Raw genomic sequence first — 922,746 nt, forward strand, 5'->3', positions numbered from 1 at the left:
ATAACACGAATTATTTTTAGAGCAGAAAAACAGAAAAACCAATTTGGAAGAGTTTATGGCTATAGCGTCGCAGCTATCCTCTTTCTTCATTTTTTTGTGAATATTGGGATGGTTTTGGGTATTTTCCCAACCGTAGGAATTCCGCTACCATTTTTTAGCTACGGTGGCTCGGCACTTTGGGGCTTCACTATTATGCTATTTATTTTTGTGAAACTGGATGGAGCAAATTCGCATTATGCGTAGCGAAATGAAATCGAAATCGAAGTTATGATTTTTTTACTGCTAACTGCCACTGAATACTATATACTTATTTCCTTCCCCACGCTTTTAAATCTAACATTGCCTCCATATCATCTTCAATAGGAAATGGCAAGTTTGGGAAAAAGTCAATTTTAGTAATTGCCTCTATTTCATCAATTGAAACTGCGTATTTATAAAAAGATTTATCGGAAGCTTTATTCGGAATTAGAAATGCAATGGCTTTATGTTTGCCATCGGTAACGTCTACCACGATCTTATAAAATTGGTTAGGAACCGAAACATTTTCATCGCCAATAGTATTCATATTTCCTTTTAAAACGCCGCCAGTTACAACGTAAACTCCATCATATTTTTGTGCCCAATAGCGAACTTTTTGTTCCAATCGATTCCAAATTCCAGCATTAAAATTGTGATTTTGTGGGCTTATATTACTGGTTAAAAATGTTTCGTTATACGCTTCAAAAGACATTTTTCTATCTCCCGCAGGACAAAGATGTCCGCGATCGTAGCCCGAATTTTTATAGTTTCGCCAATCTGCTGAAATTGTTTTCACCTTATTATCTATTTCAAAATAAGGTCGTTCAAATTCGTTTTTTGAAAGGTCAGATTTTTTCAATTCATAAGCAACCCATTCTGACTGCTCATTTTCTTCGGAATAAGAAAGTGTGAAAGCGTTGTGTTTAACAATGGCTCCGGTGGTTGATGCTGGAAGAAATGATTCGCCAAATTCTTCGGAATTGCGCTGTGTAGTGCTTGAAGTTTTCGAGGTAGATTTAGTATCGCTATCGATAAAATCATCGGCATAATATAATGCGACTGTAACGATGATAATTACTAAAGGGTATATGTATTTTCGGTTCATTGAATATTTTATTGACTATTCCTCACATCCATCGCATCCCTAAGTGCATTTCCTATCAACATAAAAGCAGTAACCAAACTCATAATTGCCAATCCAGGAATGAGCGCTAAATACGGTTTCCCCAAAATAATGTAGGCGTAGTGGTCTTTTATGATTCCGCCCCAACTTGGCATTGGCGGTTGAGCTCCGATTCCCAAAAATGAAAGTCCGCTTTCAATAAGAATAGCTCCCGCAAAATTGGCCGCGGAAATTATAATTACTGGCGCCATACTATTCGGCAAAATATGTTTTACAATTATCCTGAAATCATTAAAGCCCAAAGCTCGTGCAGCTGTAACGTATTGCATCTGTTTTACGCCCATAACCTGCCCGCGGACCACGCGCGCGACTTCCACCCACATTGTGAGCCCAACGGCGATAAAAACCTGCCAAAAACCTTTACCTAGCGCCAAAGTGATCGCAATTACCAAAAGTAAAGTTGGGATGGACCAAGTAACATTTATAAGCCACATAATTGCGGCATCTACTTTTCCTCCAAAATAGCCTGCTATGGCTCCCATCGTGATTCCAATAACCAAAGAAATAAAAACCGCTACAAAACCAATAGCTAATGAAATCCGAATTCCAATAAGCATTCTGCTCAATAGGTCCCGGCCGTATTTATCAGTACCAAGAAGGAATTTCTTTTCTGAAATGTATTTCTTCGGAATTTCCTTTACGGACGATGCATTTGGAAATAACGAAAGTGAATATTCCTTTTGAAGCCCTTCAGTTCCATCTGGGGTATATTCTGTGATTTCAATCGAGTTTTGATTTAAAGAAAATTTAGAAACAGGAATTTCTGTATCTGCATTCTTTTTTCCGAAGAAGAAAACTGATACTGAATTTTGCGCTTCAACAGCTACGGGAATGGTTAACATCTTAACCGAAAAACCGGGATTTTTGGAATGGATAGAAAGGTGCATTTGGTTTGCATTCTGCGAATTATCTGGTGCCAAAGCGTACGCAAAAATCGCAACCAAAACGCAGACCATTAAAAACCCCAAACTAAAAACGCCCCAAAAGTTTTTTTTGAACTTTTGGAGCGCTATTCTAGTTAATGAAGTTGAGTTTTTCACACTTCAAATTTAGTAAAAATATGCTTGTTTCATTCAGAAACAACCAATGGCTTTCACTACTTATCAGTTTTTAATATCAGCCACATTTTTAGCCTTAATAGTATTCAGTTTCAAATCCTCAAGAACGTGTACTGCTTCTTCAATATACATATCCTTTCCTAAGTTTTTGTGCCATCTTTTTCGTTTTTCAGAAAGTGTTGTGTCTTGTTTCATCAAAGCGATTTCATAAGGCAAGGACTTAAAATCTAAGTGATTATTATACGTGTCTAACGCTTTGTAGCGCTTCGCATCTTCTTTGCGTTTATCAATTTCGGCGCTGTAGTCATTATAATTCAGGTTTACTTCTTTTTCGTCTCTTCGAAGTTTTATCCATTTGGCGTTATCGTCAATTAATTGCAACTGTTCATTTTGAGCCATTCGCGCTTTACTCTTCTCAATGGTTTCGTCATAATCTAAATATCCATCCCAAACATTATATTTGGCAGCAACAATTTTATCGTATGGCAACGGATTTGGATAATCTCTTTCGCCAATATCAATATAGCTGTAACGGTCTGGCATTACCACATCACTCTTAACCCCTTCTAACTGTGTGGAACCTCCATTAACGCGATAGAATTTTTGAATTGTCATTTTAACCGCTCCCAAATCGCCCAAATCGCTATTTTGAACCCATTGGTTTAGGTCTACTATACTTTGAACTGTTCCTTTTCCGTAAGTTTGCTTGCTACCTATTATTATTGCGCGTTTGTAATCTTGCATTGCCGCTGCCAGAATTTCTGAGGCTGAAGCTGAAAGCTCATTCACTAAAATAACCAAGGGTCCATCCCAAGTTATCTCACTGTCTTTATCTTCTAAAACATCCGTTTTTTCTGTGGAAACAACCTGCACCACAGGCCCTTTTTTAATGAACAGGCCAGCAATGTCTACTGCAGTTCTTAGAGATCCACCGCCATTGCCGCGAAGATCTAAAACAAGACCTTCCATTCCTTCTTCTTTTAGACGAAGAATTTCTTTTTTCACATCTGTAGCTGCATTTCTTTCTTTGTAATTTTCCATATCAAAGTAGAACTGCGGAAGATTTATCAATCCAAATTTGCGTCCATCTTTTTCAACAAAAGATGATTTTGCGTATGTTTCTTCCAGTTCCACAACATCACGGGTTAAGGTCTTATCTGAAATAGTTCCATCTACATTTTTAATGGTCAGAGTAACTTTTGTTCCTTTTGGCCCTTTGATTAATTTTACGGCATCATCAATACGCATACCCACTATACTCACAGACTCATCTTCATTTTCCTGTTTCACTTTTAAAATAGCGTCACCTACTTCAATTTTTTCACTTCGCCAAGCTGGACCACCATTTATAATTTCAATGACAGTTATGTAATCATTTTTCTTTTGAAGCCTTGCGCCAATACCTTCCAATTTTCCTGACATTTGCAGATCAAACCGGTCTTTCTCCTGTGGGGCGAAATAGTTACTGTGCGGATCATACTCTTCAACAATAGTGTTTAAATAGATTGAAAAATAATCCTTACGCTCCAAATCTTTAGTGAAATCATAATATTCATCTAATGAAGATTTTGTGGTTTCGCGGGCCTTTTCTTCTAGTTCAGCCAAAGATTTTGGCTCGAAAGGCTCCTCAGCCTTGGTCTCAGACTTTTTTTCCTTTCCCGAAATATCTATAATATTTTCATCATCGATGGTTTCTTCAGTATCCGTTATAGTATCCCCGCTTTCTCTTTTCTTCTGCTCTTCAACCAAATCATAATAACCAGAAAGTGTAGTGAACTTCAATTGTTGTTTCCAGCGTTCCTTTAAAGCTTTTTTTGATTCGGCATAGGCCAAATTATCATAATCTACATCTATAATCTCTTTTTCATTAAAATCAAAAGATTTGCTTAAAACTTCTGGGTATATCTTTTTTACATCATCCATGCGCTCCTGAAAACGGCCATACACAAGGTCAAAGAACGAAAGATCCTTATTTTTAATTTGGTCGTCAATCTCAGTTTTGTATTTGCTGAATTCCTCAAGATCAGAAGCTAAGAAATATCTTTTCAATGGATCCAATCCTTTTATGAAGTTTTCATAGACATCTGCCGAAAACGCATCATCTATATCCTTAGGATCATAATGCCCTTTCTGAAGCACGTAAGATATTAAGTCTAGTAGCAGTTTGTCTTTATCAGGATCTTTAAACTCCTTGGTAGTAAAACTGCAAGAAGCAACAGAAACAAAAACAACAAGGAATAAAATTTTAAAATTCTTTTTCATTAAGTGCATAGTAGTAGTCTATTTTTAAGAGTGCCTAAATTATATAAAAAACCGTGCCATTAAAGGAATTAGGTACTAATTTTTTGTTAAACAGTTCCTTTCAATTCTGTCTTGAAACCTATCGGGATCAGAATTCTATATTCAGAATTAATAAATGTATTTTTGGTGCTTTAAAATTTTATAGAATATGTCCAAAAAACGACCGCTTATATTAGTAACGAATGATGATGGCATCAATGCCCCAGGCATCCGCACCTTGATTGAAGTGATGAACACCCTCGGCGATGTTTGCGTGGTTGCACCAGATTCACCTCAAAGCGGAATGGGTCACGCCATAACTATTAACGATGCTCTGTATTGCAATAGTATAAAGGTGATAAACGGCGAACCCCACACAGAACACAGTTGTAGCGGTACTCCCGTAGATTGTGTGAAAATAGCGGTAAACGAAATTTTAAAACGTAAACCAGATCTGTGCGTTAGCGGTATAAACCACGGAAGCAACTCATCCATCAACGTAATTTACAGCGGAACGATGAGCGCAGCGGTTGAAGCTGGAACGTTGGGCATTCCTTCCATTGGATTTTCACTTTTGGACTATTCTTTGGAAGCAGATTTTAAACCTTCTAAAAAGTTTATAAAATTAATTACGGAACAAGTTCTTAAAAACGGACTGCCAAAAGGAGTTGTTTTAAACGTGAACATTCCAAAATTAGATGCTTCTGAAATTAAAGGAATCAAAGTCTGCCGACAAGCAAACGCGCATTGGGAAGAAAAATTTGATAAGCGAACAAATCCTCTAGGGCGCGACTATTATTGGCTTACGGGTGAATTTGTGAATGAAGACAAAGGTGAAGACACAGATGAATGGGCCTTACACAATGGTTTTGTATCTGTAGTCCCTGTTCAATTTGACCTCAACGCCCATCACGCAATGAAGGAACTTAATACTTGGGATTTGTAAACTCGGACTGATGACTGATGCCAGGAGACGGATGCAAAAACTGAAAACCGACAACTGATAACGGAGAACTGATAAAATGAAACCACACGTAAAAGAAATATTGATTGGATTATTAATAGGATTGGCGGCAAATCTGGCTGGAACTTATTTATATATTTTCTTTTTTTCAAAACTTAGCTTGGAATCTACGTTGCAAGCAGCTTTGGAAAATGATTTTCTGGGAAGTTTGATTGCTTTGGGCGCAATTTTAAATCTGATTGTATTCTTTATTCTTTTGAAAAAGAACCAGTATTACAGAGCCAGAGGAGTAGTTTTGGCTACAGTAATCGCTGCAATAGCTATTCTAATTTCGAAATTTTACTAAAAAGTCATTACCTTAGTGGCTAATAAAGAATTTTTTCTTCTTTAAACGCACTTTAAGGATTGGGAAAACTTTAAACCACCAACTATAAACTACCAACTTTTATGAGACGCGCAGTTTTCCCTGGAACTTTTGATCCGATTACCCTTGGACACGTAGATATTATTAAACGTGCACTTCCACTTTTTGATGAATTGATAATTGCCATCGGCGTAAATGCAGACAAAAAGACACTATTTTCGTTGGAAGAAAGGATTCAATTTATTGAAAACACTTTTAAAGGAGAATCTAAAATAACCGTAAAGAGCTATTCTGGACTTACCGCAAAGTTTTGTATTTCTGAAAAAGCGCAGTTTATAGTCCGCGGTTTGCGAAACACTACAGATTTGAATTATGAGCAGCCAATCGCCCAAACCAATTATCAAATGGCGAAGGTTGAAAGTATTTTTCTGATTTGCTCACCAGAAGTTTCAAACATTTCCTCAACTATAGTTAGAGATGTTATGCGGAATGATGGGGATTATTCTGGGTTGGTTCCAACTTCGGTTAAAAAATAATAAGTCTAAAAAAATATTCAACAAAAAAACCCTTCCAGTTTCCTGAAAGGGTTTTCAAAATATTTTTAACACGAATTAAAGCGCAGCTACGTGCTTAGCCATATTCGATTTTAAATTGGAAGCCTTATTCGCGTGAATAACGTTTTTCTTAGCCAATTTGTCTATCATAGAAACAACAGTAGGAAACATAGTTTCAGCCTCTTTCTTGTCAGTAAGTTCTTGGAACCTCTTCATGGCGTTACGGGCAGTTTTGTGCTGGTAACGGTTACGCAAGCGCTTTGCCTCGTTGCTTCTTATTCTCTTTAATGCTGACTTGTGATTTGCCATTGTGTATTTATTTAATTCTATTTTTTGTAGTCCGTAGGGGAATCGAACCCCTGTTACCAGGATGAAAACCTGGCGTCCTAACCCCTAGACGAACGGACCATTATATTTCTCTAAATGCGGATGCAAAAATACAACTATTTTTGAATGGCGCAAATCCTAAATTACTTTTTTCGAAAAAAATTAATATGCTCTTGCAAAAAGTACTTTTCTAGAAGAAGGATTCCCTGTAACCATGCACTCTCCCCGCACAATCTCTCCGTCTAGAGGAATACATCTTATAGTTGCTTTTGTTTCGTTCTTTATTTTTTCTTCAGTTTCAGAAGTTCCGTCCCAATGCGCTAGAATAAAGCCACCTTTGGAGTCTAGAACATTCTTAAATTCTTCATATGTAGCAACTTCCGTAGTGTTTTCTGCTCTATGTGAAACAGCTTTCTTATAAAGATTAGCCTGAATTTCATTCATCAAGGAAACTACTTTTTCAACAACATTTTCATTGCTAACAAATTCTTTTTGAAGCGTATCTCTTCTAGCTAGCTCCACAGTTCCTTTTTCAACGTCTTTTGGACCGATAGCAATTCTTACCGGAACTCCTTTTAATTCATATTCATTAAATTTCCAACCTGGTTTTTGGGTATCGCGGTTGTCATATTTCACACGAATTCCTTTGGAACGTAGGTTTGTCATTAAATCTTTAGCCACCTTATCAACGGCCTCAAACTCTTCATCCTTTCTATAAATAGGAACAATCACAACTTGATCTGGGGCTAAATTTGGAGGTAAAACTAATCCATTGTCATCGCTATGCGTCATAACCAAAGCACCCATCAATCTTGTGGAAACACCCCAAGAGGTTGCCCAAACGTAATCCAAAACTCCTTCTTTAGAAGTAAACTTAACATCAAAAGCTTTTGCGAAATTCTGCCCTAAAAAGTGGGATGTTCCAGCTTGCAATGCCTTTCCATCCTGCATCAAAGCTTCAATACAGTAGGTCTCCAATGCTCCAGCAAAACGTTCGCTCTCGGTTTTTGTTCCTTTTATAACTGGAATAGCCATATAATTTTCAGCAAAATCTGAATATACATTCATCATTTGTTCTGCTTCTGCAATTGCTTCGTTTTCGGTCGCGTGCGCAGTGTGGCCTTCTTGCCACAAAAATTCAGTAGTACGTAAAAATAAACGTGTACGCATTTCCCAACGCACTACATTTGCCCATTGGTTTATTAAAAGCGGTAAATCTCGATAAGACTGAATCCACTTTCGGTAGGTATCCCAGATAATGGTTTCAGAAGTTGGTCTTACAATTAATTCTTCTTCTAACTTTGCATCTGGATCAACAATAACGCCACTTCCATCTTCGGCATTTTTCAATCTATAATGGGTAACCACAGCGCATTCTTTAGCAAAACCGTCAACATGGCTGGCTTCTTTACTAAAGTAAGATTTTGGAATAAAAAGCGGAAAATAGGCGTTCTGGTGACCAGTTTCTTTGAACATTCTGTCCAATTCGGCCTGCATGCGTTCCCAAATTGCATATCCGTAAGGTTTAATAACCATACATCCACGAACACCTGAGTTTTCAGCAAGATCTGCTTTGATTACCAGTTCATTATACCATTTGGAGTAATCTTCCTCTCTCGTTGTTAAATTCTTCGCCATAACTTGGTTTTTGGCACAAATGTTGTGTCTATGTTAAATGATTAGTAATTGTCCGCAAAACTACTTATTTTTATAATGTCCAACAATTAAATTACCATAGATATGTCCACTCAAAACTTTAAAATAAAACGTTTCATCCCCATAGCAATGGTGGGTATTCTCACACTTTTGCTTGCGTCCTGTGGAACATATAATAAAGGCTACAATGAAAATGATGGAATTTACTCTTCTGGCAACAATACAGCTGTAGAAGAAGGAAATAGCAATGATAATAATGCTTCTGATAAGTCAAATTATTACCAACAATATTTTCAATCGAAGTCTAATGCCTATTCAGATATGCCGGAGGAAGGAGCGATTTTTACCGATATTGACGCTTATTCCACCACAGAAAGTTTGGATGAGGAAGGAAATATAGTTATTGAAGATAATTATAGCGAAGAAGGCTACGGCGCTTGGGGAAGCAATCCAGAAAGCACTACGATAAACGTGTATAATTACGGTGGATCAGGTTATGGTTTTTACCACAGACCTTATTGGTACGGCGGTTATTGGAGCGGCTGGGGCTATCCTTACTATAACTATTACACACCTTATTGGGGTATGAGCTACGGTTATGGCAATCCATATTTCGGTTATGGATATGGTTACGGATACGGAAATCCTTATAATGGTTATGGTTATGGTTATGGTAATTACAACCCTTATTATAATGGCTCATACTACAACGGAGTATCCTACAATCGCGGAAGACGAAATACAGATTATAACAGAACTCAAGCTCGTGGAAGATCAAACGCAACATCTACAAGAAATTCATCTTATAGCCGTTCTGAAAATGCTCGTCGCATAAATAGAAACAATGTTCGCGCAAACACAACCCGCTCAACTCGTAACGAGTCAGTTCGTAATAACTCTTATAATACAGATCGCACAAATACGAGCCGTGTTATTAGAAACACACGTTCCAACACAACTAGAAGCGGAAGCACCACGCAACCTGTAAGAAGCAATACAACCAGAAGCAGCAATACCAGAAGTACGCGAAGCAGCAATTATTCTGCGCCTACACGTAGCAGTAGCTCTGGAACAATAAGAAGTTCAGGCGGTGGTGGAAGATCAAGTAGCGGAAGCAGTAGATCTAGCGGAGGCGGAAGAGGCCGTGGCTAAAATAAATTTTCAAAACTTACCTTTATAAGTACAGAAATATGATGCCCAATAACCATTTCAAATTATATCGAAATGATTTGGGCATTATTCTTTTCTATTTTCTAAATATTTTATTCATATGAAAAAATTAATATTTTTTATAATTATCGCCTTAAGCCTTAAAGTTACTCAAGCGCAAGACATTTCAGATGGTCTCCGCTATAGTACGGAACAAAATATAGGAACCGCTCGTTTTACTGCACTTAGTGGGGCAATGGGCGCCTTGGGCGGCGATTTCTCTGCAGTTAACGTAAATCCAGCCGGTGGCGCAGTTTTTCTGAATTCCAGCTTAGTGCTTTCCACATCGTTGCTTGATATTGAAAACAAAAGCAATTATTTCAATAACCGCGAAAATAGCTTTGCGAACGATGTTACTCTCAATCAAATAGGCGGAGTATTCGTTATAAATAATTCAAACGAAGAATCTTCATTCAAAAAGTTTACCATCGGAATAAATTATGATACCACTAAAAATTTCGAAAACGAGCTTTTCATTGCCGGTACTGGTAATAATTCCATAGGAAATTTCTTTTTGGAGCAAGCGCAAGGTATTTCTTTAAACCAACTACAATCAAGCTCCTATTCGAGACTAGGAGAAACATTAGGAGATTTTGCGCAAAACGCATTTTTGGGCTACCAAGCTTTTCTTTTTGATCCTGTTGAGCCGAATAATCCTTCGAATACTTCCTACGTTTCAAATATCGCAGACGGTAGTTTCAACCAAAAATATGCCTATCTTTCTCAAGGATACAATAGCAAATTCACAATAAATCTGGCTACTCAAATTACCGATAATTATTTTTTCGGAATTAATATAAATACACACACTATCAATTTTGACCAGAGTTCATTTTTACTTGAAACCAATAATAACGAAGGTTCCTTAGTGAATAGAGTCGGTTTTGAAAACAACTTGTCAGTTAATGGATCGGGAATTTCGGCTCAAATTGGAGCCATTGCGAAGGTTGCTAAAAACTTCCGTCTTGGATTAAGCTTGGATACCCCAACTTTGTATCAAATTTCCGAAGAAACGACCCAATCTCTTGAAAGCCGTCACCTTGTTAATGGACAAATAGTAAATGAGTTTATAAATCCGAATGTGATAAATGTTTACGAAGATTACAACCTTACAACTCCAGCAAAATTCACTGGGAGCGCCGCGTATATTTTTAATCAAAAAGGATTAATCAGTTTGGATTATTCCTATAAAGACTATTCTGCAGTAGAGTTTAGTCGTGTAGATAATTCTTTCAGCGCTGGTTTTGAAGATTTAAATCAAGCAATTAACAATACGCTAAAAGGTGCTTCAAGCTTTAATGCTGGTGCAGAATACAGAATCAATCAATTAAGTCTTCGAGGAGGTTTTCATTATGAAGAAAGTCCATACCAAAATACAGAAATAGTGGGCGACCTAACGGGATTCTCAGCTGGTGCGGGTTATAACTTTGGACGCTATACCGCAGATTTGGCATATTCAAGATCAGAACAAGAACGCAACCAGCAACTCTATTCCGTTGGTTTGACGGATTCTGCAAAAATTAATTCGATTTATAGCAATTTTGTATTGTCTTTGGGTTTCATCTTTTAAACGCCCCATTTAGCCATAATTTTTGTCAAAGTTTATTTCATCTGGACTAGCAAAACCTTAAAAATAACAACTTCTACCTTTTTAATACCACAATGCTATTGCGTATCTTTGCAGCCCTATATTAAAGATATTTTAATCAATGGATTTAGAAAAACACTTGAAAGAGATTGAAGCCATGGGCGACGACCACATAAGCGGTTCTACGGAAACACCTATGCGACCCGATGCATTTGAGCTTAGCGATATTGAAAAAATAGCAAGCATCAAAAAAGATGTCCAAAACATTATGCAAACTTTGGGCTTGGATCTTACTGACGACAGTCTGAAAGGCACCCCTAACCGTGTTGCAAAAATGTTTGTGCAAGAAATTTTTGGCGGTCTGCATCCAGATAGAAAACCAAAAGCTTCAACTTTCGAAAACAAATACAAGTATCAGGAAATGCTTGTAGAGAAGAACATAACCCTCTACTCTACTTGCGAGCACCATTTGCTTCCCATTGTTGGAAGAGCGCATATTGCCTATATTTCCAACGGCACCGTTGTTGGGCTTTCCAAGATGAATAGAATCGTAGATTATTACGCAAAACGTCCACAAGTTCAGGAGCGTTTAACAATGCAAATAGTGAAGGAACTGCAACAAGTTTTGAATACTGATGACGTTGCCTGCGTTATTGATGCCAAACACCTCTGCGTAAATTCCCGTGGAATTCGTGATATTGATAGCAGTACTGTAACTAGTGAATTTGGAGGGGCATTTAAAAATTCCGAAACCCGAAGAGAGTTTTTGGATTATATAAAGATGGATACGGAGTTTTAAAGATAAATTCCGAATTAAAAGTGCCAAATTCCAAAAAATTGAAATCCGCCGAATTGAAACCACAAGAACTTTACATATACAACTCGCTTTCAAAAAGCAAAGAAAAATTCACCCCCGTCCACGAAGGTGCAATAGGAATGTACGTTTGCGGACCAACTGTTTACAGCAATGTACATTTGGGAAACTGTAGAACCTTTCTTTCTTTCGATTTAGTTTTTAGATATTTGAAGCATTTAGGCTACAAAGTTCGCTATGTGCGGAACATTACTGATGCTGGCCATTTGGAAAACGATGGTGAAAGTGGCGACGATCCAATTCTTAAAAAAGCACGTCTTGAACAGTTGGAGCCTATGGAAGTTGTTCAAAAATACACGGTAGATTTCCACACTACAATGGCGAAATTCAACGCCTTGCCGCCAAGTATTGAACCTACCGCAACGGGACATATTATTGAACAAATTCATATTGTTGAAAAAATTATTAAAGAAGGTTTTGCTTACGAAAAAAATGGCTCAGTCTATTTTGATGTAGTAAAATTCAACGAAACCAATGAATACGGAAAACTAAGCGGCAGAAAGTTGGAAGATATGATTGCCAACACTCGCGAACTTTCCGCACAAACCGACAAGAAAAACCCACAGGATTTTGCTCTTTGGAAAAAAGCCGAACCACAGCATATTATGCGCTGGCCATCACCTTGGAGCGAGGGTTTTCCTGGTTGGCATTTGGAATGTACTGCGATGAGCACCAAATATTTGGGCAACAATTTCGATATTCATGGCGGCGGAATGGATCTAAAATTTCCCCATCACGAATGTGAGATTGCTCAAGCAGAAGCTTGCAACCATACGTCTCCAGTAAATTATTGGATGCACGCCAATATGCTTACGCTAAACGGTAAAAAAATGTCCAAATCCACTGGAAACTATATTCTTCCGAATGAAATGTTTACAGGCGAAAACGACGTTTTGAGCAAGGCCTTCTCCCCTGCTGTTACTAAATTTTTTATGTTTCAGGCGCATTACCGAAGTATTTTAGATTTCAGCAGCGATGCTTTGGAAGCTTCAGAAAAAGGATTTAATAAATTGATGGACGCTCATAGAACAATGTCTGAATTATCTACTTCAGAAAAAAGTAGTCTCGACATTGAAAGCTGGCGAAAATCTTGCTATGAGGCAATGAACGATGATTTCAACAGTCCGATTTTGATTGCAAATCTTTTTGAAGCGGTGCGATTCGTTAATTCCATAAAGGAAGAAAAAGAAACCATTTCTGCAAAAGACTTAGAATTGCTAAAGCAAACAATGAACGACTTCCTTTTTGAAGTTTTAGGCTTGCAAAACAACGATTCTGAAACTTCGCAAGATGGTGAAAAACTTGCTGCAGCTGTTGAACTTCTTATTCAATTAAGAAATCAAGCGCGTGCTAACAAAGATTTTGCAATGAGCGACAAGATTCGGGATGAACTCTCAACAAAGGGAATTCAGCTGAATGATGGAAAAGATGGAACTACTTTTCAAATTATGAATTAGGAGTTATGAGTTATGAGTTGAAAAAGATCATTGTCTATCCATTTGTACTGTTGATTCGGGGATACCAAACTTTTATTTCACCATTATTACCTTCCAGTTGCAGATATACACCAACTTGCTCACATTATGCCGTGGAAGCATTGCAAACACACGGTTTGTTGAAAGGCGGCTGGCTTGTGGCAAAACGAATAGCTACTTGTAATCCTTGGGGTGGCTCTGGCTACGACCCCGTTCCTCCAAAAAAAACTAACAATTAATTTTGAAATTATTTGTAACATTTTGAAGTAGAATTAATACTAAAGAATGTATAAAATTATGATTTTAGTCCTACCATTTAAGCCTTATCGTCCTATGTCATTCATTTAATAAAGAATTAAATATATGTTCCGCAATACTTTTCCGCTTTTGTTATCTTTACGCGGCGCAATAAAACCTCCACTATGCACTATTTAACTATTACTTGGAACCCTTCGGAAGGGATTGACCTTGGCTTTTTTATGATTCGTTATTACAGTTTGATGTTCGTTGTGGCATTTACGCTGGGTTGGATTTTGACTAAAAAGATTTTTGACAGAGAAGGGATTCCACAGGAAAAACTTGATAGTCTTTTTATATATATGGTTGTTGCCACTTTGCTTGGGGCGCGATTGGGCCACGTTATTTTTTATCAACCCGAATTATTTGTGGAAGATCCACTTTCGGTTTTTCTGCCAATACAAACAGTTCCCAACTTTGAATTTACAGGTTTCCAAGGTTTGGCCAGCCACGGAGCGGCAATTGCTTATGTTTTGGCAATGCTCTATTATAGTAAAAACGTAATTAAAAAACCTTTTTTCTGGGTAATGGACCGTATTGTTATTGCCGTAGCTGCTGGTGGAATTTTCGTTAGAATAGGGAATTTTCTTAATTCTGAAATCATCGGCAAACCTTCAGGAGACTTTCCACTTGGTGTACGTTTTGTTCACGAAGGCATCCGAAAGCAAGAAGCCGTAGCAGCAACGGGAATTAAAGAACCTAGCAAAGCTTATGATGCAATCGTTCACAATCCGCAATTTCTAGAATTACTGAATTCTGTTCCTTTTCGGCATGCAGCACAGCTTTATGAAGCGGCTGGTTATGTGATTGTGTTTTTAGTGTGCTGGTATTTATACTGGAAAACCGAACGCAGAAAACAGATTGGGTATATTTTCGGAGTATTCTTAATCCTACTTTTTACCGTTCGCTTTGTTGTGGAATTTGTAAAAGAAAGTCAAGGTGGTTTTGAATCTGCGCTTGGTTTACTTTCCACGGGACAATGGTTGAGTATTCCTTTTATAATCGCTGGAATCTACATAATGTGGAAAGCTTCAAAAAAACCGATTACCGAATAAAAAAACATCGTCACGAATTCACGAATGCCAATAGAAAAACATTGGTGAATTCGTAGTAAAAAATTTTCAAGAATGAAAAAAATATTTATTTCCGCTGCAATCGCAGCTTCTCTTTTCTCACTCTATAATTGTAAAGACACGCCAAAAGCTGAAAGTAAAAGTCTTACCAAAGAAATAACTTTCACTAAAGAAGGAGAACTTTCTTTATTGAAGGCTGAAAATGATTCAATAATTGCAACTCTAGACATTGAAATAGCTGATGATGAATACTCAACTCAAACTGGATTGATGTATCGTCATTCAATGGACGGAAACCAAGGAATGCTTTTCATTTTTGATGATTCACTACCACGTTCATTTTATATGAAGAATACTGAAATTCCTTTAGATATCATTTATTTCAATGCTAAAAAAGAAATAGTAAGTATCCAGAAAAACGCAAAGTCTTTTGATGAAACTTCACTTCCTTCCGAAGCCGCTTCACAATACGTTTTAGAAGTAAACGCTGGACTTTCCGACAGATGGAAACTTGGGAAAGGCGATAGAATTAAGTTTACTAAATATTGAATTGCTAATCACATAAAACAATAGGCGCGCGATGAATCGCACGCCAACAATTTAAAAATATATTTAAAACATAAAGCCCTTTCCAAAACGGAAAGGGCTTTATTATTTATATGAAGAAAGCGCTTATGCTTCCAAAGCTGCAGCAGCTTCGTCTTCTTCTTTTTTACCGATTAAATCTTCGATTTTCTTACGTTTAATTGTGTCATACATCAATGGTGTTGCTATGAACAATGATGAATAAGTACCTACAAAAATACCTACTATAATTGCAAACAACAGCCCTCTAATAGATTCTGCTCCGAAGAAGAACATACACAACAACACGATAAGTGTTGTAAATGAAGTGTTCAACGTTCTTCCAAGCGTACTGTTCAGTGCTACATCTATCACTCTATTCATTTTCCAAGCGGAATGTTCATTAAAGTACTCACGAATACGGTCAAACACAATAACGGTATCATTCAAGGAATAACCAACCACTGTCAGGATTGCCGCGATAAACGCTTGGTCAATCTCCATGCTGAAAGGCATAAACCTGTAAGTTAATGAGAACACACCAAGAACAATAACCACATCGTGGAAAATTGCCGCAACGGCACCCAAACCAAATTGCCATCTTCTGAAACGCAACAAGATATAAAGGAAAACTACCACTAGCGATCCAAATACAGCCCAGAATGAGTCTTTCTTAATATCATCTGCAATTGTTGGACTCACTTTGTAGTATTCCATTCTACCGATGGTTTTACCGGTTTGGTCACCAATAAACTGGTCGTAAGTCATATCTGCTGGCATTTCCTTTTTAACTGTTTCAAAAAGCATATGCTCTATTTCCTCATCAACATCAGTTCCGGTTTCATCTACTTTGTATTTGGTTGTAATCTTTAACTGATTGTCACCACCGTAGGTTTTCGCTTCGGCACTTCCAAAGGTTTTTATAAGGTCATTCTGAATTTCCTGAGAATTAACATCTTTCGCAAAACGAACGGTATAAGTTCGTCCACCCACAAAGTCAACCCCTTGGTTTAGACCTAGTGTAAACAATGAAGTAACACTTACCAAAATCATTATCGCTGAAAGAATATAAGCTGCTTTACGTTTTTTCAAGAACTGAATATTTACGTTTTTGAAAAGATCTTTAGTAACAGACGTAGAACAAGGAAGTGGCTTACCGTTTTTAGTATAACTGTCTATAAACAATCTTGTAATGAAAATTGCAGTAAACAATGAAGTTGCGATACCTATTAATAAGGTAGTAGCAAAACCTTGAATAGGACCAGTTCCGAAAACCAAAAGAATCAAACCTGTAAGACCAGTTGTAATGTTAGCATCAAGAATAGAAGACAACGCATTGTTAAAACCATCTTTAATAGCATCTTTCTGCGCCTTGCCTTTTGCAAGTTCTTCTTTAATCCTTTCAAAGATAAGTACGTTCGCATCCACAGACATACCTACCGTTAATACAATACCGGCAATACCAGGCAATGTAAGTACAGCACCTAGTCCAGCTAATATTCCGAAGATAAACAGAATGTTTACCATCAAAGCAATATCAGCAAAAGCACCCGCTTTTCCGTAGTAACCAATCATCCATAAAAGCACGATGAAAAGCGCAATAACGAAAGACATTACACCACTATTAATAGCTTCTTGACCCAATGTTGGCCCAACAACTTCTCCTTGAATAATTTCAGCAGAAGCTGGCAGCTTACCTGCACGCAATACGTTTGCTAAATCCTGCCCTTGTGGTACAGTAAAGTTTCCAGAAATCTGGCTACGACCTCCAGAAATTGGACCAGAAGTTACACCTGGTGCAGAGTAAACAATATCATCTAGAACAATAGCTATCTGGCTTTGGTTTTGATATGCATTACCCGTCATTTGTTCCCAAACTTTCGCACCTTGACCGTTCATTTGCATAGAAACAACTACACGACTTAAATTGTCATATTCCTGATCTGCACCTACAACTACGCTTCCTCCAAGTGGTGGAACGTTGTCTCTGTTTCCTTTTAAAGCATAAAGCGCTGTAGTTTCTTCACCATTCAATTGAAGGTTGGCTTCTGGTAAGCCCCAAACAAATTTGGCGTAACGCAATTCATTTGACAACAATGATTTTATTTGCGGATTGCGCAAGTAACCATTAACTACGGAAGTATCTTTCAATCTAAAAACAGCTATCACAGGACTTCCTTGGCTTCCTAAAGTAACCATTTTTGAAAGTATTGGATTGGCTTTACCATTATCAGCAAGTGAATCTTTCACATCCTGACCACCTAATAGTTTACTTACATCGTCTTCCTCTGTTTTTGTTGAATCAACAACAGTTTGTGAAGTGTCTGCAACTTTTGTAGTTTCTGTTTCAGTTGATGTTTTTGCCATTGCAATTTCACCAGCTTTTGCATCAGCAGCTTGTAAGAAACCTGCCATGTCTTCAAATTTATAAACATCCCAGAATTCAAGCTGAGCTGTACTTTGAAGCAGTTTCCGAACCCTGGCCACATCTTTAGCTCCTGGAAGCTCTACAAGTATTCTTGCAGATTTTCCTAAACGCTGAATGTTAGGTTGTGTAACCCCAAATTTGTCAATACGCTTACGCAATACTTCAAAAGCGGAAGTGATAGATTCATCAATTTTCTTCTCAATAACTGGTTTTACCTGTGCATTGGTCATTCCAACATTAATAACATCTTCAAGGTTTTTGTTGAAGAAAATATCTGGAGAAGCAAGATTGTTTTCACCTGGAAGCGCTTCAAAAGCCTTAAAGAAAGACTCTAAATAGGTATCCTGACTTTCTTTTTGTAGATCCGCAGCATTTTCCAACGCTTGGTTGAAGGCAGCATCTTTGGTGTTATTTGCCAATCCTTTCAAAATATCTTTTACAGACACTTCAAGAATTACGTTTATACCACCTTCAAGGTCAAGACCTTTATTAAGTTCCTTTTCTTTGGCGGTATTATAATCTATCCCTAAGAAAATTGGTTGAGCACCTACAGAATCTAGGTAACGCGCTTCTGCGCTATCACGTTCGTGTGGCTGATCTGCAGTAAATTTGTTGTTCGCAAATTCCTTAGCGCTGTCTTCCACATTATTTGCAATGTATGTGAATGAGAGCTGATAAATACTTACCAATCCAAAGAGGACGGCAAATACGGTAATTAATCCTTTGTTTTGCATGATTATGTTTTTTGGTCAGATTTTTTAAAACGCGCAAATATATGATTTGCTGTTATATCTGACAATTATCGTGGTTATTAAAAATTTAAATTTGATTGCTTCGGAATTTTAAAAAACGGAAGCTCCTATTCGAAAGTGAAAAATGGTCAATTTTATTTTGAATCATTTCACCTAAAATAATATGAAGAATATCTTTAAGTCAAAGGGCCAGCTCGTACTTCTGGAATTTTATATGAAGTAATATCTATTAAAAACGAAACCTTACGATAGTTTTTGAACGCAACATTTTCTGAAAATAATTTTAATTTGAAATCAATTTTTGTAGAACTAAGAGATAAAATCGGCTTTAAATAATTGTCCTTCGCAGATTTTACCACAACTGGCAAGCCCTGCAAGCCAATATTAGAACCATAATCCTTTTGGATTTTAATTACATCTAATTTATAGGTGTAGGAATCTTTACTAAAAGGAATTTTTGAAGAATCTTCCTTGTCATTAAAAGCCGTATCGCCAAGTTGAAGATTGTCTTGTTTATGAAACAGATTCTTTATTATCGAAACATCAATCGTGCTGTAATAGGTAACTTTTAGCTTTCCATCTTGCAGTTCAGATACTCGAACATCAGCAACCCCAATAGCTTTTAACTGATTTGTAATTTCAGCAACGGCGAGCTGAGCCTCGTCTGTACTTACAGAACTAGCATCAAATTGAACAACAATCTCCTGATTAGGAAGCGTTGATTGCTCCAAACTTACTCCAAAAAAAGCAAGGGCTATTAGTAATATAGGTAAATACCATTTCCAGTTCACGCGCCAAATATAGAGAAATAAGTTTAAAAAAAGACTTAGGACTTTAATACATAAGACTTAGACAAAACAATTTATAACAACCCACATAAATTTTATGAAAGAAATTCAATCGTATATTTTCATTTTGAATAACCTCAGCGCTTTAGTTAGTGGAAAAATCCGTTAGTTTTCAACTCAAAGTAAAGGCGGCCTATACTACTATTATAAAAAGTAAGCAACTAGATAAATTTTCAAAATTTGTTAACTTTTACTGTTAATAAATATTTATACCGCTGAACAACAATATATTAACAATCAATTCTTGACAACTTTCATTTTTAAGATTTGAATCGACCTGACTATTTCGCTATATTTACCTACTTTAAAATTTAGATTCCAAAACAATAAAATAGCCCAAAATATGTCTGTAAAAACCATCGTTCCCTCTGCACAAACCTACACTCAGGATGAAGCTTTTGAAGCTTCTGTAGCATATTTTAAAGGCGATGATCTTGCTGCCCGTGTTTGGGTAAATAAGTATGCGCTGAAAGATTCTGAAGGCAATATTTACGAGAAAACACCAGACCAAATGCACCGACGAATTGCAAAAGAAATTGCACGTGTGGAACAGCGTTATGCAAACCCAATGACGGAGGACGAGGTTTTTGAAGTCATTAAAGATTTTAAATACATCGTGCCCCAAGGCAGCCCGATGGCGGGAATCGGCAATCCGTACCAAATTGCTTCACTTTCCAATTGCTTCGTAATTGGCAACGAAGGTGATTCCGATTCTTATGGAGGAATTATGAAAATAGATCAAGAACAGGTTCAATTAATGAAACGTCGCGGCGGCGTGGGTCACGATCTTTCACACATTCGTCCAAAGGGTTCCCCAGTTAAAAATTCGGCTTTAACCTCAACTGGCATAGTTCCTTTTATGGAGCGTTATTCAAACTCTACTCGTGAAGTGGCGCAGGACGGCCGTCGAGGAGCTTTGATGCTTTCAGTTTCGATTAACCACCCAGATTCTGAAGATTTTATCGATGCCAAAATGGAACAAGGCAAAGTTACTGGCGCAAACGTTTCGGTGCGTATGGATGATGCTTTTATGCAAGCCGTAAAAGACGGAAAAAACTATACTCAGAAATACCCGATTTTTAGTGAAAACCCAAAAAATACCAAGGAAATTGAAGCTGAAAAACTTTGGAAAAAAATAGTTCACAACGCTTGGAAATCTGCCGAGCCTGGAATTCTTTTTTGGGATACTATTATTAAGGAGTCGGTTCCAGATTGTTACGCAGACCTGGGTTACAAAACGGTTTCTACCAATCCGTGTGGTGAAATTCCGCTTTGCCCTTACGATTCCTGTCGTTTGTTGGCGATAAATTTATTCTCTTATGTTGAAGAACCTTTCACTAAAAAAGCTGCTTTCAATTTTAAACTTTTCAAAAAACACATTGCTATCGCCCAACGAATTATGGACGATATCATCGATCTTGAACTTGAAAAAGTTGATGGTATCCTTGCCAAAATAGACGCCGATCCGCAAGCTGATGAAATAAAAGCTGTGGAAAGAAATCTTTGGAAAAATATTCAAACAAAAGCCGAAGAAGGCCGAAGAACTGGAATAGGAATCACCGCTGAAGGTGATATGCTTGCAGCTTTGGGTATTAAATACGGCAGCAAAGAAGGAACTGATTTTTCAGTTGAAATTCACAAAATGCTTGCTATTGAAGCCTATCGCGCTTCCGTTTATGCAGCAAAGGAAAGAGGTCCTTTCAAAATTTTTGATAGCGAAAGGGAGAAAAACAATCCATTTATTCTTCGTCTAAAAGATGCAGATGAAAAGCTGTATTATGATATGCTAGAATTTGGCCGAAGAAATATTGCGTTGCTAACCATTGCCCCAACGGGAACTACCAGCTTGATGACACAAACTTCCTCTGGAATTGAGCCAGTATTTATGCCTGTTTACAAGCGAAGAAGAAAAGTAAACCCGAACGACCAAAACGTTCGCATTGATTTTGTGGATGAAGTTGGTGATAGCTGGGAAGAATACGTGGTTTTCCACCACCGTTTCAAACAATGGATGGAAGTAAACGGCTTCGACACAGACAAAAATTACAGTCAAGAAGAATTGAATAAAATTGTGAAGAAATCGCCTTATCATAAAGCAACTTCAAACGATGTGGATTGGTTGAGCAAAGTGCGAATGCAGGGTGCAGTGCAAAAATGGGTGGATCATTCTATTTCCGTAACGATCAATTTACCCAAGGATGCTACCGAAGATTTGGTTGGTAAACTATATTTGGAAGCTTGGCAAGCAGGTTGTAAAGGTGTTACCGTTTATCGCGATGGCTCGCGTTCTGGCGTTTTAATTTCGAATGAAGAAAAGGAAGAAGATCAAGAAACTACCCTTACAGCTTTTCCTACAAAACGTCCAGAAATTTTGGAAGCAGACGTAGTTCGTTTTCAAAATAGCAAAGACAAATGGATTGCTTTCATCGGTCTTATTGATGGTAAACCTTATGAAATATTCACAGGTTTTGCCGATGACGAAGATGGAATTTTGATTCCACGTTGGGTAAATGAAGGCTTAATAATTAAAAACCGAAATGACGACGGAACTTCACGTTACGATTTTCAGTATAAAAACAAAAGAGGCTACAAAACCACTATTGAAGGGCTTTCGCACAAATTCAACCCAGAATTTTGGAACTACGCAAAATTGATTTCCAGCACCCTTCGCCACGGAATGCCTATTGAAAAAGCTGTGGAATTGATCAACAGTCTTCAATTAGACACCGAAAGCATCAATACTTGGAAAAACGGCGTTGCTCGTGCTTTGAAACGTTACGTTGCAGATGGAACTGAAGCTAGAAAACAGAAATGTGAAAACTGTAATAGTACGTCGCTAATTTACCAAGAAGGTTGCTTGACTTGCAAGGATTGTGGGTCTTCTAAGTGCGGGTAATTAGATGTGAAAGGTGAGACGTAAGCACGCTTTGCTTTGAGATTTTCATAAAGAAGACCTTTCAGATTTTGAAAACCTGAAAGTTCTAATTAATTTAAAATGAGTTTTTACTGTTAAATTGAATTTATGAAAAACAGATTTCTAATAATGTTTTTATTACTTAGCCTTGGAAGCTTTTCGCAGGAATTGACTTGCTTAGACTTTAAGAATGGTACATTTTATGTGCCTGCTGATAATGAAATACCAATTGATTTCAAAATTATTAGAGAAGGGAATAAACAAATCGAAATTGTTCAAGATCCAGAAAATAAATTAGGTGAAGATTTTGACAAAACTTCATAGGAAGTAATTGAATGGATAGATGATTGCACTTACAGGTTGAAATATGACGAAACAAAGAAAAATCTTTCTGAATTTCATCAATTTGTAAACGACAATAATGGTATATTGACTGAACTGATTAAGATTGAAGGAAAATGTTTCTATTACAAATCAACCTTAAGTTTTAATGGTGAGATACAAAGAATTGATGGCAGAATATGCATTGAGTAAAATTAATTTTGAGATAAGAATAGAGAAATAAAAAAAGCCAGCAGACGCTGGCTTTTTTTATTTAATATAAATCTTTATTAAAGCTCTAACAAATCATTAGTCTTACGAACCCCTTCAGCACTTTCTTTCATGTGTGCTTTTTCGGCATCGTTTAATTCTAGTTCAACGATTTTTTCGATACCGTTTCTTCCTAAAATAACTGGAGCACCGATACAAATATCTTTCAAACCGTATTCGCCATCAAGCATTACGGAGCAAGGAAACATTTTCTTTTGGTCGCAAGCAATTGCCTGTACCAGTCCAGAAACTGCTGCTCCTGGAGCATACCAAGCTGAAGTTCCTAATAATTTAGTAAGTGTAGCTCCACCAACTTTGGTGTCTTCCATTACTTGATCCATTCTTTCTTCAGAAATAAATTTACTTACAGGAACACTATTTCTTGTTGCCAAACGTGTTAATGGTACCATTCCAGTATCACTGTGACCGCCAATTACCATTCCGTCCACATCGCTAATTGGTGCGCCCAAAGCTTCTGCCAAACGATATTTGAAACGAGCGCTATCTAAAGCTCCACCCATTCCAATGATTTTACTTTTATCTAAACCTGATGTTTTATGAACCAAATAGGCCATTGTATCCATCGGGTTGCTCACTACGATTATAATAGTTTTAGGAGAATGTTTTACAAGGTTTGAAGAAACATCCTTCACGATTCCAGCGTTTATACCGATCAATTCTTCACGTGTCATTCCTGGTTTACGTGGAATTCCGCTTGTGATTACGCAAATATCGCTACCTGCTGTTTTAGAATAATCGTTTGTAACACCGTTTATTTTAGTGTCGAAACCGTTTAATGAAGCTGTTTGCATTAAATCCATAGCCTTACCTTCAGCAAAACCTTCTTTAATGTCTAACAAAACTACTTCGCTTGCAAAATTTTTGATGGCAATGTACTCAGCACAACTTGCGCCAACAGCACCTGCTCCTACAACTGTTACTTTCATGTTTTTATGTTTATTGTTTGTGATTTATTGTTATTCCGAAGAAAATCGGAGTGATTTTTTTCAGGATTCCAGAACGATTCTGAAACGCAGTGCAAAAGTACCAATATCTACTTAAAATAATGATAATAAAGGGTTAAAAACTAAAAAGCCCATTTCAGAATATCTCAGAAATGGGCTTTTCAAAATTATTGACATTGTTTACACATCAATATTCGCATAAATAGCATTCTTCTCGATAAATTCACGTCTTGGTGGTACCTCATCGCCCATTAACATTGAGAAAATTCTATCTGCTTCGGTTCCGTTATCTATGGTTACTTGGCGTAATGTACGGAATTCTGGATTCATTGTAGTGACCCAAAGTTGTTCGGCGTTCATTTCACCTAAACCTTTGTAGCGCTGTATTCCAGCACTTCCACCAAACTCCTCATTCAATCTATCACGCTCTTTATCGCTCCACGCATATTCTTTTTTAGCGCCTTTTTTCACCAAGTAAAGTGGTGGCGTGGCAATATATATATGCCCTCCTTCAACTAATTCGCGCATATAACGGAAAAAGAAAGTTAAAATTAACGTGGCAATGTGGCTACCATCCACATCCGCATCACACATAATCACTACTTTGTGGTAGCGCAGTTTTGTAAGATTTAAGGCTTTACTATCTTCTTCAGTTCCAATGGTTACACCTAAAGCAGTATAAATATTTCGAATTTCTTCGTTTTCAAAAACTTTGTGATGCATTGCTTTTTCAACATTCAGGATTTTACCTCTTAAAGGAAGAATAGCTTGAAAATTACGATCGCGACCTTGTTTTGCTGTTCCACCTGCCGAATCTCCCTCCACTAGGAATACTTCACATTTTTCGGGATCTTGCTCAGAACAATCTGAAAGTTTTCCTGGTAACCCGCCACCGCTCATCACGGTTTTACGTTGCACCATTTCACGAGCCTTACGGGCTGCGTGACGTGCTTGTGCAGCAAGAATTACTTTTTGAACAATGGTTTTCGCATCATTTGGATGTTCTTCCAAATAATTTTCGAGCATTTCGGAAACCGCTTGACTTACAGCAGCCATTACCTCTCTGTTACCCAATTTTGTTTTAGTCTGACCTTCAAACTGAGGCTCTTGTACTTTTACCGAAATAATAGCGGTCAATCCTTCACGGAAATCATCTCCGGCAATTTCAAACTTAAGCTTGTCTAGCATTCCTGAAGCATCCGCATATTTTTTCAACGTACGCGTTAATCCAGCACGAAAACCTGCGAGGTGGGTTCCACCTTCGTGGGTGTTGATATTATTTACATAGGAATGCAGATTTTCGTTGAATGATGTATTATAAACCATCGCAACTTCAACAGGAATGTCGTTCTTTTCGCCTTCCATTGAAATTACTTGAGCAATAATCGGCTCTCGGTTTCCATCTAAAAAGCGGATAAACTCTTTTAAACCTTCTTCACTGTGAAATTTTTCTGTTACGACTTCGCCTTTTTCATCTTTGTGACGCTTATCGGTTACATAAATAGTTAAACCTCTATTCAAAAATGAAAGCTCGCGCATTCTACTTGCTAGCGTATCGTAGTTATACTCTAGTGTTTGCTGAAATATATCCGCATCTGGTTTAAAAGTCACAATAGTTCCGCGGTAATCTGTTTCACCAATTGGTTTTACAGGATATAAGGCTTTACCGCGTTCGTATTCTTGTTGCCAAATTTTGCCATCACGATGAACAGTAGCAGTTAAATGTCCTGAAAGTGCATTCACTACAGAAACACCAACCCCGTGCAAACCACCGGAAACTTTATAGGAATCTTTATCAAATTTTCCACCAGCTCCAATTTTAGTCATTACAACTTGCAATGCAGAAACGCCTTCTTTTTTGTGAAGGTCTACAGGAATACCACGACCGTTATCCTTTACGGTTACGGAGTTATCTTCATTTATCCACATTTCAATAGTGTCGCAATAGCCACCCATTGCTTCATCTATTGAGTTATCTACTACCTCATAAACCAAATGATGTAAACCACGTGGGCCAACATCACCAATGTACATGGATGGGCGCATGCGCACATGTTCCATTCCCTCTAACGCTTGTATCTGGTCGGCGCCGTAGCTGCCTTTTTTCTGTTCTTCGCTCATATAATTATTTGAATGATTTTCAGTTTTTTTCGTAACGAACAAATATAACCAAATCCCCAATAAAATTAAGGGTTTACGCAACTTATAAGCCGTAAGTTATCAACAAATTTATGTGGAAAAACCAAGCTTTTAGAGCAGTTTGAAAATGATTTGGATTTTGGCGTAATAGTTGCGCACTATTTTCGACTTAATAATCGTTTTACGGTATTATTTCTATCGAATTATTTAATTTTGATTAAACTTTTCGTTGAAATAGTTGTCCTATCTTTAGGATTTTATACAAATTTTTAAAAAATATCTATTATGAAAAAAGCACTCCTCATTTTCTTTATTGTTTCTATCGGAATTTCACTCCAAAACCTACAAGCACAGAGTTTTCCTGAAATGGATGCCTCTCCAATGGATCTTGTAATGGCACGCCCCGACAAGAAAAGCCCTCCTTTTGCAAGAGTTATTTACAGCAGACCCCAAAAAAAGGGACGTGTTATTTATGGAGATATTGTGCCTTACGGAAAAGTTTGGCGTACTGGTGCCAACGAAGCTACAGAACTTGATGTTTACGTACCAATGACAGTGGGAAACACAACATTGAAGCCAGGAACATATACGCTTTACACCATTCCAGAAGAAGATAACTGGACAGTTATCATAAACAGTGACACTAACGTTTGGGGAGCTTATAGCTATAAAAAGGAAAAAGATGTTTTGCGTATTACTGTTCCTGTTAAAGATGCAGCAGCGCCAATTGAGTCCCTTTCAATGATCTTTAGAACAGATGACAAAGGAACGGTTTTGATGATTGGTTGGGATAATGAATATGTAGAAATTCCCTTTAAAAAAGTCTAACGACTTTTTTAAAGGGAATTTCAAAAAACAAATTTCAAACACCAAATTCCAAAGTCACCTGATTGGAATTTGGTGTTTTTTATTTGGAATTTAATTTTATGGGATATTCAAATATTTATGCGTCTGCAACGAAACTTTCCATTGCGGATTTTGCATAACGTAATCCACAATCAAAGGAACCATTTTATCGCGTTTGCTCCATTCGGGCTGTAGATATAGAATGCAGTTTTCATTAATCTTTGCCGCTTGTTCTTCCGCAAAACGAAAATCATCTTTATTAAAAATGATTACTTTCAATTCATTTGCTGCTTTATAAACTTCTTTAGTAGGCAGCTTCATCTTTTTGGGTGAAAGACAAACCCAGTCCCAAGTTCCAGTAAGTTTGTATGCTCCAGAAGTTTCAATATGTATCTGCATTCCTTGGCTTTTCAGCATTTCTGTTAGCGGATCCATATTCCAAGTAAGTGGTTCGCCACCTGTAATAACGATGGTTTTTGAATATTTTGCTGCATTTTCAACAATACTTTCTATTGCAGTTGGAGGATGCAGGTCTGCATTCCAACTTTCTTTTACATCGCACCAATGGCAGCCCACATCGCAACCGCCCACTCTTATAAAATATGCCGCCGTTCCTTTATGGAATCCCTCTCCTTGAATGGTGTAGAATTCTTCCATCAACGGAAGCATGACTCCTGCATTTACTAAATCTTGAACTTCTTTTTTCATTGGTGCAAAAGTACTTTAATTGCTGAAGAAAATTCCAAATTACAAGCTCCAAATTCCAAATAAAAAACAAATTTCGAACCACAATCAAATCTAATTTTGAATTTCAAATATTGAATTATGTTATTTATTTGGAATTTGGGATTTAAGTTTTGGTGCTTATATTTATTACATTTGAACAAAATTTAAAAAGATGGCAGACAAGCAGGCTTTTTTCGATTACATAAACAACGGCTATACTACTAAAGGCGACTTCCTAAATCTTGGTGCGGCAATGCTGGATGGCGAAACCGTGAAAGATGCTTATGTAAAAATTCCGTTGAAAACCTTAAACCGCCACGGACTTATAGCTGGCGCAACTGGAACAGGAAAAACAAAAACGCTTCAAATTATTGCTGAAAACCTTTCAGAAAAAGGAATCCCAGTGCTATTGATGGACGTAAAAGGCGACCTTAGCGGAATTGCAGAACCTGGAACCAACAATGCTAAAATTGAGGAACGCCACGCCTCCATTGGTTTTCCGTATGAAGCTAAAAAATTTCCCGCCGAAATACTTTCGCTTTCAGACCAAGAAGGTGTTCGTCTTCGTGCAACAGTGAGTGAGTTTGGACCGGTTTTGCTTGCAAGAATTTTAGATTTGAGCGATGTGCAATCGGGAATCGTTTCCGTAATTTTTAAATATTGTGATGACAACAAAATGCCATTGCTAGATTTAAAGGATTTCAAAAAAATATTGCAATACTCCACAGATGAAGGGAAAAAAGAGTTTGATGATGCTTATGGCCGCATTTCATCTTCTTCAACCGGAGCAATTCTTCGTAAAGTAGTAGAATTAGAACAACAAGGTGCCGATTTATTTTTTGGAGAAAAATCGTTTGACCCACAAGATCTACTTCGTATAAACGAAAACGGAATGGGTTATATCAACATTCTCCGATTGACAGATATTCAAGATCGTCCGAAGCTTTTTTCAACTTTTATGCTTAGTCTTTTGGCGGAAATCTATGCTACTTTTCCAGAACAAGGCGATAGCGGAAGACCGGAATTAGTGATTTTTGTTGACGAAGCACATTTAATTTTCAACGAAGCCAGCAGTGCACTTCTAAACCAAATTGAAAGTATTGTAAAATTGATACGTTCAAAAGGTGTTGGACTATACTTTGTAACCCAAAACCCAACGGATGTGCCAGACGCTGTTTTGAGCCAACTGGGTTTAAAAATTCAACACGCGCTTCGTGCATTTACTGCTAAAGACAGAAAGGCTATAAAATTAACTGCTGAAAATTATCCGCTATCAGATTACTATAAAACTGACGAAGTTTTAACTGCTTTAGGAATCGGGGAAGCTTTAGTAAGCGTTTTGAACGAAAAAGGTATTCCAACGCCCTTGGCGAGAACGATGCTACGCGCTCCAATGAGCCGAATGGACGTTTTAACGAATGATGAACTGAAAGGTTTATTGAAAACTTCTAAATTAATTCCGAAGTATAACGAAGTAACAGATCGTGAAAGCGCCTACGAAATGTTGAACGAAAAGATTGAAATTGCCAATAAAGAAGAAGTAAAAGAAAAAGCGGAGAAAGAAAAGGAAGCTGCAAGAAAAACTACTTCAAGCAGAAGTTCATCTAGTCGTAGAAGCACTTCAAATCCTTGGCTTAAAACACTTTCAAGTCCAACTGTAATTCGAAGCGTTCTTGGAATTTTGGGGAAGATGATGAAGTAGTCAGTAGTCAGTAGTCAGTAGTCAGTAGTCAGTAGTCAGTAGTCAGTAGTCAGTAGTCAGTAGTCAGTAGTCAGTAGTCAAAAAAACTAAACTTTTAAACCATTAAACATATCAACTTTTAAACAAAAAAATGAAAAAGACACTTTTAATAATAACGATAGTTTCACTTGCTTTTGTACAATGCGGAAAGGATAGTGATCCTTTTATGATTAAAAACGGATCCATCGGTAACTTGACCAACCAAATAAAAATAAAGCAGATTGATTCCATCTTTGCGACGGATTCAATTGTAAAAATAAACTCTTCACCTAATGCTTTGGAAACTCAAGGCGAAGTAGAAATTTATGAAAAAGGCGGAAAACAACTCCTTCTTCTTTCACCTGATGATGAAAACGATCCAAATTCAACAGTGAAAAACATTCAAGTTTTTGATTCGCGTTATAAAACCGAAAAAGGATTGAATTCTGCAAGTACTTGGAAAGATGTTAAAGCGAATTATACTATTGCCAACATTGAAACCACGATTAATGCAGTTGTAGTTTTTCTAAAGGAAACCGATGTCTATTTAACCATCGACAAAAAAAGTCTTCCTGAAGAACTTCGTTACAACATGGATTTAAAAGTTGAAGCTAGCCAGATTCCTGATGAAGCCACTTTTAAATATTTTATGATTGGTTGGGAATCTGCTGAAAAGTAATCAAGATTACTTTCTTAAAGACAATAACAATTTTCTACCTGCAAAGATTTTGTTAACATTTGTTGCCAAGTGAATGCTTTCCTTTAATTTTAATCCAATTAACCATCAAAAACAATTGAATTATGATAAAGATATTAGGATTTATTTTGACCATTGCGGGAGGTATTGCCTTAGTTATGGGAATACTTGGCGCATTTGGAAGCATGAATGTCGGAATGAGCCCTTGGGCATTGATAATATTAGGCATTGTATTTTTCTTTGCCGGCATTGGTCTTCTTAAAAACAGAAAAGATACAGACCAAACGTAAATAATGAATTTTAAAACCCTTTGCTTTTCAAAGGGTTTTATTTTTATAACCGACTAATATGCCAAATCCAAAAATCAAAAACGAAGCACAGTATGATGCACTGCGTGACAAAGGATACAGCCAAGAGAAATCTGCTCGTATCGCGAACACTCCAGACGCAGGAAAAAAAGGCGGAAAAGCTAAACCGTATGAAGATTGGACGAAAGAAGAGCTCTATTCCCAAGCAAAAAATGTTGGTATAAATGGTCGTTCGAAAATGAATAAAGAAGAATTAATAAACGCTTTACGAAATAACTAAATGAGCAATCACCTAAGACCATTCCATCTTGCAATTCCCGTGGACAATTTGGAAGAATGTAGAAAATTTTATAGCGATACACTAGAACTTTCCGAGGGACGCAGCAGCGATCATTGGGTAGATTTTGACTTTTTTGGGCATCAGCTTGTTATTCATTTAAAGGAAAAAATTGCTAAAGACACCCAAAGCAGTAACCCAGTTGATGGAAAAGACGTACCAATTCCACATTTTGGGGTTGTTCTAGATATGAAAACCTTTAAGATTTTTTCTGAAAAATTAATTCAAAAAAACATTACTTTCATCATTGCCCCATACATCCGTTTTGAAGGACAAGTGGGAGAACAAGCCACGATGTTTTTTAAAGACCCAGCTGGAAATGCACTGGAATTCAAGGCTTTCAACGATTTAACACAACTTTTCTCCAAATGATCAAAGAAATACCGCCTCAAATAATTAGACAAATATTTGTCATCTTGCTTATTTTATTAATTGGAAGCCTAATTTTTAGGGAAATGCTTCCTTATCTCACAGGAGTTCTGGGTGCTGTTACAATTTATGTATTGATGCGTAAATGGATGGCTAATTTAGTTAATAAAAGAAAATGGAATCCATCTCTAGCCGCTACATTCCTGATGCTGGCTTCCTTCTTCATAATTGTTATTCCTATTGCTGGTATTATTTTAATGCTTACTAATAAAATTGGAACCGCCGTAGAAAATTCAGGTGAAGTGGTGCATGCAGTAAAGGAGCAGTTAAGCAATATGGAAGACAAAGTGGGTTACGATCTTAGTTCGCAAATTGACCCATCTGCTATTGGCAGCTGGCTAACCGAGAACCTTCAAGGTTTGGTTGGCGGCACTTTTAATGCTTTCATCGCAATTGGTTTAATGTATTTCATGCTTTACTATATGTTTACAAATCGGAAGGATTTGAGAGATTCATTTAGAGATTACATTCCAATGAATCGTGAAAACCTTAAAGAAGTGGGTGTTGAAGTTCAAAAAATGGTTCGCTCCAACGCATTGGGAATCCCAATGGTAGGTCTCGCTCAAGGAATAATCGCACTTATTGGCTTTTTGATTTTTGGAACAGAAGATCCATTTTTCTGGTTTGTTATCGTAACAATATCTAGTATGATTCCTTTCGTGGGTACATTATTGGGTATTTTGCCCGTATTTATACTAACGCTATCATCTGGAGATACCTTCCAGGCTTGGGGAATTTTGATATATGGCTTTGTAGTTGTGGGTTCTACTGACAATATTATTCGTCTTTATGTTCTTAAAAAATTGGACGATGTTCATCCGCTTGTTACACTTATAGGTGTTATAGTGGGAGTTCCACTTTTTGGATTTATTGGTTTAATCTTCGGACCTTTATTAATCAGCCTTTTTATGGTTATTGTAAAAATATATCGAAAAGAATACGGCAAAGAGAATGCTGTTACTGGAGAAGAAAAACTATAGCTTCATTATATCTTAAAATTTTATTTATTCTTTTCTGAAATATTTATAACATAATTTTATAAGTATTCACTTTTCTGTTTCTTACTTTTAAATAAAAACTAAAATTATGCTTTTCGGAAAAAAGAAAGATAAAAAACCTTCAAAAATCGCCTTGATGGACGATAAAATAAACGAAGATTACGTTGAAGAAAAAGTAACAAAAATAAAAGACCAAGATGTTGAAATAGTAATGGCAAATGAAGAAGCTATTTCAGAAAAACTGAGCAATGCCAGTCCGTTACGAAAATATGCCGAGCTAGGAAAAATTATGTTCGCAATGCTTAAAGATGTAAAAAAAGGAAGTTATAAAACCGTGCCGTGGTTTACAATCGCTTCTATTGCCGTAGCACTTTTATATGTTTTAAACCCTTTTGATTTGGTTCCAGACTTTATTCCAGGAGTTGGGTATATTGATGATTTGGCCGTACTATCAATAAGTATGGGTTGGATAGAAACCGATCTTCATAAATATTTAGATTGGCGTCTCACTGAAACTGAAAAAAGTTAAACTTTCCGCTGTTCTCGAGCTAAAAGGGTGTTCTTAAGAAGCATTGCAATAGTCATTGGACCAACGCCTCCAGGAACAGGTGTTATATATGAAGCTTTTTTACTGACGTTTTCAAAGTCAACGTCGCCCGTAATTACATAACCTTTTGGATGGTTTGCATCTTCAACTCTTGTAATTCCAACGTCAATTATTACAACGTCATCTTTAACCATTTCAGCTTTCAAAAAGTTGGGAACTCCCAATGCCGAAATAATAATATCTGCCTGCGTAGTTATTTGCGCGATATTTTTAGTGTTGCTGTGCGTAAGTGTGACCGTACTATTTCCTGGCCAACCTTTACGGCTCATCAAAATACTCATTGGACGGCCAACAATATGACTTCTACCTATAACAACAGTATGTTTCCCTTTTGTATCAACATCATAACGCTGAAGTAATTCAAGAATTCCGAAAGGCGTAGCAGGAATAAACGTACTCATATCCAAAGCCATTTTTCCGAAGTTTTCTGGGTGAAAACCATCAACATCTTTCGAAGGATCTACAGTAAGCAATACCTTTTGAGTATCAATTTGCGGAGGTAATGGGAGCTGCACTATGAAACCGTCAATGTTGTCGTCTTCGTTAAGTTCTTTAATTTTCTTCAACAACTCTAGTTCGCTCGTGGTTTCGGGCATTTTTACTAATGTAGATTCAAAACCAACGCGCTCGCAAGCTCGCACTTTACTTCCAACGTAGGTGAGACTGGCACCGTCATTTCCCACTATAATCGCGGCAAGATGCGGTACTTTTTCACCAGCTGCTTTCATCTTATCGACTTCGGCTGCGATTTCGTTTTTAATATCGTTACTTACTTTCTTTCCGTCTAGAATTGTCATATTTTTAGTTTTCAGTAGTCAGTGGTCAGTGGTCAGTGGTCAGTGGTCAGTGGTCAGTGGTCAGTGGTCAGTGGTCAGTTAAAATAAATTCTATTCTGGTTTAACACCAAATTTTTGTGGATTTAAAATCATAAAATTGATCAATTTTTCTACTTCGTCAGTTGCATTTATTAATTCTTTATAGTTTTCATCATTTAATTATTTGCATCTCCAAGCATACTCCAACCACACTTCTTTCTCGGAATTCTCTGCGTCGCTATCGGAAAGCTTACTTGCATAATGTTTTGGATAAATTCTCTTTCTATAAGATTCTGCTATATTAGCTGAAACACTTCGCGAAGCTCTTCTTATTTGATCTGTTAATGAATATATTTCTTCTTTCGGAAATGTTTTTGATATTTCAAAAATATTCATCGCAGCATCAACAGATTTTTAATAAGCTAACAAATCTTGAAATTTCATATATAAAACAATTATAAATTATTCTATTTGAATAGCGCACGATAAATCGTTAGCCTACTGAACACTGAATACTGGTCACTAAACACTAAATTTTATCGCATCTTCCCCATTGCCTGCATCATCTTCTTTCCGCCGCCACCTTGCATCATCTTCATCATTTTGCTCATTTGGTCGAACTGTTTTAAAAGTTGATTTACTTGCTGAACACTTGTTCCACTACCAGAAGCGATTCGTTTTTTTCGACTTCCGTCAATTACTGCTGGTTGGGCTCTTTCCGTTGGAGTCATTGAGTGAATTATGGCTTCAATTCCTTTGAAGGCATCGTCATCAATATCTACATCTTTCAAGGCTTTTCCTGCTCCGGGAATCATTCCCACCAAGTCTTTCATGCTTCCCATTTTCTTAACCTGTTGAATTTGGCTAAGGAAATCATCAAAACCGAATTGATTTTTAGCAATTTTCTTCTGAATCTTTCTGGCTTCCTCTTCGTCAAACTGCTCCTGCGCTCTTTCAACAAGTGAAACAACATCACCCATTCCCAAAATACGGTCTGCCATACGGGCAGGATGGAACACATCAATTGCATCCATCTTTTCACCAGTACCGATAAATTTGATTGGTTTATCTACAACACTTTTAATAGAGATTGCTGCTCCACCACGAGTATCACCATCTAATTTGGTAAGTACAACTCCGTCAAAATTTAGCTTTTCGTTGAATGCTTTTGCAGTATTCACAGCATCTTGACCAGTCATTGCATCAACCACAAAAAGTGTTTCTTGTGGGTTGATGGCTTTGTGTACGTCTGCAATTTCAGCCATCATCGCTTCATCAATTGCAAGACGACCTGCGGTATCCACAATCACAACATTAAAGCCATTTTGTTTGGCGTGTGCAATAGCGTTCTGTGCAATCGCTACTGGGTTTTTATTTTCAGGTTCGCTGTAAACCTCAACGCCTATTTGGTCTCCAACAACGTGTAATTGGTTGATAGCAGCGGGACGGTAGATATCACAAGCAACTAAAAGTGGCTTTTTAGATTTTTTTGTTTTAAGGTAATTGGCAAGTTTTCCAGAGAAAGTAGTTTTACCACTACCTTGCAAACCAGACATTAAAATAACCGATGGCGTGCCGCTTAAATTAATACCAGCGGTTTCGCCGCCCATTAATTCGGTAAGTTCATCTTTTACCAATTTCACCATCAATTGGCCAGGTTGAAGCGAAGTCAATACGTTTTGACCTAATGCTTTTTCCTTTACGCTATTGGTAAATTCCTTGGCGGTTTTGAAGTTAACATCGGCATCCAAAAGGGCGCGACGCACTTCTTTTAATGTTTCGGCTACGTTTACTTCGGTGATGCTGCCATGACCTTTCAGTACGTGCAGCGCTTTGTCCAGCTTATCGCTTAAATTATCGAACATATTCTTGCTTTCTTTTAAGTATTAACCCCTTCGCCTAGGCTTCGGAGTTCGAGGGTGCAAAGATAAAAAAAACTAAGGAGTAATCGGTTTCTATTATTGGTCTTCCGTCCTTAAAAAAACTTCAACTTTCACAAATTTTTCTTAAATCAGATTTTGGAAGGTTTCTACAGCAAATAAAATTATAATGGTTTTGGTATATTGCCAACTCGAAAGATTTATATGATAAAAGAAAAATTACTCTCCCCTTTTCAAAAATTCGTCAACCTTCAAAGTTCCAGTGGAATTTTGCTACTGGCAACAACAATCATTGCTTTAGTATGGGCCAATTCAGCGCTTTCAGAAAGTTATGAATCTTTTTGGAATTATGAAATTGGTTTCGTTACAGATAGTTTTGAACTCGTAAAACCACTTATTTTATGGGTAAATGATGGATTGATGGCTATTTTCTTTTTCTTAATCGGTCTCGAAATAAAAAGAGAGTTTTTAATTGGCGAACTAAATTCTACAAAAAAAATTATGTTTCCGCTCTTTGGAGCGATTGGAGGTATCGCAATTCCGGTTCTTTTATATGTTGTTCTGAATCAAAATCCCGAAACGCTGAAAGGTTGGGGAATTCCGATGGCAACAGATATTGCCTTTTCGCTTGCCATCCTAAATGTATTGGGGAATAGAGTGCCTTTAAGTTTAAAGATTTTTCTAACTGCGTTTGCTATTGTAGATGATTTGGGTGCCGTTCTCGTAATTGCAATTTTTTATAGCGGTAGCTTGAATTTTGTATTATTAGGAGCTGCTTTGGTTCTTTTGGCTATTATCTATTTCTTGAGTTACAAAGGTTTGTATTTCGAATTTTTAACAATCATTGTCGGTTTTGTAGTTTGGCTATTATTTTTGAAAGCGGGATTACACCCTACCTTGGCAGGAATCCTAATGGCATTTGCAATTCCTGTTAGGCAAAAAATACACACTCATGAATTTACGAACCAACTAGAAAGTATTGTAGGTAATATAAAAGAAAGCACCATTCTTCAAAAACCAATGCTTTCTTCTGAACAACTAGAATTAATAGACGATTTGGAGGATTGGTCTGACAAATATCGTTCGCCCTTGCAACATTTGGAGCATAAATTACACAATTGGGTAGCCTATTTGGTAATTCCCGTTTTTGCGCTTGCCAATGCTGGGGTTGCAATTACCAGCACTGGTTTGGAAACCGCCTTGATTGTAAATATTGTTATCTGTTTAATACTAGGTAAAAGCATCGGAATTTCAGGGATAATCTTTTTGGCGCGGAAATTAAAGCTCATTGAAGTTCCTGGAGACATTACCAACAAGCAGATTATAGGTGTTTCATTTTTGGCGGGAATTGGTTTTACTATGGCCATTTTTATTGCCAGCCTTGCTTTTAATAGCAGTCCAGAATACATAGATTCTGCAAAGATTGGGATTCTAATTGGTTCCTTTATTTCGGCTATTATAGGGTTTACAATCTTAAGATTTAAGACTGTAAAAGGAGGGTTTGATCATTCTAAAAAATAAATTTTCAAAAGGAAAGTTTTTAAAACTGCTTTTTAAAATTTCATCAAAACCTAGGCTAGTAAATTGTTCGTCCGAATTTAATCCTTCGTAAACATTTTTACTTCTTGATAATTTAATCTGGCGCGCGATAAATCGAGCGCCTACCAAATTATTTGTTGTTTTCCATCACATAGTTCAAAACCTTCGTCATTAAATGTACGCGATCCTTGCCGCGAACGTTGTGTTCGTGCATTGGGTAGATGAAAAAATCCATTTGCTTTTCATTTTCTACAAAAGATTTTATTAATGACAAATCGTGCTGCATAACTACCACAGGATCTATCGAGCCGTGGATTGTTAAAAGTTTTCCTGTTAGATTTTGTGTTTTGTTTAGAAGACTTGAAGCTTCATAGCCTGCTGGGTTTTGTTCTGGTGTGTCCATATAGCGTTCGCCGTACATTATTTCATAATATTTCCAGTCCGTGACTGGTCCGCCAGCAACACCAGTTGTAAAAACACCTGGATTGCGCAACATCATTGAAACCGTCATAAAACCACCAAAACTCCAACCGTGGATTGCCAAACGATCTGCATCCACATACGGAAGCGATTTTAAATAATCTGCACCAACCAATTGATCTTTTAATTCTTCAGTACCCACTTGTCTGTGAATAACGCTTTCAAAAGCGAAACCTCGGTTTGCGGAACCTCTTCCATCTAAAGTGAAAACAAGATAACCTTGTTCCGCCATCCATTTCATCCAAAGTGACTCACCATCGTTCCAAGAGTTTGTAATTAATTGAGCGTGCGGACCGCCATAAACATAAACCAAAACAGGATATTTCTTTTTGGGGTCGAAATTGGAAGGTTTTATAAGACGTGTGTAAAGATCAAAGCCATCGTGAGACTTTAGTTTTCCAATTTCCGTAGTTCCAATTTTATAATCAGCCATTGGGTTTTCAGCTTTTATAAAAGTTTGAACGGTTTTGCCTTTGTTGTCCAATATCTGTGCAACGCCGGGTGTTTCGTGGTTTGAATATTGGTCAAAAATATATTTTCCATTGGAAGAAATACTGGCATTGTGCGTTCCGCTAGTTTCGGTTAAACAAGTTTGTTTTCCGTTAGAAATATTCACCGCATATAATTTTGTATCTAAAGGAGAATCTCCTGTTCCTGTGAAATAAATTTCCGTTCCTTTTGGGTTGTTGCCTACTATTTCTTCAGCAACCCATTTATTATTTGTCAATTGCTTCACAATTCCTTTTGAAGTATTGCACAAATAAAAATTCATAAATCCATCTTTTTCACTCATCCAAATAAAGTCTTCTGAAGAATCTGAATAAAAATAGGCAGGATGTTCTGGCTCGGCCCATTTGTCGTTTTTTTCTTCAAGAATTGTGCGAACCAATTTTCCTGTTGAAGCATCAAAAAGCTGCAGTTTTATGTGGTTTTGGTCGCGGTTTAATTCTGCGATAACAACATTCTTTTCATCTGGAGTCCAAGAAAGATTGGTCAAATAGTCATCTGCATTTCCAGTGGGAGAAATAAAAACAGTTTTTTGGGTTGCTAAATTATAGATTCCCACTTTTGGACGCTCGCTTTTCTGCCCCGCCATTGGGTATTTTATGGAATTCAATTCACCTGGAGTAGGATTGATGTTTAAAAGCGGATAATCTGCAACATCGGTTTCATCTTTTTGATAAAAGGCAAGCAAGTTTCCTTTTGGTGACCAAAAAATACCGTTGGTTATTCCAAATTCACTTCGCGCAATGGCTTGACCAGAAACGATGTTCTTATCAGTATTATTAGTAACAGCGACAGTCATACCATCCGTTTTTTGAATGTAAAGATTGTTATCAATGGTATAAGCTACGTTTCCAGTTTCATTTTGAAGTGTACTATTTTCTGCGGAATCGTTTAATTTTAAAACTAATTCACCCTTTTTCAAAATGTAATTATATAGAAAATAGGAATTGTTATCAACCAGATAAAAAGCCTCGCTATTTTTCCAAACCATTCCAGAAAACCGCTTTAAATCAGAATTTAAAGTTTGGTTTACTTCGGAAATTGAAAGTGTTTCTAACTGCTTCTTACTTTCAGCAGAACCTTTTTTCAGTATTGAACCTTTTTCAAGATAGGTGTAAGAATCTGTTTCAGGAATCCATTGAAAACCTTGTATGCGTTCGGGATAAAATTTTCCGTATTGCTCTAATACGGCATCCTTTAAGGTTAGTTCTTTTTGTTGCGCGGTAACATTTACAAAGAATAAAAGGGAGAAAAGCGCTGCGAAATAATTTTTCATTGAAGTAATTTTTAGAATTGAAAATACAAAATTTTCAAAATGAAGTTTAGGTTATATTGAAACGGAAAAGTTATTTACAAAGCTACATTTAGCATTGAAAAACAACTTTTTATTTACAGGGAACTAAGATAAAAAACCTTTAGTATCTTTAAAACCCAAGTTTGAATTATTTAAGAAACCACCAAGAAACATTATATTTCCTATGCTCACACTATTAAGAACCGCTTCCAACAACGAAGATTTCAAAACCCTCGTAAAACAATTGGACGCAGATCTTGCCATTCGCGATGCTGACGATCATCCGTTTTACGACCAATTCAATAAAATTGACACTATAAAATATGTCGTGGTTGCTTTTGACGAAAACGATTTGCCCGTTGGCTGCGGCGCCATCAAACAATTTGAACCAAAAGTGATGGAAGTGAAACGAATGTTTGATCCCATACAAGAACGCGGAAAAGGAATTGCAGGTCAAATTTTGAGAGAATTGGAAACTTGGGCAACGGAACTTAGCAACACAAAATGTATTCTGGAAACAGGCATTAAACAACCAGAGGCCATTTCGCTTTATAAAAAAAGTGGTTATAGATTCACGGAAAACTATGGGCAATATGCTGGCGTAGAAAAGAGTGTTTGTTTTGGAAAATTACTCAATAAGAATAATTAGATGAAGATAAAATCCAACGCTGCATCTGCCGAACTCACATCTCCTTTTTATAAAATAAACCAAGATTTTTGTAGCGAGTTTGAAAACTATATCGCTAGTAAAAACGGCAAAGTGAAAGGTAATTACAACGTTTGGTCCTATTTTATTCAAGGGAAAATAATGGCTCCAAAACCGTGGAATTTAATGTATAAGAAAGCCACCTATACTTCCACCGGAAACTTAATCCTTTCTTCAAAAAAACAAAATCTTCTCACTTTGGCAGAATGGTCAACCCCGATGGCGGGCTCTTTCAATTCTGAATTTTCTATCCACAAAAAGGAAGGTTTCGGGCTTATAAAAAAGCTATTTAATAATTCTAATTCCTTTCGTGGACTAAAAGAATATGTTATCAATGATCTTGATAAAAGCGAAGCACTTATAGAAAAACTTTACCAAGCGCTAGAGCCTCTTTTTAAGTCGGGTGAAATATATTCAATTATATTGGAAAAAGACATTCTAACTATTTCACTTCGAAGTGAAAAACATCATTTTGATATTTTTGAAGAATTATTCGAATTTTAGAGATACCTTTTCATACCTATTTCAGAAAAATAAATGAAAAAGAAAAAATCCAACGACTCAATACAACTAAAAGATGCCATCGCCATAGGAATCGGCGGAATGGTTGGCGGCGGGATTTTTGCAGTTTTGGGTTTGGCTGTTTCACTTGCAAAAGGTGGTACGCCGCTGGCGTTTCTTTTTGCGGGAATTATCGCCCTTTTTACGGCTTATAGTTATTCAAAACTTTCGCTTTCCTTTCCTGACAAAGGTGGAACGGTTCGCTTTGTGAATGAAGGCTTTGGCAAAGGTATTTTTAGTGGTGGCATTAACAACGTACTTTGGATAAGCTATATTATCATGCTCTCTTTGTACGCCACCGCATTTGGCTCCTATGCGCCAAACCTGATTTCGATAACGGGTTCCAAATCGGTTGATACACATATTTTTGTGAGCGGCGTTATTCTGATAGCTACGCTAATTAATTATTACAGTCTTAAAATTGTTGGCAAAATTGAAAGCATCGCTGTATTTATAAAGCTTTTTATACTAATTGCATTCGCAGGTTTAGGAATTTATGGACTTTTCGGAAATCCGAATGTTTCACAGCTCAATCCTTCAAACTGGGAAAACCCTTTTCTTCTGCTTACAGGCGGAATGGTAATTTTTGTTGCCTATGAAGGATTCGAACTGATTGCCAACGCGGTTCCAAATTTGAAAAACCCAAAGAAAAATGTTCCTAGAGCCTATTTCATTTCCGTGGGTTTTGTGGTCTTGCTTTACATTGTTATTGCAATGGTTACGGTGGGTTCACTTGGGTTTGATAAAATTGCGACAGCCAAGGATTATGTTTTGGCCGCCGCCGCTAAACCTATGATTGGCCAATTAGGATTTACTATTATGACCATTGCTGCTCTTATCTCAACATTTTCTGCCATCAATGCTACCGTTTACGGCGGAAGTCGTGTGAGCTACGAACTTGCTGAAGATGATGAACTGCCACATTCCTTTACAGACCAATTCTGGAACAAACCAATCGGACTCGTAATTACGGTAATTCTAACTTTATTAACAGCAAATCTTCTGAACCTAGAAAGCATCTCAACCTCGGGCAGCGCTGGGTTTTTATTAATTTTTGCAGTTGTAAACTATGTGGCCTATAAAAAAGCCAAGACTATAAATGCGTATAAAACCATAACACTTATAGGTGCTATTTTATGTGCTCTTGCTTTTATAGTTTTAATAGTGCAACAGTCTGGCAATAATCTTTTGGGCGTAGCTATTTCTTTGGGGATTATTTTAATCTGCTTTGTAATAGAATGGATTTTCAAAACATATACTTCAAAATCCAATAAATAAAAAAAACTTCAAAACTTCTTTTCAATTTAATTCTTTCATCGTAATATTGCAATATACAATTCAATCTAAAAATGGGAATCACAAAAACAGAAATATTTACCGAACAGCAAAACGAAATTGCAACCTTAGCAAAAGCCTTTGGTCATCCTGCTCGCGTTGCAATACTGCAACATCTTTTTAAAATAAACGCTTGTATTTGTGGTGATTTGGTGGAAGAAATTGGCTTGGCACAACCCACAATTTCACAACATTTAAAGGAGCTGAAAAATCTCGGATTGATTAAAGGAAGTATTGAAGGCACTAGTATTTGCTATTGTATAAACGCAGAAAACTGGACAAATATGAAAGCAGTAATGCTGCAGTTTTTAGACCAAGATATTTCAAAAGAAAAATGTTGCTAAGAAGATTTAACTGAAAATTCATTCTAAAAAATTATAAAAATGAAAAACGAACAAGAATTAAAAGACATCGTAAAAGATCGTTATGCCAAAATTGCGGAGCAAGGTAAAGCGGAAAACGCAGCTTCTTGCTGTGGTGCTACAACACCTTCAAACAAAGTCTATAATATTATGATGGACGACTATTCCGAAACTGGCGGTTATGTGGAAGATGCAGATTTGGGATTAGGCTGCGGACTTCCAACGCACTTCGCAAAAATTGAAAAAGGTGATACCGTAATTGACTTAGGTTCTGGAGCAGGAAACGATTGCTTCGTTGCAAGACACGAAACGGGTGCAGAAGGAAAAGTAATCGGAATTGATTTTACTCCGATTATGGTTCAAAAAGCACGAACTAACGCAGAAAAACTAGGTTACAATAACGTAGAGTTTAGGGAAGGAGATATTGACGCAATGCCCGTTAGTGATAATGTTGCAGACGTAATTGTTAGCAATTGCGTTTTAAACCTTGTGCCGAACAAACTGAAAGTTATAGGCGAAATCTACAGAACTTTAAAACCTGGAGGCCACTTCAGTATTTCAGATATTGTTTTGGTTGGCAATCTTCCGGATGCTTTAAAAGAAGACGCTGAAATGTATGCAGGTTGTGTTGCTGGTGCAATTCAGAAAGACGAATACCTTCAGTTTATAAAAGATGCTGGTTTCAACAATATTCAAATTCAAAAAGAAAAATCTATTGTCATTCCAGATGATATTCTTGAAAAATATCTTTCTTCAGAAGAAGTGAAAACCTTCAACAATGCCGGAACAGGGATTTTCAGTATTACGGTTTATGCAGAAAAAGCTGGAACAAAGCAGGAAAAGCCAAAGATGAAAATGGCTGATTTACAAGATGACTCCTCTTGTTGCGAACCAACTTCAGGTTGTTGTTAAAAAATTGAATTTTAAAATGGTATATACATCCTTAAAATAATAAGTTGAAATTCTACACCACACTACCAAAAGCTTTAAGCCCAAATTACAAATCCGAATTACTAAAATATAAAACGGAATTTGATTTAGGAAATTTAAAATCTGCTTGGAATCATTTAGAAGCAGCACACATTCTTGGCCAACAATATTCATACGCTCACACTTTCGTACATTGGAAAATGTTAAAATTCGGGTTTAAAATTAAAAGTGGAAAAGAGATTATGGGTCAGATTCCACGCCTAATTTTTGGAGGTGCGAAATCTTTTGTAGGCAAAGTTCCAACAGGAAATCCGGGCGGTGCAAATGTGCCGCCCTTAAAACCATTTCCTATAAATAGGAATTTACAAGATATTTTTGCAAAAGCAGGCGTTTCAAAACCTTGAAAACTGAACTTTAATTTGGCACGCAATTATCTTCTTCCTCCACCTCTATTTCCTTTCCCTTTAGAAGAAGAATTTCCTCTATTCCCAGAATTACGGTTACGACTATGATGGGCAGCTTTTTGGCGTTTCTTTTCTTCTTCATCAGCCTTTACATCAGCCATTGTTTCGGTAGGTTGAAAATCCTCAATGGTTTTGGGCACAAGACGCTCGCCAATCAGTTTTTCAATATCCTTTAAGTAACCAACCTCATCAAGACTTACTAATGAAAGTGCTTCACCACTGGCTCCTGCTCTTCCGGTACGGCCTATTCGGTGGACGTAATCTTCTGAAATATTTGGAAGTTCAAAGTTGATAACGTGCGGCAACAATGGAATATCTAAGCCACGAGCGGCAATATCTGTAGCTACCAAAACGCGAACTTTTCCTTCTTTAAATCCTGAAAGCGCTCTTGTTCTCGCTCCTTGACTTTTATTTCCGTGAATGGCTGCAGAAGTAATTTTCGCCTTTTCAAGCTTTTCACTTAAACGGTTTGCACCGTGCTTGGTTCTTGTAAAAACCAAAACTTGTTGCCAATTGCCTTCAGAAATAAGTTTTATAATTAAATCTGTCTTTTGAGCTTTATCAACTCTATAAACCGTTTGGTCTATTTTTTCAACAGTAGTATTTTCTGGCGTGGCTTCAACCAAAACAGGATGATGAAGAAACTCATTGGCCAGTTTCTTTATTTCTTTTGAAAAAGTTGCAGAAAATAAAAGATTCTGTCTTTTATTAGGCAACAAAGCAAGTATCTTTTTAATATCGCGAAGAAAGCCCATGTCCAGCATTCTATCTGCTTCATCTAAAACTAATATTTCAACTTTAGAAAGTGAAAGTGCATTTTGATTTTCCAAATCAAGCAATCGGCCTGGTGTTGCCACCAAAATATCCACGCCATTACGCAAGGCTTTTATTTGTGGATTGGCTCCTACTCCACCAAAAATAACGGTAGAACGTAGGTCTGTAAACTCGCTATATTCTCTAAACTCATCTTCTACTTGCGCGGCAAGTTCACGAGTTGGAGTAAGTATCAATGCGCGAACGGGACGTTTTCTAAATGCCGGTTCGCTGTTTAAAATTTGTAACATTGGTAAAGCAAAGCCTGCAGTTTTCCCACTTCCGGTTTGTGCGGAGGCAAGTACATCTTTTCGTTCTAAAATTAAAGGAATTGCTTTTTTTTGAATTGCTGAAGGCGTTTCATATCCTTTTTTGCTAATTGCTTGTAGCAGGGCATCGGACAGCCCAAGAGATTTAAATGACATATATAAATGTTTCTGGTTTCAGGTTCCAAGTTTCAAGTTTGTTGGCTCCGAATAGCATCGAAGAAACATTGTTTTTTTGTTTTGGAATCAGTATTTATTGTTTTTAGACCGCTGCGCTTGGAGATAGTATATCGCGGCGCTTTTAGAATTCGGTCCTTTGAAAAACCATTAAAACTAAGAAGACGGTTTTAATAAGCGGCGAAGATACGGCTAATTTTCTGCGTGGAGGTTTTTCAAGTGCAGATAAAATAAAACACTTTCGAAATTCAGAAATCTGATAGACTTCAATCAGGGGAAAAGAATTAATGGAAGACATTCAATATATATTTGTAGCCATAAACCTTAATTTAAAAAACATGCAGTTATTTACTAGTTCTATCAAAAATTTAATTTTCACTATTATAGCATTATTAGGAGCTTTTCTAATTTCGCAGGCACAAACCTTCGAGTACAAAGATTCTGGCACAGACTTTATTCTTTATGACCTTTCTATCCCCGAAGGTCAGAATTCAGTTGCGTATGCTGCCGGGTCTAAATTTACTTTTGATACTGAAGGAATTATCCTAAAATCTGAAGACGCTGGCGAAACCTGGGAAAAAATCTATCCGCTATCCGGCACTTCCCCAAGTTTTGAGAAAATTGAATTTGTTTCCACAGATAAAGGCTTCGTCGCTGGCTACAATCTTTTTATGAAGACAGAAGACGGCGGTGCTACTTGGACGCCAATGACCGTTGGTACGAATGTATATCTATACAACAACCTTTCTTTTTTCAACGAAAACATAGGTTTTGTTTCCGCACAGTTGGATAATGCCCCTTATTTCGCCATTTATTTAACAACCGATGGTGGTGACACTTGGACGCCAGCAACAGACGTAATGAACGCAGGTGGATTTGACGTTGCTTATGCAGATCAAAATACCCTATTTTCAGTTGGTGCAGATGAACGCATCGCAAAATCAACAGACGGCGGCGATACTTGGATACAGATATATTCGGGAATCATTCAAAATTATTTCCTATCGGCATATTTTAAAGATCAAAACAATGGCGTTATTGCTGGTGAAGATGGATTACTTAAAACAACACACGACGGCGGCGCCACTTGGTCTGATTTTGCCACAGGTTATCATCATTTTTATGCATTGGCATACAAAGGCGACCAATTATTAGCAGGCGGTACTGATACAGATATTTATATTTCTGATGATAACGGCGATAATTGGAGTCAGATTTTTATGGGCAACGATCAAAATCAGTTATATGAAATTGAATTTTTTGAAGATGGCTCAGGGCTTATTGTTGGTTCAGGAGGAATTGTGATCAAGTTTGAAGATGTTTTTCTTGGAACTGAAGACAATCAATTTTCGGAAAACGATCTAGTAAGTTTTTACAATTCAACTTCAAAAACGTTTAGTATTCAGTCTAAAACCGAAAAGATTGAAAAAGTAGCGATTTATAATATTACTGGGCAGCATGTTGGCTCTTTCACAAGCAATTCAAACACTTTTGATGCAAATGTTTCGGCTTATGCAAACGGTGTTTACTTGGTTACTGTTACTAGCAATAACCAAACAAGCAGCTTGAAATTTTTAAAGCAATAGTTTTAGTTTTATACTTATTAATCAAAGAGACCGAAGTAAATTTCGGTCTCTTTTTTATTGATGAAAATATAGAAAATAATATTTACAAGTTCTGAATTCGCTCCATAACTCCTTCAACCATTGCGTCACATTTATGATTGCCAAATTCGAAGATAGAAGCATCATGGGTTGTTTTGAAAAGTTCTTCCTTTAGTAAATTTTTGGCGCGATGTAAACGTACTTTCACATTACTATCCGTTAATTTCAAGCATTCCGCAATCTCTGGATTGGTTAAACCTTCCACCTGTTGAAGCACAAAAACTACCCTATATTTTTCAGGAAGTCGGTCTACGGCTTGTTCCACCATAGCGCGAGTTTCAGTTTTTATGGTTTGCTTTTCTGGATTCATAGTATTTGTATCTGGTAATTGAAAAACGTTTTCCAAGCTTTCTGTTTTTCCGTAATTAGTAACTAATCTTTTATTCTTTCGTATATGTTGCAAGGCTTCATTAATGGCTATTCTAGTAAGCCAAGTGGAAAAAGAAGACTGATTGTTGAATTGGTGCAGTTTAAGATATGACTTTACATAAGCATCCTGCATAATATCCCGAACATCATCTTCCGAATGGATATAACTTCTTATCACTCTAAAAAGACGTTGGTTATATCTTCTCAGTAAAATTTCGAATAACTCCTTTTCACCTTCTAAAACCCGCTCCACTACTTTGGAATCGGGCAATTTGGTTAAAGCAAATCTGTCTGGCTGGATTGCATTCATATTGTGTTTTTCTTTTTAGATGCCATAAGTTGTTTAAAGTTACAAATTTTGTAACTGCTGAGTTTTAAAAACATCTAAACCATAGAACTCAAAATCCAAAAACTATGACAACAGTAACAAACAGTGCCGAAATTAACAAACTACAAACCCTAATGAAGTACGTCTTCGTGATTGTACCCATCGTGGCCGGGCTGGACAAATTTTTCAATATTTTGGTGCAATGGGACACTTATCTTGCGCCTTCTACTTTAGACATGCTTCCGTTTAGCGGAGCAACATTCATGATGATTGTTGGAGTAATAGAAATTGTTGCAGGAGTCATCGTATTTGTAAAAACTCAGCTGGGCGCATATATAGTTTCAGCTTGGTTATTGCTAATTGCGCTTAGTCTTATCTTTACTTGGTGGCATCCAGATGTGGCGGTACGTGACATTGTGATGGCCATCTCTGCGTATGTTTTAGCTAGATTGAGCGCGCCTGAAATGAAAATTGCTTAATTCCCTAATTCTAATTTTCCTTTGTTTTTTAAAATCTTCTTTACCGTTCTAAGCCGCGGTAAGGAAGATTTTTTTTGAAAATTCTGAATTGTTTTTAATATAATAAAAGATGATTTTATACTTTTTAAAAAAAGAAAAAATAGTCAAATAATCACCCAGTTTCCGCCTTAAGAAAAAAATAGTCGTAAATTTAGAATCCACAAACAACCAATAACCAAATAATGAAACGACTATTACTCACCGTAGTATTAGCTTGCGTTTCGTGGAGCAGTATTCCCCGGACTCCTTCCCAGACACAAGAAGATGCGTCTAAAACTTCCGCTTCGGAATTAGTTCCGAACACAAAAGACACACTCCAAGAATACAAAAATTTCAAAAAAACCATTCAGCTTTCTCAAAAATCTAAAGATTTCAAAACTCTCGGAGAAGCTTATATCGGTTTGGCAAAATGGCATGAAGACCATACTGTTCTGGATTCTTCCATCGTTTATTTACAGAAGGCCATTTCAGTTTATGAAAAACAGAAAATGCCCAATCTTTTGGCAGACACCTATCTTTTGTTGGTAACAAATTACAGCGGTACTGCGGAATACGACAAAGGTTCCGAAGCTGTTTACAAAGCACTTGCTATTTATGAAAAAGAAGGAAATCAGCGTGGCATTGGGCAATGCTACACAAAAATAAGCGATCTTCTTTATTATTCAGACAGTTATGCCGAGGGTGCGGAATATTGCAAAAAAGCCATCGCCATTCAAGAAAAAAACGGTTATGATGATGATTTAGCTCTATCCTATCGGCGACTTGCAGAAAACCAATTGTTCTTAGGAAATCTTGATGAAAGTCTGCAAAACATGAACACCTCCATCAATCTTTATAAAAAAATAGGAGAATTGGGTCCACCGCTCCTCGCCTGTTACAATGGTCGAGGCAACATTTACAAATACATGGAACGTTATGACGAAGCCATAGCAGATTACAACCGTTGTTACGATGGTGCCGAAAAAATTGGCTTTACCCGATATATGATGCCACCCACCGCAAATATTGGTCACGTATATATTTTACAAGGAAAATATGCGGAAGCGCTACCCTACAATCTCAGAGCTATTGAAATCATGAAACGCATTGGCAACACCAAAAATCTTTGGGAAAACTATATGCACGTTTCCAATATTTACAGTGAATTGAGCGATTATAAAAATGCGCTTGAATATCATGAACTCTATGAACAAGGCCATACCGAATATCTTAACACCATCATAGCGCGAAAGGATAGCGAGTTGCAGGTAAAATATGAAACGGCAAAAAAAGATATTGAGATCTTAGACCAAGAGGCGAAAATTTCTCAACAGCGAAAAACACAAAGCCTATATATTGTCTTGGCAGGATTACTTGCAATTATTCTCTTCGGAATGATTTTTACCCTAAAAAACATTCGCAAAAAACGGAAAGCTCTTTCTGAATTAAATGTCACATTAGACGCGAAAAATAGACAGAATGAATTGCTTCTAAAAGAAATTCACCACCGCGTAAAGAACAACCTTGAAATGGTGAAAAGCCTCATCGCCCTTCAATCTGCAAAACTGGAAGACGGTGCTAGTAAAGAAGCTATGCTTGCCAGCCAAAATAGAGTACAAAGTATGGGTATAATTCACCAAAAGCTATATCAAGGAACCAATTTAGGCGCGATTGAAATGAAGGATTATTTTGTAAATCTTGGCGAAGGTATTTTAGACACTTTTAATGCAGACGATAAAGTGAAAATAGAATGTGCCATGGACGATCTAAACCTGGACGTGGACACCGCTGTACCGATTGGCCTTATTGTGAACGAACTTTTAACGAATGCCTTGAAATATGCATTTCCCGAAGGAACAAAAGGACAAATAAACATTAGTCTTACCCAAAAAGATAACGATCTTTTACTGAAAGTATCAGACAATGGAATTGGTAAAACGCAAGGCTCAAAACCACAGGGAACAGGTTTTGGAACACAATTAATTCAACTGCTTACGCAGCAATTAAACGGCACTATTTCCGAAGATCATAAAAATGGGACAGCTGTAGCTTTCAACTTTAAAAACTTCAAAATAGCTTGATGGAAAGAGCCGTAAAAATATTGATTATTGAAGATGAAATGGTCATTGCGGCAAATATTTCTTTACAATTAAGTGAATTAGGCTATGAAGTAACAGGCATCCTACCTCGCGGCGAAGAAGCTATTGCACATATTGAAATTGAAATGCCAGACATCGTCCTTCTGGATATTACGCTAAAAGGAGAAATGGACGGTATAGAAACCGCACAGGAAATTCAAAAACTATGCGAAATTCCTATTATTTATTTAACTGCAAACTCGGACGATGTCCATTTTAACCGTGCCAAGGAAACGCATCCGTACGCTTTTATCTCAAAACCATTCAAAAAACTAGATCTTCAAAGAGCTATAGAATTAACGGTTGAAAGAATTTCCACAGAAAAAAAATCAGAAAACAATTCCGACCTGTCCGCTCAGGAAGAAGAAAATGGCGTCTCCATAAATTCAATTTCAGAAAACGCTTCCGATTTCATTTTAAACGATCGCATCTTTATTCGCCATAATGAAAAGATGCTAAAAATAGATCTTAAGAACATTCTTTATGTTGAAGCGGACCGCAACTATTGCCGTATTTTTTCACAAGGAAAAGAACATCTTGTTGTAATGACCTTAAAGGATATAGACGAAAAACTTCCTCAAAAACATTTCCTCAGAATTCACCGTAGTTACATCATCAATCTTTCCCAAATAGAAGAAGTTGCAGGCACGCACGTGGTTATTGGCCAAAAAGCAATCCCGATGAGCAAGCAAATGCGATCGGAACTTCTTAAGCGGTTGCAAACAATCTAAAATCAGCAATCGTAATGATTGAATGAATTCATTTACTATCCAATTTCTATTTTTTAAATAGCTATTGAAAGTTTTCTCAATTTTTTCTTCGGAAAGAAAAAACACTCCTTCGGACAGTTTTAAAGGCTGTTCATCCTAAATGGTTTTCAAAACTCACTGATTAGCCGTTACTTAGATCCACTTCCCCACAACATTTGTTTCACAATTAAATCTTTCAATTATGAAAACGATATATCTATTGGGGTTAGTAGCAGCGCTTTCATTACCCACTTCCAATCAAAGTGAAAGCTTCATAAACACTTCACCAGAGACGGACACCTATATACCAGTAAATGGCGACTATTATTTAAAGGAAAAAATCCTGAAAGAGGTAGGTTTTTTGAATTTATTAAAATCACCCCAAATTTGAACTTCTTAAAAGAATCGTTAAAAATTAACCAAAACAACAAAATATTAACCAATATAATCACTCAAAATCATGAAAAAAATACTCTTTTTAGGACTTGCAATAGCCCTTTCATTTACCGCCTGCCAACAACAAGAAAAACGCTACACCCAGCAATCGCCGGAGATAGACACTTATAAAAAAGTTATTGAAGCTTATGATAAGCAAGATTGGGAAGCAATGGTTAGCCATTATGCAGATAACGCAAAAATAATGAATAACGTGGTTGAAGCGGAAGCTCAAACATTAGGAGAACTGGTTGATAGTGATAAAGCAGACGCCGCTCTCTTTTCAAGTTGGGGATATGTAAACGACCAATCTGAATATGAAATGACAGTAACTGACGAGGGTAAAACCTATACAAACTTTTGGGGCCTTTGGAAAGGAACTCTAATAGCCAATAATAAAACCTACACCATACCAACACACATTTCAGCCCAATTTATTGATGGCAAAATAGTAAAAGAATTTGGCTATTGGGATCTTTCAAAAATTATGCTGGATGTACAAGCAATGCAACAGCAAGATACATTAATGCCAGACAAAAAAGCATTACCGGAGTAATACTCCATAAGGCCCGACAGGCATTGTTCGTGAGGATACAATTAACCTGTTGGGTTTTTATTAAAACCTCCTTTAAATGAATTAAAAAGCCAACCGTCTTTACGGCAACATGGTATGAAAACAGTAGGAATAATAGGTGGTTCAGGCTTCATAGGAAGCCACACCACAAAGAAATTTTTAGAAGAAGGATACAACGTAAAAGTATCTGTTACCGATATTAAAATGAGTGAAAAATACGAACACCTTTTTAACCTTAAAAATGCAGACAACCTCAACATAAGTGCGTTAAAAGTAGAAGATTTTGAAACACTGAAAGCTTTTATCAGAGATTGCGAAATAGTTATTCACGGTGGCACACCATTTCAGCTAGACGTGGAAGACCCACGAAAAGAACTTTTTGATCCAACCATAAATGGGACAACGAATTTTCTAAAAGCCGTAAGTGAAACCCCTTCAATTGAAAAGGTTGTTTTAATCGCTTCGGTTGCAGCTTATAATACCAACTTTCCGTTGCCTTCCTATGGCAAAACAACTACTGATTCCTTTAATGAAACTGATAAGAAATACATCAGCGCCGAAAGTCATCCGTACGCTCAAGCCAAGTTTATGGCAAATCAAACAGTAGAAAAATTTATTGAAGAAAATCCAAAGCTTTCTTTTGAAATCACTTCAGTCTCACCAGTTGGAGTTATGGGAAAATCCTTAAGTAATAGGGAAGATTCCACATCAACTGGGTTACAATTTCTTTTTAAAAATAAAATTGCGCCCAATCCTTTTGTGCAAATGCTCTATGACACCAATGCAGAAATGGCCACAGTAGATGTTGAAGATGTTGCGCAAGCAATTTTCAAATCAGCCACAATTTCTGGCTTGCACGGTAAGAATTATTTACTAAGCAGCGAAACCTATCCGGTTAGCGATATGACTTTAATGCTGAACCATAAGGAACCCAAAAATAAAGCAAGCGTGATTTACCAAAACAGGTTGGCTATAAACGATTTGGAAATGAAATTCAGGCCTGTTCAAGAAACTTTAAACAGTTATTCAAAATAAAATAAAACAGAATATTAACCAAATAATTATATAAATAATGAAAACAACAATTCTATCGGTAATGATGCTAATTGCTTGCATTACCTATTCGCAAAAAAAGAACGGAACTATTTACAGGGAACATCCAGCCATTACCACAGTGGAGGCTATGACCCAGGCATTTGTTAGTGGAGACACAGACAAAGTAGCCGGTTATCTGGCAGATGATTTTATGGCCTATAATGGCACGAGCATCAACCCAAACGATAAAGGTCAGGACAAAGCTGCATTTTCTAATTCGGCCAAAGGTTGGAAAAACAACCTCGATTATTTTTCCATAAGTCGCTCCCCTGGAGCTTATCCTGATGCATTGGAATACAAGGACGATAACCAAAAGGATGTGATTTGGGTACAGACTTGGGAAGACATCAAAGGTGTTCAAAATAAAACAGGAGTTAAGGTAAACCAACCAATACACCGATTGTTTATAGTGAATAAAAACAATAAAATACAAACTATTATAACCTATGGCAACGACAATATTGGTTCAGAAATTCGCGAAAGTTATAGTGATAGGAAAAACGGTACCATCTACAACCATCACGAAAACATAAACACCGTTCGGAAAATGATTTATGCAATAGAGTTTAAGGATTGGGACAAAGCGTACAGTTTTTATGATAAAGATGCACAGTTCATAGATTCCAGTTCTCCAACATTAAAAAGCATTTCCTTAGACGAACAAAAAGCAATGGACAAGCAGATTTTAGAGAAGTATGATGTTGCCAGTATTGATATGGTAGGCTATCCAGATTATTTGGAATATGAAATGGGAAATCAGGGTTTAGTTCAGTCTTGGTGGAATATAAATTTTATTCGCAAATCTGATAAAAAAGCAATTGTACTGCCCATATTTTATATTATGGATTTCAATGATGAAGGAAAAATAACTTCAGAAACGGCTTATTACAACGCAAAATTAATGGATTAGTCAATCAAACTTTCCAAAATAAACTTCCCAGTTTATAAAGCTAATTAAATACTAACCCGTTTCCGCATAAAGCGGTGACACAAATTAAACATTATGAGAAAATTAATTTTTACCATGCTTTTGTTGCCTCTATTGGCAATATCGCAAAACAGTACCGAATACGGAGTATTTGAAACCGCAAATTTAATTCCAAACCCTACGCAAATAAACCAGTTTGAAAAGGGATTAGCAGAACACAACAAGAAGTACCATGGCGAGGGGCCGCACGGAGTAAGAGTTTACTGGATAACTAATGGACCCAACACAGGCAGTTATCATTGGAGCATGGGACCATTTCCTTGGAGTTCAATGGACAACGGGCCAGCGCAAAAGGAAGGTCATGATGCAGATTGGAATAAAAACGTTGCCGCGTACACGACAGCAGATAGTGGTGCCCAAAGCTACTGGCGCAGTCATACTGAACTTTCGCGTTTTCCAAAAGACTTTACAATTAAAAATATGTCAGTGGATTATTGGGACATAAAAAGAGGGAAATATGAAGATGCCATGAAACTCGTTGAAAAAGTCAATAAAGTGTACGCCGCTAAATCGCCCGATGAAATTTGGGGTATCTACACCAACGAATTTGGAAGCACCAAGGAAGGAAGGGACTTAGCAGTCATTTCATTTTTTGATAAATCTGCTTGGTTGGGCCAAGACAATAGCATAGCAAAAAAATATGACGAAATGAACGGTGCAGGAAGTTGGGCTCAATTTATAAAAGATTGGATAGACGTAACCAATGGTGGCGAAACCGAAATTTGGGTTTTTGCTCCAGAACTTAGCGGTATTAGTGGTGACGTAAAAGCAATTCCACAAGAGTAAACTTTTTTAAAAAAAATGTACGGTGTGGCGTTGCCGTGCCGTACATTTTTCAATTTAAAGAATTCATCTAAAAAAAATTATGAAAACTGACGAAACACAATGGAGCAAGGAAGAACTGAAAATTTACATTCTGATGCTCTGCGCAAAAGCAGATTCTGTGGAGGTCGAAGAAGAAATAGAGTTGATAAAAACAAAAACCACTGCTGAAACTTTCGAAAAAATGTCCCTTGAATTTAAGAGAGACAATGAAGATGAAAGCATCGAAAAAATTGAAGAAGCTTTAGAATGGCATCAATATTCTGAACTGGAACTGTGCCAACTTAAAAACGAAATCCATCAAATTTTTGCAGTAGACCGGAAGATACCCATGTCTGAAAGCAACTTAGGGAGAATTTTGGAAAATATTATTTATTGAGAACAGAGAACAGAGAAAAAAGAACAAAGAGAAAAGACGATAGATACTTATAAAAATTATATACGATGAAATCAAAAATATTATTACTTCTACTCTTTCTTTTTATGTGCGTATTTGCGGCACAGGCCCAAAACCAGGATCCGCATGGGAATGCCGAATCTGCAATTACGGGGGTGGTTTCTTCGGAAATAAACCTGACTTCTACTGCCGTGGAAAAATATAGATCAACTAAAGTATTGGTTTCAGATGAAACTCCATACTATTTTCTGCTTCGCCCAGAAGTTGAAAAAGCCCACGGCTATTCACACGCAGTAAAAATTGGAAACTCAATCAAAATCTCCGGTGCCGTAAGTATGGACAATGAAGGCAACCCAACAGCAATTGGCGATTTTGAAGAACAAATGAAAAACTGCTATTCAGATTTGGATAAAATCCTAAAACACTACGGTTGCACTTTTGACGATGTGGTTGTTGAAAATGTATTCACAACAGATATGCCCAAGTTTCTAGAATTTGCTGCCTATAGAGCAGAAATCTACAAAAAGCAATTTCCAACGGGTTCTTGGCTTGGCGTAAAAGAATTGGCACTTCCCGAATTTATGATCGAGATAGAATTGGAAGTACGTAAGACGAATAAACAAACTAAAATAAACAATTATGAAAAACAATCAAAAGATTCAAGTCATTGACAAACTCTACAATGCTTTTGCAACAGGCGATATACCAACAGTTCTTGGCGCAATGGATCCAAAAATAGTATGGAATGAAGCTGAAAGCAATTCCTTGGCTGAAGGCAATCCTTACATTGGGCCTGACGCCGTTTTAAATGGTGTATTTGCAAGGTTGGGAGCAGACAATGATTATTTCAAATTGGAAGACATTCAACTTCACGGAATGGACAATAACCAAGTATTGGCAACGCTGCGTTATGATGCCAAAGTAAAAAAAACAGGGAAAGAATATAATGCGCAAGTTGCACATTTATGGACTTTGAAGGATGGAAAAATCAGTGCCTTTCAGCAATATGTGGATACTAAGAAATTGGCTGAAGCAGAAAAAGAATAAAGCCGCTTCTAGAAAGTCAGCTTATAAATTTAAGCTGATTTTTTTATTTCTTAAAATAGATTAAATATCTTTAAAACAGCATTTTACCCATCCCTTTCCTTAAAACCAAAGTATAGATTTTTCAATAAACAAAATATGAAAACAATATTTAAAACCTTTATCACAGCATTCCTAATTATTGGATTCGCCGCAACCAGCCAAACACTACCGCAAGCACTTTCAAAAATCAACACCGAAGGCTTTCAAAAATCTGAAGTAATGAATTTAATTGGAGACTTATCAGATGTGTATGGCCCTCGATTAACGGGAACGGATCAATATTACACCGCTGCCGAATGGGCAAAAAAAACAATGGAAAATTGGGGAATGGATAAAGTATATTTCGAAAATTATTGTGACGATTGCATGGGTTGGGAAGTAAAATCCTTCAACGTAGAAATGATAGAACCTGCCTATATGAAGATACAAGCCTATCCGTATGCGTGGACAGAACCTTCAAATGGTGAGCAAATTGGCGATTTAATTTGGATTGAAAGCTATGATGATTTAGAAGCAGTAAAACAAAAATGGAGCGGAAAATTAAAAGGCAAGACCATTTTGATGGGCGCAGCACCAGAACAAAATATGTTATTTGAGCCACTTTCTAAACGATATACCAAAGATCAAATTGAAGACGCTAAAAAATCTATTACGCCTGTTGTCAAAAATCCTTTAGGTGCATCATCTGGGAATCTAGATTTGATTAAAGATTTTGATTTTCTTTTCGAAAAATTTGCAAAAAAAGACGATGCATTTTTTGCCTTCTTAAAAGCGGAAGGTGCAATAAGTGTTTTAGGAACTAAAGCTTCATTTCCTGGAATCATCCATCCTGGCGGCACTTATAATTTTAGAAAAAATGATGAGCGGCCAATCCCCTATTTTGCCATTTCGCCAGAAAATTTTGGAAAATTAAAGCGCTTAACCGTTAGAGGAATTACTCCTAAAATTAAATTCCATTTAGATTCTGAATTGTATTTAAAACCAGAAAACAACGTAAATATCATTGGGGAAATCACAGGATCAGACGCAAAATTAAAAGATGAAGTTGTAATGATTGGTGCTCACTTTGACTCTTGGCATTCGGCATCTGGCGCAACAGACAATGGTGCAGGTTCTGCAGTAATGATGGAAGTAATGCGGATTATAAAAGCATCAGGCTTAAAACCAAAACGTACCATAAGAATTGCACTTTGGGGTGGCGAAGAACAAGGGATTATTGGTTCAAGAGCGTATGCTGAAAATCATTTTGGAAAAATTAAAGAAACAACTAGAAAGAAAGAAGTCGAAAAAATTTCGGCCTATATTAATATGGATAATGGTGCAGGGCAAATGCGAGGAATTTATTTGCAAGGAAATGAAGCGGTAAAACTCATTTTTGAAGAGATGTTAAAGCCGTATGATTATTTAGATGTTAATAATCTAACCATTGAAAACACAAATTTTACAGACCATGAGGTCTTCGATTATTTCAAAATTCCCGGATTTCAAATCATTCAAGATCCGTTAAACTATAAGACAGTAACACACCACACAAATTTAGACGTGTTGGAATACGTGCCAGAACGCGATATGATGGTTAATGCCACTGTAATTGCAGCACTTGTATATCAAATTGCACAGTTGGATTCACGTTTGCCGAGGGAGAAGTAAAGATTGTTGGATAGAAATAATGCAACTCTAAAATGTATTCTTTGAAACATATTAAAAAATGATAAAACTCTTTAGAAACATCCGAAAAAACCTTCTCGCTCAAGGCAAAACCACCAAGTACCTAAAATACGCCATCGGCGAAATCATCCTCGTGGTTATTGGAATTTTGATTGCGTTGAGCATCAACAATTGGAATGATATACGCAAAAATCAAAAGTATGAACAAGATATCCTATTCTTAATTAATCAAAATTTAGATAACGATTCCATTCAGCTAACCGATAGATTGCTTAAAGCAAAGGAAGCCATTGAACTAACAAATAGATTAGTAGCGCAAGTTGCCACAGAAAATTATGGTGATAGTTTGAATTTCTGGATGGGGAAAATTATAACCTTCGAACGGTTTACATCACAATCAAGCGCCTTTGAAGTTTTAAAATCAAAAGGCATTGAAACTATTTCTGATAATGACCTCCAACTGGCATTAATATCCTATTATGATGAAGATTTATCCGGTGTTTATCAGGCGCTTAACGATGTAGAACAATCATTTAAAGTTGATTGGTTTCCCGTAATTAAAGCAGAATTTTCAGATTTTAAATGGCGTGCGTATTGCGTACCTACAGATTCAAAAGCATTTTTTCAGAAAGCTTCTACTCTAACCTTTTTTAACTTTTATAAAGATAATAGATATGGTTCTGTTCATAATATAGAATTAGCATTAGAAAAAATATCAAAAATTAAGAACCTTTCTAAAAAGAACTCAAGATGATTAAATTCTTCCGAAACATCCGCAAAAACCTTCTGAATAAAGGAAACAACAACCAAACAATTTAAAATCAATGATTTAATATAGAAAAAATGAAAACAAAATTACTTCTCATCAGTTTACTCGCAACGCTTCAACTAAGCGCACAGAACTATCAAAAAATTCACAACAAAGCCATTTTGGTTGATACCCACAACGATTTTCTTACCCAAACAATGGAAAAGAATTTCGTTTTTGACTCCAATTTAGAAGGCAGAACCCATAGTGACCTCAACAGGATGAAAGAAGGCGGCTTGGATGTTCAATTCTTCTCTGTTTGGAGCGATGGCGAACGGGTAAATCCATATGCTTTTGCTAACCGCCAAATAGATAGTTTGGATGCCGTAATAAAACGAAATCCTGATAAAATTGTGAAAGTCGCCAATTCAAAAGAACTTTTAAAAGCTGTTAAGCAGAAAAAGATTGCTGCGTTTATTGGTGTGGAAGGCGGCCATCAATTTGAAAACGATTTAGGCAAACTCGAAGCACTTTACAATCGTGGCGTTCGCTACATTACCTTAACTTGGAACAACTCTACACCTTGGGCTACAAGTGCTGCAGATGAAACCAATCCGAACGGAGCGAAAAATTCCGAAGGCAAAAAAGGGCTTACTGCCTTTGGCAAACAAGTAGTCCAAAAAATGAACAGTTTGGGAATGTTGGTGGATGTTTCGCACGTTGGCGAACAAACGTTTTACGATGTTATCGCCACAACTACAAAACCCGTTATCGCTTCACACAGTTCGGTTTATGCAATTTGTTCGCATCCTCGAAATCTGAAATACGATCAAATAAAAGCAATTGCAAAAAATGGAGGCGTAATTCAAATCAACTTCAATTCAGGCTTTATTGATCCAACTGTTGATAAACGCGAAAGTGCCTTTCTTGAAAAACATCAGTCTGAAATAGATTCACTGACACAAGCTGGGTTGAATCCATTTATCGCCCAAGAAAGTATCTACGTAAAATATGCAGATGAATCCCAACAACTTCGAGCACCTTTTGAAATGGTAATTCAACATATAGAATACGTCATTAATTTGGTGGGTGTGGATTACGTGGGCATCGGCTCCGATTTTGATGGAATCTTTCTGCCACCAAAACAGTTGGACGATGTTACCGATTATCCTTTGATTACAAAAGCTTTGGTTGAAAAAGGCTACAGCGAAAAAGATATTGATAAAATCCTTGGCGGAAATCTGCTTCGGGTTTTAAAAGCGAATGAATAAAAAGATTTAAATAATACCACAGAGACACAGAGAATACAAAGAAATCTCTGAAAACTCTGTGCCGCTGTGGTGAAAAATTCAACTAAAACCAACCAATTATGAAAAACGCAATTTACTTTTTAATCATTTCCGCAGCATTACTTTTAAGCTGTGCCGAAAAACAAGAATCTGCAAAAACCGAAACCGATAGCAAATCCACTTATTTTGACTATTCAAATAGCGATGACCAAAATACGGGTGGTATTAAAATGATTCCCATTACAACCCCAAAAGGCACTTTCAAAGTGTGGACAAAACGAATGGGCAACAATCCAAAAATGAAAGTTTTATTGCTTCACGGAGGTCCAGGTGGCACTCATGAGGCTTTTGAAAACTTTGATGGTTACCTTCCAAATGAAGAAATTGAATACATTTATTACGACCAGCTAGATAGTTATTATAGCGATAAACCAAACGACTCAACACTTTGGACTACCGAATATTTTGTAGAAGAAGTTGAACAGGTTCGCAAGGCGTTAAATTTAGATAAAGACAATTTTTATCTACTCGGCCAATCGTGGGGCGGAATTTTGGCGATGGAATATGCACTGAAATATCAAGACAATCTTAAAGGTTTAATAATTTCAAATATGATGGCAAGCGCGGCAGAATATCAAAAATATGCCGATGAAGTTTTAGGCCCTCAACTTCCGCCAGAGATTTATAAAGAAATAAAGGAAATGGAAGCCAAAGAAGATTTTGATAATCCAAGATATGCAGAGTTGGTTATGAATTATTACTACACAGAACACATCTTGAGAAAACCTGTGGCTGAATGGCCAGAGTTCATTAATCGCACCTTTTCACACATAAATCCAGCTATTTACATCTATATGCAAGGTCACAGCGAATTTGGAATGACGGGCAACGCAACTTTAAAAAACTGGGATGTTTCAAAAAGATTAAAGGAAATAAAAACACCAACCTTGATGATTGGCGGCAAATATGACACGATGGACCCAAAATATATGGAATGGATGAGTACTGAAGTTCAGAATGGAAGAAGTCTCACTGTAAATTCTGGACACATTTCTCAATATGACGACCCAGAAAATTATTTCTCTGGACTTATAAAATTTATTAAAGATGTGGATGATGGCTCTTTTTAAAAGTTTTCAAATATTAGAAAGCTGTTTTGAAATTTTCTTTGCAATTTTCAAATGTTGAATTGCCAAATCATAAGTGCTCCAAATTAAAATTGAGCAAAAATCGCTACCTTTAAAATATATATTCGTTTATTATGAGGTATCTATCGCTTTTTTTAGCCCTATTTATTATGTTTTCTTGTAAACAACAAGAAACAAAAAACAGTTTTCTGGGGGTTGTGGATATTTCCGTAAGTGGAAAAAAAAGTGCGCAACCACATTTTGAAAAAGGATTGCTCCTTCTCCATTCCTTTGAATATGAAGACGCCCGAGAAGCTTTTCAAAAAGCGCAAAACGAAGACCAAAAAATGCCAATGGCTTATTGGGGAGAGGCAATGACTTATAACCACAGTTTATGGCAGCAACAGAATTATGAAGCTGCAGCAACTGTTTTAGCAAAGCTTGACGGTCTTGACTTAGAAAAAAACACATCCGAAATTGAACAGGATTTAATAAAAGCAGCAAAAATACTCTACCAACCAAAAACTGAAAAAACTCAAAGAGATATTGCCTATTCTGAGTTTATGGAAGGTTTATACGAAAAATACCCAGCCAATCAGGAAGTAGCTGCGTTTTATGCGCTTTCCCTGCTAGGCTCTGTTCCAGAAGGAAGAGATGATATATTATATGGAAAGGGAGCAAAAATCGCAAAAGGCATTCTAAAGGAAAACCCAAACCATCCCGGTGCGCTTCATTATTTAATACATTCCTACGACGATCCAGAACATGCCCCGCTTGCTTTAGATGCGGCGAATATTTACGCAAAAGTTGCTCCAGATGCGGGCCACGCCTTACACATGCCTTCACATATTTATGTAGCAATGGGAATGTGGGATGAAGTAATTTCGTCGAATATTGATTCTTACCAAGCTAGCATTAACAGAATGGAGAAGAAAGAATTAGACAACGATGCGCGTGGTTATCACGCTTTTCATTGGTTGGAGTACGGCTATCTTCAAAAAGGAAATCACAAAGAAGCAAAAAAAATGGTACTCGATATGCAAAAATATGCTTCCGAAAAACCATCAAAAAAAGCAAGAGTTCATCTCGTATTTTTAAAAGGAACTTATTTAGTCGAAACGGATGATTGGAATGGTATAGTTGCAGATATACCAGTAGATATAACCGATTTGAACATTTCCATACGGTCACAATATCACTTTTTGGAAGGAATGAAAGCATACAAAGAAGGTAATTCGAAAAAGTTAGACAGTATTCTCACTACTATAGATCAAGATATAAATCGGGAAACCTTTATTGCTAAAGAAGGGAGTTCTAAGCTTTGTTCAAACGTTAGCCGCGATGAAGCCACCCAAATAGATTTAAAGGAAGCACAAATTCGGCAAAATCAACTTGGTGCGCTACAAGCAGAAATGAATAACAATTCAGCACTTGCCGAAGAACATTTATTAAAATCCATAGCCATTGAAAACAGTATAAGTTATAGTTATGGGCCACCTTCAATTCAAAAACCCACTCACGAACTTTATGCGGATTGGCTACTTTCCAAAGAAAGAAGTGAAGAAGCTAATCAACAGTATACACTTGCACAAAAGTTGGGGCCAAGTAGATTACGTGTTTTGGAAGGTTTAGAAAAAACTAATAGCTAATATAATACTCCAAGTTAATAACTAACAGAATATATTTTAAGTTTCTATTTTGCAAGCAAAACTGCTTTTACCGTACCTTTGTAATCTGAAAAAATCTTCACAAGAACCATGAATATAGAACAAATTTTCAAAAACAACGAGGTCTGGGTAAACGAAAAATTAGGAGTTGATTCGGAATACTTTAAAAATCTAGCTAGTGGCCAAAACCCAGATATTCTTTATATAGGTTGCAGTGACAGCCGAGTTACTGCAGAAGAGGTAATGGGTGTTAAACCAGGCGACGTTTTTGTGATGCGAAATATTTCGAACATGGTCTCCAATCTAGACCTAAGCGCGATGAGCGTTATTGATTATGCAGTAAGTGTTCTCCAAGTTAAAAACATTGTTATATGTGGCCATTACGGTTGTGGTGGCGTGAAAGCAGCTATGCAGTCGAAGGATTTAGGTATTTTGAATCCGTGGCTTCGAAATATTCGTGATGTGTACCGTTTGCACCGCGATGAACTAAATGATATTGAGGACGAAGAAGAAAAGTACAGAAGGCTGGTAGAACTAAACGTGCAAGAACAATGCGTTAACGTAATCAAAACTGCCGATGTTCAGATTGCTGTAAGAAAAGGTCAATTGGCCGTTCACGGATGGGTAATGGATATGGCAACAGGAAAACTGATAGATTTAAAAATAGATTTTGAAAAAGTACTAGAAGGGATTATGGAAATCTATCATTTGGATAAAGATGAAATTGATTCAAAATAAAAAATGCTGCAATCCTTATCGGAAAGCAGCATTTTTCTAATAAAGCACTCGTTTTTATAATTGGGGAAGAAGTACTTTATCTATAGCGTGAACAACTCCGTTCGAGGCTTGAACATTTACCACTATAATTTTGCTAACTCTTTCGTTCGGGTCTGTAAGCGTTGCATTAGTAGCATCTACAATTAAATCTGCACCTAAAGTACCAACAACACCATCCATCAAATTTTCTGCGCGAACATTTGCACCAGCAATTACATGAGTATTTAGAGCTGCTGTTAAAGTTGGCCCATCAATATCATTTAAATCACCTGCACCAAGTTCAACTAATAAGGCTCCAAAAGCATCGTTGGTTGGAGCAAAAACGGTGAAAGGTGCTGGCGAAGTTCCTCCAGGAGTTGAAAGTACGCCAACGAAATCTGGCTGATCAGGACGCGTTAATGCTGCCACTAAAGTAGCAAAAGTTGGATCAGCAGTTGCAAACGTAACAACTGTAGGTAAAGCTATAACAGTATCCACAGCATGAATAACTCCATTATCTGCCATAATATCAGCAGTAGTAACATTGGACATTCCATTTAATTTTACACCGGAAGAGGTATTTACATACATGCTTAAATTAGCGCCTGAAGAAACTTCAACAGCCAAAGTATTTACATAACCTGTGGCCAAATTCCCAGACACAACCTTTCCGCTTATAACATGATTTAAAAGTACATTGGTAAGCAATCCTGTAGGAACATCATCCAAACTAGCAAAACCGTTTGCAGTTAAAAATGCTGCAAAGGCATCGTTGTTAGGAGCAAAAACTGTAAAGTCTCCTTGTCCAGCAAGGGTTGCGGTTAATCCAGCTTTATCTAAAGCTGCTTTTAAAGAAGTGTAATCTTTGTTTGCGGCTACAAAATCAGCAATAGAATTTGTTTGTGGAATTGAATCATTATCGTCGTCATTACTACAGGAAATAATCCCAAAAGTAACAAACGTAATTAAGGCAATCTTAAATAAATTTTTCATTGTTTTAGAGTTTAATTGTTTATTGTTTTTAAATAAAGGTTAAACAAAAATAATAAAGCAATTAGCTTAGTGAAAGTATTTTAACTTTTGTTTATGTTTTTTAATAAGTTGTTAAACGGCAATAGTTTGCTTTAAAATCTTAAGCAATGAAAAACATCAGCTATCTTTATAACTTAACAAAATTCATCTCCATTTCTTATGAAATACTTTATCCTATTCTTTTCGCTGTTTTTAAGTTCACAAATAACATTTTCACAAACCGAAAAAGAAAAAGTTTCGGCAACGATTTCCAAAAATAAAATTGAAGGACACATCTATTTTCTTGCAGATGATTTACTAAAAGGTAGGCAAATTGCCTCTCCAGAAAATAAAATTGCAGCTTCCTATCTTGCTAATACACTTAGAGGATACGGTGTGCAACCCGTAAAAGAAAATAATGAAGACAAATCAAGTACCGAAAACTACTACCAAGAAGTGAAGTTGAATAAAGTGAGTCCTCCATCCGACTTAGCTTTGGAAATAGATGGAAAAAAACAAATGAATTCTGTGGTGTTAAAACCTAATAAAATAGACTTTACAGGAGATGCAATTTATCTGGGTTATGGTCTTAAAGAAGATTATATAGGAAACGATGTGTCTGGAAAAACTATAATTATAAAATCTGGCGGACCAAATGTTACGGATACTCGCGCTGCCTTCGGAATGACGGAACAAAAAGAAGAACTCGCCGAAGAACACGGAGCTATTGCAATTATAGAACTACTCGACACCAACGATAGAATTTGGGGGTTTATAGAACATCAATCAAATGGCGAACGAATAGAGATTGCAGATGAAAACGAAGCTCCAAAAAATATTACCTATTTATGGATTATGGATGAAAATAACCTTTACGCGAAAGCATTGGAATCCAAAAAAAATCACACAGTGAAATTGAAGATGGAAGGAGAGGTAAAAACTCCAATTCTCTCCCATAATGTAATTGGAATGGTTGAAGGAACGGACCCAAAGTTAAAAAACGAATTTATTATCTATTCCGCACATTACGATCACGTAGGCATTGGCGCAGCTGATGCAACTGGCGACACTATTTACAACGGCGCTAGAGATAATGCTGTGGGAACAACTACCGTTTTAAGCATAGCTGAAAACATTGCAAAGTATCCAACCAAACGCTCTGCATTATTTATTCTCTTTACAGGTGAAGAAAAAGGATTATTGGGAAGTAAATACTACGTTGAAAATCCAGTATTACCATTAAACAAAATGGTTTACTGTTTCAATAGCGATAATGCTGGTTATAATGACACTTCCGTAATAACTGTTATTGGCTTATCTAGAACTACCGCTGCTCAACATATTAAAGATGCCGCAACCGCCTTTGGCCTAACCGCCATTGATGATCCTGCGCCTGAGCAAAATCTATTTGATAGAAGTGACAATGTAATGTTCGCCCAAAAGGGAATCCCCGCGCCTACTTTTTCATTAGGGTTTAAATCTTTTGATGGCGATGTTACAAAATATTACCATCAAGCGGGTGATGAGGCAAACACCCTAGATTATGATTATCTAGTGAAGTTTTTTGAAAGCTATGTTCTGGCAGGTAGGCTAATTGCCAACGATCCGAAAACACCAGTTTGGATAAGCGATGATAAATATGCTCCTGCTGGAAAATCACTTTATAAAAATTAAAAGCGAAACAAAACCTACATCCGTTCTGGAACTTGAATTCCTAAGAGCGAAAAGGCATTTTTTATAACCTCAGCAACTGCCCCAGAAAGTTTTACGCGGAAGGCTTTTTCGGTTTCATTATCTGTAGCAAGAATTGGCACGTTTTGGTAAAAGCTGTTGAATTCCTTCACCAAATCGTAAGTATAATTTGCAATCAAGGCAGGACTTAAATTCTCCGCCGCCAACTGAATTGCTTCTGGATATTGCTGAATTATTTTTATAAGTTCTTTTTCTTTTGGGTGCATCTCCACAGATTTCAGATCGAAAGCATTAGAAACCGCCCCAGCTTTTCTCAAAATAGACTGAATACGAGCATACGTATATTGAATAAACGGCCCAGTATTTCCTTGAAAATCCACACTTTCTTCAGGATTGAAAAGAATTCGTTTTTTAGGATCTACTTTCAATATATAATATTTAAGAGCGCCCAAACCAATCATTTTGTATAATTCCTCTTTTTCTTCTTTCGAAAAATCGTCTATTTTACCAAGTTCTTCGGAAATTGTTCGTGCAGTTTCAGTCATTTGGGAGATTAAATCATCGGCATCGACAACCGTTCCTTCACGGCTTTTCATTTTCCCTGAAGGAAGATCTACCATTCCATAACTTAAATGAAATAGATTTTTAGCCCAACTATAACCCAATTTTTTCAGAATTAAAAAGAGTACTTTAAAATGGTAATCTTGCTCATTTCCAACGGTGTAAATCATTCCACCAACATCCGGGTGGTCCTTTACACGTTGTACGGCTGTACCCAAATCCTGGGTCATATAAACTGCGGTTCCATCACTTCGCAAAACGAGTTTTTCGTCTAGGCCATCTTCAGTAAGATCACACCAAACGGAGCCGTCCGGTTTTTGGATGAACACATTATTCTTAATACCCTCTTCAATAATATCCTTTCCTAATAAATAGGTATCACTTTCGTAATAATAAAAGTCGAAATCTACACCAATGGATTTATAAGTTTCCTCAAAACCTTTATAAACCCAGCCGTTCATTTTTTTCCAAAGTGAAACAATTTCTTCATCGCCAGCCTCCCATTTTCGTAGCATTTCTTGAGCCTCAAGAATAAGCGGCGCCTGTGCTTTTGCTTCTTCTTCGGTCTTTCCTTCAGACTTTAAAACTTCGATCTGCTTTTTGTATTCTTGGTCAAATTTTACGTAGTAATTCCCAACAAGCTTATCACCTTTTAAATCAGTAGAATCGGGTGTTTCACCATTTCCAAATCTATCCCACGCAAGCATACTTTTACAAATATGAATTCCGCGGTCGTTGATAATTTGGGTTTTATACACTTTTTTTCCAGCTGTCTTTTCGATTTCAGCAACTGAATAGCCCAGCAAAACATTCCGAACGTGACCTAAATGCAATGGCTTGTTTGTGTTTGGCGAAGAATATTCAACCATCATAGCTTCATTTCCCTGCGGAACTTTTCCGAAGGAAGAAAAATCGGCCACTGAATTAAAGAAATTCAAATAATAGGCATCACTCAAAACAATATTCAAAAAACCCTGAACCACATTAAATTTTTCAATCTCCGAAACATTTTCGACCAAATAATTTCCAATCGCGTCACCAATCTGCACCGGATTTCCTTTCACAACGCGAAGCATAGGAAAAACAACAGCAGTTATATCACCCTCAAAATCTTTACGAGTAGGCTGTAATTCTACTGTTTCCAAAGTAGCATTGTAAATTGTTGAAACTGCCTTCTTAATTTCGGATTCTATTTTTTGTTGAAAATTCATATTATGTCTGAGATGTACTATTATTTATGAAAGAATTAATCCTACTAACTCCCTAATAAAAATTAATTATTAGGCATTATTCATTCTAAGAAGGCAAAGATACACGTTTTTAAATTTTAAGTATTTCTGAATCTTGTATCTTTAAAGGAAAAAAATGCTAATTCAAGTTTCATACAACGACAAAGAAATAACTAGAAAAATAAATGAAGAACTTGGTAAACCTTTCAATATAAAAGAACGCTTCAAAATGCGCGGAATAGGTTCGCCAAAACTTATATTAACAGAAACCAGCATACAAATTAGCAATTTGATGAATTTAGACAACAACCGAAACGTCTGTAATATTGAGATGCGGCCCAAGGGAATTATTGTGGGTTTCCGAAGTAAATTAAATTCATATGCGCTTATAATTCCCTATTATAAATTGGTGGTTTATAAAGGGAAAGCTGAAGAATATTCAATTTATAAAGACGATTATTTTTTAAAAATTGAAGCGAAGGCAAAGGACAAATCTGTTCACAGTTTTGTAAAGAAAGTTATGGAAGCAAAAAATGCAGCTGCGCCGGACCGTTTGGAAGAACTTTAGCCAACCTATTTGTAACATTAAGATAACGTTTAAGTAATCTACAAATTCCAAAACCAAGCGTCCTTTGCCGAAAAAACTATGGACATTTTTTTATATGTTTTTGCGGCACTTTTTTCGGTGATAAACCCTTTGGGAACTGTGCCTGTATTTGTAGGTTTAACAAGTGATGAAAGCATTTCTGAAAGAAACAAAACTTCACTTTTAACCACAATAAATGTGATTGTTATTTTGATTATTTCCTTCTTCGCAGGAACTTATTTATTAAAATTTTTCGGGATAAGTTTGAACGCTTTGCGCATTGCAGGCGGAATGATAATCGTTACCTCAGGTTTTGCACTTTTAACGGGAACTTTTTCGAAACACAAAGGAATGAAGAACAAACGTGTTCAAAAAGATTTGGACAAACGCGAAAAATTTTCACTTACGCCACTCGCCATTCCAATGCTGGCCGGGCCTGGATCTATTTCATTACTAATTACCTTCAATCAGAAATACCAAACCACTACCTCAATAATTTATGTAATACTTGCTGTTTTGGCGGTTGGGCTTGCAACGTTTCTAATTTTGAGAAGTTCGCATTACATCAGCAAATTTTTGGGTGCTTCTGGCATCAACGCTATTTCGCGAATTGTGGGCTTTATTGTCATTTCAATAGGCGTGGAATATATCAGCGCGGCCGTAATCTCTATTCTTAAAACAATAAATGTTTAAGACTTAGCGACGGTTTTTAAGCAACGCGCCAGCTATCAGCGCCAAAACACCAATACCAATCATTCCCAAAGTTTGATTGCTTAAGCCTTCCTTCGCATTAACTTCCAGCGGCCCAATATCCAAAACTTGCTGGGGAACAAAGGCATTGTACAATCCAAAGACGATCAAAACAACGCCGACTATCATCAATACTATTTTTAAGATTTTCATAAACTTTGGTTTTTTAGGTTGAACATTTAAAGATAGTACTTTGAAAAATATGGCGCCTCATAACTTAACGGCTTTTTAACTTTGGTTTAATTATTATGATATATCTTTAAACAAAACTAAACAATTGAAAATATTACTCACAGGTGCCAATGGATATATAGGAATGCGGTTATTACCTGAACTACTTGCAAACGGCCACGATGTAATTTGTGCTGTGCGCGACAAAAACAGATTACCCTTAGATCCAGAAACTACAAAAAACGTAACTGTTGTGGAAGTGGATTTTGCTGAAGAAGTAAATCTCGAATCTTTCCCAAAAGACATCGACGCAGCTTACTACTTGATACACTCAATGAGTAGCGCGGATAAAAATTTTGATGAAATTGAGGCGAAGGCCGCTGAAAATTTCAATAAATATATGGCTGCGACTTCTGTAAAGCAGGTTATATATTTAAGCGGAATTGTAAATGAAGAACAGCTTTCAAAACATCTTGCTTCCAGAAAAAAAGTAGAAGATATTTTATTTAAAGGAAGCTATCATTTAACGGCTTTACGAGCCGGAATTGTTGTGGGTAGCGGAAGTTCTTCTTTTGAAATTATTAGAGATTTGTGTGAAAAGCTTCCTTTAATGGTTGCTCCAAAATGGTTGAAAACGAAAATCCAACCCATCGCCATTCGCGACGTGATCGCCTTTCTTTACGGTGTTTTGGACAATGAAAAATGTTTTGACCAATCTTTTGATATTGGTGGGCCCGATGTTTTGACTTACAAAGAAATGCTCTTGAAATATTCCAAAATACGTGGGCTTAAACTTTTGATAATTTCTGTGCCTATTATGTCTCCACGTTTGTCTTCTTATTGGCTTTATTTTGTTACCTCAACTTCCTATAAACTAGCAGTAAACCTCGTGGATAGTATGAAAATGGAAGTAGTTGCAAGGGATAATAAACTGCAAGAAATTTTAAATATTCAACCAATTACTTATGAAGAAGCCATTAAAAAAGCTTTTATTAAAATTGAACAAAACCTTGTAATTTCTAGTTGGAAAGATTCTCTTGTAGCTGGCAGAATTTCAAATTTGAAGGAATATATTCAAGTACCAAAGTTTGGTTGCTTAAAAGACCATAAGGTTTTGAAAGTGAAAGATCCCGAAAAAGCATTAAATAATATTTGGGCTATTGGCGGAAAACGAGGTTGGTATTATGCAAACTCGCTCTGGAAAATACGCGGATTTATGGATAAACTCTTTGGTGGCGTTGGGCTTCGTCGCGGACGAACACATCCCGATCAAATTTATACAGGCGATGCCTTGGATTTCTGGCGCGTACTTTATGCGGATAGAGAAAGCAAAAGATTACTGCTTTTTGCAGAAATGAAACTTCCTGGAGAAGCTTGGCTAGAATTCTGCATTAATGATAAAAATGAATTGATACAAACCGCCACTTTTCGTCCAAAAGGTATTTGGGGGAGATTATATTGGTACTTGATGCTTCCCTTCCATTATTTTATCTTTGGAGGAATGATCAAAAATATTGCTGAAGGAGAATACGTTTCCCACCCAAATTAGGCCTTAGGCAAAAACACCTCTGCCATCATACAGCGTGCGCTTCCACCACCACAGGTTTCTATTGTGGTAAGATCACTACTTAAAATTTCGCAATGTTTCTCAATTGAAGCAACTTGTTCTTTTGTTAAAACATCATGAGCAGCGGCACTCATTATTAAATATTTTTTTTCAGTTCCCTGAAGTTGAAGCATATTGCCTGCAAAACTGTGCATTTGTGCTTCGGTAATTGCAATAATTTCCTTTCCGTCCTTTTTTAAATGCTGAACAATATTTTTCTTTTCAGAAGGCTCATCAATCGTATCTAAACATATTACACAGAATTTTTCTGCAAGACACATCATTACGTTTGTATGGTATATTGGCAAACGTTTGCCGTCCACGGTTTGATTGGCGGTAAAAATTACTGGGAGATATTCAAAATCTTCGCAAAATTCAATCAACAATTCTTCATCTGCGCGTGCTGAAAGAGCACAATACGCCTTGTGATTTATACGGTCTAGTAAAAGACTACCTGTTCCTTCCAAAAATATTCCTTCTTCCTCGGCTTCGGTATAATCATAAACATTATTTATCAAAAACCCTTCGCTTTCCAAACGAATTAAAACCTCCTCACGTCTTTCGCGACGGCGGTTTTCAGCAAACATTGGATATAAACCTATATCACCATTTTCGTGAAAACTGATCCAATTGTTGGGGAAAATCGAGTCTGGTGTATCCGTTCGCAAATCATCATTTTCTACAATTACATTTACGCCAACTGCGCGAAGTTTTCGCACAAAAGCATCAAACTCTGCTTGTGCTTTGGTATTAATTTCAGCATTTTTAAGCGCAATGTCTTCCTGAAAAAAATTGTTTACTGCCGTTTGCTCGTTCATACGGAATGCAACGGGACGAATCATTAAAATTGTATCTGTAATTTGTTTTGCCAATTTGAAAAAGTTTTAGACTGCAAATTTAACTTTTTTTAAACTCGGAAAAATGGTTTATATGGGTAAATTACTTCCTAATTTCAACACTAAAGTTCTTAATAAACCAAAATTCGAAAGCTTATGGATACACTAAAAAACTTTAAAGACGAATTCACTGAAGAATATATCACCACTAAAAAATTTCTGAATAATTTTCCGAAGGATAAAAACGATTATGCTCCACACGAGAAGAGCATGAAAATGATGGCTTTAACCAACCATATCATAGACATTTTTGGTTGGCCAGAAATAATTTTAAATACAGATTGTTTAGACCTTTCCGCAGGTTATAATCCTGAAAAAATGAATGACAAAGCTGATTTAGAAGCCTATATTAAAAAACAATATACCGCAGGAATTAATGCTCTGGAAGCTGCAAAGGAAGAAGACTTAAAACCCAATTGGAGTATCCAGATGAATGGCCAAAAAATAATGGAATGGTCTAAATATGGCGCCATTCGCCATGGATTAAACCAAATTACACATCATCGCGCACAGTTGGGCGTTTACTATAGATTGCTGGATATTGAAGTTCCGGGAAGTTATGGCCCTTCAGCAGATGCCCCGAATGGGTAATTTTTAAAATTGAAACTAATTTCTTTCTAAAAACATATATCAGATTGAAACTTCGGCACTAAAGTTGAAACTTAACCGTTTTAAAGAATATTAAAATCCCAATGAAAAAAATTGTTTTATTATTTGCTGCAATCGTATTTTCAGCAACACTCTCTGCCCAAGAATGGCAAACTGATTTTGAAACTGCAAAACAAATTTCTTCCGAAGAAAATCACCCAATAATATTGGTTTTTCAAGGAAGCGATTGGTGCGCACCGTGTATAAAACTTGATCGGGAAATATGGAACACAGACGAATTCAAAAATTATTCAAAAGATCATTTTGTGATGCTGCAGGCAGATTTTCCAAGGAAAAAGATGAATGCCCTACCAGACGAGCAACAACAAAAAAATAATCAACTTGCCGAAAAATATAATAAACAAGGGTATTTTCCTTTTGTAGTAGTTCTTGACAAAGACGGTACTGTTTTGGGTGAAGCTGGCTATGAAAAAACATCACCCAAAGTATATATCGACAAATTGGAGGCATTCCTAAAATAATTTGAAAAAATCACTCCCCATATTTATAGCACTTCTTTGTGTGAATTTGACGTTCTCACAAAATATTTTTAAACGGACACTCAAACTAATGGGCAGCCGGTTTGAAATAACAGTAGTGGCAAATGATTCCACCGAAGCAAACAATTATATAGATCTAGCAGTTGGAGAAATTACTAGAATCGAAAAACTAATTTCCTCTTGGGATCCTGCTTCCCAAACTTCAGAAATAAATAGAAATGCGGGTATAAAACCTGTGAAAATTGATAAAGAACTCTACAATCTGATTGGACGTTGCTTTGAAATTTCAAAATTGACAGATGGTGCTTTTGATATCAGTTTTGCTTCTATGGATAAAATCTGGAAGTTTGATGGTAGTATGACGGAGATACCTTCCGAAGAGGCTACAAAACAATCCGTTACAAAGGTTGGGTATCAAAATACAATCCTCGACCCTGAAAATGTTACTGTTTTTCTGAAATTGGAAGGAATGAAAATTGGCTTTGGAGGCATTGGCAAAGGATATGCTGCTGATAAAGCCAAAAAACTTTTGATGGAAAAAGGGGTTATTTCAGGAATAATAAATGCTTCTGGCGATATGAACACTTGGGGAAAACAACCCAACGGAGAATTTTGGAAAGTAGCCATCACCAACCCGATGGACAAAAACAAAGCTTTTGCACTACTTCCGCTAAAAGATAACGCCGTGGTTACCTCTGGTAATTACGAGAAATACGTTACTTTTAATGACATCCGTTATACGCATATTATTGACCCACGCACGGGTTATCCCGCAACAGGAATTATCAGCGCCACTGTTTTCCCTCCAAAGGCTGAAATTGCTGATGCTTTGGCAACTTCAATTTTTGTAATGGGAAAAGATGTTGGAGTTGATTTTATAAACCAATTACCAAAAATAGAATGTATCGTTATAGACGAAAAAGGTGAAATTTTTACTTCAGAAAACATAGAAATTGAAACTCTTAAAAAGTAAGCAGCCACAGTTTGCAGTGGCAGTCAGAAAAACTATGAAAAACATAATAATTCTCTTCAGTATTATAATTCTGGGTTCGTTAAGTTCCTGCACAGTTGTAAAAGAATACGAAAAAGTAAAACTCAACGACCCCGATATGGCTTTGAGCGACAAAGCTGTTGATAGGTTTGAGATTAACGCACAGGCATATCGCGAAGCTGCTTCAGGTGCCAACGGAGGTAAAACTGGCGGCGGTTGCGGCTGTAATTAAAAAGATTTATGAAAAACATAATTAGTTTATTTGTAATTCTGTTTTCAGCAACAGTCTTTGCGCAAGATTCCACTTCCACCTATAAAAAACGTGTGCTTGAAGCGCCAGAAGTAGATTTTCTCGCAAGCTATTATAGCCAAGATGGAGACAACGCTGCAGTAAGCGGTGGTATAGGTACAGAAAAATTAACCGATATTACACCAACAATTGTTGTAGCAATCCCAGTAAACGACGACGATGTTTTAAAGATTGACGCAGGTATTTCTGCATACACCTCTGCCTCTTCAAGTAACATAGATCCTTTTGACAGTGGTAATCCCGCTGATCCTTTTGTAGCATCTTCCGGAGCTTCTTCAAGTGATATATGGTTTGGAGGAAATCTAAATTATTCTCATAGCAGTGATAGCAGAAATGATATAATAAGCGCCAAAGTTTCAGTATCTTCAGAATATGATTATTTCTCCATAGGTTTTGGTGGAACCTATACGAAGCTTTTCAATGAAAAGAATACTGAGGTTAGCATTCATGCAAATGCCTATTTAGATACTTGGAAATTATTATACCCAATTGAACTTCGCGAATCTTCAACTTTTAATGGATTGGACAAGAAAAATAGAAATTCATATTCGCTTGGTTTTGGATTTGCGCAAATACTTTCAAAAAGCATTCAAACTTCTTTTTCTTTGGATTTGGTTCAGCAACAAGGATTATTATCTACCCCTTTTCAAAGAGTTTATTTTAGTGATCTTCCTGATCGTTTTCGTGAAAATTTCCAATTGGCGGATGATGTTGAACGATTGCCTGACACACGTTTTAAAACGGCAATTGGCGGACGATTGAATTATTTTATTAATGAAATTTTTGTAGTGCGCATTTATTATCGTTACTATTTTGATAATTGGGGAATTACCTCACAAACGGCGAATGTTGAAATCCCTATAAAAATCACTGATAAGTTTACTCTTTATCCAAGTTATCGTTTTTACAATCAAACTGCCGCAGATTATTTTTACCCATACAATATAGCACTCTCTACATCTGAATTTTATACTTCAGATTATGACCTTTCTAAGTTTTCTGCAAACCAATATGGTTTTGGAGTAAGTTATACGGACATTTTTACAAAGTTAAAATTGATGAACTTTGGATTGAAGAGTGTAGATTTAAAATACGATTATTATAAACGTGATAGCGGTTTATACTATAGTCTTATTTCCGTTGGAATTAAATTTATAGGTAATTAATTTTAAGCGCTCAAATTATTCTTTTCATCCTTGCCGAAGTCTCCAAATTCACAAAGCAATTTTTTGTAGAAATTTTCTTGGAGATGACCTTCTTCCAAACAACCGTTTAAGGTTTCTTCTAAGTTAGTGTAGCAAACATTATCTGAAATAGCCTCATTTAAATCAAAAAGTCTCACGGGGTTTTTGGTCAATGGCTTAGAGTTCCAAATAGAAATTACATTATTTTCATAATCAATATTTAGATCGATTGAATTAAAGTAAAAATTGAAAAAAGACTGGTGAAATCTTTGAAATTCCTTGGAGGGTCGTTTATCAAATCTGCAGCTTGCAGTTATAAGTTCTGCTATTTTTATATATCTATTTTCTTCTCTATCTTCCATAATAAGCCTATTTACTTATATGAAGATACGAAGCCTTTTGAATTATAGATTCTCTTAAAAAGAACTTTGGCGTCAGTTTAACTAGAAGCGTTTCACTACGTTAAAATATTTAAGAAGAAAATTAGTTTTTGTCTTGAAATCCGTCTTCTACCCAATGAATATAGCCACCATTCATATCATAAATTTCTTTAAACCCAACATCTTTAAGGATCAAAGCTGCTTTTGCACTTCTTTTTCCGCTTCGGCAGTATAAATAAATTGGCTCGTCCAAGTTTAATTTTTCTGCCTGGGTTATAAAATCAGTTTCCAGAACATTAATGTTTTTGGCATTATCAAGATGCCCTTCAGCAAATTCTTCTGGTGTGCGTACATCAACCAATTGAACATCTTTTTTGGCGGTTACATCATGGTACTCCTGCCGACTCAAAAGATGTATTTCCTGTGCAACGCTACTGTCATTACAGGCTGTAAAAAAAAGAATTATGGTAAGTCCAAAAAGTATTGATAGCTTTTTCATTGTATAAATTTTTTAATTAATTGTTTCGCCTTTGTATTCCATAATCCCACCTTTTAGGTTGTAGGCATTTTTTACACCAACAGAATTAAGCAACATACAAGCCTGCCCACTTCTGCCACCAGAGCGACAATAAACATAATAATTTTTGTGTGGATCCAATTGTTTTGCACGTTGAAGAAATTCCGCGCCGTTAAAAATATCAATTTGAATTGCTCCAGGAATATACCCTTCCTCAAACTCTGCATCTGTGCGAACGTCCAGAATTACTGCATTATCATCCTTTTCACATTGTTCACACCACTGTTGTTGGGTCAAGTCTGCCATTTTATAAATTTTTTGGTAAAATTAAACAATATGAATGAAGCGAAACAAAATTTTAAAAAATTTTATCATAATGCTTTCTGATAAAAAAAACCTTTCTATATTTGAACTTCAAAATTATGAAAACAATTACAACAAATACTTGGTGGTGGAGCAACTTACGAAAAACAACGTGAGCGAAACACCTATAGTATAACATATACAAAAAGGCTTGTCAATCACGACAAGCCTTTTTTTTTTGCCCGTACCCTTTGGCTCCGCTCAGGGTACTTTAATGGGTCTTTGAGCGGAGCCGAAAAGAAAAAATTTAAAAATGAAATATAATTTAAAAACATATTCAAAAAAGCTCTTGGCAGACACCCTCACGCCTGTTTCGGTTTATTTGCGGTTGCGCGATAAATTTCCGAATAGTCTATTGCTAGAAAGTAGCGACTATCACGCCAACGACAATAGTTTTAGTTATATCTGCTTTAATCCAATTGCTACCATTAAAGTTGAAAACGAGACTATTTTTCAACAATTTCCCGATGGAAAAAGTTCAATTACTGAAATTTCAGAAAACATAAATGTCCCAAAAATTTTAGATGAATTTGCTGCTTCTTTTTCTTCCGAAGAAAATAACTTCAAGTTCATCAACAACGGTCTTTTCGGATATATGGCTTTTGATGCAGTTAAATATTTTGAAGATATTCAGCTTTCGAAAAAAGAGGAAAACCTGGGGATGCCAGATTTGTATTATGCAGTTTATCAAAATGTAATTGCGATAAACCATTTCAATAACGAAGCATACATTTTTGCACATACTTATGAAGCCGAAAACAACATTCCGCAGATTGAACAAATTATGAAGTCAAAGAGCTTTGCTGAATTTTCCTTTGAAAGAAATGGCGAACGAACCACCAACCTTAATGATGAAGATTTTAAAGCATTGGTTCGAAAATGCAAAGAACATTGCCAGCGTGGCGATGTGTTTCAAATTGTACCCAGCAAACGTTTTTCGCAGAAATTTACTGGTGATGAATTCAACGTTTATCGAGCATTGCGAAGTGTGAATCCTTCGCCTTATTTGTTTTATTTCGACTACGGAAATTTTAAAATTTTCGGAAGTTCGCCCGAAGCGCAGTTAATTGTAAAAGGAAATCGCGCAGAAATCCATCCAATTGCAGGAACTTTTAAGCGCACCGGAAACGACGAACAAGACGCTGAGCTCGCCAAAAAACTTTCCGAAGACAAAAAAGAAAACAGCGAACACGTAATGCTTGTAGATTTGGCACGAAACGATTTAAGCCGCCATGGCACAAATGTAAAAGTGGAAACATATCGAGAAGTTCAGTTTTTCTCGCACGTAATTCATTTGGTAAGCAAAGTTACTGCGACGAAAAATCCAAAAACATCAACCATGCAAATCGTTGCAGATACATTTCCTGCAGGAACATTGAGCGGCGCACCAAAACACAAAGCCTTGCAATTGCTAGAAAAATATGAAAATAGAAGTCGTGAGTTTTACGGTGGCGCCATAGGTTTTATGGACTTTAACGGAAATTTTAATCACGCCATTATCATCCGTTCCTTTGTGAGCAAAAACCATACATTACATTATCAAGCCGGCGCTGGCGTGGTTTCAGAAAGCAATGAAGAAAATGAATTGCAGGAAGTTTATAATAAATTGGGCGCACTAACGAAAGCGCTGGAATTAGCTGAAAGTATATAAATATGAAAATATTAGTAATAGACAATTACGACAGTTTTGTTTACAATCTGGTTCACTATTTAGAAGAATTAGATTGCGAAGTAACCGTAAGACGAAACGACAAATTTTACTTGGAAGAAGCAGAAGATTACGATAAAATCCTTCTCTCACCTGGCCCAGGAATTCCCGATGAAGCCGGTTTGCTGAAAGCAGTAATTCAAAAATATGCTGCGTCAAAACCAATTTTTGGTGTGTGTTTAGGCCAACAAGCAATAGGCGAAGTTTTTGGCGGAAAGCTAGAAAACTTGAGCAAGGTTTTTCACGGGGTTACCACAAAAGCAACAATCATTTCAGAAAACGAACAGCTTTTTAAAGGATTGGAAAAGGAAATAGAAATAGGCCGTTACCACAGTTGGGTAGTTTCAAAAGAAAATTTTCCAGCCATTTTGGAAATTACTTCGGTAGATGAAAACGGTCAGATTATGTCTCTTCGTCATAAAGTTTACGATGTTTGCGGCGTACAGTTTCACCCCGAAAGTGTGTTGACGCCAAAAGGAAAACAAATTATTAAAAATTGGATTGAAAGTTAAAATGAAACAAATTCTAAACAGATTAATAAATCACGAGCAACTCACCAAAAGTGAAGCAAGAACCGTTTTGGTGAATATTTCTGAAGGAAAATACAACCAAAACCAGATTGCAGCTTTTTTGACTGTTTATATGATGCGAAACGTAAGTTTGGAAGAATTAGAGGGATTTAGAGACGCATTGCTTGACTTGTGTTTGGCGGTCGATTTCGATAACTACAACACCATCGATCTATGCGGAACTGGTGGCGACGGAAAAAATACTTTTAACATTTCAACTTTAGCGTCTTTCGTTACGGCTGGTGCGGGCGTGAAAGTAACCAAACACGGTAATTACGGGGTTTCTTCAATTAGCGGAAGTAGCAATGTTATGGAAGCATTGGGTATAAAATTTAGCAATAAAAAAGATTTTTTGAAACGCTGTTTGGATAAAGCTGGAATTTGTGTTTTGCACGCTCCCCTATTCCACCCAGCAATGAAAAACGTTGCACCAATCCGCAAAGAATTAGGCGTAAAAACCTTTTTCAATATGTTGGGACCTATGGTGAACCCAGCTTTTCCGAAAAATCAGTTGGTTGGAGTTTATGATTTGGAATTAGCGCGTATGTACGGCTATCTTTATCAAAAAAGTGAAAAGAATTATGCGGTGCTTCACGCTATGGACGGTTATGATGAAATTTCTTTAACTGGACCAGTAAAAGTGATTACGAAAGCTTCAGAAAATATTTTAAATGCAGAAGATTTCGGCGTAAAACAGATTGAAGAATCCCAGATATTTGGAGGCGAAACAGTAAAATCTTCCGCAGAAATATTTTTGAATATTTTAAACGGGAAAGGCACCGAAGCCCAAAATAATGTAGTCTGTGCAAATGCCGGAATGGCTATTTCCGTAGTTGAAAACTGTACAATATTAGAAGGTTTTGAAAAGGCGAAACAGTCTTTACAATCTGGAAAAGCATTGGATTCATTAAAAAAATTACAACAATTATCTAACGATTAACGATTACGAAAATGACAATCTTAGAAAAAATAACAGCCTACAAACTAAAAGAAGTTGCCGCGAAAAGAGAAACAATTCCAACCCGTTTGTTGGAAAAATTTCCACTCTTTGCAAAAGAAACAAAATCTTTGGCGGAAGCGTTGCGAATTTCAACCACAGGAATTATTGCCGAACACAAGCGCCGTTCGCCCAGCAAATCGGTAATAAACGACAAAGTCTTGTTGCACGAAGTAGTTTCAGGCTACGAACTTGCTGGGGCAAAAGGGATTTCAGTTTTAACGGATTCTAACTTTTTTGGCGGCTCTTTGGACGATCTTTTGTTAGCTGAAAAAACAGTTTCAATCCCTATTCTGCGCAAGGAATTTATAGTTGATCCCTATCAAATATACGAAGCCAAAGCTTTCGGCGCAGATACTATTTTGCTGATTGCAGCTTGCCTTTCCGCGGAAGAATTAAAACAGTTTTCTCATTTGGCCAAAAGCTTAAGACTAGACGTTTTGCTCGAAGTTCACAATCTTGAAGAACTTCAAAAATCACTTTTACCAAATGTAGATATGATTGGTGTTAACAACAGAAATCTGAAAAATTTCAAAGTAAATATTGAAACCAGTAAAAAACTGTCAGCAGAGATTCCGCATGATTTTGTGAAAATTTCTGAAAGTGGAATCAGCGATGTAGAAACCATAAAAGATTTAAGAACTTATGGTTTTGAAGGATTTTTAATAGGTGAAAATTTCATGAAAACCGAAAATCCTGGTGAAACAGCTAAAGCATTTATAGAGAAATTGAGATGAAACCATTGTTAAAAATCTGCGGAATGAAAGATAACATAGCCGAAGTTGCCGCGCTTCAGCCAGATTATTTAGGCTTTATTTTTTACGATAAGAGTCCGAGGTTTTTTGATGGTGAAATTCCAACGCTACCAGACGGAGTTAAGAAAGTTGGCGTTTTTGTAGATGAAAAAATTTCAAAAGTTATTGAATTGACTAAAAAACACTCCTTAGATTATATTCAACTTCACGGTAACGAAAGCAAGGAGTATGTGCTGGATTTGCAATGGTATTTAGTTTTTTCAAACACATTAGTCTGGAAAGCTTTTGGTATTGATGATGACTTCGATTTTAGCCAATTATCAATTTTCGAAAACAAAGTAGACAAATTTCTTTTCGACACAAAAGGAAAAGATAAAGGTGGAAACGGCTTCACTTTCAATTGGGAGATTCTAAAGAAATACAAACTTAAAAAACCTTTCATTTTAAGTGGTGGTATTGGTTTGAATGAAGTTGATTCGTTAAAAGAGTTACTAAAAACCGACCTTCCAATTCACGCAATTGATGTAAACAGCAAGTTTGAAGATGAACCAGGTTTGAAAAATATTGAAGATTTAAAAAAATTCAAAAATGAATTATAACGTAAACGAAAAAGGCTATTACGGCGAGTTTGGTGGCGCATACATTCCAGAAATGTTGTATCCCAATGTGGAAGAACTTCGTCAGAATTATTTAAAAGTTATGGCTGAGGAATCTTTTCAAAAAGAATTTCAGCAATTGCTAAAAGAATATGTGGGTCGCCCTACTCCGCTCTATTTTGCGAAGCGGCTTTCAGAAAAATACAACACAAAAATCTATTTAAAACGTGAAGATCTTTGCCATACAGGTGCTCATAAAGTAAACAATACCATCGGCCAGATTTTAATGGCCCAACGTTTGGGCAAAACTCGCATTATTGCTGAAACTGGCGCAGGACAACACGGTGTTGCAACAGCCACAGTTTGCGCACTAATGGGTTTGGAGTGTATCGTTTTTATGGGAGAAGTTGATATTAAACGTCAAGCGCCCAATGTTGCTCGAATGAAAATGCTCGGCGCAAAAGTAGTTCCCGCAACAAGCGGAAGTAAAACTTTAAAAGACGCGACTAATGAAGCCATTCGCGATTGGATCAATAATCCTCTGGACACACATTATATTATAGGTAGCGTGGTTGGTCCGCATCCGTATCCAGATATGGTTGCGCGTTTTCAAAGTGTGATTTCTGAAGAAATAAAAATGCAACTCAAAGAAAAGTTAGGTCGTGAAAACCCAGATTTTGTTGTTGCCTGTGTTGGCGGAGGCAGTAATGCTGCAGGAGCTTTTTATCATTATTTAGACAAACCAGAAGTTGGAATTATCGCAGTGGAAGCTGCTGGAAAAGGAATTGATAGTGGCGAAAGCGCTGCAACTTCAGCCTTAGGAAAAGTTGGAATTATTCACGGTAGTAAAACCTTGTTGATGCAAACGAATGATGGGCAAATTACAGAACCTTACTCTATTTCCGCAGGTTTAGATTATCCTGGAGTTGGCCCAATGCACGCCAATCTTTTTGCTTCGGGTCGTGGGGAATTTATTTCAATAACCGATGTAGAAGCGATGAAAGCAGGTCTTGAACTTTGTAAATTGGAAGGAATTATTCCCGCCATTGAAAGCAGTCATGCGCTCGCCATTTTTGAGAATAGAAAATTCAAAAAAGACGATGTGGTTGTTGTGAATTTAAGCGGTCGTGGAGATAAAGATTTAGATACTTATATAAAATATTTCAATTTATAAACAAATTTAAACCTGACAGGTTTTAAAAACCTGTCAGGTTTAATCTTCTATATTATTATGAATAGAATTCAAGAAAAACTTTCAGAAAATAAAAAGCTTCTTTCCATTTACTTCACCGCTGGTTATCCAAAACTTGACGATACAGTTGAAATACTTCAGCAATTAGAAAAAAACGGCGTAGATATGGTTGAAATCGGTTTGCCGTTCAGTGATCCTTTGGCAGATGGACCCACTATTCAAGCAAGTTCGCAAGTGGCTTTGAAAAATGGGATGACTACAGAATTACTTTTTCAGCAATTGAAAGATGTTCGAAAAACGGTTTCAATCCCGCTAATAATCATGGGGTATTTCAATCCAGTGCTTCAGTTTGGGGTTGAAAATTTCTGTAAAAAATGTGCAGAAGTTGGTATTGACGGCTTGATTCTTCCAGATCTTCCATTGGCTGAATATGAAGAACATTATTCCGAAATCTTCAAAAAATATGGCTTAATGAATATCTTTTTAATCACGCCACAAACTTACGAAGAACGAATTCGGCAAATTGATAATGCTTCCGAAGGATTTATTTATATGGTTAGTAGCGCCAGTGTTACTGGAAGTTCATCAGGCTTTGGAAATGCACAAGAAGATTATTTTAAAAGAATTGCTACGCTTTCGCTTAAAAATCCTCAGATTGTTGGCTTCGGAATAAATAATTCTGAAACTTTTCAGCAAGCTACAAAACATGCAAAAGGAGCAATCATAGGTAGCGCATTTATAAAAATGCTTTCAGACAAAGGCTTGGGTGAAATTTCGAATTTCTTAAACGCGATCAGAAAGGTTTAACCATTATTTAGCAAGGGTTTAGCAGAATTTGTGATTTAGGTTTTATACTTTAGGAATTCAACAATAATTCAAAAGAAAAGAAACCATGGAAAAGAAATTTGAAAGAAAAACAGAGCAGACAAATCCTACAAACCCAACTGGAAATATCAACCAAAAAACCAATAAGGTTGACATTGATAAAAAGACTATCAAAAAACAACAAAATAAAAAGTAATGGGGAGAGGTGATAAAAAAACAAAGCGCGGAAAAATAAGTATTGGCTCTCACGGTAAATTACGACCAAAACGCAAAAAATTCAACGTCAGGCCGAAACCCGTGAAAGATGCACAGGAAAAAGAAGCTTAAAACACTTTTGATTTTCGTTTTAAGCTGAATGGAAAAGGTATTTAAAAACAATATTGTTTTTAAATACCTTTTTCTTTATTAAATGATTCTGAAGAAACTACATCGAAATACTATCTTTGCTATTAATTGATATATACATAAATGAACCAATCTGTTTCTGGATTTTCTAAGAAAACTAAAGCCGAAAAAATTGAATGGCTTGCAGAAAACTATCTGCAAAACAATCCAAATTCCATTCAAATTTTAAAAAATTACTGGAATGAAGACGCTTCGTTACAGCAACTTCACGACGATTTTATTGAAAATACGCTTTCAAACTATTATTTACCTTTTGGAATCGCACCCAACTTTTTGATTGATGGAGAGCTTTACGCTTTACCAATGGTTACAGAGGAAAGCTCGGTTGTTGCCGCTGCCAGCAATGCCGCCAAGTTTTGGTTTGAGCGCGGTGGGTTTAAGGCTGAAGTCATTTCAACAGAAAAAAATGGTCAAATACATTTCAATTTCTACGGAGATGAAAAAGAATTTGAAGCTTTTTTTGAAGAAACAAAACCGAAACTTCGCAACAGCATCCAATCCATCGAAAAAAACATGAAAGCCCGCGGCGGTGGACTTTTAGAACTTTCGCTAGTTGATAAATCACATATACTAGAAGGATATTTTTACATTCACGCAACCTTTGAAACTTTGGATGCTATGGGTGCCAATTTCATAAACAGTTGTTTGGAACAAATGGCACACACTTTTGAAGAGGAAGCCAGAAATTTTGGAACATTTCAGAAGAAAAAAACCTTTCCTGAAGTTGTGATGAGCATCCTCTCCAACTACGTTCCCGAATGTTTGGTTCGTGCCGAAGTGAGCTGTAAAGTTGAAGAATTAACTACAAAACATTACGAAGGAAAACATTTTGCAGAAAAATTTGTACGCGCCATAGATATAGCAAAAACCGAGACAAGACGAGCCGTGACGCATAATAAAGGAATTATGAACGGTGTGGACGCTGTTGTTTTGGCAACTGGAAATGATTTCCGCGCTGTTGAAGCGGGAGTTCACGCGTATGCAGCCAGAAATAGCTATTACGGAAGCTTAACACACGCTAAAATCGAAGACGATGTTTTCACCTTTTGGATTGAATTGCCGTTGGCTATTGGTACTGTTGGCGGTTTAACATCGCTTCATCCACTAACAAGATTGGCTTTTGAAATTCTTCAAAAACCAGATGCTAAGGAATTAATGAAAATTATAGCAGTTGCCGGTTTAGCCCAAAACTTTGCAGCAATTCGGTCTTTGGTTACAACCGGAATCCAAAAAGGACATATGAAAATGCACTTGATGAATATTTTAAACCAATTCAACGCTTCAAAGGAAGAAAAAAATGAGTCATTGGAATATTTTAAGGAGAATGCGGTTTCGCATAGTTCTGTGGTAGCTTTTTTGGAAAATATTAGGAAATAGGTATGCTTAAATTCCACAGCAACGGAAAATTATTGCTCACAGGTGAATATGTAGTGCTTGATGGCGCTACTGCATTGGCTATTCCCACTAAATTTGGACAGTTTTTGGAAGTTGACTCTTCAACAAAGAAAGAGATTAACTGGAAAAGTTTGGATGAAAAAGGAGTGGTTTGGTTTGAAGATTTCTTCACTTCGCATACTTTTCAAAGTAAAAATACTGAAAATACAATCTCAAAAACACTCTCAACAATTCTTCGTGAAGCAAAAAAACTAAATCAAAATTTCCTTTCCATAGAAGAAGGTATCATTGTAATCACTAAACTTGACTTTCCCCGAAATTGGGGCTTGGGCACTTCTTCAACTTTGATAAACAACATTGCACAATGGGCAGAAGTAGATGCTTTTGAACTTTTGAAAAATAGTTTTGGAGGAAGCGGATACGATATTGCAGCAGCGCAAAATGATTCTCCTATTTTATACGAATTGCAAAATGGAATTCCAAAATTTGAAAAAGTAAAACTCAATTGGAGCTTTACAGACCGTCTGTTTTTTGTTCACTTAAACCAAAAACAAGATAGTAAAGAAGGGATTTCGAGATACAGAAATGCATCGGTTGATAAAAAACTCATTCAACAAATTTCAAACATCAGTCATAATCTCTTGACTTGCAATTCACTTTCAGAATTTGAAAAGTTGATGAATTTACACGAGGAAATTATTTCGAAAATTATAGGTCTTCCAACTATTAAAGAGCAGTTTTTTAGTGATTATTCTGGAACAATCAAAAGTTTAGGCGCTTGGGGTGGGGATTTTGTATTAGCGACTGGAAATGTAATGAATCAGGAATATTTTAGAAGAAAAGGTTTTGGAACTATTATTTCATTTGAAGAAATGATTAAAATCTATAAATAATGAAATTTTTCATTCTATTTTTATTGACTTTTTTCTGCTTTCAAACATCAATATCCCAAGTTGAAGTATCTTCTGGAACTTCAAAATATAGTGGCGATATTATCTGTAATATCAAGGATGGCAACATTTATAACGAAAACTCGAACTATTCAGGAGATATTCTATGTAACATATCCGATAACAAAATCTACAAGAAAAATTCAAAATATTCTGGAGATATTCTTTTTTCGATATCAAATGGAAAGGTTTATCAGGGTAATTCTAATTACTCGGGAGATGTCTTAATGAACATTAAGGACGGAAAAGTCTATACTAAAAATTCTAATTATTCAGGAGATATAATAATGAATATAAGGGACGGGAAGGTTTACAACGGAAATTCAAATTATAGCGGCGACATTCTTTTTAATATAGATAATATGGTTTCTATTGAAGAATTTGTGGCTATTTATTATGTTTTTAAGTATGTCTATTAATAAAAACTTCAATTTCGTCTATTAGTCAGTCATTTATAAATGTAATTTCACATTTGTTTTCGCACCAAAAAACAAAAAACCCTGTAAGTCATAGACTTACAGGGAGTTCTTGTGGTGCCTCCAAGAATCGAACTAGGGACACATGGATTTTCAGTCCATTGCTCTACCAACTGAGCTAAGGCACCATTATTGAGACGGCAAATATAAAGCTATTTTCGTTTTTGCAAAACATTAATTAAAAAAATAAAAAGATATTCCACTTTTACTTTAATAACACCTTAACAATAAGTTGTTAACTCAAGTTGTATTTTTATCCCCTCAATAAAAAAAATGAATCTAGTAATAGATGTAGGAAACACACTCGTAAAGCTTGGAGTATTTGACTCTGGCAAGCTTGAGCTAAAAAAAACGTGCAATAAAAATGACTTTTTGCTTACTCTTGCTGAAATATCTGAAACTTTTCCAAATATTACAAAAACCATTGTTTCTTCAGTTGCAAATCTTTCGGAAGAGCAGCTTTCTAAGTTAAATCAACTATTTGATGTCTTCGTTTTAAACCACGAAACTAAAGTTCCATTTACTAATAAATACGGAACGCCAGAAACTTTGGGAATAGACCGGATTGCTTTAGTGAGCGCGGCTACCGAACACTATTCAAACAAAAATGTATTGATAATTGATGCAGGAACCTGCGTTACTTATGATTTTATAAATGAAGAAAACGAATATTTGGGCGGTGCGATTTCTCCTGGTATTTCACTTCGATATAAAGCGCTACATACGTTTACAGAAAAATTACCGTTACTTGAAACAAACCATCCCAATACATATATAGGAAACAATACTAATGACTCAATCCATTCGGGAGTCGTTAACGGTATTTTATTCGAATTAGACGGCTTTATAACTGAGTATAGAAAAAATTATAACAATTTAACAGTTATTTTAACAGGAGGAGACACACATTTTTTGCGAGATAGCATAAAAAATGACATCTTTGCCAACTCAAATTTTTTATTGGAGGGATTGAACCATATTTTAGAATATAACAAGCTTTGATGTTTAAAAAAATAGTAATTGGTTTATTTTTACTTATAACCAGTATCGCTCTTGCCCAGGAAGGAACCACCTCACCTTATTCATTTTACGGTATTGGGTCGCTAAAATTTCGCGGTACTGTAGAAAATAGAGCTATGGGAGGCTTAAGTGTTTTCTCTGATAGTATTCACCTAAATCTTCAGAATCCTGCTGGATATTCTGGATTGCGATTGATTAACTTTTCAATCGGGGCTAGTCATAAAGCAATTACTCAAAAAACCGCTACAGAAAGCCAAAACACTTCATCTACAACCTTGGATTATATGGCTATGGGAATACCAATGGGTAAATTCGGAATGGGTTTCGGATTGATCCCTTATTCTTCTGTAGGCTATGATTTTTATTCTGAAACAGACAAAAACATTACGCAATATGAAGGAATGGGTGGCTTAAACAAGGCCTTTCTTTCTCTTGGTTATCAAGTTACACCAGAACTAAGCATAGGTGCAGATGTAAATTATAACTTTGGTAAAATAGAGAATACCGCTGTTACACAAAAATTTGATGTTCAAAACGGAACTCGTGTGGTTAACAGATCTAATCTTTCTGGTTTCAACGTTAACATTGGAGCGATGTACAAAAGCATGGTAACGGAAGACCTTGAACTTACTGGATCGGTAACTTTTAGTCCTGGAACAAAATTCTCTTCAGAAAATTATAGAAAAACAGGAAGTGTTTCTATTCTACCTTCTGGAATATTCTCAGTTGATGAAAGAGAAGTTCCTGTGGCAGACACAGATTTTACTTTTCCTTCGCAAATCACACTTGGTTTAGGGATGAGCAAACCTAAAAATTGGGGTCTTGGATTGGAATACGTAAACCAAAAAACGAGTAATTTTACAAATCGTGCTTTCACCAATGAAAATGTAACCTATAACAACGCGTCCAAAGCTAAATTGGGAGGATTTTATATTCCTAACTATAATTCCTTCGGAAATTACTTAAATAGAGTTGTTTACAGAGCTGGAGTAAGAGTAGAACAGACAGGTTTAAACATAGACGGACACGACATAAATGAGTTTGGCATATCTTTTGGAGTTGGACTACCTATCGGAAAGTTATTCTCTAATATGAACTTAGGGTTTGAACTTGGAAAACGAGGAACAAACGATTTTGGTTTGATCCAAGAAAACTTTTTCAACACATTCTTAAGCTTCTCATTAAACGATCGCTGGTTCGAAAAAAGATTATATGACTAATACTACTAATAGCAATACCATGAAAACAAAATTCCTTTTATTAATTACCGTTGCACTACTTTCTGTTTCTGCAAAGTCGATCGCCCAGGCACCTGATGATTGTACCATTCTATTGTCTTATTTTACGGAACAAGCTAAGGTGAAAAATTACGAAGCAGCACTGCCTCATTATGAAAAACTGATAAAAGACTGTCCTAAAGCTAATATGGCTATTTACCAATACGCGGTAAAAATGTTTGACTATTTTATTGAAGAAAAAGGCGATAAAAGTAAAGTGAATGATCTTATTGAGGCATATCAATTAAGACTTCAAAACTTTCCAGAGCAAACCAAAGAAGGTGATGTACTTTCTACAATTGCTCAAATAAAATATGATAACAACATAGGAACTAAAGAAGAACAATTTAAAGCTTACGATGAAGCCTTCAAAAAATATCCTGCAGATTTCACCAGCGGAAAAAGTCTTTATACTTATTTCTCTCTTGCTGTAGATTTACAGAGCGAAGGAAAGAAAAGCCTTCAAGAAATTTTTGATCTTTATGACGTTGTAATCAGTAAAATTGATACTGAGAAAAATAGCCTTGCTTCAAAACTTACTCCTTTAATGGATAAGGAAGAAGCAGGAACTGCGTTAACTGATAAAGAACAACGTGCCAAAGATGTTTACGAAAACAACCTAGGCGTTTATGGAACTGTTGAAGGAAGCGTTAACGGAAAATTAGGCCAGTTAGCAGATTGTCCTAACCTTATTCCTCTTTACGAAAAGGATTATGAAGAGAAAAAGAACGATATTGATTGGTTGAAAAATGCAAGTAACAGACTTGATGCAAAAGATTGTGAAAGCCCGTTATCAAACAAATTGGCCGTTCGTCTTCACGAATTGGAACCAAGTTCAACTTCTGCATACTTATTAGGTAAGCAAGCTGAATCTGAAGGTAAAGCTTCTAAAGCTTTGGAATACTTTAACCAAGCAGCAGATCTTGAAAGCGACAATTCTAAAAAAGCACGTATTTATTATAGTATTGCAGAAAACTACCGCAAAAAAGGAAGTTATGGAACTGCAAGAAATTACTATAACAAAATGCTTGACGCAAAACCATCTGCTGGAATCGCTTATTTAAAAATCGCACAAATGATTGGTGATAGTTCAAATAGCTGTGGAAGCACAGTATTTGAAAAAAGAGCTATTAACTGGCTTGCTGCAGATATGGCGGCAAAAGCTGCTAGAGTAGACGGATCACTTGCTTCATCTGCAAATGCTGCTGCTAGTGCTTACAGACAACGTGCCCCTCAAGCAAGCGATATCTTCTCTGAAGGTATGGCAGGTAAAACAGTTAAATTTAACTGTTGGGTTGGCGGAAGCGTAAGGGTTCCTAACTTATAAGAATGTACACCTCAATAAATATGTTTAAAAGCGTGATGGTCTTGCTATTGACCATCACGCTTTTTGCTTGTGAAAGTAATTACAAAAATGTAAAAAGGTTGAGTCTTTCAGACGGTGCGCCGATTGCTGAAGGAAAAGGAATTAATTTTAAATATACAGATTCCGGGAAATTGGTCACAAATTTACTGGCTGATAAATTGCTAGATTATTCAAATCTAGAATTTCCGTATAAAGAATTTCCTAAAGGCATTGAAGTTCGTTTTTGGGACGAAGACGGTAAAAAAAACACAGTAACGGCAGACTATGCCATCCAGTTTGACAATACTGGCCTAGTAGATCTGCGAAGCAATGTTGTTGTCGTAACCGCGGACAGCGTGGTCCTAAAAGCGAACCAACTTTATTGGGACCAAAAAAATAAATGGATCTTTACAGACCAACCCTACCGAATAAAATTCAAGGACGGATCCTATAACGATGGCGCCGTTGGGTTTGACAGCAGTGAAGATTTCACTACCTTTCTATCCAGAAAAAATCAAGGAGTTCAACTAGTTGACAAAACAAAAACTGAAGATGTTAAGTAAATTATACCGCTTTTTTGAATACGCATACCTTATATTCGCAGCCTTTTTTATTTATGAAGCAATAAATAAATGGAGCACCGAACCAAATCAGGCTTATCTTTTTATCTTTATTGCAGTAGTCGCTGTCTTTATGTTTTTCTTCAAAAGAAATTTCAGAAAGAAAATTGAAGAACGGAATAAATAGTTTCAGGTTTCAAGTTGTCGAAACCCTAACTTTGAACCTCAAATCTTGAACCTTGAATCTATAAATGGATTACAGTATAATAATCATACTAACAATGCTTATCCTCTCCGCCTTTTTCTCGGGGATGGAAATCGCTTACGTTTCTTCCAACAAAATCCACATCGAGATTGAAAAGAAGCAGAACAACTTCCTAGCTGGAATTCTTAAAAAAATAACGAGACGTCCTTCAAAATTTATTGCTACCATGCTTGTTGGCAATAACATTGCCCTAGTTATCTACGGATTTTTTATGGGCGATCTTTTGATGGAATATATCCCCATTGCAGGGTTTAGCGGTTTGTTGATCCAGACCATTATTTCCACTTTAGTAATTTTAATGACTGCGGAATTTCTTCCGAAAGTTTTCTTCCAAATCTATGCGAATAGTTTAGTGAAAATCTTTGCCGTTCCTGCCTATTTCTTCTACATTCTTTTTTCTTTAATTTCTGAATTCATCATTTGGATTTCAGACTTGGTTCTAAAATTAATCTTTAAGTCTGAAGGTGATACCGTGCAACTAAGTTTCAGCAAACTGGAACTTGGTAATTATATTTCAGAACAAATGGACATCGCTGAAACCAAGGAAGAAATGGATTCAGAAATACAAATATTTCAGAACGCGCTAGATTTTTCTGAAGTAAAATCTCGCGAAGCAATGATTCCACGAACAGAAGTTATGGCGGTAGATATTGAAACATCACCAAAAGAACTGGCCAAACTTTTCACAGAAACAGGTCTTTCAAAAATTTTGATTTATAAAGAAAACATAGACGATATTTTAGGTTATGTGCATTCGTTTGAGCTTTTCAAAAAACCAGCAAACCTCAAGGAGGTATTGATGCCAGTGGTTTTTGTGCCAGAAACAATGCTTATTAAAGATGTTCTCGGCATTCTTAGTAAAAAACGAAAAAGTATAGCCGTGGTTATTGATGAATACGGCGGAACAAGTGGAATCATAACCGTTGAAGATATTATTGAAGAGCTTTTTGGCGACATTGAAGACGAACACGACAGCATTGCACTAATTGAAGAAGAACTTGGTGAAAATCACTACAAATTTTCTGCTCGTTTGGAAGTGGATTACCTAAACGAGAACTACAAATTTGACTTGGAAGAAAGCGAAAACTACGAAACCCTTGGCGGCCTTATCGTAAACCACACCGAAGAAATCCCAGAAAAAGGAGAGACCGTTGAAATTGACGATTTTATCTTCACGATCTTAGAAGTTTCCAACACAAAAATTGAACTCGTGGAACTTAAAGTTGTTCACGAAGATTAGATTTCAAACATTTCCTCAATTTTTTTGCTTTACTTTTTTATTAGTGATAGGAAAATGGTATTTTCGCCACCTGAATTATTTAAAAAACAAATCCTCTAAAACCTTGATTAACATTAAGAGATAAAAGGAAATCACAACCAAACCCCGCTCATTCGGCAAAACCGACGAAAAGGAATATAAATTTTGAACATCAAATGGCAATCTTAAACAGTATTAGAAAAAGAGGGATATTCCTTATCCTTATTATTGCATTGGCACTTTTTGCCTTTATTTTAAGTGATGTGTTAACCAAGGGTAACAGTGGTCCAAAAGGTCAGGACACCATCGCAACCATAAATGGAACGGACATTTCTAGACAAACTTTTATGGAAGAAGTGGAAGTCACACAACGTAACTTGGGACCAAATGGAAACACCGCACAAGCCATGAACATGGTTTGGGATCGGGAATTGCGCAGTGTTATCTTGGACGAGCAGATTGAAAAAGCTGGTATTACCGTCGAAAAAGCACAAATCGACAACGCACTAAAAACTTCTTTAGCTAATAACCCAACTTTCTTAAACGAAGCAGGACAAGTAGATGATGGCAAAATCCAAGAATATATTGCCAGCATCAAAGCTTCTTCTAAAGATATGTATGCACAATGGCTTAAGTTTGAAGAAAACACCGCCGATGGTGTGCTTCAAGCTACTTATTACAATATGATAAAAGGTGGATTACGTTCCACAGTTGCCGAAGGTGAACAAGAATATCACTTCCAAAATGACAACTTGAATTTTCAGTACGCAATGATTCCTTATACTAAAATTGCAGATGAAGACGTGAAGGTGTCTGATGACGAAATTAAAAATTACGTTGCGGCACATCCAAACGACTATCAAGTAGAGGCTCAAGCAGACATTCAATATGTATTCTTCGCTGAAAATCCATCTGAAAGTGATTCAGAAGAAGCTAAAACAGATGTTACTGCTTTGTTGAATGACAAAGTTGAGTTTAATAAAGACACTAAAGCAAACGATACGATTGCAGGGTTTAGACACACTAAAGATAACGAGGAATTTGTAAATGCTAATTCAGACCTTCCTTATTTTGACGGTTGGATGTTTAAAAAAGACCTTCCTGCAACTGTTGCAGATACACTTATCAATTTGAACAAAGGTGATGTTTATGGTCCTTATCAAGTTGAAAAGGCACTTTATCTTTCTAAAGTTATTGATACTAAAAAAATGCCGGATTCAGCTGAATCTAAGCACATCTTGATCCGTTACGTTGGTACAATGCGTGCTCCCGAAACCGTTACAAGAACTAAGGAAGAAGCACAAAAATTGGCTGATAGTATTTTGAGTGTTGTGAAAAAAGACAAATCGAAATTTGCTGCACTTGCTTTAGAATTTTCTGATGACAGTTCTAAAGATAAGGGTGGAGATTTAGGAAATTCAACTCCTGGAAGAATGGTTCCTCCTTTTGATAATTTTATCTTCAATAACCCAGTAGGAACAATTGGTCTAGTTGAAACCGACTTTGGTTTTCATGTTGTAGAAGTAGTTAAACAATCAGAACCGAAAAAAGGTGTTAAGCTTGCTACCGTTGTAAAAAACATTGAACCTTCAGATAAAACAATAAACCAAGTATTCTCAGATGCTTCAAAATTTGAAGTTGCTGTTCAGAAAGGAGATTTCGACGAACTAGCAAAAGCGCAGAATCTTGAAGTGAAACCCGTAAACAAAATGAACAATATGGACGGCAATATTCCTGGAATAGGTCAAAACCGAACCATTGTTAACTGGGCTTTCAATGAGGACTCAAATGTTGGAGACACTAAACGTTTCAGCGTTACAGATGGATATGTTATTGCACAACTTACACGCAAAAACGATAAAGGCCTTATGCCAACAGCAGATGCTTCTGCAACAGTAACGCCAATTTTGCGCAACCAGAAAAAAGCTGCAAAAATTCGCGAATCGCTTAAAGACAGTACTCTTGAAGAAATTGCCGCAAGCCAGAATATTGTGGTTCAAAGTGCAACAGGTATAAGTATGGCAAATCCAACTGTTGGCGCAAATAATGAGCCTAAAGTAGTTGGTGCCGCTTTCGGAACTAAACCTGGAGAATCTACTTCATTAATAGACGGTACAGCTGGGGTTTATAAAGTAAAAGTAACTGCTTTCAATCCAGCTCCTAAAATGGAATCATATGTAAATTTCGCCAACCAACTGAGCGCTAAAGCAGCTCCATTAGCGCAAGGTCAAGTTTACAACGCTCTTAAAAAGAAAGCCGACATCCAAGATAACCGCGCTAATTTTTATTAGTAACCGTTAAGCAAAAATTTAAAAAAGCCTTGTTAGAAGATTTCTAGCAAGGCTTTTTCTTTAAAAGTCATTTCAAAATACTTCAAATAATATAAAAATATCTGTTATTTTTAAGGAATTTTTTTATTCACAGAAACATTATGGACAACAACGATATTATAGAAGCAATAAAACAAAAATATATAGACCTTGGCGAAAATCCAGAAACCTATTTCAAAGGGTTATTACAGGCAAAACCTATAAATTATTGGGATTATATTCAAGTAGACACACTCCTTTCCCTTCAAAAAACGCGGACCGACTTTAAGGATGAAGAAATATTCGTAATGTATCATCAAGTTACGGAACTTACCTTAAAGATGATGATACACGAAATAAAACAACTTTCTGAAGGCGAAAACCTTCCTGAAGATGTTTGGATGACAAAATTAGACAGGCTAAAAAGGTACACCCGAATGCTCATCACTTCTTTCGACATAATGAAAGACGGGATGAACTATGACGATTACAACGTCTTTCGTTCTACGTTAACGCCGGCTAGTGGTTTCCAAAGTGCATCGTTTCGTTATTTAGAACTTTACTGCACCAAACTCGAAAATCTCATCAATAGCCAAGGCCAACTACGCTTACCAGAAAATCCTACCTTAGAAGATTACTTTGAAAACATCTACTGGAAAGACGCTGGATACAATAGGAAAACAGGCCAAAAGACTTTAACTTTACGTCAATTCATCGAGAAATACGAAGATGATTTTAAGGATTTAGCTGAAAAAACAAAAGGCAAAACGTTAGAAGAAAGGGTTGCACAAATGGAAAACCCTTCCGAAGAACTAAAAGATAAACTAAAACAGTTTGACCATTTTTACAACGTAGCTTGGCCGCTGGTTCATTTAGATACCGCCAATCATTATTTAACAAGCAAAGGCGTGACTAAAGCTGCAACTGGAGGTTCCGAATGGCAAAAATACCTTCACCCAAAATATCAGCAACGTAAGTTTTTTCCAGAATTATGGTCTGCGGAAGAAATTGCTACCTGGGGAGAATAGTTATTCGGGATTCGTTAATTCGTGATTCGTTAATTCGGAAAATGAGATTTGGGATTTGGGATTTGGGATTTGTTATTTGTTATTTGTTATTTGTTATTTTAAAAATATGGATATTCAAATTAAAAGGATTTATGAAGATGTCACCAAAATCGATGGTTTCAGAGTTTTGGTGGATAGAATTTGGCCACGTGGCGTAAGCAAAGAAGATGCTAAACTTGACGAATGGATGAAAGAAATTGCCCCTTCAACCGAGCTTCGAAAATGGTTTGACCATAAAGAAGAACGTTTTGATTCGTTCGTAAAAAAGTATAATGAAGAACTGAAAAATCATTCAGATTTAGTTGAAAAATTACTAGAAACAGCAAAAGATAAACGCCTTACTCTCCTCTACGGCGCAAAAGATGAAAAAAATAACCAAGCAGTGGTTCTCAAAACATATCTAGAAAACAACTGATATCTTCCTAGTAAAATCTTTTTATTATTTTTAATTCACTAACCAATCATTTGAAAATAGGATGAAATATATAGTTGTGCTTATAATTATCTGCTTCTCGCTTTCCGCGAAATCACAGATCCTCAATGCCGAATCACTTCGGAAAGTAACAGACACCTCAGGATTTTCAGGTTCTGCAAGCCTTGATTTTTCCTTAAAACGCGATGTAAATCAATCTCTTGAAGTGAGTTCTAGCTTTCACATTCAATATAAAATGAAGAAGCATTTAGTTTTGCTTAAAAACGATATAGAGTTTCAAAAAATAGAAGGCACTAAACTTGAAAATGCCGGCATAGCGCATCTTCGCTATAATTACCGTTTTCATCCGCGCATCGCTTTAGAAGCATTTACACAAGCACAATACAACAAGGTTTCAAAAATAGAATTCAGAGGTCTTGTTGGTGCTGGACCTAGATTTAAAGTAACCACTTCAGAGAAATTCAAAGTCTATTTAGGCACACATTTAATGTATGAATACGAAGAGTTGAGTGATGGCATAACCCCAATTCAACGAGATTTCAGAAGCACCTCCTATCTATCGTTTAGTTTTTATCCAACAAAAACCATGAGCCTCATTAGCACCACATATTATCAACCTAAACTAAAGGACTTTGGAGACTACCGCTTTTCTAACCAAAGCTCCCTATTGATTGATGTTTTTAAAAATTTTGCCTTTAAAACTTCCTACACTTTTATCTACGACGAAACTCCAGCGGTAGGAATTCCAAATTCACAATATAATCTAAAAACCGGGGTTGCATATACTTTTGATTAAACTCATAAAAAAATCGTAAGCAATCCTATTTTTGAAAGACTACTCCCTATATTTACCGTTATTGAAAAACCAAAATGGTTTCAATTTCGTAACTATAACTAAAATCAATCATGGCCTCCAATAACTATTATGACCCTGCCGATCTCCGTAAATTTGGAAACATCACCGAATGGAGTAAAGAACTAGGCGATAAATTTTTTGATTACTACGGAAAAGTTTTTGAAGAAGGCGCTCTAACCGCCCGTGAAAAAGCTTTAATTGCGCTAGCTGTTGCGCACACCGAACAATGCCCCTATTGCATTGACGCCTACACAAAAGATAATCTGCAAAAAGGCGTAACGAAAGAGGAAATGATGGAAGCCATACACGTAGGCGCAGCCATAAAAAGCGGCGCAACCTTAGTTCATGGAGTAATGATGATGAACAAAGTAAACAAATTGGAAATGTAGCCTCGCGATTAATCTCTCACCTACTTCAATAATTCATTCGAATAAAACTCATAAAAATTTTTATGCTTAAAGAAAAAAAGAAAAAACAACAATCCCTTCATAAACGCGATAGCGAATTTGCAGTAGCAAACAAGCAACTCGAAAAACTTTCTAACGGAATTTTTGCTAGCGGAGAGCTTCCTACTTTTTCTGAAAAAATTAAGGAAACAGGACAATTCCCGCTTCGCCCAAATAAATTGGAAATCCTTCAAATAAACGTTGGTTATATGTGCAACCAAGTTTGCGAGCATTGCCACGTAGATGCCGGCCCAGACCGAAAGGAAATCATGACGCGCGAAACCATGATGCAGTGCTTGGATGTTATAAAAAACACTGGTGCGCACACGTTGGATCTTACTGGTGGCGCTCCAGAAATGAACCCGGATTTCCGTTGGTTTGTGGATGAAGCAAGCAAAGCCGGAATTAAGAATTTCATCGTCAGAAGTAATTTGACAATTATTCGCGCCAATAAAAAATACTACGATTTACCAGATTTTTTCAAAAGTCACAATGTACATGTTGTAAGCAGCATGCCACACTGGACACGCGGAAAAACTGATAAACAAAGAGGTGAAGGTGTTTTTGACTTATCCATTAGAGCATTACAAGAACTAAACGCAGTTGGCTACGGAATGCCAGACAGCGATCTGCGTTTAGATCTAGTTTACAATCCAAGCGGCGCCTATTTACCCGGCGACCAGGCCAGTATGGAAAAAGACTTCAAAAAAGCTTTGCTCGAAGATTTTCGAATACATTTTCACAATCTTTTTGCTATCACAAATCTTCCAGTTGCTAGATTTTTGGATTATTTGATTGCTTCTGAAAACTATGAAGATTATATGTATCAATTAGTTGAAGCATACAATCCTGCTGCTGTTAAAAGCGTAATGTGCCGAAATACAATCTCAATAAGCTGGGATGGCTATTTGTACGATTGTGATTTCAACCAAATGCTAGAGTTGAAAGTTGCGAGTAAAATTCAGCATATTTCAGAATATAACGAAGATATTTTAAACGACAGAAAAATTATAATTTCTCAGCACTGTTACGGCTGCACTGCAGGAGCAGGAAGTAGCTGCCAAGGTGCAGTTGCGGAATAAAATGACCAATCAAAAAACCGCCATATTAATTTTTGCGAACTCAGCCCAACAAGAGGCTGTAAATAAACCGTTCCGCAAATCTTCGGCGATTTTTGACGTACTTAACAAACAGACTCTTCAAAAAGTAAAACGCAGTAAACTGCCTTACTTTCTAATTTCTGAAGAAGAACAAAAAGGTGAAACTTTTGGCGAAAGATATACGAATGCCATTCAGTTTGTGTACGATCAAGGTTTTGAAAATGTTATAACTGTTGGAAACGACACGCCTCAACTTCAAACTTCGCAATTAATTGAAACTGCTAAAAAACTTGAAGAAAATCCAATAATTCTAGGACCTTCAAAAGACGGCGGTTATTATATGATGGGATTGAATAAATCTCAATTTAACTTAGAGACTTTCCTAAACCTTCCTTGGCAGACTTCACAGTTAACAAAACATATTTCAAGATTACTTTCTGCAAGAAAAATAAAAATTGTTTTTCTAAAAATGCTTACGGATATTGATAATATCTCTGACGCTAAATCGGTTTTAAATGATTTCAGAAATATTAGTTCCGCACTTAGAAAAATTCTTCTTTCTCTATTTTCTTCAGAAAAAATTATAATTTCATACTCACCTTTTTTCTTTCAAAATTCTTCGGAAGAAATCAATTACAATAAAGGTTCTCCCCTATTGCTTCATATTTAATCGTGTTCAAGACATAATAGATTTTAAAAATCTGTTGGTCTAAAAAGTTAATTTTTCTAACTAATCACAATTTATGAAGCACATATACTTATGCGTATTGCTGTTATTTTCTATATACAGCTACGCCCAAACCACGGTTACCGGGACGGTAACTTCTGCGGTTGATGACACCACCATTCCATTTGTAACCATACAAGCGAGCAATGGCAAAGCAACAACCACTGATGAAAACGGAAACTTTTCTATTTCAGTTTCCGAAAATAATAAATTAAAATTTTCAACAATAGGCTATGCAACGCAAACAGTTTCTGTTGAAAATAGAACTAAAATAAACGTAGTTCTAGCCGAATCTACAACGAGTCTTGATGAAGTTGTGGTAACGGCACTCGGAGTAAAACGGGAAGCTCGCGAGTTGGGCTATACCGTTCAAGCCTTAAAATCTGAAGAAATTTCTGAAGTAAAATCGGTTAACTTTCTCGATAATCTTTCAGGAAAATTGGCTGGCGTCACCATCACCCAAGGCGCAACTGGCGTAGGTTCTTCATCAAAAATCACAATTCGCGGTGAAGCTTCTTTTTCAAATAACAATCCGCTTTTTGTAATTGACGGCACGCCAATTAACAACAATACCGTTTTTAATGTAACGAATGAAGCCGCAGCTGGTTTTCAGGAAATTGACTTTGGAAACGGAGCGATGGAAGTAAATCCAGACGACATAGAATCTGTAACTGTTTTAAAGGGTCCAACCGCCGCCGCGCTTTACGGAACGCGCGCTGCGAACGGTGTGATTGTTATTGAAACGAAAGACGGCAGCAAATCCAAAGGAATGGGAATAAGCATTAACACTTCTCTTTTCGTGGACACAGCTTTTAAATTACCAAAATTTCAAAACGAATACGGTCAAGGAAATTCGGGCAAATTCGAATATGTTGACGGACTTGGTGGTGGAACCAACGATTTAATAAGTTACTCTTGGGGACCACGCTTGGATGTGGGCAATTTTATTCCGCAGTATGACAGTCCCGTTTATTTACCTGACGGAAGTGTGGTTCGCGGCGGAGATACTGCGCTTTACAATGGATTGCCAATTACGGCAACACCTTTTGTTTCGCATCCAGATAATTTAAAGAATTTTTACAAAACTGGAATTACCACGATTAACAACGCTTCGGTTTCTGATAACTTCGGAAACGGAAATTATCGCCTTTCATTTACAGATGTAAGAAGCGAATCTATTATTCCAGGTGTAAATCTTGACCGACAAACAGTTGCGGCAAATCTCACTTTCCGTCCGTCAAACAAAACTGAAATTACAACTTCAATTAGTTACGTAAATTCAAATAGCGACAATCGTCCCAGTAACGGTTATGGAAGCGAAAACGTAAATTATGCTCTGGTAGCTTGGGGTCCGCGCTCTTTAAATATTAAAAATATGAAGCAATATTGGCAGCCAGGTTTGGAAAATGTGCAGCATTATTCTTTTAATTACACCTATTTTGATAACCCATATTTCACATTACTTGAAAATAGAAATTCCTTTAATCGCGATCGTGTTTTTGGAAATGTTTCAATTAGACAGCATCTTTCGGATCATTTAAGTTTTTCATTGCGAACAGGAATGGATTATTCTTCAGAAAATCGTGAATTCCGAAGAGCTTATAGCAGTAACCGTTTTAAAAATGGAGCTTATGCCGAAGACGATGTGCTTTACAGAGAAATAAATACTGACTTTTTAATCAACTACAACAATAGCTTAGGAAATTTCTCTTTTGATATTTCTGCCGGAGGAAATAGATTAGACCAAACCGCTTCCACTAAGCAATCGCAAGCACTGAATTTAGCGCAACCAGGAATTTTCAGTTTGAATAATGCCGCGTCGCCTATTCAAATTTTTCAATTTGAATCGCAAAAACGAATTAATTCTTTTTATGGAATTGCAAAATTTGGATTTAAAGATATTGCATATTTAGACTTAACTGCTCGAAACGATTGGTCTAGCGCTTTAGCAACACCTTTTTCGGTTGATGGCACTTCCTTCTTTTATCCTTCGGCTTCTTTGAGTTTTATACTTTCAAATGCGGCGAAACTTCCGAGTTTTATTTCATTCGCAAAACTTCGCGGAAGTATTGCTCAGGTTGGGAATGATACAAGTCCATACCAGACTTCGGGAGCCTTTGTATCGCAGATTCCGTATGCAGGTCAGCCAACTTTTAGCAATCAAAATTTCATTCCAAATGCTAATTTGAAACCAGAGCTGGTAACTTCCTACGAATTAGGTGCCGACGTTCGCTTTTTCAGGGATCGTTTGAATTTTGACTTCACTTATTACAACGCTTTAACCGAAGATCAGATTATTTCTTTACCAATAGGAATTTCATCTGGCTATAACCAACAAGTTGTAAACGGTGGAAAAGTTCGCTCGCAAGGCGTTGAATTGGTTGCGAATATAATTCCTATAAAAACAGGAAATTTCAGTTGGAATAGCACTTTCAATTTCAGTAAAAGTAAGGCTGTTGTAGAAAGTCTTCCGCAAACAGATGGGCGATTGACGCTGGCTTTCAGCAGAATTTATGACAGTGCAGATCAAACCGTTTGGTTTCAAGTAGAAGAAGGTGGCGAAATTGGCGATATCTACGGAACTGGTTATTTGAAAAACGAAAATGGCGATTTCATTCTTACTTCAGCAGGAAGATATATTGCTGATAATACCTTGAAAAAAATAGGAAACTACAATCCAGATTTTATTTTGGGATGGAACAATAGTTTCAACTATAAAAAATGGAATCTTGGCTTTCTGTTCGATTGGCGACAAGGTGGTGAATTGGTTTCACGAACTCGTGCTTTAGCAACCGTTGGCGGTCAACTTGCAGAAACTGGAGGCGATCGTGGCGATATTGTTCCGCAAGGCGTTGTGAATATTGGAACTCCTGAAAACCCAAATTACGTTCCAAATACAACTGCCGTTTCTGCGGAAAGTTATTACCGTCAATTTTACGATAGAAATCACGAAGAAAATAATACGTACGACGCTTCCTATTTAAAGCTTCGGCAGTTTTCCATCGGTTATAAATTCGAAATTCAAAAAGGTTTTGCAGGATTAAATGATGGCGCAACAATCAATTTTTCAATTATTGGACGAAACATTTTCGCCATTAGCGACATTCCACACTTTGATCCAGAACAAATCGCGGTTCAAGGCAATGGTTTTGTGAGCGGTGTTGAAGATATGAGTTATGCTTCAACGAGAAGTATTGGATTTAAAGCAGGTTTGACTTTTTAATAAACTCAAGATTTGAAAAACTAACAAAACATCCCACCCCAACCCTCCCTTCAAAGGGAGGGAGCCAAGTCCCCTCTTCGAAGATGGGATTTAGGGGAGATGTTTACCACTAACATTAAATAATATGAAAAATACACTATATATTTTCAGTCTAATTTGTCTGCTTGTAGCAAACGGATGTACCAAAGATTTCGAAGAAATAAATACAAACCCAAACGCGCCAAATAGCGTGCAACCAAGTCTTTTGTTGCGTCAAGTAATTTATGATTTTGGAGAACAAATGAGTTACGAAGGTTTTGTTGCGGGCGATTTGCTTTCGCAACACAGAACTGCAATTGACTTTAATCTCTTTGACCGACACGCTTTGAAATCGCCTCAATTAGGTGGAAATCCTTGGCCGGTTTTTTACGTAAACCTTCGCGATAATGAAATTTTACTGAACCAAGCTCGAACGGTTCAAACTTACTCAGTTTACGAAGGTCCAGCCTTAATTATGAAGGCATACATGGCTTCGGGATTGACGGATTTGTTCGGAGATGTTCCATATAGCGAAGCATTCAACGGCGTAAATGGAACTGTTACACCGAAGTACGATAAACAGGAAGATATCTATTTAGCAGATGGTGGAATTCTGGATAATCTTAACAAAGGAATTGCTGCCATCAACAATTACAACGATGTAATTCCGCTGGAAGGCGACATACTTTTCAACGGAAATTTGGACGGTTGGGTAAGGTTTGCGAATGCTTTAAAAATTAAAGCATTGCTACGCATTTCAGCCAAAGTTGATGTTTCAGCACAGTTGCAAACTATTTATAACGAAGGAAATTTTATTCAAAGTAATTCTGAAAACGCAATTTTCAACTTTACAAATACAGATCCAAACCGTTTCCGTTTAGCAAAACTTCGGGTGGGCGATTTCAACAATTTTGTGCTTTCCAAAACGATGGAAGATATAATGCTCAATTTGAATGATGACAGAATTGGCAAGCTTTTTCGTCCCTTTCAAAACTCAACAAACAATGAATTTAATGGATTGATAAACGGAATTGATGCTTCAAACACTTCTATTAACTTAGCAGATTATTCACTCGCAGGAACCGTTTTCCGCGATGATACATCTACGCTAGACGCCAATTTTTTAACTGCTTGGGAAACCTATTTAAACTTAGCAGAAGCCGCCCAAAAAGGTTTGATTACCGCAAACGCAAAAGATTTATACGAAACTGGCGTAACGCTAGCTTTTGAATATTGGAACACGCCAATGCCTTCAGATTATTTAACGGGTCCAGCTGCCTTTGATGCTTCCGGAACAACTCCAATTCAACAAATTATTACTCAAAAATGGATTGCAAACATCATCAACGGTTATGAAGGTTGGGTTGAATATCGCAGAACTGGTTTTCCAATATTGAAGCCAATTGCCGCAAGTTTAAATGACGGATTAATCCCTGTAAGAATGCCTTATCCCGCAGAAGAACAGGCGTTAAATGCGGACAATTACAATGAAGCAGCATCAAACACAAACGGAAACAGCATCAATTTCCCAGTTTGGTGGGATGAATAATTGTAATCTAAAATATTTCGAAATTAATGGAAACAGTTGAGCAACTTGAAACTTTAAACCTGAAACCCTTTTATGAACGTAGAAATCTGGCAATGGGCATTGATAATTGTATCTAGTTTGATACTTTTTTTCCTTTCGCCATTGGCCAAAACCACAGATCAATTCTTTAAAGCAACGCATCGCAAAAAAGCCCCGAGCGCTTTTATGCTTACTGGTAGCCTCATCATTTCGTGGATTTTTGCGAAAAGTATTACTAATGCTGCCAATCTCGGTCTCGATTTCGGGATTGTGGGTGGTGTTGCTTATGCTGGTTATTATTTATCTTTTGCCGTAGCGGGAATCATTATCTATTTTCTTCGAAAAAATGGCGGTTTTACGAGTATTCACCATTTTTTAACGAGCCGTTTTGGAAAAGGTGCAATGCGGGTTTTTTCAGTTTTGATTGCGATTCGTTTGTTCAACGAAGTTTGGAGTAATACGATGGTAATCGGCACTTATTTTGGCGAACAGGGAAGTTCAGGTTTTTATTGGGCAATTATTGTTTTCACCGTTTTAACATTGGCTTATGCGCTGAAAGGCGGGTTGAGCAGCTCCATTTTTACAGATTTAATTCAAATGGGGTTGTTTGCAGTTCTACTTTGTATTATTCTTTGGAAGATATTTTCGATGGAAGATTTTACGGTTTCTGAAGTTGCAAGTTCTGGGACTTGGAGTTTTGGCTTGGGCCTAAATTTATTTTTTGCGGCAATAATTCAATCGTTTAGCTATCCGTTCCACGATCCCGTTTTGACGGATCGCGCTTTTTTGAGTTCTCCAAAAACCACGCTTAAAAGTTTTTTGTGGGCCACACTGCTCGGAGCCCTAAGTATAATACTTTTTAGCGTAATCGGAGTTTACGCTAAAACGCAAGGTATGGAAGGTCAGGCCGCGGTTGAGGTTGGGAAAGCATTCGGTGTAATCATTCTTTTAGTGATAAACTTTATTATGATTACTTCAGCAGCTTCTACTTTAGATTCCACCTTTTCTTCCTTTTCGAAATTATTGTCAGTAGATTTGAAGCTGGGGAAAAACCTAACTTTTGGACGATTATCAATGGTAATTATTGCGATATTGGGAACCATTCCAGTATTTTTGAATGCCGAAATTCTTTCCGCAACAACTGTATCAGGAACGATGGTAATTGGGCTTACACCGGTGTTTTTATTTTGGAAAATGAAAGTCCCAAAAGTGAGTTTTTACGTAAGTGTATTTACAGGAATCGCTTTCGGCTTTATTTTAGTTTTTGAAATTTTTCCGAAAAAACTCATTTTCACTGAAGGAAAATACGCAGAGCTACTTTGGGTAAACATTTGGGGAATTGGCAGTTGCATACTTTTATATTTAATACCAACTTGGATAAAAAAATAGAACATATAAAAAATCTAAAAGGCAAAGTTTTGCTTTTTGGTGGCGTTTACAGCAATTTGCAAGCTTTGGAAAAGCTAAAAAGCATTGCTGAATCTGAAAATATTCCTCCAGAAAATTGTATTTGCACAGGAGATATTGTGGGCTATTGTGCCCAACCTGAAGAAACCGTTCAACTTTTTAAAATTTGGGGTGCCAAAAGTATTGTTGGAAATGTGGAAATTCAATTAAGCGAAGGTGCCGAAGATTGTGGCTGCGATTTTAAAGAAGGCGGCAGATGCGATGGTTTTTCGCAACTATGGTATCCGTTTGCGCAAAGCAAACTTTCAAAAAGCTCGTTGGATTTTATAAAAACCTTGCCCGATTTTCTTCAATTTGAATATGCGGGAAAGAAAGTTACCGTTGTTCACGGCTCCTATTTCAATGTTTCAGAATTTATTTTTAAATCTACTCCTTGGGAAACCAAACTTGAAGACCTTAAAGCAACTAAAAGCGATGTAATTATTGCAGGCCATTGTGGTTTGCCTTTTCATCATACTCAAGAAAACAAAATTTGGTTAAATCCAGGTGTTATTGGAATGCCCGCAAACGATGGAACACCCCAAGTTTGGTATATGATTCTAAATGATAAAAAAGACGAACTAACTTTTTCACACCACAGAATGGATTACAACTTTATGCTAACCAGTAAATTAATGCAAAACGGTTTGCTTCCACAGGAATATGCGAGAACGATAACTACCGGAATTTGGAACAATACTGAAATACTTCCTGCCATTGAGAGTGGTTGGCAAGGTTTTGGCATTCCATTATAAAATTTATGAAACAAAAAACAATCTTTTTTCTTTTACTATTAATCACAGCAAGCAGCTTCGCCCAGAAAAACGTAGAAGATTTGCTGCAAATTTATAATACTCGCAGTATTCCATACATCTCGGTAGAAGGATTACGAATGTTGCAAATGAACGATTCTGTCGTGATTCTTGATGCGCGCGAGCCACAAGAATTTAATGTCAGCCACATTGTTTCAGCTAAAAACATTGGCTTCAACAATTTTTCTTCCGAAGAAAAACAGCTGCAGCGATTAAAGAAAAACGCACCCATAATAGTATATTGTTCCGTGGGAATCCGTTCCGAACAAATTGGTGAAAAACTAAAAAAAGCGGGATTTACCAATGTGAAAAATCTTTACGGTGGTATCTTTGAATGGAAAAACAAGGAATATCCAGTGATTGATTCCACAGGAAGAGAAACAGAAAACGTACATACCTTTTCTAAAATGTGGAGTAAATATTTAAATGCCGGAAATCCGGTTTATTGATTTTAAATTGACGATTTTAAAAAATGGGCTTACTTTCTAAAAAAGACACAAGCGACGACAATGAAATGGCCTCCGATTTTCATTTTCCGACCTCAAAAAAAGCACTTATTATTTTCACTCGAAACCCTGAATTGGGGAAGGTGAAAACACGTTTGGCAAAAACAGTCGGCGATGAAAGTGCTTTAAAAATCTATAAATTTCTTCTGAAGCATACGGTTGAACTTACCAAAAACCTGAACGTCGATAAATATGTTTTTTATTCTGAAAACATCCATCGCGAAGATATTTGGGATGCAGATACTTTCAGAAAAAAGTTACAATCTGAAGGTGATCTAGGTGAAAAGATGAAGAATGCTTTTTCAGAAATCTTCGGAATGGGTTATGAAAAAGCAATCATTATTGGCAGTGATATGTTCGATTTGAATAAAAACGATTTAGAAGTTGCTTTTGATTCGTTACAAACTAACCAATTTACAATAGGTCCCGCAACGGATGGCGGCTATTACCTTTTAGGAATGAAAGAACTCAATTCAGAGATCTTTCAAAATAAAGAATGGGGTACAAGTAGCGTATTAGAAACTACTTTGAAGGATTTAAAAGACGAAAAATACGTTCTTCTAGAAGAGCGAAACGATATAGATTATTTCGAAGACATTAAAAACGTGGATGAATTTCAGCAATTTTTACCACCTTATTTGGATAACAATAAAAAAAATGACTTAAGACGGTAAGACTTAGGATGTAGGACAAAATAGTGTTGGTTCAAAAGCTAATTTTTGATTTTTTTTTGTCTTACGTCTTAAGTCCTTTCATCTTATGTCAATAAAAACACGATGATAAATTATGAGCATTACAAAATACATTGAAGGAGCAGCAGAATATCTTCAACAACGCGGATTTGAAAATCCTGAAGTAGGAATTATTTTAGGAACAGGTCTTGGAAAAATAATTGAAAACGTTGAAATTGAAGCTGAAGTAAGCTACAATCACATTCCAAATTTTCCAACCGCCACGGTAGAATTTCATAAAGGAAAACTGATTTATGGTACTTTGGAAGGAAAAAAAGTAATTGTAATGCAGGGCCGTTTTCACGTTTATGAAGGCTATTCGTTGCGTGATGTTACTTTTCCTGTGCGCGTTATGCACCTTTTAGGCATAAAAAAGTTGTTAGTGAGCAACGCTTCTGGAGCAATAAATCTCAACTTCAAAAAAGGAGAAATTATGCTTATTGACGACCACATTAATTTGCAAGGCGACTCTCCCCTAGCCTTCCGTGGCGTTGAAAAAATGGGTGAACGTTTTGTGGATATGAGCGCACCCTATGACGTTGAAATGAATAAAAAATTAATTCAAATTGCTTCCGATGAAAACATAACCCTTCATAAAGGAGTTTACGCTAGCGTTGTTGGTCCACAACTGGAAACCCGCGCAGAATATAGATATTTAAAAATAATTGGCGCAGATGCCGTTGGTATGAGCACCGTGCCAGAGGTTATTGTTGCAAACCATTTAAACCTTCCAGTTTCGGCAATTTCGGTATTAACTGATGAATGTGACCCAGAAAATTTGAAACCTGTGAATATTGCTGATATTATTGCTTCTGCTGAAAAAGCTGAACCTGCCATGATAACTTTGTTTACTGAGTTGATTAAACATTTGTAAACAATTCCGACTATTTACGACCAAAAAACCTTGGAGAAATACCTCGAAATATTTAAAAATTCCTACCACGGCTACTTCAATTATTTGTGGAGCGAAATAACCAGTTTCCATTGGGAAAACTATTTCTATGGGTTGATTATTCTATCTCTTCTGGTTTGGAGTTTGGAACTTTTGTTTCCGTGGCGAAAAAATCAAAAAGTCTTTAGAAAGGATTTTTGGTTGGATACTTTTTATATGTTTTTCAACTTCTTTCTGTTGAATTTAATTGTCCTGATTTTTCTATCTAATGCAACTGAGGCACTTTTCGATGATGCTTTGGCCTATATTGGTTTGTCTATTGAAAGTTTTCATTTGTTTGATTTAAATTCACTTCCATTTCGAATGGGACTTTTAATCTTTTTTTTGGTTACTGATTTTGTGCAGTGGAATACTCACCGTTTACTTCACCGCGTTCCCTTTCTTTGGAATTTCCACAAACTCCACCATTCCGTAAAGGAAATGGGCTTTGCCGCTCACCTTCGTTACCATTGGATGGAACCTATAGTTTACAAATCATTACTTTATATTCCTCTTGCAATAATTGGAGGTTTTGATGTAGAAGCTGTTGCAATCGTTCATTTTACGGCACTAGCTATCGGTCATTTAAATCATGCAAATATTGGTTGGGACTACGGAAGGTTTAAATATGTATTGAACAACCCAAAAATGCACATCTGGCATCACGCCAAAGTTTTGCCAAAAAACGCACAATACGGCGTTAATTTTGGGATTAGTTTAAGCCTTTGGGACTACCTTTTCAGAACCGATCATATCCCGCACGACGGCAGAGACATTGCCTTGGGCTTCGATGGAGATGAAAATTTTCCGAAAAATTTTGTAGGCCAAACACTTTATCCTGTCAAAACCAAACAACGAAATGTTTCGTAAGTATTGCAAACAGTAAAACACAAACAAAAATGAAAACCTTATTCAATATTGCCACAGTCCTTTTAGTGGCTTTTAGTACGCAAAGTTGCAACCTTCTTTCTGCCGCAGGCGTGAGCAGTCAAGGGCAACCTACAAAAGAAGTGAAAATGGAACTTACTTCTACAACCGCAAATTCCGCAGTAAATGTAGACCATTCTGAATGGAACTCTTTATTAAAAAAACACGTAAATAGTGAAGGTCTAGTTGACTATAAAGGGTTTAAAAAAGACCAAGCCAAACTGGATGGGTATCTAAAAATGCTTTCGGAAAAAAATCCTTCAAACGATTGGAGTGTGCAAGAATTATTAGCTTATTACATTAATATATACAATGCAGCAACGGTAAAATTGATCGTGGAGAATTATCCTGTAAAAAGCATCAAAGATATTGACGGTAATTGGACGAAAGGTCGCGTTTCTATTGGAAGCAAAGAATTGTCTTTAGGCGGAATTGAAAACGGAATCCTTCGAAAAATGAATGAACCGCGCATTCACTTCGCCATAAATTGTGCTTCAATTTCTTGTCCAAAAATATTGAATGAAGCTTTTACAGCAGCCAAAATTAACGAACAATTGGATCGCGCTACTAAGGAATTTATCAATAGTGATAAAAACGATATTTCTGCCAACAGCCCAAAGCTATCCTCAGTTTTTGATTGGTATCAAAAAGATTTTAAGATGAACGGAAAACAGGATGTAATTGGTTACATCAATCAATATTCCAAAACCAAAATCAATATGGGAGCTACAATTTCATACAAAGATTATAACTGGAATTTGAACGAACAGAAATAAGTTTTCAGTTTTCAGTAAAAGTAGGCTCGCGATTTATCGCGTGCCTTTTCTTTATAAATCTTATATTTGAAGCGTTTCTATAATTGAGCAAGAAACCTGAAACCAGAAATTATTTAATGCTAAGTATCATCATCCCGGTTTTAAACGAAGCCGAAACCATTGAAAAATTATTGAGTCATCTTTCTGAAAATCTTTCGGGAAAGAACAGTGCAGAAATTATTTTGGTGGATGGTGGAAGCACAGATAACACAAAGGAACTCATTACAGATTTTGCGAAAAGCGCATCTAGCCCCGTCAGGTTTTTAAAACCAGACAGGGCTTTTTCCATTCAAGTTATTTCTTCAGAAAAAGGACGCGCAAAACAGATGAATAAAGGTGCAACTGAAGCTTCTGGCGAAATACTTTACTTTTTACACGCAGATTCATTTCCTCCGAAAAATTTCGACAGCTATATTATTTCTGAAGTTGAAAAAGGAAACCCGGCGGGATGTTTTAGAATGAAATTTGACCATACTCATTGGTGGCTTCAACTTGCGGGATGGCTCACGCAATTTAGCTGGCGAGCTTCCCGTGGAGGCGACCAAAGTCAGTTTATTACGAAACAACTCTTCAACGAAATTGGCGGTTTTGATGAAACTTTCATCATTTATGAAGACAATATTTTAATCAACGAACTTTACGAACGAAAGAAGTTTGTAGTGATCCAACAGTGGCTTACAACTTCCGCAAGGCTTTATAAGCAAAAAGGAATTTGGACATTGCAATATCATTTTTTGATTATTTATGTAAAAAAGTGGTTCGGGGCAGATGCTGATGAACTTTACAATTACTATTTGAATCACATAAAAATTTCAAAAAAGGAAACCTCTCATAAAGTATCATCAAGAAAGGCTTTATCAGAAAAACAGGTTTAGTTATTTCTGTAAATAATACTTTTTCACAACCGCTTCCGCAGGTTTGTTTTGAGGTGTAAATTGATTATCATTTTCGCCACCAACATTTTCGTGAGATATAAACCATTTCCAAAGAAAGCCACCGGCAAACCAATCTTCTTCCCAAACAGATTGGTATAAACCTTCCAGTAAATTTGCTTGAGCTTCAAGATTTAATGAAGTCATTTCTCGATCGCTTCTCCAAGGTTCTTTTCCAGCGAAATCAACGCTTCTATAGCCGTATTCGGTAAAAAGAATCTTTTTGTTTTCCTTTTCTGAAAATGTTTTTATTTCATCTTTCCAGCGTTGCCAACCTTTTTTAGATTCTTCAACAGTTGGAGTTTTATTCTCTGAAATAGGAAAATAAGCATCGACCCCAATATAATCCAAGTCTTTCCAAAACGGCACGCGTTTGTATTCGTCCCAATTTGCTGCATAAGTAAGTTTTCCTTGGTAAACCATTCTGATTTTAACTATCAAATTTCGCCAATATTCCGGACGATGTTCTATAAATTTTTCAAGTTCGGTGCCGATGCAAAATAATTCTACATTTTCTGCTTCGGCTACTTTCGCAAAATCTAGTATAAAATTTCTATAGGAATTTTCAAGTTCAAGCCAATCATTTTCCGAAGCCATCTTCAAAAGCCCTGTAAATTCGCCATTCCAGACCCAAATTTGTGGTTTCATCATTACCTGAATATTATTTTTGTGAAGCATATTTATATATTGCTTCGCTCCTTGCTTCGTTTCGCCGAACCATTGCCGTTGTTGATTGTAAATAATTTCAGGATGTCCCAAGCTCTTTATGAAAGCGAAAGGCATAACAGCGGCGTAATTAGCGTGAATTTCTTTTAAAGGAAGAATATTTTGGGGCAGAATAGAATCTTTGGAAGCTACGAAACTAACGCCGTTTATCTTTAAAGTAATTGATTCTTCAATTGTATTTTCGTGTTTTTCAGAGGCTAATACCTTCGAAGAATCGCGCTTTTGGACACATCCTAAAAGTAAAGGAAATAGAAAAATACAGACTAAAGAATGGCGAATTAACTTCATTTTATTCATAAATAAGTGATGAATGTAGCACTTTATTTTAGAATTTATCGAAACTTTAATAGCCCTTTTAAATCTAACCGACTTGTAATTGCGTAAATTTATAAACGACTGAAAAGTAACTAAACCAAAATAACTTCCTAATTATGGAGCACATCGTCATTATTGGCAACGGAATTGCTGGCATTACTGCTGCAAGACACATCCGAAAACTTTCCGACAAAAAGATAACCATAATTTCCGCTGAAACAGATCATTTTTTCTCCCGAACCGCACTAATGTACATATATATGGGACATATGCGTTGGCGAGACATTGAACCTTACGAATCTTGGTTTTGGGAAAAAAACAGACTGGAACTGAAAAAAGGCTTTGTTGAAAGAGTTGATACGGATACTAAAACGCTTCATTTTAAAGAAGGTGGTTCTATTAATTACAACAAACTTATTATTGCCACGGGTTCCACCACCAATACTTTTGGCTGGGAAGGCCTAGAATTGAATGGCGTTCAAGGTCTGGTTTCTAAGCAGGATTTAGAAAATCTTGAAAAAAATGCTCCTAATAATAAAGAATGCCCACGAGCAGTAATTATTGGCGGCGGATTGATCGGCGTGGAAATGGCGGAAATGCTCCGAACCCGAAATATTGAAGTAACCATGCTCGTTCGCGAAGATGCTTTTTGGACCAATGCTTTACCTTATGGTGAAGCGGAAATGCTTTCACGACATATAAAATCTCACGGCGTTGATCTTCGTCATAATTCAGAACTCGATAAAATTTTAGGCGACGACAACGGAAATGTGAGAGCTGTTTTAACAAAAGACGGCGAAGAAATTCCGTGCTGTGTTGTGGGAATAACTACTGGCGTAAAGCCGAATATTTCCTTCTTGAAAAATTCAAAAATTGAAACCGATAAAGGTATTTTGGTAAACCGAAAGTTGGAAACCAATATTGAAAACGTTTATGCCATTGGCGATTGTGCACAACAGCACGAACCCATAGGCAATCGTCCGCCAATTGAAGCCGTTTGGTACACAGGGCGAATGATGGGCGAAGCCTTGGCGCAAACCATCTGCGGAAAATCTTTTGATTACAATCCAGGAAACTGGTTTAACAGTGCCAAGTTTTTTGATATTGAATATCAAACCTACGGTTGGGTTTTTTCTGAACAAAGACGTAAAGATTATGAAGAACAATTTCATTGGAAATGCAGCAGCGACCTGCGTTGTATTACAATTTCATACAATAAAATTTCAAATGAATTTCTGGGAATAAATACCTTCGGAATACGAATGAAACACGAAGTTTTTGATAGTTGGTTGGATGAAAAAAGAAGTGTGGATTATGTAATTCAAAACCTTAAACTAGCCAATTTTGATCCTGAGTTTTTTAAAAAATATGAAAAGGAGATTCTTTCAGCATATAACAGACAAAACGTAACTGTTTAAATAAAACAAACCAAATATATGAGCACCGTTCAACGAAATATGTCTCTTACTGGCGAGCCGCCAAAAACTATAAATACCCAACAAAAAATCGCTTCAGCTATTGGTTTGTTGGGTTTGGCTTTGCTTTTTTTAGCATTGTTCAATCTTGATTTTCCTAATAAAACCTTATGGCTCGGTTTGTCTTTAACGATGATTGCCGTTGATATTATTTGGTTTTCAACCGCTGCTTATTTAAACAAACACGAAGGGATTAAAAACGATGGCGTTTACTTTAAATCGCTTACTAGCCGTGGATTTTGGGCATGGATTTTAGGAATTACTCTAACGCTATTTTATGTGGTTTTGTATTGGTTTCCGCAGTATTTGGGCTTAGTGCAGGATGGAGATAATAAAGGAATTATTGCTCTTTTTGACCCTTTAAGCAAATTGCTAAGCGGTGGGCCAGCAAGCCAATGGTTTCTCTACGGAACACTTTATACGTTAGCGATTGTAGCTTTCGGAATAAAATTCATCTTAAAATATCGTCATAATAAATACGAAAAACTTAGAACGTTTTCGGTTATGTTTTTTCAGATGGGTTTCGCCTTTTTGATACCCGAACTTATGTCCCGATTGAATTCAGACAGTTTTAAATTACCTTACTACGACCTAAAAAATATTTGGCCACTCAACTATTACAATTTTGAGCAATACCGAATTGATGAATTTATTTCTGCAGGTGATGTTGGTTTAGGACTTCTTATTTTTGGAGTTCTATCAATCTTTGTAATTACACCAATTTTGACTTACAAATACGGTAAACGTTGGTATTGTTCTTGGGTTTGTGGTTGTGGTGGTTTAGCGGAAACTGCTGGAGATTCCTTTCGTCATTTAAGTGATAAAAGACAAGTTGCCTGGAAGGTGGAACGCTGGGTTATTCACAGTGTTTTGGTTTTTGTTGTATTAATGACAACTGCCGTAATTTATAGTTATTTAGGCGATGATTCTTCAAAATATTGGCTTACCAAAAATACTTTCTTAATTAGCGTGGCTGTCCTTTTAACTATTGTATTTGCCGGCGTTTGGATCTTTAAAAGAGAAGAGTTACAAAAAGATGCTCGTTTTGGAGCTATTGGTTATTTCATCATTATAATTTCACTTATAGGTTTTCATTACTTTTCAGGAAAAACATTATTCTTTTTTGAACCAGAAACGCTTCGAAAAAGCTATGGTTTCTTAATCGGTTCTGTTTTTAGCGGCGTAATAGGCGTTGGGTTCTATCCTATTTTTGGTAGCCGGGTTTGGTGCCGAATGGGTTGCCCTATGGCCGCAATTCTTGGATTTCAACAACGATTATTTTCACGTTTCAGAATAACTACAAACGGCGGACAATGCATCTCTTGCGGAAATTGTTCTACCTATTGCGAAATGGGTATCGACGTGCGTGCATACGCTCAAAAGGGTGAAAACATTGTACGTTCAAGCTGTGTAGGATGCGGAGTTTGTTCAGCAGTTTGTCCACGTGGGGTTTTAAAACTTGAAAATGGACCGCTTGAGAAGCGTATTAATTCCAACGAAGTTCTTTTGGGGAATGATTTGGATTTGATGAACTATGTAAATAAGTAGCAGTTGGCAGTTGCAGTTTGTAGCTTTTAGCGACTTCAATCATAAGAATTAAATCGTTCAATATCGCGATCCTTATAGTCATCTTCATCTGTCTAAAAACTACAAAAGCGAAGCGTTTCGTATTCTCTATTTCCTAGTGAATTAAAAGTTCAGTAATTCTTAAAATTAAAATTTCATAAGCTTATACCTTATGATAACAATCGAATTGACAGCACGTATTTGCTTTAATGGAATAGCTTGATAGCTCCCTTCGATTTCTAAAAAAGGTGGAAGTTGCTTTATAAATTGCTCATTAAATTTAAAGCCATTAGTGGCGAAACTTTACTAATGAAAAGCAATAATCTTCTATAATCAAAACCAGATTCTTTCACTAAAAAAACAGCACCAATGAGCGTAAACTCACGGTGCTGTTACATTTAATTAACAAAAAAAAAGAAACAACTATAGATTCGGTAATAGTACTTTATCAATCACATGAATAACCCCATTAGTAGCTTGAACGTCTGGAATAAACATATTTGCAGGTTCGCCATTTCCTACTCCGCCAACATTTAGTGTGCCATTGTTATAAGCTCCTAATGTTAGTGGATCGCCACCAAGTGGGCTTAACGTTCCAGCATTAAGTTCACTTGTAAATTTCCCTCCATTTGCTATTACATGATTTAACAATACGGTTGCCACAACTTGTTTTGGCAATTGTCTAATATCTTCTGGTTTGGTAAAAGTTAATCCTAAGGCTGTTCCTAAATCTTTAAAAGCCTGGTCTGTCGGTGCAAAAACCGTAAAGGATGGGCTACCATCTGAGGCGGTTAAAGCGCCAGCTAAATCTGCATATATAACAGCTTCAACAAGGAAAGTCAATTCTGGTTGTTTAAAAACCTTTGCCGTACTCAAAGCTATTGCAGATTGAACAATATCACCTCCTGTGGCAATCATAACCTTATCAATAACATGTACTGTTCCATTACTCGCGTTTATATCTGTAGCCAATATCTTGGATCCATTTATATAGGTGTCTGATCCACGTTGTATAATGCGTCTATTCACTCCTATAGCAGAACCGAAAGAGGCACCATCTGTGAGGGAACTACCCATAATATTTCCGTTGGAAGTATGATAAAGTAAGGTATTCGTTAAGAATGCTTGTTGAAGAACCCCTAAATTATTTTCATTCAACCCTAGACGTGCAAAAGCATCGTTATTGGGCGCAAATACTGTATAATCTCCAGATGAATGGTTTGGATTCTTATTGCTTAAAACTCCTGCTAAACCACCATAGGTTGCTGCAGCTTCTAAAGCACTAAAGTTTGGATTAGAAACTGCAATATAAGATATTGAAGGTTCTGAATCTTCAAAATTTGATTCGGTTTCACAAGAACTGAATGTGAAAACTAAGGCTAATGCCATTATTGATTTAAGATATATATTTTTCATTTTAGTGTATTTTAAGAAATTAATAATTTTTTAGAAAGAATAAACCAATCCGCCGTAAAACCCAGTGGATTTACCAAGATTACGTCCTGCAACATAACTGTTTGCGCCTGCAGTAACACCAATCCCTTCAAATAAAGGTGCATAGACACTAGCACCAACGCGTGTATAGTTTACGCGAGTTGCTGGAAAATATCCTGTAAATCCATTTCCAAGAATGTCCACTCCGTCCTTATCAGATAGTTGGTTTGCTACATACGCATCAACATAAAATTTTGATGCGGCGTACCCAACTTTCAGTTGGCTTAATAATGCATCTGGAACACCACTATCCTTAAAACTGTAGCCTATTTGTCCTGTAGTAAAAAACCCAGATTTGGTTTTGAAGTTTGCAAGACCGATTGCATTAAAACTGCTGGCGTGGTTACCAATGGCAATGATTGACTGAAGTCCTTCATCTGCCTTATAATCGCTAAGTGGCGTTTCAAGACCTACAGAACCTATAAAACTCAGTTGGTTCTCTCCAATATTAAAGGTGTGAAAGTTGTATTTTACATACAGACTTAAATCCTGAATACCTTTTCTTGTATTTTCAAATCCAAGATTGTCGAGGGTTGCTTCACTCGCATCTCCTTCAGACTTAATATAGGGCACATTGAAAACAACGTTTAAATCGTCTGTAATACCGTATTCTCCATAAACAGAAATACTGGTGTTTGTCACTTCATTAAATACAGGTATTCCATCCACTTCTTGTGGTACAAAAAAGACTTTGTCATATTTTTCCCAAGAATAGGAAATAACGGCAGCACCTTTATTGTTTTTTTTCATAAACCCAGTTACGGGACTTTGTGCAAGTATGAACGATGACGTTAACAAGCAAAGCATTGTGAATAATTTTGTTGGTAGTTTCATTTTAGATATTTTAATTTAAGATTATGCAACACTTACGGAGAAAAGTTAGAAGTGGTTTTTTTTAAAATTTAAAACCTCATTGTGTTTTTAATCGTAAATAAGATGACAGATAAATAATCTGAAAGAATTTGAGGTAACTTAAATGTCAGTATTCAGAAATTTCACGTCTTAATCATTAACTCTATTTTAAAATGCATCTCTACCTATTTATATTCTTAAGTTTTTTCACAAATATTGACTCGCCAAACAGTAAGCAATACATCAAAAACTACTACGAAAATGGAACTTTAAAATCTGAAGGTTGGATCACAAATAATTATAAAACGGACTATTGGTATTTTTATGACAAGAATGCCAACATCAAAAAAGAAGGACATTTTGTTAATGGAAGTGCCGAGAATTGGTGGATTTTTTACGAAATTGGCAGTCCTTACAAATCTAAAATACAATTCAAAAACAATAAAAAAAATGGTTTTGCCTTGTGTTATAAAAACAACGAATTGATAAGAGCCGAAAAATATAAAAACAACTTGAAAACGGGCTCTTGGACTTCACTTTTGGCCTTCAAGCTAGATAACCCTGACGTAAGTTTTTAATGAAACATATAGTAGTAATAATCCCCGCCTATAACGAAGAAAGCTCTGTTGGGAAAGTGATTTCGGAAGTTCCTGATATCGTTTCAGAAATAATTGTGGTGAACAATAACTCCACAGATAGAACTGCGGAAATGGCTAAAAAAGCAGGTGCAACCGTACTTTTTCAACCAAATGCAGGTTACGGAAATGCTTGTTTGAAAGGAATGGAATACATTTCAAAAGAAGAAACAAAACCAGATATTGTGGTTTTTCTTGATGGTGATTATAGCGATTATCCTTCGGAAATGACAAAAATTCTTAAACCGATTCTTGAAGATAATATAGACTTTGTAGTTGGTGCGAGAGTAAAAGAATTACGAGAAAATGGCTCTATGACCTTTCCGCAGCGCTTTGGCAACAAACTAGCAACAAAATTGATGAGCCTTTTTTTCAATTCAAAATTCACAGATCTTGGACCTTTTAGAGCCATTAAATATGAAAAGTTACTCGCCCTAAATATGGAAGACAAAACCTACGGTTGGACGGTAGAAATGCAACTAAAAGTCTTAAAAAAGAAATGTACTTATGTTGAAGTGCCAGTAAAATACAAAAACCGTATTGGCGTTTCAAAAGTTTCGGGTACGGTAAAAGGTGCTATCTTTGCTGGCATAAAAATTCTTACCTGGATTTTTAAATATAGCTTCAAAAAATGATTCTTGAATCCCTAATTATTGTTATTTATTCCGTTGCCCTACTCCTCATCTTTATGTATGCTTTGGCGCAGCTCAACTTGCTTTTTAACTATTTAAGCGCCAAAAAACATCATAAGAATTCACCAACTTTCAATTTTTCAAATGAAGAAGAGATTCCCTATGTAACCATTCAGCTTCCTGTTTATAATGAACTTTATGTGATGGAACGGTTGCTAACCAACATTGCCGAAATTGATTATCCCAAAGAAAAACTAGAAATACAAGTGCTTGATGATAGCACTGATGAATCTTTTGAAGAAACGGCGAAGCATATTCAACAACTTCAAAAAACAGGTTTAGACATTCAGCATGTTACTCGTGAAAACCGAGAAGGTTTTAAGGCTGGAGCATTAAAAGAAGGTTTAAAAACTGCCAAAGGCGAATACATTGCAATATTTGACGCAGATTTTCTTCCGAAGAAAAACTGGTTGAAAAATACAATTCCCTACTTTAAAGACCCTGAAATTGGCGTGGTGCAAACACGTTGGGGACATTTAAATCGTGACTATTCAATCCTAACACGCGTACAAGCTTTTGCACTTGATGCACATTTCACTTTAGAACAAGTTGGACGGAATAGTAAAGGACATTTCATAAATTTTAATGGAACGGCAGGTGTGTGGCGGAAGGAATGTATTCTGGATGCTGGAAATTGGGAAGGCGACACGCTAACCGAAGATTTAGACCTAAGCTATCGTGCGCAACTTAAAAACTGGAAATTCAAATATTTGGAAGAAGTGGAAACTCCGGCGGAACTTCCTATAATAATTAGTGCGGCGCGTTCGCAACAATTCCGTTGGAACAAAGGCGGCGCAGAGAATTTTCAGAAAATGGCTTGGCGGGTTTATTTAAGTAAGGATATTCCTTTCAAAACAAAAATTCACAGTTTTCTGCATTTGCTGAATAGTACTATGTTTTTGAATATTTTGATTGTCGCAATCCTAAGTATTCCAATGCTTTATATCAAAAACGAATACGAGCATTTAAAAATGTATTTTTATGTAATGAGCTTTTTTGTGATAAGCACCATCATCTTTTTTATCTGTTATTGGTTTACCTATAAAGCTATTTACGGCGGAGGATTTAAACGATTTTTGAAATATTCAGCAATGTTTTTCACCTTCTTTTCCGTGGCGATGGGTTTTTCATTGCATAATTCTATTGCGGTTTTGGAAGGGCATTTCGGGAAGAAAAGTGAATTTATTCGAACCCCAAAATTTAATATCAGCAGTTTAAAGGAAGGCTGGAAAGGAAATAAATATGTTACTAAAAACATTTCACCAAACGTGATTTTTGAAGGTATTTTGATGCTTTATTTTGCCTTTGGAATGTATAGCGCTTTTGTTGTTGGCGATCAGGGTGGCGATTTCGGACTCTTTCCGTTTCACTTGATGCTTTTCTTAGGGTTTGGGTTTGTGTTTTTTAAATCGTTGACTTCTAAAGCATAAATCTTTTTTAAGTACATTTATCTTCAATATCTTTCTGAAACTAAAAGCCCCTTCGGCCTAATCGCTAATTCCTAATCGCTTAGAAATGTATCCACCGCCACACCATCAATCGCATGACATTGAAAAAATGATTTCTGTAATCAAACATTTTCCTTTGGGAATGTTGGTTACAGCGAAGGATGGAAAACCTTTTGTTACACACATTCCTTTTATTTACAACGAAACTTCCGAACGATTAATAGCGCACCTAGACCGAAGCAATCCGCAGCTTGAAACATTGATTGATAATGCTGAAGTTACTGTAGTTTTTAAAGGACCAGACACCTATATTTCACCAAGCATATATACAACGCCACAATTACCAACGTGGAATTACATCATTGTTCACATAACTGGAAAGCTGAAACTATTGGACGATGCTGAAACTGTAAAACAAACAATGCTTGATATGACGGAATTTTTGGAAGGTGAAGCTCAAAAATTTATTCTGCAAAAAGACGACCCAAGAATGGAGCGCTTTTTAAATTATATTCAAGCTTTCGAGATTGAAGTAACCAATTGGGAAGGGAAGTTCAAGCTTTCGCAGGACAAAATTTCGCAGGATTTTGAGAATGCAATGGAGGAATTAATAGATAAATCTCGAAAGGACAAATCAGCGTTTATCAACAGTATTTTCGAATAAGCTATTCAGTGTAAGTTTCAGTAACAAGTAGAGGGTATTTATTAAAAAGTCTTTCTCGATCCTTTTCATATTCCTTTCTATTTACTGGCCTGAAGTTTTCTCCAAACTTCAGTTCAACCCTTTGGTCATTATATCTCAAATCCTGAATTGCTTGTTTCTGAGAAGCCAATAAGGTTATATATGATTGATAGGTATTACTATTATTGAAAACATAATTGAATTGCGTAGCACTATCTATGTGCTTTATGAAATATTCAACCAGTTCATTTTTTTTGATCTTTTTATTGCCAAACAAATATTCATTTTCCCCTAAATAAACTTGTATCGTTTTACTAATTAAACTATCCTTTTGTTCTGGAGGCAATGAGATTTTTGATACAGAATCTGGCGTATTTATAAAGTGAAGCTCCTTAACCAAACCTCTATTATCAAATCTACTCACAAGGTTTTCATCATTATTTTTTGTAATATATCTAATTAATCTATAGCCTAAACCTCTAAGCAAATTCTCAAGTCTGACTAAATTATCTACAGAAATATCTTCTGGCATCAAAAGGACAATACTGAATCTATTTCGATATAATAAATCAGCAATATCTTTTTCTAAAACATCTTCTAACTGACTAAAATTTTCAAGCTTTATTCCATCAAAATCAAAAAAGAGTTGATTTTTCTCTTCATATATTTTTAGTTTATTATTCGCAAAATTTGTATAGGCATCATCTACAAAATCTGAAACAGGTAAATCCACATAAGGATTTGAACTTAGCATAGAGGCTTCTACTTTTTTATAAGGAAAAATTGATGTTACAGCGAAACAAAAGCTGAATATGGATATTATAAAAAAATTGATCAACAAAGGCCTATAGGCCATTTTTTTGAAATATTTTATGATTGATTTCCAGCCTTCTAAAAAAATTACAATTGCTATAAAGATTAGGATAAACTTCACTTCAGAAATTCTTGTTTCAACAAACACAGAAATGAGCGCCACCATAAAGCCTAGCTTTAGAAAAAGATAAGAAAAATTGAATTGCAAAAAACGCTGATCATTTATTATAGCTAATCTTACATTACTTGGAACTGGATTGTTATCAGGTTTGCGAAAAAGATTCAACAAAAAAAGTGCATTTCCCAAAGCTAAAGATATAATCGCAAAATTGAAATTTTCCCAATAACGCTCAACAGGCTTCGTCACGAGTGCATAATTTGAAGTTCCAAAATCAAGCATTCCAAAAGAATAACGAATAAAACAGAGAAACGCATAAAAAGAAAATGAAGCTCCAATCCCTAATAGACAACTAAACCAAAAACGTTTTTTTGAAATGTTTAATTTATTCCTATTTCTTAAAAACCCTTTTTGAAGCATGTGATATTATTTTAAATACTCCTTCACTTCCTCAAAATCTAACCCTCCATAATTTCCACTACTCATTAAAAGCAAACAAGTATTTTCATAATCCTGTGAAAAAAGATAGGTTTTAAAGTCAGCTGGATTGGTGAAAACTACCAAATCCTTTCGCTCAAAAGCTTCTTCAATTTGTTCGCCTTTAATTTTTTCTAACTGCTTTATCATTACAGCGTGTGGTGAATAAAAAACTACGGCGCTATCCGCTGCATCTAATGTTCCTTTGTATTCCTTTAAAAATTCTGGGTTTAGGCTGCTATAGGTGTGAAGTTCCAAACAAGCAATCAATTTTCGGTTTGGATATTGATTTTTCACAGCTCCTGTTGTCGCCTTTACTTTGCTTGGCGAATGTGCATAATCTTTATAAGCTACTGCAGTTTTGGTTTCTGCAATTTTTTCGAGTCGTTTGCTGGCACCTTTAAATGTGGCGATGGCTTCGTAAAAATCATCTGCATCAACACCCATTAATTGACAGATCCATCTTGCGCCTTCTAGATTGTTTAAATTGTGTTTTCCGAAGATTTCAACAGGCATTGGCCCTTCGGGAGTTTCCAAAAGGGTAGTTCCGTCTTTAACGGTATATTCGGGCGTTTGGTACGGATATTTTTTTATGTGATTTGTTGAATTTTCTACAACTCGTTTTACCTCTGTATCTTCTTCGTTGTAAATAATTGCGCCACCGTTGGTAATTTCATTTAGAAAAATTTCAAACTGCTCCACGTAATTTTCATAAGTAGGAAAAACATTTATGTGATCCCAAGCAATACCGCTTAACAATGCAATATTAGGTTTATAAAGATGAAACTTTGGCCTTCTATCTATGGGTGAAGAGAGATATTCATCACCTTCAATAACCATAAAATCATTATGGTCGGTTATTTTTACCATAGTATCAAATCCTTCAAGCTGGGCGCCAACCATATAATCCACATCTTTTCCGTTGTAACTCATTACGTGCAAAATCATGGAAGTGATAGTTGTTTTTCCGTGCGAACCGCCAATAACCACGCGGGTTTTATTTTTGGATTGTTCGTAAAGAAATTCTGGGTAACTGTAGATTTTTAAACCGAGTTCTTTCGCTTTTAAAAGCTCAGGGTTATCTGCTTTGGCGTGCATTCCGAGGATTACGGCATCAATTTCTGAAGTTAATTTTTCTGGAAACCAGCCTTCTTTTTCGGGCAACAAACCTTTGTTGTTCAACCTCGTTTTTGAAGGTTCAAAAATTTCGTCATCGCTTCCGGTAACGTTTTCTCCTTTTTGATGTAATGCCAATGCAAGGTTGTGCATCGCGCTGCCGCCAATGGCTATGAAGTGGATTTTCATTTTTTAGTTGAAGAGTTTATGAGTTTATGAGTTTAGGCCTTCGATCCGATAGCTATCGGATACGCTCAGGGTGACATTTGTTGTGTAAATATACTTTTTCTAATTCTGAATTTTGATGAATTACAAAGCCAAGATGAGTGATTTTTCTTTTTGGGCTTCTTTGAAATCTGCTTTACCCAATAATGCCTTATTAATCCAAGTAAGGGCGATTTCCTTCTTTCCTAAATTTTTATAAATCTGTGCCATACGATAATACGCCCAATCTTTTTCTACTCCATCTTTGATGGAATAGTTGGCCAAATACTGGCTTAAACATTCAATACCGTATTCAGGTTCCAAATTATATTGCGCGGAAATTTTCCCGATTTGGTAGTTCAGCTGATTGCGTTTGTGCTTTTTTAAGGATGCTGAAGTTGTAACTATTGCTTCCTTTGGCTGATTGTTTTTTTCATACAGATTTGAAAGTTTTTCGTATGTATGTGCCGATCCGCCTACATCAATCGCCTTTTTGTAATAACGTTCGGCATCTTTTGGTCTATCTGTATATTCAGCAATATAGCCGTTGGCGAGATAGCCGTCCACTTCAGATATTTTTCCTAATTCATTTGCATATTGGACTGCTTTGTTTTCACTTCCACCAAAAATTCCTGGCAATTGAATGTAAAATTCCACCAAAGCCCAACGTGCTTCTATGTGTTTTGAATCTAATTTTGCGGCTTGTTCCAGTTCGTATTTTATATCGGCAATGTAAGTTACCGCCCGAATGCGGCTGATGGACATTGCTTTTAAACCCATTGCGCCACCGTATTTAAAATGGTAGTTGGCATTTGTTTTTTCATCTTTTACTAAACCTTCGTAATAGGAAATTGCAGTGTCCCAGTTTTTTCCATAACCAGCAATATCTCCCAAATATTCACGGGTTTTTTTGTCGTTAGGATGCTGTTTCAGGTAATTTTCAAAAATAGGTTTTGCCCTGCTGAAATTTTCTTGTTTAAAATATTCCTCCGCCTTTTCATAGCTGCTTTGAGCTATTATAAACATTGGAAATAGGAAAAAAAGAATTGTTATTTTTTTGAAATTTTCGATATGATTTAAGTTTTAATATATTGATGATGGATGAAAAGAATGAATTTTTCATCTTTTAAATAGTAAAATAGTAGAGGCTACTATGAGTCCTTATTGAAGTCGTAAACTCATAGAAAGTATTACATTTCTATGGGTTCTTTCTGTTTTACTTCAGCTTCAAAAAGAACGAGAAAATGCTTCAAAAGTTTTTCTTTCACTTCTTCCATAGAAACTTCAGCTTTTCCTAATTCAACATTTAGGGAAGTTACCGCTTTTCCTTTGATACCGCAGGGAATCATATTATCAAAATATCCTAGATCTGTGTTCACATTTAGTGCAAAACCGTGCATCGTTACCCAGCGACTTGCGCGAACGCCCATTGCACAAATTTTCCTAGCAAAAGGAGTACCTACATCCAACCAAACTCCGGTTTCACCTTTACTGCGTTCTGCTTTTAAACCGTATTCCGCCAAGGTGAGAATGATCATTTCTTCTAGTAAACGCAGGTATTTATACAAATCGGTAAAAAAGTTTTCTAAATCTAGGATTGGGTAGCCTACAACCTGTCCTGGACCGTGGTAAGTGATATCACCACCGCGGTTTATTTTGTAGAATTTGGCATTTATTGCTTTCAGTCTTTCTTCTTGAATAAGCAAATTTTCAATATTGCCACTCTTTCCGAGTGTGTAAACGTGTGGATGCTCCACGAATAAAAGATAATTAGTAGTTTCCAGTTCTAGGTTTTCTTTTCGGTTCGTACTTTTAATTTGTAGAATATTTTGAAAAAGAGATTCCTGAAAGTCCCAGGTTTCTTTGTAATCTTTTAAGCCTAAATCTAATAATTCCAAAGACTGATTCAATGTTGTTTATTTTTAAAATTGAGTGTAAAACTATACATAAAATGCTTTTTGAATATTCATATTTTGAATTTTATGATTCTTTTTGGCAAAAACCGAAAAGTTAGTTTCTTAAAAATTCTATAAATTCCGCAAAGACTATTATATTTACGGCTCTAAACATTCATAAAAATCACTACTACAATGAAAAAAAGTACCTTTAAACACATGCTGGTATTATCCCTGATGCTTTTCGGCCTTGGTATAACCGCCCAGAACAATGCGTTATGGACGAAGGCTTCGGCCAATGAAACGCAAAATCGACAAAAAGCCGAAAGAAATGCAATGCCACAGGAATACAACCTATTTGAGCTAAACACTTCTGCTTTTAAAAAAATATTGTCTCAAGCTCCGGCAAGAAATTCTGGGTCAAGCAATACAATTATATCGTTGCCTACCAATAATGGGGTGTTGCAAAATTTCCGAGTTTATGAGGCTTCCATTATGGAACAGGCTTTACAAGCAAAGCATACAGATATTAGATCTTATGTAGCGCAAGGAATTGAAGATCCTACTTCTGTTGCAAGATTTAGCGTATCTCCAATCGGTGTAAATGTGATGATTTCTTCTCCAAAGTTTTCAACTATATATGTTGATCCTTTTACTAAGGACAAGAATTATTATATTTCATACAACATTAATACAGTTCCTGCTTATAGCGAGAATTTTGTATGTCATACCGAAGATCATGAAATTATTGACCAGCCGTTAGAAACTAGAAATGCGAATGATGGAACGCTAAGAACTTTTAGACTTGCCTTGGCTTGTACTGGAGAATATGCACAACGTCACTTAACATTACAAGGTGTTCCACCTTCTGCAAGTGATGCAGTAAAAAAGGCTGCAGTACTTTCTGCAATGAATGTTTCTATGACTCGCGTAAATGGAATTTATGAAAGAGAGGTTGCCGTTACTATGGTTATAATAGCAAATAATGAAGATATTATTTTCCTAAATTCTGCGACAGATCCTTATACAAATAATAACGGGCAAGTAATGCTTGGGCAAAACCAAGTTACCGTAGACGGTGTTATTGGAGTTGCAAATTATGACATAGGCCACGTATTTAGTACAGGTGGTGGTGGTATTGCACGACTTCGTTCTCCTTGCGTTAATGGTAACAAAGCTCAAGGTGTAACTGGACTACCTACTCCAATTGGAGATAATTTTGATGTGGATTTTGTTGCTCACGAAATGGGTCACCAATATGGAGCTAACCACACATTCAACAACGCTTGCGGTGGTAACAGAAACGGATCTACTGCATTTGAAACAGGTAGTGGTACAACTATTATGGGGTATGCAGGAGTTTGTCCTCCTAACGTTCAACCACATAGTGATGACTACTTTCAAGCAATAAGCATTCAGGAAATATGGACAAATATTAAAAACGGCCAAGGTCAATGTGGTGCTCAAACTCCTACCAACAACTTGCCTCCAACGGCTGATGCTGGACCTGACTACAGAATTCCAAAAGGAACTCCATTTATCTTAAAAGGAATAGCTACTGATCCTGATAGTGGTAATGCACTTTCACACTGCTGGGAACAAATGGATAGTCAACCATCTACCCAACCACCGGTAAATACTTCAACAGTGGGACCTACTTTTAGATCTATTGATCCATTACCAGATCCAGAGCGTTATATGCCTGCTTTAACCACTGTATTAGCTGGAAATACTCAAACTACTTGGGAAGTTGTTCCAAAGGTAGGAAGAAGCATGAAATTTAGATATACCGTTCGAGATAATGCTGCTGCGGGTGGCTCAACGGCAAGTGATAATATGAATGTAACTGTTGATGGAGTAGCAGGACCATTTGTTGTATCTTCTCAAAATACAGCTACAACTTGGAACACAACAACTACTGAAACCGTTACTTGGGATGTTGCTGGAACTGATATAGCTCCAATTAGCAGCACGAATGTGGATATTATGTTCTCTACAGATGGTGGACAAACATACCCGCTAACAATTGCAACTGTACCAAACAACGGAAGTGCTGTAATTAACGTACCAAACCTTAACACTACCACTGGTAGATTAATGGTTAAATCATCAAATAATATATTTTATGACCTTAATGATGGCGTTATTACTGTAACAGGAGTTGTAGGAGTTGAAGAGTTTACTTTTGAAAACTTTGCGGTTTATCCAAACCCATCAAACGGAACTTTCAACCTAACTTTCACACCAGCTAATAATGACAATGTTGAAGTTTCTCTGTATGATTTGAGAGGAAGAGCCATCAGCCAATCTACTTTTGATGATGTTTCAGCTTCAAACACATTCACGAAACAATTGGATTACAACTATGTTGAAACTGGAATGTATTTCCTAGTTGTGAGAAATGGAAACAAAGTAACTACTAAGAAGGTTATTAAGAATTAATCGAGAAAATAGAATAAAGAAAAAAGAGAAAAGACAGGATGGTTCCTGTTCTTTTCTCTTTTTTTATTTAAACCTCTGAAAGGTGCTTTTAATCTCTCAACCCATTTTGAAAACCCATCGTCATTTTTTGCCACTCTGAAATTTTTGTTTCCAATGTTTCGGCATTAATATATTCTTTATGACGCGCAACTAAGAGTTGTATGCCCAATTCAAAAGAAGAGCCCAAAGAAATATCCAAATAATTGCTGAAAGCCTTATTAGTCCTGGCAGAACCTTCTGAAATATTACTTGGCAAAGAAACAGAACAACGACTCATTTGCGACGTAAGTCTAAATATTTCATGCTTTGGAAATTTTTCTATAATATCAAAAGTTATCTGTAAGCCTAACTTCTAAATGTTTAAATTTTTTTAATTATGCCTTTTTCTCATAAGGATATTCGTCTTTTTTGTTTATTCTTTTTTCTTTATTCCTTTTCTAAAGCTTAACCGCTTCTGCAATATGCGTAACCACTTGCGAAGTTTCGTTAACCTTAAATTTTAGATCAAAAATAACGCCTTGTCCGCTTTTTTCAACTAGAAGTTTTCCATCGGTTATTGGGTAATAACCTGCTTCACCTCTACAGAAACATTGTTTTCCATAAAGTAGTTTTACGTCGCTTAAGGAAGCGTTTTCTTTATTTAAACTTTCTGTGTTTGCCGGTATTTCAAACTGAATGGTTTCAGAATAATTACCGTCTGCCGTTCCTGCTGGACCTTCTTTTAAATAAGTATATTCCACAACAGTATTGGCGCCATCCAACAGTTGCGGATATAATGCTCCGGTGTCATCCTTCTGAATTTTCAAGGTCTTGTTTTTGTGAACTACCACGCTACATGCACCTTCTTCAGGGCAAGCTGTGGGTTTAGTATCCATTTGTTTTATAGTCGTGTTTTCTGAAGAAATTACAGTACCCGTCTGCGTTTGGCAGGCATTTACCATAAATAGGGGGATTAAAAAATAGAATGCTTTCATAATTTTATGTTTAGGGTTAATTTGTTAATTCGGGATTTGTTGATTCAGAAGTCATTAATTTCGGATTCGATTTTTTCCATTTCGGAACACAACTCCCGAATCCCGACTATCAATTCTCTATTTCTCCAACTCCACCTCTAAATCAAGCAGGTCTGGATTTTTAAAGTATTCAGTGAATGGAGCCTGAACGCTCAAAGTTTTTTTGTCTTCTGAAAAAGTAGCTTCCGGATTTGAAGTTTTCTTTATTTTCTTCGGAAAAGTATAATTCAACATATAATTAGAACTACCCATAAAAGCCTCGGCACTTTTCATGCTGTCTACTTGCTTTTGGTGCTCCTTTTCGTCCTTTATAAAAGCATCTCGTTTAAAGATACCGTTTTTGAATGAATAATTTACGCCAATCACTTCTGGACTGTCTTCTTCCTTCTTAATTTCAGTGTTGCCATCTTTGTTGGGCATTAAATTTTCTGCACGTTCAAGCGCGCTAAGCATATCGTTAGCTTCACTAATGTTTTTGAATTTGGTTGAAATATCGTAGGTCATCTCAGAGGTTTCAGAATTCATTTTCATATGAATATTGAAGTTTTCTAGCTTCTTTAATTTTTCTTGTTCGCTCTTGGAAAGCTTAGAAATACTGTCTTTCTTTTCTTCCAAATATTGTTTTATATAAATTATGGTATCTACTTTAACCACGCCAGAATCCATCATTGCTGCCCCGCCAAAAGCCATCATTTCGTTAAGGTTTACTTCTACGGACATCGTTCCACTTCCGTCCTCGTTCATAACCATTGTTTCGGTGAATTGGCAACTTGCGGTTATAAAAACCAAGGCCAATAGAAAGAATAATTTTTTCATAATTGATTTTATCTTTTAGGGTTGTTCAAAATAATAAGCGCAGCAATCACGCCAGGAATCCATCCACAAATAGTGAGTATTAAAACAATTAGTACAGAACCACAACCCTTACCAATTACGGCAAGCGGCGGAAAAAGAATAGCCAATAGAACTCTCCAGATACTCATAAAAAACAAATTTACAATTAATATTCAAGCTATGGGTCGAGCTATTTTTTCTTTTGTTACATGAATTTGATTTCTGAGAGTTTAGTACTTTAGTGGTTTATTTCAAAAATGAATTTCAAAAAAATCATTCCACTGGTCCTTTTCCTTATTGTCGCAACGGCCAGCAAAGCACAATATAAATTTTCTGGTTATGTAGATGCTGCATCCAGTGACGGCGCTATATATCTTTCAGCGGTGGATGATTACCGTAAAGTTTCTGGCGTATTTCCAGAGCAAATTCTAAACAAAACACTTCCTGATTCCACAGGATATTTTTCTTTTTCGGGCGATAATTTGCCTTCGGAAAATAAAATTTATAGAATTCATGTAGATACTTGTAGCGAAAACGATCAAAACATCACACATTTCCTAGGCCATTGTCCTAATAGTAAAGAAGTTATTTTTATTGCGAACAACCATGACACACTAACGTTACCTTTTTCTTTTGATGAAGAAATGTTCTGTCGCGTAGTTTCTAAAAACGAAAAAGCCAACGCTTTTTTGAAGATAGATTCCTTAAAACATGATATGAGTTTTGCTTTCGGTACCTACCGAAGTGAGGCAAATCGAAGAATCAATTCGAAAAAGTGGTTCAGTATTTTGCAACAATATGGCGAACAAATGCATGAACCCTTGGCTGAACTTTATAGCTACGCCTTTTTTTCAGACAGAACGCAGCCGCTCCACGCCTATTATCTGGAAGATTTAAAAACAAACCCGTATTACGACAATTTGTTAAATAGGCTAATAGAAAAATATCCAAAAAGCAATTACACCGAGCAATATAGAGAAGAATTGGCGTCCGATAAATATTTAGTAGCCACCATCAAACCAGACAGCTCTTCTTGGTGGATGTATGTTTTGGCAGCGATTGCAGTTTTGTCAATTATAGGAAACTTCATTTTTTACGGGAAGCTAAAAAAAATAAAAGGGTCTTTTACTCCCACCACACAATCCCTTTCCAAACAGGAAAAGAAGGTTTTAGAACTCATTTTAGAGAATAAAAGTAATAAAGAAATTGCTTCAGATATGTTCGTAAGCGTGAGCACAGTAAAATCACACATCAATAATCTCTACAAAAAGTTAAACGTAAGTTCTCGTGAAGATGTGAAAAACCTGTATTCCAGTTAAATTCAATCGGAGGGTCAAGGATTTGAACTTTCGCTATCCAGCTTCTAGCACTCAGCATCTTTTCTCTTTATTCTTTTTTCTTGCTTCTTTTTTTCGAAATTCATTTCCCTATCTTTGCAAACTTATTTTTATACAAAATTTATGCAACTTTCTGAACTGGAAATCATCCGAAGAGAAAAACTTCAACAACTACGAGACCGTGGAATAAACCCTTATCCCGCAGATTTATATCCTGTAACTGACACCTCAAAAAAGTTGAAGGACAATTTTGAGGAAGGAAAAAAGGTAGTCGTTGCAGGAAGGTTAATGTCTCGTAGAATTCAAGGTTCAGCTTCATTTGCGGAGCTTCAAGATGCCGATGGACGTATACAAGTATATTTTAACCGTGATGAAATCTGTACTGGCGAAGACAAAAGCCATTATAACGATGTTTATAAAAAACTCCTCGACATAGGCGATTTCATAGGAATTGAAGGCGAACTTTTCAATACCCAAGTTGGTGAAAAAACCATCATGGTTAAGAATTTTACCTTGCTAAGCAAAGCATTAAAACCCTTACCACAACCAAGAGTTGATGCTGATGGAAAAATTCACGATGCTTTTACGGACCCAGAACAACGCTATCGTCAGCGCTATGCAGATTTGGTGGTAAATCCGCACGTAAAGGAAATTTTCGTAAAGCGATCCAAACTTTTCAACGCTATGCGTACTTTCTTTAATGACCGCGGTTATTTTGAAGTAGAAACTCCAGTATTGCAACCAATTCCTGGCGGTGCTGCGGCGCGACCTTTTATAACACACCATAATTCCTTAGACATTCCGCTGTATATGCGAATTGCAAATGAATTATACTTGAAAAGATTGATTGTCGGTGGTTTTGACGGTGTTTATGAATTCTCCAAAAACTTTAGAAATGAAGGCATGGATCGCACCCACAATCCAGAATTTACCGCGATGGAAATTTATGTTTCCTACAAAGATTACAATTGGATGATGGATTTCTGCGAACAATTGCTGGAATACTGTGCCATCGAAGTAAACGGAACCTCAAAAACAACCTTCGGAAAACACGAAATAGATTTTAAAGCGCCTTATCCAAGAGTAACTATGGCGGAATCTATCGAACATTTTACAGGTTTTGACATTACGGGAAAAACCGAAGACGAAATCCGCAAAGCTGCTCAGGATATGAAAATATCTGTAGATGAAACAATGGGTAAAGGAAAACTGATTGATGAAATTTTCGGCGAAAAGTGCGAAGGCAACTACATTCAACCAACCTTCATTACAGATTACCCAAAGGAAATGAGTCCGCTTTGTAAAGAACACCGCGAAAATCCAGAACTTACGGAGCGTTTTGAACTAATGGTTTGTGGAAAGGAAATAGCAAACGCATATAGCGAATTAAACGACCCAATAGACCAACGCGAACGTTTTGAAGCGCAACTAAAACTAGCGGACAGAGGCGATGACGAAGCAACAGCATTTATAGATTACGATTTTCTACGCGCTTTAGAATATGGAATGCCGCCAACAAGCGGAATGGGCATCGGGATGGACCGTTTGATTATGTTTTTGACCAATAATCCTTCTATCCAAGAAGTACTTTTCTTCCCACAAATGCGCCCTGAAAAGAAAAAGGTTGAAATGACCGAAGACGAAAAAGCAGTTTACACAATTCTAAAAGCCAATTCACCAGTTGCTTTGGAAGAACTAAAAGCACAAAGTGGTTTGAGTAATAAGAAGTGGGATAAAGCTATGAAAGGTTTGACGGCTTCAAAAGTTGCGAAAGTTGAGAAAGTTGAGGAAAATTTGATGGTTACGGTACTTTAAAAATTACTGACACGCCAAACCGTAAAGAATAAGTACAGAAAGCAGGATGTTTAAATAAATAATTATTATTTCTGTTTATGGTTAGATTAGAAAGAGAAGACACAAATTTCATATTTGAAATCGTAGGTTGGCATAAACTTTTAACCTTTACAAATAGGCTAATCATTCCTATGTCCCACATTGTAAACGCCTACCCAAATGAGCAACCACTTGGTTTTATTCCTGGTCTTCGCTTGATGGGCACGGGTTTTCCTGGGCTTATTAGTGCTGGAACTTATATTTTACCAGATGGAATTATTTTTTGTGATGTCGTAAACCACGAAAATAGCATTGCCGTGGAACTTCGGAACGAATATTATAAAATGTTATTGATAGAGGTAGAAGAACCTTTGGAAGCCATTCATTTCTTAAACCAAAGGTAAATTTTCAAATCCCGAATTAACGAATCCCCAGTTAACGAATCCCTAATTAACGCATCCCAAATTCACCAATCCCCAATTATAATTTCGTAAATTTGCAACTTCGTTTTTTTACTTATTAAACCACCACTATGACTAATATAATTTTGTTTGGCCCTCCTGGTTCTGGAAAAGGTACACAAGCTACTTTTTTGAAAGAAAAATACAACTTGGTACACATCTCTACGGGCGATGTTTTTCGATATAACATTAAAAATGAAACCGATCTTGGCAATCTTGCTAAATCCTTTATGGCAAAAGGAAAGTTGGTGCCAGACGAAATAACCATCGATATGTTAAGCAACGAGGTTGATAAAAACTGTGATGCCAATGGTTTTATTTTTGACGGTTTCCCAAGAACACAAGCACAAGCAGAAGCTTTGGGGCATTTGATGGATGATAAAGACACCCAAATAGACGCTATGGTTGCTCTGGAAGTAGATGACGAAATACTGGTAGAGCGCCTTTTAGAAAGAGGAAAAACCAGCGGTAGAACAGACGATGCTGATGAAAAAATTATAAGAAACCGAATCAAGGTTTATTATAATGAAACCGCCATTCTAAAAGAGTATTACCAAAAACTCAACAAGTTTCACGGCGTTGATGGCGTAGGAAGCATTGAAGATATTACAGAAAGATTAAGCAAAGTAATAGATAGTTTATAGTTTAGAATTTGTGGTTTGGAGTTCCCAAACAATAAAAAATAAACAATAAACAATAAACAATAGATAGGTGACTGAAGGCAATTTTGTAGACTACGTAAAAGTCCATATAACCTCTGGAAAAGGAGGTCAAGGCAGCAAGCACATGAGGCGGGAAAAATATATTCCTAAAGGTGGGCCTGATGGCGGTGATGGTGGTCGTGGAGGTCACGTAATCGTGAAAGGGAACAAAAACCTTTGGACGCTTTACCATCTTAAATTTAAAAGACACTTTAAAGCCGAGCACGGTTCTAGCGGAAGCAAACAAACTAGCACCGGAGCCGATGGCGCCGATGTTTATATTGAAGTTCCACTAGGAACAGTTGTTCGTGATAAGGAAACGGAAGAAATATTATTTGAAATCACCGAAGACGGTGAAGAAAAAATAGTTGCAAAAGGTGGTCGCGGCGGACTTGGAAACGCACACTTTAAAACAGCCACCAATCAAACCCCACGCTATTCGCAGCCGGGGGAAGAAGGTCTGGAATTAGATGTCGTTCTGGAACTTAAAATACTTGCAGATGTAGGTCTTGTAGGTTTTCCAAATGCTGGAAAATCCACCTTACTTTCTGTTATTACGGCGGCCAAGCCGAAGATTGCCAATTATGAATTTACAACCCTAAAACCCAACTTAGGCATTGTGGAATACCGTGATTACAAAACTTTTGTAGTTGCAGATATTCCTGGAATTATTGAAGGTGCTGCTGAAGGAAAAGGTATTGGTCATCGTTTTCTTCGTCATATTGAACGAAATTCTACCTTGTTATTTTTAGTTCCAGCCGATGCGCCGGACATTAAGGAACAGTACGAAATTTTGGTAGATGAATTACGCCGTTACAACCCACAACTTTTAGACAAAGAACGTTTGGTAGCCATAAGCAAAAGCGACATGCTAGACGACGAACTGAAAGCAGAAATGAAAAAGGTTCTAGACAAGGAATTTAAAGGCATTCCGTATATGTTTATTTCGTCTGTTGCTCATCAAGGATTGACGGAGTTGAAGGATAAGCTTTGGACGATGCTTAATTAGTTGTCTGTGGTAAGTTGTCTGTCGATATTGTTACTTTTCTTAAAAATTTCTTAAATAAATTTTTATAGGTCGTTTTTTTCCTTTTTCTTGCCACTTCAAATGCACGATTATGAAAAAAGGATTACTCTTCGTTTTGTTATTGGTTATTTCTACGAATTTATTTAGTCAAATTGGGTTTCAAATTCACGATGTCGTTAGTGATAATAAAAACTCAATTTCAATAAATTCTGTTGCTACTGCTGATTTGGATGGCGATGGCGACTTAGATGTAGTTTATGCACAATCGAGTGGGGGACATGGCTTATATTGGTATGAAAATCTTGACGGACAAGGAATTTTTGGTAATCGTCATACAATAACTGCTACTGCTATTTTGGAAAAAGATGTTGAAATTGCAGATTTGGATGGCGATGGTGATCTTGATGTGATTTTAGCGTCAAGTAATGACAACACGGTTGCATGGTATAAAAATCTTGATGGAAATGGTAATTTTGGAACTGCCATAATAATTACTCAAATAGCGGTACGGGTTCAAACCATTCGAACTACAGATATTGATGGGGATGGTGATTTAGATATATTGTCAGCTTCCAGCAATGATGGAAAAATTGCGTGGTATGAAAATCTGGATGGATTAGGAAATTTTGGTGCTCAAAAAGTTATTGCAACTGAAACTTTCGCAAGTGGCCTATACTCCTCTGATATGGACGGCGATGGGGACATGGATGTTTTTTTTACTAAAAACGCCAACTATGGAAAGGTTTTTTGGTTAAAAAATTTAGATGGTGCTGGAATTTTCGGACCCAAACAAGAAATCGCCTCTTATACAAATTCAGGATTTGAGATAGTTTATACCGTTGACATAGATTCTGATGGCGATCAAGATGTTTTCTATTCATATGCCTCGACTGTAGCGTGGCGAGAAAATACCGATGGATTAGGTACATTGGGTACGGAACAATTAGTAACTGACCTTTCATTGTTTGTGACGGAAATAATTGCCGATGATATTGATAACGATGGAGATTTAGATATTATCGCAAGCTCTAGATACGACAATAAGGTGGCTTGGTATGAAAATGTAGATGGGTTGGGTCAATTCGGATCACAAAATATTATAACGAGATATGCGATGGATGTACGTTCAATTGTATCAGGCGATATAAATAATGATGGCACTTTAGATATAGTTTCAGGCTCCTATGATGATGGAAAATTAGCTTGGTATAAAAACCAAGATGGCGTTGGCACATTTGGACTACCTATTTCCATTGCAAAAAATGCTTATCTTATTTCTGGAATATATTACGAAGATTTAGATAATGATGGAGATTTGGATTTGCTTACAACATCAACAGGTGATAATGAAATTGCATGGTATCCAAATCTAGATGGCCAGGGAGATTTTAGTTATCAACATGTAATATCAAACAGCACACTTGGATCGGAATACACTTCAATAGTTGATTTGGACCAAGATGGATATAAAGATGTAGTTACTTTTGACGGTGAAATAGTGTGGTTTGAACATATTGATGGCTTGGGAAATTTTAACCCAAAACAGACCCTGATTCCTCAAATACAAGGTATGAACTCTTTTAATATGGTAGATATTGATGGAGATAACGATATGGACATTCTTGTTTTAAACGTGCAAAGCAATATTTTTTGGTTTGAAAACACAGATGGTTTGGGCTCTTTTAGTTCGCAAAGACCAATTGTAAATCCGGTTTCAAATGTTAGCCTAACTTATACAGCAGATTTGGATTCAGATGGGGATAAAGATTTGTTATATTGCAACAATGTGGGCATATTTTGGAGTAGAAATACAGATGGTTTGGGAAATTTTGAATATGTTGGTCCAGTAGCTACAACAAATCTCGACGAACCTGCCTTCATAACTACTGGTGATGTTGACAATGATGGAGACTTAGACATTTTTTGTGCGTCAAAAGAAAACGATTTGTTGTGCTGGTATGAAAACGAAAATGGTCTTGGTCAATTTGGTTCACAAAACATTATTAATGAAAGTATTTATTCAGCGTATGGAAATCTAGTTGAAGTGGGAGATATTGACAACGATGGGGATATAGATGTAGTTTTTGATGATAGTCCCGGACTTGTTTGGGCAGAAAATATAGATGGAATCGGAACATTTAGTTCCCCTCAGCCGATAGCTTCCTATACCTTTCCTTATAATGACAAGATCAAAATCGTTGATGTTAATAACGATGGTAATAATGATATAATTTCTTCCAATTTTAGTTTATTAAAATGGTGTGAAAATTTGGGCGTTTTAGGAAACTCTTTACAGGGAAAGTTAACTTTGGATGCAGATTCTAATGGATGCGGTGGGGCCGATGCTGGAATTTCATCTATTATGATTACAACAGATAATGGTGTTGATAGTTTTGCCACTTTCACAGACCCTAGTGGAAATTATTCTATGCAGGTAAACGAGGGAGATTTTATAACAACATCAAATGGTTTACCAAATTATTACAATACTATACCAGATTCACAAACAACCACATTTGTGGGTACTGGCAATACAGAAACGATAGATTTTTGTGCGGGATTTAATACGTCAGTAAATGACTTAAATATAAGTATTGTGCCTATCACACAAGCGCGCCCAGGATTTGAAGTGAGATATAGAATTATATACCAAAATATTGGAACAACATTATTGAACGGTGAAGTTATGCTGGAATTTGATGATTCAAAAATCAACTTTTTAAGCGCAAGTGAAAATGTTGACTCGCAAACTAATAACTCTCTAACATTTAATTATTCAAATTTAGACTTATTCGAAACAAGAATCATTGACTTGATTTTTAATGTTCCAACTAGTACTAATGTAGGTGATGAGCTTTTTTTTACTACTACTGTTAACCCAATTTCGGGGGATATTTCACCGGAAGACAATGTATTTTATTTTAAACAAAAGGTTGTTGGATCATACGACCCAAATGACATTACAGTATTAGAGGGAAGCGAGATTTATTTTGATGATATTGACAAGTATTTGCATTACGTAATTCGATTTAAAAATATTGGAACTGCAGAAGCCATTAACATTAAAGTTAAAAACATATTAGATGCAAATCTAGATTGGTCAACCTTACAGATAGAAAATGTAAGCCATGCAAACAGAATAGAAATAACAAACCAAAATAAAATAGATTTTATTTTCGATAATATTTACTTGCCCTCTAGTAGTATAGATGAACCAAATTCTCATGGATTTATTGCATATAAAATAAAACCTAAAAGCACACTGGAAGTTGGAAATATAGTGTTTAATAGCGCTAGTATATTTTTCGATTTTAATGCGCCCATCATCACTAATACAGTTTCAACAACAGTAGTGGAAAATCTTGGTGTTGAAGAATTTAGTTTGGATGGGATGGTTCATTTATACCCTAACCCAGTTTCATCAACCCTTCAAATAAAAATTTCAAAAACCATTTCCTTCGATAAAGCAATCATCTATTCAACATTAGGCAAACAGATCCTTGAAACTTCAGAAAAACAAATCAATCTCGAAGCCCTTTCCGCAGGAATCTATTTTGTGGAAGTGTTTACTGATATAGGAAGTATAACCAAGAAAATTGTTAAAGAATAACAAAGCCAAAACTAAAGGCAGCTTTTTTCCGTATTTTTAATGAAAAGAAAAACGCAATGAAGTTCCTCCCCATTTTAATACTCTCCATATTTCTTGCCTCCTGCGGCGCAACTGTAGCAGTAGATTACGACAAGCAAGTAGATTTTTCAAAATACAATTCCTATAATTATTTCCCAACAATAGACTCTGGTTTAAACCAACTAGACGATGGTCGGATTATGCAAATTACCGATAGTTTATTGCAACAGCGGGGTTTTGTGAAGAGCGAAACTCCTCAGTTTTATATCAACTTTTACGCTCGTGAAAGTATTTCAAATTCGCGAAACACCATTGGCATAGGTCTTGGTGGCGGTGGTGGAAATGTAGGTGTTGGTGTAAGCGGTGGTATTCCTATTGGTGGAAAAGTAATAAACCAACAATTTTCAATGGACTTTATTGATGTTGAAAAAGACAACTTAGTTTGGCAAGCAGTTGCCGATGGCGAAATGAAAGAAAAGTCAACTCCAAAGCAGAAAGAAGGGTATTATCTTTCAATGATTCAGAAGGTTTTGAGTAAGTATCCTCCGAAAAAATAAACTAGAAACTAAACCCAAAAACCCCCGTAACTCCAAATTTGCGAGCATCGGGATTGTCTAAATAATTCCCACGAAAATTGAAGTCCAATCTAAAGACTCTAAAGATATTTCCAACACCCACGCTCCATTCCCAGTAGATGTCTTCTGGAGCTTGATACACTATATTGGAAGCATTTAAGTCCTTGTTTTCTTGTGAGATTTCGCCATAAATTGCCCTAAAGGCAACAACTTCACGCAGATCTAATTTTCGCAACAAAGGAATTCGCGAGAAAATACGTCCTCCAAAATTGTGTTCTAAATGAAGCGATGCATAAGTATCACTCACAAACTCATAATAATCAAGTTGTGTAAAACTATTATAAAGACTGAAATAAGTCTGGTTTCCAGGAATTGGATTCAGCAAACTGAGCGGAACTGCACCAATTGTTGTTCCAACTTCAACTGTAGAAAATAAACGACCAATGCCGCCAATATTCCAAGGTTGCGAATAGAGTGCTTGTATTTTTTTATATTCAAAATCGCCACCCAATACATCTTTTAAACCATAACTATAACCAGCGTAAAAAGAAGGAAAATCACCACTATTTATTACCGTTTGTTCTACCCCATAGCCAGATGTTCTGCGTCCTGGAGCGTACAAAAAGCCTAACTGTATTTCTGCTTGTTTTAGTTCGCTTTTCACTTCGCCTGTAAAAACGCCATCTTCCATTACTTTATAATCAATACTGAAAGTTTCGGTTGCAGATTTAAGTGTTCGGTAAGAACCCGTGAGGCGTAAAACAAAATTCTTCCACGGTTCAATATCAAACCCAATAGTAGATAGATTTATTCGCGAAAGCCTGTCATTAGCTCCAACGGACAAAAGCGAGGACGAAGCAAGACTACGTCCTAGAACGTCGTTACTATTGGTAAGACTAGAACCAGTTTGTTCCACATCGCGCCGGTTTCCACCAAAAACGGTTAATCGCGACTTTCTATCTAAAAGCCACTTTCCTGAAATTCCATATTTAAATCGATCATCTTTAAAACCATAGGCTCCAAAGCCTTCAATACGCCACGGATCGTTCTGACCGAAATAGGTTCTTCCGCCCAAACGGATTCGCAAGCCTTCCGCTTCATTAAAACCAAAAATGGAAAATACGGGTCCAATATCAAAATTCTCCACTTCGTAATAACCGCTTGCTAGCGTTGCGCCAATATTGTATAACGCCTTAAAACGCCCAACGGTTTTTAGCGTGTCAAGCATTTTATAAACGCCCTTTTCATCATTGCTAAGCTTTTCCATCCGGTTTTTATCCCAAAAATCGTCTGGTCGATTATAAACTTCGTAATTGTATGGATCTACTTGTTTGTTGTAGAATTTTCTATCCTTAGGAATATCAAAAACATAATTATTATAAAGTGTAGATCGTTTGCCATAAACACCCTGAGCGGCTTCCTTTTTCCGAAAACTGAAATCGCTCAAAAAATAATCACGTGTTATTAGGAAAGTGGAATCGTTTAAAACATCAAATTCTTGTTCAATATACACATCGCGCACCCAGTTTAGGTTTGCACTTTTTGAAGCTTGCAGATTGATTTCCTTTATTGCCCAAGTAGTATCATTCACCCAAAAACTACCTTTAAAAGTCAGTTCGTTTTTTCGGCGTGGATAATACACAATGTTATAACACCATTTATTATCAATGTAAGCACTGTCTCTAAGCACATAGTTATAAACATCTATCCCTGTGCGCGAGAGTGGGCTCGTAAAGGCTTTGTCGAAGAATTTAAGATAATTGTCATAAACGTCATATTCGTTGTAAAGATCTTTTACGAAGGCTATGAGAGTTTGATTATTATCGAAACCAGAGTTTTTATTTCCTTGTAAAACTTCCTTTTCTTCATTCAATAAATTGTCGCCATATACTTTTGAAGAAGCTTCATTTATGAAAATGGGTAAGTATGTTTTTCCCGTTACATTTGAAGTATCAACTTGGTCAAAAACAAATTCCATTCCTTTGAAAACTTTGCTTTTTATGAGACCACTATCAATCGTGTTTAGATCAAATTCAAGTTTTTCGTATTTATCGTACTGATATTGTTTGAATTTTTTAACGCCATTTTCCCTTCGGTTTTCCCAAATTTTTCTAAGAATATCAATTGCTGGATTGTTCTTTTTTGAAGTTTTTCCGCTGTAAACGACAACTTCGGCTAAAGCATCGGCGCTTTCTTCCATTACCACTTCCATATTATAGGTGCTTCGAGTGGTGAGTTCAATATCTTTTGTGGTGTAGCCTATAAATGAAAAGATAACGGTTTTGTAGGTTTTATCGCTTTCCAAATAAAAGCGACCATTTTCATCCGAAATGGTTCCTTCCTGAGAATCCTTAAAGATAACATTGGCGAAGGAAACTGGATAGCCTGTGCCATCCTTAATAACGCCACTTACTTTGGTTTGGGAAAATACCGAAGCACTCAAAATTATTAGAGATAAAAGTATAAGGTGCTTCATAAAAAAGACATCTATTCTAAGAAATTTTAATGATTTACTATTTGTAAAGGTTATTACGCAGAGGCACTCAGAGAATTAACGCATTGACTACCGACTACCAACTATTTTCTATAAAGAACTTTCTTAACTGCCTTAATAACATCTTCACTATTTGGCAACCATTCTGCTAATAAATTAGGAGAATACGGAGCCGGAGTGTCAGCAGTATTAATCTTTACGATTGGAGCATCTAAATAATCGAAAATTTGATTTTGAACTTGATACGTTATTTCAGTAGAAACATTTCCGAAAGGCCATGCTTCTTCAAGAATCACTAAACGGTTTGTTTTCTTTACTGATTCAAAAATAGCTTCGTAATCTAGTGGTCTTACAGTTCTAAGGTCAATAATCTCGCACTCTATGCCTTCTTCAGCAAGAGTTTCTGCTGCATTATAGGCTTCTTTTATAATTTTTCCGAAGGAAACGATGGTTACATCAGTTCCTTTTCTCTTAATATCTGCAACTCCAATCGGAATTAAATATTCTCCTTCCGGCACTTCACCTTTGTCGCCATACATCTGCTCACTTTCCATAAATATTACTGGATCGTTATCGCGAATGGCACTTTTCAGCAAACCTTTTGCATCAGCTGGATTGCTTGGAACCACTACTTTCAAACCTGGGCAGTTTGCATACCAGCTTTCAAAAGACTGGCTGTGCGTTGCCGCAAGTTGTCCAGCAGAAGCCGTTGGCCCGCGAAAAACGATAGGAATATTAAACTGTCCGCCGCTCATTTGACGCATTTTGGCAGCGTTGTTTATAATTTGATCTATAGCAACTAGTGAGAAATTGAAGGTCATATACTCAACAATGGGTCTATTACCATTCATTGCTGAACCTACGGCAATTCCTGAAAAACCCATCTCGGCAATTGGAGTGTCAATAACGCGTTTTGCACCAAACTCTTCAAGCATTCCTTTACTGGCTTTGTAAGCTCCATTGTATTCGGCAACTTCCTCGCCCATTAAATATATAGTTTCGTCGCGGCGCATTTCTTCGCTCATCGCCTCTTGTATAGCCTCTCTGAATTGTAGTGTTTTCATCTGTTTAAATTGAAATGTAAATAATTGCAAATTTTAAAGGATAGCAAAAATACTATAAATACAATCTGTTTAAGTATTATTTTAAGGATTTAACCAAAATTTATTATGCACGCATAACAAAAAAAAGAAATATATCCGTAACTTCGCACTTGAGCAATTTCATCCTTATTTCGAAGCGTGATTTGCCAATTTTTTACAATCCAAAAACACCTCAAAAATGAAAATATTAGTCTGTATAAGTCACGTACCGGACACTACTTCAAAAATCAATTTTACCGACGGCGATACCAAATTTGACACCAATGGCGTTCAATTTGTAATCAATCCGAATGACGAATTCGGCCTTACTCGCGCTATGTGGTTTAAGGAAAAACAAGGCGCAACAGTCCATGTAATAAATGTAGGCGGCCCAGAAACGGAGCCAACTTTACGCAAAGCTTTGGCTATTGGTGCCGATGAAGCAATACGAATAAACACTCCGGCAACCGATGGTTTTTCAGTTGCTAAACAACTTGCAAACGTAGTGAAAGAAGGAGGTTACGATCTGGTAATTGGCGGAAGAGAATCCATCGATTATAACGGTGGAATGGTTCCCGGAATGCTTGCAAAACTTATTGGCGCAAATTTCGTAAATACCTGCATCGGTCTTGAAGTTGAAGGCGATAAAGCAACCGCAATCCGTGAAATAGACGGCGGAAAGGAAACTTTAAAAACCTCACTTCCATTAGTAATTGGCGGTCAAAAAGGTTTGGTTGAAGAAAGCGATCTACGCATTCCAAACATGCGCGGCATTATGCAAGCCCGTTCAAAACCGTTAAACGTTAAAGAACCAGTAACTTCAAATGCAGAAACAAATACTGTTTCCTTTGAAAAACCAGCACCGAAAGGAGCAGTTAAATTGGTTGACAACGTTGAAGAATTGATAAATCTTCTCCACAACGAAGCGAAGGTAATTTAATTGAAGCTCCAAATCTAAAAAGCACCAAATAACAAAAACCAAATTCCAAATAAATCTCAAAAACCAATAAAACAAAGAGCAAAATATTTTTGAATAAAACCACTTTGGTTTTTGGAATTTGAGAAATTGAAATTTATCTGTTATTTGGAACTTGAGATTTGGAATTTTTGAAAAGTAAATTCAAACTCCAAATCTTAAATATTAATTTCAAAATAATATCAAAATGATACTAGTTTATACCGAATCAGAAGAAGGAAAAATTAAGAAAATAGCTTTAGAAGCTGTTTCCTACGCAAAAGGAATTGCAGACCAGATGGGAACTACTGTTACCGCGGTTAGCATCAATGCAAATGACACTTCAGAATTAGGAAAATACGGCGCTTCAAAAGTGTTAGAAGTTTCCAGTGATAAATTAAATAAATTCAACGGTGAAGCTTATGCAGATGTAATTGGACAAGCTGCCAAAAGCGAAGGTGCAAAAGTGATTATTTTAACATCCAGCGCTAACAGTAAATTTTTGTCGCCAACTTTGGCGGTAAATATTGAAGCTGGTTTTGTTCCTAACGTAATTGGTCTTCCAGAAAGCACTTCACCTTTTAAGGTTAAACACAGCGTTTTCACCAATAAGGCTTTTGCTTCAACCGAAATTACAAGCGATATTAAATTAATCGGTTTAGGTAAAAATAGTTATGGTTTAAAGGAAAATGAAACTTCCGCAACAACCGAAGCTTTCACACCAAACCTTGACGCACACGATTTTGATATGGAAATTGTTTCCGTAGATAAAGCAACCGACAAAGTAACAATCGCAGATGCCGAAATTGTAGTTTCTGCTGGTCGCGGAATGAAAGGGCCTGAAAACTGGGGAATGATTGAAGATCTAGCCTCAACATTAGGCGCAGCAACCGCCTGCTCAAAACCAGTGAGCGATATGGGCTGGAGGCCTCACAGCGAACACGTTGGGCAAACTGGAAAACCAGTAGCTTCAAACCTTTACATTGCCATTGGTATTTCTGGAGCTATTCAGCATTTAGCTGGAATCAATGCTTCAAAAGTGAAAGTGGTAATTAACAACGATCCCGAAGCACCTTTCTTTAAGGCCGCAGATTACGGTATCGTGGGTGATGCTTTTGAAATTGTGCCAAAACTCACCGAAAAATTAAAAGAATTTAAAGCGCAGAACGCATAATTTTTTATTAATTTGTGCCTCGAAAAAGGCTGTTTAAATATGGAAACATCCAAATTTAAACAGCCTTTTTTTTATTGGTTTTTATTTTGTTATTTTTATAACCAATTGATTCACTGAACACTGATTACCGCATACTGACCACTGAAAACTGAAAATGAGCTTAGTAAAACTAACCATAAAAGGAATATCCTACAGCCAAACCCAAAACGGCGCGTATGCCCTTATTTTAAGCGAAGTTGACGGCGAGCGTAAACTACCAATAGTGATTGGCGCTTTTGAAGCACAATCCATTGCGATTGCGTTAGAAAAAGAAATCACACCTCCTCGCCCATTGACTCACGACCTTTTTAAGAACTTCGCAGATCGTTTCGAAATTATAGTAAAACAAGTAATAATCCACAAATTGGTGGATGGTGTTTTCTACTCCAGCATCATTTGCGAACGCGACAAAATTGAAGAAATAATAGATGCTAGAACTAGCGATGCCATTGCTTTGGCGCTTCGGTTTAAGGCTCCTATTTTCACCTATAAAAACATTTTAGATAAAGCTGGTATTTATCTAAAAACTTCCACTTCCAAAAAAGCGCTTTCCAAAAAAGAAGAAGCAGTTATAGAAAATTTAATTTTGGGAGAAGACAAAGAATCAATCAAACCTACGAGCCAAGATTATAGCAAGTTCAGTTTAACTGAGTTGAACAAAATGCTAGACGAAGCCGTAACCAACGAGAATTACGAAAAAGCGGCAAGCGTGCGCGATGAAATATCCAAACGACAGTAGGCTCGCGATTTATCGCGTGCTTCACAAATCGTTTTGAATTTTAGATTATTGTTAACCTGTCCCAAGAGTTATTGGGATATCGAAGGGTTGAATTTTGAACCTCGAATTTTAAATTTTTTATGCAGAAATATTTACTTGTAGCCATCGCGCTGTTTTTCTTCGGAAACATCTTTGGGCAGAGCATTGAAAAAACCTGGCAATTTTCAGAAGTTAAAGATCAAGATGGTCTTTCCATAATCAATATCAATCCTGAAAAAGATTATTTAAAACTCGAAAATGGTTCTTTTGAATATCAAATGGCGCCGAACGACAGCCTAAAATCTACTGGCGACTATATTTTTCAGAATAATTTATTAGTGCTTTTCTTCAACGAACCAAATGATAACATCAGAAGATTTCGCGTGGCTCAAGTTACGGATAGCACACTTTCACTTTCAGAAAACAATATTGAATATCAGCTAAAAGTACCGAGCGCTTCAGCTGTTGTATCACCCTTAACCGTAGTGAAATCTTCAGAAATAATACCAAGTCAAGGCTTTTCAATGCAAAGTTTCTGGCGTGGAATTTTAGGAATGATTTCCTTATTAGTAATCGCATTTCTTTTTAGCGCAAACCGAAAAGCCATCAATTGGAAAACCGTTGGCCTTGGCCTCGGTTTTCAGTTATTGATCGCTATTGGAGTTTTAAAAGTAGGTTTTATAAAAAGCGGTTTTGAAGCCGTTGGCCAACTATTTATCAACGTTTTGGAGTATACCAGAGCAGGAAGCGAATTCCTTTTTGGCGGAATGCTAGACATCAACTCATTCGGCTTTATTTTTGCTTTTCAGGTTTTACCTACGATTATATTTTTCTCCGCATTAACTTCGGTTCTATTTTACTTCGGAATAATTCAAATAGTAGTAAAAGGAATGGGTTGGTTATTAACAAAACTGCTGAACATTTCTGGCGCTGAAAGTTTGAGTGTCGCAGGAAATATCTTCCTAGGCCAAACAGAAGCACCACTACTTATAAAAGCGTATTTGGAAAAAATGAACAAGTCTGAAATGCTTTTGGTTATGGTGGGCGGTATGGCAACTGTTGCAGGAGCCGTACTCGCAGCATACATTGGCTTTTTAGGTGGCGACGACCCTGAATTACGTCTAACTTTTGCTAAGCATCTTTTAGCTGCCTCTGTTATGGCAGCTCCAGGCGCTATCGTTATTTCAAAAATATTGTATCCGCAAACGGAACCTATTGAGACGGACGTACACGTTTCCTCAGACAAAATTGGCTCAAATTTCCTAGACGCCATTGCAAACGGAACTACCGAAGGCTTAAGGCTTGCCGTAAACGTAGGTGCTATGCTCTTGGTTTTTGTTGCGTTTATTGCTATGTTTAATGGAATAATTGGAGCGCTAGCTAGCTTTGACGGTTTTACTATTGAAGCATTAAATTTTAACTGGCAGTTTATGTCCCTTAATGAATATATAGCTAATAAAACAGCATACGACGGACTATCACTTGAATTTATTTTAGGTACCGTTTTCGCTCCCTTAATGTGGCTTATAGGAGTAGCGAAAGAAGACATGACAATGATGGGACAGCTATTAGGAATAAAACTTGCCGCAAGTGAATTTGTAGGCTACATTCAGTTGACTGAGCTTAAAAACGTTTCAAACGAACTACACCTTAATTATGAAAAGAGCATTATTATGGCAACATATATGCTTTGCGGTTTTGCCAATTTTGCTTCTATCGGAATTCAGATTGGAGGAATTGGTTCTTTGGCACCTGGACAGCGTAAAACCCTTTCAAAATTTGGAATGAAGGCTTTAATTGGTGGAACTATCGCTTCGCTTATTTCTGCAACTATTGCGGGAATGATTATTGGGTAGTAATTTAAGATTCAAGGTTTCTAAGTTCAAAAATCCGCATCGTTGACAACTAGTAGTAAATGTTCTGCTTTTCAGTTTTAATAGTTGGTTCAATTATTTATATTTAATTCCTGATTAATTTTACTTTATAATGAAACAATACCACGACCTTCTTAAGCACGTAATCGAAAACGGAACCGAAAAACAAGACCGCACAGGCACTGGCACTAAAAGTGTTTTTGGTTACCAAATGCGCTTTGATCTTAGCGAAGGTTTCCCGATGGTTACGACTAAAAAACTTCACTTGAAATCTATCATTTACGAACTTCTATGGTTTTTGAAAGGAGATACAAATATTAAATATCTTCAAGAAAACGGAGTGAAAATCTGGAACGAATGGGCTGATGAAAATGGTAATCTTGGACCCGTTTACGGCCACCAATGGCGAAACTGGAATAGTGAAGAAATTGACCAAATTTCAGAAATTATCCAAACCCTAAAAACAAATCCAGACAGCCGCAGAATGCTGGTAAGCGCCTGGAATCCGAGCGTAATGCCAGATACTTCAAAACCTTTTTCTGAAAATGTTGCGAATGGAAAAGCGGCGCTTCCACCCTGTCACGCTTTCTTTCAATTTTATGTTGCGGATGGAAAATTATCGTGTCAGTTATACCAACGTAGTGCAGATAGCTTCTTGGGTGTTCCTTTCAATATTGCTTCGTATGCACTGTTTACAATGATGATGGCGCAGGTTTGTGGTTACGAACCAGGAGATTTTATACACACCTTTGGAGATGCCCATATTTACAGCAATCATTACGAACAAGTTGCGCTTCAATTGTCCCGTGAACCAAGACCTTTACCAAAAATGTTGCTCAATCCAAATGTAAAAGATATTTTTGGCTTCACTTTTGATGACTTTACACTAGTGGATTACAATCCACACCCGCACATTAAAGGTGCCGTTGCCATTTAAACTTAAATCAAATCCCCAAAATGAAAAACTTACTTATTGTAATTTGCCTACTTTTCTCTACCTCTATTTTTGCCCAACAAGAATGGGGCGATGTTAATAAAAACACCGTAACGCTTAAAGAAATTGGACCAATTTGGCCAGGATGTGAAGGAGGAAACGCAGCTGAACGTGACAACTGTTTCAATCAAAAATTAGCTGGACATATTTCTAAAAACTTTAAATTTCCTCCAGGATACCAGAAAAAGGAAAAAATAAGAATTCTTGTTGATTTTATAATCAATGAAAAAGGAATGGTTGAAGTAACCGGTGTTTCCGGTGGAACAAAGGAATTGCAGGATGAAGCCAAAAGAAATATTTCGTCAATCCCAAAAATGGCAAAACCCGGAATGATGGCCGGAAAACCTCGTACTATCAAAATGACGGTTCCTTTTACATTTTAAAACAGAAAATATAATGTTGAAAAGAATCCTAATAATCACTGCTATAATCGCCACTACTTCTTCTTTCGCTCAGGATGGAAATGTTATAGATGTTTCTGAATCTGAAATGAAGAACGGAGATGTTCCATTCGCAGTAATTGAAGTCGTCCCTGTATATCCTGGTTGCGATGAAACTAGTAATGTAGAATTGAAAAAATGCATGTCAGATAATATTGCAGCGTATGTAAACAAGAATTTTGACATGAAAAAGATTGACGCCTTAGATTTGCCTCCAAAAGTTTACAGAAGCGCTGTGCAATTTAAAATTAACAAAGAAGGTAATGTTGTGGACGTTCGCGCTCGTGCAGACATTCCGGAGATTGAAACCGAAGCGGTTCGTGTTATAAGCAATCTTCCCCAAATGAAACCTGGCAAACAAAAAGGCGAAGCAGTTGGAGTGTTGTATTCGCTTCCTATAATTTTTAAAGTTGAACCGCCGAGAAGAGGTCAAATCAAAAAGAATAAGCAAAAGTCAAAAAACTAAATAAATCAGTTTAACAACTGTTTAACGCTTACAGAACAGTCTTAAACAATTTTAATATTTATATTTAAAGTGTCATCAAAAAAAGATGACACTTTTTTTTATGATTGCAACTGAAACATTGGTTTCTCTTTTCCTTGAAACCCGCCAACATACTGAAAATATTTGCAAACCGTTAGAGATTGAAGACTACGTTGTTCAGCCGATTGTAGATGTTTCTCCTCCCAAATGGCATCTTGGTCATACCACTTGGTTTTTTGAAGAATTCATCTTAAAACCTCACAAACCTGGCTACCAATTGTTTCACGAAGATTTCGCTTTTGTTTTCAACAGTTATTACGAAAACGTTGGTAAACGTGTAATTAGAAATGACCGTGGAAACCTCTCTCGGCCAGGCGTAGCAAAGGTTTATGATTATAGACTTTATGTTACCAATGAATTAAAGGATTTCCTTTTTGAAGAAATTTCATCAGAACTGGAAGAAATTCTTTTAATAGGAATTCATCACGAAAAGCAACATCAAGAACTGCTCACTACAGATATAAAATACATTCTAGGCAACAACCCGCTGCTTCCAAAATACAACGATTCATTTTTAGAAAATCCTGTCCAGGAATTTAAACAGAAATGGATTTTAATGGTAGAAGGTATTTATGAAATTGGTCACCACAATCCCGAAGAATTCTGTTATGACAATGAATTAGGACGACACAAAGTATATCTTCAAGGTTACAAGATTTCAAACAAACTAGTTACCAACGCAGAATATCTTGAATTTATAAATGCTGGCGGCTATAAAGATTTCAATCTTTGGCACGCTGAAGGCTGGGATTGGGTAAAAACAAACAATATTTCAGCACCTATGTATTGGCACAATATTGATGGACAATGGTATCAATATACCATGCAAGGACTTCAAAAAATAAATCTAGATGCAGCCGTTTCACATATTTCCTATTACGAAGCATTTGCTTTTGCACAATGGAAAGATTGCCGTTTGCCAACTGAATTTGAATGGGAAGCCGCACAGAAAAACTTTGAATGGGGAAGCCGCTGGGAATGGACTGAAAGCGCGTACTTGCCATATCCCGATTACACTAAAGCACCCGGAGCCATCGGCGAATACAATGGGAAATTTATGGTAAACCAAAAAGTACTTCGGGGAGGCTCGGTTGCTACTTCACCAAAACACACACGACCTACTTACCGCAACTTTTTTCAAACTAATCTGCGCTGGCAATTTACTGGATTAAGGTTAGCAAAATAATTACGACTATCCATTTATGATAAAAACCAACCCAAATTTATTGAACACCTCCTTTAAGAAAGAAGTCTTTGAGGGACTCACTAGTTTTCCAAAACATCTTTCTTCAAAATATTTTTACGACAAAAAAGGCGACAAACTTTTTCAGGATATTATGGCGATGCCAGGATATTATTTAACGGATTGTGAATTTCAGATACTTTCCACACATACCGAAACCATCGGCGAACTTTTCCGTGATCGTGAAAATGGTTTGGATTTAATAGAATTGGGTGCTGGCGACGGTAAAAAGACAAAAGTTTTGTTGAAGTATATGGTTGAAAACAACTTCAACTTCACATATAAACCCATAGACATTAGTGAAAATGCAGTTGAAATGCTCTCTAGCAATCTCTCTGAAGAAATGCCCAGACTAACAGTAGATGCTGAAGTTGGTGAGTATTTTGAAGTTTTGGAAAGACTAAAAGGTTTCAACAAACGCAAAAAAGTAATTATGTTTCTGGGAAGCAACATTGGCAATCTAAAACATCCAAAAGCAATCGATTTTCTATCGAAATTAAAAGATGCCATGCTTCCGGAAGATCTACTTTTTATGGGTTTTGACCAAAAAAAGAATCCGCAAACTATTCTGAATGCTTATAACGATGAAACTGGAATTACAGCAGCTTTCAACAAAAATGTTTTGACAAGGATAAACCGTGAATTAGGTGGGAATTTTCAAGTTGAAAAATTTAAACACTGGGAAATGTACGACCCAGAAAACGGTACAGCAAAAAGTTTTCTCGTTGCTACTGAAGCTATGGAAGTAACGGTTGAAGCAATAAACCAAACCGTAAATTTTGACCAATGGGAAACCATCCACACCGAAATTTCACAAAAATATGACGATAAAATAGTGAGTTGGTTGGCAGCAGAATCTGGATTGGAAATTGAAACTTCCTTTACCGATGAAAAGGAATATTATAAGAATTATCTTTTTAGAAAGGCTTGATGTTTGGTGACGGATGACGTATGACGTATGACGGATGACGGAAGAAATTATGGAAATTAAACTTTTAAACTAATCGACTTCTAAACACATCGACTCAAAACCCCAATAAGTTTATCTATTTCTTCCTCAGTATTATAATAATGAAAACTCACCCGAATCCCACCACCTCTTGGAGAACAAATAATATCATACTCCTGAAGTTTTTTAAATAATTCTCTATCACCTTTAAGATTGAAAATTGAAGAATGCTTTTCGCGAAGTAGTGTGTCATTTTTCAACAACCCCATTTCAGTAAAATGCCCCTTCGCTTTGGCTGAAAGTGAAGCTATCTTTTGATAGATATTATCATTCCCTAACTTTTCCTGAAATAACATTGCCTGTTCTAAACTCCCATAATTTAAAGTGTCTTGGTGTCCAGGTTCAAAATGTTTCATAAAAGTGGTTTCCGTAGCCAAACTTTCAAATTTTTCTGCGGAATTAAAACCGATTGTTTTCGGAAAAATTCGTTCCCGAGCAGATTCTTTAACCATTATAAAACCGTTGCCATAACCCGCAGTTAGCCATTTATAGGCACTTGCTCCTAAAACGTCAATGGCGTTATCAGCAAAACTGAAATTTTCAGTTCCCAAATATTGAGTTCCATCTGCAATCAAAAGTAGGTTTGGGTGCTTGTCTTTTAACCCTTTCAGAAATTCAAAATCAATCTTTATTCCGCTGAGCCATTGCACGATGCTAAACATAAAAACATCAGGTTTATGTTTTGCGACCGCGGCTTCAATATTTTTTTCTAAATTTTCATCTATTTCGGCATAGCAAACGTCAAAATCACGCGTTTCCACTGGCCAATTTATTGAAGGATAATCATCTTTTAGAAGCAACACTTTTTGACCTTTTGGAAGTCCTTCCAATACAGTATTTATTGCGAAAGATACGTTTGGCACCAAGGCAATTTCATCTGGAGAAGCATCAAAAAAGTCAGCCACTTTTTGCCTAATTTGTTCAATATGAAGTTTGTGTTTATCACGAAAAACGCTGGCATGATTCATCAAATCTAAATCGTGTTGGCGGCGCCATTCAATCACCGGCTTTGGAATTACACCATTTGAAGCGGTATTCAGATAAATACAAGATTCTAAAGCGGGAAAGTGTTTTCTTAAATCTTCCATAAGTGGGTGTTCAAAACGATGAAAAATAGGTATTTTTACAAGACGCATAAAAGTAACTAACTATGTTTTCAAAAACTAAAAAAACCGACAGAATTGATCCCGAACAACGCGAACAATATGAATACGCTCGCCACAGAATAAAGCAGAAAAAGAGTTTGATGCGCCATTTTATTTTGTTTTTGGTGGGGTCTGTTTTACTTATTATTATCAATCCAGTTTTGGGTTATGGAAACGATTTCTTCATAAAAGATTGGTTTATTTGGGCTATTTTAATTTGGACATTTATATTTCTTGTTCATCTTTTCAATGTTTTTGTAATGAATAAATTCATGGACAAAGAATGGGAAGACCGCCAGCTTGAAAAACTGAAAGCCAAGCAAGCAACTCGTATTGCTGAACTTCAGAAAAAAGTTGATACCGAATTACAACTGCCAACAACACAGCCAGACACTCTAAAAAAAAATGAACTGAACAATCCCTTACCTCCAGACGTACAATGATTACAATGATAGCCGCCGCTGGCGAAAATAACGAACTTGGAAAAGACAACGGTTTAGTTTGGCATCTGCCAGACGATTTTAAACGGTTTAAACAATTAACCACTGGTCACAATATAATTATGGGCAGGAGGACTTTTGACTCTTTTGATAAACTGCTACGCAACAGAAAACACATCGTTATTACTCGCAATAAAGAGTATAAAAAAGAAGGAGCGGTAGTGGTTCATAGTATGGAAGAAGCGCTTAAATTGTGCAAAGATGACGCTGAACCTTTTATAATTGGTGGTGGTGAAATTTACACAACGGGACTTCCCTTCGCAGATAAAATTGAACTAACCCGAGTTCACGGAACTTTTAAAGATGCAGATACTTTTTTTCCAGAATTTTCAACGGATGAGTGGCAACTTGTTTCTGAAGTTGAGCACGGAACGGATGAGAAACACAAGTATTCATTTACTTATGAAACTTGGTTGAAAAGGTAACTTAACTGAAGTTAGCACCATTTCTATTTTTATAATTATCACACTTAGAATCTTGCAAAATGAATTCCATAAAAATTTTACTTGTCAGTATTTTTCTTTGTAATATTTCATTCGTAAAAGCACAAGAGCAAGAACGAGATTGGGTTCCGTTTTCACAAATTTTAGATTTGGAAGTGAAAAAGGATTTAGTTTTTGAATTGACCGCTTCAGTAAAAGTTGATGTTAAAGAACCCAATAGCCAAGCGGGACTGTGGGCTCGTGTAGACAATAAAGGTAAGACAATGGGCTTCTTTGATAATATGAGCGACAGGCCTATTAAAGATTCAACCTGGAAAACATATTCCATAAAAGGAATATTGGATTCAAAAGCAAAAAGACTTGTTTTTGGCGGACTCGTTTACGGAAATGGAAGTTTTTATTACGATGATTTTAAACTTTCCATTGAAAACCCAAAAACTGGAAAAATGGAAGAAGTTGCTATTGACAATTCAGGTTTTGAAGAAGTGGTTGCGAATAGCGAAATTCCAAAATGGTGGATTGGAATCAGCAAAGAGGCTTTTGAAAACACAGCTGGTTTTTCGATGAATAGTTCTGACGAAAGTTCTGAAGGGAATCATTCCCTTAAAATTGAAGGAAAAAACATCACTCGTACAGTCCAAAATTATATTGGTCCAATTGACGGATACAGTCCGCAAATCGGCACGTTAGTAACTATGCTTAACAACCTCAGCGAACGGGTGGAATATGCTGTGGGCAATATGTCTCAAGCCGAATTGGATTATCAACTTGATGAAAAATCTAACTCCGTTGGCGCTTTGATAATGCATTTGGCAGCAACAGAAACCTATTTCCAAGAAGCAACTTTTGGAGAGAGCAATCTTTCAGAAGCGGAACTGGAGGAGTTGAGAATCGCAATGGAATTAGGTGATGAAGGTCGTCAACACATTAAAGGACACGATGCCACCTATTATTTAGATATTTATAAAAAAGCCAGAAAAAGAACTTTAGAATTGCTGAAAGAGAAAGACGACGCTTGGCTTGCAGAAGTTCCTGAAGGCTCAACTGTGAATAACCATTTTTCTTGGTTTCACGTTATGGAACATCAATCCAGCCATTTAGGTCAAATACTTTTGCTTCAAAAGCGAATACCTGAAACCAAAACATTGGATCTGAAAAACGATAAAAAAGTTGATTAAAACATAAAATTACAAATATGAAAGCATATATATTCCCCGGACAAGGCGCCCAATTCACTGGAATGGGTAAAGATTTATACGAAAACTCATCAAAAGCTAAAGATTTATTTCATCAGGCAAATGAGGTTTTAGGCTTCGACATTACAAAAATAATGTTTGAAGGTACGGCCGATGAACTTAAGGAAACGAAAGTTACGCAGCCCGCAATATTTCTTCATTCCACTATTTTAGCAGAAGTAATGGGCGACAAATTTCAGCCAGATATGGTTGCGGGACATTCTTTAGGCGAAATTTCGGCTTTGGTTGCCAATAGAACACTTGCTTTTAGCGATGGATTAAGACTTGTTTATAAACGCGCTTTAGCAATGCAAAAGGCTTGTGAAGCAACTCCTTCAACAATGGCGGCGGTATTAGGTTTGGAAGATCATTTAGTTGAAGAAATCTGTGCCAATACACCTGGAATTGTAGTTGCAGCAAATTACAACTGTCCTGGTCAGCTAGTGATTTCAGGCGATGTAGATGCCGTGGGAAAAGCTTGCGAAAGTTTAAAAGAAGCTGGCGCACGTAGAGCTTTGATTTTACCAGTTGGTGGCGCATTTCATAGTCCTTTAATGGAACCTGCTCGCGAAGAACTAGCCGCTGCAATAGAAGCTACGCAATTTACAGCACCCGCCTGCCCAATTTATCAAAACGTTTCCACTTTCGCTGTTACAGATCCTTCAGAAATAAAGGAAAATTTAATCTTTCAGCTTACCGCTCCCGTAAAATGGACGCAGAGTATTCAGAATATGATAAAAGATGGCGCAACTAAATTTATTGAAGTTGGCCCCGGAAATGTTTTGCAAGGATTAGTTAAAAAGATTGATAGTTCTGCTGAAACTGAGAAATCGGAGATTTAATTCAAGGTTCAAGATTTAAAATTCAAGATTACAAAAACGCCGAAGATAATTTGTTCTTCGGCGTTTTTAGTTTGTGTTTTTTTCAAAATAATGTAAAGTTTATTTGAATCAATTTCAATTTCTTTTTAAAAAAAAGAGGGTAACAATTCTAAGAACTTTTGATATAAGGTTATAATGTTAAAACTTAGAAAAAATGAAAAATTTTAAAACTCTTTTTGGTTTCGTATTTATTGCGAGTATTTTATTTACGAATTGCTCAGATGATGACACAGTTACAGACGATGATCCAACTAATTTACCTTGCGCAAATTATAACAAGGAATTATTGACATTAACCACAGCTTTTGATGGTAACCCTAATGCGGTGATAGACTATAATTCGTTTATCATCAACAATCTTGATCCGCTACTTCCAAATTCCCAAGGAAGTTTTACTACAACTTCCAATCTTAGTTTCGAACTACCAACTAATGGCTCCATTTATAATGAGGCGAGCAATCTACATGGGATTTTGGTTTCGAGGGCGGGTAAATATTTCACTTTTAACACCAGTACGGGAGTAGGTCAGGAATCTGTAGTTCCTTCAGATATTGCTTCACCAGTATTAGTCGGTAATTTGGGTTATGTAATTGAAGTTTCAAATTTTGGCTATGGAACTTCTGGTGTAGCAGATCAATTCAAGGTAAGACCTTTTAATATAACTGACGGAACTCTTGGTGCTGCATTGCCAATTTCTGCAGCAAACACTACTTTTAACAATAATAGTTTCTTTACGGTAGAAACTATGAGTATGGCGACCGATGCTGTGGATAAGCTATTTTTTCTATCTGGAACTAATTTAGTAACGGTAAATAAGACAAGCAATATAGCTTCTCAAATAGATTTATATCCTTCATTTTCAATGTTGGATTATGTTCGTTTTTTTGGATTGGAATATTCTGAAAGTCTTGGATTGATCGCCATTATGGATATGGCGAGTACAAATACACGGGACTTGGTAAAAATAAATCCATCAACTAATACTGTTGTATCATTAATCTCTATTCCTGCAGATATTAATAACGAATTCTATTCTACTACCTATAGCGAATGCAAAAAAACTTATTATCTCACAACGTTGCAGAATGGATCTAGTCCGACGAAGACGCTTTATTTTGAATTCAATCTAACAACAAACACTATAAACAATTCACAAATCATAGCAGATTACGTTTTTGGAATAGATCTTATTCCTGGATAATATTTTAATCCCAAATTAAAAACAATAAACGTCGAAGTCTCATAAATTTTCGACGTTTATTTAAATCTATAAAGTAGAATGAGCCAAATTATTTATACCACGATTATAAAAAGTGTTCCGCTCCTCATCGGGAACTAAGTCTCCTCCCGTAGCCCAAACAATGTGAGTGGCGTTTTCCATTTTAAGTTTGTTTTTTGCAGCGTAATCTGTTTTGGCTAGCATTTGTGGACCAATCAATCCCGCAGTGGCGGAAGGTTCTAGAAATATTTTTTCTGTATCCATCAGTTGTGCCAAAAGCGTAAAAAGATGATTATCCTCAATGGTATAAATACCGCTAATTAAATGCCCACTTACTGTCGTGGCAAAATTAGAAGGACGGCCAACTGCTAATCCATCAGCTTCGGTTTTATTATCCACGCCAATATCCTGCACGCTTATATTACTCATTTCGCCAGTAACCAATCCTGTTAAAACCGCTGGGGAATGTGTGGGTTCCACAAAGAAACAATGCACATTATCTCCGTAAATTTGTTTCAAACCAAAAGCCGTTCCACCAGGAGAGCCGCCTACTCCACAAGGAGAATACACAAACAACGGATGTTCTGTATCAACTTTAATATTCGCTTCTTCCAATTGTTTCGCCAATCTGAGCGCGCCCACTGTGTAGCCTAAAAATAGTTCGTGAGAGTTTTCATCATCTACAAAATACGCCATTGGATCGGCATTTGTTTTCTGTCTTCCTGCAAGAATGGCTTCGCTGAAATCGCCAGCAAACTCAATTATTTGCACTCCTTTGGAACGCAACAAATCTTTTTTCCACTTTTTGGCATCAGATGAAACATAAACGGTTACTTGAAAACCGAGCTTCGCACTAATAATACCAATACTCAACCCAAGGTTTCCGGTAGAACCGACTCCAATTTTATATTTACTGAAGAACTCCTTGAATTTATCTGAAGTAAAAATGCTATAATCATCCCCATTTTTCAGAATACCTGCATTTATAGCCAAATCTTCGGCATAATGCAATACTTCAAAAAATCCGCCACGTGCTTTTATGGAACCTGCGATTGGAAGAGCATTGTCACATTTTAAAAAGAATTGTCCTTGAATTTTTGTGCTTTCTTGATTTAAAAGCGCCTTCATATTTTGAATTTCTTTTAAAGGAGATTCAAGAATACCTTTAGTTTCCGCCGTTTCGGGAAATGCTTTCACAAAAAATGGCGCAAACCGTTCCCATAATTTGGCGGCTGCTTCCATATCCTTCCTTTTAATTGGGAAAGAAGGCATTTCCGCTTTCGATTTTATGTTTGGATTAAGCCAAATCAATGGTTTTAAATCCATAATTTCCTTTAAAACAGGAGCTTGTTTTATGAAAGAATCTATTTTATTTTTTGAAAACATATTCAACTACTTTTAATTTGAACAATAAAACACGAAGAACCTAGATTTTTTCAGCAATTATGGCATACGCGGTCATGTGGTCCTCATATTTTTTGAAGATTTTCCGCATTTTCATAATTCGCCTTTTGGCATCTGGATGTGTAAGAATATTAAAACCTATTTTAATCGCTCTGAGAATTCCTTCATCTGCAATCATCCGTTTTAGTTTTAAAAGATGCATCGGCGATTCAAAAACTTCTTTAACTTTAAAGCCTTCATTTTCCAATAATCCGCACCATTCTTTTTGGGTTAATGGACGCGCATTTACACGAATTACCTGTGCCAACTTGCGTTGAATGCTACTTTTGAATTGGGGATCTAATTCATTTGGTGTTAAACCCAGCTCGTGAATGCCATAAAGCCCTCCTCTTTTAAGCACTCTATATGCTTCTCTGATTATTTCAGATTTACGATCGTCAACCTGCATGGTTAACATTGCTTCTCCCAAAACCTTATCTGCGCTAGAATCTTCCAAGCCAGTATGAGCCGCGGTGGTATTCACAATTGTTGCGGCCGGAGTTCCATTGATTTTGATTTTCAATCTGGCAGCTGCTTCTTCATTCAATTCAATTCCGATATATTTTTTTGGCTTTTTCTTCAAAATCATTGACGCTGTAAAACCCATTCCAGGCGCAAATTCAACTAATGCATCCTCGTGTTTAACATCCAAACCATTTACCAGCTTCAGTGTAAGTTCTTTACCACCAGGCCGTAAAACGCGTTTTCCCATATTGGCAAGAATCCAGTGACCCTGTTCGGTATTTATGGTTTTGTTACTCATTAGGAATTTTTCACAACATCCTCCACTCTTTTAGCAGAATCTGCTTTGTTAAGACTTAATCTTACTGTACTAGTTTCCATTGCTTTTAAATCGTGAGGAATTCCGCCTCCAAGTGCTATTAAATCACCTTTTTTCAGATTATAAATGTTTCCATTTACTCCAAAATCAATGGCGCCTTCAAAAATTTCGACAACAATAGAGAAAGGTGTTTTGTGCTCTTTCATAACTTGACCTTCCTTAAAGGCTATTCTGATCTCTTTTCCAGTTTCGGTTTCTAATAAAACTTGGACGGTTGGTCTGCTTTCGTTGTATTGAAGATCGTTTACTAATGATGCTAGTTTCATATTTATTTATTTTTTAAATTTCCTTATTTAGAATGGTTCAAAATTACAAAAAAAATACTTTATAGTCCGTAAATTATTCTATAAAGTTTCTGGCTATGATTTAACTCATAACCTATGAATATCAATTTGTTGAAATTTGTAGTGTAAATTATTAAGACTCAGAAAAGAATCCAAACCTGATTTGATTATATATGAAGAAACAAAACATAGTCTTAACGCCACTTATTGAAGAGCACGACGAAGTTATTCTCCTTTGTGAACGAATTAGAGAAGGACTGCAAAACAAAGTTGACGACAAACGAATTAAAAATTACATTGATTGGTTTAAGGAGCATTACTTAGATCTTCACTTCGAAATAGAGAAAAAGTATATTTTTCCTATTCTTGGGAATACTAATGTTCGGGTAAAAAGAGCTTTGGCAAACCATAGAAGACTAAACCGTTTGTTTGCAGAAACATCCAAACTTAACATCGTTTTAAACAAAATTGAAGAAGAATTGAGTAGTTATATTGGGTTTGAAGAACGTGTTTTATACAACGAAATCCGAGATATAGCAAGTGCCGAGCAATGGGAGGAAATTGAAAAAAGTCATCATCAATTAGAATTTAATGACGATGATTGGAAAGATCGATTTTGGGAAACGTCCATTGATTAAATTAGAAATTATACCAATAAAAAAACACCGAATGAAAATGAATCATTCGGTGTTTTCAATTCTGAATTCAGAATTATCTAAGCGCTTATCTTGCAATCTTCACAATCTTTCACTTCACCATAATAGGTTTCGCGGTATTTATGTAGGGTTTTAAAGGGTACACTTAAAAATGTTTTTTTAATGTAGATCACACTCGTGGTGAACATTCCCATTTTTTCTGTAAATCGTTTTTCTGTTTTTGTTCTTCGTTTCACTGAAACTAACTTCATCATTGTTTTTTTGACTCCCTTTTGTTCGTAACATCTTGTTTTTGAGGCAAAAGTAAAGAGTGCTATTCGGGTGCAAAGAAACAGTTCTCAATTGCCAATTCCAAACTATTAGCGTTAAACATGGGTTAAACCGAGTCTTGAGTTATGAGTTATGACAATTAGAAATAGTCCAAACTAATTACTGAATACTGACTACTGATTACTCATTACTGCATACCTCGTACTTTCTTCTCCCATTTCCAAGAAGACAACAAAGCATCTTCCATTGTTTCTTGGGCCTTCCAACCTAAAACATCATTTGCTTTCTTGGTATCTGCATATACTGAGATTACATCGCCAGGACGACGATCTACAATTTTATAATTCAATTTTTCGCCAGTTGTCTTTTCGAATGAATTCACCACTTCTAGAACAGAACTTCCTCTACCCGTTCCAAGATTGAAGACTTCATAATTTGAATTATTTGTCTTTGAAAGCAATCTTCCTAAGGCTATTACGTGTGCCTTAGCCAAATCTACAACGTGAATGTAATCGCGAATACAGCTGCCGTCCTCGGTAGGATAGTCGTCTCCATAAACAGATAATTCTTTTCGTAAACCAGCGGCGGTCTGTGTAATAAACGGAACTAAATTTTGTGGAACTCCAGCAGGAAGCTCGCCTATTTCAACAGTTTCGTGAGCGCCAATTGGATTAAAATAACGAAGCGCAATTGCTTTTAAAGTTGAAATAGAGCAAGTGTCTTTCAGTATTTCTTCACTAATTTGTTTGGTATTTCCATAAGGTGAAGTGGCTTCCTTTACAGCTGCATCTTCAGTTATAGGAAGCGAATCTGGTTCGCCATAAACCGTGCACGAAGAACTGAAAATAAAGGTTTCAATTCCGTAAGCATTACATTCCTGCAACAAATAAATTAGCGTATTTAGATTGTTTTCGTAATAAAGTAGCGGATTGGCAACACTTTCGCCAACAGCTTTACTGGCTGCAAAATGAATAATTCCTTCAATGTCTTGATTTCTTTTGAAAAATTCTGAAACATCCGCTTTATAACGAAGATCAAGCCTTTCAAAAGCTGGGGGAGTTTTGGATATATTGGTTATGCCTTCCAAAACATCCAAAGATGAATTTGAAAGATTATCAACTATGATAACCTGATAACCTGCATTTTGAAGTTCAACAACGGTATGACTTCCAATGTAGCCTAAACCGCCTGTAACGAGTATTTTTTTCATAATAATTCCACGCTTGTGGCAAATTTTATTTTTGAAGAAGTTAATTTACTTCCTCAATTGTATAGACTTTATATTCTATTCCTAATTGTTGCGCATAATCTTCTATTGTTGAATTAAGTCCAACAGTTTTACGAAGTTCATTTACATTTTCTGGATTCTTAATGGGCCATATAAGTTGGAAAAATTCTTTTTGTTTATTTTGATCATTAACGATGTGCAAATCTTTTCCTTGAGTTCCATAAATCTGAGGTTCGCCTTTGTGCATTAACATTCTATCCTCCATCATCGCAACTTTAGATCTTTTCAGTTCTACCTTTTCACTAGCTTTCTCAATTAATGGGAAATATTCTTCAATTTTATCTGAATGTTGAATTACAAACCAAGCTGCTTCATTTTCTGGCTCTCCAACCAATGATTTTTCAGGATAACCATATTCTTTTATTATTTTTTCAACTTCAACTAAATTTAGACTATCGTTTCGGTTAAAAAGCTTCATTTCATTTTCAGAAAAATCCTTTTCAGAAATTGAAAGTTCTTTTAAGAGTTCTTGCTTTCTTTCATCAGAAATCCCACCAATAAACAATTCACGAAATCCTTGGTCTTTCAATAAAATAAGCTTTAACTCATTTTTCAAATCAAGATTAATCTCTTGGCAGTATGAAACTGAGCTTAATGCAAAAGCAAAAAATAAAAGAAGGGATCTTATCATTTCTCAATAAAATCAATCACAGTTTTTGTTATAAAATCAATCTGCTCATCATCCAACTCCGTATGCATTGGCAACGAAATCACCTCTTTTACCAACTGATTTGTTACAGTAAAATCCGCTTCGTTATATCGTTCATCTTTATAAGCTTTTTGGAGATGTAATGGAATTGGGTAATACACACCGCAAGGAATTTCCTTTTCTGTTAAATGATTTACTAACGCATCGCGATCCACCCCAACAACTTTTAAAGTGTATTGATGAAAAACATGGCAATCGCAAACATCACAAATACTTTGAGTATTATCACAGAAGCCGGTAGGAGTAATTATATTTTCAATTTCCGCGAAAGCTAGACTGTATTTTCTAGCGGCATTACGGCGAGCAGCGTTGTAGGTATCCAAATACGGCAACTTAGCACGAAGCACTGCAGCCTGAATGGAATCTAACCTACTATTAACACCAACCACATCGTGGTGGTAGCGAACGTACATTCCGTGATTTACAATTCCGCGAATGGTGTGTGCCAAAGCATCATCATTCGTGAAAATCGCTCCACCATCACCATAGCATCCTAAATTTTTAGAAGGAAAAAACGAAGTGGAAGCCACGTGACCTATAGTTCCAGCCTTTTTCTTTGTACCATCCTTTGATGTGTAATCAGCGCCAATTGCTTGGGCGTTATCTTCAATTACATATAAATTGTGTTCTTTAGCAATGTCCATAATTTCGTCCATATTGGCCACAAGACCAAAAAGATGAACGGGAACAATTGCCTTCGTTTTTGGGGTGATTGCGCGTTTTATGGCATCAATGTCAATGTTGAAGTTTATCGGATCCACATCAACCAAAACTGGCGTTAGTCGTAAAAGCGCAATAACTTCAACAGTTGCAGCAAAGGTGAAATCTGCCGTAATAACCTCATCGCCTGGTTTTAAATCCAGCGCCATCATTGCAATTTGCAAAGCATCAGTACCGTTGGCGCAAGGAATTACGTGTTTTACGCCTAAATATTCCTCAAGTTCCTTTTGAAATTCGTGAACGTCTGGTCCATTGATGAATGCAGTAGTTTCAATCACATTCATTATAGAACTGTCCACGTGTTCCTTTATATCTTTATACTGACCCTTAAGGTCAACCATTTGTATTTTTTTCATCTGAAGGAAATATTTTTAAGATTCCGCAAAATTACGAAAATGAAATTTGTTATCTCGGGATTCGGGATTTGTTAATTCGGGATTCGAGATGAAACTGTTTGAATTGACTTCCTTAGTTTGGAATTTGGTACTCGAAATTTGGTATTTTTACCCCCGATGCACACAATCTATAACTTATTAATTCAATTTGCTTCCTTCGGTTTAAGGATTGTGGCGCTTTTCAGCAACAAGATGAAGCTTTTTGTTGACGGCAGAAAAGATGTTTTTGAAATTCTTCAGCAAAAAATTTCTTTAGAAGACAAAACCATTTGGTTCCATTGTGCATCTTTAGGTGAATTTGAACAAGGTGTTCCAATAATGGAGGCAATGAAAAAACTAAAACCAAACCATAAAATTGTGGTCAGCTTTTTCTCGCCTTCCGGTTTTGAGAATAAAAAAAATACTCCTTTGGCTGATGCCGTGGTCTATTTGCCGATGGACACCCAATTAAACGCGAAAAGGTTTATTGAAGCGATTCATCCATCTATCGCACTTTTTGTGAAATATGAATTCTGGCCTAATTATCTTTTTCTACTTCAAAAGAAAAATATTCCAACCCTCCTAGTTTCGGGAGTTTTTCGAGAAAACCAAATCTTCTTTAAAAGCTATGGTGGTTTTATGAGAAACGCACTTTCCACTTTTAAACACTTTTTTGTACAAGAAGAAAATTCTGAAATACTTTTAAAAAACATCGGTTTCAAAAATGTAACTGTTAGTGGCGACACTCGATTTGACAGGGTTTCGCATCAAATTGAAATGGACAATACGTTGAAATTTGCAGAAGATTTCAAAGGAAATTCGCTTTGCATTGTCTGCGGAAGCACTTGGCCAGAAGATGAAGTTCTGTTGGTAAATTACATAAATACTTCCCCAGAAAACGTTAAGTTCATCATTGCTCCGCATAAAATTGAAGCTGATAAGATTGAAGATTTCAGAAGAAAAATCAATAAGAAATCAATTCTTCATTCAGATAAAGATGAAGTGAATATTTCTGAATACGAAGTTTTAATTATTGACTGTATCGGTCTGTTGGGCAAACTTTATAGCTATGCAGATATCGCCTTTGTTGGTGGTGCGGCAGGAAAAACTGGGCTTCACAATATATTGGAGCCCGCCACTTTTGGAGTGCCAATTGTTATTGGAAAAAATTATGACGAATTTCCAGAAGCCATTCGTCTGCGAGATTTAGCTGGTCTGTATTCGGTGACAAACTCAGAAGAATGTAGCGCAATTTTGAATAAATTTATAACCAATGCCAACTTCAGAAATCAAACTGGAATGATCTGCGGCCACTTTGTTAACAAAAATACTGGGGCAACGCAAAAGGTTGTTGATTATATTTCAGTACACTTTGAATAAATTAAACATCTATTGTTTTAATTATTTGAAACATATTCACCCAAAAACCATTTAATTAATATAATTTTCACATTCTTTAATATTAAATTATCAATTTAACATTTTCAAATAGGTTAGATTTGTCCAAACCATTAAAACAATCTAGTTATGAAAAAATTATTTATAGTTATTGCCATTGCTTCTTTAGGTTTGGTTTCGTGTCGTGAGACGGAAACCAAAGAAGTTATAAGAGAAGTACAAGTTGAAACTCCAGTTAAAGTAGAAAAGGAAGAAAGAAAAAGCGTTCTTGAACGTACTGCTCAAGAAATAGACAAGGAGGTTAACGAAGAAATCGACAAAAAAATTGACGAAATCGGAAACGATTAATATGTTACAAACACTAACTTAAAACCCAAAACAATGAAAAAGCTAACAATGATTGCCCTATTTGCAGGATTTTTAACAATGTCTCTTTCTTCTTGTAGAGATCAAAAAACGCCTAAAGAAGAGATTATTGAAGACATGCAAGACCAAGGCGCAGACGTAAAAGTAAAAGACGGCGGCGACAAAATTAAAATGGAAACCGACGACCAAAAGGTTAAAATCAAAACCGACGACGACGGAAATGTAAAAATAAAGCAAGAAGATAAAGACTAACTTTTATCTTTTTTAAACCTCAGGAGAATTTCAAAATCCTACTGAAGTTTATTTATCCTAAATTCTAAAAAGGAACCAACAAATGGTTCCTTTTTTTATTATTAAAGTCTTAAGAAATCGACTTAACGAAAACTTTTCAAAAAGCTAAAACCTTAACTTTTCTTTGCATAATCTTAGCCTTAAAACCATTAATTTGCTTCAATACTATGGCTTCACTCTACAATTCAAAATTTTATCACCGCGATCTATCGTGGCTTCGTTTTAATCACCGCGTTTTGCAGGAAGCTGCAGACGCACGTAACCCACTTTACGAACGCATAAAATTTCTAGCCATATTTTCTTCAAACCTAGACGAGTTTTTTAGAGTTCGGGTTTCGGATATTCGGCAGATAAAAAAGATTGAAAAACCGCTTCGGAAAAAACTCATTACCAAACCAAATAAGGTTTTAAAAGAAATTAAGGAGCAGGTTGACATTCAGCAGCAGGAATTCGGGCGAGTTTTTACGGAAGAAATAATCCCAGAATTAGCTTCGGAAGGAATCCAACTTATTCGTCACGAAGATTTTTCTGAAGAACAAAAGAAAATCGCAACCGAATATTACGAAGAGAGCCTTAAAAAACTCACCGAAGTAGTTTGTAATTCCTGTTCTAGCAACGAAGAGGTTTTCGTGAAAAATGAAGCTATTTATCTTACCGCACAAACTGCGGAAGATGAATTTGTAATGGTTGAAATTCCCGAGACCGAACCTCGCTTTTTCGTCTTTCCTTCTGAAAATGAAACTTTTCACGTCACTTTTATTGATGAAATTCTAAAATACAACCTCATTAAGGAATTTTCGAAAGAAGCTGAAATAGTTTTTCATTCAATAAAGATTTCGCGCGACGCAGAACTTTATATTGAAGATGAATTTTCCGGTAATTTGATGGAAAAAATAAAGGCCGCATTGCCCAAACGCGATACAGGCCAAGCCACGAGAGTACTCATTGATCCAGAAATGCCAAAGGAGTTTCGTGAGATTTTGAAAAAAGCGTTGGACGTAACCCATACCGATGTGGTTTTGGGTGGCCGTTATCACAATTTCAAGGATTTTATGAACTTTCCAAATCCTACAGCGAAGAAATTATCCAATAAAAAATTACCGCCACTGCCCCATCCTGTTTTAAGTAACTGTAAATCATTTTTCTCTGAAATAGACAAAAAAGATCAGTTGCTTCATTATCCTTATCAAAGTTTTGACCCGGTAATAAAATTGATGGAAGAAGCTGCAAATGACCCGTTGGTGAAAACCATAAAAATTACCATTTACCGCGCAGCAGCAGATTCTCCGCTTAATGATGCAATTGCTCTAGCCGCCAAAAACGGAAAGGATGTAACCGTATTTATTGAAGTAAAAGCCCGTTTTGACGAGCATAATAATTTAAAATGGGGCGCAATTTTCAGAGAGCACGGCGCGCGTGTAATCTATAGTTATCCAGACATTAAAGTACATTCCAAAATACTATATATTGAAAGGGAAGTTGATGAAAAAATAAAACGTTACGCATACATAGCCACGGGTAATTTTAATGAAAATACTGCAAAACTCTATACAGATTTTGGGCTGATGACTGCCAATAAGAAAATTACAAAAGACCTTAAAAAAGTATTTATGGTGCTAGAGCGCGATATGATTGTGCCAAAAACCAAAGAACTTTTGGTTTCGCCTTTTACTACACGAGAACGTTTTACTGCTTTGGTTGAAAAAGAAATTGCGTTGGCAGTTGCGGGTAAACCAGCGTCCATTACCTTGAAAATGAACAGTCTTGAAGACCAAAGAATGATCAAGGAACTCTATAAAGCAAGCAATTCTGGGGTTCAAGTTAGGTTGCTGATTCGGGGAATGTGTTCGTTGATTCCTAGAATAAAAGGACAAAGCGAAAATATTTATGTAACCAGTATTATAGATCGCTTTCTGGAACACGGAAGGATTTACATGTTCGGAAACGGTGGCAACGAAAAGATTTATATTGGAAGCGCAGACTGGATGAACCGCAACCTTAGTCACCGAATTGAGGTAGTAGTGCCAATTTTGGATAAAGACCACAAAAAAATGGTTAGAGAAATTATTGATATTGAACTTGCAGACAATGTGAAGGCACGAATAATTGATGAAGCACAAAGCAATCAATACGTAAAAAACTCAGAAAAGCCAGTGCGTTCACAAATTGAAACGTATAAATATTTCGAAAGATTACTAGATAAAACCCATTGATTTTGCGTGTGCAATCGCTGCCTCACTATCCTTAACTAAAAGTACAGGCACGGTTTCATATTTTTCAAATAGTCCTTTTACGCGTATCATCTTCCTCTCGTGTTTTACGTTTCGAAGGTAGATTGCTAAAATTCTTTCGGGATGTGCTTCGGCAATTTCAATATAAATATCTGGATCGTGCTCGCCGCTGTCGCCAATTAATATGAAGGGCAGTTTTGGATAGGTCTTTAAAATATTGATGATTTCCTTTTGTTTCTGGGGCTTTTCGGGTTTATATTTTTTCGCAAACGGATTTACAAAATCACGAAGCAAGATTGGACCTTTCGGAAAATTATTCTTCTCTAGAAATACTTCTAAATACCGATACAGATTCCACGGGCCGTGACTTACATAGAATATTGGGTTGCATTCATTAGTAGTCTTTCCATTTTTGAGCATCTCATAGAATTCTGCAGCGCCTTTCAATGGCACTCTTTTTTCGGCTCGTTTGAAGATGGTGTTTTTAACTACTTGCCACTTAAATCGCGAAGTAAGTCCTGTGTGTAGTATGGTATCATCAACATCACTTATTACACCAAATTTTGCAGTTTTTGAAGATATAAAGACTTCACCTTTAAATTTATTATCACTCTGGATTCTTCTTTTTGAAAAAATTTCAGCAAAGGAGATTTCGTAGTGTAAGCAGCCGTTTTCATCAATTAAGGGAAGCAAATTATCAATAGATTGATCTATCAAAAAATAACCTTGGTTATCTGTTGTGATTTCAATTTTACGGCCATCAGAAAGCGTCAAAATAAGATTTTCATCTGTGATGAGATCTGTTTCAAAGCGCTTGTACGTATTCCAAAGCAAATTGAAGAAGCCCTTTTTTGAAAGATCAATATTTTCGTCTTCAAGCGCCCTACCTTTTACATATAAATGATTTGGCGTTCCGTAACTTCGGAAAGTGATGATTTGAATTGGGTCTTTTTTGAAAAGGCTCATAAGGAAACAAGGTAGTATAATTTGGGATAATTGAATGTTTGAGTCACGACTTTTTGAAACAGGACTTAAGGGAATCAGGACACAGAATTGTTTGAGACAAGACCGTTGGAATTATAGATGGAATATTTCAGATTGGTTTGAATTTAACTCTCTATTTTGGTGAAATGAATCGGCTTAGAAATGATAAATGACGACTTCTATCTTTTCAGCAGAATTAGTCCTGTTTCCTGTAGCGAAGCGGTCTTGGTTCTTGATTCCAATTTCGTGCTAAATAAAAAACCTGCCAAGTTTTAGAAGCCTGACAGGTTGGATTTTGGTATTTATTTTTCTTGGAATTTGTTTATTCCTTATCCTTAATTTTAATCTTCATTCCTTCAACATCTTTCAGTTGTGAACGAACTTCTTCTTCTGTTCCAGTGAAAGTTTTGGTTTCGGTTGTTTCAACACCATCTACAGTAGTTGTGATAGTAACATTTGCAGTTACTTGATCGTTGTTGTCGTTTTTCAACATTTCAACCATTGTTTTAGTCTTATTTCTAAGATTATCACCTTCAGTAATAGTACTTCCAGTTTCAATATATTGAATTTGTTTATCGGTAAGAATGGTTTTGTTACCATTAGCATCAATAAAATAAACTTCTTCCGAAGAGGTTTCATTTGCTACTACTTCACCAGTGTGTCCACCAAGAATTGGAGCAATTACAAGACCGATCAAACAAGTAAGTTTAATCAAAATGTTCATTGAAGGGCCCGAAGTATCTTTAAATGGATCACCAACAGTATCACCGGTTACGGCTGCTTTGTGAGCTTCGCTTCCTTTGTAAGTCATTTCGCCATTAATTACCACTCCTGCTTCAAAAGATTTTTTAGCGTTATCCCAAGCACCACCAGCGTTGTTTTGGAAAATAGCCCAAAGCACACCACTCACGGTAACTCCAGCCATATAACCACCCAACATTTCAGCGATTGCCATATTGTCCATTCCGAAAATCATTGGTACGAAAGCAATAACTAATGGAAAACCAATAGTCATAATCCCTGGTAACAACATTTCTCTTAATGAAGCTTTTGTGGAAATAGCAACACACTTATCATATTCTGGTTTGCCAGTACCTTCCATAATTCCTGGAATTTCACGGAACTGACGTCTCACTTCATTTACCATTTGCATCGCAGCTTTACCCACTGCATTCATCGCCAAGGCAGAGAATACAACTGGAATCATTCCACCTACAAAAAGCATTGCCAAAACTGGTGCTTTAAAGATGTTAATACCATCAATTCCTGTAAAAGTTACATAAGCAGCAAAAAGTGCTAATGAAGTTAAGGCAGCAGAAGCAATAGCAAAACCTTTTCCAGTTGCTGCAGTTGTATTACCTACAGAATCTAAAATATCAGTACGTTCACGAACAATTGGTTCTTGCTCGCTCATTTCGGCAATACCACCAGCGTTATCACTAATTGGTCCGAAAGCATCAATAGCCAGTTGCATAGCTGTTGTAGCCATCATTGCAGAAGCTGCAAGTGCAACTCCATAAAAACCTGCAAAAGCATACGATGCCCAAATAGCACCTGCGAAAAGTAATACTGAAGGGAAGGTAGAAATCATCCCTGTTGCTAAACCTGCAATAATGTTAGTTCCTGCTCCAGTTGAAGATTGTTGTACGATTTTAAGAATCGGTTTTTTACCTAAACCAGTGTAGTATTCAGTAACTGACGAAATACCAGCACCTACAACCAAACCAACCAAAGTAGCATAAAACACTCTCATTGAAGAAATCTCTTGAAGACCTTCGCCAAAGAAACTCATATTCATAGTTTCAGGAAGCATCCATTTTACAAGAGCAAAACAAGAAACAGCTACTAAAACTATTGAAACCCAGTTACCAATGTTCAAAGCGCCCATTACTTGAGATTCCTTTGCATCGTTATTTTTTATTTTTACAAGCATTGTACCTATTATCGAGATAATGATACCCACACCTGCAATTGCCATTGGTAATAAAATTGGACCAATACCGCCAAATGCATCGGTAATTGCACCACCCATATCTTTAATTACGTAGTTTCCTAAAACCATTGCTGCAAGCACTGTTGCTACATAACTACCAAATAAATCGGCACCCATACCTGCAACATCACCTACGTTATCACCTACGTTATCTGCGATTGTAGCAGGGTTACGAGGATCATCTTCTGGAATACCAGCTTCCACTTTACCAACTAAATCTGCTCCAACATCGGCAGCTTTTGTGTAGATACCACCACCTACTCTTGCGAACAAGGCGATTGATTCGGCTCCAAGAGAGAATCCAGCCAATGTTTCAAGGACGATTGTCATTAATTCTGTACCAGAAAACTCAACTCCATTTATAACTTGAGGAGCCCAAACACCATTCATAAAAAAGTGAAAGAAGAAAATAAAGAATGCTGTTAAACCTAATACTGCAAGACCTGCAACACCAAGACCCATTACGGTACCACCACCAAAAGATACTTTTAAAGCATCTGGCAGACTTGTTTTTGCAGCTTGTGTAGTACGAACGTTTGTTTTAGTTGCTATTTTCATCCCCATATTACCTGCAAGCGCAGAAAACACAGCACCGAAAATAAAAGCAACTACTATTAATATATGTGTTGTAGGAACAACGTATGAAACTATTGCCAAAGCAACACTCACAATAACAACAAAAACGGCAAGTAATCTGTACTCAGCGTTAAGGAAAGCTAAAGCACCTTCGTAAATGTGGTCGCTTATTTCTTTCATTTTACCATCGCCGGGATTTTGTTTCATTACCCAAGAACGTTTAACGGCCATAAAGATTAAGCCTAATATCGCCATTACTATCGGCGCGTAAATCATCATTGATTCCATAATATTTTTTTAATTAAGATTTGGTTGTCAAATTTTCGGTTGCAAAAATAGGGAAATGGTTTGGGATACGAAACACTTAAATGCAGGAAACCTAACAGGAGTCATTGCGAGGTACGAAGCAATCTCCCGTTAGGTTATCCAGAATAGTGATTATATGATTTTAAATACTAAATTGCCCATGAACTTCGGGCGTGTCTTTATAGCGCTTTACACAAAGATTATATATCTCCACGGCTTCCGCGGCATCTCCCCAACCGCCTACATCTACGCGCTTTTTCTCAAGATCTTTGTAAACTTGAAAGAAGTGTTCAATTTCTTTCAAAGTGTGTTGGTTCATATCGCTTAAATCATTTAAACGGCTCCAGATTGGGTCTGAAACAGGAACGCAAATTACTTTTTCATCGGGTCCTTTTTCGTCTGCCATGTGGAAAACACCTATTGGCTTAACCTCAACTACACACATGGGAAAGGTAGGTTCACCGCCCATTACCAAAACATCCAGCGGATCGCCATCTAACGCCAAAGTTTCAGGAATAAAACCATAATCCGCAGGATACATCATACTGCTGAAGAGCATACGGTCAAAACGAATTTTCTTTAGTTGAAAATCGTATTCGTATTTATTGCGGCTTCCTTTTGGTATTTCTATTAGTACGTCGAATGTCTTATTCATGATCTATTTTCTAAATAATTTTTAAGCGTGCAAAAGTACGATTTTTAGATCGAGTCCATTAACAAACTGTTCTAAAAGATTTTTCATTTAATGGAAAGTATTGCTTATTTTGGATCTTTTAATTCAATCCTAATCTATGAAAACAACTAACACATCATCATCATTATTTACTGCCGTGCTTCTAATGGGATTAATGGCTTTATCTTCCTGTGGCGCGGGAAAAACCCTTGCCTGTATTGATAAATCAAAAATAAGCGATGGCCCGTGCACTTTGCAATACGATCCTGTTTGCGGTTGCGATGGCAAAACGTATGGCAATGCCTGTATGGCTGAACACGCTGGGCTTACTTCTTGGGCTAGTGGGGAGTGTGCTAAGAAATAACATTTTAAACTTATTTAAGTTACAATCCATTCTTTGGTAATCCCACACGGTTGTTTACTTTTTTAGAATTGCTTTTTTTTGATTTTGAATTTGGAATTGTTGGCGGTTAAGGATGCTGGGGGGATGCGGGTTTTGGGGGTTGGGTGAATTACATTATCAACAAAAAAAATGTGAACAAAAATACCAAGATATAAATCATCTCTATAATATCTTTTATAACTTGTGCGATTGAACTATTTAGACACGATGAAAGAGAAAATTAAAATAGAAAATATTGACGGAAAGCTATTTGAAATAAAACTAGTTGAACCAGACAATTACAAACCTGCTTCTTTCACACATTACTTGCACAATAACAAAAACGGAATTTCTAAATTTTATAAAAAAGATGCTTTGGCACACGTCAAAGAAATTTTAGAAAAACAATATCCTTTAGAGAAAATTACAAACAAGTTTGCCGAAGAAGCATTACAATACTTGATTTTTGATTTTAAAAAAACGGTTCCATTTCCCGCAACTGAAAATCCAAGTTTTAAATTTATAGATCTTTTTGCAGGAATCGGTGGTTTCCGTTTGGCCTTCCAAAATCTTGGAGGAAAATGTGTTTTTACAAGTGAATGGGATAAATATTCTAAGCAAACCTATAAAGCAAACTTCGGAGAAATACCATTTGGAGATATTACAAAAGACAAAACAAAAAGTTATATCCCAGATGATTTCGATGTATTATGCGCAGGGTTTCCATGTCAGGCATTTTCAATTGCCGGCAGGCGAGGTGGTTTTGAAGACACTAGAGGCACTCTATTCTTTGACGTCGCAGAAATAATTAAAAAGAAACAACCAGAAGCAATCTTTTTAGAAAATGTAAAGGGCCTGCGAAATCATGATAAAGGGAAAACTTTAGCTATCATATTAAATGTGCTTCGTGAGGACTTGAATTACTATGTACCAGAACCTAAAATAATGAATGCAAAGGAATTTGGTGTTCCCCAGAATAGAGAGCGTATTTTTATTGTTGGGTTCCGAAAAGATTTGGGTATCAAAGAATTTCAATATCCTGAACCAACTGATAAATCTGCTATTTTGGAAGATATATTAGAAGAACAAGAAGTTTCAGTAAAATATTATCTTTCTACAACATATTTACAAACTTTAAAGAACCACCGAGCTCGCCATGAAAGTAAAGGTAACGGATTTGGTTATGAGATAATTCCACAAGACGGAATTGCCAACGCAGTAGTTTGCGGAGGAATGGGCAGAGAACGCAATTTAATATTTGATGATAAATTGACGAATTTTAACCCTATCACAAAAATTTCAGGAAAAGTTAATCGTGAAGGGATTCGGAAAATGACACCTCGGGAGTGGGCTAGACTGCAGGGTTTTCCTGATGATTTTAAAATAGTCGTTTCAGATGCTCAGGCTTATAAACAGTTTGGCAATTCTGTTGCAGTTCCAGCTATACAGGCTACGGCGGAGAAGATTATTGAACATTTGTATAATACCCATTCGGGAATTCAGCCGTTGCGGTAACCCAAGAAATATTTATATTATATTTATTCCGAATATCTCTAATAGTTCTCGTCCAATCTCTAATTCCTGATATTCCCTGTAAAACTGAAGGTGTAAATTTAACATTAGGAGATTGCTCAAACAATACTTTCAATCTTTGATAACCGCTAGATTCGCTAAAAACAAGCTTCATAACTTTAACATCAAAATCGTCTTTAAAAAAAGCCTTTTTTGCTAGATTACAATCATCACAAAGTGTCCATAAATTATCATCCAAATTGGAGCCTCCCCAGTCAATTGGTATTTTATGATCTACGTGTAACTTCATTCCATCATTTACTCCTTTACCACAAGATTGACATCGATGACCATCCCTATTCCGTATTTTATATTTGTCCTTTGAAGACAGTCCCGATCTTAATGTAGTCGATGTATAAGTATTTATGGCTTTTAAGTCATAAACCTTAGTTGTAGAATCATATTCAAAATCTATTATATTATCTTGTCGAAGTTGCCTTAATACTCTCGCCCACTCACTAATTGCCCCGACAGCGCGTAACTCATCTCCAGCATATTTACGTATTCCGTGTGTTTTAATATAATCGTATATGTTTTTTCTCGCACTCATTGAACATCTTTCATTAAGGATTCGAGTGTTATATTAAAAGCATTTGCAAACCGCTTAAGATTTTTCAAGGAAACGTTTCTTTCACCCCTCTCTATCATACCTATATAAGTACGATGAAATCCAGTTAAATCTGCCACTTTTTCTTGAGAAAGATTTGCTACTTTACGAAGAAGCCTAATTTTATTTCCAAAAGATTGCAAAACTGAATCATTCATTCATCAAATATACTTTTATGACAATAACTAGACTACATACAATAAGTATCAAATAAGCCTAAATATTATTAGATTTTATTATATTTGTATTGCTAGTGGCATTCAGGTTCAATCTTTTAATAAATAGTCAATGAATCCTTATATAGATGAAAAGAAAAAATTACAAGATCCATACTACAAACTAATGGAGCTGAATGGTGATCGACTGCAATTGGAATTGAATTCCTGGTCTCGTCTTGATTTAATTGGATGGCTATATTGGAATGATAGAAATGGTATTTACAAAGATGAAGATTCGTTAAGGGAATTTGACAATATTTTGAGCAAGGATGAGGCTATAAAAATAATAACAAAACAGATTACTGAAAGTTGAAAAGTAGTTTGTCCATTTAAAATACATTTACGTGATCAAATCTTGACAGCATTCGGACTCAGTGATTTTAAGAAAAAATCTTCTAATCGCGAAGGTGTTGCCGAAAACAAGGCTATAAATACTGAGATTCTTTTTATAGATTTAATAAAGTCAGAGGAGAATTTTTCTCCAACCACAATGTATAATGATTATGCCGTTAGTGAAACTCTTTTTCACTGGCAATCTCAAAATCAAACCCGTTCTGATCACGGAAAAGGTTTGACGTATATTAATCATATGAATTTAAAGAAGAATATTTTATTGTTTATAAGGGAAAAAGCAAAAGATGAATTTGGCAATACAATGGGCTACGTGTTTATTGGAGAAGGAAACATTCAAAATTATTATGGATCCAAACCAATGAGTATCAATTGGAATTTGAGCGAACCTATGCCACAATATCTTTGGAATGCATCTGCTAAAATGTCAATTGGATAATTTTACATATAAATATTTAAATTAGAAAAGCCCAACTTCACATTCCACTATCGTACTGGGACCGTTTTTTTCAAGATTTTGAACCTAATTCCCCAATTAAGAAATTACCAAATACTACTAATGTAAAGTATATAAGTTTTTAAATTTAAGTTTTTTATATCTTTGGCCTCTTAAGGCACCCCACACATATTCCAGTAAATGAAAAGTTTATTATCTACTATTTTTCTATTATGTATAGCTTTCACCGTCAACAGTCAGAATGAAAAAGCCCTCGCAGCTTTTGACAGTATTTACTATGATACTGCGGTAAATGTTTCGGCCACAAATCCTACCAAGGCGCTACACACAGCAGATTCACTCTATTTATATTCAGATATGGAGATTCAAAGACTCCGTTCCCTAATGCTTATAGCCGATCTTTTGGAAAAACAGGGCAAGCGGCAACTGTCCGTCGAGAATGCCCTTAAGGCACTAACAATAGCTGAAAATATTAAGGACTATCAATGGCAGGCCAAGATTTACGGGTTTCTCTCTACGCAATATAGAAATATAGGTTTTTTGGACCAGGGTAAAAAATACCTAAAAAAAGGAATAGCTATAAGTTCCAAGATCGAAAACAAGCAATTAGCGTCGCAGTTTCGGGGGATGACCTATCAGGAAATGGCCTATTACGCTTTTGAGGAGAATAAATTTAAGGAGGCTATTGAAAATGTACAATTGGCTTCCCTTTCCTTTGAAGGGGTTCAGAATGAACAGTTTAAAAACTTTTTAATTGGCAATAATGAGGAGATGTTTGGAAGAAGCTATACAGGTTTGGAGGAATATGAAATTGCAAAAGAACATTATTATAAATCTTTGGAATATCTGGAAAAGTCCGGAGCCATCAATACCCAATGGGGAGCGATGAGCTTCCAAGGTCTCGGAAATATTTTTTTAAAACAGAATAAATTGGACAGCGCAAAAATACATCTTCAAAGCGCACTTTCCATTGCAGAAAAAACGGACCACACCGCCCTGAAGGAAAACGTATACCGCAATATGGCATCTTATTATAAAGAGCGAAAGGAAATTGATAGTTTCTCGTTTTACGATAATAAATATAATACCATATTACAGGAGAATATTTCCAGAACCAAGAAATCGATCAACAGTGAATTCAACAGAATAAGCAATAAAAAGAAAGCAACTTCCAACCCTAACCTGTATGCTATATTGGCTGTCATCGTACTTGGGGTTTTGGCTCTTTTGTTTTATTTCAGAAGGAAGATTTGGAAATTGGAGTCGGTTGATACAAAGGAAAGTGACGAAAAAAAATCAACCAAAATTGTACTTCCTCAAAAAACGGAAGACGAGTTATTAGAAAAGCTTAATGAATTTGAAGCCTCTAAAGACTATCTTGACAATAAAATTTCTTTTTCCGTCTTGGTAGGGCAACTTAATACAAACGCCAAATATTTAAGCCACATCCTGAAAACATCCAAAAACAGGGATTATAATACTTACATAAACGAGCTTCGCATTCAATATATAGTTGAAAAGCTTAAAACAGATTCTGATTATTTAAATTATAAAATAAGTTATTTGGCAGAAGAAAGCGGTTTTTCCTCCCATAGTAAATTCTCTTCTAACTTTAAGCGATTTGTAAATCTTTCTCCATCTGAATATATTGAAAGTCTTCGGGATTAAAAATTACAAATATCCTTTAAATTCCTGGACCACTTTTCCTTTAAATTTATGAAGAACTTCTTTTAAAATTTCTAGGCCTTATAATAGGCAATCTCTTCTTTAACGATAAACGGTAAAAAATGTGGATAAATATTCGCTATCTGCCGTCAAATTGTCAAAAATCTTAACAAAAAGTTAAGTATTTTCCGAACAACCTGTAAATCAATTGCTTCCACACTATCTATTTTATGGAAAACAGCCGGATAACGCTTTTAAACCCTTCCATAAACACTCTAGTTTAGCACAAATTTTAAAAAGTGTGGGTAATTGCTTTTATCGTGATTTTCTCTCTACTCATTATTTTCAACCGCATATTAAAAATCTTTATTAAGTACACTAGTCAAATTTAAATCTTAAAAACGTTACAACAAGACCGAATCATTATGAAAAAATTATTACTATTCTTAATCACAACAGTTCTTTTGCTGAACCTGTATCAAGCCAATGCACAAGTAGGGATTGGTACCGATATGCCCAACCCATCCACACAACTAGAAATAAAGTCTGCCAACAGAGGTATTATGATACCTCAAGTTCCGCTTACAAGTGTAACGGATCAAACTACAATCACGGCGGGCAATTTGGAAAGCTTGTTGGTTTACAACATTAATACTTCCGCCTCACTTACTCCAGGATATTACTACTGGTATCAAGGAAGCTGGAACAGGTTGCTTACTGAAACAGATTTGCCGGACTATATTGTTTTTTGGGATGTTATAAATGGACAATTTACCTATATAGATGAAAACGGGGACATTCAAATTATTAATATCGCAGATCTTGAGACTCTTACATATCTGGGTCTAAATGCAGACGGCCATACCCTTGAATACACAGATGAAGATGGCGTTGTAACAAGCATAGATCTTGAAACTGTAATCAAAAATTTTGAGACTGTTACCACAATCGTTGATAATGGAGACGGAACTTTTACCTATACAGATGAAGATGGAAACACAACTACAATCGATGTTTCAAACCTGGAAACACTTACTTTCCTAGCATTAAATCCTGACGGGAAAACATTAGAATACACAGATGAAGATGGCGTTGTAACAAGCATAGATCTTGAAACAGTTATCAAAAACTTTGAGACCGTTACCACAATAGTTGATAACGGCGATGGTACTTTCACTTATACTGATGAAGACGGAAACACAACTACAATTGATGTTTCAAACTTGGAAACACTTACTTTCCTAGCATTAAATCCTGACGGAAAAACCCTTGAATACACAGATGAAGATGGCGTTGTTACCAGCATCGATCTTGAAACTGTAATCAAAAACTTTGAAACCGTTACCACAATAGTTGATAATGGCGATGGCACTTTCACTTATACAGATGAAGACGGAAACACAACTACAATCGATGTTTCAAACTTGGAAACACTGACTTTCCTTGCTCTAAATCCTGACGGAAAAACCCTTGAATATACAGATGAAGATGGTGTTGTAACCCAAATTGATTTGGCGCAGGTTATCAAAAATTTTGAGACTGTTACCACAATAGTTGATAATGGCGATGGTACTTTCACATATACAGATGAAGACGGAAACACAACTACAATTGATGTTTCAAACTTGGAAACTCTTACGTTCCTTGCTTTAAATCCGGACGGAAAAACCCTTGAATATACAGATGAAGATGGTGTTGTAACAAGCATAGATCTTGAAACTGTAATCAAAAATTTTGAGACCGTTACCACTATCATTGATAACGGCGATGGCACTTTCACCTATACAGATGAAGACGGAAACACAACTACAATTGATGTTTCAAACTTGGAAACTCTTACGTTCCTTGCTTTAAATCCTGACGGAAAAACCCTTGAATATACAGATGAAGATGGCGTTGTAACAAGCATAAATCTTGAAACAGTAATCAAAAATTTTGAAACCGTTACTACAATAGTTGATAATGGCGATGGCACTTTCACTTATACAGATGAAGACGGAAACACAACTACAATTGATGTTTCTGACCTGGAAACGCTTACTTTCCTTGCTCTAAATCCTGACGGAAAAACCCTTGAATATACAGATGAAGATGGTGTTGTAACAAGCATAGATCTTGAAACTGTAATCAAAAATTTTGAGACCGTTACCACTATCATTGATAACGGCGATGGCACTTTCACCTATACAGATGAAGACGGAAACACAACTACAATTGATGTTTCAAACTTGGAAACTCTTACGTTCCTTGCTTTAAATCCTGACGGAAAAACCCTTGAATATACAGATGAAGATGGCGTTGTAACAAGCATAAATCTTGAAACAGTAATCAAAAATTTTGAAACCGTTACTACAATAGTTGATAATGGCGATGGCACTTTCACTTATACAGATGAAGACGGAAACACAACTACAATTGATGTTTCTGACCTGGAAACGCTTACTTTCCTTGCTCTAAATCCTGACGGAAAAACCCTCGAATATACAGACGAAGATGGTGTTGTAACAAGCATTGATCTTGAAACTGTAATCAAAAACTTTGAGACCGTTACTACTATCGTTGATAACGGCGATGGAACTTTCACTTATACAGATGAAGACGGAAATACTACTGTAATTTCTGTAGGCGGAGCGGAAACCCTAACAACTATGGTTTTAAATGCTGATGGGAAAACCCTGGAATACAAAGACGAAAATGGTGATACAACCTCGATCGACCTTGAAGCTATAATCGACGCTTTTGAAACGGTAACAACAGTTGTTGTAAATGCTGATGGCACCTTCACTTATACTGATGAGGATGGCAACACCACAGATGTTGACATTCTTGGTTTCCTTGAAGTTAATAACGGATTGACCAAGACTAATAACACAATCCAATTGGGAGGTGCATTAATAAAACCTACTACTATTACTGCAGATGCTACCAATACTTTAGCAGTAGCCGGCTTACAAAGTGGTTCAATTACAGACAATCTAGTAGTTGCCGATCCGGCGACAGGAGTGTTAAAACAAGTGAATTCCGCAATACCAAAATTCTTTTATATGCCAGCAATTATTTTTGATACTTCGGTAAATGGAACTTTCACAAGAAACTTGCATGCTGAATATGCTGCACAATTTCAAGGAACGGGTAATCCATTATTGGTAAGTAGTACCGGGGCAGCGAGCAGCATCCCAACATTACCTGCTACGGAATTGGAATACCACATTACATATTATGATACTACCGTGTTTGCAAATCTTTCTATCGATGCAAACGGAGTATTGACCTATGATATTATCGGAAATGCAACAGAAGCTTCCTATATGACAATAGTATTTGTAGTGAAATAATAAATAAGGTGAGTGCTTCTGGGCAAGGCGCGCAGAAGCTAAAACTTTATGATATTCATTTCACAAAACTTAAAAATACGAATACGATGATAAAAAAATTAATATATATAATGCCAAAACCACACATTACCCTGCTCGTTTTGTGTTTGCTGCTACTCAGTGGAACAACGGCTTGGGCAGATGGTTCCAAAGATTTATACCCCTCCGGAAAAACTGGGCTACGTGCATACTTACGTGCACATAATGCGGCTACTGCCAACTGGCCATTTGCAAATTACGGAACTCACTACATATATGCGCAAGTTGGTGAAACCATTACCTTAGCATCCAGTGTGCAGGGAACTGGCGGCACCTCCAGAATAAGACTATATGATCCAAGTGGTACCGAAATTGTAAGCGATGTATCCAATGGTGTAATAAGTAATAGAACCGCAGAACTGGCGGGTCCACTTTTAGTTGGAGAACCAGCTGGTGGCAACAAATACCTGCCAATTTACTATACGGTAACCGTAGCTGGAATTTATCGGGTAGAGTTTGTGGCGAGAGCAACGGGAGATCCCTCCAACACATACCTTGCAAATGCAAATTGGACACAGCCCACAAACAATGCGGCAATCGTAGCTTGGGATATATCTGTTATCAATTCAGCTAACAATGGTTTTATAAAAGGACGTGTTTATACCAATGTTTTAAACCTTTCAAATGGAACTTCGAGTCCAAATACCCAAGGATTTGAAGGACTTATTTATGTGCTTACTAAAGATGGTTATACGTATCGAGTGGATAATAATGGTAATAATGGTATGTATTTTACCTTCTATGTAAACAATAATGGTTACGTAGATGGCCCTACGCAAGAGCCGCTTTATAAAAGTTTAAACAAATCCAGTAACTTCGGGAATCAGGCCCACGATCCGAATATTGCCGATACGGAAAGGCATATTACCCATAAGATGTTCTATACATTGCCTTCAGAAGATTTACCTACTTCTGCAACAGGAGCTGTACCAGGAGGAACCACTTGGTTAAAGAATGAAGTGATAGCACCAGAGGTTTCCAATGTGGAAATTGTTGGCGTAGATGGTACACCCGGCCAAGTAGGCAATAAAGGAGGCTATATTAAATTTCTGGCAGGTTCCCAGGGCCAATATACCATTATTATTGAAAGCTCGGACCTTCCACCTACTTTTGTAACCCGTACTCTAAACGGATCCTCCATAGCTGGACAAAATAGTATTTTATGGGATGGAAAGGACGGAAATGGCGATCCATTACCACTAGGAAATGTGCCTTCCAAAATTACAGTGCAGCTGCAAGGAGCAGAAGTCCATTTTCCTTTTATAGATATGGAATATAACAGAGATGGCACTATAGTAGAGCTTCTGGATCATGTTATATTAACCAACACTGGGAACGAGGTTGTAGAATCTGATATTGTTTACTGGAACGATATAGATATAACTTACGGTAGTAACGGAAGTATTCCAAATCCTATAAACAATAGTCACTTAACATCTACCTATGATGGAACGGTAACGGAAGGAAATGGAGATGGCCTAAGTAGTAACATTAATGGCCACATTTGGGGAATTGGTGGTACGGGTACAAGTGGACTTTTTGGAGATAATAAAGCGATTGATACTTGGACCTTCATAAAAGGTGAAGCGCAGACAATTGAAACGATAGTAGTCGTAAAAATTGCAGATTTAGAAGTGCCTTCCATTATCCCAAATAGAACGTATTTAACTGAAGTAGGTACTGAAGTTATCTACACCATAAAAGCGAGAAACAATGGCCCGAGCGATGTAGATGAAGCTCCTTTCAGTTTTATTATTCCGGTAGGGTTTGATCCAAACAATATAGCCTTTAATGGCAATGGCTGCGGAACAGAAAATTTAACCTTAACCTATAATGCTGTTACAAGAACCTACAATTCTACGCTAGACTTGCCAAGTGGTTGTGAAATTGAATATCAAATTACCTTAGTTGTAAATTCTGATATAACCGTAGATGACTATGAATTTACAGCAACAATTATGCGTCCAAATGACGTAACAGATCCTGATGCTACCAACCCAGATCCAAACATACCACCAACAGATCCATTTTACGAATGTGACAATAACGGAATGGGCGGCAATTGTAATAACATCAAGACCAGTTCTATTCCATTTACATTAACCTATTCCCTAGAAAAAGAGGGAGTATTTAATGATGAAAATGGTGACAATGTAGCACAACCTGGAGAAACAATTACCTATACATTGACAGTAAAAAATTTGGGTAGTATAGATATCTATGATGTTATTCTAGAAGATCCTAAGCTAGGCGGCGTAATTACTGTTTCGCCAAGCGGAGATATTAATAGTGACGGCATTTTGAATCCAAATGAAGAATGGGTCTATGCGGTAAATTATTCACTTACCCAACTTGATATAACCAATAAAGGCGTCTATAACCTAGCTTCAGTTGCGGGAAAAAATGATTTAGGTGAAGATTTAATTCCGCAGACTTCTGTAGATCCTACGCCACTGGATCCTAGCGATCCCAACTACGATCCTAACAGACCAGATCATACTTTTGTGCCGCTTAAAGGAGCTAGTCTATTGATTACAAACCCGAACATTTATCAAAAAGTAAAACGCAATTAAGAATGAAAAATACTTATTTATACATAAGCACCTTACTGCTACTTACTTTCAATATGTTGGCTCAAACCTCTAATGAAGGAATGTTATATGTGAGTGATGCAACAAAATTTTCAACAGTTGAAAATTTTGATAATCTTGAAACAGGATCGTTCTATAACGATGGTGAAGCTTTTATTTACAGCCACTTCAATAATGATGGCACGCTGGATTTTTATCAGAATACAGGAATTACCAGATTTATTGGAACGGCAGACCAAAATATATGCGGTAGCAATACAAGTTATCTTTATAATGCTTATTTCAAAAACAGTAGCAACACTGTTCCATTCCTTTTGTCAGGAACCCTTGAGATTAACGGGACGGCAGATTTTGAAGATGGGATAGTTGACAACGACAACTTTGGAGGAAATTTCACCTTTGATACTGATGCCAACCATATAAACACTTCAGACTATAGTCACGTGGACGGACCGGTAAATAAACTGGGCAATAAGCAATTCACTTTTCCTATTGGAGATGAGGGTTATTATCGCTTCGGAGGAATTTCTGCACCAGCAAATGTGGCAACTAATTTTGAAGGAAAGTTCTATTTTGAAAATTCAAATAATCTTTATTCACACAATTTAAGAGCAGGAGCAATCCAGGAAATAGACAATCAGGAATATTGGACTATTGAGGAAAAAACCGCGGGCAATGAAGATGTACTTATTACACTTTCTTATCGTGATGTTACTACTCCCGCCGGAATGATTACTGCAGCCCAACAGAATGCATTGACCATTGTACGATGGGATGAGGCAAGTAATATGTGGGTTGATGAAGGTGGCGCAATAGATTTGAGCAACCAGACCGTAACTACGGCAGTTGCCAAATACGGCGTATTTACATTCGGACGCTTAAAGGCGGATGCTGTTCTTCCTGGCGGACTTGTAGTTTATACGGCAGTAACTCCAAACGGTGATGGAAAAAATGACTACTTCTTTATTGATAATCAAAATCCAAATATTAAAAACCTCCACGTTGAAGTTTACAACCGTTGGGGCGTAAAGGTATTTGAAACCGATAATTATGGTGACAGTGGAAATGTTTTTGACGGCTTTTCAACTGGAAGATTGACCATTAAGGATTCCGAGCAACTTCCATCTGGAACCTATTATTATATTTTAGATTATCTATATGGTGAAGGCACAAACGAAAGACACAAACAAGCTGGGTTTTTATACCTAAGTGGAAACTAACACGAAAAGAATTCTCATGAATATTAAATTATCAAAACTATTTATTTTTATGCTACTGGGATGTATTTTTTCTGCGGTCCACGACGTGCAGGCGCAGCAGGATTCACAGTACACCCAATATATGTATAACACGGTTAGCGTAAATCCTGCATATGCCGGAACGCGCGGCTCCCTAAGTATGTTGGGAATTTACAGAAACCAATGGGTGGGCATTGACGGTGCCCCAGAAACCTTGAATTTCTCCGCAAACTCCCCAATTGGAGTGCAAGGCGTAGGTCTGGGTCTTGGTTTTACAAGCGATAAAATTGGACCATCTACGGAAAGTATAATTACCGCAGATTTTTCATATACCATTCCAATGTCTGAAAACACAAAGTTATCATTTGGAGTTAAAGGAGGTTTGTCCTTGTTAGATTTAGATCCAAACAAGTTGCTTATCTACAATCCCAATGACTACGACCTAACACAAAAAAGTTATAGCTCCCCTATTGTTGGTGCCGGTCTTTACTTACACGCAGACAATTGGTATTTGGGTCTCTCCTCGCCTAACCTATTGGAAACAGAACATTATGACGACGTGCAGGTTTCAACGGCAACGGAAAAAACTCATGTTTACTTAATTGGTGGTTATGTTTTTACCCTAAATCCTAGTTTTAAATTAAAACCTGCGGTCTTGGTCAAAGGTGTTATGGGCGCTCCCCTTGCCGTTGATGTTTCGGCAAACGCTCTAATTTACGACAGAGTAACCTTTGGCCTTGCCTACAGACTTGATGCTGCGGTGAGTGGAATGGCAGGTTTTCAAGTGACTGATAACATTATGATTGGCTATGGCTATGATTATGATACCACAGAACTGAGAAATTACAACAGTGGATCCCACGAAATCTTTTTAAGATTTGAACTCGGAACCAAATTAAGAGCGAAAGTAAACCCTCGTTTCTTCTAATTATTAAAAAAGTATTATCAACAGATGAAAAATAAAATTACTAAAGCGATACTGTTTTTATTGATCGTAGGTTTCTCGGGAGTTTCGGCTGTAAACGCCCAAGAAAAGAAACTCGCAAAAGCCAATGAAAACTACGAGCAATTGGATTATGTAGATGCCCAAAAAATATATTTGGCCGTCGCGGAAAAAGGATATGAATCTGAAGAGCTTTTCAGCAAATTGGGTAATAGTTACTATTTCAATGCGCAATATGACCAAGCTGTAAATTGGTATGGACGTTTGTTCACCCTTACACAAGAACCAGCGGACCCCATTACTTTTTTAAGATATTCACAATCGCTGAAAGCAACTGGCAACAATGAAAAGGCAAAGGAATATTACGACGCTTACATTGCAAAAACAGGAAGTAACCCAAGTGTGAAAACCGCGGTTGACTATATGGCTCTTATTCGGCAGAATTCTGGTAGGTATGAGTTAAAGCCGATTGAAGGTATTTATAACACAAACAAGATTTCTTTCGGGCACACCAAGATTGGTAATAAATTGATCTACGCCTCCACTAGCGAAACCGAAACTTTTCTCAACAAGAAAAGCGCTTGGGACGGACTTAGTTTTCTATCGCTTTATGAAATAGAACTTGACGATCAAAATGTTGCTATCGGAAAATCGAAGGAGTTGAAAGGTGCTTTGAACAGCAAGTTCCACGAGTCCTCCCCTGTTTTTACAAAGGACGGAAACACGATGTATTTCACACGAAGCAACATCACTTATAAAAATAAAAAAGACGATCAGAAGCTTAAAATCTACCGTTCCAAAATGGAGGATGGCAAATGGCAAGAAGCTGAGGAGCTAAATTTCAACAGCGATACCTTTTCTTCCGCGCATCCCGCTTTAAATGCGGATGAAACGAAATTGTATTTTTCCTCAGATAGACCCGGAGGTTTTGGCGAATCTGATTTGTATGTAGCAACTGTAAATGAAGATGGAAATATTGGGCAACCAACAAATCTTGGTGCTGAAATAAATACCGGTGGGAAGGAAACTTTTCCGTTTATCTCTTCTGAAAATGAACTTTACTTTTCTTCTGATGGGCATTTTGGCCTGGGAGGTTTGGATGTATTTTATGTGAAGATCAAGGATGATGGTTTTGGCAGTTTGCTGAATGTGGGCAAACCTGTAAATTCTTCCGCAGATGATTTCGCTTTCGGAATAAACGAAACCACTAAAAGAGGTTTTATAAGTTCAAACAGAACCGAAACAGAAGGCAAGTTTGTATACGATAATATTTATTCCTTTTTGGAAACTGCACAAATAATAGATATGTATTTGGCTAAAGTTGAAGGCTATGTAACCGATAAGCAAACTGGAAAACCATTGGAAAAAGCCAGCATCACTATAAAAGATTCCAAAGGAAATGTATTTGCACAATTGACTACAGATGAAAATGGATATTACCAAATTGAAATCAATAAGTTTGAATCCTATTTTATAAAAGCTGAAAAGGATGGTTATGATACCGATGAAAAGGTTTCAAAAGCCAATATGGATAAACAGCAAATTGATTTTCAATTGCAGCCAAACAAGGTTGTAATAACTGGTGGAACCGATTTAGCAAAGGTGTTGAATATTCCAATTATTTATTTCGATTTCGACAAATCCAATATTCGTCCAGATGCACAAGTAGAGCTTGAAAAAATATACGCTGCATTAACCGAATATCCACAATTAAAACTGAATATACGTTCGCATACTGACAGTCGTGGTAATGACACTTACAACAAAGCGCTTTCTGAACGACGTGCAAAATCAACGCTGGATTATCTAGTATCAAAAGGAATTGACAGCAAAAGATTAAAATCTGAAGGTTTAGGTGAAAGCGAATTGGTTAACAATTGTGGCAACAACATAAACTGTTCTGAAGAGGAGCATCAAAAAAACAGAAGGTCTGAATTTATTGTTTTAGAATAATGTACTTACGTGCGGACGGCACGTACTTAATTCCCCAAACTGAGTGAAACCGGAGATGCGTCTCCGGTTTTTTTATTTATTTGCGGGTTGCTTTTTATGAGATGATAAAATTTAGGCTATAGCAATGCTGCGGTGTGAGATGGTGGTAGGATTCGCATAACGAAAAAACTATTTTTATTTTCGATATTGCTTGATGAAATTGTCATAGTTTTAAACAATGCACAAAACCCTTACCTACCTCATATCTCCAATCTGCCTGCTGAATGGCATCTTGTGTAAAGTTCTTAGCCTCTTTTCTAAAAATCAATAAATTAGCAATGGCATTAACACCCCTACTCCAAATGGTCTATCAATTTATCAAAGGCAAGAATATCATCTCCCAATCCTATTTTTCTGCGGATGGCAGCTTTTTTTGATTCTACCTCTTCAGCAGTAATGCCCATTAGGGGCGCAATCTCCTGATTGGAAAGTTGGAGTTTTATCATACAACAGAAAGCCACATCATTATCAGATAAACTTGGAAACATTTCAGCAATTTGCAAGGCGAAAGCGGGGTGTACCTCTACAAATTTGCCTTTAAAATATTTCCAATAATTATTTTGGCCCAAGAGATCCTTTAAATTTGCTGCCAGTACTTGAGAATCCTCCGGGTTTTCCCGATTGTCTATCAATTCTAATATTCTGTTCTGTAGGTCAGCCATCCCTAGAGATACCTCTACCAACTCCCTTTCCTTATTAGCAAGTGTTCTTTCGCGTTCCAAGTGCAGTTCACCTTCCAAGGTGTTATTCTCCTCTAACACCTTTTTAGAATTTTCCAAACTGGCTACCAGTTCGCGCTGCAGTTTAAGACTCTTTCTATTAGAAATGTACAGAACCAGACCAATAGCAGATATGAGTATAAAAATAAGAATACTCAGCACTAGAATATTATCCTTCTTATTGTTGTTCTCCACCAAAAGTTCGTTGTTTTTCGTCAAGACCATATTTTTCTCCCGCTGCAAAGAATTTTGATAGGCTTCCTGAAGTTCCAATGACTTGGACTTATTTATGGCGGTGTTTAATGAATCCTTTAAAAAGTCCATTCTTTCAAAAGATTTCAATGAACTTTCCACCATCCCTTTTTGGGTATAGGTAGCAATCGTCTGTTTTAAAAAGTCTATTTCATTATTGGCGTTCATTTTTAGGCTGGGCGTTTTTGCGTTAGCCTTTACCTTTGCTATTACTTCCAGCGCCTCGTTGTATTGTTTATGGCTATTTAGAAACTCCAGATAGCGTACGCTTATTTCCAAAAAACGAGTTGAATTTAGCTGAAAAGATCCCTCGTATGCATTTTTGAAGGCTACTTGCGCTTCTTGGGTTCTGCCAGTAGCATCATAAACTTGTGCAAGATTGCTTACGCTTACCCACATATATTCTTTATTGTTCATATCCCGAAGGCCGCTTTCTGCTTCCTTTAAGGCTTCTTCAGCGCCCTTATAATTTTCTTCCAACTTAATGAGGCAATCAGCGTAGGTTAAAAGTGTGTAGTAATAATTTGCCCCTTTGTTTTTTGCGAAGATTGGCAGAACTTCTTCATATAAATCTCTGGCAAAAGTATAATCCTCATTGTTATAATAAAGGTTCGCCAATTTTTGCTTCACTATATACAGATCTCTCTTATTCGTAGTTTTACGAAGAATGGCAATGGATTTCTTGAAATTTTCCAGCGCCTTTTCGCTGTCCATCATATAGTTGTAGTTAGAACCCACCTCGCCATAAACTAAACCCTCTCCTTCTTTGTTTCCCGCCTCTTTATAAAATTTCATGGCATTCTCCAGTGCTTCCAAAGATTCCGGATAGCGAGAAACAATGCGGTAGTTGATGGCCAAATTGAGATACATCCTGGCATGTTCCAATGGATATTTTTCGGTATAATCCAGCGCTTTTTTCATGTAAAATTCCGCAGAATCCGGAACTGCCAATCTATTGTACTGTATGCCTATATTACTGTACGTTATGCCCACCACGGTATCGTGGAGTTTTGAAGCATGCTTTAAAAGACGAAACATATAGATTTTGGCAGAATCGGGATTTGACCGAATATTGTTTTCTATCTGTTTGTTAAGTTTATCTATCTGGGGAGTTTGTGCCTGTGTACTTGAGAAAATACAAAGCAATAGGACTAGAGGAATTAGTTTTTTCATAAATAGGTTTGCGAGCAAAAATATAGATTAATTACTATAAATATGATGCAGCCTTGGGGTTTGTGGCAAAATTAAAAACATTCAAAAGTAATGTCATGGAATATTAGTTGGGGATGTTACAAAAAATAACCCCCTTGTGTGGCACAAGGGGGTTTTAATTATAGTTAAGAAACAAGCTCTATTCCTTTAATAGACGCTTTGTTATCTGTCCTTCTTTTCCTTTAATGATCACTACGTAGGTAGCGGCAGCAAGGTTATCAACGTTTAAAGTCTTGGCCGTTGCCATTCCTTTTAAGCTGAAGGATTGTACAAGCCTTCCCGTTAGATCATAAATATTAGCGGTCTCAAGCTCTAGGTTTTGCGGATTGCCAATAGTTACATTACCCTTTGCTGGGTTAGGATATATAGCGATGCTTTCAAGGTTCTGGCTATTATTGCCAGTACCTAGAACACTCTCCACAGTAAGCTCAAACTCGCAAGTTCCTGTATTGCCATACTCGTCCGTTGCCGAAAGCGTAATTGTAAAGGTACCGTCCGCAAGCGCTGTGCCTGCTGCTGGGCTCTGCGTTAAAATAGTTACTGGATCTGTACAGTTGTCTACTGCTGTTGCCTGGCCAGTTGCAAAATAATCTGGCAAGATATAGAAAAGGTTGCCCTGTCCTGGATCCACCGTTTGATCTGCCGGACAACTCACCACAGGTGCAAGAAGATCTACCGCAGTTACTGTAGCAGTACAAGTGGCAAGGTTTCCATTGTTATCCTGGCTGAACACTTGAACCGTTATTGGAGTACCGATATCAGCACAGCTGAATTGGGTAATATCCACCGCTATAGTAAGGATGCCACAGGCATCTTCATTAGATGCAATCACATCATTTGGATCAAGAGTGGCTGTGCCATCAGCGCCAATTTCAATAGTGAAATCTTGGCATACTAGAACTGGGCTTGTATTGTCTTCTACTGTTACAGTTGCAGTGCAAGTTTCAGAATTTCCGTTTACATCGGTTACTGTAAGTACTACTGTATTATCACCAATATTAGAACAATCGAAAGTATCGATATCTAGGTTATAAGAGGCTATACCACAGGCATCGAAGCTTCCGTTGTCAATATCTGTTCCAGCTATGGTAACTGTGCCGGTTACAGGGTCAAGTTCTACTGTAATGCTCTGGCAAGACACTACCGGCGCGGTAACATCTTCCACTGTTACGATTGCAGTACACGTACTTGCGTTTCCATTTACATCAGTTACAGTTAGGATAACATTATTGTCGCCAACATTGCTACAATCGAACGTATCATTATCAATGGTAACTGAGGCAACACCACACTGATCGGTGCTACCACCGTCTACATCTGCTGCAATTATGCTGGCATTGCCATTGGCGTCGAGCTGTATTGTTATGTTTTGGCAAACTGCCACCGGCGCTTCGTTGTCAATCACTGTAATAGTGAAACTACAAGTATTAGAATTGCCATTTACGTCTGTAGCAGTAAACTCAATTGTATTCACGCCAACAGGGAATTGGCTACCACTTGGGTCACCCATTGTTTGAACGATTGTATCCACCCCACAATTATCAAAAGCTATTGGAGTAGTGAAGCTAACGGTTGCGAAACAGTTACCAGCGTCTGTGTTGGCGCTTGTGTTTGCAGGGCAAGCTATGGTTGGAACTTCATTGTCTTCAACAGTGATAACGGTCGTGCAAGTAGCCGTTTGGCCATTGCCGTCATCTACCGTCCAAATTACTGTAGTATCTCCTTTTGGAAGGATTTCGCCAGCTATAGTGGCCGTATTGTTTAGATCATTTGTAATGCTACCGCTGGTGCAATTGTCAGTAAAAGTAGCATCAAGCTCAGTGCCTACCACTGTATATTGGCATACACCGGCATCGGTATCACGGTTGGTATCGGCAACACAGTTGATTACCGGAGCTTCGTCGTCTTCAACATTAACGATAACATCAATTATTGTTTCATTCCCAGCAGCATCGGTTGCTGTTAATTGAATGGTATTACTTCCAATATTTGAACAGTCGAAAGCAGTCATACTTAGTGCCTGAGTTACAACACCACAATTATCGGTAGGCGTTAATCCAAAATCGGCAGCCGATATGGTCACGTTTCCTGACCCATCAAGTTGTACTGTTATTGAAGTACTTTCAATGCTGGGTGAAGGAGAAAAATCTCCTTTTACCCAAACACGATGAATAGTACTATAGCTGTTAATTGTATAATCATCAACTTCCCAACGATTTCCTAGACCTCTAATTCCCCAATGTGCCTGTCCATTTCTCCAAAAAGGAAAATTAGTCAAAGCAAAATCTCCTTCATTCGTAAAGAAGTCTGGAGCATTTTGTGGAATTGAAGCATTATGACTTGCGCCTAGCGTATAGTTTGAAGGATTATTTATTCCAGAAAAACTACCGTTCCCTGTTTTCACATATTCCAAAACTGCAGAATAGTCTGTAGTGAAATCAATTATATTATTTGGATCTCTTGAAGTTTGTGCAAAGAAACGTACTTCTTCAAAATCGATATCGGCAGCCAATACATTTCCGAAGTGACCCCAAGAAGGTGAAGCCGCTTCGCTAGTTCCCAATATGGATGCACCTAATAGCGGAAGATCTGTATTTCTAACCTGAAGGTTTGAGTTATCGCCTGCTTGATGCACATAGTTAAGGATCATTAACCATCCACCGCCATCGGTATCGTTATCTAATGCTCCCTGGAAAGTACTACCATTAAAATTGAAGTAATAAGTTCCAGTTGGCACACTTCCAACTATTTCTGGGAGCATGGAAGTAAAAGGATTAGCCAAAGTTCCATCTCCGTAAATATCTGTAAAAACAGGAGCTTCGTTATCATTTACGATAACATCGAAACTACATGAGGCTATGTTTCCACTTGCATCTGTTACTTCAAAGGTATTTGTTGTTGTTCCTGCTGGGAATGTGCTTCCGCTAGGTAATCCTGCCGTTTGGGTAATATTGATATTTTCAATAACGAAACTGATATCGTCCAGTGTTAAATTGAAATTCCCCAAATCATCTTGTTCAGAAAATCGTAGGCTAACCTGCTGTCCGCTTAAAGTTTGAAGCAAAGCGGTAAGGTCAAATTGTCTAAAATTAGGTCCAATTTGAGTGGTTGGGTCACCTGGATTTGTTGAAAAAACCTCTTGAATAACGCTCATAGATGCATCAACCAAGTCTACTCTAAATTCTTGATTTGGATCTGAAAAGACTCCCGCATTATTACGAATTCTATCATTCCAACTTACAATAGCATTTTGCACATCTGAAGGCACGATAAATGGTTGTGACAATAGGTGTAGTCCTGGACCACCTTGATCTGTAATCACATCAAAACTACCTGATATTGGCGCCAATGAACCCGCTCCGCTTGAGGGTGAAAAAGTACCGTCATTAATATAATAAGAGCCACTTCCGGTATCTACAACACTCCAACCGGAGAAGTCACCAGTTTCAAAACCACCATTTTGAATAAATTCTGTTGTAGACCCTCCGCTGCAATTGTCTGTTGCACTTATGTTATATGTAACAACCGCCCCACAGATTCCCAGATCATTATTTTGTGTAATATTGCCGGGGCAGGTAATTACAGGATCTTCCATATCATTTACAGTTACATCAAAACTACAAGTTACTGTATTGGCATCACTGTCCGTAACCTCAAAAGTATTTGTAGTAACGCCAACAGGAAATTCAGAGCCAGAAGGAAGGCCTGCTGTTTGTATTGGAGTTAAAGTTCCATCTTCAGGATCTGTAGCAGTAACAGTATAATTAACAACAGCGCCACAAATACCTGTGTCGTTAGAAACGGTAATGTCTCCAGGACAGGTAATTACTGGGGGAGCAGCTAATAAAGTAATTACTATTTGCCCATTGCCTGTGTTGGCCCCCGCAGTGTTTGTTTGATTGGTTCCCACATTATAGGAACCGCCACCAGATCCACCAGAATCAGCATCACCATTGCCGCCATCGCCACCTGTATAACCGCCACCGCCGCCGCCTCCATCTTGACCGGCTTCCCAGGAGCCGCCAGCACCACCACCAAAACCACCTCGGTTTTCGTTGCATGAACCATAATACCAGCCGCAGCCTCCTGTAGCGCCATTAAGAAAACCTGTGCCTCCAAAGCCCTGGCCACTAGTACCGTTGAATGATAGAGATCCTCCCCCGCCAGCACTATTTGTTGGGCCGAATACACCGGCCACGTCACCCATATTGTTTGCTAATCCATTTATTGCTCCGACACCGGTAAAAGTTGTACCACCACCACCACCAGCTACCAGCAGAGCATTCATTGAGGATTGGTTGTAAATAAAAGATCCGCCTCCGCCGCCCGCAGCCATACTGCCAGTACCAGAACCAAGTTGTCCCACAGCAATATTTATTACGTCTCCAGCCGTCAAGATAAATTCTCCTTTTATACTGGCTCCTAATCCACCAGGAAAACCAGAATAAGCACCTCCTTGGGCCCCTACGGCCTCAATGGAATAAGGACCCGTAACAGGAACTGTCCATTCTTGAATGCCTTGTGTATTTATAGCAACCTGACCATCTAATGTAGTAGCGACATAAGCTGCATCTACCTGACCTTGTGTAGGGCCATAGCTACCAGAAGCTCCGGCATTTGTAAAAGTGTAAATTTGTGCTTGCAATGGCAGAAAAACCAATGCAATAATCATCACAACAAGCGTGTGGGTAATTTTTTTCATGATTTGGGGTTTTTGTTAAAGGTGGCTAATGTATAAAATTATGTTAATTAATACGTACGTAGTAGTACATATTAATCAACATAATCTATCGAAGAATCTTATAAAAGGTTAACCATTAGCACTATGGTCTTAATAAAAATATCAAATCGTAGTTCTTATCTTACGATAAAATGCCAAAAACCAAGATTAAACGGTTTATGATTTCATAATTTTGATAAAATAGGGTTGGACTATTTCCATTTAACGGGAACTATTCCAAGATATTGAAAATTATTTTTCTACATTTGTTTTCCCAGCAAAAAAATAATGAAATCACAACTTTTCGCTATTATAGATGTAGAAACCACTGGCGGTGGTATTGCAGGCAATCGCATTACTGAAATTTGCATAGCACTTTTAAGAGATGGTGAAGTAATTGATAAATATTCTACGCTTGTAAACCCGGAGCGCGACATTCCGTATTACATTACAGCGCTTACTGGGATTGACAATGAAATGATTGCCAAAGCTCCCTTTTTTTTCGAGGTCGCAGAAAAGATTGAAGAATTTACAAAAGACGCAATTTTTGTAGCGCACAATGTAGGTTTTGATTACAATGTAATTCGTGGAGAGTTTCAGCTTTTGGGTCAGACCTACAATCGCAAAAAACTTTGTACAGTTCGACTTTCCCGAAAATTGATTCCAGGCATGCTTTCTTATAGTTTAGGAAGACTTTGCAGCACCCTAAATATACCACACCTTAACAGGCACCGTGCGGAGGGAGATGTAGATGCAACTGTCATTCTTTTTCAAAGATTACTTTCCTTAGACGTGAGTTTTACCATAATGAATTCATTTATGAACTCACGTTCCAAGCAAGCCACTCTACCGCCTCATTTGTCTGCGGAACAAATAACGGAGTTGCCAGAAGCCAGTGGAATATATCTTTTCAAAAATCAAAAACATAAGGTTATTTATGCGGGCAAGGCAAAAAATATAAAAAAACGCGTACTCTCTCATTTCTACGATAAAAAAAACAAGGAATATCATTTAGGTCAGGAAACCCATTTTATAGATTATGAAATTACAGGCAATGAATTACTGGCGCTATTGGTGGAATCTGAACATATTCGAAAACATTATCCCAAATTCAACCGAGCTCAAAAATGGCCAGCAACAACGCATCAAATTATAAGTTATATAAATCAGCGTGGTATTATTCAACTTGCTTTAGGCAAAACGAAAGTATTACAAGATTCTGTGGGCACTTTTTACAATAAAACGGAAGCCATTGAAAAGCTAGAGGAAATATGTGAAACTTTTAAGCTCTGTCCCCGTTTTTGCAGCTTGCAGAGCAATTCTGAAAAATGCTCTCACTACAGAATAAAAAACTGTGAGGGAATTTGTGAAGAAACCGAAACTGTGGAAGACTATAATCTGAAAGTTCAAGCTGCAATGCGAGCCTTAAAAGAAAATAACCAAAGCTTTGCCATACAGGGAAAAGGTAGAACAGAAGGCGAAATAGCGTTTGCACTAGTGGTTGAAGGACAATACAAAGGTTTTGGTTTTTTTGATAGAAGTGATGCTATTTGTAATATTGAAGACTACGAACCTTTTTTGAAACTGCAGCAAGCCAGTTACCATACGCACGCCATTATTCGGAGTCATCTTAAAAAGAATGGCGAGCGAAATGTGGTTTATTTTGAAGAAGCACCTACCCTTTCAAACCACAGAATTAAGACTTTGAAAAAGAGCGCTGTGAAAGCTAATTTAGAGGATGTTTTTAGTCATTGGGATTTGGGATAACAATTTACGGAATTCAACCAACGGATTTCTTCGTGCCTTGCCATGACGCCTGTTAGGTTTAAAGTTAGTTAGACAATTTTGAAAAAAGTATCTCCTCAAAATTTGTAATCACCCTATCCGCCTTGCTATAATCCTGATTAACGCTATGCGGACTTTTGAAACCTACACAATAAATATTTGCTGCTTTTGCAGCTGCAATTCCGTTAGTTGAATCTTCAATTACCATACAATTGTCACCGTGTTCTTCGGCAAGTTGAGCAGCTTTTATAAAAATTTCTGGATGTGGTTTTGAGGCTTTTAAATCGGCGCCACTTATTTTTGCTTTGAAATATTTATCGAGATCAAAACGTTCGAAAATTCGGTTTATGTTTGGCATTGAAGCAGAAGACGCTAAAATTAAAGTCAATCCATTATCATAATAATTTTTGATTAAATCGTGAACGCCGTTTAAAAGCGCAAGGTCATTATCATTTTCAAAAAGATATTTGAAGTGTTTTCTTTTGGTTGAAACTAAATATTCTGGTGTTTCAGCAAGATTGAAATGCTGGCAAAGTGTTCTGCAAATTGGTAAAGTTGCCTGTCCAGTGAAAGAATCATACATTGCTTCGCTCACTTCAATATTTACATCTTTAAACATTTTGAAGTAGGCTTTTCGGTGTAAAGGTTCTGTATCTACAATTACCCCATCCATATCAAAAAGTACCGCTTTTAGCATTTCTCTATTTTTTTGCGAAGGTACTCGCTCGTTCACTATTCTGAAACTTATTCACCCCTTTTCTAATAAATCAAACATATAAAAAAATCGCCCAACAAACTCCTTATCCAAATGGATTGTGAGTTTTGTTCGACGATTCTCATGAAATGAAACTAGGTTTATTCCACTATCAATTTCTTCACCTGAACAGATTTTTCATTTGAAAAACGCAATAAATAGGTTCCTTGAGGAAGATTCTTATTTACTTCTGTCGTTCCCGAAATTGTTTCGGAAGCTATTGATCTTCCAAGTAGGTCAAATATTTCAAGATTCAGGGAATCATTCGTTTGGACCGTAAATTTTCCATTTGAAGGGTTTGGATAAACAGCAATATTTATTGTGGAAACCGTGTTAATTCCAACCAAGGTATTTATGCCTTTTTCATAAAAAACTTCGCGTTCATCCCAACTTTGACCGTCGTCAAAACGTTTGTCATTCCAAGTAACGTGCAAATTCCCGTTATCGTCAAAACGACAATTTATTTCTTCAAGAACTGGATCTTCAGTATTTATAATCTCTGGAGTTCCAAAGCCTGTTGTTTTGTCGTATTCCATAAAGGAATTGGTTTCGGCGAAAACATCTGTATAAACTACCGCGCAGTCACCGTCCATGTTACAGTCCATATCTATTCTTTTTAAACCTGCGGTAGATGCAATTGCTTCATATTTATTTGCAGAAAGCGTAAAACTATCAGCAACTTCATCATAATCATAAACATTAAAAACATCACGCACGGGTCCTTCTTCCCTATGCACTGTCAAAATCATCGTTTCACCTGTGGGAGCATGAACCAAGGTGAAGTTGTATGTACCTATAAAGTCTGATGTGGCAATTTTTGAAGGCGAAAGATCGTGCGTTGTTTCATCGTAAATTCTATATTTCAACTCATAGACATTTGCAGCATTTTTTTCTGAAAAAAGAAGCATTGCCTTGTTGTTTCCTATACTTCTAATAAAGGGAAATCCAGCATCCTTGCTATCAGTAATATCTGAAACTGGAATATCTGCGGACCAAAGTGTACCGTCAAAATACTTCATATATATTTCCTCATTCACCATATTTTCGCGGTTATCGTAACTCCAGACAACTACGGGCCAATTGGCATCGGTGCTATAAATATCGTGACGCCCAAAAGTATGGTTAACGGTACCGCCAGCGTCAGAAATTTTCAGACCGTCGCTCCAAGTATCCGCAGCAGCATTGTAGTAGGAATATGCAACATAATTTCGCACATTCTCAAAAGCCCAAACATTGTAGCTAACATGAAGATCGCCGTTTGGAGATACTGCTATGGCGCCGTAATGGTTGTTTCTACCGCCAATTTCACCGCCTTTATCTACAAACATTTTGGCTGACCAATCTTGTCCAGGTACTTTTTTACGGAACATTATTTTTTGAAGTCCGTTTGAGTAGTTATCGCTATAAACCACATACGCAGTACCATTGCCAGATACAGCAAGGCGTGGGTCCCAAGAATCTTGGGTAGGATTGTTTGAAACGTCGAAATCTGGATTGCTCCAGTCCAACGCTAAAGTTGTGGGAGCTTTATGTTCTTGTTCTAGAACACTTTGTTTTGAATCGCTATGGTAAAAAAGTTTACCATTTTGATCGGTTTCGTAAGTACCGAAGTTTTGTGAGAATGCCAGACTTACCGTAAGTAAGGCAGAAGCAAAGAGTAGATTTCTTTTCATAATTGAGGAGTTTTTAGAGTTATGTTTCTCAAATATATGAAGTTACTTAGAAATAGCGTACTATTTTTTGTTAATAGAAAGGCATTTTTAGCGTAAAAATGGAATTGGTAAATGTGATTAAAATAATTTCTAATTAGCTCCTTTTATCTGAGATAACAATTCAAAGGAACGTAAACGCGCTATTTGATTATGAATATGTGCTACGGTTATAATCTCATCAATCCTTGTTTCAGCAATAAAATTGACCAAATTTTTCTGAACAGTTTCCTTACTTCCTATGAAAGTGTATTGCATCATTTTAGAAATATGGGCTTTTTCCATCGGACTCCAAAGATTATCCATACTTTCAACTGGCGGTGGAAGTGGCGAGCGTGTGTTTCTGATAATGTTGAGCATAAAAAGTTGCATGCTTGTTGCGAGGTATTCCGCTTCTTCATCCGTATCTGCTACAACCACGTTAACGCAAGCCATTGTATAAGGTTTGGATAATTGTTTTGAAGTTTCAAAATTACTGTGATATAAACCTAGAGCATCGTGTAAATGTGTAGGGGCAAAATGACTCGCAAATGCATAAGGCAAACCGAGTGCTCCTGCCAGTTGTGCGCTATACGTACTAGAACCTAAAAGATATAATGGCACTTCTAGCCCATCGCCGGGTATTGCTCTCACTAAACTATTTTGATTTGCTTTTGAAAATAATTGTTGTAATTCTTGAACATCATTCGGAAAATCATTTACCGATTCCGTGCGTTCTCTTCTAAGTGCCCTTGCTGTTAGTTGATCCGTTCCCGGAGCACGCCCCAAACCTAAATCAATTCTGTCTGGATACAGCGTTGCGAGGGTTCCAAACTGTTCGGCAACAATAAGTGGGGCGTGATTGGGCAACATAACGCCGCCCGAACCTACACGAATTGTTTTTGTGTTTTCTGCCACATAACCAATTATTAAAGGCGTGGCAGAACTTACCAGACTTTCAGCATTGTGATGTTCTGAAATCCAAAATCTTTTAAATCCCAGTTTTTCAACATGCTGCGCTAATGCTAGACTGTTTTCCATTGATTCTTTATGAGTGCTTCCCTGAATTACAGGGACCAAATCTAAAACTGAGAATGGAATGTTTATTAATTGTTCTTCTTTAGTCATAATTAGTCATAATATGTTTAATAGCTAGGGAAAGTTATTTATAAATTGAAACACTAAACCGATTTAAGTGTAAGCGATAAAAGGTCTTCGACTGCGCTCAGACTGACATTAGTTATAACTTTGCTCTTTGATATTGTATTGGCCAAACAAAATCTATGTCCAATTCTTTAGCCGCTAGCATTGGTAAATATGGATTCCTAAGACTTTCACGACCAAATAAAATTAGATCTGCCTTACCTTGTTTTAAAAGTGATTCCGCTTGGATTGCAGTGTTAATTTGTCCAACGGCTCCCGTTAAAATATTTGCTTCCTTTTTAATTTGCGCGGCAAAATCTGCTTGATATCCGGGTTCGCTGGGAATGGTTGCTTTTGGTACATTTCCACCAGAGGAAGTATCAATTAAATCAACGCCCAATTTTTTTAATTCTGTTGCAAGTTTTACTGAATCCTCAATTGTCCATCCGCCTTCAGTCCAGTCGGTTGCTGAAATTCTAACAAATAATGGTTTTTCAGCAGGCCATTCTTTTCGGACTAATTCGGTAACTTCAAGTAAAAGCCTAATTCTGTTTTCAAAACTTCCGCCGTATTTGTCTGTGCGATTATTGGCCAAAGGCGAATAAAACTGATGAAACAAATAGCCGTGGGCCGCATGAATTTCTACTACATCATAACCAGCACTTTCCGCTCTTCGAGTCGAAGCGATATAATCGTTTTTGACTTTTTCAATTCCAATTACATCCAAAGCTAGAGGAATTGGTTCTCCCTCTCTAAAAGGCAAGGCTGATGAGGAAACCGTTTGCCATCCATTTTTATCTTCTGGCGCAATCTTTTTAGCACCCTCCTGCGGCAATTGGTAACTCGCCTTTCTGCCAGCATGCGCTAGCTGAATTCCTATTAATCCATTTTGGGCGTGAACAAAATCTATAATCTCTCTAGGCTTTCTCATATGCTCGTCGTTCCACAGACCCATATCGCCATAAGAAATTCTGCCTTCAGGTGATACTGCTGTGGCTTCTTGAATAACCAATGCCGAACCTCCAACGGCACGGCTGCCTAAATGCACTAAATGGAAATCGTTCGCAAAGCCATCCACACTGCTATACATGCACATGGGCGAAACTACTATTCGATTTTTAAAAGTGGTATTTCTTATTTGTAATGGGGAAAAAAGTAAACTCATTTGATAGTTTGTAGTTTGTAGTTTGTAGTTTGTAGTTTGTAGTTTGTAGTTTGTAGTTTAAAAAAAATTCAAAAATTCATAGAATTTTCGTGTTTTTAAATAATCGAAATTGGTTTCATTTTGATATGCTTCCCTTTCAAAGGAAATATTTCTGTACGCTTTATGGCGATTTCTATATTGAATCCACCTAAAGAGAAATTCGATTCCATACCACAAATAGAAAAAAACAATTAAAAATTCCGCTTGTTGCCGAAGGTGAATTTGTTCGTGGTTTAAGAAAACTGCATCCTCTTTTAAAGAATGATGCTTTAGCACCACGAAGGGCCAAAGCGTCATTCCATTGAAATTTTTTCGAAGTAGTTTCGGGCGGACGATTAAAATCACTTTTTTTTGGATTTGGGATTCGTGAATTCGTGATTCGAATTCACGAATTTACTCTTTCAAAAACTGTCTCAACACATATTGAAGTATTCCTTCATTTTGATAATACGCAACTTCTATTGGTGAATCCAATCGGGCAATTACTTTGAATTCAGTTTCCTTTCCATTATCATCTTTAGCGGTTACCGTTACTTTTTTTGAAGGCGTTAAATCTTTTTCAATACCGGTAATACTGAAAAATTCTTTCCCAGTAAGTCCGTGCGATTTTGCGCTTTCACCTTCCAAATATTGCATTGGCAAAACGCCCATCATTATTAAATTACTTCTATGAATTCGCTCGTAGCTTTCTGCCAAAACTGCTTTTATTCCTAAAAGAATGGTTCCTTTTGCAGCCCAATCCCGTGAAGAACCGCTACCGTATTCTTTTCCAGTGAGCACAATTAGCGGTGTTTTGTCTTTAATATATTTCTGTGCAGCATCGTAAACCGTCATTTCTTCTCCAGAAGGAAGATATCTTGTATAGCCACCTTCTTTTTCTGCCAATTGATTTTTGATACGCACATTTGCAAACGTACCGCGCACCATAACTTCATCATTACCACGGCGCGATCCGTAACTGTTGAAGTTTTTCTTTTCTACACCTCTCGATTTTAAATAAATTCCAGCGGCAGAATCTTCAGCAAAAGCACCTGCGGGCGAAATATGGTCCGTTGTAATACTATCTCCAAGCATCAACAAAGCTCTTGCTCCTTCTATATTTTTAAGCGGTTTAGGATCATCTGAAAGATTGGTAAAAAACGGAACTTCTTTTATATAAGTAGAGTCATCTTCCCACTGATACAGCTTATCATCTGGCACTTCAAGGTTTCGCCATATTTCGTTACCGTCGAAAATTTCGTCGTAATTCTTTTTGAAATCTTTTGGCGTTAAAACTTGACTCATAACCTCGTGAATTTCATCATCTGTTGGCCAAATATCTTTTAAAAAAACAGGCTTACCGTTTCGATCACAGCTTAAAGGTTCTGTTGTGAGATCAATATCCACTCTTCCCGCAATTGCAAAAGCAACTACCAACATTGGCGACATTAAGAAATTCATTTTTACTTGTGGATGAATTCGCGCTTCAAAATTTCGGTTTCCTGAAAGTACGGAAGTAACTATTAAATCATTTTCTTCAACCGCTTTAGAAATTTCTGGTGGCAACGGCCCTGAGTTTCCTATGCAAGAAGTACATCCATAACCAACCAAATGGAAATCTAACGCTTCCAAATCTTTCAAAAGATCTGCTTTTTCAAGATAATCTGTAACCACTTTTGAACCAGGTGCCAAGGATGTTTTTACCCAAGGTTTTACATCTATACCTTGTTCTCTGGCTTTTTTAGCAACCAATCCTGCCCCAATCATTACAAAAGGATTGGAAGTATTGGTGCAAGAAGTTATTGCTGCAATTGCAACAGCACCATCGGATAGCATATATTTTTCATTGCCGTGCGAAATCCAGACAGTTTTTAAACCATCTTTCATCTGGACTTTTTCCACTTCCACATCAGCTGCAATTGTGTGCGACTGCTTTGCTGGTTGCCCTCCGCCTTCTTCCTTCCAGCGCACAAGAGCTTCTTCGCGTGCGGAAGGTTTTATATAATCTCTTCCAAAGGAATCATCCAATAAATCTATAAATTTACTCTTAAAATCTTTTAATTCTATTTTATCTTGTGGACGTTTAGGCCCTGCAACACTAGGTTGAACGGTAGAAACATCTAGTTCCAAAACATCGGTATATTTTATTTTGTCTTCATCTTCTCGCCACAACAAATTGGCTTTGCAATAATCTTCAACAAGCTGGATTTGTTCTTCGCTGCGGTTGCTGCTTCGCATATATTCCAACGTTTTATGATCTATTGGAAAATACGTAATAGTACAACCAAACTCGGGCGACATATTACCAATAGTAGCTCTATCTGGAACTGAAAGATGACTTACGCCAGGACCAAAAACCTCAACAAATTTTCCAACTACGCCATATTTACGAAGCAGATTTGCAATGGTAAGTACCAAATCTGTAGCGGTAGAACCTACTGGAAGTTTTCCGTTTAGTTTTAAACCAATCACTTCTGGACTGATAAAGTAAATTGGTTGACCTAAAATGGCAGCTTCGGCTTCAATACCGCCAACACCCCAAGCAACTACTCCAATTCCATTTACCATTGGGGTGTGACTATCGGTTCCCACAAGTGTATCTGGAAAAACCATACCGTCACGAGCAATAGCGCCTTTAGAAAAATACTCCAAGTTTATTTGGTGGCAAATACCCATTCCAGGTGGCACCACGCTAAAGTTATTGAATGATTTCTGCGCCCATTTTAAAAAAGTATAACGCTCTTTGTTGCGTTTGTACTCTTCTTCCATATTTTGTTGATAGGCGTATTGAGCGGCAAAATAATCTACCTGTACACTGTGATCTATTACCAAATCTACAGGAATTAACGGGTTTATTTTTGAAGCGTCCCCGCCTTTTCGAGCCATTTCTGCTCGGAGCGACGCAATATCTACAACAGCGGGAACACCAGTAAAATCTTGCATAAGTACACGAGCAGGTTTAAAGGCGACGTCTTTCTCACTTTGTTTAGGAGTCCAGTTGAGTATGGTTTCCAAATGGTCTTTTGTAACAGAAAAATCGTCATAATTACGAAGCGCATTTTCTAGAAGAATTCGGATGGAGAAAGGCATCTCCTTTATTTTATGTCCTTGCTTCTCAAGTTCGGGAAGGCTATAGTAAGTAAGTTTTTCTTTTGAAGAATTCAGTGTTTTTTTGAGGTTGTAGAGATCTTGTTGCATAGTGAGAAAATTTAGATACTAAAATTAATTATAAAATACGGCCTTAGCACGCAATTAGATTCGTTTAACAGGGCGTTAACACTATAAAATATGACTTCGAAAAATTGTTCTTTTATAAGAATTATCAATATGTGATAGAAATGTTTCCCTTCCCAATTAATCGAGTGCAGGAGTGATTGCTTTATTATTTTATTTAAATTAGCCGTCGCTAATTTAAACTACACATCGCATTGAAAAATGCAATTGCCTTTTTTCTGCTTTTTATATTCACTCTCAATCTGGGAGGGACCTATGTTATTTTTAAAATTCAGCAACATCAAATTAGAAGAGAAATAAAGCAAGAAATAAAAAAAGGGATTTCTCAAAAAGATTTAACAAGCATAACCGTTTCAACTGAAAACGAAAATGAACTTATCTGGAAAGACCACGAGGAATTTAGCTACAAAGGAATGATGTATGACGTTGTTTATGTTGAAATCTTAAACAAAACTACAAAGATTTACCATTGTATTTCAGACACTCAAGAAAACAATTTGATTGCGCAATATCAAAAGGATCTTCAGAAAAAGCAAAAGAATAAAAACAACCGAACCAATTCAGTGAAAACTGTAAAATTTCTTCAGAAAATAAATCCGCTTCCGCAGAAAGACGAGTTGGCTTTTTCAAAAAAAATACAAGTATCAAATTTCGATTATCAGAACAATTATTCTCCGCTTTCACTAGAAATATCTAGTCCTCCACCTAAACAGGTTTTATAATTTATCTTGAAGCAAATCTGCTTCCCCTAATGCTTTCATCGCAATTATAGCGATGAATGGCACATTCCTAAATTATAAAAATTTTCAAAAAATGACAAAAATTTATCTGTCCCTTTTGGGATTGCTTATTACTGTATCTGTATTTGGTCAAGAAAAACTTACTGGAAAAATATATGATACGGCCAACAATGCTCCTTTGGTTGGAGCCAAAATAGAAATGAATGGAACGGAAGTTTCCAGTACAGATTCTGAAGGGAATTTTTCAGTTCCTTGTTCTGAAAATCAAACCCTTAGCATCAGTTATATTGGGTTTGAAACATCTAGTGTAAAAGTGAAAAATTGTTCCGATTTCATAAACATCGGTTTAAAAACTACAATTAATGCGCTCGATGAGGTACAACTAAGCGGCACGTTGGACAACAATAAAAAAGTGCTCGACAAACCACTTTCCGTAATTCATCTTGAAGAAAAAGAATTAAATCGCGGAACTGGATTATATCTAGACGATGCAATAAACGCAAACGTTCCTGGAGTGATTATGACGCGAAGAGCGGTTTCCTCTGGGCAACAATTCAACATTCGCGGTTACGGAAACGGAGTTGGTTTTAAAGGCGCCACGAACAATTTTGACGGCCAAGGCTATAAAGTATATTACAACAATATTCCGCTTACCGATGCAGAAGGAATCACAATGCTGGACGATATAGATTTCGGTTCCGTGGGAAGTGTAGACGTAATAAAAGGACCAGCAGGCTCAATTTATGGCTTTGCGATTGCTGGAGTTGTAAACCTTACTACTACACGCCCTGAAAATGGACAATCTTCTCTTAGTGAGAAAGTAACTGTTGGAAGCTACGGCTTGGCACGTTTTACCACTCAATTGCAAATGGGTCTGGAGAAATCGTCTGTTTTATTGAATTATGGTCATCAAATTTCTGATGGTTATTTAGATCATAATGCTTCACGTAAAGATTTCTTAAATGCGGTTTTGGACTTTCATCCAAGCGAAAAACAAACCGTAAGCACCTATATCGGGTTTAGCAACAGTTATGACGAACGTGGCGGAGAGCTAACCATTGGACAATACGACACTTTGGATTACAGCGGAAACAAACGTTACATTAAAAATAATGCACATAGCGAAGTGATAAGTTTCCGTGCAGGTTTGAGCCATAAGTATGATTTTACTAAATGGCTTTCAAATACAACAACCGTTTATGGTTCTGGATTGAACACTAACGCAAGTTCTGCGGGTGGATGGACCGATAAAGACCCAACAAACTACGGAACACGAGTTACTTTCGATTTTAATTTTGATTTAAGTGAAGACTTCAGTCTTTCGGGAGTTGCGGGACTTGAATTTCAGGAGCAACGTTCGCAATCCATTAGCTACGGAATGATCGAAAACCCTAATGATCCTGAAGGTTATAACATAATTGGCGCTGTGCGAAGCAACCAATATTCTAAATCTAAAAACAAATTACTTTTTACAGAATGGGTTTTGAAAATGCCTTATGATATTGCCATAACCGCTGGAATTGGCAAAAGCTCAATGAACCTTGATTTGGAAGATCGTGCTTACGATCCTTCAAAAGGAAAACCGCAAGTTGTTTCAGCAAATTATGAAGATTTATTTTCGCCACATTTCGCGGTGAATAAAATTTTCAACAACAATGTTTCGCTTTACGCTTCCTATAGCAAAGGCTACAAAGCGCCCGTGAGCGGCAACGTGATTGTTGGCTATACTGGCGAGCTGAATACGGATCTTAAAGCCGAAGAAGGAAATCAGTTTGAAATCGGTTCAAAAGGAAACCTTTTAAACAGTAAACTACATTATGAAGTAGCTTTGTTTCAAGCTAAATTCAAAAATAAATTTACTTCGGTTGCAGTTCCAGCAGGCGATGGCACTACACTTTATTCATACATAGCCAACGGTGGCGAGCTGAATAATAAAGGTGTGGAAGCATTGGTAAAATATACAGCTTATGAGTCTGAAACAGGTTTCTTCGGAAATGTGAGTCCGTATATAAATGCCGCATATTCAGATTTTAAATATGAAAATTTTGTTTACGAAGCGTTAAGCAGACAAGGTGATTTTACGGTAAATAACTACAGCGGAAAAGCCGTTGCAGGAGTCGCTCCTTGGGTTGTAAATGCTGGGGTTGATTTTGAGACAAACCTAGGTCTTTACGGAACGGTGAATTATGCGTATCACGATCCAGTTCCTTTTACTTCAGATGGTTTAAACGTTGCTGACAGCTATAGTTTATTGAATGCGAAACTCGGCTACAGAATGAGTTTTGGTCACTTTGACCTTGATGCTTATGCAGGTGCAGATAACATTACTGGCGAAAAATATTACATCATGCTTTTCTTAAATCAGCTTGACGATGCATACATTCCTGCGCCTTTGGATACCGTTTTTTATGGCGGACTTAATTTGAAGTATAATTTTTAAAAACCTCTGCGACCTCTGTGTCTCTGCGGTAAATTTCTCCACCGCAAAGTCGCCGAGAACGCAAAGTAATAATCTGTTACTATGAAAAAATCAATCACATTAATACTTGTCACCTTAACCTTCGTTTCCTGCGGAAGATTCGGCAATGAAGATAAAAAGAAAGACCACGAAGAGCGCATCGTGTGCATTTCGAAACAGTACAGCGAAATAATTTATGCACTCGGTGCCGAAGAAGATATTGTGGCAATAGATGTTTCCAGTACTTATCCGCCAGAAATAAAAGATTTACCAACAATTGGTTACCATCGCGCATTGGCTGCGGAACCTATTCTTTCTATGAAACCAACCTTAATTTTGGAAGACAACAACATTGGCCCAGAACATGTAGTTACCCAGTTGAAGGATTTGAAAATACCGATGAAGCAATTCGGGCATTATGAAAATACTATTGCAGGAACGGATTCTTTGATTCGCGAAATGGGTAGCTATTTTCACAAAGAAGAAAAGGCAGAAGAACTCTGCAAAAAGTTGGATGCTGATATGAGCTACGCAAAACAACAAGGCGTTTGGTATGAAAAGAAACCGAAGGTTTTAGTAATCCATTTTGGGCAAGCAAACAATATTTATTTGGTAATGACCAAAAATAGCAACGCCGGAAAAATGATTGAATGGGCTGGTGGTGAAATGGCCGTTGATGGCGAACGCGGAATGACACAATTTTCACCTGAAGTAGTTGCTAAAAGTGATCCAGATATAATCCTGTTAACTGATTTTGGTTACGACCGTTTAGGCTCTACTAATGAAGTGGGAACGCTTCCAGGAATTTCAAGCACTCGTGCTTTTAAAGAGGGAAAAGTATTCCGAGTTGAAGAGCATGATATGGTTTATTTAGGACCTCGAACTGGCGAGAATGTGGTTGAATTGCAGAAGTTGATACATTCTGAAAAGGGATTAGGGATTAGGGATTAGGGATTAGGGATTAGGGATTAGGGATTAGGGAAAATAAATTTTGAAACTTGAATATTAAATTTTGAATAAAATCATCAACAAATATCGTGGAACGTTTCCAATTTTAGTAATCCTCTTGATTGTGGTTACGTTCTTTTCTATCCGGTATGGCGCGGTTGCTATCTCTTTGGAAGAAATAATTTCTTCCTTTAAAAAATACTTTTCCGATCCAGAAAGCATGGATTTAACCGAACGTATTTTTATGGAAATACGTTTACCACGGGCAATTCTCTGCATTTTTGTTGGTGCTAGTTTGGCGGTTGGAGGTACGCTTTTGCAAGCCTTATTTAGAAACCCAATCGTAGAGCCTGGGCTTATTGGCACTTCTTGCGGGGCTGCTTTTGGAGCGGCTTTATATTTTGCTTTGGGCGCAAGTTTTGGTTTCACTGTTGGAAAATGGACGTTGCCTTTAGCGGCTTGTTTGGGAGCTTTATTATCTACGGGTATGGTTTTCTTCCTATCGCAATCGCGCAATAATGGTAAAAGTTCCATTGTGGCTTTGTTACTTACTGGAATCGCAATAAACGCTTTGTTTTTAAGTGGCGTTGGATTTTTAAGTTACATAGCTCGTGACCCGCAAGCACGTTCCATTGTTTTTTGGAATTTGGGAACTTTGAGTGGCGCTAATTGGACTTCCGTTTTAATTGTTGGAATTTCAACTGTGGGAACAATTTTGATTTCGCTTCGTTATGCAAAACATTTAAACGCATTGATGATTGGTGAAGAAGAAGCACAGTTTCTCGGAGTGAATATCAAAAGTTTAAAGTGGAAAGTTTTGCTAATCAATGTAATTATGGTTGCCGTTGCAACCGCATTTGTTGGGGTTATTAGTTTTGTGGGATTGATTGTTCCGCATTTAATGCGAATAATTAACGGAAGCGATAACCGTCATTTAATTAGAAACAGTGCGTTGTTAGGAGGTATACTGCTGTGCGTTGCCGATTTAATTTCGAGAATGGTTTTACGACCTGCGGAACTTCCAATTGGGATTGTAACTTCGGTTGTGGGTGTACCAATTTTTATCTTTTTGTTGCAACGGAAAAACTACTTTTTTTAAAATGACATAGGACGGTAGGACTTAAGATGTAGGACAAAAACAAAATTTAATTCAAAAGAAATTTATGAAAAAAGTAATTTTCATCTCATTAACCACATTAGTCTTATGTCTTACGTCAATTAGTCCTAAGTCTCTTCAGATATGATACAAGCAAACAACATAACATTCAAAATTGGAAAAAAAACTATTCTAAAAGATATTTCGATAAACTTTGAACCTGGCAAAATAAACCTCATTCTCGGGCCCAATGGGGCAGGAAAATCTACGCTTGTAAAGGTTATTTGCAACCAATTGAAACCTCAAGACGGAATGGTTTTTTATGAAGGAATTGACATTAAAAACACTTCTGTAGCAGAACTGGCCAAAGTGCGCGCTGTACTTTCACAAAATACCGAGCTTGCTTTTCCTTTAAAAGTAAAAGAAGTGGTAACAATGGGACGTTACCCACATTTTTCAGTAAATCCAACTTCAAAAGACGAACAGGCAATACAAGAAGCAATGCAGTTTTTTGATGTGGAAGAAATGGCAGATCGAGATTATCTAACCTTAAGCGGTGGCGAAAAACAACGTGTTCACTTTGCGCGTGTGGTTTCGCAAATATGGTATCCTTCAGAAAATGGTTGCCGATATTTAATTTTGGACGAGCCACTTACTTTTCTGGATGTGCATTATCAATTTCAGTTTATGCATAAATTGAGTGAGCTTCTAAAGCAACAAGACTTGGTAATTGTTGGCGTAGTGCACGATCTTAACCTCGCCGCCAAATTCGCAGACCATCTAGTATTGCTTAACAATGGCGAACTTTTAGCATCTGGCACCAAAGAAGAAGTACTCAACAAAGAAAACATGAAAACCGCCTACCGTTTGGAGCCTGTGATCCATAATGATGAGCGTGGGATGTATTTGTTTTTTGAGTAAATGCGAAATAATTTTGTAGTTTTAGTCCTAGAAATTAAATCAAGCAATAAATGACTTCTGAAGAATTCAGAAATTCAATAAAAAGAGGAAGACTTCAACTAAGTATTACTGATATGTTTAGTTATTTCCGAATTTCACTTCTGCTTTTCATTATTTCAATCTTCTGTTTAACTACTGGATTTCAAAGTTTAACAAGTGCTTTTTATGAAGACCAGCCTCTTGGCATTATTGGAGGGACTTTTCTTTTGATAACAATCATTCATTATTATTTTTTAAATCGTCAGCTTAAAATAAGAAGTGTTTCAACAACAGTTTCAAAAGAAGAATTTCAGCAAAAAATAAATAAACTTGCCAAAGAACAACATTGGAAGACTACAACGATTTCGGAAAATTTCATGGAAGCTACCTTAAAAAGAAATGGTATGAATTCTCGTTCATTTTTAGATAGAAGTTGTGGAGAAAGAATTTATATTTATAAAGACACCCAAACCCTCTATTTCAAAAGCATGTTTGATTTAGATCAAAATATAGAATTCACCATTTCTTCCGGAGAAAATCAATTGAATGAAAAAATAATAAAGAGTACTTTTCAATCTTCATAATAAAAAAGCTCCCAAGACACGATGGCTCAGAAGCCTTTTCTCTCACATTTATAAAACCTAAAACTACTCCTCAATAGTCAGATTATAATGTCATCGGGAAAGGGTTTAATATGCCATCAATGATTTGGGAAGAAATTTTGTAGTTTTAAACTTTCGATAAATGAAATCTTAAATGAAAACCAAAATCACCATCCTGTTTGCTATACTTTTTATCAGTTTTAGTTTTTCGCAAACTACGGAAATAGATAAGCCTAACGAAAATAGTGTAGATGTAAAATCTCCACAATCAGAACCAATGGGTTATAACCGCGTTGAAGTTCCACCTCTCGCACCAAACTGCAAAGCGAAATGGAAGTCGGAAAAAAAACAAAAATGTACCCGAGAATTCATCAATAACTACATTAACCGAAAATTAAATACTGATCTTGTTTCAGAATTAGGCTTAACTGGTATTTTTGAAATAGACATTGCATTTACAATAGATAAAGAGGGAAAAACAAAAAATATAAGTGCAACAGGAGGCCCAGAAATAATGAATCAAAATGCTGTAGAAATAATCCAAACGCTTCCGCAACTTAGCCCAGCGATGCACAATGGCGAATTGGTTGAGGTTTTTTATAAAGTGCCGATTGCTTTTAGTATTCTGTAAAAAAATTATTTTGATTTTAGGAATTATATGCGACATTTCGCGTGTGGGCATTTTAGCGTATATTATCAATAATTGGTTTAAACTATAGATTTAGGAAAATGAAAAGTACCGATGTATTTGAACTAGTAATCCAGGATTTTTCTGAAGAAATTAAAAACATAGCACGAGAAATCCGAAACCTTGTTTACAAAGTGTTTCCCGAAGCTGTTGAAGTGGTTTGGATCACACAAAAAAATATTGGCTTTGGTACCGGGTCTAAGAAAAAAACCGAGCATTTTTGTTGGTTGATGCCTGCAACTAATCACGTAACCTTCGGGTTTAATTATGGTGCGGAACTTCCCGATCCGAAGAACTTACTGGAAGGAACTGGAAAATTGTTTCGACATTGCAAGATTAAATCTATTGCAGCGCTAGACAATCCAGATTTGATTAAGCTTTTGAAATACGCAACAACCTATCGCGTGCCGACCAATAAATAATTATGAGGTCTTCTGATGTAGTTCACTCCTCAAAATTTCAAAATCGCCAATCAATTTCGCACATTGGGATTGAATGAAAAACTAATTTAAAATGTATTAATTATGAAAGATTACAAAGTAGGAGACCATGTAAAATGGAACTCAGAGGCGGGACACGTTTCGGGGAAAATTATAAAAGTGCATCATTTAGATTTTAAATACAAAGGCTACACCCATCACGCTAGCAAAGACGACCCGCAATACGAAATTAAAAGCGACAAGACAGACCATATAGCTGCGCACAAAGGATCCGCGCTTTCCCAGGTTTAATGTTTATAAATTATATGCAAGTTTCAGGAGCTTCTGCAAGGTTCTATAATTCCGAGTAGTAGCCACAACTTTCAACTTTTTTTCAATGCAATTATTATTGCATTTTGCTTCGTGATATCTTTTTTCAGAAAAGAAATACACGCAGGTTTCAGTGATAACAAATTCTTCGTTTGGATAAACTAAGCCACTTACTTCTTCAACTAAATCTTTTGAAGGCGTTTCATTTAGAAATGTAAAATAAGAAGCTATCTTCTTTTCTTCCGAAAATGGACAGATGGCAAGAATTGCTTCAATTTCGGGAAGTGTTTTTACAAGGACAGGAATTTCGAAACCAAAGCGTAAAAGAATTGCCTTAGAGATTTTTTCGGCTAATTTCATTTCAGCTTTAGCAGAAAAAATCACATTTCCACTCTGAATGTAAGTAGATACATTTGTAAGCCCCAACTCCTCAAAAAGAAGTTTGAGGTTTGCCATTTTAATCTTTTTATGGCCGCCAACATTTATGCCACGAAGTAGGGCTATGTAGGTTTGCATTTTAATAGTTTTGACTTTGGTTAAGGATATGTAAGATTATAATCTGCTCCTTATTAACGATATAATGGATAGTATAATCAAATTGTCCAAACTTCACAATGCGAACATCTCGATATCGAATCTGAAAACCATAAGGCATTTGCAAAATAAGACGCAATTGATGGAGAAAATTATCCAAAAACTCATCTTCTTTTCCTAAAAACTCAAAAAAACATTTCGCTTTGTGAAGTTCCAACTTAGCCTCGTCCGTGATATCATAGTTTTCTTCCATACTGCTTTAAAATTTCTGAAAGCGGTGTAGTTTTTAGTGTTCCCTTTTTCATTCTATCAATCATATTATCCATCATAGCTTTGTATTCCTCAGAAGGTTCACTAAAATTCAACGCAGTATCCTCAATCATAAATTCAAGATAATTTTTTAAGGAACGTTTTTGAAGTTTTGCCTGTTTTTCAAGTATTTCAATAGCTTTATTATCCAGCTCAATCAATTTTTTAGTCTTTCCCATTATATATAGATTTTATATATCAAATATATACAATTGATATATAAAAAACAATACCGTAATTAGAGATTTTGCGAAACGATAAATCCGCCAGTCCAAGCATTCTGAAAGTTGAATCCACCTGTAATAGCATCTATATTAAGCACTTCACCAGCAAAATATAGATTTTTACAGATGCGACTTTCGAAGGATTTGAAGTTTATTTCCTTTAAATCTACACCGCCAGCGGTTACAAATTCTTCCTTAAAAGTGCTTTTACCATTGACTTCAAAAATGCTTGCGGTAAGTTGATTTGCTATATTTTGAAGATTTTCGCGTGTGGCTTCTGCCCAAGTGAGTCGTTCATCAATTCCCGAAGCTTTAATGATGCTTTGCCAAAGGCGTTTAGGTAAATCAAACTGCGCATATTTAAAAATGGTCTGCTTTCCTTGTAATACTTTCAAATCCTTTAAAGCATCGATGGTTTCTTCTTCGGAAAGCGTATTCAGCCAATTTACTTCAATATTGAAATGATATTTTAATGGTTCTAAAACTCGTGCTCCCCAAGCGGAAAGTTTCAGAATTGCAGGGCCACTCATTCCCCAATGGGTAATAAGTAATGGACCGTTACTTTCCAGCATTATTTTCCCTTTTGCATCTAATACTTTCACGGAAGCATCGGTGCTTAATCCAGGCAAATCTACAATCCTTCCATCCTTAATATTAAAAGTGAAAAGTGACGGTACGGCTGGAACAACAGTATGCCCCAAACCTTCCAGCAATTGCCAAATCTTTGGATTACTTCCCGTGGCAACCACAATTTTTTTTGCTGAAAAAGTATCTGAAGTAGTATTTATTGTGAAATGATCCGCCTCTTTTTGAATTGTTTTTACAGATTGATTAAGAAGAACCTCAACCCCAAATTTTTTCGCTTCGGAAAGAAAACAATTTATAATAGTTTGCGAAGAATCCGTTACTGGAAACATCCTTCCGTCTTCTTCAATTTTTAATTCCACTCCCCTTTTTTCAAACCATTCAATAGTATCGCCCGTCATAAAAGTGTGGAAAGGTCCTAAAAGTTCTTTTTCACCTCTTGGATAGTTTTGTGATAATTCCTTCGGAAGAAACTCGGCGTGGGTTACATTGCATCTTCCGCCACCACTTACTTTTACTTTAGTGAGTACCTCTTTTCCGCGTTCTAGAATTATTATTTTATGTTCGGGATTCTTTTCCGCAGCATTTATTGCCGTGAAAAAACCCGCAGCACCACCGCCTATTATTATAACATCTGCTTGTTTCAAGCCAGGACTTTTTCATTTGCAAAAGATTCGCAAAGAGCGATGGTTTCTTTTACGTCATCTAGTGTAGTTCGTGGATTTATCAAACACATTCGCAATACAATTTGTCTGTTAAGCACTGTGGTTACTAATAAAGCCTTTTTTGAATCAACTACATTTTGTGAAATTCGTTGGTTTAAAGCATCTAATTGTTTCTCTGAAAGTTTGTTGCCAATTGGATTATATCGAAAGTTAATTACCGCTAAAGTTGCTGGCGAAATAACTTCCCAATTAGAACTTTTTCGAAGAAAGCTTTCCGTTGCTTCAGCTAATTTCACATTGTAGGTAATTGCTTTTCTGAATTCGCCCAATCCGAACGTCTTTACAGACATATAAAACTTTAGGGCTCTAAAACGACGCGTTAATTCAATACCGTGATCGTAGAAATTTATTTCAGATTCATTGCCTTCAATGTCGCGTAAATATTCAGGTTTTTCGGTGAAAGTTCCTTTTAGCCATTTGTGCTTTTTCACCAAAAGACAACCAATTTCATAAGGTTGAAAAAACCATTTATGTGGATCGATGGTTAACGAATCTGCCTTTTCAATTCCTTTCATAAGTTGTTTTCCATCTTCAGAAAGGATTGCAAATCCCCCATAAGCGCCATCAATATGAAACCAAATGTCTTCTTTTTTACAGATTTTTGCAATGTCTGAAAGTGGATCGACGGTTCCAGTATTAGTAGTTCCGGCAGTTGCGATTAAGCAAAATGGCTGTAAACCTTCCAATCTATCTTTTGCAATTGCGTTCTTTAATTTATTTAGTGAAAATTTGAATTCGCCGTCTGTAGGGATAATTCGGATTTGTTCTTTACTAAAACCAAGTACCCGAATTGCCTTAATATTTGAAGAATGCGCCTGATCTGAAAGATAGATTATGGCTTTGCTAAAATCGTCACCACATTTTACGGTACGTGCGGTAACCAAAGCAGTTAAATTTGCCATAGAACCGCCACTCGTAAATATTCCACCACCTTTTTTCTGTGGAAAACCGAACATTTTTAAAAGCCAGTTCATCGTCACGATTTCCATTTCTGCAGCAGCTGGCGAAGCTTGCCATCCGCCAGAGAATATATTGAAGCCAGCCGTTAGGCTATCTGCCATTGCACTAATATAATTACTAGGTCCAGGAACGAAGGAATATGACTTTGGGTGCGAAACGATGTTGCTTTTAGTCATCACTTCATCCAAAACGAAGTTTAAAACCTTTTTAGGATCGCTTGCATTTTCGGGAGCTTCTTCTAGAAAAAGTTTCTCCATTTCTCCGCGCGTACCCGAAACTACTGGCAATTTTTGATTTTGGGTTGAAAAGTGATCTACAATAGCGTCAACTACTTCATAACCATAGGATTTCATTTCGTCATGGCTCAATTCCAAGGTTGCTTTATTCTGAATTTTCACGGGGCTGTTTTTATTTTTTTGGGAAGTGCAAAAGTACTGTTTTAGGGAAGGAAATTCAGACTTTATACCAATAAAAAATGCCTTAGCAAAAGCTAAGGCATTTTGAAGTTAAAGTTATTATTGACTAATTTCTTTTATACGCAAAAAAGTCTTCGACTGCGCTCAGACTGAAATCGTAATTATTCCACAATTATTTTCTTCGTAACAGCTATCGCGTCATTGCTAAAATTCACAAAATATAAACCTGACGGAAGATTGATTGATAGCGTTTGTTGTCCTTCAGAAATTACTTTGGTAGCAATCAAATTACCCTGAATTCCGTAAATTTCAACTTTTTCAAAAGAAAAGATATTATTGAAATTGATTTCGTTTTTTACGGGGTTTGGATAGAAACTGAAGTTTTCAACTACATTTTCATCAATACCAATAATTCCACATTCAAAAGGATCAAAAGTTACTTCGCCTAAAGTTGGATCATCTACGCTGTGAAAAATAACATCTTCCACTTGTTGCTCGGTGCTTTGTTGACCTTCAATCCAGCAGTTATGTTTTGCGGAAACTGGGTTTTGCGTGTTGTTGTAAAGTGCATAAGTTATGCCTCCGTTTTCATTTTCAGAAAATATGTTTTCGCCTGTATTGTTAACGTCATCTCCAAGATTTATGGTGGCCGAATCTTGCAAGGTTATTCCCCACAGGTTTCGGCGAATTTGATTTGCAGTAACAATAACATCCTCGCTAACAGAGGCACTGTTTAGGTTAATACCGCTTCCACCAAGGTTCGGATCGCCTTGGATGTTGTTGTCTTCGATTATATTATTTGTGATTTCAGCTGAATTATTTATCCCAAGAAGCGTGATTCCATAGCGATTGCCACGAATAATATTGTTGTCTATAACCACATTAACATCACCACCCACAAAATTGGCAATGGCAATCCCTCCTGCTTGATCCAAAGCAGGGTCGCCGATAATTGAATTTTGAATTATTTGCAACGGCTCATTTGCCAAAGTTGTACCCATATTTATCTGCGGACGGTTTTTGTTCGCTTTGTTATTCCCTTCAATCATATTGTTGAAAATATAAGCAGACACAGCAGCATTTGCAGCAGAACCGATTGCAGGATTTTCGTTGAAAGAAATTGTGTTGTTTGTAATCTGTGGCATTCCGCGCGAAAGTTGAATAACCGCACTTGTTGTTGTGCCAGAAACATTATTAGTAAGGGTACAGTTGTCTATTGAAAAGGTTTCTGTCAAAACTCTCAATCCACCGCCATATTGAATAGTCGCGTTTTGAATATTTATAGTTGAAAATTCTTCAAAACGAAACCCATCGTAAGGCGCGTTTATGTTTAAAGCAGTAATAGTAACCGCATTGGAATTTACCGTAAATGTTCCGGAAACAGTTATTCTTTTATCTGCGTCAATGGATAGCGTAAGATCTGAATTAATAATAACTGTATCGTTTTCTGCAACAGTCAAATTTCCCAAAAGGGTATAATCATTTCCCGAAATTGTAATGGTTGCTGGGCTTGCTGCTGCAATGTCATCCAATGTCCAGGTTACTCCTGTATTTGGGGTTGTGTAATCCTGCGCAATTGCAAAAGCGCAAGTTAATAGAGTTAAAAAAGCACTAAGAATAATTTTTTTCATGGTTTGTTTTTTTTTGAAGTGGTAAAAGTAGGAATATGTAGTTTGGCAAAAAAGCTATTTAAGTGGTTTTACATCTTTCCAAAAGAACTAACTTTGAAAAATGATTTTATACATTCTGATAATTTTTTTTATCTTCAGTTCCTTTTTCCCAGCTACTGGCAATCCACATTGGTTTTTTAGAACTGCGGATTTTGTTCGGCTTCAAACGTTGTTTATTCAACTTATTTTACTTGGATTGTTTCTGTATTTCGAAATAACTTTCACAGCTTTCAGCTGGATTTTACTTTTCGCATTGATTGCAACTATGCTTTATCAACTATACAAAGTATTTCCTTATAGTTCGCTGTTCCCAAGAAGGAGGTCGCACGATGCGAGTGATGGCCACGTATCCATTTTGGCGGGAAATGTGCTGCAGACCAATTCGTGCTATCCAGATTTTCTAGATGAAGTAAAACGTTTTGATCCAGATTTAGTGCTTACAATGGAATCTAACCAGGATTGGGAAAACTGTCTTTCGGCCATTGAAAGCGATTATCCTTTCAGCGTAAAAGCACCTTTGGAAAACTTTTATGGCATGCATCTTTATTCGAAAAAAGAATTGATAAATGTTGAAGTGAAGTATCAAATTGAAGACGACAAACCTTCTATTTTTTTTGAATATGCAACGGAGGGCAATCCTTCAATTTTCTTTTGTTGCCTTCATCCTGCGCCACCAAGCCCAACGGAAAATGAAACTTCAAAAGAGCGTGATGCTGAGCTAATGCTTACTGGAAAAAGAATTCGCGATCTGGATAAACCCACTGTGGTGTGTGGCGATATGAATGATGTGGTTTGGAGCCGAACCACACGACTTTTCAAAAAAATGACGGGAATGATTGATCCACGTGTTGGCAGAGGCTTCTTTTCAACCTTTCACGCCGAATATTTCTTTTTACGTTTTCCTTTAGATCATCTTTTTCATACGCGCGATTTGTATGTTGAAAAAATGGTTCGTTCCAAAAACTTCGGAAGCGACCATTTTGCGATGTATTATGAAATTCATCATAAAAAAAAAGTCTCAACCCCAAAGAACCCGAAACTCAATGGTGAGGACAGAGAAGAAATCGAAGAATTGATTATAGAAGGTAAGGGATAGAATTTATTTAGGATCAGAAATTCAAAAAGTTAATATATTTCTAATATTAACATAGATTTATTCACTTTTGGTTCGTTAACATGCGAACTAAATGTAATTTAGCGTTTCCGAAAAAAATAAATTATTTATGTCTCAACAAAATGAACAAATTCAGCTTATAGAGCGAATAGGTATGGGTATTGAAGAACGGCTTAGGCTTTCGCCATTGGCCTCAAGAATCTATACACTTTTAATTCTGTCATCTTACGAAGGTCTCACTTTTGACGAAATAAGAGAAAAGGTAAAGGCCAGTAAGAGTGCAACTTCTGTAAATATTAATTTACTTTTACAATTAGACTATGTTGCTTCTTATACAAAACCAGGCGATCGTAAGCGTTATTTCAAGCTTGCCAAAGATTCTCAAGTAATTTCATTAGAAGCAGAACTTCAAAGAATAGATATAGAAATGGGAATGGTAGCCGAAATAAATACTTACAATAAGAAATACCATCCTGAAAAGTTTGTTGATGAAAAAACATTAGGAAATATCGTTCAAGAATATCTAGTTGAAAAACAAAAGCTTCTAGAAGCCATCATTATAAGAATGAAACATTTTCGCGAGAGCGAGAAATAATAAGCTCCGCAACTTCCTTAAATACTGAATATTAAAGATTAACAATACTTTAATATAATTTAGTTCGTTTAGTTACGAACTAAATATACTTTTGTGATCTAATTTAGAATATACTAATATTTAAGATGGATAAAATGAGAAAACAAATAATGACATTGACGATAATTGCACTAGCAATGGTAGGCTGTAATAGCGCTAAGAATACAACAAGCCCAACAAATGAAAATAATTTGGAAGGTACAAGTGAGATTACACAGTCCACTTGGGAACTAATTACGTTACAAGGACAACCAATTGACCAAAATAGTACAGACAAGAAAATTAATTTTCAACTTAATGAAATTGATAAGGCAATTACTGGATTTTCAGGATGTAATACCTTCCGTGGAAATTATTCTCTTGAAAGTGGAAATAGAATCTCTTTTACACAACTAGCAAGTACCAGAATGGCTTGTCCAGATGCATTAATTAATGAAAGTGAATTTATGAATGCACTTGGAAAAGCAGATAATTATTCAATTGAAGACGGATTCTTATCACTAAACAAAACTGGAGAAGCACCACTAACAGTTTTCAAAAAAGTTACTTCTGAAAACCTGATAAAAGAAAAATACTGGAAACTCAAAACTTTAGAAGGTAAAAGCGTAGCAATGGCAGACAATCAAGAACGGGAAATTTTCTTCACATTAAAAAATGATAATAGAGTGAATGGCTTTGCAGGATGTAATAACATAAGTGGAGAATACACTATTGAAAAAGGAAATAGAATTCGTTTTAAAAATATGGCTACAACTTTAAGAGCTTGTCCAGATGTTGATGTTAACGAGTCAGAATTACTCAACGTTTTTAATACAGCGGATAACTATACAATAAATGGCGACGTACTCAACCTAAATGTAGGTAGAAGAGCACCATTGGCAGTTTTTGAGGCTGTGTATATGCAGTAAAAATTTCTAACTAATCCAATAATTAAGATGAAAGATGCAATTTTAAAAGGCGCAATGATAACAGGTATTATTAATGGTATCATAAACGGTGGAATTCAGTATTTTTTCTTGAAGGATATGGATTCAATTCCTATTTCGGTAGATTCAATAAGCAATGGTGATGTAACTGTTTTAGGTACGGCAGTTATGCTAGCAATTACATTAGCAATGATTCTTACTTTGGTTGCATACTTCGGAATTAAGGAGAAAAAAGCACCTTTTTTTCCGACCACATTATGGTTAACTATTAAACACGGTTTTTTCACTTTTGGTGTCTTAACATCATTAGCAGTTTTATGGCAAAGATATATGGGTACAGTTGAAGTATCGTTGACTGCTGCATTACTGATCATAGGAATTATTGCCGGAATTGTTTCTGGAATCGTGAATTATCTTACCTTAAAAGAAAGTATTCTAATAATAGAACTTGAAAACTAGTCATATGAAATACACTTTATACATAGTAATAGCAGTAGCTTTTTTTTACAGTTGTAAAAACGAATCTACCTCAAAATCTGTCGATACAACGTCGGAAGCTTCTTCGCAGTTATATTTCAATGGAGACATCATTACAATGAATTCTGATACACCAGAATACGTTGAAGCTGTGGTTGAACAAAAAGGTAAGATTGTTTTCATCGGAAGTAAAAAAGATGCCGAAGCAAAATATCCCGAAGCTGAAAAAGTCGACTTAAAGGGTAAAACATTATTGCCTGGTTTCATCGACCCTCACAGTCATTTTGGAATGGTGTCTAATTCTATGGGGCAAGTTGATTTGAACCCAGAACCAGTTGGAACTGTAACAAATATTCCAGATATCGCCAAAAGAATAAAAGCCTACAAAACGGACAATAACATACCCGATGGCGAATGGATTTTTGGTTGGGGCTATGACGATGGTCAATTAAAAGAACAGCGCCATCCTACTAAAAGTGAAATAGATGCGGTTTTACCTAACAATCCAGTCTATCTGCAACATACAAGTGGACATATGGGAGTAGCAAACTCAATGGCGCTTAAGAAAATGAATGTTACAGCAGAAACACCAAATCCTGATGGTGGTAATATTGAAAGAATGCCAAACTCTAAAGAACCAAACGGCTTAGTACAAGAAACCGCAATGTATCCTTTTGTGGGGAATATGCTTCAAATTCTGGGGAAAGAACAATCTAAATATTTTGATGCCACACAAGAATACTATGCATCTAACGGAATTACTACCGCTCAAGATGGAATGACCGATCGCAACACTATTAAATTTTTCCAATCCCAAGCAGATGCTGGAAAATTGAAGATAGATTTAATGGCATTAGGTGGAAATAACGATTTAAAAGCAAATTTAAAGGACAGCACAATTCATTTTAAAACCTACAAAAACCATTTTAAAGTGCAAGGGACGAAAATAGTTGCAGATGGTTCGCCACAAGGTAAAACTGCATTTTTTACAGAACCATTTTTAACCGAAGTTCCAGGATGTACTCACGATTGTAGAGGTTTGCCAAGTCTAACCAAAGAAACATTAAATGAGCTATTTGTTACGGCGTATGCTGACGATAATCAACTCTTTATTCACAGCAATGGCGATGCAACCATTGATATGGTCATAGCCGCACACGAAAATGCTTGTAAAAAATTAGGGCAATCGCTGGACAAAGATCGAAGAACAATTGTAATTCACTCGCAATTCGTCCGTCCTGACCAATTGGAAATCTTCAAAAAATACAATATGGAACCTTCCTTTTTTACCAATCACGCCTTCTTTTGGGGCGATGAGCACGTTAAGAATTTAGGAAAAGAACGTGCTGATTTTTTAAGCCCAATGGCAAGTGCGATACGCATAGGTCTAAAACCAACAAACCACTCTGATGCCACAGTAACACCGGTGAATCCTTTATTTACAATATGGTCTGCTGTAAACCGCGTCTCTCGTTCTGGAGCTACTATTGGAGAAAGCGAAAAAATTACACCTTATCAAGCGTTGCAAGCCATTACCACTAATGCAGCCTACGAGTTTTTTGAAGAAGATTCAAAAGGAAGTTTATTGGAAGGGAAGTTGGCGGATTTTGTGATTCTAGAAAAGAATCCATTGAAGGTTGATGCAATGACTATTAAAGATATTCAAGTGCTGGAAACCATTAAAGAAGGTAAAACAGTATTTAAAAAACAATAAATAATAATTTAAAAATAACATATTATGGAAACATCAAAACATTTTGATTTAAAAGGAAAAACAGCAGTAGTAACAGGTGGCGCAGGCGGCATAGGAAAAGCTTGCTGTGAAATATTAGCTGCTTATGGCGCAAAAGTCGTGGTTTCAGATTACAATTTGGAGGCCGCTAAAGAAACTTCAAAAGCAATAAACGATAATGATGGAACATCAATCGCTATTGATTGTAATGTACTTGAAGACGATGCTTTAATTAATTTGGTAGATAAAACTGTTGAAAAATTTGGCAGTATCGAAATATTGGTAAATAACGTTGGTGGCGGTAGCGCAGGAAAAGAAAGCCCTTACGACATTGAGGTAGCGCAATTTAAAAAAGTGTTCGATATGAACGTTTTTAGTATGTGGCGTCTTTGCCAACTAGTTGCCCCTCATATGAAAAAAGCTGGTTACGGTAGTATTATTAATATGTCATCAATGGCTTCAATAAACAAAAGTCCTGCAATAAGTGCGTATGCATCATCAAAAGCAGCAATAAACCATATGACGCGTAACCTCGCTTTTGATTATGGACCAGACAAAATCCGAGTAAATGCCATTGGACCTGGAGCAACAAGAACACACGCCTTAAGTACGGTATTGACTCCAGATTTGGAAAAAGCTATGTTGAAGCACACCCCTATCCACAGATTGGGTGAATCTGAAGACATTGCAGGAGCCGTTCTTTATTTTGCAGCACCAATTTCCAGCTGGACTAGTGGTCAAGTTATTTTCATCAATGGTGGTGGCGAACAGACTTTGGATATGTAATATTACATATAGAATTAAATTTATTTTTAATTAAGCAAGTATGCAGACCTTACAGTCCCAAGACGTTGGATTGTGAGGTCTTTTACTTAATACCTGAAAAACTTCTACTTTTAAAAGTAAATAAACAAGAATATTTATGAATTGGATTCTAATCGCACAAATAGCCTACACCCTCTTAATGATTTTGGTTGTTTTAAGAGTATTATACGATACCCGAAGCAGCACAAAGGCTTTAGCGTACATCTTGTTTATTGTTTTTGTTCCAATTGTTGGGGTAATCTTTTATTTTTCCTTCGGAATCAATTACCGAAAACGAAAGTTATACACCAAAAAGATTGTTCAAGATGAACCTCTTCGAGAACGTATCAAGAATAAAATGAATTTGTATTCTGATGCGATAAGCAATTCAGGATTGATACCAGAAAAAAGAGAAACTTTAATTGAATATATTCGTCGCTCAAGTGGTAGCCCTTTAACCGCAAACAACAAAGTAAAGTTATTAATAAATGGAGAAGAGAAGTTCCCACAAGTATTAAGGGCATTAGAAAATGCAGTATCGCACATCCATATTGAATATTATATTTATGAAAATGATATTACAGGAAATCAAATTGCAGAAGTTCTTATAAAAAAGGCAAAAGAAGGTGTTCAAGTTCGTTTTATGTATGACGATTTTGGGAGTCATAGTTTAGGTAAGCCATTTATTCAAAAACTAAAAGATGCAGGCGTACAGACTGCACCATTTTATAAGATAAAATGGTATGCATTGGCAAACCGTATTAATTACAGAAACCACAGAAAAATCATCATCATTGATGGTAAAACGAGCTTTGTTGGTGGTATTAATATGAGTGATAAGTATCGTAATGACTTAAATGAAGAAAATCATCTATTTTGGCGTGATACCCACTTAATGATTGAAGGACAAGCTTCGGCTTACTTGCAATATTTGTTTATTTGCGATTGGAATTTTTGCAGTACCGATGAAATACAATACCATACGGAATATTTCCCAGAATACATTCAGAGTAATAATATAGAGAATGATGTTGTCCAGATTGCAGCTTCGGGTCCTGATAGCGAGCAACCTGTTATATTCTACTCATTGCTTGAAGCGATAAGTTCTGCCAAGAAAAAGATTTATATAACAAGCCCCTACTTTATTCCTGGCGAAAGTTTAATGGATGCATTAATTATTGCTATTCAAAGCGGACTGGATGTGAAAATAATTATTCCGGGAATATCAGATTCCAAGATGGTCAACGCAGCTGCCAGTGCTTATTATACAGAACTGCTAGCGTATGGAGCAAAAATCTATAAATACAACAAAGGTTTTGTTCACGCCAAGACAATGGTAATAGATGATGATTTAGCCATAATCGGTTCGGCAAATATGGATTATCGCAGCTTCGATTTAAACTTTGAAGTTAATGCTATGATTTATAGTAAGGACGTTGCACAAAAACTTACGAAAGCTTTTGATGATGATCTTTTAGTTTCTGAACAAATTATTTCAAAAAATTGGTTAGCACGTCCAAAGCATATCCATCTCTGGGAAAAGATAGTTAGACTTTTGTCGCCATTCCTTTGATTTACAGGAAATAAAAAATTAACATAAATTTAATTTCATTTAGTTCGTATTGTTACGAACTAAATGTAAATTTGTATTCGAATTAATTGCAGGTATTGTAAACCATTCTTAATTCCGAAGATAATAACAAATTATAAGTTTTATCATTAACTTGAAAATGCAAAAAATGAAAAATATAAAATATCTAACGCTTCTGGGCTTTATGCTGTTAGGTTTAAATACCCAGACAATAGTTGCACAACAGATGCAAGAACGCATAATGACGGTACAAGAACTTGCCGAAAGTGTTCAGGCAAATAACATTCAATTAAAATTGGCAAAATCTTCTGTGGATGTTTCGGACGCAACAATTGGCGAAGTGAAAGTTAATAGGCTTCCAGATATCGGTACAGATGTGAGTGCTTTTTATTTAAGTGATGTGAGCATTTATGATACGGGTTTCAACAAATTGCAAAAAGTAGATATTCCAAATTTTGGTAATCAATTCAATGTAAATGTCAGTCAATTGATTTTTGCCGGTGGAAAAATCAACAAATCCATTGAACTTGCCGAGATGAGTAAAACATTGTCTGAAAATCAATTAGGAGATACCGAGCAAGGTATTAAATTAAGTGCCACAGAGCTATATCTAAATCTTTACAATCTTCAAAATCAAAAAACAATTCTCAAAAATAATAGGGATTTAGCGACCGAACGCACTAAAAATACCGAGTATTTCTATGAGCAGGATATGATTACAAAGAATGAAATGCTCCGTGCGCAAGTACTAGAACGACAATTAGAACAAAGCATTTTACAGGTAGAAAACGCTATTTTAATTACTAATAAAAATTTGACCCTACTCGCCGGCCTTGATGAAAATATTTTAATTATTCCTACTATTGATAATATCAATCATCAAATACGCAAACAGGACGAAACCTTTTATCGCGAAATAGCATTTCAGAAAAATCCGCAACTTACCGCAAGTGATACACAGATAGCTATAGCCGAAAAAAATCTTGAACTTACCCGCACAGATAGATCACCTATTTTAGCTGGATTTGCAGGTTATAATGCCAGTCGTCCACAAACATCTGGCACGCCAGCAGATCTTTATTCCAATACATATCAAGTAGGATTAAGTCTTTCCTATAATATTGAAACGCTGTTTAAAAATCCAAAAAAAGAAGCAGTCGATAAAGTTTTAATCGATCAAGCTACTTTGGCAAAAGAAGCGGTAAGACAGCGCATAGAAGGAGATGTAAATGCAGCCTTTAAAAACTATAATTTAGCAATTGCGCAATTAGAAGTAAGCTCAGTTAACCAATCCGCAGCTGACGAAAATTATCGAATTACTGAATTGAAATATAAAAACCAGTTGGTCACATATATTGAAATAATAGATGCAGCAAACACAAAGTTGCAGGCAGAATTACAAATGCTAGATGATCAGACAGATATAATTCTGAATTACGTAAGACTTCTTCGAGTTACAGGACAATTATAAAACCATCAATTAAAGATTAAACACTATGGCAACTTCAGAATCCAAATCAGAAACAGCACCAGAATCAACGCCCGAATCTGCACCGAAAGCAACACCAAAAGCGAAGAAAAAAAACAAATTATATCTAACGCTTTTAAATGCATTTGTATTTATTATAACATTACTTGTTATCTGGTTTGTGGTAAAAAATTATCTACACATTAATGATGATACCTATGTGAGCGATGCACAAGTAAAAGCTTATATAAGTCCAGTAAACTCGAGAGTTCCAGGATATATAGACGAAATATATTTTACAGAACATCAATCAGTTAAAAAAGGAGATACACTTCTTACACTCGATAAAACAGATTTTTTGAATGCCATCGCGCAAGCTGAAGCAGGTTTAAGCCAAGCAATAGCGGGCAAAGCTTCCGTAAAAACTTCCATAGCTCGCGTTGGCAGTAGCGAAGGTACGGTAGCTGCAAATATGTTAGGTGTAAAAGCGCAACTTAATAATTCGCAAGCAGATCTGGCTCGCTATAAAAACCTATTAGCAAATGACGCTGTAACATTACAACAGTATCAACAAATTGAGACACAAGTAAAAACATTACAGTCGCAGTATAATGCGCTAAGCAAACAAAAAAATACAGCGCAGCTTTCTACAAATGAAACAGAATCTCAACTTGCCGTTAGTGATGCACAAATAAAAGCAGCGGAAGCGGGACTGGAAAGAGCAAAACTCAATTTAAATTATACAGTAATCACAGCTCCCGAAGATGGTATTATGGGAAGAAGAACGATTACCGCCGGCCAATATATCCAGCCAGGACAGCAGATTGCAGCTTTAGTACAGAATAACAAAAAATGGATTGAAGCCATTTGCTGGAAACGCAATTACCACTAGTTCAAATAGGCGATAAAATACCTTTTACTGTGGATGCAATAGGAAAAACCAAATTTGAAGGTAAAATAGTTTCAATTTCAGCGGCTACCGGTTCTGAATATTCTGCAATACCTACCGACAACTCTGCGGGAAATTTTGTAAAAGTCCAACAGCGTATTCCAGTAAAAATAGAATTTACAGAAAATAATGATGCCAAAGCACTAGGAAAAGTACGCGTGGGAATGAATGTGGTAATGACGCTAAAAGACTAATAAAATGTACAACAAAGGCTTATTTGCAGATTGGGTTCCCAAACCATTGATGCTGGTTTTGATTCTTGTTTTCCTCATACCTATTTTAGTGGTAAATGGCGTTTATACAGGTAATATTAGTTATATGGTCGGCAGTCTTGGAACTCATAACGAGTGGATTGTTTTTGCGAATTATGCAGGTGTAGTAGGAATGGGCGTTAGTCTGCCACTAATCTTTAGATATAAATTGCGTTTTTATACTAAATTTTTAATGGTGCGAACGCTTCTGTTCCTGGCCATTGCAAGCTTTATGATTGGGACTACAGATAATGTAATCGTGATTGTCTCTTCAACATTCTTCATTGGCTTCCTAAAAATGTTTGCACTCATCGAGCTTATTATGCCAACGATGTTTATGATTAGTCCCGATGGAAATCGACCAAAATTTTATTCAATATTCTACCCTTCCGCAATCGTATTTCCGCAATTAGCTGGATATTTAATGGTGCGTTTTGGTTTTAGCACATACTGGCAAAATGCCAATTTTATAATGGCAATTATAATGTTATCATTAGCTGGGCTGGCATTAATTTTCATGCACAACCAGCGTTACGATAAAAAGGTTTCATTAAAAGGAATCGACTGGACAGGATTATTTTTATTTACGAATGTATTTTTAGCTTTAGCATACTTCATCTCGTTTGCAAAACAACAAAATTATTTCAGGTCAGATAATATTATGCTGGCTGTGGGAATTATGGTTTTAGGAAGCGTTCTGTATGCCATCAACCAACGGCTTAAAGAAAATCCGTTTATACACTTTGGCTTTCTTAAAAACTACAGCGTCATTCACGGAATTATGATGTTATTAATGCTTGGTTTCTTCTTGGCTGGAGGTTCGCTTCAAAGTAAAATTACAATGGGAATACTAGGTTTTGATTCGGTTATGGATAATTCCTTCAACCTTTGGATGATTCCCGGACTACTTATAGCTATTGTTTTTAGTATGAAGTGGTTGGTAAATAATAAATCACTCAAAATATATATCCTTACTGGCTTTACGGCTTTCATCCTATATTATGTACTTATGTACTTCTTGGTTTCAAGAGGATTGAGTTATGAGCAATTAATTATCCCAAATATAATTCGAGGTTTCGGCATGGCCGTTTTATTTATAGGCGTATGGCTGTACGCTCTTGGTGATTTAAAACCAGATGCTATGTTGGGAGCTGCTGCTGTAATGATTATTGTAAGAACGATGATAGGTCCGGGACTATGGAGTTTAGGATTTAATTATATAGACAGTATTTGGAGTTTGGAAGCTTTGACTAATATGGCAGGAAAAATGGATGCCTCTGCCTATTCCCAACAAACCGCAATGGGGCTTTATAAAACAATAAATCTAGATTCACTTATGATTTCCACGAAGAGATTGTATGGATTGTTGGTAATGTTAGGTGGAGCAGTATTGGTCTATGTCTCTTTTCTCAATCTTGATGGCTTGAGCAAACGTAGTGTTATACTATTGCGCAAACGTCTTAAAGGACAAACTACAAAAGGCTATGTACGCGAGGTAGCATTACAGGAAGAAGAAGAATTACAAGAAGAAATTAAAGCTGCAAGTGCCGTGGCCGTTTAGAAATATAAGGTAGATAATGATATGATAAAAGAAAATATATCTAAAGAGAATAGTTTATTGATTGAAGAGATAGGATTAGTCATTGAAGAACGAGCTGACTTACCGCCACTGGCAGCACGCATATATGCAACACTGATTTTAGCATCAGATGATGGATTGACTTTTGAGGATATCACAGAAATGCATCAGGCAAGTAAAAGCGCCGCTTCAAATAATCTGAATGTATTGTTCAAGCTTGAATATGTAGCATATTTTACAAAGCCTGGAGAACGAAAACGCTATCTTAAAGCATCGAAGTTTTATGTAAAAACCGCCATAGAAAAGTATAGCGAGTTATTTGAGAAGGAAGTTCGCGTTGTAGGTAAAATAAACGAATTCAATAGAAAATACAATCCTGAAAAGTTTAAAAATGAAAGATCCGAAGGAATACTATATCAAGAATATCTCACTAATTTAACTGAAGGCTTTAAAAAGAAAATGAAAGAGGTTGAAAATATGCAACAGCAAGAAGATATTTTTTAAATCAATGACAGACAAATATTTCATCATTGATAAAGCTGCATTTTATGTTTCTTACTAAAATAAGTTGACAAAAATTCAACTTACTTTAAAACGAGATAGACCTTTAAACAAAAAAAGCTCCAGATTTCTCTGAAGCTTTCTACTTGTACAGGCGGAGAGACTCGAACTCTCACACCTCACGGCACTAGATCCTAAGTCTAGCGTGTCTACCAATTCCACCACGCCTGCATAAATTCTTTCACAACACTTAGGACATATTGTAAAAGGAGTGCAAATATAAACAAGATTTCGGTTTTAAAAATATTTATTTTTATAAATTTTAAAATCTGCTAAATGTTAGTTAAACCGAAGCAGCATTTTTAGTATTTACCACGTTCTTTTAGTGGTGTTTTGTACTTTAGCGTTTCTTCAAAAACAACAAAATGAAAAGTGCAAAACCTTATATTGAAAAAAACAAAGATCGATTTATAGATGAATTGATCGAATTACTTAAAATACCATCAATCAGCGCAGATTCAGCATACAAAAAAGATGTTCTTAAAACTGCGGAAGCCGTGAAAAAACAACTTGAAAAAGCGGGTTGCGATGCAGTTGAAATATGTGAAACGCCAGGATACCCTATTGTTTACGGCGAAAAGATGATTGACAAAAAATTACCAACCATTTTGGTGTATGGCCATTACGATGTGCAACCGCCAGATCCATTGGATTTATGGGAAAGTCCGCCATTTGAACCTGTAATCAAAAAAACAAAATTACATCCTGAAGGAGCCATTTTCGCCCGAGGAAGTTGTGATGATAAAGGCCAAATGTATATGCACGTAAAAGCTCTGGAATATATGACCGAAACCGACCAACTGCCCTGCAACGTAAAATTTATGATTGAAGGCGAAGAGGAAGTGGGTAGTAGTAGCTTGGAATGGTTTGTTTCAAAAAACCACGATAAACTTGCTAACGATGTTATTTTAATAAGCGACACTGGGATGATTTCTAAAAATACTCCTTCAATAACAACAGGTCTTCGCGGTCTTAGTTATGTAGAAGTAGAAGTTACTGGTCCAAATCGAGATTTACACAGCGGACTTTATGGAGGCGCGGTAGCAAACCCAATAAATGTGCTGACTAAAATGATTGCCTCACTTCACGATGAAAATAATCATATCACTATTCCTGGGTTTTATGATGACGTAGAAGAACTTTCAAAAGAAGAACGAGAGAAAATGGCTGAGGCACCTTTCAACTTAAAAGATTACGAAGAATCTATAGCTATTGATTCAGTGTATGGCGAAAAAGGATATTCAACAAATGAGCGAAATTCTATCCGGCCAACTTTAGATGTAAACGGAATTTGGGGTGGTTACATTGGTGAAGGTGCAAAAACCGTAATAGCAAGCCAAGCTTTCGCGAAAATAAGTATGCGTTTGGTGCCAAATCAAGATTGGAAAAAGATAACAGAACTTTTCAAAAATCACTTTGAAAGTATTGCTCCAAAAGGTGTTCGCGTAAAAGTGAAACCGCATCACGGCGGGCAAGCTTACGTTACGCCAATTAATAGTTTAGGCTATAAAGCAGCTGAAAAAGCATATGAAGAAACCTTCGGGAAAACTCCAATTCCGCAACGAAGCGGCGGAAGTATTCCAATTGTAGCTTTGTTTGAAAAAGAATTGAAAAGCAAAACTATTTTAATGGGCTTTGGTTTGGATAGTGACGCCATTCACTCACCTAACGAACATTTTGGTATTTGGAACTATTTAAAGGGAATTGAGACTATTCCTCAGTTTTATCATTTCTTTACGGAGATGAGTAAGTAATTAATTAGTAAGGCTGAGAAATATGAGCTTCGCAAAACTGGCTAACTTCCTTTCTCAGCCTTATCCTTTTTACTATCGAGGAAAAACTTTGCTCGTAATTTCTTCGTGTATTTTTGCACTTACATTTCTCTTCAATTATTTTTTTCAACCTTTTCAAGTGAATCTTTCAGAGCACAGAATGGGTTATGAATGGATTTGCCTTATTCACGCCTTGATTCCTTCACTTTTGTTTTTAATCATCTTTTCATTGGTTCAGCAAATCAATGATATTGATGACAAATGGAATGTAAAAGAAGAGATTTTAGGGATATTTGGTTATTTAATTCTCGTGGGAATTTTCAATTTCTTGGTTCGCGATTTTATTTATAATAATCCTGATAATTGGTCACTTCACCATTTCTGGGTTGAATTGAAAAACACATTACTCGCCGGAATTTTATTTATCTTTATCTTTATTCCTTTGAATTTTAAACGTCTTTACGATCGTTACAAAGAAAAATCTGCAAAACTAATTCCTTTTCAATCTTCACTGAAACCTTCTGAAATTGAAACTTCAATTCCTATAAAAACACAATTGATAGCTGATGATTTTGAACTAGAAATCCAACAATTTCTTTTCGCAAAAGCCGAAAAAAATTACTTAGAAATCTTTTTCGAAAACGAAATCAAAAACGAAATCGAAATTCAGAAATTGGTAAAGAGAATCACGCTAACTCAACTTGAAAGTCAATTAAATGATTTTGGTTTTGTAGTGAAAATCCACCGTTCGTATTTAGTTAACCTAAAAAAAGTTGAAAGCATCTCTGGGAATGCACAAGGCTATCAATTAAGACTAAAGAATTTCGAAAGTTCAATTCCAGTTTCTCGAAGTAATATTTCAACTTTTGAAGAAAAGATGAAGTTTTTGACCCATACTTCTTGAGGCTTGTCCCAAAAGCTTGTTATTCATCCCAAGCATTTTATTCTCTCAAATTTCAGATTTAAGTTTGCTTAAAATTAAACTGTAAATTATGGAACAAGCCAAAATAGCACTGCGTATTGCCTGGATAGTATTTCTAATCGTTTGGATACTTGGAGCACTTCAAACCAAAAAAACTGATAATCAAGAACCGCTTCTAAAACGTTTTTTGTGGTATTGGTTACCACTAATTATTGCAGGTCTACTTTTAGGTCCAACCGAATGGTTTATGGGTATGTGGATAAGAGAAAATTTTGTAGAACATACCGATTTGGTTGGAATTACAGGTGCAAGTATCGCTTGGCTGGGAACTTTGCTCGCTTGCTGGTCGCGCTTGCTACTTGGAAAAAACTGGAGTGTTTCTGTTCAGTTGAAGGAAGGCCATGAACTTATAACAAAGGGACCTTATAAAATTATTCGTCATCCAATTTACACTGCGATATTGCTTCTCTTTTTGGGTAATATACTAATTGTGGGCGATTACCGTGGAATTTTGGCAATAGTAATCGTTTTTGTTTCCCTTTGGCGAAAATTGAAACTGGAAGAGCTGTGGCTTGCAGAATATTTTGGAGAAGGTTACTTAATTTATAAAGCAAAAAGCAAAGCGTTGTTTCCTTGGGTTTTATGATTTAAGGTTGCATAAGAAGTTTTTAAAATCATTAGAATTTATTATTCTATCTTTATAATAAATTCCTAAAAAACTTAAAAAGTATGGAAACGCAATATGTAACAGATAAAAAAGGAAAAAAGGTTGCCGTAATACTTTCTATTGAAGAATACCAAAAAATGCTAGAGGAACTTGAAGCCGTAGATGATATAAAACTATACGATGAAGCTAAAAAAAATCAAGAAGAATCAATAGTCGCCGAAGAAGCTTTTAAATCAATTGAAAAAAACCGTTAATAGTTAGATGAATGACTTATAAGGTTTCCATAAAGAAAAGCGCTGTAAAAATTTTAAATAAAATTCAAGAACCTTATTATTCTTCTATTAAATCTTCAATACTCCAATTAGGAGAAAATCCCCGACCACAGGGATATATAAAGTTAAAAGGACGAGAAGCTTACCGTATTCGAATTTCAGATTACAGAATAATTTATGAAATTTTCGATAATGAATTAATAGTAGATGTTGTTGCTTTAGGCCATCGAAAAGATATTTATTAAAATTAAATCTTCTTCACAAAATCAGTAATAAGCACAATTTGCTGACCGTCCACTTTCCCTTCAATGTATTTTTCGTTTTCGTGATCTAAGGAAATCCTACGAACGGCCGTTCCCTGTTTGGCAACCATACTGCTACCTTTTACTTTTAAGTCTTTAATTAACACTACAGAATCACCAGCTTCTAAAATTACGCCGTTGCTATCACGGTGAATAAGTTTTTCGCCTCTGGCGTCTTCAACTCCAGCTTTTGCCCATTCCTTGGTTTCATCTTCCAGATACATCATGTCTAGCAAATCTTGTGGCCAGCCTTCAGCTTTTAAACGATTTAGCATACGCCAAGCCACAACTTGAACGGCCGGAACAGTGCTCCACATACTATCATTTAAACAACGCCAATGGTTAGATTCTACTTTTTCGGGATCTTCAATTTGGTCATTGCAAGTAGTACAGATTAAAATACTTGTATCGGCAACATCTGTTGGCGAGTTTGGCACTTCAAAAACAGTTAGGTTTTCTTCGTTTCCACATAGCTCACATTTATTGTCGCTTCGCTGCTGTAGTTCTTTCTCTAGGCTCATCTTGTTCAAATTTTGGCAAATATAGCTGAAAGTAGACGATGAACGGTAAAGGTTTTAAAAACCTTTGTTATCCGCTTTTTTATCATTTCAAAATACATTTTGTGACTTGAAGTTTATATTTTTATAAAACCTTAGAAAATCAAAATCAAGCTCAAATCATGAAAACTTCAAATACTCATCTTTCAAAATCTAAATTGAGCTTTATTTTTATTCTATTTTTTACGTTTTCAGTTTTAAGTCAAAATAAAAACGAAAAAAGTGATTTGGTTTTTTTTTATAAAAATTACACCGAACTGCCACGAGAAATAAGTTATGCACACCTCAACAAAACAACTTATCTAAAAGGAGAAATTATGGCTTTTACAGTCTATGTTTTTGGCAAAAACACTAAAAAAACTTCTACTACAGCCACTAACTTGTACTGCACAATTTCCGACGAAAACAATAGAATCGTAAAAAGTGAGATGATTTTAGCAGCCAATGGCGTTGCAAACGGGTCGTTTCAAATTGATAGTCTTTTCACTTCGGGGGAATATACTTTTAAAGCATACACCAATTGGATGCGAAATTTTGATGAACAAAACCAGTATGTACAGAAACTAAAAATCATTGATACCGAGGCGGAAAATATTCCAAAAATCAAAGTAACAAATTCAAACATTGATGCGCAATTTCTGCCAGAAGGTGGACATTTTGTTGTTGATGTAAAAAATAGCGTAGGTGTAATTGTAAAAGATGATCTTGGTTTTGGGGTTCCAAATGCTACTGGAAAAGTAGTGGATTCAGAAAATAAAACACTTATTGATTTTAAAACAAATCAATTCGGAATTGGAAAGTTCACTTTTACCCCAAATGCCATCAGCAACAACAAAGTAATTCTAGATTTCAACGGAACAAAACAAACCTTTTCATTAGAAAAAGCAGAAAGTACGGGCATTGCATTAACGATGAACGATTTAGAAAACAAGGTTGCTTTGTCTTTACGAATCAATGAAAACACGCTAAAACAGATAGCCAATCAAGAATACACTTTAGCAATACACAACGGAAGTGTTTTAAAAACAATAGCCATTAATTTTGAAAAAACCACGGAAGTTGTAAAAATGATCAAGTATGAAGATTTGAATCCAGGCATTAATATTTTCACACTTTTTGATGAAGAAAACCACCCGATTTTAGAACGTCTTTTCTTTAAATATGAAGGAATCAATTTGCTGACTGCGGAAAACCCACAAATTGTAACCACCAACGATTCAATAAAAATTAAAATTCCCATAAATAATATTGACAAGAATTTAGCAAACAACTTCAGTGTTTCTGTACTTCCTGAGGAAACAAAATCTTACAACCCAAATAACAATATTATTTCTGAAACTTACCTAAAGCCGTACATTAAGAGTTATATCGAAAATTCAGCCTATTATTTTACAGATATTACTCGCAAAAAGAAATTTGAACTAGACAATGTACTTATAGCCCAAGGCTGGAGCAGTTATGATTGGAATACCGTTTTTAACCATCCGCCAAAAGCACTTTATGGATATGAAAACGGCATCAGCTTTAGAGCAAATATTAACGACAAAAGAGCTTCAGAGTATATGATGTACGCTACCATAAACAATGAAATGCAACTTTTTCGCGTGAATGAAAGTGATACGGATTTTGGTGCGGTTGGTCTTTATCCAATGGATAACGAAGTAATACGATTTAGCTCGGTGAAGAAGAACAATCATATTGATAGACCAAATCTATATTTACAATTTTCCCCTTCAAAAGTTCCAGACATTAAAAATGTGGGGAATACTGCGCCATTGCTGAAGAAAAGTGCAAATAACATAAGTTGGGAAAACACAATGTTTCAAAGCAGTTGGGACAAAGCAGAGCAACTTGACGCAGTTACTATAAAAACAGATAAGGTTTTGTCGCGTGAAGATAAATTGACCAGAACCGCATTTGGAAAAGCGTACGTTGTAGATGACAATATTCGAAAATCGTATGTTTATCTTAGTGACTTTATTAGAACCAAAGGATTCACCGTAAATGAAACCATGGGACAACTACTCATATACAATCCCCGTCCTGTATCATTTGGCCAAGGTGAGACAATTACCACAAAAGGCACACTCGCCAATACCACCAATACTTCCGTTAAAACCAAGCCAGTTATTATTTATTTCAACAATATCAAGCTGACCAATACAGATATGTTATATAAATACTCAATGGAAGATGTAGATTATATTCTTATGGATAAATCAGGAACTAGTGAAGGAGGAGTTGGGGCACCTGGTGTGATTAAAATATTTACCAATCCCACTACTTCCCAAAGCAAAATGAAAATAAATGCATCCCAAGAAGTTTCCGCTCCATTGACATTTAGCGGGCCAAAAAAGTTTTACACTCCAGCATACACTTCTTATCAAAGTTTATTTTATCAGCAATATGGGATAATTGGATGGTTTCCGAGACTTACAATTCAAGCAGATGGAAATATACAATTTAAAATTCCACATCAATTAATTAAGAACGTATCCGTTTTTATCGAAGGGATTGCAAATGACGGTAGTTTTATTTCTACGGAAAAGATTATTCCTTTAGAAAATTAGTCCTAAACAGCCCCTTACTATTTCCAACTGATTACTGCAAAGAAGGAAAATTTTGGATTTTGGAATTTGATATTTTAACACTTCTACACTTGTAGAATTAAAATATTTACTCTACGTTTGTAGAAACAAATTCAATCTTTCATAAATGACACTCTCAAACGCCGAAGAACAACTAATGCAATTCCTCTGGAAAAAGGAACGCGCCTTAATGAAAGAGCTAATAGATGCTTATCCAGACCCAAAACCTGCAACCACAACTGTGGCAACACTTTTAAAGCGAATGCAGGACAAAAATTTTGTAGATTATAAACAACTAGGTCGCTCGCGTGAATACTTTCCATTGGTGAAAAAGAAAGATTATTTCTCAAAACACGTAAATGGATTGATTAAAAATTTCTTCAACAATAGCCCGTCACAATTTGCTTCATTTTTTACTGAAGAAACCAATCTTTCCAAAAAAGAGTTGGAAGAATTAAAGACCTTGATTGATTCTGAAATTAAAAAGAAATGATGATGGAAATGTACCTATTAAAATCCGCAGTCTGCCTCACCGTACTTTTCGTCTTTTACAAATTGGTTTTGGAAAATACTTCTGTCCATAATTTTAAGCGTTTTTATCTTTTCGGAAGTTTATTGGTTTCTTTTACAATTCCGCTTATCACTTTTACTACTTATATTGAAGCATCGCTGTTTACCACGGTTTTCGCTGAACGAAATTCACAAATTATTATATCAGAACCTGAAGACGTTGTTAATTACTGGCGGTTTGTTATATGGACTATTTATGGTTTGGGTGTTTTGTTTTTCAGTGTAAAGTTTTTTAAAAATCTTTTCACTTTAGTTGAAAAAATAAAGAAGAACCCAAAATTTAAAAATCATAGTTTTATAAATATTCTTCTAAGTGAAAATGTAATCCCTCATACTTTCTTCAATTACATTTTTCTAAACAAAACACAATTTGAAAACCACGAAATTCCTGAAGAAGTGATGCTTCACGAAGAAACCCACGCGCGCCAAAAACATAGTTTGGACGTAATCTTTGTTGAAATTCTACAAATTGTGTTTTGGTTCAATCCCTTGTTTTATTTCATAAAAAGAAGCATCAAATTAAACCACGAGTTTTTAGCTGATCACGCAGTTTTGAACGCTGGCATAGAAACTTCAGCATATCAAAAAATATTACTGGCATTCTCATCAAATGCTTTAACGCCTTCATTGGCACATTCACTCAATTATTCATCCATCAAAAAACGATTTACAGTTATGAAAACACACACATCTAAAAGAGCCATTTGGTTAAGAAGTTTATTGCTATTGCCATTGCTTTCCATATTGATTTATGGATTTAGCACGAAAGAAGTTTTAATAGAACAAACTCAAAAAAGTACTGTTTTTACCACAGACACTATTGAAGATATTAGGGTTGTTATTGATAAAAACTCTAAACTAACTTTAAACGGAATTCCTGTTGAATTGACTGATCTTAAAACAGAAATCAATAAACGAAATACACATTTAACAACCGAGCAAAAGCAAAAATATATTTCTGCGAATGTGGGGTTTTATAATGAAAAGGATAAAGTTTTAGCTGAAAATATAACAGAAATATTTTATGCGAATAACCTGAGAAACCTAAGCATGTCTAATATAAAAAACTTGGAAGATGCCAATTTGGACACAAACGTTATAGTAAATTCATATTCAGGAAAAACTACTGAAGAAGCTGAAGTTTTGCACAAAGCGTATTTAAAAGATCTTGAGAAATTTAAAGCGGCAAAAGCTAATGTGAAAAATGATGAAAACAATCCGTGGTCAGTTCAAGTTGGCGAACCTGAAGAAAGAGACGAAAATACAGGGAAAATTATTCAACAAAAAGCAACCAAAGCTGAAATTGCAGAATACAACAAGCTGGCAAAAAAATACAATGATATTGACATTGAAAAACGTATAATCAAAAAGAACGATTTAGCTCGCTTGGAATTCATTTACAAAAAAATGAGTGACGAACAAAAAGCAAATGCAGAACCATTTCCGGAGTGTATTCCACCACCACCACCACCACCACCACCACCACCACCACCACCGCCACCACCACCACCAACCTTTTCAATTTCAGAAGACCAAAAGAAATTCAGTGAAGCAACGTATTACTATAAAGGAGAGTTAATCACTTATGAAAGGGCAAACGAGCTACTCGAAAAAAACAATAATCTAGGGATTTATATAGACAAGTCAGGGAGTTATCCGGGCACCATTCATTTATACGAAGAACCTTTTGATATAACTAAAATTGTTGTTCCAAAACCTCCAAAAGCACCTTCTGTAGAAAACGAAAATTAATATACGCCTTCACAGTCGCCGCCCGCTCCAAATTCAGATCCTGTAGAATATATAAAGGAACTAGCAAAAAGAGTCGCAAATTTTTATATATGCCAGCATAAATACAGCAAGGAAGAAGCAATTAAAAGGGTTTAAAAAAGCACTAATGAAGTAACAATAGATGTTAGCAAATACTCAGATGTTCACTTGGGCGGGTGCTAAATGAATTTGGCAATTTATCTACAAGGAGATTGCTTCGTGCCTCGCAATTACAACTTGCAGAAATTATTAAAAAAAATGCTTTCAGATTTTAAAATCTGAAAGCATTTTTATTTCGGGTAAACCTATTAAAGTTTATTCCAAGTATCATTTAAAGGATTTACGTCTGGTAGCATTTTATCTGGATCTAACACTACACGTTGCACTTGTTTTGTGGTCTTTAGAAGATGTTCCCAGCTATTGCCACGTTGCCAGATTTCTACAGGAAGATTTATGTTTTCTGTTGTATTGTCTGTATAAATAACTTGAAGTTGCACTGGCATTGGAATTTGGCCATCGTTTTCAACTGTAATCAAATAGTTTCCATTATAAGGTTTTACTTCAGAAATACCCAAATCTATGTTGCCATTGCCATAAAACCAGCCTTTCCAAAACCAAGATAAATCCTCACCTGCAACGTTTTCTATGTGGTTAAAAAAGTCATTTGGTTGAGGGTGTTTGTAGGCCCAAGTGCTGATGTAACTTTTAAAAGCATTATCAAAACGTTCTGGTCCAAGAATGTATTCACGAAGCATATATAACCCAGCTGCTGGTTTATAATAGGCGGTATATGCAAGATTAAATGGATGCGCAACATCTGGATAGGTGTCTATGCCTTCACGCTGGTCAAAGGATAAATAACGCACTATGCTTTTAGGCTTGTCTGTACTAGTAGGAAATTCGCCATTATTAAAAGCCTTTGTACTGTAATGATTTATAAAAGTATTGAAACCTTCGTCCATCCAAGGGTAGCGGCGTTCATTACTCCCAACAATCATTGGGAACCAGTTGTGTCCAAATTCGTGGTCGGTAACATCCCAAAGATCTGCATCGTGGCTTTGGTAATGACAAAAACTAACGCCAGGATATTCCATTCCGCCAACACTAGCTGCAACGTTTATTGCGTTTTGGTATGGATAAGTAAAATAGGTTTTTGAGTAAAATTCAATTGAAGCTTTCGTAAATTCTGTAGAGCGTTTCCAAGCCTTATCGCCAGCGCTTTCCTTTGGATAAACAGATTGAGCTAATCCTGATTTTCCATCGCCTAAATTCATACGCGCCGCATCCCAAATAAATGTTTTTGAAGAAGCCCAAGCCACATCGCGCGTGTTTTCCATTTTGAAATGCCAAGTAATGGTTCCGCTAGTTTTGGCGTGAGCCACTGGTTTACCAACTTCGTCTGGCTGAATTATATAAACCGTTTTATCACTTTTTTCAGCTTGTGACCAACGTTTTTGTTGTTCAGCTGTTAGCACATCTTTTGGGTTTTGCAAAACTCCAGAACAAACAACTGTCTGATCCGCCGGAGCGGTGATTTTTACATCGTAATTTCCATATTCGCAATAAAATTCGCCTGCTCCTAAATAAGGGTCAGTATTCCAACCCACAACATCATCAAAAACCGCAACACGTGGATACCATTGCGCAATGGCGTAAATTGTTCCGTCCTTCACTTCAAGACGACCCATTCGGTCCATACCTTCAACAGGTACTTTGAACTTGAAATTCATTTTTATATCAACTTCGCCGCCTTTTGCGGCAAGTGGTTTATCCAACCATAGTTGCATTCGGGTATCAGTGATTAAGTATTTCGAAGAAGTTCCGGTTTTTGTTTTAGCTGAAACATTTGTTAATTCAAAACCGCCTTCAACATCGCCATTATAGCGATTTCCTTGCACTGGAGTTGTAAGTGTTCCTCTGGAATTTTCGGTGAAACGATCCTGCTCCAAATAAAGCCAAATAAAATCTAAGGTTTCAGGACTATTATTTGTGTAATGAATATTCACATTACCAGAAACGGTGTGGTTTTTATCGTCCAAAGTGGCTTCCAACTTGTAATCTGCAGAATTCTGCCAATATTCTGGGCCAGGTTTTCCAGAAGCTGAACGATACACATTACCCTGCCTATAACTGAAATTATCGAAAAGCTGCTGATTGTCTTGTTTTACTTCCTGAACTTGTGAAATTGCCGCAAAGCAAAAGGTGAAAAGGAGTAGTGATAGTAGAAAACTACTTTTTGAATATTTCATTTATATAAATTTTAAAGAAAAGTATGCGAAGGTAGTAAATGAGTTGTGAAAATGATGTTAAAATAGCCTTTGACGACTTGTCTAAAAAAGAAAAAACCTCAAGAAAACTTGAGGTTTTTTTAGTAGCGGGAACCGGACTCGAACCAGTGACCTTCGGGTTATGAGCCCGACGAGCTACCTACTGCTCTATCCCGCGATGGATTTCCAAAACTTCATTTTTAGCTTTTAACTTTCGGTTCATAATGCCGACAGAAATATTGGACTGCAAAGATACAAAGGATTTTGAACCCCACAAGCTAGAAAACATAATATTTTGTAATGCATTAATTATTTTTTGATTTGAATTATATTCTTTACCTATCTTTAAATTATGAACAAACATTTCAAAAAAGTCGTTTTTATAATACTTGCCATTGGGGCGCTATTTATTATAGCAACGGTTTCCATAAACAGTATCCTTAAAAACAAACTTGAAAAATTTATTCAGGAAAGATTACCAGAAAATATAGCAAGTGCCTATGACGATATAACAGTAGAAACTTTTGGTGGCTCACTAACAGTTTCTAACGCTTCAGTGGTAATAAGTAATACCCAAGACAAGGTAAAACACACATTTATAAATGTTGAAAAGCTTAAAATTTCAGACATTAGTTATTGGAATTATTTGGTGAATGACGAAATTCATATTGAAAACATTTCTCTGGAAAATCCGCGAATACTTTATTATCAAGACCTACAGACTCCTTCCAAAGATAGCACCCGCAATCCAGTAGCCAGAATTTACAAACCAATTAGCGTAGATCGTGTTCAAATTAAAAACACAAGATTAGCTATTTATGAAAAAGGGAAGGATTCTACAAAAATCTATGCGACGGGACTGACCGTTGAATTAAATGACATTTTAGTAGACAATAAAACTGTTCTTCGGAAAATCCCTTTCAATTATAAAAATGTTGAAGCAACGAGCGATACTGTATTTGTAAAGGTAGGCAAGTACGAAAATCTAACTGTTGAAGAATTTTCAATTAAAAATAACAATGCAATTTTTAAAAATCTAAACCTTAAAACGAAGTATTCCAAAAGAGAACTTTCCAGAATCATAACTAAGGAACGTGACCATTACGATCTTTCTGTGAAGTCACTTTCCATAGCCGACTTTGATTTCGGTTTTAAGCAAAATCGTTTTTTTGCAAAAAGCAGAATGATTTCTGTAAACACTCCTTCTCTAGAAATATATAGAGATAAATTGGTGGCCGACGACCCAAAAATAAAGCCTCTTTACAGCAAAATGCTTCGTGATCTTCCGTTTGAATTGACCGTGGATTCATTAACCATTACGGATGCTAAAATAAGGTATGAAGAAAGACAGAAACCAGAAAATATGGGTGGCTCCATCAATTTTGAAAATCTAAACGCCGCCATTTCTAACGTTAGCAATACCTACAAAAGCCCCACAAAGACAGATATAAAAGTTAGCGCAAATTTTATGAATGACACTCCTTTAACGGCAGATTGGAGTTTTGATGTACAAAACCCTAATGACCAATTTATTTTTAAAGCAGACGTTGGATTACTTGTTGCAGACAAATTGGACAGTTTTACGGAGCCAAATTTGAAAATAAATCTAAATGGAGAAGTTGACAAAACCTATTTTACAATAAGCGGTGAGAAAACAGCATCTATAATAGATATGAAAATAAATTACAATGATTTTTCTATAAGCATACTAAATAAAGAAGGAAAGGAAGAAAAAAAGGTCTTATCTGCAATTGCTAACTTGTTTATCAAAAAAAATAGTGAAAAAGATGGTGAAAATTTTCGTGAAGGTCGTGGGCACGTTACTCCAGACAATACCAAATCATTCTTTAACTATTTATGGTTGAATATAAAAGAAGGCCTTCTAAGAAGTATTACCGGAGTTCCAGATAAGGTGGATAGAGCCAAAAACAAAGAAACTAAAAAAGCCGCAAGAAACGAAAGAAGAGCTGAACGGAAAAAAGAAAGGTTAGCGAATAGGGATAACCATTAAAATATTACTGCTCTAAGTTGTTTACAGAAAACCCAACAAGTTCACCATCTTCAAAACTTACTTCTAGTTCCAGAGGATTACAACAAATTTCACAATCCTCAATATATTTTTGCTTTCTTACTGAAGTATCCAGCAACATCGAAATCTCTTCCCAGCAATGTGGACATTGAAAAAAGTGTTCGTACATAGTCGGTGGTTTTTAGTTTGTAGTGAGTAGAAAAAAAATTCATTTTCACCCAGTTCTTTTTGTAATGCTTCTTTTACAAATTTATAACCTGCAATTTTAGCATAAAAAAAATTAACCAAAAAAAGAAAAAATTATTAGAAGTTTCCTGCTTTTATGACAGCGACTCCACTGTCTCTTGAAGGATTTCCCATTCTTCCATCAATTTTTTAAGTTTCTTTTTCTTTTCTTGATATTTGTCAAAAAAGTGAGGTTTTGCAATGGTTTCTTCGTAATTGATGAGCAATTCGGTATCAATTGTTGCAATTTCTTTTTCCAACGAAGCAATTGAAGATTCCACATTACTCAGTTTATTTTTAACTGATTTCAGTTTTTTCTGAATTTCATACTCTTCGCCAGCGCTTCGTTTTTCCTTTACTTCGGAAACAACGGTTCGCTTTTCTGCTTCGCGAAGGTTTTGAAGGTTTCGTTGTTCTAAGAAATAATCAATATCACCTAAATATTCCTTGATGTGACGATCCTTGAATTCATATACTTTATTGGTTAATCCTTGAAGAAAATCACGATCGTGAGAAACTAGAAGCAAAGTTCCCTCGAAGCTTTTCAAGGCATCTTTCAAAACGTTTTTAGATTTTATATCTAAGTGGTTTGTAGGTTCATCCATCACCAAAACATTGAAAGGCTGCAATAACAATTTCGCCAATGCCAAACGGTTTCGCTCACCACCACTTAACACGCGGACATATTTTTCCACTTCTTCTCCTCTAAAAAGAAAAGAACCTAAAATATCACGAACCTTGCTACGGTTTTTTTCGTTTGCCGCATCAATCATCGTGTCCAGAACGGTTTTAGTTCCGTCCAAATAATCAGCTTGATTTTGGGCAAAGTAACCGATCTGTACGTTATGGCCTAAGGTAAGTTTACCGCCATATTCAATTTCTTTGACAATTATTTTTGCCAAAGTAGATTTTCCTTGGCCGTTTTGACCAACAAAAGCAATCTTGCTATCGCGATCTACCAAAAGATCTACGCCGTTTAAAACATCTTTATCGCCGTAACTTTTTGTGATTTTTTCAGCGTCTATTACAACTTTTCCAGGTGTAACAGAAACTGGAAATCGCAACGTCATCACGCTGTTATCATCTTCATCTACTTCAATCCGGTCAATCTTGTCTAACTTTTTTATGAGCGACTGCGCCATTGTGGCTTTACTTGCCTTGGCTCTAAATTTATCAATCAGCTTTTCAGTTTGTTCAATCTGCTTTTGCTGGTTTTTTTGCGAAGCCAGTTGCTGCTCACGCAATTCATTACGAAGCACTAAATATTGTGTGTATGGTTTGTTGAAATCGTAAATCTTTCCAAGGGAAATCTCTATGGTTCTATTTGTTACGTTATCTAAGAACATTTTATCGTGAGAAACGATTACTACTGCTCCTTGATAATTCTTCAAAAACTCTTCTAACCACAAAATGGATTCAATATCCAAGTGGTTTGTAGGCTCATCCAGCAACAAAATATCGTTGTTTTGAAGCAAGAGTTTTGCAAGCTCAATACGCATTCGCCAACCTCCAGAAAAGGTTTCGGTAAGCTTCGTAAAATCTTCCCTTTGGAAACCTAGACCTTGTAAAATTCGTTCTGTTTCTCCTTGGTAGTTGTAACCGCCGTGAATTTCGTATTGATGTTGAACATCATTTAAATCTACCATCAGCTGATGATAACTATCACTTTCATAATCCGTTCGTTCGGCAAGTTGGGTGTTTATTTCCGCAAGTTGTTTTTCAAGTCTTTTAATTTCGGTGAAGGCTTCGTAGGATTCTTCCAAAACGTTTCTTCCCTTTTGAAAATCAATATCTTGTTTTAGGAAACCAATTGAAATCTCCTTGTCCGTCGCTATTTGGCCTGTATCATATTCCTGTTCGCCAGCAATGATTTTCAGTAAGGTAGATTTTCCCGCACCATTCTTACCAACCAAACCAACCCGATCGCCAGGTTTTAGTTGAAAGGTAATTTTTTCGAACAAATAGTCGCCTTGAAAGGAAACCGAAAGATTATGAATATTGATCATTGACTTCTTATGAAATGTGCAATAGGAATTACTGCCAAATTTTCTGCAAAGATGCTTATTTTTGCGGTGCTAAAAAAACCAATAATGCAATTCCTTAAAGGCTCCAAACTCTACAGTATTTTTACAGGCACTTGTCCCGTGTGTCACGAAGGCGATATGTATTTGGATAATAATCCGTACAACATTTCTAAAATCATGAAAATGCACGAGAATTGCAGTCATTGCGGGAAAAAATTCAAAATTGAACCTTCCTTTTTTTTCGGGGCAATGTATGTTAGTTATGGTGTGGGTTGCGCAATTGCCGTGGCGGCTTTCGTAATTTCTTACTATTTTCTAGGGCTAAATATAAATCACACCTTTCTCGTTATTATTTTAAGCTTGGCGCTTTTGTATCCCTTTATTGTAAGGATTTCTAGAAATATTTGGATCAATCTTTTTGTAAGCTATGATAAAAGTAAAGCGAAGTCTTAAAAATTCTAGAATTTACAAAACCATTCTTTGAATGTGCATTTCACGAGGAATCGGCACTTTGTCCTCCAAATGATTGAAAAGAATTTCAGCAAGCAAGGGCGCCATCAAAAATCCGCGTGACCCCAAGCCATTAAAGAAAACTAAGTTTGGGTTTTCGTCTAAAACTCCAAGTAATGGTCTATGGTCTTTAGTAGTTGGACGAACTCCTGCAGTTTGACCAATTACTTCAAAAGAACAATTAATAAAACTTTTTACTTTTGAAAGGATTTCTTCTTTAGCAATTTTTGTCGGATTTAAACTATAATCGTCGCGACTGTAGGTTGCGCCCACTTTATATTCATCGTTTCCAATTGGAATAACGTACATGGAACCCTTTAAAAGTGCTTCCAATTTTAAATCCGGCGCCTTAATAATTACATATTCACCTTTGTTGCCAATTATTGCTTGCTTCAGAAAAAATGGATTGTCAACCACTTTTGAACCTTCCGCAAAAATGATTTTTTTCGCTGAAATGTTTTTGTAAACCACTTCATTTTCTTTCTGCTGAATGGCTTCGTATTGAAAATCTTCGGAAAGACAAACTTCTTCATCTTTCAGATAGTTTCGATAACTAGAAAGCAGAATGTTTGTGTGAATTTGAGCGGTTCCTAACACCTTTCCAAAACCGAAGGGCGCGTCAATAGAAGGATTTGTATTTTTTAAAAATTCCGAAGAAAGAAAATCTTGCAATTCCCTTTTATCACTTGCAACAGACCAATTGTTCTGCTCTTCCACACTTTTGAAAATTCTTAGAACAGGTGTTTGTGAAATTATTTTTTGTTGAAGTTTTTCAGAAAGCTCGCTATAAAAATTTTCTGCAACAGGAAAAAAAGCAGCAGCATTCCAAGCCGCCGTAAAGCGTTTAAGCACCGTTGGGTTAAAAACACCACCAGAATTCGCAGTAGATCCTTCTGTGCCGTTATCAACTACTACAAAAGTCTTACCGCGCTTTGTAAGTTGTTCAGACAAACAGATACCTGCTATGCCGAGACCAACTATAATATAATCTACCTTCTTCATCCTAAAATTTAAAATTTCCTAAAAATGAAAAACCCTTCAGTTTCCGAGATGGAACTTGAAGGGTATTTCTTCAAATTATGGCTTCATTAACGGATTAATAATTCCACAAATCTATTTCAATATTTCGTATTTTTTCTTTGATTCGCTCAGATTCCAATAACTGCATAAGTGCATTGTCATTGATGTAATCTTTTACGTCTCTATCGCCTTGAACGTTTTCTTCTTTGTAAATAACAGCTCCAAAACGTCTTGAGTTAAGAAGATGGTCATAAGAAATTGGTTGCGAAGTGTTTTTTCTGTTGAATGCTTTCGCATTGTGCAACACATCGCGCGCACCTGGAAACCATACCCAGAAAAGTTCAACTTTAGAATCTATATCAGAATCTGAAAAAGCTTTGGATCGCGCTTCATTAGCAACGGGGCAAATACCCAATAAACGATATTTAAGTTCACCTTGGCGTTTGTCTATATACCAATATCCTCTAATTCTCCACGATTCAATATCACCCGCATCTAGTGAAAAACGACGCACGTATTGTGGATCTACAACACCTTCCGCATTGTATTGTTCAATACCAAGATCTGTAGTATCACTATAAACTAAAGAAGTTTCAATATCTTTTAGCGTACGTTTTTCGGTAAAGTATGAATCTACATAAACAGATTCAATTTTTCCGTTTTTGATGTTTTTCACCAAAACGTCATAAAGAGAGCGTCTGTCTGGACCAATGTTGTTCGTGTCTATTGGATAATATAATGGGAAGTTGACTCTTTCATCAAGGTCAATAATCTCCCAAGTAGTTTTGGCCCACAACACATCACGCTTATCTGTATAACCATAAGGCAAAGGTCCATCATTATCGTAAGCAATCTGCTCCTCTGTAATTTTACCTATATCCTCAGGATTTTTGGCATTAAGTATGTTTACCTGCGCCGTAGCACTGGCAGCTATTACCAAGCCAAAAATACATAAAACAACATTTTTCAAATTCATACCGACTGGTTTTATACTAGTTTGTCAATTCAATAAATACTGGTGAGGTTCTTTTTAATTTAACGCTGCTACCAGAGATATTAGTATTAATGTCAAATATTTGAACTGTTTCACCTCTTCCTGCTCTTTTCAAAGCAGAAACTGCAGCTCCATTAAGTTTGTTACCGCTAACTTTTACAGTTGGTTGTCCAGCCACTTTAAAGCTGAAACCAGTAACGTTTAATTTAAGTTCGAAATCAAAATCTTGCAATGCAGCACCTACGCTTGAAATTTCAAGACCGCCACGTTCCATACGAACTGGACCACCATTACCATCTTCCCCACGGATTGTTCCCATCGGGCTTGGAATATCTTTTATACGGAATTCTGAAGAAGAACTTACATTCTGACCATCAGGTAATTTTCCGCTAGCTGTAATGTTTACCGTTCTACCAGCACCTGGACGCATAACATATTTGCTGCCAGAAAGTTTTGAAAGACCAGATCCAGAAGCATTTACATTATTATCTGGAATACCAGGAATGGAAACGGTCATAGGGTTATCAACACCACGATAAACTACGTTCATCTTATCTGCAGCAATTACAGCTGCGTTTGGTTTTGAAATGGTTGCGAAACCAGTTTTAACCGCAACTTCAGTTTCTTCTCCTCCTTCACCATAGTATAGAAACCCTTCTATCTTATGGTCTCCAGGACTTCCAGCGCCAACTTTAAGTTTTACTTTACCACCTTCAAAAGTGTAGTCAGTTCCTTCGGCTAGTTTTCTTCCGTCTAGAGTAAGTTCTGCTCTTTTTGGTTTTGTGCTTTCGTCAGTACGTCCTAAAACGATAGCCCCATCAAAAGCTTCACCTGAATAGTAAGCAGATTTTGAAGCTTCCATTAAAGTTGAATAATTGCTAAACGAAAGTGCTGCGGCTTGTTGACCTGCAAGCATACGTTGCAATACTTCACTTTTAGTTGTTTTAATATCCGCTTGAATTTGAGTTAATTTAGTAATTGAAGCTACTTGAGGAAATCCTTCGTAGTTATAATTTAACCAAGCTACTTCTTTACCATCGCGATTTTTAACGGGAGCAGTAGAAAAATTAGTTTCAACAGATTTTTTAATATCCTCTATACCTGCAACTTTAGCTAAAGCCGGATCAGATAAAATTGACATCATTTCTGTACGATACTTATTGATGTTATCTAAGAACTTTTGTCCTCCTTCTTTATACTTATCTCCAGTAAAAAACAGATTGTTAAAGTAGTCTGGTTTATCCATTACTTCGTAATCCGTAGGATCCTTGATTTTTTCCATAGAAGCAGATTTAACTGACTCAATATATGCGTCAAGTCCATCTGAAACCTGGGAAACTTCGTCTGCCTTTGCTTTTACCGCTGCATATTGCGCAGGTTCATCTGTGGCCTTTTGAGCTAACCCCTCCATAAAAGCAGTGTTACGCTGTGAAGTAGCCACGTTGGCAACAGATATTTTTTCGTTCAATAGTCCAAAAGCAGATAATACTTCTTTGGACATGTTCAATGCAAGCATCGCGATGAAAACCAGATACATCAGGTTAATCATCTTCTGCCTTGGGGATAGTTTTCCTCCTGCCATTTTTATTCTTTTTTAAAGATTAATAATTAAGGTGAAAACCTATCTAGTTTCTATTAGTCATTGCAGAAAGCATACCTCCATAAACACCGTTCAATGAAGAAAGGTTAGTAGCTAAATGCTGCATTTGTTGTTTTAGTTGTTCTGCGTTTTCAGCCACTCTTTCGTTAGCTTCAGCCTGTCTGCTTGTTGATTCTATCTGAACTTTATAAAGACTGTTTAATGAATCCATTTGGGCAGCTGCAAGAGCCATCTCTTCGCTGTATTTTTTAGTAGAGTTCATTGCATCAGCCGTAGGTGCCATACTTTTTGTAGCACCTTCAAAAGAACGGATGCTTGTTGTAAGGCTGCTCATTAATTCTGAATCTATGCGAGCATCTTTTAGCATGTCATCTAATTTTTTAGACAAAAGACCTTGTGCATCTTCTGGCTCTTTAATTGCTTTTCTATTACTTACAGCACCACCTGCCAATTCTGGATAAACCAAAGACCAATCTAAATCATCATCTACTGGTTCAAAAGCAGAGATTGCAAAAATAATTGCTTCAGTAATAAGTCCAACTGCCAAAAGAATACCTCCGTTTAAAGGACCTATTTCCCAGTGAAGAATTTTGAAAAGTGCTCCTAAAATTACAATAGACGCTCCTAGGCCATAGGCCATGTTAAATAATTTTTTTGATGATCTTGCTTGTGCCATAATAAGTTAATTTTTAATTGAGGTGTTTTAGTTTAGGTTAATCTAGTTTAATAAAATCAATAGTTAATATTAACGTGCGTCGCCAAAGTTTTGGTTTAAAACAACGTCAGTACCCATATAATCCTGAACGGTTCTGAAGCCTATATAACTTCTAGCAGAATCCGCATATTCATAATCTCGGGTGCTTACTTGAAGGAAATAAGCAATATCTTTCCAAGAACCACCTCTTACAACTTTCCGCATATTATCTGGATCGTTTACATTAGGGTTCATTGTGGAGGAAAAATCATAAGAAGCAGGATCGTATGAAGAAGCTACCCATTCCGAAACGTTTCCTGACATATTGTATAGGTTAAAATCGTTCGGCTCATATGATTTTGCTTCAACTGTGTAAAGAGCTTGATCTGCTGCATAATCGCCACGTAGCGGCTTAAAGTTAGCTAAAAAACAACCACGGTCATTTTTAGCATAAGGGCCACCCCAAGGGTAAGTTGCAGATTCTAGACCACCGCGAGCTGCATACTCCCATTCTGCTTCACCTGGAAGACGGAAGGAGTTTACGAAATTTCGCTTTTTTGATTTTTGATACGAATTTTTATACAAGGTTCTCCACGCACAAAAGGCTTTTGCTTGCTTCCAAGTAACACCAACTACTGGATAATCACCATAAGCTTCGTGCCAAAAATAATCATTGTGCATTGGCTCATTGTAAGAATAGTTGAAATCTCTAATCCAAACAGTAGTATCTGGATAAATGTTCAGCTCCTCTTTTTTGATAAAATCTTTTCGTCTCTTCGATTTATCTCGTGCTGCAGATTCTATATCCATATAAGTATATTGAAATTTCAATTTACTTACGTCAATAGTTCGCTGACCATTGTATGATTCTTCAATAGGGATGTACATTGTATCCATCACTTCAGAATAGTACTCGTCTGGATACTTTGCAGTATCCCAGATTAAATCTACTTTGTCATTCAATTTTCTTCCAGCGTAGTAATCTTCTCCCATCCCGAAGTAATTGTCGTACATATACTGTTGGTATGGAGTCATTTCTTCATTTTCCTGATCTACGAAGGCAAATTCACCTACACCACCATCACCTGGGGTTTTGCCTTCCTCATCTGCTATAATAGCAAGACGCAATCTAACTGTTGAATCTTTTACCCAATTCACAAATTGACGGTACTCCGCATTGGTAATTTCGGTTTCATCCATGTAAAAAGAACGCACTGTAACCGTCTTGGTTGGCGCATCATTTACTGCAACAAAATCATCGTCGCTTTTACCCATGATGAAGGATCCACCTGGGATAAGCGTCATTCCAAAAGGTTTTTGAGGATACCACTTTTTACCCTTTGCCCCCACCAGTTCTCCACGATCTCCGGAGTTACAACTGAATAAAAAGGCAACGATCGCAGTTAATGCAATAAACTTCTTCATAGGTATTTAGGTTAAATTTCGAGATTCAAGGGCGTAAACCTATCTATAAAATTTCAAAAAAACAATTTTTTTTTGAAAAACCCTTGGTCTCTGTCTTTAGTTCTCTCGTTTGATTATACTTCATTCTTGTGGCGGGCTTTCAACCACCGCTCAGGAATTTCCTGATTACAAGCACTCAAATATTCGCCATAAGTGCAAGGTAATAACGTACGCCTTTTTAATTTATTATTAACATTTGAAATAAAAGGCAAAACAATCCACCAGCGTTCTGTTTTATTGCTCTTCTTAAACTCTAATACTTCATCATCTACTGGCACTTTATAAGAAGTAAATAACTTTTCATTGTCAAAATTATCATCTTCTACTCTAAAATTAACGCCTTCAATAAAGTACCAAAGTATCTGAGCAACGAGCATTGCGCCGCTTTTACTTTCAATAGAATCACTTAATTCAAAAACACCAAAGGACTTTACTTTATTGCTAATGCCGGCATAACGAGAAATTGCACAAATTTCACGACCGTCAAAACCATTGGGGCTTTCGTTGTTTTTATAACTTAATTCTGCGCTTTTTATTGCGGTAACATCTAAGGTAACCATATCTGCATCACGCATTATGGGTTCCACTAAAGTTAAATCTGCACAAATTTCGCCTAATCTATATGCATCAAAAAATAATTTATCCATTAATGCAATTTCCTGTGGCGCATTGAAAAACGATTGGTAACCTAAAACACTATAATTAAACAGATTATAGGGTTTGTCCACGACCATTTTTCCAACATAGGATTTGTTTGAAATAGGCAATTCTGCATTCCCAAGATCAAAGCGGTTGTCTATGTTTACTACATTTACCATTTCGCCTATTCCGTCATACGCGCGGTACTGCGAGTAGCCCAAATCCTGACTTCCACCAAGAATTAGAGGGACTATGTTTTTTTTTAATAAGGCTGCAATAACTTCTTTTGCTGCAAAGCGAGTATCTTCGGCTGTTTCGCCTTTTTCAATATCGCCAATATCAATTATATTATAATTCCAATTTCCGGGATATAATGAATAAAGTGTTTTTCTATAGGAATCAAAAGAAATTTCTGCACCAATAAAATTTACATCTGCTCGGTTTTCCTTTATTCCGAGAATTGCGAATTTTACATCCTTTAAATTAGGTAATTCCCCAATTTTGGAATGGATTTCTATTTGTTTTCCTAAAGTTCCCAGCGGCAAAACTTCACGATGAGCCAATATTTTTTTAGAAACTGGAGCTAAAAATTCTATCATTATTTTTTCTTCGCTGTAGTTTTCTTCTTAGCTGCTGGTTTCTTTTTGGCAGCTGCTTTCTTCTTTGGGCTTTTCTTTTCTAATAAGCTTTTTGCTTCTTCTAAAGTAATCTTATCAGCTTCAGTACCTTTTGGCAACTCTACCTTCGTTTTTCCTTTTATAAGGTTAAAACGACCCCAACGCGCTTTCTCAATGCGAATTTTTTCCTCTGGCCACTCTTGGATAAGCTTATCAATTTCTTTTTGCTTTTTATCTTCAATAAGTTGTTCTATATCTTCGTTGGAAAGATTATCGAAATCATACTTTTTGTTCACGTTTATGAACATACTATTCCATTTTATGAACGGTCCAAAACGCCCAACTCCTTTTTGAACGGGCAGATCTTCATACATATATATAGGAGCGTCTGCTTTTTTCTTTTCTTCAATAAGCTCTTTTGCGAAAGCCATATCAACATCCAGCGGATCCATTCCTTTTGGCAATGAAATAAAAGTTTTATCCAATCTTACATAAGGTCCAAAACGGCCATTGTTCACTTCCACTTCTTCGCCATCATAAATACCTAAAGTCTTAGGAAGTTTGAAAAGATCCATTACTTCTTCAAACGTAACCAAATGTAATTGTTGGTCTGGGCGAAGGCTGGCAAATTTTTTCTCATCATCATCCGGGGCACCAATTTGTGCCATTGGACCGTATTTTCCGAGACGGACCAAAACCGTTCTTCCAGTTTCTGGATCTTCACCAAGAATTCGTTCGCCACTTTCCCTGTCTGCAGTTTCCTCTACATGCTCAACTTGCGGATGAAATTTTCCGTAGAAATCTTTCATCATTTTGGTCCACTCTTCTTTTCCTTCGGCTATATCATCAAAATCCTGCTCTACTTTTGCAGTAAAATTGTAATCCATAATATCCTGAAAATGCTCAACTAAAAAGTCATTTACAATCAATCCAATATCTGTGGGCACCAATTTCCCTTTATCCGAACCAACAGTTTCGGTTAAATTTTTGTCCTTTATGTTTTCTTTTTGAAGCGTTAGTTGAAGATATTTTCGCTCCACACCTTCCACAGTTCCTTTTTCAACATAATTTCTACTGATGATTGTTGAAATTGTCGGCGCATACGTTGAAGGTCGGCCAATGCCAAGTTCTTCCAGCTGCTTTACTAATGAAGCTTCCGTAAAACGATACGGCGGTCGCGTAAATCTTTCCGTCGCGGTGATATAATTATTTTCAAGCGTTTCGCCGTTTTTCATATTCGGCAACATTCCTTCTTGCTCTTCTTCTTCAAAATCGGTTCCTTCCAAATACACTTTTAAGAAACCGTCAAATTTTATCATTTCACCATTTGCACTGAAATGTTCTGAAACTTTTTCCTTTGAAAGCACATCAATCTTAACGTTGGTGCGCTCTAATTGCGCATCGCTCATTTGCGAAGCCAATGTTCGTTTCCAAATTAAATCGTATAAACGTGCTTGGTCGTGGTCGCCAGTAATGTTGTGCAAAGACATATCTGTAGGTCGAATTGCCTCGTGAGCTTCTTGTGCTCCTTTGCTTTTACTTTTATAATCGCGGGGTTTGCTATATTCCTTTCCGTAGGAAGAAGTAATTTCTTTCTGCGCTGCGTTTTTTGCGTCGTTACTAAGATTTACACTATCGGTACGCATATAGGTTATAAGTCCAGCTTCATAAAGACGCTGCGCAATTGTCATCGTCTTTCCTACTGAAAAATATAATTTTCTTGCGGCTTCCTGTTGTATGGTTGAAGTAGTAAAGGGAGCTGCAGGCGATTTGCTAGCAGGTTTTTTAGTTAAATCCGAAATTTTATAATTGGCTCCCAAATTCTTCCGAAGAAACTCGCGTGCTTCTTCTTCTGTATCAAAATTCTTTGGAAGTTTCGCCTTGAATTTACTTCCTTCTAAAGTTGTGAATTCTGCATCAATTCTATAGGAACCAACTGCTGTAAATCCTTCAATCTCACGCTCGCGCTCTACAATCAATCGAACGGCGACAGATTGAACACGGCCTGCGGAGAGTCCGCCTTTCACTTTTTTCCAAAGCACTGGCGAAAGTTCATAACCAACCAGACGGTCCAAAACACGTCTTGCTTGTTGGGCGTTTACCAAATTATAATCTATTTGGCGTGGGTTTTCAATGGCTTTTAAAATAGCTGTTTTCGTTATTTCGTGAAAAACAATACGTTTAGTTTTGTTTTTGTCTAGCTTTAATTCTTCGGCCAAATGCCACGCAATTGCTTCACCTTCTCGATCCTCATCACTCGCCAACCAAACCATTTCAGCAGTTTTGGAAAGCGCCTTCAATTCTGCTACCAACTTTTTCTTGTCGCTGCTTACTATATATTTAGGTGTGAAATCTCCAGCTACATCCACGCCCAATTCCTTGGACGGAAGGTCTGCAATGTGCCCAAAACTGGAGGAAACCTTAAAATCTTTCCCTAGAAATTTTTCAATGGTTTTTGCTTTTGCAGGGGACTCAACTATCACTAAATTCTTTGCCATATCCTATATTGTTAAGATTGCAAAAGTATATGAAATTTTTAATACGAATGATTATGGGTGAAAAATTTGAATATTGTCCCGGTAATCTTTACCACGAATACACGAATATTTTTCTAAGTTGTTGTGTATTTTGAATCGATATTAAGTATAAAATTTGAAAATAATATTACGTGATTTGAAAATGAGCACACACATTTCCGAATAACTATTCGTGTATTCGTGGTAGATTTTTCCCTCACAATTTTATAACAAAAACAAAATCTGCCACTTTGTCACCGATTCTTAATATTGTATATTTGCCGGTTCAACGCTCAGGGATTATGAACTTGCGTTGAAGATTTGATGTTTATGGAAAAGATAATAGTCGAAAACACTCAAGGCAACACGCTTACTCTAGAAGCGCGTACCGAAAATTCAAAAAAACTTTATATAGAAAGCTACGGCTGCGCTATGAATTTTAGCGACAGCGAAATAGTGGCTTCCATCCTTGCAGATCAAGGTTACAACACTACAAATTTATTGGAAGAAGCAGATTTGGTTTTGGTGAACACTTGCTCCATTCGCGACAAAGCAGAACAAACAATCCGCAAACGTTTAGAAAAATACAACGCCGTAAAACGAATCAATCCAAAGATGAAAGTGGGTGTTCTTGGTTGTATGGCTGAAAGATTAAAGGAAAAATTTCTTGAAGAAGAAAAAATCGTTGATTTGGTTGTTGGGCCAGATGCCTACAAAGACATTCCGAATTTGCTGAAAGAAGTTGAAGAAGGCCGCGATGCAGTGAACGTAATCCTTTCCAAAGAAGAAACCTATGGAGATATTTCGCCAGTGCGTTTGGGCGGAAATGGCATTACAGCTTATGTGAGCATAACCCGCGGTTGCGACAATATGTGTACTTTCTGTGTGGTTCCTTTTACAAGAGGTCGTGAACGAAGCCGTGATCCACAAAGTATTTTACACGAAATAGATGATCTAGCCGAAAAAAATTACAAAGAAATTACCTTACTCGGTCAAAATGTAGATAGCTATTTATGGTTTGGTGGCGGTTTGAAAAAAGACTTCAAAAACGCTTCGGAAATGCAACAAGCTACTGCCACAGATTTTGCCCAATTGCTTGATATGGCTGCTACGGCGCATCCCGAAATGCGTATTCGTTTTTCAACCAACAACCCGCAGGATATGCACGAAGAAGTGTTGCATATCGTGGCAAAACACAAGAATATTTGCAACCACATTCATCTTCCTGTTCAAAGTGGAAGTACTCGAATTCTGAAAGAAATGAACCGTCAGCACACGCGTGAGCAGTATATGAAGTTGATTGATAGAATTAAAGAAATTATTCCTGACTGCTCCATTTCGCAAGATATGATTATTGGTTTTCCAACAGAAACCGAGGAAGACCACCAAGATACTATGAGCCTAATGGAATATGTGAAATACAGTTTCGGCTATATGTACAAATATTCCGAAAGACCCGGAACAATGGCTGCCAGAAAGCTAGAAGATGATGTGCCGGAAGAAACAAAAAGCAGAAGATTAACAGAGATTGTTGATCTTCAGCAAAGAAACAGTGCCATTCGTACCGCGAGTTTTTTAGGAAAAACGGTAACAGTTTTGATTGAAAAAGAATCGAAAAAAAACAAAGACGAATGGAGTGGAAGAACAGAGCATAACAACACTGCTGTTTTTCCGAAGAAAAATTTTAAAGCTGGAGATTTTGTTAAAGTAAGAGTAACTAATTGTACCACTGCCACACTTATTGGTGAAGCGATAGGTTTTTCTGAAACCAATTAATTTATGGAAAGCATACAAGCAACAAAACAACGATTCGGAATAATAGGCAACGACCAAAAACTAAACCGCGCCGTAGAAAAAGCAATTCAGGTTGCACCAACGGATATTTCGGTATTGGTTACGGGAGAAAGCGGTGTGGGTAAAGAAAGTATTCCAAAAATAATCCATTCCCTTTCCCACAGAAAACACGGAAAATACATAGCCGTAAACTGCGGCGCAATTCCAGAAGGAACAATTGATAGTGAACTTTTTGGTCACGAAAAAGGTTCGTTCACAGGTGCAACCGCAACTAGAAGTGGTTATTTTGAGGTAGCCGACGGCGGCACTATTTTCTTAGATGAAGTTGGCGAGTTGCCATTACCAACTCAAGTCCGATTGCTCCGCGTTTTAGAAAACGGCGAATTTTTAAAAGTAGGTTCTTCCGCAACGCAGAAAACAGACGTTCGCATTGTGGCGGCAACTAACGTAAAAATGGTGGATGCCATTGAAAAAGGAAAATTCCGTGAAGATCTTTATTACAGATTGAGTACGGTGGAAATAAATCTTCCGCCACTACGCGAACGGCAAGAAGACATACATTTACTCTTTCGGAAATTTGCGGCAGATTTTGCGCAGAAATACAAAATGCCAACAATCAGATTGACAGATCAAGCTACAGATTTATTGTTGAAATATCGCTGGAGCGGAAACATACGTCAACTTCGGAATGTTGCGGAACAGATTTCAGTTTTAGAGCAAAATCGGGAGATTTCCTATGAAACGCTAAAGCATTATCTGCCAGATATGGGTAGCAATCTTCCCGCGATTGTAAATGCGAAAAAATCTGAAAGCGATTTCGGAAGTGAGCGGGAAATTCTTTTCAAAGTGCTTTTTGATATGAAACGCGACGTAAACGACCTAAAAAAGCTTACTTTGGAATTGATGAAAACTGGCAACGCCGCAAAAGTTAAAGAAGAAAATTCATCACTCATCAATAAAATATATGCTGATGAAAACGAAGCTGAAGAAGAATTAGCTTCCATAATTGAAGAAGAAAACAACGAGAGACGGAACGATGTTGAAGTTTTCAGCATTCCTGAAAACACTTCAGAGTCCTACGGCTCTGCTCAGGAATCAAAAAGAAAAGATAAATATGAATACGCCGAGGAAATAGAAGAAGAAGAAAATCTTTCCCTTCATCAAAAAGAATTGGAACTCATTAAAAAATCGCTCGAAAAATACAGCGGAAAACGAAAAGACGCCGCAGACGAATTAGGAATTTCTGAAAGAACATTATACAGGAAAATAAAACAATACGACCTGTAGACGCGCCAATCAGTATTCAGTATTCAGTATTCAGTATTCAGTATTCAAAAAATTAAAAACGAAAAAGCTAGATGCCAAAAATATTTACAGTTTTAATTTTAATATGTTCCGCAATTTTAATGCAAGGTTGTGGCCCTTATTCATTTACTGGCGCCGATATAAATTACAACACAACCAAGACGGTGCAAGTAAATTATTTTCAGAATATTGCCCCACGAGTAGAACCTGGCCTTTCGAGAGATTTTACCCAAAAACTACAGGATTTGTTGCTAAATCAAACCAGTTTGGATTTGGTAACCAGCAATGGCGATTTAGTTTATGAAGGAGAAATAACCCAATTTTATGAGGCACCAATTACCGCAACATCAAACAGTACGGCTGCCCAAACTAGGTTAACCATCGCCGTAACCGTCCGATTTTTTAACACCAAAGAACCTTTAAAAGATTTTGAGCAATCCTTTAGTTTTTATTTTGATTTTTCAGGAACTTCGCTATTAGTGGGTTCCAAACTAGATGCTGCCGTTGATGTAATTTTTGAACGATTAACACAAGATGTTTTCAATAAATCTCTTGCAAATTGGTAGTAAATAATATCCCAGATCTAAAGGGAGTAATGGAATTCTCCCCTTTAGAGGTTGGGGGTAAATCACAAAACCTAGAATTTTGAACTTTAAACCTTGAATTTTTACTCTTGAATTTTGAATCATACACATATCTACTCGCAAATCCACAGAAAATAAATTCTGAGGATTTGGCTGCTTTGGATTTACTCATAAAGAAATATCCATATTTCCAAAGCGTGAGAGCATTGCAGCTTAAAGGTTTAAAAAACCAAGATAGTTTTTTATATAACCACGCTTTAAGGCTTACGGCTGCTCATACCACAGATCGTGATATTTTATTTGAATACATCACTTCAGAAAAATTTATTCAAAACGAAATTTCGCAAACTATACTTCAACACGACACTTCGGTGGAAGAAATTAAGGTAGTTGCAGAAAATATTTCGGAACAATTAAGTCTTGAAATTGACAGACAGCTTAAAGCCGAAATGCAAAAAGCCGAGGATATCTTAAATCCTGAACTTTTCCAAAGAAAATTTGAATCAGTTTCCAAGTTAGTAGAAAAGCCTGAAGAAACTCCAGAGGAAATTCTGCAACCAGACAAACCTCTTGAATTCACAAATAAAGATACTCACTCGTTCTCAGAATGGTTGAAACTCACAAAAGCAAAACCCATTGAACGTTCAGAAGAATTTTCAAAAGAAGAAAACGTTTCTTCCGAAGCTTCGGCACAGGAGGAAAAAGAGCGAAAATTTGAGTTGATAGACAAGTTTATCCAAGAACGCCCAAAAATTATTCCGCCAGAAATAGCTGATAAGTCCCAAAAAGAAGAACCGAAAAATACTACTTCAACCTATCAACAATCGCCAGAGGCACTGATGACGGAGACTTTAGCAAAAGTTTATCTGCAACAAAAGAACTATAAAAAAGCAATTCAAGCATATAAAATATTAATTTTGAAAAATCCCGAAAAAAGTGGTTTCTTTGCAGACCAAATTCGAGCAATAGAAAAATTGATTAATACACAAGCACAATGAGTACGTTTACAATCTTCTTAATTTTGATAATGATAGTGGCCTTTTTATTGGTCATAGTTATAATGGTACAAAACCCTAAAGGTGGCGGACTTTCTTCGTCTTTTGGCGGTGGCGGTGGCGCACAGATTGGTGGTGTTCAAAAAACGAGTGACTTTTTAGATAAAAGTACTTGGACGCTTGCAACGATTATGTTGGCACTTATTTTATTTTCCAACGTTTTCATTATGGGCGGTCGTAGTATGGAATCCAAAACTTTTGATGAAAGTGCAGTTCCTGCAGTACCAACTACTCAAACTCCAGCACCAGTTGCACCTGATTCTACAAACTAAAATTTAGTTATAAAATATTTTTTAAATGCCAGCTTATGACAAGCTGGCATTTCTGTTTCATATAGTGTCAGTTTACAGGCATTGGCACAATTTCTGCCAATTAGCAAGCAGTACATTAAAATCTAAGTTAAACCCGTCTGTTTTGATGCAGGCAACTAAAAAATAAAATTGAAATGGCATTAAAAATTCAACCACTTGCAGATCGCGTTTTGGTTCAGCCGCAAGAAGCTGAAACTAAGACCGCATCTGGTCTTTACATTCCAGATTCCGCAAAAGAGAAACCACAGCAAGGCAAAGTAGTAGCCGTTGGTAAAGGAAAAGAAGACCACAAAATGACCGTGAAAGTAGGCGATACCGTTCTTTACGGAAAATACGCTGGCAGCGAGTTAAAGTTTGATGGCAAAGATTACATGATTATGCGCGAAGAAGATATCCTCGCCATTATCTAAAGATAATGACTCGCAAATTCCAATAAACAAATCCCAAATTCCAAAAGCATTCCTTTTGAAAATTGATTTTTGAAATTTATTTGGTCTCGAGGCTTCGGGAGGTGCTTGAAATATGGTATTTCTTGAATAAAACAAAATTTGAATTCAATAAATAATACAAATAAAACTTCCGAATTTCTTCGGAACAAAACAAAAAACAGATGGCAAAAGATATAAAATTTGATGTAGAAGCTCGCGACGCTATAAAACGCGGCGTTGATGCATTGGCAAACGCAGTAAAAGTAACATTAGGCCCAAAAGGTCGTAACGTAATTATCAGTAAATCTTTCGGAGCACCACAGGTGACAAAGGATGGTGTTACTGTAGCAAAAGAAATTGAATTGCAAGACCCACTAGAAAATATGGGCGCGCAAATGGTGAAGGAAGTAGCTTCAAAAACCAACGATCTTGCTGGTGATGGAACTACAACCGCAACCGTTCTTGCACAAGCAATCGTAAAAGAAGGTCTTAAAAATGTAGCTGCCGGCGCAAATCCAATGGATTTAAAACGCGGTATCGACAAAGCTGTTGCAGCTATTGTTGAAAACCTTGAAAAGCAAACAACTAAAGTTGGTAATTCTTCTGAAATGATAAAGCAAGTAGCTTCCATTTCAGCAAATAACGACGAGTTAATTGGTGATTTAATTGCAAAAGCATTCGGAAAAGTTGGAAAAGAAGGTGTAATTACTGTTGAAGAATCTAAAGGAACCGAAACATACGTTGACGTTGTTGAAGGAATGCAGTTTGACAGAGGGTACCTTTCTCCATATTTCGTAACTGATACCGAAAAAATGATGACCGAATTGGAAAACCCAATGGTTTTGCTTTATGACAAGAAAATTTCTTCAATGAAAGATTTACTTCCTATTCTTGAGCCAGTGGCGCAACAAGGGAAATCTCTTTTAATAATTGCTGAAGATGTTGATGGTGAAGCGTTGGCTACTTTGGTAGTAAATAAACTTCGTGGTTCTTTAAAAATCGCAGCAGTAAAAGCGCCAGGTTTTGGAGACAGAAGAAAAGCAATGCTTGAAGATATCGCAGTTTTAACTGGCGGAACAGTAATCGCTGAAGAGCGCGGTTTCACTTTAGAAAACGCAACAATCGATATGCTAGGTTCTGCTGAAACCGTTACAATTGACAAAGACAACACTACCATCGTAAATGGTGCAGGTAAGAAAGACGATATTAAAGGTCGTGTAAACCAAATAAAATCACAAATAGAATCTACTACGAGCGATTACGACAAAGAAAAATTGCAAGAACGTTTGGCTAAACTAGCTGGTGGTGTTGCTGTTCTTTACGTTGGCGCAGCTTCCGAAGTAGAAATGAAGGAGAAAAAAGATAGAGTTGATGATGCTCTTCACGCAACCCGTGCGGCTGTAGAAGAAGGAATTGTTGCTGGTGGAGGAGTTGCTTTAGTTCGCGCTATTGAAGTGCTTAAAAAGCTTACTACCGATACTCTTGATGAAGCAACAGGTATAAACATTGTAGCAAAAGCAATCGAATCTCCACTTCGGACTATCGTTGAAAACGCAGGAGGCGAAGGCTCTGTAGTTATCAATAAAGTTTTGGAAGGCAAGAAAAACTTCGGTTATGATGCTAAAAGCGAAACGTACGTTGATATGATTAAAGCAGGAATTATCGATCCTAAAAAAGTTACTAGAATCGCACTTGAAAATGCAGCTTCAGTAGCTGGAATGATTCTTACTACAGAATGTGCTTTGGTAGATATTAAAGAAGACAATGCTGGTGGTGGAATGCCAGGAGGTATGGGCGGCGGAATGCCTGGGATGATGTAATTTATACTTACAGATAAGGCATGCCTTGTCTGTACTCGATACGAATTTAACCCCAAAGGTCTTAAAGACTTTTGGGGTTTTTTTATTTTGTGAAATTTCTAAAACGTAACCTCAACTTCCTTTAATTCCTCGCTTCTTTTAATGGTTACAATAACCGTTTGTCCCTTCTCAAATTTTGAAAGACTCTCCATATAACTCATCATATCGGTCACTTCAAAATCGCCCGTTTTTACTACTACGTCGCCTTTTTGAAGTCCTGCTCTTTGGGCGGGACGATCTTCGCTGATACCATCAATTCGCATCCCTTTTCCGTTGAAAAGATAATCAGGAACAACGCCTAATGTAACTTTAAAATCTGGAACCACTTCGCTTTCATTTTTCGTTTTTCTGAAAGGAAGCTTCTTTTGAGAATCCAAATCTTTAATGATACTAAAGATATAATTTGAAACCATTTCCATTCCTTCAAAATTTACCCTTTCGGTATCATCACTCGGTTTGTGGTAATCTTCATGTTGCCCAGTGAAAAAATGTAAAACAGGAATATCTGAAAGATAAAACGATGTGTGGTCACTTGGCCCAACACCGCTTTCATTTTCTACAATTTTCAAATCGCCCGCATTTGCATTTACGGTTTGCTTTAAAACTGGGGAAGTTCCAACGCCATAAACGGCCAAAGTGTTTTCAGGATTAAGTCTTCCCACCATATCCATGTTCAGCATATACGTTACTTTTTTGGTGTCAATAGTTGGATTTTTTACGAAATAATTTGAACCCAAAAGTCCTTCTTCTTCACCTGAAAAAGCAATAAAAAGATAGTTGTTATTCTTTGGAGAATCTTTGTTTTGAAGTGAATCTGCCAGATGCAGCATCATCGCGACGCCACTTGCATTATCGTCTGCACCATTGTGGATTGCATCGCCTTCACGGTATAATGAACCTTCGCCGCCCATCCCTAAATGGTCGTAATGTGCGCCAATTACTACTGTATTTTCAGCTGTATTGTCTAAATAAGCGATTACATTTTCACCGGTTTCCGTACTATCATTTTTTTCGGAAGTGAATTCAGCTTCTTGATGCGGAATTTTACTTGCCTTAAAAGTAAATTTCTGAAAGTAGCCGTCGGTTCCTTTGGGTTGCAAACCTAAATCGGCAAATCGTTTCGCAATATATTCAGCAGCTTTTTTTTCATCTGAAGAACCTGTTTTTCTTCCATTGAGACTATCATTCGCCAAAATGGAAACATCCTCTTTCATAGTTACCGATTTCATCTTAGTTTCTTTACAAGAGAAAACCACTATTGCCAGAAATATCACTAAAATTGTACGCATATCATTACTTTTGTGCAAAAGTACATTAAAAATGAAAATAGTATATACGTTACTAATTGTTTCCCTTTTTGCGAGTTGTAAAAATGAAGTGAAAAAAGAAGGGTCCGAGACTCCAATTGGAGACCAAGCTGAAAAAACTTCAGCTTTGGTTTTAGATCCTCAAACTCAGGATACACTAATTTATCCCGAAGAAAAACACTTCAAAAACATTCGACAAGTAACCTTTGGTGGCGATAATGCCGAAGCGTATTGGAGTTTTGATGATAGCAAACTCATCTTTCAAAGCAATTACAAAAATTGGGGAGTAAACTGCGACCAAATGTTTTTGATGAACGCCGATGAAACTTTTAAAGACAAGCAACCGCCAATGATAAGCACTGGAAAGGGACGAACTACTTGTAGTTATTTTCTGCCAGACAATAAACATATTGTTTATGGAAGCACCCATTTAAAAGACAAAAATTGTCCCGAGGTTCCTTTGAAAAAAGAAGGAAAATACGTGTGGCCAGTGTATGATAGTTTCGACATTTTTGTGGCAGATTTGGAAGGAAATATTACTGCTCAACTAACCGATGAACCTGGTTATGATGCCGAAGCAACCGTTTCACCTAAAGGAGATAAAATTGTTTTCACCTCAATGCGAAGTGGCGATTTGGAACTTTACACTATGGATATTGACGGAAAAAACGTGAAGCAAATAACCAACGAATTGGGTTATGATGGAGGGGCATTTTTCTCTCCGGACGGAAGCAAACTTATTTTTAGATCGTCACGACCAAAAACAGAAGCTGAAATAAAGGAATATAAAGATTTATTAGCTCAAGGTTTGGTGCAACCCACAGAAATGGAACTGTACATTTGCAACGCAGATGGTAGTGAACTTAGCCAATTAACGCATTTAGGAAATGCTAACTGGGCACCGTTCTTCCATCCTTCTGGGAAAAAGATTTTGTTTTCAAGTAACTTCGAATCAGAAAGAGGGTTTCCGTTCAATCTTTATTTGATTGATACTGACGGAAAAAATCTGGAGCGCGTTACGCACGGAAGAACTTTTGATGCCTTTCCTGTGTTTTCAAATGATGGGAAAAAATTAGCCTTTTCTTCTAACAGAAATAACGGTGGCGGACGTGATACTAATCTTTTTATTGCTGAATGGCAAGACTGAAAGGATTAACCATTGTCGATTTCTTAATTACGAGTTTTGAATAAAATTAAATGATTTGTGAAGTTCTTAAAACTCAATAAAATTCCTCTTTTATTTGCGATAGTTTCCATCGCGTTTTACATCAGTTTTGGGTATGATTTGGAGCGAAGTCATTTTGTGAGACTCATTTCGCTTTACTCAGCTTTATTTTTTATTGCTTATCTTTTTATTGAAAAATTCTTCCCGAAGCATCGGGAAAATTTTTGGTTTTTAGCAAGTTTGGGGATTGTCCTTCGATTAATTTTCATTCCTGCAATTCCAAATCTTTCCCAGGATTTCTATCGATTTTTATGGGATGGAAGATTGCTGGCGCAAGGAATAAGTCCGTATGTTTTTACACCAGAAATATATTTTAAAGAAGTTTCCGAATCACTTGGAGTAATAGTTTCTCAGGCAAATGAACTTTATGAAGGAATGGGTGCACTAAATGCCAGCCATTTCAGCAATTATCCGCCTATAAATCAACTGTTTTTTGCTGTTGCTGCGTTGTTTTCGGGAAAGAGTATTTTGGGTTCTGTGATTGTACTTCGTGTGATAATTATTCTGGCAGATATAGGAGTTCTTTACTTCGGAAGAAAAATATTAGAGAGATTGACTCTACCCGTAAAAAATATATTCTGGTATTTTCTAAATCCTTTTATAATCATTGAACTCACAGGAAACCTGCATTTTGAAGGTGTGATGCTTTTCTTTTTTGTGTGGGCGTTGCATTTAATCTTTAACGGAAAATGGTTTTGGGCGGCGGTTTTGATTGGACTTTCCGTTTCTGTGAAGTTGATTCCACTTTTGTTTTTGCCTTTATTTCTGAAATATTTCATAGATAAAAACAAAATCTCAAAAAATACTATTTTAAGCAACTTCAAAAAATTTAACTGGACAACCTTGCTGAAATTTTATACGATAATCGGGATAACGATAATAATAACTTTTCTACCTTTTCTTTCTTTGGAATTTATTCAGCATTTTTCAGCAACCATCGCTCTTTGGTTTCAAAATTTTGAGTTTAATGCAAGTGTTTATTATATAATTCGATGGATTGGTTTTCAGGTTGTTGGTTGGAATTTGATTGAAACCGTTGGGAAGATTCTTCCTGTTTTGGTGTTACTTTTTATTTTGGGACTTGCGTTCTTCAGAAAAAATAAAACTCCGCAACAACTAATTACTGCGATGCTTTTTGCAATTTCGTTCTACTTTCTATTTTCAACAACCGTGCATCCGTGGTACGTTGCAACTCCGCTTTTACTTTCGGTTTTTACAAAATATAAATTTCCGATTGTTTGGAGTTTTATGGTAATGTTAAGTTATTCAGCCTACGGAAAAGATGGATTTGATGAAAATCTTTGGTTGGTTGGTTTAGAATATTCTGTGGTTATTGGAGTTGCGGTTTGGGAGATATTTCAAACAAAAAATAGACCTGTCAGGTTTTAAAAAACTTAAAGCTCTAGGATATTTTACTTTTTCACTCTTTCAAGCCTATAAAAATCTTTACGTCTATCTTTTAAATTTCTAACTGCGCCAAATGTGTGAAGTTCTCTTAAAAGGTCTAAATCAACATCGGCAACTAAAATCATTTCGGTGTTTGGAGTTGCTTCCGCTTTTATTCCATTACTAGGAAAAGAGAAGTCGCAAGGAGTAAATACGGCGCTTTGGGCGTATTGAATATCCATATTATGCACCTTTGGTAAATTACCTACACTTCCCGCAATTGCTACGTAACATTCGTTTTCAACAGCTCTAGCTTGTGCGCATAAACGAACTCGCGAATATCCATTTTGGGTATCTGTCAGGAAAGGCACAAAAAGAATATCCATTCCTTCATCTGAAAGTAATCTAGAAAGTTCTGGAAATTCAGAATCGTAACAAATTAACACACCAATTTTTCCACAGTCGGTATCAAAAGTTTTTAAAGAATTTCCGTTTGCCATTCCCCAGACACGTTCTTCGTCTGGCGTTACGTGTATTTTTTCATAACGTTCAACGCTTCCGTCTCGGCGACATAAATAGCCTACGTTATATAGTTTTCCTCTAACTATTTCGGGCATACTGCCTGTAATAATATTAATGTTGTAAGAAATTGAAAGCTGTGATAATCGTTCTGTAATTTCTTTAGTGTATTTTGCTAATTCACGAATAGCATCTGGCTCGCTCATTTCGTTATATTTTGCCATGAGCGGCGCATTGAAAAATTCTGGAAACATTGCAAAATCGCAACGGTAACCAGCAACACTGTCTATAAAATACTCGGCTTGATGCATTAGTTCTTCCATACCAGCATAGCTCCGCATTTGCCATTGAATAAGGCCTAAACGCACAATACTTTTTATCTGCGATGGCTTTGGTTTCTTATCTGGTTTGGTGAAATAAATATTGTCCCATTCCATTAAAACCGCAAATTCGCCAGAGGCTTTATCACCTTCCAAATAGCCTTTCAATACTCTAACTGGATGAAAATCATTCGAAACCTGAAAATTTAAAACTGGATCATCAATCTGCTTGCGTTTTACTTTTTCAATGTATTGCTTTGGAGAAAGCTTATCGGAATGTAAGTGATAATTTGGCATTCTTCCTCCAAAGACAATACTTTTCAAATTTAAGTTTTCGCAAAGTTCCTTTCTGTAATCGTATAATCTTCTTCCTAAACGTAATCCTCTAAAATCTGGACGAATGAAAACGTCAATTCCATAGAGCACATCACCTTCAGGATCATGAATTTTAAATGTTGGATCATCAGTAACATCTTTGTAGGTATGTTTTTCGCCTAATTCATCAAAATCTACAATAATTGAAAGTGCACAGCCTGCAATTTCGCCATCGGCCATTATAACTACTTGACCTTCTGGGAAAATGTCTATTAAATTCCCAATTTCATTTATCTTCCAATAACTATTTGGCATCCCGCCATAGGATTGAATTGTTGCCTTCTTTAGAGCTTCATAGTCTTTTAAGGTTAAGAACTTTAATTCAATATTTTCAATTTTTTTTGGTTCCATATAATTGTTTGGAGGTAAGTTTCTAGTTAAAAATTCTTTCGTCGAAAGGAAAGTCGGTAATCTCAATAATTTTAATCTTCTTTATAGCTTCGTGATTCGGGTTCAAGAGATAATTGAAATCTCCCTTAACTACTGCTGAAGGCACTTTTAAAATGCAATGTTTTTTTGAATGAATAAAATCATCGCCAAGTATTTGAGTATTTGATCTTGGTGGATTAGTGTTCCAATCCATACCTAACAGCTTAATATCCAAGAATTCAATTTCAATAGAATCTGGAATGTCTAATTCAATCATCATATAATCGTCGGGTAAGGATGCCAAGCTTAAATGCACGATTACTTCAGCCATCGCCAATGCTCTGCTTTCTGCAGTATAAAGCATTTCTATACCTTTAGAATTCCATCGGTTGCCAAACTTAGCCGCACCAAACCCACTTAAGTCATCAGCATATTTTTTTCTGGATAGCCTAAAAACCCTCATTAAGCAAAAATACCGTGTTCTATCCTGTTAAGTTCTGCCATTACCATTTCTTTACCATAAGAATCTTTAATTAGCTCTCCAGGCTTATGACCATTTAACGAATAAGTAGGTGAATTTAACCACCTATAGAATTTTTCGGAAGAACCAAAAACTTCAATACCAAAGTTTGTAACCTCTGCAAGTTCAAAGATTTTTTCTGAATGAATTGGCTTAAAATAAAAGTTTTTATCATCCCGATATCTTTGTAAGGTTTTGGATGAAAGGTCTAAGTACTCAGCCCAATCTGCATCAGTAAACGGAGTAAATGATTTTATTTGACTAAAAATACTATAAGGAAGCCCTCTTCTGATTGCTTGAACTAATAACATTTTATCCTGAAAAAAATCTGCAAAAGAAATTTTTCTTGAAACATTGCCTATGTTTTTTACATAAACACTTAAAGACTCATTTACTTCATTAATTGCGATATTTTGTTCATCATAACTCATAGCAAATACATTTGTCTTCAAAATTACGACATTTGTCCTGATTAACAAAATTTTTAATGCAATTTTTTACATATCAAGCAAATACGCGAAAATTAAGGGAGCTACAATGGTAGCATCACTCTCAATAATGAACTTTGGAGTATCAATATCCAATTTTCCCCATGTTATTTTTTCATTCGGAACTGCGCCAGAATAACTACCAAAACTGGTTGTTGAATCACTAATTTGACAGAAATAGCTCCAAAATGGGGTTTCAGGACGCTCCATATCTTGATACAACATCGGCACTACACAAATTGGAAAATCACCAGCTATTCCTCCACCTATTTGGAAGAAACCAATTCCATTTTTGGAATTTTCTGTGTACCATTCTGCAAGAAAAGTCATATATTCAATTCCACTTTTCATTGTGGATGCTTTTAATTCTCCTTTCAAAACGTAGCTTGCAAAAATATTTCCCATCGTGCTATCTTCCCAACCCGGGCAGATTATTGGAAGATTTTTTTCAGCAGCGGCGTACATCCATGAATCTTTTAAATCTATTTCGTAATGTTCCTCCATTACACCGCTTAAAAGCAGTTTATACATATATTCGTGCGGAAGGTAGCGTTCGCCTTTTGCTTCGGCTTCTTTCCACAATTTCACGATGTGTTTTTGAATTCTTCTAAAGGCTTCTTCTTCTGGAATACAAGTATCCGTTACGCGGTTCATTCCTCTTTCAAGCAAATCCCATTCATCCTGCGGGGTTAAATCACGGTAATGTGGTACACGTTCGTAATGACTGTGCGCAACAAGATTCATAATATCTTCTTCAAGGTTTGCACCGGTACAAGAGATTATTTGCACTTTATCTTGACGAATCATTTCAGCAAAAATCTTTCCTAATTCTGCCGTACTCATTGCTCCTGCCAAAGAAACAAGCATTTTTGAACCTTTGTTCAATTGTGCCTCATATCCCTTTGCAGCATCTACTACCGCTGCGGCATTGAAGTGTAAATAATATTTTTCAATAAACTGGGAAATAGCTCCTTTGCTAGTACTCATCTTCTTCTGTATTAAATTTTGAAACGCCTTTTTTGGTTTCGTTAAAATTGTTTTCGTATTCGTCGCCCTCTTCAGTTCCAGCGAATTTATAAGTTAACATTTTGTAGTAAAGTTTTGCTGCTACAAAGTCTGACGCTCTTTCGTTTTCATTTGGACAAAGCTCAACTATATCAAAACCTACTACGTTTCTTTCTTCAAAAACTTGTTTTAGAAAATCTAAAGTTTCATACCAAAAAAGTCCGCCTGGCTCTGGAGTTCCAGTAGATGGAAGGATCGACGGATCAAATGCATCAAGGTCAAATGTTATGAAAACATTGTCACCCAAAGCTTCAATAACTTTATCCATCCAGTATTCGTCTTTTGCCATGTCATGGGCGAAGAATACTTTTTCTTCATCCATCACGCGAGTTTCAGCAATATCCATACTTCGAATACCTATTTGTATTAAATTTGTGGTCTGGCTTGCCTCATAAACTGCGCAAGCGTGGTTGCAAGTGCTTCCGTGGAAATCCTTGCGCAAATCTGCATGTGCATCAATATGAAGCACGGTTAAGTTATCAAAACATTCGTTAAAAGCGCGAATAGTTCCTATAGAAATGCTGTGTTCGCCACCAAAAATTGTCACGAATTTATTTCGCTTTATATAATCTTTTGTGGCTTTATGCACTTCTGAAACCATAGCTTCTGGTGTGGAATTTTCAGTAATAGCATCGGCTAGGTAAACACCTTGTTTATATACCTCTGTTTGGGTCTCGATATCATACAATTCCATGTTTTCTGAAGCGTCTAAAAAGGCTTCAGGACCTTTGTCTGCTCCCTTTTGCCATGTGCTTGTTCCGTCATACGGAACTGGGATCAATACAATTTTTGATGTTTCAAGGGCCGCATATTTTTGCGGGATTCCGGCGTATGTCTTAGTGCTCATAACCTAAAATGTTTAGCAATTGCTCGCTTGTTTGTTGTTCTGAAAAAAGTTTGGTTGTAATATTATCGTCTTTGTCTCTATCAATCAAAATATGTTTTGGCGAAGGCACTAAGCAGTGTTGCAAACCACCGAAACCACCAATACTTTCTTGATATGCTCCTGTGTTAAAGAAGCCAATATACAAAGGTTTTTCTTTTCTAAATTTTGGCAGATAAATAGCCGCCATGTTCTGTTCGCTATTGTAGTAATCATCACTATCACAGGTCAAACCACCTAAAAGCACTCTTTCATATTCATCATTCCAGCGATTAATTGCCAACATAATGAAACGTTTGCTTATTGCCCAAGTATCTGGAAGAGTTGTGATGAAAGAAGAATTAATCATATTCCATTTTTCACGATCGTTTTGTTGTTTTTGATACAAAATTTCGTAAATGGCACCACCACTTTCACCTACCGTAAAACTTCCAAATTCCGTAAATATGTTGGGCACAGGAACATCTGCTTCTGCACAAGTAATGTTTATTTGGTTTAGAATTTCGTTTATCATGTACTGATAATCGTACTCAAAATGCAAAGAATTTTTTATAGGAAAACCACCGCCTATATTCAAACTATCCAATGAAGGACAGATTTTTTTAAGCCGTACGTAAACCTTCAAACATTTCACCAATTCATTCCAATAATAGGCTGTGTCTCGAATACCAGTGTTTATGAAGAAGTGTAGCATTTTAAGATCTACACGTTCGTTGTTTTTTATTTGTTCTTCGTAAAAAGGAATGATGTTTTTGTAACCAATTCCTAATCTAGATGTATAGAATTCGAATTTTGGTTCTTCTTCTGAAGCTATTCTGATTCCAACATTGAAATGATTGTTGATGCTGTCTGAAAGCAATTCAATCTCTTCGTAATTATCAATAATCGGGATGCAATTTTCATGACCGTTATTGATTAAGCGTGCTATATTTTCTATGTATTGCTCGCGTTTGAAGCCATTACAAATCACATATGTTTTATCTGTTACTTTTCCAGTTTTCTTTAAGCTTTCCACGATATCAATATCAAAAGCCGAAGAGGTTTCTATATGAATATCATTCTTTAAAGCTTCGTTCAAAACGTGCTTGAAATGCGAACTTTTGGTGCAATAACAGTAGTTGTAGCTGCCTTTATAGTTGTTCTTTTCAATACCTTCGGCAAACCATTTCTTTGCTAAATTGATGTTTTCTGAAATTTTAGGAAGATAGGTAAACTTTAAAGGAGCTCCATATTGCTCAACGAGCTGCATAAGATTTACGCCGTGAAACTCAAGGCCATTGTCTCCCAAGCGGAATTCTTCTTGCGGCCAATAATAGGTTTGGTTTATTAAGTCTATGTATTTGGTATTCATTCTTTAAATATCGTTGGTTGAATGGTGTAAATTAAAAATTCTTGTTGCGTATTCCTTAAAAAAATAGAGGTATAACAAAAAATTAACTTGAAGATTAAATGTGAATAGGCCAAGTGTTTATGATGAAACAATTTCCCGAAACCCGCTGTTGTGCAGCTATTTGAAGTAAAAATGTGTTGTTCATTTAGAATCTATGTTTTCGATGATTTTCAAAAACCAACCATTTTAAATTATAGTACTTTTTAACTATTTATGATACAAATGTGCGAAAAAAATTCAATAAATAATGAAACGTGAATAAAATTTGTTCTTCATTAAATCATACTGAACATGCTGAGTTCCTTTTCGGTAAGTGTTCTCCAACGACCTCGTGGCAAATCTTTTTTAGTCAATGGCCCAAGAGTTACACAATCCATCCGTACAACATCATACCCTAAGTTTTCAAAAATAGTGCGGATAACACTGGTGCCAGTGTGCTTTATCTTTAGACCCACTTCGCTTTTAGGCGAATTATCTACATAGCTTATTTCTTCAATAGTTATTTCATTACCATCAATAGAAAAACCTTCCTTAATTTTTTTAAGGTGTTCAGACTTTAAATTTTTGTCAAGTTCAATATGAAAAAGTCTCGCTATACCTTTATTGGTAAACTTTTGCACAAACTCATCATCATTTGTAAAAAGAAGAAGACCTGTAGCATTTCTACCCAAACGACCAAAAGGTTTAATTTTGGCAGTTGTTGCGTTTGCTACCAAATCCATCACGGTCATTCCCTTGGCATTGCTATCTGTGGTTGCAAAACCTTTGGGTTTGTTCAGCAAAACGTAGGTGTTTGGTTCTGGATTTAAACGGCGACCGTCAAAACGAACATCATCCGTCATTTTGACTTTGTAGCCCATTTCATTGATAATTTTACCGTTTACGGAAACCAAACCAGTAGCAATATATGTATCAGCTTCTCGTCTGGAGCATACGCCACTATTACCGATGTATTTATTTAAGCGAATTCCATCTTCTGGATTGCTTTTCTTAATTTCTCTTATAGGCTTGTCACGACGGCCAATTTCCTTTCCAGTTTTATCAAATTTCAGCTTTGGCTTAGCTGAATTTTGCGGAAGACCTTGATTTTTCTTAGATGTATCGGGTTTTGCGGAAGCAATTTTGCGAGCCTCACTTTTCTTTCGTGCATTTTTCCCAGGCTTTTTGGAATTTCTTTCTTTGTCGTATTCGTCTTGTGTGCTCATTTAGTATTTTTTGCAAAGGTAATGAAATAAAGTAGCAGTTTCAGTTTTCAGTAGATAGTAAAAAAGCCGTTATCTGTGACTAATTTTCGTCATTTTTAAAGGAAGTTATTTCCTTCAAAATTGATAAATAATCTGCTCGATTCTGCACGAAATCCATTTCGGAGATATCTATTATTTTTATGTTTTCGGAATGTTGGGTTTTTATGAATTCTAAATAACCAGTATTCAATTTTTGAAGATATTCTGCAGGAATACTCTGCTCATAATAACGACCTCGGTTTTTTATATTTTCCAATAGCCTTTCGGTATTTTGATATAAATAAATATACAAATCTGGCTTTGGCAGCTCCTTGTGCATCACATGGAAGAGTTTTTTATAAAGCGCATATTCTTCCTCTGGCAAAGTAATACCTGCAAAAATCAAGGATTTATTCACATCATAATCTGCAATTACAGATTCTTTAAAGAGGTCAAATTGCGTAATATCGTCCACCAATTGTTGGTAACGGTCTGCTAAAAAAGACATTTCTAAAGGGAAAGCGTATCTGGCTGCGTCTTCATAAAACTTTGGAAGAAATGGATTGTCTTTAAAGCGTTCCAGAATTAATTTCGCATTAAAATCATTGGCTATTTTTGTGGTAAGACTAGTTTTTCCAGCTCCAATATTTCCCTCAATCGCGATGTAGTTGAATTGTGAAATACTGAAATCCTTCATCGGGTTGCTTAGCCATTTAAACTGTTTTTGAAGCACACTTTTATCTTCAGTTTCTGCCAAAAGTTTAATTATTTTTTTTATTGAAAGAGGATGAATGAGTTGCGAATTAATTTCGGCCAAAGGTTGCAAAACAAATTTCCGTTTCTCGATTTCTGGATGAGGAACTTTAAGCTTTTCAGTTTCAATAATTAAATCGTCTATAAAAAGAATGTCTATATCAATTGGTCGAGAAGCGTAAGTATTTGTAGTGTTTCGCTCACGGCCCATTGTTATTTCAATCTTCAGAATTATTCTCAGAATTTCTGAAGGTTCTAAATCTGACTGCATCCAAACGGTACAATTCAAAAAAGGATCACCCTTAAAACCCATTGCCGGAGTTTCGTAAACAGAAGAAATTTTCAAAATGGTGCCAACTTTTTCAAATAAACTATCAACCGCAGCTTGAAGATTTTCAAAGCGGTTGCCCATATTGGTGCCAAGGGAAAAATATATATGTTTTTGTGGTTCTATTTTGATGACTTTTTATTCAATGCTAATACTGAGGAAAATTTAAAGATTTCGATATAAATCAGAGTTAGTTCAAACTATATTTTTATCACGCCAAAACGCGTAAAAACAGATTCTCACTATTTTAAGACGAAATTAAGGAAAACAAAAAGACTACCAAGTAAATTTGTGCGCAGATGTAAAATTTACTTGATTACAGTTTTTAAAAAGTTGTTTTCAAGGGAATTATCACAAATCAATTTTTAAATTTTTTATGAAGAAAGCACTCAAAATAATTGGTATCATTCTTGGAATTTTGATTCTCTTACTAATAGCAGCTCCTTTTATTTTTAAAGGAAGTCTCGAAAAAATGCTGAATAGAACAATTAACGAAAACCTAAATGCCACCGTAGCTTGGGAAGATCTTGACTTGAGTCTTTTTAGCAGCTTTCCCGATGCTTCGCTTCAATTGAAAAATTTCAGCGTCATCAATAAAGCACCTTTTGAGGGCGATACGCTGGCGAGTGGGAAAACACTTTCCCTGGATATGGGTATTATGCAACTTTTCAAAAAGAGCGATGAAGCCATAAAGGTAGATGCAGTAAAACTTGACGAGGCTTTTCTAAATATAAAAATTGACTCTCTAGGCAATGCAAATTATGATATTGCAATAAAAGATGATGCCCCAGAAGCTAATAATGGAGAAGAAACCAATGGTGGTTTTACTTTTGATTTAAAAAAATACGAAATAAAAAATTCCCGCATAAATTACAGTGACGAAGCCAGCAAAACCTATTTAATGCTAACAGATGTTCAGCACAAAGGCAGCGGCGATCTTTCGCAAGAAGTTGGAAACCTCGACACAAAAACGGAAGCATTTGCAACTTTCAAGATGGACGACACAGAATATTTGTCCAAAAATAGAATTTCGTTGGATGCCGTTTTTAAACTCGATTTAAAAAACCAAAAATATACGTTTCTTCAAAATGAAGCTAAAATCAATGAATTGCCTTTAACTTTTGATGGTTATGTGCAAATGAACGAGACTAATAATGAAGTTGATCTTACTTTCAAAACACCATCTTCAGACTTTAAAAACTTTCTCGCCGTAATCCCAGGAACCTATATAAAACAAATAAGTGATGTAAAAACAACTGGAGATTTTACGGTAAATGGAATGCTGAAAGGTATTATAGACAGTACCCACATACCAATGATGGATATAAAAGTGGCCAGCAACAATGCTTCATTTAAGTATCCTGATTTACCAAAAACGGTTGATAATATTACCATTGACGCCCAATTAAAAAACGAAACCGGATTGCTTAATGACACCTATTTAAACATTCCAAAACTCACTTTTAGAATTGACGGCGAACCTTTCCGTATGAATGGGAGTATTAAGAATATGACCGAAAATCCGTTGGTAAATCTAGAGATGCAGGGAACTCTCAATTTGGCTAATATTGAAAAGGTATTACCCCTTGAAATGGAACAAAAACTCAGTGGTATTTTTAAAGCTGATGTTGTTGCAAATTTTGATATGGATTCTGTAGAAAAGGAGCTCTACGATAAGATTGACGCTCGTGGAACGGCGAGTTTGACCAATTTTAATTACGATGCTGGTTTTAAAAATGAATTGAAAGTTACCAATGCCAGTTTAGCTATGCTGCCCGGCGTTTTTACTTTAAAGGAATTAAACGCAACAACCGGACAAACAGATATTAAGGCTTCAGGAAACATTCAAAACCTCATTCCATTTTTAATGAGCAAGCAGGATCTTAAAGGTCGTTTTGCTGTGCAGTCCAACACTTTTAATGTGAATGATTTTATGGCTTCGGAAACTTCTTCTTCTGAAAAAAATGCTGAAAAAGGAGGTAATACTTCACAAAAAACGGCTTCTTCTGAAGCAGTAAAAATTCCAGACTTTCTGGATGCCACTTTAAATTTTAATGCGAATACAATTATTTACGATAATCTTGAATTGAAGAATGCAAAAGGAACTGCTGCCATTGCGAATGAAACGATTACAATTAGCAATTTCACTTCAGATATTTTTGGTGGAAACATTGCTTTGGCGGGAAATGTTTCAACAAAAAGCGAAACACCAACTTTTGCAATGACATTGGATTTAAGCAAAATAGATATTGACCAATCTTTTGAAAAACTTGAAATGTTTCAGTTTTTAGTGCCCATTGCGAAAGCCTTACAAGGAAGTTTAAATACAAAGTTTGAATTGAGCGGGCAGCTTACAAACGATCTATCGCCGAAACTATCCACACTTGCGGGAACTGCTTTAGCACAAATTATTACTGCCGAAGTTGATCCTGAAAAAGCCCCATTGCTTTCTGCATTGGGAGATAAAGTTTCGTTTTTAAATTTGGACAGATTAAGCCTTCGAGATCTAACTACCAATCTCACTTTCAATAACGGTAAAATAGAAGTTAAACCCTTTAATTTTTATATTAAAGGAATTAATGTTGCCGTTGCCGGAACCCACGGTTTGGACAAATCTATTGATTACAACTTAACGATGGATGTTCCAGCTAAATATTTGGGCAATGATGTAACCAAATTACTTCAAAATTTGAGTTCGCAAGAAGCTGATGCGATGAGCGTAGCTTTACCAATTGGATTGAAAGGAACATTTACTAATCCCCAAGTATCACTAAACGCTGAAGCTGCAATAAGTACATTAACCAAACAGCTACTAGCCAAACAAAAGGACAAATTGATAAATCAGGGTACAGGTATTTTAGGAGGTATTTTAAATGGTGGAACCAAAAAAGATTCTACAACCACTAATACAAATAACCAACAACAAACCACTCAACAACAAAATACGCAAATTATAAAAGATGTTTTGGGTGGAATCTTGGGTGGCAAGAAAAAGAAAACGGACACTACAAAAACCTCCCAAAATACCAAAGGAGGCAACAAATAAAATTCAATTTACTTTTATTGAAACCACATAACCCTCGTTGCTGCGAATATTAAAAACAGTATCGTCTTCAAAAATTAGGTATTGCCCCTTTATTCCTTTTAAAATTCCTTCATAAAAAGGAGTTTTATCAAGATTGAGCGATTTTGGTTTTTGAGGATATTTCAAAACCGGAAATTGAAGGTTGGTTTCAGAATTATTTTCTAAATAATAATCAGCAGCTTCTGCAGGAATGAATTGTTTTAACTTGTCACGCCATTCCACTAAGTTTTCATCTTGAATTTCGTTCTTCAGCATTGTTCGCCAGTTGGTTTTATCGCTCACATAATCTTTTAGGGCAACTTCGGTAATTCCCGCCAAATAACGATTTGGAACCTCAACAATTTCAATTGCTTCGTGTGCGCCTTGATCTATCCAGCGAGTTGGAATTTGGCTTTTGCGAGTTACGCCTACTTTAACACTACTACTGTTAGCGAGATAAACAACATGTGGTTGCAGCTGAACTTTTTCTTCATAAGCCAAATCTCGGTCTTCGATTCCTAAATGTGCTTTGCTTTTTTCAGGATTTATTATCCAATCTGCCGCTTGGGGGATTTCAAAAAAGCAATCATAACAAAAACCTTGACGATAAATTTTCTTTTGAAGTCCACAGTTCAAACACTGATAATGAAGAAAATTGATGGACACTTTTTTATCAATTAACTGATTCACATTCAAAAAATCGTTTTCAAAAACTAAATAATACTGAATAGGCGAACCGTTTTCAGTCTGCATTTTTGTAAGCACTCCTTCGTAAGTCATTTATTCAAAATTATTTACGCAGTATTCTTTTCAGAAGAAACATTTTAGAAATATCGTTTCAAAAAAGTAAAACCTCGTAATTATAAAATAGTTATTTTTATAGCATAAAGATAGCAGAAAAAATATGCCAATCCCTATTGTAAATTCCATTGCTTCTTGGTTTCTTAAAAAACGGTTTCACCAAATAGACCTTTTCTTGAAGTATCCTATTGAGGTTCAGGAAGAGTTGCTTTTTAGTTTGCTTCAAAAAGCGAAATATACTGAGATTGGGCGGCAATATGATTTTGGAAGTGTAAGAACATATCGCGATTTTGCTGAGCGAATCCCAATTACCACTTACGAAGAAAACGAAGCTCGAATTGAACGGGCACGCCGCGGAGAAAGCAATATTTTTTGGCCAACACCTATAAAATGGTTTGCCAAATCTAGCGGAACTACGAACGCCAAAAGTAAATTTATACCTGTTACAATTGATTCCTTGGAAGACTGCCATTACGCAGCCAGCAAGGATTTACTGTGTATGTATCTCAACAATAACCCAAATGCAAATTTATTTCTGGGGAAGAGTTTACGGCTCGGCGGAAGTAAACAATTGTACGAAGAAAACGGTACTGTCTTTGGCGATCTTTCAGCAATTTTAATTGACAATATGCCTTTTTGGGCAGAATTCAGTAGTACGCCAAGCAATGAAGTTTCTTTAATGGGCGATTGGGAAACCAAAATGCAAGCCATTGTAAATGAAACCATCAAAGAAAATGTAACCAGTTTAGCTGGAGTTCCTTCGTGGATGCTGGTTTTGCTGAACCAAGTGATGGAAACTACTGGAAGAGGAAATCTTTTTGAAGTCTGGCCAAATTTGGAAGTATATTTTCACGGCGGCGTAAACTTCGACCCATATATAGATCAATACAATAAATTATTACCGAAAAATGATTTCAGATATTATGAAATCTACAATGCTTCTGAAGGGTTTTTCGCCCTTCAAGATCGTAATGAAAATAAGGAATTGTTACTAATGCTAGACTACGGAATTTTTTATGAATTTATTCCGATGGATGGTTACGAAACTTCCGAAGAAAAAGTAATTCCGTTGAGTGAAGTTGAAGAAGGAAAAAACTATGCTGTGATAATTACCACAAATGCGGGACTTTGGCGTTATAAAATTGGCGATACAGTTCGTTTTACTTCAACCAATCCGTACAGAATTAAGGTTACTGGCAGAACAAAGCACCACATAAATGTTTTTGGCGAAGAACTAATCATTGAAAATGCCGAAACTGCACTGCGAAAGGCTTCGCAACTTACCAATGCTGAAATTGTAGATTATACCGCCGCTCCTATCTTTATGGAAGGAAAGGAAAAAGGCGCGCACGAATGGATTATTGAGTTTAAATCACCTCCTAAAGATTTAAATTCTTTTACAAAGTACCTGGATTCTGCATTGCAAGAAGTGAATAGCGATTATGAAGCAAAACGCTTCAACAATACTACTTTAAATGCTCCCAAGATTCATCATGCTCGCGAACGTCTCTTTTATGATTGGTTAAAAGAGAAGAATAAATTGGGCGGTCAGCATAAAGTTCCTAGGCTTTCAAATACTCGCGATTATTTAGAGGAACTTTTGCGCTTAAACAGCACCTTTTAAATCGCATCTCAATAACAACATCATTTGTAAGATGCTTGTATGTCTGATATTTCAAACACTTCGTCGAGTTCGCTTATAAGTTATTCTAAAACCTTTGTGGGAGTTTAACTTCCGAAGTACTTTTGACTTATAAAATAGCTAGAATTTCAATATGAAAAGGAATTCTGAACTAAAGTTGAACAAACATGAAAAATTTAAAAATCTATAAATCAGTCATTTTAATTCTTGTGCTTATTTCTATTATAGCCTGCAGCAAGGATGACGATAATGAAATCTTATCCAATGATTTAATTGGAGAATGGCAACGAAGCGATTTTAGCAATGAATTTGAATACAAACTAATTTTTAATTCTGACAATACAGGTTATAAAATTGAGACTGAGGGAGACATTGCAGGAGGTACAGCAATTTCTAGTCTTGTTACATTTAATTGGACTACAACTGATACTATATTGACTATGAATTTTGATGGAGAAATTATAAACACGAATTTTTCTATTAACGCTAACGATCAATTACATTTAAGCGATTTTACCGATTTATATTTTATTAAAATTAATAAATAAAAAATCACTGAGCACAATCATAAAAAAACCTCGGGAATTCCCGAGGTTTTTACTTTTATAAGAATTACAATTTCTAAGAAACTGCCTTCAACTTTTTAAGTGTTGATTTGTTTAATTTATCCTCGGCATACTCTTTTGTTACGTGGACAGTTTTTTCATCCGTTCCTGGCATTTCATACATTGCATCGGTGAGAACCGCTTCGCAAAGTGAGCGAAGTCCTCTTGCTCCAAGTTTGTAATCTATAGCTTGTTCTACAATAAAATCGAGAGCTTCTTCAGTTATAACGAAATCTATTCCGTCCATCTCAAACAGTTTTTTGTACTGTTTTATGATAGCGTTTTTAGGTTCTGTAAGAATTGCTCGCAATGTTTCCTTATCTAAAGGATTCATATAAGTTAAAACAGGAAGACGACCTATTATTTCAGGAATCAAACCAAAATCCTTTAAATCCTTTGGAATAATGTAGCGCAGCATATTGTCCTTCTCCATCTGGTTTTCCTTCAAGGAAGCTGTAAAACCAACTGCTTGCATATTTAAACGTTTTGAAATATGACGTTCAATACCATCAAAAGCACCACCAGCGATGAAGAGAATATTTTCAGTATTTACTTCAATGAATTTTTGGTCTGGATGTTTTCTTCCTCCTTTTGGCGGAACATTTACTGTAGTTCCTTCCAAAAGTTTTAATAATGCTTGCTGAACTCCTTCACCACTTACGTCGCGTGTTATTGAAGGGTTGTCACTTTTACGGGCAATTTTATCAATCTCATCAATAAAAACGATTCCGTTTTCGGCTTTTTCAAGGTTATAATCTGCGGCTTGTAGTAAACGCGTTAGGATGCTTTCAACATCTTCACCTACATAACCAGCTTCGGTCAAAACCGTAGCATCAACTATTGCCAAAGGAACGTTTAACATTCTTGCAATAGTTTTTGCGATTAATGTTTTTCCAGTTCCAGTTTGTCCAACAATGATGATATTACTTTTTTGTATTTCAATATCATCGTCGCTTTTTGGTTGAAGTAAACGTTTATAATGATTGTAAACCGCTACAGACATTACTTTTTTAGTGAATTCCTGTCCAATTACATATTCATCCAAAAAGGCTTTTATAATCTTTGGTTTCTTCAGCATTAAATCTTTGGAAAGTTCCGTATTTCCAGAATGCAAAGCCTCCTCGGCAACAATACCGTGGGCTTGTTCAATACAACGGTCGCAAATGTGGGCGTCCAATCCTGCAATTAGCAAGCTGGTTTCCGCCTTTTTACGGCCACAGAAGGAACATTCTAAATCTTCTTTCGACATATTATCTTTTTTCAAAAAATCTATTTTTTAGCTTCGTGTCAATATTTCGTCAATCATTCCGTATTCTAGCGCTCTATCGGCCTTCATCCAATAATCACGGTCGCTATCTTCGTAAACCTTATCGTAGGTTTGTCCAGAATGTTTTGCGATTATTTCGTAAAGTTCTTGTTTCAAGGTGATGATTTCACGTGCTGTAATTTCAATATCGCTTGCCTGCCCTTGAGCTCCGCCCAAAGGTTGGTGAATCATTACTCGAGAGTGTGTTAAACCACTGCGTTTTCCTTTTTCACCTGCACAAAGTAAAACTGCTGCCATTGAAGCGGCCATTCCTGTACAAATTGTTGCAACATCTGGTTTGATGAATTGCATTGTATCATAAATTCCCAAGCCAGCGTAAACACTTCCTCCTGGAGAATTGATATAAATTTGAATATCACGAGCCGCATCTGTACTTGCCAAAAATAATAATTGAGCCTGTACAATGTTTGCAACTTGATCGTTAATTCCGGTTCCTAAAAAAATGATTCTATCCATCATTAAACGTGAAAAAACGTCCATTGCCACGGCGTTCATTTGGCGTTCTTCAATAATATTTGGGGTCAAGTTTGTTGGGTACATACTACTTATAATTTTATCGTAGTACATATTATTTATTCCTTGATCTTTTGTAGCAAAGTTTCTGAATTCGTTACTGTAGTTCATAAATGTTTGTTCGTATTAAAAATTTACTTTCCTAAAGAGGAAAATGTTAAATTAAAAAGGCGTTAAATTGTAAAAATTCAACGCCTAAAGATAACTATTTCTTCGCTAAATTATGCGTAAGCTTCCTTGATGAATTTATCATAAGTAATCTCTTTGGTCTTCAGTTTTGCGTTTTCCTTGAAGAAATTTAGCAATTTAGCAGAGTTTAACTGTTCGCTTAGACGCTCAACTTCTTCTTTATTTGAAAGAATTCGTGCTGTAATAGATTCCATTTCTTCATCAGAAGGATCCATCTGGCCATACTGCGCCATTTGTGCTTTTATCATATTTTTTGAATAGTCTTTCAACTCGTCAAAAGTAACTTGTAGTTTGTTTTCTGCGCGAAGTTTGCCTTCAATTAACTGGTAACGAAGTCCTTTTTCGCTTCTCTCAAATTCAGCTTTGGCATCTTCTTCAGAAAGTCTTTTTTCGCCACTCATTGCTATCCAACGTTGTAAAAATTCTTGTGGAAGGTCAAATTTTGTGTTTTCAATTAAAGATTCAACCACATCATTCAACAATTTTTGATCGCTTTGTTGTGCGAACTGTCCTTCTGCGTCTTCCTTTATTTTTGCTTTCAATTCTTCTTCTGAAGAAACTTTGCCTTCACCAAAAAGTTTATCAAACAATTCTTGGTTCAATTCTGCCATTTCGCGTTTGTTCACTTCTTCAATATTAAAAGAAACTTCAATATCTAAACCGTGTGCTTCGTCGTGCGCAACGCCCAAATATTTTTGATTGTCGTGATCGTCAGCAAACATTCCTTTTGTTTTCAAAGTAACGGTATCGCCAACTTTAGCGCCGATTAGACTCTCAAGTTGTTTTTTGCCAGCAATTTCATCAGTAGAAAGTGTGGTTTTCTTTTCAATTTCTTTTTCAGTTGAAGTGAAAGTTCCTGTTATTTCGTCACCTTTTTCAACTTCTTTTTTCGAAATTAATTTTCCGTATTGTTTACGTATGGTCTTTACTTGATTGTTAAGCATTTCATCGTCTGCAACAATTTTGTATTGCAACACTTCTTTGCCTTTAACATCTACATTGAATTGTGGCGCAAGACCTAATTCAAACTCAAAGCTATAATTATCGTCATCCCAATTTATTCCCGCTTCGTTCTTTGGAAGCGGGTTTCCTAGGATATCCAATTTTTCTTCAGTAAGATATTTATGAAGAGCGCCTTGCAAAACCTTGTTTACTTCCTCAACCAAAACTGCTTTTCCGTATTGTTTTTTAACCATTCCCATTGGGATTTGGCCTTTTCTGAAACCTGGAATGTTGGCGGTTTTCTTGTAATTATTCAAAACTTTTTCAACGTTTGCTGAATAGTCTTCTTTTGAAACTTCTACTGTAAGTACAGCATTCAGTTTGTCAATTTCTTTTTTTATAATGTTCATCTTTTCTCTTCTGAATTTCGGGATGCAAAAGTACGGATTTTTGCAAAACTCAACAAACATTTGCAAACTGTTGTTGGTAAATGACCAAAGACCGCTTCGCTATAGGACGTAAGATATAAGACTAAAATAAATTTTACCTTAAATTATTTAGGGTTTGATGATATTTGAAAGTGAAATATTTAAGCAATTTTTCTAACGCAAACTATTTGTCTTCAGGTAAAAACGAAAAAAGTAAAGATTGAAATAGTGAAAGCAAAAGGCTGAAAAGAAGTGCCCACCAGATTGAATTTACATTAAATCCGCCAATAAAGTAATCTGCCATTAAAATGATTATTGCATTGATTATAAGTAGAAAAAGTCCAAAGGTAACAATTGTGATTGGCAGCGTTAAAATTACTAATATAGGTTTCACAATCAGTCGCAACAAAGCAATAACGATTGCTACAATGATTGCGGTGCCATAACTTGCAACAGATACGCCAGGAAGGATTTTTGCCAGAACAACAACTGCTATTGCTGTAAGGAGTAATTTTATTATTAGTTTCATCTTTTGAAATTTAAGTTGAATTTAAAGATAAAAAAACCGCTCTCAATTGAGAACGGTTTTTAGCAAACTTATCTGAAATATTTCTAAATTAATTATTATGAAGCGTAACGGTTGCATAATTACCTATGTGCACCATTGGGATTGTTGCACCATAAGTATCGTTAATTGATTTTATGATTAAGTTAGCAGTGTAAGCATATCCTCTTGGAGTTGGGTGAACACCGTCCAATGAAAATGCACCACCAGTTACAAACTGTGAAGTAAGAATTCCACCGTCATAAGCAATACCACCAGTTGAAAGTCTTGCCAATGCAGACTTCGCATCAACATAAGCCAATCCTTTTGCACCTGCAAGGGCCTGAATAGTTGCATTATATGCCGTGCTTGCAGCCGTAATACGTACTTGCTCAGAAACAGCCAATACAAATTGATCACTAAGCGGAATTGAAACACCAATTACACCTTGTGGGTTGCTTGGATCTGGAGTCGTTCCCAAAACAGAAGCAGCAGTTAACACAATAAGATCATCAGGCTTTACTTGGCGCAATTGACCCAATAAAGTTGCTAAAGGAGCAGGCAAACTAAATGGAGGACCTTGCAAAATAGCTGTTAAATCAGTAAGATCATCATCCGTCATAATCGGGAAGTTTTGACCTGCGGTGAAATTAATCATACGCAAAGCAGCTTCTTCAGGAGAAATAACACCTAATCCCGCCAAACCTGGCAATACTTGTGTATTGTATGCTGAAAATTGTGCGTTCAATGCTCCAGCGGTAGCAGCATCCAAAGGGATGGCATTGGTTGGAACCGTTGTGAAATAAGGAATAGAAGTTACTTCAGGAATATTAATCAAAACACCTTTTGCTCCGCCACCAGTTAATGCATCAACTTGTGCACTGTAAACAGAAGCGAAAACGTTCGGATCTGTAATATCATTACCCCCATAAGTTGTAGGGTCAAAATTTCCAGTTTGGTCAACTCCTGAACCTCCAGAAGTTGCATAACTTAATATATCGTTATTTCCAATCCAAAGACTAAAAAAAGTTGGGTTCTGGGCTACTGCATCGCCAATTACTGTTGCGCTTTCACTACTTGCAAAACGCACAAAATATGGGTTTGCCGCACCAGCTGCAACTCCAGCTAAACTTCCATATCCTGGAGCCACTAAGTGAAAACTCTTTGCTCCTGGCACACCCATGTTGTTATATGTACTTTTTAGATGGTTGGAAATATCTGTAGTTGAAGTTCCCACCAAACGCACAGGGCCAGGTTTGCCATCAGGACCTACAGCCAATACAAATCTATTTTCTGTAAGTGGCGCTCCACCTAACACTAACCCTCCAACATTATCACTCATTAAAGGTTGGTAGAATTCACCACCGCCTGCAAAAGCAAATTGTTTTGCCATGATGTTTGGATAACTGTTTTTCTGACCTGTAATATATAATGCACCATCGGCATATCCTGCGGTCAATGAGTTTCCAACGGAAACATATTTTGAAAGGTTTGCCGTTCCGCTACTGTAAAATCCGTCATCGGTAATTGGGCTATCAAATTCTGGATCGCAACTTACCAAGCCAACGGCCATAATTGCGATTGTATATTTTAGTATATTTTTCATTTTTGAGAAGTTTTTCAATTATAGTTTATAAGTAAGCCCTAATCCTGGAACGAAAGCATTGGTTTTGTAGGTTCCGCTGAAAGGAACTGCCACTCCATTTTCGTAATAATAGTTGTATGAAGCATCAACCTCTTTTGAGTGAACATAAAGGAATGAAGCATCTATTTGAAGATGACTTCCAACATTTACCGTTAAACCAGCTGTAAAGTTATCGCTATCGTTACGCGGTGTTTCTGGAGCAAAATAACCATCACGAACTGGAGATCCGTCAAAATAATAACCTGCTCTTAACGTGAACATCTTGGTTGCGTCATATTGCATTCCAAAACGATATGCAGATGAGTTTTTATAATTACGTGCATTTTTTGAATCTGGAATATCTGCTTTTGCGAAATCTATATCCAAAGATTGGTAAACATCCCAAAAAGTGCGATTAAAATCAAAAGCGAAAGTCCAATTTTCACAGAAATCGTAAGACATACCTACAGTCATTTCAGCAGGTAATGGCAACGATGCTTTTATAGAAGTATTTGCAAAAGGCGTTAAAGGCGAGTTTGGAATATTTTCAAATTCGGCAGTACCGTCTTCAGCATCAAGGATAATTTCAGAGCGGTAAGTAGCACCAACGTGAAGTTTTTCAGTTGGGTTGAACATAGCGCTTGCTACCCATCCCCAGCTGCTTACTCCAGAAGCATCAATCGTTACGTTTGAACGATTTCCTTCTAAATCAGTAAGAGTACGGTTTAAGTTTCTGTTGAAATTTACAGAACCCGTAACATAAATAGGTCCACCACCAAAACTCAATTTATCATTTATTTTGAAGGAGACGGTTGGCTGAAAATAAATTGCCGCAAGATCTATATTGTTCACTAAATGCGAACCTGCCCAGTCATCTTCATATTTCACTGAGCTTCCGTAAGGTGTGTAAACACCAAGACCGAATGCTAACCAATCTGTTGCTTTGTAGGAAGCGTACACATAAAATGGCGTGCCTACTGGACTGTCTGTTCTAGCATTAGCGCCTGTAGCAGTATCCTGATATGCAATGTTTGAAAACACACCGTGTGCCCCAACAGTTATGTTAAACTTGTCTTCTAGATAAACCAATCCTGCGGGATTAAAAAACACAAGTTCGCTACTGTTTATAACAGCAACGCCCGTGTGGCCCATAGCCAGAGCTTTATTACCCTGCAAACTTACACGGTAACCGCCTGCATAAGTAACCGCACTTGCAAGTGCAAAAACGGCAAGTATTAATAATTTCTTCATAGTTGTAATTTCTTTAGAGTTAATTTCTGAGGATTAAGGATAAATAATTCTTTTTTTTAATTTATTATGCACGCATAAGAAACTTTGTTACAATATTATAAAAAATTCATAACATTATCATAAAATTCTTCGGGATTTTCGGCTTGAAGCCAATGCCCAGCTTTTGAGATTGTTTGGATAGTGGCTTTAGGAAAATGTTTTTTAATTAAAAGCTCGTCCATAGGTTCAATATAACCACTTTTTTCACCACCTAAAAAAAGCGTATCACCTTTAAAAACAGCGCCTTCAGAAAGCGCTACGCCAACCTCCTCTATTTTTTCTGAAAGAACGGGTAGGTTAATGCGAAGTGCTAATTCTTCTTTAGTTTTTCGGTAAAGATTTTTAAGAAGAAATAATCGAGTGCCTTCGTCTCTTATATATTCTGAAAGAATATCTTCAGCTTCGCCGCGAGATTTTATTTTTGAAAAATCTAACATTGATAGCGCCTTCAAAATATCTTGATGATGTTGTGGATATGCTTTTGGACCAATATCTGCAACAATCAATTTTGAAACCATTTCAGGGTACTTTACTGCAAACTGCATCGCCACCTTGCCACCCATTGAATGACCGAGCAAAATGATGTCTTTTAAATCGTGTTCTTCGCAATACTTTTTTAAATCTTCAGCCATCACTTCATACGAAAATTCATCGCTATGAAAACTGCGTCCGTGGTTGCGTTGATCCAAAAGATGTACTTCGTAACCATCTTCCGCCCAACGAGTGCCGAGGGTTTTCCAGTTGTCGCTCATACCGAGAAAACCGTGGAGAATTACAAAACATTGGCCTTTGCCGAGAATTTGTGAGTGTAGGGTCATATTAAAAAAAATCTAATCTTAATTTTAAAAGTATTAATCTTAGGCTATAGACTATCAAGAGAAATTTAATCTATTGAAGTATGCCATAAATCATTTGCAGTTTTCCGCTATAATAAAGCAATTGTATTTTTCACTATTATAGTCGTGTCACAAACTTTTCAAGTTCATTTTTAGTAGGTATTTGATCCATTGCACGTTCCGCAATAGCTGTTATTGATAAAGATGGATTTACGCCTGGATTTGCAGAAATCATAGAGCCATCTACAATATATAGATTTTTATATCCAAAAATGCAATTGTTTTTATCAATAACACCTTCCGAAGTATTTTCTCCCATTACAGCACCACCTAAAATATGTGCGGTAGACGGTATACCTGCAATTGTTTCTAATGCAAATGAAGTACTCACGCCATTTACCTCTTTACTGTATTCTTTAATCAATTTAACGGATTCTGGAATAAATGGTGTTGGTTTTTTTCCGGAACTAACCGTTGAACCCATATACCCAAAAATATTTCTCTTAAATTTAAGCGTGCTATCTAAGGTTTGCATGAAAAGGAGTACTACTGTCTTTTTTGCCCAGCTATTTAAAAAATAAATTTTGAAATACTTGATAGGTGATTTTAGTAACGAAACAAATATCATTGCTATACGAGAAAAAATATTTTTGTCTGTAACATAAGGTAAATGCAGAAGTTTCCAGGCATTAGAGCCTTCGGAATATCTAACAACTTCTAGATGACTATTCTCGTCTGTGTCTAAAATGCTGCCAATTGCCACACCTCTAGAATAATTTTTATCTTTTTCAAGACTAGAGACACTCACCAAGGTTTCATTATTGGTTCTTATGTCTTCCCCTAGTTTATTAGATATGTTAGGTAAAGATGTAGTCTTTAATTTCAGAAGTAGTTTGATGGTTCCTAACACACCACCAGAAAAAATAACACCTTTACTTTTAATTTTTCTTCTTTTAGAAAAGAATTTTGTGCTAGTTTTTATAGATACTTCGTAACCATTTGCTCCATCTACAGTATTTAATGGACTAACACCATAGACTTCATTTTCGGCTAAAATTTCAGCACCATATTTTTGAGCAAGATATAAATAGTTTTTGTCTAAAGTGTTTTTAGAATTATTTCTACAACCCGTCATACACGCACCACAAAAGTTGCAGCCGGTTCTTTGAGGTCCTAAACCTTCAAAATAAGGATCATCTTTGGTAACATTTTCTTCTCCAAAATACACAGCAACATTGGTGGCGTCAAATTTATCTTCCAGACCTAGCTTTTGGGCAACTTTTTTCAGCCCAATATCTCCGTCAAACAGTTTAGGATTTTTAGCAGCTCCAAGCATTTTTAGAGCTTCTGTATAGTAGGGTGCTAATTCATTTTCCCAATCATTAAGCTTACTCCAGCTACCCGTTTTAAAAAATGTTGATTTCGGAATGGGTAATGTATTGGCATAAACTAAGGAACCTCCTCCAACTCCTGTTCCTGAGAGAACCGCTACATGCCGGAAAATAGTTAATTTCATAATACCGAAAAAACGGAAGCTAGGTAGCCATAACCACTTTCTAAAATCCCAGTTGGTTTTAGGAAAGTCTTCAGCTTTAAACCATTTTCCTTTTTCAACTACTAAAACCTTGTATCCTTTTTATGATAATCTTAAAGCACAAACCGAACCTCCAAAACCACTTCCGACTATAATATAATCATATTCCATTTTCTGCTATTGTAACGTGTATGTATTTGAGAGTAGCGTAATATTAATTAAGCTTTATTAAATATGCTGAAATAACTTTCTCCAACCCATCATAAAGTGCCTCGCTAATCAGCGCGTGCCCAATGCTAACCTCTAAAAGTCCAGGAATATTTTCCTTGAAAAATTTAATATTTTCTAGTGAAAGATCATGACCTGCATTTATACCCAAATTCAAATTATTTGCTAGTATTGCACATTCTGTATATGGTTTTATGGCTGCTTTGTTGCCCAAAGAATATTGGTCGGCAAATTCTTCTGTGTAAAGTTCAATTCTGTCTGTTCCTGTTTCGGCGGCGCCTTCAATCATTTTTAAGGTTGGATCTACGAAAATTGATGTGCGGATTCCGTTTCGTTTAAATTCAGAAATTATTTCCTTTAAATAATCCTTATGCTTCACTGTATCCCAACCAGCATTTGAGGTAATTGCATCCACAGCATCAGGAACAAGGGTAACTTGCGTAGGTTTTATTTTTAAAACCATCTTTGTGAAATCATCCATCGGGTTTCCTTCAATGTTATATTCTGTGGAAACTATGGATTTTAAATCATACGCATCTTGATACCGAATGTGGCGTTCATCAGGCCTTGGGTGGATTGTGATTCCTTGTGCACCGAATTTTTCAATGTCTGCCGCAACCCGCAACAAATCAGGAACATTTCCGCCTCGCGCATTACGCAACGTGGCAATTTTATTTATGTTTACGCTTAGCTTTGTCATTTCTTTGTGTTAGAATTAACAAAAATACAAACCTTACAGCGCTTACTGAACCTTTATTTTAAGTAATTTGCATTAAAAATAATTTCCGATGGAAACCTTGAATTACATCATTAACGATATTGAACCCTTTGACGTTTCAACGCAAATAAAGGACGTGCAGAACGTTTTCAACCAACTCACTTATTCGCACGTGCCTGTTGAAAAAGATGGTCATTACATAGGTTGCGTTTCTGAAAATGATGCCTATTGTTTTGACAATAAAAAATTATTGAGTGATTTTCAATATGCTCTGGAGCCTTTTCATGTGCTTGAAGACACGAATTGGCTAGACATTTTGGAAGCCTTCGCGTTGAACAATAGCAACATTATGCCAGTGCTTGGAGCAGAAAATAATTATTTGGGTTATTATGAATTGGGCGATATTATGAGTCTTTTCAACAACACCCCATTTTTGAATGAAACTGGCGGAATCATTGTGGTTGAAAAAGGAATTCAGGAATATTCGTTTAGTGAAATATGCCAAATTGTGGAAACAAATGGAACACGGATTTTCGGGCTATTTATTTCAAATATTGAAAATGACAATGTTCAAGTTACCGTGAAAGTAGGCCATACGGCTATGAATAGCATAGTTCAAACTTTTAGAAGGTATAACTATAACGTGATAAGCCATCACGAAGAAGACAAATTTTTAGAAGATTTAAAGGAAAGATCTGAATATTTGGATAAGTATCTTAATATTTAGTAGTCAGTCGCAGTATTCAGTAAACAGTAGCAATATTCAACAAATAGTTAAGCTTAAATGAAAATAGGAATCTACGGACAGTTTTATCACGAAAATTCTGAAATCTATATTCAGATGTTGCTAGATGCGCTTCAAAAGAAAGAAGCCGAAGTGCTTATTGAAGCAAACTTTCTCAACATCATAAATCAAAACCAGGACATCACAAAAAACTTTTCGGGATTTTCCACTTTTACTGAATTGGATTCAAGTTTTGATCTTTTCTTCAGTATTGGCGGGGATGGAACTATTTTGAAATCTGTAACTTTTGTAGCAGATTTAGGCATTCCAATTGTTGGAATAAATACTGGACGACTCGGTTTTTTGGCTACAATTCAAAAAGAAGAGATGACTGAGAGCCTAAACCAGATTTTGGAAGGCGAATATTCTATTTCTGAAAGAAGCTTGCTCACGGTAGAAACTTTTCCGAAGAGCGATGATATACAACCCTTAAATTTTGCGCTTAACGAAGTGGCGGTTAACAGACGCAACACAACGTCTATGATAAAAGTTGAAACGCTTGTGAATGATAAATATCTCACTTCATATTGGTCCGACGGTCTTATTGTAGCGACTCCAACTGGTTCCACTGGCTATTCTTTAAGCTGTGGTGGACCAGTGATTGACCCTGAGGCCAACAATATTGTGCTTACGCCAATCGCACCGCACAATCTTAATGCTCGGCCATTGGTGTTACCAGACTCTTGTGTTGTTTCTTTAAAAGTTTCGGGACGCGAAAATACATTTTTGGTATCTATGGATTCGCGCATTGTTACTTTAGAAAACGAAACCACAATCATTATTAAGAAAGCGCCATTCACAATTAAATTACTTCAACTTCACGATGACAGCTTTATAAAAACGCTGCGCAAAAAACTTTTGTGGGGAGAAGATAAAAGGAATTAAAACTCTTCGACAAAAGAAAAGGTCGCAACCAATGACTTCACAATTTTTTACACCGCTTGCATTATGAATTAGCTGACTTCATAAACAATAAAATCCATCAAAATTTGTTAATCAACTGAGACAAATTGGCTTCCAACAATGTCAAGCCAAGATTATTGTTATATTTGCAAACTTTTAAATTATATGAAGTACTTCGCGACTGTATTTTTAATACTCTCCACTGTGTTTATAGCGCAATCACAAACCTACGAAATTGGCGGAATGATTGGCGGCGCAAACTATATAGGTGATGTTGGTAAAACAAACTACATTAATCCAAATAGTTTGGCTTTAGGTGGTATTTTCAAATGGAACCGAAGCACAAGACACTCCTTTAGAGGTTCTTTTATGGTTGCAAAAATAAAAGGAGACGACTCTCAAAGCTCCAACAGCCGTAGAAATCAACGTGGCTATTCCTTTGAAAATACAGTGAAAGAATTATCTATCGGTATAGAATATACCTTTTGGGATTTTAATGTTCACGCTCAAAAATCGATTTCAACACCTTATCTATATACTGGACTTACAGGTTTTACTTATACCGCACTTCATAGAAGAGGCGAAAATATTGTAGAATATGACAATGCATCAAGTATTGCCATACCAATGATAGTAGGGTTTAAAGCAAACATTAGTCAAAACGCTATGTTTGGTTTTGAAATTGGAGCTCGCTACACATTTACAGATGATCTTGATGGAAGCAATCCAGTAAAAGGACTTAAAGATGATCAAGGCGCTAAATTCGGTAACATAAATAATGACGATTGGTATGTATTCACTGGGGTAACCCTTACTTTTGCCTTCGGAAGAAAGCCATGCTATTGCAATTTTTAAGATAAAAATGGAACCTAAAGACCAATTAGATAAAGACCGATTACCACAACATCTCGCCATAATTATGGATGGGAACGGTCGTTGGGCAAAACAAAAAGGTCTTTTCCGCTCTATTGGTCATGAAAATGGCAGCAAAGCAGTTCGTGAAATTGTGGAAGGTTGTGCTGAAATAGGAGTTCCATTTTTAACACTCTATGCTTTTTCAACAGAAAACTGGAATCGTCCAAAATTGGAAGTAGAGTTGTTAATGAAACTACTGGTTTCTTCGCTTAAAAAAGAGATAAAGACATTAAACAACAACGATATTAAACTAAATGCCATCGGCAATCTAGATGCTTTACCAAAAAAAGCACATAAAGAATTGATGGACGTAATAGATAAAACAAAGAATAACAAGCGAATGACTCTTACCCTTGCTCTTAGTTATGGTTCTAGGGAAGAAATTACAAAAACAATAAAAGAGATTAGTCTTAAAGTTAAAAATAACCTAATTTCGCCGCATGATATTGATGAAACGGTAATAAATAATCATCTTTACACGCAAAATTTACCAGATGTTGATTTATTGATCCGCACTAGTGGCGAACAGCGTATCAGTAACTTTCTGCTTTGGCAAATAGCGTATGCCGAACTGTATTTTACTGAAACACTTTGGCCGGATTATACTAAAAACCATCTTTTTGAGGCAATATTAAATTATCAAAACAGAGAAAGAAGATTTGGAAAAACCAGTGAACAACTTAAACAATAGTTCCCTATTGCATACATACAGAAAATCTTATTGTATTTTATTATTTACAATACTTTCCGTTTTTACACTACAGGCACAGCAAAAAGAACTTGATAGCGGTGACAAATACACCATAAATAAAATAACCGTTTCTGGAGCCCAGAGCTACAACGAACAAACTGTTATTGCTTTTACTGGTCTTAAAAAAGGTGACCGAATTTATATTCCAGGCGAAAAATTGAGTCAAGTAACCAAAAAACTTTGGGAGCAAAACCTTTTTAGTGATATCGCTTTTTATGTAACTAACATAGATGGCGATTCTGTAGATTTGGAACTATATATTGTAGAATTACCAAAACTTCACGAGGTAACCATCACGGGGCAAGGTGTACGTAAGGCAAAGCGTAAGGAAATAATTAAGGATAACGACCTTACGGCTGGGACAAAAATCACAGAAAACCTAATTACTACCACAAAAAATTACATCACAAACAAGTATAAAAAAGATGGCTTTTTTAATACAGATGTTACTGTTACGACCACACCATTTAAAGATTCTACTGGTGTAGAGATTTCTAAAAACATGCTTATTGACGTAAATAGAGGAAAGCGTGTTAAAGTGAAAGAAATTAATTTTGAAGGAAAAGAACATTTCACTGATGCTAAATTGCGTCGTTCGTTGAAAAAAATTAAACGAAAAAACTTTTTCCGTGTTTGGAAGCGTTCAAAGTTTACCGAAGAAGGATTTGAGGAAGACAGAGCATCACTTCTTAAGAAATACAAATCAAGCGGATATCGCGATGCACGTATTCTTAGTGACACTTTGAGAATTCTTGACAAAAAGAATATAGCTCTCGATATTAAACTAGAAGAAGGAGACAAATATTATTTTGGAGATATAAAATTTATCGGAAATAGCGTATTTACAGATAGTCAATTACGTCAAGTATTAGGAATAAAAAAAGGTGAAGTTTACAATGGCGTTTTGTTGCAAGAACGTATTGCAGACGATTCAGCACCTGATGCAGAAGATATTACCAATCTTTATCAAAACAACGGGTATCTTGCCGCACGTATTAACCCTGTGGAAGTAGCCGTTCGCAACGATACTATAGATTTTGAAATCAGGATTATTGAGCGCAGTCTTTTTTACTTTGACCATGTTACGGTTGTAGGAAACGATCGAACCAACGACCATGTTATTTATAGAGAATTAAGAACTCGTCCAGGCCAAAAATACAGTAAACGCGATGTTGTTAGAACAATTCGTGAATTGGGACAATTAGGCTTCTTCGACCCAGAACAACTGAAACCAGATTTCAAAAAAGTAGATGAAAACAACGGTCTTGTTGACTTAGAATATTCTCTAGTTGAAAAAGGTTCTAGTCAAGTTGAACTGCAAGGAGGTTATGGCGGTGGAGGCTTTGTGGGAACGCTAGGTCTTTCGTTTAAAAACTTTTCACTTAACAATATTTTCAACTTAAAATCATACAGACCACTACCAATGGGAGACGGTCAGCAACTATCCATTAGAGCCCAAGCTAGTGGCTACTATCAAACCTATAGCTTATCGCTTACCGAGCCTTGGCTGGGAGGAAAAAGACCTGTACAATTATCAACGTCTTTCTCTCATACCATCCAGAATTTTTATGATTATAACAACAGAAGAGCAGATAAATCAAGAAGTTTCACCATTACAGGTGGTTCTGTAGGTCTTGCTAAAAAAGTAAAATGGCCAGATGATTATTTTGTTTGGTCCAACGCGCTTAGTTTCCAACATTACAACCTTAATAATTACAACACAGGATTGTTCACCTTTGGAGATGGGTATTCAAACAACTTGGCATATACTATAGGTATTAGCAGAAATAACACTGCTACCAACCCTATTTATCCTACCCAAGGTTCTGACTTCAGTCTAACTGCAAAAATGACACTTCCGTATTCTGCATTTAATAGTGTAAACTATAAATCTTTGGCTGAAGATAGAGCGTTACAGGAAGGAATAATCAATAATACTTCCTCTAATTCAGCACAAGTTGTGAATGCTAGAGAAAGAAGGTCTTCTATAGATCAAGAGCGTTTTAAATGGTTAGAATACTATAAAATTAAATTCAAAGGAACATGGTACACTCGTATTTACGAAAAATTAGTGCTTCGTACCAATACTGAAATTGGATTCTTGGGAGCATACAACCAAGACCGTGGTGTTCCTCCATTTGAAAGATTTTTTGTAGGTGGTGATGGTATGGGAGCTTATAGTTTGGATGGTAGAGAGGCCATTGCTTTAAGAGGATATCCAAATCAATCTTTATCTGATCCAGACGGAAATACGATTTACAATAAATTTTCGTTAGAGGTAAGATATCCAATTACTTTAGCACAGATGGCATCCATCTATGTGCTTGGTTTTGCGGAAGGTGGAGCATCCTATAGTGGATTCAAAGATTACAATCCTTTTGAGTTAAAGCGTGCAGCTGGCGCAGGATTACGTATATTTATGCCTCAATTTGGATTATTAGGCATCGATTTTGGTTATGGATTCGACCCTGTTTTGGGAGGAACAGAGCCACATGGATGGAAAACTAGTTTTATAATTGGACAGTCATTTTAAAAACTGGCACGATATTTTCTTAAACAACAACCAAATAATATGAAGACAAAAAAAATACTCTTTTTCACAATTGCCGTTTTTTGCTTCACCTTCATGGCCGAAGCTCAAAGAGGCGTTCGTATAGGATATATTGATATGGAATATATCTTAGAAAGCGTTCCTGAATACAAAGAAGCTTCCATACAATTAGAAGGGAAGGTACAACGCTGGAAACAGGACATCGAAAAAAAACAAAAGGAAATTGATCAAATGAAATTGAACCTTGCTAATGAAAGGGTTCTTTTAACGAAAGAATTGATTGACGAACGCGAAGAAGAAGTAAAAATTAAAGAAGACGAAATGCTTCAATACCAACAAGACCGTTTTGGTCCAAATGGTGATTTGATGATCCAGAGAAGACAGTTGGTTCAACCAATTCAGGATCAGGTTTTCAATATTGTTCAGGAAGTTGCAGAAAACAAAAAGTATGATTTCATCTTTGATAAATCTGCAGATGTTGTTATGCTCTTCGCTGCAAAAAGAAACGACATCAGCGATTTAGTACTTAGAAGCATTGAACGCGCTGGAAGAAGAGTACAGGCCGCAGACAAGAAAGAAAAACGCGAAATCGAACAACGCGATAAACTTTCACTTGAAGAAGAAGGAGTTGTTACCGAAAAGGAAAAGGCAGTTCAGGAAAAACAAGAGGAACGCGAAAAGATTGTTGAAGCTAAAAAATCTGAGCGTGAAGATATGATGGCTCAACGTCAAATAGAGCGCGATTCACTGCGAGCTGTGAAAAAAGCAGAATTTGATTTGCGACGTCAAAAAATTATTGAAGAAAGAGAACAAAGAAAAGATTCCATATTAAACGCCCGTCAAAATCAAAACAATACTCCAAAAGGAGACGGTTAATTGTTAAAGATAATAGCTTAAATCATTAATACCTTTTTTTTAAATAAATAACACTTAAATAAATTAAATACACTTACAAATGAAAAAAATGAAAACGTTACTAGTTGCAATTGTACTTTTCGTAGGAGCAACAAGTTTTATGAACGCTCAATCCAAAATAGCACATATCAATGCTCAGGAACTAATTGAATCTATGCCAGATTACAAAGCTGCACAAGGTCAATTGGAAAAGGTTCAAAAGACGTATGACACAGAGATCAAAGCGATGGCTAAGGAATTAGATACTAAAGCCAAGCAATACGATGGTGAAGCTTCAACAAAAAGTGATGAAGAAAACCAAAAAAGATTCCAAGAAATTCAAGGAATGCAAGAAAACATCCAAGCTTACAGACAACAAGCTCTTCAGGATCTAGACAAGAAAAGAACAGATATTTTCAAGCCAATTCTTGAAAAAGCACAAGCTACAATACAAAAAGTAGCTAAGGCCCAAGGATTTCAATATGTATTGGATTCTACCGTAGGTAGCGGCGTTATCCTTGCAGATGGTAAAGACCTTATGGCTGATGTTAAGAAAGATTTAGGAATGTAATTCTTTTTACAACTATAAATTTTAAAAACTGCCCGTTAATCGCGGGCAGTTTTTTTATGCCCTAATTTGAAGTATTTAGCTATTTTTACTTGATGGATAAAAATAATCCCATAGGCGTTTTTGATTCTGGTGTTGGGGGTTCCTCTATTTGGCAGGAAATCCATAAACTGCTTCCGTTTGAAAATGTTATTTATCTAGCAGACAGCAAAAATGCACCTTACGGAAATAAATCTTCAGAAGAAATAATCGCTCTCAGCATCAAAAATGTTGAAAAATTACGGGAATTAGATTGCAAAATAATCGTGGTAGCTTGCAATACTGCAACCACCAACGCAGTCTGGACACTTCGAGAAAATTATAAAATTCCTATTATAGGTATAGAACCAGCTATTAAACCAGCGGCGCTTCAAACCACTTCAAAAAGCGTCGGAATCTTAGCTACAAAAGGAACACTCAGCAGCACACTTTTTAGCAAAACGGCAAAGGAATTTACAAAGGATATAAGCGTAGTCGAAATTATTGGAGAAGGGCTTGTTCTTTTAATTGAAGCTGGAAAACTTGATAGTCCAGAAATGATTTCTCTTTTGAAAACACACACCAAACCAATGATTGAAGCCAATATAGATTACCTGGTTTTGGGCTGCAGCCACTATCCGTACCTCATTCCGCAGTTGAAAAAAATACTTCCTGAAAACGTAAAAATCATCGATTCCGGCGAAGCTGTTGCGCGACAAACAAAAACCGTACTACAAAGTTTAAATTTACTCCGTGAAGAAAACACAACCCCTAAACTTCAGTTTTATACAAATGCAGAAACTGATACTCTAAAATTATTGCTGAAAGATTTTGCTGAAAAAATTTCTATAGAAAAACGCGATTTTTAAAACTACCCGCTACCCTCTACCCTCTAAAAACTATTTAAACCACGAAGAATACATCACATAATTATTGGCGATGCGTTCAATTTCGCCTTTGGTAAGTTCTGGACTTATATCCTTAATTTTTTTAGCAGGAATTCCTGCGTAAATACTTCCACTCTCGACCCTTGTATTTTTTGAAACTACAGCTCCTGCGGCAATAATCGTATTACTTTCCACTACACAATCGTCCATAACAATGCTTCCCATACCAATCAAAACATTGTCGTGAATGGTGCAACCGTGAACTATGGCGTTATGACCAATCGAAACGTTATTTCCTATAGTTGTTGGCGAAGTTTTATACGTTGCGTGAATTACAGCGCCATCCTGCACGTTCACTTTATTGCCCATTTTGATGAAATGTACGTCACCACGAATCACGGCATTGAACCAGACACTGCACTCGTTGCCCATAACCACATCGCCAACAATAGTCGCGTTTTCAGCTATAAAGCAATCTTCAGGTATTTGAGGGTGTTTTCCGTTTACTGGTTTTATTATCATATTTTCTGGTTTTTGGTTTCTGGCCTCTTAAATAAATAACTTGTCTCGTAGTTCAATTCTTATAATATTTTCATGATACCCAGAGGTTTATTTCAGTCAATATTTTCCACTTTCCTTTTATCATTTCAAAAATGACTATGCTTCCAGAACCACATAAACTTCCACAATGAATTCCATAATAAGTAGCTGCAAATTGTCCTTTGTAATTAACTTGTGAGAATTCGACAACTTTATTTGTTCCGTATTTTCTTTCAATTCGTTTCCAAGCTTTTCGTAAAGACCTATATCTTCCAAAGTACGAACTAAACTTTCTATCTGTAATTGATTTAATTTCGATTAATGGTTTTTCCAATAATTCCGATTTAATTTTTGGATGTTCAGATTTGTCAGACGTTAATTGAGTAATTACATTTCTTAAATCTTTTTCTTTAATAATTCTTTTTAAAAATGTTGTGTCTTTGTAGGTCATACTATAAAGCATACTCAAATCTGATTTTGTAATCGTATCAGTTTTATGGTCAAGAATTTCGTAGTTTCCATCAAATTCATCCATAAATTGTTCAATCAATACAATCTTTTCCTTTTCAGATTTATTTCCCAATTCCAAGCGTTGAGTTAAAATCAAAGAATATATTTCATAATCATCATCCCTCGTTTGAGAAAATAATAATTGAGAAAAAAATATTATTAACGCTAGTAGTTTCTTCAAAATTATTAATATCTAAAATTTGATTATTATTTTATCCAAAATAAGCTAACAAATCCTTCTTCCTTGAAGGACTCACCATTATTTCTTTCCCGCTGGAAAGAACTACGCTTCCTCCTTTTCCTTTTTTGTATTCCGTGATTTCATTCACATTTACCAGATAGGATTTATGAACTCTTGCAAAACCATTTTCTGAAAGGGAATCTTCAAAATATTTCAAGGTTTTGCTCACCAATCGCTTTCCAACTTTTAAATGAATCTGCGTGTAATTATCATCGGCCTGGCAATACAATATATCTTCCATCTGAAGCACTTCAAAACCATTTTGCAAAGGAATTGTAATCTTCCCAACAACTTGCGTCTGGAGCGGCTTTAAAATGGAATTCTGAAGATTGTTTTCCTTTTCCTTTATTTCATTCACATAATCTACGGCTTCTATCAACTTATCTATGGAAATTGGTTTCAGCAAATAATAGGAAGCGTGTGCGTTTAAAGCATCCATTGCGTAATGATTGTAGGCCGTTACAAAAATGGTTTCAAACTGCCTATCGCCTACTTTGTCCAGCAAATCGAAAGCATTTCCGTAAGGCATTTCTACATCCAGAAAAACTACATCCAAATCGTTTTTTCTGATTAAGACCAGGGCTTCATCTACATTTGCAGCTTCACCTTTCAACACTATATTTGGACAGTATTTTACCAAATAATTCCGTAGAATTTCACGGCTGGTTTCTTCATCTTCTACAATTATTGCGTTTAGTTTCATATTCCATTATTTAATCCTTCCAGCGTTTAAAACGCTGGAAGGATTTATTCATTAGTCTTTCTTTAAAATTAGTTCCACTTTGGTTCCTTCGCTATTATCGAAAACGTTTTCCACTTTCACATCAACTTTGTCTCTGTACATATCGTTCAAAATTGCGATACGTTTTTGAGTATTGCCCATTCCCTTGGACTTCTGTTTCTTCTGGTTTTCGGTTTTGAATTCTTTGGATTTTGAACGACCAATTCCATCATCAATTATGGAAATTTTTATTGTTTCTGAATTAATTTGCTGAAAGTTAATTTCTAACAAACCCATTTCATCTTTATATCGAAGTCCGTGCCACACGGCATTTTCCACGTATGGCTGAAGCAACATTGGCGGTATTACAAACTCATTCAAGTTTATTTTTTCGTCCACAGTAATTTTATAGTTGAACTTATCTTTAAATCTGAAATGCTCCAACTTTACATAAAGTTCTAATAATTCAATTTCGTTTTCCAAAGGAATAAAATCTTCCTCGCTATTCTCCAAAACCGAACGCATTAACAACGAAAAATCGGTCAAATATTTATTGGCAGCACGTTCATCATTTACCGCAATAAAACTATTTACGGAATTTAACGCATTAAATATAAAATGAGGATTCATCTGCGACCGAAGCGATTTCAATGCCAAAACATTATTCGCGAACTTCTGCTGTTTTATGTTTTTATACTGTGTGTAGGCAGCAAAAAACAATAACAAAACAATCAGAATCAAAGAACCAATAATCCATTTTTGAATGCGGTCATTCTTTTGAATAAGTTCTTGGTTTTCAAAAGCAAGTTTGTAGCGACTTTCATTTAATTTTCGGTCGTTTTCAAGACTTGCGATTCGGTTTTGCTTCTGGGTTACCTCTTTGCTAAAACGCGCGGCTTGGCTAATTTCCTGTTCCTTTTTAATGTATAATTCGTCCACAACCTCAACATATCGCTGATAACTTTCGGTTGCTTTATCAAACTCACCAATGTCTCGGTAAATCTCGGAAAGCTTTCTTACTGCGTCTTTTTGAACAATTAAATCTTCTTTCTTGTCTGCTTCAGCAATACTTTTTTCGAGATATGGAATTGCTTGTTTATACTTTTCTTGCGCCACAAAAGCATTTGCGATTTTATAGTTTTGGCGTTGGGACGAAAGGGCTTCATCGTCAACTGTAACGCCTTTATCCATTGAATTCAGTTCCTCCAAAGTTTCTTCACGAAGCTGAATTTCTTTCTCGTATTCGCGGTTTTGATTGTAAAAATCTGCCACCTTATTTTTTTCTGAAACTGCGCGCTGTTTGTTTTCTTTTTTTGCAAGTTTCAAGGAATTGTCAAAATAACTTTCTGCTTCATTCAGCGCGCCACTTTGGGCATAAGCTTCACCTATCTTAGAATTTAAGTTCGTAATTTTCGGAATAATCTTATTATCCTTGGCCGTATCTAACGCTTTTTGATAATTGAAAACACTTTTCACGCCATCGTCAATAGCTTTATAAGTATCTCCCAAACCTTCATAAACTTCAACTTTTTGATAAGCTGAAAGATTTGCATTCAACAATTTTTGAAAAGCTGAAATGCTTTCCTGATAGTTTTTATTCTGCGCAAAAGCTTTCGCCAGTTTTATAGAAACATCAGTATTTTTAATGCTTTGAAGACTTTGTTTATAGTTATCCACTGCCAAATCTGGCTGATTCCAAAATAAATTAATATCGCCCAAAGTTTCAAAAGCCAGACTATTTTCCTTTGTTGAAATAGTTTTACCTCGTCTTGGTTCCAGAGCTTTAGTGATGAATTCAATACTTTTCTGTGCGTCTTTTTTCAGAAAAAATTTAGCAGAATCTAAATAGACATTAAAACTCGCTTGCTCTTTATTTTGAATTGTTTTAGCCAACTCAGGAGCGGCTTCAGGTTTTGCATTTTCAACCCGAACGGTTATAAACTCGTCGGATTTTATAGTGTAGTAAACCGTGAGGAAATCATCACTTTTTATAACAAGTTCGTCACCAATTTTTGCAGAAATAGCAAAGCTTCCCGAAAGATTGGTCGTAGTATATTGCCCTCCCAAAATCTCGACATTCACTTTTGAAAGCGGCATATTAGTTTCGCCATCCACCACTTCACCCCTAAGCATAAAAGATTTGGCTACCTGCCGCTTCACTTGCGCAAAACTTTCTGTAGAACCAAAAAAGGCAACTGCCAAAAAAAGAAAAAGAAGGTTTTTCATTTTGTATTTAAAACGGTAAACATACGCACTTTGGCTCAATGTCTAAAATTACGTTTTTATAAAATAGCTTCAGAAAAGGATTCAAATTAATACTTCCCTCAACCAAAAATAGTCTTTGCTGGTTGAAACTAGCCAAACCCTCAAAGTTGATTTTTTCAGAAATAAGTTCGCTTTAAGTTTATACCGTTGGAAAAAAATGGCGGAAGTGGGATGACGGGTGACAGATGAAGTTGACCGATTTACAGTTTGACAAATTATTTAAATACAATGAATTAACATAAATCTTAAAAATAACTATTATGAAAAAGTTACAAATTATTTTAATGCTCGCGGTATTCGCTATAACAGTTTCCTGCAAGGCCGAAACCAAAAAGAACGAAGAGCCCTTATTGGCGAAAATTGAAACTCCAACCCCAAAAAAGGATCGTTATATAAAAGTGGCGTTGCTTTTGGACACCAGCAGCAGCATGGACGGACTTATAGACCAGGCGAAAGCACAACTCTGGGAAATAGTGAATGAACTTAGCTATGCAAAACGTGGCGGTGACCGTCCAAAACTTCAAATTGCCTTATATGAATATGGCAACGATAATTTGAGTTCCAAAGACGAATACATTCGGAAGATTTTAAGTTTTACAGAAGATTTGGATGATGTTTCCAAAGAACTTTTCTCGCTAACCACAAATGGCGGTAGCGAATATTGCGGCGCCGTAATTCAGGAATCCTTGAACAAACTGGATTGGGGTAATGAAAATGACGATTTAAAAATGGTTTTCATTGCGGGGAATGAATCATTTAATCAAGGGCCAACCAATTACAAAGACGCGGCGGCCAATGCCAAAGAAAACGGTGTGGTTGTGAATACTATTTTCTGTGGTGATTATACTCACGGAATAGATAGTTACTGGAAAGACGGCGCCCAACTTACTTATGGCGACTATATGGCCATAAAACAAAACCAACAAACTGTTTATGTGGCTTCGCCTTATGATGATGTAATCATTCAACTTAATGTGAAATTGAATAAAACCTATGTTCCTTATGGAAGTGAAGGGAAAAACAAGAGTCGTGTGCAACACGAGCAGGACGATAACGCTGCGGAATACAGTAAGGCAAATGCAGTTAGTAGATCAGTTTCAAAAGGAAGTCATCTATATACCAACAGTACTTGGGATTTAGTGGATGCTGAAAAAGAAGCGGATTTCAGTTATGATAAATTGAAAAAAGAAGAATTGCCACAGGAATTAAAAGGGAAAAGCACTTCTGAAATAAAGAAATATGTTGAATTGAAGCGTTCCGAAAGAGAAGCAATCCAAAAACAAATTATGGATCTAAACGAACAACGCCGAAAGTATATAGCCGAAAACACAAAAGAAACAAGCAACGGACTGGAAAACGCAATGGTTAAAGCCATAAAGAAGCAGGCTGAGAAAAAGAGTTATTCTTGGGAATGATTTTTTTGAAAATTGACGTAGGACTTTTAGACTTAAGACGTAGGACTAAATTGGGATTAGGGATTAGGGATTAAAAAAAATGCCTGACACTTGTGCAAGTGTCAGGCATTTCAAATTTATTTCTGAAAGATTTAATTAATGGCAGGACAGTTACAGTCATACGGTTCTGGTCTTCCTCCCAAAAAGTCATAACCCAAAGTGATTTGATGAAAACCTCCACTTTGGAGCGTTACATTTCCAGCTTGATAGCTGTAAGTGTAAGCGAACATGAAATCTTTGAAATTAATTCCTAAAACTGGCGTAACGTATTGTGCTTTTTGCCCTTTCGTTTCTAAGCCATTTAGATAATCTGCTCCATCAAAACTCCTTCTATAGGAAAGTCCTCCCCATAATTTTCCGAAGTCCATGGTTCTATAGGCCTTAAAATTTATATCAATAGCCTTTTCTGCTGTTCTCTCTGTTAATTGAAAAAGAAATGACGGTTCATAGCTCCAATCTGCGCCATACTTACCGATTGCGTAAGCTGCAGAAAGTAAATATTTCCGTTGATTGTTTGATTCAAAGTCTTCGCTATAAATGGATCTATTCTGAAAAATTAAATTCTTTACAGTAAAGTGACTTGAAAAATCTAAGAAATTATAGGAAACTCCAGCATCCACATTAAAATAGGAAGTACTCTGAACAATCCCCGCAATTATAGGATCATAATCATCCAAAGCGAAATTAGTTTCATCAAGTCTTTGTTGTGTAATTCCAGCACTTAAACCAAAGGAAAGTTGATTAAGGTCTGCTTCACTTCTAGAAAACATAATATGGTGAGCATACGTAAGGTATGCACCCGTTTGAGAGTGATACCCATTCTGATCATTAAAGAAAATGGCACCTACTCCAGATTGTTCGCCTAACCTTGCGTTAAAACTAACGGTCTGCAGATTTGGCGCTTCCTTTTGGTCAAACCACTGCTGACGCGCTGTTAGTCGAATCTGATTATGAGTTGCAGCCCCAGCCATAGATGGATGCAAAAGATATAGGTTATCCGCAAAATAGTCTGAATAAACAGGGATGCCATCTTGGGAAAATCCATAAAGCGACGATATCAAAAGAAATATAAGGGGAATTTGTTTGATGTTCATAATTGCTGTTTATCGTTTTAACGTAAAATGTCCTTTAAATTCCTTAGCGTTTCCGTCTTCTTTATATTCTACACGGAACCAATAATCGCTTGAAGGCAGTGGACTGCCGTTATAGGTACCATCCCATCCGGTGCCCAATGGACTCAGTTGTTTAAGGAGTTTACCAAAACGGTCAAAGATATAAATTTTAGCCGTCGGATCGCCTGCTGCAATACCGATGATATTCCAAGTATCGTGATAGCCATCGCTGTTTGGTGTAAAGTATGGTGGATAGTCTATCACCCCAACATCAAACGTTACAGAACCACAACCATAAATATCCTTAATGGTAATTGTATGGTTACCTGGATCAACATTTTCAAAGATATTACTGTCTTGGAACGGCCCATTGTCTAGTTGATACTCGTAAGTACCTTCGCCCAATGCTATAACCTCGATAATATGGTTGTTCGCAAAGGCTCCGTTTAGAAGATTAGCTTTATAAGTAAACGGTGGGGAAGACACGGTTACTGTTACGCTAACGCTATTCTCACAAAGCGAGTCAAGTTCAGTGTAAGTAACTGTATAAACTCCGCCTTCCAATGCAATAATTGAAGGTCCAGTTTCACCAATGATTATTACTCCATCCAGATCCCACTGGAAGGTATATAACGCGGGGTCAAGACCTGTGTCAATGACTGGAGGTGAAGGACCGCCTTCATCTTCTGGTATTGGGTTTCCGTTTTCGTCCACACATAGACGGTAATCACCATCTAGTGTTATGTCTTCAATTTGCTCAACTTTCAATACCATATCAACCACCGCATAACATTTCGGATCGTACAAGTTAGTTGAATTGGTAACACGTATATAAATACGTTGAGGATTGATGATATTTACATAAGGGAACGTTAATGCGCCAGTATCAGTCTCTGCTCCTTCTAGTGTTTCATAGAAAGTGATTTTATAAACCGCTGGATCCTGACCATCCAATATCTCAGCTCTTAGATCTGAAACTTGCTGGTTGGAAGCATCCTCTAAATCGAACTCGGCATAACCATCGCTAGGCGGCGTGTTGTCGCAGATAATAAATGGTTCTGCTGGAGCAACAGCTCTTGCGCCCTTTTGCACAATTAATTCAAAACTTTGAACACCTCCAATTGCACATTCTGTCTCCGTATTTGTGATTCTTGTGTAAATAGTTTGTGGATTTATCGCGTTGTTGGCAGCATCTTTATTTTGATAGGTCGTAGTATTTACGATGCGGTTAAGTCCGAATTCCGCATCAACTGGATCTATGTAGAAACTTACCTCGAAAAGTGGCTGGGACTGTCCACCCAAAATTTCATCTACTTTTGTCTCCAAGTTAAATACGGCAATTTCACTATCATCTGGTGCACAGATAATGTAAGGAGAAACTACAGCAGTATCATCTGGTAATGGATTCACTATTAATTCCAGTTCTACGATTTCAAAACAAAGTGAATTTGGATTCGTAGTACGAACATAAATAATTTGTGGATTACTAGTATTCTGGAATGCTGTTGTTTCAGGCGCAACTATTTCATCGTCCATATTAACTGCATCCTCATAACTTCTAAAGTAACCAATTGTCCAATTATTTCCTTTGAGGATTTGTGTCTCACGAATGGTAAGGTCAAAAAGTTCCACTTCATCATCGGGACCAGGTGGTACAATTACATTGTCATCACATAATTCTATGGCGTCTGGAGTGCCAGGACTCGGATTAGGAATTACCTTGATTGTAAGTGTGGTGAAATCTATACACGCACTATTACTATCCTCAACACGAACGAAAAGAACCTGTGGATTGATTGGATTTCCGTTATTATCTACGTTGATGTAAGCAGTTTCCGGATCTATACGATTGATATTGTCTTGCGCATCCTGATCGGTAAGGAAATAGGAAACTCCTTGAGTGAGCACACCGTTGGTAATTTCACTATTCTTTTGAGTAAGATCAAACGATGTAATGTTATCGTTCGGTTCGCCTAAGTCATCACACTGTTCTAATGGGGTTGGATCGATAATTGGCAGTCCATCATTTACCACAAGATCAAAACTTCCAACCTTATAACATTCTGTGGCATTGTCATCTAAACGCACCCAAATTGTTTGAGGATTTATACTATTAGTAAATTCCTCTGGTTGAATAATAACAGGAGTTCCTGCAATTGCATCAGGTTCAGTTAAATGATAGGTTAGCGTATAATCTGTTTTAGGCTGACTTCCATATATTAAATCTTCTTGTAAAGTAAGGTCGAATTCAGCAAAGCCACTAGGGTCACAAGCCACTAGGTCTGGAAGATCCAATGGAATTACTGGTGTAGGATTCACGATAAGTTCTAAAGTAACTATAGTGTAACAACCCGTACCTGCTGGTGGATTATCATATGCAGCCCTAACAAATAATGTTTGATTGAAGGCAAATATATTTTCATATGGACTTGCCAATGCCTCATTTCCAGTTCTAGCATCCAATAAGCTTTCGTGGTAGGTAATTCTTAGAGTTGGGTCACCACCTCTAATCTCAGCGGTTTTGCTTTCCAAGTCGAAAGTGGTAAAACCGTCGCTATCTACATCACAGGCAAATAAAGCTGTTGGCTGTACTGGTTCAGGATTTGGGTTTACAGTTATGGTAAAGCTAAGCGTATTTCTACACGTGTTTTGACCAATTACGGTAACAAATATATCTTGTACTGGAGTAATCTCGTTTTGATATTCCTTTGGGTTTACAATAGGAATATCATTATCCTGATCGGCTTGTGAAGCGTAGTAATTCACAATTAAAAGAGGATCGCCTCCTGTAATAACTGGTGTGTTCAAGGTTAAATCGAAGGTTGAAAGACCATCAGTTCTTGTACTTCCGTTTATTTCATCATCACAAAGAACAAGGTCGTCTGCAGTTCCAGTTCCTGGAAAATCGCCTACTTCAATTTGAAAAGAAGAAATACGTGCACAACCCGTATCTATACTTTCTAAACGCACCCATATTGTTCTGTCTCCGCTTTCATAAGCATCTGCTGGATCAATTGCGCTAGTACCAGCTTCGGCAAAGGCTAAACTTGTATAATAGGTTATAGGTTCAAAATCTGTTTGATTCTGCGAACCATAAACTGCATCATTTTGAACAGTAAGATCAAAAATAGCATCACCATCGCCATCTTCATCGCAAGCAATCAATGGATCTTTTAAGTCTCCGTTTGGAGCATCTGGCAATGGCACCACAATAAGTTCCAGTTCCACAATAGTAAAACAAGGAAGAACTTGTGGCGGAACATCGTTTGTAACTCGTGCATAGACAGTTTGACTGTAAGCCACAACGTTTGTATAAAGGCCTAAAATTTCAGTTCCAGGAACGGCATCTATTGCTTCTTGTTCTGAAAAATAATATAAAACTGAAACCTCAACTTGTCTGTTAATAATTTCATCATCGCGAACAGTAAGGTCAAAAATATCCACAATTCCATCATCATCGTCATCACAGAATGTTATTGGTGTTGGATCAACTTTTGGATTCGGGTTTGGAAGTACATTTAAAGTAACAGTAGCGCTGTTTGAACATCCGAACTGTGAAGAAACCGTTCCAACTACCGTTTCTGGCGTCGCAGAGTTTTGAAAGGTTTTAGGATTTGGGATTGGATTGCCTAAAGCATCAAACCATAGAACCGTTAAACCAGGAACGCCGCCTGTTATTAAAATATCGTTTAACGTAAGGTCAAAAGTCGAAATATTATCTGTTGGAGTACTGCCCTGTAATTCATCATCACAAAGGAAATTTTCAAAAGGACCGTTGTTTCCGGGGATTGGATCTACTATCAAATCCAATGGTACAATATCATAACAACCTTCACCTCCGTTTGGATTTGGCGGTATACTACTTGAAATATTACCAACAACCAAAACATAGATTGTTTGCGGATTTGTTGTGTTTGTAAAAGCACCGGGGGTTAAAATTGCTGCCGAAAAATCTGGATTGCTCAAGGCAAGGTCTCCTGCAATTATAGCATCTGCTTCTAAAACATAATAATAAACATCATATCCAGCTGGGTCCAAAGAACCTAAAATTTCAGCCTTTTTCTCGTTTAGATCAAATTCTGTAAAACCATCTTCTACTCCATCATCATCACATTTTCTGAATGGGGTGGGAATTGTTGCATTTGGCGCAGCATTTACTTTTAGCGCAAATGAAATGATACGCTGACAACCAAGGGAATTTGGAGGTGGCGAAGTATTTATTACTCTTGCCCAAACACCACCTGTTCCGTAGCCAGGAAGTAAAGGATCTGTAATTGGTGTGTCATTGTATGGTACGTCATTTTTGTAGGGAGCCGTTATTGGAAGCACATTATTTATAGCATCCAATAAGGTTTTGTGGTATGATACTGCTAAATCTGCATCTCCGTTCGTAATAAAATCGTCTTGTGTAGTTAAATCGAAGAGTGCAAAACCATCGTAATCAGAATCGCAAGCAACCATTTCGCCTGGTGAGATTGCGTCTGGAGTTGGTTCAACGATAATATTAAAACTATTTGTTGCTCTACAACCATTTGCACTAAATACGGTTACAAAAATGGTCTGCAGTCCAGGTGTTGTATTTCTATAATTGGCAGGATTGAGAATAGGATTATTGTTTGTTTGGTCTATTGGACTAGCGTAATAAAACACGTCCAAATCTGAATTACCACCATTAATTACCGAAGTATTCACCGTAAGATTAAAGATTGAAGTGCCGTCTGTATCTGTACTATTAAACGTTAAATCATCACATTCGGTTAAATCTGCACCAACGGCTATGGTTGGGAAAAGTTCTAGTGCTAACTCAAAAGAGGATATCCTAACACAACCCGTAACGCTGCTCTCTAGACGTACCCATATAATTTCACCACCCGAAGCAATATATGATTCAGGGCCTACTATTGAAGGTGTACCTGCAATAGCTTCGGCCTCTAACAAGTAATAAGTAATCGGCAATACAAAATCAGCTGGATCTTGGTCTCCAATAACACCATCGTTTTGAAGTGTAAGATTGAAAATACCTGTACCGCTTCCACTATTATCACAACCAATAAATGGATCTGAAAAAGCAGGCTTCTTCGGTTTATCGGGAAGTGGGGTTACAATTAATTTTAACTCTACAATTGTGAAACATCCTAAAGTTGCAGGAGGAACTGTTTTTGTTACTCTTGCATAAACAATTTGTGGATTGGAAGTGTTGGTGTAAGGCATCACAATCTCTGTTCCTGCAAGGCCTGCTTCTGCTCTTGCGTATGTATCGTAATACAATACGGCAACATCATCCTCTCCATCTATAATATCATCATCTGCCAAAGTAAGGTCCCAACCTTCAGCAATACCGTCATCACCATTAATACCATTGTCGCAAAGCGTCAGTGGAATTGGGTCAAAATTAGGGCTTGGGTTTGGCAATACTGTTAAGGTAAGCGTCACCAATGTGTTACAACCAAATGCTGAAGTAACCCTACCAATTATGGTTTGAGGTGTTTCAGTATTTTGAAATAATTCTGGATTCGGAATTGGGTTATCTGCCGTTTCATCTGCATAGGTTAAGAACCAAGTTACAGTGAGCGTTGGAATGTTATTGGTTACTTGTGCAGTTCTACTAGTAAGGTCGAATGTTGAAATTCCATCTGTTAGTGTACTTCCTTGCAATTCATCATCACAAAGTTCCCATTCAAAAGGGCCGAGATCTTCAGGTCTTGGTTCTACAATCAATATTAACTCTACAATATCATAACAGCCTTCAGCACTATTTGGGTTAGGCGGTATAGTTCCACCAGCATTGCTTACAATCAATATGTAAATAGTCTGCGGATTGGTTGCATTGAAAAAATTGGTAGGATCTCCAATTGCCTGTGAAAAATCTGGCGTTGGCGTAATAGCCAAATCACCTGCGGCAACTGCTTGACTAAAGTCTTCAAAATAATAAAGATCAAAGCCAAGAGGGTCTAGAGTTCCCAATACCTCATCGCGAACCACGGTAAGATCAAAACGAGTGATTCCATCAGCAACGGCATCGTCACATACACGTAATGGATCTGGAGTAACTCCCACTGGAGAAAACCTAACTTCCAACGTAAAAGGAACAACGGCAACGCAACTACTAGTTCCACTTGAAACACGCGCCCAAACACCACCTGTTCCATAATCTTGATCTAAAGGATCAAGATGTGGGAAATCTAAGTATTTACGGTCGTTAATATAAGCGTTAGGGGTAAGTATAGGCAAGGAACCATTTTGTGCATCAACCAAGGTTCGGTGATATGTAACAATCAAGGCAGGATCGCCCAGCGTTATTATAGGTGTTTGTAAATTAAGATTGAAAGTTGCAAAACCATCGTTGTTATTGTCACAAAGAATAAGGTTTGGCGGCGTTGTGTTTATGGTTGGTGGTGTATCAATATTGATGGTTACGTTTCGCGAAGTATCAACACAGGTGTTATCGTTTTTGTTTTCGAGCCTTATAAATATTTGTTCGCTCGGTGCAGTAACTAGGTATGGAATTGCTACGGCACCCGTATCATTGTCAGCATCTGGTTGACTGAGATGATAGGTAATATTATATCTAGAAGCTTGCTGGCCATCCAATATAGCAGGGTTGAATTCTGCTTCAAGATCAATAAGTTCAGTACCGTCCATATTGTAATCACAATAGTTTTTAAATGGAGGAACTATACCTGCAATGGCACGGCTAAAGAATATTTTGAAATCAGTAAGATCAAAACAAGAACCTGTATTGTCTTCAATTCGCGCATAAATAGTTTGTGGCGAAGGAGGAACAATTAATTGCACCCCACCCAAAATTTCTGTTCCAGGAACCCCATCAAATGATTTTTGATAGGTATCGTAATATGTTATTCTGAAATCTGCCGGATTTTGACCTCCCAAAATATCATCATCATTATCCGTCAAAATAAAAGTTCCGGCGGTAGTACCATAGTCGCACTGGAACATATCTGGTGCGGTATTGGCAACTGGCTGAGGTCTAAATGTAATTACTATTGGATTGCTTTCTACTCGACAAATTCCATCTACTGCTTCTACATAATAGATACCGTTCTGAGTAACCGAATAGTTTGGATTGGTTGCTCCAGGAATTGCTACCGTATTTCTAAACCATTGAATGTTGTATGGCGGATCGGTAACACCAGATCTCAAGATTAATGGCTGACCAAGACATGCTGGCCCCGGATCTAAAAGAATTCCTGCTTGACTTAAATCAATAGGAAGTTCAAATTCATTATTATCTTCATTTGTTTCTGAAACAACACCAGTACCAGTACCCGGACCCGTTCCATCTCCAATATCGTCAACTCTTGCCCTTAGCACAAAGTTGTTTGGCGTAGCGGTTGGTATAGTTAGCGTTATAGTTCCACTTTCGGAACCACCTAACGGTATAACATTCGCCGTTGCTGTTTGGCCTATCAGTGTAGTTCCTCCACCAGCATCCGCATAAAATGCAATTGGCGTATTTGCTTGAAGCTTATTGGTACTGTTTACATTATATACTGTGTATTCAACATCTATATTATTGTTTTCACAGAGAACCCCAAGATCATCTATTTCTATGGTTGCATCTGGTAATTCAGAGTTTACGCTGGTAATTATGTTATTTACCATTATAAGATCTGCTGCAGATTCCAATCGTATTGGTATTTCTGTTTGACCCGTAGCAATAATTCCCGTTAAATCATAGAAATCCAGATCCATGTTATAATTTACGGAGGAATTGGTATAACTATTGGTTCCATTAAATGCATTATCAGCAGGGTTAAGCGCGTTGGACATAATTACCCCATCAATAATTAATCTTTCACCGTCTGCAAGACCTCGATCTCCTTCCCAAGCTAAGAATCCTATTTTAGAAAATCTATCCGATGAAACTTCTATGCCCGTAAGAAGTATATCTAATGGAGGGTCGGTTCTTGAAACAACTTGTAACCCATCATAAAGACTTATTTGATTGAGCAATAATGAGGCATCTTCATAAATTATGTAAATAGCCCAACCTCCGAAGTTGGTACCACAATAAGGGCTGTTAGGATACACGTATGCCTGAACATCCATTTCAGAAAAAGTGTAAGTACCATTTCCAGCTGCAGCTACTAAATTGGTAACATCTGCATAAGCTGAAAAATAAGGCCGTCCATCAAAATTATAACCAAAAACACGTTCTGCGCTTACAGCTGTTCCATTAATAGCCACATCAAAATCACCTGGTCCAACAGAACCCCAATATAAATGTGCGGAAACAAAAGTTTGTCCAGCGTTTAGATTTAAGACTGCACTACTCTGAAGTAATATATCACAAGGTCCCGAGTTATTATTTTCGTGAGTATTTAGCGTATTACCAACTGCCGTAAATTCATAACGACCGTTAAACTGCTTATATAATGAAACTGGCTGCGCTATGGAAAAGAAGGGAACTATAAAAAGCAGCAGAAGTAATAATTTTTTCATAATAGGGGTGTTAAGATGCCAAATATATTGAATACATTGTTTTTCTTTTTATAATTTCGCAAAAAAAATAACCAAATGTTGCATTTTAACATAGAAATTTCTCAAACTACCAACCAAAACATTGTTAAATTTATTGCCAATTCTTTCTTAACGCCCTCTACTAGCTACGAGTTTAAAAATATTGACGAGGCAAAAGCCAGTCCGTTGGCGCAACAACTTTTTTATCTTCCATTTGTGAAAACGGTTTATATTTCACAAAATTTCATCGCTATTGAAAAATACGACATTTTGGAATGGAAAGACGTGCAAGAAGAAGTTGCAGATTCCATTGCAGAATATTTGAATTCCGGAAAATCTGTAATCACAGAAATGGATACTCCTAAAAAACTTCCAATAACTATTTATGCCGAAAGTACACCGAATCCTACGGTAATGAAATTTATTGCCAATAAAACCTTGGCAACGGGTATTTTTGAATTCAAAAATAGTGATGAAGCAACAAATTCGCCTTTAGCAAAAGCCTTGTTTAACTTTCCCTTTGTAAAGGAAGTTTTTATCAGCTCCAACTATATTTCAGTAATGAAACACGATTGGGTGGAATGGCAGGACCTAACTATGGAAATCAGAGAATTCATCCGAAAGTTTATTGAGGATGGAAAGTCTGTTTTAAATGAAGAAGCTTCAGCTAAAACGACTCCTTCTGAAAGCATTTCTTCAACTGAAAATACTTTAGACCAAAACCAAAAACCACATACCGAGCTCGAAAAAGAGATAATCTCCATCTTGGATGAATACGTAAAACCCGCTGTAGCAAGAGATGGCGGCCATATACTTTTTGATTCATTTAATGAAACAACCAAAACAGTAAAAGTGATCCTTCAAGGTGCGTGCAGTGGTTGTCCTTCTTCAACCATTACCTTAAAAAATGGAATTGAAACTATGTTGAAGGAAATGTTGAACGGGCAGATTGATAGTGTTGAGGCTGTTAATGGGTAAAAGTCTGATGAATGATGACAGATGGTTTTACTCAGCTCTGAAAGACGCAAATACAGATTTATTTTTTTATTAATTTGAATCTTATTCTCACCTTTAGGGGTTGGGGGTTCAGACTCGGTCTGACCCCAGCCCTTAAAAGAGCCAACTCAAAGGTATTTTATCCAAATTACAATCCTCCCCTTTATGGATCGGCGTTAAATCACCAGCTTTTAACTTAATTTTCAGATAATTGAATTTCAATAATTGTAACTTGACACTTTATTAATATTTCGAACTCCTGATAGCTATTGGGACTAAGACAAAAAAACCAAAAAATTATGGCAGTATTAAAAGTAATTGAAATCCTTGCAAGCTCAAAAGACAGCTGGGAAGACGCAACCCGTAACGCAGTAAACGAAGCTGGAAAAAGCATCAAAAATATACGTTCCGTTTATGTTCGGGAACAAAGTTGTGTGATTGACAATGATAAAATCACTCATTTCCGAGTGAATGTGAAAATCACTTTCGAAGTAAATTAATAATCCTCACGAATTATTGAAAATACGCTTTTGAGCTTTCAAAAGCGTATTTTTGTTTTTCTAAAATTCAGCTATGCGCTTACTATTTGCTTTTCTGGTAACGACCTTATTTATTGGCTGCAATTCCTCTAAAAATGAAACCTTGGAAACACATCCCTATACAAACGATTTAATTCACGAATCCAGTCCTTACTTGCTTCAACACGCCCACAATCCTGTGAATTGGAAACCTTATGGTGAAGCTTCTCTTCAGCAAGCAAAAAAGGAGAAGAAACTACTGATTATAAGCATTGGCTATGCAGCTTGCCACTGGTGCCACGTGATGGAACACGAAAGTTTTGAGGACAGTACAGTAGCAGCGGTGATGAATAAAAATTTTATCTCCGTAAAAGTGGATCGAGAAGAACGCCCAGACGTGGACCAAACCTATATAAACGCCGTGCAACTTATGACTGGTAGCGCGGGTTGGCCGCTTAATGTGGTTACACTTCCCGACGGCAGACCTGTTTGGGGTGGGACTTATTTCAGAAAAAACGATTGGATAGATGCTCTGGAGCAAATTCAAAAAGTTTACAACGAAGAACCCGAAAAGTTGATGGCCTACGCCAATAGATTGGAAGAAGGCATAAAAAGTATGGATTTGGTGCATTTGAATACGGAAGATGTGGACTTTGCAAAATATCCTACTTCAGAAATAGTTGAGAATCTATCGCAGAATTTCGATGCCAAGAACGGCGGATTTAAAGGCGCTCCAAAATTTATGATGCCAAACAATCTTGAGTTTTTACTGCGACAAGCTGTTCAAGAAAATAATGCAGACTTACTTGGTTATGTAACGCTAACACTAGACAAAATGGCTTATGGCGGTCTTTACGACCAAATTGGCGGCGGATTTGCGCGTTACAGCACAGACGAAAAATGGCATGTGCCACATTTCGAAAAAATGCTTTATGACAATGCACAACTCGTAAGCCTTTATAGCAACGCCTATTTAGTTACAAAAAAACCACTTTACAAAGAAGTAGTTGAAGAAACCTTGGATTTTATAGCCCGAGATATGACCAACGATGAAGGCGGATTCTATTCTTCTCTAGATGCAGACAGCAAAGATGAAAACGGCAAACTGGAAGAAGGTGCTTTTTACGTTTTTACTTCGGAAGAATTACAGAAAATATTGAAAGATGATTTCGATATTTTTAAAGAATACTATAATGTGAACAGCTACGGAAAGTGGGAAAAGAACCATTACGTACTTATCCGAAAAAAGACAGATGACGAAATTGAGAAGGAATTTGGAATTACTTCCGAAGCATTTCAACAAAAAAAAGAAGACTGGAAAAACACACTTCTAGCCTATCGCAACAAAAGACCAAAACCACGATTGGACGACAAAACGCTCACTTCCTGGAATGCAATGATGCTGAAGGGATATGTAGATGCTTATAAAACCTTCGGCAAAAGAGAATATTTGGATGCTGCGCTTAAAAATGCAGCCTTTATTTCTGAAAAACAACTTCAAAAAAACGGAGCGCTTTTTCACAATTACAAAGACGGAAAAAGCAGTATCAATGGGTTTTTGGAGGATTATGCCTTCACCATTGAAGCTTTTATAGATTTATACCAAGCCACTTTGGATGAAAAATGGTTGACGCTTTCAAAAAAAATGGCAGATTATGCGAAGACCAACTTTTTTGATGAAGAGAAACAGATGTTCTATTTCACTTCAAAGGAAGATGCGGCGATCGTAACACGAAATTTTGAATATCGCGATAATGTGATTCCTGCTTCAAACTCAGTGATGGCGAAGAATCTTTTCGTGCTTTCAAAATATTTTGAAGAGACTGGTTTTGATGAAATTTCGCATCAAATGTTTAAAAATGTTTCAGTAGAAATTGAACAATATCCAAGCGGATTTTCAAATTGGCTGGATTTACTCTCTAGTTTTCAAAACGATTTTTATGAAGTTGTAATCGTGGGAAAAGACGTTTCAGAAAAAATAAAAGAATTAAACAAACACTACCTACCCAATATAATTATTGCTGGAAGTAAAGGCGAAAACAGCGGGCCGCTATTTGAAAACAGATACACCCCAGATGCAACACTTATCTATGTTTGCGTAAACAACGCCTGTAAACTTCCAGTGGAAGACACAAAAATTGCAATTGAATCACTAAACAAAAAAGAATAAATTTTATGGATAAATTTCAAAACTTTGACATCTATTTAGAACGATATGGACAAAAATTAATTGACTTTTTGCCGAGCCTTATTGGCTCCATTTTAATGCTGCTGATTGGTCTTTGGCTTATAAAAATAATCAACCGTTTCATAAAAAAGTTTTTTAACAAAACAGATTACGATCCCACACTAGAAAATTTTATTGCAAGTCTAATTAGATGGGGATTGAAAATTGTACTATTTGTTTTAGTGATAACCCAGCTTGGTGTTGAATCCGCCTCGTTAGTTGCCATTATTGGTGCTGCAGGTCTTGCCATAGGTTTGGCATTACAAGGTTCGCTCTCAAACTTTGCTGGTGGCGTTTTGATATTATTGCTAAAACCATTTAAAGTTGGCGATTTCATCAGTGCGCAAGGTGTTGATGGAACGGTAAAGGAAATTTCAATTTTTAATACAAGACTCACCACTTTTGGGAATCAATTAGCCATTCTTCCCAACGGAAAATTAAGTAACGATAATATTATAAACTATTCTATTGAAGGAGTGAGAAGAGAAAAGCTATCTTTTGGCATAGGTTATGATGATGATATAAAACAAGCGAAAGACATATTGCTCAAACTAGTTTCAGAACAAGAAACGGTTTTTAATATTGAAGACAAAATGCCAATGGTTGCCGTGGAAGAACTTGGTGACAGTTCAGTAAATCTTACAGTTCGTTATTGGGCTAAAAATGAGGATTTCTGGAACCTTCGTTGGTTAGTTTTAGAAGAAGGAAAAGCAAGATTGGAAGCTGCAGGAATTTCCATACCCTTCCCACAACGTGATGTGCATCATTTTAATTTGGAAACATTAAAAAAATAATGTTTAATTTGTAAAAATCAATCATCTATAAATAACACACTAAAAATAATTATCATGAAAAGACTTTTAATAATCGGGCTCATCGCTCTCACAGCTATCTCAGGCTATTCTCAAGCCAATAATAGCAATTACGATATTTATGCCCGTACCATAGACATAAATCAGAAATCGTTGGCTTTTGGTCTTACTGAGGCTGAATTCAGTGCAATTAAAGATGAAGCCTACTCAAACCCAAATTTTCTACAAGGAAAAATATTTCAGGGAGATCAGTTGATAAAAGATGATGTACCTATGCGCTACAACGCCTTTGCCGACGAAATTGAAATTAAGAAAAATAATACTTCTGAAAATTATAGCGCATTAATCAAAGATCCAAATATTTTTGTGAAGATTGTGAAAGACATTTACGTTTTTGTTCCGTTGAATGGAAGCAATGAAAAAGGAGGCTATTTTAATGTGCTTAGCGATGGTAAAACATACGATTTATACAAAAAAACAACAGCTGTATTTAGAGAGCCAAAAAAAGCTCGAACTACTTATGAAAAAGATATGCCACCATCTTTCGTAAAAACCACCATCTACTATTTAGTGCAAAACGGAACGTTTCTTGAAATGCCAAACAGCAAATCAAAAGTGCTTAAAATGATGAGTAACAAGAAGGATGAAATAAAAGATTATATAAAACAAAACAATCTTGATATTGACAAGGAAGCAGATATGATAAAGCTTGTTTCCTATTTTGACTCAATATTATAGTTGATTTATTTTTATACAAAAGCATAGAAAAGCGACATTTTAGTGTCGCTTTTTTTATTAAACCCTGTCTTAAAAGTGGTTACATCAAAATTCACTTGATTCATATAAATATAAATGAGTATATTTATATCAATCTCAAAATACTTTAATTATGAAAAAAATAATTCTTTTTGCTGTAAGTATGCTTTTGATATCTCATTGTTTTGCCCAAAAAGGTACATTTGGCGGAAGCGGCATGAATGCTGCCGGTTCTTCTGGAGGAGCCAATGGTAATTTCGATTTTCTTTTAAGAACCATTGATATGAATGAAAAGGCACTTGCTTTCGGATTGACCGAAGCTGCCTTCAATGCCATAAAAAATGAAGCCTACCTTAACCCTACTTTTTTAGTTGGAAATATCTATCAGGACGACAGACTTTTAAAAACAAAAGTTCCGATGCGCTACAATGCGTATGCAGACGAAATTGAAATAAAAAGTCATGTTTCTGAAGAAAAATATGGGGCTTTAATGAAAGACCCAAGTATCTATGTTAAAATAAACAATGATAATTATGTTTTCGTTCCGTATGAAGGTTCCAATGAAAAAGGCGGATATTTTAATGTTTTGACCGATGGAAAAACGTACGATTTGTACAAAAAAACCACCGCTAAGTTTATTGAACCTCAAAAGGCTAAAACCTCATACCAGCGTGATTCACCACCGTCGTTTGATAAAGTAACAAAATATTATCTAGTTAAAGATGGTACTTTTTACGAATTGCCCACAAGCAAATCCAAAGTACTAAAAGTGATGGATTCAAAAAAAACAGAGGTGAAAACCTATATTGGGAATAACAATCTTGATGTAGATAAAGAGGCAGATCTTATAAAAGTAGTTGCATATTTTGACACTCTCTTATAGGCGAAAATTTAACCCATCATAAACTCCTTTAAATAAAAAGGTTCAAAATAAGCGACATCTTCAGTGTCGCTTATTTTGTATTTCGCTTCGGCAAGTATTGCCATATCTGACGCTGATGGGCAAGCGTCACTTAGGAAAACGGCGTTTTTGTGTTTACAGATTTTTTCAAATTTTAGGGCGCCGTCTCCTATAAAAACTACTTTCCCTTCATTCAAATAATCTTCAAAGAAATTATCGTTTAAAATTTCAGCTTTGGTTTCACGGATTTGTTTTTTTTCAGAATTAAAAACTGCTGAATAAACTTCCATTCTTCGCGCATCGATCATTGGAATTATATAACGTGTGTCTTGCTGAACTTGCTGCGCAATTACTTCTAAAGTAAGCGTAGAAATCAATGGGATGTCTAACGCAAAACAAAGTCCTTTTGCTGCTGAAACACCAATCCGCAAGCCTGTATAAGAACCTGGACCTTTGCTGACCGCTATGGCATTTAATTGCTTATTATCAATCTTGGCTTTCTTTAAAACTTCATCAATAAAAACATGCAGTTTTTCAGCGTGAGAAAATTTTTGGTTGTTTTCTTCGCGAAGAGCTATTATTTTACCATCAACTGCAATGGCTACCGAACAATTGGTAGTGGCAGTTTCAAGACACAGAATGGTTGCCATTACTTTTCTTTTTTATCTTTTGCTGGAGTGGCAACTTCTACCTTATCACCTTGTTTCAATAATTTTGTAACCGTGTTGTAAGGACCTGTAATTACGGTTTCACCTTCTTTCAAACCAGATAATATTTCAATGTTTGAATCGTCTTGAATTCCAGTTTTAACTACGCGTAGTTTTGCTTCTTCGCCAACTTTCACATAAACTGCTTCAAATTTTTCTGTATTTGTATTAGGAACTTCACTTGTGCTTGGTTTTTTGGTATCTGTGGTATCCGTTTTTATTACGATGGAACTGATAGGAATACCAATTATATTTTTCTTCTTATTGGTAATAATATCAACAGTAGCAGTCATTCCAGGTCGGAATGGTGAATAACTTTCAGGTTTCCCTTCTGTTAGGTCTTTGTAAGAATCTGGAAGAATACTCACTTTTACTTTGAAATTTGTTACTTGATCCGCTGTTAAGGAGCTTTCTGCACTGTTCGCGATTGCTGTAACTACACCTTTAAATTCACGCTTTAAATAAGCGTCAACCTCGACTGTGGTTGAATCTCCCAAAGCGATTTTCACAATATCATTTTCGTTTACATCAACTTCCACTTCCATATTTTGAAGGTTTGCAACGCGAACGATTTCGGTTCCAGCCATTTGTGCGGTTCCTACTACTCTTTCACCAAGTTCTACCGAAAGTTTAGAAATTGTTCCGCTCATTGGCGCATAAATAGTGGTTCTGGAAAGATTATCTACAGATTGTTTTACGTTTGCTGAAGCGCTCTGAACATTGTAATAGGCTGCTTTAGAACTCGCTTTCGCCATATCATAGTCCGTAACAGAACGATCCCATTCAGATTTTGAAATCACGCCTTTTTCAAAAAGTGATTTATTTCTATCATAATTTAATTGTGCGTTTTTCTGGCTGGCTTCTGCTTGCGCCAATTGGGCACGTACATTCTGAAGTCCAGCTTGCGATTGGCTTACAGCGGCTTGAATAAGATCCGGATTTATCTTTACCAAAAGATCGCCTTTTTCAACCGTTTGACCTTCTTTTATAGGAAGTTCAATGATTTCTCCAGAAACTTCAGAAGAAAGTGCTACTTCCACTTCCGGTTGAATTTTTCCAGTTGCGGCCACGGTTTCGATTATATCAATTGGCTCAATTTTGGTTATTTCAACTTCTTTGAAATTCCCAGATTTCCCGAACCATCCTGCTTTTTTTCCAACTATTAGCAAAACGATAAGCAAGGCAACAACTACAATAATCCAAATGAGTGTTTTTTTCTTCATAGTTAAAATTTTAATTCACTTGCTGGAACGCCAAAATAAAGTTCTAAAACTTTCAATTTAAAAATGTATTCAAATTTAGTTCTGTTTTCTTCAATCTTAGCATTGTCGAAACGCAATTTTGATTGGCTAAAATCGAATGCGTTTGTAAGCCCAACATCATAACGATCTTTAGCGTATTGGTAGGCTAGTTCTTGTGATTCTAAAGCAACTGTTGCGGCTTCGTAGGCTTTTAACGCGCCGTTTGCATCTACGTAAGCTTGGTAAACGTTGGACTCTAAATCAAGCTCGGCTTGCTCTAATTGATATTCGGTATTTTTCAAATTTACCTTATTTCGCTTTACGTTGCTTCGCACGGAAAAACCGTTGAAAATAGGAACGTTAAGTTGAAGTCCATAACCAATACCATCATTCAAATATAATTGTTCTGTAAATGCACGATCCAGTGGATCATTATCTGCATAACGCGTGTTATACCCGAAAAAAGCTGAAAGTGTTGGGTAAAAATTTCCTTGGGAAATCTGTACATCCTTTTCTGCAAGCTCCACGTTTTTTAGTGCAATTTTTACTTCGGAACGGGTTTCTTTGGCGCTATTGATTATTTCATTTACGTCTTTATCTGCAATGCCGTCATCAACAATTTTATATTCTTCATCAGCAATATCAAAACTTGAATAATCCTTCACCAATAAGAGTTGAGCAAGATTGATAAGCGAAATTTTCACTGTGTTTTCAGCTACTGCGATTCTTTGTTTCTCTCCGGCGTCTGTTGCTTTTATTTCCAAAAGATCTCCTCGTGGAAGCACTCCTGCATCTACAAGATTATTTGTTCTGTCTAACTGTTGAAGGGTAACGATGTTCTGCGATTTTGAAACTTCTAGGTTTGCTTTATTCAGCAAAACTTGTAAGTATGAATTTGCCACCAAAAGCGCAATATCGTCTTTCATCTTGTCTAAACGGTACTGAGCCGCAAGTTCTGAAAGTTTTGCACGTTGCAATTGGCGAACGTTTTGAAGACCGTCAAATAAAGTGTAACCCACATTTATTGCTCCTGAAGCTGAACCAAAAGTTGTGCTTTCCAGGCGATTATTGGTTGGATTTAAACTTAAACCTGTGTTTTTTGAAGCGCTCGCATTCGCATTAATACTTGGAAGAAAATTGCCAATTGCGTCTAGTTTATCGGCATCAGTTAATTCTAAATCTAATTGACTTTGCTTAACCGAAATATTATTTTCCAATGCATGCGTTACGCATTCTTGTAGCGTCCAAAGTTTTTCTTGGGCACTTAAGGAAATGCTGAGTATTAAAAACAAGAAAGGGATTGCTATCTTCTTCATAAGTTGTTTTATTACTGAATATGTCTTTTGTATTGCTTTTGCGTTACAAAAATTATGATTTTTAATTGTTAGTTGCGGTTTTTAACCACAAAGGGCACAAAGGTCTTCGCAGAGGGCACAAAGTTTTTTATCCTCTTCCTCCTGTTCCTGTTGGTGGGGCTGGTTTTAGTTGGTTCCAGACTTTTATTTTGTCGTCTTTGGACACGCCGCTTTTTACTTCTACGTCTATGCCGTCGCTTACGCCTAGCACTATATCTTTTCTTTCGAACTTTTGGTCTCCAACCATAACTTCTACGAAAGGTTTTTGAGTTTTTGTGTCGTATTGGACCAAGGCTTCTTTAATAGTTAGTACGTTTTCAGCCTTAGCTAAAATAATAGAAGCGTTTGCACTTAACCCAGCGCGAATGAAGGTTTTAGTTGTATCTAAACTCTTCATCGTTCCTTTTATTTCAAACTGAATTGCGCCGTTTTCATCTACACCTTTTGGAGCAATGTAGTCTAATTCGGCATTGAAAAGTTCATCTGGAAGCGCTCCAACAGTTATTTCTAACGGAAGACCTTCCTTAATTTTTCCTACTTCGCTTTCATCAACTTTTCCTTCGAAAATCATTTTGTCAACATCTGCAATAGTTGCGATTGTGGTTCCGTCATTGAAGTTATTTGCTTCAATAACTTGATTTCCTGTTTTTACGGGAACGTCCAAAACCATTCCTGCAACAGTAGCACGGATTTCAGTATTTGCTGAAGCGCCCAATCCGCTGGTAGTTCCAGTTTTTACAATATCGTAGTTTTGGCTTGCAGCGGTTAAACCTACTTGTTCTTGCTTCAACCTTTGTTGGGATTGATTGTAGGACAATTGCGCATTGTCAAATTCATTGGCAGAGATTACTCCTTTTTCAAAAAGTTCTTTCTGACGGTTATAAATGTTTTTTTGATTTTCAAAAGCAAGACGCGCGGTTTCAACTTGGGTGCGAACGCTGTTAATATTGCTTTTCGCGCTATTTAAAGATGAAACGTTTGGGACCACTTTTACTTTAGCAATCAAGTCTCCGGCCTTTACCACTTGACCTGCTTCCACGAAAATTTCATCAATAATTCCTGAAATATTGGGTTTTATGAGTACTTCCTCTTTTGGAACAATGCTTCCTGTAGCAACGGTTTTCTTCAAAATTGAACCCATTACAGGTTTTTCAGTTTCGTAAACAACTGGATCTTCAATGTTTTTGGAGTATAGCCAATACATAGAGGCCACAAACAAAACTGCGATTGTGACAAGGATGATTATGGTTTTTGATTTTTTCATTTTCTTTGGTTGTTGAAATTATTCTCTGATTGATGATTATTTAAGTGCCTAAAAGAGGCAATTGTTTTATTTTATGATACGTGAGCGCCATTGTGATGCACTCTTTTAATTCGGTTTCGGGTATTTTTTCATCTAAGTTGAAAAGTATTGCCCTACTTTTTTCAAAGTTGAATTTATCTTTAAAAACCACTTTAAAAGTTTCTACTAGTTTGGAAGTACATTTAAAATACATCGCATATTGTTCTGGATTTTTTTGTTTCCAATCCATTCGTAGCGTGCTTCCGTGTTTTGTTACATAACTCGGTTCGCCCCATTTTAGAGTTTCTTCAAGTATTTCAAGATCTTCAATTTCTGAAGCTGTTTTTAAAACCAACTTTCTAAGATGAAGCATTTGCTGCTTTACCTCTTTTGGATAGCTTTTGAAAACTTCGTCAACTTTTGAATCGCTTGTTAATTCCATTATTTGTTATTAATCGGTTCTTAATGCTTCAACAGGTTTTACTTTTATAGCGTTTTGCGCGGGAATTAATCCTGCCAAAAGTCCCGAAACAATCAAAATTGTTAAGGCAATAAAGACCACTCCTATATTTACGGATGGATTTAAAAACATCATTTCACTAGTGTCCATTCCGCTCATTTTATAATTCACTAACCAAAGCACTGCGCTTGCCAAAACGATTCCTGCCATTCCTGAAATAATGGTCAAAAATATTGATTCCAATAATATCTGCGCGCGAATGCTCCAAGGTGTGGCTCCTAAAGCTCGACGAATACCGATTTCTTTTGTACGTTCTTTTACAACGATTAGCATAATGTTACTAATGCCAATGATTCCTGAAAGAAGTACTAAAATTCCGACGAAATAGGCTACAAAATTTAGCGCAGTAAACAATCCCTGTATTTTAGAAAATTCTTCATAAAGATCGAAATTTCCAACAGCACGATCGTCATTTGGATTAATGGTGTGGCGAGTTTTTATAACATCAAAAACCTGTGATTTTAAATTTGTAATTGAATGGTCATCATCCGCAGTAATTGCCATCCACCCTACAACATCTCCCATATTGAACGCTTGTGAGAATGCCGTGAATGGTACGTAAATTTCCTTTTGCATTTCTTCGGGATCGCCGTTATTTCCTTTCTTTTTGTAAGTGCCGACAACCATAAAATTGACGCCGTTTATTTTTATATATGAACCAATTACCTCTTCATTTTTTTCATACAGAGCACTTTGAACGCCGCTACCAATGATAGCAATTTTGCGTTTTTCATTTATGTCTGAATAATTTACAAACCTTCCAGAAGTGATATCCATAGGTTGCTGTTGAATAATTTCTGGATAATCGCCATAAACGTTGAAAGCTCCTGTTTGCAAACCTCGAACAACATTATTACTTCCACGGAAACCGCCTAATTGATTTCTAGGCGAAACAAAACGAAGTCCTTCAACTTCTCTTTTTATTGCTGGAACATCGTCTGTTTTGAAGTTGTATCGTCTTCCTTTAGGTAAACCTTTGTAGGGTTGGGAAGCAGTTTGAGACCACATAAACATGGAGTTTGTGGCCATACCATTAAAACCTTGTTTTATTCCGTTTTCTAGACCATTGCCCGCTGCTAACAGAATTACTAATATGAAGATTCCCCAAAGAACTCCAAAAGCCGTTAAAGCGGTTCTAAACCAGTTACTGCTTAGCGCTTCAATTATTTCTTCCCAACTATCTCTGCTAAATATTTTACTCATCTCGCAAGGCTTCTATGGGTTTAATATTTGCGGCTCTATATGCAGGAAAAAATCCGGCGACGGCACCAGCAACAACAAGAATAATAACGGTTGTTATTGCAACCGAAAAATCTACGGAAGGATTACTAATGTATGCTGTTTCAATAAACGGCCCAACAAGTTGCAACAAAAACAAACTAAAAATAAGTCCGAGGAAACCTGCTATTGCGGTAACAAAAATAGATTCGTGCAAAATCATTCCGATGATAGACCAAGGTTGTGCTCCAATAGCTTTTCGAATACCTATTTCTTTAGTTCGTTCTTTCACGATTATGAGCATAATATTACTCACGCCCACAACACCTGCAATAATAGTACAGATACCAACACCCCAGAAAAACAAACGAATCATATTATTTAGATCGTAAAACTTTTTAGCGTTTTCCAGCGTGTTGTTTACGTTTACAGCTCTGTCATCTAAAGGCGAAATAGTATGGTTACTTTTTAAATCTGCCTCCAATTGTGCCGAAAAAGCTTCGGATGCAGCTAATGCATCTTCATATTTGTCTTCTTTATGAAGTGTAAAAGCTATCGATCTAAGTTTATCACCAGCATTATAAATCCGTTGGGCAGTTGTTAGTGGGATGAAAAGGCGAGTTTCTTCGCGCTCTCCTCCTGGATCAGAATAAACTCCAACAACTTTAAACTTTATTCCTGCAACTTCTACATATTCCCCTAAAGCATTTTTTCCCTTGAAAAGATCGAGATACACTTGATTTCCAATTACAGTGTTTTTTTCGAAATTATTCAAATCGTTTTGATTGATATAGCGCCCAGAAACTAAGGTTGCATTTTCTAAAAACTGGTAATCGGCACGAACACCTTCTACCCTGTAACTTCCGTTTTCTTTTTTATAAGTTGTAAGCTGGCCCCAACGGCTGTAAACGCCGGATTTTAGATCCAGTTTATCGCTGTTTTTGGCGACCGCCATTTCGTAATCGCGGTTGTCCATTTCAATAATTCTACCTGGATTTAGCCCTTTATATTCAACTGAAGTTACATTTGTCCATACGCTAATTCGGTTGGTGGCGTCACCTTCAAATTCTTTTGCTACACCATTTTGCATTCCTTGACCTATAGCTAAGAGAATGACCAAAATAAAAATACCTGAAGCCACGGAAAGACCTGTTAAAAAAGTTCGTAATTTGTTTTTACGAATTGCTTCAAATATTTCCTGCCAACGCTCAAGATTAAACATAGTTTTCTGCTTTTGCACGAACTTGAGTCACTTTAGAATCGTCAATAATCAACCCATCCTTTAGGTTTACGATTCGTTTGGTCATATGGGCAATATCGTCTTCGTGGGTCACGATTAGGATTGTTTTTCCTTCGTCGTTAATGCCTTGAATTAGTTCCATTACTTCATAAGAAGTCTTAGTATCCAGTGCTCCCGTTGGTTCATCTGCTAGCAAAAGTTTTGGATCGCTGGCTAAAGCTCGTGCAATTGCAACACGTTGTTTTTGACCTCCGGAAAGTTCATTGGGAAGATGTGAAGCCCAATCTGCCAAGCCTACTTTTTCAAGATAGTGCATTGCTTTTTCGGTGCGTACATTTCGCTTTACACCTTGGTAATAAAGCGGCATTGAAACATTATCCAAAGCAGATTTGTAATTAATAAGATTGAATGATTGAAAAATAAAACCAAGAAACTGGTTGCGGTAGCGTGCGGCAACTTTTTCATTTAAGTTTTTAATCAGTGTGCCATCGAGAGTGTAAGTTCCTTCGTCCGCTTCATCGAGAATTCCAAGTATATTCAACAAAGTAGATTTTCCAGAACCAGAAGAACCCATTATTGAAACCATTTCGCCTTCAGAAACTGAAAAATTTATTCCTTTTAAAACATGGAGTGAATTTTTACCCATGTGATATGATTTGTGAAGGTTTTTGATATCTATCATTCTGAAAATTATTGAATTGCAAAATAAAGAGGAATTGCCCTCTTTAATGTGAAATTCTTGTTAAGACTTGAAAAGATTATGGCTTTCGGTTTTAAGTAAGACTTTAAAATCTGATAGATGTTACAAGAAAACGTAAGAAATTAGGCGTTTTCCTTTTCACGAGCCTTTTTTCGGCTTCTATAAATGGCATAGCCAACGCCACCAACGAGTACGTAAGGAAAAATCATCAAGTAAACAATCCCATTGTTTATGCCCTTGGCTGCTTGTCCTCCTTCTTCGCTTTCCAAAACCGCGCGGCACATAGCGCATTGGGCTTCTGCGGGAATTACAATTATTAAAAGAAGGACTATGGTAAGAAGAATTTTAATTTTCATAATCAAAGTTTCTAGTTTCTTGTTTCTATTGTTTCAGGTTTTGAGCTTTTTTCTGAAAACTACCGCTTCTAATTAATAGTAAGGTGAAATCATTATATAAACAACTACGCCGCTTATTGCAACATATAACCAAAGTGGATAGGTAATTCTGGCAATTTTGCGGTGTTTATAAAACTGTCCTGAAATGGCGCGAACATACGTTATCAATACAAAAGGTATAACGATGATGGACAATAAAATATGCGTTATGAGGATAAAAAAATATATATATTTCAATATTCCTTCACCTCCATAAGTGGTTGAATCTGAAGTCATATGATAAATTATATACAATATCAAAAACAATACGGAACAACCAATTGCGGTTTTCATTAAGCGTTCGTGCAGTTTTCTGTTTCCCTTTCTAATCTGAAAAACCGCCGTAACTAAAATCAGAGCCGTTATACCGTTAATAGTTGCATAAATGGGTGGCAAAAAGCCCAAACGTTCTACTCCTGGAATTTTTACAGAAAACAATGCAGCAACCGCCAAAGGAATTGTAATGGAAAGAATCCATATCCAAACATTGTACTTTTTTGAATTTCCGGCTGAACTTTGCATTGGTTATAAAAGATTTTTGATGTCTTCTTTTAGCATTTGAAGTTGTTTATCGTCCAGACCATCGTAATAAACCATTGGATTTTCATTCTCGTCCTTTCGTGAACGAATGTTGCCATTTTGGTCTATCAATGCGAAAAAGCCAGAATGCTCAAAACCGCCCTCTTCTTCGGAGGCGTCGCCTACATAGAGGTTAAAACCTTCATTAGCAAGTTTGAATATTGATTCCTTTTCACCAGTCAATAAATGCCATTGTGGTTTTGTTATTCCTTTGGTTTTAGCGTATTCTTTTAAAACTTCAGGAGTGTCGTGCTCTGGATCTATGGAAAATGAGGCCATTCCAACCTTAGGATTGCCCAGAAATTCATTTTGAATTTTAATCATGTTTTCGGTCATAATCGGGCAAATGCTGGGACAGGTAGTGAAGAAAAATTCAACTACATAAACCTTCCCATCGTAATCTTTATTGGTAATTGTTTTTCCGTGTTGGTCAGTAAAACTGAAATCCGGCACAGTACCAATGGTTTCAAGATCTGCTTTTGAAACGGTGTTCACTATTTTCGGCACCGCCCAAATTCCAAAAACCAATATGATTAATGAAATACCTATGTATGAATAATTCTTTTTCATTTTTTAGTTGATGTTTAATATTTAGGATGTCCGAAATTTTAAACCGCTCGATTTCAGGGCGCGCGATGAATCGCGCGCCTACTAGATTTCACGATTAGATTTATATTTTTTTAGCGCACGTCTGTATTCTGCTAAAAGCACTTTTACGTCGTCGCTCATTTTGTTGTTTATTTCGGCGATGTTGCTGGAATCAAAACCATACATCGCGCCTTCTTTATCGTCAGCTTTTCTTCCGCGGAGACTTCGTTCTTTGTCAATTATAAAAACATAAGGCGTAGATTCGTTGGAATCTAACGTAAGGTTGGAATTAAGCGATTGAAAAACAAGATTTATGTTTTCATCAGAACCAAAGGCGAAGAACCAAGCATCCGTGGGTGCGATTTGTTTTAGTTTTTGTTCGATGCTTTCGGCTTGTGATTCCGTGCCCTCTGGCAAAAGGATTACAAACTGAAATTCATTAAACTCGTGATTCTTGCTGTATATTTTTTGGGCTAAATTGTAGGCATAAGCTCTATGAGCTTCCAAATCACTTCCAAAAAAACCTAAAACGGTAATGCGGTTTTCTAGTTGAACTGGTTTTCCTTCTAGGGTTTTAAAACCATCCAATTCAGCAACTGAAGGAGTTAAAATAGGCAATGGCTTAAAATAATTGGTGCTCATTGCGAAAAAAACGTATGCCGTTATAGGCAGTATAAACAGGATGCCGAGGACTATATACTTCTTCATTTTTACACTTATTTCTCCGCTGCCAAAAGAGCGGCAGGCTGGTTTGCAAAAATACAGGGTAAAAGGGGGTTGGGCAATGTTTTGGGTGTTAATTTTGTTTATATTAGCTTATTATGAATTTAAACCAAATCGGCAACGTTGGAGTATTAAACGGCAATGTTACCATAACACCAAAAGATTCTCTAGGAATCAATAACCCTACATTAATAAATGATTTGGATCCGGGTCTTTATAATATTAAAGAAAATTATGATGATGGAGCCATAAAAGAAAACGTTATCTTTAAGGAAAATTAAAAACGAATATTAATGATACAGCTCTCAAAATCTATTGGGGGCTGTATTTTTATAAAAAATTAAGAAATAATGAAGAAAATACTTTTAATATTATTGCCATTCGTTTTCTTAAATGCCTATTCACAATTTGGCCCACAAAGGATAATTACGTTAGAATCTGGGACAGTAAATAGTGCCTATACAGTGGATATAGATGGAGACGGAGACAAAGATATTGTAACATCATGTAGATCTGGAGATTTTAACGTCGGGTGGCTTGAGAATTTAGACGGTAAGGGAAATTTTGGCCCTCCACATACTATCGTGAATAATTTATTTGGACAAAGTTATTCAGTATATGCAGCTGATTTAGATGGCGATGGCGACGTTGACATATTAACAACAGCATATTCTCTTGATAGGGTTATTTGGTATGAAAACTTGGATGGCTTGGGTAATTTCAGCTCGCAAAACGTAATTTCGGGTAATGCCGATGGGGCATTTTCAGTTATAGCAGCAGATTTGGATGGTGATGGTGATAATGATATTATCTCGGCATCTGAATTTTCAGGATTGGCCTGGCATGAAAATATAGACGGTCAGGGGGATTTTAGTTTTAGAAAAATTATTGATGACAATATTATCAGTTCGCGCTCCGTAGTAGCTGCCGATATGGATGGTGACGGCGATCTTGATATAGTAGCGAATGGGCTTGCACCTAATACTGTAAGAATCTTTTGGTATGAAAACTTGGACGGGTTAGGGAATTTTGGACCACTACGTGTTATAAGAGATTTTACTGTATATGCCAATGTTATATTTGTTGCCGATGCCGATGGGGACGGCGATATGGACGTTTTTTCTGCTTCTCCTGGCGACCATGAAGTTGCTTGGCATGAAAATATTGATGGTTTGGGGAATTTTGGACCGAAAAAAATTATAACCGATTCTTTACTTGATGCTTGGGTTGTTTCTGCCGCAGACCTTGACAATGATGGCGATATTGATGTACTTGCTACAAGCGTTGAAACCTTTGGTGGTGAAGTGGTTTGGTTTGAGAATATAGATGGAGCGGGCACGTATGGTGCAAAACAAACTATTAGCACAGAAGTCCAGTCGCCACGTTCTGTAATGGCCGCAGATATAGACAACGATGGTGATATGGATGTGGTGGGGTCTTCCCAAAACGATAATAAAATTGCTTGGTATGAAAATTATACGATTATTGGGGTTGGAGAAAACCAAAATAACACCTTTAAAATTTATCCAAATCCTGTAAAAGATTTTTTAAATATAGCTAACTCTACAGGAATTAATATAAAAACCACTACTCTCTATGATGCCCTTGGCAGAGAATTGTTCAAAAAAGAAAGCGAAGTTTCGCAACTTAGTTTCGTTACCTATGCTTCTGGCATTTATTTTCTTAAGCTGAAAACCAATACCGAAGAGCACCTCTTTAAAGTGATAAAGGAATAAAAAAAGATTAAACCGATAGTTCATAATCCCTAATTAAAATATCAGCCGGTATTTTTAAATGTTTATGGATTTTTTTTATCATTTCAAGGCTAAGGGGTCTTTTCAAATTTAGTACCTCAGACACTCGGCTTCTGCTTTTAATGATTACACCCAAGTCTTTATCGTTTATTCCTCGTTGTTCCATCATAAATTTAATAGCTTCAATTGGATGCGGTTCTGGCATAGAGAACTCCTTTGCTCTTTTTGCAAGCCAGCTTAACAATTCTTTATTATTTTCTCTTAAATCCAATGACGCGAAGGTCAGTGGTCGAATAAATTGATACAATTACCGTTCGGTAATTATTTATTTATATATTTAACATATTATTAACCTTAATCTTTATTCATTATGAAAAAACTACTACTTTTTTGTACATTTATCGTAAATGTATTTTTTGATGAATGCACAATTAGATAACCCGTGTGCAACACCAGATGGTCCTACAGCAGATCAAGCTGGGGCTTACAGCTATTCCGACGAGATCCCAACATTAGAGAACTTTACCCCAGTTGTCTTTAATGTGTTCTTTTGGGGGATTAACAAAAGTGATGGGACAAGCCAATATCCATTAACAGAAAACACTGTCCTTTCGGCTGTATCTAAATTGAATATCCAATTCAACCCTTTCGGTATCTTTTTTAAATATTATGGGATGGATTTTTTTGATTCCGATACGTATTATATTATTGATCGTGGTCTTGGTGAATTGGATGGCGGTCCTAACGATCCTGGTGTTTATGTATATGCCGCCAGTAATAATTATAAAAAAGCTGATGCCTTCAATATTTACGTTCCTTATTCAACTGAGGGGTTTGCAGGAGCTGCTGAACTAAAAAATAAGGTCAATATCGCAATTAATGGATTTAGTCTCATTAACAGTTATTCTTTGCTTAGTCATGAAATTGGGCATTGTTTTAATTTGGGACATACTTTTGATGGATTCAGAAGCCCGGATCCATATTGTGAGCATGTTACCAGAGACGAGACTGACCCAGATTATAATGCCGCTCTAAGAGGAGATAGAATAACTGATACCGCTGCCGTCCCTGACTTCAAAAATGAACATTTTTGGGAACTGATTGATTTGGGATATACCTACCAACAAGCATTGGCAATGTACATCCCCTATAAATATGTTGATCCCGTAACTTATGAATATACTGGCACTGGCACAGATTGTCTAGATCCACCAGTCGATTATGATATTTCCCCGACGGATGTAAAAAACACAATGGGCTATGGCCCAGCGGCGCCACCATACGCCAAGAAGTTTACTACGGGTCAAAAAATTAGAATACACGAATCCATTGAGATAGATTATTTTGGAGAATTTGGAACAGCAACCACAACTTTTGCAGCACTTTATGAACCCTATAAAGGTAGTTATCCACCCTATTATCCACATCCGCAACCTTGGCCAATGCCAATGTTTCAGCCTGGATTTACTTATGATTTTATAGAATGTTGCTGTGAATATATACAACCTGCAGCGTATGGCGACTTGACATTTAGCGTAGATCCTTCACACGTTGTTAAACACGTAGATAAATTTATGACCATTTACAGTTCTATATATCATCCAAACCATTCAGCAATAGTTATTCACGAAATAGATCAGGCTTTTGGTACTTCTTCATATCAAAAATGTTATGACAATTATCAAACCCCGCCTGTACTGGGGGGGAGAGTTGTACGATTTAATGATAATATTTTCAATGAAAACGTTACTATCACTCCAAAAGATTCCACTGAGATTACCGACCCTCATTTGATTGAAAATTTGGATACTGGGCTATATAAAATAGAGACTAATTATGGCAATGGGGTAGATGAAGAGACAGTAATTTATAAAACAGGAAATTGATAATCCGAAACTAATAGACGGCCTCAAATTTTGGGGCTGTCTTTTTTCATAAATAATATGGTAAAATATTCATTTATAATTGCTGTTATTCTATTCAACCTTAAAAGTGCAGCACAATTTGGCTCCCAACAGTTAATTACAACCGAGGCAAATTTGCCAGCAAGAGTAGTATGCGGTGATATTAATGGTGATGGAAATATGGATGTGGCACTAGCTGCAAGATCTTTGGCAACTCCCTATAACCTCGCTTGGTTAGAAAACACAAATGGTAACGGTGATTTTGGATCCATAAATCTAATTGGAACGATGAGCGAAACATACAGAATTAACTTAGCCGATTTAGATAATGATGGTGATTTAGACGTTATTGGAGCCACTGTATTTTTAGATATTATTTCTTGGTATGAAAACTTAGATGGTTTAGGCAATTTTAGCCCTAGAAATATAATTTCGAATACCGCAGATGGTGCGCATGATGCTATTGGAGCAGATATAGATAATGATGGCGATATAGATGTTGTTTCAGCATCAAATAACTCTGGATTAGCGTGGTATGAAAATCTTAATGGGCAGGGTAGTTTTAGTGCTCCAAAAATAATTAACAATATAATTGACTCTTCACGCTCCGTCATGGCAGTTGATATGGATGGGGATGGCGATATGGACATTTTGGGTAATGCGAGACAACCCGCGCAAATATTCTGGATGGAAAATATGGATGGTCAGGGCACTTTTGGGACAATGCATATTGTACTTGAGATGGGTTTTTATGCCAATACAGTTTTTGCCGCAGATGTGGATGGGGATGACGATATGGATGTTGTTTCAGCAACCCCATATATTAATGAAGTTGCTTGGTATGAAAACCTAGATGGTCTTGGAAATTTTGGATCAAAAAATATAATAACCAATACCTTATCAAAACCATATGCAGTCTATGTGGAAGACCTTGACAATGATGGGGATAATGATGTATTGGCTACTAGTGTGGATCCTTTTGGTGGAGAAGTAGTATGGTTTGAAAATTTAGATGGACTTGGCTCTTTTAGTACCAAAAAAATCATAGACAGTGCTTTGGTTTTTCCGCGGGATGTTTATGCAGCCGATATAGACAACGATGGCGATATGGACGTTTTTATTGCCGATCAAAACGACAATAAAATTGCATGGTATGAAAACATGACCATTATTGGTATTCAGGAAAACCAAGCAGTTTCATTTACAATATACCCAAATCCAGCAAAAAATACTTTAACCATTAAAAGCGATGAACCGCTTCTTTCTGCAAGGTTTTATGATGTTTTAGGAAGAAAATTACTAGAGGAAACAACAAATTTTGAGCAACTAAATGTTTCGAGTTTACCAGCTGGTTTATTGTTTGTAAATCTTAAAACCCAATCAGGAACGGTAACAGAGAAAATTATAAAAGAATAGTTGTCTTTTCCGAGTTAAAAACCTCCCTTTTTACAAAGATTTGTAATACAAAAAAACCCTCCAAAAGAGGGTTTTTAAAATATTGTAAACTCGGTTTAAAAGTTAAACTTTATAAATCCAGATTTATAAACTTCATATATATAATCGCCTTCAATAAGTATAAGTACTACCAAATAGGCAATTAGAAAAACTGCGGTCCAAACTGCTGCTCTTCGCAAACCTGTGGTTTCGTCGCGCATGTGCATAAAGTCCCAAGTAATATAGTAGGCCTTAAAAATTGTAAGAATAATAAATATCCAGTTAAGAAGTTTTAGTGCCAAAAAGTGATGCTCTACCAGAAAGTCTGGTCTCATAATACCCAGCGCCACTTCTATAATAGTAACGATAGAAAGTACAACAAATACTCCCCAAATTTTAGTTATGTTGGATTTAAACTTTAGAGTTCCTCTAAAGATTGCTAATTTATGTGCTTGATCGTGTGCCATTTTTTAAATATTGAAAATCTATACAAGATAAAAGAATGTAAATACAAATACCCATACTAAATCCACAAAGTGCCAGTATAGTCCAACCTTCTCAACCATTTCATAATGGCCGCGACGTTCATATGTACCAATAATTACGTTGAAAAAGATAATACAGTTCAACAAAATCCCGATTGAAACGTGAAATCCGTGGAATCCTGTAATAAAGAAGAAAAAGTCTGCAAACAATGGATGACCATATTCATTGTGACGAAGGTTTGCGCCTTCCACAATCATATTACCGTCATTTACCACTTTGGCAATAGATTCTTCTCTTGATAAAACTATATGATGTCCGTTTTCGTCTTTGTTTGGGAGTCTTACCAAAAGATTATCATTGGCAAGGAAACCTGCTTTTACTTGTTCAAAAGAAACGCTAGGTTGGTATTCTGTGTCTTTTTTATACCAAATTCCGTTTTCTTTGGTTTGTAAGGTTCTTTCTCCAGTACTAGCAGCTGCAAAGTCGCCAATAGCAACTCTTTCGCCTTCTTTATTTAGAAACTGAATAATCTGCCCACCGTGAGTTTCAACTGCGCCGTATTCACCTTTAATAAAGGTTTTCCACTCCCAAGCCTGAGAGCTTACGAAGATAAGACCCCCAATAATGGTTAGGAAAAGATAAAAGATCACTTTTTTCTGCTGCATTTTATGACCCGCATCTACAGCCAAAACCATAGTTACAGATGAAAAAATCAGAATAAACGTCATAAAGGCCACATAATACATGGGCGCCTCTACTCCGTGAAGAAATGGGAAGTGGGTAAAAACTTCATCCGCAATTGGCCAAGCATCAATAAATTTGAATCTTGAAAATCCGTATGCGGCTAGAAAACCAGCAAAAGTTAATGAATCGGAAACGATGAAAAACCACATCATCATTTTGCCATAACTTGCTTTAAGCGGATCGGTTCCGCCGCCCCAGGTTTTTCCTTCGGTACCTGTTTTTACAACAGTAGCTTCCATAAAAGTAATTTGGTTTTAAATAAGGTTCAAAAATACGTTTAATTTTTATTTAACGAAATATAAAAACAAAAACAGGTAAATCCACACTACATCCACAAAATGCCAAAATGTTGCAGCTAGTTCAACGCCAAGGGTTTTACCGTTTTCATATTTTAGTTTATAATGATTATAAATTACTATTAAAAGGGTTACTAAGCCCGCAAATACGTGTGCTACGTGAAGTAAAACAACCAAATAAATAAAAGAGGTGGTAATACTACTTGTTGGTCCTGTAAAATTATAACCACTTTTAATGATTTCTGAAAAACCAACAAATTGAAATATTACAAATAAAATACCGAGTGAAAAAGTTGTTATCAGAAGAATCATTCCCAAGCTGCGCTGCATTTTTCTAATTGCTCTAAGAGCAAAATGAATGGTAAAACTACTTACAACAATTAAAGCAAGACTAATATAGAATGCTTGTGGTATTTCAAAATTAGAAATCCAATCTGGTCTTTCCTTGCTTACTACATAAGCGCTGGTAAGCCCAGCAAAACTCATAGTTAAGCTAATAAGCCCAAACAAAAGCATGTTTTTCTTTGCTCTTTTTATTTTGGCCTCTTCGGTTCCTTTAGTTAAATCCATTTTATGATTTGTTAATTCGTTGATTCGTTGATTCGGGTCCCGATAGCTATCGGGGCGGGATTCGTTAAAATACCTTTTAATTCGTCATTAATTATCCTTCAGCAGTCTTCCTTCATCGGTCATATTCACCTTACAAATTTATCTACCACATAAATTATCTGCAATAATGTAATATAACTCACGCTTGCAAGCATTAGCTGTTTCGCAGCTTTTGATGTTTTTTCCTTATAAAGTCTAATTGCGTAATAAATTAGTCCAATACCCAATAGACCAATCAAAATTCCTGAAACTGGTGTTAAGAAAAGTTTTCCAGTGATTCCTAAAACTGGAATAAGTGAAACTAAAACTGTCCAAACTGTATAGAAAATCACTTGAAATGCTGTGCCTTTATCTCGTTTTCCATTCGGGAGCATAAAGAAACCACCCTTCTTATAATCTTCAAAAAGAAACCAGCCAATGGCCCAAAAATGTGGGAATTGCCAGAAAAATTGAATCATAAATAAAGTTCCTGGTTCAATACCAAATTTACCTGTGGCAGCTACCCAACCCAACATAAACGGAATGGCTCCTGGAAAAGCACCCACAAAAACTGAAAGTGGAGTTTTGGTTTTTAGAGGCGTGTAAAGGCTAACGTACATAAAAATGGATATTGCTCCAAACATCGCAGTGATCGGGTTGATGGAATACAGAACTACAACACCCACAATAGTTAAAATACTAGCAAGAATAAAAGCAGTCTGAACCGTCATCTGTCCTGCGGGGAGAGGCCGATTTTTAGTTCGATCCATCAATGCGTCAAGGTCACGCTCTATAATTTGGTTAAATACGTTTGATGCGCCAACCATACAGTAACCACCAACACACAACAAAAAAAGAATATAGAAATCTATGGAGTCTGCACCTAATAAATATCCCGCAACAGATGAAAACACAACACTGACGGAAAGTCGAAGTTTTGTGATTTCGGTGAAATTCCTTACAAGGGATTGACTTATTGATTGTGATTTGGTAACGGACAAGCTCATTTTTTTAAGGCTGCGCAAAGATACGTTTCCTTTAATTTTTTCCCCAATATATTCTTGACAATCTTATGCTTTTATTTCAGTATTTTTAGTATTTTGAACCGATTTATAAACTAAAAAATTATGTTTTCCAAGATAATCCTAAATACGACCTTTCTATTATTCGTTTTAACAGCTTTTGCGCAAACCGATTCTGGAGAGAAGGTACACACAAAACTCATAAAAGTGAAAAACAACATCTATATGCTGCAAGGTAATGGCGGTAATATTGGGCTCAGCTTTGGCAATGACGGCGTTTTTATGATAGACGATCAATTTGCAGATGGGATTGAACAAATTCAAAAGGACATTAAAAAAGTGAGCGACAAACCTGTTCGACTTTTGGTGAACACGCATTTTCATGGAGATCATACTGGTGGAAACGCGGCAATGGCTGCAACAGGAACGGTTATTTTTTCACAGGAAAACGTTCGCGATCGCATTCTAGGAATGGTAGAAAGTGAAAAAACAAAAATATCAGACAAATCGCTTCCGATAGTTACTTTTTCGGAAGATCTTACGTTTCATTTCAACGGAGAGAAAATATATGTTTTCCACGTGCATAATGCCCATACAGATGGTGATGCAATGGTTTATTTTACCAAAAATAACGTTTTGCACACTGGCGACGTATTCTTCAACGGAAAATATCCCTTCATAGATGTTGAAAACGGTGGAAGTTTAAAAGGTTGTATTGAAGGACTTGAAAAAGCCTTGTTGGTTATAAATGAAGATACTAAAATTATTCCAGGCCACGGAAATATGGGAACTCCCAAAGACATTTCTAAAACGCTAGATATGATTAACACTATCTATAAAAGAGTATATAAGAATTACGTCAACAAAAAATCGGAAGCGGAAGTTTCTAAAATGACTGATTTAACAAAAGAATTTGACGAATTAGGTTATGGTTCTGGTTTTATAAACACAGAAGCTTTCCTAAAAATGATTTATGGCGAAGTTGCCAAAGAGCGCGGAGACATTGAAGCCAACGCAGAGAAAAATGCAAAAGCGCGTGAAAAGGTTGAAAAAATGATGAAGGAGCAAGAGAAAAAAGGAAAAAATTAAAATTTTCGAATTTAAAAGTTAGCCTTGTGCCGTTTATCAGAAATCATAATACCAATTAAACAAATCTGTACGAATTCCAAAATTCACCCAACTGGTTTGGTTTTTAAACACTGTTTCGGTATCAACTTCTGGATTGAAATCCCTGAAAATAAAACTTCCGTAGATTTTTAAGTTGGTCGCTGGGTTAATAATATAACCGGCTTGCAGTTCAGCGTGAAAAAATTTGGTTGTATTTCCTTGAGCTAGTTCATTGCCATCATCTGCAATACGGTCGTCTTCGGTTCCATAAATGTTTCCTCCGTAAAATTTTGAGTCTTCTGGAGTGTTGAATTCAAAACCTCGTTTAGCTACTATAAACTTTGCATCACTATAAATTCTTCCTTTTTGGTAGCGTGCAATACCGATAAATTCAGAAAAATTAGCGCCAAGCGTATGCGCCATAGATTGATTGTTGTGACCGTAGTTCAGAACAACCGTGTTGTGTGAATATGTGTAAGGACGAACTCTGTTATACTCCGTTTGTAAATACAGATTTTTCAAACCAAAGGCATCGTAATACTTTAGACCAAGTTGATAACCGGTTTTATTTTTATAACTACCCTTTCCGCCAAAAACATCGCTGGTTGAAAATTCATCAATTATAAACTGGCCATAAGCGTTTATGCGGTCACTAACTTTATATTTTGTACTGATACCAATCAGTGCATTTCCACCACGAGAACCTGTAGAAAATTCTATAGCACGATAGAAAATAATTGGGTTTAAATAATTCAAATCAAAGCCACGGTCATTATCATTCTGCCAGATAACTGACTCAAAAAGTCCAATATTCAACCGCTTTGTGATGTTATAACTTAAATAATGGTTTGCCATAAATTTTGTTCGAAAAGAACCATCTGCCGTAACTTCTGGTCGCACATCGCGCAGTGACATCCAAGTGTTTGTATATTTCAGTTTCCAAAAAGTAGTATTTATTTTGAAGTATGGATATGGACTAGCATTATCACTGGTCAATAAAGAACGATACCCATCGCCAAGAAACGTTTTACCGTGACCAAACTGAATGTTGAAATATTTTGAAGGCGTATAGGAAATATGGCCTGTCGCAATTGGATAATCATAAGAATCTGACCGAAAACTTTTTGCAATACCTCGTCCCGGAATAATTGCCGGATTTCCACCATCTGGGCGGATAGATTCAGCATACCTATTATAGTAATCTGCAAAACGACCTTGGCTTTCATAGATAACTGCAAAAAATCCGAGCTGTTTCCCAATGCCTCCTTGAGTGTAAACTAGACGAGTGTTGTTATACGTGTCAATGTCTGCATCAAAATCTTTTCCTGCTTGCAAATCCACACCAGCATCTAGGGTTATCCAATAGTCTTTTGCCTTTATGGTTATTAAGTGTTCGTTCCAAAGTTTTCTGCCAAACCACGAAGATTTATTCTTTAAAAGCGGTTTGTTTGCTGCTTCAAAATCATAGTATTTATTTACTTCACTATAAATATATGGCTTTTGTGCGGTGTGATTGTTTAGTCCTACACGATTTAAAGCTGAATCAAACTGACTGTAATTGTGGTGTGAAAGTGGAATGTTTATATTGCTTGTGTATTCTTCATTATTATAAGGAAGATTTTCAATGGCTTCATATTCATTCACCAAAGCTTCTCTTTCGTTCTTTTTTGAAATTTCAGCAGTCTGAATAATACTCTCTCCGGGTTTCACTAACGGAATTGCAATTGGCAACGTAAATTGAACATAAGCTGGCGAACCATTATACGTCGCGGGTTCCACTTCGGGTAGCGATTCAAAAACACGGCGTGCTTCTTCTTTTAATTCATCATAAATTCCGTCAACATATAATACTTTAAACTTACCTTCTTTGGTCACTTCAAAGAGTACGTTTACATTACCCTTATAATTTTCTTGAAATACTTTTTCGGGAACTTTGAAATTTTGAAAAACGAATTGTTGCAAAGTATTTTTAAAACAAGCTTCTAAAGCGTCAACTGAAGCACTGTTACATTCTTTAAAAACGGGATATTTTTCATATTGAGCCGATGTGACCTGCGCGAAAGATACTACTGAAAAACAAAAAATAGAAAGGAAGATAAACTGCTTCATTGGGAGTATGACTGTTTAAAGCGGAAAGATAACAGTTTTTTCGCAATGATAGGATTCAAAAAAGGCTTCCATTTTAATTGGAAGCCTTCAATTTTAGTTAAAATAATTTACTGAATCTTAAATACGATTGGCACTGTATAAAGCACATCCACGTTTTTATCGCCTTGCTTGCCGGGTTTCATTGTTGGCAAATCACTTATTACTCGTTGCGCTTCTTTCTTTAAATTTTCATTGTGAGCGTTAGCAGCAACTTCAGTCACAAAACCATTTGAATCTATTTTAAAATTTACATAAATCCTATAGGTTTCATTTGGTTTCAAATTCTCCAAAACTTCTTTTCTAAACTTTTTGTTTACAAAAGAGCTTATTTTGGAAGACATACATTCCACTTTTTCTGCGTTAGTTCCCAAAGATTCACATCCGGGAAAAACTGGAACAAACTCTACATTCATTATATTCTTCGGTTTGGTATCCTCAGGAATTGTGGTTGTAATCACAGGGGTTACTGGCGCTTCATTTACCTGAACATCTGTCGTTGCAATTGGTGTTTCAACATCTGGAGCCGTGTTTGGCTTCACATCAAAAGTGTTGCTCTGTATAACTCTTTGAATTGGCACTTTCTTTTGAACAACGGTATTTTGCTTTTCAATAGGTTTTGGTGTGTCCACATAAATTTCATAATTCATCATTGGTGGTTCTTCCAAGCCTTGAGAAGTATCTGGTTTATATTCTGCTACCCTCATTTCAAAATCTGTTTGCATCAAAAAGAAAACTAGCAGCAAACTAACAATAACGCCTATTTGAAAAAACAAACGTGAATTCCATTTGATGTTAATTGCTTTTTTTACATCTCTTTTGTTTTGGTAATCATTCTCAGTTGTTTTCATAATATATAGATTTAAAGGTTAACACTATATGAAATACAACTGTTGTGCCAAAACGAAAAAACCTCGTATTTGCTGGTGCAAACACGAGGTTTTATTTAAAAATTCTATAGTTTATTTACTGAATATCGAAAATAATTGGAAGTGAATATAATACTCCAACTGGTTTCCCACGTTGTTTTCCTGGAGTCATATTAGGTAGTGATTGCACTACGCTTACCGCTTCTTTTTCAAGTCTTGGGTGCGGTGCACGAGCACGAACATCTATTACTTTTCCGTTTTTATCAATTTTAAATTGAACTGCAATTCGCTGTCTGCCCTCCAAACCAAGATCTGATGCTAAGTTAGTATCAAACTTTTTGTTTATAAACTCACTAATTTTAGTGGACATGCATCTCTTTTTTGCGTCATTTCCTTTTTCATTTTCACAACCTGGATAAATAGGCACATTTTCAATTACTGCGAAAGGAACATCGGCAATTTCTTCTTCAACCACTTCTTCTTTAATCTCCTTAACCTCTACAATTTTTGCATCTTGTTTCGTTTCGGTAGATTTTATAATAGTTTCTTCTTCTTCAGCTTCGTCTTCCATAACCTCAATAACTTCTGGCGCTGGTGGCGGCGGAGGCGGCGGAGGTGGAGGTGTTAATTGTTGTGTGATTGGAACTTCTTCTTCCAGTTCATCGCCTACGTTTAATTGTCCGTAGTCATTATCGGATTTATCATAAGATTTCCATTCAATTGCTTGCCACGCAAGGAAAAGCATTACAACCATTCCAAGTTGGAAAAAAAGCATGCTTCTACGACTAACGTCTGCTTTCGGATTTTTTTTGGGTTCCATAATAGTGGGTTTAACTTGTTGCTAAAATATAGAAATTATCGTTTAATCTAAAACTTAATTGAAAAATTAAGTTTTTAATTTATTTTTTACTTGTTTGAAAAAAAAGATTCCAAGCAATGAACCTATTAGGTTAGCAGCTACATCTAAAATATCTGCGCTTCGCGTACCCGTTACTGTTCCTTGTAATATCTCAACTATTATGCCATAAAACAAGGCTGAAAGTAACAATATCAAGACCAATTTATTGCTAATTTGGAAGTCCATTTTTATATAAAAATAGCACAACCATAAATTTACCAACATAAAATAAATCAAAGAGTGAACTATTTTATCCAATCCCGTTAGACTAATTTTCGGTAAATCTTGACCTGGTAATAAAAACAAAACTGATATAAAACAGCTATACAATATTGCCAGAAACAAAATTGGTTTAGCCGCCAATAAGCGCTTTGTATGCAGCATCGTCTAAAAGTTCTGCTATTTCATCTGGGCTTGATAATTTCATCTTTATCATCCAGCCTTCACCATAAGCATCGGTATTAACTTTTTCTGGTTCGGATTCCAGCGCTTCATTAAATTCTACGATTTCTCCGGAAAGCGGTAAAAACAAATCTGAAACTGTCTTTACAGCTTCAACTGTTCCAAATACTTCATCCTTATCCATAGTATCGCCAACGGTTTCAACTTCTACATAAACTATATCACCTAGTTCGCCTTGGGCGAAATCAGTTACTCCTATAGTAGCGATATCGCCTTCAATAAGAACCCATTCGTGGTCTTTTGTGTATTTTAAATTTGATGGTACATTCATAATAAATTGGTGTTAAAATTCTTAGTTTCCAAAGTTATATCGAAGTGTAAAGCCACTTCTTATTGTTGTTTGTGGGAATGCCGTTGAAATGGCATATTTAGAGAATGAATGGTCATAATAGAACAATGCCGTTAGGTTCTTACTTAATGCATAATCTATGGACAACTGTGCGCCATAAATGGTCTGGCCTGCAGTAGTCTGATTATTCATAATATCTAAATACCTTATAATGGTTATATTATCTCTTCTTGAAAGGTCTACTTTAAAGTTTAAATCGCTAGTAATAACAGATTTCTTTCCTCCAAAATTAGTAGACACCCGTAGATCTTTTATTCTATAACCAAGTCCTACAATATATTCATTTCCTTTGATTTCAGTTAGCAAGTTATTTGCAAAACTCAAAGAAAGGGCGCGGTCTTTTCGCATCTCGGCGAGAATTTTTACTGAGTTATTCATTTCAAAATCAACGCGTAATAGAGGTGAAAACTGTTCGGTTAAGTTTACATTGGTTAAAAGTGTTTTAACCTTAAAGTTACCCGCTTGATCGGTGGCTTCTGGAAATGTAGGGTCGTAATCTAAATTAGACTGAAACTGATTTACAGTGTAACTTGCTCTATAACCATGTGTAAGTGAAAAACGCTTGAAGTTTTTCTTAAACCAAGGAACATTCATCAAACCAGTATATTTAATATCCCAGTTTGGAAGTGGAATATCTCTAAGAATCCCAGTTTTTTCTTTGGAAGCATTGCTGCCTTTATACGCCGCTAGGAACGATGGCAATAAAACATCTTGACTATTTCTTCCGAAACCAACTGGATAACCTAAAGTATCTCTTGGAATTGCTGCACCTTGATAATAATCTTCAGCAAGTCTATTTGCTATTGTTAATCGGTTTGTTCTAAAATCGTCAAAAGCCGCAGAGCTAAATTCATCGCTCGCACTAAATGCCGTTTTGATTAAAACAGTTGAAATATTGAAGTTACCATACGTATTCGGCGTTAACGAATTGTAAAGTCCATCCTGAATTATATAGTTTTCAGCATAGTTTTCAGAATAAATTCTACTTCCGTTTACGTCAATCGTTAAATCTTTTATAGGCTCCAAGTTTGCTTGAATGTCCATTTGGCGACTTTCTACCTCGGTATATTGTTCGTTAAACTCTGGGTAAATTGTTAACCAACCTTTTTTAGCCGCTAGCTCTCTAACTTCCGCTTGGCTTCCGAATACAAATCCAGTAGTAGGTTTAAGTGTTCCAATAAAGCCGATGGATGGCAAATAACCAGGTAAATAGATACCGTTGTTTTCTTGATAATTGAACTGAATTTTCTTCAGCATCGTTGCGAAGCCGATAAGCGTATTCATTGCTTTATCGCCAGCATTCAAGCCACCTGCTGCTGCGGCTCCTCTTCCCATAACATTTGGAGAACCTTCTTTACCGTTTGAAAGGGCACTATTTTTATCTGGAGATATTTTTCCTTCTCGCCCTTCCTTTTCTTCTTTGTCCGAGGGTTTGTCATTACCTGTCCCATCGGTAGATTTTCTTACCTTACTTTTCTTAATTTTAGTAAGACCCACGTAACGGTAAAAACCGTTCATGTCTATACTAGAATTTATTTGGTGCGTACTTGCATTCTGGATTGCATTCCCCAGATTATAGGTGTCGGTTGTACCATCAGCCAAGGTGATTGGCAGCTCATTGAACTGTTTACTTCCTGCTTGCCATTGGTAATCGCCAGTATAGGAATAGGTAGCTCTAACAAATTTCAAGAAAGGAAATTTGCTGAAAGGCAAATCATAGTTAACCTGCAATGACTGGAAATGTTGGTTTGGATCACCCACATCAAAGAAACCGTCCCAAACTCCTATTTGATTATCTACAAACCCTGAATCGTCCACATAATTATTCACAATCATGGTGTTGGAAGAGGTGAAGTTGAAACGCAAAGCCTTTGTCAAATTGTGATTGATGGTATATTGCCAATCAAAAAGATAATTGCGCTGATACAATCTAGGTAAGCCAATATTATTGGAATCTACATTTATCTCTCTAAATTTCTGCTCGTTGTATTGACGCGTAATATTGGAGCTTACTGCAATATTGGTTGGTAAATAGTTAAAGTTGAAATCTTTCAGGAACTTCCAATATTGACTTCTAAATATTGAATCGTTCTTTTTGAAAGGTTCCACAGGTTTAGCCGTGAAATTATAATTGTAAGTTGCTCCAAGACGAACGTTTTGTTCTAGTGCATCTTCTACTTCAAAATCGTGATGGTCTGTCTGGTTATATGAGAAAGAAGCTGTTAGGTTTTCAACATCATATACTTTCGCTTTGGCATCTCCTGTTCGTTCTTTACGAACTCCAATTAGGTTTACACTTTGTCGTTTGGTATAGTTTACAGATTGTTCCTGAATTCTATCTTTTTCTTCTTGGTCGTCAGTGTTGTCTAACCTAGATTCCAATTCTATATCTTGGAATTCTGGATCGTATTGTGGGGTAATTAATTCCTCTGAACGTCCGTAGTTAAATGGTAATTGAACACCCCATTTCTTCGGCATTAATTGTCCTAGGTTTAAGTTTGTAACCACATCATATTGCTTCAGGTCTTCACGGCTTCTTTGGTTTGGTCCTTGTTCTATGGAACCAAAACCTACGGTGCTTCTTTTACCTGTTGCGCTAATGGTTGCGAAATCTGCAATGTTGGCGTCCATACTTACTACTGCAGCCCATCCTCCTTTGTTTTTAAGTTCGGACATTCTTAGCTCGTTAAACCAAACTTCACCACATATGTCATTATTGGTTTTGTTTTTTACACCGAGCATAATATTACGAACGTTTCCAAAACTTGGATTTCCTTTTATACCTATTACCAATTCATTTTCGCCATTAGAGCCTCCGCCATCAAGTTCTGATTGATTGAAATAGTTAACAATTGTTGGGTCATATAGATTTCTATCTCCAAGCACTATGGTTTTTACTTGCTGAAGCAATTCTAAAGGTAAATTTAAACGGTTGGCAAGTGGCCAAATTTCATCCGCTGTTCTGGCGCCAAAGTTTGTTGGGTTTAGCGGTATTTGAATTTCGTAATAGTTATTGGTAAGGTCATTCCCCAAACGAATAAAGGCATACATGTCTCCATTGGCAAGTTCTGTTTGGTTTTGTAATGATTCTGCGTGAATAAACATTTCCAGATTTTTATACTGACGCATATCTACATTAAAGCTTTTATATACGGAACGACCATCATTAGGTTCTAGTCCACAAACTCGCAATGCTAATGATTGCTCATTTTCACGAATAATATTATTGTTATTGTTGAATTCCTCACGACGTAAACCTGGAGGCAATACATAAGGTATTGGAGAACGATTTTCGTTTTCCTCTATGCTAACGGCTTCTACTTCAAATAGAGTATCGTCGTTTGCTGGATCTTCAAAAGTAATATCGTCCAATGTTTTTTCGAATCTTCTGTAGTCGCCACGAACCAGTTCTAAAGTTCCAAAACGCAATACTGTGTTTTCAGAAAACTTTGAAAGGAACATTCTCATAAAACGAATGGATCTATAATCTGAAATTCCACCTCTGGCAGCATCAGGCTTACTGATTGGAACTTTGAATTGCACCCAACGCACGGGTATAACATCGTTATTCTGTGTAGTAACATCAAGCTCCTTAATATCAGAAATATAGGTGTTATTCGCTTTAGTCATTCCTGGAAAAACGGGCACATTATATTCAAAATAACTGTTTATCGTGTTCATCGTATTGTCACGATTAATATCCTCAACATCTGGCTGGGCGGTGCTTCCACGATTGTTATTTGTAACTTCTACTGGAGAGTTTCCTTGAGTTCCGTTATATTTTAGGTAACGATCTAAAATACCTCCATCGGCTTGTAAAAAGTATTGGTAATCATCGTTGGCTGGATCATCACCAAATCCTGGATATTTGGCTGCTTCTTCAGCATTGCTCAAACCGTCCAGACCTATATCTTGATTAATTCGTTCTTGTCCATCACTATCAAAAGTATATACAAGCGATTGGTTTAATGGAACTTTACCCCATTCAGTTGGAAGTGTATTTGCATCGCCTCCATCTTTTGGCAGGCCGTTTTCATATTGTTTTCTTCCGTCCTTTAAAATATCTTCGGAAATGCTACCAAGGTTGAAGTTAATGGTTCCTCCAGGATTGGTGTTATTTTCATCATATATGAAAGGATCCATAACCCAAAATTGAATATATTCCACATTAGATTTTTCAAAATCTGTAGTGGTAATCGGTCTCATTATTCCACCAAAATTATCTTTTGGACTTGGAAGTGTTCCACTGGTGGCAGCTGGATTGTAGTTGTATTCTCCTCGTGTTGTTGGATAATATGACAAATCTAACGTAAACAATGCCTGCGTCTGTCCTTGAATAATATCTTGTTCTGGGAAAATTTCATCCCTGAAAACACGTCTGGTAAATGGAGAAGATAGGTCTTCATCATTAATTCCTTCTGGTCGCTGACTGCTGTAGAAAATTGGGTCAATAGTGTACCAAGATAGTTTAGCGCGTTTATAGTTGTAACTAAGTTTATCAGGGTCTTTGTCATCGTAAAAATTAGTTGGCGTACTAGCTAAAAACCAGCTACTTGGAGTGCTAATGTCATTTCCGGTTTGGGAGGCTTCAAAATCATCAACATAGACTGTTGTTTTTCCGTCGAAATCTGAAACTTTTGGTGCTCCTGGCATTAAATAAGCAAATTCCCCACGTAATGAAATATTAGATTCCACATCGGTATCTATGTTTGGTAGGTGGTTTACCATTCTAGTTAAGAAAGGAACTTCAGTGGCGTAATTTAAATTTATACCATAAACCGTATTGTTGATTGGCTCAACACCATAAGACGATTTTTGAGTTATAGGACGTTCGTTTAGGTTTAAATAGGTCGCGCCGATTAGGAATTTATCGCTAAACTTATGCTCCACATTCAAGCCTGTAAAACGTTTGCTCTGCTGCCCAAAAAGTGAATTATTTTCTGTGCTAACCGTAATCGGAATGTTGCTATTTAGCAATCCTGGATCTAAAATTTGAACCCTTCCTAATTGATAGTTTACGGTGTAATCTACTCCTTCTACTAAAGTTCGTCCACCAGCCTTAACAGTTACTGAACCTTGAGGAATGTTGAAAGCACCAATAGGAATACCATCTGCCCCCGTAGATTTGTAAGTTCCTTTTAACTGAAACTTGTTTTTTTCACTTTCTTGCTGTTCGGCTTCCGTTTTTGTTCCAGTGTAAAGTGTACGGAAAACGTATTTTGCCTGGTTAGCGTTATAGGTAGTCGGAATGGTATATGTTGCTGGAGCAGAAGGCACATTTAACTTGTCGAAAAGATGTTTTCCAAAAGGCTCTACAGATGTAAATATGATACGGCCGTTTTGTGCATCAACCGTTAAACCTGGAAGAAAGTCAAAGAAACCATCGCCACCTTGCACAGGATCGTTGTTGAAATCCAATCTATCAAGATTAAATACCTTTAAAAGAATTTGATTCTTAACATCATCAGGAAGTTCTGGTCCTCCTGGCGCAGGCTCTATATAATTACGAGGCGAAGCTTCAGTGTAAAATATATTCATCTTGAAATCTTCCTTTTCAAGCTGATAGGCACCAATTGGGTAGATGTTTTTCATCATTAAATCCCAAACTGGTTGCTTCACATTAGTAATGCTACTTTTTAAAAGTTTTACAACAAGATTTTGTGACAAACCAGATACTGGTCCTGGAGGTGGGTTTGTTCCGCCACCACCGCCAGTAGTTGTTTGTGTACCTCCAGATGCTTCCACACCGTCATTGGAAAATTCACCTACTTGATATACTTTTCCATTAACGGTAAATTGATAGGAGATTGCCAAAACTTCATCATTAGTAAGACGTTGGTTTAATGATATATAACCCAACTGCGAATTAAGCGTATATTCGCTACCTTCTAATCTTCGGGCATTTTCAAGAGTTACGAAATCAGTTCCTTCATTAACTGAAACTCCAGTAAAACCTTGGCTCACACTTGCCACATCGCGAATTGCAGGATTGAGCAACGAAGCCTCAGATCCATCAATTCCGAAAGGATTAAAAAGGTTATTTTCATTATCAGGATATGCATTCCGTCCAGCTCTAATAAAACCTCCTGGAGGAACGGATAATCCTATATTTGTTGGATCGGATTCACCGATATCCTGTAATGCTACAATATTACGAACGTTGTCAGTTCGGCTAGAGCGGTTGGTAATCCAAATCTCCATTCTAGTAATCTGCACATTGCTATTTATGAAAGGATATTGCTGCAAAGCGCGATCATAATTATCTCTAAAATAATGTGATAAAAAGAAGTGACGGTTTTCGTCATAATCCAAAGCTGCTAATTCAAAATCTGTAATAGTAGCACCACCTTCCGCAGTAACAGTTCTTGTTTCTGATTTTTGTTCCGAAAAAACTCCAGTAATTGTAGTTTTTCCAAACTGAAGTTGTGTTTTTACTCCAAAAAGACTTTGCGCTCCTTGGATTAAGGAACTATTTAGCGGCATGCTTACGTTACCTACTTCTATTTTTTGAATAATATCGTCTTCCGTTGGGGTGTATTCCAGCTTCAACTGGTTTTGGAAATCGAAGGTGCTTTCGGTGTCGTAATTTGCAGTAACTTGAAGTCTTGTTCCTACTTTTGCTAATAAGCTTAGACTAATTCGCATGTCAAAATCAAAACCGAAATTGCTTCTGTTTCGTGGTGAAAATGCGGGATTGTCTTGTTTGGTGTAAAGCATTCCAAGGTCGATTTCAACAGAACCTTGAGGAATCACTTCAATACTATCACCACCAAAAACGGACTCAAAGAAACTTGAATTCACATAAAAAGTTGGCAACAAGTTTTTTTGTTGCTCCTCTGCTCCATCTTTTCTACCATCAGCAGCATCAATTTTTTCTTTGAAATAGGCCTTCATCTGCTCCTCTTGGATTAGACGTTGGTATTCCTGACGCGTAAGAATAATAGGGTAGGTAATCTTAAAACTACCCAAGGTTTTGGTATAAATGTATCTATCTGTTATAGGATCATAGGTGTATAAATCCTGAATACTGGCGGGACTTGGAAGATCCATCCGGCCCATCTCATTGCCTACGGCAGTCGAGTCCTGCGCCTGCGATAAATTGCTGACCAATATGAAACTTAAAATTGCTAAAAGCTTAAAAAAGCCACCCTTATAAACGTAATTTTTTGCCTTCAAATTTTATAAATTTTTTAAAGCTTGTTTAATGATCATTTCTGCGGAAGCATCTGGGTTTTCTCTCACAATGGTATCCACCACTTTCTCAGACTGTTTGCGAACAAAGCCTAGCGTCTCCAAAGCAGATAACGCTTCATTTTTGTTCGTATTGCTTGTTCCAGCAGAAATTGACGACAAACCGTACACTTTCAAAATCTTATCTTTTAAATCCAAAACCACACGTTGGGCGGTCTTGGCTCCGATTCCTTTTACTGATTGGATTGTTGGTATATCATTGTTTGCAATGGCATCCAAAACTTGTTCTGGCGCTAACGATGATAACATCGTTCTAGCTATGCTAGCTCCTACTCCAGAAACACTAATCAGTAATTTAAATATTTCACGTTCCGCAACACTTGAAAAACCGTATAGGGTATGGCTATCTTCCCGAACAAGCAAATGAGTGAATAATTTAACATTTTCACTCTTAGGAAGTTCGGAAAATGTGTGCAAAGAAATATTGATATAGTACCCTACTCCATTGCAATCTATCACTACATCTGTTGGGTTTTTTTCAACCAGTCTGCCCTGTATATGGGTTATCATATGTTAACGAAAACTTAAAGGCTCAAATATAGCATAATTATTTGCAACTGCCATTGGGGTTTTTGTGAAAATATTACAGGAAAATACTGTGGAAAACAATTAGTTTTTGTTGTTATTTTTAATATTTATATGAAAAAAAACCACAAAGGTTTTGAAAACCTTTGTAGTCTAGTATCTATATATTTCTTGAGAAAAGTCTAATTCTTTACATGCTCCCGTTTCTCCTTCTGTTGCGCATCCACAACCGCAACTGCGCTCATGTTTACAATTTCTTCCACACTGGCACCCATCTGCAAAATATGGACTGGCTTGCGCATTCCTAACATTATTGGGCCAATGGATTCAACACCATTAAGAGCTTTCAGTAATTTGTAATTGCTGTTTGCAGAATCTAAGTTTGGGAAGATTAACGCATTTACCTTTTTACCTGCCAATTTTGAAAAAGGAAATTTCTTCTGAAGCAACTCAGAGTCTAGAGCAAAGTCTGCTTGTAATTCTCCATCCAAAACCATATCGGGATTGCTTTTATGAATCAAGTCTACCGCTTCACGCACCTTGGTTGCTCGTGGATCTTTGGAAGATCCAAAATTTGCATAGGAGATCATTGCAATAACTGGTTGCAGTCCAAACATTTTCATGGTGTAATTGGTCATTCGTGCAATTTGCGCAAGTTCTTTTGCTGTTGGATCAATATTTATGGATGTATCTGAAAAAAATAATGGTCCGCGCTTGGTAAGCATTAAATTGGTTGTCGCAACTTTGTTTACGCCTTCAAACTTTCCTATGGTTTCAAATACGGGCTTTACTACCAAAGGATACGATCTGGAATATCCAGAAATCATGGCATCTACATCACCTTCGCTCACCATCATGCCGGCGAAATAATTTCGTTCCGTCATTAATTTTTGAGAATCGTAAAGCGTGATGCCTGTTCGCCTTCGTTTTTTCCAAAACTTTTCGGCATAGCTATCTAGTTTTTCAGGCTTTGTGTCACTTTTCGGATCTATTATTTCTAGGTCTGCATCAAATTCCAATTGCTGCATAAAATCTAGAATAACTTCTTTTCTTCCCAATAAAACTGGTATGGCGATTCCTTCTTCGTAAACAATTTGGGCAGCTTTTAATACATCTAAATGATCTGACTCTGTAAAAACAATTCGCTTTGGGTTAAGTTTTGCACGATTGATAAGCAAACGGATAATTTTATTATCGCCGCCCATTCTTTCGTATAGCTCATCTTGATATTTCTCCCAATCGGTAATAGGATTCATTGCAACTCCGCTTTCCATTGCAGCTTTTGCCACAGCGGGCGGAACGGCAGTAATAAGGCGAGGATCAAAAGGTTTTGGAATGATGTAATCTTTTCCAAAAGTAAGTTTCGTTTCGCCATAGGCAATATTCACTTGTTCTGGCACAGCTTCTTTGGCAAGATCTGCCAAGGCTTTAACTGCTGCCATTTTCATGGCTTCGTTGATTTTTGTTGCGCGAACATCCAATGCACCACGAAATATAAACGGGAAACCTAACACATTGTTCACTTGGTTAGGATGATCACTTCGGCCTGTGGCCATAATGATGTCTTTTCGAGTTTTCAATGCAATATCATATTCAATCTCAGGATCGGGATTGGCCATTGCGAAAACTATTGGGTTTTCTGCCATACTCAACAGCATTTCAGGCGAAACGATATCCTTTACTGAAAGTCCCACAAAGACATCGGCATCTTTCATGGCTTCGTCCAAAGTATCAATTTTTCTATGGGAAGCAAATTCTGCTTTTTCTTCGGAAAGGGTATCGCGATCTTTTCTAATAACGCCTTTGCTGTCTAGCATTACAATATTTTCGGGTGTGGCGCCAAAGGCTTTGTAAAGTCTTGTACACGAAACTGCCGCCGCGCCCGCACCACTAATAACTATGGAAACATCTTCAATCTTTTTGCCTGTAATTTCCAAAGCATTAAGCAAAGCTGCTGCCGAAATGATCGCCGTTCCGTGCTGATCGTCGTGCATTACCGGAATATCCAGCTCTTCCTTTAGCCTTCTTTCAATTTCGAATGCTTCGGGAGCTTTTATGTCTTCAAGGTTTATTCCGCCGAAAGTTGGCGCAATATTTTTTACCGTTGCCACAAATTCATCTATGTTTTCGGTGTTTACTTCAATATCAAAAACGTCAATATCTGCAAATATTTTGAAGAGTAAACCCTTTCCTTCCATTACTGGTTTTGAGGCTTCGGGACCTATGTTTCCCAATCCCAAAACGGCTGTTCCGTTTGAAATTACGGCAACCAGATTTCCTTTGTTTGTATATTTATAAACGTTGTCTACATTCTTTTCAATTTCAAGGCAAGGCTCTGCAACGCCTGGAGAATAGGCCAAGGAAAGGTCGCGTTGGGTAGAATAATTTTTTGTTGGAACTACCTGAATTTTTCCAGGTCTTGGTTTTGCGTGATATAATAAAGCCTCGCGACGTCTACTTTGTTTACTCATAATTCTTGTGATTTTTGTATGGCTTCAACACTATTTTGTAGCATTTGGGAAGTAAAATCAAAGGTACGAGTTTTCAAAGAATCGAAACCATATATTGTAACTTAGGTTTCCTGAAAAAAGTAAAAATCAACTTTAATAAGTTATTTTAAAGAATCAAAGTAGGTTTCAATACTTTTGGGATGTAATTGCTATTGAAAAGAAAAATTGAAACCTGCGCACTTCATATTGTTTTTGTTTGTGGCGTTTTCTTGTTTGCAGCTTTCAGCTCAGGACAAGAAAACTGCACGAGATAGTACGCAGCTTTATAATAAAATTGAAAACTATTCAAAAAAAAGAAAATTTACAAAAATGATTCATCGATGGGTTTTTAGACCTACTGCACGTAAAGAAGAAAGAGAACCTATAAAGGAAGCCGAAAAACCAAAGTACCAGCAATATGAAGGGAAAATAATTCGAAATATAATTATAAAAACGAATGATCCCTTTGGCTTTTCTTTTACAGATAGTACAAAGGTTCCTAGAAATTGGCTTGAAAAATCTGGAAACGCCATTCATATAAAATCGAAAAATCTGGCAATTCGAAATTTTTTACTTTTAAAGGAAGACAGGCCTTTGGACACGCTTTTAATGGCAGAATCTGCACGACTTATAAGGTCTCAAAATTATATTCGTGAAGTTGAAATTTCACCGCAATTTGTTTCAACCGCTCAAGATTCAGTAGATATTACTATTACGGCTTTGGATTCCTGGAGCCTTATTCCTAAAGCAGATATTTCCAGTTCTCAAACTAAACTTAAACTTAGAGAACGTAACTTTTTTGGCACAGGACATCAAATTAGGCTTGGATTTTCAAAAAGATTGGAAGATGGCGCCGATGCTTATGATGCGAGCTATACCATTCCAAATTTCAAAAACACCTTTATAAGCGCGACCGGAAAATATGCTGTTGGCTATGAGGGTTATTATGAAAAAACATTAGCGCTGGACCGAATATTTTATTCGCCATTAGCACATTGGGCAGGCGGAATTTTTTTGCAAGAGCGCTATATGGCAACGACCCTCAAAAAAGACTTGATAACTTACGTTAATAAAGATTTCAAGTATATCGTACAAGATTATTGGGGTGGCCATTCCTTCCAGATTTTTAAAGGAAATACCGAAAGAGAACGAACTACCAGCCTTATTGCGAGCGCGCGATCCTTGTTAGTGGATTACAAAAATCTTCCCACCATTGAGTATGATAGCATTCGATTTTTTTCTGATGAACGATTTTTTCTAGGAAGCGTCGGTATCGCGTCAAGACAATTTATTCAGGATAGTTATATTTTTAAGGATGGCGTTACCGAAGACGTCCCCGTTGGAATTATTTACTCTATAACTGGTGGAATTCAAAATAAAAATCACGCCAACAGATTATATCTTGGGGCGCAGGCTTCTTATGGCAACTACTTTAAATGGGGCTTTATGAGTTTGAATTTTGAATTGGGAAGTTTCTTTAACCATTCAAACACAGAGCAAACCACATTTAGTTTTCAAGCAAATTATTTTTCACACTTATGGTCATTGGGTAATAAATGGAAAATGAGACAGTTCGTAAAACCACAGTTGGTAATTGGGATCAACCGTTTAAACACAGAAGAGGATAGGCTAAGTCTTAACGAAAATCCAGAGTTTACTGGAGTTTATGGCAATCTATATTCCGATCATAGAAACGGAAATATTCAAGGTTTCGAAAGCCGAGAGACGGGAACTTCAAAATATGTAATTAAACTGCAAAATCAATTTTATTCTCCTTGGGAGGTTTTGGGGTTTAGATTCAATCCTTTTGTAAATATTACGGCAGGAATGCTTTCTGAAACCAACCGTAGCTGGCGGCGCAACCACATATATTCTTCATTTGGTGTGGGTTGCATTATTAGGAATGATTATTTGGTGTTTAGTTCCTTTCAGTTATCATTTGCCTATTATCCGCAAATTCCTGGGCAGGGAAATAATATTTTTAAAACGAATGCTTTTGAAAACGACGATTTCGGAATGTCTGATTTTCAAATTGGGAAACCGCGGACGGTTATGTACAACTAATCTTTTAAAAATTTGATGTTTCGTTGTAAACCTGAAAACTTGGTTCGCTTTACTGCGCTTTTCTGAAATATTTTTTGAAAAACTTCTTCGGTAATTTCTTCCCAATCTTTTTTAGTCATTGAAAGTAGTTCAGGATTTGGATTGAAAAGCGGTTCATTATGCGATTTACTAAAACGGTTCCACGGGCAAACATCTTGGCAAATATCACAACCGAACATCCAATCTTCAAACTTACCTTTTTCTGAAATAGGGATTTCGTTTTTTAATTCAATAGTAAAATAGGAAATGCATTTACTGCCATCCACAACTTTATCGGCAACAATTGCATTTGTGGGACAAGCGTCAATGCAGGCGTTGCAGCTTCCACAATGATCTGTTACAGGATTGTCGTATTCCAAATCCAAATCGAGGATTAATTCTGCAATAAAATAGAAAGAACCTACTTGTTTTGTGAGCAGATTACTGTGCTTGCCAATCCATCCCAACCCACTTTTTGCGGCCCAGGCTTTGTCTAAAACGGGTGCGGAATCAACAAAAGCACGACCATTTACTTCGCCAATTTCTTCGGAAATGAATTCCATTAATTGCTTCAACTTGTCTTTTATTATGAAATGATAATCCACGCCGTACGCATATTTTGAAATTTTATAGCTTTCAGAAGTTTGCGTTTCGGAAGGAAAATAATTCAGCAATAAAGAAATAACACTTTTGGAATCTGGAACTAAAAGTGTTGGATCTAACCTTTTATCGAAATGGTTTTCCATATAGGCCATTTCGCCATTCATATTATTTTTCAGCCAATTTTCCAATCTTGGCGCATCTTCTTCCAAAAACTCTGCTCTACTTATACCACAAGAAATGAAACCGAGACGCTTGGCTTCGGCTTTTATTAACTGCGTATATTTTGAAGAATTCTGAATCAATTTTTATCTGAAATTAAATTCTAAAATTGCGTTTTTCGGTTTAAGTGTAATAAGCGGTTTCATTTCAATCGAGGTTTTCTTTTCCGCAATTTTATAGGTTTTTATTATTTCGGCTATTGCCAAAATCATTTCGTACATCGCAAAATTATTGCCAATACACATTCGCGGCCCCGCACCAAAAGGAAAATATTGTCCAGAAAAATGGTTAGGATTTACGTCGGAAAATCGCTCGGGTCTAAATTTTTGAGGTTCTTCCCAATTTGCTGGATTGGTATGAATTTCTAGTAGTGAAAATAGCAAGTTGGAATTTTTCGGGATAAACATGCCATCAAATTCGTCATTCTCAATATTTACACGATCTATAAAATATGCAGGCGGATAAAGGCGCAGTGATTCTTCAATTACATTTTTCGTAAACGATAGGTTTTTTATAAAATCCATTAAAGTTTCCGAATTGACTTCAGCAAAAATTACTTCTTCAAAAAGTTTTTCTTGAATATCTGGATTACGAGCTAATAATTCGCAAGTAAAAGTCAGCGCGTTTGATGTGGTTTCGTGACCCGCAGTAAATAAAATTAATATTTCATCAATTAGCTGTCTGTCTTCCATGACGCTTCCATCTTCATATCTTGCATCCAACAACATATCTAGCAAATCATCTTCTCGCTTTCCAGAATTTCTTCTTTCGTATACGAGTTTCATCAAAATTGCTCTTGCTTCCTCAGTTTCGGCAATATGTTTTTTAATGGTTCCGCTCAGTTTGAACCACCAGATTAAATAGGGCTGCCGCAATTCCTTCACCAACATTTGCTGGGCTGCTTCGGTTATATTTTGAAGTTTATTTATTTCCTTTTGATTAACCGCACTGCTAAAAAGTGATTTTACAACCGTTTGAAAAGCAAGATCGTTGAAAACGGGGAAAATATCCTTTGGCTTTCCAGTTTCAATTTTAGTAAGCTCCAGTTTTATTGCACTATTAATAGTGTCTAACAAATTAATTAATTGTTTTTTATGGAATGCTGGCTGAATAAGTTTTCTTTGCTTTTGCCAAAGTTCTCCTTCAGAAGTTAAAAGGCCGTGACCTACATACTTTGCGAGATCTCTGGTTTGGATGGGCGATTTTGTGTAATTTCTATGATTTTTTTGAAGTGCATATTGCGCCAAACCAGCATCGCGAGAAAAAATAACCGACTTTCCAAAACCTAGTTTTAATCGAAAAGTATCTCCTTTGGTTTCAAAATTTTTATGATGAAACGGTAAAGGATTTTTGAGAATCTGTATGGAATGAGTAAGAAACCGGAAAGCAGACACCGAAGGTATTTTCTTTGCTTTCATACTATTATTTTAAAAAAGTTTGTCTTGCGTCGGCCCTTTCAATTTCCCTAAATGTATATAGGCAGCTTCGGTAACTTCACGGCCACGAGGAGTTCTCATTATAAATCCTTGCTGGATTAAAAATGGTTCGTAAACTTCTTCAATTGTTTCGGGGCTTTCAGAAACGGCAGTTGCAATAGTGCTAATACCAACAGGACCGCCTTTAAATTTTTCAATAATTGTTAAAAGGATTTTATTGTCCATTTCATCAAGGCCAAAAGCGTCAACGTGCAAGGCTTCCAAACCATATTTTGCGATTTGGATATCTATTTTTCCGTTTCCTTTTATTTGTGCGAAATCTCGGATTCTTCGTAAAAGTGCATTTGCAATTCGCGGCGTGCCACGACTTCGTCCGGCTATTTCAATTGCTGCTTCCATAGTGATTGGAACGTTCAGAATTCCAGCGCTTCGCTGTAAAATCGTGGTGAGAAGTTCAGTTGTGTAATATTGTAATCTTGATGAAATTCCAAAACGGGCACGCATCGGCGCGGTCAATAATCCCGAACGTGTGGTTGCGCCAATAAGTGTGAATGGGTTTAGATTGATTTGTACCGAACGGGCGTTTGGTCCCGATTCAATCATAATATCTATCTTGTAATCTTCCATCGCGGAGTAGAGATATTCTTCCACAATTGGACTTAGACGATGGATTTCATCAATAAAAAGAACATCGCGTTCATCCAGATTTGTGAGCAATCCAGCCAAATCCCCTGGTTTATCAAGTACTGGACCTGAAGTAACACGGATATTTACGTTAAGTTCATTGGCTAAAATATATGCTAAGGTAGTTTTTCCTAATCCTGGAGGACCATGAAACAAGGTGTGATCCAAAGCTTCAGAACGTAAATTTGCAGCTTGCACAAAGATTTGAAGATTCTCCAGAGCTTGATCTTGACCAGTGAAATCATCAAAACTGAGCGGACGTAGTTTTTTTTCTATGTCCAGTTCCTGTGGCGAGAGGTTTTCTCCTGTGGGATCGAGGTGTTCGTTCATAAAACAAATATAGGAAATCGGGCAATAGAACTTCGGTAATTTCAATATTGAAATTCAAAGGAATTCTTCATAATAAGCAATGAACTACTATTATTGAATAAAAACTTAAATTTAATAAAAAACCGAGAAAAAAGAGGATATTAAAAAGCCCTTTCAGTTTTGAAAGGGCTCTAAATAGTTTAAGTCAGAATTTCGTATTAGTGATCTAATTCATCCTCATTATCCTGAAGCGGAACGTTCTGAGGAATAAAGTCTTGACCAGCAATCACAAAATCTGTTTCATCTTTGTTAAGCTTACTATAATCATAAGGCCAACGATAAACGTGTGGAATTGGTCCATCCCAGTTACCGTGAATGTGTTTTCTCTCTGCAGTCCATTCTAAAGTTGTGGCATTCCAAGGGTTTTTTGGGCCCATTTTTCCATAGAACATAGAGTGAATAAAGTTGTACAAGAAGACAACTTGAACCGATATGGTTAAGATAGCGAAAATTGTCATCACCACGTTTATATCTGCTAAATCATCAAAGTATGGAAAGTTTGTGTTAGTGTAATACCTACGTGGAAGTCCCGCCAATCCAACAAAGTGCATTGGGAAAAATATTCCATAGGCACCAATGGATGTTACCCAAAAGTGAATATACCCAAGTTTTTTGTTCATCATTCTACCTTCAAACATTATTGGGAACCAATGGTAAACTCCAGCTAAAAATCCATAAGCGGCAGAAATACCCATCACCAAGTGAAAGTGAGCAACAATGAAGTAGGTATCGTGTATGTTAATATCCAAAGCACTATCACCCATAATTATTCCCGTTAATCCTCCAGTTATGAAAGTGGAAACGAAAGCTATACACCATAGTAGTGCCACGTTCATTTGCAGTTTTCCACGCCATAAAGTAGTTATCCAGTTAAAGGATTTTACTGCGGAAGGAATTGCAATCAAAAGTGTTGTAAATGTAAATACAGATCCTAAAAATGGGTTCATCCCTGATATAAACATATGGTGACCCCAAACAATAGTAGATAAGAAAGCAATAGTTAAAAGAGAAGCTACCATCGCTCGATATCCGAAAATAGGTTTTCGTGAGTTGGTTGCCATAATTTCGGAAACAATTCCCATTGCGGGAAGAATCACGATATAAACTTCTGGGTGTCCAAGAAACCAAAATAGGTGTTCAAACAATACAGGTGAACCTCCTTGATGATGCAGGACTTCACCAGCAATATAGATATCTGATAAGAAGAAGGATGTTCCAAAACTTCTATCCATTACCAACATTAAAACTGCTGAAAAAAGAACAGGGAAAGAGACTACACCAATAATAGCGGTTAAAAAGAAAGACCAAACTGTAAGTGGAAGCCTAGTCATAGACATTCCCTTAGTTCTAAGATTCAGAACCGTAACAATAAAGTTAAGTGAACCCAGCAATGATGCTGCAATAAATATTGCCATTGAAATTAACCATAGAGTCATACCAGTACCTGAGCCAGGAATGGCCTGAGGCAAAGCACTTAATGGCGGATAAATAGTCCAACCCGCAGAAGCTGGTCCAGCTTCCACAAATAATGATCCAAGCATTATAACACTAGATATAAAGAACAACCAAAAGGAAACCATATTAAGGAATCCAGATGCCATATCTCTTGCTCCAATTTGCAGTGGAATAAGTAGGTTACTGAACGTTCCGCTCAATCCCGCGGTCAAAACAAAGAACACCATTATGGTTCCGTGAATGGTAACTAAGGCTAAGTAAACACTTGGATCCATAACGCCGTCCGCTCCCCATTTTCCTAATAATACTTCAAAAATTGTAAACTTGTGGTCTGGCCAGGCAAGTTGCAATCTGAACAATAAAGACATCAATATACCGATTACACCCATAAATATACCGGTAATCATATATTGCTTAGAGATCATTTTATGATCTATACTAAATATATATTTAGTTACAAATGTTTCTTTATGATGATGCCCGTGATCGTCATCGTGATGACCTTCTACTGCTTGGACCTGTGCGTTTGCTGACATATCTTTTTAAACTAATATTATTTAATTTTCTTTGCTAAGTTGTTCTGCCAAAGTAGGCTGCTCTGCTAACCAGGCTTTATAATCTTCTTCAGATTCTACTATTATATTCATTTGCATGTTGTAGTGACTAATTCCACAAATTTTGTTACAAAGAAGTAGATAATCAAATTGATAAGGTTCCAAAGCTTCTTCTCCACCCGCTACAAGAGCTTTGCTTTTTTCGGATCTTATGTTATTGATATTTGTCACTTTTTCAATTATGTGGTCATTTTGCCGCATCTCTTCAGTAGTGATCGTTGGTGTAAAGGCAAATTGAGTAATCATTCCTGGAACACAGTTCATCTGGGCTCTAAAGTGTGGCATATATGCTGAGTGAAGCACATCCTGAGAACGCATTTTAATCAATACTTTTCTGCCTACTGGCAAATGCATTTCAGTTACAATTTTATCATCCTGTCCGTTTGGATCTCCAGCATCTACACCTAGTTGATTGATACCTTTAATTAAACGAACGTTAGCCTCTCCTAATGTATTATCGTTTCCGCCGTAGCGAACTTTCCAGTTAAACTGTTGCGCATAAAGCTCAACAATTAACGGATCGTCATCTTTATCAACATTCATAATATCTGTCCAAGTAAACAAGCCATAAATTATGAGTCCAGCCAAAGTAATTACAGGAACAATAGTCCATATAAATTCTAATTTATCATTATCAGCATAGAATGTTGCTCGTTTTACCACATTGCCTCGATAGATGAAAGCAAAATAGTGCAATACACCTTGTGTAATAATGCCCACAAAGAAAATGAGAATCATAGAAATCAACATTAGATTATCTATTTGGGCTCCATGCTCAGATCCAGATTCAGGCAAAAGAGTATCTCCCCATAACCAAAAGCTAAGAATAGCAAGAATATAGATGAAAGCCAAAAAGCCCATCATCAAATAACCTTGTGTGTTATTGTCCTTATCCGAAGCTATTTCGGAATTGAGGGTTGGCTTTATTTTTGCCAATTGGAAGATCCTGTTCATTTGCCAAACAGAGATTCCAAAAAGAATGATTACTAATACAACTAAAAATGCGGTCATCTTTACAATTTCTTCTTTAAACTAAATGATTAAAAATGGTAGTTTTCACTTTCTTTAATGAATGGGTCATTTTCCGGTTTTAGTGATACTTTTCCAAGTCCCATTCCAACAACAAATATAAAAAGTCCCATAAAAAATAATAAGGCTGCTATTTCTGGAATTCCAAAACTCCAATTATGGCCTACGGTTGACGGCATAACTAAAAGGAAAACATCAATATAGTGTCCTACCAAAACAAATACCGCAGCAATCACAACAAACCATGGGATTCTCTTGTAATCACTATTCATCAATACTAAAATAGGAAATACAAAATTAAGGATAAGCATTCCGAAAAACAAGCCTTGATATTCTTGAATTCTAATAATAAAATAAGTCACTTCTTCTGGGATGTTAGCGTACCATATTAACATGAATTGTCCGAACCATAAATAGGTCCAAAAAATACTGAATGCAAAAATATATTTCCCAAGATCGTGAAGATGCTTATCGCTCACAAATGGTATGAGTCCAAGTCCTTTTAAATGTATCGTTACTAAGGCAATAACCGTAATTCCAGATACAAACATAGTTGCGAATATATACCAAGCGAATAGTGTGCTGTACCAGTGTGGCGTCATAGACATAAACCAGTCCCAAGACATTGTTGCTTCTGTTACTAAGAAGAATATAAGGAAAAATACTGAAGCCTTAAAGTTCTTTCTGTAATGGTCGTAATTATTAGCTCCTGCTTGCGCTAATGAATTTCTTCTTGAAAAATAACGGTAAAGATTCCAACCTAAAATGTAAATTACACCTCTAATAAGGAAGAAAGGGAAATTCAAATATCCAGATTTGTCTTGTAATATTTTATCTCCTGCAACCAATTCGTGATCTTGCCAAGGATAAAAATGAGTTCCCGCAAAAACAACAATTAAAAATACAATTACAGATCCAGGCAGCAAGTAAGCCGTAATTCCTTCCATAATTCTATAAAGAACTGGAGACCATCCTGCTTGAGAAGCAAACTGAATAGCATAAAAAACGAGCACACCTAAAGCGATCATCATAAAGAAGAATGCAGCAACGAAGGTTGCTGACCAAGGTCTAGTTTGTAATTGATGCAAAACGTGTTCTTCGTGTGAAGCTGCGCCGTGACCCTCTGCTTTTAAATCGGTTGCGTGTTCCATAGCAGCTCCAGAATATCCTTCTTCACCACGAGCTTCATCAACAAAATTCGCTGTGTCAGCTCCATCTTGACCGTCCACTGCGTGGCCCTCACCGTGATGACTTTCTTGTTCGGCCATGATTTTTCTAACATCGTCGATTGTTTTGGGTGTGGTCAAAAACCCAAAGATTATTCCTACAAGTCCTAAGACCATTAGAATAATAGAAAACAGTTTTAATTTAGTTGGTAGCGTATACATATCTTTAGCTATTCTCTTTTAAATCTTTATTTAGGTTCCAATTCAGAAGCTGTGTTTGCAACTGCTGGATTCGTTTCCACTTTAGTACTATCGGACATTGCCCCAGCTTTTGAAGTTTCCAGAACTCCTGGTTCTCCGTTAAGTGCTGCTTTTAAATCCATAACGTGCATTGCTATTTGCCAGCGCTCCTTTTCATTAGTTTGTGAAGCATAAGAGCCCATTGCATTCAAACCATAGATCTCTACGTGATAAATACCTCCTGGCACAATATTACGTCCTGCATCTGCATAGCTCGGAATTCCTAGAAACTTTTCGCGTGTTGCCAAAATTCCTTTACCATCACCTTTATCTCCGTGACAAACGGCGCAATAAACAGTATATAACTGATTACCTACAGCTAGGTTTTCTTCAGTTACCTCGTAAGGGTTTTTTAACTCAGCTTTAGCCAATTCCAGTCCTTCTGTACTATCATCATAGTCATAGGGAACAAAGCCTCTTGGCACTGTATTTTTCACTGGCAGCATTGCTTCTTGCTGATCCGGGAAAATTCCATACTCTCCATAGGTTTCATAACCTACAGGTTCATACATATTTGGGAAATACTGATAGTTAGGTTTTTTGTCATTAAAACAAGAAACCATAACTATAGCGGCAAAAATTGCGATCGCTATGTTTTTAAATGTCTTCATATTAGTGGTCGTGCTCATTTTCAATTAAACTAATCTCTGATGCGCCTGTATCATACAAGAATTTTGAAAGCTTCTCTACATCGTGGTTGTCCGCATCAACTTCCATTAAAAAACGGTCATCTGTGGTACGTGGATCAGGATTTTCTGCCTTTTTGAATGGCCATAGCTTACTTCTCATATAAAAAGTGATTACCATTAAATGCCCAGCAAAAAATACAGTAAGCTCAAACATAATAGGTATAAAGGTCGGCATGTTTTGGTAGAACGTAAAACTTGGTTTACCCCCTATGTTTTGTGGCCAATCATCAATCATCATATAATTCATCATCGCCATAGCAACAGCCAAACCAACCAAACCATAAAGAAATGAGGTTATGGCAATTCGAGTTGGCGCCAACCCTACAGCGTGATCCAAACCATGCACGGGGAAAGGTGTAAATACCTCCGAAATATGATAGTTTGCCGCACGTGTTTGTTTAACGGCCTGCATCAACAGGTCATCGTCTGTATAAATTGCGTGTATCTTTGTTGCAGCCATAATTAGTTTTTGTTTTTTAATAGTAGTGCTTGTCCAGCCCAATCGTCGCGTTTGGCTCTTCCTGGGAAATCACTAATTATCTCATCCAATAAATCGTATTCGCGGTCGGTCATTCTACTTACCTGCTCAAAGGTGAAAATACCTAACTGATGGAGTTTTTGTTCCATAATAGGACCAACTCCTCTAATTTTCTTAAGATTATCTTGCTTTTGAACTGCCGGATCAAAAGTACCCACTCTGCTAAGTAAGTTATCAATTTTTCCTTTATGAAATTCGTAATCAACTACATTGTTTTCAACATCTTCATCTTCTGCATCATCAAAAACAGTATCAAAATGTTTTCCTTCCACGTTAGAGGCTGGTCCAGCATCTGCAGGATATTCTTCTACAGTTTGTACGTGACTTGCATCGTCACCGTGCTCGGCTCGTAATCTTTTGAAAGATTCACCAGAAGACTTCAAGATTGTTTTTACCTCTGCTTGTGCAATCACAGGGAAAGTACGAGCATAAAGAAGGAAAAGAACAAAGAAGAAACCAATGGTTCCCATAAACGTTCCTATATCTACAAAGGTAGGTTGAAACATAGCCCAAGAAGAAGTTAATCTATCTTTTGTAATGTTAACCACAATAATATCAAAACGTTCAAACCACATTCCTATATTAATGATTAATGCTACGAAGAATGTATACATAATATTTCTTCTTAAAGCTTTTACCCAAAGTGTAAGAGGCACAATAAAGTTACAAGTTATCAATGCCCAGAATGCCCACCAATAGGGCCCTGTCGCAGCACCGAAGGATAAATAGGTGTAATTTTCATAAGGCACACCAGAATACCAACCTATAAAGAACTCTATAGCATAAGCAACGGTTACAATTCCACCAGTTAGTAGAATAACCTTATTCATATATTCAATATGTAAAACTGTAATGTAGCTTTCTAAGTGCGAAACTTTTCGCATAATAATAAGAAGTGTTTGCACCATTGCAAACCCAGAGAAAATTGCACCTGCCACAAAATAAGGCGGATAAATGGTACTGTGCCATCCTGGAACTACTGAAGTAGCAAAGTCAAAGGATACAATAGTGTGTACCGAAAGCACCAAAGGAGTTGCTAAACCTGCCAAAACAAGTGAAACTTCTTCAAAACGTTGCCAGTCTTTTACGCGACCACTCCATCCGAAACTTAGGATTCCGTATATTTTCTTTTGAAAAGGGCTATCCGTTCTATCGCGAATCATCGCAAAATCAGGAAGCAATCCTGTCCACCAAAATACTAATGATATAGAAAGATACGTTGAAATTGCAAATACATCCCAAAGCAATGGCGAGTTGAAGTTTACCCAAAGCGAACCAAATTGATTCGGAATAGGAAGTACCCAATATGCCAACCATGGACGACCCATGTGAATAATCGGAAATAAACCTGCTTGTACAACTGCGAAGATTGTCATTGCCTCGGCAGAGCGGTTAACGGCCATTCTCCATTTTTGACGGAAAAGCAACAATACCGCTGAAATCAATGTTCCGGCGTGACCAATACCTACCCACCAAACGAAGTTAGTAATATCCCAAGCCCATCCAACGGTCTTGTTCAATCCCCAAACCCCAATTCCTGTTGAGATGGTATAGATGATGCAACCCAATCCCCATAAAAATGCTACAAGGGCAATGGTAAAAACAATCCACCAAGATTTATTGGCCTTTCCCAGAACGGGTGCCCCAACATCTACACTGATGTCATGATAGGACTTTTCTCCCAGAACCAAAGGCTCTCTTATAGGTGCTTCGTAATGTGACGACATATTTAATTCTTAAATAATTGGTTCTTGATTAAATTTTTTATGCTTCCGAAGTATTCTTCACAATCATGTGATAGAAAACATTCGGTTTTGTACCTACATTTTCCAAAAGATAATACATACGGTCATCGTTCTTCAACTTTAATATTTCGGATTCTTCATCATTTACATCTCCAAATACCATTGCTCCAGTTTCGCAGGCACTTGAACAAGCTGTATGGAATTCACCATCTTTAATTGCTCTTCCATCACGCTTGGCATCGAGTATTGTTTTTTGAGTCATTTGGATACACATTGAACATTTCTCCATAACCCCACGAGAACGAACCACCACATCTGGGTTAAGCACCATTCTTCCAAGGTCATTGTTCATGTTGTAATCGAATTCATCATTTTCGTTATATAAAAACCAGTTGAAACGACGTACTTTATAAGGACAGTTGTTTGCGCAATAACGCGTTCCCACACAACGGTTGTAGGCCATTTGGTTTTGTCCTTGGCGTCCGTGTGATGTTGCTGCTACAGGACAAACAGTTTCGCAAGGTGCGTGATTACAGTGCTGACACATAACTGGTTGGAAAGCAACTTGCGGATTTTCGTAAGCTGGTTGCTCTACCACATCATAAGCATCAAAAGCCGGAAGATTTTCTAACGTCTCAATTTCCTCTTGGAAAGTTTCACCAGCAGAATAATATCTATCAATACGCAACCAGTGCATATCGCGGAATTTTCTAACTTCATCTTTTCCAACTACAGGCACATTGTTTTCTGCGTGACAAGCAATAACACAAGCGCCACAACCAGTGCAAGCATTTAGATCTATGGAAAGATTGAAATGAGGCCCAACTGTATCATCAAAAGGACTCCAAATATCTGCCTTTTTATCACGAATCTCGATTGGAGCGTGATCATAATCCACAACTGGAACAGCATTCCACTCGCTTATATTTTTTGTGTTGAATATTTCTAAAGTAGTGTCCTTAATAATATCATTACTACGACCTGCCATAGTGCTCTGTAACTGAACACAAGCAAATTCGTGCGTTCCGCTTGTTTTTTCGATATTCACTTTTTGAACTTCTGAAAAGTTTTGATATAATGGATATGCATTTAAGCCTGTCTGCATTTCTTCTTGAATAGCAGCAGTTTTACCATAACCTAAAGCCAAACCAACAGAACCTTTAGCCTGTCCTGGTTGGATGATTACAGGAACTTTTTCCAATTTAACATTGCCCAATGTTATATTTACATAACTTCCGTTCAATGCACCGTTGGAAACGTGATAATTTTCAAGATCCAAAGCTTCTGCATCAGCTGCAGAAATAGTAAGATAGTTATCCCAAGATGCTCTAGTTATAGGGTCTGGAAATTCTTGCAACCAAGGGTTATTGGCTTGTTGTCCATCTCCCAAACCAGTTGACGTATATAAAGTAAGTTCATAACCTCCTTCTTGAGAAAGAGCAGCAAAAGCACCATTAGAAGTACTTTGTTCCATTTCGCCAACGCCTTCAGCAGCAGGATTTACTTCTTCCATTGTCATTTCAGCAGTACTCGCTAAAACCCCAGATTCCAAAGCTTTGTTCCAAGAACCTCCTTCTAAAATAGAAGAAGTCCAATTCTCCTTTATATAATCGTAATATTTTTTTGAATTACCAGTCCATTGCAACAAACAGTCCTGAAATTGACGTGTGTTAAAAAGCGGACGAATGGTTGGCTGAACAAGGCTATATGTGCCTTTTTTAATCTGTACATCACCCCAAGATTCTAGGTAATGTGGTGTTGCAGCAACCATTTTTGCCAAAGAAGCAGTTTCATCATGCTTCATTGAGAAGGCGAGACTCATTTCAAGTTTTTGATATGCTTCTGCGAATTCTTTATTATTTGGAAATGAATAAACTGGGTTTACACCAATTGTAATCAAACCTTTAATGCTTCCAGAAACAACGCCATTAATAACGTTCATCACTTCGCTATTGCTTCCTTTTCTGGTAAGCAATGGCTTATTAACGTCTAGCGCTTCACTATTAGCATTAAAACTTAAAGCCAAAGTTTGTGATTCAACGTCTGGTAAACTAGTTACTAATAATGCTCTGCTTCCAGCTTTTTGAAGTTGTGCTTTTGCTTTATTTACTGCATCAACGATATTTTCTGGCAAACCTGAAGCACTTCCTCCTGTCAATGCTTTCACAACCTGCATTTGTTGAGAAGGTGTTGCAAGAACACGTTTATCTGCTTTACCACCTGTTAGGGTTAAGTTAGCTTCAAACTGAACGTGTCTGGAAATTTTTCCGTTTTTAGGAACTCTACCTTTCGCGTAGCCTTTGCTGTAGCTTCCTCCTTGCCAATCTCCTAAGAAATCTGCACCAACAGAAACAATTACATCAGCTTTTGAAAAATCATAATCTGGTAAAGCGCGAGCTCCGTATTTATTTTGAAAAGCGTCCAAAGCACCTGAACAAGAAACGGTGTCATAAACAACGTGACGTATGTTTGGATACTTAGCGGTAAATTCTGAAATTAATTTTGAAGCAGATGGACTTGCAAATGTTTGCGTAAGAAGAACAACATCCTTTCCAAGCATTTCATTCATCTTCTGCGCAACAGCAGTATCAAATTCTGTCCAGCTAACTTCAGCACCGTCCACCATTGGGCCGGTTAATCTGTTTTTATCATATAATGAAAGAACCGAAGCATGTACTCGTCCGTTTACGCTACCTCCGTTCACTGCTAAATCATTTCTTTCAATCTTAATAGGACGACCTTCACGTGTTTTAACCAAAACATTAGCGAAATCGAAACCATCGGCCATTGTTGAAGCGTAGTAGTTTGCTACTCCAGGAACAATTTCATCCGGCAAAACAACGTACGGAATTGATTTAACCACAGGTCCTTCACAAGCAGCCAAAGTTGCAGCAGCTGTAGAAAAACCTACATATTTTAAGAAATCACGACGTGTGGTTGAAGAAGATTCCAACGCACCTTTATTGCTAAGAAATTCGTCCGTTGGTATTTCGGTTACAAATTCATTGTCTTGTAGCGCCTTAACAATTGCGCTGTCTTCGTTCAGCTCCTCAACACTTTTCCAGTATTTCTTGTTTGATGCCATATTAGTATATGTAATAATCTTTTTAATTAATTAATAGTGACATTTGCCACATTCAATCCCGCCCATTTCGGCGATTGTAAGTTTTTCAACACCATACTTTTTAGAAAGCTCTTCGTGTATTTTGGCGTAATATTCATTGTTTTCCAGATTCACGTTGGTTTCTTTATGGCAACTAATACACCATCCCATTGTAAGTGGCGCAAACTGCTCAACAATTTCCATTTCTTGGATTTCACCGTGACAAGTTTGACAAGCCACACCAGCAACAGTTACGTGTTGAGAATGGTTGAAATAAACAAAATCTGGAAGGTTATGAATTCGAACCCATTTAACCGGTTCTGTTTTTCCGGTGTATGCTTGATTTTCGGCGTCCCAACCTACAGCTTTGTAGAGTTTGGCAATTTCGCCATCGTAAAATTCTTTTGAGTATTCTTCTGTAGCTGTTTCTGGAGCAACCTCTCCAATATTTTTGTGGCAGTTCATACAAACATTCAAAGAAGGAATTCCTGAGTGTTTACTTTTTCTCGCCGAACTGTGGCAATAATTACAATCTATTTGGTTATCGCCAGCGTGAATTCTATGTGAATAATGAATTGGTTGAACCGGAGCATATCCTTGATCAATCCCAACTTGCATTAAAAATCCCCAAACAAAATAAGATGCCGAAAGCAATAAAAATAGAGATACTACCAAAACCAAGAATTGATTCTGCACAAAAGCCTTCCAAATAGGAGTGCGTTTTTCTTTTACTTCACTTTCGTAAACAACGCCGTTGGCTTCAGCTATTCTTTTTAATGTATTTGTAACCAAATAAAGCATGATTACCAACAACAAAAAGATAAGCGCTAAAGCACCAATAATTAAGTTGTTTGAAGCACCATCCCCATTTCCTGTAGCAGCTGGAGCAGCTCCATCAGTTGCGGCTACAGCTGGCGCAGCCTTAGGTTGGCTGGTATAAGCCAGAATGTTATCTATATCAGTATCTGATAATGCCGGGAAAGAGGTCATTACCATTTTATTGTTCTCCTCAAAAATCTTTACTGCTTGCGCATCGCCTGAAGCAATAAGACCTTGACTATTTTTTATCCACTTGTGCAACCATTCGCGATCAAATTTATCAGCCACACCTCTAAGAGCGGGACCAACTGCTTTTTTGTCCAATTTATGACAGGCCGCACAATTAGCCTTAAATAAAGCTTCGCCGGCCGCAGCATCACCACCCGAACTAGCAGCAGCGGCCGTAGCCTCTGCAGGTTCATCCTGAGAATATATGGTAGTTGAAAAAGTTAGTAAAAACACTAACAGAAGAAGCGGCAATTTTGAGCGTAGATGTATAAAATTCACCTTTTTCATACTAATTGTTAAATTATAGTCGATTGTTTGGAACAGAAATAGTTATGAATAATTGTAAGCCAAAACGCATTCTATTCTGCAAATAAAGGAGCAAAAATACACTATAAAGTCGATTTTGAAAATGCAAACAAAGTGTTAACTATTAATTTATATCTGTTCTAAATAATAATTTTGCGCTTAGCGAAGTTATTAAGTTTTACATTTGCACTAAAGATACGTTTATATGAATTTAAGAACCTTCCCCAAACTTTTTATTGCCAGCATTTTAATACTATTTGTTTCCGCAACAAGTTTTGCGCAAACTGCAACGCTAACGGTAAATCAAGATTCAAAAATAACGCAACTGCTTAATTTGAAGAAAGGGCTGGAAAAGGATAATAAGCTTTCAGACGGATACACCATTCAATTGTATTACGGAGAATTGGACAAAGCAAACCAAATTTTAAGCAAGTATCGTGGCAGTTTCAGCCATTGGCCAGCTTCCATTGGGTATGAAACACCTAATTTTAAGGTTTGGGCAGGTAATTTTTCTACTCGTATAGAAGCTGAACGTGCATTGATTGAAATTCAAAAAAGCTTTTCTTCTGCTTTTATTTTGAAACCTGAAAGACGGAAATAGCATTTTACCTTCTTAGATTGCTTTCTGTTGAAAAAGCTGATCTATTCATTTTTTCATTCCGTAAACTTTCGTCAATATCTTTTAATTTGTCTTTTGGGCCAAACCAATTTTTAACTCTGTTGTAGTCCAAATAGTAACTTATGCGCAAGGAAAGACTGTTAAGCTGCGGTTCATCGAATAAATTCCTGAAATTGTTTAAAATATTTACGCGTGAATCACCAATATAGCTATCCATTGCATTCCTATATAAGAGGGTGAGTTGGCTTCCTGGCGCAAACCACCAAGAATACCGCAAGTCTATGTTCCAACTGTTGTAAGTGGCATTTTGACTTTCATTGTAAACAGTATTTTCTATTAATTCGCCATCGTTTTGCAAGATTAAAAACTGACTGTATTCCACTTCAGAATAATAATGACGGAAAGCTAGATTGAGCGCCATCTTATTATTAAAAATATACTGGGATTCCAACGAATTTATAAACGTATTCCTGTCGCGCTTTCCGAAAATAATTTCTTCATTAAGCAAATCAACAAAACCTTCTTCTTTGTCAGAAAGTATCACATTGGAATTAAGATACAGTTTCCATTTATCTGAAACACGGTATTGCGGTTTAAATTCAAAACTTAGCTCCCCACGACCTGCTTCATTGTACTTATACCAATCAACATTGACATCTATCGCCAATTTTTTTCTGTAATCTGTAGAAAACCACGCCCAAGGATTATAATAATCCGGCACTTTTACATAGCTACCTTCCACGCGAGGTTCGTAAATATTATTGGTCCCGAAAGGTGTCATTTCAAAACCACCACCGAAGTTGAAGAATTTCTTTGTAGTAAAGCTGGAATTGAAGTTGAAAATAAAGTTACTGTAAAGATCGGTCTCCAACCTTCGGATATAAATTAAGTTGAAGTTTAGATTCAAATTATTCAAAAATCCTTTAGGCTGAAGGTATCGATATCCGTAGTATCCAGAATAATTTATAAAATTTGTTTCGCTTGAATATCCTAGATCATTAATATCATACTCTTTTGTTCTGAAGTTTATTTCACCTGAAACTCTGTGTTTTCCATTTATTTTGGCCATACCAGCGCCGCCTTCCATTCCAAATTTGGTTACATCTTCTTTTACCCAACTTCCTTCTACATTAGCAATATAGTTTAAGGTGTTTTTCTTATTCGTTAAATCCAAATAAAGTCCGGTGGCATTTGCATCCCGAAAATTGCCTTCGCGGATAACGTTTGTGTTTACAAATGACACGGAAGAATTATCGCCGAAACGTTGGTCCAAAACGAAAATATTATAGTTTGCCAATGGCTCTACTAGCTCTTTTCTGGTTTCATTTGTTTCTGTATTCCTAATATTGGCGTAGGTTCTTTCTGTAATTGCATTAAAAATGCCAATTCCCAAATTTCCGTCTGTTCTACCTGAAATTTTAAAAGCATTTATAAGATCTACGGAAGAAGGATAATTTTCAATTTCTTCATTTTCAGAAAGATTTGGGTATGCTGAAGGAAAGCCGCCCACCCTTCTTGAATAAAAAAGATTTCCTTTTGTGAAAAGTTCCGTTCCTTCAGTGAAAAAGCCGCGATTTTCTTCATATTGCGTTTCAAAAGCTGAAAGGTTCAGAACTTCATTATCAAACTTAGACTGTCCAAAATCTGGAATCAAAATCATATCTAGCGTAAAAGCATCGTTGATTCCGTACTTTAAGTCCATTCCACCATTAAAAATGGTCTTGGTCGCGCCGTCATAATCATTTACATAGGCCGAAATATAAGGCTGAAAAGAAAGCCTTGTTGGTGATTGCACATTTTCAATTCCATAGATTTCGCCATCATAAATAGAGTATTCACCTTTGGTATTGTCTATTGGGCTCCAAGTATATCTGGTTCTTGAACGCCGAAATTCCCTTTCCATATTTAAGCCCCACAACTGCGCATTTTTCTTTGGAAATCTTACTTCAGAATAAGGAATGAAAATTTCCGCTACCCAGCCATCGTCATTTATTTGAACGGCGCTGTACCAGATTCCGTTCCATGAAGAATCCTCATTACCATTCGTCATTTTTGCATCATATTGAACGCCGGCAGCGGTAACTATAAACTGTAAACTTTGCTGCCTGTCATTATACCCATTAAGAAGTACGAAGAAAAAATCATCATTTCCAATTCCGTCTCTTTCTGTAAGCTCCTTTAAGATTTTATCGGGTTCTGGATCTTTCATTGTTGCGCCGAAATAGATTCCTAAATCGTCATATACAATTTTCACATCCGTCTTTAAACTATCGGGAATTGGTTTTCCGTTGTTGGGCATGCGTTCCACAAAATCTGTGGCGATTGGTGAGTTTTGCCATATAGCATCGTTTAAAATTCCATCTATTTTTGGAGCATCTGTTATACGCGGAATGGTTATTTTTTTTCTGGGAATGATATCAGAAGTTTGCCCGTTCATAGAAAATCCAACGGCTAAAAATGGTATTAGGAATAAGAGTCTTGAGAAAAAATTCATTTAGAAGGTTTCTTAATAGACACGCAAAAAAATAAAATGTTACAGCTCCATAACAATTTTGGTTAATCATTCTGAAGAAAGTAGATTGTTATACCTACAAGGAGTCCCGCGAAAAGCGGGAGACGCCTTGCAGGAAACCAAAACGACCCAAAGAAACTAATCTTTAGGTCGTTTTAAAATTTATTTCAAAAATTGAATTACTTCAACTTTTTCTTAACTGCTACTTCTTGGAAAGCTTCAATTATATCATTTTCATAGATGTCGTTGTAGTTTTTAACTTGAATACCACAATCGTATCCTTTGGCAACTTCCTTAGCATCGTCTTTGAAACGTTTTAAAGAAGCAAGTTCACCAGTGTAAACAACTACACCTTCACGTATAAGACGGATACTCGAGTTTCTGAATATTTTTCCAGTTAATACCATACAACCTGCAATTGTTCCCACTTTCGAAATTTTGAAAGTTTCGCGAATTTCAGCAGTACCGGTAATTTCTTCCTTCATTTCTGGAGAAAGCAATCCTTCCATCGCATCTTTTACGTCGTTTATAGCGTCGTAAATGATTGAGTAAGTACGGATATCTATTTCTTCCTTATCTGCAATTTGACGTGCGTTACCCATTGGACGAACGTTGAAACCAATAATAATTGCATCGGAAGCTGAAGCCAACAACACATCACTTTCGGTTATTGGACCAACCGCTTTGTGGATTATATTTACTTGAATTTCTTCCGTAGAAAGTTTTTGGAATGAATCTGTTAATGCTTCAACAGAACCATCCACATCACCTTTAAGGATAATGTTCAATTCTTTGAAATCACCAAGAGCGATACGTCTTCCAATTTCATCAAGCGTAATGTGACGTTGTGTTCTTACTGATTGCTCACGCTGAAGTTGTGTACGTTTTGTAGCAATTGTTTTTGCTTCGCGTTCATCTTCAAACACATTAAATTTATCACCTGCTTGTGGTGCGCCATCAAGACCAAGTACTGATACTGGGGTTGATGGACCGGCTTCTTTCACGTTATTTCCACGCTCATCCTGCATTGCTTTTACTTTTCCGCTGTGTTGTCCAGCAAGTAGGTAATCGCCAACTCTTAGCGTTCCATTCTGTACCAAAACGGTTGAAACATAACCACGGCCTTTGCCTAGGAATGCTTCTACAACGGTACCATTGGCACGGCGATTTGGATTTGCGTGCAATTCAAGTAATTCTGCTTCAAGTAATACTTTTTCAAGTAATTCCTTTACACCATCACCTGTTTTTGCAGAAATATCATGTGATTGTATTTTTCCACCCCAATCCTCAACCAAGAGGTTCATTTGTGCAAGACCTTCTTTAATTTTTTCAGGATTTGCGGCGGGTTTATCTATTTTGTTTATTGCGAAAATTATTGGAACACCTGCAGCTTGGGCATGGCTAATAGCTTCTTTGGTTTGTGGCATAATAGCATCATCCGCTGCAACTACAATAATTGCAAGATCGGTAACCTGAGCTCCACGGGCACGCATTGCGGTAAACGCCTCGTGACCAGGAGTATCTAGAAATGCTATTTTTTGTCCGCCTTCCAGTTTAACACCGTAAGCACCAATGTGCTGGGTGATTCCACCAGATTCACCAGCGATTACATTTTCTTTACGAATGTAATCCAAAAGTGATGTTTTACCGTGGTCAACGTGACCCATAACGGTAACGATTGGCGCGCGTGGCTCAAGATCTTCTGGAGCATCTACTTCGCGATCAATGGATTCTTCAAGATCGGCAGTTACAAATTCTACTTCGTAACCAAATTCATCTGCAACAATGCTTATGGTTTCGGCATCTAGACGTTGGTTCATGGTAACCATCATACCCAAGCTCATACAAGCTGAAATAATTTTGGTTACTGGAACGTCCATCATTGTAGCCATTTCACTTGCAGTAACAAACTCAGTTACTTTTATAAGTTTGTTGTCTGCTTCTTGTTGTGCAAGTTCGTCAGATTTTTGACGGTGTGTATCACGTTTTTCTCTACGATATTTTGCACCTTTTCCTTTAGAAGATTTACCTTGAAGTTTTTCAAGGGTCTCGCGAACTTGTTTTTGTACTTCTTCTTCGCTTGGCTCTTCTTTTGGAGTATTGCTTCGGCCTTTTCTAGCTCCGGCTCCACCACTGCGATTATCTCTAGTATTTCCACCAGTTGAAGTTCCAGGCTTAGGAGCTTCTTTACTTATGCGGCGTCTTTTACCTTTTTTATCTTTATTGTCGGACTTAGGATCCTTTTTCTTTTCAGGTTTTTTGAACTGAGTAAGATCTATTTTTTGACCTGTAAAGTTAGGCCCATCCAATTTGCGATATTGAGTTGTAACGGTGTCAGACTCTTTTGGAGTCTCTGCTGTTGGTTCCTCTTTTGCTTCAGCCGTTTCTTTGGCTTTTTCAGCAGGTTTTTCAACCTTTTCCTTTACTTCTTTTTCTTCTTTAGCAGGAGCAACAGGTTTTTCTTCAACCTTTTCGGCTTTGGGCTTTTCAGCTACAACCTCAGGTTTTTCGACTTTTTCCTCTTTCTTGGGTTCTTTAACCTCAGGTTTTTCAACTGGAGTTTCCGCTGCTTTAGGTTCTTCTTTTTTGGGTTTTCCGGTAGAAAGATCAATTTTACCGACCTGTTTAGGGCCAGCAAGTTTAGTCTCCGCCTTTATAACTCTAGAAGCTTCTTCCTTTTTCTGCTTTTCTTCAATCTCACGTTCGCGCTCCAAACGGAATTCTTCCTTTTCTTTTCGCTTTTCTTCGCCTACTTCCTTGCTAGCTACTTTTTTACTTTTGTCGGTTTCAAACTCTTCAAAAAGAACTTCGTATTCCTTGTTGGAAATTTTTGTAGTGGGCCGCGCGTCTACTTCGTAGCCGTGATCTTTCAAAAATTCCACAGCACGATCTAATGAGATATTAAATTCGCGCAATACTTTGTTTAGCCTTATCGATTTTTCTTCAGCCATAAATGCTTTTTCCTGTTTTGTCTTTTTAAAAAATTTGTATAAAAGTAACTAAAGTTTTAACTACTCTTCAAATTCTTCTTTTAATATATTAATTACATCACGGATGGTTTCTTCTTCCAAATCGGTTCGTTTTACCAAATCGTTGATGTCGTGTTCTAGTATACTTTTAGCAGTATCTAGACCAATTTTACTGAATTCTTGGATGATCCATCCTTCTATTTCGTCAGAGAATTCGCTTAATTCTACGTCTTCTTCTGCTCCTTCACGAAGCACGTCTATCTCATAGCCTGTTAATTGACCTGCAAGACGAATGTTGTGCCCGCCGCGACCAATTGCTTTACTTACTTCCTCTGGGCGAAGAATAACCTCAGCGCGTTTTTTCACTTCATCTATTTTTACTGAAGTTACTTTTGCCGGACTCAACGCACGGGTAATATATAAGGTAAGGTTGCTTGTGTAGTTTATAACATCTATGTTTTCATTACCCAATTCGCGAACAATTCCGTGAATTCTCGAACCTTTCATACCTACACAGGCGCCTACTGGATCAATACGATCATCATAGGAATCTACCGCTACTTTTGCCTTTTCTCCTGGAATACGCACTACTTTTTTAACAGTAATTAAACCGTCAAAAACTTCTGGTATTTCCTGCTCAAAAAGTTTTTCCAAAAATACTGGAGCTGCCCTAGACATTATAATTGTTGGCTTATTTCCTTTAAGATCAACACTTTCAATGATTCCACGAACATTGTCTCCTTTTCTGAAAAAATCTGAAGGAATTTGTTTTTCCTTTGGAAGGATAATTTCGTTGCCTTCATCATCTAAAAGAATAACGGCGCGGTGACGAATGTGATGCACCTCTGCCGTATATATTTCACCTTCAAGATCCTTGAACTGCTTATATATAATGGTATTGTCGTGCTCATGTATTTTTGAAATAAGATTTTGACGAAGCGCCAAAATAGAACGGCGACCAAGGTCAATAAGTTTTACTTCTTCAGAAACATCTTCCCCAATTTCAAAATCGGGTTCAATTTTTTGTGCGGCGGATAATGAAATTTCCTCATTAGGATCTTCCACTTCGCCATCGGCAACTACCACACGGTTTCTCCATATTTCAAGATCACCTTTGTCTGGGTTTACGATTATATCAAAGTTATCATCACTCCCAAATTTTTTCTTAAGGGCGTTTCTAAAAACCTCTTCAAGTATCGCCATTAGCGTTACTCTGTCTATTTGTTTGTCGTCTTTAAATTCCGAAAAAGAATCGATTAGTGCTAAGTTTTCCATATCAATCCAATTAAAATGTTATCATCACTTTTGCTTCCATAATATCTTTATAAGGCAATGTTGCCTCTTTTTGAACGGTTACTTTTCCCTTACCAACAGGTTTTGGCTCGCGCGCAGACCATGTTAAGGTACAACTTTCTTCGGTTGCAGTAATTAGTTCCCCTTCAAATTTTTCGTCGTTTTTAGTTTTAATTTTTAAGTTTCTGCCCAAGTTTTTTCTGTACTGCCTTGGCAAGGTCAATGGTTCTGAAACACCGGACGACATTACTTCCAAAGAAAAATCATATTCCTCTCTGTCTATATTGTGTTCAATTGCACGGCTAATCGCCATACAATCTTCTACCGTAACGCCTTTATCGCCGTCCAGGATGACCCTAATTTGGTTGTCTTCAGAAATATTGAGGTCGATCAAAAACAGTGATTTGTTTTCTTCCAGCGCATCTTCCAGCAGTTTTGCTACTTTTTCACGCATCATTTTAAGCTATAAAAAGAGGGGACTTTAGTCCCCTCAGATAATTTCGTATCAAATTCGGTGCAAATATACTATATTTTTTAATATTATAAAAACCAAGCTCAAACGAATTATTTTCGTATCTTAATGGTGCTAAAAAAACAATAAATAACCAAAATTTATGAAACGCATTCTAGTCCCTACAGATTTTTCCGAACAAGCTGAAAACGCTCTAAAAGTAGCTATAAATCTTGCTAAACAACACCATAGCGAAATCTATGTACTTCACTCCATGGAAATGCCACTACATCTTTCCTCTTCCTCTAATTCAGGTAGTCTTCCTGAATCTTTATATTTTATAAAGCTTGCCGAAAAGCGGTTTAACGATCTTCGTGAAAAAGATTATTTAAAAGATATCGCTCTAAACGAAGCCATTGGCCACAACGAAATTTATGAAGACATTGAATCTGCCTGCAAAAAAAACAAGATAGATTTAATCGTTATGGGTTCCAACGGCGCCAGCGGTTTTAAAGAAATGTTTGTGGGAAGTAACACTGAAAAAGTGGTTCGGACCTCAAACACGCCAGTTCTTGTGATTAAAAATAATCATCCAGAATTCAACATTACAGATTTTGTATTTGCTACTGATTTTTCTGATGAAGGACGTGGAGCATTAACTAAAGCTCAGAAATTCGCCAAAAAAGTGGATGCCAAGATGCACCTGTTGTATGTAAATACGCCTGCAGGGTTTAAAACTTCTGTTCAAGCCCAAGAAATTATGGAGAATTTTGTGAGAGGGATGGATGTTGAAAATTACTCATTGAACATTTATAACGATACTTCCGTGGAAAAAGGAATTCTCAATTTTACTCATTTTATTAACGCCCAGTTAATTGGAATGGGAACCCACGGACGTAAAGGTATTTCACATTTCCTTAATGGCAGTATTAGTGAAGATATGGTGAACCACGCCAATATGCCTGTGATTACTTTTAAGATATAAATGAAATATATTCTTCTAGTTTTACCGTTTCTATTGTTTGGATGTAAAAAACCAAATACAGAAACTAAGCGAGTTATTGAGGAGCCTAAAGCAGCTACAAAATTGCCGAATGGCGCAGTGAAAGGAGATTTTAGTGGAACTAAAGATACTTTATATGCTTATGTAAAAAGTGTCGACACCGCCAATGAAACTACTATTATTGGTTTTGAAAAGGAAATATTACCAGAAATTAGTATTCCTGAAAGTATTGGTGCTGAGTTGAAATTATTAAAACTTAAAAATTTCCGAAATGATGTTTTGTTAGTAAACGCCAAACTTAAAGACACAAACTTTAATGAATATTATCTTTTTGTTTATAAAGACTCTTTGTGGAAACAACCCGTTAATCGTTTTGATATTCACAAAAGCAATATGAGTGATAGTTTGGTGCCTTTAAAAAACAATCCAAAAGACAGCACACAATTATTGCGCTATTATTCGGTATTCGATATGGATAAAAAGAGCGAAAAAAAATACAGTTGGAAATTGATGCAGGAAAGTATTCCTGTTGAAAATTAAATCCTTCTATCAATTAAATCAACAGGTTTACGGCTCATTGCGGGAAAGCGTAATGCTTGAATTTCTTCTGAAATAGCAAATTCAATTTTTGGTGCAACTCGTAGTTTTGCGCGGAAATGGTCTTTAATTTCAAGCAATAATTCTTCTGAAATGTTTTCCGAAGCAATTTTTATTAAGATTTCATCTGTACCCAATTCATTGTGAAAAATTTCTATAACGTAGCTTTCCACTTCTGAAAAATCGTTAAGAATATTATGCATCGCTGGCGGATAAAGCGTTGTTCCTTTATATTTAATCATCTGTTTTTTCCTTCCTACTACAGGCCCTAAACGCATAGTGTTTCTGCCACAATTGCAAGGTTCATTGTATGCTTGAACCATATCACCAGTTTTAAAACGCAATAATGGCATTGCTTCCACCCCCAAAGTGGTTATTGTTAATTCGCCAACTTCCCCTTCGGCAACAGCCATGTTTTCTTCATCTAAAATTTCAGCAATTATGAGTTCTGGGTGATGGTGGCCGCCATTGTGGATTTCACATTCGTTGAAGGCGGTACTCATTTCTGTAGATGCGTAGGTTGAAAAAAGTTCAATATCCCAATCCTTTTTTATCTTTTTTGCTAAAATATTAAGTTCAAAATCTTGACTCCGAATAGGTTCTCCAATACAAATCGCCGCTTTTACTCCTGTATTTTTAAGATCAATATTTTGTTGTTTTGCGTGTTCAATCAGCTTTAAAAGAAATGACGGAACGGTAATTAAATAGGTAGGTTTAAATTTTAAAATAGAATCCCACTGAAGTTCAGGAATGCCAGAACCCACTCTAATAATTCCTGAACCCAGTTTTCGTGCGCCTAAAAAATAAGCCAAACCAGCCATAAAACGACGATCCATTGTGGTCATTAATTGTAAGGTATCTTCTTTACCCACTCCGCAACAGGCGAAAGAAATGGCTTCATTGTAAGCCAGTCTTTCCAAATCCTTATCCGTTAAAGCAAAAGTTACAGGATCACCCAAAGTGCCCGAAGTTGTTACATAATCAATAATTTCAGCCTTTGGAACGCAGCAGAAATCATCGTTGAATCGTTGAAGATGATCTTTCGTCGTTACTGGAATTTTGTGAAGGTCTTCCAAGGTTTTAATTTCAGAAACCTGAATTTTATATTCTTTGAAAAAGCGTTTATAAAACGGCGAATGCTCACTTAAATATTGAAGCGTTTCTTTCAATTTTTCTTCTTGAAAGGCTTTAATTTCTTGTTTGGATGCTTTTTCTATTTCTGGGATCATTTCGAGCTTTTCTTCGTGCTCTCTGTGTCTTTGTGGCCGAAAGTTAACCACAGAGACGCAAAGGACACAGAGTTATTTATTTAGTTTTTGGAGATATCTCTTAATACTTTCTTTATTTGGAACTGTTGTTGTTTCCTTGGTTAATGCAATTTCAAATGCTTTTCTGGCCGCGGCGTTGTAATTCTTTTCAAAGTAATACTTTCCAGTTAGATAATAGACTTTCCAATAATCAGGATTCTTTTGTTGCATTGCTGAAAGCTTTTCTGCGGAAATAGTTTTCTTGTTTTCAATTGCAGTTTCTACTTCGCGCTCCAAAATTCGGTATTCTTCGTAATCTTGGTATTCCTTTGAATGAACAAATGGATCTTCTGCCACATTTTCTTTTGAGTTTGAAACCGACGTTGTTGAAGGATTTCCTTCCCAACTCTTAAAAACCTCATTCAAATCATATTCAACAAATTCTCCCAACTGATATGGGTTTGAAGAAACCCATACTTTTCTACTTTCAGGTTTAAAAACAATTCCGTGATGTGCCAAAAGCTGGTTTAAAGCTTTTTCATTTCCAAAACCGATTTCTTTATTGTCTAACCCTTTTTTATTCCGAAGAATAGCAACGGCATCGGAAACATTCAGTTTTTCATCTTCTGAAATCAGTTCTTCCATTCGCTCAAAACGATACTTTGAGTGACTTTCGGCAATCCATTTTAAGTTTCGTTCGTCGTTTTTGTAGGCTTCACTTTGAAAATGATTACTGCAAATTAGTTCATCCGTATTTTCAACTTGGTAAACGCCAAAATTATCAGGCGCGACCTCTATAATTGCTGCTTTTTTATCTTTTGCACTTCCCACAAAAATAGCTTCGGAAACAAAAACTTCTCGCTTTTTAGCAATTGCAATCGCCTCATCAATAGTTGAGGCATATTGTAGAATTTCCCGTGTTACAATTGAAATTGGTGTTTTCGCAGTTAATGGAACTTCTGATTTTCCTGCGTTTATGGTTACCGTCAAACCTTGGTCGTTCATTCCAGAAACTACGCCAATCATTCCTCCCCAAGTTACCGACATAAATTTATGCCCTTCGGAAGGGTTTACGAATGCAATAATTTTTTCTTTCGCAAAATCGTCACCTGCGTAAAAGTCGAAATTTCTTCCTATAAGTAATTCGCCATCCACTGTTTTATCTCCCCAAACGGCAAAAGAAGAACAGCCCACAAGCATTAAATCCTGCAAAGCGTGACCAATGTCGTGGGCGCCGTGCAGATAGAGTAATCGCAAATATGGCTCACCAATCTCACTAAAATTTGAAGACGAATATTTTGAAAGCCCGTAAATTTCAGCTTTGTATTCCTCAGGAATGTGTTGATACATTTTTCGATTGTACCAAGCCAAAAACTTCCGAAGTAAATATTGTTGCGTTTTTGAAGGCACCAAATCTTCTACTTTGTTGAAGAAAATAGCTTCTTGCTTTTGCATTAAGTCTTGCGTTAAACTTCCCGTAATTTCGCCAATTTGAAGTGGGTTTCCTTTCACATATAGTTCCCATTGACCTTGTTTATTTTTCAGAAGAAAATTATTTCCGGCAACAAAAGTGGAATCGTTTATTTTTACTTTTTCGGGGATTGAAGCATCGTAACCGCTAACATCTGGTCGATTATGCAGTGATTTAGAAACTCCGCATGAATTCAGAAAAAACAATAGGATCGCAAACGCGAATATTTTTTCTAAATGCTTCATTTTAACTTTTTTTCAGCTTTGCAGCACTCTTGTTGGTTTTTGCAAGTGTGCGACTTTCTTTGTAGTCAATCCATTTCTGCCCGAAGGATTTGCGCATCAGGTTTTCAAAATTTCGCATCAATAAAACGTTGTAAAGCATATTTCCTAAACGACCAACATTCCGAGGGAAAGCGCGAAGCGTCATCGAAAATCCGCCGTCCAAATATTTTATATAATGCCAATATCCGCTGGGCATATAGAGCGCATCGCCGTGTTTCATTGTAGCGTGAAGACCTTCCAAATATTGCAGTGCGGGATATTTTTCAAAATCTGGATTATCTAAATCTATGCTTTCCAAATTATGAACTGCGAAAGGAATTTTATACAAATACTTTGTCTGTTCGGGTGAAAACAGCATCACGCTTTTAGTTCCGTGAAAATGAAAATGCACCAAATCTGCCAAATCCATGTCGTAATGTGGCAATACTTTCGATCCTTCCCCTCCGAAAAAAAGCACAGGAAGTCTTTTGAAAAACTTGAGACCAATATCTGGATATTCAAAATCCTTTAGAAGTTCAGGTAATTTCACTTTTAGGTCGTAAAAAAATATTCGAAGGTCTGTGGGTTTGGTTTTTATCAATTCAATATAATCGGCCATCTTCATTTCTGTGGCTGGTTCTGCGGAATTTTGTTTGCCTTTGGTAGGTTCGTTGTTATAAAGTGGAACAATTTGGTCGCCAGCTTGGGCTTGAATATAATCCAAATTCCACTTTTGAAAGGCTTCCCAGTTTTGCGTCAAACCTTCAATTAAAACAGGTTTTTGAGGTTTGTAATATTTCTGAATAAATTCCTCCTTCGAAATTTTTCGGACTCTTTCAATTTCTGTCGTTTTAATGTGACTCATTTTCCAAAAATATTAAGTGGTTTCTTTTTCAGTGTTTGTAGCCTTCAAAATTTTATCTAGTAAATATTCCCCTCCCAGAATTTCGGAACAAGTAACGACGCCACTAATGGTAACGCCCAAAATACCGTGCATATTTAAACTTTGACCCGTAAAAAAAAGATTTTTCATTTTGGTGCGTGGCGAAACGAAGGATTTTAATGGATTGTTGGCATCTTTCACATAACCATACATTGAACCTTTGTTGCAACCAATATAATCACGGTAGGACAATGGCGTAGAAGCATAAACAGCCTCAATACAATCCCGAAGATTTGGAAATTTTTTCTCTAATTCTTTAATAATTACTTCGGATTTATGGGCTTTGAATTCTTCGTAAGTTTCACCGCGCTCGTTTTTGTCAGCAGCAGTATTAAAAGTGTCTGCCCACGGAGCAACTTCATTAAAGTGCATATAGGTCATCACCGTGATATTATCGCCATATTCTTCTTTGTCTTTCTTAATTCCCATAGAAACCATATAAGCTTCCGGCCAACTTTCTTGGGTGTAATTATGAACGTCCCAAATACCTTTGTAATCTTTAAAGTGGTAATAATTATGGTTTAAATACTTGAAACAATGGGGTTTCATAACCAAATAAAGCGTGAAAGCTGCAACGGTGCTCTCAATATTCTCGATCCGACTGGTGTATGATTTTCTGAAGTTTTCGTGTCCAACCATATCCAAAGTCATCTTTGGATCTACGTTTGAGATGAAAATATCACCGTAAATTGTTTTTCCGTTTGCGGTTTGAACGGCTGTTACACGTCCGTTTTCAGTTTCAAACTTTGTTACTTCGTGGCGTTTATGAGCTTTTCCGCCTTTTTCACGAAAACGCGCTAACAATGCTTTTGTAATCTGACTTCCGCCGTTAATACAACGATACGAACTTTCAATATATGAATTTACCGAAAGCGCGTGCATATAAAAAGGGGTGCGTTCGCCTTCGCCCGCATAAAGTAAATTACTACCGCCCATCACCGCGCGAAGCTTTTCGTTATCGGTAATGGAGTCTATAAAATCTTTTGCATTCACTTCAAAAAGCGAAGTGTTTTCATAATAAGGCTTCCCAAGTTTTAAACCGTAAAGCGGAAAAAAGCTGCAAGTATCCTGCATTTGTTTGCAATAAGCATCAATAGCTTTTTCTTCTTCTGGGAAATCTTTGAGTAATACTTTCTTGAAATTTTCGTAACTCTGAGCGTGGCGGTATTCTTTTGGATCATTATCAAAAGTGATTCTGTCAAAACCATCTTCGTCCATTTTTTTAAGTGAAATGTCATCCAAAATATCTAAATACTTGAAATATCTATAAAGATTTTGACCTTCGGAAAGCCCGCCAATGTAGTGAACGCCAGTATCAAAAATGGTTTTGTTACGTGCAAATGTTTGAAGATTACCACCAAACTGTTGGTTTTTTTCGAGTACACAAACGCTGTAACCTTCTCTGGCCATAATAATGGCTGAAACTAACCCACCGAGGCCGCTACCAATGATTACTACATCGTATTTTTCAGTCATTATGTTATGATTACCTTTTCTTTCAAGATACAAATATTAGCATCTTGATATATATTTTGATAGCCTAATGTAATAATATTTTCGGTTTCTGCAAGCGCAACCGCTCTCAATAAAACAATGGTTTTTATTGAATAAGTGGAAAAAAGTGATATTACTTCGGAAGCCATTTTCTCTGAAGAAATAATTAATGTTTCAATTTCTGACTGTAAAGTTTCTGAAACAGTTTCAACAAAATGGAGCTTTCCGTATTTCTGAGTAACATAGCTATTTTGAAGAATAGTCCGTGTTTCAGAATCTTCAATAAAACTGAAAATTTTACGATCTGGGCCATCCATTGCCAAAAGGAAATCTAGTTGCCCGGAATCATCAGAAATGTGAGCGATGTTACCGCTTTTATTAACTTGACGAATTACTTTAAAATAAATTTCAGCATTTTCTTTTAATTCCTTTTTCACACTTCGATATAACGCATCGCCTTTATATCGATATTCTTCCAAAACAAGTTTATGAAAATACTTTGGACCTTCAATTTGATTGCGAAGACTTGAAAATTCATCTTTAAAATATGCACCAATTCTTTTTGCTTGCTGTGTATGATTTTCGCCTAAAGTATTGTCTTCAGCCTTTATGCGAGGTAGAATTTTAACGGTTATGCTTCCATCTTTTATGATGAAACTACCTTTAGGATTTACTTCGCTATTTCCGTGAATTAATACTGGAATTATGTCTAAATTAAATTCGTTTGCCAAATAAAAAGCTCCTTTGTGAAAACGCTTTACTTTATTGCTCAAGCTGCGCGTACCTTCTGGAAAAGCCATTAAAGAATAACCTTGTTCAATCTTCTTTTTGAGTGGTTCGAGGCTGTTTTCAATGCCGCTAGAAACTGGATAGAAATCTGCTTTTTGTACTGCTTTTCCAAAAACTGGTGAATTATAAACCCAATCGTTCACTAAAAAACAGATTTTAGGATTTAGCATTCCAACTGCCAAAATATCTAAGAATGAAGTATGGTTTGCAATAATCACAGCTGGTTTTGAGAAATCTTCTTTTGATTCATTTATAATCTTTTTCTTCACAAACGGATTTGTATAAAGTACCGATTTCATAAATTTTGAAATCACTTTGTGAAACCAACCCATTTTCATCTTTTTGCTGAAAGGAATAAGCGGCATTAAAGTGATGCTGTAAATGGAAAGAAAAATTCCGCCCAACCCAAAATAACCAAAAGACAAAACTGAGTGCACAAACATCCTCGGGGTTATTGGATGCTTTTTTGAGCTGCCAATGAAAAGTTTAAACAGCAATGGTTGCAGGGTAAAAGCTGTAATCATTGCTGAAAAAATACCTATAATTGAAACTATCGATATTGAATACAAGGCAGGATGCTTCGCAAAAACCAAAACACCAACACCCAAAATAGTAGTTAAAACCGAAAGCATTATCGAGGTTTTATTTGTTGCCATTACTTTTTCGCCAGTGCGGAGTTCTTTCAGCAAACCTTTGGTCATAAAAATGCTATAATCAATTCCCAAACCAAAGATGAAGGTGGAAATGATGATGTTGAAAATGTTGAACTGAATATGAAAAAGCCCCATTATTCCCAACGTAATAAACCATGTAATAAATATGGGAACAGCAGTAACCAGGGTGAGCGCAATACTTCGGAAGAAAAGAAAGAGTATCAAAAGAACCGCTAATAAACAGTAGCCAATCAAGCTATTGAAATCATTTTTGAGGTTCCCTAAAAATGTCTCATTCATTTCCTGGCGGTCAATTATAAGCGTATTCGGAATTTCTTTAAAAGCGTTTTTAATTTCTGAAGCGTTTTCGTCATCTAACTTAATGAGCGTTGTTATTGTGGTGAAATCGGCTTCCGTTTTAATGTAATCTTCTAAAAGCACGGAAGGTATTTGCTGATAATCTTCAGGTTTTAGCGTTTCGAAATTTTTATCTAAAAAGGTGTAAAAGTTGCTGAAAGTTTTGGGTTTGAAACCTCTCTTCTCTCCGCTTTCAATCAAATTTGTTTTAGTGCTATCTTTTCTAGCTTCACTCCAAAATCGTTGCCATTCGGCGATCTTCATTCTTTGGTCGCGCTGGGAATGTACCAAAGCACCAATGGAACTGAAACTGCTTATTTTCCCTTCTTCTTTCAGCAATTCTAAAGTTTCATGAATGGAATCGTTTAGTTGAAGCGTGGTTTCCACAGATTTTCCATAGGTCGCCAAATAAACCGATTTTGAAGAAATATCGGTCAACTCATCCAAATGCTGCATCGCGGCTTTTATTTCCGCAGGTTCATAATTTAGTTTTGAAATGTCTTTGTTGAATTCAACTTTATGATACGTGAAAATTGAAACAAAGAAAACTGCGCCCAACCCAATGAGTAAACACTTATTTTTATGAAATTGATAATCGGCAACCTTGTCTAAAACATTAATTTGTTGCTTACGCGAAAGCGGATTTCTATAAACTAAAGGAATAAAGAAAAGCGCAAAAACAGATGCGCCTAAAACACTAACCGCTGCAAAAATTCCCAAATCTTGTAAAGCTTGCGAGTCCAAAAACAATAGACAAAAAAACGCCAACGCAGTAGTTAAACTGCTCATTAAAATTGGCTCCGCTACATCTTTATATAAACTTTCAACTGTTTCGTTATTGCGAATATGAGTTAAAATATGCAACGAATAATCGAGGGTAACGCCCAGTAAAACCGAACCGATACCAAGTGAAATTGCCGAAATTTCTTCACGAAGCAAATATAAAATTGAAACTGCTAATAGTCCTCCAAAAACGGTTGGTACAAACAGAATTATAGGAACATAAATTTTTCTATAGAAAAAAATAAAAACCAAAACCAGCAACGTCAATGCAATTCCTACCGTAAATTGTATATCATTTTTAATTTGTTCTGCGTTTGCAACTGCAATGAGTGCGGCGCCAAAATATTCACTTTTTACTTTTCCGGAATATTTGTGGTTTAATGTATTTTGAAGTGCGTACAAGTCATCAGCAAACTTGCTATTTTCAGAAGTTTCGCTGCTTCCAAATTTCGGACTTATAAAAAGTAGAATATTTTTTTCGTCCTTGCTTACCAAAAAACCGTCTTTCAAAACAAAGTCGTCTGTAACGCCTAATTGTCTTAACTTTTTTAAAGCGATAAATGAAAGTCCGAGCGGATCTTTCAGAATAATATCTTTTGAAACAATGCCCGAAGGAGAAATTAGGGTTTTGTAATTCGCTTCGGTTATTGCCGCAATACTATCTTTTTGCAGTTTATTGCTAATGGTTTTATAGTCATCTTTATCAAAAAACAAGGGTAGATTTTCATACACAAAACTCATGGTGCGCAGTAAATCGTCGTCGTTTACTTTTCCGCGGATGTTGTTTATGTATTCAGGAGAATTTGTTTGTAGACTATCAATAAATTCAGTGGCATATTCGGTAAGATTATCAATAGATGTGGCATCTTCCCGATGGATAGTCACAATAATCTTATCTGTGAAATTTACAGTTTTAAGTACTTTTTGAAGATTTTGCGATTCGCTATTTATAGGAATCAATTTTGAAATATCTTCTTCAAAACGAATTTTAGAAACCAAGAATACCAAGCCAGAGAGCAACACCAGAAAGGCAATTGCACTCCAGATTTTATTTTTTAGTAGAAATTGATATGCTTTAAAAAACCATTTACCCATTGTTGAAAATATTTTTACGCTCAAACAACGTTAAGATTAAATAGCCCGCAATACCGCACATAATTGCTGCGGAAACCGAAAGAGCCAAACTGCCAACAATATAAGATTTTAAATATTTCATTAACTCTAAACTTGGATCAATTTCGTTCAAGGAGAGCACAAAATTTTCACCCAAAATCCAACTGCCTAATTTTAAGCTGAAATATAGAATAAAAGGAATAAACGGTGGCAGACTGACATTGGAAAAAGCAAAGGCAATTGCTTTGTTAAGTTTAAAGAGTATCGCTAAAAAAATAACGCTAATGGTATGAAATCCCCAAATAGGCGAAAAACCAATAAATACGCCAAGCGCAATGGAAAGCGCCTTTTTTTCAGCAGAATCATCACTACCTAAAAGATCTTCCATTATGAACCTTTTAAGTCCTTTTTTTTTTAGTTTTCTGAAAAGATTTCGAGGTTTTATATAAAAAAATGTAACTAGCACAAACCAAGTATTTAAAATACTGATACGCGTAAAATCCTTGAAAGGTCTAAAATGAGATACTCTATTTTCAAGTTCGTAATGGATGCGTATTGGAACATTTTTCACTTCAATACCACTCCACGCTGCTTTTACAATGGCCTCAATTTCAAATTCAAACTTGTTGGTGTAGAATTTTAAATTCTTCATTGCAAAAAGTGGATACAATCGAAAACCAGATTGTGTGTCTTGAAGGCGGGTTCCGGTTTCTACCCAAAACCAAAAGTTGGAGAATTTGTTCCCAAAACTACTTTTTTTAGGAACGCCTAACTGCGTCATATTACGAGCTCCAATAAGCAGAATTTCTTTGTTTGAATCGTTTTCCAATGCTTCGACAAACACTGGAATATCCTCTGGAAAATGTTGTCCGTCGCTATCAATGGTAATGGCGTAACGATATCCTAAACTATCGGCGTGCTTAAAACCTTGGCGAAGGGCATTGCCTTTACCTTTATTTTTTATAAGAAGGATTTGCTGTATTTGTGGAAATTGGAGCAATATTTCTGCAGTGGAATCTGTAGAACCATCGTTAACCACAATCACATCTTCGGTAAAAACCAAAACGCCTTCAACTACCTGTTGTAACGTTTTGTAATTATTATAAGTGGGAATAATTACACAACATTTCAGGGTTTTAAAGTTTTCTGAAAGTAGTTTTTGATTCATTTAAGATTTTTTCTCAGTGAACTCTGTGTCTTTGTGGTGTAATAGAAACCACAGAGGAACAGAGGACGCAAAGCAAATATAAGTTTTAAGAAGTAAGAACAAAATCCAAGAATGGCTTTTGTGTTATTCACCTTCAAATTATTTGAACGCTGAATTTTCAGATTCATTAAAATTCTCCGAATTCATGACAAAATCCTTAATCACCATTTTCAATTCTTTAGAAGAGACATTCGGATAATTCTTCAAAATAAATTCTTTATCCTCTTCTATATTTTTATGATATCCCAAAAATCTTGGTGAGTTTTCCTGTACAGACATACGGATATAACGGATTTCAATATCTGAAGGCTCTGCTTTTACTGCACTCTCAATTAGAGAAACACCTTCCTTAAAAAAATCTATTTTATCGCTTTTCTTTTTTGCGAATTTAGCTTTTAAGGTTAAAACTGCTCCTTTGTAAGCAAGTAAAGTTGGTTTGCTTGATGAATCTACGTTCGAAAATTCGCCATCAAATTTTGCAGTTATTTCAGTGCTTTCAACTGCTTTTGGGTATTGGGCGCGGATTTCTTTTAAATCTTGTGCGTTTCCAAAAAAGGAAATGAAAAATAATAATATAAATATGTTTTTCATAATTTTAAAGTCTTGACTCAAACCTGACAGGTTTTAAAAACCTGTCAGGATTAGACTAAGTTTAAATAATTTTAAAAGTAGCACTCAGTTTCAAGGCTACTGTTTCTTCATAAGAAGTAGTGTTTTTCACTTTAATTTCTTCGTTTTCCTCAGTAATATCAATAACGAGCTGCAAATCAGGATTTTTTTCTGGGTTGATAATCGCCATAAATTTTATGTTTGACGAAACCGACAAAAATAGATTCTTTCCAGTATTTTCTTCGGTAAGTTCTTTTATAATTTGAATCATACAAACACCCGGCATCACAGGATTTCCAGGGAAATGACCTTTAAAAATTGCGTGGTCTTTGTTTAAAAGAATCTTTGTTGAAATACCAGTTTCAGTATTTTCGGTAGAAACAATTTTATATAATCCTTCTATGAGCATATTAGTCTTTTTTAAATTTCTCCAAATCAATCGTTAGCTTGATATTGTTGTGTTTTATTACGATTGTATCTGCAATTTTATCTTCGGAAGAAGTGAAATCAATTTCCACTTTCTCCTTTGTTTTTGATGTGTTTACAATCCTTAATAGCTTTTCAGAATCGTTTTCAAAAAAGTAAAAATTGAATTTTTTATCAGATTGCGTTTTATAAATTTTCTGGTTTTCAGATTCATAAACAGCTAAAGTCATTGCACTTTGGTTTACCAACAACTTAAAATCATCTCTCAAAATATTGATAAAGATTTTTTTATCTAAATCTTCCACCGCATAATTCTTGGTAAAAGTATCGCCTTCAAACTGAAAGTCAAATAGTTTGCTTCCAAATTCTGTTGTAAAAACTACTCTGTGACTTTCTGTACCTGTCTTTTTTATAATTAAAATTCCACCAAAGTTTTTGTTGTAAACTTCAATTTTAGCCTTATAAACATAATCAATTTCTGGGTTTGAAAAGTAAGGATTTTCAATTACAGTTTTATTGAAATCTATTTGCCGCAAGCCTTCCGTAGTCTTCAACGAGCAAGAACTCAACACGAAAAATGAAAGAGCGCTAATTACTAAAAACCGAATCATTTATGGTGCCATTTAAGGTTCGGTTGCTGAAAACAATTCGTGTAAAATCTTTTGACGGTTCCACCATTTTTACTTCATAAACTTGAGCGTCGTCTTTATTGAAAAACAATTCAAATGAAGCAATATAACCCGCAATTTTCTTATCCTTCGGAATGAAAATTGCTTTGTTGTATTTTGAAGATTTAAAGAAATTAACCGTGAAATCCAAGTCGTTAAACATATTGCCTTTTACACTATTAACGATTAGTTGATTCAGTTTTTTGAAGAGTTTACTATTGCCGATATCTACTTGGCTTTTTGTACCGCCATCGTTAATGAGTAATTGATCTTCCTTAAAAATTACACTGTATTTGTACGGATTTGTGTATTCCCATTTCACTAAATTGGGCGATTTAAAAACCATCTTTCCTGAGGTTTTTACATCGTCTGCTAAAAAATCGAGGTGTTTATATTGTACAAAATCTGTTTTAATTGAAGTTGTCGTTTTTGCCGATGCGATTACTTTTTCTTTAAACGAAGCAATTTCAGTAGTACTCATAGCGGTTTCCTGAGCTTGAAAAGTGCTTCCAACCAAAATAAAAAATAGCAATAAAAAATTAGTGCGCATAAGCTTCAATTTCAAGCAGTCGATCCACTGGAACCGACTGCAATTCGTGCGATTGCAAAAGTAGCAATAACTGTTCCAATACAGCAACGGATTTTAAACTGCTATCGTGAAGCAGAATTACATCGCCTTTTTTAAGATTTGTCGTTATTCTTTTTAAAATTTTTTCTTCGGAAAGATTTGTTGTGTCTAGGCTACGTTTGCTCCAGCCAATGGAATGATGTCCTGTTTTCCGCAGCGCTTTTTTAATGTTTGGATTCGTTACGCCGAAAGGTGGACGAAACATTTTTAATTCCTTCCTAGTAATTTCCTTTAAGATTGAATTACTTTTTTCTAAATCATTATGAACTTTTTCAGTTGAAAAAAATCCAAAGTTTTTGGAATGTGAATAGGAATGGCTACCGATTGTGTGTCCTTCTTCAATTATTTGGCGAACTATTTCGGGATGTTTTTCAGCATTTTTTCCTATTAAAAAGAAGGTAGCCTTTGCTTCACGTCTTTCCAAAAGTGTTAAAACTTTTGGAGTAAACTCAGGATTTGGACCATCGTCAAAAGTTATTGAAACGTATTTTTCTGAAGTTTTATAGTTGTGATTTAACGATTGAAGATGATAATTCAGCTTAATTTGAAAAGAGCCAATTGCAGTAATTACAAACCATATTAAAACGAACAAAACGTAAAGCCAAGCCTGAACTTCAGCAAAAAACCCACCTAGCAGCAGTCCAAAAAAGACTACTAAAGCCAAGGCGTTTATGGTGTAAAATTTCAACATTTTTTCAGTAAAATAAGACTATGATTTTCTCCGCGATATTGATTGTAACACACGATGGTTTTAATCTCTGAAGATTTAACATCGTTGATTTTAACAATGTCAGGAATGGTTTGCGTTTTTAGAATTTTTGAAGCCAACCAAACTCCAAAAGCCGAAATGGTATTGTTTTCACCCACCAAATGTTTGTAATAAATCTGTTGCGTTTTATTGAAAATTCCTTTGGAAAGTTGGTCGTAATAACCGTCAAAATATACATCGCCGTTATTACCAAAAACTACTGCGTCAACATCGTTACTCGTTATATTATTTTCTTTTAAAAAAATTTCGATTGTTTCAGAAACCCTATTTTTTTTGAGGGTATTAAAGGTTTCGAGAGCAATTAATTCGGCATAACAACTTTTCTTATTCTCGTTTGAAACTACAAAAAAGTTAGCCCCTTCACTAAACACAGCACCCTCCGTTTTCGACTTTAAAACTTCTGAAATTGTTACTGCTTCAGGTTTTATATGATTTATTACGCGGTGAACTTTTGTGGTATGAGCGCCTAATTCTTCCACGCCACCAACTAAAATATCATTAGCTTCGTCGTTTTCTAGTTGCATTTTTGCATCGAGCAAAGCAGATTCAAATGAAATTGCCGAATGTACGTATGTAAAATTATAAGCTTTACATTCCATCCCCAAGGCAATCTGCCCAGCGACAGTGTTGTGAGTGCTTTGAATGAATGAAGTTGGTGTTAAATATTGCTCGTTATTATCAATAATAGCACTCACAAATTTTTCGGAATCTATCATACAGCCCATTCCTGTTCCAGTAATGATAGCATCCGCAGTTTCTATTCCAGCTTCGTCCATCGCGATTTTTGAAGCTACTACGCCCATTTTTATTCCTTTCGCCATTCTGCGGGAAGCCGCGGGCGGAATGTATTGTTTATAATCTGGGTCTTGTGCAAAAATTACGGTATCGTTGTAATCTGTTATTTCATCCAAAAACATACTATTATCATACGTTTTTTGTGGTGAAATAGAGGCGATGCTATTTATGTAAACCTTTTTCATTACGCTTCTTTTGAAAATATTACCGCTGAACAATTTCCTCCAAAACCAAATGAATTTGAAAGCACGGTATTCAATACTTTCGTTTTCAATTCTGTTTGTGGAATCATTGAAAATTCTTTCATAGACGTTTTAAAATTCAAGTTTGGAAAAATTACGTTGTTCTGCATTGCTAAAATTGAATAAACCGCTTCAATAGCGCCAGCAGCCGCTAAAGTATGGCCTGTGTATGCTTTTGTAGAACTGAATTCTGGCATTTCTTCGCCAAAAACACGAAGGATTGCTCTCCCTTCTGAAAGGTCATTATTGCCCGTTGCAGTTCCGTGCGCATTTATATAATCAATTTCTGAAGCCTTTAAACCTGCTACTTTCAGTGCTTTTTCCATTGCCAAAGTTGCTCCATCACCATTTTCTGAAGAGGCGGTTTGATGAAAGGCGTCATTAGCATTTCCGTAGCCTTTTACGTAAGCTAATACTTTTTTGTTTTCTGCTTTTACAACTGCATCACTTTCTAAAACTAAGAATGCGGCGGCTTCGCCAAGATTTAATCCTTTTCGGTTTTCGTCGAAAGGAGTATTGAAAGTATCACTTAAAATCATCAAAGTTTTAAAACCGTTGATGGTAAATTTTGAAAGACAGTCTGCGCCGCCAACCAAAACTCTGTCCAATTTTCCCGATTTTAATAATCGGGCGCCAAGCATAATCGCATTGGCAGCCGAAGAACAAGCAGTACTGATTGTAGTTACCAAACTTTCTTCAATCCCTAGTTGCTCTGCAATTTTTTGAGTGGAATCGCCCGCGTGGTGGCTTTCAATATATTTTTGGGGTTCTTTTTCGGTAAGGTATTCGTAATAATATTTTTCAGTCATATCCATTCCACCCACGCTTGTGCCGGAAACTATACCTGTTTTGTATTTTTTTATATCGGTAATTCCAGCATCGGCAATTGCTTCTTTTGCGGCAATAGCACCGAGCATTGCGGTGCGGGAATAGTTGTTTGAAGACGGAAGCTTTAATTGGGCAATCAATTCATCATTTGTGAATTTTACTTCACCCACCATAATTTCGTCTCGCTGAATGGTTTCAACATTATCTACACGAGTAATGCCTTTCTTTTCATTTATGAGCGCATCGTAGTTTTCTGCCACATTGTTTCCAATTGCAGAAATAATGCCCATTCCGGTTATGGCTATACCTTTGCTCATTTATAAAATAAGAGATTTTGTAAAAATTAAAAAAGACTTCGACTGTGCTCAGCCTGAAATGTCAGAAATTACTTCGTGCGGTTTGCCTCAATATAATCTGCCATAACTTGTACAGATTCAAAAATCTTTTTCCCTTCCTTCGGGTCGCTTAGACGGATGCCGTAATCTTTATCCAGCATCACTATAAGTTCCAAAGCATCAATAGAATCTAAACCAAGGCCGTCGCCAAAAAGAGCGTCATCATCTGCTATTTCTGCCACAGACACGTCTTCAAGATTCAATTGCTCAATGATTTTTGCTTTTAATTCTTCTTTTAATTCGCTCATAATGTATGGTATAATCTGGTTATTTCTTTCGTGTTATGTTCAATTTCGCCTTCGTTCTCTACTAAATAAAGAAAGGCTTCGTAACTGTTTTCATCATAATCTACCCAGCCACAGAGGACTTTTTCGGCTTTTTTGCTTCGCAATAAACTGCTGGCGTACAGCTGTAAATGTTCGGCGTTGAAGCGGTCAAAGATAAAAAAACTATTTTCAGAATACAGCTTGTGCTTAATACTTATCTCGCCCAAACAAATATTTGGTAATGTGTAAACAAACACGGCTGGACTGGGAAAGTATTCGGCATCATTTTGAATTGCGGCTTGGTGTTTTCTGTCTGTATCTAAACTGGACGCTTTGTTTGAAAAAATGAGGGCAATATTGTTTTCCTCTTCGCTTAAATTTTCATTTTTCAACAAAACATCAGCAGCCAAAAATGAAAGCTTACTTAGGTTGTCCATCTTAAAAAATTTTGGATACGCTGTTTCAAATTTTTTATAGGCACTCTTTATAAAAGTTGAAAAATCTATGAATTCTCCTTCTTGCTCGTTTTCTACATTAAAAAGCAATTCCCCATTCAACGAAAAGGTTTGGTTTTTTATATGGCAAAAGCTTTTTATATGAAAATTCTTAGACAAAATATTATTTCTTTTTGCAGACCAACATTGTGTGATAATCGCCAAGAGCAAAATCCTCTTGAAGTTTTAAGCCTGCTTTATCAATCAATTTGATAAAAACGCTGGCGGGATACATTTTACTATTGCCGTTGGCAAGCACTGTAAAGTATAAGGAAGTCGCCTCCAAAATAAACTGCGACGCACGGAAGGCTTGTCTATCGGTGAAAGTTTCAACAATTACCAATTGCGCATTTTCATCCATTGATCTTGCACAAATACTTAAAACTTTTACAATTTCATCTTCTGAAAAACAATCTAGAAACTGACACATCCAAATTAAGTCTGCACCTGTTGGAATTTGAGGATTTTCTGAAAGCCAATCAATCGGGTGACCAGAAATTCTATCTTTAAAACCGTTGTTTTCAGCATTAGCCAAAGCCATTTTTAACTGACCTGGCAAATCGACTATTTTCACATTTACATCTTCATTAAAATGGCAACATTTAATAGAGAATTTGCCCGTATTTCCACCAATATCAAAAAGTGTTTTGGGTTTACTTTCAAATATTTTTTCAAGTGCTTCTGCAAAAATATCATCAGAATAGTGGTGATCAAAATCAAACCACGCCTTTTGTTCAGCGGGTTTTAACTTGGAAAGACCTTCATAAATAGTTGGCCATTCACCCAATTCTTTTAGACCTTCGGGTTTTCCTGTTTTGATAGATTCGTCTAGATAAAATAATCCTTTGTAACACACATCATGTGCAAAATTGAGATTTACACTTGCGGTTTCATTATAGTTAAGGAAATAGCCAACTTTGGTTAATTCATACTTTTCCGCTTCACATTTGTTGACAATGTTAGAGGTTTGTGCAATTTCCAGAAGTACTCCAACGCCGTATTCGCTTAATGAAAGTTTTTGAGAAATTTCTGTTGCTGTAGGTCCGCCATCTTTCCGATTCTCAAAAATGTAATCGAGAATTCCAAGTTTCCGCAGCGATACGGAAGCCTGAAAAACAAAAGGCGCAAAAGCAATCCGATGTGCTTCTTCCAATGCCTCGATAGCATTCATTTTTTTTGTGGTTGTTTGCATTTATAATTGGTTGGTTAGTTGTTTTTTAAATATTACCGCTGTGTTGCAACCTCCAAAACCTGAAGCGGTTTTTAGGAAGGTATTCAAGGATTTCGGTGTATTCTGCTTAATGATATTTATTGATTTTGAGACGCCAAGGTCGGAAAATCCTTTGGAAGAAAAAAGCATATTTTTTTCCATAAAGTGCATTCCCACAATAGTTTCCAGCAAACCTGAAGCTCCCAAAGTATGTCCAAAATATCCTTTCAAACTATTAATTGGAACATTTTTCATTCCCAAACGATTAAAAGCTATAGCCTCCATTTCATCATTAAAAGTTGTAGCGGTGCCGTGTGCGGAAATATAATCTATTTCTGAAGCGTTTAAATTTGCTTCTTTCAAGGCAGCTTTCACACTTCGGAAAAGACCTTCGCCTGTTCGTGAAGGACCCGAAATATGGTTGGCATCGTTGCATGTTGCATTGCCTAGAATTTCAACAGCTTCCTTTGGAAGATTTTTTTCTGAAGAAGTAACCAAAGCACTTGCCGAAACTTCACCCAAATTAATTCCAACTCGGTTTTTATCATAAGGTTTGCAAGGTTCTGGAGATAAAGCTTGGAAGGAATTGAAACCTGAAAGAATAAACTTTGAAACCAGATCTCCACTAGTTATGAAAACGTGGTCATATTTTTTTTCAGATATAAATTGTTTTGCAACAGAAACCGAAAGAACGCCAGAAACACAGGCATTTGAAAGCACAATAGCTTCATTTTTAAAGCCGAAAAAGTTTTGAATTATTTTTCCCAGTTCGCTTAAATAAGCACGACTTTCCGGAAAATTATTTTCTTTTTCAAGCACATCTATATTTCCTTTTGTGGTTGAAACTAACAAACCTACTTTTTCATTCAAAGGAATTTTTGAGGCATCAATCACATCCTTCAACGAAAGAATCATCATTTGCTCAAGTTTTGTAAACTGTGAAGCATCCCCGATTTTGCTAAATTCGTTTTTAATCTTTTCCGAAGAAATCATTGAAGCGCAAAAAGGTTCTGGCAAGAGGGAAGCATTTTCAAGTTTTTCAAGTCCTGAATTTCCTTTTGAAATATTTTCAACCACCGTTTTGCTGTCAAAACCAAGACTGCTGAAGATATTATTATATGAAACGAAGGTTTTACTCATTTTTTTATAATTCCATTTTCTCCTTCCACTTTGCGAAAAACTCAGGTTTTGTTAATGAAAGTTCGCCTTTCTCGTTCAAGAAAACCTGAATTGTTTCACCTATACAGACCAATCTTCCCTTAGGATCGAAAATTCGATAACGAAAGATCATTTTAGCCGCGGGCGAATCTATAAAAGTAGTTTTTATTGTTGCCACATCGCCATAACGCAGCGGTAGCTTGTGTTCACAGGAAGAGCTAACAATTGGCGAAGTATAACCATTTGCTTTCTGTTCTAAATACGAAATACCGTGTTCTCTTCCAAAAGCTTCGCGACCGTCTTCAAAATACTGTATATAATTGCCGTGCCACACGATTCCCAATGGGTCGGTTTCAGTGAAACGCACCCTGATTTCTGAAGTGAAACTTATTTCGTTATTGTGGTTAGACAGCATTTTTTCTTCTATTATAAATTATTGCTATTATGACTGTTAAGAGGAAAAATAACAATAATAATGAAATTTCGGGTAGGATTTTAACAAAACCCACGTTTCTTAAAAATACATCATAAAAAGCTTCTAACGCCCAATTCATCGGAGAAATTTTTGAAATGACCTGCATAAATTTAGGCATTACAAAAACAGGAACCCAAACCCCGCCAAGTGCCGCGAGAATTACTGCTAAAGTTGCTCCAAATGGCGCCGCTTGTTCTTGTGTTTTTGCAATCGTTCCTAAAAGTAATCCCAACCCAATTGCCGCCAAACCTGAGAAAATTGCAACAAAGTAGAGCATTGGCAGTTTTCCTAAAACATCAATTCCTGGAAGTCCGATGGCTGGAAAAAGATAGATTCCAACAAGCAGCATTAATGTAAATTGAATCAAGCAAACTCCTAAATAAACAATGGTTTTTCCGCCTAAAACTGTGGCGTAACTCACAGGATTTGTTCGCAAGCGCACAAAAGTGCCTTGATTTTTTTCTTTCACCAAATTAATTGAAAGCGGAACGATAATGAAGAAAATAGCAAACAGCGTCCACGCGGGAATGTTGTGTTGCGCTGAGTTTGGGATGATTTCTTGGTTGTTTTTTGTTTGTAAAATTTCTTTAAAAGTTATAAATTTTTCGGTTTCAAAAATGGGTTCTGCATCTTCTTCGCCTAATTCCGTTTGAAAAGCTTTGTATATACTTTGGGTTTCAATTTTCGAAATCATTTTATCAATTCCGTTCTTTACGGAAGATTTGAAACTTACTTGCGTTGCAGGATCAAAATACAACCGGACTTCCTTTGACGGAATTACCTCTTTGGGTTTAATCAAAGTATCCTCCTCCAACCCAAATTTGGACAAAATACCTTCTACATTCTGATCTACTTTCTTTTGAAGTGAACTTGAAAGATTTTCTGGTATTACAATGGCAAGCTGATATTTTCCTGAGAAAACGGCTTCTTTTGCTTCATCTTCTGAAGTTTTCTGAAAGATTTCAAACGAATTGGATTCAGAAAGATTTTCAATTATGTTTTTTGAAACTTCGCCTTTGTCATTATCAACCAAAAGTACCGGAATTTTAATATCGCTTATGGTTTTAAACGTACTGTCTTGCACTAAAGTGATTACAATCAGAAGCAGTAAGGGCATAATAAAAAGAATCGCGATTCCGCCTAAATCACGGATTAGCAAAAGCATTTCTTTATATGTTGAAGCCCAGAGTTTATGCATAATCGCGAAGGGCATTGCCTGTTTTTGCCAAAAATACATCTTCAAGATTGTTGGCGCCAGTTTGGTTTTTTATTAATTCTGAAGGAACGCCTTTTATGATGATTTCACCATTATCAATAATTGCTACGTGAGTGCAGAAAATCTCAGCTTCGTTTAAATGGTGCGATGTATAAACTATTGTGGTTCCTTGTTTGTTCAGCAATTTTAAATGTTCAATAATCACGTTTTTAGACTGAACATCCACCCCAACAGTTGGTTCATCTAAAAACAATACTTTGGGTTTATGAAGAATTCCTGCAATCAAATTTACGCGGCGTTTCATTCCGCCAGAAAAAGTAGCTGTTTTTTTATTGGCGAATTTTGAAAGCCCCATAATTTCCAAATGCTCGTTAATGGAATTTTTTAAGGTTTCACCTTTAATTCCATACATACTTCCAAAATACTGCAAATTTTCAAAAGCGGTAAGTGTTGGGTAAAGCGCGTATTCTTGGGGAACGATACCTATTAATTGTTTTAATTCGTTTTTGTTCTCCTTGAAATTCAAGCCGTTTATTATGAATGATCCTGAAGTAGGTTTTAAAAGTGAAGTCAACATTGAAATAAGCGTGGTTTTTCCTGCGCCGTTTGGGCCTAGGAGACCGTAGATTTCACCATCTTCAACTTTCAAATCGAGGTTTTTTACAGAAAAGTCTTCGGCGCCTTTGTACTTTTTTGAAAGTTGGTTTATTTGTATCATAGTTATTACACAAAGGTTCACAAAGAAGCACAGAGTTTCACAAAGATTATTTCATTAACTAATGACTTTTAACTCTGTTTACACCGCTTTCTTCAGCTTCTTAAAAAATATTTTTTCTAAATCGGCTATATGGTCTAATTGATCGGCAACTTTATTATAGCTATCGGTTTGACTCCCGACGTTTCGGGATCGGTTTTTATATATTCTTGAAGCTTCCAAAGCAAAATCACGCCATAAATCGCCAATTGTAGTCATTTCTTTTGACAGTTCAATTAGTTTTTCGTTTCCTAATAATTTTCCTGATTCTTGCAAAAATGCTGCATAAATATAGCGGAAGCCACCACCGCCGGTGCCTATTTCTTCCTGCATTCGAACCACTTGCCCTAAATAATGGTTTGCCGTTTTAATGCCTTTTTTCTTTGGCCATTTTCGAATTAAACCCGCGATTTTATGAATTCCTTTTACGCCAACAAACGAAACTGGGGCGAGCATAGATTTACAAGTGTCTTTAATTCCTTTTACGATTGCCGTTTCAAGTTCCAGCTTTTCAGGAAACGAAATTGGATAATACATATGACCTTTTGGAGCAAATGCGCCTTTTGCAAAACGCACTTTTTCAAGTTCTTTTTCTGAAAGGGAAGTCATGTCTTCCATCACTGGGTCGCTTATTAAATATCTGCCGTTCTCCTTGCCATAAACTACCATATTGTGGGCGTTGAAGTGAAAACGATATTCATCGGGGAAATAAAGCAGATTATAAACCCCAACCTGCAAACCTACCGGATTGTTTTTTTCAAGATTTTCATCGAGCCGCGCTTTAGCTTCTTTTGGATTGCTGAATTTTTCGCGTTTCATCTTTACGCCTGTTCGCTTCGCAAATTTCTTAAAGATGTGTCCTGGCAATGCGCGATATGTAATTACTGGGGCGTGATTTACTTTTAATAAAGGAATATAACAAAACAACAAACCGCTACCAATACCAAAAACCATCGGCTCGCTAACGCTGAAACCGTTGTGTTTCATCAAATTTGAAACTACGCCGTTTTCGCAATGGGCGGATTGGTGATGGGTGAAATTTATTTCCATTATTTTGAAATGTTCTGAAGTTCTTCAACTGAAACATCAAATGCTTCCGCATATTTATTTAATGATTTATCACTCAATTTCTTAAAAACGGAAGGTTTAAAATGTCGTTTTACTTTCCATTGCCAAAAACTGACGTAGCTGGCCAAAATACCAACGTCCATTTTATGGAGTTCCATATAATATTCTATTGGGCTAGTTTCTCCTGCAATTACGCGGTTTTTTGCATCTGCAATGCGTTCATTTATTTCATCAATTGCATTGTTTAAGGCAACTGTTTTTGGTTCCCAACCGCTGCTGTTTTCTGTGGTGTATTCACCGTTTTCATCAACAGCATAACAAAGTTCGCGGAAATTTGCCGACTCTAAATTACTTTTATCCTGTGGTACTTCTTTCTTCTTCATAATCAGACTTCGTGGATTAAAAAATTCATAGTAGAAGATACAATTAAATTTTCGTCGAGAAAGGTTTCCGTTTCAAGACTGCACATTGTCATTTCGCCAGTGTCAAATCTTGAAAGTAGTTTTGCTTTTGTAATGATGGTTTCGCCAACTTTTGGAAGCTGAAAAATTTCAACTTTTTTAATAGCGCTTATATAACCAACCAATTTATTACCAGTTCCTTCTATATCGTCTTTTTCAAAAAAAGTTTGTCCTACTACGCCAGATGCAGCTTGGGCAGCATTTTCAATTAAACCTATTTCGGAAAGTTCGCCGTCTTTCAAAAAAACGCAATCTTCTGAAATGTAAAATTGTGTAGTCGTTGAATTTTCATCAATCTCCAAAACCGAAGTAACCATCAGCATCGGTTTTCTGTGCGGTAAAAAATTTGAGATATCGATATTTGAAATGTCCGTAGTTTTCATCAAGGTGCTAAAACGGTTTTCATTTCAATAGTAGCAATAACTTTGTTATCGCACTCAGTTTGGGCGGTTACCAGAGTAACACCCAATATTTCGTGCAAAATATTTACAGTAGTTTTTAATTCTTTTCCGATGGAAGGAAGTTCAAAAATCTCCGTTTTTTTAATTGCGCCAATGTAGCCGGTTGGAGGATCTTCTTTTTTCAAAAAAAATTGGTAGCCCGTGTAGAGCGCAACGGATTGAGCCATATGCTCAATCAAGCCTGGAACTGCAAATATATTATTTTGTGTGAAAATGTTTTCTTCGGAAACTGTTAAGCCCGCAATCACTTTTCTATCTTCAAAATGAAGTAGTTTGTCCACCATAACAAAAGGAGATTTCTGTGGAATTAATTTTCCGATGAAATCTTTGTCCGTTATTTTTTCGGTGAACCCGTCCATTTAAACCACGGTTAAATAGGCGTAAGAATATGCAAAACGCGCGCTTTCTGGCACTTGAAGAAATATTCTTTCCCCTTTTTTAAGTTTTCCTGAATGTACTAATTCTTCTAACATAAGATAAATAGAACCAGCACCAACATTACCAACTTTTGTAAGGTTCAAAAACCACTTATCCCAAGATAAATGAAGTCCTTGACGTTCAATTTCGTTGTATAAATTTTCTTTGAAATAATAGGAAGAAATATGTGGAAGGTAATAATCTATATCCTCTTCAGTGATGTTATGTTTCGCCATTGCGTCTTTCATACTTTCAACACCTTTTTGAAGGATGTTTTCGCCTAAAAGTTTTACGTCCTGTTTCATTGCGAAAAGAGACATTTTTCCCCAAACATCTGCTGGATATTCACTCCAAGGCTTTAGGTTTCCGTCTTCTAATTTCTCGCCACCAGCGTACATGCAAGTATCGAGTTCGAAGGCATAACTGTAGCCTTCCATCCATTCAATTTTAAGTGGCGTTTTTCCGTTTGGTTCACTTTCTAAGAGCACTGCTCCAGCACCATCAGAAAGCATCCAACGTAAAAATTCTTTATTAAAAGCTAGAATTGAATTTTCTTCAACTTCCTTTAAATGGGCTACTTCATCTTCAAAAATATCGCTCTTCATCCAAGAGGAAGTTCTTTCAGAACCTGTACAAACTGCGTTCTTTACTTGGTCTGATTTTATGGCCATATAACCATATTTCAACGCGTTCATTCCAGCGCAACAAGCTCCAGAAGGAGAATTAACTTCAAGATTTCCATTTTTTAAAAACCCGTGTACCATTGCCGCGTGGCTCGGTAAAATTTGGTCTGGACTTGATGTTCCACAAGATAAAAGTTCAATTTGATTTTTGTTGAAAGTATCATCACACAAAGCTTCAACCGCTTCAGCAGCTAGTTGAGCGTTGTTGTGTGTAACATTTCCATCTTTATCGATGGCGTAGTAACGTGTTTTTATTTGGTTATTCCGAAGAATTATACGACGTGCTTTTGATGTTTTTCCATTGATGACACCAAGCTTTTCTTCCATGGCCTCATTCTCAACGGGTTCGTTTGGTAAAAACTTTGCAATCCTAGTAATGTAAACGTTCTTCATTAATTTTGCTTTAATGCAACTGATGAATAATAAGCTTTTTCCCGTTGTATTTTACGGTACATTGGGATATAAGTGAGCAAAAATACGATAAATACAATTGGGGCAATTAGCCATATTGCAAATAACAAATAATATTTAAAAAAAACGAGCCATTTGCTTCTTTCTTTGCCTTCTTTTTTGATTAAATGGTCTGCCCATTTGGTGAAAACCATATTTCCCCGAATATCGGTTGCAATAAGAGAAGGATCAACTTTTACGGCGCCAACATCCAAAAGATTTTTCTGAAGATTTGAATATTCGTTTTGAAATAAAGCCTCTTTAATTGGGTTTCCAAAACGGGATGCAGCCTCAATATCTTTATCTGAAACTCCAGGTTTTGGGAAGATGCCAAGCATTTTGGTTTTCTTCCCGCCCATAAGCCAATGCACGATTGTGATAACGCTAATGTGGTTAAGATTTTTATCAACTAAAGCAATGTTTCCTACCAATTCTGCATTGTTTGCTACCAACAATTTCTTCATTTTTTCCTGTGCCATTATCCACATATTTCTACTGGCGGAAACTGTTACAACAGGTGTATTCGCAAGTAAAACTTTTGCTTCTTCAGATTTTAAAAATGAATTTATTGGAATCGAAGGCGTTAAATACCAAGTTGTATAACCTAATATCACTAAATCATATTTTTTCTGAAGGATTTCAGGTGAAACACTCTCTAATGGTATTGGAATTTGAAGAAAAGTTTCAGGGAAAGCACCGTAAAATTCTTCTTGTTTCCACGGAAAAAGAAACTTTTTTTTCGGAACGATTTCGTAATAGGAAATATTTACTTTTTCATCTGAAATTGTTGAAGCAATATTTTTCAGAATATCAAAAAGTTGTCCTGTTTGTGAATAATATATTATTAAAATTTCTTCCATTTGTTAATCGTTCGTTTCCCAAAAATCAAAATAGTTAAACCATTGTAATGGATATTTTTTGAGCATCCATTCTACACTTTCAGTATATTTTTTCAATAATCCTTGAGCATCGCGGTTTTTTACTTCCGCTTGACGGGCGTATAAATGGTAATGTTTGTTGGTTTCTTTCATTACATAAACGAACAAAACTGGAACGTTCAACCTACTTGCCAATAAAAATGGTCCAGCTGGAAAATTTGCTTCCTTGCCCCTAAGCGATTCCGTCAATACTTTTTGACCTTTCATATATCTATCGCCAGTAAAGCAGACCAATTCGCCACTTGTAAGTGCGTTGTTTATCTCAAAAATATGCGACATATCGTCATTTACCAAAATAAATTTCACTCTGGAACGCACGGTTACTTTTTCCATGTATTCCTTTATATTTTGGTGTTCTGCATCTGTAGTTACGAGGCTTATTTGCGAACGAGTATCTATTTCTTCGAAGAAATATTCGGCAATTTCAAAATTACCCAAGTGGGCACTTATCATAATTCCACCTTGCTGTGTATCGAGCAGATTGGTTATGTTTTCAACACCATCACATTCATAGGTAAATTGACTTTTTAAGCCTGAGGAGATAGCGGCCTTGTCTATGATGGTTTTTCCAAAAATGAAATAACTTTTATAAATGCTGAAAAGACTTTTTAGCGAAGGATATTTAAGTCTTTTTCGGAAATAGTAAAAAATGGAGCGAGTGCTTTTTCCGGCGAAAAAAACATAATAAAGCGCAACGGGATAAAGTAGCACATAGGCAGCGCGAACCCCTAATTTTGTTATAAAAAATATAAAGATCTTATATCCAAAAACGGTTCCTTTGCTCTTGCCTTCCCACTCGCCCGCCATAAATTAGTATTGCAAATTTCAGCTGATTTTTGTTTCAATAAGATCGTAAAAATCTTGAAGCGTTGTGACATTTACAAAATCCTCACCAGTTAATTTCACGCTAAAGTTAGACTCAACAGCGACTACTAAGTCCACAAAATCCAAACTGTCCAACTCTAAAGTTTCCTTTAGATTAGCTTTTGGCTCAATGTCTTCGCTTTCTACCTCAAACTCATCTACTAAAAAGTAGTTGATCTTCTCTACAATAACCTCTTTGTTCATTTTTAAAGTTTGCATTTTTTAATAATTAATGCTGAATTGGTTCCTCCGAACCCAAAAGAATTGGACAAAAATACATCAATTTTTTTGTTTAACGTTTTGTTAACAAGGTTTAATTTTGAAGCTGCCTCGTCAGGATTTTCCAAATTTATGTTAGGTGCTATAAAAGAATACTCCATCATTAGCATTGAATATATTACTTCGCTTGCCCCAGCCATCCAGCATTCGTGACCGGTCATAGATTTTGTGGAACTTACGCAAGGACCATTTTCTCCAAAGACATCTACTATTGCTAAAGCTTCATTTGCATCGCCAACTGGTGTTGAAGTTGCATGGGCATTCACATAATCTATTTCTGAAGCTTTTATATTTGCTTGATCCAAAGCCATTTTCATCGCTCTTGAAGGTCCATCCACATTTGGTGTTGAAATATGATCGCCATTTGAAGAAAAACCATAACCAATAATTTCACCTAAAATTGGTGCGCCACGTTTCATTGCGCTTTCGTAGCTTTCAATTACTAAGGTTGCTGCTCCTCCGCTTGGCACTAAACCATCTCTATCTTTATCGAACGGGCGACTTGCTTTTGTTGGGTCCAATTGTGTTGAGAAAACGCCGAGACCATCAAAACTGCCCATTGCGAGCTCGTTAATTTCTTGTGCACCACCTGAAATGATACAATCTTGCAATCCATTTTTTATAAGAAAATAAGCCATCCCGATAGAATGTGAGCCACTTGCGCAAGCTGCACTAATTGTGAAATTGATGCCTCTCAACTTAAATATAGTTGAAAGATTCATTGTTACAGAAGAATTCATCGCCTTGAAAATAGCGCCAGAACCAACAAGCGTTGTATCCTTTTTCTCACGTATTTTATCTACAGATTCTATAACCGATTTCGCTGTACTATCGTTTCCGTAGAGAATTCCAACTTCGTTTTCGTTTAGGAATTGTTGATCTATTTTAGCGTTTTTTAAAGCTTCAATAGTTGCGGCATAGGCGTATGCGCCTTCTTCGCCTAAACTTACACGCTCTCTGCGGGAAAGTTGTTCTTTCAAATTAGGTTCTTCAACCCAGCCTGTTAAACAGGAGCGATATCCAAAATCTTTACGTTTTCCGTCGCAAATAATGCCAGACTTACCGTTATATAACGATTCCTTTACTTCTTGTAAGTTTTTGCCTATACAAGAATAAATGCCCATTCCGGTTATTACTACTCTTCTCAATTCTTCTTCTTTTTACGAATAAATCCCTCCATTAATATTAATCACTTCACCCGTAATATACGAAGCTTTTTTTGATGCTAAAAAGCTAACAATATGCGCCACTTCTTCAGCTTCGCCAAAACGGTTGGCGGGAATCATTTTCTTTAATTCTTTTTCATCAAGTTCAGCAGTCATATCACTTTTTATGAATCCAGGAGCTACTGCGTTTACCGTTATGTTTCGTTTTGCAACTTCTTGTGCCAAGGCTTTTGTTGCGCCAATAACAGCTCCTTTTGCTGCGGAATAATTTACTTGGCCTGGCGTTCCTTTTAAACCTGAAACTGAAACCATATTTATAATTCTTCCATATTTATTGACCAACATTTTTTGAATCAACGCATTGGTAACATTGTAAAAACCATTCAAACTAGTGTTAATTACACTGTGCCAATCTTCGGGTTTCATCCACATAAACATACCGTCTTTTGTTATTCCGGCATTGTTTATAATTACTTCAATGATAGCGTCTTTGTTTGCTTCATGCCATACGTCAAATGCCTTATTTACGGCTTCGGAGTTTGTTACGTCAAATTGGATTATTTCGCCTTTAGCTCCAAGTCCCTCTACTTCTTTTAAAGTTTGTTGGGCGGCTTCTTTGTTGCCGTTATAATTTATAAGTAGGTTATATTCTAAATCTTTTGCGAGTTGAATACATACCGCACGACCAATGCCTCGCGAGCCTCCTGTAACTAATGCGTATTTTTGCTTTTCCTTTTTCTCTTCCATATTTTAGCTGATAAACCTACAAGGAAGTCTCATTCGTCGACAATACCTTGCAGGTTAAATTCGCTCGTGAGTTTTACTGCCAACTGCTACTGAGTACTGAACACTTTTTATTTCGAAGTATCTACAAAATTCTCCGCATTTTGGTGCCATTTGCCCAATACCTTTCCATCTTTATCTATAAAACCCCAATCTTTATCTTTCTTTACACGAGCATAACCATCTATAAAACCTTTGTCTGATCCACTTTGTAAAAATCCAAATCCTGATGAAATATCATATTCCATCGAAATTACCAATTTACCAGTTTTATCAATAAAACCCCATTGTTTTTTTTCTTTCACTGGAGCCAAGCCATTATCTGAAAAAATTTCGGCATCTCTGTATTTTATATCGATTACTTTTTCGCCTTTTTCATTAATATAACCCCATTCTTTGCCCATATTTACTGGTGCAAGACCCGCATTGAATGCGCGAACTTTGTCATACGTTGGTTGGATAATCCATTCGCCTTTGTCATTAATGAAACCCATCATTTTATTACTTCGAGCGTAAGTTAATGGCGAATCATTTGTGAAATCCCAAATCTTATCTACGCCATCAATTGGTGTAAATGTACCGTTAATGAGCAAACCAAAGCTTTCGCCTTTTCTTGCCCAAATTCCGTTTTTGCTGTAATCTCCAATTTCATTATAATGTGCAGGAACAAATTCCTCGCCCTTTTTGCTCAACAATCCCCAAGTTTCACCGTTTTTGAATTTTGCATAGCCATTGTTGAAACCTTTAATTTCATCATATTTCGGTTCTACGATGGTCTTTCCATTGGTATCAATCAAACCAATTTTTTCGCCACTACGAATTATCGCAACGCCGTTATCAAAATCGTAATATTTATCGGTTGCAGGTGTGCTTAATGTTTCACCTTTAGCATTGATATATTTCCAGTCCTTATCTGTAAGCACTAAAACATAGCCCGAATTGAAGGTTTTTACCCTGTCGTACTGTGGCTGGATCACCCACTCACCAGTAGTATTTATAAGCCCCCATTTTTTATCCTTCATAGCTGCGGCGTACTTGCCAGAGAAGCTATCGGCTTTTTCAAATTGAGGTTGAATAGCATATTCGCCAGATTTGTTAATGTATCCAAACAAATCGTTGTCGCGCACCAAAGCCAGTTCCTGAGCGGTAACTGAGAATGTTCCTAATAAAAGGATTAATGCAAAAGAAAAAATTGTTTTCATAAATATATCAATTTAAGTTAGTTGACGTTAAAATAAACAATTTTGAGGAGATAATACAAATATAATTTTAAGGTTCCATTAAAAACTCTTTCACCTTGTTCACATAGGGATACATAATCACGTCTTCTTTGAAAACTGGAACAATGGCGCGGATTTCATCGTACATCTTTTTTGTTTCAGACGAAACGCTGTCCTGTACTTTTAAATATTCAATGGCTTGAATGATGGTTATAAGCTCTATTGCTACTACTTCAAAAGCATTTTCGATTACTTTTTTGGTAATTAGCGCTGCATTAGTTCCCATACTTACAATATCCTGATTGTCGTTATTGTTCGGGATGCTGTGCACGTACATTGGGTTGCTAAGCATTTGACTTTCTGCAGTTGTTGAAGTTGCTGTGAACTGAACACCTTGCATTCCAAAATTCAAACCTAATTTGCCTAAGTTTACGAATGGCGGCAGAATATCATTCAATTTAGAATTTAGAAGGTAATTTAATTGCCGCTCCGAAAGCATCGTCATCTTGGCAACAACTATTTTCAGTTTGTCCATTTCTAGGGCAACATAATCACCGTGAAAATTTCCGCCGTGATAAACGTTTTTCTTTTCAACATCTACAATTGGGTTGTCGTTGGCTGAGTTTACTTCTTCAATTAAAATACTTTCAACGGAATTTAATGTATCCAAAACTGGCCCCAAAATCTGTGGTACGCAGCGTAAGGAGTAATATTCCTGTACTTTTTCAACAAATACCTCCTCATTACTTGAACCATTATATAAGTGATGTTCGCGTTTACGGGTTAAACTGCTATCCTTTAAATGTGTGCGCATCATTTCGGCAACTTGACGCTGTCCGTTGTGACGTTTGGTTTGGTTTAATTCAAAAGAAAGATGGTCATCATAGGCTTTTACGATTTCGTTTATGGCGGAAGATGCTTTAATCATCCACGCCATAATTCGCTTTGTGTAAAGCACATTTACAACGCCAATCCCCGTCATTACTGATGTCCCGTTCATCAACGCTAAACCTTCACGAAGTTCAACTTTTATGGGCTGCAGGTTTTCTAGCTTGAAAACTTCTTCAGTATTTCTTCTTTCGTCTTTATAGAAAACTTCGCCTTCGCCTATAAGTACTAAAGCTAAATGTGCAAGTTGCACCAAATCGCCACTAGCACCAACGCCGCCGTGTTCATATATAAGTGGAATGATATTTTTATTCAGCAATTCTCCCATCAATTTTATTACTGATGGATGCACGCCACTATTGCCAAGGCTTAGTGTATTCAAACGTGCGAGCATTGCAGCCCGAACGTATTGGGCAGTAATAGGGTTTCCTGTTCCTGACGCGTGACTACGAATAAGGTTGTATTGAAGCTGAATGCGCTCGTCGTCCTTAATTTTGTACTGCGCCATCGGGCCGAAACCAGTATTGACACCGTAGATAATTTTGTTTTCTGAAAATTCTTTTAGAAAGTCAAAACTGTTTTGAACTCTTTCTATTATATCTTTGTGAAGTTGGACAGCATCGTTTTTGAAAATTATTTTATCAAAATCGGCTATTTCAAGTTTTCCTTTTAATGTTGGCATTTATTGTTGAATCAAATAATTTATTAAATTTATTCTTTCAAATAATTTCTAACTTTAGAATGCAAATTTAGAATTTTTTAACAATCTATATCTTAATAATATGAATGATATTTCTGTTGATGTGTTAATTATTGGCGCGGGACCCTCTGGTTGTGTAGCTTCTTCCTACTTAAAAAACAATGGAATAAGCTCGAAAGTAGTTGAAAAAAGTCACTTTCCACGTTTCGTGATTGGCGAAAGTCTTTTGCCTCGTTGCATGGACCATTTTGAAGAAGCTGGGCTTTTAGATTGCTTGGTAGATCAGAAATTTGAAATTAAAGCAGGTGCTCGTTTTTTGAAAGGCGATATAATTTGCAACTTCGATTTTGGACAAAAGCACACGCCAGGCTGGGATTACACTTGGCAAGTACCACGTGCGGATTTTGACCATACACTCGCTAAAGAAATTGTGAAAAAAGGGGTTGATGTGTCTTTTGGGCACGAAGTTACCGCTGTTTCTTTTGATGAAAAAGGTCATTCCACAACAACAATTAAGACCGAAGACGGAAACGAATATAAAATTAAAGCCAAATTTATTATAGACAGCAGTGGCTACGGAAGAGTTTTGCCACGTTTATTGGATTTGGACAAGCCTTCTTCACTTGAGGCAAATTCTGCAATTTTTACACATGTTGCCGAACCCAGTCGCCCAGAAGGGGAAGAAGGAACAATAATAACGTTTGATGTGGTTACAGATGAAGCTTGGCTTTGGGTTATTCCTTTTTCTAACGGAAATACAAGTATAGGTTTTGTGGGACCAACAGAATTTATTGAATCTTACGAAGGAACAAATGCTGAAAAAATGAAGGAAATGCTGAAAATCTCTACCTATTATTATGATAGATTGAAGGATTTGGACTTCCTTTTTGAGCCACATATTATTAAAAATTATTCAAAAGCCGTTAAACAGCTTTACGGAAAGGGATATGCGCTTACTGGGAATAGTGCGGAGTTTTTGGATCCAGTGTTTTCATCCGGTGTTACTTTTGCCACAGAATCTGGTATAAAAGCTGCCAAATTAATCACGAAGGAATTAAATGGTGAAAATGTAGATTGGGAAAAAGATTACACGGGATATATAATGAAAGGCGTGGATGTTTTTAGAACTTATGTGAGCGAATGGTACACTGGTAATCTTCAAAAAATATTTTTCCACCGTCCTGAAAATCCTGTGGTAAAAGAACAGATTTGCGCTGTGCTTGCTGGCTATGTTTGGGATGAAACTAATCCTTTTGTGAAAAACCACAACCGTCTGGTTAAGACTGTTGCGAAGGTTATTGATATGGAGAATGAACGGGTAAGTTAATTATACTTAATACCTCTTCGCAATTCTTTTGCAAAAAATTTAGCAAGGTTCCAATAACCATAAGCAATTCTTTCGCCTTGATGAAAATCATAGCCTTTTAATATTGCTTTATCGCCTGCATAGGTTCCCTCCGCCTTAATAATATCTGCAGAAAATAGCACGTTTTCGGCATTCGCAGTTTCATAGATTGAAATGGTTACTTTTAATTTTGCGCTTTCTCTTGTAAAACCATTGTTATATCCTGGATAGATTTCTGTAGTATGAATTTTCATTGTATAAGTCAAATTTGACTTATACTTTATAGCCTTGATTTCTTCTTTTTTGAAATATTCGTTAAACGCTTTTATAAAACGCGGTTCATATCTATAAGCTCTATCACCAAACCATTCTTCACGAAAAACACGTGCATTTCCGGGTTTGCCTTGTTCTTTTTCATACATTGTTTTTATAAGATAGGCTTCTTCGTTTTCATAATCTGTTACAGTAAGATTTGAATAATCAAAGACTAGATTGTATTCAGAAATGTCTTTTAAATTTTTATAATCTCCTGAATTAACGGTGATTTCCTGTGCAGAAACAACGAACGCTATATTTATGAATACTATTAGGTATGCAAATTTCATTTTACTAAATTTTACTTTTTTGTAAACTTACTGAAGTGTATATACAAAACAACCATCTAATCAAAGATGGCTGTTTTGCTGCTTTTGAGGGATTTGAAGAAGTTGTGTTATTTAATATCTACTTTAATAAGAACATCTTCTTTGCTCTTTTTATAAACTTCTAGAACAAATTGGTTTTCTGCAGTTTTTACAATTCTGTTATTGCTGAATTGATAAACTTCCATCTTGTCTGTAACTTCTCTAGTGTCTAGTATTGAGCCTTTAGACATTGCACCTGTCCCGTCATTGATTTTATATGAGGTAAGATAACCGCCGTGACCGTCACTGTGTAGCGCTGGAATCTGATCCAACTCCAAATCTATGTTTTTCACATTGTCTAAAAACACGATGTAATGATTACCGTTTGTATTGAAATAGGAATAGGACATTCCTCCTTGGTATGTTTTACTGGTATCATATACCTCGCCCATTTTTGGCTTTCCTGATTGTCTTTTTGGTATTTTCTTCATCCAAGCCAAATTTCCTGAAGCATCAATTTTTGAAACCAAAATGTCATTGTAATGATATGTTACATAAGTTCCATTTCGGGTATAGTGAACAACCACAAAAGTCTGTTCGCCAATAAGCATGAGACTTCCATCTTCGCTGATTACTAGGTCTCGTAAACTCATGTTTTCAAATTCCGCTTTTCCGTCCTCATCTTTACGTTCGTTTCTTTTTTTAGTTCTGTTTTTTACATATTGATTTAAAACTTCCAAAGGAATTTCATAGGATTTTTCATCAATCAATTTTCCTTCTCTCGTTATTTTGAAGGTGTAAAGTCCGTCTGCGTTGTGCAATTCGTTGTTAAGACCGTTGGTGTAAAACCCTGAACAAATCATATAGCCTTCAAAAGACTCAAAAAGAGAAATTCCGTTTATAAACTTATCTCCTAAGTCAATCTTGGTTTTTTCAATTTCAGAAGAACCTTGTGAAAGTCTGAAAAGTTCCATGTGATAATTGGCTTCTTCATCTTTTCTTTTCTTCTTGTCTTTATTACTATCATCGTGAAAAACTTTTGCCAACAAATAACCATTGCCGTCAGAATCTACTGCAAAATCCTCCACATCCATTCTTCTTTCGGTGTAAGGCATCGTGTATTCACGTGACCAAAGTTTTTTCAAATTTTTATCATAAACCTCAATACCTATAATGTCATAACTTTCTTTATCATTTTTAACTTCTGGTTTTCTTCTATATTGAACTAGAATTTTAGATTCGTCCAAAGATGTTAGGAAGTCGAATTTATCCGTAACACCAATCCCAAATGCAAAACCACCAAACCCAATAGATGCTATATAAGGGCCCGTTAGTCTTCCATCAATATCAATTAATTTTGTGGCTTCCGCAGTAAATTCGCCGGTTTCAAAATTTATTTCTCTAACAAAAAGTTGCTCGTGCTCCGTTTTTCTTCCAGACCAAGAAGAGTAAAAAAGATAGTATTTATCTTGTAGTTTTTTCATTCCTTCAACTACATAATTGTCTGGAAAATCTTCATATTCCTTAGTTGAAATTAATTTAAGGGTGTTCACATCAAATTTCAGGACTACAACACTTTTCTTCCAAGGTTTTATACTCAAGATTTCGCTTTTTTCTGACAAGTAAAACTTTTTTGGAGAATCGTAAACTTGGTAAGGCTCGCTTACCGTATAGCTATAATCTGCGGACAATTTTTTTTGTCCATAATTGCAAAAAGGTGCAGTCAACACCAATAGGAGGAGTACTATTTTTTTCATTTTTTGAAGTATTTTACGTTTTTAATGGCAGTAAACTTAAGGAAATAATATTTTTTATAGCCTTAACTTAGTTGAGTCATAAGACGAATTTCTTAAAATTTGCGAAAAAATATTTCTTAGTTATTGAAGGTCAAATGGTTTGATGATTTTAAAGAATCAAAAAAATATTTGTAAATGAGTAAAATTGAAAAACTTTTAGACAAGCTCAAAAGTGTTCCAAAAGATTTAACTTGGGACGAACTCGTAGAAATTTTGAATTTTCTAGATTATTGTGAAATTACAAAAAAGGGAAAGACAGGAGGCTCAAGAGTAAAATTTTCAAATAAAGAAAACGACATTATAAATTTACACAAACCTCACCCATCTAATATAGTTAAACAATACGTTATTAGGCCACTATTAGAAAAATTAGAACTATGACAAATTATTTAAAACACAAAGGATATATCAGAACCGTTGAATATAGTGCTGAAGACAAATGTCTTTATGGAAAAGTTATCGGTATAAATGATTTAGTGAATTATGAAGCGCAATCTGTTGAAGATTTAACAAATTCTTTTAATGAGGCCGTTGAAGACTATTTGAAAACTTGCAAACAATTGGGGAAAGAACCCGATAAATATTTTAAAGGAGTTTTTAATGTTCGTGCAGGTTCCACAAGACATAGAAAGCTTGCCATAATTGCAGATAAAAAGAAAATGAAGCTAAATGAATTGGTTAACGTTGCTTTTGACTACTTGATAAAAAATGAGGATGAGGTTTTACATGAAAATGATTGAGAACAAATAGCGAGTTTATGCAAAAAATCGGTCCTGACACGGCAGGTTTAGATAATTTGGAAAAATTGAGATAAAATAAAAATCCCAACCTTTTTCAAGATTGGGATATGTTAGAGGAAACGGTATAAGGATAAAAGCTTCCAGCTTTTATCCTTATATCACCCACGGTCACGTGGGCCAACAAGTTTTTGATAATTTGGAAAAATTGAGATAAAATAAAAATCCCAACCTTTTTCAAGATTGGAATTTCATTTTTGTTGGCCCACTAGGGCTCGAACCTAGACTCTTCTGTACCAAAAACAGACGTGTTGCCAGTTACACCATGGGCCAATTCCAATAATAAGAGTGCAAATTTAATACAAACTTTCGCTTGTACAAATATTTTATTATAAAAATACACTTCTTTTTTTGTTTGTCTTTTAATAGTTAAAAATATCATAGCATATTGTACGTTACCTCAATTACATACTTGGAGCTATATTTATTATTAGTAAATTCGTCCCATTAAAATTTAAACGTACTTATGGGTTCTTTCAACTTTATAAAATGGAACAAAATCACTGGCTGGCTTGTCTTCGCAATTGCTCTTACCAGTTTCTGGCTAACCGTAGAACCAACGGTAAGTTTCTGGGACGCCGGCGAATATATTGCCACTTCCAGTAACCTTGAAGTTGGCCATCCTCCAGGAGCTCCGCTTTTTCAATTGTTGGGAGCTTTTTTCTCAATTTTTGCGCCAGATGCCTCATATATTGCGCTTACCATTAACTTGATGTCAGTTTTTGCAAGTGCATTTACCATTCTATTTATGTTTTGGTCGCTTACTATTTTGCTCACCAATATTGTTTCAAAACATCATGAAATTGAAAAAATTAACGGTATAGCAATTTTAGGAAGCGCAGCCATCGGCTCTCTCGCCTTCGCTTTTACAGATAGTTTCTGGTTTAACGCCGTTGAAGCCGAAGTATATGCCAGCGCCACTTTCTTAATGGCTGTCTTGTTTTATACTGCCCTACGCTGGGAACGTGAAATGCTTGAACCTCGTGGAAATCGTTGGATTATTCTGATTGCATTTATTATAGGGCTTTCCTTTGGGGTTCACTTTATGGCACTTCTCACCATTCCGGCCATTGGGTTTATGTATTTCTTCAAACATTACAAAACCATTACCGTTAAAAACTTCATAATTGCAAATGTTGTTACAGTTGCTATTCTTCTTTTAATTTTTAAGCTTTTATTGCCTTGGACAATGAAGTTTTTCAGTGCTTCGGAATTGTTTTTCGTAAACAGTATTGGACTTCCATTTAACTCAGGTACCATTTTCGCAGCGCTGCTGTTTGTTGTACTTTTTGTGTACTTTCTGCGCGTTACCCGGAAAAAAGGTTTTGTACAATTGAACACCTTATTGCTTTGCGTACTTTTTATTTTCATAGGGTTTTCAAGCTGGTTGATGCTTCCTATTCGTGCTAACGCAGGGACTGTAATCAACGAGAATAATCCAGACAATGCTCGTGAACTTCTAGCTTATTATAACCGTGAGCAATATCCAGAAACGCATCTTTTTTATGGGCCGTTTTTTACTGAAAGCTATGTTGGTTTAGATGAAGACAATCCTTATAAAGACGACAAGCCAAATTATGAAAAAGACGAGGCGACTGGCAAATATATTATTGTAAACAACTACAAAAACGCTGGCCAAAACACTGAAGACTCACAAAAAGGGTTCTTCCCGAGAATGTGGAGTACGGAACATAGTGGTAATTATATGGAGTTTACTGGTGGTTTAGATTTTTCCATAAAAAGTGATTATTTAAGCGAACCCAGACTAGTTGATGAAGTAAACAAATTTAAGCAAGCCTACAACCAAGGACTTGTTGATACAAAGGATTACGACAAGTTTCTGAAGAATTTTGGGCAATATCTCGATATTCAAAAGCCTACATTTTTTCAGAATATGAAATTTATGTTTGAATTTCAGTTTGGATATATGTACTGGCGATATTTTATGTGGAATTTTACCGGAAGACAAGACGATGTTCAAGGTCAATACACAGATTTACACGGCAACTGGATAAGTGGCGTGAAATTTATAGACGAACTCCGTTTGGGCAATCAAGACAGTCTGCCAAGCGATATGAAAAACAACAAAGCCAGAAATACTTACTTTTTTCTACCGCTCATTTTAGGAATTATAGGTTTGGTTTTTCACTTTAAAAACGATCAAAAAAGTTTCTGGGTCTTGTTGGTACTTTTTCTATTTACAGGACTTGCGCTAAAAATTTACCTTAATGAACGACCATTTGAACCTCGGGAGAGAGACTATGCATTAGTAGGAAGTTTTTATGTTTTCGCACTTTGGATTGGTTACGGCGTATATGCACTTTTCGACCTAATGAAAAATTATGTGAAACCAAAAGTTGCTCTTCCAGTTGTGCTAATTGTTTCAGCTCTAGCCGCCCCAATATTATTGGCAACCCAAAACTGGGACGATCACGATCGCAGCAACCGCTATACCGCACAATCTATGGGCAAAATGTATCTAGATTCCTGCGATAAAAACGCCATTCTTTTCACCATTGGCGATAATGACACTTTCGCATTGTGGTATGCCCAAAACGTGGAACACTATCGTCAAGATGTGCGTATTATTAACACTAGCCTTTTTCAAACGGATTGGTATATTGATGATATGAAGAAGAAAGCCTTCACCAGCGATCCAATTCCTTCACAATTAACCCACAAAAAATACCGAGCAGGAAATCGGGACTTTTTAATATTCCAGAAAACAAACCAAGATACTATCGACATTAAAACTTGGATGAATTTTATAGCCAACGACAGTCCCGCCACCCAAATGGAATTGCCGAGCGGGCAAGTGGTAAATACCTTCCCTTCAAAAATAATTCGTATTCCTGTGGACAAGGAAGCAGTTCTGAAAAACGGAATCGTAGATCCAAAAGATGCCGATAAAATCGTTCCATATATAGACATTAATTTAAAAGGCGACATTCTATATAAAAACAGAATGTTGATGCTAGATATTATTGCCAATAATAACTGGGAACGCCCTATTTATTTTAGCGGCGGAAGTTTTGGTGATGACGATTATTTATGGATGAAAGATTATTTACAATTAGACGGTGTGGTCTATAAATTAGTTCCCATAAAAACGGCGATAGACAAACGCAATCCTTTTGATATGGGCAGAATTGACGCCAACAAAATGTACGATATCGTTATGTCTTGGGATTGGGGCAACAGTGGTAGTCCAGACATTTATCACGACACCGAAACCCGACGAAACGGAATTACATACAGAAGCAACCTCGCTCGTCTCGCTGAAGCCTTAATAAACAATGATGAAAAGGAAAAGGCTGAAAAAATCCTAGATCTTGCAATGGAGAAAATGCCTGTAGAATATTTTGAATATTACAGCCTTCTTGAACCTTTTGTTATTGGGTACTACGAGTTGGGCAAAAAAGAAAAAGCACGCAAAGTATATGAAGAAGTTACAAAATTGTATCAAGAACATTTGTTGTATTACAATAGCTTAAAATTTAACAAACAACGCGCTATCGCTTCAGACATTATTAGCGATATGGAACGCTACCGAAGCTTAGTGCAACTTGCAGTTGTGTACGACGATGAAACCTTCGCGCGTGCAGAAGCCAAGAAATTTAATGAATATCTAAAACTTTTCCGCCACTTCTATTCCCCGGATGAAGCAATGGATTTGGATAAAGACATTGAACCAGATTCTACAATGGAAATTCCTTTAGACTCAAATCTGCTGAAAAAAATGGAAGAAGAGCCTACAAAAAAAATTGAAAAGCAAGTTCCCATAAATTAAGAAAGTTGAAATTCAATTTTGTAAAAATGCCCAGATTCATTCAGAGGTTATACCCTGAGCGAATTTGGGCTTTTTCGCGTTCAGAAAATTCAGTTTATTTAACTTTTGACGATGGTCCAATCCCTGAAGTTACGCCTTGGGTTTTGGACGAACTAAAAAAATACAACGCCAAAGCCACGTTTTTCTGTATTGGCGAGAATGTTCAAAAACATCCAGAAATTTTCCGAAGAATTCTTGCAGAAGGACATTCCGTTGGCAACCATACTTTTAATCATTTAAAAGGAACTAAAACAAAAACTTCGGAATATGTTGAAAATGTTGAAAAGGCTGAAAGAGAAATGATAAATAATTCAAAGATCAACAATCAACAATCAACAATCAGCAATCAACAATCTCTCTTCCGTCCGCCTTATGGAAAAATAACTCCTTCACAGGCTAAAATTCTTCAGAAAAAAGGTTATAAAATAGTGATGTGGGATATTATTAGTTATGACTACGACGCAACTATTTCAGAAGAAAAATGCCTGCAAAATGTTTTGAAAAATATTAAACCTGGCAGCGTGGTAGTTTTTCACGATAGTTTAAAGGCAGAAAAAAACCTTCGGTATGTTTTGCCGAAGGTTTTGGGGATTATTGGGGAGAAAGGTTTGCAGTTAAGAAGTATTAATTAATATTATCGCGCAATTAAATTTAAGGATACAGTATTCATATTTCCGGCACCGTCAAAGCGTTCAGCCCAAATCTCAATATAGTCATTTGTTTTTAATTCAATTGTACCTATAATAGGCAACGCTAAGATTCCAGCATTTGTAAAAAAACCAGTAGCACCACGACCATAAACTTTAGTTTCTGTAATAACACTGCCATTTTTAGCTATATATAGTATAAGTGTAAGGTCAGCAGTAGATTGATAAGAAACAGATGCAGCTACTTGAAAATACCTTTTTTTTGATCCCTTATATATTATTTTATTATCTCCATCTCTAGTAAAACGAAAGAGACTGTTTGAAGTAGTTGTTCCAGCAACTTTTTTTCGACTTGATGTACCGGTACCACTAAATGTAGTTACCGCTCCACTACCAACGTCAGCTGAAAGATTTATATCACCAGTTGCCACTCCATCCCCTTCTCTTGGAATGCCAGGGCAATCTACGGTCCAGTCTTTACTAAAATTATATCCAGTATAAGGAGAAGATCCGTTCACATATGTTCCCCCTCCATAAAATACCACTTGGCTTAATACCGCACCATCCGTAATAGACGTAATGCCAGTTGTTTGCATTCCCGTTCTTCCAGGAAGAACATTACTTACGCCGTTCACTTTTTCAATCAACCCAAAAGTACCGATATAAGTTTCAAAAGTGCCACTATTTGTAGCAAACCACCCTTGATTACTCAATAATAAACTAGAAATGTTACTATAAGTTATTCCCGTAGTATTGTTAATAAACTGTATAATATTTCCAAAATAGAGACCAACATTTGAAATGGTTCCCACACTACCCAAATTTGCTATTATCGTGTTCTGTATCACAAGCGTTGTACCGCCGGTAATGTTGAAAGCACTTGCGCCAGATCCACCGGATATTGTAACATTCCGAATATTCCCTCCCGTTATTCCTTCAAATACAGGGCCATTTGTCCTAATAAGTTTATCCTCGTTTGCATCAAGTCCAGATACGAACGCATCATTTAAATTTATGGGTGCTGCAAGTGTAATGGTTCCATTTATTTCGTAATAGGTATTTAAAAAAAGCTTGTAAGAGTTTCCACCCCCAGCAACAAGTTCTGGAGCCAAATCTGCCGCAGATTTCACAAGTTTATAATTATTCCTTTGATCGGAACCTGAATTTATTTTCACCCAAGCTGTTGAGGGAAGATTATAATAATAAAAAGACTTAAGATCCGTATCATATACCAACAAACTGTTTGCAGGTGTTGCAATAGTTGTTCGCTGCGCCGTAGTCATTCTCGGTGCGAGTAAACCTTGGGTTGTAGAGGTAATATCCAGTGCAGAAGAAGGATTGGGATTTGTATTCCCAATACCCACTTGGGACTGTACAGTTAAAGATAAAAACAGAAGCGCGATAAAAGGCAAACTTCTGCCAATAAAAAATTTTATGTAGGAATCTTTCATAGCAGTAGAAAATAAAGTAGAATTTCTCCGACAAATTAAAGGCTTTAAACCGAAAAAACGTACAGTTAACGATAAAGTTTCAAAAGTTTAACATTTTTGTAAGAATTCAGCTAAACTGCTGGATTTGAGGAATGTTTTGGCAATAGATTCGCCAAATAGATATTTTTAGTATACTATTTTAAGAAAAAAAAAGCAGAAAAAGAAGGATTTGAATATTTTGAGGCTAAACGTACTCATTAACAAGACCAATAAGCGTATTGGCATCCTGCTCTCCACTCTGGCGCCATTTCATTTCGCCATTTTTGTAGATCATTAAAGTGGGAAGTCCTTTTACGCGAAGCGCTTCGGCAAGCTCTTTGTTTTTGTCCACATCAATTTTTATTACTCGCGCTTTATCGCCCAAAGCTGCGGCAACATCGCGCAAAACTGGGTGCATTTCTTTGGAAGCATCGTCATATTCTGCATAAAAGTCCAACAGAACTGGGATTCGGGTTTCAATTAATTCTCCAAATTTTGACATTTGCCTACTGTATTAGTTAAAAGACTGTACTACAAATATAACATTTCCCAATTATTATACGTTATTCTGTCTTTTTTTAAGTTGAATAACAGAGATTTCGGGCCAAATTCCAACGCGTCCTGGATAGCCCAAAAAGCCGAATCCTCGGTTAACATTTATATATCTTCCAAATTCCTCATAAATTCCTGCCCAATTTTTATATCTATATTTTATCGGGCTCCATTTAAACCAACCCGGAATTTCAATTCCAAATTGCATACCGTGCGTATGGCCGCTTAAAGTAAGCTGAAAATTACGTGGATCCTCTTTCACTTTCGCCTGCCAATGTGATGGATCGTGGCTCATCAAAATTTTAAAATCTTTTTCTGAAATTCCAACGCAAGCTTTATCAAGATCTCCAGCTTGTTTAAAACCGTTTTCTCCCCAATTTTCAACGCCTACCAAAGCTATTTTTTTTCCGTTTCTTTCTAAATATTTATTTTCATTCAAAAGCAAATCCCACCCCATATCTTTTTGAATAGCTTTCAATTTTTGAAGATTTTCATTTTTTTCCGTCGCACTTTTCCAATTTACATAATCGCCATAATCGTGATTTCCTAATACCGAAAAAACACCTTCTGGCGCTTTTAGAGTTGAAAAAAGTTCCTTCCAATCGTTCATTTCATCAGCGACATTATTCACCAAATCGCCAGTAAATAGAATTACATCACTTTTCTGTTCGTTTATAAGATTCACGGCATATTCCACTTTATGATGATTGTCAAAGCTACCGCTGTGTATATCGCTTATTTGTGTTAGTGTAAAACCGTCAAATTCTTCCGGCAAATCGTCAAATTCCAAAGCGTATTTCAAAACTTTATAATTATACTTTCCTTGAACCATTCCATAAATAAGAGATGCGAAAGGAATAGCGGCGATTCCCAAAGCAATGGTGCTCACAAATTTTCTTCGGGAAGCCATAAATGGAACTTCTGTACTTCCCGCTATTTTCATGAATATACCTGTGAAGAACCTGCCAATATCTTCGGCAAACATAAAAATGATCACGATTAATTTTGGGACGAAGACTACAAGAAATATCCCAAAAACATACATGGTTTTAATGTCCAGCACTTTACCTGCTCCCATCGTGGATATTTGGTAAATCAAGGCTGCTAAGATAGCGAGTGAGACAAACACGTAGATTCCATAAATCCAAGGATTTTTAGTAAGTGTTTTTAAGGCTTGAAAAGCATAGATATCAACCAAGGTATAAAGTATAATAAAAATCGCCCAACGAAGCATAGCCTTAACTTTTTTTCCAAAGATAAGGCTATTACTAAATACAGATATATCTATTTAACAGTTGGGATCACTCTTTTAAAACCTTTAGTGTTTCAGAAAAATCTTCACCTGTTGTAATGTTTACAAAATAAATCCCCGGACTACCTTGAAGGTTGATTTCTAAAGTATCTGTATTTGCAAATCGTTCAAAAGCAACTACTTGCCCGAGGATGTTTGTGATATTCATATTTATTTCTGAATAATTTTTACCTAAATCTATAGTGAAATTTCCTGAAGTTGGATTGGGATATAAAACTGCATTAGAAAGTTGATTGTCTTCCAGCCCTAAAACTATATCGACTACTTTTAAAGTAACGTTATCTGGGTTGCAAACAACATCATACGTATACGTGCCATTGCCAAAGGATGCTGTTACTTGCGCAGGGAGTTCACATTCATTTCTATTAGGAAAAGTCATAATCACAAATTCATCATTTAACTGTGCATTATAACCTAGAATAATATCCAGTGTTCCAAATAACCTCGCTTTATTAGTAATGGCAAATACATCGTGCTCCGTTCCTGCGGCGGTACCATTAATTTCTAACTGATAAATACAATCTGGGGTGGCTTCAAAATCTAATGTATTGTTATAAGTAAGTGTTCCCACACCATTATTTCCTGGTGCTATAGTTTGCCCAATTTCTGTGTTGTAATTTGTGCCTATAGATCCTGCTCCCGTAATAATACCATCGCCATCAAAGTTGACATTAAAACTCATATTTCCTGTTTCAACACTCAAAATTCCTGGGCTGTTATTAGTTAAGCTTGCTAATGTTGCAGTGCCTGTTCCAGTTGTTTTTTGGATAAGACCTGTGTTTATAAAGGGTCCGCCAGAAATATTAACGCCATCTACAACTGTAATAACACCAAGTTCACGATTTTCGAATATTGAACCTTGTCCGATAGAAAGATTGTTTGCTGCTGCATCAAATAAAATAGTACCCTCATTTTGAAATACCGCACCACCTGCAAGTTGTGTTTGTTGGCTGCCTGTTCCTGTAAAATTTATTAGTCCATTATTTACTAAAACGGTTCCTGCTGCTGCTTGTGCAGTAAGAGTACCTCCACGCCATACTACTCCTGCAGGGCCAGAAAAATCTAAAAAATTTACGCCATTGTTTTCAATCCTCAAACCACCGCCATCAACTATAAACGGACCATCTAATTGCCCTGTAAGGGTTCCGATTATAAAATTTGGAATATCGCCATTTAATTCTAAAAATCCATTTGAGTTTACATTGTATTCTCCATCTGTTAAAGTCATAAGTCCAGAAAGCATTATAGAACCACTATCTATATTTATGGTGCCGTCATTATTTTCAAACGAACTACTAATTGTAAATGTTCCAGCGCCTGATGTTTTTTGAATCAATCCCTCATTAATTAAAAGTCCACCAAAAGGCGCGCTGGCAAAGCTGGCATCACCCACGGTCATTACTCCACTTGAAGTAATTGTTAAGAATTGGCTGGCGCTACCACTATAATCTAAGTCTAATACTCCAGATGCAACATTCATCTGATTGTTTATTAAAATATTGCCTGCCAGATGTTTTGGGTCACCTCCAAAAATATTTAGTTGACCATTAATAGTAGCAGAAAAATTATAACTGCTAAAATAGCCTCCCTCAAAATTAATAATTGAGCCTGCAGCATACGTTGCTCCTCCAAAAGTTCTAAATTGTGAACCGGTCACTATATTAAGCACTGCATTGGCTTCTAAGGTAAGCGCATTTACCGCTGTGAGAACAGCAACATCTACCTCAAAACCAGATGGAATCAATACGTCATTTGAACCTTGTGGCACTCCACCGGGTGACCAGTTGGCTGCATCTTCCCAAAGATTGTTTCCTGTGCTATTGGTAAAAGTTTTTAATTGGGCATTTGCCGAAAGTTGAAAGATTGCACATAAAATAAGTGCCGAAAAAATTGTTTTGAACGATTTCATAATATTTGGTTTTAAATTAATTATGAATCGAAAGTACCGTGCTCTAGTATTTTAGGAGTTCGGATTACTGCAAATAGCAAAAATTGGAACTAATTTGAAGAAGATTTTTTAAACTGGGAAGGAGTTTGACCCGTTATTTTTTTGAAGGTGGTATTAAATGTAGTTTTAGAATTGAAACCAGCTTCAAGACCAATTGCGACTAAAGTGTAACCTGAAAATTCGGGCGTTCGTAAATATTTTTTGGCTTCTTCAACACGAAGCGTATTTATATAATCGGTAAAGCTCACATTCATTTCATTATTAAAAATACGTGAAAGATGGCTTGTGCTAAGCTGAAGTTCTTCAGCTAAAGTTTCAGAAGAAAAATTAGAGTCTAAATATCGCTGTTTGTTGATTACAATTTCTTCAATTTTTGAAATGTTTTCATTTTTTGAATCTTCAACAACAGAATACAACTGTTCGTGTGAACGATTAAACGTTCGAATATTTTCACGTTCTTTTATAATATTCAATTTTTGAATTCCGATATATCCCAAAACATATATTAAAATACTAACAGCAACATCAACTGGTAAATAGGAAACGCTTTGATCAAAATAAAACTGAATTGCGTGATACCCCCAAAACAGCAATAAAAATAAAATAGCGACCAACAAAATTTTAAGCCACAAAAATTCGGAAGGTATATTTTCACTATAATAGGTTCTAGATTGAATTTCAGTTCTAACTATTTTAAATAGTACTATAAGAAGCACAATAAATAGTGATAAGATATTGACAAAATCTCCATAAAGAACATTTATTTCTACCAAGCTAAGAAGTAAAGGATGCTCATCCCAATTTTTATTGGTAGTAAAAGCAATACTCTTGTAAAGCAGAGTATTACCTATGAAAAACACAAAAGGAATGAAGAGTGCTTTTTCTCCAGTAACAATTTTTCTATCAGGCTGTAAATAAAAGGTTGCGAAAAAATATAGAAATGGAGCTTCCAAAAATTCAATAGGTAGATATATAATATTAAATTGTTTCCAAGAAATGATACCAGTTTCTCCTAGGTTATATTGTAATTGAGAAATCGTTACAACTAAAATTAAAAGCCCTAGAAATCTAGCGGCATTCGAATTAAATTTTTTAGTTAGCAGTATAAAATAACTCAACCAAAATCCTTGAAAAATTGCAGCTATGACTAAACTGTAATAAATATCGATTTTCAAAAGCTTGTATTATATGGATTTAAAGATATACTAATTACAATAATAGTATACGCATCATTACCGTAATCTTGTAAAATTGAAAAAATTGCAAATAAAATTTACTTTATTTAATGCTTTCCCTACCTTTCCTAAATGTTTAAATGGCCTTTTAAATTTCTTAGCATATTTATAATTTCTTTTTGTGTTGCAAATGGTTATGCGCAGCAAATTAATAAAGCAAAGAAGTTAATTGACTTCGTAAATCCCTTCATCGGCACAGGCGGCCACGGGCACACGTATCCCGGTGCCACAATGCCTTTCGGGATGATGCAGCTAAGTCCCGACACACGCTTAGACGGCTGGGACGGCTGTAGCGGCTATCATTATAGTGATGAATATATTTACGGATTTTCGCACACACATCTCAGCGGAACGGGCGTTAGCGATTATGGCGATGTGCTTTTAATGCCTACAAATACAGCGAATTTTAATAATGGTGCGGATGGAAAAAGCGGCTACCGCGCACATTTTTTACATAAAAATGAAACCGCTTCTCCTGGATTTTACAAAGTTCTTTTAGATGAAACTAATATTGAAGTGAAACTCACGGTTTCCGAACGCAGTGGAATTCATCATTACACATTTCCTAAAAATTCAAAACAGATTGTAATCCTAGATTTGGAACACCGCGACAAAGTGTTGAGTTCTGAAATTAAAATACTTTCAAAAACTGAAATTTCTGGCCACCGTCATTCTGATGCTTGGGCGAAAGATCAACGACTTTTTTTCAATATTGAATTTTCGCGACCCTATAAAAATGTTACTTTTTTAGATGATAAAAGGGAAGGTAAAAAAGTGAAAGCTGCTTTTGAATTTGACCCTTCCGTAGGAAACGAACTTGAAATAAAAATAGCAATTTCAGCTGTTGATGAAGCGGGGGCAAAGAAAAATCTGAAAACTGAAATTGGCGATAAATCTTTTCAACAAGTAAAAACAGAAGCCGAAACTGCTTGGGAAAAACAATTAAAAAAAATCGAAATCGAAACCCAAAACGAAAACCAAAAAACAATCTTTTATACTGCGCTTTATCACACGATGATTGCACCAAATATTTATCAAGATGTTGATGGCCGCTATCGTGGAATGGATTTGCAAATTCATCAATCCAACGACTTTCAGAATTACACGGTTTTTTCACTTTGGGATACCTATCGCGCTGCACATCCACTTTATACTATCATTGAAAAAGAGAGAACAAACGATTTTATAAATTCGCTTTTGGCAAAACACGACGAAGGCGGAATCCTCCCCATTTGGCCATTAGCGGGCAATTACACAGGTTGTATGATTGGCTACCACGCCGTGCCTGTAATTGCCGATGCGTATGTAAAAGGAATTCGTGGATACGATACCAAAAAAGCTTTTGAAGCGATGAAACACAGCGCAATGAAAGACAAATTAGGGCTAAAAAGTTACAAAGAATTCGGTTTTATTCCTGTGGAAGAAGAAAGCGAATCGGTTTCAAAAACTTTGGAATACGCTTATGATGATTGGACGATTGCCGAAATGGCAAAAGCAATGGGAAAAATGGAAGATTATAAAATTTATACTGAAAGAGCACAATACTATAAAAACGTTTTTGATCCCGAAACTAAGTTTATGCGAGGTCGATTTCGCAACACTTGGTTTGCACCTTTTGATCCCTATGAAGTAAATTTCAATTACACCGAAGCAAACTCTTGGCAATACAGTTTTTACGCACCACAAGATATTTCTGGATTGATAAATTTAATGGGCGGAAAAGCTGCATTTGAAAATCAGTTAGACGAATTATTTACCGCCGAAGTTGAAACTTCTGGTCGCCAGCAAGTAGATATTACTGGTTTAATTGGGCAATACGCTCACGGGAATGAGCCGAGCCACCATATGGCCTATCTTTATAATTTCGTAAACAAACCCTCAAAAACGCAGGAAAAAGTTCATCAAATTTTAAATGAATTGTATCAAAATGCTCCCGATGGAATTTCGGGTAATGAAGACTGCGGGCAGATGAGCGCTTGGTACGTTTTCAGTGCGATGGGTTTTTATCCCGTAACGCCAGCTAGCAATCAATATATTATCGGAACACCTTTATTTGAAAGTGCTACCATTAATTTGGAAGACAGAAAATCTTTTAAAATTGAGGCTGAAAACCTTTCCGATAAAAACAAATATATCGCTTCCGTAACCTTAAACGGAAAACCATTGAACAGAAGTTTTATATATCATTCCGAAATTATGGATGGTGGAAAACTGGTTTTCAAAATGACTGATAAACCTTCTACTTGGGCAACAAAAGATGAAGAAATTCCGAAAACGGAAATCACGGAAAATCTTATTGTTCCCGCGCCATTTATAGCAAAAGGAGATGTGGCTTTTAAAAACCAAACGGAGATTTCGCTTGGAGTTGTTTCGGCAAAAACTGAAATCTTTTATTCTTTAAATGATTCAGAATTCAAAAAATACAATCAACCTTTTACTATTTCCGAAGAAATAATTTTAAAAACGTATTCGAAAAAAGACAACGCCAAAAGTGCAATTCTAACAACCCATTTCTACAAAATAGATCCAAACCTCAGTATAACCCTACAAACCGAATACGCCAACCAATACAACGGTGGCGGAAAGAACGCACTTATTGACGGCATTCACGGCGCAAATGATTTTAGAACGGGAACTTGGCAAGGCTATCACGATTTAGATTTGAAAGCTACTATTAATTTAGGTTCTTCAAAAGAAGTGAATACGGTTTCTGTGAATTTCTTGCAGGATCAACGCAGCTGGATTTTCTATCCTACAGAAGTTATTTGTTCAGTTTCAGAAAATGGAACGGATTTTACAGAATTGCCGATCAAAAAAATTGAAGCTGAAAAGCCTTCGGAAGAAACTGAAATAAAAACCATTCAATTTGAAGTAGCTAAAAATATTCAATTCATAAAAATCATCGCAAAAAACTTGGGCGATTTGCCGAAAGAGCATTTAGGTTTCGGAGGAAAAGCTTGGCTTTTTGTGGATGAGATTGAGGTGAAATGAACCAAGACTTAAGGGAAACACGAATCACGATTAAATTGAAATAATCCAAAAATGTTTAAAAAAATAATTTACACAATTGCAATTATAAGTTGCACAAACGCTTTCGCACAAACTAAAAATTTCACACAATTTGTGAATCCATTTGTTGGGACAGAAAAAATGGGACATACATTTCCCGGAGCTACAACGCCGTTTGGAATGGTGCAATTGAGTCCGCAGACGAATGTGCAAACAATGTATAAAGACGATGGAAGTTACAATTCCAGAACTTATGAATATTGCGCTGGTTATCAATATGCAGATTCAACGATTATTGGGTTTTCACATACTAATTTCAGTGGGACGGGACATTCAGATCTGGGGGATTTTTTGGTGATGCCAACGGTTGGAAAACTTGTTTTAGATCCGCTTAAAACTGAAAGTGGCGAAAAAGGTTTTGTTTCTTCTTTTTCGCATAAAAACGAAATGGCTTCACCAGGATATTACAAAGTAAAATTGGACGATTACAATATTTCTACAGAGCTTACGGCCAGTGATCGCGTGGGTTTTCATCAATACACTTTTCCAAAAAGTGAAGAGGCGCACATCATTCTCGATATGGTTTACAATGTTTATGGATACGACGATAAAAATGTTTGGACTTTTGTTCGTGTTGAAAATGATTCCACTGTAACCGGATACAGGCAAACGCACGGTTGGGCGAGGACGCGAACAGTTTACTTTGTGATGGAATTTTCCAAACCATTTAAAAGTTACGGTCATAAAAAATATGACAAAGCCAAATACAACGGGTTTTATAGGAAATTTAATGAACAAGAAAATTTCCCCGAAATGGCGGGAAAGGAAATCCGTGCTTATTTCAATTTTGATACTAAAGAAAATGAAAAGATTTCAATAAAATTTGCGCTATCATCGGTAAGTACAGAAGGCGCAATGAAAAACTTAAAAGCTGAAATTCCACATTGGGATTTTGAAAAAACCAAAGCCGAAACGCAGCAAAAATGGAATAAAGAACTTTCAAAAATTGAAGTAAAATCAATCACGCCGGAAGATAAAATCACTTTTTACACCGCGCTTTATCACACAATGCTCAGTCCAATAATTTATGAAGATGTTGGCGGACAATATCGCGGTCTCGATCAAAATATCCATACTTCGGATGGGTTTACCAACTACACTATTTTTTCACTTTGGGATACGTATCGTGCGTTGCATCCACTTTTCAACATTATTCATCCGCAGCGAAACAACGATATGATAAAAAGTATGCTCGCACATCACGACCAAAGCGTACATAAAATGCTTCCCATTTGGAGCCATTACGCTAATGAAAACTGGTGTATGATTGGCTATCACGCAACTTCGGTAATTGCAGATGCCATTGCAAAAAACGTTGGAGATTTTGATAAAAACCACGCTTTGGAAGCTTCCATAAATACTTCAAACGTCAATTATTTTGACGGAATTGGAGACTATAAAAAATATCATTTCGTGCCAGAAGACAAAAGCAGTTCCTCAGTTTCAAAAACTTTGGAGTATGCTTATGATGATTGGTGCATTGCGCAAATTGCAAAAAGCGTTGACAATACGGAAGTTGAAAAAGAGTATTTAAAACGTTCCGAATATTTCAAAAACGTTTACGATCCTTCTATTGGTTTTATGCGACCGAAACTTTCTGATGGAAAATTTAGAAAAGAGTTTGATCCATTAGACACACACGGACAAGGTTTTATTGAAGGTAACGCTTGGAATTACGGACTTTACGTGCCGCAGAATTTAGATGAAATGATTGCAATGATGGGCGGCAAAGAACGTTTCAGCAAACATTTAGATTCACTTTTCACCATGGAGCTCGACGATAAATACATTGAAAAAAACGAGGACATTACTCGCGACGGAATTATGGGCAATTACGTTCAGGGCAACGAACCGGGACATCATATTCCTTATCTTTATAATTGGACAAACAAACCATATAAAACGCAGGAACGTGTGCGTATAATTATGGATAAAATGTACGGCAGCAAACAAGACGGGCTTTGCGGAAACGATGATGCTGGACAAATGAGCGCTTGGTATATTTTCAGCGCGTTGGGCTTTTATCCAGTGCTTCCGGGTTCGCCAAATTATGCGTTGGGAAGTCCTTTGGTTGAAGAAGCCATTTTACATTTAGACAATGGAAATTCGGTAAAAATTATAGCGAAGAACCAAAGCACGAAAAATATTTATGTGAAAAGTGTTTCGGTTGACGGTAAAAAGCTAAATAGAAATTATATAACCCACGATGAAGTTACCAAAAGCAAAGAAATTGTTTTTGAAATGACTTCTAAAAAGAAATAGGATTAAAGGAATACAAGACCTAAGACTAAACCATATTTTTATGAAACGTAGAAAATTTATTCAAAATGCTTCACTTTCCACTTTCGGAATTGCTGTGGGAAGTTCTCTTTATGCTTCGGAAAAAAATTCATTGAATATTACTTCGAAAGAAAACAAAACTGAAAGTAAAGATGCGGGTTTACCTATGGTAATCGCAACTTGGAACGTAAATGATAGCACCGCCGAAGCGTGGCGCGTTTTAAATGAAGGCGGCACTTCGTTAGATGCAATCGAAAAAGGCTGTATGATTGAAGAAGCTAATGCCGAAGGACAATCAGTTGGTATTGGCGGACTGCCGGATCGCGATGGAAACGTTACGTTGGACGCTTGCATTATGAATAAAGATGGCGATTATGGCGCCGTGGTTTATATGCAAAATATTATGCACCCAATTTCCGTAGCGCGAAAGGTGATGGAAGATACGCCACACGTAATTTTAGCTGGAAAAGGTGCGGAACAATTCGCCATTTCTGAAGGTTTTAAACCTATGGATTTACTTACTGGAGCTTCAAAAAAAGCTTGGGAGGAGTGGAAAAAAACTTCGCAATACAAACCCATCATCAATATTGAAAATCACGATACCATTGGAATGCTTGCTATCGACAAAAACGGAGATATTTCTGGAGGTTGCACTACTAGCGGCTTAGCATATAAAATGGCAGGTCGCGTGGGCGATTCACCAATAATTGGTTCAGGACTTTTTATCGATAATGAAATTGGCGGCGCAACTGCAACTGGTTTGGGCGAAGAAGTTTTAAAAACCGTTGGAAGTTTCTTGATTGTTGAATTGATGCGTCAAGGCAAAACACCACAACAAGCATGTGAAGAAGCAATTGGACGAATCATCAAAAAAAGTCCGAATTATAAAGATTTTCAAGTGGGTTATATCGCTGTTAACAAAAAGGGTGAAACGGGTTGGTATTCTATACACGATGGGTTTTGGGTAACGAAATATCAAAACGACAAAAACGAAAATTTTTCATCAGATTTTTATGATAAAAAATAAAACTCTCTGCGTTCTCTGCGCCTCTGCGGTGTATATTTAACCGCTAAGGCGCAGAGAACGCAAAGAAACCAAATTCAAAAATCAACCATGACCGAAAAAAAATCCTTCCGCTCCGCTTTTATTACCGTTACGGTCCTCTTCTTTCTTTGGGGATTCATCACAGTTTTAGTTGATAGTTTAGTCCCTCGATTAAAAGACGTTTTTGAGCTCAGTTATTTCCAAGCTGGGTTGGTTCAGTTTGCTTTTTTTCTCGCCTATTTTATAATTTCTGTTCCCGCGGGAGCTTTGCTTTCGCGAATTGGATACCAAAAAGGAATTATTGTGGGTTTAGTTACAATGGCCATTGGTTGTTTGCTTTTTTATCCCGCCGCCGCCGATAGACAATTTTGGATCTTTATGGTTGCATATTTTACGCTTGCTGGCGGAATAACAGTCTTGCAAGTAGCGGCCAATCCTTATGTTTCAGTTTTGGGAAGTGAGGATGGTGCATCAAGCAGATTAAACCTTTCACAAGCATTTAACTCATTAGGAACAGCGATTGCTCCTTTAATTGGCGCTTCATTTTTATTGAGCGATACTATTAAGTCTTCAGAAGAAATTTCGGTTTTAACAGATATTGATAGAAGTTACTATTACGTTTCCGAAGCTTCCGCAGTACAAACACCTTTTCTTTATATTGCTGCATTTATAGGGCTTTTAGCGTTATTATTCGTCTTTATAAAACTTCCGAAGATTTTAGAAAAAACTACGGTTGGTGGTTATGGAAAATTGCTAAAAAACAAAATCGTGATGCTCGGCGCTTTAGGTATTTTCCTTTACGTAGGTGCCGAAGTTGCCATTGGTAGTTATTTGGTGAATTATTTTATGAGCATGAATATTTCTGAAATAATTCTACAAAACGAAACCATGAAATACATTGCCGAACGTCTTCTAAACACAGATTTAAATTCAATTGATGCCAAAGCTATAGTGGGCGCATTTGTAGTATTTTATTGGAGCGGCGCAATGATTGGCAGATTTGTAGGTGCTTATTTAACTCGAATTATAAAACCCACCAAAGTGCTTTCAATTTTTGCATTTTTGGCGGTACTAATGCTTTTGGTTTCAATGAATTCAAGTGGACTAACGGCAATGTGGTCTATTTTGGCAGTTGGACTTTTCAATTCCATAATGTTCCCAACAATTTTCGCATTGACTATTGACGGTTTAGGAGATTTAAAACCGCAAGCTTCAGGTTTGCTTTGTATGGCAATTGTTGGTGGTGCAGTAATACCACCAATGTACGGGCTTTTTACAGATTCATTCGGTTTTAAAATTGCCTTATTGTTGATAATTGCTTGTTATGCATACATTTTAATCTTTGGAATTTTAAAAGGAAAACAATCCTCAATTAGATATAATTAAAAAGCCTATCGTTTTATTAGAATTTAAATAGTATCTTAAATTCCAATTAACCAACCATTTGAAAACCTCACTTTCAATTATACTTATTCTCCTCTGTTTTGTTGGGTATTCTCAAGATGCCCAAAATACAAATGCAGCTGCTATTGATTCTGTTATAAAAGCAGTTGAAAAAATGTCTTCAGCAGATGATAAAATAGCCTCACTAAGCCAGTTTACAAGCAAACTCCGTTATGGTGCGGGAAGCTTGAGGTTAATTAAAAAATCTGAAGAGATTTCAAATAAGGCAAAGACACCAAAGTTACTTGCGACTACCTATTATTATTACGGCAACTATTATTACTACAATTCAAAATTAGACTCTTCATTATATTATATTGAAAAATCCAAAGTGCTTATAAATGATGACGAACTCCCTTTTTTAAGGTCTTCTATCTTAAATACTGAAGGTGGCGTTTATGCCGTAAAAGGCGACATGCCCCAAGCCTTGGCACTTACATTGAAATCTAGAGAATTTATTGATAAAGTAGATCCTTCAACATTAAATGAAGAAGAAACGAAGCGTTATAAATACCAACAGTTGTCCTTAGATAATAGCATCGCAAACTTCTACAATCAGATGGAGGAATATGATAAAGCGACCCAATATTATGACAAAGGCTACAAATCCGCTTTAAAAGATAAGTCATACTTAGCCGCTGGGGTTTTTATTACCAACAAAGGCGATTTATATCTAAATACAGAAAAGTACGAGTTGGCGCTCAAAGCGTTTATTGAAGGAAAAAAACTAAAAGAAAAAGGAGAAGCTCCAGAATTATTACTTGTAAACTCCGACTTAAACATCGGCATTGCCTACGCGCATCTTAGTGATTTTGAAAATGCTACATCCTATTTAAATAATGCAATTTCCTTTTATGATAAAACCAATATGTCCGGAAAACTTGCTGAATCCTATTTTTATAGAGGCGATTTATATGTAAAGCAGCAAAATTATAAGCTCGCCATTGCAGATTGTAAGAAAGCGAAAGAGATGACTTCTGAAACCCAGGATCTTCAAGTATATTCAAAAGCATGTAATTGTCTTTATATCGCTTTCAAAGAAACCGGAAACCATGAAGAGTCGTTAGAAAATTATGAGCAATATGTTGATGCTCGTGAAACCATATTCAACGAAAAAAACATAAAAAAGCAGACGCAGCAAGAGATGCAATTTGAATTCAACAAAACCTCCGCTCTTAAAAATGCAGAGATTAATGCGCGTGAAAAGGAGAGTTTTCTATATTCAATCCTCGCGTTTATTGGGTTTTTATTCGCTGCCTTTTTAGGATTTTTCTTCTATAAAAACAGAAAGAAAAACCTAGTCTTAGCGAAACAGAAAAAACTATTGGAAGCAACCGTAGACGAGAAAAATGTATTGTTGAAAGAAACCCATCACCGTGTAAAAAACAGTTTTCAAATCGTTTCCTCCCTCCTTTATCTTCAATCTGAAAATATGGTAGATAAGGAAGCGCAGATAGCACTTCGCGAAGCATAGAACAGAGTGCGATCAATGGTTTTAATTCATCAAAGACTTTACAGCAAAGACCAACTTGTGGGTATTGACAGTAAAGAATATTTAGAAGCGCTAACAAAAGATATTTTTGAAACCCATCAATTCAAAAATGAAGTATTGCCTTATAAGTTGAACATTGAGCCTATTGTTTTAAGTATTGAAACCATTACACCAATCGGCCTAATTTTAAACGAATTAATAGTAAATGTTTTGAAACACGCATATACTACTATTGCACCCGAAAGTATCCTTTCAGTAGATTTTAGAAAAAATAACGATGAATTACTTTTAAAAGTATCAGACAACGGAAATGGTTTTGAAGGTGAAATAAAAGATTCTTCCTTTGGAATAAAATTAATGAAGGCACTTTCAAAAAAACTGAAGGCAGAATTGAACTATGCCTCTTCGGTAAATAACGGGACCGAAGTGATTTTAACCATAAAAAAGTTTGAAATTCTTTAACCAATAAGAAAAATTCACTGTGAGCAAATTGAACATTTATATTGTTGAGGACGATCCAATTATCGCGATAACCATTGAAACTGCTTTAAAAAAGCAAGGATATAGTATTTGCGGAAATGCAGACAATTTTGAAGAAGCCATAGCCGAAATAAAACAACATACCCCAGACTTAGTTTTAGTAGATATTCAACTGGACGGAGAAAAGGACGGAGTAGATCTTGCCGAATGTTTGGATAAACTTGAAATGCCTTACCTCTATCTTACCTCTCAGACAGATCCACATACCATAAAACGAGTTAAGGAAACCCGACCGCTGGGTTACATTGTAAAACCTTTCACCGAAAATGGTTTAAGAACGAATATAGAAATAGCCTGGAACAATTATAAAAATGATGAGGAATACCTCACTTTTTCTGCAAACAATGAATATTACAAAATCCGGCAATCGCAAATACTCTACCTAAAAGCATTTGATAACTACTGCTATGTAATGACTACAGAACGGGAATATCTGGTTCCGAAAACACTAAAACATCTGGAAACCCAACTTAATTGCGGGAAATTCATAAAAACCCACCGCTCTTATATAGTTAATCTTCTAAAGATTGATGCTTTACGAACCGATTCACTACTCATAAACGACTTCGAAATACCAGTGAGTAATTCAAAAAAAACAAAGCTAAAACAGTTGTTGCAGGGTAAATAAGTGCCGTTCACTAAAAAAAACAGCCCATTCACTAAAAAATTCCGAAAATTTCTTCATAACAATCTATCTTAGACTTGTATATACTTCCCAGCAAGAGTTTAATGAAAAGATTTAATGATGAACAATGCATTAATTTACATAGCAGCTGGAGCAATTTTTGACACATTTGGAGACTTGTTGATGCAAAATTGGGTGTTGAATAGTAACAAAACATACTTTGCTGGAGGAATGTTGTTTTATGTGGTAGGTTTGAGTTTTTTGGCTTATAGCTTCACATTTAAAAATATAGTAGTAGCGTCAGTTTTGTTTTTGATCGTGAATGTAGTTCTACTTTCATTGGTAAACTGGCTTGTTTATGACGAATCACTTTCATACCGAGAAATGGGTGGGCTCTGTCTAGGACTTATGGCAATTGCGTTATTTGAATTTAATTAGAAAAATAAATCATATAGTTACAATTGAAAATTTTCAATTGTTTTCAAAAAGAAAGCCACGGTGGGGCGTGGCTTTCTTTAAATAATTTTAAAAGAATACTGAATTTAGGATAAGGTAATGCTAACGTAGTGCTTTAGAGATTGAAAAAACGTTGATCACGTGTGCTTCAAATTTCAGTATTAAAAATGAAAGTCGCTTTTGAGGAGGAGCGGCTTTCTCTTTTTAATTTGCAAAAGTTCTTTCACCGCTCGTTTCCTGTTCCTTAAATTTCATTACAAGATCCAAAGCATCTGGAATTACGTCACTACACAGTATAATCAAAGAACCTTTTTTTGCATTTTTTACTGCAAAAGTGATTGCTTCTTTTTCTGAAGGAATGATGGTTGTTTTCTTTTTTGGGTCTTTAGACTGTATACCATCATTTAGCATTTTTATGATCTCTTCATCACTTCTTCCACGTAAATGCTTGTCCTGACGGATTATAATTTCGTCAAACATTTCGGCGGCAATGCTGCCTAATTCTTTAGTATCTTCTTCTCTTCTGTCACCCACTCCAGCTATGATTCCAACTTTTACAGTTGCTTCAAGATTATCAGTAAATTTTTGAAGCGCCCGCATTCCTGCCGGGTTGTGAGCATAATCTAGTAAAATTGAAAAGTTTTCAAACTGAAAAAGATTCAACCTTCCAGGTGTTTGTGTAGCCGAAGGAATAAAGGTTTCCAAAGCAATTTTCATGTCTTCAATACCAATTCCTCGAACATTTGCAGCAATTACTGCTGGAAGAATATTTTGGATCATAAAAGTTGCCTTTCCACCATAAGTTAATGGGATGTTTTCAGCTTTCATGATGCGCATTTTCCAGGTTCCACGACAAAGGGTAACATAGCCATTTTCATAAACCGCAGTAATTCCACCTAGTTTTTGAAGTGCCTTTATTCGCGGATTTTCTTCATCCATAGAAAAAAGAGCGAGGTTGCAGTTTATGCTTCTTCGCATTTCGTAAACCAAATCGTCATCGGCGTTTAAAATTGCGTAACCTTCTGGCAAAACAGTTTCGGGAATTACACCTTTTACTTTGGCTAGTTGTTCCACAGTATGAATTCCTTTAAGTCCCAAATGGTCTGCGGCAACATTAGTTACAATAGCAACATCACATTTTTTGAAACCGAGACCTGCACGCAACAATCCACCGCGCGCACATTCCAAAACTGCAAAATTTACAGTTGGATCTTTCAAAACAAATTCTGCACTTGCTGGGCCCGTACAGTCTCCTTTCATCAACAATCTATTCTGAATATAAACACCATCACTTGTGGTATATCCTACTCTGTGCCCTTTCATTTTTGCAATATGTGCAATCAAGCGGGTTGTTGTGGTTTTACCATTAGTTCCGGTGATAGCGATGATTGGAATTCTACCTGTATCGCCGTGATTCGGGAATAATTTATCCACTACAGGAGCCGCCACGTTTCGGGGAAGACCCGTTGTTGGCGCCAAGTGCATTCTAAATCCGGGACCAGCGTTCACTTCTAGCACAGCGCCGCCTGTGTCTTCCAAAGGCTGGCTGATGTCTGTAGTCATAATATCAATTCCACAAATATCAAGATCTATAATTTTTGAAATACGTTCCGCCATAGAAACGTTGGAAGGGTGTACAATATCCGTAACATCTTCCGCAGTACCACCTGTGCTAAGGTTTGCGGTGTCTTTTAAAATTACAATTTCGTCTTTTTGAGGCACCGAATCTTCAGTATAACCTTTAGTCGCTAATATTGTTTTGGTAAGGTTGTTAATCGTTATTTTGGTGAGCACGTTCTCGTGACCGTAACCACGACGTGAATCTTTGTTTACTTCTTCAACAAGCTCTTTAATAGTCAATTTTCCATCGCCAATAACCTTTGCAGGCGTACGTTTTGCGGCGGCTACCAACACATTGTTTATTACTAGCAATCTGTAATCTTCGCCTGTTATATATTTTTCAATAATTACTTTATTTGAAACCTCTTTGGCTTCGTTAAAAGCAACAACGGCATCTTCATAATTATTAATATTCACCGTAATTCCACGACCGTGATTACCATCTATTGGTTTCACAACTAGTGGAAAACCTACATAGCTGCAGGCTTCTTTCAAACTACTTTCGCGTGAAATAATATCGCCACGAGGTACTTGCACCTCAGCCTGCTCTAGAATGAATTTTGTGTCTTCTTTATCACACGCCAATTCCACACCAATACTACTGGTTTCGGAAGTAACGGTTGCTTGAATTCTTTTTTGATTGGCGCCGTAACCCAATTGGCAAAGTGAATATTTATTTAAACGAATCCAAGGAATTCCACGTGCTTCAGCTTCTTCAACAATAGAACCGGTACTTGGCCCTAAACGTTCGTCTTCACGAATTTCGCGCATTCTTTGAATATCTGCTTCCAAATCATAGTCTTCTCCGGCAATTAATGCTTCGCAGATATCAACGGCAGCTTTGGCGGCATAACGCCCTACATTTTCTTCTATATAACTGAAAACTACGTTGTAAACTCCCTTTTCGCCATAGGTGCGGGTTCTTCCGAAGCCAGTATCCATATCTGCTAAGGTTTGTATTTCCAGCGCAATATGCTCTATAATATGACCCATCCAAGTGCCGTCTTCCACTCTTTTGAAAAAACCACCAGGTTCGCCCACGCTACAACGATGACTATACATAGTTGGAAACATTGTTTCCAGACGGCCGCTAAAACCTTCAATTTTATTTGAGGGTAGATCTTCCATTTCCTCAAGGTCCAAGACCATAACAATTAATTTATGACGACGTACAGACCAGTAATTTGGTCCTCGCATAGCGTTGATTTCTCTAATTCGCATAAGTTGACGGATTTGTTAGTTTTGTATGAATTTGATAAAAGTATGATTAATTTTTCTAACAATTAGCGTATTTTTGCCGACAAATTTAAATTAATTCATGGGCATAAAAGGAACACTAATCCCGATAGGTGGAAACGAAGATAAAGGAATTGAGCAAAGTGAAATATATACTTTGGAATATATTCAAGAAGGAATTCTATCTAGAGTGGTCCGTGAAAGCGGTGGCAGCGATGCAACAATCGTAGTTATACCAACAGCTTCAAGCATTCCCAATGAAGTAAGCGAAAATTATCTTCAAGCTTTTAATAAATTGGGGTGTGAAAATGTTCATATCATGGACATCCGTAATAGAGCTGAAGCAGAAAATCCAGCTCATCTTGAATTAATGAAAAAAGCAGACTGCGTAATGTTTTCGGGCGGAGATCAATCTAAAATTGTGCAATATATTGGCGGAACACTTTTGCATAAAATTATTGTGGAACGATACGAGAAAGAGAATTTTGTAATAGCCGGAACAAGTGCAGGCGCTATGTGCATGAGCAAGGAAATGATAAAAGGCGGTGGTATTAAAGAAGCATTTACCAAAGGCGCAGTGCTTATGGGCGAAGGGATGGGCTTTATTCCAAACCTTATAATAGATTCACACTTTATTCGTCGTGGGCGTTTTGGACGACTTGCGGAAGCCGTTGCACGTTTCCCAGACCTAATTGGTATTGGTCTGGCTGAAGATACTGGCTTAGTAATAAAGAAAGGAAATATGGCCGAAGTAATTGGCTCGGGAATGGTGATTCTTTTCGATCCAAGAAAACTACAACACAATAACCAAAAAGTAGTTGTGGATGGAGCGCCAATGTCTCTAACCAATTTGAAAACACACATTCTTGCCAATGGTGATAAGTTGGATATTAAGAAGAAAAAAATAAAGATTTCACCTGTTCATATTGAAATGACAGATGTTCAGGTGGTTTAGGTATTTAGGAAATTAATCTTTATAAATTCCGATTTCTTTTTTTCCTTCTGAAGTTTTAAAGGCGCGATACATTCCTTCGGTGTTGAAGGGCATTGCGATGTTTCCTTTAGCATCCACGGCAATTAAACCACCGTCGCCGCCAATTTCTAGAACTCTTTTATTTATTACTTCGGAAGCTGCTTCTTCTACAGACATTCCCTTGTGTTCTATCAAGCAAGATACGTCATAAGCCACTACACCTCGGATAAAAAATTCACCACTTCCTGTGCAACTTACTGCGCAGGTTTTGTTGTTGGCGTAATTACCAACTCCAATCATTGGGCTATCACCCACGCGACCCCAACGTTTGTTAGTCATTCCACCTGTTGAAGTTGCGGCGGCAATGTTTCCGTCTTTATCGCAGGCTACAGCACCAACGGTTCCAAATTTCCCTTCCTTTTTCATACTGTGATCCAACTGAAAAGTATCACTATCCTTTATGTTTTGCCATTGTTGGTATCGATGCTCGTCGTAAAAATATTCTGGAGTTTCCAATTTGTAACCCAAACTTTTTGCAAAACGCATTGCTCCTTCGCCTGCAAGAAAAACATGGTCGGTTTTTTCCATAACGTCACGCGCCAAAGTAACTGGGTTTTTAATTCCTGTAATTAATGAAACGCCACCCGCGTCCAAAGTTTTGCCGTCCATAATAGCGGCATCCATCTCGTGAGTGCCGTCATTAGTAAAAACGCTTCCTTTTCCCGCGTTAAAAAGCGGGCAATCTTCCAAATGGTTTACTGCGGTTTGAACGGCGTCCATCGCGCTTCCGTCATTATCAAGAATTGCATATCCTTTTTCCAACCCTTCATTTAGAGCAGCTTTGTATTGTTCTTCTTTTTCGGGTGTCATTAATCCTTTTACGAGTGTTCCGGCGCCGCCGTGAATTACTATTGAGAATTTATTATTCATAATTATTAGTTTGGATAGGTAAACTTACCGTTTAAAATATATGGTTTACCCAAGGGTGTATCACAAAAAATTATTGTTAAATCAGTTCCATTGTTCTCAACATAAAAAACAGTTCCAGGAGCAGCCGTTGCACCTCCTTGCGAGCCTATTCCATAATCTATAAGGTATAACTTCGCCGAACCATTTGATAAGTTATATTGACCATCAAAGTCACCTTGAATGGTTGTGTATTGGCCTGTTTGTGGAAAATCTTTATTTACCTCATTAAACTGAACCTTAATCTTAATACTCGATGAAAAGCTAGTTGTTTCAAACTGAAGATTTCCTTCATCAAAACCATAGGACGGGAACGTCAAAGCTACATCGCTAATATTAATTTGAGCAGTTTTCGTATCAATAAAATTGTCTTTTATGGGGTTGCAAGCAGCTTCTGCATCTGTTGTGAATTCATAAATTTCACCGTAGCCTACGCCAACTTCATTTATCGCATACGCCCTATAATAATAGGTTGTAGCATTTTTTAAACCACTAATCAATTCTAAAAAAGAGTTTAGGCGTTGTCCTAAAGCCATTTTATTATCAGTAATTATTGGGGTATTTCCTGTGCTCCAAACCACGCCGAATTCTGTAACATCTTTTCCGCCTTCCGCCAAGACTGATCCACCAAGCATTGCTGTGTTTGCTTGTACATTTAAAGGTTCCGCAGTAACCACTATGGGTGTGAGGTATTCGATATTTTCTATTTCGCAACTGTATGCAATAACTAAGACGAGGAGGAATAGTTTTTTCATTCAAGATTTTTATAAGCGCCCAAATGTAGGGAATTTATATATATTTGGCGCTTTCAAAAAACAACCCAATTTTTAGCTTTATGTCTTTGAAGTCTTACAAATTTGTTCTTTTTTTATTTCTACTTTTAGGTTTTGCTAACGCAAACTCGCAATCTTATTATTCAGGAGGCGGTCTTTTTGAAGGGAGATTTGGAGTAACCGTTGGTACAACCAATTACAGTCCTGGCGCGAATTTTTTGTTTTCGAAATCGGCTCCTGGATATAAAGTTGGATTTATTGGAACGGTATTCATTTCTGAAAAATTTGAACTTTTTGTTGAAATGAACTACGCCAGACATTTTATGAAATTTGTGGGCCGCGAATACAAAACATCCAAACCTGAAGACATAAAATTTAAATTGGAAACCTTCAATGTTCCCTTTATTTTAGATTACACCGTTCTTAACCTCAAAGACGAATGGTTTTTCGGCATTAATGCTGGTCCTTCTGTTAGTTTTCTTTACGATTACAGTATTTTGGATGATGATAAAAAGGATTACGTTCTGGAGCCTCTTTATTCCTCACCACGAGATTTGGAGTTTGACAGCAATAAAGAAAAAGTATCATTCAACGCTTTTCTTGCTATGGGCGTAAGTGTTGAATACAATCGGTTTATGGCAACTTTTAGATACAATAAGGGAATTACAGACCCTTATAGAAACATCAACCTATATTCTCCGGTGATGGAATTGAAAGGAAAAGACAATTATTTTGAATTTTCATTGGTCTATTTATTTGAGGATAAATTATAGTCTTCTTCAATTTTTCTTTTTTACTTAAAAACATAGTTTTCTAAAGGGTTCTTTTTACTTTTGAAGCATACCCTTATTCAAAACTATGTCAGAAAAAAAACGTCTCTTTCTTGTTGATGCCTACGCCCTCATTTTCAGAGGATATTTTGCACTTATAAAAAACCCTCAAATAAACAGTAAAGGTCAGAATACCTCAGCCATTATGGGGTTTATGAACTCCCTAATAGACGTAGTGAAAAGAGAACGCCCAGACCATTTGGCCGTATGTTTTGACAAAGGTGGAAGCGAAGCCCGCAACGAAATGTTTCCAGACTACAAAGCTAATAGAGACGAAACCCCAGACGCTATCCGGTTTGCCATTCCACATATTTATAACATTCTTGAAGCCATGAAAATTCCAATTATGGTGAAGGAGGGTTTTGAAGCAGATGACGTGATTGGAACCTTAGCAAAAAAAGCTGAAAAAGAAGGCTACACAACCTTTATGGTTACGCCAGACAAGGATTTTGCACAATTGGTTTCCGAAAATATATTTATGTATCGCCCTGTTTTTGGCGGCGGTTATGAAACTTGGGGCATTCCAGAAGTTCAGAAAAAATTTGAAGTTAAAGACCCAATTCAAGTAATAGATTTTTTAGGAATGATGGGCGATAGCAGTGATAACATTCCCGGACTTCCAGGCGTAGGTGAAAAAACTGCAAAGAAATTTTTGGCAGAATTTGGCTCTATGGAAGGCTTGCTTGCTAATACCGCTCAGTTAAAAGGTAAAATGAAGGAGAAAGTTGAAGACAATGCTGAACTTGGTTTACTCAGCAAAAAACTAGCAACTATTATGCTAGATGTGCCCGTTGATTTCAATGAAGCCGATTTTGAAATGTGCCCACCAGACACACATAAAGTCTTGGAAATTTTTGATGATTTAGAATTCAGAAGACTAAAAGATAATTTTCTCAACGCCTTTTCTATTGAAGGAATGTCATCTGTTGGCACTAGCCGTGTAACTCAAGAAAATAATATTAGTGCAGAAACAAAATCGAAACCCGCCAAAAACAATCCTGCTGGTGAAGGTCAATTTTCACTATTTGGCAACGATGGCGATACTGCTGAAACCATAAAAAACTTTAGTTCTCGAGCAACTATTGAAAACACCGAACATTTCTATCAAACCGTTCAACCTGGAATGGGAACCAAACTGTTTCTTCAGAATTTAATGAAGCAGAAAAGTGTCTGTTTTGATACAGAAACAACAGGTTTAAATCCGTTAGAGGCAGAATTAGTTGGAATTGCTTTTTCTTGGGAAAAGGGCAAAGGTTTTTACATACCATTCCCAGAAAATCGTGAAGAAGCACAACAACTTTTAGAAGAAATCCGTCCGTTTTTTGAAGATGAAAACATTCAAAAAATCGGTCAGAATTTAAAATACGACATTAAAGTCCTTGCCAAATACAATATTTCAGTAAAAGGAAAATTGTTTGATACCATGCTCGCGCACTATCTTATAAACCCAGATATGCGTCACAATATGGACGTTTTGAGCGAAACCTATCTGAACTACACGCCCGTTTCCATCACAGAATTGATTGGTAAAAAAGGTAAAAATCAACTAAACATGCGCGATGTTGATGTTGAGAAACAAACCGAATACGCCGTTGAAGATGCAGACGTAACTTTTCAGCTAAAAGAACATTTCGAAAAAGAATTGGGCGAAGCAAATACCCAAAAACTTTTTGATGAAATTGAAGTACCGCTCTTACGAGTTTTAGCGGCTATGGAATTGGAAGGAGTTAATCTAGATGAAGATTTCCTTAAAGGTCTTTCTGTAGATTTGGATAAAGACATTCTTCAACTAGAAAAACATATTTACGAAGAAGCTGGCGAAACCTTCAACATTGCTTCACCAAAGCAATTAGGTGAAATTCTCTTTGAAAAATTGAAATTAGTTGACAAGCCGAAGAAGACCAAAACAGGTCAATATTCCACTGCTGAAGATGTGCTTTCCTATTTGGCAAAAGACCACAAAATAATCCGTGATGTTTTGGAGTATCGTGGTTTAGCAAAATTGAAAAGTACTTATGTAGATGCTTTGCCAGACCAAGTTGAAAAATCCACTGGTCGCGTTCATACAGACTATATGCAAACCGTGGCCGCAACTGGTCGCTTGAGCAGCAACAATCCAAACCTTCAAAATATTCCAATTAGAACCGAGCGCGGACGTGAAGTTCGAAAAGCATTCATCCCAAAAAACGAAGATTACGTTTTGATGGCTGCGGATTATTCACAAATAGAACTCCGCATTATTGCAGCTTTAAGCGAAGAAGACAATATGATTGAAGCCTTCAAAAATAATGAGGACATTCACGCTTCAACAGCTGCAAAGGTTTTCAATGTTCCTTTAAGTGAAGTAACCCGTGAACAAAGAAGCAACGCAAAAACAGTAAATTTTGGAATAATCTACGGTGTTTCAGCTTTCGGTTTAAGCAACCAAACTGATCTTTCCAGAACTGAAGCAAAAGATTTGATTGAAACCTATTACAAAACCTACCCAAAACTTCGCAATTACATGAGCGAGCAAATAGATTTTGCTCGTGAAAACGGGTACGTACAAACGGTTTTAGGAAGAAGAAGATACTTAAAAGACATAAACGGAAGCAACCAAGTAGTTCGTGGTGCAGCAGAACGCAACGCAGTAAATGCTCCAATACAAGGTAGCGCGGCAGACATTATTAAAATTGCAATGATAAACATTCACAAAAAGTTAGAGGAAGAAAACTACAAAAGCAAAATGCTCCTTCAAGTGCATGATGAACTTGTTTTCGACACTTATAAACCCGAACTGGAAAAACTAAAAGCTATGGTGAAACACGAAATGGAGAATGCTTACAAGCTTTCTGTTCCGTTGGATGTAGAATTGGGTGTTGGGGAGAATTGGTTGGAAGCGCATTAAAAGTTTTCAGTTTCAGTCGCAGTTAGCAGTAATATTTAATTCAATAAAAAAGAGTGTTTTTTCAAAAAACACCCTTTTAATCTCAGCTTAGTTTCGATTGTAGACCAATTCAACATTTCCAAAATCGCCAAGTTGAATTGAACCTTTCAAAGTATTGCCATTCAAGTCTATGGTTCGGGTTTCGGTCGTGGGGTCTGGGCCAGTTGTAGTAACTGTAAGTTGGTCTCCATTTAACGAATACGTTCCAGTTGAGGCAACTGTTCCATCACATTCAACAGAAATCTCTCCATTTACTTCCTCTACAATTAAATTACTGAATGTTTGTGCATAAATTCCATCACCAGTAAAGGAAAGTGTGCCGACAAAACATGGAACTTCATTCATAAAATTTGGGTCTGCAGTTCCATCACCATTAATGTCCATAGGGTTTTCAACATTCGCTTCTTTAAGTGTCCAAGCCCCAACTATGCTCGATTCTACAGCATCATTATCATCGTCTGATGAACAAGATGCGAAAAAAACTGCAATAAATAAAATACTCATTAACTTTTTCATATTTATATAGTTTACTTGTTAGAACTTCAAATTAAGGCCTTTCGGAAATTAAGAACTATTATTTTATTAAAGGGTTAAGGGTTTTTACCACGGTTTTAACGGTTTATAATTTTAAGAAAATATTAACTTTTTTGTTTTCCACTTTGGGAATTATGTATTTTGCGCATTGAAAAACATATAATTTCAAATCCTATTTTATGAAGAAATTAATTACACTTTTAGCCATATTACTTTGCACTTTCGCTATTTATGCCCAAGACCCGAACATTCTTTGGCAACGGACTATTGGGGGGAGCGGGGAAGATAATCTACATACAATGATAACAACCACCGATGGTGGCTTTTTAGTTGGAGGACATTCAAAATCAGATATTTCTGGAGAAAAGAGCGAGAATTCTAAAGGCGGAAATGATTATTGGGTTATAAAGCTTAACGCTGAAGGAAACATTGAATGGCAAAAAACCATTGGAGGAAATAATGATGACAAACTGTACTCGATTATTCAAACACTAGACGGAGGTTTTCTATTAGGAGGTTTATCGAAATCTGGCATTTCTGGTGATAAATCCGAAGTATCAAGAGGTGGATTTGATTATTGGGTTTTAAAATTGAGTGTGTCAGGTGAAATAGAATGGCAGAAAACCTTGGGAGGAAATAGTTCTGATAGTTTACTTTCAATTCTACAAAATCCTGATGGCACTTATATATTAGGCGGATATTCAAGTTCTGGAATATCAGGCGATAAAACAGTATCAGCAATTGGAGATCCTGATGTTTGGATTTTGAAAATTAATGCTATAGGAAGTATAATTTGGCAAAAAGCATATGGGTATATGGGGAATGGACAGACTCTGCATAATTTAGTCGCAACATCGGACGGCGGATATATATTTAGTAGCACATTAAACGGTACTAATTTTTGGGTAACTAAAATTAATAGTACCGGAACACTGCTCTGGGACAAAGTTATTTGGGGAAATGGTAATGACTGGTACCCCAGAATTGCAGCTACTTCAGACAATGGATATATTGTGGCTGGTGGCTCAGATTCTAATGTTTCGGGTGACAAAACTGAAAATTCTCAAGGAGGGTTTGATTATTGGGTATTAAAGCTTAATAATCTAGGGGAGATTGAGTGGCAAAATACAATTGGTGGTAATTCCTTGGATGGTCCCTTTTCGGTAATTCAAACACTCGATGGTGGATATATGGTTGGAGGCTATTCGATCTCCGATATTTCAGGCGATAAAACCCAAAATTCGAAAGGAGAATTGGATTATTGGATTGTAAAAATAAATCCACAAGGAATTATTGAATGGCAAAATACGTTAGGAGGTAGCGCAAGCGAGAGATTAGATGTAGTTCTTCAATTAATCGATGGTAGCTATATGCTCGGCGGATATTCACCCTCAAACATTTCTGGTGATAAATCCGAAGATTCTCGGGGAGACATTGATTTCTGGATCATAAAACACGCTGCCACGTTAGGTCTCGAAGAAAACCCCTTCACCTCCACAATAACCCTATACCCAAACCCCGCAAAAAACACATTACAACTCAACACCCAAGACCAAACCATAAACCAAGTAAACATTTATACAATGGCAGGCAGTAAAGTTTTACAACTGGATATTAATATCGTTTCCCCAACCGTAGATGTTTCAAGTTTGGCTACAGGAGTTTATTATATTCAGCTGTATTCTGGAAAAAATGTGGCTTTGAAAAAGTTTATTAAAGAATAAAGGGAGAAATCGATACTTCGACTTCGCTCAGTAATCTAAAAAGTTGAAACTGAAATCGGAGTTGAAGTTGAAACTAAAGAATTCTGAATTATTTGTCTTATGTCTTAAGTCTTTCAGCGCAGCGGTCTTAAGTCTGCCTTTAAAACCTTTATCTTTAAAGCCAATTCAATTGGTCTATGAGCAAACTTATTTCAAAAAAGAAACCCGCCTACCCTATTACCGAAGCGCTTTCAAAATACCTTACCCGTAACGGTAGAAACATTAAAATTCCTATTTATTATGACGATTTGCTGCGCTTTCAGGGCTCTGTAAATGTTTATGACAAAAACGGAAACGATACATTGTGGGTAAGCGTTTACTATTCAGAATTTGAAACCGAAGAAATAAACCAAAGTTTAAAGCGAATGTATTCAATACTACATTCCGACGGAAGCGATACTTTACTGCCATACATAAACATAGACAGCATCGATTTTTGCACTTTTGGCAATTCCAAACCTTTTAGAATTAAAGTGCGAAATATATTAAACGACAATTACATTTTCCTCTACATAAAAAAGGCTGATGCCTCTCGAATTTATGGTTTAGAATTAGAACACTTACTTTCTCCTAACCACATCACCTTTTTGGTACACGGTAATACCGTTATAGAAGAGCACATTTCTGGCATTCCTGGAGACGATTTTATTGAAAACAATCTCGATACATGTTCAGATAGAGACAAAATGGAAATCGCCAAGGAGTTTGTTAAATTCAACGAACGCTGCTTTGTGCGGTTATTGGGCGATATGCGTTCCTATAATTATGTAATGGTGCTAACCCACGATTTTGATCGAATCCAATACCGAATTCGCGCAATAGATTTTGACCAGCAAAGCTATGAAGGCAATGTAAAGGTCTACAAACCCCAGTTTTTGAAAGAAAACAATAAGCTTGTAACTATGACGATGGAATTGCTGCAGGAAGCTTCCATAGAACAATATAAAAACGAAGAACGCTCCCTACTCGCCAAAAGAGCGACAAGTGCAAAAAACCGTTTAAAGGAATTGATAGATTGCATGCGTGATGACAACATCGCACCACCCGAAAAAATAAAAGAATTAAAGATGAGTCTTTTAGATCTTACGGGAGATGTAAACTTCAAAAAATCTAAAAATATGGGCGAAATTTTAAAAAGCGCGCTAGATTTTGTTATCCGAAATTATCAAAGCGAAAATCCGTATATAATCTCATAACCTAAAGGACATAGGACTAAAGGACGTAAGACAAAAAGGAAATATGAAAATTTGTGTTTTATTTTTTAATCAGAATACTATAAGTCCAAATTAGCAATAAAAGCTATCCTAATTCCCAAGTCCTATAATCCTACGTCAAAATCAATTAAAATAGTATTTCCAGGTTTCACAACTATTCTGAAATAATAATAAATATTCAATATCCTATCTTATGCGTGCATCGTATTTATTACCTTTAGCGAGCTAAGTACAAATTCAAAAATCAACTACAATGAATATTAAGAAGGTGTTAGTTGCCAATCGCGGCGAAATTGCAATACGGGTTTTACGTGCCTGTGCAGAAATTAATTTAAAAACAGTCGCCATTTATACCTATGAAGACCGCTATTCGCAACATCGATACAAGGCAGATGAATCCTACCAAATAGGTGAAAACGACCAACCTTTAAAACCGTATTTAGATGGCAACGCAATCATTGCTTTGGCAAAATCGAAAAATGTAGATGCCATACATCCTGGATATGGATTTTTATCTGAAAACTCAGAATTTGCTCGAAATTGTGCCAAAAACGGAATCATTTTTATAGGCCCAGACCCAAAAGTAATGGATTCTCTTGGCGATAAAATTACTGCGAAAAAGATTGCTGAAAAATGCAATGTTCCTATTATAAAAAGTAACACCAAAAAACTTGATGATTTAAAAATCGCCCTTTCTGAAGCTAAAACTATTGGTTATCCTTTAATGCTCAAAGCAGCTTCAGGTGGCGGCGGACGCGGAATGCGAATCATAAGAACCGCAGATGATCTTAAAAATAATTTTGAATCTGCACGAAGTGAATCCCTCAACGCATTTGGCGATGACACTATGTTTTTAGAAAAATATGTGGAAGATCCAAAACATTTGGAAGTTCAGATTGTAGCAGATAATCACGGTAATATTCGTCATTTATTTGAGCGGGATTGTTCAGTACAACGCCGCCACCAAAAAGTGGTTGAAGTTGCACCATCTTTTAATGTTTCTAAAAAAGTAAAAGAAGAACTTTATAAATACGCCATCCAAATTGCTGAAGAAGTGCAATATAACAATGTTGGAACGGTAGAATTTTTAGTTGATAAGGAAGATAATGTATTCTTCATCGAAGTAAACCCTCGAATACAAGTTGAACACACCGTTACCGAAATGGTAACGGGAATTGACCTTATAAAAACCCAGATTTTTGTAGCGGGAGGCTATAAACTTTCAGACAGACAGATAAAAATTTACGATCAGGATACACTCGCTACTTACGGTTTTGCAATGCAATGTCGCTTAACTACGGAAGACCCTGAAAATAATTTCACACCAGATTACGGTACTATTACTACATATCGAAGCGCTTCGGGAATGGGGATTAGATTAGATGAAGGTAGTATTTATCAGTCTTACAGCGTTAGTCCTTTTTTCGATTCTATGCTTGTAAAAGTTTCGGCTCACGGTCGCACTTTAGACGGCGCCGTTCGAAAAATGGTTCGTGCTTTAAGGGAGTTTCGTATTCGGGGCGTAAAAACCAATATCCATTTTCTTCACAATGTTATTACGAATGAAACCTTTAGAGATGGAAAGGCTACCGTTAATTTTATAGCGAATACCCCATCTTTATTTGACATAAAACTTCCGCAGGATAGAACTTCAAAAATTGTAAATTATTTAGGTGAAGTAATTGTAAACGGAAATCCAGACGTAAAAACATTCGACAAAAATAAAATCTTTAGAACCCCTAAAATTCCAAAGTTCGATGTAGACTCAAAATATCCGAAAGGCACAAAAGATCTCTTAACCGAATTGGGCCCAGAAAAGTTCTGCGCGTGGCTTAAGGATGAAAAAAAGATTCACTATACAGATACAACCATCCGTGATGCCCATCAATCACTACTCGCAACAAGAATGCGAACTTATGATATGCTTGAGGTCGCTGAAAGTTTCGCCAAAAACCATCCCAATACTTTTAGTATAGAAATGTGGGGCGGTGCCACTTTTGACGTTTGTATGCGTTTCTTAAACGAAAGTCCTTGGACGCGTTTACGTGAGCTTCGCAAGTTAATGCCGAACATACTTTTCCAGATGTTAATTCGTGGTTCCAATGGTGTTGGCTACAAAGCATATCCCGATAATTTAATTGAAAAATTTATTGAAACTTCATGGGAAAATGGAATTGATATTTTCAGAATATTCGATTCATTAAACTGGGTAAAAGCAATGGAACCAAGTATCAATTACGTTCGCAACAAAACAGGCGGGATTGCTGAAGTTGCAATCAGCTACACAGGAGATATACTTGATCCAAAGGAAACTAAATACACTTTAAAGTATTACACCCAACTAGCAAAAGATCTCGAAAACGCAGGCGCACATATGATTGCCATTAAAGATATGGCAGGTCTATTGAAACCTTACGCTGCTTCAGAGTTAGTTTTAGCATTGAAGGATACGGTTAAAATTCCTTTACACCTTCATACACACGATACTTCTTCAATTCAATCTGCTACTTATTTAAAGGCCATTGAAGCCGGAGTTGACGTGGTTGATGTGGCTTTAGGCGGACTTTCTGGGCTAACGTCGCAACCCAATTTCAACTCAATTGTTGAAATGATGCGCAACCAACCGCGTGAAAACAAATTCGACATTAATAAATTGAATGAATTTTCAAACTATTGGGAAGACGTTCGCGAAAAGTACTATCCGTTTGAATCTGGTTTAAAAGCTGGAACCGCGGAAGTGTATCAACACGAAATTCCCGGTGGGCAATATTCAAATTTACGTCCTCAAGCCGAAGCACTTGGTTTAGGCGACCGTTTTGATGAAGTTAAAAAAATGTACGCGCTCGTAAACAAGATGTTTGGAAACTTGGTAAAAGTTACTCCAAGCTCAAAAGTAGTGGGCGATATGGCCATTTTTATGGTTACCAACAATCTCTATCCAGATGATGTTATGAAGCGCGGGGAGGATATTTCGTTCCCCGAATCTGTAATCAATTTCTTTAAAGGAGATTTAGGACAACCAATGGGCGGCTTTCCAAAGGAACTTCAAAAGATAATTTTGAAAAACAACGAAGCTTATACGGACAGACCAAATGCACATTTGGAACCGATAGATTTCGATTCAGAATTTAAAGTTTTCAGCAAAAAATTTCAACAAGGATTTACGCGACCTATAGAATTTGAAGATTTTCTTTCCTATAGTTTATACCCAAGAGTTTTTGAAGATGCTCACGAAAAATATAAACAATATGGAAATCTTGCCATACTTGCTTCGGAAAACTTCTTCTATGGAATGAAACTTCAGGAAGAAGCCATCATTGAGTTAGAACCCGGAAAATCTATTATTGTAAAACTGCTTTCTATCGGAATTCCGAATGAAGACGGAGTGCGTATTGTTTTCTTTTCCGTAAATGGCGAAAACCGTTTTGTGGAAATTAAAGACAAATCTATAAAGATTGAAAAAGAAGTTCACGTTAAGACAGATTCGCAGGATGCTAACCAATACGGCGCACCATTACAAGGAAGTTTGTATAAAATTTTAGTAAAAAAAGGTCAGGCAATTAAGAAGAACGACCATCTTTTCATTATTGAAGCGATGAAAATGGAAACCACAATAACGGCAAATAAAGCCGGAAAGATTAAATCCGTTTCATTAAAACCAGGAACAATGGTTATGAAAGATGATTTGATTTTGACTTTGGAATAAGGTTGAAATCGAAACTGAAATTGAAGTTGAAGTTGAAAACTTGGCTTCTCAAATTATTCTCTTTTGAACCAATATAAAATCAATTTCAAAAATAATTCTGAATTCATAATACTGAATTATTATAAGTCTTATGTCTTATGTCTTTCAGTCCCGAGACTTCGGGACGGTCTTACGTCTATTTTCATAATAAAATATATTTCCCACCCCTTGCTTTTCAAATAAATAACATTACATTTGCACCCCTCTTAGACAAAATTCGTTTTGTTAAAGGGTGAGAAAACAATGAATTATTAACAATTGACAAAGACTAAATGGATACATTAAGTTACAAAACAGTATCTGCCAATAAGGCAACCGTTGTAAAAGAATGGTTACTGGTAGATGCGGACGGGCAAACATTGGGTCGTCTTGCAAGCGAAGTTGCTAAAGTACTTCGCGGTAAGCACAAACCAAGTTTCACCCCTCACGTAGATTGCGGTGACAACGTAATTATTATTAATGCTAGTAACATAAACCTTACTGGTAACAAATGGGCCGACAAAACCTACATTCGCCACACAGGATATCCTGGTGGACAACGTAGCCTTACAGCTACAGAATTGTACAAAAAAGACCCTTCAAGACTTGTTGAAAAAGCTGTAAAAGGAATGCTTCCAAAAAATAAATTGGGCGCAGAATTGTTCAGAAACCTAAAAGTGTATGCAGATGCAAACCACGGACAGGAAGCACAAAAACCTAGAGCTATAAACTTTAACGACAACAAGTAATGGAGACAATTCACAAAATAGGCAGAAGAAAAACCGCTGTTGCACGTGTTTACCTTAAAGAAGGTAAAGGAAACATCACAATCAACAAGCGTGAGTTTGAAAATTACTTTCCTACTGGAACACTTCAGTATAAAGTAAAACAACCTTTAGTACTTACAGAAAACGAAACTACTTTCGACATTACAGTAAACGTATTCGGCGGTGGAATTACAGGACAAGCAGAAGCTATTCGTCTTGCAATTTCTAGAGCTATGTGTACATTGAATGACGAAAATCGTGGAATCTTAAAGCCAGAAGGTTTACTTACAAGAGATCCAAGAATGGTAGAGCGTAAGAAATTCGGACAGAAGAAAGCTCGTAAGAAATTCCAATTCTCTAAACGTTAATATTTCGACTTCGCTCAGTAACCTTAGTTTTGAGCGTTTGTTGAAAATTACGATACTCAACTCGATTGGGTATTCCACTTGGGATGCCCAATTACAGTTGAAAAGTTCATATTCATTATTAATAATTAAGCTGTTAACCCGAAAAATTCGGGTGTTAGTTTAGCATCTAAACCAAATTCATATTTCGAAGCGGTTGCTATCCTTTCACAGAACGTAAACTAAAACAAAAATGGCAAAAAAAGTAGTCGTAAAAGACTTATTAGAAGCAGGTGTGCATTTTGGCCACCTAACCCGTAAATGGAACCCGAACATGGCACCGTATATCTATATGGAGCGCAACGGGATCCACATTATCAACCTATACAAAACTGCTGCAAAGATTGAAGAGGCTACTGAAGCCCTTAAGAAAATTTCAGCTAGTGGTCGCAAAATTCTTTTTGTAGCTACCAAAAAACAAGCAAAAGACATAGTTGCTGAAAAAGCGAAAGCTGCAAACATGCCCTACATCACAGAAAGGTGGCCTGGTGGTATGCTAACCAACTTTGTAACTATCCGTAAAGCCGTTAAGAAAATGGCTACTATTGATAGAATGAAGCAAGATGGTACTTTCATGACTCTTTCAAAGAAAGAGCGTTTGGCAGTAGATCGTCTTCGTGCTAAATTGGAAAAGAACTTAGGTTCTATTTCAGATATGAGCCGTCTTCCTGCAGCACTTTTTGTTGTAGATACAACTCGTGAGCACATTGCAGTTGCTGAAGCATTAAAATTGAACATTCCAATCTTCGCAATGGTAGATACTAACAGTGACCCACGTGTTATTGATTACACAATTCCATCAAACGATGATGCTTCAAAATCTATTGAAGCAATTATGAGTTTTGTTTCAGAAGCTGTTATTGAAGGTCTTTCAGAAAGAAAATCTGGAGGAGACGATAGCGATGATGAAGAAGGAATGGAGAAAAAGGCGAAAGCGCCTAGAAAAGACAAAGAAGCAAGACCAGCTAAGAAAGAAAAAGCTGAAGTTCCTTCAACAGACGAAGAAGACGTAAAAGATATGAAAGAGGCTCAAGAGCCTGTACGTCAGAAATCGAAAAAAGAAGTTCTTAAAGAAGAAGAATAATAACAACGATATCTTTAAAAGTAAAAGTCGTTTGGTTCTTTTCTTCATTGAAAATAATTTGAACGACTTTTTTAATATTAAACTTAAAATTTTATAACAATGGCAAACATAACAGCCGCAGAAGTAAATAAACTTAGACAAGCTACCGGAGCTGGAATGATGGACTGTAAAAAGGCATTAGTAGAAGCAGAAGGCAACATGGAAGAAGCAATCTCGATCCTTAGAAAAAAAGGACAAAAAATTGCTGAAAAAAGAGCAGACCGCGATTCAAGCGAAGGTGTTGCAACGGCTTTAGTGAATAGCGATAACACAAAAGGTGTGGCTATTTCATTAAACTGTGAGACAGATTTCGTTGCAAAAAACGACTCTTATGTAGAAATGGCAAATAAAATGGCCGAAGTTGCTTTGAAAACATCTTCAAAAGAAGAATTTTTGGCTTCAGATTTCGGTGGAATGACTATTGCTGAAAAACTAACAGAACAAACAGGTGTTATTGGCGAGAAAATAGAAATTGGTGGTTTCGAAATATTGGAAGCTCCATTTGTAGGTTCTTACGTTCACGTTAACAAAATTGCTGCCTTAACAGGTCTTTCTAAAAAAGTTGACAATGCTGAGGAATTAACAAAAGACGTTTCTATGCAAGTTGCATCTATGGGTGCTTCTACGCTTTCTTACAAAGATTTTGACGCAGATTTCGTAGCTTCAGAAACTGAGGCAAGAATCGCTGTTATTGAAAAAGATAACATCGAGTTGGGTCGTTTGGGTAAAACACTTAAAAACGTACCAAAATACATTTCTAGAGCACAATTAACGCCAGAAATTATGGCTCAAGCTGAAGCGGATGCAAAAGCTGAATTGAAAGCTGAAGGCAAACCAGAGCAAATCTGGGACAAAATCCTTCCAGGAAAAATTGAGCGTTTCATTAGTGATAACACTACAATGGATCACGAAAAAGCATTGCTTGACCAAAACTTCATTAAAGACGACAAAAAGAATGTTGCAGATTACGTAAAATCGTATGGTGATGTTGAAGTTGTTGGCTTTAAGAGAGTTTCTTTAGCGTAAGCTTTTACAACTATTTTAAACAGAAAGAGGCTGAATTAATTTTCAGCCTCTTTTTTTTGTGGGGTTTGATTACCACGAATGCACGAATTTTATTTAGTTTTATGGAAGAAAGCGGAATGTTGTATTGTAAATGCGGATGAAAGATTTGTTAATGCGGAAAGGATAATTGTTAACGCTACCCGAATAATTGTTAAAGTGGACGTGAAACTATAAATGGCGACCGCAAGATTTGTTAATGCGGTCGCCATTAGTTAAAAAGTGTAAGCTATATTAGTTAAAGCGCTTGCGACAATTGTTAAAACAGAAGCGATATGTATAAAAGTTGCAGCTAGTATATAAAAAGAGGTTGCTAAAAGAATAAACATTCTATTTTGTAGCTGTGCTTTGGAACCATATATTGCTTGCGCTGTAGCAAGTTTAATCTTTTTCGTTCTTAAATTTTATGCTTTTTATTTGATTGTATTCTGGACTGGTGGCTCCGAAAACAGACTTGACGTATTTTTTTACGTCTAGGGCGGTATCAACCAGACCTGTGTTATCATTGTAAATGATTCTATTTCTTTCCAGACGCGCGTTGCTGACGGCGGTATATGCTGTGGCAACTTGGTTGTTTTTGACCCTTAGATCCTGAGCCTTAATTTCAAGGGTTGCTATTTGCAATTCGGTTTCGTTTGGGGCGTAACTTGGTTCTGTACTTAAGACCGATATAAGACCCTCAAAGTGCTGGATTAGCTGATCATATGACTGCTGGCTGGTGCTAATTTTTTTAGGAGCAGGTTGATTTGGATCTTGGGATTCTTCTTCTTTTTTTGAGGCTCGTTGCCCCTGCAACTTTCGGTTGAAGCCTTTTGCATCGTCTATTTTTTCTTGGCTTGCGTTTGTTGCCTCTAAGGCATTAACAAGACGGGTGCTAAAATGACGTAAGTTAGCAAAAGCTTCTACTCTGCTATTTATGGCATCATTATATGCTGTGTTTTGGTTAATTACATTTTGGAGACTGGTGGTTGCTGTGGTGTGCAGGACTGTGAGTTGTGTTGCGGTTAAATTATTTTTTGATGGGTTGTAACTTGGGCCATAGCCTTCTACAAAGACGATGAGGTCTTGGAAGTTCGCTACATTTTTAGCATGGCCTACTTCTGATTTTGATGCCATAGTTTTGGGTTTTAAGGATTAAATGTGAGTTTTTTAGTATGTGAATAGGTGAATAGGTGAATTTGTCTTATTCTTTTATAAACTTTTTAACTGTTGAATTTCCTTTTTCATCTTCAATATTTAAAAAGTAAATACCGCTGGAAAGATTTGATACATTAACGGTAGTTTCTTTTTCAAAGTCCAAAGTTTGAGTACTTATAAGTTTTCCTTCAATGTTGAAGATTTTAAGGTTTAGGTTTCCGACGTTGTTTTTTGAATTTAAAAAGAGTTCGTTTTTTACAGGATTTGGAAAAATTGAGAACCTGTAATTCTGTAATTCACTAACACTTAATGGGGCGTCGCCATAAATAGCTTGATTACCATCTTTATTTGTTATGGTTAAACTTTTAGTATTAGTTCCTACTTCAATTTGGTAGTCAAAGAGTCCTGGTACTTGTTGCGCATTGAAAAAGGCATTAAAATAAAGAATTTGATATTGCTGATTATCTTGATCTATGCAGTCTGTACCAAACTGAATGAACTCTATAACACTAAAAGTATTTTCTACTGTACTAAATTCGATAACAGTAGCTAGTAATGGAGCACAAACTTGAGTGGAAAATTGATTAATAGAAATATCTAATGGAATATTATTTACCTCACTGTTATTTGGCGGGAAATTATCTTGACCATTAATAATAACATTTTGTAAGTACCAAGTATTTTCAAAAAGTTGAGGGTCTTGAGCAAAAGATATTGCGGTAAGATTGAATATGAGTATGTATATTAAGGTTTTCATAAGCTATTGTTTTATAAACTTTTTAACGGTAGTGTTACCATTTTCATCTTCAATATTTAAAAAATAAATCCCGCTGGAAAGGTTTGAAACATTAACGGCAGCCTGTTTTTCAAATTCTAAATTTTGAGTACTTAGAAGTTTTCCTTCTATGTTGAAGATTTTTAGGATTAGATTTCCAACGCTGTTTTTTGAATTTATAAACAGTTCGCTGTTAACAGGATTTGGAAAAATTGAAATGGAATTTAATTTAAAATCCTGTGTTGCCAAAGGTTGGTTACCATATATTGCTTGATAATTATCTTCATTGGTTAACGTAAGGATTTTGGTGTTGTTCGCTCCAGGTTCAACTAGATAGTTAAAGTTGTGGGGCACTTGCAAATGAAAAAAATCATCGAAATAGTGTTGCTGAAAATCAATTGTTTCAGGTAAAATACAATCACCTGGGATTATGGCAAAACCCATTACTTGGAACGATTCATTATCTATCACGGAAATTTCTGAAGCAATTGATGAACATGCAAGCGTTCGAATATAATATGGATTTTCTAAAATGCCCAAGGTAACATCCTGTATTTCACTATTATTGGGCGGAAAATAATCTTGTCCATTTATAATTAATTTTTGCAGATACCATCCATTTTCAAAAAGTTGAGGATCTTGGGCAAAAGATATTGCGCTAAGGTTGAATATGAGTATGTATAGTAGCGTTTTCATGATTTCGTCGATTAAAGTTAGTTAATATCATAAAGATATGCTAAAGTTTTAAGCAAAAAAACAAGGAAAACCCTGTTTTTTATAAGGGGTTTTCCCCCTTTTAACAAAATTTCTTAATTTTTTTAACCTTTTTTCAATGAAACGCACTAGTATATAATGACACTGAATTGTTTCTAAAACTATATTATAAAACCGAAAGAGACTGAAATAAATCAGCCTCTTTCGGTTTTATAATAATTGTTGTAAGTGAGTAATTTCCATTAAAAGAAAAACGATGAAGCAGCTTTTTTAACGCGCAACAACTAACCACTAACCGCTACCCACTATAAATTACTTTACATCCTATAAATCCAATCCGCCGGATTTATTTTTGTCTTGTTTTGATAGATATAGAATTTTAAAACCGTTTTTCCTTCCGTCGGACTTTTTGCAACGGTTCCTATTTTTTGTTTTGTAGAAACTTTATCACCTGTTTTTACAGATACTGTAGCCATATTACTATAAACAGATAAATAGTCTCCGTGCTGTATAATAACTACTTTGTTTGCTCCTTTTATTAGTTGGATGGACAATACCTGTCCTTCAAAAATGGAGCGCACATCGGCGTTATCTGCAGTTGCTATTTCCACTCCACTACTATTTGTAGTAACATTCGGAAATTGTGGGTGTTGGTGTGTTCCAAAGCTTTTAACGACCATTCCTTTTTCAACAGGCCACGGTAGTTTTCCTTTGTTACTTGCAAAACTGGCGGCAAGGGCTTTGTCTTCTGCCGTTAAGGCAAACTCCTCTGTCTTTGCTGGTTTTTTCTCAACCTCTGGAATTATATCAGGAACTGCTGTGCCTTTTGCCTTAGCTTCTGCAATGGCTTTTGCTTTGGCTGCTGCAAGTGCTTTCTCTCTAGCTATTCTGTTTGCTTCTTCAATAGCAGCCTTAATTAGGGCATCAATTTGTCTATCTATCGCGTCCGCCTGTTTTTGCTTGTCCCTAATTTGAGTGGTGAACTTGCCTTCGTCCTTCTTTAAAGTAGCTACCAAAGCGTGTTGATCTTTGCGTTCCTCCGTGAGTTTAGTTTTTGCAACTTCGTTTTCAGAAATTAGTTTTTGCTTGGTTTTTTTCTGGGTAATTAAATCAGAATTCAACTTTTGCAATTCTTCCGTTTTTGCTTTTATGCCTTCTCCTTGTTTCTTTCTGAACTTGGCATACTGTTTCATATATTGAATACGCTTGTATGCCTGCAAAAAATCTTGGGAAGAAAGCAAAAACATAATTCGGCTTTGCTGATTTTTACTTTTGTATGATTTTTGAATCATCGCAGCATAATCAGCTTTCATTACCTTTAGCTCTTCACGAAGGGCACTTATTTTATTGATGTTGTCATTGATATTTCGCGTAAGCAAATTGGCTTGCTGGTTGGTAACACGAATTAAATTTTCTGAAGCCGTAATGCGCTGATTCAAATCCTGAACTTGAGAAAGCACAGATTTTTCCTCCTTTTTTGTTTTGAACAGCAGCGAATTTATCTGCTTAATTTCTGATAAAATAGCCTGCCGTTTTTCCTCCAGCTCCTTCTGCTTGTCAACTTGAGCGGAACCAGTTGAAACAGTAATTAAACAGATGAATAAAAAAATGTATGTGCGAAAATGCTTCATTTAGTTAAGATCAATTTTTTCATAGCCCCCAGGAATGTCAAATGGAAAACTAACATCTACATTCAAATCTATTTTTTTAAAAGTTAAATCAATTTTAGTATTCGAACCTTTTTCTGAAGTATTTATCATAATATTTGAAGGATAAAACTGCCCGTCAATTTTTTGATAATCACCATAACGAATGCTCAGCAAACGATCGTCTTTTGGTTGAGATAGGGTTTCCGAAGCAATTTTGAAATTTTCAGGGTTTAAGAAAAGCGAATGTATAAAATTTTGAGGTTGTTCCTTAGGTTGAATTTTGAATTTATTCTGAAAAACAGCGGAAGAATATTCCGAAGGATTTAAGGTGAAAATAGACTGCCCCAAAAGCATATTCTGCGCTTGCTGAAAGTTAATTGGAGTGCCAATCCAATCTCCTAAAAGAGCGAAATCGCCTTCAAAATAGGTCCTTCCAATGGTTTCGTAATAGCTTACACTTGTTGGAGTTATCAAAACTTTGGCGATGGTGATTCCTAAAAGTGATGCTTTTATCCAAATGTTTTTATCTTTTTCCATCCGAAGGCTTACGGTAATGCTTTGCAATTTTTCATCGGTTTCGTAAACCAATTGCACGCGGCCCGCTAAGGTTTTAAACTCTGGCGAAGCAGCTTTGTGTGCCGAAATTACTTCCTTGGCAGAAGATTTTTCAACATCTGAAATATTTTTGGCGCCACCGCAAGATGCGAGGAATACTAATAACAATAAGTAATAAGGTTTCAGTTTCATAAAATTAATTGGGCATTTTGGTTGCTGCGGCTTTATCAGCATACATTTTGGCTTTTTTCACATCACCTTTCACGGTGTATGCAAGACTAAGTTGGGTGTAAAAATCCTTTTCCATTTTTGGATCATCCAAAATAAAATCTAAGCCAGTTTCTAAACTTTCAATTGCTAGTTCACTGTTCTGAAGTCCATTATTTGCAACACCATTCAACAAATACAAAAGGGCTTGCGCTGGAAAAATCTCCAATCCTTCGAAACTCAATTTTGCTGCAGCTTCATATTTTTTGAATTCAATTTGAAACAATAATGTATTTTTTAAAAGATTATAATTGTCTGGATCTTTCGCAATCCCTTTTTCATAAGCATTAAGCGCATCTTCTTTTCTGTCTTTGGCGGCGTAATAATCGCCAAGCTTTTCATATACGCGACCATTTTCAACCGAAAACTCGTTTACAATTCCTGTTAAATCGGTTTCGTATTGCGGGTTTTCATTTACATATTGAATAAAATCTGCCAAGACTTTATATTTTGTTTCTTTGTCAACTTCCTCTGAAGCAAACACGATTCTCATAGATTTTATTGCTTCGGGAGCATTTCCTTCATCTAAATAAAACTTGTAAAGTGCCAAATGCACCAACTGTGATTTTGGATTGTTTTTCAAGAGGTTTTTTGCGGCTTCAAACGCTTTTTCTTTGTTGCCCTGTTCGCTGTAAAGGAAAATCAGGTTTAAATGTTCCTTTTCGTTTTTAGGGTTGTCGTCTATTTTTTGTTCCAGATTTTCAATGGCGCCCTCGGTATTTCCAGTCGCCCGGTAAATTTGTGCTCGTAACGCATTGCGAATATCGCTTTCGCCCCAAAGACCATCCAGCTCATCCAACTCGGCTAGAGCTTTGTCGTATTGTTTCGTGAGGACGTAGAGGTTTGTTAGGTCTTCCTTGTAATCTTCATCAAAAGGAATCAGCTTTTTAACCAGTGGAATTGATTTCTCGTACTCTTTTTGTTGATAATACAAATCGTAGAATTGTTCCAAAACATCGGGCCTATCGCCTTCACTTTTCAAGACTTTATTGAAACTTTCTTCAGCTAGGGCGTATTGTTTTAAATAGGCGAAATTTTTACCCATTTCAAAATATACCACAGCTTTGTTTTCATTGCTTTTAGCAGCTTTTTCAGCTTTATTGAGGGCTGTGAGAGCCAGTTCATAATTTTCTATTGCTTTCTGCTTTAGGGCTTCAAAAAAGTTTTCCTGAAAAGCATCGGTTACATCACCCAATTGATCCATTGGGTTTTGAATGGAATCGGTTTTTATTTCTTGGGCGTGGAGGAGCTTCGGAAGAAGGATTCCGAAGAAGAGAAGAAAAGTATATAAAGGTTTTGTTTTCAAATTATGAGATTCCTGCCTACGCAGGAATGGGTTATTTTAATTCGGAATAATCGCCAATACTCACATTGGTAAACTTGCCATCAAAAGTAGCGTAATTACCAATCATTGCGTTGTCCAAATTTGCGTTTTTGATTTTTGAATTGGTCTGAATTATACTGTTTTTCACGGTACTATTCTCAATTATCGTGCCTTTGCCAATGGAAGCGTAAGGACCAACAGTGCTATTTTTCAGAATTACATTTTCACCGATAAAACACGGTTCAATAATTTTTGAATTGTCGTTCGTTATATTTTCAGCAATTAACTTCGTCTTTGCTTCGGCAAGAAATCCTAACATTCTTTGATTGGTTTCCACGGTAACCTCTTTATTTCCGCAGTCCATCCATTCGTCCACTGTCCCTGTTTTGAAAATTTTTCCGGCAGCCATCATCCTTTTGATGCCGTCGTTAATTTGATATTCGCCGCCGTTTATGATGTTGTTGTCCAACACATATTGTAGTTCTTTTTTCAATTGTGAAACATCCTTGAAATAGTAAATACCAATAACGGCTTGGTCACTTACATATTTTTCTGGCTTTTCAACAAGCTCGATAATTTCGTTATTTTCGTTAAGGTTTACAACGCCATAAGCTTCAGGATTTTTTACTTTTTTAGTCCAAATTACGGCGTCTGCATCTTTATCTAAATCAAAATCTGCACGAATTAAAGTATCTGCATAAGCTATTACCGCAGGACCAGAAAGTGAATCTTTGGCACACATAATAGCGTGGCCAGTTCCTTTTGGGTCTAATTGACGGTAAATGGTAGGTTTTGCGCCTAAATTTGTTGCTAGTGCTTTTAAACTTTCCACTACTTCATCTCCAAAAAACGCTGGATCGCCTAGAATGAAGGCGATTTCATCAATTTCTTCATTTAAAACGCCGACGATGTCTTCAACCAAACGGTGCACAATTGGTTTTCCGGCAACTGGAATTAATGGTTTTGGGACTGTTAAACTATGTGGGCGAAGACGGCTTCCGCGGCCTGCCATTGGCACTATTATTTTCATGTTAATTTTTTTGTTTTAAATGAACGCGATAAATCGCGTACCTACAATTATTTCGTTCCAGTACTCCCAAAACCACCTTCTCCACGAGAAGTATCGCTCAACTCCTCAACTTCTTCCCAAACAGCACGTTCGTGTTTTGCTATTACTAATTGGGCTATGCGCTCGCCGTGTTCAATGGTGAAATCTTCGTTGGAAAGGTTTACTAAAATCACACCAATTTCTCCACGATAATCGGCATCTATGGTTCCTGGAGAATTTAGAACTGTGATTCCTTTTTTTGCAGCCAAGCCACTTCTTGGACGAACTTGTGCTTCGTAACCGATGGGCAATTCAATAAAAAACCCTGTTTTTACGATGGCGCGCTGTAAAGGTTTTAAAGTTGAAGGACCTTCAACATTTGCTCTTAAGTCCATTCCTGCGGAAGCGATTGTTTCGTAAGAAGGTAATGGATGGTTGGATTTATTTATAATTTTAACTTTCAAGGCTACTGCTTTTTATTGGTTTTTGAATCGTCCCTATCAATTACAAAATCTACGGCATAAACCGATTTTGGTATCGGAAACATTTTCTGGTCTGTGGAAGTGAAAGATTGAGCGTCTTCTCCAACTTTCAGCTTATATTTTACTATTAACTTATTGTTTTTCAAATCTGTACCAGTGATAACTATTTGTTGTTTTTTATCACTTGGCGCACTAATTATTGCTGCAACTTTGTTTTTTTCAAAATCAATTGCAGGAACTTTGTTATTCATTGTTTGGGCAATTCCGAAGTATTTATCAAAATCCGTTTGATTAGCTATTACTAGTGCTTTTACCTCAGCATCAAATTCTATGTCATTTTTCGGAAAATAGCCTTCTAAGTATTCAACTTCAAAATCAGACTGTTGGTCCAAATTAGTCTGTGTTTCCTTTTTTGAATTATTGCACGATACAAGTGCCAATAAAATGAGAAGAACAAGTGTATTTTTCATATTATTTCTATCATTTTTTTAGTTGAAATAAAATCATTCTATTTTTTAAATATTAATCCAAAGCTGAGTTGGCTGAGTGATCCCGATTTTTCATCGGGATTGTACCGAAGCCCGAAGCTATTTTTTTAGAATTTTTAAAAATTCATTCTTTTCAGAATAGAACATAATCCCTATAAATACCACTAATAACGCTGTTCCTATCCAAATGTTTCCTTCGAAAGCATAATAGGAAATTGCTGAAAAGCCGATAGCCATCAACAAATAACCACTTATTTTTTTTACTTCATAAGGCACGTCATAGTACTTTCGTCCGTAAAGATACGAAAGCACCATCATACTGCCATAAGCCGCAAGTGTTGCAATTGCCGAACCCATATAACCTATCATCGGAATCAGAACAAAATTAAGTACTAACGTTACAATGGCTGCAAAAACTGAAATATAGGCACCGTATTTTGTACGGTCGGTAACTTTATACCAAACTGAAAGGTTGTGGTAAATTCCTAGAAATAAGTTTGCCAACAGTATAAGTGGAACAATTTTCAAAGCTTCCCAATATTGACTATTTGGAATTAAAATTCGTTTGAAAACATCTATATATACAACTACTACCAAAAGGATTAAACATCCAAAAAGAGTGAAATATTTGGTAATTGTAGCGTATGTATTCTTTGCATTAGCGTGATCGGAATGGTTGAAGAAGAAAGGTTCTATCCCCAAACGGAAAGCCATTACGAAAAGCGTCATAAACATTCCCAGTTTGTAGCAGGCGGAATAAAGTCCAACTTGAACCTCAGCTACATTTTCGGGTAATAAATATTTAAGAAGAATTCTATCAAAGGCTTCATTTATACTGAAAGCGATTCCTGCAATAAGCACAGGAAGAGCATATTTCATCATCTGTTTCCAGATTGTTTTGCTGAAGCCGAAACCAATTTTCACATAAAGTGGAAGCAACATCAAAAGCGTTACCGCACTTGCAATCAAATTCGCAATGAAAATATAAGCCACTTTGTTTTCGGGGAACCAAAAGGAGTTCCAATAACTACTAGTTTCAGCAAGTTTCGGAAGTAGTAAAAGAAAAAATAGATTAAAAGCGAGATTTATTACTACATTCAAAATTTTGACTACAGCATATCTCATCGGTTTTTCATTCACGCGAAACCAAACAAAAGGCAGTACAACCAAAGCGTCCAAGGCTAAAATTAAAAGACCATAGGTTACATATTCGGGTCTAAATTCTGAAACTTCTGCGATGTAATTTGTGAAGAGCAGCGTAATTCCCAAGAAAATTAAGGTGGAAACCGTCAAAGAAGTTATGGTAGTGGACTGCACTATTTTTTGCTGTAAAGAATCCTTGGTAACAAACCTAAAAAAAGCCGTTTCCATTCCGTAGGAAAGCAACACATTTCCAAGAATAAGGTACGCCATCAATGTGGAGTAAATACCGTATTCTTCGGGAAGCATTACTGTGGTGTAAAGAGGCACGAGGATTACTGCCAAAATTCGTGGCAGAATTGTGGCTAAACCGTAAATAAAAGTCTGTTTGAAAAGTTTTTTGAAAACGCTCAATGCGATGCAATTTTATACCGCAAAAGTATTGAAAATAATAGATTTGAAGGCTAGTTGTTCTTCTTCATATTTAAATGAAAAGATTTGATATTTCTTCAGTGATTTTTGCGGGACGGAATGTCTTTCCATCCAAAAAACACCAAAGAGTTTCGGCCTCAACTATTGTTTTGCCATCTAAAGGACGGATGATTTTGTATTTCCGCAGGCTTTTTACACCTTCATAACTTTCAATCCACGTTTGGGTTTCAAGTTCTTCGCCCAAAAATGAAGGGTTTTTATAGGAAATAAAATGGTTTAGAACCACCCATACATTTTCTTCACGTTGCTTTTTAGATGTTTTTGAAATCCAATGGTCTTCGGCAATTTCAAGACACCATTGCAAATACGTAATGTTATTTACGTGATTTAACGCATCGATGGCTGTAGCTGGAACAATGAAGCGTTGTTTAAAAATGGACGATTTCAAAATCCTAGAATTAATTTTGCGATGGTGAAATAGATAAGAATTCCACAAATATCGTTACTGGTTGTAATGAAAGGTCCGGTGGCCATTGCTGGGTCAATTCCTCTTTTTTCGAGCATAATAGGAATGAAAGTTCCGATTAATGAAGCCGTGATTATTACTGAAATTAAGGAGATTGCAACGGTAAGTCCAAACATAATATCTAGACCTAATAATAACATTCCGCCTGCCACAAGAATTATTGCAAGTATAAATCCGTTTAATAGGCTTAGCAAAACTTCTTTTACCAGACGTTTCCACAGCGAACCTCTTAAGCTATCGTTTGCCAAACCTTGTAAAACAATTGCAGAAGATTGAACCCCAACGTTTCCTGCCATTGCCGCAATAAGAGGTACAAAAAAGAATAATTCAGGATGATGGGTCATTGCACCGGAGAAGGTGCCCAAAACCGAAACACTCACAAAACCACCAATAAGCGCCAAAATAAGCCAAGGTAATCTTGCACGGGTAAGAAGCCATATACTATCATCTGCTTCCACATCTACCGAAATACCAGCTGCCATTTGGTAATCTTTTTCGGCTTCATCTTTTATGAAATCTACAATATCATCAATGGTAATTCGTCCAACTAAAATTCCATCGTCGTCAACAACGGGAATGGCTTCCAGATCATATTTTTGCATAATTCGGGCAACCTCTTCGCCTTCGGTATGTACGTTTACGTAATCTACTTTTGGAATATAAACTTCACTTATATGTGCTCTTTCTGGGGCAGTAAGTAAATCTTTTAGTGAGAGTCTTCCTTTAAGTTTTCCCTGTTTGTCGGTTACATAAATGGAATGCACGCGGGTTACATTTTCGGCTTGGCGACGCATTTCCCGAACGCAGCCAGCAACGGTCCAGGTCTCTTTTACACGTACTAATTCCTTCGCCATTAAACCACCTGCAGTGTCTTCATCATAACGCAACAGGTCCACAATATCTGCGGCATGCGTTTCGTCTTCTATATGACCAATTACTTGTTTTTGAACATCGTCATCAAGTTCCGCAATAATATCTGCGGCATCATCGGTGTCCATTTCATCTAGCTCGTCGGCAATTTCAGACGGTGTTAGCCTGTCTAGAATACGCTCACGGAAATCTTCATCTAGCTCTATTAAAATTTCACTAGTAACTTCGGTATCTAACAACTTTACAATGTAGGTGGCCTCGTCTGTATCGAGTTCCTGCATTATTTCGGCAATGTCGGCAAAGTGAAGTTCATTCAATAATGCTTCTAGCGCATCGCCGTTATTGTTGGCAATAAGCTCTTCAACCTGCTCGATAAATTCATTAGTCAGCTGAAATTGCATCGTTTTCTAGTTTTTGTGTAAGGGCTATAAATTGTGAAACTGAAAGTTGTTCTGGGCGTTGGCCAAAGATAGCATCTTCTTTTATTTTATCGGAAAGATTGAAGGATTTTAAACTATTGCGTAGGGTTTTTCTGCGTTGTTGAAAAGCAGTTTTTACTACTTTGTAAAGCATTTTTTCATCGCACGGAAGTGTATAATTTTCTTTTCTTTTAAGTCGAAGCACGCCACTATCTACTTTTGGCGGTGGATTGAAAACTGAAGGTGGAACCGTAAAAAGATATTCAGCATCGTAAAATGCTTGTGCCAAAACGGAAAGTATACCGTAGGTTTTACTACCTTCTTTTGCGCAAATCCGTTGCGCCACTTCCTTTTGAAACATACCTGTAAACTCTGGAATCCGTGTCTTCCACTCCAAAGTTTTAAATACGATTTGTGTTGAAATATTATACGGAAAGTTACCTGTTATTCCGAATTGTTCATCTTCAAAAACTTGCGAAAGATTAAACTTCAAGAAATCTGCTTCAAGGATTTTGAGGTTTTTGTTTGGATAGTTTTCTTCTAAATAAGCAATGGAATCTCTATCGAGGTCCATGGCGATTACTTCGACGTCCTTTTCAATTAAATATTTTGTAAGAACGCCCATTCCGGGGCCGATTTCCAAAACGTTTTTATAGCCTTCAAGGGTCAGTGTATCGCCAATTTTTTCTGCGATAAGTTCGTCTTTTAGAAAATGTTGGCCCAAGTGTTTTTTGGCACGCACCTCTCCAGATTCTGAATTGTTTTTTGACTTATTTGAATATTCCTTTTTCATTTGAAAAATCTGCAATCTTGTTTAACCGCAAAGTACGCAAAGGTTTTCGCAAAGGACGCAGAGGGGTTTAGCTTTTTTTGAAAAGTTCGTTATGTGCTTCGCCAATAACTTCAAGTTCGGTGCGGAAGGCTACAAATTTTCCTTCAAAAGGTTTGCTTTGTGCTCGGAGTTCATCAGCGTTTTCATCGTAATATTTTTGAAGGGTTGCTTTGCTGTCAGTTGTGTATTGAACTGAATAAGTAATTCCGCCCATTTCTTCTTCAATAATTACACGTGTAAGCAATGCTTTGCTAAATTTTTCTGTGGCGAGCATTGCAGGAATGTGTTCGGTTTTCATCCAATGCAACCAGCGGTCATGGATGGTTTCTTCTATGTTTATTGTTACGTTGTATATATACATGATTTTAAATTCTAAATTACAAGCTCCAAAATCCAAATAAATTCTAAATCTCAAACTCCAAATTCCAAAGGCATTTTAAGAATATTTCGTCTGCGGTTTTGGGATTTGGAATTTCGAATTTGGTGCTTTTCAGTTTGGTGCTTAGTTTATCGCATCTCCCCGCAAAGAACGATACTTATTCCGTGCTTCCACAAAATAAATACTATCTGCATAATTGAAAATTATGGCTTCGTATTGTGCTTTTGCCTTGTCGGGTTGGTCTAGTTTTTCTTCGTAAATTCTTGCTAAACGATAATGTGCATTGTCTGCCAAAATATCTTCACCATAGAACTCAATTATTTTTAGATAATTGGCTTCAGCTTTTGTGAATTCGCCCTTCTTTTCATAAATCTGACCTTGTTTAAAAAGAGCTTCATCTTCAATCTTATCGCCTTTATTATTGGTTAGAATATCTTCTAGAATAGCAATTGCTTCTACATCTTTTCCTTGAAATTCTAGCAAGTCTGCACGGGCATATTTTTTAAGTGCCACTTGGGTAGAGTCTTCTAAAGAGTTGTCGCGAATTAATAGGCTGAGCTCCATGGCATCATTCGCCATTAATTGTGAAGTGGATTTTTTTAATACATCTAGTTGCACTTGCGCCCATTCAAAATCACCTTTAAAATAGCTGGTTCGCGCTACTTTAAAACGGGCTTCTTGCGCCAAAATATCGCTTTGTACTTTTTTCTGAATTTGAGAATAATAGATTAATGCCTCGTTGAATTTTTCGTCAAAAACTAAAATATCTGCAAGTTCCATTTTTACATGGGCTTCTTGAAAAGGTGACAATTGTTCTTTTGCTAATGCTTTAAGATTTGAAATTGCCAGTTCCTTTTTGTTATTCTGAAAAGCTAGAAAGTGATTGTAATCTATTTGAAGTTGATAAGTTTCTCTGTTTCGTCCAAATTCGTCGAGCAGGTTTTCAAACTTTTTTTCTACTTCTGAATATTCACTCGGTTTGGCTGTCTTCACTTCCATCTTCATGAGAATTTGGTTTCCCTGAAGTTTATTTTGAGGCGTAAACGAATTTTCAATAATGTAGTTTACTATTTCTCTTCCTGATTCATAATCCTCATCGGCAATGGTGATGTATGCCAACTCCGTAATTCCGCCTAAGTCTTCACCAACACGTTTGTAGATTGCTTTTTCCTGCGTAAATGCTTTTTTATATTCCCTTTGCTGAATGAACAACCAGCTAAGCAAGTCATTATAAAGTATATCTGGGTTTTGCTGCGACCGCTGTAGCAAAGTCTTTCTGAGTATAACATTCGCTTCATTGGTGGGATCTTCTGTAGTGTAAAGGCTGAAGTAGCGCTGCGCACTACTTTTGAAACTCAAATTCTTTTCAATAAGATTCAGATAGCTGATAAACATTTTTTCAAGCTTTCCCTGTTCCCCATAAATCTGGGCTAGCTGTGAGTTGAAATCCATTTTGTCGCTAAGAACCATCGCTTTTTCATAGGTGGAAACAGCTTCATCCAGTAGACTGTATTTTTGAAAAGTGGCGCCAATATTATAGGCAAAGTTTGGATTTTGATCTAGTGCTTGAATGGCTTTGTTGAAATTTTCAGAAGCAAGTTCCGTATTATTTTGAAGCGAATAATTATACCCAAGTTCTACATAAAGCTGCGGAAAGTTGCGCCCATCACCTATTTTTTCATTCAATAATTTTTCAACTTCATTGAAATTTTCTAGCTGTTGGTTGGATTCCACCATTCCCATAAAATAATCTAGGCGGTAAGGGCTTTGCTTGCTTAGCTTTTCATAAATGGTCAAAGCCTTTTCAAATTGGCCTTGTTCATAATAGTTTTTGGCCAAAGCATCGCTTTGTGAAAAGCCTGCAGTAGCCGTAAATATGAATAAAATAATGAAAAAATTACGCATGGCGTAAATATAAACAAATGCAATGATAGCAATAGAATTCTGAAAGAATTTTATCAAAAACAAGCTGGCAAATCTAAAATAGCTACTAATGTTTTTTAATGAAATGATTTCAATAAAAAAAGGAGCCGCAATTAAGCAAGCTCCTTCTTTTTAACATTAAACAATCTCCTCTTATTGTTTAACGAATTTGTAGGTGGCCGATTGGCCATTGATAACTAATTTCAAAATATAAACTCCTTGAGAAAGGTTTGCAATATTGATGGTTGCATCATTTTGGTTAATAGAATTTTCCATAACTTTTTGTCCAAGTATTGAAAAGATGGAAACACTTTCAATAGTACTGTTTGCTGAAAGGTTCAAAACATCTTGTGCAGGATTTGGGTAGAATTTGAAACCTTCAAAATTATTGTCCGCTATTCCAACAGTAACACCGTTCTTGGCATCAAAATACAGTCCAAACCCAAAACTGCCACTTGTTCCGGCAAAAGCCATACAAGGAAATCCGTCACTTGTTTCAGCAATGGCAGATGGAAATCCGTCAAATACATCTCGTCCTGTATCGCCAACACCCTCTAGACCTGAGAATACACTACCATCATATTGATTTGAACGGTTAACATCGTCTTGACTATTGTCTATTCTGTCTCTTACATAAGAGGTTTCAATTACGTCGGCTGGTCCAGTTGTGCCCATCCATGTGTCAATATGGGCAATATTATAACCTGCGCTTGTAATTACATAATTGAGGGGTGCATATGCAGCTCCATTTTCGCGTCGGTATGCTTGCCCAATATAGCTGTCTGTGCTTCCTGCATTGCGAGTTGAGGCAAGAATCAAAACCTCATCATCTGTTCCAAAAGTCTTACGTGCAGCGCGGATTGTTGGGTTAAGCGATTCCTTAGATGAACCAGCTACAACAGTTTCATTTAAACTCCAAGATGCTGGGTCGTTATAATCATCATTTGCTTTTGCATATAAATTTTTGCTGTTAAACCCTATATACGTGGCGTAGCAACCTCCATTAATTCCGTATGCCATTTCTACTTGCTCGCCAACAGTTCCGAAGCTAAATTCATCAACCCAGTCGAATCCATAACTACCAGCAGTGCTTCGAGCAGAAAATGTGGAGTTGGTAGATTTGTTATAGGTAACCAAAGCTCGTTGATTTGATGTAGTTGCACTGTAATTAGCGTCTACTCCAAAATCCACAACGTCACTAGCAACACCCTGAAAACCCATAACTCCAGTGGCCATATTCCATCGAATAACCTGAAAAACTTCATTTTGGAAGGCTGCAAAAACAAGCAAATACTCATCCCCAGTTCCATCTATAGTGATTACTTGTATTTTTGAGAAAAGCGAGCCAACTACGGGTTGATCTTTCCAAAGGCTAAAAGTATCACCTCCATCTGTGGAGCGATATATGTAAATACTTGAATCCGAACCACCATTAGTAAAGTTTTCAAAAGCGGCTATATAGATATCACCGTCGCCAGTAACATCCATATCCAGCCCATCTATAAAGCCGGTTCTTAATAATTTATCCGTTGCCCAATCTTCTGGAGCTCTGTTTTCTAATTGACGGTCTGGTACAATAGCTGGTCTATAAGTACCATCGCCACCAATCATAGGATAATTAATTGTTTCAACTGGCTTGTAAAGAGCCGCAACTTTAGGATCAATTGCTTGCCAAGCAGTTTTAATGGCGAGTCTGTTGGCGTTAATCTCGGCTGCCGTGCCGTTCTCTTCAAGAGTCTTTGATTGTTGGTACAAAGCTTCAAGAGCTGGTGTTCTTTCTGGAATAACCAATTGGTCTCCGTTAAAATCTGACTGTGCGATCGCTGTGATGATACAAAGTGAGCACATTAAAAAGGTAATTGCATTTTTCATGATTACATGTTTTTAAGTTATTATTTGTTTGTTTCACTTTATAATCGAGGAGTATATGCCATTGAGTGATTTAACTGAGACAAATCTATGGCAAGTATTAAATGAAGAATATAACTATTGTAACAAAGTCTATAACAAATGTAACAGCAACAAAAAAAGCCGAAAACACTGAGGTTTTCGGCTTGAAAAAAGTTTTAAAATTGATGAATCAGCCTAGTTTTTCTAAATCTATTTCATCAATTGCATCCCAAGTTTCATCTAGATCCATGTTTTTTCCATTGGCTTCAAGATAGAATCGGTTGCTTTGCAGTAATTGTATTTTACTATTGTTGTTGGAAGAGCGATATTCTTCAACGGCTTTTGTACCGTTTTTAGTCGTGGTTCTTTTGTAACCATTTTCATCTTCTTCTTCAAAGTCTTGGCTCATCACCATGCGCATTCCCATAGTTGCGGCTGCTCCCATCTGACCTGCACCATCGATGATGTTTATCGTGAATTTTTTAGATTTGTCTTCATTGGCATACGCCGCTTCAATAGAAGCAATGCCCATCATTCCCACTTCACCAGCTTTATAGCTAATCCGTTTCATTCCGTTTACTTCATCGGGCATCCAAGATTTGAATTCTTCATTAGTCAACGGGGTAATTTCTTGCAGTTCTTTTATATCGTCCTGCATATTGGTCATTTCCTTTACCGCATTGGTGGAGTTTGAAACTGCTTCTTTGGTTTCCTTGATTTTTTTGCTCACTGGATTGTCTTTGCAACTGATTAAAGCCGAAAAAACGAAAAGAGCTAATACATATTTTCTCATAATTGAAATTTTGGTTAGTGAATAAATTTCTTAAAATTTAATCACCAATATAATCAATATCAGAAGAATATAAATAAAATATGAAAAAAATATATGAAGCGTTACATTTCCGAAGCTATCTTTTCGAGCTCGGCATACCAGTTTTCTCCAAATTTACGGATGAGGGCTGCTTTTGTGAATTTATAAACGGGCACTTGTAGTTCTTTCCCCAATGTGCAAGCATCATCACAAATTGGCCAACGGTGATAGTTTACAGCGGAAAACTCACTATAATCCTGAACCCGCACAGGATAAAGGTGACACGAAATAGGTTTTCTGAAATCAATCGCGCCAGCATTGAAAGCGTCTTCAATACCGCAACTGGCAATGCCTTTGTCTGTAAAAGTTACGTAGGCACATTCCTTTCCTTCTACTAAAGGAGTTTCTAGTTCGTTATTTTCGGTTTCAATGTGGGTTCCCTGTTTTTCAATGGCTGCGATGCCTTCAGGGCGAAGAAATGGTTTTACTTTTGGGTAAATTTCCTTGAGAATTGCAACTTCTTCTTTAGAAATAGGCGCCCCTGCTTCACCTTCAATACAACAGGCTCCTTTGCAGGCGTTGAGGTTGCACACAAAATCTTTTGTAATTAAATCTTCAGAAACTATTGTCTTACCAAGTTGAAACATCTGCCAAAGATAATTTGTTTCGGTAATTTAATCAGAATAAATTAAGCTTTTATTAACCCTCGTTGTTGCTATTATGATGTTTAAATTTGACTAATTTCGCGGTCTTTAAAAATTGAAAAAATGTTAAGTCTAAATTTCAAACAAATAGCAACGGCAACGATGGTGCTTTTTGCTGTAATTGACATTATAGGGAGTATTCCTTTAATTATATCCTTACGCGATAAAGCTGGGGAAATAAAAAGCGCACGTGCATCCGTAATTGCGGCCGTTGTGATGGTTATATTCCTTTTTATTGGTGAAGAAATTTTAAAACTTATTGGAATAAACGTGAATGAATTTGCTGTAGCAGGTTCCTTTATTTTATTCTTTCTTGCTTTGGAAATGATTCTGAACATAACACTTTTTAAAGAAAATTCAGACAACACCAGCTCTGCGACGGTTTTTCCTATTGCGTTCCCTATTGTTGCAGGACCTGGATGCTTGACAACGCTTTTAACTTTACGAGCGGAATATGATATGGCAAACATAATTGTAGCAATAATCGTAAATATTATTGTGGTTTTTATAATCCTGAAAACATCCAATAAACTTCAGAAAATTCTGGGAAAAAACGGAATTGCTATCATTCAAAAAATATTTGGTGTAATTTTGCTGGCTATTGCGGTGAAACTTTTCACTTCAAACATTCAAGAACTTTTTAATTAAAGAACAATGAAAATTCTTATCTACATTATGATTGCCCTTGCTGCTGGTCTAGTAATTTACAACATTACCAAACTTGATTTTAATCATTTATTTGAAGGCGACAGCTTTGTTGCATCTGTCGGAGTTTTGACAGGATTGTGTGCTATTTTGGCTCTTGGGATTTTGCTAATTTCGAAAAACATAGCTACTAAAGTAAAGAAATAAGTTTTGCATTTTGACAATATTAACCCAGACTCTAAAGGGATTATTGTCAAAATGTGTGAAGATTGTTTCTTACTTTTTATCCAAATGATCGTTGGCTTCTAGTTCCAAAACTTTCAAAAGCATTGGATCTGCTTCGTTTAGGATTATTTCGTACTCGTTTGGACCAAATAGTTGTTGTGCAATGTTCGCTTTCAATGTTCTTTTCAACTGTTCCGCGTAATTTGAAAGATCTATTTGCGCTTCGTTGAATTTTGCATATTCAATAAATTCTTTAGAAAGACTATCTTCAACTATAAAGTTTTTTCTAAAGTCGTCGAAATTCATTCCCTTAAAAAATGTTCTATTCTTTTCGAGGTATTCAAAGATGAAATAACTCATAAACCCGCTTCGTGAAACATATTGCAGGGTTTCGTTTTCTACGCTTGTATCTTTCGGTACAAAAACGTCTGGGATAATTCCGCCGCCGCCATACACTACTTTTCCTTTCGGAGTTACATATTTCAAGGAATCTGCAACTTTAATACTGTCTGCGTGAATTAGTTCGCCGTTGCGATATCTTTTTTCGTAATCACTATAATAAGTGTCGTTTCCGTTTCCATAAGGTCTCTGGATGGAACGACCCGTTGGTGTGTAATAGCGCGCAATCGTCAATCGAACTGCGCTGCCATCACCAAGAGACATTTCGCGTTGAACCAATCCTTTTCCGAAAGAACGGCGACCAATAATTGTTCCTTTATCATTATCTTGAAGTGCTCCGGCTACAATTTCACTGGCAGATGCTGAGTTTTCATTTATTAAAACATAGAGTTTTCCGTGTTCAAAATCACCACGACGCGATGCGAAGGTTTTGTTGATTTCACCACTTTTATTTTTTGTAATGAGAATGAGTTTGTCATTTTCTAAAAATTCATCCACCACTCTTTCCGCAGTAGAAATATAACCCCCAGGATTGTCGCGAAGATCCAAAACAAGTTTTTTGATGCCTTGACTTCTCAATTTATCTAGGGCGGTTTCAAATTCTTTAAAGGTGGTTTCAGAAAAACGATTTAGTTTTATATATCCCAAATCGTCCGTGATTTTATAGGAAGCGTCAACACTAACTAGTGGAACTTGTTTTCTTCTAACTTTAATTTCAAGCGTTTTGTTTTCACTTGGTCGGAAAACGTCTAGCGCAACTTTGCTATTTATTTCACCTTTTAGATAGTTTGAAATGCTATCGCGTTGTACCAATTCGCCAAAAAGTTTCTTTCCATCTGCATACAGAAGTCTGTCGCCACCTTTTATTCCAGCTTTTTCAGCAGGTCCGCCTTCAATAGAACGAATTACTGCAATGGTATCTTTGTAAACATAAAAACTAACCCCAATGCCAACGAAGGCTCCACGCATATCGTCTGCATTGTGCGCATATTCACTTTTAGGAATATACACGGAATGTGGATCTAGATTTTCGAGAATGCCGTTTACGGTAACATCTACAATGCTGTCGGTGTTCACCTTATCTACATATTCATAATCTATGTAATCTATAAGTCTGTTGAGTTTGTCTTTTTTAGAACTTGTGGCGAATATTTTTTCAGTGTTATCATCAAAGTTGAGTTTAGATCCAATAAAAACACCCACGGCAAGCGCCAGACCAACCCAAAGCGGTAACAGTGGCAGTCTTTTTTTTGTAGTATTATCTGGTGTGGATGATTGTTGTTCCATTATTCTGAATCCAAATCTGAAATATGTTGAATACTTACTCCCGCTTTTTCTAGAAAAGCAATGCCGGAGTTATCTTTATATTCGTTTAAATAAACGATTCTTTTTATTCCTGCTTGATGTATCAATTTACTACATTCTCTACAGGGTGACATTGTGATGTAAAGTGTTGCACCTTCACAAGCCTGGGTGCTGGATGCAACTTTTAAAATTGCGTTTGCTTCAGCGTGGAGTACGTACCATTTTGTGTAGCCTTCTTCATCTTCGCAAACATTTTCAAAACCAGTGGGCGTTCCGTTATAGCCGTCGCTGATAATCATTTTGCCTTTCACAATTAGTGCGCCAACTTGTTTTCTTTTGCAAAAAGAGAGTTTGCTCCACTCTTGCGCCATCCGCAGATAGGCAATATCATACTTACGTTGTTTGCTTTCTTTCATCCGTATAAAATATTCTAGAAATAGGAAGATGGAATGTCCAATTTAATCATTTCAGTTAAATGACAAATAGTTAGAAGGCATTTCATACTTTTAAATCGGCAACGAAATTAGTGGGAAGTTACGCCACTACCAAAAAAAATGTTGTTAAGTTATTGCTAAAGATGTTGATGAATTTAGGAGTAGATGAATTCGTGAATAAGAAATTAGCTAGTCAGGACTTACACTACCTTCTACCCTCTAAAGACTATCAACCCATTAAAAAATCCAATTCTCAATAAGCATCGGGATAACCATCCCAATTACCAGTGAAGAAACCACCAAGACCCAATCTTTTTTGTTGAAACGGAAGATGCTTTGAAAGATGAAGGCGATAATTAAAATTATCATTACAACAATAATTTGCGCTGCTTCAATACCAAGGGCGAATTCAAGTAATGGCAAAATACCACCATCGCTGTCCAGAGCTGTAAAAAATGATGCGAAACCCATTCCGTGAATCAATCCGAAGAAAACAGTTGCTATATAGAAGACGCCCATTTTCTCCAATTTCTTTTCTTTTCCAGCGGTAAAAAGATTGAAAATTGCAGTGACCAAAATAGTTACGGGAATTAAAAACTCAATAACTTTTCCCGAAACACTCACTATATTATAATTGGCCAAAAGCAATGATAACGTATGACCAACGGTAAACAAAGTAACCAAAATCAACAATCGCTTCCAAGAAGAAAAATTATAGGCAGCGCAAAGCACGATCAAAAATAGAATATGGTCATAGGCTTTCCAGTCCAAAACGTGATGGAGACCAAGATTAAAATACAACCAAAAATCAGACATTGGGGATAACGGTTTTCAGAGTTTGTCCAAATATAACGATTGTGGGTAAGATTTCATATATTTAATGAAATTTCTAAATTTTCAGGAAATGAAGAAAATTTTACCTCTGCTGCTTATTGTTTTTATGGTTTTACCAATGCTAGCTCAAAACCCAAATCCAGAGCTATTCAAGACTTGGAATCTTCATAAAATTGAATGGGATTTTGGCGGCGCATTATATATTGCCAATATTGACCCGCCCATTTCACCATATTTAACTGTAAATGAAGACCTTTCTTTTGAAGGTTGCGGTGCTTGCAATTCCTTTTCAGGAAATTTTGAAGTTGTGCCGAATCAAGATAAAGTACGGCCAGTAGATTTTGCTCAAACGTTTAATATTTGTGAAACCCAGTTTCTAAACGATTTTGAAACCGTCTATTTCGAATTTTTCTCTATTGAAGATGATTACTCGTATGAGTTTTATACAGACCCATCCGATAATTTACGACATATGTATTACTCCAATAATCCATCAGGAATTTGGCTGGACTTTGTTGTGGGTGATCCTTTAAGTATTGATGATAACGATTTTGAAAAAATTGAAATATACCCCAATCCAACTTCCCTCAACCTCTTCATTAAATCGAAAAAAATAAATATCGAAAAACTTACCGTGTATTCCATTTCAGGGAAAAAAATAAAGGAATGTCTTCCTGACAATGGGGCGATTGATGTTTCTACCCTTTCTAAAGGAATATATTTTTTAGAAATAGTTTCTTCCCAAGGTAGAAGTGTTCAGAAATTTATCAAGGATTAAATAATTACTCGCACCTCACCCAACTGTTGAATCTTATAAGGAAAGTCTTCGCCAGGAGCGCCAATAAACATGAAATTGACAGGAATATTCCACCTTTTAGAAAGTTCTTTAATTTTTTCAGGTCCAAATTTACCTTGTTCTTCTAAAAATTGAATTTTAATTTCTGGATAAGCCCTGTCCAGCACATCAATGTCCGATTTTAAATTATTGGCCACTTTCATTCCTTCAGCCAGAATTGCAACAATTTTAAGTCTTTTGGTAGGTTCATTATGTTTAATGTATTGCATAACCCTGTTCAATGTTTCCACATTATCATTATTGGTGAAAAAGACAAATTGTTTGCCTGTTAATTCCTGCAATTTGTTTTTGGTAATACGGTTCCAACTTCTAAAAAACTTGCTATCATCTGGAGCAATAAAATCTATAAATCTAAGGGCAGCTTTTAAAATATAGTGATGGTAAAGCATAAAATAAACCACAAAAAGTGTTGGAACCAAATATTCAAAAAAGGTTATCAAAAATTCTGGATTCAAAAATATATTACCCAAAAGCGCAGAAATAACCGCAGCAATAGCTATAAATACAGCCAAATAGGAAGCTCGTTCTGGTCTTGGTAGCTGTTTCCTATTTATTTTCAATAATAAATTCCCCACTCCAAAAAGTACCATTACTGATAAAAAAGCGATGGTGTAAACCCCTGCTAATGAAGGTAAGTCTCCGTGAGTTACTAATAAAATTGAGGTGCAAAGAGCGAAAAATAATACAAAAATTAAATAAGGACTTTTATTTTTGTTTCGTATCAATAAAAAACTTGGCAGCACGCGGTCCAGCGCCATCCGTTCCATCAAGCCACCCACGCCAACGAAAGAGGTAAGGACGGCGCCACTCAAAACTAAAGCCGCATCAATCCCAACCAAAATTGACAGCCAATGTCCGCCAGAGGTTTCGCCAAGAAAAGAAAGCAGCGCATCCTGGTTATTGTTTACCACTTCCTGTGGCAATAAACCCAAGGCAAGAAAAGCAATAAGCGGATTGAAAACACTTACCACAATCCACATGTTTCTTAAAGTCTTTGGAAAAACTCCTGCTTTTTGTTCTTCAACATAATTTGCCGAACTTTCAAAACCACTAATACCGAGCATGGCTGCAGAAAAACCGAAAAAGAGCGCCATCGTTATGCTTCCGCCAACCGGCATATTAAAATTAGCTATCAAAGTTTCGAAACCGTGACTAAAAAGAAAATAAAGACAAAAACTACAAAGAAGCGTCAAAGAAAAAAGATGAAAAAGGAAGATAAACACTGCTACTTTTGAAGATTCTCCAATTCCTATAATAACCAGTCCCATAAACAATAATAATAGTCCGATGGTTACAGGAAACACGGGAATTACATTCCAAACACTATGCGCATATTTAACGGCTTCGCTGGCAGAAAGCACAGCTGTAGCCATATAAGAAAGCACTGTTAAAGCAGCCGCAACGGATGCTGTAGATTTTTTAGTAGTGTTTAAAAGTGCATTATAAGCTCCACCATTTAAGGGTAAGGCACCCACAACTTCACCATAAATTTTCCGGAATAAAAATAAAACCCCCGCAACCATTAAAAGTGAAATCCAAGCGTATTGACCTGCATAAAAAATAGCTAGAGCCGAAACATATAAACATGAAGAACTTATATCGTTACCACAGATGGCTGTGGCTTCCAATTGGTTTAGTTTTTTAGACATTTGTGTGGAATTGAGATAGTAAAAGTAGTGGGTCGAAAAAAATTAATTCAGAAAAATAATGTTAAAAAATTAGATAAAATTTAATTTAGTATACTTATAAATAATATTTCCACAATTCGATTTCTTCTGAAAAACCTTGATTAAATTAATAGAAAATAAAAAAGCCTCAACTTTTATAGTTGAAGCTTCTGTACTCGAGGCGGGAATCGAACCCGCACGTCCTAAAACACTGGATTTTGAATCCAGCGAATTTAACATCAAATTCACGTAAATAATCTTATAATCAATTGATTAGCATACTTTTAATTTTTTTTGATTTTGCTTAATATCATATAAAATCATAATTTGTTGTACCTATGTTGTACCAAATTTAATTATCTTTATAATGTAAAATCAATGTATTATGTCTTCAAATACCAAAATAGTTTTGAGAAAAAAAGCGAATAAAGAGGGAGAGTTCCCATTGGCAATTCGCATCACCAAAAATAGACGTTCAAACTATCATTATGTTGGTCACTATATAAATGACAAGTTTTGGGATATTAAAAATTGTAGGGTCAAGAATACGCATCCTAATGCGCTTAAACTTAATAATCTTCTACTATCAGAATTGTTCACGGCGAACCAAACTCTTTTTGAGTTACAATCCCAGAAAAAGGACTTTTCTGCTAATCAAATTAAAAATGAGATATATTCTTCTAATGCGAACGCAAATTTTTTCGCGCTTGCAGAAGTTTATCTTGATGAAATGAAAGACAATAATAAACTAGCTCGGCTATCATCAGATAAACCACGTGTGAAACATGTATTGGAATTCTCAAAATCTAAACAGCTCACCTTTCAAGAAATAGATGAAAGTTTTCTTAAAAAATTTATTCTTTATTTAAGAAAGCGTCCTATGTCCGAGAGATCAATCGTCAATACTCTTATTGTCATTCGAACAATTTATAATAGAGCCATTAAAGCTAATATTGTTGATAGTAAGCTTTACCCTTTTGGAGCAAAAAAGATTCGAATAAAATTTCCAGAAACTGAGAAAATAGGATTAACTAAAGATGAAGTTAAAAGAATTGAGCTATTAAAAAATCTCAAACCGAGTGAAATACATGCCCGAAATGTTTGGCTATTCAGTTTTTACTTTGCTGGAATAAGAGCCGCTGACATTCTTAAAATTAGGTGGTCCGACATATATGACGATAGACTCCACTACCGCATGAACAAAAATTCTAAACTCCTATCTCTAAAAATACCCGAGAAAGTATTCCCGATTCTTGATTACTATACCGCCGAAAAACTGGACGAAAATGATTTTGTTTTTCCTGAAATTAAAAAAGCTGATATGAAAAATGCCAAGGATATATATACTAAGACAAAAACAGCTACTAAAAAATTTAATAAATATTTAATAGAGGTTGCCAAGAAAGCAAAAATTACTAAAAAGGTTACTATGCATATTGCCAGACATAGCTTTGGTCATATTTCAGAAGATAAGATTCCAATTAAAATGCTCCAAAAACTTTACAGGCATTCATCTGTAACAACCACTATATTATATCAATCGAATTTTATTCATAAAGATGCAGACGAAGCATTGGATAGTGTTATAAATTTCTAGGAAAACTTAATTTTTTTGGATTAAGTTTTTGCTATTGTATTTTTACAATGTAATTTCTTAAGTTTCTCAAGATGCTTCTCCCCAATGACTTCAGCTTCCTGAAAAAAACGCTCACATAATTTGTAAGCTGTATCAAGAATTTCATATGACACTTTATTATTGCTGCTATATCTCATTAGATGATATGCATTGCACAAGGTATTATATAAACGGTGAGACTTATAAGTCTTTCTGTGAAAAATCTCTTTTGGTAGATTGGTAAAGTGTCCACACATGTACATTAAATAGTCCAACTTATAATAAGTCGGCTTAAATTCCCAGAAAACATATAATAGCGCTACACAAGTATGTTCCAATGCAAAATTCAAGAAACCCATTTTGACGGCTAAATCTTCCTCGAGATCATAGACATCTACCACTGAAAGAAAATAGGACGCTCGTGTCATACGACAGTTCCATTCATCCTCAATATTGTTATATAGTTTTTTGTAATATAGTGGATGGGGACGTTTATAACGCAATAATTCATCGTCGTCTTTGAAAATACATGGTGCTTTAGTAATTACATTATTTAAGAAATTATTGCCGTAATCGAGTTTAGATATAATGTCTGCCAAACTATAGAAAATTGCATATGCCTTAAATTGCTTTGGCATTTTTCTGCACAGCTGAGTCATAACCTCATTCAGATTTTTGGCAATAGCTTTTTGACTTATAATAAGGATAGTATAAGTAAAACGCTTTGGCTCCTGTGATGAGTGCGGCAAAAGATAAACTGATCGTTTTGTTTTTTCTTTTTCAAAACTGATCAAATAAACTGAATGCAATGGAACTAAATTCTTAATTATATTTAAAAGTTCATTCTGAAAAGGAAATTTTGTGAAGGGATCTGCTTTCATGGCTATTTTATTTTATCCAAAATAAAATATATTTTCTCTCGTATAGAACTATAGCAAGTTGTATTTTACTTGTTAAGGTTAAGATTTAGGAAGATAGCAAACATTTATTCTTGTATCGGACGTAGACAATAAATTTTGCGCAGATCAAATTTTTACTTGTGCCACTCTCTTTTCTTGTGTGCTGCTGAAGTCGGGAATAATAATGCTTTATTGTAATATTGTAGCCATAAAATAATGATCAAATCTCCCATCCCATTCTTTTTGCCTTCGACTCTAAAAATTCATTTTCAATGGACCAATTCCTAAGAAATTCAATTCTATTTTTCATTCTTTCATCAAACTCACTTTGACCAAATAATTTTAATAAGCTCTCCTGATTTTCTAACCAAGCTGTAAAACCTAAACCATTTTCAATTACACTTTTTTCTAAAATAATTATTTGATCCTCAATTTGATTTTCTGTCATATCGGGCAACAAAATAATTTCTTGAATAATTTCTTGAGTTGTCAAGTCCTCTTGAGATATAATTTGAATATCTTCTAAATACTTGTGGGGTAATATTGACGCGATTTTATCAATGTTATATTCTTCCAATCCACCAAAACTTGGAATATCTATTCCAAATTTTTTACCATAGTCAAATCGAACAACCGAAATTGGATATTTCAAAAGGTGTAGCGAACTAATTAATGAAATTATATCAGCGTAAGATTTTAACCATTTTGAAATTAACTTTTTTTCGAAAGATTGAGAATTGCTTTTTAGTAATCCCATTCTGTTTGAATACTTTGCGCCCTTGGTGTGAACATAGTTATGGAGATAGCCGAGATCTTTATGAACTTGCTCTAAATTGTGTTTTACATCAAATTTCTTGATGTTATTATTCTGCCTTAAGATTTTCCAAATTTTGTCTGCTCTTGGAGTATTTTCTTTTGAATTAAGCCATTCTTTTACGGCATTATGGCCATCATCATTTATGTTGTAATAAACAGACAACATTCCTAATTCTAAACCGCTTCTCAACGAAACAAATGCTTGCTTGTAAAGACCGAAACAAATTTGAGTAAATGACACTTGAAGTTCTTCCCAAGATTCAATAAATGGAAAATTATGCCCAGACCAAAAGTTTTCAAAATTCTGAGGAATAATCATTCCAACTGTATGATAAATCCACCCTAATTCTTCAATTTGTTTCTTTATTTCCGAATTTTCATTAAAATAAGTTTCTGTTTCTTTATAAACCTCAAGGCTTTGATCTGGCTCGTATATGTATGGATTAAATTTCATCTGCTTTAATTGTTAATCAAATCTTGCCCACATATATTCTCTCCAATCTGTCACCAAAGTTTTTAATGTAAACAAATCCCATCCTTCACTAAATAGGTTAAGACCTTGAAATATTGGAGATTTATCAAGGTAGTTTACATCTTCATAATTTAAATTGAAATGGTCTAAAATTTCCTTTGTTCCTCTATGGGGTATGCCTTCATCTTTATGTTTGGCATAATTTGCAAGCGCAATTATCAATTCAATTCTTGACTTATTTCCTTCTGGGAGGTTCTTTTCAAGTTTATAGTATGTCTCCTTTTCATTCAAACTATCGGCAAAATCCTTTATACTCCCATTTATATAATTTTGAAACGCAATAAAAGCAAGTCCATAAATTGGCTCACTTTCTTCCAGAAACCATTCTCCATCATACCAATGAATTTCATTTAATTGATTTTTCAAAACTGATATAGTTTCAGTCAAACCTGTTATGGCCATACTTAAGCTAACGACTCTATGGTCAATTCTCAAAAAATGAGTATTAGTAATTTTTGTCATATTTTGTTTTTCAAAGTCAAATTTTTCAATGACTTTCATCAATTTACCCGTGTCTGAAAGCGCCAAAAAGATCTTTAGTTTTGCGTGTATCTTTTTATATAAATAATCGCCTGAATGAGCAGTCACCATTTCAAAACGAAAAAAACTGTTTAAGTCAATGAGTTATGCTTGACGTTATTTTTTTCAGGTTTTAGTCTGGTTCTTTCAAAAGCTAAAACTAGATTTTTTCACTTTTATAGAATACAAATATACCTTTTCATTTTATGCACATTCTTAGATTACATCTTGTTATCATTCTGAATTTTGATTTTCCTAAAGGATCTTTTTTTTATTTCGTCATTCACGATATTTAACATATAGTCCATTGGCAACAATTGCAGCATTAAAACTTCATCGTAATTTAATTTATTAGTATCAAGATAACTCAAATCCGGATTTATTTGCACTTCAAATTCTATGAACCACCATTTATGTATTTTAAAATATATGTCACGGATTTCTTTAATAAAATCAGTTTTAGTATTGGCATCGCTATCCGTAATCATCTTGCTTAACTCGTGTGCTAATTCATTCCGATGTGTTTTGAATATTTTGATTTTTTCTATTTCTGCCTCTGTAATTACTTTATTATTTAAAAGCCACATTGATGATGCAATGACTATGTCTTTTTTAAAAAGTCCTCGAACTTCCGTTGTATATCGTTTACTTATAATAAAGCCATCTTCGTCGAAGCCATCAATATAAAATTCTTCGATTTTTCGAATTATTGTGTCAATCAGTAAGTCATAAGCTGTGACGTACAGTGATGCTGTTATTAGCTGAAACCTGATTTCATTCTCATCAAGGAATTTCAGCCAATCCTTAAAATATTTTTGTTGGTCGAATGGTTTTTCTTGCATTTGTCAGGGTTTATGTGTGCGATCATCCATTGCGTGTTAAACCACGAACCATTAAAAATAAAAAACTCCAGGAAAGATCTGCAACGATTTTTCTTAAAAGAACCCGCAATGACTTAGATAAGGTACTGCCCACAGTATTTAATACGAACCGCCTCCACCACCACTGGATAAAATTGTTTTAGCTTCTTCAGTTACAGGCTTTTTGGTAGTTTCGTTTAATACTTCCGTTGGTTTCTTTACAGTAAATGTTTTTACTCTTGCTTCTTCTCGGTAAAAATATACTCCATTTTCTAATAGAATTTTGAAATATTTATTTTTATCGATAGGATTGTCTGTAGGTATTAACCAACCCTTTTTAATTGATTCATACGTAAACAACCAATTTTCATTCATTAAAGAATCCTCGGTCAATTCGGTTATAAGCCCATCTGTAATGACGGATGCATTAATAAGATTTCTATTTTTTAAATCCATTGCGATTAAAATTGACAAGTAATCATTGGAAGCAAAAATCCGTTCTGCCATTTTGTTTTTAATCGTGATTTTAAACTCAACGCACATCCAAAGAGCCCAAGCCACTTCATAATTATGCCCTTTAGGTAAATGAATATTAATTAATTTCTCTACAATACTTATGATTTTAGGATTCGAGATTCGAGTAATATTAGAAGCCAAAATTTCAGTTACATCTGGTAAAGTTCTTGGTTCCGTAATTCCAATTTTTAATATGAGAGATTCGTATGTGTCCCAGTTCTCATCAAATAGCTTCAAGTATTTAAGAACCTGCATCGCGAAAAGTAGCACCGAATCTTTAGGATTTTCTTTGGAATGAATAAGAGACAGGCTTACAAATCTTTCAATATCGGTTAATTGAGAATTTGCTTTTATTCTGAATTGAAAAGACCCTAATTCAATTGACCATTTGCTGTCAAAAGGAAATGGTACTTTAGATATTTTTGTTTTTTCCTCGTTTATGTCAAGTTGATATTCCGTTAGTAAAGATTGAATAAACTTGAATGCTTTTTCAGCATCTGCATAGTTGTCACAATAGAGGTAATAGTCGTCTATAAACCTGAAGGATTTAACATTCTTTAATTTAGTTTGAATTTGTATATCTATTAAGCAGGTTATTATTTCTGCTATGACCAATGATGTATCTGGGCCAATAGGAATTCCCATAGTTTGTCCAGAATTAAGACACCTCAAATCTCTATCCAATGCATTTCCAAGCATTGTCATATCATCTCGATTTTCTTTTGCTATTGGTTTCGTATGGACTAACCAAGGAATGGAGTGTGTGTAAATTGTTCCATAAAACCTTGAAACATCAGTTTTTACTTCATATAAATTGTCAAAAGATTCATTTAAACGCCTTCTTTTAAATGCACCAAAATCGTGTTTGGGAATTAATGCTCGGTTCTTTTTAGGGTCTTCAACAGGAGAACTGGAAGTAATAAAAGATTTTTTAAAAATCTCATCAATTTCAACCCACCTATCAGAAATTGTTGAAGATAATTTAGATTGGTGAAGTGGGTTTGGAATATTAATTATTCGTCTCGATAATTGTACTTTAGGAATTGAGAAAACAACCCATTTGGATTCTGAATATTTTAGCCTTTCGGGTCTTTTAAATGGACTTGAAATAGTATTCCATTGTGTTTTAATGATGCCTATTTTATCTGAAAAACTTTTACTTTCAAAAGGTGGTGGTAGTTCTTTTGGGAAATATCCCAAATTTAGTAATTCTTTTTCTGTCATTATTTATATACCTTGAATTGTACTCTATAATACTTTGTTTCTATATGTTCCTAAGGCTTACAACAAATATAAATCTCTGCTCCAACTTCATAACAACTAGAAACTAAAGAAGAAACGAACCAGAGAATTTGAATTATTTCATTTCGTTCTCGGAAATTTTCTCCATTTCGAAGTTGGTTAAGCTTGATTTCTAATTCCTTTTTAGAAAGGAAATTTACTACTAAAAAGACTTTCTTTTTTAGATTAGGATAAGATTTCAATGTTCTAAAATAATCTACTGCCTTTTCTGCCGAAGCTCCTTTTCTTACTCTAGCAATTGCCGTCTGAACTCCATCATTTTTATAATTTTTACACCAAAATTCTTGCTTCATCGGCCATTGATTATCAGACGGGCTCAGATTCCCTAAATTTTTTTGAGCTTGACCAATAATATCTTGAAATGCCGAGGCTGAAAACTGTGTGCTTTTAAATTTGGAATGATAAAATGAAATACTTTCTGGATTAAGAGCAATATGGTCTGCCCATTCTTTTCCTAAATCATCACATATAAAATATTCAGAATTATTTAAAAATGTATTTTCAACAAATGCAAAAATCGATTCCCTTTCAAATTCTTTAGATTTAGTTGTAAATCTACCTTTCTCTGAAGCTACATTTTCTAAACTTTGATACGGAATAAAAATTTTCAGAAAAGCTTCAATATTACTTAATAACCTGCTATCCTTAAATAACTTTCTATTACTATAAACTATGTCCGGACTGTCAAAAGTGACTATGAAGCTATTTCTTGTATTTAAATAACTTAGGATAGGAATTACCAAATCATCTGCAAATTGAAGGCAAAGTTTGTTTAATTTAGGTGATCTTAAGGTTATTGATTTAGCGTTTAAGGAGATGTATAAGTCCTTAATTGCTGTGTTTTTAATTTTGTGCGAAGTTGCTCCATCTACTGTAATAGATTCAATATCTAGTAAACGTTCGAAGTTATTTAGGGCTTTGATGATATCAATCTCACGTTCTTTTTCATTGTACATTATAAAACACCTCTCAATCCGGTTATGTTGAAAATCTTCATAGAGTTTGGAAAGTGTTATAAGTATTGCAATTGGATTCAAACCCTCTTTTTCGTCTTCATAATTTAGTGGTGTCGCAAATGATGATAAGAAACTAGATTTAGGCTCGTAATCTTTTATTCTTGTGACAATTTTATCCGACCACTCAATAAATGCTTCTATACTATTTTTTGCTCCAAATTTGTTAATTCGAGAGGTATTTAGAGAAAGTGAAACTTTGCTTCCCCCATTCTGAACTCGGAGATTACTTAAAACATAGCTTTGTAAACCTAACGTAGAGAGATTTTCTTTGAGATCTGTAGATTCAACACTTTTCTGTCTGATTGACTTGTCGGAAATATTCATATTATTCATTGAAATTTTTTCAAACGTTGTATCGTCTAGAGTGAAAATAGATGTCATTATACTGTAATCTATTGGTATAAAATTTTCTAAAAAATTTTTGATGCCTGAAATATTTCTTTTGGCGATTACTAATTGTTCTTCAAAATCAATTAGACAGATATAGGCTAGTTTTGTTTCTTCCCAACCCGAGACTGGTTCGTCTATAAAGGTTGGTTTTTTCTCATATTTAAAAACCGCTATGGAATAATAAATATTTTTATTAGGTGTGATTTGAAACTTTTTCCGAATTTCCTTCAGAAGATAATTTCCTTTTTTATCTAAAGAAGCCTCTCTAAGGGTATTCTTAATTAAATTTTTACTCAAAAAGCCTACTTTTTCTTTTAAATAGAAATACGCATTTTCATTAAGAATGATGTTTTCTATTTTCTCTTGTTTTAGCATAGAATCTTAATTAAAAATATATGGAGCCTTAGTATACACACTCTATTATTGTTTACAAATAGTTGCGAGCAAGTTTATTTCAAATATAAAACAAAGTAAAACTCCATAATTACGGAAAACCGTAACATTGAGCATTTTAATAGGGGAGAATACCAAATATAGTTTTTAATTTCTAAATGACGAAAAGGGAAGCGAATCAAAAAGAAAAACCCCAGCCACTAAGCCAGGGTTCATTTATTAAATAAGTAGGGAGTTGTTATTTGCTTAAAAGCTTTTCTAAGTAAGTATTCTTTTCCTGTTCTGCTTTCAACAAACGTTCGTAAAGTTTTTTGTTTTCTTCAACTGCTTCCATTAATTTCTCTAAAGGATTGAAAGTAGGATAATTATTAAAAAAAGCAGCATTATCATTATTTGTTACTGTGTTACCGATAATATTGAATACAGCTTCTTCGCTAAAATTTTTTATTCCTTCCTTGGTCACGCCCAAAGCCTCAGCAACTTTTTCTAATTTCTCATCCTCCACAGTTTCGCTTTGCTCAATTTGTGATATACTCTGTTGGCTAATTCCCATAGCCTCAGCAAGGGTCTCCTGCTTCATACCGCGAAGTTCACGGATACGGCTTATTTTTCTACCAATATGGTTTGACGTTGTTGTGCTCATATCCCAAAGATAAAGATAATTCCAATATATAAAAAAGTAAAACACAATCTTGGCGTGGTAAAATACAACTGTCCATAGTTCGGTACACTTCCAATGAGCTTTTATTTTATCTAAAATAAAAAGTCATGGAAGCAAACATTATAAACCTAGAGAACAATGAAGACAGGAAAACCATTACAAAATTGGTTTCTGAAATTACAAAAAAGGTAAACGTCAACCAGATTTATCTGATTATCGGAGATGAAGAATCAAGCCGTCATTATAAATTTATAATAATTATAGAAGATATGGCAAAACGATTCAAACAACGGGTAAAAGAAGTTCTGGATGAATGTCTACAAGAATATCCTATGTTTTATGCCCAATTTTTCACGCTACATTATATTCAAAATATCACTTCAGAAGGAAACACTTTTTTTCTAAACCATTGCAACAAGGAGAAGCTAATTTATTATCATCATAACTATGAGGAAGGATGGCTATTCCATAATGTGGACCTTTCTGTAGTCGTAATAAAAGCCAGAGAGAATTTCTTAAACCAAGAAGAGAAAATATTGGGTTTTAAAAAGGGAGCGGAGCTTTTCTTGGAGAATAAGAGTTTTGGTCATTCGGCTTTTATGCTCCACCAAACTATTGAGCATAGTTTTTTGGCCGCAGAATATTTCTTAATGGGAAAAACCTTTACTGGACATTTGATAAGCGACCACCAAAACTTTATGGGAAACGCCCATAAAGAATTTAAAAACATCTTCCCGAGGGAAAATGAAACGGATACAAACCTTTTAAACAAGCTAAACAAAGCCTATTGCGATACTCGCTACTCTCTTAATTACCAAATAAGAGAAGAGCTTGTTCTTGAAATCAAAAAAAGAGCTGAAGATTTGATTCAATTAGTAAAGAAATATGTTGAGGCAGAACTATTGAAATGCGAAAGATTGCTCAAAAACAATTACCAAAAACAGCCTTTAGAAAAAACTTATGATATAAACGAGACGAAAACTACGGATAACGCAACCGATGAATCAATATTGGAAAAGATAAAGAAATTGGGCAAACAGAATTTTATGACATTGACACCAATTGGAGGTACTCGAGAGGGCTATTATCTCAACTATGCCCGTGTGTATGATTATTTGGATCTCTTCGCCCTATTACAATCGACACTTAATGTTTGTATACTCGCTTTGGAGGAACAGCAGGATTGCACGCTTGACATCAGGAACAAGGAATATGATGTAAAAGCCGTATTGAGTTTTGCTAAAAACTTAATCCCTTTGGAAGAAGCAACATTTCTTGATAAGATGCGGGAACTGATACTATCTACAGAAAAGAATGTTTAATAAAAAGATGATAAAATGGAAACAAATAAAAACATACCCAAAACTGACAAGGAAAAACTAGAGGAAGCAATCCAACTGTTGAGCCCAAGAAAGCGCAGAAAATACAATCGTGAATCTAATGATAATATGCAGGAAGTTACATTTGAGGTAACAAACAATGGGGAACTTCAATACATTATCTCCTGTCTACTACGTGTATGCATCCTGTCATTAGAAAATGAAGACGGATTCTGGTCTCCAAGATTGTATAATTGCTCCGAAGATCAAACGGTCGCAACAGTTTTGGAATTGGTGGATGCACTTATGCCTAATTCACAATTGTATAGTTATGATGATTTGGAGGAACTTTTGCTAGAAGAGTAAAAAAAAATATTTTAGATCATTTACAAAGCTTTTTACTAAAAAATCCGTGAAAAATTTGTCTATTAAAAGGGTGTTCGAAGGTTTTTCACGGAAAATTACTAAAAAACAAATTTGTATAGATTGATAAATTGCTAAAAACAAGTGGTTTATAAAACAAAACATCGCGCAGCGTGTTATCCTCTTGCTTTACAAATTTTTTCCGCTCCGCTCCAAAAAACGTAAACCCTTGCTAATTTAAAACAGATGTAAATTTAGAGCTACCCATTTCAATTTTTTAATATCAATTACTTTCTATCCTTAAAGAATAATCAAAAGAAGGAAGATTATTTATAGCCCAAAGCAAAACAATTTACTTATTATATCCAGAGAGTTTTTTTATTTACAACAGAAGCAGTTGTACAAAATAAAAGGGTTTAAATATTATTTATTCCATTTCCTTCCCAAATAGGTTCCTGAAATATCAAGTGAAAAGACGCACTCATAAAACAGAAATTTCTATATCCATCTCAGAGGAAAATAAAAGGTCAACTGAAACACCCCATATCAGTTTTTCCTTTATTGAAATGTTGCAAATTCCTACAAAAATTTTAATAAAAAAAAACTTTTTTGATTATTTTATATAATATAATTAAATGATTTTTGCGCATTATTAATCTACAAAATATAAAAATGAAAAAATCATTAAATAATAAAAAATACCTGCTTGAAGGTCTAAAACTCTTTAAGTTTTTAATTATTATTTCTTTACCAATTCTGATATCATGTGAAGATGATTATTTAGAAGAAAAACCTCAAAGTACTGATTCAAATAAAGAAATTGGAGTTGTAAACGGAAGAATGTATTTCCCAAGTAAGGAAGTTTTTGTGGAAACCTTCAAAAAATATGCTGATGAATCTAATGATGAAATTTATACATACGTGAATAAATTTTACAACGATGATTTTTCGTCATTAAGAATTCCTGTTACGGAATCCAATGAAGAAAAAGTCTTGGAGAGATATCAGAAAAGAATTGAAAGATTATCAAATGAATATGGCCTTAATAGACCCGAAGGAGATATTTATGATGATATAGACGATTTAGAAGAAGTTATTGGTGATGAAGCATTTTCTGCCTTTTTAAATGAACAGGCAGAGATACAAGTTGGGAATACTATTTATAAATACACGGATGTTGGACTTTTTTATGCGACTCTTGATAACTATAGCGTACTTGACCAATATTTAGAAGTAAAAAATATATCGAAAAATTTATTAGTTCCCACAGACGAAGGAGCGAGGCAGGTTGTTGAAAGTGACATTCCTAACACTGGTGAAACAATCCTTGAAAATGGCACTTTGTTTTATTTTATAGCTCGTTGCAGTACGGACCCATATAGTCAAAATAGATGCGCTCCTGGAGGTGGAGGTGGAGGTACTGGCGGCGGTGGCGGTACTGGCGGTGGAGGTGGCCAAACTCAACCTTTAGATGGGTTACAACCTTATTTAGATAATTTAAGTGTTTGCGATAGTCGCAATGGATTATTTGGAACTCTTTTTGGGACTAATAAGATATGTATAGATAAATACGAAAGTGATAGAAGAGTAAAAACTAAAGTTTTTAATTATAATTATTATTTGGTTTACCACATCGGTGCAAAAGTAAAACATCAAAAGAAGGGTTGGACCGGAATTTGGAGACAAGAAGACACAAATATAGTTGCTGCAGGAATTGAAATGGCTCAGTTTGAATATGATTACACAAAAATATTGCAACCGAAATTAGGTCAAATTACTCAAACTGATTTTAAACACGCCTACAAACCTTTAAATATTAGATATAATGTGAACACTTCTATATGGAATTATCCAAATGGAAATGCACCTTATACGTTTTTAAGTTCTGAAACCTTTATAAGTAGTAATATATATCCAAGAGTTTTTTGGGATGACTTAATTTTTGAAAGTTATGGAAATAACAACTCAGTTGATTATGCTCTGGGTCTCGCAAATAAACAGTTGACTAGTGATAATTTAAATAAGTTATTTTGGAAAGAGTTATATAAGAATGCTGTAAGTCAACTTAAAAGTTTAACTAATAATAATAACTTCCAGATGCCAAAGGGTATAACTTTAATATCTAATCATCCAGGGTATGGGAAACTCTTCGTACAAAAATCTTATTATTCAAATTGCTCAAATTGTTCTAATCAAGAAAGAACATTTGATTTTGACGGTGCTGCCCAGGTCGGGATAAGTTTTAATGCAAATAATAATAAGTTTTCATATTCTGGAGGTGCTGGACAGTTGGTCTTACCAAAATCTATGAAAGTGAAAATGTATGGAGTAGCGAAAAGAAATGGAGTATGGCACGGTAGTAAAATAGAAGTAGGATTAAATTAAAAATGAGATTTTTTATATTTTTTTTACTGTCTTTTTCTTCATTTTCTCAAACATCAAGGGATAATGATAGTTGGTGGTCTGATAATTATAACTCGGTCACAACAATGGGCATAAATGGAAATTATGACAGCCGTTTCGGCAATGACAGTGAAGACAAGATACAGAAAGGAGTGGCGGTTGAAATGACTACCCTTCACGGCATCTTTTTGTTTGATTATCTTTCCTTATCTGCGGGCTTGGGAATTGATTGGAACTCAAACAGAACATTTTGGTCGATGCCCATTTTAGGCGATTTGCGTATCTATTTTCACGAACACGGTTTCGATAATTCCCCTTTTGTATTTTTACAAATGGGTAAAAATGTAAAAATTGGAGATGTTTTTGTAGAAGGACGTCCTGTAAAAATCGGTGCAGGCATTACCTTGGGTGAAGACGAGAATTTGCAATATGTTTTGGAGATTTTCAAAAAATTTAAAGAAGCAGTATTTGTTGGTGAAACAGGTTATTATGAAGTCACCAGCTTTGGAGCTTCTTTTGGAATAAAATTTTAAAATAAACTAATGAAAAATTTAATAATTATATTTTTATTTTTCACAATCTTCATGGCTCAAGGGCAGGAAGAAGTTTCAACTCAGAAAGTTTGGCGTGTTAATTTTATAAATCCAGGTGTGGAGGTTGAAGTTCCCGTTAAGAAAAATAGCACTTTTTCAACAAATCTTGGGGTTGGATTTAATGGTGCATATCCGGACTTAGTTTTTGGCGAAGAAAACGGAATCATTTATATAATAGCACCTTTTGTGGATTTACAGTTCAAGCAGTTTTATAATTTCGAAAGGAGAGTTGAAAAAGGTAAAAGTATTTCTGGTAATTCCGGCAACTTTATTTCTGCAAGAATAATTTCAAGAGGACCTTCTATTGCGGACAATGTAATTAGGAAGTCAGATGTTGATATTGCAATAGGCCCAACATGGGGCATTCAAAGAGAATTTGGAAATGTTCACTTCTTGTTCGATTTAGGGCCACAATTTTATTTCGATATTGATGGAAATAATGGTTTTTGGCCATTAATGGCACAACTGAATATTGGTTTGAATTTAAACTCAAACAAAATGTAGAGTTACACTTCAAAATCTATAAAGGGATAAGTGTTTTCGTTTATCCCTTTATACGCTTATTTTTTTTAAAAGTTGCAAATTACATCTTAATATCTATAAATAGATTAGTGAATAAATTATTTTCAGTGCACATTTGTGTGCTATGAATTAAGAAATTAAATTTTTAAAATTATGATAAAGAAATTACTTCTACCGTTGTTTTTGCTTTGTGCAATTTTTATAAATGCCCAGAGCGTTTATGAGTTTGAAACCGAAAATATTGCTTACCAGAATTTGGTTGGCAGCACTTCGCTTAACAATGGCGAAGTTTGGGACGATCCGGGATATACCATACCCTTAGGATTTAATTTTACGATCAGTTCTCACACTTTTGGCACTATTTATATTGTGGAATGGAGTTTTGGCGGAGAACTTTCAAACGAACAAATCGACTCTGGAATTTTAACCCTAATTTCACCGATAGCACAGGATATTGCCGATTTAGGATTTGGTTCGGGAATTTCACAATCCAATATATCCTATAAAACAGAGGGTTCGCCAGGAAACAAAATCCTGAAAATCGAATGGAACAATATTGGTTTCCTTGATGATTCCACAGAAAGCGACTTTATGAACTTCCAGCTCTGGTTATATGAAGGATCAAACATTATTGAATATAGATATGGTCCAAACCAAATTAATAATCCATCAGAATCTTTTGAAGGTATTTCAGGTCCTTTGGTTACCTTGGCAACATCTTTAAATATTGATGAGGGCGAATTGGTGGACAATGGATATGTTGTAGAGGGGGATCCTGCGAATCCCGCAGTGGCTGTTGTAGCGGCAGGTGATTTTTATGACGGCGATTATTTGCAAGGCGCCATACCCGACGGGATGGTTTACAGATTTACGCCCCAACCATTATCAATAGAGGATTTCACACAGAATAATTTCCAAATCTCCCCAAACCCAGCTTCGGAATTTTTGAATATTGAGACGCAACTAAGCAATTACAATTTCAGCATCTACAATTCACTTGGGCAAAAAGTGATTGGAGCATTATCTACAAATAAAATAGACATATCCAACCTATCTAACGGAATCTACTACATAAAAATAGAAACCGAAACAGGATCGGCTACCAAAAAATTTATAAAGCAATAATAAACATATAGTTCTTGTAGAATATGAAATTTTCAGAAGTAATACAAAATGGGATAAACCTTTTAGTTTATCCCATTTTATAGAATATTTATTCAAAAATCGGGGAATGCTGGATGTGTAGTGCTTTTCATATGCCTTATATTATTATGCTGAAAACTTTCAAAATAATTTAAACAGCTATTTATTTATAGTTCAAATCAAAACGATTTACTTATTATATCTTGAGCGTTTTCCTTTCCTTTTTGATTTATAGCAGAATCTCAAATACAGTCGAATTCGCCCCTCAAAACAGAGACTATCCGCATTCCTATTCTCGATTTACTTCCCATAGCGCCGTCACGTTACCTTTCTGATACTGCTCCATTTTAAAATTTAAAATTAGAAAAGGACTTATAAAAGGGAGCTTGCGACCGGTTATGCAGTGCTCTAATTTTAAATTTTATACCTTTTATCGGAAAGGTAACGTGATATAGGGATTTATAAATATGATTGGGAACGTTTTGAAATGCTCCTTAGAAATTCAGAACTTCAATAGCAGCAGGATCAAGCGGACTCAATTTCAAAATTTAATCTTCCAAGGTTTATTCTTCGAAGAATATATAAATAAAATTTTGGGATTGTGCCAAGACAATGTAGTGAAGCGCATTTCCCGAAATGCAATGAAGTGGGAATGGGCTGGAACGAGATGTAACGAAAAAATCCAAATTAAATCACATGACACAATTAGCTTGAGAAAAGTTCCGATAGTCCTAAAAAAATTCTTATTTGGATATTATAATCGATAATTTTGTAAAATGTTTTATAGAAGGAAAATAGTATTCGCATTGTTGGAGAATTTTGAAGAAGGATTGGAAAGTACTCGTCTTCAAAAAATGGTGTTTTTATTAACCAAAATGCAGAAGGAAGCTAATTATGACTTCGTACCATACCGATATGGTTGCTATTCCTATTCTTTAAAAGCGGATCTTCAAGCAATGGTTAAACGGGATTGGCTTTCAATAAATGAAAAAGCTTACCGCGCAAAAACTAATAAAAAGTACTTTAAGGAGCTTACCACAAAAGATCAAAAATTAGTATCTGAAACTATTGCTCGATACGGGAATATGAAAACAGACGCCATCACCAAGCATACCTATCTCAATTTTCCATATTATGCGACTAAAAGTATTATTGCTGAAAGATTGCTGCCAGAGAAATACTTTAAAAAAGTTATTGATGCGCGTCCAGGTAATGATAGAATAGCTCTTTTTACTATCGGCTATGAGGGTATTTCTCTAGAAGAGTATCTTAATCGCTTAATCCAAAACAATGTGCATTTATTAGTAGATGTGCGTAAGAATCCGTTGAGTCAAAAATATGGGTTTAGCAAAAAGACCTTAAGTACCTTTTGTGGCCGTTTGGGTATTGATTATATTCACATACCAGAAGTCGGTATTGATTCTAGTAAGCGTAGAGAATTAAACTCGCAAGCAGATTATGACGAACTCTTTAAAGAATATCGAGAAACGGTATTAAACGATACAGCGCATAGTCAGAATACTATTTTTGAATTGCTTTTGCGATACAAAAGAATCGCACTCACCTGCTTTGAAGCTGACACTTGCCAGTGCCACCGCACCCATCTAGCCGAAAAATTAAAAAAATTACCTAATTTTAAATATCCATTAATGCATATATAAAATATGGCGCTCACTAAAGTTCTGATTACGGTTAAGACCTACCCGACTTTCTCATCTACCTACGGCGAATTAGTATGTACAGCAGGATTTCTTGAAGATGGAACTTGGATCAGACTTTATCCCATTCCTTTTAGAAAATTGAAACAAGACGAACGCTATAAAAAATATCAATGGATAGAATTGGATATTGTAAAAAATGACAAGGATTTTAGACCAGAAAGCTATCGTCCGGCAACCATCGATACACCTATCAGGCTTTTAGATACCATTGATACTAAGAATAATTGGTTTCTAAGAAAACAGTTTGTTCTTAATAATGTACATACCGATATGAAAGCTTTGATAGCAAGTGCACACGACAAAGATATCTGTACGTCATTGGCAGTTTTTAAACCTACAGTCATAAAGAATTTTAAAATTGAGCAAATTGCTGGCGAATATGACAAAAAGAAATTGGATCAACTACAAGCGTTAAATGATCAACAAAATCTTTTCGAAATGGACGATCTTAAGTTCGAGCTGGCCGAAAAACTTCCTTATAAATTTTCTTATGAACTCGAAGATGAAAACGGTGTGTCCAGCACGATGATGATTGAAGATTGGGAAATAGGACAATTGTATAGAAATACTCTTGCCGCATCGGAAGGCAATCAGTCGGTAGCTACAGATAAAGTTAAAGAAAAATACTTTGATGATTTTGCCGAAACAAAGGATTTACACTTATTCCTGGGAACAACGAAATCATTTCACTATCGTTCCAGAAATCCATTTATGATAATAGGAACTTTTACCCCTAAAATTGATACACAAACCAGCCTCTTCTAAATGCGCTGCATTTTCTGCAAACAAATATCAGATTCCTCAAAAAGTGTCCAGCATATAATTCCTGAATCACTGGGAAACAAGGATTTGATTCTGCCATCTGGGACGGTATGTGATTCCTGTAATCAATATTTTGCGATTAAAATAGAAAAGCCGATGTTAGAAATGAAATATTTTCAAAATGTAAGGTTTAGGAATCAGATTAAAAGTAAAAAAGGTAGAAATATTCCTTACAAAACTCTCTTCCCTCATAAAGATGGTGGTTGGTTCGATATGTATATTCAGGATGACAGCCTTGCATTCAGTGGCGATGATTCAAAAATTATCAATTTGATTAAAGAAAAAAAAGTAAATAAAATGATGTTTGAAGTGGTTGACCAGCCAGTATATCCCAACATCAATATTTCTCGCTTTCTCGCTTTCTCGCAAAAACAGCTATTGAAGCCTTTGCTATAAAATTTGAAGACGATAGGATATTACTAAATGAAATGATTGACATGCCTCAATTAGATCTATTAAGAGAATTTGCTCGATATGGAAAAGGGAAATTTTGGAACTATCACCAACGTCGCATTTATTCTGAGGAAACTCGCTTTGAAGACCCTCTACACCATCCAGAGCCTTATAAAGTACTACACGAATTGGATTTCTTGATACTTAAGCCGGGTATATATTATTTCGTCTTGGTCATTATGGGTATTGAGTATGTTATCAATTGTGGCGCTTCTGAATTGGATTTATATAGACTTTGGTTATTGGAAAATGATGATATTTCACCCATTAGAAGATTTTCAGAAAGAATAATAAATAAAAAGTGAAGCCATTTCAATAATCTCTTATTAAAATTTTACATACTTCCTATCTAATCTCAAAATAATTCAATGTGTTATAAATCTATTATAATAATGTAATTTTAACTGTATAGCGACATACACTTCAAATAAGTAAAGCTCCGTTGAGCCTTCTATGGGCAAAAGGGATACCTGGCAATCTTCTCTTAATATTTTTTTAAATGGCCCGGAAAACTTGTCAAAATCAAGTTCTTTTCTCGTTCCTGTGTGCTTTATTCCCAAAACCTCATTATGGAATTCTCTACCCATCGTGTAACTCAAAGAAGATGAGAAATGATTTGATCCTTTTATATGTTGATGAATACGTTTAATAACACCACGAGATATTCCTGTGTAAAATGGTTCATCATCTAACCAAAAGAGATAAATACCCTTAAAATCTTCGAATTGCTCTAATTGAGGAATTAGGCGTTTTAAGGAATTGTGAGATGTCGCCTTTCCAACTCCTATTTTACCAAAGTTCTCATAGATACTAATTACTCTTGACTTATTTTTGAGCTTAGCGAGCATAGCAGGAAAATTTTCAATTATTTCCTTAAATTCCCGAGTTTCATCAGGCAAGAAATTTGGTGGCCAATACTTTTGAAGTTTTACTTTTGGGTTTGCATTTGACATTGTGAATACTAATCTTTAAAAGCTTGCGGAAAATTGTGAACTAAAAAATCAAGTGGGTTAATACCTTCTCCTTTCTCTAAACCCAACGCTATTGGGGATACATCGTCAGTTGGCCATAGACATTGAGAATTTGACAATTGGAATAGCTTACTTTCTTTAATTTGTTTTGAAAACTTTTCCATTTTACCTTCTTCATTATTATAAGCAAAAGCAATTGCGCTGGCAATTAAATCAGCACATTGAACACCCATTTCATCAGTAGAGTTAACCAATTCCACAGATGAGATTTGATGAGGGAAACTCATAGTACGATTATCATATCCTATTTCTATGGTTTTGCTGGTTTTTGGAACAAGTTCAAGTGTTTTATCGATGTATCTTTTATAATGTTCAATTTGTTTTGACTGATCAAATCTCACATCAATTTTATCATTAATCTGTTTTGCCCATTTATCACAAAGAACCAAAAAGGTAGAAAATGTGACATCTATTGAAAATTGGTCAACCGCACCCAAAACTTCTTCAATATGGCTTTTACTTTTTCTAACAGGTTCAAGAATTTTCTTTTCGTCAATTTGGCAATACAATTCTTCAGTTATAGTGTAGAAATTACTGATTGATACAGCATCTTTATTTCTAATCATTGCAACAAAAGCTTCTAGAAAAATGTTGAATAAATGTTTATTCCAATAGAAGTTACCGAAGTAGAATATCCAATTTGTATAGGCTATATGGCGACCGTGAAGGTATAAGTCATATCCTTTATGATAAAAAACCGTCTCAATCAATAAATCGACTATCTGGCCACAAGTAGCAAATTCCTTATTCGCATAATATAGTATTATGTGATCTTCCTTAATCCAAGGACTGTTCAAAAAAGCTAAAATCTTTCTTCGACCTGCATCACTCTTTTTTAATTGCTTAAAATGAATCTCGCCATCTACAATGAAAATTGATTTTATTTCATTTTGCGCCTTATCATCATAATTTACGGAAGCCAAAACAAAAACCTTTTGATCATTATTGAGCATATCCTGACCAGTATTTCCAGCCTCATCAAAATAGATTTTATTCATATTCGGAATTTTTCATTGTATTGATATAATGTTTAAGATAAAAGAGATCTTAAATATATAAAAGTTTATTATAGCTGTTTGTTCTCTTGTTATTCGCTGTCTTTGTCATCGTCTTTTCAGCTCCGCCGTTGTAGGCTCATAATAAAAATCTCCAATTGTTCCATCCTTAATTTTATCAATCATCTTATCAATAATAAATATTGGAACTAAAAACCATTCTTTAACTTTAACCAATTTTCCAAAACGATCTTTGACCTCAATATCAAGGTTTGCGTTACCTAAAAATTTTTGAATAACCTTTTCCAACTTCATACGATTGATATTAGCTAGTTTGTAAGTGGCTACAATTTCAACTTCTGCCATCAGATAAGTTGGATCGTTTTTAGCATTTGAAATACGATTTTTAACCTCTTGACCTGTTACACCAATTTTATGAATTACATTCTTGTTCTCAGTTACCAACGGATTATCAGAAAGTGAGCGAAGAACATAAACAGTACCGCTTTCAAGATCATCATCACTGTTTTCTCCTGAGAACAAAGGACCCAGATTCGGTTCGGAAATAAATCGGCTTGTTTCATCTTTATACATTGCCCGAATGAGAGACCTTAATAAAATATTACTTTCGGTACCATTGGCATAAATAACTCTTAATCGAGCGTCATCTTCACTATTTGGAGCTTTAAAAAATTCACCGATCTTAGCAATGTATGCAATCTGACCTCCAATAATAACAAACTGCTTTTCACTAAGAGATGCTTTGGTAAACCCAGCATCTTTTCTAAATCGGATTGTGTTTCGGTAGCCAATCTCAATATCATTCTTAACATCATCAAAGAGAGGTTTAAATTCGTCGAAATCTTGACATACCTCTCTATTTGCCATTTCCTCCACAGCCCTTTTTACTGAACGTGGTTTAACATATTTTAATTTAGTGATCGAATCATCTTCTTCATCAACTCCAAGTTTTGCTAATAACTCATCATCACTTAAATTATCTGGAATGCTTGAAACATTCTCATAATCTCTACTTAGAATATTTTGATAATCCAAATCACCTAAGAGTGCCTTATGGTTTTTAATTTTGATAATCTGATCAAGCCTGACCGCGTACAATCTTTCAAAAATATCCTTGTCTTCTCCGTGCTCTGGCAAACGTCCGTGTTTCTCTACAAATTTTTGAATTTCTTCAAACCCAGCAATAATGCGCTCTTCTTGTTTAGTATGGGTAATAGATTTCTTGGCTTCAACTTCAACACCTAGTGCTGAAAGAAGCGCATTGTCTTCATCAGTAAGTTTATTTTCCTTAGCCATTTTGTTCTTCAGATTTTTTTCTCGCGAGGAATGCAATTCCTTGTGCCATTCTTTGCTCCCAGGGATCAGCAGACTTTATATCTGGCAATCGTCCCCTTTCATTTTTGAACTTTAAAGCGCGTTTGGCAAGTTCACGAGCTTCATCTAGTGATATATTTGGCTTTCTACCCGAAATCACCTCCGCCATAGCCCTTAAACTTTTCTCTGTCATTGCCTTTGATAAAATTGAATAGGCCTCACTAAAGGGATTAATACTATCAATCCAGTCTACGTCTAAATCCCTCACGTCCATCGTAAATTTACGGACTCCATCAATCAATGACGTATTTGATTGATCCTTTAGCTCGTCATCACTATTAAGTTTTTGTTTACCCATTTGGGTAAGGTTTATCGCTGCAATAGCGTGTTGTCTTATCGCCTCCAGGTCTTCATCGTCTATTTCAGGATATTTTTCCCTAATTATTTTCCCCATTCTTATTTGGGTTAACTCTTGCGGGACTAATTCTTCATCAAATAATCCACGTCCAATCGCTTCCTTATCTTGAGCAAATGCAGCAATCACCTCATTCAAATCTTCTTTACAAATACGCTGAGCACTTTCACTTTTAGGCATTGAAAGTCCCTTAATCTCAACCTCATATTGACCTGTCTCTTCATTAAAGCCGATATTTTCCTTGTCGGGATTATAGCCACCTTCACCATAATCTACTCCTTCTAAAGGTCCACTCTGAGGATTCTTTGGGGTGAAATTAAATCTTGGCGTAAGTACCTGCTCCATTAAAAGACTGGCAGAAATAGCCTTCAATGTATCATTTACGGCATCCGCGACCGCTTCTTCAGAAGCGTCAACTTCGGCAATTAAATTTGTGAATCTCGTTTGAATTTTACCCGGAGCATCACGCGTGGCGCGACCTATTATTTGAACTATCTCAGTCAAACTAGAGCGATAACCAATGGTTAGTGCGTGTTCACACCATATCCAATCAAAACCTTCTTTAGCCATTCCAAGAGCAATTATAATATCGACGTGATCACGATTTGTTTTAATTTCTGGTAATCTAAGTGCTGCTTGAACTTTGGATCGTTTTAAAACGTCATCATCTACTAAATCAGCTATTTTGATAATTTTTCCTTCCGTTGTTTTAACCAAATGAAACCCAGTTTCAGGATCAACACCTAGCCACTCTCCTAACTGATCTATAATATGTTCAACTTCCTTTATCTTTTGACCGGTGCTCTCACGCGAATTGACATTAGGAATATGAATAATTGTTTTTTCGTTGGGGTTTAGCACATTCAGGATTGCATCGGAGTAGGCTTCACTATAAAAGTAGTATCCAATGTTGAGCGTCTTTAAATATTCATATCCATTTAATTGCTCGTAATAAGTATAGGTTACAGTATCAAATTTGGATTCATCCTCCGGCATTAAGACTGGATTAGCGTCACCGCGAAAGTAAGATCCTGTCATTGCAACTATATGTGCTTTATCTCTAGAAATTAATTCTTTGAGTTGTGTTCCCAGAACATTATTATCATCGGCACTAACGTGGTGAAATTCATCAATAGCAATTAATCTGTCATCAAAAACATCAAAGCCAAAACGATCAACCGCAAATCTGAATGTAGCGTGGGTACAAACAAGTACTTCATCCTCACTATCTAAGAATGACTTTACAGAATTTACTTTACTACCATCCTCTCCTGGTGAGTTGCATAGGTTCCATTTAGGTTGTACAATCCAATCATAATAAAAGCCATATTTCGATAATGGTTCGTTCGCAAAGCTTGAACCAATAGACTTTTCAGGTACTGCTATAATAGCTTGTTTAATTCCTTGACTGTTAAGTTTGTCTAGGGCAATAAACATTAACGCACGACTTTTACCCGATGCTGGCGGTGATTTGATCAGTAAATATTGCTCTCCACGCTTTTCATAAGCACGCTCTTGCATTTCTCGCATTCCCAACTCATTGGACTTTATAGAATTTCCTGTGCCTTTATAACTTACAGTAACTGTTGGTATTGATTTTTGTTTTGTCATACTTTTTTTAAATCGTTAGTCATTTTCGTATAGAGTTCAAATAATTTTTCAAGACGCTCCGTGTCATTTCGAAAACGCCGACCTATAAATATGCGCTCCAAAACTTCATCATTTCGATGATGTGCCTGCTTTAAATCCTCTGGTGTTTTATTTGTATCGTATAAATCAGCAATAGATGAAGGAAAATGACGTTCTCTAGCAATCAATATTTCTTCTGCACAAGCTGTTAAATCTTCCTTATTTTTTTTTGTTAAATCTGGTATTGGAAAGGTGTTCCATGCAAGTGTACTGGTAAAACGATAACGCATTTCCATACGGGAACATACTGTGGCGACCCAGATTAAATTCATTCGAGATGCAATGAGTGACAGAACCCATAAATCAGTACTTGGCATGTTAAACGCTGAATTTGAAACTGCTGTTCCTGGTTGGAGAAGTCCAACAGGCAAATATTCTCTGTTTTCAGAACTAGTAACAGGAACACAAATTATTGGTTCCGATGCTAACGGTTTCCTTTCATCAAATCTATAGGGCCAATTAGCTGCCTCAACTGTGGCCTTTTTTTTGCTTTCAAGGCGAAATTCTTTAACTCGAAGAATACGTTCGTTTATCGTTTTTATATCACTTGCTTCATCTATATTTTCATCATCTATCCATATACAATACCTATAAAATCCATTGATTAATTCATTTGATCCTACAAAAGGTCTAATGAATTTATTGGTTTGCTCTGTTGTCAGTTTCAAATCACTTACTTCAGATTTTTCCAATAGCAGAAATCCTCCATCAGTTGGAGAGTTGCCTCTGCTAAACTCTGGCATTCCACATATATGATTTCTTACTGATTCAACGATTGTGTTCTTCCCGGGAACTAAATATGGATTTATATTATCCACTTCACGAGAAGCAGTTTGATTGTTGTTATCGATATCATAAATTCTTTTTTTAATATTTTTTTTATTTGAAATTCCAACAATTACTACTGTAACACCTGCATTCTGACTCGCTAAATTTGACCATTTGAATGATGTATGAGCGAATATTATTTCATGACCATTATTTAAGATTAACGGCCATAACAACGGTACTTGTTGACCTTGACAAATAGAATTTGTGGATACAAATGCAGAGCTAGCATCAGTGTATTTACCGTATTCTACAGCTTTCAAAAACCACCCAGCTACATAATCCAATGGTTTCCATCCTTTAATATAACCTTCGAAAATATTTCTCAAGTCATTTTTTTGGCTGCTATTTTGCTTTTTGCTACCCAAATAAGGTGGGTTTCCACAAATAAAAGTCTCACCCCCTTCATTATCAAAGTCAATTTCTGCTTGATCCAGTGGGGTACTAAAAAGATCGTCCCCGTGAAGCTTTACGCCTGTTCCCGTTGGTGGGCATACCGAAAGCCAATTGATGCGTAGAGCATTTCCTTTGGTAATCCAATTTTCAGCATCTAAAGGTAAAAATTCGGCCAGAGCTAACTGATTCCCGCGATACAGTACATCACATTGATATTCGGCTATTATTAGTGCGAGTCTAGCAATTTCTGCGGAGAAATCTCGAAGCTCAATACCCCTAAAATTAGTTAGTGGTATTTCACTCGAAAGATTTTTTTCTCCTCGTCGTTTATTAATTTCATATTCTATTTCGCGAATTTGCTTATAAGCAATTACAAGAAAGTTTCCAGAGCCACAAGCAGGATCGAATACTCTAATACGTGCCATACGTCTGCGTAAATTCAATAACTTTCTGGCATTATCTCCCGCGTGCTCTAAATGCTCTCGTAGATCATCTAGGAATAATGGATTTAGAACCTTTAAGATGTTTGGAACAGAAGTGTAATGCATTCCTAACATACCACGTTCTTCATCATCCGCAACAGCTTGAATCATCGACCCAAAAATATCAGGATTGATTTTCTTCCAATCTAGATTACCTACGTGGATTAAGTAAGACCGAGCTATTTTAGTAAATTTGGGAACATCAGTTGATCCTGAAAACAACTCACCATTTACGTAAGGAAATTTATTAGCCCAAGTCTTTGTATTATATTTTTCACGGTCTTTTAATTTCGTGTCCATAGCACGAAACATTTCACTGATAATCTCGTGTGTATCGGAAGCATCACTCATACTCATTTGTTGTACGGTAAGTGTGAAAAGTCCATCACCTTGAAAGATACCCGTGTCTTCGGCAAAGAAGCAGAAAATTAAGCGTGCCAAGAAATGGTTCAAATCTGGTCGCCTCTCTGCACTCGCCCAATCGGAATTGTGTTGTAATAATTCAATATAAAGTTTATTTAATCTACCTGTGGCTTTGATGTCAAAGGCACTCTCCCTAATTTGCTTAACTGTACTTATACCAGCTAACTCAAGGAAAAAACTGAAGTATTCGTGAAAATCTTTGTATTCACATACTAAGGTTTCTCCACTAATTATATTTTCCGCTTGAAATTCTTGTCCATCTGTGGCTAGGATGAATTGTGTTTTTGATTTTTTAGTTTCGGGAGTTTCTCTTAAAAGCGTTAAAGTATCTGTGACTTTGCCAGTATCAGAAACTGCAATGTGAATATTATTTCGTTGCAATACCCCTCCAACAATTGTTGACTTATTGGTGTTCCCTTCCCGCAAACGCTTAACGGTAGTATCTTTATTTCCAAATGCTTCTAGAAAAGAAAACGCAAATTCTTGCGAGTCAAATGGCTGATTCGCTAAGTCTGATACGGCTTCTTCAATTTCAACTGCGTTCATTATAGTTCTTTATATTATTTAAGCTTCTCAACTAGTTCGTTCTTTAGCCATTCAAAGGCTGCACTTTGGTCATATTTAATTTCCGGTCTTAACAATGCCTCCATATCGCCAATAAAATCAGGATTAGTTTCCTTTTCTTCCATATTGAGTAAAAACTCTTTTTTTGTAGGTGTTTTTCCAACAGATACACTCATATACTTATAGAAACAATCTATAATTGATGGGATGTCTAGGTTTTGATTTAATCTTGAATAATCTAAATCAAACAAATCCCTTCCTTTACTTCTTTGATACAATGCTCTTAGTTTTGTACCCAATAATTCATTGATGTTATAGGTTCTAATATTAGCTTTACCTTCAAACCAATTACTTTTTACTTCAAATGGAAATTCTACCCAAGGCAACACGTTAAAATGTTCCTTACAATTGATTTCCAACTTTAACCGCAGTCGAATATTCTCATATTCCGAAGTAAATCGGTACATCGCCTTTGCCCCGTGACCACCTATTTTAGTACTTCTTTTTTCTTCAAAAAAAGTAACCACCTCAGCAATGCGTTGCATTATCGGTTTTATCGGTCCTGGTTTAACTTGAACCAAATCTATATCTTCTGAATAGCGTGGCGCAGGGTTTAGATATAACTTATGAAGTGCAGTACCTCCTCTGAATGCCAGATTTTCATTTAAAAATTCATCAGAAAATATGTCAACGAGGGCACGACTGATGACCAAGTCCTGTTCTACCTGTGAAAATTCTCTCCAAGGTGCATTCATCTGCCATTTCGCAATATCAGGTCTTGGTATCATAAATCACTTTCCATTTTAATATTAACATCAACTTTCCATCTATTTTCAACGGATCCCGGCTTTTCATTTGATCTTGGACTTAACAAAACTGGATAGAATTTTTCAATTTTTAAATGTTCATATATGAGATTTGCTATTTCAGATTCTGGATCAAATTCATTCAACAAATATCCAAAACGTTGTAAGACGCTTTTTTGACGGTACCAAGACAACAATTCTTTTGCGTCTGCTAATTTAATTTCTTCAGCCAATTCTTCTAAAACAGAGAGCATTCTATTTAAACCGCCTATTTTGGTTTGATGATAAATTAAGTCAACAGCTGTCAAGCAAGGACTGGATATTTTGAACATCCCTGCATCTCCTTTTTTCGATAATACGTTTTTCGTTGGCCAATTGGACACAGTAAAAAAGTCAAGATTGATTGCGTGTTTGGAGATTGATAACAAAGGCGCTTTGTCGTGTAAAACGTATTCTTTTTGAATTTGTTGATGACCAGCACCATAAAATTTTGCTGCGGAGTATAAACCGACATAATAATTACGCTCTAAATACTTAAAAAGGCTATTAACGTATAGTTCGATGGGTAATTTCCCAAATTTTGAATATCGTGGTGGAATAATTAAATAAAAATGATGCCGTAAAGGAATGACATCACCTTTTTGTATGGCATAAGATAATTGACTCTGTATTGAAGTTTCAGACTTATTTGCTTTAGCAATAAGAAGTTCGTCCCAATTGAATGCATAACTTTCAAATGATAATCGCTCTTTTATAAAGTTGGATAGATTCAACTGTAGTAAATTTTCGAGAAATATAGTGAATATTAGTTGTTTTCTTGAAAGTTTACTAAAATAATTTTTAGAATTTATATTTATTTAGGCGACATCGTATGGATTATACATAACAAAAGAAGGAGTTATTCTAAACAATTTTATAGAAACAGTAAAATATTGATAGTACTTAATGTCCAACAATAAATACTCCCTAACTTTCATTGATAAGGGACTAATTTGATGTCAGTAAATTTTCAAGGTCGATTTAGGCTCAGTAAATCCTCAAGAAATGAATATGAATAGTCTCACTTTCCTCCAAACTATCAAATTAATACAAATCCAATTAAATATTATAAAAAAATGAAAATGTTGTACCTATGTTGTACCAAGTGATAAAAAAAAGACTTCAACATTTCTGCTGAAGCCTTTTGTACTCGAGGCGGGAATCGAACCCGCACGTCCTAAAACACTGGATTTTGAATCCAGCGCGTCTACCAATTCCGCCACTCGAGCTTATTAGTTTACCATTCTACTCTAACGCGTCTATCATTCCAATAACTATCGGAACCGCCACTCGAGCAAACGGGAGGCAAAAATAAACAAATAATTGTAATTTATTGAAAAATTATAAAAGGTATTTTTTTAAAATGTGCTCGGTATTAATTTTTACCTTTGCAGCTTAATCAACAACCTATATTATGCCAACTATCGCTCCGGACCCTAAGATTTTTGCCTGTAAACAAAGTGAAGCACTCGCAAAGGATATTGCGGAAGCCTTCGGAATATCATTGGGAAATGTTATCACTGCCCATTATAGCGATGGTGAATTTCAACCTTCTTTTGAAGAATCCGTTCGCGGAAGCCGCGTTTTTTTGATAGGCTCTACCTTTCCGAACAGCGATCATTTAATGGAACTTCTACTTATGATAGATGCCGCTAAACGAGCTTCAGCAAGACACATTACGGCCGTATTGCCTTATTTTGGTTGGGCACGCCAGGACAGAAAGGACAAACCACGTGTTCCTATTGCAGCAAAATTGGTTGCAAAAATGCTTGAGACTGCTGGTGCAACAAGAATTATAACGATGGACCTTCACGCAGATCAAATTCAAGGATTTTTTGAAAAACCAGTGGATCATCTTTTTGCTTCAACTATATTTCTTCCGTATTTAAGAAGTCTGAACCTTGACAATCTTACAATCGCTTCGCCAGATATGGGCGGCTCAAAACGTGCGTATGCCTATTCAAAATTTTTGAACAGCGATGTAGTAATCTGCTACAAACAACGCGAAAAAGCTAATATAATCTCGCATATGGAACTCATTGGCGACGTAAAAGGCAAAAATGTTGTGTTGGTAGATGATATGGTAGATACTGCCGGAACCCTTACTACTGCTGCAGATTTAATGATGGAACGCGGTGCATTGAGCGTTCGTGCGGTTTGTACGCACCCACTTCTTTCAGGAAATGCTTATGAACGAATTGAAAAATCACAATTACTAGAACTGATCGTTTCAGATTCAATTCCAACAAAACCAAGTAAAAAAATTAGAGTGATAAGTTGCGCCAATCTTTTTGCAGATGTTATGTTGAGCGTAAATGCTAATAAATCTATTAGTTCAAAGTTTTTAATGTAATACCTTTCCTTAAAACTAGAAATTTATTTAAAACTCCAAATAATTCTAAATCGTAAATCGTAAATCCAAAATAAAAATTATCTTTGCACTCCCTAAAAAACAGCTTTTTAGGGAATTTTTTAATTAATAAACAATTTAGAAAAAATGAAATCTATTACAATTAAAGGATCACAAAGAGAAAGCGTGGGCAAAAAGGCAACGAAAGCCCTACGTAATGCTGGAATGGTTCCTTGCGTAGTTTACGGAGGGAAAGAACCAATTAGTTTTTCAGCAGAAGAAATTGCATTCAAAAACTTGGTTTACACTCCAGACGTACACACTGTTGTTGTGGATTTAGGAGGCTCAAAAGTTCAGGCAATCCTTCAAGATATACAATTTCACCCAGTAACAGACCGTATTCTTCACATCGATTTTTACCAAATTTTTGATGATAAAGAAGTAATGATGGAAATTCCAGTTCGTACCACAGGAAACGCTCGTGGAGTGCGTAACGGAGGTACTTTGCGTATTGTTACTCGTAAACTTCGTGTAAAAGCTTTGCCAGAAAATCTTCCAGATTTTATTGAGGCAGACATTACCGAAATGAAAATTGGTGCTAAAATGTACACTAAGTCTATTGAAACAGACAATTTCAAAATTATGCACCCAGAAAACACTGTTATCTGTCAGGTTAGAACTTCACGTACTGCAGTTGTGGACGAGGTTGAAGAAGAAGAAACTGAAACAGCTGAAGGTGCAGAAGGAGAAGAAGTTCCAGCTATTGAAACTGATGATGTTGCAGCAGTAAAGGACTAAATTTCTTTTTAGAAGATAAACAAAAAGCATCCTATTAATTGGGGTGCTTTTTTTATTTTTACAACTTCTTGATTCAAAATTCAATGTTCAAAATTCAAGATTTCAGTCTTGGTTTAAAATATATATGATTTCATTTTTAAAAAATTTATTTTCAGCAAAAGCTGAACAAATTAGTACAGAGGAAGATTCAATGAAAAAATTTCTTATTGTAGGCTTAGGGAATATAGGTCCAAAATATACAAACACACGTCACAACATTGGCTTCAAAATAGTCGATTTTTATGCTGAAAAAAATTCACTTGCTTGGGAAACTGCCAAGTTGGGCGACGTTACTTCACATAAAGTGAAAGGAAGAACTTTCGTTTTTTTGAAACCAAGCACCTATATGAATTTAAGCGGAAAGGCCGTAAATTACTGGCTTGATAAAGAAAAGATTCCGGTAGAAAATATGCTTGTAATTACAGACGACTTAAATTTAGCTTTCGGAACCATTCGCATAAAAACGAAGGGAAGTGATGGCGGCCACAATGGCTTAAAGGATATTCAGAATACATTGCAAACCACCAATTACAACCGTTTTCGATTTGGAATAAGCGATGCTTTTGCCAAAGGAAGACAAGTAGATTACGTTTTGGGTGAATGGGAAGCGGATGAAGATAAACAACTTCCCGAACGTTTGGAACTGAGCTGCAAAATCATAGAATCCTTCGCGCTTGCAGGAATAACCATTACCATGAACACCTATAACGGAAAATAATTTTGAAGACATATTCCACAGCTTCCACGTATAAAAATGACCGCCAAAGCGTGGTCACCATTGGCACTTTTGATGGGGTTCATATTGGTCATAAAGCAATTCTAAAACGCTTGGTAGAAACTGCCAAAAAAGAAGATTTAGATTCCGTAGTGCTTACGTTTTTCCCACATCCGCGGATGGTGCTTCAGCAAAATTCCGACATTAAACTTATAAATACGATTGACGAAAGAACGGAATTACTCGAAAAAACTGGTCTCGATCATCTAGTAATCCATCCTTTTACACACGCTTTTTCTCGCTTAACGGCTTTGGAATATGTTCGCGATATTTTAGTAAACCGATTAAAAGCGAAAAAAATAATCATCGGTTACGACCATCGCTTTGGCAGAAATAGAAATGCTGATATTGCCGATTTAAAAGAATTTGGAAAAACTTATGATTTTGAAGTTGAAGAAATTTCAGCAAAGGAATTGGACGATGTAGCAATAAGTTCCACAAAAATCCGAAAAGCCTTATCTGAAGGCGATATTGAAATCGCAAACAACTTTTTGGGCTATAATTTCATGATTTCTGGTGAAGTGGTTCAAGGGAAAGCAATTGGCAGAACAATAAAATATCCAACGGCAAATTTGAAGCTAAAGGAAACCTATAAACTTGTTCCAAAAAACGGAGTTTATATCGTTCAATCTTTCATTGAAGATGAAAAAGTCTTCGGAATTGCGAGCATTGGCAACAATCCCACCGTTGGCGGAACTAAAAAAACCATTGAAACCTATTTCTTAGATTTCAACAAAGATTTATACGGCAAAGAACTTACAATCGAATTTTTAAAATTCATAAGAGATGAAGAAAATTTCGACACCGTTGAAATATTAAGACAAGAGATAGTAAAAGACGAAATTTTCGCAAAACAATATTTAAAAGAGCGTGAATAAATTTCTTTTCAAACAGATTGATAACATTGGACTCGTTCTTTTTAGAGTCGTGTTTGGCCTTTTGATCGCAACCGAGGCTTTTGGCGCAATTGCAACAGGTTGGTTGCGTCGCACTTTAATAGAGCCGCCATTTACATTCAACTTTATTGGTTTTGACTTTTTGCAAAATCTGCAAGGCAGTAATATATTATATTTCTACTTTGTAATAATGGGCATCTTCGGTATTTTCGTGATGCTTGGTTACAAATATCGGTTCAGTATAATTGCCTATGCAATTATGTGGACCGCAGTTTATTTAATGCAGAAAAGCAGCTACAACAATCACTATTATTTAATGATGTTGCTGTGTTGGATAATGGCTTTTCTTCCAGCAAATCGTTGGTTTTCATTAGATGCAAAAATAAATCCTGAGATAAAATCGCCCGCAATGCCACGTTGGGTTTTATTGATTTTAATACTTCAAGTATGGATTGTTTATACGTTTGCGTCCGTGGCAAAATTTTATCCAGACTGGCTCGACGCTTCTATGGCGGCTATGCTAATGAGCGGTAAAAGCGATTATTGGCTCATTGGTGGATTATTACAAGAAACTTGGGTGCATTGGTCTATTGCATACACAGGAATTCTTTTCGACTTGCTAATTGTTCCTTTAATGCTTTGGAAACGGACACGATTGCTCGGTTTTGTAATCTCTGTATTTTTTCACCTTTTCAATTCAATTATATTCCAAATAGGCATCTTTCCTTATATGTCTATTGCTTTTGCGCTGTTTTTCTTTTCACCAGAAATACTTCAAAAACGATTTCTTCCGAAGAAAAAAATTTACACAGGAAACGAAATTATTATACCGAAGTACAAAAATTTAATAGTTGGCGTATTTTCAATTTACTTTCTATTTCAGCTCGGACTTCCACTGCGTCATTGGTTTTTTAAAGATGACGTGCTTTGGACGGAAGAAGGTCATCGCCTTAGTTGGCGAATGATGCTGCGCTCCAAAAGTGGCAGTTTAACGGTTTGGGTAAAAGACAAAGCAACTGGTGAAAAGCAGCTCTATAATTATGGAAAAATAGTGGGCGAAAAACAACAAGGCTCCGTTGCCACAAAACCAGATATTATGTGGCAACTGGCAAAGAAAATAAAAATGCTCGAAGCCGCAGAAGGCCGCGACGTTTCTGTTTATATGGAAGCTATGGTTCGTGTTAATGGAGGGAATTATTACCCCTTTACAGATTCAACTATTGATTTGGCTGCGGAAGAATGGCATCCATTTAAGCATAGTGAATGGATTTTGCCGTCGCCGAAGGATTATAATGAAAAGCCTGTTAAAGAATAGCGTGATTTTCCTAACTTTGCGCTTCAAAATAATTTAGGAAAATGCTACAAGTAACCGACATTCGCGAAAACAAAGAAAAATATATAAAAGCACTTGCCAAACGTGGCATTGACGCTGCTTCTACTTTGGAAGAAGTTTTAAATGTAGATGAAGAACGTCGCAGTACCCAAGCGCAATTGGATGAGGTTTTGGCGCAAAGCAATACTTATTCCAAAGAAATTGGGAAGCTTTTTCAAAGCGGTGAAGCAAAAAGAGCAAACGAGCTAAAAGAAAAAACAGTTGAATTGAAGGAATCTTCAAAACAACTGAACGAGCAAATGGTGAATGCTGCTGAAAAACTTCAGCAATTGCTTTACACACTTCCAAACATCCCGAATGACTTGGTGCCAGCGGGAACTGACGAAAACGATAATGAGGAAGTTTACAAAGAAGGCGAAATTCCAAAACTTATTGACGGCGCATTACCGCATTGGGAACTAGCCAAAAAACACGATATAATAGATTTTGAACTTGGCGTAAAAATTACAGGCGCAGGTTTTCCAGTTTATAAAGGAAAGGGTGCTCGATTGCAAAGAGGGTTGATTTCTTACTTTTTAGATAAAAATACAAAGGCAGGTTACACGGAATACCAAGTGCCGCATTTGGTGAATGAAGCTTCAGGCTACGGAACGGGTCAATTACCAGACAAAGAAGGACAAATGTACCACGTTGGTATCGATGATTTATATTTAATACCTACGGCTGAAGTTCCCGTAACAAATATGTTTCGTGGTGATTTGTTGAACAATTCAGATTTGCCAATTACTTGTACTGGTTACACACCTTGTTTCCGCCGTGAAGCTGGAAGTTATGGCGCACACGTTCGTGGCTTAAACCGTTTGCACCAATTTGATAAAGTGGAAATAGTACGCATTGAGCACCCAGATAATTCCTACGCCGCTTTGGACGGAATGGTAGAACACGTTAAAGGAATTCTTCGTGAGTTGAAATTACCTTTCAGAATTCTTCGTCTTTGTGGTGGCGATCTTGGATTTACTTCAGCGTTAACGTATGATTTTGAAGTGTTTTCCACAGCGCAAGACCGTTGGTTGGAGATTTCTTCGGTTTCTAACTTTGAAACTTTTCAGGCGAATAGATTGAAACTTCGCTTTAAAGATACGGACGGAAAAAATAAACTGGTCCATACCCTTAACGGAAGTTCCTTGGCTTTACCACGAGTTTTGGCCGGAATTCTTGAAAACTATCAAACTGAGGATGGTATTAAAATTCCAGAAGTTTTGGTTCCGTATTGCGGGTTCGATTCTATATAGTTTTTATAAAGTTTATCAATAAAAAAGCCTCAGCATTTTAAAATGCTGAGGCTTTTAGTTTCTAAAAATTCAAAAAATATTCTTACTCTTTCGGCAGAGACATAATTGTGTATTCCAAAACCAGGGCGCTCAACCAATCCCAATTAATTGATTTGTACGGATATTTCGCCATAAACTCTGCATTGTCGCCAAAAAGGAATTCATAGTTTTCTTCTAAATCGTTTTTAGGCAACCACATTACTTTATCACCTTTTTGGATGTAATATGACTTTACAACGCCACCGCCAAAAGTTGGAGAACCGCCTACTGAAAATCCACCAGATTCCTTAGCAAACGGGTCGTGATAAACTGAAATTATTTGGCTGAAATCAGGATTAATTAACTGCATTAAAAACTCTTGTTCGTCTTTTCTGTTTTTCAAAGAAACTTTCTGATTAATGAAATAAATCTGGTCATTACTTGTAAGCTTCTTAACATTGTTTCTTCCGCCCATACCGAAATTGCTCATTTTTTTGGACACTTTGCTAAATTTCTCAAACCCACCAGCATATAAGAAGGCTTCTGCAATTTGTGATGCGTCATAAGTTTCTTTATTGTCTGTAACGCTGTCTTTAAAGACAATTTGGGCAATCTGTCCTTTTTTGGTCACCACACCCTTGCAATAACCCTTGTGCTCTGAACCATCTTTCATAATTACGGTTGACACTTTTTTTGTAGCAGGTTGATTAAAACCTTCACTAAAATAATATGCTTTTAGCATATCACGTTCTTCATCTGTATATTTTACTTTGTCTTGTGCATAAGCAAACCCGCAAATCATTATAAGAGCAATTGATAAAAATTTTAGTTTCATAATTTTTCTGATTTTAGTTATTTATGAAACAATATTCCAACAATAATTTAAATTGAAGAATATCTCTTGTTGAAAATTAGTGCTGATTACATCAAAATACGGCAGATGCCGTATGCGGTTTAGGCAATCTTTATGAATATTATAAAAAAAGGAACCCGTTTGGGCTCCTTTTTAAATATATAAATAACGATTGTTACGCTTTCTTATAACTAGTATAATACTCTTCCATCAAATTCATCAAGGCTGTAACCAAATCCTTTGTTTCTAGCAATAAGCTGAAATACAAGGTTGTGTTTTTAGGGCTTGACTCTTCGGTTCGAGTTCGAGCTACTTGCTTTTCAATTTTGTTTGAAAGGCTTGCGAAGATTTCCTCTTTTTTATTGAGTACTTTCCCTATACGCTGGAATTCCTTTTTATGGAAAATATCTTCAATTTCATTCAGCAATTCTTCCAAATGCTGGTCTATTTCCTGCAAATCTTTTATTTGATTAAAACGAAGTGCCTTGTGGTTGTTGTTAACGTGTTTGTAACTCGCTTTCGAAATAAATTCTAAAGACTGTACCACATCTGTTAAATAACCAAGAATCACAATATAGAAATTACTTCCGCGGACGCTGGTTTCATCCAGATTTTTGATGAAATAGAAAATATTGTCTCGTAATTCTTCTACTTCTTCATCCAATTTTTTGACTCCCTTTTTGCTCTTTTTAAGCTTTTTAGTGTCTTGTTTGGCAAGCCCACGAAGCATATCGGTATAAATCTTGTTTGAACGTGAAACCACATTACTTATGTTTTCAGCACTTTCCTGAATAATGCCTTGAACAGTTTTGCTTTCAGTTTTCTTTAAACCACTTTTGTTCAGTTTCAATTTCACTTTATTTTTATGTGAAAGGTAATTGCGAACCAATAGAAGTATGGCCATTAACAACAATACGGCAATCATGGCTCCTCTTCCTATATAAATTAAATAGGCTAAAGTTCCCGCTGCTACAAAGGCAACAAAGGCAGTGAAAAACCAACCGCCAATTACGTTTAGCACTCCAGCAACACGATAAACAGCACTTTCACGACCCCAAGCTCTATCGGCCAAAGAAGTACCCATTGCAACCATAAAGGTTACATAAGTAGTAGAAAGCGGAAGCTTCATAGAAGTGGCCGTTGCAATTAAAATACCCGCAACCATAAGGTTTATGGAAGCACGGATCATATCAAAAGCAGGTAGTTCGTATGTTTTGTGTTTTGGAAGATCTATAACAGGCTTTTCAAAACGTTTGTCTATTTTCTGTTGAAGTGATTTTGGAATTATGAAATTGAAGTAAGTTGAAAGTTGGGTACTAGATTTAACCAATAATCTGGAAAGCATATTTGGATTGAACTTTTCATGACCTTCCCCTTGGCGTGCAAGATCTATCTCTGTATCAGAAACGGTTCTTGCTTTTTTGGAAAACCATAAGGTAAGTACCATAACACCACCCGCAATAAAAAGCAACAAAGGTTCAGCAGGAACTGCATCTGCCAAGCTACTCATAGGATATTCTGAAGCAGCCACACCAGATGCTGCCCAATCTATATAACTATGGTAAGCTGCCATTGGCACACCAATAAAGTTTACCAAGTCATTTCCAGCAAAAGCCAATGCAAGACTGAAAGTACCTACAGCTATTACAATGATAAGGATGCTTTTTTTGAAAATAATCATAAAAAGTTGCGAAAAAACGGTCCAGATTACAAAACTTCCGCCAATTAACAACCAAGTATCTGTTTCAATTAAATCTTTAAAAATTCCGTAAAAAGGAGTTCCTTTTAAACCTTTCACTAAAATAAAATATGTAATACACGTTAAAGCCAAACCGCCAAAGATGGCGCCGAAATACTTCATTTTTTGTTCCGTGTGAAATGTAAAAATAAGTCGGGAAATGTACTGAACAATCATTCCGACAGAAAATGCGACGACCACTGAAATTACAATCCCTGAAATAATTTCTAAGGCTTTATCGGTATTAATGTATTTTGAAATTTCAGCAATTGTTTCGGTATCAGAATGCCCAATTTTTATTAAAGCCATAATCACCGCTGCTCCCAATAGTTCAAAAACGATGGAAACTGTTGTGGATGTAGGCAAACCGATAGTATTGAAGAAATCTAGCAGCAGAATATCAGTAATCATTACTGCCATGAAAATAATCATGATTTCATCGAAGTAAAATTCGCCAGGAACGAAGATTCCCTTTCTCGCTACTTCCATCATTCCGCTGGAAAAAACGGCACCTATAAAAATTCCTAAACTGGCGATAATCAGAATAGTTCGGAAAGAAATAGCCTTCGAGCCAATGGCAGAATTTAAGAAGTTTACCGCATCATTACTAACCCCAACTACTAAATCTGCAAGGGCAAGCGCGGCAAGCGCTACAATCATTAATAAATAAATATTATCCATTTGTTTGTTGATTAAACTGGTGCAAATTTCCCACAATAATTAGGACTTATTGTTACCAAATTGTTAACTATCAGTCTTAGGTAGTAATTATTTGATTTCTAATTATTTGAATGAAGTCAGGACGCTTTATTACTTGTTTTAACTACTAAACTAATTCAAAATTCAATTAATCCCAAAAATGTCAAGTTGAGTTAATCTAATAAGTTGTAAAATATTCCTGTACTTGCAAGTTTGTCCTGTTCCGTGTGATAGGCGGATATAAAATTATCCATTAAACAAAATTGCACCAAGCGTCAATTATTTAAGAAGGAAACTAACTAGATGCTTGCATAGCAAAATTTATTCACTGTAAATCTTTAAAAATTCAAATTGCGATAAATTTCAGAGCATGATTAATATGCAAAAACCCCGGTTTCCAAATGGAACCGGGGTTTTTATTATAGCTAATTCAATTATTTATTCAAAAATATATCCAGTCCAGTTAAACAAATCTCTGCTAACTGTTGGAGTAGTGCCATCAGTTACATTAATTATTGCGCCAGCCGTGGTTTTATTGTCTGCAATATCAAGACCGGTTGAAGAATCACCAACCACAGATATGTTAACTGAAGAACCTTTGGCATCACCTTTAGAATCTGTTAAGTCAATAAAATCTGCTGCTTTTGCACTTGCGTTTGCAAATGCTACGTAAGCATTGGTTAACGTAAGTCCGCTACCGCGACGTACTTTTATCATATCAGAAAATTCAACCGCTGCTCCGTTTATTAAAACCAATCCATTAATTGTTGGGTTTGATTGGCCAGAATCTCCAGGAGAATTTCCATCTAAATTTCCATCACCTTCCAAACCACGTGGATCTTCAGTGATTGATGTGAAATTAGCTTCGCGCAAACCATAAAGATTTGTAGCTGTTCCTGTCCAACCTTGAGTCCAGTCAAACATATCATCTTTAATGTTTACGGCCATTAAGTTTTTTACATTCACTGTTCCGCCAAACCATTCGTAAGCATCATCGTCACCGTAGAATACTGCTAGGTTTTCAATAACTGTTTCGCTTCCCACTCCATAAAAAGTAATTCCGTTGAATTCTTTGTCGCCATTAATACGAGCGCCTGTATATGAAGCCTCAACATATTTCATAACCCCAGAGTTATCGTTAGGAGTTGTTCCACCGTAAGTAAGATCTACAACTTCAGTAGTAGCAGTTCCGCCACCGCTAATTGGTGCTTTCCCAATTAAAAGAATTCCACCCCAGTCTCCAGAACGTGGATTTGCTGCGTTTGATGTAAATTTAATTGGTGATGCAGCAGTTCCAGCAGCATTAATTTTAGCGCCTTGCTCTATAACTACATACACATTTGTTCCACCGGCAACAGCTTTAATTGTAGTACCTGGCTCTATACACAAAGTTGCGCCAGCCTTTACACTTAGTGGTCCACTTAGTATCCAAACAGTATCGTTAGTAAGGCATACATCTGCGGTAACATTTCCTTTAAGATCTAAAGGATCCAGATCTGGATCATCTTGAGAAGCTATTATACCGTCCTTTTGAGCTTGTACTGAGCAAGGCTCACAAGCAGAACCACCACAATCTATACCGGTTTCATCACCGTTTTGAACTCCATCATTACAAGTAGCCACCACTGGTGTAGGGTTATCGTCTTTACTACAGCCAGTAAGGGCTAATGTTGCGATTACAAAGCTTGATAAAAGAAATTTTTTCATTGTTTTTGTTTTTTGTTTTAAAGTTTGATGCAAAGAAACAACTAGCTTGTTTCGTTACTCTTAGGTTAATATTATGGTTCTGTTAATTGTATTTTTTAAAATGAATAGGAAACCCCAGCGCTAAAAACCACGCCTCTTTTATAGGTTTCCACCGGAACTTCCTGCCCGTTGGGCAATGAAGCGTTTGGCACACCAATATTGTTTACTTCTTGCGTTAATTTGTACTCAGGATCTAATATGTTTTTAATGTTAAGTTTAATTCCGAAGTTTTCATTGATGGAAATTTTGTTGATGAAATCCAACGTTGGGATGGCCGAAAGCATAATGTTGTTCTTTCCAGAACCTGGATTGGCATCATCGCCGCCAGTTCCTAAAGAGTAAATACTTTTGCTGTTGTAGTTGAAAACTACGGAGCTCGTAATTCCACTTTTTTTCTTTTTTAAATTCAGCGTTAAATCTGATCCTAAAATGAAAGGCGAAGAACCTTCCAATTCATCTTCTTTATTGGTAAAACGCACTGTAAGATTATCCGTTGGAACGTCTTCCAGTTTTTGGTTTGAATACAAATAGGAAGCGTTCAAACCGAAAGTCAACGTTTTTTCAGTATTTGAATCAGTAGAAAGTTTCAGAATGTTTTTTCGCAATTCAAGCTCAACTCCAGCAATAGTTGCATCACCAGTGTTTACGTATGAAAGTTCGCCAGCGGCAGAATTCACTTCAATACGGTTTATAGCGTTTTTAATATTTTTGTAGAAACCAGTAACCGCAACAATTTCACCTGGGCTGAAATAGTATTCGTATTTCAAATCGAGATTATAGTTATCCGCCGTCAATAAATCTGGATTACCAAAACTGTTGAAACTTACGTCTTCGTAAAGAAACGGCGCTACTTCCTTAAACTGTGGAAGGGTATAAGTCTTGCTTCCCGCCAAACGCACGATGCTGTTTTCGGTGAAATTATATTTCAAATTGAAACTTGGCAACACGAAGTTTTCATCAATTAATGAAGGATCTGTGTTTGGATCATTTGTTGTTGCGAGGTTGGTGTCAAAAAGTACTTCCTGCTTTACTTTTTCGTAACGAACGCCAACGTTTGCTGAAAAGCTATTCGAAAAATCATAACTCACTTCACCCAATCCCGAGTGGATTGTTCGTTTTCCGTCGTAAGAAAAAGGAATGAAAGGATCCTTCCCATCGCGACCATCCCCACGATTGGTAGTCAATCTAAAAATTCCATTATTTAAAGATTGCTGGTTAAAAAGCGAAATGTCTGGATTGTCAATATCAACCACAGCTGGGCTGTCTAAAATATAATTTAGCTGCGTGTAATTAAACGTTCTGTCCGTATCTCTATAATTATAACCCAAACGGATTCGGCTATTGTTTGTGTTTTCATTTTTTCCATTCAATTCATAATCCAAATAGAGCTTTCCAGCCAAATCGTTTTCTTCAAGATTTGAATAAAAGCGGTTGTTAAGCGCACTGCCCGAAGCCGCTTTGGCAACATCTGCATTTACGTCAATAACATACGTATTGGTTCTTCTATCCGGCTCATAACCACGGATTGTGTTATAGGAAGCGCCCGCCTCTAAGCTCAATTTTTCGTTAAGAGTAAGCGAAGTTAAAAGCTGGTTTACAAAAAGGTTGTTTTCGTTTTCCTGCTGTCTTCTTATAAAAGCACGAATCGGATTTTCAGGTTCGTCATTTTCGGTAAGTCCGGCTTTCAATCCGTAATAATCGGCAACACTTTGGCTGTTGTTTTTTATGAACATACTGTTTGCCGCAATATAATCTCCATTCGGAAAACGCCATTTAACATTTGCCATCGCCAGTTTTGAAACGTGGTAGTTATATTCTGTTTTGCTGAATTCTTGATTGTAGCCACCCGCGGCATTAATCCTATCTGCAGTTCCTTTTCGATATTCATATTTATTGTCAAAATTCCCCACGAAGAAAAGACTTAACCTATTGTTCCCAATATCAAAACGCTTTCCGCCAGAAAGGGAATAACTGGAATTAAGCTGCGCGTTTTGAGTGTTTGGTTTAAAGTTGTTATCAAAAGCATGTAACTTCAAATCTGTAATCGGAACGTGTACATTGTGAATATTGCCAATGTATTTGGCATTGTCCATCATTAAAAATTGCTTTCCAATGGCACGCGAATTCACTTCCGGAGAAATTGAAAACTGCAAACTTCCCGGCCCTGTAAGTTCTTTGCTCACAATATTTATATTGGCTCCCGCAACATCGCCGTAAAGAGGAACTGAAAATGTTTTGTTGATGCCCACGCTTTCAATAACATCGCTAGACAAAAAGTCCAACGAAATATTTTTGTATTCAGGATCTTCGGAAGGCAGCGGCAATTCATTTAAAGTTGTAGAATTGTAACGGTCTCCTAAACCGCGAACAAAAATGTTTTTTACGCCAGCTTGTTTTTTAATTCCTGTTACTTTGGTCACAGCACCTTCAGCATCGCTAACGCCTTTTCGGGCCAGATCTTCCGCTCCGATGGATTGGGTAATTCCAACTGCTTTCTTTTGTTCCAATAATAAGACAACAGCACTTTCTCGACGCGTTGTGGTTTTTATTACCACTTCATCTAAAGCAGCAGCACTCGCACCCATCGGCACATCAATATTTGTTACTTTATCTGCAATAATTTTTACATCGGGAATTTCAACTGTTTCATAACCCACAAAGCTGTAAACCACGGTGTACGTTCCTGGTTCAATATTATCCAAAGAATACAAACCATCAATGTCTGAAGTTATTCCTTTAGTGGTTCCTTTCAGAAAAATATTTGCAAAAGGCAAGGGTTCGTTATTGTAATCTGTATCTGTAAGTTTTCCTACAATAGTGCTTGTTTGCGCTATTGAAACTGACGTTAAAAAGATGAATAAAAGGTTTATAATTATTTTCATTTTTGTCGTTTGATTTATTTGTGCAAAGAAACTCGTCCAATGTAACCCCCGTGTTAATTAGGTATTACCAATTTGTCACCATAGCGTTAGCCAAAGGTTAAGTAACTATTCTAAAATTATCATTGTGGTACTTTTTGAAAATAGTATCTTGCTTCAAAATTTTTTAGAATTATGATGCAATGGGAACAACTGCTTTCGCTACGGAAGCAAGGCGACAAAAACAAACGTTTGCGAATAGAGGAAAACGAAACCCGTTTAGGTTTTGAAGTAGATTATGATCGCGTGATTTTTTCTTCAGCTTTTAGAAGTTTGCAGGATAAAACGCAAGTTATTCCACTTTCAAAAACTTCTTTTGTTCACACACGATTGACGCATAGTTTGGAAGTTTCTGTTGTTGGCCGTTCCTTGGGAAGAATTGTAGGAAAAGAACTTCTGAAAAAACATCCACAGTTACAGACTTCTCACGGATATCAATTTAACGATTTTGGAGCGATTGTAGCCGCCGCCGCTTTGGCGCACGACATTGGCAATCCACCTTTCGGGCATAGCGGCGAAAAGGCGATTGGCGATTATTTTTTGAATGGAAATGGCAAACGTTTTAAAAATCAACTTACTGAAAAAGGATATCAGGACTTAGTAGATTTTGAAGGAAATGCCAATGGCTTCAAGATTTTAACTGAATCTAAAGATGGTGTTCAAGGTGGACTAAGACTTACTTATGCCACATTAGGTGCGTTTATGAAATATCCTAAACAATCGCTTCCTAAAAAACCTACTACACATGTTGCTGACAAAAAATTTGGAGTTTTTCAAAGTGAAACGGAATTTTTTGGCGAGGTAGTTTCTGAGTTAGGTCTTTTAAATAGAAATAGTGATGGTTTTGCGCGTCATCCGCTTACATTTCTCGTAGAAGCTGCGGACGATATTTGTTACACAATTATAGATTTTGAAGACGGCATTAATTTAGGTTTGATTGAAGAAGAAATAGCGCTAGAATATTTAATTAATTTAGTTCGAAATAGTTTAAAGAAAGAAGTTTATTCAGGTTTAAAAACTTCGCAGAATAGATTGGCTTATCTACGTTCACTTGCCATAAACACATTAATTGCCGAAGCTGCATCTATATTTATAGAGAATGAAGAAGAAATTCTGAAAGGCACTTTTTCCGAATCTCTGCTGGATAGAAGTCAATATCAAGCTCAAATCTCAGACATTATAAAGATAAGTGTTGAAAAAGTGTACCAAAGCACTGAAGTAATGGAAAAGGAAATTGCTGGTTACACAATATTGTCAACGCTGTTAGATGCTTTCACCACTGCTTATGAAAATCATAACAATGAAAATGCTCGTCAATACGATAAATTATTATTGAGAATGTTTGAGTACGACCTTTCTAAAAACCAATCGGTTTATGAATATTTAATGGAATGTTGTAGTTACATTTCTCGATTAACTGATGGCAATGCACTTCAAATTTTTCAAAAAATAAAGGGGAATCTTTAAAAATCAATCAATTAACTTAGTTAAATATTAATTTTCGTCTTGTAAAGCCGTGATTTTAATATACTTTTAGAATAATAATTTACAAACACATACTCCCTAGTTTTAACCAAATCTATTTCTTATGAAAAAAATTACCTACTTACTATTTCTGTTAGCTTTCAATTTTTCTTTCGCGCAAGATTATTCTTCCGTAGTAAAGTCATATCTGCAGAATAATAGATCACAATTAGCATTGCAAGCTCAGGATATTGCAGATGTTAGCATCGCAACTCAGAGTTTTTCAAAAAGCCTGAAAGCGAATACTGTTTATGTTGAACAGCGTTATCAAGGCATTTTGGTGTTTAATTCTACTTCACCTTTTGTTTTACGAAATGGCGCCGTTACTTCAGCAAAAGTTTCTTTTGTTCAAAATTTAACTTTAAAAGTAAATGCCACAACTCCTTCTGTTACTCCTAATATGGCAATAATGAAGGCAGCCGCGGCATTGGGGCTCGACACTCCCTCAAATTTAACTTTACTTGAAACTGGTATTGACAATTCTTACACTTATTCCAACGGAACTATTTCTTTAGAAAACATTCCCGTACAATTGGTTTATCAAAATTTAGAAGCTACAAACAGCCTAAAACTAGCATGGAATTTGAGTATCTATTTATTGAATGCAGACCATCATTATAATGTGCGTATTGACGCACTTACTGGTGAACTATTGGAAACTAATGATTGGGTGTCTCAATGCGAGCTACCGGATTTTGGAGTAAACCACAATCATGGATTAAAAAATAACGAAAGTATTTTGTTTGAAAACAATACTTCAGCCAATAAAAATGCGCTTGTAGATGCCCAATATAGAGTTTTTGCATTACCATTAAGAAACCCTGACGGTGGTCCTGATACTTTAGTAATCAACCCTGAAAATGCTACCGCGTCTCCATTTAAATGGCACGACACTGATGGTGTTACAGGTGCAGAATTCACAATTACAAGAGGAAACAATGTTTATGCATATTTAGATTTGTGTGATACAAATTCAGGAGATTCACCCGATGGTGGACCTTCTTTGAATTTTGATTTTCCATTCAATTTACCCCAATCTCCAGCAAATTTTAGAGATGCTTCTACGGTAAATTTATTTTATTTGAATAACGTTATTCACGATGTAATGTATCAATATGGCTTTGATGAAGCCAGTGGAAACTTTCAGCAAAACAACTATGGAAACGGTGGCAACGGGAATGATTCGGTAAATGCAGAGGCTCAAGACGGCGGCGGAACCAACAATGCAAACTTTGGTACTCCACCAGACGGAAGCAATCCAAGAATGCAAATGTATATATGGACTGGTGGCGCTGGAGGGCCTATTACAGATATTTTTACAATTAATGGTGGACCATTGGCAGGAACTTATGGTGGTACTCCAGCAAATTTTGGTGGGGGAATTCCACTAAACCTAACTGGTGATTTGGTTTTAATTGAAGATGACAATTCTGGTCCTTCTACAGATCCAAATGACGGATGCGACAATATTACCAATGGCGGTGCCCTAAACGGAAAAATTGTAGTAATAAGAAGAGGTGAGTGCGAATTTGGATTTAAAGTTTTGGCAGCTGAAAACAATGGTGCCGCTGCTGTAATAATAGTAAACAATGTAGCAGGAGATCCACCTCTTATGGGCGGTGGCGTAGTAGGATGCCAAGTTTCTATTCCAGCGTTTGCCGTTTCTGATGTAGTTGGAGAGCCAATAATTACGCAGTTAGTGTCTGGATCTGTTAACGGAACAATAAATGGAACAAATGTACCAATTGCCCTTGATGGCGATCTTGACACTGAAATAGTAGTCCACGAATATGGCCACGGAATATCAAACAGACTTACTGGTGGAAGATTTAACACTAATTGTTTGGGTAATGAAGAACAAATGGGCGAAGGCTGGAGCGATTATTTCGCAACGGTTATGACCATTTATAATGGAGACACGGGAGCAACTCCTAGACCAATGGGATCTTATGCCTCCGGTGATCCTAATGGAATTAGAACTTATCCTTATAGCACCAATTTTGCCGTAAACCCTCATACCTATGATGATATAAAAACAGAAGTTGCCCCGCACGGAGTAGGGTCAGTATGGGCAGCGATGCTTTGGGAGATGACTTGGGATTTAATAACTCAATATGGTTTTGACTCAGATATATATAATGGTAATGGCGGAAATAACATTGCTTTGCAATTAGTAATAGATGGATTAAAACTACAACCATGTAGCCCAGGATTCGTAGATGGAAGGGACGCAATCCTTGAAGCAGACCAATTGGCTAACGGTGGCGCAAACCGATGCATTATTTGGCGTGCTTTTGCCAGACGAGGTCTTGGACTAAGTGCAACTCAAGGAAGTTCAAATAGTAAATCAGACGGTACCGAAGCTTTTGATGTACCTGTTGATTGTCAATTGGGAGTAAATGATACTGGTAGTTTAAACAATTTCATTATCTATCCAAACCCATCCAAAGGTGAAATAAATATAACATCCAGATTTGATGTTGGCAACACAACCATATCAATTTTCGATATAAATGGAAGAAAAGTATTTACACAACAAGTAAATCTTCAAAATACTACAAGTATAAACGCCAGTGGTCTTAATACCGGAATTTATTTGATAAAGATAGAAAGTGCTGAAAGGTCACAAACTTCGAAATTGATTATCAACTAAATACATCCTATTTTAAATATATAAAGAGAGGCCTTTTACAGGGTCTCTCTTTTATTTTTTAGGAATTAGTTGCCATTTGATTTCTAGTTTTAAAAGATCAGAATAGTTTGATAGCAAGAAATATTCATATATATTAAGCTGAAATATGTTAAAAAGCAGATATATGCAGGTTTTATACCCAATTTTATGATATTTTTATAAACTCTATTTTATTAACTTTTAATTAAACATTTTTATGGTCAATCATTTCTGATCATAATCACCTAAAAACTTAATTTTTACCTTATGAAAAAAGTTCTCTACTTACTTATCATTTTTGCAGTAAACGTTTCGTTCGCGCAAGATTACAGCAGCGTGATAAAATCGTATCTTCAACAAAACCGAACGCAGTATTCGCTTCAACAGCAGGATATTTCGGGTATTTCAATTGCTTCGCAGACTTCATCAAAAAGTATGAAAGTTCAAACTGTTTATGCGGAACAACGCCACCAAGGCATTAAATTGTACAATTCTGTTTCGCCATTTGTTATAAAAAATGGAGCAGTTGTTAGCGCTAATCTTTCTTTTACGGAAAATATTGCCGCAAAGGTTAACAGCACTGCACCATCAATATCTGCAGTAAATGCAATATCTAAAGCTGCAACCGCCTTGGGTATTCAAAACCCTTCAAACCTTAAATTATTGGAAACAACTTCCAATACGAGTTACATTTTTTCCAACGGAGGCATTTCTTTAGAAAATATTCCAGTAGAACTTGTTTATCAAAAGATGGATGAAACGGGAGCTTTAAAGCTTTCTTGGGATTTGAGCATTTATCTTTTAGATGCATCACATTACTATAATGTTCGTATAGATGCTCTTACAGGAGAATTATTGGACACAAACGATTGGGTAGTGAGCTGTAATTATGAAGGTTCACATTCACACTCTAATGCAGGTAGCTTACTTTTTTCAAACAACAAAGTAAGTAATTCAAGTCGCACAATGGGAGATGGTTCTTCCTACCGTGTTTTTCCATTACCATTAATTGCACCAAACGAAGGTGTAGATCAATTGGTTATTGACCCATCTGATGCCACTGCCTCTCCATTTGGATGGCATGATTGGGATGGTAGTCCTGGAGCAGAATTTACTGAAACAAAGGGAAACAATGTTTTGGCAAACGAAGATAAAAATGGAAATAATGGTGCTGGCGCAACTGCTGAAGGTGGCACAACTCTAACATTCGATTTTCCTTTCAACCTACCTGAAGCTCCAAACAACTATTTAGATGCTGCTATTACCAATTTGTTCTACATGAACAATATGATGCACGACATTTTTTACCTTTACGGTTTTGATGAGGAAAGCGGAAACTTTCAAAAAAACAATTATGGCAATCCTGGACTTGGAAATGATTTCGTAGTTGCAGATGCACAAGATGGAAGTGGATCAAATAACGCAAACTTCTCTACACCTCCAGATGGCGGAGCTCCTAGAATGCAAATGTATCTTTGGAGTGCTCCTGGAGCAGTTTTAGGAACTTTACTAACAGTAAATGACGGCTCTTTAGCTGGCATTTATTATGGGGCGGATTCCAATTTTGCACCAGCATTACCAACTAGTCCAATTACCGCAAATCTTGCAGTACTAACGGATAATGCCGGCGATCCTCACGATGGTTGTGATCCTGTAACTAATGGAAGTGAATTAAACGGGAAAATCGTCCTAATAAGAAGAGGAAGCTGTGCTTATAAGGACAAGACAATCGCCGCCCAAAATGAAGGTGCGGTTGCTATTATAGTTGTGAATGACGTTCCATTAGAACCTCTTAAAATGGGAGGGAATGGTTCTGGAGTTACAATACCTGCAATTATGATATACCAATCAGATGGAGAAGCACTTATAACTGCACTTCTTAACGGAGATACTATTAGCGCTACTTTGCGTGACGATGGTAGTGGAAATGATCCTTTCCAAAGAGATGGTGATCTGGATAATGTTATAATTGCTCACGAATACGGTCACGGTATATCCAATCGTCTAACTGGAGGTCCTAGCGCATCAAGCTGTCTGCAAAACGACGAACAGATGGGTGAAGGATGGAGTGATTACTTTGGTTTGATGTTAACTATGAAGCCAGGTGACGCTGGAACCGATTATCGTGGAATAGGTACTTATGCCATTGGCGAAGGAGTATCGGGAAGAGGTATTAGAACCAAATTCTATAATACAGATTTCGCTGTTAACGATTTTACATACAATAATATTAAAACACAAGCCGTTCCACACGGAGTTGGCTCAGTTTGGGCAACCATGCTATGGGATTTAACGTGGGATTTAATAGATCAATATGGCTTTGACCCAGACGTTAAAAATGGAACTGGCGGTAATAATATTGCTCTTCAACTTGTTATTGATGGTTTGAAGCTGCAACCTTGTAGCCCTGGGTTTGTAGATGGACGTGATGCTATTTTGGAAGCAGACCAGCTTACTAATGGTGGAGCCAATAGATGTATAATCTGGCGTGCTTTTGCCAAGAGAGGTCTTGGAGAAAGTGCTACTCAAGGAAGCAGCAGCAGCAGATCTGATGGTGTTGAAGCTTTTGACGTTCCTACAGATTGTATAGTCGGTGTTTCTGAATTCGGAAACCTTGAAAATAACTTTATAGTTTATCCTAACCCTTCAAATGGAGCAATTACTATTAAATCTCGCTCTGATGTTGGAGAAGCTACAATAGCTATCTTTGATATGAACGGTAGAAAAGTTTTCAACCAAAAAGTTGAACTTCAAGAAAGCGCAACTATCAACGCTTCTGGTCTTACTTCAGGTATTTACTTGATGCAGATTAATAGTGCTGATCGTTCTCAAACAACTAAATTGATAATCAACTAAATAGTTGTCAATTTTAAAAACTGAAAAGAGACTGTCTGAAAAGGCAGTCTCTTTTTTATTTAAATTTATTGGCAACTAATTTATCTGCTAAATTGTAAAGAAAACTAATTTAAATTTCTCTTTTCAATAAAGAAATGTTTTAGCAGTTGCGAAGCTTCATCAGCCATCACTCCTCCCTTCATAATAGTTTTTGGATGCAATTGAGTATTCATTGAAATACAGCCTCGTTGCTCATCTCTTGCGCCATAAACAATATTCGAAATTTGGCTCCAAAACAAAGCTCCTGCGCACATTTGGCAAGGTTCAATAGTTACATACAGCGTACAATCAATCAAATATTTTCCTCCTAAATAGTTCGCTGCTGCGGTAATGGCTTGCATTTCGGCGTGGGCAGTAACATCATTCAATGTTTCGGTTAGATTATGAGATCGGGCAATAATCTGGTTTTTTATAACTATTATCGCACCTATTGGAATTTCTCCCTTTTCATAAGCCGCTTCCGCTTCTTGCATGGCGCGTTTCATAAAATAAGTATCGTCAAAAGGATCTATTACGCTCAAGATTTTAGTTTTTAATATGAATTCGAAAAACGAAATTACGAATTAACAAATTAACGAATTCCTCAATTAACAAATTCTCAATAGCTGTATCTTTGTTGTGTGTCAGAAAATATTCTAAATACAATCCAGTCTCCCAAAGATCTTAGGAAGATTCCAAAGGAAACTTTGCCTCAAGTAGCGAACGAGCTTCGTGATTTCATAATAAATATTGTGGCAACCAAAGAAGGCCATCTAGGTGCTAGTCTAGGAGTTATAGAGCTCACTATTGCCTTGCATTATGTGTTCAACACTCCAAAAGATATTTTAGTTTGGGATGTGGGACACCAAGCCTACGGTCATAAAATTTTAACAGGTCGAAAGGAAATTTTTCACACAAACAGACAGTTGGGCGGAATTAGCGGTTTTCCTAAAAGAGCAGAAAGCGAATACGACACCTTTGGAGTTGGCCACAGCAGTACCGCAATTTCGGCAGCTTTGGGAATGGCAATCGCTTCAAAATTGAAAGGTGAAACGAATATACAGCACATCGCAGTGGTTGGTGACGCTTCTATTGCCAGCGGAATGGCTTTCGAAGCTTTGAATCATGCAGGAATTTCAGATACAAATATTTTGGTAATTCTGAATGACAATGCTATAGGAATAGATCCGAGCGTGGGCGCACTAAAAAATTATTTCACTAAAGTTAAATTGAACGGTGCTAAGGATGCCGACAACATATTTGAAGCACTAAATTTTGATTACTCCGGCCCAATTGACGGCCACGATTTAGAACTTGTAATTTCTGAATTGGAGCGATTAAAAAATGTTCAAGGACCAAAATTGCTCCATCTTATTACAAAGAAAGGCAAAGGATTACGCCAAGCCGAAGAAAACCAAGTAGTTTATCACGCCCCAGGAAAATTTGACGCGCTTACCGGAGATCTTGCTCCAAAAAGCAATGAACGACAACCTCCTAAATTTCAGGATGTATTTGGAAAAACGTTAGTTGAACTCGCTATAACAAACGACAGAATTATAGGTATAACGCCAGCAATGCCAACAGGAAGCTCCTTAAAATTTATGATGGATGTCTTCCCCGAGAGAGCTTTTGATGTGGGAATCGCAGAACAACATGCGGTCACTTTTGCCGCAGGAATTGCAACTCAAGGTTTTACTGTTTTCTGCAATATATATTCAACATTTCTGCAACGTGCTTATGACCAACTGATTCACGATGTATGTCTTCAAAAAATTCCAGTTATTTTCTGTTTAGACCGCGCTGGTATTGTAGGTGAAGATGGCCCAACGCATCACGGCATTTTTGATTTGGCATATTTAAACTGTATTCCAAACCTCATCATTTTTGCACCTCGCAATGAAATTGAACTACGAAATATAATGTTCACGGCACAGCAAGGTCTGGACCTACCTATATTTATCCGCTATCCGCGAGGAAGAGGAAATATCTTGGATTGGCAAAAACCTTTCAGCAAAATTGAGATCGGAAAATCTGAAGTATTAAAAGAAGGAATTGACATCGTTATTTTAACCCTTGGAACAATTGCAAATAATGCCAAAGAAGCAATTGAAACACTTTCTTCTGAACAACAAGAAAAAATTGGTTTGGTAGACATTCGATTCTTAAAACCTTTAGACGAAACACTTCTCCATAAAATTTTAAAGAAATACGACAAGGTTATAACAGTTGAAGACGGTACAATTATCGGCGGTTTAGGAACTTCTATTGCTGCTTTCGCTGTTTCAAACGGTTATAAAAATAAAATTGAAATCATTGGAATTCCAGACGTTTTTCCGGAACACGGAACAGTTTCTGAATTGCAGGAAATTGTGGGCTTATCTCCAAAAAGAATACTTCAAGTCATTCAAAATTATCTCTAAGAAATTTTAGTTAAAACCAATCTTTATATTTTTTCACCTAAAACGTTTAACAAGCATTTCAATATTCCAATGAACAAATGTTTCGACAGGAATTGTGTACTTTTGAAATAAAAGTTCTATTTATCTTGAATATCTAAGTTGCAAAAATCAATTAATACAAATGCTTCTAATTCGATATTCTCAAAGAAATTAATTTCTAAAACAATTAAATGTCAGAAAAACCAAAATTTGCAGTCATTGGCGGCGGAAGCTGGGCTACAGCAATTGTGAAAATGCTTTGTGAAAACTTAGATGAAGTTGGCTGGTATATGCGGAGTGCGACGGCAATCGATTTTATTAAGAAAAATAAGCACAATCCCAATTATTTAAGTTCTGTGGAATTTAACTTAAAACAGTTAAAACTTAGCAACGATATTAATGAAACCATAGCTAATGCGGATTGTTTAATCTTTGTAATTCCTTCGGCGTTTCTTCATAAAGAGCTTGAGAAATTGACAGTTTCTTTAGAAAATAAAATAGTTTTTTCAGCTATTAAAGGGATTGTTCCCGAAACAAGTTTGATTGTTGGGGACCATTTCAACACCCATTATAAAGTTCCATTCAATAATATTGGGGTTATTTCTGGGCCTTGTCACGCTGAAGAAGTTGCCCTAGAAAGACTTTCATACCTAACAATTGCCAGTGCGGACGACGAAAAAGCAAAACTAATTGCTGACGTTTTAAGTAGTGATTACATAAAATGCACAACCAGCGACGATGTTCTTGGAACCGAATATGCTGCGATGCTTAAAAACATTTACGCGGTCGCCGCAGGAATTGCCCACGGACTTGGCTATGGAGATAATTTCCAGAGCGTATTGATGAGCAACGCCATTCGTGAGATGAAAAAGTACGTGAAAAAAGTTCACAAAATGAAACGCGATATTAATGATTCCGCTTATTTGGGAGATCTTTTAGTTACGGGCTATTCCGTTTTTAGTAGAAATAGATTATTCGGAACGATGATTGGGAAAGGCTATACCGTAAAAAGTGCCCAACTGGAAATGAGTATGATTGCTGAAGGCTATTATGCTACTAAAAGCGCCTATTTCCTTAACCAACAAAAAGGAAAGAAAAAGGCCAAAACACCAATTATTGATGCAGTTTACGAGATTCTATATGAAAATAAAGATCCCCGAAAAACGTTTAAGAAACTAACTGAGAAATTAGATTAAAGTAAAAGCCCCGCTATTGTTGCGGGGCTTTCTTATTATTTTTTAGTGTCTTTAGTCACACTTTCTGGCAATTTTTCATAACCCATATTAAAAAGTGTAAACCCAAAAATATCAGCATATTGCTCAATAGTTTTACTCACAGGCGTTCCTGCTCCGTGACCGGCATCGGTTTCAATTCTTATTAAAATTGGGTTGGTTCCTGTTTGTTTTGATTGAAGTTCGGCAGCAAATTTAAAACTGTGTGCTGGCACTACTCTATCGTCGTGATCGCCTGTGGTAATCAAGGTTGCAGGATATGCAACTCCTTCTTTCACATTGTGTAATGGCGAATATCCTTTTAGGTATTCAAACATTTCTTTATTGTCTTCTGAAGTTCCATAATCATAAGCCCAACCAGCACCAGCTGTGAAAGTATGATAACGAAGCATATCCAAAACACCAACTGCTGGAAGTGCTACTTTCATCAAATCTGGTCTTTGAGTCATTGTTGCACCAACTAGTAAGCCTCCATTAGAACCACCGCGAATGGCGAGATAGTCGCTGGATGTATAGTTTTCTTTAATTAAGTATTCGGCTGCAGCAATAAAATCGTCAAAAACGTTTTGCTTCTTCATTTGTGTTCCTGCATCGTGCCATTTTTTTCCATATTCGCCACCGCCACGTAAGTTTGGTACTGCATAAATACCGCCTTGTTCCATCCAAACAGCATTTGCAATGCTAAAACTTGGAGTAAGGCTAATGTTAAATCCACCATAACCATAAAGAATAGTAGGGTTTTTACCGTCCAACTTCAATCCTTTTCTGTGTGTGATTATCATTGGAATTTTCGTTCCGTCTTTAGAAGTATAGAAAACTTGGCTGCTTTCAAAATTTTCAGGGTTGAAGTCAATTTCAGATTTTATGAATAATTCAGAATCACCACTCGCAATGTCATATTTATAAATGCTGCCCGGAGTTACATAATTTGTAAAAGAATAATAAAGTTCTTTTTCTTCCTTTTTTGTTCCAAAACCACCTGCAGAACCTACTCCTGGAAGTTTTATTTCACGAATTAGTTTACCGTCATAATCATATTGCACTACTTTTGAAACTGCATCAACCATATAATTGGCGAAAATGCTTCCGCCTCCTGTACTTGGGGAAAGCACATTTTCAGTTTCAGGAATAAAATCCTTCCAGTTTTCTGGAGTTGGATTTGAGGCATCTACAGTAACAATTTTTTTGTTTGGTGCGTTCATATTTGTGATAATATAAAGCTTAGAACCAACGTTTTCCAAGATATAGGAATCTGAATCGGTATTATCCAAAATGGTAACGAATGGCCCATTTGGCTTTGTAAGATCTTTAATGAAAAGCTTATTACCAGATGTAGAAGTGCTAGCGCTTATCGTTAAGTAGTTGTTGTCTTCTGTAACTGAAGCGCCAATGTAGCGATGTTTTTCCTTTGATGTCGCTCCAAAAATCACTTTGTCCTCACTTTGTGGAGTTCCCATTTTGTGGTAGTACACTTTGTGCTGATCTGTTTTTGCAGACAGTTCGCTCCCTTTTGGTTTATCGTAACTGGAGTAATAGAATCCATCTTCAGCTTTCCACGAAAGACCACTAAATTTAATGTCCTTCAACGTATCGCCAACCAATTCCTTGGTTTCAGTATTCATTACGATTACTTTTCGCCAGTCGCTTCCTCCTTCAGAAATACTGTAAGCAAGTTGACTACCATCTTTGGAAAAGCTGGTTTCACCTAAAGAAATTGTTCCGTCTTCTTTAAAGGTATTCGGATCTAAAAATACTTCGGCTTTGTTTGGGTCTTCTCCCGTTTTGTAACGATATATTACATATTGGTTCTGTAAGCCGTCGTTTTTATAGAAATAGGTGAAATCTCCTTCTTTAAAAGGAGCCCCTACTTTTTCGTAGTTCCAAAGATCAGACAAACGATTCTTCAGTTCTTCGCGAAAAGGTATTTTGTTTAAATAATCAAAGGTTACTTTGTTTTCTTCTTTTACCCATTCCGCGGTTTCTTCGCTTCGATCATCTTCCAACCATCGATATGGATCTTTCACTTCAACACCAAAATAGGTGTCCACGGTATCTACTGTTTTTGTCTGCGGATAGGTCACGGAAATTACTTCTTTTTTAGGTTCTTCTTTGCAGCCAACAAGTGCCAAGATTAAAATTATAGGAAAGATTGAAAGCTTCATATTTATATATTTTTGCGAAATGCAAAAGTACACTTTTAAAGTGAAAAGAAAATAGTTCAAAAAAACGGAAAGGCTTCCTAATTGGAAGCCTTAATTTTAAAAAGAAAGGTTCATTTTCAATGAAATAGCGGTCTGTAAACTTTCCAATGTTTGTAGATTAATACAGCGTTTAAAACCAAAACTATTACAGCCAGAATGAGGCCTGGAGTATCCATAAACAAATGGAACATTAAAATATTTAACGTTATGGGAGCCAATAAAAGTAATGCAAATGCAACCCATTTGTTAAGCAGCAGAAGCAATCCGATAAAAATTTCAAAACAACCAACAACTTTCAGAATGTAACCTGTGTTGCTAAGCGAGTCAATAAAGTTAGCCGCATCACCCGTATAAATATGCGTGGGCATAAAATTGAAGTGAATCAGTTTGCTCAGTCCAAAAAAGAGTAATCCTAAGCCTAAAACAATTCTTAGGATAGTAGTAAAAGTAGATTTCATGGGCTTCAATTTTTAAGTTAATTCTTTAAAGATAACGAAAATTTTAATGCCAAATGTTGGTATTTTTTAGAATTATTTAAGAATTGAAATGAATATATAACAAGAATCGACTAGATCATAACTCAGTTAATAGTCTTTGTGCATTTTTATATTCAGGAGCGTCTGAAGGAATTGTATTTAAAATTTCCTTTAATTCAATATAATTTTTTTGTTTTAACGAGCTCAACGCCAATAACCATGTTGCTTTGGACGCATAGACCGAATTGCCTTTTGAAATATCTTTTAGTAAAGTTTCAGCGTCTTCATACTTATTCATTTCTATTAAAGCTACAGATCTATAATATTGATATTGAATATTTTCTGATGACACACTTAAAAGTTGATTGAAATATTTTAATGCTTCTTCATAATTTTTCGCATTGAAAGCGATTTCTGCATTTTTAGCAATTTCATCTGTATTCCCTCTCATAGTCAACGAAATATTTTCATGAGTGGCATAATCTGAATAGGATGGTTTTTGGAAATTATTAAACAGAAACAATCCTACAGCCAATAGAATTGTTGCGGCAATACCATATTTCCAAGGCCTAAACTCAATCACTTTTTTCTTGGGAATAGTTGTTGCAGATTCAGACTTATAATTAGTATCTGCTTGATTTATAGTTTCTAAAACTGAAGCACGTTGGTATGAAAGCCTATTTTCCAAAACGGCATAAATGCTTTTAAATTCGTAAAATTCTTCAGAAAATACTGAATCTTCACTCAATCTCTTTTCAAATAATTCACGTTCAGCAGTTGATAAATCATTATCAAGGTAGCTTATAAATAGTTCATTGGCTTCACTTTCCATATCAATAGTAATCTTTTTTAAGCTTTCTATACAGAGCGCTTTCTTTAATTAATTGGGTGAGTTTACTTATACAAAGCGACTTTTTTTTGCGGGCGTACGCATACGTTACGTCCATTTGATCTGCCACTTCTTGCATAGACATTGCCGAAAAACCCAGAGTGATTATCTTTTTACAGGTTTCACCCATTGTTGAGAGTACAGCCAAGTAAAGGTTCTGTTGCTCTTCAAATTGTTGAGTTTTTGCTGCTTGTTCATCAGCATCGTCACTTATATATAAACGTTCCTCTTCAATTGTTACCTCTTTATTGCCACTTTTTTTGATTGAATTGAGCCATTTACGTTTACAGATTAAGAAAAAATAGGCGTCAAAGGGGCAAGTAAGCTGCAATCCGTTCGTTTTTGCTTGATCGTAAATTGTAATGAGCGTTTCCTGAATAATATCGCGTGCCGCAGCTTCATCACCACTGTTTTTACAAACATACCCAATCACTTTAGGTGCAAACTTGGTATATATCTCATTAATAATAATACTATCGTTGGCCACGAGTGCTGCAACATATTGCTGGTCTGAATGTACTTTTTTAGATTTCAAAGTGAGGTTTTAAAACTTAAAAATAAGGAAAACTTACAACTGAGGGGTAACAAATTTTAAATCTGTTGATATATGGGTATAATCTTAAAATTTTAGAAATCATGAAAAAAGCGAGTCACAAACAAATGAAATTTTCTTTCTCAACACTTATAGTAGCATGCTTAGTAGCATTAGCAAGTATAAGTTGTAGCAAAGAAGAAGTAGATCCAATTGAAAATATTTTTGTGGCACCAACTGTTGCTCAATTTAAAAACCTCAGAGATTTAGCTTTAGCGCAGCACACAGAGACAGCAACTTTTAATGCTGAAGACGGTGTTACTTTTACATCAAACGACGGAGCACAAATAAATATTCCGGCTGGTTGCTTAACGAATAATGGAAATCCTGTTACTGGAGCCGTGGAACTTACTTTTATAGATCTATACGCAAAAAATGATATGATGGCAACCAATAAACCAACTATGGGATTGATGCCCAGCGGAGACAAAGCACTATTAATTACTGGTGGTGAATTTTTTATTGATGTAAGACAAAATAACACGCTTCTCGAATCTAGTTGCGGGTTTCATTTGCTTGTACCTTTTGACAACACTGGCGGCGAAGATTCAGAAATGATAATGTGGACGGGAGTTATAGACGAAAACGGAAACCTTACTTGGGAAGAAAATGAAAATATGGAATTATTCGCGCAAGGCGCAAATTATTTCGTATTCGGAAATGAATTTGGTTGGACCAATATTGATAGATTCTACAGCGATCCTAGACCAAAAACCACCATGAAAGTGAAGGTTCCGGAAGGTTTTGATTTTGAAAACAGCGCAGTTTATCTATCCTATGACGGTGAGCCAAATGCCTTAGCCCAATTGGACGCTTATATTAGTGAAACCAAAGTTTTCTCTGAACACTACGGCCAAATTCCAATTGGACTGGAAGCCCATATTATTTTTGCAACTGCAGAAGGAGATGATTGGCGTTATGCAATACAAGCTGTAACCATTTCAGCAAATCAGATTTATACTTTTACTATGCAAGACACTCAAGTTGATACTTATGAAAATCTTGTTGCGGCTATCAATGCCTTACCTTAGTAAGTTGGTGTGTTGATTTTTTGTTTATTTGATAGCCAAAAAGAGGCCACTGTAAAAAGTGGTCTTTTTTATATAAAGGCAATGTTTTATATGAGGTTTTAAAACTTAGAAGTTTTGCAGATATTTAAAAGTCGTATCTTGTGTTATCTAATGAGATTAATTACCAATAAAATTTTAGAAACCAACTGAAGATGAGTAATTAGAATAATTCTTTCTTCCAATTCATCAAATTTTTTTCAAATGAAATATCTAATCACACTTTTTTGTTTCAGCATTTTAATAATAACATTTGGCTGTAGCTCAGATTCTGAGGATTGTACTGTTGGAGCTATTCAAAATCCAAATCAACTAGATCCAATCGATGGTACGATATATAGGCAAAGTGCGCAGGATTGTAGGCTTCCAAAAGTGCAAACGTTTCAAGTAAGTAACATCACTGGAGGCGAAGTTAGAGCTGCACAAAACACAATACTTTTTATTCGCCAAGGAGCGTTCACGCAATTAGATGGCACATTTATAGATGGCGACATTACATTGTCAATACTAGAAATGTATCGCCCGGGCGAAATTATTGCCTGCCAACTTTCCACAAATGGGCTTAATGATATCCAAAAAGTAGAACCACTACTCAGTGAAAGCATCCTTTATATAAAAGCTGAATATAATGGTAACCCAATATTATTGAAAAATGAGTTAGAAATTTTTGTTCCTTCTAAAAATCGAAATTTGGAATTATCGGTCTTTAATTCTCCATCATGTCCAGAATTTGAATGCCAAGTGCTATGGGAAATTAATGCGCAATCTTTCGTTTTTGAGGAACCTTATCAAGGTCCCAACGGAATTTCTATAGCAGGCTACCGTACTTTTGTTACTGATATTTCTCAATTCGGCTGGTTAAGTTTTGCGCGATACAACCTTAATCCAGAGCCTCGCGGTGTTTTGTACAACAAAGCACTTTCACCATATTCCCTCGCAAACAGTAACGTTTTTTTAAAGTATGATTCTGAAAGCGTTGCCGTCGGAATGTTTTCAGAATTTGATGCTGCTAACGATGTTTTCAGCGAAAAATATAATGAAATTCCCAAAAACACACCTGCAAACGTAATATTCGTAAGTAAACCTGAAAATGAATTTGCTTTTGAATCTATTCCCATAATTACTGAAAACGGCAAAATAACCATAACCCGAAACCTTCAAAAGGGCTCTGAAGATAACTTGATAGACTACATTAACAACCTATAACCTATGGCGAAGTTTTTACGCACTTTCTTTATGTTTTTCATTTTCGTGTTCTCTGCGAACATAGTTGGGCAAACTCCAATGAAAGATACACTTACGCGAACGGCACCAATTTTTTATGACGTTATGGGGAACAAGGTGGATTTTAGACCAGAAATGCCGCCCTTAAACCAAATAGCGGGTGCGCCAAAAGCATTTTATACCTATCATTGGGAATTTGGAGATGGAAATTTCAGCACCCAAGAAAAACCAAAACATAAGTATAAAAATAATGGAGAATATACCGCCAGGCTCTGGAGCACCAATAATTACGACAATGGAAAACCACCTACAAGTAGACCCGAAAAAGTTAAAATAACTTCCGTTGGGATCGATGGTTCCAGTGCTTCCATTGATACTTCAGAAGAAAACAATCCCTCGCTTTTTATTGAAAACGAACATTTAATAATAAGAACAAACCGAGATCCGCTTCCAGATGAAGAAATGGTGCTGATAACCAGCTATAAAAACACCAAAGATTACGTTACAAGCGGAAGTTTATACCTTTTTTACAACGATAAAAAGTTTAAAGACAACAATTTTATACTTGAAGATACGCGGCTTCACAATGGCGAAACCATTGCTCCAGCTGATCCAATGTTCGCGACAGAATTTGAACCGGACCATTCCAATTCTTTCGTTGCTGGAACACAAACCAATCCTTTATTGAATAAAAAAATTAGCCAAGACTCTACAAAACGCTTAGTCCTTCCTGTTACCCTAGAAGAATCTAAAGGAATGTATAGAAATCATCAACTTATAGAATTTGAAAATATGCAGCCAGGCGAGGAACGTCATATTTTCAGAACCTTAAAAACCACTCCCGAAATGTTGAAGGACACCAGCGCTTTGGTAACTTTAAGAACCATTTATGTACCAGATAAAAACTACGGAAACCACACAGTAAAGGACACCGAGCTTGAAATTGTAACCTCTCACGACCCCAATAAAATGTCGTCCAACGGAACTATTTTAAACTACCGTTTGGTTCGCTTCAAAAAGGTGAAATTTAAAGTGAAATTTCAAAACAATGGTGAAGGACCGGCAAACACAATACGCTTAGAGGTTGACACGCCAGAAATGTTTGACAAAAGCACTTTAGAAGTGATGGAAATGTATCCCGAATGTCCTATCTGCCCGAAGGAGCGAGAGGTAAACTATTCTTGTTTAGATACCATTATTAAAAAAGACAAAATCATTTTCACTTTCAAGAAAATATATTTGCCCGGAACCGCACAAAAAAATGTAATAGAACGTGATTCTACCAAAGGTTTTGTAAAATATGCTATGAAATTTGGCGATGATTTTCACAAAAAGAATACGCGAAGTAGAACCGCAATTTATTTTGATAAAAATGAACCAATTATTACGAATTATAGCACCACTCGCTTTATGACTGGGATTTCAATAGGCGCAAAAGCTGGCTATATTTACACACCTTCAAAAGATAAAAGTCGAGAGGTTTTTGCTGGAATTACCGTTTCACCTTTCAAAACGTATCGCGGCTATTTTCAGACTGAATTCTACGTTTCTGCTGCTTCTTTTGAAGAATTGAAAAAGTTTGAAACAAGTGATTTAAATGACGTTGGAATTGAAAACATACAGCGCTTGTCAGAAAAAAATAAAGAAAATAATATCACTGCTTATCTGGTGCCTATTTCCTATCGCTACAACTTGAATAATTTTTTAGCCATTGGCGCGGGAGTTCAGTTGAAGCTAGATTTTCAAAGTAAAATTGCGACAGAAACTGAAGGGGAAGCGTATTTAAATATTCCTGGTGAGGGCGTAATTAGGGATGAGAGCAATGATACATTCCAAACAACTGAATGTACAGATAATTTTGCAAATTTTAATAGTGGTGTCTTTATAGGTGTAAATGTAGGTGCCGTGCGTATTGGCCCTAGTGTGGGCGTTCGTTATGTGTTCAACTTTAATGAACCCACTTCACAACTTCAAGCCTATGCAATTTGGAAGTTCTAAAACGATATATACTTAGCTTTTTCTTCCTATTTTACTTAGGAATAATCGTTGCGCAACAACAGCCAGTTGATATTATTTACTCAAATTTAGATGCGTTTTTAGAGCAACCAAATCCTGAAAACCTTTCAAAACTTCAGAATTCAATTGAAAATACTTCTGCAACGGACAGTGAAATTCAATTAGCAAAAACAATTGCTTATTGCAATATTGGTTATGTGGAAGCCCAAAACGGTTCACTTCAAAAAGCCATAGATGTTTACGAAAAAGCAAAGCAACTATATTTTTCTGAAGGCTTAAGCAATTATGATATTATTGAATATTGTCTCAAGCCGCTTGGAAATCTTTATATAAAAAGTCAAGCGCTTTCCGAAGCAGAAACCATCATAAAACATTACATTCTCTACGCCAAGGAAACTGGTCAAAGCAAGCAAGAAACAAGCGGAATTATAAATCTTTCCGTCCTCTATCACAATCGCGGGGAATTTGAAAAAGCGAAGAATATTCTGGTTCAAACTTTGAATCAAAATCCTTCAAATCTGGATTTAAAACTTAATCTGGCCAGTGCTTATTTCGCTTTAAATGATACGAAAGAAACCAAAATTCTTTTGAAGAGTATTTTGAGTACAAATTCGCAAAATGTTCAAGCGCTTCAGCTTTTGGCACAAGTAAATCTTTCTGAAAAAGAATATGATAACGCTAGTTCCAACCTCAAAAATGCTTTAAAACTTCTTCAAAACGATCCAAAAACCAAAGCTAGGGAAACTGCAAAATTGCACTTGTCTTTGGCGGAAACTTATCTCGCAGCGAATCAACTTTCCAACTCTTTTTCTGAAATTCAAAAGGTTTATGCACAACTAATTCTTTCCTATAAAATGGAACAATCCCTACCAAAAAAAGAACAATTATACGCTGAAACCACTTTGATGGACGTTTTAGATTTACACGGAAATGTACTTTCAAAACAAGGAAAACCTGAAGACGCCTTGGAAGCTTTTGATTTAGCTACTGAAGTAAATGATTTTCTGTTTGCGCAATTATATATTCAAGATAGCAAATTGATAGCGCAGCAAAACGTAAAACATAGAAGCGAGCTAATGATGGAGCTTTTTTACCAACAATACATATCCACCAAAAATGTGGAATGGATTGAAAAAGCTATAAAACTTGATAGTAAAATAAAAGGTCGAATTGTAGCCGATGCAAATTTTTTAAAAGGGAAACTTAATGAAAAATCTTCCCAATTTCAACAACTTCAGAAGGAATTGGGAACTTTGGGAGAAGAAATTCAAAAACAAGTTCAAAACAAAAATCTTGACTATTCTAAACTTGCAACTTTGCAAAAAGAATACAGTTTTGTACTTACAAAGCAAAGAATATTATATGACAGCATTCAGTCCGAAATAGCTTCTGTTTCACAAACAAAAACCGTGTTTTGTTTAGATGAAATTAAAAAGAAAGCGACAACTTTAAATCAGACTTTGGTGAGTTATTTTATTGGGTCCGAAACGGTTTATCAATTTATTATTTCAGAAGAAAAAACACTTTTCAAAAAAATTGTTAATTCTAAAGATGAAAAGGAACAGTTTACGGAAGCTATTCGTTCATATAATCATTTTTTTAACAGTCCAACCACTATCAATAACGACATTCCATTTTTTGCTGAAGTTTCTTTAAAACTTTACAAAGAACTGCAATTGCCAAAGGCTCAAAACCTGATAATCATTCCTGACGGAATTTTATCTTTTGTACCATTTCAAACTTTATTGACATCAAAAAAACAAACTTTTCAATACAATGAAATGCCTTTTCTGGTTTTTGAAAGTGCTATTTCTTACTCGGTTTCTTTTTCAGAATACTTAAAAAATACGGGTTCATTTAAAGAAAAACAATCAGTCTTAGGCCTGTTTCCTGTATTTAAGAATACGCCGCAGGAATTGGGTTATTCCGTTTTTGAAGCAGAAGTAATTGCCAAACTTTTTCCAACAGATTTATTGATGGAATCAAAAGCTTCAGCCTCTAATTTTATTGAAAACGCTTCTTCACATTCAATTTTACATCTATCTACCCACGCAATCGGGGGTACTTTCAACAGTGAACCGAGCATTCAGTTTTACGATCGTAATTTTTCTTTGGAAGAACTTTACGGACTTCAATTTTCCAGTCAGTTAGTTGTTTTAAGCGCTTGTGATACAGGTGTTGGAAAAGTGGTAAAAGGTGAAGGAGCATTGAGTTTAGCTCGCGGATTCCGATATGCAGGAGCTCCAAACGTGCTTTTTTCACTATGGCAAGTAAACGATAAAAGCACGGCGCAATTGATGGATTATTACTATCAAAATTTGAAAAACATCCAATCTCGAAATCTTTCACTCCATCAAGCAAGTTTGAATTATCTTCAAGATGCAACCATTGATAACGCTCGAAAATCTCCATATTATTGGGGCGCTTTTGTGTATTATGGCACTACGGATGCGCCACAAGAAAGCACTGATTGGCTTTGGGTTTTCTTACTGCTTGCAATTATTCCTTTGGGTGGAATTGCAGTTTGGTATTTTAAAAGAAGAAGGTCTTAGGTTATAAAAAAAAAACTAAACCAGAGAATTAGCCACCAAATACTCCGCAATTTGAACGGCATTAGTAGCAGCGCCTTTACGAAGGTTATCACTTACAATCCACATATTGAGTGTGTTTGGCTGCGTTTCATCACGACGGATGCGACCAACAAAAACCTCATCTTTATCGTGAGCATAAAGTGGCATTGGATAGGTATTTGTGTCTGTATTATCCTGTACCGTAACACCAGGAGTTTCGTGCAACATTTTACGAATATCGCCAAGGATAAAATCATGTTCAAACTGTACATTTACTGCTTCACTATGGCCGCCAGCTGTTGGAATACGGACTGCGGTTGCAGTAATTGAAAACGTTCGGTCGTCCAATATTTTTTGAGGTTCACGCGCAAGTTTCATTTCTTCCTTGGTGTAGCCATTCTCTTCAAAAGAGTCGCAATGCGGTAATGCATTTCTGTGAATTGGGTATGGATAGGCCATTTCACCTTTTATGCCTGCCATCTCATTTTCCATCTGCTTTACAGCCTTTAAACCAGTACCAGAAACCGATTGATAGGTAGAAACTACAACGCGTTTCATTTTATATTTTTTGTGAAGTGGCGCTAAAGCCATTACCAACTGTATAGTTGAACAATTTGGATTTGCAATTATTTTATCGCTTTTGGTCAATAAATTTGCGTTAATTTCTGGAACGATGAGCTTTTTATCGTGATCCATTCGCCATGCGGATGAATTGTCAATTACCGTAGTTCCAGCTTCAGCAAATTTTGGAGCCCATTCCAAGGAGGTGCTTCCGCCAGCAGAAAATAGGGCGATATTCGGTTTTGCGGCAACGGCTTCTTCTAAACCAATTACTTTGTATGTTTTGTCTTTAAAGGTCATTTCCTTTCCTACTGATCTTTCGGAAGCTACCAAAAGTAATTCGTCAATTGGGAAATTGCGTTCTGCCAATACTTTCAACATTACTTCGCCAACCATTCCTGTGGCACCAACTAGAGCTAATTTCATATTCTGGATTTGTTATTTTGAGATTCGTGTATTTAACCGCAAAGGTCGCAAAGTTTTTCGCAAAGGGCACAAAGTGTTTATGGCAAAAGTATAGTTCTTTAGTAAATATTTAAAAAACTGTCTTGAGCAAATTGCTTTGAACGGCTATGAGATAGCATTGAGATGTTGCGGAAATCTTTCAGTTATAGCAGCAGACTATTTTATTGCATTGTAAATGGCTTGTGCAATTTTATCTTGACTCTCTGCAGAAGTCAACAGTAATTTATCTTTAGGATTACTTAAATAGCCCATTTCAATGAGTGTGATTGGTGCTTCTACATTTTTCAAAATAGAAAAATTTGCGTTTTTGATTCCGTTGCTTGAGAATTCCTTAGGGATGGAACTTTCAATGCTTTGGGCAAGACGATTGGACTTTTCACTTAAGTTGTTGATCTGAGTGCTTACAAAAAAGTCGAAACCACTAACTTCAGTATCATCGTTGGAATTTATGTGAAGTGAAAGCACATAATCAGGATTTAAAGCATTTATAAATTCCAGACGATCCTTTAAGGAAACAAAATAGTCTCCTTCACGAGTCAAAATGATTTTCACATTATCTAGCTTATTCAAGGCAACGATTTTTAGCGCAATTTCAAAAGCAATATCTTTTTCTTTATGGCCATCACTTTCATAGCCATTGTCTTTTCCACCGTGGCTTACATCAATAACAACTATTTTATCACGTGCGTACGAAAATGAAAAGGTAAACAGCAAGAATGCAAATCCTAAAATTCTCAAATCATTTCTCATCAAATTTTAATTAATAAGTTTCCTTATAAATAGAAGTAAAAAAGAACCCTCTTCCGCTTGAAACAGAAGAGGGTTTAAGGTTAGAATATGTGATATAGCGGTGACTGAAAATTATTTTTTTCTAAGCTCGTCTCTAATCTCGATAAGCAATTCTTCTTGAGTTGGTCCTGCTGGTGGTGCTGGAGCTGCTTCAACTTGTTTCTTTTTGGTTTTGTTGTAAGCTTTAACAATTATGAATAGAACAAAGCCTACAATTATTAAGTTGATAATCGTATTTATCCATTTACCATACATAACAGCGTTTTCTGGCGTTGCAACAGTACCATCTGCCCCAACAACTGCAGGATCTAGTACAACTTTCAAGTCTGCGAAATCTACACCTCCTGAAAAATGACCAATTATTGGCATCATAACGTCGGTAACGAAGCCATTAACAACAAGGCCTACGGCGCCTGCCAAAATAACGGCTATGGCAAGGTCTATCACATTGCCGGTCATAATAAAGTTTTTAAATTCTTTTAACATATCGATTGGTTTTAGTGGTTAATCTGCTAATTTAATAAAAATTGTATCATATTATAAAAGAAAACATGCAATAGCCGTTTTATTTACGGCAAACCACTCGTTTTACTCGTTGTGAAATAGCGGTAATTAATTCATACGAAATAGAATTTATAGCCGCCGCTAATTCATCTGCCATTGCTGCGGGACCAAAAACGATTGCCTCATCACCTTCTTCGCAATTTATTTCCGTAACATCAACCATTATCATATCCATACAGACGTTTCCTAAAATATGGGCTTTTTTACCATTAATTGTCACCCAACCTTTGCCTTTTCCGTAAGAACGCGGAATTCCGTCTGCGTGACCAATGGGAAGCGTGGCAGAAAGAGTGGTTTTTTCAGCAATAAAACCCCGGTTGTAACCAACGCTTTCATCTTTTTGAATTGTGTGAATTTGTGAAATAACCGTTTTTAAAGTGCTAATGGGTTTTAAATGTTTATTTACTTCTGGATCATTTCCGAAGCCATAAAGTCCAATTCCTGTGCGCACCATATCAAAATGTGCTTCTGGATAATTGATGATTCCTGAAGTGTTTGCGCAATGAAGCAATGGTTTATAACCTATTTTGGCGGAAAGTTCTTCTGAAATTTTTCGAAAGGCCTTAATCTGTCCAAGCGTAAATTCCTTCAACTTTAAATCTTCACTCGCAGCAAGATGTGAAAAAGCCGATTTCACTTTTACGCTTTTGGTTTTTGAAAGGGTTTCAGCAATAAATGAAATATCACTTTCATCAAAACCCAAACGATTCAATCCCGTGTTGAATTTTAGGTGAATTGGATAATTATTTTGCTGTTTTTTTTCAGTATAAGTAATAAATTCTTCCAACATTTTCCGAGAATAGATGCTCGGTTCTAAGCAACGATCCACAATGGCATCAAAATTTACTGGAAGCGGATGAAGCACTAAAATAGGCGTTTCAATGGAAGCATTTCGCAAAGTTTCGCCTTCGCCGGTATAAGCAACCGCGAAATAATCTATCCCTAAATCTACAAGCTCCCTCGCCACAGCTACCGAATCACTTCCGTAGCCATAAGCCTTTACAACGGCCAGGACTTTAGTTTCCTTTTTTAATTTTGAAGTAATGTATTGGTAATTATTGTCTAACGCGTTAAGGTTAATCTCCAATAAAGTTTCAGTGGCTTTTGGCATACTATGCTTGTTTTCCAGTTTTTTCGGCAGCCTTTTCATTATTGATTTCTTCAGCTTCCTTTACTTCAAGCTTAACCACTTTGTCACGAAGATGTGCTTTAAAAAATGCTGCGCGGCTCAAGGGTTCATATTCTTCGGTTTCACCAAGTAAAACTAGCGCTTCACTTTTGGCTTTTCTATAGCTGTAATGAGCTAGATTGCCAGTGCGGGTGCAGATTGCGTGAACTTTTGTAACATATTCAGCAGTTGCCATTAATGCAGGCATCGGGCCAAAAGGGTTTCCTTTATAATCCATATCCAGTCCTGCAACAATAACCCGAACGCCACGATTGGCCAAATCATTACATACTTTTACGATTTCGTCATCAAAAAATTGTGCCTCGTCTATGCCAACAACATCACAGTTATCTGCCAAAATTGGAATGTTTGCCGCAGCCGGAACCGGTGTGGAACGAATTTGATTGCTATCGTGACTGGTTACTGCGTCTTCAGCATAACGCGTATCTATTGAAGGTGTGAAAATTTCTACTTTTTGACGGGCAAATTTGGCGCGTTTTAGTCTTCGGATTAGCTCTTCAGACTTTCCTGAAAACATAGAACCGCTGATTACTTCAATCCAGCCAAATTGTTCTTTCTGATTTACGGTATTTTCAAGAAACATAGTTTAATTTTACGCAAACATTTCAATATTGCTGTTTCTAAATGAATCTCTAACTGCAAGATTGCTTGTATATTTTAACAAGAAACCGAAAATAGTTGACGTTTACATCTAGGATGCGTAAATTTATAAAAACAAAATAGAAAATCCGTTTAATTTAAAAAGATATGAAGAAGAAACTCCGCGAGCAGTTAACCTTGCTTGCAAAGCAATTGATAGCAGAAGAAAAAACCTTTAAAACCGCTTCCATAAAGGGATTGGTAGGTGAGCTTTACAACAAATTAACCGTGCTTGAATATCTTGAAAATCAAATTGAAGATTCCGCCAATGATTCAAATGTTGCTTCTTTGGATTCTAAAAGTTTCCGTGAAGAAAACTGGTTTACAGAGCCAGAACCCGTTCCACAACCAGACCACAAAGAAGATCTTATTGAGCCTTTAATGGAAAAAATAAAGGATATTGTGGCACAAATGCCAGAAGAGAGCAATCGCATTGACGAACTGCTGGATGAAATGCTTCCCAATAATCCAAGACCTGAAACCAGCGAAGTGAAAGAAAAATCTGCTTCAAAATATGTGAAAAATGATTTGGAAGAATTTGCAGCAAACTATCAGCAAATGCCTGAATTTGAAAAGAAGCAAATGGAAATTTTTCCTAGATCGGTTGAAGAAAAAGAAACTACTAAAACAATAACGGAATCTCGTGCAAAATCTTTGAATGACACTGTCAACAAAGGCCTGAATATTGGTCTAAACGACCGTTTGGCCTTCATAAAACATCTTTTTGAAGGACAAGCCGAAGACTACACCCGTGTACTTTCGCAAATAAATACGATGCCAAATTATGAAGAAGCGCAAAGTTTTATAAAAGGACAAGTAAAACCCGATTATAATTATTGGCTAAACAAAGAAGAATATTCAGACCGATTTATGAATATAATTGAAAAACGATTTAATTAAAATTCACATTCTATGAACCCTCAAAAAACCATCTACTGGATAGCCACTGGGCTACTCAGCGCCCTATTTCTGTATTCTGCTTTTAATTATCTAACAGATACGGCGGTAATTGAAGGATATTATCAAGACTTTCAATATCCAACATATTTGGTGATTCCAATGGCTTTGGCAAAGATCTTAGCTATCGTCTTTATTCTTTTAAGAAAACCAAAATGGGTGATGGAATGGGCTTATGCAGGGCTATTTTTTGATATGGTTTTGGCGTGTTTTGCACATTACCACATCAGTGATCCTGGAATGACGCTTCCTTTAGTTGGAATTGTTTTGCTATTGGTTTCATATTTCTTCGGAAAAACCGTTCGACCCTAAACTATGGGAAAACTTTATCTAGTACCAACACCAATTGGCAATTTAAAAGACATGACCTTTCGCGCTGTTGAAGTGTTGAAAGAAGTAGATTTAATATTAGCTGAAGACACTCGAAACAGTGGAAAACTGCTAAAACATTTTGAAATTGGCACCCAAATGTACTCTCACCATATGCACAACGAACATAAAACGGTAGAAGGCATTGTAAAACGAATCCAAAGTGGCGAAAACATTGCTTTAATAAGCGACGCCGGAACGCCAGCCATAAGCGACCCTGGATTTTTACTTACGCGTGCCTGCGTAGAAGCCGGCATTGAAGTAGATTGTCTTCCTGGCGCTACAGCTTTTGTTCCAGCGCTCGTAAACAGTGGCTTTCCGAATGATAAATTTGTTTTTGAAGGCTTTCTTCCTGTGAAAAAAGGAAGGCAAACACGATTAGAACTTTTAGCCGAAGAAACCCGAACCATTATTTTTTATGAATCTCCACACAAACTGCTGAAAACACTTGCACAATTCGTGGAATATTTTGGTGCAGAAAGACAGGTTTCGGTTTCAAGAGAAATTACAAAGCTTCACGAAGAAACCGTTCGTGGTACTGCGGAAGAAGTTTTAAAGCATTTTGAAAACAAAGCGCCTAAAGGGGAGATTGTGGTTGTTGTGAAAGGAAAAGATTAGTTAAATATGCTTCCCTTTATTCCACCCGTGTTTCCCAAGATATTGCTCACCACTTTCCACAGCGCCTTCTTCAATAGAAGTTCCCATAGAATCGTTCCAACGGTTTAAATAGCCAAAGAGCGAAATAACGCCTAGCATTTCCACAATTTCACCTTCGTTCCAGTGTTTGTGTAGTTTTTGTTTCATTTCTTCATCCACGGCATTTGGAACTTGACTAGCTGCCAAAGAAAAATCCAAAGCTGCGCGTTCCGCTTCAGAAAAAGCTGAATGGGTTCTGTATTCCCAAATATTATCTAACTGCTCTTGCTCCGCTCCATATCGTTCCGCAGCGCGAATAGCGTGCGCTTGACAATAGCGACAACCCGTTGCATTACTACTTACCCAAGCAATCATCCGTTTTAAGGCTGAAGTAACGCGGCCTTCATTTGCCATTACGGCTTTGTTCAAATTAATAAACGCGGTGCTTATTGCAGGACGATGCTGCATTGTTAGTACGCTATTTGGGCAAAAACCGAGGGTTTCATTAAAAAATTCTGCTAATTGTTTTGTTTCGGTGTCGTGTTCGGAAGAAAGGGGTTTTACTAATGGCATTGCTTGAAATTATGTGAAATCCGAAAGTACGAAATGCCGTTAGTAATTTTTAAATTACAAGCTTCAAATTTCAAACAAACTTCAAAAAATTAATTTTTCAACAATCTAAACACACCGTTCGAGGTTTTTAGAAAATACAATCCGCTTTGAGCCGAAGACAGATCAATCTGGGTTTGCTCGCTGTCCAATTCACCTATGTCAATAGTTTTTCCAGTTATATCTGTGATTTGGTATGTTTCTTTTTCTGAAGTAAAATTGTTTTGAACTGTGAAAATTCCGTTGAAAGGGTTTGGGTAAACAGTTATGTTTTGGTTTTTAAATTCAGGTACTCCGAGTACTGTATTATTATAGCGGACAATTGCGAAATCGGAACCAAAACTTCCAGTATACCAAGGTGTAGTTCCTGCCATTATAATTTTACCGTCTGCCAATAATTGCATACTATCAAAGGATATTTCTTGGTATGTATCTTCCAAATTAAAAGAAGGATCTTCAAAGCCACCTGAAAAATATCTTGAAATAGTTACAAAAAACCATTCAAAACAATTGAAATAGGTTCCTGAAATTAGGATGCGGTTATTCTCCTGAATTACTACTTGCTCCGCCAAATAATCGGTGGATGCCAAAATTTTAACACCATTATCTCCAAAAGTTGGGTCTTTTTCTCCATTCGGTTTTAATTTTGCGTGAAAAGAGGTGTAAACATCCTGACAAATTCCATGACCTCCAGCTATGTATATGCTGCCATCACCAAAAATATCGAAGTCTGCTTTTTTTATTGGAAAATATATTGTGGGGCCAAAATTAAAGGCACTAACACCACTTGTTCCAAAATCTTGATCTAAAATATAGTCGGGCGAAAATTTTGAAATTATGACTTGGAAATTTGTCTCGGAATTCTCCACAGCTATTATGTACGTATTATTTGAATTTGTTTTTACATTTTCAACAATAAAAGAAGTAGATCCAATTTCATTTACCAGAGTACCATTTGTACCAAAACTTGTATCCAAAGTACCATTTGGAAGATATTTTTGAAAAATTATTGAGAAAGTATTGCTATCATAGGAAGAACCAGTTAAAAGGATACTATCATCATCCATTACATTAATTTTAGATAATTTCCCTATGGGTAAATTGGGTGTTAGCACACCATTTGTAGCAAAAGAAGGATCAATGGTACCATCTATAAAATATCGAATTACACCCATATTGGATGTTGAATACAATGTGCCACTAACGATAAGATTACCGTTCTGTTGAAAATTTAGTGCTAAATTAGATTGTAAGTCAGTCGTCAAAACTCCATCACTAGCAAATGAAGTATCCAAACTACCGTCTGGATTATATCGTAAAAAAGAACTTTCATCATTACCATTTACATCTGAAAGACCGCCTAAGATTAATTTTCCATCGGCTTGTTGCCTCACAACGCTCGCATAATTGGTTTTCTCAAACAAATCTTTTATTACATAACCACCATTGCCAAAAGAAGTATCCAGACTCCCATCCTGCCCAAAAGAAACAAGTGAAACTATTCCTATTAAAAAAAGTAAAAGTGTTTTCATAATCTTAAAAGTTATTGGTTATTGCGGAAAATTATCTCTACAAGTTACTAAATTATCAAACACGAAAAATGGCTGCAGAAAATTTTAAATTTCCACAGCCATTTTTTAGATATTCAAAACCTGTTTATCTACAGAATAAAATACGATCCCAGATATCGTGATGATTGTCCCTACCATTAGTAAGATTCAATCCCACTTCTAATCTAATTTCGTATGCACAAGGCTTTAAGTCGCCAAAATCTCCAAGATAACTCGCCGTGCCATAAGCTTCTTCTCCGGATACAGGATAATTGATAGCTTCAAAAGTATTTGTAGCTCCTTGTCCGGTGAATTTTATAGAAACATTTCCAAGGTTTGGATTTCCTGCAGAATATTTTACATGAATAGCATCAGTTATTTTCTTGCAACCATTTCCTGGTCCTGAAAGTTCAACCAAATCTACCATTGCAATTCCAAACTCTGAAGGATTCTGAATTTCAGAAAGCCAAGATCCACCTTTATGAACATTGTCATATCTAGTATTAAAAATGGCTAACGGAAGTGAAAAACCGCATTGAAGTTTAGAGGCATCATTACCAGCTTCTCGCTTAAACATGCGCAGTGCAAAATATTTATTTTTGTTAATTAGCGATGGTGCACTTCCAGCAACTAATGTGTTTTTATTTTCCGTGTTGCTGTACAAGTTTTCCGTTTTCAATACTATTAATGAGCCTAATAGATTAATTTCATTAATAGTTCCAGAAGGTTGTTGTGGTACTTTTATCCAATTACCATCAAATTCAACTTTTATTTCGGTTCTGCCAAAAATATCTGTATTGCCTGTTCCTCCAATTACATAGGTATCATTTTTCCAAACAGACCCTTCAATTAATCTGTCTGCAATTTTAGTTCGGGCTATATCACCTGATGTTACATCATTCCAAGCAGCTTCAGGAATTGTGCCTACCGCTATAGAGGGATCACTTACATTCGCATACTGAAATTTATATTCACTAGGCTGACTGTTCATTTTTTGGTTTAATGAACCTCTAAGTTCAACATTGCTAAAAAATGCTTTCCCGTTCCATGACGTTTCTGATTTTCCCTTGGTTCTGCCAGTAGTTGAATCGATTTCATAAATTGGGTGGTAATCTCTTTGACCTATGCTATAAAAGCCAATTGGAACACTTGGGTTTGCTCCTTCCACATTTTCTAAGCAAAGATTTACACATAAGCAATTACCCACGTTTCTTCTGCTTGGCTTATGAGCTTCATAATGGCTTTCTGCAAAAATTTGTACTCCGCCAAGGGCATATTTAAAATAGATATCTGGACCACTGCCAGAAGCAAGAAAAGGTGTTGTTTCCACATTAATGAAAGGCGACAAAAATGTTTTTTTGAAGTCTATGGAACGATAGTAAATACAGAACCTTCCGTTGGAATCTGTTACTTTGCTTCCCAAAAGATCATCTGTAATAATGTCGTCATCCATTGCAATTACTTCAATACCAGCAAGAGGAGCTTGGCTTTTGCAGTTAGTGAGTGTTCCACAGATTACCCAAATATCAAGCCTTTTCAAAATATAGCACCATATTCTTTTAAGGATAGTGTAGTTCCAACCGGCAACCAATTCATTGTCCATTTGGCGCCATTTCGGCTGAATAATATCTAATAAAACTTCAAATGGCTTAAAACTTTTAGGTTTTTTGGTGTCTTTTTGGCCGTAATCTGGTATTTCATTATAATAAAGTACAATGACAACTGAACCGCCTTCATACTTAGTTTTATTACCATCAAATGTTACTTCGTAATTTCCCGAAGCATCTGTCTTTGTTTCAGCAAGAAGTTCACTGTTTCTTTTTTTGATTTCAGTTTCTTCAAAAACCTGCGAAACTTCTTTACTTTGGGCTGCCGTAAAAGCAGTAGCCGCATTTCTTTCATCATTCAAGCCATAAAAGCGTATTGTAGTGTTCGCTATGGCGAATTCGTGCTCGTCGCAAATTGCAGATTGTAATTTGCCTTTAAATGTGTATTTCATGATTTTTCCTTTAATTAATATTCCTTTAAATAAACTATTTATTTAGGCTAAAGTAAAACATTTACTATTATTAATTAAAAATAAACAACTGATCTTTAGTGGGTTAAAACCCTTATTTTTAAATAGGGAAATATTGATCACAGTAAAAAACGTTGTCGCTTTTACAGTAACATTCATAAGTCCAATCAGAACAATTATATTATATTGTACTATAAATTGAATTCTCAAAACATGCGCTGGACCCTAAAACCAAAACCCGAACTTGAAAAAGTGAATTCACTCTCAAAAGCCTTGAAAGTTGAACCGCTTATCGCTTCACTTTTAATACAGCGCGGTGTGGAAACTTTTGAAGAAGCCGAAAAATTTTTCCGTCCAAGTCTCGACGATTTGCACGATCCTTTTCTGATGAAGGATATGGATAAAGCGGTAGAACGCATCGAAAAAGCTATCGAAAGAGGAGAAAATATTTTAGTCTATGGTGATTATGACGTAGATGGAACTACAAGCGTGGCGCTACTTTCATCCTATTTGAAAAGTCAGTATCCAAATGTTTCAACTTATATTCCAGATAGATATGATGAAGGTTATGGAGTTTCATACAAAGGAATTGATTTTGCTGAAGACAACGATTTTTCATTAATAATTGCATTGGATTGTGGTATAAAAGCAATTGAAAAAGTTGCGTATGCTTCTGAAAAAAACATCGATTTCATAATCTGCGATCACCACCGTCCGGGCAAAGAAATACCAAAAGCCATTGCGGTTCTCGATCCAAAACGTGAAGATTGCGAATATCCTTTTAAGGAATTGTGTGGCTGCGGCGTAGGCTTCAAATTGATTCAAGCTTTGGGCGAAAAGAGAGGTTTGCAAATTGAAGATTTGCTGCTTTATTTAGATTTGGTAGCCACTGCGATTGGAGCGGATATTGTTCCGATTACTGGCGAAAATAGAATTCTTGCATATTACGGATTGAAAGTAATCAATAGCAATCCACGAACGGGTTTTAAAGCAATTCTAAAACAAATAAAAAAACAAACCTTAACAATTACGGACGTTGTTTTCATTATCGCCCCACGTATCAATGCCGCCGGAAGGATGAAACACGGCAATCATGCTGTGACCTTACTTACAGAAACCGATTCTGAAAAAGCCGAAGCGTATGCTGCCGAAATTGAAACCTTTAATACAGACCGAAGAGAGGCTGACAAGCAAATTACTGAGGAAGCACTTCAACAAATAATCCAAAATAAAGAGGAAGACCGAAAAACTACAGTAGTTTATCAAGAAAACTGGCACAAAGGTGTGATTGGTATCGTGGCTTCCCGCTTGACGGAAACTTATTATCGTCCAACTTTAGTTTTTACAAAAAGTGGTGAAAAACTTGCAGCTTCTGCACGATCCGTAAAAGGATTTGATGTCTATAATGCTTTGGAAAGTTGCTCTGAACACATTGAACAATTTGGTGGGCATATGTATGCTGCGGGATTGACTTTGCTTGAAAAGGATTTCGAAAACTTCAAAAATGAATTTGAACGTGTGGTTTCAGAAACCATCGATCCACATTTATTAATTCCAGAAATAAAGATTGATGTAGAGATAGATTTAAAAGACATCACTCCAAAATTTTATAGAATTCTAAAACAATTTGCCCCTTTCGGACCAGAAAATATGACGCCAACTTTTATGACGCAAAATCTTAAAGACACTGGCTGGGGAAAATGTGTTGGTGAAGATAAAACACATCTACGAGTTGTTGTGAAACAAGGAAATTCAAATCAATTTACAGGAATTGGTTTCAGTATGGCAAATAAACAAGATATTGCTTGTGGCGAAAAACCATTCAAAGCAGCTTATTGCATTGACGAAAACGAGTGGCAAGGAAATGTGAGCTTACAACTTCGGTTGAAAGACATTAAAGAATAATTTTGTAGGCTCGAGATTTATCGCGCGCAATTCAATTACTGGTCAGTAGGAAAAGTTTTCAATTGAAAAGTATCACCATCAAAAACCCCATAAGTATAATGGTTTATCCAATCCCCGAGATTATAGTAGGTTGAATTTTCACCAACTTTTATTTCCATTGGCAAATGGCGATGGCCGAAGATGAAATAGTCAAAATGCTTAGTTTCCAGTTTTCGCTTTGAATATTGCGCAAGCCATTCCTGCTCTTCACCTAAAAATTGCTTGTCATCGTCACCAGAAATCAATTTGTTTTTAACCGAGAGATGCTGCGCCACACGCACGCCAATATCTGGATGTAACCATCGGAAAAGCCATTGAAAAAATGAATTCGTAAAAACCTTCTTCATTCTTTTATAACCTTTATCGCCTGGTCCTTTCCCATCGCCGTGACCAATAAAGAAGTGTTTGTTGTTGAACTCGAACTCCTTTGGATTGTGATATACGGGAATATTTAGTTCCTTTTCAAAATAATCGTGCATCCACAAATCGTGGTTACCTACAAAAAAGTGAATTTGAATGCCACTGTCGCGTAGTTCTGCTAGTTTTCCTAAAGTCCGCACAAATCCTTTAGGCACCACCGTTTTATATTCAAACCAAAAATCGAAAAGGTCGCCTAGCAAGAAGATAACTTCGGCATCGTGTTTAATACTGTCTAACCATTTCACAAAAATCTTTTCGCGCGGCATGCTTTCAGCCATAGTGGGTGCGCCAAGATGGTTATCGCTGGAAAAGTATATTTTTTTGCCTTGTGGAATTTGCATATTCAAAGATAGAGAAAAAGACCCTTCGTTCCGATAACTATTGGGAGCGCTCAGGGTGAAAATGTAAATTAATTATCTCCCGCAAACCACTGCGCATAGCTGCTATCGGTTTCTTGAAGTTTTAGGGAATGAAGTTGAATGTTTTTTGGCAAATGCTTCTTTATTTTTTCAGAAAAATCTATTACCATCATTTCACTGGTAGGTTGGTAATCTACCAAAAGCACACTATGTCCGCGATCGCTCAATTCCTTCGCCAATTCTACGTGAGGCGTATTTTTATTAAAAACTGTAGCGTGATCAAAAACATCTACAATTTCTTCCTTTACAATTTTTTTGAGATCGCTAAAATCAATAACCATCCCAAATTTCACGTTGGTGTTGTCTTCTATAGGCTTCCCGATTACTGTTACCGAAAGCTTGTAACTGTGTCCGTGCACGTTTCTACATTTGCCGTCATAGCCATATAGAGCGTGGCCAGTTTCAAAAGAAAAAATCTTGGTGATGCGTATCTGGTTCATAAGATAAAGTTGGGCGACAAAGATACAATTTTCTTCGCCCACGATTTGGTTTGCTGTATTTGAAAAAAAGGTGCCGTTTTCTTGATTGAAACATACCGTCCCAATGAGCAAAAGATGGCGTTCTTTTAACCCAAAGCAAGCGTGGTTTTTTTAGTTTGTTAAACAAGCCTGTTTCTAACCTATATTTGCTCACTTCCTTAAATGCCCCGACAATGACCGATGAACTATTTGAACAACTGGAATTTATTGAAAACCCCCTGTTTGAAACCATTATATCTAATTTGCTTCAGCAGCAATACAGTATTGTGAATGATTTTTTTTCTTCGGAAGAAGTAGAAGTTTTACGCAATTCGTTGCTTGCGAAATACGAAGCAGACCGTTTCAAAAAATCTGCCATCGGCAACCGAACAAATGAAGAAGTAGATAAAACCATACGTGGTGATTTTATTCTTTGGATGGACGAAAACAACGCAAATGAAGCTGAATTGATTTTCTTCAAAAAAATAAGTGAATTGGTTACTTACTTAAACAGCACGTGTTTTTTAGGAATTCTTCATAAAGAATTTCATTATGCCATTTACCCAACTGGAACGTTTTACAAGCGTCATTTAGATACTTTTCAGAATGACGATCGCCGAAAACTTTCTATTGTTTGCTATTTAAACGAAGAAAACTGGCTATGCGAAAACGGCGGCGAACTAACCATTTATACCGATAAAGACGCGATCAATATTTTACCACTTCCAGGACGATTGGTTATTTTTGAAAGCCAAATTTTGGAACACGAAGTGAAAGCTGTAAAGGCTTCAGAACGCATGAGCATTACGGGTTGGCTGAAAACACGTTAACTAGTTTCTAAAAACTACAGATAAATTTTATGGTCGTGACAATATTTGGCAATATAATCCTGAAGATTTTCCACAGCATTTTTGAAGTTTACACTTTCACTTTCGCCAAAACGTTCCGCTTCCAGATCGCGTTTTAGTTCCATTGAAGTACTTTCACGGATTTCGCGCAGTAGGATTTTTAGATACTTCTCCTTACTCATTTCTGAAACTTGTTGCAAATCTATCAGTGCATCGCAGACTACTTCATATTCTGAAACAAGTTCCTTAACCGAAGGATTTTCCTGTAATTCAGGATTATTCTTGAAGATTTCTAAAAGTGTTTTCACAACAATTCATTTTTGAAAAGAAGCAATTCCGAAGAAACTACTTCTTCTTCATTTTTTGATAAACTACTACTGCGATAACCAAAACCGCCAATATTAAAAACAGGCCAGGGCCGCCGATAAATTTTAACCAATCCATAATTAGGTGTTCAGTGTTCAGTGTTCAGTGTTCAGTGTTCAGTGTTCAGTGTTCAGTGTTCAGTGTTCAGTAAAAGTATTAATTTTCTATGAGCGGAATGTATTTTCTTCGGAATTTAATCATAAGTGCAACCGCTCGGTAGGCTACCCAAACAATGAGCGCAGCCCAAATTCCCTTCAAACCCCAATCCATATATTTTGAAAAATAAAGCACCGGAATAAAGCCGAAAATAGTTGCGCCCAAAAGCACGTTTCGAAGATAACTCATTTCGCCTAAACCTTTAAAAATAGAGTCCAATGTGAAAGCAAGGGCATTAAAAGGCAAACAAATAAGCACCATAAAAAACATGCCGTAGAAGATAGAGAGCACCATTTCATCTTTATTGAAGAGAATTCCCAAAGGTTTATAAAGCAGCAATCCAATTAAAACTAAAAGTGCGGCGACGCCTAAATTATATAGATTCACTTTCTTAGTGAGTTTCCACAGCGCACTGTAATTGCGCTCGCCCAATAATTTTCCACCAAGAATATTTCCGGCAGCACCGTAACCATCAATAAAAAAGGCGGTAAAAATCCAGATATTGAAAGCAATTGTGTGTGCGGCGATGTATTCTTTTCCTAAATCCGCTGCTTCACGAGTTGCTAGTATTAATGCGGTGTTTAAAGCCAAGGAGCGTAGAAATAGATTAAAACTCATATTTACCAATCGTCCAATTTCGGGATGTAATGGGAATTTCAGTTTTAGGGAGATGTCAGTTTTTTTCAAAAGAAAAACCAGAGCCAGCAAAGCCATAACAGCTTGCGAGATAAGACTAGCCCATGCGGCGCCCTTAATTCCCATTGGTAATATATAGCCTTCAATTCCGTAGACCAAAGCAAAATCGAGTCCAATATTTAATGCGGCGCCAATAGCTGCGATAATCATGGGCCAAAAAGTATTTTGAAGCCCTCGAAAAAGTCCAAAAACCGCAAATGTGAAAAGTGTAAGCGGAAAACCCCAGACGCGAATGTTGTAATAATCTATGCTAAAAGAAAGAATCATCCCTTCCGCATTGAGTAGTTTAAAGATTTCTTCAACAAAAAAATAAGTTGAAAACAGCAGGATAATGCTCAACACTATATTGAAATAGATTGCCTGTGCTGGAAAATTATTGAGTTGGCTAATTTTTCCAGCACCTAAGTTTTGCGAAACAATGGCCGAAATGGCGCTACGTGTTTGCCCCAAAATCCAAATCAGCGCCGAAAGAAATGCACCAACAATGCCTACCGCTGCAAGTGATTCAATTCCAAATTCCTTAATATTTCCTACAACTGCCGCATCGGTCGCGGATAGTACGGGCTCTGCTATTCCTGAGATTATGGCTGGAATGGCGAGTTGCTGGATTCGTTTAAATGAAATGTCGGTCATTAACTTTTTGAAAGAACAAAACTACGGAAAAAGCAAAAAGACATTAGACTGGAATGATCTTTAATATTTGAAATTCACCTGAAATGTTAAAGAATTGTGGAAAGAACGATAATTAAGGTTAATTTTGTACTCAAATAAATAGAAGTTTAAGACTATGAAAAATATTTTGGTGCCCGTTGGGTCTTCGGAAAATTCGGCAAGTAACTTACAGTACGCCATTGATTTGGCCAGAGAAATATCTGCCAATGTTTTTGTGGTTTCTGTTTTTCAGGAATTATCAAAAGTGGGCGGACTTTCAAAAGTGAATACCATTTTAAAGGAAGATTCTGAAAATAGGCTGGAAGAGGTTTTAGCTATGGTTGACAAAAAGGGAGTTTCCGTAGTTGCTCATCCTATAAAAGGTGAAGTTTTAGAAGGCATAAACCGAATTAATAAACAAATTCCAATTGATTTGATGGTGCTTCCACCACGAAGCAATTCTATTAAGGAAGAAGTTTATCTTGGAAAAACTTCAGGTAAATTAGTGAAACAAACCAATATTCCTATTCTTGTGGTTCCTGAAGGAGCAAAATTTCAAGCGCCAAAAACGATGTTGATGGCTTTTAAAAATGGAACTTTTGAGCACGATGAATTGCTGGAAGCTTTGCGTCAGTTCAAAAGTAGTTTCGGAACCGAAGTTCACATACTTCACGTTGAAACTCCAGAAACCACGCCAGAAATGATGGAAGTGACCGAAAACTTAAAAAGTTTACAAACCTCTTACGCACAGGTTGAAGCTGCAACCACATTTCAGGCAGTAATAGAACATTTTCAGCATTTTCACCCAGACATGCTTTGTGTTATTAGAAGAAAACGTGGTTTCTTTAAAAGACTTTGGGAGAAGAACGAGATTCATAAACGCGAATTTCACACTAGTAAACCGTTATTAGTGCTTCCCGTACAGGAATAAAATTCATTTTGGAAAATTCCATGTTGCCAAATAAAAAAAATTAGTATTTTCGCACTCTAAATAATCCCTTGGGGGATTAGCTCAGCTGGCTAGAGCGCTTGCCTGGCAGGCAAGAGGTCACCGGTTCGACTCCGGTATTCTCCACAAAAACCATCGATTTTACGATGGTTTTTTTTATTTCAGAAAGTCAATTGTAGCTGCAACCGTCTCTTCAAGAAGTTTTGGTAAGTTATTTTCTTCCCAAGGATGTTTTGCATTAAAAACGTGGTCTGCACCATCAATAATTTTCAACTCGCTTTTTGAATTCCACGAATGGATTGCTTTGCCTTCTTTTAATGAAACGGTTGGATCTTCACTTCCATGAACGATAAGTTGCGAAATTTTTAAGTTTTTTACGGCTCGGCTAATTGTAAACCGATCTTCATTTTCCTTAAAATCTAAATAGAATTGAAAATTGTGCGGTAACATTTGCTTCGTGCGGCTGTTTTCAACGTGTGTAACGCCTGTTTCTTTCCAAGTGTTAAATGAGTCAGTTCCCTCTTGAAATCTTGCTCTAAAATCGCTTACACTGGCCCAGGTAATCACTTTTTGAATTCGTTTGTCTTCTTCAGCTTTAATTAGAACGATTCCACCACCACGACTGTGACCAATTAAGAAAATTGTTGAAATTTTCTTAGGCAGATTATTGTTTCCTTTTTCAATTTCATTTAGAATTCTATCAAGATCATCAAGTTCTAAACTGAAATTATTTTCCGCAAAAGCTTCCAAATCTGGAAAATCTATGGGTTCTTTTACAGTTCCTCCGTTATGTGAAAAATTAAATTTCAAAAAGCAAAAACCAGCTTTGGCAAAGGCTTCGGCCACTAAATGCCAAGCGCCCCAATCTTTGAACCCCTTGTAGCCGTGACAAAAAATTACAACGGGTTGCGGCTGTTCAGTTTCGTTATAATAGACATCATAAAGGATTGGCTTTTTATTATCGGAAGTGAGAATTTCGTTTTTTCTAATTATCATTACGCTATTTCTTTTTCAATGAATGGAATGTTTGGGTCGCAAATTTCGAGAATTAATTTCTTTAATTCCACCGTAAACGTTTCTAAAGTAACTGAGGTTATTTGTTGATCTCTTTTACTATATGCGGATGTTTTCGTGCCAAATTTGAGAAAACCACTTCCTAAATTTTTAAACGAAATAATCCCAGCTTCAGCATTGTTTATAGGAATTTCTCCGTTCATCATCAAAGCATAAGCTAGAACCTGAAAAGCTTTGCTGAATTTGTAATCTTGAGTTAATTCTTCCCATTCTATTAATTCAACATCACCTTGATTTACCGAACCCGTTTTATAATCAATGATGCGAAGTTGGCCATTATATTCATCAACTCTATCAACTTTTCCGTGGATTTTTACAGGAAAATCCAACTCTTGAATTGGAACATCAAAAGTGAGATTGGTTTCAATTTTAATTATTTTGATATCATTTCCTGCTTCAACATCCGCAATTTCCCTATCGAGAAAGTTGGAAATGTAACGCTTCGCCACTTCAAAAATAATTAGGTTTTTACCTTTGTTAAAAGTTCCGCCTTTGAAGGTTATTTTAAATTGTTTAGTTACTTCATCGTGTATTTCAACTTTCATATCCTTTAAGTTTTGGATGGATAAAAGAGTTCCTTCCAAAGGCACGTAAAAAGTTTCCAGCGTATCGTGAACAATGGTTCCTAATGTATTTGCTGCGACGGTTTCCTCTACTTCTTCAAATTGGTTTAACCTCAAAATTTTCTGAAAGTAAAAATCTAATGGATTACGAATATAACTCGTCAATGCAGAAGGTGAAAAGCCTTTTTCGGCAATTTCACGAATGCGCTGCATAACTGCTCCCGTTTTTTCAATTTGTTTTAAACCTTGTGCTTTTATCTGAACTTTTGGTGAAAGAATACGTTTCTCTATAATATGGTTTGGTTGTTTATCAATTTCCAATTGTCTGATAAACCGGCTTTTTTCGCCTGTGTTTATACCTTCTGAGTGACTGTTGTAAAGAAGTATAACGTTGTTTGCGCGTTGCAATAACCTATAAAAGTGATAGGTATAAATGGCGTCTTTTTCAGTATATAGTGGAAGTTTGAAGTGTTGTTTTAAATCATAAGTAATAAAGGAAGCATTGGACTTGCCTGAAGGAAAAATACCTTCATTGACGGATGTGATTATTACATTTTCAAAATCAAGAACACGAGTTTCCAAAACTCCCATCAGTTGTAGACCGCTGTAGGCGTCGCCTTCAAAATCTAACGAGGTAGTTGAAGTTAATTCTGCAAAAAGAGTACCTACACTTTTGATGGATTGCAGATATGGATACTTCTGATCCAGCGCTTCTATTTTACTGAAAACCTTATTCAGCTGATGTAGTACGGCGCTTTCAACAGAACTGGATTTATGCTTTTTAAGAAGTACCTCAAGAATTTTCAGCGACGTTTCAATTGCAGTTTTACTATTATCCTTCCAATCTTCAAAAAGAAGCAAAAGCATACTATTTTCAGAGTTATCCGAAAGTGCTGTTAAGTCCTTTGAAGAGATATGTGTAATGTTTCCTCGAGTTAAACTAAGTGAAACTTCACTTGTATTGGGCACTAATTTGGTTCCCAAAGGATGATTTAAAACTGAAAGAATGTCCTTATAATAGAAGGTTTCCGTACTTTGAAGATGAATGGCAAAAAGCAATTCAAAAAACACAACAGCTGGAAAATTCTTTAATGAAACTCCCATTGTAATATTCAAGCTTTTTACGTTTTCTGGTAAAGAATAGATTAATGGAACCAGCAGATTTTCATCGCCCAAGACGATTGCGGTTTTACTAATTTCTTCCTCGGAAAGAGATGCGAGAAGCTCGCCCACATATTTTGCTTGTCCTACATTCTTTTGAACCTCAACAAACTGAAAGTTTTTAGGCTTTTCAAAATTTTCTGAAATGAATTTAGGTTTTTCGTTTTGAAAATAGTTCCATTCTGCGATGTACTTTCTTATGAAATAGGACGCACTGTGTTTTGTGTCTTCATAAAAAGATAGGTCAGTATCCCAATAAACCTTTGTGCCTCCAGTTTCAAGTAGTTCCTGAATTATGTGTTGCTCGGCTGTATTTAAGGCGTTAAAACCTATAAAAATATGCTTTTTATTTTTTTCAGAAGTAATATAATGTTCAAGGTTTGAAGCCGCTTCACGGTAAACCATTCCCTGATAGCCAATATTCTCGTTTAGCAGTAAGGTTTGTATATTTTCATAAAATGATGGCAAACTTTCCCAAAACTTAAGGTAGTTATTGATTAGCTCTGTCTTTTCATCTTTTACGCCCCAGCGTTCCAGAGTTTTGATATTGGCCAAATAGCTGAAAAATGGTTTGGGTTCAACCAGATATCTATCAATTTCATTAAAATCATTGAGTAAGGTCGTTGCCCAAGTGGAATAGGTTTCAAAATCATCTTTAGCAATGATTGCAGCAGTTTTTAAATAGGCCTCATAGCTTTTGAAGAGTAACTCTGTGTTATCTATTATTTTGAGATTGGAAAGCTCTTCTACCAATTCCTCAATACTACAAATTATTGGGGCAAATTGTGTTTTTGAACTTTCCTTCTTTAATTCATTCATAAGAAAACCACCAGCTCTTTTACTAGGCAGCACGAATGTAATTTCAGAAAGATCTGAGAAGGATTTTTTAATATCGGCGAGGGTTTCTTGAATGAATGTTACCATAGCCTAAAAATAAGAAACGCCTCCGAAAATCGGAGGCGTTTCAAAAATATTTATTTAAAACTTATCTGTTGGAATTATTTCACTAATGAAATTTCAACACGACGGTTTTGTTGTCTTCCAGCTGCAGTATTGTTTGTTGCAATTGGTCTTTCTTCACCAAAACCTTCTGAAGTCAATCTTGAAGACTCCATACCGATTGTTGTTAGGTAATCTCTTACAGAAGCAGCTCTTTCCTTAGAAAGCTTCATATTGTAAGCATCACTACCACGGCTATCAGTATGTCCTTCCACCAAGAAGTTGGCGTTAGGATATTCTTTCATTATGTCTGCAATACTTTGAAGTGCAGAATAAGATTCTTTTCTAATAGTTGCTTTGTCATAATCAAACAAGATAGTTTTAGAGTATTCGTTCAATTGCTTGATGATTTCTACAGAAACTTCTGGACAACCTTTGTTGGCTACAGTACCAGCAACATCTGGACACTGATCATCTTTGTCAAGAACGCCATCACCATCTCTGTCTTTGTAAGGACAACCATTGTTGGCTTTTGGACCAGCTTCGTTTGGACAAGCATCATCTTTATCAGCGATACCATCACCGTCAGCATCTGGACATCCGTTAAGAGCAGCTAAACCAGCTACAGTAGGACATTCATCTTGTGGATCAGCGATACCGTCACCATCTGTATCAGGACAACCGTTAAATTCAGCAAGACCTGGAGTGTTAGGACAAGCATCGTTTCTATCTTCGATGCCATCACCATCTGTATCAGGACAACCGTTGAATTCGGCTAAACCTGGAGTTTCTGGACATTCGTCATCTTTATCGTAGATTCCGTCACCGTCAGTATCTTTTCCACCAAATTGGAATACGATACCCGCAGAGTGTTGGAAGTGAGTAATTCCATAAGAATCCTCAAATGCATGCTTGTAAGTTGATTGTAGGTTAAGAGCAATATTGTCAGTAAACCAAAATTTAACTCCAGCAAGTGCGTTAGCAGTACCAAAGCCGATATCATCTACCCAAGTGTAACCACCACCAACTCCAATAGAAGGATCAAACCATCCACCAGGACCGTTTAATGCATTTCTGAAGCTGTATTTAATTTCACCATCAGCACCGTAGTAGCTAAGGTCGTTAACAGCAACATCACCTAATTTGTCAATTCGGTTGATAGAACCTGCTGCAGTAAATACAAATCCGCTACCAATATATCTGCTTATAGCAAGTCTAGATACTGATGGCAAGATGTTCCAGTGGTCATTTGCGTTAAAATACTCGTCAAAGATATCTCCTCTTGAAGCAGCGGAGACACGTAATTGATCCTCATTAAGACCAGCTGGGTAAACGTCAACAGCGTTTGCACCAACTTCAACAGCCCAAGGATTGTTTTCGTCTTGCGCGTTTGCCACACCTACTCCTAAGAATAAAATGGCAACAACTAATAATCTGTTAAGATGTTTCATATTCGATTGTTTAATTTTTAAGTGTTAATTAAAGGCAAAAGTAAGTTGTTAAATATTATAAACAAAAGCAAATCTAATAAAATTTTCCTAAAGTGGGTGCTATTGATACGGAAATAAAGGATTTATTGATTAATAACCTCCAATTTTTTTCCAATCTTAATAAAGGCGTTTATAGCCTTGTCTAAATGCTCCTTAGTGTGGGCTGCGGAAAGCTGCACACGAATCCGCGCCTTTCCTTTCGGAACCACTGGAAAAAAGAAGCCGATTACATATATTCCTTCCTCTAATAACATATTTGCCATTTCTTGCGAAAGCTTGGCATCGTAGAGCATTACAGGAACTATGGCGGAATCTCCGTCTATAATATCAAATCCCGCTGCTTTCATTCCTTTTTTGAAGTAAGCTGTGTTTTCTTGAAGTTTATCTCTTAGCGTAGTATCGTCTGAAAGCATTTCAAAAACCTTAATTGAAGCACCAACTATTGCAGGCGCCAAAGAGTTTGAAAATAAATACGGTCGGGAACGTTGACGCAACAACTCAATAATTTCTTTTTTTCCCGTGGTATAGCCGCCCATTGCACCTCCCATTGCCTTTCCTAGAGTTCCTGTTATAATGTCTATACGGCCCATAACATCTTTTTCTTCCAAAGTGCCTCGTCCTGTTTCCCCGATGAAACCTGTAGCGTGACATTCGTCTATCATGACCATTGCGTCATATTTATCTGCTAAATCACAAATTTTATCAAGTGGCGCTACCAAACCGTCCATAGAAAATACACCGTCTGTAACTATAATTTTAAATCGGGTGCCTTTTTTATTAGCAGCTATAAGCTGCTTTTCCAAATCTTCCATATTGCTATTTTCATAGCGATAGCGCGCTGCTTTACACAAACGCACTCCATCAATAATCGAAGCGTGATTTAAGGAATCTGAAATAATTGCATCTTCTTCGCCTAATAAAGGTTCAAAAACACCTCCATTGGCATCAAAAGCGGCTGCATAGAGAATAGTATCTTCGGTTCCGTAAAAATCGGCAATTTTTTGCTCCAATGTTTTATGAATATCCTGTGTTCCGCAAATAAATCGGACAGACGACATACCAAAGCCATGGGTATCCATTGCGTCTTTGGCGGCTTGAATTACTTCTTTATTAGCAGAAAGCCCTAAATAGTTGTTTGCACAAAAGTTTAAAACTTTTTGACCTGTAGAAATCGTGATTTCGGCACCCTGCGGTGAGGTAATAATGCGCTCTGTTTTATAAAGTCCATTATCCTTTATATCTTCGAGTTCCTTTTGTAGATGTTCCTTTATTTTTCCGTACATAGTTGTCTTTTTAAGAAGCGTCAAAATTAAACTTTATTTATTACTATTTCGCCCTCTTTGCTATAGATAAGCATTTTTTCTGAAACTATAAAACCCATATCTTCCAAGGCATTTGCATAATCCATCAACTGATCGCTATGCCAAATATTATGACCTCCTGTTTTATAATCAATGATAACCACAGTATTTTCTGAATTACTGTTTATTCTATCTGGCCGTAAAACTGATCCATTTTTTGTGATGATGCTCCGTTCATTATAAACCTTGTCAGTGCCATCAAACAACTTTTTCAGTTCTGGATGACTAATGATTTGATTGACCGTTTTTCTTAAAATTTCATATTCTTCCTTCGGAATAATTGCCCGTGCTTCCAATTCCATCAAAATGTTTTCAGCATCGGCTTCCTTATAAATTTGAGCCATGGTTTCGTGAAGTAGATTTCCTGCCGTAATTGCAGCGAAAGTATCTTCCTCAAGATAAATTTCTTCTGAAGAAACTATTTTAAGGCCGTGCTTTTTTGGATTGCTAGATACATATATAGGTATAGTTTGCGGCACAACTTCCTTTTCTTTTGAAATCTTCTTTAAATCCTTCCCGAATTCATAGACCATTTGGTCGTTATTCCACTTTCCTTTATGTTTCAAAAATTCCATGAAAAGATGATTGTAGGTTGAAGGAGTTCCGTCTTTCGGTTCGGTTGGCATTTCTGCAAAAACGTAGAGTTTTTCAACCGCGCGGGTTAAAGTAACGTACAATAAATTAAGAGCATCCAACTCCAATTGGCTCCGGTGGTCATTGTGCATTTTTTCGCCGACTTCACTGTAATTTGCAATTTCTGATTTAAAATTTACTTGGGCTTCTTTAAAAGTGAAGTCTTCATTTTCCAAAGGATACCAAAGTTTGTCATACCTACCATCGAACAATTGAATATCTGCAAACGGAAAAATCACTGCCGGAAATTCCAAGCCCTTCGCTTTGTGAATGGTCATCAACTGAACGGCGTTCGTGCCTTCGCTTGCGGGAATGGAGGCGCTTTCCTTTTTTGTTTCCCAATGGTCTAAGAATGAAATTTTATCTGCTTGTGGTTTTTGTTCAAATTCATAAACTAAATCCATAAAACCGAAAAGATAAGCGTCTGCAAACTCAGCAATTTTAAATTTTTCAATACAATATTCAAAAGCTTCATAAAGTGAAACGGAACGCATTTCTGCAAAGACGAAATCGACGTCATATTCCTTTAAATTTTCACTGAATTTTGCTTCAGAAATATTTAGAAATTTTATGAAGAATGTGTGCTTTTCTTCTGAAATATTTAAATGGTCGTGAAGCAAATCCAACAGCTGAATTTTGGCTTCGTCATTATTTGGGTACAAACAGACCTGAAGTGAAAATACCAGAATTTGGACCAAAGCGGAAGAGTGAAGCAGCAAGGTTTCCGAAGAAATTACAGGAACGCCTAGTTCCATTAAAAAAGCGCCAAGCGCTATTCCATCTGCCTTTTTTCTAGTTAAAATACAAATATCACTTTCTGAAAAACCGTTGTTTTTTACACTTTTAATTGTTTCGTAAACTAGATTCGCATAGACTTCGTCATTTTCAGTTTTTTTCTGTTTTTCGATGAATACAAATTTTATATAGCCATCTTTTTTAGCGTTGCTATTTTGCTTGTTACCATCTTCATATAATTTTGTATGGCCTTCATTTGCAAAATAAGTAGAAACAAAAGTGAAAAAATCATTGTTGAAGTTGACGATTTCTTCACAACTTCTATAATTGGTAGCTAAAGGAAATAGCTCTTTTTCACGCTGAAAAGGATTGCCTGTTCCATACAAATCCATAAACTGTTCCGGCAAACCGCCGCGCCAACGATAGATGGATTGTTTGGCATCGCCTACCAACAAAAGGCTTCCGGATTCTGGATCAATTTCCTGCGATAGAGCGTTATCAATTAACGGAATCAAGTTTTCCCACTGTAACTTTGAAGTATCCTGAAATTCATCAATAAAAAAGTGACGGTATTTTTCGCCCAAACGTTCGTAAATGAACGGAGCTGGCTGATTTTTTATTTCTTTGTTTATAAGTGAATTGAATTCTGAAATTGGCAAGATGTTCTTCTCTTCTTTTATGGTTTCAATTTCGTGATTTACCAAGTTTATTACTGAAAGCGGCGTTATGTTTTTTAAAATAGAATCGTAAAGGCTGAATTTATTTACTTTCTCCTTTATTTCAATATAATTTGAAAACAGCTTTGGTATTAAACCATCAATCGTTTCTATAATAAACGCGTCTTCTTTTACTTTATAAAGTCCTTTTCCTTCTTCTAGATTTTCTCGAAGTTTGTTTCCATAAGCATCATAATTACCAGCTTTAATTTTTAAGAAATGGTTTGGCAATGTGCTTCTCATAAAATCTGAATGTTGCAAACCAGCTTCATCAATAAGTTGAAGCGTTTGTGAAGCAATGTTTTCAATATCCTCAGAAAATTTCTTCTTTTTAAGCAGCAACTGCTTTTTGAATTCTAGGAAATCTTGAAGCGATTTCTCTTTTAAAACTGAAACGTGGTCTGAGTCATTTTCGTTGTAAAGCAATTTGGCAGCATTGGCAATGTCTCGAGAAATATCCCAAGATTTATCATCATCCGTTTTATCTAAAGCAAAATCCAGCAGTACTTTGGTTATTTCCTTGTTTTCGCCCGCTTTGCTTAACAATAAATCCACGGCTTCCGCTAATAATTCTGGAGTATCTAGAGTTACTTCAAAATTAGTTGCCAGTTTTAAATCCCGCGCAAAGGTGCGGATGAGGCGATGATTGAATCTATCGATGGTTTCGACGCTGAATGCCGCATAATTATGAAGTAAATTTTTTAGAATTTTTTTGGAGCGCTTTTGAATTTCTTCAATGCTCATGGTGGTTTCTTTGGCGATATCGAGCATCATTGATAAGGGCTCGGCCACACTTTTTTCTTCTGAAAAATTGACCAAGGTTTCCACGATACGTTGCTTCATTTCGGCAACTGCTTTGTTGGTAAACGTAATTGCCAAAAGATGTTTGAAATAATCGTCTTGTTTTGAAGACAGGATTTGTTTCAAATATTCTTTAACCAGCGTATAGGTTTTCCCGCTTCCAGCTGCGGCATTATATATTGAAATGGAGGATTGATTTTCCAAGGAATAGACATTTTGCACTAAATTACTGCTTTTATGGCTTTAGAATCAAATAAATCTATGATTGCATAGTAAATCTTATAAAAGCTATAACAGTTTTAAATTATGATAATGGTTAAATTTGAGGGAATTTAGTAATAACCAATAAAAAAACGATATAATTATGTCTTTCGAATTACCAAAATTACCGTACGCGTTTGACGCATTAGAACCAAACATCGATGCAAAAACGATGGAAATACACCACGATAAACATCACCAAGGTTATACAGATAAACTGAATGGTGCTATTAAAGGAACAGATAAAGAGAATAAATCTATTGAAGATATTTTGAAAAATCTAGATATGGACAATAAAGCTGTTCGTAATAATGGTGGTGGATTTTATAACCACAGCCTTTTCTGGAAAGTAATGTCACCAAAAGGTGGTGGAAAACCTTCAGGCGATGTAGCAAAAGCTATAGACGATGCCTTTGGAAGTTTTGATGCTTTTAAAGAGAAATTTTCTGACGCTGCAAAAACACAATTCGGCTCAGGTTGGGCTTGGCTTTGTGTACATAAAGGCGGAAAAGTTGAAGTTTGTTCAACACCAAATCAAGACAACCCATTAATGCCAAAAGTAGGTTGCGGTGGAACACCAATTTTAGGATTGGATGTTTGGGAACACGCATATTACCTAAAATACCAAAACAAGCGTCCAGATTACGTTGGTGCTTTTTGGAATGTAATTAACTGGGACGAAGTTTCTGCTAATTATGCTAAGAATAAATAATAGCTAAATAAAAAGCTATTCATAAAAAAATCCGCAATCAAACTTTTGATTGCGGATTTTTTTTACTTGAAGCTTTTATAATTCAGAATTAATAAGCACGTTCTGGATTTCCTTCGTAAAAGTTTATGTAAGCTCGGTTTACAACTCTATTTCCTCCGGCTGTTGGATAGTTACCCGTAAAATACCAATCTCCAAGATTTTTCGGGCAAGCTTTATGCAAATCATCTACAGATTGAAAAATCAATTTTACTTTTGCTGTAATGTTTTCTTCGCTTACTATTTCAGCAATTTTATCTGAAATTTCTTCATCGGTAAAAGGAGCGTATAATTTTTTTACATGATTAATCATTGAAGCGTCCTCAACTGTTACCTGCTCTTTACACTTATGATATATTTCTTCAACTATAGCATAAGTTCCACGGTCTTTGTGAAGAGCCAATGCTGCCTGAAAAGCAATTAATCCTTCCAAACGCGCCATATCTATTCCGTAGCAATCTGGATAACGAATTTGCGGAGCGGATGAAACTACTACAATTTGTTTTGGATGAAGTCGGTCTAGCATTTTCAAAATACTCTTCTTCAATGTTGTTCCGCGAACGATGCTATCGTCTATAATTACTAAATTATCGTCGGGTTTTACTACGCCATAGGTTACATCATAAACGTGCGCTACCAAGTCGTCTCGGCTACTATCATCCGTAATAAAAGTTCTTAGTTTTACGTCTTTGATGGCAATTTTTTCGGTGCGAATTTTATGAGCTTGTATTTGCTGAAGTCTTTCCTTTGTTAAGGTTTTTCGCTCTTTTATAATTGCTTCGTTTTTCTGTTTGTTCAGTTCGTCTTGGGCAGCTTCCAACATGCCATAAAAGGAAGTTTCCGCGGTATTTGGTATAAAAGAAAAAACTGAATTTTCAGTATCAAAATCAATAGCCTGCAATATTTTCGGCATTATTAATTTACCAAGCATTTTCCGTTCTTGATAGATTTCTGCATCGCTTCCGCGTGAAAAATAGATACGTTCAAAAGAACAAGATCTTCTTTCTAAAGGAGCGAGAATTTCTTTAATTTTTACCGTTCCGCATTTTTCGATAATGATTGCCTTTCCAGGGTCCAACTCTTTTACATCGTCAAAAGGAACGTTAAACACAGTTTGAATTGCTGGTCTTTCTGAAGCAACTACAACAACTTCATCATCTTGGTAAAAATATACAGGACGTATTCCTGCAGGATCGCGTAACACAAAAGAATCTCCGTGGCCCAAAAGTCCCGCCATAGCATAGCCACCGTCCCAATCTGCGGCTGATCTACGAAGAATTTTGGCAACATTCAAATTTTCGGCAATGTATGGCGATGCTTCTTGTTTGTTCAAGCCTTTGGCCTTCGCTTTTTTGTATAGCTTGCGAACGGCATCGTCCAAAAAGTGACCTATTTTTTCCATTACAGTAACAGTATCAGCCTTCTCTTTTGGGTGCATTCCGAGTTTTATGAGATTATCAAAAAGCTCGTTGGTATTGGTCATATTGAAATTTCCCGCAATAATTAAATTTCGGTGCATCCAATTATTTTGTCGTAGAAAAGGGTGAACATTTTCAACGCTATTTATCCCGAAGGTTCCGTAACGAACGTGGCCCAAAAGCAATTCACCTATATATGGAATGTTTTTTTTCTGAGCGGCAACATCGTCCTTGTATTCTGGATGCTGAGAAAATTCGTGATTTATACGTTCGTTTATTTGAGCAAAAATATCTTGAATGGGCTGAGCTGCATTTGAACGAACACGACTTATATAGCGCTCTCCTGGATTAACGTCTAATTTAATACTGGCAAAACCTGCACCATCCTGACCACGATTGTGCTGCTTTTCCATCATTAAATACATTTTGTTTACTCCGTAAAATGCAGTTCCGTATTTTTCCTTGTAATATTCCAAAGGCTTCAACAGTCTTACTAGGGCAATTCCACATTCGTGTTTTAAGGCGTCGCTCATTTTTGAACTTAATTGTTAATAGTTATTAGTTTTTGTGTGATTCTATTGTCGTTTTTCTATAAATAAATTTACACAAAAAACGCCCTGAATTTCAGGGCGCGTATTTTAGGTTAACTTAATGTCAAATTGTGTTAAGCTTTTAAATTGCTGTATGCGCTCGTGAACTTCTTTATTTGTGAGGTTGAGCAATCTTTCCGGTCCAAACTTTTCTACACAGAACGAAGCCAGTGCGGAACCGTTGATGATGGCACTCTTCATATTAATATAACTATAATCTCCTGTTCTTGCTAAGTAGCCTGTAAATCCGCCAGCAAAAGTATCACCAGCGCCAGTTGGGTCAAAAACCTCGCGCAATGGCATTGCTGGTGCGAAGAAAACGTCGTCCTCACTAAAAAGTAATGCGCCGTGCTCACCCTTCTTTATAACTACGTATTTCGGACCCATTTCCATTATTTTATGAGCGGCTTTTACTAAGGAATATTCTCCCGAAAGTTGTCTTGCTTCTTCATCATTAATAGTAATCACATCTACTTTTGCTATAACCTGCATCAATTCGTTCAAAGCACTGTTCATCCAAAAATTCATCGTGTCCAAAACAATTAGTTTTGGCGAATCCATTTGCTCGATTACGCCTAACTGCACTAATGGGTGTAAGTTTCCAAGCATAACTACTTCGGCATCGCGATAGTTTTCTGGGACTTGAGGGTTGAAATCTGCAAGCACGTTTAAATCTGTGATTAATGTGTCGCGAGTATTCATATCATTGTGATATTTTCCGCTCCAGAAGAAGGTTTTTCCGTTTTCAACAACTTCAAGACCTGTTAGATCCATTCCTTTTGCTTCAAGCATTTTTAAGTCTTCTTTCGGAAAATCGCCACCAACAATTGAAACTATTGCGCCGTCAACTTTAAATTGCGAAGCTGCCAAGCCTATATAGGTCGCGGCACCACCAAGGATTTTATCGGTTTTCCCGAACGGGGTTTCAATAGCGTCAAAGGCTACGGTTCCTACTATTACGAGTTTGCTCATAAATGGTTTTTGAAATGAGGTGCAAATTTAATCAAATTAATTTAGAATCTGGAGCCATTTCCAAGCATTGAAGATACTTTATATTAGAAACTATTTTCTTCCAAAATCTGCAGGAATTTCGCCCCATGCTTTGGTTTCCCACTTAACGATTTTTGTTTCGTATTTATTAGTTTTTAGCCAGTTTTCCGCACGGGCAACCAGTTCAAAAAGGGTTTTGTTTTTTGCAGATTGTTTCAGTTTTGTGTTGCATTTTTTCTTTTCTACCCAACCCACTGCAATACGCGAATCGGTATAAAGAATGCGGTCGCTTGCTTTTTTTTGAAGAAAAGCCAAGCCATGAACAAGTGCCAAAAATTCACCAATATTATTGGTCCCCTGTTGAAATGGACCTTGATGGAATAATTGTTTGTGCGTTTGAGTATCTACGCCACGGTATTCCATTTTTCCGGGATTGCCGCTAGACGCTGCATCAACAGCAATGGAATAAAGGTTGGGCTCCCCTATTTTTTGTAGCTGCTCTTTTGAAAGTGTTTTCTTAACTGTCTTTCCTTTAAAATCTGCGTAGTTCTTATTATAAGCTTTTTTGGCTTCATCAAAGGTTTCGAAACTTTTGTATTGTGCACCTGCTACCCCATGAATAGAGCGTTTACATTCCTCCCAGCTTCCAAAAATACCAGCGGGATTTCCGAACCAGACTACATAAAATTTCTGCTTTTTAGCCATTACGAAGTATTTCTTCAATTATTTTAGGAAAACATTCATATTCCAGTTTATGGATTTTTTTTGCAACTGTTTCAGGAGTTTCATTTTTTAAAAGTTTTACTTTTTTCTGTGAAATAATTGTGCCTTCGTCATAGTTTTCGTTCACATAATGAATGGTTATTCCTGTTTCAACTTCATTATTTTTTACAACAGCCTCGTGCACTAAGTTGCCGTACATTCCTTTTCCTCCGTATTTGGGAAGTAATGCCGGATGAATGTTTATCACTTTGTTTGGAAATGCTTTCAAAATGATTTCAGGAAATTTCAACAGAAAACCTGCTAAAACTATAAGATCTAACTCGCTTTTTTTCAAAAATTTTAAAACTCCGTCTTCAGAAATCAATTCATCTTTAGTGAAAGAAACCGCAGCAATACCATGATTTTGCGCCCGTTCCAAAACTTTGGCATCTTTCTTGTTTGAAAGCACAAGAACGACCTCGGCAAATTGGGTTCGTTGAAAGTATTTAATAATGTTCTCGGTGTTGGTACCACTACCAGACGCAAAAATTACAATTCGCTTCTTCATTCTCGTTTCCAAAAGTTATTCTCGAAGTAAATATTAACAAATAAAAAACAAAAGTAGGCAATAGGGTTTTACTTCTCCCAAAATTGTTTAAATTGGTTCAATCTTTCAATTATATTTTATAATATTGGTAGGTTTGAATGCGCAGAGAAATTAATGCGCATTTCTCCATTTCTGTTAAAATGTGAAAAACAAATAGTATCAAAGCCACATTTTTAACATTAAATGGTGTTTTCAATTAAAATATTTTATTTTTGCCACTTATAATTAAATTTAAAAATCAAGAATTATGTCAGACATTGCATCACGAGTAAAAGCGATTATCGTAGACAAATTAGGTGTAGACGAAAACGAAGTTGTAAACGAAGCTAGCTTCACTAACGACTTAGGAGCAGACTCCCTAGATACGGTAGAGCTTATTATGGAATTTGAAAAAGAATTTGATATCCAAATTCCAGACGACCAAGCTGAAAACATTGCTACAGTTGGTCAAGCAATCTCCTATATAGAAGCAGCAAAATAAAAATTCTTCTATGGAATTAAAGCGAGTTGTAGTTACAGGCCTTGGCGCCCTTACCCCTATTGGCAACAATATTCAAGAATATTGGGATGCCCTTGTTAGCGGGAAAAGTGGCTGCGCGCCTATAACATATTTTGATACTGAAAAGTTCAAAACAAAATTCGCTTGCGAATTGAAGAATTTCAACGCAGAAGATCATTTTGATCGGAAAGAAGCCCGAAAACTTGACCGTTTTGCCCAATATGCCCTTGTATCTTCAGATGAAGCCATTCTCGATGCGGGAATAGACTTTATTGATGTAGATAAATTTAGAGTAGGTGTAATTTGGGGTGCTGGAATAGGCGGGTTGGAGACTTTTCAGAATGAAGTAATAAACTTTGCAGAAGGGGATGGAACACCGCGTTTCAACCCCTTCTTTATTCCTAAAATGATTGCAGACATTGCTCCTGGAAACATTTCCATAAAGCATGGTTTTATGGGACCTAACTATACTACGGTTTCAGCCTGTGCTTCATCTGCAAACGCTATGATTGATGCTTTCAATTATATTCGCTTAGGCCAGTGCGACATTATTGTTACTGGAGGAAGCGAAGCCGCAGTAACTATGGCAGGAATGGGTGGTTTCAATGCAATGCACGCTTTATCTACCCGTAATGAAAGTCCTGAAACGGCATCGCGTCCTTTTGATGCGACCCGTGACGGTTTTGTTTTGGGCGAAGGTGCTGGCGCATTAATCCTTGAGGAATATGAACACGCAAAAAAGCGTGGCGCAAAAATTTATGCAGAACTTGTTGGTGGCGGTATGAGCAGCGATGCGTACCATATGACTGCTCCACATCCTGATGGAATTGGCGTAGAACGCGTAATGCTAAACTGCCTGCGCGATGCCAATATGGATCCTAGTGAAGTGGATGCCATAAACACTCACGGAACTTCAACTCCCCTTGGCGATGTTGCCGAATTGAAAGCTATTGTAAAAGTTTTTGGCAAACATGCTAAGGACATTAATATCAATTCAACAAAATCCATGACCGGACACCTTTTGGGTGCGGCTGGAGCTATAGAGGCAATATCCTCTATATTGTCAATGAAATACGGAATTGTTCCACCTACCATAAATCATACCACGGTAGATGAAAACATAGATCCTTCCTTAAACCTTACCTTAAACAAAGCTCAAAAACGTGAAATTAACGTTGCTATGAGCAATACTTTCGGGTTTGGCGGGCACAATGCGTGTGTGCTATTTAAAAAACTTGACGCCTAACATAATTAATGGCATCCATTAAAAACATATTTTCTTCCCGTACAGATAAAGACGGGGAATTTTTTAATTCCCTAAAAAAAATATTGGGGTTTAAACCCAAAGACCTTTCCATATATGAGACTGCTTTTACGCATCGCTCCACAAATGAAAAAAATGATAACGGGCAACCACAAAACTATGAAAGACTTGAGTTTATGGGCGATGCCATGCTTGGCGCCGTTATAGCCGCTCATCTTTTCAAAAAAGTGCCAGACGGAAACGAAGGATATCTTACCAAAATGCGAAGCAAAGTAGTGAGTCGAGAACATTTAAATGAACTTGGCCGTGATCTTCAATTGGTGAAATTTTTAAAAACAACCATTCCCAAACAACAGTTTAGCGGTAATATTTACGGAAACGTTTTTGAAGCATTGGTTGGCGCCATATATTTAGATCGTGGATTTAAGTATTGCGAAAAATTCATTCAAAAAAGGGTCATAAAACCTTATGTGGACATTAAAAAACTGGAAGGAAAAGTAATTAGTTACAAAAGTCTATTTATTGAATGGTGCCAGAAACACAAGAAACAGTTCAATTTTGAAATTTACGAAGACACGGGTAAAGATCAATTGAAGCATTTTGCCGTTCGCTTAAAATTGAATGACGAAGTTGTGGCAAAAGCACGAGCAACTTCGAAAAAGAAAGCTGAGGAACGCGCCGCAAAACGAGCTTTTTATAAACTTAAGATAAAGGTTGATACGGAACATCATTGATTTTTTTCTTTTGAATAGCATCAACTTTTCATAAGTCGAAAAGATTAAAAAACTTTAAATCAAGATCATTCCTTAGTAAAGATGATTTTTCAATAGTACTTCCAAAAAGATTCATGCCCTTTCCATTTTGCACGTGGGTTTACTTGCCTATTTTTGTGATAGCTCCAAGAAGATAAAAAAACGGTGTTTAAAAAATGGTAACCCACAAGCTTATTTATGACGAGGAAATGGAAGAGCCCTTCACACTTGTGGCCATCCATAGCAGCGAAGAAGAGTATAAAGTTGCCTATTTGATGAATCAGCATCTCAATACTCGTTTCAAAAGAAGAAGGATAGATATTGATTTACCATCGAAGAGTTTAATGATTACCTTCCCAATATTCGATTTTTTGGATGAACTTAATTATGCACAATTTCATCTTGTTTCAAATAAATGCAGAACCGTGGAAGCAAGCTTGCAAAGCTCTGGCGGACTTTTTTCAGAAATTGATTCCGAAAAAGTAACCAATCATTTTCTGCTTCCCGAATTTAAAAAAGTGGATTTTTTTCTGAAAATATATTCAGATTTTGAAAATGTGTCGCTGCAATCTTTAGTTTCACAAATAAACAATATTGCACAGATTGTTTCTGCGTATGTTGTGGAAACTGAAACCATAAAATCTAAAAACAATTTAATTTTCGATTAAATGTCAAATAAAAAAAGAACAAAAATAGTTGCAACCCTTGGTCCCGCCACTTCTTCTGAAGAAATCCTGAAACACATGATTTTAGAAGGCGTAGATGTTTTTAGGGTAAATTTTTCGCACGCAGATTATGCCACTGTTGAAAAAACTATTAAAATAATCCGAAAACTTTCCGAAGAACTAGACACTCATGTTGCAATTCTAGGTGATCTACAAGGTCCAAAACTTCGTGTTGGAGTAATGAAAGAAGAAGTTGTGGTACATCCAGGTGATGAACTGCTTTTTTGTACCGGAAAGGAATTTGAAGGCACCAGGAAAAAAGTTTATATGAATTATGACGATTTTCCAAAAGACGTAAACCCAGGCGAGCGCGTACTTTTGGACGACGGTAAACTTATTTTTGAAGTCTTGGAAACCAATAAAAAAGATACCGTGAAGGTAATGGTAGTACAAGGTGGTCCGTTGCGTTCCAAAAAAGGCGTAAACCTCCCGAATACTAAAATTTCACTTCCAGCTTTGACTCCAAAAGACAAAGAAGACGCCATTTTTGCCATTGAACAAAAAGTAGATTGGATGGCGCTTTCCTTCGTTCGTCACGCTGAAGATTTAAAGGAATTACAGGCGTTGATAGAGGCACATTCTGAATATAAAATTCCAATAATCGCCAAAATTGAAAAACCTGAAGCCGTTGAAAATATAGATAAAATCATTGCCTATTGTGACGGTATTATGGTTGCCCGTGGCGATTTGGGCGTAGAAGTTCCCGCAGAGGAAGTTCCTTTAATTCAAAAAGAACTGGTTTTAACCGCAAAAAGAGCGCGTATTCCAGTAATCATCGCAACCCAAATGATGGAAACGATGATAACTTCACTTACGCCAACGCGGGCTGAAGTAAACGATGTTGCAAACTCCGTAATGGACGGCGCTGATGCGGTGATGCTTTCCGGCGAAACTTCAGTGGGGAATTATCCTGTTGCAGTTATAAAAACAATGGCAAAGATTTTGAAAAGTGTAGAAAATTCTGAATTAATACACGTACCTCAACAACCGCCTCAGATTAAGACTAATCGTTACGTAACCAAATCCATCTGCTACCACGCGGCGCTTATGGCCAATGAAATTGAAGCACAAGCCATCTGTACGTTAACAAATAGTGGTTATACCGCTTTCCAGATTTCTGCTTGGCGACCTTCTGCTTTTATCTTGGCGTTTACCAGCAACAAACGCATTCTTGCCCGTTTAAATTTATTGTGGGGCGTAAAAGCGTTTTATTATGATAAATATGTAAGCACCGACGAAACCGTGGACGATGTAAATAGAATTGCTGCTGAAAAAGGCTATGTACACAAAGGCGATTACCTAATAAACCTCGCGGCAATGCCTATTGTAGATAAGGGAATGGTGAATACGTTGCGGGTTACGCAAGTGAAATAACCTGATTGCAAATAGTGCAGCACCAATTTTAATTTGGAGTCAATTGCACATTACCAATCGGTTCGTTGGACGGCATTAATTTTATGATTTGAGAGCACCGTTTATTTAATCCGCCACCTCCACCTTTTCAAGTTTCATCCCATCCGCTTCTTTAGTAATAGTAACCATATAACCAAAACCAGTAGTTTTATAATTATAAACTATTTTCTGAAGCACATTGTCGTCCCGCGAAATCTGTAGCTCGCTCACAAAATCATTTTTCTTCTTGTTCCCATTTTGTTGGGTTTCACTATTGGAACCCTTTGGGTTCGGAAACGCAAATTCCTTTGGTATTGCAAACAGTTGCTGCGCCGTAAAAAAAGCCTCGTGCCATTTATCCGTAGGCAACACTAGTGTTTCAGTTTTTGTGGGTTTGCTAGAAGTGCCGCCTGTAGCTTCGGAATAATTCACTTGTGGAAAATCTTTCTTTAACTCTTCAGTATAATTTTTTGCAGAAGCATCTTCCCCCGCAGGATAAAATTTCGATAGAAAACCGTTAAACACAAAACCTTTTTTATTGTTGAATTCCACTTCATCCATTGCACCGTCAATTCCGCCCACATTCATTGTGGTTTTTCCTTCGGCTTTTAAAATTTTCACTTTCGTGCCCAAAGGCATTACTGCAAGTTTAGCACTTTGAAGATTTGGAAACTCCCGCAACGTTAGCCCGCTCACTGCTGTAACATACATAGATTCGGGTAAAGTTTCAGCAGGAATTGAATCTGTTACAACAGTTTGTGTTTCTTCGGTGGTTTTAGCGTCATTTTTACAGGAAAAAAGAATGGCAAAGCCTGCAATGGCAAGAATGGAGATAGCTACAGTTTTCATAATTTGGAGTTTTAAATTAGTTTAAAGATAAGTAGCTTTCTATCATATTTCAAATTTTTACAGTTTTCCTCCCTTGTCATTGCGATGCACGAAGCAATCATGGAGGTGCCGAAGGCGGAGGGGGCTTTAAAATTCTAGTTTAAGTTGTACGTCTATCGATACCTTCAAAACGTCCTTCTCCTTTGGGGTTTCGTTGTTTAGGTTCGAAATTGAAATTCCCAACAACCGTACCGACTCCTTCATCCTTTCTTGAAATAACAATTCTTTAACTACATCAAGAATCAATTCTTTGGAAGCAACAAACAATGGAAGCGTTTTACTACGCGTTTGTAATGTGAAATCGCTGTATTTAATTTTCAGTGTAACCGTTTTTCCTGCCAGTTTGCTTTTGTGTAAGCGTTTTTCAACCTCAGCGGCTATTTCATCCAGACGTTCCATCATAAAAATTTCTGAAGAAATATTTTCAAAAAAAGTATGTTCCGCCGCCAAGGATTTCTGCGTTCGCGATGGTTTCACTTTGCTGTTGTGAATTCCACGGACTACATTATGATAAAACGCACCACTTTTCCCGAAGTTTTCCTCTAAGAATTCTAAGGATTTTCCTTTTAAATCCTTTCCGGTATAAATCCCCAAACGGTACATTTTCTCTTTGGTAACCTTACCAACGCCATAGAATTTTTTGACATCCAAGGTTTCTAAAAAAGGCACAACTTCCTCTGGCGATAGCGTTTTTTGTCCGTTTGGCTTATTAATATCGCTGGCAATTTTCGCCACGAATTTATTTATTGAAATCCCTGCCGAAGCATTCAAACCTGTTTTCTTTTTTATCTTTTTCCGAATTTCTTCAGCAATCATCGAAGCACTGGGATTACCTTTTTTGTTTTCGGTAACGTCCAGATAGGCTTCATCCAAAGAAAGTGGTTCCACCAAATCAGTATATTCAAGAAATATCTTTCTTATTTGTTTTGAAACTTCTTTGTAACGATCAAAATTGGTTTTTACAAAAATCAGTTCTGGACAAAGTTTTCGTGCCATGGCACCGCTCATTGCGCTACGAACACCAAATTTCCTAGCTTCATAACTCGCCGCTGCAACCACACCACGCTGTCCGCTGCCGCCTACCGCCAAAGGCTTTCCACGTAATTCTGGATTATCCAACTGCTCTACAGATGCGTAAAAAGCGTCCATATCTATATGGATAATTTTACGGATGGGTATTTCGTGCAGCATCCTGCAAATTTAATATCTTTAATGTCTGGTTGAGCGCAGTCGAAACCTATTTTTAATGGAAATATATTCAATGAAAAAAACCGCAATCATATTAGGCGCAACAGGATTAACAGGAAGTATTCTGCTTGAAATGCTCTTAGAAGATTCTTCCTTTGAAAAAATTAAGCTTTTTTCACGAAGTTCCGCAGAAAATAAATCGCCAAAAATTGAAGAACATTTAATAGATATGTTCCAATTAGAAGATTATTCCGAAGCCTTTAAAGCCGACGTAGTTTTCTGCTGTATTGGTACCACAAAATCGAAAACTCCGAATAAAGAAACCTATAAAAAGATTGATTACGGTATTCCTGTTACCGCTGCAAAACTCGCAAAACAAAACGGAATTAGTACGTTTATTGTAATTTCAGCTTTGGGTGCAGACGAAAATAGCAGTGTTTTTTACAACAAAACAAAAGGCGAAATGCAACGCGATGTTTTGAAACAGCATATTGAAAACACTTATATTTTACAACCTTCATTAATAGTTGGCGATCGTGGAGAAAGCAGATTGGGCGAGAAAGTCGCAACATTATTTATGAAAACATTCGGGTTTTTAATCCCGAAGAAATACAAAATGATTAAAGCCGAAACCATTGCCGAAGCGATGGTGGTTTTGGCGAAACAAGGCTTTCCAAAACAACAAATCACTTCAGACGAAATTAAACAAATAGCAATAAAAACGAATTAATATGAAGTTCATTTACCTTCTTCTAGCATTGCTCGGCGCGCTTTTTATATGGTCTGCCATAAATCCCAAAGAATATTTTACTTGGGTTTTAGAGGTTTCGCCAGCTATTTTAGGGCTATTAGTTTTAATGTTTACCTTCCAAAAATTCAGGTTCACAAATTTATTATACCTCCTAATATTTTTTCACTGTGCCATTTTAATAATTGGCGGGCATTATACCTATGCGGAAGTCCCTCTCTTTGATTGGTTTCGTGATATTTTTAATCAATCCAGAAATAATTATGACAAGCTCGGTCATTTTGTACAGGGTTTTGTTCCCGCAATGATCGCACGCGAATTACTAATCCGTAAAGAAGTTATATTGAAAAAGGGTTGGCTACTCTTTATTATTGTCTGTATAGCTTTGGCAATAAGCGCCATCTACGAACTTATTGAATGGGCTGTTTCTATTTGGAGTGGCGAAGGCGGCGATTCGTTTTTAGGAACTCAAGGCTATATTTGGGATACCCAATCTGATATACTTTTCGCCTTCATCGGTGCCATTGTAGCATTGCTTACTTTATCAAAAATTCACGATAAACAACTTTCAAAATGCAAGAAATAGAACGTAAGTTTTTAGTCACTTCAGAAGCTTTTAAGAATGAAGCACACAAACGTACACTTATTGTGCAAGGGTTTTTGAACACCAATCCAGAACGTACCGTACGGATTCGGATTCAAGGAAATGATGGTTTTATAACTGTTAAAGGGAAATCAAACGCCTCTGGAATTTCCCGTTTTGAATGGGAAAAACAAATCTCTCTCGCCGAAGCGGAAGACCTGCTTCATCTCTGCGAACCGGGAATTATTGAAAAAACCCGTTATGAAATTTCTGCGGACAACCACACTTTTGAAGTTGATGATTTTATGGGTGAAAACGAAGGATTAATAGTTGCCGAAATTGAACTCGCTTCCGAAAATGAACCCTTTTCAAAACCTGAATGGCTCGGAAAAGAAGTTACGGGTAATGTAAAATATTACAATTCAAATTTGAGCAAAAATCCTTTTAAAAGGTGGTAAGCCCCCTAACCCTCAAAGGGGGAATTGACTATTCGTTCAAACTAAGCATTTAAAAGTTGAAGGATTCTCTTAATTTTTTCAATATCTGAAGTTGCTACAATTCCCTCTTCAAAAAAAGCATCGTTGTGCATGGAAACCATTGGTTTTTGCAGAAGCATTTGTTTTTTATTCGTTGCCGAAAAATGAATGCTTTTGAAATTAGCTTCTTTAAAATTTAAAGCATTTTCAACATTAATTCCGCCACCGGGCATTATTTCTATTTTTTCTTTTGAATTATTTTGAAGTTCTTTCAGCAGTGAAATTCCTTCAATTGCAGTTGGCTTTTGCCCTGAAGATAGCAATCGATTTACTTTTAAATCTATCAATTTTTGAAGTTCTTCGATTGGAATTTCAACCCAATCAAACGCACGATGAAAGGTAAATCCCATTCCTTCGGAAGCCTCTATTAACTGTTTAGTTTTTTGAAAATCAATACTATTTTCTAAAGTTAAAAACCCGCTTACAATTCCTACGCAGCCAATTTTTTTACAGAAAGCGATGTCTTTCAACATTACATCAAATTCATCATCGGAATAGGTGAAATTTCCACTTCGCGGACGGATTAAAACGAGGGTTGGAATGCTCAATTCTGAAATAACCTTTTCAATCAAACCGTGGCTTGGCGTGAGTCCGCCCACTGAAAGTTCAGTGCAAAGTTCTATTCGATTCGCTCCGGCAAGTTGCGCAGCTTTAGCGCTTTCGAAGCTATTGGCACAGATTTCAATTATCATTTTATAATTATTTCGTCGATAAATGTCCAAGCTTTATGGCCAGCACCTTGTAAACCGTCTGGAATCATTCCGTAGTTGGGGATTTTCAATTTTATAAATCTCGTTTTGAATGATTTGGTTTCCAATAAATCAACAATAACATCAATTTTATTACTGTCCTCAACTAATATTTCTTTTGAATAAGTAATCTCTTTCCCTTCCGAATTTTTACAAGAAACAGAAAGTTCCTTAGGAGAATAAATCCAAACTCCTGGAGAATTAAAGAATCTCGTTTCTAAAGAATGGATTTCTGTATCTTTTCCCAAATCAATAGTAATTTCCAAATCATCGCCCCAAAAACCCAACCACTCTTTATCGCCGTAGCGTTTGTTACTGCCAGAAATTCCATTAATCAAAGCTTCCTTTCCGCCAGCAGCATACGCTGGATTTGGCGGTATATTTATTGAAATTTCTGCAGTAATTCCTTTGTGATATTTTATTTCTTCGGAAAAATCACGACCTAATTTCTCATCTTCCTTAAATACATTTGCAGTAATTTTCGAATCTTTTTCAATTAAAATAGGTTTCGAATAAACTTGAATTTCAGAATTATTTATTGAGTAGTGAATTTGCTTTCCTTTTGTGGGTGTAGATAATTCGTAAAAAACTTGACCATTCTCTTTTAAAATCTCACCTTCAATTTCATACAAATAGTTGGCATAATTTATATCCAACGCATCCAAACGTTTCATAAAACCTTCTACTCTTGAAAAGAAATCTGGGTAATCTTTTTCGAAATTTTTTGACGGACCACTCCAATCTACCTCACTCATTGCAAGGATTCTTGGGAAAACCATGTATTCCACTTGTTTTTCCGTAGGGATGTATTCCGTCCATAAATTGCCTTGGGCTCCGAGAATATGTTTAGCCTGCTCTTGGTTTAATTCTGCCGGAATCGGATTAAAAGAATACACTTTTTTTAAAGGTAGAAAACCGCCAATAGCTGTAGGTTCATCCAAATTTTCACTTTGGTAATAATCAAAATAGCAGTGCGAAACTGGCGTCATAATTACATCGTGATTTTGTTTTGCGGCATCAATTCCACCTTGCAATCCACGCCACGACATTACCGTTGCATTTGGTGCGAGACCACCTTCTAAAATCTCGTCCCAACCTATTATTTTTTTGCCTTTGCTATTTACAAACTCTTCAATTCTATGGATGAAATAACTTTGCAAACCGTGTTCATCCACTAAGTTCTTATCTTGTATTAATTGTTGACAATGCGCACAATTCTTCCAGCGCAGTTTTAGAGCTTCATCGCCGCCAATATGAATATATTCGCCTGGAAAAAGCGGCATTACTTCACTTAAAACATTTTCTAAAAAAGTAAATGTTTCTTCTTTCGGACAGAAAATATCTTCAAAAACGCCCCAAGTTGTGGCAACTGGAATTTGCTCTCCAGTGCAACCCAATTCTGGGTAAGAATGAATCGCGGCTTGCGCGTGACCGGGCATTTCAATTTCGGGAATGATTGTAATATTTTGCGTTGCTGCGAAAGCAACAACTTCCTTTATCTCTTCCTGCGTATAAAATCCGCCATAGCGTTTGCCGTCATAAAGTTGTGGTTTGTCTTCATAATGGCCAATGAGCGTTTCTTCTCGAAATGCACCTTTTTTGGTGAGTTCGGGATATTTTTTAATTTCGATGCGCCAACCTTGATCGTCGGTAAGGTGCCAATGAAAACGATTCATTTTTAGCAATGCGAGATTGGCGATGTATTTTTTTACAAATTCCTTGTCGAAAAAATGTCGGGACACATCCAAATGCATTCCGCGATATTGAAATTTCGGGAAATCGGTAATCATCAATTGTGGCACTGTAAAAGATTGTTCTTTTGTTGAATCCTTTGCCTCAAGTTGCGGTGGAAGCAATTGCCGTAAAGTTTGAACCGCATAAAAAGCACCGCTCGCATCCGAAGCTTTTATCACAATTTTTGAATCTGAAATATCTAAAAAATAGCCTTCAGAAGGTTGTGAAGCATCGTTTTTAAAAATTATATCTGCTTTTTTTTCTGAAGCCTTTTTAAGTGAAAATCCAGCGCCATTCTGAAGAAAATCATTTAAAAAATTTCCTGCAATTTCGAATTCTGATTCAAAATAGATGGTTGTCTTTTTATCAATTGTGAACGTTCCAGTTTTCAATTCGATAGATTGCGGTTTTGGAATTAATTCCACTTCTGTGTTTTGTGAAAAAACGTTGATGCAATATAATGTGAGGATTACGGCTAAAATATTTCGCATAGTTATTTTATAAATTGATTCAAGGTTTTGAATTTCAAGTTTGGTGCGGTTTTGCTTTCTGTTGAAAAAAGAATCGTTTTAGATTCATTCGGCAAAAGATCGAAGTAATTATCTTCAAATCTTCCTTTTTCATTCGTCATTAAAAATACGTCTTTCTGAAGGGTTTTTGAAGTAAGTGTTATCAAAAATCCATCTGCCATCTTTTCGTTTTTGATTTTGATTTGGTCCCGATAGCTATCGAGATCGATTTCCCTCTTTTTAAGCTTCAACTTCTTCGGTTTTACAAAATAATGCAAATACTCACTTCCGCCGAAATTCACTTTTAGAATACAAAATGCTTTGTCAAAATTCAAGTTTTTTAAAGGAAGTGAAAAAAGTATTTCACTGCTGCCTTCGGGACTTTCAGCAACAATCTGTTTTTTAAAAATTACTTTTCCATCGAAATCCATCAATGTAATGGAAAGTGAATCCTTAATGGTTTTAAAAGTATCGTTTACCACAAATATTTTCAACGAATTGTTTTCCACTTCTGCAGAAATTAAAACATTTTCAAACGCTTTTTTAGCTTGATAATGTAATGCTTTCCAATTGCCCAAATAATCAATGCTGGACCACGAAATAGCTGGCCAGCAATCGTTGAGTTGCCAATAAAGCATTCCCATATTGTAAGGTTTTGCGCGGCGTTGGGCGTGGATTCCCAGAGTAATGCCACGGGCTTGCAGGAGTTGGCTCATATAAACATAATCTTCTGCATTTTGCGGAACGGGAAAGTCGCGTGCCATATAATCTTCAATAATTTGAAAGCCTCTAGCGTGTTTTTGATGGTTTGCAAAAAGTGGATCCTTCAATAAAACCGAATCTCTTTTTGTGGCATATTTTATAGTTTTAACATTCGGAAATGATTGAAACCCAAACTCGCTCATAAACCGCGGTACCTCTTCTGCAAAATGCTCAAACGGATATCCATCGTGCCAAACCCACCAATCGTGCGCGTCTCCTTCAAATTGATAGCGTTTGTCGCCACGTCCATATTTGGGGGAGCTTTCCCAATAAGTGATATTCGTACTTAAACTGTCCACTGCACGTGGTAAAATGTGGTTAAAAAGCGCATAATAACTTTTCCAAATTTCCTGTTTTTGGGTTTCAGTTTTATCGTCTTGCCAACCCCAACGTTGCCAACCTTCGTTGTTTTCGTTATTGCCGCACCAAAGTGCAATGCTTGGATGGTTTCGCAAACGTTTTATATTTTCGATAGCTTCTTGCTTTGCATTTTCTAAAAATGCTGCATCGCCCGGATACATAGCGCAGGCGAACATAAAATCTTGCCAAACTAGGATTCCTTTTGCGTCGCAAAGCTGGTAAAAAAAGTTGTCTTCATAAATGCCGCCGCCCCAAACGCGGAGCATATTCATATTTGCGGCAACGGCATCATCAATTAGGGTTTCATATTTTTCTTGGTTTATTTTTGTATCCAACATTTGCTGTGGCACGTAATTGGCGCCTTTCATATAAACGGGTTTTCCATTCAATTTGAAGTAAAAACTTTCGCCAATTGAATCTTTTTCGGTGATTAATTCAATAGAACGAATTCCGAGTTTTTTTGAATAGGTTTCTAAAACGCTATTGTTGTGAATTAGTTCAATTTGAATATCATATAAAAAAGGTTCGCCTAAATTATGCGTCCACCAAAGTTTAGGGTTTTTAACAGTAAAAGGTATTTGATATTCGCTTTCACCTGCTTTGGTTTTAAAGGTTGATGTAAATGTTTCGGATGTATTTTTATTTGTAATTTGAAGAGTTATTTCCTCTTCGTTTACGGTTTCAATTTCAAACTTTGCAACAATTTCAGCAAGTGAATCTGAAATGGATTTTGTTACAAGAAAAATGTCTTTTAATCGGGCAACATCATAACTCATTAACGAAACATTTCGCCAAATACCGATTGTTTTTATAGTTGGTGCCCAATCCCAACCATATTGATATTGTGGTTTTCGGGTGAAAACTCGATCGCCGCCTGGTAGTTCATAATCTAACTTTCCTGATTCACTTTTTTCGATGGAATCGGGGCTTTTGAAAATAACTAACAATTCATTTTCGGCTTTTAATGCATCGCTCACGTCAACTTCCCAACTTCGGAAGGCATTGTTTGCAGAAAGAATTAAACTGTCATTTAGAAAAACTTCGGCGTAAGTATCTAATCCTTCAAAATTAAGGAAATGTTTTGTACGTTTTAAGGTTTCTTCGGAAATAGAAAATTGCTTTTTATACTCCCAGTTTTTAGTTGAAACCCATTGAATGGAATCTTCGTTATTCTTCAAAAATGGATCTGGAATTTCGCCCAACCTCAGCAAATCTTCTTGCACGGTTCCAGGGACTTCGGCTGTTTGCCAATTCTGGTTTTCGGTTTCTGAAAATTGCCAGTTTCCGTTTAAGGAAATAAAGCTATTCGGTGATTCTTCACATGAAAAAAATAGGCCTAATAAAAGTAGAAATAGAAAAGACAGCTTTTTCATATTACGAATGTATGAAATATGTTTTCTTCAGCTTCGAAAGGTATAAATATAAAAAAACTGCCCCAGCAAATAAGCCAAGGCAGTCAATCAACCAACTAATTAACCAAATGAAAAAAGTTTATCTCCAGCCGCCACCAAGGGCTTCGTATAAATCTACGATTGCTTGTAGGCGATTATTTTTTGCGTTTATTAAATTTAAGCTAGAATTAAGCGCGTTTTCTTGCGCATTCAAGACCTCCAAATAGTTTGCAAGACCATTATCCAAAAGCTGTTCGGAATATTCTGTTGCCAAACTGTAGGCCTGGTATTCTTTGTTTTTCACTTCAATTTTTTCAGTTGCAGCTTCATAACTATACATTGCATCCGAAACTTCTTTGCTTGCAGTAATTATAGACAATCTAAAATCTAAATATGACTGTTCTTGTCTTGCTTGATTCACTTCGTATTGCGTTCGAATTTGACGCTTGTTGAAAATTGGCTGCGTTAAACCTCCAATAATCGTTGCAAATAGCGAATTCGCACTAAAAAGTTTATCGATTTGAATATTTTGAAAACCTCCCGTTGCAGATAGCGTTAACGACGGATAGAAGTTAGCGCGAGCTGCGTTTGTTAGTTCGAAAGCGTTCATTAAACTGAATTCCGCAGCCATAACGTCTGGTCGGTTTCTTAGTAATTGTGCTGGAATTCCAGTATTTAAAGGAATTTCTATGCTTTGATTCTCTAAACTTCCGCGAGTAATTTGTTGCGGAGCGCTTCCCAACAAAATGGACATTGTGTTTTCCAACAAACGTGCCTGGTTTTTTAAATCGATTAAAATTCCTTGAGCCGTGTACAACTGGGCTTCCGTTTGTTTTACGCCAACTTCGGTAACATTTCCAGCTTCTTTTAGAGCTTGGGTAGTTTCCAAACCTTTGGAACGTGTTTCGATAGTTTCATTTGTAACCTGAATCTGTTCATCCAAAGCCAACAATTGATAATAAACTGAAGCAATATTGGCAATCAACGCACTTTTTACGGCTTGATGCGCCGCAACACTTTGAAGGTATGTGGCTTGAAAAGCTCGCTCATTACTGCGAATTTTGCCCCAGATATCTGCTTCCCAAGATAAACCAGCGCTCAATTCATATTGATTAATGGAAGACAAATTGCCAAACTGATTATTGGCTGGCAATTCTTGATGGGTAGCTCTTGCATTTCCGTTTAAAGATGGAAAATATCCTGCTTTGCCTTGTTTTACATAGGCTTCGGCTATATTAATTTGCTGAAGCGCCACACGAATGTCCATGTTATTTTTCAGTCCTTCTTCAATATAATTTTGAAGTGTTGGGTCTGTAAACAACTCTTTCCACGAAAGTGTAGCAATCGTCAAAGTGTCCTGCGGAAGATTTTCCGTTCTATAATTTGCTTCGTTTACAACTTGTGGACGTTTATAATCTTTTGCTGCAAAGCAAGACACAAGTAAAAACGGAATACTAACTACCAACAATAATGAAAAAATTCTATTTGTTTTCATCTGTTTTATTTCAGTGTTTTTTAGGGATGAATTTATTTGATTATTCATTGTTTTCAGTATTATCAATTAGTTTATCGCCTGTTTCAATAACCATAAGTTCTTCAGAAACTTCTTCATCGTTTGTAGGCGCACCTGTAATTTTTTCCTGTAACCATTGGAAAAGGATAAACAAAATAGGGATTACAAAAACTCCTAAAATTGTTCCCACAAACAGTCCACCAACGGCTCCCGTACCGATGGAACGGTTTCCTGCTGCGCCAACACCACTGGAAAGCACCAAAGGCATCAATCCAAAAATAAAGGCGAAAGAAGTCATCAAGATTGGACGTAACCTTGCTTCGGCTCCGTCAATGGCTGCATCAACTATTGACTCGCCTTGTTTTCTTCGCTGTACGGCAAATTCTACAATAAGAATTGCGTTTTTCGCCAAGAGCCCGATGAGCATTATCAGAGCTATCTGGAAATAAATATTATTTTGAAGCCCTGTTAGTTGCGTTGTAATATATGCTCCGAAAACTCCGACGGGTAAGGATAGTAAGACAGAAAATGGCAATAAATAACTTTCATACTGCGCCGCAAGTAAAAAGTAAACGAACACCAACGAGAGTATAAAAATCGTTGTGGTTTGGTTTCCTGCGTTTTTTTCTTCCAAAGTCAAGCCAGAATAGGCAATGTCAAAATTACTCGGGAGACTTTGTTTTACTTCTTCAACCGCATTAATAACATCACCAGTACTGTAACCAGGAGCAGTAGCAGCGGTAACTTTGGTAGAATTAAAGAGGTTGAAACGGGTAACCGATTGCGGCCCATAAACCCTTTTCAAGGTAACGAATTGCGTGATTGGTGTCATTTCGCCACTTGCAGTGCGCACATAAATACTGTTCAAATCACTTTCTGTGGCTCTATCTTCTGGTAATGCTTGCACATATACACGATATTGTTTTCCGAAGCGGGAAAAATCTGCTGCGAAAATACTTCCTATATATCCTTGAAGCGTTGTAAAAATAGTTTGAACTGAAACTCCAACTTCTTTTGCCAATGGTACATTCAGCGTCATTTCGTATTGCGGATAGCGCGTGTTGAAAGACGATTGTGCATATTGAATTTCGGGCCTTTCGGTTAACTTCGCTAAAAATTCTTGATTGGTTTTATCTAAATTTGTAAAGCTTCCGCCGGAACGATCTAATAAGTTTAGCTCTGCACCAGCCGAGTTTCCAAAACCGGGAATACTTGGCGGCGAGAAGAAAATAATCTGGGCTTCTGGAATTTGCGCTGCAATTCCGAATAATTGACCCGTAATAGATTGTACCGAAAGTGAATCTGCTTTACGATCGCCCCAATCATCTAATCTTATAAATCCAAGACCGTAGTTACTACCTGCACCACTAATCAAACTTCGTCCATCAATAACTGAAACACCTTGTACTCCAGGAAGGTTTTTGATTTTAGAATATAGAATTTGGTTTACTTCGTGAGTTCTATCTATGGAAGAACCCGCTGGAAGTTCCATGTTCATAAAGACAATTCCACGGTCTTCATCTGGTACAAAACCTGTTTTAAGTGTTGAAGATGACCACCAAATTCCGCCAACTGCTAAAAGCAAGATGAAACCTGTAACCCATTTATTTTTATAGAGAAAATGAACTGATCTTCCGTAACGATCTACAGTTGCTTTAAACCCTCTGTTGAAACCGTTGAAAAATTTCTGAACAAATCCAGGTTTGTTGCTATTCTGCTTTTCGTCGTGACCTTTCAAAAATAAGGCACATAAAGCAGGTGTTAGCGTTAAAGCGTTTACTGCGGAAATAATAATTGCAACAATAAGCGTAACTCCAAATTGCTCATAAAATACTCCCGTTGGACCTTTAATAAAAGTTACAGGAATAAACACGGCAGACATTACCAAGGTTATAGAAATAATAGCGCCCGAAATTTCGTTCATCGCTTTTAAGGAAGCCTTTTTAGCACTTTTTTCACCTTCATCAATCTTTGAATGGACCGCCTCGACGACGACAATTGCATCATCCACTACAATACCAATGGCAAGAACCAATGCGAAAAGCGTAAGTAAGTTTATGGAATATCCGAATAAATTCAGAAAGAAAAATGTTCCAATAATCGAAACCGGAACCGCAATTGCCGGAATTAACGTAGAACGGAAATCCTGCAAAAAGATAAATACAACCAAGAAAACCAAAAGGAAAGCTTCAACCAAAGTTGTTACTACCTTTTCTATAGAAGCATTTAAGAAATTGTTGGTGTCGTAAGGAATATAATAGGTTATCCCTTCTGGCAAGTCGCGTTCTACTTTTGCAAGTTCAATTTTTACGGCGTCAATAATTTCTTGAGCGTTGGATCCTTTCGTCTGGAAAATTCCCATGTTTACCGCAGGAAACCCGTTGGTAACAGATCCGCCGGCGTATGATTGCGAACCAAGTTCAATCTTGGCTACATCGCTCAATTTTAGAAATTCACCATTTCCTAAAGCCTTTATTACAATATCACTGTATTGTTCTTCGGTTTTATAACGTCCAGCATATTTTATGGTGTAAGAGAATGCTTCTCCATTATTTTCACCCAATGCACCTGCCGCTGCTTCCAAACTTTGTTCTCTTAATGCTGCCACAACATCGGACGGCATTAAACTATATGCAGCAAGTTTTTGTGGATTTAGCCATATTCGCATAGAATAATCCTTTCCACCGAAAACGCTTACATCACCCACACCATTTACCCTTTGCAGTTCAGGAATAACGTTTATTTTTAAATAATTCTGAAGATAGGTATCGTCGTAATCCTTGTTTTCACTGTAAAACGAAAGGAACATCAAAGCAGAGGTTTGCTGTTTTGAAGTAGTAACTCCAGTTTGAATAACTGCTTGCGGCAATTGTGAATTTGCTCGTGCCACACGGTTTTGAACGTTTACGGCAGCAATATCTGGATCTACATCTTGATCAAAGAATACGCTTATGGAAGCCGTTCCGTTATTGGTTGCTGTGGATGATAAATAGGTCATCCCTTCCACACCGTTTATTTGTTCTTCCAGCGGAATTATAACGCTTTCAAGTATGGTTTCCGCATTAGCACCAGGATAGGTTGCGCTAACTTGAATTGTTGGCGGAGCAATATCTGGATACTGCGTAATTGGTAAACTTGAAAGTCCCAAAACCCCAAGTATTACTATAATTATCGAGATAACCGTAGAAAGTACGGGTCTGTCTATAAATGTTTTTAACATGGTTTGCTTTTCTTAAACGATTATCTGAAAACTTTTTCAATAGGTTTGGCAATACTGTCGAAAGGCATTTCCTTTGGATTTATTTTGGTATTACCGCGTAGTTTGTTGGCGCCTTTGGCTACGATTTTATCACCTTTTTGCAAGCCAGAAGCTATAACGTAAAGATTTCCTACTTCGGCTGTCTTTTCAATTTTGGTTGAGGTTGCCATTCCATCTTCTCCTACTTTATAAACATAGAAACTTCCTTGCTGCTCATAAGTTGCTTCTTGCGGAACAACCACCGCATCCGCATAAACTTTCGGAAGCTTGATTTTCCCGCTGTTACCATTTGTTAAAAGTCGTGATGGATTGTCAAAAACAGCTCTAAAAGAAATAGAACCAGTATTGGAATTTACTTGCGAGTTAATGGTTTCTATAGTTCCTTCTTGATCATAAAGACTTCCGTTTGCCAATATTAATTGCACTTTTGGAAGTTTTTTAATTTTTTCGGCTACATCTTTTCCTTCTGCATTCTGCATAAAGTCTAAGTACTCTTTTTCATTCATTGAAAAATAGGCATATACTTTACTAATATCTGCAACGGTCGTCATTGGTATTTGTGACGATGGACTCACCAAAGCGCCTTTCCGAAGATTAATAGAACCCACATAGCCATCAACCGGACTTTTAATATTTCCGTAATCTATGTTTGCCGCAATACTATTGTATCCACTTTTTGCCTGCTGAAGTTTTGCTTTAGCAGTTTCAAGTTGTACGTTGCTGATAATATTTTTTTCAACTAAAGGCTTCAGTTTATCAACCTCAACTTGTGCGGCATTAACGTTTGCTCTGGCCGCTGCAGCATCTTGGCTTAAGGTTTGGGTTTCCAATCTAAATAGCGTTTGACCCTTTCTTACTTTTTGGCCTTCATCTACCAAAACATCGGTTATATATCCTGAAATTTTTGCGTTTACCTGACTATTCACAATCCCTTCAATACTCGCTGGAAAGGTTGAAAACGCGGTAACTGTTCTTGTTGGAATTTCCACCACTGGCAAAGTTGGAGCCTGCGGTGCACCTTGCGCTTGTTGGGCGTTTTTATCGTTCCCACATGAGGAAAACATTAGAAGAAGTCCTAATGCTATAGGAAGCGCAGTGATTAAATTTTTATTTTTCATTGTTGATTTAATTAGTCGTTTTTATTTTTTTCAGTAAGTCTTTTTTTAAGCTTTTCAATAGATAGGCTCGCTTGATCTAGAAACTCTAAATATTCTGTGTGAAACTCCAAATCAAAGTGTTGCTCGGAATTCTTTGGAAGCGTTTCATTAATTTCCTTTTTATAATCCATTATTTCAACGTGTAGCTCTCGTTCGCATTTCCAGTTTTTCACCATTTCTGCCATTGATTGAATCATAGCATCTGGAACTAGTGTAAAATATTTTTTACGATCGCCAGATTTGGTGTGATAGGTAATCCGATTTGCAGCCTGAAGCGTAGTTAAATGACTAGAAATGGTGCTTTTGCTGGCAGATAATTCAAGTACTAACGCGTCAAACGTAATACCTTGTTTCCCTGTTAATATTAAGGTAGAAAGAATTCGTGCAGCCAAAGGAGCAAGATGCTCCTTGTTCTCAAAGTAAACTCCCAGCTTTTCTATTAATTTTTTTCGCTTAGTCAAAATATAAGTTTCATTAAATTATCAAGGCACAAAGGTACGTTTAGTTCGCTATTATCCGAACCAATCGTATAATAAAAAATTGTTAAAATTAGAAAGTGAATATTTTTGACGCAAAATTTATCAAAAGCAATAGAAAAGATATCATAATTGAAATAAAATTGATAATACCGCAAATTTTATTACGAAAACTAACATATAAAACAGCATAGAATATAAATTCCGATACTGAATAGTTTTTGAATTCTTGAATTCGGAAGCCTAAACAGGCTCTTAAACTTCTAATATCTATTTAAAGCTATATCTTCGGCGAAAATTTAAACAAAATACAATATGATGATTAACAAACTCTACACTTTATTATTAGTACTAGTATCCGTGATGGCTACCCAAGCTCAATCCGGAATTTTGGACACTTCCTTTGGAACCAACGGAATTGTAACCACTCAAGTTTCTTCAACCTACAATTTCGGAATGGCCACAACGGTTCAGCCCGATGGAAAAATAATTATTGCTGGTTATGCAGGGACACCTGCAACCTATAAGGCAACAGTTATCCGTTACAACACGGATGGAACTTTAGACCCTACTTTTGGTAACGCAGGAACACTTACTATCCCAGTTGGATCTGCTAAATCTTACGCAACAGATGTTGCACTTCAAAATGACGGAAAGATTGTTATTGGAGCTAGGACATATGATAATGTTTCTGGTGATTTTGCTTTAATAAGACTTAATGCCGATGGCTCTTTAGACAACTCTTTTGGAACAAACGGAATAGTGATTGCCAGTTCTGGAGGAAGTGATGTTTCCTCGTCTTTATTAATAGCAGACGACGGGAAGATATTATTGGCTGGAGATTCTGACAGTACTTTTTCAGTTGCAAAATTCAATACTGATGGAACATTCGATACAAGCTTTGGAACAAATGAATGGTCCATTATCAACTTTGATGGCTCTTCGAGCTATACTCAGGACATTGCTTTTCAAAATGATGGCAAGATTGTTATGGCCGGATTTGCAATAAATTCAGTAGGTAGATATCAAATGGCCGCTGCACGAATTAATGCAGATGGAACTATAGATAACAGTTTCGGGAATAGTGGAAAAGTATTTTTTAACATTGGTATTGACCAAGATTTTGCGACAGCGCTAGCTATTCAGTCTGATGGAAAAATTGTATTAGGCGGACACACCTACATTACGAGTAACCCAAGACTTAGTTATGATTTTGCAGTGGTAAGATTGAACAGCGATGGAAATTTTGATACTACTTATGGAACCAATGGCGTGGCGACTGCCCAAATTGTAGATGAAGCCAATTATACCAACGGTATGATTATACAGGCGGATGACAAAGTAATCCTGGCAGGCCGAACAGTAAAGCTATTCGATTACGACCTTGCAATGGTTCGTTTTAATACCGATGGTGAGCTAGATACTACTTTTGGAATTGATGGAAAAGTGAGTACAGATGTAGATGGAAGAGAAGATCACGGTTATGCAATTGCACTACAACCCGACAATAAAATTATCCTAACAGGGTACTCTTATCCAGCAGGAGCAAATGATTCTGCAATAGTTGTTGCAAGATATACCAATGAAACTTTAGGCATTCAGGATAATCAAAATTTGGAGTTCCGTCTTCACCCAAACCCAGCAAAAGAGCAAATTACAATAGAATTGAGTGATGCTTCCTCAAACTATCAAGTTGAAATATTTGATATCTTAGGCAAAAGAATTTATACTTCAGAAATTCAAAGAGTAGGTCAGATTGATGTTTCAGCTTTAACATCTGGAACGTATTTGGTAAAGCTTAATTCTGAAAATAAATCAAGCGTTGTTCGATTTGTGAAGCAATAATTAATTCCGAACATAAAATCTCTAAGAGGCTATCTGCAAAAGGTAGCCTCTTTTTTTAATAATTATTGAAGCGTTTCAATCTCAATTTTCTCTTTCAGTTCATTCCCCTCACTATCCACAACTGTCAAAATATAACTTCCGGGTTTCGGCGAAACCGCCAACTCATGAAAGGTTTCTGTCTTCCCAATATATTTTGAATCCAAATACCAATACACTGTGTTTTCGGGCGAACGATGCGCAAGTTTAAAAATTACTTCGTTTACATTTTCATCAAAGTTCTTTGGAAGTAAAACCGTTTCGTTTCTCTTCGGATAAATAAAAGCCATCAACTTTTCGCCATCCTGCAAACAACTTGGCGCAAAAGAGGGCAACGGTTTGTATTCTGGATGAAGTGAAGCATAATAATATTCCATAACCGGCGGCAAAACAAACCAGTTTTTCTGAACCATTTCTGAAAGTGGATAACACGAAGAATTAACCTGATAATTCTCCGAAGCATTTAAGAATATGGTTTGATGATATGGGCAAGCATCAGTTCTCGACCCGTTTTTTGGAATCCATTCCATTTTGGTTTCTTCACAAAAAAGTCCAGCTAAATGGCCACTTTTCGCACAAACCTCAACCTCAACCAATTCATCATAGGGAATTTTGAACCACCTCCCGATAGCTATCGGGATTGACAAAACATTTAAGACGTCAAATAAAACGGGAGCGGCGGCTTGAAGCCCTGTTAATCCGGGACGACCTTCGCCATCGGCATTTCCCACCCAAATTCCTATTGCATATTTTGGTGTAACTCCAACGGCCCACGCATCCTTAAAACCGTAACTCGTTCCTGTTTTCCACGCAAGGGGTTGACTGCTTGTGAAAAACTCCCAGTTTTCCTCGCCGCTCGGACGGTTTACTTTTTCCATCGCTTCAAAAGCTTCGTAAATGGCTCCCGCATTCCAAACGGAAGGTTTTTGTTGAATTTCTCCAAAGTCAATTTCATCGTGATTTTTTACATAAACTGGTTCTACAAATTCATTTTTTCTGTATTCGCTAGAAGAATTGTTAAAGAAATTTAAAGTAGAAGCCATACCTGCATACGCTTTTGTAATATCCCACAAACTGCTTTCCGCGCCTCCGAGAATTAAGGAAAGACCGTAATAATCTGCGGGTTTATTAATAGCTTTCTGATTCATTTTCCCAAGAATATTGTAAAATCGCTGAAACCCAAAATCGCGCAACATTCGCACCGCTGGAATATTTAGTGAACGAGAAAGTGCAACACTTGCTGGAACTGCGCCATTGAATTTTTTATCGAAATTTTCAGGAGTGTAACCATTTACTGTTGTTGGAATATCCGCAACTAATGTATTCGGAAGAATTTCGCCAGCATCCAAAAGTGAAGTGAACAAAAATGGTTTCAGAATACTTCCTGTGCTTCTATATTTTTCAATAACATCTACATAATTATTATGCTCACGGGTTGTTGGCGAGTTGCCCACATACGCTAAAACTTCGCGGGTATTTACGTCTAAAACCAAAACCGAGAGATTGTGAATTTGGTTTTGCGCCAAGATATAGTGGTGCTCTTTCACGATGTTATTCACTTTTTGTTGAAGCGAAAAATCAATCGTAGTTTCAATTCGTTGCCCAGAATGTTCTTTTCTGATTTTTTCAGTTAAATGCGGAGAAAATTCTGGCAATGGCAATGGTTTTCCAGGTAGATTTTCGTCTAAAGCCAATTGATACGTAGTTTCATCAATCACTTTATTATTGAAAAGCTTCAGCAATAATGCATCTCTTTTTTTCTTTAGAATTGCTTCGTTCTTGCCAGGGAAAATTAATGATGGGGCATTTGGAAGCACCGCCAAAGCAGCCGATTGCCCCCAACTCAATTCGCTCGCTGGAATCCCAAAATAGCGCCAAGAAGCAGTTTCCAAGCCAACTACATTTCCACCGAAAGGCGCGTAGGAAGCATATAAATTTAAAATAGATTTTTTCTTAAAACCAGCTTCCAAACGTGTTGCTTGAAAAATTTCAATCACTTTTTCGAAATAGGTTCGACCTTTATTATCTCGGGAAAGCCGAATTACTTGTTGGGTAATCGTACTTCCACCGCGACGGGAATCGCTTGTAAGATTGTTCCAAAGAGCTTTTGAAATCGAAACTGGATTAAAACCAGGATGCCAATAAAAATGCTCGTCTTCAAAATAGAGAATGCATTTCTCAAAACGTTCTGGCACCGAATCCATTTGTGGGAATCGCCATTGGCCGTCATCCGCAATCCTTGCGCCCAGCATTTGTCCGCTGCTGCTTTCTGCAACTGTTGCGGTTGGTACATTGAATAATGGAGAAGGTAAACAGAATAGCCAAACTAGAAATAGAATCAGCAAAACACTAAATTTTATTTTGTGTTTACTGATCCTATTTATTATTTTCTTTTTATCAAACTTCAAGGGATTTTATTGTTCAATCGTTACCCACATCCCGTTATTACGAGCATAATACGAATTATCATACATCGCCTCAACCTGTGTTCCTGGCAAATAATACGTTCCTAAATAGGAAGCATTCAATTTTACCGTAAACGTTTTCGTTTCGTTTCTATTCAAATCAAAAAAGAAATTCACGCGGTCGTCACGAATGTCTGTGTAACGAGCATTTCCACTTGCGCCGCCACCTAATTCGCTAAAACTTGTGTTTACAATTTCCCAACCAGTTGGAAAGATTTTAGCGAGAGCTACATTATTTATCCAATCGCCAGAAGTATTCGTAATACTCACTTTTGCAATAATTTCAGTTCCTTGTCGCAGTTTTGTTACGTCTATAGGTTTTCCAGCGCCATCCAGATATTGAGATTTTATAGATAGATTGCGTTGCTCAGCGAGTTCTTGACCTAAAGGCAATTTTCCTTTTTGAGAAAGTGTAACGTAAATTACGTTTCCTTTTTTATTTGTAACCGAAACGGAATTACCGCCCATCACAAACGAAAGGTCTCGCTGCGCAATAGCACGATCGGTTTTTAAGGCAACCGATTTTCCGCCGTTTGTAAATGTAAGTTCCATTGATTTTCCGCCGTTCTTTTCAACCATTTTCGCCATTGCCATCAAGGCGTAGGACGTTTCTTGCGTGCTGTACCATTTGCCAGAAGATAAATCTTTTGCCACAGAAATTGCCAAATCACGTTGTTTTGCATCACCTAAAAGAACTAGCGTTTCCAAAGCCATCACACGATTTCTAAACGGAGAGCCATAAGTATAATAATCATGTTTTTGAGGTACAAAGTTTATGTTTGCTGTTTGCGCAATTTGCTGGGCCACATTTTTCTTTCCAGCCAAGGCATAAGCTGCTGCGAGTCGCCACTTGCCGTCATTGCTCAGTTCTTTACTTTCGCGAAGTCTGTTCATTGCAGCAAGTTCTGGTTTTCCAGCCAAGGCTAAAGTATAAAGTCTGTAAGCTTGTGTTAAACTTGAATTGTAACTTTTATAACTGTTTCGCCATTGGCGCGCTGTATTTTGTTGGTATAATAGCCAATTACTCATAAAACTTATTGGCAGCGCATAGCCTTTTTGTTTGGCTTCAAGCATAAAATGACCTGCGTAATTTGTGCTCCATTCATCAGCTTCACGCTCGCCGGGCCAATAGGAAAGTCCGCCGTTGGAAAGTTGGAATCTCCCCAAACGCTCAATAGTTGACTTTACATTTTTTTCAATTTTTTGTTTTTTATTGAAAGGAATATCAAAAACATCTGCCATATATAACTGTGGAAATCCAGAAGAAGTGGTCTGCTCCAAACATCCGTACGGATAATGAATTAAAAATTCCAACCGTTTTCCAAAATCCATTGGCGGTAATGTTGAAAATTCAAGCATCGCAGTATTACTTCCTGGCACTCCAAAGGTTTCAAAATTAATGGTTTGAGAAGCGTTTACTTCCAAAGTATAATTGGTTGATTTTTGCGAAATAGGATTCGGATTTTCAACATCAATTTCAACTTTATAGCTCGCTTTTTCTCCATTTCCGGAAGCAGTAACTTCTATGGTTTGAAACTCTTTTGTTGGAAGAACTTCGAATTCAAAATTCACAATCTGTTCGCCTGGAGAACTGAAAGAAACCGTTTTTGAAGAACCATTTATCGGTTTCAACGCAGCTCCAGTTTTTACAGTGATGGTGGCGCTTTTCACCTTGTTTTCCATCGCAAAAACTGTTACGGGAAGTGTAACTTTTTCACCCGGAGATAATTTCCGTGGAAGCGATGCCAATACCATCAACGGAGTCCGGACGGGCGTGGTTTTTTCAGCATTTCCGTAGGCACTTTTCGCATTATCACCAACAATAACCATAGTTCTAACCGAACCAACATAATTTGGCATCAAGATATTATGAGTCGCAGTTTTTCCGGCTGCAAGTTCGAATGGTCCAAGATATTTAACGACTGGTTTAAAACGGTCTGCTTTTCGGTTTTTCGCACCTTCAGCGACATCGCCACCACCAATTGCGTAAATATTATCTACACTGCCGGAATATGCACCTATTACATAATCGAACATATCAAAGGTCTTCACGCCAAGGGCTTCGCGGCTGTAAAAAGCTTCGTGAATGGGTGGCGTTTTAAAACGGGTTAAATCTAGCAAACCTTCATCTACGACTGCCAAAGTATAGGTCATTGCTTTGCCTTTTTCTTCGGAAACTTTTACGGTGAATTTCTCCTCGGGTTTCAAAACATTTGGCATATTAATTTTAGGATGAAGCACAGTTGAAGGGTCTTCCACCAAAAGCGGAATTACGCCGTAAAGCCTAATTGGCAAATCGTTTTTTGTCTGGCTGTGCGGTTGAAGCAGCGAAATGTTCACATAAATATTCGGCGCCATTTCCTTAGTAATTTTTATAGCAGCTTTGGTTTCGCCTTTTTTGGTTTCAATCCAATGTGTTGCCAAAACTTCGGTGCCGTTTTCAACACTAATTAGTGCGCGGCCATCGCTTCCCGAAGGAAAAGTTATAAACGCTTCGTCATCTACATTATATTTTTCTTTATCTGCTGAAAAAACTAACATCCGCGAGCTTTCAGAATCTCCATCGCTTGGGCGTTGCCACCAGTTTCTGTAGAAATAAGTGATGCGTCCGGTGGCGTGGCCCGATTCTTTATCGATTACTCGAATCAAATACCTGCCACCTTCCTCTTCGGGAATATTTACGGTGAATTTTCCTTTTCCGCTGCCATTGGTTTTTATTTTGAATTCTTTTACGGGGCGATGAACAGTGGAGTTTTCATAGGAAGAAAGATTGTCACTTCCGCGATTCCACCACCAACGCCATTCTATTTGAAATACTTTTACGTCAAGCTCACGATTGGCGGCAGCTTTTCCTTGTGCATCAACTGAAACTACATCAAAACTTGTGTTTTCATCCGTAAAATATGATCCGTAACGTCCAGCTTCGGGAGATTTTAAACCTACAAAATGTGAAAAAGGAGCTAAATCTTTCGAGAAAATATCCATTGAAAAATCGCCGCCGCCTTCATAAACTTTCGTCAAAAATGTAGCTTTCAACATTCCGGGCGCATTTTTTCCTACTTCCATTTTTTGGCTGAAAGCAGTTACACCTTCAGAAGACAGTTGTGTGTCCAACACCGGGATTTCAACTTCTGAAAACGTACGGATTGGGTCTATAAAATTATATTTCGAGAACTTTGGAAAGGCAGTATTGCTTGAACGAAGCGTCGCCGTCATATCAATCTTCAAATTACGTGCAGGCGAGCCGTGAAGCCACATTGCGCTTGCCGTTCCTTTTACTGGTTTTGTTGCGTCTAGAATTTCGTCATCAAAATCTAGTTTTATTTTTAGGCGATTTGGTTTAATAGTTGCCACTTTTAATGTGTGGCTAAATTGTGCACCACCGACGGTTATAGTTGCGTTCCAATTTCCTGTTGGTGCAGAAGCATCCGTTGCAATTGGGAAATAATAAAATCCTTTTGAAACTGCTGAATTTTGAGACGAAAGAACACTTCTCTGAACTAATTTTCCACGAGCATCGGTTACGGAAAGTGTTACCGGATGATTTTTTGGAAGCGGATTTGCATTGTCGTTCAATACAAAAGTAAGATGAATACTGTCGCCAGGACGATAAACGCCACGTTCAGTATATGCGTATCCTTTCAAACCTTTTTGAAGTTCTTTCCCAGAAATATCAAAATTGCTCATTGAAAGTGCGTTTCCGTCTTCCAACTTTACATAGGCAAAATTGTTTCCTTTTTGGGCAACAGCGAAAGCGGCATTTTTAGTTCCATCATAAAGTGTCATTCCATCGCCATCTGAGGTAACAGTTTCAATAAGTTGTTGCTGATAATTGAAAAGTTTAATTTTTACGCCACCTTCGGGTTTTGCGGAGATTAGATTTGTCGCTATAAAATGATAAGAACGGTTGTTTCCTTTTTTCACGATCAATCCTAAATCTGAACCCAAAATATTTGAGGTAACTACTCTGTCTTGGTTGTAATACGCGGAATGGCAAGGATTATCCTGTTGCTGCCAATTGTAATTATAGTTTCGCCATCTGTAAATCTCGTTATCCCAATAGCGCTCTTCACGAAGCTCTTCATCTTCGGAAGAATCTTCTGCGTAATAGGAATCTTCTTCGTAATAATCGTCATAATATTCATCCTCTTCATCATCGTTTTCTTCAGTAGCTTCCGAAGTAGTTTCGGTACAATCATAGGCTATATACTCTTTTTTGAAACTGAGTTCCAGTTGATAAATGGCACCTGGATCTGCTTTAAAATATTCTGAAAGGTTGATTGCGTAAGCCTTCCAGCTATTATCACTTCCCAAGCCAGCGTTTTTTAAATCGATAGTTTTTTTGGCAATTCTTCGTCCCACTCGTTTAATATCGTAGGTATTATTATCATTCAAATCATAACTTTGAAGAAATTGCAGTACGTTATTTTCGTAGATTTTGATGACGCGAACATCAACTTTTGAAAGGTTTACTGCTTCAAAATAAACGGGTGTTGAAGTAGAATTTGGAAGAATAACGCCTTTTGAAATCATCCGAACAGCAGGTTTTAACTGTTCAAAAGAAACGAGTTCTGAAAATTCTTTTTTCAACCCAAAACCTTCTGTGTTTTTGATTCCTGTGAAAACGGTGACTTTTACGTTGCCCACAATTCTGTTCGACGGATATACATTTAAAACGTTTCCGTTTACTTCGTATCGTAATTTACTCGTGTTTTCAATGGTAACCAAACCTGCAAAATCTTGATTCTCCAGTAATGGGTCTGAAAAATTAATGCTTAAAAGTGCTGCTGGCGCTAAAGTGCTACTAATAGAAACGATTGTAAAGTTATTTTGACCAGGAATTGCAAAGGTGTTTTCCCCTTTATTTTCAGCATCAATAGATTTTCCATCCCATTTAATTAGGATTTCGGAATCTTTCATTTTCCTGCTTATACTGTCAATTGTAAAGTTGAAGTATCGCGCATCGGTCGTTTCCGAAGGCCATTTCAACTTTAAATTTTTACCGTTTTGTGAAGCTGAAACCAATTGTTTGGCTTTTTCCAAAGAAATAACATCCGATGCCTCAACGGAAGCTTCAACATATTGCCATTGCTTACTGTAGCTTTGAAGTTTGCCAATATCTACTTTAAAGTTTGGGGTGATTGTATGAAAACTGAAAGTGTAGCTTTTGAATTCTTTTGCAATGTCTTCGTAAAACTTGTTCAGTTTAACCGTTACCGAATATTCTGTGTCCGCCTTTAAATTTTCAGAAGGGTGAAAAACTAGGGTTTTGCCGTTTTCAACAACTAATTTTCCCGAAGTCTTTGGAGAAATGCTTAAATATTCTTCCGCAGAAAGTTCTTGGGTTAACTCAAATTGTTCTAATGGTTTTGAAAGCTCTACGCGAATATCTGTAGTGATAGATTGGTTTCCGAAAGTATTGTATGAAATGTATTCTTTAAATTTAAAAAGATTGTCGGTTTCAGAATGCTGGTCTTTGTCTTTACAAGAAAAAACAAAAAGCAATAAAACTACGGATAAGAACTTTAGTGAGGTTTTCATAAGCGATGGTTATAATCATTTAAAAATAAAGCAAATTGATTGGCTTACAAAGCAAAACGGGTTGGTTTTGTTTGAAAACATTTCTGAAATATGTTTTTTGGGTGGGAATTATAGTTTGAACGTAGAATAGTTTTGAAATCGTATTTTCAATTTTAACATTTGGGATGGAATTAACAGAAACTTTTAAATACTAATCTGTTTTATAGATTTTAATGATCAATTCTCCTTCATCATTCATCGTGGCACGATACATTCCAGCCGTATTAAATTCCATCGCCACATTTCCATCCTTATCAATGGCAACAATACCGCCATCACCGCCAAGTGCTGGAACTTTTTTCTGAATAACTTCTTTTGCAGCGTCTTGTAAACTCATTCCTTTATATTCCATCAATGCAGAAATGTCATAAGCAACCACAGACCGAATAAAAAACTCGCCCCAACCCGTAGAAGAAACCGCACAAGTTACATTATTTGCATACGTTCCAGCACCAATAATTGGCGCATCGCCAATGCGGCTCCAGCGTTTGTTTGTCATTCCACCAGTTGAGGTTCCAGCAGCAAGATTGCCGTGCTTATCTAAAGCGGCACAACCAACGGTTCCAAATTTTGAGTTTTTAATAAATGGATCTACAAAAGAAATTTTATTTGTGTTATTATTTTTTTCTTTTTCTAAAACACGTTGCAAAGACTCATATCTATTTTTAGTGTAGAAATAGGAAGTATCCATCATTTTATAACCTAGCGTTTGCGCAAATTCTTCCGCGCCAGCACCATAAAGCATTACGTGTTCACTTTTCTGCATTACATCGCGAGCAAGATCTATTGGGTTTTTAATGTGTTTTACTCCTGCAACGGCTCCAGCATTTAGGGTTGCACCATCCATAATAGAAGCGTCCAATTCATTTGAGCCTTCGTGTGTAAAAACGGCTCCTTTTCCTGAATTGAAAAGTGGTGAATCTTCCATTACATTAATAGTATGTGTAACTGCTTCCAAAGATGTTCCGCCGTTTTTCAAGATTTCATAACCTACGGAAATGGCTTCTTTCAGTTTTGCTTTATAAGCGGCTTCCAAGGAATCGCTCATGTTTTCTTTCAGAATAGTTCCAGCGCCCCCGTGAATTACAATACCGAAATTTTCTTCATTACTATTGGATTTTTTCGATAGAATCAAAGTTTCAGAAGTGGATATCTTATCATTTTTACAACCAACAAGTGTTAAAGCAATGAAAAACGTTAAAATTTTGATCATAATTCTTCTTTTTAAATTTTTCTCTAATATATGCTAAAATACAATGTTTTCGGTGCTTTAGACCATTTTTAAAATTATTTAAACACTAAGTTTGATATATTTTTCCGACAAAGTGTAATATTTTTTCGACTAAATACATAAATCTTAATTTTTTTAAGATATATTTGGCATTAACATCAAGCCTAAAGTTTGATATCCCCACTTATGAAACTATTAAAAAGCAAACTAATTGCAGTGGCAATATTATGCCTGCTATTTTCCTCCTGTTCTAAAGAGGATTCGAATGAAGACAAAAAAAGCATGTATAACATAGACCTATTGCTTGCTCAAAAAAATGATAGGGAAATGTCCGATGAAATCGCAGATCTTATCAACCTCCATAGAGCTACCTTGGGTCTTAATTCGCTTCAAATTGATTATCAATATGCTTCCGCCTTTGCGGTAAGTCACACTGAATATATGATAGAAATAGAAGCGATAAATCACGACAATTTTCCATACCGCTCTGATGGAATAAAACATTACAATGGTGCAAAAGCCGTAGCCGAAAACGTCGCATACGGCTATGAAAACGCCGAAAAAGCTGTTAGTGCTTGGCTTAAAAGTCCTGGGCATAGAGCAATTATTGAAGGCAATTATACCCACGCAGGGCTCGGTGTAATGAAGTGTTCTAAGAACCGAAATTATTTTACGATGCTCTTTTATAAAAAGTAACCCTAATCCCTTTTTCTATTAGTCTAAATGCCGTATTTTTACGTGGAAACACCAAAAAATACGGCCATGGCTATCAAAAAACCTTTCAATTTAAATAAGTGGATAGAAGAAAATCGTGATTTACTGAAACCACCAGTAGGCAATAAAAATTTATATGTAGAATCAGACGATTATATCGTTATGATTGTTGCTGGACCAAACGCTCGAAAGGATTACCACTACAACGAAACCGAAGAACTTTTCTATCAATTAGAAGGTACTATTCAAGTTGCAATCCAAGAAAATGGCGAAAAGAAAGTAATGGAACTCGGTCCAGGCGATATGTATCTGCATCCCGGAAAAGTACCTCATTCACCCGGCAGAAGCGAAGGTTCAATTGGTTTGGTTATCGAAAGAAAACGTACCGATCTTGAAGGAAAAGATGGTCTGCTTTGGTTTTGCGACAATTGCAATAATAAATTATACGAAGTTTACTTCCCATTAAGTGATATTGAAACCGATTTTTTGAAACATTTTAAACATTTCTACGGAAGCGAAGAACTACGTACTTGTGACAATTGTGGTACCGTTATGGAAGCCGATCCACGTTTCACAAAAGATTAACAGCGTATTTTTCAAACAGATATCGTTTCTTTTTCCATTCTTCAGCGCATTGTGTACCTTTGCGCTCTATTAAAAAATTACAAAATAATAACGAGATTCCTGCCTTCGCAGGAATATTAAAAATTAATATATGCAAGCAACAACCACTAGCTTCGGGATAGAAGAAGCATTGGAACAATTAGGAATTAAAGACGTAAACCACGGAACTTCTACAGGAAATAAATGGTTTCCGGGAGGCGAAGAAATAGCTTCTTATTCTCCAGTAAATGGCGAATTAATTGGTAAAGTAACCTCCACTACAAAAGAAGAATATGAGCAAGTTATTGCTTCTGCGCAAAAAGCTTTTTTATCTTTTAGAGCTATGCCAGCGCCACAGCGAGGAGAGATTGTACGCCAATTTGGTAACAAACTTCGCGAAATGAAAGAACCATTAGGAAAACTAGTTTCTTATGAAATGGGGAAATCTTTGCAAGAAGGTTACGGCGAAGTTCAGGAAATGATTGACATCTGCGATTTCGCAGTTGGACTTTCACGACAATTAAACGGTCAAACCATTCCGTCTGAGCGTCCAGGTCACGTAATGCGTGAGCAATGGCACTCTCTTGGGATTGTTGGCATTATTTCAGCATTTAACTTTCCTGTAGCGGTTTGGGCCTGGAACACAGCATTGGCTTGGGTTTGTGGTGATGTTTGTGTTTGGAAAGGAAGCGAAAAAGCTCCTTTATGTACCGTAGCTTGCCAAAACATAATCGCAGGTGTCTTAAAAGAAAACAATCTACCAGAAGGAATTTCTTCAATCATCAACGGTGATTATAAAGTTGGCGAAATGATGACCACGGATTCAAGAATTCCTCTAATTTCTGCAACAGGTTCTACAAGAATGGGCCGTATTGTTGGAGCAAAAGTGGCTGAGCGTTTTGGAAAATCATTATTGGAATTAGGTGGAAACAATGCCATAATTATTACTCCAACTGCAGATTTAAAAGTAGTTGTGCCAGGAGCCGTTTTTGGAGCTGTTGGAACTTGTGGACAACGTTGTACCTCAACTAGAAGATTGATTATTCACGAAAGTGTTTATGATAAAGTAAGAGACGCAATTGTTGGTGCTTATAAGCAAATTGTCATTGGAAATCCGTTAGATGAAAAAAATCACGTTGGCCCATTAATCGATAAAGAATCTGTTGACACTTATTTAAAAGCAATTGAAAAAGCAAAAGCCGAAGGCGGAAAAGTTCTCGTTGAAGGTGGCGTTTTAGAAGGTGAAGGTTTTGAAAGTGGATGCTACGTAAAACCAGCAATCATTGAAGCTGAAAACAGTTTTAAAATCGTACAACACGAAACATTTGCTCCTATTTTATACTTAATCAAATACAGCGGCGATGTAGAAAATGCTATCGATATGCAAAACGGGGTTGCACAAGGTTTATCATCTGCAATTATGACCAATGAATTAAAAGAAGCTGAAAAGTTTTTATCATTTGCAGGGTCAGATTGCGGTATTGCTAATGTAAACATTGGTACTTCAGGCGCAGAAATTGGTGGTGCTTTTGGTGGTGAAAAAGAAACAGGTGGAGGCCGTGAGTCTGGATCTGATGCTTGGAAAGTATATATGAGAAGACAAACAAATACAGTTAATTACTCTGACGAATTACCTTTGGCACAGGGAATTAAGTTTGATTTGTAAAAATCAGTTATTAAAATTAAAAAGCCGTTTCAATCGAAACGGCTTTTTTTGTTTTACACAATCCCATTCGGCTCAACCCATTTAAAACGGTTGACGTCTTGTGGAATTTTAATTCTATCAGCAATACGGAGCATTCTTGAAGGTAATTTTAAAAGATAATCTCTAGCCTTTTCAGCTTCATCAGTCAGGTTTGCTATTTTTGAAATTTCCCAATGAGCGTTCAGTTTTTCTAAAATATCGATATAATCGTATGTTGTGTAAACACCTAAACGTTGCGCTGCATTACTAAAATCATCAAAAGCTGAAGCCATTTTTCCACCACTTTGACGTAGATTTTGAGCGGGCATAATGATTTTTTTCTGCATCATATCTTGAAAGGCAATCATCATTTCACTCGCATCATATTCAAAAATAGTTTTTACGAAATGGCGATACGCCAAATGGTGACGCATTTCATCACCCGCAATAAGGTTACACATTTTTGCAAGCGATTTGTTTCCTTGTTTTTTGGCTATTTTCCCAACGCGACTGTGTGAAACATTGGTTGCCAATTCTTGAAAACTTGTATAAATAAAATTTCTATACGGATCACGACCAGTTCCTACTTCAAAACCGTCGTTTATTAAATGTTGTGTAGTTATTTCAACCTCTCTCATATTTACCCTTCCCGATAAATATAAATATTTGTTTAATGTATCACCGTGTCGGTTTTCTTCTCCCGTCCATTGACGTATCCATTTACTCCAACTGTTACGACCGTGTTGGTCTATTCCTTCCATGTCCATTAACCAACTTTCATAGGTTGGCAATGCTTCTTCCGTAACCATATCTCCTACTAAAACAATCCAAAAATCATAACCTAATTCTTTGGCCTCTTCGCGAAGTTGCTTTACTTCGTCCATATAATTCTCATTCTGAAAATCGGGCAAAAGGTCTGTTGGCTGCCAAATTTTTTCCACAGGAATAAGATATTGATCAATATAACTATCAACTTCTTTTTCAAGAGTTTTCATTACTTCAAGTCGTATATTTTTGAGTGCCATAGCTTCATTTTTGGGTAACTACAAAGATAGTCAGTGAATGACGAAATTTATTATAAAAAAGTCTTAATTCCTGCCTTTTTCATCAGGATAGAGGAAATGAACAGCTTCACTTTGCCAAATTTCTTTGGAATCTACATCCAACATTGAAAGTTTTCCTCTAAAAGCCGCTCCTGTATCAACATTCCAAACATTGGCAAAATTGGCTGGTTTATTAAAACCCAATCGAGTTACGGGCGTGTGGCCTATGTAGATTTCCTTGAAAAGCTTTAAGCGTTTTGGATATTTGTCATCTTCTTGAGAAATATCCAAATCCATCGCGCAAACCATTTCCCAAAGAGTTCTATCCCAATAAACCATATTTGAATAGTATTCATTTTGCGGTCCGTGTTGATTGGTAAAACCCGCGTGAAGAAAAAGTCTATTTTCAGAATCTATGTGATAGTTAATAAGGTTTTCAAGAAAACGAAGATGAATTCCCTTTTCAATTTTTGACAGTTTTGAATAACTTTTAACGCTACTCTCACCACCTTGACTGAGCCACATAGGATTCTTTTCGCCAGTTTTTAAATAATTATAGAGCAACTCATCGTGATTTCCTCGAATGAAAATACAATCGTTTTCTTGAGAAAAATTGATTAAATATGAAATCACCTCAGCAGATTCGCTCCAGCCGTCCACATAATCTCCCATAAAAATATATTGAGAGTTCTTAGGAAGGTTTGCACTATCCATCAACTGTTTTAAAGCTTTCAAGCCTCCGTGAATATCACCAATTACAACTGTTCTCATATTTATGAAAATAGGTAAATAGCACCAATTACACAAAGAATTGCAAGTACCATAAAGAAAATTTTCCAAAATGAATACGGTCGCTCTCCAGAAATAATACCGCTCTGTCCGTTTACAAAAAAGTTGTAGCGTTTTCCTTTATATCTATACGTACTTACATAAACTGGAAGTAAAATGTGTTTAAATGTTTCCTCCGAAAGTTTCATATTCATTGAAGAAACTTGCTGAGTATCACCCCCAATGTCACGTCTAACCCAAGTATCTGCAATGCTTTCAGCAACTTTATTGCTTTCGTTGTGGCCATCTAAAAGTGGAATAGTGTATTTTTCGGTAACAAAACCAGAAAGATAAGAACTGTCAAAAGGTTGCAGCATTTTTAAATTCCACCGCGCTACATCCATGGGTAACACGCCCTTTTTTTGATTGGATGCCCTCACCAAAGTATCGTCTACAAATCCCGAAACGTTTCCTGAAGCCGGATACCATCGTGTCCTTCTTTCTCGCACAGTTCTCCTATTTTTTCCACTGCCCACCGTTCTGCTGACGTAATAATATTCGCCGCGCTGGCCAGTATAATTTGCATAAAGCTGAGCGTCGAACGTCCAATATGGCGCATACAAACCTCTTGTATTATCGGGATCTATTGCGGCTTTTTTCAAATTGTCTGGTGCAAACCACAACCCATCGACCCATTTTTTTAAAATTTGATGTGCTTTTTTCTGATCTATCTGAAATGGCAAAACTGCTCCAGGAAGAATCCATTCTTCCTTATAAGCATCTTCAATAATCAATGGAGAACCGCAATAAATACAAGAAAGTGATTTATAATTTTCTTCAATATGCTGGTTGGCTCCACAGTTTTTGCAATGAAGCATAGTAATTTCTTCGCTGTGACTTTGCGAACCCATTTTTTCTAAATATGGCTTTAACTCCAGTTCCTCAAACTCGTTTTCAGAAGGAGCAATCGTTTGCGTATAACCACAATAATCACACTTCAACTCTGTTGTTCCCGGGGCATAAGTAAGCTCTGCGCCACAATTGACACAGGATTTTTTGAGTTCGGATTTTTTGGGTGAAGTTTCTTCCATTTTAAAAAAAACTCTTCCTGGGTTTTGAACCCTAGAAGAGTTGCGGTAGATTATTGTTGCGGTGGAAGTGGTGGCGGTGTATTTCCTCCTAAAAAGGATTTCAATTCTTCTACTTGCTGAAGTGCCGTCCATTCAGACAAACCTGCTTTCCAAACCAAAGTGTCTCGATTTACTGTTCTATTTGCAAACAAACTTTGCAACTGTTGTAAACTAACTGGTCCTGCTTGCGTACCATTTGTTGCATAAAAATACTGAATTGCAGCTGGCATCGGTGGTGGCATCATTCCTCCTTGTTGCTGTTGTTGCTGAACTTGCTGTCCGCCCATCTGCGGATTCATCATTCCGCCCATTTGTTGCGCAAGGACGAAACCCATTCCCATACCCATTCCTGCGCCAGCGGTTCCTCCTTCATTTGCTGCGGCAGCTTCGATGGCTTTAGCTGTTTTGAATTTGGTTAGCTTGTCAAGATCTAATTTGTCTAAACGGCTGTATTCGAAGATTTCCTTTTTAAGATCTTCGGGCATGGAAACGTTTTCAATGAAGAATTTTTCCAAAGAAATTCCTACACTATTGAATTCTGGCTGCATCACCTCTTTGCAAGTTTGAGAAAGCTCTGTAGTATTTGCTGCGTATAGTTCTATGGGAAGATTCGCTTTACCTACCGTATCTGTAAAACGTGTAGCAATAAGACTTTTTAAATGTTCGTTGATTTCGAAATTGGTGAAATTATTATCGGTTCCAACAATATCAATTATGAATTTTCCAGCATCGTTAATTCTGTAGGCATAAGTTCCAAAAGCACGAATTTCAACCAAACCGAAACGATCGTCGCTCAACGTGATCGGGTTTTTGGTTCCCCACTTTTCATCAGTAAAAAGATGGGTGTTTACAAAATAAACCTCAGCTTTAAACGGGCTATCAAAACCGTATTTCCAACCTTTCAAAGTGGTTAAAATTGGCATGTTTTGAGTGTTTAATGTATATGTTCCCGGTTTAAAAACATCTGCCAATTGGCCTTCATTTATAAAAACAGCGGTCTGTCCTTCGCGAACAATTAGTTTTGCATTGTTTTTAATTTCGTTTTGGTAGCGTTCAAAACGATGACAAATAGTGTCATCCGTATAATCCAGCCACTCGATGATGTCAATAAATTCATTGCTTAGTTTTTCTTTGATTGTATCGAATATGCCCATTATTATAAAAATTTAATATTGAAGTTTAAAGATATAAAAATAGGTTGAAATGGATACTAATTATAACTTACCTTCCTCAAAATCCGTAAGGATTCCTTTGTAAGTTGATAAGCTTCGGCATCATAATCTCTCAAAAACTCCTTGGCTTCCAGCAATTTTTCCTTTGCATCTTCAAAATCGTTTAAATAACATATAAGATAGGTAGATGGCAAATTGCGCAGATCTTTTTCTTCGGAAGTGGTTAATGGAATGTTCTTTTTCAACTTTTCCAGTACGGCATTATTTGAATTATATATATGAAAAAGTGTCTTTCTGTTGAATTTTGGCGGTTCAAAAATAAGTTTTGAATCCATTTGATACGAACCATTTTCTTGAAAATGAATGGTCACCTCTTCCAACGGATAATACTTAAACTGCTCGTTCAATCCCAGATGTACAAATTCTACAGTTTTAAAATAGTCATCAGTAAACTCAATGCTCACCTCATCTAAAGCCGAATAAAAAAGACGAACCTGCTCGTTAATTAACTCAATATCCACACGGGAATAATAAAGATTTTTTCGAACTTTTTTTGGATTTCCTGCCCAACAAAGAACAAACTGTTCTTTGAAAACCTTGTAGTGATTTTCTAAATCTTTGTGACGGTTGGTTATAAAATCCATAACGCCGTCCAATGTTAATTCAATATTGTTTTTTGCAGAATTTTCTATGGATTTTACGATTTCAGAATTCACATCTTTTATTTCAATATCAAAATCCTTCGGCATCGAAATACTGCCGTCTCGAAGAAAAATGGAGCCGCCCCAATATTTCCAAATGTTTTTACGAAGTGAAGTAATTTTCCCGTTTGGACGAATCGTTACCAATCCTACCACTCTATCTGAAGGTAAGTTTGGAAAAGCTACGTTTTCATATATAATGAGTGGTGCGTTAGTGAGATAGGCGTTTACAAGGTTTTGGATCTTGCTGTCGTCAAAAAAATCTACGCCACGAATTTCATTGGTTTCGTCTTCAACACCAATAACGATAAATGAATTGTTTGCTGGATTGCTATTGCTTAGCGCACAAATATGTTTCAAAAATTTCGCCTTTCCCTCTTTACTTCCAAGATCAATTTTTCGCTTTTTATCATAGAAGCTACTCTCGTCGTTGTGGGCGAGTAGGTTTTTTATGAGAAGACGTTTATTAATCATAATAGCTTAATGTCAGATCGAGCGCAGTCGAGACCTCTTTAAAAAAAGATTATTTGAATTAAGAAACCCCTCGACTGCGCTCTGGGAGACATTTCATTTTAAGTTTTATTTACAATAGTACTACTTGCCTGATCCAAACACATAACAGTCAAATCTGCAATATTAACATGAGGCGGACGCGTTACTGCAAACCAAATGATATCTGCGATATCTTCGGGTTTTAAAGGCGTAAAACCTTGATAGACTTTTTCAGCACGGCTAGAATCTCCTTTAAAACGCACTTCACTAAATTCGGTTTCAACCAGGCCTGGATTTATGGCTCCTACTTTTATTCCTTTTCCGTTTAGGTCAATTCGCATTCCTTGATTTATGGCATCTACGGCGTGTTTGCTGGCGCAGTAAACGTTCCCTTTTGGATAGACTTCCTTTCCTGCAGTACTACCAATGTTTATAATATGACCGCTTTTTCGTTCAAGCATTTTAGGAAGAATTGCTTTGGAAACATAAAGTAAACCTTTCACATTAATATCGAGCATCGCGTCCCAATCATCGGTATTTCCTTCGTCAATCGTGTCCATTCCGTGGGCGTTACCAGCGTTATTCAGTAAAATGTCTATTTCTGAAAAGTTCTTCGGAAGTGATTTTATCGCTGAAAAAACGTCGTCCTTATTCCGAATATCAAAACCTAAAGTATGTACTTCTGTAAATTTCGAAAGTTCCTCAGAAAGATTTTTCAATCTATCTTCTCTTCTTCCGCAGAGAATTACTTTCAATCCGTTTTTGGCAAAAAGTTTCGCCGTTGCCATTCCGATTCCCGAAGTTGCTCCAGTTATAAATGCTGTTTTGTTTTGCATACTATATTTTTTAATAAAAGTACTATTTCTAAAATATTTCAAACACACAATTTATTCAATATTAAAAAACTTAACAAATGCCTACAAACGCTAAGAAAACTTTAAGTTTCAGCACTTTATATTTTAACCAATTGTTAACAGCCTTTTAATCAATAAATTTTCAATTTGCACCGTCTTTTTAAAGAGTACATTACATTGAATCTAAATATAGCATGGAAAATACAAATTCGACCTTTGACATTGGGGCATTAAATGAAAAAATTGAAAGGGAAAGTGCCTTTGTGGACATCCTTACAATGGAAATGAACAAAGTAATCGTGGGCCAAAAACATATGGTGGAACGCCTAATGATCGGCCTTTTGGGTCAAGGACACATACTTTTAGAAGGTGTTCCCGGACTTGCAAAAACCCTCGCAATCAACACGCTTGCAAAAGCAGTTCACGGATCTTTTAGCCGAATACAGTTTACCCCAGATTTGCTTCCTGCAGACGTTGTGGGAACGATGATTTATAATATGAAGGTGAACGATTTCAGCATTAAGAAAGGTCCAATCTTCGCAAATTTTGTTCTTGCAGACGAGATTAACCGTGCTCCTGCCAAAGTACAATCCGCTCTTTTAGAAGCGATGCAGGAAAAACAAGTTACCATTGGTGAAACTACTTTTAAGTTGGATAAACCATTTTTGGTAATGGCAACCCAAAACCCGATTGATCAAGAAGGAACCTATCCTTTGCCAGAAGCACAAATGGACCGTTTTATGTTGAAAACGGTAATAAAATATCCACAGATTGCCGACGAACAATTAATCATTCGTCAGAATTTAAAAGGTGATTATGAACAAGTGAATCCTGTTGCTACTGTTGACCAGATTTTAAGAGCACAAGCTGCCGTTCGCGAAGTTTATATGGACGAAAAGATTGAGAAATACATTCTCGATATTATTTTCGCTACCAGAAATCCTGAAAATTATGGTCTTGCAGATTTAAAACCACTTATCAACTTTGGCGCATCTCCACGTGGAAGTATCAACCTTGCCATCGCTGCAAAATGTTACGCGTTTATTCGTCGTCGTGGTTATGTGGTTCCGGAAGATATTCGCGCCGTTGTGCACGATGTGCTTCGCCACAGAATTGGCATCACTTACGAAGCGGAAGCGGAAAACATTACTTCCGAAGAAATCATCAACAAGATTGTGAATGTAATTGAAGTACCGTAAAAAGTAGTATTCAGTGGTCAGTATTCAGTGTGCAGTTCTAAAGCGCTACTGAATACTGACCACTGACCACTGACCGCTGAAACGATGGATACTAAAGAACTTCTTAAAAAAGTACGAAAAATCGAGATCAAAACGCGACGCTTGAGCGATCACGTTTTTGGTGGCGAGTATCACAGTACTTTTAAAGGTCGCGGCATGACTTTTAGCGAAGTGCGCCAATATCAATTTGGTGACGACGTTCGAAATATTGATTGGAACGTTACCGCACGCTACAACGAGCCTTTTATAAAAGTTTTTGAAGAAGAGCGCGAACTTACATTGATGCTGATGGTTGACATTAGCGGCTCCGAATTTTTTGGAACTCAGGAACAGTTCAAAAATGAAATAGTTACTGAAATCGCAGCAACCCTTGCTTTTTCAGCAATGCAAAATAATGACAAAACGGGATTGATTCTTTTTACTGATGAAATAGAACTTTACATTCCACCGAAAAAAGGGAAATCGCACGTACTGCGAATTATTCGTGAATTGCTAGAATTTCAACCAAAAAGCAACAAAACCGATTTAGCAAAAGCACTTAAATTTTTAAGTAACGTAATGAAAAAGAAAGCCATCGTTTTTGTGCTTTCAGATTTCATTGCAGACAATTATCGCGATACTTTAAAGATAGCTGCGAGAAAACACGATGTGACCGGAATTCGCATTTATGATAAAGCGGAAGAAACCATTCCAAACCTCGGAATGGTTGAAATGCAAGACCAAGAAACGGGCGAATTACTTTTAGTGAATACAAGTTCCAAAAGTGTGCGTAACCAATATTACAGTTACCACCGCGAACGTGTGGATTATTTTACTGAATCATTTACAAAAAGTGGCGCAGGTGCTCTAAGTTGTAGGGTTGATGAAAGTTATGTAAAAAAATTGTTGGGTTATTTTAAAAGACGTTAGTAGATAGACGTGAGATTTTATATGTTAGATATTAGAAAAAATAGTAATCATAAAAACCGAAATTTAAAATTTCAGCACAACCGCTATTCTCTATTTTCTTTCTTCTTTCTTCTTTGCTCTTTTATCTCCTTTTCACAAGTAACCTCCTCCATCGATTCCACAAAAATCAAGATTGGTGAAGAAATTCTTTACACCATAAGCGTACAAGCAGATTCTACCGATGTTGTGGTTTTTCCCGAAGAGCAAACTTTTGCGCCTTTGGAAATGATTGAATCTTACAAAACCGATACAACTTTTGAAGCTTCAAAAATACGCCTCATCAAAAAATACGGCTTAACGCAGTTTGACAGCGGCAAGTTCACAATTCCGCCGCAGCGTATTTTCATTAATAACAAACCATTTTTGACAGATTCCATAAAAGTGGAAGTAAAAGATGTTGTTGTGGACACTACCAAACAGAAAATGTTCGACATAAAAGCTGCAGTTGAAGTGAAAGGTCCGCCGTTTGATTGGTTGTTGCTTTTATATTGGCTAATTCCGATACTATTAATCGTTGGACTTGCAATTTATTTATTCCGAAGAAAAAAACGAAAAGACGCCGCCGCAAAACAATTGCCGCCCTATGAAGAAGCCATCTTTGCTTTAAAAAATTTGGACAATACCCAACTTTTAAAGGAAGATAAAAGTAAAGAATATTACAGCAGTTTAACTGAAATTGTAAAACGCTACTTAGATCGCGAAGTGGATGAAGCCGCATTGGAAAGTACCAGTGACGAGCTTATAAATCGCTTAATGATGCACAAAGACGCCGGAAGTTTCGATTTCGATTTGGAAACCATCCGCAAGCTGGATTTAATTTTCAAACGTGCCGATTTGGTGAAGTTTGCAAAAATGAACCAATTGGCCGGACAAGCAGAAGTGGATAGAAAAACAATCGAGGAAATCATTAACGAAACCCACGAAGCCGTTCCAGAGCCAACCGAAGAAGAACTTTTAGAAAATCAGGAGTATCTCGAAAAACTTAAGAGAAGACGCAAACACAGAAAATGGATTTTGGGTATTTCGGGCGTGATTGCAGCAATTATTTTAGCTGGAATTATCTTTGGAGTTGCTACTGGTTTTGATAATTTAAAAGATAAAGTTTTAGGAAATGACTTACGCAAATTAGCCGAAAATCGTTGGGTAAAAAGCGAATACGGAAATCCCGCAGTAATTCTAGAAACACCCGAAGTACTTGTTAGGTTAGAAACAACGGTCACGAACGCAGATAGAAGTATGGTTAGCGGGAAAGACTATTTCACCTATGGCGAAATGAATTCTCTTCTTTATATTTTGGTTTCCACGACACAATTTGGCCAAAAACAGGATGTTGCTTTGGAAACAGCATTGGACGGAGTATTGGACGATCTTCAGCAAAGTGGAGCAAAAAATTTAATCGTAAAACGAGACGATTTTGAAACCGATAAAGGAATAAAAGGCTTGAAAGCTTATGGCGACTTCAACGTACAAGTTTCAGATAATAAAGTGATGAAGCAGAAAAGCTCTTATGAACTATTGCTTTTTGCGCAGGAAAACGGTTTGCAGGAAGTTTTGATAGTTTATCAAGACGATGGCAAATACGCCGAACAAATTAAAAAACGAATTGAAGCTTCCATAGAGCTTCAAATTTCAGAAAAGAAAGATGGGCAATAATTTCGAATTTGTAAATCCGCAGTTTTTCTGGTTGTTCCTTACACTTCCAGTGCTCGTGCTATGGTATTTATGGAAGCGAAAACGACAAACTGCTTCACTTAAAATATCAAGCATAGAAGGTTTCAAATCTGGAAAAAATTGGTTAGCACGATTAAAACCTTTCCTTTTTGCACTTCGGCTTTTAGCGCTTTCGGCAATAATCATTGCAATGGCACGACCAAGAACTGTTGACGAAACCACAAAAACAAAAACCACTCGTGGGATTGATATCGTGATGGCAATGGACCTTTCGGCAAGTATGTTGGCGCGCGATTTAAAGCCAAATCGTTTGGAAGCATTAAAAACCGTAGCCGCCAGATTTATAAATAGTCGGCCAAACGACCGCATCGGTTTGGTGGAATATGCAGGAGAAAGTTACACGCGCACACCCTTAACGAGCGATAAAACTATTGTTCTTTCGTCTCTAAAAAGTATGGAATATAATACGACCATTGAAGGCGGAACTGCCATTGGTTCTGGACTTGCAACGGCTGTAAACCGTTTAAAAGATAGCCGAGCCAAAAGTAAAGTGATTATTTTACTAACAGACGGTGTGAATAATTCAGGTTTCATAGACCCAAAAATAGCGAGCGAGCTTGCGGTGGAATTCGGAATTAAAGTTTACACTATAGGTATTGGAAGCAACGGAATGGCAATGTCTCCAATTGGAATTCGCCCAGACGGCGGTTTTCAATACGGAAATGTAAAAGTGGAAATTGATGAAGCCTTACTAAAAGAAATAGCTAAAAAAACTGGCGGACAATATTTTAGAGCGACAAGCAATACCAAATTAGAACAGATTTACGAAGAAATAAATAAGTTAGAAAAAACAGATATCGAAGAATTCAAATACACAAATTATGACGAGATGTTTCGCCCGTGGGCCATTTTTGCATTTGTCTTGATTGCCTTTGAATTTTTATTGCGAATAACAGTTTTCCGTGGATTTTTGTAAACATTAATTTGAAAATTGATGGAACAGGAAAATGATTTTATAAAACGAGAAATCCAAAAATTGACAATGATTTTGATGAAATTGTTTGACAAAACAAGTTCAGCAGATGTCAATAGTTTTGAAGCAGTAGTTTTTGAAACGAATGAAAAGTTAGAAGAATTTTTCGGTTTCACATTAAATGAAATCGCGACGACTGAAAATTCAAAATTGATGGAAAAAGCGGAAAGTTTTCACGAAGTACATCTTGAAAAATTAATTGAAGTAGTATATCAAATAATTCAAAAGTCAGAAGAAGTTAAAATGGATTTTGACTTTGAAACAAAAGAATTATCTAAAAAACTTTTGTTGATGATAGATTTCGCAAATGATAAAAGCAAATCGTTTTCTGTTGAAAGAATGAATATGAAAAGCCAGCTAATAAAAAATAGCAATAAATAATGTACCAATTAGAACAACCCATATACTTCTACCTCCTTTTCGCCATTCCGGTGATGGTGGTGCTATTTCTATTGGTTTTGGTTTGGAAAAAAACGGTTCAAAAAAGATTTGTAGATAAGGAATTGCTTAAAAAGTTGAGCCCAAATCGTTCGCTTTTTAAATCTATTTTAAAAGTTTTAGTGCTTTGTTTGGCAATTGCCTGTTTGAGTTTTGCATTGGTAAATCCAAAAATCGGAACCAAACTTGAAACCGTAAAACGCGAAGGCGTGGATATTGTTTTTGCGCTGGACGTTTCAAAAAGTATGTTGGCCGAGGATATTGCGCCAAACCGTTTAGACAAGTCAAAACAACTCATCACCCAAATAATCAATAACCTTGCTGGTGATAGAGTTGGAATTATTGGTTATGCAGGAAGCGCTTTTCCGCAGGTACCGATAACCACAGATTTTTCTTCGGCAAAACTATTTTTAAACGGAATGAATACCGATATGGTTTCGTCTCAAGGAACGGCCATTAACCAAGCAATTGAATTGTCTCAAACTTTCTACGACGACGAAGGGCAAACAAATCGTGTGCTTTTCATTGTTTCGGACGGGGAAGATCACGGCGGAAACATCGCACAGATTTCCGAGGAAGCTCATGAAAAAGGAATCCGAATTTTTACAATCGGTGTTGGAACTGTGGAGGGCGGACCCATTCCTATAAAACAAAACGGAGTGCTTCAATATTACCTTCGCGACAAAAACAACGAACAGGTTATCACGCGATTAGGTGAAGAAACTCTTAAAGAGATTGCCAAAACCACGAATGGTGAGTATATTGATGGCTCAAACACAAAAGCCGTTGTAGATAGGGTAAAAGCTCTTTTGGGCGGAATGGACAAAAAGGAATTTGAAGCGAAACAATTCACCGATTTTAAAGATCAATTCCAGTGGTTTTTGGCTGGGGCATTGTTTTTGCTGGTATTGGATGTATTCTTTTTAGAACGAAAAACAGCTTGGCTAAGAAAGTTGAATTTGTTTAATGAAGTGAAAAAATAAATAAAGCAATAATGATTTCAGAAATAAAAAATAGAAAATCACTTTTTATCAGGGCCTTCCTATTGGTTCTGTTACTGTCTTCTATTACTGCTTTTGCGCAACCTCAGCAAGCTAAAGAACAGAAAAAAGAACTGAAAGCTGCGCAGAATTTTTTAAGTGAAGCGCAACAATCACTTCAGAAAGATAAATTTCCTGCTGCGGAAGCAGATTATAGAAAAGCAATTTTCTTAAACCCAAAAAGTGAAACCGCAAAGTACAATTTAGGAACAGCTTACTACGGAAAAGAAAAAAATGCAGAGGCGATGCTTCGCTTCCAACAAGCCGCAACTACTGCAACGGACAAAGCTGAAAAACACAAAGCATTCCACAATTTGGGGAATACTTTTATGAATGAAAAGAAATATACTGAAGCTGTGGAAGCTTATAAAAACGCACTTCGAAACAATCCTAATGACGATGAAACTCGTTATAATTTAGCTTTGGCAAAGGATATGTTGGATAAAAATCCGCCACCGCCTGAAGACAAAGACGACAAAGACAAAAAGGATCAGGATAAGAAGGATCAAGATAAAAAAGATCAACAAGACAAGCAGGACAAAAAAGACCAAGGCGATAAGGGCGACCAAAAAGCCGACAAAGATAAAGGCGACGATAAGCAAGATAAAAAAGAAGGCGATAAAGACAAAGACCAAGGCAAACCAAAAGATGAAGAAGGAGACAAACCTCAACAGCAACAACCTGTTCCTGGACAACTTTCTCCACAACAAGTGAAAAGTTTGTTGGAAGCAATGAACAACGAAGAGAAAAAAACGCAGGATAAAATAAATGCCGAAAAGCAAAAAGGCGCAAAAGTGAAATCTGATAAAGATTGGTAGATTATGAAGACGAAGTATTTTTTATTCCTATTAACGTTTGTACTGTGCAGTATCGCTGCCACAGCGCAAGTTCAGTTTGATGCCAAAGTGAGCAAAAGAACGCTCGGAATAAACGAGCGTTTGCGAATAGATTTCGAAATGAACCAAGATGGCGATAACTTTAGACCCCCAAATTTTGAAGGTTTTCGCGTTGTTGGTGGGCCAAACCAATCCGTTAGCAATTCTTGGATTAACGGAAAAAGAAGTTTTTCAAAAACCTATTCTTACTTTTTATCTCCACAAACACGTGGAAAAGTTACTATTGCCCAAGCGACTATTGAAATAGAAGGAGAAACTTACAAAACACTTCCAATTGAAGTGAATATTACTGAGGCTGTTTCAGTTCCTAAAGACGGAAATAATGCAGAATATGTGGCAAGTGAAAATGTACATTTGGTTGCAGAAGTTTCAGACGCAAATCCTTTTTTAAACGAAGCGATAACGGTTACTTACAAATTATATGTTTCGCACGACGTGAGCATTACCAGCCAATGGCGTGAGATTGATACGCCAAAATACGCAGACTTCTGGAGCCAGAATATTGACAATAAAAACAACTTTAAAGTTTACGAAGGCAAATACAACGGCGAAGATTATCGCTATGTGGTTTTAAGAACAACAGTACTTTATCCACAAAAAACAGGCAAGCTCGATATTGAACCGCTAACGCTGGATATTCCTATTGATGTTCAAGGCAATCGCCGCGATATTTTTGGGCGTAGATCTATTGAACGTGTGAACAAAACTATTTCTGCAGGAAACCGAACTATTGATGTGAAACCTCTTCCATTGGAGGGAAAACCCGATGGTTTTAACGGTGCTGTGGGTGATTTTGCTTTTGATGTAAAAACCAATAAAACCACACTAAACGCCAACGAATCGCTACAACTAGACGTACAAGTTTCTGGAAAAGGAAATTTGAAATTGTTCACCGCGCCATCCGTTAAACTTCCAAATACATTGGAGGTTTATGAGCCAGAACACAGTGAAAGCGTAAATACTACTATCGGCGGAATGCAAGGTTCCATCACAGATTCCTATACAATTGTTCCCCAATTTAAAGGAACCTATCCCGTGAACCCGATTACATTTTCTTTTTTCGATCCCAAGACTGAAAAATATAGAACAATCACTTCCAAAGAATTTACTATTGAAGTTGAAAATGGACCAATCTCTGCTGCGACCACTTCAACCAATGAAAACAATGCTAAAAAACGAGTTGTTCTTTCAAAAGACAATTTTAAGTATATAAAATTAGACGCTAATTTAAAACCGATAGCGCAGCAAGAATTTTTTCAATCACCATTGTTTTGGTCACTTTTAGGAGGTCCATTTTTATTGATTCCTTTATTTATTCTTGCCGGAAAAAAACGTAAACAACGTTTAAATGATGTGGAAGGAAACAAATTACGTCGCGCAAACAAGCTCGCCAAAAGATATCTTTCTGAAGCAAAACGAAACATTTCAAACCCAGTTGCATTTTATGAATCTTTGGAACGTTCGCTTCACAATTACTTAAAGGCGAAGTTGAATATTGAAACTTCTGAAATGGAAAAGAGCGGTATTTCAAAAATGTTACTAGAAAGAAATGTAGAAGCGCCCGTCGTTGAAAACTTTATCGATTTGCTGAAAAACTGTGAATTTGCACGTTATGCTTCCACTTCAACGGCTTCAGTGCAGCAAGATTATAACAAAGCGGCAGAAGTTATTTCAACCATAGATAAACAAATACAGTAAAATTGAAGAAGATGAAAAAGCTACTGTACCTACTTATTTTATTAGTTTCTTTCTCCAGTTTTGGTCAAAGCAAAAATCTTTTTGAACAAGGAAAAGAACTTTACAAAAACGGAAAATATCAACAATCTATAAACGTTTGGATGCAAATTTTGGACAAAGGTGAACATTCTGCCGAGCTGTATTTCAACTTAGGAAATGCGCAATATAAGCTAAATCATATTGGTCCGAGCGTGTATTATTATGAAAAAGCGCTTCAACTTTCGCCAAACGATGCTGATATAAAAAACAATTTAGCTTTTGCTGAAAACGCACGAATTGATGCTATAGAACCACTGCCAAAAACTGTTTTTTCAAAATGGTACAAGAGCGTTGCTGGAATATTCACTTTTAACGGTTGGGCTACTTTGGCTGTTGTGCTTTCGTTGCTTTTCGTTACACTTTTTCTGCTCTATTATTTTTCTTATACTGAAAAAAGAAAGCGGTTATTATTTGTAGCTTCAATGTTCGCTGGTTTAGTATTAGTGGCTTCGTTGGCAATGTCTTTTTTAACTTATGGCGATTTCACCAAAAATCAACCTGCTATTATTTTTGCAAGTGAGATAGAAGTAAAAACCGAGCCTTCTATGGGTAGCAACGTTGCCTTCACGCTTCACGAAGGTACTAAGGTTCAAATTTCTGCGCAGGATGGAAATTGGTATAGAATCAGTTTGGCTGACGGAAAAGATGGCTGGATTCCTTCTTCAGATTTAAAGCAGCTTTAGATTGTTCTTTACCCCTCCCAATAGTTATCGGTACTAAAGGGAGAATGAATATTTCTTTAATTTCCCTTTTGGGTTAGGATAAAAAATCGAAGAAATCTTCATTCCAAATTATTCTAAATCTTCCTCCGTGTTTTCTGTAGAATTATTTATTTCTGGAAGGTCAATATTCAAATCATCAACTTCCTTCATAATCGCAGGTAAAATTGCCGGTGCAAGTGAAGCCACTGGACCATATAATACAGATGTTTCTCGTTTTTCTTCAGTAAGAATGCTATAATTTTCTGAAGCGTTCACGAACATAAAAATCACGCTAATTAAAAAGGCGAATTTAAACACATTAAAAACCCCACCAAAAAGTTTGTTGAAAATTCCCAACATCGCAAAATCGGCAACTTTTGTCAGCAGTCTACCCACTAAGCTGAAAAGCAGCATTATCAACAAGAAAGTGATTAAAAATGAAGAAATAGTATTTAAATCTTGACTCCAATTGAACCATTTTTCTAGATAGACACTTACATAACCTGAAAAATACATGGCGCAATAAACGGCAACTACCAAACCAACCAAAGAGGCAAGCGCGCGCAACAATCCTTTTTTAAATCCTACAAAAAAAGCGATGATAAAAATAATGCCGAGAACAATATCTATTGTGTTCATATATCTAAAATTTTGATAAATATAGCATTTTCCAAATTCTGAATTCTGTATTCTCAATTCAGAATTGTAAAATGTATCTTTGCAAACTAATTTATTTATAAAAAATGGCACGCGACGAACAATTAAAAGAACGATGGGAAGCAGTAGTAAAAATGCTTGGCGATCGTTTTGCAGATGGTGATACTTTAGATCTTGATGCTATCATATATATTATTGGTCTCCAGGAGTTAGGCCAAATACACAGAAAATTCAAGAAAGACGAAAAGCTAAACTTAATGCACATCGCAATCTGCCGTCTTTTAGAGCCGTATGGCTATTACGAATTTGATTATTTTGACGAAGAAAGCTGGCCACACTACAAAGTTTTAGAACAATTGCCACCGCTAAAAGCAGGTGAACAGAGCGTTTTGATGAAGGAGGCTATTGTGCAGTATTTTTTGGAAAAGGAGGTGATTAACTAGAACACGTTTTTAAATAAAGTTTACAAATGATACAAACAATAAATAACCACATCGCCGAAGTACAAGCCTTTTCTTCAACAAACAAAGAAGAAATAGAAAACTTCCGTATAAAATATTTAGGTAAAAAAGGAGTGTTAAATGACTTTTTCGCAGAGTTTAAAAACGTGCCAAACGACCAGAAAAAAGAGTTTGGGCAAGTTATAAACACACTTAAAAACGCGGCGCAGGAAAAGGTAGATTCACTTAAAGAAGCTCTTGAAAGCAGCACCGAAACTAAAGGTGTTTACGGCGATCTTTCTCGTCCTGGCGAAGTAATTCCTTTGGGATCTCGCCATCCTATTTCCATTGTAAAAAATAAAATTATCGACATCTTTTTACGTATCGGTTTCAACGTTTCCGAAGGACCTGAAATGGAAGACGATTGGCACAACTTTACCGCATTAAACCTTCCCGAATATCACCCAGCACGCGATATGCAGGATACGTTTTTCATTCAGACCAACCCAGATGTTTTGTTGCGCACGCATACATCCTCGGTTCAGGTTCGGTATATGGAAAACAACAAACCTCCAATTCGCACCATTTCACCCGGTCGTGTTTATAGAAATGAAGCTATTTCAGCGCGTTCACATTGCTTTTTCCACCAAGTTGAAGGTTTGTATGTAGACAAAGGTGTAAGCTTCGCAGATTTGAAGCAAACGCTACAATATTTCACTACGGAAATGTTCGGAAAATCTAAAATTCGTCTTCGTCCGTCTTATTTTCCCTTTACGGAACCAAGTGCAGAAGTTGATGTTTACTGGGGTTTAGAAACAGACGCAGATCATAGAATCACAAAAGGAACCGGCTGGCTAGAAATTGGCGGCTGTGGAATGGTGGATCCAAACGTACTTAAAAACTGTGGTATCGATCCAGAGATTTATTCCGGCTTTGCCTTTGGCGTGGGTATAGATCGTATTGCAATGCTTTTACACCAAATTCCAGACATTAGAATGTTTAGCGAAAATGATGTTCGCTTTTTGGAGCAGTTTAAAAGTGCCCTTTAAATAGTCGGAAGACCGAAAACCGATGACGGAATTCACAATTAATTAAACCAATGTTATGAAAAAATATCTTGTTATTGCCTTATTAGTAATCGTTGCAATAGTTGTTGCTTACTTAACTTTTATAATTGCTGCAATTAAAATTGTAATTGGAGGAATTTTGCTAGGAATTTCGGCCATCGCTTTATTGGCGGTTTGGATTATGTGGAAAATTGAAGATTGATTATGCGAAAAGATATTGAAATCCCCAAAATTGAAAATGTACATATTGTCGCCGTTAAAGAATGGGACAAAGATTTTACAGAACGGCTTTGGAACGTGTATTTGGTAAACAATCGCGAAGATACTATTGATACAGTTTTAGTTCTATCTCGCGGAAATAGCGATGATAAAAAAACCTCCATCCTTCGCCACGGTTTGGGAAAATTACCATCAAAAACTACTGCGAAAGTTGAATTTATCTCGGAAGAAGTACTCGGTTTTACAAACGAATATTTAGTCACTTTTTTTGCCGAAAATAAGCTCTTTGAAAGAAAATTTATTTTTGAACCGAATAGTATTTCTGAAGATAGAGTATTCGCACTTCCAGTTTTGGCAAGCGAAGGGATTTTAGCGAAATAATTTTTTGCGATGCTAAAAGTTGAAATCAATTCATTTTCATATTCCGAAAAAACTATTCTTAAGGATATAGATTTCACCTTAAAACCAGGCGAGCACCTCAGCATCCTTGGCGAAAGCGGCTGCGGAAAATCTACACTTTTACATCTCGTTTATGGGCTTCTTCATTTAGAACTCGGAAGCATATATTTCAACGATAAAAAACTTCTCGGTCCAACAAAAACCTTAATTCCCGGCGAGTCATTTATGAAGCTTGTTGCTCAGGAATTCAACATTATGCCTTTTACAACCGTAACCGAAAACTTGGGTTCGCATCTTTCAGGACTTGAGGAAGAAAAGGATGCTCAAAGAATTGATGAATTATTGGAAGTTGTTGAAATGGAAGCTTTCAAAAATACGTTGGTAAAAAACTTAAGTGGGGGACAAAAACAACGCGTGGCTTTAGCAAAAGCTTTGGCGAACACACCAGAAATTTTATTGTTAGACGAGCCTTTCAGCAATATTGATACGTTCAGAAAAAATAAATTACAGCGGAAAATTTTCAGTTATTTAAAAGAAAACAACATCAGTTGCATCACAGCAACCCACGATAGCGACGAAGCGTTGGCGTTTTCAGACCATATTTTAATGCTTAAAAACGGAACCAAAGAACTGTTCGGAACACCAGAATTTATTTATAAAAATGTTTCTACGGAATATCAAGCTGGTTTTTTTGGCGAAGCGAATTTGCTTCCTAATAATCTTTTTTCAACTGAAAATTCTTCAGAAGAAATCATCGTTTTTCCACATCAATTAAAAATTTCAGAAGAGAAAACACAGCTGAAAGTTTCAGTAAAAAAATCCTATTTTAAAGGAAATCATTATTTAATTGAATCTGATTTTAAAGACAAAACAATATTCTTTAACAATCAATTTCCATTAAAAAAAGGAACTATCTGTAGGCTGAAAATTTCAGAAATGATTTAAACAACAACAATCATCTTCCCTTTATTCTTTCCATCAAACAAGTCAATAAAAGCCTGCGGAATATTCTCAAAACCTTCCACTACCGTTTCCATATATTCCAGTTTATCTGCCTCCATCCATTTGGCTAGCTGTTGTTGAGCGGGGCCAAAATCTTTTACAAAATCACGAACTGTAAACCCTTGCATTAAAATACTATTTTTAATGAGCGTTGTTTCAACCCTAGGGCCTGTTGGTATTTCAGATTTATTATAAAGCGAAATGGCGCCGCAGTTAATTACGCGTCCGTATTTGTTCATATTTTGCAAAGCAGCATCCAGAATGTCGCCACCTACGTTGTCATAATAAACATCTACTCCATCAGGACAGGCTGCGGCAATAGCCATTTTCATATTATCCGTTGTTTTGTAATTGATTGCGTCATCAAAGCCAAATTTCTCTTGAATTCGGTCAATTTTTTCTTCACTTCCTGCAATTCCCACAACTCTACAACCTTTTATTTTTCCTATTTGTCCAGCAACGCTTCCTACTGCTCCGGCCGCTCCAGAAACTAAAAGAGTTTCACCTTTTTGAAGCTTTCCTATTTTTTCTAAACCTAGATAAGCAGTCAATCCTGTTAGTCCTAGAACACCCAAATATGCTTTTAAAGGTGCATTTTTATTGTCAACTTTATTCAAACCATTTCCGTTTGAAGTTTGAAATTGTTTCCACTGGAGCATTCCATTTACAAAATCACCTTTTTGAAAGTTTTTGTTATTGGTTTCAATAACCTCAGCAATTATTCCAGATTCCAATGGTTTTCCAACTTCAAAAGGTGCTATATATGATTTCTCGTCGCGCATTCTTCCGCGCAAGTATGGATCTACAGAAACGTATTTCGTTTTTAGCAGTATTTCACCTTCCTTGGGTTGTGGCTTTTCTTCTTCAATAAAATCAAAATCTTGAAGAGATGGTTTTGCTTTTGGACGATTTTTTAATAGAATTACTTTGTTCATTGGTACTATTTTTTATTTCAATTTCATAAAATTAAGGCTTAAAAGAACAACTGCCACAACCACTTCATTTATTTAATAAAAGTATAACAGACTTACATTTCTGAAAAGATTAACGAACTTAGCGAATGCGCGCCATATCTTTGCAACTGCAAAAAATAATAGCTTTTGAAATTTCAAAAAAATATACTAACCAATACTCTAAAAGAGCTCTCGGAATACTTTAACAGTACCGATTTTTCAAAAGCAATACTTTTGGGAATTGCGCTCACTGTTCCAATAATAGTTGGAGTAAAACTTGATGCGTTGCAAGTTGGCATTACCATTACGCTTGGTGCGATGCTTGCTTCTCCTAGCGATGTTAGCGGAAGTATTCGGCATAAAATAACCGGGATTCTCATGGCTACTTTTCTAGCCATGATTGTGAGTTTGATAGGTGCATATTTACACTTTTCACTCTGGGTATTACTCCCAATTCTGGGGTTTTTAATGTTCTGCATTTCATACATCGCTATTTACGGATTTCGGGCATCACTAATAAGTTTTTCAGGACTTTTGGCATTAGTTCTTAGTTTTTCCAAGGTTTCCAGCGATATGCAACCTTATGAAAGAATGCTGCTAATTGGCATTGGTGGACTTTGGTATGCGGCACTTTCGCTAATTCGTCATTTAATTTTTCCAAAAGCACCCACAGAATATTATCTTTCAAAAACGCTAAAATTAACAGCAGATTACCTAAAAACGCGTGGCGAATTGGTTGCCGAAACTACTGATCGAAACGAGCTTCTAAAAAAATTATTGACTACACAAACTGAGCTTACCGCCGTTCACGAAACGCTTCGAGATATATTGATCAAAAGTAGAAAAGACTCCGGAAAAAGTAAATACGAAGGCAACCGAATGCTGATTTTTGTGCAATTGGTAGATATGCTGGAGCTGGCAATGGCAAATCCAGTTAACTATTCAAAGACTGATACCTTTTTCAAAAACAAACCTGAGCAATTAGTAGACTTTCAAGGGTTACTTTTTGCAATGAGTAGCAGACTAAATATAATTGCCGATAATCTTTCTACTCCGAAAAGGATTCGTAAAAATACCAAGATTGAAGATTTTCAGAAAAAGATAAAAGATGATATTTCAGAATATGCTGCGGCTTCGGATCAAACCTTTGACGAAAATTTATTACTTCTAAAAAATCTATTTAAATATCAACAAGATCAAATTAAGAAGCTTGAAAAAATTGAATGGCTACTAGAAAACCCTGGTCAGCGTGAGATTTCAATATTGAAAAAAGAAGATACGCGCAGATTTTTAACCAAACAGAATTATGAATTTGAAGTCTTAGCCGTAAATCTAAACCTTCGTTCCCCAATTTTCAAGCACGCACTGCGGCTCGGAGTGATGTCTATGATTGGTTATGGTGTAGGAATGCTGTTTGAAGTTCAAAATCCGTATTGGATCTTATTGACGCTTATCGTGATTATGCGACCAACTTTTGGACTAACAAAAACACGTTCCAAAGAAAGAACTATAGGTACGCTAATTGGTGGCGCGCTGGCGGTAGGTATTGTTTTGCTAACCCAAAACACAACGGTTTATGGTATTTTGGCAATCGCCTCACTCGTTATCGCGTTTTCAATGGTACAACGAAACTATAAAGCATCTGCAACCTTTATAACCTTGAGTGTGGTTTTTATTTATGCGCTTTTGCAGCCCAATATTTTCAACGTTATTCAATATCGTGTGATGGATACTTTGATAGGTGCTGGATTGGCAACTTTGGGAAATTTGTTTCTTTGGCCTGCTTGGGAAATCCAAAGTATGCAAAATACATTGTTGGAAACCGTTAAAGCAAACCGAATTTATCTAGAGGAAATTATTGGTTACTACACTAAAAAAGGAGCTATTCCAGCACAATATAAAGTAGCGCGGAAGAAGGCTTTTTTAGAAGTTTCAGACCTAAGTACGGCGTTTCAAAGAATGACTCAAGAACCAAAATCAAGACAGAAAAGTCTTGACAAGGTTTACGAAATTGTAGTTTTGAATCATAATTTTTTATCGTCGTTAGCTTCAGTTAGCACCTATATATTGAACAATCCTACTACGCCGGCTTCAAAAAATTTCAAAAAAGTTTCTAAAAAAATTGTTCAAAATCTATCCGATGCTGAAGGTATTTTAAAAGAAGAAATCTCTTCAAAAGAAATTGAACAAACAACCAGTCCTGAAGATATTTTTGAAGCAACTTTTGGAATAAGCATCAATTTTTCTGAAGAAGAAAAAACCCAGCCACAAACAGATGATTTCCATTCAAAACTTGAAGAAGCACATTTAATTCGGGAACAGTTAAAATGGTTATTGGCAATGAGTGAAAAGATGCCGAAGCTTTTAAGAGAAACGGAATTTTAGTTTTTCAGTATTACTTCACATTTGTAATTTGATAAACATTGCCATTAAGGTTAAATTCATCACCTTTTTTCTTTCCGGAAATAAGCAATCCTACTGGAGAATTCAACGCAACGCAAAGATAATCCGTCTTGCCAATCGGAACCGTTCCAATGGAAAGACTAATGAAATAAGTGAATCTATCCGTATAAACCAAGCTCCCCAAACGAGCATAATCTGAAGTTGCTTTAACGTCTATTTTTCTTAGTAACGGAACAATTTTTTCAATTTCTTGCAGTTGTTTTCCAGCGTTTTCACGATCTATTTGAAGCATTGCACGACCTGTTTCGTGTTTATCACCGCTGCTGCTTTTAGACTCTTCAAGCAAAGATTCTTCAATTCCTGAAATAGTCTGTTTTATTTTGGAATAACGGTTGTCAACCTGATTTTGGCAGTGTTGTAGTAATACGGTTTTTAGTTCTACAGTCGTCATTTTTTATTTTTACTCTTTTTCTCTTTAGGTTCTTTTGGCTCTTGTTTTTCTAAGGTGAAAGGTCCGTAATACCTCATTTGTCGGACAATCCATTGTGTTCTACGCACCACGTATGCTCCAGGCGGATTCGCGCTGTAACGCTGCGGACTAGGTAAAATAGCAGCAATTGCTGCAGCATTTTCGGCTCGAAGGTTTTTTGCAGATTTCTTAAACCAGTATTGTGATGCAGCTTCTGCGCCATATACTCCTTTGCCCATTTCTACACTATTCAAATATACCTCCAAAATTCGTTCCTTGCTCCAGAGTGTTTCAATTAGCAAGGTAAAATAGGCTTCCATTCCCTTTCTAAACCATGTACGGCCTGGCCAGAGAAAAGCATTCTTTGCGGTTTGTTGGGAGATGGTACTTCCGCCTCTAATTTTTTTCCCTTTTTCGTTATTTTTAAGTGCTTTTTCTATCGCTTCTCTATCGAAACCGCTGTGACTTAAGAACGTTTGGTCTTCGGCGCAAATAACTGCAAGCTGTAAGTATGGCGAGATTTCTTCAATCGGAACCCAATCGTGACGGGTTTTGTAGTTTTTGCCGCCTTCAATGGAGCGAATGGCCATTAAAGGAGTGTAAGGAACGGGAACAAATTTATAAAGCAGAACCCAAAAAACAGTTAGCCCTATGAACCAAAGTAAAAGTTTGAAAATAAATTTGAATAGTTTTTTAATCATATATAGTTATTTCCTCTGCGTTCTCTGCGCCTCTGCGGTGTTATTTACCGCAAAGGCGTAGAGACCGCAAAGCTTTTTTAACTGAACTCTGCTAGCTGTTTCCCAATGGAACTCCCTATTGCAACACCCATTCCGCCCAAACGTAGACCACAAAAAACGTTTTTTGAAACCGCTTTTATAATTGGTTTTTTCTGTTTTCCCATGCCCATAATGCCACTCCAGCGTCGGTCAATTTCGAAAATTTGCGCGGGTAAAATTACGGTTTTAAGTAATTGCTCCAACCTATTTTGAACCAATTTTGTCAATTCCATTTCGGTGGTTTCTTCAGCTTTAAAATCGAGATTTCTACCACCACCAAAAAGAATTCTATCTTCTATATTTCTGAAATAATAATAGCCCTTATCAAGATGAAAAGTTCCTTTAATTTGAAGATTTTTAATTGGTTTAGTCACGAAAACTTGTGCTCTAGCTGGTTTTATGTCTTCATCTAAAAATTGCTTTGCGAAACCATTGGTGGCAATGAAAACTTTTATTGAAGTAATTTCTTCGGAAGAATTCAATTGAAGCGAAACATTTTCACCATTATCTGAAATATCAGTGATTTCTGAAGAATTCAATAGTAAAATATTTTCCGAGGAAGCTTTCTTAATGAGACCGAGCATCATTTTTCCAGTATCAATCTGCCCTTCAAACTTGCTATAAATAAGTTTCGGTTGGATATTCATAAAACCGAAATGGTTTACCTGTTCTGAAAAAATTTCAGCTTTAAAAATAGGTTTCAGTAAGTCATTTACATAGCTAATTTTCGATTTACAGCTTTCAAAAAGTTCTGCATCTTCCTTCGTAAAAAGTTCGTAACCGCCATATTCTTTATAATCAAGCTGTTCATCGCCAAGCGTATTTCGCAATAACTGTAAACCTTCAACTCTTTTTTTTACGAGTTGAATAACTTCTTCTTCAGAATGGTTTTTTAAATCTTCCAATATTTCAGAAATACTTCCGAAGCAAGCAAAACCTGCATTTTTAGTGCTTGCACCGCTTGGCAAAATTCCTCTTTCAAAAACAACAATTTTACTCTTAGGGTGTTTCTTCCGAAGTGAAAGCGCACAATTCAAACCCACAATTCCGCTGCCAATAACTGCGAAGTCTATGTTCGATAGCCAAGTTTTATGTTCCCAAAAAGATAAATTCATTTTTAAATAGATTTGAAATTAGAAAAAGCACCAAATTCCAAAGATAAGTTTTTGGAATTTGATGCTTTTTTAAAAGTATTCAGTCTCAGTTTGAGTAAACCATTGCTCACTGCTACTGCCAACTGTTTGATTTTTTACTCCTCTTCAGGCTCGTTCATTTTAAAAGTATTCATGAAAGCCGTGGTGTAATTTCCAGCAACATAATCCGGTTCGTCCATCAATTGACGGTGGAATGGAATGGTGGTTTTTATACCTTCAATCACAAATTCATCCAAAGCACGTTTCATTTTATTGATAGCTTCTTCGCGTGTTTGAGCAGTGGTAATAAGTTTCGCAATCATAGAATCATAATTCGGTACAATTGTATAACCTGCGTAAACGTGCGTATCTAAACGAATACCGTGACCTCCTGGCGCGTGCAAAACTGTAATTTTACCTGGCGAAGGACGGAAATCGTTATAAGGATCTTCTGCATTTATTCTACATTCTATAGCGTGTAGTTGTGGTGTGTAGTTTTTACCTGAAATTGGTACTCCTGCTGCAACTAATATTTGTTCACGAATTAAATCGTAATCAATTACCTGCTCTGTAATAGGGTGTTCTACTTGAATACGAGTATTCATTTCCATAAAGTAGAAATTACGGTGTTTGTCCACCAAAAATTCTACAGTTCCTGCTCCTTCATATTTAATATATTCTGCGGCTTTCACAGCTGCATTACCCATATCTGTACGAAGTTTTTTCGTCATAAACGGGCTTGGTGTTTCCTCAGTAAGTTTTTGGTGACGACGCTGAATAGAGCAGTCGCGCTCACTTAAATGACATGCTCGTCCTGTGCTATCGCCCACAACTTGGATTTCGATATGGCGCGGCTCTTCAATGAGTTTTTCCATATACATTCCATCATTTCCAAATGAAGCAGCAGCTTCTTGGCGAGCGCTATCCCAAGCTTTTCGAAGATCTTCTTTTTTCCAGACTTCTCGCATTCCTTTTCCACCACCACCAGCGGTAGCTTTTAGCATTACAGGATAACCCGTTTCTGCAGCGATTTTTTCACACTTTTCAAACGATTCAATGATACCTTCACTTCCAGGAACGGTAGGAACTCCGGCTGCTTTCATCGTTGCTTTGGCAGAAGCTTTATCGCCCATACGTTCAATCATTTCTGGAGAAGCACCAATAAATTTTATACCGTGTTCTTGACAGATTTTTGAAAATTTAGCATTTTCAGAAAGAAATCCGTAGCCTGGATGTATCGCGTCTGCGTTGGTAATTTCCGCAGCGGCGATAATGTTAGACATTTTTAGGTAGCTCAAATTACTTGGCGGTGGGCCAATGCAAACTGCTTCATCTGCAAAGCGAACGTGTAGACTTTCTTCATCAGCTGTAGAATAAACAGCCACAGTTTTGATACCCATCTCACGGCAGGTGCGGATAATTCGCAGTGCGATTTCACCCCTATTTGCAATCAATATCTTTTTAAACATAACTTTTTCTGAAATATCAAATTCCAAATTCCAAATCCCAAAAAATTTGGAATTTGGAATTTGTTATTTGGAATTTATACTAAGATGGATCTACTAAAAATAACGGTTGGTCAAATTCTACTGGAGAAGAATCGTCCACTAAAATTTTTACAATCTTTCCTGAAACTTCACTTTCTATTTCGTTGAAAAGTTTCATAGCTTCAATTACGCAAAGCACATCGCCTACGTTTATTGTACTTCCCACTTCTACAAAAACAGGTTTGTCTGGAGAAGGTTTTCTATATAAAGTACCAATGATTGGTGACTTGATTGTAATGTATTTAGATTCGGCTGTATCTTCAGGAGCATCATTTGAAGATCCTGATTGCTGTTGTGGAGCCGAAGTTTGTGGCTGCATTTGCATTTGCGGTTGCGCCATTGTTGGTACTTGCTGAATGTAGGTGGTTTCGCCTCCTTCAGATCCTGTTTTGATAGTGATCTTTATGTCGTCCGTTTCAAGTTTTACTTCGCTGGCACCACTTTTTGCCACAAACTTGATTAAGTTTTGAATGTCCTTTAAATCCATATTATAAAATTTAGTCTTGGGGTTGGTTAAAATTATTTTGAATCGTAGGCCCATTTCACATAAACGGCGCCCCAGGTAAAGCCTCCACCGAAGGAAGCAAAAATTAAATTATCACCTTTTTTAAGTTGTTTTTCATAATCGGCCAAACACAACGGCAAGGTAGCAGAGGTTGTGTTACCATATTTATGAATGTTTATCATTACTTTTTCTTGGGGAAGTTTCATCCTTGAAGCTGCGGCATCAATAATCCGTTTGTTTGCTTGATGTGGAACTAGCCAGTTTACATCATCGCCAGTAAGGTTGTTTTTTAGCATCACTTTTTCACAAACATCGGCCATATTCGAAACTGCGAATTTGAAAACCGTTTTTCCTTCTTGAAAAACGTAATGTTGTTTATTAGTAACGGTTTCAATTGAAGAGGGAAGCAATGAACCGCCTGCATCAATTTTTAGGAAAGGTCTTCCTACTCCGTCTGTGCGCAAATATTCATCTATTACTCCTAAACCTTCTGTATTGGGTTCAAAAAGTACAGCGCCACCACCATCACCAAAAATAATGCAGGTAGTTCTATCTGTATAGTCAATTATTGACGACATTTTATCTGCGCCAATGAGTAATACTTTTTTATATTTTCCGGATTCTATATATCGTGCTGCGGTTGACATTCCGAAGAGAAAACTGGAACAGGCTGCAACCAAATCATAAGAAAAAGCATTTACGGCTCCAATTTGAGTTGCCACATAAACACCAGTTGCAGCCACAGGCATATCTGGCGTTGCAGTTGCCATGATAACCATATCAATCTCTGCTGGGTCTGTGTTGCTTTTTTGAAGAAGATCTTTTGCTGCTTGAATAGCTAAATAGGAAGTGCCTTTGTCTTTATCCTTTAATATTCTCCTTTCCTTAATTCCGGTTCTAGAGGTAATCCAATCGTCGTTGGTATCGACCATTGTTTCCAAAACTTTGTTGGAGAGAACGTAATCTGGAACGTAACTCCCTACAGCGGTAATAGCTGCCGTGATACTACTCATAAAGTTGAATTAAAATTCACAAAAAAGATCGAAAATCTCTTAAAAGGAGTGAAAATTACTAAATTTTAGTTGAAAATCGGCAATAATTAAGTTGTTTTTGACTTTTTGTAAAGTTAAAAAACAAAAAAACCCTCACCATTAGGTGAGAGTTTTGCATTAAAATATATAAGATTATGCTTCTACTTGCTCAGTTGCATCAATAACAACTTGACCACGGTAGTACATTTTACCTTCGTGCCAGTGTGCTCTGTGAAAAAGATGCGCCTCACCCGTTGTAGGGTCTATTGCAATTGTAGGGGCAGTAGCTTTGTAATGCGTTCTTCTCTTATCTCTTCTTGTCTTCGAGATTTTTCTCTTTGGATGTGCCATTGCTATTTATTATTTATCCGTTAATAGTTTTTTTAATGAATCCCAACGGGGATCAGTATTGTCGTCCTCAGGTTCCGATTGTTCGTCGAGATCTTTTGGACTTAGTTCTTCAAGTTTATCGAGTATGTCACTTTTTAATGTTCCGTCTTTTACTCCGGGATGAACTTTTCGTGAAGGCATAGCCAACACTATTGATTCAAAAATATATTGCTGAATGTTCACTTCATAACTTCCGTGAGACAAAATGAGTAAATCTTCATTTTCGTCATTGTATTCATCACCGAATTTTACAACAAACTTATATTCTCCATCGACCTCTTGATCGAAGGGTTCGTTTGTAGTGTCGCAAGCAACGTTTACGGTTCCATTATATGTTAATGTGAACTCTAGCAACGTGCTCATTTTTTCCAGCAGTACATCGAGATTAATGGCAGCGTCATTAAATTCGTCATACTCAAAATGCTCAAAGAACGCTTTTTTTAATTCAAAGTTAAACTGGTGTTTTCCTAATTTAAGCCCTACGAAAGGGATGGTAAATTCTTTCAAATCCTTCATTTTCACACCTATTTAAGACCTTAACCTTACAGATAAGGCGGGTGCAAAGATAAAAAAATATTTGAATAGCAATTGGTTTTTTTATTTCTTTTTTACGAAGCCTCTTTTACGTGAAGCTTGCAGTGGATTTTTGGATATTTCTTCATACTCCTCACGAGTCTCAAATATGGAAACAGCGCTAAAAACTGCTTCGCGAAAAGATTCAAAATTTGCTTCATTTTTTCCGGCCAAATCAAACGCTGTTCCGTGATCTGGAGAGGTTCGGATGCGATTTAGACCTGCTGTAAAGTTTACTCCTTTTCCAAATGCAAGGGTCTTAAAAGGAATTAAACCTTGGTCGTGATAGGAGGCAATTATAGCATCAAAATTTTTATAGTTGCCAGAGCCAAAAAAGCTATCTGCGGCATAAGGACCGAAAACTATTTTTCCGTTTTTTCGAATATTATCCAACGCTGGGCGCAATAATGTGTCATCTTCGTCTCCAATAACGCCATTATCTCCTGTATGTGGATTGATTCCTAAAACGGCGATTTTTGGTCTTTCTATTCCAAAGTCTTCAATTAAAGTGTGGTAAATCGTATTGATCTTCTTATCAATACGTTCACGAGTAATATTTTTTACAACATCTTTTACCGCAACATGATCGGTTAAAAGCCCAACTCTCAAGTCTTCTGAAACCAACAACATCAAACTTTCACCTTCAAGTTCCTGAGCTAAATAATCTGTATGCCCTGGAAAATTGAAACTTTCAGATTGAACGTTACTTTTATTTATAGGAGCAGTTACCAAAGCGTCAATTTTACTTTCCTTTAATGCTGAAACTGCCGCTTTCAGGGATTTTATGGCGTATTCGCCGCCTGTTTGGTTTTCTTCACCAAAAGCAACATCTACGTGCTCCTTCCAAACATTGAGAACATTTATTTTCTTCGGAACAAGATCTTCGATTTTATCTATTCCGTGAAAATTGATGTCTATTTCATAGTGTTTCTTAAAAAACGACATCAGTTTTACCGATGCAAAGACTACGGGCGTACAAAACTCCAGCATGCGTGAATCTTCAAAGGTTTTCAGAACTATCTCGCTCCCAATTCCATTTATGTCACCTATGGAAATACCGACCACTATTTTATCCTCTCTGCTCATTTTTTAATTGTTATTTTTGCACTACAAATGTAACTAAATGTATCGATGTTTACAGGAATTATTGAAACCGTTGGCGAAATAGCCCAACTGACCAAAGAAGGAGAAAACCTTCACTTAGAAATAAAGAGCTCGCTGGCGCAGGAACTAAAAATAGATCAAAGCGTATCTCACAATGGGGTTTGTTTAACAGTTGTGAAAATAAGTGACAATACTTATATAGTTACAGCAATAAAAGAAACCCTAACCAAAACCAATTTGAAATCTCTGAAAAAAGGATCGCTCGTAAATCTTGAAAGAGCAATGAAATTAGGCGACAGATTGGATGGCCATATGGTTCAAGGGCACGTAGATGGAACGGCTGTTTGCAAAAATATTGAAGAAGCAAATGGCAGTTGGGTTTTTACTTTTGAATATAAAAATTCGGAATTTAGCACTGTTGAAAAAGGTTCCATTACTTTGAATGGAGTAAGTTTAACGGTTGTAAATTCGAAAAAGGGACAATTCAGCGTAGCGATAATACCTTATACTTTTGAAAATACGAATTTTAAGGAAATTAAAACAGGAGATACAATAAACTTAGAATTTGATATAATTGGAAAGTATGTGAAGAACCTTATGCAGCCTTATTTATAGCTCTATTTTTTCTGTAGATTATGTAAATGCCGAATAGAATACCCATCGCTAAAAGAATCCAAAGGTTTTCATCTAATGGAAGTTCAGGTGCATTAGTAGTACCACCGCCACCACTACTACTACTACCAGGTGGCGGAGGCCCTTGCGCGCCTTTAGCTGCTTGGAAAGCAAACATTATAACGTTATAAATAAGTGATGCCATTGTGGTTTCTTAACTATTTTGTGTTATATTAAAACGCCTAAAAATAGTATTTTTTTTTGATGCGGAATGATAAAAATGTGTTTTTGGCTTTTGTCAATGATCTAATTGAAACTAAAACACGGTAGATTAATTCAAAAATTGAATCGGCATTTCTGTCAAAAAAGTTGTCCAACTTGGGCTCACTTCGACTGCGCTCAGTATAAACTTCTCGCCACTATCAATTAGACTCAACAAAAATCTCAATGAAAAACAACGAATTGATTGTAAAAAGTGGTCCCACATGGGCTCGAACCATGGACCCTCTGATTATGAGTCAGATGCTCTAACCAGCTGAGCTATGGGACCGTTATTGTTGTCAAAATTTCAAAATATTTATCCGAACTTTAGGTTGAAAAACGACCGAGTGGGATAAATAACAGGATTGCAAATGTAAAACACTTTGCAAATACAACAAAACTATTTTTCGTTATTCTCAATTTCTTGGCAAAGCTCCACCAATACACCGTTTGCAGATTTAGGATGAAGGAACGCCACCAGCTTGTTATCTGCTCCCTTTTTAGGGGTTTCATTTAGCAATATAAACCCTTCATCTTTAAGCCTTTTCATCTCCTTTTTGATGTCCGCTACTGCAAAAGCTATATGATGAATTCCCTCTCCACGTTTCTCTATAAATTTGGCAATTGGGCTGTCTGAATTTGTCGCTTCTAAGAGCTCAATTTTACTCTCACCACATTGAAAAAAGGATGTTTCTACTCCTTCGCTCTCCACTTTTTCACTTTTATAAGGTGCATTACCCAACAATGCTTCATAAATTTTGTTCGCTTCGGCTATATTCTTCACCGCAATCCCTATATGCTCTATCTTATTCATAAATATATTCGTTTAAAAGAGTATTCTTTAAATGAAAAGCTTCAAAAATACAAAGTATAATCGCCATATCAGTGCTTTAGTAAAATCAACCAAAAACTATATGCACATTAATAATCTATGGATTGATTTGGAGAAACGGAAAGCGAATCTTGAGCTTTCATTTTCAACGAATCTATAGAAAAAGTACGTTTTACCATTACTGCATCCGTAATTACAAAAGGTTTCGGCATTGTGAAATTTGGTCGTTTTAAAATGTTGAATTGGGAATCTGTCATCAAATCAAAAGAATATTCCACAACTTTAAAAGAAACTCGATTGCCTTTTTCTACTGAAAAATTTACTTTTAAGGAATCATTCTCAGAAACATAATAATTGATCAGCGCAGCATTCTTAGTTCCTCGATATGCTTTCGTTTTTTCTGAAACTAGCATTTTTTGTCCATTGAATTCCAAAGATTTGAAAGAAACGTTTTCAGTGTTGTACAAATCTATTTTATTAACTCTTCGCTTTGGAATTATAATAAATTTAACCTTTCGAAGGTTTTCAACTAGAGTGTCTTCCTTCAGAATTACTTCAAAATTTGGAATGTATTTTTCAGGTGCTTGAGCCGCGAAGGTGAAGTTGGTTCCATATTTATTATATGCTGCGTCGCCTTCCAAAACATTGGAGGCATATTCAGGGTTTTCGCCTAAATATTGTTTGGTCCATTCGTCAATTTCTTTATCATAAGTGAGCCAGAAGGTTTTGTCTGAATCTGCATCTTTATAGTAAACGAGACTATTCGGCTTTTTTCTTTCATCAGAAAAATCGCTTTTGGAATGTGCTTTTATTAAGAAAAATATAGCAAGCAAAAGGCATAAAGCAGAAACTATTCCTTTCTTTTTATAATAGCCGAAAACTGGCCAAAGAAGCGCAAAAAGTAAAACGGTGAAAACACAGCTAATTACTAGCATTTTCAATCCTAACCCAACTGGAAAAAACTGAATAAGCGGAGCGAAAATAAAAATTGCAGGAACCGCCAAAAGCATCATTGCTAATAGGTTGGGGCGTTCTTGCCGAAGCATCACAAAGAAAGATAACAACCCAAAAAACACTGGAATTATAAAATATGCCGCTCCTTTTATAATAATGAATACCGCTAGATTTATTAAAATCCAAAAGAAAATGGGAGCTACATAAAATGAAGGTTCGCTGAATTTCTTGGTAAATTTTTTATAAATCGCAAACGTAATTGCCAAGGAAAAGAATACAAAAAACACAATATACCAATGTCCGTTATAGGTAAATCCTTGCTGGATTTCAGAATATTGAGGATAAAAGATTAAAATCAATTTCCAGCCAAAAAACCCCATAAGACCGCAAATAATAAATGAAAGTAAAAACGGAACAAAGCCCAAAGCCATTGTTTTTCCATCTAGTTTTTTTTTGTAAAGTCCGTAGAATATGAGGAAAACGAATAACACAGTTGCCAAAATGAGCATCGGCAAAATCCAAGAAAAAGGATAGCTTACCATTTTTATAATCGGGAAGTTGAAATAAACATCGTCTGTTTCAGACTTCAACGTTGAAAGGTCTGCGTTTGAAAAATAATGAATCAGTGGCAAAAGGTAGCTGCCTTGATGGGCAAGACTATTTCTACTTAAATTTTGAAAAGTATCGTTGGCGGTATGATAATTGAAATGACTGTCAATAAAAGCGAAGAAAAAGCTATCAATATCGCCATCTTCTCTAAAAATAGTAGAATCCGTGTCGTTCGGCAGCATTTTATAAACGCTGTACATTAATGAAGTAGCCACTGGGAAATCTGGATTCGCTTTTATGAATTGCTTTACTAAATTTGAGTTTCCGCCGTTAGTTTCCAAAATCATATTGCTTGGACCGCTACTTCCACGAGCTTCAAAGTTTAATACCAAAGCTATATTTTTTGCCCACGGATGTTCGTTTACAAATAGTTTGGCGCCGTCTAACCCAATTTCCTCCGCATCAGAAAAAAGAATAATGATATCGTTTTTAGGTTTTTCGCCTGAAGCCAAATATGCACGGATACTTTCCAAAATAGTAACTAACCCACTTCCAGCATCACTGGCGCCAAAGGAAGGCACTAGAGCACTATCGTAATGTGAAAGCAACAAAAGTGCTTTTCCGTTTTCAGTACCTTTTATTCTTGCAACAATATTTATAGGCTTATTGAGCGTTTTAGATTCTGGATTTAGGCTAAACCCTTCTTGAATATGTGGTTCAAGCCCTAATTTACCTAATTCAGCAATTAATAATTTTCGTACTTCCGTGTGGCCTTCAGAACCTAAGTAGTGTGGTTTTTTTGAGATTTCATATAAAGGCTCCAATGCTCTATCAACGGAAAATTCTTTAGCGGGAGCGGCTATGTCTCCATCATAATGCGGTGTTAATCCGTAAAAACTATAAAACACTAGCGCGATGACGAAGAGTAGTGATAAAATAGCGTCAAATTTTCTCATGGTCGGTCAGTTTGAAGTGTTAAAAATACAATTTTAAACGGAAGGAATTTTCTTCGGAATAAATACATTTCTATGATATAATAAAAATGACTATCTTAGAAGTTCGCAAAAAATTGGAATTATGGGAATCAAAAGTTTTATAGGCAAAAGAGCAAAGACTCAAAAAGGTTCTTCGGAAAAAATAAAGGTGTCTGATTATATGACGCGTAATTTAATTACATTTAGACCAGAACAATCAATTATGGAAGTTATGGAAGTTCTTTTGAAGAAGAGAATTTCTGGTGGTCCCGTGGTAAACGAAAAGAATGAATTGGTTGGAATTATTTCTGAAGGCGATTGTATGAAACAGCTTAGCGATTCCCGCTACCATAATCACCCAATGGAAGACGTTAAGGTTGAACAGCACATGATAAAAAATGTAGATACCATTGACGGTGAAATGAACGTGCTGGATGCCGCTAATATGTTTGTTGAGTCTAAACACCGACGCTTTCCTATTCTAGAAAATGGTAAACTTGCTGGACAAATAAGCCAAAGCGACGTACTACGAGCAGCGATGGAATTGAAAGGACAGACTTGGTAATTACCACTTTTCTTTAAATATAAACCCTATTCTCTTATCTGGGTTTAGCTGTTATCAACCAAAATAAAGTTTTCAAAACTTAAAGCATTCACGTATAACAAAATGAGAAGCAATCGCCACAATATAATTTAGTGGATATACTTTTCCTTTTGAACCCCTATCCTAAGGCATTTGCTAAAATAAAATCCTTCCTTATACTTCTATAATTTTATTCTCTAATATTAAATAGGTAATAGCAGCAATCAATACAATCTCTGCACATATCATTTTCAGCAATTATTCAAAATAATTTTTATCCAATCACAGAGTGAAAAATAGAATCAATGAAAAGCGGAATAATCATTACGAGACTTTCCAAAGAAATCATCTGCTTTCTTTTTGGACTATACACACCTTATAGTAATGATTATTAAAATAAATTCCCTAATCAATAAACTACGGTTATAGCTAAAGAAAAGGAACCACAATTATTTTAATGATGCCAATTCGATTTTTGTAGAATTCTTAGATTCAAAACAACTATTATTATTATATAGGCAAGTATTCAATCACTAAAGACCTATAACCTATTCCTTTCCTTATTCATATAAATAGATATATTAAATTATAGAAACCATAATTTAATAGCCTGTAAAACATGGTTTTTCCAATATTTAACTCAATTTGGTAAAGCGTTTGTAAATATTTAACTTTTATATTAAAACCGCACCCTAAGTTACTACGTACATTTAGAACATTAACTTAAAAAGATACCATTATGAAAAACAAAATCAATGAAGAGTTACCTACAACAAAAAATGATCGTAGGAGATTTTTAAAACTGAGCGGAGCAGCCGTAGTAGGTGCCGGGTTATTTTTTATGACCGGATGTAGCGACGATGACGAAGTACTAATGCCCAACACCCCACCAGATGCTTTTGATCTAGGAGGTGGAAATCTAGGAATATTAAACTATGCGTATGCTCTAGAACAACTGGAGGCAGCATTTTATACGCAAGTTGTACAAGGAAGTTATTTTGCTAGCGCAAATGCTAGAGAGAAAACGTTATTCCGAGACATTTACAATCATGAGGTAATACATAGAGATTTCTTTAAAACTGCGATTAGTGCAGCTGTAGATCAAAGTATGGTTTTACCTACTTTAGAATTTGATTTTTCTGCTGTCGATTTCGGTAGTAGAGATGCAGTTCTTGGACTTTCACAAGTATTGGAAGATACAGGTGTTAGAGCTTATAATGGAGCTGGACAATTAATTGATGTTAGTGATTCTGCTGGTCAAACATATTTGTTGTTAGCAGGAAAAATAGTTTCGGTTGAAGCAAGACATGCTTCTGCAATTAGAGATTTAATAAATCCAGGTTCTATGGATTTTGCTGGTGATGATGTTTTAATAGGTCTTGGCGGAACTGGTCCTGCTTTTGATAAAGCAGCAGCTCCAAAGACTATCTTAAATGAAGTAATTGCAACAGGATTTCTAAAAACTGAGTTTACAGCATTCGACTTGCCAAACTTCTAAAAATAACTATCAATCTTAAAAATATAATATTATGAATTTTATAAAAATATTGGATATCCTTTCAGACGATAAACTTTTAAAAGAGAAAAGCTCTAGAAGGGATTCATTTCAGCAATTTAAAAATGTTGGTAAAAACGTTGCATTAGCATCAATACCTTTTGCTTTGGCCGCAACAAGTTCTAAAACTAAAGCAGCTACGCTTGCGATGGGCTTTGGAAACAAAATGGCTTCCAACGAAGACGTACTAAAATTTGCATTGACCTTAGAATATTTGGAACGCGAATTTTACCAATTAGGCTTAGACAGTGGTGTTATCCCTGCAGCAGATGAAACTGTTTTTTCTACTATTTCACGACACGAGGATGCACACGTAGATTTTCTACTTGCTGCTCTTGGGTTACAAGATGGTGATCTTAAACCAGAATTCGATTTTACAGGAGCACCTGGTGGATTGAATCTTGATCCGTTTAATGATTACCCAACTTTTATGGCTCTTGCTCAAGGTTTTGAAGACACTGGAGTTCGCGCATATAAAGGACAGGCTGGAGCATTGGCCAATGATAATGATCTATTGACTTATGCTTTGCAGATTCATTCCGTAGAAGCTCGTCACGCATCACAAGTAAGAAGAATGCGTGGAGAAAAAGGATGGATTACTAGATCTAATAATTCTTTACCTTCAGCTTTCGCTCCAATTTATGGAGGTTCGACTCCAGAGAGCAACTTGATTCAAGGTGGTGTAAACTTAAGTGGTTTATTCGGTTCAGTAGGTGGCGATGATGCCGTAACTGAAGCATTCGATGAGCCATTGACTATGAATGAAGTATTAGCAATTGGTGGAATTTTCATCGTTTCATAATCCCCAAATCTTTTTTTACAATAATTAATCCCGGAAATTCCGGGATTTTTTTATGAAGTATTTTGAGATAGAAGTAAAAGAGTTTAAATAATATAAATATTTGATTATTAATAATTTAAACAATAATTATTTCCAATATTAAGAAGTCATAGTCATTTTCAAACGGTTACAAACAACTATAAACGAAAGTAAGTATGTAACAACCAACTACAATTTTGATGTCGCCGTACGTTTGTCCTGTCGAATAATGAAGTTCGATAGTATCAATTGTTTAACATTAAAATTTAGAAATCATGAACGCACTTAGAAACACAGTACAGTTGATTGGAAGATTGGGGCAAGACCCAGAAATCGTGACATTTGCCGATGGCAACAAAATGGCCAAATTCTCAATGGCCACGGATGACAGTTACAAAGACAAAGACGGTAAAAAAGTAGAACGCGCTTACTGGCACAATATCGTTGTGAAAGGTGGTCTAGTAAAAATTGTAGAGAGTTACATAACTAAAGGCCAAGAAATCGTAATTGAAGGTAAATTAACCAACCGCTCTTGGGACGATAAAGAAGGTAACAAACATTATATTACTGAAGTATTATGCAATGAGCTAGTCATGCTGGGGAGTAAATAAAATGACTAGCCACATCAAGCCCCTACTTTTTGTGGGGGCTTTTTAAATTTCAAATCTTTATTTTTACAAAAATGGAAACAACTACCCAGCACAACATTGCAGATTTGCTCAAAACGCATTTCGGCTACGATAAATTTCTTCCAAATCAAGAAGAAATAATAAACAACATTTTAGATCAAAAAGATACCATTGCCATTATGCCGACAGGCGGTGGAAAATCATTGTGTTTTCAACTTCCGGCTTTGGCTTTGGATGGAACGGCAATAGTAATCTCTCCATTGATCGCTTTAATGAAGGATCAAGTGGATGCCTTAAAAGCGAACGGTATTTCAGCAACTTTCTTCAATAGTTCGCAACCTTATGAAGAGCAACAACAGGTTTTAAAAGAGCTACAAAATGGAAATTTAAAGTTACTTTACGTTGCTCCAGAAAGTCTTCCACAGTTAAATTTTATATTGAATTCAATAAAAATAAATCTTTTCGCCATAGATGAAGCCCATTGTATTTCTAGTTGGGGCCACGATTTTCGTCCTGCTTATACGCAACTTAAAAGTTTAAAAGAGCAATTTCCAACAGTTCCTTTAATCGCTTTAACCGCTACAGCAGATCGTGCCACACGTGAAGATATTGCCGCACAATTGTCAATTCCAAATGCAAAAACATTTATCGCTTCTTTTGATAGGCCAAATTTGTATCTAGATGTGCGCCCCGGTCAAAACCGAAATAAACAAATTCTCGATTTTCTGAAAATTCATCGCGATGAATGTGGCATAATCTATTGTTTAAGTCGAAAAAGCACAGAGAAGCTAGCTGCAACACTTTCCTCAAAAGGATATAAAGCTGAAGCCTATCACGCAGGATTAACTTCTGAAGAAAGAACGCAAATTCAAGAAAATTTTATCAATGACGTTTCACCTATAATCGTTGCCACCATTGCCTTCGGAATGGGCATAGACAAAAGCAACGTTCGTTGGGTAATTCATTATAATATGCCCAAAAATATTGATGGGTATTATCAGGAAATAGGAAGAAGTGGTCGCGATGGTTTGCCAGCACACACAATCCTTTTTTACAGTTTTGCTGATGTAATTATGCTTCGGAAGTTTGCCGAAGGCACCGAAACCGAAGCCTATCAATTAGCAAAATTGGAACGCATGCAACAATTTGCAGAAGCTTTAAGTTGCCGAAGGAAAGCTTTGCTCGGTTATTTTGGAGAACATATTACAGAAGATTGTGGCAATTGTGACATTTGTAAAACGCCACCAAAATATTTTGACGGAACGCTTATTGCTCAAAAAGTATGTTCGGCAGTTACCAGACTTCAAGAGCAGGAAGCGATGGGAATGGTTTTAGACGTTTTACGCGGCGCTCAAAATGCTCAAGTTTTTGATAAAGGCTATCAAAACCTAAAAACCTTCGGTGCTGCAAAAGACATCTCTTGGCGAGATTTACAGCAATACGTTATACAATTATTGAATCAAGGGGTTTTACAAATCTATTTTCACGAAAACGGTAGGTTATTGCTTACACCCTTTGCCAAAATGGTTTTGTTTGAAGGGAAAACAGTTCGACTGGCAAACATCATTCAAGAAGTTGAAAAAGTGAAAACCGAAAGAGCTCCACGAAAACGAGCCGATCTTTTTGACAAACTGAAAACGCTTCGTTTAAAGTTGGCACAGGAAATCGGTATGCCAGCATATATAGTTTTTAGCGACGCAGCTCTAGAAGATATGGAACATAAAAAACCGCGAAACCGAGAAGAGTTTGCGGAGATTTCTGGAGTTGGTGAGGCAAAGCTTGAAAAATATGCCGATGAATTTTTAAAAATTATCAATCGGCATTTGGATGGGTTGGAAAGCGATTTGCCAACGCACGAACACAGTTATAAAATGTTTGCAGACGAAAATTTTTCGCCTTCAGAAATTGCAGAAAAACGCGGGCTCTCAGAAGATTCCATTTACATCCATTTTATAAAAATGCATCAATTGGGAACGGATTTCGATTTTTCACAATTCATTTCTTCCGAAGAAATTCAGCAAATAAAAAGCGCTCAAAAAACTCTTGAAAACCCCGAAGCGCTAAAACCGTATTTCGAATATTTTGAAGAGAAATTGCCGTATTGGAAAATAAAACTTGGGCTTTATTTATGATTTTTAATCTTTGGAACTAAAATCGATTTCCAAATTATCAAACCGCTGCAAACGTTGAGTTTCCGTCATATCAAAACAGGGGCAGCGCTTGCAGCGTTTGTGTTCTCCTTTTTTTAGGTATTTTTCACAGCAATCTTTTTTGAGCCCTTTTTTCTTCTCAGATTTATCTTTTTTCTTTTTCCCCATATTCAAAAGAAAATTTTCTGCGCCATTCGAAACGTATTCGCGTGCGCCTCAATAATCGTTTTTATTTCTGGGGAATAACCACCGCCCATGCTAACCTGAACTGGAATATGTAAATCTTTGCACAATTGTAAAACAAAACGATCGCGTTCTTTACAACCCTCAATTGTACAATTTAGCCTTCCCAATTTGTCGGTTTCTAAAATATCAACTCCAGCTAAATAAAAGATAAAACCTGGCTTTTGTTCTTCAACTAACTTTGGAAGTGTTTCTTTTAATTTCTGAAGATAAACTTCATCGCCACTGCCATCGGGAATGGCAATGTCCAAATCGCTTTTTTCTTTATTGAACGGATAATTACCAGCGCCGTGCATTGAAAATGTGAAAACAGAGTCGTCATTTAGAAAAATTTCAGCTGTCCCATTTCCCTGATGCACATCCAAGTCCACAATTAATATTTTATTTGCAAGGCCATTATTTTGAAGATATTTCGAAGCAATGGCTTGATCGTTCAGCATGCAAAATCCTTCGCCGCGATTGGTATATGCGTGATGAGTACCACCTGCAATATTGAAGGCAACACCATATTTTAAAGCATGTTCTGAACCTTCAATCGTCCCTTGCGCAATTCTAAGTTCTCGGTCAATAAGGGCTTCCGATAAAGGAAAACCTATTTTTCTAGCAGCTCTGCTATCAATAGTTAGATTAACTAAACTTTCAAAATATTCCTTTGTATGGACTGCTAAAATATCTTCTTCCGAAGGCATTTTCGATTCAAAAAAATTTTCTGCCACGCAAGTACCTTCGTGTAACAATTGTTTTGGTAGCAGTTCATATTTTTCCATCGGGAACCGATGTTTTTCAGGCAAAGGATATACGTAAAGAGAGTGATAAGCAATTTTTAGCATAATAAAATAGTATTGTCGTAACCTAATAAAAAAATTACTTCAATACAACTCAATTAACTTTTTGAAGTAATTTCTGAGTTTATTATCACCTTTCCTATAAGCGGAATCTTCTTTGAATAAAAAGTTATTCGTATTCCAAACAGAAGAATAATTCCCCCCACAATCATTTGAAAAGTAACATCTTCACCTATAAACATCCAAGCAAAAAGAGTCGTTAAAACTGCTTGTCCCAATAAACTAACTGAAACTCTTGTTGCACGCATATGTTTGGTTGCATAACCCACGAGTAACCATGCCGTTAATTGACAAATAAGACCTTGAACTACTAAGCTGATCCAACCTGTTTCGGTAAAACCCGTAAAAGGTTCATTCATAAAATAGCTAATTATTCCAAGAAAAATTGCGGATGTAAAGGTGCTTAGCGTAATAAAAGGAAGCACGTCAAAATCGTAAAGTACGAATTTGCTGATCAATAAATATATTGCATAAAATATCCCTGAAAGAATTGCAAATATAAAGGCCAGATTAAAATCCAAGTTCACAAAAAAGTGAAAGCCTACTAGGGTTATCATACCAAAAATGGCGATAATGGTTCCAATCCAAAAATTGCGTGTTGGTTTATTCCTTAAAAAGAAAAATGCCCCAATCCCAACCCAAACTGGGGAAAGATTCGCAAGAAGTGTAGCCTGAGTAGCGGATGATTCTTGAATGGCAATATTCCAGACCGCAACATCCAAAGCAAACACACAACCACATATTATGGTGATTATCAGCAATTTTACGGAAGGAATTTTTAATTTCCCTGAAAACAAAGCAAACGGAACCAACACAACCGATGCGATTGCCATTCTATAAAAAGCTGAAATAATGGGAGGTGAAAGTTTAAGTTTCACCAAAATTGGAAAAATAGAAATACAAATAATTCCAATGACAAGTGCGATTCTAGGCTTTGTCATAAACGAAACGTTGGGAAAGGTTAATAATAAAGTTAGCAAAATTAGCCTTTAAAAGCCATGAGGCGAAACGTTTGCCAGACATTTGGAAATAATTAACGCGTTAATTTAATTTATGCAATTTCAATTGAATTCGTTTACGTTCCACATCTACATCCAAAACTTTTACAACAATTTGTTGATGCAAATGAACGTGCTCATTTACATCTTTTACAAAAGAATCTGAAAGATTTGAAACGTGAATCAAGCCACTTTCTTTAATCCCAACATCTACAAAACAGCCGAAATTAGTAATGTTATTCACAATTCCGGGCAACAGTTGACCTTCTTGTAAATCGGTAATATTTTTTATGTTTTGATTGAAAGTGAAAACTTTAGCTTCTTCTCGAATGTCTAATCCTGGTTTTTCTAATTCTTTAATAATGTCTTTTAACGTAGGAAGTCCAATTTTTTCTGAAGTATATTTTTCTAGATTTATTTTCTGAAGAAGTGTTTTGTTTCCTATTAATTCTGAAATTCTAACCTTTTCATCCGTCGCCATTTTTGAAACAACTTTATAACTTTCGGGATGTACAGAAGAATCATCCAAAGGATTTTCACCGCTTTTTATTCGAAGAAATCCAGCAGCTTGTTCAAAAGCCTTTCCGCCCAAACGTGGTACTTTTTTTATTTCTTCTCTTGAAGCAAAAGCACCGTTTTCCTCTCGAAAGTTAAATACATTCTCAGCAAGTTTTGGTCCGATTCCAGAAACATAACTCAACAATGGAATGCTTGCGGTATTGATGTTTACACCAACCGCATTCACGCATAATTCTACTGAAGTATCCAATGAACTCTTCAATTTTGTTTGATCTACATCGTGCTGATATTGCCCAACGCCAATGGATTTCGCATCAATTTTCACTAACTCCGCCAAAGGATCTTGTAAACGACGACCAATGGAAACCGATCCACGAACGGTAACATCATAATTTGGAAACTCATCGCGCGCAATTTTTGAAGCTGAATAAATAGAAGCTCCAGCTTCGCTAACCACAAAAACCTGCATCGGATTTTTAAAGTGAATTCGTTTTATAAATTGCTCCGTTTCTCGCGAAGCCGTTCCGTTTCCTATTGCAATTGCTTCAATTTTATGAGCATCGGCAAGCGAACTTATTTTGTTCATTGCGCCTTTCATATCATTCTTTGGAGCGTGCGGATAAATAGTTTCATTGTGCTCCAAACCCCCTTGTGCATCGAGACAAACCACTTTGCAACCTGATTTAAACCCAGGATCAATCGCCAGAACACGTTTTTCACCCAAGGGTGAACCGAGCAAAAGTTGTTTTAAATTTTTGGCAAAAACATTGATTGCAGTTTCATCTGCTTTCTCTTTTGCTGCGGAAAGGGCTTCGTTGGAAAGCGCTGGAAGTAACAGCCGCTTATAACTATCTTCAATGGCAAGTTTTATTTGTTCTGAAGTGGCATCTTTAGATTTTATAATTTTTTGTTCAATTTTGGAAAGTGCTTTTTCATCATCTATCTCTATTTTATTCCGAATAAATCCTTCTGAAGTAGCACGAAGAATTGCTAATAATCTATGCGAAGGAATTTTGTTTAAGGCTTCGTTCCAATCAAAATAATCGCGAAATTTCTGTGCTTTTTCATCATCTATAAATTTCTTTACAACTTTAGTTGAAATTGTTGCGTAACGTTCCAATTGGTTCCGAAGCATATTCCGTATATCGGCGCGTTCGTTTATCCATTCGGCAATAATGTGGCGTGCGCCTTCCAAAGCTTCTTCTTCGGACTTCACTTCGCCTTTCACATATTTTAAAGCAATTGAAGAAATATCGGCAGTCCCGAGACTTCGGGATTGGGCCATTATTATTTTCGCTAAAGGCTCTAAACCGTTTTCGCGGGCGGTATCTGCTTTGGTTTTTCGCTTCTTTTTAAACGGCAAATACAAATCTTCCAACGTGATTAAATCTGTCGCTTCTTCAATTTTTTTCTGAAGTTCTGAAGTCAAAACTTCTTGTTCTTCCAAAGTTTTCAGAATTGCAAGTTTTCGCTTTTCAACTACTTCAAATTGCTCTTTAAACTTTACGATATCGCCAATTTGCACCTCATCTAGATTGCCCGTCAATTCTTTTCGGTAACGCGAGATAAAAGGAATGGTGCAATCTTCGTTTAAAAGCTTGACGGTGTTTTCAACGCTTTTTTTCGGAAGTTGGGTTTGGGAGGTTATAAAGGTTAGAATAGCTGTCATTTCGGTAAAATTAAATCCTCCGAGAGACCAGTAATTTCTACTCTTTCGAAGGACTTATGATTATATAAAAATAATTAATTAATCGTTGCCCCATTCTGAACTCCTTCTTCGCTTGGATTTACAAAAACCAATTTCCCATCCGCATCCTCCGTCATTAAAATCATTCCTTGACTTTCCACACCGCGAAGTGCACGTGGTGCAAGATTTACTAATACAGTAACTTTTTTACCGATAATTTCTTCAGCTTTAAAACTTTCTGCAATGCCAGAAACAATGGTGCGTACATCAATGCCAGTATCAACTTTTAAAACCAAAAGTTTATCTGCTTTCGGCATTTTTTCGGCTTCAATAATAGTTCCAACGCGCATATCTAGTTTTACGAAATCATCGTATTGAATAGTTTCTTTCTGCGGCATCAATTCCGCAACCTCAACAGAAACTGTTTCTTCTTTCTCCTTCGTATTATCCATTTTTGTTTTTTGTAGTTTGTCTAATTGTGTTTGAACTTGTTCGTCTTCTATTTTGCTGAAGAGTAGTTCTGCTTTGTTTATTTTGTGGCCGGGTTTTAGTAGTTCTGATTTTGTTGAAACGTCGTTCCATTGAATAGACCCTTCGACTGCGCTCAGGGTGACATTCAACATATTTTTCAATTTATCCGAGGTAAACGGTAAAAACGGTTCACTTAAAATAGCTAAAGCGGAAGCAATTTGCAAAGCAACAAACATTACCGTTTTTGTGCGTTCTTCATCCGTTTTGATGGTCTTCCACGGTTCTTCGTCTGCTAAATATTTATTTCCGAGACGGGCAACGTTCATTAATTCTCCTTGTGCTTCTCGGAAACGGCAGCGCTCCAAAGAACTTGCAATTACTGAAGGATATGCTTTTAATTCGGTTAAAGTCTGCTGATCAATTTCTGAAAACGTTGCTGGTTCTGGAACAATTCCATCGTAATATTTATCGGTTAAAACCATTACGCGATTGATGAAGTTTCCGAAGATGGCAACTAATTCATTATTATTTCTAGCTTGAAAATCTGCCCAGGTAAAATCGTTATCCTTTGTTTCTGGCGCGTTTGCAGTTAAAGTGTACCGTAACGCATCTTGTTGGTTTGGAAAATCTTCTAAATACTCGTGCAACCAAACTGCCCAGTTTTTACTGGTAGAAATTTTGTTGCCTTCAAGATTTAAAAATTCATTGGCTGGAACGTTTTCAGGAAGAATGTAACTTCCTTCGGCTTTCAACATTGCAGGAAAAATAATACAATGAAAAACAATATTGTCTTTCCCAATAAAGTGAAGCATTTTAGTTTCTTCATTTTTCCAATAATCTTTCCAATTTTTTCCTTCACGCTCCGCCCATTCTTTGGTTGAAGAAATATAGCCGATAGGCGCATCAAACCAAACATAAAGTACTTTTCCGTCTGCTCCTTCAATCGGAACTGGAATTCCCCAATCCAAATCGCGAGTTACGGCGCGAGGGCGTAAACCGTCATCAATCCAGCTTTTACACTGACCGTAAACATTAGTTTTCCAATCTTTTTTATGATCAACGAGAATCCATTGTTTTAGGAAATCTTCATAGTCATTCAAAGGTAAAAACCAGTGTTTTGTTTCTTTCAGAATTGGAACATTCCCAGATATTGCACTTTTTGGATTTATTAAATCGGTTGCGTTTAAACTAGTGCCACATTTTTCGCATTGGTCGCCGTAGGCTTCTTCATTACCACATTTAGGGCAAGTTCCAGTAATATATCTATCTGCTAGAAACTGATTGGCTTCTTCGTCATATAATTGTTCGGTAACTTCCTCAGTAAATTTGCCTTCTTCATAGAGTTTTTTGAAAAATTCTGAAGCAGTTTTATGATGAATTTCAGCAGAAGTACGCGAGTAATTGTCAAAAGAAATCCCGAAGTCTTCAAAACTCTTTTTGATAATTGCGTGATATTTATCCACAACTTGTTGCGGCGTTATTCCTTCTTTTTTCGCTTTAATAGTAATTGGCACTCCGTGTTCGTCACTTCCGCAAATAAAGGCAACATCCTTATTTTGAAGTCTTTGAAAACGCGCGTAAATATCTGCCGGCACATAAACACCTGCCAAATGGCCAATGTGAACGGGTCCATTTGTGTATGGTAAAGCGGCAGTAATCGTGTACCTATTCGGGTTCTGATCCATAATTTTTTTTGAGATGACAAAAGTACATATAAATGTAGTAATTTGTGGTTTTAAATCGATTCATGATAACACCTACATCTCTACAAAAGGGCGATACTGTTGCCATAGTTTCCACAGCGCGGAAAATTTCGAAAGAAGAATTACAACCTGCAATTCATTTACTTGAAAGTTGGGGTTTAAAAGCCGTTTTAGGAAAAACCATCGGTGCCGAGGAAAATCAATTTGCAGGAAATGATGACTTGCGTGCAGCAGATTTTCAGCAAATGATGGACGATCCAAAAATTAAAGCCATTTGGTGCGCTCGTGGCGGTTATGGAACAGTTCGGATCGTTGATAAACTTAATTTTTCAGCTTTCAAAAAGCATCCAAAATGGATTATTGGTTATAGCGATGTTACAGTTTTGCATTCACATATTCATAATTTTGGGATTGAAACGCTTCACGCGCAAATGTGTTTGGAAATTGAAAATAAAACTAAAGAAGCAAGAGAATCAATTCGGAAAGTTTTGTTTGGGGAAGATTATAAAATTGAGTTTCAACAGAAAAAACTCCAAACTTCGCAAGGAATAATTTCGGGTGAATTAATTGGTGGAAATTTGTCTGTGCTCTATTCGTTAATCGGAAGTGCTTCGGCAATGAAAAGCGATGGTAAAATTCTTTTTATTGAAGATTTAGATGAAATGTTGTATCACGTTGATAGAATGATGATGAATTTAAAGCGAAGTGGTTATTTAAAAAACTTGAAAGCGTTGATTATTGGCGGAATGACGCAGATGAAAGACAATAAAGTGTACTTCGGTAAAACGGCCGAAGAAACTATTATGGATTTGGTGAAAGAATACAATTATCCAGTAATTTTTAATTTTCCAGCAGGACATATCGTGGATAATCGGGCATTGATTATGGGAAGGAAAGTGAAAGTTAATGTTCAATCTTCAATTGTCAATGTTCAATTTTAAAGTTCGAAAAATAAATAATCGTTAATAAAAATGGCATCACACAACGAATTAGGAAAAATTGGAGAAGAAATAGCCGCTCAATATTTACTAAAAAACGGTTATAAAATCCTACGGCGTAACTTTTATTTCGACAAAGCCGAAATTGACATTATTGCTCAAAAAGAAGAAAACACTATTGTAATTGTTGAAGTAAAAACGCGAAACAGCGATTTTTTCGGTGATCCGCAGAGTTTTGTAACGCCTGCAAAAATTAAAAATTTAGTAAAAGCTGCTAATGAATATATAATTTCAAATGAACTTGATGTTGAAGTCCGTTTCGATATTATTGCTATTCTGAAAAATCAAAAAGTAGAAAAATTGGAACATTTGGAGAATGCTTTTTATCATTTTTAATTCCCGTGTAAACGCGAATCTCTTTCATTTTTCACAACTTCTCCAATTTTATAAAGCAAGATAATTTGTAAAATCACAGCCGGAATTAAAAAGATGAGCCCCAACCACGCAATAAAAACTAATATAAAAAAGACGCCACTGGCTATTTCGAATCCGCCAGCAATTTGAGAGATGTTTCCCATCGGTTTTACTAATCGCAAAAGTGCAAAACCAAAAATAAAACTTCCGATTCCGCAGAAAATGGATTGAGTTACTAAAACATATTCCATAAAAAATGGTTCAGTATATAAAGAAACCATATCGTAGCCATAAAACAAAATGCCAGTGCCGATTAGAAAGAATGCTCCAATTTTCAACAAATAATTATTGAAGATTTTACCACTTAAAACAAAACCCCAAATAAAATAAATATAAGCGATCAACACAATAAACTTCATACTGATATACGCGCCTTTTGAAATTATTAATTCGTCTTCGTAAAATCTTGCATAGTCAACGGCAAATTCAACAAAGCCAGAAAGAAAGTAGATTATTCCACTAATCCAAGCGAGTTTTATGTAAAAGGAAGAGTGGCCTATTTCATTAAAATTGAAATTTTCAGAATCCAAAGAATTAACTTCTTTTAGATTTTCCAAATCTTCACCCAAAACATTCAAAATGGTTTTTAGCGTAAAACTACGCGGGGTAACTTCTCCAGCTTCAATACGCTGAATGGTTCTCACATTTATGTTGCACTGCTCCACAAGTTCCTCCTGCGTAAAGCCTTTTTGCTTTCGGAGTTCTAAAATTTTTCGGCCAAGTTCTGGTTGTTTCATTTTTATTATAATTTATGAAGCAATAGTACGATGGCAGTAAATATAGTGCAATAATTTCAAGTGAATTTAACCCGACATTTGCCCGACATTCTATGATTTAGTAGACTTAACAGATATTAGAAACTTGTTAGGTCTATAATCGTTAATCTTCAAATGGCTCCAAAGCAAGAAGTGCTTTATCAACCGAAGAAATTCCTTCAAAAGTCAACAATAGCCGCAATCCATTGCGAGTTTCTTTTTCTTTCATCGTTACTTTTTGAGGATGAATTTGTACGTATTGCAACACTTTTGAAAACGACGGACTTTGATAAAAAGCACTTTGTTGATCTGCTACAAAATAACCGACCATTTTTTTCTGCTTCATAATTAGGCGTTCCAAGCCCATAGAAATTGCAATCCATTTTATGCGGACGCTGTTCAGCAAATCTTTGGCTTCTTCTGGCAATTCGCCAAAACGATCCAGCAAATCCTTTTCAAACTTCTGAAGTTCCACTTCAGTTTTTAACTCGTTTAGTTTTGTGTAAAGATTTAGTCTTTCAGTAATATTATTTACGTATTCATCTGAAAAAAGAAGTTCGAAATCTGTGTCAATTGTCATCTCTTTTACGAAATTCTTCTTCGGGCCTTCAGTGTCATCGTAAAGATTTTTAAACTCCTTATCTTTCAATTCTTCAATCGCTTCGGCAAGGATTTTTTGGTAAGTTTCAAAACCAATTTCATTTATAAAGCCACTTTGTTCACCGCCTAATAAATCACCTGCGCCACGGATTTCTAAATCTTTCATTGCGATGTTTATTCCACTCCCTAATTCTGAAAATTGTTCCAACGCAGTAATACGTTTTCGCGCTTCATCCGTCATTGCGGAATATTCTGGCGTAATAAAATAGCAAAATGCTTTTTTATTACTTCTACCAACGCGACCACGCATTTGGTGCAGATCTGAAAGCCCGAAATTATTAGCGTTATTGATGAAAATGGTGTTCGCATTTGGTACGTCGAGACCGCTTTCAATAATGGTTGTAGAAACCAAAACATCAAACTCATTATTCATAAATCGAAGCATTAAATCTTCTAGTTTTTTCCCTTCCATTTGGCCGTGACCAATTCCTATTTTAGCATCAGGAACCAAACGCTGGATTAGTCCGGCGACTTCTTTAATGTTTTCAATCCGGTTGTGAACGAAGAAAACCTGTCCGCCGCGAGAGATTTCGTAACGCACCGCATCTCTAATATTTTCTTCCCCAAAACGAACAACGTGCGTTTCCACAGGATAGCGGTTTGGCGGCGGCGTTGTGATTACGGAAAGATCGCGCGCAGCCATCAAACTGAACTGCAACGTACGCGGAATAGGCGTTGCCGTCAGCGTTAACGTATCAACATTTTCTTTGATTGTCTTTAATTTATCTTTTACACCTACACCAAATTTCTGCTCTTCGTCAATAATCAAAAGGCCCAAATCTTTAAACTCCACCGCTTTACTTACCAATTGATGCGTGCCGATTACAATATCCAGTCTTCCGTTTTTTAGTTCTTCCAAAACGGTTTTGCGCTCTTTTGTAGTTCTAAAACGGTTGAGATAATCAACTTTTACTGGCATTTCGGAAAGACGTTCAGTAAATGTTTTAAAATGTTGAAAAGCTAAAATGGTCGTCGGAACCAAAATAGCTACCTGTTTCCCATTATCCACTGCTTTAAAAGCTGCGCGAATTGCGACTTCCGTCTTTCCGAAACCTACATCTCCACATACCAAACGATCCATGGGGCGTTCGTTTTCCATATCTTTTTTTACGTCTTCGGTCGCGGTGCTTTGGTCTGGAGTGTCTTCGTAAATGAACGAAGATTCCAACTCTGCTTGCAAATAACTATCCGGATCAAAAGCGAAGCCCTTCAGCGTGCGGCGTTTTGCATATAATTCAATTAAATTAAAAGCAATTTCCTTTACTCTAGTTTTAGTTTTTTGCTTTAGTTTTTTCCATGCATCGCTGCCCAATTTGTAGATTTTGGGCTCTCTTCCATCCTTTCCATTAAATTTTGAAATCTTATGTAAACTATGAATACTGAGGTACAAAATATCGCGATCCCCATAAAAAAGTTTGATGGCTTCCTGCATTTTACCCTCAACTTCAATTTTTTGTAAACCGCCAAATTTCCCGATTCCGTGATCGATATGGGTTACGTAATCGCCAACTTCAAGGTTGGTAATTTCCTTTAAAGTGATCGCTTGTTTTTTGGCGTACCCATTTTTAAGTTGAAATTTATGGTAGCGTTCAAAAATTTGGTGATCTGTGTAGCAAACCAATTTTAAATCATCATCTATAAAACCTTGAAACAACGGAAAAACAATAGTTTCAAACTGATTTACGTTCTGTTCAGCGTCTTCAAAAATATCTTGAAACCGTTTTGCTTGTTGTTCGCTGCTGCAGAAAATGTAATTTTTATATCCCTTTTCAGTGTTTTCATTCAAATTTTCAATCAATAAGTTGAATTGTTTGTTGAACGAAGGTTGCGGTTTTGTATGAAAATTTACGTAGGCGCGCGATTCATCGCGCGCATCAGATTCATCACGCGCAATAGATGAATTTTTTAAATGTACTGTTGTAAATTCATTTAATTGCCCTTTCAACAATTCCGAAGAACAGAACAATTCCGAAGGCTTTGCCCGTTTTATTTCAGAATCTATATCATTAAAAGCTTCGATTGCTTTTTTGAAAAGATTGTCAATTGCACTGCTGAAAAGTTCTTCATTTTTAAGAAAAACTACCGTTTTGGAAGCGATATATTTTAGAAAACTTTCACGGTTTTCATCTATCGTTTTGTTTTCTACGTTCGGAATGATAGAAACCTTTTTCACTTGTTCTAATGAAAGCTGCGTTTCTACATCAAAGGTTCGGATACTGTCAACCTCATCACCAAAAAATTCGATTCTATAAGGTTCGTCGTTGCTAAAACTGAACACGTCCAGAATTCCACCACGAACTGAAAATTCACCAGGTTCGGTGACAAAATCTGTGCGTTTAAAACGATATTCAAATAAAACTTCGTTTACAAAATCTATTGAAAGTTGATCGTTTACGGAAATCTTCAGCGTGTTTCGCTCCAGTTCTTTTCGAGTAACCACTTTTTCAAAAAGTGCTTCTGGATAGGTAACAATAAACGCTGGTTTTTTTCGGGAATTGATTCGGTTTAAAACCTCGCTTCGCAGCAAAACATTGGCATTGTCGATTTCTTCAATTTGGTACGGGCGACGGTAACTTCCAGGATAGAAAAGCACATTTTTATCTCCCAAAAGATTTTCGAGATCGTTTAAATGATAGGCAGCTTCTTCTTTATCGTTTAAAATCAAGAGAAAAGGCAATTCCGAATTCCGAAAAGTTTTAGCCAAAACCATCGAAAGTGAAGAACCTATAAGTCCTGAAACTGAAATATTGGATTGGGATTGGACAATAGTTTCCCCTAGTTTTCGGGTTTGCGAAGACTGTGAATAAAGTGAAGTAACGAGTGTTTTGCTCATTGAGCGGCAAATTTAATCTAAACCTGCCAAGTTTTCAAAACCTGAAAGGTTTTTGTTATCAACTTTATCATTTTAATAACACCCATACCAAAGCTGAAACTGTATTTTTAAAATTGAAAAAAAATATTAATCGAATTTGACCCCAAAGGTTTTTAAAACCTTTGGGGTTTATGAAAAGAGTTACCCGCCTTCGCGGGCATTAAAAATGGCTATAAAAGAATACGATGTTTTTGTGATAGGAACCGGAACCGCCGGAAAAAGTGTGGCGTACGATTGTGTCGCAAACGGAATGAAAGTGGCAATTGCTGATAATCGCGAGTTTGGTGGCACTTGCTCACAACGAGGTTGCGATCCAAAAAAAGTTTTAGTGGGGTTTACGGAAGCAATCCAACTTGCAGAAAATTTAAAAGGAAAGGGAATTATTTCCGTTCCAAAAATTGATTGGGCGGCACTTCAGAAATTTAAATCAACTTTTACAGATGCCGTTCCCGCAGCAACGGAGCGAGATTTAGAAGAAGCAGGAATAGAGATGTATCACCAATCGCCACAGTTTCTAGATGAAAACACACTTTCAGTAGAAGGTAAAACCGTAAAAGCAAAGAAAATTGTGATTGCAACCGGTCAAAAACCGATGGAACTAAAAATTCCCGGAAGAGAACATTTAATGATAAGCGATGATTTTCTGGATTTGGAAGAACTTCCCGAAAGCATTGTATTTGTTGGCGCTGGTTACATTGGGATGGAGTTCGCACATATAGCCGCTCGTTGCGGAGTAAGAGTTACTGTTGTTGAATTTGGAGACAGACCACTCGGTCCTTTTGAATCAGACATTGTTACTCACCTCACAAAAGCTTCGGAAGAACTTGGGATTAAATTTATATTTAACGCAGAAGTTTCTAAAGTGGAAAAACTTCAAAAAAACTATCGAGTTTCCTTTAAAAAAAATGGTAAAACTGAATCCATTGACGCAAGAATGGTTTTTAATACCGCAGGAAGAGTTCCTTCAATTGACGAATTAGATTTGGAAAAAGGAAATGTAGCTTTCGAAAAAGGTGGAATTTCGGTGAATGAATTTCTTCAAAATACTACCAACAAAAGTGTTTATGCTTGTGGCGATGTTTCGGCAAGCGGTTCGCTTCCACTAACGCCGATTTCTTCGCAAGAAGCTCGGGTTGTTTCGTTGAATATAAGAAATGGAAATCACACCAAAATAGATTTTCCACCTGTTCCTTCCGTTGTGTTTACAATCCCGCAAATTGCTTCTATTGGTTTAACAGAAGAAGAGGCAAAAGAAAAAGGATACGATTATGTAGTGGAATATAAAAGTGTTCCGAAATGGTTCAACGCAAAACGTATCAATGAAAAAGTATATGCTTACAAAACCATCGTAGATACAAAACGAAATATCGTTTTGGGCGCACATATAATCGCTCCAGAAGCTGGTGAAATGATCAACTTATTTGTATTAGCAATGTGCGGAAAACTGACTACTGACAATATTAAAGCAATGATTTTTGCATACCCAACTTGGGGAAATGATATAAAAGGAATGGTCTAAAGAAATACGAATTTAGAAGTGCGAAATACGAAATTATTTGTTTAAATATTCTTTGCATTTATTCACAGGACTTGTAGTTCGATTTTTGAAAGCATGATAACTGCTGCTTCCTAAAAGTACTGCCGCCACAACAATTGCGGTGTAAGCAACTGTTTGGCTCACTTCCCAATTGGCAACTGCAATTGCGGCTAAAGCCCAAACTCCAACTAATGCGAACTCGCGCATATTTCTTTTCCAAGTAACAGCAAGATTTATTATTCCCGCAATAAGTATCATTGTAATAGCCCACGAAGCTTCGCTGTAACCCCAAGCATTCCATTCAATACTTGTTAAATATGCTGCCACATTCGCGATACTCGCAACAGTAACCCAGCCGCTATAAAATACGAATGGCCACCAGAGAAAAGCGATTACAGAAATTGGTGCGTCCCAAAGTTCCATTCGGTTTTGCATTACAATTTTCAAAAGTGAAAAGAGAAGCACGAAAATTGCCAAGATGGAATATTCCATAAACCCGTAAAGCCAAAATGTAATCCACATAATATTGGCGAAGCAAGAAAGCACAAACCACCATCCTGTTTTTAAAATAAACTGATCGTCACGCACTTTGGTAAATAGACTTCTGCTTTGGTAAATTACAAATCCCAAAAGCAGTAAATAAATGAGTCCCCATATCGAAAATGCATAACCAGCTGGAGTAAAAAGATTTTTAGAGGAATCTGATATATCGCCAATAGTCGTGTTATTTATCGCTCCAGTATTTGAAAGATAGTTTATGAAAACTGTTGCCACGAAGGCTATAATATTTGCTATTTGTAGTGTTTTTTTCATAATATATTATTTTTTTGAAACACAAATAACCTCTCCATCTGCAATTGCAAAAATGGCATCAGTTTCTGAAGGTGTTAAAATATGTTTTCCTGTAAAGTTACCAAAAGCGGGCAAAATAAGTTGATTTTCTGTTTTATAAAAACAAGGAAGTTTTAAAAATTGTCTACCAATTCCTTTCATTCTAATTCCAGGATGAATATGTCCTGAAAAGTTGAAAGTTCCTTTTATTTCCGTGGGATGGTGGGTTAGGTAAAAACCATCCAATAACAATTCATCAAAAACTTTTACGCCCAAATCTTCATATAAATAGATTGGAATAATGTCGTGATTGCCTGAAATTAAAATTACTTCGGCTTTGCAATATTCCACCCATTTTTCAAAATCTCTCCATTCCTCATTTAATTTACTGTGGAATAAATCGCCAAGAAAACATACAGTTTTAGGTTCAAAATAATTGGTTACTTCGGTAAGTTTTTCGAGATTTTGATAAGCTGCATGTGCTGGTATTGCAGCCCCATGTTTTCTAAAATGCACTACTTTGCCTAAATGCACATCGGCGATTAGAAGCATTTTTTTTGCTTCCCAATAAATTGCGCCGCTTGGGTGTAGCGTAAATTCGTTATTATTTATTATTATTTTTTGAATCATTTCATCAATTGAAGTGTCATCCGTTTAATCCGATCCGCCAATTTTTCCGAAGAAAGTTTTTCACGTAGTCTATCAGTAATTATCGGGAAACTAAACGGTGTTGCTTTTTCACATTGTTTCCAAACTATTTCTTGGGTTGCAATTCGCTCAAGCGCCATTCGTAAACGACCTTCTTCCATTTCATGTTCAAAGGTTTCTCTAAAGGCTTGTAAATAAAGTAGATTGTCTGGTTCATAATCTCTAAAAACATCAAAAAGCAATTGCGAGTTACTTTGCAAATGTTTTGTTTTAATCTGTTTGTTTGGGTAGCCCGTAAAAACCATTCCACTAATTACAGCAATATCCCTAAATTTTCGCCGAGCTAATTCTGTACTGTTCAAGCTTTTTTGGAGATCATCAAAAAGGTAATCTGTTGTAAGTAAATTATTATCTAAAACTTGCTGAATATCTAAAGGTTGGTCGCTTAACAATTCAAAACCATAATCATTATAGGCCAATGAAAATGTTATTGGAAGCAACAAGCTAATTCTATATGCCAGCAATCCGCTCATTGCCATATGTACAAATCTACCTTCAAATGGATAAAATACATTGTGATAACCTTCCCGAGTTTTGAATGTTTCAATTAAAAATTCGTTATTTCCGGGAACGATACTTTCCAATTCTTGTCGGTTAAAAATATCGCTGAGTGCTTTTAATTCTGGTGTGTTGCGTTTATGCTCGGCTTCGCTTTGTAATTCGTTTCGCAAAATTTCGGACATTTGAGAAGATAAAGCCATCCTTCCGCCCATAAAACTCACAACGTTTCTTGTGCGTTTTGAGCTTCTTCTTACTTGTGCTTGCATATTGCGAACGCGCACTAATTCCAAAGTTCTTCCTGCAAAGACGAAAACGTCGCCAGGTTTCATTTTTCCTATAAAAAATTCTTCTATAGTGCCAATAAAACCACCCGTAACATATTTTACTTGTACCATTGCATCGCTTACAATTGTGCCAATAGAGAGACGATGCATCATTGCAACTTGCTTACTTTCTACTTTAAATCTGCCTTCTTCATCTATAATTACTTTTTTATATTCATCGTAAGCTTGTAAACTTTGGCTACCCATTGTTATAAAATTTAAGCACCATTGCCATTGGTCTTCAGTTATTCCTTGAAAGCAAAAGGTGTTTTTAACCTCAGGATAAATTTCCTTCGGAAAAAAACCATCGCTTACTGCCAAGCTTACTAAATATTGAATTAAAACATCAAAGCTCAACAAGTATGGAATACGATCTTCCATAACCTCAGCTTTTACAGCCTTTTTTAGAGCTGAAGCTTCAATCAATTCCATTGCGTGAGTTGGTAGAAAGTAAATAACGGAAGGTTCGCCGGGACGGTGATTGCTTCTGCCAGCACGTTGTAAAAATTTGGCAATTCCCTTCGGTCCGCCAATTTGAATAATAGTTTCTACTGGGGCAAAATCTACTCCCAAATCTAAACTTGAAGTAGCTACAACGGCTTTTAAACTTTCATTACGGATGGCTTGCTCCACCCAAAGCCTAGTTTCTTTATTAATACTACCGTGATGCATCGCGATTTCACCGGCAAACTCGGGATATTTCTCTAATATCTTTTGAAACCAAATTTCGCATTGACTTCTAGTATTAGTAAAGATTAAAGTTGTTTTGCTCGCATTAAGTATTGGAATTATCTGATCCAAAACGTGTAAACCAATATGCCCACGCCACGGAAATGTTTCCATTTTTTTTGGAATTATTGACTTTACAATAATTTCCTTCTTGAGATTAGCTTTTAGTAAGACCGCGTTTTCTCTGAAACGTTCATCCATTCCCAATAAAACATCTTGCGCTTGTTCTAGATTACCTATGGTTGCAGAAATGCCCCAAATCCGTAACTTAGGGGAAACAGTTTTAAGGCGGGAAAGCGCCAATTCCATTTGTACCCCGCGTTTACTACCTAAAAGTTCGTGCCATTCATCAACTACAACAGCAGTCAATGTTTTGAAGGTTTTATCATAACCCTTTGAAGTTAATAAAAGCATTAAACTCTCAGGAGTTGTGATTAACAAATCGGGCATTTGGCGTTTTTGCTTTGCACGTTCACTTTGAGAGGTGTCTCCGGTTCTTATTCCGACTGTTAATCCAGTTCCTAAATCATCTGCAAACCGTTGTGCTGATTGTTGAATTTCTACTGAAAGTGCGCGTAATGGCGTTATCCAAATAGCCTTGATTCCTTTAGTATGTTTAGTTTTATAGTTGGGATTCTCTTTTAAATATTGAAGCACGATTGGAACCCACAATGCGTACGTTTTCCCACTTCCCGTTGGCGCGTTTAGCAGGCCGTGTTTGCCTTTTAGAAAGGCTTTCCACGTTTTTTGTTGAAAGGGAAAGGGTTTCCAATCTTTTGAATGAAACCAATCTTCGGCAATTGAAATAAGTTCGGATTGTTTCATTTTGGAATTAGTGCTTTAAGATCATCTAATGTATTCGCCTCGGCAATTGGTTTATCTTTTCGCCATCTCAAAATCCTTGGAAAACGGGTTGCAATACCACTTTTATGGCGACTGCTTTCTGCAATACCTTCAAAAGCGATTTCAAAAACATGATGCGGAGTAACACTTCGCACTGGGCCAAAACGCTCCAAAGTATTTCTTTTAATCCATGCGTCTACTTGTCTAAACTCTGCATCAGTTAATCCTGAATAAGCCTTGGCGAAAGTCACCAATTCACCATCATTCCAAAGACCGAATGTATAATCTGTATAAAGATTTGCCCTTCTTCCATGGCCCCGCATGGCATAGGTTAAAACCGCATCAATTGTGAACGGATCTATTTTCCATTTCCACCAATCGCCTTTTTTTCGGCCAACTAAATAAGGCGAGTCTTTGCGTTTCAACATTAAACCTTCACTACGTTTTTCTCTAGAAAGCTTCCGTTCTTCTGCAGCTTCTTCCCAAGTTTCAAAATTCATTGTTTCGCTTAAATAGATTCCGACTTCTTCAGAATTAATTTTTTGAATTAACTCATCCAAAATCTTTCTTCTTTCTGAAAAAGGTTTTTGGCGAATATCCTCGCCTTGCCATTCCAACAAATCATACGCGTTCAAAATTACTGGCGTTTTCTTTAAAAGTGCTTTTGAAATATTTTTTCTACCAATTCTAGTTTGAAGCGCATTGAAATTGCCAATTTCACCAGCACCAAAAGGCAGAATTTCACCATCAATCACAGTTCCGTTTGGGATTGCAGAAAGAAACCGTTGAAACTCGGGGTATTTATCTGTCACTAATTCCTCACCTCGCGACCACACAAAAACTTCGTCATTTCGAATTATTACCTGGCTGCGAATTCCGTCCCATTTATGTTCAAAACTCCAATCTGAAATGGCTCCTAAATCTTTTTGAAAATCAGCTTCAACGGCATACGCCAAGTAAAATGGATAGGGTTTGCTGAGGTAATCTTCAGGATTTTCTTCTAAAATTAATTTCTGAAAAGTAGTTTTTTCTGGAGTCCAATCGCCCATTAATTTATATGCGAGTATATCTTCATCAATTGCTGTAGCTTTTGAAAGTGCCCGTGTCATCAGTTTTTGACTCACTCCAATTCTAAAACTTCCTGTAAGGATTTTATTGAAAACAAACCGCTCAAAATAATTTAACGCTAACCAATTGTAGTGTAAATATTTCTTTTTTTCTTCTTCGGGAAGTGTTCGTAATGCAATAATTTCTGAAACAAATGTAGAAAGGGATTTCTCGGAATGCTCTTCAGAAGTTGGCAAAATTAAAGCAATCGTTTCTGCCAAATCGCCTACTATGTGATAACTCTCCTCAAAAAGCCAAAGCGGAATACCGCTAATCTCTGTAGCCCAAAGTCGCAGTAACGTTGTGTTTACAGGGCGTTTTGGTCTTCTGTGTGAAAGAATAGCAATCGTCCAAAGTTTATCGTCATCATTCGCATTTTGAAAATACGCAGTTAGTGCCGCTACCTTTTCATTGGTTTTGTTGGTGCTATCTAGCTTTTTTATAAGTTGGGCGAAATCTTTCATGCGTTTTCTTCTTCTGCCTTTTTAGCTGTTTCACTACCTTCTTCTTCGTATTGTGTTTTTTCGGTTCGAGCATCAAGTCCCATTTCCTCTCTTAAAAAGCGTGAAAAAATTTCGGTATAACCGTGTGTTGCAATTACTTTTTCAGCGCCTGTTGCTTTTACGGTTTCTAACAAACCATCCCAATCTGCGTGGTCGCTTAGTACAAAACCGCGATCAACAGCTCGGCGTCTTCTTGCGCCTCTAAACGTCATCCAACCGCTTGCGCTTGCTGTAACATACGGCACCATTTTCCGAATCCAAGTTCCGCCATGTGCACTTGGTGGAGCTAAAACTATATTGCCTAAAAGTTCTTCTTTTTTTGTGTCTCGTGAAATTCGTATTGTTTCATGAAAATCATAGTTTTCACGTAAAACGGCAGTCATGTTTTCAATAGCACCGTGAGTGTAGATTTTACCGATGCTTGGATCAAGATGTTTTAGCAATCGTTGCGCTTTACCCAACGAATATCCAAAAAGCACAGATGTTTTATTTTCAGCTCTATTGGCAGCCCACCAATTATTAATATCGGTAAAAACTTCAGCTTGAGGAGTCCATTTAAAAGCGGGCAGTCCGAAAGTACATTCAGTAATAAAAGTATTGCATTTTACAAGTTCAAAAGATTCAGCGATACCATCATTTTCAGTTTTAAAATCGCCTGTAAAAACCCAAACTTCACCTTTATATTCAACTCGCACTTGCGATGAAGCGATTATATGACCCGCAGGATGAAGCGAAAATTTGACTCCATTTATCGTAAAAGTTTCATTCCACTTTTTGCCAGAAACTTCAATTTCACCCAAACGATGTTTAATAATTGGCACATTATTTTCGTGCGTAATATATTGCTTGTGCCCCCAACGACTGTGGTCTGCGTGGCCGTGAGTTATAATGCATTTATCTACGGGACGCCAAGCATCTATATAAACATCAGCTTGTTCACAATATATTCCCTTATCATTAAAGACTAATAACGGCTGATTCATTTGTTTTCTTTCTATAGCAGCTTAAAAATAATGAAAGGTAAGAAGGGTTGCTTCGCTATTAAGAAAATTTTATGTTGAATAATTTTTAAAAGAAGCTAAACAAAAAACAAATAGATTATTATACATTGCTTTTAATTTTATAGAAGTATCTAAAAAGAATGCTTTACCATGATTGCAATTTTTTATATTTGCAGTAAATAAAAACCAAATTATGTCATTTACAGATCTTTTTGAAAGTGGAGAACACTCCCGAAATATAGGACACTTTGCGTCTATAGCAAACATTGCTTCAGTTAAAGGTGTGATTAATCCAGAAGAGGAAAAAATGCTAAAGCGTTTTGCCAGAAAATTAGATATTGAAGAAACTGAATACGCTGAAATTCTGAAAAATCCAGGAAAATATCCCATCAATCCTCCCAATGATGCTGAAAGACGTTTGGAACGAATTCACGATCTATTCGAAATGGTTTTTGCAGATCACGAAATTGACGATCACGAACGTTTCTTAATTGAAAAATACGCTATTGGTCTTGGTTACGATGCTACTACAGCACAACATTTAATTAAAAGATCAATTGAAATTTACAGTGGTGGACTTGACCTTGAAGACTATAGGTATCTTTTGAATAAAAAATAAAAGCCCCTAGCCCCCGAGGGGAGAATTTCCACGATTATGAAAAGTAAAAAAAGCTCCTGATGGAGCTTTTTTATTGGATTTGAGTAAGAATTCCCCCTTTTGGGGGTTAGCGGGCTGCCTGTTTCATAAACTCCTCTGCTTTTTCAACCATTTTAGTACTTCCAGAGAAAAAAGGAACGCGCTGGTGTAGCGTTGTTGGCTGGATTTCCAGAATTCTTTTAAAACCATTACTAGCCTTTCCTCCAGCTTGTTCAGCAATCATTGCCATTGGGTTGCATTCGTATAATAGACGAAGTTTACCTTCTGGGTTTTTTGAAGTATTGGGATAGATATAAATTCCACCTTTTATCATATTTCGGTGAAAATCTGAAACCAAAGAACCTATATATCGAGAGGTGTATGGACGGTCATCTTCTTCCTGTTGGCAATATTTTATATAATCTTTTACGCCTTGCGGAAAGTGAATATAATTACCTTCGTTTACAGAATATATGTGTCCGTCTTCAGGAAATTTCATATTTGGGTGCGAAAGATAATAGGTTCCAATAGCTGGATTTAACGTGAAACCGTTAACGCCGTGACCGGTTGTATAAACAATCATGGTTGATGTACCGTAAACAATATATCCAGCAGCTACCTGATTAACTCCCGGTTGAAGAAAATCGTCAATAGTAACGGGAGTTCCCGAAGGAGTAATTCTCCTGAAAATAGAAAAAATAGTTCCAACGGAAACATTTACGTCTATATTTGAAGAACCATCAAGCGGATCCATCAAAACGACGTATTTGTTATCGTTCTTTTGGTTTCGGCCTTTAATTGTTATGAAATCGTCTTCTTCCTCGCTTGCAATTCCGCAGACAATTTCGCGGTTGGTAAGCGTGTTTATAAAAACTTCATTCGCAAAAACATCCAACTTTTGTTGGTCTTCGCCTTGCACGTTCATATCTCCGGCAGCGCCTAAAATATCTACCAATCCAGCTTTATTCACTTTGTGGTTAACCACTTTTGCTGCCAAACGGATGGAATTTATGAGTCGTGAAAGCTCTCCAGAAGAATACTTAAATTCTTCTTGATTTTCAATTATAAATTCGCCGAGAGATTGATTTATTTTAGCCATTGGATTGAAGGGATTCCTTAATTTGACGCAAATATCGGGATTTTTAAGAAATTGAACCGATATTTGTGGAAGGAAAACGATCCCGATAGCTATCGGGATGAAATCGAAAACTAAATGGAAGTTTCCTGCAAGGTTTTCAAAACCTTGTAGGTATTGTAATTATTGAATCAGAAATTGAATAAAAATGAAAGTACGAGAAGCAGTAAAAACCGATATGCCGCAAGTTTTGGAACTCATAAAAGAACTTGCCATTTTTGAGAAGGAACCAGACGTTGTTGATGTGACCGTTCTAGATTTAGAACGTGAAGGTTTTAGTGACAATCCATTATTTACCTGTTTCGTAGCACAATTGGACGAAGAAATTGTAGGTGCAGCTTTAATTTATTATCGTTTTTCAACTTGGAAAGGACGCACGCTTCATCTGGAAGATTTAATTGTGAAGGAAGCTCACCGTGGGAAAGGCTTAGGTGAAGCGCTTTACAAAGAAGTAATGAAATTCGCATACGATCAAGGTCTTAAACGAGTAGCTTGGGATGTTTTAGACTGGAATACAGGCGCCATTCGCTTTTACGAGCGCAGTGGCGCGAATGTTTTAAAAACGTGGCGTGTTGTTCATATGGACGAAAAAGGACTTAAAAATTATATAGAAAAATTAAACGAATAAATTGCTGACACGAATTCACGAATGATTGTGGAAAATTATTCGTGAATTCGTGGGTATTTTACATCAATTATGAAAATATTCAAATTCGGAGGAGCCTCCATTAAAGATGCGGCTGGCGTAAAAAATGTTGCGGAAGTACTGAAAATTACTGATGAGAAGAACTTAGTAATTGTAGTATCAGCAATGGGAAAAACTACCAATTTACTTGAAAAAGTAATTGCCGAATACTTGAATGAAGACAAGCCAAAATGTAAAGAATACGTTTCAGAATTTAATGATTACCATTTAGAAATCTTGAACGGTCTTTTTGAAAATTCGAACCATCCCGTTTTTCAGGATGTTTCAAAATTATTTCGAAAAATGGCTTCCTTTTTAGAAGTAAACAAATCTAAAAACCACGCTTTCGTTTATGACCAAGTGGTAAGTTTTGGCGAGATGGTTTCCAGCACAATAGTTTCGGCTTATTTTTCAGAAATTGGAATGAAAAACGAACTTCTCGATGTTAGAAAGTGTATAAAAACAGACGCTAATCATCGTGACGCAACAGTTGATTGGGAAACCACGCAAAAGAAAATTCAGAAAAAAGTTAACATTTCTGGCATTACGGTAACCCAAGGATTTCTAGGTTCCGAAACCACAAATAATTTTACAACCACACTTGGCCGTGAAGGAAGTGATTATACCGCCGCAATATTCGCTTATTGTTTGAATGCCGAAAATGTGACTATTTGGAAAGATGTTCCCGGAGTTTTAAATGCAGATCCGAGGTATTTTACGCAGACTATGTTGCTAAATCACATAAGCTATCGTGAGGCGATTGAGCTTGCTTTTTACGGTGCATCGGTTATTCACCCAAAAACGCTTCAACCTCTGCAACGAAAGGAAATTCCACTTTTTGTAAAATCATTCTTAAATCCAACAGGTCCTGGAACCTGCGTTGGTAAAGGCGTAACACTGGACCCACAAACTTCGTGTTTTATTCTGAAAAAGGATTTGGTTTTAATTTCACTTTCTTCTTTAGACTTTTCATTTATGATGGAAGACAACATTGGCGATGTTTTTAAATGGCTTCATAAGCACAAAATGAAAGTTGAACTGATTCAGAATTCTGCCATTAGCTTTTCTGTTTGTGTGAATGATAAATTTAACAATCTAGAGGCATTGCTAGCAAAGCTTCGTGAAAAATTCAGTGTAAAATGGAACGAAAACGTTACGCTTTACACTATCCGACATTTTAATACTGCTGAAGTCAAGGCACTTGCCGAAAATAAAAACGTGCTTTTAAAACAAGAAAGCAAAGAGACGGTACAGTTGGTAATAAAGGAATAGTATCAATCGGTTTAGTTATATTTGTAAGACACAAACAACCAAAACATTTCATGGGATTAGTCAATGCAAAGGAAATTGCAAAAGCAATAAACGTCGATAAATTCGGCTTTTTTGGCACTTTTATGGGCTGGTCTTTAATGAAGTTTTTAAACATTACAACCCTCAACAAAATCTACGATAAAAACAAGCATCTAAAAGATTTAGAGTTTGTAAATGCATTGCTTGAAGAATTTGAAATAAAGTTTGAAATTCCTGAAGAAGATTTACGTCGTATCCCTAAAACTGGTCCCTTTATAACAATTTCAAACCATCCGTTGGGTGGGATTGATGGTATTCTTCTTCTAAAATTATTATTAGAACACCGTCCAGATTTTAAGATTGTAGCCAATTTTCTGCTACACAGAATTGAACCGCTGAAACCTTACGTTATGCCCGTAAATCCTTTTGAGGGAAGGAAAGACGCAAAATCTAGCGTAGCTGGTTTTAAAGCCGCGCTGAAACATTTACAAGAAGACCATCCGCTAGGAATTTTCCCGGCAGGCGAAGTTTCAACTTATAGAGACGACAAATTATTGGTTGACAAACCGTGGGAAGAAGCCGCAATGAAACTGATAAAAAGAGCCGAAGTACCCGTGGTTCCAATCTATTTTCACGCAAAAAACAGCAAACTTTTTTACCGTTTGGCGAAGATGAGCGATACACTGCGAACCGCGAAATTGCCTTCAGAATTGCTTACACAAAAAGAGCGTTTAATAAAAGTTCGGATCGGGAACGCAATTTCAGTAGAAGATCAAGATGAACACGAATCGCTTAAAACCTTTACTGAGTTTCTTCGGAAGAAAACGTATATGCTTTCCAATGCCTTTCAGAAGAAAAAGCTGTTAGACAACATACCAAAAACGTTGAAGTTTCCGAAACCACCGAAAAAAATTGCTGGGCCTATTCCGCTGAAAGCAATGGAGGCCGAAATTGAAAACTTGCGCCAAAATGATAAACGACTTCTGATAAGTAAAAACTATGAAGTGTTTTTGGCCGAAGCAAATTCAGTTCCTTATATAATTCAAGAGATAGGAAGACTACGCGAAATTACGTTCAGAGAAGTAGGTGAAGGCACCAATAATAGTACCGATCTAGACAAATTCGATAGCTATTACCACCATATGTTTTTATGGGATAATGATGCCAAAAAAATGGCTGGTGCATACAGAATGGGACTTGGTTCAGAGATTTTTCCACGGTTCGGGATTGACGGATTTTATCTTCAGGATTTATTTCGCTTTGAACCAGAATTGTACGAAATGATGAGCAAGTCCATTGAAATGGGGCGTGCCTTCATTATTAAAGAATATCAATTGCGCCCAATGCCTTTGTTTTTACTTTGGAAAGGAATCGTCCACACAACATTGCGATATCCGGAACACCGCTATTTAATTGGTGGCGTGAGCATCAGTAATAAGTTTTCAGAATTTTCAAAAAGTTTGATGATTGAGTTTATGAAATCAAATTATTACGATCCCTATGTGGCACAATACATCAATCCGAAGAAAGAATATAAAGTAAAATTGAAAGATGCGGACAAAGATTTTATCTTCGACGAAAGTGAGGCCGACCTCAATAAATTTGACAAAATAATTGATGAAGTGGAACCGGGAAGTCTTCGTTTGCCTGTTCTTATTAAAAAATACATCAAACAAAACGCGAAAGTTGTGGCTTTTAATGTTGATCCACTTTTCAACAATGCTGTGGATGGTTTGATGTACATACGTATTGCAGATTTACCAGAAAGTACCGTAAAACCCGTGATGGAGGAATTTCAGGCGGAGCTTGAAAAAAAGTATTCCGATAAATACGGTGAAAATCCAGATGCCGAGAATTTAAAAGAAGAAGAAAAACCAGATTAATTCTTTTCACAAAAAATCCAATCTATTATGACTGCAACAACTATTGATGAAGTTATAGCGCGACTGGATAGTATTATTGATTCTGAATGCGCCAAAAATTCGCGAATGGCGTATTTCCCTATTCTTTATAGAAAAGTTACCATTCGTATTAAAGAAGGAATTTTGAATAGTGAGTTTGAAAACAACCAACGTATGGAAAAGTTGGATGTACTTTTTGCCAATCGTTATATTGATGCTTATGACTGTTTGGGAGCTACCAAACCGTATACCCAAAGCTGGAAAAACGCCTTTGAAGCTTCACAAAAAGATACTCTTTTAATTATGCAGCATTTGCTTTTGGGAATAAATGCTCATATCAATTTAGACCTTGGAATTGCCGTTGCTGAAACCGTTGGCGACGATGGAGAATTGATGAGTTTCGAAAATGATTTCAACAAAATCAATGAAATTCTTGGTTCCATGATTGCAAATGTAGAAGCCAAAATAATTTCAGTTTCACCATTATTTGGATTGCTTGACAGATTCGGAAAGGGTCGAGAAGATAAGTTGGTTAGTTTCAGTATTAACGTGGCGCGAGACGGAGCGTGGCTTTTTGCGAACCAATATCATTTTTCGCCAACGAAAGAAATAGAATTAAAATCCCGTGATACAATTATAGCCATTCTGGCTGAAAAATTGATCCATCAAAAAAGCTGGGTGCTTAAGTATTTGGTAAAAACCATTGCTTTTTTTGAAAAAAATGATGTGCCCCAAATTGTGGCAGTACTTAAAAAGGAATAGTTAGATTAGAATTAAACTTCCACCATGAGTTGCAAAAATTACAAAGGCACCAAGAAACAATAATAGGTCGTAATGCCAGCCGTAGCCTTTGTCTTCATAAAAACCTGTTTTCCAAACGAATATTTTTTTATACATAGCACCAAGCATAGCGCCCATAATGAGTAGCGCTCCGATTTGAGTAAAAATTCCGAATGCTATTGAAACAGCGCCAGCTATTTCAGCAATACCTAAAACGGTAGTTGCAGTGGGTGACATACCTATGCTTTTGCCACGCTCCTCTGGTTTCTGCACGTGACTTTTTCCGCTGGAGAAAAAGACGATGGCTATAATTATTCTGAGTAATAATAGTGCGAAACCGGCAAGAAAGGCTGTATCTAAAATCATTTTTTTTATTTTGAAGTGTAGGGATTATAACTTCCAAAGTTCCAGATATATCCTTCTGGGTCTTTGCAGCTGTAACCGCGACCGCCGTAGTCTTCAGTTTTGATGTCCATTACTATTTTGGCGCCGTTTGCTTTGGCGTTTTTGTAATGGTTATCAATTTCTTCAATAATAATATATGCTGTTTGGGTATTAAATCCATTCGTTTCTGAAGGTGTGCCAATCATTTTTCCAAATTCACTTTCTGGACGATAAGTGCCAATCATAATCATTGCATTGCCAAGAGAAAGCTCTGCGTGTTGCACCACATTATTATCATCTTTATAAACAAAATGCTCGCTAAATCCAAAAGCACTTTTTAAGAAATTAAGCGCTTTATTGGAATCTTTATAAACCATTGTTGGTATTGCTCCGTAGTTGCTCATAGCCTTGCTCTTTAAATTATTTAATTAAATAAGCCTCTGAAAAATTTTCAAAAGCTTGTAAATATCTAGAACCATCCCTTTTTACCTACTTGATAGGTTTGGTAGAATTCTTCGTCGCTTTTGGTTAAGTAAATTATACCTTCAATAAAAGGAATAATTCCACCGATACCGCAGGTTACAATACTGATTACTATTTGTATAATTCCTTCCTGGGTATAGCCTAAAATGAATTTATGAATTCCTAAATATCCAAAGACAAGTGCTAAAACGCCTGCTAGAATTTTTTTGTTTTCTTGATTATGAGTGGCTTGGTTCCAGCCTTCTTTAAATTCGTTGGCGCTGTGTTTTGCTTGTTGTTCAAAATTGTCTGCTGCTTCATCCACTCGTCTTTTTGTGCTGTCGTAGCCTGAGTTTTGTTGTTCTTCCATGGTATTAATTAGTTGGTTTAAAGTTTAATAAAAGTATAAAAAAATTATAGAGAAGGGTTGGCCACAGGTTCCCAAAGTTCAATTTTGTTTCCATCGGGATCGAGAATCCAGCCAAATTTTCCATAATCATAAGTCTCCATTTCCCCTACAATTGTTACACCTTCTTCCTTTAATATTTTCAACAATTCTTCTAAATTTTCAACGCGATAGTTAATCATAAACTCTTTTTCGCTCGGTGCAAAATATTTCGTGTCATCTTTAAATGGACTCCATTGAGTAGAACATTTTTTACCGTTTTCATCCTGCCAATCAAAGCTACAGCCATAATTACTTGTATCTAATCCTAAATGATTTTTGTACCATTCATTCGTTTTTTCAGGATTTTTTGTTTTGAAGAAAATTCCACCAATACCAGTTACTCTTTTATCCATTTTATTATTTTTTGAAGTTTTGAATTATTTTTTCAGCAATAACAGTTGCCAATTTTTCTTTGCTTTCCGCCGTCCATCCTGCAACGTGCGGACTTAGAATTACGTTGTCCATTGCGAAGAGTTCTTTTAAAGCAGTAGGGAGATTGTCTGAATCAAAAAGGGTTTCAAAAGAAAGTTTTTCAAATTCTAAAACGTCTAAACCTGCTCCCAAAATTTTTCCAGATTTTAAGGCTGAAACCAAATCCTGCGTCACAACACTTTTGCCACGAGCCGTATTAATTAGCCAAAATGATTTTGAAAAAGAATTAATAAATTCTGAATCTATTATTTTATCAGTTAATGGCGTCCAAGGAGTGTGAAGGCTTAAGACATCTGCTTTTTGATGAAGTTCTTTTAACGAAACTTGTGTTGCGTTTTCATCGCCAACATTTTCTTTAAGATCGTAACAAATCACTTCACAATCAAAACCTCGCAGTTTTTTGGCGAATGCTTTGCCCATATTTCCATAACCAATAATTCCGACAGTTTTTTCGTCCAGTTCTATTCCGCGGTTGGCTTCGCGGTTCCATAGACCGTTTTTAACCTCTCTGTCGGCGTTATTTAGTTTGTTGAATAGTGAAAGAAGCATTCCCAAAGTATGCTCGCTCACGGCGTTTCTATTGCCTTCGGGGGCGGCGATAAGTTTAATGTCAATTTTTTCAGCATACTCTATATCGATGCTTTCCAAACCAGCGCCAACACGGGCAATGAATTTTAAGTTTTTGGCAGCATCTAGAAATTGTTTGTCAATGTTGAAGCGACTTCTAATTACAATTCCTTCATAATTGGAAATAATTTCTTCTATTTCAGATTTTGAAGCTTTGTAATTTTCTTCATTTGAAAATCCTGCCTCCTTCAACATTTTCAGAAGTAAAGGATGATTGTTATCGAGATGAAGGATTTTCATATTTGGCTTTTAGATTTCCAAGGTTATGATAACCTTGGAGGAAAATTCAAGTAAAATTATATTTTAGGATATTCTGAAACGGTCTTTTCCGAAGTTACATTGCCTGTGTGTTTTGTGGAAATTTTTTCAAAAAGAAGTACGTGAACCTCTCCGCCATTTTTAGTTTTTGGGCAATGCTCCACACCTTTTGGAACAACAATTATTTCACCTTCGGAAACAATTTCAATTTTATCACGAAAGTGCATCTCCAAAATTCCTTTCTGCACAAAAAACAATTCATCTTCTTCTTCGTGTTTATGCCAAACAAATTCATCTTTCAACTTCGCCAAAAGAACTTGCATATTGTTCACAACAGCTATTTGGTGCGGATACCAATATTTTTTGAAGCTAGAAAACTTATCTTCAAGATTGATAGTTTGCATAACTATTCGTGTTGGTTAGGATTTGCCTGCGGGTAAGGAATCAAGTCCTTCTTCGTAAGATTTGAAATTTTAAAATAATTTTTCTTACCATTGATCCAGTATTCTACGACTGCTTGATTATCGGCTAGTTGAAATGGAAAATCAATTGACGGCGTATTTTGAGCCTCTTTAATAGGATCATTATCCATAACAATGTCCCGTTGTTTGTCATGTCTAAGATAACCAACATATTTATTTGGTTCGTTTATATTGCCTTTTGCTTCTAAAATTTGATTTCTGAAGTAGATATTTTGAATCACAACATTATCCTCTTTTTCGCTAAAAGTAATATGAACATTGGTTCCAGAACCGCCTTCCTTTACACCAGCGACCCAATCTTGATAAAAGGCATCAACCACTTTAAAAGGTGGGTTTTGGCTGAATTCCAGGTTTTTTTCTATATTCTGCGCTCCACCGCAATTTGATAATGCGAAAAGCAAAATAGGTAATGTCAAAATAATAGCTATTGTTTTCATCTTTGTTTTCATTCACGAAATTTACAAATAATATGGAACATGAAACCGAACAGGTTTTAAAAACCTGTTCGATTTAAATAATTCGCCAGATAGTAATCAGAATCGCAATGATCTAAAATTTAAATCCAAGACCCAAAAATGCGGCAATTCCACTGGCAGCATCTACATTCAAAGTAATGTTGCGAGCATTAAAATAAGGAAGTAGCAGTTTTAGATACAACTTTTCCCCAATTTTATAATGTGCTCCTGGGCCAATGTTATAAATAGTCAAAGCACTGTTCTGAATATATCCTTGGGTTTGGTCCTCGAAGCCAAAGCCGTAGCCCGCTTGGGCAAAAACGTTCCATTTTTCTTTATTGACAAAGTAATAATGAATTGAAGGCGTAAAACCATAGGAATGGATTGTAACATCACTATTGTTCTTTAATAAAGTATTGTTTGAAGTGAAAAAGCTTCCGGAAAGAGAAACTTTGTTTGAAATGAAAAACTCAAAACTAGCTAAACCCAAAGCGCCGAAATCGTCTTGGTTATTAGTAGTCGTCGGATAAGGAGAAACTGCTACTGAAAGTATTATTTCGCCTTTTTGGTTTTGAGAGGAAACTGTTAAGCAAAAAAGAAAAGCGAATAGTAGAAGTAATTTTTTCATCCAGTAAAATTTTAATGAAGATACTTAAATATTTAGGCATAAAAAAAGCCTCTCGTAAAACGAAAGGCTTTTAAAAATGAATTTATAAAATACTATCCAGCCAATGCCTCAGCACCACCAACAATCTCAAGGATTTCATTGGTAATAGAAGCTTGACGTGCTTTGTTGTATTGTAGTTTTAATGCATCACGAAGTTCGGTTGCATTATCAGTCGCTTTGTGCATCGCCGTCATACGTGCGCCGTGCTCGCTGGCAACGCTATCTCTAAGCGACTTGAATAATTGCGTTTTTAAACTCTTTGGAATTAATGCTTCAACAATTTCTTCTTTTGAAGGTTCAAAAATGTAGAATGTTTCAGTGGTTTTTGCTTCTTGGCCTTCAATTTGTTTTGGAGGCATAATTGGCAAAAACTGCTCGCTCATCACAATTTGTGTAGCGGCATTTCTGAAATTATTGTAAACCACAATGATCTTATCATATTTCCCTTCGGAAAAAAGAAGCATCAATTTTTCAGCGATTTCTGAAGTAGCATCAAAAGAAAGATTGTCAAAAATAGCGTTGTTATTCTCGATAACAGTTCCAAACTTTTTCAGAATATCATTTCCTTTTTTACCAAGGGTCATAAAATCTACTTGCTTGCCAGCGTAGGTTGTTGCTGCCAAATTTCTAGCTTCTTTTACGATGTTACTATTAAAAGCTCCCGCCAAACCACGGTTACTGGTAATGGCAACCACCAAAATTTTGTTTGCCTCGCGCTGGTCTGAATACTTGCTGCCAGTATCGTCATCAAGCGTGGCACTTAGGTTTTGCAAAAGTTCGGTAAGTTTTTCAGAATAGGGACGCATTGCGGTAATAGCATCCTGCGCCTTCTTCAATTTTGCAGCAGAAACCATTTTCATGGCACTGGTAATCTGCATCGTTGAGCTGACGGATGATATTCTGTTACGTATTTCTTTAAGATTCGCCATTTTTATTTATGTTACTCTGCGTTCTCTGCGACTTTGCGGTAATAATTAAAAACCGAAGAGGCGCAGAGAGCGCAAAGACTTTTTACTTCTTATACTTTGCAGAAAGATCTGCAGCAACCGTTGTCATTACATCAATTGCATCATCAGTAAGTTTACCTGCTTTCAAATCGTCTAGCGTGTTTCTGTGCTTTACGTTTAGCATTTCAAGGTAATCTCTTTCAAATTCTTTAATCTTATTAACAGGAACGTTACGCATTAGGTTTTTTGAACCTGCATAGATAACCGCAATTTGATCTTCAACCGTGTAAGGGTCATTTTCAGCTTGCTTTAATATTTCTACGTTACGTCTTCCTTTTTCAATTACATTCAATGTTACAGCATCTAGATCTGAACCAAATTTTGCAAACGCTTCCAATTCACGGAAAGCTGCTTGATCCAGTTTTAAAGTACCTGCTACTTTTTTCATCGATTTAATCTGCGCGTTACCACCCACACGAGATACCGAAATACCTACGTTAATAGCTGGACGAACACCCGCGTTGAACAAATCTCCATCCAAGAAAATCTGACCATCAGTAATCGAAATTACGTTTGTTGGGATATACGCCGAAACGTCACCCGCTTGTGTTTCAATAATAGGAAGTGCAGTTAATGAACCTCCACCTTTTACCATTCCTTTTAAAGAAGCAGGAAGGTCATTCATCTCTCTTGCAATATCATCATCATTAATTATCTTGGAAGCACGCTCCAATAATCTTGAGTGAAGGTAGAAAACATCTCCAGGATATGCCTCACGTCCCGGTGGACGACGAAGCAAAAGTGATACCTCACGGTATGCAACTGCTTGTTTAGACAAATCATCGAACACAATCAAGGCTGGACGACCTGTATCTCTAAAATATTCACCAATTGCTGCACCTGCGAAAGGAGCATAAACCTGCATCGGGGCAGGATCTGATGCGTTTGCTGCTACAATTGTAGTATAAGCTAAAGCACCTTTTTCTTCCAAAACTTGTGCAATGTTTGCAACGGTTGAAGCTTTTTGGCCAATCGCTACATATATACAATATACTGGATTCCCAGCATCGTAAAATTCTTTTTGGTTCAAAATGGTATCAATACAAACGGTAGATTTACCTGTTTGACGGTCACCAATAACAAGCTCACGCTGTCCACGGCCTACGGGAATCATTGCATCAATAGACTTAATACCAGTTTGAAGAGGCTCAGTTACCGGCTGACGATAAATAACTCCTGGTGCTTTACGCTCCAAAGGCATTTCGTAAGTTTCGCCAGTGATTGGACCTTTACCATCAATAGGCTGACCCAATGTGTTTACCACACGACCAACAATACCTTCACCAACTTGAAGTGAAGCAATACGTTGTGTACGCTTAACAGTTGAACCTTCTTTTACACCTTTTGAAGGACCTAAAAGTACGATACCTACGTTGTCTTCTTCAAGGTTCAATACAATACCTTCAAGACCACTATCGAAGGCTACCAATTCACCGTATTGTGCGTTTGAAAGTCCGTATGCACGAACAATACCGTCACCTACGGTTAAAACAGTTCCTACTTCATCAAGGGAAGCGTTTGCTTCAAAGCCTGTAAGTTGTTGCTTTAATATTGCTGATACTTCAGCTGGTTTTACTTCTGCCATTTTTGTTTAGATTTTAGACGATAGATTTTAGACGATAGACCTAAAATTTTACATCATACTATAATTGACTTTTTACTTTTGCAAGCGATAAATCGCGAGCATACTGTTATATTGATTTACTGAATTCTCTTTTTAAATTTCCAAATTGGTTTGCGATGCTCGCATTGTATTGAATATCGCCAACACGAAGAATAAATCCTCCTATGATTGCTGGATCAACTTCGTTTTTAAGTGTTACTTTCTCGCTTCCAGTAAGTTCTTTTACTTTGGCCATTACTTTATTCTCCAATTCATCGGAAAGAGGAACGGCAGTAATTACGGTTGCAACTTTTACACCTTGTGCGTCATTGTAAAGATCGATATAGCTTTTTGCTACATTACCTAACAATGAAGTACGTTTATTATCCACCAAAACTCTGATAAGTGAATGCGTAGTTTCTGATTGTCCGCTGAAAATTTTCAACAAAGCCTCTTTTTTATCATTGGCTTTAATTACTGGACTTTGAAGCACTGTTTGCAATTCGCGGCTGTCTTCAATGGTTTTGTAAACAGATTGCATATCGCCAAACAAAACAGCTTCTGTGTTGTTTTCGTTTGCTTTCTGCAAGACTGCTTTTGCGTATCGTATCGCTGCTCTGCTCATTGAAAATTAGTTTAGTTTGGCGTCGCCTAACATTTCGTTTACAAGCTTCATTTGCTTATCGCTATCAGAAAGTTCGTGTTTTACTACTTTTTCAGCAATTTCCAAAGAAAGACTTGCAACTTGTTGTTTCAATTCTGCAATGGCAGATTTCTTTTCACTTTCAATAGCAGCTTGTGCATTGGCAACCATTTTGTCGCCTTCTGCTTTAGCTTCTTCTTTAGCGTCTGCAATCATTTTGGTTTTAATCTCACGTGCTTCTTTCATCATTGACTCACGCTCTGCACGAGCTTCTTGCAATAATTTTTCGTTGTCTGCCTGAAGGTTTTGCATTTCCAATTTTGCTTTTTCAGCAGAATCCAATGCAGTTTTTATTCCTTGCTCACGCTCATTAACAGCGTTTAAGATTGGTTTCCAAGCAAATTTTCTTAACAAAATAAGCAACAAAACAAATATTACTATTTGCCAGAAGAAAAGTCCGAATGAAAAGTCGTTAATTAATTTTTCCATATCAATGGTCGCCTTGGCGGATATTTATTTAATTTAACTTTATGCTCAATTTTAATTATAACAAACAGCTGTAACCAACCGTCACAGCCGTTTGTTAGCTTTTTTGATTACCCAGCGAAAATCGCTGCGAAACCAATACCTTCAATAAGCGCCGCTGCAATAAGCATTGCTGTTTGAATTTTTCCGTAAGCTTCTGGCTGACGTGCGATAGCTTCCATAGCTTTCCCACCAATCATACCGATACCAATACCGGCACCGATTACTGCTAAACCTGCTCCTACAATAGTTGGAATTTCCATAATATATATTTATTAAAAATTAAACACTCTTTTTTAAAAACCTCTATCCTATGATTGAGGAGACAACTGTCTTTTATAAATGTTGGATTTCGCCTTCGTGTGCTTCGTGCTCTGCGTGCGTTTCGCTTGCAAAACCGAAATAAAGAGCGGCCAACATTGTGAAAATATATGCTTGTAGCAATGCTACCAATAATTCAATAAGTGAAATTGCAAAAGTAAGTCCGAAGGATAATGGTCCACCAATCCAACTTTTGAAAATAAATATCAACCCAATCAAGCTCATCATTACCACGTGGCCCGCTGTCATGTTTGCGTACAAACGTATAAGCAGTGCGAAAGGCTTAATGAACAATCCTAAAATTTCAATAGGAACTAGGATAATGTAAATAATTATTTTTCCAGCCCAAGGCATTCCATCGCCAAGTGGGTCAAAAATGTGTCTCCAGTAATCTTTTGTTCCTGTGAAAGTGGTAATCAAGAAAACAATGATTGCCAAAGCAGTTGTAACCGCTATGTTCCCTGTAACGTTTACACCTAGTGGCGTAAGGCCAAACATATTTAAAAACCATATAAAGAAGAACACGGTTAAAAGGAACGGCATGTATTTTTTGTATTTGTGCTCGCCAATGTTTCCGATAGCAATATCATCACGAATGTAAAGTACAATTGGCTCAAAGAAACGCCCAACACCTTTTGGAAGGCTTCCGTTTTTCGCGTAGCTTTTTGCAAGACCACCGAACAACCATATTAACATCAAACCAACCACAAGCATCATAATAACACTTTTGGTGATTGAAAAATCAAGAAGGATTTTTTCGTTTGTAGGATGATCGCCGTGTTCGGCATCATAATTTATCGTGCCATCAGCATTCGTTTTGTATATTTTGCTGTGGTATAGCTTGTAGAAGTTTCCGTTAGATTCAACAACGCTTTCACCGTGGTGAAATTCTGAAGACATAAACGTGTGTAGGCCCTTATCCCAAAAAATTACAGGAAGTGGGAAACCATAATGGTGCGTTTCGCCAGTAACCTCATCTGTAGATCCGAAAAGATTAAAATCATGCGAATCCAGCAAGTGATGGTTGATAAATTCTTTTATTTCTTCTTTCTTCGTTTTATCGCCCTTTTCACCAGGAGCAATTTCTTTAACTTCCATCGCATGTTCATCTTGAGCAATAGCTGAAAACGAAACGATAAACAATAAAACTGAAAGTAATCTAATCAATGTTTTTCTTTGCATCTCTGAACAAATAACGGTGTCCTTAAAATCGGTGCAAAAATACATTTCTTTCTGAGAAAGAAAAAACTATTTTTTGAGTTTTTTTCTTTGGAAGAAATCTGTTAATAATCCTGATTATTAAGCTGTTTTGAAAGAAATGCAACTTCCAGAATCAAACAACAGGCGTAGGGAACAAAAAAAGCAGCAAACTCTGTAGATGACATCGTTCCGTCTTGCTGATAAAAAGGATAGAAAACCATAAAGAAAACCAAGAATTTAAGTCCGCTGCCCGCTAGAAATATAAAACCAGTCTGTGATGATTTTTTGTTAAATCTTGATTGTATGAAGATTAAAATGGCAGCAGCCATTGCAAAATTCAACAAATAAGACAGGACGATTCTATCAGAAAAAATCGGAATTTCTTTGTTTTGAAGAATATATAGGTGTGCAATAAAAAAAACAGATATCACCAATAAAAGAACCATCAAAAATTTGAAAGTAGTTTTTTTCATCAAAAAAAATTCAAGAATTTAATTTATTGGTCTGCTTAATCACCAAGAAAAGTGAAGCGCCAACCCCAACAAGCGTACAAATAATAAGAAAGGTTTTGCCGCCGTCAGAATATTTTCCGTCTAGCCATTGGCCCAGTTTCACAAAAAGATAGATGATAACGCCCATCTGTATTCCAATACCGGAAAGGATGGCCCAACGTCTTATTCCATTATCTTTTTTATCGGCCATTGTGAAGGGATTAATCGTCTAAATCTGAATCTACAGTTGTTCTCTTGATGCGCTGTTGGCGATCAAAAGGATGTGCTTTGGTGTTTTCCGAAGTAGGTTGATGTGGTGTGGAGTTACTTTTGGGCTTTCCATCTTGCATTACACAAGAAGCGTTCATAACGGCTCCAGGCTCTACTGATAATTTACCCACCGTCACATCGCCTTCTATTACGGCAGTAGAACGTAAAGTAAGCGTTCCCGAAACTTGAAGATTACCTTCAAATCTACCTTCAATATCTGCGTTTTCACAACTTAGTGTGCCTACAATAACTCCTGTTTTTCCTAAAACCACTTTGGAAGGTGTTTTTACATTGCCTTCTATAGTTCCATCTATTCTAAAAAAACCTGTAGATGAAACATCGCCCTTTAGTTTTGTGCCTTCATTGATTCTGTTTTGAGCAGAACCAGGTTCCGCAGCAATTCTTTTTTCTTTTTTGTCTGAAAACATAGGGAGTTGGTTTTAGGGTTAGTTTTCCGTTATTTAGTTGAAGTCTCTTTCAAATAATCATTAAGGTTCTTATGAATTTGAATGATTTTATAATTCGGGGTTGAAATTTCAAAAAACGGACGTTTAATTTTGAATTCTTTGTTCTCTTTTAAAACTTCGCCAAAATTGTTTGCACCTAGTTTAGTATTCCAACCGTGCACAATCACTAAACGAGTTTGTGGATCGTAATAATCATTAGAGGTTACCATATTTATGTAATGGTAATCTTTAATTGCTTTTTCCAGTTGCGTCATTAGTTTTTGTGCAGCTTCACCTTCTTCATTGCTGAATTTGTAAACTAACTTCCAACTCTTAGAATCCTCTTTAGGAACAAATTCTTTAAACTCTAGCGTAGGAAGTACATTGCTGTAAATCTGCTGCGCTTGCTTGCCTTCGTCAGTACTTGGATAATTGAGCGAAACAAAATTTAAAGCCTTTTTATAAGCCTCAAAACCTTGCTGGCGACCAATTGCGGTAGCCTTCAGCAATTCAAACTTTGGAATAATATCGTTGCCGTTATACACAACCATATAATCGTCTGCTTTTTGGATTACGTCTGCATATTTTCCAGCTTCAAATTCTTTGTATAACTGATTGTACTTGAATTCTGGGCTAGATTCGTCTGTTGGCAATTGTGAATTTGGATTTCGAAGAATTTCCGCATATCGCGTATCGCCATGGTTGGTCAAAATATCATTTCTGTATTTATCTGCTACGGAAGAGTTTTCCATAGCTTCATAAATCTTTACCAAATTATATTTTGCGGGAACAACCAAACGCTGCTCTGGATTGTAGGTCAGCAATTTTTCAAGCCTGTTTATGGCAAGATCGTTTTCCTTAAATTTTTCCTTGTAAATCAATCCTAATTGGTAGTAAGCGAAGTTTCTATCTTTAGCCAAACTGTCTATCGATTTTTCATCCGTAGGAATTCTGACAATGTATGTTTGGGGTTTGTAAAGTTCGTTTTCGGCTATTGGTTTTACAACGGCAACTTCATCATCATTATCAATCAAGGAAGTTTGCTTGCTAGAAAGTCTCCAGTTGTCCTCCAACTTTCGGTCTCCCCAAATTTTTCTAAACTCTCCTTTTCCGTAAGCCACTGTGGAAGTATTGTAAAAATAGAATGTGCTACCGCCTTTGTTTGGTCCAGAAACAACTTTGCCTTTTTCATAAAACTCTTTATTGGCAATTTTTTGCTCAATTTTGATGGCTTCCAAAGAATCTTTAACAGCTTGTTCCTTCAATTTTGTTGTATAATTCGTGAAAAAAGCAAGTTGTTCTGATTCACTCATTTTCGTGAGTTTCAGGATACTATCGTTTGTGGCTGCAATTTCTTCGTATTTTATTACATCGTCAAGGTTTTCACGCTTCTTTGTAACGCGGCGCCATTGGCGGGTCTTCTCTTGAAGATATGTTAATGTACTATCGTAATAGGCTCCTACATTTTTGTATTCAGCATTTTCAAAATTTATTTCTGCAAGGGTTTGATAATTTACAGATTGGAGCGTTTTGTCCTGTTTAAAGGCCTTGATAGATTTATTATAATATGCAACAGCAGTGTTTGTACTGTCGCTATTTCTATAATAATCGCCAAACTGATTGTAGATTTTATCTAAAAACGGACGATTTTCGCGATTCTTTTCGAGGTCTTGTAACAATACTAAGAATGCAGTGCGATCGCCTTTTTCGTAATCGAAATTTTTTCCTTTTTCCAAATAAGCATTTATCATATACGCTCTGGAAGTCTTGCGATTCATTTCAATAACCTCATCAAAAGCTATGTTGGCGCTGTCTTTTAGGTTTAAACGATTGTAAAGTTGACCTTTTATGAAAGTATATCTTCCTTTAAGTTCTTTGTCCTTTACATTTTCTGAAGCCAATTTTATGTATTTCAACGCAGGCACTAAAGAATCAAGATTGATAAACGCCTGAGCCATCATTGCTGCGCCATCAGCGGTTTCCACTTCAGTTAGTTCTGCAGTATCAAACATCTTTTTCAGACTTTCGATAGCGTATTCTTCGTTCTTTAAACGGATGTTAGTCTTAGCTTTCCAAACCTTGGCAACGTTAATGTTATTGCTAGTCGGGTAACGATCCAAGATAAAGTTGAAAGCATCCAAAGCTGGAATAAAACGACCGTCGTAATAACGCGCTTTTCCAAGTAACATATAGGCTTCATCAATCTGAGGATTGTATTCCTTACCATCAATGTACATGGAATGTTTCTGAATAGCCTTTGAAGCTTTTTCTTCAGCACGATTAAAGTCGGCGTTTTTAGAGGCGCCGGGAGCTTTTGTTTCTGCTTCTTCAATATTGATACGTTCAACGGGAAGTATTTCCCAGAAATTATCGTTAAAGCCATACGCCAATTGATTTTTACCATCGGTAAAAGCCATATCGCCGTTGTAAAGCGTATTAAATTCCGTAGTTACCGCATTAATATTGCGGTTCAAAAAGGTATTTTTTTTACGTGAACACGCTGCTAACAAAACAACAGCGAGAATAAATAATGTAATTTTATATGTGCCCTTCAAAATGCTTTCAGTTTATATGATATTGTAACTTAAAAGGTTCAATTTTAGTATGTAGAATCACTAAAGAGCGGTAAAAATACATTTCTTTTTAATATCTGCTAACTGAAACAGCCAAAAAATACGATACTTTAAAGTGTTTCAAGCTTTGTTTCCTTGAATTCCTTTGTACTTTTGCACAAAAATTTCAAGATTATGAGCGAATTTCATGCGCTTACCGTTTCCGAAGTAAAAAAAGAAAGCCCGAATTCTGTTTCCATTAGCTTCCAAGTTCCAGAAAATCTAAAAGGCGACTTTGCTTTCCAGGCTGGCCAATACATTACTATAAAACATAATAGCGACGGAAAAGAACTTCGTCGCGCTTATTCTATATGTTCTTCTCCAAAAAGTGGCATTCTAAAAGTTGCCGTAAAAAAAGTAGAAAAAGGAGCATTTTCAGAATACGCAAATAAAGATTTGAAAGCTGGAGATACGCTTCAAGTAATGCCTCCAACTGGAAAATTTGTTTTGGAGCCAAACATAAATAATTACGCTGCTTTTGCGGCTGGTAGCGGAATAACACCAGTTCTGTCATTGATAAAATCTACTTTAGAAGAAATGCCGCAAAGTACATTTCTATTGGTTTATGGCAATAAGAATGTTGAAGAAACGATGTTTTACAACGAAATTTTGGAACTTCAAAAACAGTTTCCAAATCGTTTTGCTGCAGAATTTGTTTTCAGTAGAAAAGAAGAAGAGAATGCAAAATTTGGTAGAATTGACCGTTCCATCGTGAACTTTTTTCTGAAAAATAAATATATCGAAACCACGTATGATGCCTTCTATCTTTGTGGTCCCGAAGAAATGATTGATGAAGTTTCTGCAACATTGAAGAATAACGGCATTAACACAAAACAAATACACCACGAACTATTTTCTACCGCTGAAAAAGGACTTTTGGTTGAAAAACACGATGGTTTTACAAGTGTGACAGTATTTCTAGATGACGAAGAGGAAGTTTTCGAAATGCCACAGACCAAAAGTATTTTAGAAGCAGCTTTAGATGAAGGTTTAGATCCGCCATATTCTTGTCAAGGTGGAATTTGCAGTACGTGTATTGCCCGCCTAAAAGAAGGTAAAGCCGAAATGCGCAAAAACCAAATCCTCACCGAAGCTGAAATTGCGGATGGATTGATACTTACTTGTCAAGCGCATCCCACAACGGCGAAGGTTGTTGTGGATTATGATGATGTTTAGCTTCGGCTCCGCTCAGCCACCGAGATTATTAATTTTAATCATCAAAACAGTCCCTAAAAAGTCATTGCAAAGCACGAAGCAATCTAGCCTATGAGGTCTTGACTTTTATACTACTTTCTATTTTTTGTCTTTTTGTTCTGTATGATTTTGATTTCCATTAATCATTTCATCTTTGTCATACATCGCATTAGACATTCCAAGCATAAAAGCCGTAATAATTAAAATAAGTTTTCGTTTTATCCAATAGCTGAAATATTTGAATTTCTCCCAATGGGTCTTCTTCTTTTGTTTATACATTTTAATAATGATAAATGATTGCACATTCGTTTTATCATTTATGCCGCGAAAGCATATTTACATAGAAAAACCGATGTTTTTCTATGCTATGTATAAACTTGAATAATAGTTGCTGGAGATACTGATTTTGTTCAAAAAAACTTGTTGAGCTTTTATTTTATTTATCGTCTGATAAAGCTCAATTTGTAGTTTTAGAATAATTTTAATTTGATGACCATAAGCAATTTGAAGATAGCGATAGGTTAATCTTGCAGCGGACAGTGCTTTCTTAGAAATGGTCTTTCTAGAATAAATATATAACTCTGAACCTTCATAATTTAGTTCTTTCCGAGTATTAACGCGTGAAACTTGATAATAGCTTGAAGTATTTATTTGAGAATATACAGAACATTCGTTAACCGTCAGACCGAAAATCAGAAGGAGGGAAATGAGATGTTTTATATATGTTATCTTTTTTTTGAAAAGAGGAAGCTCAATTAAGTTAGTACAGCCATTATTTTTGAAACAACCGCTTCAGGAGCAATAGTTTTCATCGCTTCATCATAAACACTCGGAAACTTATTTCCATAAATCGAAGTAGGAATTAACGGATATTCATTTCGATCTGAAACTAATTGATTGGTTTCTGGCTGTTTAAAAGGTACAAAACCAGCAAATGGATGCGTTACTCCCCAAAGTGTAAGGACCGGAACGCCGTACATTGCCGCCAAGTGACCATTACCGCTGTCCATTGAAAGCATTAAATCCAGATTTGAGATTAAGGCGAGTTCTTCTTCAAAAGTGAGTTTTCCGGCAACATTGGTAACGTTTGCGAATGGATTTTCAAGTTTTTTGAGTTGCTCGATTTCTTTCTTCCCACCGCCAAAAAGGAAGATTCTGTATTTGTCAGATTCATCCAATTCACGGATTACTTCGGCCATTAAGCTTAAAGGATACATTTTGCTCTGATAGGCTGCAAAAGGAGCGATGCCTATTATTTTTTTATATTCAACTCCTAAAAGTCCGTTGAGTTTTGGAGATAATCTTTTCTTTGGGGGAGCAATATGTTTCTCCAAATCAATCGGAAAACCCAGCTTTTCAAAAACATCTGCATAGCGCTGATGTGTTGTTTTTAATTGTGAAATATTTTTTCCTTTTGCTGAAATCAATGCCTTTTTTTCTGCTCTTCCTTTATCAATTGTAGCAGTTTTCAGGCCTTTAAACTTCAAATATTTCGTGATTATTTTTGAACGAATTACGTTGTGAAGATCTGCAACGGCGTCAATACCGAGTTCCTTAGCTTCCTTTGCCAGTTTTATTAATCCGAAACGTTTGTGCTCTCCATAAACATCGGCTTCTAAAAAATCGAGGTTTGGAATTCCTTCAAAAAAAGGTTTAAAAAAAGGTCTAGAAAGTACTGTGATTTTTACTTCGGGATAGGTTTGCGCCAAAACGCAAAGTACTGGAACGGTCATAGCTACATCGCCCATTGCGGAGAGGCGGATTACTAATATGTGTTTTGGTTTGGCCATTTTGAAATCCAAACCTGTCAGGTCTTTAAAACCTGACAGGTTTTCTTAATTACTTTTTTCCGCGTAAAACAGGATTCAGCTCATCATCATTGTACATTTTCATCTGCTTATAGACTTTCATATACTTGCTTCCGTTGGCAATATCTTCCAATAGTTGGTTTATTGCGGTACTTAAATCCACACGCTGTTCTAAAAGCACATTCAATTTTGCTTTGCAAGCTATTAAATGTTCTTGGGAAGCGTCTGTGCGAGTTGCTTCTTCGTTCATATGATATACTTTCAAGGCTAAAATAGAAAGACGGTCAATTCCCCAAGCTGGGCTTTCGGTGTTGATTGTGGCATCATCTTTCACTGCAACGTTATTGTATTTTTCTAGAAAATAACTATCAATATATTCCACCATATCAGTTCGATCTTGGTTGGAAGCATCTATCTGGCGTTTCAACTTTAACGCTCCCACTGGGTCAATATTCGGATCGCGAATAATGTCTTCATAATGCCACTGAACTGTATCAATCCAGCATTTTCTGTATAATAAATGCTCAATTAGATGACTGTCGTTGTCATACGGATTATTAAAAGGTTGATCCACGGTGTTCGTTTCGTGGTACTTATTTATAACTTCTGCGAAGATTTTGTTGGCTTTGTCGCTAAACATAATTTATCGTTTTTCTAAAATGTGTAAATATTCAAAGGTTTCTGAGGCTTTGTGGTTTCGGTTTTCGGTTTTGTCTGCTTTAAAACGTTGATATTTCTTGGTTTTTAAGCTGTATTTCCCGAAGCGTTCCATAACCTTTTGCACATCCTTCTGGCTCATTAATCCTTCGTTGTTATAACTAAGAAAAATGTATTTGAATTGTGCATTTTCAATCAATTCCTCAAAACTTTTTAGGACTTCTCCAGTTCTACACCAATCGCTTTTGTAGTAATCGCGCAGCCCCGTTTTTCCTTTAGGTACAAAGGTATCATATTTTGCCATAGTATTTAGTAAATGATAGTTTGCGCCGTACTGACGTGCATTGTATGGCGGATCTAAATAAAGAATATCGCCTTCAATTTTATTTATAAGTGCGTTGCTGTCGTACTGAAAAACTTGATGTGAATTTTCTGTTTGCTGAAAAATTGCAGGTTTCACTATTAATTTTTTTGCTGCGGAAGCTTTTATGTGTTTTAAGTACGCCCCATAAACCGAAGCGGTATTCGCAAACTTATCGGCACTTTCTAGCAAAGAAGCGAGCAAGAAAAAATATTGATCTTCCGTAATTTTCGAAGTATTTTTCCACTCTTCAATTTGAATACGAACCGCATCAATCTTCTGTCCGTTTTCTGAAGTGAAATAGTTTCTCTCTGCATTTCCACATTCGGAATAATTTTGAAAAATGAAACCTTTTTTACCTTTTAAAGCATTCAGTTCATCTATAAAATCTTCATAATCGAAAGCAGTGTGATTGCCGATGTAGTTTCGGTTTAATACATAGCTGTAATATTCTACATCGTTTGAAATTACTTGTTTAACGTGGGTTTTAAAATTTCGGCCAACGATTCCAGTACCTGCAAAAAGATCGCAAAACACTTTGCTGGAAAGATTATTTCCGCAGATTTCCGTAACTGTTTCAAAAATGAAACTGGAGAGTTTATGTTTGCTGCCTATGTAATTCATTTAGAAACCCAGATAATATCGCTCAATGTTGTTTGTTCGTCAGCAAAAGTAAAGGAATGTAGTTGCTCCTTTCTGAAACTGGCAACATATTTTTGAATAGCTTCTTTTAACAATGAAATCTCGGCTTTAAGCTTCCAATGTTCGCCGTTTTTAGCGTAAACAACTATAAATAAACGATTTTTAAAATGATGTCTTTTTTGAGTACTTTGGTTTTTGTAGAGCCATTCAATTAGTTCTGGTTTGTGACTGTGAGCATATTCATATGTATTTTGAAATTGCTTCGGAAAGATAGATGTTTTATGGTCAAAAGGAATTCCGAAGAGATAAAAATCCTTTTCAGAATCCGTTGTTTCTACTACGGGTTCAACACCTTCTATCGCAGTGAAAATCTGTTCTACAGCTTGGGAGCTCCAAAAGTTAAACCATCTATTGGCCGCATAATTGAATAACTCTCGTTTATCAAGTTTATGATCTAGTATTGCCTGCTTCATTTTTAAAACTAGTTCCTCCCAATTCCAAGTTTTATAAATAAAATTGGTGTAACCATCCCAAAGATCATTTTGTTTTTGGCCCCAATTATAATCATAAGGGAGTCTTTTTTTAAGTTCTACTTCAATATTTTCTATTTTAAAATTGCTCATAGAAACAGAAATACAAATGGCAAAATCACAACCATCCAAAGCATAATTTCTTTAAACCAAAACTCGGTAATATCTTTTTCTACGTAGCGATCCGTTCCGAAGTTTTCAATATAATTGGCGGCGATTATAGAGACTGGCGCCAAGATGAAAAGTATTTCGGCACCCGTTTTTTCAGGACCCAATATAGCCACAAGCAAGCTGGTAATGCTAACATAAAGTAACAAAAAGTAGTTAGATTTTTCCTTTAAAGAAACTGAGGAGAACCTTAAAACTCGGTACATTGACGTCCAAATATAAAATCCAAGAATTACAGTAACAGGCACTAAAATAGCAGCAGAGTTGTATTTCGAAAAATCTAAACTTATAGGTTTTTTCCAATCGAAAAACCACGCAAAGGAATCATATACAAAAAATTGATAAGCTGTATTAATTATCAAAACAGCCATAAAGCCTGTGATAGGGATTATCATCTGTTTATAATTGGAATTCGGTTTTTGGATTATGGCTATCCAAAGCGGTATAAAAAACAACAAACTCCAAAAATAAAAAAGGGAAGCAAGTGTAATCCAGAGGCTGGCATCCAGAATTTTTTTGGATGAATTGGTATCGCTCCGCAAACTCATGATTCTCCGCAGCGCAAGAATGAGAAAAGCATTGGCTAAAAGTATTTTATGCTGAAGGAAAATAACGGGTAACATTACCATAAAACACGTGAAAAAAAGGATGGCGTAGGTGTTTGTTTTTGTTAAATGGTTTTTGCGAATTATAAAATCTAAAAGCAACATAATCAACACACTGATCAATATAAAAGCAGCGTTATTAAGTAACAAATATGGAGAATCAACGATATTATAAACTGAAATAGCTCCCAGTAAATAACCCACAACAATAAAAACGCCAAGAATTAAATAGTTTAAAGGAATGGATTTTCCAAAAAAGCTTGTTAGCATATGAGGTATTTTTATATTTTTGCTGTCTAAAGATTAAAGATATGACTTGGAAAGGTTTTTGGGAAGCAATCGCTTCTATTTTTGAAAATGTTCTTTTTATTCCTTACGATGCACTTCGTAAATTGGAACTATCAACTTGGTGGGGCGCAAACGCTGTTTCTATAGTGCTTTTTTTAATTGGAGCTGTTGCATTTATTTACTGGATGCTTCAATTGAAAAAATTCAATGAAAGTACTGAGAGCACTTATACTTTCGACGAAAGACCTTAAGATGGAATTGCCCCAGACATAAAGGGAGCATTCCTATTTTCATAACGCCTTCTCCCCTTTAGGAGTTGGGGGTCAAAGATCAAATCCAATATCACTACGATACTTCATCCTGTCAAAAGATAGTTTTTCTATATTTTGATAGGATTTTTTTAGTGCCTTATGGAAATCGGTATCTAGGGAAGTTACTGCCAAAACACGGCCTCCGTTGGTTAGAGTTTTACCGTTTTCAGATTTTGTCCCAGCGTGAAAAACGATGGAATCTTCTACATTTTCCAATCCTGAAATTTCCTTCCCTTTCTCGTAATCTTCTGGATAACCACCAGAAACGAGCATCACGGTTGCGGCGCTTCTTTCGTCTATTTCAATTTTAATGTCATTCAGCTTTTTATGAAAAGTGGCTTCAAATAAATCTATCAAATCGTTTTTTATACGTGGAAGCACCACTTCAGTCTCTGGATCGCCCATACGCACGTTGTATTCTATCACGTAAGGTTCATTATTCACTTTTATTAAACCGATGAAAACAAAACCTTTGTAATCTATGTTTTCTTCAGAAAGTCCGTTAACTGTTGGTTTTACAATGCGTTCTTCAATTTTTTTCATCAAAACTTCATCTGCAAAAAGAACTGGAGAAATGGCGCCCATTCCACCAGTATTTAAGCCTGTGTCACCTTCGCCAATGCGTTTATAGTCTTTTGCGGTGGGAAGAATTTTATAGTTTTTACCATCAGTAAGCACAAAAACGCTGAGTTCTATTCCATCCAAAAACTCTTCAATAACAACTTTGGAACTTGCCTCACCAAACTTGTTATGTGCAAGCATATTTTCTAATTCCTGTTTGGCTTCCTCTAAATCTTTCAAAATCAAAACGCCTTTTCCAGCGGCCAATCCGTCAGCTTTCAAAACATAGGGTGGATTCAATTTTTCCAAAAATAATTTTCCAGCTTCTAGTGATTCTGCAGTGAAAGCCTCATAAGCAGCTGTAGGAATATTGTGCTGCATCATAAACTCCTTTGCGCGCTGTTTGCTGCCTTCTAATAATGCTCCGCGTTTTGAAGGGCCAATTAGCATTACATTTTTTAATTCAGCTGTTTCGGCAAAATAATCGGCTATTCCTTGAACCAATGGATCTTCTGGACCAACCACGACCATTTCAATATCATTTTCAACAACACAATTTTTTACAGCTTCAAAATCCGTTGGTTTTATATTTATATTTGTGGCAATAGCAGCCGTTCCAGCATTTCCGGGTGCTACAAACAGTTTTTCGCAACGTTTGCTCTGCGAAAATTTGTATGCAAAAGTATGTTCGCGACCGCCGGAGCCAAGGATGAGAATATTCATAATTGAATTGTTTTGTTTCGGTGTCAAAAATAATTGTTTGTACCTTGAACCGCTAATTTATTTGAAGTGAATTTTTCTTCAATGAAAAATCCTTTCGCTTTAAAATTTTTAAAAAACGCTTTTGAAAACCTTCAATATTTCACTTTTTCTGAAACGTTTCCCTATTAAAAGGGCTAAGCAGGAATTGCTGAAAATTTCTGAAATAAAAGAAGCAGATTACGAAGGATTTTTGAAATCGAAAAAAGCTGAAATTGTCAACTTTCATTTAAAGAATAACACTTTTTACCAAAGTAAAGTGAAAGCTGGTTTTTCGGATTGGGAATCACTTCCTATTCTGAAAAAGAAAGACTTTCAAATACCACTGAAGGAAAGACTTTCAGAAGGATTTTCAGAAAAAAAAGTATATGTAAATAAAACTTCGGGCTCTAGTGGTAATCCTTTCCGATTTGCAAAAAATAAATTCAGCCACGCCATGACTTGGGCATACCATATGGAACGGTTTGGTTGGCATGGCATAGATTTCAATAGCTCTTTTCAAGCTCGTTATTATGGTATTCCGTTGGATTTTGTTCAAAATAAAACAGTAAAATTGAAAGATTTTCTAGCCAATCGGCATCGGTTTTCTATACTTGATCTTTCAGAAAAAGCATTGGGAGAAATGCTGGAAGTTTACAAGAAAAAACCATTTGATTATATAAACGGTTATACCAGCAGTATCGTGCTTTTTGCGAAATATTTGAAAAAGAAAAATATCGTTTTAAAAGATTTTTGTCCGTCGCTGAAGGTTTGCATTGTTACTTCTGAAATGCTTTTTGATGAAGATAAAAACTTATTGGAAAAACAATTTGGCGTTCCCGTGGTTAATGAATACGGTTGCTCTGAAGCCGGTGTGATTGCGTTTACAAATTCTGAGGATGAATGGGAAGTAGATTCTAAAACACTTTTCGTGGAAATTTTAGATGAAAACGATAAACCGCTTCCTTTTGGCCAAGAAGGACGAATTGTTATAACCTCATTGCACAACAAAGCGCATCCATTTATCCGTTATGAAATTGGCGATTATGGAGCTTTGCATGAAAAGAGCACTTTTAAAAAACCAATTCTTAAAAAACTTGTAGGCAGAACCAATGATTTTGCAATACTTCCTAGCGGAAAAAAAGCTGCGGGAATGACTTTTTACGTCATTACAAAAAATATAATGGAAGAAAGCGGAAACCTAAAAGAGTTTAAAGTGATTCAAACAAAGATGGATACTTTTGAAATAGATTATGTAAGTGATGAAATTTTAAAAGCCGAAAAAATAAAGACTATAACCGCGACACTTGAGCAGTTTTTAGAGCCAGGCCTTACATTTCATTTTAACAGAAAGCAACAACTGGACAGAACCGAAATCGGAAAATTGAAACAGTTCATTTCCAACATTAAACAATAATTTCTTTAAAAATTGTCAAAAGAAATCCTTTTAATAACAAACTATTTTCCTCCAGAAAAAGGTGCTGCGGCAAACCGTATGCAAAGTGTTGCTGAAGGTTTGGGAAAAGCTGGCTACGCTGTAAAAGTGGTTTGTCCATTACCCAATTATCCCAACGGAAAAATTTTTGAAGGTTACAGCGGAAAACTATCTGTCAAAGAAAATTCCTCCTTCGGAAAAATAGCTCGATTATGGGTTTGGCCAAGCAATTCTACCAACAAATTGGTGCGCTTGCTATCGATGATTTCTTTTTCGTTTAGTTTAGTGTTATTTTTTCTATTCAGTAAAACTCCAAAAAAGGTATTTATTCAATATTCTCCCGTTTTTGTTGGCTACACAGCGGTTTGTTTGGGGCGATTATTTTCAAAAAAAATAATTCTAAATGTTTCGGACTTATGGCCACTGGCAGGATTAGAAATGGGTATTTTGAAAAAAGGTTGGTATTATTCCATATTGCTGAAAATGGAACGTTTTTGCTATAGAAATGCTGATTTAATAGTTGGGCAATCTGAAGAAATTCTTCAGCATATTTCAAATTTTGAAACTGCAAAATCTTCCTTTTTATACCGAAATATTCCAGATTTCTCAATCCCTGAAATTGCGTCTAAGAATTCTTCAACAGAAATAAAGATTGTTTACGCCGGATTGTTGGGAATGGCACAAGGACTATTTCAACTTTGCAATCAGCTTTCATTTCCTGAAAATGTATCTCTTCATATTTATGGAGCTGGGCCAGAAGATGAAAAAATAAAAGATTTACAGAAGCAAAATGTCTTTTTTCACGGCGAATTGGATAGAAATTCACTTCATAAAAAACTTCAAGAATACGATATCGCTTTTATTCCTTTAGTAAAAAGAATTTACGGATCCGTTCCTTCAAAAATATTTGAATATACACGCTTGGGATTGCCAGTACTTTATTTTGCTGGTGGTGAAGGTGGAGAAATCGTTGAAAAAGAATCTTTGGGATGGGTTATTGAAGTAAATAATTTTGAAGCCTTGCAGCATTTTATCAACACAGTCTCAATATCAGAACTGAAACGTTTTCCTAAAGAAGTTATTCAGAAAAAATCAGTTGAAAGCTTTAGTTTTAATAAACAGTTTGAAGCTTTTCTTACAGCAATTGAAACGATTTAATATGCTTTTTCTTCTCCGCGAAGGGCATTAAAGATAGTTTGGAAAACAATCTTGATGTCGAGAAATAAACTCCAGTTTTCAAGATAGAATATGTCATATTTAACCCTATTTATAATATGGTTATCATCTTCCACTTCGCCTCGGTACCCACTCACTTGCGCTAAGCCAGTAATGCCTGGTTTTATAAAATGACGCACCATAAACTTATCTATTCTTTCAGCATACATCTCAGTGTGGCTTACCATATGTGGTCTTGGGCCAACAACGGACATTTCCCCCTTTAATACATTAATAAACTGAGGAAGTTCATCTATACTAGTTTTTCGAATTATTTTTCCAACTCTTGTAACACGAGCATCGCCTTTTGATATTTGATGAAGATGCGCCATGGGGTTCGGTTTCATAGACCGAAATTTATAGCAAAAAAACTCTTGGTAATCCAGACCGTTTCGCTTTTGCTTAAAGAAGACTGGACCTTTAGATTCAAGTTTTATCAAAATTCCTATTAAAGGGGTTAGCCAGGACAAAACTCCAATTATCACCATCAGTGAAAGAACAATGTCAAAACTGCGTTTTAAGAATTTATTGAAAGGTTCATCCATCGGTATCTTTCGCATGGAAAGAATAGGTAAAACTCCATAATAGGTGAAATCCAGTTTTTTGCTGAAAATTTCTTTATTGTCTGGCAGAAATTTTAAAATCTTGAGATTGTTATCTACAAAATCAATAAGTTTTAGAATGTCTTTATTGCCAATTTCAGCTACCGAAGCATAAATTTCATCTATCTTTTCGTGTAAGATATAATCCATACATTCTTCAATAGAAACTTTGTTCGGACCCTTTAGGTCGAAAGTTTTAGAGAGTTGGTAACCGTAAACGGGATTGGTGGTGAAAAATTTCCGAAGTTGGTCTGTCTTTTGGTTGAGGCCTATTATTACTACCTTTCTAACGTTTCCACCTAAATGAAGACGGTATTTTTTCAGTAAATAATAAATACCGAATTTCACAACGGCAATGCAAAGCATAACCATTAAAATATAATTGAATATTGTTGATGCAGAAGTTTCTAAATGGTTGTAAAAACCAAAAAACGAAAAGACAATCAAAACGAAAACTACTCCTTGCTTGCCTAGGAGCGACATAATTTTGGCAAGATGTGTAAAGCGATATATTTCGTAAAATCCTGATCGCAATGAAAGCAGCAACCAAGCGATGGTTAGATAAATTACATAGTTGAAATATGGAAAAGGTTCTCCAAAAAATTCAAAAGCAAAGAAATAGACGAAAAAGAGATCTATTCCATAAGAAATAGGCCGCAACAATCCTGAATATCTTCCGCTTTTAAACATCTATCCTTTATCTGTTGTGTTTTGAAAAATCCTTATGTTCGCTTTTAAAAAGTTCTTCTTTTGAAAGATTTTTAAAATATTCGAACGTTTTTTTCATTCCTTCTTCACGGGAAATTTTAGGTTCCCAATTCAATATTTTTCGCGCTTTTGAAATATCTGGCTCACGTTGCATCGGATCGTCCTGTGGTAAGGGTTTGAAGACAATTTTTTGCTCCGTTTCTGTCAGCTTTATTATTTCCTTCGCAAAATCTAAAATCGTTATTTCTTCTGGATTACCAATATTTACGGGTAATGGATAGTCACTTAATAATAAGCGATACAACCCTTCCACCTCATCGTCAACATAACAGAACGAGCGTGTTTGCATTCCATCTCCAAAAACTGTTAAGTCTTCACCACGAAGTGATTGACCAATAAATGCTGGAATTACACGACCGTCATTAAGTCGCATTCGTGGACCATAGGTATTGAAAATACGGGCAATACGTGTTTCCAAACCGTGAAACCTATGATAAGCCATCGTGATAGATTCCTGAAAGCGTTTTGCTTCGTCATAAACGCCGCGAGGACCGATGGTATTCACGTTTCCGAAATATTCCTCCGTTTGTGGATGTACCAACGGATCTCCATAAACTTCAGAAGTAGAAGCTATTAAAATACGAGCATTTTTTTCCTTTGCCAATCCCAAAAGATTGTGCGTTCCTAAAGACCCTACTTTTAAGGTTTGGATGGGTATTTTTAAATAATCTATCGGGCTTGCTGGAGAAGCGAAATGAAGAATGTAATCAACCTTTCCAGGAACGTGTACAAACTTGGTAATGTCGTGATGATAAAATTCAAAAGCTTCCAGCTTAAAGAGATGTTCAATGTTCTTAAGATCGCCTGTTATAAGGTTATCCATCGCAATAACGTGGAAATCTTCGGCAATAAATTTATCACAAAGATGCGAACCCAAAAAGCCGGCGGCACCTGTAATCAGTACTCGTTTCTTCATAAGTTTACTGCTTTTCTTCCTATGGAAACATAGGTAAACCCTTCTGTTTCCATATCTTGGATATTGTATAGATTTCTTCCGTCAAAAACCACGGGATTCTTTATTAGTTGCTTCAATTTATCATAATCCGGCGTTCGGAAAATGCTCCATTCTGTGCAAATTAATAACGCATCAGCTCCTTCCAGCGCAGCGTACATTGATTCTGAATAATTCAATTTATCGCCGAAAGTCTTTTCAATATTCGGCATTGCTTCAGGGTCAAAAACTTGAAGTTTTGCGCCTTTCTTAAGCAAAGCGTTCATCATATCTATAGATGGTGCTTCGCGAATATCATCTGTTTCGGGTTTAAAAGCCAGTCCCCATACGGCGATTGTTTTTCCGTTTAAATTATTGTTAAAATAAGATTCAATTCTAGGCAGCAAAATCGTTTTTTGAGCAGCATTGATTTCGATAACAGAATTCAATATTTTGAAATCGTAATTTTCGTCCTTTCCTGCTTTTTGCAGTGCTTTGACGTCCTTTGGAAAACAAGAACCTCCGTAACCAATTCCGGGGAAAAGGAAACGCTTGCCAATACGACTATCAGTGCCCATTCCCGCGCGAACCATATCTACATCGGCACCAACTTTTTCGCAGTAGTTGGCTATTTCGTTCATAAAAGTAATCTTGGTTGCCAGAAATGAATTTGCCGCATACTTTGTAAGCTCGGCAGACTTTTCGTCCATTATGATTATTGGGTTGCCGGAGCGCACAAATGGACCGTAAAGTTTTTTCATCATTGCTGTAGCTCTTTCACTGCTGGAGCCAACCACAATGCGTTCCGGCTTCATAAAATCATCAACGGCGAAACCTTCTCTTAAAAATTCTGGGTTGGAAACTACATCAAATTCACAAGAAGCGTTTTTAGCAATCACGTTGTAAACTTTTTCTGAAGTGCCAACAGGAACCGTGCTTTTGTCAACGATTACTTTATATTTTTTTATTTTTTTTCCTATTTCTTCGGAAACATTCAAAACATAAGAAAGGTCTGCTGAACCATCTTCATCTTCAGGAGTTGGGAGTGCTAGAAAAATGATTTCACCGTGCTCCAATCCTTCGTCTAATGAAGTAGTAAATTTTAAACGATTCGCTTTAATATTTCTATCAAAAAGAACATCCAAATGTGGTTCATAGATTGGCACTTGGCCATTGCGCATTTTTTCAACCTTTGCTTTATCTATGTCAACGCAGATTACCTCGTTGCCTGTTTCGGCCAAACAAGTTCCTGTTACAAGGCCAACATAGCCAGTTCCTATTACTGAAATTTTCATTTAATTCTTTCTTTTCCTTATCATAACATTAAAAAGGTTTCCCTTTTTTCATCAATGCGCAAAAGTACAATTTGCAATTCTTATTATATATCTTTTATACGGTTGTTTTCACTGTTTTGGGCGCTTGTAATCAGTACAATCAAAATGAAACCTATGTAATATGCACCAATTTGTCTATGAAATACATTTTCAACTAAACAGTACATCACCAAAATGGCAAGCATCGCTGTTGGAAAAAACTGCTTTTTGACCGTGAAAAAACTCACCACTATAAAAAGTAGGAACAGTAAGAGCCCAATAAATCCAGCACTTAGATAGAAATCTAAAAATTGGCTATGGGTGTTGTAGCGTTCTGTAACAAATTCTTCGCTTTTTTTAGGATCTTCTATTTTGGTTTCATAACAAGAAACTAGCTTGTTCTTGGTTTCGGTAAAACCAATTCCTGTGAGGTTAAAACCTTCATCATTGATAATATCTGTGGCGCATTTCCAAACTACGGCTCTGAGTTCATAAGTCATAGAATTTTGAATGAAAGCTGGCGGGGCGTTTTGATTGGCTACTTCAGCTTTATAAAGTTGACTTCCTTTTTCGTTTTTCAGAATGAGAAATAATCCCACAACAGCTGTTAATGCTACAAATGCAATGATAAGTTTCCAAATTTTTCGCTGGCCATAAAATTGATGGATTAACACTAATACAAACAAGGAAATCACTGCAATTTTTGAAGCTATCAAAACGATAAAAACGAAATTGATGAATATATTCGCCAAATAATAGTTGTTGTTGGGATGATATTTTTTCTGAATTGCCTGAAAAGAAATTAGGATACTAAAAGTGCTAAGAAGCCCTAAATAAAGCCTATCAACCAAAAGTGATTCCACAACCTGTGGCGAATCGCCCAAAGCAAAACTGCCCGTAGCATCTGTAATTAAAACAAAATTATAGATTGAAAACAGTATAGCTGCTAAAGCTGAAAAAATAATGGCGCTGTTAATTTTCTTTACATCTGCAACAGGAATATAAAGAATGGCCAAACCCACTGCAATCATTACTTTGTTGATAAATTTATAATCTTCCTCCAGCCTTCCTGCTAGGAAAGAATCGATAAAAAGATATGCAAAGAGAGCCAGAAATATGGCAATGGGGATAGATTTCAGTTTTTTAAAATCTTCTTTTTTAACTACAAATGGAAAGGCTACTACCAGTATTGCCAGCAATATATTTGGAGGAGCCCTAAAATATTCATCGAATGGAATGATGAGATAAAGCAGCAAAAAAGCATATGGATATATGGCGGAGAGCAGTATCCTCATTATAAATTTTGGTAATTTTTAAATTTTAGGGGAAGATAGAAAACTCTTGTGAGATATTAGAGGGTAGAGGGGAGTTATTAGTATTGAGTATTGAGTATTGAGTATTGAAAATAAGAAAGTTCAAGAAACAGATACAATTCTGAAAAATTTCTTGGACAAAAAACTTTGCGCGCTCCGCGCCTCTGCGGTAAATAAAGCGATTGAAAACGATGGACTATTTTGAGAATCGCTCTTTCATCACTAAAAAGATAAACTTTGAGTTGCCCACGAGGTAACGTTTCCACATTCGTTTTGGCTCTTGGGCAAAACGATAAAACCATTCCAAACCTGCATTTTGCATCCAGCTTGGGGCGCGTTTGGTTTTGCCTGCAACAACGTCAAAACTGCCACCAACGCCCATAATTAAATTTACGTTTTTAAGAATTTCCCGGTGACGGTACAAAAAGTTCTCTTTTATGGGCGAAGTTATTGCTACGAAAAGCATCTGAGTTCTACTATTTGCTATTTGATGCGCTATTTCTTCTTCTTCCGAAGGACTAAAGTAACCATTGCGATAACCGGCGATGATTTCTGGACTGTAAATTTCAGAATATTTTTCAACTACTGTTTTTACAACTTCTTCCTTTGCACCAAAAAGGAAAATCTTATACTTATTTTTATGTGCCAATTCCACTAAATTGGCCATAAAATCTATTCCGGCAACGCGTTCTTTCAAAGGTTTCCCTAAAAATTTTGAAGCCCAAACTACCGCTTGTCCGTCGGCGTTTATGATGTGTGATTCTTCCACACTTCGTCGCAATTCCAAATCTTTTTGCATTGACACAATTTTTCCGGCATTCACAACCACGTGGTGCAATTGTTCGCCAGTTTTTATTTTTTCTTCCACTAAAGCAAGGGTTTCCTGCATAGAAAGATTATCAATCGTGGTGTTTAATATGTGGATTCTATCGCTCATTGGTTTCTAAAAAATAATACGAAAAAGCATAAAACATCCAAGCCTGTGCCCAACGCATATACGGAATGTTGCTATTGAAATACTTGTTTTTCTGATATTGAAAAAACCCTTTGTCGGACTGCATATTGTTCACGGTCCAAGTCAAAACTTTATCTACTAACGCCTTGTTTTTCTGTAAAACTTCCAGTTTGCTCAAAGTTACAACCAATTGTGCAGGTGCGTGAATGTCTATCGGGAAAATAGAATTGTTGTAATATTTTGAAATTCCTTCTTCAGTGAAAAAAGTTTTTAAGTAATACTCCAGTCCTTTTTCAATATTTTTTGAGAAAGAAGTATCGCCTGAAACTTTTTGGTAGGTATAAATACATTCCAAGTTATAACCCGTATGAAAATTATCCACCCATTGATGATAAGGTAAGGTGCCATAAGCCCACGCGCCATTTTTCTGTTGAAAATCGGCTGCGTATTGAACTACTTTTTTGGCTTCGGTGAGTAAATTTTCTTCTTTTGTAAACTCGTATACCAAACTCAAAAGTTTTGCGCCTAGCAACGATGCATTAAAAACTTGTGTTTTATCTAATGGTGAATAGGAAAAGGAGAAATTCCCCTTGTCATCAAACGTTCTGTTTAAATCCTTCAAAACAAATTGCGTTGCGCTTTTAGCGGTTTCTAAATATGTTTCGTTTTTTGTGATTTTATAAGCTTCCAGCAAAGATTCAGTAATAAATGTAGTTGCAACCACCGTTGGCATTCCTTTGGGTTGAAAGAACGCCCGTGCTTGCCAATCAAAATTATAACCCCAACAGGCTCCGGAATAGCCTTCAGATTGCATTTTCAGTACTTGTTCGGAAAGCTGGTTTATTTTTTCGAGATATGCTGGCTGTGGATCGTTTTTATAAAGATTGCAATATCCAGTGATAAAAAGTCCTAGTCCTTTGGCGTTGTATCCTTTTTCTACGGAAGTAATTTTTCGCAGATTAATAGGACTTCTTTTGAAAACTTGAATCCATGCAAGCCTAAAGAAGCGCTTTTTTGAAATTACAGGAACAACATTGAAAACCTTGCTATTAAGGCCATCATACGGATCCCAACCTTTAAAGTTTTCCTTTTCGCAATAGGATTTCAGTTTTTGGAAACTGTTCTTAAAATCGGCCATTTGTTCCTCCGCAATTATTTTTGAAGTTGCAAAAGTAACCGAATATAATTGAAAAGACCTAACAGGTTTCAAAAACCTGTTAGATCTGGAATTGCTTGTAATTATATACTAAATATCCTGCGCCATTCCCGTAGCCAAAGAATCCAAAACTTTAAACGTAGTAAGCGTTGTAAGATAAATAGATTCAAAAGGGATTGGTGCTTCGGTGGTTTCTTTTAAAGATTTCAAAAAGGCTTCGACTTCCTGTTTGTGGCCTTTTCCATCCAATTTCAGTTTAATCAATTTGTTCCCTTTGTGAAGATCTCCTTTTCTGAAATCGTGTATTCTACCTACTTTTCCGCCACTGAAAACTTCAATTAGTTCCTTCGGAAGGGATTTGTCGCCATTTCCTAAGTATAAAAGATTACCTATGGAACCGTCGCTAAAGGAAACTGTTATTGAAATATTATCTTCTGAAGTAAGGTTTTGGTTATCAGTTTTTATTGAAGCTGCATAAACTTTCACTGGTTTTGCATCGGTGAAATATTGCATCAAATCTATAAAATGGCACATTTCGCCAATGATACGTCCGCCACCTATTTCTTTGTGTTGTGTCCAATGGTCCTTCGGAAGGAAACCAGCATTCACACGGATGTTTACCACTTTTGGTTCGCCGTTACCTACAAATTCAGACTTAATCTTTTCAGCGATGGGTGAAAATCTTCGGTTGAAACCAACCATTAATTTTCGGTTGCTTTCCAAATAAACCTTTTTAACTTCTTCTAATTCATCATAATTCATCGCCAAAGGCTTCTCAACGAAAACATTTTTTCCAGCTTTAAGTGCTTCCATTGTGTATGGAGCGTGGCTATTGTGAGGCGTTGCGATGAAAACGGTGTTAATTTGGTCATTGTCCAAAATATCCCGAGCTTCTGATGATGCTTTATTGAAACCAAATTTCGATGCTACATTTTTAGCGGTAATTCCTTTGGTGGTAACAACAGTATCCAGTGAAGCCCCTTCTTTCTTGGTATAAGGAATCAAGTAACTCTGCGCAAAACTTCCAGCGCCTATAAAACCAATATTTATGGTTGAAACTGCATTGGATTGAACAGATACCAAAGAGGTTTTTTTCGTTTTACTTTCAGGGTAGGCAAGTAAAATACCGATGTGTGGCTCTTCAACTTTTCCTAATACAATATCATATGCTTTTTCAGCTTCGGAAATATCGAAAGTATGGGTGATTAGATTATCGAGTTTTACCGTTCCTTGTGAAATGAGGTCTAAAAAAGTTTCCATATTTCGCTGCTCGGTATAGCGAACGTAGGCGAATGGGTAATCGTGGCCGTCTTCTTCGTATTTATTATCATATCTTCCTGGACCATAAGAGCAGGACATTTTTAGCTCCAGTTCTTTTCTGTAGAAATCTGGATCTCGTGGAATATCCATTTTTACGGCACCCACAACTATCACTTTTCCTTTTTTGCGGCTTATAACTGCGGAAAGTTCAATCGGGTCGTTACTTGGAGCTGCAGCGGTGATAATAACGCTGTCAAAACCGTGACCATCTGTGAAGTTATCGATAGCAGTATTTAGATTAGAATCATTACGAAGCATCGCTCCATCAGCGCCACTTGTAATAGCGAGATCAATCAAATTTTTTGAAAGATCTATACCAAAAACGCGACAACCGTTTGCTTTTAGTAATTGAACGGTAAGCTGACCTAAAAGTCCAAGGCCAATTACACAAACTTTATCGCCCAATCTAGGTTCTGCTTGGCGAACGCCTTGTAAAGCAATTGCGCCTAATGTTGTAAAACTGGCTTCTTCAAAAGAAACATTTTCAGGAATTTTAACCACTAAATTCTGCGGAATAGCAACCACCTCAGCATGCGAGGCGTAATCCTGACCCGCACAAGCAACGCGGTCTCCCGGTCTAAATTTGCTGTTGCTATCCATTGAAGCTGCAACAACACCAGAAGTACTGTAACCAAGTGCTTTTAAGGAATCAAGCTTGGTTTTTACCTTATCGATTGTGGCTTTTAAACCTTCCTTTTTTATATTCTGAAGAACTTGCGCCACAAGATCTGGGCGTTGTTTGGCTTTCCCGATGAGGCTGGCCTTACCAACTTTTACGGTTCCTCTTTCAGTTCCCGCACTTATCAAGGAAAATTTGTTTTCTACCAGCACCATATTCTCCGAAATGGAAGGGTTTGGCACTTCATCTACATATAATTCTCCAGTTTTAAAGTTTTGGATTACTTGCTTCATTATTGCGAATTTTGGTGCAAAAGTAAGGAATAACTATTACAAATGAAGTGCAACGTCTAAGTAGAAACCAGCAAAATGTTAAAAGAGTATTATTCTATTCTGCTTGGTTTTCAATTAACCACAATTTCAATATTTAATTGCTGACCATTTCGAAGTTTGGTTATAAGCGTGTGATAAGTTAAATTTAAAACAACCTATTGTATGTTTAATTTTAAGGTGAAAGTTAATGGTTCATATCCCGTTTCATCAACAACCTCCTCAATTCAAAGCTGATGGTATTATATGCCAAAATTAATACCTCAATAAATAATCCTCTTTTACTATATTTGCCCTTCAAAATAATTTTGCACTCGCAAAGAGTGTTCAAACCGCAACAGAAAACTTGCTCATAGTCCAATAACAAAGCTAATGTCAGAAAAAATTTACACGGATTTAAACGGAGAATATCTACAAAAAAATCCTACTTGGCATATAGAAGATTCTCCTTGGAAAGCATCACAAATTGTCAAAATGTTGGCCAGAAATCCAATAAATCCCCAGATGTTGTTTCAATCGGGATATTTAGATTTAATTCTTGAATGATGTTTCCAGAATGATAATCCCATACTTCTGTCCATAATGCTGGAGCAAATTCTGCTAGGAGCACGCTGTGTGCTTTAGGTCTAGCACTTTCAAATTTTAAACAAGTTCTCCCGCCAATATTCGTGATTTCTTGATTTCTATGATCCTCCCAAGGTTCAATAATGCCATCACTATTAATATCTATATCCATTTCGTGTCTTGGAACCCAATACCATCTTTTATTATAAGTTATTTGACGCATTTCTGCATAATTACAATAATCAAATCCTTCATAGAAATATTCGCTATTTAAATCAAAAACCACGGGTTGGCTTTCGCACGGTTCTATTGGACCTTTTAATTGTTGTCCCAAAAAATGAAGCGGAATAAAAAGAATTGTTAAAAATATAACTAGTGATTTTATCATAATAATGATTTTAAGACTATAAGATACTAAAAAAATTAAAATTTGCACAGATTTTTTCTTCAAATATGCTTTCCATCGTTAAAATAAATACATTTGCACAAGTTTTACAGAAAATCTTTTATAAGAAATGATACAGCACGAAGAAATTGAAAAAGTAGAAAATTTTTGGAATGAACATCTCTGCGGAAAGCAATTTGTAAACGAGGAAATTTATACCCCTGCTTTTTTTAACGAATACAGAGCTTTTAGATATAAAAAAGAGCATCATTTGCTCGAAATAATAAACGAGTACGATAGCAGTAATAAAGATACCTTGGAAATAGGTTTGGGTGTAGGTGCAGATACTACACAGTGGGCCGCAAAATCAAAATCCCACACTGGCATAGATTTAACCGATGAGGCTGTTTATTCCACTACTAAACATTTGGAGCTTTTGGGTCTAAAAGGAACTATTGTAAAAGGAAGTGCGGAAGAGCTGCCTTTTAAAAATGAATCTTTTGATCTTGTTTATTCCCAAGGTGTATTACACCATACTGACAATATAGAAAATACATTCAGTGGCATACATAGGATTTTAAGACCGGACGGGGAATTTATAATTATGCTCTACACCAAAGATTCTTTTAATTATTGGTTTAGAATACAAATGTATTTTAGAGCACGGATGTTAGCAGAGATCTTTAAAAATAAGATAGGTTTAAAATCTAATCCAACTTGGGCTGAACATTACCAAAACTTTAAAAAAATGGGATGGAAATATCTTTCTTGGAAAGAGTTTCCGCATCATTGCACGGATGGGCCTAGTTGCACAATCGCAAATATTTATTATAAGAAAGAAATTATAGACTTGTTGGCTAAACATAATTTAATAGTTGAACGAACTGAAAAATATCATTTTCCCATTTCCAGCAAACATCCAAAACTGGAGAGAAGCCTTGCTAAATATCTGGGTTTTTATAGATTTTATTGGGGCAAGAAAATATAATATTTTCAATCCACAAATTCTCTAAACCAAATTTCAATCGTCAATAACATGTATATTTGGTAGGCATAATCTGCTATGCCCTGTCTATCATTATCTATCATCTTTTTTACAAATCTGTAATTAAAAATCCCTCGTTTTGTTATTTGGGCTTCAGATAAATAGTCATCAACCATTTTTTTCAAGTCTTTTGATATCCAAGACCTGATAGGCGCACCAAAGGATGCTTTTTTTCGGTTAGTTATATAATCGGGTAAATAGTTTTCTGCTGTTTTTTTAAGAAGGTATTTCGGTACTCTATTTTGAAATTTTATTTTTCCCGGAATTGCCATTGCCGCATTTATAAAATCCCTATCAATAAAGGGAACGCGAACCTCTACCGATGCCGCCATAGATGCTCTATCGGTATAAGTAAGATTAAGCCCAAGCATAAACATTTGGATGTCCGTGTTGCATATCTTGTTTATAATATCACCATCAAATTTGGCATTAAAAATAGCATTGTGCTTTTCATATAGACCGTCTATTTCCTTTGAAAAGTCGCCTTGAAATAATTGTCCAAGTTCTACCTTAGAATAATAACTATAACTGCGCATATAGGTTTCATGTTCTGGCAAATCAGTAAAGGAAAGAAATCGTTTTGCCCAACGCGCCAACTTTAATCCTCCTTTTTCACTTTTTACAGGAAAGAAATTTACCGTTCTCTTTATTGTATTCTTTAAAAAACGAGGGGTTTTATTATATTTCAATGCCAATAAAGTTGCCATATGTCTTCTGTAACCAAAGAAAATTTCATCAGCTCCCATTCCCGAAAGTAATACTTTTTCACCTCGTTGTGCTGCCATTTTTGAAATGAGATAGGTATTAATGGCAGCAGGATCACCAATGGGTTCATCCAAAGTATAAACCATTTTGGGAAGCAAATCAATTATTGAAGAATCTACAATAATTTCTTCGTGGTTAAACCCAAATTCATCTGCCAACCGCTTCGCGTACTTTTGGTCATCGGGCATTTTTTCAATTTTCTTATCCTCTTGAGAAGTTCCAATTGTATATGTGTTTAATTTTTGAAGTCTTTCTTTTGCTAACACAGAAATCAAGGATGAATCCAACCCACCGCTCAAAAAGCTACTTACTGGTACGTCTGCAATTAAATGACGGTCTATTGTATTATGGAGAGCGTTATCTAATTCTGACAGCACATTTTCAGCTTTCTTTTCTTTTTCATTCAATGACCAAAATTGCTTGGATTTTAGAACTCCTTTTTCATCGAGTACGGAATAACTACCAGGCGGCAATTTTACAACATCGTTAAAAATGCAAACGTCATTTGGGATCCATAAATAGTTTAGAGCCGCTACCAAGGCTTCCTTATTTATTTTTTTAGATGTAATTCCAAGTTTTACAAGTGTTTTTAATTCTGATGAAAAAGCAAATTGTTTTTTATTGTGATAATAAAATAAAGGCTTAATTCCGAAATGATCGCGAGCCAAAAAAGTTTCGTTACTATTTTTATCGTAAATACAAAAGGCAAACATCCCTATGAAAAGATCCAGACATTTTTCCTTTAGATGATAAAAAGCTTCAATGACTACTTCAGTGTCTGAAGTAGTGGTAAATTTTGATTCATATTCTAGTTCTAATTTTCTCCTTATTTCAAGATAATTATAAATTTCACCATTAAAAACAAGAACAAGATCGTGCTTTTCAAAAGGTTGATTGGCACGATTTTCAAGATCAATAATAGAGAGACGTTGATGGCTCAAAGAGATAAAGTCATCTTCCCAAATTGACTGATCATCAGGGCCTCTGTGTTTTTGAATCTCATTTGCTTTTTTTGCAAATTCACTTTTGTTTTGAAATCCAATAAAACCTGCAATTCCACACATAGATAATATTATTAATTATTAAGCATCTGCTTATAAATTTTAATTAAGTCGTAATGATATTGTAAATCTTCTTTGTTCTTTAAAATATTTTCGACTGGTTGCGACAATGTTTGCGAGATTTTTTCAGTCATATCTGTCAAGTTGTTATCCTTAAATAAAACCGTTCCCTTAGGCCTAACACAGACGTCAGTCGCAATTGCAGGAATTCCTAAGTCCATTGCTTCCTGCAAGGCAATTCCATACCCATCTACTAAATTGGTTTTGAGTAGAAAAGAACAATTTCGAATATATTCGACAAGATTTTCTTCGTATATTATTTCTACCGAGTCCATTACGCCATAAGTTTCAATAATTTTATTCAAATAATCCAAATCCGAAATTTTTTTATTCCCAATCAGAAACAGCATTTTATATTTGTGAGTATTCATTTTAAGAAAATGAAGCGCCAATGGAATATTATATATCTTCTCTGAGAGTTCTTTCGTAACTTTCCACACACTAAAAAGAAAATATATTCTTTGATCCTTCTTTAGTTCTTTAGTAGAAACATTGAGAGGTGGTACGTAAGCTGGTAATAATATGGAATCAATATCTTTTAAAAGCAATAATTTATTAATATTTTCAGAAACAGATATCACTTTTATATTTTTTGTTTTGGTTAGACAAAAAAGATTTAATCTACTTAGTTCTCCAGCGTGAATTGTAATAATAAACTTAGTTTTATTAAAATAAGAAAATAAAAAATAAAAAATATAATCAATGCTTACGACCATTTCGTGAAAATGGAATAATTTATATTTCTTAATAAATAAAATTTTTAAGTACCAAAACACACTTTTATGTGTAGGAATCACATTTTCTTTTTTATAAGATCCAAAATTAAAAATCGTGTAATCAATATTTTCGCTTTCTAAATATGGTTCTATTCTTTTAATATGTACAGAAATTCCACCGAGAGGTGGTGGATAAGCTCCGTAAATAGCTAATTTTTTATTCATGTTCGCGCATTAGAAAGAAACAATAGAAAAATGAGAGAAATTGTACTCCACGGGAGACAAAAATTGTTTCAGTGATGGAGGTAATAGCAATAATTAGAAAAAACATAAATAAAGATACATCTTTCCTTGATAAACTGCTCCACAACAAATTATGCATGATAAGTAGATAGACCGCCAAAAGAAAAATTCCCCCCATTAAAAGAGTCTGCAAATAGCTGTTATGGACATTATATTTATTATCTAAAAAAAGGATATGACCCATCTCTTTATATTTTTTAAGTAAGGCCTTTTCCGTGGCACCAGTACCTAATCCAAAAAATGGTCTTTCTTTTATTAAGCTAACTGCATCCTTCCATAAAAGAAACCTTCCATGTTCTTCAGGAATACCGCCTTCGTTAATTGATTCGATATTATTGAATTTATAGTCATATGAAAGCCCAAAAGTATAGAATATTCTTTCCTTCACAATAGGTATTTTATAAACCAAAAAGACCATCAAAATGAAACTGGAAATAAATATAGCTGCAGACCGAAATTTTTTATATCCATTTTTGGTACGAAAATTTCTAAAGAAATAAATCACGAGTAAAAAAAGAAACAAAATATAACCAATCCTACTTCCATAAAAAATAATGGCTGTCATTTGTATTAACAAGGTGGTAATAAGTAAAAATCTTTTTCCAAATAAATCCTTTTTTAGAAATAAAACAAAGCTTAATGACAAAAGAGTAAACATTGATAAATAAGTGGGATGCTGTTTAAATACTTCTAAAAAATCATACCTATAGAAATAATACCAGTTGAATATCCCGCCACGATTCCAAAACCCAATTTGTCTACTAATGGCAACAATTAAACAAATTATAAAAAAAATAGTAAGAGAGTGAACAAAGACTTTAATAATTCTAAGTCTTTCTTTGGAACTGAAGATGGGAGCTGTTATAAATAAAATTGGGAAAAGTAAAAAAGGAATAAAACGGACTAGAATCTTTTGGGATTTATAAAAATCCCCTCCATGAAATGAACCTAATATTAGAAATAAAAAAAATAAGACTAACGGCCAAAGTTTATTCTTTTTTGTTAATTTGTTAAATGTGATACTCTTATAATTTATTAACCAAGCTAAAAGAAAAATCATAATCCCGATGGATCCCGTAGTTATTGAAAAAATATAACCAATCGCTGCAGTGGCTGCGCCAAAAACTAAGAAAATTCTTTTAGCGTCTTTCGAATTCATGGTTTTCTAAATTTAATTCTAACTTATCTCCATATTTGCTCAATAGTAATAACATCATCATAAAATGAATTCCTGCGATACCGCTCTCAAAAAAATGTCCTGCAGTTGCAACAATTAGAAAGAAGACTATCCCAAAAAATAACTTAAAATACTTTTCAAAAGGTAATAATCTAAATATTCTGTAAAAAACATATAGGTATATAATAGAACCCGCAATGCCAAAAAATAAAAGAAGATCTAAAAAACCCATTTCTATGTAGTGAGCCACTACATCTTGACCTCCAAATATGTAATTCGGAATACTCCAATATTCAAAGATAAGAGGGTAAAGCTTATCTTGAATATATACATTCCTGCCAGAAAAGAGTGCAAAAGTCAATCCCTCTTTATAGTACATATACATAAAGGTATTGTAAGAATTGAGAATAATTTTATTTATCAAAGTACTAAATAAAAAGTATCCTATAACTATTGATGAAACACCAAAAGTCAAAATATTTTTAAATGAAACTTTTTTAAAGATATGGAAGAATAAAAGAAATATAAAATATAGAAAAACCGCTTTTGTAGCTACAACTAATGAAGTAAATAAAATAAACCAGAAAAAAAATTCTTTAATATTCAAATAATAACGTCGATAATAAACTATGGTTAAAGCAAAAATAAATATAAAAGATGCCTCATTTTGAGCAAAAATAAGACCATCATATCCAAACCGCCAGGGACCGGGATAAGTTTTAAAAACTTCTATACCAAGTATAAGCCCTGTAATTATAAATATGCCGTTCAGAGTCATTATAAACTTATATACTTTTAGCAATAGAAAGGGATAAGATTTTGATTGTAATATATCTAACGCAAGCAAGAAAAAAATAAAAGGGAAAAAATATTTAAAAAGGGTGTTGAAGTTTTCAAAAAAGTTAATTTCAGAAAAATTTAAACTTAGAAAAAATTGTCCAATCAAAAAACTGACCAAAAGAATGAACAGTACAATCAAAATACTAAATTTAGCTTTTCTGAGTGTAAGAACAGCGTACCCTAAAATTAAAATTTCAAAAATTGCCTTTATAATAGCGCTATATCTGAAAAAGCCAGCTTCCTCTTTTAATAAGTACTTTCCCATTCCATCTGAAAAATAAAATAGCGTAAATGCTATAGCCATAATGCCCATAGAAATTATTGCAATTCTTTTATTCTTAATGATCATATTATTTTTTTAATCTTATGCCAAGGAGTGTCTTTAACTCATTTATCTCAAACCATGAAAATACGCCTATTTTTTTACTAATAAAATAACTCCCTACAATTGTCCAAAATGCCAGTGCTAATGTGCTCGCTATGGCTATTCCTTGAAGTCCAAACATTTGGATAAAAACAAATGAACTAATCAATTTTATCACAAAACTTATTAATAGAATATTCTGAAATAACTTTTGATGATTTGTCATTTGAAGTAATAAACTTACGGGGCCAAATATTGAGTTTATGAACTGACCCAGTGCTAGCCATACTAAAACGGACATTCCAGAAATAAATTCCTTTCCAAAAAATCGCAATAAATCTTCTTTAAAAATAATAATTCCTAAAAAGGGAATAACAATCATAGGCAGTGTAAAAAGGAAATTTTGAGTAATTATTTTTTGCAATTCAGATATATTTCCCTTGGCATAAATTTCTGATATTCTTGGTGCAAGAAAAGCATTGAATGCTGTAAAACTAAAAGAAATTAAAGTAGCTATTTTTAAAGCAACACTATATATACCAGCTTCATCTTTGGTCAGAAATATATCAATAAAAATAAAATCTACCCATACAAGTATGATAATAAGGGCTGACGAAAATAAAAATTCTTTGGAAATTAAAAATATTGATTTTATCGAATATCTATTAGTGGATAATACTCCTTTAACATTTAGATTTTTTATATAAAATCGAACAACAAAAAATGAAAATAACGCATTAAGAAATAAGCTAGCTATATATAGAAAAAGAATATTTTCAGCATTATTACTATATGTAAAAATTATAATAAAAAATATAGTAAATAAATATTTCGCAAACTGGGTAAAATAACTATACCATTCTACCTTTTTCATTCCTTGTAGAACAGCACTATGCAAATCGATGAAGATATTTAAAGTAAGACCTATTGTGGTAAGCGAGTATATATTATTTTTTAAAAAAAAGAAAAGTAATATCGACAAAAAAATTCCCCCGCAGCTCAGTGGAAAAAGATACGTTTTGAGTATAGCATAATAAATTTTTTTTACATTTTGGAACTTTAGTTCAGTTATTAGTGATGATATCTCTTTAACTAAGTAAAGATCAAGTCCTATATAAAATAACGTACTTAATATAACTATATAGGTCATAAAAAGTGCAAAAACCCCATTTCCTTCAGCACCATATTTTAAAGCAATAAGATATGACAGTACATAACTTCCTATTGCCCCGAGCATTTTAATTACAGTACTCGCCATACCCCGGGTAAAGAGATTGTTTTTGTCTAAAATCTTATTATGGAGCTTCATTTAGTTGAAAATTTTCTTTACTAAATCTAAATTCTTTTAGAAAAACAATATATTAATCAACACAATACGCCACAAAAATCAAAAATCGTTTTGTTGTCTGGCAAAGAGAGATTTTTGAATTCCGTGTGCGCCACTAAAAATACCAATATATCTGCCTTTTCAATTGCTTCATTGGTTTGCGTAAGCTCTCTTTTAGTTTCCTTTTTAAGATTTGGCTCTACGTTCAGCGTTTTAAAACCGTCGCTTTCTAAAGCTTCGCAAACGTGTACTGCTGGAGATTCACGCAGATCGTCAATATTAGGTTTGAAAGCAAGACCCATACAAGCTACAATTGCATCTCGACCATTATCAATTTTGAAACGCAAGGCTTCATTCTTTACCTTTTCAATGGCCCAATCGGTTTTATAATTATTTATTTCTCGAGCGGATCGGATTATTTTTGCTTCATCAGGAAATTCAGAAACAATAAACCACGGATCTACCGCAATACAATGACCGCCAACACCAGTTCCTGGCTGCAGAATATTTACTCGTGGATGTTTGTTAGCCAAACGAATCAACTCCCAAACGTTGATGTTTGCTTTATCACAAATCATTGAAAGTTCATTGGCGAAAGCAATCTGCACATCTCGTGATGAGTTTTCAACTAATTTGCACATTTCCGCAGTTTGTGAATTGGTCTTGTGTAATTCACCTTTCACAAAATGTTTGTAGAACCAAACTGCACGTTCAGTTGAAGCTTCATCAATACCGCCGATAGCACGGTCGTTCTGCTCCAATTCATAAATAACATTTCCTGGTAAAACCCTTTCTGGACAATAGGCTATAAAGATTTCGCCCTTCAATTCTGGACGTTGCTTAAAAATAATTTCCTGTACTTTTTGCGTTGTGCCAACAGGACTGGTTGATTCTAAAATAACCAAAGCGCCTTTTTTCAAAGTTGGAATCAAATTATTCACTGCGCTTTCCACATAAGAAAGATCTGGAACGTGGTTTTCTTTGAATGGTGTTGGTACAGCAATTAAGTAAACATCGGCTTCCACAGGGCTTGTGGCGGCTTTTAAAAAACCTTGTTTCACAACGTGATGCACCAATCCGTCAAGATCTGGTTCTACAATATGGATTTTCCCTTCGTTTATAGTGTTTACCACATTTTGTGAAATATCAACTCCTGTTACATTCACTCCTTTGCTGGCAATCAAGGCTGCTGTAGGCAAACCTATATAACCAAGTCCCATCATTACTACTGTGGGTTTATGCTCCATGATTCAAATTCTTGATAAATTTTACTATTCTGGCCGTTGCTTTTCCGTCTCCATACGGATTATGCAACTGAGTCATTTTTTTATAATATGCTGAATCGTCAAGAAATTTTTGCGTCTCAACAATTATTTTTTCAGTATCTGTACCTACCAATAAAACAGTGCCTTCTTCAACAGCTTCAGGTCTTTCGGTAGTTTCGCGAGTTACCAATACTGGTTTTCCTAAACTTGGTGCTTCTTCTTGTATTCCGCCGCTGTCGGTTATGATTAGGAATGATTTTTCCATCAACCAAATAAAAGCTGGATAGGCAAGTGGCTCGGTTAAAATTATATTTGAAATTCCCGAAAGCAGCTCGTGTACGGGTTTTAAAACGTTAGGATTTAAATGTACAGGATAGATTATCTGTACACTAGGATTTTTTTCAGCAATGCTTTTTAATGCTGAACAGATTTTTATCAAGCCTTCGCCATGGTTTTCCCTTCTGTGACCAGTAACTAAGATTATTTCATTCTGAAAATCTAAAACTGTCTTTAGTTTCTCAATCTCTTCATCTTTGAAATTTTCAGAATTCACTTTTTCGATTCCGTAAAGAAGGGCATCAATAACAGTGTTTCCAGTTACCAAAATGTTTTCTTCGGAAATGTTTTCGGCCAAAAGATTATTGTTGGAAAGGTTGGTAGGAGCGAAGTGATAGTCCGCAATTTTACCAGTAAGCTGTCTATTGAATTCCTCCGGAAAAGGATATTGACGGTCAAAAGTACGAAGTCCAGCTTCCACGTGACAGATTTTAGCGCCGCTGTAAAAAGCTGCAATTCCAACTGCCATGGATGTTGTTGTATCACCGTGAACGTAAACGAAATCGGGTTTCACTTCATCTAAAACCGGTTTCATATTTTCAATGATTGTGGCGGTAAGACTATAGAGATTTTGATTTGGCCGCATTAAATTTAGATCGTAATCTGGTACGATTTCGAAAAAATCCAACACTTGATCCAGCATTTCACGATGTTGGGCGGTTACGCAAACTTTGGTTTCAAAAGTATCGTTTCTCAAAAATTCGCGCACTAAGGGCGCCATTTTTATAGCTTCAGGTCTTGTTCCAAAGACAATGAGGTTTTTTTTCTTCATAATGTCTATCTCGCATTCGTTTCAGCAATATGCTTCATCTTTTTATAAATATACCTTAGAAAGAAAAATCCCGAAAAAAGTAATACTAGAAGTAAAGGGTATTTTAATTTATTGCTAACCCTAAATATTGATACTTCAGAAATATTGTAATTTATAGAAGCCACTTTGATAATATTTTGTTCATCAATCTTTTGCATATTCAACCTGAGCAAACTGTACATCATTCTTTCCTTAGATTCTATTACATCGTTAAGTTGGCTATTATCACTAACTAAAACAGAGGGTGTATTTGTGTTAGTTCTCTGTCCGGATGCGCTCAAAATCGAATCAATCTTTATTATTGTCTTTTCCGTATTTGCAATTCGAAACTCTGTGTTTTTACGGCCTTCGCCCATATAATCATTAAAATGAGGACTATCATTTAAGAAATCCATAAGATTATTAACTATCTCTTTTGAAGAATCTTTTCCTTCAATTTTAATGTATAAGTGATGGTATTTGTAATATTGAAAATTTTGGGGATCTATTAAAAATTTTGGGATATCCTGTTTGTCTGTAAGGATTTTAAATAGTTCAACACGTGTGGGACTACTTGTAGCGTAGGAGAATATATCAATAATAGGCTCAGCTTCTATTTTTTTCAAATTTTTAAATTCCCGCCCCAATATAGTTTTAAGAAAAAGACTATCATTGTTCTTAAGCTTTGCCGAAAGTTCATCAATTCTATCATAAAAGTATTGTGTACTTTCAAAATTTGGAATAACTATCAATTCGTTATTGTAGATCTCCGTTTTGTTTTTATCCACAAAGTAACCCAATACAACTCCAACGATTATCAAAATCAGAAATATTAGGAAATACTTCATAAAAAAAGCTATAATCATAAAAAGAAGCCTTACAAAGGATCTGAAAAGACCTGAAATCTTCCCGAAAAGATACCCTAAGTCTATTTCATCTTGATTGTTCTGTGCCATAATAAATGCTATTGATTAATTGATATAGTTAAATACTGACTGATAACTTTCATTCCTGCCTCTAATTGAAACCATAAACGTTCTTTCATCTTTTGAATTGTCCAAAAAACTAAGTTCCATCGGCGCGGCAAAAGTACGGTAATGGTTTGTTTTTGCAAGACTTGCCTCTTTTAATTTTTCTGATCGACTTTCTTTATGTTTAGCTAAACACAAAAAGACGGTTTCGTTGCTATTTTTACATTGAAAAACGCGTTGTTTGGCATAACTTTTCAGCAAAATAAAATTTTTAATGTTTAGGTTTTCTTTTGAAATAAAGACAAATTCAAGATCTGGAAAACTGGCAGACACATTGTTTATGCATCTTCTCAATTGTCCATTAACACTTTGATTCGAAAATTTTTCCATGAAATTGCTTCCCTGACACTGGGAAATTGTAAATCATTTTCTGAATTTATAAATTCTTCCTTTTGAAGATACCAATGCAACGCTAAGGTTGCGTCCCTATAGATTATTCCACTTTCTAAAGTCCAGTGGAAATTATTTTGAAAAAGCGGCGAATCAATTATTGAAATTTTAAAAGAAACCGTATTCAAATTTCCCAGATTTTCTCGATAAATAAGATTATCTATAACAAATATTTCTTCTTAAGAAATTTAAAGAAGCAGCTTAAATAATTAAAATTTTTGAAGTCTTAATAATTTACCATCAAGACTTTAATCTCTTTTAAAATTATTTTTTAGGCACATCTAAAATCTGATTTAACATCTTTTCGGTAATTAAATAGGTTGGTTTTACGCCAGTTGTTCCCAAACCACCCGAGGCTAAAGTGCTTCCTGTTTCCAAAGGATTATCTGATGCGTAATAAGCATAACGAACCTTTACTTTTGGGCTTATGCTTCTGCGTATTTTTGCCGCTGCCTGAATTGCTTTTTGATAATGCGCACCTTCCATTTCAAGGCCAATTACATTCCACGTAGAATTGTGGAAAAACTTAAGCACATCTCTATTTTGAAGTGAAGTTCCCAAAACTGAAATCATAGTCCCTTTAAAAACTTTTACATCATCGTCTTTAAATAACGATTTATCCATTTGATTCTTGAAAGGATAATTGTCTGCCGTCCCTTCAAAAACGTGGGCTGACGGAATCATAATATCTCCTTTACCACCTTCCAAAATTCCCGCTTTCCCCATAATGGAAACTGAAGCCACGTTCAAGAAATGACGCGTTTTTTCAGCATCTATAAAGGGTTTTAAAAGCTCATCCATAGTTTCATAAGCCTGTTCGCCGAAAGCGTAGTCCATTACAACGATTACTGGTTTTTTGGAATCCTCCAAACCATTTAATCCTTCAATATAAGAGCTTTTCTTAATTTTGGCAGTATCAATTATCTGAATGTCAATATTGGTTCCACTTTGGTCTTCAATAAAAATCATCCCTTCAGCTAAAGCTATTGTTGTAACCTTTTCACGCATTTTCATATTCATTGGACTACTTAAGGCTTCAAAAACTTCCATAGGTTTTTTCTTTGAAAAATCTGCTGGAAGTGCTTTTGGACCGTAAAGACTATTCATTACACTGTGCATATTAGCACTAATAATGTGTATTGGACGCTTTAACAAACCCATTTTCTGTAAAGTATGTTTTATACTAAAAGCCCATTGCTCTCCGTGAATATGGTGACCCAATCGCTCTCGCAACACCGGACTAAAAGTAATAATGCGTTTGTTGTCTCCCACCATTTCATCTATGGCTAGTTTACCAAGAAAATAGATAATATTGAAAAACCTGTTTTCATCTTTTTCACTAGCGAAATAAGGATATACGCTTTTTACCTCTTCAAATGTTCTTCCAAGGAAATTTGCTGTGTGGGTAAGTGTAATTTCTTTTTCCTCTTGTGTTAGCTTGCCTTTTTTAAGTACGGCTTGTTCCAGTTTTTTCCAGTCGCGGATTACTTCACCATTCTCGTTGATGAGAATTTGTCTCATAATCTTATGCGATTCAATAAATAGAAAGGTTAAATGCGTAAGGATATCATAGATTTCAGATCGACCACGAGTGATTTCAATATTCATCTGCTCCGAATCTATTCGATAACAATTTCTGCGACGTTTTAGTGGAATTATCGGCGCAAAATGTGAGTCTTTATAACCTTCATCACTGGTTAGATTGATGAACCTACATTCTTCAATTCCATGAGGCAAACGATCCATAACGTAGAGCAGGCCTTGCAATTCAATTTTATCCTCTGTTATGGAACCATAAATCTCGGGGCGCAGTGTTAACAAAGCTTCCCGAAGCGATTCGCCCGAAACTCCCATAGGTTTGTAGAACCCACGGTTAAAGAGGTGGCGCATGGTTATGTAAAGTCGCTCAATGGCTTGGGTGCTTTCTTGAGCGCGTGTTCTGGTGTGTGATCTTAATTTTGTCATTAAATGCAAAGATAACACTAATTTTATGTTTGAATTCTAGTCATATTCGGATAACACATAAGACCGCTTCAGCTTCACTATTGATTTAGATTTGGATTGATTTTGACGGTTTGAATCACGACCGCTTCGCTACACGAATCATGACAAATTTGGATTCATTTGAAGACCAACAATATTTAACAAAGTTTAAATTTTAACCAAAGCATCAGCTATTTTGCGGTCGTTGGAAAGGCGAGGTACTTTGTTTTGACCGCCTAATTTTCCCTGAGATTTCATAAATTCTTGAAAACTGTTCTTTTTAAGGGAAATGATTTTCAAGGGTTGAAGCACTTTTCCAACAATTAAATCCAAATAATATGAGTTTTGACGCTGCATTTCGGAATCTAAATACTCAGCGACTTTTTGAAGGTTTTCGGGAGTATTATCAAATTCTACGAGCCATTCGTGATACGGTAATTCTCCTTCGGAAGTAGTAATTTGTGGCGCAACGGTGAATTCAGTAATTGAAAAATTGAATGCTGAAATGGCTTTGTGCATCGCTTCTTCCACTTCTTTACCAATAACGTGCTCGCCAAAGGCTGAAATGAAATGTTTAATTCTTCCAGAAACAATAACACGATAGGGTTTTGTTGAAATAAACTGCACGGTATCCCCTAGATTATAGGCCCAAAGTCCTGCGTTTGTTGAAATAAGCATTACATAATTTACTTCCGTTTTAACTTCGCCAATGGTCAATCGTTTTGGATTTTCATCAAAAAAAGTGGTGGCTTCAATAAATTCGTAAAATATTCCCGAATTTAAAAGCAGCAACATACCCTTCTCTTTTTGACTATCCTGAAAAGCGAAAAAGCCTTCACTCGCAGGAAAAAGTTCGATGCTATCAACTTTTCTTCCTATTAAATTTTCAAATTTGGCGCGATAGGGTTCAAAATTTACACCACCATAAATAAAGAGATTGAAGTTTTTGAAAAGATCGCCAACCTTATGTCCAGTACTTTTCTGAAGTTTTTCAAAATACATCTGTACCCACGACGGAATGCCGCTGATAACAGTCATATCTTGGTTTTTGGTTTCTTCAACAATGGCATCTACTTTGGTTTCCCAATCTTCAATACAATTAGTTTCCAAACTCGGTAAACGATTTTTTTGAAGATATGCTGGAACGTAATGCGCCACAATTCCTGAAAGCCTCCCTGTTTTAATGCCGTTTTTTTCTTGCATTTCAGGGCTTCCTTGTAGAAAAATCATTTTGCCATCCACGAAAGCTGCATTTCCAGTTTCGTTTATGTAGCATAAAATGGCGTTCCGAGCCGCTTCAATGTGATATGGCATAGATTCTTTGGTAAGCGGAATGAATTTAGCCCCAGAAGTAGTGCCCGAAGTTTTAGCGAAATATAGGGGTTTTCCAGGCCAAAGTATATCTTTTTCACCCGAAACCATACGATCAACATAGGGTTTTAGTTCTTCGTAATCCCGAACAGGAACTTGCTTTGCAAAATTTTCAAAAGAAGAAATATTTTCAAAATCGTGATCTTTTCCGAAGACGGTGTTTTTCGCTTCAGAAATTAATTGTTTAAAAACTTTTTGCTGCGTTTCAATAGGATTATTGGCCCATTTTTGAATTCGGAGGACAACTATTTTGGCAAAAATTTTAGCGGAAACAGATTTTAAGGACATAGGCTATCAATCAAAATCTATGAAACTTGTTGGGTTTACGGGGTAACCATCGCGCCACAATTCAAAATGTAGGTGTGGACCGGTTGTGAGTTCGCCAGTGTTACCCACGGTGGCAATCACTTCACCAGCTTTTACAATTTCACCTTGTTCTTTGGTGAGCATGGCGTTGTGTTTATACACGGAAATTAAGCTATTGTTGTGTTTCAGAATGATTACATAGCCCGTGGAAACAGTCCATTCCGCAAAAATTACAGTTCCATCTGCAACTGCTTTTACAGGAGAATCCCTTGCCGCTACAATATCAACGGCGTAATGTTTTGTTTTGGAATTATAGGGTTCTGAGATAGTACCTTTTAAGGGTGCAAATAAAGTATATTCCTGCGCTTGTGGAGCAATAAGTGGGTTGTATTTATCTTCTTTTGCCACTTGATCTCTCAAAAGTGAATCCTTTCTTGAGGTTCGTATCAAAACAGATGGATCTGATTTCGCCACTTCAATGATTGAATCTTTGTTGAAATTAACAGTTTTTACATCGCCAGTCAATACTTTTTTAATGGAAGCGAGGTATTGCTCATTTACATCTAGAATCTGTTGGAGAGAGTCTGTTTTATAGGTTAGTTGTGTCGCTTTCTTCTTTAAAGTAGAAGAAGAATAGCCAGGAATGTATTCACGAAGTGGCGTAAAAGCTATAATAAAAGTAGTTGTCAGAATTAAAAACAGGGCAAAAAGCGTACTAAAAACAAAGACATTCAGTCTGTTCAGCTTAAATGAGAAACGTTCTTCAAAGGTTTCTTCATTAAGAATTACCATTCGGTATTTGTGCAATAACTTCCTTTTGAACCGTTTGGTGCCTTTTTCTTTCTTTGACATACGTTGCAATTACTTTTTACAAATATAAAATAAACTAGAGCTAAAGATGCTAAAGTTATCCTCAAAACGTTGTATCTAAACAATTCTTGTTACATTTGCTTAATTAAATTTTAAAAATTATGAACGCATTATTTATTCCATTAGGTATGGTTGGGCCTTGGCAGATTATATTAATCGTAGTGATTGTATTATTACTGTTTGGCGGAAAGAAAATTCCGGAGCTTATGCGCGGACTGGGCAGTGGGCTTAAAGAGTTTAAGGATGCCTCCAAGGACGAAACTACCGATATTAACGATAAAAAAATAGACGATAACAAATAGTTTTCGTTTAAATGTCCCAAAAAAAGAAAGCCTTTCATTTTAAAATGAAAGGCTTTCTTTTTTAATCTTTATAGTATTTACAACACTTGAAGAGTGTTATTTCAAATTTCAATTATAATAATACATAATTGAAAAATAATTCAGAAGACTCTTTAATCTTACAGTTATGGAAATTTGATAACAACATCTACTCTACATTCAGCAATTATACCATTTGCACTTTTTGCAGAAATTATGGTATAGCCAAGTTCATATCTACAAGTTACGGCTCCAAGCTCATTAACCAAAGCAACATTTTCATCGGAACTGCTCCAGATAATGTCTTGATTTGGTGCGTTGGCCGGTTCAATCTTAACAGTTAGTTGTCTCGTTTCAAGCCTTTTTAATTCCAAATGACCCTCTTTTATAGTAATTGAGGAAACTTCAGCATTTTGATCATCTTTAGAACAGGAAATAGCTAAAAACATCAAAAAAATAGGAATAAGTAGTTTTATCTTTCTCATAATTTGAAATTTTAGTGTCAGCAATATGCTATACTTGCTTAATCGATAACTATAAAAATAGTTTTTTAGAAAGCAAAACCCAAGACTGATCTGTGATTTCAGATATAAAAATAGAGAATAAAATCTATCTAATACTTGATTTATAGTATTTTGACCGAAATTAAGCTAATTGAAAATATGGAGTTATTCTATTTTTGAAGTGCTTAAAATAGATTCCAGCTCAAACTGAAGGTCTCTTTTGGCTGCAGATGGCGCATAAGTAAAACCTTCTAATATTAAATAGCGATTGTTTTTTTCGTCTCTAACTGCAAAATTTATAAACGGTCCGCCCATCCAGGCCCCTTTTACTTCCCAAGTACCTTTAGTTTCATAGGCAAATTTACCATCAATTTTAGTTTTGAAGAGATATGGTGCATAGGCGTCTTCGGTTATAAACTGCCCTTCATCTTCTACAGGCAGCAATTTGCTTCCTATGGAATCTCGAATTTTTATAATATCGCCAACTGCTGTGCTGTCGTTTTTAATCATTGATAAAGGAACTGTATATACAAGAATGTTTGTGGTTCCATCTTTTAGATCCTTTCGCATCCAGAAAAAACTATCTGTTGCTTTAGCTATTCTGTATGCGCTGGGAATTTGCATACTCACGCCCATCACCTTTTTTAAAGAATCTGATTTCATTAATGAAATAGAAGTTCTTCGTTGTCTTTCCTTTAGTTCGGAAGCGTGAAATGACTCAATTATTTTTGCAGCATTTTTATTTATTAAATCTACCAATTCTTCTTCTGAAGTAGCTTTTATAACGGCTCCAGCTTGTGGTTTGGCATATTCGTCTTTGGCAACAGTTGCTTTGTTTTCGTCACTAAGAACAACGTATAAGAATAACCTATTGCTGCGCGCAAAGCCAGAAAAAGCTTCTGGAGGCATCTGGTTCATAGAAAACAAGGGCTCATCTTGTGGCAAGCCATCTGTTGGGGCGGCAAAATTATTCCGAATTGCTTCACCTACAATGCCATTCCATAAGTCATTGGGTGTTATAATCTGAAGTGAATTGATGTTTCCAACAGAACTTGGAAGAAGCGATTTGTCTTTTATCCCACTGTCATTACAAGAAGTAAACGCAACAGCTAGCGTAAAAAAGAGAATGTATAAAGATTTCATTTAAAGGATGTTTTTGCGGAACTATCCTTTATAGATTTTTAGTTTAGTTCCAGGTTTCAAATTGTTACCACTAATATCGTTCCATTTTTGGATATTCTGTACTGAAACTCCGGGAAATTTTTGTGAAATACTCCATAATGAATCCCCATTGCGCACTGTATATGTTTTTTCCGAAGAACTACTTTTTGAAGCTGTGGTCGTTACATTATTACTAGCAATGTCCTGTTTACTCTTTCGAGGGTAAATAATTAAATTCTGACCGGTCTTTAAAGTATTGCTTCGCATACCATTCCAACTCTTAATTTGGCTAACACCAACACCATACTTGTCTGCAATTCTACCTAAATAATCTCCTCGTTTAACACGGTAACGAATTTTTTCAGGCTGTTCATATAATTCCGGTGCCGGCTTTTCAGCTACTTCCTGCTCCTCTTGCGCAAAAGCGTAAATAGCATCTTCGTTATTAACAAAAGCACCAACGGAAGTTAGCGGAAGGCGCAACATATAGTTTTCATCCTTAATTACTGGAATGATACCGAGTTTATAGGAAGGATTTAAAAATTCAAGTTCTTCCTTGTCAAGATTAGTAAGCTTCGCTACTTGATCTAAAGTGATTTGTTGCTTCACTTTAATAGTATCTGTTGCAACGAAGGGAATTCTTTTTCCTTGTGATTTAAACCCATGCTCTTTTGCATATTCAAAAATGTACATAGTGGCTAAAAATGCAGGAACATATCCTGCCGTTTCACGTGGAAGATGTTCGCGTAGGTTCCAATAATTTGTTTTTCCACCAGAACGACGAATAGCTTTTGAAACATTTCCTGGACCAGAATTATAGGCTGCAAGCGCCAAATCCCAATCGTTGAAACTGTTATTTAAACTTTTCAAATATTTACAGGCAGCTTCCGTGGCCATAATTGGGTCTGAACGTTCGTCAACATAAGAACTCACGTCTAAACCAAACATTTTTCCCGTTGGGTACATGAATTGCCAAAGACCAGTAGCACCCACTCTTGATTGAGCCCGCGGATTTAAGGCAGATTCAATAACGGCTAGATATTTTAATTCTAAAGGAAGATTGTGTTTATCAAGTTCCTGCTCAAACATTGGGAAATAATATTCACTTAAACCCATTAAACGTTCTAAACTTCCTCTTCTATTTTTTAAATATTGCTTAATTACGCTTTCCAACGAAGGATTGTATTCAACTTTAAATGGAGTGCGGGCATCTAGTTCTTTAAGACGCTTTTTCAAAACTTCAGTGGGAAGTTCGTCATAATCAACCATATCATAAGATTGGTTTGCAACACTGTTATAGATATCATCAAAAAGATCAGACTTATATAGTTCTTTTAACCACAGACTATCCTTTTTTCTGGCCGAAGCCATGTCTTTCAAATCATATATAATGGTATCTTTCAGACCAGTTGCTATTAATGTAGATGGCAATTCTTGAGCTATTTTAGAAATCTTTATGGAGTCAACAACTTGAACTTTTTTAGTGTTCAATTTTTTTAGTTGTTTTTTACCTTGTTGGGCAAAACTCATGCTGCATAATAGCAACAACATTAGGGAGAGAATTCTGTTTAGTTTCATTAGCTTTTTATTGCTTAAGGAGATTGTGGCAAAGACTCCTGATTAATAAGTTATTCGAGGGAACTAATCATAAATCCCATAAAAGTTGAAACGCAATTTTAAATAAAAAATTTTATCTAAAACTATAATTGTGCGAAAATACGCAATAATCAAATCCAAAAGCCTAAGATACTGTTAATTAACTTTATTTCATCAAGGCCTTTATTCCAGGTAATGTTTTTCCTTCAAGCATTTCCAGCATTGCACCTCCGCCTGTAGACACATAACTAACTTTGTCTGTGAGATTAAACTTGTGAACCGCCGCTACAGAATCACCACCTCCTACTAAGGAAAAAGCTCCATTTTGAGTGGCTTTTGCTATATTTTGACCCAAGATTTTTGTTCCTTGAGCAAACTTTTCTATTTCAAAAACACCAACGGGACCATTCCATAAAATTGTTTTTGACTTAGCTAATACTTCGGCAAAAAGTTCGTTTGTTTTTGGTCCAACATCTAAACCCATCCATCCGTCGGGAATATTGTTCACTTCTTCAGTCCTGGAATTTGCATTTTCCGAAAAATCATCTGCAATAATGGCATCAACTGGCAAATAGACTTCTACAAATTTATTTTTAGCCATTTCTAAAATTTCTAGTGCAAGTGTCTGTTTATCGTCTTCTACAAGGGAACTACCAACATTTCCACCTTGTGCCTTTATAAAAGTGAAAGCCATTCCACCGCCAATAATCAAATTGTCAATTTTGTCTAGAATATTCTCAATTATTGTAATTTTTGAAGAAACTTTTGCTCCTCCAATTATGGCCGTAACCGGTTTTTCGCTTGTTTCTAATACTTTTTTTACGTTTTCTACTTCAGAAGCAAGCAATAAGCCAAAGTATTTGTTTTCGGGGAAAAATTGGGCAATAACAGCAGTTGAAGCGTGCTCGCGATGCGCTGTTCCAAAGGCATCATTTACATAAACGTCACCAAATTTTGACAGTTTTTCAGCAAAATCACGATCACCTTTTGTTTCTTCATCATAATAGCGAAGATTCTCTAATAAAAGAACTTCTCCAGGTTTTAAATTTAAAACTGCTTCCGAAACTTTTGGTCCAATGCAATCATCAACAAACTTCACCTGCATTCCAATTGCGTCAGACAGTGATTTAACGATATGTTGCAATGAAAATTCCGCTTCTTTATTTTTTGGTCTTCCTAGATGCGACAGCAAGATACAGCTTCCGCCGTCTTCCAGAATTTTAAAAATCGTAGGTTTTGCAGCACGAATTCTAGTATCATCAGTTACATTGAAATCATCGTCCAACGGAACATTGAAATCTACACGGATTAATGCTTTTTTATCTTTAAAATCAATATCGTTTACAGTTTTCATATTAAAATTTTATCGAGCAAATATACTTATTTTGAGGTATAAATTCATTTTAGCTGTTAGAAGACAAGGTTACCGTATAACAGTACTTTTTCTAATAATTTTTGAAAAATTCAGTCAGAAAAGAAAACTTAAAATTGTTTAGATTTGCGAATGGATTTTTCAGAAGTAATCGGGCAACAGCATTTAAAATCACACCTGTCAAAAACTATTGAAAACGGTCGTATTCCGCACGCACAGCTATTTGTTGGAGTAAATGGAAGTGGCTTACTACCAATGGCTATCGCGTATGCCACAGAATTGTTATGCCATAAATACGAAAAGGGAAGTCCAGAATATTTGTCCTGCAAAAGCAAGATTGCCCGCTGGTCGCATCCAGATTTACATTTTGTTTATCCAGTAAATAAGGTAGGGAAGGACACGAAAAAAGTTACATCAGACGATTTCGCAAAGGACTGGCACAATTTTGTATCAAAAAATCCTTACGGGTCCCTTTTTGAGTGGCTTCAAAGTATAGGAATAGAAAATAAGCAAGGAAATATCAGTAAAGAGGAAGCACTAAACATTTTAAAAAAATTATCACTCAAAGCTTTTGAAAGCGGATATAAAGTAATGATTATTTGGATGGCAGAAAATATGAATATTTCCTGCGCAAACACCATATTAAAACTGGTTGAGGAACCTACAGACAATACAGTTCTCATCCTACTAACAGAGCAGGAAGAGCAAATAATTACAACCATAAGATCGCGATGCCAAAAACTGACTTTTCCATTACTTTCCGAAGTTGATATTGCCGAAAATCTGATAATTCGTAGAGAAGTACTAGAATCTTTAGCTTTTAAAACCGCCAGAAGAGCGCAAGGCGACTATAACAAAGCATTGCAACTTCTAGAAGAATCAGGTGAAGATGAAATTTTTGAAAAATGGTTTATTAGTTGGGTTCGGACCGCCTTTAGGGCTAAGGGAAACAAAGGAGCTATAAATAATCTTCTGGATTGGAGTGACGAACTTGCTGGCCAAGGGCGCGAAACGCAGAAAAAATTTCTAAATTATTGTATTGAAGTTTTTAGACAAGCGCTTTTAAAAAACTACAAAGCTGATACGCTTTTGTTCTTTGAAGCAAAAGATACTTCCTTTTCACTTGAAAAATTTTCACCTTTTGTACATCAAAATAATATTTTTGAAATCAATTCTGCGTTGGAAGATGCTTCTTACCACATTGAGCGAAATGGAAATCCTAAAATCATTTTTACAGACCTCTCCATAAAGCTAACACGGTTAATTCATAGACCTGAAATTGTATAAATATTATTTATGCATTTTAAAAGTAGATAAATCTTCTTTATTGAAATCATAGCTATTAAACGCCGTAATTAGCTCGAAAAACGATTAAATTAACGTTACTTCCGTTTTTATCTGAGAATAGCTTAAAATGCTTGAAAAAGCCCTATTTGAGTTTTTTAAAGCAATATATGTGCGAAGAGTATTCTTTTGAACGTTTTGCTTTAAGATTAGATTGAAAACCTATCCAAAAAGCTTTTAGAGAAAATTCATTTCCTGTTTTATACTTTTCGGAAAGTAGGCTTACATAAAAAGAATCAAAAATCATTGGTTCAATTTTTTGAAGCGTAAAGTTATCCGAAAAAAAGCTCTTAATAGCTTCTTTGGAAAAGTGCCAAAGATGTCTTGGCGCATCATAAGCAGCCCAATATTTTCCATAATGTTTCGCGTCATAACTTTTAAAGTTAGGGACTGCGATAATTAAACTTCCATTTGGTTTTACTAGTGAAGCTAATTTCTGAACGGTTTCTTCTAAGTTTGGAATGTGCTCTAAAACGTGCCAAAGTGTTACAACATCAAACTGAATTCCTTCGAATTCCTCTAAAGAAGTTTTTAGATGAATTCCTTTTTCCAAAGCTAATTTGGCAGCACTTTCATTTGGTTCCATTCCAGAAACTTTCCATCCTTTATCCTTTGCAGTTTTTAAAAAATCTCCTGTCCCTGAACCAATATCCAATAATGAACCAACTTCTCCATTCAAATTGAAAATAAGCTTAGTTTTTTTCTTAAGCGACCAACTTTTTACCAATTGATATATGCCGGAAAGCAATCCTTTTTTCTCATCGGTGTGAGAAATATAATTCTGGCTTTCGTAATATCTAGGCAGTTCTTCAGGATTTGGCTGCGGAAATGTTTTCAGAAAATCCAAAGCGGGATCGTAAATCAAGTCAAAAGGTTCACCAGAAACCAAATAATCCTTAACTGATAAATATGTTGTCTTGTGATTTTCCAAGAAAGAAAATTAAATTGTTTAAAGATTTTTTATAAGTTCTTTATTGAATAAAAGAGAAATGTTCCACGTGAAACAATCTAGTTAACGTCCCATATATACAAGAAGTACTGAAACATCATTTGGAGAAACACCACTTATTCTTGATGCCTGCGAAATAGTTGCAGGTTTAATTTTAGTAAGTTTTTCACGAGCTTCATAAGACAAGGATTTTAATTTAGTGTAATCAAATGTAGAAGGGATTTTTAAACCTTCAAGTCTATTTAATTTATCTGCATTATTTTTTTCCTTTTCAATATAGCCTGAATACTTAACTTGGATTTCCGCTTGTTCAATCATTTCGGAATCTAACTTGTTGTCGTTAATAAAATTTTTAACCGAAGCTATTTCCTTCATATCCTCCATCGTAACTTCTGGTCGAGAAAAGAATTTGAACATTTTATCACTTTGATCCACCAAAGCAGATTCTCTCATTTCCAAAATAGGATTAATATCTTCTGGAGCAGCACTTGTTTCTTTGAAAAACTGAACGAAAGCCTCTGATTTAACTTTCTTATCTTCCATTTTTCTAATTCGTTTTTCACTTGCTAAACCAATCTCAAATGCTTTTGGCGTTAACCTAAAGTCAGCATTATCTTGACGCAATAAGGTTCTGTATTCAGCACGAGAAGTAAACATCCTGTATGGTTCTTCAGTTCCCTTTGTAATAAGATCATCTATCAAAACCCCGATATAGGCCTCATTTCTTTGAAGTATGAAACTTTCCTTTTCTTTAACTTTTAAATGTGCATTAATGCCAGCCATCAAACCCTGGGAAGCCGCTTCTTCATAACCAGTTGTTCCGTTGATTTGTCCAGCAAAATAAAGTCCTGAAACTAACTTAGTTTCCAAAGTATGTTTCAATTGTGTTGGCGGGAAATAATCGTATTCAATAGCATAACCAGGACGAAAAAACTTTACATTTTCGAAACCAGCAACTCTTCGTAATGCCTTAAATTGAATATCCTCTGGCAGCGAAGTGGAAAAACCATTTATATAATATTCTACCGTATCCCAACCTTCTGGCTCCACAAAAAGTTGATGTTTGTCCTTATCGGAAAAACGATTAATTTTATCTTCAATTGAAGGACAGTATCTTGGCCCAAGGCTTTGAATTGATCCATTAAACATTGGAGAACGATCAAATCCTTCACGCAATATATTATGGACTTCCAAACTTGTATGGCTCATATGGCAAGAGCGCTGATGTTTTAAAGCTGAAGTTTGATCAGAATATGAAAATTTCTCTGGAATTTCATCACCAGGTTGTTCTATCATTTTTGAAAAATCCAAAGACCTTCCATCAACTCTTGGTGGAGTTCCTGTTTTCATTCTTCCTGCTTCAAAACCTAAATTAAGTAAATCTTGGGTTATTCCTGTGGATGCTTTTTCGCCAGCACGGCCACCGCCAAATTGTTTATCGCCAATATGAATTAGACCATTTAAAAAAGTACCATTTGTAAGCACTACGCTTTTCCCTCTTATCTCTAAACCGAGAGAAGTTCTTACTCCTTTAATTTTTCCATTTTCAACAATAATCCCAGAAATCATTTCTTGATAGAAATCAAGGTTCGGAGTATTCTCCAACATTAATCTCCAAGTTTCCGCAAAACGCATCCGATCACTTTGCACACGCGGACTCCACATTGCAGGTCCTTTTGATTTATTGAGCATTTTAAACTGAATGGCTGTTTTATCAGAAACAATTCCGCTATATCCGCCCATTGCGTCAATTTCCCGTACAATTTGTCCTTTAGCGATTCCGCCCATTGCCGGATTACAGCTCATCTGAGCAATTGTTTGAAGATTCATTGTAACCAACAAGGTTTTTGAGCCCAAATTGGCAGCAGCAGCAGCAGCTTCTGAACCAGCGTGACCAGCTCCAACTACAATAACATCATATTCATTTGGAAACATATATTGTCTTAATTGTTCCACGTGGAACATTTGATTAATCTCAACTTTTTAAAAGGGGTGCAAAATTACAATAATTATCTGATTTTAAGACATTAAGTCTCAAAATAACAATTTACAAAACCGGGAGCTTTTGAAGTGCTTCGTCTTCCTTTTTCCGCATAAGGATTTCATCATCGGTACCCTTATCTTTAAAACCACAGAAGTGAAGAATTCCGTGAATCATAACACGATGAAGTTCATCTTCAAAATCGGTTTTGAAGTCCTTCGCATTATCTGCAACACGCTCTACTGAAATATAAATTTCACCGTTAATTTGTTTTCCAACCCGAGAATCAAAACTTAAAATATCGGTCAAAGTATCGTGATTCAAAAACTCAACATTCAATTTATGTAGAAATTCATCATCGCAGAACACATATAAAATATCGCCTAATTCACATCCTTCAGATATAATGATTTCAGCAATCCATTTTTGAAGTTCCGATAAATTAATTAATTCAAAATCTGTTTCAAAATTAAAATCAATCATTGCTTTCTTTAAAGTATTCTTGAACCTTGTTTTTATAATCTTGGCGCAAAGGTAAGGCCTCACGATTCAAAATTTCAGTAGTGTTGAAATATTTTTTTATATCCTCAGGAGACAGCTGCGTGTTATTTTGAAATTGTCGTTTATTCGTTTGGGATTCTCTTCTAGTTTCTTGACCCTGTTCCAAATCTGCTTTGTCCAATTTCAATAATTCGTATTTAAGATTCAACATTTGCTGAAGGGTGTTTTGGTTAAAACCTTTATCCAACAATTGTTGCTCAATACCTTCCATCTTCTTTAAAAGATTTCCACCATTTCCATTTAAACCCTCTTTGCTCAATCTATCCTGAAGTTGATTGCGGAGTTCCTGCTGTTGTTTATAAATTTCGAAAATCTCACCATTCATCTGCTCACTTTCACTTTTGCCTTCGTTCTCGCCACCTTCTTTATTACCTTTTTGACCATCTTTTCCTTGACCATCACCTTCTCCCTTTCCATCGCCTTTACCATCACCTTCTCCTTCTCCCTCTCCTTTGCCAACTCCCTTGCCTTCGCCTTCACCTTTTTTGCCCTTCTTACCCTTTTTCATTCCCTCCTCCATCTTTTCACTTAACCCTTCTTGCTTCTTAATAATATCTGGAAGTTGAAAACCATGACCATCACCAGATCCAGGACTCGGCATTCCCTTGCCTGAACCAGAACCAGTTCCCATAGCCATCTGCATTTGCATATTGCTTAAAATATCACTTAATAAAACAGCTAAATCGTTCGCTCCAGTTACTGTATATTGTTGATTGCCAATTCCTTGCCGCGTTTCATTCTGTGCTAGACGATCTAGAGATTTGTCTATATTATATTGAATTTCAGTTAGTGACGTATTTATTTTTGAACCCATTAAAGGTTGACGAAGTGAGAGCGCAAAAATACTATCGTCAATATGTTCAAAATTAATTTTTAAGTCATTTTGAATATTCAATTTCTTACCAAAAATAGGATTGCCGTATTCTATTTTCTTGAAAACCTCCATTAAATCCTCTTGTTGAAAAGAAAAAACAACTAGATTATCTACAATCTGTCTTAACATTTTCACATCTTCATCTATGGATTCCATCTGCCCGGATTGCATCTGCATTTTCATTTGCTCGCCCATTTCTTTCATCTTTTCGCCAGCCTTCTTTTGACTCTTTCCAGCCTCAGCTGGTTTTTGCTCTTTCAGTTTATCTGTCGCCTTTTCTTGTTCTTGGTCAATCTGTTTTTCCGCTGGTCTGTCTTGAGGAATATCCATTGGTTTTTTTAGAGCCTCGTTTTCCTTTTGGAGTTCTTCCATTTGCTTTTTATGCTCTTCAAATTTCTCATTGAGTTCTTCTTGGGCTTCCTTAGTATTTTCCTCTTTAGGTTTATCTGCCAATTGTTCTTGCTCTTCTCCCAATTTATAAATTTCCTCAGCGAGTTTTTCAGCCTTCTTTTCTACGTAATATCTTTTAGTCAATTCAACCAACTGTTCCAAGTTCTTCTCTTGGTTCTTGTTTTGTTTTGATAGCTTTTCTAACTTATCTGTTAACTCCTCTTTTTGAATTTTATCTTGAAGTTTTTCAAGTTCGTCAAGCAGCTTTTCATTCTCTTTTACGCGTTGTTCATTTTCCTCTAAACGTTTTTCGAGTTCTTCTTTAAAAGGATCTATCTCTTGATTTTCAGGTTGGAAATTTTCAAGTTCCTCTTTCATTTCCTTTGAAAAATTCTTCATCATTTCCTCCTGCTTTTGCTGGCGCTGTATGAAGTTGTCTAATTTCTTCTTGTCGTTATAATTAAGCTCGTTTTTCTCTTTTTGGGTTCGAGTAAGTTCTTTCAACGTTTGCTTTCTGTCCTTTAATTCCTCTAGTGATTTATCAAGACCTTTAATCGCATCTTTTTGATTTTGAAGTTGTTCATCTTCCAATTCATTCTTTGTAAGTTTTCTGAAAGAATAAATTCCGGATTTCGAAGATTTAAAATTATGAATAGTGTCATTATCAAAAACTTCAAAATAGTATTCATAAGAAACACCTTCGTTTAAAGTAAGATTTCCAGGAAAATTATAAGTGAATTGATCAAAGTTGGTTTTGTTTAAAGGCAGAGCTTCCGTTTTAGCCAACTTTTCTTCTCCTTCGGGAAAATAGACCAATCTTAGTTTCGTAAGTCCATAATCGTCTGAAATCTGGCCTAAAAATAAGATTCGTTGACTGTTTGTGCTATCTTGTTTGGTTTGTACCTCAATTTCGGGAAATTGATCCTTCACCACATTCAATGTAAACGCAAGGTTTTCGTAATCCTTCAGTTTTTCATTGGAAGTAGTTATTGCGTAATCCAACTTGTTATAAATTCCTTTTTCAAAATTAAAATTTTCTCCTTTGGAAGAAAACGTAAAAGTAGTGTCCAAGGTTTTTAAAGCAACAGCATTAGTGTTTTTTGTTAAAACGTTCCATCTAACGCGGGTTCCTTCGGGAATAGTTGCGTTTCCAGAACTTTTCAAGGTTTCATCGGTTTTTCCTGTGTAGTTAGGATAATCCAAAACCATTTCAAAATTAATTAATGACGGCGTCTTTACAACATCCAACTTATATTCACGGGAAGTAACTTTATTCGCCTTTAAGCTAAAATCAATAGATTCCAAAGGTTGCTGAAACGTATATTCAAATAAACCGGGAGCGGTCTGTTGCAAATAGTAGGTTTCGCCATTATAATTGATACTGGCGTTTTCGGGGATTGCAGTTCCTTCAGTTCTAATTTTTAGGTTGAACGGCTTATTCTCAACCGCATTCAAATCCTCGTTCATAACGATAAAAGAAAACGGTGCAGGCGGTTCAAAAGCAGTGTCGTAATGCACAACTCGTTTGTAGCTACTGGAAAAAACATCCATTCCGCCCAAAGCGCTAAAGAGTATAAATACAAGTATTGGAATGGCCGCATATTTCAAATATTTAGCGTTCTTTTTAAAGTTTACAGCACTTTTGAAGGGAACCGGTTCCAGTTCCGCGGCTTTTTGATCAATACTCGCGGCAAGCAATTCACTTTCCCTTTGATTTTGGTTTAGCTGAATTACATTCAACAATTTATCACTCACCTGCGGAAAGTGGTTTCCTATTATTTTTGAAGCTTCTTCATAATCTATTCCGTGCTGAAGTTTGAAGAGTTTCGCAAGCGGAAAAGCGATGAACCGAATAAACAAGCCAATTTCAACAATTACAAATGCCCAAAAGAGTATCCGTCTTCCCAAGGGGTTTAACCAAAGATAATACTCAACGAGCAGCGTTATCAATAAATAAAGAAGCCCAATGGCGAAGAAAAGGATGGTTCCTTTTATAAGTTCATTGGTGTAGTACTTCTTAATAAATTCTTCCAGTTTTTGCTGGATGATGTTGAAAGTGCTCATAAATTCCTGCTTTTCGGCTCCGCTCAAAATAAACTCAGGCAGGAATCTCACCCGCCAAATTTTATTTTTCTAAATATTCCTACAACTTTTTTCCTGCTACAATGGACAATTGAAAACCTAGTATGATATAAAATCAAAACTTCTAAAATACAATAATATTTCGTTCCTGCCACGCCACAAAGATTGCTCCAAAAAAACAAAAAACCACGTGACCCAATAACTTTAAAATGCGCAGACATAATCGTACCTTTGCAGCTTTCATAAAAAAGAATACAAATTATGTCTCAAAAAGTTCGGGTACGTTTTGCCCCAAGTCCCACAGGACCTTTACATATTGGTGGTGTTCGTACCGCATTGTTCAATTATTTATTCGCTAAAAAACACGGCGGTGATTTTCTGTTACGAATTGAGGACACCGACCAAAATCGTTATGTGGAAGGTGCTGAGGAATATATAATTGAAGCCTTAAATTGGCTAAACATTCCCTATGACGAAGGAATAGGAAAGGAGAAAGACTGTGCTCCATATCGCCAAAGCGAACGAAAAGATTTATACAAACAATACGCCGATGCCCTAATTGAATCTGGAAACGCATATTACGCTTTTGACACTTCCGAAGAACTTGACGCACATAGAAAAGACCACGAAGAAAAAGGAAAAACCTTTATTTATAACTGGCACAACCGTTTAAAGCTGAAAAATTCCTTAGTTTTTTCTTCGGAAGAAACGCGGCAGAAAATTGCAAACGGCGAGGAATATGTAATTCGTTTTAAATCCCCGGTAAATGAAACACTTCATCTAAACGATATTATCCGCGGCGGAATTCAAGTTGAAACCAGCGTTCTGGACGATAAGGTTCTCTTCAAAAGCGATGGAATGCCAACTTATCATTTGGCAAACATTGTGGATGACCATTTAATGAAAATAACCCACGTTATTCGTGGTGAAGAGTGGTTGCCCTCTATGGCACTTCACGTTTTACTATATCGTGCTTTTCGCTGGGATGCTCCAGAATTCGCGCATTTACCGTTAATTTTAAAACCAACCGGAAACGGAAAACTGAGCAAACGCGATGGCGACAAAATGGGTTTCCCTGTATTTCCTTTGGAATGGAAAACTGCTGAAGGTGAATTGTTTTCAGGCTATCGTGAAGATGGTTATTTGCCTGAAGCTGTCATAAATATGCTAGCCTTTTTAGGGTGGAACCCTGGAACAGAGCAGGAAATTTTCAGTTTAGAGGAATTAATTGAAGCTTTTGAATTGGAACGCGTCCATAAAGCAGGTGCAAAATTTGATCCTGAAAAAACAAAATGGTTTCAGCATCAATATATTCAAAATGTAGATAACGAAACACTTGCGGGAAAGTTTTCGAAGCTTTTGAAAAAAAAAGGCATCTCGACGAAGCCTGTCCTGAGCGCAGACGAAGGGCTCGATGTGACACATATTGTTTCATTATTAAAAGAACGCGCCACTTTCGTAAGCGATCTTTGGGAACAGGGAAGTTTCTTTTTTGAAGCACCAAATACGTATGATGCAAAAGCTGCTGAAAAAGCTTTCAAACCTGAAACACCTGAATTGCTTCTGAAAGTAATTTCAATCTTAAATACTTCCGAAGACTTTTCAATAGAAAAACTTTCAGAAGCAGTGAAAGGTTGGATTACTTCAGAAAATATTGGTTTTGGGAAAGTGATGATGCCTTTGCGTTTAGCTTTGGTTGGGGAAATGAAAGGACCAGACGTTTTTGATATTCTTTCTATTTTAGGAAAAGAAGAAAGTAATACACGTATAAAAAACGCAGTTAATTATATGAGCTAGAAATTGCTCAATTTTTGTATCTTCATCAATTAATAATAGTTTAAAACTTTAAGTTATGGGTTACGCTTTTTTAGTGCCAATAGTTATTATTGGTTTTTTTATTTTGCTTGCGGGAATTTTCACCGTAAAACAACAAACCGCGGCCATTGTAGAGCGCTTTGGAAAGTTTTTAAGCATCCGCCATTCGGGTTTACAGTTCAAAATTCCTGTTTTTGATAAGATTGCGGGTCGAATTAACTTGAAAATCCAGCAGTTAGATGTAATTGTTGAAACTAAAACAAAGGATGATGTTTTTGTCCGACTGAAAATTTCAGTACAATTTCAGGTTTTGGAACAGAAGGTTTATGATGCCTTTTATAAACTGGAAAATCCGCACGATCAGATCACCTCTTATGTTTTTGATGTAGTGCGTGCCGAAGTACCTAAAATGAAGCTAGATGATGTTTTTGAAAGAAAAGATGATGTTGCAATCGCCGTAAAAGCAGAATTGAACGAAGCAATGAGTACTTATGGTTATGACATCATAAAAACCCTAGTTACAGATATTGATCCTGACGTTCAAGTAAAAGCAGCGATGAATCGTATAAACGCCGCCGAACGTGAAAAAGTAGCTGCAGAGTTTGAAGCTGAAGCAGAACGTATTAAAATAGTTGCAAAAGCACGTGCAGAGGCAGAAAGCAAGCGTTTGCAAGGACAAGGTATTGCAGATCAACGTCGTGAAATTGCACGCGGACTGGAAGAAAGTGTAGATGTTTTGAACAATGTGGGTATAAATTCACAAGAAGCCTCTGCGCTGATTGTTGTTACTCAGCATTACGATACACTTCAATCTATTGGTGAAGCAACCAATACCAACCTTATTCTATTGCCAAACTCGCCACAAGCGGGAAGTGAAATGCTTAACAATATGATTGCTTCTTTTGTAGCCAGCAACCAAATAGGCGAAGAGATGAAGAAGAAAAATATTGAAAACGGAATCATTATGAAAAAGAGGCCGAAACGCGAAGATCCGCCACGGGCTGAGGAAGGTGATGATTTGAATTATTAATTTATTTCACCTAAGAATTAAACAAGCAAATCCCGCTGAAATTTCAGCGGGATTTGTGTTTATATAAATTGAAGTTTAGCAATCTTTAGAGATGCTAATCGTCTTCATACTCTTTTTTCTTAACGGATTTAATACCGATAAGTTTATCTACAACCTTCAAAACGAAGGCTTTTTTAACAATTGAGCCAACAGTACTTGCGATTAGATTGATAGGAGAAAAAGTTTGACTAATAACTTCTTTCCCAGTATTAACTCCAAGCTTAACTTCCTCAAGATCTATCTGCGATTTTAACCGTAGGTACTTTAAATCCCGATCTATTTCTTCAAAAGTAGTGTATCTCTTCATAAATGTTAGTTTGAAATCTTTTCTTTTCTAATAGCCTCTTCCGCCAATGTTTGTTGGTATTCGGTTATCTCTTCTTCAGCTAACTTTTTAGGTTCTAAATCACTTTCATCATAAAGCAATCGCGAAAATTTATGAAGCATGTTTCGTTCAATAATTTTTCTTCCGAAGATAAACATGAAAATTAAAAGAATTCCATAGAAACCACCAATAAGAAGAAAACCGATGTAAGCCTCTTCAAAAAACGTACCTAACCAAAAGGCCGCACCCACGGAAAGAAATAACATTACAAACAGAGAAAGACTGCCGAAAACTAGAAGGTTTACCAAAGATACGGAACCCTTCATAGCGGATTTAAACAATCGGAGTTTATAATACTCCGCCATGCTTAAACCGTAATCTTCTATTCTATCTGTTACCCTATGCAGGCTATCTGTTAGATCTTTAAACGCCATATTATACTGTTACTTTTTTCACAGCATCCTTAACTTTATCCACTGTGGAATCCATTTGAAGTTTTGCGTTTTGTCTTCTTAGTGCTTCCAATTTATCTTCCATAGCAAGTAAAATATCGTCTGCTTTATAACTTGCAGAGGACAAGGTGTCATTTAGTTTTTGCTCAAAACTATAACGGGCTTGTTGTGCTTTTTCACTAAGTGTGTGACTTGTTTCTTGAATTTGTTTGTTCAATTTTTTCTGAGCTTTTTTAGCTTCTTTGCTAAGTTTCTCTCTAGTTTTTGAACCTTTTTCTGGCGCATAAAGTATTCCCAATCCCGCTCCAATTGCGGCTCCTGTTAATAATGCGATAAGTGTTTGACCTGTATTTGATGCCATTTTATTTAAGTTTAATTTGTTAATAATATCAAAGATAAACAACGGTTAACGGCTTGTTGTTAATAACCGGTTAATAGTTAATTTGCAATTTATAAATTTCTCACAAAAAGTATAAATTTTAGCCAATTTCTCTTAAAAAATGACCTATTATTTATTTAAACTGTTAATTACTCCGCCAATTTAGTCCAAGAATCACGCAACGGAACTGTACGATTAAAAACGATTTTTTCTGAAGTAGTATCCTTATCAACCACAAAATAGCCCAAACGTTGAAACTGGAAATTATCTTCCGCTTTTGAATCCTTTACACTTGGTTCTGCATAACCAGTAATCACCTGTAACGAATCCGGATTTATGAATTCCATAAAATCTTTTTCCTTATTTGTGTCTGGGGAAGCTTCGGTGAAAAGACGGTCGTATAATCGAACCTCAACAGGCAAGGCATGTGCTGCGGAAACCCAATGTAGCGTTCCTTTTACTTTTCGAAGTGATGCTTCAGAACCACTTCCACTTTTACTGTCTGGATCGTAGGTACAATGAATTTCTGTGATATTTCCTTCGGAATCTTTTACCACGCTTTCGCCTTTAATGATATATGCATTTTTTAAACGAACCTCTTTTCCAAGAGTTAGTCTAAAAAATTTGCGGTTTGCTTCTTCTAAGAAATCGTCTCGTTCAATCAACAACTCTCTTGAAAAAGGTACTTCCCTATTTCCTGCGCTTTCGTCTTCTTGATTGTTCTCTGCCTCTAGTAATTCGGTTTTTCCTTCGGGATAATTGTCTATTATCAACTTTACAGGATCCAAAACCACCATAATTCGCGGGGCTTTTTTATTAAGGTCTTCGCGAACATTAAATTCCAAATGCGAAACATCTATCAAGTTTTCACGTTTCCCCACGCCAATGCTATCCGCAAAATTCTTGATGGAATTTGGGGTGTAACCTCTTCTTCGTAAACCAGAAATTGTAGGCATTCGTGGATCGTCCCAACCTGTAACAACGCCACTACTTACCAATTGTGCAAGTTTTCGTTTGCTAACAATGGTATGGCTTAAATTTCTGCGAGCGAATTCACGCTGTTTAGGACGTAATTTTTTAGAATCGTACACTTGGTCCAAAAACCAATCGTAAAGCTCTCTATGTGGCAGGAATTCCAGCGTACAGAAGGAATGTGATACTTGTTCAATATAATCGCTTTCGCCGTGGGTCCAATCGTACATTGGGAAGATTTTCCAATCCGTTCCTGTGCGGTGATGATGTTTGTTAATGGTTCTATACATTACTGGATCGCGCATCAACATGTTTGGCGCCTCCATATTTATTTTCGCACGAAGTACGTGTTCACCTTCTTTGGTTTCACCGTTTTTCATCTTTTCCAACAAATCCAAATTTTCTTCAACCGAACGATTTCTGAAAGGACTCGGTTTTCCTGGAGTATTTGGCGTTCCTTTTTGTTCTGCAATGGCTTCTGAAGTTTGAGAATCTACATATGCTTTGTCATCCTTCACCATTTGAACAGCCCAATCATACAACTCTTGAAAATAATCTGAAGCATAACGTTCCTCGGCCCATTCATAACCCAACCAAGTAATATCACGCTTTATGGCATCTACGAATTCCTGTTCTTCTTTTGCTGGATTAGTATCATCAAAACGAAGGTTTACTGGCGCATTATATCTTTCTCCCAAACCAAAATTAAGACAAATTGAAGAGGCATGGCCTAAATGAAGATAGCCGTTAGGTTCGGGTGGAAAACGGAAGCATAATTCTTCCCTTTTATACCCTTTTGTAAGATCTTCTTCAATAATATGCTCAATAAAATTAAGCGGCGCGGTTTCGTTTGACATTTCTAATTTTTTAAGAGGGACAAAGGTAACTAATTAACTGAAAAAGAAGTCAGGCAACATCTTATAAAGAAACGGTTAAAACTGAATATTTTACCTACCTTTGGCGTTAGTAACGTAAAAGATATGATATTATCCTTTGGTTCAAAAGAAACAAAGCAGATTTGGAACGGAAATCGTGTTAAAAAAATCCCTATTGAAATTCAAAATACAGGTCGGAGAAAATTGAGAATGCTAAACAACTCTCAAAATATTAATGATTTAAGAATTCCACCATCAAACAGACTTGAAAAACTTATTGGAAAACTAAATGATTTTTACAGTATTAGAATAAACAAAAAATGGCGCATCGTTTTTATTTGGGAAAATGGAAATGCAAGCCAAGTAGAAATAATTGATTATCATTAAAAAAGTAAAAATGGAGAAATTAGGAAACATCCATCCAGGAGAAATATTGAATTTAGAGTTTCTTGAGCCTCTTGAGATTTCAGCATACAGGCTTTCAAAAGATTTGAATATCCCTCAAACTAGAATTTCAGAAATAATAAAAGGAAATCGTAGAATTACCGCTGATACAGCGCTACGGCTTAGTAAATATTTTGGTAATTCTGCAAAATTTTGGCTCGGAATACAAGTTGATTTTGACATTGAACAAGAAAAAGAAAATAAGGAAAAAGAGTTTAACGAAATAAAAAGATGTGCAGATAAATCTGTGACCTAAAGAAATTTCATGGGAACAATTCGTTTAAAAAATATAAAAATTTATGCCTTTCACGGCTGCTTAACTGAAGAAGGAAAAATAGGTTCTGACTATTTAGTAAATCTTTCGGTGAAAGCAGATTTAAAGAAAGCTTCTAATACTGATGAACTTGAAGATACTGTTGATTATGTAATGATTCAGCAGATTGTTCGAGAAGAAATGGCAGTTCGCGCAAAACTCTTGGAACACGTAGCCAAACGCATAATGGAAGCTGTTCTGCAGAAATTGGAAATGGTTACTAAAGTAAAGGTTACTGTTGCTAAGAGAAATCCGCCAATTGGTGGAGATGTAGCTGAAGTAAGCGTAACGATAAAGCTGAAAAGGTAATTTGTTTTTTAAGTAGGAATTATAAGTTTAATTTTTTTACATTTGCAATCCTTAATAGGGTATCGTGGCCGAGTGGCTAGGCTCAGCTCTGCAAAAGCTGCTACAGCGGTTCGAATCCGCTCGATACCTCTATAAACCTTCAACGTAAAGTTGGAGGTTTTTTAATTATTATATATTTCAAAATATGAAAAGATTAAAAAACAGTTTGTTAGTATTTGGAACGTTACTATTGATTATCTCCTGTAATACCTATACCATCCCTGTGGAAAGTTTTCGTGAACAAATGATCGGTGAAACTTCAGAAAGTATAAGAGAGGTACAAATTAGCAATCCTCTTTTTTATTCTGATATTAAATATAATTCAAACAATTTAAAGCGGATAATAGTAACCGATAAAGATGGAAAGAGAACTTATTTAGATAATTCTCCATCAATAGAAATGAGGGTTACAGACGTTAGTGGTAAAAAATATAATTTTTATTTTGACACAGTTATTTTGGAAAATGATACGCTAAAAGGAGGAAGATCACGTTTTGCAAAAGTATTAGATAGACAAATTCCCATGGATAGCGTTGTTAAAATAGAAGTACAAGATGGAGGCAAGAAATTTGAATATCAAAATTGATATTTCAAAAATAACTACTTAGAGTGGTTCTTCAACTGGAGGAATTGGTTTTTCTAAAGGATGCTGTTGCCCAGGTATATTTTCCAATCCACGTTTCATTTCTTTTGGGAATATACCTTGAAAAAGTAATAAAACGCCAAAGACTACTATTAATAGGCTTACCCATTTCTTCGCTTTCACTGTAAATCTGGGAGTCATTTTACTTTTCAACTTTTTTGCCAAAACAATTTTAGTCACATCTGTACCAATAAAGACAATTAAAACTACACAGATAAACCAAAAAACATTTTCTTCGGAAGTAGCGTGAGCATTTGCCAAAATTAGCATTCCAATCCAGCCCGCTAGCACCCCAAAATTAACGAAGTTTAAAAAGAAACCCTTTAGAAATAAGCTACCAAAGTTTTTCTTCACTTCAATAGCATGGTGTTCCCTTACAATTTTATATAAGGATTTATTGGTTCTTATGTATGCAATAACCCCATAGGCCACTAATAATGCCCCACCGAAGATTAAAAGAGCTGGATCGTTTTTAACACGTTCCAATAATTTAGTAGTACTGAAATAAGCAATAATTATAAAAATAATATCAGCGAAGACTGCGCCACCATCAAAGGCAATTCCAGCGCGAACTCCTTTAGTTATGCTGGTTTCAATTAAAGTAAAGAAAACCGGGCCAATGGCAAAAGCCATCATAAATCCGTAAAAAGCCGCAATGAAGAAACCATCTAACATACATAGGTAAAAGTACAAATTACTTTTACTCAATTACGGTAAAATTTTAATTTTTACTATTCACTATTTCAATCTTTCCGCCAGCAAATCGCTTTTTCTTTATATCCTTTGGATTTCCAAAAACAGTAATGTGTCCTCCAGCTGTAACTTTCGCATCTACTTTTTCTTTGGCATAAATTGTAGCGGAACCACCTGCAGTAACATTGACGTAAGTTTCATCTGAAATAAGTTCTTCAGCTTCATAAACACCGCCAGAATTAATGTTTATATCTTGTTTTTTAGTAATTCCTTTGACTTCAATTACGCCTCCCGAAACTGATTTAATACTTAAATTTTCGGAAGCAACTTTTATATCAATTTTGCCACCTTCTTGGGTTTTAAGTTCAAGCGAGGATGATTCTATCGCGGTATCTGAGTATATCATAGCACCTTCATTAGCATCGATAATAGAAATATTTTTGAAAAATAGCGTTACCGTTGTTGCATCACCATCAAAGCGTTCTTCTAGTTCCATTCGTATTTTTAAAACACCATTGTCATTAATTGATTTTACAAATCCGGTATTTTCTCCAGCTACTACAATACTATTTTCGTCTGCTGGAACAAGTTTTACTGTTATAAGATCGTAAACCTTAAGTTCGCTGAAATCGCCAACATCTGTAGTTTGTTGCGAAAACGAAATGGCGGAAATACAAAATATTGCTATTAATAAGAATTTTTTCATCTGTAAAAATTTTTAGTTTTTATAATCCTTTTCATGTCCCAACATCGTGAAATCTAAATGTTTCTTTACTAAATCTGCATTTTTCACTTTTACATAAACTTCATCGCCAAGCTGATAAACTTTATTAGTTCGTTGACCGATTACTGCAAATTCTTCTCTATCAAATTCGTAACGATCGTCACTCATATCTTGCAAACGGACCATTCCTTCACATTTATTTGCTATAATTTCTATATAAACGCCCCATTCTGTAACGCCTGAAATTACTCCTAAAAATTCTTCGTCTTTATGATCCTGCATATATTTTACCTGCATATACTTGATGCTATCGCGCTCTGCATTTGTTGCAAGGCTTTCCATATCACTGCTATGCCCACATTTTTCTTCGTATTCTTCTTCTTTTGCAGATTTTCCGTTTTCTAAATAATGTTGCAACAATCTATGCACCATTACATCAGGATAACGACGAATTGGCGAGGTGAAATGTGTATAATAATCAAACGCCAAACCGTAATGACCAATGTTATGCGTGGTGTACATTGCCTTACTCATACTTCGGATGGTAAGAGTATCAATTAGATTTTGTTCTTTTTTACCTTGAACATCCTTTAAAAGTTTGTTCATTGAAGTTGCTGTTGTATGGCGATCTTTTGTGTTTAATTTATAACCAAAACGTTTAATTATATTTTCTAAAGCCGCAATTTTTTCGTCATCTGGTTCGTCGTGAACTCGATATACAAAAGTCTTTTTTGGTTGTTGTTTTCCTATGAATTCGGCTACACTTCGGTTAGCTAAAAGCATAAATTCCTCAATCATCTTGTTGGCGTCTTTACTTTCTTTAAAGTAAACGCCCTCGGGATTACTTTGTTCATCAAGGATGAATTTTACTTCAACCTTATCAAAAGAAATAGCACCGGCACGCATACGTTTTGTACGTAAAGTTTTTGCCAAACGATCCATTTCAAGAATGGCTTCGGCTATTTCTGGTTTAACAGTATATTGCTTATCTGTTATTGAAATATTTGAAGGAATTATATGTGTTTCTTCTTTTGGATTTTCAATTACGTGCTGCGCTTCTTCATACGCGAAACGAGCATCACTATACGTTACCGTTTTTCCAAACCATTGTTTTACGACTTCTGCTTTTTGATTCATCTCAAAAACTGCGGAAAAAGTATATTTTTCTTCGTTTGGACGAAGGGAACACGCATTGTTTGAGAGAATTTCAGGCAGCATCGGTACAACTCTATCTACCAAATAAACTGAAGTTGCACGTTCGTAAGCTTCATCATCCAACTCATTTCCTGGTGTTACATAATGCGAAACGTCTGCAATATGAATTCCAATTTCATAGTTTCCATTGTCTAATTTTTCGAAAGAAAGCGCATCATCAAAATCTTTTGCATCTTTTGGATCTATCGTAAATGTTAAAGATTTACGCATATCGCGACGCTTTTTAATTTCTGAAGCTTTTATGGAAGTATCAATTTTATTAGCGTAGGCCTCAACTTCTGGTGGAAATTCATACGGAAGACCGTATTGTGCAAGAATAGCGTGGATTTCTGTATTGTGTTCGCCCGGCATTCCGAGAACTTTAATAACACTTCCGAAAGGAGAATCTGCCTTTTCAGGCCAATCTTCCATTGCAACTAAAACTATTTCACCATTTTTTGCTCCGTTTATTTTATTCTTCGGAACAAAAATATCTGTGTACATTTTATAATCTGTAACATCTACAAAAGCAAAGTTATCCTGCACTTGTATTGTACCAACAAACTCGGTTCTTTTTCGTTCTATTATTTTGGTTACTTCACCTTCAGTTTTTCCACCTTTTTTGCGTTTAAAAACATAAACTTCAACAATATCGCCATTTAGCGCTTTGTTTAGATTGTTGTTTTTTACATAAATATCTTCTTCTAAATCCTCAACAATAATATAACCTTGGCCGCGGCCTGCTATATCTACCTTTCCGGTATAATAGTTTTGTGAAGGAGTAAGTATATATTTACCGCGTTCAATTTCTTGAATGGTTCCTTTTCCTTGTAAATCTTTAAGTTTTTTTACTATTTGATTTCTGCTGCTGGGATCGTCCAGTTGGAGTTTTGCGGCAATTTGTTTGTAGTTGAAAGCTTGTGAATGATCTTTCCGAAGAATATTCAGAATTGTTTGGGAAAGATTTTCAATTTTATTGTTTTTCTTTTTTCTTTTATTTTTTGGCATAGTTAATTTTGTAATTGGCGTAAATGTACTACTTCTCAAAGAATGACGTGTTTACATTAGCAAAGATTTAGTACCTTAGTGTGAGTTATTGGGTTATTAAGTTATTAGTTATTTGAGAGTTACTTCACACAAACTTATAAACCAAATAACATATTAGAATTTTAAATTATATGAAGAACTTTAAAACCATTGCTATATTTTCTTATCCTGCAGAATATGCGGTGCTTCGGCTTTTGTTTGATCAAGAGGAAATTCGTTATTTCTTTCAGAATGAAACCATGATTAGTGTTTTTCCTTTCTATTCCAACGCTATTGGTGGGATTAGACTTCAAGTTCATATTGACGACATTGAAGAAGCTGAAGAAATTATCAAAAATCTGAATAATCCTTCAAATTTAAAAATTGTTTAAAAAAAGTCGTACGACTTATTGATATAGGACATAAGACTAAAGAATTAGTCCTACGTCTTAAGTCTTTTCGTCTTAAGTCACTTTTTTGAGTTATCAACATATATTAATACATCATTTGTTTTTTTAATAAATTTTAAAAGAAAAATGGTGATGATTATAGGGTGTTAATATGTACAATAACTTTTTGAAGTATTGTTTTGAAATCAATTTGTTGCATTTTAATAATAGGTTGTTAACATATATTTAAGATTCAATATGCTTGATAATAATGAAATAGCATAAGTAATGAACAGCTGTGAACAACCTATATTCACAACTTATAACTAACAACTTTTTACTGAATTTTTGTTTGAAAGCGTCAAAATGATGCTAACAAGTAACAGGTAAAAAATGACTTAAATTTTTGGTGGGCCGCATTTTTAAAACCTATTGTAAATAATATTTACATCTGCAATTTTAGTTGTGTCATTTCTGCTAACAAATATCAACAAGGTTGTTAACTGTAATATCAATTTAAAGTTAAGAAATCGTTACGGTTATACCCCCGACCCCTAAAGGGGAGAATCTTAACCTATAATAATTTTCGAAATCCTACAGTTACTTCAGGATAGCTCCCTTTAGGGTTGGGCTATTTTATTTAAAGTAAGAAAATTTCTGCTGCTTTAATTATTATCTTTGAAAAAAAATAAAGTTATGAAAATCTCTATAGGTAACGATCACGCAGGCACTGAATACAAATTTGAAATAGTTTCTTTTCTTGAAAAAGAAGGTCATATAGTTACTAATCACGGAACAGATAGTGAATCAAGTGTGGATTATCCAGATTTTGTACATCCTGTTGCAAACGATATTGAAAGTGGAAAGGTTGATCTTGGAATTATAATCTGCGGAAGTGGAAACGGTGCAAATATGACCGCCAACAAACACCAAAAGGTACGTTCTGCACTTTGCTGGACCAAAGAGATTACGGAGCTTGCGCGTCAACATAACGATGCAAATGTTTTAAGCATTCCAGCACGTTTTACCAGTAAACCACAAGCTGTTGAAATGGTAAAAACTTTTTTAAACACTAAATTTGAAGGTGGCCGTCACCAAAACCGAGTAGAAAAAATAGCTTGTTCATAGTTTAACAATGCCTCACAATCACTCACATTCCGATAATCATTCACACAATCATGCCCATCCCGATTTGAAGGGTAAAAAGCTGTTGCTTTCTATTGTTTTGAATATAGCGATAACCGTTGCACAAGTTATTGGTGGATTAATTTCGGGGAGCCTTTCCTTACTTTCGGATGCGCTTCATAATTTTAGCGATGTTCTTTCTTTAATTGTTAGTTACATTGCAGATAGATTTTCAAAAAAGGATGCTTCCGTTTCCAAAACTTTTGGTTACAAACGAGCTGAAATAATCGCTGCTTTCGTCAATTCTGTTACTTTAATTATTGTTGCTGTTTATCTTATTTACGAAGCTACAACTCGTTTTTTCAATCCTCATTTTATTGAAAGTGGCTTGGTAATTTGGCTTGCCATTTTCGGAATCGTTTTTAATGGTTTCAGTGTTTTATTGCTTCATAAAGAATCTAAAAGCAATATGAATATGCGCTCTGCATATCTGCATTTGTTCACAGATATGGCAGCATCGGTTGCTGTTTTGATAGGTGGTTTATTGATGAAATATTACGAATGGTTTTGGGTTGACAGTTTTTTGACAGTTTTGATAGCGCTTTATTTATTGGTTATGGGTTATTATTTGTTGAAAACCTCCTTTAAAGTATTAATGCTTTTTACGCCAGATGAATTAAATTTGGAAGTAGTAAATGACGCCGTTTGTAAAATTCCTGAGATAAAGAATATGCACCATATTCATATTTGGCAGCTTAATGAACAAGAAACACATTTGGAAGCGCATTTAGATTTTCACGAAGACGTTACCCTTTCAGAATTTGATGCTGTGCTAACTAAAGTTGAAGAATTGCTTTATCAAGACTTCGGAATTAACCACGTAACCATTCAGCCCGAACACCAAAAAGACGATCCAAAAGATATTATTGTTCAAGATTGATTTTATTAAAAAGACTATGGAAATTGAAGTAAAGAATTTTGAAGAATTAAGTAATAAACAACTTTATGAGCTTTTGCAATTACGCAGTGAAGTTTTTGTAGTAGAGCAAGACTGCATCTATCAAGATGTTGATGGAAAAGATGAACGCGCCATTCATGTTTTGGGCATGGAAGATGGAAAATTGGTTGCCTACGCTCGCTGTTTTCAAGCTGGAGATTATTTTGATGAAGCTTCCATAGGCAGAGTTTTAGTACGCGAAAACTACAGAAAATTAGGTTATGGCCACGAAATAACCAAAGCGTCCATAAAAGCGATTAAAACAAAATATAAAGCCGATAAAATAAAGATATCGGCTCAAACATATTTAGTTATATTTTACGAAAGCCACGGATTTAAAACCAAAGGCGATCGCTATCTAGAAGATGGTATTCCACACATTGCGATGGTTAGAGCTTAATATAATAATTCTTTCATTCTATTTCCCTTAGGGCTAGGGTGAAAAATAGAATGAAAGAATTATTGAATGTTTAGATAGATTATAGCTTAATTAGATTTTTCTCCAAATTAAGATCCTTCAGCATTTCGTCCGTAAACTTATAATGGCCACGACGTGTTATGATTTTGAAACGTTGATTTCGCATACGCGTTAACGTATCTAGAAACTGCCATTTAGATTTAAGTTGTCTTGGCTTTTCAGATTTTAAACTGATTTCAAAATAATGCTTAATTCCAGCGCGATCTGCTACTATGTCTGGCGTAATCACTACATCACTATCTTTTTTATGATAGGATTTAGGAGTTTCATAACCTTCCACATCGGCCTGGATGTGTTCAAAACCCCTGTTCTCTAAATAGGCCACAGATTCTTTTAGAATCTCTTTGTTTTCGTCTCTGTCTATTTGTATCATGATTGCTAAGATACGATAATATTGAAGGACAGACGGTTAAGGTTATGTTAAGGCTTAGACTATAGGGATGGGTTTTTCTAATTATTATTTTTCTATATAATAATCATAAGTAGCTTTTGCTATATCTGCAATAATTTCTTCTGCTTTTTCGAATTCTTCCGAAGTGTTATGAATGAAAACTGCAATAAAAATTTTGTGCTTGTTGGGCAGTTCTATAATACCAACATTGTTTATTGCTCCAGTAATTCCTTCGTCATTCGTAAAAGATGTTCCTGCTCTTTGGGCAATTTCTACATTAGGGAGTTTTCCTTTTAGTCGGTTTACGCCTGTTCTACTGCCTACCATAGCTTGATACAGCCATGCTGTGTTTTCTTTGTTCAGAATTTTCTCTTCCGAAAAGTTTTTCAAAAGTTCAGTAAAAGCGCTTGGTGTTGCTTTGTTGATGAATTGTGACTCCCAATCTTTGTGCATATCATCTTCATTATTTTTGATGATGAAAATTTTGTTGTTTAAGAATTTTTCTACTTGATCAGTTCCTCCTATCAATCGCAGTAAAATATCAGTAATATTATTGTCGCTATAATTAACCATCCAATTGATGCCTTCTTCTAACGAAATGGAAATGTTACCCTCAGGATATTTTTCTCTAAACGGGCTCCAAGTGTTTTGCAACAATTCTTCTTTTTTTATGAATACCTGTTGCTGCATTGAAAGTTCTCGAACTTCCACTTTATGCAAAACCATTAATGCTATGGGAAATTTAAATGTGCTCAACATTGGAAACATTTCTTCTCCATTAATTGATACATTATCCGAGGTTTTAGGACCAATAATGGAAACCCCAATAGTTCCTTTTTTAGCTGAAATAATAGTTTCTATTTTGCTTTGAAGAATACTTTGAACAGTACTCCTGTTGGTTTTTGAGATACAGGAATTGAGCGATAATAGGATTGTAGCTATTGGAATTAATAAAAACTTCATATCAGCTTATTTCAAAATCTTCCTATACCGTCCAGCATCATTCAAAACCGCAACCGCTTCTAAAATCTCTGGATTATGCTCAATTTGGTAATTGTACAAACCTTCGCGATAAAAATAACGCTTCAAAATTTCATCCATCAACAAAGATTCTATTTCTACTTTTTTATCGAAGATGGCTTTGTCTTTTGCGCCGTCAATTGATTTCATTAACTGTGCGTAGCTTGCAGAAATCTCTTTATTTAAATCATCATCTTCAGCCGTTTTTAAACCTTCTGCAAACTTCTTTTCGGTTTCGGTTTCGTATTCAAAGTTGTTGTCTTTTAAGAATTTCAGAAAATCCTGAAAATCTGCTTCCCCGAATTTGAAGCTTTTCCAATCAGTTAATTGATGGCTGTAATAATATTTTGTGGCATAGTCAAAAATGGCGTTGTCTTTTAGCAAAGCAGTTGTAATCGGGCTGTAAACGCCAGATTCTAACTGTACATCTGGCAAAATTCCGCCACCATCATAAACCGTTCTTCCTCCTTTGGTTTTAAAAGCGTTGTATTCTTTGGCATCTTTCCGAACTGCATCTCCATTTTCATCGCGGTGCCAGTAATCTAACGCTTGTATGCAACGACCACTTGGGGTGTAATAGCGGGAAATTGTTACTTTCAATTGAGTTCCATAAGTCAATTTTTTAGGACGCTGAACGAGTCCTTTTCCGAAACTGCGCGCGCCAACAATCACAGCACGGTCCAAATCCTGAAGTCCGCCAGAAACAATTTCGCTAGCTGAGGCGCTTCTTCCGTTCACCAAAACCACCAATGGAATTTCAGTATCAACTGGTTCGCTTTTAGTTTTGTAAACTTGATTGTATTTTTCAATTACAGATTTTGTGGTTGTGATTACTTCGCCTTTATTCACGAATAAATTCACGATGTTTATGGCTTCATTTAAGAGTCCGCCTGGATTTCCGCGTAAATCTAAAATGATTTTAGTTGCGCCTTGGGATTTCAAATCAACCAAAGCAGCTTTGGTTTCAGTAGTAGTTTTTCTGTTGAACTGCGAAAGAACAATATACCCAACATCATTGTTTATCAATTTATAAAAAGGAACCGCTTTAAGCTCCACCTCGCCACGAGTGATGGTCGCGGTTTCGGTTTTTCCCTGTCTTTTGAAAGTTACTTCTACTTTTGATCCTGGAGCACCCTTCAGCAATTCACCCGCATCGTCCTGCATATTGGCGAGATTGATGTCTCCAATTTTTACGATTTCGTCACCGGCTTTTAAACCCGCTTTGTCAGCTGGATAATCTTTGTAGGGTTCAACGATAATTATTTTGTCCTTTTCGGTTCTGGCGGAAGCTCCAATTCCTGTGTAAACACCAGAATTGTTAATACGGGCGTCTTCTACTTGCTGCTCATTCCAATAAACGGTATATGGATCCAAATCTTCCAACATTCCTTTTATGGCCTTATCCATAAGGGTTGCCGGCGTTACTTCATCCACATAATTCATATTCAATTCCTTGAAAAGTGTGGTGAAGATTTCAATCTGTTTCGCAATTTCGAAAAAATCACTTTTGAAACTTACTGTGGTAAAAAATATACCGACGGCTATGATGGGTACTAGGATTCTTTTTTTCATTTTATGAAATTTTTTAATGCTTCTTCTTTCTGCTCTTCATAAATATACGAATAACAACAATTATAATGATTGCAACGAGGAACAAAGGCCAAAGGTATAAAACCCCTAAGAAAAATACCGAAATGCCGTTCCAACCACCTTGAAATGCGTTTTTCATTTTTTGTCCGTAAGATTGGGTGATGCCTGTTTCTGCAGTAGTTTTATAGAATTGAACATTCACCGTGCTCATTGAAACTTGACTTTGCAAATACTGTAAACGCCCTTGTTTTGCTTCAATTTCTTCACGAATGTTTGAGAGTTCCAGTTCAATTTCCAGCATTTCTTTTACATTGTTTGCTTTTTTCAGCAATTCTAGATAACGCTCTTCTAAAACTCGTTTTGCTTTTAAACGTGCTTCCAGATCTACAAATTCTTCGGAAACATCTTGTCTTGAAATATCTTTTTGATCAAAATAAGCAACGCCTTCTGAAATTCCATCAACAAACTGTTGGAAGTTTTCTGAAGGAATTCGAACTGTCACATTTTTAAAAATTCGGTTGTAGTCTTTTCCACTATTGTCGCTTTGCACCAAACCTTTGTATTGGGAGGCAAGCTGAAGGATTTTTTTGTGCGTGGCTTCCACGTCTTTTGTTTCAAAAGCCAAATGGGCGGTTTTGATGATCTTTTGTTCCTGTTCTACTGGTGAAGAAGATGGAGCAATTTGGCTTATTTTAGCTTCTTCGGCAATTTCCATTCCTGCCATTGAAGAATCTGCTGCATAATTTTTGTTGGAACTTCCGTTGGAACATCCCATAAGGAACACTAAAAGTAAGGCGCTAACTATTTTCATCTTAAATAATATTTTTTGTTAATGGAAGATGGAATTCGCCACTGAAAATTTTTAAAAGATTCAACTTTTGTCTTGGCTCATTTCATCGTATAATTTTTTAAGCAGTTTTACCATTGCTTTTTCTAACTCGGCGTACTGTGGTTTTACTTTTCCTAAATAGAGAAATAGCATTACAAATTTCTTGCCGTGATTTTCTTCTAATATATGTTTGTTGAGTCTATATGCTTCACGGAGTTGACGTTTAATACGATTTCGGTCCACGGCAGATTTGAAATTCCGCTTTGGAACTGCGAAAGCAGCGAGGTTTGTTTCTAGGTTTTCCTTCGGAAGAAAGAAGATTTTAATTGGAAATTTGGAATACGTTTTCGCTTCCAAAAACAAATTTTCTATTGTTTTGGAGCTTTTTAGTTTTTGGGTTTTTGGGAATTTTTGGTTCATATATGTTGTAGGCGCGCGATTTATCGCGCGCCATTCCGATTCATCGCGTATCATTTCGGTTTATGACGCGCCATTTCAATTAATCGTCAATTTTCAATCCAAGTGATAAATTTAAGAAAATGGTTTACATTTAAGAATATAAAACATTTGGTATGAAACACAAAGATGGTTCATTCAGATTAAAAAATTGGGATTATTCGAGTATGGGATTGTATTTTTTGACAATTTGTACGAAGGATAAAGAACATTTCTTTGGTAGTATTGAAAATGAAAAGATGATTTTAAATGAAATTGGTGAAATCTTTAAAATGAATTGGATGGAAATTGAAAAACAATTTCCAAATATTGAAACAGCCGATTTTGTAATAATGCCAAATCATTTACATTGTATTTTGATAATTGATGGTATTGTTCCTGTGAAAATTATTGGTGACGAAGGGCGCGCGATAAATCGCGCGGCTACGGATGTTGATTTGAATTCCGTCATTTATCAAAAAACAGGCGGTATTACGGGAAATAAAAACCTTATGTTGCATCAAAATGTTTCAACTGCGGTTCGTTGGTTTAAAGGAAAAACAACCTTTGATAGTAGAAAGGTCGATTCTAAATTTGGTTGGCAACCACGATTTTATGACCACATTATTCGTAATCAAAGATCATTAATCAAAATTCAAGATTATATTCACAATAACCCTAAAATGTGGAACAGGGACAGGAATAATGAAGAAGGATTAAAAATGTAGGCGCGCGATTTATCGCGCACCTTTTCTAATGATTCGTCGCTATTTTGATAATTTGCGCGCCAATTTCAAGATTTTTGAAAAAATTATTTCGCCTCCCAAATATTATCTTCAATATTTACATCTGCCATTCGCTGCGTGGCGTCTATCATCATATTTTTTACTTTTTTACCGTTCTTTATTTCAAAAGAATATGTTGGATATGCCCACGGCCAATCTTCTAATACAGTTCGTTTTAGTTCTGTAAACGGATTTGGTTTTTCGCCCCACATCATTCGTAGCGGAATGTAGAACAATTCCTGCGATCCATCTTCATAAGTAACGTAAAGGTCTATTGGCATTGGCATTAGGCCAATTCGTTCTAAAGTGATTTTTGTGTTTTTACCTTCGTTTTCAACTGTTTTAATTGAATAGTCAATTTTATTTGTGGTTTGTGTCCAATCCGTTAAATACCAATCCAATTCAAAGCTCGAAACCTTTTCCGCAGTGCGAATAAAATCATTTGGCGTTGGATGTTTAAACTTAAAATCTGAATAATAACGTTTCAATATTTTTGAAAGGTTTTCTGGACCAACAACGTAACCTAACTGCGCTAAAAATACATCGCCTTTACTATAAGCATTTACACTAAACGCTCTGTTGGTTGCATAACGATCTGCGTGGGTAGTCTGTGGTTGTTCATTGCCACTATTAGCCATAGAAAGGTAGCTTCTGTATGAACCTGAATGTGGATTTGGTTTTTTCTCATCCATCACATAATTCATCGCTTCGTTAGAAATATAGGAAGTAAAACCTTCGTCCATCCATTCATGTTTGCTTTCATTAGTCGCCAAAACGAATTGGAACCATGAATGTGCAAGTTCGTGAGCTGTTACGCCAACCAAACTTCCAAAATTGCGATCACCAGTAATCATAGTGCACATAGCATATTCCATTCCGCCATCACCACCTTGAATTACGGAATATTGTTCGTAAGGATACTGGCCTACATTTTCGTTGAAAAATTCCATCAACGCAGCAGTTTTTGGCTGTAGGTTTTTCCAATTTTCAGTTATTTCTGGATCGTTTTTATAGAAGAAATGAAGCGTTACACCATTAGGACCTGGGTAAGTATCGTGAATATAATCATCGTCTGCAGCCCATGCAAAATCGTGAACATCTGGCGCTAGAAAGTGCCAAGTATATTTTCCATTAACCGGATGCATTGGTTTTTGGCCAGGAACGGTATAACCGTGACCTACAGAAGCCGGATTTTGAAGATAGCCGCTTCCGCCAATTGTAAAAGCTGCATCAATCGTTATTGTAACATCATAATCGCCCCAAACGCTGTAAAATTCGCGACCAATGTAAGGATCTGCGTGCCAGCCTTCAAAATCATATTCGGCAATTTTTGGGTACCATTGCGTCATTGTATAAGCCACGCCATCTGCATTGTCTCTTCCCGAACGACGGATTTGTAGTGGTACTTGTGCGTCCCAGTTCATATTAAAATTGGTGCTTTCTCCCGGAAGAATTGGCTCGTTTAGCATTACTTCCATCACGGTTCCTTTAATTACATACTTCGCAGCTGCACCATCTTGTGTGAATAGACTTGGTTTTATATATCCAATTTCCGAAGGAGATAATTTTGAAATCCTATCCATCACTCGACCATCAGGATCTGCGATGGTTCTGGAACGAACGTCCATTTCGCTTCCTGGTTGAAAAGCGTTGAAGTAAAGATGATAGAAAACTTTGTTTAAAGTATCTGGAGAATGGTTTGTGTATTTAAGCTCCTGGGTTCCTTTATATTGATTTTTTTTCACGTCCATCTGAACGTCTATTTTATAATCAACTTCCTGCTGCCAATAACTAGTATTGTTTTGCGCAAAAGCCGAAAAGAAAGAAACGGTTAAAAATAATCCTATTAAAAAATGCTTCATTATTTAGACATTTTATCTGCCATAATTAGGGCGTTATACATATTTACCATTTTTCCCGATTTTGAAATATTCGAGAATGATTCTGTGTTAGAAGGATCGTCTCCAAGAACAACTTTAGTGTTTGTTGAAAGTCCGCTATCCATAATAATTTGCTTCACTTGTTTTGCGGAAAGGTTTGGATAGTAGGAACGAATCATTGCAGCAACACCAGCAACTTCTGGAGCTGCCATTGAGGTTCCTTGTAAAAATTCGTAGGTATTTAATGGGGTTGTTGACCAGATTTTTACTCCTGGCGCAAAAACGTCCACATTTATTTTTCCGTAATTTGAAAAGCTTGCAACCAATTCACTTCCGTATTTATAGTTAAGCGCTCCAACGGTTAAAAACGTATCAGACATTTCTGAACCATTATCAACTTGATCGTTTGGATAAATGTTTACGGTATCCATATCCAGACCGTCGTTTCCGGCAGCATTAACAATCAAAACATCTTTTGAAGCGGCATATTTAATCGCATCATAAACCCAATCTGCATGAAGTGAATAGTATTTTCCGAAGGAAGTGTTAAGCACTTTAGCACCATTGTCCACGGCATAGCGAATAGCCAATGCTACGTCTTTATCATACTCATCACCGTCTGGTACAGCGCGAACTACAAGAATCTTAACGTTGTTTGCTACACCGTCCATTCCAATTTTGTTGTTGCGTTGTGCGGCGATAATACCCGAAACATGAGTTCCGTGTTTTACGTTTTCTCTAGTTGGGTCTGGTCCAGCCACATTATTATTTCCGTAAATATTGTCTGTAATATCTTCTGGATTATCTCCTAAAACGCCACGGAAATCTGTAGTCATATTGAAGTGACCATTAAGCCTATCGTTAAAGTATTTTAATCCACCTTCAAGATCTTTTATAACATCTGGCACTGTATCAGCATAATTCAACATTTGGTTTAGCATCCCTATTTGCTGCTTTTCTTGAGATGAAGGGTTTTTTATTGCAGCTAAATCTTCTATGGTATAATCTTCTTTCCCCAGTTTTTTAGCCATTGCTTGGTGAGTTGGCTTCAATTGTGAAAGAATCCCTTCATAACGAGCTTGGTTTGATGCTGTTTCTGAAGATTCCTTTTCGTATTCTGCTACTGCTTTTTCGTAAAGAGCAAATTCTTTTCTATCGGCAGCACTGATCGATGATTCGCTTTTTCCTTCGTATTTAGGCTTTAATTTTCTGATAATGCGAACATACTCCATGTTTTCGGCGGTAATATTTCCAATGAAATTCCAACCGTGGATATCGTCAATAAAACCATTTTTATCGTCATCTATTCCATTTCCAGCAATTTCGCCAGGATTGGTCCAGATAACGTTTTTAAGATCTTCGTGGTCAATATCAACGCCACTATCGATTACTCCTACAATAACGGTTTCACCTTTTCGGTTTTTGATTATTTCTTTGTAAGCCTTATCTACGCTCATTCCAGGAACGGTATCCTTCACCAAGTCCATCGCTGGCCAATGTTTCAGTTGGTCACCTTCAAGCGTACCTATTTTTAAAGGGTTGGAATCAATATTTTGAATTGGGGTGGCTACAATTGCAGCGCCACTTCCGCAGCTTGCCATTACAGTTGATATTGCAACTGCAAAAAGTGTGATCTTAAAAAGTTTCATCTTAAAAATATAGTTTTAATTAAAAAATTCGTTGAGTGATAAGGTTTCGTTAAGCCGAACGCCTTTATCAGTATTCTGAACCGTTATTATCGGGTTGTGTGCATCGTGTTCAAGGAAAAGATAGAAATTGTTTTCCGCAGCATTATTTAGAAATTTTTCCTTTTCGGGAAGTGTTAATAAAGGACGAGTATCATAACCCATCACAAAAGGAAGTGGTAAATGACCCGCCGTTGGTAACAAATCTGCCATAAAAACCAGTGTTTTTCCTTTGTAATTTATATGCGGAATCATTTGCTTATCTGTATGTCCGTCCACAAAAAGAATTCCGAAGTCAAGTTCATTGGCTTCTGAAAAATCTGAATTGGATTTCGCAACAAATTTCAATTGTCCGCTTTCCTGCATCGGAAGAATATTTTCTTTTAAAAAGGAAGCTTGTTCTCTTCTATTTGATTCTGTTGCCCATTGCCAGTGATCTTTGTTGCTCCAATAGGTTGCGTTTTTGAAAGCTGGCTCGTAACCAGTTCGGTCTTTATTCCACTGAACGCTTCCGCCACAATGGTCAAAGTGAAGATGCGTCATAAAAACATCAGTAATAGCATCGCGATGAAAACCGTGTTTTTTTAAGGAATCATCGATGTTATAATCGCCCCAACGATAGTAATAACCGAAAAATTTGTCGTTTTGTTTATCGCCCATTCCTGTATCAATCAGGGTAAGCCGGTTGCCGTTTTCAATAAGAAGACAGCGCGCGGCAATGTCTATCATATTATTTTCGTCGGCGGGGTTCGTTCTGGTCCAAAGAGGTTTTGGCACAACGCCAAACATAGCACCGCCATCAAGTTTAAAATTACCAGCTTCAATAGGGAATAAATTCATAATCAGAAGAAATGAACCGCAAATTAACAAAAGCGTTACAGATGGAACGTTTAAGTATAAATTAATTATGCTATTTTTAACAAATCATTTTCATTTAGTGGGAGTGAAAAATCTTTAATTTGCCAAAACCCCAATTGAATGGTAGAACTTGCAGGAATTATAATTTTAGGAATTTTGGCCCAATGGGTCGCGTGGAAGTTTAAAATACCTGCTATTCTCCCTTTAATTTTGATTGGTCTTCTGGTTGGTCCGCTTTCCACATTTATGTCTGAAGATGGAAACCAATGGTTACAGCCAATTTGGAATGGTGAGAAGGGACTTTTTCCAGGTCAAAACCTTTTCTACTTTGTATCGTTGGCGGTGGGAATTATCCTTTTTGAAGGAGGACTAACACTAAAGCGTGGTGAAATTTCAAAAGTTGGTTCTGTAATCGGGAAGCTAATAAGTATTGGTGCTGCCATTACATTTATTGGTGCAGGTATCGCTGCCTATTATATTTTTGGTCTTAGCTGGCGTATCTCTTTTCTCTTTTCGGCATTAATAATTGTTACGGGGCCTACTGTAATTACACCTATTTTACGAAATATTCCGCTTAAAAAAGATGTTGCTGCGGTCCTTCGTTGGGAAGGAATTCTCATTGACCCAATTGGCGCACTTGTAGCCGTCCTTGTTTATGAATTTATAAGTGTTGAAGGCGATTCAGGCTATACAAAACAGGCACTTTTAGATTTTGGAAAAATTATTTTAATAGGAATGGCTTTCGGTATTTCTGCAGGATATGCGCTTTATTTTTCTATAAAAAAGAAACTTGTGCCGCATTATTTATCAAACGTGGTTTCACTTTCTATGGTAATGGCGGTTTTTGTAATTAGTGATCTTTTTGCGCACGAATCTGGTCTTTTGGCAGTAGTTGTTATGGGTATGTTTCTTGGAAATAGTGATTTACCAAGCCTTAAGGAGCTTCTTTATTTTAAGGAATCGCTCAGCGTTTTGCTGGTTTCCATACTTTTTATATTACTTGCGGCAAACATAAGTGTAGAAGATCTTTTGCTGGTTTATAACTGGAAAACTGCAATTTTGTTAGCTATAGTGATATTTGTGCTCCGACCATTAACGGTCTTTGCGAGCACGACAGGCTCTTCGCTCAAAACAAATGAAAAACTCTTTATCAGTTGGGTTGGACCTCGTGGGATAGTTGCGGCTGGTATTTCTTCACTTTTTGGAACTCAGTTGGTTTCAAAGGGAGTTGTTGGGGCGGAATATATTACTCCTTTGGTTTTTGCTGTTGTTTTGGTTACCGTAATTTTAAATGCCACAACGGCAAGGCTTATGGCAGGTTGGCTGGGTGTTTATCTGAAGAAATCTGAAGGTATAATTATGGTTGGTGCATCAAAAGTATCTCGATTGATTGCTACTTATTTACATAAAAATAATCGTCACGTTGTTTTAGTAGATTCTAACCAATTAAACATTAATCGAGCCAAGGAATTGGGTCTGGAAGCTTTTACAGCAAACATATATGCAGACGAACTAACGGACAACATTGAACTAAATGATGTGGGTTACCTTTTAGCTATGACTGGAAGTGACGAAATAAACAAGCAAGCCATAAACCGCTTTGGAAATATTTTTGGAGAAAATGGAACGTTCCGTTTGATGACTTCGGAAGAAATGCGACAACGCCAAAACCTTTCAGCCAAAGAATTATTTTCATACACCCACGATTACACACGTTTTACTCAAGTTGCACAAGATTTCCCATCAATACAAGAAATTCCCGTTGGAAACCACAATCAGTTTTTGCGTGTGCTGAATATTATTGGCGAAAACGAAAACGCCATACCACTATTCTTAAAACGTCCTGACGGATTTTTAGACCTTATTACCGCACCAGCAGAAATAGAAGTAGAAACAGGCAGCAGTTTGGTCTATCTGGGGAAACCAATGGATTTTGAAGATGTTGTGAACGCAACCCGAACCGAAAATGAAGGAAAAACCCAAAAATAATTTTGGTATAAATCCGTTCTTATTAAAACTTTTTTGATGAAGAAGATTTCAATCATAATTGCATTAGTTTGTGGCTTGTCAATTATTTCCTGCAAAAAGGATGATGGTATTAGTTGCACTACTTGTTCATCCCTAGAAACCGCTAGCTTTCAAGTTTGTGAGGAACGTGATGGTAATGCCTCTGTTGGTGGTCAGAACACTGGAACGCCTTATAATGTTTACGTTTCTGGATTGGAAGCGGCTGGAGCTAGTTGTGGGAATTAGATAATTTTAAAAATTTATACCACGCTTTCACGAATGTTAATCAAACCAATTAGTTTTTTTGAATAATAAGATACCTCATAGTTTTTTAAAAATAATCTTTATGAATAAACATGTAATTCTAATTCTCTTATTTTTCATTTCATTTAGCTTTAATGCTCAAGAAAATACCAGTATAGAAAATAGAAGAGGACAACTTTTTTTTAAAGTTGGTAGTGATTATAGAATTACACCTATTTATAATGGAAATAAACCGAAAGACAATACGCTTCGTACGAACATAGACAGTCAAAGTAGTGGTGCAGCTTTTTTTTACGGTGTTGAGTTCTTTCCTGGAAAAAATTGGAGTTTAAATTTCAACCATTCTTTTCACTACACACTGTTTTATTTAGAAACATTTAATGGAGATCCAGATGATCTTGGAGGAGAAGCCTCGGTAAATCAATTATTTTATGATTTTCACTTCTATGTAAATTATTATATTAAGATATTTAAAGAATCTGAAGTGTTTGTTAGGGTTGGTAAATCTATGTTCAATAGAAACTCTAATTATACTACAAACGAAGCCATATATGATGATAATGGAAATTTTGTAATAGGAATCTCAAGTCAGGGTAATTTTAATTTTTCTCCATACAATTTGGGTTTAGGATATAAAAAAGATAGGGTAGAAGTATTGTTGGGTATTTATTCAACATCAAACACACAATATTTGGTAAGTGAATCCTTTATTATTCCTTATTTTAACTTAGCCTACACAATTGGCAAAATGTAAATATCCCGCCTAATCATTCAACTTAAGCACCGCCATAAAAGCTTCTTGCGGAATCTCCACGTTACCTACTTGGCGCATACGTTTCTTTCCTTTTTTCTGCTTTTCTAGAAGTTTTCGTTTACGTGAAATATCACCTCCGTAACATTTTGCGGTAACGTCTTTTCTTAAGGCTTTTACGGTTTCACGCGCAATTATTTTGGCACCTATTGCTGCTTGGATCGGAATATCAAATTGTTGGCGGGGAATAAGCTTGTGCAGTTTTTCGCAGATTCTTTTACCAATATCATACGCATTATCTCGGTGAAGCAAAGCAGAAAGCGCATCCACGATATTTCCGTTTAGAAGCATATCAACTTTTACAAGGTGCGACTGTCGCATCCCGATGGGTGAATAATCAAAGGAAGCATATCCTTTTGAAACAGTTTTCAATCTATCATAAAAGTCGAAAACAATTTCTGCCAAAGGCATATCGAAAGTAAGTTCAACTCTTTCCGTAGTTAAATATGTTTGATTGGTAATTTCGCCTCTTTTTTCAATACAAAGAGACATAATGGAACCAACATAATCAGACTTTGTAATGATTGTGGCTTTAATATAAGGCTCCTCAACACGGTTTAATTTTGAAGGATCTGGTAAATCTGATGGATTGTTTACCAAAATAGGCACTTCTGGATCTTTATTGGAAAAAGCGTGGTAGGAAACGTTTGGAACGGTGGTAATTACCGTCATATCAAATTCCCGCTCAAGTCTTTCCTGAATAATTTCAAGGTGAAGCATTCCCAAAAATCCACAACGGAAACCAAAACCCAGTGCCATAGAACTTTCTGGAGTGAAAACCAGAGAAGCATCATTTAACTGAAGTTTTTCCATCGAGTTTCGCAGCTCTTCATAATCTTCGGTATCAACAGGATAAATTCCAGCAAAAACCATTGGTTTTACGTCTTCAAAACCTTCAATCATATTGACTGTTGGGCTTTTTGCGTCTGTTATAGTATCACCTACCTTTACTTCTTTGGCTTCTTTTATTCCGGTGATTAAATACCCTACATCACCAGTTTTTATAACTTCTCTCGGAAATTGTTTTAACCTCAAAGTTCCTACTTCATCTGCGAAATAGTTTTTACCAGTAGCCATAAATTGGATTTGCTGTCCTTTTCGTATTTCGCCATTAAGAACCCTAAAATAAGTTTCAACTCCGCGGAAAGGGTTGTAAACAGAATCAAAGATTAAAGCTTGTAACGATTCGTCTGGATTGCCTTTGGGCGGAGGGATACGTTCAATAATAGCACTCAATATTTCATCAATACCAATACCTGTTTTGGCACTTGCAGGAATTACTTCTTCAGCTTTACAGCCTAGTAGATCCACAATATCATCGGTAACTTCTTCAACATTTGCTGAAGGAAGATCTACTTTGTTTAGTACTGGAATTATTTCCAGATCGTTTTCCAAAGCCAAATAAAGGTTGGAAATGGTCTGCGCCTGAATACTTTGTGCAGCATCTACGATTAGCAACGCACCTTCACAAGCCGCGATGGAACGGGAAACTTCATAAGAAAAATCTACGTGGCCAGGAGTGTCAATTAGGTTTAGGATATAATTTTCGCCCTTGTAAACATATTCCATTTGTATGGCGTGGCTCTTAATAGTGATGCCACGTTCGCGCTCCAAATCCATTGTGTCCAAAAGCTGCGCTTGCTTTTCTCTGTCGGTAACAGTTCCTGTGGCGTCCAACAGACGATCTGCCAAGGTACTTTTTCCGTGGTCAATGTGAGCTATAATACAAAAATTGCGAATGTTCTTCATAAATTCTTCCTTCTTCGTGCTAGAACTTGCAAATATATATTAAAAGAGTGATTAATAAGGTACGATTTTTCAGCGTAAATTATTGTATTTAATGGCTTTCGGGAATGCTGATGCCTTCAAAAAACAAATGATGAAAAGATATTTACTACTTTTGCAGTCTCAAACAAAAAAAATTGCCAAAAATAGGAAACATACAACTGCCAGACTTTCCATTGTTGCTCGCTCCAATGGAAGACGTTAGCGACCCGCCATTCCGCGCACTTTGCAAAGAACAGGGAGCTGATGTGGTTTTTACTGAATTTATCTCTTCTGAAGGGCTAATTCGCGATGCTGCAAAAAGCGTGATGAAGCTTGATATTTATGAAAAAGAACGTCCTGTAGGAATCCAGATTTTTGGCGCGGTTCTAGAATCTATGCTTCGCAGTGTTGAAATTGTTGAAGCCAGCGGTCCAGATATGATTGATATCAACTTTGGTTGTCCGGTGAAAAAAGTAGTTTCAAAAGGTGCTGGAGCAGGAATTCTGAAAGATATTGATTTAATGGTAAGTCTCACCGAAGCAATGGTAAAGCATACTAAACTTCCAATTACAGTGAAAACACGTTTGGGTTGGGATCACGATTCTATAAAAATTATGGAAGTTGCTGAACGTTTGCAAGATGTAGGTTGCCAAGCGCTTTCTATTCACGGTCGTACGCGAGCACAGATGTATAAAGGCGATGCGGACTGGAAGCCCATTGCAGATGTAAAAAACAATCCGCGAATGCACATTCCTATCTTTGGAAATGGTGATGTTGATACGCCCGAAAAAGCGATGGAAATGCGTGATAAATACGGACTTGACGGCGCAATGATAGGCCGTGCCAGTATTGGTTATCCGTGGTTTTTTAAGGAAGTGAAACACTATTTTAAAACTGGCGAACAATTACCGCCACCAACAATGGCTGAACGTGTTTATGCCGCCAAACGCCACCTGCAAATGGCGATTGATTGGAAAGGTGAAACTTTAGGCGTTTTTGAAACCCGCCGCCATTATACAAACTATTTTAAAGGAATTCCAAACTTCAAGGAATACCGAATGAAAATGGTAACTAGCGATGATTCTACATCTGTTTTTGAAGCTTTTGATGAGGTTTTGGAGATTTTTGGTGATTATGAGTTTGCTTAACTCACGGTTTTTTTAACCACAGAGAACACTAAGTTTTACACAAAGTTTACAAAGGAATCTGTTAGAAGTAATTCTCTGCGTTTTCTGCGCCTTCCCTTTGTGAACTTTGTGGTTAAAAATTCGGCATAATGAAGAGAAAACCTAATTCCAAATCTTTTCTAAAAAGCAATTAGTTATAAAGATACATTCCTCTGGGATTTACACTTCATTTTCTGAATCATACCTTTAAAAGTGTCTATGCTGAAAGATGGGTTATCTTAAAAATCCTTTTTACCTTTATGCCTAAAATTATTGCAATGCAAAGGCTCAAAATACTCAGCACCCATTTTATAACTCACGATGTAAAGCGCTTTGTTTTAGAAAAGCCTGAGAATTTTGAATACACTCCAGGGCAATCTGCTAACATATCCATCAATTTACCTGGTTGGGAGGAGAAAATTAGACCTTATAGCTTCACGTCGTTGCCGGATTGGGATTACTTAGAATTTATCGTCAAAATCTACGACGACCAAAATGGCGTGAGTTCACAATTGGGCAAACTTAATGTGGGAGAGGAATTATTATTGCACGATGTTTTTGGAACAATAAAGTTTAAAGGGCCAGGAGTATTTATAGCTGGCGGTACGGGTATCACTCCGTTTATCGCAATTTTTAGAGCGCTTTTTTACAGTGGAAACCTGCGGGAAGTTGCGCTTTTGTATTCAAATAAAAGTAAGGAAGACATTATTTTACACGATGATTTGACAAAAATGTTGGGACCAGCCTATAAGAACGTTTTTACAAGAGAAGGAGTAATTGGTTTTCGAGAACGGAGAATTGATCGCAAATTTCTTATTGATAACATTGGCGATTTTAACTTCCGCTTTTATGTGTGCGGCCCAAAAAAATTTACAGAAGATGTTTGCGAAGCTTTAATAAGTCTGGGAGCAAAACCTGAATATTTGATTGTTTAATAAAGAAATTATTCTCTGCGCCCTCTGTGCCTACCTACTTTGTGGCCTCTGTGGTTAAAATTCCCATTAAGCAAGAAATTTCCTAATTCAAAAGCTTTTCCCTAACTCTGCTCGAAGCAATTTTTGATGCGATAATACCCAAAACGCTTATCGTTACAAAAACTATTACTATGTTGATGAGTTTTAGTTTTACAGGATAAGGTAGCGTACTTGTTATGGCAACGAATTCATATTTAAGTTGCGCTAGGACGGCTAGAATTCCTAATATTATTCCTAATAAACCTCCAAGCACTGACATTAAAGTTCCTTGAAGAAAGAAGATACGACGTATTTCTTTCAGTGAAGCACCCATATTATAAAGGGTTTTTATGTTTTTCCGCTTGTCCAAAATCATCATTATTATGGAACCAATCACATTGAAAAGCGCGATTATCAATACAAGTGTGAAAATTAAATAGACAGCAATGTTTTCAGTATTCAGCATTTTATAAAGGGCGTCGTTTTGCTGAATTCTGTTTTTAATAATAATTCCAGAAGGGAAAATTTTATTGATTTCACTCCGTACTTTTTCTTCGGAAGTGTTTGGCAACAATTTCATTTCAATGGAAGAAACCTTTGTACTGTCTAACGAAAGTAGGTTTCTGGCGAATGCAATATCTGAAAAAACATACTTCGCATCTAAATCCTCATTAACTTGATAGACACCGGAAACTATTACGTTTTCTTTATTGAAAGCATCGGAAGGATCAAGCGCATTGAGTTGTCCTGTTCCTGGTTTTGGAACATAAATTTCCAACAAATCTGCATAATCATTCATCCCTAAAGATAACTTTGCATTGGTAGAAAGACCTGTAACTACTTGATGTTCATTAGGCACAAGCCACTCGCCCACATACATAATACTGTCTAGCTGCGTTACTTTTCCGTAAAGCGAATCCACGCCTTTTATGTAGGCAATTTGGTTTTTTCCTTTATAATGCAGAAAAATACGTTCCTCAATTATTTCAGAAAAGTTTTCAATGCCTTCACTGTTTTTTAATTGTGTTCTTTGTGCTTCGGAAAAAGTGATTATTTTGCCACTTTCAGGAATTATTTTTAGGTCGCTATCAAATTCATTTGTAAACTGAAGACTGAAATCTTTCAAACCAGAAAATCCGGAAAGCACTATAAACAAAGACATTGCGCCTACAACCACACCCGCTGCCGCAATACCCGTAATGATATTGATGGCATTGTTGCTACTTTTTGAAAACAAATAGCGCTTGGCGATGTAGAGCGAAAAATTCAAGTTATGATTTTTTTCTATTCGGAAGCAAATCTGGGTTTTTCAATGGGTTGTCTTCCCCTTTTACGGCTTTGTCTATTTTTTCAATGTATTCAAGCGAATCATCATTATAAAAAGTAAGATCTGGCATTTTACGAAGTTGGTGCTTGGTAAGTTGTGCAATTTGATGCTTTATGTTTGGCTTAAGCTTGTTGAGTTCCTTCACAATCGCCACGGCTTTATCTGAAGGGAAAACGCTCACGTAAACTTTCGCAATGGAAAGGTCTGTGGTAACGCCCACTTTACTCACTGAAATAATAATGCCCATTTGTCCTGCTTCGCGAAGCATATTTTGAAGTACGCTTGCAAGGTCTTGTTGCAACACGCCAGCTATCTTTTTTTGTCTGTTAGTTTCTTCCATATTGCAAAAATAGAACATAAAACCGTAGCGAATGGTATTGGAGATGCAAGCTTGTTTAAATTCAGTTGAATTGGTGGGTGGATTTGACCACGAATGGCACGAATTTACGCTAATTTTTTACGGATGGGGTTGTTTTGAATTTCACTAATCTCACTGACCTTTGATCAGTTTTCAAGACTTGGTTTAAGGCTTTTATAATCTCTATCTTTGCGCTAAGTATTAGCTTCGTTCTATAAATTCTTCAATCTTTTAAACTAAATAATCTGCAATTATGAAAAAAACAGTTTCCATTGCTGGACTAGGATGGCTTGGGCAACCTTTTGCCAATCGGTTGTCTATGTTGGGCTTCACAGTAAAAGGTTCGGTAACGAGTGTGGAAAAGGCCACATTATTTCAGAAGAATGGGTTTGATGCATTTCCTTTAGAAATTACTGAGAGCGGCGTTCAAGGCGAAGTAAAAGCCTTTTTAAAGGATACGGATTGTTTGATTATAATGATTCCACCAGGTTTAAGACGAAATACCGGTGCAGACTATGTGCTGAAAATGATTCATTTTTTGGAAGCCATAAAAGAAGCAAAGGTGCGAAAAGTGATTTTGGTTAGCAGCACTTCGGTTTATGATGATTCGCAAGGAAATGTGACCGAAAAAGACGAACCCAATCCGCAGACAATTGCAGGAAAACAATTGCGGCAAGTGGAGGAACTTTTCATCAATTCTGAAGAATTACAAACTACCGTTGTACGTTTTGGTGGATTAATTGGTGGAAGCCGACAGCCAGCAAAATACTTGGCTGGACGAAAAGATTTGGCAGATGGCAACGCGCCAGTAAATTTGATTCACCGTGATGATTGTATTAATATTCTGACTAAAATTTTAATGAAGGATGCTTTCGGAACCATTTTTAATGCTGTAAACCCACATCATCCCAAGAAGTCGGATTATTACATTTCAAAAGCAAAGGAGCTTGGTTTGGAGCCGCCAGCTTTTGCTGAAAACGTTTCAGATGAAATATTTAAACAGGTGGATTCTGTGTATTTGAAATCTGTTTTAGATTATTCATTTAAAGTTTCTATTTAGACAAAAGGCCGTGCAGATGATACACTAGGCATTGCGGGAGTTGCATTGGTCAATGCAGGAAGTGAAAAGGTCAATGCACGAGATGAAATGATCAATGCAAGGAATGAAATGATCAATGCAAGAAGTGAAATGATCAATGCAAGAAATGAAGCTCCTTAAAGAGCAAGTATAAAAAAAGGAGCCTTTTACGGCTCCTTTTTAATTCAAAAATATAATTTATAATTCTACCAGATACGAACCCTATTTTCTGGGGCAACGTACATTGGATCTCCTTCTTTAATATCAAACGCTTCATAAAAAGCATCAACATTTACCAATGGTTGTGTAGCACGAACCTTTCCTGGAGAGTGTGGATCTGTTTTTACTTGGTTTTTAATAGCTTCATCACGAGACTTGGTACGCCAAACGGTTGCCCAACTCATAAAGAAACGTTGTTCTGGTGTGAAACCGTCAATGTTATCAGGACGTTCGTTTTCTTTGTAAAAACGTTGTAAACCATCATAAGCAGCTAATACACCACCAAGATCGCCAATATTTTCACCCAAAGTGAATTTTCCGTTTATGTGAACGCTGTCCAAAACTTCTACATTGCTGTATTGCTCTGCAAGTTTATCGCCGCGCTCTGTAAAGTTTATAAGGTCTTTATCTGTCCACCAGTTTACTAAATTTCCACTAGCATCAAAACGCGCACCGCTATCATCAAAAGCGTGGGAAATTTCGTGACCGATTACTGCGCCCATTCCACCGTAATTTACGGCTTCATCTGCTTTATAATCATAGAAAGGTGGTTGAAGAATTGCAGCTGGAAAAACGATTTCGTTATTGAAAGGATTGAAATAGGCATTTACTGTTTGTGGGCTCATTCCCCATTCGGTACGATCTACTGGCTCATCAATTTTAGACAAATTGTCTTTAAAATTCCAAGTGTCCACGGCTACCATATTGTCATAAAAGGTGTTTCCTTCTTTTACTTCCATTGCGGAATAATCTTTCCATTTGTCTGGATAACCAATTTTTACGGTGAATTTGTCCAACTTTTCAATTGCTTTCACTTTTGTGCTGTCGCTCATCCAAGTTAAAGCATTTATACGGTCTTTGTAGGCTGCGATTACGTTTGCAATCATAGCTTCTGCTTTTGTTTTTGCTTCAGGCGGGAACATTTCATCTACATAAAGTTTTCCTAGAGCTTCACCTACACTTCCGTTAACGGTTGCAAGAGCACGCTCGTTTGCTGGTCTTTGTTTTTTGGTTCCGTTTAAAGTTGTGGAGTAAAAATCAAAATTGGCTTGCTCAATTTCAGTTGTTAGCATACCTGTAGCACTGTTAAGTGTTGACCAACGCATCACGGTTTTCCAAGTATCTAGATCTGGCTTAGCAAACATTTGGTTTAATGTTTCCATATATTTTGGTTGCATAACGATAACAGTATCCATTTTCTTGGAAACGCCCATGTCTTTAAATGCCTGTTCCCACTTAATTTGTGGTACCATTTTATCAAGTTCTGCAATGCTTCTTGGATTGTTGAAATTTCTAAAATCACGACTTGCAACCTTGTCCAGTCTTGGAGTAGCAAGTTTAGTTTCAAAAGCAAGAATGGTTTCTGCTTGTTTGTGTGCAGATTCTTCCGTATCTCCTAAAAACTGTAGCATTCTAGTGATATGAGCTACATATTGCTCACGGATTTTTACGGAAGCAGGATCTATATTGGTATAAAAATCACGGTCTGGAAGGCCTAAACCTCCTGGCGTAATGTAAGCCGAATTCATCGCGCTATTGCTTGGGTTTGAAAAAGCTGCAACACCAAAGAAAGGTTGCGAAACGGCAACGGCATCTTCAGTAATTACTTTTCGAAAATCTTCCATACTGTTTATAGCTGCAATTTTATCTAGCGTAGGTTGTAAAGGAGCGATGCCGGCTTTATCTCTTGCAACGGTGTCTAGCTTAGATTCAAAAATCATCAATGCTTTTGCTTGGTCAGTATCAGCTGCGTATTTTCCACTTTTTTTGGCTTTGTCCAAAATATTTAGAACGTCTGCATCCGTCTTTTTACGAAGGATTGTAAAGCCACCCCAGCTGGTTTGATCGTCTGGAATTTCGTTGTTTTTCATCCAGTTTCCGTTTACGTAGTTGTAAAAATCTACTTTCGGGTTAACGGTGGTGTCCATGTTTGCAAGGATAATACCGTGTGGTTCGTTGTCTGCAACAGCCACATCCGTTTTTTCTTTACAAGCGGTTGCAGCTACTGCAACTACTGCAAAAGCCAAAACAGGTTTTAAAAAATTAGTTTTCATCTGTATTTTATATTTGTTTATATTGGAAGATGGAATGCCCAAATTATACACCTTCGGTTGATTTAAGTTTTAGTTTAGGGCATTTCATTCTATGTTTTTGATTTAAATTTTTTTTAATTAAAATTATACATAAAGCATAAGTCGGTCCTCGGGAAGGCTTATTACACTTTTTTATCTTGAAGCTCCAAATTTTTTATAGAATCTTTGTAGCGTTGTTGTTTTTTTAGTTCGGTGTCTTCGTCTTCTTTTCGTTGGAAGTCAATATTGTCTTTTTGAAATTTTTCATTCAAATGAATAATTAAGTTTTTTACAGAAACGTTCAACTCTTCTACAGTATTTTGAACTTTTGAAGAATCTATGCTTGCTTGATGCGCCACTTGAAACAAAAGTTCAGACCTAGTTTTAAGGGCTAATAAACGACTGTTTATTGGTTTCGTATTAAGTGTATCTGGAATGTTTTTGAAAAGCGAATCTGAATATTCCTTTAAAAGTTCTGAATGATTCCGAAGTTCTTGATAGTTGCTTCCGTTTACTTTTTTTACTTCAGAAAAAAGATCTTCCAAAACGCCCCAATGAATTGCTTGTTCTTTAGCTGGAGCTATAAGCTCTGGAAATCCGTAATTTACATCGCCAAAAACTATAGAAGAATCGTTTGTTTGTGATTGGTTTTGGTTTTCTTCTGAAGAATTTCCACAGGAAAAAATAAAACCGGCAATCACTAATAGGGAAATTATAAACTTCATAAAGAATTTAAGAGGCACAAAGATACTGGTTATTAACGAAATGACACATTTATTTTTGGTTCTACCAAGTATGTTTTTTGAAAATTGACGTAAGACGAAAGGACATAGGACGTAAGATTAAAAAATTCATTCGTTTTAACCAATTATATTCCTCTTTATAAGCGGTCTTATATCTTATTGTGCTGCGTCTTAAGTCCTTTTGCATTGCATCCAATTTAACCCAATTTTCAAGCCTTGAAAGTGGTGATTATCTGTATATTTACACTTCATTTTGAAAAATAAACTATGAAGAAGCGAATTCTGATTATTGGTGCCTGCGGACAGATAGGTACTGAATTAACAATATATCTGCGTAATAAATTCGGCAAACACAAAGTAATAGCAAGCGACATTCGTGAAGGCGAAAAAGAACTTATGAAAAGCGGTCCGTTTGAAATTTTGGACGCCATGGATTACAATGCAGTTGAAGAAATTGTGATACGCCACGAAATAACAGACGTTTATTTAATGGCCGCGATGCTTTCAGCTACTGCCGAAAAATTCCCGATGAAAGGTTGGCTTCTTAATATGACTTCTCTTTTTCACGTTCTGAATTTGGCAAGAGACAAAAAAATTGACAAGATATTTTGGCCTTCAAGTATTGCGGTTTTTGGGCCAACTACACCAAAAATTGATACTCCACAACGTACCGTGATGGAACCAAGTACAGTTTATGGAATCAGCAAGCAAACAGGGGAACGATGGTGTGAGTATTATTATAATCGCTATGGAGTGGATGTTCGCAGCATCCGCTATCCTGGTTTAATAAGCTACAAAACCCTTCCTGGCGGCGGAACTACAGATTATGCCGTGGATATTTACCACAAAGCCTTAAAACACAAAAAATACATCTGTTTCTTAAATGCTGAAACTACCCTGCCAATGATGTTTATGGATGATGCAATTAGAGCAACTGTTAGTATCATGGAAGCTGATAAAGAAAACATTAAAATACGAAGTTCCTATAATCTTTCAGGAATGAGTTTTGATCCTGAGGAAATTACGGAAAGTATTCAGAAACATATTCCAGAATTTAAAATTAGTTACGAGCCAGATTTTAGGCAAGCTATTGCAGACAGTTGGCCGCAAAGTATTGATGATAGTGAAGCCAGAAAAGATTGGAGTTGGGAAACTAAAATTGCTTTAGACGAAATGACTGAGATTATGCTTTCTAATTTAAAGGATAAATACTAAGTTTTTGTCTACTTCCCGATAGCTATCTGGATCAGATACCTGTCTGCCGGCAAGGCAGACTTTCAGACTGTTTTAAAAACCTATGAACTTTAAGTTCATAGGTTTTTATTTTTCATTTAATTCTACTTCTAGAATATTGGCAGTGCCGTTTTTCCCTTCATTGGAAATGTACATTGTTCCATCTGCCGCAAAGGTTATTCCTTCTGCTTGAGGAAAAGATTCTTTATATAACGTATGGATTTTTATGGGTTTGCCATTTTTATCCATTATCAATAATTGTCCATTTTTACCTTCAAGAATGTAGAAATTTCCGTCTTTTGGATTTAGAGCAATATCTGAAGGATAGAAGTTTGAAGATTTCTTTTTGTCGTCCTTTTTATCTTTCGTGTTGAAAATTGGATCGTTTATCGGAATTTTCGCAATTGGAGTTGACTCGGTCTTTTTTGTTTCCAAATTGAAAGCGTAGATACCTTTATAAACATCGCTATAGGGGTCTTTGTCCTTTACGGTAAAGAGCAGTCGATTATTAATTGAATCGGCAACAAGGGATTCTATATTATTTTTTCCGGAGAAGGGAGTTTGGTATTCTGTGATTTCAAAATTAGGGTTGTAGAAATTGGCTATTTCAAATAATTTTCCGCTGCTTTCCATTACATAAGCAGTGCTGTCAACGACAGCAAGCCCTTCATAATCGCCAGATCTGGAAAAATTTACTTTTTTTTCAACTTCTTCAGTGGTTAAATTATAGATAAAAATGATACCTTCTTCATCTTGAACACAGGCTATCTTTGTGTCTGAAATTAGACTAATCCCTGAAATTTCATTGAGCTCATTAGGCATATCCCATTTATGGATAATGGTGTATGTTACCTTATCTAAACGTGGATTTATGGCGGGATTTTCTAGTGCATACCACATTATACCAACCAAAGCGAGCACACCAGTTATTATCCAAAAAGCTATTATATTTTCTCTCATAAGTTTATGAAATCAGTAAATGATTACTTTAAATGAAAATGTATTTCTTCAAATTTAAAATTTTTATTTGAAGGTACTGAATTGATAAACACAATTAGGAAATATTTAGGGTATCTAAATTTGTTTGAAAAGTTTTGATATCAAGCAATCACAAAACAAAGTTATAAATTCAATCTTCGTAGTAGTAGCCTCACCAACCCCGAAGTATCGGGGGAACTTGGATCTTAGTAGCCTCACCAACCCCGAAGTATCGGGGGAACTTGGATCTTAGTAGCCTCACCAACCCCGAAGTATCGGGGGAACTTGGATCTTAGTAGCCTCACCAAGAATCGAACTTGGATCTAAAGTTTAGGAAACTTCTATTCTATCCATTGAACTATGAGGCCCTTTATTTGTGGTTGCAAATTTAGGTATTTTGAATAAATCGTTGGTCATTTTTTGAAGCTCTAGCAATCAAAATTATATCCTTAATTAACGTCGTTGCGAGTAGTGTAAATATGGAAAGATGGAACTACATCTTTTTTAATATCTCTGAAAGTATATGAGGGTTTCCAATGATTTTTTCAATAAAAACCTTACTCTTCATTCTTTTTATAAATTTTTCAAGAAATAAAGCTTGTGTTTTATTATCACATTGATATGTCAACGAAAATTTCCAATCATTTGCAGCTTTTGTAAAGCTTTTCTTGAAATAATGTTGATTATGTTGATCCAAACGTATTCTGAGATCTGGAGTTTCACCAATATAATATCTATTTAATTTCTCGGAATAAATGATATACAGATAATGCATGCTGGATAATATGGTAAATTTCAAATGTACGGAAATTATATAATGGTCTATGGCTACAAAGTATTAGGACACTTTAAGGAGACTCAAAGATGGGAGGGTTAAGTGGTTTGGATCTAAAGTTTAGGACCCCGAGGCTTCGGGGCTGTTCTATCCATTGAACTATGAGGCCATAAATATTGACCACAAATTTAAATATTTTTAATCTGTTTAAAGTTTTTCTGAAAAAGTATCTCGATGAAATTGATCTTAACGCAAAAAACAGGTTCAGTTATATTTGAACCTGTTTTTTATGATTTTTAAGAAGCTATCTAAAACTAATAATTATGCTTCACAACTTGCACAGTCTTTTTTCTGTGCAAATTTTTGTGCGGCATTCATACTGTGTTGATAATAAAGTGACTTCAATCCCAGCTTCCAAGCGGTTACGTGAATTTTATTGATTTCCTTAACTGGCATTTCAGGATGAACGATTATGTTCACCGATTGACCTTGGTCAATATGATTTTGACGGTTAGCAGCTTGGTAAATTAAATCCATCTGATCTATTTCCGAATATGTTTTAAACACTTCCTTTTCTTCATCTGTTAAGAAATCAAGATGCTGCACGGAACCGTCGTAATCACGAATGTTTCGCCAAACTTCTAGTGTGTTCATTCCTTTTTCTTCTAACAATTGCTCTAAGAAAGGATTTCTAATAGTGGTCTTTATTTTTGCAATATCCTTAACATAAACGTTGGACCATATTGGCTCAATGCCTTGAGAAACTTGACCTAAAATAAAAGCTGATGAGGTTGTAGGAGCAATAGCATTCAATGTTGCATTACGTCTTCCGTAGCCTTTAAGAACTTCTGGCTCACCAAATATTTCGGCTAATTCTTCTGAAGCTTTATATGATTTTTCTTTAATAATTCTAAAGATTTCACTGTTCAAATCGTAAGCTTTTGCACTATTTAAAGGAAGCATTTTAGATTGTAATAACGAGTGCCATCCCAAAACTCCAAGACCTAAAGCACGATTGTCTTTGGCGAAGTTATAAGCGCGCTCCATAAATAGGAAGGTTTGTTTGTCTTCTCTACTTTCAGAATCGCGGTAATCTTCTAGTTTTTCAACGAATTCTGTAATAACTGCATCTAGGAAATAGACCATAGTTTCAACCGCATCTGTATCTTTCCACTTGTCATAATGCAACAGATTTACTGAAGAAAGCACGCATACAAACGACCAATCGTCATTGGATGGTAGCATAATTTCGGTACAAAGATTACTAGCGTAAATAGGAAGGTTTTTATCCTTATAAACGTCTGCCGCAAAGTTATTGGCGTTGTCTTTAAAGAAGATATATGGGTAACCCATTTCGCCTCTACGTTGAAGTACTTTTGCCCAAATAGAACGTTTTTCTTCATCGCCAGCAACCATTTCCTCCATCCATTGGTTGGTAACCGTAACGCCGTGAGTTAGTTCCTGAATAGGATTTCCTTCCGTCCCGATTTCCAAAAACTCCATAATATCTGGATGTTCCACGGGAAGATATGGTGAAAAACGGCCACGTCTCACTGAACCTTGGCTCACAACATCCACCATAGATTCAAATAACTGCATGATATGAACGGCGCCAGAAGCTTGTCCGTTGTTTTTTACCTCAGCACCGCGATGACGGATTTTCCCAAAATAACCTGAAGTTCCACCTCCTAGTTTAGACATCATTCCCACCTCAGATTGGGTGTAAAGAATATTCCCCATATCATCACCAATGTGCGACCCAAAACAACTGATAGGAAGTCCTCTTTTCTTTCCAAAATTAGACCAAACCGGAGACGCCAGAGAGAAAAACCCTTCAGACATATATCCAAAAAATTTATCTGAATATCCTGGAATACCCAAAATTTGCTCAGCTCTATCTGCTATTTCGCGAATACGGCTTTCTGCAGTTACGCCAGGCGTTAAATATCCTGAAGCTAAAAAGTTACGACTGTGTTCCGTAAGCCATTCAAAGCCTTGTGATTCTTTTTCTCCCGTTTGATGAAGCGCTTCTTTTCGAGCGTTTACAAGATTATTAGTTTCGGAATTTGTTTTTGTTGTCTGTGTGTCGAAGTTTAGATTTTGGTCGTTCATTTAAAAAAGGTCATCACTGGTTATACTTTGGGTTCTTTTACTGTAATTGATAGAGCGTTTAACGAAGAAATCGCCGTGTTTGGTGCCGATAATTTCATCGTCAAACCATTCGGTTTGTATTAATAGACTTTCATCTATATCAAATATTTTTTCTATTCCGATGCTTTCAAGCGAATTATTGAATCGGTTTTTTATAAATTCATTTACAACAGCCTTTGGCAAGAAATCTAATTCTCCTTCTTCAAAAATCCAATCTACAATTTTGCTTTCTGCAAGAAATGCTTCTTTGCACATTTCTTGAATCATTTTAATGTAGCTTTCATCAAACCATTCAGGATTTTCATCTTTAATAATTTTAATGATATCAATTCCAAAATCGCCGTGAATTTGTTCTTCTTTTGAAGTAGCTTCCACAACATTTGAAATTCCTTTAAACATATTTTTATGTTTGTTAAAGGCCATAATTATCAAAAACTGAGAGAATAACGAAACGTGTTCAATAAACAAGGAGAAAAGTAGAATTGATTCGGCATATTCCTTATTATCTTCACTTTTAGCATTTTTTAGCGCGGTTTCTAAATAGTGAATGCGCATCATAATTACAGGTTTCTTCTTTAAGTCTTTAAATTCTTCATTTAGACCTAAAATTTCCAACAAATGAGAATATGCATCGTGATGGCGAACTTCGCTTTCAGCAAAAGTTGCACCAACAGAGCCAATTTCTGGTTTTGGCATTCTGTGATAAATATCGCCCCAAAAACTTTTTACAGCTACTTCAATTTGTGAAATTGCGAGCATTGTATTTTTAATGGCACTGCGTTCTATTTCGGTAAGACGCGTTTTGAAATCCTGAATATCGCTTGTAAAATTGAATTCGGTATGAATCCAATAAGAATGTCTGATGGCTGGAACGTATTCATAAAGCGCAGGATATTCATAAGGTTTTAAATTTATACGTTTTTCAAAAATATTTAATTTTCGCTTTTGGGTTTGCTGATTTCTGTAGAGAATATATCCCTTTGCTACATCAAAAAAGCCACTTTCCATCAATTTGGTTTCCACGAAATCTTGAACTTCTTCAACTGTAGGAATATATTTCCCGTCTTGTCTTTTTCTATCTAGCAAGGCTTCATAAACTTTTTCAGAAATGCTTTGCGCATCTTCGAACACGCCGTGTTTCGCAGCAGTCATTGCTTTTAAAATTGCATCTGTAATCTTTTGTAAATGAAAGAGTTTAGTGGTAAAATCTCTTTTAATAACGTGGGTAATTTCCATGGAAAAGCGAACTAAAAATTAGAAATATATATGAATGATAAAGATGAAAATTATATCAACGTCTTTTTGTTGGAATCATAATTTGTTGTTAAATGGTTATTAACAATTGCTAAAAATGGTGAAAGAATTGGAGATGAGCGGATTTAGAATACGGACGTTGCTCCCTTGTTAACGAAGCGAAAAACTTATAAAACTAATTCGTACAAAAGCATCACTTTTTTTTGGCATACAAGATTTATGATGTGGCGGGATATGGTATTTTTTTTGAAAAAACTTTTATAAAATTATAGTAATTGTAGGTAAAAAAGTAAAATCTGTTTTTACCTACCAATTTATTCTTATAATAATCCGAAGATAGTTTACTTGCTTTTTAAACGATTGCGAAGCATACACAAAACCCCAATTTCTTCTTTGGAAAGGTTTTCGGCTTTTTTAAGCAACATGTTTATTTCCTTTTCGAAATAATGTAATGTTCGTCCTTGTGTATAATCATCTATTACTCGGGGATCAATATAAGAACCTCTGGCAACGGAAGGTGTATTTCCCAATCTTTCTGAAACCCTATTTACAGCTTCTTTTATATTTTTGTCTAGTAGTTTTTGATCTTTTTTGTCTACAACGCCAAGTTCGTCCAAAGCAATTGCTGCAATCATAGTTCCGGCCCAAGTTCTAAAATCCTTGGCTGAAAAATCTTCACCCATTACTTCGTGAATGTAGGCGTTTAGATCGTCGCTTTTTACATCAACTATATTGTCATCTTCATCAAGATATTTAAAAATTTCATAGCCTGGCATATCATCAATTTCTTGAACAATTTTGGCCAATTTTTTATCGACTATATGTTTTTCCTGATCTTGTCCGGATTTTCCGTTGTAGGTGAAGATAATTTCATCTCCTTCAATGGTAAGATGTTTGTGGCGTAAAGTGGTTAAACCATAAGTGGCATTTTCTTTGGAATATGTTTCACTTCCGGGTCTAAAAAATGCAGTTTCCAACAGTCGAAGCATAGTTGCCAATACTTTTTCGCGATTTAATTTTCGTTTGCGAAGATGCTGTCCTGTAACGCGACGCATATGTTCTAATTGATCCGCAAAATCAATAATTCGGTCAAATTTTTTAGAATTTTGTTTTTCCGTGTGTTTTGCACTGTAGATGTATTGTTTTCGGTCTTTATCGTCTCGACCTGTCACCAGTAAATCTGCTTTTCTGTTTTCGCTAATTTCTACATCTGTCCAGGCTGGAGGAATAACGAGTGATTTTATCCAGTTACGTGTTGCTTTATCTTTTACCGTCTTTCCAGTACTGTCTTTATGAGTAAAACCTTTCCCGTGTTTCTTTCTATAATACATAGCATTTTTTTGTTTTAAAATTAGAATAAAAATCTATTTCTAAAACAATTTTGTTTGACTCAATTGGATTAACGTATGAGCTACCCACCTAAAACACAAAAGCCTCTACATTTCTGTAAAGGCTTTCTCTAACTAAGCTCCTCCTCTTGGGCTCGAACCAAGGACCCTCTGATTAACAGTCAGATGCTCTAACCAACTGAGCTAAGGAGGAATTTTGCGTTAGCGGTTGCAAATATACCTATTTTTTAATTCCATCAAAATAAAAAATAAAAACTTTATGAGTTTTGCGTTTTTTATTTTTCGAAAGACATTGGATTCTATAAAAATTAGAGCGCATTTATTTCATTAAGCAGCAGTGTACCAGAGGCAGAAGTGCTTTTGGCAAGGGCTTCTTTGGCTTCTTCTATCTTGTTTTCTTTTAAAAGAGTTAGCGCTAAATAGTATTGGGCTTCTTCATAAAAAGTGCTTTCAGTCTTTTCTTTTGCTGTTTGTAGATATTTTTCAGCTTGACGAGGGTTGCCATTCGCCAAATTTGCGACTCCTAAAAAATAATTCAAGGTGTCATTTTTTGGATTGGTAGCGTAGAGCGTTTCCCAACGCGATATGGCTTCACTGTATTCTTTACGTTTATAGTTCACCATTCCGTAGTAAAATTCATAATTTGAAGAAGTACCCATAGTAGTAGGCAAACCTGGGTCTGGTTTAAAATTTGAAGCAAATATTTTTTCAGCAGAATTGCCACTACCGAGAATCGCCCAAGTACTTACCGAGATAAGAATTAAAAACGAGGCGGCAAGTGCTAGCCAACTTGGCGACAACCATTTTTTTTCAGGTGATTCTATAATTTCTGAATGAAAGCCATCCAAAGAATTCTTAAGATTGTTTTCTTCAATAGCACTCTTCAAGACTTTTTGGTCATCAACAAAGTTGCGAAAGTTAGGAGATATTTCCATTCGCTTCTTAAAATCGTTCAAGGCGTCTGTATTCAACGTACCCAATAAGTAAGCATCTATTAGCTCTTGTGTTTCTTGGTTGTTTTCTATGTTGTTATTTAGATCCATTAGGGATAATTTGGGTCATTTTTTTTAATTGTTCTTGGCAACGATATTTAGCGTTGCGAGCCGAAGCTTCGTCCATAGCCATAATTTCGGCTATTTCTTTAAAGGTTTTTCTTTCAAAATAAAATAACTTTAGCAATAGTTGGCAACGCTCACCTAAGTTGCAGATAGATTCCATAATCATTTTTATTTTTTTATTTTGTGTGTCGTTTTCATCTAAATCGGGTTCGTCATACTCTATTTCTCGATTTATAAAAGTTGTGTTTTTATATCTCACAGAACGTACATAATCCAACCATTTATGTTTCGCAATCTGAAAAAGATATCCGTTAATAGCAGTTTCATTTTCTGCTGTAAACTTATCGTCTTTAATATTTCGCCACATTGCTACAAATGCTTCTTGATACACATCTTTTGCTTGTTGTTCATCGCCACTGTTTTTAAGAACGTAGCGTTTCACTTTCACAAAGTTTGCAGTATACAATTCCTTTAAGGTAGCAGCATCATTTTGTTTAATGAGCACTGCGGTAATGTTTGATGACAAATCGTTGCGTTTTTTGTTTTTTATTTTCTGCATCTGTTTTGAAACAAGACAGAAAGATACAATTTATCCGCAACGGTTTAAAGGTTTATAGACAACTTATGCTAAAGCGACATTTTTTTTCGTTTAAATGAAACTCAATCGTGTCATTTCAAATACATCGAAAAGTGAAAGGAAATGTCATCACTAAATTTCAAAAAAAATACTTCAGTTTTTTTCTGAAGTATCTTTTTGAAAGAAATTAATGATTTTTTATTCAAAAAGCCATCTATATATATCGTTTCCGTTGGCAAAGAGCACTAAGGCTATCAAAATGAAGAAACCTACCATTTGGGCGTATTCCATAAATTTATCGTTTGGTTTTCTGCCGGTTACGATTTCATACAAAAGAAACATTACGTGACCACCATCTAAGGCTGGAATAGGTAGAATGTTCATAAAGGCTAACATAATTGAAATAAACGCAGTGGTGGACCAGAAACTATGCCAGTCCCAAACATCTGGAAAGAGATTACCAATGGCACCAAAACCACCAACTTGAGTAGCACCTTCACTTGTGAAGAGAAATTTAAATTGTGATATGTAATCCACAAGAACATTATATCCAAAATTTATTCCCCCACCGATACTTTCAACAAAAGTGTAATCTATTTGCTGAAAGCTATTGTTATATTCTCTCGCAAGATTATTAATACCTAATTTTCCGTTTTCATCGGCGGTAAGAACGACGGTTTTTTCTTCATCATTTCGTTGAATGGTCAATTCAATTTCTTGGTTTTTGTTGTCATTTACCATTTCAGACATTCCTCTAAAAGATTTTACAGGTTCGCCATTTATAGCCAAAATCTTATCACCAACCTTCAAAGCAGAATTGGCGGCTGGATATTCTGGCAATATAGTGTCTATAATTGCTTGACGCATTGGAGAAAATGGTTCTCTTTCTCCTTTTTTGAATAAATCCATTGCAGTATTCTCTGGTAAAGCAATGATTGCATCCTCACCATTTTGATGTTTTACGGTAATGGTTTTAACATCTCTTAAAAAAATATCGTGATTTATTCTATCAACATTCTTAAAGTCTTTTCCGTTTACTTGCAGGACGTAATCGCCATCCTGAAACCCAAGTTTTTTAAAATCCTGTGAAACCGAAAATCCATTAGGCAGATTTTCATTGGTCAATATTTTCTGTCCGTTGCTATAGAAGAGACATATATAGATAAATAGTCCCACTAAAATATTTACGGTAACCCCACCAAGCATAATAATAAGACGCTGCCAAGCTGGTTTACTGCGGAATTCCCACGGCTGCGGTGGTTGGGCCATCTGTTCCTTATCCATGCTCTCGTCAATCATTCCGGATATTTTTACGTATCCGCCCAAAGGCAACCAGCCAATTCCGTAAACGGTTTCGCCTATTTTCTTTTTGAAAAGTGAAAATTTCACATCAAAGAAAAGGTAGAATTTTTCTACTCTAGTTTTAAAAATTTTTGCGGGAATGAAGTGTCCCAGTTCGTGAAGGACAATAAGTAATGATAAACTTAAAAGAAGTTGTATAGCTTTAACAGCGAATGGACTCATAGTTTTTTATATAGATATTATAATAATAGTCTCAATTTTTAATCACTTGTTACCAAAATCGAGCCTAAAATAAAATTGCTGAACAGTCTGTCAGTTTCAGTAAAAAATCGTGCAAAAGTAACCTTTTAGAACTTGCAAAAAAAATAAGCGAGAGTGTTCCCGCTTATTTGTTATTGATAGTGAAAATTATTAGCCACGAATTCACGAATGTTGCTATAACAATATTCGTGCATTCGTGGCGTAAAAAATTTATTCCTTAACTATAGTCTTATTAATAACCCCTTGTGTTGTTTCCATCTGAAAGAATAAAATACCTTTTGAAAACCTTGAAACATCAATGGTTTCTGAATAGGCTTCAGCGTAAAGCATCTGTCCTAAGGCATTGTAAATTCTCACTTGGTTCACTTGCAACGCATCTGGTTTATGAAGATTGATTACGTTTGAAGTTGGATTTGGATATAAAACCATTTGCTGATCCATAGCTAAATCATCTGTTCCCAAAATAACCTGATTGTTTTTTGAAATAATATTGTGTTCTGGGTCAAACTGTACACTACTTACCGTAAATGGTACAACTGGCTGAAAAGTCTGGTCATTAAAAGTATTGTCTAAAACAATGTCGAGTGTTTCTCCCTGAGTTCCGAGAATTCTTAATGGAACAGGTACTTCAAAAAATGAAACAGAATTATTACTTTGAAATTGTGTTATTTTCACATTAAGACTTCCTGCATTAGCTTGATTCCAGCGAATAGTATACCGTGGGTACCCTTCACCATAAATCCAGTCATTAAAAAATTCTGAAAGGTCTTCGCCACTAGCATTTTCCATATTTCTGATGAGGTCTGGAGTTTTTGCGTAGCCATAAGCCAATGCTGGATCTGCTAAATAATCTTTCAGACCTTGAAAGAAAACAGCATCACCTAATTTTTTCCTAAGCATATGCGCCACCATAGAACCTTTGTTATATGTAAGTCTGCTGCTGAAAATTCTGTTTACCGAAGTTGTGTCTTGTGCAGGAACGTAAACGGATCCGTCACTTCTATCGGTAATAGAAGAAATCTGATCCTGTTTCCAGCTTCTAAAAGCTGCTTCGCCGTCAAGATTTTCTATTACCATTCCTGCTAAATAAGTTGCAAAACCTTCGTTAAGCCACACATCTTGCCAGCTTCCACAGGTTACTTTATCTCCAAACCACTGGTGGCCAAGTTCGTGTGCAATTAGTCCGCGACCAAGTCCGCCCATAAAAGAAACGGTGGTGTGTTCCATACCGCCACCCCAACCAAATTGGGCGTGACCGTATTTTTCATCAGCAAAAGGGTAAGGTTCAAAAAGGTTTGCGTACAAGTTCATAATATCTACCGTTACAGGAGTTCGTTGTTGCGCATAACTAAGATCTTCAGGATAAATATAGTTTACAATTTCAAAAGGGTTCCCGTTGTTATCTACTGTATGTGAATAGACTGTATAATTTGTAACGGCTATCGCTACCAAATATGCTGGAATGGGATGTTGGTGTCTAAAATGCGTTGTTTTGTTGCTGCCGTTTATGGTTTGGCTCAGTTCCAAACCGTTAGAAACTGCCACATATTCTTCGTTACTAGGATTGAAACGCGGTGAAGTAATATACACATCTAATAAATCAATTTTGTCTATCAAATCCTGTTTGCAGGGCCACCAAGCTTTTGCACCAAAGGGTTCAGAAAGTGTCCATAGCACAGGGTCGCCTTCGTGGGTATCAACTTCAAAGGAACCAAAACCGGCACTAATTGGGTTTCCAGAATAACTAATAGAAAGCGAATCTAAAACTCCCTGATTTTGCATTTGTGGAAGTGTTATTACAACCTCGTCATTACTGTTTTGTGTAAAGGAAAGTGAAGCGCCACGTTGCAAAACTTGTGAAACGGTCATATTATTTACAAGTTCAAAAGTCACGGTGTTCATGTTTTCTTTCGCTTCAAAATGTGAAGTTACCGTGCCGCTAATAAATGCTTGTGTTGGATCTACATTCAAATTTAATCGGGCATATTTAATGTCATAATTGTTGGTGTTCAAATTGCGTTGGGTGGTAAACATACCCGTCGCAGCCTTCGCCTCTGCTTCACTTATGTCGTCGGTACTAAAATTTTGAGAAAAGGAAAAAAAGGAAACTAAAAGGAAAAAGGGGAGTACAAATGCTTTCATTTTAAAATGTTTGTTTTGATTATACGATGGCTGAAATTAACGAGCCGATTTCTGAAGATGTATTGCGGAGAAATCAAAGGGTTTATTTCAACGTGAAATTAGGATGTTAAATGTATTCATTTTGATAGTATTAGGACTTATTTTTGCGCCCAAATATGTGTATTCAGTCTAAAATTTAACGTGATGCTTACTTTCTTTAAGAAATATAAATTTTTTGCTGTTTTCTTTCTTATCCTTTCAATTATCATAATTTCAGTCATTTACCAAATAATGATACCTAAGAAAGTGCTTAAAGTTTATCAACCAGCAGATGTTTCCTCAGAATTGGTGGATACTACACTTCAATATGTGAAAAAATACCACACCATCGCAGATTTTAGTTTGGTAAACCAAAACGGAAAGACGATTACTCAAGACGATTATAAAGACAAAATTTATGTTGCAGACTTTTTCTTCACAACTTGCCAAACCATTTGCCCAATAATGACGGGACATATGGCTGAAATACAGGAAAAATTAAAGGATGATAATCAAGTTCTATTGTTGTCTCATACCGTTACTCCCGAAATAGATTCCGTTGCCCAACTTAAAAAATACGCTTTGGAAAAAGGTGTAAACGATGCGAAATGGAACTTAGTAACAGGCGATAAAAAAGAAATTTACGATCTCGCCAGAAAATCGTATCTCGCGGCGAAGGATGTTCCTTATTCTGACAATGACCTCGTGCACACCGAAAACTTTGTACTTGTAGATAAAAAGAAGCGAATTCGTGGATTTTATGACGGTACCGACCCTGAATCTATCGATAAATTACTTGAGGATATTAAAATTTTGGAGAAAGAAAATTAATAGAATCTTTCCTAAAATATTTAAAACTTTATTAAAGTAAGGCTCTGGTCGAATAATTCTGAATTCTTCATTCCCCATTCTAAATTAAATCCTTTACATTTGCCTTGTTTAAAATCAATCTAAATAAAAAGATGATTACAATCGCTTCATTAAAAAAAGGGCAACGCGGCATTATCAAGGAGTTTTCGGTAGATGTTGTTCCTCTAAAACTTTTGGAAATGGGCTGCCTTCCGGGCAATGAGGTTTCCTTGGTGCAAATAGCTCCTTTTAATGATCCTTTGTATCTAAACATCAATGGCAGTCACCTCGCCATTCGCAAGGAAACGGCTTGCTTGATTGAAATTGAATTGATATAATTTTAGTATAAAATCCGCTAGTTATTGAGTTCTTCGATGGACTCAGGATAAACTTAAGCCGAAATATGGCAAAACACATAAACGTTGCACTTATTGGAAACCCGAATACCGGTAAAACCTCTGTGTTTAACCGTCTTACCGGACTAAACCAAAAAGTAGGAAACTACCCTGGAATTACGGTTGAAAAGAAACAAGGCACCTGCAAATTTGGTCGCGCCTGCAAGGTTCATGTGCTGGATTTACCTGGAACTTATAGTTTGAATGCTTCATCCGTTGACGAAAATGTGGTGATTGAACTTCTTCTCAATAAAAATGATAAAGATTTTCCAGATGTGGCCGTTGTGGTTGCAGATATTGAAAACTTAAAGCGAAACCTGCTACTTTACACGCAAATTAAGGATTTAGGCATTCCAACAATTCTCGCAATAAATATGTCCGATAGGATGAAACGGAAAGCAATTTCGCTAGATGTTCTCTTGCTTGAAGAAAAATTAAAGACCAAGATTGCCCTTATAAGTTCACGAAAAAACTTGGGATTTGACTATTTAAAGGAATTGATTGAAGATTATAAACATCTTTCCACAAAACCAAGTTTGAACGCTTCCAGCATTTCTCCAGAATATTTTGATAGATTGCGAAAAGCCTTCCCAAATCAAGATCTTTACAAGCTTTGGCTCGTAATTACCCAAGACGTAAACTTCGGAAAATTGGATCGAAATGAGTTGAAGGGTGTAGCTTCATTTCAAACAGAATCTGTTAGTAATTTGAAGCGACTTCAGCAGAAGGAAACAGTGGCGCGTTATCAATTTATAAACGAAACTTTAAAAGGAACGCTTGAAATAGATACCGCAAACGCAAAAGATTTAAGAAGTCGTTTAGACCGTGTTTTAACACATAAAGTTTGGGGTTACGTTATTTTCTTTGGAATTCTTCTCTTGATTTTTCAAGCAATTTTCGATTGGAGCGCATACCCGATGGATTTTATTGATAGCTCGTTCGCTTCTTTAAGTGAATGGACTAAAAACACTTTGCCGCCAGGAGATTTTTCTAGTTTGATTGCTGAAGGAATTATTCCTGGTCTTGGAGGAATTGTAATTTTTATTCCGCAGATTGCGTTTCTTTTCCTTTTTATTTCAATTTTGGAAGAAACAGGTTATATGAGTAGGGTTGTCTTTTTGATGGACAAACTTATGCGCCGTTTTGGACTAAGTGGAAAGAGTGTAGTGCCGCTAGTAGCCGGAACAGCTTGCGCCATTCCCGCAATTATGGCCACTCGAAATATTGAAAACTGGAAGGAACGATTGATTACAATTTTGGTGACTCCTTTTACTACTTGTTCTGCTCGATTGCCGGTTTATTTAATAATTATTTCGCTGGTAATTCCAGACACTCGTGTTTTAGGAATTTTTAGTTTACAAGGCTTAACCTTAATGTTTATGTACGTATTGGGTTTTGGAGCAGCAATTTTTTCGGCTTATATTTTAGACAAAATTTTAAAAATCCGCTCTAAAAGCTTTTTCTTGGTTGAAATGCCAAACTACAAACTTCCACTTCCGAAGAATGTGATCATAACTGTAATTGAAAAAACCAAAGCTTTCGTTTTTGGTGCTGGTAAAATAATACTTGCAATCTCAATTATTCTTTGGGTTTTGGCATCTTATGGTCCGGGCGATTTTAATAATGCGGAAGAAATAATTCAAAAGGAATACGCGTTGCAAAATCTTTCTGAGGAAGATTTCACAATGCACGTAGATTCTTATAAACTAGAACATTCATACATTGGTCACGTTGGCCATGCCATTGAACCTGCAGTTAGACCATTAGGTTATGACTGGAAAATTGGAATTGCCATCGTAAGTTCTTTTGCTGCTAGAGAAGTATTCGTGGGAACACTTGCCACGATTTACAGCGTTGGGAGCGAAGATGAACAAACCATAAAAAGCCGAATGGCAGCAGAAATAAACCCAATTTTGGGCGGGCCGTTGTTTAATTTTGCGAGTGGCGTTTCGCTTTTATTGTTTTACGCCTTCGCGATGCAGTGTATGAGTACGCTTGCCATCGTAAAAAGAGAAACTAACACTTGGAAATGGCCAATGTGGCAATTAGTAGTAATGACTGCAATAGCCTATGTTTTGGCACTTGCGGCATACCAATTTTTGAAATAAATAAATTAATTATGCAAACAATATTAGTTTTAATAACATTTGTGCTCGCATTGGTATTTATGATAACAAAATTTGTTTGGAATCCTTTTGGAGCTGGTAAAAAAGCAAAACAGAACAAGCCTGGAGACCATTCAGATTGTAGCAGTTGTAGTTTTCATTGATTATAAACCGTGAAGTGTTTTGAAACATTCGCGCTATTTTTGTTTTGAACGTCTTTTGAGTATCTTTGTGCTATGCAAACTATTTTAGTTTTAATAACATTCTCCGTTGCAGCAGGCTTTTTGCTTAAAAAGTTTGTGTGGAATCCTATTTTTGAAGCGCGCCAAAACTCAAATGGCACGCTAGATGGCGGTAAAACCAAATGTGGCAAAAAAGATTGTGGTTGCCACTAAACTATTTATTTTTCTCTTCGCAAATCAATAATACATAGCCTTTATCTTTACCCGTACTTTCTGAAGTTGGATATGGATTTAAAGCCAATCCGTTGATTGAAAATTTTGTAGAACTAAATAAATTCGTGTTTTTTTCTTCGCCTTGCCTTACTTCACCAAAAGTCAAGGTTTTTTCCTCCGTTTTTCCTTCTGAAGTTATTTCAACTTTCACTCTTGCGCGACCTGCCCAGATACAAGTGACACCTGTAGGACAACGGGAATCTTCCAAAACTTCTAAAAATTTTATGGAAACTCCTTTAATAACAACGATTTCGCCTTGTGGAACTTTTACACCAATTTTAGGTGTTTCAGCGGAATCATTTTGCCCAAAAGCAAAGGTTGAAAAAAGAATTATAATTGCTAAAAGTGAATTTTTCATAATATTATAGTTTTCAATTTTAAAGATACTATAAAAAATAGTGCCAGAAAAAATGAGGCGATTTAAATAATTGTTAAGGCAAAGCGTTTATTAAACTATAAAGACTGGAATATTCACTTTGTGTCGAACGCTATCAACCGTAGTTCCAAACAATAAGTCTTTTAGTCCAGTATGTCCGTGACCGCCTAGAACCAGCAGGTCAAAATCTGCTGCATTCACAATTTTTGGAATATTCTTTTTAGGCGAGCCAAAGCCTAATTCTATAGAAACTTTATAGCCTTTTTCTTGTAGTTTTTCTTTATAAGTATTCAAAAATGCTTCATCACTGGCCGTTTCATAATCGTCAATTTCATCGCCATAAATCATTGCTCCTGGTGTTTCTACAATATGAATAAGGGTATATTCTGCGTCTTTACCACCAAGTTGAAGTGCGGCGGAAATGCTCTTTTCATCAGAAGTTGAAAAGTCAACTGAAACCGCAATATTTTTATAAGTAATTGGACCAATAAGCTCTTCTACTTTTGCATCCAGGATATGTGGCACCATTTTTCGCTTTTCAGATTTTACATCTTTTTCAGTCGTTTTAAAGGTTATATAGACTAGTAAAATTGCTGCTCCAATTGCTACTGGGATTACCAAAGTCCAAATGTAAATAGGGTTTTCCGCAGTGGCAAGCCACCCAATAATTTCATCATAAACGAGTTTTGCGTTTAAAGCTACAATTATTAAAGTAACCAGCCACGAAGCAATACGAAGCGGCCATTTGATGTGAAAACCATTCATCAGTTTTTTACTACTTACAAAATGGATTAAAGGGATTACTGCAAACCCAAGTTGTAAACTGAGTACAACTTGACTCAAAATCAGCAATTTACCAGTTCCGCTTTCGCCAAAATAAATTACAGTGAAAATTGCGGGAATAATAGCCAGCATACGTGTAATTAATCTACGAACCCACGGCTGGATTCGTAAATTTAAATGACCTTCCATAACAATCTGACCGGCAAGCGTACCTGTTAGTGTGCTACTTTGTCCAGCGGCTATTAATGCAATTGCGAAAAAAGTAGGAGCCAAGCTAGATCCTAAAAGTGGTTCCAAGAGGGCGTGAGCATCTTGTATTTCGGCAACTTCAAACATTCCATTTTTATGAAAAACGGCTGCTGCTAATATTAAAATAGCTGCATTCACAAAAAAGGCGAGATTCAGCGCAATTGCAGAATCTATAAAATTGAACTTCAATGCTTGTTTAATTCCTTTTTTGGTGCGTTCTATTTTTCGGGATTGCACCAAGGAAGAGTGTAAATAAAGGTTATGCGGCATTACTGTTGCCCCAATGATACCAATTGCAATATAAAGTGCAGCGCTGTTGGGCATTGAAGGAATAAACCCAGCCATAATATCACCAACGTCTGGTTTGGCCAGAAACATTTCAACAATAAAGGAACCGCCTATAATAAATATCAGTCCGATAATAAAAACTTCCATTTTTCGCATTCCTTTGTTTAAGAGAAAAAGAAGCAAAAAAGTGTCCAGCGCAGTAATTGTTACTCCCCATATCATGGGTATTCCAAAAAGAAGATTTAGACCAATAGCCATACCGATTACTTCGGCTAGATCACAAGCTACAATGGCGATTTCGGCAAGGATATAGAGCACGAAGTTTACAAAAGGATTATAGGCTTCACGAGAAGCTTGGGCTAAATCACGGCCTCGAACAACGCCTAAACGTGCGCAAAGACTTTGAAGGAGTAGCGCCATAATATTACTCATCAACAAAACCCAAATGAGCTGATACCCAAATTGGCTTCCACCAGCAATATCCGTTGCCCAGTTTCCTGGGTCCATATAGCCAACACTAACTAAATAGGCGGGACCAAGAAAAGCCAGCAACCTTTTCCAAGGGGTTTTTTTGCCTTGGGTTTCAATAGTTTCATGAACCTCTTCAAGTGATTTATGGTTTCTTCTGTCCATGATTATTCTTGAGTTTGCACGAATAAATTTTCGGCTATTTTATGTGAAACAAAGAACTGTTCATTTCCTACTTGAATAATCATAGAGCCATCAAAAAATTCTTTCCCTAAAACCCTTATTTTTGTACCGATGCTTATTTTCTTTTTATCTAAATATTGAAGAAATTCGGGACTAGATTCTTTTACACCTACGCAAACTCCAAGTTCATTTTTCTGGACTTCGGAAAGCAATTTCTTTTCAGTACGCTTTAAAACACCGTGTTTATCTGGTATTGGATCGCCGTGTGGATCAAAGTCTGGACTGCCCAAAAATTTGTCCAATCTAATTATTAATTCTTCAGATTGAATATGTTCAAGTTGTTCCGCTATTTCGTGAACTTCATCCCAATGAAAATTTAGTTTTTCTACCAAAAAAACTTCCCATAATCTGTGTTTTCTGATAACGCCAGCCGCAATTTTTCTGCCTGTTTCCGTAAGCTGAGCACCTTTATAGCGTTTATAAATTAGCATTTTTTTCTCTGCGAGTTTTTGCACCATATCTGTAACTGAGGATGGTTTGGTCTCCATACTTTCAGCAATTGCATTTGTGCTTATCTCACCTTCGCTCTCCAATTCCAAATGAAATATTGCTTTGAGATAGTTTTCTTCAGCAAGGGTCATCATAAAATTTATATTTATGCAAAGATATATTTTTTAATTTAAAAACATATTTTTAGTTTTGCCTAAAAATATAATTACTCAAAACTAATAATTTATCTTTTTATGAAATATATGATATACTTTTTTCTATTTTCCGCTACAACTGCTTCAGCGCAAATAGACAAAACCCAGATTTCTGGCACCGTAACTACCGAAGGGAAACCAGTTCCCTTTGCCAATGTTTATGTAAAAGGCGGTTCGCAAGGAGCCAGTGCAGATGGAAAGGGAGAATATGAATTTTCCGTAGATGCTGGGAAGATAACACTTGTGGCGCAATCACAGGGTTATCGTTCCGAAATTCAAACGATAACTATTAACAATGGCGAATCAAAAATTGTAAATTTCAGTCTTTCTGAAAGCAACGAAGAGCTTGACCAAGTAGTGGTTACAGGAACTAGAACCGAAAAAAAACGCACAGATTCTCCCGTAATCGTAAACTTAATAAATAGCAAAACATTGGAACAAGTTGTAGCAACAGATCTTTCTGAAGGACTGCGTTTTCAGCCCGGTTTGCGTGTGGAAAAAGATTGTCAAACCTGTAATTATACCCAGATTAGAATGAATGGTTTGCAAGGTGGCTATTCCCAAATTTTAATAAATGGCCGGCCAATATTCAGTCGGTTAACGGGTTTGTACGGTTTGGAACAAATTCCCGTGAATATGATAGAACGCATTGAAGTGGTTCGCGGCGGTGTTTCAGCTTTGTACGGATCCAGCGCGATTGGGGGAACGGTAAACGTGATTACAAAAATTCCGAAGCAAAATAATTACAGTGTAAGTTATAATTATGAAAATATTGATGGCAGTGCAGATCAAAATCTTTTAAACGGAAATGCGACTGTTGTAAGCAAGGATTATAACGCTGGCGCAAATTTTTTTGTAAGCAATAGAAGAAGGGCGGCTTATGACGCCAACGGCGATAATTTTTCTGAAATGCCGGAACTTAAGGATAATTCATTTGGCGTAAACGCATTTTATCTTCCCACTGAAAACTCGAAATTGGAATTGAGCGTGAGCAGTCTTTACGAATATCGTTTCGGTGGAGAAATTGTTGAAAAACCGGCCTATTTGGCGCAGCAATCTGAAGAGCGAACGCATAATGTTTTGATGGGAAGTCTGGATTATCAAATCAATTTCAATGAAGATAAAAGTTCACTTATCCTTTATTATGGCGGTCAGCGAACTGATAGAGATCACTACACGGGAATAATTCCCGATGGTGAAGTTGAGCAACAAGCCTTTTTTGCGGCACCTCCTTATGGCGTTTCTGAAGTTACAACCCATCAAGGCGGAGCGCAATTCAACAATAAATTTGATGACTTTTTAGGGGGAAAAACAGTATTGACTGGAGGAGCGGAATATGTTTATGATGACGTTTTTGACGAAATTGAATCGTATAATTATTTAACGGATCAAACCACAAAAAATTTAGGTTTGTTTGTGCAGAACGATTGGGACATCACTGAAAGTTTAAATTTTCTTTCAGGTTTCAGGATTGATAAACATAACTTGGTGGATCACGCCATCTTCAGTCCGCGGGTTTCAGTGCTATATAAATTGAAGGAAACAACACAATTTAGATTAGGCTGGGGAACTGGTTTCCGAGCGCCACAGGCTTTTGACACCGATTTGCATATTGCCTTTGCGGCTGGCGGCGTCTCACGGATTTCACTTGCAGATAATTTAATTGAAGAAAAATCAAACAGTTTTACGGCTTCCGTAAATTATGATAAAGCTTCTGAACATTTCATTTACGGTTACACTTTTGAAGGTTTTTACACGCATCTGAATGATGCATTTTATTTATTTCCCTTGGGTGAAGATGAGTTTGGCGAACGTTTTGAAAAGCGAAATGGAAGTGGCGCAACGGTAAAAGGAATTACGTTGGAAGCACGTGCAAATTTTGATTATTTGGTAGAAATGGAAGCGGGGTACACAATTCAATCCAGCTTGTTTGATGATGCCGTTGAAAATATTGAAGGATTGGCAGCAAATCGCGAATTCCTGAGGACGCCTACAATTTATGGTTACGCAACATTAACCTATACCCCCACTAAAAAACTTAGCGCAAGTGCAAATTTAGTTTACACGGGAAGCATGGATATTGTTCACGTTGCAGGTGAAAATACTGGGCAGGATGTTGATGAATATTATAAAACCTCAAGTTTTACTGAAGTGAGTTTGCGATTAGGTTACACTTTTAACATTCCAAAAGTAAGCTCCGGAGTTGAACTTTACGGAGGTGTAAAAAATATTACAAACAGTTATCAAAACGATTTTGACTTCGGAAAAAATCGTGATAGTAACTACGTCTATGGACCCGGAGCGCCACGAACGGTTTTTGTGGGACTAAAAATTAAATCGCTATAAATTGAAGTTAATATTTGTTTTTCATATTTTGTTTATAGTGTTAGGCAGTGCCGCTTTTTCGCAACAGGAAGAAGCGGTTCACTGGCTTAATTTTGAACAGTTGGAAGACTCACTTCAAACCAATCCTAAAAAAGTATTTATAGATTTTTATGCTGATTGGTGCGGCCGTTGCTTAAACATGCAAAGGGAAGTTTTTACTGATGAAAAAATAATTAAAATACTGAAAAAGGAATATTACGCAGTAAAAATGAACGTGGAAAGCACGGATACAATTTACTTTGGAAATGAAATTTTTATTAATGAAAGACGAAACAGAAGAAATCCAATACATCAAATCCCATTATTGATGGCGCGTCAAAAAAACAAAACATTTTCCCTACCTGCAATTGTTTTTATGGATGAAAAATTTCAGGCAAAATCGCGCTATTTTCAATATTTGAATGTGGAGCAACTTAACGAAATTTTGGAAAAAAGTAATTTTGAAAATTTCTGAATAGATTAAAATCCACGCTCTTTCTGCAATTGCTCATAAGCTTCCTGCACTTTTTTGAACTTTTCTTCACCACCTTTTTGGTGCGCTTCGTCCATATGTTGTAGTTTGTCTGGATGGTATTTTTTCACCATTGTGCGGTAAGCAGTTTTTATTTCTGAAGTTGTGGCGGTTCTTTCAATTTCCAAAATCTTGTAAGCACTGTCTGGATTTTTAAAGAACATTGCTTTTATGCTTTCAAAATCGCGTGCGTAAATTCCTAAAAATCCTGCAATTCTATTAATTTCATTTACTTCAAGAGTTGAAACACTGCCGTCTGCATTTGCAATACTGAACAGAAAGTGAAGAATCTGTAAACGACTTTCATATCGGGTCCGTTGGCGTAAGAGAGTGCAAATGTTTTGTGCTGAAATTTCATGCTTTTTTATTACATCGTTAAAAACCTTGAAAGTTGCATTGGCACGTTCCCGTCCATAAGCTTGTACAAAATATTGGCGAACGTAATCTAGCTCACTTTGGCTTACGCTTCCGTCTGCTTTTATCACTAGAGAAGCCAAAGAAAGTAAATTCAGTTCAAAATCTGCCGGAGTTACCTCTTGCTGGGATGTGCCGAATGCAGACTGAAAAGTCTTTCCTTTTTTTGAACTGAAATTATCAATTAGGCTTCCTAATAAAAACCCAACAATCGCACCGGGAAAACGGTAAAGTGCATATCCAAGAACGGCCAATAACCATCTAAGCATAAAATGTAATTTTTCTTTTTAAGAGCCGACAAAGGTAACGCTTTTACGCACCAAATCTTAAACCTCAATCTCGATAGTTATTGGGACCGAATAAAAAGAAGCACCAAATCACAAATCACAATCCCGATATTTATCGGGACGAAACAAATGAAATCTCTAAAATACAAGCATCTAACAACAAAAGGAGAATGAATATTTTGACTTTTAGATTGGAGATTTCCATTTAGTCTAAACAGCAATACGAATGAAGCTTGTTCTTTGGAATTTCCATTTTGTTAATTTGGAATTTATCTTTTAGAGAATTTGTATCTTTGCAGTCAAATTTTAATACACTTTAAACACAAATATTATGTACCCACCCGATTTAGTAAAACCAATGCGCGAAGACCTAACAAGAGTAGGTTTTTCCGAACTACATACCGCAAATGACGTTACAGAAGCTTTGAAAATGGAAGGAACAACTTTAGTTGTTGTAAATTCCGTTTGCGGATGTGCCGCTGCTAACGCGCGTCCAGGAGCTGCAATGTCTATTCAAAACGATAAGAAACCAGACCATTTGGTAACTGTTTTTGCGGGCGTTGACCGCGAGGCTGTAGATGCTGCTAGAGCCAGTATGGTTCCGTTTCCTCCAAGTTCTCCAGCTATGGCACTTTTCAAAAATGGCGAATTAGTGCATATGTTAGAGCGTCACCATATTGAAGGTCGTCCGGCACAAATGATTGCTGAAAACTTGAAAAACGCTTACAACGAATATTGCTAAATATTTAAATTCAATTTTTTATGAAGTTGAGCAAGCCTTTAGTTATTTTAGTTGGCATCTTGGCATTAGGAGCTTTGGGTTATAATTTTTATGACAACCCAAGAGTTTCCCATCTATTCGGAAAAGAAATAAATGATTGGTATTACAGAGCTTTTTGGATGCTAATTATAGCACTTTGCGTTTATAATTACATCGAAATTGATCGAAATACTTTGAAAAACAAATCGAAGTCGATCCCGAAGTCTCGGGAAAATTCCAAACATTAGAGTTTTCAAAAATTGACACTGAAATATGTAAATTTAAAAACCGTCTTTTTTAAGGCGGTTTTCTTACTTTTGAAAGCTAATGATGGCACTCTCAAAAATTATAAGTTACCCTTTTACGGTTTTGTTTTACCTGCTTTTTGGTATTACAATCACTGTTTTTCATCCTATTCAGTGGGCTGCTTTTAACTGGTTTGGTTACCAGGCTCACAAAAAAACGGTGGATTATCTCAATTGGACCTTGCTGCGTTGCCTGAACGTCTTGGGAACCACTTTTCATATTGATATCAATACAAGCATCCCGAATAATGTGCCAATAATCATTGTCTCCAATCACCAAAGTATGTGGGACATTTCGCCGATTACTTGGTATTTGCGCAAATATCACCCCAAGTTTATTTCAAAAGTAGAATTAGGAAAAGGAATACCTTCCGTTTCATATAACTTGAGACACGGCGGTTCTATTTTGATTGATAGAAAAAACCCACGGCAAGCAATTGTTGAATTGGTGAAGTTTTCAAAATATCTTCAAAAATTTAATAGAAGCGGCGTAATTTTTCCTGAAGGAACCCGAAGCAAAACAGGAGTACCTAAACCTTTTAGAAGGTCTGGCTTACAAACGCTTTTCAAAAAAGTGCCAGACGGATATGTCATTCCCGTTACCTTCAATAATTCTTGGAAATTACAACGTTGGGGAATGTTTCCAATACAAATGGGCGTTCGGTTAGAAATGACGGCGCATCCGGCAATAAAAATTGCAGATTATGAAATTGAAATGCTGATTGATAGAGTAGAGGAAACTATCACTTCAAAAATCCATAAATAATGTCTTCATTTTCTTCGGAAGAAATAATCTGGAATACAATCAATTTCGTGAAAGCAGAATTGAAGGATGCCGAAGGAGGCCACGATTGGTTTCATATTGAACGAGTTTATAAAAATGCATTGCTCATTTCTGAAAGTGAAAACGTTGATAAAACCATTGTCGCTCTGGGCGCTTTGCTTCACGATATTGCCGATTCAAAATTTCATAATGGTGATGAAACCGTTGGACCAAAAAAAGCAAAAGATTTTCTTACTTCTGAAAATGTTTCCGCTGAAATAATAGAACATGTTCTGAAAATTATTGAAAATATTTCTTTCAAAGGTGGTAATAAATCTCAAGCATTCCATTCGAAAGAATTAGACGTTGTGCAAGACGCAGATAGACTAGATGCGCTTGGAGCCATAGGAATCGCTCGAACTTTCAATTACGGTGGTTTCAAAAACCGAAAGCTTTACGATCCTGAAATTTTACCTAACTTAAAAATGACTCCTTCAGAATATAAAGCTTCTGAAGCACCAACAATCAATCATTTCTACGAAAAGCTGCTTCTTTTAAAGGACAAAATGAATACCGAAACCGGACGAAAAATCGCAGAAGAAAGATACCAATTTATGGAAAGTTTTTTGAAACAGTTTTATGCGGAATGGAACGGAGAATTATAAAACTCTGTGTCCTCGTGGTTATATATTCACCACAAACACCCAGAGGACACAGAGAAATATGAATTATAAATTTATTCCGAATACTCCTTCAACAACTTCCGATAGTTATTCAAAATCGCAGAACGGCTCACAAAACCATGGAACCTTCGTTCTTTATCTAACATTGGTAATTGCCAAACATCCGCTTCATCAAACATTTTTATAACCTGCATAACCGTATCTGTGTCGGAAACAATAAATGATGGATTTATGGAAAGATCACTAACGTGAATTCCGACTATTGATTCCTTTCCAAGCAAATAAGGTCGCAATCGTTCTCTATTTAAAATACCCCAGAATTGGTTACCTGCTTCCACGACAGCCATTGTATTTTGATCGCTATTTCTAAACTTTGCCATCACAACATCCATCGTGTCGGTAGTATTTATAACCAACGATGAGGTGTTTAAACAATCACGAAGAGCGATATGTGATAGAATGTTTTGGTCCTGTCTTGTTGTAAAAATTTCACCTTTGTCCGCAAGTGCTTTATAAGCTGGATTTATTGGTGAGAAAAAGCGGTTTATCACATAAGCCATAACCGAAACGATCATTAACGGAATAAACAAATCGTAGCCACTGCTTGTTTCAGCAATAAGAAAAATTCCGGTTAATGGTGCGTAAAGTGCTCCAGACATAACGCCTGCCATACCAACGAGCATTAAATTTGTAATTGGCACATTTGGCATTCCCATCATTTCCAAAGCAAAGCCGAAGAAATAGCCTAGCAAACCTCCTGCAACTAGAGAAGGAGCGAAGTTACCACCATTACCTCCTGAACTGAGCGTGATGCTTGTTGCAAATGCCTTCAAAAGAACGGTTAAACCTAGAAAACCTAAAACAACAAGTTGTGAAGTTTCAAAATAACGAAACAGACTTTCGTGGATTAAATGATCTATATTTCCTTGATGAAGAATTCGAATATTCAGATATCCTTCCCCAAAAAGCGGCGGAAATGCTACGCATAATAACGAAAGAAGAGTTCCACCAATAATCGCTCGTAACAGAATTTTGCTTTTAAATCGTTCAAAGAAATGATGAACTTTCTGACCAACTACAATAAAATAGCGAGCGTAAAGACCAGTGAGTAGACCAAGACCAATATAGTAGGGAATATTTCCGTAGTTGAAAATTTCGCGTGACGGTAAATTGAACAAGACATCATCATTCAAAATAATCGTTGATAGCAAACTACCACAAATGGCAGCAATTACAAGCGGAATAAAATCTGTGAAAACCAGACCCACCAGCAAAATTTCAAAAGCAAACATAACTCCGGCAATAGGCGCATCAAAAGCCGCAGCTATTCCGGCAGCAGCTCCAGAAGCGAGCAATAATGTGCGTTCCTTAAAACCCAAACGATACCGTTGTGCATAGTTTGACCCAAAGGCCGACCCAGTTACGGCGATAGGCGTCTCAAGTCCAACGGAACCACCAAACCCAACCGTTACGGCACTCTGCACAATTTGAGAATACATTTTGCTGGGGTTTACTTTGCTTCCTTTTTGGGATATATCTTTTAGAATAACGGAAAGCTCTTTTTCTTCATCACCTTTAAAAAGATATTTTACAATCAGGGCAGTAAGGATGATACCAACCAATGGGGCGATTGCAAAAACGTATATCCTTTCTTCAAAAGGGAGGTCGTTATTTACAAAGGATTGAATTTTATGAACTAGAATTTTTAATACAACGCCGGCAAATCCTGCACTTAAGCCAACGAGTATTCCTGAAAGGATAAGAAATTGAGAACGCGTTAACTTCTCGCGAATCCAGAACAACAGTATTTCTACAAGATTAAATTTCCGAAAAGGATAGTTAACGAATGCTTTCTTAAACTGCAAAAAGCTAACTATCAGTTTTTTCACTTTGTAAACCATTTGGTTTTAGTCTGTTGAATTAAAATTTTAAATGTAATTTAAATTTAAACAAGAGCTTAAACGGAACATTTAAAAAATGGGTTCAAAGTTAAAGAACATTGTACAATATATAATTAAGAAATTTGAGAGATGCTTGTTTGAAGTTTTTTTTAAAATTTGGAAAATAAAAAACTCTGTGCTCTCTGTGACTTTGTGGTTAAAAATTACTACAGAGGCACAGAGGACACAAAGTAAAAAAACCTACCAAGTTTGAATTCTTGAAAGGTTTTATATTTAAAAGAATTTTTTAGTCTTATATCTTACGTCCTATAGCGCAGCGGTCTTAAGTCTATTTCAAATGCTCCGCAAAAAAACCCATCATTGTTTCATATAAAGCTAGTCTGTTTTCTTCTTTTCCAAAACCGTGACCTTCATCATATTTTACCATATAAGGCACCTCAACGCCTCTCTTTCTCAAGCTTTCAACAATTTGGTCAGCTTCATCAATATTTACACGTGGATCATTGGCTCCTTGAACTACGAACAGTGGTTTTTTGATTTTATCTACGTGTAGCGCTGGCGACACTTCATCCATGATTGCCTTTTCTTCAGAAATAGTTGGGTTGTACCAAATCTTGTAAAGCATTGCTTTGTATTTTTCCCAATACGGAGGAATGGTCTCCATAAAAGTGTGCAAGTTACTTACGCCAACATAATCCACTCCACAAGCATACAAATCTGGGGTTTTGGTCATACCGCGAAGCACTGCGTATCCACCGTGACTTCCGCCATAAATGGCAACTTTGTTCTTATCTACCCAACCTTCTTTGATTACATACGCAATTCCATCTTCCACATCGTCCATAGCCTTTCTACCTATCTGCCCGTATCCGGAATTTTGGAATTCCTTTCCGTAACCTCCTGAAATCCTAAAATTTACATGCAATGTTGCATAGCCCCGACTGGCAAATAACTGTGCTTCTGGATTAAAACCCCAACTATCACGAATGCCTTGTGGACCGCCGTGTGGATTTACAATCAATGGTAATTTTTGTCCCTTTTTATAGCCTTGTGGCAAGGTAATATATCCGTGAAGCGTCAATCCATCCCTACTTTTAAAGGTGATTGGCGTCATACTAGCCATATCTTCAGCTTTCAGGTTTGGCAGTATTTTATAGAGCAACGTAATTGTATCCTTTTCTACATCGTATAAATAATATTCCCCAACTATTTTATCGCTGGTGATTACAACCAAATACTTGGATTCATCATCTGTTTTGCCTTGAGTAAAAAACTGCTTGTCGCCAAATTCCTTTTTAAGGCGTGCATAGATTTTTCTATAGGTATCACTTACTGGTACAACTTCTGTCTTTTCACCTTGATAATAGAAGAAATCAATTTCATAATTACGTTTTCTGGAAAGTGAAAGTCCAGAAACATCGAAGTTATCGTTTTTGAATATGGTTTTAATCTTTTCGTTCTTTTTAAGATCGTAAAGTTGGATCTCCGCTTTGTCTGTTCCTAAATTTGAAAGCACATAAGCATCATCGGGGTTTTCTGAGCTTGGGTTAAAATCGGAAATTCCAAAAGAATCGACGAAATCCACAACCATCATTGGTTTAAATTCCCCATCAATCTTATAAAGCATTTCTATGTTTACACCATCAACCATTCTGCCGATGCCACGAAGATTACCTTTTTGGTCAAAAGCATAACCCGCCACCGGTGGACTACCAGCTTCTACGGTATATAACTTTGTAGCCTCTCCAGTATTTATATTTAGGCGATAGGGTTCTTCTTGTTCAAGATTATCCTTATTCATCTGAATAATAATATGGTCCTTATCGTCTTTTAGCATTTCTAGAACACCTACTCGCACACCCTCATAAGGAGTAAGTTCATTTTTGTTTGAACCATCAACATTCACTCCAAACAAATGGTAGTTTTCGTTTCCACCTTTGTCCTGCAAAAAAAGAATGCGGTTTTCATTCGCCCAGAAAAAGCCACGAATCAAATTTTCTCCTTGCTTAATTAGCAAGCGCTCCTTTTGGGTTGCCGTTTCTTTTAAATAAACATCACGCTCCCCAGTTTCTCTTCTTTTCATATATGAGAGGTATTTTCCGTCAGGGGAAAGATTAAAGGAAAAAACGTCTGGTGTTTTAAAATAATCTTCAACGGAATATTTATAATTTCCGGTTTCCATTGCTGCTAGTTTTTCAAGCTCCGCATCGGTGGAAGGCAACGCAGTATTTCCTGGTTTTGTTTTTACTGTTTTTTTCAATGTAAGTGGATATGTTTGCCCCATTTGTTCGTAGGAACCAACGATGGATTCTCCCGAAACTGTGCCTTTATAGATCAGTTTCATTTTTGCTGAAGTAATGGTGACTTGATTATCCTGCAAAACTACAGAATCAAGTACTATATCACTTGCTCCTTGGGCGGGAACATCAAGCGTGGCGGTATAACCATTGTCTTTGGGTGTAATATTGATAATAAGTTCCATTTGCATTCCCTGAACATCGAGCGTACCACTGTAGGATCCGTTTAGTTCCTGCGCATTTATAGTGCCTGATAGAAACAGGACCGTTATTGCAATTGTATATTTTAAAAGTGTTGTCATAGTTTTTTATTTTTAGAAAATTAGTTTAACGATTAAATAAATTGAAATACCAATCACAATTCCTATTGCGAATTTAACGATTTGTATTTTATTGGGAGTCTTGGTTTTAGGCTCCAATTCTCGCGGTTGGGTTTTTTGATTGTTCGTTTCCATAATTAGTGATAGTGTAAATGAATGTATTCTGTAATAAATATGTAGCCAATAAATGCAAAGGCCACGAACGAATGGATTGTCTGTTTTTTTGAAATTTTCATAATTGTAAATTTTAGTGTTATTAATTAGTAATTACAATATTTTACCATCTTTAATTTTTACTGATTGTATTTGATTTTCAGACTTAAAATTGAAAGTGATTAAATCGACCGAATCATAATTTTCCACTTCATTGGTTAGAATATCATTCAATCTATTTACTTCTTTTTCTGCGGAAGAAGTAAAATTGCAATTCATTAATGTGAAATCCAATTTGGTATTGCTGAAGCCGTCTTCTTTACTGAATTGAATTCCGGCAAAACTATTTTCAGATTTTATAAGTTCACAATTACAATTTTGTTGAAGTGTAGTCTCAATTGAATTTACCAATCTAGAATTTGACTTTACCATTTTACCAACTCCGAAACCAAATGAGATTCCGATAATAAAACCTAAGGTTAATTTCAGGATTATCTTTTTTGTGTTTTTTTGTTTGCTTTGTGTTTTCATATACAATTTGTTTTAGTGGTTAATTTCTGAAACAAATGTGCAACACAAAGCACTATAATAAAAGAGAAGCTTACCCATTTTTAGAAAACTGGGGTAGTATTAAAAAAGCGTTATACATTGAGAACAGTACGTTTTCGACGTATTTATACTTTTATGAATGAGTGTGAATATATAAACCCTACATTTATAAATTTAGGGTACCGAAGAGATATTTAGGTAATATTCTTAATTTCTTTGATGTAAAAAGAAGGATTCAATCCTGTGTCTTGTTTGAAGTATTTAGTAAAAGAATCTGCCGATTTATACCCTACTTCTTCGGCGATAGATTGAATGGAATACGATCTAAAAATTACATCATTCTTAAGCCGGAGAATGGTATAATTTATTCTGAGGTCGTTAATATAGGTATTGAAATTTTTACCGTAATGACCGTTAATTACTTTTGAAAGGTATGAGGTATTTGTATTTATCTTTTTTGCCACGTTGTATGAATTGCATTCTTGCTTTAGGAAATATTCCTGCTTCTCAAGTTTTTTGAGTCCGTCGAGGATTTGTGTTTTTACTTCGTCAGAAACATCGGTGGCGTTTGTTTCTTCTAAAACTTCGTCTTTTGTATCAATAATATTTTCAGGTTTTTCGGCAGCTTTAATTTTTGCAAGCAATGCTTCAAACTTAATTTCGTTTGTTTTTTTGTTTCGATAGAATTTTAGCAGGAGAAAAAGAAGTCCTAAAATAATTATTGAAGCTCCTAAAAATAGATAATTGAGGTTTGATTGACTTTCTTTTTTTTCTGCTTCCAGTGTTTTTAATTCGTTTCTAAATGCTTCAATTTCCTTAGCTTTTGTTGCAGCTTTTACTTCCCCTTTTATCTTATCAAATTCTGATGCAGATTTTATGTATTTTTCAAAATAAAAATTGGCTTTTTCTAAATCTCCAGTTTCTTTATAGCTCACGGCTAAAAGATTGTAATAATCATCCATATAGCCTTCCTCAGAAGGTTTTACTTGATAGGTATCCAATGCATTTTGTAAGATGTTTTTTGCTTCCTTAAAGTTGCCTTCTCCGTGAGCCACTTTGCCTAATGCATAATTCATCCGTAAAGTCATTAATGGGGAATTCAAGTCGCAGAGTTTTGAAGCAGTCCTAAAATTTTTCTTTGCCTCACTATAGTTTTTCTCAAAAAAATCAATCTCGCCTCTTGTTAAGTAAAGTACGCGTTGATTGCAACTATCTTCTGGCGTTATCAATTTTGAAATTAAGGTAGAATAGTGTTTGGCAGAATCTGCTTCTTTTATTTTAAGAAACGACCTAGAAAGTTGCGAATATCCATTAACAAGAAAGGTCTTTTTTGCAGTGGCTGTGAAAACGGAATCAATCGCCTTATTTTCATATATTGAAATAGATTTTTTGCCAGTATCTATAGCTTTTTGCACATCGCCAGACAATTGGAGTATATATGAAATAAATTGCAATATTCCTTCTCTCAAAAATTCATTATCGGTCTGTTCAACTAATGAAAGTGCCGTGTCTAAATATTTTAAAGCATTGGAGGCATTAGAAAGCCCCATCTCAATTTGCGCACCCAGAACATAAGAGCTAATAATTTCTTCTTCAAGTTTGTTTTCTTGTGAAAAATTCAAGGCTCTTTCAAATTGTTCCTGTGCTTTATCAAAATCTTTGTTTCTTTCATAGGCACTACCAAGAGCTTGAATGCCTAAAAATTCTTTTTTCTTGTCTTTTGCTCGTTTTGCTTTTAAAATAAAGGCGTTGGACGCATTAGCAGCTTTTATAATATCATTGTCTAAATACTTATTTATAGTGTCGCTAATAGCTTCATAAGAAAGTTGAGAAAGGTCGGTTCTCTCCTGTCCAAGAAAGAAGGAACAGTTAAAGAAGAAGCAAAAAAGAAGTAGTTTTTTAATAAAATTCATAACTAAATTAGTCGAATTTTTCGGCCAATATGGACATTCCAAAGTTACTTATTTATGAATAATGCGAAAGCTATTCAAAGGCTTTAAAATAATTCCCAGAGTTTATGTACATAAAACTCTGTGCTCTCTGTGTCTTTGTGGTGAAATATAACCACAGAGCCACAGAGAACACAGAGGAAATTCAAAACAACTTCATCTGTGGATTTTTAAGTTGTAGAAAATGTGAGACATCCAAAGGTTCGGGTTTTTTATTTTTCAGAAAACGTTTTTTAGCGATCGTCATGGTATCCTTTACTTGCTCACTAATGGTTCCTTCGCCTTTCATGCGTCTTCCCCAGTTGCTATCGTTGAGGTTTCCGCCGTGGCATTCGGCTATTTGGTTTAAAACGCGTTCTGCTTTATCGGGAATAGTTTTATGAGCCCAATCTTTGAAGATTTCTGCAACTTGGCCATTTAATCTTACAATTGTATAACCAATATCTACCGCTCCAAGTTCTGCTACTTTTTTTACCAAAGGAAGAATTTCATGACTGTTCAATGAAGGAATTATTGGAGCCATCATAACACGAACCGGAATTCCATTTGCTGAAAGAACTTCAACCGTTTTTAATCGTTGATTAATACTCGCCGTTCGTGGTTCTAACAATCTGCGCGTATCTTCGGAAAGTGAAGTGATGGAAATATTTACTGAAATTATATTCAGTTTGGCCATTTCCGTTAAAATATCTAAATCGCGAAGTATCAATGAGTTTTTAGTGATAATTCCAGTTGGATGTTTCCACTTTAGCATTACTTCCAGACATTTTCTTGTAATTTCAAGCTTGCGTTCTAATGGCTGATAACAATCTGTATTTCCTGAAAAAATAATGGTTTCTCCTTGCCAATTCTTCGAAGTTATTTTTTCTTCTAAAAGCTGTGGTGCATTTTTTTTGAAAAGTATGTTTCGTTCAAAATCCAATCCCGCGCCATACCCCCAATATTCGTGGCTATTTCTGGCATAGCAATATACACAGCCGTGCTCGCAACCTTGATATGGGTTTGCCGAATAACCCATCCCAACGTCGGGACTATTCACTTTGTTTACAAATGTTTTTGGGAAAACTTCAATATATTTTGTTTTGTTTTTGTCTGCTTCTTCGCCTTCCGCTTCACAGAAATTTAAATATTCATCCAGCACTTCGTGACTATTTTCGAAGAAGCGATTGTGAACATTTTTCTGTGCGCCACGACCTTTTAAAAATTGATCAGACATAAAAAACTTTGAATATAGGGTTTATCCAAAGTTAGCAATATTTGGATATATTCCAATTATACTTGGATTATATCCTTGTTAATTTTTTCTTTTTTCTGAAAATAATCTTTTTACCAATAGCTTGAAATATAAATAGAAACACGAAAAAGAATCTTGCGAAAACTGGAAAAACAAAGGAGAGAAGGAGCGCAAATGTCCAAACGAATACACTATTAAATGCCCGAAATTTCAACCACTTTTGTGTTATAGGTTTAATTTTTTGGGACGTGCTCTTTAATATTGAAAGAAGCATAATATAATTAATAGTGCTTAACAGAATTAAATTGGAAACATAAAAAATAAAGCGTACATCTTCATAAAAACCACCTACAAAAAAGGATGTTGAAAATGGAAGAAGAACAATTGAAAATAGAAGATAAATATTCAGCCAAAAAAGTCTGTCTGTGAATTTATCAGCAAATCTTGAATACGTAAGATAAAATTTCCAATAACGCGCAATTACCAAAAAGCTAATTATAAAACCCATAAAATTTGGAATGAGCGATTCCAACAAAACCATTGAAGATTTTGAACTTTCAACATAATTATTTGGCAACGAAATATCTAGTATTAGCAGGGTTATAGCAATTGAAAACACCGCATCGGTAAATGCAAAAATCCTGTGGCGCTCAAAAGTGAAATCATCCATTCAATAAAGGTACGGTAGACCTTGGTAAATTTATTCTCTTAGCGTTGTTTTTATTGCTTAATGCATTTGAACCGCTTTTTTAAAAGCCTTCTTCCCACCCACAACTGGAATCTCAAGAGTTGTTTCATCAAGATCAACAGTGAGAATAGTTCCAGGTTCTGGCAAAAGCGTGAATTGGCTGTCGCTTGAAAATATCACTAACCCAATCTGCTGTCCCGCAGGAATTATTTGATCGTCTGGCTGTAAATCAAAAGAAATATCATAAAATTTACCCGGTATTAACGGTTCACTTTCTGTAATGGATTTGTAATTTTGCGTGTCTGCCCAACCACGACTTATAATATTGTCAGTAATTTTTGCGTCTTTGTCAGTGTTCCAAGGTAAGGAAACCATCCAAACAGAAAGATTTGCCGCAAGTTTGCTGCTTGCCAATTTAATGTTCAATTTTGAAAGGCCCGAAAGATGTAAATCTTCCTTTAAAATTGGTGTCATAAAAAGCAATCTGTTTTTTGAACTTTCAAGTTGCGAAAGTGCTTCACCTGAAAAATTATAATCATCAACTAAAGTCTGAGTTCCTTGTTTTTTAGTTTTTTCAGCAGTTAACATTCCTTCATTTTTTGAAGTTGCTTTTAAATGAAGCATAACATTTTTGGCATCTGGATTTGGATAATCTGCGTAGGGTGTAGGATTGCCATTGTCATCATTTTCACGAACTATCCAAGCTTTTGGACCTTTTTCAATATCATTTTCTATTCCGAAGAGGTAATGTGTAAACCATTTATTCATCATAGAAAAAGGAGGTGGACCACCGTGTCCTTTTTGATGGTAATAGATTTTTACGGGAAGCCCCATTTCTTCGGCAGCCTTGTAAATTCTGTAACTGTGCTCTGGCATTACGTTCCAATCGTTAAACCCGTGAGACATAAATAATGCAGCTTTCATTGGTTTCATGTCATTAAGATAATCGCGACCAGCCCAAAATTCATTGTAATCGCCTGTTTTGCGGTCTATGCCGTTTTTAATTTCAGTATCGCGATACACTTTATTATTGTGAGCACGTTTAGACTCATCACCACTGTGTATAAAATCGTAGAGTACATCAACATCTTCACCTAAATAACCACCGGGCGAACGCACCAAACCGTTGCTTCTATAATAATGATAATAGGAAGTATTTGGCGCAATAGGAATAATTGCCTCTAGCCCTTCAACGCCTGTAGTTGCAGCAGCTAACGGAATTGTTCCGTTATAAGAAGTTCCTGTCATCCCCACTTTTCCAGTGGTCCAATATGCCTTTACTTCTTCGGTTCCATAAGGAGTTGTGTATCCTTTTGCGCGACCGTTTAACCAATCGATAACTGCTTTTGGCGCCAAGGATTCATTATCACCGCCAACGGTTGGAGAACCTTGTGAAAGCCCCGTCCCTGGTGATGAAGAATGTAAAACGATATATCCTCGCGGAACCCAAGTTTTAATTTGTGAGTTGGAAATTATAGGACGTTCACCTCTTCTTGTTACGGAAGGATGGACGATTTCTTTTTCGAGAGCACCAATTTCGTGGTGCACCTCGTGAAAAGCACCTTCAACTTCGGGTGCAACTCCTGCGAAATACGGACTAGACTCATAAACCACAGGAAGTTTTAAACCGTCAGTTTCTGTTTGTTTGGGTCTTGTAACGTCAACGTGCATACGGTCTGGTTTGCCATCGCCGTCGGTGTCAAAAGTTGTTTCTACCCATAAATCTGTTCGTATCCAATCTTTTGCATCTTCAAAAGCTGGAACTATTTGTGCTTCGCCGTCTTTAAACCAAGGTTCGGCTTTTTCTTGGGCGCTTACTGAAAATGTATAAGCTAGAACGATAAGAGGTAAAACGTATTTTTTCATATTATTTTGAGTTAGTTATTTTCCAGGAAAATCTGCTTTTCTCTTTTGAAGAAATGCCTGTGTTCCCTCTTTAAAATCTTCGGTTCCAAAACAGTTTCCAAATTCTTCAATCTCAACTTCAAAACCGTCTATGCTATCTTCATAATTAGCATTGATTGCACTTATTGCTGAAGCGATTGCAACGGAAGAATTCCGCATAATTTTTCCCGCAATTTTTTCTGTGAATTCCAGTAATTCTTCGGGAGTAGTAACGTGGTTTACTAAACCATATTGAAGTGCTTGGTTAGCATCAATCATTCCGGCGGTCATGATCATTTCCATTGCGCGACCTTTGCCTACTAATTGTGGTAAACGTTGTGTGCCGCCATAGCCAGGTATTACGCCAAGAGAAACTTCAGGAAGTCCCATTTTTGCATTATCTGAAGCTATGCGGAAATGTGCTGCCATTGCCAATTCCAGTCCACCACCAAGCGCAAAACCATTTACCGCTGCAATTACTGGTTTTGATAAATTTGCAACAAAATCGAATAATAATTCTTGACCTTTAGCGGCTAGTTTTTCTCCTTCTTCAATTGAAAAATCTGCAAACTCGCTAATATCTGCGCCAGCAACGAATGCTTTTTCTCCGCTTCCCGTTATGATAATTATTTTTGTTTTTGATGATTCTTCTGCAGCTTCAAAGGCGTCGTGTAACTCTTGAATTGTTTCACGATTTAATGCGTTTAATTTTGAAGGACGGTTGATGGTAATAGTTGTAATTCCGTTATCAGTTTCGGAAAGTATATTTTGAAATTTCATGTTTGATTATTTTTAAAGGGTTTTAGCCACGAATTCACGAATAATGAATTAAAAAATTCGTGAATTCGTGGCCACTTTCACAAAGCTACTAAAAACCTTAAAGCATTGCAGGAAACGAAACTTTAAAAGTGGTTTTTTCTTCGGAAGATTCTAAAGTTATTGTTCCACCGTAGGTTTCAACTATGTTTTTTACCATTCCTAAACCGAGACCCATTCCGCTGGTTTTGGTGGTGAATTGTGGTTCAAAAATGTGGGTTCTGTTTTCTTCTGGAACGCCGATACCATTGTCGGTAACTTGAGTAATTACAAAGGTTTCTTCGGTTTTAACTGTAACTTCTATTCGTGGTTCCGCTGGATTTTTTTGCTCGATGGACTGAATACTGTTTTTAACCAAATTGGTGATTACACGAATAAGTTGGGTTCTATCAAAACGTGCCCGAACCTCATCTTCATCTGAAAAGAAATAGATATAATCTTCAGTAAAAATATCCAGCGCCAGCTTGCTTATTTTTACAACATTCAGCGTTTCATCTTGTTGTGCAGGCATTTTTGCGTAGGTTGAAAAAGCCGATGAAATAGAACTCAAAGTATCAATTTGTTGCAGTAATGTATTGGTATATTCTGCCATTTTTTGGTCAACATCAGGATCATTGCAGTCAAACTTTCGTTGAAAACTTTGAACTGTAAGCCGCATAGGCGTTAATGGATTTTTGATTTCGTGAGCAACCTGTTTTGCCATTTCGCGCCATGCAGTTTCACGCTCACTGGCGGCGAGTTGGGCGGCGCTGTTTTCAAGCTCATCAATCATTCCGTTATAGGCGTTTACGATGGTAGAAATTTCGGTTGGAGTGTCGCTGAGGTGAATTTTCTTGTTTCGAGTGTCGAAGCGGGTTTCGGTAAGTTTTTCACTTATTTCTTTAAGTGAACGTGTAATATACTTTGAAAGAAAATAGGCTAACGCAATGGCGGCAAGAAGCATAATGAGATAGGCGATGCCAAGAATGTAAAGATAATCTGTGAGCTCTTTATTTATAAAACCGTCGTCTTCAATATACGGTAAATTCAAGATTGCCAATGGTTTAAAATAACTGTCAGTAATATAAGTATAGGAGGATTGGTACTTTTGGCCACCTTCTTCAAACTCCTTTATATAATTTTTAATGGGCGAATTTTGCAGTTCTTCCAATACAACTTCAGGAATTTTTGGCGAAACGGTATCTTTAAAAAATGAAGGTCTTGAAGATTTTAATAGATTTCCATCCAAATCATACAGAAAAATTTCGAGGCCGTGAATGTCCTTGATTTCGTAAATTTTATCCTTGAAAATTAATGGAATTTGATTGGTTTCTTCAGGATAAGTTGTGTTGTCCAATATATATTTTATATTAGCTCTAATCGCCGCTTCCTTGCGCAACAAACGGTCTCGATGATAATCTTTTGCCTCTTCATTGTATTGATAAACCGTTACAATTGCTATAAGAACGGAAGCTCCAATAACCAAAAAGATCATAGAAAGGAAAATACGGGTACGGAGCGATTTTTTGTAAAAGTACATTTACATTTTTTTGAAGAGGAAAGATAACAATAATTACACCGTTTAGTTCTGAATTCAGAATCCAGAATTTTTGCTTTCTCGTATTCTTTTATAAATTTTGTAGCCCATCATCAATAAAATGGCAAAAATTATAATTCCTACAGTTCCATAAATCCAGTTAACGCCGTCTTTTAGAATAACTAAAAAAACTACAGAAAATAGAATGATTGTAGGCACTTCGTTAAAAAGACGCATATAGTTTGATGAATATTTTACCACCCCTTTTTGAAGTTGTTTAAAGATTTGGTGACACTTAAATTGATACAGTATTAAAAGCACTACGAAAGCTAATTTTACTTGCATCCAAGCATCGGCAATGAAAAACATTCGCATTGAAATTAACCAAATTCCAAAGAAAAGGGCTAAAATCATACTTGGCCACGTTATAATATTCCACAAACGGGAAGCCATTATTTTTAGTTGTTCACCCAAAATTTCCTTGTCTGGCGAAGGTTTTTGTGAAGCTTCAATTTGATACACAAAAAGCCGAACAATATAAAAAAGTCCAGCAAACCAAGTGATTATAAATATTAAGTGAAGTGATTTTATGTAAGGATAATATTGTTCCATTAATAGCTCAGTTTCGTAAAAACTTAGCCGTAAAGATACCTAATTAATCAGTTAATGATAAGTATCAATTTTTAATGAATTTCTTCGTAATATTTCCTTCGGAAGTTTCAATAGTTATAAAATACATCCCTGTTTTTAAGGATGAAACGTCTATTTCGTTTGAATTAAAATTTTCTTTAGAAAGAATTTGTCTTCCGTTGATATCAATTATAGAAATCGAGTCAAAATCATTATTGGCAGAATGAATAATCAATTTATTTTGAGCGGGGTTTGGAAAAATCTTTAAATCTATCAAGCTGTTTTCAGGCGTAGCGAGTGGCTTTGCATTACTAAAACGAGAGATGAAGCCTGGAAAACTTTCATACTCAAAATAATCGATATTATTAGCTCCTTCATAGACTATGGAATTTAAAGCAATTCCAATTTGAAGTTCGTTCATAGCATAGTTCACGGATCCAGGCGGGCAATTGCTTTCATCTTGCTGGTAGTTTCGCGATTGTAAAAGAAAATCAGAATAATCTCCATTTCCCAAAATAAAATCACCGCTAATTGTTGCACAACCTTCAACTCCAGTATATGTAAAATCTGGATTTATTGTAATTTGAGGCGGATTTGAACCATCAAAAAAAATAGGATCGCCCAAATCTACTTCCTGCATAAATAAATACCAAGTTTGAAACAAAAGCGGGTTTGGCTCAGGAGCGGGTTCTGTGCTGTAATACGCCCGTTTATTATTTGAGTCGCTTATTCTAAAATATTTATACCCGTTGTTTTCGTAATAATTATATGTAAACGTTTTAGAATCGAGATTTGTAGTAGTTAGGATACTATAAAAATAAAGATCTTCGTAATAGCAATTGGGCTCTACACAATCGTTTAGTGTGATCCCATAATTATTAAGCGTGAAGGAATTACCGCTAAAACTTGCCGCAGCATTAAGCACATTAGAAATACCGTTGGCTTCAGCAACATAATTTCCAGTAACTTCGTAGAATGTTAAGTTTGGACTTTCACCATTAGGCGTGTAATAGCTGTTACCAATGGATAAAGATTTTAAACGGAAAGTTTCGTTCAATATTCCGGCAGGCTGCGCGAATGAAGCCAATATTGAAAAACAGATGGTGAAAAGAAGTAAAAGTTTTTTCATAACTGAAAGATTAGCAATTAAATGTACTAAAAATTCAGCTTTAATCTTTAATTGTTTTCCGAATTTCCCGATTCAGAAAATAACCAGTAACAATGGTAGAAAGTATATCTGCTGCTGGAAAGGAAATCCAAACACCCAACTCGCCAAAGTAATGTGGAAGTATAAAAATTAAAGGAATAAAGAAAAATCCTTGACGTGTTAGTGTGAGAAGCAAAGCGGGAACTGCCTTTCCAATTGCCTGAAAATATGCCGAACCAATAAGTTGGATAGCAATTACGGGCGTTGCAGCAAAAACCCAACGCATATAGTGCGGTGTTTCTGAAAGAATATCAGGATCACTTGTAAATACCGAAACTATGGCTTCTGGGAAAATCATTATCACAGCGAAAATTAAAAGTCCCAAACCACCAGCATATAAAATGGCTTTGTTGATGCTTTCCCGAACTCGCGGAAATTTATGCGCACCATAATTGTAACCTGCAATTGGTAAAAATCCTTGCGTTACGCCCAAAACAGGGAAAAGGGCAAACATCAACATACGCCCAATAATTCCATAAGCCGCCACGGCAGAAACTCCGCCAAGATTAAAGAGAATATTGTTCATTAAAAGATACGTAACACTCACAACGGCTTGCCGTGAAAGTGTTACAAAACCGAGAGCAGACATTTCTTTCAAAATAGGCAAATCCAGCCCAAAATGCGGCCAACTGATTTTGAGTTCAGATTTATTGCTTAAGAAAAAATAAAGCACATAACCAAAACACAAACCATAAGAAATGGTCGTTGCCCAAGCTGCGCCAGCCATCCCCATATCCAAAAGATTGATGAGAATATAATCCAAAATAAGGTTTCCAACGGAAGGAATAATCATTGCAATCATCGCGAATTTAGGTTTTCCTTCAGCGCGGATTACGTTGTTACCCATCATACAAAGTGCTAAAAGAGGCACGCCATAAAGTACAATGCGATAGTAGATTTTTGCAGGTTCAAAAATTTCACCTTTACCACCAAAAGCGGGGATCAACTCATTTATATAAACCAAACCTAAAACTACCATTGCAGTACTGAGCAACAAAGTTAAAGTGATTTGATTTCCAAAGGTTTTAAGCGCTCGTTCTTTATTATTTGCTCCCAATGAACGTGAAATTATTGAAGAACCTCCAATCCCAATTGCCATTCCAAGTGCCGCAATAAAAAACGAAACCGGTAACACAACGTTTATTGCTGCAATGGCGATGGAGCCAATCCAGTTTCCAACAAAAATAGTGTCTACAAGAATATTCAGAGACATTACCAAAATCCCGATGGAGGCTGGAACGGCTTGTTTAATCAGTAAACTCCCAATAGGCTCAGTACCTAGAGCGGCAGATTTATTGTTCATTAAAATTATTCTCTATTATTTATTTAAAATCTTCTGAATTACTAAAACAATTAATCATTTAAAATAGAAATAATAATAGTCAATTAGTAATAATTAAGCGATAGCGGTTTTTACATCAACAATTCGCCATCGATCTATCCAACCTGTCACTACTTCGGCCCAATCATCGCGGTCGTTTAAGCAAGGAATAACGGTGAATTCCTTTCCGCCAGCTTCGTGGAAGATCTCTTGGCCCTCCATTGCTATTTCTTCCAAAGTTTCTAAGCAATCACTCACAAAGGCTGGGGTAACGATTGCAATTTTCTTGATGCCTTCTAGCCCCATTCGTTCTACAGTTCTATCTGTTGGCGGTTTTAACCAAGGGTCAAAACCTAAACGCGACTGAAAACTGGTAGAATACGTTCCAGGTTGTAGGTTTAATTTTTTCGCAACTAAATCTGTGGTTTTTAGACATTGATGGCGATAACAAAATTCATGTGCTGGAGAATCCGTAATGCAGCAACTCCCGTCAATTTTGCAGTGACTTTTGGTTATATCGCTTTTACGAATATGCCTTTCGGGCACACCGTGATAACTGAACAAAAGATGTTCGTAATCTAGGTTTTCAATTTTTTCTGAAATACTTTTTGAAAGCACTTCGATATATTCTGGTTTGTTATAAAATGCCGGAAGAGACGTAATTTGAAGTTGTGGAAAAAATTCGTTTTTAAGTTCTTCAACCTTTACATCAATAGTTTCCGTAGTTGCCATCGCAAATTGCGGATAAAGCGGAATAGTAAGAATTTCATCCACACCTTGATCCACTAATTCCTGCAAACCTTTTTTCAAAGTCATACTTCCGTAGCGCATTGCCAAAGCAACAGGAACGGTTGTTTTTTCTTGAATTTTTTTCTGAAGTCTTTCTGAAAGAACGATTAATGGCGAGCCTTCATCCCACCAGATTTTTTGATAGGCTTCACCAGATTTTTTTGGGCGTGTATTTAAAATTATGCCACGCACCAAAAAGGAACGAAACCAAAAAGGAACATCAATTACGCGAGGATCCATCAGGAATTCATCGAGATATTTTTTTACGTCTTTGGGATTTGTACTGTCTGGCGAACCGAGATTTACTAGGAGGACTCCTTTTTTCATTAAAAATTAGATTTTTTATTTTTGTAAGTTTTCATTTAATAATGCTTCCACCTCGGTCTTTAATTTAGGCAAATGTGTAATCAAAATTGACCAAATATTTTCGTCAGAAACGGAGTCATAAGAATGAATTATATAATTTCTCAAATCCACTATAGGACGGGCATCAGATATTTTTTTTGTAAAAGTAGGATCTTGATTCAAAATTCGATTTACCGCCTCCCCAATAATTTCAAGATTTCTTTCAACGGCTTTTTTACGCATTTCATTTTTTACATAGAGCGAAAAATCTTTTGGTTCATCTTCAAAATAAGATTCGATACTTTTTATAGTTTCATAAATATCCAACAACCATTTTTCGATGCGTTTATCCATAGATTAACTGTTTGCTATTTTCTATGGATTCAATCAAAACTGGGTTTTTTAGAGTTTGTTCCTCAACAAGATCAATTTCTCTATTAAGTAATTTTCCTAATTCTTCTTTAAAGGACATATAATTTTCAAAATATCCAGCAAGATCAAATTTTTTGAAACGAACTAAAAAATCTACATCACTATCCTTGTGATAATTTCCGCGTATAGCAGAACCAAACAAATACATAGTTGCGACCTTATGTTTTTCACAAAGGTTTTTTATGGCATCGGTATGTTTTTCAATATTTTCCATAATTCAAAGATAATCAAAAGACGAAAGTTTTATTAATTGCAAAGGTAACGAGTAACGAGTGAAAGACCTCAAAGGTTTTTGAAACCTTTAAGGTCTGGGTCGTAAAATTCTACTTTTTGTTGTTTATGTTAAAGTAACCTGCTTTTTCTTGGACGGATTGTATGGTTTTTTCAATAGCTCTTCAGCGTGATCCACTGCTAAACACGCTACATTTCCAAAAGAACCGTCTTTTTTTTGTAACAAATAAGCATTAACAAAATTGTAATATGCCTTTTTTGCTTTTGAATGATTTTTTGCTTTTACTAAAATCTGGAATGCCCACTTTCTATATTCTTTTGCTATTAAATCATCAACATAAGTTTTCAATACGACATCTGTAACTGTAATTTCCGGATCAATTTTACTTCGGAATTCTAGTTGGCGTTTTCGAGAATTATAGAGACTTCCCAAATTTCTTAATTCACCTCTTTTATAAGCATCATAATCTTCCTGCGAACGAGAAGGGCGCGCCATTAAAGAGTTTCCTTTTTCATCTAGCGGGTATAACCATAAACCTCTTTTAAGACGTTTTTTAGTTTTTCTTGGAAGCCGGAATTTTTTCATTTCTGCGTATTTAAATAGATATTGAAAATACTGAAAAAATATAATATCTACACATTCAACCCCATCAAAAACTTCTTAGGCGTAGTGCCAAATCTCTTTTTAAAAGCCGCAATAAAATGGCTTGATGTACTATAACCTACTTTCAAACCCACTTCGTTTACATTGTGTGAACCCGATGCCAAAAGTTGGCGCGCAACTTCCATTTTGTAATCAAAAAGAAAGCTGAAAACCGAGTCGCCATAAATTTGTTTAAAACCTTCCTTCAATCGGTTTATTGGCAAGTTAATTTCATCGGCAAGTTGCTGTAATGTAGGCGGTTCTGCCATTCTTGAAATTATTATTTGCTTTGCCTTTTTTATTTTTGAAACATTGTCTTCATCAGCTAAAAAAGGACATTGTTCCACATCTGCATCTGCCGGACGGTTAAAATATAGACTCAATAGTTCATACGCTTTCGCCTTAAAATAGAGTGGTTTTATCGTTGGATGAAGATTATAATTCATCAATTGATTTAGAACAATTGCCATTGACGGCGAAATATTTCCGTCTTTATAATATTTCCGGTCCTTGTTTTCTTCATCTAAAAACGTGATATAGTTTGCTTCGGTAGAAAAAAGACCGTGAAACTTATTAATAGGCAACAATACCGAAATCATCCAAGAATGCTTCTCAAGATCCAAATTAATGGGCAAATCCCGCTGTGGATTATAAAGTAATAACGAATGATCTTCCTGAATAGGCAACTTATAATTACCATCATTAAAAACAAAGAGAGCAGACCCTTTTATGCAAAAATGAAACTGAATAAAATTAGCGCTAACTTCTCGCTTAAAAGTTTGATTTTCATCGGTTTCGTTGTTGAATTTCAATATAAAAAAACCTGCTTCAATAGCAGTTTCTTCATAAAAGCTTTGAGCGACATTTTTTTGAAAATCCATAGTACAATTGAATTGATTCTATTTAGAATAGTTCTAAATTAATTGTTTAAAATTGAATGAGAATCCGCTAATTTAGGGCAATAAATATGACAAATATCATATTTTGACCAATTTTAACAGCCAACGACACAAAAGATACCGCTTGCGTTGTTTTTTAAAAAACAATGCCTGTACATTTGCTATTGTTTTTATGAAAAATAATTTGAAGACATATTCTGGGCAATCACTCGAAGGTAATTTCTACGCCATCGGACTCAATTACAAAAAAGCGGATGCCGCAATACGTGGTAATTTTAGCATTAGTGATATTGCCAAACAGAAAATTCTTACGGATGCCAAAGAAAACGGCATTCCGTCGCTTACCGTTATTTCTACGTGCAACCGCACCGAGCTTTACGGTTTTGCCCAACATCCTTTTCAGCTTATAAAATTACTTTGCGAACACACCAATGGCACCGTTGAAGAGTTTGAAAAAGTAGCCTATATTTATAAAAACAACGATGCCGTTTCACATCTTTTTACCGTGGGAACTGGCTTGGATAGTCAAATTCTAGGTGACTTTGAAATTATAAGTCAACTGCGGAAAGCCTTTCGTGATTCAAAGAAGCAGGATATTATCAATCCATTTATGGAGCGACTTGCTAATGCTGTGATTCAGGCAAGCAAGCGTATTAAGAATGAAACAAAAATTTCTTCTGGCGCAACTTCTGTAAGTTTTGCAGCTGTTCGCTACATAATGTCTCAAGTTCAGGATATTTCAGAAAAAAATATTTTGCTTTTCGGAACAGGTAAAATTGGCCGAAATACTTGCGAAAATTTAATAAAACACACAAAAAACGATCACATAACTCTTATAAACCGGACAAAGGAAACAGCTGAAAAAGTTGCTGGAAAATTCAATTTGGTGGTTAAGGATTATGCAGACATTCAAAGTGAAATTGCTCAAACTGATGTTTTGATCGTGGCTACAGGCGCACAGCAACCTACAATTTCAAAAGAACTTTTATATTTAAAACGTCCGCTTTTAATTTTAGATCTTTCCATACCTAAAAATGTATCTGAAGATGTTTTGGAAAATGAATTGGTAACTTTGGTTCACTTAGACGATCTTTCCGCAATAACAGATGAAACCCTTCAGCATCGCGCATCACAACTTCCAAAAGCGAAGAAAATAATTGCTGAAGTAGAAAAAGAATTCAACAAATGGGCCGACGAACGAAAATTCGCTCCGACTATTAGAGCTTTAAAAATTAAACTCGCCGAAATTAAAGACGGCGAAATTGACAATCAACGTAAAAAAATAGACGGTTTCAATGAAGAACAGGCCGCAATAATTAGTGATCGTCTTATTCAAAAAATAACTACCCATTTCGCCAACCATCTTAAAGGCGAAGAAGGTTCTGCCGAAAGTATAGAACTCATAAGAAGAGTCTTCCAACTTGAAACTGCTTAATCTTGAAAAAAACAATCCGAATTGGCACTCGCGACAGTGAACTTGCACTCTGGCAAGCAAATACTGTAAAATCAAAACTTGAAACATTAGGTTATGATACGGAACTAGTTCCAGTAAAATCGCAAGGAGATTTAATCTTAGACAAACCACTTTACGAAATGGGCATTACAGGTATTTTCACAAAAACCTTAGATCTTGCAATGATTACTGGCGCGGTAGATATTGCCGTGCACAGTATGAAAGATGTGCCTACTCAATTACCAAAAGGAATTATACAAACAGCTGTTTTAGAGCGTGCATCTTCCGAAGATATTCTAGTTGTAAAAGATGAAATTGATTTTGAAAAACCTTGCACAATAGCTACTGGAAGTCTACGTCGACAAGCACAATGGCTTCATAGATATCCAAACCATAAAGTTGTGGATTTGCGTGGAAACGTAAATACACGTCTTCAAAAACTAGAAAATAATAATTGGCAGGGCGCAATCTTTGCCAAAGCTGGTTTGCAAAGAATCAATCTTTTACCGGAAAATTATATAGATTTAGACTGGATGATTCCTGCACCAGCACAAGGTGCCATGGTTATTGTAGCTTTGGAAAACGATGTGTTTTGTAGAGAAGCTACTTTAAAATTAAATCATTCACCTTCCGAAATTTGTACACACATTGAACGCGAATTTTTAAGAACGCTGGAAGGTGGCTGCACCGCGCCAATTGGAGCTTTCGCAGAAATAATTGAAGATGAAGTATTATTTAAAGGATGTCTTTTTTCATTAGATGGAAAATCAAAACTTGAAATAGAGAAAAAAATTTTAACATCAGAATACAAAAATTTTGGGAAGGATTGTGCTACATTTATTCTTAATAATGGCGGGTCTGAACTAATGCATACCATAAAAAATGAATTGAAATGAGCCGTTGGAAAAAAACAAGCTTGACGAATATAGTCGTTTGGTTTCTGGATCTTGGCTTGCTTTCTTTTTTAATTTTCGACTTCGGTTTCGAAAATTTTAAGGACTTTAGACAGTATAAACTTATTGTCCTCCCACTTTTATTATTAGCTTTAATAGCCTTTAATTTTTACAAATTTTACAAATATCGAAAAGATGTAGATGTAAACAGAAGTAGCAGAATAAGTTTGTTTATATTACTGATTCTCATAGTTCTAGAAGTCATAATGATTCTGGCAAACTACGAAACTTCCGTGGTTGAAACATTTTTTAATGCGCGCTATGTTATAGAATATGGACTGCTGTTTTATTTCTTTATTCGGCTTACGTTTTTACTTAGAAAAGTTTATAGTCTATACTTTAATCCTGCCATATTATTTGTAGGCAGTTTTGCAATAATTGCACTTGCGGGTACATTTTTACTCTTGTTGCCAAGTGCCACCACACACGAAATTTCTTTTACTGATGCGCTTTTCACTGCAACTAGCGCTACAGCGGTAACAGGTTTGATTGTGCTTGATACCGCTAAAGATTTTACGCCTTTTGGGCAAACTGTTATCATGATTCTATTTCAAATTGGCGGATTGGGAATGTTAACGTTCACTTCGTTTTTTGCCTATTTCTTCAAAAGTGGCGCTTCATTTAAAGAAAGCCTTTATATGAGAGATATTTTGGGACACGACAAACTGAACAGTGTAATGAAAACCGTAATGCAAATTGTAGCGTTTTCATTGATTTTGGAAGGAATTGGAGCGCTTTTCATATATCATTCCTTGGCGCATATAGATTCTTTTAAAGACAGAGGATTTTTTGCGGTTTTTCACGCTATTTCTGCCTATTGCAATGCTGGTTTCTCATTGGCATCAGAGGGGCTTTTTGATAGCGGTTTGCGCTTTAATTATTATATGCAGTGGGTTGTAATGGGGCTTATTGTTTTTGGAGGTTTGGGTTATCATATTGCCTATAATGTTATTCAATATCTAAGAAAATTTGTTACGAATATCTTTCAAAAAAAGGAGCGCGTTTTTATTTCCAGAGTTATTAATCTAAACACTAAAATAGTTCTTTACACTACAGCAATTCTAATTGCTGCGGGAGCGGTTTTCTTTCTTTTTTCTGAACAAAACACCAATCTTGTACCACATACAACCGCATTTGGAAAATTTACCACAGCTATGTTTTCTTCCATTACTTCAAGAACGGCGGGTTTCAATACTGTGGATATGACGAACTTTACTATTCCTGGTCTTCTTTTTATGATTTTTTTAATGTGGGTTGGGGCTTCACCAGCATCAACTGGTGGCGGAATTAAAACCACAACCTTTGCTTTAGCAACGCTCAACGTTTTTGCAATTGCTCGCGATAAAAAATATATTGAAATAGGAACAAGAAGAATTGCTATTGAAGCCGTTCACCGCGCTTTTGCAATTATTTCAATCTCCTTGGCAAGCATTGGGATGGGGATCCTGTTATTGCTTATTTTCAATCCGGAATTTTCGTTAATACAAATTGCTTTTGAAGTATTTTCAGCATTTTCAACCGTGGGAATCTCAATGGGAATAACCTCCCAACTCTCGGAATATAGTAAATACGTAGTAATATTGTTAATGTTCTTTGGAAGAATTGGGTTGTTAAACCTAATGATCGGACTTTTAAAAAGCGTTGGAAAAACCGATTATACCTATCCCGAAGAAAATATTTTAATAAACTAAATATTCTAAATTTTTAAATGAATAGCGAATGAAGATAGTAGTTATAGGTCTTGGAAATTTTGGAATGTCGCTCGCCATTCATCTTTCGAATACAGGAAATGAAGTGATTGTTGCAGATCAAAACATGGAAAAGGTAAATCTGGTAAAAGACAAGGTTGCCCACGCCGTAGCAATGGATGCCACTAATGAAAACGCTTATCAAGCCTTGCCTTTAAACAATGCAGATATCGCTATCATCGCAATTGGAGAACGAAATGGCGCCTCTATTATGAGTACAGCTATACTTAAAAAACTGACTAAAGCAAAAATAATAGCGCGTTCAGCATCGGCTTTGGAAGATACTATTTTACAAGCCATGGGCGTGGATCAAATTATCCATCCCGAGCAGGAATATGCAGAGCGTTTCACAAAGAAAATTAATTTAAAAGGAAGCATAGACAATTTTGAACTTGATGACGATTATTTAGTTTCTGAAGTTTCTGTAGGAAAGGAATTGGTTGGCAAAACCATTCAGGATTCAGATTTTCGAAAAAATTTCAACCTTAATATTATTACAATTATCCGTAAAAAACAACACTCCAATTTGGTTGGAAGAATGGTTGAAAAACGTGAAGTAGTAGGATTGCCAAAACCAGAGATGGTTTTTCAAAATGGAGATGTTTTGGCAGTTTTCGGAAAAGACGCGGACATCAAAAAATATTTAAAAAACCATGCCGACGGTTCTAGCAACTAAAATATTAAAGGAAAATCAGAGATCTTTACTGCTTCATGCGGATGTTTCGTTGGTGGAATACAATGCTATAAATATTGAATTCCTTCCTTTTGAAAATCTTTCAAATATTGCAAAAGCTATTTTCACGAGTCAAAATGGAGTTAAATCATTTTTAGCAAATGTCCGTTCGAGCGCAGTCGAGAACTGCTTTTGCGTTGGCGAAAGGACAAAATCATTATTGGAAGAAAATGGTTTAAAAGTGATTAAAATGACCGAATATGCAACGGAATTGGCAGATTATTTAATCAAAAATCACAACAAGGACTCCTTTCATTTTTTCTGCGGAAACATTCGAAGTGATGAAATTCCTTCGAAACTAAAGGAAAATAATATTGCGTTTAAAGAGATTACAGTTTATAAAACAACTTTAAACCTAAAGAAGTTTGAAAGAAATTTCGATGCCATTTTGTTTTTCAGTCCAAGTGGCGTACGAAGTTATTTTGAAGCTAATAATAAATCTGAAAGGCCTGAGACTTTATCAGTTTGTATAGGAACCACAACCGCTTCTGAAGCAAAAAATTATACAGAAAATGTGGTAATTGCAAATGCCACAACCGTGGAAAGCGTAATTGCTAAAGCGGTAAAAACATTAAAAAATTATGATTAAAAACGATTTATTTTTAAAAGCTCTTCGCGGTGAAACCGTGGAGCGACCTCCAGTTTGGATGATGCGACAAGCTGGAAGATATTTACCAGAATTTCAAGAAATAAAAGCGAAATACGACTTTTTTACTCGCTGCCAAACCCCAGAACTTGCAAGTGAAATCACCGTGCAACCAATCCGAAGATACGGAATGGACGCCGCAATTTTGTTTAGTGATATTTTGGTAATTCCGCAGGCAATGAACATTCACGTGGAAATGAAACCAGGAATTGGTCCGTGGGTTCCAGACCCTATTCGTTCTAAAAAAGATTTGGAACGCGTGATTGTACCAGACATTACCGAAACTCTTGGTTACGTTATGGATGCCATAAAAATGACCAAAGAAAAGCTGAACAACGAAATTCCATTGATTGGTTTTGCCGGTAGTCCGTGGACTATTTTGTGTTATTGTGTACAAGGTCAAGGTTCCAAAAACTTCGATTTGGCAAAGGAATTCTGTTTTACGCAACCACTCGCCGCTCACGAATTGCTTCAGAAAATAACTGATACCACGATTCTATATTTAAAGGAAAAAGTAAAAGCTGGCGTAAACGCTGTGCAGGTTTTTGACAGTTGGGGCGGGATGCTTTCACCAACCGATTATCAAGAATTCAGTTGGCAATATATGCAGCAAATTATTGATGCCTTAAAAGATGAAACTCATGTAATTGCTTTTGGAAAAGGGTGTTGGTTTGCCTTAGATACTATGGCCAAAAGCGGTGCTTCTGCCTTAGGAATTGATTGGACTTGTTCGCCTAGAAACGCTCGTTATTTAACTGGCGGTAAAATTACTTTACAAGGAAATTTTGATCCAACGAGACTTTTCAGTCCGCCATCAGAAATTAAAAAGATGGTAAAGCAAATGATTGATGAGTTCGGAAAAGATAGATATATCGTGAACTTAGGCCACGGAATTTTACCGAATATTCCGCTGGAAAATGCTGGGGCTTTCATTGAAGCAGTAAAAGAATATAAACAAGATTAAATGCTTTGGAGGATTTTAAAAAATCTGGATTACAAGCAACTTTTTGGGTTGCTTGGTCTTTTTATTAGAAATCCGATGTATATAGTTCCGACAATTTTTGCAACCAAGGATTGTATGGCAATTGCCGAAAAGGAGTACGGAAGCAAACATCATTTAAACAATCCAGCGAATGCTTTTAGGCACGCACTTTGGGTAATTTTGATAATCCAAAAATGTTTAAAGTGGAAAAACAACGAAGAAAAAGCAAAAGCCTGGGCTAAAAATTTCACAACCTGGCACGAAGATTTTTCGCCAAACGAACCTTTAGAACACGCAATGGATCTTCATAATAATCACGTTGGACTTTCTTTTTATGAAGAAATAAAAGATAAAAATGAAGAAGAAATTGTATCTTTTTTGAAGCAAAAAGCTTCGGAAGCGGTGCAGATTGAAACTGTGGAAGAGGTTCAAAATTTTAAAAATGATTTAGTTTATTTAAATGAGTAAGAAACCTAACAGTTGTCATTGCGAGGAACGAAGCAATCTACCTGGTAGGTTTGAAGCTTAAGAAATGATTAAAAACATTCTAAAAGGAATAAAAGCATACGCAGGAACTTTCAAGCTCATTAGTAAACTGGGCCTTTGGAAGTATTTTGGTGTCCCTATGGCCATTAGTTTTTTTACAGCAGTTTTAATTGGTTTTTCAGCTTGGGGCTTGAGTGATAATTTAGGTGCATTCATTTCAAAAATTTGGGTTTGGGAATGGGGCGCGGAAACTTTTAGAACCATAAGTGATTTTATTGGAGCGCTTATAATAATTGCTTTGGGACTTATTCTCTATCGCCATATTGTTATGGCACTTAGCGCACCTTTTATGAGTCCTGTTTCAGAAAAAATTGAAAAGCATTTTTATGGTGAAAATCATTCACATAGAAATACTTCAAATACAGAACAGCTTTGGCGAGGTGTACGAATAAATGTTCGGAATTTATTGATGGAATTATTACTTACCATTCCAATTATTTTGATAGGTTTTATACCGGTTATAGGAATTATTTCTTCGGTCCTTTTATTTTTAGTGCAGAGCTATTACGCAGGTTTCGGGAATATGGATTATACGCTGGAGCGGCATTATAAATATTCAGAAAGCATCAAATTTGTAAGTAGAAATCGAGGTTTGGCTATTGGAAACGGAATGGTTTTTATGCTAATGCTTTTAATTCCCGTGGTTGGAATTATTTTGGTTTTACCGCTTTCGGTTACGGCTGCGAGTACGGAAACCTTAAGAGTTTTAGAGAACTCGAAAACACTTAAAGAGAATATATAATGAAAGAACAATTTGTAGCATACATAAAAAACCTTCAAAACGAAATCACTTCCGCATTAGAAGAAATTGATGGAAAAGCAAAATTTCAAGAAGATAATTGGACGCGCAAAGAAGGCGGTGGCGGACAAACTCGCGTAATCGAAAACGGAAATGTTTTTGAAAAAGGTGGCGTAAACATCAGTGAAGTTCACGGCAAGTTACCCGAAAGTATGCAAGCCTACTTCGGTGTAAAAGATGCAGATTTTTTTGCTTGTGGTTTGAGTTTAGTGCTTCACCCAAAAAGCCCGATGGTGCCAACAGTTCACGCTAATTGGCGTTATTTTGAAATGTATGATAGCGAAGGAAATATTGTAGACAGTTGGTTTGGCGGCGGACAAGATTTAACGCCTTATTATTTATTTGAAGAAGATGCAAAACATTTTCATAAAGTCTGTAAAACGGCTTGCGATAAACATTCCAGAAATTTCGGGACAGATTTTTATGAAACTTACAAAAAGCGTTGCGACGAATATTTTTGGAATTCACATCGTGAAGAAGCCCGTGGAATTGGCGGATTATTTTTCGATTATTTGAAGAAAACGGATACCATGAAAATGCAGGATTGGTACAATTTTGTAACTGAAGTTGGAAATAGTTTTGTAGAATGTTATGTTCCAATTGTTGAAAAACGAAAGGACCTTCCCTATTCTGAAGAGAACAGAACTTGGCAGGAAATACGCCGTGGTCGTTATGTGGAATTCAATCTAGTTCACGATAAAGGAACCCTTTTCGGCTTAAAAACCAATGGAAGGATTGAAAGTATTTTGATGAGTTTGCCGCCGCATGTGCAATGGGTTTATGATCATCATCCTGAAAAAGGAAGCGAGGAAGAAAAACTTTTAGAAGTTTTAAGAAATCCGAAAGATTGGGTGTAATAAGCTTAGTTTATAAATCACTTCCAAATCAAAGCCTTCTTAGAACTCACATTATTGGTTTCTTGGTAATAATGAAAACGCGCTTTCAATAATAATTTTCGGCCTTCAGTATTTCGTGTGAAAGTGAGAATAGCATTTCCATTGAAGTTTTTCCAATGCTCGAAAAACAGATCTGCGTCACTTTTTCTTTCAGCGAAAACTTTCGGGACATTATAATAATTTGAAATTTTCAATCGTTTTTTAAACCAGCTAGCTTGGGTAATTATATAACGTGGATTTTCAACTGGCGCGATTATTTCTTCCAAATAATTTATAAAGAGAAGACTTTCCTTAACCGTTGCACCTTTTAAAAAACAGGAAATATCACCTTGGTCAAATTCTTCAATTACAACTTTAAGTTCGGACGGGGGCGTTTTGATTATTCCTTTTTCAACCATAGCAGTTTTTAGCGCTTCGGCGAATTTAAAAAGCTGTTTATCTCGCCGTCCATATTGGATATATAATTTCAATGCTTTAATGGTCTTTGGTAGAAATAATACAGCAAGTCCGCCAAAGACTGCATAAAAAAAGTAAAGAATTCCTTTAGAAAACAACGCCATAAAATTGTTTATGAAAAGTTCTGGCAACGTAATTAGCAGCAATACAGAAAGTTCTACAAAGGCATATTTAACCAAATCGCGATAATAAAGTTTTTTCGATTTGCCAGAAGTTGATTTTTCATCAAAATTCAATTTCAGTTCCCGAATTAAAATCTTTCCTTCTTCCAAAGCTGTTTCCCAGCGCTGTTTTACGTTTTTTCGGTTTAGTGAAAGTGACTTCATTTTTTCATTTAAAACTTCTATTTCAGAAAATTCGTTTGCTATTCCCAACCGTTCAATTCCATTTTCTATATAAGATTTTCCCTCTAGCGAAATTCCGCAAAAAGCATCAAATCTGCGCGTTAAAGTTTCTATATCTGCTCCGCCAAATTCACTAGTAGGATCTACGCAGGCAATGTGCCAAACGTTTGCAACTTTCTCAGGTTTCAATGGATTTACACGAATGGCTCGCCCACGCATTTGGTTTGAAGTAACAAAAGAACCAACAAACGAAGCCAAGATCAACGTGTTGATTGCCGGCGCATCCCAACCTTCACCCAAAAGCGATTTGGTACCAATCAGAACCTCAATAAATCCTTCTTCAAAAAGTTGCGTCATTGCGCTTACCATTTCTTTTTTGCCGCTAACAGTTGGGTTTATGATTATATATTCGGTATCCCAAAGAATAGATTGTGTGAAAGCTTCCGCAGAGATTTTGGCAGTTAATTCATCCACTAAAGAATTGTGAATTAAAATCAAAGAGCCCGTTAAAACTGCTAATTTACTTTTCTGAAGTTTTAAAGATTCATTACTTTTTATAGCATTCCGAAGATGTTGAAAAATAGGAATCACCCCCAACTTATTTATTTCTGAAAGTGAATCACCATATTTAAAATCGAGAAATTCCTTCCGAATATAATCTGAAAGTATCACCATTCTAAGTGAATTTCCAAGATTTGAAGATTCAATTTTTGTAATTTCCACGATGCTTTTAAGCTTCGACGGACTTTGAGAAAGTGAGCGATATAGATTGTTTTCGCCTACAAGATTGACGCGTTTATTATCAAAAGTTCCTATTTTCCGCAGTTCTTTTTCTATTGCTTTTAAAAGGATTTCATCTTCAATAAAAAGTTCCCTTTCGTCAACTAAAATAGGTTGCAACAATGCTTCAACCCATTCATAACTAAGTGAAGGAAAGGTGATGTTTTTTGGCTTAACTCCTAATAATTCAATTTTTTCTGGAGGAATTTCAAAAGCAATTGAATTCAAATAAATAAGTATCGCAGAATAGAAGTCTGGATGCTCATAAATAGCTTCCAAATTTGCTTCAGTATTTGCATAATACGGATGCTTCAGTATAAAATTTTTGAAATCTTCATTCACTTTTAAATCCGAAACAAATTTGATTAATTGTTCGCGATATTTTATAATAAAACGAATTTGCTCTTGTTCCGGTTTAGAAAAATAAATATAATCCTGATGCGGACAAAGATTACCTTCCTTCACTAATTCTGGCAAGCCGATTTCCATATCGATTGGGCCACATAATTCAAAATACTTAGCTATTTCACTTTGCTCACTATCATAAGGAGGTGTTGCAGTTAACGAAATTAAAGTGCAATTCGGCAACTGTTTTAAACTAAAAAGTGGCTTCCACCATTCATTTTTTAAATGATGAGCTTCGTCTAAAACGATATTTTCAATTTCTGCATTTTCAAAAAACCGAAGTATTTTTTCATCGGAACTTTCCAATTCATTTTTATAAAAAGAATGCAAAGATTGATACGTTGAAAAAGTAATTGTTTCAGGATTTTTTATGTCGAAGGAAATTGGAATCGAATTTTCATCTTTCACAAAACACTCCAACATGCGCTCGTTCCATTGGTTTCGGATAGTTAGGGTTGGTGATAAAACCAGCGTTTTTTTATTAATTCTACGCATCATTTCTAACCCCAGAATAGTTTTTCCAGAACCCGGCGGAGCAACAACGTGAAGATGATTATCCTCTAAATGAACTTGAAAATCCTTCAAAAACCGAGCTTGATAGCTTCGCCAAGTAAATTTGAAAAGAAGTGAGGATAGCGTGTTCAATTTATGGAAGGCTCAGATTATAATAGTAAATTTGCAATCCCAAAAATAGGGTATTTTGCTCAGTTTGATAAAACGTTGAAAACCTTGTTCTTGGTTAGTTATAAATTCAAAATTAAATTCGAGATATCATTTTCAATCTAATGTTTAATATCTCAAGTCTAAAATCTAAATAAATATGTATCCACTAAAAAGAAACCGAAGATTACGAACCAATGAAAGTATGCGAAGCCTGGTTCGTGAAACAATTATAAGTCCGAATGATTTTATTGTACCACTTTTTGTAGTTGAAGGAAAAGGTGTAAAAGATGAAATAGCTTCAATGCCAAATTACTTTAGATTGAGTTTAGATTTGCTCGAAAAGGAAGTAAAAGAGCTATGGAAACTTGGTTTGAAGTCGGTTCTACTTTTCGTAAAAGTTGAAGATAAGTTGAAGGATAATACTGGCAAAGAAGCATTAAATCCGGATGGTTTAATGCAACGCGCCATAAAAACCGTAAAAAATGCAGTCCCCGAAATGGTTGTAATGACAGATGTTGCGATGGATCCTTTTTCTGTTTACGGGCACGATGGAATTGTTTCCGAAGGAAAAATTATAAATGACGATACCAATTCAGTCTTGGCAGAAATGTCTTTAAGTCACGCCATTGCTGGAGCAGATGTAGTTGCGCCAAGTGATATGATGGATGGCCGCATTTTTGAAATTAGAACACTTTTGGAAGACGAGGGTTATTTCGATACTGGAATTATGGCTTACAGCGCCAAATATGCTTCTGCATTTTATGGACCCTTTAGAGATGCTTTGGATTCTGCGCCAGTAGATGCTAAAAATATTCCGAAAGACAAAAAAACCTATCAAATGGATTATGGAAACCGTGAGGAAGCCATCCGTGAAACTCTGATGGATGTTGATGAAGGCGCAGATATTGTGATGGTGAAACCAGGACTTTGCTATTTGGATATTGTTCGTGAAATTAGGAATGCAGTACATGTTCCTGTTGCGGTTTATCAAGTAAGCGGTGAATACGCAATGCTAAAAGCAGCTGCCGAAAAAGGTTGGTTAGATCACGATGCAGTTATGTTAGAACAGCTTACAGCTATTAAGCGCGCTGGAGCCACAATGATTGCGAGCTACTTTGCAAAAGATGTAGCGAAATTAATCAATTAGTAAATTTTTATTATTCCGAATTGAATTTTCGCATACATTTGCGCTGTGAAACTTGCTGAAAAACATATAGGTACATTTTTAATATCGATTGCCATCTTCTTGGTATTCGGTAATGTTGCTATTGCTGCCGAAACTTTTTCAACTGAAAATAAGGCCGCCATTGTTGAAGTATTTCAGAATGATGACAACGGCAAGCCTTTTGTTTTTGATGAAATTTGTATTGGTGAAATTTCGCAGACGGTTTCGCAGAATGAATACGCGGGTTTTGGCTTTCTTGGCATCTTTTATTCTAGTAAAGACTTTCCAAATGCTAAGGTTACTTCTTTATTAAAATGCTCATATTCTTCAATAGATAAACGAGAGATAATCTTTCAGTATCTGTTTCCTTTCCACTTCTTTTGGTAATATTTTGATGACTTTTTTAAAGTGTTTGAATTGATTTTCAAACCATTTTTTATTCAAAATTATTCATCTTAAAAATTATACATTATGGAATTAAGTGCACCTATTATTGGTCTTATAATATTATTATTAATAGCTGTTCCTGTGGCTTATATGATTATAAACGCATCTGGTACGGACAAAAAAGTAAGAAAATCTGTTTCGCAGCTTTCACAATCAAATGGTATTAATTTGAAAACCATCGACATTATTGGCAATTGTGTGATTGGTGTGGACGAAGCTTCAAAAAAACTGATTTATACTTCCAAGAAAAATCCTTCGGGCGATTTTAAGGTTATAAATATGGAAGACGTGAAAGATTGTCGCGCCAAAAGTATTAAGCAATCAGATAAAACCCTTGATTGGGTTGGGTTGGAGATTGTTGAAAGAACAGGCAAATTCGAAATACCTTTTTATAACGAACACGATGAAGATGAACTATCTACAGATGCTTTTGTTTGTCTTCAAGACGCAAAACGTTGGGAAAGTACATTACGTCCGCTCTTAAAAGCTTCGTAAATAATTTTATTGATTATAAGAAAACCGCCCGCTGTGGCGGTTTTTTTATGCAATTAACAAAGTGTTTCGACTAAAAGAGTTTGTAAATCTCTATTTTAGTGGAAAATTATCCCAATCCATTATGACCCTATTAATTGTTTATGCAGTTCTTTCCATTTTCTTTTCGTTTTTATGTTCCATTTTGGAAGCCGCGTTGTTGAGTTTTACCCCAACTTATCTGCGTTTGAAAACTCAAGAAGGAAAGGCTTACGCTAAGACGCTTACCAATTTTAAGAAAGATATTGACAAGCCTCTAGTTGCTATTTTAACCTTAAACACGTTTGCGCATACGGTAGGGGCAATACTGGTTGGTGTAGAAGCAGAAAAACTACCTTACAAAATTGAATTTATGGGTATGAATATCGTTGGAGTTGTTTCGGCAATTATGACGATGCTGATTTTAGTGATTTCAGAAATAATTCCAAAAACTATCGGTGCTACGTATTGGAAAAAATTAGGTCCTTTTACGGCTATGTTTTTAAACGTAATTATTTTTCCACTAAAATATACCGGAATTCTATGGGTATTAATGCTCATAACTCGTTTGGTAGGAAAATCTGCTCACGTAAGCACGATGAGCCGGGAGGAATTTATAGCCATTACTGATGCCGCGGAAGAGGAAGGTGTTTTTGAAGAAAATGAAACTACTGTAATCAAAAATCTGTTGGTTTTTAAAAGTGTGCAAGCAAAAGATGTGATGACGCCATTTACGGTTGTAACGCTTGAAGATGAAACTATGAGTTTGAAACATTTTCATCAAAGTCATAAAAGCTTAAAATTTTCACGAATTCCGCTGTATAAAAATAAGACGCATAACATAACTGGATTTGTGCTTCGGGATGATATTTTAGAGGAAATAGTAGAAGAACGCGGCGATAAATTGCTCAGTGACTTGAAACGGGAAATCTTTGTAGTTTCCGCAGAAAAACCAATCCCTGAACTTTTTGAAACTTTTATAAAACAGAGGATGCATATTGCTTCTGTTGTAGATGAATTTGGAAATACCATTGGCGTTGTAACAATGGAAGATATTATTGAAACCCTTTTAGGCCTAGAAATTATGGACGAAAGTGATAATATTGAAGATATGCAACTACAGGCGCGAAAAAACTGGGAAAAACGCGCAAAACGAATGGGAATACAACTAGATGAAGACGTTGAACCCAAAAAAATGAATGAGTAGTGGAAACGGCTTTCATCAAAACACCTGTTGGGATTTTGGAACTTAAAGGAAATTTTGAAGGGCTCTCATCCGTACTTTTTAAAGATGATGAAACGATTGTTATTTCTGAAAAGATTCCAAAAGAACTGAAAGATGTGGTTGTGCAACTTAAAGAGTATTTTGAAGGAAAGCGGAAGGAATTCAACTTAAAACTTTCCCCAAATGGAACTGATTTCCAAAAACGGGTTTGGAAAAAATTACAAGAAATTCCTTTTGGAAAAACCGTAAATTATCTACAAATGGCAAACCAACTTGGCGATCCAAAAGTGATTCGTGCGGCGGCTTCTGCAAATGGGAAGAATCCTATTTCTATCATTATTCCTTGTCATCGGGTTATTGGTAGTGATGGTTCACTCACGGGTTACGCTGGCGGACTTCATAGGAAAAAGTGGTTGTTGGAGCTTGAGTATCCTTCGGGGCAGCAATCTTTGTTTTAGAATAAGATATAATGTATCATTTTTTTTCGTAGTTTTAATCTACAACTCCCCAGTTCAAAATTTCAAAAAAATGATTAAGCGAATAAACTTGGAACATATCCTCTTCTTGGATATTGAAACCGTTCCACAGCATGAAAATTTTGATGAATTGGACGACACTTCAAAAACGCTTTGGGAGCTGAAAAGCCATTACCAAAGAAAGGACGAGGTTTCTGCTGAAGAATTTTACGAACGCGCCGGTATTTGGGCAGAATTTGGTAAAATAGTATGTATTTCCGTGGGTTATTTTGTGTTGAAAGGAGACATTCGAAATTTCCGAGTAACCAGTTTTCACGGTGATGAGGTGAAAATTCTAAAGGATTTTAAAAACCTTTTGGAAACCCATTTCAACAAACCACATCACGTGCTTTGTGGCCACAACGGCAAGGAATTTGACTTTCCATACATTGCCAGAAGAATGATTATTAACAGCATAGATATTCCCTTTAAGCTTGATCTTTTCGGAAAAAAACCTTGGGAAGTTCCGCATTTAGACACGTTGGAACTTTGGAAGTTTGGCGATTACAAAACATTTACTTCTCTTAAACTAATGGCACACGTTCTGGGAATCCCTTCCCCAAAAGACGATATAGACGGTAGCCAAGTGCGAAGTGTTTTTTACGAAGAAAAGGATATTGACAGAATCGTCATTTATTGCGAAAAAGACACCATAACCGTTGCCCAAATTCTTCTTCGTCTTCGTAATGAAGATATCTTAAGCGATGACGAAATACTTTCTGTTTAGCGAATATCTTGTCTCTTTTAGTGCCTTGGTAATAAAGTATAATTCGTAGAATTTAAGCCATAATATGGCAATTCGGTTTTCTTCATAATTTTTGGTAGATTTGTCGGTCATAATTAAACAGTTACTTCTATGACAATTTCAAGATTCCATTCAAAATCATTTTTAATAGTTTTGTTAGTTTCGGCTACCTTTTTTATTTCCTGTAAGGATAAAGAAACAACTACCGAGACTACAAATACAGTACAAGAAGCAACTCTTGAACAGAAAAAACAAGCTTTGCAAAATGTTGCACCATCAACAACACAAACCTCAACAAATGGCGATTTAGCTTTAAACCCAGCACACGGTCAGCCAGGACACGACTGTGCTATTCCAGTAGGAGCACCTTTAAATGGTGGCGGCGCTACTCCAGCACCTACAACAAATCAAACTATACAAGTAAACGGTGGAGGGAACGCTAGTCCTATAAAAGCTTCAACAGGCGCTGGTATTAATCCAGCACACGGGCAACCAGGACATAGATGTGATATAAAAGTGGGTGATCCATTATAAATTATAAATAATTTTAAAAAAGAAGAGGCCAGTTTCGATTTTGAAGCTGGCCTCTTTGTTTATCAATACTAAATAATTATTCTTTTACAAAACGTTTCATAATTTTGTTTGCTTCTGTGCTTACTTCAAGCATATAAACTCCACTTTGCAAGTTTGAAACATCTAAGTTTTCAGTAAATGTTCCTTTGCTCACAACTTGTCCCATAAGATTATAAACTACATAATCTTTGCCAGTTGCCTCAGTTAACGCAATATTTAAAGTATGTTTTGCTGGGTTTGGAAATAGGGTAATTTCTGAAGAAACAAGGCTGTTGCCTTCAGTAAATCCTTGAGGCGCAACGTTGCTTCCTACAATAACTGTATAGTCTTCCACTTCACCATAACTAAAGGTTTCACAAGAATCTTGCGATGAATTATATTTCATAGAAACACGCATTCTTGTTGGCCCTGCGAGTGCAGAAGTAGGAACAGAGAAAGTCGCGCTTAGAGTGCCACTGCTTCTAGATGAACCACTAACCATTAATTCGTTGGAATCAAAAGTTCCATTTTTGTTATAATCGATCCAAATTTTCCAGTATTCATTGTAACTGCTGCCAGAGAAACCTGCACTTATTTGAATGGTATTGGAACCATAAGGCAGGTTAGCAGAAAGGTTAGTATTATCCTTATAGCCACCATCGTTACCGGAAGATTTAGTCATATTGTTTAGTTTTACATAATCTATCCACTCATAACTTGAAGTATTTCCTTTGGAGATACAATAACTAACAGAGGTAGAAAGTGTAGTGACATTTACTGTATTGCTGAAACCAGAATTGTTTCCAGCAGCATCGTGTGCACGAACCTTAAAAGAATAAGCGGTTGCAGGAGACAAGCCAGTAATATTTGCTGAAGTTCCTGTAACGGTTCCTAAATTTGAACTACCTTGGAAAACATCATAACCCGTTACACCTACATTATCTGTAGAAGCATTCCACGAAAGTGAAAGCGTAGTTTGCGCGATATTTGAAGCCACCAAGTTTGCAGGCGCCGTTGGAGCCTGTGTATCTGGTCCAGCGCCACCTAAGTTAATAGTATAGTCTTCAACTTCACCATAACTGAAAGTTTCACAAGAAGTTGGAATTCCGTTGTATTTCATAGAAACTCGCATTCTGGTTGCTCCACTCGCAGCTCCAGAAGGCACAGTAAATGTTCCGCTATTCGGGGTATTTGTTGAAGCGGCTTTAGACCAAACCAATTCGCCCGCATCACCAAAATCCTTATCACCGTTATAGTCAATCCAAACTGCATAGCCTTCATTATAAGTACTACCAGTCCAAGTTGGAGTAACAGTAATTGTGTAGGTTGAACCTACACTTAAAGAAGTAGAAATACTGGTAAAATCTGAATATTTCTGCGCTCCAGAAGCATTGTTAATAGTGTTTAATTGAACACGACTTATGTATTCATCATTTACATTGTTTCCTTGAGAAGCACAATATTCGCTTCCGCCACCGCCACCGCCGTAAGCAGCACCTACACCAACTGCATACCACGCGTTTGTGGTTGCAATTTCCTCAGCACTTCCAGCGCCATATAAATCTTTTGCAGCTTGGATAGCACCATTTCTGGCATCGCTGTATTGTGAGTTTGCATTCAAGTAAACAGTAAGGTTTCTATATGCAATAGCTCCAGCTTTGTCCATCCCGATTCCAGAAACATTGTAGCTGTTTCCTTTATCGTTTGTGCCACTTTTACCTACGCTTAAAACATAAAACCAAAAATTTTGTACTCCTGAATTTGTATGAACTCCACCAGAATCTCCAGAACCGGAATACCAATTGGTTCCTTGATAGGTGTCTGGATCGCCATAAGCATTCGGATTGCTCATAGAGCGTAATGCGCCACCGCTTCCGCCAGCGCCAATGTCATCGCCCATTAACCAATCATTACTTCCTGACGCAAATTTTTCAATAGATTCACCAAAAATATCTGAAAACGATTCGTTCAAAGCTCCAGATTGGTAGCTGTAAACAAGGTTTGCAGAATACTCCGTAACGCCGTGGCTTATTTCATGACCGCAAATGTCTAGCGAAACCAATGGTCCATATTGAGTGCCATTACCGTCGCCATAGGTCATTCTGCTTCCATCCCAAAAGGCGTTTACATAGTTAGTGGAATAACTTACGTAGCTTTTAATAACACCACCGGTATTGTTATAAGAATTTCTACCATATTTCTGAGAAAAATATTTATAGGTGCGTTCTGCGCCAAAATGAGCCTGAACACCTGTTGGGTTTGAAGTGAAGTTGGTTGAACTGCTCGTTACATCCACAGCATTGTTGTAGTTGGTGCCATTGTTCAAATCATAAGTTTGAATTCCACCGCCGTCCGCTGTTTGACGTAAACGGTATGGCCCAGCTGAATTATCCGCAGTAAACGAAACATTACCGTTATAAAGACTGGTTCCTGTTGCTGGAACATTGGCGTGATGGATTCTTTTGTTTTCCATTATAAACTGACCAGTTTTGGCGTCAACATACACATCAGCTCTGTAAAGAGGGGCGATTGCATAAATGTCAAATTTATAAGCTAAACGGTTAGTTTCGGTAATGTTTTCAAATGAAGGTAAAATAACCAACTCGCCGGTTGGTTTTTTATAATTGTCAGCCAATGCGGCTTCTGCAGCGTTTTGCCACATATATTTTGAAGCTCCAACATGGGCAATCGCACTGTTTAAAGCTTGCGAATTGCTAATTGAAGGCGTTACATTAAAATCTTCTGCAATGGATGAGTAAGAAGAATTTAAAGTTTGAACAGTTCCATTTTTGCTACTCAATGTTGCGGTTGCAAATTCAACTTTAACACCTTTAAAATACTGTTGCATTTTGTGGTGTGTAAACCCTAAAGGGTCTTGTTCTTGCTTTAATGTGGTGAAGGAAGTTTCCGAGGGGGGATTTAAAACTTCTTTAAAAATTTGAGTAGCATTTTGAAGAGAATACGATTGTGAGGCATCAAAAACTACTAGACTTGGTGGTTGCTTAACGTTTCTCTTTTCATCTTTTTTGTTTTGGGCAGAAACGACCGCCGAAAACGCAAAGATTAATAATGAAAACAGAAAAACGAATTTGTTAATTTTTTTCATGATAATTAAGATTAAGTGAATAAAAAGGTTTGTTGTTTTATTAAAAACATATAAAAGAACAACAATTATTGCGAAAATAAAATTTTATTCGACGAACTGCAGTTAAAAAAATATTCCATTGATTGTTCTATCTTTGAAATGATGAAAAATTCACCTTTATTATCGGTTGAAGAGCTTATTGTTTCCTTCGGAAATAAGGAAAGTAGCCTTGAGGTTTTGCACGCTATTTCTTTTGAAGTTTTTGAAAATGAAATTCTAGGAATTGTAGGCGAATCTGGCTCAGGGAAGTCCGTAACCTCACTCTCTATTATGGGTTTGTTGCCCAAAAAGCAATCACAGTTGTCTGGAAAAATTTTATTTGAAGAAAAAGATCTTCTGAAAACGAATGAAAAGGAATTCAGAAAAATTCGCGGAAGTGAAATAGCCATGATTTTTCAGGAACCGATGAGTGCGCTAAATCCGTCACTTAAATGTGGTTTTCAAGTTTCAGAAATACTTCAACTTCACTTAAAGATGAATGCTTCCGAAGCAAAAAAGGAAACCATTTCATTGTTCGAAAAAGTAAAATTGCCTCGTCCCAACGAAATTTTCAACAGCTATCCGCACCAAATTAGTGGCGGACAAATGCAGCGTGTTATGATTGCTATGGCGATTGCTTGCAAACCAAAATTACTTATTGCAGACGAACCAACAACGGCCCTAGATGTAACTGTTCAAAAGGAAATAATTTCACTTTTACAATCAATTCAACAAGAAACAAAAATGGCGCTGCTTTTTATTTCGCACGATTTAAGTTTGGTTTCTGAAATCGCCGATAGGGTTGTGGTAATGTATAAAGGCGATATCGTTGAAAATGCAACAACTATTGAAATTTTCAAAAACCCAAAAGCTGAATATACAAAAGCACTTTTGGCTTCGCGACCTTCATTAAAAGTTAGATTGGCAAAATTGCCGACTATTGCTTCTATTGCAGATAAAAGCTTTAAGCCAAGAGAAGTAAAAGCCGTGGAACGCGCTAAAAGGCACAAGCAAATTTATACCCAAAAACCACTATTGGAAATAACCAATTTGGAAAAATACTATTTCAGTAACGTTGGAATGTTCGCGAAAAAGAAAATCGTAAAGGCGGTTGATGAGGTTAGTTTTTCAGTTTTTGAAGGCGAAACATTAGGCTTAGTTGGGGAATCTGGCTGCGGAAAATCTACCTTAGGAAGAACAATTCTTCAACTGGAAAAAGCGACGTCAGGAAGCATAAAATATAGAGGAAAAGAACTTACAAAACTTTCTAAAACGGAAATCAGAAACCTTCGGAAAGAAATACAGATTATTTTTCAAGACCCTTATTCATCATTAAATCCGCGTTTAATGATTGGTCAAGCTTTGATGGAACCAATGGAAGTTCATAAACTGGGAAAAAATAGAAAAGAAAGAAAAGAGCGTGTGCTTGCGCTCCTCGATAGAGTAGGTTTAGATGAAACTTATTTTTACAGATACCCGCATGAACTTTCTGGTGGACAACGCCAAAGGGTTGGAATAGCCCGCACTATTGCCATAGAACCTAAATTAGTTATTTGTGATGAATCTGTTTCCGCTTTGGATATTTCGGTGCAAGCACAGGTTTTGAACTTACTAAACGAACTGAAAAATGATTTTGGCTTCACCTATATATTTATCTCGCACGATTTGGCCGTGGTAAAATATATGTCGGATCAACTTTTGGTAATGAACAAAGGAAAAATAGAAGAAATAGGCGATGCAGATGAAATCTACGAAAATCCGCAAACAGAATATTCAAAGAAACTGATTGAAGCGATTCCTACTGGGATTTAAGAATCTGAAAAATAAAAAAACCATGAAATTCATGGTTTTATAAAGTTAGGATATATGTTGTTACTAAAATTTCATCTCAGGAATATCGCCGTCAATAATTAGAGCTCCTTCGGTGGCTTTTTGAATTTCCTCAACTGAAACTCCTGGAGCACGTTCTAAAAGATGAAATTTTCCATCCCGGATTTCCAAAACTGCAAGGTTGCTTACTATTTTCTTAACACAAGCTACGCCTGTTAATGGCAAGCTACATTCTTTTAAAAGTTTAGATTCGCCTTCACGGTTGGTGTGCATCATTGCCACAATTATATTTTCTGCAGAAGCAACCAAGTCCATCGCGCCGCCCATTCCTTTTACCATTTTGCCAGGAATTTTCCAGTTAGCAATGTCGCCATTTTGTGAAACTTCCATTGCGCCAAGAATTGTAAGATCCACGTGTTGGCCACGAATCATTCCAAAACTCATAGCAGAATCAAAGTATGAAGCTCCGGGCAAAGCCGTGATAGTTTGCTTTCCGGCATTTATTAAATCTGGATCTTCTTCACCTTCAAAAGGAAAAGGACCCATCCCGAGAATTCCGTTTTCGCTTTGGAATTCTACATTTATATCGTCGCGTACAAAGTTGGCAACCAAAGTTGGAATTCCGATTCCTAAGTTAACGTAGTAGCGGTCTTTTACTTCTTTTGCGATGCGTTGTGCTATTTGTTCTTTTGAAAGTGCCATAATTAATTTGATGATTTGCTGATTTCCTCTTTACTCTCTGTGACTTTGTGGTGAAAAATAACCAAAGAGGCACAGAGGACACTGAGTTATTTTTTTCTAACGGTTAATTGCTCAATCCTTTTTTCATATTTTTCACCTTGAAATATTCTTTGAATAAATATTCCTGGAATATGAATTTGGTTAGGATCTAGTTCGCCAGCGGGAACCAATTCTTCCACTTCGGCAACCGTTATTTTTCCGGCGCCGCACATTGCTGGATTGAAATTTCTTGCGGTTCCTTTAAAGATGAGGTTTCCGGCTTCGTCGCCTTTCCAAGCTTTTACGAAAGAAAAATCTACTTCAAAAGCTTTTTCCAGAACGTACATTTTTCCGTGAAATTCTCGTGTTTCTTTTCCTTCGGCTACTTCTGTTCCGAAACCTGCAGGAGTAAAAAAGGCTGGAATTCCACTTCTTGCAGCTTCACAACGTTGTGCTAATGTTCCTTGTGGAACTAGCTCCACCTCCATTTCGCCGCTGAGCATTTGGCGCTCAAACTCTGCGTTTTCACCTACATAAGACGAAATCATTTTCTTTATTTGATGCTTTTTTAGAAGAAGACCAAGTCCAAAATCATCTACACCTGCATTGTTTGAAATACAAGTAACGCCTTGAATATTTTTTCGAACCAATTCTGAGATAATATTTTCGGGGATGCCACAAAGCCCGAAACCACCGAGCATAAAGGTCATTCCGTCTTCAATACCTTCACAGGCTTCGCGAACGTTTGCAACTGTCTTTTTTATCATTTTTTAATTTTTCTTAAAATTACAAAATTTCAATTTATAAAAAAACCTCATAGTGTCATTGCAAGGCACGAAGCAATCTCATCTATGAGGTTTATTCCCCTATAATCGGGAAGAATATAAGGACTAGAAATCGAACTCGTCTGGAATTTCTTCTATGTCAGGATTTCCTTGACGCCATTTGGAACAATCGGTTTCAATAGAAAGATTTGCGGGTCGTTTGAAATTTCCTGTTGAAACGTCTAAATCTTTATCTGCATAGCAACTCTTCATATACATTCCCCAAATTGGAAGTGCCATTGTTGCACCTTGACCATATCCTGTTGACCTAAAATGCGTGGCGCGGTCATCACCACCTACCCAAACACCTGTAACCAAGTTTGGAACCATGCCCATAAACCATCCATCACTGTTGTTTTGGGTTGTTCCTGTTTTTCCTGCAATAGGGTTTGTGAAATTGTAAGGATATCCAGTCACCGCATTTTTATAAATTGGAGAACCTTCACGACCCGTGCCGCGCAAACGACTACCAGAACCGGATTGGGTAACACCTTCCATTAAACTTACGGTTACAAAAGCAGTTTCGTTGCTTATTACGTCTTTTGTTTTTGGTACATTTTGATAAAGTACTGTTCCGTTTTTGTCTTCTATTCTTTGAATCAATATTGGTTCAACGTAAACGCCTTCATTGGCAAAAGTGCTATATGCCCCAACCATTTCAAAAACTGAAACGTCTGGCGTTCCTAAAGCAATGGAAGGTACGGCGGGCATATTTTCTGTATTAACGCCCATCTTTTTCACCAAGTCAATAACTGGCTCTGGACCTACGCGGTCTATTAATCTGGCGGTAATAGTGTTTATTGAATTTGCAAGTGCATATTTAAGTGTAACCATTCCGCCATAACCGCCACCGGCATTTTTAGGTGTCCAAGGTTTCAGCAAGCCGTATCTGCCAGCAGGAATTGTGTAAATAGTGTTTGGCAAAGTATCGCATGGCGACATATGCATTTGGTCTATCGCGGTTGCGTACACGAATGGTTTAAAGGTTGAACCTATTTGGCGTCGTCCTTTTTTAACCATGTCATATTTGTAGTGTTTGTAATCTATACCGCCAACCCAAGCCTTTACTTCACCGGTTTGCGGCGTCATGGACATCATTGCGGCCTGCAAAAAAGATTTATGATAACGAATGGAATCCAGCGGTGTCATAGTAGTATCAATATCTCCTTTCCAAGAAAAAACGCGCATGGCTACTTTCTTTTTGAAGCTTTTAATTATTTCTTCTTCGTCTTTTCCGTCTTTTTTCATTTGTCTCCAACGATCACTTTTTCGCATTGCTGAATTTAGAATACTTTCGGTTTCTTCCTCTGTAATATCTCGGAAAGGAGCGGTTTTATTATTTTTATTCTGATCGTCAAAAGCTTCTTGCAAGTGAGCCATGTGTTTTTTCACAGCTTTTTCTGCATATTCCTGCATTTTGCTATCAATGGTAACATATACTTTCAATCCGTCTTGATAAATGTTGTAATTGCTGCCATCGAGTTTTGGATGTTCTTTTATCCAATTCTCCATAAAACTACGGGCGTATTCGCGGAAATAGGTTGCACTTCCTTCATCGTGTCCCTGCGGTGTGTACTTCAAATCTAGTGGTAGCGCTTGTAGCGAATCCATTACTTTTTCTGAAATATAATTGTACTTCTCCATTTGGGACAAAACAACATTTCTTCGTTTTAAAACCAGTTCTGGTCTTCGGTTAGGGTTGAAAAGTGAGGAGTTTTTAAACATTCCAACAAGCATTGCTGCTTCCGAAGTGGTTAATTGTGAAGGCGGTTTGTCAAAATAAATATTTGCGGCGCTTTCAATACCTACAGCTTGATTGAGAAAATCGTATTCGTTAAAATACATGGTGATGATTTCCTCTTTGGTGTAGCGTCTTTCCAAACGTATGGCGATGATCCACTCTTTTACTTTTTGAGTCAATCTTTCCAATTTGTTAGATGCTCTTTGGTCTGTAAAAAATAGTTTTGCTAGTTGTTGGGTGATTGTACTCGCCCCTCCACGTGAACCCATAAAAGCAAAGGCTCTTAATGTTCCTCTGCCGTCAATGCCAGAATGTTCGTAAAAACGCGCATCTTCAGTAGCAATTAAAGCATTTACCAAATGGTCTGGCAAAGAGTCGAAAGAAACAGGAGTTCTATTTTCTTTATAGAACTTACCGATTGTTTTTCCGTCTGAAGAAATAATTTCAGTAGCGAGGTTTTTTTCAGGATTTTCAAGACTAGTTTCATCCGGAAGACTTCCAAAAACGCCCCATGACGCTAAAAGAAAAAACAAAATAAATACTAATATAAATCCTAGAAAAATCTTCCAAAACGTTTTTACATGATGACGAACATCCTGTTGTTTGTTCTTTTTAGTAGCTTCTTTTTTTGTTGCCATATTTGTTTACTGTTTGGTAGTTTCCTCAACGCTGAAACCAACATCTGTAATGCCTTCAAGTTTTGTAACGCCTTCCACATTGCCATTATTGCGCATTGCTTGTGCTATATCTATTGAGTAAATTCCTTCTTCTAAAAAGGATACACTCTGTTTATACAAAAGTTTATTTTCCTTTACATTACCAATTCCCTGCCCCATCCAAGAGCCATCTGGGTTAGCCATTCGGTATTCAATTGTATCGGTAATGGTTTTTCCGTGAGGAAAATTCATTGATAATATTAAAAATAGATTGTTGAACTTGTATTCGTTGTTGTTTCTAATATTTACAAATAAATCATAACTTTTAAGCGAATCAAGCTGCGGAAGTTTAAATTCTACCACTTCATCTGCGCCCCATTCTCCGTCCATTGCGCGTGTTTCGCTAAAAACAATATTAGACTCGCAAGAAACGAGGGAAATAGCAGCCAAAAAAAGTAATAAGAATCTATTCATTTTTTGGTGGCTTGGGATTTCTGTTTTTATTGCTGGGCTTATTCCTTGTATTTTTTGAGGGCTTTGTTTTTGAATTATTTTTTTGAGGATTTTCAGTGGCAGCTCCAACTTTTTCTTTATTTCGGCTTTTGTTTCTTCGTTTTTTCCCTTTTTGTTTCGGTTGGTCAAAGCGCGTTAAACTATCTTGACCCACTACATTGCTGTATGGTTCTTTTTCCACTTTTGGTACTTCAACAATAAATTCTTCCAACGCCAATGGCTTTTGGCCTTTTTTGTTTAGTGCTATAATTTCATTGGCTTTTTCAGCGGTAAGCTCGTGCCAATTCATAAAATCTTTATCGTAAGTGTACCAAAGCAATCCTTTAAAAATATCTATTTTTTGACAAGAGGCGTATCCTTTTTCAGTTTGAAGTTTAGTGTCTGTACTTGGGAAAGACTCCAACGCTTCCAAATAAGTATCCAATTCATAATTAAGACAACATTTCAGCTTTCCACATTGTCCTGCCAGTTTTTGCGGATTTAATGAAAGTTGCTGATAGCGCGCTGCGGAAGTGTTTACTGAACGAAAATCCGTTAACCAAGTAGAACAACAAAGCTCGCGACCACAACTACCAATTCCTCCCAAACGTGCCGCTTCTTGACGGAAACCAACTTGCTTCATTTCAATACGCGTGTTGAAAGTTCTTGCAAATTCCTTTATCAATTCACGGAAATCAACTCTTTCTTCAGCAGTGTAATAAAAAATAACTTTTGAAGCATCGCCCTGAAATTCCACATCACTAATTTTCATATGAAGTCCGTGACGAATGGCGATTTCGCGCGAACGCTTTTGAACATCGGCTTCTTTATCGCGAACACCTTGCCAAATATCAATATCTTTTTGAGATGCTTTTCGGTAGATTTTTGGGAGGACTTCAATGTTTAGTGGAACTTTTTTTTTCTTCATTTGCACGCGAACCAGTTCTCCGGTAAGCGTTACAATCCCAATGTCATGGCCTGGTGAAGCTTCTGTTGCTATCACGTCGCCAATGCTTAAAGTAAGATTTTCAGGGTTTTGAAAGAATTCTTTTCTTCCGTTTTTAAAGCGCACTTCCGCCACATTGAAGGGTTCCATATCGGCGGGAAGTTGCATATTTGAAAGCCAGTCAAACACCGTAAGTTTGTTGCAGCCATCGGTTCCGCAAGTACCATTGTTCTTGCATCCTTTTGGCTGTCCGTTGGCGCCTGTGGCACAGCTGGTACAGCTCATATTTTTATATATAAAGCCCTTTTCTAAGTGAAAAGGGACGAAAATTAAACAAATAATTAATCAGTAAAGATACCAATAAAAATTTCGATTTTAGATTGACGATTTTAGATTTTTGAAACGGGACAGTTTGAACAAGTGTTTGAACTTCCGTCTTCCGTCTTCCGTCATCCGTCATCAAGCCTATTTCTTAAACCTCAATTTCTCAGACCTTCCTTTCTTAAAAATTTTATTGCTATTCGGGATACCTTGGCGAAGTGTTTTCTGCTCGTCTTCTGGTAAATGAATTATTTCGACACATTCTTCAGAACAACAATTTTCCATTGCTATTGCACATGTTGAACATTGAATGAAAAGCAAATGGCAGGCTTCGTTGGCGCAATTTGTATGTGTATCGCAAGCTTCGCCACATTGATGGCAGTGCGCAATTACATCTTCCGTAATACGTTCGCCACGACGATGATCGAAGACGAAATTTTTCCCGATGAATTTATTTTCCAAACCTTGGTTTTCAACCTGACGAGCGTATTCAATAATACCTCCTTCCAGTTGAAAAACATTCTTAAAACCTTTGTGTTTGTAGTATGCGCTGGCTTTTTCGCAACGAATGCCTCCAGTGCAATACATAACCAATTTTTTATCTTCTTTGTGGTCTTTTAAATCTTCTTCAATAATATCTAAAGAATCACGAAACGTATCAACATCTGGTGTTAAAGCGTTTTTAAAATGACCAATCTCACTTTCGTAATGGTTTCGCATATCTACCAAAACCACATCAGGATCTTCAATAAGTTCGTTGAATTTTAGAGCATCAACGTGAATTCCTTTGTTGGTAACATCAAAAGTTTCATCATTTAAACCATCGGCAACAATCTTATCGCGAACTTTTACTTTTAGTTTTAAAAAGGATTTTAAATCTTGCTCAATGGCGATATTTAAACGAACGTCTTTCAGAAAATAAACTCCATCAAGAAATTCCTTAAATTCCTTAAATCGTTTTGCTGGAACGGAAAGTTGAGCGTTTATACCTTCATGAGCAACATATATTCGACCAAGAACGTCCTGCTCAAACCAAGTTACAAAAAGATGATTTCTGAAAAGATTTGGATTGTCAATTTTGGCATATTGATAAAAAGAAAGGGTAAGCCGTTCCTCGCCGGCCTGTTCCAAAAGTGTTTCCCTCTCTTTTGCACTTAATTTATTGTACAGTTGCATGCTATACTTTTTTTAGGTGAAAAGAATTGATTTTTCAATGGTGTAAAGGTAAAAGGTCTGGAGAAAATACAGTGGAGAATCCAAAGAAAAAGATAATATCATCTTGGTTCTTGTTCAATTTTGGCTTATATTTAAGAACTTAATTGACTTTAACTGATGAATTATGAAAAAATTACTGTACATTCTGTTATTCAACATCACTGCAATATCCTTTGCACAAAATCCACAGCTTTTTGATAATACTTGGTATCTTCAGAAATTAAACATTGATGGCATAGATTACTACACACCAAATAATAGTGAAATTGATTTTATTCCTTTAAATATTTATCAAGAATTTCTTGACACTAAGGTATGTTTAAGTCTATCTGGATATCAACTAACAATTACAAATACAGATATAAATATATTTGAATTTATAATATTACCTGATAATCCTTGTGTACTTTCTGAAAACAATGATTATGAGAATCTGTATTATAATGGTTTTCTAGAATGGCAATTTCTTGATAAAACCTTTTCTTATGTAATAGAAGAAGTAGGAGCTAATTTAGCTTTAACAATAAATAACGACAGTGGCGATAAAGCATATTACGGCAATACTCCTTTGACAGTTAATACTTTTAGCAACAATTTATTTTCCATCTTTCCCAATCCAGTAAAAAATGAATTAACCATAAATTCTAATCAAGTTACAGGAAAACTAAACATTAAAATCTTCAACATAGAAGGCAAGCTTTTAAGCACTCAAAGTTTAGATATTGAAAAGCAGACTTCCATAGCTATTTCAAGCCTTTCAAACGGTATTTACTTTTTAAATATTGAAGATGAAATGGGGAATACAACAGTTAAAAAATTTATTAAAGAATAAAACACCATCAAATAAAAACTACCAAACAGCCGCAAAACAAGCGGCTGTTTTTAATTTATGTAATTTTGATAAAAATTCAAAAGTTCCCGATAAACCATCGGGACAGGCAGTGGTTCAAAACGTCGTGGTTCTCTTCACTCTTGTTTCTTGAAAAAGTCTTTATTCTTTGTTCTTTCAGCGAAGCGGTCTATTTTCTTTTTTCGTTGTTAACAAAAATCCTTTCCCTTCACATTTTACTTTTGTCCTGCGCACAAAGAAATAGTATCTTAGCATCTTCATCTTCCAAAGCATTTTTCTTGCGAAGGAAGCATAAAATTCCATCATAAAAAAAACGAAAATGAGCACTGAAAAAGACGCAAAACTAAAAGCATTAAAGCTAACTTTAGATAAACTTGACAAAACGTACGGCAAAGGAACCGTAATGAAAATGGGCGATGCCGCCGTGGAAGATGTAGAAGTAATTCCAACTGGCTCCCTTGGTCTTGACGTTGCACTTGGCGTAGGCGGTTACCCTCGCGGAAGAGTAATTGAAATATATGGCCCAGAATCTTCAGGTAAAACAACATTAACGCTTCACGCAATGGCAGAAGCCCAGAAAAAAGGAGGCATCGCTGCATTTATTGATGCAGAACACGCTTTTGATAGAGGTTATGCCGAAAAACTTGGCGTAGATGTAGAAAACCTTATCATTTCGCAACCAGACAACGGCGAACAAGCTTTGGAAATCGCCGATAACTTAATTAGAAGTGGCGCCATAGACATTGTGGTTATTGACTCCGTTGCCGCATTGACTCCAAAAAGTGAAATAGAAGGCGAAATGGGCGATAGCAAAATGGGGCTTCACGCCCGTTTGATGAGTCAGGCACTTCGAAAACTTACAGGCTCAATTAGCAAAACAAAATGTACCGTAATATTCATTAACCAGTTACGTGAAAAGATTGGTGTAATGTTCGGAAACCCAGAAACTACAACTGGTGGAAACGCTTTGAAATTCTACGCTTCTGTGCGTTTAGACATTCGTCGTTCCACGCAAATAAAAGATAGCGACAGCAATGCAATGGGTAATAAAACTCGTGTAAAAGTGGTAAAAAACAAAGTTGCGCCACCCTTCAAACAAGTGGAGTTTGACATTATGTATGGCGAAGGAATCTCCAAAGTTGGTGAAATTATTGACCTTGGCGTTGACTTCGAAATCATAAAAAAAGCAGGCTCTTGGTTCAGCTATGATGAAACTAAACTTGGGCAAGGCCGCGATGCTGTTAAAAATCTTCTTTTAGACAATCCAGAACTAATGGACGAGCTAGAAAAGAAAATAAAAGACGCTATTGCAGCAATAAGCAAATAATTTTTCAACCAACCACGCAACCCTTTTGATACTGTGGTATCTACAAAGCGTAGGAACCTTGATTATTGCGGTTGCCCTCTAAAATGAGGTATTTACAACAGAACAATAATTCACGGCACCACGTTTGACGTTAGACGAGCTCATAATAAAATGTAAAAAGCACGATGCAACGGCGCAGGGCGAATTGTACAAGCAGTACAACAGAGTCCTTTTTGCCATCTGTCTTCGGTATTCTCCAAATTATACGGAGGCTGAGGATAATTTGCAGGATGCTTTTATAATCATTTTCAAAAAAATTGAGCAATATAACGGTAAAGGTTCTTTTGAAGGATGGATGAAACGGGTAACAGTAAATACCGTTCTTCAGAAATATAGAAAACAAAAAACCTATCAAATCGTTGATGAAGGTCAGATTGAAGATGAAGCGGAAGTTGAAATTGAAAGCGAAGAAATTCCATTGGATTTTCTGCTGAAAATTGTGCAAGAGCTTCCAGATAGGTACAGATTGGTTTTCAGTATGTACGTGATGGACGGCTATCAACATAAAGAGATAGCAGAAATGTTAGGAATCAGCGATGGTACGTCTAAATCAAACCTGGCACGCGCCAGAATGATTTTGAAAAATAAGATTGAAGACTATAATGCTAAAAATTATAACACTTAAGGCATTGTATGATTGTTTAGATTGATTACAAAACTCCTGCTTTAGGGTAGGGGTTTTTTAAAAAAGATTCCCGCCTTCGCGGGAACAGAGATGAAAGAAAAGAAAAACATAGACACCATTTTTAATGAAGGTTTCAAAAATCTTGAAGCCACTCCTTCGCCGCGCGTTTGGGAAAACATCCAAACCGAGCTTAACAAGGAGAAAAAAGAACGCAAAGTTATTCCGCTGTGGATAAAACTTGGCGGTGTTGCTGCGTTAATTGCTTTGATGTTGACGGTTGGTAACTCATTATATGATTCTTCGAATACTATTGCGCCTTCAATAACTAATGAAACTATAAATAATTCTGAAGAGCAACTTCACGAAAATAAAACTGAAGTTGAAAAACTGAATAATGATTCTCAAGTTGCTGCTGAAGAAAAAACCCTTCAAAGTGAGGATTCTCAAGATTTAAATACTTCAGAAGATAATACTTCAAATACTAATGGAGAGAACAAACCTTCAAATAATAAATTGATTAATTCTTCTGAAAAATCAAGTCGCAGTGTAGTTGCTTCCAATACTTCAGAATCAAATTCTTTAAATACTAAAGTGAATTCTCAAAAGAATTTAGATGAAAAGGATACTGTAAAAAATAAGTTGAATGAAGGAATTGCTTCTTCAAAAAATGCTTCGGAAAAAACGAATTCAGAGAATAAAGTAAAAGAAACAAAAGAAGTCTTTATAAATAAGGAGAACGATAACTTCAATAAAAATAAAGAGGGAATCGCTGCAAATAACAAAGTTGAAAAGGTTTCTGGAGAAAATCAGGGAAAAAATTCTGAAACGATCAATTCAGATAAAAAGGAAAATATAGCCCAAGCTGAAAAAACTTTAGAAAAAGATTACAAAAACAAAAAATCTATTTTCGATGAGATAGCTGAAAAAGATGAAGTTGCTGTTACTGAAAATAAAAAGAAACAAAAACCAGAACAACGTTGGAATGTTGCTCCGAATGTAGCACCAGTTTATTACAGTAATCTTGGTAATGGTTCATCCATAGACCCAAGTTTTGCGGACAATCCTCAAAAAGGAGATGTAAATATGAGTTATGGAGTGCAAGTGAGTTATGCTTTAAGCAATCGTTTAAGCGTTCGCACAGGAGTAAATAATGTAGATTTAAGTTACAGTACTTCGGGTATTGAAGTTGGTACTGGACCGGTGGCTGTCGCATTGAGTTCTGTTGATTATGGCAGTAGGAGTATTGTTATTACTGCAGTCGATGCCGGATCATTTGCAATGGCAAGTCCATCAAATGGTTTTGGTGATATTATGCCAAAATCTACTCAAGGTGATGCAAGACTTATTCAAAATTTGAATTATTACGAAGTGCCACTAGAGCTAAAATATGCTGTTATTGACAGTAAAATTGGTGTAAACTTAATTGGTGGTTTAAGTACTTTATTTTTAGGCAACAACGAAATTTCAGTAAAAGCAGACAATTTTACTGATGTGCTGGGAGAAGCCAATAATCTCTCCACTGTAAGTTTTTCAACTAACGTCGGGCTGGGATTGGACTACAAACTGTCCAAAAAATTTACGTTTAATATTGAGCCAATGTTTAAATACCAGCTCAACCCTTATACCGATTCCTCTGTAAACTTTAAGCCTTATTATTTGGGCGTTTACAGCGGATTGAGTTTCAAGTTTTAGGTTAGTTTTTAGTTGAATGTGTTTGATTATACTTCAAACAAAATGATTGAGAAACCGTTCTTCGCCATAGGACGGTTTTTTTATTCCTGCAAAGGCAGGAATCTCAAAAGTCTGCTTCAGAACTAATGGCTGGGAATTTTAATTCAAAAAATAGCGTAGTATTTCGCAGCCCATTGGATTATGCAAAGAACTACCTCAAACCGTAGGCTCCAACAATTCATTCAAAATAACTTCTCGCGTTTCTTTTTTCAATTCTTTTCTGCTTTCCAATGTCAAATTTGCTGTTGGGATGAGTTTATGGATTTTTACGCGCATTTTTCCAGGCCCACCAATAAAAAACGAATACGGAAACCGTTTTTTGTTATCGTGAAAAGTCATTGGAGCAATAGGAATTTGATGTTCTATAGAAAGTCGAAACGCTCCATCTTTAAATTCATCCAATAAAACTGAAAGATCGTCTGGCACTCCACCTTCAGGGAAAATGCAGACGCTTAAACCTTCATTCAAACGTATATCGGCTCTTCTAAAAGCTTCAACGCGACTTTTCGTATTGCCGCGGTCTACTAAAATACAGGTTCGTTTATAGATATATCCGAATAACGGAATCTTCGCCAATTCTTTTTTCCCAACAAATACGAAGGGATTTTTAGTTGCATAAAACATCAACATAATATCCGTCATGGAAGTATGATTGGCAACAAACATATAGCTTTTGCCTTTTTCATAATGGATTTCACGTTTTATGATAGGGTAACAACCAATCCCATAAATAATTAATGCAGACCAAGTTCGTGCAACCTTAAAGAAAAACGGGTACCAAGAATGTTTTAGAATGCTGATTAGAAGAAACGGAAATAGTAAAATTGTAGCCAGCGCTATTATTATATAGAACCAAATTCGGTAAAATGTCGCAAATATTTGCTTTAGTAATTTCATTAGCCTTCAAAAGTACTAATTTGAATGACGCAAATAAATCTAAAAAAGTACCTTTGCTGAAATTTCTCAGAACAATGTCCAGAATACTTACAGGAATACAAAGCACCGGCACACCACATTTAGGAAATCTTTTAGGAGCCCTCATTCCCGCTATTGAAATGGCGAACGATCCCAAAAACGATTCCTTTCTTTTTATTGCAGATATGCACTCATTAACGCAAATAAAAAATGCGGAAACCCTTCGCGCAAACACATATAGTACAGCTGCAACTTGGTTGGCATTAGGTTTAGATACGAAACGTGTTATTTTTTATCGTCAAAGCGATGTGCCACAAACCACGGAGCTTTCTTGGTATTTAAGCTGCTTTTTTCCTTTCCAAAGATTAACCCTTGCACATTCTTTTAAAGATAAGGCAGACCGTTTGGAAGACGTAAACGCTGGACTCTTTACCTATCCAATGCTTATGGCTGCGGATATTTTATTGTATGATGCCGAAATTGTTCCGGTTGGTAAAGACCAAATGCAACATATTGAGATTACGCGCGATGTAGCTTCTCGTTTTCACACGCAAATGGGTGAAACTTTTGTTATGCCTGTAGGAAAAGTTCAAGAAGAAACGATGTATGTTCCAGGAACTGATGGCTCTAAAATGAGCAAATCTAAAGGAAACATCATCAATATATTTTTGGATGATAAAAAACTTCGCAAGCAAGTAATGACTATTGAAACTGATAGCACACCAATGGAAGAACCGAAAAATCCAGACACTTGCAACGTATTTGCAATTTATAAATTATTGGGTTCCAAAGATGAAGTTGCACAAATGCGAAAAAACTACGAAGCAGGAAATTACGGCTACGGTCACTCCAAGCAAGCTTTGTTTGAATTGATAGTTGAAAAATTTTCTGAAGAACGTACGCGTTACAATTATTTTATTTCAAACCTAAATGAAGTTGATGCAGCCTTGGCTTCGGGTGCTGAAAAGGCTCGAAAAGTTGCTGATGGGGTTTTGAAAAGAGTTCGGGAGAAGGTTGGGTATTAATTAGATAAGTATGAATAATTCATTTATATTTTTTTATTAAGTATTCTGAATATTCACTTTTGGGTCTTATATCTTCGGAAATGCTACTTCCAGTTGACATACTTTTTACAAAGGGAGAAATTTCGAAATTATCATATTTTCTTTCCATAGTCAATGATTGAAGATAAGATTCCACTAAACTAGATATACTTAGATTTTTATCTAATGCATATTCTTTTGCTCTTTCGACGATTTCATCATTTAGTATTAATGTCAACTTTTTATTCATCTTCTCCTTGATTTGTAAATATAAATTTAATGAGATAATCTAAGCAGTACTCGTGTTTAGTAATCTTTGCAGTATGATTAAACCAACTGAAACAACTTCCCTGGCAATGGTCGCACAACACCTTTCAATTCCATATTCATTAAAATACTGGCGGCTTTATAGGCTGGAATGCTGCATTCTAAAGCGATAGTATCTAAAAGTTCTTTTTCCTTTTCTTTTAAAAAACGGAAAACTACTTTTTCTTCTTCGTCCAGTTCAACAAATAGCTGGATTTGTTTGGGCTTTTTGTTTTCTTCTAGTTCCCAATCTAGCAAGTAAATAATATCTGCGGCGCTTGTTATTAAATGTGCTTTTTGTTGTTTTATTAAATTGTTGCAGCCGCGACTTTGACTGTCCGTTGCTCTTCCTGGAACTGCAAAAACTTCACGGTCGTAGGAATTCGCAATATCTGCAGTTACCAAACTTCCACCTTTTTCTGCAGATTCTATAACGATTGTAGCTTCGGAAAGTCCTGCTATGATTCGGTTTCGTTTTAAAAAATTGTTTCTGTCAAACGCATCGCTACTCCAAAATTCGCTAATAAATCCCCCGTTTTCTTCAATTTTTTGGGCGTATCTTTTATGGTCTTTTGGATACATTTGGTTTAGTCCATGCGCCAAACAGGCTATGTTTTGTAAATTGTTTTCAATAGCAGCTTTGTGTGCACAAATATCAACTCCATAAGCTAAACCCGAGACAATTACTGGGTTTAACGGCGCTAGTTTTTCAATTAAATCTTGACAAAAAGCATTGCCATAGCTTGTGATTTTCCGTGTGCCTACGATGCTGATTATTTTCTTACCTACTAAATCTATATTTCCACGATGGAAGAAAAGTATGGGACCATCCAAACAATGTTTGAGTTTTTCGGGATAATTTTTGTCTTTGAAATAGCTGTATTCAATATTGTTTTGCTCAATGAATTCCATTTCGGCATCTGCTTCTTCCAATTGTTGTTTTAGGTTTATATCCTTCAAACGTAAAAGTCCGATGCCATCAATTTTAGCGAGGTTGCTTTTTTTCTCTTTGAAGATTTCTTCCGCAGTGCCCATTTTCCGCAATAACTTTTTTGCTGAAATATCTCCCAGATTCGGAATTCGTTGCAAAGCAAGCGTATAGCGCAGTTCGTTTTTTGAAAGCATAGTGTTGTAAATTAGAATCGGGGGAGATTTTAAAAATACAACATTTTAAGTTGTTAATAAGTTCCAAAAACAAAAATTGGATTGCTTTCAAAAAAGGGTATTTTTGTTTCTATGGAGCTTACAACTTACATTTCAGACCTACTTTACCGATACGAATGTGTTATTATTCCTGGTTTTGGCGCTTTCTTAACGCGTTATAAATCTGCGCATATTGACGATTCCACAAGCACTTTCAATCCACCTTCCAAAATTGTTTCGTTCAACAAACAATTGCAGGCAAATGATGGTTTGTTTGCGAATTACGTGGCCTCGGTTGAAAAATGTAGCTATGAAACTGCGTTGCAAAAAATTAGAAATTTTACTTCTGAGATTTCAAAAGACCTTTCAGCAGGACAAACTATTTCATTTAAAAACATTGGAGAATTTTCTTTAAACGAAGAAAAATCGCTTCAGTTTGAACCACTTCACCAACAAAATTATAGTACTTCAGCATTTGGACTTTCATCATTTGTTTCACCGAAAATAAGCCGTGAGGTTTACAAAGAAACTGCGAAAGCTCTGGAAGAAAAGGTTCCAATAATTTTCACGCCGGAAGGAAGAGAAGCAAAACCATATCTTAAATATGCCGCAATTGCTGTTATTGCTATTGCTGCACTTGGTTTTGGAAGTTTGAAATTTTACGAAAATCAAGTTCATAGTTTCAATATAGCTGAAAGACAAAAAGCCAATTCATTGGTAGAAACCCAAATTCAGGAAGCTACTTTTGTAATTGAAAACCCATTACCAGTGCTTAGTTTGCAACTTCCGAAGCACTCCGGAATGTACCATATTGTTGCAGGTGCTTACCGCGAGGAAGAAAATGCTACCAAAAAAGTGGAACAGTTACGCGAAAAAGGTTTTTCACCTTTAAAAATGCAACCTACGCGTTATGGTCTTTACCAAGTTTTATACGCCAGTTTTGAAGAGCGCGTTGAGGCTTTGAATAAACTACGCGAAATCCAAAGAACTGAAAATGCAGATGCTTGGATGCTTGTGCAGAAAATTCAGTAATATTAGTCGTAGTCATGGTATTCATTAGGCTCGCGATTTATCGCGTGCATATCATTAGAATTTTTAAGATTTAACGCTTGCACACTACAGGAATGTTCGTGATTTACTAAAACTTTAAATAGACTTTTTCATCATTCTCACTTACGATGAATTAGCCCTTATTCTTTCCTCTTTTTTCTATCCTCTTTCTTCGCACTTGGGTATCTTTGCAAAAATTTTTATGATGCAATCAAAAACCCCGAAAGACTCCCACACTATCTACACAGATATGGTGCTTCCCAGCGATACGAACCCAATTGGTAATATGTTTGGAGGCGAATTACTGGCGCGAATGGATCGTACCGCGAGTATTGCTGCACGCCGTCATAGCCGAAGAATTGTTGTTACGGCTTCGGTAAACCACGTTGCTTTTAACAAAATGATTCCACTCGGAAGCGTTGTAACGGTTGACGCCAAAGTTTCAAGAGCTTTCAGCAGTTCTATGGAAGTTTATATGGACGTTTTTATTGAAAACCGTGAAAGTGGTGAAAAATATCTTTCTAATGAAGCCATCTATACTTTTGTAGCGGTTGATGAAACGGGCCGTCCGGTGCGTGTTCCAGAAATAATTCCCGAAACCGAAATCGAAAAGGAACGGTTTAATGCTGCCCTAAGACGAAAACAGTTGAGTCTTGTACTTGCTGGAAAAATGAAGCCTCAAGACGCTACGGAATTGAAGGCGTTGTTTCAATAATTCATTTCTTTACTTCTAAATTACTGATTTTCTGTTTCTAACGTATAATAGAAATTTGTTAAACTTCTAAATTTTTAATTCGGAAAGCTTTGTTTATGGATTCAAATAAATATATTTGAAATGAATAGGCGGTTTTTTTTAACCGTCTTTTTTAATTCTAAACCAAATAAACAAAGTTGATTATGCGAAAAACTACTTTCCCCAAAATTAAGAATATTACACTTCTGGCCTTGATGCTAGTCTTTTCAATTGCATTTTCCCAGAATTCCAATGACATTAAATTCCAAGGTGAAACCTATGAAATGCCTGAAAACATTGCGACGTTTCAATGGAACCAAATGCCTGAATCTGCTAAATTGAATAATGGTTATGTTGGCTGGATTCAGTTTTATGAAACTCCTTCACAACAAGTTCAAGATTTGTTTAAGCGGAACAATTTGCAACTGTTAGAGTATATTCCAAACAAAACATATCTTTTTAATTTTCCTACAACTACTTCAATTTCTCTATTGAAAAGCAACGGTGTGCGCACTATTGTTCCAGTTGATGGAAACGCAAAACTTTCAGCAGACTTGAAACGCGGTAATTATGATTATTGGGCAAAAGATGGCGATAATATATTGGTAACGCTTCAGTACTATAAAAATGTTTCAAACAACTATGCTGTAAACCAGTTGGCTCAACATCAAATTAGTGTAAAACAAAATTATAGTGAGCAAAATACAATAGATCTTTCAATACCAAATAACTGCTTGGAAACGCTTTCAAACCTTTCTTTTGTAAAATGGGTAGATCTTGTGGTCGCACCTTCCATAAAGGATGACACGAGAGGCAGGAGCCTTCACAGAGCCAACTCATTGGACACTCAAACTGGCGCTGGCAGAAATTATACAGGAGCAGGTATTGGCGTTATGGTTCGTGATGACGGTCGCGTTGGTCCACACATAGATTTTCAGGGAAGATTGACAAATTTGACCAACATTTCCAATCAGTCTCATGGTGATGGAGTAGCGGGAATAATGGCGGGTGCTGGCAATTTAATTCCTTCAAACCGGGGAATGGCAGCAGGATCCGATGTGTATGTTGTAAATTATGCATCTACTTTTTTGGATCCCCAAACGGTAAATTTAATAAATGATGGATCGGTTCAAATAACTAATTCTTCATATAGTAATGGTTGTAACGGCGGCTATACTAGCATTACTCAAACTGTAGATCAGCAAACTTTGGACACGCCTTCTTTGCTTCATGTTTTTTCAGCAGGAAACTCAAACAATCAAGATTGTGGTTATGGCGCTGGAAACCAATGGGGTAATATTACGGGAGGTCACAAACAGGGTAAAAATGTAATAGCTACTGCCAATGTAGATTACAGAGGTGAATTAAGAAACTCTAGTAGCCGTGGTCCTGCACACGACGGAAGGATAAAGCCAGACATCACTGCAAACGGGCACAATCAAATTTCTACAAATGAAAATAATACCTATCAAACTTTCAGCGGAACTTCTGGTGCTGCTCCAGGTATTGCGGGAATTTCAGCACAACTTTATCAAGCCTATGGAAATTTGAACGGAGGTGATTTTCCACCTTCAGCATTAATAAAAGCTACCTTATTAAATACTGCCAATGAAGCAGGAAACATTGGTCCCGACTATAAATTTGGTTGGGGAATAGTTAATGCACTTCAAGCTGTGAAACTTATTGAAGAAAATCATTATCTGTCTGATGAGGTTTCACAAGGAACTACAAAAAATCACACAATAAATGTTCCTGCTGGAACTACTCAAGTACGTTTTATGGTTTATTGGAGCGATGCTGCAGCGACTCCTGGTGCAAGTCCAGCTTTGGTAAACGATTTAGATATGGTTGTAACCGACCCTTCCAGTAATGTTTTGGAACCGTGGATTCTTGATCCAACGCCAAATCCAATCACGCTTGACAATCCTGCAACAAACGGCCCAGACCATTTGAATAATGTGGAACAAGTATTAATTAACGATCCTGCAGCGGGTAATTATGTAATTGATATTTCAGGATTCAATGTGCCAATGGGACCGCAAGAATACTATGTTGTTTATGAATTAATTTCAGATCACGTTACAATGACTTTTCCAAATGGAGGCGAGCATTTTGCGCCAAATTATGTTGAAGCGCTTCATTGGGACGAAACGAATACAACAGAAGATTTTGTGCTGGAATATTCCACAGATAACGGAAGCACTTGGAACAATATAGCCACCGTAGCAAACGATACTCAATATTATAATTGGAACGTTCCAAATGAAGTGGGCGCCAATACGCTTGTTAGAGTTACAAGTGGCACCTTTCAAGATGTGAGCGATGCGGTTTTCAATATTGCGAAAACTGTGGCTAACGTCAATGTAATAAAAGTATGTCCAGACACAGCTTCTTTTGAATGGAATGTGGTTGATGATGCCGAATCGTACGATTTTTATCTTTTAGGCGAAAAATTTATGGAAGTAGTTGGAACTTCAAATACCAATTCCATAACGATTCCTATTACCGATCCAGCTGATGAAATGTGGTTTGCCGTTCGTGCCAAAAATGCTACTGAAGGTTGGGAAAGCGAAAGAACCAACGCTAAACGTTATGGTGGGGGCATCTTAGATTGTACCGTTGGAATTTCAGAAAATACGTTTGACAATTCGCTGTTATTATTTCCAAACCCAGCGAAAAACGAAGTTAATATTAGTCTTTTAGATAAAACTTATGGCAGTTTTAATATTACAGTTGCTAACAGTTTAGGTCAAATTTTGGATAGGAAGATGAATATAAACAATACTTCAAAAGGCACAATTAATGTTTCAAATTATTCCTCTGGAATCTATTTTGTAACCATAAAGGCTGGAGAAAACGTTTCAACCAAAAAATTAGTCGTTCAATAGTTATATTTTCAATGATATTTAAAGGAAGCTGTTTTGGCTTCCTTTTTTTATGTCTGAAGAAACCTTAAACACGATTTTCTACTTATTTCGGTTTGTTTTATGTCTCTAAAATGCTGATTTATTGATGTAAATAGATATATTTGAAATCCTTCTGAAAAAATATGTTGAATTTTTCTCTGAAGAATTTTTCTCAACCTTTTCTAAACTTTAAAATAATGATACAAAAAACTACTTCCCCCACATTCCGAAGCCTTGTTTTTATGATGATGATTCTTATGATTTCATTTTCATTTGGACAAAATACTTCCAACATCCAGTTTCAAGATGAAACAATTGTAATGCCTGAAAATATTGCAACCTTTCAATGGAACCAAATGTCTGAATCGGCAAAATTAGCTAATGGATACGTTGCTTGGGTTCAATTTTATGAAACTCCAACCCAGAACGTTCAAGATCTTTTTAAGCAGAACAATGTAGAATTGTTGGAATATATTCCTCATAAAACCTACTTGGCTTACTTCCCAAAAAATACTTCAACTAGTTTGTTGCGAAACAATGGTGTTCGAAGTATAGTAGCCGTTCCAGGAAGTACAAAGATTTCAAATACCTTGAAAAACCCACCTTACGATAATTACGCAATGGATGGTAACAACATTTTGGTAACACTTCAATTTCATAAAAATGTTTCTTCAGATTACGTAATTCAGCAATTGGCCGAGCGCCAAATAGCGGTGAAACAGCAATACAAAGGAGCTAACAACATAGATCTTTCCATTCCAGACAATTGTTTGGAAGACTTAGCTAACCTACCTTTTGTGAAGTGGGTGGAACTTATTGTAGCACCTTCAACTCCAGACGATACTCGCGGCCGTAGTTTACACCGTTCAAGTAATTTGGACACGCAAACTTCCGCAGGAAGAAATTATACTGGTTTAAATATCGGCGTTGTATGTCGTGATGATGGTATCGTTGGGCCACATATAGATTTTCAAGGAAGAATAGACAATTCTCTTGCTAGCGGAACTGGTCAAACCCACGGCGATGGTGTTTCCGGAATTATGTCTGGAGCAGGAAACCTAAACCCTTCCAACAGAGGGATGGCTGCGGGATCCTTATTATATGTAGTGAATTACGGTTCAAACTTTTTAGATTCTCAAACTCTTTCACTTATTAATAGTGGAACGGCGGTTATTACAAATTCCTCTTACAGCAACGGTTGCAATGATGGTTATACTACAATTACACAAACTGTAGATACGCAGGCACATGACATTCCGAATTTGCAGCATACTTTTTCCGCTGGAAATTCTAACAATCAAGATTGTGGTTATGGAGCAGGAAATCAATGGGGAAATATTACAGGTGGTCATAAACAAGGAAAGAACGTGATTGCAACAGCAAATGTGTTTTTTGATGGTTCGTTAGTAAATTCTAGCAGTCGCGGTCCAGCCCATGATGGAAGAATAAAACCAGATATTGCTGCAAATGGTCAAAACCAAATTTCGACTGCTGAAAACAATACCTATCAAAGTTTTGGTGGAACATCGGGTGCTTCGCCAGGAATTGCTGGAATTTCTGCACAACTTTATCAAGCCTATTCTGAAGCTAACGGAAATGTTTTACCCAAAGCGGCACTCATAAAGGCAACATTGATGAATACTGCAAATGATGCTGGCAATGTAGGTCCAGATTATAAATTTGGTTGGGGAATTGTAAACGGTTTGCGCGCCGCCAAACTTATTGAAGATAATCGTTTTCTGTCTAGTTCTATTTCGCAAGGCGGTTCTAACGACCATTCAATAAATGTTCCTGCAGGAACTAAACAAGTTCGGTTTATGGTTTATTGGAGCGATAGTCCTGCTTCTCCAGGAGCTAATCCAGCTTTGGTAAACGATTTGGATTTATTAGTTACAGATCCATCAAGTACTGTTTTGGAGCCTTACATATTAGATCCAACTCCAAATCCGGTTACATTAAACCTTCCTGCTACCAATGGCCCAGACCATTTGAACAATGTGGAACAGGTTCTAGTTAACAACCCAGCGTCGGGGAATTATAATATTAATATTAAAGGTTTTAACGTGCCAATGGGGCCTCAGGAATATTTTGTGGTTTATGAAATCATTTCTGATAATGTAGTGGTTACTTATCCAAATGCAGGTGAAAGCTTCGTTTCAAGCGAAACGGAATCTATACACTGGGATGCAGTTCCTGTGAATACTACGTCTAGTTTCGTGCTAGAGTATTCAATTAACGACGGAAGTACTTGGAATGCTATTACAACTGTTCCAAACACCACTACCAATTATGGTTGGTTGGTTCCAAACTCGGTAACTGGCAAGGCTAAAATAAGAGTGAGTAATGGTTCTTCGCAGGATGTTAGTGATGAAACTTTTTCAATCGCGCCACTTGTTACCAATGTACAGGTAACTCAAGTGTGCCCAACAGAGGCAAGTTTTTCTTGGACGGCAGTGAGCGGTGCAGAATCTTATGACTTATATATTTTAGGAGATAAGTATATGGAAGTGGCCGGCACTTCAACTACCAATAGTATAACGGTTCCTATTGCTAATCCTTCAAACGCTATGTGGTTTGCAGCGGTTGCAAAAAATGCTACAGATGGTTGGCAAGGAAGAAGAAGCATTGCCGTGCGTTACGCTGGAGGATTGTTAAATTGTTCTCTTGCAAATGATTTGTCTATTGAAACAAACAACCAGCCAAGTGATTTTAACTTGGTTTGTAATCCAGGTCCCGCAATCGTCTCTGCGACGATTAGGAATTTTGGAAGTTCTTCGGAAAGCAATTTTGCAGTGAGCTATCAATTAGACAGTGATCCGATAGTTACCGAAAACTTTACTGGGACCATTACTCCAGGCGGACAAGCAGTGTTGGATTTTGCTATTCCATTAAATATTACAGCTTCAGGAAGTTATACCCTTACTGTTTCAGTAGATTTAAGCGGCGATGAAAATCCAAGTAATGATGACGATGTGCTAAGCTTTTATGCCGCAACAGATGCTGAACCACTTGATTACACTGAACCATTTGATGTTAACGGAATGCCGCCTCCAGGATGGACTGTTTTAAATCCTGACAATAGTGATACTTGGCAAGAGAAAACAGGTGTTACAGGAAGTGCTGGCTCACCAACGGTAACCGCTTATTTTGATAACTTTTCCTACAATGCTTCTGGCGAAGAAGATATGTTGCAAACGCTATATGTAGATTTAACTTTAGCTTCTTCAGCCGCTTTGGATTTTGATTTGGCAAAAGCTCAATACTCCAATAGTTTGTCTGATGGGTTGCGAGTGGATATTTCTACAGATTGTGGCGCTACTTTTACACAAATCTATTTCAAGGATGGATCAGACCTGTCCACTGTTTCTGGAAACGTTTCTTCTAAATGGGAACCTGCTTCAGCTAATGACTGGCGTAAAGAAACGGTAGATTTATCTGCCTATTTAGGCGAAAACGTACAGTTCCGGTTTGTGAATATTAATGGTTATGGAAACAGTACGTTTATAGACAACATTAATGTTAGGGGTTCTCTAGGAATTTCTAAAGAAGACTTGTCCAATATAACAATGTATCCAAACCCAGCTTCAGATGAAGTATTTATTAATTTGAAAAATTTGAATGCTGGCAATGTTTCCATCACACTTTTCAATAGTTTAGGGCAGCGATTACAGTTTATTTCAGAAGCCGAAATGGCTGGAAAAACTCGAGGAACACTTAATGTGTCAAATTATGCTACCGGAATTTACTTTGTAAAAATAATGTCTGGGAATAATACTGCTACCAAGAAGTTGATAGTTCAGTAAAATATAATAAACCTTTATAGCATCAGGGTTTCTTGAATTGTTTTTCAACAAATTCGAGAGACCCTGGTTCTTTTTAATACTTGATGTGAAGTATGATGCGTTAACAATCCTACTTCGTATTTAAGTTATTCAAAGTATCTAAAACAAAAAAGAGGCTGTCTTTTCAGGCAGCCTCTTAAATATTGAATAAGATAGATAGATAATACTATGCTTCAGCGTTTGGAACGATAGAAACGTAGCTCTTGTTATCTCTCTTTTTGGTGAATTTTACTTTACCATCCACTTGTGCGTGAAGGGTATGGTCTTTACCACCATATACGTTTTCACCTGGGTGATGTGTATATCCTCTTTGTCTTACGATGATATTTCCAGCAATAGCAGCTTGTCCACCAAAAATCTTAACGCCAAGACGTTTTGATTCTGATTCGCGACCGTTTTTGGAACTACCAACTCCTTTTTTGTGAGCCATGGTTTATATTTTTTAATTAATGATTTCGGTTTATTTGTTTTTCAACAATTCTTTAGCCTGTTTTACCCACTCGTCGCCTTCAATCTTATCGCGGGTAATCCCGTCAATAGCAGAAAGTTCTTCACGGTCTGCAGCTTTAAGTTTACTGATTTGCTCGAAGGTATAAATACCAAGTTCGTTCAATTTTTCTTCGTAAACTGGACCAATTCCGTTGATCAATTTAAGATCGTCGGCATCAGATTTTAAAGCAGTTCCAATGCTGTGAAGTACTTTATCGATGTTGATTTCAACATGAGCATCTTCAGCGCGGTGCTCTGCACGTGTTACCAAGTTTTCGCTAACTTCAACTTCTTTGTTGGAAGGAGCAGCTTTTTTGGTTTCTGGCTTAGCTTCGGCTTTTGTAGCAGTTTCCTTTTTAGGCTCTGCTTTTGGAGCGGCTGGTTTAGTTTCCTTTTTTGGAGCAGCTTTTTTAGCTTCTTCCTTTTTGGCAGGTGTAGCTCCTGAAGCTACAATGCTCTCGATTACGATTTCAGAAAGATACTGACGGTGACCGTTTTTCTTACGGAAACCTTTTCTTCTTTTCTTTTTGAATACAATAACCTTGTCACCTTTAAGGTGTTTTACGACTTTTGCTCCTATTTGAGCTCCGTCTATAGCTGGGGCGCCGATGGTTATTTTGTCTCCGTCACCAATAAGAAGTACATTGTCAAAAGACACTGTTTTACCTTCTTCAACTGGCAAACGATTAACAAAAACCTTTTGGTCTTTTGCAACTTTTACTTGCTGCCCTGCTATCTCTACAATTGCGTACATAGCGAATCGTTTATAAATTAGTTAAACATTATGCTTCTACCGTCCAGTAAAAGCGGGTGCAAATATAATTTTTTAAATGTAAATAGCAAAGTGTTTTTTGTTTAATCTTTTCAAAACCAATTATCCAAGTATTCAAACAGGTTTTTTATCTTTTGAATACTGAATACTGAATTTATTTCAGTGTGTTTCGATTTCCGTCCTTAGTGTTCCAGGATTTCTTGAGAAGTTGCATAAAAGAGAGCGTCAAAACTAAAGTCGTTACGAAACCCATAATTAAAACGGTTAAGAGCAACATAAGTGTGCCCAGAGCATATTGAAGATTCCATCTTTCCATGATTGAGGTTGCAAGTTCGGTGTCTATTTGGTACATATAAACTGCCATAAAAATGGTGAATATCAGCGTTGCAATACCTCCAGAAAGCAGGCCTACTTCAAATCCCTTTTCAAACTTAAACTTACTTTTTCCGTCTCTATATTTTTTTAGTGCCAAGTAGATTCCGGCTCCATAAATTAATCCATTTAATACACTAAATGCTGGATATTGATGAAGTCCGATTAATTTTAATAGAAGAAAATAGGCAATAAGAACAATTGCAATCCAAACTCCGTAACGCGAATATACTTTGAACATAATGGTAGGTTTTTGATTGTCAAAAGTTACGAAAAGTTGGCGAACCAATTGTGAAGGGTTTGTTAACTTTTGTTAAACAAACGTTTTTCGCTTATTTCCATGTAATGGTTTCCATCAATTTGCGGATGTCTTCACGCAGATAAACCACCGCTGGATAGATGGAGTCGAAGTTAGGTTTAGCATCAAAATACAACGCGCCGTTCAGGAAGTGATTGATGCTATCCGTTGCATAAAACTCTGCTTGGCTGGCAGCATTTCCGTTTATCATATAAAACATTCCATACACTTTATGGTCCGGATTTATAAAAGGTTGCTCGGGAATACTGTTTGCTTTTCTGTTGTGCTCATCCACCAATTTCTGAGCATCTCTTAATAACGAATCAATATTGTTGTTTCGAACTTTTTGATAGGATAAATATAAAGTTGCCTTCATATTTGGGTAATTAATGCTAATGCCGCAGTTCTTTTGATGGGTAATTTTCGCGTTTGTGTTTATTGAAAAGGAATAGGGACAATCCGTATTTATTTCTCTATATTCAGGTTTTGGATAGTCCAAACGAAGCATAGCAGACGGTTTTACCAAAACATCATCTTCACAAGAAGCAAGGATGAAAAGGCTTGAAAGCAAAAGAAAAATGAAACTATTTATTTTCAATGGTAAGTTTTATTTGTTTGATGCGCTTGCCCTCGAACGCTTCAATGGTAAACGCATAATTGTGGAAAGATATTACTTCGTTTTTCTTCGGAAAGCCTTTTGAAATTTCTAATAGAAAACCAGCTAAAGTTTCAGCTTCGCCTTTTTCATCTTCAAAAATTTCTGGGTCTTCTGGTTTTATTACTTTGTAAAAATCTTTCAACGGAGTTTTTCCTTCGAAAACAAAGGTGTTGTCGTCTAGTTTTGAGAAAATTAAATCCTCGTCATCAAACTCATCACTTATTTCGCCTACAATTTCTTCAATAATATCTTCCAAAGAAATCAATCCGCTCGTTCCGCCGTATTCGTCTACAACGATGGCGAGGTGCATTTTCATTTCTTTGAATTCATTCAGCAAATCGTCTAATTTTTTGTTTTCGGGAACAAAATAGGCTTTGCGTTGCAAGGTTTTCCAATCTAAAATTTTTCGATCTGTGTAGGGAATCAAATCTTTCACATAAAGAATTCCGGTAATGTTGTCAATATTGTCTTTATAAACTGGAATTCGGGAATAGCCTCGCTGGATGATTTCTGGCAAAATTTCTTTGAAAGACTGGTCTTCGTTTAAGGCAAAAATATCCATACGGTTTTTCATAACCTGCTTGGTATCCGTATTTCCGAAGGTTACAATTCCTTGAAGAATTTTCTGTTCCTCAAAAGTTGTGTCTTGATTGGAAAGTTCAAGTGCTTGTGAAAGATGATCCACGCTAATGTTGGATTTTTGTTTTCCGTAACGATCGTGAAGATAAATAGTGGCAGAGCGCATTGGCAAACTTATTGGCGAAAGCAAAGTGTCTAAAACATTAAGCGGTTGTGCCATAAAAACCGCGAATGAAACTCGGTTACGGTTTGCGTATATTTTCGGAAGTATTTCACCAAAAAGCAAAATAAAGAAGGTAACAACGCCCACTTCCACGATAAAACGAACGTCAATTCCGTAAAAATTAGATTGAATTCCTGCAAAAAAAACATCACTCAAAGAGTCAAATATTAAGACGATAGCAATGTTTATAAAATTATTCGCGACTAAAATAGTGGCTAGTAATTTCTTAGGTCTTCCCAATAAACTCTCAACAATACCGAGTTTTTTGATGATTGCTTTTTCTTGATTTGTTTCAAAATCAGAAGGCGTTAATGAAAAGAAAGCCACTTCGGCACCAGAAATTAGGGCAGAACAGGCTAGAAGAACAATCAATAAAACACAGCTAGTTATTTCGGAAAAATCCAAAACGCTAAAAAAGAATAATAAACCAGGGGGTTCTGTGTCCAAGTTATTGGGTTTAGTTAAAAATTAAAAAGGAAGATCATCCTCTTCTTCAGAAGTTGAATTATTGTTTTGCGGCTCTGCTTTTGACTGAGGTTTCTGGGTTGTATTGCTGTTTGAAGCGCTATTGTTTTCGTCTTTGGGTGATAAAAAGTTGAAATCTGTACAATGAATTTCGGTGCTATATCTATCAATTCCCTTATCGTCTTGCCATTTATTGGTTTTAATTCTTCCTTCAATATAAACTTTATCTCCTTTTTTCAAGTACTTTTCACATATTTCGGCAGCTTTGTTGCGAACTATAATATTGTGCCATTCAGTTGTGGTTACTCGCTCGTTTGTGGTTTTGTTTGTATAGGATTCATTTGTGGCAAGCGGAAAACGACCAATACTATTTCCGCCTTCAAAAAAGTGCATTTTTACATCATCTCCGGTATGCCCAATAAGCATCACTTTATTTAAAGTTCCATTCATAATCGTTTCTTTTTCAATTTGTGCAAAGGTAGATTTTGTGATTTAAATATACGGAATTTTAAGATTTTATATCCTAGAAAAATTCCAATCATTTAATATTCATTATGCTCCAAAGAGTTTTTGCCAAATGGATAGTTTTTTCGGTGTTTCTAGTTCACTCGTTTTTTCTGAAATTTTGGAGGCTGTTTCAATTTCTTCTTCTAATATCTTTAAAGATTCTTCCTCATCAATTATGTCTTCTTGCTCCTTCACTTGTTTGCTTTCCCAATCTATATATTCATCGGAGAAAATAATATCTTCAAAAAGAAATTTTACATCTTCAGAATATGCTTCCCTGTCTTTTATAAAATGCGCAAGATCCTCTCGTTCTGGTGGAAATCCGCTGCTTTTGTGGTGATATGCTTTGTAGGAACGAATATTTTGGCTTTCAAAAAGTGAATAGATATATTCAAAAGCTCTTTTTTCTTCACCCAAACGTTGTAAAATGCCAACCGTGGTTTTGGATATTTTTCCCTGCCATTCATTTATTGACGGGCCATGAAGCTGTTGCGCGGTTTTAAGTTTTAGGATGGCTTCTTCCAGTTTTTCCTTTTCATCGTAGGTTAAAGCAAGCGCCTTTGCGGACATATAATTTAACTCCGCGAGATAAATTACTAAAACAAATTTATCAGGGTATCTGGTAAATATTTTTTCCCGATCCACATTTGTGTCAATTCCTTGTTCGGCATATTCTTTAATTTGTTCCTCCACCAACGTATTAAATTTAGGCAGAAGTTGCTCTCGGAATGTTGTGTTTTTTATTTCAGAAAAGAATGAAAAAAAGATTGTGATGTTGGCAAAGGAGCGTTCAGAATATTTAGGCTTTTCTGGAGTTAGTTTTTGTTGTTCGTCAAAAATTTCTTTGCATTTTTCAAAAAATTCCTGCTCGTTATCTTTCTCTGGAAGAATACTTAATTGTTCCCAACCGGAAAGACAGTAGCCACATTTGTATTGTCCGGGCTCGGTTTCAGTATATGATGAGGTTGCTCCGCAGGTTGGGCATTGTATTTTGTTTGATAGTTCCATAGTTTATTTCTGAAATTTTAAAGATACATTATAATGAAGATTTTCTTCATTATATAATGAAACGGTCAATAATTTTCAAAAAACTCCGAAACAAAATCTGCAATCAAAACTGGAACTGCATAGTTTTTTACTTCGGATATAGGAACAGTATTTTCTTTTTCTTCGGAAGTCTCAACAATCCAAAACCGCGTGTTTAGATGTTGATGCGATAGTTTGTGGATCACCGGTTTTTCGTTGAAAAGAGAAATGTTTTCAATATTTAGATTTTCTGAAAAGGTTCGAAACTGCGGAAAGTTTTGCAATTCTGAAATATTAATTTCTTCCGAAGTTTCGATTAAAGGAAATTCATATAGCTTCTGCCAAATTCCTTTACCGGTGCGCTGTTGAAGGATGGTTCGTTCATTTTCAGAAAGAACTACCAAATAATTGAAAAACCTATTTTTCACGGGTTTCGCTTTAATCTTTACAGGAAGCTCCGTCACTTTTTTCTGCTGAAACGCGACGCAGCTATCATTAAAAATGCAGTTTCCGCAGTCTGGGCTTTGCGGCACACAGAAACGCGCTCCAAACTCCATAATGGCTTGATTAAAAGTTCCAGGCTCTTTTTTATCAATCAATTGTTGGGCAAGTTGTTTGAATTCTTTTTGTCCAGGGGTTGTATTAATAGGAGTGGGAATTCCAAAATATCGTGAAAGTACGCGATATACATTTCCATCAACAACTGCTTCAGGTTGATTGAAGGAGATGCTTGCTATTGCACTAGCTGTATAATCGCCCACACCTTTTAGCTTTAATAGGTCATTGTAATTGTTGGGGAAAGTACCATTCATTTCTTCCGAGACAATTTTTGCTGTTGCGTGCAAGTTTCTGGCACGGGAGTAATAGCCCAGCCCTTGCCAAAGTTTTAGCACATCATCTTCTGGCGCATTGGCTAAATCTTCTACTTTTGGGTAGGCTTCAACAAACTTTAAATAATACGGCAAACCTTGTAGAACGCGGGTTTGCTGAAGCATTATTTCTGAAAGCCAAATGCGGTATGGATTTGTAGTATTTCGCCACGGCAAATCACGTTTATTTTGTAAATACCACGCAATGAGTATTTTGGAGAAATGAGGAACTTTTTTCGGCATTGGGTAAAATTAATCTATATCCCTTTAAATTTTAAAGGATTAAGCTTTGATTTATTGATTTTAAAATATGTATATTTGCGGTCTCTAAAAAAAATCTAGTAAAAGAATAATTAATTAAAATTTATAAGTAATGACGAAAGCAGATATCGTAGCAAAGATTTCAGAAAAACTAGGAATGGAAAAGAATGAAGTACAAGCTACAGTTGAAACCTTTATGGAAGAAGTGAAAAACTCTTTAGAAGGTGGAGACAATGTGTACTTAAGAGGTTTTGGAAGTTTTATCATCAAAACAAGAGCTGAAAAAACAGGAAGAAACATTTCTAAAAACACAACGATTAAGATTCCAGCCCACAATATTCCGGCTTTTAAACCTGCAAAAGTATTTGTTGAAGGTGTAAAAACTAACGTGGACGTAAAATAATAATAACCCGTCTTGAAGTAAATTCTAGACATTAATAAAAGACTTTAGTATGCCAAGTGGTAAAAAAAGAAAAAGACATAAGGTAGCGACTCACAAGCGCAAGAAAAGACGTCGCGCTAACCGCCACAAAAAGAAAAAGTAGTTTCTAAACTACTTTTTCTGTTTTAAAAGTGTTTCGGAAATTGAGCTTTTTTGGCACTATTTCCAAGTAAAACAAACGAAAAATCGTTCTTTGAAAATGAAATTGAAACCGCCTACTTTTGGTTTGGTGTAATTTCGCCGGGTTTTTTATATAAAACCTGTAAAAATTATTGTTTAATTCGTCCCAATATTCTGTTGGGACAACAAAATTAATATACCGTGAACAACGAATTATTTATTAGATCCGGTTCACAAGAAGTTGATTTTGCCCTTTTAAAGGATGGAAGACTTATAGAGCTTCACAAAGAAGAAGAAGGTAACAATTTTACGGTTGGCGATATATTTCTCGCTAAAATCCGTAAAACAGTTCCTGGGCTTAACGCCGCCTTTGTGAATGTAGGTTACGAGAAAGATGGTTTTTTACACTATCACGATCTTGGACCAAAAGTGCTTTCGCAATTAAAATTTGTGAAAAGTGCCACTTCAGGTAAGTTAAAGGATTTTTCCTTAACTAATTTTCCATTCGAAAAAGAGATTGATAAGCACGGCAACTTAAATGATGCCTTAAAAAGCAATCAATCCATCTTGGTTCAAATTGTAAAAGAACCCATTTCCACTAAAGGACCACGTATTAGTTCCGAGCTTTCTATAGCTGGAAGATATATTGTTTTGGTTCCGTTTTCCGATAGAGTTTCTGTTTCACAAAAAATAGAAAGTACCGAAGAAAAAGACAGGTTAAAACGCTTGATAACAAGCATTAAACCAAAAGGATTTGGCGTAATTATACGCACCGTGGCTGAGGGCAAAAAAGTAGCAGAACTGGACAAAGATTTACAGAACCTTACCGAACGCTGGACGGCGATGTGTAAGAAGCTACAAGGGGCGCACCACCCTTCAAAAGTGCTGAGCGAGCTAAACAGGGGAGCTTCTATTATCCGCGATATGTTTAACGATTCATTCTCCGCAATACATATTGACGACGAAACCCTATACTTGCAAATAAAAGATTATGTGCAGGAAATTGCACCAAAAAAAGACAATATCGTAAAGTTTTATGACTCCAATGTTCCGATGTTTGAAAAATTCGGAATTGAAAGGCAGATCAAGACTTCCTTCGGAAAAACAGTATCAGGTAGCAAAGGAGCTTATTTGGTAATTGAACACACCGAAGCAATGCACGTAATAGACGTGAACAGCGGTAACCGAAGCAACAAGCAAAAAACACAAGAAGGCACAGCGCTAGAAGTGAATTTAATTGCAGCCACCGAGGTGGCAAGACAGCTAAGGTTGCGCGATATGGGAGGAATTATTGTGGTGGATTTTATTGATTTGGCAAACGCCACTCACCGCAAACAGCTCTACAATCATCTTCGTGATGAAATGAAGGATGACAGAGCAAAACACAAAATTCTGCCCCCAAGTAAATTTGGATTGATACAAATAACCAGACAGCGAGTTCGTCCAGAGATGAACATTAAAACGCGAGAGGAAGATCCAAATGCAAACGGAAGCGGCGGCGATGAAAATGGTGAAATAGAAGCACCAATCATTGTTATCAATAGAATAAATGAAGAGGTGAAACGCCTTTTCAAAAAAGACTATAAAAAGATAACGTTAGATACGCATCCTTTTATAGCGGCCTTTTTAACCAAAGGTTTCCCAAGTGTTAGGACCAAATGGTTTTTGGAACACAAAAAATGGGTAAAAATTCAACCTCGAGATGCTTACACGTATCTTGAATATCATTTTCACGATAAAGATGGTGAATTGATTAAATAACCAAAACCCCTTTTGAAAGTTTACTTCGGAAGGGGTTTTTTTGTATTCTGAAGTTTCTGGAGATATTGCTGAGAGTTATACTATTTCTTTGCGAACTTTGCGGTAAAGCTCCGTGCCCTCTATGGTTAATTTTACCACAAAGAGCGCAAAGTAGGCACAAAGACCACAAAGAAAATGGAACCTCGTAAAACATACACTGTAGATGAAGCCCAGAAACGAATGGAACGCTACTGCGCCTATCAAGAGCGTTGCCATAAGGAAGTGCATCAAAAACTCTATGAAATGCGTATGATTCCTCTCGCAATAGATGAAATAATTGATCACTTGCTGCGTCACAATTTTCTAAATGAAACCCGTTTTGCGCAAGCTTTTGCCCGTGGAAAATTTAGAGTAAAAAAATGGGGAAGAAATAGGATTGTAAATGAATTGAAAATGCGGCAAATTTCAACTTTCAACATTAAAATTGCTTTAAAGGAAATACCTGATTCTGAATATTATAAAACTTTTGAAGCTTTGGCTGAAAAGCGGTTGAAGCAATTAGTTTCAGAAAAAGATCTTCAGAAAAAACGCAAGAAACTGGCGGATTATCTTTTTTATCGTGGATGGGAGAGTGAATTGGTTTACGGGAAGGTTGGGGAGATTATGAAAAGAAAGAGCTAAATATTAAACGAAGCCCCAACATTAACCGAAACTTGGTTGTGCAGTTTTTCAGCAGGCGTTAATGAATCTGTATTGTATTTTGAAATAGGAACACTCACTTCCGTAAAAACGCCAAAGCCGCTGGTAAAAAAATATCGAGCTCCCAAATGGCCTCCAAAGTTTTTTAAACTGGCATAAAGCCCAGGATATATATCAAAATTCTCATCAACATTTATCACATTTCCAAGATTGGCGTTGAAACGGGCCTTTAGGTCAAAACGATCGTCGAACTTTGCGAAAGGTGTTTCATTTCCTTCCAAATCTCTAACTTTTTCAACTCCTAAAAGATAGGCTGAAGCTACGCCAACGGATATGTTTTCACCTAAACCAAAATCAAGACTGCCCATAATTCCTGTGCCGTTATTTTGAAAGTTTGCGCCAACTTGAAATTTCACATCGCCTTTTCCGCTGTAGGCTTGTCCGAAACTGAACTGGAAAAATAGAAGCGCTAATAAAGCTACAAGTGTTTTCATTTTACGAAATTTTAAAAGGAAAGATACTGAATTCTTCAGAAATTACAATGCTTTATTGGTGCGAACAATGGCTTGTTCGTTTTTCCAATCAATCCATTTTTGACCTTTTAATTTTCGCATAAATTGATCAAAATAACGCATAACACCAATGTTGTAAACGGCCTTGGCTAAATTTTTTGGGTTTCTAGCGATTGCTCTCAAACTCATTGAAAATCCTGGTGTGATGTAGCGCATATAATGCCAATAGCCTTCAGGCATATATAAAACGTTGCCGTGTTCCAAGTTTGCAATGTAGCCGTTTGCTTTTTTTAAGGCTGGCCATTTGTTAAAATCGGGATTATGGAAATCTATGTCTTCGCGGACGATTAACGAGTGTGGAATTTTGTACAAATAATCATTTTGAGCTTGGTCAAAAAGAATTACTTCTTTTTTTCCTTGGAAGTGAAAATGGAAGATGTTTGCCAAATCAATATCATAGTGCATAAAAGTGTAAGAATCCCTTCCGCCGAAAAAGAGCATTGGCAGGCCTTTCATCAACTTTAAACCAAAATCTGGGTAGTTAAAATCTTTTTGAAGCTGTGGTACTTCTTTTAAAATATTCCAAAGAAAGATGCGATATTTTGTGGGTTCTTTTTTTAAGAGTTCCACATAGTCGCGCATTATCATCTTTTTATGCGGCTCGTTGAAACCATCTTCGTGACTCACTGGACGATTGTCATAAAGCGGAACCGTTTTATCTCCGGCTACGTTTGCCATATAATCTAGGTCCCATTTGGTAAAAGCAGGCCAGTCCTCCGCAAACCGTTCAATAACAACAGGTTTTTGGGGTTTAAAATAATTTTTCAGAAAATCTTCCTTAGTAATGGTTTCTACCTTGTCTATTTCCTTTAACTGCATAACTTTTTACTTCGCCGTAAATTTACAAATCTCCTTACAGTATTGAGCGGAGTGTTAATATAACTTTAAGGATTTATATAAAACAAAAATCCCAAATTCCTATATGTAAGAATTTGGGATTTTATATTTTTTTGGAATTTGCTTCAGCTTAATCTGCCAAAACCATCACACGATTATTGTTACATTCAACAGTTCCGCCAGAAATAGGTAATACCCATTTTCCATCTTCTTGTGTGAATTTACCTTTAAAAGCTTCCGCAATAGTTGGGTTTCCTTTAAACTTCACTTTTCCTTCCTGCAAAACAGAAACAATAGGAGCGTGATTATTCAGCATTTGAAATTCACCTTCCACACCAGGAACGGTTATGCTTTCTACTTCTCCAGCAACTAAGGATGCTTCGGGGGTTACTATTTCTAAGTACATTCTTTTGTAGTTATGAGTTATGAGTTATGAGTTATGGGCAACTCTGCACTCATAACTCATAACTCTGAACTTGTTTTAAACTTCAGCAAGCATTTTCTCACCAGCGGCGATTGCTTCTTCGATAGTTCCTTTAAGGTTGAAGGCAGATTCTGGAAGTTTATCCAATTCGCCATCCATAATCATATTGAAACCTTTTATTGTTTCTTTAATGTCAACCAAAACTCCAGGAATACCTGTAAACTGCTCCGCTACGTGGAAAGGCTGAGAAAGGAAACGCTGTACACGACGCGCGCGACCTACGGCCAATTTATCTTCTTCGGAAAGTTCTTCCATCCCAAGAATAGCGATAATATCTTGTAATTCTTTATAACGCTGTAAAAGCTCTTTTACTCTTTGTGCGCAATCGTAATGCTCTTTTCCAAGAATTGCTTCAGTAAGAATTCTAGAAGTAGAATCCAATGGATCCACCGCTGGATAAATACCAAGCTCAGCAATTTTACGTGAAAGTACGGTTGTAGCATCCAAGTGAGCAAACGTTGTTGCCGGTGCTGGATCCGTTAAATCATCCGCAGGTACATAAACCGCCTGTACAGAAGTAATAGAACCTCTTTTAGTTGAAGTAATACGCTCTTGCATCGCACCCATCTCTGTTGCCAAAGTTGGTTGGTAACCTACCGCAGAAGGCATACGCCCAAGAAGTGCAGAAACCTCAGAACCTGCTTGTGTAAAACGGAAAATGTTATCTACGAAGAAAAGAACGTCTTTCCCTTGACCTTCGCCAGCTCCGTCACGGAAATACTCAGCAATGGTAAGTCCTGAAAGCGCAACACGTGCACGTGCTCCAGGTGGCTCGTTCATCTGTCCGAACACAAAAGTAGCTTTAGATTCTTTCATAGCCTCTTTGTCAACTTTTGAAAGATCCCATCCACCATTTTCCATAGAGTGCATAAAGTCATCACCGTATTTTATAATACCAGACTCAAGCATTTCGCGAAGTAAGTCATTACCCTCACGAGTACGTTCTCCTACACCAGCGAAAACTGAAAGACCACCGTGACCTTTCGCAATATTGTTAATCAACTCTTGAATAAGTACCGTTTTACCTACACCAGCACCACCGAATAGACCAATTTTACCACCTTTTGCGTAAGGCTCAATAAGGTCAATTACTTTAATACCTGTGAAAAGAACTTCGGTAGAAGTTGAAAGATCTTCGAATCTTGGGGCATCACGGTGAATTGGAAGACCGTTGTCGCCAGCTTTAGGCAAGTTTCCAATACCATCAATAGCATCGCCAATTACGTTGAAAAGTCGACCGTAAACATCATCGCCAATTGGCATTTGAATAGGCGCTCCAGTTGCAACAGCATCTACACCACGGCTTAAACCATCTGTAGAATCCATTGATATGGTACGAACCATGCTTTCACCAATGTGAGATTGAACTTCAAGAACCAAAAGGTTTCCGTTGTTGTTTACCTCTAACGAGTCGTATATTTTTGGAAGTTCCGATCCGCTATCAAACGCAACGTCAACTACCGGGCCAATAATCTGTGCAACTTTTCCTATGCTTTGTGACATGAGTAACTGTTTATTTTATAGTTATCTAAGAGTGAAAAAACCACCCCTGTTTTGAACGGTGCAAAGATAGTTTTTTCTGAATGATATTTGCAATGGAATTTTTAAAAAAATTCTTATTGCAAAATGCCAGACTTAATAGGATTTTAATATCTTTTAGGTTCTAACAACTATAGCTTTTCACACAATCCACGAACTTCTTTCGTAAAAAGAGCAATTATTCTTTTCTGAAGAGCATCTTCTTTTGAAACAACCCTTCCATCAATTTCAATAATTGGCGTTAATTCGCCCATAGTACCGGTTGCCAAAACCCCATCTGCATTGTAGAATTGAGAAAGTGTGATGTCTTGTTCTTCAATTTCAATTGAATTCTTTTTACACATTTCTATCACTGAATTTCTCGTAATTCCTGGGAGACAGGCGTGAGCATAAGGCGTAAAGACCTTTCCATTTTTAACCATAAATAGGTTGCTACCATTCAGTTCAGCTATAAAACCACGGTCGTCTAGCATCAATCCAGCGTCTTTTCCAGCAACATTTGCTTGAATTTTAGCGATTATATTATTGAGTAAGTTATTATGATGGATTTTACTGTCCAAAAATTGTGGAGAGTTTCTGCGTTGGCTAGTGCTAATAACTTTTATGCCGTGATTATTATCATATACCAGTGGTTTCCACTCGGCTAAAACAATTAAGCAAGAGCCGTTTTGGTTGAGTCGTGGATCCATACCGCTGGTTATTTTTTCGCCACGTGTTAATGTTAAACGAATGTGAGTATCATCATTCATTCCATTGGAATCGAGGGTTTGCTTTATTGCTTTTTTGATGAATTCTTTGGAAGGAATATCTACAAATGCCAATGTTTTAGCAGATTCGTGAAGACGGGTTAAGTGTTTATCCATACAAACCACGCCTTCTGGATAAACGCGTAAACCTTCCCAAACCGCGTCGCCGCCTTGGACTGAGCTATCAAAAACCGAAACTTTTGCTTCACTTCGTGGATAGAGTTTGTCTTTTATAAATACTTGGATGTTATCGTTTTTGGGGTTGGATTTTTGAAGCATAATTTATCTGTTGTCTGTTGTCTGTTGTCGGTTAATTGTATTGTTAAATGGAAACAAGTTTCCTTTATATTAAAATATTGTTTTTTAAAGTTTCATAGTAAGGTAAAGCTTCTAGTAACAGAGGTTCCAAGTGCGCTGATAATTGTTGCGAGCTGCTTTTTTGAAGTGCAAAACCTTCAGAATTGTGAACATTTGCGTACCAATGTTTTGCCCAAATACCATCTTCTGGTATTCCGCCTTTTTTCCAATGAAGCATTTTTTCTGAAAAAGAAATGTTCAGCAAGCTACAAAGTTTTTTGAGATAGGTTTTAGGATTTTTTAAAAGTTCATCGCTATCAATAACAATTGGTGTTTTTCCGTTATTGTTCAGAAATAAAAACAGTTCCGAAGCCTTTTTGATACCAATATCGTTCAAAGTTGGTTTGTGAATCACTTTTGAAAAGGAGGCGATCAATTTTTTGGGATGCCGAATAAGGATTACATTTTCCCAATTCAAAATAAAATTTGGCGAATCGGTTAAATAATGATGCGCCATTCCTTTTACAAAAACATTTTTTTCTCCTGCCCGTCCGGCAGGCGGGTTTGAAAGTGAATTTATTCCTTCCACTACTTTTTCTTCCTTCAATTCCATGGTTTCTAAAATTTCCTTTTGTGAAGGATGCTCGCTTTCAAAAGAACCATTTTGAAGATAATAGCCGTAAAAAGGCTCGTCTAAAACTACAATGTCTTCAAGTTGCGAGAAGGAATACATTAGTGCCGTTGAAAGATTTCGAGGGCCAGAAATTAGGTTGATGACTTTCATTATTTAAAAGTATCAATTTATTTGGAAATAGGATACTTTGAGTCACGACGTTTTGACACAAGACTAAAAGGAATCAAGAAACAAGAGTTTTTGGAAGGAAAGGAAAAAACTCGAAATTATCTTTTCAAGTAGATTTCCATATAATTTGCGGTTGTAAGGTATTCGTTTCGCAAATTGTCGAGATGCTTCATTATATTTTTGTAAGCTGGGTCGGATTCTTTTAAATTGTCCTGAAATGTTTCATCAGTCACCGTTAAAGCAATATACCAAGAACCCGATCGAGATGTATAATGATTTTCGAAAACTGGATCAATCCCTTTGCTATCCATGGCAGCATCAGCCACAATTGGCACAAGATTGACGGTTTTTGTATTTCGCTCTACTTCATAAAAAGTGAGGTAATATTTTTTGTTGTCTATGCTTATTGGCACATTTGCACCTCCAATATCGTAGTCTATATCATATTTTGCATTGATATAGGTATAAAATTCATTTGCATCTTTTGGATCTTCAAAAACGTAAACGCATTGTTTAGGAAGTTGTCTTTTGAACTTTTTGCCTTTGTAAATCTTCGCTCCTTCAATATTTGGTGCAATCTGTAACGGAATACAGGAAAATGTACAAAACGCCAAAAGGAGTAAGCAAAAGGTTTTTAAAGAAGATGAAATTAGTTTTGTATGAATAGACATTTTGAACCAGGATTTAAGTGAATCAAGAAACTAGACGTGTTGAAAAACGATTTAAAAATGAATTTATATCTAAAATGAAAAAAGACGAACCTCTGAATATTTCATCGACCCGTCTTTTGTCTTTATTCTATTTTCTTTTCTCTCAAAAACTATTCCACAGTAACCGACTTCGCTAAGTTACGTGGCTGATCTACATTTCTACCTAACATTACTGCAATATGATATGATAATAATTGAAGCGGAATGGTAGTAACCAGAGGCGTTAAAGCTTCTGGAGTGTGTGGCACTTCCATAACGTAATCCGCCATTTCTCTAACCACAGTATCTCCTTTTGAAACTACGGCTATAATTTTTCCTTTTCTAGCTTTAATTTCTTGAATGTTACTTACAACTTTGTCATAGTGGTCGCTTTTAATTGCAATTACTACAACCGGCATTTGCTCATCTATCAAAGCGATAGGGCCGTGCTTCATTTCGGCTGCAGGATATCCTTCAGCGTGGATGTATGATATTTCCTTTAGTTTTAAAGCGCCTTCCAGAGCAACTGGGAAGTTGTAACCTCTTCCTAAGTAAAGGAAGTTTCGGGCATCTTTAAAAACAGCAGAGATTTCTTCAATTTTAGAATCTGTTTTCAAAGCTTCTTCAACGTGGGTTGGGATAAGTTCCAGTTCACGCAAATAAAGCATATAATCTGGTTTTGAAATGGTCCCTTTCGCTTTTGCCAAACGAAGCGCCATCATTGCTAAAACCGTAATTTGTGTAGTAAATGCTTTTGTTGAAGCAACACCAATTTCAGGACCAGCGTGTGTATAAGTTCCACTATGAGTTTCTCTTGAAATGGTTGAACCTACAACGTTACAAACGCCATAAACGAAAGCTCCTTTAGATTTTGCTAATTTTATAGCGGCAAGCGTATCTGCAGTTTCGCCACTTTGTGAGATGGCGATAACAACGTCTTTTTCTGAAATAATTGGGTTGCGGTAACGGAATTCTGAAGCATATTCCACTTCAACAGGAATGCGAACCAAATCTTCAAAAATATATTCGGCCACCAAACCGGCGTGCCAAGATGTTCCGCAGGCAACGATAATAATTCGGTCTGCGTTGATAAATTTTTCTATATGATCTTCAAGACCTCCAAGTCTTACAATACCTTGATCGGCAAGTAATCTACCGCGATAGGTGTCTTTTATAACGGAAGGTTGTTCAAAAATTTCCTTGAGCATAAAATGTTCATAACCTCCTTTTTCAATTTGCTCCAAGTTAAGTTGAAGTTCTTGAATGTAAGGAGCCACCAATTTATCGTCTTTTATTTTTCGCACTTTTACATCGCGTCCAAGACGGATGATTGCCATTTCTTCATCTTCTAAATAAATGGCATTGTTGGTGAATTCAATAAAAGGAGAAGCATCGCTGGCCACAAAAAATTCGTCATCCCCAACGCCTATAGCTAAAGGACTTCCAAGTTTTGCAACAACTATTTCATCCGGCTTTTTTTTGTCGAAAAGTGCAATTGCATAAGCACCTACCACTTGATTTAAAGCAATCTGAACTGCTTTTCCAAGTTTTACATCTTCATTTTTTTGAATATCCTCAATAAGATTTACCAAAACTTCAGTATCTGTCTCAGATTTGAAAGTATATCCTCTTTTTATCAATTCTTTTTTAAGAGAACCATAATTTTCAATAATACCGTTGTGGATCAGAACCAAGTCGCCGCTGTTGGAGTAGTGTGGATGGCTGTTCACATCATTAGGAACTCCGTGCGTTGCCCAACGAGTGTGGCCAATGCCAAGGTTTCCTTTAAGCGAAATTTCCTTTTCAGCTTTTTCTTCAAGATTTGCAACTTTGCCTTTTGTTTTACAAAGTTGAATGTCATTTCCATCAAAAAGAGCTATTCCTGCACTGTCATAGCCTCTATATTCTAAACGTTTTAAACCGTTTAGAATGATTGGGTATGCATCTCTTTTGCCTATGTAGCCTACAATTCCACACATAATTAATATTTATTTTGGTTCTGTATAATAAATTTGAAGTTTTAATCTTTTGTCTTGGTTAGGCGTTGCGTTTCCATATAGAATGGTTCCTTCAGGAGAAACAACGGCACTTGACGGCACCTCTTTTATGCTAGGTTCCATTGGGTTTTGAAGTTTTTGGGTTGTACGGATTGTAACATTTTGTGAAACCATAATTCCCAAAGGCACATTTGTACTGTCTTTATTTATAAGATTGCTAATGTGACTCGTAATTTTCATTTTATAGAAGTTACCATTACCATCACTACCTCTTTCCAGTCTACCATAATGGTTGGTCAACGCGTTTATTGGTGCCAAACCATTGGTTGGATCTAATAAATAATCTGCTAAAATATTACTATTTTTAAGGTCGTAAATAAGGATTCTTTCAGGTTCTGTAACTCCGCCTACCATTAAATCTTGATTCACATAAAAGATTAGATTTGCCTCGTTGATAATCCATTTTTTACTTCTAAGTAACTCCAAATCATCTGCAACTCCATTATTGTCTAGATCTTTTCCGAAGAGTTCAACTACTGAAATAATTCCGTCCCCACCACGCAGGTAAAGATTTTCATCTCCAGTTTCTATATTGGGGTTTGCTATTGCAGTCTGTACTTCTTGAGATAGTTGATTTTGAAAGGTATTCACATTAATACCTCCAAAATTAAGCTTGAAAACATTACTTTTTTTCTCGCCTTCATTTTTTGAACTATAAAAGATCGTGACATTGGCATTCGCTGCGTCGAAAATGAAAAGGCTTCCATCATTGTCTACAGTGCTTACGTCAAAGTAAAGTCCTCTAATATAATTTTTGAAGTTATTGCTGTTGCGCAATTCTTCCTTTCCTTCCAAGGCTAGAAATTTATCTTGAAAAAAAGTGGAATCTAGTTTCACGCGCAATCCAGGACCAAGTTTCTCTTCATCATCTTTCCCTTTATTTAGAATAAATCCGCTATTGCTTGGAATAAAATTTTCTACAGAACCAAGTTCTTCGCCCCAATAACTTTGAAAGAGGGCACTTTGGTCCGTATAATAATTTTGAAATTCCTGAAATCCACTATTCGGGTCATAATCTCTTAAGAAATAATCTGACTTATAGATGTTTACGTTTATTGGCGCATTTCCATAGATAGAATCCAGCTCGTATGTGGTTGTACTATCCACTGTAGTTGCGGTACTAAAAAATGGTAAATACACGAAAACACTGTCTATTAATGCTGTGTCACCAAAGGTTGGATTGTTTTTTTCTAAAGTAAGCTGTGAAAGTAACTTTACGGTAGATTTTCCATAAACGGGATCGTTATAAACTCCTAATTGGTATGCGGGCAATCTGTTGCTCTGCACGGGTCCAAGTTTTCTGCTATAGGAAATAACTGTTTGCGAATCGTCTAAAATTCCATTTGGAATTTCATCTCCCAATAGTTCAGATCCAATTGTGCTAATATCTTCTTGACAAGAAGACATTGCAATAATCATAAACAAAATAGTGCCAGCTATAGGCAGCAAATTTTTAATTTTCATCTGCATGTAATATTTAATAAAGAGAAATATGGAATGCCCAATTTTTTCATTTTCGTTATTTCAGAAATGTTTAGGGGCATTTCATCAATTTTTTTATTTGTTTTGGTGAAACGTAAAGTATTCTATTTCAGCGTAAAAGATTGAAGAATTTATTTTAAAACTTTTTCGCTGTAAAAATCTAAATATGCCTGCGAAAAATTTTCCATATTGTGATATTTTAACACAGGTTTATCAATTGTGTTAAGATATTCCTCAAGCTCTTTTGGTATTTCCTCAGAACCAATGATTGCCGCGTCAGAATTTTCGATTGCTACCTTCATTAAGTTAACGTAGCTTGGGTCTTCTATCTTTGCAATGGCTTCGTCATCAATAGCGTCATATCTAAGTTTTTCAATGGTGTTTTTAGCTAACGTTCCATCAAAGCCTTGATTGTACACAGAGGTAACTATTTTACTATTTTCGAACAAAGGTTCATTGCCATAGTAGTTTCGTAGGTAAAGCGGTAAAAAGGAAGCCAACCATCCGTGAACGTGAATGATATCTGGCGCCCAGTTTAGTTTTTTTACGGTTTCAATAACTCCTTTGGCGAAGAAAATAGCGCGCTCGTCATTATCTTTATAAAAATTGCCGTCTTCATCTGCGTAGGTTGCTTTTCTTTTAAAGTAATCTTCATTGTCAATAAAATAAACTTGGATGCGCTCTTTTGGAATAGAAGCAACCTTGATTATTAAAGGCATATCAAGATCGTTTATCACCAGATTCATTCCAGAAAGGCGAATTACTTCGTGAAGTTGGTGTCTTCTTTCATTAATATTGCCGTAACGCGGCATAAAAATGCGGATCTGCCCACCGTTGTTGTTAATCATTCGTGGAGCTTCAAACGACATTGAAGAAATCTCGGTCTCAGGAAGATATGGTATTACTTCGGAAGACACATACAAGACTCTCTTATCTTTCATTTATAGGGATTTTAGGTATTATTTAGAAATGGCCCCAAAGCATCGGGGCTTTTAAAAACACGCAAAATTACGAAAATTTATGTAGATTGTCTTTATTATATTAGTTTTGCCCGCTCTTAACAAGATTTTATGGTAATATACACCCAGAAAGAAACATTGATACAGGCCTTGTCCTTCGCTAAGAAAAAGGACAAAATAGGTTTTGTGCCAACTATGGGTGCCTTGCATGAAGGACACATCTCGTTGATAAAGAAAGCTTTAGAAGAAAACGATTTAGTGGTCGTAAGTATTTTTGTAAACCCAACCCAATTTGATAATAGTGCGGATTTAAAAAAATATCCTCGCACAGCGGATGATGATATTTCGCTTTTAAAAAAATTGAAAGGCGAAGTAATTGTGTATTTACCAGAAGTTTCAGACTTATATGAAGATTCTGTTTCGGTAAAAAACTACAATTTTGGCGGCTTGGCAAATGAAATGGAAGGCAAACACCGAAGCGGACATTTTGACGGAGTTGGAACTATTGTAAATAAACTCTTCAGAATTGTGAAACCAAACGTGGCTTATTTTGGCGAAAAGGATTTTCAGCAATTACAAATAGTAAAAAAATTGGTTTCCATTGAAAACCTTCCTATAAAAATCGTAGGATGTCCCATTTTTAGAGAACTCAACGGACTTGCAATGAGTTCGCGCAACAAACGACTAACCGCAAAACAATTTGAAGAAGCAACAATCATTTATAAAACGCTGAAAGAAGTAAAAGAAAAATTTAGTTCAACTTCTATTGCAGATTTAAATGCTTTGGTTGCGGAACGGTTTTTGCAAAACCCAATAATGAATTTGGAATATTTTGAAATAGCCAACGAAAAAACGCTCAAAACTGCAAAACGAAAAAATAAAGCTTCAAAATACAGAGCTTTTATTGCAGCATTTGCGGGCGAAATTCGGCTAATCGATAATATGCCTTTAAATTAATATCTTTGCACCATGCAAATACACGTAGTAAAATCTAAAATTCATAGAGTAAAAGTTACAGGTGCCGATTTAAATTACATCGGTAGTATCACTATTGACGAAGATTTGATGGACGCGGCCAACATTATTGAAGGCGAAAAAGTCCAAATAGTAAACAACAACAACGGCGAACGTCTTGAAACCTACGCTATCCCAGGTCCGCGAAATAGTGGGGAAATCACCTTAAACGGTGCCGCCGCAAGACGCGTCGCTCCCGGCGATGTGCTTATTCTCATCACCTATGCGCTTATGGAACTTGAAGAGGCAAAAGCCTTCAAGCCTTCAATGGTTTTTCCAAACGAAGATACAAACCTACTCCAGTAAGTTGAGCCGCTCGCTTTCAAAATTTTTGCAAATTGCCATTCCGCTGGGATTGGGAGTTTTCTTGATTTGGTATATTTATCAATCCTTCACACCGCAACAACTTGAAGAAACTAAAAAATATTTTGCAGATGCAAATTATGGTTTTGTGTTGCTTTCCGTTGTATTTAGTGTTTTAAGCCATCTTTCACGATCATACCGTTGGAATTTTATGTTGGAACCTTTGGGCTATAAAACCAAACTGGCCAACAATTTCATGGCAATTTCTGTGGCGTATTTAATGAATATTTTTATTCCGAAAAGCGGCGAAGTTTCCAGAGGAATTATTTTAGATAAATATGAAAGCGTACCTTTTCAAAAAGGTTTTGGAACTATAATTTCTGAAAGAGTTGTAGATCTTATTTTCTTGTTATTTTTTACAGCTATAGCTTTGTTAATCAAGTTTGACGTGCTTTATGAGTACGTTATGGCAAGCATACCGCCATCGCTTTTATATGTTCTTATCTTTGGAATTGTTTTGATGGCCATAAGCATTCCATTGTATATTAAATTTTCAAAATCGAACATTAATAAGAAACTAAAAAGCTTTGTTATTGGTTTGAAGGAAGGCGTTTTCAGTATTTTAAAAATGAAGAAAAAAGGCGCTTTTCTTTTTCATACGTTTATTATTTGGGGGCTTTACTTGCTTTCTTTTTACACTGCGCTTCACGCACTTCCAGACACGATGAACGTTCCTTTTGGCACTATTATAATCACCTTTGTGGTGGGCAGTTTTACTTTTGCCTTTACCAATAGTGGCTTTGGAACCTATCCTGCTGCGGTTGCAGGTATCTTAACCGTTTTTGGTGTTGCCAAAACTGTAGGCACGGCCTTTGGTTGGATTGTTTGGATTTCAAACATTTCTTCCATTGTATTTTTTGGAGTGATTTCGTTAGTGCTACTTCCTGTCTATAATCGAAAACGACTGAAATTGTAATTTTTAGGATTATTTTTTTCTTCTGAAAAATCAAACAAATTCTAAATTTGTTATCTTTCCGATGATAAAAAATCCTCATCGATGAAAAAAATTCTGCTTTTGGCACTTTGCTGCTTCATTAATTACGCTTCTTTTTCACAAATTATTTATGAAGAATTCAAATCTGACAAGCTTGGAGAGACAAGACGTCTAAAAATTCAACTTCCCCGAAATTACGAGACCAATACCGAAAAAAAGTATCCAATCGTTTTAGTCTTGGATGCAGATTATCTTTTTGAGCCTGTGGCTGGAAATGTGGATTATTTTAGCTATTGGGAAGATATGCCTGAATCTATAGTTGTAGGGATTATGCAAGGTAATACTCGTTATGAAGACTGCGCTTATGACGACAAAACTTTTATGCCAGGCCAAAAAGGCGCCAGTTTTTTTGAATTTATTGGGACGGAACTAATACCATACATTGACAAAAAATATCGAACTGCAAAATTTATTGTTGGGGTTGGTCATGATTTTACAGCCAATTTTCTTAATTATTATCTCTTTAAAGATCCACCGCTTCTCAATGGATACATAAACCTCAGCCCAGATATGGCTCCGATGATGGAGGAACGTCTTGCGACGCGGATTCCACAAATCCCAGGGAAAATATTTTACTATTTAGCAACAGGATCAGATGATATCAAGGGGTTGATGGAAGCTGCGGAAGACTTAAATACGCAGCTAAAAGATGTGAAGAGTAAATCCTTCAACTATTATTATGATAATTTTGATGGTGCAACGCATTATTCCCTTGGAGGGCGGGGAATTCCGAATGCTTTGGAAAAAATGTTTTCAGTTTATAGACCTATTAGCAAAAAGGAATTTACGGAGGTTTTATTAAAAACGGATACGCCAATTAGCCAATATTTATTGGATAAGTACAAAGTGATTGAAGATCTATTTGGTATTACAAACAATATTCGGGTTAATGATTTTATAGCCACGGCCACTGCTGCTGAAAAACGAAAACAGTGGGAATCCTTACGCGAAATTGCAACTTTGGCCAAAAAGCAATATCCAGAAACTGTTCTTGGACCTTATTATTTGGGACGTTATTATGAAGAAATCGGGGAACCCAAAAAAGCAATGAAAATCTTTCAAGGCGCTTTTGATAAAGAAGAAGTAGATTTTATAACCATTGATAAAATGCTGGATAAGGCAGATAAGATTAAGACAGATTTTGGCTATTAAGCCTAAAGTTCCAGTATCGCGTTTTTGTGGAGATAAGCCCATGTACCAAGAGCATAATAGGAGTCATTTGATATTTCTAGTTTTATAGTAATATTGCTTCTGTGCTTTTCTACAGTGCGTTTTGAAATGAAGAGTTGCTCGGCAATTTCCTGGGTTGTAATTTGTTGGGCTATTAGTTTTAAAATAGTTTTTTCAGAAGAAGTTAAATTGTCTATTTTTTTCAATTCTTCAGAAACTATTCTTAATGAAGATGCTGCAAAAGATTTGCTGAAACATATTTGACCTTCCAGAACATTTTCAATACAATTTTCAATTTCAGAAAAAGAATCTTCCTTTAGCAGATAGCCGTTTATTTCAAGTGTTTTGGCCTGCAAGATATAGTCATTCTCTTTATAAAAAGAAAGTACAATAAATTTAGTGTCCACGTTTTTGTTCTTGGCTTTTTTTATGACTTCAAAACCATTTAGAATCGGCATATCTATATCTAAAAGAGCAATGGTTGGATTATGAGTTATTATAAGTTCTAGTGCTTGCTTTCCATTAATGCCTTGACCAACAACATTATAGTTGCTCTCTATGAGCTCATCGTGGAGCCCTTTAAGAATCATTGGGTGATCATCTGCAATTACGATGGTGATATTTGTTTTGACAATCATCTATATGGGGATAGTAAGTGTTACTGTGGTTCCTTTATTTATTTGACTTTTTATATCAATTTTTGAATGTAAAATTTTTGCCCGTTCCAACAAGGTTTTCATACCTAGGCTTGCACTGGTTCTTATTTTTTCAGAATTTTCAAAGCCTTTTCCGTTGTCGGAGATAGTTGCTTCGATGGTGTTTTTCTTTTTTTCAATAGTAACTGTAGCTGCTTTGGCTTCAGCGTGTTTTACCATATTATTCAAAACTTCTTGAATTATTCTATACAAATGTAAGGACGCATCCCTACTTAACAAAGTATCTATGTCTTCAATTTCGTGAGTGAAAAATATGTTTGTGTTGTTATCCACTTCATTAATCAGGTTTATAATGGCGGCGGTTGGCCCTAATCGCTCCAGGTTTGCGGGATGAAGTCCGCGGGAGATGGTTCGTAATTCTTCCAAAGTATTGGTGGCCAGAAATTCCATCTCAGGATTGCCAGTACTTTTGGTTTTCTTGGCTAGGAGCATTAATTTTTGTCCTACGCTGTCGTGTAATTCGCGAGCCACGCGGATTCGCTCTTCTTCTTGTCCTTGAATTAGGTTGTGTGTATAAGCTTCGTTTCGTTTTTTTTCTGCTTTGTTTCTGTAATAATAAATAAAGAAAAATAACAGCGTGCTAAAGGAAATTACAGAAGCCCAAAATATCCAAGTACGCCAAAAGGGAACGGTTATAGTAAATGAATATTCATAAGGGTTTTGTTGCCATAAGCCGTCTCCATTGTCTGCGGTAAACTCAAAAACGTAAGCTCCAGGAGGTAGATAAGAAAATACCACATTTGGGTCTTTTGTAGGTTGGGACCATTCGTCGCCATCCCGAAGTCCCTTCATTCGGTATTTGTAATATACATTTTCTGGGTAGGTGAAAGTGATTGCCTGCATTGAAAAACTTAAATAGTTTTTTTCATAGGGTAACATTATTCCCTTTTTTGTTCTATAAAGACTATCAATTAAGGGTTCTGAAAATAGGTGAACACCTCCTAAATCAATTTTTGGTGGCTTAGTGAGAGGCACATAAGCTGTTTCATCAAATACTAATAAACCGTCTAATGAAGATGCGAGTACTTTATCATCTTTAGTGACAAAAAGTGAATTAAAATCCACTTCATTTTTTAAAAAATTTGGAATGGTTTTATAGGTTTTGGCAATTACAGTGTCGTTCTTTAGTAAATTACCGAGATCTACTTTCATGAATAAATCTCTGCCAGCTAGCCACAAGTCATTGTTATCTACCTTAAGCGCTTTAAAACTTTTTAAGTTTTTAAAACGCTTCATATCATAAATTTTTGTTTGAAATTGACCGTCATCTAATTTAATATAATAAATCTTACTTTCACTTCCCGCGATAACCTCATTTTTGCTAACTGGATCAATGCTCCTAAAATTGAAATGTTCTGAGCGATTTAATCCTGGAATGGTATCTACTTTTATTCCATTTGTTTGGAATAGCCCAGAAACTTTACAAAGTATATAGCGATCTTCAATAGGCACAATGGCAATAGAACGATTTGTTTTTATAAAGTATGTAGCGTCTTTTGATAATACTTTTATTCTTTCAGTTTCAAAAAGAAACGTATATTTTTCATCTTTATAGAGCAGATTGTAGTATCCTTTATCAATCAATTTTTGCGAACCATTTGTAGACAGTTCCCTAACGTCTCCATTTGTGGTAAAAAGTAATGTATTGGCAGGAGTAACAAAAATATTCTTTACCTGAGTGTCTTTTACTAAGGTCTTTACTTCTTTGTTTTCTGAAATGGCGAGCAACCCATTATCTGTGGCCAAAATCATTTCATTATTCCAGTACGTTGCGGCATATGCAGATTTTGCGGGTAGGCCAAGCTCTTTTTTATAAACTTTGAAAGAAGTATCCCGAAAACGTATAATGCCTTCACCGTAACTTGTCATCCAGAAATTACCCTCCGTATCTTTTATAGTTCTATATATATAATTAGTTGGAAGGCCTTTACTTTCGTTTATTAATTCTAGATCTCCGGTTTTTTTATTAAAAATTCCTAAGCCATTCCCTTCTAAACTTAAATATAGTTGGTCTTCATTTTCTAAGTGGATGTTGTGTATGCGATTTTTATCAAAATCTTCTGGTTTAAATTTGTATTTGGTAAGAGTTTCATTTACAATTTTATAAAGTTCGCCATATGCTCCCACCCAAATGTTTTTGTTTTTATCCACAACCACTGAATAACAGATGTTATTAATGCCATTTTCTTGATTATAGATATTTTCAATTTTAAAAGGATTTAAAGTCATTTTAAAAATTCCTTTTCCGGTTGTCGCGATATAAATTGTATTGTTATCGTACCACGCAACATCTTCAAAATCACTAAACTCTGGTGTAAGAATACTATCTATTAGAACAGTAATTTTTCCATCAATGTACTTAGCAGCGCCACCAACACAAAATATATATATGGCACCATCTTCACCTTCTAAAAAACTTGTAACAATTCCTAAGTTTTTAAATTTTTCACTTTCAATATTAATTACTTTCCCGTTTTCAATAAAGCTTATCCCTTTATTGAAGGTTCCTACCCAAATACGTTCTTTGGAGTCTTCAAAAATACTAAAGCAAACATTGGAGGCTAGTCCATTTTCTATAGTATAGTTTGTAAAATTTTGGCCATCAAAACAACTTATGCCACTAACGGTAGATACCCATATTCTATGTTTGCTATCTTGTAGCATGTCTAAGGTTTCATTACTCACCAAACCTTCTTCTACCTTGTAATTTTTAAATTGGTATTGTTGCGCACTTAACACACCATTGCCAAAACATATAAGTAATAAGTAGAGTAATAGTGGTTTCATGAATAAACTGATAAAACAGTAAATATATTTATTTTAACAAAAGGATGTTGTGCTATTCAGGAATTGTTTGGAATAATAAAAATGTTTTTAATCCTATATTGAATAAGCTATTATTTTGTGAGAATGGAGTTTGCTAAAATAATTTTTGTCTTGTTTTCAGAAATTAGGGAGCACAGAAAATGATGTATCTTTACCTTTTCAATTATGGCCAAAACAAAATCAACCTTTTTCTGTCAAAATTGTGGTGCACAATTTGACAAATGGCAAGGACAGTGCAATTCCTGCAAAGAATGGAATACTATCGCAGAAGAAGTTATACAAAAAGCTGAAAAAGTAAGCTGGAAATCTTCCGAAAATACTTCAAAAAGAGTTTCGAAACCGCAACGAATTTCAGAAATTTCTACTCAATCTGAAGCGCGTTTAAATACAAAAAATAACGAATTAAACAGAGTGCTTGGTGGCGGTTTGGTTCCTGGTTCATTAACTCTTTTAGGCGGCGAACCCGGAATTGGAAAAAGCACCTTAATGCTTCAAATAGCATTGCAACTCCCTTATAAAACGCTTTATGTTTCAGGAGAGGAAAGCGCCCAGCAAATAAAAATGAGGGCAGAACGTATTCAACCCATTTCTGAAAATTGTTTCATTTTAACTGAAACAAAAACCCAGAATATCTTCAGAATTATTGAAGAAATTGAACCAGATATTGTGGTTATTGATTCCATACAAACCTTGCACACAGATGCCATTGAAAGCACTGCCGGAAGTATTTCTCAAATTCGTGAAGCTGCCGCGGAGCTAATAAAATTTGCAAAAGAAACCGCAACACCAGTCATTTTAATAGGTCACATTACCAAAGACGGAAACATCGCCGGGCCAAAAATTTTGGAACATATGGTAGATACCGTTTTGCAATTTGAAGGCGACCGAAACCATATTTACAGAATTCTACGCGCTAATAAAAACCGCTTTGGAAGTACTAATGAATTAGGTATTTACGAAATGCAGGGCAGTGGTCTACGCGAAGTTTCAAATCCTTCGGAAATATTAATATCGAAGAACGACGAAGATTTAAGCGGCACCGCAATTTCTGCAACATTGGAGGGAATGCGTCCGTTGATGATTGAAATCCAAGCTTTGGTAAGCAGCGCCGTTTATGGAACGCCACAACGAAGCGCCACAGGTTACAACGCAAAACGTCTGAATATGATTCTTGCCGTTTTGGAAAAACGAGCGGGTTTCAAACTGGGCGCAAAAGATGTTTTTCTAAATGTAACTGGCGGAATTACGGTTGACGATCCAGCAATTGATTTGGCTGTGGTTGCCGCCGTGCTTTCTTCAAACATAGACATTGCCATAGACAAACGTCTTTGCTTTGCCGCTGAGGTTGGTTTGGCAGGCGAAGTACGTCCCGTAACACGCGTAGAGCAGCGTATATTGGAAGCTGAAAAACTCGGTTTCACTTCTATTGTAATTTCGAAATATTGCAAAATTCCGAAGAACAATTTTCACATCAACATCATTAAAGTTGCGAAAGTACACGATGTGGTTCATCATCTTTTTGGTTGATTTTGGTATAATTTCTTTTACTTTGGAATCGCTATGAATTTGAGAATCCTTTTCACATTAATTCTTCTGGGAATACTAATTACAAGCTGTAAAGAAGAAATTCGAAAGGCAGCTGATATATTCGTGCAACCAACTGCACGCGAAGTTTACGAACGCAATTTTTCAAAAAATGATTCTCTTTTGCTTCAATGGAAAAAGGCTTTTGAAAACTCCAAGGAAGACAATATTCAAATTACGTTACCGTATTCTGAAAGTGGAATTTTTTCTGAAGAAAACTTCAACGTTTACAGTTATAATATGCAGTTGAAAGAAGGCGAACGTATTGTTGTTCAAGTTGAAAAACAACCCGATTCGGCTTCCGTTTTTATAGATCTTTTTCAGCAGAAAAGCGATTCTTTAAAAGTGTTTAAACTTGTAAAAAGTTCCGAAGCTAAAAGTGCTTCGCTTGCTTTCGAAATTGATAAATCTGCCGTTTATAAAGTTGTCGTTCAACCTGAAATGAAGCGACAAATTCCCTTCATTATTAAAATTTATGCAGAACCAATGTATTTTTTCCCCGTGAGCGGTGGGACTAATAAAAGTGTACAAAGTTTTTGGGCCGATCCTCGTGGCGAAGGAAGCCGTTCGCACGAAGGTGTAGATATTTTTGCAGCTAGAGGAACTCCAGTTGTTGCAGTTTCTGATGGTAGAATTACTTCAACCGGCGAACACGGTTTGGGTGGAAAACAAGTTTGGCTAATGGACGGAATTTTTGGTAAAAGAGTGTATTATGCACATCTGGACAGCATAGCCGTTACTACCGGGAAAAGAGTGAAAACTGGCGATACCCTCGGTTTTGTTGGCAATTCAGGCAATGCTATAACTACAGCGCCACATCTCCATTTTGGAATTTATAGAAAAAATGGAGCAGTAAATCCTTATCCGTATATAAAAATGGCGGATGTACAACAAGTGAAAGATATTTCAAAAGTTGTGAAAGGTTTTATCTTTAAAAACAGAGCCGAGCTGCACAAAGGTCCAGCTTCGGTTTTTGAACAATTAGCCACTTTAAAGAAAAATGATACCGTTTTGGTGCTTGGGAAAAATCAAGATTGGTTTCATATTCAAACACGTGATAGCTTGAAAGGTTTCATAAATCAATCATTTTTGAATGAACTTCCTTTGAATTAACTTTTTTTTAGACATAAGCGAAATTGCTTAATAGTATCTTTAGAATTCAATTCTAAAAAACTATCATGTCCATCTTTTCCAAAATAAAACAGACCCTTCATTTAATGAAAGATATTGATCTTGATGCACTAGGCAAACTTTCGCAAAAAGTAGATCTTTCCGAAATCATGAAAACCGTTGGTGAGCTCGACGATCGTCAATTGGCGGGTTTAATGAAAATGCTTAAACACAAAGGCGGGAAAAAAGGCCAACATAAACTTCCTCCTATCGATGGCGATTTCTATGATATGGCTTTAAAATTAAGCCCGCAGCAACGCGAACTTCAAATAAAAGTCCGCAATTTTATGGAGGACGAAATAAAGCCGATAGCCAATGAATACTGGAACAAAGCTGAGTTTCCGTTTCAAATTATTCCCAAAATGGCAGAATTAAATATTTGCGGACTTACTTATAAAGGTTACGGAACGCCAGACGAAAACTATGTGATGGAAGGTATAATAGCGATGGAACTTGCACGTGTTGACGTTTCTATTTCTACATTTTTTGGGGTTCATAGTGGTTTGGCAATGGGTTCAATTTATATCTGCGGAAGTGAAGAACAAAAACAAGAATGGCTTCCCAAAATGGCCAAAATGGAACTTATTGGAGCTTTTGGTTTGACCGAACCTGAAGTGGGTTCTGCAGTTGCTGGAGGTTTGGGAACAACGTGCAGACAAGAAGGCGATGAATGGGTTTTAAACGGACAAAAGAAATGGATTGGAAATGCAACATTTGCAGATGTGACCATCATTTGGGCACGTGACGAAGCTTCAGATCAAGTAAAAGGATTTTTAGTACGAAAAGGAAATCCTGGATTCGTAGCTGAAAAAATTGAAAACAAAATGGCCCTCCGCACCGTTCAAAATGCGTTAATTACAATGACTGATTGTCGTGTGCCAGAAAGTGATAGACTTCAAAAATGTGACTCTTTTAAAGATACTGCCAAAGTCTTAAGAATGACTCGTGCTGGTGTTGCTTGGCAGGCTGTTGGTTGCGCTCGCGGTGCTTATGAAGCGGCGCTGAAATACACAAAAAAACGTGAACAATTTGGAAAACCTATTGCTTCTTATCAATTAGTTCAGAATCATTTGGTAGAAATGGTTGCCAATCTAACAGCGATGCAAACATTGTGTTTTCGTCTTTCAGAATTGCAAGATGAAGGTTTGTTAACGGATGAACACGCTTCCCTCGCCAAAGTATTTTGCAGTATGAGAACCCGCGATGTGGTGAGTCAAGCTCGCGAAGTTATGGGTGGTAACGGAATTTTACTACAATATGATGTTGCTCGTTTTGTGGCAGATGCCGAAGCGATTTACAGTTATGAAGGCACCAAAGAAATTAACACCTTGATTGTAGGTCGTGCTATTACTGGATATAGTGCGTTTGTTTAAGTCAAGATTTAGCTTAAACCTTCTAGGTTTGAGTTTAATAATAGGGCGGGAAATTAATGAATTTTTGGATTTTCATTTAAAAGAAACCTGGAAAGTTTTTAGGGTGCCGGATTAGGGATTTGATTGTGCACCGCGTCAATTTCTTTCAAAATATCTTTGGAAAGCGAAACATGGACACTTCCAATATTTTCTGAAAGTTGTTTTATGGATGTTGCTCCAATAATTGGAGCCGTTACAAATTTCTTCTGAAGAATAAATGCTAATGATAATTGCGCGAAACTCAGATTGTGTTTTTTTGCAATTTCAAAATATTTTTCAGTTGCTTCAAAGGCTTGTTTGCTCGCATAGCGACTGTATTGTTTGAACTGATTGATTCGTGAATTTTCATTAGCCTTTCCGTTTAAATATTTTCCAGTGAGGGTTCCAAAACCTAAAGGCGAGTATGCCAAATACCCAATATTTTCTCGCTGAAGAATTTCACTCAAACCAATTTCATCTTTTCTATTCACCAAGTTATAAGGATTTTGAACGGAAGCAATCTTCAATTTTCCTTTTCGTGATTCTTCGATACAGCGCATTACTCCAAATGGTGTTTCGTTTGAAATCCCAATGTGTCTAATTTTTCCTGCCTGAACAAATTCTTCTAAATGCTGAAGTACTTCAGCAAAATTATCCTTCCAAGCTTCGTCTTCTTTGTGCGTATAATCAAGTTGCCCGAAATAATTGGTGTTGCGTTCCGGCCAATGAAGTTGGTATAAGTCGATATATTCAGTTTGCAACCTATTTAAACTTTTATGAATGGCATCTTCTAAAGATTTTTTACTAAAATCTAGCGGTTTCCGAATGTGATCCATATTTCGGCTCGGCCCCGCGATTTTTGATGTGATAATTAAATCTGTCCTATTCTTCTTTTTTGCTAACCAATTTCCAATGAAAGTTTCTGTTTTTCCTTGCGTTTTTGGGTTTGCGGGAACTGGATACATTTCTGCACAATCTATAAAATTGATTCCTTTATCAATGGCGAAATCGAGTTGCTCGTGGGCTTCAGTCTCATTATTTTGTTGGCCCCATGTCATGGTGCCTAGACAGAGTTTGCTGATTTTTATATTTGTATTTGGTAGTGTTGTGTATTTCATATTTATTTTCCGCGAAGGCGGGAATCTTTTAATTAAATTAGATGAAGAGACCTAACAGGTTTCTAAAACCTGTTAGGTCTGACTTACTTGCCCGAAAAAAAACTCTATTGTATAATCTAAATATTCTGGCTGCGTAATACCTTCGGAATAAAAGATATTTTCTTTCTGATTGTATCTTTTTAAGTAAGCTTGATTAATTTGTTTTTGAATTGGTGCAGTTGCATCAAGTTTTTCCCCTTTTACATTTATCACTTTTTCTCCATATTTTAATTGACCAACACCTTTTTCAAGAAAAGCTGTGAACCAACTTCTGGCGCTTTTGTTCCAACTTCTGGCAAAAACACGGTTATTTACTGAAACTACCCAAATTTCCAAGAAATTATCTCTTTCGGTTCCACCTTTTATTTCGGTGTAATTATGGGTTGCTAAGTGCGCATAAAACTCTTCTGGGAAATTCATGTTTTTATTAATTGTGAAAAGACCCTAAAGGTTTTAAAAACCTTTAGGGTCTAAATCCTATTAAAATTCTAACTCCACCAAAAGCGGGCAATGGTCACTGTGCATCGCTTCGGGTAATATCACAGCGCGTTTTAGGTTTTCTAGCAATGGTTGCGAAACTAAATTATAATCTATCCGCCAACCTTTATTGTTGTTTCTGGCGTTTGCGCGATAGCTCCACCAAGTATAATTGTCTGGCTCTTTATTGAAATGACGAAAGCTATCAATAAACCCACTTTTCATAAACCCATCCAACCATTCTCTTTCAACAGGTAAAAAACCAGAAACGTTTTTTAGTCTAACAGGATCGTGAATGTCAATGGCTTCGTGACAAATGTTGTAATCGCCGCAGATAACCAAGTTAGGAATTTCTTTTTTTAAATTATCAATATACTTCTTAAAATCGGCCATGTAAGTGAACTTATGTTCCAAACGGGCAATGTTTGTTCCACTTGGCAAATACAGGCTCATCACTGAAACATCATCAAAATCCACGCGAATGTTTCTTCCTTCATAGTCCATATATTCAATGCCAGTGCCGTATTCAATGTGATTTGGTTTTATTTTTGAAAAAATTGCAACGCCACTATAGCCTTTTTTTGTGGCGCTGTACCAATAATGATAGGGATAGCCTGCTTTTTCAATTTCTTCAACTTCTACTTGGTCAAAATTGGCTTTGGTTTCTTGAAGACAGATTACGTCTGGGTTTGCAGCTTGTAGCCATTCAATAAATCCTTTGCGCATTGCAGCGCGGATTCCGTTTACGTTATATGATATTATTTTCAAATCTTAAAGAATTAGTGCTTTGTGGCCTCTGTGCCTCTGTGGTTTTTATTTTCACCAAAAAGACATAGAGTACGCAGAGAGATTTTGCGTTGCTAAAGTAAATAAGATTGTATTTTTACCCTAAAAATTTCCCAAAAGGTTATCATAAAATAACCGACAAAATAAAAACACAATCGTTCAGTTTTATAGTTAATGAAGTTATACCTGCTCGTTTTTATCTTTTTTATTGCCGTCACTGGCTATGCGCAGGATATTACTTCAAATTACAAAGAGAAAAAAATTGCTTTAAAAGATACAGTGGTTATAGATAGCGCAGGTATCAACCCGAAAAGTTTTCAAATAAGTGATAAAGACGGTAATTCGCCGGATCCTTTTAGCTATCGGATAGATTTCAAAAAGGGTATTATTATTTTTTCTGAAGAATTACAACAGCAACAAGATTCGCTAACCATTCAATATTTACAATATCCAAATTTTTTGACGCGGGATTATTTTGCACTTGATCCTAAAATTATAGTTGAAAATACTGGAAAAATTGACAAACTATATTCGTTGCAAGAAAGCACCAATCAAAACATTTTCACACCTTTTGATGGTTTGAATACTTCGGGAAGTATTTCAAGAGGAATTACGATTGGAAACAATCAAAATGCAGTTGTAAACAGTGAACTAGACCTTCAAATCACAGGAAAATTGAGCGATAAGGTTTCCATTCGCGCCTCCATTCAAGATGCAAATATTCCAACTCAAGAAGGCGGTTATTCACAAAGTTTAAATGAATTTGATCAAATTTTCATCGAACTTTTCGGCGAAAATTGGAACATTCGTGCGGGAGATGTTGACCTTCAAAACAACAATAGTTACTTTGGAAGATTTACTAAAAAAGTGCAAGGAATCTCGCTTGGCGGAACCTTTAATAATGAAGACGGCTCCAAAATCTCGACTTTTGCCGCTGGTGCTTTGGTGCGTGGCGTTTTTTCAAAAAGTGAATTTATTGGTCAAGAAGGAAATCAAGGGCCGTATAAATTAATTGGTCCCAATGGCGAACTCTATATTTTGGTGGTTTCCGGAAGCGAACGGGTTTACGTAAACGGCTTGCTTTTACAACGTGGTGAGAACGAGGATTACGTAATAGATTACAACGCTGGCGAAATAAAATTCAACCCAACCTACCCAATAACCAGCAATATGCGGATTTCGGTGGAATATCAATATACTGATAGAAGTTACACACGCTTTATTGGCTACGGTGGCGGAAATTATACAAGTGAAAATCTAGATTTGGGCGTTTATGTTTATTCGGAAAGCGATGCGAAAAATCAGCCTTTACAACAAAACCTGACCGAAGAACAAGTGGCCATTTTAAAGGCCGCCGGTGATAATAGAGATTTGATGAGCGCCCCTTCAGCCGTTCCAGATACTTACTCTGAGAATAAAATTCTTTATAAAAAAGAAGTGATAAATGGCGAAACGGTTTTCGTATTTTCCAATAATCCTGAGGATGAACTTTTCAGCGTGCGTTTTTCAATTGTTGGCAATAACAACGGAAATTATAGAATTAGCGACAACAACGCCATAAGCCGTATTTTTCAATATGTTGCTCCCGTAAACGGTATTCGGCAAGGCAATTATGAGCCAATTATTCGTTTAAATGCTCCAATAAAATTACAAGTTGGCGGTTTAAATGGAAGTTATCATCCTTCGGAGAAGACTAAAATAGATTTTGAAATTGCAGGCAGCCAAAACGATTTGAATCTTTTCAGTGATATTGATAACGGTGACAACGACGGTTTTGCGGGAAGATTAGCCTTCAACCAACGCGTTTTAACCACGTCAGATACACTAAAAGTAGAAGCTTTTGGATCGTTGGATTTTGTGCAAAATAATTTCAGAACCGTTGAAAGACTTTACAATATTGAATTTAACCGTGATTGGAACCTTCTCAATCCAAAAGGAAATCAAAGTTTTGTGATCTCGGGAGTTGAGGTTTCAAAACCAAAAATAGGTGGTGGGCGTTATGAATTTCAAAATTTGAATTATTCTGAAAATTTCAACGGAACGCGGCACGTAATCTCTTCAGCAATAAAACTGAAAAAATTAAGATTTCTAACCTACGGAAGTCTTTTAAATAGCAAAGCAGATTCAATTTCCTCGAAATTTTTTAGACTAAATAACACCACAACCTATTCTTTAGAAAAAGCTTGGGTTGGTGGAAAAGTGGCTTTGGAAGACAATCAAATTAAAGATGTTTCCCGCGATAGTATTTCGCCAATAAGTCAAAAATTTAGTGCTTTTGAAGTGTTTTCAGGAATAGGGGATAGCACAAAAGTTTTTGTGGAAGCGGGTTATCAATTTCGGGTGAATGATAGCGTCCGTAACAATTTGCTTCAAAAGGTGAATTCGTCAAATACCTATTACTTAAAATCGCAACTTATAAATACTGAAAACACGCAACTTTCCGCTTTTGCGAATTATAGAACTTTAAAGTTTGAGCCTAATACTGGCACCGGGTTTAATCCTAACGACTCGCTTCCTGTGATAATTAATAAACGGGAAACCGAACGGTCACTTAGTTCACGAATTATTTACAATCAGGCGTTGTTTGATGGAGGCATTCGTTGGAACACGGCTTTGGAATCTAACAGCGGAGTAATTCCGCAGCAAGAATTTACATACATTAAAACCGATCCGGGACAGGGAGTTTACACTTGGATTGACTACAATAACAACGGAATTCAGGAATTGGAAGAGTTTGAAATTGCACAATTCCAAGATCAAGCAGAGTATATTCGAATCCTACTTCCCAACCAAATATTTTTGAAAATTAGGCAGAATAAATTCAGTCAAATTTTAACGCTGAATCCCCAAAAATGGTCTGATAAGGAAGGATTCAAAAAAGTGCTTTCACATTTTTACAATCAAACTTCCTACGTTTTGGATCGAAAAGTGAAGCGAAAAAGTGATGGATTTAATATAAATCCGTTTAAAGATGGAGGCGATGACCAGTTAGGATTGACCTTAAATTTTAGAAATGCGCTGTTTTTTAACCGCGGAAAACAGCGTTATACCACGAGCTATACTTATATATCTACATCTAGCGATAACTTGCTGGCCGTGGGTTTACAACGAAATCAGTTAGAAAGTCATCAACTTAATTTCAACCATAAGTTTTTGGAAAGTTGGCTGCTGAATTTGAAAGGTGCTAAAGGCAGTAATGAAAGTCTTTCAGAGAATTTTGCTAACCGAAATTATCTTTTGAACAAATATGAATTCAACCCTAAACTTTCCTATTTATTCAGTCAGCAAGCGCGTTTCGATGTATTTTATGAATTCGCAAACCAAGAAAACCAATTGGGCAACTTGGAAAAGTTGAACCAACAAACTATTGGTTTTTCCTTCGCATATACTAATGCTGAAAAAATTTCCTTTAACGGTGAATTTAATTATATAGACAACAAATTTGAAGGCAGTCCCTTTTCACCAGTGGCTTACCAAATGTTAGAAGGTTTGCAGCCGGGAACTAATTTTACTTGGCGGTTACTTTTTCAAAAACGGATAACAAAATATTTGGATGCAAATCTTTCGTATTTTGGAAGGAAAAGTGAAACTACAAAAACCGTGCATACGGGAAGTTTGCAGTTGCGGGCGTATTTTTAATTTTTGTATCTTCATAAATCATATAAACTTCTAAAAATGTTTTCAAAAATAGGGATCATAATTTTTTCGTCAATCATATTTTCTTGCGGCGTTGGGCAAAATCAATCACAAAATATTGAAACAAACAGTCCTGCAGAAATTGAGGCCAAAAAAATCTACAATAAAGCAAAAATGGCGGAAGGTTATTTGCCAGGCAGAATTATATATTCAGAATTGGCGGATGATTGTGAATACACCATTCAACTAAAAGATGGCGAAAAGGATTTTTACTATGTTGATCCAATAAATTTGAATGAAAATTTTAAAAGAAATGGACAAACCGTTTGGGTAAAATTTGGAGGATTGGGACGTATGAACCGCTGTGAAAAAGCCGCTCCCGTAAGTATTATTGAAATAGAAAATCGTGATGAATAAGATAAAAGCTGAATACGTTCTTCATTTTATAAACGTCTTTTTTTTATCACAAAATATCTCTAAAATCTAAGTTGAAACAGCTAGTTTTTGTATCTTCAAAATTCATTTTAAAACCTAACGGAATGATTTTAAAGACAGCCTTCGCAATTTTTTCAACACTGATCCTTTCCTGTGGCACCGCAGAAAAGCAAAAGCAAACTAATACTACTTCCCAAACAACTTCTGAAACAACATCCACCACGGTAACTACGACAAATAATGAAATAATGAATTCACAAAAAATGAAGGCTGCTGGATATAAGTTGGGAACCATTGAATATTCTGACAGAGAAGGCGATTGTCCTTATACTATAAAAATGATGAGTGATGCTAAGGAATTTTATTATTTGGATCCAACCAATTTAGAAGAAAACTACAAAAAGGATGGTCAAAAAGTTTGGATAAAATTCAATGGTCTTCGAAGAATGAATCGTTGTGAAAAGGCTAATCCAGTGGAATTAGTTGATATAAAAAAAGGAAAATAAATTAATATTTTCCTTTTCAGTTTATAAAATTAACAGCTTACAAAATTATTAAGAAATCCAATTCTTGAATGAAATGGTTTCCTTCATTTTTTCAGAAATTTCTTCAATTTTAATACGTTCCTGTTCCATTGAATCTCTATAACGGATAGTAACGGTATTATCCTCTATAGTTCGGTGATCCACGGTTATACAGAACGGTGTTCCAACGGCATCTTGGCGACGGTAACGTCTTCCAACGGCATCTTTTTCATCATAAATCACGTTGTAATCCCACTGCAAATCGTCAATTATTTTTTGTGCGATTTCTGGCAAACCATCTCTTTTTATCAATGGTAAAACAGCTGCTTTTACGGGTGCTAAAATTGCTGGAAGTTTTAAAACGGTACGAATGCTTCCGTCTTCTAAAGTTTCATCTTGAAGTGAATTACTCAAAACGGCAAGGAACATTCTGTCCAAACCGATAGAGGTTTCAACTACATAAGGTACGTAGCTTTCATTCAATTCGGGATCAAAAAATTGTAATTTTTTACCGGAAAATTTTTCGTGTGCTTTTAAATCGAAATCGGTTCTGGAGTGAATTCCTTCCAATTCTTTAAAGCCGAAAGGAAAGTTAAATTCAATATCTGCAGCAGCATTTGCGTAATGTGCTAATTTTTCATGGTCGTGAAAGCGGTAGTTTTCTGCTCCCATACCTAAAGAAAGATGCCAATTTAAACGGGTTTTTTTCCAGTATTCATACCATTTCATTTCATCACCTGGACGCACAAAGAATTGCATTTCCATCTGCTCAAATTCGCGCATACGGAAGATGAATTGGCGGGCCACAATTTCGTTTCTAAAAGCTTTTCCAGTCTGCGCAATTCCGAATGGAATTTTCATCCTTCCGCTTTTTTGCACATTTAAGAAGTTTACAAAAATACCTTGAGCGGTTTCCGGACGAAGGTAAAGATCCATCGCGCTTTCTGCGGAAGCTCCCAATTTTGTTCCGAACATCAGGTTGAATTGTCGCACCTCAGTCCAGTTTTTTGAACCGGTTTCAGGATCTGCTATTTCAAGTTCATCAATCAAAGCTTTTACATCGGCAAGATCTTCGTTTCCTAAAGATTTGCCCATTCGCTCTAAAATTCTTCGGTTTTCGGCTAGATAATTAATAACGCGCTCGTTTGTTGCGCAATACTGTTCTTCGTCAAAACTTTCGCCAAAACGTTTTCTGGCTTTTTCAATTTCTTTTTGAGCTTTTTGATAAATTTTTTCGGCGTGATCTTCAATAAGAACATCGGCGCGATATCTTTTTTTGGAATCTTTATTGTCTATCAACGGGTCGTTGAAAGCATCAACGTGGCCAGAAGCCTTCCAAGTTGTGGGATGCATCAATATTGCAGAATCTATTCCCACAATATTCTGGTGCATATATACCATACTGCGCCACCAATATTCCCGAATGTTTTTCTTTAGTTCTACACCGTTTTGAGCGTAATCATAAACGGCGCTTAAACCGTCGTAGATTTCGCTAGATGCAAAAATATAACCGTACTCCTTTGCGTGGGAGACTACTTTTTTGAATTGATCTTCATTGTTTGCCATAGCGCAAAAATAGGAAATTCCCCCAACTCCCAAAGGTGGAGATTGTTTTTTCCAAAGAAAAAGACCATCACATTTAATGCGATGGTCTTTTAAAATAATTTAATTTCTCTTTTATTAGAATAGTAGCCTATTTAAGCTCCATAGTAGTCGTTCCAATTTGGGAAGGACCGTCAAAAAGATTGATGGTGTATCTTCCTTCAACGAGGTTTGTTTCTGATGCATTTACAAGAATACAAACATCCAGTTCATCATTTTCATAGAAAACATTTGTAGAGGCGCTATAATTTAGGTTTGTGTCCTCAAATTGCTTTACGGTATTGTCACCCATCATTTTACCTTTTGGATTTACTACTTGAACGTAAAGTATTCTATCACCTTTTTTGGCAATGGTATTAGGAGCTAATGTAAAGCAAGCTCTGATTTTATCTGCTCTGCTGGAACGTTTTGTGTCAACAACTTTACCACTATTTCTAATAATAACGGCTTCTCCACGAAGATCTGTGGCTTTAACGATAGAACCTTTTTTAATGGTTTCGTTCATCGCCATGTTTTCTTGGTTCACTGAATCTACAACCATCCTAGTATTGCTTAATTCAGTATAGGTGCTATCACGCTCCATTGCCAGTTGTTTGTTGGCAGCTATTAAGCTATCGGCACGTTTAAAGAGCATAACGCGCTCTTGTTTAAGTCTGCCTACTTCAGCTTTATATCTTTCAATCAATCCAATATTCGCTTTTGCGCCTTTAACAGAGTCTAAAAGCACTGTAATTCTTTCTCGTGCAGCTAGTAAATCTTTATCTTTAAGCTCGTTATCCTTTATTACTTCATCATAATTAGCAATAAGACCTTGCAATTCCTGTTCAATATCTGCTTTTTGCGTTTCTAGATTTGAAACCGTAGATTTATTGTCGTTGAATAATGTTACGGTATAAACCGCTAACGCTATTAACAAAACAGAAAGAACTCCAATCAGGATCTTGAATTTGCCGCTATTATTTTCGTTTTCAGTACTCATAGTTAATAAGTTAAGTTTAAGCGACAAATGTAGGTAGGTATTTCTTTAACAAACGTTTACAAAATGGTAAAAATTCTTAAAATATGTTAAATCTACTATTTCCGAAAGTTTGTGTTGGGTGTAAAGAACTGCTTCTTAAGGGAGAGGAAACGCTCTGTATGGATTGTATTCACTCGCTTCCAGTGGCTTCCTTCCACAAAACAGACAGTGAAATGTTGAAAGATAAATTCTATGGAAGATTTTTAGTAAAAAACGCCACAGCCCTAGTTTATTTTCAAAAAAGGGGCCTTACACAGGAATTATTACACAATTTAAAATACCGAGGGAAGAATGAAGTGAGCTATTTCTTCGGAAAATGGCTAGGAGCGGAATTAGCTGAAAATTCTGCTTATAATGAAATAGAAATGGTAATTCCAGTACCCTTGCATAAACAAAAGCTGAAGAAACGCGGCTACAATCAAGTGGAAGGCTTTGGAAAAGAAATTGCTTTAGCTCTAAATGTTCCGTATCGGGATGATGTTTTGATAAAAATTTCCAAATCAGGATCACAGGTTTTTAAAACAAGAATCCTTCGTTTTGAAGCTGAAGAAGAATTTACTGTTCAAAATATTGAAGCAATTAAAGACAAACATATTTTGTTAGTAGATGATATTATTACCACCGGCGCCACGCTGGAAAAATGTGGATTACAATTGCTGAAAGGCGAAAACGTGAGTATCAGCATTGCCACAATTGCAACAACCTAAAGTAATTTGGAAATAGTAATTGGTTATTGTTTATTTTTGAAAAATCAATTTGGTAGCGCTACAATTAACTTTTAACAAATAATAATTAACCCTTTACTTTGAAACACCGTCTTCTTTATATACCCATTGCGTTACTGTTTATGCTCTCTTTTATAGATTGTGCAAAAAAAGGAAACCCTTCTGGTGGGCCACGAGATACCATTCCGCCTGTAATTGTAAGAAGTACTCCAGAGAACTACAGTACAAATTTTACTGGAGATGAAATTGAAATTCGTTTTGATGAATACATCAAACTAAAAGATCTTACCAAAGAACTCATCATTTCGCCACCGATGAAGTACACGCCTATAATCACTCCGCTCAGTACTTCAAAAACATTGAAAATTAAATTGTTGGATACTTTGAAACCGAACACAACGTATTCCTTCAACTTTGGAAAGAGTATTGTGGACAATAACGAAGGAAACCAGTTTGATTATTTTAAATACATTTTTTCCACCGGAAGTTATATAGATAGTTTAACTGTTTCAGGAAAAGTGAAAGATGCCCAACTTATTGCTCCAGAAATTCCAACAACCGTAATGCTTTATGAAGCAAATGAAGCCTTTAAGGATTCCTTGGTTTATTCCGAAAAACCAACCTACATAACCATTACAAAAGACAGCACGGGCACTTTTGAACTTACTAATTTAAAGGAAGGAAAATACCTATTACTTGCGTTGAATGAAAAAAATAACGACTACACTTTTCAGCCGAAGAATGATAAAATTGGGTTTGTAAAAGACCTGATTTCTGTACCCTCAGATTCCACATATTCTTTAACACTTTTTAAAGAAACACCGGCATACAAACTTGCAAGACCAAGTCAGATTGCCAAAAATCACATCATTTTTGGTTATGAAGGACGCACAGACAATTTAAAAATTGAATTACTTTCTGAAAAACCACAAGATTATGTTGCCACAACTTTTAAAGACGAAAAGAAAGACACGCTTCACTATTGGTTTAAACCTTCAATTAAAGCTGATTCCCTGATTTTTAAAGTTGCGAATGGAAATAAAATTGATACAGCAACGGTTCGAATGCGTGAACTTTATAAAGATTCGCTAAAAATTTCAGCAGTAAAATCGGAAACCTTACGGTTGAAAGACACTTTTAAATTGCGTTCAAACACGCCATTAATATCTTTTGATGCTGAAAAATTTCAGATTATGACGAAAGATTCCTCATTTATTGAACCTTCAATTAGACTAAACAAAACCTACAATTTGGCTGAGGTATTTTTTCCGAAGCAAGAAGATCAGAGCTATTCCATACAACTACTTCCAGGCGCGTTGACAGATTTTTTTGAAAAGACGAACGATACACTTGCTTTTAAGGCGAGCACGAAACTTATTTCAGATTATGGAACGTTGAACTTAACATTGATGAACGTAAATCGTTTCCCAATTATGGTGCAAATGGTTGATAATAAGTACAACGTGGTTGCGGAAGAATATTTAAACGAAAACAAAAATGTTTACTTTGACGAACTTTCTCCCGACAAATATTTTCTAAGAATCATTTACGACGATAACCAAAATGGAAGATGGGATGCAGGAAATTTCCTAACCCGAATGGCCCCTGAAAAAATTATTTATTACCCAAAGCAGATTGAAGTGCGTGCTAATTGGAGTTTGAATGAAACTTTTACGTTAAAGTAAAACCGTCCCTATCATTCAGAAATTGAAGATGTTTTCGGTTAGTTTCAATATGTTCCTTCTCTAGAATTATAGTTTCAATAATTTCCTTTTCATAGGAAGTTGTGGAAATTTGTTTTCCCAAAACATCATAAACTGCGGAATGACCGATGTATTCGTGGTCGTTCCCGTCAAAACCTACGCGGTTTACGCCAATGCAATAAGTTATATTTTCAATAGCTCGTGCGCGGAGCAAAGTATCCCAAGCAAGAGTGCGTACTTTGGGCCAATTGGCAACATAAATCAAAACGTCATAATCTTCGGTATTTCTTGCCCAAACGGGGAAACGCAGGTCATAACAAACCAAGGGACAAATTTTCCAACCTTTGTAATCCACGATTAAACGTTCGGTTCCGGCCTTATAAGTTTCATTTTCTTTGGCTAGCGTAAAGGTGTGTTTTTTGTCATATTTTTCATAATTTCCATCTGGAAAAACAAAAAAAAGTCTGTTGTAAAAATTAGTCTCTTCAGAAATAATAACACTTCCTGTAATTGCACAATTGTTCTTTTGTGCTTCATGAATCATCCACTGCAAAGTTTCGCCATCGTTGGGTTCAGCAAGTTTTTTAGCGTTCATTGAAAAACCAGTGGTAAACATTTCTGGAAGAACAATTAAATCTGTTTCGTCTTCAATATTTTGAATTTTTTCGGAAAACATTGCGCGATTTGCCTCGGCATTTTCCCAATGCAGTTCGCTTTGTATGATTGTTATTTTAAATTTTTTGCTCAAACCTGCTCTTTTTTTTAATCTTTATTTTCAAACAAAACCTCTTGTCTTCTTGCGCCAAAAAGTTGTTTCTTCATTTGTTATAAAAGTAAAAAAACAGAGCCACATAAAATGCAACTCTGTTTTAAATTATAATTTCTGTACTATTTATTTCAAATCAAAGCGATCCAAATTCATCACTTTGCTCCAAGCTGTAACAAAATCTTTAACAAATTTTTCTTTGGAATCTTCGCAGGCATAAACTTCCGCAATTGCCCGAAGCTCTGAGTTGGAGCCGAAAATTAAATCTGCTCTTGTACCTGTCCATTTAAAGGTATTACTTGCGCGATGGCGTCCTTCGAAAACTCGATCGTCATTCCCAATGGCTTTCCATGTAGTTCCCAAATCGAGAAGATTTACGAAGAAATCATTGGTTAAAGTTTCGGGTTTATCTGTAAATACACCGTGATCTGATCCATCATAGTTTGTTTTCAAAACGCGCATTCCGCCAACAAGTGCTGTCATTTCTGGAACAGTAAGCGTTAATAACTGTGATTTATCCACCAATAATTCTTCAAAAGAAGCGTGTTGTTCAGTCTTTAAATAATTTCTGAAACCATCCGCAACTGGCTCCAAATGTCTGAAAGAATCTACATCAGTCTGTTCTTGAGATGCGTCACCTCTTCCAGGTATAAAAGGAACGGTTACATTTTGTCCAGCATCTTTGGCCGCTTTTTCAATAGCTGCGCAACCGCCAAGAACGATTAAATCTGCCATTGAAACTTTTTTATCGCCGCTTTGATTATTGTTGAAGTCATTTTGAATTGATTCAAGTTTCCTCAAAACTTTTGATAACTGCGAAGGATTGTTAACCTCCCAATTTTTCTGCGGTTCTAAACGAATTCTTCCACCGTTTGCTCCACCGCGCATATCTGAACCGCGATAAGTTGACGCTGAAGCCCAAGCTGTGGAAACTAATTCGGAAATCGATAAACCTGAACCAAGAATTGTTTTCTTAAGGGAAGCAATATCCTCATCATTAATTAAGGAATGGTTTACTTCGGGAATTGGATCTTGCCAAAGCAGTTCTTCACTTGGTACCTCAGGTCCCCAATAGCGGGAAATTGGCCCCATATCTCTATGTGTTAACTTATACCAGCCTCGTGCGAATGCATCTTCGAATTCCTCAGGATTATCCCGGAAATGTTTTGATATTTTTAAATAGGCTGGATCCATTTTCAACGCAATATCAGCAGTGGTCATCATCAGATCCTGGGTTTTAGATGGGTCGTGAGCCATAGGCGCCTTGAATGCGTTTGAAGCGGCAGTTGGTTTCCATTGGTGAGCTCCAGCTGGGCTTTTGGTTTTTTCCCAATCGTAATCCAACAAAACCCTAAAGTATTCGTGATCCCATTTATCTGGAGTGGGCGTCCAAGCTCCTTCAAGACCACTGGTAATTGTATCGTCGCCGAAGCCAGATTTATAACTACTAATCCAACCTTTACTCTGGTGCTCTATGCCTGCACCCGCTGGTTCAGAATCTACATATTTTTCAGCATCTCCAGCTCCGTGTGCTTTTCCAAAAGTGTGACCTCCGGCAATCAACGCCACAGTTTCATAATCGTCCATAGCCATTCTACCAAAAGTTTCACGAATATCGTGAGCGGAGCCTAATGGATCTGGTACTCCGTTGGGACCTTCTGGATTTACATAAATTAAGCCCATATGAGCTGCTGCTAATGGTTTTTCAAGATGTCCATCTTCATATCTTTTGTCGTTGCCAAGCCATTGCGTTTCCGAACCCCAGTAAACATCTTGCTCCGGTTCCCAAACGTCCAGTCGACCCGCGCCAAAACCGAATGTTTTAAAACCCATAGATTCTAAAGCGCAGTTTCCGGCGAGTTGTAGTAAATCTGCCCAAGAGATCTTTCTGCCATATTTCTGTTTAATCGGCCAAAGCAGCAATCTGGCCTTATCAAGGTTTCCGTTATCTGGCCAACTGTTAAGAGGTGCGAAACGCTGATTGGCAGAATTTCCGCCACCACGGCCGTCTGTAACTCGATACGTTCCGGCACTATGCCACGCCATTCTTATGAATAACCCACCGTAATGACCATAATCTGCAGGCCACCAATCTTGTGAATCTGTCATTAAATGAACCAGATCTTTTTTCAAAGCATTATAATCGAGCTTTTCAAATTCTTTTTTGTAATCAAAATCTTTGTCCATAGGATTCGATTTTGAACTTTGTTGTCGCAGGACATTCAATCGTAAACTATTTGGCCACCATTCGCTGTTGGTTGGCCCACCTCCGGCAACCTGTTGT

At 36.4% G+C, this 922,746-nt stretch carries 808 protein-coding genes, 12 tRNA genes and 2 pseudogenes (2 of these 822 running past the window's edge); 379 read left to right on the forward strand and 443 right to left on the reverse strand.

The window, feature by feature from the left end:
- A protein-coding gene (rodA, locus tag AEQSU_RS02745; protein ID WP_014781332.1) for a rod shape-determining protein RodA crosses the window boundary here: on the forward strand, positions 1-243 show its end. Its footprint begins 1,014 nt before the window's first position; only the last 243 of its 1,257 coding nucleotides appear in the window; the start codon falls outside the window, past its left edge; the stop codon is at positions 241-243.
- Between the two features lie 64 nt (positions 244-307).
- On the opposite strand, the gene AEQSU_RS02750 is transcribed toward rodA, so the two are convergent.
- From AEQSU_RS02750 to AEQSU_RS02760, 3 genes are all read right to left on the reverse strand, one after another.
- On the reverse strand, positions 308-1,123 hold the full coding sequence (locus AEQSU_RS02750) for a DNA/RNA non-specific endonuclease (RefSeq protein ID WP_014781333.1): 816 nt from the start codon (positions 1,121-1,123) through the stop codon (positions 308-310).
- A gap of 8 nt (positions 1,124-1,131) precedes the next feature.
- Positions 1,132-2,241, reverse strand: a complete 1,110-nt coding sequence (locus tag AEQSU_RS02755; protein WP_042491566.1) for an ABC transporter permease — start codon at positions 2,239-2,241, stop codon at positions 1,132-1,134.
- Between the two features lie 63 nt (positions 2,242-2,304).
- Positions 2,305-4,521, reverse strand: coding sequence for a carboxy terminal-processing peptidase (locus tag AEQSU_RS02760; RefSeq protein WP_042491568.1), 2,217 nt, complete (start codon positions 4,519-4,521; stop codon positions 2,305-2,307).
- Between the two features lie 187 nt (positions 4,522-4,708).
- On the opposite strand from AEQSU_RS02760, the gene surE reads away from it, so the two are divergent.
- The 3 genes from surE (at position 4,709) to coaD (ending at position 6,403) form a co-directional block, all read left to right on the forward strand.
- The gene (surE, locus tag AEQSU_RS02765; RefSeq protein WP_014781336.1) at positions 4,709-5,485 is read left to right on the forward strand and encodes a 5'/3'-nucleotidase SurE; all 777 of its coding nucleotides are present in this window, start codon (positions 4,709-4,711) and stop codon (positions 5,483-5,485) included.
- A gap of 76 nt (positions 5,486-5,561) precedes the next feature.
- On the forward strand, positions 5,562-5,849 hold the full coding sequence (locus AEQSU_RS02770; protein WP_014781337.1) for a hypothetical protein: 288 nt from the start codon (positions 5,562-5,564) through the stop codon (positions 5,847-5,849).
- A gap of 101 nt (positions 5,850-5,950) precedes the next feature.
- A complete protein-coding gene (gene coaD, locus AEQSU_RS02775) occupies positions 5,951-6,403 on the forward strand; it encodes a pantetheine-phosphate adenylyltransferase (protein ID WP_014781338.1) in 453 nt (150 codons plus the stop codon).
- Positions 6,404-6,478: 75 nt separating this feature from the next.
- Here coaD and rpsT read toward each other — a convergent pair whose 3' ends face one another.
- From rpsT to proS, 3 genes are all read right to left on the reverse strand, one after another.
- Positions 6,479-6,730, reverse strand: a complete 252-nt coding sequence (rpsT, locus tag AEQSU_RS02780; protein WP_014781339.1) for a 30S ribosomal protein S20 — start codon at positions 6,728-6,730, stop codon at positions 6,479-6,481.
- Between the two features lie 27 nt (positions 6,731-6,757).
- Positions 6,758-6,829: transfer RNA gene (locus tag AEQSU_RS02785), tRNA-Glu, on the reverse strand.
- Between the two features lie 81 nt (positions 6,830-6,910).
- On the reverse strand, positions 6,911-8,386 hold the full coding sequence (proS, locus tag AEQSU_RS02790; protein WP_014781340.1) for a proline--tRNA ligase: 1,476 nt from the start codon (positions 8,384-8,386) through the stop codon (positions 6,911-6,913).
- Positions 8,387-8,488: 102 nt separating this feature from the next.
- Here proS and AEQSU_RS02795 point away from each other — a divergent pair, with 102 nt between their 5' ends.
- The 7 genes from AEQSU_RS02795 to AEQSU_RS02825 all read left to right on the forward strand — a co-directional run bounded on the left by AEQSU_RS02795 (position 8,489) and on the right by AEQSU_RS02825 (position 15,469).
- Positions 8,489-9,556 carry a hypothetical protein gene (locus tag AEQSU_RS02795; protein ID WP_014781341.1) on the forward strand — a complete coding sequence of 356 codons (1,068 nt, stop codon included), beginning with the start codon at positions 8,489-8,491 and terminating at the stop codon, positions 9,554-9,556.
- 118 nt (positions 9,557-9,674) lie between these two features.
- Positions 9,675-11,183, forward strand: a complete 1,509-nt coding sequence (locus AEQSU_RS02800) for an OmpP1/FadL family transporter (RefSeq protein WP_014781342.1) — start codon at positions 9,675-9,677, stop codon at positions 11,181-11,183.
- Positions 11,184-11,322: 139 nt separating this feature from the next.
- Positions 11,323-12,000, forward strand: a complete 678-nt coding sequence (folE, locus tag AEQSU_RS02805) for a GTP cyclohydrolase I FolE (protein WP_014781343.1) — start codon at positions 11,323-11,325, stop codon at positions 11,998-12,000.
- Between the two features lie 53 nt (positions 12,001-12,053).
- Positions 12,054-13,532 carry a cysteine--tRNA ligase gene (gene cysS / locus AEQSU_RS02810; RefSeq protein ID WP_014781344.1) on the forward strand — a complete coding sequence of 493 codons (1,479 nt, stop codon included), beginning with the start codon at positions 12,054-12,056 and terminating at the stop codon, positions 13,530-13,532.
- A gap of 5 nt (positions 13,533-13,537) precedes the next feature.
- Positions 13,538-13,789 (forward strand): membrane protein insertion efficiency factor YidD, encoded by a 252-nt coding sequence (gene yidD / locus AEQSU_RS02815; protein WP_014781345.1) that lies wholly within the window; start codon positions 13,538-13,540, stop codon positions 13,787-13,789.
- A 183-nt stretch (positions 13,790-13,972) separates the two neighbouring features.
- Entirely contained in the window at positions 13,973-14,902 is a 930-nt protein-coding gene (gene lgt, locus AEQSU_RS02820) for a prolipoprotein diacylglyceryl transferase (protein ID WP_014781346.1), read from the forward strand.
- 72 nt (positions 14,903-14,974) lie between these two features.
- Entirely contained in the window at positions 14,975-15,469 is a 495-nt protein-coding gene (locus tag AEQSU_RS02825) for a DUF192 domain-containing protein (protein ID WP_014781347.1), read from the forward strand.
- Positions 15,470-15,592: 123 nt separating this feature from the next.
- Here AEQSU_RS02825 and secDF read toward each other — a convergent pair whose 3' ends face one another.
- Entirely contained in the window at positions 15,593-18,646 is a 3,054-nt protein-coding gene (secDF, locus tag AEQSU_RS02830; RefSeq protein ID WP_014781348.1) for a protein translocase subunit SecDF, read from the reverse strand.
- 194 nt (positions 18,647-18,840) lie between these two features.
- Positions 18,841-19,455, reverse strand: coding sequence for a hypothetical protein (locus AEQSU_RS02835; protein WP_014781349.1), 615 nt, complete (start codon positions 19,453-19,455; stop codon positions 18,841-18,843).
- Between the two features lie 400 nt (positions 19,456-19,855).
- Between AEQSU_RS02835 and AEQSU_RS02840 the strand changes: the two genes are divergently transcribed.
- Together AEQSU_RS02840 and AEQSU_RS02845 are read left to right on the forward strand one after the other, a co-directional pair.
- Positions 19,856-22,408 (forward strand): adenosylcobalamin-dependent ribonucleoside-diphosphate reductase, encoded by a 2,553-nt coding sequence (locus AEQSU_RS02840; protein WP_014781350.1) that lies wholly within the window; start codon positions 19,856-19,858, stop codon positions 22,406-22,408.
- Positions 22,409-22,534: 126 nt separating this feature from the next.
- Positions 22,535-22,750: a hypothetical protein gene (locus tag AEQSU_RS02845; protein WP_014781351.1), complete on the forward strand. Its 216-nt coding sequence runs from the start codon at positions 22,535-22,537 to the stop codon at positions 22,748-22,750.
- A gap of 287 nt (positions 22,751-23,037) precedes the next feature.
- Here AEQSU_RS02845 and mdh read toward each other — a convergent pair whose 3' ends face one another.
- Both mdh and gyrB read right to left on the reverse strand, forming a co-directional pair.
- Complete coding sequence (gene mdh / locus AEQSU_RS02850) at positions 23,038-23,964, reverse strand: malate dehydrogenase (RefSeq protein ID WP_014781352.1); 927 nt, start codon at positions 23,962-23,964, stop codon at positions 23,038-23,040.
- Between the two features lie 198 nt (positions 23,965-24,162).
- A complete protein-coding gene (gene gyrB / locus AEQSU_RS02855; protein WP_014781353.1) occupies positions 24,163-26,103 on the reverse strand; it encodes a DNA topoisomerase (ATP-hydrolyzing) subunit B in 1,941 nt (646 codons plus the stop codon).
- A gap of 303 nt (positions 26,104-26,406) precedes the next feature.
- Between gyrB and AEQSU_RS02860 the strand changes: the two genes are divergently transcribed.
- Positions 26,407-26,949 (forward strand): DUF2911 domain-containing protein, encoded by a 543-nt coding sequence (locus tag AEQSU_RS02860; RefSeq protein WP_014781354.1) that lies wholly within the window; start codon positions 26,407-26,409, stop codon positions 26,947-26,949.
- 96 nt (positions 26,950-27,045) lie between these two features.
- Here AEQSU_RS02860 and AEQSU_RS02865 read toward each other — a convergent pair whose 3' ends face one another.
- Positions 27,046-27,675, reverse strand: coding sequence for a 7-carboxy-7-deazaguanine synthase QueE (locus AEQSU_RS02865; protein ID WP_014781355.1), 630 nt, complete (start codon positions 27,673-27,675; stop codon positions 27,046-27,048).
- Between the two features lie 190 nt (positions 27,676-27,865).
- Here AEQSU_RS02865 and AEQSU_RS02875 point away from each other — a divergent pair, with 190 nt between their 5' ends.
- From AEQSU_RS02875 to AEQSU_RS02905, 7 genes are all read left to right on the forward strand, one after another.
- Positions 27,866-29,395 carry a helicase HerA-like domain-containing protein gene (locus AEQSU_RS02875; RefSeq protein WP_014781356.1) on the forward strand — a complete coding sequence of 510 codons (1,530 nt, stop codon included), beginning with the start codon at positions 27,866-27,868 and terminating at the stop codon, positions 29,393-29,395.
- 130 nt (positions 29,396-29,525) lie between these two features.
- Complete coding sequence (locus AEQSU_RS02880; protein WP_014781357.1) at positions 29,526-30,092, forward strand: hypothetical protein; 567 nt, start codon at positions 29,526-29,528, stop codon at positions 30,090-30,092.
- Between the two features lie 122 nt (positions 30,093-30,214).
- Complete coding sequence (locus AEQSU_RS02885; protein ID WP_014781358.1) at positions 30,215-30,400, forward strand: hypothetical protein; 186 nt, start codon at positions 30,215-30,217, stop codon at positions 30,398-30,400.
- Positions 30,401-30,458: 58 nt separating this feature from the next.
- Positions 30,459-30,698 carry a DUF7218 family protein gene (locus tag AEQSU_RS02890; RefSeq protein ID WP_014781359.1) on the forward strand — a complete coding sequence of 80 codons (240 nt, stop codon included), beginning with the start codon at positions 30,459-30,461 and terminating at the stop codon, positions 30,696-30,698.
- The gene (locus tag AEQSU_RS02895) at positions 30,699-31,127 is read left to right on the forward strand and encodes a VOC family protein (protein ID WP_014781360.1); all 429 of its coding nucleotides are present in this window, start codon (positions 30,699-30,701) and stop codon (positions 31,125-31,127) included. It begins immediately after the preceding gene.
- Positions 31,124-32,164, forward strand: coding sequence for an AI-2E family transporter (locus AEQSU_RS02900; RefSeq protein ID WP_014781361.1), 1,041 nt, complete (start codon positions 31,124-31,126; stop codon positions 32,162-32,164). The genes AEQSU_RS02895 and AEQSU_RS02900 overlap by 4 nt, the downstream gene beginning before the upstream one ends.
- A 106-nt stretch (positions 32,165-32,270) precedes the next feature.
- The gene (locus tag AEQSU_RS02905) at positions 32,271-32,711 is read left to right on the forward strand and encodes a YkvA family protein (RefSeq protein WP_014781362.1); all 441 of its coding nucleotides are present in this window, start codon (positions 32,271-32,273) and stop codon (positions 32,709-32,711) included.
- On the opposite strand, the gene AEQSU_RS02910 is transcribed toward AEQSU_RS02905, so the two are convergent.
- The 3 genes from AEQSU_RS02910 to ffh form a co-directional block, all read right to left on the reverse strand.
- Positions 32,708-33,586: a bifunctional 5,10-methylenetetrahydrofolate dehydrogenase/5,10-methenyltetrahydrofolate cyclohydrolase gene (locus AEQSU_RS02910; protein ID WP_014781363.1), complete on the reverse strand. Its 879-nt coding sequence runs from the start codon at positions 33,584-33,586 to the stop codon at positions 32,708-32,710. The genes AEQSU_RS02905 and AEQSU_RS02910 overlap by 4 nt on opposite strands.
- Positions 33,587-33,784: 198 nt before the next feature.
- Entirely contained in the window at positions 33,785-34,000 is a 216-nt protein-coding gene (locus tag AEQSU_RS02915) for a four helix bundle protein (RefSeq protein WP_425358412.1), read from the reverse strand.
- 140 nt (positions 34,001-34,140) lie between these two features.
- Positions 34,141-35,469, reverse strand: coding sequence for a signal recognition particle protein (gene ffh, locus AEQSU_RS02920; RefSeq protein ID WP_014781364.1), 1,329 nt, complete (start codon positions 35,467-35,469; stop codon positions 34,141-34,143).
- Between the two features lie 219 nt (positions 35,470-35,688).
- On the opposite strand from ffh, the gene nhaA reads away from it, so the two are divergent.
- The gene (gene nhaA / locus AEQSU_RS02925; RefSeq protein WP_014781365.1) at positions 35,689-37,005 is read left to right on the forward strand and encodes a Na+/H+ antiporter NhaA; all 1,317 of its coding nucleotides are present in this window, start codon (positions 35,689-35,691) and stop codon (positions 37,003-37,005) included.
- A 148-nt stretch (positions 37,006-37,153) separates the two neighbouring features.
- Here the strand turns inward: nhaA and AEQSU_RS02930 are convergent, their stop codons facing one another.
- Complete coding sequence (locus AEQSU_RS02930) at positions 37,154-39,286, reverse strand: S9 family peptidase (protein ID WP_014781366.1); 2,133 nt, start codon at positions 39,284-39,286, stop codon at positions 37,154-37,156.
- A gap of 202 nt (positions 39,287-39,488) precedes the next feature.
- Here AEQSU_RS02930 and AEQSU_RS02935 point away from each other — a divergent pair, with 202 nt between their 5' ends.
- The 6 genes from AEQSU_RS02935 (at position 39,489) to AEQSU_RS02960 (ending at position 43,602) form a co-directional block, all read left to right on the forward strand.
- Entirely contained in the window at positions 39,489-39,953 is a 465-nt protein-coding gene (locus tag AEQSU_RS02935) for a GNAT family N-acetyltransferase (RefSeq protein WP_014781367.1), read from the forward strand.
- Complete coding sequence (locus AEQSU_RS02940) at positions 39,954-40,514, forward strand: hypothetical protein (protein WP_014781368.1); 561 nt, start codon at positions 39,954-39,956, stop codon at positions 40,512-40,514.
- A gap of 33 nt (positions 40,515-40,547) precedes the next feature.
- The gene (locus tag AEQSU_RS02945) at positions 40,548-41,849 is read left to right on the forward strand and encodes an APC family permease (RefSeq protein ID WP_014781369.1); all 1,302 of its coding nucleotides are present in this window, start codon (positions 40,548-40,550) and stop codon (positions 41,847-41,849) included.
- A 71-nt stretch (positions 41,850-41,920) separates the two neighbouring features.
- A complete protein-coding gene (locus AEQSU_RS02950) occupies positions 41,921-42,250 on the forward strand; it encodes an ArsR/SmtB family transcription factor (RefSeq protein WP_014781370.1) in 330 nt (109 codons plus the stop codon).
- 39 nt (positions 42,251-42,289) lie between these two features.
- The gene (locus AEQSU_RS02955; protein ID WP_014781371.1) at positions 42,290-43,180 is read left to right on the forward strand and encodes an arsenite methyltransferase; all 891 of its coding nucleotides are present in this window, start codon (positions 42,290-42,292) and stop codon (positions 43,178-43,180) included.
- Between the two features lie 44 nt (positions 43,181-43,224).
- Positions 43,225-43,602 (forward strand): DUF3703 domain-containing protein, encoded by a 378-nt coding sequence (locus AEQSU_RS02960; protein WP_014781372.1) that lies wholly within the window; start codon positions 43,225-43,227, stop codon positions 43,600-43,602.
- A 26-nt stretch (positions 43,603-43,628) separates the two neighbouring features.
- Here the strand turns inward: AEQSU_RS02960 and AEQSU_RS02965 are convergent, their stop codons facing one another.
- Complete coding sequence (locus AEQSU_RS02965; RefSeq protein WP_014781373.1) at positions 43,629-44,900, reverse strand: DEAD/DEAH box helicase; 1,272 nt, start codon at positions 44,898-44,900, stop codon at positions 43,629-43,631.
- Positions 44,901-45,205: 305 nt separating this feature from the next.
- On the opposite strand from AEQSU_RS02965, the gene AEQSU_RS02970 reads away from it, so the two are divergent.
- Positions 45,206-46,504: a YCF48-related protein gene (locus AEQSU_RS02970; RefSeq protein ID WP_014781374.1), complete on the forward strand. Its 1,299-nt coding sequence runs from the start codon at positions 45,206-45,208 to the stop codon at positions 46,502-46,504.
- 82 nt (positions 46,505-46,586) lie between these two features.
- Here the strand turns inward: AEQSU_RS02970 and AEQSU_RS02975 are convergent, their stop codons facing one another.
- A complete protein-coding gene (locus tag AEQSU_RS02975) occupies positions 46,587-47,261 on the reverse strand; it encodes an RNA polymerase sigma factor (RefSeq protein ID WP_014781375.1) in 675 nt (224 codons plus the stop codon).
- A 104-nt stretch (positions 47,262-47,365) separates the two neighbouring features.
- On the opposite strand from AEQSU_RS02975, the gene AEQSU_RS02980 reads away from it, so the two are divergent.
- The 17 genes from AEQSU_RS02980 (at position 47,366) to AEQSU_RS03060 (ending at position 63,297) form a co-directional block, all read left to right on the forward strand.
- On the forward strand, positions 47,366-47,758 hold the full coding sequence (locus tag AEQSU_RS02980; RefSeq protein WP_014781376.1) for a hypothetical protein: 393 nt from the start codon (positions 47,366-47,368) through the stop codon (positions 47,756-47,758).
- A 221-nt stretch (positions 47,759-47,979) separates the two neighbouring features.
- Positions 47,980-49,857 (forward strand): tetratricopeptide repeat-containing sensor histidine kinase, encoded by a 1,878-nt coding sequence (locus tag AEQSU_RS02985; RefSeq protein ID WP_014781377.1) that lies wholly within the window; start codon positions 47,980-47,982, stop codon positions 49,855-49,857.
- Positions 49,857-50,645 carry a LytR/AlgR family response regulator transcription factor gene (locus AEQSU_RS02990; protein ID WP_014781378.1) on the forward strand — a complete coding sequence of 263 codons (789 nt, stop codon included), beginning with the start codon at positions 49,857-49,859 and terminating at the stop codon, positions 50,643-50,645. Before AEQSU_RS02985 ends, AEQSU_RS02990 begins: the two co-directional genes overlap by 1 nt.
- A gap of 220 nt (positions 50,646-50,865) precedes the next feature.
- The gene (locus AEQSU_RS02995) at positions 50,866-51,054 is read left to right on the forward strand and encodes a hypothetical protein (RefSeq protein ID WP_014781379.1); all 189 of its coding nucleotides are present in this window, start codon (positions 50,866-50,868) and stop codon (positions 51,052-51,054) included.
- A gap of 69 nt (positions 51,055-51,123) precedes the next feature.
- Positions 51,124-51,654, forward strand: a complete 531-nt coding sequence (locus AEQSU_RS03000; RefSeq protein WP_014781380.1) for a nuclear transport factor 2 family protein — start codon at positions 51,124-51,126, stop codon at positions 51,652-51,654.
- Between the two features lie 114 nt (positions 51,655-51,768).
- The gene (locus tag AEQSU_RS03005) at positions 51,769-52,707 is read left to right on the forward strand and encodes an NAD-dependent epimerase/dehydratase family protein (RefSeq protein WP_014781381.1); all 939 of its coding nucleotides are present in this window, start codon (positions 51,769-51,771) and stop codon (positions 52,705-52,707) included.
- Between the two features lie 37 nt (positions 52,708-52,744).
- Positions 52,745-53,677, forward strand: coding sequence for a nuclear transport factor 2-like protein (locus tag AEQSU_RS03010; protein ID WP_014781382.1), 933 nt, complete (start codon positions 52,745-52,747; stop codon positions 53,675-53,677).
- A 93-nt stretch (positions 53,678-53,770) separates the two neighbouring features.
- Positions 53,771-54,541, forward strand: a complete 771-nt coding sequence (locus tag AEQSU_RS03015; RefSeq protein ID WP_245529110.1) for a hypothetical protein — start codon at positions 53,771-53,773, stop codon at positions 54,539-54,541.
- Between the two features lie 79 nt (positions 54,542-54,620).
- Entirely contained in the window at positions 54,621-54,956 is a 336-nt protein-coding gene (locus AEQSU_RS03020) for a hypothetical protein (protein ID WP_014781384.1), read from the forward strand.
- A 194-nt stretch (positions 54,957-55,150) separates the two neighbouring features.
- Positions 55,151-55,645 (forward strand): RidA family protein, encoded by a 495-nt coding sequence (locus AEQSU_RS03025; protein ID WP_425358416.1) that lies wholly within the window; start codon positions 55,151-55,153, stop codon positions 55,643-55,645.
- A complete protein-coding gene (locus tag AEQSU_RS03030) occupies positions 55,614-56,021 on the forward strand; it encodes a nuclear transport factor 2 family protein (RefSeq protein WP_014781386.1) in 408 nt (135 codons plus the stop codon). Before AEQSU_RS03025 ends, AEQSU_RS03030 begins: the two co-directional genes overlap by 32 nt.
- 135 nt (positions 56,022-56,156) lie before the next feature.
- Positions 56,157-57,710 carry a M20/M25/M40 family metallo-hydrolase gene (locus AEQSU_RS03035; RefSeq protein ID WP_014781387.1) on the forward strand — a complete coding sequence of 518 codons (1,554 nt, stop codon included), beginning with the start codon at positions 56,157-56,159 and terminating at the stop codon, positions 57,708-57,710.
- Between the two features lie 58 nt (positions 57,711-57,768).
- Positions 57,769-58,482 carry a DUF6090 family protein gene (locus AEQSU_RS03040; protein ID WP_014781388.1) on the forward strand — a complete coding sequence of 238 codons (714 nt, stop codon included), beginning with the start codon at positions 57,769-57,771 and terminating at the stop codon, positions 58,480-58,482.
- A gap of 89 nt (positions 58,483-58,571) precedes the next feature.
- Entirely contained in the window at positions 58,572-59,747 is a 1,176-nt protein-coding gene (locus AEQSU_RS03045; RefSeq protein ID WP_014781389.1) for a dipeptidase, read from the forward strand.
- A 98-nt stretch (positions 59,748-59,845) separates the two neighbouring features.
- Positions 59,846-60,895, forward strand: coding sequence for a proline iminopeptidase-family hydrolase (locus AEQSU_RS03050; protein ID WP_014781390.1), 1,050 nt, complete (start codon positions 59,846-59,848; stop codon positions 60,893-60,895).
- A gap of 167 nt (positions 60,896-61,062) precedes the next feature.
- Complete coding sequence (locus tag AEQSU_RS03055) at positions 61,063-62,541, forward strand: tetratricopeptide repeat protein (protein ID WP_042491575.1); 1,479 nt, start codon at positions 61,063-61,065, stop codon at positions 62,539-62,541.
- Positions 62,542-62,649: 108 nt separating this feature from the next.
- Positions 62,650-63,297 (forward strand): carbonic anhydrase, encoded by a 648-nt coding sequence (locus AEQSU_RS03060; protein WP_014781392.1) that lies wholly within the window; start codon positions 62,650-62,652, stop codon positions 63,295-63,297.
- 54 nt (positions 63,298-63,351) lie between these two features.
- Here AEQSU_RS03060 and AEQSU_RS03065 read toward each other — a convergent pair whose 3' ends face one another.
- On the reverse strand, positions 63,352-64,308 hold the full coding sequence (locus tag AEQSU_RS03065) for a fasciclin domain-containing protein (protein ID WP_014781393.1): 957 nt from the start codon (positions 64,306-64,308) through the stop codon (positions 63,352-63,354).
- A gap of 198 nt (positions 64,309-64,506) precedes the next feature.
- Here AEQSU_RS03065 and AEQSU_RS03070 point away from each other — a divergent pair, with 198 nt between their 5' ends.
- A complete protein-coding gene (locus AEQSU_RS03070; RefSeq protein ID WP_014781394.1) occupies positions 64,507-66,000 on the forward strand; it encodes a M28 family peptidase in 1,494 nt (497 codons plus the stop codon).
- Positions 66,001-66,014: 14 nt separating this feature from the next.
- Here the strand turns inward: AEQSU_RS03070 and argS are convergent, their stop codons facing one another.
- The gene (gene argS, locus AEQSU_RS03075) at positions 66,015-67,790 is read right to left on the reverse strand and encodes an arginine--tRNA ligase (protein WP_014781395.1); all 1,776 of its coding nucleotides are present in this window, start codon (positions 67,788-67,790) and stop codon (positions 66,015-66,017) included.
- Between the two features lie 154 nt (positions 67,791-67,944).
- Between argS and AEQSU_RS03080 the strand changes: the two genes are divergently transcribed.
- Together AEQSU_RS03080 and AEQSU_RS03085 are read left to right on the forward strand one after the other, a co-directional pair.
- The gene (locus AEQSU_RS03080) at positions 67,945-68,376 is read left to right on the forward strand and encodes a hypothetical protein (protein WP_014781396.1); all 432 of its coding nucleotides are present in this window, start codon (positions 67,945-67,947) and stop codon (positions 68,374-68,376) included.
- Positions 68,377-68,454: 78 nt separating this feature from the next.
- Positions 68,455-69,087: a MarC family NAAT transporter gene (locus tag AEQSU_RS03085; RefSeq protein WP_014781397.1), complete on the forward strand. Its 633-nt coding sequence runs from the start codon at positions 68,455-68,457 to the stop codon at positions 69,085-69,087.
- A 3-nt stretch (positions 69,088-69,090) separates the two neighbouring features.
- Here AEQSU_RS03085 and AEQSU_RS03090 read toward each other — a convergent pair whose 3' ends face one another.
- On the reverse strand, positions 69,091-69,297 hold the full coding sequence (locus AEQSU_RS03090; RefSeq protein ID WP_014781398.1) for a hypothetical protein: 207 nt from the start codon (positions 69,295-69,297) through the stop codon (positions 69,091-69,093).
- 124 nt (positions 69,298-69,421) lie between these two features.
- Here AEQSU_RS03090 and AEQSU_RS03095 point away from each other — a divergent pair, with 124 nt between their 5' ends.
- On the forward strand, positions 69,422-70,864 hold the full coding sequence (locus AEQSU_RS03095; protein WP_014781399.1) for an SDR family oxidoreductase: 1,443 nt from the start codon (positions 69,422-69,424) through the stop codon (positions 70,862-70,864).
- Here the strand turns inward: AEQSU_RS03095 and ctlX are convergent.
- The gene (gene ctlX / locus AEQSU_RS03100) at positions 70,861-71,763 is read right to left on the reverse strand and encodes a citrulline utilization hydrolase CtlX (protein ID WP_042492262.1); all 903 of its coding nucleotides are present in this window, start codon (positions 71,761-71,763) and stop codon (positions 70,861-70,863) included. The two genes, AEQSU_RS03095 and ctlX, sit on opposite strands and share 4 nt — an antisense overlap.
- Before the next feature lie 150 nt (positions 71,764-71,913).
- Here ctlX and AEQSU_RS03105 point away from each other — a divergent pair, with 150 nt between their 5' ends.
- The 5 genes from AEQSU_RS03105 to AEQSU_RS03125 all read left to right on the forward strand — a co-directional run bounded on the left by AEQSU_RS03105 (position 71,914) and on the right by AEQSU_RS03125 (position 75,432).
- Complete coding sequence (locus tag AEQSU_RS03105) at positions 71,914-72,408, forward strand: DinB family protein (protein WP_014781401.1); 495 nt, start codon at positions 71,914-71,916, stop codon at positions 72,406-72,408.
- 101 nt (positions 72,409-72,509) lie between these two features.
- Positions 72,510-72,947 carry a thioredoxin family protein gene (locus AEQSU_RS03110; RefSeq protein ID WP_014781402.1) on the forward strand — a complete coding sequence of 146 codons (438 nt, stop codon included), beginning with the start codon at positions 72,510-72,512 and terminating at the stop codon, positions 72,945-72,947.
- A 1-nt stretch (position 72,948) separates the two neighbouring features.
- Positions 72,949-73,938, forward strand: coding sequence for an FAD:protein FMN transferase (locus AEQSU_RS03115; RefSeq protein ID WP_014781403.1), 990 nt, complete (start codon positions 72,949-72,951; stop codon positions 73,936-73,938).
- A gap of 34 nt (positions 73,939-73,972) precedes the next feature.
- Positions 73,973-74,188 (forward strand): DUF4266 domain-containing protein, encoded by a 216-nt coding sequence (locus AEQSU_RS03120; RefSeq protein ID WP_042492264.1) that lies wholly within the window; start codon positions 73,973-73,975, stop codon positions 74,186-74,188.
- Positions 74,189-74,196: 8 nt separating this feature from the next.
- Positions 74,197-75,432 carry a DUF3570 domain-containing protein gene (locus AEQSU_RS03125; protein ID WP_014781405.1) on the forward strand — a complete coding sequence of 412 codons (1,236 nt, stop codon included), beginning with the start codon at positions 74,197-74,199 and terminating at the stop codon, positions 75,430-75,432.
- Positions 75,433-75,434: 2 nt separating this feature from the next.
- On the opposite strand, the gene AEQSU_RS03130 is transcribed toward AEQSU_RS03125, so the two are convergent.
- From AEQSU_RS03130 to AEQSU_RS03140, 3 genes are all read right to left on the reverse strand, one after another.
- Positions 75,435-75,812, reverse strand: coding sequence for a hypothetical protein (locus AEQSU_RS03130; protein ID WP_014781406.1), 378 nt, complete (start codon positions 75,810-75,812; stop codon positions 75,435-75,437).
- A 121-nt stretch (positions 75,813-75,933) separates the two neighbouring features.
- The gene (locus AEQSU_RS03135; RefSeq protein ID WP_014781407.1) at positions 75,934-76,329 is read right to left on the reverse strand and encodes a rhodanese-like domain-containing protein; all 396 of its coding nucleotides are present in this window, start codon (positions 76,327-76,329) and stop codon (positions 75,934-75,936) included.
- Between the two features lie 12 nt (positions 76,330-76,341).
- On the reverse strand, positions 76,342-76,653 hold the full coding sequence (locus AEQSU_RS03140; RefSeq protein WP_014781408.1) for a rhodanese-like domain-containing protein: 312 nt from the start codon (positions 76,651-76,653) through the stop codon (positions 76,342-76,344).
- Between the two features lie 34 nt (positions 76,654-76,687).
- Between AEQSU_RS03140 and AEQSU_RS16585 the strand changes: the two genes are divergently transcribed.
- The 13 genes from AEQSU_RS16585 (at position 76,688) to AEQSU_RS03190 (ending at position 86,521) form a co-directional block, all read left to right on the forward strand.
- Complete coding sequence (locus AEQSU_RS16585) at positions 76,688-76,846, forward strand: hypothetical protein (RefSeq protein WP_014781409.1); 159 nt, start codon at positions 76,688-76,690, stop codon at positions 76,844-76,846.
- A gap of 117 nt (positions 76,847-76,963) precedes the next feature.
- Positions 76,964-78,361 (forward strand): anthranilate synthase component I family protein, encoded by a 1,398-nt coding sequence (locus AEQSU_RS03145; RefSeq protein WP_014781410.1) that lies wholly within the window; start codon positions 76,964-76,966, stop codon positions 78,359-78,361.
- A gap of 2 nt (positions 78,362-78,363) precedes the next feature.
- Complete coding sequence (locus AEQSU_RS03150) at positions 78,364-78,930, forward strand: anthranilate synthase component II (protein WP_014781411.1); 567 nt, start codon at positions 78,364-78,366, stop codon at positions 78,928-78,930.
- Position 78,931: 1 nt separating this feature from the next.
- Positions 78,932-79,927 (forward strand): anthranilate phosphoribosyltransferase, encoded by a 996-nt coding sequence (trpD, locus tag AEQSU_RS03155; RefSeq protein ID WP_014781412.1) that lies wholly within the window; start codon positions 78,932-78,934, stop codon positions 79,925-79,927.
- An 11-nt stretch (positions 79,928-79,938) separates the two neighbouring features.
- Complete coding sequence (gene trpC / locus AEQSU_RS03160; protein ID WP_014781413.1) at positions 79,939-80,721, forward strand: indole-3-glycerol phosphate synthase TrpC; 783 nt, start codon at positions 79,939-79,941, stop codon at positions 80,719-80,721.
- Positions 80,722-80,744: 23 nt separating this feature from the next.
- Positions 80,745-81,338: a phosphoribosylanthranilate isomerase gene (locus tag AEQSU_RS03165; protein WP_014781414.1), complete on the forward strand. Its 594-nt coding sequence runs from the start codon at positions 80,745-80,747 to the stop codon at positions 81,336-81,338.
- Positions 81,328-82,509, forward strand: a complete 1,182-nt coding sequence (gene trpB, locus AEQSU_RS03170; RefSeq protein WP_014781415.1) for a tryptophan synthase subunit beta — start codon at positions 81,328-81,330, stop codon at positions 82,507-82,509. The genes AEQSU_RS03165 and trpB overlap by 11 nt, the downstream gene beginning before the upstream one ends.
- Positions 82,510-82,566: 57 nt before the next feature.
- On the forward strand, positions 82,567-83,334 hold the full coding sequence (gene trpA, locus AEQSU_RS03175; RefSeq protein WP_014781416.1) for a tryptophan synthase subunit alpha: 768 nt from the start codon (positions 82,567-82,569) through the stop codon (positions 83,332-83,334).
- Between the two features lie 85 nt (positions 83,335-83,419).
- Positions 83,420-83,548: a hypothetical protein gene (locus AEQSU_RS16990; protein WP_014781417.1), complete on the forward strand. Its 129-nt coding sequence runs from the start codon at positions 83,420-83,422 to the stop codon at positions 83,546-83,548.
- The gene (locus tag AEQSU_RS16340) at positions 83,548-83,679 is read left to right on the forward strand and encodes a 30S ribosomal protein THX (RefSeq protein ID WP_014781418.1); all 132 of its coding nucleotides are present in this window, start codon (positions 83,548-83,550) and stop codon (positions 83,677-83,679) included. Before AEQSU_RS16990 ends, AEQSU_RS16340 begins: the two co-directional genes overlap by 1 nt.
- A gap of 141 nt (positions 83,680-83,820) precedes the next feature.
- Positions 83,821-85,134, forward strand: a complete 1,314-nt coding sequence (locus AEQSU_RS03180; RefSeq protein WP_014781419.1) for a hydroxymethylglutaryl-CoA reductase, degradative — start codon at positions 83,821-83,823, stop codon at positions 85,132-85,134.
- Between the two features lie 2 nt (positions 85,135-85,136).
- Positions 85,137-86,045 carry a GYDIA family GHMP kinase gene (locus AEQSU_RS03185; RefSeq protein ID WP_014781420.1) on the forward strand — a complete coding sequence of 303 codons (909 nt, stop codon included), beginning with the start codon at positions 85,137-85,139 and terminating at the stop codon, positions 86,043-86,045.
- Entirely contained in the window at positions 86,045-86,521 is a 477-nt protein-coding gene (locus AEQSU_RS03190; RefSeq protein ID WP_014781421.1) for a hypothetical protein, read from the forward strand. Before AEQSU_RS03185 ends, AEQSU_RS03190 begins: the two co-directional genes overlap by 1 nt.
- 112 nt (positions 86,522-86,633) lie before the next feature.
- On the opposite strand, the gene AEQSU_RS03195 is transcribed toward AEQSU_RS03190, so the two are convergent.
- Positions 86,634-86,706 (reverse strand) — tRNA-Phe (locus AEQSU_RS03195).
- 145 nt (positions 86,707-86,851) lie between these two features.
- Here AEQSU_RS03195 and AEQSU_RS03200 point away from each other — a divergent pair.
- From AEQSU_RS03200 to AEQSU_RS03310, 22 genes are all read left to right on the forward strand, one after another.
- Positions 86,852-87,580: a type III pantothenate kinase gene (locus AEQSU_RS03200; protein ID WP_014781422.1), complete on the forward strand. Its 729-nt coding sequence runs from the start codon at positions 86,852-86,854 to the stop codon at positions 87,578-87,580.
- A complete protein-coding gene (gene bamG / locus AEQSU_RS03205) occupies positions 87,580-88,818 on the forward strand; it encodes a BamG family beta-barrel-assembly machinery protein (RefSeq protein ID WP_014781423.1) in 1,239 nt (412 codons plus the stop codon). Before AEQSU_RS03200 ends, bamG begins: the two co-directional genes overlap by 1 nt.
- Positions 88,819-88,837: 19 nt before the next feature.
- Positions 88,838-90,202 (forward strand): tetratricopeptide repeat protein, encoded by a 1,365-nt coding sequence (locus tag AEQSU_RS03210; protein WP_042492267.1) that lies wholly within the window; start codon positions 88,838-88,840, stop codon positions 90,200-90,202.
- A gap of 2 nt (positions 90,203-90,204) precedes the next feature.
- Positions 90,205-90,783: an LPS export ABC transporter periplasmic protein LptC gene (gene lptC, locus AEQSU_RS03215; RefSeq protein ID WP_014781425.1), complete on the forward strand. Its 579-nt coding sequence runs from the start codon at positions 90,205-90,207 to the stop codon at positions 90,781-90,783.
- 248 nt (positions 90,784-91,031) lie between these two features.
- The gene (locus AEQSU_RS03225) at positions 91,032-92,285 is read left to right on the forward strand and encodes a hemolysin family protein (protein WP_042491581.1); all 1,254 of its coding nucleotides are present in this window, start codon (positions 91,032-91,034) and stop codon (positions 92,283-92,285) included.
- A 194-nt stretch (positions 92,286-92,479) separates the two neighbouring features.
- Positions 92,480-94,594 carry a peptidylprolyl isomerase gene (locus AEQSU_RS03230; RefSeq protein ID WP_014781428.1) on the forward strand — a complete coding sequence of 705 codons (2,115 nt, stop codon included), beginning with the start codon at positions 92,480-92,482 and terminating at the stop codon, positions 94,592-94,594.
- A 140-nt stretch (positions 94,595-94,734) separates the two neighbouring features.
- Positions 94,735-95,640, forward strand: a complete 906-nt coding sequence (locus AEQSU_RS03235; protein WP_014781429.1) for a tryptophan 2,3-dioxygenase family protein — start codon at positions 94,735-94,737, stop codon at positions 95,638-95,640.
- Positions 95,641-95,746: 106 nt separating this feature from the next.
- Positions 95,747-96,094, forward strand: coding sequence for a DUF488 domain-containing protein (locus AEQSU_RS03240; RefSeq protein ID WP_014781430.1), 348 nt, complete (start codon positions 95,747-95,749; stop codon positions 96,092-96,094).
- A gap of 61 nt (positions 96,095-96,155) precedes the next feature.
- Positions 96,156-96,908: a DUF481 domain-containing protein gene (locus AEQSU_RS03245; protein ID WP_014781431.1), complete on the forward strand. Its 753-nt coding sequence runs from the start codon at positions 96,156-96,158 to the stop codon at positions 96,906-96,908.
- Positions 96,909-97,018: 110 nt separating this feature from the next.
- A complete protein-coding gene (locus AEQSU_RS03250; RefSeq protein WP_014781432.1) occupies positions 97,019-97,357 on the forward strand; it encodes an arsenosugar biosynthesis-associated peroxidase-like protein in 339 nt (112 codons plus the stop codon).
- Positions 97,358-97,419: 62 nt separating this feature from the next.
- Positions 97,420-98,496, forward strand: a complete 1,077-nt coding sequence (gene arsS, locus AEQSU_RS03255) for an arsenosugar biosynthesis radical SAM (seleno)protein ArsS (protein ID WP_014781433.1) — start codon at positions 97,420-97,422, stop codon at positions 98,494-98,496.
- A gap of 1 nt (position 98,497) precedes the next feature.
- Positions 98,498-99,184, forward strand: coding sequence for a TIGR04282 family arsenosugar biosynthesis glycosyltransferase (locus AEQSU_RS03260; RefSeq protein ID WP_014781434.1), 687 nt, complete (start codon positions 98,498-98,500; stop codon positions 99,182-99,184).
- A gap of 73 nt (positions 99,185-99,257) precedes the next feature.
- Positions 99,258-102,464 carry a SusC/RagA family TonB-linked outer membrane protein gene (locus AEQSU_RS03265; RefSeq protein ID WP_014781435.1) on the forward strand — a complete coding sequence of 1,069 codons (3,207 nt, stop codon included), beginning with the start codon at positions 99,258-99,260 and terminating at the stop codon, positions 102,462-102,464.
- 124 nt (positions 102,465-102,588) lie between these two features.
- Positions 102,589-104,031 (forward strand): SusD/RagB family nutrient-binding outer membrane lipoprotein, encoded by a 1,443-nt coding sequence (locus AEQSU_RS03270; protein WP_014781436.1) that lies wholly within the window; start codon positions 102,589-102,591, stop codon positions 104,029-104,031.
- A gap of 72 nt (positions 104,032-104,103) precedes the next feature.
- The gene (locus tag AEQSU_RS03275) at positions 104,104-105,438 is read left to right on the forward strand and encodes an SLC5/6 family protein (RefSeq protein WP_014781438.1); all 1,335 of its coding nucleotides are present in this window, start codon (positions 104,104-104,106) and stop codon (positions 105,436-105,438) included.
- A complete protein-coding gene (locus AEQSU_RS03280) occupies positions 105,423-106,250 on the forward strand; it encodes a metallophosphoesterase family protein (RefSeq protein WP_042491585.1) in 828 nt (275 codons plus the stop codon). Before AEQSU_RS03275 ends, AEQSU_RS03280 begins: the two co-directional genes overlap by 16 nt.
- 5 nt (positions 106,251-106,255) lie before the next feature.
- Positions 106,256-106,756, forward strand: coding sequence for a rhodanese-like domain-containing protein (locus AEQSU_RS03285; RefSeq protein WP_014781440.1), 501 nt, complete (start codon positions 106,256-106,258; stop codon positions 106,754-106,756).
- A gap of 23 nt (positions 106,757-106,779) precedes the next feature.
- On the forward strand, positions 106,780-107,487 hold the full coding sequence (locus AEQSU_RS03290) for a TIGR04282 family arsenosugar biosynthesis glycosyltransferase (RefSeq protein ID WP_014781441.1): 708 nt from the start codon (positions 106,780-106,782) through the stop codon (positions 107,485-107,487).
- Between the two features lie 118 nt (positions 107,488-107,605).
- The gene (locus tag AEQSU_RS03295; RefSeq protein ID WP_042492269.1) at positions 107,606-108,418 is read left to right on the forward strand and encodes a purine-nucleoside phosphorylase; all 813 of its coding nucleotides are present in this window, start codon (positions 107,606-107,608) and stop codon (positions 108,416-108,418) included.
- Between the two features lie 30 nt (positions 108,419-108,448).
- Positions 108,449-109,345, forward strand: coding sequence for a sterol desaturase family protein (locus AEQSU_RS03300; protein ID WP_014781443.1), 897 nt, complete (start codon positions 108,449-108,451; stop codon positions 109,343-109,345).
- A gap of 29 nt (positions 109,346-109,374) precedes the next feature.
- On the forward strand, positions 109,375-110,178 hold the full coding sequence (locus AEQSU_RS03305) for a DUF547 domain-containing protein (protein WP_014781444.1): 804 nt from the start codon (positions 109,375-109,377) through the stop codon (positions 110,176-110,178).
- Positions 110,179-110,294: 116 nt separating this feature from the next.
- On the forward strand, positions 110,295-111,092 hold the full coding sequence (locus tag AEQSU_RS03310; RefSeq protein WP_014781445.1) for a TIGR04283 family arsenosugar biosynthesis glycosyltransferase: 798 nt from the start codon (positions 110,295-110,297) through the stop codon (positions 111,090-111,092).
- On the opposite strand, the gene AEQSU_RS03315 is transcribed toward AEQSU_RS03310, so the two are convergent.
- A complete protein-coding gene (locus AEQSU_RS03315) occupies positions 111,093-112,172 on the reverse strand; it encodes a glycoside hydrolase family 113 (protein WP_014781446.1) in 1,080 nt (359 codons plus the stop codon).
- A gap of 134 nt (positions 112,173-112,306) precedes the next feature.
- On the opposite strand from AEQSU_RS03315, the gene AEQSU_RS03320 reads away from it, so the two are divergent.
- The gene (locus tag AEQSU_RS03320) at positions 112,307-113,608 is read left to right on the forward strand and encodes an NAD(P)/FAD-dependent oxidoreductase (RefSeq protein WP_014781447.1); all 1,302 of its coding nucleotides are present in this window, start codon (positions 112,307-112,309) and stop codon (positions 113,606-113,608) included.
- Between the two features lie 18 nt (positions 113,609-113,626).
- Positions 113,627-115,213 (forward strand): 4Fe-4S binding protein, encoded by a 1,587-nt coding sequence (locus AEQSU_RS03325; protein ID WP_014781448.1) that lies wholly within the window; start codon positions 113,627-113,629, stop codon positions 115,211-115,213.
- Between the two features lie 441 nt (positions 115,214-115,654).
- On the opposite strand, the gene AEQSU_RS03330 is transcribed toward AEQSU_RS03325, so the two are convergent.
- The gene (locus AEQSU_RS03330; protein WP_014781449.1) at positions 115,655-116,647 is read right to left on the reverse strand and encodes a fasciclin domain-containing protein; all 993 of its coding nucleotides are present in this window, start codon (positions 116,645-116,647) and stop codon (positions 115,655-115,657) included.
- A 30-nt stretch (positions 116,648-116,677) separates the two neighbouring features.
- A complete protein-coding gene (locus AEQSU_RS03335) occupies positions 116,678-117,559 on the reverse strand; it encodes a hypothetical protein (RefSeq protein WP_014781450.1) in 882 nt (293 codons plus the stop codon).
- 191 nt (positions 117,560-117,750) lie between these two features.
- Here AEQSU_RS03335 and AEQSU_RS03340 point away from each other — a divergent pair, with 191 nt between their 5' ends.
- The 4 genes from AEQSU_RS03340 (at position 117,751) to AEQSU_RS03355 (ending at position 121,016) form a co-directional block, all read left to right on the forward strand.
- The gene (locus tag AEQSU_RS03340; protein WP_014781451.1) at positions 117,751-118,155 is read left to right on the forward strand and encodes a toxin-antitoxin system YwqK family antitoxin; all 405 of its coding nucleotides are present in this window, start codon (positions 117,751-117,753) and stop codon (positions 118,153-118,155) included.
- Positions 118,155-118,847, forward strand: coding sequence for a glycosyltransferase family 2 protein (locus AEQSU_RS03345; protein WP_014781452.1), 693 nt, complete (start codon positions 118,155-118,157; stop codon positions 118,845-118,847). The genes AEQSU_RS03340 and AEQSU_RS03345 overlap by 1 nt, the downstream gene beginning before the upstream one ends.
- A complete protein-coding gene (locus AEQSU_RS03350; protein WP_014781453.1) occupies positions 118,844-120,334 on the forward strand; it encodes a cellulose synthase family protein in 1,491 nt (496 codons plus the stop codon). Before AEQSU_RS03345 ends, AEQSU_RS03350 begins: the two co-directional genes overlap by 4 nt.
- 85 nt (positions 120,335-120,419) lie before the next feature.
- Positions 120,420-121,016 (forward strand): FMN-binding negative transcriptional regulator, encoded by a 597-nt coding sequence (locus AEQSU_RS03355; RefSeq protein ID WP_014781454.1) that lies wholly within the window; start codon positions 120,420-120,422, stop codon positions 121,014-121,016.
- Position 121,017: 1 nt separating this feature from the next.
- Here AEQSU_RS03355 and AEQSU_RS03360 read toward each other — a convergent pair whose 3' ends face one another.
- The 4 genes from AEQSU_RS03360 to lipB all read right to left on the reverse strand — a co-directional run bounded on the left by AEQSU_RS03360 (position 121,018) and on the right by lipB (position 125,672).
- Positions 121,018-122,385, reverse strand: a complete 1,368-nt coding sequence (locus tag AEQSU_RS03360) for a hypothetical protein (protein ID WP_014781455.1) — start codon at positions 122,383-122,385, stop codon at positions 121,018-121,020.
- Between the two features lie 6 nt (positions 122,386-122,391).
- Positions 122,392-123,747 (reverse strand): UDP-N-acetylmuramate--L-alanine ligase, encoded by a 1,356-nt coding sequence (locus AEQSU_RS03365; protein WP_014781456.1) that lies wholly within the window; start codon positions 123,745-123,747, stop codon positions 122,392-122,394.
- A gap of 120 nt (positions 123,748-123,867) precedes the next feature.
- The gene (locus AEQSU_RS03370) at positions 123,868-124,788 is read right to left on the reverse strand and encodes a tetratricopeptide repeat protein (protein ID WP_014781457.1); all 921 of its coding nucleotides are present in this window, start codon (positions 124,786-124,788) and stop codon (positions 123,868-123,870) included.
- Between the two features lie 164 nt (positions 124,789-124,952).
- Entirely contained in the window at positions 124,953-125,672 is a 720-nt protein-coding gene (gene lipB / locus AEQSU_RS03375) for a lipoyl(octanoyl) transferase LipB (protein WP_014781458.1), read from the reverse strand.
- A gap of 180 nt (positions 125,673-125,852) precedes the next feature.
- Between lipB and AEQSU_RS03380 the strand changes: the two genes are divergently transcribed.
- Entirely contained in the window at positions 125,853-128,099 is a 2,247-nt protein-coding gene (locus AEQSU_RS03380; protein WP_014781459.1) for a zinc-dependent metalloprotease, read from the forward strand.
- An 88-nt stretch (positions 128,100-128,187) separates the two neighbouring features.
- Here AEQSU_RS03380 and AEQSU_RS03385 read toward each other — a convergent pair whose 3' ends face one another.
- From AEQSU_RS03385 to AEQSU_RS16345, 4 genes are all read right to left on the reverse strand, one after another.
- Positions 128,188-128,475: a four helix bundle protein gene (locus AEQSU_RS03385; protein WP_014781460.1), complete on the reverse strand. Its 288-nt coding sequence runs from the start codon at positions 128,473-128,475 to the stop codon at positions 128,188-128,190.
- A gap of 100 nt (positions 128,476-128,575) precedes the next feature.
- A complete protein-coding gene (locus AEQSU_RS03390; protein ID WP_014781461.1) occupies positions 128,576-129,112 on the reverse strand; it encodes a hypothetical protein in 537 nt (178 codons plus the stop codon).
- Positions 129,113-129,229: 117 nt separating this feature from the next.
- Positions 129,230-129,967 (reverse strand): hypothetical protein, encoded by a 738-nt coding sequence (locus tag AEQSU_RS03395; RefSeq protein ID WP_014781462.1) that lies wholly within the window; start codon positions 129,965-129,967, stop codon positions 129,230-129,232.
- 8 nt (positions 129,968-129,975) lie between these two features.
- Positions 129,976-130,134, reverse strand: a complete 159-nt coding sequence (locus AEQSU_RS16345; RefSeq protein ID WP_014781463.1) for a YqaE/Pmp3 family membrane protein — start codon at positions 130,132-130,134, stop codon at positions 129,976-129,978.
- A 108-nt stretch (positions 130,135-130,242) separates the two neighbouring features.
- Here AEQSU_RS16345 and AEQSU_RS16995 point away from each other — a divergent pair, with 108 nt between their 5' ends.
- The 7 genes and pseudogenes from AEQSU_RS16995 (at position 130,243) to AEQSU_RS03435 (ending at position 139,529) form a co-directional block, all read left to right on the forward strand.
- Complete coding sequence (locus AEQSU_RS16995; RefSeq protein ID WP_014781464.1) at positions 130,243-131,304, forward strand: helix-turn-helix domain-containing protein; 1,062 nt, start codon at positions 130,243-130,245, stop codon at positions 131,302-131,304.
- Positions 131,305-131,445: 141 nt separating this feature from the next.
- Positions 131,446-133,137, forward strand: coding sequence for a lysine--tRNA ligase (gene lysS, locus AEQSU_RS03410; RefSeq protein ID WP_014781465.1), 1,692 nt, complete (start codon positions 131,446-131,448; stop codon positions 133,135-133,137).
- A 77-nt stretch (positions 133,138-133,214) separates the two neighbouring features.
- The gene (locus AEQSU_RS03415; protein ID WP_014781466.1) at positions 133,215-133,559 is read left to right on the forward strand and encodes a PH domain-containing protein; all 345 of its coding nucleotides are present in this window, start codon (positions 133,215-133,217) and stop codon (positions 133,557-133,559) included.
- A gap of 119 nt (positions 133,560-133,678) precedes the next feature.
- Positions 133,679-134,260, forward strand: a pseudogene (locus AEQSU_RS03420) (adenylate kinase); the annotation flags it as partial.
- Between the two features lie 67 nt (positions 134,261-134,327).
- Complete coding sequence (obgE, locus tag AEQSU_RS03425) at positions 134,328-135,326, forward strand: GTPase ObgE (protein WP_014781468.1); 999 nt, start codon at positions 134,328-134,330, stop codon at positions 135,324-135,326.
- A gap of 109 nt (positions 135,327-135,435) precedes the next feature.
- On the forward strand, positions 135,436-138,954 hold the full coding sequence (locus AEQSU_RS03430; RefSeq protein WP_014781469.1) for a T9SS type A sorting domain-containing protein: 3,519 nt from the start codon (positions 135,436-135,438) through the stop codon (positions 138,952-138,954).
- Between the two features lie 56 nt (positions 138,955-139,010).
- A complete protein-coding gene (locus AEQSU_RS03435; protein ID WP_014781470.1) occupies positions 139,011-139,529 on the forward strand; it encodes a DUF4136 domain-containing protein in 519 nt (172 codons plus the stop codon).
- A 1-nt stretch (position 139,530) separates the two neighbouring features.
- On the opposite strand, the gene AEQSU_RS03440 is transcribed toward AEQSU_RS03435, so the two are convergent.
- Both AEQSU_RS03440 and AEQSU_RS03445 read right to left on the reverse strand, forming a co-directional pair.
- Complete coding sequence (locus AEQSU_RS03440; RefSeq protein WP_014781471.1) at positions 139,531-142,023, reverse strand: DUF5686 and carboxypeptidase-like regulatory domain-containing protein; 2,493 nt, start codon at positions 142,021-142,023, stop codon at positions 139,531-139,533.
- A gap of 101 nt (positions 142,024-142,124) precedes the next feature.
- Positions 142,125-143,105 (reverse strand): pyruvate dehydrogenase complex E1 component subunit beta, encoded by a 981-nt coding sequence (locus AEQSU_RS03445; RefSeq protein WP_014781472.1) that lies wholly within the window; start codon positions 143,103-143,105, stop codon positions 142,125-142,127.
- A 217-nt stretch (positions 143,106-143,322) separates the two neighbouring features.
- On the opposite strand from AEQSU_RS03445, the gene AEQSU_RS03450 reads away from it, so the two are divergent.
- The 9 genes from AEQSU_RS03450 (at position 143,323) to AEQSU_RS03490 (ending at position 152,074) form a co-directional block, all read left to right on the forward strand.
- The gene (locus tag AEQSU_RS03450; protein WP_014781473.1) at positions 143,323-144,063 is read left to right on the forward strand and encodes an electron transfer flavoprotein subunit beta/FixA family protein; all 741 of its coding nucleotides are present in this window, start codon (positions 143,323-143,325) and stop codon (positions 144,061-144,063) included.
- Between the two features lie 223 nt (positions 144,064-144,286).
- A complete protein-coding gene (locus AEQSU_RS03455) occupies positions 144,287-145,252 on the forward strand; it encodes an electron transfer flavoprotein subunit alpha/FixB family protein (RefSeq protein ID WP_014781474.1) in 966 nt (321 codons plus the stop codon).
- A 154-nt stretch (positions 145,253-145,406) separates the two neighbouring features.
- A complete protein-coding gene (locus tag AEQSU_RS03460) occupies positions 145,407-146,030 on the forward strand; it encodes a bifunctional nuclease family protein (protein ID WP_014781475.1) in 624 nt (207 codons plus the stop codon).
- A 119-nt stretch (positions 146,031-146,149) separates the two neighbouring features.
- Positions 146,150-147,904, forward strand: coding sequence for a NupC/NupG family nucleoside CNT transporter (locus AEQSU_RS03465; protein ID WP_014781476.1), 1,755 nt, complete (start codon positions 146,150-146,152; stop codon positions 147,902-147,904).
- A gap of 130 nt (positions 147,905-148,034) precedes the next feature.
- Entirely contained in the window at positions 148,035-148,859 is an 825-nt protein-coding gene (locus AEQSU_RS03470; RefSeq protein WP_014781477.1) for a thymidylate synthase, read from the forward strand.
- A gap of 20 nt (positions 148,860-148,879) precedes the next feature.
- Complete coding sequence (locus tag AEQSU_RS03475; protein WP_014781478.1) at positions 148,880-149,299, forward strand: energy transducer TonB; 420 nt, start codon at positions 148,880-148,882, stop codon at positions 149,297-149,299.
- A gap of 13 nt (positions 149,300-149,312) precedes the next feature.
- Positions 149,313-149,822 carry an energy transducer TonB gene (locus tag AEQSU_RS03480; protein ID WP_014781479.1) on the forward strand — a complete coding sequence of 170 codons (510 nt, stop codon included), beginning with the start codon at positions 149,313-149,315 and terminating at the stop codon, positions 149,820-149,822.
- Between the two features lie 100 nt (positions 149,823-149,922).
- The gene (egtB, locus tag AEQSU_RS03485) at positions 149,923-151,086 is read left to right on the forward strand and encodes an ergothioneine biosynthesis protein EgtB (RefSeq protein ID WP_042492278.1); all 1,164 of its coding nucleotides are present in this window, start codon (positions 149,923-149,925) and stop codon (positions 151,084-151,086) included.
- Positions 151,087-151,102: 16 nt separating this feature from the next.
- The gene (locus tag AEQSU_RS03490; protein WP_014781481.1) at positions 151,103-152,074 is read left to right on the forward strand and encodes an L-histidine N(alpha)-methyltransferase; all 972 of its coding nucleotides are present in this window, start codon (positions 151,103-151,105) and stop codon (positions 152,072-152,074) included.
- Between the two features lie 80 nt (positions 152,075-152,154).
- Here AEQSU_RS03490 and AEQSU_RS03495 read toward each other — a convergent pair whose 3' ends face one another.
- Positions 152,155-153,240, reverse strand: a complete 1,086-nt coding sequence (locus AEQSU_RS03495) for an aminotransferase class V-fold PLP-dependent enzyme (protein WP_042492280.1) — start codon at positions 153,238-153,240, stop codon at positions 152,155-152,157.
- A 62-nt stretch (positions 153,241-153,302) separates the two neighbouring features.
- On the opposite strand from AEQSU_RS03495, the gene AEQSU_RS03500 reads away from it, so the two are divergent.
- The 5 genes from AEQSU_RS03500 to AEQSU_RS03520 all read left to right on the forward strand — a co-directional run bounded on the left by AEQSU_RS03500 (position 153,303) and on the right by AEQSU_RS03520 (position 157,557).
- Positions 153,303-153,740, forward strand: a complete 438-nt coding sequence (locus AEQSU_RS03500; RefSeq protein WP_014781483.1) for a 2TM domain-containing protein — start codon at positions 153,303-153,305, stop codon at positions 153,738-153,740.
- Positions 153,737-154,222, forward strand: a complete 486-nt coding sequence (locus AEQSU_RS03505; protein ID WP_014781484.1) for a dihydrofolate reductase — start codon at positions 153,737-153,739, stop codon at positions 154,220-154,222. The genes AEQSU_RS03500 and AEQSU_RS03505 overlap by 4 nt, the downstream gene beginning before the upstream one ends.
- Positions 154,223-154,281: 59 nt before the next feature.
- On the forward strand, positions 154,282-155,418 hold the full coding sequence (locus AEQSU_RS16825) for a DinB family protein (RefSeq protein WP_014781485.1): 1,137 nt from the start codon (positions 154,282-154,284) through the stop codon (positions 155,416-155,418).
- A 17-nt stretch (positions 155,419-155,435) separates the two neighbouring features.
- The gene (gene fabD / locus AEQSU_RS03515) at positions 155,436-156,317 is read left to right on the forward strand and encodes an ACP S-malonyltransferase (protein ID WP_014781486.1); all 882 of its coding nucleotides are present in this window, start codon (positions 155,436-155,438) and stop codon (positions 156,315-156,317) included.
- A gap of 193 nt (positions 156,318-156,510) precedes the next feature.
- Positions 156,511-157,557 (forward strand): hypothetical protein, encoded by a 1,047-nt coding sequence (locus AEQSU_RS03520; protein WP_014781487.1) that lies wholly within the window; start codon positions 156,511-156,513, stop codon positions 157,555-157,557.
- Positions 157,558-157,623: 66 nt separating this feature from the next.
- Here the strand turns inward: AEQSU_RS03520 and AEQSU_RS03525 are convergent, their stop codons facing one another.
- From AEQSU_RS03525 to AEQSU_RS03535, 3 genes are read right to left on the reverse strand one after another with little or no spacing between them, the layout of a single operon-like run.
- A complete protein-coding gene (locus AEQSU_RS03525) occupies positions 157,624-158,961 on the reverse strand; it encodes a D-serine ammonia-lyase (RefSeq protein WP_014781488.1) in 1,338 nt (445 codons plus the stop codon).
- Positions 158,962-159,001: 40 nt separating this feature from the next.
- Positions 159,002-159,781 (reverse strand): class I SAM-dependent methyltransferase, encoded by a 780-nt coding sequence (locus AEQSU_RS03530; protein WP_014781489.1) that lies wholly within the window; start codon positions 159,779-159,781, stop codon positions 159,002-159,004.
- A complete protein-coding gene (locus AEQSU_RS03535) occupies positions 159,781-160,125 on the reverse strand; it encodes a cupin domain-containing protein (protein ID WP_014781490.1) in 345 nt (114 codons plus the stop codon). The genes AEQSU_RS03530 and AEQSU_RS03535 overlap by 1 nt, the downstream gene beginning before the upstream one ends.
- Before the next feature lie 191 nt (positions 160,126-160,316).
- Between AEQSU_RS03535 and AEQSU_RS03540 the strand changes: the two genes are divergently transcribed.
- The gene (locus AEQSU_RS03540; RefSeq protein ID WP_014781491.1) at positions 160,317-160,781 is read left to right on the forward strand and encodes a hemerythrin domain-containing protein; all 465 of its coding nucleotides are present in this window, start codon (positions 160,317-160,319) and stop codon (positions 160,779-160,781) included.
- A 77-nt stretch (positions 160,782-160,858) separates the two neighbouring features.
- Here the strand turns inward: AEQSU_RS03540 and AEQSU_RS03545 are convergent, their stop codons facing one another.
- The 4 genes from AEQSU_RS03545 to AEQSU_RS03560 form a co-directional block, all read right to left on the reverse strand.
- Positions 160,859-161,050, reverse strand: coding sequence for a hypothetical protein (locus AEQSU_RS03545; protein ID WP_014781492.1), 192 nt, complete (start codon positions 161,048-161,050; stop codon positions 160,859-160,861).
- Positions 161,051-161,256: 206 nt separating this feature from the next.
- The gene (galE, locus tag AEQSU_RS03550) at positions 161,257-162,279 is read right to left on the reverse strand and encodes a UDP-glucose 4-epimerase GalE (protein ID WP_014781493.1); all 1,023 of its coding nucleotides are present in this window, start codon (positions 162,277-162,279) and stop codon (positions 161,257-161,259) included.
- Between the two features lie 40 nt (positions 162,280-162,319).
- Complete coding sequence (locus AEQSU_RS03555) at positions 162,320-162,988, reverse strand: DUF6624 domain-containing protein (RefSeq protein ID WP_014781494.1); 669 nt, start codon at positions 162,986-162,988, stop codon at positions 162,320-162,322.
- On the reverse strand, positions 162,985-164,142 hold the full coding sequence (locus AEQSU_RS03560; protein ID WP_042491595.1) for a DegT/DnrJ/EryC1/StrS family aminotransferase: 1,158 nt from the start codon (positions 164,140-164,142) through the stop codon (positions 162,985-162,987). The genes AEQSU_RS03555 and AEQSU_RS03560 overlap by 4 nt, the downstream gene beginning before the upstream one ends.
- A 156-nt stretch (positions 164,143-164,298) precedes the next feature.
- Between AEQSU_RS03560 and AEQSU_RS03565 the strand changes: the two genes are divergently transcribed.
- The 4 genes from AEQSU_RS03565 (at position 164,299) to ppk1 (ending at position 168,428) form a co-directional block, all read left to right on the forward strand.
- The gene (locus AEQSU_RS03565; protein ID WP_014781496.1) at positions 164,299-165,540 is read left to right on the forward strand and encodes a 3-deoxy-D-manno-octulosonic acid transferase; all 1,242 of its coding nucleotides are present in this window, start codon (positions 164,299-164,301) and stop codon (positions 165,538-165,540) included.
- Between the two features lie 147 nt (positions 165,541-165,687).
- Positions 165,688-165,906 carry a hypothetical protein gene (locus AEQSU_RS03570; protein ID WP_014781497.1) on the forward strand — a complete coding sequence of 73 codons (219 nt, stop codon included), beginning with the start codon at positions 165,688-165,690 and terminating at the stop codon, positions 165,904-165,906.
- Between the two features lie 33 nt (positions 165,907-165,939).
- Positions 165,940-166,176 (forward strand): hypothetical protein, encoded by a 237-nt coding sequence (locus tag AEQSU_RS03575; protein WP_014781498.1) that lies wholly within the window; start codon positions 165,940-165,942, stop codon positions 166,174-166,176.
- Positions 166,177-166,382: 206 nt separating this feature from the next.
- A complete protein-coding gene (gene ppk1 / locus AEQSU_RS03580) occupies positions 166,383-168,428 on the forward strand; it encodes a polyphosphate kinase 1 (protein WP_014781499.1) in 2,046 nt (681 codons plus the stop codon).
- On the opposite strand, the gene AEQSU_RS03585 is transcribed toward ppk1, so the two are convergent.
- From AEQSU_RS03585 to AEQSU_RS03595, 3 genes are all read right to left on the reverse strand, one after another.
- Positions 168,411-169,412: an App1 family protein phosphatidate phosphatase gene (locus tag AEQSU_RS03585; RefSeq protein ID WP_014781500.1), complete on the reverse strand. Its 1,002-nt coding sequence runs from the start codon at positions 169,410-169,412 to the stop codon at positions 168,411-168,413. The two genes, ppk1 and AEQSU_RS03585, sit on opposite strands and share 18 nt — an antisense overlap.
- Positions 169,413-169,752: 340 nt before the next feature.
- The gene (locus AEQSU_RS03590) at positions 169,753-172,287 is read right to left on the reverse strand and encodes a sodium-translocating pyrophosphatase (protein ID WP_014781501.1); all 2,535 of its coding nucleotides are present in this window, start codon (positions 172,285-172,287) and stop codon (positions 169,753-169,755) included.
- A 160-nt stretch (positions 172,288-172,447) separates the two neighbouring features.
- Positions 172,448-172,960 carry an inorganic diphosphatase gene (locus AEQSU_RS03595; protein ID WP_014781502.1) on the reverse strand — a complete coding sequence of 171 codons (513 nt, stop codon included), beginning with the start codon at positions 172,958-172,960 and terminating at the stop codon, positions 172,448-172,450.
- 136 nt (positions 172,961-173,096) lie between these two features.
- On the opposite strand from AEQSU_RS03595, the gene AEQSU_RS03600 reads away from it, so the two are divergent.
- Entirely contained in the window at positions 173,097-173,342 is a 246-nt protein-coding gene (locus tag AEQSU_RS03600) for a Kazal-type serine protease inhibitor domain-containing protein (protein WP_014781503.1), read from the forward strand.
- A 246-nt stretch (positions 173,343-173,588) separates the two neighbouring features.
- Positions 173,589-174,875, forward strand: coding sequence for a DNA cytosine methyltransferase (locus tag AEQSU_RS03605; protein ID WP_042491598.1), 1,287 nt, complete (start codon positions 173,589-173,591; stop codon positions 174,873-174,875).
- Here the strand turns inward: AEQSU_RS03605 and AEQSU_RS16090 are convergent.
- Positions 174,826-175,482 carry an HNH endonuclease gene (locus tag AEQSU_RS16090; protein WP_014781505.1) on the reverse strand — a complete coding sequence of 219 codons (657 nt, stop codon included), beginning with the start codon at positions 175,480-175,482 and terminating at the stop codon, positions 174,826-174,828. The genes AEQSU_RS03605 and AEQSU_RS16090 overlap by 50 nt on opposite strands.
- Positions 175,479-175,697 carry a helix-turn-helix domain-containing protein gene (locus AEQSU_RS03615; protein WP_014781506.1) on the reverse strand — a complete coding sequence of 73 codons (219 nt, stop codon included), beginning with the start codon at positions 175,695-175,697 and terminating at the stop codon, positions 175,479-175,481. Before AEQSU_RS03615 ends, AEQSU_RS16090 begins: the two co-directional genes overlap by 4 nt.
- A 130-nt stretch (positions 175,698-175,827) precedes the next feature.
- Here AEQSU_RS03615 and AEQSU_RS03620 point away from each other — a divergent pair, with 130 nt between their 5' ends.
- The 8 genes from AEQSU_RS03620 to AEQSU_RS03655 all read left to right on the forward strand — a co-directional run bounded on the left by AEQSU_RS03620 (position 175,828) and on the right by AEQSU_RS03655 (position 188,368).
- Positions 175,828-176,070, forward strand: coding sequence for a hypothetical protein (locus tag AEQSU_RS03620; RefSeq protein ID WP_014781507.1), 243 nt, complete (start codon positions 175,828-175,830; stop codon positions 176,068-176,070).
- 42 nt (positions 176,071-176,112) lie between these two features.
- Complete coding sequence (locus AEQSU_RS03625; RefSeq protein ID WP_042491600.1) at positions 176,113-176,547, forward strand: DUF3427 domain-containing protein; 435 nt, start codon at positions 176,113-176,115, stop codon at positions 176,545-176,547.
- Positions 176,548-176,745: 198 nt separating this feature from the next.
- The gene (locus AEQSU_RS03630) at positions 176,746-178,233 is read left to right on the forward strand and encodes a tetratricopeptide repeat protein (protein WP_014781508.1); all 1,488 of its coding nucleotides are present in this window, start codon (positions 176,746-176,748) and stop codon (positions 178,231-178,233) included.
- Positions 178,234-178,655: 422 nt separating this feature from the next.
- On the forward strand, positions 178,656-181,565 hold the full coding sequence (locus AEQSU_RS03635) for a beta strand repeat-containing protein (protein ID WP_014781509.1): 2,910 nt from the start codon (positions 178,656-178,658) through the stop codon (positions 181,563-181,565).
- 86 nt (positions 181,566-181,651) lie between these two features.
- On the forward strand, positions 181,652-184,216 hold the full coding sequence (locus AEQSU_RS03640; protein WP_014781510.1) for a DUF7507 domain-containing protein: 2,565 nt from the start codon (positions 181,652-181,654) through the stop codon (positions 184,214-184,216).
- Positions 184,217-184,218: 2 nt separating this feature from the next.
- A complete protein-coding gene (locus tag AEQSU_RS03645; RefSeq protein WP_014781511.1) occupies positions 184,219-185,454 on the forward strand; it encodes a T9SS type B sorting domain-containing protein in 1,236 nt (411 codons plus the stop codon).
- 16 nt (positions 185,455-185,470) lie between these two features.
- On the forward strand, positions 185,471-186,400 hold the full coding sequence (locus AEQSU_RS03650) for a PorP/SprF family type IX secretion system membrane protein (RefSeq protein WP_052309015.1): 930 nt from the start codon (positions 185,471-185,473) through the stop codon (positions 186,398-186,400).
- Positions 186,401-186,424: 24 nt separating this feature from the next.
- Positions 186,425-188,368 (forward strand): OmpA family protein, encoded by a 1,944-nt coding sequence (locus tag AEQSU_RS03655; RefSeq protein ID WP_014781513.1) that lies wholly within the window; start codon positions 186,425-186,427, stop codon positions 188,366-188,368.
- Between the two features lie 332 nt (positions 188,369-188,700).
- On the opposite strand, the gene AEQSU_RS03660 is transcribed toward AEQSU_RS03655, so the two are convergent.
- Entirely contained in the window at positions 188,701-190,551 is a 1,851-nt protein-coding gene (locus AEQSU_RS03660; protein WP_014781514.1) for a tetratricopeptide repeat protein, read from the reverse strand.
- Between the two features lie 178 nt (positions 190,552-190,729).
- A complete protein-coding gene (locus tag AEQSU_RS03665; RefSeq protein ID WP_014781515.1) occupies positions 190,730-195,292 on the reverse strand; it encodes an HYR domain-containing protein in 4,563 nt (1,520 codons plus the stop codon).
- A gap of 306 nt (positions 195,293-195,598) precedes the next feature.
- Here AEQSU_RS03665 and AEQSU_RS03680 point away from each other — a divergent pair, with 306 nt between their 5' ends.
- Positions 195,599-197,077, forward strand: coding sequence for an exonuclease domain-containing protein (locus AEQSU_RS03680; RefSeq protein WP_014781516.1), 1,479 nt, complete (start codon positions 195,599-195,601; stop codon positions 197,075-197,077).
- Positions 197,078-197,141: 64 nt separating this feature from the next.
- Here AEQSU_RS03680 and AEQSU_RS03685 read toward each other — a convergent pair whose 3' ends face one another.
- The 5 genes from AEQSU_RS03685 to acnA all read right to left on the reverse strand — a co-directional run bounded on the left by AEQSU_RS03685 (position 197,142) and on the right by acnA (position 205,061).
- Entirely contained in the window at positions 197,142-197,792 is a 651-nt protein-coding gene (locus AEQSU_RS03685) for an HAD family hydrolase (protein WP_014781517.1), read from the reverse strand.
- A gap of 158 nt (positions 197,793-197,950) precedes the next feature.
- Positions 197,951-199,522, reverse strand: a complete 1,572-nt coding sequence (locus AEQSU_RS03690; protein ID WP_014781518.1) for a T9SS type A sorting domain-containing protein — start codon at positions 199,520-199,522, stop codon at positions 197,951-197,953.
- Positions 199,523-199,651: 129 nt separating this feature from the next.
- A complete protein-coding gene (locus AEQSU_RS03695; protein ID WP_014781519.1) occupies positions 199,652-200,665 on the reverse strand; it encodes an LLM class flavin-dependent oxidoreductase in 1,014 nt (337 codons plus the stop codon).
- 112 nt (positions 200,666-200,777) lie between these two features.
- Positions 200,778-201,845 carry an NADH:flavin oxidoreductase/NADH oxidase gene (locus tag AEQSU_RS03700; RefSeq protein ID WP_014781520.1) on the reverse strand — a complete coding sequence of 356 codons (1,068 nt, stop codon included), beginning with the start codon at positions 201,843-201,845 and terminating at the stop codon, positions 200,778-200,780.
- 432 nt (positions 201,846-202,277) lie between these two features.
- A complete protein-coding gene (acnA, locus tag AEQSU_RS03710) occupies positions 202,278-205,061 on the reverse strand; it encodes an aconitate hydratase AcnA (protein ID WP_014781522.1) in 2,784 nt (927 codons plus the stop codon).
- Positions 205,062-205,291: 230 nt separating this feature from the next.
- On the opposite strand from acnA, the gene AEQSU_RS03715 reads away from it, so the two are divergent.
- The 9 genes from AEQSU_RS03715 to AEQSU_RS03755 all read left to right on the forward strand — a co-directional run bounded on the left by AEQSU_RS03715 (position 205,292) and on the right by AEQSU_RS03755 (position 213,299).
- Positions 205,292-205,819, forward strand: a complete 528-nt coding sequence (locus AEQSU_RS03715) for a hypothetical protein (protein ID WP_014781523.1) — start codon at positions 205,292-205,294, stop codon at positions 205,817-205,819.
- Between the two features lie 91 nt (positions 205,820-205,910).
- A complete protein-coding gene (locus AEQSU_RS03720) occupies positions 205,911-208,277 on the forward strand; it encodes a TonB-dependent receptor (protein WP_014781524.1) in 2,367 nt (788 codons plus the stop codon).
- Between the two features lie 81 nt (positions 208,278-208,358).
- On the forward strand, positions 208,359-209,246 hold the full coding sequence (locus AEQSU_RS03725) for a heme/hemin ABC transporter substrate-binding protein (RefSeq protein ID WP_014781525.1): 888 nt from the start codon (positions 208,359-208,361) through the stop codon (positions 209,244-209,246).
- 61 nt (positions 209,247-209,307) lie between these two features.
- Positions 209,308-210,342 (forward strand): FecCD family ABC transporter permease, encoded by a 1,035-nt coding sequence (locus AEQSU_RS03730; RefSeq protein WP_014781526.1) that lies wholly within the window; start codon positions 209,308-209,310, stop codon positions 210,340-210,342.
- Between the two features lie 141 nt (positions 210,343-210,483).
- Positions 210,484-211,260: a heme ABC transporter ATP-binding protein gene (locus AEQSU_RS03735; RefSeq protein WP_014781527.1), complete on the forward strand. Its 777-nt coding sequence runs from the start codon at positions 210,484-210,486 to the stop codon at positions 211,258-211,260.
- Positions 211,261-211,310: 50 nt separating this feature from the next.
- On the forward strand, positions 211,311-211,862 hold the full coding sequence (locus tag AEQSU_RS03740; RefSeq protein WP_014781528.1) for a hypothetical protein: 552 nt from the start codon (positions 211,311-211,313) through the stop codon (positions 211,860-211,862).
- A gap of 172 nt (positions 211,863-212,034) precedes the next feature.
- Positions 212,035-212,511 carry an energy transducer TonB gene (locus tag AEQSU_RS03745; protein WP_014781529.1) on the forward strand — a complete coding sequence of 159 codons (477 nt, stop codon included), beginning with the start codon at positions 212,035-212,037 and terminating at the stop codon, positions 212,509-212,511.
- Between the two features lie 98 nt (positions 212,512-212,609).
- Entirely contained in the window at positions 212,610-212,990 is a 381-nt protein-coding gene (locus AEQSU_RS16095; RefSeq protein WP_014781530.1) for a DUF1801 domain-containing protein, read from the forward strand.
- A gap of 102 nt (positions 212,991-213,092) precedes the next feature.
- Entirely contained in the window at positions 213,093-213,299 is a 207-nt protein-coding gene (locus tag AEQSU_RS03755; RefSeq protein ID WP_014781531.1) for a hypervirulence associated TUDOR domain-containing protein, read from the forward strand.
- Positions 213,300-213,302: 3 nt separating this feature from the next.
- Here the strand turns inward: AEQSU_RS03755 and AEQSU_RS03760 are convergent, their stop codons facing one another.
- The 6 genes from AEQSU_RS03760 to AEQSU_RS03785 form a co-directional block, all read right to left on the reverse strand.
- Complete coding sequence (locus AEQSU_RS03760) at positions 213,303-213,833, reverse strand: DUF1697 domain-containing protein (protein WP_014781532.1); 531 nt, start codon at positions 213,831-213,833, stop codon at positions 213,303-213,305.
- A 1-nt stretch (position 213,834) separates the two neighbouring features.
- Entirely contained in the window at positions 213,835-214,104 is a 270-nt protein-coding gene (locus AEQSU_RS03765) for a type II toxin-antitoxin system RelE/ParE family toxin (RefSeq protein ID WP_014781533.1), read from the reverse strand.
- Positions 214,088-214,339, reverse strand: a complete 252-nt coding sequence (locus AEQSU_RS03770; protein WP_014781534.1) for a hypothetical protein — start codon at positions 214,337-214,339, stop codon at positions 214,088-214,090. Before AEQSU_RS03770 ends, AEQSU_RS03765 begins: the two co-directional genes overlap by 17 nt.
- Before the next feature lie 59 nt (positions 214,340-214,398).
- Positions 214,399-215,616, reverse strand: a complete 1,218-nt coding sequence (locus tag AEQSU_RS03775) for a BaiN/RdsA family NAD(P)/FAD-dependent oxidoreductase (RefSeq protein WP_014781535.1) — start codon at positions 215,614-215,616, stop codon at positions 214,399-214,401.
- Positions 215,613-217,052: a pyridoxal phosphate-dependent decarboxylase family protein gene (locus AEQSU_RS03780; RefSeq protein ID WP_014781536.1), complete on the reverse strand. Its 1,440-nt coding sequence runs from the start codon at positions 217,050-217,052 to the stop codon at positions 215,613-215,615. The genes AEQSU_RS03775 and AEQSU_RS03780 overlap by 4 nt, the downstream gene beginning before the upstream one ends.
- A 179-nt stretch (positions 217,053-217,231) precedes the next feature.
- Positions 217,232-218,701, reverse strand: a complete 1,470-nt coding sequence (locus AEQSU_RS03785; protein WP_014781537.1) for a T9SS type A sorting domain-containing protein — start codon at positions 218,699-218,701, stop codon at positions 217,232-217,234.
- Between the two features lie 100 nt (positions 218,702-218,801).
- On the opposite strand from AEQSU_RS03785, the gene AEQSU_RS03790 reads away from it, so the two are divergent.
- From AEQSU_RS03790 to AEQSU_RS03840, 12 genes are all read left to right on the forward strand, one after another.
- Positions 218,802-219,836 carry an endonuclease/exonuclease/phosphatase family protein gene (locus tag AEQSU_RS03790; protein ID WP_014781538.1) on the forward strand — a complete coding sequence of 345 codons (1,035 nt, stop codon included), beginning with the start codon at positions 218,802-218,804 and terminating at the stop codon, positions 219,834-219,836.
- A 127-nt stretch (positions 219,837-219,963) separates the two neighbouring features.
- Positions 219,964-220,449: a GbsR/MarR family transcriptional regulator gene (locus AEQSU_RS03795; RefSeq protein ID WP_014781539.1), complete on the forward strand. Its 486-nt coding sequence runs from the start codon at positions 219,964-219,966 to the stop codon at positions 220,447-220,449.
- 134 nt (positions 220,450-220,583) lie between these two features.
- Positions 220,584-221,396 (forward strand): META domain-containing protein, encoded by an 813-nt coding sequence (locus AEQSU_RS03800; protein ID WP_042492295.1) that lies wholly within the window; start codon positions 220,584-220,586, stop codon positions 221,394-221,396.
- 27 nt (positions 221,397-221,423) lie between these two features.
- Positions 221,424-221,873 carry a hypothetical protein gene (locus AEQSU_RS03805; protein WP_014781541.1) on the forward strand — a complete coding sequence of 150 codons (450 nt, stop codon included), beginning with the start codon at positions 221,424-221,426 and terminating at the stop codon, positions 221,871-221,873.
- 4 nt (positions 221,874-221,877) lie between these two features.
- Entirely contained in the window at positions 221,878-223,605 is a 1,728-nt protein-coding gene (locus AEQSU_RS03810; protein ID WP_014781542.1) for an amidohydrolase, read from the forward strand.
- 24 nt (positions 223,606-223,629) lie between these two features.
- On the forward strand, positions 223,630-224,409 hold the full coding sequence (locus AEQSU_RS03815) for a glucose 1-dehydrogenase (protein WP_014781543.1): 780 nt from the start codon (positions 223,630-223,632) through the stop codon (positions 224,407-224,409).
- A gap of 136 nt (positions 224,410-224,545) precedes the next feature.
- Positions 224,546-226,000 (forward strand): cardiolipin synthase, encoded by a 1,455-nt coding sequence (cls, locus tag AEQSU_RS03820; RefSeq protein WP_014781544.1) that lies wholly within the window; start codon positions 224,546-224,548, stop codon positions 225,998-226,000.
- A 166-nt stretch (positions 226,001-226,166) separates the two neighbouring features.
- Positions 226,167-227,489 (forward strand): TolC family protein, encoded by a 1,323-nt coding sequence (locus tag AEQSU_RS03825; RefSeq protein WP_014781545.1) that lies wholly within the window; start codon positions 226,167-226,169, stop codon positions 227,487-227,489.
- Positions 227,490-227,514: 25 nt separating this feature from the next.
- On the forward strand, positions 227,515-228,378 hold the full coding sequence (locus tag AEQSU_RS03830) for an HlyD family secretion protein (RefSeq protein ID WP_052309016.1): 864 nt from the start codon (positions 227,515-227,517) through the stop codon (positions 228,376-228,378).
- 29 nt (positions 228,379-228,407) lie between these two features.
- Entirely contained in the window at positions 228,408-228,629 is a 222-nt protein-coding gene (locus AEQSU_RS16100; RefSeq protein ID WP_157429246.1) for an HlyD family secretion protein, read from the forward strand.
- Between the two features lie 4 nt (positions 228,630-228,633).
- A complete protein-coding gene (locus tag AEQSU_RS03835; protein ID WP_014781546.1) occupies positions 228,634-230,247 on the forward strand; it encodes an efflux MFS transporter permease in 1,614 nt (537 codons plus the stop codon).
- A 21-nt stretch (positions 230,248-230,268) separates the two neighbouring features.
- Positions 230,269-230,769, forward strand: coding sequence for a GbsR/MarR family transcriptional regulator (locus tag AEQSU_RS03840; protein WP_014781547.1), 501 nt, complete (start codon positions 230,269-230,271; stop codon positions 230,767-230,769).
- A 146-nt stretch (positions 230,770-230,915) separates the two neighbouring features.
- Here the strand turns inward: AEQSU_RS03840 and AEQSU_RS03845 are convergent.
- A tRNA-Leu gene (locus AEQSU_RS03845) sits at positions 230,916-230,997 on the reverse strand.
- Positions 230,998-231,191: 194 nt separating this feature from the next.
- On the opposite strand from AEQSU_RS03845, the gene AEQSU_RS03850 reads away from it, so the two are divergent.
- From AEQSU_RS03850 to AEQSU_RS03870, 5 genes are all read left to right on the forward strand, one after another.
- Positions 231,192-232,580, forward strand: coding sequence for a dipeptidase (locus AEQSU_RS03850; protein WP_014781548.1), 1,389 nt, complete (start codon positions 231,192-231,194; stop codon positions 232,578-232,580).
- 22 nt (positions 232,581-232,602) lie between these two features.
- Positions 232,603-233,502: a LytR/AlgR family response regulator transcription factor gene (locus AEQSU_RS03855; protein ID WP_014781549.1), complete on the forward strand. Its 900-nt coding sequence runs from the start codon at positions 232,603-232,605 to the stop codon at positions 233,500-233,502.
- An 88-nt stretch (positions 233,503-233,590) separates the two neighbouring features.
- Positions 233,591-234,166 carry a methyltransferase family protein gene (locus AEQSU_RS03860; protein WP_014781550.1) on the forward strand — a complete coding sequence of 192 codons (576 nt, stop codon included), beginning with the start codon at positions 233,591-233,593 and terminating at the stop codon, positions 234,164-234,166.
- A gap of 83 nt (positions 234,167-234,249) precedes the next feature.
- Complete coding sequence (locus AEQSU_RS03865) at positions 234,250-234,441, forward strand: hypothetical protein (RefSeq protein WP_014781551.1); 192 nt, start codon at positions 234,250-234,252, stop codon at positions 234,439-234,441.
- Positions 234,442-234,452: 11 nt separating this feature from the next.
- Positions 234,453-234,704, forward strand: a complete 252-nt coding sequence (locus AEQSU_RS03870) for a type II toxin-antitoxin system RelE family toxin (RefSeq protein WP_014781552.1) — start codon at positions 234,453-234,455, stop codon at positions 234,702-234,704.
- 2 nt (positions 234,705-234,706) lie between these two features.
- Here AEQSU_RS03870 and AEQSU_RS03875 read toward each other — a convergent pair whose 3' ends face one another.
- On the reverse strand, positions 234,707-235,282 hold the full coding sequence (locus tag AEQSU_RS03875; protein ID WP_014781553.1) for a PhnA domain-containing protein: 576 nt from the start codon (positions 235,280-235,282) through the stop codon (positions 234,707-234,709).
- Positions 235,283-235,440: 158 nt separating this feature from the next.
- On the opposite strand from AEQSU_RS03875, the gene AEQSU_RS03880 reads away from it, so the two are divergent.
- The 3 genes from AEQSU_RS03880 (at position 235,441) to AEQSU_RS03890 (ending at position 240,228) form a co-directional block, all read left to right on the forward strand.
- Positions 235,441-237,888: a hypothetical protein gene (locus AEQSU_RS03880; RefSeq protein WP_014781554.1), complete on the forward strand. Its 2,448-nt coding sequence runs from the start codon at positions 235,441-235,443 to the stop codon at positions 237,886-237,888.
- A gap of 145 nt (positions 237,889-238,033) precedes the next feature.
- Positions 238,034-238,399 (forward strand): BlaI/MecI/CopY family transcriptional regulator, encoded by a 366-nt coding sequence (locus AEQSU_RS03885; RefSeq protein ID WP_014781555.1) that lies wholly within the window; start codon positions 238,034-238,036, stop codon positions 238,397-238,399.
- An 8-nt stretch (positions 238,400-238,407) separates the two neighbouring features.
- Entirely contained in the window at positions 238,408-240,228 is a 1,821-nt protein-coding gene (locus AEQSU_RS03890; protein WP_169313452.1) for a M56 family metallopeptidase, read from the forward strand.
- Positions 240,229-240,554: 326 nt separating this feature from the next.
- On the opposite strand, the gene AEQSU_RS03895 is transcribed toward AEQSU_RS03890, so the two are convergent.
- A complete protein-coding gene (locus AEQSU_RS03895) occupies positions 240,555-242,495 on the reverse strand; it encodes a M1 family metallopeptidase (protein WP_014781557.1) in 1,941 nt (646 codons plus the stop codon).
- A 123-nt stretch (positions 242,496-242,618) separates the two neighbouring features.
- Positions 242,619-242,691, reverse strand: a tRNA-Met gene (locus AEQSU_RS03900).
- Between the two features lie 174 nt (positions 242,692-242,865).
- Here AEQSU_RS03900 and AEQSU_RS03905 point away from each other — a divergent pair.
- Positions 242,866-244,524, forward strand: a complete 1,659-nt coding sequence (locus tag AEQSU_RS03905; RefSeq protein WP_014781558.1) for an AsmA family protein — start codon at positions 242,866-242,868, stop codon at positions 244,522-244,524.
- A 4-nt stretch (positions 244,525-244,528) separates the two neighbouring features.
- On the opposite strand, the gene AEQSU_RS03910 is transcribed toward AEQSU_RS03905, so the two are convergent.
- Positions 244,529-244,711: a CPXCG motif-containing cysteine-rich protein gene (locus AEQSU_RS03910; RefSeq protein WP_014781559.1), complete on the reverse strand. Its 183-nt coding sequence runs from the start codon at positions 244,709-244,711 to the stop codon at positions 244,529-244,531.
- Between the two features lie 151 nt (positions 244,712-244,862).
- Positions 244,863-246,773 carry an ABC-F family ATP-binding cassette domain-containing protein gene (locus AEQSU_RS03915; protein WP_014781560.1) on the reverse strand — a complete coding sequence of 637 codons (1,911 nt, stop codon included), beginning with the start codon at positions 246,771-246,773 and terminating at the stop codon, positions 244,863-244,865.
- A gap of 84 nt (positions 246,774-246,857) precedes the next feature.
- Here AEQSU_RS03915 and AEQSU_RS03920 point away from each other — a divergent pair, with 84 nt between their 5' ends.
- On the forward strand, positions 246,858-247,244 hold the full coding sequence (locus tag AEQSU_RS03920; protein ID WP_014781561.1) for a DUF983 domain-containing protein: 387 nt from the start codon (positions 246,858-246,860) through the stop codon (positions 247,242-247,244).
- A gap of 12 nt (positions 247,245-247,256) precedes the next feature.
- On the opposite strand, the gene AEQSU_RS03925 is transcribed toward AEQSU_RS03920, so the two are convergent.
- From AEQSU_RS03925 to topA, 7 genes are all read right to left on the reverse strand, one after another.
- A complete protein-coding gene (locus tag AEQSU_RS03925) occupies positions 247,257-248,303 on the reverse strand; it encodes an NAD(P)/FAD-dependent oxidoreductase (protein WP_014781562.1) in 1,047 nt (348 codons plus the stop codon).
- Positions 248,304-248,397: 94 nt separating this feature from the next.
- Entirely contained in the window at positions 248,398-249,297 is a 900-nt protein-coding gene (gene porN / locus AEQSU_RS03930; RefSeq protein WP_014781563.1) for a type IX secretion system ring subunit PorN/GldN, read from the reverse strand.
- A 16-nt stretch (positions 249,298-249,313) separates the two neighbouring features.
- Entirely contained in the window at positions 249,314-250,897 is a 1,584-nt protein-coding gene (gene porM, locus AEQSU_RS03935) for a type IX secretion system motor protein PorM/GldM (RefSeq protein ID WP_014781564.1), read from the reverse strand.
- Between the two features lie 43 nt (positions 250,898-250,940).
- Positions 250,941-251,591 (reverse strand): type IX secretion system motor protein PorL/GldL, encoded by a 651-nt coding sequence (porL, locus tag AEQSU_RS03940; protein ID WP_014781565.1) that lies wholly within the window; start codon positions 251,589-251,591, stop codon positions 250,941-250,943.
- Between the two features lie 69 nt (positions 251,592-251,660).
- Entirely contained in the window at positions 251,661-253,034 is a 1,374-nt protein-coding gene (porK, locus tag AEQSU_RS03945; protein ID WP_014781566.1) for a T9SS ring complex lipoprotein PorK/GldK, read from the reverse strand.
- Positions 253,035-253,147: 113 nt separating this feature from the next.
- Positions 253,148-254,311, reverse strand: a complete 1,164-nt coding sequence (locus tag AEQSU_RS03950) for a formimidoylglutamase (protein ID WP_014781567.1) — start codon at positions 254,309-254,311, stop codon at positions 253,148-253,150.
- A complete protein-coding gene (topA, locus tag AEQSU_RS03955; RefSeq protein ID WP_014781568.1) occupies positions 254,311-256,827 on the reverse strand; it encodes a type I DNA topoisomerase in 2,517 nt (838 codons plus the stop codon). The genes AEQSU_RS03950 and topA overlap by 1 nt, the downstream gene beginning before the upstream one ends.
- 348 nt (positions 256,828-257,175) lie before the next feature.
- On the opposite strand from topA, the gene miaB reads away from it, so the two are divergent.
- The 7 genes from miaB (at position 257,176) to groL (ending at position 264,142) form a co-directional block, all read left to right on the forward strand.
- On the forward strand, positions 257,176-258,621 hold the full coding sequence (gene miaB / locus AEQSU_RS03960) for a tRNA (N6-isopentenyl adenosine(37)-C2)-methylthiotransferase MiaB (RefSeq protein ID WP_042492303.1): 1,446 nt from the start codon (positions 257,176-257,178) through the stop codon (positions 258,619-258,621).
- 3 nt (positions 258,622-258,624) lie between these two features.
- Positions 258,625-259,926, forward strand: a complete 1,302-nt coding sequence (locus AEQSU_RS03965; protein ID WP_014781570.1) for a sigma 54-interacting transcriptional regulator — start codon at positions 258,625-258,627, stop codon at positions 259,924-259,926.
- Between the two features lie 71 nt (positions 259,927-259,997).
- Positions 259,998-260,510, forward strand: a complete 513-nt coding sequence (locus AEQSU_RS03970; protein ID WP_014781571.1) for an LptE family protein — start codon at positions 259,998-260,000, stop codon at positions 260,508-260,510.
- A gap of 107 nt (positions 260,511-260,617) precedes the next feature.
- A complete protein-coding gene (locus tag AEQSU_RS03975; protein ID WP_014781572.1) occupies positions 260,618-261,526 on the forward strand; it encodes a hypothetical protein in 909 nt (302 codons plus the stop codon).
- Complete coding sequence (gene secG / locus AEQSU_RS03980; RefSeq protein WP_014781573.1) at positions 261,523-261,855, forward strand: preprotein translocase subunit SecG; 333 nt, start codon at positions 261,523-261,525, stop codon at positions 261,853-261,855. The genes AEQSU_RS03975 and secG overlap by 4 nt, the downstream gene beginning before the upstream one ends.
- A gap of 173 nt (positions 261,856-262,028) precedes the next feature.
- Positions 262,029-262,304: a co-chaperone GroES gene (locus tag AEQSU_RS03985; protein ID WP_014781574.1), complete on the forward strand. Its 276-nt coding sequence runs from the start codon at positions 262,029-262,031 to the stop codon at positions 262,302-262,304.
- A 200-nt stretch (positions 262,305-262,504) separates the two neighbouring features.
- On the forward strand, positions 262,505-264,142 hold the full coding sequence (gene groL, locus AEQSU_RS03995) for a chaperonin GroEL (RefSeq protein ID WP_014781575.1): 1,638 nt from the start codon (positions 262,505-262,507) through the stop codon (positions 264,140-264,142).
- Positions 264,143-264,240: 98 nt separating this feature from the next.
- On the opposite strand, the gene AEQSU_RS04000 is transcribed toward groL, so the two are convergent.
- Positions 264,241-265,470: a M20/M25/M40 family metallo-hydrolase gene (locus AEQSU_RS04000; RefSeq protein ID WP_014781576.1), complete on the reverse strand. Its 1,230-nt coding sequence runs from the start codon at positions 265,468-265,470 to the stop codon at positions 264,241-264,243.
- 31 nt (positions 265,471-265,501) lie between these two features.
- Between AEQSU_RS04000 and AEQSU_RS04005 the strand changes: the two genes are divergently transcribed.
- Both AEQSU_RS04005 and AEQSU_RS04010 read left to right on the forward strand, forming a co-directional pair.
- On the forward strand, positions 265,502-266,635 hold the full coding sequence (locus tag AEQSU_RS04005) for a TolB family protein (protein ID WP_014781577.1): 1,134 nt from the start codon (positions 265,502-265,504) through the stop codon (positions 266,633-266,635).
- 57 nt (positions 266,636-266,692) lie between these two features.
- A complete protein-coding gene (locus tag AEQSU_RS04010; protein ID WP_014781578.1) occupies positions 266,693-268,102 on the forward strand; it encodes an MptA/MptB family glycosyltransferase in 1,410 nt (469 codons plus the stop codon).
- Between the two features lie 23 nt (positions 268,103-268,125).
- Here AEQSU_RS04010 and AEQSU_RS04015 read toward each other — a convergent pair whose 3' ends face one another.
- The 8 genes from AEQSU_RS04015 to folK form a co-directional block, all read right to left on the reverse strand.
- Entirely contained in the window at positions 268,126-269,664 is a 1,539-nt protein-coding gene (locus AEQSU_RS04015) for a bifunctional GNAT family N-acetyltransferase/carbon-nitrogen hydrolase family protein (RefSeq protein WP_014781579.1), read from the reverse strand.
- Between the two features lie 22 nt (positions 269,665-269,686).
- Entirely contained in the window at positions 269,687-270,145 is a 459-nt protein-coding gene (locus tag AEQSU_RS04020) for an RES family NAD+ phosphorylase (protein WP_014781580.1), read from the reverse strand.
- Positions 270,145-270,654, reverse strand: a complete 510-nt coding sequence (gene parS, locus AEQSU_RS04025; RefSeq protein WP_245529116.1) for a type II RES/Xre toxin-antitoxin system antitoxin — start codon at positions 270,652-270,654, stop codon at positions 270,145-270,147. Before parS ends, AEQSU_RS04020 begins: the two co-directional genes overlap by 1 nt.
- Before the next feature lie 45 nt (positions 270,655-270,699).
- Complete coding sequence (locus AEQSU_RS04030) at positions 270,700-271,677, reverse strand: deoxyhypusine synthase family protein (protein WP_014781582.1); 978 nt, start codon at positions 271,675-271,677, stop codon at positions 270,700-270,702.
- On the reverse strand, positions 271,667-272,602 hold the full coding sequence (gene speB / locus AEQSU_RS04035) for an agmatinase (RefSeq protein ID WP_014781583.1): 936 nt from the start codon (positions 272,600-272,602) through the stop codon (positions 271,667-271,669). Before speB ends, AEQSU_RS04030 begins: the two co-directional genes overlap by 11 nt.
- Positions 272,592-273,989, reverse strand: a complete 1,398-nt coding sequence (locus tag AEQSU_RS04040; protein ID WP_014781584.1) for an arginine decarboxylase — start codon at positions 273,987-273,989, stop codon at positions 272,592-272,594. Before AEQSU_RS04040 ends, speB begins: the two co-directional genes overlap by 11 nt.
- A gap of 314 nt (positions 273,990-274,303) precedes the next feature.
- The gene (locus AEQSU_RS04045) at positions 274,304-275,233 is read right to left on the reverse strand and encodes a pseudouridine synthase (protein ID WP_014781585.1); all 930 of its coding nucleotides are present in this window, start codon (positions 275,231-275,233) and stop codon (positions 274,304-274,306) included.
- A gap of 79 nt (positions 275,234-275,312) precedes the next feature.
- Positions 275,313-276,458, reverse strand: coding sequence for a 2-amino-4-hydroxy-6-hydroxymethyldihydropteridine diphosphokinase (folK, locus tag AEQSU_RS04050; protein ID WP_083834431.1), 1,146 nt, complete (start codon positions 276,456-276,458; stop codon positions 275,313-275,315).
- A 250-nt stretch (positions 276,459-276,708) separates the two neighbouring features.
- Here folK and AEQSU_RS04055 point away from each other — a divergent pair, with 250 nt between their 5' ends.
- The gene (locus AEQSU_RS04055) at positions 276,709-279,378 is read left to right on the forward strand and encodes an AsmA family protein (RefSeq protein ID WP_014781587.1); all 2,670 of its coding nucleotides are present in this window, start codon (positions 276,709-276,711) and stop codon (positions 279,376-279,378) included.
- A gap of 3 nt (positions 279,379-279,381) precedes the next feature.
- Here the strand turns inward: AEQSU_RS04055 and AEQSU_RS04060 are convergent, their stop codons facing one another.
- Positions 279,382-280,176, reverse strand: coding sequence for a DUF2797 domain-containing protein (locus AEQSU_RS04060; protein WP_014781588.1), 795 nt, complete (start codon positions 280,174-280,176; stop codon positions 279,382-279,384).
- 124 nt (positions 280,177-280,300) lie between these two features.
- Between AEQSU_RS04060 and AEQSU_RS04065 the strand changes: the two genes are divergently transcribed.
- Both AEQSU_RS04065 and AEQSU_RS04070 read left to right on the forward strand, forming a co-directional pair.
- A complete protein-coding gene (locus AEQSU_RS04065; RefSeq protein ID WP_014781589.1) occupies positions 280,301-281,821 on the forward strand; it encodes a GH3 auxin-responsive promoter family protein in 1,521 nt (506 codons plus the stop codon).
- A gap of 185 nt (positions 281,822-282,006) precedes the next feature.
- A complete protein-coding gene (locus AEQSU_RS04070) occupies positions 282,007-282,387 on the forward strand; it encodes a hypothetical protein (protein ID WP_014781590.1) in 381 nt (126 codons plus the stop codon).
- Between the two features lie 73 nt (positions 282,388-282,460).
- Here the strand turns inward: AEQSU_RS04070 and clpX are convergent, their stop codons facing one another.
- From clpX to AEQSU_RS04115, 9 genes are all read right to left on the reverse strand, one after another.
- The gene (clpX, locus tag AEQSU_RS04075) at positions 282,461-283,693 is read right to left on the reverse strand and encodes an ATP-dependent Clp protease ATP-binding subunit ClpX (RefSeq protein ID WP_014781591.1); all 1,233 of its coding nucleotides are present in this window, start codon (positions 283,691-283,693) and stop codon (positions 282,461-282,463) included.
- A 27-nt stretch (positions 283,694-283,720) separates the two neighbouring features.
- Positions 283,721-284,395, reverse strand: a complete 675-nt coding sequence (gene clpP / locus AEQSU_RS04080; protein ID WP_014781592.1) for an ATP-dependent Clp endopeptidase proteolytic subunit ClpP — start codon at positions 284,393-284,395, stop codon at positions 283,721-283,723.
- 110 nt (positions 284,396-284,505) lie between these two features.
- Positions 284,506-285,825: a trigger factor gene (gene tig, locus AEQSU_RS04085; protein ID WP_014781593.1), complete on the reverse strand. Its 1,320-nt coding sequence runs from the start codon at positions 285,823-285,825 to the stop codon at positions 284,506-284,508.
- Positions 285,826-286,027: 202 nt separating this feature from the next.
- Positions 286,028-286,372: a phage holin family protein gene (locus tag AEQSU_RS04090; protein ID WP_014781594.1), complete on the reverse strand. Its 345-nt coding sequence runs from the start codon at positions 286,370-286,372 to the stop codon at positions 286,028-286,030.
- Positions 286,373-286,460: 88 nt separating this feature from the next.
- Entirely contained in the window at positions 286,461-287,993 is a 1,533-nt protein-coding gene (locus AEQSU_RS04095) for an SGNH/GDSL hydrolase family protein (protein WP_014781595.1), read from the reverse strand.
- 18 nt (positions 287,994-288,011) lie between these two features.
- The gene (locus tag AEQSU_RS04100; RefSeq protein WP_014781596.1) at positions 288,012-289,262 is read right to left on the reverse strand and encodes an OmpP1/FadL family transporter; all 1,251 of its coding nucleotides are present in this window, start codon (positions 289,260-289,262) and stop codon (positions 288,012-288,014) included.
- A 95-nt stretch (positions 289,263-289,357) separates the two neighbouring features.
- Positions 289,358-290,119: an alpha/beta fold hydrolase gene (locus AEQSU_RS04105; RefSeq protein WP_014781597.1), complete on the reverse strand. Its 762-nt coding sequence runs from the start codon at positions 290,117-290,119 to the stop codon at positions 289,358-289,360.
- Positions 290,120-290,255: 136 nt separating this feature from the next.
- Complete coding sequence (locus tag AEQSU_RS04110) at positions 290,256-291,653, reverse strand: GMC oxidoreductase (RefSeq protein WP_342626267.1); 1,398 nt, start codon at positions 291,651-291,653, stop codon at positions 290,256-290,258.
- Positions 291,654-291,885: 232 nt separating this feature from the next.
- A complete protein-coding gene (locus tag AEQSU_RS04115) occupies positions 291,886-292,599 on the reverse strand; it encodes a pyridoxine 5'-phosphate synthase (RefSeq protein WP_014781598.1) in 714 nt (237 codons plus the stop codon).
- 88 nt (positions 292,600-292,687) lie between these two features.
- Here AEQSU_RS04115 and AEQSU_RS04120 point away from each other — a divergent pair, with 88 nt between their 5' ends.
- The 8 genes from AEQSU_RS04120 to murI all read left to right on the forward strand — a co-directional run bounded on the left by AEQSU_RS04120 (position 292,688) and on the right by murI (position 300,870).
- Positions 292,688-293,344, forward strand: coding sequence for a CBS domain-containing protein (locus tag AEQSU_RS04120; protein ID WP_014781599.1), 657 nt, complete (start codon positions 292,688-292,690; stop codon positions 293,342-293,344).
- A gap of 57 nt (positions 293,345-293,401) precedes the next feature.
- Complete coding sequence (locus tag AEQSU_RS04125) at positions 293,402-294,286, forward strand: NAD kinase (RefSeq protein WP_014781600.1); 885 nt, start codon at positions 293,402-293,404, stop codon at positions 294,284-294,286.
- A gap of 183 nt (positions 294,287-294,469) precedes the next feature.
- A complete protein-coding gene (porG, locus tag AEQSU_RS04130; protein WP_014781601.1) occupies positions 294,470-295,159 on the forward strand; it encodes a type IX secretion system protein PorG in 690 nt (229 codons plus the stop codon).
- 7 nt (positions 295,160-295,166) lie between these two features.
- Positions 295,167-295,910 (forward strand): undecaprenyl pyrophosphate synthase, encoded by a 744-nt coding sequence (locus AEQSU_RS04135; protein WP_014781602.1) that lies wholly within the window; start codon positions 295,167-295,169, stop codon positions 295,908-295,910.
- A complete protein-coding gene (locus AEQSU_RS04140) occupies positions 295,879-298,503 on the forward strand; it encodes a BamA/OMP85 family outer membrane protein (RefSeq protein WP_157429248.1) in 2,625 nt (874 codons plus the stop codon). The genes AEQSU_RS04135 and AEQSU_RS04140 overlap by 32 nt, the downstream gene beginning before the upstream one ends.
- A 39-nt stretch (positions 298,504-298,542) precedes the next feature.
- Positions 298,543-299,397 (forward strand): OmpH/Skp family outer membrane protein, encoded by an 855-nt coding sequence (locus AEQSU_RS04145; protein WP_014781604.1) that lies wholly within the window; start codon positions 298,543-298,545, stop codon positions 299,395-299,397.
- A 79-nt stretch (positions 299,398-299,476) separates the two neighbouring features.
- Entirely contained in the window at positions 299,477-299,986 is a 510-nt protein-coding gene (locus tag AEQSU_RS04150; RefSeq protein ID WP_014781605.1) for an OmpH/Skp family outer membrane protein, read from the forward strand.
- A 92-nt stretch (positions 299,987-300,078) separates the two neighbouring features.
- Entirely contained in the window at positions 300,079-300,870 is a 792-nt protein-coding gene (gene murI, locus AEQSU_RS04155; RefSeq protein WP_014781606.1) for a glutamate racemase, read from the forward strand.
- Positions 300,871-300,900: 30 nt separating this feature from the next.
- On the opposite strand, the gene AEQSU_RS04160 is transcribed toward murI, so the two are convergent.
- The 4 genes from AEQSU_RS04160 to AEQSU_RS04175 form a co-directional block, all read right to left on the reverse strand.
- On the reverse strand, positions 300,901-301,410 hold the full coding sequence (locus tag AEQSU_RS04160; RefSeq protein WP_014781607.1) for a gamma carbonic anhydrase family protein: 510 nt from the start codon (positions 301,408-301,410) through the stop codon (positions 300,901-300,903).
- A gap of 70 nt (positions 301,411-301,480) precedes the next feature.
- Positions 301,481-302,119: a hypothetical protein gene (locus tag AEQSU_RS04165; protein ID WP_014781608.1), complete on the reverse strand. Its 639-nt coding sequence runs from the start codon at positions 302,117-302,119 to the stop codon at positions 301,481-301,483.
- Positions 302,120-302,150: 31 nt separating this feature from the next.
- A complete protein-coding gene (locus AEQSU_RS04170) occupies positions 302,151-302,882 on the reverse strand; it encodes a LytR/AlgR family response regulator transcription factor (protein WP_014781609.1) in 732 nt (243 codons plus the stop codon).
- Positions 302,883-302,933: 51 nt separating this feature from the next.
- Positions 302,934-305,126 (reverse strand): tetratricopeptide repeat-containing sensor histidine kinase, encoded by a 2,193-nt coding sequence (locus AEQSU_RS04175; protein WP_014781610.1) that lies wholly within the window; start codon positions 305,124-305,126, stop codon positions 302,934-302,936.
- A gap of 299 nt (positions 305,127-305,425) precedes the next feature.
- Here AEQSU_RS04175 and AEQSU_RS04180 point away from each other — a divergent pair, with 299 nt between their 5' ends.
- The gene (locus AEQSU_RS04180) at positions 305,426-306,580 is read left to right on the forward strand and encodes a vWA domain-containing protein (protein ID WP_014781611.1); all 1,155 of its coding nucleotides are present in this window, start codon (positions 305,426-305,428) and stop codon (positions 306,578-306,580) included.
- 131 nt (positions 306,581-306,711) lie between these two features.
- On the opposite strand, the gene AEQSU_RS04185 is transcribed toward AEQSU_RS04180, so the two are convergent.
- Together AEQSU_RS04185 and AEQSU_RS04190 are read right to left on the reverse strand one after the other, a co-directional pair.
- Positions 306,712-307,713, reverse strand: coding sequence for a PorP/SprF family type IX secretion system membrane protein (locus AEQSU_RS04185; protein WP_014781612.1), 1,002 nt, complete (start codon positions 307,711-307,713; stop codon positions 306,712-306,714).
- Between the two features lie 9 nt (positions 307,714-307,722).
- Entirely contained in the window at positions 307,723-316,194 is an 8,472-nt protein-coding gene (locus AEQSU_RS04190; protein WP_014781613.1) for a T9SS type B sorting domain-containing protein, read from the reverse strand.
- 75 nt (positions 316,195-316,269) lie between these two features.
- Between AEQSU_RS04190 and AEQSU_RS04195 the strand changes: the two genes are divergently transcribed.
- The 6 genes from AEQSU_RS04195 (at position 316,270) to AEQSU_RS04220 (ending at position 322,404) form a co-directional block, all read left to right on the forward strand.
- The gene (locus AEQSU_RS04195; protein WP_014781614.1) at positions 316,270-317,190 is read left to right on the forward strand and encodes a NifU family protein; all 921 of its coding nucleotides are present in this window, start codon (positions 316,270-316,272) and stop codon (positions 317,188-317,190) included.
- A 317-nt stretch (positions 317,191-317,507) separates the two neighbouring features.
- Entirely contained in the window at positions 317,508-317,708 is a 201-nt protein-coding gene (locus AEQSU_RS04200; RefSeq protein WP_014781615.1) for a dodecin family protein, read from the forward strand.
- 73 nt (positions 317,709-317,781) lie between these two features.
- Positions 317,782-319,896, forward strand: coding sequence for a thioredoxin domain-containing protein (locus AEQSU_RS04205; RefSeq protein ID WP_014781616.1), 2,115 nt, complete (start codon positions 317,782-317,784; stop codon positions 319,894-319,896).
- 5 nt (positions 319,897-319,901) lie between these two features.
- A complete protein-coding gene (locus AEQSU_RS04210; protein WP_014781617.1) occupies positions 319,902-320,747 on the forward strand; it encodes a mechanosensitive ion channel family protein in 846 nt (281 codons plus the stop codon).
- Between the two features lie 54 nt (positions 320,748-320,801).
- Positions 320,802-321,503, forward strand: a complete 702-nt coding sequence (locus tag AEQSU_RS04215; protein WP_014781618.1) for a hypothetical protein — start codon at positions 320,802-320,804, stop codon at positions 321,501-321,503.
- Positions 321,504-321,654: 151 nt separating this feature from the next.
- On the forward strand, positions 321,655-322,404 hold the full coding sequence (locus tag AEQSU_RS04220; RefSeq protein ID WP_014781619.1) for a hypothetical protein: 750 nt from the start codon (positions 321,655-321,657) through the stop codon (positions 322,402-322,404).
- An 8-nt stretch (positions 322,405-322,412) separates the two neighbouring features.
- Here the strand turns inward: AEQSU_RS04220 and tsaB are convergent, their stop codons facing one another.
- The 12 genes from tsaB to AEQSU_RS04280 form a co-directional block, all read right to left on the reverse strand.
- The gene (tsaB, locus tag AEQSU_RS04225; RefSeq protein ID WP_014781620.1) at positions 322,413-323,072 is read right to left on the reverse strand and encodes a tRNA (adenosine(37)-N6)-threonylcarbamoyltransferase complex dimerization subunit type 1 TsaB; all 660 of its coding nucleotides are present in this window, start codon (positions 323,070-323,072) and stop codon (positions 322,413-322,415) included.
- A complete protein-coding gene (locus AEQSU_RS04230; protein WP_014781621.1) occupies positions 323,072-324,352 on the reverse strand; it encodes an efflux RND transporter periplasmic adaptor subunit in 1,281 nt (426 codons plus the stop codon). Before AEQSU_RS04230 ends, tsaB begins: the two co-directional genes overlap by 1 nt.
- Before the next feature lie 2 nt (positions 324,353-324,354).
- Complete coding sequence (locus AEQSU_RS04235; protein WP_014781622.1) at positions 324,355-325,686, reverse strand: TolC family protein; 1,332 nt, start codon at positions 325,684-325,686, stop codon at positions 324,355-324,357.
- Between the two features lie 127 nt (positions 325,687-325,813).
- A complete protein-coding gene (locus AEQSU_RS04240; protein ID WP_014781623.1) occupies positions 325,814-326,989 on the reverse strand; it encodes an efflux RND transporter periplasmic adaptor subunit in 1,176 nt (391 codons plus the stop codon).
- A gap of 40 nt (positions 326,990-327,029) precedes the next feature.
- Positions 327,030-327,449, reverse strand: a complete 420-nt coding sequence (locus tag AEQSU_RS04245; RefSeq protein WP_014781624.1) for a DUF1801 domain-containing protein — start codon at positions 327,447-327,449, stop codon at positions 327,030-327,032.
- 9 nt (positions 327,450-327,458) lie between these two features.
- Positions 327,459-328,721 (reverse strand): ABC transporter permease, encoded by a 1,263-nt coding sequence (locus tag AEQSU_RS04250; RefSeq protein WP_042492305.1) that lies wholly within the window; start codon positions 328,719-328,721, stop codon positions 327,459-327,461.
- A 1-nt stretch (position 328,722) separates the two neighbouring features.
- The gene (locus AEQSU_RS04255; RefSeq protein ID WP_014781626.1) at positions 328,723-329,967 is read right to left on the reverse strand and encodes an ABC transporter permease; all 1,245 of its coding nucleotides are present in this window, start codon (positions 329,965-329,967) and stop codon (positions 328,723-328,725) included.
- Positions 329,960-330,667, reverse strand: coding sequence for an ABC transporter ATP-binding protein (locus AEQSU_RS04260; RefSeq protein WP_014781627.1), 708 nt, complete (start codon positions 330,665-330,667; stop codon positions 329,960-329,962). The genes AEQSU_RS04255 and AEQSU_RS04260 overlap by 8 nt, the downstream gene beginning before the upstream one ends.
- Positions 330,668-330,807: 140 nt before the next feature.
- Entirely contained in the window at positions 330,808-331,041 is a 234-nt protein-coding gene (locus AEQSU_RS04265) for a hypothetical protein (RefSeq protein WP_014781628.1), read from the reverse strand.
- A gap of 72 nt (positions 331,042-331,113) precedes the next feature.
- Positions 331,114-331,641: a DUF420 domain-containing protein gene (locus AEQSU_RS04270; RefSeq protein WP_014781629.1), complete on the reverse strand. Its 528-nt coding sequence runs from the start codon at positions 331,639-331,641 to the stop codon at positions 331,114-331,116.
- Positions 331,642-331,644: 3 nt separating this feature from the next.
- Positions 331,645-332,268, reverse strand: coding sequence for an SCO family protein (locus AEQSU_RS04275; protein ID WP_014781630.1), 624 nt, complete (start codon positions 332,266-332,268; stop codon positions 331,645-331,647).
- A gap of 81 nt (positions 332,269-332,349) precedes the next feature.
- On the reverse strand, positions 332,350-332,994 hold the full coding sequence (locus AEQSU_RS04280; RefSeq protein ID WP_014781631.1) for a hypothetical protein: 645 nt from the start codon (positions 332,992-332,994) through the stop codon (positions 332,350-332,352).
- A 113-nt stretch (positions 332,995-333,107) separates the two neighbouring features.
- Here AEQSU_RS04280 and AEQSU_RS04285 point away from each other — a divergent pair, with 113 nt between their 5' ends.
- On the forward strand, positions 333,108-333,290 hold the full coding sequence (locus AEQSU_RS04285) for a hypothetical protein (RefSeq protein WP_014781632.1): 183 nt from the start codon (positions 333,108-333,110) through the stop codon (positions 333,288-333,290).
- 69 nt (positions 333,291-333,359) lie between these two features.
- Positions 333,360-334,745, forward strand: a complete 1,386-nt coding sequence (locus tag AEQSU_RS04290; RefSeq protein ID WP_014781633.1) for a T9SS type A sorting domain-containing protein — start codon at positions 333,360-333,362, stop codon at positions 334,743-334,745.
- Between the two features lie 7 nt (positions 334,746-334,752).
- Here AEQSU_RS04290 and AEQSU_RS04295 read toward each other — a convergent pair whose 3' ends face one another.
- Positions 334,753-335,034 carry a helix-turn-helix domain-containing protein gene (locus AEQSU_RS04295; RefSeq protein WP_052309019.1) on the reverse strand — a complete coding sequence of 94 codons (282 nt, stop codon included), beginning with the start codon at positions 335,032-335,034 and terminating at the stop codon, positions 334,753-334,755.
- A 148-nt stretch (positions 335,035-335,182) separates the two neighbouring features.
- On the opposite strand from AEQSU_RS04295, the gene AEQSU_RS04300 reads away from it, so the two are divergent.
- The gene (locus AEQSU_RS04300) at positions 335,183-336,649 is read left to right on the forward strand and encodes a hypothetical protein (protein WP_014781635.1); all 1,467 of its coding nucleotides are present in this window, start codon (positions 335,183-335,185) and stop codon (positions 336,647-336,649) included.
- A 57-nt stretch (positions 336,650-336,706) separates the two neighbouring features.
- Positions 336,707-338,083: a T9SS type A sorting domain-containing protein gene (locus AEQSU_RS04305; RefSeq protein WP_014781636.1), complete on the forward strand. Its 1,377-nt coding sequence runs from the start codon at positions 336,707-336,709 to the stop codon at positions 338,081-338,083.
- 95 nt (positions 338,084-338,178) lie between these two features.
- Here the strand turns inward: AEQSU_RS04305 and AEQSU_RS04310 are convergent, their stop codons facing one another.
- The 4 genes from AEQSU_RS04310 to cyoE form a co-directional block, all read right to left on the reverse strand.
- Positions 338,179-338,568: a cytochrome C oxidase subunit IV family protein gene (locus AEQSU_RS04310; RefSeq protein ID WP_014781637.1), complete on the reverse strand. Its 390-nt coding sequence runs from the start codon at positions 338,566-338,568 to the stop codon at positions 338,179-338,181.
- An 18-nt stretch (positions 338,569-338,586) separates the two neighbouring features.
- A complete protein-coding gene (locus AEQSU_RS04315; RefSeq protein WP_014781638.1) occupies positions 338,587-339,570 on the reverse strand; it encodes a cytochrome c oxidase subunit 3 in 984 nt (327 codons plus the stop codon).
- Between the two features lie 45 nt (positions 339,571-339,615).
- Positions 339,616-340,197, reverse strand: a complete 582-nt coding sequence (locus tag AEQSU_RS04320) for a cytochrome c oxidase subunit 3 (RefSeq protein ID WP_014781639.1) — start codon at positions 340,195-340,197, stop codon at positions 339,616-339,618.
- Positions 340,198-340,322: 125 nt separating this feature from the next.
- Complete coding sequence (gene cyoE / locus AEQSU_RS04325; protein WP_157429249.1) at positions 340,323-341,222, reverse strand: heme o synthase; 900 nt, start codon at positions 341,220-341,222, stop codon at positions 340,323-340,325.
- A gap of 120 nt (positions 341,223-341,342) precedes the next feature.
- Between cyoE and AEQSU_RS04330 the strand changes: the two genes are divergently transcribed.
- Positions 341,343-342,326, forward strand: a complete 984-nt coding sequence (locus AEQSU_RS04330) for an MBL fold metallo-hydrolase (RefSeq protein ID WP_014781641.1) — start codon at positions 341,343-341,345, stop codon at positions 342,324-342,326.
- Between the two features lie 36 nt (positions 342,327-342,362).
- On the opposite strand, the gene AEQSU_RS04335 is transcribed toward AEQSU_RS04330, so the two are convergent.
- From AEQSU_RS04335 to AEQSU_RS04370, 8 genes are all read right to left on the reverse strand, one after another.
- Positions 342,363-344,453, reverse strand: a complete 2,091-nt coding sequence (locus AEQSU_RS04335) for a protein involved in gliding motility RemB (protein ID WP_014781642.1) — start codon at positions 344,451-344,453, stop codon at positions 342,363-342,365.
- Between the two features lie 107 nt (positions 344,454-344,560).
- Positions 344,561-345,340, reverse strand: a complete 780-nt coding sequence (locus tag AEQSU_RS16105) for an energy transducer TonB (RefSeq protein WP_014781643.1) — start codon at positions 345,338-345,340, stop codon at positions 344,561-344,563.
- 115 nt (positions 345,341-345,455) lie between these two features.
- Positions 345,456-346,178, reverse strand: coding sequence for an energy transducer TonB (locus AEQSU_RS04345; RefSeq protein ID WP_014781644.1), 723 nt, complete (start codon positions 346,176-346,178; stop codon positions 345,456-345,458).
- A gap of 66 nt (positions 346,179-346,244) precedes the next feature.
- Complete coding sequence (locus AEQSU_RS04350) at positions 346,245-346,640, reverse strand: VanZ family protein (RefSeq protein WP_157429250.1); 396 nt, start codon at positions 346,638-346,640, stop codon at positions 346,245-346,247.
- Entirely contained in the window at positions 346,609-346,989 is a 381-nt protein-coding gene (gene gcvH / locus AEQSU_RS04355; RefSeq protein ID WP_014781646.1) for a glycine cleavage system protein GcvH, read from the reverse strand. The genes AEQSU_RS04350 and gcvH overlap by 32 nt, the downstream gene beginning before the upstream one ends.
- Before the next feature lie 21 nt (positions 346,990-347,010).
- Positions 347,011-354,243, reverse strand: coding sequence for a T9SS outer membrane translocon Sov/SprA (gene sov / locus AEQSU_RS04360; RefSeq protein WP_014781647.1), 7,233 nt, complete (start codon positions 354,241-354,243; stop codon positions 347,011-347,013).
- Positions 354,244-354,246: 3 nt separating this feature from the next.
- On the reverse strand, positions 354,247-354,828 hold the full coding sequence (gene ruvA / locus AEQSU_RS04365; protein ID WP_014781648.1) for a Holliday junction branch migration protein RuvA: 582 nt from the start codon (positions 354,826-354,828) through the stop codon (positions 354,247-354,249).
- Between the two features lie 197 nt (positions 354,829-355,025).
- On the reverse strand, positions 355,026-357,314 hold the full coding sequence (locus tag AEQSU_RS04370) for an NADP-dependent malic enzyme (protein ID WP_014781649.1): 2,289 nt from the start codon (positions 357,312-357,314) through the stop codon (positions 355,026-355,028).
- Positions 357,315-357,518: 204 nt separating this feature from the next.
- Here AEQSU_RS04370 and AEQSU_RS04375 point away from each other — a divergent pair, with 204 nt between their 5' ends.
- Positions 357,519-359,396 carry a hypothetical protein gene (locus tag AEQSU_RS04375; RefSeq protein ID WP_245529117.1) on the forward strand — a complete coding sequence of 626 codons (1,878 nt, stop codon included), beginning with the start codon at positions 357,519-357,521 and terminating at the stop codon, positions 359,394-359,396.
- On the opposite strand, the gene queG is transcribed toward AEQSU_RS04375, so the two are convergent.
- From queG to AEQSU_RS04430, 11 genes are all read right to left on the reverse strand, one after another.
- On the reverse strand, positions 359,393-360,319 hold the full coding sequence (queG, locus tag AEQSU_RS04380; protein WP_014781651.1) for a tRNA epoxyqueuosine(34) reductase QueG: 927 nt from the start codon (positions 360,317-360,319) through the stop codon (positions 359,393-359,395). The two genes, AEQSU_RS04375 and queG, sit on opposite strands and share 4 nt — an antisense overlap.
- Positions 360,320-360,322: 3 nt before the next feature.
- On the reverse strand, positions 360,323-361,654 hold the full coding sequence (locus AEQSU_RS04385) for a cytochrome P450 (RefSeq protein ID WP_014781652.1): 1,332 nt from the start codon (positions 361,652-361,654) through the stop codon (positions 360,323-360,325).
- A 9-nt stretch (positions 361,655-361,663) separates the two neighbouring features.
- Entirely contained in the window at positions 361,664-362,686 is a 1,023-nt protein-coding gene (ruvB, locus tag AEQSU_RS04390; protein ID WP_014781653.1) for a Holliday junction branch migration DNA helicase RuvB, read from the reverse strand.
- A 197-nt stretch (positions 362,687-362,883) separates the two neighbouring features.
- Positions 362,884-364,716, reverse strand: coding sequence for a cytochrome c oxidase subunit I (locus tag AEQSU_RS04395; protein WP_014781654.1), 1,833 nt, complete (start codon positions 364,714-364,716; stop codon positions 362,884-362,886).
- 21 nt (positions 364,717-364,737) lie between these two features.
- The gene (locus tag AEQSU_RS04400) at positions 364,738-365,805 is read right to left on the reverse strand and encodes a cytochrome c oxidase subunit II (protein ID WP_014781655.1); all 1,068 of its coding nucleotides are present in this window, start codon (positions 365,803-365,805) and stop codon (positions 364,738-364,740) included.
- A 29-nt stretch (positions 365,806-365,834) separates the two neighbouring features.
- Positions 365,835-367,211, reverse strand: a complete 1,377-nt coding sequence (locus AEQSU_RS04405; protein ID WP_014781656.1) for a hypothetical protein — start codon at positions 367,209-367,211, stop codon at positions 365,835-365,837.
- A gap of 26 nt (positions 367,212-367,237) precedes the next feature.
- Positions 367,238-367,918: a c-type cytochrome gene (locus AEQSU_RS04410; protein ID WP_014781657.1), complete on the reverse strand. Its 681-nt coding sequence runs from the start codon at positions 367,916-367,918 to the stop codon at positions 367,238-367,240.
- Positions 367,902-368,438: a DUF3341 domain-containing protein gene (locus AEQSU_RS04415; RefSeq protein WP_014781658.1), complete on the reverse strand. Its 537-nt coding sequence runs from the start codon at positions 368,436-368,438 to the stop codon at positions 367,902-367,904. Before AEQSU_RS04415 ends, AEQSU_RS04410 begins: the two co-directional genes overlap by 17 nt.
- A gap of 2 nt (positions 368,439-368,440) precedes the next feature.
- Entirely contained in the window at positions 368,441-370,243 is a 1,803-nt protein-coding gene (gene nrfD, locus AEQSU_RS04420) for an NrfD/PsrC family molybdoenzyme membrane anchor subunit (RefSeq protein WP_014781659.1), read from the reverse strand.
- A 37-nt stretch (positions 370,244-370,280) separates the two neighbouring features.
- Positions 370,281-373,346: a TAT-variant-translocated molybdopterin oxidoreductase gene (locus AEQSU_RS04425; RefSeq protein WP_014781660.1), complete on the reverse strand. Its 3,066-nt coding sequence runs from the start codon at positions 373,344-373,346 to the stop codon at positions 370,281-370,283.
- Between the two features lie 30 nt (positions 373,347-373,376).
- Positions 373,377-374,699: a c-type cytochrome gene (locus AEQSU_RS04430; RefSeq protein WP_014781661.1), complete on the reverse strand. Its 1,323-nt coding sequence runs from the start codon at positions 374,697-374,699 to the stop codon at positions 373,377-373,379.
- Positions 374,700-374,922: 223 nt separating this feature from the next.
- On the opposite strand from AEQSU_RS04430, the gene AEQSU_RS04435 reads away from it, so the two are divergent.
- Complete coding sequence (locus AEQSU_RS04435) at positions 374,923-375,318, forward strand: SPOR domain-containing protein (protein WP_014781662.1); 396 nt, start codon at positions 374,923-374,925, stop codon at positions 375,316-375,318.
- A gap of 4 nt (positions 375,319-375,322) precedes the next feature.
- On the opposite strand, the gene AEQSU_RS04440 is transcribed toward AEQSU_RS04435, so the two are convergent.
- The 4 genes from AEQSU_RS04440 to rimP all read right to left on the reverse strand — a co-directional run bounded on the left by AEQSU_RS04440 (position 375,323) and on the right by rimP (position 382,567).
- Positions 375,323-377,830 carry a DUF5916 domain-containing protein gene (locus AEQSU_RS04440; protein ID WP_014781663.1) on the reverse strand — a complete coding sequence of 836 codons (2,508 nt, stop codon included), beginning with the start codon at positions 377,828-377,830 and terminating at the stop codon, positions 375,323-375,325.
- 197 nt (positions 377,831-378,027) lie between these two features.
- On the reverse strand, positions 378,028-380,799 hold the full coding sequence (infB, locus tag AEQSU_RS04445) for a translation initiation factor IF-2 (protein WP_014781664.1): 2,772 nt from the start codon (positions 380,797-380,799) through the stop codon (positions 378,028-378,030).
- Positions 380,800-380,859: 60 nt separating this feature from the next.
- Positions 380,860-382,092: a transcription termination factor NusA gene (gene nusA / locus AEQSU_RS04450; RefSeq protein ID WP_014781665.1), complete on the reverse strand. Its 1,233-nt coding sequence runs from the start codon at positions 382,090-382,092 to the stop codon at positions 380,860-380,862.
- A 10-nt stretch (positions 382,093-382,102) separates the two neighbouring features.
- On the reverse strand, positions 382,103-382,567 hold the full coding sequence (gene rimP, locus AEQSU_RS04455) for a ribosome assembly cofactor RimP (protein ID WP_042491631.1): 465 nt from the start codon (positions 382,565-382,567) through the stop codon (positions 382,103-382,105).
- A gap of 157 nt (positions 382,568-382,724) precedes the next feature.
- Between rimP and AEQSU_RS04460 the strand changes: the two genes are divergently transcribed.
- Complete coding sequence (locus tag AEQSU_RS04460; protein WP_014781667.1) at positions 382,725-383,546, forward strand: universal stress protein; 822 nt, start codon at positions 382,725-382,727, stop codon at positions 383,544-383,546.
- Positions 383,547-384,104, forward strand: coding sequence for a hypothetical protein (locus AEQSU_RS04465; protein ID WP_014781668.1), 558 nt, complete (start codon positions 383,547-383,549; stop codon positions 384,102-384,104).
- Here AEQSU_RS04465 and flxY read toward each other — a convergent pair.
- The 32 genes from flxY to flxA all read right to left on the reverse strand — a co-directional run bounded on the left by flxY (position 384,101) and on the right by flxA (position 415,774).
- Positions 384,101-385,390, reverse strand: a complete 1,290-nt coding sequence (gene flxY, locus AEQSU_RS04470) for a flexirubin biosynthesis putative acyl-CoA ligase FlxY (RefSeq protein ID WP_014781669.1) — start codon at positions 385,388-385,390, stop codon at positions 384,101-384,103. The genes AEQSU_RS04465 and flxY overlap by 4 nt on opposite strands.
- Positions 385,391-385,462: 72 nt before the next feature.
- Positions 385,463-387,124 carry an acyl-CoA--6-aminopenicillanic acid acyl-transferase gene (locus AEQSU_RS04475; protein WP_014781670.1) on the reverse strand — a complete coding sequence of 554 codons (1,662 nt, stop codon included), beginning with the start codon at positions 387,122-387,124 and terminating at the stop codon, positions 385,463-385,465.
- A gap of 1 nt (position 387,125) precedes the next feature.
- The gene (locus AEQSU_RS04480) at positions 387,126-388,007 is read right to left on the reverse strand and encodes a cupin-like domain-containing protein (RefSeq protein WP_014781671.1); all 882 of its coding nucleotides are present in this window, start codon (positions 388,005-388,007) and stop codon (positions 387,126-387,128) included.
- 12 nt (positions 388,008-388,019) lie between these two features.
- Positions 388,020-389,561 carry a phytoene desaturase family protein gene (locus tag AEQSU_RS04485; protein ID WP_014781672.1) on the reverse strand — a complete coding sequence of 514 codons (1,542 nt, stop codon included), beginning with the start codon at positions 389,559-389,561 and terminating at the stop codon, positions 388,020-388,022.
- Positions 389,561-393,256, reverse strand: a complete 3,696-nt coding sequence (locus tag AEQSU_RS04490; RefSeq protein WP_014781673.1) for an MMPL family transporter — start codon at positions 393,254-393,256, stop codon at positions 389,561-389,563. Before AEQSU_RS04490 ends, AEQSU_RS04485 begins: the two co-directional genes overlap by 1 nt.
- On the reverse strand, positions 393,249-394,442 hold the full coding sequence (locus AEQSU_RS04495) for a DUF2062 domain-containing protein (RefSeq protein ID WP_014781674.1): 1,194 nt from the start codon (positions 394,440-394,442) through the stop codon (positions 393,249-393,251). Before AEQSU_RS04495 ends, AEQSU_RS04490 begins: the two co-directional genes overlap by 8 nt.
- Positions 394,443-394,580: 138 nt before the next feature.
- Positions 394,581-395,072 (reverse strand): hypothetical protein, encoded by a 492-nt coding sequence (locus tag AEQSU_RS04500; protein ID WP_014781675.1) that lies wholly within the window; start codon positions 395,070-395,072, stop codon positions 394,581-394,583.
- Between the two features lie 61 nt (positions 395,073-395,133).
- Complete coding sequence (locus AEQSU_RS04505) at positions 395,134-395,499, reverse strand: ApeI family dehydratase (protein ID WP_014781676.1); 366 nt, start codon at positions 395,497-395,499, stop codon at positions 395,134-395,136.
- A gap of 1 nt (position 395,500) precedes the next feature.
- On the reverse strand, positions 395,501-396,127 hold the full coding sequence (gene lolB2 / locus AEQSU_RS04510) for a flexirubin biosynthesis protein LolB2 (protein ID WP_014781677.1): 627 nt from the start codon (positions 396,125-396,127) through the stop codon (positions 395,501-395,503).
- Positions 396,105-396,734, reverse strand: a complete 630-nt coding sequence (lolA2, locus tag AEQSU_RS04515) for a flexirubin biosynthesis/transport protein LolA2 (RefSeq protein ID WP_014781678.1) — start codon at positions 396,732-396,734, stop codon at positions 396,105-396,107. The genes lolB2 and lolA2 overlap by 23 nt, the downstream gene beginning before the upstream one ends.
- Positions 396,724-397,503, reverse strand: coding sequence for a polysaccharide deacetylase family protein (locus AEQSU_RS04520; RefSeq protein ID WP_014781679.1), 780 nt, complete (start codon positions 397,501-397,503; stop codon positions 396,724-396,726). Before AEQSU_RS04520 ends, lolA2 begins: the two co-directional genes overlap by 11 nt.
- A complete protein-coding gene (locus tag AEQSU_RS04525; protein WP_014781680.1) occupies positions 397,497-398,561 on the reverse strand; it encodes a beta-ketoacyl synthase N-terminal-like domain-containing protein in 1,065 nt (354 codons plus the stop codon). The genes AEQSU_RS04520 and AEQSU_RS04525 overlap by 7 nt, the downstream gene beginning before the upstream one ends.
- Positions 398,561-399,763 (reverse strand): beta-ketoacyl-[acyl-carrier-protein] synthase family protein, encoded by a 1,203-nt coding sequence (locus AEQSU_RS04530; RefSeq protein WP_014781681.1) that lies wholly within the window; start codon positions 399,761-399,763, stop codon positions 398,561-398,563. The genes AEQSU_RS04525 and AEQSU_RS04530 overlap by 1 nt, the downstream gene beginning before the upstream one ends.
- A 68-nt stretch (positions 399,764-399,831) precedes the next feature.
- Positions 399,832-400,089 carry a phosphopantetheine-binding protein gene (locus AEQSU_RS04535; protein ID WP_014781682.1) on the reverse strand — a complete coding sequence of 86 codons (258 nt, stop codon included), beginning with the start codon at positions 400,087-400,089 and terminating at the stop codon, positions 399,832-399,834.
- On the reverse strand, positions 400,086-400,721 hold the full coding sequence (locus AEQSU_RS04540) for a hypothetical protein (protein WP_014781683.1): 636 nt from the start codon (positions 400,719-400,721) through the stop codon (positions 400,086-400,088). The genes AEQSU_RS04535 and AEQSU_RS04540 overlap by 4 nt, the downstream gene beginning before the upstream one ends.
- A 4-nt stretch (positions 400,722-400,725) precedes the next feature.
- A complete protein-coding gene (locus AEQSU_RS04545) occupies positions 400,726-401,793 on the reverse strand; it encodes a methyltransferase (RefSeq protein ID WP_014781684.1) in 1,068 nt (355 codons plus the stop codon).
- Positions 401,794-402,951, reverse strand: coding sequence for a beta-ketoacyl synthase N-terminal-like domain-containing protein (locus AEQSU_RS04550; RefSeq protein WP_014781685.1), 1,158 nt, complete (start codon positions 402,949-402,951; stop codon positions 401,794-401,796).
- A 4-nt stretch (positions 402,952-402,955) separates the two neighbouring features.
- Positions 402,956-403,384, reverse strand: a complete 429-nt coding sequence (locus tag AEQSU_RS04555) for an acyl-CoA thioesterase (protein WP_014781686.1) — start codon at positions 403,382-403,384, stop codon at positions 402,956-402,958.
- Positions 403,374-404,642, reverse strand: a complete 1,269-nt coding sequence (locus AEQSU_RS04560) for an ABC transporter permease (protein WP_042491634.1) — start codon at positions 404,640-404,642, stop codon at positions 403,374-403,376. The genes AEQSU_RS04555 and AEQSU_RS04560 overlap by 11 nt, the downstream gene beginning before the upstream one ends.
- Positions 404,635-405,378, reverse strand: a complete 744-nt coding sequence (locus AEQSU_RS04565) for an ABC transporter ATP-binding protein (RefSeq protein WP_014781688.1) — start codon at positions 405,376-405,378, stop codon at positions 404,635-404,637. The genes AEQSU_RS04560 and AEQSU_RS04565 overlap by 8 nt, the downstream gene beginning before the upstream one ends.
- A gap of 78 nt (positions 405,379-405,456) precedes the next feature.
- The gene (gene darH / locus AEQSU_RS04570; protein ID WP_014781689.1) at positions 405,457-406,464 is read right to left on the reverse strand and encodes a BtrH-related acyltransferase DarH; all 1,008 of its coding nucleotides are present in this window, start codon (positions 406,462-406,464) and stop codon (positions 405,457-405,459) included.
- A complete protein-coding gene (gene DarG, locus AEQSU_RS04575; protein ID WP_014781690.1) occupies positions 406,464-406,865 on the reverse strand; it encodes a flexirubin biosynthesis protein DarG in 402 nt (133 codons plus the stop codon). Before DarG ends, darH begins: the two co-directional genes overlap by 1 nt.
- Before the next feature lie 2 nt (positions 406,866-406,867).
- Positions 406,868-407,326: a hotdog family protein gene (locus tag AEQSU_RS04580; RefSeq protein WP_014781691.1), complete on the reverse strand. Its 459-nt coding sequence runs from the start codon at positions 407,324-407,326 to the stop codon at positions 406,868-406,870.
- Positions 407,326-407,763 (reverse strand): hotdog family protein, encoded by a 438-nt coding sequence (locus tag AEQSU_RS04585; protein WP_014781692.1) that lies wholly within the window; start codon positions 407,761-407,763, stop codon positions 407,326-407,328. Before AEQSU_RS04585 ends, AEQSU_RS04580 begins: the two co-directional genes overlap by 1 nt.
- Positions 407,764-408,897, reverse strand: coding sequence for a dialkylresorcinol biosynthesis protein DarB (gene darB, locus AEQSU_RS04590; RefSeq protein WP_014781693.1), 1,134 nt, complete (start codon positions 408,895-408,897; stop codon positions 407,764-407,766).
- Positions 408,897-409,814, reverse strand: coding sequence for a hypothetical protein (locus AEQSU_RS04595; protein ID WP_014781694.1), 918 nt, complete (start codon positions 409,812-409,814; stop codon positions 408,897-408,899). The genes darB and AEQSU_RS04595 overlap by 1 nt, the downstream gene beginning before the upstream one ends.
- A gap of 3 nt (positions 409,815-409,817) precedes the next feature.
- The gene (locus AEQSU_RS04600) at positions 409,818-410,699 is read right to left on the reverse strand and encodes a lysophospholipid acyltransferase family protein (protein ID WP_014781695.1); all 882 of its coding nucleotides are present in this window, start codon (positions 410,697-410,699) and stop codon (positions 409,818-409,820) included.
- An 18-nt stretch (positions 410,700-410,717) separates the two neighbouring features.
- Positions 410,718-410,960 carry a phosphopantetheine-binding protein gene (locus tag AEQSU_RS04605; RefSeq protein WP_014781696.1) on the reverse strand — a complete coding sequence of 81 codons (243 nt, stop codon included), beginning with the start codon at positions 410,958-410,960 and terminating at the stop codon, positions 410,718-410,720.
- A gap of 2 nt (positions 410,961-410,962) precedes the next feature.
- A complete protein-coding gene (locus AEQSU_RS04610; protein ID WP_014781697.1) occupies positions 410,963-412,183 on the reverse strand; it encodes a beta-ketoacyl-[acyl-carrier-protein] synthase family protein in 1,221 nt (406 codons plus the stop codon).
- A 12-nt stretch (positions 412,184-412,195) separates the two neighbouring features.
- Positions 412,196-412,948 carry a flexirubin biosynthesis SDR family reductase FlxB gene (flxB, locus tag AEQSU_RS04615; protein ID WP_014781698.1) on the reverse strand — a complete coding sequence of 251 codons (753 nt, stop codon included), beginning with the start codon at positions 412,946-412,948 and terminating at the stop codon, positions 412,196-412,198.
- A 107-nt stretch (positions 412,949-413,055) separates the two neighbouring features.
- Positions 413,056-414,186 carry a WG repeat-containing protein gene (locus tag AEQSU_RS04620; RefSeq protein ID WP_014781699.1) on the reverse strand — a complete coding sequence of 377 codons (1,131 nt, stop codon included), beginning with the start codon at positions 414,184-414,186 and terminating at the stop codon, positions 413,056-413,058.
- Positions 414,187-414,253: 67 nt separating this feature from the next.
- Entirely contained in the window at positions 414,254-415,774 is a 1,521-nt protein-coding gene (gene flxA, locus AEQSU_RS04625) for a flexirubin biosynthesis tyrosine ammonia-lyase FlxA (protein WP_014781700.1), read from the reverse strand.
- 100 nt (positions 415,775-415,874) lie between these two features.
- Here flxA and AEQSU_RS04630 point away from each other — a divergent pair, with 100 nt between their 5' ends.
- A complete protein-coding gene (locus AEQSU_RS04630; protein WP_014781701.1) occupies positions 415,875-417,119 on the forward strand; it encodes an NAD(P)/FAD-dependent oxidoreductase in 1,245 nt (414 codons plus the stop codon).
- On the opposite strand, the gene AEQSU_RS04635 is transcribed toward AEQSU_RS04630, so the two are convergent.
- Together AEQSU_RS04635 and AEQSU_RS04640 are read right to left on the reverse strand one after the other, a co-directional pair.
- Positions 417,116-417,742 carry a hypothetical protein gene (locus tag AEQSU_RS04635; RefSeq protein WP_014781702.1) on the reverse strand — a complete coding sequence of 209 codons (627 nt, stop codon included), beginning with the start codon at positions 417,740-417,742 and terminating at the stop codon, positions 417,116-417,118. The genes AEQSU_RS04630 and AEQSU_RS04635 overlap by 4 nt on opposite strands.
- 107 nt (positions 417,743-417,849) lie before the next feature.
- A complete protein-coding gene (locus tag AEQSU_RS04640; RefSeq protein ID WP_014781703.1) occupies positions 417,850-419,517 on the reverse strand; it encodes a hypothetical protein in 1,668 nt (555 codons plus the stop codon).
- A 174-nt stretch (positions 419,518-419,691) separates the two neighbouring features.
- Between AEQSU_RS04640 and AEQSU_RS04645 the strand changes: the two genes are divergently transcribed.
- Both AEQSU_RS04645 and AEQSU_RS04650 read left to right on the forward strand, forming a co-directional pair.
- Entirely contained in the window at positions 419,692-419,937 is a 246-nt protein-coding gene (locus AEQSU_RS04645; RefSeq protein WP_014781704.1) for a type II toxin-antitoxin system HicA family toxin, read from the forward strand.
- On the forward strand, positions 419,934-420,296 hold the full coding sequence (locus AEQSU_RS04650) for a type II toxin-antitoxin system HicB family antitoxin (RefSeq protein ID WP_014781705.1): 363 nt from the start codon (positions 419,934-419,936) through the stop codon (positions 420,294-420,296). Before AEQSU_RS04645 ends, AEQSU_RS04650 begins: the two co-directional genes overlap by 4 nt.
- A 257-nt stretch (positions 420,297-420,553) precedes the next feature.
- Here the strand turns inward: AEQSU_RS04650 and AEQSU_RS04655 are convergent.
- A tRNA-Gln gene (locus AEQSU_RS04655) sits at positions 420,554-420,626 on the reverse strand.
- Positions 420,627-420,819: 193 nt separating this feature from the next.
- Between AEQSU_RS04655 and AEQSU_RS04660 the strand changes: the two genes are divergently transcribed.
- Positions 420,820-424,143, forward strand: coding sequence for a glycosyltransferase family 117 protein (locus tag AEQSU_RS04660; RefSeq protein WP_014781706.1), 3,324 nt, complete (start codon positions 420,820-420,822; stop codon positions 424,141-424,143).
- A gap of 26 nt (positions 424,144-424,169) precedes the next feature.
- Positions 424,170-424,814, forward strand: a complete 645-nt coding sequence (locus tag AEQSU_RS04665) for a polysaccharide deacetylase family protein (protein ID WP_014781707.1) — start codon at positions 424,170-424,172, stop codon at positions 424,812-424,814.
- A 2-nt stretch (positions 424,815-424,816) separates the two neighbouring features.
- On the opposite strand, the gene AEQSU_RS04670 is transcribed toward AEQSU_RS04665, so the two are convergent.
- The 5 genes from AEQSU_RS04670 to AEQSU_RS04690 all read right to left on the reverse strand — a co-directional run bounded on the left by AEQSU_RS04670 (position 424,817) and on the right by AEQSU_RS04690 (position 431,285).
- The gene (locus AEQSU_RS04670) at positions 424,817-426,280 is read right to left on the reverse strand and encodes a hypothetical protein (protein WP_014781708.1); all 1,464 of its coding nucleotides are present in this window, start codon (positions 426,278-426,280) and stop codon (positions 424,817-424,819) included.
- A 223-nt stretch (positions 426,281-426,503) separates the two neighbouring features.
- Positions 426,504-426,800, reverse strand: coding sequence for a thioredoxin family protein (locus tag AEQSU_RS04675; RefSeq protein ID WP_014781709.1), 297 nt, complete (start codon positions 426,798-426,800; stop codon positions 426,504-426,506).
- Between the two features lie 54 nt (positions 426,801-426,854).
- On the reverse strand, positions 426,855-428,084 hold the full coding sequence (locus AEQSU_RS04680) for a metallophosphoesterase (protein WP_014781710.1): 1,230 nt from the start codon (positions 428,082-428,084) through the stop codon (positions 426,855-426,857).
- Between the two features lie 67 nt (positions 428,085-428,151).
- Entirely contained in the window at positions 428,152-430,071 is a 1,920-nt protein-coding gene (locus tag AEQSU_RS04685) for a T9SS type A sorting domain-containing protein (protein WP_014781711.1), read from the reverse strand.
- 89 nt (positions 430,072-430,160) lie between these two features.
- Complete coding sequence (locus tag AEQSU_RS04690) at positions 430,161-431,285, reverse strand: helix-turn-helix domain-containing protein (RefSeq protein ID WP_014781712.1); 1,125 nt, start codon at positions 431,283-431,285, stop codon at positions 430,161-430,163.
- Positions 431,286-431,417: 132 nt separating this feature from the next.
- Between AEQSU_RS04690 and AEQSU_RS04695 the strand changes: the two genes are divergently transcribed.
- The 7 genes and pseudogenes from AEQSU_RS04695 (at position 431,418) to AEQSU_RS04730 (ending at position 442,277) form a co-directional block, all read left to right on the forward strand.
- The gene (locus tag AEQSU_RS04695; protein ID WP_014781713.1) at positions 431,418-434,336 is read left to right on the forward strand and encodes a GH92 family glycosyl hydrolase; all 2,919 of its coding nucleotides are present in this window, start codon (positions 431,418-431,420) and stop codon (positions 434,334-434,336) included.
- Between the two features lie 51 nt (positions 434,337-434,387).
- Positions 434,388-436,676: a GH92 family glycosyl hydrolase gene (locus AEQSU_RS04700; protein WP_014781714.1), complete on the forward strand. Its 2,289-nt coding sequence runs from the start codon at positions 434,388-434,390 to the stop codon at positions 436,674-436,676.
- 40 nt (positions 436,677-436,716) lie between these two features.
- Entirely contained in the window at positions 436,717-437,721 is a 1,005-nt protein-coding gene (locus tag AEQSU_RS04705; RefSeq protein ID WP_014781715.1) for an isoaspartyl peptidase/L-asparaginase family protein, read from the forward strand.
- An 87-nt stretch (positions 437,722-437,808) separates the two neighbouring features.
- On the forward strand, positions 437,809-439,125 hold the full coding sequence (locus AEQSU_RS04710; protein ID WP_014781716.1) for a sugar MFS transporter: 1,317 nt from the start codon (positions 437,809-437,811) through the stop codon (positions 439,123-439,125).
- Positions 439,126-440,050: 925 nt separating this feature from the next.
- Positions 440,051-441,136 (forward strand): annotated as a pseudogene (locus AEQSU_RS16880) (sensor histidine kinase).
- Positions 441,137-441,155: 19 nt separating this feature from the next.
- Positions 441,156-441,842: a LytR/AlgR family response regulator transcription factor gene (locus tag AEQSU_RS04725; protein WP_014781717.1), complete on the forward strand. Its 687-nt coding sequence runs from the start codon at positions 441,156-441,158 to the stop codon at positions 441,840-441,842.
- Between the two features lie 114 nt (positions 441,843-441,956).
- Positions 441,957-442,277, forward strand: coding sequence for a cation/cationic drug transporter (locus AEQSU_RS04730; protein WP_014781718.1), 321 nt, complete (start codon positions 441,957-441,959; stop codon positions 442,275-442,277).
- Between the two features lie 222 nt (positions 442,278-442,499).
- Here AEQSU_RS04730 and cphA read toward each other — a convergent pair whose 3' ends face one another.
- Positions 442,500-445,136 carry a cyanophycin synthetase gene (cphA, locus tag AEQSU_RS04735; protein ID WP_014781719.1) on the reverse strand — a complete coding sequence of 879 codons (2,637 nt, stop codon included), beginning with the start codon at positions 445,134-445,136 and terminating at the stop codon, positions 442,500-442,502.
- A gap of 97 nt (positions 445,137-445,233) precedes the next feature.
- Here cphA and AEQSU_RS04740 point away from each other — a divergent pair, with 97 nt between their 5' ends.
- Positions 445,234-446,106 (forward strand): cyanophycinase, encoded by an 873-nt coding sequence (locus tag AEQSU_RS04740; protein WP_014781720.1) that lies wholly within the window; start codon positions 445,234-445,236, stop codon positions 446,104-446,106.
- Positions 446,107-446,118: 12 nt separating this feature from the next.
- Here the strand turns inward: AEQSU_RS04740 and AEQSU_RS04745 are convergent, their stop codons facing one another.
- A complete protein-coding gene (locus AEQSU_RS04745; protein ID WP_014781721.1) occupies positions 446,119-447,054 on the reverse strand; it encodes an isoaspartyl peptidase/L-asparaginase family protein in 936 nt (311 codons plus the stop codon).
- A 5-nt stretch (positions 447,055-447,059) separates the two neighbouring features.
- Entirely contained in the window at positions 447,060-447,845 is a 786-nt protein-coding gene (locus tag AEQSU_RS04750; protein ID WP_014781722.1) for a hypothetical protein, read from the reverse strand.
- A gap of 80 nt (positions 447,846-447,925) precedes the next feature.
- Here AEQSU_RS04750 and AEQSU_RS04755 point away from each other — a divergent pair, with 80 nt between their 5' ends.
- Positions 447,926-448,636 (forward strand): outer membrane beta-barrel protein, encoded by a 711-nt coding sequence (locus tag AEQSU_RS04755; protein ID WP_014781723.1) that lies wholly within the window; start codon positions 447,926-447,928, stop codon positions 448,634-448,636.
- 85 nt (positions 448,637-448,721) lie between these two features.
- Positions 448,722-451,580 (forward strand): DNA polymerase I, encoded by a 2,859-nt coding sequence (polA, locus tag AEQSU_RS04760; protein WP_014781724.1) that lies wholly within the window; start codon positions 448,722-448,724, stop codon positions 451,578-451,580.
- Positions 451,581-451,667: 87 nt separating this feature from the next.
- Here the strand turns inward: polA and AEQSU_RS04765 are convergent, their stop codons facing one another.
- Positions 451,668-452,135, reverse strand: coding sequence for a lipocalin family protein (locus tag AEQSU_RS04765; protein ID WP_014781725.1), 468 nt, complete (start codon positions 452,133-452,135; stop codon positions 451,668-451,670).
- 197 nt (positions 452,136-452,332) lie between these two features.
- Between AEQSU_RS04765 and AEQSU_RS04770 the strand changes: the two genes are divergently transcribed.
- The 7 genes from AEQSU_RS04770 (at position 452,333) to tsf (ending at position 462,174) form a co-directional block, all read left to right on the forward strand.
- Positions 452,333-453,877: a T9SS type A sorting domain-containing protein gene (locus AEQSU_RS04770; RefSeq protein WP_014781726.1), complete on the forward strand. Its 1,545-nt coding sequence runs from the start codon at positions 452,333-452,335 to the stop codon at positions 453,875-453,877.
- 176 nt (positions 453,878-454,053) lie between these two features.
- Entirely contained in the window at positions 454,054-455,112 is a 1,059-nt protein-coding gene (locus tag AEQSU_RS04775; protein WP_014781727.1) for a hypothetical protein, read from the forward strand.
- Positions 455,113-455,383: 271 nt separating this feature from the next.
- Positions 455,384-458,836, forward strand: a complete 3,453-nt coding sequence (locus AEQSU_RS04780) for a pyruvate carboxylase (RefSeq protein WP_014781728.1) — start codon at positions 455,384-455,386, stop codon at positions 458,834-458,836.
- 311 nt (positions 458,837-459,147) lie between these two features.
- Positions 459,148-459,603: a 50S ribosomal protein L13 gene (gene rplM / locus AEQSU_RS04785; protein ID WP_014781729.1), complete on the forward strand. Its 456-nt coding sequence runs from the start codon at positions 459,148-459,150 to the stop codon at positions 459,601-459,603.
- Positions 459,603-459,989: a 30S ribosomal protein S9 gene (gene rpsI / locus AEQSU_RS04790; RefSeq protein ID WP_014781730.1), complete on the forward strand. Its 387-nt coding sequence runs from the start codon at positions 459,603-459,605 to the stop codon at positions 459,987-459,989. The genes rplM and rpsI overlap by 1 nt, the downstream gene beginning before the upstream one ends.
- Positions 459,990-460,218: 229 nt before the next feature.
- Complete coding sequence (gene rpsB / locus AEQSU_RS04795; RefSeq protein WP_014781731.1) at positions 460,219-461,109, forward strand: 30S ribosomal protein S2; 891 nt, start codon at positions 460,219-460,221, stop codon at positions 461,107-461,109.
- Between the two features lie 99 nt (positions 461,110-461,208).
- Complete coding sequence (gene tsf, locus AEQSU_RS04800) at positions 461,209-462,174, forward strand: translation elongation factor Ts (RefSeq protein WP_014781732.1); 966 nt, start codon at positions 461,209-461,211, stop codon at positions 462,172-462,174.
- 417 nt (positions 462,175-462,591) lie between these two features.
- Here tsf and AEQSU_RS04805 read toward each other — a convergent pair whose 3' ends face one another.
- The 18 genes from AEQSU_RS04805 to AEQSU_RS04890 form a co-directional block, all read right to left on the reverse strand.
- Positions 462,592-463,326: a hypothetical protein gene (locus tag AEQSU_RS04805; RefSeq protein WP_014781733.1), complete on the reverse strand. Its 735-nt coding sequence runs from the start codon at positions 463,324-463,326 to the stop codon at positions 462,592-462,594.
- Between the two features lie 67 nt (positions 463,327-463,393).
- Positions 463,394-464,104 carry a T9SS type A sorting domain-containing protein gene (locus AEQSU_RS04810; RefSeq protein ID WP_014781734.1) on the reverse strand — a complete coding sequence of 237 codons (711 nt, stop codon included), beginning with the start codon at positions 464,102-464,104 and terminating at the stop codon, positions 463,394-463,396.
- 3 nt (positions 464,105-464,107) lie between these two features.
- Entirely contained in the window at positions 464,108-464,818 is a 711-nt protein-coding gene (locus AEQSU_RS04815) for a T9SS type A sorting domain-containing protein (protein WP_014781735.1), read from the reverse strand.
- A 335-nt stretch (positions 464,819-465,153) separates the two neighbouring features.
- The gene (locus tag AEQSU_RS04820; protein ID WP_014781736.1) at positions 465,154-466,467 is read right to left on the reverse strand and encodes a murein hydrolase activator EnvC family protein; all 1,314 of its coding nucleotides are present in this window, start codon (positions 466,465-466,467) and stop codon (positions 465,154-465,156) included.
- Positions 466,468-467,232, reverse strand: coding sequence for a lipoprotein insertase outer membrane protein LolB1 (lolB1, locus tag AEQSU_RS04825; RefSeq protein WP_014781737.1), 765 nt, complete (start codon positions 467,230-467,232; stop codon positions 466,468-466,470).
- Positions 467,233-467,236: 4 nt separating this feature from the next.
- The gene (locus AEQSU_RS04830; protein ID WP_042491647.1) at positions 467,237-468,613 is read right to left on the reverse strand and encodes a tetratricopeptide repeat protein; all 1,377 of its coding nucleotides are present in this window, start codon (positions 468,611-468,613) and stop codon (positions 467,237-467,239) included.
- A 31-nt stretch (positions 468,614-468,644) separates the two neighbouring features.
- On the reverse strand, positions 468,645-469,661 hold the full coding sequence (locus AEQSU_RS04835) for a sugar phosphate nucleotidyltransferase (RefSeq protein ID WP_014781739.1): 1,017 nt from the start codon (positions 469,659-469,661) through the stop codon (positions 468,645-468,647).
- A gap of 47 nt (positions 469,662-469,708) precedes the next feature.
- Complete coding sequence (gene dut, locus AEQSU_RS04840) at positions 469,709-470,143, reverse strand: dUTP diphosphatase (protein ID WP_014781740.1); 435 nt, start codon at positions 470,141-470,143, stop codon at positions 469,709-469,711.
- 2 nt (positions 470,144-470,145) lie between these two features.
- Positions 470,146-470,631 carry a hypothetical protein gene (locus AEQSU_RS04845; protein ID WP_014781741.1) on the reverse strand — a complete coding sequence of 162 codons (486 nt, stop codon included), beginning with the start codon at positions 470,629-470,631 and terminating at the stop codon, positions 470,146-470,148.
- Positions 470,632-470,748: 117 nt separating this feature from the next.
- Positions 470,749-472,203, reverse strand: a complete 1,455-nt coding sequence (locus tag AEQSU_RS04850) for an oligosaccharide flippase family protein (RefSeq protein WP_014781742.1) — start codon at positions 472,201-472,203, stop codon at positions 470,749-470,751.
- A gap of 70 nt (positions 472,204-472,273) precedes the next feature.
- Positions 472,274-472,669, reverse strand: coding sequence for an acyl-CoA thioesterase (locus AEQSU_RS04855; protein ID WP_014781743.1), 396 nt, complete (start codon positions 472,667-472,669; stop codon positions 472,274-472,276).
- Positions 472,666-474,018: a magnesium transporter gene (mgtE, locus tag AEQSU_RS04860; protein ID WP_014781744.1), complete on the reverse strand. Its 1,353-nt coding sequence runs from the start codon at positions 474,016-474,018 to the stop codon at positions 472,666-472,668. Before mgtE ends, AEQSU_RS04855 begins: the two co-directional genes overlap by 4 nt.
- Entirely contained in the window at positions 473,999-474,829 is an 831-nt protein-coding gene (gene rsmA / locus AEQSU_RS04865) for a 16S rRNA (adenine(1518)-N(6)/adenine(1519)-N(6))-dimethyltransferase RsmA (protein WP_014781745.1), read from the reverse strand. Before rsmA ends, mgtE begins: the two co-directional genes overlap by 20 nt.
- Before the next feature lie 67 nt (positions 474,830-474,896).
- Positions 474,897-475,229, reverse strand: a complete 333-nt coding sequence (locus AEQSU_RS04870; RefSeq protein ID WP_014781746.1) for a DUF4286 family protein — start codon at positions 475,227-475,229, stop codon at positions 474,897-474,899.
- 141 nt (positions 475,230-475,370) lie between these two features.
- The gene (locus AEQSU_RS04875; protein WP_042492318.1) at positions 475,371-477,152 is read right to left on the reverse strand and encodes a tetratricopeptide repeat protein; all 1,782 of its coding nucleotides are present in this window, start codon (positions 477,150-477,152) and stop codon (positions 475,371-475,373) included.
- A gap of 171 nt (positions 477,153-477,323) precedes the next feature.
- A complete protein-coding gene (locus AEQSU_RS04880; RefSeq protein ID WP_014781748.1) occupies positions 477,324-479,042 on the reverse strand; it encodes a T9SS type A sorting domain-containing protein in 1,719 nt (572 codons plus the stop codon).
- A gap of 208 nt (positions 479,043-479,250) precedes the next feature.
- Positions 479,251-479,853: a hypothetical protein gene (locus tag AEQSU_RS04885; RefSeq protein ID WP_014781749.1), complete on the reverse strand. Its 603-nt coding sequence runs from the start codon at positions 479,851-479,853 to the stop codon at positions 479,251-479,253.
- 101 nt (positions 479,854-479,954) lie between these two features.
- Entirely contained in the window at positions 479,955-480,518 is a 564-nt protein-coding gene (locus tag AEQSU_RS04890; protein WP_014781750.1) for a DUF3109 family protein, read from the reverse strand.
- Between the two features lie 120 nt (positions 480,519-480,638).
- Here AEQSU_RS04890 and AEQSU_RS04895 point away from each other — a divergent pair, with 120 nt between their 5' ends.
- Entirely contained in the window at positions 480,639-481,223 is a 585-nt protein-coding gene (locus AEQSU_RS04895; protein ID WP_014781751.1) for a MarC family protein, read from the forward strand.
- Positions 481,224-481,229: 6 nt separating this feature from the next.
- Positions 481,230-481,427: a hypothetical protein gene (locus tag AEQSU_RS04900; protein ID WP_014781752.1), complete on the forward strand. Its 198-nt coding sequence runs from the start codon at positions 481,230-481,232 to the stop codon at positions 481,425-481,427.
- 69 nt (positions 481,428-481,496) lie between these two features.
- Here the strand turns inward: AEQSU_RS04900 and AEQSU_RS04905 are convergent, their stop codons facing one another.
- The 3 genes from AEQSU_RS04905 to AEQSU_RS04915 form a co-directional block, all read right to left on the reverse strand.
- Positions 481,497-483,131, reverse strand: a complete 1,635-nt coding sequence (locus tag AEQSU_RS04905; protein WP_014781753.1) for a S41 family peptidase — start codon at positions 483,129-483,131, stop codon at positions 481,497-481,499.
- The gene (locus tag AEQSU_RS04910; RefSeq protein WP_014781754.1) at positions 483,131-483,565 is read right to left on the reverse strand and encodes a deoxycytidylate deaminase; all 435 of its coding nucleotides are present in this window, start codon (positions 483,563-483,565) and stop codon (positions 483,131-483,133) included. Before AEQSU_RS04910 ends, AEQSU_RS04905 begins: the two co-directional genes overlap by 1 nt.
- A 255-nt stretch (positions 483,566-483,820) precedes the next feature.
- Entirely contained in the window at positions 483,821-484,399 is a 579-nt protein-coding gene (locus AEQSU_RS04915) for a HupE/UreJ family protein (RefSeq protein ID WP_014781755.1), read from the reverse strand.
- 88 nt (positions 484,400-484,487) lie between these two features.
- Between AEQSU_RS04915 and AEQSU_RS04920 the strand changes: the two genes are divergently transcribed.
- A complete protein-coding gene (locus tag AEQSU_RS04920; protein ID WP_014781756.1) occupies positions 484,488-485,195 on the forward strand; it encodes a T9SS type A sorting domain-containing protein in 708 nt (235 codons plus the stop codon).
- Here the strand turns inward: AEQSU_RS04920 and AEQSU_RS04925 are convergent.
- Together AEQSU_RS04925 and AEQSU_RS16590 are read right to left on the reverse strand one after the other, a co-directional pair.
- The gene (locus AEQSU_RS04925; RefSeq protein WP_014781757.1) at positions 485,192-486,922 is read right to left on the reverse strand and encodes an APC family permease; all 1,731 of its coding nucleotides are present in this window, start codon (positions 486,920-486,922) and stop codon (positions 485,192-485,194) included. The genes AEQSU_RS04920 and AEQSU_RS04925 overlap by 4 nt on opposite strands.
- 198 nt (positions 486,923-487,120) lie before the next feature.
- A tRNA-Leu gene (locus AEQSU_RS16590) sits at positions 487,121-487,200 on the reverse strand.
- Between the two features lie 125 nt (positions 487,201-487,325).
- Between AEQSU_RS16590 and AEQSU_RS04930 the strand changes: the two genes are divergently transcribed.
- Positions 487,326-488,537 carry a site-specific integrase gene (locus AEQSU_RS04930; RefSeq protein WP_014781758.1) on the forward strand — a complete coding sequence of 404 codons (1,212 nt, stop codon included), beginning with the start codon at positions 487,326-487,328 and terminating at the stop codon, positions 488,535-488,537.
- 20 nt (positions 488,538-488,557) lie between these two features.
- Here AEQSU_RS04930 and AEQSU_RS04935 read toward each other — a convergent pair whose 3' ends face one another.
- From AEQSU_RS04935 to AEQSU_RS04965, 7 genes are all read right to left on the reverse strand, one after another.
- Entirely contained in the window at positions 488,558-489,436 is an 879-nt protein-coding gene (locus AEQSU_RS04935; RefSeq protein WP_014781759.1) for a hypothetical protein, read from the reverse strand.
- 238 nt (positions 489,437-489,674) lie between these two features.
- Positions 489,675-490,724, reverse strand: a complete 1,050-nt coding sequence (locus tag AEQSU_RS04940) for a hypothetical protein (RefSeq protein WP_014781760.1) — start codon at positions 490,722-490,724, stop codon at positions 489,675-489,677.
- A 12-nt stretch (positions 490,725-490,736) separates the two neighbouring features.
- Positions 490,737-491,303: a hypothetical protein gene (locus AEQSU_RS04945; RefSeq protein ID WP_157429252.1), complete on the reverse strand. Its 567-nt coding sequence runs from the start codon at positions 491,301-491,303 to the stop codon at positions 490,737-490,739.
- Between the two features lie 239 nt (positions 491,304-491,542).
- Positions 491,543-492,163, reverse strand: a complete 621-nt coding sequence (locus tag AEQSU_RS04950; protein WP_014781762.1) for a hypothetical protein — start codon at positions 492,161-492,163, stop codon at positions 491,543-491,545.
- Positions 492,164-492,301: 138 nt separating this feature from the next.
- Entirely contained in the window at positions 492,302-493,921 is a 1,620-nt protein-coding gene (locus tag AEQSU_RS04955; RefSeq protein ID WP_014781763.1) for an RNA-directed DNA polymerase, read from the reverse strand.
- A gap of 50 nt (positions 493,922-493,971) precedes the next feature.
- Positions 493,972-495,780, reverse strand: coding sequence for a hypothetical protein (locus AEQSU_RS04960; protein WP_014781764.1), 1,809 nt, complete (start codon positions 495,778-495,780; stop codon positions 493,972-493,974).
- A gap of 256 nt (positions 495,781-496,036) precedes the next feature.
- The gene (locus tag AEQSU_RS04965) at positions 496,037-496,441 is read right to left on the reverse strand and encodes a helix-turn-helix domain-containing protein (protein WP_014781765.1); all 405 of its coding nucleotides are present in this window, start codon (positions 496,439-496,441) and stop codon (positions 496,037-496,039) included.
- Between the two features lie 125 nt (positions 496,442-496,566).
- On the opposite strand from AEQSU_RS04965, the gene AEQSU_RS04970 reads away from it, so the two are divergent.
- From AEQSU_RS04970 to AEQSU_RS05020, 10 genes are all read left to right on the forward strand, one after another.
- Positions 496,567-497,781 carry a HEPN domain-containing protein gene (locus AEQSU_RS04970; RefSeq protein ID WP_014781766.1) on the forward strand — a complete coding sequence of 405 codons (1,215 nt, stop codon included), beginning with the start codon at positions 496,567-496,569 and terminating at the stop codon, positions 497,779-497,781.
- A 15-nt stretch (positions 497,782-497,796) separates the two neighbouring features.
- On the forward strand, positions 497,797-498,144 hold the full coding sequence (locus AEQSU_RS04975) for a hypothetical protein (RefSeq protein WP_014781767.1): 348 nt from the start codon (positions 497,797-497,799) through the stop codon (positions 498,142-498,144).
- Positions 498,145-498,813: 669 nt separating this feature from the next.
- A complete protein-coding gene (locus AEQSU_RS04980) occupies positions 498,814-500,526 on the forward strand; it encodes a hypothetical protein (RefSeq protein ID WP_042491653.1) in 1,713 nt (570 codons plus the stop codon).
- 2 nt (positions 500,527-500,528) lie between these two features.
- Entirely contained in the window at positions 500,529-501,077 is a 549-nt protein-coding gene (locus tag AEQSU_RS04985) for a hypothetical protein (protein ID WP_014781769.1), read from the forward strand.
- A gap of 9 nt (positions 501,078-501,086) precedes the next feature.
- A complete protein-coding gene (locus AEQSU_RS04990) occupies positions 501,087-501,641 on the forward strand; it encodes a hypothetical protein (protein WP_014781770.1) in 555 nt (184 codons plus the stop codon).
- A gap of 171 nt (positions 501,642-501,812) precedes the next feature.
- Positions 501,813-502,784 (forward strand): T9SS type A sorting domain-containing protein, encoded by a 972-nt coding sequence (locus tag AEQSU_RS04995; protein WP_014781771.1) that lies wholly within the window; start codon positions 501,813-501,815, stop codon positions 502,782-502,784.
- A gap of 794 nt (positions 502,785-503,578) precedes the next feature.
- Complete coding sequence (locus AEQSU_RS05005; RefSeq protein ID WP_014781772.1) at positions 503,579-504,463, forward strand: DUF488 domain-containing protein; 885 nt, start codon at positions 503,579-503,581, stop codon at positions 504,461-504,463.
- 3 nt (positions 504,464-504,466) lie between these two features.
- Positions 504,467-505,288, forward strand: coding sequence for a hypothetical protein (locus AEQSU_RS05010; RefSeq protein WP_014781773.1), 822 nt, complete (start codon positions 504,467-504,469; stop codon positions 505,286-505,288).
- Positions 505,289-505,741, forward strand: a complete 453-nt coding sequence (locus AEQSU_RS05015) for an HNH endonuclease (RefSeq protein ID WP_042491659.1) — start codon at positions 505,289-505,291, stop codon at positions 505,739-505,741.
- Between the two features lie 32 nt (positions 505,742-505,773).
- Positions 505,774-506,103, forward strand: a complete 330-nt coding sequence (locus AEQSU_RS05020) for a hypothetical protein (RefSeq protein WP_042491661.1) — start codon at positions 505,774-505,776, stop codon at positions 506,101-506,103.
- Between the two features lie 60 nt (positions 506,104-506,163).
- Here the strand turns inward: AEQSU_RS05020 and AEQSU_RS05025 are convergent, their stop codons facing one another.
- The 8 genes from AEQSU_RS05025 to AEQSU_RS05060 all read right to left on the reverse strand — a co-directional run bounded on the left by AEQSU_RS05025 (position 506,164) and on the right by AEQSU_RS05060 (position 516,030).
- Positions 506,164-506,751 carry a hypothetical protein gene (locus AEQSU_RS05025; RefSeq protein ID WP_014781774.1) on the reverse strand — a complete coding sequence of 196 codons (588 nt, stop codon included), beginning with the start codon at positions 506,749-506,751 and terminating at the stop codon, positions 506,164-506,166.
- 8 nt (positions 506,752-506,759) lie between these two features.
- Positions 506,760-507,827, reverse strand: coding sequence for a DUF3800 domain-containing protein (locus tag AEQSU_RS05030; protein ID WP_014781775.1), 1,068 nt, complete (start codon positions 507,825-507,827; stop codon positions 506,760-506,762).
- A gap of 105 nt (positions 507,828-507,932) precedes the next feature.
- The gene (locus tag AEQSU_RS05035) at positions 507,933-509,141 is read right to left on the reverse strand and encodes a GIY-YIG nuclease family protein (protein WP_014781776.1); all 1,209 of its coding nucleotides are present in this window, start codon (positions 509,139-509,141) and stop codon (positions 507,933-507,935) included.
- Positions 509,134-511,185, reverse strand: a complete 2,052-nt coding sequence (locus AEQSU_RS05040) for a DEAD/DEAH box helicase (RefSeq protein WP_014781777.1) — start codon at positions 511,183-511,185, stop codon at positions 509,134-509,136. Before AEQSU_RS05040 ends, AEQSU_RS05035 begins: the two co-directional genes overlap by 8 nt.
- Positions 511,182-513,938 (reverse strand): class I SAM-dependent DNA methyltransferase, encoded by a 2,757-nt coding sequence (locus AEQSU_RS05045; protein WP_014781778.1) that lies wholly within the window; start codon positions 513,936-513,938, stop codon positions 511,182-511,184. The genes AEQSU_RS05040 and AEQSU_RS05045 overlap by 4 nt, the downstream gene beginning before the upstream one ends.
- Before the next feature lie 14 nt (positions 513,939-513,952).
- On the reverse strand, positions 513,953-514,744 hold the full coding sequence (locus AEQSU_RS05050; RefSeq protein ID WP_014781779.1) for a nucleotidyl transferase AbiEii/AbiGii toxin family protein: 792 nt from the start codon (positions 514,742-514,744) through the stop codon (positions 513,953-513,955).
- Positions 514,741-515,535 (reverse strand): type IV toxin-antitoxin system AbiEi family antitoxin, encoded by a 795-nt coding sequence (locus AEQSU_RS05055; RefSeq protein WP_014781780.1) that lies wholly within the window; start codon positions 515,533-515,535, stop codon positions 514,741-514,743. Before AEQSU_RS05055 ends, AEQSU_RS05050 begins: the two co-directional genes overlap by 4 nt.
- A 413-nt stretch (positions 515,536-515,948) precedes the next feature.
- Positions 515,949-516,030, reverse strand: a tRNA-Leu gene (locus AEQSU_RS05060).
- Positions 516,031-516,215: 185 nt separating this feature from the next.
- Here AEQSU_RS05060 and AEQSU_RS05065 point away from each other — a divergent pair.
- From AEQSU_RS05065 to serS, 6 genes are all read left to right on the forward strand, one after another.
- Complete coding sequence (locus AEQSU_RS05065) at positions 516,216-517,154, forward strand: ribose-phosphate pyrophosphokinase (protein WP_014781781.1); 939 nt, start codon at positions 516,216-516,218, stop codon at positions 517,152-517,154.
- Positions 517,155-517,298: 144 nt separating this feature from the next.
- Positions 517,299-517,949 carry a 50S ribosomal protein L25/general stress protein Ctc gene (locus tag AEQSU_RS05070; RefSeq protein ID WP_014781782.1) on the forward strand — a complete coding sequence of 217 codons (651 nt, stop codon included), beginning with the start codon at positions 517,299-517,301 and terminating at the stop codon, positions 517,947-517,949.
- Between the two features lie 124 nt (positions 517,950-518,073).
- Positions 518,074-518,706, forward strand: a complete 633-nt coding sequence (gene pth, locus AEQSU_RS05075; RefSeq protein WP_014781783.1) for an aminoacyl-tRNA hydrolase — start codon at positions 518,074-518,076, stop codon at positions 518,704-518,706.
- Between the two features lie 2 nt (positions 518,707-518,708).
- On the forward strand, positions 518,709-519,641 hold the full coding sequence (locus AEQSU_RS05080) for a bifunctional riboflavin kinase/FAD synthetase (RefSeq protein WP_014781784.1): 933 nt from the start codon (positions 518,709-518,711) through the stop codon (positions 519,639-519,641).
- The gene (locus AEQSU_RS05085) at positions 519,634-520,974 is read left to right on the forward strand and encodes an HTTM domain-containing protein (RefSeq protein WP_014781785.1); all 1,341 of its coding nucleotides are present in this window, start codon (positions 519,634-519,636) and stop codon (positions 520,972-520,974) included. Before AEQSU_RS05080 ends, AEQSU_RS05085 begins: the two co-directional genes overlap by 8 nt.
- Positions 520,975-521,015: 41 nt before the next feature.
- On the forward strand, positions 521,016-522,284 hold the full coding sequence (gene serS, locus AEQSU_RS05090; RefSeq protein WP_014781786.1) for a serine--tRNA ligase: 1,269 nt from the start codon (positions 521,016-521,018) through the stop codon (positions 522,282-522,284).
- Positions 522,285-522,366: 82 nt separating this feature from the next.
- Here the strand turns inward: serS and AEQSU_RS05095 are convergent, their stop codons facing one another.
- The 4 genes from AEQSU_RS05095 to AEQSU_RS05110 form a co-directional block, all read right to left on the reverse strand.
- A complete protein-coding gene (locus AEQSU_RS05095; RefSeq protein WP_014781787.1) occupies positions 522,367-523,137 on the reverse strand; it encodes a hypothetical protein in 771 nt (256 codons plus the stop codon).
- A 193-nt stretch (positions 523,138-523,330) separates the two neighbouring features.
- Positions 523,331-525,574: an inorganic phosphate transporter gene (locus AEQSU_RS05100; protein ID WP_014781788.1), complete on the reverse strand. Its 2,244-nt coding sequence runs from the start codon at positions 525,572-525,574 to the stop codon at positions 523,331-523,333.
- 456 nt (positions 525,575-526,030) lie between these two features.
- Positions 526,031-527,299 (reverse strand): hypothetical protein, encoded by a 1,269-nt coding sequence (locus AEQSU_RS05105; RefSeq protein WP_014781789.1) that lies wholly within the window; start codon positions 527,297-527,299, stop codon positions 526,031-526,033.
- A gap of 95 nt (positions 527,300-527,394) precedes the next feature.
- The gene (locus AEQSU_RS05110) at positions 527,395-530,220 is read right to left on the reverse strand and encodes a TonB-dependent receptor (protein ID WP_014781790.1); all 2,826 of its coding nucleotides are present in this window, start codon (positions 530,218-530,220) and stop codon (positions 527,395-527,397) included.
- A gap of 174 nt (positions 530,221-530,394) precedes the next feature.
- Between AEQSU_RS05110 and AEQSU_RS05115 the strand changes: the two genes are divergently transcribed.
- The 3 genes from AEQSU_RS05115 (at position 530,395) to AEQSU_RS05125 (ending at position 537,307) form a co-directional block, all read left to right on the forward strand.
- Positions 530,395-531,723, forward strand: a complete 1,329-nt coding sequence (locus AEQSU_RS05115) for a deoxyguanosinetriphosphate triphosphohydrolase (protein ID WP_042492319.1) — start codon at positions 530,395-530,397, stop codon at positions 531,721-531,723.
- 121 nt (positions 531,724-531,844) lie between these two features.
- Positions 531,845-534,433 (forward strand): T9SS-dependent M36 family metallopeptidase, encoded by a 2,589-nt coding sequence (locus AEQSU_RS05120; RefSeq protein ID WP_014781792.1) that lies wholly within the window; start codon positions 531,845-531,847, stop codon positions 534,431-534,433.
- 285 nt (positions 534,434-534,718) lie between these two features.
- Entirely contained in the window at positions 534,719-537,307 is a 2,589-nt protein-coding gene (locus AEQSU_RS05125; protein WP_014781793.1) for a T9SS-dependent M36 family metallopeptidase, read from the forward strand.
- Positions 537,308-537,411: 104 nt separating this feature from the next.
- Here AEQSU_RS05125 and AEQSU_RS05130 read toward each other — a convergent pair whose 3' ends face one another.
- Entirely contained in the window at positions 537,412-537,867 is a 456-nt protein-coding gene (locus tag AEQSU_RS05130) for a nucleoside deaminase (RefSeq protein ID WP_014781794.1), read from the reverse strand.
- Positions 537,868-537,966: 99 nt separating this feature from the next.
- Between AEQSU_RS05130 and AEQSU_RS05135 the strand changes: the two genes are divergently transcribed.
- Positions 537,967-539,745, forward strand: a complete 1,779-nt coding sequence (locus AEQSU_RS05135; protein ID WP_014781795.1) for a 1-deoxy-D-xylulose-5-phosphate synthase — start codon at positions 537,967-537,969, stop codon at positions 539,743-539,745.
- A gap of 209 nt (positions 539,746-539,954) precedes the next feature.
- On the forward strand, positions 539,955-540,959 hold the full coding sequence (locus tag AEQSU_RS05140; protein ID WP_014781796.1) for an NAD(P)H-dependent glycerol-3-phosphate dehydrogenase: 1,005 nt from the start codon (positions 539,955-539,957) through the stop codon (positions 540,957-540,959).
- Between the two features lie 35 nt (positions 540,960-540,994).
- Here AEQSU_RS05140 and AEQSU_RS05145 read toward each other — a convergent pair whose 3' ends face one another.
- From AEQSU_RS05145 to AEQSU_RS05160, 4 genes are all read right to left on the reverse strand, one after another.
- Complete coding sequence (locus AEQSU_RS05145) at positions 540,995-543,157, reverse strand: prolyl oligopeptidase family serine peptidase (protein WP_014781797.1); 2,163 nt, start codon at positions 543,155-543,157, stop codon at positions 540,995-540,997.
- Between the two features lie 116 nt (positions 543,158-543,273).
- Positions 543,274-543,654, reverse strand: coding sequence for a DoxX family membrane protein (locus AEQSU_RS05150; protein WP_014781798.1), 381 nt, complete (start codon positions 543,652-543,654; stop codon positions 543,274-543,276).
- Between the two features lie 115 nt (positions 543,655-543,769).
- On the reverse strand, positions 543,770-544,504 hold the full coding sequence (locus AEQSU_RS05155) for a tetratricopeptide repeat protein (RefSeq protein WP_014781799.1): 735 nt from the start codon (positions 544,502-544,504) through the stop codon (positions 543,770-543,772).
- 1 nt (position 544,505) lies between these two features.
- Positions 544,506-545,096 carry an RNA polymerase sigma factor gene (locus tag AEQSU_RS05160; RefSeq protein ID WP_014781800.1) on the reverse strand — a complete coding sequence of 197 codons (591 nt, stop codon included), beginning with the start codon at positions 545,094-545,096 and terminating at the stop codon, positions 544,506-544,508.
- Positions 545,097-545,221: 125 nt separating this feature from the next.
- On the opposite strand from AEQSU_RS05160, the gene AEQSU_RS05165 reads away from it, so the two are divergent.
- The 4 genes from AEQSU_RS05165 (at position 545,222) to AEQSU_RS05180 (ending at position 552,012) form a co-directional block, all read left to right on the forward strand.
- Positions 545,222-546,184 (forward strand): hypothetical protein, encoded by a 963-nt coding sequence (locus AEQSU_RS05165; protein ID WP_157429253.1) that lies wholly within the window; start codon positions 545,222-545,224, stop codon positions 546,182-546,184.
- Between the two features lie 240 nt (positions 546,185-546,424).
- Positions 546,425-547,426: a hypothetical protein gene (locus tag AEQSU_RS05170; protein WP_014781802.1), complete on the forward strand. Its 1,002-nt coding sequence runs from the start codon at positions 546,425-546,427 to the stop codon at positions 547,424-547,426.
- Positions 547,427-547,456: 30 nt separating this feature from the next.
- Complete coding sequence (locus tag AEQSU_RS05175) at positions 547,457-549,442, forward strand: DUF7849 domain-containing protein (protein WP_042491667.1); 1,986 nt, start codon at positions 547,457-547,459, stop codon at positions 549,440-549,442.
- Entirely contained in the window at positions 549,430-552,012 is a 2,583-nt protein-coding gene (locus tag AEQSU_RS05180; protein ID WP_014781804.1) for a CHAT domain-containing protein, read from the forward strand. The genes AEQSU_RS05175 and AEQSU_RS05180 overlap by 13 nt, the downstream gene beginning before the upstream one ends.
- A 15-nt stretch (positions 552,013-552,027) precedes the next feature.
- On the opposite strand, the gene AEQSU_RS05185 is transcribed toward AEQSU_RS05180, so the two are convergent.
- The 5 genes from AEQSU_RS05185 to AEQSU_RS05205 all read right to left on the reverse strand — a co-directional run bounded on the left by AEQSU_RS05185 (position 552,028) and on the right by AEQSU_RS05205 (position 556,181).
- On the reverse strand, positions 552,028-553,017 hold the full coding sequence (locus AEQSU_RS05185) for an aspartate-semialdehyde dehydrogenase (protein ID WP_014781805.1): 990 nt from the start codon (positions 553,015-553,017) through the stop codon (positions 552,028-552,030).
- A gap of 195 nt (positions 553,018-553,212) precedes the next feature.
- Positions 553,213-553,806, reverse strand: a complete 594-nt coding sequence (locus AEQSU_RS05190) for an N-acetylmuramoyl-L-alanine amidase family protein (protein WP_014781806.1) — start codon at positions 553,804-553,806, stop codon at positions 553,213-553,215.
- A 111-nt stretch (positions 553,807-553,917) separates the two neighbouring features.
- Entirely contained in the window at positions 553,918-554,331 is a 414-nt protein-coding gene (mscL, locus tag AEQSU_RS05195; RefSeq protein ID WP_014781807.1) for a large conductance mechanosensitive channel protein MscL, read from the reverse strand.
- A 79-nt stretch (positions 554,332-554,410) separates the two neighbouring features.
- Positions 554,411-555,520: an alanine racemase gene (gene alr / locus AEQSU_RS05200; RefSeq protein WP_014781808.1), complete on the reverse strand. Its 1,110-nt coding sequence runs from the start codon at positions 555,518-555,520 to the stop codon at positions 554,411-554,413.
- 1 nt (position 555,521) lies between these two features.
- Positions 555,522-556,181 (reverse strand): thymidine kinase, encoded by a 660-nt coding sequence (locus AEQSU_RS05205; protein WP_014781809.1) that lies wholly within the window; start codon positions 556,179-556,181, stop codon positions 555,522-555,524.
- 164 nt (positions 556,182-556,345) lie between these two features.
- Between AEQSU_RS05205 and AEQSU_RS16110 the strand changes: the two genes are divergently transcribed.
- The 3 genes from AEQSU_RS16110 to rsmI are packed head-to-tail and all read left to right on the forward strand — an operon-like array spanning position 556,346 to position 558,181.
- A complete protein-coding gene (locus AEQSU_RS16110; RefSeq protein WP_014781810.1) occupies positions 556,346-557,137 on the forward strand; it encodes a hypothetical protein in 792 nt (263 codons plus the stop codon).
- Between the two features lie 12 nt (positions 557,138-557,149).
- A complete protein-coding gene (locus AEQSU_RS05215; RefSeq protein ID WP_014781811.1) occupies positions 557,150-557,506 on the forward strand; it encodes a DoxX family protein in 357 nt (118 codons plus the stop codon).
- Between the two features lie 3 nt (positions 557,507-557,509).
- The gene (gene rsmI, locus AEQSU_RS05220; RefSeq protein ID WP_014781812.1) at positions 557,510-558,181 is read left to right on the forward strand and encodes a 16S rRNA (cytidine(1402)-2'-O)-methyltransferase; all 672 of its coding nucleotides are present in this window, start codon (positions 557,510-557,512) and stop codon (positions 558,179-558,181) included.
- Here rsmI and AEQSU_RS05225 read toward each other — a convergent pair whose 3' ends face one another.
- From AEQSU_RS05225 to AEQSU_RS05235, 3 genes are all read right to left on the reverse strand, one after another.
- Positions 558,182-558,772, reverse strand: a complete 591-nt coding sequence (locus AEQSU_RS05225; RefSeq protein ID WP_014781813.1) for a carboxymuconolactone decarboxylase family protein — start codon at positions 558,770-558,772, stop codon at positions 558,182-558,184.
- Positions 558,773-558,861: 89 nt separating this feature from the next.
- Complete coding sequence (locus tag AEQSU_RS05230) at positions 558,862-560,340, reverse strand: T9SS type A sorting domain-containing protein (protein ID WP_014781814.1); 1,479 nt, start codon at positions 560,338-560,340, stop codon at positions 558,862-558,864.
- Between the two features lie 124 nt (positions 560,341-560,464).
- Positions 560,465-562,357: a transthyretin-like family gene (locus AEQSU_RS05235; protein WP_014781815.1), complete on the reverse strand. Its 1,893-nt coding sequence runs from the start codon at positions 562,355-562,357 to the stop codon at positions 560,465-560,467.
- A 231-nt stretch (positions 562,358-562,588) separates the two neighbouring features.
- Between AEQSU_RS05235 and recJ the strand changes: the two genes are divergently transcribed.
- Positions 562,589-564,280 (forward strand): single-stranded-DNA-specific exonuclease RecJ, encoded by a 1,692-nt coding sequence (gene recJ / locus AEQSU_RS05240; RefSeq protein ID WP_014781816.1) that lies wholly within the window; start codon positions 562,589-562,591, stop codon positions 564,278-564,280.
- Positions 564,281-564,315: 35 nt separating this feature from the next.
- Here the strand turns inward: recJ and AEQSU_RS05245 are convergent, their stop codons facing one another.
- Together AEQSU_RS05245 and AEQSU_RS05250 are read right to left on the reverse strand one after the other, a co-directional pair.
- Complete coding sequence (locus tag AEQSU_RS05245) at positions 564,316-565,080, reverse strand: UDP-2,3-diacylglucosamine diphosphatase (protein WP_014781817.1); 765 nt, start codon at positions 565,078-565,080, stop codon at positions 564,316-564,318.
- Between the two features lie 68 nt (positions 565,081-565,148).
- A complete protein-coding gene (locus tag AEQSU_RS05250) occupies positions 565,149-565,598 on the reverse strand; it encodes a 6-pyruvoyl trahydropterin synthase family protein (RefSeq protein ID WP_042492327.1) in 450 nt (149 codons plus the stop codon).
- Between the two features lie 212 nt (positions 565,599-565,810).
- On the opposite strand from AEQSU_RS05250, the gene AEQSU_RS05255 reads away from it, so the two are divergent.
- The gene (locus AEQSU_RS05255) at positions 565,811-566,446 is read left to right on the forward strand and encodes a 2OG-Fe(II) oxygenase (RefSeq protein ID WP_014781819.1); all 636 of its coding nucleotides are present in this window, start codon (positions 565,811-565,813) and stop codon (positions 566,444-566,446) included.
- 14 nt (positions 566,447-566,460) lie between these two features.
- Here AEQSU_RS05255 and AEQSU_RS05260 read toward each other — a convergent pair whose 3' ends face one another.
- Both AEQSU_RS05260 and AEQSU_RS05265 read right to left on the reverse strand, forming a co-directional pair.
- Positions 566,461-566,772, reverse strand: a complete 312-nt coding sequence (locus AEQSU_RS05260; protein WP_014781820.1) for a hypothetical protein — start codon at positions 566,770-566,772, stop codon at positions 566,461-566,463.
- 214 nt (positions 566,773-566,986) lie between these two features.
- Positions 566,987-568,315: an MATE family efflux transporter gene (locus AEQSU_RS05265; RefSeq protein ID WP_014781821.1), complete on the reverse strand. Its 1,329-nt coding sequence runs from the start codon at positions 568,313-568,315 to the stop codon at positions 566,987-566,989.
- A gap of 154 nt (positions 568,316-568,469) precedes the next feature.
- Here AEQSU_RS05265 and AEQSU_RS05270 point away from each other — a divergent pair, with 154 nt between their 5' ends.
- Both AEQSU_RS05270 and AEQSU_RS05275 read left to right on the forward strand, forming a co-directional pair.
- Complete coding sequence (locus AEQSU_RS05270) at positions 568,470-569,264, forward strand: universal stress protein (RefSeq protein WP_014781822.1); 795 nt, start codon at positions 568,470-568,472, stop codon at positions 569,262-569,264.
- 70 nt (positions 569,265-569,334) lie between these two features.
- Positions 569,335-569,408 (forward strand) — tRNA-Ala (locus AEQSU_RS05275).
- A gap of 30 nt (positions 569,409-569,438) precedes the next feature.
- On the opposite strand, the gene AEQSU_RS05280 is transcribed toward AEQSU_RS05275, so the two are convergent.
- The 5 genes from AEQSU_RS05280 to AEQSU_RS05300 form a co-directional block, all read right to left on the reverse strand.
- Positions 569,439-570,278 (reverse strand): alpha/beta hydrolase family protein, encoded by an 840-nt coding sequence (locus tag AEQSU_RS05280; protein ID WP_014781823.1) that lies wholly within the window; start codon positions 570,276-570,278, stop codon positions 569,439-569,441.
- A complete protein-coding gene (locus tag AEQSU_RS05285; protein WP_014781824.1) occupies positions 570,278-573,004 on the reverse strand; it encodes a PD-(D/E)XK nuclease family protein in 2,727 nt (908 codons plus the stop codon). Before AEQSU_RS05285 ends, AEQSU_RS05280 begins: the two co-directional genes overlap by 1 nt.
- 74 nt (positions 573,005-573,078) lie before the next feature.
- Positions 573,079-574,470, reverse strand: a complete 1,392-nt coding sequence (locus AEQSU_RS05290) for an OmpA family protein (RefSeq protein WP_014781825.1) — start codon at positions 574,468-574,470, stop codon at positions 573,079-573,081.
- 122 nt (positions 574,471-574,592) lie between these two features.
- Positions 574,593-575,792, reverse strand: coding sequence for a glycine C-acetyltransferase (kbl, locus tag AEQSU_RS05295; protein WP_014781826.1), 1,200 nt, complete (start codon positions 575,790-575,792; stop codon positions 574,593-574,595).
- A 26-nt stretch (positions 575,793-575,818) separates the two neighbouring features.
- Positions 575,819-578,959 (reverse strand): UvrD-helicase domain-containing protein, encoded by a 3,141-nt coding sequence (locus AEQSU_RS05300; RefSeq protein WP_042491671.1) that lies wholly within the window; start codon positions 578,957-578,959, stop codon positions 575,819-575,821.
- A gap of 160 nt (positions 578,960-579,119) precedes the next feature.
- Here AEQSU_RS05300 and AEQSU_RS05305 point away from each other — a divergent pair, with 160 nt between their 5' ends.
- On the forward strand, positions 579,120-579,728 hold the full coding sequence (locus tag AEQSU_RS05305; protein ID WP_014781828.1) for a superoxide dismutase: 609 nt from the start codon (positions 579,120-579,122) through the stop codon (positions 579,726-579,728).
- 88 nt (positions 579,729-579,816) lie between these two features.
- On the opposite strand, the gene AEQSU_RS05310 is transcribed toward AEQSU_RS05305, so the two are convergent.
- The 4 genes from AEQSU_RS05310 to purN all read right to left on the reverse strand — a co-directional run bounded on the left by AEQSU_RS05310 (position 579,817) and on the right by purN (position 584,032).
- Entirely contained in the window at positions 579,817-581,715 is a 1,899-nt protein-coding gene (locus AEQSU_RS05310; RefSeq protein ID WP_014781829.1) for an amidophosphoribosyltransferase, read from the reverse strand.
- A 105-nt stretch (positions 581,716-581,820) separates the two neighbouring features.
- On the reverse strand, positions 581,821-582,744 hold the full coding sequence (locus AEQSU_RS05315) for a PfkB family carbohydrate kinase (protein ID WP_014781830.1): 924 nt from the start codon (positions 582,742-582,744) through the stop codon (positions 581,821-581,823).
- Positions 582,745-582,834: 90 nt separating this feature from the next.
- Positions 582,835-583,467 carry a ribonuclease H1 domain-containing protein gene (locus tag AEQSU_RS05320; protein ID WP_014781831.1) on the reverse strand — a complete coding sequence of 211 codons (633 nt, stop codon included), beginning with the start codon at positions 583,465-583,467 and terminating at the stop codon, positions 582,835-582,837.
- On the reverse strand, positions 583,460-584,032 hold the full coding sequence (gene purN, locus AEQSU_RS05325) for a phosphoribosylglycinamide formyltransferase (protein WP_014781832.1): 573 nt from the start codon (positions 584,030-584,032) through the stop codon (positions 583,460-583,462). The genes AEQSU_RS05320 and purN overlap by 8 nt, the downstream gene beginning before the upstream one ends.
- A gap of 286 nt (positions 584,033-584,318) precedes the next feature.
- On the opposite strand from purN, the gene AEQSU_RS05330 reads away from it, so the two are divergent.
- From AEQSU_RS05330 to pyk, 5 genes are all read left to right on the forward strand, one after another.
- Positions 584,319-584,552, forward strand: coding sequence for an acyl carrier protein (locus AEQSU_RS05330; RefSeq protein WP_014781833.1), 234 nt, complete (start codon positions 584,319-584,321; stop codon positions 584,550-584,552).
- Positions 584,553-584,562: 10 nt separating this feature from the next.
- Positions 584,563-585,816 (forward strand): beta-ketoacyl-ACP synthase II, encoded by a 1,254-nt coding sequence (gene fabF, locus AEQSU_RS05335; protein WP_014781834.1) that lies wholly within the window; start codon positions 584,563-584,565, stop codon positions 585,814-585,816.
- A gap of 8 nt (positions 585,817-585,824) precedes the next feature.
- Positions 585,825-586,568: a ribonuclease III gene (gene rnc / locus AEQSU_RS05340; RefSeq protein ID WP_014781835.1), complete on the forward strand. Its 744-nt coding sequence runs from the start codon at positions 585,825-585,827 to the stop codon at positions 586,566-586,568.
- A gap of 194 nt (positions 586,569-586,762) precedes the next feature.
- The gene (locus tag AEQSU_RS05345; RefSeq protein ID WP_014781836.1) at positions 586,763-587,254 is read left to right on the forward strand and encodes an IPExxxVDY family protein; all 492 of its coding nucleotides are present in this window, start codon (positions 586,763-586,765) and stop codon (positions 587,252-587,254) included.
- On the forward strand, positions 587,255-588,685 hold the full coding sequence (gene pyk / locus AEQSU_RS05350; RefSeq protein ID WP_014781837.1) for a pyruvate kinase: 1,431 nt from the start codon (positions 587,255-587,257) through the stop codon (positions 588,683-588,685). It abuts the gene before it with no gap.
- Between the two features lie 105 nt (positions 588,686-588,790).
- On the opposite strand, the gene AEQSU_RS05355 is transcribed toward pyk, so the two are convergent.
- Both AEQSU_RS05355 and dinB read right to left on the reverse strand, forming a co-directional pair.
- Positions 588,791-589,552 (reverse strand): SH3 domain-containing protein, encoded by a 762-nt coding sequence (locus tag AEQSU_RS05355; protein WP_014781838.1) that lies wholly within the window; start codon positions 589,550-589,552, stop codon positions 588,791-588,793.
- A 126-nt stretch (positions 589,553-589,678) separates the two neighbouring features.
- Complete coding sequence (gene dinB / locus AEQSU_RS05360) at positions 589,679-590,782, reverse strand: DNA polymerase IV (protein WP_014781839.1); 1,104 nt, start codon at positions 590,780-590,782, stop codon at positions 589,679-589,681.
- A gap of 70 nt (positions 590,783-590,852) precedes the next feature.
- Between dinB and AEQSU_RS05365 the strand changes: the two genes are divergently transcribed.
- Genes AEQSU_RS05365 through AEQSU_RS05375 form a run of 3 tightly spaced genes read left to right on the forward strand, consistent with a single transcriptional unit; the run spans position 590,853 to position 592,568 of the window.
- Complete coding sequence (locus AEQSU_RS05365; RefSeq protein WP_014781840.1) at positions 590,853-591,509, forward strand: NAD(P)H-binding protein; 657 nt, start codon at positions 590,853-590,855, stop codon at positions 591,507-591,509.
- A 1-nt stretch (position 591,510) separates the two neighbouring features.
- Positions 591,511-592,113: a DUF2238 domain-containing protein gene (locus AEQSU_RS05370; RefSeq protein ID WP_014781841.1), complete on the forward strand. Its 603-nt coding sequence runs from the start codon at positions 591,511-591,513 to the stop codon at positions 592,111-592,113.
- The gene (locus AEQSU_RS05375) at positions 592,101-592,568 is read left to right on the forward strand and encodes a CYTH domain-containing protein (RefSeq protein ID WP_014781842.1); all 468 of its coding nucleotides are present in this window, start codon (positions 592,101-592,103) and stop codon (positions 592,566-592,568) included. The genes AEQSU_RS05370 and AEQSU_RS05375 overlap by 13 nt, the downstream gene beginning before the upstream one ends.
- A gap of 41 nt (positions 592,569-592,609) precedes the next feature.
- On the opposite strand, the gene AEQSU_RS05380 is transcribed toward AEQSU_RS05375, so the two are convergent.
- The 7 genes from AEQSU_RS05380 to AEQSU_RS05410 all read right to left on the reverse strand — a co-directional run bounded on the left by AEQSU_RS05380 (position 592,610) and on the right by AEQSU_RS05410 (position 604,541).
- Positions 592,610-593,338: a copper homeostasis protein CutC gene (locus AEQSU_RS05380; protein ID WP_014781843.1), complete on the reverse strand. Its 729-nt coding sequence runs from the start codon at positions 593,336-593,338 to the stop codon at positions 592,610-592,612.
- Positions 593,335-595,620, reverse strand: coding sequence for a family 20 glycosylhydrolase (locus AEQSU_RS05385; protein WP_014781844.1), 2,286 nt, complete (start codon positions 595,618-595,620; stop codon positions 593,335-593,337). The genes AEQSU_RS05380 and AEQSU_RS05385 overlap by 4 nt, the downstream gene beginning before the upstream one ends.
- A 2-nt stretch (positions 595,621-595,622) precedes the next feature.
- Positions 595,623-598,133, reverse strand: a complete 2,511-nt coding sequence (locus tag AEQSU_RS05390; protein ID WP_014781845.1) for a beta-mannosidase — start codon at positions 598,131-598,133, stop codon at positions 595,623-595,625.
- Between the two features lie 118 nt (positions 598,134-598,251).
- A complete protein-coding gene (locus tag AEQSU_RS05395) occupies positions 598,252-599,646 on the reverse strand; it encodes an efflux transporter outer membrane subunit (protein ID WP_042492328.1) in 1,395 nt (464 codons plus the stop codon).
- Positions 599,647-599,686: 40 nt separating this feature from the next.
- A complete protein-coding gene (locus AEQSU_RS05400; RefSeq protein WP_014781847.1) occupies positions 599,687-602,884 on the reverse strand; it encodes an efflux RND transporter permease subunit in 3,198 nt (1,065 codons plus the stop codon).
- Positions 602,885-602,904: 20 nt separating this feature from the next.
- Entirely contained in the window at positions 602,905-604,041 is a 1,137-nt protein-coding gene (locus AEQSU_RS05405) for an efflux RND transporter periplasmic adaptor subunit (protein WP_014781848.1), read from the reverse strand.
- Positions 604,042-604,052: 11 nt separating this feature from the next.
- A complete protein-coding gene (locus tag AEQSU_RS05410) occupies positions 604,053-604,541 on the reverse strand; it encodes a GbsR/MarR family transcriptional regulator (protein WP_014781849.1) in 489 nt (162 codons plus the stop codon).
- Between the two features lie 330 nt (positions 604,542-604,871).
- On the opposite strand from AEQSU_RS05410, the gene AEQSU_RS05415 reads away from it, so the two are divergent.
- Positions 604,872-606,401: a T9SS type A sorting domain-containing protein gene (locus tag AEQSU_RS05415; protein ID WP_014781850.1), complete on the forward strand. Its 1,530-nt coding sequence runs from the start codon at positions 604,872-604,874 to the stop codon at positions 606,399-606,401.
- Positions 606,402-606,463: 62 nt separating this feature from the next.
- On the opposite strand, the gene pbpC is transcribed toward AEQSU_RS05415, so the two are convergent.
- The 3 genes from pbpC to AEQSU_RS05430 form a co-directional block, all read right to left on the reverse strand.
- A complete protein-coding gene (gene pbpC / locus AEQSU_RS05420; RefSeq protein ID WP_014781851.1) occupies positions 606,464-608,782 on the reverse strand; it encodes a penicillin-binding protein 1C in 2,319 nt (772 codons plus the stop codon).
- Between the two features lie 69 nt (positions 608,783-608,851).
- Positions 608,852-614,443 carry an Ig-like domain-containing alpha-2-macroglobulin family protein gene (locus AEQSU_RS05425; protein WP_014781852.1) on the reverse strand — a complete coding sequence of 1,864 codons (5,592 nt, stop codon included), beginning with the start codon at positions 614,441-614,443 and terminating at the stop codon, positions 608,852-608,854.
- A gap of 190 nt (positions 614,444-614,633) precedes the next feature.
- The gene (locus AEQSU_RS05430; RefSeq protein ID WP_014781853.1) at positions 614,634-615,695 is read right to left on the reverse strand and encodes an isoaspartyl peptidase/L-asparaginase family protein; all 1,062 of its coding nucleotides are present in this window, start codon (positions 615,693-615,695) and stop codon (positions 614,634-614,636) included.
- 204 nt (positions 615,696-615,899) lie between these two features.
- Here AEQSU_RS05430 and AEQSU_RS05435 point away from each other — a divergent pair, with 204 nt between their 5' ends.
- The 3 genes from AEQSU_RS05435 to amaB all read left to right on the forward strand — a co-directional run bounded on the left by AEQSU_RS05435 (position 615,900) and on the right by amaB (position 618,696).
- Positions 615,900-616,409, forward strand: coding sequence for a CAP domain-containing protein (locus AEQSU_RS05435; RefSeq protein ID WP_014781854.1), 510 nt, complete (start codon positions 615,900-615,902; stop codon positions 616,407-616,409).
- A gap of 66 nt (positions 616,410-616,475) precedes the next feature.
- A complete protein-coding gene (locus AEQSU_RS05440; protein WP_014781855.1) occupies positions 616,476-617,012 on the forward strand; it encodes a 3-hydroxyanthranilate 3,4-dioxygenase in 537 nt (178 codons plus the stop codon).
- A gap of 130 nt (positions 617,013-617,142) precedes the next feature.
- Entirely contained in the window at positions 617,143-618,696 is a 1,554-nt protein-coding gene (amaB, locus tag AEQSU_RS05445) for an L-piperidine-6-carboxylate dehydrogenase (RefSeq protein WP_014781856.1), read from the forward strand.
- 53 nt (positions 618,697-618,749) lie between these two features.
- On the opposite strand, the gene AEQSU_RS05450 is transcribed toward amaB, so the two are convergent.
- The 6 genes from AEQSU_RS05450 to AEQSU_RS05475 form a co-directional block, all read right to left on the reverse strand.
- Positions 618,750-619,739: an acyl-ACP desaturase gene (locus AEQSU_RS05450; RefSeq protein ID WP_014781857.1), complete on the reverse strand. Its 990-nt coding sequence runs from the start codon at positions 619,737-619,739 to the stop codon at positions 618,750-618,752.
- A gap of 63 nt (positions 619,740-619,802) precedes the next feature.
- Positions 619,803-620,528 (reverse strand): metallophosphoesterase family protein, encoded by a 726-nt coding sequence (locus tag AEQSU_RS05455; protein ID WP_014781858.1) that lies wholly within the window; start codon positions 620,526-620,528, stop codon positions 619,803-619,805.
- Positions 620,529-620,530: 2 nt separating this feature from the next.
- On the reverse strand, positions 620,531-621,616 hold the full coding sequence (locus AEQSU_RS05460) for a TFIIB-type zinc ribbon-containing protein (RefSeq protein ID WP_014781859.1): 1,086 nt from the start codon (positions 621,614-621,616) through the stop codon (positions 620,531-620,533).
- 50 nt (positions 621,617-621,666) lie between these two features.
- Positions 621,667-622,809, reverse strand: coding sequence for an SPFH domain-containing protein (locus tag AEQSU_RS05465; RefSeq protein WP_014781860.1), 1,143 nt, complete (start codon positions 622,807-622,809; stop codon positions 621,667-621,669).
- Between the two features lie 56 nt (positions 622,810-622,865).
- Positions 622,866-624,002: an ATP-binding protein gene (locus tag AEQSU_RS05470; RefSeq protein ID WP_014781861.1), complete on the reverse strand. Its 1,137-nt coding sequence runs from the start codon at positions 624,000-624,002 to the stop codon at positions 622,866-622,868.
- 98 nt (positions 624,003-624,100) lie between these two features.
- The gene (locus AEQSU_RS05475; RefSeq protein WP_014781862.1) at positions 624,101-624,856 is read right to left on the reverse strand and encodes an SDR family NAD(P)-dependent oxidoreductase; all 756 of its coding nucleotides are present in this window, start codon (positions 624,854-624,856) and stop codon (positions 624,101-624,103) included.
- 212 nt (positions 624,857-625,068) lie between these two features.
- On the opposite strand from AEQSU_RS05475, the gene AEQSU_RS05480 reads away from it, so the two are divergent.
- The 9 genes from AEQSU_RS05480 (at position 625,069) to AEQSU_RS05520 (ending at position 634,597) form a co-directional block, all read left to right on the forward strand.
- Positions 625,069-626,073 carry an AAA family ATPase gene (locus tag AEQSU_RS05480; RefSeq protein WP_014781863.1) on the forward strand — a complete coding sequence of 335 codons (1,005 nt, stop codon included), beginning with the start codon at positions 625,069-625,071 and terminating at the stop codon, positions 626,071-626,073.
- Between the two features lie 84 nt (positions 626,074-626,157).
- Complete coding sequence (locus AEQSU_RS05485) at positions 626,158-627,021, forward strand: DUF58 domain-containing protein (RefSeq protein ID WP_014781864.1); 864 nt, start codon at positions 626,158-626,160, stop codon at positions 627,019-627,021.
- A 21-nt stretch (positions 627,022-627,042) separates the two neighbouring features.
- Positions 627,043-628,713: a cytochrome c-type biogenesis protein gene (locus AEQSU_RS05490; protein WP_014781865.1), complete on the forward strand. Its 1,671-nt coding sequence runs from the start codon at positions 627,043-627,045 to the stop codon at positions 628,711-628,713.
- Positions 628,703-629,707 carry a vWA domain-containing protein gene (locus AEQSU_RS05495; protein WP_014781866.1) on the forward strand — a complete coding sequence of 335 codons (1,005 nt, stop codon included), beginning with the start codon at positions 628,703-628,705 and terminating at the stop codon, positions 629,705-629,707. The genes AEQSU_RS05490 and AEQSU_RS05495 overlap by 11 nt, the downstream gene beginning before the upstream one ends.
- Positions 629,708-629,725: 18 nt before the next feature.
- Complete coding sequence (locus AEQSU_RS05500) at positions 629,726-630,145, forward strand: hypothetical protein (protein ID WP_014781867.1); 420 nt, start codon at positions 629,726-629,728, stop codon at positions 630,143-630,145.
- Positions 630,145-631,185 carry a VWA domain-containing protein gene (locus tag AEQSU_RS05505; protein ID WP_014781868.1) on the forward strand — a complete coding sequence of 347 codons (1,041 nt, stop codon included), beginning with the start codon at positions 630,145-630,147 and terminating at the stop codon, positions 631,183-631,185. The genes AEQSU_RS05500 and AEQSU_RS05505 overlap by 1 nt, the downstream gene beginning before the upstream one ends.
- Positions 631,186-631,196: 11 nt before the next feature.
- Positions 631,197-632,060 (forward strand): tetratricopeptide repeat protein, encoded by an 864-nt coding sequence (locus AEQSU_RS05510; RefSeq protein ID WP_014781869.1) that lies wholly within the window; start codon positions 631,197-631,199, stop codon positions 632,058-632,060.
- A 3-nt stretch (positions 632,061-632,063) separates the two neighbouring features.
- On the forward strand, positions 632,064-633,836 hold the full coding sequence (locus AEQSU_RS05515) for a BatD family protein (protein WP_014781870.1): 1,773 nt from the start codon (positions 632,064-632,066) through the stop codon (positions 633,834-633,836).
- Positions 633,837-633,847: 11 nt separating this feature from the next.
- Positions 633,848-634,597: a tetratricopeptide repeat protein gene (locus AEQSU_RS05520; protein WP_014781871.1), complete on the forward strand. Its 750-nt coding sequence runs from the start codon at positions 633,848-633,850 to the stop codon at positions 634,595-634,597.
- Positions 634,598-634,705: 108 nt separating this feature from the next.
- Here the strand turns inward: AEQSU_RS05520 and AEQSU_RS05525 are convergent, their stop codons facing one another.
- On the reverse strand, positions 634,706-635,254 hold the full coding sequence (locus AEQSU_RS05525) for a CvpA family protein (RefSeq protein ID WP_014781872.1): 549 nt from the start codon (positions 635,252-635,254) through the stop codon (positions 634,706-634,708).
- Positions 635,255-635,358: 104 nt separating this feature from the next.
- Here AEQSU_RS05525 and AEQSU_RS05530 point away from each other — a divergent pair, with 104 nt between their 5' ends.
- Genes AEQSU_RS05530 through AEQSU_RS05545 form a run of 5 tightly spaced genes read left to right on the forward strand, consistent with a single transcriptional unit; the run spans position 635,359 to position 638,342 of the window.
- Positions 635,359-635,715, forward strand: a complete 357-nt coding sequence (locus tag AEQSU_RS05530) for a hypothetical protein (RefSeq protein ID WP_014781873.1) — start codon at positions 635,359-635,361, stop codon at positions 635,713-635,715.
- Between the two features lie 26 nt (positions 635,716-635,741).
- Complete coding sequence (gene pheS / locus AEQSU_RS05535; RefSeq protein WP_014781874.1) at positions 635,742-636,761, forward strand: phenylalanine--tRNA ligase subunit alpha; 1,020 nt, start codon at positions 635,742-635,744, stop codon at positions 636,759-636,761.
- A 55-nt stretch (positions 636,762-636,816) separates the two neighbouring features.
- Positions 636,817-636,981 carry a hypothetical protein gene (locus AEQSU_RS16760; protein ID WP_014781875.1) on the forward strand — a complete coding sequence of 55 codons (165 nt, stop codon included), beginning with the start codon at positions 636,817-636,819 and terminating at the stop codon, positions 636,979-636,981.
- Between the two features lie 2 nt (positions 636,982-636,983).
- Positions 636,984-637,379, forward strand: coding sequence for a hypothetical protein (locus AEQSU_RS05540; RefSeq protein WP_014781876.1), 396 nt, complete (start codon positions 636,984-636,986; stop codon positions 637,377-637,379).
- Between the two features lie 9 nt (positions 637,380-637,388).
- Complete coding sequence (locus AEQSU_RS05545) at positions 637,389-638,342, forward strand: ABC transporter ATP-binding protein (RefSeq protein ID WP_014781877.1); 954 nt, start codon at positions 637,389-637,391, stop codon at positions 638,340-638,342.
- Here AEQSU_RS05545 and AEQSU_RS05550 read toward each other — a convergent pair.
- On the reverse strand, positions 638,339-639,334 hold the full coding sequence (locus tag AEQSU_RS05550; RefSeq protein WP_014781878.1) for an NADP-dependent oxidoreductase: 996 nt from the start codon (positions 639,332-639,334) through the stop codon (positions 638,339-638,341). The two genes, AEQSU_RS05545 and AEQSU_RS05550, sit on opposite strands and share 4 nt — an antisense overlap.
- A gap of 165 nt (positions 639,335-639,499) precedes the next feature.
- On the opposite strand from AEQSU_RS05550, the gene AEQSU_RS05555 reads away from it, so the two are divergent.
- A complete protein-coding gene (locus tag AEQSU_RS05555; protein WP_014781879.1) occupies positions 639,500-641,737 on the forward strand; it encodes an FUSC family protein in 2,238 nt (745 codons plus the stop codon).
- A gap of 10 nt (positions 641,738-641,747) precedes the next feature.
- On the opposite strand, the gene AEQSU_RS05560 is transcribed toward AEQSU_RS05555, so the two are convergent.
- The 9 genes from AEQSU_RS05560 to pdxA all read right to left on the reverse strand — a co-directional run bounded on the left by AEQSU_RS05560 (position 641,748) and on the right by pdxA (position 649,268).
- Positions 641,748-642,206, reverse strand: coding sequence for a hypothetical protein (locus tag AEQSU_RS05560; protein ID WP_014781880.1), 459 nt, complete (start codon positions 642,204-642,206; stop codon positions 641,748-641,750).
- Entirely contained in the window at positions 642,203-642,925 is a 723-nt protein-coding gene (gene mtgA, locus AEQSU_RS05565) for a monofunctional biosynthetic peptidoglycan transglycosylase (protein WP_014781881.1), read from the reverse strand. The genes AEQSU_RS05560 and mtgA overlap by 4 nt, the downstream gene beginning before the upstream one ends.
- A gap of 77 nt (positions 642,926-643,002) precedes the next feature.
- Positions 643,003-644,118 carry an NAD(P)/FAD-dependent oxidoreductase gene (locus tag AEQSU_RS05570; protein ID WP_014781882.1) on the reverse strand — a complete coding sequence of 372 codons (1,116 nt, stop codon included), beginning with the start codon at positions 644,116-644,118 and terminating at the stop codon, positions 643,003-643,005.
- 134 nt (positions 644,119-644,252) lie between these two features.
- Complete coding sequence (accC, locus tag AEQSU_RS05575) at positions 644,253-645,605, reverse strand: acetyl-CoA carboxylase biotin carboxylase subunit (RefSeq protein ID WP_014781883.1); 1,353 nt, start codon at positions 645,603-645,605, stop codon at positions 644,253-644,255.
- Positions 645,606-645,684: 79 nt separating this feature from the next.
- Positions 645,685-646,170, reverse strand: coding sequence for an acetyl-CoA carboxylase biotin carboxyl carrier protein (gene accB / locus AEQSU_RS05580; RefSeq protein ID WP_014781884.1), 486 nt, complete (start codon positions 646,168-646,170; stop codon positions 645,685-645,687).
- Positions 646,171-646,202: 32 nt separating this feature from the next.
- On the reverse strand, positions 646,203-647,201 hold the full coding sequence (locus AEQSU_RS05585; protein WP_014781885.1) for a beta-ketoacyl-ACP synthase III: 999 nt from the start codon (positions 647,199-647,201) through the stop codon (positions 646,203-646,205).
- 171 nt (positions 647,202-647,372) lie between these two features.
- Positions 647,373-647,570 carry a 50S ribosomal protein L32 gene (rpmF, locus tag AEQSU_RS05590; RefSeq protein WP_014781886.1) on the reverse strand — a complete coding sequence of 66 codons (198 nt, stop codon included), beginning with the start codon at positions 647,568-647,570 and terminating at the stop codon, positions 647,373-647,375.
- Between the two features lie 9 nt (positions 647,571-647,579).
- Positions 647,580-648,125: a YceD family protein gene (locus AEQSU_RS05595; RefSeq protein ID WP_014781887.1), complete on the reverse strand. Its 546-nt coding sequence runs from the start codon at positions 648,123-648,125 to the stop codon at positions 647,580-647,582.
- 81 nt (positions 648,126-648,206) lie between these two features.
- Positions 648,207-649,268 (reverse strand): 4-hydroxythreonine-4-phosphate dehydrogenase PdxA, encoded by a 1,062-nt coding sequence (pdxA, locus tag AEQSU_RS05600; protein WP_014781888.1) that lies wholly within the window; start codon positions 649,266-649,268, stop codon positions 648,207-648,209.
- Positions 649,269-649,313: 45 nt separating this feature from the next.
- Here pdxA and AEQSU_RS05605 point away from each other — a divergent pair, with 45 nt between their 5' ends.
- Positions 649,314-649,901, forward strand: a complete 588-nt coding sequence (locus tag AEQSU_RS05605; RefSeq protein WP_014781889.1) for a riboflavin synthase — start codon at positions 649,314-649,316, stop codon at positions 649,899-649,901.
- On the opposite strand, the gene AEQSU_RS05610 is transcribed toward AEQSU_RS05605, so the two are convergent.
- From AEQSU_RS05610 to AEQSU_RS05625, 4 genes are all read right to left on the reverse strand, one after another.
- Positions 649,882-650,103 (reverse strand): hypothetical protein, encoded by a 222-nt coding sequence (locus AEQSU_RS05610; protein WP_014781890.1) that lies wholly within the window; start codon positions 650,101-650,103, stop codon positions 649,882-649,884. The genes AEQSU_RS05605 and AEQSU_RS05610 overlap by 20 nt on opposite strands.
- 271 nt (positions 650,104-650,374) lie before the next feature.
- Positions 650,375-650,448, reverse strand: a tRNA-Ile gene (locus tag AEQSU_RS05615).
- A 111-nt stretch (positions 650,449-650,559) separates the two neighbouring features.
- Positions 650,560-650,973, reverse strand: coding sequence for a methylmalonyl-CoA epimerase (gene mce, locus AEQSU_RS05620; protein ID WP_014781891.1), 414 nt, complete (start codon positions 650,971-650,973; stop codon positions 650,560-650,562).
- A gap of 107 nt (positions 650,974-651,080) precedes the next feature.
- On the reverse strand, positions 651,081-653,450 hold the full coding sequence (locus tag AEQSU_RS05625; RefSeq protein WP_014781892.1) for a M20/M25/M40 family metallo-hydrolase: 2,370 nt from the start codon (positions 653,448-653,450) through the stop codon (positions 651,081-651,083).
- 121 nt (positions 653,451-653,571) lie between these two features.
- Between AEQSU_RS05625 and AEQSU_RS05630 the strand changes: the two genes are divergently transcribed.
- The 5 genes from AEQSU_RS05630 (at position 653,572) to recQ (ending at position 659,187) form a co-directional block, all read left to right on the forward strand.
- Entirely contained in the window at positions 653,572-654,033 is a 462-nt protein-coding gene (locus AEQSU_RS05630; RefSeq protein ID WP_014781893.1) for a CBS domain-containing protein, read from the forward strand.
- A gap of 757 nt (positions 654,034-654,790) precedes the next feature.
- Positions 654,791-655,549 carry a ferritin-like domain-containing protein gene (locus AEQSU_RS05635; RefSeq protein ID WP_014781894.1) on the forward strand — a complete coding sequence of 253 codons (759 nt, stop codon included), beginning with the start codon at positions 654,791-654,793 and terminating at the stop codon, positions 655,547-655,549.
- Between the two features lie 31 nt (positions 655,550-655,580).
- Entirely contained in the window at positions 655,581-656,408 is an 828-nt protein-coding gene (locus AEQSU_RS05640) for a ferritin-like domain-containing protein (RefSeq protein WP_014781895.1), read from the forward strand.
- 293 nt (positions 656,409-656,701) lie between these two features.
- Positions 656,702-657,037: a single-stranded DNA-binding protein gene (locus AEQSU_RS05645; protein WP_014781896.1), complete on the forward strand. Its 336-nt coding sequence runs from the start codon at positions 656,702-656,704 to the stop codon at positions 657,035-657,037.
- 71 nt (positions 657,038-657,108) lie between these two features.
- Positions 657,109-659,187 carry a DNA helicase RecQ gene (gene recQ, locus AEQSU_RS05650; RefSeq protein ID WP_014781897.1) on the forward strand — a complete coding sequence of 693 codons (2,079 nt, stop codon included), beginning with the start codon at positions 657,109-657,111 and terminating at the stop codon, positions 659,185-659,187.
- A 3-nt stretch (positions 659,188-659,190) separates the two neighbouring features.
- Here the strand turns inward: recQ and AEQSU_RS05655 are convergent, their stop codons facing one another.
- From AEQSU_RS05655 to metG, 5 genes are all read right to left on the reverse strand, one after another.
- Positions 659,191-659,373, reverse strand: coding sequence for a hypothetical protein (locus tag AEQSU_RS05655; protein ID WP_042491677.1), 183 nt, complete (start codon positions 659,371-659,373; stop codon positions 659,191-659,193).
- 2 nt (positions 659,374-659,375) lie between these two features.
- The gene (locus AEQSU_RS05660) at positions 659,376-660,278 is read right to left on the reverse strand and encodes a histone deacetylase family protein (RefSeq protein ID WP_014781898.1); all 903 of its coding nucleotides are present in this window, start codon (positions 660,276-660,278) and stop codon (positions 659,376-659,378) included.
- A 53-nt stretch (positions 660,279-660,331) separates the two neighbouring features.
- Positions 660,332-661,234: a DMT family transporter gene (locus AEQSU_RS05665; protein WP_014781899.1), complete on the reverse strand. Its 903-nt coding sequence runs from the start codon at positions 661,232-661,234 to the stop codon at positions 660,332-660,334.
- 100 nt (positions 661,235-661,334) lie between these two features.
- A complete protein-coding gene (locus AEQSU_RS05670) occupies positions 661,335-663,479 on the reverse strand; it encodes a Tex family protein (RefSeq protein WP_014781900.1) in 2,145 nt (714 codons plus the stop codon).
- Positions 663,480-663,553: 74 nt separating this feature from the next.
- Positions 663,554-665,653 carry a methionine--tRNA ligase gene (gene metG, locus AEQSU_RS05675; protein WP_014781901.1) on the reverse strand — a complete coding sequence of 700 codons (2,100 nt, stop codon included), beginning with the start codon at positions 665,651-665,653 and terminating at the stop codon, positions 663,554-663,556.
- Between the two features lie 62 nt (positions 665,654-665,715).
- On the opposite strand from metG, the gene AEQSU_RS05680 reads away from it, so the two are divergent.
- Positions 665,716-666,612 carry a S66 peptidase family protein gene (locus tag AEQSU_RS05680; protein WP_042491680.1) on the forward strand — a complete coding sequence of 299 codons (897 nt, stop codon included), beginning with the start codon at positions 665,716-665,718 and terminating at the stop codon, positions 666,610-666,612.
- Positions 666,613-666,642: 30 nt separating this feature from the next.
- Entirely contained in the window at positions 666,643-667,005 is a 363-nt protein-coding gene (locus AEQSU_RS05685) for a YraN family protein (RefSeq protein WP_014781903.1), read from the forward strand.
- On the opposite strand, the gene AEQSU_RS16115 is transcribed toward AEQSU_RS05685, so the two are convergent.
- Together AEQSU_RS16115 and mfd are read right to left on the reverse strand one after the other, a co-directional pair.
- Positions 667,002-667,820, reverse strand: a complete 819-nt coding sequence (locus AEQSU_RS16115) for a helix-turn-helix domain-containing protein (protein WP_014781904.1) — start codon at positions 667,818-667,820, stop codon at positions 667,002-667,004. The genes AEQSU_RS05685 and AEQSU_RS16115 overlap by 4 nt on opposite strands.
- A gap of 142 nt (positions 667,821-667,962) precedes the next feature.
- Positions 667,963-671,331: a transcription-repair coupling factor gene (gene mfd, locus AEQSU_RS05695; RefSeq protein WP_014781905.1), complete on the reverse strand. Its 3,369-nt coding sequence runs from the start codon at positions 671,329-671,331 to the stop codon at positions 667,963-667,965.
- A gap of 205 nt (positions 671,332-671,536) precedes the next feature.
- On the opposite strand from mfd, the gene AEQSU_RS05700 reads away from it, so the two are divergent.
- Complete coding sequence (locus AEQSU_RS05700) at positions 671,537-672,889, forward strand: dihydrolipoyl dehydrogenase family protein (RefSeq protein WP_042492331.1); 1,353 nt, start codon at positions 671,537-671,539, stop codon at positions 672,887-672,889.
- Between the two features lie 33 nt (positions 672,890-672,922).
- Here AEQSU_RS05700 and AEQSU_RS05705 read toward each other — a convergent pair whose 3' ends face one another.
- The 5 genes from AEQSU_RS05705 to AEQSU_RS05725 are packed head-to-tail and all read right to left on the reverse strand — an operon-like array spanning position 672,923 to position 679,435.
- The gene (locus tag AEQSU_RS05705; RefSeq protein ID WP_014781907.1) at positions 672,923-673,720 is read right to left on the reverse strand and encodes a hypothetical protein; all 798 of its coding nucleotides are present in this window, start codon (positions 673,718-673,720) and stop codon (positions 672,923-672,925) included.
- Positions 673,721-673,726: 6 nt separating this feature from the next.
- Positions 673,727-674,368 (reverse strand): ligase-associated DNA damage response endonuclease PdeM, encoded by a 642-nt coding sequence (gene pdeM, locus AEQSU_RS05710; RefSeq protein ID WP_014781908.1) that lies wholly within the window; start codon positions 674,366-674,368, stop codon positions 673,727-673,729.
- Positions 674,365-676,824 (reverse strand): ligase-associated DNA damage response DEXH box helicase, encoded by a 2,460-nt coding sequence (locus AEQSU_RS05715; RefSeq protein ID WP_014781909.1) that lies wholly within the window; start codon positions 676,822-676,824, stop codon positions 674,365-674,367. The genes pdeM and AEQSU_RS05715 overlap by 4 nt, the downstream gene beginning before the upstream one ends.
- Positions 676,821-678,413: an ATP-dependent DNA ligase gene (locus AEQSU_RS05720; RefSeq protein WP_014781910.1), complete on the reverse strand. Its 1,593-nt coding sequence runs from the start codon at positions 678,411-678,413 to the stop codon at positions 676,821-676,823. Before AEQSU_RS05720 ends, AEQSU_RS05715 begins: the two co-directional genes overlap by 4 nt.
- Positions 678,410-679,435, reverse strand: coding sequence for a ligase-associated DNA damage response exonuclease (locus AEQSU_RS05725; RefSeq protein WP_014781911.1), 1,026 nt, complete (start codon positions 679,433-679,435; stop codon positions 678,410-678,412). The genes AEQSU_RS05720 and AEQSU_RS05725 overlap by 4 nt, the downstream gene beginning before the upstream one ends.
- Before the next feature lie 211 nt (positions 679,436-679,646).
- Here AEQSU_RS05725 and AEQSU_RS05730 point away from each other — a divergent pair, with 211 nt between their 5' ends.
- The gene (locus AEQSU_RS05730) at positions 679,647-680,072 is read left to right on the forward strand and encodes a tellurite resistance TerB family protein (protein WP_014781912.1); all 426 of its coding nucleotides are present in this window, start codon (positions 679,647-679,649) and stop codon (positions 680,070-680,072) included.
- Positions 680,073-680,178: 106 nt separating this feature from the next.
- Here AEQSU_RS05730 and fbp read toward each other — a convergent pair whose 3' ends face one another.
- Positions 680,179-681,189, reverse strand: coding sequence for a class 1 fructose-bisphosphatase (gene fbp, locus AEQSU_RS05735; RefSeq protein WP_014781913.1), 1,011 nt, complete (start codon positions 681,187-681,189; stop codon positions 680,179-680,181).
- Between the two features lie 184 nt (positions 681,190-681,373).
- Between fbp and AEQSU_RS05740 the strand changes: the two genes are divergently transcribed.
- From AEQSU_RS05740 to AEQSU_RS05755, 4 genes are all read left to right on the forward strand, one after another.
- Positions 681,374-681,853 carry a GNAT family N-acetyltransferase gene (locus AEQSU_RS05740; RefSeq protein WP_014781914.1) on the forward strand — a complete coding sequence of 160 codons (480 nt, stop codon included), beginning with the start codon at positions 681,374-681,376 and terminating at the stop codon, positions 681,851-681,853.
- A 69-nt stretch (positions 681,854-681,922) separates the two neighbouring features.
- Positions 681,923-683,182 carry an aspartate kinase gene (locus AEQSU_RS05745; protein WP_014781915.1) on the forward strand — a complete coding sequence of 420 codons (1,260 nt, stop codon included), beginning with the start codon at positions 681,923-681,925 and terminating at the stop codon, positions 683,180-683,182.
- A 50-nt stretch (positions 683,183-683,232) separates the two neighbouring features.
- Complete coding sequence (locus AEQSU_RS05750) at positions 683,233-685,083, forward strand: GNAT family N-acyltransferase (protein ID WP_014781916.1); 1,851 nt, start codon at positions 683,233-683,235, stop codon at positions 685,081-685,083.
- A 27-nt stretch (positions 685,084-685,110) separates the two neighbouring features.
- On the forward strand, positions 685,111-685,863 hold the full coding sequence (locus AEQSU_RS05755) for a DUF5995 family protein (RefSeq protein ID WP_014781917.1): 753 nt from the start codon (positions 685,111-685,113) through the stop codon (positions 685,861-685,863).
- Here AEQSU_RS05755 and AEQSU_RS05760 read toward each other — a convergent pair whose 3' ends face one another.
- The 18 genes from AEQSU_RS05760 to porW form a co-directional block, all read right to left on the reverse strand.
- On the reverse strand, positions 685,864-686,247 hold the full coding sequence (locus tag AEQSU_RS05760) for a DoxX family protein (protein WP_014781918.1): 384 nt from the start codon (positions 686,245-686,247) through the stop codon (positions 685,864-685,866). It lies immediately after the preceding gene.
- A 5-nt stretch (positions 686,248-686,252) separates the two neighbouring features.
- Positions 686,253-686,669, reverse strand: a complete 417-nt coding sequence (locus AEQSU_RS05765; RefSeq protein WP_014781919.1) for a VOC family protein — start codon at positions 686,667-686,669, stop codon at positions 686,253-686,255.
- Positions 686,670-686,734: 65 nt separating this feature from the next.
- Positions 686,735-687,097: a TM2 domain-containing protein gene (locus tag AEQSU_RS05770; protein WP_014781920.1), complete on the reverse strand. Its 363-nt coding sequence runs from the start codon at positions 687,095-687,097 to the stop codon at positions 686,735-686,737.
- A gap of 44 nt (positions 687,098-687,141) precedes the next feature.
- Entirely contained in the window at positions 687,142-687,528 is a 387-nt protein-coding gene (locus tag AEQSU_RS05775) for a VOC family protein (protein ID WP_014781921.1), read from the reverse strand.
- 4 nt (positions 687,529-687,532) lie between these two features.
- Positions 687,533-688,474 carry a 2-hydroxyacid dehydrogenase gene (locus AEQSU_RS05780; RefSeq protein ID WP_014781922.1) on the reverse strand — a complete coding sequence of 314 codons (942 nt, stop codon included), beginning with the start codon at positions 688,472-688,474 and terminating at the stop codon, positions 687,533-687,535.
- A 56-nt stretch (positions 688,475-688,530) separates the two neighbouring features.
- Complete coding sequence (locus AEQSU_RS05785; RefSeq protein WP_014781923.1) at positions 688,531-688,896, reverse strand: cupin domain-containing protein; 366 nt, start codon at positions 688,894-688,896, stop codon at positions 688,531-688,533.
- Positions 688,897-688,898: 2 nt separating this feature from the next.
- Positions 688,899-689,423 carry a hypothetical protein gene (locus AEQSU_RS05790; protein ID WP_014781924.1) on the reverse strand — a complete coding sequence of 175 codons (525 nt, stop codon included), beginning with the start codon at positions 689,421-689,423 and terminating at the stop codon, positions 688,899-688,901.
- Positions 689,424-689,523: 100 nt separating this feature from the next.
- Complete coding sequence (locus tag AEQSU_RS05795; RefSeq protein ID WP_014781925.1) at positions 689,524-690,057, reverse strand: outer membrane beta-barrel protein; 534 nt, start codon at positions 690,055-690,057, stop codon at positions 689,524-689,526.
- A 92-nt stretch (positions 690,058-690,149) separates the two neighbouring features.
- Entirely contained in the window at positions 690,150-691,025 is an 876-nt protein-coding gene (gene atpG, locus AEQSU_RS05800) for an ATP synthase F1 subunit gamma (RefSeq protein WP_014781926.1), read from the reverse strand.
- An 82-nt stretch (positions 691,026-691,107) separates the two neighbouring features.
- Positions 691,108-692,688 (reverse strand): F0F1 ATP synthase subunit alpha, encoded by a 1,581-nt coding sequence (gene atpA / locus AEQSU_RS05805; RefSeq protein ID WP_014781927.1) that lies wholly within the window; start codon positions 692,686-692,688, stop codon positions 691,108-691,110.
- 106 nt (positions 692,689-692,794) lie between these two features.
- Complete coding sequence (atpH, locus tag AEQSU_RS05810) at positions 692,795-693,331, reverse strand: ATP synthase F1 subunit delta (protein ID WP_014781928.1); 537 nt, start codon at positions 693,329-693,331, stop codon at positions 692,795-692,797.
- Between the two features lie 6 nt (positions 693,332-693,337).
- On the reverse strand, positions 693,338-693,838 hold the full coding sequence (locus AEQSU_RS05815) for a F0F1 ATP synthase subunit B (RefSeq protein WP_014781929.1): 501 nt from the start codon (positions 693,836-693,838) through the stop codon (positions 693,338-693,340).
- 107 nt (positions 693,839-693,945) lie between these two features.
- A complete protein-coding gene (gene atpE, locus AEQSU_RS05820) occupies positions 693,946-694,137 on the reverse strand; it encodes an ATP synthase F0 subunit C (RefSeq protein WP_014781930.1) in 192 nt (63 codons plus the stop codon).
- A gap of 73 nt (positions 694,138-694,210) precedes the next feature.
- Positions 694,211-695,377, reverse strand: coding sequence for a F0F1 ATP synthase subunit A (gene atpB, locus AEQSU_RS05825; protein WP_042491683.1), 1,167 nt, complete (start codon positions 695,375-695,377; stop codon positions 694,211-694,213).
- 101 nt (positions 695,378-695,478) lie between these two features.
- A complete protein-coding gene (locus AEQSU_RS05830; protein WP_042491685.1) occupies positions 695,479-695,868 on the reverse strand; it encodes a DUF6168 family protein in 390 nt (129 codons plus the stop codon).
- A gap of 10 nt (positions 695,869-695,878) precedes the next feature.
- Positions 695,879-696,097 carry an AtpZ/AtpI family protein gene (locus AEQSU_RS05835; RefSeq protein WP_014781933.1) on the reverse strand — a complete coding sequence of 73 codons (219 nt, stop codon included), beginning with the start codon at positions 696,095-696,097 and terminating at the stop codon, positions 695,879-695,881.
- 10 nt (positions 696,098-696,107) lie between these two features.
- A complete protein-coding gene (locus AEQSU_RS05840; RefSeq protein ID WP_014781934.1) occupies positions 696,108-696,584 on the reverse strand; it encodes a bactofilin family protein in 477 nt (158 codons plus the stop codon).
- 29 nt (positions 696,585-696,613) lie between these two features.
- Positions 696,614-699,157: a type IX secretion system periplasmic lipoprotein PorW/SprE gene (gene porW, locus AEQSU_RS05845; protein WP_014781935.1), complete on the reverse strand. Its 2,544-nt coding sequence runs from the start codon at positions 699,155-699,157 to the stop codon at positions 696,614-696,616.
- A 192-nt stretch (positions 699,158-699,349) separates the two neighbouring features.
- Between porW and AEQSU_RS05850 the strand changes: the two genes are divergently transcribed.
- Complete coding sequence (locus AEQSU_RS05850) at positions 699,350-700,390, forward strand: ferredoxin--NADP reductase (RefSeq protein WP_014781936.1); 1,041 nt, start codon at positions 699,350-699,352, stop codon at positions 700,388-700,390.
- A gap of 117 nt (positions 700,391-700,507) precedes the next feature.
- Here the strand turns inward: AEQSU_RS05850 and AEQSU_RS05855 are convergent, their stop codons facing one another.
- The 6 genes from AEQSU_RS05855 to AEQSU_RS05880 form a co-directional block, all read right to left on the reverse strand.
- Entirely contained in the window at positions 700,508-700,687 is a 180-nt protein-coding gene (locus tag AEQSU_RS05855) for a hypothetical protein (RefSeq protein WP_014781937.1), read from the reverse strand.
- Positions 700,688-701,163: 476 nt separating this feature from the next.
- Complete coding sequence (locus tag AEQSU_RS05860) at positions 701,164-702,198, reverse strand: glycosyltransferase family 9 protein (RefSeq protein WP_042491687.1); 1,035 nt, start codon at positions 702,196-702,198, stop codon at positions 701,164-701,166.
- A gap of 49 nt (positions 702,199-702,247) precedes the next feature.
- Complete coding sequence (locus AEQSU_RS05865) at positions 702,248-702,856, reverse strand: DUF4254 domain-containing protein (protein ID WP_014781939.1); 609 nt, start codon at positions 702,854-702,856, stop codon at positions 702,248-702,250.
- 3 nt (positions 702,857-702,859) lie between these two features.
- Positions 702,860-703,858 carry a DNA adenine methylase gene (locus tag AEQSU_RS05870; RefSeq protein WP_014781940.1) on the reverse strand — a complete coding sequence of 333 codons (999 nt, stop codon included), beginning with the start codon at positions 703,856-703,858 and terminating at the stop codon, positions 702,860-702,862.
- The gene (locus AEQSU_RS05875; protein WP_042491688.1) at positions 703,855-704,499 is read right to left on the reverse strand and encodes a hypothetical protein; all 645 of its coding nucleotides are present in this window, start codon (positions 704,497-704,499) and stop codon (positions 703,855-703,857) included. The genes AEQSU_RS05870 and AEQSU_RS05875 overlap by 4 nt, the downstream gene beginning before the upstream one ends.
- On the reverse strand, positions 704,496-705,449 hold the full coding sequence (locus AEQSU_RS05880) for a DUF6427 family protein (protein ID WP_014781942.1): 954 nt from the start codon (positions 705,447-705,449) through the stop codon (positions 704,496-704,498). Before AEQSU_RS05880 ends, AEQSU_RS05875 begins: the two co-directional genes overlap by 4 nt.
- Positions 705,450-705,490: 41 nt before the next feature.
- On the opposite strand from AEQSU_RS05880, the gene AEQSU_RS05885 reads away from it, so the two are divergent.
- A complete protein-coding gene (locus tag AEQSU_RS05885) occupies positions 705,491-705,718 on the forward strand; it encodes a DUF6341 family protein (RefSeq protein WP_014781943.1) in 228 nt (75 codons plus the stop codon).
- A gap of 72 nt (positions 705,719-705,790) precedes the next feature.
- Here AEQSU_RS05885 and purD read toward each other — a convergent pair whose 3' ends face one another.
- Positions 705,791-707,062 carry a phosphoribosylamine--glycine ligase gene (purD, locus tag AEQSU_RS05890; RefSeq protein ID WP_014781944.1) on the reverse strand — a complete coding sequence of 424 codons (1,272 nt, stop codon included), beginning with the start codon at positions 707,060-707,062 and terminating at the stop codon, positions 705,791-705,793.
- A gap of 121 nt (positions 707,063-707,183) precedes the next feature.
- Here purD and AEQSU_RS05895 point away from each other — a divergent pair, with 121 nt between their 5' ends.
- Together AEQSU_RS05895 and AEQSU_RS05900 are read left to right on the forward strand one after the other, a co-directional pair.
- Positions 707,184-708,494, forward strand: a complete 1,311-nt coding sequence (locus AEQSU_RS05895) for a phenylacetate--CoA ligase family protein (RefSeq protein WP_014781945.1) — start codon at positions 707,184-707,186, stop codon at positions 708,492-708,494.
- A 12-nt stretch (positions 708,495-708,506) separates the two neighbouring features.
- Positions 708,507-709,670, forward strand: coding sequence for a glycosyltransferase family 4 protein (locus tag AEQSU_RS05900; RefSeq protein WP_014781946.1), 1,164 nt, complete (start codon positions 708,507-708,509; stop codon positions 709,668-709,670).
- On the opposite strand, the gene AEQSU_RS05905 is transcribed toward AEQSU_RS05900, so the two are convergent.
- The 8 genes from AEQSU_RS05905 to AEQSU_RS05940 form a co-directional block, all read right to left on the reverse strand.
- The gene (locus tag AEQSU_RS05905; protein ID WP_014781947.1) at positions 709,667-711,019 is read right to left on the reverse strand and encodes an undecaprenyl-phosphate glucose phosphotransferase; all 1,353 of its coding nucleotides are present in this window, start codon (positions 711,017-711,019) and stop codon (positions 709,667-709,669) included. The genes AEQSU_RS05900 and AEQSU_RS05905 overlap by 4 nt on opposite strands.
- A 7-nt stretch (positions 711,020-711,026) precedes the next feature.
- Positions 711,027-712,013, reverse strand: coding sequence for a UDP-glucuronic acid decarboxylase family protein (locus AEQSU_RS05910; RefSeq protein WP_014781948.1), 987 nt, complete (start codon positions 712,011-712,013; stop codon positions 711,027-711,029).
- Entirely contained in the window at positions 712,010-713,323 is a 1,314-nt protein-coding gene (locus AEQSU_RS05915) for a UDP-glucose dehydrogenase family protein (RefSeq protein WP_014781949.1), read from the reverse strand. The genes AEQSU_RS05910 and AEQSU_RS05915 overlap by 4 nt, the downstream gene beginning before the upstream one ends.
- Before the next feature lie 83 nt (positions 713,324-713,406).
- Positions 713,407-714,636, reverse strand: coding sequence for an O-antigen ligase family protein (locus AEQSU_RS05920; protein WP_014781950.1), 1,230 nt, complete (start codon positions 714,634-714,636; stop codon positions 713,407-713,409).
- Positions 714,637-714,850: 214 nt separating this feature from the next.
- Entirely contained in the window at positions 714,851-715,591 is a 741-nt protein-coding gene (locus AEQSU_RS05925; RefSeq protein ID WP_014781951.1) for a WecB/TagA/CpsF family glycosyltransferase, read from the reverse strand.
- Positions 715,581-716,819, reverse strand: a complete 1,239-nt coding sequence (locus AEQSU_RS05930) for a glycoside hydrolase family protein (RefSeq protein ID WP_014781952.1) — start codon at positions 716,817-716,819, stop codon at positions 715,581-715,583. Before AEQSU_RS05930 ends, AEQSU_RS05925 begins: the two co-directional genes overlap by 11 nt.
- Before the next feature lie 36 nt (positions 716,820-716,855).
- Positions 716,856-718,997, reverse strand: coding sequence for a bi-domain-containing oxidoreductase (locus AEQSU_RS05935; protein WP_014781953.1), 2,142 nt, complete (start codon positions 718,995-718,997; stop codon positions 716,856-716,858).
- A 505-nt stretch (positions 718,998-719,502) separates the two neighbouring features.
- Positions 719,503-719,985, reverse strand: coding sequence for a hypothetical protein (locus AEQSU_RS05940; protein ID WP_014781955.1), 483 nt, complete (start codon positions 719,983-719,985; stop codon positions 719,503-719,505).
- Between the two features lie 127 nt (positions 719,986-720,112).
- Here AEQSU_RS05940 and AEQSU_RS16120 point away from each other — a divergent pair, with 127 nt between their 5' ends.
- A complete protein-coding gene (locus tag AEQSU_RS16120; RefSeq protein ID WP_014781956.1) occupies positions 720,113-720,970 on the forward strand; it encodes a class I SAM-dependent methyltransferase in 858 nt (285 codons plus the stop codon).
- 5 nt (positions 720,971-720,975) lie between these two features.
- On the opposite strand, the gene asnB is transcribed toward AEQSU_RS16120, so the two are convergent.
- The 12 genes from asnB to AEQSU_RS06010 all read right to left on the reverse strand — a co-directional run bounded on the left by asnB (position 720,976) and on the right by AEQSU_RS06010 (position 735,964).
- Positions 720,976-722,856 (reverse strand): asparagine synthase (glutamine-hydrolyzing), encoded by a 1,881-nt coding sequence (asnB, locus tag AEQSU_RS05950; protein WP_014781957.1) that lies wholly within the window; start codon positions 722,854-722,856, stop codon positions 720,976-720,978.
- A gap of 11 nt (positions 722,857-722,867) precedes the next feature.
- Positions 722,868-723,854, reverse strand: coding sequence for a glycosyltransferase (locus AEQSU_RS05955; RefSeq protein ID WP_014781958.1), 987 nt, complete (start codon positions 723,852-723,854; stop codon positions 722,868-722,870).
- Complete coding sequence (locus AEQSU_RS05960; protein WP_014781959.1) at positions 723,847-725,091, reverse strand: O-antigen ligase family protein; 1,245 nt, start codon at positions 725,089-725,091, stop codon at positions 723,847-723,849. The genes AEQSU_RS05955 and AEQSU_RS05960 overlap by 8 nt, the downstream gene beginning before the upstream one ends.
- Positions 725,072-726,298 (reverse strand): hypothetical protein, encoded by a 1,227-nt coding sequence (locus AEQSU_RS05965; protein WP_014781960.1) that lies wholly within the window; start codon positions 726,296-726,298, stop codon positions 725,072-725,074. Before AEQSU_RS05965 ends, AEQSU_RS05960 begins: the two co-directional genes overlap by 20 nt.
- A 1-nt stretch (position 726,299) precedes the next feature.
- Positions 726,300-727,622: an oligosaccharide flippase family protein gene (locus tag AEQSU_RS05970; protein WP_014781961.1), complete on the reverse strand. Its 1,323-nt coding sequence runs from the start codon at positions 727,620-727,622 to the stop codon at positions 726,300-726,302.
- A 56-nt stretch (positions 727,623-727,678) separates the two neighbouring features.
- On the reverse strand, positions 727,679-728,887 hold the full coding sequence (gene wecC / locus AEQSU_RS05975; RefSeq protein ID WP_042491692.1) for a UDP-N-acetyl-D-mannosamine dehydrogenase: 1,209 nt from the start codon (positions 728,885-728,887) through the stop codon (positions 727,679-727,681).
- Positions 728,877-730,013, reverse strand: coding sequence for a non-hydrolyzing UDP-N-acetylglucosamine 2-epimerase (gene wecB / locus AEQSU_RS05980; RefSeq protein ID WP_014781963.1), 1,137 nt, complete (start codon positions 730,011-730,013; stop codon positions 728,877-728,879). The genes wecC and wecB overlap by 11 nt, the downstream gene beginning before the upstream one ends.
- A gap of 5 nt (positions 730,014-730,018) precedes the next feature.
- The gene (locus AEQSU_RS05985) at positions 730,019-730,987 is read right to left on the reverse strand and encodes a hypothetical protein (protein ID WP_014781964.1); all 969 of its coding nucleotides are present in this window, start codon (positions 730,985-730,987) and stop codon (positions 730,019-730,021) included.
- Between the two features lie 15 nt (positions 730,988-731,002).
- Positions 731,003-731,392 (reverse strand): hypothetical protein, encoded by a 390-nt coding sequence (locus AEQSU_RS05990; protein WP_014781965.1) that lies wholly within the window; start codon positions 731,390-731,392, stop codon positions 731,003-731,005.
- A 324-nt stretch (positions 731,393-731,716) separates the two neighbouring features.
- Complete coding sequence (locus tag AEQSU_RS06000) at positions 731,717-733,417, reverse strand: DUF6909 family protein (RefSeq protein ID WP_014781966.1); 1,701 nt, start codon at positions 733,415-733,417, stop codon at positions 731,717-731,719.
- Positions 733,418-733,603: 186 nt separating this feature from the next.
- Complete coding sequence (locus AEQSU_RS06005; protein ID WP_014781967.1) at positions 733,604-735,094, reverse strand: GH3 auxin-responsive promoter family protein; 1,491 nt, start codon at positions 735,092-735,094, stop codon at positions 733,604-733,606.
- Between the two features lie 6 nt (positions 735,095-735,100).
- Positions 735,101-735,964 carry a M23 family metallopeptidase gene (locus AEQSU_RS06010; protein ID WP_014781968.1) on the reverse strand — a complete coding sequence of 288 codons (864 nt, stop codon included), beginning with the start codon at positions 735,962-735,964 and terminating at the stop codon, positions 735,101-735,103.
- Positions 735,965-736,083: 119 nt separating this feature from the next.
- Between AEQSU_RS06010 and tatA the strand changes: the two genes are divergently transcribed.
- Positions 736,084-736,284: a twin-arginine translocase TatA/TatE family subunit gene (gene tatA, locus AEQSU_RS06015; RefSeq protein WP_014781969.1), complete on the forward strand. Its 201-nt coding sequence runs from the start codon at positions 736,084-736,086 to the stop codon at positions 736,282-736,284.
- A gap of 164 nt (positions 736,285-736,448) precedes the next feature.
- Here tatA and AEQSU_RS06020 read toward each other — a convergent pair whose 3' ends face one another.
- From AEQSU_RS06020 to AEQSU_RS06035, 4 genes are all read right to left on the reverse strand, one after another.
- The gene (locus AEQSU_RS06020; RefSeq protein ID WP_014781970.1) at positions 736,449-736,787 is read right to left on the reverse strand and encodes an Ig-like domain-containing protein; all 339 of its coding nucleotides are present in this window, start codon (positions 736,785-736,787) and stop codon (positions 736,449-736,451) included.
- Positions 736,788-736,970: 183 nt separating this feature from the next.
- A complete protein-coding gene (locus AEQSU_RS06025) occupies positions 736,971-737,948 on the reverse strand; it encodes a DUF4837 family protein (protein WP_014781971.1) in 978 nt (325 codons plus the stop codon).
- Positions 737,949-737,969: 21 nt separating this feature from the next.
- Positions 737,970-739,544 carry a lytic transglycosylase domain-containing protein gene (locus AEQSU_RS06030; RefSeq protein WP_014781972.1) on the reverse strand — a complete coding sequence of 525 codons (1,575 nt, stop codon included), beginning with the start codon at positions 739,542-739,544 and terminating at the stop codon, positions 737,970-737,972.
- A gap of 184 nt (positions 739,545-739,728) precedes the next feature.
- Positions 739,729-740,916: a phosphoglycerate kinase gene (locus AEQSU_RS06035; protein ID WP_014781973.1), complete on the reverse strand. Its 1,188-nt coding sequence runs from the start codon at positions 740,914-740,916 to the stop codon at positions 739,729-739,731.
- Positions 740,917-741,066: 150 nt separating this feature from the next.
- Here AEQSU_RS06035 and AEQSU_RS06040 point away from each other — a divergent pair, with 150 nt between their 5' ends.
- Positions 741,067-742,221: a DNA polymerase III subunit gene (locus AEQSU_RS06040; RefSeq protein ID WP_042491698.1), complete on the forward strand. Its 1,155-nt coding sequence runs from the start codon at positions 741,067-741,069 to the stop codon at positions 742,219-742,221.
- 142 nt (positions 742,222-742,363) lie between these two features.
- On the opposite strand, the gene AEQSU_RS06045 is transcribed toward AEQSU_RS06040, so the two are convergent.
- From AEQSU_RS06045 to AEQSU_RS06060, 4 genes are all read right to left on the reverse strand, one after another.
- On the reverse strand, positions 742,364-743,209 hold the full coding sequence (locus tag AEQSU_RS06045) for a class I SAM-dependent methyltransferase (protein ID WP_014781975.1): 846 nt from the start codon (positions 743,207-743,209) through the stop codon (positions 742,364-742,366).
- An 81-nt stretch (positions 743,210-743,290) separates the two neighbouring features.
- On the reverse strand, positions 743,291-745,162 hold the full coding sequence (gene mnmG / locus AEQSU_RS06050; RefSeq protein WP_042492339.1) for a tRNA uridine-5-carboxymethylaminomethyl(34) synthesis enzyme MnmG: 1,872 nt from the start codon (positions 745,160-745,162) through the stop codon (positions 743,291-743,293).
- Positions 745,163-745,274: 112 nt separating this feature from the next.
- Entirely contained in the window at positions 745,275-745,691 is a 417-nt protein-coding gene (ybeY, locus tag AEQSU_RS06055; RefSeq protein ID WP_014781977.1) for an rRNA maturation RNase YbeY, read from the reverse strand.
- Positions 745,684-749,148 carry a cell envelope integrity protein TolA gene (locus AEQSU_RS06060; protein WP_014781978.1) on the reverse strand — a complete coding sequence of 1,155 codons (3,465 nt, stop codon included), beginning with the start codon at positions 749,146-749,148 and terminating at the stop codon, positions 745,684-745,686. Before AEQSU_RS06060 ends, ybeY begins: the two co-directional genes overlap by 8 nt.
- Before the next feature lie 228 nt (positions 749,149-749,376).
- Here AEQSU_RS06060 and gltX point away from each other — a divergent pair, with 228 nt between their 5' ends.
- The gene (gene gltX, locus AEQSU_RS06070) at positions 749,377-750,912 is read left to right on the forward strand and encodes a glutamate--tRNA ligase (RefSeq protein ID WP_014781979.1); all 1,536 of its coding nucleotides are present in this window, start codon (positions 749,377-749,379) and stop codon (positions 750,910-750,912) included.
- Between the two features lie 55 nt (positions 750,913-750,967).
- A complete protein-coding gene (locus tag AEQSU_RS06075; RefSeq protein ID WP_014781980.1) occupies positions 750,968-751,960 on the forward strand; it encodes an SPFH domain-containing protein in 993 nt (330 codons plus the stop codon).
- 94 nt (positions 751,961-752,054) lie between these two features.
- On the opposite strand, the gene AEQSU_RS06080 is transcribed toward AEQSU_RS06075, so the two are convergent.
- The 4 genes from AEQSU_RS06080 to AEQSU_RS06095 all read right to left on the reverse strand — a co-directional run bounded on the left by AEQSU_RS06080 (position 752,055) and on the right by AEQSU_RS06095 (position 754,984).
- Positions 752,055-752,306, reverse strand: a complete 252-nt coding sequence (locus AEQSU_RS06080) for a hypothetical protein (protein ID WP_014781981.1) — start codon at positions 752,304-752,306, stop codon at positions 752,055-752,057.
- 5 nt (positions 752,307-752,311) lie between these two features.
- Positions 752,312-752,758, reverse strand: a complete 447-nt coding sequence (locus tag AEQSU_RS06085) for a hypothetical protein (RefSeq protein WP_014781982.1) — start codon at positions 752,756-752,758, stop codon at positions 752,312-752,314.
- A gap of 1 nt (position 752,759) precedes the next feature.
- Positions 752,760-753,137: a YtxH domain-containing protein gene (locus tag AEQSU_RS06090; RefSeq protein ID WP_014781983.1), complete on the reverse strand. Its 378-nt coding sequence runs from the start codon at positions 753,135-753,137 to the stop codon at positions 752,760-752,762.
- A 167-nt stretch (positions 753,138-753,304) separates the two neighbouring features.
- Positions 753,305-754,984, reverse strand: coding sequence for a glutamine--tRNA ligase/YqeY domain fusion protein (locus AEQSU_RS06095; protein WP_014781984.1), 1,680 nt, complete (start codon positions 754,982-754,984; stop codon positions 753,305-753,307).
- Between the two features lie 123 nt (positions 754,985-755,107).
- Between AEQSU_RS06095 and AEQSU_RS06100 the strand changes: the two genes are divergently transcribed.
- The 5 genes from AEQSU_RS06100 (at position 755,108) to AEQSU_RS06120 (ending at position 756,693) form a co-directional block, all read left to right on the forward strand.
- Complete coding sequence (locus AEQSU_RS06100; protein ID WP_014781985.1) at positions 755,108-755,389, forward strand: type II toxin-antitoxin system RelE/ParE family toxin; 282 nt, start codon at positions 755,108-755,110, stop codon at positions 755,387-755,389.
- A 10-nt stretch (positions 755,390-755,399) separates the two neighbouring features.
- Entirely contained in the window at positions 755,400-755,702 is a 303-nt protein-coding gene (locus AEQSU_RS06105) for a HigA family addiction module antitoxin (protein WP_014781986.1), read from the forward strand.
- Positions 755,703-755,711: 9 nt separating this feature from the next.
- Complete coding sequence (gene folB / locus AEQSU_RS06110; protein WP_014781987.1) at positions 755,712-756,068, forward strand: dihydroneopterin aldolase; 357 nt, start codon at positions 755,712-755,714, stop codon at positions 756,066-756,068.
- A gap of 58 nt (positions 756,069-756,126) precedes the next feature.
- Positions 756,127-756,197 (forward strand) — tRNA-Cys (locus tag AEQSU_RS06115).
- 55 nt (positions 756,198-756,252) lie between these two features.
- Positions 756,253-756,693: a hypothetical protein gene (locus tag AEQSU_RS06120; RefSeq protein ID WP_042491705.1), complete on the forward strand. Its 441-nt coding sequence runs from the start codon at positions 756,253-756,255 to the stop codon at positions 756,691-756,693.
- Positions 756,694-756,711: 18 nt separating this feature from the next.
- On the opposite strand, the gene AEQSU_RS06125 is transcribed toward AEQSU_RS06120, so the two are convergent.
- The 3 genes from AEQSU_RS06125 to rnr are packed head-to-tail and all read right to left on the reverse strand — an operon-like array spanning position 756,712 to position 760,369.
- On the reverse strand, positions 756,712-757,443 hold the full coding sequence (locus AEQSU_RS06125; protein ID WP_245529124.1) for a LysE family translocator: 732 nt from the start codon (positions 757,441-757,443) through the stop codon (positions 756,712-756,714).
- Between the two features lie 28 nt (positions 757,444-757,471).
- Positions 757,472-758,149: a head GIN domain-containing protein gene (locus tag AEQSU_RS06130; RefSeq protein WP_014781990.1), complete on the reverse strand. Its 678-nt coding sequence runs from the start codon at positions 758,147-758,149 to the stop codon at positions 757,472-757,474.
- Between the two features lie 12 nt (positions 758,150-758,161).
- Entirely contained in the window at positions 758,162-760,369 is a 2,208-nt protein-coding gene (gene rnr, locus AEQSU_RS06135) for a ribonuclease R (protein WP_014781991.1), read from the reverse strand.
- A gap of 170 nt (positions 760,370-760,539) precedes the next feature.
- On the opposite strand from rnr, the gene AEQSU_RS06140 reads away from it, so the two are divergent.
- The 4 genes from AEQSU_RS06140 to AEQSU_RS06155 all read left to right on the forward strand — a co-directional run bounded on the left by AEQSU_RS06140 (position 760,540) and on the right by AEQSU_RS06155 (position 763,298).
- A complete protein-coding gene (locus AEQSU_RS06140) occupies positions 760,540-760,779 on the forward strand; it encodes a DUF2007 domain-containing protein (RefSeq protein ID WP_014781992.1) in 240 nt (79 codons plus the stop codon).
- Between the two features lie 693 nt (positions 760,780-761,472).
- The gene (gene rpiB / locus AEQSU_RS06145) at positions 761,473-761,904 is read left to right on the forward strand and encodes a ribose 5-phosphate isomerase B (RefSeq protein WP_014781993.1); all 432 of its coding nucleotides are present in this window, start codon (positions 761,473-761,475) and stop codon (positions 761,902-761,904) included.
- Between the two features lie 7 nt (positions 761,905-761,911).
- Complete coding sequence (locus AEQSU_RS06150; protein WP_014781994.1) at positions 761,912-762,841, forward strand: cation diffusion facilitator family transporter; 930 nt, start codon at positions 761,912-761,914, stop codon at positions 762,839-762,841.
- Between the two features lie 16 nt (positions 762,842-762,857).
- A complete protein-coding gene (locus AEQSU_RS06155; RefSeq protein WP_014781995.1) occupies positions 762,858-763,298 on the forward strand; it encodes a GNAT family N-acetyltransferase in 441 nt (146 codons plus the stop codon).
- Between the two features lie 79 nt (positions 763,299-763,377).
- On the opposite strand, the gene AEQSU_RS06160 is transcribed toward AEQSU_RS06155, so the two are convergent.
- The 5 genes from AEQSU_RS06160 to rnpA all read right to left on the reverse strand — a co-directional run bounded on the left by AEQSU_RS06160 (position 763,378) and on the right by rnpA (position 767,680).
- Positions 763,378-763,749, reverse strand: coding sequence for a hypothetical protein (locus AEQSU_RS06160; RefSeq protein ID WP_014781996.1), 372 nt, complete (start codon positions 763,747-763,749; stop codon positions 763,378-763,380).
- Between the two features lie 84 nt (positions 763,750-763,833).
- Complete coding sequence (gene bla / locus AEQSU_RS06165; RefSeq protein ID WP_014781997.1) at positions 763,834-764,730, reverse strand: class A beta-lactamase; 897 nt, start codon at positions 764,728-764,730, stop codon at positions 763,834-763,836.
- A 6-nt stretch (positions 764,731-764,736) separates the two neighbouring features.
- Positions 764,737-766,359 (reverse strand): S41 family peptidase, encoded by a 1,623-nt coding sequence (locus AEQSU_RS06170; protein WP_014781998.1) that lies wholly within the window; start codon positions 766,357-766,359, stop codon positions 764,737-764,739.
- A 13-nt stretch (positions 766,360-766,372) separates the two neighbouring features.
- A complete protein-coding gene (locus AEQSU_RS06175) occupies positions 766,373-767,188 on the reverse strand; it encodes a DUF4349 domain-containing protein (protein WP_014781999.1) in 816 nt (271 codons plus the stop codon).
- 60 nt (positions 767,189-767,248) lie between these two features.
- Positions 767,249-767,680, reverse strand: a complete 432-nt coding sequence (rnpA, locus tag AEQSU_RS06180) for a ribonuclease P protein component (protein ID WP_014782000.1) — start codon at positions 767,678-767,680, stop codon at positions 767,249-767,251.
- Between the two features lie 98 nt (positions 767,681-767,778).
- On the opposite strand from rnpA, the gene AEQSU_RS06185 reads away from it, so the two are divergent.
- Complete coding sequence (locus AEQSU_RS06185; RefSeq protein ID WP_014782001.1) at positions 767,779-768,369, forward strand: transposase; 591 nt, start codon at positions 767,779-767,781, stop codon at positions 768,367-768,369.
- A gap of 83 nt (positions 768,370-768,452) precedes the next feature.
- Here the strand turns inward: AEQSU_RS06185 and AEQSU_RS06190 are convergent, their stop codons facing one another.
- From AEQSU_RS06190 to AEQSU_RS06200, 3 genes are read right to left on the reverse strand one after another with little or no spacing between them, the layout of a single operon-like run.
- The gene (locus AEQSU_RS06190; protein WP_014782002.1) at positions 768,453-770,288 is read right to left on the reverse strand and encodes a M1 family metallopeptidase; all 1,836 of its coding nucleotides are present in this window, start codon (positions 770,286-770,288) and stop codon (positions 768,453-768,455) included.
- Entirely contained in the window at positions 770,288-771,955 is a 1,668-nt protein-coding gene (locus AEQSU_RS06195) for a S8 family peptidase (RefSeq protein WP_014782003.1), read from the reverse strand. The genes AEQSU_RS06190 and AEQSU_RS06195 overlap by 1 nt, the downstream gene beginning before the upstream one ends.
- 15 nt (positions 771,956-771,970) lie before the next feature.
- A complete protein-coding gene (locus AEQSU_RS06200; protein ID WP_014782004.1) occupies positions 771,971-772,831 on the reverse strand; it encodes an MBL fold metallo-hydrolase in 861 nt (286 codons plus the stop codon).
- A 138-nt stretch (positions 772,832-772,969) separates the two neighbouring features.
- Here AEQSU_RS06200 and AEQSU_RS06205 point away from each other — a divergent pair, with 138 nt between their 5' ends.
- From AEQSU_RS06205 to AEQSU_RS06215, 3 genes are all read left to right on the forward strand, one after another.
- The gene (locus AEQSU_RS06205; RefSeq protein ID WP_014782005.1) at positions 772,970-774,838 is read left to right on the forward strand and encodes a cation:proton antiporter; all 1,869 of its coding nucleotides are present in this window, start codon (positions 772,970-772,972) and stop codon (positions 774,836-774,838) included.
- Positions 774,839-774,874: 36 nt separating this feature from the next.
- Entirely contained in the window at positions 774,875-775,102 is a 228-nt protein-coding gene (locus tag AEQSU_RS06210; RefSeq protein WP_014782006.1) for a hypothetical protein, read from the forward strand.
- A gap of 100 nt (positions 775,103-775,202) precedes the next feature.
- The gene (locus AEQSU_RS06215; RefSeq protein WP_014782007.1) at positions 775,203-775,874 is read left to right on the forward strand and encodes a hypothetical protein; all 672 of its coding nucleotides are present in this window, start codon (positions 775,203-775,205) and stop codon (positions 775,872-775,874) included.
- A 9-nt stretch (positions 775,875-775,883) separates the two neighbouring features.
- Here the strand turns inward: AEQSU_RS06215 and lepA are convergent, their stop codons facing one another.
- The gene (gene lepA, locus AEQSU_RS06220) at positions 775,884-777,680 is read right to left on the reverse strand and encodes a translation elongation factor 4 (protein ID WP_014782008.1); all 1,797 of its coding nucleotides are present in this window, start codon (positions 777,678-777,680) and stop codon (positions 775,884-775,886) included.
- A gap of 173 nt (positions 777,681-777,853) precedes the next feature.
- On the opposite strand from lepA, the gene dusB reads away from it, so the two are divergent.
- Both dusB and AEQSU_RS06230 read left to right on the forward strand, forming a co-directional pair.
- A complete protein-coding gene (dusB, locus tag AEQSU_RS06225) occupies positions 777,854-778,846 on the forward strand; it encodes a tRNA dihydrouridine synthase DusB (RefSeq protein WP_014782009.1) in 993 nt (330 codons plus the stop codon).
- Positions 778,847-779,124: 278 nt separating this feature from the next.
- Complete coding sequence (locus tag AEQSU_RS06230) at positions 779,125-779,799, forward strand: FAD-binding oxidoreductase (protein ID WP_014782010.1); 675 nt, start codon at positions 779,125-779,127, stop codon at positions 779,797-779,799.
- An 82-nt stretch (positions 779,800-779,881) separates the two neighbouring features.
- Here the strand turns inward: AEQSU_RS06230 and AEQSU_RS06235 are convergent, their stop codons facing one another.
- Together AEQSU_RS06235 and rbfA are read right to left on the reverse strand one after the other, a co-directional pair.
- The gene (locus AEQSU_RS06235; protein WP_014782011.1) at positions 779,882-781,087 is read right to left on the reverse strand and encodes an FtsX-like permease family protein; all 1,206 of its coding nucleotides are present in this window, start codon (positions 781,085-781,087) and stop codon (positions 779,882-779,884) included.
- 1 nt (position 781,088) lies between these two features.
- On the reverse strand, positions 781,089-781,484 hold the full coding sequence (rbfA, locus tag AEQSU_RS06240; RefSeq protein WP_042491710.1) for a 30S ribosome-binding factor RbfA: 396 nt from the start codon (positions 781,482-781,484) through the stop codon (positions 781,089-781,091).
- A gap of 271 nt (positions 781,485-781,755) precedes the next feature.
- Between rbfA and AEQSU_RS06245 the strand changes: the two genes are divergently transcribed.
- Positions 781,756-782,562, forward strand: a complete 807-nt coding sequence (locus tag AEQSU_RS06245) for an NAD(P)H-binding protein (protein WP_014782014.1) — start codon at positions 781,756-781,758, stop codon at positions 782,560-782,562.
- Positions 782,563-782,786: 224 nt separating this feature from the next.
- Here the strand turns inward: AEQSU_RS06245 and AEQSU_RS06250 are convergent, their stop codons facing one another.
- Both AEQSU_RS06250 and AEQSU_RS06255 read right to left on the reverse strand, forming a co-directional pair.
- Positions 782,787-784,853, reverse strand: a complete 2,067-nt coding sequence (locus AEQSU_RS06250; protein WP_014782015.1) for a M13 family metallopeptidase — start codon at positions 784,851-784,853, stop codon at positions 782,787-782,789.
- 161 nt (positions 784,854-785,014) lie between these two features.
- Positions 785,015-785,596 carry a hypothetical protein gene (locus AEQSU_RS06255; RefSeq protein ID WP_014782016.1) on the reverse strand — a complete coding sequence of 194 codons (582 nt, stop codon included), beginning with the start codon at positions 785,594-785,596 and terminating at the stop codon, positions 785,015-785,017.
- Between the two features lie 285 nt (positions 785,597-785,881).
- Here AEQSU_RS06255 and AEQSU_RS06260 point away from each other — a divergent pair, with 285 nt between their 5' ends.
- A complete protein-coding gene (locus AEQSU_RS06260) occupies positions 785,882-786,829 on the forward strand; it encodes an NAD-dependent epimerase/dehydratase family protein (RefSeq protein WP_014782017.1) in 948 nt (315 codons plus the stop codon).
- 105 nt (positions 786,830-786,934) lie between these two features.
- On the opposite strand, the gene AEQSU_RS06265 is transcribed toward AEQSU_RS06260, so the two are convergent.
- The 11 genes from AEQSU_RS06265 to AEQSU_RS06315 all read right to left on the reverse strand — a co-directional run bounded on the left by AEQSU_RS06265 (position 786,935) and on the right by AEQSU_RS06315 (position 798,694).
- A complete protein-coding gene (locus AEQSU_RS06265; RefSeq protein ID WP_014782018.1) occupies positions 786,935-787,807 on the reverse strand; it encodes an SdiA-regulated domain-containing protein in 873 nt (290 codons plus the stop codon).
- 314 nt (positions 787,808-788,121) lie between these two features.
- Positions 788,122-788,193, reverse strand: a tRNA-Arg gene (locus AEQSU_RS06270).
- Between the two features lie 125 nt (positions 788,194-788,318).
- Entirely contained in the window at positions 788,319-788,600 is a 282-nt protein-coding gene (locus tag AEQSU_RS06275) for a GIY-YIG nuclease family protein (protein WP_042491712.1), read from the reverse strand.
- 321 nt (positions 788,601-788,921) lie between these two features.
- Positions 788,922-790,712, reverse strand: coding sequence for a ribonucleoside-diphosphate reductase subunit alpha (locus tag AEQSU_RS06280; RefSeq protein WP_014782020.1), 1,791 nt, complete (start codon positions 790,710-790,712; stop codon positions 788,922-788,924).
- Positions 790,713-791,987, reverse strand: a complete 1,275-nt coding sequence (locus AEQSU_RS06285) for a ribonucleotide-diphosphate reductase subunit beta (RefSeq protein WP_014782021.1) — start codon at positions 791,985-791,987, stop codon at positions 790,713-790,715. It abuts the gene before it with no gap.
- A 359-nt stretch (positions 791,988-792,346) separates the two neighbouring features.
- Positions 792,347-793,336, reverse strand: coding sequence for a DNA topoisomerase IB (locus AEQSU_RS06290; RefSeq protein WP_014782022.1), 990 nt, complete (start codon positions 793,334-793,336; stop codon positions 792,347-792,349).
- A 137-nt stretch (positions 793,337-793,473) separates the two neighbouring features.
- Positions 793,474-793,547 (reverse strand) — tRNA-Asn (locus AEQSU_RS06295).
- A gap of 115 nt (positions 793,548-793,662) precedes the next feature.
- The gene (locus AEQSU_RS06300) at positions 793,663-794,397 is read right to left on the reverse strand and encodes a tetratricopeptide repeat protein (protein ID WP_014782023.1); all 735 of its coding nucleotides are present in this window, start codon (positions 794,395-794,397) and stop codon (positions 793,663-793,665) included.
- Positions 794,384-794,971 carry an RNA polymerase sigma factor gene (locus AEQSU_RS06305; protein WP_014782024.1) on the reverse strand — a complete coding sequence of 196 codons (588 nt, stop codon included), beginning with the start codon at positions 794,969-794,971 and terminating at the stop codon, positions 794,384-794,386. Before AEQSU_RS06305 ends, AEQSU_RS06300 begins: the two co-directional genes overlap by 14 nt.
- Before the next feature lie 216 nt (positions 794,972-795,187).
- A complete protein-coding gene (gene rseP, locus AEQSU_RS06310) occupies positions 795,188-796,513 on the reverse strand; it encodes an RIP metalloprotease RseP (RefSeq protein WP_014782025.1) in 1,326 nt (441 codons plus the stop codon).
- A gap of 249 nt (positions 796,514-796,762) precedes the next feature.
- Entirely contained in the window at positions 796,763-798,694 is a 1,932-nt protein-coding gene (locus tag AEQSU_RS06315; RefSeq protein WP_014782026.1) for a M1 family metallopeptidase, read from the reverse strand.
- Positions 798,695-798,877: 183 nt separating this feature from the next.
- Between AEQSU_RS06315 and AEQSU_RS06320 the strand changes: the two genes are divergently transcribed.
- The 5 genes from AEQSU_RS06320 to AEQSU_RS16595 all read left to right on the forward strand — a co-directional run bounded on the left by AEQSU_RS06320 (position 798,878) and on the right by AEQSU_RS16595 (position 802,456).
- On the forward strand, positions 798,878-799,543 hold the full coding sequence (locus tag AEQSU_RS06320) for an SCO family protein (RefSeq protein ID WP_014782027.1): 666 nt from the start codon (positions 798,878-798,880) through the stop codon (positions 799,541-799,543).
- Between the two features lie 131 nt (positions 799,544-799,674).
- On the forward strand, positions 799,675-799,899 hold the full coding sequence (locus tag AEQSU_RS06325) for a FeoA family protein (RefSeq protein WP_014782028.1): 225 nt from the start codon (positions 799,675-799,677) through the stop codon (positions 799,897-799,899).
- A gap of 65 nt (positions 799,900-799,964) precedes the next feature.
- Positions 799,965-802,064, forward strand: a complete 2,100-nt coding sequence (gene feoB / locus AEQSU_RS06330) for a ferrous iron transport protein B (protein ID WP_014782029.1) — start codon at positions 799,965-799,967, stop codon at positions 802,062-802,064.
- An 11-nt stretch (positions 802,065-802,075) separates the two neighbouring features.
- The gene (locus tag AEQSU_RS16765) at positions 802,076-802,225 is read left to right on the forward strand and encodes a hypothetical protein (protein ID WP_014782030.1); all 150 of its coding nucleotides are present in this window, start codon (positions 802,076-802,078) and stop codon (positions 802,223-802,225) included.
- 72 nt (positions 802,226-802,297) lie between these two features.
- On the forward strand, positions 802,298-802,456 hold the full coding sequence (locus AEQSU_RS16595) for an ATP synthase subunit B family protein (RefSeq protein ID WP_157429256.1): 159 nt from the start codon (positions 802,298-802,300) through the stop codon (positions 802,454-802,456).
- 1 nt (position 802,457) lies between these two features.
- Here the strand turns inward: AEQSU_RS16595 and AEQSU_RS16125 are convergent, their stop codons facing one another.
- The 3 genes from AEQSU_RS16125 to AEQSU_RS06345 form a co-directional block, all read right to left on the reverse strand.
- Entirely contained in the window at positions 802,458-802,874 is a 417-nt protein-coding gene (locus AEQSU_RS16125; protein ID WP_014782031.1) for a hypothetical protein, read from the reverse strand.
- Positions 802,875-802,964: 90 nt separating this feature from the next.
- Positions 802,965-804,845: an Nramp family divalent metal transporter gene (locus AEQSU_RS06340; protein WP_014782032.1), complete on the reverse strand. Its 1,881-nt coding sequence runs from the start codon at positions 804,843-804,845 to the stop codon at positions 802,965-802,967.
- A 2-nt stretch (positions 804,846-804,847) separates the two neighbouring features.
- Complete coding sequence (locus tag AEQSU_RS06345) at positions 804,848-805,504, reverse strand: metal-dependent transcriptional regulator (protein ID WP_211206530.1); 657 nt, start codon at positions 805,502-805,504, stop codon at positions 804,848-804,850.
- 102 nt (positions 805,505-805,606) lie between these two features.
- Here AEQSU_RS06345 and AEQSU_RS06350 point away from each other — a divergent pair, with 102 nt between their 5' ends.
- Together AEQSU_RS06350 and AEQSU_RS06355 are read left to right on the forward strand one after the other, a co-directional pair.
- Complete coding sequence (locus tag AEQSU_RS06350; protein ID WP_014782034.1) at positions 805,607-807,913, forward strand: TonB-dependent receptor; 2,307 nt, start codon at positions 805,607-805,609, stop codon at positions 807,911-807,913.
- A gap of 1 nt (position 807,914) precedes the next feature.
- Positions 807,915-808,406: a thioredoxin family protein gene (locus AEQSU_RS06355; RefSeq protein ID WP_014782035.1), complete on the forward strand. Its 492-nt coding sequence runs from the start codon at positions 807,915-807,917 to the stop codon at positions 808,404-808,406.
- A gap of 5 nt (positions 808,407-808,411) precedes the next feature.
- Here AEQSU_RS06355 and AEQSU_RS06360 read toward each other — a convergent pair whose 3' ends face one another.
- Positions 808,412-809,146 (reverse strand): TerB family tellurite resistance protein, encoded by a 735-nt coding sequence (locus AEQSU_RS06360; protein ID WP_014782036.1) that lies wholly within the window; start codon positions 809,144-809,146, stop codon positions 808,412-808,414.
- A gap of 349 nt (positions 809,147-809,495) precedes the next feature.
- Between AEQSU_RS06360 and AEQSU_RS06365 the strand changes: the two genes are divergently transcribed.
- From AEQSU_RS06365 to AEQSU_RS06380, 4 genes are all read left to right on the forward strand, one after another.
- Positions 809,496-809,906: a BrxA/BrxB family bacilliredoxin gene (locus AEQSU_RS06365; protein ID WP_014782037.1), complete on the forward strand. Its 411-nt coding sequence runs from the start codon at positions 809,496-809,498 to the stop codon at positions 809,904-809,906.
- A gap of 20 nt (positions 809,907-809,926) precedes the next feature.
- On the forward strand, positions 809,927-810,172 hold the full coding sequence (locus AEQSU_RS06370; RefSeq protein ID WP_014782038.1) for a hypothetical protein: 246 nt from the start codon (positions 809,927-809,929) through the stop codon (positions 810,170-810,172).
- Between the two features lie 79 nt (positions 810,173-810,251).
- Positions 810,252-810,995: a lysophospholipid acyltransferase family protein gene (locus tag AEQSU_RS06375; protein WP_245529126.1), complete on the forward strand. Its 744-nt coding sequence runs from the start codon at positions 810,252-810,254 to the stop codon at positions 810,993-810,995.
- Positions 810,995-811,657 carry an HD domain-containing protein gene (locus AEQSU_RS06380; protein WP_014782040.1) on the forward strand — a complete coding sequence of 221 codons (663 nt, stop codon included), beginning with the start codon at positions 810,995-810,997 and terminating at the stop codon, positions 811,655-811,657. Before AEQSU_RS06375 ends, AEQSU_RS06380 begins: the two co-directional genes overlap by 1 nt.
- A 71-nt stretch (positions 811,658-811,728) precedes the next feature.
- On the opposite strand, the gene AEQSU_RS06385 is transcribed toward AEQSU_RS06380, so the two are convergent.
- The 17 genes from AEQSU_RS06385 to AEQSU_RS06465 all read right to left on the reverse strand — a co-directional run bounded on the left by AEQSU_RS06385 (position 811,729) and on the right by AEQSU_RS06465 (position 831,461).
- Entirely contained in the window at positions 811,729-813,564 is a 1,836-nt protein-coding gene (locus AEQSU_RS06385) for a chloride channel protein (RefSeq protein WP_245529128.1), read from the reverse strand.
- Positions 813,565-813,904: 340 nt separating this feature from the next.
- Positions 813,905-816,175 (reverse strand): S9 family peptidase, encoded by a 2,271-nt coding sequence (locus AEQSU_RS06390; protein ID WP_014782043.1) that lies wholly within the window; start codon positions 816,173-816,175, stop codon positions 813,905-813,907.
- Between the two features lie 285 nt (positions 816,176-816,460).
- The gene (locus AEQSU_RS06395; RefSeq protein WP_014782044.1) at positions 816,461-816,877 is read right to left on the reverse strand and encodes a hypothetical protein; all 417 of its coding nucleotides are present in this window, start codon (positions 816,875-816,877) and stop codon (positions 816,461-816,463) included.
- Positions 816,878-817,089: 212 nt separating this feature from the next.
- Positions 817,090-818,808 carry a helix-turn-helix domain-containing protein gene (locus tag AEQSU_RS06400; protein ID WP_014782045.1) on the reverse strand — a complete coding sequence of 573 codons (1,719 nt, stop codon included), beginning with the start codon at positions 818,806-818,808 and terminating at the stop codon, positions 817,090-817,092.
- 181 nt (positions 818,809-818,989) lie between these two features.
- On the reverse strand, positions 818,990-820,060 hold the full coding sequence (locus AEQSU_RS06405; RefSeq protein WP_014782046.1) for a PA0069 family radical SAM protein: 1,071 nt from the start codon (positions 820,058-820,060) through the stop codon (positions 818,990-818,992).
- A 67-nt stretch (positions 820,061-820,127) separates the two neighbouring features.
- The gene (locus AEQSU_RS17065; RefSeq protein ID WP_014782047.1) at positions 820,128-820,748 is read right to left on the reverse strand and encodes a TMEM175 family protein; all 621 of its coding nucleotides are present in this window, start codon (positions 820,746-820,748) and stop codon (positions 820,128-820,130) included.
- 57 nt (positions 820,749-820,805) lie between these two features.
- On the reverse strand, positions 820,806-822,632 hold the full coding sequence (locus tag AEQSU_RS06415; RefSeq protein ID WP_014782048.1) for a Xaa-Pro dipeptidyl-peptidase: 1,827 nt from the start codon (positions 822,630-822,632) through the stop codon (positions 820,806-820,808).
- Positions 822,633-822,647: 15 nt separating this feature from the next.
- Positions 822,648-823,430, reverse strand: coding sequence for an enoyl-CoA hydratase/isomerase family protein (locus AEQSU_RS06420; RefSeq protein ID WP_014782049.1), 783 nt, complete (start codon positions 823,428-823,430; stop codon positions 822,648-822,650).
- Positions 823,431-823,527: 97 nt separating this feature from the next.
- Positions 823,528-824,985 carry a sensor histidine kinase gene (locus AEQSU_RS06425; protein WP_014782050.1) on the reverse strand — a complete coding sequence of 486 codons (1,458 nt, stop codon included), beginning with the start codon at positions 824,983-824,985 and terminating at the stop codon, positions 823,528-823,530.
- A 54-nt stretch (positions 824,986-825,039) separates the two neighbouring features.
- Positions 825,040-825,594, reverse strand: coding sequence for a CopD family protein (locus tag AEQSU_RS06430; RefSeq protein ID WP_014782051.1), 555 nt, complete (start codon positions 825,592-825,594; stop codon positions 825,040-825,042).
- Between the two features lie 64 nt (positions 825,595-825,658).
- Positions 825,659-826,741, reverse strand: a complete 1,083-nt coding sequence (locus tag AEQSU_RS06435) for a T9SS type A sorting domain-containing protein (protein WP_014782052.1) — start codon at positions 826,739-826,741, stop codon at positions 825,659-825,661.
- A gap of 40 nt (positions 826,742-826,781) precedes the next feature.
- A complete protein-coding gene (locus AEQSU_RS06440; RefSeq protein WP_014782053.1) occupies positions 826,782-828,122 on the reverse strand; it encodes an MATE family efflux transporter in 1,341 nt (446 codons plus the stop codon).
- Between the two features lie 93 nt (positions 828,123-828,215).
- Entirely contained in the window at positions 828,216-829,256 is a 1,041-nt protein-coding gene (gene hemH / locus AEQSU_RS06445; protein ID WP_014782054.1) for a ferrochelatase, read from the reverse strand.
- 15 nt (positions 829,257-829,271) lie between these two features.
- Complete coding sequence (locus AEQSU_RS06450; RefSeq protein WP_014782055.1) at positions 829,272-829,628, reverse strand: HepT-like ribonuclease domain-containing protein; 357 nt, start codon at positions 829,626-829,628, stop codon at positions 829,272-829,274.
- A complete protein-coding gene (locus AEQSU_RS06455; protein ID WP_014782056.1) occupies positions 829,621-829,920 on the reverse strand; it encodes a nucleotidyltransferase family protein in 300 nt (99 codons plus the stop codon). The genes AEQSU_RS06450 and AEQSU_RS06455 overlap by 8 nt, the downstream gene beginning before the upstream one ends.
- A 123-nt stretch (positions 829,921-830,043) precedes the next feature.
- Positions 830,044-830,523 carry a hypothetical protein gene (locus AEQSU_RS06460; RefSeq protein ID WP_014782057.1) on the reverse strand — a complete coding sequence of 160 codons (480 nt, stop codon included), beginning with the start codon at positions 830,521-830,523 and terminating at the stop codon, positions 830,044-830,046.
- Between the two features lie 47 nt (positions 830,524-830,570).
- Positions 830,571-831,461, reverse strand: coding sequence for an AraC family transcriptional regulator (locus AEQSU_RS06465; RefSeq protein ID WP_014782058.1), 891 nt, complete (start codon positions 831,459-831,461; stop codon positions 830,571-830,573).
- 190 nt (positions 831,462-831,651) lie between these two features.
- On the opposite strand from AEQSU_RS06465, the gene hemA reads away from it, so the two are divergent.
- From hemA to hemF, 9 genes are all read left to right on the forward strand, one after another.
- A complete protein-coding gene (gene hemA / locus AEQSU_RS06470; protein WP_014782059.1) occupies positions 831,652-832,914 on the forward strand; it encodes a glutamyl-tRNA reductase in 1,263 nt (420 codons plus the stop codon).
- 2 nt (positions 832,915-832,916) lie between these two features.
- Positions 832,917-833,828, forward strand: coding sequence for a hydroxymethylbilane synthase (gene hemC, locus AEQSU_RS06475; RefSeq protein WP_014782060.1), 912 nt, complete (start codon positions 832,917-832,919; stop codon positions 833,826-833,828).
- Entirely contained in the window at positions 833,825-835,576 is a 1,752-nt protein-coding gene (locus AEQSU_RS06480) for a TrkH family potassium uptake protein (RefSeq protein WP_014782061.1), read from the forward strand. Before hemC ends, AEQSU_RS06480 begins: the two co-directional genes overlap by 4 nt.
- Positions 835,577-835,604: 28 nt before the next feature.
- Complete coding sequence (locus AEQSU_RS06485; protein ID WP_014782062.1) at positions 835,605-836,309, forward strand: potassium channel family protein; 705 nt, start codon at positions 835,605-835,607, stop codon at positions 836,307-836,309.
- Positions 836,287-836,955: a uroporphyrinogen-III synthase gene (locus AEQSU_RS06490; RefSeq protein ID WP_014782063.1), complete on the forward strand. Its 669-nt coding sequence runs from the start codon at positions 836,287-836,289 to the stop codon at positions 836,953-836,955. Before AEQSU_RS06485 ends, AEQSU_RS06490 begins: the two co-directional genes overlap by 23 nt.
- The gene (gene hemE / locus AEQSU_RS06495) at positions 836,948-837,976 is read left to right on the forward strand and encodes a uroporphyrinogen decarboxylase (protein ID WP_014782064.1); all 1,029 of its coding nucleotides are present in this window, start codon (positions 836,948-836,950) and stop codon (positions 837,974-837,976) included. The genes AEQSU_RS06490 and hemE overlap by 8 nt, the downstream gene beginning before the upstream one ends.
- A complete protein-coding gene (locus tag AEQSU_RS06500; RefSeq protein WP_014782065.1) occupies positions 837,977-838,462 on the forward strand; it encodes a DUF6973 domain-containing protein in 486 nt (161 codons plus the stop codon).
- Positions 838,463-838,526: 64 nt separating this feature from the next.
- Positions 838,527-839,282, forward strand: a complete 756-nt coding sequence (locus AEQSU_RS06505; RefSeq protein ID WP_014782066.1) for an EI24 domain-containing protein — start codon at positions 838,527-838,529, stop codon at positions 839,280-839,282.
- The gene (gene hemF, locus AEQSU_RS06510; RefSeq protein WP_014782067.1) at positions 839,282-840,196 is read left to right on the forward strand and encodes an oxygen-dependent coproporphyrinogen oxidase; all 915 of its coding nucleotides are present in this window, start codon (positions 839,282-839,284) and stop codon (positions 840,194-840,196) included. The genes AEQSU_RS06505 and hemF overlap by 1 nt, the downstream gene beginning before the upstream one ends.
- 17 nt (positions 840,197-840,213) lie before the next feature.
- Here hemF and AEQSU_RS06515 read toward each other — a convergent pair whose 3' ends face one another.
- Positions 840,214-842,865: a DEAD/DEAH box helicase family protein gene (locus AEQSU_RS06515; RefSeq protein WP_014782068.1), complete on the reverse strand. Its 2,652-nt coding sequence runs from the start codon at positions 842,863-842,865 to the stop codon at positions 840,214-840,216.
- A 175-nt stretch (positions 842,866-843,040) separates the two neighbouring features.
- Between AEQSU_RS06515 and hemB the strand changes: the two genes are divergently transcribed.
- From hemB to AEQSU_RS16135, 7 genes are all read left to right on the forward strand, one after another.
- Positions 843,041-844,030, forward strand: a complete 990-nt coding sequence (hemB, locus tag AEQSU_RS06520) for a porphobilinogen synthase (RefSeq protein ID WP_014782069.1) — start codon at positions 843,041-843,043, stop codon at positions 844,028-844,030.
- Positions 844,031-844,075: 45 nt separating this feature from the next.
- Positions 844,076-844,435 (forward strand): hypothetical protein, encoded by a 360-nt coding sequence (locus AEQSU_RS06525; RefSeq protein WP_042491721.1) that lies wholly within the window; start codon positions 844,076-844,078, stop codon positions 844,433-844,435.
- An 84-nt stretch (positions 844,436-844,519) separates the two neighbouring features.
- Positions 844,520-844,990 (forward strand): hypothetical protein, encoded by a 471-nt coding sequence (locus AEQSU_RS06530; protein ID WP_014782070.1) that lies wholly within the window; start codon positions 844,520-844,522, stop codon positions 844,988-844,990.
- A gap of 121 nt (positions 844,991-845,111) precedes the next feature.
- Positions 845,112-846,212: a CNNM domain-containing protein gene (locus tag AEQSU_RS06535; RefSeq protein ID WP_014782071.1), complete on the forward strand. Its 1,101-nt coding sequence runs from the start codon at positions 845,112-845,114 to the stop codon at positions 846,210-846,212.
- Positions 846,212-846,688 (forward strand): methylated-DNA--[protein]-cysteine S-methyltransferase, encoded by a 477-nt coding sequence (locus tag AEQSU_RS06540; RefSeq protein ID WP_014782072.1) that lies wholly within the window; start codon positions 846,212-846,214, stop codon positions 846,686-846,688. Before AEQSU_RS06535 ends, AEQSU_RS06540 begins: the two co-directional genes overlap by 1 nt.
- A gap of 70 nt (positions 846,689-846,758) precedes the next feature.
- Positions 846,759-847,472: a 3'-5' exonuclease gene (locus tag AEQSU_RS06545; protein WP_014782073.1), complete on the forward strand. Its 714-nt coding sequence runs from the start codon at positions 846,759-846,761 to the stop codon at positions 847,470-847,472.
- Positions 847,473-847,601: 129 nt separating this feature from the next.
- A complete protein-coding gene (locus AEQSU_RS16135; RefSeq protein WP_014782074.1) occupies positions 847,602-848,024 on the forward strand; it encodes a hypothetical protein in 423 nt (140 codons plus the stop codon).
- 76 nt (positions 848,025-848,100) lie between these two features.
- Here the strand turns inward: AEQSU_RS16135 and AEQSU_RS06555 are convergent, their stop codons facing one another.
- A complete protein-coding gene (locus AEQSU_RS06555; RefSeq protein WP_014782075.1) occupies positions 848,101-851,148 on the reverse strand; it encodes a M4 family metallopeptidase in 3,048 nt (1,015 codons plus the stop codon).
- 138 nt (positions 851,149-851,286) lie between these two features.
- Here AEQSU_RS06555 and AEQSU_RS06560 point away from each other — a divergent pair, with 138 nt between their 5' ends.
- Positions 851,287-852,978 (forward strand): ABC transporter ATP-binding protein, encoded by a 1,692-nt coding sequence (locus AEQSU_RS06560; protein WP_014782076.1) that lies wholly within the window; start codon positions 851,287-851,289, stop codon positions 852,976-852,978.
- A 63-nt stretch (positions 852,979-853,041) separates the two neighbouring features.
- Here AEQSU_RS06560 and AEQSU_RS06565 read toward each other — a convergent pair whose 3' ends face one another.
- From AEQSU_RS06565 to trhO, 6 genes are all read right to left on the reverse strand, one after another.
- Positions 853,042-853,698, reverse strand: a complete 657-nt coding sequence (locus AEQSU_RS06565) for a CoA transferase subunit B (protein ID WP_014782077.1) — start codon at positions 853,696-853,698, stop codon at positions 853,042-853,044.
- Positions 853,699-853,784: 86 nt separating this feature from the next.
- Positions 853,785-854,483, reverse strand: a complete 699-nt coding sequence (locus AEQSU_RS06570) for a CoA transferase subunit A (RefSeq protein ID WP_014782078.1) — start codon at positions 854,481-854,483, stop codon at positions 853,785-853,787.
- A 123-nt stretch (positions 854,484-854,606) separates the two neighbouring features.
- Positions 854,607-856,919, reverse strand: coding sequence for a penicillin-binding protein 1A (locus AEQSU_RS06575; RefSeq protein WP_014782079.1), 2,313 nt, complete (start codon positions 856,917-856,919; stop codon positions 854,607-854,609).
- A 6-nt stretch (positions 856,920-856,925) separates the two neighbouring features.
- A complete protein-coding gene (locus tag AEQSU_RS06580) occupies positions 856,926-857,411 on the reverse strand; it encodes a gliding motility lipoprotein GldH (RefSeq protein ID WP_014782080.1) in 486 nt (161 codons plus the stop codon).
- The gene (locus tag AEQSU_RS06585) at positions 857,404-858,660 is read right to left on the reverse strand and encodes a PSP1 domain-containing protein (protein WP_014782081.1); all 1,257 of its coding nucleotides are present in this window, start codon (positions 858,658-858,660) and stop codon (positions 857,404-857,406) included. Before AEQSU_RS06585 ends, AEQSU_RS06580 begins: the two co-directional genes overlap by 8 nt.
- A gap of 180 nt (positions 858,661-858,840) precedes the next feature.
- Positions 858,841-859,872 carry an oxygen-dependent tRNA uridine(34) hydroxylase TrhO gene (trhO, locus tag AEQSU_RS06590; protein WP_014782082.1) on the reverse strand — a complete coding sequence of 344 codons (1,032 nt, stop codon included), beginning with the start codon at positions 859,870-859,872 and terminating at the stop codon, positions 858,841-858,843.
- Positions 859,873-860,035: 163 nt separating this feature from the next.
- On the opposite strand from trhO, the gene AEQSU_RS06595 reads away from it, so the two are divergent.
- The 4 genes from AEQSU_RS06595 to AEQSU_RS06615 all read left to right on the forward strand — a co-directional run bounded on the left by AEQSU_RS06595 (position 860,036) and on the right by AEQSU_RS06615 (position 864,444).
- Complete coding sequence (locus tag AEQSU_RS06595) at positions 860,036-860,743, forward strand: T9SS type A sorting domain-containing protein (RefSeq protein WP_014782083.1); 708 nt, start codon at positions 860,036-860,038, stop codon at positions 860,741-860,743.
- Positions 860,744-861,080: 337 nt separating this feature from the next.
- Positions 861,081-862,088 (forward strand): recombinase RecA, encoded by a 1,008-nt coding sequence (recA, locus tag AEQSU_RS06605; protein WP_014782085.1) that lies wholly within the window; start codon positions 861,081-861,083, stop codon positions 862,086-862,088.
- Positions 862,089-862,212: 124 nt separating this feature from the next.
- Positions 862,213-862,752 carry an RNA polymerase sigma factor gene (locus AEQSU_RS06610; RefSeq protein ID WP_014782086.1) on the forward strand — a complete coding sequence of 180 codons (540 nt, stop codon included), beginning with the start codon at positions 862,213-862,215 and terminating at the stop codon, positions 862,750-862,752.
- Between the two features lie 90 nt (positions 862,753-862,842).
- The gene (locus AEQSU_RS06615) at positions 862,843-864,444 is read left to right on the forward strand and encodes an outer membrane beta-barrel protein (RefSeq protein WP_014782087.1); all 1,602 of its coding nucleotides are present in this window, start codon (positions 862,843-862,845) and stop codon (positions 864,442-864,444) included.
- A 195-nt stretch (positions 864,445-864,639) separates the two neighbouring features.
- On the opposite strand, the gene AEQSU_RS06620 is transcribed toward AEQSU_RS06615, so the two are convergent.
- The gene (locus tag AEQSU_RS06620; protein ID WP_014782088.1) at positions 864,640-865,380 is read right to left on the reverse strand and encodes a lysophospholipid acyltransferase family protein; all 741 of its coding nucleotides are present in this window, start codon (positions 865,378-865,380) and stop codon (positions 864,640-864,642) included.
- A gap of 74 nt (positions 865,381-865,454) precedes the next feature.
- Here AEQSU_RS06620 and trpS point away from each other — a divergent pair, with 74 nt between their 5' ends.
- The gene (trpS, locus tag AEQSU_RS06625) at positions 865,455-866,423 is read left to right on the forward strand and encodes a tryptophan--tRNA ligase (protein ID WP_042492354.1); all 969 of its coding nucleotides are present in this window, start codon (positions 865,455-865,457) and stop codon (positions 866,421-866,423) included.
- Positions 866,424-866,442: 19 nt separating this feature from the next.
- Here the strand turns inward: trpS and AEQSU_RS06630 are convergent, their stop codons facing one another.
- Both AEQSU_RS06630 and dprA read right to left on the reverse strand, forming a co-directional pair.
- On the reverse strand, positions 866,443-866,679 hold the full coding sequence (locus tag AEQSU_RS06630) for a DUF6364 family protein (RefSeq protein ID WP_342626278.1): 237 nt from the start codon (positions 866,677-866,679) through the stop codon (positions 866,443-866,445).
- Between the two features lie 89 nt (positions 866,680-866,768).
- Complete coding sequence (dprA, locus tag AEQSU_RS06635; protein WP_014782091.1) at positions 866,769-867,872, reverse strand: DNA-processing protein DprA; 1,104 nt, start codon at positions 867,870-867,872, stop codon at positions 866,769-866,771.
- Between the two features lie 81 nt (positions 867,873-867,953).
- On the opposite strand from dprA, the gene AEQSU_RS06640 reads away from it, so the two are divergent.
- The 4 genes from AEQSU_RS06640 to AEQSU_RS06655 all read left to right on the forward strand — a co-directional run bounded on the left by AEQSU_RS06640 (position 867,954) and on the right by AEQSU_RS06655 (position 876,382).
- Positions 867,954-868,922 (forward strand): HU domain-containing protein, encoded by a 969-nt coding sequence (locus AEQSU_RS06640; RefSeq protein WP_014782092.1) that lies wholly within the window; start codon positions 867,954-867,956, stop codon positions 868,920-868,922.
- Between the two features lie 223 nt (positions 868,923-869,145).
- Positions 869,146-869,655 (forward strand): acyl-CoA thioesterase, encoded by a 510-nt coding sequence (locus tag AEQSU_RS06645; RefSeq protein WP_042492357.1) that lies wholly within the window; start codon positions 869,146-869,148, stop codon positions 869,653-869,655.
- Positions 869,656-869,837: 182 nt separating this feature from the next.
- The gene (locus AEQSU_RS06650; protein WP_014782094.1) at positions 869,838-872,561 is read left to right on the forward strand and encodes a S8 family serine peptidase; all 2,724 of its coding nucleotides are present in this window, start codon (positions 869,838-869,840) and stop codon (positions 872,559-872,561) included.
- Between the two features lie 215 nt (positions 872,562-872,776).
- Entirely contained in the window at positions 872,777-876,382 is a 3,606-nt protein-coding gene (locus AEQSU_RS06655) for a S8 family serine peptidase (protein ID WP_014782095.1), read from the forward strand.
- A 205-nt stretch (positions 876,383-876,587) separates the two neighbouring features.
- Here AEQSU_RS06655 and rpmA read toward each other — a convergent pair whose 3' ends face one another.
- The 8 genes from rpmA to mutY form a co-directional block, all read right to left on the reverse strand.
- Positions 876,588-876,851: a 50S ribosomal protein L27 gene (gene rpmA, locus AEQSU_RS06660; protein WP_014782096.1), complete on the reverse strand. Its 264-nt coding sequence runs from the start codon at positions 876,849-876,851 to the stop codon at positions 876,588-876,590.
- A gap of 30 nt (positions 876,852-876,881) precedes the next feature.
- Positions 876,882-877,664: a 50S ribosomal protein L21 gene (rplU, locus tag AEQSU_RS06665; RefSeq protein ID WP_014782097.1), complete on the reverse strand. Its 783-nt coding sequence runs from the start codon at positions 877,662-877,664 to the stop codon at positions 876,882-876,884.
- 172 nt (positions 877,665-877,836) lie between these two features.
- Positions 877,837-878,295, reverse strand: coding sequence for a DUF4199 domain-containing protein (locus AEQSU_RS06670; protein ID WP_014782098.1), 459 nt, complete (start codon positions 878,293-878,295; stop codon positions 877,837-877,839).
- Between the two features lie 91 nt (positions 878,296-878,386).
- On the reverse strand, positions 878,387-878,950 hold the full coding sequence (gldD, locus tag AEQSU_RS06675) for a gliding motility lipoprotein GldD (RefSeq protein WP_014782099.1): 564 nt from the start codon (positions 878,948-878,950) through the stop codon (positions 878,387-878,389).
- The gene (locus AEQSU_RS06680) at positions 878,937-880,259 is read right to left on the reverse strand and encodes a gliding motility-associated protein GldE (RefSeq protein WP_014782100.1); all 1,323 of its coding nucleotides are present in this window, start codon (positions 880,257-880,259) and stop codon (positions 878,937-878,939) included. The genes gldD and AEQSU_RS06680 overlap by 14 nt, the downstream gene beginning before the upstream one ends.
- Positions 880,260-880,280: 21 nt before the next feature.
- Complete coding sequence (locus tag AEQSU_RS06685) at positions 880,281-880,727, reverse strand: single-stranded DNA-binding protein (protein ID WP_014782101.1); 447 nt, start codon at positions 880,725-880,727, stop codon at positions 880,281-880,283.
- A gap of 102 nt (positions 880,728-880,829) precedes the next feature.
- The gene (locus AEQSU_RS06690; protein WP_014782102.1) at positions 880,830-881,792 is read right to left on the reverse strand and encodes a hypothetical protein; all 963 of its coding nucleotides are present in this window, start codon (positions 881,790-881,792) and stop codon (positions 880,830-880,832) included.
- Positions 881,793-881,857: 65 nt separating this feature from the next.
- On the reverse strand, positions 881,858-882,922 hold the full coding sequence (gene mutY, locus AEQSU_RS06695; protein WP_014782103.1) for an A/G-specific adenine glycosylase: 1,065 nt from the start codon (positions 882,920-882,922) through the stop codon (positions 881,858-881,860).
- A 130-nt stretch (positions 882,923-883,052) separates the two neighbouring features.
- Between mutY and AEQSU_RS06700 the strand changes: the two genes are divergently transcribed.
- From AEQSU_RS06700 to AEQSU_RS06710, 3 genes are all read left to right on the forward strand, one after another.
- Positions 883,053-883,343 carry an HU family DNA-binding protein gene (locus AEQSU_RS06700; RefSeq protein WP_014782104.1) on the forward strand — a complete coding sequence of 97 codons (291 nt, stop codon included), beginning with the start codon at positions 883,053-883,055 and terminating at the stop codon, positions 883,341-883,343.
- A 360-nt stretch (positions 883,344-883,703) separates the two neighbouring features.
- Entirely contained in the window at positions 883,704-885,263 is a 1,560-nt protein-coding gene (locus tag AEQSU_RS06705) for an Rne/Rng family ribonuclease (RefSeq protein WP_014782105.1), read from the forward strand.
- A gap of 174 nt (positions 885,264-885,437) precedes the next feature.
- Complete coding sequence (locus tag AEQSU_RS06710; protein WP_014782106.1) at positions 885,438-885,923, forward strand: regulatory protein RecX; 486 nt, start codon at positions 885,438-885,440, stop codon at positions 885,921-885,923.
- On the opposite strand, the gene AEQSU_RS06715 is transcribed toward AEQSU_RS06710, so the two are convergent.
- The 10 genes from AEQSU_RS06715 to AEQSU_RS06760 all read right to left on the reverse strand — a co-directional run bounded on the left by AEQSU_RS06715 (position 885,920) and on the right by AEQSU_RS06760 (position 896,387).
- Positions 885,920-886,435: a DUF6646 family protein gene (locus AEQSU_RS06715; RefSeq protein WP_014782107.1), complete on the reverse strand. Its 516-nt coding sequence runs from the start codon at positions 886,433-886,435 to the stop codon at positions 885,920-885,922. The two genes, AEQSU_RS06710 and AEQSU_RS06715, sit on opposite strands and share 4 nt — an antisense overlap.
- Before the next feature lie 42 nt (positions 886,436-886,477).
- Positions 886,478-887,332, reverse strand: coding sequence for a cupin-like domain-containing protein (locus tag AEQSU_RS06720; RefSeq protein WP_014782108.1), 855 nt, complete (start codon positions 887,330-887,332; stop codon positions 886,478-886,480).
- 148 nt (positions 887,333-887,480) lie between these two features.
- Positions 887,481-887,756, reverse strand: coding sequence for a F0F1 ATP synthase subunit delta/epsilon (locus AEQSU_RS06725; RefSeq protein WP_014782109.1), 276 nt, complete (start codon positions 887,754-887,756; stop codon positions 887,481-887,483).
- A 75-nt stretch (positions 887,757-887,831) separates the two neighbouring features.
- Positions 887,832-889,337, reverse strand: coding sequence for a F0F1 ATP synthase subunit beta (gene atpD / locus AEQSU_RS06730; RefSeq protein ID WP_014782110.1), 1,506 nt, complete (start codon positions 889,335-889,337; stop codon positions 887,832-887,834).
- 167 nt (positions 889,338-889,504) lie between these two features.
- Positions 889,505-890,398, reverse strand: a complete 894-nt coding sequence (locus tag AEQSU_RS06735) for an aminotransferase class IV (protein ID WP_014782111.1) — start codon at positions 890,396-890,398, stop codon at positions 889,505-889,507.
- Positions 890,399-890,462: 64 nt separating this feature from the next.
- Positions 890,463-891,200 carry a sulfotransferase-like domain-containing protein gene (locus tag AEQSU_RS06740; protein WP_014782112.1) on the reverse strand — a complete coding sequence of 246 codons (738 nt, stop codon included), beginning with the start codon at positions 891,198-891,200 and terminating at the stop codon, positions 890,463-890,465.
- A gap of 116 nt (positions 891,201-891,316) precedes the next feature.
- On the reverse strand, positions 891,317-891,889 hold the full coding sequence (locus tag AEQSU_RS06745; RefSeq protein WP_014782113.1) for a hypothetical protein: 573 nt from the start codon (positions 891,887-891,889) through the stop codon (positions 891,317-891,319).
- Positions 891,890-892,038: 149 nt separating this feature from the next.
- Positions 892,039-893,886 (reverse strand): glutamine--fructose-6-phosphate transaminase (isomerizing), encoded by a 1,848-nt coding sequence (gene glmS, locus AEQSU_RS06750; protein ID WP_014782114.1) that lies wholly within the window; start codon positions 893,884-893,886, stop codon positions 892,039-892,041.
- Positions 893,887-893,895: 9 nt separating this feature from the next.
- A complete protein-coding gene (bamH, locus tag AEQSU_RS06755; protein WP_014782115.1) occupies positions 893,896-895,428 on the reverse strand; it encodes a BamH family beta-barrel-assembly machinery protein in 1,533 nt (510 codons plus the stop codon).
- Between the two features lie 149 nt (positions 895,429-895,577).
- Complete coding sequence (locus AEQSU_RS06760) at positions 895,578-896,387, reverse strand: glycogen/starch synthase (protein ID WP_014782116.1); 810 nt, start codon at positions 896,385-896,387, stop codon at positions 895,578-895,580.
- A gap of 129 nt (positions 896,388-896,516) precedes the next feature.
- Here AEQSU_RS06760 and panC point away from each other — a divergent pair, with 129 nt between their 5' ends.
- From panC to AEQSU_RS06780, 4 genes are all read left to right on the forward strand, one after another.
- Positions 896,517-897,362: a pantoate--beta-alanine ligase gene (gene panC / locus AEQSU_RS06765; protein WP_014782117.1), complete on the forward strand. Its 846-nt coding sequence runs from the start codon at positions 896,517-896,519 to the stop codon at positions 897,360-897,362.
- 12 nt (positions 897,363-897,374) lie between these two features.
- The gene (gene panD / locus AEQSU_RS06770; RefSeq protein ID WP_014782118.1) at positions 897,375-897,725 is read left to right on the forward strand and encodes an aspartate 1-decarboxylase; all 351 of its coding nucleotides are present in this window, start codon (positions 897,375-897,377) and stop codon (positions 897,723-897,725) included.
- A 1-nt stretch (position 897,726) separates the two neighbouring features.
- On the forward strand, positions 897,727-898,698 hold the full coding sequence (locus tag AEQSU_RS06775) for a lysylphosphatidylglycerol synthase transmembrane domain-containing protein (protein WP_042491735.1): 972 nt from the start codon (positions 897,727-897,729) through the stop codon (positions 898,696-898,698).
- Positions 898,699-898,779: 81 nt separating this feature from the next.
- Positions 898,780-899,928 carry an alpha/beta hydrolase gene (locus AEQSU_RS06780; protein WP_014782120.1) on the forward strand — a complete coding sequence of 383 codons (1,149 nt, stop codon included), beginning with the start codon at positions 898,780-898,782 and terminating at the stop codon, positions 899,926-899,928.
- Between the two features lie 2 nt (positions 899,929-899,930).
- Here AEQSU_RS06780 and AEQSU_RS06785 read toward each other — a convergent pair whose 3' ends face one another.
- Positions 899,931-900,584, reverse strand: a complete 654-nt coding sequence (locus tag AEQSU_RS06785; RefSeq protein ID WP_014782121.1) for a response regulator — start codon at positions 900,582-900,584, stop codon at positions 899,931-899,933.
- Positions 900,585-903,449, reverse strand: coding sequence for a sensor histidine kinase (locus tag AEQSU_RS06790; protein ID WP_014782122.1), 2,865 nt, complete (start codon positions 903,447-903,449; stop codon positions 900,585-900,587).
- Positions 903,450-903,653: 204 nt separating this feature from the next.
- Here AEQSU_RS06790 and radA point away from each other — a divergent pair, with 204 nt between their 5' ends.
- From radA to AEQSU_RS06805, 3 genes are all read left to right on the forward strand, one after another.
- The gene (gene radA, locus AEQSU_RS06795; protein ID WP_014782123.1) at positions 903,654-905,015 is read left to right on the forward strand and encodes a DNA repair protein RadA; all 1,362 of its coding nucleotides are present in this window, start codon (positions 903,654-903,656) and stop codon (positions 905,013-905,015) included.
- Between the two features lie 33 nt (positions 905,016-905,048).
- Positions 905,049-906,185, forward strand: a complete 1,137-nt coding sequence (locus AEQSU_RS06800; RefSeq protein ID WP_014782124.1) for a M23 family metallopeptidase — start codon at positions 905,049-905,051, stop codon at positions 906,183-906,185.
- Between the two features lie 65 nt (positions 906,186-906,250).
- The gene (locus AEQSU_RS06805) at positions 906,251-907,615 is read left to right on the forward strand and encodes an acyl-CoA dehydrogenase family protein (protein ID WP_014782125.1); all 1,365 of its coding nucleotides are present in this window, start codon (positions 906,251-906,253) and stop codon (positions 907,613-907,615) included.
- A gap of 98 nt (positions 907,616-907,713) precedes the next feature.
- On the opposite strand, the gene AEQSU_RS06810 is transcribed toward AEQSU_RS06805, so the two are convergent.
- The 3 genes from AEQSU_RS06810 to AEQSU_RS06820 all read right to left on the reverse strand — a co-directional run bounded on the left by AEQSU_RS06810 (position 907,714) and on the right by AEQSU_RS06820 (position 910,035).
- A complete protein-coding gene (locus tag AEQSU_RS06810; protein ID WP_014782126.1) occupies positions 907,714-908,751 on the reverse strand; it encodes an NADP(H)-dependent aldo-keto reductase in 1,038 nt (345 codons plus the stop codon).
- Positions 908,752-908,823: 72 nt separating this feature from the next.
- Positions 908,824-909,210: a DUF2255 family protein gene (locus AEQSU_RS06815; RefSeq protein ID WP_014782127.1), complete on the reverse strand. Its 387-nt coding sequence runs from the start codon at positions 909,208-909,210 to the stop codon at positions 908,824-908,826.
- A 60-nt stretch (positions 909,211-909,270) separates the two neighbouring features.
- Complete coding sequence (locus tag AEQSU_RS06820; protein WP_014782128.1) at positions 909,271-910,035, reverse strand: exodeoxyribonuclease III; 765 nt, start codon at positions 910,033-910,035, stop codon at positions 909,271-909,273.
- Between the two features lie 192 nt (positions 910,036-910,227).
- On the opposite strand from AEQSU_RS06820, the gene AEQSU_RS06825 reads away from it, so the two are divergent.
- The 3 genes from AEQSU_RS06825 to AEQSU_RS06835 all read left to right on the forward strand — a co-directional run bounded on the left by AEQSU_RS06825 (position 910,228) and on the right by AEQSU_RS06835 (position 914,630).
- Complete coding sequence (locus AEQSU_RS06825; RefSeq protein WP_014782129.1) at positions 910,228-913,692, forward strand: hypothetical protein; 3,465 nt, start codon at positions 910,228-910,230, stop codon at positions 913,690-913,692.
- A gap of 36 nt (positions 913,693-913,728) precedes the next feature.
- Entirely contained in the window at positions 913,729-914,106 is a 378-nt protein-coding gene (locus AEQSU_RS06830) for a hypothetical protein (RefSeq protein ID WP_014782130.1), read from the forward strand.
- Positions 914,107-914,228: 122 nt separating this feature from the next.
- The gene (locus AEQSU_RS06835; RefSeq protein ID WP_014782131.1) at positions 914,229-914,630 is read left to right on the forward strand and encodes a hypothetical protein; all 402 of its coding nucleotides are present in this window, start codon (positions 914,229-914,231) and stop codon (positions 914,628-914,630) included.
- Positions 914,631-914,678: 48 nt separating this feature from the next.
- Here AEQSU_RS06835 and AEQSU_RS06840 read toward each other — a convergent pair whose 3' ends face one another.
- The gene (locus AEQSU_RS06840; RefSeq protein ID WP_042492362.1) at positions 914,679-916,214 is read right to left on the reverse strand and encodes a glycine--tRNA ligase; all 1,536 of its coding nucleotides are present in this window, start codon (positions 916,212-916,214) and stop codon (positions 914,679-914,681) included.
- Positions 916,215-916,341: 127 nt separating this feature from the next.
- Positions 916,342-917,229 carry a hypothetical protein gene (locus AEQSU_RS06845; protein WP_014782133.1) on the reverse strand — a complete coding sequence of 296 codons (888 nt, stop codon included), beginning with the start codon at positions 917,227-917,229 and terminating at the stop codon, positions 916,342-916,344.
- 83 nt (positions 917,230-917,312) lie between these two features.
- On the opposite strand from AEQSU_RS06845, the gene AEQSU_RS06850 reads away from it, so the two are divergent.
- Both AEQSU_RS06850 and AEQSU_RS06855 read left to right on the forward strand, forming a co-directional pair.
- The gene (locus tag AEQSU_RS06850) at positions 917,313-917,975 is read left to right on the forward strand and encodes a ComF family protein (RefSeq protein ID WP_014782134.1); all 663 of its coding nucleotides are present in this window, start codon (positions 917,313-917,315) and stop codon (positions 917,973-917,975) included.
- Between the two features lie 98 nt (positions 917,976-918,073).
- Positions 918,074-919,678 carry an Ig-like domain-containing domain gene (locus tag AEQSU_RS06855; RefSeq protein WP_014782135.1) on the forward strand — a complete coding sequence of 535 codons (1,605 nt, stop codon included), beginning with the start codon at positions 918,074-918,076 and terminating at the stop codon, positions 919,676-919,678.
- On the opposite strand, the gene AEQSU_RS06860 is transcribed toward AEQSU_RS06855, so the two are convergent.
- Positions 919,665-920,444 carry an amidohydrolase gene (locus tag AEQSU_RS06860; protein WP_014782136.1) on the reverse strand — a complete coding sequence of 260 codons (780 nt, stop codon included), beginning with the start codon at positions 920,442-920,444 and terminating at the stop codon, positions 919,665-919,667. The two genes, AEQSU_RS06855 and AEQSU_RS06860, sit on opposite strands and share 14 nt — an antisense overlap.
- 144 nt (positions 920,445-920,588) lie before the next feature.
- A protein-coding gene (katG, locus tag AEQSU_RS06865) for a catalase/peroxidase HPI (RefSeq protein WP_014782137.1) crosses the window boundary here: on the reverse strand, positions 920,589-922,746 show its 3' portion. 119 nt of this gene lie beyond the right edge of the window; 2,158 of the gene's 2,277 nt are visible here — the last part of the coding sequence; its start codon lies beyond the right edge, outside the window — the gene reads right to left on this strand; its stop codon occupies positions 920,589-920,591.

It is taken from the genome of Aequorivita sublithincola DSM 14238, assembly GCF_000265385.1.
Lineage (GTDB): Bacteria > Bacteroidota > Bacteroidia > Flavobacteriales > Flavobacteriaceae > Aequorivita > Aequorivita sublithincola.

What these genes read in the sequence shown, in the direction of transcription:
- AEQSU_RS06430 (WP_014782051.1), bottom strand. Translation starts at nt 825,594, where the DNA reads ATGGAACAATATTATCCTTACATAAAATCACTTCACTTAATATTTATA.
- AEQSU_RS03480 (WP_014781479.1), top strand. Translation starts at nt 149,313, where the DNA reads ATGTTGAAAAGAATCCTAATAATCACTGCTATAATCGCCACTACTTCT.
- AEQSU_RS02795 (WP_014781341.1), top strand. Translation starts at nt 8,489, where the DNA reads ATGTCCACTCAAAACTTTAAAATAAAACGTTTCATCCCCATAGCAATG.
- AEQSU_RS03830 (WP_052309016.1), top strand. Translation starts at nt 227,515, where the DNA reads ATGGCAACTTCAGAATCCAAATCAGAAACAGCACCAGAATCAACGCCC.
- lepA (WP_014782008.1), bottom strand. Translation starts at nt 777,680, where the DNA reads ATGAAGAACATTCGCAATTTTTGTATTATAGCTCACATTGACCACGGA.
- AEQSU_RS06715 (WP_014782107.1), bottom strand. Translation starts at nt 886,435, where the DNA reads ATGAAAACACTTGTAGCTTTATTAGCGCTTCTATTTTTCCAGTTCAGT.
- secG (WP_014781573.1), top strand. Translation starts at nt 261,523, where the DNA reads ATGAGTACGTTTACAATCTTCTTAATTTTGATAATGATAGTGGCCTTT.
- DarG (WP_014781690.1), bottom strand. Translation starts at nt 406,865, where the DNA reads ATGAAGAAGAAAGAAGTACCACAGGATAAAAGTAATTTAGAGTCGGCA.
- AEQSU_RS05570 (WP_014781882.1), bottom strand. Translation starts at nt 644,118, where the DNA reads ATGAATTTATCTTTTTGGGAACATAAAACTTGGCTATCGAACATAGAC.
- AEQSU_RS04435 (WP_014781662.1), top strand. Translation starts at nt 374,923, where the DNA reads ATGAATTTAAGAACCTTCCCCAAACTTTTTATTGCCAGCATTTTAATA.
- AEQSU_RS04230 (WP_014781621.1), bottom strand. Translation starts at nt 324,352, where the DNA reads ATGAAGAAAAAAACACTCATTTGGATTATTGTAGTTGTTGCCTTGCTT.
- AEQSU_RS06100 (WP_014781985.1), top strand. Translation starts at nt 755,108, where the DNA reads ATGATATTATCCTTTGGTTCAAAAGAAACAAAGCAGATTTGGAACGGA.
- AEQSU_RS03465 (WP_014781476.1), top strand. Translation starts at nt 146,150, where the DNA reads ATGCAGAAATATTTACTTGTAGCCATCGCGCTGTTTTTCTTCGGAAAC.
- AEQSU_RS06465 (WP_014782058.1), bottom strand. Translation starts at nt 831,461, where the DNA reads ATGGATTTTCAAAAAAATGTCGCTCAAAGCTTTTATGAAGAAACTGCT.
- AEQSU_RS03455 (WP_014781474.1), top strand. Translation starts at nt 144,287, where the DNA reads ATGATACTAGTTTATACCGAATCAGAAGAAGGAAAAATTAAGAAAATA.
- lolB2 (WP_014781677.1), bottom strand. Translation starts at nt 396,127, where the DNA reads ATGATTCGGTTTTTAGTAATTAGCGCTCTTTCATTTTTCGTGTTGAGT.
- AEQSU_RS03340 (WP_014781451.1), top strand. Translation starts at nt 117,751, where the DNA reads ATGCATCTCTACCTATTTATATTCTTAAGTTTTTTCACAAATATTGAC.
- AEQSU_RS06740 (WP_014782112.1), bottom strand. Translation starts at nt 891,200, where the DNA reads ATGAAAGTCATCAACCTAATTTCTGGCCCTCGAAATCTTTCAACGGCA.
- AEQSU_RS05755 (WP_014781917.1), top strand. Translation starts at nt 685,111, where the DNA reads ATGACTGCAACAACTATTGATGAAGTTATAGCGCGACTGGATAGTATT.
- AEQSU_RS06790 (WP_014782122.1), bottom strand. Translation starts at nt 903,449, where the DNA reads ATGAAACCACTATTACTCTACTTATTACTTATATGTTTTGGCAATGGT.
- AEQSU_RS06500 (WP_014782065.1), top strand. Translation starts at nt 837,977, where the DNA reads ATGCTTTGGAGGATTTTAAAAAATCTGGATTACAAGCAACTTTTTGGG.
- AEQSU_RS05215 (WP_014781811.1), top strand. Translation starts at nt 557,150, where the DNA reads ATGAACCCTCAAAAAACCATCTACTGGATAGCCACTGGGCTACTCAGC.
- egtB (WP_042492278.1), top strand. Translation starts at nt 149,923, where the DNA reads ATGATTGCAACTGAAACATTGGTTTCTCTTTTCCTTGAAACCCGCCAA.
- AEQSU_RS04495 (WP_014781674.1), bottom strand. Translation starts at nt 394,442, where the DNA reads ATGAATCAAAAACTACTTTCAGAAAACTTTAAAACCCTGAAATGTTGT.
- acnA (WP_014781522.1), bottom strand. Translation starts at nt 205,061, where the DNA reads ATGCAACAAGATCTCTACAACCTCAAAAAAACACTGAATTCTTCAAAA.
- dprA (WP_014782091.1), bottom strand. Translation starts at nt 867,872, where the DNA reads ATGCTTTCAAAAAACGAACTGCGCTATACGCTTGCTTTGCAACGAATT.
- AEQSU_RS04335 (WP_014781642.1), bottom strand. Translation starts at nt 344,453, where the DNA reads ATGAAGCAGTTTATCTTCCTTTCTATTTTTTGTTTTTCAGTAGTATCT.
- AEQSU_RS03970 (WP_014781571.1), top strand. Translation starts at nt 259,998, where the DNA reads ATGCCAAAAATATTTACAGTTTTAATTTTAATATGTTCCGCAATTTTA.
- AEQSU_RS03430 (WP_014781469.1), top strand. Translation starts at nt 135,436, where the DNA reads ATGAAAAAAGGATTACTCTTCGTTTTGTTATTGGTTATTTCTACGAAT.
- AEQSU_RS04285 (WP_014781632.1), top strand. Translation starts at nt 333,108, where the DNA reads ATGAATTTAAACCAAATCGGCAACGTTGGAGTATTAAACGGCAATGTT.
- AEQSU_RS06440 (WP_014782053.1), bottom strand. Translation starts at nt 828,122, where the DNA reads ATGAACAATAAATCTGCCGCTCTAGGTACTGAGCCTATTGGGAGTTTA.
- AEQSU_RS03685 (WP_014781517.1), bottom strand. Translation starts at nt 197,792, where the DNA reads ATGCTAAAAGCGGTACTTTTTGATATGGATGGGGTAATTGTAGATACA.
- AEQSU_RS04460 (WP_014781667.1), top strand. Translation starts at nt 382,725, where the DNA reads ATGAAACGCATTCTAGTCCCTACAGATTTTTCCGAACAAGCTGAAAAC.
- porN (WP_014781563.1), bottom strand. Translation starts at nt 249,297, where the DNA reads ATGAATTTGAAAAATGTTGTTTTATGTATTTTTGGCTTGGTAATAGCT.
- AEQSU_RS04110 (WP_342626267.1), bottom strand. Translation starts at nt 291,653, where the DNA reads ATGAAATTAACTATTTTCCGGCATGTAGCGGTTCTCTCAGGAACAGGA.
- AEQSU_RS04750 (WP_014781722.1), bottom strand. Translation starts at nt 447,845, where the DNA reads ATGAAAAAACTATTCCTCCTCGTCTTAGTTATTGCATACAGTTGCGAA.
- AEQSU_RS04600 (WP_014781695.1), bottom strand. Translation starts at nt 410,699, where the DNA reads ATGGCGGGCGAGTGGGAAGGCAAGAGCAAAGGAACCGTTTTTGGATAT.
- AEQSU_RS03315 (WP_014781446.1), bottom strand. Translation starts at nt 112,172, where the DNA reads ATGAATAAAATGAAGTTAATTCGCCATTCTTTAGTCTGTATTTTTCTA.
- AEQSU_RS02955 (WP_014781371.1), top strand. Translation starts at nt 42,290, where the DNA reads ATGAAAAACGAACAAGAATTAAAAGACATCGTAAAAGATCGTTATGCC.
- AEQSU_RS03210 (WP_042492267.1), top strand. Translation starts at nt 88,838, where the DNA reads ATGAAAACAAAATTCCTTTTATTAATTACCGTTGCACTACTTTCTGTT.
- AEQSU_RS04915 (WP_014781755.1), bottom strand. Translation starts at nt 484,399, where the DNA reads ATGTCTGATTTTTGGTTGTATTTTAATCTTGGTCTCCATCACGTTTTG.
- AEQSU_RS04585 (WP_014781692.1), bottom strand. Translation starts at nt 407,763, where the DNA reads ATGGACGGGTTCACCGAAAAAATAACGGACAAAGATTTCATCGGAAAA.
- AEQSU_RS03855 (WP_014781549.1), top strand. Translation starts at nt 232,603, where the DNA reads ATGAGCTTCGCAAAACTGGCTAACTTCCTTTCTCAGCCTTATCCTTTT.
- AEQSU_RS04520 (WP_014781679.1), bottom strand. Translation starts at nt 397,503, where the DNA reads ATGTTGAAATTTTACACCATAAACGCCTTGGCTTTAGTAGTCTTTTTT.
- AEQSU_RS05840 (WP_014781934.1), bottom strand. Translation starts at nt 696,584, where the DNA reads ATGTTTTCAGACAAAAAAGAAAAAAGAATTGCTGCGGAACCTGGTTCT.
- AEQSU_RS04300 (WP_014781635.1), top strand. Translation starts at nt 335,183, where the DNA reads ATGAATGCACAATTAGATAACCCGTGTGCAACACCAGATGGTCCTACA.
- AEQSU_RS05415 (WP_014781850.1), top strand. Translation starts at nt 604,872, where the DNA reads ATGATGATTAACAAACTCTACACTTTATTATTAGTACTAGTATCCGTG.
- AEQSU_RS05985 (WP_014781964.1), bottom strand. Translation starts at nt 730,987, where the DNA reads ATGGCACAGAACAATCAAGATGAAATAGACTTAGGGTATCTTTTCGGG.
- AEQSU_RS06425 (WP_014782050.1), bottom strand. Translation starts at nt 824,985, where the DNA reads ATGTACTTTTACAAAAAATCGCTCCGTACCCGTATTTTCCTTTCTATG.
- AEQSU_RS04630 (WP_014781701.1), top strand. Translation starts at nt 415,875, where the DNA reads ATGAATGATATTTCTGTTGATGTGTTAATTATTGGCGCGGGACCCTCT.
- AEQSU_RS05460 (WP_014781859.1), bottom strand. Translation starts at nt 621,616, where the DNA reads ATGGAAGAAACTTCACCCAAAAAATCCGAACTCAAAAAATCCTGTGTC.
- AEQSU_RS04235 (WP_014781622.1), bottom strand. Translation starts at nt 325,686, where the DNA reads ATGAAGAAGATAGCAATCCCTTTCTTGTTTTTAATACTCAGCATTTCC.
- AEQSU_RS03185 (WP_014781420.1), top strand. Translation starts at nt 85,137, where the DNA reads ATGCTTAAATTCCACAGCAACGGAAAATTATTGCTCACAGGTGAATAT.
- AEQSU_RS03040 (WP_014781388.1), top strand. Translation starts at nt 57,769, where the DNA reads ATGATAAAACTCTTTAGAAACATCCGAAAAAACCTTCTCGCTCAAGGC.
- AEQSU_RS05500 (WP_014781867.1), top strand. Translation starts at nt 629,726, where the DNA reads ATGGAACAGGAAAATGATTTTATAAAACGAGAAATCCAAAAATTGACA.
- galE (WP_014781493.1), bottom strand. Translation starts at nt 162,279, where the DNA reads ATGAAAAAAATACTCGTTACAGGCGGTTTAGGCTACATTGGAAGTCAT.
- mgtE (WP_014781744.1), bottom strand. Translation starts at nt 474,018, where the DNA reads ATGCAATTTCAGCTGACTAATGAATTTATCGAGCAGGTTGAAGAGCTT.
- AEQSU_RS03120 (WP_042492264.1), top strand. Translation starts at nt 73,973, where the DNA reads ATGAAAAACATAATAATTCTCTTCAGTATTATAATTCTGGGTTCGTTA.
- tig (WP_014781593.1), bottom strand. Translation starts at nt 285,825, where the DNA reads ATGAACATTATAAAAAAAGAAATTGACAAACTGAATGCTGTACTTACA.
- AEQSU_RS05315 (WP_014781830.1), bottom strand. Translation starts at nt 582,744, where the DNA reads ATGAGCAAACTCGTAATAGTAGGAACCGTAGCCTTTGACGCTATTGAA.
- AEQSU_RS06340 (WP_014782032.1), bottom strand. Translation starts at nt 804,845, where the DNA reads ATGGACAGAAGAAACCATAAATCACTTGAAGAGGTTCATGAAACTATT.
- AEQSU_RS03450 (WP_014781473.1), top strand. Translation starts at nt 143,323, where the DNA reads ATGAAAATATTAGTCTGTATAAGTCACGTACCGGACACTACTTCAAAA.
- alr (WP_014781808.1), bottom strand. Translation starts at nt 555,520, where the DNA reads ATGCCAAAAGCCACTGAAACTTTATTGGAGATTAACCTTAACGCGTTA.
- AEQSU_RS02975 (WP_014781375.1), bottom strand. Translation starts at nt 47,261, where the DNA reads ATGAATGCAATCCAGCCAGACAGATTTGCTTTAACCAAATTGCCCGAT.
- infB (WP_014781664.1), bottom strand. Translation starts at nt 380,799, where the DNA reads ATGGCTGAAGAAAAATCGATAAGGCTAAACAAAGTATTGCGCGAATTT.
- AEQSU_RS06290 (WP_014782022.1), bottom strand. Translation starts at nt 793,336, where the DNA reads ATGTATTATAGAAAGAAACACGGGAAAGGTTTTACTCATAAAGACAGT.
- AEQSU_RS03325 (WP_014781448.1), top strand. Translation starts at nt 113,627, where the DNA reads ATGAGCACCGTTCAACGAAATATGTCTCTTACTGGCGAGCCGCCAAAA.
- AEQSU_RS03490 (WP_014781481.1), top strand. Translation starts at nt 151,103, where the DNA reads ATGATAAAAACCAACCCAAATTTATTGAACACCTCCTTTAAGAAAGAA.
- clpP (WP_014781592.1), bottom strand. Translation starts at nt 284,395, where the DNA reads ATGAACTACAGTAACGAATTCAGAAACTTTGCTACAAAAGATCAAGGA.
- speB (WP_014781583.1), bottom strand. Translation starts at nt 272,602, where the DNA reads ATGAGCACTAAGACATACGCCGGAATCCCGCAAAAATATGCGGCCCTT.
- AEQSU_RS05935 (WP_014781953.1), bottom strand. Translation starts at nt 718,997, where the DNA reads ATGAAGCAAGTAATCCAAAACTTTAAAACTGGAGAATTATATGTAGAT.
- AEQSU_RS06650 (WP_014782094.1), top strand. Translation starts at nt 869,838, where the DNA reads ATGCGAAAAACTACTTTCCCCAAAATTAAGAATATTACACTTCTGGCC.
- AEQSU_RS06825 (WP_014782129.1), top strand. Translation starts at nt 910,228, where the DNA reads ATGAAGTTATACCTGCTCGTTTTTATCTTTTTTATTGCCGTCACTGGC.
- AEQSU_RS03725 (WP_014781525.1), top strand. Translation starts at nt 208,359, where the DNA reads ATGAAAAAATCAATCACATTAATACTTGTCACCTTAACCTTCGTTTCC.
- AEQSU_RS05475 (WP_014781862.1), bottom strand. Translation starts at nt 624,856, where the DNA reads ATGCAAAACAAAACAGCATTTATAACTGGAGCAACTTCGGGAATCGGA.
- AEQSU_RS05795 (WP_014781925.1), bottom strand. Translation starts at nt 690,057, where the DNA reads ATGAAAAAATTACTTCTACTATTCGCTTTTCTTTTTTGCTTAACAGTT.
- AEQSU_RS02995 (WP_014781379.1), top strand. Translation starts at nt 50,866, where the DNA reads ATGAAAACGATATATCTATTGGGGTTAGTAGCAGCGCTTTCATTACCC.
- AEQSU_RS04675 (WP_014781709.1), bottom strand. Translation starts at nt 426,800, where the DNA reads ATGTCAAAATTTGGAGAATTAATTGAAACCCGAATCCCAGTTCTGTTG.
- AEQSU_RS05365 (WP_014781840.1), top strand. Translation starts at nt 590,853, where the DNA reads ATGAAAAAAACCGCAATCATATTAGGCGCAACAGGATTAACAGGAAGT.
- AEQSU_RS05100 (WP_014781788.1), bottom strand. Translation starts at nt 525,574, where the DNA reads ATGGATAATATTTATTTATTAATGATTGTAGCGCTTGCCGCGCTTGCC.
- AEQSU_RS03905 (WP_014781558.1), top strand. Translation starts at nt 242,866, where the DNA reads ATGAACAAACATTTCAAAAAAGTCGTTTTTATAATACTTGCCATTGGG.
- AEQSU_RS06205 (WP_014782005.1), top strand. Translation starts at nt 772,970, where the DNA reads ATGGTAGAACTTGCAGGAATTATAATTTTAGGAATTTTGGCCCAATGG.
- AEQSU_RS06210 (WP_014782006.1), top strand. Translation starts at nt 774,875, where the DNA reads ATGAAGAAGATTTCAATCATAATTGCATTAGTTTGTGGCTTGTCAATT.
- rpiB (WP_014781993.1), top strand. Translation starts at nt 761,473, where the DNA reads ATGAAAATCTCTATAGGTAACGATCACGCAGGCACTGAATACAAATTT.
- AEQSU_RS06020 (WP_014781970.1), bottom strand. Translation starts at nt 736,787, where the DNA reads ATGAGAAAGATAAAACTACTTATTCCTATTTTTTTGATGTTTTTAGCT.
- gyrB (WP_014781353.1), bottom strand. Translation starts at nt 26,103, where the DNA reads ATGAGCGAAGAACAGAAAAAAGGCAGCTACGGCGCCGACCAGATACAA.
- AEQSU_RS04215 (WP_014781618.1), top strand. Translation starts at nt 320,802, where the DNA reads ATGAAAAGACTTTTAATAATCGGGCTCATCGCTCTCACAGCTATCTCA.
- AEQSU_RS03600 (WP_014781503.1), top strand. Translation starts at nt 173,097, where the DNA reads ATGAAAACAACTAACACATCATCATCATTATTTACTGCCGTGCTTCTA.
- AEQSU_RS05470 (WP_014781861.1), bottom strand. Translation starts at nt 624,002, where the DNA reads ATGATTAATAAACGTCTTCTCATAAAAAACCTACTCGCCCACAACGAC.
- AEQSU_RS04095 (WP_014781595.1), bottom strand. Translation starts at nt 287,993, where the DNA reads ATGAAAAATATACTAAAATATACAATCGCAATTATGGCCGTTGGCTTG.
- AEQSU_RS03060 (WP_014781392.1), top strand. Translation starts at nt 62,650, where the DNA reads ATGAATATAGAACAAATTTTCAAAAACAACGAGGTCTGGGTAAACGAA.
- AEQSU_RS03165 (WP_014781414.1), top strand. Translation starts at nt 80,745, where the DNA reads ATGAAAGATAACATAGCCGAAGTTGCCGCGCTTCAGCCAGATTATTTA.
- flxB (WP_014781698.1), bottom strand. Translation starts at nt 412,948, where the DNA reads ATGGAAGAGAAAAAGGAAAAGCAAAAATACGCATTAGTTACAGGAGGC.
- AEQSU_RS05745 (WP_014781915.1), top strand. Translation starts at nt 681,923, where the DNA reads ATGAAAATATTCAAATTCGGAGGAGCCTCCATTAAAGATGCGGCTGGC.
- AEQSU_RS05685 (WP_014781903.1), top strand. Translation starts at nt 666,643, where the DNA reads ATGGCATCACACAACGAATTAGGAAAAATTGGAGAAGAAATAGCCGCT.
- hemA (WP_014782059.1), top strand. Translation starts at nt 831,652, where the DNA reads ATGAAAAATAATTTGAAGACATATTCTGGGCAATCACTCGAAGGTAAT.
- AEQSU_RS06190 (WP_014782002.1), bottom strand. Translation starts at nt 770,288, where the DNA reads ATGAAGCATTTTTTAATAGGATTATTTTTAACCGTTTCTTTCTTTTCG.
- AEQSU_RS03535 (WP_014781490.1), bottom strand. Translation starts at nt 160,125, where the DNA reads ATGAAACTAGCATCATTAGTAAACGATCTTCAATACAACGAAAGCAGA.
- AEQSU_RS05020 (WP_042491661.1), top strand. Translation starts at nt 505,774, where the DNA reads ATGATTGACATGCCTCAATTAGATCTATTAAGAGAATTTGCTCGATAT.
- AEQSU_RS04410 (WP_014781657.1), bottom strand. Translation starts at nt 367,918, where the DNA reads ATGAGCACGACCACTAATATGAAGACATTTAAAAACATAGCGATCGCA.
- AEQSU_RS04405 (WP_014781656.1), bottom strand. Translation starts at nt 367,211, where the DNA reads ATGTATACGCTACCAACTAAATTAAAACTGTTTTCTATTATTCTAATG.
- clpX (WP_014781591.1), bottom strand. Translation starts at nt 283,693, where the DNA reads ATGTCGAAAGAAGATTTAGAATGTTCCTTCTGTGGCCGTAAAAAGGCG.
- AEQSU_RS06535 (WP_014782071.1), top strand. Translation starts at nt 845,112, where the DNA reads ATGACCCTATTAATTGTTTATGCAGTTCTTTCCATTTTCTTTTCGTTT.
- AEQSU_RS06350 (WP_014782034.1), top strand. Translation starts at nt 805,607, where the DNA reads ATGAAATATATGATATACTTTTTTCTATTTTCCGCTACAACTGCTTCA.
- AEQSU_RS06720 (WP_014782108.1), bottom strand. Translation starts at nt 887,332, where the DNA reads ATGCAGTTAAAGGAAATAGACAAGGTAGAAACCATTACTAAGGAAGAT.
- purD (WP_014781944.1), bottom strand. Translation starts at nt 707,062, where the DNA reads ATGAATATTCTCATCCTTGGCTCCGGCGGTCGCGAACATACTTTTGCA.
- AEQSU_RS02860 (WP_014781354.1), top strand. Translation starts at nt 26,407, where the DNA reads ATGAAAAAAGCACTCCTCATTTTCTTTATTGTTTCTATCGGAATTTCA.
- AEQSU_RS03000 (WP_014781380.1), top strand. Translation starts at nt 51,124, where the DNA reads ATGAAAAAAATACTCTTTTTAGGACTTGCAATAGCCCTTTCATTTACC.
- AEQSU_RS05915 (WP_014781949.1), bottom strand. Translation starts at nt 713,323, where the DNA reads ATGAAAATTTCAGTAATAGGAACTGGCTATGTTGGCCTTGTAACAGGA.
- AEQSU_RS04775 (WP_014781727.1), top strand. Translation starts at nt 454,054, where the DNA reads ATGAGCAAACTTATTTCAAAAAAGAAACCCGCCTACCCTATTACCGAA.
- AEQSU_RS04255 (WP_014781626.1), bottom strand. Translation starts at nt 329,967, where the DNA reads ATGTTTAATCTTGAGCGTTGGCAGGAAATATTTGAAGCAATTCGTAAA.
- AEQSU_RS04565 (WP_014781688.1), bottom strand. Translation starts at nt 405,378, where the DNA reads ATGATACAAATAAACCAACTTTCAAAAAAGTACAAAGGCGCCGAAGAC.
- AEQSU_RS06040 (WP_042491698.1), top strand. Translation starts at nt 741,067, where the DNA reads ATGGATTTTTCAGAAGTAATCGGGCAACAGCATTTAAAATCACACCTG.
- AEQSU_RS02770 (WP_014781337.1), top strand. Translation starts at nt 5,562, where the DNA reads ATGAAACCACACGTAAAAGAAATATTGATTGGATTATTAATAGGATTG.
- AEQSU_RS03275 (WP_014781438.1), top strand. Translation starts at nt 104,104, where the DNA reads ATGAACGTAGAAATCTGGCAATGGGCATTGATAATTGTATCTAGTTTG.
- AEQSU_RS04270 (WP_014781629.1), bottom strand. Translation starts at nt 331,641, where the DNA reads ATGCAAAGTTCAGCCGGAAATTCAAAAAAGTACAATGTTTGGATATGG.
- AEQSU_RS05455 (WP_014781858.1), bottom strand. Translation starts at nt 620,528, where the DNA reads ATGAGAACAGTTGTAATTGGTGATATTCACGGAGGCTTGAAAGCTTTA.
- AEQSU_RS06455 (WP_014782056.1), bottom strand. Translation starts at nt 829,920, where the DNA reads ATGGAAAATATTGAAAAACATACCGATGCCATAAAAAACCTTTGTGAA.
- miaB (WP_042492303.1), top strand. Translation starts at nt 257,176, where the DNA reads ATGGAAAAGATAATAGTCGAAAACACTCAAGGCAACACGCTTACTCTA.
- AEQSU_RS02985 (WP_014781377.1), top strand. Translation starts at nt 47,980, where the DNA reads ATGAAACGACTATTACTCACCGTAGTATTAGCTTGCGTTTCGTGGAGC.
- porM (WP_014781564.1), bottom strand. Translation starts at nt 250,897, where the DNA reads ATGGCAGGAGGAAAACTATCCCCAAGGCAGAAGATGATTAACCTGATG.
- AEQSU_RS03920 (WP_014781561.1), top strand. Translation starts at nt 246,858, where the DNA reads ATGCAATTCCTTAAAGGCTCCAAACTCTACAGTATTTTTACAGGCACT.
- AEQSU_RS04040 (WP_014781584.1), bottom strand. Translation starts at nt 273,989, where the DNA reads ATGAATACCAAATACATAGACTTAATAAACCAAACCTATTATTGGCCG.
- AEQSU_RS04125 (WP_014781600.1), top strand. Translation starts at nt 293,402, where the DNA reads ATGAAAATAGGAATCTACGGACAGTTTTATCACGAAAATTCTGAAATC.
- ctlX (WP_042492262.1), bottom strand. Translation starts at nt 71,763, where the DNA reads ATGATTCGTCCCGTTGCATTCCGTATGAACGAGCAAACGGCAGTAAAC.
- AEQSU_RS06480 (WP_014782061.1), top strand. Translation starts at nt 833,825, where the DNA reads ATGAGCCGTTGGAAAAAAACAAGCTTGACGAATATAGTCGTTTGGTTT.
- AEQSU_RS03615 (WP_014781506.1), bottom strand. Translation starts at nt 175,697, where the DNA reads ATGAATGATTCAGTTTTGCAATCTTTTGGAAATAAAATTAGGCTTCTT.
- AEQSU_RS06420 (WP_014782049.1), bottom strand. Translation starts at nt 823,430, where the DNA reads ATGAAATTTCAAAATATACTTTCCGAAACTGATAACGGAATTACAACT.
- AEQSU_RS05495 (WP_014781866.1), top strand. Translation starts at nt 628,703, where the DNA reads ATGGGCAATAATTTCGAATTTGTAAATCCGCAGTTTTTCTGGTTGTTC.
- AEQSU_RS06155 (WP_014781995.1), top strand. Translation starts at nt 762,858, where the DNA reads ATGGAAATTGAAGTAAAGAATTTTGAAGAATTAAGTAATAAACAACTT.
- hemB (WP_014782069.1), top strand. Translation starts at nt 843,041, where the DNA reads ATGTATCCACTAAAAAGAAACCGAAGATTACGAACCAATGAAAGTATG.
- AEQSU_RS04070 (WP_014781590.1), top strand. Translation starts at nt 282,007, where the DNA reads ATGAAAAATTTAAAAATCTATAAATCAGTCATTTTAATTCTTGTGCTT.
- AEQSU_RS06575 (WP_014782079.1), bottom strand. Translation starts at nt 856,919, where the DNA reads ATGGCAACAAAAAAAGAAGCTACTAAAAAGAACAAACAACAGGATGTT.
- AEQSU_RS03655 (WP_014781513.1), top strand. Translation starts at nt 186,425, where the DNA reads ATGAAAAATAAAATTACTAAAGCGATACTGTTTTTATTGATCGTAGGT.
- pdxA (WP_014781888.1), bottom strand. Translation starts at nt 649,268, where the DNA reads ATGAGCAGAGAGGATAAAATAGTGGTCGGTATTTCCATAGGTGACATA.
- atpB (WP_042491683.1), bottom strand. Translation starts at nt 695,377, where the DNA reads ATGCAAAGAAAAACATTGATTAGATTACTTTCAGTTTTATTGTTTATC.
- AEQSU_RS04755 (WP_014781723.1), top strand. Translation starts at nt 447,926, where the DNA reads ATGTCTTTGAAGTCTTACAAATTTGTTCTTTTTTTATTTCTACTTTTA.
- AEQSU_RS04870 (WP_014781746.1), bottom strand. Translation starts at nt 475,229, where the DNA reads ATGTATATATACAACGTAACAATAAACATAGAAGAAACCATCCATGAC.
- AEQSU_RS04660 (WP_014781706.1), top strand. Translation starts at nt 420,820, where the DNA reads ATGGGTTCTTTCAACTTTATAAAATGGAACAAAATCACTGGCTGGCTT.
- AEQSU_RS02800 (WP_014781342.1), top strand. Translation starts at nt 9,675, where the DNA reads ATGAAAAAATTAATATTTTTTATAATTATCGCCTTAAGCCTTAAAGTT.
- atpE (WP_014781930.1), bottom strand. Translation starts at nt 694,137, where the DNA reads ATGGAAATTCCAACTATTGTAGGAGCAGGTTTAGCAGTAATCGGTGCC.
- AEQSU_RS05435 (WP_014781854.1), top strand. Translation starts at nt 615,900, where the DNA reads ATGAAACTATTAAAAAGCAAACTAATTGCAGTGGCAATATTATGCCTG.
- AEQSU_RS03765 (WP_014781533.1), bottom strand. Translation starts at nt 214,104, where the DNA reads ATGGAAGAAAACTATGATATCACGGACGAGGCTAAGTTGGAACTTCAC.
- cyoE (WP_157429249.1), bottom strand. Translation starts at nt 341,222, where the DNA reads ATGAGCTTGTCCGTTACCAAATCACAATCAATAAGTCAATCCCTTGTA.
- AEQSU_RS04030 (WP_014781582.1), bottom strand. Translation starts at nt 271,677, where the DNA reads ATGAGTACTAGCAAAGGAGCTATTTCCCAGTTTATTGAAAAATATTAT.
- AEQSU_RS06300 (WP_014782023.1), bottom strand. Translation starts at nt 794,397, where the DNA reads ATGGATCTAAATAACAACATAGAAAACAACCAAGAAACACAAGAGCTA.
- flxA (WP_014781700.1), bottom strand. Translation starts at nt 415,774, where the DNA reads ATGCCAACATTAAAAGGAAAACTTGAAATAGCCGATTTTGATAAAATA.
- AEQSU_RS05140 (WP_014781796.1), top strand. Translation starts at nt 539,955, where the DNA reads ATGTCAGAAAAACCAAAATTTGCAGTCATTGGCGGCGGAAGCTGGGCT.
- AEQSU_RS03925 (WP_014781562.1), bottom strand. Translation starts at nt 248,303, where the DNA reads ATGAAGAAGGTAGATTATATTATAGTTGGTCTCGGCATAGCAGGTATC.
- AEQSU_RS06080 (WP_014781981.1), bottom strand. Translation starts at nt 752,306, where the DNA reads ATGAAGAGATACACTACTTTTGAAGAAATAGATCGGGATTTAAAGTAC.
- atpG (WP_014781926.1), bottom strand. Translation starts at nt 691,025, where the DNA reads ATGGCGAATCTTAAAGAAATACGTAACAGAATATCATCCGTCAGCTCA.
- AEQSU_RS05395 (WP_042492328.1), bottom strand. Translation starts at nt 599,646, where the DNA reads ATGAAAACAAATAGAATTTTTTCATTATTGTTGGTAGTTAGTATTCCG.
- AEQSU_RS04680 (WP_014781710.1), bottom strand. Translation starts at nt 428,084, where the DNA reads ATGCTTCGTTGGGCGATTTTTATTATACTTTATACCTTGGTTGATATC.
- AEQSU_RS03305 (WP_014781444.1), top strand. Translation starts at nt 109,375, where the DNA reads ATGAAAACCTTATTCAATATTGCCACAGTCCTTTTAGTGGCTTTTAGT.
- AEQSU_RS04560 (WP_042491634.1), bottom strand. Translation starts at nt 404,642, where the DNA reads ATGCATAAACTCTGGGCTTCAACATATAAAGAAATGCTTTTGCTAATC.
- AEQSU_RS04620 (WP_014781699.1), bottom strand. Translation starts at nt 414,186, where the DNA reads ATGAAAACAATTTTTTCTTTTGCATTAATCCTTTTATTAGGAACATTC.
- AEQSU_RS03665 (WP_014781515.1), bottom strand. Translation starts at nt 195,292, where the DNA reads ATGAAAAAAATTACCCACACGCTTGTTGTGATGATTATTGCATTGGTT.
- AEQSU_RS03470 (WP_014781477.1), top strand. Translation starts at nt 148,035, where the DNA reads ATGAAACAATACCACGACCTTCTTAAGCACGTAATCGAAAACGGAACC.
- AEQSU_RS05250 (WP_042492327.1), bottom strand. Translation starts at nt 565,598, where the DNA reads ATGAACCAGATACGCATCACCAAGATTTTTTCTTTTGAAACTGGCCAC.
- AEQSU_RS03390 (WP_014781461.1), bottom strand. Translation starts at nt 129,112, where the DNA reads ATGAAAGCATTCTATTTTTTAATCCCCCTATTTATGGTAAATGCCTGC.
- AEQSU_RS05880 (WP_014781942.1), bottom strand. Translation starts at nt 705,449, where the DNA reads ATGCTAACAAGCTTTTTTGGAAAATCCATTCCTTTAAACTATTTAATT.
- AEQSU_RS04525 (WP_014781680.1), bottom strand. Translation starts at nt 398,561, where the DNA reads ATGAAAAAGGTTTACATAAATAGCATCGCCTCTATTTCACCACAAAAA.
- AEQSU_RS04905 (WP_014781753.1), bottom strand. Translation starts at nt 483,131, where the DNA reads ATGGAACAACAATCATCCACACCAGATAATACTACAAAAAAAAGACTG.
- AEQSU_RS04505 (WP_014781676.1), bottom strand. Translation starts at nt 395,499, where the DNA reads ATGCTCATAGAAGGATTATATAAAATTGTTTCTACCGAAAATACTGAA.
- AEQSU_RS02990 (WP_014781378.1), top strand. Translation starts at nt 49,857, where the DNA reads ATGGAAAGAGCCGTAAAAATATTGATTATTGAAGATGAAATGGTCATT.
- AEQSU_RS06530 (WP_014782070.1), top strand. Translation starts at nt 844,520, where the DNA reads ATGGAATTAAGTGCACCTATTATTGGTCTTATAATATTATTATTAATA.
- AEQSU_RS04005 (WP_014781577.1), top strand. Translation starts at nt 265,502, where the DNA reads ATGAAAATAGTATATACGTTACTAATTGTTTCCCTTTTTGCGAGTTGT.
- AEQSU_RS05910 (WP_014781948.1), bottom strand. Translation starts at nt 712,013, where the DNA reads ATGAAGAAACGAGTACTGATTACAGGTGCCGCCGGCTTTTTGGGTTCG.
- AEQSU_RS03530 (WP_014781489.1), bottom strand. Translation starts at nt 159,781, where the DNA reads ATGAGTAACAAAACCATAAATACCGAACAGGGTCACTGGATTCTTGCC.
- AEQSU_RS05345 (WP_014781836.1), top strand. Translation starts at nt 586,763, where the DNA reads ATGGTAACCCACAAGCTTATTTATGACGAGGAAATGGAAGAGCCCTTC.
- AEQSU_RS04370 (WP_014781649.1), bottom strand. Translation starts at nt 357,314, where the DNA reads ATGAGTAAACAAAGTAGACGTCGCGAGGCTTTATTATATCACGCAAAA.
- AEQSU_RS03270 (WP_014781436.1), top strand. Translation starts at nt 102,589, where the DNA reads ATGAAAAATACACTATATATTTTCAGTCTAATTTGTCTGCTTGTAGCA.
- tsf (WP_014781732.1), top strand. Translation starts at nt 461,209, where the DNA reads ATGGCAAACATAACAGCCGCAGAAGTAAATAAACTTAGACAAGCTACC.
- mutY (WP_014782103.1), bottom strand. Translation starts at nt 882,922, where the DNA reads ATGCCGAAAAAAGTTCCTCATTTCTCCAAAATACTCATTGCGTGGTAT.
- AEQSU_RS03045 (WP_014781389.1), top strand. Translation starts at nt 58,572, where the DNA reads ATGAAAACAAAATTACTTCTCATCAGTTTACTCGCAACGCTTCAACTA.
- AEQSU_RS03700 (WP_014781520.1), bottom strand. Translation starts at nt 201,845, where the DNA reads ATGAGTTTACTTTTTTCCCCATTACAAATAAGAAATACCACTTTTAAA.
- AEQSU_RS04545 (WP_014781684.1), bottom strand. Translation starts at nt 401,793, where the DNA reads ATGCAAACAACCACAAAAAAAATGAATGCTATCGAGGCATTGGAAGAA.
- AEQSU_RS04425 (WP_014781660.1), bottom strand. Translation starts at nt 373,346, where the DNA reads ATGGCATCAAACAAGAAATACTGGAAAAGTGTTGAGGAGCTGAACGAA.
- AEQSU_RS03735 (WP_014781527.1), top strand. Translation starts at nt 210,484, where the DNA reads ATGATACAAGCAAACAACATAACATTCAAAATTGGAAAAAAAACTATT.
- AEQSU_RS03330 (WP_014781449.1), bottom strand. Translation starts at nt 116,647, where the DNA reads ATGAAAAATATATATCTTAAATCAATAATGGCATTAGCCTTAGTTTTC.
- AEQSU_RS03595 (WP_014781502.1), bottom strand. Translation starts at nt 172,960, where the DNA reads ATGAATAAGACATTCGACGTACTAATAGAAATACCAAAAGGAAGCCGC.
- AEQSU_RS04555 (WP_014781686.1), bottom strand. Translation starts at nt 403,384, where the DNA reads ATGCTGTCTAACCACAATAACGAAATAAGTTTCACTTCAGAAATCAGG.
- AEQSU_RS03575 (WP_014781498.1), top strand. Translation starts at nt 165,940, where the DNA reads ATGAAAAAGCTAACAATGATTGCCCTATTTGCAGGATTTTTAACAATG.
- AEQSU_RS06395 (WP_014782044.1), bottom strand. Translation starts at nt 816,877, where the DNA reads ATGAAAACACAAAGCAAACAAAAAAACACAAAAAAGATAATCCTGAAA.
- AEQSU_RS03590 (WP_014781501.1), bottom strand. Translation starts at nt 172,287, where the DNA reads ATGGAATCAATGATGATTTACGCGCCGATAGTAATGGCGATATTAGGC.
- trpA (WP_014781416.1), top strand. Translation starts at nt 82,567, where the DNA reads ATGAATAGAATTCAAGAAAAACTTTCAGAAAATAAAAAGCTTCTTTCC.
- AEQSU_RS04835 (WP_014781739.1), bottom strand. Translation starts at nt 469,661, where the DNA reads ATGAAAATAATAGTGCCAATGGCAGGCCGCGGAAGCCGTCTTCGCCCA.
- AEQSU_RS04605 (WP_014781696.1), bottom strand. Translation starts at nt 410,960, where the DNA reads ATGAACAAAGAGGTTATTGTAGAGAAGATCAACTACTTTTTAGTAGAT.
- AEQSU_RS06845 (WP_014782133.1), bottom strand. Translation starts at nt 917,229, where the DNA reads ATGAGTACTGAAAACGAAAATAATAGCGGCAAATTCAAGATCCTGATT.
- AEQSU_RS04940 (WP_014781760.1), bottom strand. Translation starts at nt 490,724, where the DNA reads ATGAAATTTAATCCATACATATACGAGCCAGATCAAAGCCTTGAGGTT.
- AEQSU_RS06140 (WP_014781992.1), top strand. Translation starts at nt 760,540, where the DNA reads ATGAAGAACTTTAAAACCATTGCTATATTTTCTTATCCTGCAGAATAT.
- AEQSU_RS06035 (WP_014781973.1), bottom strand. Translation starts at nt 740,916, where the DNA reads ATGAAAACTGTAAACGATATTGATTTTAAAGATAAAAAAGCATTAATC.
- AEQSU_RS03105 (WP_014781401.1), top strand. Translation starts at nt 71,914, where the DNA reads ATGGATACACTAAAAAACTTTAAAGACGAATTCACTGAAGAATATATC.
- AEQSU_RS04245 (WP_014781624.1), bottom strand. Translation starts at nt 327,449, where the DNA reads ATGGAATTAACAAGCGATTCAAAAGTTGACGAAGTTTTCAAAAGCTAT.
- lolA2 (WP_014781678.1), bottom strand. Translation starts at nt 396,734, where the DNA reads ATGCGCACTAATTTTTTATTGCTATTTTTTATTTTGGTTGGAAGCACT.
- AEQSU_RS05850 (WP_014781936.1), top strand. Translation starts at nt 699,350, where the DNA reads ATGAGCGAATTTCATGCGCTTACCGTTTCCGAAGTAAAAAAAGAAAGC.
- recA (WP_014782085.1), top strand. Translation starts at nt 861,081, where the DNA reads ATGAGCACTGAAAAAGACGCAAAACTAAAAGCATTAAAGCTAACTTTA.
- AEQSU_RS05380 (WP_014781843.1), bottom strand. Translation starts at nt 593,338, where the DNA reads ATGATAATTGAAATCTGTGCCAATAGCTTCGAAAGCGCTAAAGCTGCG.
- AEQSU_RS06370 (WP_014782038.1), top strand. Translation starts at nt 809,927, where the DNA reads ATGAAGTTGAGCAAGCCTTTAGTTATTTTAGTTGGCATCTTGGCATTA.
- AEQSU_RS16585 (WP_014781409.1), top strand. Translation starts at nt 76,688, where the DNA reads ATGAAGCGAAACAAAATTTTAAAAAATTTTATCATAATGCTTTCTGAT.
- AEQSU_RS03605 (WP_042491598.1), top strand. Translation starts at nt 173,589, where the DNA reads ATGAAAGAGAAAATTAAAATAGAAAATATTGACGGAAAGCTATTTGAA.
- AEQSU_RS05490 (WP_014781865.1), top strand. Translation starts at nt 627,043, where the DNA reads ATGTTAGATATTAGAAAAAATAGTAATCATAAAAACCGAAATTTAAAA.
- AEQSU_RS04175 (WP_014781610.1), bottom strand. Translation starts at nt 305,126, where the DNA reads ATGAAAAACCTTCTTTTTCTTTTTTTGGCAGTTGCCTTTTTTGGTTCT.
- AEQSU_RS05425 (WP_014781852.1), bottom strand. Translation starts at nt 614,443, where the DNA reads ATGAAAACCTCACTAAAGTTCTTATCCGTAGTTTTATTGCTTTTTGTT.
- folE (WP_014781343.1), top strand. Translation starts at nt 11,323, where the DNA reads ATGGATTTAGAAAAACACTTGAAAGAGATTGAAGCCATGGGCGACGAC.
- AEQSU_RS03365 (WP_014781456.1), bottom strand. Translation starts at nt 123,747, where the DNA reads ATGAAAATCCACTTCATAGCCATTGGCGGCAGCGCGATGCACAACCTT.
- AEQSU_RS04635 (WP_014781702.1), bottom strand. Translation starts at nt 417,742, where the DNA reads ATGAAATTTGCATACCTAATAGTATTCATAAATATAGCGTTCGTTGTT.
- AEQSU_RS06265 (WP_014782018.1), bottom strand. Translation starts at nt 787,807, where the DNA reads ATGAGAGAAAATATAATAGCTTTTTGGATAATAACTGGTGTGCTCGCT.
- AEQSU_RS04770 (WP_014781726.1), top strand. Translation starts at nt 452,333, where the DNA reads ATGAAGAAATTAATTACACTTTTAGCCATATTACTTTGCACTTTCGCT.
- AEQSU_RS03785 (WP_014781537.1), bottom strand. Translation starts at nt 218,701, where the DNA reads ATGAAAAAAATTATTCTTAGTGCTTTTTTAACTCTATTAACTTGCGCT.
- AEQSU_RS05715 (WP_014781909.1), bottom strand. Translation starts at nt 676,824, where the DNA reads ATGAAACAATCCGAACTTATTTCAATTGCCGAAGATTGGTTTCATTCA.
- AEQSU_RS06095 (WP_014781984.1), bottom strand. Translation starts at nt 754,984, where the DNA reads ATGTCAAACGAAACCGCGCCGCTTAATTTTATTGAGCATATTATTGAA.
- AEQSU_RS03475 (WP_014781478.1), top strand. Translation starts at nt 148,880, where the DNA reads ATGAAAAACTTACTTATTGTAATTTGCCTACTTTTCTCTACCTCTATT.
- AEQSU_RS05465 (WP_014781860.1), bottom strand. Translation starts at nt 622,809, where the DNA reads ATGGGCATATTCGATACAATCAAAGAAAAACTAAGCAATGAATTTATT.
- AEQSU_RS06710 (WP_014782106.1), top strand. Translation starts at nt 885,438, where the DNA reads ATGGAACCTCGTAAAACATACACTGTAGATGAAGCCCAGAAACGAATG.
- gcvH (WP_014781646.1), bottom strand. Translation starts at nt 346,989, where the DNA reads ATGAATGTACCATCAAATTTAAAATACACAAAAGACCACGAATGGGTT.
- AEQSU_RS05050 (WP_014781779.1), bottom strand. Translation starts at nt 514,744, where the DNA reads ATGATACCAAGACCTGATATTGCGAAATGGCAGATGAATGCACCTTGG.
- AEQSU_RS04185 (WP_014781612.1), bottom strand. Translation starts at nt 307,713, where the DNA reads ATGAACATCAAACAAATTCCCCTTATATTTCTTTTGATATCGTCGCTT.
- AEQSU_RS05375 (WP_014781842.1), top strand. Translation starts at nt 592,101, where the DNA reads ATGCAAGAAATAGAACGTAAGTTTTTAGTCACTTCAGAAGCTTTTAAG.
- AEQSU_RS05815 (WP_014781929.1), bottom strand. Translation starts at nt 693,838, where the DNA reads ATGGAAAAATTAATTAACGACTTTTCATTCGGACTTTTCTTCTGGCAA.
- AEQSU_RS03755 (WP_014781531.1), top strand. Translation starts at nt 213,093, where the DNA reads ATGAAAGATTACAAAGTAGGAGACCATGTAAAATGGAACTCAGAGGCG.
- AEQSU_RS06400 (WP_014782045.1), bottom strand. Translation starts at nt 818,808, where the DNA reads ATGAATTTTATTAAAAAACTACTTCTTTTTTGCTTCTTCTTTAACTGT.
- AEQSU_RS06690 (WP_014782102.1), bottom strand. Translation starts at nt 881,792, where the DNA reads ATGGAACTATCAAACAAAATACAATGCCCAACCTGCGGAGCAACCTCA.
- AEQSU_RS03875 (WP_014781553.1), bottom strand. Translation starts at nt 235,282, where the DNA reads ATGAGCCTAGAGAAAGAACTACAGCAGCGAAGCGACAATAAATGTGAG.
- AEQSU_RS05725 (WP_014781911.1), bottom strand. Translation starts at nt 679,435, where the DNA reads ATGAATCAGCCGTTATTAGTCTTTAATGATAAGGGAATATATTGTGAA.
- AEQSU_RS03250 (WP_014781432.1), top strand. Translation starts at nt 97,019, where the DNA reads ATGGCCTCCAATAACTATTATGACCCTGCCGATCTCCGTAAATTTGGA.
- AEQSU_RS05970 (WP_014781961.1), bottom strand. Translation starts at nt 727,622, where the DNA reads ATGAAGCTCCATAATAAGATTTTAGACAAAAACAATCTCTTTACCCGG.
- AEQSU_RS03910 (WP_014781559.1), bottom strand. Translation starts at nt 244,711, where the DNA reads ATGTACGAACACTTTTTTCAATGTCCACATTGCTGGGAAGAGATTTCG.
- AEQSU_RS05245 (WP_014781817.1), bottom strand. Translation starts at nt 565,080, where the DNA reads ATGCAAATTCCACAAGGCAAAAAAATATACTTTTCCAGCGATAACCAT.
- AEQSU_RS04275 (WP_014781630.1), bottom strand. Translation starts at nt 332,268, where the DNA reads ATGAAAAAGAATTATTCATACATAGGTATTTCATTAATCATATTGGTT.
- AEQSU_RS03690 (WP_014781518.1), bottom strand. Translation starts at nt 199,522, where the DNA reads ATGAAAAGAAATCTACTCTTTGCTTCTGCCTTACTTACGGTAAGTCTG.
- wecC (WP_042491692.1), bottom strand. Translation starts at nt 728,887, where the DNA reads ATGGAGCATAAACCCACAGTAGTAATGATGGGACTTGGTTATATAGGT.
- AEQSU_RS03745 (WP_014781529.1), top strand. Translation starts at nt 212,035, where the DNA reads ATGAAAACCAAAATCACCATCCTGTTTGCTATACTTTTTATCAGTTTT.
- AEQSU_RS02845 (WP_014781351.1), top strand. Translation starts at nt 22,535, where the DNA reads ATGAAAAACAGATTTCTAATAATGTTTTTATTACTTAGCCTTGGAAGC.
- AEQSU_RS05320 (WP_014781831.1), bottom strand. Translation starts at nt 583,467, where the DNA reads ATGGCTAAAAAGCAGAAATTTTATGTAGTCTGGTTCGGAAATCCCGCT.
- ruvB (WP_014781653.1), bottom strand. Translation starts at nt 362,686, where the DNA reads ATGAACGAACACCTCGATCCCACAGGAGAAAACCTCTCGCCACAGGAA.
- AEQSU_RS05940 (WP_014781955.1), bottom strand. Translation starts at nt 719,985, where the DNA reads ATGATAAAATCACTAGTTATATTTTTAACAATTCTTTTTATTCCGCTT.
- AEQSU_RS03565 (WP_014781496.1), top strand. Translation starts at nt 164,299, where the DNA reads ATGCACACAATCTATAACTTATTAATTCAATTTGCTTCCTTCGGTTTA.
- AEQSU_RS05110 (WP_014781790.1), bottom strand. Translation starts at nt 530,220, where the DNA reads ATGAAAATAATTATAAACCTTTTATTCATCTTTTTAACGTCAGTTTCA.
- AEQSU_RS03720 (WP_014781524.1), top strand. Translation starts at nt 205,911, where the DNA reads ATGACAAAAATTTATCTGTCCCTTTTGGGATTGCTTATTACTGTATCT.
- purN (WP_014781832.1), bottom strand. Translation starts at nt 584,032, where the DNA reads ATGAAGAAGCGAATTGTAATTTTTGCGTCTGGTAGTGGTACCAACACC.
- AEQSU_RS04020 (WP_014781580.1), bottom strand. Translation starts at nt 270,145, where the DNA reads ATGAGGGTTTTTAGGCTATCCAGAAAAAAATATGCTGATGACTTAAGT.
- ppk1 (WP_014781499.1), top strand. Translation starts at nt 166,383, where the DNA reads ATGGCTTCACTCTACAATTCAAAATTTTATCACCGCGATCTATCGTGG.
- AEQSU_RS03070 (WP_014781394.1), top strand. Translation starts at nt 64,507, where the DNA reads ATGAAATACTTTATCCTATTCTTTTCGCTGTTTTTAAGTTCACAAATA.
- AEQSU_RS04985 (WP_014781769.1), top strand. Translation starts at nt 500,529, where the DNA reads ATGAGATTTTTTATATTTTTTTTACTGTCTTTTTCTTCATTTTCTCAA.
- AEQSU_RS05105 (WP_014781789.1), bottom strand. Translation starts at nt 527,299, where the DNA reads ATGAAAAAATTTCTTTTATCAAGCTTTGTAATCGCAACATTAGCCCTT.
- rpmA (WP_014782096.1), bottom strand. Translation starts at nt 876,851, where the DNA reads ATGGCTCACAAAAAAGGAGTTGGTAGTTCCAAAAACGGTCGCGAATCA.
- AEQSU_RS05730 (WP_014781912.1), top strand. Translation starts at nt 679,647, where the DNA reads ATGTCATTTACAGATCTTTTTGAAAGTGGAGAACACTCCCGAAATATA.
- AEQSU_RS04700 (WP_014781714.1), top strand. Translation starts at nt 434,388, where the DNA reads ATGTTTAAAAAAATAATTTACACAATTGCAATTATAAGTTGCACAAAC.
- AEQSU_RS04670 (WP_014781708.1), bottom strand. Translation starts at nt 426,280, where the DNA reads ATGAAAGATTCCTACATAAAATTTTTTATTGGCAGAAGTTTGCCTTTT.
- AEQSU_RS05645 (WP_014781896.1), top strand. Translation starts at nt 656,702, where the DNA reads ATGAACGCACTTAGAAACACAGTACAGTTGATTGGAAGATTGGGGCAA.
- AEQSU_RS05280 (WP_014781823.1), bottom strand. Translation starts at nt 570,278, where the DNA reads ATGATAATTAGAAAAAACGAAATTCTCACTTCCGATAATAAAAAGCCA.
- AEQSU_RS04090 (WP_014781594.1), bottom strand. Translation starts at nt 286,372, where the DNA reads ATGAAACTAATAATAAAATTACTCCTTACAGCAATAGCAGTTGTTGTT.
- AEQSU_RS05960 (WP_014781959.1), bottom strand. Translation starts at nt 725,091, where the DNA reads ATGAATTCGAAAGACGCTAAAAGAATTTTCTTAGTTTTTGGCGCAGCC.
- AEQSU_RS02760 (WP_042491568.1), bottom strand. Translation starts at nt 4,521, where the DNA reads ATGAAAAAGAATTTTAAAATTTTATTCCTTGTTGTTTTTGTTTCTGTT.
- AEQSU_RS03770 (WP_014781534.1), bottom strand. Translation starts at nt 214,339, where the DNA reads ATGGGAAAGACTAAAAAATTGATTGAGCTGGATAATAAAGCTATTGAA.
- AEQSU_RS02945 (WP_014781369.1), top strand. Translation starts at nt 40,548, where the DNA reads ATGAAAAAGAAAAAATCCAACGACTCAATACAACTAAAAGATGCCATC.
- AEQSU_RS02980 (WP_014781376.1), top strand. Translation starts at nt 47,366, where the DNA reads ATGACAACAGTAACAAACAGTGCCGAAATTAACAAACTACAAACCCTA.
- AEQSU_RS05430 (WP_014781853.1), bottom strand. Translation starts at nt 615,695, where the DNA reads ATGATCAAAATTTTAACGTTTTTCATTGCTTTAACACTTGTTGGTTGT.
- mfd (WP_014781905.1), bottom strand. Translation starts at nt 671,331, where the DNA reads ATGAGCAAAACACTCGTTACTTCACTTTATTCACAGTCTTCGCAAACC.
- AEQSU_RS03360 (WP_014781455.1), bottom strand. Translation starts at nt 122,385, where the DNA reads ATGCTTCAAAAAGGGTTTTTAAGAAATAGGAATAAATTAAACATTTCA.
- AEQSU_RS06260 (WP_014782017.1), top strand. Translation starts at nt 785,882, where the DNA reads ATGAAGAAGCGAATTCTGATTATTGGTGCCTGCGGACAGATAGGTACT.
- AEQSU_RS05285 (WP_014781824.1), bottom strand. Translation starts at nt 573,004, where the DNA reads ATGGTAACATTCATTCAAGAAACCCTCGCCGATATTAAAAAATCCTTC.
- AEQSU_RS06120 (WP_042491705.1), top strand. Translation starts at nt 756,253, where the DNA reads ATGAAAAGATTAAAAAACAGTTTGTTAGTATTTGGAACGTTACTATTG.
- AEQSU_RS06380 (WP_014782040.1), top strand. Translation starts at nt 810,995, where the DNA reads ATGTCTTCATTTTCTTCGGAAGAAATAATCTGGAATACAATCAATTTC.
- AEQSU_RS03150 (WP_014781411.1), top strand. Translation starts at nt 78,364, where the DNA reads ATGAAAATATTAGTAATAGACAATTACGACAGTTTTGTTTACAATCTG.
- AEQSU_RS06130 (WP_014781990.1), bottom strand. Translation starts at nt 758,149, where the DNA reads ATGAAAAAATTCTTATTAATAGCAATATTTTGTATTTCCGCCATTTCG.
- AEQSU_RS06595 (WP_014782083.1), top strand. Translation starts at nt 860,036, where the DNA reads ATGAAAAAATTACTGTACATTCTGTTATTCAACATCACTGCAATATCC.
- rnc (WP_014781835.1), top strand. Translation starts at nt 585,825, where the DNA reads ATGGCATCCATTAAAAACATATTTTCTTCCCGTACAGATAAAGACGGG.
- AEQSU_RS05790 (WP_014781924.1), bottom strand. Translation starts at nt 689,423, where the DNA reads ATGAAAACAAAGATGAAAACAATAGCTATTATTTTGACATTACCTATT.
- AEQSU_RS05400 (WP_014781847.1), bottom strand. Translation starts at nt 602,884, where the DNA reads ATGTTAAAAACATTTATAGACAGACCCGTACTTTCTACGGTTATCTCG.
- AEQSU_RS03880 (WP_014781554.1), top strand. Translation starts at nt 235,441, where the DNA reads ATGAAAACTTCAAATACTCATCTTTCAAAATCTAAATTGAGCTTTATT.
- trhO (WP_014782082.1), bottom strand. Translation starts at nt 859,872, where the DNA reads ATGCAACTGTACAATAAATTAAGTGCAAAAGAGAGGGAAACACTTTTG.
- AEQSU_RS03145 (WP_014781410.1), top strand. Translation starts at nt 76,964, where the DNA reads ATGAAATATAATTTAAAAACATATTCAAAAAAGCTCTTGGCAGACACC.
- wecB (WP_014781963.1), bottom strand. Translation starts at nt 730,013, where the DNA reads ATGAAGAAAAAAAACCTCATTGTCTTTGGAACAAGACCTGAAGCTATA.
- AEQSU_RS03635 (WP_014781509.1), top strand. Translation starts at nt 178,656, where the DNA reads ATGAAAAAATTATTACTATTCTTAATCACAACAGTTCTTTTGCTGAAC.
- AEQSU_RS05655 (WP_042491677.1), bottom strand. Translation starts at nt 659,373, where the DNA reads ATGGGGAAAAAGAAAAAAGATAAATCTGAGAAGAAAAAAGGGCTCAAA.
- AEQSU_RS05040 (WP_014781777.1), bottom strand. Translation starts at nt 511,185, where the DNA reads ATGACAAAACAAAAATCAATACCAACAGTTACTGTAAGTTATAAAGGC.
- AEQSU_RS04685 (WP_014781711.1), bottom strand. Translation starts at nt 430,071, where the DNA reads ATGAAATCGTTCAAAACAATTTTTTCGGCACTTATTTTATGTGCAATC.
- AEQSU_RS06375 (WP_245529126.1), top strand. Translation starts at nt 810,252, where the DNA reads ATGATGGCACTCTCAAAAATTATAAGTTACCCTTTTACGGTTTTGTTT.
- AEQSU_RS06460 (WP_014782057.1), bottom strand. Translation starts at nt 830,523, where the DNA reads ATGAAAAAATTCCGGCTTCCAAGAAAAACTAAAAAACGTCTTAAAAGA.
- secDF (WP_014781348.1), bottom strand. Translation starts at nt 18,646, where the DNA reads ATGCAAAACAAAGGATTAATTACCGTATTTGCCGTCCTCTTTGGATTG.
- AEQSU_RS03235 (WP_014781429.1), top strand. Translation starts at nt 94,735, where the DNA reads ATGGACAACAACGATATTATAGAAGCAATAAAACAAAAATATATAGAC.
- AEQSU_RS04780 (WP_014781728.1), top strand. Translation starts at nt 455,384, where the DNA reads ATGAATATTAAGAAGGTGTTAGTTGCCAATCGCGGCGAAATTGCAATA.
- AEQSU_RS16090 (WP_014781505.1), bottom strand. Translation starts at nt 175,482, where the DNA reads ATGAGTGCGAGAAAAAACATATACGATTATATTAAAACACACGGAATA.
- AEQSU_RS02895 (WP_014781360.1), top strand. Translation starts at nt 30,699, where the DNA reads ATGAGCAATCACCTAAGACCATTCCATCTTGCAATTCCCGTGGACAAT.
- atpA (WP_014781927.1), bottom strand. Translation starts at nt 692,688, where the DNA reads ATGGCAGAAGTAAAACCAGCTGAAGTATCAGCAATATTAAAGCAACAA.
- AEQSU_RS16135 (WP_014782074.1), top strand. Translation starts at nt 847,602, where the DNA reads ATGACAATTTCAAGATTCCATTCAAAATCATTTTTAATAGTTTTGTTA.
- AEQSU_RS04195 (WP_014781614.1), top strand. Translation starts at nt 316,270, where the DNA reads ATGTTGCATTTTAACATAGAAATTTCTCAAACTACCAACCAAAACATT.
- AEQSU_RS05540 (WP_014781876.1), top strand. Translation starts at nt 636,984, where the DNA reads ATGCGAAAAGATATTGAAATCCCCAAAATTGAAAATGTACATATTGTC.
- AEQSU_RS04065 (WP_014781589.1), top strand. Translation starts at nt 280,301, where the DNA reads ATGCCAATCCCTATTGTAAATTCCATTGCTTCTTGGTTTCTTAAAAAA.
- AEQSU_RS05785 (WP_014781923.1), bottom strand. Translation starts at nt 688,896, where the DNA reads ATGCAAACTATCAATCTTGAAGATAAGTTTTCTAGCTTCAAAAAATAT.
- cphA (WP_014781719.1), bottom strand. Translation starts at nt 445,136, where the DNA reads ATGCGAATTAGAGAAATCAACGCTATGCGAGGACCAAATTACTGGTCT.
- hemF (WP_014782067.1), top strand. Translation starts at nt 839,282, where the DNA reads ATGAAAGAACAATTTGTAGCATACATAAAAAACCTTCAAAACGAAATC.
- rpsT (WP_014781339.1), bottom strand. Translation starts at nt 6,730, where the DNA reads ATGGCAAATCACAAGTCAGCATTAAAGAGAATAAGAAGCAACGAGGCA.
- AEQSU_RS04815 (WP_014781735.1), bottom strand. Translation starts at nt 464,818, where the DNA reads ATGAAAACGCTACTATACATACTCATATTCAACCTTAGCGCAATATCT.
- AEQSU_RS05385 (WP_014781844.1), bottom strand. Translation starts at nt 595,620, where the DNA reads ATGCGAAATATTTTAGCCGTAATCCTCACATTATATTGCATCAACGTT.
- feoB (WP_014782029.1), top strand. Translation starts at nt 799,965, where the DNA reads ATGGCAAAACACATAAACGTTGCACTTATTGGAAACCCGAATACCGGT.
- AEQSU_RS05595 (WP_014781887.1), bottom strand. Translation starts at nt 648,125, where the DNA reads ATGAAGGATTTGAAAGAATTTACCATCCCTTTCGTAGGGCTTAAATTA.
- AEQSU_RS16765 (WP_014782030.1), top strand. Translation starts at nt 802,076, where the DNA reads ATGCAAACAATATTAGTTTTAATAACATTTGTGCTCGCATTGGTATTT.
- serS (WP_014781786.1), top strand. Translation starts at nt 521,016, where the DNA reads ATGCTACAAGTAACCGACATTCGCGAAAACAAAGAAAAATATATAAAA.
- AEQSU_RS05835 (WP_014781933.1), bottom strand. Translation starts at nt 696,097, where the DNA reads ATGGCCGATAAAAAAGATAATGGAATAAGACGTTGGGCCATCCTTTCC.
- nhaA (WP_014781365.1), top strand. Translation starts at nt 35,689, where the DNA reads ATGATAAAAGAAAAATTACTCTCCCCTTTTCAAAAATTCGTCAACCTT.
- rseP (WP_014782025.1), bottom strand. Translation starts at nt 796,513, where the DNA reads ATGAGTCCATTCGCTGTTAAAGCTATACAACTTCTTTTAAGTTTATCA.
- AEQSU_RS04900 (WP_014781752.1), top strand. Translation starts at nt 481,230, where the DNA reads ATGAAAATTCTTATCTACATTATGATTGCCCTTGCTGCTGGTCTAGTA.
- AEQSU_RS03050 (WP_014781390.1), top strand. Translation starts at nt 59,846, where the DNA reads ATGAAAAACGCAATTTACTTTTTAATCATTTCCGCAGCATTACTTTTA.
- polA (WP_014781724.1), top strand. Translation starts at nt 448,722, where the DNA reads ATGTCAGAAAAAAAACGTCTCTTTCTTGTTGATGCCTACGCCCTCATT.
- AEQSU_RS05635 (WP_014781894.1), top strand. Translation starts at nt 654,791, where the DNA reads ATGAAAAACAAAATCAATGAAGAGTTACCTACAACAAAAAATGATCGT.
- AEQSU_RS03345 (WP_014781452.1), top strand. Translation starts at nt 118,155, where the DNA reads ATGAAACATATAGTAGTAATAATCCCCGCCTATAACGAAGAAAGCTCT.
- AEQSU_RS04280 (WP_014781631.1), bottom strand. Translation starts at nt 332,994, where the DNA reads ATGAAGAAGTATATAGTCCTCGGCATCCTGTTTATACTGCCTATAACG.
- AEQSU_RS06615 (WP_014782087.1), top strand. Translation starts at nt 862,843, where the DNA reads ATGAAAGAAAAGAAAAACATAGACACCATTTTTAATGAAGGTTTCAAA.
- AEQSU_RS06085 (WP_014781982.1), bottom strand. Translation starts at nt 752,758, where the DNA reads ATGGCGTTTAAAGATCTAACAGATAGCCTGCATAGGGTAACAGATAGA.
- AEQSU_RS03540 (WP_014781491.1), top strand. Translation starts at nt 160,317, where the DNA reads ATGAAGAAACAAAACATAGTCTTAACGCCACTTATTGAAGAGCACGAC.
- AEQSU_RS05925 (WP_014781951.1), bottom strand. Translation starts at nt 715,591, where the DNA reads ATGAGCGATAGAATCCACATATTAAACACCACGATTGATAATCTTTCT.
- AEQSU_RS06805 (WP_014782125.1), top strand. Translation starts at nt 906,251, where the DNA reads ATGTCCATCTTTTCCAAAATAAAACAGACCCTTCATTTAATGAAAGAT.
- AEQSU_RS03140 (WP_014781408.1), bottom strand. Translation starts at nt 76,653, where the DNA reads ATGGCAGACTTGACCCAACAACAGTGGTGTGAACAATGTGAAAAGGAT.
- AEQSU_RS05255 (WP_014781819.1), top strand. Translation starts at nt 565,811, where the DNA reads ATGACCGATGAACTATTTGAACAACTGGAATTTATTGAAAACCCCCTG.
- AEQSU_RS05550 (WP_014781878.1), bottom strand. Translation starts at nt 639,334, where the DNA reads ATGAACAAAGTAATTCTATTAAAAAATCGTCCAAAAGCAAAACCATCT.
- AEQSU_RS16095 (WP_014781530.1), top strand. Translation starts at nt 212,610, where the DNA reads ATGAAAAGTACCGATGTATTTGAACTAGTAATCCAGGATTTTTCTGAA.
- AEQSU_RS03030 (WP_014781386.1), top strand. Translation starts at nt 55,614, where the DNA reads ATGAAAAACAATCAAAAGATTCAAGTCATTGACAAACTCTACAATGCT.
- AEQSU_RS16340 (WP_014781418.1), top strand. Translation starts at nt 83,548, where the DNA reads ATGGGGAGAGGTGATAAAAAAACAAAGCGCGGAAAAATAAGTATTGGC.
- AEQSU_RS06655 (WP_014782095.1), top strand. Translation starts at nt 872,777, where the DNA reads ATGATACAAAAAACTACTTCCCCCACATTCCGAAGCCTTGTTTTTATG.
- AEQSU_RS05310 (WP_014781829.1), bottom strand. Translation starts at nt 581,715, where the DNA reads ATGAGCGACGCCTTAAAACACGAATGTGGAATTGCCCTAGTAAGACTG.
- rpmF (WP_014781886.1), bottom strand. Translation starts at nt 647,570, where the DNA reads ATGGCACATCCAAAGAGAAAAATCTCGAAGACAAGAAGAGATAAGAGA.
- AEQSU_RS04935 (WP_014781759.1), bottom strand. Translation starts at nt 489,436, where the DNA reads ATGAAAGCAGATCCCTTCACAAAATTTCCTTTTCAGAATGAACTTTTA.
- AEQSU_RS03835 (WP_014781546.1), top strand. Translation starts at nt 228,634, where the DNA reads ATGTACAACAAAGGCTTATTTGCAGATTGGGTTCCCAAACCATTGATG.
- mce (WP_014781891.1), bottom strand. Translation starts at nt 650,973, where the DNA reads ATGAATAAGATAGAGCATATAGGGATTGCGGTGAAGAATATAGCCGAA.
- AEQSU_RS04115 (WP_014781598.1), bottom strand. Translation starts at nt 292,599, where the DNA reads ATGACAAAGCTAAGCGTAAACATAAATAAAATTGCCACGTTGCGTAAT.
- AEQSU_RS04310 (WP_014781637.1), bottom strand. Translation starts at nt 338,568, where the DNA reads ATGGCACACGATCAAGCACATAAATTAGCAATCTTTAGAGGAACTCTA.
- AEQSU_RS06175 (WP_014781999.1), bottom strand. Translation starts at nt 767,188, where the DNA reads ATGAAAATAGTTAGCGCCTTACTTTTAGTGTTCCTTATGGGATGTTCC.
- AEQSU_RS06415 (WP_014782048.1), bottom strand. Translation starts at nt 822,632, where the DNA reads ATGAAAAAATACGTTTTACCTCTTATCGTTCTAGCTTATACATTTTCA.
- AEQSU_RS05660 (WP_014781898.1), bottom strand. Translation starts at nt 660,278, where the DNA reads ATGCTAAAAATTGCTTATCACTCTCTTTACGTATATCCTTTGCCTGAA.
- AEQSU_RS04320 (WP_014781639.1), bottom strand. Translation starts at nt 340,197, where the DNA reads ATGGATTTAACTAAAGGAACCGAAGAGGCCAAAATAAAAAGAGCAAAG.
- AEQSU_RS06090 (WP_014781983.1), bottom strand. Translation starts at nt 753,137, where the DNA reads ATGGCATCAAATACAGGTCAAACACTTATCGCATTATTAACAGGAGCC.
- AEQSU_RS05205 (WP_014781809.1), bottom strand. Translation starts at nt 556,181, where the DNA reads ATGTTTCTTGAAAATACCGTAAATCAGAAAGAACAATTTGGCTGGATT.
- AEQSU_RS06025 (WP_014781971.1), bottom strand. Translation starts at nt 737,948, where the DNA reads ATGAAATCTTTATACATTCTCTTTTTTACGCTAGCTGTTGCGTTTACT.
- AEQSU_RS04530 (WP_014781681.1), bottom strand. Translation starts at nt 399,763, where the DNA reads ATGAGCAAAGGTATAGCCATAACCGGAATGGGCATTATTTCTGCAATT.
- AEQSU_RS03555 (WP_014781494.1), bottom strand. Translation starts at nt 162,988, where the DNA reads ATGATAAGATCCCTTCTTTTATTTTTTGCTTTTGCATTAAGCTCAGTT.
- AEQSU_RS03090 (WP_014781398.1), bottom strand. Translation starts at nt 69,297, where the DNA reads ATGAAAATCTTAAAAATAGTATTGATGATAGTCGGCGTTGTTTTGATC.
- fbp (WP_014781913.1), bottom strand. Translation starts at nt 681,189, where the DNA reads ATGGCTAAAATAAATCAATCTCTCGGCGAATTTATAATTGAAAATCAA.
- AEQSU_RS04000 (WP_014781576.1), bottom strand. Translation starts at nt 265,470, where the DNA reads ATGCGTACAATTTTAGTGATATTTCTGGCAATAGTGGTTTTCTCTTGT.
- ruvA (WP_014781648.1), bottom strand. Translation starts at nt 354,828, where the DNA reads ATGATAACCCATATACAGGGCAGACTGGTTGAAAAAAACCCAACAGAT.
- AEQSU_RS05120 (WP_014781792.1), top strand. Translation starts at nt 531,845, where the DNA reads ATGAAAAAAATTACCTACTTACTATTTCTGTTAGCTTTCAATTTTTCT.
- AEQSU_RS04805 (WP_014781733.1), bottom strand. Translation starts at nt 463,326, where the DNA reads ATGGCATCAAAATCAGAAGTAGGCCATGCTAAAAATGTAGCGAACTTC.
- mscL (WP_014781807.1), bottom strand. Translation starts at nt 554,331, where the DNA reads ATGTTAAAAGAATTTAAAAACTTTATTATGACCGGCAATGTGATAGAC.
- AEQSU_RS06255 (WP_014782016.1), bottom strand. Translation starts at nt 785,596, where the DNA reads ATGAAGTTTATAATTTCCCTATTAGTGATTGCCGGTTTTATTTTTTCC.
- rnpA (WP_014782000.1), bottom strand. Translation starts at nt 767,680, where the DNA reads ATGATACGCGATGAATCGGAATGGCGCGCGATAAATCGCGCGCCTACA.
- AEQSU_RS03760 (WP_014781532.1), bottom strand. Translation starts at nt 213,833, where the DNA reads ATGCAAACCTACATAGCCCTACTTCGTGGCATAAATGTTGGCGGCCAT.
- AEQSU_RS02910 (WP_014781363.1), bottom strand. Translation starts at nt 33,586, where the DNA reads ATGACAATTCTAGACGGAAAGAAAGTAAGTAACGATATTAAAAACGAA.
- kbl (WP_014781826.1), bottom strand. Translation starts at nt 575,792, where the DNA reads ATGTACGGAAAAATAAAGGAACATCTACAAAAGGAACTCGAAGATATA.
- darH (WP_014781689.1), bottom strand. Translation starts at nt 406,464, where the DNA reads ATGGAAATAAATTTCACCCATCACCAATCCGCCCATTGCGAAAACGGC.
- AEQSU_RS16760 (WP_014781875.1), top strand. Translation starts at nt 636,817, where the DNA reads ATGAAAAAATATCTTGTTATTGCCTTATTAGTAATCGTTGCAATAGTT.
- AEQSU_RS03545 (WP_014781492.1), bottom strand. Translation starts at nt 161,050, where the DNA reads ATGAAGTTAGTTTCAGTGAAACGAAGAACAAAAACAGAAAAACGATTT.
- AEQSU_RS05355 (WP_014781838.1), bottom strand. Translation starts at nt 589,552, where the DNA reads ATGAAAACTGTAGCTATCTCCATTCTTGCCATTGCAGGCTTTGCCATT.
- AEQSU_RS05305 (WP_014781828.1), top strand. Translation starts at nt 579,120, where the DNA reads ATGTCTTTCGAATTACCAAAATTACCGTACGCGTTTGACGCATTAGAA.
- AEQSU_RS04920 (WP_014781756.1), top strand. Translation starts at nt 484,488, where the DNA reads ATGAAGAAAATTTTACCTCTGCTGCTTATTGTTTTTATGGTTTTACCA.
- AEQSU_RS03395 (WP_014781462.1), bottom strand. Translation starts at nt 129,967, where the DNA reads ATGAAAAAATTATTCTTTCTATTGGCCTTGGTTTTTATAACCGCAAGT.
- AEQSU_RS16120 (WP_014781956.1), top strand. Translation starts at nt 720,113, where the DNA reads ATGATACAGCACGAAGAAATTGAAAAAGTAGAAAATTTTTGGAATGAA.
- AEQSU_RS05990 (WP_014781965.1), bottom strand. Translation starts at nt 731,392, where the DNA reads ATGGAAAAATTTTCGAATCAAAGTGTTAATGGACAATTGAGAAGATGC.
- AEQSU_RS05145 (WP_014781797.1), bottom strand. Translation starts at nt 543,157, where the DNA reads ATGAAGCTTTCAATCTTTCCTATAATTTTAATCTTGGCACTTGTTGGC.
- AEQSU_RS05405 (WP_014781848.1), bottom strand. Translation starts at nt 604,041, where the DNA reads ATGAAAAATAAAAATTTAATCACTGCGCTTCCTATAGCATTAGGACTT.
- AEQSU_RS04395 (WP_014781654.1), bottom strand. Translation starts at nt 364,716, where the DNA reads ATGTCAGCAAACGCACAGGTCCAAGCAGTAGAAGGTCATCACGATGAC.
- AEQSU_RS03055 (WP_042491575.1), top strand. Translation starts at nt 61,063, where the DNA reads ATGTTTTCTTGTAAACAACAAGAAACAAAAAACAGTTTTCTGGGGGTT.
- mnmG (WP_042492339.1), bottom strand. Translation starts at nt 745,162, where the DNA reads ATGTTTCCAAATGAATATGATGTTATTGTAGTTGGAGCTGGTCACGCT.
- AEQSU_RS03370 (WP_014781457.1), bottom strand. Translation starts at nt 124,788, where the DNA reads ATGTTTATAATAGCTCAAAGCAGCTATGAAAAGGCGGAGGAATATTTT.
- AEQSU_RS03310 (WP_014781445.1), top strand. Translation starts at nt 110,295, where the DNA reads ATGCTAAGTATCATCATCCCGGTTTTAAACGAAGCCGAAACCATTGAA.
- AEQSU_RS05150 (WP_014781798.1), bottom strand. Translation starts at nt 543,654, where the DNA reads ATGAAATCTACTTTTACTACTATCCTAAGAATTGTTTTAGGCTTAGGA.
- AEQSU_RS03230 (WP_014781428.1), top strand. Translation starts at nt 92,480, where the DNA reads ATGGCAATCTTAAACAGTATTAGAAAAAGAGGGATATTCCTTATCCTT.
- AEQSU_RS02825 (WP_014781347.1), top strand. Translation starts at nt 14,975, where the DNA reads ATGAAAAAAATATTTATTTCCGCTGCAATCGCAGCTTCTCTTTTCTCA.
- AEQSU_RS04535 (WP_014781682.1), bottom strand. Translation starts at nt 400,089, where the DNA reads ATGAGCGAATTAAAAGAAGAATTAAAAGCAAAAATCATTGAGCAATTG.
- AEQSU_RS03560 (WP_042491595.1), bottom strand. Translation starts at nt 164,142, where the DNA reads ATGAAAAAAATACAAATGGTTGACCTTAAGGGTCAGTATAAAGATATA.
- porL (WP_014781565.1), bottom strand. Translation starts at nt 251,591, where the DNA reads ATGGCACAAGCAAGATCATCAAAAAAATTATTTAACATGGCCTATGGC.
- AEQSU_RS03380 (WP_014781459.1), top strand. Translation starts at nt 125,853, where the DNA reads ATGAAAAAAAGTACCTTTAAACACATGCTGGTATTATCCCTGATGCTT.
- AEQSU_RS04810 (WP_014781734.1), bottom strand. Translation starts at nt 464,104, where the DNA reads ATGAAAACCTTAATATACATACTCATATTCAATCTTACCGCAATATCT.
- AEQSU_RS16125 (WP_014782031.1), bottom strand. Translation starts at nt 802,874, where the DNA reads ATGAAAAATTCACTTTTAGCAATTATAATTCTTTTTTCAACCTTTGCT.
- AEQSU_RS02875 (WP_014781356.1), top strand. Translation starts at nt 27,866, where the DNA reads ATGGCAGACAAGCAGGCTTTTTTCGATTACATAAACAACGGCTATACT.
- AEQSU_RS05605 (WP_014781889.1), top strand. Translation starts at nt 649,314, where the DNA reads ATGTTTACAGGAATTATTGAAACCGTTGGCGAAATAGCCCAACTGACC.
- AEQSU_RS04740 (WP_014781720.1), top strand. Translation starts at nt 445,234, where the DNA reads ATGGGCATAAAAGGAACACTAATCCCGATAGGTGGAAACGAAGATAAA.
- AEQSU_RS05740 (WP_014781914.1), top strand. Translation starts at nt 681,374, where the DNA reads ATGAAAGTACGAGAAGCAGTAAAAACCGATATGCCGCAAGTTTTGGAA.
- AEQSU_RS03825 (WP_014781545.1), top strand. Translation starts at nt 226,167, where the DNA reads ATGAAAAATATAAAATATCTAACGCTTCTGGGCTTTATGCTGTTAGGT.
- AEQSU_RS03950 (WP_014781567.1), bottom strand. Translation starts at nt 254,311, where the DNA reads ATGATAGAATTTTTAGCTCCAGTTTCTAAAAAAATATTGGCTCATCGT.
- AEQSU_RS06215 (WP_014782007.1), top strand. Translation starts at nt 775,203, where the DNA reads ATGAATAAACATGTAATTCTAATTCTCTTATTTTTCATTTCATTTAGC.
- AEQSU_RS05700 (WP_042492331.1), top strand. Translation starts at nt 671,537, where the DNA reads ATGGCTATAAAAGAATACGATGTTTTTGTGATAGGAACCGGAACCGCC.
- AEQSU_RS04710 (WP_014781716.1), top strand. Translation starts at nt 437,809, where the DNA reads ATGACCGAAAAAAAATCCTTCCGCTCCGCTTTTATTACCGTTACGGTC.
- AEQSU_RS03440 (WP_014781471.1), bottom strand. Translation starts at nt 142,023, where the DNA reads ATGAAGCACCTTATACTTTTATCTCTAATAATTTTGAGTGCTTCGGTA.
- AEQSU_RS04875 (WP_042492318.1), bottom strand. Translation starts at nt 477,152, where the DNA reads ATGCGTAATTTTTTCATTATTTTATTCATATTTACGGCTACTGCAGGC.
- AEQSU_RS04480 (WP_014781671.1), bottom strand. Translation starts at nt 388,007, where the DNA reads ATGAGTCACATTAAAACGACAGAAATTGAAAGAGTCCGAAAAATTTCG.
- porK (WP_014781566.1), bottom strand. Translation starts at nt 253,034, where the DNA reads ATGAAGAAGTTTATTGCATTAACTGCGATCGTTGCCTTTTTATTCAGT.
- AEQSU_RS04100 (WP_014781596.1), bottom strand. Translation starts at nt 289,262, where the DNA reads ATGAAGAAATTATTAATACTTGCCGTTTTTGCACTTGCAAGTGCGGTT.
- AEQSU_RS06160 (WP_014781996.1), bottom strand. Translation starts at nt 763,749, where the DNA reads ATGATACAAATAGACAGAGACGAAAACAAAGAGATTCTAAAAGAATCT.
- AEQSU_RS04345 (WP_014781644.1), bottom strand. Translation starts at nt 346,178, where the DNA reads ATGGAACCCAAAAAAAATCCGAAAGCAGACGTTAGTCGTAGAAGCATG.
- mdh (WP_014781352.1), bottom strand. Translation starts at nt 23,964, where the DNA reads ATGAAAGTAACAGTTGTAGGAGCAGGTGCTGTTGGCGCAAGTTGTGCT.
- asnB (WP_014781957.1), bottom strand. Translation starts at nt 722,856, where the DNA reads ATGTGTGGAATTGCAGGTTTTATTGGATTTCAAAACAAAAGTGAATTT.
- AEQSU_RS05510 (WP_014781869.1), top strand. Translation starts at nt 631,197, where the DNA reads ATGATTTCAGAAATAAAAAATAGAAAATCACTTTTTATCAGGGCCTTC.
- AEQSU_RS04440 (WP_014781663.1), bottom strand. Translation starts at nt 377,830, where the DNA reads ATGAATTTTTTCTCAAGACTCTTATTCCTAATACCATTTTTAGCCGTT.
- AEQSU_RS06435 (WP_014782052.1), bottom strand. Translation starts at nt 826,741, where the DNA reads ATGAAAAAACTTTTACTTCTTTTCACCATCTGTTTTTCAATATTGGCT.
- AEQSU_RS06105 (WP_014781986.1), top strand. Translation starts at nt 755,400, where the DNA reads ATGGAGAAATTAGGAAACATCCATCCAGGAGAAATATTGAATTTAGAG.
- AEQSU_RS06405 (WP_014782046.1), bottom strand. Translation starts at nt 820,060, where the DNA reads ATGTCTGATCAATTTTTAAAAGGTCGTGGCGCACAGAAAAATGTTCAC.
- AEQSU_RS03110 (WP_014781402.1), top strand. Translation starts at nt 72,510, where the DNA reads ATGAAAAAAATTGTTTTATTATTTGCTGCAATCGTATTTTCAGCAACA.
- atpH (WP_014781928.1), bottom strand. Translation starts at nt 693,331, where the DNA reads ATGAGCAGAGCAGCGATACGATACGCAAAAGCAGTCTTGCAGAAAGCA.
- AEQSU_RS04210 (WP_014781617.1), top strand. Translation starts at nt 319,902, where the DNA reads ATGGATAAATTTCAAAACTTTGACATCTATTTAGAACGATATGGACAA.
- AEQSU_RS02940 (WP_014781368.1), top strand. Translation starts at nt 39,954, where the DNA reads ATGAAGATAAAATCCAACGCTGCATCTGCCGAACTCACATCTCCTTTT.
- AEQSU_RS04765 (WP_014781725.1), bottom strand. Translation starts at nt 452,135, where the DNA reads ATGAAAAAGTTAATGAGTATTTTATTTATTGCAGTTTTTTTCGCATCT.
- AEQSU_RS02900 (WP_014781361.1), top strand. Translation starts at nt 31,124, where the DNA reads ATGATCAAAGAAATACCGCCTCAAATAATTAGACAAATATTTGTCATC.
- AEQSU_RS03260 (WP_014781434.1), top strand. Translation starts at nt 98,498, where the DNA reads ATGACCAATCAAAAAACCGCCATATTAATTTTTGCGAACTCAGCCCAA.
- AEQSU_RS06320 (WP_014782027.1), top strand. Translation starts at nt 798,878, where the DNA reads ATGCTTACTTTCTTTAAGAAATATAAATTTTTTGCTGTTTTCTTTCTT.
- AEQSU_RS06170 (WP_014781998.1), bottom strand. Translation starts at nt 766,359, where the DNA reads ATGAAAAAAAGAATCCTAGTACCCATCATAGCCGTCGGTATATTTTTT.
- AEQSU_RS04180 (WP_014781611.1), top strand. Translation starts at nt 305,426, where the DNA reads ATGAAAAAGTTACAAATTATTTTAATGCTCGCGGTATTCGCTATAACA.
- radA (WP_014782123.1), top strand. Translation starts at nt 903,654, where the DNA reads ATGGCCAAAACAAAATCAACCTTTTTCTGTCAAAATTGTGGTGCACAA.
- trpC (WP_014781413.1), top strand. Translation starts at nt 79,939, where the DNA reads ATGACAATCTTAGAAAAAATAACAGCCTACAAACTAAAAGAAGTTGCC.
- AEQSU_RS06275 (WP_042491712.1), bottom strand. Translation starts at nt 788,600, where the DNA reads ATGCATTATCTGTATATCATTTATTCCGAGAAATTAAATAGATATTAT.
- AEQSU_RS05370 (WP_014781841.1), top strand. Translation starts at nt 591,511, where the DNA reads ATGAAGTTCATTTACCTTCTTCTAGCATTGCTCGGCGCGCTTTTTATA.
- AEQSU_RS05010 (WP_014781773.1), top strand. Translation starts at nt 504,467, where the DNA reads ATGGCGCTCACTAAAGTTCTGATTACGGTTAAGACCTACCCGACTTTC.
- AEQSU_RS04055 (WP_014781587.1), top strand. Translation starts at nt 276,709, where the DNA reads ATGAAGAAAGCACTCAAAATAATTGGTATCATTCTTGGAATTTTGATT.
- AEQSU_RS06830 (WP_014782130.1), top strand. Translation starts at nt 913,729, where the DNA reads ATGTTTTCAAAAATAGGGATCATAATTTTTTCGTCAATCATATTTTCT.
- AEQSU_RS05015 (WP_042491659.1), top strand. Translation starts at nt 505,289, where the DNA reads ATGCGCTGCATTTTCTGCAAACAAATATCAGATTCCTCAAAAAGTGTC.
- pth (WP_014781783.1), top strand. Translation starts at nt 518,074, where the DNA reads ATGATTTCATTTTTAAAAAATTTATTTTCAGCAAAAGCTGAACAAATT.
- AEQSU_RS04820 (WP_014781736.1), bottom strand. Translation starts at nt 466,467, where the DNA reads ATGAAGCATTTTCGCACATACATTTTTTTATTCATCTGTTTAATTACT.
- AEQSU_RS06000 (WP_014781966.1), bottom strand. Translation starts at nt 733,417, where the DNA reads ATGACAAAATTAAGATCACACACCAGAACACGCGCTCAAGAAAGCACC.
- hemH (WP_014782054.1), bottom strand. Translation starts at nt 829,256, where the DNA reads ATGAAAAAAGGAGTCCTCCTAGTAAATCTCGGTTCGCCAGACAGTACA.
- AEQSU_RS06230 (WP_014782010.1), top strand. Translation starts at nt 779,125, where the DNA reads ATGCCTAAAATTATTGCAATGCAAAGGCTCAAAATACTCAGCACCCAT.
- AEQSU_RS04205 (WP_014781616.1), top strand. Translation starts at nt 317,782, where the DNA reads ATGCGCTTACTATTTGCTTTTCTGGTAACGACCTTATTTATTGGCTGC.
- AEQSU_RS06800 (WP_014782124.1), top strand. Translation starts at nt 905,049, where the DNA reads ATGAATTTGAGAATCCTTTTCACATTAATTCTTCTGGGAATACTAATT.
- AEQSU_RS03010 (WP_014781382.1), top strand. Translation starts at nt 52,745, where the DNA reads ATGAAAACAACAATTCTATCGGTAATGATGCTAATTGCTTGCATTACC.
- AEQSU_RS03415 (WP_014781466.1), top strand. Translation starts at nt 133,215, where the DNA reads ATGGTTAGATTAGAAAGAGAAGACACAAATTTCATATTTGAAATCGTA.
- AEQSU_RS16115 (WP_014781904.1), bottom strand. Translation starts at nt 667,820, where the DNA reads ATGAAACAACCAGAACTTGGCCGAAAAATTTTAGAACTCCGAAAGCAA.
- rnr (WP_014781991.1), bottom strand. Translation starts at nt 760,369, where the DNA reads ATGCCAAAAAATAAAAGAAAAAAGAAAAACAATAAAATTGAAAATCTT.
- AEQSU_RS05185 (WP_014781805.1), bottom strand. Translation starts at nt 553,017, where the DNA reads ATGAAATTAGCTCTAGTTGGTGCCACAGGAATGGTTGGCGAAGTAATG.
- AEQSU_RS04465 (WP_014781668.1), top strand. Translation starts at nt 383,547, where the DNA reads ATGAAATATATTCTTCTAGTTTTACCGTTTCTATTGTTTGGATGTAAA.
- flxY (WP_014781669.1), bottom strand. Translation starts at nt 385,390, where the DNA reads ATGATCCCAGAAATAGAAAAAGCATCCAAACAAGAAATTAAAGCCTTT.
- AEQSU_RS06670 (WP_014782098.1), bottom strand. Translation starts at nt 878,295, where the DNA reads ATGTTCAAAGTATATTCGCGTTACGGAGTTTGGATTGCAATTGTTCTT.
- AEQSU_RS06490 (WP_014782063.1), top strand. Translation starts at nt 836,287, where the DNA reads ATGCCGACGGTTCTAGCAACTAAAATATTAAAGGAAAATCAGAGATCT.
- AEQSU_RS04150 (WP_014781605.1), top strand. Translation starts at nt 299,477, where the DNA reads ATGAAAAAAATGAAAACGTTACTAGTTGCAATTGTACTTTTCGTAGGA.
- AEQSU_RS04170 (WP_014781609.1), bottom strand. Translation starts at nt 302,882, where the DNA reads ATGAAACTAAACGCAATAATTGTAGAAGATGAAGAAACCAGCCGTGAA.
- AEQSU_RS03350 (WP_014781453.1), top strand. Translation starts at nt 118,844, where the DNA reads ATGATTCTTGAATCCCTAATTATTGTTATTTATTCCGTTGCCCTACTC.
- AEQSU_RS05170 (WP_014781802.1), top strand. Translation starts at nt 546,425, where the DNA reads ATGAAATATCTAATCACACTTTTTTGTTTCAGCATTTTAATAATAACA.
- AEQSU_RS05870 (WP_014781940.1), bottom strand. Translation starts at nt 703,858, where the DNA reads ATGAATTACATAGGCAGCAAACATAAACTCTCCAGTTTCATTTTTGAA.
- AEQSU_RS04045 (WP_014781585.1), bottom strand. Translation starts at nt 275,233, where the DNA reads ATGAGCACACAAGACGAATACGACAAAGAAAGAAATTCCAAAAAGCCT.
- AEQSU_RS05440 (WP_014781855.1), top strand. Translation starts at nt 616,476, where the DNA reads ATGGCTATCAAAAAACCTTTCAATTTAAATAAGTGGATAGAAGAAAAT.
- AEQSU_RS03080 (WP_014781396.1), top strand. Translation starts at nt 67,945, where the DNA reads ATGCTAATTCAAGTTTCATACAACGACAAAGAAATAACTAGAAAAATA.
- AEQSU_RS16110 (WP_014781810.1), top strand. Translation starts at nt 556,346, where the DNA reads ATGAAGAAGAAACTCCGCGAGCAGTTAACCTTGCTTGCAAAGCAATTG.
- AEQSU_RS05230 (WP_014781814.1), bottom strand. Translation starts at nt 560,340, where the DNA reads ATGAAAACACTTTTACTTTTTTTAATAGGAATAGTTTCACTTGTTTCT.
- amaB (WP_014781856.1), top strand. Translation starts at nt 617,143, where the DNA reads ATGCAAGCAACAACCACTAGCTTCGGGATAGAAGAAGCATTGGAACAA.
- trpD (WP_014781412.1), top strand. Translation starts at nt 78,932, where the DNA reads ATGAAACAAATTCTAAACAGATTAATAAATCACGAGCAACTCACCAAA.
- AEQSU_RS06360 (WP_014782036.1), bottom strand. Translation starts at nt 809,146, where the DNA reads ATGCTTAGATGGTTATTGGCCGTTCTTGGATATGCACTTTACCGTTTT.
- AEQSU_RS03660 (WP_014781514.1), bottom strand. Translation starts at nt 190,551, where the DNA reads ATGAAAAAACTAATTCCTCTAGTCCTATTGCTTTGTATTTTCTCAAGT.
- AEQSU_RS03460 (WP_014781475.1), top strand. Translation starts at nt 145,407, where the DNA reads ATGAGCTTAGTAAAACTAACCATAAAAGGAATATCCTACAGCCAAACC.
- darB (WP_014781693.1), bottom strand. Translation starts at nt 408,897, where the DNA reads ATGAAGAACGTTTACATTACTAGGATTGCAAAGTTTTTACCAAACGAA.
- AEQSU_RS03525 (WP_014781488.1), bottom strand. Translation starts at nt 158,961, where the DNA reads ATGTTTTCAAAAAATAAAATAGATTCTTTCATAAAACAAGCTCCTGTT.
- tatA (WP_014781969.1), top strand. Translation starts at nt 736,084, where the DNA reads ATGAACGCATTATTTATTCCATTAGGTATGGTTGGGCCTTGGCAGATT.
- AEQSU_RS05955 (WP_014781958.1), bottom strand. Translation starts at nt 723,854, where the DNA reads ATGAATAAAAAATTAGCTATTTACGGAGCTTATCCACCACCTCTCGGT.
- AEQSU_RS03240 (WP_014781430.1), top strand. Translation starts at nt 95,747, where the DNA reads ATGGATATTCAAATTAAAAGGATTTATGAAGATGTCACCAAAATCGAT.
- AEQSU_RS02905 (WP_014781362.1), top strand. Translation starts at nt 32,271, where the DNA reads ATGCTTTTCGGAAAAAAGAAAGATAAAAAACCTTCAAAAATCGCCTTG.
- AEQSU_RS03320 (WP_014781447.1), top strand. Translation starts at nt 112,307, where the DNA reads ATGGAGCACATCGTCATTATTGGCAACGGAATTGCTGGCATTACTGCT.
- AEQSU_RS03965 (WP_014781570.1), top strand. Translation starts at nt 258,625, where the DNA reads ATGGAAAGCATACAAGCAACAAAACAACGATTCGGAATAATAGGCAAC.
- accB (WP_014781884.1), bottom strand. Translation starts at nt 646,170, where the DNA reads ATGGATTTAAAGGACATTCAAAACTTAATCAAGTTTGTGGCAAAAAGT.
- AEQSU_RS06725 (WP_014782109.1), bottom strand. Translation starts at nt 887,756, where the DNA reads ATGTACTTAGAAATAGTAACCCCCGAAGCATCCTTAGTTGCTGGAGAA.
- AEQSU_RS06580 (WP_014782080.1), bottom strand. Translation starts at nt 857,411, where the DNA reads ATGAATAGATTCTTATTACTTTTTTTGGCTGCTATTTCCCTCGTTTCT.
- AEQSU_RS05515 (WP_014781870.1), top strand. Translation starts at nt 632,064, where the DNA reads ATGAAGACGAAGTATTTTTTATTCCTATTAACGTTTGTACTGTGCAGT.
- AEQSU_RS06485 (WP_014782062.1), top strand. Translation starts at nt 835,605, where the DNA reads ATGAAGATAGTAGTTATAGGTCTTGGAAATTTTGGAATGTCGCTCGCC.
- AEQSU_RS06505 (WP_014782066.1), top strand. Translation starts at nt 838,527, where the DNA reads ATGATTAAAAACATTCTAAAAGGAATAAAAGCATACGCAGGAACTTTC.
- lysS (WP_014781465.1), top strand. Translation starts at nt 131,446, where the DNA reads ATGCAACTTTCTGAACTGGAAATCATCCGAAGAGAAAAACTTCAACAA.
- AEQSU_RS06195 (WP_014782003.1), bottom strand. Translation starts at nt 771,955, where the DNA reads ATGAAACTTTTTAAGATCACACTTTTTGCAGTTGCAATATCAACTGTA.
- AEQSU_RS04910 (WP_014781754.1), bottom strand. Translation starts at nt 483,565, where the DNA reads ATGAAAGAAAGCAAACAACGTAAGTATGATATTGCCTATCTGCGGATG.
- AEQSU_RS06450 (WP_014782055.1), bottom strand. Translation starts at nt 829,628, where the DNA reads ATGGATAAACGCATCGAAAAATGGTTGTTGGATATTTATGAAACTATA.
- AEQSU_RS03505 (WP_014781484.1), top strand. Translation starts at nt 153,737, where the DNA reads ATGATTACAATGATAGCCGCCGCTGGCGAAAATAACGAACTTGGAAAA.
- AEQSU_RS04190 (WP_014781613.1), bottom strand. Translation starts at nt 316,194, where the DNA reads ATGAAAAAATTATTACTTCTGCTGCTTTTTATAGTTCCCTTCTTTTCC.
- AEQSU_RS04895 (WP_014781751.1), top strand. Translation starts at nt 480,639, where the DNA reads ATGTTAAGTCTAAATTTCAAACAAATAGCAACGGCAACGATGGTGCTT.
- AEQSU_RS05505 (WP_014781868.1), top strand. Translation starts at nt 630,145, where the DNA reads ATGTACCAATTAGAACAACCCATATACTTCTACCTCCTTTTCGCCATT.
- rbfA (WP_042491710.1), bottom strand. Translation starts at nt 781,484, where the DNA reads ATGGAAGAAACTAACAGACAAAAAAAGATAGCTGGCGTGTTGCAACAA.
- AEQSU_RS04350 (WP_157429250.1), bottom strand. Translation starts at nt 346,640, where the DNA reads ATGCTGCATACAAAGCGCTTATTGGCGGCTAAACCAATTTTGTTTCTG.
- AEQSU_RS05865 (WP_014781939.1), bottom strand. Translation starts at nt 702,856, where the DNA reads ATGTTTAGCGACAAAGCCAACAAAATCTTCGCAGAAGTTATAAATAAG.
- AEQSU_RS05680 (WP_042491680.1), top strand. Translation starts at nt 665,716, where the DNA reads ATGATAACACCTACATCTCTACAAAAGGGCGATACTGTTGCCATAGTT.
- AEQSU_RS04960 (WP_014781764.1), bottom strand. Translation starts at nt 495,780, where the DNA reads ATGCTAAAACAAGAGAAAATAGAAAACATCATTCTTAATGAAAATGCG.
- AEQSU_RS04955 (WP_014781763.1), bottom strand. Translation starts at nt 493,921, where the DNA reads ATGACAGAAAAAGAATTACTAAATTTGGGATATTTCCCAAAAGAACTA.
- AEQSU_RS03640 (WP_014781510.1), top strand. Translation starts at nt 181,652, where the DNA reads ATGATAAAAAAATTAATATATATAATGCCAAAACCACACATTACCCTG.
- AEQSU_RS06305 (WP_014782024.1), bottom strand. Translation starts at nt 794,971, where the DNA reads ATGCAGAAAATAAAAAACAAAAAACGCAACGATTTGTCATCAAACATT.
- AEQSU_RS05770 (WP_014781920.1), bottom strand. Translation starts at nt 687,097, where the DNA reads ATGGAAGAACAACAAAACTCAGGCTACGACAGCACAAAAAGACGAGTG.
- AEQSU_RS03245 (WP_014781431.1), top strand. Translation starts at nt 96,156, where the DNA reads ATGAAATATATAGTTGTGCTTATAATTATCTGCTTCTCGCTTTCCGCG.
- AEQSU_RS06840 (WP_042492362.1), bottom strand. Translation starts at nt 916,214, where the DNA reads ATGGCAAACAATGAAGATCAATTCAAAAAAGTAGTCTCCCACGCAAAG.
- AEQSU_RS05765 (WP_014781919.1), bottom strand. Translation starts at nt 686,669, where the DNA reads ATGAGCAACTACGGAGCAATACCAACAATGGTTTATAAAGATTCCAAT.
- AEQSU_RS05065 (WP_014781781.1), top strand. Translation starts at nt 516,216, where the DNA reads ATGCCAACTATCGCTCCGGACCCTAAGATTTTTGCCTGTAAACAAAGT.
- lgt (WP_014781346.1), top strand. Translation starts at nt 13,973, where the DNA reads ATGCACTATTTAACTATTACTTGGAACCCTTCGGAAGGGATTGACCTT.
- lptC (WP_014781425.1), top strand. Translation starts at nt 90,205, where the DNA reads ATGTACACCTCAATAAATATGTTTAAAAGCGTGATGGTCTTGCTATTG.
- AEQSU_RS04475 (WP_014781670.1), bottom strand. Translation starts at nt 387,124, where the DNA reads ATGAAGCATTTAGAAAAAATATTCGCGTTTGCGATCCTATTGTTTTTT.
- fabD (WP_014781486.1), top strand. Translation starts at nt 155,436, where the DNA reads ATGAAAGCATATATATTCCCCGGACAAGGCGCCCAATTCACTGGAATG.
- rsmI (WP_014781812.1), top strand. Translation starts at nt 557,510, where the DNA reads ATGGGAAAACTTTATCTAGTACCAACACCAATTGGCAATTTAAAAGAC.
- AEQSU_RS02935 (WP_014781367.1), top strand. Translation starts at nt 39,489, where the DNA reads ATGCTCACACTATTAAGAACCGCTTCCAACAACGAAGATTTCAAAACC.
- AEQSU_RS03190 (WP_014781421.1), top strand. Translation starts at nt 86,045, where the DNA reads ATGAAATTTTTCATTCTATTTTTATTGACTTTTTTCTGCTTTCAAACA.
- AEQSU_RS02965 (WP_014781373.1), bottom strand. Translation starts at nt 44,900, where the DNA reads ATGTCATTTAAATCTCTTGGGCTGTCCGATGCCCTGCTACAAGCAATT.
- AEQSU_RS04290 (WP_014781633.1), top strand. Translation starts at nt 333,360, where the DNA reads ATGAAGAAAATACTTTTAATATTATTGCCATTCGTTTTCTTAAATGCC.
- AEQSU_RS05585 (WP_014781885.1), bottom strand. Translation starts at nt 647,201, where the DNA reads ATGAGTAGTATCACGGCAGCTATTACCGCTGTAGGGAGTTACGTTCCA.
- AEQSU_RS06185 (WP_014782001.1), top strand. Translation starts at nt 767,779, where the DNA reads ATGAAACACAAAGATGGTTCATTCAGATTAAAAAATTGGGATTATTCG.
- AEQSU_RS03790 (WP_014781538.1), top strand. Translation starts at nt 218,802, where the DNA reads ATGATTTTATACATTCTGATAATTTTTTTTATCTTCAGTTCCTTTTTC.
- AEQSU_RS06005 (WP_014781967.1), bottom strand. Translation starts at nt 735,094, where the DNA reads ATGTCCTTAAAATCTGTTTCCGCTAAAATTTTTGCCAAAATAGTTGTC.
- AEQSU_RS06810 (WP_014782126.1), bottom strand. Translation starts at nt 908,751, where the DNA reads ATGAAATACACAACACTACCAAATACAAATATAAAAATCAGCAAACTC.
- AEQSU_RS05115 (WP_042492319.1), top strand. Translation starts at nt 530,395, where the DNA reads ATGCAATGGGAACAACTGCTTTCGCTACGGAAGCAAGGCGACAAAAAC.
- AEQSU_RS03645 (WP_014781511.1), top strand. Translation starts at nt 184,219, where the DNA reads ATGAAAAATACTTATTTATACATAAGCACCTTACTGCTACTTACTTTC.
- AEQSU_RS05720 (WP_014781910.1), bottom strand. Translation starts at nt 678,413, where the DNA reads ATGAAAGATTTCGCCCAACTTATAAAAAAGCTAGATAGCACCAACAAA.
- AEQSU_RS03495 (WP_042492280.1), bottom strand. Translation starts at nt 153,240, where the DNA reads ATGGAAGATTTAAGAAAACACTTTCCCGCTTTAGAATCTTGTATTTAT.
- AEQSU_RS05780 (WP_014781922.1), bottom strand. Translation starts at nt 688,474, where the DNA reads ATGAAAATCCTTCATCTCGATAACAATCATCCTTTACTTCTGAAAATG.
- AEQSU_RS05630 (WP_014781893.1), top strand. Translation starts at nt 653,572, where the DNA reads ATGGGAATCAAAAGTTTTATAGGCAAAAGAGCAAAGACTCAAAAAGGT.
- AEQSU_RS02915 (WP_425358412.1), bottom strand. Translation starts at nt 34,000, where the DNA reads ATGAATATTTTTGAAATATCAAAAACATTTCCGAAAGAAGAAATATAT.
- AEQSU_RS02750 (WP_014781333.1), bottom strand. Translation starts at nt 1,123, where the DNA reads ATGAACCGAAAATACATATACCCTTTAGTAATTATCATCGTTACAGTC.
- AEQSU_RS06010 (WP_014781968.1), bottom strand. Translation starts at nt 735,964, where the DNA reads ATGTCAAAGAAAGAAAAAGGCACCAAACGGTTCAAAAGGAAGTTATTG.
- AEQSU_RS05920 (WP_014781950.1), bottom strand. Translation starts at nt 714,636, where the DNA reads ATGAGGATACTGCTCTCCGCCATATATCCATATGCTTTTTTGCTGCTT.
- pheS (WP_014781874.1), top strand. Translation starts at nt 635,742, where the DNA reads ATGATACAAACAATAAATAACCACATCGCCGAAGTACAAGCCTTTTCT.
- AEQSU_RS05045 (WP_014781778.1), bottom strand. Translation starts at nt 513,938, where the DNA reads ATGAACGCAGTTGAAATTGAAGAAGCCGTATCAGACTTAGCGAATCAG.
- AEQSU_RS04120 (WP_014781599.1), top strand. Translation starts at nt 292,688, where the DNA reads ATGGAAACCTTGAATTACATCATTAACGATATTGAACCCTTTGACGTT.
- AEQSU_RS06245 (WP_014782014.1), top strand. Translation starts at nt 781,756, where the DNA reads ATGAAAAAAACAGTTTCCATTGCTGGACTAGGATGGCTTGGGCAACCT.
- AEQSU_RS16105 (WP_014781643.1), bottom strand. Translation starts at nt 345,340, where the DNA reads ATGAAAACAACTGAGAATGATTACCAAAACAAAAGAGATGTAAAAAAA.
- AEQSU_RS03445 (WP_014781472.1), bottom strand. Translation starts at nt 143,105, where the DNA reads ATGAAAACACTACAATTCAGAGAGGCTATACAAGAGGCGATGAGCGAA.
- AEQSU_RS05190 (WP_014781806.1), bottom strand. Translation starts at nt 553,806, where the DNA reads ATGAGAAATGATTTGAGAATTTTAGGATTTGCATTCTTGCTGTTTACC.
- AEQSU_RS03585 (WP_014781500.1), bottom strand. Translation starts at nt 169,412, where the DNA reads ATGAGCCTTTTCAAAAAAGACCCAATTCAAATCATCACTTTCCGAAGT.
- AEQSU_RS02890 (WP_014781359.1), top strand. Translation starts at nt 30,459, where the DNA reads ATGCCAAATCCAAAAATCAAAAACGAAGCACAGTATGATGCACTGCGT.
- AEQSU_RS05330 (WP_014781833.1), top strand. Translation starts at nt 584,319, where the DNA reads ATGTCAGACATTGCATCACGAGTAAAAGCGATTATCGTAGACAAATTA.
- AEQSU_RS05290 (WP_014781825.1), bottom strand. Translation starts at nt 574,470, where the DNA reads ATGAAACATCTTAACAGATTATTAGTTGTTGCCATTTTATTCTTAGGA.
- AEQSU_RS04485 (WP_014781672.1), bottom strand. Translation starts at nt 389,561, where the DNA reads ATGACTGAAAAATACGATGTAGTAATCATTGGTAGCGGCCTCGGTGGG.
- AEQSU_RS03225 (WP_042491581.1), top strand. Translation starts at nt 91,032, where the DNA reads ATGGATTACAGTATAATAATCATACTAACAATGCTTATCCTCTCCGCC.
- AEQSU_RS03860 (WP_014781550.1), top strand. Translation starts at nt 233,591, where the DNA reads ATGGAACAAGCCAAAATAGCACTGCGTATTGCCTGGATAGTATTTCTA.
- ybeY (WP_014781977.1), bottom strand. Translation starts at nt 745,691, where the DNA reads ATGATTGATTTTAATTTTGAAACAGATTTTGAATTAATTAATTTATCG.
- AEQSU_RS06345 (WP_211206530.1), bottom strand. Translation starts at nt 805,504, where the DNA reads ATGACCCTTGCTGAAGAAAACTATCTCAAAGCAATATTTCATTTGGAA.
- AEQSU_RS06735 (WP_014782111.1), bottom strand. Translation starts at nt 890,398, where the DNA reads ATGCTTCAAAAATCCAACCCCAAAAACGATAACATCCAAGTATTTATA.
- AEQSU_RS05665 (WP_014781899.1), bottom strand. Translation starts at nt 661,234, where the DNA reads ATGACAAAGCCTAGAATCGCACTTGTCATTGGAATTATTTGTATTTCT.
- AEQSU_RS05165 (WP_157429253.1), top strand. Translation starts at nt 545,222, where the DNA reads ATGAAATTTTCTTTCTCAACACTTATAGTAGCATGCTTAGTAGCATTA.
- AEQSU_RS04265 (WP_014781628.1), bottom strand. Translation starts at nt 331,041, where the DNA reads ATGAAAATTAAAATTCTTCTTACCATAGTCCTTCTTTTAATAATTGTA.
- AEQSU_RS04315 (WP_014781638.1), bottom strand. Translation starts at nt 339,570, where the DNA reads ATGGAAGCTACTGTTGTAAAAACAGGTACCGAAGGAAAAACCTGGGGC.
- AEQSU_RS03795 (WP_014781539.1), top strand. Translation starts at nt 219,964, where the DNA reads ATGTCTCAACAAAATGAACAAATTCAGCTTATAGAGCGAATAGGTATG.
- AEQSU_RS05625 (WP_014781892.1), bottom strand. Translation starts at nt 653,450, where the DNA reads ATGAGAAAATTTGACGCTATTTTATCACTACTCTTCGTCATCGCGCTA.
- AEQSU_RS06075 (WP_014781980.1), top strand. Translation starts at nt 750,968, where the DNA reads ATGGGTTACGCTTTTTTAGTGCCAATAGTTATTATTGGTTTTTTTATT.
- ffh (WP_014781364.1), bottom strand. Translation starts at nt 35,469, where the DNA reads ATGTTCGATAATTTAAGCGATAAGCTGGACAAAGCGCTGCACGTACTG.
- AEQSU_RS05830 (WP_042491685.1), bottom strand. Translation starts at nt 695,868, where the DNA reads ATGAAAAAAACTACTTTCAAATTTTTGATGGTTCTTTTATTGGTGATA.
- AEQSU_RS03870 (WP_014781552.1), top strand. Translation starts at nt 234,453, where the DNA reads ATGACTTATAAGGTTTCCATAAAGAAAAGCGCTGTAAAAATTTTAAAT.
- AEQSU_RS03865 (WP_014781551.1), top strand. Translation starts at nt 234,250, where the DNA reads ATGGAAACGCAATATGTAACAGATAAAAAAGGAAAAAAGGTTGCCGTA.
- AEQSU_RS03800 (WP_042492295.1), top strand. Translation starts at nt 220,584, where the DNA reads ATGAGAAAACAAATAATGACATTGACGATAATTGCACTAGCAATGGTA.
- AEQSU_RS05480 (WP_014781863.1), top strand. Translation starts at nt 625,069, where the DNA reads ATGGAAAATACAAATTCGACCTTTGACATTGGGGCATTAAATGAAAAA.
- AEQSU_RS05270 (WP_014781822.1), top strand. Translation starts at nt 568,470, where the DNA reads ATGAAAAATATTTTGGTGCCCGTTGGGTCTTCGGAAAATTCGGCAAGT.
- bamG (WP_014781423.1), top strand. Translation starts at nt 87,580, where the DNA reads ATGTTTAAAAAAATAGTAATTGGTTTATTTTTACTTATAACCAGTATC.
- AEQSU_RS05265 (WP_014781821.1), bottom strand. Translation starts at nt 568,315, where the DNA reads ATGACCGACATTTCATTTAAACGAATCCAGCAACTCGCCATTCCAGCC.
- AEQSU_RS06685 (WP_014782101.1), bottom strand. Translation starts at nt 880,727, where the DNA reads ATGAATGGAACTTTAAATAAAGTGATGCTTATTGGGCATACCGGAGAT.
- AEQSU_RS05905 (WP_014781947.1), bottom strand. Translation starts at nt 711,019, where the DNA reads ATGTTTAAAAGCGGAAGATATTCAGGATTGTTGCGGCCTATTTCTTAT.
- AEQSU_RS04745 (WP_014781721.1), bottom strand. Translation starts at nt 447,054, where the DNA reads ATGAATAATAAATTCTCAATAGTAATTCACGGCGGCGCCGGAACACTC.
- AEQSU_RS04330 (WP_014781641.1), top strand. Translation starts at nt 341,343, where the DNA reads ATGTTTTCCAAGATAATCCTAAATACGACCTTTCTATTATTCGTTTTA.
- AEQSU_RS03850 (WP_014781548.1), top strand. Translation starts at nt 231,192, where the DNA reads ATGAAAAGTGCAAAACCTTATATTGAAAAAAACAAAGATCGATTTATA.
- AEQSU_RS03695 (WP_014781519.1), bottom strand. Translation starts at nt 200,665, where the DNA reads ATGACTAAAGAAGAACAATTAATAAACATTCCATTCTCAGTTTTAGAT.
- AEQSU_RS06390 (WP_014782043.1), bottom strand. Translation starts at nt 816,175, where the DNA reads ATGACAACACTTTTAAAATATACAATTGCAATAACGGTCCTGTTTCTA.
- AEQSU_RS02930 (WP_014781366.1), bottom strand. Translation starts at nt 39,286, where the DNA reads ATGAAAAATTATTTCGCAGCGCTTTTCTCCCTTTTATTCTTTGTAAAT.
- AEQSU_RS04260 (WP_014781627.1), bottom strand. Translation starts at nt 330,667, where the DNA reads ATGATAGATATCAAAAACCTTCACAAATCATATCACATGGGTAAAAAT.
- folB (WP_014781987.1), top strand. Translation starts at nt 755,712, where the DNA reads ATGGGAACAATTCGTTTAAAAAATATAAAAATTTATGCCTTTCACGGC.
- AEQSU_RS04400 (WP_014781655.1), bottom strand. Translation starts at nt 365,805, where the DNA reads ATGACCGCATTTTTAGTTGTATTAGTAATCATTCTTTTTGGAATCTCT.
- AEQSU_RS03805 (WP_014781541.1), top strand. Translation starts at nt 221,424, where the DNA reads ATGAAAGATGCAATTTTAAAAGGCGCAATGATAACAGGTATTATTAAT.
- AEQSU_RS05705 (WP_014781907.1), bottom strand. Translation starts at nt 673,720, where the DNA reads ATGAAAAAAACACTACAAATAGCAAATATTATAGCCTTCGTGGCAACA.
- AEQSU_RS06785 (WP_014782121.1), bottom strand. Translation starts at nt 900,584, where the DNA reads ATGATTGTCAAAACAAATATCACCATCGTAATTGCAGATGATCACCCA.
- AEQSU_RS03135 (WP_014781407.1), bottom strand. Translation starts at nt 76,329, where the DNA reads ATGAAAAAGCTATCAATACTTTTTGGACTTACCATAATTCTTTTTTTT.
- AEQSU_RS05760 (WP_014781918.1), bottom strand. Translation starts at nt 686,247, where the DNA reads ATGATTTTAGATACAGCCTTTCTTGCCGGTTTCGCACTATTATTACTC.
- AEQSU_RS04945 (WP_157429252.1), bottom strand. Translation starts at nt 491,303, where the DNA reads ATGAAAGTCATTGAAAAATTTGACTTTGAAAAACAAAATATGACAAAA.
- AEQSU_RS05525 (WP_014781872.1), bottom strand. Translation starts at nt 635,254, where the DNA reads ATGAACACAATAGATATTGTTCTCGGCATTATTTTTATCATCGCTTTT.
- AEQSU_RS03005 (WP_014781381.1), top strand. Translation starts at nt 51,769, where the DNA reads ATGAAAACAGTAGGAATAATAGGTGGTTCAGGCTTCATAGGAAGCCAC.
- AEQSU_RS05670 (WP_014781900.1), bottom strand. Translation starts at nt 663,479, where the DNA reads ATGACAGCTATTCTAACCTTTATAACCTCCCAAACCCAACTTCCGAAA.
- pdeM (WP_014781908.1), bottom strand. Translation starts at nt 674,368, where the DNA reads ATGATTCAAAAAATAATAATAAATAATAACGAATTTACGCTACACCCA.
- AEQSU_RS03130 (WP_014781406.1), bottom strand. Translation starts at nt 75,812, where the DNA reads ATGGAAGATAGAGAAGAAAATAGATATATAAAAATAGCAGAACTTATA.
- AEQSU_RS03815 (WP_014781543.1), top strand. Translation starts at nt 223,630, where the DNA reads ATGGAAACATCAAAACATTTTGATTTAAAAGGAAAAACAGCAGTAGTA.
- bla (WP_014781997.1), bottom strand. Translation starts at nt 764,730, where the DNA reads ATGAAGTTTTTATTAATTCCAATAGCTACAATCCTATTATCGCTCAAT.
- arsS (WP_014781433.1), top strand. Translation starts at nt 97,420, where the DNA reads ATGCTTAAAGAAAAAAAGAAAAAACAACAATCCCTTCATAAACGCGAT.
- fabF (WP_014781834.1), top strand. Translation starts at nt 584,563, where the DNA reads ATGGAATTAAAGCGAGTTGTAGTTACAGGCCTTGGCGCCCTTACCCCT.
- AEQSU_RS03895 (WP_014781557.1), bottom strand. Translation starts at nt 242,495, where the DNA reads ATGAAATATTCAAAAAGTAGTTTTCTACTATCACTACTCCTTTTCACC.
- AEQSU_RS03915 (WP_014781560.1), bottom strand. Translation starts at nt 246,773, where the DNA reads ATGATCAATATTCATAATCTTTCGGTTTCCTTTCAAGGCGACTATTTG.
- AEQSU_RS02885 (WP_014781358.1), top strand. Translation starts at nt 30,215, where the DNA reads ATGATAAAGATATTAGGATTTATTTTGACCATTGCGGGAGGTATTGCC.
- rimP (WP_042491631.1), bottom strand. Translation starts at nt 382,567, where the DNA reads ATGATGCGTGAAAAAGTAGCAAAACTGCTGGAAGATGCGCTGGAAGAA.
- AEQSU_RS06545 (WP_014782073.1), top strand. Translation starts at nt 846,759, where the DNA reads ATGATTAAGCGAATAAACTTGGAACATATCCTCTTCTTGGATATTGAA.
- AEQSU_RS06365 (WP_014782037.1), top strand. Translation starts at nt 809,496, where the DNA reads ATGTACCCACCCGATTTAGTAAAACCAATGCGCGAAGACCTAACAAGA.
- AEQSU_RS04730 (WP_014781718.1), top strand. Translation starts at nt 441,957, where the DNA reads ATGATGAACAATGCATTAATTTACATAGCAGCTGGAGCAATTTTTGAC.
- AEQSU_RS05485 (WP_014781864.1), top strand. Translation starts at nt 626,158, where the DNA reads ATGGATACTAAAGAACTTCTTAAAAAAGTACGAAAAATCGAGATCAAA.
- coaD (WP_014781338.1), top strand. Translation starts at nt 5,951, where the DNA reads ATGAGACGCGCAGTTTTCCCTGGAACTTTTGATCCGATTACCCTTGGA.
- AEQSU_RS04490 (WP_014781673.1), bottom strand. Translation starts at nt 393,256, where the DNA reads ATGGGTAAATGGTTTTTTAAAGCATATCAATTTCTACTAAAAAATAAA.
- AEQSU_RS03570 (WP_014781497.1), top strand. Translation starts at nt 165,688, where the DNA reads ATGAAAAAATTATTTATAGTTATTGCCATTGCTTCTTTAGGTTTGGTT.
- AEQSU_RS05390 (WP_014781845.1), bottom strand. Translation starts at nt 598,133, where the DNA reads ATGAAAAAGCTGTCTTTTCTATTTCTACTTTTATTAGGCCTATTTTTT.
- AEQSU_RS04970 (WP_014781766.1), top strand. Translation starts at nt 496,567, where the DNA reads ATGGAAGCAAACATTATAAACCTAGAGAACAATGAAGACAGGAAAACC.
- AEQSU_RS03435 (WP_014781470.1), top strand. Translation starts at nt 139,011, where the DNA reads ATGAAGTTCCTCCCCATTTTAATACTCTCCATATTTCTTGCCTCCTGC.
- AEQSU_RS03290 (WP_014781441.1), top strand. Translation starts at nt 106,780, where the DNA reads ATGGGCTTACTTTCTAAAAAAGACACAAGCGACGACAATGAAATGGCC.
- AEQSU_RS06315 (WP_014782026.1), bottom strand. Translation starts at nt 798,694, where the DNA reads ATGAAAGCATTTGTACTCCCCTTTTTCCTTTTAGTTTCCTTTTTTTCC.
- AEQSU_RS05035 (WP_014781776.1), bottom strand. Translation starts at nt 509,141, where the DNA reads ATGGCTAAGGAAAATAAACTTACTGATGAAGACAATGCGCTTCTTTCA.
- panD (WP_014782118.1), top strand. Translation starts at nt 897,375, where the DNA reads ATGCAAATACACGTAGTAAAATCTAAAATTCATAGAGTAAAAGTTACA.
- AEQSU_RS06780 (WP_014782120.1), top strand. Translation starts at nt 898,780, where the DNA reads ATGAAAAAAATTCTGCTTTTGGCACTTTGCTGCTTCATTAATTACGCT.
- AEQSU_RS05855 (WP_014781937.1), bottom strand. Translation starts at nt 700,687, where the DNA reads ATGTATAAACAAAAGAAGAAGACCCATTGGGAGAAATTCAAATATTTC.
- nrfD (WP_014781659.1), bottom strand. Translation starts at nt 370,243, where the DNA reads ATGTCGTCACATTACGAAGCACCTATAAGAGAGCCTTTGGTTCTGGGA.
- argS (WP_014781395.1), bottom strand. Translation starts at nt 67,790, where the DNA reads ATGAATTTTCAACAAAAAATAGAATCCGAAATTAAGAAGGCAGTTTCA.
- AEQSU_RS06250 (WP_014782015.1), bottom strand. Translation starts at nt 784,853, where the DNA reads ATGAAAACTAATTTTTTAAAACCTGTTTTGGCTTTTGCAGTAGTTGCA.
- atpD (WP_014782110.1), bottom strand. Translation starts at nt 889,337, where the DNA reads ATGTCACAAAGCATAGGAAAAGTTGCACAGATTATTGGCCCGGTAGTT.
- AEQSU_RS06150 (WP_014781994.1), top strand. Translation starts at nt 761,912, where the DNA reads ATGCCTCACAATCACTCACATTCCGATAATCATTCACACAATCATGCC.
- AEQSU_RS06700 (WP_014782104.1), top strand. Translation starts at nt 883,053, where the DNA reads ATGACGAAAGCAGATATCGTAGCAAAGATTTCAGAAAAACTAGGAATG.
- tsaB (WP_014781620.1), bottom strand. Translation starts at nt 323,072, where the DNA reads ATGGCAACCATTCTGTGTCTTGAAACTGCCACTACCAATTGTTCGGTA.
- AEQSU_RS17065 (WP_014782047.1), bottom strand. Translation starts at nt 820,748, where the DNA reads ATGGATGATTTCACTTTTGAGCGCCACAGGATTTTTGCATTTACCGAT.
- cls (WP_014781544.1), top strand. Translation starts at nt 224,546, where the DNA reads ATGAATTGGATTCTAATCGCACAAATAGCCTACACCCTCTTAATGATT.
- AEQSU_RS04580 (WP_014781691.1), bottom strand. Translation starts at nt 407,326, where the DNA reads ATGAAAACTACGGACATTTCAAATATCGATATCTCAAATTTTTTACCG.
- AEQSU_RS04220 (WP_014781619.1), top strand. Translation starts at nt 321,655, where the DNA reads ATGAAAAAAATAATTCTTTTTGCTGTAAGTATGCTTTTGATATCTCAT.
- AEQSU_RS04890 (WP_014781750.1), bottom strand. Translation starts at nt 480,518, where the DNA reads ATGTTTCAACTTGGTAAGACAATAGTTTCTGAAGATTTAATTACAAAA.
- AEQSU_RS03180 (WP_014781419.1), top strand. Translation starts at nt 83,821, where the DNA reads ATGAACCAATCTGTTTCTGGATTTTCTAAGAAAACTAAAGCCGAAAAA.
- AEQSU_RS05640 (WP_014781895.1), top strand. Translation starts at nt 655,581, where the DNA reads ATGAATTTTATAAAAATATTGGATATCCTTTCAGACGATAAACTTTTA.
- AEQSU_RS16825 (WP_014781485.1), top strand. Translation starts at nt 154,282, where the DNA reads ATGAATTCCATAAAAATTTTACTTGTCAGTATTTTTCTTTGTAATATT.
- AEQSU_RS05560 (WP_014781880.1), bottom strand. Translation starts at nt 642,206, where the DNA reads ATGACGACTGTAGAACTAAAAACCGTATTACTACAACACTGCCAAAAT.
- AEQSU_RS05545 (WP_014781877.1), top strand. Translation starts at nt 637,389, where the DNA reads ATGCTAAAAGTTGAAATCAATTCATTTTCATATTCCGAAAAAACTATT.
- AEQSU_RS04200 (WP_014781615.1), top strand. Translation starts at nt 317,508, where the DNA reads ATGGCAGTATTAAAAGTAATTGAAATCCTTGCAAGCTCAAAAGACAGC.
- AEQSU_RS06555 (WP_014782075.1), bottom strand. Translation starts at nt 851,148, where the DNA reads ATGAAAAAAATTAACAAATTCGTTTTTCTGTTTTCATTATTAATCTTT.
- AEQSU_RS03890 (WP_169313452.1), top strand. Translation starts at nt 238,408, where the DNA reads ATGTACCTATTAAAATCCGCAGTCTGCCTCACCGTACTTTTCGTCTTT.
- AEQSU_RS06835 (WP_014782131.1), top strand. Translation starts at nt 914,229, where the DNA reads ATGATTTTAAAGACAGCCTTCGCAATTTTTTCAACACTGATCCTTTCC.
- hemE (WP_014782064.1), top strand. Translation starts at nt 836,948, where the DNA reads ATGATTAAAAACGATTTATTTTTAAAAGCTCTTCGCGGTGAAACCGTG.
- AEQSU_RS06200 (WP_014782004.1), bottom strand. Translation starts at nt 772,831, where the DNA reads ATGAATTTATTCCCTATTGAAGCTGGTAATTTTAAACTTGATGGCGGT.
- AEQSU_RS05155 (WP_014781799.1), bottom strand. Translation starts at nt 544,504, where the DNA reads ATGGAAAGTGAAGCCAATGAACTATTTATAAGCTACCTTGATAATGAT.
- rplU (WP_014782097.1), bottom strand. Translation starts at nt 877,664, where the DNA reads ATGTACGCAATTGTAGAGATAGCAGGGCAGCAAGTAAAAGTTGCAAAA.
- AEQSU_RS06565 (WP_014782077.1), bottom strand. Translation starts at nt 853,698, where the DNA reads ATGGCACTTTCAAAAGAACAAATAGCACAACGCATCGCAAAAGAAGTA.
- AEQSU_RS05030 (WP_014781775.1), bottom strand. Translation starts at nt 507,827, where the DNA reads ATGAATAAAATCTATTTTGATGAGGCTGGAAATACTGGTCAGGATATG.
- AEQSU_RS06285 (WP_014782021.1), bottom strand. Translation starts at nt 791,987, where the DNA reads ATGGAAATTACCCACGTTATTAAAAGAGATTTTACCACTAAACTCTTT.
- AEQSU_RS03620 (WP_014781507.1), top strand. Translation starts at nt 175,828, where the DNA reads ATGAATCCTTATATAGATGAAAAGAAAAAATTACAAGATCCATACTAC.
- AEQSU_RS04975 (WP_014781767.1), top strand. Translation starts at nt 497,797, where the DNA reads ATGGAAACAAATAAAAACATACCCAAAACTGACAAGGAAAAACTAGAG.
- AEQSU_RS03680 (WP_014781516.1), top strand. Translation starts at nt 195,599, where the DNA reads ATGAAATCACAACTTTTCGCTATTATAGATGTAGAAACCACTGGCGGT.
- AEQSU_RS04995 (WP_014781771.1), top strand. Translation starts at nt 501,813, where the DNA reads ATGATAAAGAAATTACTTCTACCGTTGTTTTTGCTTTGTGCAATTTTT.
- AEQSU_RS03650 (WP_052309015.1), top strand. Translation starts at nt 185,471, where the DNA reads ATGAATATTAAATTATCAAAACTATTTATTTTTATGCTACTGGGATGT.
- murI (WP_014781606.1), top strand. Translation starts at nt 300,079, where the DNA reads ATGGATAAAAATAATCCCATAGGCGTTTTTGATTCTGGTGTTGGGGGT.
- AEQSU_RS04415 (WP_014781658.1), bottom strand. Translation starts at nt 368,438, where the DNA reads ATGGCTGCAACAAAGATACACGCAATTTATACAGACGATGACCTGTTG.
- AEQSU_RS04705 (WP_014781715.1), top strand. Translation starts at nt 436,717, where the DNA reads ATGAAACGTAGAAAATTTATTCAAAATGCTTCACTTTCCACTTTCGGA.
- AEQSU_RS06745 (WP_014782113.1), bottom strand. Translation starts at nt 891,889, where the DNA reads ATGTCTATTCATACAAAACTAATTTCATCTTCTTTAAAAACCTTTTGC.
- recJ (WP_014781816.1), top strand. Translation starts at nt 562,589, where the DNA reads ATGCGCTGGACCCTAAAACCAAAACCCGAACTTGAAAAAGTGAATTCA.
- rpsB (WP_014781731.1), top strand. Translation starts at nt 460,219, where the DNA reads ATGGCAAAAAAAGTAGTCGTAAAAGACTTATTAGAAGCAGGTGTGCAT.
- panC (WP_014782117.1), top strand. Translation starts at nt 896,517, where the DNA reads ATGGTAATATACACCCAGAAAGAAACATTGATACAGGCCTTGTCCTTC.
- AEQSU_RS06815 (WP_014782127.1), bottom strand. Translation starts at nt 909,210, where the DNA reads ATGAATTTCCCAGAAGAGTTTTATGCGCACTTAGCAACCCATAATTAC.
- recQ (WP_014781897.1), top strand. Translation starts at nt 657,109, where the DNA reads ATGGAAACAACTACCCAGCACAACATTGCAGATTTGCTCAAAACGCAT.
- AEQSU_RS04105 (WP_014781597.1), bottom strand. Translation starts at nt 290,119, where the DNA reads ATGACCCTACACTCACAAATTCTCGGCAAAGGCCAATGTTTTGTAATT.
- trpS (WP_042492354.1), top strand. Translation starts at nt 865,455, where the DNA reads ATGTCCAGAATACTTACAGGAATACAAAGCACCGGCACACCACATTTA.
- AEQSU_RS02880 (WP_014781357.1), top strand. Translation starts at nt 29,526, where the DNA reads ATGAAAAAGACACTTTTAATAATAACGATAGTTTCACTTGCTTTTGTA.
- AEQSU_RS16995 (WP_014781464.1), top strand. Translation starts at nt 130,243, where the DNA reads ATGAATTTCAAAAAAATCATTCCACTGGTCCTTTTCCTTATTGTCGCA.
- AEQSU_RS16345 (WP_014781463.1), bottom strand. Translation starts at nt 130,134, where the DNA reads ATGAGTATCTGGAGAGTTCTATTGGCTATTCTTTTTCCGCCGCTTGCC.
- AEQSU_RS04015 (WP_014781579.1), bottom strand. Translation starts at nt 269,664, where the DNA reads ATGGAACCAAAAAAAATTGAAAATATTGAATTAAAGTTCTTAACCTTA.
- surE (WP_014781336.1), top strand. Translation starts at nt 4,709, where the DNA reads ATGTCCAAAAAACGACCGCTTATATTAGTAACGAATGATGATGGCATC.
- AEQSU_RS05225 (WP_014781813.1), bottom strand. Translation starts at nt 558,772, where the DNA reads ATGCCATTAGTAAAACCCCTTTCTTCCGAACACGACACCGAAACAAAA.
- AEQSU_RS06585 (WP_014782081.1), bottom strand. Translation starts at nt 858,660, where the DNA reads ATGAGCTGTACCAGCTGTGCCACAGGCGCCAACGGACAGCCAAAAGGA.
- AEQSU_RS04240 (WP_014781623.1), bottom strand. Translation starts at nt 326,989, where the DNA reads ATGAAAAAATCAAAAACCATAATCATCCTTGTCACAATCGCAGTTTTG.
- AEQSU_RS03630 (WP_014781508.1), top strand. Translation starts at nt 176,746, where the DNA reads ATGAAAAGTTTATTATCTACTATTTTTCTATTATGTATAGCTTTCACC.
- proS (WP_014781340.1), bottom strand. Translation starts at nt 8,386, where the DNA reads ATGGCGAAGAATTTAACAACGAGAGAGGAAGATTACTCCAAATGGTAT.
- AEQSU_RS03125 (WP_014781405.1), top strand. Translation starts at nt 74,197, where the DNA reads ATGAAAAACATAATTAGTTTATTTGTAATTCTGTTTTCAGCAACAGTC.
- AEQSU_RS06645 (WP_042492357.1), top strand. Translation starts at nt 869,146, where the DNA reads ATGCAATCAAAAACCCCGAAAGACTCCCACACTATCTACACAGATATG.
- metG (WP_014781901.1), bottom strand. Translation starts at nt 665,653, where the DNA reads ATGGATCAGAACCCGAATAGGTACACGATTACTGCCGCTTTACCATAC.
- AEQSU_RS03015 (WP_245529110.1), top strand. Translation starts at nt 53,771, where the DNA reads ATGAGAAAATTAATTTTTACCATGCTTTTGTTGCCTCTATTGGCAATA.
- AEQSU_RS04145 (WP_014781604.1), top strand. Translation starts at nt 298,543, where the DNA reads ATGAAGACAAAAAAAATACTCTTTTTCACAATTGCCGTTTTTTGCTTC.
- AEQSU_RS03035 (WP_014781387.1), top strand. Translation starts at nt 56,157, where the DNA reads ATGAAAACAATATTTAAAACCTTTATCACAGCATTCCTAATTATTGGA.
- AEQSU_RS04950 (WP_014781762.1), bottom strand. Translation starts at nt 492,163, where the DNA reads ATGCAAGAAAAACCATTCGACCAACAAAAATATTTTAAGGATTGGCTG.
- AEQSU_RS03810 (WP_014781542.1), top strand. Translation starts at nt 221,878, where the DNA reads ATGAAATACACTTTATACATAGTAATAGCAGTAGCTTTTTTTTACAGT.
- AEQSU_RS05450 (WP_014781857.1), bottom strand. Translation starts at nt 619,739, where the DNA reads ATGGCACTCAAAAATATACGACTTGAAGTAATGAAAACTCTTGAAAAA.
- AEQSU_RS04885 (WP_014781749.1), bottom strand. Translation starts at nt 479,853, where the DNA reads ATGAGAAAATATGTATTAGCTCTTTTCGTTTTTTCGGCTTTAATCAGT.
- AEQSU_RS04640 (WP_014781703.1), bottom strand. Translation starts at nt 419,517, where the DNA reads ATGAAAAAAATAGTACTCCTCCTATTGGTGTTGACTGCACCTTTTTGC.
- glmS (WP_014782114.1), bottom strand. Translation starts at nt 893,886, where the DNA reads ATGTGTGGAATTGTAGGCTACATAGGCAAAAGAGATGCATACCCAATC.
- AEQSU_RS06325 (WP_014782028.1), top strand. Translation starts at nt 799,675, where the DNA reads ATGATTACAATCGCTTCATTAAAAAAAGGGCAACGCGGCATTATCAAG.
- AEQSU_RS04645 (WP_014781704.1), top strand. Translation starts at nt 419,692, where the DNA reads ATGAGTAAAATTGAAAAACTTTTAGACAAGCTCAAAAGTGTTCCAAAA.
- AEQSU_RS04385 (WP_014781652.1), bottom strand. Translation starts at nt 361,654, where the DNA reads ATGAAAGCAAAGAAAATACCTTCGGTGTCTGCTTTCCGGTTTCTTACT.
- bamH (WP_014782115.1), bottom strand. Translation starts at nt 895,428, where the DNA reads ATGAAAATTAAAAATTTGCTGCCTATAGCTGGCACTATTTTGTTTATG.
- groL (WP_014781575.1), top strand. Translation starts at nt 262,505, where the DNA reads ATGGCAAAAGATATAAAATTTGATGTAGAAGCTCGCGACGCTATAAAA.
- AEQSU_RS04305 (WP_014781636.1), top strand. Translation starts at nt 336,707, where the DNA reads ATGGTAAAATATTCATTTATAATTGCTGTTATTCTATTCAACCTTAAA.
- AEQSU_RS03840 (WP_014781547.1), top strand. Translation starts at nt 230,269, where the DNA reads ATGATAAAAGAAAATATATCTAAAGAGAATAGTTTATTGATTGAAGAG.
- AEQSU_RS06760 (WP_014782116.1), bottom strand. Translation starts at nt 896,387, where the DNA reads ATGAAAGATAAGAGAGTCTTGTATGTGTCTTCCGAAGTAATACCATAT.
- nusA (WP_014781665.1), bottom strand. Translation starts at nt 382,092, where the DNA reads ATGGAAAACTTAGCACTAATCGATTCTTTTTCGGAATTTAAAGACGAC.
- AEQSU_RS02950 (WP_014781370.1), top strand. Translation starts at nt 41,921, where the DNA reads ATGGGAATCACAAAAACAGAAATATTTACCGAACAGCAAAACGAAATT.
- AEQSU_RS04845 (WP_014781741.1), bottom strand. Translation starts at nt 470,631, where the DNA reads ATGAAAAATACACTTGTTCTTCTCATTTTATTGGCACTTGTATCGTGC.
- AEQSU_RS05520 (WP_014781871.1), top strand. Translation starts at nt 633,848, where the DNA reads ATGAAAAAGCTACTGTACCTACTTATTTTATTAGTTTCTTTCTCCAGT.
- lolB1 (WP_014781737.1), bottom strand. Translation starts at nt 467,232, where the DNA reads ATGAAACTGAAACCTTATTACTTATTGTTATTAGTATTCCTCGCATCT.
- rpsI (WP_014781730.1), top strand. Translation starts at nt 459,603, where the DNA reads ATGGAGACAATTCACAAAATAGGCAGAAGAAAAACCGCTGTTGCACGT.
- AEQSU_RS02865 (WP_014781355.1), bottom strand. Translation starts at nt 27,675, where the DNA reads ATGAAAAAAGAAGTTCAAGATTTAGTAAATGCAGGAGTCATGCTTCCG.
- AEQSU_RS05860 (WP_042491687.1), bottom strand. Translation starts at nt 702,198, where the DNA reads ATGGCCAAACCAAAACACATATTAGTAATCCGCCTCTCCGCAATGGGC.
- AEQSU_RS05025 (WP_014781774.1), bottom strand. Translation starts at nt 506,751, where the DNA reads ATGTCAAATGCAAACCCAAAAGTAAAACTTCAAAAGTATTGGCCACCA.
- rplM (WP_014781729.1), top strand. Translation starts at nt 459,148, where the DNA reads ATGGATACATTAAGTTACAAAACAGTATCTGCCAATAAGGCAACCGTT.
- AEQSU_RS04695 (WP_014781713.1), top strand. Translation starts at nt 431,418, where the DNA reads ATGTTTAAATGGCCTTTTAAATTTCTTAGCATATTTATAATTTCTTTT.
- AEQSU_RS06620 (WP_014782088.1), bottom strand. Translation starts at nt 865,380, where the DNA reads ATGAAATTACTAAAGCAAATATTTGCGACATTTTACCGAATTTGGTTC.
- pyk (WP_014781837.1), top strand. Translation starts at nt 587,255, where the DNA reads ATGTCAAATAAAAAAAGAACAAAAATAGTTGCAACCCTTGGTCCCGCC.
- AEQSU_RS04965 (WP_014781765.1), bottom strand. Translation starts at nt 496,441, where the DNA reads ATGAGCACAACAACGTCAAACCATATTGGTAGAAAAATAAGCCGTATC.
- yidD (WP_014781345.1), top strand. Translation starts at nt 13,538, where the DNA reads ATGAGTTATGAGTTGAAAAAGATCATTGTCTATCCATTTGTACTGTTG.
- AEQSU_RS05530 (WP_014781873.1), top strand. Translation starts at nt 635,359, where the DNA reads ATGGCACGCGACGAACAATTAAAAGAACGATGGGAAGCAGTAGTAAAA.
- AEQSU_RS04930 (WP_014781758.1), top strand. Translation starts at nt 487,326, where the DNA reads ATGTCTTCAAATACCAAAATAGTTTTGAGAAAAAAAGCGAATAAAGAG.
- AEQSU_RS04990 (WP_014781770.1), top strand. Translation starts at nt 501,087, where the DNA reads ATGAAAAATTTAATAATTATATTTTTATTTTTCACAATCTTCATGGCT.
- AEQSU_RS02840 (WP_014781350.1), top strand. Translation starts at nt 19,856, where the DNA reads ATGTCTGTAAAAACCATCGTTCCCTCTGCACAAACCTACACTCAGGAT.
- AEQSU_RS04980 (WP_042491653.1), top strand. Translation starts at nt 498,814, where the DNA reads ATGAAAAAATCATTAAATAATAAAAAATACCTGCTTGAAGGTCTAAAA.
- AEQSU_RS16990 (WP_014781417.1), top strand. Translation starts at nt 83,420, where the DNA reads ATGGAAAAGAAATTTGAAAGAAAAACAGAGCAGACAAATCCTACAAAC.
- AEQSU_RS03085 (WP_014781397.1), top strand. Translation starts at nt 68,455, where the DNA reads ATGGACATTTTTTTATATGTTTTTGCGGCACTTTTTTCGGTGATAAAC.
- AEQSU_RS05965 (WP_014781960.1), bottom strand. Translation starts at nt 726,298, where the DNA reads ATGATCATTAAGAATAAAAGAATTGCAATAATTTCTATGGGCATTATG.
- AEQSU_RS06850 (WP_014782134.1), top strand. Translation starts at nt 917,313, where the DNA reads ATGTTAAATCTACTATTTCCGAAAGTTTGTGTTGGGTGTAAAGAACTG.
- AEQSU_RS04595 (WP_014781694.1), bottom strand. Translation starts at nt 409,814, where the DNA reads ATGGAAGAAATTTTAATAATATATTATTCACAAACAGGACAACTTTTT.
- AEQSU_RS03285 (WP_014781440.1), top strand. Translation starts at nt 106,256, where the DNA reads ATGAAACAAAAAACAATCTTTTTTCTTTTACTATTAATCACAGCAAGC.
- mtgA (WP_014781881.1), bottom strand. Translation starts at nt 642,925, where the DNA reads ATGATTAAAAAACTATTCAAATTTATTTTCAAACTTTTACTTTGGTTC.
- AEQSU_RS06560 (WP_014782076.1), top strand. Translation starts at nt 851,287, where the DNA reads ATGATGAAAAATTCACCTTTATTATCGGTTGAAGAGCTTATTGTTTCC.
- AEQSU_RS03335 (WP_014781450.1), bottom strand. Translation starts at nt 117,559, where the DNA reads ATGAAACTACCAACAAAATTATTCACAATGCTTTGCTTGTTAACGTCA.
- dinB (WP_014781839.1), bottom strand. Translation starts at nt 590,782, where the DNA reads ATGCTGCACGAAATACCCATCCGTAAAATTATCCATATAGATATGGAC.
- AEQSU_RS03885 (WP_014781555.1), top strand. Translation starts at nt 238,034, where the DNA reads ATGACACTCTCAAACGCCGAAGAACAACTAATGCAATTCCTCTGGAAA.
- AEQSU_RS04650 (WP_014781705.1), top strand. Translation starts at nt 419,934, where the DNA reads ATGACAAATTATTTAAAACACAAAGGATATATCAGAACCGTTGAATAT.
- AEQSU_RS05875 (WP_042491688.1), bottom strand. Translation starts at nt 704,499, where the DNA reads ATGAGCAATTTTAAAATAGAAAATATTGAAGTAGAACTTAAAAAAAGA.
- AEQSU_RS05125 (WP_014781793.1), top strand. Translation starts at nt 534,719, where the DNA reads ATGAAAAAAGTTCTCTACTTACTTATCATTTTTGCAGTAAACGTTTCG.
- AEQSU_RS05775 (WP_014781921.1), bottom strand. Translation starts at nt 687,528, where the DNA reads ATGGATAAAAGAGTAACTGGTATTGGTGGAATTTTCTTCAAAACAAAA.
- porG (WP_014781601.1), top strand. Translation starts at nt 294,470, where the DNA reads ATGAAGTACTTCGCGACTGTATTTTTAATACTCTCCACTGTGTTTATA.
- AEQSU_RS05610 (WP_014781890.1), bottom strand. Translation starts at nt 650,103, where the DNA reads ATGGCATCACTTATTTATAACGTTATAATGTTTGCTTTCCAAGCAGCT.
- rsmA (WP_014781745.1), bottom strand. Translation starts at nt 474,829, where the DNA reads ATGAAAAAGGAATATTCAAATAAGTCAAAAAACAATTCAGAATCTGGA.
- AEQSU_RS03500 (WP_014781483.1), top strand. Translation starts at nt 153,303, where the DNA reads ATGTTTTCAAAAACTAAAAAAACCGACAGAATTGATCCCGAACAACGC.
- AEQSU_RS06570 (WP_014782078.1), bottom strand. Translation starts at nt 854,483, where the DNA reads ATGATAAAAAAGACAGTTGCAAACGTTCGCGAAGCCTGTGAAGGTATT.
- AEQSU_RS04880 (WP_014781748.1), bottom strand. Translation starts at nt 479,042, where the DNA reads ATGAAAAATGCAATTACCTTTTTAATGTGCTCACTTTGTATCATCACA.
- accC (WP_014781883.1), bottom strand. Translation starts at nt 645,605, where the DNA reads ATGTTTAAAAAGATATTGATTGCAAATAGGGGTGAAATCGCACTGCGA.
- AEQSU_RS03065 (WP_014781393.1), bottom strand. Translation starts at nt 64,308, where the DNA reads ATGAAAAATTTATTTAAGATTGCCTTAATTACGTTTGTTACTTTTGGG.
- gltX (WP_014781979.1), top strand. Translation starts at nt 749,377, where the DNA reads ATGTCTCAAAAAGTTCGGGTACGTTTTGCCCCAAGTCCCACAGGACCT.
- AEQSU_RS03520 (WP_014781487.1), top strand. Translation starts at nt 156,511, where the DNA reads ATGAAAAATTTTAAAACTCTTTTTGGTTTCGTATTTATTGCGAGTATT.
- AEQSU_RS06280 (WP_014782020.1), bottom strand. Translation starts at nt 790,712, where the DNA reads ATGAACGACCAAAATCTAAACTTCGACACACAGACAACAAAAACAAAT.
- AEQSU_RS03200 (WP_014781422.1), top strand. Translation starts at nt 86,852, where the DNA reads ATGAATCTAGTAATAGATGTAGGAAACACACTCGTAAAGCTTGGAGTA.
- AEQSU_RS06030 (WP_014781972.1), bottom strand. Translation starts at nt 739,544, where the DNA reads ATGAAACTAAACAGAATTCTCTCCCTAATGTTGTTGCTATTATGCAGC.
- AEQSU_RS03740 (WP_014781528.1), top strand. Translation starts at nt 211,311, where the DNA reads ATGACTTCTGAAGAATTCAGAAATTCAATAAAAAGAGGAAGACTTCAA.
- AEQSU_RS05005 (WP_014781772.1), top strand. Translation starts at nt 503,579, where the DNA reads ATGTTTTATAGAAGGAAAATAGTATTCGCATTGTTGGAGAATTTTGAA.
- AEQSU_RS04665 (WP_014781707.1), top strand. Translation starts at nt 424,170, where the DNA reads ATGCCCAGATTCATTCAGAGGTTATACCCTGAGCGAATTTGGGCTTTT.
- AEQSU_RS04135 (WP_014781602.1), top strand. Translation starts at nt 295,167, where the DNA reads ATGGAACCTAAAGACCAATTAGATAAAGACCGATTACCACAACATCTC.
- AEQSU_RS05070 (WP_014781782.1), top strand. Translation starts at nt 517,299, where the DNA reads ATGAAATCTATTACAATTAAAGGATCACAAAGAGAAAGCGTGGGCAAA.
- AEQSU_RS03985 (WP_014781574.1), top strand. Translation starts at nt 262,029, where the DNA reads ATGGCATTAAAAATTCAACCACTTGCAGATCGCGTTTTGGTTCAGCCG.
- AEQSU_RS03265 (WP_014781435.1), top strand. Translation starts at nt 99,258, where the DNA reads ATGAAGCACATATACTTATGCGTATTGCTGTTATTTTCTATATACAGC.
- AEQSU_RS04550 (WP_014781685.1), bottom strand. Translation starts at nt 402,951, where the DNA reads ATGAGTAAAACCTTCGTTTCATATAATAATATCTTCAGCAGTCTTGGT.
- trpB (WP_014781415.1), top strand. Translation starts at nt 81,328, where the DNA reads ATGAATTATAACGTAAACGAAAAAGGCTATTACGGCGAGTTTGGTGGC.
- AEQSU_RS04430 (WP_014781661.1), bottom strand. Translation starts at nt 374,699, where the DNA reads ATGAAAAAGGTGAATTTTATACATCTACGCTCAAAATTGCCGCTTCTT.
- AEQSU_RS05750 (WP_014781916.1), top strand. Translation starts at nt 683,233, where the DNA reads ATGGGATTAGTCAATGCAAAGGAAATTGCAAAAGCAATAAACGTCGAT.
- AEQSU_RS05885 (WP_014781943.1), top strand. Translation starts at nt 705,491, where the DNA reads ATGACTTGGAAAGGTTTTTGGGAAGCAATCGCTTCTATTTTTGAAAAT.
- AEQSU_RS02970 (WP_014781374.1), top strand. Translation starts at nt 45,206, where the DNA reads ATGGAAGACATTCAATATATATTTGTAGCCATAAACCTTAATTTAAAA.
- topA (WP_014781568.1), bottom strand. Translation starts at nt 256,827, where the DNA reads ATGGCAAAGAATTTAGTGATAGTTGAGTCCCCTGCAAAAGCAAAAACC.
- AEQSU_RS05235 (WP_014781815.1), bottom strand. Translation starts at nt 562,357, where the DNA reads ATGAAATACACATTTAAAGGCAAATTACAATCTGCAATTTGCGACGAG.
- AEQSU_RS03355 (WP_014781454.1), top strand. Translation starts at nt 120,420, where the DNA reads ATGTATCCACCGCCACACCATCAATCGCATGACATTGAAAAAATGATT.
- AEQSU_RS04500 (WP_014781675.1), bottom strand. Translation starts at nt 395,072, where the DNA reads ATGAAAAACATATTTATATTATTATTTTTCATTTCCTTTTTTGGAAAC.
- AEQSU_RS03020 (WP_014781384.1), top strand. Translation starts at nt 54,621, where the DNA reads ATGAAAACTGACGAAACACAATGGAGCAAGGAAGAACTGAAAATTTAC.
- AEQSU_RS16595 (WP_157429256.1), top strand. Translation starts at nt 802,298, where the DNA reads ATGCAAACTATTTTAGTTTTAATAACATTCTCCGTTGCAGCAGGCTTT.
- AEQSU_RS05095 (WP_014781787.1), bottom strand. Translation starts at nt 523,137, where the DNA reads ATGAAACTAAAATTTTTATCAATTGCTCTTATAATGATTTGCGGGTTT.
- AEQSU_RS04060 (WP_014781588.1), bottom strand. Translation starts at nt 280,176, where the DNA reads ATGACTTACGAAGGAGTGCTTACAAAAATGCAGACTGAAAACGGTTCG.
- AEQSU_RS05175 (WP_042491667.1), top strand. Translation starts at nt 547,457, where the DNA reads ATGTTTTTCATTTTCGTGTTCTCTGCGAACATAGTTGGGCAAACTCCA.
- AEQSU_RS04925 (WP_014781757.1), bottom strand. Translation starts at nt 486,922, where the DNA reads ATGTCTAAAAAACTAAACCAATTGGAAGCCACAGCCATCTGTGGTAAC.
- AEQSU_RS04160 (WP_014781607.1), bottom strand. Translation starts at nt 301,410, where the DNA reads ATGATAATAAAACCAGTAAACGGAAAACACCCTCAAATACCTGAAGAT.